815 protein-coding genes, 2 tRNA genes, 3 rRNA genes, 21 pseudogenes and 3 riboswitches (2 of these 844 running past the window's edge) are annotated in these 922746 nt (G+C 70.9%); of the genes and pseudogenes, 514 read left to right on the top strand and 327 right to left on the bottom strand.

The genetic code is table 11. The features are described from left to right. The 4 genes from coxB to QFZ76_RS15055 all read left to right on the top strand — a co-directional run. Positions 1–878: the 3' portion of a cytochrome c oxidase subunit II gene (gene coxB, locus QFZ76_RS15070; RefSeq protein ID WP_307674213.1), read on the top strand. The gene continues 82 nt to the left of window position 1, outside the view; the window shows 878 of its 960 coding nt (coding positions 83–960); the start codon falls outside the window, past its left edge; the stop codon is at positions 876–878. Then, positions 875–2617, top strand: a complete 1743-nt coding sequence (gene ctaD, locus QFZ76_RS15065) for a cytochrome c oxidase subunit I (protein ID WP_307674212.1) — start codon at positions 875–877, stop codon at positions 2615–2617. Before coxB ends, ctaD (QFZ76_RS15065) begins: the two co-directional genes overlap by 4 nt. After that, positions 2614–3012 (top strand): cytochrome c oxidase subunit 4, encoded by a 399-nt coding sequence (locus tag QFZ76_RS15060; RefSeq protein ID WP_266440798.1) that lies wholly within the window; start codon positions 2614–2616, stop codon positions 3010–3012. Before ctaD (QFZ76_RS15065) ends, QFZ76_RS15060 begins: the two co-directional genes overlap by 4 nt. 130 nt (positions 3013–3142) lie before the next feature. Next, positions 3143–4405, top strand: coding sequence for an Ig-like domain-containing protein (locus QFZ76_RS15055; protein WP_307674211.1), 1263 nt, complete (start codon positions 3143–3145; stop codon positions 4403–4405). Between the two features lie 10 nt (positions 4406–4415). Here the strand turns inward: QFZ76_RS15055 and QFZ76_RS15050 are convergent, their stop codons facing one another. Next, the gene (locus QFZ76_RS15050) at positions 4416–4817 is read right to left on the bottom strand and encodes a hypothetical protein (RefSeq protein WP_307674210.1); all 402 of its coding nucleotides are present in this window, start codon (positions 4815–4817) and stop codon (positions 4416–4418) included. A gap of 189 nt (positions 4818–5006) precedes the next feature. Here QFZ76_RS15050 and QFZ76_RS15045 point away from each other — a divergent pair, with 189 nt between their 5' ends. The 7 genes from QFZ76_RS15045 to QFZ76_RS15015 all read left to right on the top strand — a co-directional run bounded on the left by QFZ76_RS15045 (position 5007) and on the right by QFZ76_RS15015 (position 14391). After that, entirely contained in the window at positions 5007–5627 is a 621-nt protein-coding gene (locus tag QFZ76_RS15045; protein ID WP_307674209.1) for a heme-copper oxidase subunit III, read from the top strand. 63 nt (positions 5628–5690) lie between these two features. After that, positions 5691–6500 carry a c-type cytochrome gene (locus QFZ76_RS15040; protein ID WP_307674208.1) on the top strand — a complete coding sequence of 270 codons (810 nt, stop codon included), beginning with the start codon at positions 5691–5693 and terminating at the stop codon, positions 6498–6500. Further along, positions 6497–7570: a ubiquinol-cytochrome c reductase iron-sulfur subunit gene (locus QFZ76_RS15035; protein ID WP_307674207.1), complete on the top strand. Its 1074-nt coding sequence runs from the start codon at positions 6497–6499 to the stop codon at positions 7568–7570. The genes QFZ76_RS15040 and QFZ76_RS15035 overlap by 4 nt, the downstream gene beginning before the upstream one ends. Next, complete coding sequence (locus tag QFZ76_RS15030; RefSeq protein ID WP_307674206.1) at positions 7567–9207, top strand: cytochrome bc complex cytochrome b subunit; 1641 nt, start codon at positions 7567–7569, stop codon at positions 9205–9207. Before QFZ76_RS15035 ends, QFZ76_RS15030 begins: the two co-directional genes overlap by 4 nt. Before the next feature lie 146 nt (positions 9208–9353). Beyond that, the gene (gene trpD, locus QFZ76_RS15025; RefSeq protein WP_307674205.1) at positions 9354–10418 is read left to right on the top strand and encodes an anthranilate phosphoribosyltransferase; all 1065 of its coding nucleotides are present in this window, start codon (positions 9354–9356) and stop codon (positions 10416–10418) included. 76 nt (positions 10419–10494) lie between these two features. Then, positions 10495–10611, top strand: a riboswitch (SAM riboswitch). 180 nt (positions 10612–10791) lie between these two features. Further along, positions 10792–12165, top strand: a complete 1374-nt coding sequence (locus QFZ76_RS15020; RefSeq protein WP_307674204.1) for an aminotransferase class V-fold PLP-dependent enzyme — start codon at positions 10792–10794, stop codon at positions 12163–12165. Between the two features lie 66 nt (positions 12166–12231). Further along, a complete protein-coding gene (locus tag QFZ76_RS15015; RefSeq protein WP_307674203.1) occupies positions 12232–14391 on the top strand; it encodes a PQQ-binding-like beta-propeller repeat protein in 2160 nt (719 codons plus the stop codon). Positions 14392–14443: 52 nt separating this feature from the next. Here QFZ76_RS15015 and QFZ76_RS15010 read toward each other — a convergent pair whose 3' ends face one another. After that, positions 14444–14725 carry an Lrp/AsnC family transcriptional regulator gene (locus QFZ76_RS15010; RefSeq protein ID WP_266440822.1) on the bottom strand — a complete coding sequence of 94 codons (282 nt, stop codon included), beginning with the start codon at positions 14723–14725 and terminating at the stop codon, positions 14444–14446. Then, positions 14722–15465 (bottom strand): rhomboid family intramembrane serine protease, encoded by a 744-nt coding sequence (locus QFZ76_RS15005; RefSeq protein WP_307674202.1) that lies wholly within the window; start codon positions 15463–15465, stop codon positions 14722–14724. The genes QFZ76_RS15010 and QFZ76_RS15005 overlap by 4 nt, the downstream gene beginning before the upstream one ends. A gap of 167 nt (positions 15466–15632) precedes the next feature. Between QFZ76_RS15005 and QFZ76_RS15000 the strand changes: the two genes are divergently transcribed. The 5 genes from QFZ76_RS15000 (at position 15633) to QFZ76_RS14980 (ending at position 20962) form a co-directional block, all read left to right on the top strand. Further along, the gene (locus QFZ76_RS15000; protein ID WP_030039328.1) at positions 15633–15872 is read left to right on the top strand and encodes a hypothetical protein; all 240 of its coding nucleotides are present in this window, start codon (positions 15633–15635) and stop codon (positions 15870–15872) included. Between the two features lie 33 nt (positions 15873–15905). Then, positions 15906–17249 (top strand): NYN domain-containing protein, encoded by a 1344-nt coding sequence (locus QFZ76_RS14995; RefSeq protein WP_307674201.1) that lies wholly within the window; start codon positions 15906–15908, stop codon positions 17247–17249. Positions 17250–17458: 209 nt separating this feature from the next. After that, positions 17459–18493, top strand: a complete 1035-nt coding sequence (locus QFZ76_RS14990) for a C40 family peptidase (protein WP_307674200.1) — start codon at positions 17459–17461, stop codon at positions 18491–18493. A 220-nt stretch (positions 18494–18713) separates the two neighbouring features. Further along, positions 18714–19736 carry an NlpC/P60 family protein gene (locus tag QFZ76_RS14985; RefSeq protein ID WP_307674199.1) on the top strand — a complete coding sequence of 341 codons (1023 nt, stop codon included), beginning with the start codon at positions 18714–18716 and terminating at the stop codon, positions 19734–19736. A 32-nt stretch (positions 19737–19768) separates the two neighbouring features. Beyond that, positions 19769–20962 carry a hypothetical protein gene (locus tag QFZ76_RS14980; protein ID WP_307674198.1) on the top strand — a complete coding sequence of 398 codons (1194 nt, stop codon included), beginning with the start codon at positions 19769–19771 and terminating at the stop codon, positions 20960–20962. 196 nt (positions 20963–21158) lie between these two features. Here QFZ76_RS14980 and QFZ76_RS14975 read toward each other — a convergent pair whose 3' ends face one another. Then, on the bottom strand, positions 21159–22403 hold the full coding sequence (locus QFZ76_RS14975; protein ID WP_307680018.1) for a glycosyltransferase family 87 protein: 1245 nt from the start codon (positions 22401–22403) through the stop codon (positions 21159–21161). Positions 22404–22523: 120 nt separating this feature from the next. Between QFZ76_RS14975 and QFZ76_RS14970 the strand changes: the two genes are divergently transcribed. Together QFZ76_RS14970 and QFZ76_RS14965 are read left to right on the top strand one after the other, a co-directional pair. Then, on the top strand, positions 22524–23666 hold the full coding sequence (locus QFZ76_RS14970) for a glycosyltransferase family 4 protein (RefSeq protein WP_307674197.1): 1143 nt from the start codon (positions 22524–22526) through the stop codon (positions 23664–23666). Between the two features lie 129 nt (positions 23667–23795). Next, positions 23796–25382, top strand: a complete 1587-nt coding sequence (locus QFZ76_RS14965) for a GMC oxidoreductase (protein WP_307674196.1) — start codon at positions 23796–23798, stop codon at positions 25380–25382. A 28-nt stretch (positions 25383–25410) separates the two neighbouring features. On the opposite strand, the gene QFZ76_RS14960 is transcribed toward QFZ76_RS14965, so the two are convergent. Next, positions 25411–27207 (bottom strand): long-chain fatty acid--CoA ligase, encoded by a 1797-nt coding sequence (locus tag QFZ76_RS14960; RefSeq protein WP_307674195.1) that lies wholly within the window; start codon positions 27205–27207, stop codon positions 25411–25413. Between the two features lie 358 nt (positions 27208–27565). Here QFZ76_RS14960 and QFZ76_RS14955 point away from each other — a divergent pair, with 358 nt between their 5' ends. The 6 genes from QFZ76_RS14955 to QFZ76_RS14930 all read left to right on the top strand — a co-directional run bounded on the left by QFZ76_RS14955 (position 27566) and on the right by QFZ76_RS14930 (position 32606). Next, on the top strand, positions 27566–28321 hold the full coding sequence (locus QFZ76_RS14955) for a metallophosphoesterase (RefSeq protein ID WP_266448607.1): 756 nt from the start codon (positions 27566–27568) through the stop codon (positions 28319–28321). A 125-nt stretch (positions 28322–28446) separates the two neighbouring features. Next, the gene (locus QFZ76_RS14950; protein ID WP_307674194.1) at positions 28447–28890 is read left to right on the top strand and encodes an SRPBCC family protein; all 444 of its coding nucleotides are present in this window, start codon (positions 28447–28449) and stop codon (positions 28888–28890) included. Positions 28891–28949: 59 nt separating this feature from the next. Then, positions 28950–30119, top strand: a complete 1170-nt coding sequence (locus QFZ76_RS14945; RefSeq protein WP_307674193.1) for an ArsA family ATPase — start codon at positions 28950–28952, stop codon at positions 30117–30119. A 57-nt stretch (positions 30120–30176) separates the two neighbouring features. Continuing rightward, positions 30177–30674 (top strand): DUF5304 domain-containing protein, encoded by a 498-nt coding sequence (locus QFZ76_RS14940; RefSeq protein WP_307674192.1) that lies wholly within the window; start codon positions 30177–30179, stop codon positions 30672–30674. Positions 30675–30768: 94 nt separating this feature from the next. Continuing rightward, the gene (locus QFZ76_RS14935) at positions 30769–31722 is read left to right on the top strand and encodes an ROK family glucokinase (protein ID WP_266440858.1); all 954 of its coding nucleotides are present in this window, start codon (positions 30769–30771) and stop codon (positions 31720–31722) included. Between the two features lie 128 nt (positions 31723–31850). Further along, positions 31851–32606, top strand: a complete 756-nt coding sequence (locus tag QFZ76_RS14930) for an endonuclease/exonuclease/phosphatase family protein (RefSeq protein WP_307674191.1) — start codon at positions 31851–31853, stop codon at positions 32604–32606. Between the two features lie 118 nt (positions 32607–32724). Here the strand turns inward: QFZ76_RS14930 and QFZ76_RS14925 are convergent, their stop codons facing one another. Both QFZ76_RS14925 and QFZ76_RS14920 read right to left on the bottom strand, forming a co-directional pair. Beyond that, positions 32725–33348: a hypothetical protein gene (locus QFZ76_RS14925; RefSeq protein ID WP_307674190.1), complete on the bottom strand. Its 624-nt coding sequence runs from the start codon at positions 33346–33348 to the stop codon at positions 32725–32727. Then, complete coding sequence (locus QFZ76_RS14920; protein ID WP_307680017.1) at positions 33341–34120, bottom strand: carboxylesterase; 780 nt, start codon at positions 34118–34120, stop codon at positions 33341–33343. The genes QFZ76_RS14925 and QFZ76_RS14920 overlap by 8 nt, the downstream gene beginning before the upstream one ends. A gap of 160 nt (positions 34121–34280) precedes the next feature. On the opposite strand from QFZ76_RS14920, the gene QFZ76_RS14915 reads away from it, so the two are divergent. From QFZ76_RS14915 to QFZ76_RS14900, 4 genes are all read left to right on the top strand, one after another. Beyond that, positions 34281–35087 carry a 1-acyl-sn-glycerol-3-phosphate acyltransferase gene (locus QFZ76_RS14915; RefSeq protein ID WP_307680016.1) on the top strand — a complete coding sequence of 269 codons (807 nt, stop codon included), beginning with the start codon at positions 34281–34283 and terminating at the stop codon, positions 35085–35087. Positions 35088–35120: 33 nt separating this feature from the next. Next, positions 35121–36347: a MacS family sensor histidine kinase gene (gene macS, locus QFZ76_RS14910; protein ID WP_307674189.1), complete on the top strand. Its 1227-nt coding sequence runs from the start codon at positions 35121–35123 to the stop codon at positions 36345–36347. Next, positions 36344–37033, top strand: a complete 690-nt coding sequence (locus QFZ76_RS14905; protein WP_266440869.1) for a response regulator transcription factor — start codon at positions 36344–36346, stop codon at positions 37031–37033. Before macS ends, QFZ76_RS14905 begins: the two co-directional genes overlap by 4 nt. 109 nt (positions 37034–37142) lie before the next feature. Beyond that, the gene (locus tag QFZ76_RS14900; RefSeq protein ID WP_307674188.1) at positions 37143–38171 is read left to right on the top strand and encodes a 6-phosphofructokinase; all 1029 of its coding nucleotides are present in this window, start codon (positions 37143–37145) and stop codon (positions 38169–38171) included. Positions 38172–38377: 206 nt separating this feature from the next. Here the strand turns inward: QFZ76_RS14900 and QFZ76_RS14895 are convergent, their stop codons facing one another. Continuing rightward, positions 38378–40258 carry an anthranilate synthase family protein gene (locus tag QFZ76_RS14895; RefSeq protein ID WP_307674187.1) on the bottom strand — a complete coding sequence of 627 codons (1881 nt, stop codon included), beginning with the start codon at positions 40256–40258 and terminating at the stop codon, positions 38378–38380. 97 nt (positions 40259–40355) lie between these two features. Next, positions 40356–40412 carry a trp operon leader peptide gene (locus QFZ76_RS51720; protein ID WP_073723848.1) on the bottom strand — a complete coding sequence of 19 codons (57 nt, stop codon included), beginning with the start codon at positions 40410–40412 and terminating at the stop codon, positions 40356–40358. Positions 40413–40508: 96 nt separating this feature from the next. Here QFZ76_RS51720 and QFZ76_RS14890 point away from each other — a divergent pair, with 96 nt between their 5' ends. Both QFZ76_RS14890 and QFZ76_RS14885 read left to right on the top strand, forming a co-directional pair. Beyond that, positions 40509–41861 (top strand): class II 3-deoxy-7-phosphoheptulonate synthase, encoded by a 1353-nt coding sequence (locus QFZ76_RS14890; RefSeq protein ID WP_307674186.1) that lies wholly within the window; start codon positions 40509–40511, stop codon positions 41859–41861. A 158-nt stretch (positions 41862–42019) separates the two neighbouring features. Next, positions 42020–42292, top strand: a complete 273-nt coding sequence (locus QFZ76_RS14885; protein ID WP_373464301.1) for a bacterioferritin-associated ferredoxin — start codon at positions 42020–42022, stop codon at positions 42290–42292. Between the two features lie 31 nt (positions 42293–42323). Here the strand turns inward: QFZ76_RS14885 and bfr are convergent, their stop codons facing one another. Next, positions 42324–42803 carry a bacterioferritin gene (bfr, locus tag QFZ76_RS14880; protein WP_266440883.1) on the bottom strand — a complete coding sequence of 160 codons (480 nt, stop codon included), beginning with the start codon at positions 42801–42803 and terminating at the stop codon, positions 42324–42326. A gap of 173 nt (positions 42804–42976) precedes the next feature. On the opposite strand from bfr, the gene QFZ76_RS14875 reads away from it, so the two are divergent. The 6 genes from QFZ76_RS14875 to QFZ76_RS14850 all read left to right on the top strand — a co-directional run bounded on the left by QFZ76_RS14875 (position 42977) and on the right by QFZ76_RS14850 (position 49113). Continuing rightward, positions 42977–43609 (top strand): sulfite oxidase-like oxidoreductase, encoded by a 633-nt coding sequence (locus tag QFZ76_RS14875; RefSeq protein WP_307674184.1) that lies wholly within the window; start codon positions 42977–42979, stop codon positions 43607–43609. A gap of 209 nt (positions 43610–43818) precedes the next feature. Then, positions 43819–44517, top strand: a complete 699-nt coding sequence (locus QFZ76_RS14870) for a Crp/Fnr family transcriptional regulator (protein ID WP_266440888.1) — start codon at positions 43819–43821, stop codon at positions 44515–44517. Positions 44518–44622: 105 nt separating this feature from the next. After that, the gene (locus QFZ76_RS14865; protein ID WP_307674183.1) at positions 44623–45360 is read left to right on the top strand and encodes a hypothetical protein; all 738 of its coding nucleotides are present in this window, start codon (positions 44623–44625) and stop codon (positions 45358–45360) included. Further along, positions 45357–47543 carry a hypothetical protein gene (locus tag QFZ76_RS14860; protein WP_307674182.1) on the top strand — a complete coding sequence of 729 codons (2187 nt, stop codon included), beginning with the start codon at positions 45357–45359 and terminating at the stop codon, positions 47541–47543. The genes QFZ76_RS14865 and QFZ76_RS14860 overlap by 4 nt, the downstream gene beginning before the upstream one ends. Continuing rightward, positions 47540–48616, top strand: coding sequence for a hypothetical protein (locus tag QFZ76_RS14855; protein ID WP_307674181.1), 1077 nt, complete (start codon positions 47540–47542; stop codon positions 48614–48616). The genes QFZ76_RS14860 and QFZ76_RS14855 overlap by 4 nt, the downstream gene beginning before the upstream one ends. Beyond that, positions 48613–49113: a Pycsar system effector family protein gene (locus QFZ76_RS14850; RefSeq protein ID WP_307674180.1), complete on the top strand. Its 501-nt coding sequence runs from the start codon at positions 48613–48615 to the stop codon at positions 49111–49113. The genes QFZ76_RS14855 and QFZ76_RS14850 overlap by 4 nt, the downstream gene beginning before the upstream one ends. A gap of 37 nt (positions 49114–49150) precedes the next feature. On the opposite strand, the gene QFZ76_RS14845 is transcribed toward QFZ76_RS14850, so the two are convergent. The 5 genes from QFZ76_RS14845 to thiO form a co-directional block, all read right to left on the bottom strand. Continuing rightward, positions 49151–50005 (bottom strand): deoxyribonuclease IV, encoded by an 855-nt coding sequence (locus tag QFZ76_RS14845; RefSeq protein WP_307680015.1) that lies wholly within the window; start codon positions 50003–50005, stop codon positions 49151–49153. Positions 50006–50075: 70 nt separating this feature from the next. Continuing rightward, positions 50076–52025: a Stk1 family PASTA domain-containing Ser/Thr kinase gene (pknB, locus tag QFZ76_RS14840; RefSeq protein ID WP_307674179.1), complete on the bottom strand. Its 1950-nt coding sequence runs from the start codon at positions 52023–52025 to the stop codon at positions 50076–50078. A 118-nt stretch (positions 52026–52143) separates the two neighbouring features. Further along, positions 52144–52938: a thiazole synthase gene (locus QFZ76_RS14835; RefSeq protein ID WP_307674178.1), complete on the bottom strand. Its 795-nt coding sequence runs from the start codon at positions 52936–52938 to the stop codon at positions 52144–52146. A 3-nt stretch (positions 52939–52941) separates the two neighbouring features. Continuing rightward, positions 52942–53142: a sulfur carrier protein ThiS gene (gene thiS / locus QFZ76_RS14830; RefSeq protein WP_266440910.1), complete on the bottom strand. Its 201-nt coding sequence runs from the start codon at positions 53140–53142 to the stop codon at positions 52942–52944. Further along, positions 53139–54314, bottom strand: a complete 1176-nt coding sequence (gene thiO / locus QFZ76_RS14825) for a glycine oxidase ThiO (protein WP_307674177.1) — start codon at positions 54312–54314, stop codon at positions 53139–53141. Before thiO ends, thiS begins: the two co-directional genes overlap by 4 nt. Beyond that, positions 54312–54423, bottom strand: a riboswitch (TPP riboswitch). Its footprint overlaps the gene before it by 3 nt. Before the next feature lie 50 nt (positions 54424–54473). On the opposite strand from thiO, the gene QFZ76_RS14820 reads away from it, so the two are divergent. From QFZ76_RS14820 to QFZ76_RS14795, 6 genes are all read left to right on the top strand, one after another. Next, positions 54474–54824, top strand: a complete 351-nt coding sequence (locus QFZ76_RS14820; RefSeq protein WP_307674176.1) for a hypothetical protein — start codon at positions 54474–54476, stop codon at positions 54822–54824. Positions 54825–54856: 32 nt separating this feature from the next. Further along, complete coding sequence (locus tag QFZ76_RS14815) at positions 54857–56098, top strand: NAD(P)/FAD-dependent oxidoreductase (protein WP_307674175.1); 1242 nt, start codon at positions 54857–54859, stop codon at positions 56096–56098. 64 nt (positions 56099–56162) lie between these two features. Continuing rightward, positions 56163–56534 carry an Rv2175c family DNA-binding protein gene (locus tag QFZ76_RS14810; protein ID WP_307674174.1) on the top strand — a complete coding sequence of 124 codons (372 nt, stop codon included), beginning with the start codon at positions 56163–56165 and terminating at the stop codon, positions 56532–56534. 139 nt (positions 56535–56673) lie between these two features. Continuing rightward, positions 56674–57324, top strand: coding sequence for a thiamine phosphate synthase (thiE, locus tag QFZ76_RS14805; protein WP_307674173.1), 651 nt, complete (start codon positions 56674–56676; stop codon positions 57322–57324). Positions 57325–57430: 106 nt separating this feature from the next. After that, positions 57431–58354, top strand: a complete 924-nt coding sequence (metF, locus tag QFZ76_RS14800) for a methylenetetrahydrofolate reductase [NAD(P)H] (protein ID WP_307674172.1) — start codon at positions 57431–57433, stop codon at positions 58352–58354. Positions 58355–58410: 56 nt separating this feature from the next. Next, complete coding sequence (locus tag QFZ76_RS14795) at positions 58411–59370, top strand: hypothetical protein (RefSeq protein WP_307674171.1); 960 nt, start codon at positions 58411–58413, stop codon at positions 59368–59370. A 43-nt stretch (positions 59371–59413) separates the two neighbouring features. Here the strand turns inward: QFZ76_RS14795 and QFZ76_RS14790 are convergent, their stop codons facing one another. From QFZ76_RS14790 to QFZ76_RS14775, 4 genes are all read right to left on the bottom strand, one after another. Next, positions 59414–60925: an NAD(P)/FAD-dependent oxidoreductase gene (locus QFZ76_RS14790; RefSeq protein WP_307674170.1), complete on the bottom strand. Its 1512-nt coding sequence runs from the start codon at positions 60923–60925 to the stop codon at positions 59414–59416. 489 nt (positions 60926–61414) lie between these two features. Further along, the gene (locus tag QFZ76_RS14785) at positions 61415–62044 is read right to left on the bottom strand and encodes a TetR/AcrR family transcriptional regulator (RefSeq protein ID WP_266440931.1); all 630 of its coding nucleotides are present in this window, start codon (positions 62042–62044) and stop codon (positions 61415–61417) included. Positions 62045–62127: 83 nt separating this feature from the next. Then, a complete protein-coding gene (locus QFZ76_RS14780) occupies positions 62128–64212 on the bottom strand; it encodes a YhgE/Pip family protein (RefSeq protein WP_307674169.1) in 2085 nt (694 codons plus the stop codon). Further along, the gene (locus QFZ76_RS14775; RefSeq protein ID WP_307674168.1) at positions 64184–64939 is read right to left on the bottom strand and encodes an ATP-binding cassette domain-containing protein; all 756 of its coding nucleotides are present in this window, start codon (positions 64937–64939) and stop codon (positions 64184–64186) included. The genes QFZ76_RS14780 and QFZ76_RS14775 overlap by 29 nt, the downstream gene beginning before the upstream one ends. Before the next feature lie 181 nt (positions 64940–65120). Between QFZ76_RS14775 and QFZ76_RS14770 the strand changes: the two genes are divergently transcribed. The 3 genes from QFZ76_RS14770 to QFZ76_RS14760 all read left to right on the top strand — a co-directional run bounded on the left by QFZ76_RS14770 (position 65121) and on the right by QFZ76_RS14760 (position 67394). Then, a complete protein-coding gene (locus QFZ76_RS14770; RefSeq protein ID WP_307674167.1) occupies positions 65121–65687 on the top strand; it encodes an SAV_6107 family HEPN domain-containing protein in 567 nt (188 codons plus the stop codon). A 269-nt stretch (positions 65688–65956) separates the two neighbouring features. Further along, a complete protein-coding gene (locus tag QFZ76_RS14765; RefSeq protein ID WP_307674166.1) occupies positions 65957–66727 on the top strand; it encodes a methyltransferase in 771 nt (256 codons plus the stop codon). Between the two features lie 274 nt (positions 66728–67001). Beyond that, positions 67002–67394, top strand: a complete 393-nt coding sequence (locus QFZ76_RS14760; protein ID WP_266440945.1) for a DUF3040 domain-containing protein — start codon at positions 67002–67004, stop codon at positions 67392–67394. Between the two features lie 260 nt (positions 67395–67654). Here QFZ76_RS14760 and QFZ76_RS14755 read toward each other — a convergent pair whose 3' ends face one another. The 4 genes from QFZ76_RS14755 to QFZ76_RS14740 form a co-directional block, all read right to left on the bottom strand. Beyond that, complete coding sequence (locus QFZ76_RS14755) at positions 67655–70051, bottom strand: DUF3488 and transglutaminase-like domain-containing protein (RefSeq protein ID WP_307674165.1); 2397 nt, start codon at positions 70049–70051, stop codon at positions 67655–67657. Beyond that, complete coding sequence (locus tag QFZ76_RS14750) at positions 70048–71412, bottom strand: DUF58 domain-containing protein (RefSeq protein ID WP_307674164.1); 1365 nt, start codon at positions 71410–71412, stop codon at positions 70048–70050. The genes QFZ76_RS14755 and QFZ76_RS14750 overlap by 4 nt, the downstream gene beginning before the upstream one ends. After that, positions 71412–72446, bottom strand: a complete 1035-nt coding sequence (locus QFZ76_RS14745; protein ID WP_307674163.1) for a MoxR family ATPase — start codon at positions 72444–72446, stop codon at positions 71412–71414. The genes QFZ76_RS14750 and QFZ76_RS14745 overlap by 1 nt, the downstream gene beginning before the upstream one ends. 248 nt (positions 72447–72694) lie before the next feature. Beyond that, on the bottom strand, positions 72695–73243 hold the full coding sequence (locus tag QFZ76_RS14740) for a carbonic anhydrase (RefSeq protein WP_307674162.1): 549 nt from the start codon (positions 73241–73243) through the stop codon (positions 72695–72697). 425 nt (positions 73244–73668) lie between these two features. Here QFZ76_RS14740 and rsmH point away from each other — a divergent pair, with 425 nt between their 5' ends. The 16 genes from rsmH (at position 73669) to QFZ76_RS14660 (ending at position 91491) form a co-directional block, all read left to right on the top strand. Beyond that, positions 73669–74628, top strand: coding sequence for a 16S rRNA (cytosine(1402)-N(4))-methyltransferase RsmH (gene rsmH, locus QFZ76_RS14735; protein ID WP_307674161.1), 960 nt, complete (start codon positions 73669–73671; stop codon positions 74626–74628). A 52-nt stretch (positions 74629–74680) separates the two neighbouring features. Continuing rightward, on the top strand, positions 74681–75244 hold the full coding sequence (locus QFZ76_RS14730) for a septum formation initiator family protein (RefSeq protein ID WP_307674160.1): 564 nt from the start codon (positions 74681–74683) through the stop codon (positions 75242–75244). A 5-nt stretch (positions 75245–75249) separates the two neighbouring features. Next, on the top strand, positions 75250–77217 hold the full coding sequence (locus QFZ76_RS14725; protein WP_373464300.1) for a peptidoglycan D,D-transpeptidase FtsI family protein: 1968 nt from the start codon (positions 75250–75252) through the stop codon (positions 77215–77217). 173 nt (positions 77218–77390) lie between these two features. Further along, on the top strand, positions 77391–78911 hold the full coding sequence (locus tag QFZ76_RS14720) for a UDP-N-acetylmuramoyl-L-alanyl-D-glutamate--2,6-diaminopimelate ligase (protein ID WP_307680014.1): 1521 nt from the start codon (positions 77391–77393) through the stop codon (positions 78909–78911). A gap of 4 nt (positions 78912–78915) precedes the next feature. Further along, positions 78916–80331, top strand: a complete 1416-nt coding sequence (murF, locus tag QFZ76_RS14715; RefSeq protein WP_307674158.1) for a UDP-N-acetylmuramoyl-tripeptide--D-alanyl-D-alanine ligase — start codon at positions 78916–78918, stop codon at positions 80329–80331. After that, positions 80331–81401 carry a phospho-N-acetylmuramoyl-pentapeptide-transferase gene (gene mraY / locus QFZ76_RS14710; protein ID WP_266448620.1) on the top strand — a complete coding sequence of 357 codons (1071 nt, stop codon included), beginning with the start codon at positions 80331–80333 and terminating at the stop codon, positions 81399–81401. The genes murF and mraY overlap by 1 nt, the downstream gene beginning before the upstream one ends. Beyond that, a complete protein-coding gene (gene murD, locus QFZ76_RS14705) occupies positions 81383–82801 on the top strand; it encodes a UDP-N-acetylmuramoyl-L-alanine--D-glutamate ligase (RefSeq protein ID WP_307674157.1) in 1419 nt (472 codons plus the stop codon). The genes mraY and murD overlap by 19 nt, the downstream gene beginning before the upstream one ends. A gap of 67 nt (positions 82802–82868) precedes the next feature. Beyond that, entirely contained in the window at positions 82869–84221 is a 1353-nt protein-coding gene (gene ftsW / locus QFZ76_RS14700) for a putative lipid II flippase FtsW (RefSeq protein WP_307674156.1), read from the top strand. A gap of 6 nt (positions 84222–84227) precedes the next feature. Next, positions 84228–85325, top strand: a complete 1098-nt coding sequence (gene murG, locus QFZ76_RS14695) for an undecaprenyldiphospho-muramoylpentapeptide beta-N-acetylglucosaminyltransferase (RefSeq protein WP_307674155.1) — start codon at positions 84228–84230, stop codon at positions 85323–85325. A gap of 38 nt (positions 85326–85363) precedes the next feature. After that, positions 85364–86158: a cell division protein FtsQ gene (gene ftsQ, locus QFZ76_RS14690; protein WP_307674154.1), complete on the top strand. Its 795-nt coding sequence runs from the start codon at positions 85364–85366 to the stop codon at positions 86156–86158. A gap of 279 nt (positions 86159–86437) precedes the next feature. Continuing rightward, positions 86438–87640, top strand: a complete 1203-nt coding sequence (ftsZ, locus tag QFZ76_RS14685; protein ID WP_307674153.1) for a cell division protein FtsZ — start codon at positions 86438–86440, stop codon at positions 87638–87640. Further along, positions 87637–88368 carry a peptidoglycan editing factor PgeF gene (gene pgeF / locus QFZ76_RS14680; RefSeq protein ID WP_307674152.1) on the top strand — a complete coding sequence of 244 codons (732 nt, stop codon included), beginning with the start codon at positions 87637–87639 and terminating at the stop codon, positions 88366–88368. Before ftsZ ends, pgeF begins: the two co-directional genes overlap by 4 nt. A 6-nt stretch (positions 88369–88374) precedes the next feature. Continuing rightward, positions 88375–89094 carry a YggS family pyridoxal phosphate-dependent enzyme gene (locus tag QFZ76_RS14675; RefSeq protein WP_307674151.1) on the top strand — a complete coding sequence of 240 codons (720 nt, stop codon included), beginning with the start codon at positions 88375–88377 and terminating at the stop codon, positions 89092–89094. Between the two features lie 129 nt (positions 89095–89223). Next, on the top strand, positions 89224–89883 hold the full coding sequence (locus QFZ76_RS14670; protein WP_307674150.1) for a cell division protein SepF: 660 nt from the start codon (positions 89224–89226) through the stop codon (positions 89881–89883). Between the two features lie 71 nt (positions 89884–89954). Then, positions 89955–90239: a YggT family protein gene (locus QFZ76_RS14665; RefSeq protein WP_266440999.1), complete on the top strand. Its 285-nt coding sequence runs from the start codon at positions 89955–89957 to the stop codon at positions 90237–90239. A gap of 46 nt (positions 90240–90285) precedes the next feature. Next, the gene (locus QFZ76_RS14660; RefSeq protein ID WP_307674149.1) at positions 90286–91491 is read left to right on the top strand and encodes a DivIVA domain-containing protein; all 1206 of its coding nucleotides are present in this window, start codon (positions 90286–90288) and stop codon (positions 91489–91491) included. Between the two features lie 201 nt (positions 91492–91692). Here the strand turns inward: QFZ76_RS14660 and ileS are convergent, their stop codons facing one another. Then, positions 91693–94845, bottom strand: coding sequence for an isoleucine--tRNA ligase (ileS, locus tag QFZ76_RS14655; RefSeq protein ID WP_307674148.1), 3153 nt, complete (start codon positions 94843–94845; stop codon positions 91693–91695). Between the two features lie 604 nt (positions 94846–95449). Between ileS and QFZ76_RS14650 the strand changes: the two genes are divergently transcribed. From QFZ76_RS14650 to QFZ76_RS14630, 5 genes are all read left to right on the top strand, one after another. Beyond that, a complete protein-coding gene (locus QFZ76_RS14650; protein ID WP_307674147.1) occupies positions 95450–97207 on the top strand; it encodes a TraR/DksA C4-type zinc finger protein in 1758 nt (585 codons plus the stop codon). 79 nt (positions 97208–97286) lie between these two features. After that, positions 97287–97856 carry a signal peptidase II gene (gene lspA / locus QFZ76_RS14645; RefSeq protein ID WP_307674146.1) on the top strand — a complete coding sequence of 190 codons (570 nt, stop codon included), beginning with the start codon at positions 97287–97289 and terminating at the stop codon, positions 97854–97856. 52 nt (positions 97857–97908) lie between these two features. Further along, positions 97909–98853 carry an RluA family pseudouridine synthase gene (locus QFZ76_RS14640; protein ID WP_307674145.1) on the top strand — a complete coding sequence of 315 codons (945 nt, stop codon included), beginning with the start codon at positions 97909–97911 and terminating at the stop codon, positions 98851–98853. Next, positions 98850–99320, top strand: coding sequence for a GNAT family N-acetyltransferase (locus QFZ76_RS14635; RefSeq protein WP_307674144.1), 471 nt, complete (start codon positions 98850–98852; stop codon positions 99318–99320). The genes QFZ76_RS14640 and QFZ76_RS14635 overlap by 4 nt, the downstream gene beginning before the upstream one ends. A gap of 143 nt (positions 99321–99463) precedes the next feature. Then, a complete protein-coding gene (locus tag QFZ76_RS14630; protein ID WP_307674143.1) occupies positions 99464–101050 on the top strand; it encodes a Na+/H+ antiporter in 1587 nt (528 codons plus the stop codon). An 89-nt stretch (positions 101051–101139) separates the two neighbouring features. Here QFZ76_RS14630 and QFZ76_RS14625 read toward each other — a convergent pair whose 3' ends face one another. Further along, entirely contained in the window at positions 101140–102264 is a 1125-nt protein-coding gene (locus QFZ76_RS14625; RefSeq protein ID WP_307674142.1) for a mechanosensitive ion channel family protein, read from the bottom strand. A 131-nt stretch (positions 102265–102395) separates the two neighbouring features. On the opposite strand from QFZ76_RS14625, the gene QFZ76_RS14620 reads away from it, so the two are divergent. Continuing rightward, complete coding sequence (locus tag QFZ76_RS14620; RefSeq protein WP_307674141.1) at positions 102396–102965, top strand: dienelactone hydrolase family protein; 570 nt, start codon at positions 102396–102398, stop codon at positions 102963–102965. A 26-nt stretch (positions 102966–102991) separates the two neighbouring features. Here QFZ76_RS14620 and QFZ76_RS14615 read toward each other — a convergent pair whose 3' ends face one another. The 4 genes from QFZ76_RS14615 to QFZ76_RS14600 all read right to left on the bottom strand — a co-directional run bounded on the left by QFZ76_RS14615 (position 102992) and on the right by QFZ76_RS14600 (position 107886). Next, positions 102992–104653 (bottom strand): alkaline phosphatase, encoded by a 1662-nt coding sequence (locus QFZ76_RS14615; protein ID WP_307674140.1) that lies wholly within the window; start codon positions 104651–104653, stop codon positions 102992–102994. A gap of 99 nt (positions 104654–104752) precedes the next feature. After that, positions 104753–105565 (bottom strand): thioredoxin domain-containing protein, encoded by an 813-nt coding sequence (locus tag QFZ76_RS14610; RefSeq protein ID WP_307674139.1) that lies wholly within the window; start codon positions 105563–105565, stop codon positions 104753–104755. Positions 105566–105712: 147 nt separating this feature from the next. Then, the gene (locus QFZ76_RS14605) at positions 105713–106459 is read right to left on the bottom strand and encodes a hypothetical protein (protein ID WP_307674138.1); all 747 of its coding nucleotides are present in this window, start codon (positions 106457–106459) and stop codon (positions 105713–105715) included. A gap of 68 nt (positions 106460–106527) precedes the next feature. Beyond that, positions 106528–107886, bottom strand: coding sequence for a DUF2252 domain-containing protein (locus QFZ76_RS14600; protein WP_307674137.1), 1359 nt, complete (start codon positions 107884–107886; stop codon positions 106528–106530). Positions 107887–108099: 213 nt separating this feature from the next. Between QFZ76_RS14600 and dnaE the strand changes: the two genes are divergently transcribed. After that, on the top strand, positions 108100–111639 hold the full coding sequence (gene dnaE / locus QFZ76_RS14595) for a DNA polymerase III subunit alpha (RefSeq protein WP_307674136.1): 3540 nt from the start codon (positions 108100–108102) through the stop codon (positions 111637–111639). Positions 111640–111739: 100 nt separating this feature from the next. Here the strand turns inward: dnaE and QFZ76_RS14590 are convergent, their stop codons facing one another. Beyond that, a complete protein-coding gene (locus QFZ76_RS14590; RefSeq protein WP_307674135.1) occupies positions 111740–111904 on the bottom strand; it encodes a hypothetical protein in 165 nt (54 codons plus the stop codon). Between the two features lie 224 nt (positions 111905–112128). Between QFZ76_RS14590 and QFZ76_RS14585 the strand changes: the two genes are divergently transcribed. The 4 genes from QFZ76_RS14585 (at position 112129) to QFZ76_RS14570 (ending at position 116099) form a co-directional block, all read left to right on the top strand. Further along, entirely contained in the window at positions 112129–113358 is a 1230-nt protein-coding gene (locus tag QFZ76_RS14585) for an NYN domain-containing protein (protein ID WP_307674134.1), read from the top strand. Positions 113359–113481: 123 nt separating this feature from the next. Continuing rightward, on the top strand, positions 113482–114456 hold the full coding sequence (locus QFZ76_RS14580; RefSeq protein ID WP_307680013.1) for an ABC transporter ATP-binding protein: 975 nt from the start codon (positions 113482–113484) through the stop codon (positions 114454–114456). An 82-nt stretch (positions 114457–114538) separates the two neighbouring features. Next, positions 114539–115360, top strand: a complete 822-nt coding sequence (locus tag QFZ76_RS14575; protein WP_266441037.1) for an ABC transporter permease — start codon at positions 114539–114541, stop codon at positions 115358–115360. A 34-nt stretch (positions 115361–115394) separates the two neighbouring features. Continuing rightward, positions 115395–116099, top strand: coding sequence for an AAA family ATPase (locus tag QFZ76_RS14570; RefSeq protein ID WP_307674133.1), 705 nt, complete (start codon positions 115395–115397; stop codon positions 116097–116099). Positions 116100–116222: 123 nt separating this feature from the next. Here QFZ76_RS14570 and ybaK read toward each other — a convergent pair whose 3' ends face one another. The 4 genes from ybaK to QFZ76_RS14550 form a co-directional block, all read right to left on the bottom strand. After that, positions 116223–116726, bottom strand: coding sequence for a Cys-tRNA(Pro) deacylase (gene ybaK / locus QFZ76_RS14565; protein WP_307674132.1), 504 nt, complete (start codon positions 116724–116726; stop codon positions 116223–116225). Between the two features lie 37 nt (positions 116727–116763). Further along, complete coding sequence (locus tag QFZ76_RS14560; RefSeq protein WP_266441045.1) at positions 116764–117504, bottom strand: LON peptidase substrate-binding domain-containing protein; 741 nt, start codon at positions 117502–117504, stop codon at positions 116764–116766. Between the two features lie 11 nt (positions 117505–117515). Continuing rightward, positions 117516–118583, bottom strand: a complete 1068-nt coding sequence (locus tag QFZ76_RS14555) for a hypothetical protein (RefSeq protein WP_307674131.1) — start codon at positions 118581–118583, stop codon at positions 117516–117518. A gap of 129 nt (positions 118584–118712) precedes the next feature. After that, complete coding sequence (locus tag QFZ76_RS14550) at positions 118713–120293, bottom strand: oxidoreductase (RefSeq protein ID WP_307674130.1); 1581 nt, start codon at positions 120291–120293, stop codon at positions 118713–118715. Between the two features lie 188 nt (positions 120294–120481). On the opposite strand from QFZ76_RS14550, the gene hisD reads away from it, so the two are divergent. The 8 genes from hisD to hisF are packed head-to-tail and all read left to right on the top strand — an operon-like array spanning position 120482 to position 126204. Continuing rightward, positions 120482–121807 (top strand): histidinol dehydrogenase, encoded by a 1326-nt coding sequence (gene hisD / locus QFZ76_RS14545; protein WP_307674129.1) that lies wholly within the window; start codon positions 120482–120484, stop codon positions 121805–121807. Then, positions 121804–122913, top strand: a complete 1110-nt coding sequence (locus QFZ76_RS14540; RefSeq protein ID WP_307674128.1) for a histidinol-phosphate transaminase — start codon at positions 121804–121806, stop codon at positions 122911–122913. The genes hisD and QFZ76_RS14540 overlap by 4 nt, the downstream gene beginning before the upstream one ends. Then, positions 122910–123503: an imidazoleglycerol-phosphate dehydratase HisB gene (gene hisB, locus QFZ76_RS14535; RefSeq protein ID WP_046261880.1), complete on the top strand. Its 594-nt coding sequence runs from the start codon at positions 122910–122912 to the stop codon at positions 123501–123503. Before QFZ76_RS14540 ends, hisB begins: the two co-directional genes overlap by 4 nt. A 2-nt stretch (positions 123504–123505) precedes the next feature. Beyond that, the gene (locus QFZ76_RS14530) at positions 123506–123670 is read left to right on the top strand and encodes a hypothetical protein (protein WP_053749565.1); all 165 of its coding nucleotides are present in this window, start codon (positions 123506–123508) and stop codon (positions 123668–123670) included. Further along, positions 123661–124311, top strand: a complete 651-nt coding sequence (gene hisH, locus QFZ76_RS14525; protein ID WP_373464299.1) for an imidazole glycerol phosphate synthase subunit HisH — start codon at positions 123661–123663, stop codon at positions 124309–124311. The genes QFZ76_RS14530 and hisH overlap by 10 nt, the downstream gene beginning before the upstream one ends. After that, positions 124311–125060, top strand: a complete 750-nt coding sequence (gene priA, locus QFZ76_RS14520) for a bifunctional 1-(5-phosphoribosyl)-5-((5-phosphoribosylamino)methylideneamino)imidazole-4-carboxamide isomerase/phosphoribosylanthranilate isomerase PriA (protein ID WP_307674126.1) — start codon at positions 124311–124313, stop codon at positions 125058–125060. Before hisH ends, priA begins: the two co-directional genes overlap by 1 nt. Then, entirely contained in the window at positions 125057–125452 is a 396-nt protein-coding gene (locus tag QFZ76_RS14515; RefSeq protein WP_307674125.1) for a RidA family protein, read from the top strand. The genes priA and QFZ76_RS14515 overlap by 4 nt, the downstream gene beginning before the upstream one ends. Beyond that, positions 125449–126204: an imidazole glycerol phosphate synthase subunit HisF gene (gene hisF / locus QFZ76_RS14510; protein WP_307674124.1), complete on the top strand. Its 756-nt coding sequence runs from the start codon at positions 125449–125451 to the stop codon at positions 126202–126204. The genes QFZ76_RS14515 and hisF overlap by 4 nt, the downstream gene beginning before the upstream one ends. 169 nt (positions 126205–126373) lie before the next feature. On the opposite strand, the gene QFZ76_RS14505 is transcribed toward hisF, so the two are convergent. After that, positions 126374–127015 carry a TetR/AcrR family transcriptional regulator gene (locus QFZ76_RS14505; protein WP_307674123.1) on the bottom strand — a complete coding sequence of 214 codons (642 nt, stop codon included), beginning with the start codon at positions 127013–127015 and terminating at the stop codon, positions 126374–126376. A gap of 159 nt (positions 127016–127174) precedes the next feature. Between QFZ76_RS14505 and QFZ76_RS14500 the strand changes: the two genes are divergently transcribed. From QFZ76_RS14500 to QFZ76_RS14480, 5 genes are all read left to right on the top strand, one after another. Then, positions 127175–128611 carry a cytosine permease gene (locus QFZ76_RS14500; protein WP_307674122.1) on the top strand — a complete coding sequence of 479 codons (1437 nt, stop codon included), beginning with the start codon at positions 127175–127177 and terminating at the stop codon, positions 128609–128611. After that, complete coding sequence (locus tag QFZ76_RS14495) at positions 128604–129689, top strand: DUF917 domain-containing protein (RefSeq protein ID WP_307674121.1); 1086 nt, start codon at positions 128604–128606, stop codon at positions 129687–129689. Before QFZ76_RS14500 ends, QFZ76_RS14495 begins: the two co-directional genes overlap by 8 nt. Next, the gene (locus QFZ76_RS14490; protein ID WP_307674120.1) at positions 129686–131245 is read left to right on the top strand and encodes a hydantoinase/oxoprolinase family protein; all 1560 of its coding nucleotides are present in this window, start codon (positions 129686–129688) and stop codon (positions 131243–131245) included. The genes QFZ76_RS14495 and QFZ76_RS14490 overlap by 4 nt, the downstream gene beginning before the upstream one ends. A 92-nt stretch (positions 131246–131337) precedes the next feature. Further along, positions 131338–131925: a transcriptional regulator gene (locus tag QFZ76_RS14485; protein WP_307674119.1), complete on the top strand. Its 588-nt coding sequence runs from the start codon at positions 131338–131340 to the stop codon at positions 131923–131925. A gap of 110 nt (positions 131926–132035) precedes the next feature. Next, a complete protein-coding gene (locus QFZ76_RS14480) occupies positions 132036–133286 on the top strand; it encodes an MFS transporter (RefSeq protein ID WP_307674118.1) in 1251 nt (416 codons plus the stop codon). 32 nt (positions 133287–133318) lie between these two features. On the opposite strand, the gene QFZ76_RS14475 is transcribed toward QFZ76_RS14480, so the two are convergent. Continuing rightward, positions 133319–133954: a TIGR03085 family metal-binding protein gene (locus QFZ76_RS14475; RefSeq protein WP_307674117.1), complete on the bottom strand. Its 636-nt coding sequence runs from the start codon at positions 133952–133954 to the stop codon at positions 133319–133321. Positions 133955–134028: 74 nt separating this feature from the next. On the opposite strand from QFZ76_RS14475, the gene hisI reads away from it, so the two are divergent. The 11 genes from hisI to lgt all read left to right on the top strand — a co-directional run bounded on the left by hisI (position 134029) and on the right by lgt (position 143000). Continuing rightward, positions 134029–134436, top strand: coding sequence for a phosphoribosyl-AMP cyclohydrolase (hisI, locus tag QFZ76_RS14470; protein WP_373464298.1), 408 nt, complete (start codon positions 134029–134031; stop codon positions 134434–134436). Between the two features lie 11 nt (positions 134437–134447). Further along, positions 134448–135926 (top strand): anthranilate synthase component I, encoded by a 1479-nt coding sequence (locus QFZ76_RS14465; RefSeq protein ID WP_307674115.1) that lies wholly within the window; start codon positions 134448–134450, stop codon positions 135924–135926. Between the two features lie 52 nt (positions 135927–135978). Further along, positions 135979–136620 (top strand): TIGR02234 family membrane protein, encoded by a 642-nt coding sequence (locus QFZ76_RS14460; RefSeq protein ID WP_307674114.1) that lies wholly within the window; start codon positions 135979–135981, stop codon positions 136618–136620. Between the two features lie 239 nt (positions 136621–136859). Then, a complete protein-coding gene (locus QFZ76_RS14455; RefSeq protein ID WP_307674113.1) occupies positions 136860–137111 on the top strand; it encodes an HGxxPAAW family protein in 252 nt (83 codons plus the stop codon). Between the two features lie 91 nt (positions 137112–137202). Beyond that, a complete protein-coding gene (locus QFZ76_RS14450) occupies positions 137203–137658 on the top strand; it encodes a DUF2752 domain-containing protein (RefSeq protein ID WP_307674112.1) in 456 nt (151 codons plus the stop codon). 165 nt (positions 137659–137823) lie between these two features. Continuing rightward, complete coding sequence (trpC, locus tag QFZ76_RS14445; protein ID WP_307674111.1) at positions 137824–138633, top strand: indole-3-glycerol phosphate synthase TrpC; 810 nt, start codon at positions 137824–137826, stop codon at positions 138631–138633. 21 nt (positions 138634–138654) lie between these two features. Next, entirely contained in the window at positions 138655–138846 is a 192-nt protein-coding gene (gene trpM / locus QFZ76_RS14440; RefSeq protein ID WP_307674110.1) for a tryptophan biosynthesis modulator TrpM, read from the top strand. Between the two features lie 113 nt (positions 138847–138959). Further along, complete coding sequence (trpB, locus tag QFZ76_RS14435; protein WP_307674109.1) at positions 138960–140246, top strand: tryptophan synthase subunit beta; 1287 nt, start codon at positions 138960–138962, stop codon at positions 140244–140246. Beyond that, positions 140243–141061, top strand: a complete 819-nt coding sequence (gene trpA / locus QFZ76_RS14430) for a tryptophan synthase subunit alpha (protein ID WP_307674108.1) — start codon at positions 140243–140245, stop codon at positions 141059–141061. Before trpB ends, trpA begins: the two co-directional genes overlap by 4 nt. Positions 141062–141150: 89 nt before the next feature. Further along, the gene (locus QFZ76_RS14425; RefSeq protein ID WP_307674107.1) at positions 141151–141927 is read left to right on the top strand and encodes a thioredoxin domain-containing protein; all 777 of its coding nucleotides are present in this window, start codon (positions 141151–141153) and stop codon (positions 141925–141927) included. A gap of 95 nt (positions 141928–142022) precedes the next feature. After that, a complete protein-coding gene (lgt, locus tag QFZ76_RS14420; protein ID WP_307674106.1) occupies positions 142023–143000 on the top strand; it encodes a prolipoprotein diacylglyceryl transferase in 978 nt (325 codons plus the stop codon). A gap of 63 nt (positions 143001–143063) precedes the next feature. Here lgt and QFZ76_RS14415 read toward each other — a convergent pair whose 3' ends face one another. The 7 genes from QFZ76_RS14415 to QFZ76_RS14385 are packed head-to-tail and all read right to left on the bottom strand — an operon-like array spanning position 143064 to position 150802. Continuing rightward, complete coding sequence (locus tag QFZ76_RS14415) at positions 143064–143888, bottom strand: CoA ester lyase (protein ID WP_307674105.1); 825 nt, start codon at positions 143886–143888, stop codon at positions 143064–143066. After that, positions 143885–145075 (bottom strand): CaiB/BaiF CoA-transferase family protein, encoded by a 1191-nt coding sequence (locus QFZ76_RS14410; RefSeq protein ID WP_307674104.1) that lies wholly within the window; start codon positions 145073–145075, stop codon positions 143885–143887. Before QFZ76_RS14410 ends, QFZ76_RS14415 begins: the two co-directional genes overlap by 4 nt. Continuing rightward, positions 145072–145803 carry a PfkB family carbohydrate kinase gene (locus tag QFZ76_RS14405; RefSeq protein WP_307674103.1) on the bottom strand — a complete coding sequence of 244 codons (732 nt, stop codon included), beginning with the start codon at positions 145801–145803 and terminating at the stop codon, positions 145072–145074. Before QFZ76_RS14405 ends, QFZ76_RS14410 begins: the two co-directional genes overlap by 4 nt. Beyond that, entirely contained in the window at positions 145800–147287 is a 1488-nt protein-coding gene (locus tag QFZ76_RS14400) for an ADP-ribosylglycohydrolase family protein (RefSeq protein ID WP_307674102.1), read from the bottom strand. The genes QFZ76_RS14405 and QFZ76_RS14400 overlap by 4 nt, the downstream gene beginning before the upstream one ends. Before the next feature lies 1 nt (position 147288). Continuing rightward, the gene (locus tag QFZ76_RS14395; RefSeq protein WP_307674101.1) at positions 147289–148452 is read right to left on the bottom strand and encodes an ADP-ribosylglycohydrolase family protein; all 1164 of its coding nucleotides are present in this window, start codon (positions 148450–148452) and stop codon (positions 147289–147291) included. Positions 148453–148460: 8 nt separating this feature from the next. Further along, positions 148461–149744 carry an ADP-ribosylglycohydrolase family protein gene (locus QFZ76_RS14390; protein ID WP_307674100.1) on the bottom strand — a complete coding sequence of 428 codons (1284 nt, stop codon included), beginning with the start codon at positions 149742–149744 and terminating at the stop codon, positions 148461–148463. Continuing rightward, positions 149741–150802 carry an ADP-ribosylglycohydrolase family protein gene (locus QFZ76_RS14385; RefSeq protein WP_307674099.1) on the bottom strand — a complete coding sequence of 354 codons (1062 nt, stop codon included), beginning with the start codon at positions 150800–150802 and terminating at the stop codon, positions 149741–149743. The genes QFZ76_RS14390 and QFZ76_RS14385 overlap by 4 nt, the downstream gene beginning before the upstream one ends. Positions 150803–151060: 258 nt before the next feature. On the opposite strand from QFZ76_RS14385, the gene QFZ76_RS14380 reads away from it, so the two are divergent. From QFZ76_RS14380 to QFZ76_RS14360, 5 genes are all read left to right on the top strand, one after another. Further along, on the top strand, positions 151061–151792 hold the full coding sequence (locus QFZ76_RS14380) for a VIT1/CCC1 transporter family protein (protein WP_307674098.1): 732 nt from the start codon (positions 151061–151063) through the stop codon (positions 151790–151792). A 370-nt stretch (positions 151793–152162) separates the two neighbouring features. Beyond that, positions 152163–156755 (top strand): glutamate synthase large subunit, encoded by a 4593-nt coding sequence (gltB, locus tag QFZ76_RS14375; protein ID WP_307674097.1) that lies wholly within the window; start codon positions 152163–152165, stop codon positions 156753–156755. Beyond that, complete coding sequence (locus QFZ76_RS14370) at positions 156748–158211, top strand: glutamate synthase subunit beta (RefSeq protein ID WP_307674096.1); 1464 nt, start codon at positions 156748–156750, stop codon at positions 158209–158211. The genes gltB and QFZ76_RS14370 overlap by 8 nt, the downstream gene beginning before the upstream one ends. 153 nt (positions 158212–158364) lie before the next feature. Next, a complete protein-coding gene (locus QFZ76_RS14365; protein ID WP_307674095.1) occupies positions 158365–159090 on the top strand; it encodes a VWA domain-containing protein in 726 nt (241 codons plus the stop codon). Between the two features lie 81 nt (positions 159091–159171). Beyond that, positions 159172–160824 carry a cytochrome bc complex cytochrome b subunit gene (locus tag QFZ76_RS14360; protein ID WP_307674094.1) on the top strand — a complete coding sequence of 551 codons (1653 nt, stop codon included), beginning with the start codon at positions 159172–159174 and terminating at the stop codon, positions 160822–160824. On the opposite strand, the gene QFZ76_RS14355 is transcribed toward QFZ76_RS14360, so the two are convergent. Continuing rightward, a complete protein-coding gene (locus QFZ76_RS14355) occupies positions 160802–161791 on the bottom strand; it encodes an acyl-CoA dehydrogenase family protein (protein ID WP_307674093.1) in 990 nt (329 codons plus the stop codon). The genes QFZ76_RS14360 and QFZ76_RS14355 overlap by 23 nt on opposite strands. Further along, entirely contained in the window at positions 161791–162930 is a 1140-nt protein-coding gene (locus QFZ76_RS14350) for an acyl-CoA dehydrogenase family protein (protein ID WP_307680012.1), read from the bottom strand. The genes QFZ76_RS14355 and QFZ76_RS14350 overlap by 1 nt, the downstream gene beginning before the upstream one ends. A gap of 59 nt (positions 162931–162989) precedes the next feature. Here QFZ76_RS14350 and QFZ76_RS14345 point away from each other — a divergent pair, with 59 nt between their 5' ends. The 3 genes from QFZ76_RS14345 to QFZ76_RS14335 are packed head-to-tail and all read left to right on the top strand — an operon-like array spanning position 162990 to position 165607. After that, positions 162990–163772, top strand: a complete 783-nt coding sequence (locus QFZ76_RS14345) for an SDR family oxidoreductase (RefSeq protein WP_307674092.1) — start codon at positions 162990–162992, stop codon at positions 163770–163772. Positions 163773–163787: 15 nt separating this feature from the next. Next, on the top strand, positions 163788–164426 hold the full coding sequence (locus QFZ76_RS14340; protein ID WP_373464297.1) for a TetR/AcrR family transcriptional regulator: 639 nt from the start codon (positions 163788–163790) through the stop codon (positions 164424–164426). 23 nt (positions 164427–164449) lie between these two features. After that, complete coding sequence (locus QFZ76_RS14335) at positions 164450–165607, top strand: acetyl-CoA C-acetyltransferase (RefSeq protein ID WP_307674090.1); 1158 nt, start codon at positions 164450–164452, stop codon at positions 165605–165607. A 3-nt stretch (positions 165608–165610) separates the two neighbouring features. Here the strand turns inward: QFZ76_RS14335 and QFZ76_RS14330 are convergent, their stop codons facing one another. From QFZ76_RS14330 to QFZ76_RS14315, 4 genes are read right to left on the bottom strand one after another with little or no spacing between them, the layout of a single operon-like run. Further along, the gene (locus QFZ76_RS14330) at positions 165611–166675 is read right to left on the bottom strand and encodes a nitronate monooxygenase family protein (protein WP_307674089.1); all 1065 of its coding nucleotides are present in this window, start codon (positions 166673–166675) and stop codon (positions 165611–165613) included. Then, entirely contained in the window at positions 166675–167406 is a 732-nt protein-coding gene (locus QFZ76_RS14325; protein ID WP_307674088.1) for a CoA-transferase subunit beta, read from the bottom strand. The genes QFZ76_RS14330 and QFZ76_RS14325 overlap by 1 nt, the downstream gene beginning before the upstream one ends. Continuing rightward, positions 167403–168263, bottom strand: a complete 861-nt coding sequence (locus tag QFZ76_RS14320; protein WP_307674087.1) for a CoA transferase subunit A — start codon at positions 168261–168263, stop codon at positions 167403–167405. The genes QFZ76_RS14325 and QFZ76_RS14320 overlap by 4 nt, the downstream gene beginning before the upstream one ends. Beyond that, positions 168260–169018 carry an enoyl-CoA hydratase family protein gene (locus tag QFZ76_RS14315; protein WP_307674086.1) on the bottom strand — a complete coding sequence of 253 codons (759 nt, stop codon included), beginning with the start codon at positions 169016–169018 and terminating at the stop codon, positions 168260–168262. The genes QFZ76_RS14320 and QFZ76_RS14315 overlap by 4 nt, the downstream gene beginning before the upstream one ends. Before the next feature lie 54 nt (positions 169019–169072). Between QFZ76_RS14315 and QFZ76_RS14310 the strand changes: the two genes are divergently transcribed. Both QFZ76_RS14310 and QFZ76_RS14305 read left to right on the top strand, forming a co-directional pair. Then, positions 169073–169813 (top strand): SDR family oxidoreductase, encoded by a 741-nt coding sequence (locus QFZ76_RS14310; RefSeq protein ID WP_307674085.1) that lies wholly within the window; start codon positions 169073–169075, stop codon positions 169811–169813. A gap of 17 nt (positions 169814–169830) precedes the next feature. Further along, positions 169831–170739: an SDR family oxidoreductase gene (locus QFZ76_RS14305; RefSeq protein WP_307674084.1), complete on the top strand. Its 909-nt coding sequence runs from the start codon at positions 169831–169833 to the stop codon at positions 170737–170739. Between the two features lie 39 nt (positions 170740–170778). Here QFZ76_RS14305 and QFZ76_RS14300 read toward each other — a convergent pair whose 3' ends face one another. Both QFZ76_RS14300 and QFZ76_RS14295 read right to left on the bottom strand, forming a co-directional pair. Then, complete coding sequence (locus QFZ76_RS14300; RefSeq protein WP_373464296.1) at positions 170779–171474, bottom strand: response regulator; 696 nt, start codon at positions 171472–171474, stop codon at positions 170779–170781. Then, entirely contained in the window at positions 171471–172775 is a 1305-nt protein-coding gene (locus QFZ76_RS14295) for a sensor histidine kinase (protein WP_307674082.1), read from the bottom strand. Before QFZ76_RS14295 ends, QFZ76_RS14300 begins: the two co-directional genes overlap by 4 nt. 282 nt (positions 172776–173057) lie before the next feature. Between QFZ76_RS14295 and QFZ76_RS14290 the strand changes: the two genes are divergently transcribed. Both QFZ76_RS14290 and QFZ76_RS14285 read left to right on the top strand, forming a co-directional pair. Continuing rightward, positions 173058–173777, top strand: coding sequence for an ABC transporter ATP-binding protein (locus QFZ76_RS14290; RefSeq protein WP_307674081.1), 720 nt, complete (start codon positions 173058–173060; stop codon positions 173775–173777). Continuing rightward, on the top strand, positions 173774–176185 hold the full coding sequence (locus tag QFZ76_RS14285) for an ABC transporter permease (RefSeq protein ID WP_307674080.1): 2412 nt from the start codon (positions 173774–173776) through the stop codon (positions 176183–176185). Before QFZ76_RS14290 ends, QFZ76_RS14285 begins: the two co-directional genes overlap by 4 nt. Before the next feature lie 70 nt (positions 176186–176255). Here QFZ76_RS14285 and QFZ76_RS14280 read toward each other — a convergent pair whose 3' ends face one another. Next, positions 176256–177143: a hypothetical protein gene (locus tag QFZ76_RS14280; RefSeq protein WP_307674079.1), complete on the bottom strand. Its 888-nt coding sequence runs from the start codon at positions 177141–177143 to the stop codon at positions 176256–176258. A 37-nt stretch (positions 177144–177180) separates the two neighbouring features. Next, positions 177181–178956 carry a beta-galactosidase family protein gene (locus QFZ76_RS14275; protein ID WP_307674078.1) on the bottom strand — a complete coding sequence of 592 codons (1776 nt, stop codon included), beginning with the start codon at positions 178954–178956 and terminating at the stop codon, positions 177181–177183. An 89-nt stretch (positions 178957–179045) separates the two neighbouring features. Between QFZ76_RS14275 and QFZ76_RS14270 the strand changes: the two genes are divergently transcribed. The 7 genes from QFZ76_RS14270 (at position 179046) to QFZ76_RS14240 (ending at position 187713) form a co-directional block, all read left to right on the top strand. Further along, a complete protein-coding gene (locus QFZ76_RS14270; RefSeq protein WP_307674077.1) occupies positions 179046–179936 on the top strand; it encodes an AraC family transcriptional regulator in 891 nt (296 codons plus the stop codon). Positions 179937–179947: 11 nt separating this feature from the next. Then, the gene (locus QFZ76_RS14265; RefSeq protein WP_307674076.1) at positions 179948–180313 is read left to right on the top strand and encodes a chorismate mutase; all 366 of its coding nucleotides are present in this window, start codon (positions 179948–179950) and stop codon (positions 180311–180313) included. 140 nt (positions 180314–180453) lie between these two features. Then, positions 180454–181005, top strand: coding sequence for a two-component system response regulator (locus QFZ76_RS14260; RefSeq protein WP_307674075.1), 552 nt, complete (start codon positions 180454–180456; stop codon positions 181003–181005). 56 nt (positions 181006–181061) lie between these two features. Continuing rightward, on the top strand, positions 181062–183557 hold the full coding sequence (gene pepN, locus QFZ76_RS14255) for an aminopeptidase N (RefSeq protein WP_307674074.1): 2496 nt from the start codon (positions 181062–181064) through the stop codon (positions 183555–183557). 119 nt (positions 183558–183676) lie between these two features. Next, the gene (locus QFZ76_RS14250; RefSeq protein ID WP_307674073.1) at positions 183677–184630 is read left to right on the top strand and encodes an IS481 family transposase; all 954 of its coding nucleotides are present in this window, start codon (positions 183677–183679) and stop codon (positions 184628–184630) included. 171 nt (positions 184631–184801) lie between these two features. Next, the gene (locus tag QFZ76_RS14245) at positions 184802–186298 is read left to right on the top strand and encodes an aminotransferase class V-fold PLP-dependent enzyme (RefSeq protein WP_307674072.1); all 1497 of its coding nucleotides are present in this window, start codon (positions 184802–184804) and stop codon (positions 186296–186298) included. Beyond that, a complete protein-coding gene (locus tag QFZ76_RS14240; RefSeq protein WP_307674071.1) occupies positions 186295–187713 on the top strand; it encodes a lysine N(6)-hydroxylase/L-ornithine N(5)-oxygenase family protein in 1419 nt (472 codons plus the stop codon). Before QFZ76_RS14245 ends, QFZ76_RS14240 begins: the two co-directional genes overlap by 4 nt. A gap of 88 nt (positions 187714–187801) precedes the next feature. Here QFZ76_RS14240 and QFZ76_RS14235 read toward each other — a convergent pair whose 3' ends face one another. Further along, positions 187802–189607, bottom strand: a complete 1806-nt coding sequence (locus tag QFZ76_RS14235) for a 5'-nucleotidase C-terminal domain-containing protein (RefSeq protein WP_307674070.1) — start codon at positions 189605–189607, stop codon at positions 187802–187804. 138 nt (positions 189608–189745) lie between these two features. Here QFZ76_RS14235 and QFZ76_RS14230 point away from each other — a divergent pair, with 138 nt between their 5' ends. Next, the gene (locus QFZ76_RS14230) at positions 189746–190459 is read left to right on the top strand and encodes an SIMPL domain-containing protein (RefSeq protein ID WP_307674069.1); all 714 of its coding nucleotides are present in this window, start codon (positions 189746–189748) and stop codon (positions 190457–190459) included. A 158-nt stretch (positions 190460–190617) separates the two neighbouring features. Further along, on the top strand, positions 190618–192054 hold the full coding sequence (gene pyk / locus QFZ76_RS14225) for a pyruvate kinase (protein WP_307674068.1): 1437 nt from the start codon (positions 190618–190620) through the stop codon (positions 192052–192054). A gap of 7 nt (positions 192055–192061) precedes the next feature. Here the strand turns inward: pyk and QFZ76_RS14220 are convergent, their stop codons facing one another. Continuing rightward, complete coding sequence (locus QFZ76_RS14220) at positions 192062–192835, bottom strand: transcriptional regulator (RefSeq protein ID WP_307674067.1); 774 nt, start codon at positions 192833–192835, stop codon at positions 192062–192064. A 106-nt stretch (positions 192836–192941) separates the two neighbouring features. Beyond that, positions 192942–193015 (bottom strand) — tRNA-Leu (locus QFZ76_RS14215). A 102-nt stretch (positions 193016–193117) separates the two neighbouring features. On the opposite strand from QFZ76_RS14215, the gene QFZ76_RS14210 reads away from it, so the two are divergent. Further along, a complete protein-coding gene (locus QFZ76_RS14210) occupies positions 193118–193774 on the top strand; it encodes an ANTAR domain-containing response regulator (protein WP_053748470.1) in 657 nt (218 codons plus the stop codon). An 85-nt stretch (positions 193775–193859) separates the two neighbouring features. Here the strand turns inward: QFZ76_RS14210 and QFZ76_RS14205 are convergent, their stop codons facing one another. The 8 genes from QFZ76_RS14205 to QFZ76_RS14170 all read right to left on the bottom strand — a co-directional run bounded on the left by QFZ76_RS14205 (position 193860) and on the right by QFZ76_RS14170 (position 204096). Then, complete coding sequence (locus QFZ76_RS14205; protein WP_307674066.1) at positions 193860–194576, bottom strand: ABC transporter ATP-binding protein; 717 nt, start codon at positions 194574–194576, stop codon at positions 193860–193862. After that, positions 194573–195433 (bottom strand): ABC transporter ATP-binding protein, encoded by an 861-nt coding sequence (locus tag QFZ76_RS14200; protein ID WP_307674065.1) that lies wholly within the window; start codon positions 195431–195433, stop codon positions 194573–194575. Before QFZ76_RS14200 ends, QFZ76_RS14205 begins: the two co-directional genes overlap by 4 nt. A 5-nt stretch (positions 195434–195438) precedes the next feature. Then, positions 195439–197229, bottom strand: coding sequence for a branched-chain amino acid ABC transporter permease (locus tag QFZ76_RS14195; protein WP_307674064.1), 1791 nt, complete (start codon positions 197227–197229; stop codon positions 195439–195441). A gap of 5 nt (positions 197230–197234) precedes the next feature. Further along, positions 197235–198164 (bottom strand): branched-chain amino acid ABC transporter permease, encoded by a 930-nt coding sequence (locus QFZ76_RS14190; protein WP_307674063.1) that lies wholly within the window; start codon positions 198162–198164, stop codon positions 197235–197237. A 134-nt stretch (positions 198165–198298) separates the two neighbouring features. Beyond that, positions 198299–199525, bottom strand: a complete 1227-nt coding sequence (locus QFZ76_RS14185; RefSeq protein WP_307674062.1) for a branched-chain amino acid ABC transporter substrate-binding protein — start codon at positions 199523–199525, stop codon at positions 198299–198301. Positions 199526–199751: 226 nt separating this feature from the next. Then, entirely contained in the window at positions 199752–200426 is a 675-nt protein-coding gene (locus QFZ76_RS14180; RefSeq protein ID WP_307674061.1) for a hypothetical protein, read from the bottom strand. 819 nt (positions 200427–201245) lie between these two features. Further along, positions 201246–201734 carry a PaaI family thioesterase gene (locus QFZ76_RS14175; RefSeq protein WP_307674060.1) on the bottom strand — a complete coding sequence of 163 codons (489 nt, stop codon included), beginning with the start codon at positions 201732–201734 and terminating at the stop codon, positions 201246–201248. Between the two features lie 67 nt (positions 201735–201801). Continuing rightward, positions 201802–204096, bottom strand: coding sequence for an FdhF/YdeP family oxidoreductase (locus QFZ76_RS14170; protein WP_307674059.1), 2295 nt, complete (start codon positions 204094–204096; stop codon positions 201802–201804). 163 nt (positions 204097–204259) lie between these two features. Between QFZ76_RS14170 and polA the strand changes: the two genes are divergently transcribed. Then, positions 204260–206986 carry a DNA polymerase I gene (polA, locus tag QFZ76_RS14165; protein ID WP_307674058.1) on the top strand — a complete coding sequence of 909 codons (2727 nt, stop codon included), beginning with the start codon at positions 204260–204262 and terminating at the stop codon, positions 206984–206986. A gap of 243 nt (positions 206987–207229) precedes the next feature. Continuing rightward, positions 207230–207718 (top strand): hypothetical protein, encoded by a 489-nt coding sequence (locus QFZ76_RS14160; protein WP_307674057.1) that lies wholly within the window; start codon positions 207230–207232, stop codon positions 207716–207718. On the opposite strand, the gene QFZ76_RS14155 is transcribed toward QFZ76_RS14160, so the two are convergent. Beyond that, positions 207642–208493 carry a DUF4184 family protein gene (locus QFZ76_RS14155; RefSeq protein WP_307674056.1) on the bottom strand — a complete coding sequence of 284 codons (852 nt, stop codon included), beginning with the start codon at positions 208491–208493 and terminating at the stop codon, positions 207642–207644. The genes QFZ76_RS14160 and QFZ76_RS14155 overlap by 77 nt on opposite strands. Positions 208494–208782: 289 nt before the next feature. On the opposite strand from QFZ76_RS14155, the gene QFZ76_RS14150 reads away from it, so the two are divergent. The 3 genes from QFZ76_RS14150 to QFZ76_RS14140 all read left to right on the top strand — a co-directional run bounded on the left by QFZ76_RS14150 (position 208783) and on the right by QFZ76_RS14140 (position 211811). After that, positions 208783–210510, top strand: a complete 1728-nt coding sequence (locus QFZ76_RS14150) for a lytic transglycosylase domain-containing protein (RefSeq protein ID WP_307674055.1) — start codon at positions 208783–208785, stop codon at positions 210508–210510. A gap of 152 nt (positions 210511–210662) precedes the next feature. Then, positions 210663–210797 carry an SPW_0924 family protein gene (locus QFZ76_RS14145; RefSeq protein ID WP_307674054.1) on the top strand — a complete coding sequence of 45 codons (135 nt, stop codon included), beginning with the start codon at positions 210663–210665 and terminating at the stop codon, positions 210795–210797. Positions 210798–210818: 21 nt separating this feature from the next. Further along, positions 210819–211811, top strand: a complete 993-nt coding sequence (locus tag QFZ76_RS14140; protein ID WP_307674053.1) for a DUF3068 domain-containing protein — start codon at positions 210819–210821, stop codon at positions 211809–211811. Here the strand turns inward: QFZ76_RS14140 and hrpB are convergent. Continuing rightward, positions 211801–214324 (bottom strand): annotated as a pseudogene (gene hrpB / locus QFZ76_RS14135) (ATP-dependent helicase HrpB). The gene QFZ76_RS14140 and the pseudogene hrpB sit on opposite strands and share 11 nt — an antisense overlap. A 94-nt stretch (positions 214325–214418) precedes the next feature. Then, positions 214419–215231, bottom strand: a complete 813-nt coding sequence (locus QFZ76_RS14130) for a class I SAM-dependent methyltransferase (protein ID WP_307680011.1) — start codon at positions 215229–215231, stop codon at positions 214419–214421. 376 nt (positions 215232–215607) lie between these two features. Here QFZ76_RS14130 and rpsA point away from each other — a divergent pair, with 376 nt between their 5' ends. The 5 genes from rpsA (at position 215608) to QFZ76_RS14105 (ending at position 221157) form a co-directional block, all read left to right on the top strand. Next, positions 215608–217116, top strand: a complete 1509-nt coding sequence (gene rpsA, locus QFZ76_RS14125) for a 30S ribosomal protein S1 (RefSeq protein WP_266441267.1) — start codon at positions 215608–215610, stop codon at positions 217114–217116. Positions 217117–217435: 319 nt separating this feature from the next. Beyond that, positions 217436–218962, top strand: a complete 1527-nt coding sequence (locus tag QFZ76_RS14120) for a flavin monoamine oxidase family protein (protein WP_307680010.1) — start codon at positions 217436–217438, stop codon at positions 218960–218962. Positions 218963–219102: 140 nt separating this feature from the next. Further along, positions 219103–220041 carry a PAC2 family protein gene (locus QFZ76_RS14115; RefSeq protein WP_307674052.1) on the top strand — a complete coding sequence of 313 codons (939 nt, stop codon included), beginning with the start codon at positions 219103–219105 and terminating at the stop codon, positions 220039–220041. A 56-nt stretch (positions 220042–220097) separates the two neighbouring features. Beyond that, positions 220098–220727 carry a dephospho-CoA kinase gene (coaE, locus tag QFZ76_RS14110; RefSeq protein WP_307674051.1) on the top strand — a complete coding sequence of 210 codons (630 nt, stop codon included), beginning with the start codon at positions 220098–220100 and terminating at the stop codon, positions 220725–220727. A gap of 49 nt (positions 220728–220776) precedes the next feature. After that, positions 220777–221157 carry a tetratricopeptide repeat protein gene (locus QFZ76_RS14105; protein ID WP_266441275.1) on the top strand — a complete coding sequence of 127 codons (381 nt, stop codon included), beginning with the start codon at positions 220777–220779 and terminating at the stop codon, positions 221155–221157. A gap of 22 nt (positions 221158–221179) precedes the next feature. On the opposite strand, the gene QFZ76_RS14100 is transcribed toward QFZ76_RS14105, so the two are convergent. Next, positions 221180–221446, bottom strand: coding sequence for a DUF6343 family protein (locus tag QFZ76_RS14100; RefSeq protein WP_266441284.1), 267 nt, complete (start codon positions 221444–221446; stop codon positions 221180–221182). A gap of 76 nt (positions 221447–221522) precedes the next feature. Here QFZ76_RS14100 and QFZ76_RS14095 point away from each other — a divergent pair, with 76 nt between their 5' ends. From QFZ76_RS14095 to QFZ76_RS14085, 3 genes are all read left to right on the top strand, one after another. Beyond that, entirely contained in the window at positions 221523–222422 is a 900-nt protein-coding gene (locus QFZ76_RS14095) for an acyltransferase domain-containing protein (RefSeq protein ID WP_307674050.1), read from the top strand. Positions 222423–222496: 74 nt separating this feature from the next. After that, a complete protein-coding gene (locus tag QFZ76_RS14090; RefSeq protein WP_307674049.1) occupies positions 222497–223177 on the top strand; it encodes a bifunctional 2-polyprenyl-6-hydroxyphenol methylase/3-demethylubiquinol 3-O-methyltransferase UbiG in 681 nt (226 codons plus the stop codon). 97 nt (positions 223178–223274) lie between these two features. Beyond that, entirely contained in the window at positions 223275–223748 is a 474-nt protein-coding gene (locus QFZ76_RS14085; RefSeq protein WP_307674048.1) for a DoxX family protein, read from the top strand. Positions 223749–223838: 90 nt separating this feature from the next. Here the strand turns inward: QFZ76_RS14085 and QFZ76_RS14080 are convergent, their stop codons facing one another. Continuing rightward, positions 223839–224432 (bottom strand): RNA-binding S4 domain-containing protein, encoded by a 594-nt coding sequence (locus tag QFZ76_RS14080; protein ID WP_307674047.1) that lies wholly within the window; start codon positions 224430–224432, stop codon positions 223839–223841. A 115-nt stretch (positions 224433–224547) separates the two neighbouring features. Here QFZ76_RS14080 and QFZ76_RS14075 point away from each other — a divergent pair, with 115 nt between their 5' ends. Together QFZ76_RS14075 and pip are read left to right on the top strand one after the other, a co-directional pair. Beyond that, positions 224548–225267: a uracil-DNA glycosylase gene (locus tag QFZ76_RS14075; RefSeq protein ID WP_307674046.1), complete on the top strand. Its 720-nt coding sequence runs from the start codon at positions 224548–224550 to the stop codon at positions 225265–225267. 9 nt (positions 225268–225276) lie between these two features. Then, a complete protein-coding gene (gene pip / locus QFZ76_RS14070; RefSeq protein ID WP_307674045.1) occupies positions 225277–226239 on the top strand; it encodes a prolyl aminopeptidase in 963 nt (320 codons plus the stop codon). Here the strand turns inward: pip and QFZ76_RS14065 are convergent. Beyond that, positions 226236–226904, bottom strand: coding sequence for a GntR family transcriptional regulator (locus QFZ76_RS14065; protein WP_307674044.1), 669 nt, complete (start codon positions 226902–226904; stop codon positions 226236–226238). The two genes, pip and QFZ76_RS14065, sit on opposite strands and share 4 nt — an antisense overlap. Before the next feature lie 148 nt (positions 226905–227052). On the opposite strand from QFZ76_RS14065, the gene QFZ76_RS14060 reads away from it, so the two are divergent. Both QFZ76_RS14060 and QFZ76_RS14055 read left to right on the top strand, forming a co-directional pair. Next, positions 227053–228531, top strand: a complete 1479-nt coding sequence (locus QFZ76_RS14060) for an NCS1 family nucleobase:cation symporter-1 (RefSeq protein ID WP_307674043.1) — start codon at positions 227053–227055, stop codon at positions 228529–228531. A gap of 5 nt (positions 228532–228536) precedes the next feature. Continuing rightward, entirely contained in the window at positions 228537–229265 is a 729-nt protein-coding gene (locus tag QFZ76_RS14055) for an aspartate/glutamate racemase family protein (protein WP_307674042.1), read from the top strand. An 83-nt stretch (positions 229266–229348) separates the two neighbouring features. Here QFZ76_RS14055 and QFZ76_RS14050 read toward each other — a convergent pair whose 3' ends face one another. From QFZ76_RS14050 to QFZ76_RS14040, 3 genes are all read right to left on the bottom strand, one after another. Next, positions 229349–229816 carry a GNAT family N-acetyltransferase gene (locus QFZ76_RS14050; protein ID WP_307674041.1) on the bottom strand — a complete coding sequence of 156 codons (468 nt, stop codon included), beginning with the start codon at positions 229814–229816 and terminating at the stop codon, positions 229349–229351. After that, a complete protein-coding gene (locus QFZ76_RS14045) occupies positions 229813–230241 on the bottom strand; it encodes a RidA family protein (RefSeq protein WP_307674040.1) in 429 nt (142 codons plus the stop codon). The genes QFZ76_RS14050 and QFZ76_RS14045 overlap by 4 nt, the downstream gene beginning before the upstream one ends. A gap of 500 nt (positions 230242–230741) precedes the next feature. Next, entirely contained in the window at positions 230742–231386 is a 645-nt protein-coding gene (locus QFZ76_RS14040) for a hypothetical protein (protein WP_307674039.1), read from the bottom strand. Between the two features lie 37 nt (positions 231387–231423). Here QFZ76_RS14040 and QFZ76_RS14035 point away from each other — a divergent pair, with 37 nt between their 5' ends. The 3 genes from QFZ76_RS14035 to QFZ76_RS14025 all read left to right on the top strand — a co-directional run bounded on the left by QFZ76_RS14035 (position 231424) and on the right by QFZ76_RS14025 (position 236321). After that, on the top strand, positions 231424–233391 hold the full coding sequence (locus QFZ76_RS14035) for a toll/interleukin-1 receptor domain-containing protein (protein WP_307674038.1): 1968 nt from the start codon (positions 231424–231426) through the stop codon (positions 233389–233391). Positions 233392–233444: 53 nt separating this feature from the next. Beyond that, on the top strand, positions 233445–234218 hold the full coding sequence (locus QFZ76_RS14030; RefSeq protein ID WP_307674037.1) for a nucleotidyltransferase domain-containing protein: 774 nt from the start codon (positions 233445–233447) through the stop codon (positions 234216–234218). A 207-nt stretch (positions 234219–234425) separates the two neighbouring features. After that, positions 234426–236321, top strand: a complete 1896-nt coding sequence (locus QFZ76_RS14025; protein ID WP_307674036.1) for an FUSC family protein — start codon at positions 234426–234428, stop codon at positions 236319–236321. Here the strand turns inward: QFZ76_RS14025 and QFZ76_RS14020 are convergent. Continuing rightward, positions 236289–236828 carry a helix-turn-helix domain-containing protein gene (locus QFZ76_RS14020; RefSeq protein WP_307674035.1) on the bottom strand — a complete coding sequence of 180 codons (540 nt, stop codon included), beginning with the start codon at positions 236826–236828 and terminating at the stop codon, positions 236289–236291. The genes QFZ76_RS14025 and QFZ76_RS14020 overlap by 33 nt on opposite strands. A 97-nt stretch (positions 236829–236925) precedes the next feature. Here QFZ76_RS14020 and QFZ76_RS14015 point away from each other — a divergent pair, with 97 nt between their 5' ends. Continuing rightward, positions 236926–237357 (top strand): nuclear transport factor 2 family protein, encoded by a 432-nt coding sequence (locus QFZ76_RS14015; RefSeq protein ID WP_307674034.1) that lies wholly within the window; start codon positions 236926–236928, stop codon positions 237355–237357. A 9-nt stretch (positions 237358–237366) separates the two neighbouring features. On the opposite strand, the gene QFZ76_RS14010 is transcribed toward QFZ76_RS14015, so the two are convergent. Further along, the gene (locus tag QFZ76_RS14010; RefSeq protein ID WP_307674033.1) at positions 237367–238323 is read right to left on the bottom strand and encodes an endonuclease/exonuclease/phosphatase family protein; all 957 of its coding nucleotides are present in this window, start codon (positions 238321–238323) and stop codon (positions 237367–237369) included. A 139-nt stretch (positions 238324–238462) separates the two neighbouring features. Here QFZ76_RS14010 and QFZ76_RS14005 point away from each other — a divergent pair, with 139 nt between their 5' ends. The 3 genes from QFZ76_RS14005 (at position 238463) to QFZ76_RS13995 (ending at position 240963) form a co-directional block, all read left to right on the top strand. Next, positions 238463–239815: an amidohydrolase gene (locus QFZ76_RS14005; RefSeq protein WP_307674032.1), complete on the top strand. Its 1353-nt coding sequence runs from the start codon at positions 238463–238465 to the stop codon at positions 239813–239815. 114 nt (positions 239816–239929) lie between these two features. After that, on the top strand, positions 239930–240619 hold the full coding sequence (locus QFZ76_RS14000; RefSeq protein ID WP_307674031.1) for a DUF899 domain-containing protein: 690 nt from the start codon (positions 239930–239932) through the stop codon (positions 240617–240619). 158 nt (positions 240620–240777) lie between these two features. Beyond that, a complete protein-coding gene (locus tag QFZ76_RS13995; RefSeq protein ID WP_307674030.1) occupies positions 240778–240963 on the top strand; it encodes a hypothetical protein in 186 nt (61 codons plus the stop codon). A gap of 2 nt (positions 240964–240965) precedes the next feature. On the opposite strand, the gene QFZ76_RS13990 is transcribed toward QFZ76_RS13995, so the two are convergent. The 3 genes and pseudogenes from QFZ76_RS13990 to QFZ76_RS13980 all read right to left on the bottom strand — a co-directional run. After that, positions 240966–242828, bottom strand: coding sequence for an ABC transporter ATP-binding protein (locus tag QFZ76_RS13990; protein ID WP_307680009.1), 1863 nt, complete (start codon positions 242826–242828; stop codon positions 240966–240968). Between the two features lie 208 nt (positions 242829–243036). After that, positions 243037–243471, bottom strand: a complete 435-nt coding sequence (locus QFZ76_RS13985; RefSeq protein WP_307674029.1) for a hypothetical protein — start codon at positions 243469–243471, stop codon at positions 243037–243039. A gap of 179 nt (positions 243472–243650) precedes the next feature. Beyond that, positions 243651–244250: pseudogene (locus QFZ76_RS13980) on the bottom strand (ATP-binding protein); the annotation flags it as partial. Positions 244251–244466: 216 nt separating this feature from the next. Between QFZ76_RS13980 and QFZ76_RS13975 the strand changes: the two are divergent. From QFZ76_RS13975 to QFZ76_RS13965, 3 genes are all read left to right on the top strand, one after another. Next, a complete protein-coding gene (locus QFZ76_RS13975) occupies positions 244467–245327 on the top strand; it encodes a helix-turn-helix transcriptional regulator (protein ID WP_307674028.1) in 861 nt (286 codons plus the stop codon). Then, positions 245328–245582 (top strand): DUF397 domain-containing protein, encoded by a 255-nt coding sequence (locus QFZ76_RS13970; RefSeq protein ID WP_266441329.1) that lies wholly within the window; start codon positions 245328–245330, stop codon positions 245580–245582. A gap of 83 nt (positions 245583–245665) precedes the next feature. After that, positions 245666–246454, top strand: coding sequence for an SAM-dependent methyltransferase (locus tag QFZ76_RS13965; RefSeq protein WP_307674027.1), 789 nt, complete (start codon positions 245666–245668; stop codon positions 246452–246454). A gap of 37 nt (positions 246455–246491) precedes the next feature. Here QFZ76_RS13965 and QFZ76_RS13960 read toward each other — a convergent pair whose 3' ends face one another. The 5 genes and pseudogenes from QFZ76_RS13960 to QFZ76_RS13940 form a co-directional block, all read right to left on the bottom strand. Continuing rightward, the gene (locus QFZ76_RS13960) at positions 246492–247202 is read right to left on the bottom strand and encodes a tyrosine-protein phosphatase (protein ID WP_307674026.1); all 711 of its coding nucleotides are present in this window, start codon (positions 247200–247202) and stop codon (positions 246492–246494) included. Positions 247203–247408: 206 nt separating this feature from the next. Then, positions 247409–248338 carry a hypothetical protein gene (locus QFZ76_RS13955; RefSeq protein ID WP_307674025.1) on the bottom strand — a complete coding sequence of 310 codons (930 nt, stop codon included), beginning with the start codon at positions 248336–248338 and terminating at the stop codon, positions 247409–247411. Then, positions 248335–249366 carry a PEP-utilizing enzyme gene (locus QFZ76_RS13950; RefSeq protein ID WP_307674024.1) on the bottom strand — a complete coding sequence of 344 codons (1032 nt, stop codon included), beginning with the start codon at positions 249364–249366 and terminating at the stop codon, positions 248335–248337. The genes QFZ76_RS13955 and QFZ76_RS13950 overlap by 4 nt, the downstream gene beginning before the upstream one ends. Then, positions 249330–250949 carry a PEP/pyruvate-binding domain-containing protein gene (locus QFZ76_RS13945; RefSeq protein WP_307674023.1) on the bottom strand — a complete coding sequence of 540 codons (1620 nt, stop codon included), beginning with the start codon at positions 250947–250949 and terminating at the stop codon, positions 249330–249332. Before QFZ76_RS13945 ends, QFZ76_RS13950 begins: the two co-directional genes overlap by 37 nt. 348 nt (positions 250950–251297) lie before the next feature. Then, positions 251298–252731 (bottom strand): annotated as a pseudogene (locus tag QFZ76_RS13940) (PLP-dependent aminotransferase family protein). 41 nt (positions 252732–252772) lie between these two features. On the opposite strand from QFZ76_RS13940, the gene QFZ76_RS13935 reads away from it, so the two are divergent. Then, complete coding sequence (locus QFZ76_RS13935; protein ID WP_373464295.1) at positions 252773–253357, top strand: carboxymuconolactone decarboxylase family protein; 585 nt, start codon at positions 252773–252775, stop codon at positions 253355–253357. A 12-nt stretch (positions 253358–253369) separates the two neighbouring features. Here the strand turns inward: QFZ76_RS13935 and QFZ76_RS13930 are convergent, their stop codons facing one another. The 3 genes from QFZ76_RS13930 to QFZ76_RS13920 form a co-directional block, all read right to left on the bottom strand. Beyond that, positions 253370–254857: a glutamate synthase subunit beta gene (locus QFZ76_RS13930; protein WP_307674021.1), complete on the bottom strand. Its 1488-nt coding sequence runs from the start codon at positions 254855–254857 to the stop codon at positions 253370–253372. Positions 254858–255011: 154 nt separating this feature from the next. After that, entirely contained in the window at positions 255012–255491 is a 480-nt protein-coding gene (locus QFZ76_RS13925; protein ID WP_307674020.1) for a DUF1772 domain-containing protein, read from the bottom strand. A 295-nt stretch (positions 255492–255786) separates the two neighbouring features. Continuing rightward, positions 255787–256488: a DUF2293 domain-containing protein gene (locus QFZ76_RS13920; protein WP_307674019.1), complete on the bottom strand. Its 702-nt coding sequence runs from the start codon at positions 256486–256488 to the stop codon at positions 255787–255789. A gap of 300 nt (positions 256489–256788) precedes the next feature. Here QFZ76_RS13920 and QFZ76_RS13915 point away from each other — a divergent pair, with 300 nt between their 5' ends. The 3 genes from QFZ76_RS13915 (at position 256789) to QFZ76_RS13905 (ending at position 258646) form a co-directional block, all read left to right on the top strand. After that, positions 256789–257184, top strand: coding sequence for a helix-turn-helix domain-containing protein (locus tag QFZ76_RS13915; RefSeq protein WP_307674018.1), 396 nt, complete (start codon positions 256789–256791; stop codon positions 257182–257184). A 17-nt stretch (positions 257185–257201) separates the two neighbouring features. Next, the gene (locus QFZ76_RS13910; protein WP_307674017.1) at positions 257202–257843 is read left to right on the top strand and encodes a uridine kinase; all 642 of its coding nucleotides are present in this window, start codon (positions 257202–257204) and stop codon (positions 257841–257843) included. A 371-nt stretch (positions 257844–258214) separates the two neighbouring features. Then, positions 258215–258646, top strand: a complete 432-nt coding sequence (locus QFZ76_RS13905) for a CBS domain-containing protein (protein WP_307674016.1) — start codon at positions 258215–258217, stop codon at positions 258644–258646. A 27-nt stretch (positions 258647–258673) separates the two neighbouring features. On the opposite strand, the gene QFZ76_RS13900 is transcribed toward QFZ76_RS13905, so the two are convergent. After that, the gene (locus tag QFZ76_RS13900) at positions 258674–259801 is read right to left on the bottom strand and encodes a magnesium and cobalt transport protein CorA (RefSeq protein ID WP_307674015.1); all 1128 of its coding nucleotides are present in this window, start codon (positions 259799–259801) and stop codon (positions 258674–258676) included. Positions 259802–260040: 239 nt separating this feature from the next. On the opposite strand from QFZ76_RS13900, the gene QFZ76_RS13895 reads away from it, so the two are divergent. After that, positions 260041–260835: a methyltransferase gene (locus QFZ76_RS13895; protein WP_307674014.1), complete on the top strand. Its 795-nt coding sequence runs from the start codon at positions 260041–260043 to the stop codon at positions 260833–260835. A gap of 109 nt (positions 260836–260944) precedes the next feature. Here QFZ76_RS13895 and QFZ76_RS13890 read toward each other — a convergent pair whose 3' ends face one another. Together QFZ76_RS13890 and QFZ76_RS13885 are read right to left on the bottom strand one after the other, a co-directional pair. Next, entirely contained in the window at positions 260945–261853 is a 909-nt protein-coding gene (locus QFZ76_RS13890) for a carbohydrate kinase family protein (RefSeq protein ID WP_307680008.1), read from the bottom strand. A 56-nt stretch (positions 261854–261909) separates the two neighbouring features. Next, complete coding sequence (locus tag QFZ76_RS13885; RefSeq protein ID WP_307674013.1) at positions 261910–262818, bottom strand: pseudouridine-5'-phosphate glycosidase; 909 nt, start codon at positions 262816–262818, stop codon at positions 261910–261912. 100 nt (positions 262819–262918) lie between these two features. Here QFZ76_RS13885 and QFZ76_RS13880 point away from each other — a divergent pair, with 100 nt between their 5' ends. Then, complete coding sequence (locus QFZ76_RS13880) at positions 262919–263347, top strand: VOC family protein (protein ID WP_307674012.1); 429 nt, start codon at positions 262919–262921, stop codon at positions 263345–263347. A 53-nt stretch (positions 263348–263400) separates the two neighbouring features. Here QFZ76_RS13880 and fdhA read toward each other — a convergent pair whose 3' ends face one another. From fdhA to QFZ76_RS13865, 3 genes are all read right to left on the bottom strand, one after another. Further along, positions 263401–264627, bottom strand: a complete 1227-nt coding sequence (fdhA, locus tag QFZ76_RS13875) for a formaldehyde dehydrogenase, glutathione-independent (protein WP_307674011.1) — start codon at positions 264625–264627, stop codon at positions 263401–263403. A gap of 131 nt (positions 264628–264758) precedes the next feature. Then, the gene (locus tag QFZ76_RS13870; protein ID WP_307674010.1) at positions 264759–265313 is read right to left on the bottom strand and encodes a methylated-DNA--[protein]-cysteine S-methyltransferase; all 555 of its coding nucleotides are present in this window, start codon (positions 265311–265313) and stop codon (positions 264759–264761) included. Between the two features lie 78 nt (positions 265314–265391). Next, positions 265392–266267 (bottom strand): glycerophosphodiester phosphodiesterase family protein, encoded by an 876-nt coding sequence (locus QFZ76_RS13865; RefSeq protein WP_307674009.1) that lies wholly within the window; start codon positions 266265–266267, stop codon positions 265392–265394. A 280-nt stretch (positions 266268–266547) separates the two neighbouring features. On the opposite strand from QFZ76_RS13865, the gene QFZ76_RS13860 reads away from it, so the two are divergent. The 6 genes from QFZ76_RS13860 (at position 266548) to QFZ76_RS13835 (ending at position 275103) form a co-directional block, all read left to right on the top strand. Further along, the gene (locus QFZ76_RS13860) at positions 266548–267417 is read left to right on the top strand and encodes an MHYT domain-containing protein (protein ID WP_307674008.1); all 870 of its coding nucleotides are present in this window, start codon (positions 266548–266550) and stop codon (positions 267415–267417) included. 84 nt (positions 267418–267501) lie between these two features. Continuing rightward, positions 267502–269631, top strand: coding sequence for an excinuclease ABC subunit UvrB (uvrB, locus tag QFZ76_RS13855; RefSeq protein ID WP_266441379.1), 2130 nt, complete (start codon positions 267502–267504; stop codon positions 269629–269631). A 182-nt stretch (positions 269632–269813) separates the two neighbouring features. Next, positions 269814–270380, top strand: a complete 567-nt coding sequence (locus QFZ76_RS13850) for a TerD family protein (RefSeq protein WP_307680007.1) — start codon at positions 269814–269816, stop codon at positions 270378–270380. A 49-nt stretch (positions 270381–270429) separates the two neighbouring features. Next, on the top strand, positions 270430–272601 hold the full coding sequence (locus tag QFZ76_RS13845; RefSeq protein ID WP_307674007.1) for a TerD family protein: 2172 nt from the start codon (positions 270430–270432) through the stop codon (positions 272599–272601). A gap of 225 nt (positions 272602–272826) precedes the next feature. Beyond that, entirely contained in the window at positions 272827–273828 is a 1002-nt protein-coding gene (locus QFZ76_RS13840) for a TerC/Alx family metal homeostasis membrane protein (protein WP_307674006.1), read from the top strand. A 174-nt stretch (positions 273829–274002) separates the two neighbouring features. Continuing rightward, positions 274003–275103: a calcium:proton antiporter gene (locus QFZ76_RS13835; protein WP_307674005.1), complete on the top strand. Its 1101-nt coding sequence runs from the start codon at positions 274003–274005 to the stop codon at positions 275101–275103. 82 nt (positions 275104–275185) lie between these two features. Here the strand turns inward: QFZ76_RS13835 and QFZ76_RS13830 are convergent, their stop codons facing one another. Then, a complete protein-coding gene (locus QFZ76_RS13830) occupies positions 275186–276490 on the bottom strand; it encodes an MFS transporter (protein ID WP_307674004.1) in 1305 nt (434 codons plus the stop codon). 60 nt (positions 276491–276550) lie between these two features. Continuing rightward, on the bottom strand, positions 276551–277597 hold the full coding sequence (locus tag QFZ76_RS13825; RefSeq protein ID WP_307674003.1) for a S66 peptidase family protein: 1047 nt from the start codon (positions 277595–277597) through the stop codon (positions 276551–276553). Positions 277598–277699: 102 nt separating this feature from the next. Between QFZ76_RS13825 and aroQ the strand changes: the two genes are divergently transcribed. Further along, positions 277700–278173: a type II 3-dehydroquinate dehydratase gene (aroQ, locus tag QFZ76_RS13820; RefSeq protein WP_307674002.1), complete on the top strand. Its 474-nt coding sequence runs from the start codon at positions 277700–277702 to the stop codon at positions 278171–278173. Positions 278174–278198: 25 nt separating this feature from the next. On the opposite strand, the gene QFZ76_RS13815 is transcribed toward aroQ, so the two are convergent. The 5 genes from QFZ76_RS13815 to QFZ76_RS13795 all read right to left on the bottom strand — a co-directional run bounded on the left by QFZ76_RS13815 (position 278199) and on the right by QFZ76_RS13795 (position 282549). Beyond that, a complete protein-coding gene (locus tag QFZ76_RS13815; RefSeq protein WP_307674001.1) occupies positions 278199–278951 on the bottom strand; it encodes an amino acid ABC transporter ATP-binding protein in 753 nt (250 codons plus the stop codon). Then, positions 278948–279889, bottom strand: coding sequence for an amino acid ABC transporter permease (locus QFZ76_RS13810; RefSeq protein WP_307674000.1), 942 nt, complete (start codon positions 279887–279889; stop codon positions 278948–278950). The genes QFZ76_RS13815 and QFZ76_RS13810 overlap by 4 nt, the downstream gene beginning before the upstream one ends. Next, positions 279886–280770: an ABC transporter substrate-binding protein gene (locus QFZ76_RS13805; protein ID WP_307673999.1), complete on the bottom strand. Its 885-nt coding sequence runs from the start codon at positions 280768–280770 to the stop codon at positions 279886–279888. Before QFZ76_RS13805 ends, QFZ76_RS13810 begins: the two co-directional genes overlap by 4 nt. A 388-nt stretch (positions 280771–281158) precedes the next feature. Further along, positions 281159–281815 (bottom strand): MBL fold metallo-hydrolase, encoded by a 657-nt coding sequence (locus tag QFZ76_RS13800; protein WP_307673998.1) that lies wholly within the window; start codon positions 281813–281815, stop codon positions 281159–281161. Between the two features lie 47 nt (positions 281816–281862). Then, on the bottom strand, positions 281863–282549 hold the full coding sequence (locus tag QFZ76_RS13795) for a maleylpyruvate isomerase family mycothiol-dependent enzyme (protein WP_307673997.1): 687 nt from the start codon (positions 282547–282549) through the stop codon (positions 281863–281865). 224 nt (positions 282550–282773) lie between these two features. On the opposite strand from QFZ76_RS13795, the gene uvrA reads away from it, so the two are divergent. The 3 genes from uvrA to QFZ76_RS13780 all read left to right on the top strand — a co-directional run bounded on the left by uvrA (position 282774) and on the right by QFZ76_RS13780 (position 288432). Beyond that, entirely contained in the window at positions 282774–285827 is a 3054-nt protein-coding gene (uvrA, locus tag QFZ76_RS13790; RefSeq protein ID WP_307673996.1) for an excinuclease ABC subunit UvrA, read from the top strand. 200 nt (positions 285828–286027) lie between these two features. After that, complete coding sequence (locus tag QFZ76_RS13785; RefSeq protein WP_307673995.1) at positions 286028–286483, top strand: DUF4231 domain-containing protein; 456 nt, start codon at positions 286028–286030, stop codon at positions 286481–286483. Beyond that, positions 286480–288432, top strand: coding sequence for a tetratricopeptide repeat-containing protein (locus tag QFZ76_RS13780; protein WP_307673994.1), 1953 nt, complete (start codon positions 286480–286482; stop codon positions 288430–288432). The genes QFZ76_RS13785 and QFZ76_RS13780 overlap by 4 nt, the downstream gene beginning before the upstream one ends. Positions 288433–288465: 33 nt before the next feature. Here the strand turns inward: QFZ76_RS13780 and QFZ76_RS13775 are convergent, their stop codons facing one another. The 3 genes from QFZ76_RS13775 to QFZ76_RS13765 all read right to left on the bottom strand — a co-directional run bounded on the left by QFZ76_RS13775 (position 288466) and on the right by QFZ76_RS13765 (position 291661). Beyond that, complete coding sequence (locus tag QFZ76_RS13775) at positions 288466–289371, bottom strand: carbohydrate kinase (protein WP_307673993.1); 906 nt, start codon at positions 289369–289371, stop codon at positions 288466–288468. Then, entirely contained in the window at positions 289368–290522 is a 1155-nt protein-coding gene (locus QFZ76_RS13770; RefSeq protein ID WP_307673992.1) for a LacI family DNA-binding transcriptional regulator, read from the bottom strand. The genes QFZ76_RS13775 and QFZ76_RS13770 overlap by 4 nt, the downstream gene beginning before the upstream one ends. A gap of 191 nt (positions 290523–290713) precedes the next feature. Further along, positions 290714–291661, bottom strand: a complete 948-nt coding sequence (locus tag QFZ76_RS13765) for a hypothetical protein (protein ID WP_307673991.1) — start codon at positions 291659–291661, stop codon at positions 290714–290716. A 226-nt stretch (positions 291662–291887) separates the two neighbouring features. Here QFZ76_RS13765 and QFZ76_RS13760 point away from each other — a divergent pair, with 226 nt between their 5' ends. Then, positions 291888–292430: a sensor histidine kinase gene (locus tag QFZ76_RS13760; protein WP_307673990.1), complete on the top strand. Its 543-nt coding sequence runs from the start codon at positions 291888–291890 to the stop codon at positions 292428–292430. Positions 292431–292583: 153 nt separating this feature from the next. Here the strand turns inward: QFZ76_RS13760 and QFZ76_RS13755 are convergent, their stop codons facing one another. Beyond that, on the bottom strand, positions 292584–292745 hold the full coding sequence (locus tag QFZ76_RS13755; RefSeq protein WP_307673989.1) for a hypothetical protein: 162 nt from the start codon (positions 292743–292745) through the stop codon (positions 292584–292586). Between the two features lie 271 nt (positions 292746–293016). On the opposite strand from QFZ76_RS13755, the gene QFZ76_RS51715 reads away from it, so the two are divergent. From QFZ76_RS51715 to QFZ76_RS13685, 14 genes and pseudogenes are all read left to right on the top strand, one after another. Next, positions 293017–293577 (top strand): response regulator transcription factor, encoded by a 561-nt coding sequence (locus QFZ76_RS51715; RefSeq protein WP_373464294.1) that lies wholly within the window; start codon positions 293017–293019, stop codon positions 293575–293577. After that, positions 293487–295542: pseudogene (gene uvrC / locus QFZ76_RS13745) on the top strand (excinuclease ABC subunit UvrC). The gene QFZ76_RS51715 and the pseudogene uvrC overlap by 91 nt, the downstream one beginning before the upstream one ends. Then, a complete protein-coding gene (gene rapZ / locus QFZ76_RS13740; RefSeq protein WP_307673988.1) occupies positions 295539–296498 on the top strand; it encodes an RNase adapter RapZ in 960 nt (319 codons plus the stop codon). The pseudogene uvrC and the gene rapZ overlap by 4 nt, the downstream one beginning before the upstream one ends. Further along, positions 296495–297562 (top strand): uridine diphosphate-N-acetylglucosamine-binding protein YvcK, encoded by a 1068-nt coding sequence (gene yvcK / locus QFZ76_RS13735; protein ID WP_307673987.1) that lies wholly within the window; start codon positions 296495–296497, stop codon positions 297560–297562. Before rapZ ends, yvcK begins: the two co-directional genes overlap by 4 nt. Then, positions 297553–298542, top strand: coding sequence for a DNA-binding protein WhiA (whiA, locus tag QFZ76_RS13730; protein WP_030039584.1), 990 nt, complete (start codon positions 297553–297555; stop codon positions 298540–298542). The genes yvcK and whiA overlap by 10 nt, the downstream gene beginning before the upstream one ends. Before the next feature lie 152 nt (positions 298543–298694). After that, positions 298695–301646, top strand: coding sequence for a M14 family metallopeptidase (locus QFZ76_RS13725; RefSeq protein ID WP_307673986.1), 2952 nt, complete (start codon positions 298695–298697; stop codon positions 301644–301646). 224 nt (positions 301647–301870) lie between these two features. Further along, positions 301871–302881, top strand: coding sequence for a type I glyceraldehyde-3-phosphate dehydrogenase (gene gap, locus QFZ76_RS13720; protein ID WP_307673985.1), 1011 nt, complete (start codon positions 301871–301873; stop codon positions 302879–302881). Positions 302882–303015: 134 nt separating this feature from the next. Then, positions 303016–304227 carry a phosphoglycerate kinase gene (gene pgk, locus QFZ76_RS13715; RefSeq protein ID WP_307673984.1) on the top strand — a complete coding sequence of 404 codons (1212 nt, stop codon included), beginning with the start codon at positions 303016–303018 and terminating at the stop codon, positions 304225–304227. Positions 304228–304269: 42 nt separating this feature from the next. Further along, positions 304270–305025: a triose-phosphate isomerase gene (tpiA, locus tag QFZ76_RS13710; protein ID WP_307680006.1), complete on the top strand. Its 756-nt coding sequence runs from the start codon at positions 304270–304272 to the stop codon at positions 305023–305025. A gap of 100 nt (positions 305026–305125) precedes the next feature. Then, on the top strand, positions 305126–305356 hold the full coding sequence (secG, locus tag QFZ76_RS13705; RefSeq protein WP_053753335.1) for a preprotein translocase subunit SecG: 231 nt from the start codon (positions 305126–305128) through the stop codon (positions 305354–305356). Positions 305357–305571: 215 nt separating this feature from the next. Continuing rightward, positions 305572–305907: an RNA polymerase-binding protein RbpA gene (locus QFZ76_RS13700; protein WP_078615979.1), complete on the top strand. Its 336-nt coding sequence runs from the start codon at positions 305572–305574 to the stop codon at positions 305905–305907. Positions 305908–306041: 134 nt separating this feature from the next. Continuing rightward, entirely contained in the window at positions 306042–307310 is a 1269-nt protein-coding gene (locus QFZ76_RS13695) for an MFS transporter (RefSeq protein WP_307673983.1), read from the top strand. A gap of 52 nt (positions 307311–307362) precedes the next feature. Next, on the top strand, positions 307363–309018 hold the full coding sequence (gene pgi / locus QFZ76_RS13690; RefSeq protein WP_307673982.1) for a glucose-6-phosphate isomerase: 1656 nt from the start codon (positions 307363–307365) through the stop codon (positions 309016–309018). Between the two features lie 277 nt (positions 309019–309295). Further along, entirely contained in the window at positions 309296–309481 is a 186-nt protein-coding gene (locus QFZ76_RS13685) for a BBE domain-containing protein (RefSeq protein WP_307673981.1), read from the top strand. 87 nt (positions 309482–309568) lie between these two features. On the opposite strand, the gene pgl is transcribed toward QFZ76_RS13685, so the two are convergent. Genes pgl through tkt form a run of 5 tightly spaced genes read right to left on the bottom strand, consistent with a single transcriptional unit; the run spans position 309569 to position 316210 of the window. After that, positions 309569–310351, bottom strand: a complete 783-nt coding sequence (gene pgl, locus QFZ76_RS13680; RefSeq protein ID WP_307673980.1) for a 6-phosphogluconolactonase — start codon at positions 310349–310351, stop codon at positions 309569–309571. After that, entirely contained in the window at positions 310348–311445 is a 1098-nt protein-coding gene (opcA, locus tag QFZ76_RS13675) for a glucose-6-phosphate dehydrogenase assembly protein OpcA (protein ID WP_307673979.1), read from the bottom strand. The genes pgl and opcA overlap by 4 nt, the downstream gene beginning before the upstream one ends. Beyond that, a complete protein-coding gene (gene zwf / locus QFZ76_RS13670) occupies positions 311442–312965 on the bottom strand; it encodes a glucose-6-phosphate dehydrogenase (protein ID WP_266441503.1) in 1524 nt (507 codons plus the stop codon). The genes opcA and zwf overlap by 4 nt, the downstream gene beginning before the upstream one ends. 4 nt (positions 312966–312969) lie before the next feature. Beyond that, positions 312970–314088 (bottom strand): transaldolase, encoded by a 1119-nt coding sequence (tal, locus tag QFZ76_RS13665; protein ID WP_307673978.1) that lies wholly within the window; start codon positions 314086–314088, stop codon positions 312970–312972. 34 nt (positions 314089–314122) lie between these two features. Further along, complete coding sequence (gene tkt / locus QFZ76_RS13660) at positions 314123–316210, bottom strand: transketolase (protein ID WP_307673977.1); 2088 nt, start codon at positions 316208–316210, stop codon at positions 314123–314125. A 381-nt stretch (positions 316211–316591) separates the two neighbouring features. Here tkt and QFZ76_RS13655 point away from each other — a divergent pair, with 381 nt between their 5' ends. From QFZ76_RS13655 to QFZ76_RS13645, 3 genes are all read left to right on the top strand, one after another. Beyond that, a complete protein-coding gene (locus QFZ76_RS13655) occupies positions 316592–317545 on the top strand; it encodes a heme o synthase (protein ID WP_266441512.1) in 954 nt (317 codons plus the stop codon). Positions 317546–317638: 93 nt separating this feature from the next. Beyond that, complete coding sequence (locus QFZ76_RS13650; RefSeq protein WP_307673976.1) at positions 317639–317971, top strand: hypothetical protein; 333 nt, start codon at positions 317639–317641, stop codon at positions 317969–317971. Positions 317972–318231: 260 nt separating this feature from the next. Beyond that, the gene (locus tag QFZ76_RS13645; RefSeq protein ID WP_307673975.1) at positions 318232–319338 is read left to right on the top strand and encodes an amidohydrolase family protein; all 1107 of its coding nucleotides are present in this window, start codon (positions 318232–318234) and stop codon (positions 319336–319338) included. Positions 319339–319380: 42 nt separating this feature from the next. Here the strand turns inward: QFZ76_RS13645 and QFZ76_RS13640 are convergent, their stop codons facing one another. Both QFZ76_RS13640 and QFZ76_RS13635 read right to left on the bottom strand, forming a co-directional pair. Beyond that, entirely contained in the window at positions 319381–320388 is a 1008-nt protein-coding gene (locus QFZ76_RS13640; RefSeq protein WP_307673974.1) for a heme A synthase, read from the bottom strand. Positions 320389–320440: 52 nt separating this feature from the next. Beyond that, positions 320441–323023, bottom strand: a complete 2583-nt coding sequence (locus tag QFZ76_RS13635) for a hypothetical protein (protein ID WP_373464293.1) — start codon at positions 323021–323023, stop codon at positions 320441–320443. Positions 323024–323287: 264 nt separating this feature from the next. Between QFZ76_RS13635 and QFZ76_RS13630 the strand changes: the two genes are divergently transcribed. Further along, positions 323288–324547, top strand: coding sequence for a glycosyltransferase family 4 protein (locus tag QFZ76_RS13630; RefSeq protein WP_307673973.1), 1260 nt, complete (start codon positions 323288–323290; stop codon positions 324545–324547). On the opposite strand, the gene QFZ76_RS13625 is transcribed toward QFZ76_RS13630, so the two are convergent. The 4 genes from QFZ76_RS13625 to QFZ76_RS13610 all read right to left on the bottom strand — a co-directional run bounded on the left by QFZ76_RS13625 (position 324544) and on the right by QFZ76_RS13610 (position 329270). Continuing rightward, positions 324544–326577, bottom strand: a complete 2034-nt coding sequence (locus QFZ76_RS13625; protein WP_307673972.1) for a glycogen debranching N-terminal domain-containing protein — start codon at positions 326575–326577, stop codon at positions 324544–324546. The genes QFZ76_RS13630 and QFZ76_RS13625 overlap by 4 nt on opposite strands. A gap of 111 nt (positions 326578–326688) precedes the next feature. After that, entirely contained in the window at positions 326689–327474 is a 786-nt protein-coding gene (locus QFZ76_RS13620; RefSeq protein ID WP_307673971.1) for an ABC transporter permease, read from the bottom strand. Continuing rightward, a complete protein-coding gene (locus QFZ76_RS13615) occupies positions 327471–328394 on the bottom strand; it encodes an ABC transporter ATP-binding protein (RefSeq protein ID WP_266441531.1) in 924 nt (307 codons plus the stop codon). The genes QFZ76_RS13620 and QFZ76_RS13615 overlap by 4 nt, the downstream gene beginning before the upstream one ends. Positions 328395–328472: 78 nt before the next feature. Next, the gene (locus QFZ76_RS13610; protein ID WP_307673970.1) at positions 328473–329270 is read right to left on the bottom strand and encodes an aminoglycoside N(3)-acetyltransferase; all 798 of its coding nucleotides are present in this window, start codon (positions 329268–329270) and stop codon (positions 328473–328475) included. Positions 329271–329431: 161 nt separating this feature from the next. On the opposite strand from QFZ76_RS13610, the gene QFZ76_RS13605 reads away from it, so the two are divergent. From QFZ76_RS13605 to QFZ76_RS13570, 8 genes are read left to right on the top strand one after another with little or no spacing between them, the layout of a single operon-like run. Further along, positions 329432–330175 (top strand): metalloregulator ArsR/SmtB family transcription factor, encoded by a 744-nt coding sequence (locus QFZ76_RS13605; RefSeq protein ID WP_307673969.1) that lies wholly within the window; start codon positions 329432–329434, stop codon positions 330173–330175. Then, the gene (gene sufB, locus QFZ76_RS13600) at positions 330172–331593 is read left to right on the top strand and encodes a Fe-S cluster assembly protein SufB (RefSeq protein ID WP_307673968.1); all 1422 of its coding nucleotides are present in this window, start codon (positions 330172–330174) and stop codon (positions 331591–331593) included. Before QFZ76_RS13605 ends, sufB begins: the two co-directional genes overlap by 4 nt. Before the next feature lie 60 nt (positions 331594–331653). Continuing rightward, positions 331654–332835 carry a Fe-S cluster assembly protein SufD gene (gene sufD / locus QFZ76_RS13595; RefSeq protein WP_307673967.1) on the top strand — a complete coding sequence of 394 codons (1182 nt, stop codon included), beginning with the start codon at positions 331654–331656 and terminating at the stop codon, positions 332833–332835. After that, the gene (locus tag QFZ76_RS13590; RefSeq protein WP_266441548.1) at positions 332835–333155 is read left to right on the top strand and encodes a non-heme iron oxygenase ferredoxin subunit; all 321 of its coding nucleotides are present in this window, start codon (positions 332835–332837) and stop codon (positions 333153–333155) included. The genes sufD and QFZ76_RS13590 overlap by 1 nt, the downstream gene beginning before the upstream one ends. An 8-nt stretch (positions 333156–333163) precedes the next feature. Continuing rightward, positions 333164–333955 (top strand): Fe-S cluster assembly ATPase SufC, encoded by a 792-nt coding sequence (gene sufC, locus QFZ76_RS13585; RefSeq protein WP_307673966.1) that lies wholly within the window; start codon positions 333164–333166, stop codon positions 333953–333955. Beyond that, complete coding sequence (locus QFZ76_RS13580) at positions 333952–335208, top strand: cysteine desulfurase (protein ID WP_266441553.1); 1257 nt, start codon at positions 333952–333954, stop codon at positions 335206–335208. The genes sufC and QFZ76_RS13580 overlap by 4 nt, the downstream gene beginning before the upstream one ends. 16 nt (positions 335209–335224) lie before the next feature. Next, the gene (sufU, locus tag QFZ76_RS13575) at positions 335225–335692 is read left to right on the top strand and encodes a Fe-S cluster assembly sulfur transfer protein SufU (protein WP_266441555.1); all 468 of its coding nucleotides are present in this window, start codon (positions 335225–335227) and stop codon (positions 335690–335692) included. Next, a complete protein-coding gene (locus tag QFZ76_RS13570; RefSeq protein WP_037743875.1) occupies positions 335689–336021 on the top strand; it encodes a metal-sulfur cluster assembly factor in 333 nt (110 codons plus the stop codon). The genes sufU and QFZ76_RS13570 overlap by 4 nt, the downstream gene beginning before the upstream one ends. 54 nt (positions 336022–336075) lie before the next feature. On the opposite strand, the gene QFZ76_RS13565 is transcribed toward QFZ76_RS13570, so the two are convergent. Further along, the gene (locus QFZ76_RS13565; protein ID WP_307673965.1) at positions 336076–336903 is read right to left on the bottom strand and encodes an AbfB domain-containing protein; all 828 of its coding nucleotides are present in this window, start codon (positions 336901–336903) and stop codon (positions 336076–336078) included. Positions 336904–337283: 380 nt separating this feature from the next. Between QFZ76_RS13565 and QFZ76_RS13560 the strand changes: the two genes are divergently transcribed. The 8 genes from QFZ76_RS13560 (at position 337284) to QFZ76_RS13525 (ending at position 343232) form a co-directional block, all read left to right on the top strand. After that, positions 337284–337604: a multidrug efflux SMR transporter gene (locus QFZ76_RS13560; RefSeq protein ID WP_307673964.1), complete on the top strand. Its 321-nt coding sequence runs from the start codon at positions 337284–337286 to the stop codon at positions 337602–337604. Beyond that, positions 337604–338149, top strand: coding sequence for a TetR/AcrR family transcriptional regulator (locus QFZ76_RS13555; RefSeq protein WP_307673963.1), 546 nt, complete (start codon positions 337604–337606; stop codon positions 338147–338149). The genes QFZ76_RS13560 and QFZ76_RS13555 overlap by 1 nt, the downstream gene beginning before the upstream one ends. A gap of 131 nt (positions 338150–338280) precedes the next feature. Beyond that, on the top strand, positions 338281–338877 hold the full coding sequence (locus tag QFZ76_RS13550; RefSeq protein WP_307673962.1) for an RNA polymerase sigma factor: 597 nt from the start codon (positions 338281–338283) through the stop codon (positions 338875–338877). A 1-nt stretch (position 338878) separates the two neighbouring features. Further along, entirely contained in the window at positions 338879–339793 is a 915-nt protein-coding gene (locus QFZ76_RS13545; protein ID WP_307673961.1) for a CU044_5270 family protein, read from the top strand. A gap of 137 nt (positions 339794–339930) precedes the next feature. Further along, positions 339931–340920, top strand: coding sequence for a 2,3,4,5-tetrahydropyridine-2,6-dicarboxylate N-succinyltransferase (dapD, locus tag QFZ76_RS13540; RefSeq protein ID WP_307673960.1), 990 nt, complete (start codon positions 339931–339933; stop codon positions 340918–340920). Between the two features lie 114 nt (positions 340921–341034). Beyond that, positions 341035–341259 carry a hypothetical protein gene (locus QFZ76_RS13535; RefSeq protein WP_307673959.1) on the top strand — a complete coding sequence of 75 codons (225 nt, stop codon included), beginning with the start codon at positions 341035–341037 and terminating at the stop codon, positions 341257–341259. Between the two features lie 195 nt (positions 341260–341454). Then, a complete protein-coding gene (locus QFZ76_RS13530) occupies positions 341455–342015 on the top strand; it encodes a SigE family RNA polymerase sigma factor (protein ID WP_307673958.1) in 561 nt (186 codons plus the stop codon). Beyond that, positions 342012–343232, top strand: a complete 1221-nt coding sequence (locus QFZ76_RS13525) for a WD40 repeat domain-containing protein (protein WP_307673957.1) — start codon at positions 342012–342014, stop codon at positions 343230–343232. Before QFZ76_RS13530 ends, QFZ76_RS13525 begins: the two co-directional genes overlap by 4 nt. Before the next feature lie 14 nt (positions 343233–343246). Here the strand turns inward: QFZ76_RS13525 and dapA are convergent, their stop codons facing one another. Further along, on the bottom strand, positions 343247–344137 hold the full coding sequence (dapA, locus tag QFZ76_RS13520; RefSeq protein ID WP_307673956.1) for a 4-hydroxy-tetrahydrodipicolinate synthase: 891 nt from the start codon (positions 344135–344137) through the stop codon (positions 343247–343249). Positions 344138–344314: 177 nt separating this feature from the next. Here dapA and QFZ76_RS13515 point away from each other — a divergent pair, with 177 nt between their 5' ends. The 4 genes from QFZ76_RS13515 to QFZ76_RS13500 are packed head-to-tail and all read left to right on the top strand — an operon-like array spanning position 344315 to position 346020. Continuing rightward, positions 344315–344452 carry a hypothetical protein gene (locus QFZ76_RS13515; protein ID WP_307673955.1) on the top strand — a complete coding sequence of 46 codons (138 nt, stop codon included), beginning with the start codon at positions 344315–344317 and terminating at the stop codon, positions 344450–344452. After that, complete coding sequence (locus QFZ76_RS13510) at positions 344449–345159, top strand: hypothetical protein (protein ID WP_307673954.1); 711 nt, start codon at positions 344449–344451, stop codon at positions 345157–345159. The genes QFZ76_RS13515 and QFZ76_RS13510 overlap by 4 nt, the downstream gene beginning before the upstream one ends. Positions 345160–345211: 52 nt before the next feature. After that, positions 345212–345631 (top strand): phage holin family protein, encoded by a 420-nt coding sequence (locus QFZ76_RS13505; protein WP_307673953.1) that lies wholly within the window; start codon positions 345212–345214, stop codon positions 345629–345631. Then, a complete protein-coding gene (locus QFZ76_RS13500) occupies positions 345628–346020 on the top strand; it encodes a DUF3618 domain-containing protein (protein ID WP_307673952.1) in 393 nt (130 codons plus the stop codon). The genes QFZ76_RS13505 and QFZ76_RS13500 overlap by 4 nt, the downstream gene beginning before the upstream one ends. Before the next feature lie 208 nt (positions 346021–346228). Here QFZ76_RS13500 and QFZ76_RS13495 read toward each other — a convergent pair whose 3' ends face one another. Beyond that, positions 346229–347236, bottom strand: a complete 1008-nt coding sequence (locus QFZ76_RS13495) for a YihY/virulence factor BrkB family protein (RefSeq protein ID WP_307673951.1) — start codon at positions 347234–347236, stop codon at positions 346229–346231. A 113-nt stretch (positions 347237–347349) separates the two neighbouring features. Here QFZ76_RS13495 and QFZ76_RS13490 point away from each other — a divergent pair, with 113 nt between their 5' ends. The 3 genes from QFZ76_RS13490 to QFZ76_RS13480 all read left to right on the top strand — a co-directional run bounded on the left by QFZ76_RS13490 (position 347350) and on the right by QFZ76_RS13480 (position 349550). Beyond that, the gene (locus tag QFZ76_RS13490; protein ID WP_307673950.1) at positions 347350–348072 is read left to right on the top strand and encodes an antibiotic biosynthesis monooxygenase; all 723 of its coding nucleotides are present in this window, start codon (positions 347350–347352) and stop codon (positions 348070–348072) included. A 70-nt stretch (positions 348073–348142) separates the two neighbouring features. Further along, a complete protein-coding gene (locus QFZ76_RS13485; RefSeq protein ID WP_307673949.1) occupies positions 348143–348781 on the top strand; it encodes a helix-turn-helix domain-containing protein in 639 nt (212 codons plus the stop codon). A gap of 25 nt (positions 348782–348806) precedes the next feature. Beyond that, positions 348807–349550: an SRPBCC domain-containing protein gene (locus tag QFZ76_RS13480; protein ID WP_307673948.1), complete on the top strand. Its 744-nt coding sequence runs from the start codon at positions 348807–348809 to the stop codon at positions 349548–349550. Between the two features lie 25 nt (positions 349551–349575). Here the strand turns inward: QFZ76_RS13480 and QFZ76_RS13475 are convergent, their stop codons facing one another. Further along, positions 349576–351402 carry an endonuclease/exonuclease/phosphatase family protein gene (locus QFZ76_RS13475; RefSeq protein ID WP_307673947.1) on the bottom strand — a complete coding sequence of 609 codons (1827 nt, stop codon included), beginning with the start codon at positions 351400–351402 and terminating at the stop codon, positions 349576–349578. A 252-nt stretch (positions 351403–351654) separates the two neighbouring features. Between QFZ76_RS13475 and QFZ76_RS13470 the strand changes: the two genes are divergently transcribed. From QFZ76_RS13470 to QFZ76_RS13460, 3 genes are all read left to right on the top strand, one after another. After that, entirely contained in the window at positions 351655–353082 is a 1428-nt protein-coding gene (locus tag QFZ76_RS13470; protein WP_307673946.1) for a hypothetical protein, read from the top strand. A 262-nt stretch (positions 353083–353344) separates the two neighbouring features. Beyond that, positions 353345–355012 carry an alkaline phosphatase gene (locus QFZ76_RS13465; protein WP_307673945.1) on the top strand — a complete coding sequence of 556 codons (1668 nt, stop codon included), beginning with the start codon at positions 353345–353347 and terminating at the stop codon, positions 355010–355012. Positions 355013–355199: 187 nt separating this feature from the next. Next, complete coding sequence (locus tag QFZ76_RS13460) at positions 355200–356564, top strand: carbohydrate-binding protein (protein WP_307673944.1); 1365 nt, start codon at positions 355200–355202, stop codon at positions 356562–356564. Between the two features lie 31 nt (positions 356565–356595). On the opposite strand, the gene QFZ76_RS13455 is transcribed toward QFZ76_RS13460, so the two are convergent. Genes QFZ76_RS13455 through QFZ76_RS13435 form a run of 5 tightly spaced genes read right to left on the bottom strand, consistent with a single transcriptional unit; the run spans position 356596 to position 360499 of the window. Next, positions 356596–357693, bottom strand: a complete 1098-nt coding sequence (locus QFZ76_RS13455; protein ID WP_307673943.1) for a serine hydrolase — start codon at positions 357691–357693, stop codon at positions 356596–356598. Then, positions 357690–358610, bottom strand: a complete 921-nt coding sequence (locus tag QFZ76_RS13450; RefSeq protein ID WP_307673942.1) for a hypothetical protein — start codon at positions 358608–358610, stop codon at positions 357690–357692. The genes QFZ76_RS13455 and QFZ76_RS13450 overlap by 4 nt, the downstream gene beginning before the upstream one ends. After that, positions 358607–359548, bottom strand: a complete 942-nt coding sequence (locus QFZ76_RS13445; protein ID WP_373464515.1) for a hypothetical protein — start codon at positions 359546–359548, stop codon at positions 358607–358609. The genes QFZ76_RS13450 and QFZ76_RS13445 overlap by 4 nt, the downstream gene beginning before the upstream one ends. A 38-nt stretch (positions 359549–359586) precedes the next feature. Continuing rightward, a complete protein-coding gene (locus QFZ76_RS13440) occupies positions 359587–360297 on the bottom strand; it encodes a hypothetical protein (protein ID WP_307673941.1) in 711 nt (236 codons plus the stop codon). A gap of 13 nt (positions 360298–360310) precedes the next feature. Next, positions 360311–360499, bottom strand: a complete 189-nt coding sequence (locus QFZ76_RS13435; RefSeq protein ID WP_307673940.1) for a hypothetical protein — start codon at positions 360497–360499, stop codon at positions 360311–360313. A 235-nt stretch (positions 360500–360734) separates the two neighbouring features. On the opposite strand from QFZ76_RS13435, the gene QFZ76_RS13430 reads away from it, so the two are divergent. From QFZ76_RS13430 to QFZ76_RS13415, 4 genes and pseudogenes are all read left to right on the top strand, one after another. Beyond that, a complete protein-coding gene (locus QFZ76_RS13430; RefSeq protein WP_307673939.1) occupies positions 360735–362177 on the top strand; it encodes an alkaline phosphatase PhoX in 1443 nt (480 codons plus the stop codon). Between the two features lie 171 nt (positions 362178–362348). Further along, positions 362349–363075: pseudogene (locus tag QFZ76_RS13425) on the top strand (TROVE domain-containing protein); the annotation flags it as partial. Between the two features lie 46 nt (positions 363076–363121). Continuing rightward, the gene (locus tag QFZ76_RS13420) at positions 363122–363769 is read left to right on the top strand and encodes a GntR family transcriptional regulator (protein WP_307673938.1); all 648 of its coding nucleotides are present in this window, start codon (positions 363122–363124) and stop codon (positions 363767–363769) included. A 20-nt stretch (positions 363770–363789) separates the two neighbouring features. Further along, positions 363790–364827 (top strand): 1-aminocyclopropane-1-carboxylate deaminase, encoded by a 1038-nt coding sequence (locus tag QFZ76_RS13415; RefSeq protein ID WP_307673937.1) that lies wholly within the window; start codon positions 363790–363792, stop codon positions 364825–364827. A gap of 20 nt (positions 364828–364847) precedes the next feature. Here QFZ76_RS13415 and QFZ76_RS13410 read toward each other — a convergent pair whose 3' ends face one another. Beyond that, positions 364848–366293, bottom strand: coding sequence for an MFS transporter (locus tag QFZ76_RS13410; RefSeq protein ID WP_307673936.1), 1446 nt, complete (start codon positions 366291–366293; stop codon positions 364848–364850). Between the two features lie 146 nt (positions 366294–366439). Between QFZ76_RS13410 and QFZ76_RS13405 the strand changes: the two genes are divergently transcribed. Beyond that, positions 366440–367006, top strand: coding sequence for a TetR/AcrR family transcriptional regulator (locus QFZ76_RS13405; protein ID WP_307673935.1), 567 nt, complete (start codon positions 366440–366442; stop codon positions 367004–367006). A gap of 250 nt (positions 367007–367256) precedes the next feature. On the opposite strand, the gene QFZ76_RS13400 is transcribed toward QFZ76_RS13405, so the two are convergent. Both QFZ76_RS13400 and QFZ76_RS13395 read right to left on the bottom strand, forming a co-directional pair. Continuing rightward, positions 367257–368477, bottom strand: a complete 1221-nt coding sequence (locus QFZ76_RS13400; protein ID WP_307680003.1) for a TerD family protein — start codon at positions 368475–368477, stop codon at positions 367257–367259. Positions 368478–368608: 131 nt separating this feature from the next. After that, positions 368609–370882, bottom strand: coding sequence for a peptidoglycan recognition protein (locus QFZ76_RS13395; protein ID WP_307673934.1), 2274 nt, complete (start codon positions 370880–370882; stop codon positions 368609–368611). Between the two features lie 176 nt (positions 370883–371058). Here QFZ76_RS13395 and QFZ76_RS13390 point away from each other — a divergent pair, with 176 nt between their 5' ends. Further along, complete coding sequence (locus QFZ76_RS13390) at positions 371059–371430, top strand: hypothetical protein (RefSeq protein WP_307673933.1); 372 nt, start codon at positions 371059–371061, stop codon at positions 371428–371430. Between the two features lie 63 nt (positions 371431–371493). Here the strand turns inward: QFZ76_RS13390 and QFZ76_RS13385 are convergent, their stop codons facing one another. The 6 genes from QFZ76_RS13385 to QFZ76_RS13360 all read right to left on the bottom strand — a co-directional run bounded on the left by QFZ76_RS13385 (position 371494) and on the right by QFZ76_RS13360 (position 377662). Further along, positions 371494–372483 (bottom strand): zinc-dependent alcohol dehydrogenase family protein, encoded by a 990-nt coding sequence (locus tag QFZ76_RS13385; protein WP_307673932.1) that lies wholly within the window; start codon positions 372481–372483, stop codon positions 371494–371496. Continuing rightward, positions 372480–373382 (bottom strand): carbohydrate ABC transporter permease, encoded by a 903-nt coding sequence (locus tag QFZ76_RS13380; RefSeq protein ID WP_307673931.1) that lies wholly within the window; start codon positions 373380–373382, stop codon positions 372480–372482. The genes QFZ76_RS13385 and QFZ76_RS13380 overlap by 4 nt, the downstream gene beginning before the upstream one ends. Further along, positions 373379–374317, bottom strand: a complete 939-nt coding sequence (locus QFZ76_RS13375; RefSeq protein ID WP_307673930.1) for a carbohydrate ABC transporter permease — start codon at positions 374315–374317, stop codon at positions 373379–373381. Before QFZ76_RS13375 ends, QFZ76_RS13380 begins: the two co-directional genes overlap by 4 nt. Then, positions 374314–375687, bottom strand: a complete 1374-nt coding sequence (locus QFZ76_RS13370; protein ID WP_307673929.1) for a sugar ABC transporter substrate-binding protein — start codon at positions 375685–375687, stop codon at positions 374314–374316. Before QFZ76_RS13370 ends, QFZ76_RS13375 begins: the two co-directional genes overlap by 4 nt. A 114-nt stretch (positions 375688–375801) precedes the next feature. Then, complete coding sequence (locus tag QFZ76_RS13365) at positions 375802–376572, bottom strand: DeoR/GlpR family DNA-binding transcription regulator (protein WP_307673928.1); 771 nt, start codon at positions 376570–376572, stop codon at positions 375802–375804. 265 nt (positions 376573–376837) lie between these two features. After that, positions 376838–377662, bottom strand: a complete 825-nt coding sequence (locus QFZ76_RS13360) for an NAD(P)-dependent oxidoreductase (RefSeq protein WP_307673927.1) — start codon at positions 377660–377662, stop codon at positions 376838–376840. A gap of 241 nt (positions 377663–377903) precedes the next feature. Here QFZ76_RS13360 and QFZ76_RS13355 point away from each other — a divergent pair, with 241 nt between their 5' ends. From QFZ76_RS13355 to QFZ76_RS13245, 23 genes are all read left to right on the top strand, one after another. Beyond that, a complete protein-coding gene (locus tag QFZ76_RS13355) occupies positions 377904–378845 on the top strand; it encodes a 5-dehydro-4-deoxyglucarate dehydratase (protein ID WP_307673926.1) in 942 nt (313 codons plus the stop codon). A gap of 25 nt (positions 378846–378870) precedes the next feature. Beyond that, positions 378871–380034: a hypothetical protein gene (locus tag QFZ76_RS13350; protein ID WP_307673925.1), complete on the top strand. Its 1164-nt coding sequence runs from the start codon at positions 378871–378873 to the stop codon at positions 380032–380034. Positions 380035–380448: 414 nt separating this feature from the next. After that, positions 380449–381033 carry a TIGR03086 family metal-binding protein gene (locus tag QFZ76_RS13345; RefSeq protein WP_307673924.1) on the top strand — a complete coding sequence of 195 codons (585 nt, stop codon included), beginning with the start codon at positions 380449–380451 and terminating at the stop codon, positions 381031–381033. Positions 381034–381073: 40 nt separating this feature from the next. Next, complete coding sequence (locus QFZ76_RS13340; RefSeq protein WP_307673923.1) at positions 381074–381832, top strand: MBL fold metallo-hydrolase; 759 nt, start codon at positions 381074–381076, stop codon at positions 381830–381832. 147 nt (positions 381833–381979) lie between these two features. After that, complete coding sequence (locus tag QFZ76_RS13335) at positions 381980–382648, top strand: GntR family transcriptional regulator (RefSeq protein ID WP_307673922.1); 669 nt, start codon at positions 381980–381982, stop codon at positions 382646–382648. Next, a complete protein-coding gene (locus QFZ76_RS13330) occupies positions 382645–383553 on the top strand; it encodes a dihydrodipicolinate synthase family protein (RefSeq protein WP_307673921.1) in 909 nt (302 codons plus the stop codon). The genes QFZ76_RS13335 and QFZ76_RS13330 overlap by 4 nt, the downstream gene beginning before the upstream one ends. 5 nt (positions 383554–383558) lie before the next feature. Beyond that, positions 383559–385295 (top strand): L-arabinonate dehydratase, encoded by a 1737-nt coding sequence (araD, locus tag QFZ76_RS13325; protein ID WP_307673920.1) that lies wholly within the window; start codon positions 383559–383561, stop codon positions 385293–385295. 92 nt (positions 385296–385387) lie between these two features. Further along, positions 385388–386323, top strand: coding sequence for a carbohydrate ABC transporter permease (locus QFZ76_RS13320; protein WP_307673919.1), 936 nt, complete (start codon positions 385388–385390; stop codon positions 386321–386323). Continuing rightward, positions 386320–387216, top strand: a complete 897-nt coding sequence (locus tag QFZ76_RS13315) for a carbohydrate ABC transporter permease (RefSeq protein WP_307673918.1) — start codon at positions 386320–386322, stop codon at positions 387214–387216. Before QFZ76_RS13320 ends, QFZ76_RS13315 begins: the two co-directional genes overlap by 4 nt. Next, positions 387213–388505 carry a polysaccharide lyase family 1 protein gene (locus QFZ76_RS13310; RefSeq protein ID WP_307673917.1) on the top strand — a complete coding sequence of 431 codons (1293 nt, stop codon included), beginning with the start codon at positions 387213–387215 and terminating at the stop codon, positions 388503–388505. The genes QFZ76_RS13315 and QFZ76_RS13310 overlap by 4 nt, the downstream gene beginning before the upstream one ends. Next, positions 388502–389644: a Gfo/Idh/MocA family protein gene (locus tag QFZ76_RS13305; protein ID WP_307673916.1), complete on the top strand. Its 1143-nt coding sequence runs from the start codon at positions 388502–388504 to the stop codon at positions 389642–389644. Before QFZ76_RS13310 ends, QFZ76_RS13305 begins: the two co-directional genes overlap by 4 nt. Beyond that, positions 389644–390489 (top strand): PmoA family protein, encoded by an 846-nt coding sequence (locus tag QFZ76_RS13300; RefSeq protein ID WP_307673915.1) that lies wholly within the window; start codon positions 389644–389646, stop codon positions 390487–390489. The genes QFZ76_RS13305 and QFZ76_RS13300 overlap by 1 nt, the downstream gene beginning before the upstream one ends. After that, a complete protein-coding gene (locus QFZ76_RS13295) occupies positions 390486–392054 on the top strand; it encodes a glycoside hydrolase 43 family protein (RefSeq protein WP_307673914.1) in 1569 nt (522 codons plus the stop codon). The genes QFZ76_RS13300 and QFZ76_RS13295 overlap by 4 nt, the downstream gene beginning before the upstream one ends. Positions 392055–392109: 55 nt before the next feature. After that, complete coding sequence (locus QFZ76_RS13290) at positions 392110–394095, top strand: pectinesterase family protein (RefSeq protein WP_307673913.1); 1986 nt, start codon at positions 392110–392112, stop codon at positions 394093–394095. Positions 394096–394164: 69 nt separating this feature from the next. Next, positions 394165–395514 (top strand): sugar ABC transporter substrate-binding protein, encoded by a 1350-nt coding sequence (locus tag QFZ76_RS13285; protein WP_307673912.1) that lies wholly within the window; start codon positions 394165–394167, stop codon positions 395512–395514. Between the two features lie 175 nt (positions 395515–395689). Beyond that, a complete protein-coding gene (locus QFZ76_RS13280) occupies positions 395690–396487 on the top strand; it encodes a rhamnogalacturonan acetylesterase (protein ID WP_307673911.1) in 798 nt (265 codons plus the stop codon). A 28-nt stretch (positions 396488–396515) separates the two neighbouring features. Continuing rightward, complete coding sequence (locus tag QFZ76_RS13275; RefSeq protein ID WP_307673910.1) at positions 396516–397844, top strand: polysaccharide lyase family 1 protein; 1329 nt, start codon at positions 396516–396518, stop codon at positions 397842–397844. 117 nt (positions 397845–397961) lie between these two features. Beyond that, positions 397962–399125, top strand: a complete 1164-nt coding sequence (locus tag QFZ76_RS13270) for a pectinesterase family protein (RefSeq protein WP_307673909.1) — start codon at positions 397962–397964, stop codon at positions 399123–399125. After that, entirely contained in the window at positions 399125–400156 is a 1032-nt protein-coding gene (locus tag QFZ76_RS13265; protein ID WP_307673908.1) for a pectinesterase family protein, read from the top strand. The genes QFZ76_RS13270 and QFZ76_RS13265 overlap by 1 nt, the downstream gene beginning before the upstream one ends. 4 nt (positions 400157–400160) lie before the next feature. Then, a complete protein-coding gene (locus QFZ76_RS13260; RefSeq protein ID WP_307673907.1) occupies positions 400161–401420 on the top strand; it encodes a polysaccharide lyase family 1 protein in 1260 nt (419 codons plus the stop codon). Next, complete coding sequence (locus QFZ76_RS13255; RefSeq protein ID WP_307673906.1) at positions 401413–402567, top strand: dienelactone hydrolase family protein; 1155 nt, start codon at positions 401413–401415, stop codon at positions 402565–402567. The genes QFZ76_RS13260 and QFZ76_RS13255 overlap by 8 nt, the downstream gene beginning before the upstream one ends. 39 nt (positions 402568–402606) lie before the next feature. Beyond that, positions 402607–403722: a chondroitinase-B domain-containing protein gene (locus tag QFZ76_RS13250; RefSeq protein ID WP_307673905.1), complete on the top strand. Its 1116-nt coding sequence runs from the start codon at positions 402607–402609 to the stop codon at positions 403720–403722. 100 nt (positions 403723–403822) lie between these two features. Then, entirely contained in the window at positions 403823–404617 is a 795-nt protein-coding gene (locus QFZ76_RS13245) for an HAD family acid phosphatase (protein WP_307673904.1), read from the top strand. Here QFZ76_RS13245 and QFZ76_RS13240 read toward each other — a convergent pair. After that, positions 404610–406832 (bottom strand): family 43 glycosylhydrolase, encoded by a 2223-nt coding sequence (locus QFZ76_RS13240; protein WP_307673903.1) that lies wholly within the window; start codon positions 406830–406832, stop codon positions 404610–404612. The genes QFZ76_RS13245 and QFZ76_RS13240 overlap by 8 nt on opposite strands. Positions 406833–407064: 232 nt before the next feature. On the opposite strand from QFZ76_RS13240, the gene QFZ76_RS13235 reads away from it, so the two are divergent. Then, complete coding sequence (locus QFZ76_RS13235; protein WP_307673902.1) at positions 407065–408219, top strand: right-handed parallel beta-helix repeat-containing protein; 1155 nt, start codon at positions 407065–407067, stop codon at positions 408217–408219. Positions 408220–408320: 101 nt separating this feature from the next. On the opposite strand, the gene QFZ76_RS13230 is transcribed toward QFZ76_RS13235, so the two are convergent. The 4 genes from QFZ76_RS13230 to QFZ76_RS13215 form a co-directional block, all read right to left on the bottom strand. Next, positions 408321–410003, bottom strand: a complete 1683-nt coding sequence (locus QFZ76_RS13230; protein ID WP_307673901.1) for a rhamnogalacturonan lyase B N-terminal domain-containing protein — start codon at positions 410001–410003, stop codon at positions 408321–408323. Positions 410004–410034: 31 nt separating this feature from the next. Beyond that, the gene (locus tag QFZ76_RS13225) at positions 410035–410865 is read right to left on the bottom strand and encodes a pectate lyase (RefSeq protein WP_307673900.1); all 831 of its coding nucleotides are present in this window, start codon (positions 410863–410865) and stop codon (positions 410035–410037) included. 84 nt (positions 410866–410949) lie between these two features. Beyond that, positions 410950–411792 carry a hypothetical protein gene (locus QFZ76_RS13220; RefSeq protein WP_307673899.1) on the bottom strand — a complete coding sequence of 281 codons (843 nt, stop codon included), beginning with the start codon at positions 411790–411792 and terminating at the stop codon, positions 410950–410952. Continuing rightward, a complete protein-coding gene (locus QFZ76_RS13215; protein ID WP_307673898.1) occupies positions 411789–412355 on the bottom strand; it encodes a SigE family RNA polymerase sigma factor in 567 nt (188 codons plus the stop codon). Before QFZ76_RS13215 ends, QFZ76_RS13220 begins: the two co-directional genes overlap by 4 nt. A 264-nt stretch (positions 412356–412619) precedes the next feature. Between QFZ76_RS13215 and QFZ76_RS13210 the strand changes: the two genes are divergently transcribed. After that, on the top strand, positions 412620–414077 hold the full coding sequence (locus QFZ76_RS13210) for an NCS2 family permease (protein ID WP_307673897.1): 1458 nt from the start codon (positions 412620–412622) through the stop codon (positions 414075–414077). A 42-nt stretch (positions 414078–414119) separates the two neighbouring features. Here QFZ76_RS13210 and QFZ76_RS13205 read toward each other — a convergent pair whose 3' ends face one another. The 3 genes from QFZ76_RS13205 to QFZ76_RS13195 form a co-directional block, all read right to left on the bottom strand. Further along, complete coding sequence (locus tag QFZ76_RS13205) at positions 414120–415565, bottom strand: penicillin-binding protein 2 (RefSeq protein WP_307673896.1); 1446 nt, start codon at positions 415563–415565, stop codon at positions 414120–414122. A 104-nt stretch (positions 415566–415669) separates the two neighbouring features. Further along, the gene (locus tag QFZ76_RS13200) at positions 415670–416143 is read right to left on the bottom strand and encodes a GNAT family N-acetyltransferase (RefSeq protein WP_307673895.1); all 474 of its coding nucleotides are present in this window, start codon (positions 416141–416143) and stop codon (positions 415670–415672) included. Between the two features lie 3 nt (positions 416144–416146). Continuing rightward, on the bottom strand, positions 416147–416920 hold the full coding sequence (locus tag QFZ76_RS13195) for an IclR family transcriptional regulator (protein ID WP_266441732.1): 774 nt from the start codon (positions 416918–416920) through the stop codon (positions 416147–416149). Between the two features lie 157 nt (positions 416921–417077). Here QFZ76_RS13195 and QFZ76_RS13190 point away from each other — a divergent pair, with 157 nt between their 5' ends. Both QFZ76_RS13190 and QFZ76_RS13185 read left to right on the top strand, forming a co-directional pair. Further along, positions 417078–418607 (top strand): aldehyde dehydrogenase (NADP(+)), encoded by a 1530-nt coding sequence (locus QFZ76_RS13190; protein WP_307673894.1) that lies wholly within the window; start codon positions 417078–417080, stop codon positions 418605–418607. Between the two features lie 111 nt (positions 418608–418718). Further along, entirely contained in the window at positions 418719–419321 is a 603-nt protein-coding gene (locus QFZ76_RS13185; protein ID WP_307673893.1) for a DUF1349 domain-containing protein, read from the top strand. Here the strand turns inward: QFZ76_RS13185 and QFZ76_RS13180 are convergent. Then, a complete protein-coding gene (locus QFZ76_RS13180) occupies positions 419287–420681 on the bottom strand; it encodes an MFS transporter (protein ID WP_373464292.1) in 1395 nt (464 codons plus the stop codon). The two genes, QFZ76_RS13185 and QFZ76_RS13180, sit on opposite strands and share 35 nt — an antisense overlap. Positions 420682–420752: 71 nt before the next feature. On the opposite strand from QFZ76_RS13180, the gene QFZ76_RS13175 reads away from it, so the two are divergent. From QFZ76_RS13175 to QFZ76_RS13155, 5 genes are all read left to right on the top strand, one after another. Continuing rightward, positions 420753–421727: a GlxA family transcriptional regulator gene (locus QFZ76_RS13175; protein ID WP_307673891.1), complete on the top strand. Its 975-nt coding sequence runs from the start codon at positions 420753–420755 to the stop codon at positions 421725–421727. A 503-nt stretch (positions 421728–422230) separates the two neighbouring features. Further along, positions 422231–422947, top strand: a complete 717-nt coding sequence (locus QFZ76_RS13170) for a DsbA family oxidoreductase (protein WP_307680002.1) — start codon at positions 422231–422233, stop codon at positions 422945–422947. A gap of 99 nt (positions 422948–423046) precedes the next feature. Continuing rightward, positions 423047–424099, top strand: a complete 1053-nt coding sequence (locus QFZ76_RS13165) for an aminotransferase class V-fold PLP-dependent enzyme (protein ID WP_307673890.1) — start codon at positions 423047–423049, stop codon at positions 424097–424099. A 45-nt stretch (positions 424100–424144) separates the two neighbouring features. Continuing rightward, positions 424145–424762 carry an RNA polymerase sigma factor gene (locus QFZ76_RS13160; protein WP_266441748.1) on the top strand — a complete coding sequence of 206 codons (618 nt, stop codon included), beginning with the start codon at positions 424145–424147 and terminating at the stop codon, positions 424760–424762. A 70-nt stretch (positions 424763–424832) separates the two neighbouring features. Next, positions 424833–425861, top strand: coding sequence for a maleylpyruvate isomerase family mycothiol-dependent enzyme (locus tag QFZ76_RS13155; protein WP_307673889.1), 1029 nt, complete (start codon positions 424833–424835; stop codon positions 425859–425861). 45 nt (positions 425862–425906) lie between these two features. Here QFZ76_RS13155 and thpD read toward each other — a convergent pair whose 3' ends face one another. The 6 genes from thpD to QFZ76_RS13125 form a co-directional block, all read right to left on the bottom strand. Continuing rightward, the gene (thpD, locus tag QFZ76_RS13150; protein WP_307673888.1) at positions 425907–426803 is read right to left on the bottom strand and encodes an ectoine hydroxylase; all 897 of its coding nucleotides are present in this window, start codon (positions 426801–426803) and stop codon (positions 425907–425909) included. A gap of 7 nt (positions 426804–426810) precedes the next feature. Next, positions 426811–427215, bottom strand: coding sequence for an ectoine synthase (locus QFZ76_RS13145; protein WP_266441756.1), 405 nt, complete (start codon positions 427213–427215; stop codon positions 426811–426813). A 68-nt stretch (positions 427216–427283) separates the two neighbouring features. After that, the gene (gene ectB / locus QFZ76_RS13140) at positions 427284–428555 is read right to left on the bottom strand and encodes a diaminobutyrate--2-oxoglutarate transaminase (protein WP_307673887.1); all 1272 of its coding nucleotides are present in this window, start codon (positions 428553–428555) and stop codon (positions 427284–427286) included. A gap of 53 nt (positions 428556–428608) precedes the next feature. Further along, entirely contained in the window at positions 428609–429115 is a 507-nt protein-coding gene (gene ectA / locus QFZ76_RS13135; RefSeq protein WP_307673886.1) for a diaminobutyrate acetyltransferase, read from the bottom strand. A 290-nt stretch (positions 429116–429405) separates the two neighbouring features. Next, entirely contained in the window at positions 429406–429762 is a 357-nt protein-coding gene (locus QFZ76_RS13130; protein WP_307673885.1) for a DUF664 domain-containing protein, read from the bottom strand. Positions 429763–429922: 160 nt separating this feature from the next. Further along, complete coding sequence (locus QFZ76_RS13125; RefSeq protein ID WP_307673884.1) at positions 429923–431023, bottom strand: alanine--glyoxylate aminotransferase family protein; 1101 nt, start codon at positions 431021–431023, stop codon at positions 429923–429925. A 195-nt stretch (positions 431024–431218) separates the two neighbouring features. On the opposite strand from QFZ76_RS13125, the gene QFZ76_RS13120 reads away from it, so the two are divergent. From QFZ76_RS13120 to QFZ76_RS13100, 5 genes are read left to right on the top strand one after another with little or no spacing between them, the layout of a single operon-like run. Continuing rightward, on the top strand, positions 431219–432088 hold the full coding sequence (locus QFZ76_RS13120; RefSeq protein WP_307673883.1) for a transporter substrate-binding domain-containing protein: 870 nt from the start codon (positions 431219–431221) through the stop codon (positions 432086–432088). Further along, on the top strand, positions 432085–432918 hold the full coding sequence (locus tag QFZ76_RS13115; protein ID WP_307673882.1) for an amino acid ABC transporter permease: 834 nt from the start codon (positions 432085–432087) through the stop codon (positions 432916–432918). The genes QFZ76_RS13120 and QFZ76_RS13115 overlap by 4 nt, the downstream gene beginning before the upstream one ends. Continuing rightward, complete coding sequence (locus QFZ76_RS13110; RefSeq protein WP_307673881.1) at positions 432915–433724, top strand: amino acid ABC transporter ATP-binding protein; 810 nt, start codon at positions 432915–432917, stop codon at positions 433722–433724. Before QFZ76_RS13115 ends, QFZ76_RS13110 begins: the two co-directional genes overlap by 4 nt. 55 nt (positions 433725–433779) lie before the next feature. Next, positions 433780–434571 carry a PIG-L deacetylase family protein gene (locus QFZ76_RS13105; protein WP_307673880.1) on the top strand — a complete coding sequence of 264 codons (792 nt, stop codon included), beginning with the start codon at positions 433780–433782 and terminating at the stop codon, positions 434569–434571. Between the two features lie 25 nt (positions 434572–434596). Beyond that, the gene (locus QFZ76_RS13100) at positions 434597–435688 is read left to right on the top strand and encodes an amidohydrolase family protein (protein ID WP_307673879.1); all 1092 of its coding nucleotides are present in this window, start codon (positions 434597–434599) and stop codon (positions 435686–435688) included. A 12-nt stretch (positions 435689–435700) separates the two neighbouring features. Here QFZ76_RS13100 and QFZ76_RS13095 read toward each other — a convergent pair whose 3' ends face one another. After that, a complete protein-coding gene (locus QFZ76_RS13095; protein ID WP_307673878.1) occupies positions 435701–436378 on the bottom strand; it encodes an SUKH-4 family immunity protein in 678 nt (225 codons plus the stop codon). 81 nt (positions 436379–436459) lie between these two features. After that, a complete protein-coding gene (locus tag QFZ76_RS13090; protein WP_307673877.1) occupies positions 436460–443503 on the bottom strand; it encodes a polymorphic toxin-type HINT domain-containing protein in 7044 nt (2347 codons plus the stop codon). Positions 443504–443754: 251 nt separating this feature from the next. Here QFZ76_RS13090 and QFZ76_RS13085 point away from each other — a divergent pair, with 251 nt between their 5' ends. The 6 genes from QFZ76_RS13085 to QFZ76_RS13060 all read left to right on the top strand — a co-directional run bounded on the left by QFZ76_RS13085 (position 443755) and on the right by QFZ76_RS13060 (position 451478). After that, positions 443755–444660 (top strand): SCO1860 family LAETG-anchored protein, encoded by a 906-nt coding sequence (locus QFZ76_RS13085; RefSeq protein WP_307673876.1) that lies wholly within the window; start codon positions 443755–443757, stop codon positions 444658–444660. Between the two features lie 233 nt (positions 444661–444893). After that, positions 444894–445748 (top strand): sugar ABC transporter permease, encoded by an 855-nt coding sequence (locus tag QFZ76_RS13080; protein WP_307673875.1) that lies wholly within the window; start codon positions 444894–444896, stop codon positions 445746–445748. A gap of 35 nt (positions 445749–445783) precedes the next feature. Then, on the top strand, positions 445784–446644 hold the full coding sequence (locus QFZ76_RS13075) for a carbohydrate ABC transporter permease (RefSeq protein ID WP_307680001.1): 861 nt from the start codon (positions 445784–445786) through the stop codon (positions 446642–446644). Between the two features lie 57 nt (positions 446645–446701). Further along, positions 446702–448354, top strand: coding sequence for an extracellular solute-binding protein (locus QFZ76_RS13070; RefSeq protein WP_307673874.1), 1653 nt, complete (start codon positions 446702–446704; stop codon positions 448352–448354). Positions 448355–448398: 44 nt separating this feature from the next. Then, complete coding sequence (locus tag QFZ76_RS13065; protein WP_307680000.1) at positions 448399–449451, top strand: LacI family DNA-binding transcriptional regulator; 1053 nt, start codon at positions 448399–448401, stop codon at positions 449449–449451. Positions 449452–449543: 92 nt separating this feature from the next. Next, positions 449544–451478: a DUF2264 domain-containing protein gene (locus QFZ76_RS13060; protein WP_307673873.1), complete on the top strand. Its 1935-nt coding sequence runs from the start codon at positions 449544–449546 to the stop codon at positions 451476–451478. Here QFZ76_RS13060 and cobC read toward each other — a convergent pair. The 6 genes from cobC to cobM form a co-directional block, all read right to left on the bottom strand. Beyond that, on the bottom strand, positions 451426–452511 hold the full coding sequence (gene cobC / locus QFZ76_RS13055; RefSeq protein ID WP_307673872.1) for an Rv2231c family pyridoxal phosphate-dependent protein CobC: 1086 nt from the start codon (positions 452509–452511) through the stop codon (positions 451426–451428). The two genes, QFZ76_RS13060 and cobC, sit on opposite strands and share 53 nt — an antisense overlap. Beyond that, on the bottom strand, positions 452501–453430 hold the full coding sequence (locus QFZ76_RS13050; protein ID WP_307673871.1) for a sirohydrochlorin chelatase: 930 nt from the start codon (positions 453428–453430) through the stop codon (positions 452501–452503). The genes cobC and QFZ76_RS13050 overlap by 11 nt, the downstream gene beginning before the upstream one ends. Further along, on the bottom strand, positions 453427–454029 hold the full coding sequence (locus QFZ76_RS13045; RefSeq protein WP_307673870.1) for a precorrin-8X methylmutase: 603 nt from the start codon (positions 454027–454029) through the stop codon (positions 453427–453429). Before QFZ76_RS13045 ends, QFZ76_RS13050 begins: the two co-directional genes overlap by 4 nt. Further along, positions 454026–455717, bottom strand: a complete 1692-nt coding sequence (cobJ, locus tag QFZ76_RS13040; RefSeq protein WP_307673869.1) for a precorrin-3B C(17)-methyltransferase — start codon at positions 455715–455717, stop codon at positions 454026–454028. Before cobJ ends, QFZ76_RS13045 begins: the two co-directional genes overlap by 4 nt. A 196-nt stretch (positions 455718–455913) precedes the next feature. Next, the gene (gene cbiE / locus QFZ76_RS13035) at positions 455914–457149 is read right to left on the bottom strand and encodes a precorrin-6y C5,15-methyltransferase (decarboxylating) subunit CbiE (protein ID WP_307679999.1); all 1236 of its coding nucleotides are present in this window, start codon (positions 457147–457149) and stop codon (positions 455914–455916) included. A gap of 5 nt (positions 457150–457154) precedes the next feature. Continuing rightward, positions 457155–457973, bottom strand: a complete 819-nt coding sequence (cobM, locus tag QFZ76_RS13030; protein ID WP_266441825.1) for a precorrin-4 C(11)-methyltransferase — start codon at positions 457971–457973, stop codon at positions 457155–457157. 140 nt (positions 457974–458113) lie between these two features. Here cobM and QFZ76_RS13025 point away from each other — a divergent pair, with 140 nt between their 5' ends. Continuing rightward, on the top strand, positions 458114–458842 hold the full coding sequence (locus QFZ76_RS13025; protein WP_307673868.1) for a ZIP family metal transporter: 729 nt from the start codon (positions 458114–458116) through the stop codon (positions 458840–458842). 26 nt (positions 458843–458868) lie between these two features. Here the strand turns inward: QFZ76_RS13025 and cobI are convergent, their stop codons facing one another. Genes cobI through QFZ76_RS12990 form a run of 7 tightly spaced genes read right to left on the bottom strand, consistent with a single transcriptional unit; the run spans position 458869 to position 469761 of the window. Beyond that, positions 458869–459618 (bottom strand): precorrin-2 C(20)-methyltransferase, encoded by a 750-nt coding sequence (cobI, locus tag QFZ76_RS13020; RefSeq protein WP_307673867.1) that lies wholly within the window; start codon positions 459616–459618, stop codon positions 458869–458871. Beyond that, entirely contained in the window at positions 459615–461057 is a 1443-nt protein-coding gene (locus QFZ76_RS13015) for a cobyrinate a,c-diamide synthase (protein WP_307673866.1), read from the bottom strand. Before QFZ76_RS13015 ends, cobI begins: the two co-directional genes overlap by 4 nt. After that, positions 461054–461653 (bottom strand): cob(I)yrinic acid a,c-diamide adenosyltransferase, encoded by a 600-nt coding sequence (cobO, locus tag QFZ76_RS13010; protein ID WP_307673865.1) that lies wholly within the window; start codon positions 461651–461653, stop codon positions 461054–461056. The genes QFZ76_RS13015 and cobO overlap by 4 nt, the downstream gene beginning before the upstream one ends. Beyond that, positions 461653–463662: a putative cobaltochelatase gene (locus QFZ76_RS13005; protein ID WP_307673864.1), complete on the bottom strand. Its 2010-nt coding sequence runs from the start codon at positions 463660–463662 to the stop codon at positions 461653–461655. The genes cobO and QFZ76_RS13005 overlap by 1 nt, the downstream gene beginning before the upstream one ends. Further along, complete coding sequence (gene cobN, locus QFZ76_RS13000; protein ID WP_307673863.1) at positions 463659–467315, bottom strand: cobaltochelatase subunit CobN; 3657 nt, start codon at positions 467313–467315, stop codon at positions 463659–463661. The genes QFZ76_RS13005 and cobN overlap by 4 nt, the downstream gene beginning before the upstream one ends. Next, positions 467312–468823, bottom strand: coding sequence for a cobyric acid synthase (locus QFZ76_RS12995; protein WP_307673862.1), 1512 nt, complete (start codon positions 468821–468823; stop codon positions 467312–467314). The genes cobN and QFZ76_RS12995 overlap by 4 nt, the downstream gene beginning before the upstream one ends. Continuing rightward, complete coding sequence (locus tag QFZ76_RS12990; RefSeq protein WP_307673861.1) at positions 468820–469761, bottom strand: cobalamin biosynthesis protein; 942 nt, start codon at positions 469759–469761, stop codon at positions 468820–468822. The genes QFZ76_RS12995 and QFZ76_RS12990 overlap by 4 nt, the downstream gene beginning before the upstream one ends. Before the next feature lie 99 nt (positions 469762–469860). Further along, positions 469861–470003, bottom strand: a riboswitch (cobalamin riboswitch). Between the two features lie 204 nt (positions 470004–470207). Between QFZ76_RS12990 and QFZ76_RS12985 the strand changes: the two genes are divergently transcribed. The 5 genes from QFZ76_RS12985 to QFZ76_RS12965 all read left to right on the top strand — a co-directional run bounded on the left by QFZ76_RS12985 (position 470208) and on the right by QFZ76_RS12965 (position 474588). Then, positions 470208–470573, top strand: a complete 366-nt coding sequence (locus QFZ76_RS12985) for a CU044_2847 family protein (RefSeq protein WP_307673860.1) — start codon at positions 470208–470210, stop codon at positions 470571–470573. Beyond that, a complete protein-coding gene (locus QFZ76_RS12980; protein ID WP_307679998.1) occupies positions 470554–472707 on the top strand; it encodes a serine protease in 2154 nt (717 codons plus the stop codon). Before QFZ76_RS12985 ends, QFZ76_RS12980 begins: the two co-directional genes overlap by 20 nt. Continuing rightward, on the top strand, positions 472704–473060 hold the full coding sequence (locus QFZ76_RS12975; RefSeq protein ID WP_307673859.1) for a hypothetical protein: 357 nt from the start codon (positions 472704–472706) through the stop codon (positions 473058–473060). Before QFZ76_RS12980 ends, QFZ76_RS12975 begins: the two co-directional genes overlap by 4 nt. Before the next feature lie 42 nt (positions 473061–473102). After that, positions 473103–473438 carry a hypothetical protein gene (locus QFZ76_RS12970; RefSeq protein ID WP_307673857.1) on the top strand — a complete coding sequence of 112 codons (336 nt, stop codon included), beginning with the start codon at positions 473103–473105 and terminating at the stop codon, positions 473436–473438. Positions 473439–473643: 205 nt separating this feature from the next. Beyond that, a complete protein-coding gene (locus tag QFZ76_RS12965) occupies positions 473644–474588 on the top strand; it encodes a hypothetical protein (RefSeq protein WP_307673856.1) in 945 nt (314 codons plus the stop codon). A gap of 40 nt (positions 474589–474628) precedes the next feature. Here the strand turns inward: QFZ76_RS12965 and QFZ76_RS12960 are convergent, their stop codons facing one another. From QFZ76_RS12960 to QFZ76_RS12950, 3 genes are all read right to left on the bottom strand, one after another. Then, the gene (locus QFZ76_RS12960; RefSeq protein ID WP_307673855.1) at positions 474629–474850 is read right to left on the bottom strand and encodes a hypothetical protein; all 222 of its coding nucleotides are present in this window, start codon (positions 474848–474850) and stop codon (positions 474629–474631) included. A 43-nt stretch (positions 474851–474893) separates the two neighbouring features. Next, the gene (locus tag QFZ76_RS12955) at positions 474894–476147 is read right to left on the bottom strand and encodes an inorganic phosphate transporter (RefSeq protein ID WP_307673854.1); all 1254 of its coding nucleotides are present in this window, start codon (positions 476145–476147) and stop codon (positions 474894–474896) included. A gap of 153 nt (positions 476148–476300) precedes the next feature. Then, complete coding sequence (locus tag QFZ76_RS12950; protein ID WP_307673853.1) at positions 476301–477050, bottom strand: lysozyme; 750 nt, start codon at positions 477048–477050, stop codon at positions 476301–476303. A gap of 196 nt (positions 477051–477246) precedes the next feature. On the opposite strand from QFZ76_RS12950, the gene QFZ76_RS12945 reads away from it, so the two are divergent. The 3 genes from QFZ76_RS12945 (at position 477247) to QFZ76_RS12935 (ending at position 481027) form a co-directional block, all read left to right on the top strand. After that, positions 477247–477978, top strand: coding sequence for a class II aldolase/adducin family protein (locus QFZ76_RS12945; RefSeq protein WP_307673852.1), 732 nt, complete (start codon positions 477247–477249; stop codon positions 477976–477978). 283 nt (positions 477979–478261) lie between these two features. Next, positions 478262–479392, top strand: coding sequence for an alpha/beta hydrolase (locus tag QFZ76_RS12940; protein ID WP_307679997.1), 1131 nt, complete (start codon positions 478262–478264; stop codon positions 479390–479392). A gap of 222 nt (positions 479393–479614) precedes the next feature. Continuing rightward, positions 479615–481027, top strand: a complete 1413-nt coding sequence (locus tag QFZ76_RS12935; protein ID WP_307673851.1) for a hypothetical protein — start codon at positions 479615–479617, stop codon at positions 481025–481027. Between the two features lie 28 nt (positions 481028–481055). On the opposite strand, the gene QFZ76_RS12930 is transcribed toward QFZ76_RS12935, so the two are convergent. Continuing rightward, positions 481056–481469, bottom strand: coding sequence for a VOC family protein (locus QFZ76_RS12930; RefSeq protein WP_307673850.1), 414 nt, complete (start codon positions 481467–481469; stop codon positions 481056–481058). 318 nt (positions 481470–481787) lie between these two features. Here QFZ76_RS12930 and QFZ76_RS12925 point away from each other — a divergent pair, with 318 nt between their 5' ends. The 3 genes from QFZ76_RS12925 (at position 481788) to QFZ76_RS12915 (ending at position 484932) form a co-directional block, all read left to right on the top strand. Next, a complete protein-coding gene (locus tag QFZ76_RS12925; protein ID WP_307673849.1) occupies positions 481788–483386 on the top strand; it encodes an ABC-F family ATP-binding cassette domain-containing protein in 1599 nt (532 codons plus the stop codon). 394 nt (positions 483387–483780) lie between these two features. Then, on the top strand, positions 483781–484002 hold the full coding sequence (locus tag QFZ76_RS12920) for a helix-turn-helix domain-containing protein (protein WP_004002281.1): 222 nt from the start codon (positions 483781–483783) through the stop codon (positions 484000–484002). Positions 484003–484128: 126 nt separating this feature from the next. Continuing rightward, complete coding sequence (locus QFZ76_RS12915) at positions 484129–484932, top strand: enoyl-CoA hydratase/isomerase family protein (RefSeq protein ID WP_307673848.1); 804 nt, start codon at positions 484129–484131, stop codon at positions 484930–484932. A gap of 22 nt (positions 484933–484954) precedes the next feature. Here QFZ76_RS12915 and QFZ76_RS12910 read toward each other — a convergent pair whose 3' ends face one another. Then, entirely contained in the window at positions 484955–485662 is a 708-nt protein-coding gene (locus tag QFZ76_RS12910; protein ID WP_307673847.1) for a nucleopolyhedrovirus P10 family protein, read from the bottom strand. An 87-nt stretch (positions 485663–485749) separates the two neighbouring features. Between QFZ76_RS12910 and QFZ76_RS12905 the strand changes: the two genes are divergently transcribed. From QFZ76_RS12905 to amaP, 5 genes are read left to right on the top strand one after another with little or no spacing between them, the layout of a single operon-like run. Further along, entirely contained in the window at positions 485750–486235 is a 486-nt protein-coding gene (locus tag QFZ76_RS12905) for an Asp23/Gls24 family envelope stress response protein (protein ID WP_307673846.1), read from the top strand. Between the two features lie 34 nt (positions 486236–486269). Beyond that, positions 486270–486464, top strand: coding sequence for a hypothetical protein (locus QFZ76_RS12900; protein WP_266441886.1), 195 nt, complete (start codon positions 486270–486272; stop codon positions 486462–486464). After that, positions 486461–486844 carry an Asp23/Gls24 family envelope stress response protein gene (locus QFZ76_RS12895; protein WP_307673845.1) on the top strand — a complete coding sequence of 128 codons (384 nt, stop codon included), beginning with the start codon at positions 486461–486463 and terminating at the stop codon, positions 486842–486844. The genes QFZ76_RS12900 and QFZ76_RS12895 overlap by 4 nt, the downstream gene beginning before the upstream one ends. Continuing rightward, positions 486841–487506 (top strand): DUF6286 domain-containing protein, encoded by a 666-nt coding sequence (locus QFZ76_RS12890; protein ID WP_307673844.1) that lies wholly within the window; start codon positions 486841–486843, stop codon positions 487504–487506. The genes QFZ76_RS12895 and QFZ76_RS12890 overlap by 4 nt, the downstream gene beginning before the upstream one ends. Positions 487507–487511: 5 nt before the next feature. After that, positions 487512–488090, top strand: coding sequence for an alkaline shock response membrane anchor protein AmaP (gene amaP, locus QFZ76_RS12885; RefSeq protein WP_307673843.1), 579 nt, complete (start codon positions 487512–487514; stop codon positions 488088–488090). Between the two features lie 13 nt (positions 488091–488103). Here amaP and QFZ76_RS12880 read toward each other — a convergent pair whose 3' ends face one another. The 5 genes from QFZ76_RS12880 to QFZ76_RS12860 all read right to left on the bottom strand — a co-directional run bounded on the left by QFZ76_RS12880 (position 488104) and on the right by QFZ76_RS12860 (position 492995). Then, positions 488104–488859: an SDR family oxidoreductase gene (locus QFZ76_RS12880; RefSeq protein WP_307673842.1), complete on the bottom strand. Its 756-nt coding sequence runs from the start codon at positions 488857–488859 to the stop codon at positions 488104–488106. 5 nt (positions 488860–488864) lie between these two features. Continuing rightward, on the bottom strand, positions 488865–490649 hold the full coding sequence (locus QFZ76_RS12875) for a glycoside hydrolase family 15 protein (protein WP_307673841.1): 1785 nt from the start codon (positions 490647–490649) through the stop codon (positions 488865–488867). Positions 490650–490781: 132 nt separating this feature from the next. Continuing rightward, on the bottom strand, positions 490782–491576 hold the full coding sequence (locus QFZ76_RS12870) for an SURF1 family protein (RefSeq protein ID WP_307679996.1): 795 nt from the start codon (positions 491574–491576) through the stop codon (positions 490782–490784). 70 nt (positions 491577–491646) lie between these two features. Further along, entirely contained in the window at positions 491647–491880 is a 234-nt protein-coding gene (locus tag QFZ76_RS12865; protein ID WP_266441903.1) for a hypothetical protein, read from the bottom strand. 128 nt (positions 491881–492008) lie between these two features. Further along, positions 492009–492995 (bottom strand): DEDDh family exonuclease, encoded by a 987-nt coding sequence (locus QFZ76_RS12860; RefSeq protein ID WP_307673840.1) that lies wholly within the window; start codon positions 492993–492995, stop codon positions 492009–492011. A 214-nt stretch (positions 492996–493209) separates the two neighbouring features. Between QFZ76_RS12860 and QFZ76_RS12855 the strand changes: the two are divergent. Further along, a pseudogene (locus QFZ76_RS12855) lies at positions 493210–493828 on the top strand (VIT family protein). A gap of 3 nt (positions 493829–493831) precedes the next feature. Here QFZ76_RS12855 and QFZ76_RS12850 read toward each other — a convergent pair. After that, positions 493832–496921, bottom strand: coding sequence for an NACHT domain-containing NTPase (locus QFZ76_RS12850; protein ID WP_307673839.1), 3090 nt, complete (start codon positions 496919–496921; stop codon positions 493832–493834). Positions 496922–497072: 151 nt separating this feature from the next. On the opposite strand from QFZ76_RS12850, the gene QFZ76_RS12845 reads away from it, so the two are divergent. Both QFZ76_RS12845 and QFZ76_RS12840 read left to right on the top strand, forming a co-directional pair. Further along, positions 497073–497945 carry a sterol desaturase family protein gene (locus QFZ76_RS12845; protein WP_307673838.1) on the top strand — a complete coding sequence of 291 codons (873 nt, stop codon included), beginning with the start codon at positions 497073–497075 and terminating at the stop codon, positions 497943–497945. Continuing rightward, complete coding sequence (locus QFZ76_RS12840; RefSeq protein WP_373464291.1) at positions 497888–498607, top strand: lysoplasmalogenase; 720 nt, start codon at positions 497888–497890, stop codon at positions 498605–498607. Before QFZ76_RS12845 ends, QFZ76_RS12840 begins: the two co-directional genes overlap by 58 nt. Positions 498608–498620: 13 nt before the next feature. Here QFZ76_RS12840 and QFZ76_RS12835 read toward each other — a convergent pair whose 3' ends face one another. The 4 genes from QFZ76_RS12835 to QFZ76_RS12820 all read right to left on the bottom strand — a co-directional run bounded on the left by QFZ76_RS12835 (position 498621) and on the right by QFZ76_RS12820 (position 504403). Further along, complete coding sequence (locus QFZ76_RS12835) at positions 498621–499628, bottom strand: CopD family protein (RefSeq protein WP_307673836.1); 1008 nt, start codon at positions 499626–499628, stop codon at positions 498621–498623. A gap of 100 nt (positions 499629–499728) precedes the next feature. Continuing rightward, complete coding sequence (locus QFZ76_RS12830; RefSeq protein ID WP_307673835.1) at positions 499729–501114, bottom strand: CoA transferase; 1386 nt, start codon at positions 501112–501114, stop codon at positions 499729–499731. Between the two features lie 92 nt (positions 501115–501206). Continuing rightward, positions 501207–502775: a S8 family serine peptidase gene (locus QFZ76_RS12825; RefSeq protein ID WP_307673834.1), complete on the bottom strand. Its 1569-nt coding sequence runs from the start codon at positions 502773–502775 to the stop codon at positions 501207–501209. 98 nt (positions 502776–502873) lie between these two features. After that, positions 502874–504403 carry a S8 family serine peptidase gene (locus QFZ76_RS12820; protein ID WP_307673833.1) on the bottom strand — a complete coding sequence of 510 codons (1530 nt, stop codon included), beginning with the start codon at positions 504401–504403 and terminating at the stop codon, positions 502874–502876. A 253-nt stretch (positions 504404–504656) separates the two neighbouring features. Here QFZ76_RS12820 and QFZ76_RS12815 point away from each other — a divergent pair, with 253 nt between their 5' ends. The 3 genes from QFZ76_RS12815 to moaA all read left to right on the top strand — a co-directional run bounded on the left by QFZ76_RS12815 (position 504657) and on the right by moaA (position 507773). Next, the gene (locus tag QFZ76_RS12815; protein ID WP_307673832.1) at positions 504657–505013 is read left to right on the top strand and encodes a DUF485 domain-containing protein; all 357 of its coding nucleotides are present in this window, start codon (positions 504657–504659) and stop codon (positions 505011–505013) included. Then, complete coding sequence (locus QFZ76_RS12810) at positions 505010–506629, top strand: cation acetate symporter (RefSeq protein ID WP_307673831.1); 1620 nt, start codon at positions 505010–505012, stop codon at positions 506627–506629. The genes QFZ76_RS12815 and QFZ76_RS12810 overlap by 4 nt, the downstream gene beginning before the upstream one ends. Positions 506630–506783: 154 nt before the next feature. After that, complete coding sequence (moaA, locus tag QFZ76_RS12805) at positions 506784–507773, top strand: GTP 3',8-cyclase MoaA (protein WP_307673830.1); 990 nt, start codon at positions 506784–506786, stop codon at positions 507771–507773. Between the two features lie 87 nt (positions 507774–507860). On the opposite strand, the gene QFZ76_RS12800 is transcribed toward moaA, so the two are convergent. Together QFZ76_RS12800 and QFZ76_RS12795 are read right to left on the bottom strand one after the other, a co-directional pair. Beyond that, positions 507861–508079, bottom strand: coding sequence for a hypothetical protein (locus QFZ76_RS12800; protein ID WP_266441939.1), 219 nt, complete (start codon positions 508077–508079; stop codon positions 507861–507863). Between the two features lie 243 nt (positions 508080–508322). Next, complete coding sequence (locus QFZ76_RS12795) at positions 508323–508718, bottom strand: DUF3099 domain-containing protein (RefSeq protein ID WP_307673829.1); 396 nt, start codon at positions 508716–508718, stop codon at positions 508323–508325. 244 nt (positions 508719–508962) lie between these two features. Here QFZ76_RS12795 and QFZ76_RS12790 point away from each other — a divergent pair, with 244 nt between their 5' ends. Continuing rightward, on the top strand, positions 508963–509241 hold the full coding sequence (locus QFZ76_RS12790; RefSeq protein ID WP_307673828.1) for a GlsB/YeaQ/YmgE family stress response membrane protein: 279 nt from the start codon (positions 508963–508965) through the stop codon (positions 509239–509241). A gap of 79 nt (positions 509242–509320) precedes the next feature. Here QFZ76_RS12790 and tyrS read toward each other — a convergent pair whose 3' ends face one another. From tyrS to QFZ76_RS12775, 3 genes are all read right to left on the bottom strand, one after another. Further along, positions 509321–510589, bottom strand: coding sequence for a tyrosine--tRNA ligase (tyrS, locus tag QFZ76_RS12785; protein ID WP_307673827.1), 1269 nt, complete (start codon positions 510587–510589; stop codon positions 509321–509323). A 43-nt stretch (positions 510590–510632) separates the two neighbouring features. Further along, a complete protein-coding gene (locus QFZ76_RS12780) occupies positions 510633–512027 on the bottom strand; it encodes a metallopeptidase TldD-related protein (protein ID WP_307673826.1) in 1395 nt (464 codons plus the stop codon). An 82-nt stretch (positions 512028–512109) separates the two neighbouring features. Further along, complete coding sequence (locus tag QFZ76_RS12775; protein ID WP_307673825.1) at positions 512110–513633, bottom strand: TldD/PmbA family protein; 1524 nt, start codon at positions 513631–513633, stop codon at positions 512110–512112. A gap of 240 nt (positions 513634–513873) precedes the next feature. On the opposite strand from QFZ76_RS12775, the gene fabG reads away from it, so the two are divergent. From fabG to QFZ76_RS12760, 3 genes are all read left to right on the top strand, one after another. Further along, entirely contained in the window at positions 513874–514578 is a 705-nt protein-coding gene (gene fabG, locus QFZ76_RS12770) for a 3-oxoacyl-[acyl-carrier-protein] reductase (RefSeq protein ID WP_307673824.1), read from the top strand. 5 nt (positions 514579–514583) lie between these two features. Beyond that, positions 514584–515351: an enoyl-ACP reductase FabI gene (fabI, locus tag QFZ76_RS12765; protein ID WP_307673823.1), complete on the top strand. Its 768-nt coding sequence runs from the start codon at positions 514584–514586 to the stop codon at positions 515349–515351. Between the two features lie 179 nt (positions 515352–515530). Continuing rightward, positions 515531–515881, top strand: a complete 351-nt coding sequence (locus tag QFZ76_RS12760) for a hypothetical protein (protein WP_307673822.1) — start codon at positions 515531–515533, stop codon at positions 515879–515881. On the opposite strand, the gene QFZ76_RS12755 is transcribed toward QFZ76_RS12760, so the two are convergent. Further along, positions 515859–516551, bottom strand: a complete 693-nt coding sequence (locus tag QFZ76_RS12755) for a FadR/GntR family transcriptional regulator (RefSeq protein WP_307673821.1) — start codon at positions 516549–516551, stop codon at positions 515859–515861. The genes QFZ76_RS12760 and QFZ76_RS12755 overlap by 23 nt on opposite strands. Before the next feature lie 70 nt (positions 516552–516621). Between QFZ76_RS12755 and QFZ76_RS12750 the strand changes: the two genes are divergently transcribed. The 4 genes from QFZ76_RS12750 to QFZ76_RS12735 all read left to right on the top strand — a co-directional run bounded on the left by QFZ76_RS12750 (position 516622) and on the right by QFZ76_RS12735 (position 519121). After that, positions 516622–517926, top strand: a complete 1305-nt coding sequence (locus QFZ76_RS12750; RefSeq protein ID WP_307673820.1) for a CynX/NimT family MFS transporter — start codon at positions 516622–516624, stop codon at positions 517924–517926. A gap of 67 nt (positions 517927–517993) precedes the next feature. Then, positions 517994–518110 carry an SGM_5486 family transporter-associated protein gene (locus tag QFZ76_RS12745; protein WP_086023195.1) on the top strand — a complete coding sequence of 39 codons (117 nt, stop codon included), beginning with the start codon at positions 517994–517996 and terminating at the stop codon, positions 518108–518110. A 220-nt stretch (positions 518111–518330) separates the two neighbouring features. After that, positions 518331–518537, top strand: coding sequence for a hypothetical protein (locus QFZ76_RS12740; protein WP_307673819.1), 207 nt, complete (start codon positions 518331–518333; stop codon positions 518535–518537). A 65-nt stretch (positions 518538–518602) separates the two neighbouring features. Continuing rightward, positions 518603–519121: a histidine phosphatase family protein gene (locus tag QFZ76_RS12735; RefSeq protein ID WP_307673818.1), complete on the top strand. Its 519-nt coding sequence runs from the start codon at positions 518603–518605 to the stop codon at positions 519119–519121. 72 nt (positions 519122–519193) lie between these two features. Here QFZ76_RS12735 and serB read toward each other — a convergent pair whose 3' ends face one another. Both serB and QFZ76_RS12725 read right to left on the bottom strand, forming a co-directional pair. After that, on the bottom strand, positions 519194–520408 hold the full coding sequence (gene serB, locus QFZ76_RS12730) for a phosphoserine phosphatase SerB (RefSeq protein WP_307673817.1): 1215 nt from the start codon (positions 520406–520408) through the stop codon (positions 519194–519196). Positions 520409–520552: 144 nt separating this feature from the next. Beyond that, positions 520553–522544, bottom strand: coding sequence for a streptophobe family protein (locus QFZ76_RS12725; protein WP_373464290.1), 1992 nt, complete (start codon positions 522542–522544; stop codon positions 520553–520555). A 240-nt stretch (positions 522545–522784) separates the two neighbouring features. On the opposite strand from QFZ76_RS12725, the gene QFZ76_RS12720 reads away from it, so the two are divergent. After that, positions 522785–525301, top strand: coding sequence for an FHA domain-containing protein (locus tag QFZ76_RS12720; protein ID WP_307673815.1), 2517 nt, complete (start codon positions 522785–522787; stop codon positions 525299–525301). 75 nt (positions 525302–525376) lie between these two features. Here QFZ76_RS12720 and QFZ76_RS12715 read toward each other — a convergent pair whose 3' ends face one another. The 3 genes from QFZ76_RS12715 to QFZ76_RS12705 all read right to left on the bottom strand — a co-directional run bounded on the left by QFZ76_RS12715 (position 525377) and on the right by QFZ76_RS12705 (position 528273). Next, positions 525377–526147 carry a transglycosylase SLT domain-containing protein gene (locus QFZ76_RS12715; RefSeq protein ID WP_307673814.1) on the bottom strand — a complete coding sequence of 257 codons (771 nt, stop codon included), beginning with the start codon at positions 526145–526147 and terminating at the stop codon, positions 525377–525379. Between the two features lie 297 nt (positions 526148–526444). Beyond that, the gene (locus QFZ76_RS12710; protein WP_307673813.1) at positions 526445–527581 is read right to left on the bottom strand and encodes an S-adenosylmethionine:tRNA ribosyltransferase-isomerase; all 1137 of its coding nucleotides are present in this window, start codon (positions 527579–527581) and stop codon (positions 526445–526447) included. Then, entirely contained in the window at positions 527578–528273 is a 696-nt protein-coding gene (locus QFZ76_RS12705; RefSeq protein ID WP_307673812.1) for an SDR family oxidoreductase, read from the bottom strand. Before QFZ76_RS12705 ends, QFZ76_RS12710 begins: the two co-directional genes overlap by 4 nt. Positions 528274–528458: 185 nt before the next feature. On the opposite strand from QFZ76_RS12705, the gene QFZ76_RS12700 reads away from it, so the two are divergent. The 4 genes from QFZ76_RS12700 (at position 528459) to QFZ76_RS12685 (ending at position 531066) form a co-directional block, all read left to right on the top strand. Then, positions 528459–529604: a GAF domain-containing sensor histidine kinase gene (locus QFZ76_RS12700; protein WP_307673811.1), complete on the top strand. Its 1146-nt coding sequence runs from the start codon at positions 528459–528461 to the stop codon at positions 529602–529604. After that, positions 529597–530238 carry a response regulator transcription factor gene (locus QFZ76_RS12695; RefSeq protein ID WP_307673810.1) on the top strand — a complete coding sequence of 214 codons (642 nt, stop codon included), beginning with the start codon at positions 529597–529599 and terminating at the stop codon, positions 530236–530238. Before QFZ76_RS12700 ends, QFZ76_RS12695 begins: the two co-directional genes overlap by 8 nt. Before the next feature lie 157 nt (positions 530239–530395). Next, a complete protein-coding gene (gene chpE, locus QFZ76_RS12690; protein WP_307673809.1) occupies positions 530396–530638 on the top strand; it encodes a chaplin ChpE in 243 nt (80 codons plus the stop codon). Between the two features lie 188 nt (positions 530639–530826). Then, positions 530827–531066, top strand: a complete 240-nt coding sequence (locus QFZ76_RS12685) for a chaplin (protein WP_307673808.1) — start codon at positions 530827–530829, stop codon at positions 531064–531066. A gap of 108 nt (positions 531067–531174) precedes the next feature. On the opposite strand, the gene QFZ76_RS12680 is transcribed toward QFZ76_RS12685, so the two are convergent. After that, on the bottom strand, positions 531175–531963 hold the full coding sequence (locus tag QFZ76_RS12680; RefSeq protein ID WP_266442006.1) for a hypothetical protein: 789 nt from the start codon (positions 531961–531963) through the stop codon (positions 531175–531177). Positions 531964–532114: 151 nt separating this feature from the next. Between QFZ76_RS12680 and QFZ76_RS12675 the strand changes: the two genes are divergently transcribed. Both QFZ76_RS12675 and QFZ76_RS12670 read left to right on the top strand, forming a co-directional pair. After that, a complete protein-coding gene (locus QFZ76_RS12675; protein WP_053755163.1) occupies positions 532115–532912 on the top strand; it encodes an ABC transporter ATP-binding protein in 798 nt (265 codons plus the stop codon). Between the two features lie 84 nt (positions 532913–532996). Next, entirely contained in the window at positions 532997–533428 is a 432-nt protein-coding gene (locus QFZ76_RS12670) for an NfeD family protein (RefSeq protein ID WP_307673807.1), read from the top strand. A gap of 62 nt (positions 533429–533490) precedes the next feature. On the opposite strand, the gene QFZ76_RS12665 is transcribed toward QFZ76_RS12670, so the two are convergent. Next, positions 533491–533619 (bottom strand): hypothetical protein, encoded by a 129-nt coding sequence (locus QFZ76_RS12665; protein ID WP_307680385.1) that lies wholly within the window; start codon positions 533617–533619, stop codon positions 533491–533493. Between QFZ76_RS12665 and QFZ76_RS12660 the strand changes: the two genes are divergently transcribed. Then, complete coding sequence (locus QFZ76_RS12660) at positions 533570–534529, top strand: SPFH domain-containing protein (protein WP_266442014.1); 960 nt, start codon at positions 533570–533572, stop codon at positions 534527–534529. The two genes, QFZ76_RS12665 and QFZ76_RS12660, sit on opposite strands and share 50 nt — an antisense overlap. A 69-nt stretch (positions 534530–534598) precedes the next feature. Here QFZ76_RS12660 and QFZ76_RS12655 read toward each other — a convergent pair whose 3' ends face one another. The 3 genes from QFZ76_RS12655 to QFZ76_RS12645 all read right to left on the bottom strand — a co-directional run bounded on the left by QFZ76_RS12655 (position 534599) and on the right by QFZ76_RS12645 (position 536617). Then, the gene (locus tag QFZ76_RS12655) at positions 534599–535105 is read right to left on the bottom strand and encodes an HNH endonuclease (protein ID WP_307673806.1); all 507 of its coding nucleotides are present in this window, start codon (positions 535103–535105) and stop codon (positions 534599–534601) included. 146 nt (positions 535106–535251) lie between these two features. Continuing rightward, positions 535252–535791, bottom strand: a complete 540-nt coding sequence (locus QFZ76_RS12650; RefSeq protein WP_307673805.1) for a YbhB/YbcL family Raf kinase inhibitor-like protein — start codon at positions 535789–535791, stop codon at positions 535252–535254. 43 nt (positions 535792–535834) lie between these two features. Then, the gene (locus QFZ76_RS12645; protein WP_307673804.1) at positions 535835–536617 is read right to left on the bottom strand and encodes a sporulation protein; all 783 of its coding nucleotides are present in this window, start codon (positions 536615–536617) and stop codon (positions 535835–535837) included. A gap of 210 nt (positions 536618–536827) precedes the next feature. Between QFZ76_RS12645 and QFZ76_RS12640 the strand changes: the two are divergent. Together QFZ76_RS12640 and QFZ76_RS12635 are read left to right on the top strand one after the other, a co-directional pair. Then, positions 536828–537087, top strand: a pseudogene (locus tag QFZ76_RS12640) (DNA-3-methyladenine glycosylase); the annotation flags it as partial. A 12-nt stretch (positions 537088–537099) separates the two neighbouring features. After that, positions 537100–537702 (top strand): DNA-3-methyladenine glycosylase, encoded by a 603-nt coding sequence (locus QFZ76_RS12635; protein ID WP_307673802.1) that lies wholly within the window; start codon positions 537100–537102, stop codon positions 537700–537702. Between the two features lie 630 nt (positions 537703–538332). Here the strand turns inward: QFZ76_RS12635 and QFZ76_RS12630 are convergent. The 9 genes from QFZ76_RS12630 to QFZ76_RS12590 form a co-directional block, all read right to left on the bottom strand. Beyond that, positions 538333–539016, bottom strand: coding sequence for a hypothetical protein (locus tag QFZ76_RS12630; RefSeq protein ID WP_307673801.1), 684 nt, complete (start codon positions 539014–539016; stop codon positions 538333–538335). After that, positions 539013–539447, bottom strand: a complete 435-nt coding sequence (locus QFZ76_RS12625) for a hypothetical protein (RefSeq protein ID WP_307673800.1) — start codon at positions 539445–539447, stop codon at positions 539013–539015. The genes QFZ76_RS12630 and QFZ76_RS12625 overlap by 4 nt, the downstream gene beginning before the upstream one ends. A 250-nt stretch (positions 539448–539697) precedes the next feature. Then, positions 539698–540330: a helix-turn-helix domain-containing protein gene (locus QFZ76_RS12620; protein ID WP_307673799.1), complete on the bottom strand. Its 633-nt coding sequence runs from the start codon at positions 540328–540330 to the stop codon at positions 539698–539700. After that, positions 540327–540641, bottom strand: a complete 315-nt coding sequence (locus QFZ76_RS12615) for a hypothetical protein (RefSeq protein WP_307673798.1) — start codon at positions 540639–540641, stop codon at positions 540327–540329. Before QFZ76_RS12615 ends, QFZ76_RS12620 begins: the two co-directional genes overlap by 4 nt. A 244-nt stretch (positions 540642–540885) precedes the next feature. Then, positions 540886–541098: a hypothetical protein gene (locus QFZ76_RS12610; protein WP_307673797.1), complete on the bottom strand. Its 213-nt coding sequence runs from the start codon at positions 541096–541098 to the stop codon at positions 540886–540888. 126 nt (positions 541099–541224) lie between these two features. Then, positions 541225–542313: a hypothetical protein gene (locus tag QFZ76_RS12605; protein ID WP_307673796.1), complete on the bottom strand. Its 1089-nt coding sequence runs from the start codon at positions 542311–542313 to the stop codon at positions 541225–541227. Positions 542314–542464: 151 nt separating this feature from the next. After that, a complete protein-coding gene (locus QFZ76_RS12600) occupies positions 542465–542632 on the bottom strand; it encodes a hypothetical protein (protein WP_307673795.1) in 168 nt (55 codons plus the stop codon). Next, on the bottom strand, positions 542629–542889 hold the full coding sequence (locus QFZ76_RS12595; protein WP_307673794.1) for a hypothetical protein: 261 nt from the start codon (positions 542887–542889) through the stop codon (positions 542629–542631). Before QFZ76_RS12595 ends, QFZ76_RS12600 begins: the two co-directional genes overlap by 4 nt. Continuing rightward, on the bottom strand, positions 542886–543074 hold the full coding sequence (locus tag QFZ76_RS12590) for a helix-turn-helix domain-containing protein (RefSeq protein ID WP_307673793.1): 189 nt from the start codon (positions 543072–543074) through the stop codon (positions 542886–542888). Before QFZ76_RS12590 ends, QFZ76_RS12595 begins: the two co-directional genes overlap by 4 nt. A 762-nt stretch (positions 543075–543836) precedes the next feature. Between QFZ76_RS12590 and QFZ76_RS12585 the strand changes: the two genes are divergently transcribed. From QFZ76_RS12585 to QFZ76_RS12560, 6 genes are all read left to right on the top strand, one after another. Further along, complete coding sequence (locus QFZ76_RS12585; protein WP_307673792.1) at positions 543837–544031, top strand: hypothetical protein; 195 nt, start codon at positions 543837–543839, stop codon at positions 544029–544031. A gap of 140 nt (positions 544032–544171) precedes the next feature. Then, a complete protein-coding gene (locus tag QFZ76_RS12580; protein WP_307673791.1) occupies positions 544172–544381 on the top strand; it encodes a hypothetical protein in 210 nt (69 codons plus the stop codon). Next, positions 544365–544868: a DUF6879 family protein gene (locus tag QFZ76_RS12575; RefSeq protein WP_307673790.1), complete on the top strand. Its 504-nt coding sequence runs from the start codon at positions 544365–544367 to the stop codon at positions 544866–544868. Before QFZ76_RS12580 ends, QFZ76_RS12575 begins: the two co-directional genes overlap by 17 nt. Continuing rightward, positions 544865–545698 (top strand): helix-turn-helix transcriptional regulator, encoded by an 834-nt coding sequence (locus QFZ76_RS12570; protein WP_307673789.1) that lies wholly within the window; start codon positions 544865–544867, stop codon positions 545696–545698. The genes QFZ76_RS12575 and QFZ76_RS12570 overlap by 4 nt, the downstream gene beginning before the upstream one ends. Before the next feature lie 576 nt (positions 545699–546274). Then, a complete protein-coding gene (locus QFZ76_RS12565) occupies positions 546275–546496 on the top strand; it encodes a hypothetical protein (RefSeq protein ID WP_307673788.1) in 222 nt (73 codons plus the stop codon). 147 nt (positions 546497–546643) lie between these two features. Then, complete coding sequence (locus QFZ76_RS12560; RefSeq protein ID WP_307673787.1) at positions 546644–547090, top strand: hypothetical protein; 447 nt, start codon at positions 546644–546646, stop codon at positions 547088–547090. A gap of 201 nt (positions 547091–547291) precedes the next feature. Here the strand turns inward: QFZ76_RS12560 and QFZ76_RS12555 are convergent, their stop codons facing one another. Continuing rightward, complete coding sequence (locus tag QFZ76_RS12555; protein WP_307673786.1) at positions 547292–548857, bottom strand: recombinase family protein; 1566 nt, start codon at positions 548855–548857, stop codon at positions 547292–547294. A gap of 63 nt (positions 548858–548920) precedes the next feature. Here QFZ76_RS12555 and QFZ76_RS12550 point away from each other — a divergent pair. From QFZ76_RS12550 to QFZ76_RS12525, 6 genes and pseudogenes are all read left to right on the top strand, one after another. Further along, a pseudogene (locus QFZ76_RS12550) lies at positions 548921–549316 on the top strand (DNA-3-methyladenine glycosylase); the annotation flags it as partial. Positions 549317–549843: 527 nt separating this feature from the next. Beyond that, positions 549844–551371 (top strand): 16S ribosomal RNA (locus QFZ76_RS12545). Positions 551372–551691: 320 nt separating this feature from the next. Continuing rightward, positions 551692–554815, top strand: a 23S ribosomal RNA gene (locus QFZ76_RS12540). A 104-nt stretch (positions 554816–554919) separates the two neighbouring features. After that, positions 554920–555036 (top strand): 5S ribosomal RNA (gene rrf, locus QFZ76_RS12535). The 16S, 23S and 5S rRNA genes sit together here, the layout of an rRNA operon. 128 nt (positions 555037–555164) lie before the next feature. Continuing rightward, positions 555165–556409: pseudogene (locus tag QFZ76_RS12530) on the top strand (hypothetical protein); the annotation flags it as partial. Positions 556410–556430: 21 nt separating this feature from the next. Then, positions 556431–557240, top strand: a complete 810-nt coding sequence (locus QFZ76_RS12525) for a hypothetical protein (protein ID WP_307679995.1) — start codon at positions 556431–556433, stop codon at positions 557238–557240. A 54-nt stretch (positions 557241–557294) separates the two neighbouring features. Here the strand turns inward: QFZ76_RS12525 and QFZ76_RS12520 are convergent, their stop codons facing one another. Further along, a complete protein-coding gene (locus tag QFZ76_RS12520; RefSeq protein WP_307673785.1) occupies positions 557295–558587 on the bottom strand; it encodes a DUF1015 domain-containing protein in 1293 nt (430 codons plus the stop codon). 74 nt (positions 558588–558661) lie between these two features. Here QFZ76_RS12520 and QFZ76_RS12515 point away from each other — a divergent pair, with 74 nt between their 5' ends. From QFZ76_RS12515 to QFZ76_RS12500, 4 genes are all read left to right on the top strand, one after another. Continuing rightward, positions 558662–559690, top strand: coding sequence for an HAD hydrolase-like protein (locus tag QFZ76_RS12515; RefSeq protein WP_307673784.1), 1029 nt, complete (start codon positions 558662–558664; stop codon positions 559688–559690). Between the two features lie 83 nt (positions 559691–559773). After that, positions 559774–560817 (top strand): iron ABC transporter permease, encoded by a 1044-nt coding sequence (locus QFZ76_RS12510; protein WP_307673783.1) that lies wholly within the window; start codon positions 559774–559776, stop codon positions 560815–560817. Next, the gene (locus QFZ76_RS12505) at positions 560814–561851 is read left to right on the top strand and encodes an iron chelate uptake ABC transporter family permease subunit (protein WP_307673782.1); all 1038 of its coding nucleotides are present in this window, start codon (positions 560814–560816) and stop codon (positions 561849–561851) included. The genes QFZ76_RS12510 and QFZ76_RS12505 overlap by 4 nt, the downstream gene beginning before the upstream one ends. After that, positions 561848–562753: an ABC transporter ATP-binding protein gene (locus tag QFZ76_RS12500; RefSeq protein ID WP_307673781.1), complete on the top strand. Its 906-nt coding sequence runs from the start codon at positions 561848–561850 to the stop codon at positions 562751–562753. The genes QFZ76_RS12505 and QFZ76_RS12500 overlap by 4 nt, the downstream gene beginning before the upstream one ends. Here the strand turns inward: QFZ76_RS12500 and QFZ76_RS12495 are convergent. After that, positions 562737–563084: an SCP2 sterol-binding domain-containing protein gene (locus QFZ76_RS12495; protein WP_307673780.1), complete on the bottom strand. Its 348-nt coding sequence runs from the start codon at positions 563082–563084 to the stop codon at positions 562737–562739. The two genes, QFZ76_RS12500 and QFZ76_RS12495, sit on opposite strands and share 17 nt — an antisense overlap. Before the next feature lie 42 nt (positions 563085–563126). Here QFZ76_RS12495 and QFZ76_RS12490 point away from each other — a divergent pair, with 42 nt between their 5' ends. The 7 genes from QFZ76_RS12490 (at position 563127) to QFZ76_RS12460 (ending at position 570716) form a co-directional block, all read left to right on the top strand. Next, positions 563127–563411 carry a hypothetical protein gene (locus tag QFZ76_RS12490; RefSeq protein WP_307673779.1) on the top strand — a complete coding sequence of 95 codons (285 nt, stop codon included), beginning with the start codon at positions 563127–563129 and terminating at the stop codon, positions 563409–563411. Between the two features lie 7 nt (positions 563412–563418). After that, the gene (locus QFZ76_RS12485; RefSeq protein ID WP_307673778.1) at positions 563419–564234 is read left to right on the top strand and encodes a TlyA family RNA methyltransferase; all 816 of its coding nucleotides are present in this window, start codon (positions 563419–563421) and stop codon (positions 564232–564234) included. After that, positions 564231–565136: an NAD kinase gene (locus QFZ76_RS12480; protein WP_266442047.1), complete on the top strand. Its 906-nt coding sequence runs from the start codon at positions 564231–564233 to the stop codon at positions 565134–565136. Before QFZ76_RS12485 ends, QFZ76_RS12480 begins: the two co-directional genes overlap by 4 nt. 177 nt (positions 565137–565313) lie before the next feature. Beyond that, a complete protein-coding gene (gene recN / locus QFZ76_RS12475) occupies positions 565314–567032 on the top strand; it encodes a DNA repair protein RecN (RefSeq protein WP_307679994.1) in 1719 nt (572 codons plus the stop codon). Positions 567033–567111: 79 nt separating this feature from the next. After that, complete coding sequence (locus QFZ76_RS12470; protein ID WP_307673777.1) at positions 567112–568422, top strand: alpha-amylase family protein; 1311 nt, start codon at positions 567112–567114, stop codon at positions 568420–568422. 137 nt (positions 568423–568559) lie between these two features. Beyond that, positions 568560–569324, top strand: coding sequence for a hypothetical protein (locus tag QFZ76_RS12465; RefSeq protein ID WP_307673776.1), 765 nt, complete (start codon positions 568560–568562; stop codon positions 569322–569324). Between the two features lie 255 nt (positions 569325–569579). After that, positions 569580–570716, top strand: a complete 1137-nt coding sequence (locus tag QFZ76_RS12460; RefSeq protein WP_307673775.1) for a glycosyltransferase family 4 protein — start codon at positions 569580–569582, stop codon at positions 570714–570716. Between the two features lie 4 nt (positions 570717–570720). On the opposite strand, the gene QFZ76_RS12455 is transcribed toward QFZ76_RS12460, so the two are convergent. Beyond that, positions 570721–572361 carry a PucR family transcriptional regulator gene (locus tag QFZ76_RS12455; protein WP_307673774.1) on the bottom strand — a complete coding sequence of 547 codons (1641 nt, stop codon included), beginning with the start codon at positions 572359–572361 and terminating at the stop codon, positions 570721–570723. A 62-nt stretch (positions 572362–572423) separates the two neighbouring features. Here QFZ76_RS12455 and QFZ76_RS12450 point away from each other — a divergent pair, with 62 nt between their 5' ends. Beyond that, entirely contained in the window at positions 572424–573380 is a 957-nt protein-coding gene (locus QFZ76_RS12450) for an LLM class F420-dependent oxidoreductase (protein WP_307673773.1), read from the top strand. Positions 573381–573383: 3 nt separating this feature from the next. On the opposite strand, the gene QFZ76_RS12445 is transcribed toward QFZ76_RS12450, so the two are convergent. After that, positions 573384–574766 carry an FAD-binding oxidoreductase gene (locus QFZ76_RS12445; RefSeq protein WP_307673772.1) on the bottom strand — a complete coding sequence of 461 codons (1383 nt, stop codon included), beginning with the start codon at positions 574764–574766 and terminating at the stop codon, positions 573384–573386. A 67-nt stretch (positions 574767–574833) separates the two neighbouring features. Beyond that, positions 574834–576636: a glycoside hydrolase family 15 protein gene (locus QFZ76_RS12440; RefSeq protein ID WP_307673771.1), complete on the bottom strand. Its 1803-nt coding sequence runs from the start codon at positions 576634–576636 to the stop codon at positions 574834–574836. Positions 576637–577159: 523 nt separating this feature from the next. Between QFZ76_RS12440 and QFZ76_RS12435 the strand changes: the two genes are divergently transcribed. The 14 genes from QFZ76_RS12435 (at position 577160) to QFZ76_RS12370 (ending at position 592895) form a co-directional block, all read left to right on the top strand. Then, positions 577160–578824 (top strand): CTP synthase, encoded by a 1665-nt coding sequence (locus QFZ76_RS12435; protein WP_266448699.1) that lies wholly within the window; start codon positions 577160–577162, stop codon positions 578822–578824. A gap of 86 nt (positions 578825–578910) precedes the next feature. Continuing rightward, positions 578911–579537 carry an NUDIX hydrolase gene (locus QFZ76_RS12430; protein WP_307673770.1) on the top strand — a complete coding sequence of 209 codons (627 nt, stop codon included), beginning with the start codon at positions 578911–578913 and terminating at the stop codon, positions 579535–579537. Positions 579538–579698: 161 nt separating this feature from the next. Next, positions 579699–581789: a tetratricopeptide repeat protein gene (locus QFZ76_RS12425; RefSeq protein WP_307673769.1), complete on the top strand. Its 2091-nt coding sequence runs from the start codon at positions 579699–579701 to the stop codon at positions 581787–581789. A 135-nt stretch (positions 581790–581924) separates the two neighbouring features. Continuing rightward, positions 581925–583049, top strand: coding sequence for an alanine dehydrogenase (gene ald, locus QFZ76_RS12420; RefSeq protein WP_307673768.1), 1125 nt, complete (start codon positions 581925–581927; stop codon positions 583047–583049). A gap of 425 nt (positions 583050–583474) precedes the next feature. Beyond that, entirely contained in the window at positions 583475–584611 is a 1137-nt protein-coding gene (locus QFZ76_RS12415; protein WP_266442077.1) for a ParA family protein, read from the top strand. Next, the gene (locus QFZ76_RS12410) at positions 584596–585174 is read left to right on the top strand and encodes a hypothetical protein (protein WP_307673767.1); all 579 of its coding nucleotides are present in this window, start codon (positions 584596–584598) and stop codon (positions 585172–585174) included. The genes QFZ76_RS12415 and QFZ76_RS12410 overlap by 16 nt, the downstream gene beginning before the upstream one ends. Positions 585175–585192: 18 nt before the next feature. Then, positions 585193–586251: a ScpA family protein gene (locus QFZ76_RS12405; protein WP_307673766.1), complete on the top strand. Its 1059-nt coding sequence runs from the start codon at positions 585193–585195 to the stop codon at positions 586249–586251. Beyond that, the gene (gene scpB, locus QFZ76_RS12400) at positions 586248–586922 is read left to right on the top strand and encodes an SMC-Scp complex subunit ScpB (protein ID WP_307673765.1); all 675 of its coding nucleotides are present in this window, start codon (positions 586248–586250) and stop codon (positions 586920–586922) included. Before QFZ76_RS12405 ends, scpB begins: the two co-directional genes overlap by 4 nt. Beyond that, entirely contained in the window at positions 586922–588049 is a 1128-nt protein-coding gene (locus tag QFZ76_RS12395; RefSeq protein WP_266442086.1) for a pseudouridine synthase, read from the top strand. The genes scpB and QFZ76_RS12395 overlap by 1 nt, the downstream gene beginning before the upstream one ends. A 97-nt stretch (positions 588050–588146) precedes the next feature. Then, positions 588147–589106 (top strand): sigma-70 family RNA polymerase sigma factor, encoded by a 960-nt coding sequence (locus QFZ76_RS12390; protein WP_307673764.1) that lies wholly within the window; start codon positions 588147–588149, stop codon positions 589104–589106. Next, entirely contained in the window at positions 589103–589657 is a 555-nt protein-coding gene (locus QFZ76_RS12385; RefSeq protein WP_307673763.1) for a TIGR03086 family metal-binding protein, read from the top strand. The genes QFZ76_RS12390 and QFZ76_RS12385 overlap by 4 nt, the downstream gene beginning before the upstream one ends. A gap of 317 nt (positions 589658–589974) precedes the next feature. After that, a complete protein-coding gene (locus QFZ76_RS12380; protein WP_307679993.1) occupies positions 589975–591087 on the top strand; it encodes an MFS transporter in 1113 nt (370 codons plus the stop codon). Positions 591088–591150: 63 nt separating this feature from the next. After that, positions 591151–591882: an NUDIX domain-containing protein gene (locus tag QFZ76_RS12375; RefSeq protein WP_307673762.1), complete on the top strand. Its 732-nt coding sequence runs from the start codon at positions 591151–591153 to the stop codon at positions 591880–591882. After that, positions 591879–592895 carry an ADP-ribosylglycohydrolase family protein gene (locus QFZ76_RS12370; protein WP_307673761.1) on the top strand — a complete coding sequence of 339 codons (1017 nt, stop codon included), beginning with the start codon at positions 591879–591881 and terminating at the stop codon, positions 592893–592895. The genes QFZ76_RS12375 and QFZ76_RS12370 overlap by 4 nt, the downstream gene beginning before the upstream one ends. A 27-nt stretch (positions 592896–592922) precedes the next feature. On the opposite strand, the gene QFZ76_RS12365 is transcribed toward QFZ76_RS12370, so the two are convergent. The 3 genes from QFZ76_RS12365 to QFZ76_RS12355 are packed head-to-tail and all read right to left on the bottom strand — an operon-like array spanning position 592923 to position 594595. Continuing rightward, the gene (locus QFZ76_RS12365) at positions 592923–593333 is read right to left on the bottom strand and encodes a Rieske (2Fe-2S) protein (protein WP_307673760.1); all 411 of its coding nucleotides are present in this window, start codon (positions 593331–593333) and stop codon (positions 592923–592925) included. Further along, positions 593330–593914 (bottom strand): DUF6529 family protein, encoded by a 585-nt coding sequence (locus QFZ76_RS12360; RefSeq protein WP_307673759.1) that lies wholly within the window; start codon positions 593912–593914, stop codon positions 593330–593332. Before QFZ76_RS12360 ends, QFZ76_RS12365 begins: the two co-directional genes overlap by 4 nt. An 18-nt stretch (positions 593915–593932) precedes the next feature. Then, complete coding sequence (locus QFZ76_RS12355; RefSeq protein ID WP_307673758.1) at positions 593933–594595, bottom strand: hypothetical protein; 663 nt, start codon at positions 594593–594595, stop codon at positions 593933–593935. Positions 594596–594836: 241 nt separating this feature from the next. Between QFZ76_RS12355 and aroH the strand changes: the two genes are divergently transcribed. From aroH to der, 5 genes are all read left to right on the top strand, one after another. Beyond that, positions 594837–595205: a chorismate mutase gene (gene aroH, locus QFZ76_RS12350; RefSeq protein ID WP_217238791.1), complete on the top strand. Its 369-nt coding sequence runs from the start codon at positions 594837–594839 to the stop codon at positions 595203–595205. Further along, positions 595202–596287 carry a prephenate dehydrogenase gene (locus QFZ76_RS12345; protein ID WP_307673757.1) on the top strand — a complete coding sequence of 362 codons (1086 nt, stop codon included), beginning with the start codon at positions 595202–595204 and terminating at the stop codon, positions 596285–596287. Before aroH ends, QFZ76_RS12345 begins: the two co-directional genes overlap by 4 nt. A gap of 86 nt (positions 596288–596373) precedes the next feature. Next, entirely contained in the window at positions 596374–597060 is a 687-nt protein-coding gene (gene cmk, locus QFZ76_RS12340) for a (d)CMP kinase (protein WP_307673756.1), read from the top strand. Next, a complete protein-coding gene (locus QFZ76_RS12335) occupies positions 597018–597710 on the top strand; it encodes a lysophospholipid acyltransferase family protein (protein ID WP_373464289.1) in 693 nt (230 codons plus the stop codon). The genes cmk and QFZ76_RS12335 overlap by 43 nt, the downstream gene beginning before the upstream one ends. A gap of 79 nt (positions 597711–597789) precedes the next feature. Further along, complete coding sequence (gene der / locus QFZ76_RS12330) at positions 597790–599265, top strand: ribosome biogenesis GTPase Der (RefSeq protein WP_307673755.1); 1476 nt, start codon at positions 597790–597792, stop codon at positions 599263–599265. A 50-nt stretch (positions 599266–599315) separates the two neighbouring features. Here the strand turns inward: der and QFZ76_RS12325 are convergent, their stop codons facing one another. Both QFZ76_RS12325 and QFZ76_RS12320 read right to left on the bottom strand, forming a co-directional pair. Continuing rightward, positions 599316–599690: a hypothetical protein gene (locus QFZ76_RS12325; RefSeq protein ID WP_307673754.1), complete on the bottom strand. Its 375-nt coding sequence runs from the start codon at positions 599688–599690 to the stop codon at positions 599316–599318. Between the two features lie 96 nt (positions 599691–599786). Further along, positions 599787–600569: a hypothetical protein gene (locus QFZ76_RS12320; RefSeq protein WP_266442135.1), complete on the bottom strand. Its 783-nt coding sequence runs from the start codon at positions 600567–600569 to the stop codon at positions 599787–599789. A 545-nt stretch (positions 600570–601114) separates the two neighbouring features. Between QFZ76_RS12320 and QFZ76_RS12315 the strand changes: the two genes are divergently transcribed. After that, positions 601115–601792: a transglycosylase family protein gene (locus QFZ76_RS12315; protein ID WP_307673753.1), complete on the top strand. Its 678-nt coding sequence runs from the start codon at positions 601115–601117 to the stop codon at positions 601790–601792. 114 nt (positions 601793–601906) lie between these two features. Further along, a complete protein-coding gene (locus QFZ76_RS12310; RefSeq protein ID WP_373464288.1) occupies positions 601907–602404 on the top strand; it encodes a transglycosylase family protein in 498 nt (165 codons plus the stop codon). Positions 602405–602446: 42 nt separating this feature from the next. Here the strand turns inward: QFZ76_RS12310 and QFZ76_RS12305 are convergent, their stop codons facing one another. From QFZ76_RS12305 to QFZ76_RS12295, 3 genes are read right to left on the bottom strand one after another with little or no spacing between them, the layout of a single operon-like run. Then, a complete protein-coding gene (locus QFZ76_RS12305) occupies positions 602447–603142 on the bottom strand; it encodes an ATP-binding cassette domain-containing protein (protein WP_307673752.1) in 696 nt (231 codons plus the stop codon). After that, positions 603139–605826, bottom strand: a complete 2688-nt coding sequence (locus QFZ76_RS12300) for an ATP-binding cassette domain-containing protein (protein WP_307673751.1) — start codon at positions 605824–605826, stop codon at positions 603139–603141. Before QFZ76_RS12300 ends, QFZ76_RS12305 begins: the two co-directional genes overlap by 4 nt. Continuing rightward, a complete protein-coding gene (locus QFZ76_RS12295; protein WP_307679991.1) occupies positions 605826–606302 on the bottom strand; it encodes a hypothetical protein in 477 nt (158 codons plus the stop codon). The genes QFZ76_RS12300 and QFZ76_RS12295 overlap by 1 nt, the downstream gene beginning before the upstream one ends. Before the next feature lie 121 nt (positions 606303–606423). Between QFZ76_RS12295 and QFZ76_RS12290 the strand changes: the two genes are divergently transcribed. From QFZ76_RS12290 to QFZ76_RS12275, 4 genes are all read left to right on the top strand, one after another. Further along, positions 606424–606960, top strand: coding sequence for a hypothetical protein (locus QFZ76_RS12290; RefSeq protein ID WP_373464513.1), 537 nt, complete (start codon positions 606424–606426; stop codon positions 606958–606960). After that, positions 606935–608227: an ABC transporter substrate-binding protein gene (locus QFZ76_RS12285; RefSeq protein WP_307673750.1), complete on the top strand. Its 1293-nt coding sequence runs from the start codon at positions 606935–606937 to the stop codon at positions 608225–608227. The genes QFZ76_RS12290 and QFZ76_RS12285 overlap by 26 nt, the downstream gene beginning before the upstream one ends. Before the next feature lie 68 nt (positions 608228–608295). Further along, positions 608296–609099, top strand: coding sequence for a hypothetical protein (locus QFZ76_RS12280; RefSeq protein WP_307673749.1), 804 nt, complete (start codon positions 608296–608298; stop codon positions 609097–609099). A 48-nt stretch (positions 609100–609147) separates the two neighbouring features. Then, the gene (locus QFZ76_RS12275) at positions 609148–610188 is read left to right on the top strand and encodes a YafY family protein (RefSeq protein ID WP_307673748.1); all 1041 of its coding nucleotides are present in this window, start codon (positions 609148–609150) and stop codon (positions 610186–610188) included. Between the two features lie 43 nt (positions 610189–610231). On the opposite strand, the pseudogene ctaD (QFZ76_RS12270) reads toward QFZ76_RS12275, so the two are convergent. Then, positions 610232–611758: pseudogene (ctaD, locus tag QFZ76_RS12270) on the bottom strand (cytochrome c oxidase subunit I); the annotation flags it as partial. A gap of 429 nt (positions 611759–612187) precedes the next feature. Here ctaD (QFZ76_RS12270) and QFZ76_RS12265 point away from each other — a divergent pair. Next, complete coding sequence (locus tag QFZ76_RS12265; protein ID WP_307673747.1) at positions 612188–612403, top strand: I78 family peptidase inhibitor; 216 nt, start codon at positions 612188–612190, stop codon at positions 612401–612403. Between the two features lie 167 nt (positions 612404–612570). Here the strand turns inward: QFZ76_RS12265 and QFZ76_RS12260 are convergent, their stop codons facing one another. Continuing rightward, positions 612571–613578, bottom strand: coding sequence for a phosphatase PAP2 family protein (locus QFZ76_RS12260; RefSeq protein ID WP_307673746.1), 1008 nt, complete (start codon positions 613576–613578; stop codon positions 612571–612573). Between the two features lie 236 nt (positions 613579–613814). Further along, a complete protein-coding gene (locus QFZ76_RS12255; RefSeq protein WP_307673745.1) occupies positions 613815–614999 on the bottom strand; it encodes a hypothetical protein in 1185 nt (394 codons plus the stop codon). A gap of 270 nt (positions 615000–615269) precedes the next feature. Between QFZ76_RS12255 and QFZ76_RS12250 the strand changes: the two genes are divergently transcribed. Both QFZ76_RS12250 and QFZ76_RS12245 read left to right on the top strand, forming a co-directional pair. Further along, complete coding sequence (locus QFZ76_RS12250) at positions 615270–616871, top strand: MFS transporter (RefSeq protein ID WP_307673744.1); 1602 nt, start codon at positions 615270–615272, stop codon at positions 616869–616871. A 205-nt stretch (positions 616872–617076) separates the two neighbouring features. Further along, entirely contained in the window at positions 617077–618249 is a 1173-nt protein-coding gene (locus tag QFZ76_RS12245) for an acyl-CoA dehydrogenase family protein (RefSeq protein ID WP_307673743.1), read from the top strand. 39 nt (positions 618250–618288) lie between these two features. On the opposite strand, the gene QFZ76_RS12240 is transcribed toward QFZ76_RS12245, so the two are convergent. After that, positions 618289–618729, bottom strand: coding sequence for a cell division protein SepF (locus QFZ76_RS12240; RefSeq protein WP_266442164.1), 441 nt, complete (start codon positions 618727–618729; stop codon positions 618289–618291). A gap of 300 nt (positions 618730–619029) precedes the next feature. On the opposite strand from QFZ76_RS12240, the gene QFZ76_RS12235 reads away from it, so the two are divergent. Next, positions 619030–620220, top strand: coding sequence for a DUF5685 family protein (locus QFZ76_RS12235; protein ID WP_307673742.1), 1191 nt, complete (start codon positions 619030–619032; stop codon positions 620218–620220). 17 nt (positions 620221–620237) lie between these two features. Here QFZ76_RS12235 and QFZ76_RS12230 read toward each other — a convergent pair. Continuing rightward, positions 620238–620753 (bottom strand): annotated as a pseudogene (locus tag QFZ76_RS12230) (hypothetical protein); the annotation flags it as partial. A 286-nt stretch (positions 620754–621039) separates the two neighbouring features. Between QFZ76_RS12230 and QFZ76_RS12225 the strand changes: the two are divergent. From QFZ76_RS12225 to QFZ76_RS12185, 9 genes and pseudogenes are all read left to right on the top strand, one after another. Then, positions 621040–621462 (top strand): annotated as a pseudogene (locus QFZ76_RS12225) (ABC transporter permease subunit); the annotation flags it as partial. A 170-nt stretch (positions 621463–621632) separates the two neighbouring features. Further along, the gene (locus QFZ76_RS12220; RefSeq protein ID WP_307673741.1) at positions 621633–623390 is read left to right on the top strand and encodes an FAD/NAD(P)-binding domain-containing protein; all 1758 of its coding nucleotides are present in this window, start codon (positions 621633–621635) and stop codon (positions 623388–623390) included. Positions 623391–623422: 32 nt separating this feature from the next. Next, a pseudogene (locus QFZ76_RS12215) lies at positions 623423–624003 on the top strand (amino acid ABC transporter ATP-binding protein). Between the two features lie 26 nt (positions 624004–624029). Further along, positions 624030–625109, top strand: a complete 1080-nt coding sequence (locus QFZ76_RS12210; RefSeq protein ID WP_307673740.1) for an LLM class flavin-dependent oxidoreductase — start codon at positions 624030–624032, stop codon at positions 625107–625109. Next, positions 625106–626401 carry an NtaA/DmoA family FMN-dependent monooxygenase gene (locus QFZ76_RS12205; protein ID WP_307673739.1) on the top strand — a complete coding sequence of 432 codons (1296 nt, stop codon included), beginning with the start codon at positions 625106–625108 and terminating at the stop codon, positions 626399–626401. The genes QFZ76_RS12210 and QFZ76_RS12205 overlap by 4 nt, the downstream gene beginning before the upstream one ends. 4 nt (positions 626402–626405) lie before the next feature. Continuing rightward, positions 626406–627188, top strand: coding sequence for a DUF1684 domain-containing protein (locus QFZ76_RS12200; protein ID WP_307673738.1), 783 nt, complete (start codon positions 626406–626408; stop codon positions 627186–627188). Positions 627189–627398: 210 nt separating this feature from the next. Further along, positions 627399–628304 (top strand): S1 family peptidase, encoded by a 906-nt coding sequence (locus QFZ76_RS12195; protein ID WP_307673737.1) that lies wholly within the window; start codon positions 627399–627401, stop codon positions 628302–628304. A 150-nt stretch (positions 628305–628454) separates the two neighbouring features. Further along, positions 628455–629324, top strand: a complete 870-nt coding sequence (locus QFZ76_RS12190) for a slipin family protein (RefSeq protein WP_307679989.1) — start codon at positions 628455–628457, stop codon at positions 629322–629324. 231 nt (positions 629325–629555) lie between these two features. Further along, positions 629556–630638, top strand: a complete 1083-nt coding sequence (locus QFZ76_RS12185; RefSeq protein WP_307673736.1) for a S1 family peptidase — start codon at positions 629556–629558, stop codon at positions 630636–630638. Positions 630639–630832: 194 nt separating this feature from the next. Here QFZ76_RS12185 and QFZ76_RS12180 read toward each other — a convergent pair whose 3' ends face one another. Continuing rightward, entirely contained in the window at positions 630833–631888 is a 1056-nt protein-coding gene (locus QFZ76_RS12180; RefSeq protein WP_307673735.1) for a DUF3533 domain-containing protein, read from the bottom strand. A gap of 153 nt (positions 631889–632041) precedes the next feature. Here QFZ76_RS12180 and QFZ76_RS12175 point away from each other — a divergent pair, with 153 nt between their 5' ends. Further along, complete coding sequence (locus QFZ76_RS12175; protein WP_307673734.1) at positions 632042–635458, top strand: DNA polymerase III subunit alpha; 3417 nt, start codon at positions 632042–632044, stop codon at positions 635456–635458. Then, complete coding sequence (locus tag QFZ76_RS12170; protein ID WP_307673733.1) at positions 635455–636423, top strand: hypothetical protein; 969 nt, start codon at positions 635455–635457, stop codon at positions 636421–636423. Before QFZ76_RS12175 ends, QFZ76_RS12170 begins: the two co-directional genes overlap by 4 nt. A gap of 138 nt (positions 636424–636561) precedes the next feature. On the opposite strand, the gene QFZ76_RS12165 is transcribed toward QFZ76_RS12170, so the two are convergent. Beyond that, positions 636562–636936: a cupin domain-containing protein gene (locus tag QFZ76_RS12165; protein ID WP_307673732.1), complete on the bottom strand. Its 375-nt coding sequence runs from the start codon at positions 636934–636936 to the stop codon at positions 636562–636564. A 94-nt stretch (positions 636937–637030) separates the two neighbouring features. On the opposite strand from QFZ76_RS12165, the gene QFZ76_RS12160 reads away from it, so the two are divergent. Continuing rightward, entirely contained in the window at positions 637031–637477 is a 447-nt protein-coding gene (locus QFZ76_RS12160) for a MarR family winged helix-turn-helix transcriptional regulator (RefSeq protein ID WP_307673731.1), read from the top strand. Positions 637478–637659: 182 nt separating this feature from the next. Next, on the top strand, positions 637660–638520 hold the full coding sequence (locus tag QFZ76_RS12155) for a triacylglycerol lipase (protein ID WP_307673730.1): 861 nt from the start codon (positions 637660–637662) through the stop codon (positions 638518–638520). Positions 638521–638575: 55 nt separating this feature from the next. Here QFZ76_RS12155 and QFZ76_RS12150 read toward each other — a convergent pair whose 3' ends face one another. Continuing rightward, positions 638576–639589 carry a lytic polysaccharide monooxygenase gene (locus QFZ76_RS12150; RefSeq protein WP_307673729.1) on the bottom strand — a complete coding sequence of 338 codons (1014 nt, stop codon included), beginning with the start codon at positions 639587–639589 and terminating at the stop codon, positions 638576–638578. Positions 639590–639730: 141 nt separating this feature from the next. Between QFZ76_RS12150 and QFZ76_RS12145 the strand changes: the two genes are divergently transcribed. Further along, positions 639731–640180, top strand: a complete 450-nt coding sequence (locus QFZ76_RS12145) for a GNAT family N-acetyltransferase (protein ID WP_307673728.1) — start codon at positions 639731–639733, stop codon at positions 640178–640180. 75 nt (positions 640181–640255) lie between these two features. Here QFZ76_RS12145 and QFZ76_RS12140 read toward each other — a convergent pair whose 3' ends face one another. Beyond that, positions 640256–640390: a hypothetical protein gene (locus tag QFZ76_RS12140; RefSeq protein WP_266442203.1), complete on the bottom strand. Its 135-nt coding sequence runs from the start codon at positions 640388–640390 to the stop codon at positions 640256–640258. 139 nt (positions 640391–640529) lie between these two features. On the opposite strand from QFZ76_RS12140, the gene QFZ76_RS12135 reads away from it, so the two are divergent. Further along, positions 640530–641144, top strand: a complete 615-nt coding sequence (locus tag QFZ76_RS12135) for a bifunctional 2-polyprenyl-6-hydroxyphenol methylase/3-demethylubiquinol 3-O-methyltransferase UbiG (protein WP_307673727.1) — start codon at positions 640530–640532, stop codon at positions 641142–641144. Between the two features lie 38 nt (positions 641145–641182). On the opposite strand, the gene QFZ76_RS12130 is transcribed toward QFZ76_RS12135, so the two are convergent. Next, a complete protein-coding gene (locus QFZ76_RS12130) occupies positions 641183–641686 on the bottom strand; it encodes a DUF402 domain-containing protein (RefSeq protein ID WP_307673726.1) in 504 nt (167 codons plus the stop codon). Continuing rightward, positions 641667–642593, bottom strand: a complete 927-nt coding sequence (locus tag QFZ76_RS12125) for a GNAT family N-acetyltransferase (protein ID WP_307673725.1) — start codon at positions 642591–642593, stop codon at positions 641667–641669. Before QFZ76_RS12125 ends, QFZ76_RS12130 begins: the two co-directional genes overlap by 20 nt. A 71-nt stretch (positions 642594–642664) precedes the next feature. On the opposite strand from QFZ76_RS12125, the gene QFZ76_RS12120 reads away from it, so the two are divergent. Continuing rightward, on the top strand, positions 642665–643036 hold the full coding sequence (locus QFZ76_RS12120; RefSeq protein WP_307673724.1) for a GntR family transcriptional regulator: 372 nt from the start codon (positions 642665–642667) through the stop codon (positions 643034–643036). Positions 643037–643063: 27 nt separating this feature from the next. Here QFZ76_RS12120 and QFZ76_RS12115 read toward each other — a convergent pair whose 3' ends face one another. After that, the gene (locus tag QFZ76_RS12115; protein WP_307673723.1) at positions 643064–643834 is read right to left on the bottom strand and encodes a DUF72 domain-containing protein; all 771 of its coding nucleotides are present in this window, start codon (positions 643832–643834) and stop codon (positions 643064–643066) included. A 15-nt stretch (positions 643835–643849) separates the two neighbouring features. Continuing rightward, positions 643850–644944 carry a DUF5925 domain-containing protein gene (locus tag QFZ76_RS12110; RefSeq protein ID WP_307673722.1) on the bottom strand — a complete coding sequence of 365 codons (1095 nt, stop codon included), beginning with the start codon at positions 644942–644944 and terminating at the stop codon, positions 643850–643852. A gap of 101 nt (positions 644945–645045) precedes the next feature. On the opposite strand from QFZ76_RS12110, the gene QFZ76_RS12105 reads away from it, so the two are divergent. Further along, on the top strand, positions 645046–646458 hold the full coding sequence (locus QFZ76_RS12105; protein ID WP_307673721.1) for a xylan 1,4-beta-xylosidase: 1413 nt from the start codon (positions 645046–645048) through the stop codon (positions 646456–646458). A gap of 39 nt (positions 646459–646497) precedes the next feature. Here QFZ76_RS12105 and QFZ76_RS12100 read toward each other — a convergent pair whose 3' ends face one another. The 7 genes from QFZ76_RS12100 to QFZ76_RS12070 form a co-directional block, all read right to left on the bottom strand. Beyond that, positions 646498–650301 (bottom strand): lipopolysaccharide biosynthesis protein, encoded by a 3804-nt coding sequence (locus tag QFZ76_RS12100; RefSeq protein WP_307673720.1) that lies wholly within the window; start codon positions 650299–650301, stop codon positions 646498–646500. Further along, entirely contained in the window at positions 650294–651094 is an 801-nt protein-coding gene (locus QFZ76_RS12095) for a polysaccharide deacetylase family protein (RefSeq protein ID WP_307673719.1), read from the bottom strand. The genes QFZ76_RS12100 and QFZ76_RS12095 overlap by 8 nt, the downstream gene beginning before the upstream one ends. Then, the gene (locus QFZ76_RS12090; RefSeq protein WP_307673718.1) at positions 651087–652112 is read right to left on the bottom strand and encodes a glycosyltransferase family 2 protein; all 1026 of its coding nucleotides are present in this window, start codon (positions 652110–652112) and stop codon (positions 651087–651089) included. The genes QFZ76_RS12095 and QFZ76_RS12090 overlap by 8 nt, the downstream gene beginning before the upstream one ends. Beyond that, positions 652109–652930, bottom strand: coding sequence for a glycosyltransferase family 2 protein (locus QFZ76_RS12085; RefSeq protein WP_307673717.1), 822 nt, complete (start codon positions 652928–652930; stop codon positions 652109–652111). Before QFZ76_RS12085 ends, QFZ76_RS12090 begins: the two co-directional genes overlap by 4 nt. Positions 652931–653296: 366 nt before the next feature. Beyond that, positions 653297–654394: a GNAT family N-acetyltransferase gene (locus tag QFZ76_RS12080; RefSeq protein WP_307673716.1), complete on the bottom strand. Its 1098-nt coding sequence runs from the start codon at positions 654392–654394 to the stop codon at positions 653297–653299. 1 nt (position 654395) lies between these two features. After that, positions 654396–654824 carry a hypothetical protein gene (locus QFZ76_RS12075; RefSeq protein WP_307673715.1) on the bottom strand — a complete coding sequence of 143 codons (429 nt, stop codon included), beginning with the start codon at positions 654822–654824 and terminating at the stop codon, positions 654396–654398. Between the two features lie 138 nt (positions 654825–654962). Then, positions 654963–656171 carry a S8 family peptidase gene (locus tag QFZ76_RS12070; protein ID WP_307673714.1) on the bottom strand — a complete coding sequence of 403 codons (1209 nt, stop codon included), beginning with the start codon at positions 656169–656171 and terminating at the stop codon, positions 654963–654965. 294 nt (positions 656172–656465) lie between these two features. Here QFZ76_RS12070 and QFZ76_RS12065 point away from each other — a divergent pair, with 294 nt between their 5' ends. Continuing rightward, positions 656466–657272, top strand: coding sequence for an SGNH/GDSL hydrolase family protein (locus QFZ76_RS12065; RefSeq protein ID WP_307673713.1), 807 nt, complete (start codon positions 656466–656468; stop codon positions 657270–657272). A gap of 117 nt (positions 657273–657389) precedes the next feature. On the opposite strand, the gene QFZ76_RS12060 is transcribed toward QFZ76_RS12065, so the two are convergent. The 4 genes from QFZ76_RS12060 to QFZ76_RS12045 form a co-directional block, all read right to left on the bottom strand. Then, positions 657390–659015 (bottom strand): serine/threonine-protein kinase, encoded by a 1626-nt coding sequence (locus tag QFZ76_RS12060; protein WP_307673712.1) that lies wholly within the window; start codon positions 659013–659015, stop codon positions 657390–657392. A 45-nt stretch (positions 659016–659060) separates the two neighbouring features. Further along, positions 659061–660785 carry a sulfite exporter TauE/SafE family protein gene (locus QFZ76_RS12055; RefSeq protein WP_307673711.1) on the bottom strand — a complete coding sequence of 575 codons (1725 nt, stop codon included), beginning with the start codon at positions 660783–660785 and terminating at the stop codon, positions 659061–659063. Beyond that, positions 660782–662578, bottom strand: a complete 1797-nt coding sequence (locus tag QFZ76_RS12050; RefSeq protein WP_373464512.1) for a tetratricopeptide repeat protein — start codon at positions 662576–662578, stop codon at positions 660782–660784. The genes QFZ76_RS12055 and QFZ76_RS12050 overlap by 4 nt, the downstream gene beginning before the upstream one ends. A gap of 267 nt (positions 662579–662845) precedes the next feature. Further along, a complete protein-coding gene (locus QFZ76_RS12045; protein ID WP_307673709.1) occupies positions 662846–664378 on the bottom strand; it encodes a DUF4331 domain-containing protein in 1533 nt (510 codons plus the stop codon). A gap of 208 nt (positions 664379–664586) precedes the next feature. On the opposite strand from QFZ76_RS12045, the gene QFZ76_RS12040 reads away from it, so the two are divergent. The 4 genes from QFZ76_RS12040 to QFZ76_RS12025 all read left to right on the top strand — a co-directional run bounded on the left by QFZ76_RS12040 (position 664587) and on the right by QFZ76_RS12025 (position 668330). Further along, the gene (locus tag QFZ76_RS12040; RefSeq protein WP_307673708.1) at positions 664587–665129 is read left to right on the top strand and encodes a sigma-70 family RNA polymerase sigma factor; all 543 of its coding nucleotides are present in this window, start codon (positions 664587–664589) and stop codon (positions 665127–665129) included. Beyond that, the gene (locus tag QFZ76_RS12035; RefSeq protein WP_307673707.1) at positions 665126–665926 is read left to right on the top strand and encodes an anti-sigma factor; all 801 of its coding nucleotides are present in this window, start codon (positions 665126–665128) and stop codon (positions 665924–665926) included. The genes QFZ76_RS12040 and QFZ76_RS12035 overlap by 4 nt, the downstream gene beginning before the upstream one ends. A gap of 126 nt (positions 665927–666052) precedes the next feature. Next, positions 666053–666319 (top strand): hypothetical protein, encoded by a 267-nt coding sequence (locus tag QFZ76_RS12030; RefSeq protein ID WP_307673706.1) that lies wholly within the window; start codon positions 666053–666055, stop codon positions 666317–666319. A 316-nt stretch (positions 666320–666635) separates the two neighbouring features. After that, on the top strand, positions 666636–668330 hold the full coding sequence (locus QFZ76_RS12025) for an amidohydrolase (protein WP_307673705.1): 1695 nt from the start codon (positions 666636–666638) through the stop codon (positions 668328–668330). A gap of 15 nt (positions 668331–668345) precedes the next feature. On the opposite strand, the gene QFZ76_RS12020 is transcribed toward QFZ76_RS12025, so the two are convergent. Both QFZ76_RS12020 and QFZ76_RS12015 read right to left on the bottom strand, forming a co-directional pair. Beyond that, a complete protein-coding gene (locus tag QFZ76_RS12020; protein ID WP_307673704.1) occupies positions 668346–669128 on the bottom strand; it encodes an ABC transporter permease in 783 nt (260 codons plus the stop codon). Next, entirely contained in the window at positions 669125–670072 is a 948-nt protein-coding gene (locus QFZ76_RS12015) for an ATP-binding cassette domain-containing protein (RefSeq protein WP_307673703.1), read from the bottom strand. Before QFZ76_RS12015 ends, QFZ76_RS12020 begins: the two co-directional genes overlap by 4 nt. A 63-nt stretch (positions 670073–670135) precedes the next feature. Between QFZ76_RS12015 and QFZ76_RS12010 the strand changes: the two genes are divergently transcribed. Next, the gene (locus QFZ76_RS12010; protein ID WP_307673702.1) at positions 670136–670849 is read left to right on the top strand and encodes a TetR/AcrR family transcriptional regulator; all 714 of its coding nucleotides are present in this window, start codon (positions 670136–670138) and stop codon (positions 670847–670849) included. Between the two features lie 7 nt (positions 670850–670856). Here the strand turns inward: QFZ76_RS12010 and QFZ76_RS12005 are convergent, their stop codons facing one another. Genes QFZ76_RS12005 through hmgA form a run of 3 tightly spaced genes read right to left on the bottom strand, consistent with a single transcriptional unit; the run spans position 670857 to position 674152 of the window. Then, positions 670857–672014 (bottom strand): type ISP restriction/modification enzyme, encoded by a 1158-nt coding sequence (locus QFZ76_RS12005; protein WP_307673701.1) that lies wholly within the window; start codon positions 672012–672014, stop codon positions 670857–670859. 26 nt (positions 672015–672040) lie between these two features. Continuing rightward, entirely contained in the window at positions 672041–672790 is a 750-nt protein-coding gene (locus QFZ76_RS12000; protein WP_307673700.1) for a GntR family transcriptional regulator, read from the bottom strand. A 27-nt stretch (positions 672791–672817) separates the two neighbouring features. Beyond that, positions 672818–674152 carry a homogentisate 1,2-dioxygenase gene (hmgA, locus tag QFZ76_RS11995; RefSeq protein WP_307673699.1) on the bottom strand — a complete coding sequence of 445 codons (1335 nt, stop codon included), beginning with the start codon at positions 674150–674152 and terminating at the stop codon, positions 672818–672820. A 157-nt stretch (positions 674153–674309) separates the two neighbouring features. Here hmgA and QFZ76_RS11990 point away from each other — a divergent pair, with 157 nt between their 5' ends. The 11 genes and pseudogenes from QFZ76_RS11990 (at position 674310) to QFZ76_RS11940 (ending at position 687775) form a co-directional block, all read left to right on the top strand. After that, positions 674310–674945, top strand: a complete 636-nt coding sequence (locus QFZ76_RS11990) for a hypothetical protein (RefSeq protein WP_307673698.1) — start codon at positions 674310–674312, stop codon at positions 674943–674945. Further along, positions 674942–675559: a TetR/AcrR family transcriptional regulator gene (locus QFZ76_RS11985; RefSeq protein ID WP_266442293.1), complete on the top strand. Its 618-nt coding sequence runs from the start codon at positions 674942–674944 to the stop codon at positions 675557–675559. The genes QFZ76_RS11990 and QFZ76_RS11985 overlap by 4 nt, the downstream gene beginning before the upstream one ends. 149 nt (positions 675560–675708) lie before the next feature. Beyond that, on the top strand, positions 675709–677961 hold the full coding sequence (locus QFZ76_RS11980; protein WP_307673697.1) for a molybdopterin oxidoreductase family protein: 2253 nt from the start codon (positions 675709–675711) through the stop codon (positions 677959–677961). 134 nt (positions 677962–678095) lie between these two features. Then, on the top strand, positions 678096–679502 hold the full coding sequence (locus QFZ76_RS11975; RefSeq protein ID WP_307673696.1) for a CitMHS family transporter: 1407 nt from the start codon (positions 678096–678098) through the stop codon (positions 679500–679502). A 37-nt stretch (positions 679503–679539) separates the two neighbouring features. Beyond that, positions 679540–680784 carry an MFS transporter gene (locus tag QFZ76_RS11970; RefSeq protein ID WP_307673695.1) on the top strand — a complete coding sequence of 415 codons (1245 nt, stop codon included), beginning with the start codon at positions 679540–679542 and terminating at the stop codon, positions 680782–680784. After that, on the top strand, positions 680777–681313 hold the full coding sequence (locus QFZ76_RS11965) for a hypothetical protein (protein WP_307673694.1): 537 nt from the start codon (positions 680777–680779) through the stop codon (positions 681311–681313). The genes QFZ76_RS11970 and QFZ76_RS11965 overlap by 8 nt, the downstream gene beginning before the upstream one ends. Then, the gene (locus tag QFZ76_RS11960) at positions 681300–682529 is read left to right on the top strand and encodes a class F sortase (protein ID WP_307673693.1); all 1230 of its coding nucleotides are present in this window, start codon (positions 681300–681302) and stop codon (positions 682527–682529) included. The genes QFZ76_RS11965 and QFZ76_RS11960 overlap by 14 nt, the downstream gene beginning before the upstream one ends. Continuing rightward, positions 682526–683863 (top strand): ABC transporter ATP-binding protein, encoded by a 1338-nt coding sequence (locus QFZ76_RS11955; RefSeq protein ID WP_307673692.1) that lies wholly within the window; start codon positions 682526–682528, stop codon positions 683861–683863. The genes QFZ76_RS11960 and QFZ76_RS11955 overlap by 4 nt, the downstream gene beginning before the upstream one ends. 213 nt (positions 683864–684076) lie before the next feature. Continuing rightward, a pseudogene (locus tag QFZ76_RS11950) lies at positions 684077–685351 on the top strand (aldehyde dehydrogenase family protein); the annotation flags it as partial. A 320-nt stretch (positions 685352–685671) separates the two neighbouring features. Then, positions 685672–686326, top strand: a pseudogene (locus tag QFZ76_RS11945) (zinc-binding dehydrogenase); the annotation flags it as partial. A gap of 126 nt (positions 686327–686452) precedes the next feature. Beyond that, positions 686453–687775: an MFS transporter gene (locus QFZ76_RS11940; protein ID WP_307673691.1), complete on the top strand. Its 1323-nt coding sequence runs from the start codon at positions 686453–686455 to the stop codon at positions 687773–687775. Here the strand turns inward: QFZ76_RS11940 and QFZ76_RS11935 are convergent. The 3 genes from QFZ76_RS11935 to QFZ76_RS11925 all read right to left on the bottom strand — a co-directional run bounded on the left by QFZ76_RS11935 (position 687767) and on the right by QFZ76_RS11925 (position 690346). Further along, positions 687767–688726, bottom strand: a complete 960-nt coding sequence (locus tag QFZ76_RS11935) for a DMT family transporter (protein ID WP_373464287.1) — start codon at positions 688724–688726, stop codon at positions 687767–687769. The genes QFZ76_RS11940 and QFZ76_RS11935 overlap by 9 nt on opposite strands. A gap of 218 nt (positions 688727–688944) precedes the next feature. Next, on the bottom strand, positions 688945–689658 hold the full coding sequence (locus tag QFZ76_RS11930; RefSeq protein ID WP_307673690.1) for a helix-turn-helix transcriptional regulator: 714 nt from the start codon (positions 689656–689658) through the stop codon (positions 688945–688947). Positions 689659–689704: 46 nt separating this feature from the next. Further along, positions 689705–690346, bottom strand: a complete 642-nt coding sequence (locus QFZ76_RS11925) for a TetR/AcrR family transcriptional regulator (protein WP_307673689.1) — start codon at positions 690344–690346, stop codon at positions 689705–689707. A gap of 114 nt (positions 690347–690460) precedes the next feature. On the opposite strand from QFZ76_RS11925, the gene QFZ76_RS11920 reads away from it, so the two are divergent. The 3 genes from QFZ76_RS11920 (at position 690461) to QFZ76_RS11910 (ending at position 692664) form a co-directional block, all read left to right on the top strand. Then, a complete protein-coding gene (locus tag QFZ76_RS11920; RefSeq protein WP_307673688.1) occupies positions 690461–691612 on the top strand; it encodes an acyl-CoA dehydrogenase family protein in 1152 nt (383 codons plus the stop codon). 91 nt (positions 691613–691703) lie between these two features. Next, positions 691704–691949 carry a YiaA/YiaB family inner membrane protein gene (locus tag QFZ76_RS11915; protein WP_266442325.1) on the top strand — a complete coding sequence of 82 codons (246 nt, stop codon included), beginning with the start codon at positions 691704–691706 and terminating at the stop codon, positions 691947–691949. Between the two features lie 91 nt (positions 691950–692040). Next, positions 692041–692664: a TetR/AcrR family transcriptional regulator gene (locus tag QFZ76_RS11910; protein WP_307673687.1), complete on the top strand. Its 624-nt coding sequence runs from the start codon at positions 692041–692043 to the stop codon at positions 692662–692664. Between the two features lie 23 nt (positions 692665–692687). Here QFZ76_RS11910 and QFZ76_RS11905 read toward each other — a convergent pair whose 3' ends face one another. Then, positions 692688–693149, bottom strand: coding sequence for a MaoC family dehydratase (locus QFZ76_RS11905; protein WP_307673686.1), 462 nt, complete (start codon positions 693147–693149; stop codon positions 692688–692690). Between the two features lie 58 nt (positions 693150–693207). Between QFZ76_RS11905 and soxR the strand changes: the two genes are divergently transcribed. Then, positions 693208–693726, top strand: coding sequence for a redox-sensitive transcriptional activator SoxR (soxR, locus tag QFZ76_RS11900; protein WP_373464286.1), 519 nt, complete (start codon positions 693208–693210; stop codon positions 693724–693726). A 223-nt stretch (positions 693727–693949) separates the two neighbouring features. On the opposite strand, the gene QFZ76_RS11895 is transcribed toward soxR, so the two are convergent. The 4 genes from QFZ76_RS11895 to QFZ76_RS11880 all read right to left on the bottom strand — a co-directional run bounded on the left by QFZ76_RS11895 (position 693950) and on the right by QFZ76_RS11880 (position 698055). Next, positions 693950–694903 (bottom strand): IS481 family transposase, encoded by a 954-nt coding sequence (locus QFZ76_RS11895; RefSeq protein WP_307673684.1) that lies wholly within the window; start codon positions 694901–694903, stop codon positions 693950–693952. A 513-nt stretch (positions 694904–695416) separates the two neighbouring features. Beyond that, the gene (locus QFZ76_RS11890; RefSeq protein WP_307673683.1) at positions 695417–696493 is read right to left on the bottom strand and encodes an RNA ligase (ATP); all 1077 of its coding nucleotides are present in this window, start codon (positions 696491–696493) and stop codon (positions 695417–695419) included. A gap of 75 nt (positions 696494–696568) precedes the next feature. Then, a complete protein-coding gene (locus tag QFZ76_RS11885) occupies positions 696569–697336 on the bottom strand; it encodes a 3-keto-5-aminohexanoate cleavage protein (RefSeq protein ID WP_307673682.1) in 768 nt (255 codons plus the stop codon). A 116-nt stretch (positions 697337–697452) separates the two neighbouring features. Then, the gene (locus tag QFZ76_RS11880) at positions 697453–698055 is read right to left on the bottom strand and encodes a hypothetical protein (protein ID WP_307673681.1); all 603 of its coding nucleotides are present in this window, start codon (positions 698053–698055) and stop codon (positions 697453–697455) included. A gap of 241 nt (positions 698056–698296) precedes the next feature. Between QFZ76_RS11880 and QFZ76_RS11875 the strand changes: the two genes are divergently transcribed. Then, on the top strand, positions 698297–701095 hold the full coding sequence (locus tag QFZ76_RS11875) for a penicillin acylase family protein (protein WP_307673680.1): 2799 nt from the start codon (positions 698297–698299) through the stop codon (positions 701093–701095). A gap of 35 nt (positions 701096–701130) precedes the next feature. Here QFZ76_RS11875 and QFZ76_RS11870 read toward each other — a convergent pair whose 3' ends face one another. Next, on the bottom strand, positions 701131–702450 hold the full coding sequence (locus tag QFZ76_RS11870) for a serine-threonine protein kinase (protein ID WP_307673679.1): 1320 nt from the start codon (positions 702448–702450) through the stop codon (positions 701131–701133). Between the two features lie 102 nt (positions 702451–702552). Next, the gene (locus QFZ76_RS11865; protein WP_307673678.1) at positions 702553–703785 is read right to left on the bottom strand and encodes a DUF1343 domain-containing protein; all 1233 of its coding nucleotides are present in this window, start codon (positions 703783–703785) and stop codon (positions 702553–702555) included. A gap of 202 nt (positions 703786–703987) precedes the next feature. On the opposite strand from QFZ76_RS11865, the gene QFZ76_RS11860 reads away from it, so the two are divergent. From QFZ76_RS11860 to QFZ76_RS11850, 3 genes are read left to right on the top strand one after another with little or no spacing between them, the layout of a single operon-like run. Continuing rightward, positions 703988–704761 carry an SDR family oxidoreductase gene (locus QFZ76_RS11860; protein WP_307673677.1) on the top strand — a complete coding sequence of 258 codons (774 nt, stop codon included), beginning with the start codon at positions 703988–703990 and terminating at the stop codon, positions 704759–704761. Next, a complete protein-coding gene (locus QFZ76_RS11855) occupies positions 704758–706419 on the top strand; it encodes a class I adenylate-forming enzyme family protein (protein WP_307673676.1) in 1662 nt (553 codons plus the stop codon). Before QFZ76_RS11860 ends, QFZ76_RS11855 begins: the two co-directional genes overlap by 4 nt. Positions 706420–706460: 41 nt before the next feature. After that, entirely contained in the window at positions 706461–707054 is a 594-nt protein-coding gene (locus QFZ76_RS11850) for a TetR/AcrR family transcriptional regulator (RefSeq protein WP_307673675.1), read from the top strand. Between the two features lie 55 nt (positions 707055–707109). Here the strand turns inward: QFZ76_RS11850 and QFZ76_RS11845 are convergent, their stop codons facing one another. The 5 genes from QFZ76_RS11845 to QFZ76_RS11825 all read right to left on the bottom strand — a co-directional run bounded on the left by QFZ76_RS11845 (position 707110) and on the right by QFZ76_RS11825 (position 711217). After that, positions 707110–708324 (bottom strand): acyl-CoA dehydrogenase family protein, encoded by a 1215-nt coding sequence (locus tag QFZ76_RS11845; protein WP_307673674.1) that lies wholly within the window; start codon positions 708322–708324, stop codon positions 707110–707112. 6 nt (positions 708325–708330) lie between these two features. Then, positions 708331–709362 carry a phosphotransferase family protein gene (locus QFZ76_RS11840; protein ID WP_307673673.1) on the bottom strand — a complete coding sequence of 344 codons (1032 nt, stop codon included), beginning with the start codon at positions 709360–709362 and terminating at the stop codon, positions 708331–708333. Positions 709363–709520: 158 nt separating this feature from the next. Further along, the gene (locus QFZ76_RS11835; RefSeq protein ID WP_307673672.1) at positions 709521–709817 is read right to left on the bottom strand and encodes a hypothetical protein; all 297 of its coding nucleotides are present in this window, start codon (positions 709815–709817) and stop codon (positions 709521–709523) included. Positions 709818–710495: 678 nt separating this feature from the next. Then, complete coding sequence (locus tag QFZ76_RS11830; RefSeq protein ID WP_307673671.1) at positions 710496–710828, bottom strand: DUF202 domain-containing protein; 333 nt, start codon at positions 710826–710828, stop codon at positions 710496–710498. After that, positions 710825–711217 carry a YidH family protein gene (locus tag QFZ76_RS11825; protein WP_307673670.1) on the bottom strand — a complete coding sequence of 131 codons (393 nt, stop codon included), beginning with the start codon at positions 711215–711217 and terminating at the stop codon, positions 710825–710827. The genes QFZ76_RS11830 and QFZ76_RS11825 overlap by 4 nt, the downstream gene beginning before the upstream one ends. 65 nt (positions 711218–711282) lie before the next feature. Between QFZ76_RS11825 and QFZ76_RS11820 the strand changes: the two genes are divergently transcribed. Then, on the top strand, positions 711283–711969 hold the full coding sequence (locus QFZ76_RS11820) for a hypothetical protein (RefSeq protein ID WP_307673669.1): 687 nt from the start codon (positions 711283–711285) through the stop codon (positions 711967–711969). Here QFZ76_RS11820 and QFZ76_RS11815 read toward each other — a convergent pair. Together QFZ76_RS11815 and QFZ76_RS11810 are read right to left on the bottom strand one after the other, a co-directional pair. Further along, positions 711951–712466 (bottom strand): NUDIX hydrolase, encoded by a 516-nt coding sequence (locus QFZ76_RS11815; protein WP_266442370.1) that lies wholly within the window; start codon positions 712464–712466, stop codon positions 711951–711953. The two genes, QFZ76_RS11820 and QFZ76_RS11815, sit on opposite strands and share 19 nt — an antisense overlap. Positions 712467–712490: 24 nt before the next feature. Then, on the bottom strand, positions 712491–713390 hold the full coding sequence (locus QFZ76_RS11810; RefSeq protein WP_307673668.1) for a DMT family transporter: 900 nt from the start codon (positions 713388–713390) through the stop codon (positions 712491–712493). Between the two features lie 431 nt (positions 713391–713821). On the opposite strand from QFZ76_RS11810, the gene QFZ76_RS11805 reads away from it, so the two are divergent. From QFZ76_RS11805 to QFZ76_RS11790, 4 genes are all read left to right on the top strand, one after another. After that, positions 713822–714775: a hypothetical protein gene (locus tag QFZ76_RS11805; RefSeq protein ID WP_307673667.1), complete on the top strand. Its 954-nt coding sequence runs from the start codon at positions 713822–713824 to the stop codon at positions 714773–714775. A gap of 32 nt (positions 714776–714807) precedes the next feature. Continuing rightward, on the top strand, positions 714808–716346 hold the full coding sequence (locus QFZ76_RS11800) for an APC family permease (RefSeq protein ID WP_307673666.1): 1539 nt from the start codon (positions 714808–714810) through the stop codon (positions 716344–716346). Between the two features lie 144 nt (positions 716347–716490). Continuing rightward, complete coding sequence (locus QFZ76_RS11795) at positions 716491–717249, top strand: molybdopterin-dependent oxidoreductase (RefSeq protein ID WP_307679987.1); 759 nt, start codon at positions 716491–716493, stop codon at positions 717247–717249. Continuing rightward, a complete protein-coding gene (locus QFZ76_RS11790) occupies positions 717233–717853 on the top strand; it encodes a cytochrome b/b6 domain-containing protein (RefSeq protein ID WP_307673665.1) in 621 nt (206 codons plus the stop codon). The genes QFZ76_RS11795 and QFZ76_RS11790 overlap by 17 nt, the downstream gene beginning before the upstream one ends. Positions 717854–717857: 4 nt before the next feature. On the opposite strand, the gene QFZ76_RS11785 is transcribed toward QFZ76_RS11790, so the two are convergent. The 6 genes from QFZ76_RS11785 to QFZ76_RS11760 form a co-directional block, all read right to left on the bottom strand. Next, the gene (locus tag QFZ76_RS11785; RefSeq protein ID WP_307673664.1) at positions 717858–718892 is read right to left on the bottom strand and encodes a hypothetical protein; all 1035 of its coding nucleotides are present in this window, start codon (positions 718890–718892) and stop codon (positions 717858–717860) included. Beyond that, positions 718889–720121, bottom strand: a complete 1233-nt coding sequence (locus QFZ76_RS11780) for a hypothetical protein (protein WP_307673663.1) — start codon at positions 720119–720121, stop codon at positions 718889–718891. Before QFZ76_RS11780 ends, QFZ76_RS11785 begins: the two co-directional genes overlap by 4 nt. 171 nt (positions 720122–720292) lie before the next feature. Next, the gene (locus QFZ76_RS11775; protein ID WP_307673662.1) at positions 720293–721318 is read right to left on the bottom strand and encodes an L-idonate 5-dehydrogenase; all 1026 of its coding nucleotides are present in this window, start codon (positions 721316–721318) and stop codon (positions 720293–720295) included. 16 nt (positions 721319–721334) lie between these two features. Further along, a complete protein-coding gene (locus tag QFZ76_RS11770) occupies positions 721335–722093 on the bottom strand; it encodes an SDR family oxidoreductase (protein WP_307673661.1) in 759 nt (252 codons plus the stop codon). Positions 722094–722103: 10 nt separating this feature from the next. After that, the gene (locus tag QFZ76_RS11765) at positions 722104–723501 is read right to left on the bottom strand and encodes a GntP family permease (protein ID WP_307673660.1); all 1398 of its coding nucleotides are present in this window, start codon (positions 723499–723501) and stop codon (positions 722104–722106) included. Positions 723502–723568: 67 nt separating this feature from the next. After that, positions 723569–724087 carry a gluconokinase gene (locus QFZ76_RS11760; protein WP_307673659.1) on the bottom strand — a complete coding sequence of 173 codons (519 nt, stop codon included), beginning with the start codon at positions 724085–724087 and terminating at the stop codon, positions 723569–723571. Positions 724088–724230: 143 nt separating this feature from the next. Between QFZ76_RS11760 and QFZ76_RS11755 the strand changes: the two genes are divergently transcribed. Further along, positions 724231–724932 carry a FadR/GntR family transcriptional regulator gene (locus QFZ76_RS11755; RefSeq protein ID WP_307673658.1) on the top strand — a complete coding sequence of 234 codons (702 nt, stop codon included), beginning with the start codon at positions 724231–724233 and terminating at the stop codon, positions 724930–724932. Between the two features lie 39 nt (positions 724933–724971). On the opposite strand, the gene QFZ76_RS11750 is transcribed toward QFZ76_RS11755, so the two are convergent. After that, a complete protein-coding gene (locus QFZ76_RS11750) occupies positions 724972–725394 on the bottom strand; it encodes a YchJ family protein (protein WP_307673657.1) in 423 nt (140 codons plus the stop codon). 371 nt (positions 725395–725765) lie between these two features. Between QFZ76_RS11750 and QFZ76_RS11745 the strand changes: the two genes are divergently transcribed. The 20 genes from QFZ76_RS11745 to QFZ76_RS11650 all read left to right on the top strand — a co-directional run bounded on the left by QFZ76_RS11745 (position 725766) and on the right by QFZ76_RS11650 (position 755656). Then, a complete protein-coding gene (locus QFZ76_RS11745; protein WP_307673656.1) occupies positions 725766–727631 on the top strand; it encodes a phage tail sheath subtilisin-like domain-containing protein in 1866 nt (621 codons plus the stop codon). 46 nt (positions 727632–727677) lie between these two features. Beyond that, on the top strand, positions 727678–728202 hold the full coding sequence (locus QFZ76_RS11740; RefSeq protein ID WP_266442404.1) for a phage tail protein: 525 nt from the start codon (positions 727678–727680) through the stop codon (positions 728200–728202). 32 nt (positions 728203–728234) lie between these two features. Beyond that, complete coding sequence (locus QFZ76_RS11735) at positions 728235–728978, top strand: hypothetical protein (protein ID WP_307673655.1); 744 nt, start codon at positions 728235–728237, stop codon at positions 728976–728978. Further along, on the top strand, positions 728971–729783 hold the full coding sequence (locus QFZ76_RS11730) for a hypothetical protein (protein WP_307673654.1): 813 nt from the start codon (positions 728971–728973) through the stop codon (positions 729781–729783). The genes QFZ76_RS11735 and QFZ76_RS11730 overlap by 8 nt, the downstream gene beginning before the upstream one ends. Continuing rightward, positions 729780–730646, top strand: coding sequence for a DUF4255 domain-containing protein (locus QFZ76_RS11725; RefSeq protein WP_307673653.1), 867 nt, complete (start codon positions 729780–729782; stop codon positions 730644–730646). The genes QFZ76_RS11730 and QFZ76_RS11725 overlap by 4 nt, the downstream gene beginning before the upstream one ends. 33 nt (positions 730647–730679) lie before the next feature. After that, a complete protein-coding gene (locus tag QFZ76_RS11720) occupies positions 730680–732671 on the top strand; it encodes an ATP-binding protein (RefSeq protein WP_307673652.1) in 1992 nt (663 codons plus the stop codon). After that, complete coding sequence (locus QFZ76_RS11715) at positions 732662–732997, top strand: hypothetical protein (RefSeq protein WP_307673651.1); 336 nt, start codon at positions 732662–732664, stop codon at positions 732995–732997. The genes QFZ76_RS11720 and QFZ76_RS11715 overlap by 10 nt, the downstream gene beginning before the upstream one ends. Continuing rightward, positions 732994–739815 carry a DUF4157 domain-containing protein gene (locus QFZ76_RS11710; RefSeq protein ID WP_307673650.1) on the top strand — a complete coding sequence of 2274 codons (6822 nt, stop codon included), beginning with the start codon at positions 732994–732996 and terminating at the stop codon, positions 739813–739815. Before QFZ76_RS11715 ends, QFZ76_RS11710 begins: the two co-directional genes overlap by 4 nt. Before the next feature lie 41 nt (positions 739816–739856). Beyond that, positions 739857–740540: a hypothetical protein gene (locus QFZ76_RS11705; RefSeq protein ID WP_307673649.1), complete on the top strand. Its 684-nt coding sequence runs from the start codon at positions 739857–739859 to the stop codon at positions 740538–740540. After that, the gene (locus QFZ76_RS11700; RefSeq protein ID WP_307673648.1) at positions 740537–741223 is read left to right on the top strand and encodes a hypothetical protein; all 687 of its coding nucleotides are present in this window, start codon (positions 740537–740539) and stop codon (positions 741221–741223) included. Before QFZ76_RS11705 ends, QFZ76_RS11700 begins: the two co-directional genes overlap by 4 nt. Before the next feature lie 10 nt (positions 741224–741233). Further along, on the top strand, positions 741234–741614 hold the full coding sequence (locus QFZ76_RS11695) for a hypothetical protein (RefSeq protein ID WP_307673647.1): 381 nt from the start codon (positions 741234–741236) through the stop codon (positions 741612–741614). Beyond that, positions 741607–742746, top strand: coding sequence for a hypothetical protein (locus QFZ76_RS11690; RefSeq protein WP_307673646.1), 1140 nt, complete (start codon positions 741607–741609; stop codon positions 742744–742746). The genes QFZ76_RS11695 and QFZ76_RS11690 overlap by 8 nt, the downstream gene beginning before the upstream one ends. A gap of 44 nt (positions 742747–742790) precedes the next feature. Beyond that, a complete protein-coding gene (locus QFZ76_RS11685; protein WP_307673645.1) occupies positions 742791–743327 on the top strand; it encodes a phage baseplate assembly protein V in 537 nt (178 codons plus the stop codon). Positions 743328–743368: 41 nt separating this feature from the next. Continuing rightward, a complete protein-coding gene (locus QFZ76_RS11680; protein WP_307673644.1) occupies positions 743369–743704 on the top strand; it encodes a hypothetical protein in 336 nt (111 codons plus the stop codon). Beyond that, positions 743701–744102 (top strand): GPW/gp25 family protein, encoded by a 402-nt coding sequence (locus tag QFZ76_RS11675; RefSeq protein WP_266442446.1) that lies wholly within the window; start codon positions 743701–743703, stop codon positions 744100–744102. The genes QFZ76_RS11680 and QFZ76_RS11675 overlap by 4 nt, the downstream gene beginning before the upstream one ends. After that, positions 744099–747194, top strand: coding sequence for a putative baseplate assembly protein (locus tag QFZ76_RS11670; RefSeq protein WP_307673643.1), 3096 nt, complete (start codon positions 744099–744101; stop codon positions 747192–747194). The genes QFZ76_RS11675 and QFZ76_RS11670 overlap by 4 nt, the downstream gene beginning before the upstream one ends. Then, positions 747191–751009 (top strand): putative baseplate assembly protein, encoded by a 3819-nt coding sequence (locus tag QFZ76_RS11665; RefSeq protein WP_307673642.1) that lies wholly within the window; start codon positions 747191–747193, stop codon positions 751007–751009. Before QFZ76_RS11670 ends, QFZ76_RS11665 begins: the two co-directional genes overlap by 4 nt. Further along, entirely contained in the window at positions 751009–753159 is a 2151-nt protein-coding gene (locus QFZ76_RS11660; RefSeq protein WP_307673641.1) for a hypothetical protein, read from the top strand. Before QFZ76_RS11665 ends, QFZ76_RS11660 begins: the two co-directional genes overlap by 1 nt. Before the next feature lie 65 nt (positions 753160–753224). Further along, entirely contained in the window at positions 753225–754775 is a 1551-nt protein-coding gene (locus tag QFZ76_RS11655; RefSeq protein ID WP_307673640.1) for a DUF6519 domain-containing protein, read from the top strand. Beyond that, the gene (locus QFZ76_RS11650; protein WP_307673639.1) at positions 754775–755656 is read left to right on the top strand and encodes a peptidoglycan-binding protein; all 882 of its coding nucleotides are present in this window, start codon (positions 754775–754777) and stop codon (positions 755654–755656) included. The genes QFZ76_RS11655 and QFZ76_RS11650 overlap by 1 nt, the downstream gene beginning before the upstream one ends. A 16-nt stretch (positions 755657–755672) precedes the next feature. On the opposite strand, the gene QFZ76_RS11645 is transcribed toward QFZ76_RS11650, so the two are convergent. The 3 genes from QFZ76_RS11645 to QFZ76_RS11635 all read right to left on the bottom strand — a co-directional run bounded on the left by QFZ76_RS11645 (position 755673) and on the right by QFZ76_RS11635 (position 761342). Then, the gene (locus QFZ76_RS11645) at positions 755673–757016 is read right to left on the bottom strand and encodes a M1 family metallopeptidase (RefSeq protein WP_307673638.1); all 1344 of its coding nucleotides are present in this window, start codon (positions 757014–757016) and stop codon (positions 755673–755675) included. Positions 757017–757102: 86 nt separating this feature from the next. Beyond that, positions 757103–760978, bottom strand: a complete 3876-nt coding sequence (locus QFZ76_RS11640; RefSeq protein WP_307673637.1) for a Pls/PosA family non-ribosomal peptide synthetase — start codon at positions 760976–760978, stop codon at positions 757103–757105. Between the two features lie 279 nt (positions 760979–761257). After that, positions 761258–761342: transfer RNA gene (locus QFZ76_RS11635), tRNA-Leu, on the bottom strand. A 213-nt stretch (positions 761343–761555) separates the two neighbouring features. Between QFZ76_RS11635 and QFZ76_RS11630 the strand changes: the two genes are divergently transcribed. The 3 genes from QFZ76_RS11630 to QFZ76_RS11620 all read left to right on the top strand — a co-directional run bounded on the left by QFZ76_RS11630 (position 761556) and on the right by QFZ76_RS11620 (position 764276). Beyond that, positions 761556–762881, top strand: coding sequence for a M20/M25/M40 family metallo-hydrolase (locus QFZ76_RS11630; protein ID WP_307673636.1), 1326 nt, complete (start codon positions 761556–761558; stop codon positions 762879–762881). A gap of 157 nt (positions 762882–763038) precedes the next feature. Further along, positions 763039–763272: a chaplin ChpH gene (gene chpH, locus QFZ76_RS11625; protein WP_307673635.1), complete on the top strand. Its 234-nt coding sequence runs from the start codon at positions 763039–763041 to the stop codon at positions 763270–763272. Between the two features lie 227 nt (positions 763273–763499). Continuing rightward, complete coding sequence (locus QFZ76_RS11620; protein ID WP_307673634.1) at positions 763500–764276, top strand: chaplin family protein; 777 nt, start codon at positions 763500–763502, stop codon at positions 764274–764276. Positions 764277–764377: 101 nt separating this feature from the next. Here QFZ76_RS11620 and QFZ76_RS11615 read toward each other — a convergent pair whose 3' ends face one another. Then, positions 764378–764566 carry a DUF5703 family protein gene (locus tag QFZ76_RS11615; protein ID WP_005485166.1) on the bottom strand — a complete coding sequence of 63 codons (189 nt, stop codon included), beginning with the start codon at positions 764564–764566 and terminating at the stop codon, positions 764378–764380. A 47-nt stretch (positions 764567–764613) separates the two neighbouring features. Here QFZ76_RS11615 and QFZ76_RS11610 point away from each other — a divergent pair, with 47 nt between their 5' ends. After that, positions 764614–765360, top strand: coding sequence for a hypothetical protein (locus QFZ76_RS11610; protein WP_307673633.1), 747 nt, complete (start codon positions 764614–764616; stop codon positions 765358–765360). 100 nt (positions 765361–765460) lie between these two features. Here the strand turns inward: QFZ76_RS11610 and QFZ76_RS11605 are convergent, their stop codons facing one another. Continuing rightward, positions 765461–767665 (bottom strand): helix-hairpin-helix domain-containing protein, encoded by a 2205-nt coding sequence (locus QFZ76_RS11605; protein ID WP_307673632.1) that lies wholly within the window; start codon positions 767663–767665, stop codon positions 765461–765463. Next, positions 767662–768645 (bottom strand): aldo/keto reductase, encoded by a 984-nt coding sequence (locus tag QFZ76_RS11600; RefSeq protein WP_266442481.1) that lies wholly within the window; start codon positions 768643–768645, stop codon positions 767662–767664. The genes QFZ76_RS11605 and QFZ76_RS11600 overlap by 4 nt, the downstream gene beginning before the upstream one ends. 188 nt (positions 768646–768833) lie before the next feature. Here QFZ76_RS11600 and QFZ76_RS11595 point away from each other — a divergent pair, with 188 nt between their 5' ends. Both QFZ76_RS11595 and QFZ76_RS11590 read left to right on the top strand, forming a co-directional pair. Then, the gene (locus QFZ76_RS11595) at positions 768834–769889 is read left to right on the top strand and encodes an LLM class F420-dependent oxidoreductase (protein ID WP_307673631.1); all 1056 of its coding nucleotides are present in this window, start codon (positions 768834–768836) and stop codon (positions 769887–769889) included. Positions 769890–770131: 242 nt separating this feature from the next. Continuing rightward, a complete protein-coding gene (locus QFZ76_RS11590) occupies positions 770132–770920 on the top strand; it encodes a ferritin-like domain-containing protein (RefSeq protein WP_307673630.1) in 789 nt (262 codons plus the stop codon). Between the two features lie 10 nt (positions 770921–770930). On the opposite strand, the gene QFZ76_RS11585 is transcribed toward QFZ76_RS11590, so the two are convergent. After that, positions 770931–771926, bottom strand: a complete 996-nt coding sequence (locus QFZ76_RS11585; protein WP_307673629.1) for a magnesium and cobalt transport protein CorA — start codon at positions 771924–771926, stop codon at positions 770931–770933. Between the two features lie 62 nt (positions 771927–771988). Here QFZ76_RS11585 and QFZ76_RS11580 point away from each other — a divergent pair, with 62 nt between their 5' ends. The 4 genes from QFZ76_RS11580 to mshC all read left to right on the top strand — a co-directional run bounded on the left by QFZ76_RS11580 (position 771989) and on the right by mshC (position 775441). After that, positions 771989–772675, top strand: a complete 687-nt coding sequence (locus QFZ76_RS11580; RefSeq protein ID WP_307673628.1) for a histidine phosphatase family protein — start codon at positions 771989–771991, stop codon at positions 772673–772675. 57 nt (positions 772676–772732) lie between these two features. Next, complete coding sequence (locus QFZ76_RS11575; RefSeq protein WP_266442492.1) at positions 772733–773323, top strand: DUF3090 domain-containing protein; 591 nt, start codon at positions 772733–772735, stop codon at positions 773321–773323. Further along, the gene (locus QFZ76_RS11570) at positions 773287–774117 is read left to right on the top strand and encodes an SCO1664 family protein (RefSeq protein WP_307673627.1); all 831 of its coding nucleotides are present in this window, start codon (positions 773287–773289) and stop codon (positions 774115–774117) included. Before QFZ76_RS11575 ends, QFZ76_RS11570 begins: the two co-directional genes overlap by 37 nt. A gap of 94 nt (positions 774118–774211) precedes the next feature. Then, complete coding sequence (gene mshC / locus QFZ76_RS11565; RefSeq protein ID WP_307673626.1) at positions 774212–775441, top strand: cysteine--1-D-myo-inosityl 2-amino-2-deoxy-alpha-D-glucopyranoside ligase; 1230 nt, start codon at positions 774212–774214, stop codon at positions 775439–775441. 120 nt (positions 775442–775561) lie between these two features. Here the strand turns inward: mshC and QFZ76_RS11560 are convergent, their stop codons facing one another. From QFZ76_RS11560 to QFZ76_RS11500, 13 genes and pseudogenes are all read right to left on the bottom strand, one after another. After that, positions 775562–776155, bottom strand: coding sequence for a hypothetical protein (locus QFZ76_RS11560; protein ID WP_307673625.1), 594 nt, complete (start codon positions 776153–776155; stop codon positions 775562–775564). A 36-nt stretch (positions 776156–776191) separates the two neighbouring features. After that, complete coding sequence (locus tag QFZ76_RS11555; RefSeq protein WP_307673624.1) at positions 776192–777922, bottom strand: S8 family peptidase; 1731 nt, start codon at positions 777920–777922, stop codon at positions 776192–776194. A gap of 287 nt (positions 777923–778209) precedes the next feature. Continuing rightward, complete coding sequence (locus tag QFZ76_RS51710; RefSeq protein WP_373464285.1) at positions 778210–778503, bottom strand: hypothetical protein; 294 nt, start codon at positions 778501–778503, stop codon at positions 778210–778212. A 12-nt stretch (positions 778504–778515) separates the two neighbouring features. Beyond that, positions 778516–779508, bottom strand: coding sequence for a PAC2 family protein (locus tag QFZ76_RS11545; RefSeq protein WP_307673623.1), 993 nt, complete (start codon positions 779506–779508; stop codon positions 778516–778518). Between the two features lie 142 nt (positions 779509–779650). Next, positions 779651–780322, bottom strand: coding sequence for a FadR/GntR family transcriptional regulator (locus QFZ76_RS11540; RefSeq protein WP_307673622.1), 672 nt, complete (start codon positions 780320–780322; stop codon positions 779651–779653). 53 nt (positions 780323–780375) lie between these two features. Further along, a complete protein-coding gene (locus QFZ76_RS11535; RefSeq protein ID WP_307673621.1) occupies positions 780376–781683 on the bottom strand; it encodes an amidohydrolase in 1308 nt (435 codons plus the stop codon). Beyond that, positions 781680–782441: a nucleoside phosphorylase gene (locus QFZ76_RS11530; RefSeq protein ID WP_307673620.1), complete on the bottom strand. Its 762-nt coding sequence runs from the start codon at positions 782439–782441 to the stop codon at positions 781680–781682. Before QFZ76_RS11530 ends, QFZ76_RS11535 begins: the two co-directional genes overlap by 4 nt. Continuing rightward, positions 782438–782989 (bottom strand): annotated as a pseudogene (locus tag QFZ76_RS11525) (ABC transporter permease); the annotation flags it as partial. The pseudogene QFZ76_RS11525 and the gene QFZ76_RS11530, both read right to left, overlap by 4 nt. A gap of 182 nt (positions 782990–783171) precedes the next feature. Further along, complete coding sequence (locus QFZ76_RS11520) at positions 783172–783630, bottom strand: hypothetical protein (protein WP_307673619.1); 459 nt, start codon at positions 783628–783630, stop codon at positions 783172–783174. 105 nt (positions 783631–783735) lie between these two features. After that, the gene (locus QFZ76_RS11515) at positions 783736–785352 is read right to left on the bottom strand and encodes a glycerol-3-phosphate dehydrogenase/oxidase (RefSeq protein WP_307673618.1); all 1617 of its coding nucleotides are present in this window, start codon (positions 785350–785352) and stop codon (positions 783736–783738) included. Between the two features lie 8 nt (positions 785353–785360). Continuing rightward, on the bottom strand, positions 785361–786920 hold the full coding sequence (gene glpK / locus QFZ76_RS11510; protein WP_307673617.1) for a glycerol kinase GlpK: 1560 nt from the start codon (positions 786918–786920) through the stop codon (positions 785361–785363). A gap of 96 nt (positions 786921–787016) precedes the next feature. Then, entirely contained in the window at positions 787017–787811 is a 795-nt protein-coding gene (locus QFZ76_RS11505; RefSeq protein WP_266442527.1) for an MIP/aquaporin family protein, read from the bottom strand. A 292-nt stretch (positions 787812–788103) separates the two neighbouring features. Next, positions 788104–788868: an IclR family transcriptional regulator gene (locus QFZ76_RS11500; protein ID WP_307673616.1), complete on the bottom strand. Its 765-nt coding sequence runs from the start codon at positions 788866–788868 to the stop codon at positions 788104–788106. 282 nt (positions 788869–789150) lie between these two features. Between QFZ76_RS11500 and metH the strand changes: the two genes are divergently transcribed. The 4 genes from metH to QFZ76_RS11480 all read left to right on the top strand — a co-directional run bounded on the left by metH (position 789151) and on the right by QFZ76_RS11480 (position 797149). Continuing rightward, positions 789151–792669 carry a methionine synthase gene (gene metH / locus QFZ76_RS11495; protein ID WP_307673615.1) on the top strand — a complete coding sequence of 1173 codons (3519 nt, stop codon included), beginning with the start codon at positions 789151–789153 and terminating at the stop codon, positions 792667–792669. 112 nt (positions 792670–792781) lie between these two features. Continuing rightward, positions 792782–793483 (top strand): HAD family phosphatase, encoded by a 702-nt coding sequence (locus QFZ76_RS11490; protein ID WP_307673614.1) that lies wholly within the window; start codon positions 792782–792784, stop codon positions 793481–793483. Between the two features lie 409 nt (positions 793484–793892). Then, entirely contained in the window at positions 793893–795497 is a 1605-nt protein-coding gene (locus QFZ76_RS11485; RefSeq protein ID WP_307673613.1) for an ABC transporter substrate-binding protein, read from the top strand. 68 nt (positions 795498–795565) lie between these two features. After that, a complete protein-coding gene (locus tag QFZ76_RS11480; protein WP_307673612.1) occupies positions 795566–797149 on the top strand; it encodes an ABC transporter substrate-binding protein in 1584 nt (527 codons plus the stop codon). A 70-nt stretch (positions 797150–797219) separates the two neighbouring features. Here QFZ76_RS11480 and QFZ76_RS11475 read toward each other — a convergent pair whose 3' ends face one another. Both QFZ76_RS11475 and QFZ76_RS11470 read right to left on the bottom strand, forming a co-directional pair. Continuing rightward, entirely contained in the window at positions 797220–797891 is a 672-nt protein-coding gene (locus QFZ76_RS11475; protein ID WP_124443643.1) for a response regulator transcription factor, read from the bottom strand. 14 nt (positions 797892–797905) lie between these two features. Continuing rightward, positions 797906–798904 (bottom strand): RecB family exonuclease, encoded by a 999-nt coding sequence (locus QFZ76_RS11470; protein WP_307673611.1) that lies wholly within the window; start codon positions 798902–798904, stop codon positions 797906–797908. Positions 798905–799077: 173 nt separating this feature from the next. Between QFZ76_RS11470 and QFZ76_RS11465 the strand changes: the two genes are divergently transcribed. From QFZ76_RS11465 to QFZ76_RS11455, 3 genes are all read left to right on the top strand, one after another. Continuing rightward, a complete protein-coding gene (locus QFZ76_RS11465; protein WP_307673610.1) occupies positions 799078–800784 on the top strand; it encodes a site-2 protease family protein in 1707 nt (568 codons plus the stop codon). A gap of 38 nt (positions 800785–800822) precedes the next feature. Next, the gene (locus tag QFZ76_RS11460; RefSeq protein WP_266442558.1) at positions 800823–801725 is read left to right on the top strand and encodes a tRNA (adenine-N1)-methyltransferase; all 903 of its coding nucleotides are present in this window, start codon (positions 800823–800825) and stop codon (positions 801723–801725) included. A 319-nt stretch (positions 801726–802044) separates the two neighbouring features. After that, a complete protein-coding gene (locus QFZ76_RS11455) occupies positions 802045–802623 on the top strand; it encodes a hypothetical protein (RefSeq protein ID WP_307673609.1) in 579 nt (192 codons plus the stop codon). A 58-nt stretch (positions 802624–802681) separates the two neighbouring features. Here the strand turns inward: QFZ76_RS11455 and QFZ76_RS11450 are convergent, their stop codons facing one another. Then, entirely contained in the window at positions 802682–802987 is a 306-nt protein-coding gene (locus tag QFZ76_RS11450; RefSeq protein ID WP_307673608.1) for a ferredoxin, read from the bottom strand. Positions 802988–803231: 244 nt separating this feature from the next. On the opposite strand from QFZ76_RS11450, the gene arc reads away from it, so the two are divergent. From arc to QFZ76_RS11420, 6 genes are all read left to right on the top strand, one after another. Continuing rightward, the gene (gene arc, locus QFZ76_RS11445; protein WP_266442570.1) at positions 803232–804998 is read left to right on the top strand and encodes a proteasome ATPase; all 1767 of its coding nucleotides are present in this window, start codon (positions 803232–803234) and stop codon (positions 804996–804998) included. A 233-nt stretch (positions 804999–805231) separates the two neighbouring features. Further along, positions 805232–806743, top strand: a complete 1512-nt coding sequence (gene dop, locus QFZ76_RS11440) for a depupylase/deamidase Dop (RefSeq protein ID WP_373464284.1) — start codon at positions 805232–805234, stop codon at positions 806741–806743. A gap of 155 nt (positions 806744–806898) precedes the next feature. Next, entirely contained in the window at positions 806899–807114 is a 216-nt protein-coding gene (locus QFZ76_RS11435) for a ubiquitin-like protein Pup (protein ID WP_030038375.1), read from the top strand. A gap of 149 nt (positions 807115–807263) precedes the next feature. Continuing rightward, positions 807264–808109 carry a proteasome subunit beta gene (gene prcB / locus QFZ76_RS11430; protein ID WP_307673607.1) on the top strand — a complete coding sequence of 282 codons (846 nt, stop codon included), beginning with the start codon at positions 807264–807266 and terminating at the stop codon, positions 808107–808109. A gap of 71 nt (positions 808110–808180) precedes the next feature. Further along, entirely contained in the window at positions 808181–808927 is a 747-nt protein-coding gene (prcA, locus tag QFZ76_RS11425) for a proteasome subunit alpha (RefSeq protein ID WP_266442580.1), read from the top strand. Between the two features lie 171 nt (positions 808928–809098). Next, entirely contained in the window at positions 809099–810226 is a 1128-nt protein-coding gene (locus QFZ76_RS11420; RefSeq protein WP_373464494.1) for an IS30 family transposase, read from the top strand. A gap of 54 nt (positions 810227–810280) precedes the next feature. Here the strand turns inward: QFZ76_RS11420 and QFZ76_RS11415 are convergent, their stop codons facing one another. Then, a complete protein-coding gene (locus QFZ76_RS11415; protein WP_307673606.1) occupies positions 810281–811297 on the bottom strand; it encodes a LacI family DNA-binding transcriptional regulator in 1017 nt (338 codons plus the stop codon). A gap of 126 nt (positions 811298–811423) precedes the next feature. On the opposite strand from QFZ76_RS11415, the pseudogene QFZ76_RS11410 reads away from it, so the two are divergent. After that, positions 811424–811775 (top strand): annotated as a pseudogene (locus QFZ76_RS11410) (MFS transporter); the annotation flags it as partial. A 111-nt stretch (positions 811776–811886) separates the two neighbouring features. On the opposite strand, the gene QFZ76_RS11405 reads toward QFZ76_RS11410, so the two are convergent. Next, positions 811887–812099, bottom strand: coding sequence for a hypothetical protein (locus tag QFZ76_RS11405; RefSeq protein WP_307680384.1), 213 nt, complete (start codon positions 812097–812099; stop codon positions 811887–811889). On the opposite strand from QFZ76_RS11405, the pseudogene QFZ76_RS11400 reads away from it, so the two are divergent. Then, positions 812025–812258: pseudogene (locus QFZ76_RS11400) on the top strand (TetR/AcrR family transcriptional regulator); the annotation flags it as partial. The gene QFZ76_RS11405 and the pseudogene QFZ76_RS11400 sit on opposite strands and share 75 nt — an antisense overlap. Positions 812259–812342: 84 nt before the next feature. Here QFZ76_RS11400 and QFZ76_RS11395 read toward each other — a convergent pair. The 3 genes from QFZ76_RS11395 to QFZ76_RS11385 form a co-directional block, all read right to left on the bottom strand. Continuing rightward, the gene (locus QFZ76_RS11395) at positions 812343–812579 is read right to left on the bottom strand and encodes a hypothetical protein (protein WP_307680383.1); all 237 of its coding nucleotides are present in this window, start codon (positions 812577–812579) and stop codon (positions 812343–812345) included. Continuing rightward, positions 812558–813127 carry an MBL fold metallo-hydrolase gene (locus tag QFZ76_RS11390; protein WP_307673605.1) on the bottom strand — a complete coding sequence of 190 codons (570 nt, stop codon included), beginning with the start codon at positions 813125–813127 and terminating at the stop codon, positions 812558–812560. Before QFZ76_RS11390 ends, QFZ76_RS11395 begins: the two co-directional genes overlap by 22 nt. 150 nt (positions 813128–813277) lie before the next feature. Then, positions 813278–814483 (bottom strand): MFS transporter, encoded by a 1206-nt coding sequence (locus tag QFZ76_RS11385; protein ID WP_307673604.1) that lies wholly within the window; start codon positions 814481–814483, stop codon positions 813278–813280. 274 nt (positions 814484–814757) lie between these two features. Between QFZ76_RS11385 and QFZ76_RS11380 the strand changes: the two are divergent. From QFZ76_RS11380 to QFZ76_RS11325, 12 genes and pseudogenes are all read left to right on the top strand, one after another. Continuing rightward, positions 814758–815555, top strand: a pseudogene (locus tag QFZ76_RS11380) (MFS transporter); the annotation flags it as partial. A gap of 9 nt (positions 815556–815564) precedes the next feature. Continuing rightward, positions 815565–816926 (top strand): Pup--protein ligase, encoded by a 1362-nt coding sequence (gene pafA, locus QFZ76_RS11375; RefSeq protein ID WP_121404192.1) that lies wholly within the window; start codon positions 815565–815567, stop codon positions 816924–816926. A 129-nt stretch (positions 816927–817055) separates the two neighbouring features. After that, positions 817056–818057, top strand: coding sequence for an FKBP-type peptidyl-prolyl cis-trans isomerase (locus QFZ76_RS11370; RefSeq protein ID WP_307673603.1), 1002 nt, complete (start codon positions 817056–817058; stop codon positions 818055–818057). Positions 818058–818133: 76 nt separating this feature from the next. Further along, positions 818134–818505 carry an FKBP-type peptidyl-prolyl cis-trans isomerase gene (locus QFZ76_RS11365; RefSeq protein WP_307673602.1) on the top strand — a complete coding sequence of 124 codons (372 nt, stop codon included), beginning with the start codon at positions 818134–818136 and terminating at the stop codon, positions 818503–818505. Positions 818506–818649: 144 nt separating this feature from the next. After that, complete coding sequence (locus QFZ76_RS11360; protein ID WP_307673601.1) at positions 818650–819603, top strand: YafY family protein; 954 nt, start codon at positions 818650–818652, stop codon at positions 819601–819603. Positions 819604–819617: 14 nt separating this feature from the next. Continuing rightward, positions 819618–820658, top strand: coding sequence for a YafY family protein (locus QFZ76_RS11355; RefSeq protein WP_307673600.1), 1041 nt, complete (start codon positions 819618–819620; stop codon positions 820656–820658). Continuing rightward, positions 820655–820945: a hypothetical protein gene (locus tag QFZ76_RS11350; protein ID WP_307673599.1), complete on the top strand. Its 291-nt coding sequence runs from the start codon at positions 820655–820657 to the stop codon at positions 820943–820945. The genes QFZ76_RS11355 and QFZ76_RS11350 overlap by 4 nt, the downstream gene beginning before the upstream one ends. Positions 820946–820954: 9 nt before the next feature. Beyond that, complete coding sequence (locus QFZ76_RS11345) at positions 820955–821149, top strand: hypothetical protein (RefSeq protein ID WP_266442604.1); 195 nt, start codon at positions 820955–820957, stop codon at positions 821147–821149. 275 nt (positions 821150–821424) lie between these two features. Beyond that, on the top strand, positions 821425–821715 hold the full coding sequence (gene tatA / locus QFZ76_RS11340) for a Sec-independent protein translocase subunit TatA (RefSeq protein ID WP_266442606.1): 291 nt from the start codon (positions 821425–821427) through the stop codon (positions 821713–821715). A gap of 47 nt (positions 821716–821762) precedes the next feature. Then, positions 821763–822710 (top strand): twin-arginine translocase subunit TatC, encoded by a 948-nt coding sequence (tatC, locus tag QFZ76_RS11335; protein WP_266442608.1) that lies wholly within the window; start codon positions 821763–821765, stop codon positions 822708–822710. A 31-nt stretch (positions 822711–822741) separates the two neighbouring features. Then, positions 822742–823632, top strand: coding sequence for a diacylglycerol kinase (locus tag QFZ76_RS11330; protein ID WP_307673598.1), 891 nt, complete (start codon positions 822742–822744; stop codon positions 823630–823632). Between the two features lie 40 nt (positions 823633–823672). Beyond that, positions 823673–826525 carry an RNA helicase gene (locus tag QFZ76_RS11325; protein WP_307673597.1) on the top strand — a complete coding sequence of 951 codons (2853 nt, stop codon included), beginning with the start codon at positions 823673–823675 and terminating at the stop codon, positions 826523–826525. A gap of 251 nt (positions 826526–826776) precedes the next feature. On the opposite strand, the gene atzF is transcribed toward QFZ76_RS11325, so the two are convergent. Genes atzF through QFZ76_RS11305 form a run of 4 tightly spaced genes read right to left on the bottom strand, consistent with a single transcriptional unit; the run spans position 826777 to position 833379 of the window. Further along, positions 826777–828429, bottom strand: coding sequence for an allophanate hydrolase (gene atzF, locus QFZ76_RS11320; protein WP_307673596.1), 1653 nt, complete (start codon positions 828427–828429; stop codon positions 826777–826779). A gap of 14 nt (positions 828430–828443) precedes the next feature. Then, positions 828444–831956, bottom strand: a complete 3513-nt coding sequence (locus QFZ76_RS11315; RefSeq protein ID WP_307673595.1) for a 5-oxoprolinase/urea amidolyase family protein — start codon at positions 831954–831956, stop codon at positions 828444–828446. Further along, complete coding sequence (locus QFZ76_RS11310) at positions 831953–832558, bottom strand: urea amidolyase associated protein UAAP2 (RefSeq protein WP_307673594.1); 606 nt, start codon at positions 832556–832558, stop codon at positions 831953–831955. Before QFZ76_RS11310 ends, QFZ76_RS11315 begins: the two co-directional genes overlap by 4 nt. After that, positions 832555–833379: an urea amidolyase associated protein UAAP1 gene (locus QFZ76_RS11305; RefSeq protein WP_307673593.1), complete on the bottom strand. Its 825-nt coding sequence runs from the start codon at positions 833377–833379 to the stop codon at positions 832555–832557. Before QFZ76_RS11305 ends, QFZ76_RS11310 begins: the two co-directional genes overlap by 4 nt. 154 nt (positions 833380–833533) lie before the next feature. Between QFZ76_RS11305 and QFZ76_RS11300 the strand changes: the two genes are divergently transcribed. The 6 genes from QFZ76_RS11300 to QFZ76_RS11275 all read left to right on the top strand — a co-directional run bounded on the left by QFZ76_RS11300 (position 833534) and on the right by QFZ76_RS11275 (position 839121). Next, entirely contained in the window at positions 833534–834169 is a 636-nt protein-coding gene (locus QFZ76_RS11300; protein WP_307673592.1) for a TetR/AcrR family transcriptional regulator, read from the top strand. Positions 834170–834490: 321 nt separating this feature from the next. Then, positions 834491–836101, top strand: coding sequence for a sensor histidine kinase KdpD (locus tag QFZ76_RS11295; protein ID WP_307673591.1), 1611 nt, complete (start codon positions 834491–834493; stop codon positions 836099–836101). Beyond that, the gene (locus QFZ76_RS11290; protein ID WP_266442631.1) at positions 836098–836505 is read left to right on the top strand and encodes a roadblock/LC7 domain-containing protein; all 408 of its coding nucleotides are present in this window, start codon (positions 836098–836100) and stop codon (positions 836503–836505) included. Before QFZ76_RS11295 ends, QFZ76_RS11290 begins: the two co-directional genes overlap by 4 nt. Then, the gene (locus tag QFZ76_RS11285) at positions 836502–836921 is read left to right on the top strand and encodes a DUF742 domain-containing protein (protein ID WP_266442634.1); all 420 of its coding nucleotides are present in this window, start codon (positions 836502–836504) and stop codon (positions 836919–836921) included. The genes QFZ76_RS11290 and QFZ76_RS11285 overlap by 4 nt, the downstream gene beginning before the upstream one ends. Further along, the gene (locus QFZ76_RS11280) at positions 836902–837525 is read left to right on the top strand and encodes an ATP/GTP-binding protein (RefSeq protein WP_307673590.1); all 624 of its coding nucleotides are present in this window, start codon (positions 836902–836904) and stop codon (positions 837523–837525) included. Before QFZ76_RS11285 ends, QFZ76_RS11280 begins: the two co-directional genes overlap by 20 nt. 105 nt (positions 837526–837630) lie before the next feature. Continuing rightward, positions 837631–839121 carry a cytochrome P450 gene (locus QFZ76_RS11275; RefSeq protein ID WP_307673589.1) on the top strand — a complete coding sequence of 497 codons (1491 nt, stop codon included), beginning with the start codon at positions 837631–837633 and terminating at the stop codon, positions 839119–839121. Here QFZ76_RS11275 and QFZ76_RS11270 read toward each other — a convergent pair. The 4 genes from QFZ76_RS11270 to QFZ76_RS11255 form a co-directional block, all read right to left on the bottom strand. Next, a complete protein-coding gene (locus QFZ76_RS11270) occupies positions 839115–840065 on the bottom strand; it encodes an RluA family pseudouridine synthase (RefSeq protein WP_307673588.1) in 951 nt (316 codons plus the stop codon). The two genes, QFZ76_RS11275 and QFZ76_RS11270, sit on opposite strands and share 7 nt — an antisense overlap. Positions 840066–840104: 39 nt before the next feature. After that, a complete protein-coding gene (locus QFZ76_RS11265; protein WP_307673587.1) occupies positions 840105–841649 on the bottom strand; it encodes an amino acid permease in 1545 nt (514 codons plus the stop codon). A gap of 223 nt (positions 841650–841872) precedes the next feature. Beyond that, a complete protein-coding gene (locus QFZ76_RS11260; RefSeq protein ID WP_307673586.1) occupies positions 841873–842718 on the bottom strand; it encodes a siderophore-interacting protein in 846 nt (281 codons plus the stop codon). Positions 842719–842847: 129 nt separating this feature from the next. Then, entirely contained in the window at positions 842848–843777 is a 930-nt protein-coding gene (locus tag QFZ76_RS11255) for a 5'-3' exonuclease (protein ID WP_307679985.1), read from the bottom strand. 194 nt (positions 843778–843971) lie between these two features. Here QFZ76_RS11255 and QFZ76_RS11250 point away from each other — a divergent pair, with 194 nt between their 5' ends. The 4 genes from QFZ76_RS11250 to QFZ76_RS11235 all read left to right on the top strand — a co-directional run bounded on the left by QFZ76_RS11250 (position 843972) and on the right by QFZ76_RS11235 (position 849395). Beyond that, positions 843972–845060, top strand: coding sequence for a glycine betaine/L-proline ABC transporter ATP-binding protein (locus QFZ76_RS11250; RefSeq protein WP_307673585.1), 1089 nt, complete (start codon positions 843972–843974; stop codon positions 845058–845060). Beyond that, positions 845053–847668, top strand: coding sequence for an ABC transporter permease/substrate binding protein (locus tag QFZ76_RS11245; RefSeq protein WP_307673584.1), 2616 nt, complete (start codon positions 845053–845055; stop codon positions 847666–847668). The genes QFZ76_RS11250 and QFZ76_RS11245 overlap by 8 nt, the downstream gene beginning before the upstream one ends. 447 nt (positions 847669–848115) lie before the next feature. Then, the gene (locus QFZ76_RS11240) at positions 848116–848685 is read left to right on the top strand and encodes a helix-turn-helix domain-containing protein (protein ID WP_266442655.1); all 570 of its coding nucleotides are present in this window, start codon (positions 848116–848118) and stop codon (positions 848683–848685) included. Continuing rightward, positions 848682–849395 (top strand): helical backbone metal receptor, encoded by a 714-nt coding sequence (locus tag QFZ76_RS11235; protein WP_307673583.1) that lies wholly within the window; start codon positions 848682–848684, stop codon positions 849393–849395. The genes QFZ76_RS11240 and QFZ76_RS11235 overlap by 4 nt, the downstream gene beginning before the upstream one ends. Here the strand turns inward: QFZ76_RS11235 and QFZ76_RS11230 are convergent. Continuing rightward, entirely contained in the window at positions 849307–850479 is a 1173-nt protein-coding gene (locus QFZ76_RS11230; protein WP_307673582.1) for a TDT family transporter, read from the bottom strand. The two genes, QFZ76_RS11235 and QFZ76_RS11230, sit on opposite strands and share 89 nt — an antisense overlap. A 70-nt stretch (positions 850480–850549) precedes the next feature. On the opposite strand from QFZ76_RS11230, the gene QFZ76_RS11225 reads away from it, so the two are divergent. Next, positions 850550–851485 (top strand): LysR family transcriptional regulator, encoded by a 936-nt coding sequence (locus QFZ76_RS11225; RefSeq protein ID WP_307673581.1) that lies wholly within the window; start codon positions 850550–850552, stop codon positions 851483–851485. Positions 851486–851592: 107 nt separating this feature from the next. Here the strand turns inward: QFZ76_RS11225 and QFZ76_RS11220 are convergent, their stop codons facing one another. Beyond that, on the bottom strand, positions 851593–852279 hold the full coding sequence (locus QFZ76_RS11220; protein ID WP_307673580.1) for a gamma-glutamyl-gamma-aminobutyrate hydrolase family protein: 687 nt from the start codon (positions 852277–852279) through the stop codon (positions 851593–851595). A gap of 107 nt (positions 852280–852386) precedes the next feature. Beyond that, positions 852387–853121, bottom strand: a complete 735-nt coding sequence (locus QFZ76_RS11215; RefSeq protein WP_307673579.1) for a FadR/GntR family transcriptional regulator — start codon at positions 853119–853121, stop codon at positions 852387–852389. Between the two features lie 85 nt (positions 853122–853206). Between QFZ76_RS11215 and QFZ76_RS11210 the strand changes: the two genes are divergently transcribed. Genes QFZ76_RS11210 through QFZ76_RS11195 form a run of 4 tightly spaced genes read left to right on the top strand, consistent with a single transcriptional unit; the run spans position 853207 to position 857707 of the window. After that, positions 853207–854577, top strand: a complete 1371-nt coding sequence (locus QFZ76_RS11210; RefSeq protein ID WP_307673578.1) for a glutamine synthetase family protein — start codon at positions 853207–853209, stop codon at positions 854575–854577. An 8-nt stretch (positions 854578–854585) separates the two neighbouring features. Beyond that, positions 854586–855971 carry an aldehyde dehydrogenase gene (locus QFZ76_RS11205; protein WP_307673577.1) on the top strand — a complete coding sequence of 462 codons (1386 nt, stop codon included), beginning with the start codon at positions 854586–854588 and terminating at the stop codon, positions 855969–855971. Next, the gene (locus tag QFZ76_RS11200) at positions 855968–856768 is read left to right on the top strand and encodes a 3-oxoacyl-ACP reductase (protein ID WP_307673576.1); all 801 of its coding nucleotides are present in this window, start codon (positions 855968–855970) and stop codon (positions 856766–856768) included. Before QFZ76_RS11205 ends, QFZ76_RS11200 begins: the two co-directional genes overlap by 4 nt. A gap of 27 nt (positions 856769–856795) precedes the next feature. Further along, complete coding sequence (locus tag QFZ76_RS11195; protein ID WP_307679984.1) at positions 856796–857707, top strand: DUF2510 domain-containing protein; 912 nt, start codon at positions 856796–856798, stop codon at positions 857705–857707. Position 857708: 1 nt separating this feature from the next. Here QFZ76_RS11195 and QFZ76_RS11190 read toward each other — a convergent pair whose 3' ends face one another. After that, positions 857709–858911 (bottom strand): amino acid deaminase/aldolase, encoded by a 1203-nt coding sequence (locus QFZ76_RS11190; RefSeq protein WP_307673575.1) that lies wholly within the window; start codon positions 858909–858911, stop codon positions 857709–857711. Between the two features lie 973 nt (positions 858912–859884). Here QFZ76_RS11190 and QFZ76_RS11185 point away from each other — a divergent pair. Together QFZ76_RS11185 and mycP are read left to right on the top strand one after the other, a co-directional pair. Next, positions 859885–861447 (top strand): hypothetical protein, encoded by a 1563-nt coding sequence (locus QFZ76_RS11185; RefSeq protein WP_307673574.1) that lies wholly within the window; start codon positions 859885–859887, stop codon positions 861445–861447. A gap of 23 nt (positions 861448–861470) precedes the next feature. Then, positions 861471–862646, top strand: a complete 1176-nt coding sequence (gene mycP, locus QFZ76_RS11180; RefSeq protein ID WP_307673573.1) for a type VII secretion-associated serine protease mycosin — start codon at positions 861471–861473, stop codon at positions 862644–862646. An 18-nt stretch (positions 862647–862664) separates the two neighbouring features. Here the strand turns inward: mycP and QFZ76_RS11175 are convergent, their stop codons facing one another. Beyond that, on the bottom strand, positions 862665–863726 hold the full coding sequence (locus tag QFZ76_RS11175; protein ID WP_307673572.1) for a serine hydrolase: 1062 nt from the start codon (positions 863724–863726) through the stop codon (positions 862665–862667). Positions 863727–863876: 150 nt separating this feature from the next. Here QFZ76_RS11175 and QFZ76_RS11170 point away from each other — a divergent pair, with 150 nt between their 5' ends. After that, positions 863877–864608 (top strand): SseB family protein, encoded by a 732-nt coding sequence (locus QFZ76_RS11170; RefSeq protein ID WP_307673571.1) that lies wholly within the window; start codon positions 863877–863879, stop codon positions 864606–864608. Between the two features lies 1 nt (position 864609). Here the strand turns inward: QFZ76_RS11170 and QFZ76_RS11165 are convergent, their stop codons facing one another. After that, positions 864610–864984, bottom strand: coding sequence for a DUF1844 domain-containing protein (locus tag QFZ76_RS11165; protein WP_266442690.1), 375 nt, complete (start codon positions 864982–864984; stop codon positions 864610–864612). A gap of 348 nt (positions 864985–865332) precedes the next feature. Here QFZ76_RS11165 and infC point away from each other — a divergent pair. The 10 genes and pseudogenes from infC to QFZ76_RS11115 all read left to right on the top strand — a co-directional run bounded on the left by infC (position 865333) and on the right by QFZ76_RS11115 (position 876297). Then, positions 865333–866026, top strand: a pseudogene (gene infC / locus QFZ76_RS11160) (translation initiation factor IF-3). A gap of 112 nt (positions 866027–866138) precedes the next feature. Further along, positions 866139–866333 (top strand): 50S ribosomal protein L35, encoded by a 195-nt coding sequence (gene rpmI / locus QFZ76_RS11155; RefSeq protein WP_019065473.1) that lies wholly within the window; start codon positions 866139–866141, stop codon positions 866331–866333. A gap of 112 nt (positions 866334–866445) precedes the next feature. Further along, a complete protein-coding gene (gene rplT / locus QFZ76_RS11150) occupies positions 866446–866829 on the top strand; it encodes a 50S ribosomal protein L20 (RefSeq protein WP_007495403.1) in 384 nt (127 codons plus the stop codon). A gap of 161 nt (positions 866830–866990) precedes the next feature. Continuing rightward, entirely contained in the window at positions 866991–867836 is an 846-nt protein-coding gene (locus QFZ76_RS11145) for an RNA methyltransferase (protein WP_307673570.1), read from the top strand. Between the two features lie 52 nt (positions 867837–867888). Then, positions 867889–869034, top strand: a complete 1146-nt coding sequence (locus QFZ76_RS11140) for an ATP-binding protein (protein WP_307673569.1) — start codon at positions 867889–867891, stop codon at positions 869032–869034. Between the two features lie 138 nt (positions 869035–869172). Beyond that, complete coding sequence (pheS, locus tag QFZ76_RS11135; RefSeq protein WP_307673568.1) at positions 869173–870294, top strand: phenylalanine--tRNA ligase subunit alpha; 1122 nt, start codon at positions 869173–869175, stop codon at positions 870292–870294. Beyond that, positions 870294–872804 carry a phenylalanine--tRNA ligase subunit beta gene (gene pheT / locus QFZ76_RS11130; protein WP_307673567.1) on the top strand — a complete coding sequence of 837 codons (2511 nt, stop codon included), beginning with the start codon at positions 870294–870296 and terminating at the stop codon, positions 872802–872804. Before pheS ends, pheT begins: the two co-directional genes overlap by 1 nt. A gap of 184 nt (positions 872805–872988) precedes the next feature. Continuing rightward, positions 872989–874140, top strand: a complete 1152-nt coding sequence (locus tag QFZ76_RS11125; RefSeq protein WP_373464283.1) for a PP2C family protein-serine/threonine phosphatase — start codon at positions 872989–872991, stop codon at positions 874138–874140. Between the two features lie 196 nt (positions 874141–874336). Continuing rightward, complete coding sequence (locus QFZ76_RS11120; protein WP_266442711.1) at positions 874337–875677, top strand: transcriptional regulator; 1341 nt, start codon at positions 874337–874339, stop codon at positions 875675–875677. Between the two features lie 74 nt (positions 875678–875751). Continuing rightward, on the top strand, positions 875752–876297 hold the full coding sequence (locus tag QFZ76_RS11115) for an NUDIX hydrolase (protein WP_266442714.1): 546 nt from the start codon (positions 875752–875754) through the stop codon (positions 876295–876297). A 23-nt stretch (positions 876298–876320) separates the two neighbouring features. Here the strand turns inward: QFZ76_RS11115 and QFZ76_RS11110 are convergent, their stop codons facing one another. After that, complete coding sequence (locus QFZ76_RS11110) at positions 876321–876578, bottom strand: hypothetical protein (RefSeq protein ID WP_266442717.1); 258 nt, start codon at positions 876576–876578, stop codon at positions 876321–876323. Between the two features lie 180 nt (positions 876579–876758). Beyond that, the gene (locus tag QFZ76_RS11105; protein ID WP_307673565.1) at positions 876759–877619 is read right to left on the bottom strand and encodes a 3-hydroxybutyryl-CoA dehydrogenase; all 861 of its coding nucleotides are present in this window, start codon (positions 877617–877619) and stop codon (positions 876759–876761) included. Between the two features lie 181 nt (positions 877620–877800). On the opposite strand from QFZ76_RS11105, the gene QFZ76_RS11100 reads away from it, so the two are divergent. After that, positions 877801–879039 (top strand): glycoside hydrolase family 10 protein, encoded by a 1239-nt coding sequence (locus tag QFZ76_RS11100; RefSeq protein ID WP_307673564.1) that lies wholly within the window; start codon positions 877801–877803, stop codon positions 879037–879039. Between the two features lie 16 nt (positions 879040–879055). Here QFZ76_RS11100 and QFZ76_RS11095 read toward each other — a convergent pair whose 3' ends face one another. Together QFZ76_RS11095 and QFZ76_RS11090 are read right to left on the bottom strand one after the other, a co-directional pair. Then, positions 879056–879250 (bottom strand): DUF1918 domain-containing protein, encoded by a 195-nt coding sequence (locus QFZ76_RS11095; RefSeq protein WP_266442723.1) that lies wholly within the window; start codon positions 879248–879250, stop codon positions 879056–879058. A gap of 95 nt (positions 879251–879345) precedes the next feature. Beyond that, on the bottom strand, positions 879346–880290 hold the full coding sequence (locus tag QFZ76_RS11090; RefSeq protein WP_307673563.1) for a DMT family transporter: 945 nt from the start codon (positions 880288–880290) through the stop codon (positions 879346–879348). Between QFZ76_RS11090 and QFZ76_RS11085 the strand changes: the two genes are divergently transcribed. The 3 genes from QFZ76_RS11085 to QFZ76_RS11075 all read left to right on the top strand — a co-directional run bounded on the left by QFZ76_RS11085 (position 880289) and on the right by QFZ76_RS11075 (position 882881). After that, a complete protein-coding gene (locus QFZ76_RS11085) occupies positions 880289–881782 on the top strand; it encodes a PLP-dependent aminotransferase family protein (RefSeq protein WP_307673562.1) in 1494 nt (497 codons plus the stop codon). The two genes, QFZ76_RS11090 and QFZ76_RS11085, sit on opposite strands and share 2 nt — an antisense overlap. Beyond that, the gene (locus QFZ76_RS11080; RefSeq protein ID WP_307673561.1) at positions 881779–882219 is read left to right on the top strand and encodes a GNAT family N-acetyltransferase; all 441 of its coding nucleotides are present in this window, start codon (positions 881779–881781) and stop codon (positions 882217–882219) included. The genes QFZ76_RS11085 and QFZ76_RS11080 overlap by 4 nt, the downstream gene beginning before the upstream one ends. 68 nt (positions 882220–882287) lie before the next feature. After that, a complete protein-coding gene (locus tag QFZ76_RS11075) occupies positions 882288–882881 on the top strand; it encodes a histidine phosphatase family protein (protein ID WP_307673560.1) in 594 nt (197 codons plus the stop codon). On the opposite strand, the gene QFZ76_RS11070 is transcribed toward QFZ76_RS11075, so the two are convergent. Beyond that, on the bottom strand, positions 882863–883312 hold the full coding sequence (locus QFZ76_RS11070; RefSeq protein WP_307673559.1) for a DUF6314 family protein: 450 nt from the start codon (positions 883310–883312) through the stop codon (positions 882863–882865). The two genes, QFZ76_RS11075 and QFZ76_RS11070, sit on opposite strands and share 19 nt — an antisense overlap. Positions 883313–883478: 166 nt before the next feature. Here QFZ76_RS11070 and QFZ76_RS11065 point away from each other — a divergent pair, with 166 nt between their 5' ends. Then, entirely contained in the window at positions 883479–885962 is a 2484-nt protein-coding gene (locus QFZ76_RS11065; RefSeq protein ID WP_307673558.1) for an alpha-L-arabinofuranosidase C-terminal domain-containing protein, read from the top strand. Positions 885963–886028: 66 nt separating this feature from the next. Here QFZ76_RS11065 and QFZ76_RS11060 read toward each other — a convergent pair whose 3' ends face one another. Then, positions 886029–886346, bottom strand: a complete 318-nt coding sequence (locus tag QFZ76_RS11060; protein WP_307673557.1) for a hypothetical protein — start codon at positions 886344–886346, stop codon at positions 886029–886031. 88 nt (positions 886347–886434) lie between these two features. Here QFZ76_RS11060 and argC point away from each other — a divergent pair, with 88 nt between their 5' ends. From argC to QFZ76_RS11035, 5 genes are read left to right on the top strand one after another with little or no spacing between them, the layout of a single operon-like run. Beyond that, a complete protein-coding gene (gene argC / locus QFZ76_RS11055; RefSeq protein ID WP_307673556.1) occupies positions 886435–887463 on the top strand; it encodes an N-acetyl-gamma-glutamyl-phosphate reductase in 1029 nt (342 codons plus the stop codon). Further along, the gene (gene argJ / locus QFZ76_RS11050) at positions 887460–888611 is read left to right on the top strand and encodes a bifunctional glutamate N-acetyltransferase/amino-acid acetyltransferase ArgJ (RefSeq protein WP_307673555.1); all 1152 of its coding nucleotides are present in this window, start codon (positions 887460–887462) and stop codon (positions 888609–888611) included. Before argC ends, argJ begins: the two co-directional genes overlap by 4 nt. Continuing rightward, positions 888608–889531: an acetylglutamate kinase gene (argB, locus tag QFZ76_RS11045; RefSeq protein WP_307673554.1), complete on the top strand. Its 924-nt coding sequence runs from the start codon at positions 888608–888610 to the stop codon at positions 889529–889531. Before argJ ends, argB begins: the two co-directional genes overlap by 4 nt. After that, positions 889528–890724: an acetylornithine transaminase gene (locus QFZ76_RS11040; protein WP_307673553.1), complete on the top strand. Its 1197-nt coding sequence runs from the start codon at positions 889528–889530 to the stop codon at positions 890722–890724. The genes argB and QFZ76_RS11040 overlap by 4 nt, the downstream gene beginning before the upstream one ends. A 19-nt stretch (positions 890725–890743) precedes the next feature. Further along, the gene (locus QFZ76_RS11035; RefSeq protein WP_307673552.1) at positions 890744–891307 is read left to right on the top strand and encodes an arginine repressor; all 564 of its coding nucleotides are present in this window, start codon (positions 890744–890746) and stop codon (positions 891305–891307) included. Between the two features lie 128 nt (positions 891308–891435). Here QFZ76_RS11035 and QFZ76_RS11030 read toward each other — a convergent pair whose 3' ends face one another. From QFZ76_RS11030 to QFZ76_RS11000, 7 genes and pseudogenes are all read right to left on the bottom strand, one after another. Continuing rightward, positions 891436–892173 (bottom strand): FAD:protein FMN transferase, encoded by a 738-nt coding sequence (locus QFZ76_RS11030; protein WP_307673551.1) that lies wholly within the window; start codon positions 892171–892173, stop codon positions 891436–891438. A 55-nt stretch (positions 892174–892228) separates the two neighbouring features. Further along, positions 892229–893329: an FMN-binding protein gene (locus tag QFZ76_RS11025; protein WP_307673550.1), complete on the bottom strand. Its 1101-nt coding sequence runs from the start codon at positions 893327–893329 to the stop codon at positions 892229–892231. Between the two features lie 28 nt (positions 893330–893357). Continuing rightward, entirely contained in the window at positions 893358–894740 is a 1383-nt protein-coding gene (locus QFZ76_RS11020) for a ferredoxin reductase family protein (RefSeq protein ID WP_307673549.1), read from the bottom strand. Positions 894741–894915: 175 nt separating this feature from the next. Then, positions 894916–895614, bottom strand: coding sequence for a L,D-transpeptidase (locus tag QFZ76_RS11015; RefSeq protein ID WP_307673548.1), 699 nt, complete (start codon positions 895612–895614; stop codon positions 894916–894918). 109 nt (positions 895615–895723) lie between these two features. After that, positions 895724–897406 carry a heme peroxidase family protein gene (locus tag QFZ76_RS11010; protein WP_307673547.1) on the bottom strand — a complete coding sequence of 561 codons (1683 nt, stop codon included), beginning with the start codon at positions 897404–897406 and terminating at the stop codon, positions 895724–895726. Between the two features lie 109 nt (positions 897407–897515). Then, on the bottom strand, positions 897516–898097 hold the full coding sequence (locus tag QFZ76_RS11005; RefSeq protein WP_307673546.1) for a pyridoxamine 5'-phosphate oxidase family protein: 582 nt from the start codon (positions 898095–898097) through the stop codon (positions 897516–897518). Positions 898098–898217: 120 nt separating this feature from the next. Further along, positions 898218–899115: pseudogene (locus QFZ76_RS11000) on the bottom strand (hypothetical protein). 170 nt (positions 899116–899285) lie between these two features. Between QFZ76_RS11000 and QFZ76_RS10995 the strand changes: the two are divergent. The 12 genes from QFZ76_RS10995 (at position 899286) to QFZ76_RS10940 (ending at position 912312) form a co-directional block, all read left to right on the top strand. Next, the gene (locus tag QFZ76_RS10995; protein WP_307673545.1) at positions 899286–900479 is read left to right on the top strand and encodes an argininosuccinate synthase; all 1194 of its coding nucleotides are present in this window, start codon (positions 899286–899288) and stop codon (positions 900477–900479) included. A 141-nt stretch (positions 900480–900620) separates the two neighbouring features. Further along, positions 900621–902054: an argininosuccinate lyase gene (gene argH / locus QFZ76_RS10990; protein WP_307673544.1), complete on the top strand. Its 1434-nt coding sequence runs from the start codon at positions 900621–900623 to the stop codon at positions 902052–902054. Positions 902055–902239: 185 nt separating this feature from the next. After that, complete coding sequence (locus QFZ76_RS10985) at positions 902240–903211, top strand: aldo/keto reductase (RefSeq protein ID WP_307673543.1); 972 nt, start codon at positions 902240–902242, stop codon at positions 903209–903211. A gap of 82 nt (positions 903212–903293) precedes the next feature. Continuing rightward, the gene (locus QFZ76_RS10980) at positions 903294–903845 is read left to right on the top strand and encodes a TetR/AcrR family transcriptional regulator (protein ID WP_307673542.1); all 552 of its coding nucleotides are present in this window, start codon (positions 903294–903296) and stop codon (positions 903843–903845) included. After that, the gene (locus tag QFZ76_RS10975) at positions 903842–905446 is read left to right on the top strand and encodes an MFS transporter (protein ID WP_307673541.1); all 1605 of its coding nucleotides are present in this window, start codon (positions 903842–903844) and stop codon (positions 905444–905446) included. The genes QFZ76_RS10980 and QFZ76_RS10975 overlap by 4 nt, the downstream gene beginning before the upstream one ends. A 76-nt stretch (positions 905447–905522) precedes the next feature. After that, positions 905523–905717, top strand: a complete 195-nt coding sequence (locus tag QFZ76_RS10970) for a hypothetical protein (protein WP_307673540.1) — start codon at positions 905523–905525, stop codon at positions 905715–905717. Further along, a complete protein-coding gene (locus QFZ76_RS10965) occupies positions 905714–906709 on the top strand; it encodes a MoxR family ATPase (RefSeq protein WP_307673539.1) in 996 nt (331 codons plus the stop codon). Before QFZ76_RS10970 ends, QFZ76_RS10965 begins: the two co-directional genes overlap by 4 nt. Continuing rightward, complete coding sequence (locus QFZ76_RS10960) at positions 906706–907614, top strand: DUF58 domain-containing protein (protein ID WP_307673538.1); 909 nt, start codon at positions 906706–906708, stop codon at positions 907612–907614. Before QFZ76_RS10965 ends, QFZ76_RS10960 begins: the two co-directional genes overlap by 4 nt. A gap of 15 nt (positions 907615–907629) precedes the next feature. Next, complete coding sequence (locus QFZ76_RS10955) at positions 907630–908580, top strand: VWA domain-containing protein (RefSeq protein ID WP_307673537.1); 951 nt, start codon at positions 907630–907632, stop codon at positions 908578–908580. A 712-nt stretch (positions 908581–909292) separates the two neighbouring features. Next, positions 909293–910348 (top strand): S1C family serine protease, encoded by a 1056-nt coding sequence (locus QFZ76_RS10950; protein ID WP_307673536.1) that lies wholly within the window; start codon positions 909293–909295, stop codon positions 910346–910348. A gap of 12 nt (positions 910349–910360) precedes the next feature. Further along, entirely contained in the window at positions 910361–911035 is a 675-nt protein-coding gene (locus QFZ76_RS10945) for a response regulator transcription factor (RefSeq protein WP_307673535.1), read from the top strand. After that, positions 911032–912312 carry a cell wall metabolism sensor histidine kinase WalK gene (locus QFZ76_RS10940; protein WP_307673534.1) on the top strand — a complete coding sequence of 427 codons (1281 nt, stop codon included), beginning with the start codon at positions 911032–911034 and terminating at the stop codon, positions 912310–912312. Before QFZ76_RS10945 ends, QFZ76_RS10940 begins: the two co-directional genes overlap by 4 nt. Positions 912313–912327: 15 nt before the next feature. Here QFZ76_RS10940 and QFZ76_RS10935 read toward each other — a convergent pair whose 3' ends face one another. Continuing rightward, positions 912328–912948: a lysophospholipid acyltransferase family protein gene (locus QFZ76_RS10935; RefSeq protein WP_373464282.1), complete on the bottom strand. Its 621-nt coding sequence runs from the start codon at positions 912946–912948 to the stop codon at positions 912328–912330. Positions 912949–913357: 409 nt separating this feature from the next. Here QFZ76_RS10935 and QFZ76_RS10930 point away from each other — a divergent pair, with 409 nt between their 5' ends. From QFZ76_RS10930 to QFZ76_RS10920, 3 genes are all read left to right on the top strand, one after another. Continuing rightward, on the top strand, positions 913358–914560 hold the full coding sequence (locus tag QFZ76_RS10930; RefSeq protein WP_307673532.1) for a glycerophosphodiester phosphodiesterase: 1203 nt from the start codon (positions 913358–913360) through the stop codon (positions 914558–914560). A gap of 74 nt (positions 914561–914634) precedes the next feature. Further along, complete coding sequence (locus tag QFZ76_RS10925) at positions 914635–915141, top strand: sigma-70 family RNA polymerase sigma factor (RefSeq protein WP_307673531.1); 507 nt, start codon at positions 914635–914637, stop codon at positions 915139–915141. Positions 915142–915186: 45 nt separating this feature from the next. Further along, on the top strand, positions 915187–915684 hold the full coding sequence (locus QFZ76_RS10920) for a GNAT family N-acetyltransferase (RefSeq protein WP_307673530.1): 498 nt from the start codon (positions 915187–915189) through the stop codon (positions 915682–915684). A 91-nt stretch (positions 915685–915775) separates the two neighbouring features. Here the strand turns inward: QFZ76_RS10920 and QFZ76_RS10915 are convergent, their stop codons facing one another. Together QFZ76_RS10915 and QFZ76_RS10910 are read right to left on the bottom strand one after the other, a co-directional pair. Then, positions 915776–916228 carry a hypothetical protein gene (locus tag QFZ76_RS10915; RefSeq protein ID WP_307673529.1) on the bottom strand — a complete coding sequence of 151 codons (453 nt, stop codon included), beginning with the start codon at positions 916226–916228 and terminating at the stop codon, positions 915776–915778. Next, positions 916209–916568, bottom strand: a complete 360-nt coding sequence (locus tag QFZ76_RS10910; RefSeq protein WP_307673528.1) for a hypothetical protein — start codon at positions 916566–916568, stop codon at positions 916209–916211. Before QFZ76_RS10910 ends, QFZ76_RS10915 begins: the two co-directional genes overlap by 20 nt. 69 nt (positions 916569–916637) lie before the next feature. On the opposite strand from QFZ76_RS10910, the gene QFZ76_RS10905 reads away from it, so the two are divergent. From QFZ76_RS10905 to cbiE (QFZ76_RS10875), 7 genes are all read left to right on the top strand, one after another. Next, a complete protein-coding gene (locus tag QFZ76_RS10905) occupies positions 916638–917324 on the top strand; it encodes an HAD family hydrolase (protein WP_307673527.1) in 687 nt (228 codons plus the stop codon). Between the two features lie 317 nt (positions 917325–917641). Further along, positions 917642–918730 carry a methionine ABC transporter ATP-binding protein gene (locus QFZ76_RS10900; protein WP_307673526.1) on the top strand — a complete coding sequence of 363 codons (1089 nt, stop codon included), beginning with the start codon at positions 917642–917644 and terminating at the stop codon, positions 918728–918730. Further along, positions 918727–919464 (top strand): methionine ABC transporter permease, encoded by a 738-nt coding sequence (locus QFZ76_RS10895; protein ID WP_307673525.1) that lies wholly within the window; start codon positions 918727–918729, stop codon positions 919462–919464. Before QFZ76_RS10900 ends, QFZ76_RS10895 begins: the two co-directional genes overlap by 4 nt. A 99-nt stretch (positions 919465–919563) precedes the next feature. Continuing rightward, entirely contained in the window at positions 919564–920394 is an 831-nt protein-coding gene (locus QFZ76_RS10890) for a MetQ/NlpA family ABC transporter substrate-binding protein (RefSeq protein ID WP_307673524.1), read from the top strand. A gap of 12 nt (positions 920395–920406) precedes the next feature. Then, complete coding sequence (locus tag QFZ76_RS10885; protein ID WP_307673523.1) at positions 920407–921222, top strand: MetQ/NlpA family ABC transporter substrate-binding protein; 816 nt, start codon at positions 920407–920409, stop codon at positions 921220–921222. 172 nt (positions 921223–921394) lie between these two features. After that, positions 921395–922033: a GNAT family N-acetyltransferase gene (locus tag QFZ76_RS10880; protein ID WP_307673522.1), complete on the top strand. Its 639-nt coding sequence runs from the start codon at positions 921395–921397 to the stop codon at positions 922031–922033. 102 nt (positions 922034–922135) lie between these two features. Further along, positions 922136–922746, top strand: partial view of a precorrin-6y C5,15-methyltransferase (decarboxylating) subunit CbiE gene (gene cbiE, locus QFZ76_RS10875; protein WP_307673521.1) — the 5' portion only. It continues 604 nt past the right edge of the window; 611 of the gene's 1215 nt are visible here — the first part of the coding sequence; it begins with the start codon at positions 922136–922138; the stop codon falls past the right edge of the window.

Below are 922746 nucleotides of genomic sequence, written 5' to 3'. Positions count from 1 at the left end.
TGGCGACCGCGACCGGTTGCACATACAAGGACTTCCCCCGCCTTGGTATGCCCACCCCGACCACGGAAGAGGCTCCGCGGATCCTCTCCCTGTGGCAGGGCTCCTGGGCTGCCGCGCTCGCCGTCGGCGTGCTGGTGTGGGGCCTGATCCTCTGGAGTGCGTTCTTCCACCGGCGCACCCGCACCAAGGTCGAGGTCCCGGCGCAGACCCGGTACAACATGCCCATCGAGGCGCTGTACACGGTGGTCCCGCTCATCATCGTCTCGGTGCTCTTCTACTTCACGGCTCGCGACGAGTCCGAGATCCTCAGCCTCAAGAAGAAGCCGGACGTCACGGTCAACGTGGTCGGCTTCCAGTGGAGCTGGGGCTTCAACTACGTCGAGCCCGTCGAAGGCTCCACGGGTGACGCGAAGACCGACAAGAACCTGGACGCCATTCCGGACCGGTTCAAGGAGGACTTCCCGGCCAACGCCGGCGGCGTCTACGACGTCGGCACGCCCAGCACGCGGAACCCGCAGAACGGCAACCCCGGCCCGACCCTCTGGCTCCCGGAGGGCAAGACGGTCCGCTTCGTCCTCACTTCACGTGACGTCATCCACTCCTTCTGGGTGCTGCCGTTCCTGATGAAGCAGGACGTCATCCCGGGCCACACCAACGCCTTCGAGGTGACCCCCAACAAGGAGGGCACCTTCCGAGGCAAGTGCGCCGAACTGTGCGGCGTCGACCACTCCCGGATGCTGTTCAACGTGAAGGTCGTCTCCCCCGAGCGCTACGAGCAGCACCTCAAGGACCTCGCCAAGAAGGGGCAGACCGGTTACGTTCCCGCCGGCATCGCGCAGACGAGCCACGAGAAGAACCGGGAGACGAACAACCTGTGAGCATCCTCAACGAACCCCAGGGTGCCGCGGCGGCGGAGCCCCACTACACGGACGAGCTGCCGGTCCGGCGCCAGAACCGTGGCAGCGTCGTGATCAAGTGGCTGACGACCACTGACCACAAGACGATCGGCACGCTGTATCTGGTCACGTCGTTCGCGTTCTTCTGCATCGGTGGCGTGATGGCGCTGTTCATGCGCGCCGAGCTGGCCCGTCCGGGCCTGCAGATCATGTCGAACGAGCAGTTCAACCAGGCGTTCACGATGCACGGCACGATCATGCTGCTGATGTTCGCGACGCCGCTGTTCGCCGGCTTCGCGAACTGGATCATGCCGCTGCAGATCGGCGCGCCGGACGTGGCCTTCCCCCGGCTGAACATGTTCGCCTACTGGCTGTACCTGTTCGGCTCGCTGATCGCGGTCGGCGGCTTCCTCACCCCGCAGGGCGCGGCCGACTTCGGCTGGTTCGCCTACAGCCCGCTGTCGGACGCGGTCCGCTCCCCGGGCATCGGCGCCGACATGTGGATCATGGGCCTGGCCTTCTCCGGCTTCGGCACCATCCTCGGCTCGGTCAACTTCATCACCACCATCATCTGCATGCGCGCTCCGGGCATGACCATGTTCCGCATGCCGATCTTCGTGTGGAACGTGCTGCTGACCGGTGTCCTGGTCCTGCTCGCCTTCCCGGTCCTCGCGGCCGCGCTGTTCGCCCTGGAGGCGGACCGCAAGTTCGGTGCGCACGTCTTCGACTCCGCCAACGGCGGCGCTCTACTTTGGCAACACCTCTTCTGGTTCTTCGGCCATCCAGAGGTGTACATCATCGCGCTGCCGTTCTTCGGCATCATTTCCGAAGTCATCCCGGTGTTCTCCCGCAAGCCGATGTTCGGCTACATGGGCCTGATCGCGGCGACGATCTCCATCGCGGGCCTGTCCGTGACGGTGTGGGCGCACCACATGTACGTCACCGGCGGTGTGCTCCTGCCGTTCTTCTCCTTCATGACGTTCCTCATCGCCGTGCCAACGGGCGTGAAGTTCTTCAACTGGATCGGAACGATGTGGAAGGGGTCCTTGAGTTTCGAGACCCCGATGCTCTGGGCCACCGGCTTCCTGATCACCTTCACCTTCGGTGGTCTGACCGGTGTCATCCTGGCCTCGCCGCCGATGGACTTCCACGTCTCCGACTCGTACTTCGTGGTGGCGCACTTCCACTACGTCGTCTTCGGCACCGTCGTCTTCGCGATGTTCTCCGGCTTCCACTTCTGGTGGCCGAAGATGACCGGCAAGATGCTCGACGAGCGGCTCGGCAAGATCACCTTCTGGACGCTGTTCATCGGCTTCCACGGCACCTTCCTGGTCCAGCACTGGCTGGGTGCCGAGGGCATGCCCCGTCGTTACGCGGACTACCTCGCGGCCGACGGCTTCACCGCCCTGAACACGATCTCGACGATCAGCTCGTTCCTGCTCGGCCTGTCGATCCTGCCGTTCATGTACAACGTCTGGAAGACGGCGAAGTACGGCAAGCCGGTCGGCGTCGACGACCCCTGGGGCTACGGCCGCTCGCTGGAGTGGGCGACCTCCTGCCCGCCCCCGCGGCACAACTTCCTCACCCTGCCGCGGATCCGCAGCGAATCCCCGGCGTTCGACCTGCACCACCCCGAGATCGCCGCTCTCGACCAGCTCGAGAACGCGCCTCACGGCGACAAGGCTCTGGCCGGCAACGGCGGCAAGGAGGCCGGCAAGTGAAGATCCAGGGCAGGATGTTCATCTGGCTGAGCGTCTTCATCCTCGTCATGGCGATCGTCTATGGCTACTGGTCGAAGGAGCCGGCCGGCACCACGGCCCTCTTCCTGGCGTTCGGTCTGTCCATCATGATCGGCTTCTACCTGGGCTTCACGGCCCGGCGGGTCGACGCGGGTGCGCAGGACAACAAGGAAGCGGACGTCGCGGACGACGCCGGCGAGGTCGGGTTCTTCAGCCCGCACAGCTGGCAGCCGCTCTCCCTCGCGGTCGGCGGCGCGCTCGCCTTCCTGTCGGTCGCGATCGGCTGGTGGCTGATGTACTTCTCGGCGCCGCTGATCCTGATCGGCCTGTGGGGCTGGGTCTTCGAGTACTACCGCGGTGAGAACCGCACCCAGTAGCACGAGCTGAGCTCTCAGGAGCCCGGACACTCCGTCAGGAGCGTCCGGGCTCCTGCTTTTGCCGCAATGCTGATCACTCGTACGAGTCACCCAGCGCGCCGCGCTTGACGAAGCTCCCTAGCGTGAAGTCATGAACCACGAACCCCGCACCCGTACCGTCGTCACCTGCACGTTTCTGGTGATCGCCCTCGGCGCGGGCGTCACCGCCTGCGGCAGCGACGACCACCCACTGTCCGCCTCGCCGTACGACGCGACGGACCAGATCGCCTTCAACGGCCCCACCGGAGAGGGCAAGAAGGCCGACCCGGACAAGCCCATAGAGATCACCGCCGAGGACGGCGACGGCCGCATCACGGACGTCACGGCCAGGGACTCGGCGGGACGGTACCTGGCGGGCGAACTCTCCGCCGACGGCGGCCGCTGGCACAGCACCACCCCGCTGGCCGCCAACGCCCACTACACGGTCCGGGTGAGCACCGAGGACGAGGACGGCGCGCCCGGCCGCCGGGTCCTCGACTTCGACACCGGCAAGCCCCTCACCAAGAAGCGCCTGAAGGTGACCTTCGGGCCCAAGGCGGGCACGTACGGCGTCGGCCAGCCCATCACGGCCGAGCTGAGCGGACCCGTCAAGGACAAGGCCCAGCGGGCCGTCGTCGAGCGCGCCCTCAAGGTCGACTCCATGCCCGCCGTGGACGGCGGCTGGCACTGGGTGGACGACAAGGAGCTCCATTACCGCCCCAAGGAGTACTGGCCCGCCCGGGCCACCATCCAGGTCCGTAGCAACCTGGACGGCATCAAGATCAGCGACCGGCTGTGGGGCGGCACCTCTAAACCGCTGAAGATCACCACGGGCGACCGGGTCATCGCGGTGACCGACGCCTCGTCCCACTCGATGACGGTCTACAAGAACGGCGAGGCGATCAAGACGATCCCCGTCACCACCGGCAAGCCCGGCTTCGAGACCCGCAACGGCGTCAAGGTCGTCCTGGGCAAGGAGTACTTCGTACGCATGCGCGGCACCAGCATCGGCATAGCCGAGGGCTCTGCGGAGTCGTACGACCTACCGGTGTACTACGCCACCCGCGTCACCTGGAGCGGCGAGTACGTCCACGCCGCCCCCTGGTCCGTCGGTTCCCAGGGCTACGCCAACGTCAGCCACGGCTGCACCGGCATGAGCACCGACAACGCCGCCTGGTTCTTCAAGAACGTCCGCGAGGGAGACCTCGTCGAGGTCGTCAACTCGGACGGCAACACCATGGAGAGCTTCGGCAACGGCTTCGGCGACTGGAACCTCGCCTGGAAGAACTGGCGCGGCGGCAGCGCCCTGCTGGCCGGCAACCCGGAGAGCCCGGGTCCCCAGGAGCAGGCCAGGCTGCGGCCGCAGAGCGTCTGAGACCGCGCTCCTAGGCGCTCAGAGCCTTCCGCTCCCGCAACAGGGAAGCCAGCGCCGCCGCGAACTCCACCGGATCCACCGGCAGCGTCACAGCCGCCTCCGCACGGCTCCACGTGGCCAGCCACGCGTCCTGCGGCCGCCCGATCAGCAGCAGCACCGGCGGGCAGTTGAAGACCTCGTCCTTGATCTGACGGCACATCCCCATGCCCCCCATCGGTACGGCCTCGCCGTCCAGGACGCAGACATCGATCCCGCCCTTGTCCAGCTCCTTGAGCACGGCCGCCGGAGTGGCGCACTCCAGGAACTCGACGACGGGTACGTCGGGAGCCGGCCGCCTGCCGGTGGCCAACCGCACCTGCTCGCGGGTGTTGGAGTCGTCGCTGTAGACCAGCACCGTGGCGGTCGGCTGCATGCTTCCTCCGTGACGTCAGCGTCGTACGGGCCAAGACGGGCGGAGCCCGATGCGGCGGATGCTACTCCCTTGAACTGCCCGTCAACACCTGTTGGAACACCGCTTCGGTGGGCCATACGGGCAGTACACACCCAGCGAACGCTCCGAACGGGACCCCCGGGAGTGAGGGCGGGATAAGCGACCGACATAATGTCGGTCGTGGCGACAGCAACGACAGTAGAAACCGGGCACGCGCACCCGTCGGTCAACCGGCCGAACCTCACCAGCGTCGGAACCATCATCTGGTTGAGTTCCGAGCTGATGTTCTTCGCGGCCCTCTTCGCGATGTACTTCACCCTGCGATCGGTGACGGGTCCCGACCACTGGAAGGAGATGGCGCACAGCCTGAACCTTCCGTTCTCGGCGACCAACACCACGATCCTGGTGCTCTCCTCCCTCACCTGTCAGCTCGGCGTGTTCGCCGCCGAGCGCGGTGATGTGAAGAAGCTCCGGATGTGGTTCATCGTCACCTTCGCCATGGGTGCGATCTTCATCGGCGGTCAGGTGTACGAGTACACCGAGCTGGTCAAGAAGGACGGGCTCTCGCTCTCCTCCGACCCGTACGGCTCGGTCTTCTACCTGACCACCGGCTTCCACGGCCTGCACGTGACGGGCGGCCTCATCGCCTTCCTGTTCGTCCTCGGCCGCACCTATGCGGCGAAGAGGTTCACCCACGATCAGGCGACCGCGGCCATTGTCGTGTCCTACTACTGGCACTTCGTCGATGTCGTCTGGATCGGCCTCTTCGCCACGATCTATTTGATCAAGTAGCCGGGCCCGCTCCCGCACCTTCCAGAAGCATCGACGCAGAAGATCCTGACACCGGAGTAATCCGTGAAAAAGCTCTCCGCACGACGACGCCACCCGTTGGCGGCGGTCGTCGTCCTACTCCTCGCGCTGGCATGCACCGGGGGGCTGTACGTCCTGCTCGCACCCACGAGCGAGGCGAAGGCAGACACAACCGCCCAGTCCCTGGCCATCGACGAGGGCAAGAAGCTCTACGCCGTCGGCTGCGCCAGCTGCCACGGCACCGGTGGTCAGGGCACCACTGACGGTCCGAGCCTCGTGGGCGTGGGCGCCGCGGCCGTCGACTTCCAGGTCGGCACCGGCCGTATGCCGGCCCAGCAGCCGGGCGCGCAGGTCCCGAAGAAGAAGAACATCTACTCGCAGGCCGAGATCGACCAGCTCGCGGCGTACATCTCCTCGCTGGGTGCCGGTCCGAACGTCCCGACCGAGGCGCAGTACGGCCCCGAGGGCGCCGACATCGCCAAGGGCGGCGAGCTGTTCCGCACCAACTGCGCGCAGTGCCACAACTTCACCGGCAAGGGCGGCGCGCTCACGCACGGCAAGTTCGCACCCGACCTCGAGGGCGTCTCCCCGAAGCACATCTACGAGGCCATGCAGACCGGCCCGCAGAACATGCCCTCCTTCCCCGACACCACGCTGTCGGAGCAGAACAAGCAGGACATCATCGCGTACCTCGACGCGGTCAACGGCGAGGACACCGAGAGCCCCGGCGGCCTCGAACTGGGCGGACTCGGGCCGGTCAGCGAGGGCCTGTTCGGCTGGATCTTCGGACTCGGCTCGCTGATCGCGGTCGCCGTCTGGGTCGCCGCTCGGACCGCAAAGGCCAAGAAGTCATGAGTAGCCAAGACATTCCAGAAGAGAACCTGCCGGCTGAGCAGTCCGCAGGACACAATGACCATGGGCACGGCGCGGTGGGCGTCGCGGACGAGAAGAACCCGTTCGCCGACCCCGGACTGCCGCCCCACGAGCACCGCATCCAGGACATCGACGAGCGGGCCGCCAGGCGGTCCGAGCGTACGGTCGCCATGATGTTCGTGCTGTCGATGCTGGCCACCGTCGGCTTCATCGTCTCGTACGTGGCGATCCCGCACGACAGGACGATCTACGTCTTTCCGATCGGGCACATCAACGCGCTGAACTTCGCCCTGGGTCTGACCCTCGGTGCGGCGCTGTTCCTGATCGGCGCGGGCGCGGTCCACTGGGCCCGCACCCTGATGTCCGACGAGGAGCTCGCCGACGAGCGGCACCCGATCGAGGCGGAGCCCGAGGTCAAGGCCAAGGTCATGGCCGACTTCAAACAGGGCGCCAAGGAGTCCGCGCTCGGCCGCCGCAAGCTGATCCGCAACACGATGTTCGGCGCGCTGGCCCTGTTCCCGCTCTCCGGCGTCATGCTGCTGCGCGACCTCGGTCCGCTGCCGGGCACCAAGCTCCGCCACACCCTGTGGTCCAAGGGCAAGCTGCTCGTCAACATGAACACCAACGAGCCGCTGCGGGCCTCCGACGTCGCGGTCGGCTCGCTGACCTTCGCCAAGCCCGAGGGCCTGGAGGAGCACGACCACGAGTTCCAGACCGAGATCGCCAAGGCCGCCCTGATGATCGTCCGGATCCAGCCGGACGACATCAAGGACAAGCGCGAACTCGAGTGGTCGCACGAGGGCATCGTGGCGTACTCGAAGATCTGCACCCACGTCGGCTGCCCGATCTCGCTGTACGAGCAGCAGACGCACCACGTGCTGTGCCCCTGTCACCAGTCCACCTTCGACCTCTCCGACGGCGCCCGGGTGATCTTCGGCCCCGCCGGTCACGCCCTGCCGCAGCTGCGCATCGGTGTGAACGACGAGGGCTACCTCGAGGCGCTCGGCGACTTCGACGAGCCCGTCGGTCCTGCTTTCTGGGAGCGCGGATGAGCACTGAGACCACCGCCAAGGACTCGCGTTCGCGCGAGAAGGCACCGGCCGGCGAGCGCGTCGCCGACTGGGCCGACGGCCGGCTGGGGATCTACTCCCTGGCCAAGGCCAACATGCGCAAGATCTTCCCCGACCACTGGTCGTTCATGTTGGGTGAGGTCTGCCTCTACAGCTTCATCATCATCATCCTCACGGGTGTGTATCTGACGCTGTTCTTCCACCCGTCGATGAACGAGGTGGAGTACCACGGCAGCTACGTCCCGCTGCAGGGACAGCTGATGTCCGAGGCGTTCAACTCGACCATGCACATCTCCTTCGATGTGCGCGGTGGCCTGCTGATCCGGCAGATCCACCACTGGGCGGCGCTGATCTTCCTCGCCGGCATGTTCGTGCACATGATGCGCGTCTTCTTCACGGGTGCGTTCCGCAAGCCGCGTGAGGTCAACTGGCTGTTCGGCTTCCTGCTGTTCGTCCTGGGCATGTTCACCGGCTTCACCGGTTACTCGCTCCCGGACGACCTGCTCTCCGGCACCGGTGTCCGCTTCATGGAGGGCGCGGTCCTGTCCGTGCCGATCGTCGGCACGTACCTGTCGTTCTTCCTCTTCGGCGGCGAGTTCCCGGGCGGCGACTTCGTGGCCCGCTTCTACTCGATCCACGTGCTGTTGCTGCCGGGCATCATGCTCGGTCTGGTGGTCGCCCACCTGATCCTGGTCTTCTACCACAAGCACACCCAGTTCGCGGGCCCCGGAAAGTCGAACAAGAACGTCGTCGGCATGCCGCTGCTGCCGGTCTACATGGCCAAGGCCGGAGGCTTCTTCTTCCTGGTCTTCGGTGTCATCGCGGCCATCTCGGCGATCGCCTCGATCAACCCGATCTGGTCCATGGGCCCCTACCGCCCGGACCAGGTGTCCACCGGCGCCCAGCCCGACTGGTACATGGGCTTCTCGGAGGGCCTGATCCGTGTCATGCCCGGCTGGGAGATCAACTTCTGGGGCCACACGCTCGTCCTGGGCGTGTTCATCCCGCTGGTGATCTTCCCGCTGGTCCTGGTCGCGATCGCGGTCTACCCGTTCATCGAGTCCTGGGTCACCGGCGACAAGCGCGAGCACCACATCCTGGACCGCCCGCGCAACGTGCCGACCCGTACGGCCTTCGGTGTCGCGTGGATCACCTGGTACATGGTGCTGCTGATCGGTGGTGGAAACGACCTCTGGGCCACCCACTTCCACCTGTCGATCAACGCCATCACCTGGTTCGTGCGGATCGCGTTCTTCGTCGCCCCGGTCCTCGCGTTCGTCATCACCAAGCGGATCTGCCTCGGCCTCCAGCGCCGGGACAAGGACAAGGTGCTGCACGGCCGCGAGTCGGGCATCATCAAGCGCCTGCCGCACGGTGAGTTCATCGAGGTGCACGAGCCGCTCAGCCAGGACGCGCTGCACACGCTCACCGCGCACGAGCAGTACGTGCCGGCCCAGATCGGCCCGACGGTCGACGAGAACGGCGTCGAGCGCAAGGTGAAGGGCTCCGAGAAGCTGCGCGCCAAGCTGAGCGAGGCGTACTACGGAGAAGAGGCCCAGATCCCCAAGCCGACCGTCGAGGAGTACAAGGAGATCACGAGCGGCCACGGCCACCACTGATCGCTGCGCTCGCCACGCGCGGTAGAGCTCTAGTAGGGGCCCCGTCCGAAGACCGGACGGGGCCCTTTGCCGTGCCCGTCGCTGGATAGGGTGGACCCCGTCGAGATTCGCGTCCCGTCGGACGGGACTACACCCAGGAGCGGCTTATGAGCGCTGTGACCCCCGCTGGAGGCGACACCGCGGCGGACCGTTCCTGGCCCGAGGTACTGAGCGCACTGCTCGGCGGGCGGGACCTGAGCGCCGGCGACACGGCCTGGGCGATGGACCGCTTCATGAGCGGCGAGGCCTCGGACGCCCAGATCGCGGGCTTCATGGTGGCGCTGCGGGCCAAGGGCGAGACGGTCGAGGAGATCAACGGTCTCGTCGAGGCGATGTACGCGCACGCGCAGCCGCTGGACATCCCGGGTCCCGCCGTCGACATCGTCGGTACGGGCGGTGACCGGGCCAAGACGGTCAACATCTCGACGATGTCCGCCATCGTGATCGCGGGTACCGGGGCGAAGGTCGTCAAGCACGGCAACCGGGCCTCGTCCTCGGCGAGCGGGTCGTCCGACGTGCTGGAGAAGCTCGGCATCAACCTGGACCTGTCGCCCGAGGGGGTCGCGCGGGTGGTGGAGGAGGCCGGGATCACCTTCTGCTTCGCGGCCAAGTTCCACCCCTCGATGCGGTTCGTCGGCGCGGTCCGGCGGGACCTCGGCATCCCGACCTCCTTCAACCTCCTCGGGCCGCTGACCAACCCCGCCAAGGTCACCGCCTCGGCGATCGGCTGCTTCGACACCCGGATGGCGGGGCTCATCGCCGGCGTACTGGCCGAGCGCGGCTCCTCCGCGCTGGTGTTCCGCGGCGACGACGGCCTCGACGAGCTGACCACCACGGCCACCTCCCGGGTGTGGGTCGTGCGCGACGGCAAGGTCGCCGAGGAGGCCTTCGACCCGCGGGACGTCGGCCTCGAACTGGTGCCGGTTCAGGCGCTCAGGGGCGCCGACGCGTCGTACAACGCCGAGGTCGCCCGGCGGCTGCTGGACGGCGAGACGGGGCCGGTGCGGGACGCCGTACTGCTGAACTCGGCGGCGGCGCTGGTGGCGTTGGAGCCGACCGGGGCGCCGCTGGCCGAGCAGCTCGGGGTCGGCATGGCCAAGGCCGCCGAGTCGATCGACTCGGGCGCGGCCAAGCGGACGCTGGAGCGGTGGGTGGCGGCCAGCAACGCGTAGCACCGCACGTCGTGATGTCCCGCGATCCGGACTCGGGTTGCGGGACCGCGATCACTTCGCGTAGGTTTCTGAACCAGGTCATGAGTGACAGTCATGAGGCCCCGGCCGACTGTCCGGCAACCCTCCGTCCGTGGCGGGGTGCCCCGGGTGAAGACCAGGTCGTGGGCAGCAAGGCCTACGGCAAGCGCGGACCCCTCGCGGCTCTTGAACGAGCGCAGTACCAGGGGTCCTGGTCGTCGAGGGAGCCTTCCGTGAGCAAGCGAATGCGATAGGGCCGCAGAGCCCCGCCTCCGCACACCCCTTTTCACCTTCTCCTGCGCTGAGCCACGTCCGCTCGCGCGGTGATTTCACCTGCCTCTCACGGGAGTTCGCCATGTCTGTCTCCACCGTTGCCGCCGCCCAGTCCCTTTGCAGTGACATTTCGGGGGCGCTGCCCGTTCTGGGCCGGGATGTCACCGTCCCGCTCGTCACCGGCGGCGAGGTCACCTACGCCGCGCTCGACTACGCGGCCAGCGCGCCGGCGCTGCAGCGCGTGTGGGACGACGTGGCGGCCTACGCCCCGTACTACGGCAGCGTCCACCGGGGCGCCGGCTACCTCTCCCAGCTGTCCACGGACCTCTTCGAGAACGCCCGCACGACGGTCGCCGAGTTCCTCGACTGCCGAGCCGACGACCAGGTGGTCTTCACCCGGTCCACCACCGACTCGCTCAACCTGCTCGCCGCCGCGCTTCCGGCCGACTGCCAGGTCTTCGTCTTCGAGACCGAGCACCACGCCTCGCTGCTGCCCTGGCAGGACGCCCGCGTCAGCTACCTCGACGCCCCGCGCACCCCGCGCCAGGCGGTGGCGACCCTGGAGCGCGCCCTCGCCGACCGTGACCCGCACGGCCCGGCCCTGGTCTGCGTGACCGGCGCCTCGAACGTCACCGGTGAGCTGTGGCCCGTACGGGAGCTGGCCGCCGCCGCGCACGCGCACGGCGCCCGGATCGTCCTGGACGCCGCCCAACTGGCCCCGCACCACCCGGTGTCGGTCCAGGACCTCGACGTCGACTGGGTCGCCTTCTCCGGGCACAAGCTGTACGCCCCCTTCGGCTCCGGCGTCCTGGCCGGCCGTGCCGACTGGCTGCGCGCGGCCGAGCCGTACCTCGCGGGCGGCGGCGCCAGCCGCAAGGTCACGCGGCGCCAGGACGGGGGAGTGGACGTGGAGTGGCACGAGAGCGCCGCCCGCCACGAGGCCGGCTCGCCCAACGTCATCGGCGTCTACGCCATCGCCTCCGCCTGCAAGGCCCTCACCGAGGCCGGCTTCGACACGCTGGTGGCCCGGGAGCAGCACCTGATCGACACGGTCCGCGCGGGTCTCGCCGAGGTCCCCGAGGTCAGGGTCCTCTCCCTCTTCGGTGACGACGCCCCGCGGGTCGGCGTGATCTCCTTCGTCGTCGAGGGCTGGAACAGCTCCCACTTCGCCGCCGCGCTCTCCGCCGAGTACGGCATCGGCGTCCGCGACGGCCTCTTCTGCGCCCACCCGCTCGTCCGTACCCTGCTGGGCAGCGACCCCCGCAGCCAGGGCGAGTGCGGTGCCCCCGAGGCCGCGCCCGGCGAGAAGTCCCTCAACGCAATCCGGGTGAGCTTCGGCGCGGGCACGCCCGACGAGCACGTGGAGCGTTTCGTCGGCGCCGTGAAGGAACTGGTCCGTGACGGTGCGAAGTGGACGTACCGCACGGAGGACGGCCGCTGCGTACCGGCCGTCTGAGGGACTGACGTCCACCAGCGCGTATACGCTCCCTCTCGGCAGCCGTACGACGTAGGGGGACACGGGGTGCAGGAGCTGCGCGAGACGGATCCTCGGGCCATCGGGCCCTATGAGGTCGTGGGCAGGCTCGGGTCCGGAGGCATGGGCGAGGTGTATCTCGCCGAGGCGCGGCGCGGGCCGCGGCTGGCCGTGAAGGTGGTGCGGGCCGAGCAGGCGGAGGACCGGACCTTCCGGGCGCGGTTCCGGCACGAGGTGCGGGCCGCGCAGACCGTCGGCGGTGCGGGGACGTACACCGCGCGGGTCGTGGACGCGGACACCGAGGCCCCGCGGCCGTGGATGGCCACCGAGTTCGTCGACGGGCCGAACCTGCGGGACGCGGTGTTCGACGGCGGCCCCCTGACAGCGGACGCGGTACGGCTGCTGGCGGCCGCGCTCGCCGAGGCGCTCGCCGCGATCCACGCCAAGGGGCTGGTGCACCGGGACCTCAAGCCCTCCAACATCCTGCTGGCGCAGGACGGACCCCGGGTGATCGACTTCGGGATCGTCCGGGCCCTGGAAGGGACGGCGCTGACCCGGACCGGGGTGGTCGTCGGGTCGGTCGGCTATGTCTCGCCCGAGCAGATCCGCAACGGTGCCCACGTGGGGCCGGCCAGTGACGTCTTCTCGCTGGGCGCGGTGCTCGCGTACGCGTCCGGCGGCAAGGAGCCGTTCGGCGAGGGACAGGATTCGGTCGTCCTGCTGCGGATCCTGACCGGGGACGTCGACCTGTCCGCCGTACCGAAGGACCAGCTGCCGCTGGTGGAGGCGTGTCTGCGGGACGATCCGGGCGCCCGGCCGACGCCCGCGGACGTGGTCGCGGCCACGGGGCACACCGCGCGTTCGCTGCGCGAGGGCCTGCGGTCGGGGTGGTACGCGGCCGGCCCTGGGGGAGGGGCCGCCTCCGTCGGGGGCGGTGAGCGCTGGATCCCGGAGCACGGGTCGGGGGAGCGGGAGAGCCGGGTCGAGTACGTGGCGCCCGTGACGGTCACGGACTTACCGGCGGACGCAGAGGCCCCGCCGCGGCCGCCCTCGCGGCGACGGCTGCTGGGGGCGCTGACCGGTGGCGCGGGAGTGGTGGCGGCCGGTGGCCTCGGCGGCTGGCTGCTGCTGCGGGACTCCTCGGACGGCAAGGCAGGGGCCGCGGGCGGATCCGGCACCCCGGCCCGGTCCTCCGCGGCGGGAACGCCTCGGGTGGGCTGGCAGTACAAGGTCGAGGGACTGGGCGGAGGACATGGGCCCTGTGCCGCGCTGTCGCCCGACGGCAGGCGGGTGTACGTCGGCGGCGCGGACCGCTCGCTGCACGCCGTGGACCTGAACGGCCTGAGCGTCTGGCACACCGCACTGGGCGGCGAGGTCATGTCCCCGCTGGCCACCGCCGACGGCGTGTACTGCCTGCTGTTCGACGGGCAGGAGGGCGCCTTTGAGCTCTGCGCGCTCGGCCGGGGCGGCAAGGTGCGCTGGGCCAAGCCGGTCGCCGCGAACGGCCAGGTCCCGGTGGCCGCGGGCGGACTGGTTCTGGTGTCCTACGCCTCTTCGTCGGACGAGGGCGGGGTGCGGGCGTACGCGCCCGACGGCAGCGTGCGCTGGAGCACGCCGACCGGAGCGGCGCCCACCAGCGAACCCATGGTGGCGGACTCGGTGGTGTACGTCGGCACCTTCGGCGACGAGGTGCAGGCCCTGGACGTGAAGACCGGGAAGCGGCTCTGGGCGACGCGAGCGGGAACGGACACCGGGCGGCCCACGCTGGTCGGGGACACGCTGCTGGTCGGGTCGGGCGGCGAGCGGTCACTGCACGGCATCAGCCGGTCCGGAAAGGCCTTGTGGCACGTGGCCGACGAGATGCTGTACGGCAGCCGCTACTTCAGCTGTGTCGCCTTCGGCGGTCTCGGTGTCTCCGCGACCGACTACGAGGTCGTCGCGCTGGACCCGGCCGACGGATCCAGGGCGTGGGCCTTCCGGTTCGACGACGAGGGGAACCAGTACAGCGATCCGACGGTCGCCGGCGGCACGCTCTACGCACGCCGGGGCGCGACGCTCTACGGCCTGAACCGTCAGGGCAGCCGGACCTGGCAGAAGCGGGTCGAGGGTGGCGCGTCCGTCGGCACCCAGAGCCCGGTCGTCCGCGACGGACGCGTCTATGCCGCGACCGCCGACGGCATCACCGTCCTCGCCCTGAAGAAGCCCTAGCGCCGCCGTCCTAGCGCCGCCGTCCTAGCGCCGCGGTCCTGGGGCCGCGGTACTAGCTGTCGAGCCCGATCGCGAACGCCGCCTCCAGGTCGTGCTGCGAGTACGTCCGGAACGCCACGTGCGTGTCCGTCCCCTCCACGCCCGGGATCTTGCTGATGTGCCCGGGAATGACCTCCGCGAGATCCTCGTGCCGCTTCACCCGGACCATCGCGATCAGGTCGTACGTGCCGGTCACGGAGAACACCTCACTGACGTTCTCCAGCGCCGCGATCGACTCCGCGATCTCGGGGATCCGGTCCACGCTGGTCTTGATGAGGACGATCGCGGTGATCACGGCTGGTTCTCTCCCTCGGGGGCCGGAGCTGGGGCGGCCTTCACTCTAGTCGCACGCCCGAAGCGCACCCACGCGAACGTGAGCCCCAGGCCGAAGCCCACCAGGTGCGCCAGGTAGGCCACGCCGGGGCCCTGGCCGGCCCGGCCCGCGGCCAGCCATTGGAGGGCCGCCCAGAAGGGCAGGACGACCCAGGCCGGGAAGCGCAGCGGGAGGAAGAAGAGGAACGGCAGGAGACTGGTGACGCGGGCTCCGGGGAACAGGTACAGGAACGCCCCGAGGACCGCCGAGATCGCCCCGGACGCGCCGACCAGGGACTGCTCGGAGTCGGCGTTGGCGGCCGCGTAGCCCAACAGGGCCAGGTAGCCGCAACCCAGATAGAAGAGAGTGAACTGGAAGCGGCCCATCCGTTCCTCGGTCAGCACGCCGAAGACGTAGAGGAAGAGCATGTTGCCCAGCAGGTGGACCCAGCTGCCGTGGACGAAGAGGGCCGTGGCGGGGGTGAGCGCGGCCCGCGCCGAGCCCTCGAACAGTTCGGCGGGCACCACGCCCCAGCGGTGGAAATAGGCCCGCTGCGCCGCGAGCAGGGCGTCGCCGGAGCCGTACGACGGATTGAGCCCCGAGGCCGGGCCGGCCAGGAAGAGTAGACAGCACACGGTGATCAGCCCGTAGGTCATCGGCGCCGACGGCCGCCGGACCGCCCCGACCGCTCTGCCGACCGTCCCGCTCCAGTTGCCGATCATGAACACAGAGCATGACGCAAGGGGACCGGACGGCACGGACCGCCTCGCCGCTGTGGACGGCGGAGCGGCGAGTACCCGCCAGGCCGTAGGGTAACGAGCCACACGCACCGGGGTGCCCGGCGCGTCACGGACACTAGAAGGAACAAGAAGGAAGGCGAACAGCCACGATGACGGTTCCCCTGCCGACTGCCTCGACGCGGTGGCGCTGCACCCTCTGCGGCAACCTCACGCGCTTCGACGTGACCCGCTCGTCGAAGGTGGTCGAGTACGTCCACCTCGACCTGGCCGGTGAGCCGAAGGTCGAGGAGCGCGACGTGGTCAGTGAGACCATCGAGTCGGTGCGCTGCCGCTGGTGCAATGCCGTGGATCAGGTGGAACTCGTGGACAGGCCGGGCGCCGGCTCCTGAGGGAGCGGGCCCCGCACAGGCGATGGGGTGAGGATGGTGGAGACCGCAGGCGGGGGGCCGGGCGACGGCGCCGCTGAGGTGCTCGACCGTCCGCTGCCCGACGGCGTGCGCCGCAGGGTCGTACAGATCGTCTCGGACGGGTTCGGCGGGCTGACCGTCGGCGAACTGCCCGCGCAGCTACGACAGTACGCCCGGTTCGCGCCGAACCGGCGCGCCAAGTTCGCCGGCAACGCCATGGCGGCCGCCCTGGAGACCGATCCGCTGTTCCGGCAGCGCATCGGGGAGAAGTTCAGAGAGACGCAGCCGGAGCTCTCCGGCTCCCTGGACTCCGGCTCGCCGCCCCCGGCCGCGGACCCGCTCGACGTGGCGGCCGCGGCCTACGTACTGCGGCCCACCGGCTGGGTGAAGCTCGTGACCGCGGCCGGCGAGGAGGCCCAGCGGGCCTACGCCGAGCGCGCCGACGAGGAGAGCCGGGCCGAGCTGGAGCGGCTGCGCGAGGAGCTCGACCGGGCCCGTGAGCAGACCCGGAGCGAGACCGAGCGGCTGCGCACCGAGCTGGATTCGGCCAAGAAGGAAGCGGACTCGCTGCACCGCAAGCTGCGCGCCGCCGTCAGCGACGTCAAGCGCGGCGAGGCGGCCCTGCGCAAGCTGCACGCCGAGATGGAGACCCTGCGCGCGGAGGGGCAGGCCCAGGTGTCCGCCGCGGAGAGCGAGTCCCGGCGGCTCAAGTCACGGCTCGGCGAGGCGGAGGCGGCCCTGGAGGCCACCCGCAAGGCGGCCCGCGAGGGCCGCAGCGTCGAGGACATGCGCGTACGGCTGCTGCTCGACACCCTGCTCGACGCGACCCAGGGACTGCGGCGGGAACTCGCGCTGCCGCCGGTGTCCGTACGGCCGGCCGAGACCGTGGATGCGGTCGAACCGGGACGTATGACCCCGAAGGACATCGCGGCGCGGGCGTTGTCCGAGAACGACCCCGCGATCCTCGACCAGCTCCTCGACCTGCCGCAGGCCCATCTGGTGGTTGACGGCTACAACGTCACCAAGACAGGTTATCCCCAAATGCCCCTGGAAAAGCAGCGGTTGAGGCTCCTCGGGCAGCTCTCCCAGCTCGCGGCGCAGACCGGCGCCGAGGTGACGTGTGTCTTCGACGGGGCGGAGCTGGCCGCGCCGGTGCTCTTGGCGCCGCCGCGCGGGGTGCGGGTGCTGTTCTCCAAGCCGGGCGTCACCGCCGATGAGTTGATCCGCCAGCTGGTGCGCGCGGAGCCGCCGGGGCGTCCGGTCATCGTCGCCTCGACCGACCGCGAGGTCGCCGACGGGGTGGCCCGGGCGGGGGCGCGGCCGGTCGCTTCCGCGATGCTTCTCAAGCGATTGTCGTGAAGGTCAACATACGGGCCTAATGCCCGAATTGACGGAACCGTCACGCAACGTAGCGTCAAGCAAACCTCACTGCATGTGAGTTGAGTGTAAAGAATGACGGGTGTGACGAGATTTTTCTCGTGAGGATTTGAACTGATCACGGGAAGGTCACTAGGGTCTGACCTCGAACCTCCGAGCGGGTGATCACTCAAAAGAAGGAGTTCACCTCCGTGGCGTCCCACCGTCGACCCAAGCAACCGAGCCGTGCACGCGTGACCGTGCTGACCACCGCAGCCGCCGCTGCGGTCGCCCTGAGCTCGCAGGCCGCGAATGCCGCGCCGAGCGAGAAGCCCAGCAAGGACGAGGTCAAGGCCAAGGTCGACAAGCTCTACGAAGAGGCCGAGCAGGCCACCGAGAAGCTCAACGGGGCCACGGAGAAGCAGGAGAAGCTCCAGAAGGAGATCTCCACCATCCAGGACAACGTCGCCCGCGGCCAGGACGAGCTCAACGAGCTGCGCGACTCCATAGGCCTGGCGGCCGCGGCCCAGTACCGCACGGGCAGCATCGACTCCTCCCTCCAGCTGTTCCTGTCGTCCAACCCGGACGACTACCTGGACAAGGCGTCCACCGCCGACCAGCTGAGCTCTCAGCAGGTCGAGGCCCTGAAGAAGATCCAGGACAAGCAGCGCGAGCTCGCCCAGGACCGTTCCGAGGCCTCCGAGAAGCTCAAGGACCTCGCGAGCACCCGCAGCGAACTGGGCAAGAAGAAGAAGGAAGTCCAGAGCAAGCTGGCCGCGGCGCAGAAGCTCCTCAACACGCTGACGGCCGCCGAGAAGGCCGCCCTCGCCGCCCAGGACGCCCGCGCCAGCCGCGACGCCGGCGAGCGCGTGGACCTCGGTGACGCCCCCGCCGGCTCCGGCCGGGCGATGGCCGCCTTCCAGGCCGCGCAGACCCAGATCGGCAAGCCGTACGTCTACGGCGCCACCGGCACCGCCTCCTACGACTGCTCGGGCCTGACCTCCTGGGCGTACGCGCAGGCCGGCGTCGGCATCCCGCGCACCTCGCAGGCCCAGGCCAACGCCGGCACCAAGATCTACTCGCAGGCCGACCTCAAGGTCGGCGACCTGGTCATCTTCTACGGCGACCTGCACCACGTCGCCTTGTACGCGGGCAACGGCCAGGTGCTGCACGCCCCGCGCACCGGCACGGTCGTCCGCTACGAGTCGATCAACAACATGCCGTTCCAGTTCGGCGTCCGGATCTGAGCACCCTCAGGACGGGTCCGATCACCATCAAGATCGGTACGCCGCACCGCCCGTTCGGGCGAATCCCGAGAACCTGAACTGACCCCACGCCCCGCCCATGACCTGCGTCTGTGGCGGGGCGTCACTTTGTGTGCCCGCCAAGGTCGTTGGTGGGCACCCCTCCTCGGGGCTACTGTCTGCCGCGTTTCCCTGTCCGCCAGCGGAAGGAGTGCGGCTTCCCGTGGGGTCCCATCGCCGCTTTGCACCGTCCGGGTTCGACCGGGGCGCCAGTACGGCGCTCTGCGTCCTGTCAGTCGCCGCCGCGGCCCTCGGCGTCCTGCCGGCCACGTCGGCCGTCGCCGCACCGCACGACGACACCAGCGCGGAGGTGGACCGCCTCTACGAGGAGGCAGAGCAGGCGACCGAGGCCTACAACAAGGCCGACGAGCGCGCCGACGACCTCCGCGAGGAGGTCGGTACCGCGCAGGACGGGATCGCCCGGCAGCAGGAGCGCATCAACCGCATGCGGGAAGCGCTCGGTTCGCTCGCCGGCGCCCAGTACCGCTCCGGCGGCCTCGACCCCTGCCTCGCGCTGCTGTTCTCCGACGACCCGGACGACTACCTCGACAAGGCCGGCGTCCTCGACCGGATCACCGCGCGCCAGGCGGGCGAGCTCAAGGACCTCCAGGAGGCCATGCGCGAACTCGCCCAGGAGCGTTCCGAGGCGGCCGAGAAACTCGGCGAACTGGAGAAGAGCCGCAAGGCCGTCGCCACCAACAAGCGGACCGTCGAGAAGAAGCTCGCCAAGGCGCGCGCGCTCCTCAACGCCCTGCCGTCCGACGAGCGGGACGCCTACGACCGGGCCTCCCGTTCCGGCCGCACCGACATGCCTGACTTCGGCAGCGCCGCACCGCCGTCCGCCCGCGCCGCCGCCGCGATCGCCGCCGCCCGCTCCGCGCTCGGCAAGCCGTACGTCTGGGGCGCCAACGGCCCCTCGGGCTTCGACTGTTCGGGCCTGATGCAGTGGTCGTACGCACAGGCCGGCGTCTCCCTGCCGCGCACCTCGCAGGGCCAGCGCTACGCCGGCCGTCAGGTCCCGCTCTCCCAGGCCCAGCCGGGCGATCTGGTCACCTACCGGTCGGATGCCAGCCATGTGGCGATGTACATGGGCAACGGCCAGGTGATCCACGCGCCCTATCCCGGAGCGCCGGTGCGCTACGACCCGGTGGGCATGATCCCGGGCGCGACCGTCACCAGGGTCTGACCGGGCGGCCGCGACCACCGTACGATCGGGGCGTGGCTGATCGAGGGCGGGGATCGGGACGCGGAGCCGTGGCGCTGTGTCTGCTGCTGCTCGTCGGCCTCGTGGGGTGCGGGGGGAACGCCGCCACCGACAGCGCGAAGGCCGCGGTGCAGCGGGTCCTGGACCGGCGGGCGACCGCGGTCCTGGACCGCGACCGGGCGGCGTTCGTGAAGACGGGCGCGCTGAGCTGGTTCGCGAACCTCAGCGCGGTCCCGCTCGCCGACTGGTCCTACCGCGTCACCGCCCTGCACCGGACCGGCAGCACCGCCACCGCCGACGTCGAACTGCGTTACCGCGTCCAGGGCTACGACCGGGCCCCCGTCACCGTCGGCCGCACGCTGGCCCTCAGCCTGGACGCGGGCGGGCAGTGGTACGTGGACGCCGAGCAGCCCGCGCAGAAGACCGCCCAACAGCTCTGGGACCAGGGCGAGGTGATGACCGTACGCGGTCGGCACAGCCTGGTCCTCGGGGTCGGCCGGTCCGGCGAGGAACTGCACTCCTACGCGGATCTGGCGGACCGCGCCGTACCGGCCGTGTCGGACGCGTGGGGCACCGACTGGCCCCGGCACGTCGTCGTGCTCGTACCGAGGTCGCTGGAGGGCATGGCGGGGCTGCTCGGTTCGCCCGCCTCCTCCTACCGCGGGATCGCGGCGGTCACCACCGGCGAGACGGGCGCACCGGCCGAGGCGCCCGCGGACCGGATCATCGTCAACCCAGACGCGTACGGCGTGCTCGGCTCGGTCGGCAAGCAGGTCGTGCTCACCCACGAGACGACCCATGTCGCCACCCGCGCCGACACCACCCCCGCGACCTCCCTGTGGCTGTCCGAGGGGTACGCCGACTGGGTCGGCTACCGCGGCAGCGGGCGTACGCCCGTCCAGGCCGCGCCCGAGCTGTGGGACGCCGTCGCCGAGGGCAGCCTGCCGGCTGCGCTGCCGACCGACGGGGACTTCGGCTTCAGCGGCGACGCGGCCGGGCTCGCGCGGGCCTATGAGGGCGGCTGGATGGCCTGCCGGATGATCGCCGAGCGCTGGGGCGAGGTGCGGCTGAAGGAGTTCTACAAGGCCGTGGGGGCGCACGAGAAGCGGCCGGGGGCGGTCGAGGACGCGATGCGGAAGGTGCTCGGCACCACGCCGGGGGAGTTCACCGAGCAGTGGCGGGAGTATCTGCGGGAGCAGCTGGGCTGACCTAGGCGGTGTCAGCCGCGTAGGCCTGCGTAGGCCTGTTCCCGCCGTTCGGGCAGGTGCCGTAGGAACGCCAGGAGCGTGTTGAAGCGCACGTGGTCCGTGATCTCTCCGGCTGCCCCTGGCGTATGGCCTCACAGACCGGAGGTTTGCCTGGCGCCGGCGCAGGCATCGCGGTGCTGTTCCGGCGGGCCCGGAGTCAGGAGGAGGCCGAGGTCTCCTTGGCGCGACCGGCGCCGGCGGTCTGATCGGGCAGCTCGGCCGGGACGGGCTTCGGCACCGTCGAGCGCCACAGCCGGCGGGCCGCGATGACGGCGGCGAGGACCAGCAGGCCGTTGCGGACCACCAACAGGGTGATGCCGAGGGGGTCGCTGGCCACGACGTTCCCGAAATAGAGCGGGAACTCCAGGACCGTCACGAAGCACGCCGCGAGCACCAGGCCGGCCGGCAGGCCCATCAGGGTGGCGCGGAAGCACAAGCAGACGGCCGCGATGCCGACCAGCCACACCATGTACTGCGGGCTGATGACCCGGCTGGTCACGGTGAACATCAGCACCCCGACGAAGGCCGCGTCGGCCGCCGTGTGCGCCTCGAACCGGGTCGCCACCAGCCGCCACAGCAGCAGCCAGCCGAACGTCATGCCGGTGAGGGCCAGCGCGGCCGTGCTCACGATGTTCACCCACGGGCCGAGGAACTCGACCGAGCCGTAGTTCAGCAGCACCTGGCCGTCCCAGCCGTAGTGCCGGGCCACATGGAAGACCAGCGCGCCCAGCGACTCCACCTCGGTGCCCCGGTCGCGCTGGAAGGTCAGGAAGGCGAACGCGCCGGGCATCGCGAGGGTGAACAGCGCGGCCAGCGCGGCCATGGTCGCCACCGCCGACATCCAGGCGCCGCGCTTGCGCACGCCCAGGAGCAGCAGCGCCGGCCACACCTTCAGCATCGCCCCGAAGCCCGCGAGGGCGCCCATCAGGCGGGGACGCCGGGAGCCCGCGAGCAGGGCGGCGACCGCGACCGCGGTGACCATCACGTCGTAGCGGGCGTAGACGGTGGGGCCGAGCAGCGGTACGCCCACCACCCACACCCAGGCGCCGCTCAGCCGTCGGTTCGGGCGCCGGCCCGCGTACACCAGCAGGGACAGGGCGACCAGGTCGGCGAGGAAGGCGAGGACGAAGAAGGCCGACGCGTAGTCGAGGAAGGGCAGCAGACCGGGGGCGAGGATCGGCAGGGCCGCGGCGGGCGGATACTGCCAGGTGACGTCGTCCAGCGGGAAGGTGCCCGTGCGCAGCACGTCGTACCAGCCCTGGTAGATGACCGACACGTCACTGGTGACGTCCGGGCCCGGGAAGACGTACACCTTGAAGACGAAGAGCAGCAGCAACAGCCTGGTCACGCCCCAGGCCGTCAGCAGCCACGGCAGAGACCGCCTCGCGCCCGTCGTCTCCACGTGATCCCCTGCCCGTTCGATTCCCGCCTTGGGGGACATGATGTCGTCCCCTCCTGTGAGCGTGCCACAGGGGCCACCGCGAGCGGCTGTGAGCAGGCGGTTTCGGTAGGGTCTGGGGCGATGCACAAGACCCTGATCGTCACGAACGACTTCCCGCCCCGGCCCGGCGGCATCCAGGCGTTCCTGCACAACATGGCGCTGCGCCTCGACCCCGAGCGGCTCGTCGTGTATGCCTCCACGTGGAAGCGCGGCCGGGAGGGTGCCGAGGCCACCGCCGCCTTCGACGCCGAGCAGCCCTTCACCGTCGTACGGGACGCCACGACGATGCTGCTGCCGACGCCCGCGGCGACCCGGCGGGCGGTCGGGCTGCTGCGTGAGCACGGGTGCACCTCGGTGTGGTTCGGGGCGGCGGCGCCGCTCGGGCTGATGGCGCCGACGCTGCGGAAGGCGGGCGCCGAGCGGATCGTGGCCACCACCCACGGGCACGAGGCCGGATGGGCCCAGCTGCCCGCCGCGCGACAGCTGCTGCGCCGGATCGGGGAGTCCACGGACACCCTCACCTACCTCGGCGAGTACACGCGCTCGCGGATCGCCGGCGCGCTGACGCCGGACGCGGCCGGGCGGATGGCGCAGCTGCCGCCGGGCGTCGACGAGAAGACCTTCCACCCCGGATCGGGCGGCGCCGAGGTCCGGGCGCGGCTCGGGCTGAGCGAGCGGCCGGTGATCGTGTGCGTCTCGCGGCTGGTCCCGCGCAAGGGGCAGGACACGCTGATCCTGGCGATGCCGCGGATCCTGGCCGCCGAGCCGGACGCGGTGCTGCTGATCGTGGGCGGCGGGCCGTACGAGAAGGAGCTGCGCCGGCTCGCGCGGGAGACCCGGGTCGCCGACTCCGTCCGCTTCACCGGCGCGGTGCCCTGGGCCGAGCTGCCCGCGCACTACGGGGCCGGTGACGTGTTCGCCATGCCGTGCCGGACCCGGCGGGGCGGACTCGACGTCGAGGGGCTCGGGATCGTCTACCTGGAGGCCTCCGCGACCGGGCTGCCCGTCGTCGCCGGCGACTCCGGCGGCGCCCCGGACGCCGTCCTCGACGGCGAGACCGGCTGGGTCGTGCGGGGCGGCTCCGCCGAGGAGGCCGCCGACCGCATCCTGGTCCTCCTCCAGGACGCCGAGCTGCGCCGCCGGATGGGGGAGCGGGGGCGGGCGTGGGTCGAGGAGAAGTGGCGCTGGGACCTGCTGGCGGAAAAGCTGAAGACGTTGCTGTAACGGGATTCCCAGTTGCCGGTGCCAGTTGCCGGTGCGCGACTCCTAGGCGGAGGGAAATAATCCGCCGATGCTGCGCACATGACAGCAAAACTGATGCAGCGTCAGCTGACGAGACGTCAAATCTTGGGCATGGTGGCCCTGCAGACCGCCGCCGCGTCCGGTCTCACCCGCATCGGTCTCCAGACGGCCTCGGGCGCCGAGCCCGCCGCCGTCGACAACGCCCCCGCCATCGTGGTCGGTTCGGGCTACGGCGGTGCCGTCGCCGCCCTCCGCCTCGGCCAGGCCGGCATCCGCACCCTCGTCCTCGAGATGGGCCGGGCCTGGAACACCCCCGGCGCCGACGGCAAGGTCTTCTGCTCCACCAGCGCCCCGGACCAGCGGTCCATGTGGTTCCGCACCCGCACCGAGGCGCCGCTGGCCACCTTCCTGTGGCTGGACGTCGTCAACAGGGACATCAGCGCCTACCCGGGAGTCCTGGACCGGGTGCACTTCGACGCGATGTCCGTGTACGTCGGCCGGGGCGTCGGCGGCGGCTCCCTGGTCAACGGCGGGATGGCGGTGACGCCGTTGAAGGCGTACTTCGCCGAGCAGTTCCCCGCCGTCGACTCCGACGAGATGTACGGCACCTACTTCCCGCGCGCCCGCTCCATGCTGGGCGTCAACACCGTCGATCCCGCCTGGTTCGAGTCGACGGAGTGGTACCGCTTCACCCGGATCTCCCGCGCCCACGCCCAGAAGACCGGACTGAAGACCACCTTCGTGCCGAACGTCTACGACTTCGGGTACATGCAGCGCGAGGCGGCCGGTACGGCCACCAAGTCCGCGCTCGCCGGCGAGGTGATCTACGGCAACAACCACGGAAAGCGCAGCCTCGACAAGACGTACCTCGCCTCGGCCCTCGGCACCGGGAACGTCACCATCCACACCATGGAGAAGGTCAGGGCCATCAGCCGCGCCGCGGACGGCTCCTGGCTGGTCACCGCCGACCGCATCGACACCACCGGCAAGGTCGTCGAGACCAAGCAGTACGGCTGCGCGTACCTCTTCCTCGGCGGCGGCAGCCTCGGCACCACCGAACTCCTCGTCCGCGCCCGGGAGACGGGGGCGCTGCCCGCCCTGGACGCGAGCGTCGGCGCCGGCTGGGGTACCAACGGCAACGTGATGCTCGGCCGCGCCAACCACCTCTGGGACACGGTCGGGGCGAACCAGTCGACCATGCCGGTCATGGGCATCGACGACTGGGCCAACACCGCCAACCCCGTCTTCGCGGAGATCGCCCCGCTGCCGACGGGACTCGAGCACTGGGTCAGTCTGTATCTGGCGATCACCAAGAATCCGTCGCGGGCGTCGTTCTCGTACGACAGCGGGACGGACGGCGTGCGGCTGGGCTGGACCGCGGCGCACAGCGCGGTCTCCGTCGCCATGGCCAAGAAGCTGTTCGACCGGATCAACGCGGCGAACTCGACGATCTACCGGTACGACCTGTTCGGTTCGTCCAACAAGGTCTTCGCCGACGACTTCACGTACCACCCGCTGGGCGGCTGCGTGTTGGGGAAGGCGACCGACAACTACGGCCGGGTGAAGGGGTATCCGAGGCTGTACGTCACCGACGGCTCGCTCGTGCCCGGGTCGATCGGGGTGAACCCGTTCGTGACGATCACCGCGCTCGCCGAACGGACGATGGCGCGGGTCCTCGCCGAGGACACCGCGCCATGACAGTCCGTCAAGTCCGTCAGGGGCCTTGCTACTTCTGGTAGATGGCCTCGATCTCGGACGCGTAGTCCTTCGCCACCACGTTGCGCTTGAGCTTCAGGGACGGCGTCAGGTGGCCCGACTCCTCCGTGAACGGGGAGGACAGAATGCGGAACTTCCGCACCGATTCCGCCTTCGACACCGCGGCGTTGCCGTCGTCGATCGCCGACTGGATCGCGGCCAGCAGGTCGGGGTCCTCGCGCAGCGACGCCGCGGTGGAACCCTCCGGCTTGCCGTGCTCGGCCGCCCAGCGGCCCAGGAACTCGTCGTCGACGGTGACCAGCGCGCCGACGAACGGCCGCCCGTCGCCGACCACCATGCACTCCGCGACCAGCGCGTGCGCGCGGATACGGTCCTCGATCACGGCCGGGGCGACGTTCTTGCCGCCCGCGGTGACGATGATCTCCTTCTTGCGGCCGGTGATCCGGAGGTAGCCGTCCTCGTCGAGGGTGCCGATGTCGCCGGTGTGGAACCAGCCGTCGGCCAGCGCCTCGGCGGTGGCCGCCTCGTTGTTCCAGTAGCCCTTGAACAGGTGCTCGCCGTGCAGCAGCACCTCGCCGTCGTCCGCGATCCTTACGACCGAGCCGGGCAGCGGCTGGCCGACCGTGCCGATCTTCTGGCGGTCCCAGGGGTTGAAGGCGGTCGCCGCACAGGACTCGGTCAGGCCGTAGCCCTCAAGGACCGTGAAGCCGATGCCGCGGAAGAAGTGACCGAGGCGCTCGCCCAGCGGGGCGCCGCCGGAGATGGCGAACTCACCCTTGCCGCCGAGCACCGCGCGCAGCTTGCTGTAGACGAGCTTGTCGAAGGTCTTGTGTTTGATCTTCAGGCCGAGGGACGGGCCCGACGGGGTGTCCAGCGCCTTGCTGTACGCGATCGCGGTGTCCGCGGCCTTGTCGAAGATCTTGCCCTTGCCGTCCGCCTGCGCCTTGGCGCGCGCCGAGTTGTAGACCTTCTCGAAGACACGCGGGACACCGAGGATCAGGGTCGGCCGGAAGGACGCCAGCTCGTCGGTGAGGTTCTTGATGTCCGGCACCAGGCCCAGCTTGATCGGCGCCATCATCGGCGCGACCTGCACGAGCCGCCCGAAGACGTGCGCGAGCGGCAGGAACAGCAGGACGCTGCACTCACCGGTGCGGAAGAGCGGACGCAGGCGCTCCACGATGTTCCCGCACTCGGCGAAGAAGCTGCGGTGGGTCAGCACACAGCCCTTCGGCCGGCCCGTGGTGCCGGACGTGTAGACGATGGTCGCCGGGTCGTCCGCCTTGGCCTGCGAACTGCGCTCCTCGACGGTCTCGTCGGAGACGTCCTGGCCCAGGCGCCCCAGCTCCTCCAGGCCACCGGCCTCGATCTGCCAGACGTGCTTGAGGGCGGGCAGGCTGTCGCGCACCGACTCGACGGCGGCCGTGTGGGTGTCGAGCTCGACGACGCAGGCGGTGGCGCCCGAGTCGCTGAGGATCCACTGGACCTGCTCGGCCGAGCTGGTCTCGTACACCGGCACGGTGACCGCACCCGCGCACCAGATCGCGAAGTCGAGCAGCGTCCACTCGTACCGCGTGCGGGACATCAGGCCGACCCGGTCGCCGGGCTCGACACCGGAGGCGATGAGCCCCTTCGCCGCCGTGTGCACCTCGGCGAGGAAGGCGGTGGCCGTCACGTCCTGCCAGGCACCGTCGACCTTGCGGGCGATCACGGCGACATCCGGATGCTGCGAGGCGTTTCTCCGGACGATGTCGGTGAGATTGCCGTCCGCAGGGACCTCGTACAAAGCCGGAAGGCTGAACTCGCGCAAGACTGCTGCTCCTCATAGGGCGCCGGCGCCACGACGTTGTGTGATGCGACGGTCCGGTCCACGACTCGGGCGGGTGCTCAGAGCCTCGCTCCGGGACTCGGGGACCCGGTGGTTGAAATCCTGAGCACGACTGGACCGACCGGACGTTACCCGCCGGTATGGCTTCTTCGACAGGGGGTCCCGGCGAGATGTTCGCTGCGTCACACGGATTGGGTTTCCTCCGCGCACAGTAGTCCACCCCCTAACTGACTGGCCAGTAACCGCAGGCCCCGCCGCCACTGTTCACGTATGCCGCACACGCTTACGCTTGATCGTCATGGCACCCACACCAGCCGGAAACGGCAGGACGCGCGTTCATGTGGTCAGTGACGTACACGGCAACGCCCGTGACCTGGCCAGAGCCGGCGAGGGCGCGGACGCCCTGATCTGTCTGGGTGACCTCGTCCTCTTCCTCGACTACGCCGACCACTCGCGCGGGATCTTCCCCGACCTCTTCGGCGTGGAGAACGCCGACCGCATCGTCGAGCTGCGCACCGCCCGCCGCTTCGAGGAGGCGCGCGAGCTCGGGGCCCGGCTGTGGGCGGGGGTCGGCGAGCACCGCGCCGAGGTGATCGAGCAGGCGGTGCGCAAGCAGTACGCCGAGATGTTCGCGGCGTTCCCGACACCGACGTACGCGACCTACGGCAATGTCGACATGCCGCCTCTGTGGCAGGAGTACGCCGGTCCCGGCACGACCGTGCTCGACGGGGAGCGGGTCGAGATCGGCGGCCTGGTCTTCGGCTTCGTGGGCGGCGGACTGCGCACGCCGATGCGGACGCCGTACGAGATCAGCGACGAGGAGTACGCGGCGAAGATCGAGGCGGTGGGCGAGGTGGACGTGCTGTGCACGCACATCCCGCCGGAGGTGCCCGAGCTGGTCTACGACACCGTCGCGCGCCGCTTCGAACGCGGCAGCCGGGCGCTGCTGGACGCGATCCGCCGCACCCGGCCCCGCTACGCGCTGTTCGGTCACGTCCACCAGCCGCTGGTGCGCCGGATGCGGATCGGGGCGACCGAATGCGTGAACGTCGGGCACTTCGCGGGATCCGGGAAGCCCTGGGCGCTCGAATGGTGAGAGACCGCAGCTGAGGGGGTGAAGGCGGCCGGTCGACCGCGCGGTAGCCTTCACGCTGCACACACGTGCGCAGGCTTGTGCACGGTGGACTTGCCTACCGGCCCGCATCTGGAGGAGCCACAGCGATGGCGGAACACACCAGCTCGAGCATCACGATCGAGGCGGCACCGGCCGATGTCATGGGGGTGATCGCCGACTTCGCCCGCTACCCGGACTGGACCGGAGAGGTGAAGGAGGCGGAGGTCCTGGCGACCGACGCCCAGGGACGCGCCGAACAGGTCCGCCTGGTCATGGACGCCGGGGCGATCAAGGACGACCAGGTCCTGGGCTACACCTGGACCGGCGAGAACGAGGTCTCCTGGACCCTGGTGAAGTCCCAGATGCTGCGCTCGCTCGACGGCTCGTACCTCCTCAAGCCCGCGGGCGCGGGGGCGACCGAGGTGACGTACCGGCTCACCGTCGACGTCAAGATCCCGATGCTCGGCATGATCAAGCGCAAGGCGGAGAAGGTCATCATCGACCGGGCGCTGGCCGGGCTGAAGAAGCGGGTGGAGTCGGGGGCGAAGTAGCGTCGGGGGCGAAGCCGCCGTCCCCGCCAGGGCGGTGGGCGGAGGTACCGTTCACCCCCATGCGCACCATCCTGATCACGGGCCCGGGCGGAAGCGGCCGTACGACGGTCGCCGCCGCCACCGCACTCGCCGCCGCCGGTGAGGGCACCCGCACCCTCGTCCTCAGTGCGGACCGCACCGACACCCTCGGCGCGGTGCTCGGCACGCCGACGGGCCCGGCGCCGGTGCGGGCCGCGGCGAACCTCACCGCGTGGCGGCCCGACGCGACCGCGGGTTTCCGTGACGACCTGGCCGCCTTCCAGGACCGCGCGTCCTCCGTCCTCGACCTCCTGGGCGCCTCCCGCCTGGACCCCGAGGAGGTCACCCCCCTCCCCGGCGCCGAGGAACTCACCCTGCTGCGCGCCCTGCGGGACGCGGTCCTCGCCGAGGCGCACGACCTGCTCGTGGTCGACCTGCCGCCCACCCCGCAGGCCCTCGCCCTGCTCGCGCTCCCCGAGGAGCTGCGCCGCTATCTGCGCCGCCTGCTCCCGCCCGAGCGGCAGGCGGCCCGTGCCCTGCGCCCCGTCCTCGGCCGGCTGGCCGGCGTGCCCATGCCCGCGCAGTGGCTGTACGAGACCGCCGCCCGCTGGGACGTCGAACTGGCCGCCGTCGAGGCGGTCGTCGCCGACCGGAACACCGCCGTACGACTGGTCGCCGAGCCCTCACCGGCCGGCGCCGACGCCGTCACCAGCGCCGGCCTCGGCCTCGCCCTGCGCGGCCTGCGCCCCGACCTGCTGGTGGCGAACCGGGTGCTGCCGGAGGCGGCGGGGGACAGCTGGCTCGCCGGGCCCGTCGCCCAGCAGCGCAAGGTCCTCGCGGAGTGGCAGGAGTCGTACGACGTCCGGCCCGTGGCTCATCTGGGCCGCGACCCGCGCGGCGCCGACGACCTGGCCGAGCTCGCCGTCCCCGGCGTCAAGGCGGAGGCCTCCACGGTCGAGTGGCCCGTCACCGACCACCTCGCCGAGGACGGCGTCCTGATCTGGCACCTCCCGCTGCCCGGCGCGATACGCCACGAACTGGACCTCATCCGGCGCGGCGACGAACTCGTCGTCAGCGCGGGGCGGTTCCGCCGGATCGTCCCGCTGCCGTCGGCCCTGCGCCGCTGCACCGTCGACGGGGCGTCCCTGCGGGAGGGCGAGCTGCGGATCCGGTTCGCGCCCGACCCGGAACTATGGCCCGGGACACGGTGAACCGCATACGGCCGTTCGGGTAACGTCGTAGAGACGAACCGTAGTCAGGAGTCCGTCATGAGCGAAGAGCTCCCCCCGTCCGACTCCGCCGGGCGCGAGGCCGTCGACGAGGTGCGGGCCACCGACGCCGACGCGTGGGCGACGGCGTGTGCCGAGGACCTCGCGGCGGAGAAGGCCCGCCGCCGTGCCGATTACGGCCCGCCGCCGGGCTCGGCCGCCGAGGAACTGCGCAAGCTCGTCGACACCGTCGCGGACAAGCTGTCCGGCTTCCAGTCCCCGCTGTTCGGCGCGGTCGCGGGACCCGCCGCCCAGCAGGTGGTCAAGCAGGTCGTACAGCAGGCCAAGGCCGCCGTCGAGCCCGTCATCGAACGCAACCCGGACGTCTTCGACCACCTTGCGGCCGCGGGCAACGAACTGTTCGCCGCCTACCGCTCCGCCGTCGAGGCCCAGGAGCGACGCTGGACGACCGGCGGCAGCGACCCCCGTGACCTGGACGAGGGCCGCCCCGACAAGGGTGACGAGCCGGGCCCCGGCGAGCGCATCGACCTGGACTGACGGGGCCCCGCCCGACGGGCGGACGACGGGACCCCGACGGCAGGGCCTCGGGTACGGTTGGCCGTAGCGGGGCTCGACCGAAACTGAGGGATTCATGGGACTCACCATCGGCGTCGATATCGGCGGCACGAAGATCGCGGCCGGCGTGGTCGATGAGGAAGGCAACATCCTCTCGACCTTCAAGGTGCCGACCCCGGGTACGTCCGAGGGCATCGTGGACGCCATCGCCTCCGCGGTGGAAGGTGCGCGCGCCGGCCACGAGATCGTCGGCGTGGGCATCGGTGCCGCCGGATACGTCAACCGTCAGCGCTCCACGGTCTACTTCGCGCCGAACATCGACTGGCGCCAGGAGCCGCTGAAGGAGAAGGTCGAGGCACGCGTCCACCTGCCGGTCGTCGTGGAGAACGACGCCAACGCGGCCGCGTGGGGCGAGTACAAGTTCGGCGGCGGCAAGGGCCACCGCAACGTCATCTGCATCACCCTCGGCACCGGCCTCGGCGGCGGCATCATCATCGGCAACAAGCTGCGCCGCGGGCACTTCGGCGTGGCCGCCGAGTTCGGACACATCCGCATGGTCCCGGACGGGCTGCTGTGCGGCTGCGGCAGCCAGGGCTGCTGGGAGCAGTACGCCTCCGGGCGCGCCCTGGTGAGGTACGCCAAGCAGCGCGCCAACGCGACCCCCGAGAACGCGGAGATCCTGCTCGGCCTCGGTGACGGCAGCCCCGACGGCATCGAGGGCAAGCACATCTCCATGGCCGCCCGCCAGGGCGACCCGGTCGCCGTCGACTCCTACCGCGAGCTCGCCCGCTGGGCCGGCGCCGGCCTCGCCGACCTCGCCTCCCTCTTCGATCCCTCCGCCTTCATCGTCGGCGGCGGTCTCTCGGACGAGGGCGAGCTGGTCCTCGACCCGATCCGCAAGTCGTACAAGCGCTGGCTGGTCGGCGGCAACTGGCGCCCGGTGGCCGATGTCATCGCCGCCCAGCTGGGCAACAAGGCGGGCATGGTCGGCGCGGCGGACCTGGCCCGCGAGCCCGACCCGATCATGTAACGGTCACTTCTCCAGGTACGTGGGTTCCTCGCGCCCGAAAGGGGCGCGGGGAACGGCGCGAGCAACCACCCCCCCCGCAGCCGCAAACGGACAATTGCACCTGGGCTGTCAGGCGTACATTGATCCACATGACGCTGCTCCCCAACTCCCGAACCGCGCCCGACGGTTCGGCCGTCATCCGCGTCCTGAGCTACAACATCCGCTCGATGCGCGACGACCCCACCGCCCTCGCCCGAGTGATCAGCGCCTGCGCCCCCGACCTGGTCCTCGTCCAGGAAGCCCCCCGCTTCTTCCGCTGGCGCAAGAAGCTGGCACGGCTCGCCGCGGCCTCCGGCCAGGTGATCCTCTCCGGCGGCGGCACGGCGGCCGGCCCGGCGATCCTCTGCTCACTCCGGGCCACCGTCGAGCGCACCGAGGACGTGCTGCTCCCCCTCACCCCGGGCCAGCACCGCCGCGGCTTCGCCACCGCGGTCGTACGGTTCGGGGGCGCCCGGGTCGGCGTCCTGAGCTGTCATCTGTCGCTGCGCAAGGAGGAGCGGTACGAGCAGGCCGGCCTGCTCCTCGACCGGCTCGCCGGCATGGGCGTGGAGCACGCGATCGCGGGCGGCGACCTGAACGAGCACCCCGGCGGCCGCACCTTCGCCCGCCTCACCGAGAGTCTCCAGGACTGCTGGGCCATGGCCCCCTGGGGCGGCGAACACACCTGGACACGCACCGACCCCCGCCGGCGCATCGACGCGATCTTCGCGACGAAGGGCGTCGAGGTGCTGGGGTGCGGGGTGCCGCTGGGGCATCCCGGAGTGACGGAGACAGACCTGAGGGCGGCCACGGACCACCTTCCGGTGCTGGCCGCCCTCAGAATTCCGGCGTCGGACCCGCGCTGAGCGGCGTCGGACCCGCGCTGAGCGCTCCGCGGGAAGTGCCGGTCGGCCGATATCGCCCCGCGCCTCTTCAGAGCACTGCCGAACCGCACCGAACCGAACCGCACTTCGCCCGATCCGCTCAGACGACCGCTCCCCGACCGGGGTCGTCGTCGTCCTCGTCGTCCGACCGCATCCGCATCACCAGCGTGGCGAAACCGCCCAGGAAGCCGCCGATGCCGAGGGTGGCGAGCCACCAGGTCATGTCCCAGCCGAGCAGCACGGCGAGCAGGAGCAGTACAGGCCCGCCGAGCAGCCCCAGCCAGGCGAACTTCGCGGTCGCGTCGGCGGCGGGCAGCGGCGGCGGCTCCGGCGGTACGAAGTGGCCCTCGTCGTCCTCCTCGGAGTCCTCTTTGGACCCCTCCTCGGCCGGCTCGGGCATGCTGTAGTCCCGGGGGCCGCCGACGCCGGGGGCGAAGGCGACGGAGCCGCCCAGCGGCTTCGCGGGCTTGTCCTCCTTGGCCTCCGTGGGCCCCTTCGCGTCCTTGGGACCACCGTCGTTCGCCTCGTTCGTCTCGGACTCCAGCAGGGCCAGGTCCTCGACCGACTTGAAGGGCTTGGAGCCGGGCGGGTCGGACGGTTCCTCGCCGTACCCGGCGACGATGGCCGCCCAGGCGGCCTCCTCGTCGAACGGGACGTGCTGCTCGTCCGGCTCGCGGTCCTCGCGCTCCTCACGGTCCTCGCGATCGGAGTCGTGCTCAGCCACGTGCAGCCGTCCCTTCCTTGCCGATGCTGGGTGCCAGGCGGCCGATGAACGCGTAGCTCTCCTCGAAGATCCGGTCCGCCTCGTGGTCCAACGTCGCGACGTGGTAGCTCTGTTCCAGCACGATCTCCTGTACGTCCGTGGATGACACCCGGCTCAGCACGCGCGCGGAGTCGGCGGCCGGCACCACATGGTCCTGGGCGCTGCGCAGAACCAGCAGCGGCTGGGTGACCTGCGGAAGCTCCCCGTCGACCAGCCGGAAGAAGGTCCGCAGGGAGTGCGCGGAGCGCAGCGGCACCCGCCCGTACCCCAGCTCGACGCTGCCCTCCTTGGCGATGTCGTCGGCGATGCCCTTCGTGGTGCGGACGAGGTGACGGACCACCGGCAAGGTGTAGGCGGCCAGTCCGTGCATCCGGTTCGCCGGGTTGACGACCACGAGGCCGCTGACCTCGTCACCGTGCTTGGCCGCGAGCCGGAGCGCGAGTGTGGCACCCATCGACAGACCCGCCACGAACACCCGCGTGCAGCGCTCGCGCAGGGCGCGCAGCTCGCGGTCCACCTCGGCGTACCAGTCCTGCCAGCCGGTGAGCTGCATGTCCTCCCAGCGGGTGCCGTGGCCGGGCAGCAACGGCAGCGAGACGGTCAGTCCGCGCGCGGCCAGATACTCCGCCCAGGGGCGCAGCGACTGGGGGGAACCGGTGAAGCCGTGACAGAGGAGGACCCCCGTGTCCCCGCCCTCGTGGCGGAACGGCTCGGCTCCAGGGAGGACCGGCACCTTCGGTCTCCTGTTCATGAGAAGGGCGTGAACGAGTCCAGGTGCGGTTAACCGTACGCGACCGCACTGACACCGACCAGGGCCGTCGGGCTGTTTGACAGCGCTCCGGGTTAAGGTCTGACCGACGCACACAGGAGGCACTCGGTTGTTGTACGGCACGATGAAGGTCGCCATCGGAGGGCCGCTGAAGGTCGCCTTCAGGCCCTGGGTGGACGGCTTGGAGAACATTCCCGCCGAGGGCCCCGCCATCCTGGCCAGCAATCACCTGTCGTTCTCCGACTCGTTCTTCCTGCCGGCGGTCCTCGACCGCAAGGTCACCTTCATCGCGAAGGCCGAGTACTTCACCACGCCCGGTGTGAAGGGCCGTCTGACGGCCGCGTTCTTCAAGGGCGTCGGCCAGCTCCCGGTGGACCGTTCGGGGGCGCGCGGCGCGGGCGAGGCGGCCGTCAAGAGCGGCATCGAGGTGCTGGAGCGCGGTGAGCTGTTCGGGATCTACCCGGAGGGCACCCGCTCGCCCGACGGCCGGCTCTACCGGGGCAAGCCCGGCGGCCTCGCGCGCGTGGCGCTCGCCACCGGCGCGCCGGTCATCCCGGTCGCCATGATCGACACGGAGAAGATCCAGCCGCCCGGGAAGGTGATGCCCAAGCTGATGCGGCCGGGCATCCGCATCGGCGAGCCGCTGGACTTCAGCCGCTACCAGGGCATGGAGCACGACCGTTTCGTGCTGCGCGCGCTGACCGACGAGGTCATGTACGAGATCATGAAGCTCTCCGGCCAGGAGTACGTCGACATGTACGCGACCGCCGCCAAGCGGCAGATCGCGGACGCGGCGAAGGCCGAGAGGGAAGCCGAGAAGGCGGCTAAGGCCGCGCTCGTGCAGGCGGCGAAGGAACAGGCTGCGGCGGATCAGGCTGCGGTGGATCAGGCGGCGAAGGATCAGGCCGAGAAGGAGAAGACCGAGTCCTAGGCGACAGCCGGGGGTCGGTCGGGGGTGGGGGACATGGCCAGTCGCGAGAGAGTCATGCGAATGTCGGTCGAGCAGCCGCTGTGGCGTGCGCTCGCCGGCTACCGCGTGCTCACCATGCTGTACGCGGTCGGGTTCTTCGCCACCGCCTACGACGGGTTCGACCGTCCCTGGGTCGCCGTCGTGTACTACTGCGTCCTGTTCGTCTGGACCGTGGCCACCCTGCCCAAGGTCGCGAACGCGGCCAGCTGCACCAAGCGCTTCCTCGCCGCCGACCTCACCGTCGCGCTCACCGGCATCCTGCTCACGCCCTTGGCCGACGCCCACGAACGCATCCAGTCGGGCGGCCCGACGCTGCCGTCGATATGGACCGCGGGTTCCGTGCTGGCCTTCGCCATCAAGGGCGGCTGGCGCTGGGCGGCCGCCGCCTCCACCGCGGTCGCCGTCGCCAACCTCGTCGAACGGGGCAGCCCCGCCCGGGACACCGTCCACAACGTGATCCTGGTCTGGGTCGCCTCCATCGCCATCGGCTACGTCGTCGAGGTCGCCCGCGCCTCCGAGCGCACCCTTGCCCGCGCCCTGGAGATCGAGGCCGCGACCAGGGAGCGGGAGCGGCTCGCCCGGGACATCCACGACAGCGTGCTCCAGGTGCTGGCGATGGTGCAGCGGCGCGGCGCGGTCCTCGGCGGTGAGGCGGCCGCGCTGGGCCGGATGGCGGGCGAGCAGGAGGTCGCCCTGCGCACGCTGGTCTCCGGCGGCCTGGTCCCGGTCTCCCGCGCGTCGGAGGACGCGGCCGAGGGGGCGGTCGTACGGGCCGTCGAGGAGCCGGACGACTCCACCGGGCCTGTCGACGTGCGCGCACTGCTCGCCCGGTACGCCTCGGCGAACGTCAACCTCGCCGAGCCGGGCGCCCCCGTCCCGCTGCCCCCGGAGGCGGCACGCGAGCTGGCCGCGGCCGTGGGCGCCGCCCTGGACAATGTCCGCGAGCACGTGGGGGAGCACGCGCGCGCGTGGATCCTCGTCGAGGACGAGCCGGGCGAGGTGATCGTGACCGTCCGGGACGACGGCCCCGGCATCCCCGAGGGCCGCCTCGCGCAGGCCGAAGGGGAGGGGAGGCTCGGCGTGGCCCTCTCGATCCGGGGCCGGCTGCGGGAACTCGGCGGCAGCGCCGAACTGATCTCGGTGCCCGGCCAGGGCACGGAGGTCGAACTGAAGGTACCGAAGGAGACGAAGTCTTCACGGGGGAAGGCGGAGAAGCGATGACGGACAGCAGCGAGGGCAGGCCGGGGCCGATCAGGGTCATGGTGGTCGACGACCACCCCATGTGGCGCGACGCGGTCGCCCGTGACCTGGGCGAGTCGGGCTTCGAGGTGGTCGCCACCGCGGGCGACGGCGAGCAGGCCGTGCGCCGCGCCAAGGCCGCCGCGCCCGACGTACTGGTGCTGGACCTGAACCTGCCCGCCAAGCCCGGCGTCCAGGTCTGCAAGGAACTCGTGGGCGCCAACCCGGCGTTGCGCGTCCTGGTGCTGTCCGCGAGCGGTGAGCACGCCGACGTGCTGGAGGCGGTGAAGTCCGGCGCGACCGGCTATCTGCTGAAGTCCGCCTCGACGGACGAACTGGTGGACGCGGTCCGCCGTACGGCCGTCGGCGACCCGGTGTTCACCCCCGGCCTGGCCGGTCTGGTCCTCGGCGAGTACCGGCGTCTGGCCGCCGAGCCCGCGCCCGCCCCGGACACCGGCGCGCCCGGAGCCCCGCAGCTCACCGACCGGGAGACCGAGGTGCTGCGCCTGGTCGCCAAGGGCCTGAGCTACAAGCAGATCGCCGAACGCCTGGTCATCTCGCACCGCACGGTCCAGAACCACGTCCAGAACACCCTCGGCAAGCTCCAACTGCACAACCGGGTCGAACTGGTGAGGTACGCGATAGAACGCGGACTCGACGACGAGTAGATCAACTACCTGACATTCCAACGGAATTGTCGTTCCCGCCCATCCCTGTGTGACCTGGATCACTACTAGCGTGATCCCCATCAGGCAACCGCGGCGAAGGGACACTTCCATGCGCGTCGGAGTACTGACCGGAGGCGGCGACTGCCCCGGGCTCAACGCCGTCATCCGGGGCATCGTCCGCAAGGGCGTGCAGGAGTACGGATACGACTTCGTCGGCTTCCGGGACGGCTGGCGAGGACCCCTCGAGAACCGCACCGTGCGTCTGGACATCCCCGCGGTGCGCGGGATCCTGCCCCGCGGCGGCACCATCCTCGGCTCCTCGCGCACCAACCCCCTGAAGCAGGAGGACGGCATCCGCCGTATCAAGGAGAACCTCGCCGAGCAGGAGGTCGGGGCGCTCGTCGTGATCGGCGGCGAGGACACCCTCGGCGTCGCCGCCCGGCTGTCCGACGAGTCCGACGTGCCCTGCGTCGGCGTGCCGAAGACGATCGACAACGACCTCTCCGGCACCGACTACACCTTCGGCTTCGACACGGCCGTCGGCATCGCCACGGAGGCGATCGACCGGCTGCACACCACCGCCGAGTCCCACATGCGCGTCCTGGTCTGCGAGGTCATGGGCCGGCACGCGGGCTGGATCGCCCTCCACTCCGGCCTGGCCGGCGGCGCCAATGTCATCCTCATCCCCGAACAGCGCTTCGACGTCGAGCAGGTGTGCGCCTGGGTGACCTCCCGGTTCAAGGCCTCGTACGCCCCCATCGTGGTCGTCGCCGAGGGTGCGATGCCCAAGGACGGCGACATGGTCCTCAAGGACGGGTCGCTGGACTCCTTCGGGCACGTGAGGCTGTCCGGCGTCGGCGAGTGGCTGGCCAAGGAGATCGAGCGGCGCACCGGCAAGGAGGCCCGCACCACGGTCCTCGGGCACATCCAGCGCGGCGGCACGCCCAGCGCCTTCGACCGCTGGCTCGCCACCCGCTTCGGCCTGCACGCCATCGAGGCCGTCCGAGACGGCGACTTCGGCAAGATGGTCGCCCTGCGCGGCACGGACATCGTGCGCGTCCCGATCGCGGAGGCGACGGCCCGGCTGAAGACGGTGGATCCGAAGCTGTACGAGGAGGTCGGGGTGTTCTTCGGCTGAGCCCGCCCGGCGCTGTCGGCTTGTGGGTCGCACAGTCGGCCCATAAGCGTCCTGGAGTTCCTCGCGGCCGGCGGCACGCGGAGGGTGACGCAACGCGGTCGCCGAACGCCTCGGCATGACGGGCACCAGGGGCTCGTCCGCCCCGCGACCTGCTCTGAGGGCGCCGTCGGCCGGTCGACGGCGCCCTCAACGCACCGCGTCCTCGACTACACCGCCGGCCGCCCCTCCGAGAACGTGCTGGTGCCGCGCAGCTGGCCCACCAGCTCCCGTACGACGGCCGCGCCGTTCAGCGTGAGCACCGACTCCGGGTGGAACTGCACGCCGGCGAAGCCGGGCCCGCGCAGCGCGTGCACCTCGCCGGTGTCACTGCGGCTCACCTCGACGTCGTGCGCCGACAGTTCGACGAGGGCGTCGTCGTCGCAGCGGGCCACGAAGCTGTTGTAGAAGCCGACGGTCTCGCGTCGCCCGAACAGATCGATCTCGGTCTGCGCCCCCTGGTACGGCACTTCCTTGCGTACGATCTCCAGCCCCAGCTCGGCCGCGATCAGCTCGTGCCCGAGGCAGACGCCGAGCACGCCGTGCCGGTTGTCGCGGATCGCCTCGGCGGTCAGCGCGCGCAGGAACCGCATCTTGGGGTCGGCGGTGTCGCAGGGGTCGCCCGGTCCGGGGCCGAGGACGACCGGCCCCTCGTGCGCACGGACCGCCTCCGCCAGGCCGGGCTCGTCGTAGCGCCGGACGGTCACCTCCAGGCCACTGGATCGCAGGACGTGCGCGAGCATCGCCGTGAAGGTGTCCTCCCCGTCGACGACCAGGGCATGCCCGGCCAGTTCCTCCGACCGCTCCTGCATCCGCAGCCAGAACGGCGCCAGCGAGGCCCGGCGCCCGTCCAGCGCGGCCCGCACCCGGGGGTCGTCGGCCAGCGCGGGGCGCGTGTGCTCCGTACGCGGCCTGGACGGCCGTACGCCCAACGCGGCCAGCACCCCCGCCGCCTTCGCGTGCGTCTCCGCGACCTCGGCCGCCGGGTCCGAGCCGCGCACCAGCGTGGCGCCGACCGGCACCCGCAGCCGCCCGGCCGCGTCGATGTCGGCGGTGCGGATGAGGATGGGGGAGTCCAGGGTCTGGGCGCCGCCCGAGTCCCTGCCGATGAGGGCCAGGGCACCGGCGTAGTAGCCCCGCCCGCCGACCTCGTGCCGCTCGATGACCCGGCAGGCGTTCTGCACCGGCGAGCCCGTGACGGTCGCCGCGAACATGGTCTCCTTCAGTACCTCCCGCACGTCCAGGGAGGACTTCCCGCGCAGCTCGTACTCGGTGTGCGCGAGGTGCGCCATCTCCTTGAGCCGGGGCCCGATCACGACCCCGCCCATGTCGCCGACCGTGCACATCATCTTGAGCTCCTCGTCGACGACCATCGACAGCTCCTCGATCTCCTTGCCGTCGGCGAGGAAGTCGAGCAGATGCTCGGGGGTGGGGCCTTCGGCCGGATAGCGGTACGTCCCGCTGATCGGGTTCATCACGACCGTTCCGCCGGACATCCGCACATGCACCTCGGGACTGGCCCCGACCAGCGTGCGTTCCCCGGTGTGCACGACGAACGTCCAGTACGCGCCCCGCTCACCCACGAGCAGCCGCCGGAACAGGGCAAGCGCGTCGGCCCGGGAGAATCCGTGGATCTTCCCCTCGTACGTCCGCCGGATCACGAAGTTCGCGCCCTCACCGGCGCCGATCTCCTCCCGCAGCACCCGCCCGACGATCTGCGCGTACTCCTCGTCGGCCACGTCGAAGCCGCCGTCCTCGACCCGCACCTCGTGCGCCGGGAGCTGGGCGAGGGCTTCGGCGAGCGGGATCTCGTACGTCTCCTCCGGCATCAGCACCGACAGGGGCGTCCCGTCGTCGCGGACGTCGAAACCGCGCTCGCGGATCTGCCGGAAGGGGACGAGGGCCAGGCCGTGCTCGGGGAGGTCGGCGAGGCGGTCGTGCGTGCCGACCGGGCCGAGCAGGACCTCGACCGTGTCGTGGTCGTGGCCCGGGGTGCGGCGGCGCAGCAGGGCGAAGGGACGGGGGTCGGCCAGCAGGTCGAGCAGGTTCATCGGTCGTGTTCCTTCTGGGAAGGAGAGACGACCTCAGCGCCGGAAACACCGAAGGCCGCCCCTCGGGCGGCCTTCGCGAAGTCTTGCGTACGCGCAGTCAGTGGGCCGCCGGATGAGCGGTCCACCACCAGGTCTGGGTCGAATGCGCGAACATGCGAGGCACCCTACCCCACGCGCACCCGGGCGTGCGGGTGTCTCACCTGTCGAGCCGCACGAAAATCACTCGACACGACCCCGTAATGTTGAGGACGTGACCGTGAACGCTAAGACCAGCGCCAGCGCTGGCAACACCTGGCGAGACCTGCCCGCGGCGCAGCAGCCCGAGTACCCCGACACCGAGGCTCTGCGCGCAGTGATCGCGGACCTCGAGTCGTATCCGCCGCTCGTCTTCGCGGGCGAGTGCGACCAGCTGCGCGCCCGGTTGGCGGCCGTCGCCAAGGGAGAGGCGTTCCTGCTCCAGGGCGGCGACTGCGCCGAGGCCTTCGACGCGGTGTCCGCCGACCACATCCGCAACAAGCTCAAGACGCTGCTCCAGATGGGCGCCGTGCTGACGTACGCGGCCTCGGTGCCGGTGGTGAAGGTCGGCCGTATCGCCGGCCAGTACTCCAAGCCGCGCTCCAAGAACACCGAGACCCGTGACGGCGTGACGCTGCCGACGTACCGCGGCGACTCGGTCAACGGCTTCGACTTCAACGAGGCCGCCCGCATCCCGGACCCCGAGCGCCTGAAGCGGATGTACAACGCCTCCGCCTCCACGCTCAACCTGGTCCGTGCCTTCACCACCGGCGGCTACGCCGACCTGCGCCAGGTGCACGCCTGGAACCAGGACTTCGTGAAGTCGTCCCCCTCCGGCCAGCGCTACGAGCAGCTGGCCCGCGAGATCGACCAGGCGCTGAACTTCATGCACGCCTGCGGGGCCGACCCGGAGGAGTTCAAGACGGTCGAGTTCTACTCCTCGCACGAGGCGCTGCTGCTCGACTACGAGTCGGCGCTGACCAGGGTCGACTCCCGCACGGGGCACCTGTACGACGTCTCGGCGCACATGGTGTGGATCGGTGAGCGCACCCGGCAGCTGGACCACGCGCACATCGAGTTCGCCTCGCAGATCCGCAACCCGATCGGCATCAAGCTCGGCCCGACGACCACGGCCGAGGAGGCGCTGCAGTACATCGAGCGCCTCGACCCCGACCGCGAGCCGGGCCGGCTGACCTTCATCGTCCGCATGGGCGCCGACAAGGTCCGCGACAAGCTGCCCGAGCTGGTCGAGAAGGTCACCGCCTCGGGCGCGACGGTGGCCTGGATCACCGACCCGATGCACGGCAACACCTACGAGGCGGCCTCCGGCCACAAGACCCGCCGCTTCGACGACGTGCTCGACGAGGTCAAGGGCTTCTTCGAGGTCCACAAGTCCCTCGGCACCCACCCGGGCGGCATCCATGTCGAGCTCACCGGTGACGACGTCACCGAGTGCGTGGGCGGCGGCGACGAGATCTTCGTCGACGACCTGCACCAGCGCTACGAGACGGCCTGCGACCCGCGGCTGAACCGCAGCCAGTCCCTGGACCTGGCGTTCCTCGTCGCGGAGATGTACCGCGACCAGTAGCAGATCACCAGCGGGCGCACCTGTTACAGGAGCGTGGAGTGGGGCGCGGATCACATACGATCCGCGCCCCACTCCACTTTTGCGGGCCCCGCGTGACGGGTAAGGTTAGGTTAGCCTTATTGATCTCGGTGGGATGATCTCGGTGGGAGGTGAACCGCGTGTTCGTGTGCAACTGCTTCGGAGTGACCGAAGCGCAGGTCCAGCAGCACGCGGACAACGGCGCCTGCACACCCCGCCAGATCGCCTCCGCCTGCAAGGCCGGCACGGACTGCGGCTCCTGCGTCCGCCGGATCCAGGCGATCCTCGGCCGAGGCGCGTACCCCCGGCCGGCCCACCAGAGCGGGCCGGTCCTCTCCGGGCTCGCGGACGTCGAAGCGCTCGCCGACGTCGAAGCGCTCGGGGAAGCCGACGTGCTCGAGGAAGCCGCCTGAGTCTGGTCGGTGCCGCCCAAGTCTGGTCGGTTCAGCTCTCCGGCTGTTCGATCAGCTGGGCGAGGTAGAGCGCCTCACCGAGCTTCTCCAGCAGTTCCAGCTGGGTGTCGAGGTAGTCGATGTGGTGCTCTTCATCCTCGAGGATCGACTCGAAGATGTTCGCGGAGGTGATGTCGCCCTTGTTCCGCATCACCTCGACACCGCGCTTGAGCCGGTCGATGGCCTCGACCTCGACCTGCCGGTCGGCCTCGAACATCTCCTTGACCGTCTGTCCCACGCGGACGTGGAAGAGGCGCTGGTAGTTCGGCAGCCCGTCCAGGAACAGGATCCGGTCGGTGAGCACCTCGGCGTGCTTCATCTCGTCGAAGGACTCGGCCCGCGTGTACTTCGCGAGCTTGGTCCAGCCGAAGTTCTCCTGCATCTTCGCGTGCAGAAAGTACTGGTTGATCGCGGTGAGCTCGGCGGTCAGCTGCTCGTTGAGAAACTCGATGACCTCGGGGTCGCCCTGCATCGCAGAGGCTCCTTCCACACGGTGAACTGGCAGGTGGCTCCGCATCCTTGCACCGGTGACGAAGATCGTCCAGTAAGTCTTCACTTAGTAAGTAAGGGCATGCTTAGTTCCTTTTGCCCGATTTGGGTGGGGGTTGGTCATGTGCACTGCCCGGGGTCTGTCAGGATGGAGTCATGGGTCAGCCGGTGGAACGCGAGTCGGGAGATGCGGCACACTCCGAGCTTCCGCCGGGGCAGCGACTGCAGCGTGGCTGGCCGGTCACTCACTACGGCCCGGTCCCCAAGTTCCGCCCGGAACGCTGGGAGTTCCGGGTCTTCGGCGCCACCGCGGACGGCGAGAAGCACTGCTGGAACCACGAGGAGTTCACGGCCCTGCCGTACACCAGCCTCTTGGGCGATCTGCACTGCGTCACGAAGTTCAGCATGCTGGGCGCCGAGTGGGGCGGCATCCCCGCGCGGACCATCCTGGACATCGCCCCGCCCGCCCCGGCCGTCACCCATGTGATGGTGTGGGCGGAGTACGGATTCAGCTCGAACCTGCGGCTGTCCGACTTCGCGTCCGACCGCGCGATCTTCGCCACCCACAAGGACGGCGAACTGCTGACGGCGGAGCACGGCTTCCCGCTGCGACTGGTCGTCCCCCATCTGTACGCGTGGAAGGGCCCCAAGTGGGTCCGGGGCGTGGAGTACATGACCGCCGACCGCCGCGGCTTCTGGGAGGAGCGCGGCTACCACAACGTCGGCGACCCCTGGAAGGAGCAGCGCTACTCCTATCAGGAGGGGCCCGGGGAGGGTCCCGAGCTCTGACTCGCTGTCCTGACGCAAGGGCGCGATACCGGCGGGGGTATTTCAGTCGCGGGTCGGCGGCTTCATTCCGGTAACGGGGGCGATTCTCCGTGGCCGTAGCGCTACTCTGGGTCCCCTGCCAGGGCGGGTGCCGCCGGGCTGATGCGGAACCGAGGGGCTCTCCCGGTTCCGCTTGCGGGGCGGTCGGGGGAAACGGTCGGGGGACGACGGTGGGTCTGTTCGGAGAGCGGCATACCTTCATGGAGGGTCTCGGTCCGGCGGACCGCGAGGCCCTGACGGGCTTAGGCACCCGGCACGACTACCCGCCGCACGAGACGGTGCTCGCCGAGGGCGACCGCACCACGTTCGCGGTGGTCCTGCTGCGCGGCTGGTGCACGGTGTGGACACCGACCGAACGCGGCAGCCGGCTGATACTGGCGCTCCGCAGAGCCGGCGAGGTCGTCGGCGACATGGCGGCGCTCGACGGCCGCCCGCGCAGTGCCTCGGTCAGCGCGCTCGGCCCGGTGACCGGACTGGCCGTGGCCGGTGAACGCTTCCGCTGGTTCCTGGCCTCCCGGCCGCACGCGAACGCGCTGATGATGAGCCAGCTCACCGAGCGCCTGCGCAGCGCCGACCACGAGCGCCGGGCACTGGCCTCCATGACCGTGCTGCAACGGCTCGCGCAGCGCCTGGTCGAACTCGCCGACCGTACCGGCCGAGTGGAGAACGAGGTCGTGACCCTCCGGCTCCCCCTGGCCCAGCACGAGCTGGCCGCGTCCGTGGGATCCACCCGTGAGGCCGTGGCCAAGGCCCTGCGCCTGCTGCGCGAACAGGGCCTGGTGCGGACCGGCCCCGGCACGCTCGCCGTGGCCGACCTGGCGCCGCTCCGCCTGCTCGCCGCCGGGCACCACCACGGCACCGACACCTAGAAGCACCGGAGTCCCGCGCTGTGTAAACGGCTACAGCGGTGACGCGTCGACTCCGCGAGCATTCGGGGAGCCCGCGTCCGGCGGGACGGCAGGGAGGAGAAAGCCATGGAGCAGGAAGCCGCGTACGGCTTCGTCATCAATGTGGACGCGCAGGGCTCCGGCCTGCTGTCCGACACCGAGAAACCGGAGATGCGCAGCAGACTCTACGAGGTCACGGGCGCCGCCTTCGAACAGGCGGACATCCGAGCACCCCGCCTCTACCAGGAGGACCGCGGCGACGGCATCCTCACCGTGCTCGCGCCCGACGTACCGCCGCGCCGGGTGGTGGGGGAGTGGCTGGAGTACCTCCACCAGAACCTGCGGGAGATCAACCGCGGACGTCAGACCCCGCTGCGGCTGCGCGCGGGACTGCACATCGGTCCGGTCACGGCCGACGCCCACGGCCGCTCCGGCCGTGCCGTCGACCTGGCCTGTCGGCTGGGCGACTGCGACACCGCGAAGGCGATCCTCGCGGCCGCGTCCGCCGCCCCCTTGGTGGTGGTCGCCTCCGACCGGCTGTTCGAGGACGTCATCCGGTCCGGTGGCCGCTGGGTGGACCCCGAGCACTACCGCCGTCACGACGTCGACCTCAAGGAGGGCCGCCGTGCCGCCTGGTTCATGGTTCCGGGCCTGCCCCGACCGCCCGAACCGGCGTCGCCGCAGGCGGGCAGCGGGTCCCGGCCGGAACCGGAGAGCACCGGCGCCGGCGTGGTCCAGTACAACCACCACCACGGCAGCGGCGAGTTCATCGTCGGCGGTCACATCGACACCATCAACATCGGCCGGTCCGGCGGCGACCGGTGAACGCGCAGAACCCGGCGCCCCCGGGACCGCAGCCGGCCGGCCCCAAGCCGCAGGCCCAGGCCGAGCCCCAGGCCGAGTCGGCCGCCCAGGGGCCGGAACCGGCCCAGCCGGACGTCATCGGCGGTCCCGCCGCCGACCCGCTCGGCGGAGAGACGCTGCCCGGAGCCGCGGCCGCCGCCTCCCGTGTCTACCGCTCCACCCTGTCCTCGCACGGATCCGGCCCCGTCATCAGCTCCGGGTCCGTCGCGGCCATCAACATCTACGGCGAGCGGTCGGGGGAGCGCCTGCTCGCCGGACCGCTCCCCGACGACGAACTGCGCAGACTGCGCCGGGTCTTCCAGGAACCGGCGGAGTACGGCGCGTACCGGGACCGGTTACGGGCCGGGCGGCTCCTGGTGCTGTTCGGACAGCCCGGCACCGGCCGCGCCTACACCGCCCTGTCCCTGCTGGACGACCTGACCCGCGGTCAGGTCTCCCGGCTCGACCCGCGCACCGATCTGGACACGCTGGACGACACCCAGATCGGCGAGGGCCACGGCTACGCGCTGGAACCCGCCGTCGCCGGACTGCCCGACGAGACCGGCCTCGACCGGCTCTGCGAACTGCTCGGCAAGAAGCAGGCGTACGCGGTCCTGCTGGCCGCCCCCGAACCGGGTGACGTGCTCGCCCGGGCCGGCCGCTACCACCGCGCCCACATCCCGGCGCCCGCCGACGCCGTACTGGACAAACACCTTGCCGCCGAACTCGACGGCGCGCCCGAGGAGTCCCACGACCGCGTCCGCGCGATGGCACTGGACCCCGCGGTGGAGGAGGCGAGGGGCCTCGACGAACTGCTGCCCGCCGAGGCGGCCCGGTTCGCGAAGCTGCTCGCCCGGCACGCCCAGGACGAGCTGTCGTACGACCAACTCCTCGCCGAATGCCGCAAGTTCGCCGAGGACCAGGCCGCCGAGTGGTTCGCCGGGGGCGTCCGCTCCGAGACCCCGGAGCGGCTGCGGGACGCCGCCTACCGCATCGCCCTCGCCGTGCTCGACGGTGCCTCGCTGAGCGCTGTGGCCGAGGCCGCCGAGGTGCTGGCCTGGGAACTCGCCGTGACCGTCGATCCGGAGGCCACCCCGGGCCGTCCGCTGTTCAGCGACGGGGTCGACGCCCGGCTGGTCTCCGCCCGCGCGACGGCCGAACTCGGCGTCGAGCAGATCGGCGACGAGGACGTGCCGGTGCGCACGGTGCGGTTCCGGGGCGAGGCCCTCGCGCCGGCCGTCCTCGGCCACCTGTGGCAGCACCGGCACAACGTACGCGGGCCCGTGCTGCGCTGGCTGGCCGGACTGTGCGAGGACCCCCGACCCGAGGTCTGGGTGCGCGCCGCCGTGGCGGCCGGCCAGTTGTGCCGGCTGGACTGCGTGCACACGGTGCACGAACTCGTCCAGCCCATGGGCCAGGCCGACCAGGCCCGCCGCCGGCTCTTCGCCGCCACCGTGCTCGACGTGGCCCTCGCCTCCCCGGAGGTCGGCACCGCGATCCGGGCCCTGGTCGGCCACTGGGCACGGCAGGGCGACGAGCGGCTGCGCTGGACGGCGGGCGCCGTGCTCGGCCGGGGCCGCGGGACCGCCACGGTCCGCGAGGCGCTGGACCTGCTCGGCGCGATCGGCGTCTGGGACGAGGGGAAACTGCGGGCCGACGCGGCCGTCCAGGTGGCCCACCTGGCCGGTGTCCACGCCGACGCGCTCACCTGCCGCCGGATCCGCGCCTGGCTGTCCGACGAGCGACGGCACCAGCAGGACCTCGGCCTGCAGACCACGGTCCTGCTCGCCGCCGTCACCGTGGTCGACCTGTGGAACCAGCACCCCGACCTGGAGGGCTACGGGGACTGGCCGCTGATGCTGGCCCTCGCCACCGCCCGGCCCGCCCTGGCCCCGGAACTCGCCGGACTGCTGTGGACGGCGCTGCAGACCGGGCGGTCCTACGACGCGGCCATCGAGGCCCTGGCCGACTGGGTGCGGGGATCGGCCGACCAGCCGTGGGCCGACGCGCTGGAGCGGTTCCTGCCGCTGCTCGTGCACAGCCACGACGACCGGCACCGGCTGCTGTCACTGATCAAGGAACTGTCCGAAGACCCCGACCAACCACTGAACGAACAGCAGGTCCGCCGTCTGTGGGGGGCGGTCCAGGGAGCGAGTACGCCATGACGCACAACCAGTGGGGCCGGCCGTGGCCGCCCCAGGACGAGGAGTTCGTCCTCCCGCACGACCTCAGAGGGCCCTTCATCCGGGAGTTCGCCCCGCAGGCGGCCTACCGGCACCGCAACAGCCAGGTGGCCTCGGTGCTCTACTACAAGAACGGCGGGCACAGCATCATCACCGTCCGGGGCGCCGAGCACAACAACAAGCCGATGATGGGCAAGCCCACCTCGGTGTGCTGGATCGCCCGCGGACAGCACCAGGCCTCCTTCCAGCTGGAACTGCCCACCTACGGCGACCGGTCCAGGTTCAAGGCCGGTGCCGACGTCAACTGGGAGGTCAGCGACTTCTACCTGGCCGCCGAGAAGCGGGTCGTCGACGTGGAGCGGATGCTCCGCCCGCCGCTGGAGGCCCGGCTGCGCGGCGTCAGCCGCCGCTACGGCCTGGACTCGGCGCAGCAGGTCGACGAGGCGATCCAGGACGAGCTGGCCAGCGGCCGGTGGAGCGGCTTCGGCGCCGACCTCGGCCTGGCCACCCAGGTCTTCATCCGGATCGATCTGGGCCAGGCGGCCGCCGACCACCAGGCGCAGATGGTCGCGGTGGAGAAGGGCAGCAAGGTCCAGGAGGCCATCGACTCCGCCAACAAGGCGCGCGTCGCGGCGAACATCGACGACGCGCAGAAGCTGATCGCGGCGGGCGAGACCTTCCAGTACGCCACGATGCTGGCGCAGGACCCGGGCCGGGCGAACGAGATCCTGGGCGAACTCCAGCGCCAGGCCCGCGAACAGCGCCACGGTGCCCTGGACTACCTGACCAACCTGATCAACCAGGGCGTGGTCCAGCGCCACCAGATCGACGACCAGGTGCAGGCTCTCATCGAGTACAGCCGTTCGGTCTCCACCACGGTCTTTCCGAACGGGCTGCCGCAGGCTCCGACCTCGTTGCCGATACCGCCGATGCCGGCCGTTCCGCCGGGGCCCGCGGACGACGCTCCGGCCATCCCGCCCGCGCCGCCGAACGACACGGTCCCGGGGCAGGGCCAGGGTGTGCAGGACGCCCCGAGTCCGGGAGCGCGTGAGTGAGTCCGACGACCGCGAGCGAAACGGACGCCGCCGCGCAGTACGTTGCCGAGCGGCTGCTGCTGACCGTCCGCGAGGACCTGGGCAGGGCGGACGTGAAGGCGTCCGTCCTGCTGTCCGGAGCCGTGGCGGTGCCCGCGCTGATCATCGGCAAGGGGGCGCCGACCGACGTCTCCGGCGTGGCCGCGGTGTTCCTCGCGGCCGGCGGAGCGCTGTGGGCGGCCGGCACGCTGCTGCTGCTCGCGGTGATCGTGCCCCGTACCGGCACGGTCCGTGCGATGGCGGGCCCGACCTTCTACGCCGACGGGCTGGGCAGCCCGGATCTCGAGGCGCTGGGCCGCGCAGCCGCTGAGGCGGGCGCCGACCGGGTGCGCTGGCTGCTGACCCAGTTCCAGGACGTCAGCGTCATCCTCGCGGCGAAGTACCGCTGGCTGCGGTGGTCGATGACGCTGCTCGGCGCGGGACTGGCGCTGGCCGCCGCACCGTTGGCGGCGGGCTGAGACAGGGACGTGGCGGACGGCGGCCGATCGCTCGCCGTCAGCCGTCCCGCAGCTTCTTGAGCCGCTCCACGTCCGCCGCGTGCCCCTCCTTGCCGCCGGGCGTCTCGATGATCAGCGGTACGCCCGCGGTCGCGGGGTGGGTCATCAGCGCCCGGAACGGGTCCTCGCCGATGTGACCGGCGCCGATGTTCTCGTGCCGGTCCTTGTGGGCGCCGACCACGTCCTTGGAGTCGTTGGCGTGGATCAGCTTCAGCCGGCCCTCGCCGACCGTGTCCACCAGCAGGTCCAGCGTCTGGTGCATGCCGGCCGGCCCGGTCAGGTCGTGCCCGGCCGCGAAGATGTGGCAGGTGTCCAGGCACACGCCCAGCTTCGGATGGGCGTCCAGCGCCTCGAAGTACGGCCCGAAGTCCCAGGTCCGCGAGCACAGTGAGGCGCCCTGCCCGGCGGTCGACTCCAGGAGCAGGAACGGGTCGTCGTCGTGGGTGAGCTCGTCGAGCAGCGGCAGCAGATACTCCCGCACCTGCTTCAGCGCCACCGACCGGTCCCGCCCGCCCGTCGCGCTGCCGGTGTGCACGACCACGCCCAGCGCCCCGATGTCCCGCCCGCGCCGCAGCGAATGCCGCAGCGAATCGACCGACTTCTCCGCGGTCGCCTCGGTGTGCGAACCGAAGTTGATCAGGTACGGGGCATGCACGTACGCCGGGATCGACTCGGCCGCGCACACCTGGCGGAACTCCTCGTCCTGCCGCGGATTTCCGGCGGGGGTGGCCCAGCCGCGCGGGTTGGCGACGAAGACCTGAACGGTCTCGGCCTTCAGGTCATGGGCGTAGGACAGGCCCACGGAGCGCAGACCGCCGGCCACGGGGACGTGGCCGCCGACGGGGTTGCGCATCGTGCCGGAGGTGGTGCCGGGCTGTTGACTCTTCACCTTTCCAGGGTGTCATGCGGCCCGGCCCCTTCCGTCAGCGGATCGTGATGGTGATGGTCGATCCCTTGGGGGCCGTCTCCCCGCCCTGCACGGACTGGCTCTTCACGGTGTCGCCGAAGAGCCCGAGCAGTCCGCGGTCCTCGTCGACCTGGAAGCCGGCTCCCTCAAGAGTCGCCTTGGCGTCGTCGACGCTGTCACCGACCACGTCCGGGACCTCGACCATCTCGGGGCCCTTGGACAGCGTCAGCGTCACGGTGTCGCCCTCGGCGGCGGTGCTGCCGTTCTGCGGGGTCTGCCGGGCGACCTGGCCCTTGTCGTACTCGGAGGAGTTGACCTCCTGGGAGGCGATCTTCACCTTCAGGCCTGCCTCCTCCAGCTCCGCCTGAGCGTCCTCCAGAGTCGCGCCGGTGACGTCCGGGACGTCGATCGGGCTGCCCTTGCTGACGGTGAGCGCGATCGCCGAGCCCGCGCGCCGCTCGGTGCCCTTCTCCGGGTCCGTGGAGATCACGAAGCCCCTGCGGACATCCTCGCTGAACGCCCGGGTGACCATGCCCGGCTCCAGCCCGCCGTCCTTCAGCAGGGACCTCGCCTTGTCCAGCCGGTAGCCCTCCACGTCGGGCACCCGGACCGTCTCCGGGCCGTCGGAGATGGTGAGGGCCACCGAGTCGTTGTCCCGGATCCGGGTGCCCTGCTTCGGGTCGGAGCTGATGACAGTGCCGCGCTTCACGGTGTCGCTGTAGGCGTGCTCGACCTTGCCGACCTCGAGGCCGGACTGCTCCAGCCGGTCCCGGGCCTGTGCCTCGGTCTTCGCCAGCAGCGGCGGGACCTGCGTGAACTGGCCGGAGTTGATGTACCAGACGCCCGCCCCGAGGCCGAGCGCGAGCAGCACGGCGGCCACGATCGTGACGAGCCGGCGACGGGACCGGTCGGTACGGCGGCGCGGGGGAAGGGGCGGCGGGCTCTCCAGCCGGCTCGTGCGGTGGAAGACGGCCCCTTCCGCTTCCTCGTCCTCGTTCACCGGCAGCGGGCGCGGCACAGTCAGCGAGCGCGGGATCACGCTCGTGAGATCGGCACCGATGTCACGCTGCTCGTGGTCCGAGGAGAGCGCCTGCGGCGGCACCGCGTCCAGCTGGTCCACGCTGAGCGCGGCACGCGCCTCGCGCGCCTGGGCGAGCAGCGCGACCGCGTCGTACGGGCGGATCGCAGGGGTGCGGGCGGTCGCCGAGGCGACCAGCTCGTCGAGCTCGTACGCCATGCCGGGCACGACGGCCGAGGGCGGCGGGACGTCCTCGTGCAGGTGTTTGTACAGCACCACGGCGGGGGAGTCCCCGTCGTGCGGCCTCTCGCCGGTGAGCATCTCGTAGAGGACGACACCGCACGCGTACACGTCGACGCGGGGGTCGGCGGCGCCCGGCTGCTCGATCTGCTCGGGCGCGAGGTACGAGACGGTGCCGAGGACCGCCCCCGTGGTGCTGGTGACGGTGTCCACGGAGCGTACGAGCCCGAAGTCGGCGACCTTGACCCGGCCGTCGTCCCCTATCAGCACGTTCTCCGGCTTCATGTCCCGGTGCACGAACCCGGCGCGGTGCGCGGCGCCGAGCGCGGCGAGCACCGGCTCCAGGATGTCCAGGGCGGCACGCGGCTGCAGGGCCCCGCGGTCGCGCAGGACGTCGCGCAGGGTGCAGCCGGCGACGTACTCCATGGCGAGGTAGACGTACGACCCGTCGGTGCCCTGGTCGAAGACCTGCACGACGTTCGGGTGGGCCAGCCGGGCGACCGACTTCGCCTCCCGGATGAACCGCTCGACGAAGGTCCCGTCGGCCGCGAGCGCCGGGTGCATCACCTTGAGCGCGAGCACGCGGTCCAGGCGGGTGTCCACGGCCCGGTAGACCGTGGCCATCCCGCCGACGGCGATCCGCGCGTCCACGCGGTATCGCCTGTCGAGCACCTGCCCGACCAACGGGTCCTGAAGGGTCGTATCCACGCAGGTGAGTGTACGAGCCGCGACTGACACGGCCGCCGGTTCGCTCCGGATCGGGGCGGGACTGAAGCGGAGCTGTGACGGAGGTCGCACCGGCTGTCCGCTTCAGTCGAACGTACGTTCAGAATGCCGGCCGTTCGGGATCCAGCCTGGCCAGCCCCTCTGCCGGGGACGACGCCTGGGCGAAGTGCCTGCGCGGGATCCGCCCCGCCCGGTACGCCAGTCGCCCCGCCTCCACCGCGTGCTTCATGGCCTCGGCCATCAGCTGAGGCTCCTGCGCCCGCGTCACCGCCGAGGCGAGCATCACACCCGCACACCCCAGCTCCATCGCCAAGGCCGCGTCCGACGCCGTACCGGCTCCCGCGTCCAGAATCACCGGCACGCGCGCGTGCTCCACGATCAGCTGGAAGTTGTGCGGGTTGCGAATGCCCAGTCCCGACCCGATCGGCGACCCGAGCGGCATGATGGCCGCGCACCCGACGTCCTCCAGCTTCCGCGCCAGCACCGGATCGTCGTTCGTGTACGGCAGCACCGTGAACCCGTCGTCCACCAGCGTCTCCGCCGCGTCCAGCAGCTCGATCGGATCCGGCAGCAGGGTCCGCTCGTCGGCGATGACCTCGAGCTTGACCAGGTCGGTCCCGAGCGCCTCGCGCGCGAGGCGGGCGGTGAGGACCGCCTCGCCGGCCGTGAAACAGCCCGCGGTGTTCGGCAGCACCCGGATCCCGAGCTTCTCCAGCACCGAGAGCACCGAGCCGTGCACGTCCGGATCGACGCGCCGCATCGCGACCGTCGTCAGCTCCGTGCCGGAGGTGACCAGCGCCCGCTCCAGCACCTCCAGGCTGGGTGCCCCGCCGGTGCCCATGATCAGGCGGGAGGTGAAGGACGTGTCTGCGATGACAAAGGGATCGTCGGCCATGGGTCAGCCTCCTTGGACGGCGGTGAGGACTTCGACGCGGTCTCCCTCGGAGAGCGACGTGGCGGACCACTGCGCGCGCGGGACGACGGTTTCGTTGAGGGCGGCGGCGACTCCGGAGGGCGCCGCGGTGAGGGACCGTACGAGCGTGTCGAGGGCGGTGCCGGGAGCGACGTCCTGCCACTCGCCGTTGACCTGGATCTTCATGCGGGCTGCTCCGTGCGGACGGTGCTGAAGCGCTTGGGTGTGAACGGGCGGGCCACGTCCGGGAGTTCGCCGGTGGTCAGGGCGTGCGCCATGGAGTCGCCGGTGACCGGCGTGAGCAGCACGCCGTTGCGGTAGTGCCCGGTGGCCAGCAGTAGCCCGTCCAGGCCGCTCGGGCCGAGCAGCGGCGCGTTGTCGGGGGAGCCCGGCCGCAGACCGGCGCGCGTCTCCGTCAGCGGCAGCTCCGTGATCCCGGGCACCAGCTCGTGCGCGTCGCGCAGCAGCTCGTACACCCCGCCCGCGGTCACCGTCGTGTCCCAGCCCAGTTCCTCGCTGGTCGCGCCGACGACCAGTTCGCCGTTCTCGCGCGGCACCAGGTAGACCTGGCTGCCGCGCACCACGGCCCGCACGGTCCGGCTCAGGAAGGGCGCGTACCGCTCCGGCACGGTCAGCCGCAGCACCTGCCCCTTCACGGGCCGTACGGGCGGCAGCAAGTCGTCCGGGACGCCCGCGAGCCGCCCGCTGAGGCTGCCCGCGGCCAGCACCACCTGCCCGGCGCCCAGGACGACGCCCTCGCGCGTGACGACACCGGCCGCCCGCTCCCGTACGACCGACAGCCGCTCCGCCCAGGTGCGGTGGAAGGCGACCCCGGCCCGCTCGCACGCGGCCACCAGCGCCGCCGCGAGCCGCCGCGGGTCGATCTGGTGGTCCCCGTCGACCCGCAGACCGCCGCGCACGCCCGGCGCCAGCATGGGCTCCAGGCGCCGGCACTCCCGCCCGGACAGCCACTCGGAGTCCAGGCCCGACTGCCGCTGCAGCGCGTGCAGTTCCCGCAGATGGGCGCGGTCGTCGGCGTCCAGCGCGACGGCGAGCGTGCCGCACCTGCGGTAGCCGAGGTCGTGCCCGGTGAGGTCGGTGAGTTCGGCCGCGAAGTCCGGATAGCGGCGGGCCGACTCCAGGTTCAGGCCGAGCAGGGTCTGCTCGCCGTAGTGCAGTTCCGTGACGGCGGCCAGCATTCCGGCGGCGACCTGGGCGGCCCCGCCACCCGGTTCGGGGTCCACGACGGCCACATCGAACCCGCGCTGCGCGGCCCGCCAGGCCGTGACCAGGCCGATGATCCCGCCCCCGGCGATCAGGACGTCCGAGGTGTGTGAGGTGTCTGACGTACGCGACATGGGCGTCCAGCCCCTCCCTTCGCCGGCATGACCCGGATCAGGTTCGTACGGTCGGAGGCCGCCAGCCTCCCTCTCAGCCCGGTGCGTCCGGGCTCCCGCGTGTGCTTTCGTTGGCCACCCTAGCCAATGCCGTATGTCTCAGTAAGGGAGCCTCCTCCTGTGGCCCGTTCGCTCGACGGCCTCGTCCTCGCCCCCGTCGCCGACCAGGCCCCAGGTCAGGTGGGTACCCGCACCCGGTTCGCGTACCACGAGAAGGACGGCGAGATCTGGGCCGAGTACGCGGGCGGGGACGTCGTACGCGGGCACCTGGTGGGGACCCGGGAGGGCGACCGCCTGGACTTCCGGTACGTACAGCTCAAGGAGGACGGGACGACGTCCTCGGGGCACTGTGTGTCCACGGCCGTCGAGCTGCCCGACGGCCGGGTGCGGCTGGAGGAGACCTGGGAGTGGGAGTCGCAGCCGGGCAGCGGGACGAGCGTTGTGGAGCAGGTCACCGAGCACGCCCCCTGACTGACGATTTGTCAGTTGTCTATGGTGATCAGGTGAGCGAGCAGACGCAGGAACGGGGCACCTCCACGCCACGGCGTGTTGTCGTCGTCGGGGCAGGCATGGCCGGGGTGCAGACCGCGGTCGCCCTGCGGGAACAGGGCTTCACCGGCAGCGTGACGCTGATCGGCGCGGAGCCCCATCAGCCGTACGACCGGCCCCCGCTGTCGAAGGCCGTGCTGCTCGGCACGGCCGAGGGCTCCGCCTTCGACGTGGACTTCGAGGCACTCGGCATCGAACTGCGGCTCGGGCGCGAGGTCCTGGGTGTCCACCCCGCCGAGCACGAGCTGGACACCGCCGAGGGGCCGGTGCCGTACGACGTCCTGGTCCTCGCCACCGGCGCCGAACCGATCCGGCTGCCGGGCGCGGAGGGCGTGCCCGGCGTGCATCTGCTGCGCACCCTGGACGACGCCGAGCGGCTGCGCCCGGTGCTCGCCCGGCAGCACGACATCGTGGTCGTCGGCGCGGGCTGGATCGGCGCCGAGTTCGCCACGGCGGCCCGCGAGGCGGGCTGCGCGGTGACGGTCGTGGAGGCGGCCGACCGGCCGCTCGCGGGCGCGCTGCCCGCCGAGGTGGCCGCGCCCATGGCCGCCTGGTACGCCGACGCCGGGGCCACTTTGCGCACCCACGCGCGCGTGCGGAGCGTCGAGCCCGGCGCGGTGCTGCTCGACGACGGCTCCCGGCTGCCCGCGGACGCCGTGGTCGTCGGCATCGGCGCCCGCCCCGCCACGGCCTGGCTCGCCGGCTCCGGCATCGAGCTCGGCAGCCACGGCGAGGTCGTCGCCGACGACCGGCTGCGCACCTCGGCGCCGGACGTCTACGCGGTCGGCGACTGCGCCTCCTTCCCTTCGGGAAGGTATGGCGAGCGCCTGCTGGTCCACCACTGGGACAACGCCCTCCAGGGCCCGCGCACGGTGGCCGCGAACATCCTCGGCGGGGCCACCGGCGAGCCCCCGGCCGTCTACGACCCGGTCCCGTACTTCTGGTCCGAGCAGTTCGGGCGCTTCGTCCAGTACGCCGGCCACCACGCGTCCGCCGACACCACCCTGTGGCGCGGCGACCCGACCGGCCCGTCCTGGACGGTCTGCTGGCTGCGGGAGGGCCGCCTGGTCGCCCTGCTGGCCGTGGGCCGCCCCCGGGACCTGGCGCAGGGACGGCGGCTGATCGAGGCGGGGACGCCCATGGACCCCACGCTGCTGGCCGACCCGGCGCGGCCCTTGAAGGCGGCCATGGCGTAGTGCGAAACCCCAGGTCGGGCGCTCCTGGCTTCCGACTGTCAGTGCGGGATGGCAGGCTTGTCCCGTGACCGAGATTGACGCAAAGATCGATGCTCTCGTCCCCGCCTGGCTCACCCTCCCCGACATCGCGGAAATGCTCGATGTCGAGGTGACGCGTGTGCGGCAGCTGGTCAAGGACGGCCAGCTCATCGCCGTACGCCGTGGTGAGAACCGCGCGCTGCACGTCCCCGCCGCCTTCATCGACGGGACCGAGCAGAAGGTCGTCAAGGGCCTCACCGGCACTTTGACGCTCCTGCGGGACGACGGCTTCACCGACGAAGAGATGCTCGAGTGGCTCTTCACCCCCGACCCGAGCCTGCCCGGCACCCCCGCGCAGGCACTGAGTGAGAATCGCGGCACGGAGGTGAAGCGCCGGGCCCAGGCGCTCGCCGTCTGATCTGAGCACGCTGATCTGAACATCGCCCGACGTACGGGCCGTGGTCCGCAAGCCGCGGTCACGGTTCACTGCGGCCCGCAGCGGCCGACCGCACCGGCCTGCCACGGCCCGTACGTCATCGACCTCGGGGGACCCACGCATGCCCGACACCACCGCCCGCGCCCAGCTCGCCGACGCCAGGGTCTACCTCTGCACGGACGCCCGCAGGCGGCAGGGTGACCTCGCCGAGTTCCTGGACGCCGTCCTGGCCGGCGGGGTCGACATCGTGCAGCTGCGGGACAAGGGCATGGAGGCGGCTCAGGAGCTGGAACACCTGAAGGTGTTCGCCGAGGCCTGCGCCCGGCACGGCAGGCTCCTCGCGGTCAACGACCGAGCCGACGTCGCTCACGCCGCCGGTGCCGCCGTCCTGCATCTGGGACAGGGCGACCTCCCGGTCCACGCCGCCCGCGCGATCCTGGGCGAGGACGTGCTCATGGGCCGCTCCACGCACGAGGAGTCCGAGGCCGCCGCGGCCGCCGACCAGGAGGGCGTGGACTACTTCTGCACCGGCCCGTGCTGGCCGACCCCCACCAAGCCCGGCCGCCACGCCCCCGGCCTCGACCTGGTCCGGTACACCGCGTCCCTCGGCACCGACCGCCCCTGGTTCGCCATCGGCGGCATCGACCTCGGCAACCTCGACGAGGTGCTGGAGGCGGGTGCCCGCAGGGTCGTGGTCGTGCGTGCCATCACGGAGGCGGACGACCCGGGCGCGGCGGCGGCGGAGTTCGCCAAGCGGCTGCGGCAGGCGTGACTCCGGTCACGGCTTTAGTGTCCGAAAGGTGGACAACAAATAGACAAATCGGGCAAATTCCCGGGTTCTGGTTGGGGGACCGCCTCGCCCTGACTAACCTGCGGGTATGGCCCTCGGCACCGCATCCACCAGGACGGACCACGCCCGCACCGTGCGTGACATGCTCGCGACCGGCAAAACGACGTACTCCTTCGAGTTCTACGCCCCGAAGACCCCGAAGGGCGAGCGGAACCTGTGGAACGCGCTGCGCCGGGTCGAGGCCGTGGCGCCCGACTTCGTCTCCGTGACCTACGGCGCGGGCGGTTCCACCCGCGCGGGCACGGTCAAGGCGACCGAGGCGATCGCCTCCAACACGACGCTCACCCCGATCGCCCACCTCACCGCGGTCGACCACTCGGTGGCCGACCTGCGCAACATCATCGGGCAGTACGCCGACGCCGGAATCCGCAACATGCTGGCCCTGCGCGGCGACCCGCCCGGCGACCCCATGGGCGACTGGGTGCCGCACCCCCGGGGCCTCACCTACGCCGCCGAACTGGTCGAACTCATCAAGGCGTCCGGCGATTTCTGTGTGGGCGTCGCGGCCTTCCCCGCGATGCACCCGCGCTCCTGCGACTGGGACAGCGACGTCCGCCACTTCGTCGACAAGTGCCGCGCGGGCGCGGACTACGCGATCACGCAGATGTTCTTCCACCCGGAGGACTATCTGCGGCTGCGCGACAAGGTCGCGGCCGCCGGCTGTGAGACCCCGATCATTCCCGAGGTCATGCCGATCGCGAGTGTGAAGAGCCTGGACCGGGTGCCGTCCCTCACCAACGCGGCCTTCCCGCCCGCTTTGAAAGAGCGAATCCTCACAGCACAAGACGATCCGGCCGCTGTACGCTCCATTGGCATCGAGTACGCCACGGAGTTCTGCGCCCGGCTGTTGGCCGAGGGAGTGCCCGGACTGCACTTCATCACGCTCAACAACTCCACGGCGACGCTGGAAATCTACGAGAACCTGGGCCTGCACCACCCACCGCAGGCCTAGACCGGTCGCACCGACATACGACACACTGCGTAGCGGCCACTGGGAGAGGGGCGTACATGGGCTGGACGGTCCTCTACATCGCGTTCGGCATCGTCGCGCTGTGGCTGCTCGGCGAGGTGCTGCTGCAGTACAAGGCGCGCCTGCGCTGGCGGTTGCTGGCCTTCGGCGGCTTCCTCGGCGTCGTGCTCGGCGTCCTGATCCCCTCCGTGATCGTCATCGGCCTGGGTGCCGCCGCCTTCGCGGTCGGCCAGACCTACGTCACACTCTCCTTCCGCAGCGGCTTCGCGTCCGGCTGGGCGGTCAGCCGCCCGGGTGCCGACGGCACCAAGCGGCGCCGCGGCAAGGCCGACCGCCAGGACCCGACCCTGGAGGTCACCGACCTCGCAGCGGCCGACGCCGGCTTCGGCGGCGACGCCGAGTACGGCCAGAGCACCGGCGCCTACGGCCACGACGACTACGACCGCGACGACGTGTTCACGCCCGCGCACCCCGTCGACCCCCCGGCCGCCGAGAGCACCGCGGTGTACGAGCCGCAGCCCCTGCCCGACGACACCGGTTCCTACGGCATATACGGCAACTCCGGGTACGCGGCGGCCGCCGACTCCTCGTACGCCGGCGCGGACCAGCCCCAGGACCAGTACGCGGCAGCCGCCCAGGGCGCCGACCAGACCTACGGGTACGACGGCTACTACCAGCAGCAGTACGGCTACGACACGTCCGGACAGCAGCAGTACGCCGCCTACTCCGACCCCTACATCGGCACCCAGACCTACGGCGGCGGCTCGTACGACGCCTCCTACGGCGGTCAGCAGCAGTACGACCAGCAGGGCTACGGGCAGGACCAGTACGGCAACGCCACCTACGGCGGGGAGACGCCGGCCGGCGGGGTGTGGGTGCCGCAGCAGCGCAGCACCGACGACCCCTACGGTGGCGAACTCCCGCCGGAGCAGCCGTACCCCTACCAGGACAACGGCCAGGGGCAGGGCAACGGCTACGACGAGCAGTACCGGTTCTGAACCGTCCCTCGGCCCGGATGCCGGCGGCCCGGATCCCGGGCGTTCACTGAGAACCCCGGAATTCCGGCCCCTCCACGACCAGTCCGGCGACCAGCGCGCCCGACATACCGGCGTGCGGGAGACCGCCGCCCGGGTGCGCCCAGCCGCCGACGGCGAACAGGCCCGGTATCGCCGTGTTGTTGGACGGGTGCAGCAGGGTCCCCGCGGCCGAGGCCAGGGAGGGTGCGGGCACGCCACCGCCCTCGGCGCCCGTCTCCTCACGGGTGTGCAGGGGCGTACGCACCTCCTGCCACAGCGTCCGCTCGCGCAGCCCCGGGACCGCCCGCTCCGCGGCGGCGACCATCCGGTCGGCGAAGGCGTCGGCAGCGCCGACGGCCGTCCAGTCGTAGTGCGTCTGTGACGGCACTGTCGACGTGAGCACCACGGCCTCGTGTCCGTCGTCGGGGCGCAGGGCCGGATCGTCCGGCCGGTCGATGCGCACGGTCGGCTGCTCGGGCGGCACGCCGTGCGCGAAGAACCCCAGTTCGCTCTCCGAGTCCGGGCTGTGCACGACGGTGCGGTGGGCGGCGTCCGCCGCCCGGGCGCCGCGCAGCGCCAGGCAGACGACGACCCGGCCGGCGGCCATGCCCTCGGGACCGGGCTCGACCGCCTTGGCGTCGTACAGCGCACGGCCCCGCACCAGGTCACGCAGCCGCCAGGGCCCGGTGCCGACCACCGTGTCCGCCTCCGCGACCCCGCCGTCCGCGAACTCCACGCCCGACGCCCGGCCGTCCTTCTCCAGCACCCCGGTGACCTCGGCGCCGAAGACGAACTCGACCTTCCTGGCCAGGCACCGCTCGTACACCGCGCGCGCCAACTCCCGCATCCCGCCGCGCACATACCAGGTGCCGAAGGCGTGCTCCATGTACGGCAGCACGGACGCGCTCGCGGGTGCGTCGCCCGGGTCCAGGCCGTACGTGAGGGCGTAGTTGTCCAGCAGGGCGGCGAGCCGGGGGTCGCGCAGCTCCCAGGCGCCGATCTCGGCGAGGGTGCCGGCCCGGCGGGTGCGCAGCAGACGCTTGTGGGGGACCGCCGGATAGGGCTCGCGCCCGGCCAGCACCGACCAGTTGGGCCACAGGGGCTCCTCCAGGAGGGGCCTGCGTGTCCGGTCCCAGGCCTCCCGGGCCCGGACCAGGAAGTCGCCCCAGCGCTGCCCCGCGCCCGACCCGAGCGCCTCGTCCAGAGCCGCGACGGCGCCCGCGCGCGAGGCGTTCGGCAGCGACACCTGGGTGCCGTCCGCGAAGAGGTGGTGCGAGGACGGGTCGACCTGGACCAGCTCGACGCAGGACTCCAGCGGCTCCTTGCCGGTCTTGACGAACAGGTCGCGGTAGACCGCGGGCAGGGACAGGAGCCCCGGGCCCGTGTCGAAGGAGAAGCCGTCCCGCTCGAAGCGGCGCACCGCTCCGCCGTACGTCTCCGTACGCTCGTACACCGCCACCCGGTGGCCCGCGACGGCCAGCCGGGCAGCGGCCGCCATCGCGCCCATCCCGGCGCCGATCACCGCAATCCGTGCCATGCCTGCGACTTTATCGGCCGCCACTGACAACCCGGCCACGGCCACCGGCTGTCGGTCCGGAACCGCGATCGTGACCAGTCGGCGACCCGGCGTCCTTGGGGCTGAGTGCGCAGTGCTGAGTATCCGTACCTAGCCGGTTAGTTGAGTACGCGTGCGGATGGGCCGCGACCTGCATCAACGAGAGAGTGGGGGCACGGAGAAGGGGCAAGGCTCCGGCACCGGCGACACGGGGCGCCGGAACGGAGCCGCCCCCGATCCGCTCCTTCCGCCGGCCGATGCCGGCGGGAGCGAGGCACGGGGGGACCCGGGGGACGACCGTACGGGGGCCCGACGGGGGAATCGGGGGAGTACGGGGGAAACGGGGGAGCAGGAGGCGCCGGTTCGAGGTGGCCCGCGGGGGACGCGGCCACATCGGACCGGCGCTTTCGTGTGTCTGCGGTAGCCGTGTCGCGGTGACGAGGTCGCGCCGGCCACGCTGGGCGGCCGTGCTCAGCCGCGCCCGCTGACCCGCCCCTGGAGCAGCCGGGACAGCGCCGCGTGCACGTCGTCCAGGGAGCGTTCCGGCTGGAAGGCCTGCCAGTCCAGGGCGGCCACCAGGACCATGCCGACCAGCGCGGCCGAGGTCAGTTGGATGTCGATCTCTTCGCTGAACTCGCCGTTGTCCACGCCCTCGCGCAGCACGCCCTCCACGACCGCGACGGCTTCCTGCCGGACCACCATCAGCGTGGACTGCCAGGCCCGGTTGGTACGCCACAGCTCCGCCACGTACAGCTGCGTGAAGGACGGGTAGGCCTGGATGAAGACGAGACCCGCGCGGATCATCGCGTCCAGGGCGTCGACCTTGCTGCCGCCCTGCCGTGCCGTCCGCTCGGCCGCCTCCCGAAGGGAGGCGGCGAGGAGCCGCACGCCGTGCCGCAGCAGTTCCTCGAAGAGGACGGACTTGCTCGCGAAGTTGTAGTAGACGGTGCCCTTGGCGACCCCGGCCCGCTCGGCGATCTCGTCCACCGTGGTGGCGGAGAAGCCCTGCTCGGCGATGAGCGTGACGGCTGCCTCGTAGAGTTTTTGCCGGGTGGCCTCGCGGCGCGTGCTGACACCCTGCGGGGCGCTGCTGCTTTCCATGGTCCTGATTGTCACAGGAGCGTTCCCTCCAGGAGTCATCGGAGGAGGCACCGGAGGTGTCACCGGAAGTGTCACCGCGGGGCTCACAGGGTCAGCTCCGGGTGCAGCCGGTCGAGCGTCCAGACTTGCCGACGGCGGGCCGACACGGCGGTCAGCGCCAGGGCGCCCGCGGTGAAGGCCGCCAGCACGGCACACGCCTGCCACACCGGACCCAGGCCGCCGCCGGTGATGAGCCTCCTGAGGGCCTCGACGACGTAACTCATCGGCAGGAAGGGGTGCAGCGCGTTGAAGAAGTCCGGACTGGTCTGCACGGGGTACGTGCCGCCCGCGGAGGTCAGCTGGAGCATCAGCAGGGCCAGGACGAGGATCCGGCCCGCCGCCCCGAAGCGCGCGTTCAGCCACTGCACGATCGCAGCGAAGCACGCCGTCACCAGGAACAGGAAGCCCACCGTCCCGGCCGCCCGCGCCATCTCCAGGCCGACCGCCCAGTGCAGCACCGACATCAGGGCGACCGTCTGCAGCACCCCGATCGCCACCACCGGGAGCCAGCCCGCCAGTGCGATCCGCCAGGCGGAGGCGCCCGCGGCGAGGGCACGCCGGTTCATCGGGGTGATCAGCATGTAGGCCACCATCGCGCCCACCCACAGGGACAGCGGGATGAAGTACGGGGCGAACCCGGTGCCGTAGTTGGGCGCCTTGTGCAGGTCCCTGGAGACGAGCTGGACCGGGTCCGCCATCACCTCGGTGCGCCGGTCGCGGTCCCGCTGGTCGTAGTCGGGGATCTGCTCGGCGCCGTCGTGCAGTCCGTCGGAGAGCTCGCCCGAGCCGTCGACGAGCTTGTACATGCCGCCGCTCAGGTCCTCGGCACCCGTCTTGAGGTCGCCGACGCCCTCGTCCAGGTCGGTGGCGCCGGTCTCGGCCGTGCCGAGCCCCGAGTGCAGCTTTTCGGCGCCCGCGGCGACCTTCCCGGCGCCCGTGTTCAGCTCGTTGACCTTCTTCGCGGCGTCGGCAAGGTCCTCGGAGAGGTGCGGGGCGTGGTCGGCGAGCGCCTGGGCCTGCTTCTGGAGCGTGCCGAGGTGACCGTCGAGCTTCGCCAGGTCGCCGTCCTGGTCGGCGATGAGCGTGTTGACGTCGTCGGCGACCTTCGCCACGTCGGCCGCGGCCTGCCTGGCCTTCTTCAGGTCGGCGCAGGCGGCGTCCGGCAGCACGGGGTCCTCGCAGCGCGCCTGGTAGACGGCGTCCAGCGTGTCGGAGGCCGCGTGGGCCCCCTCGGCGGCCGTCGGGGCCGTCTTCACCAGCGTGTCGAGGTTGTGGCGGATCGCCGCCGCCGAGTCGGCGACCAGCCGGGCGGTGTCGCCGATGGTCTTCTCGTTGTCATCGAGGAAGGGCCCCACCGTGTCCGCGACCCCGTTGACCTTGTCGGCGAGGGCCTGCGTGCCCCCCGCGACCTGCTTCGAACCGTCCTCCAGGTCGCCCGCTCCGCTGTCGAGCTTCGTCAGCCCCTCGGACAGCTCGCCGCTGCCCTTCCTGGCGTCCTTCAGACCGTCGGCGAGGTCCTGGGAACCCTTCTCCGCCTTGCCGATGCCACCTTCCAGGTCATCGGCCCCCTCGGCGGCCTTCACCGTCTCGCCGTGGATGTCCGAGAACGAGACGAAGATCCGGTCCAGGAACGACCGCGACGCCTTGGTGGACGCGGTCGTGCGCACCTCGCTGAACACCGTCCGCGAGATCTGCCCGACGATGTAGTTGTTCGCGTCGTTCGTACGGACCTGGAGCGCGCCGGTCTCCGGAGAGTCGCCCGAGCTGGAGGCGATCCGCCGGCTGAAGTCGGCCGGCATGGTCAGCGACAGGTAGTACCTGCCGTCCTCCACGCCCGCGCGTGCCTCGGCGGCGCTCACCTCGTGCCAGTCGAAGACCTCGCTCTCGCGCAGCCCCTCGGTGATGTCGTCGCCCGCCGCGAGCTTCTTCCCGTCGGCGCGCGCCCCTTTGTCGTCGTTCACGAGCGCCACGGGAATGCGGTCCAGGCGGCCGTACGGGTCCCAGAACGACCACAGGTACAGGGCGCCGTACAGCAGCGGCAGCACCAGCAGCGCGACCAGGGCGGCGCGCGGCAGCTTCCCCCTCCCGAAGCGGCGCAGCTCAAGCGTGGCCAGTCTCGGCGAGCGCATCGGCCTTCTCCTCCCCTTGGATCTCCCCTTGGGTCTCCTGCGACTGCCGGGTGGAGACCTTCACCGTGTCGTCGGGCGCCTCGCTGCACACCGCCACGACCGTCGTGCCGGCGTCGGCGAGGGACCTGAACAGCGTCCAGACCTCGGCCCGTTCGGCCTCGGACAGCTTCAGATCGATGTCGTCGACCCCCAGCAGGCCCGGGCGCCCGATCAGCGCCAGCGCGACGGACAGCCGCAGCGCCTCCAGCCGTTCCAGATCGCGTACGGCGGTCCGCGAGCCCTTGGGCAGCGACTCCAGGTGGAGACCGGCGGCCGCCAGCGCGGTGTCGATCCGCAGCTTCGCCTCGGTCGCCCGCTCGGACCGCGGCCGCAGCAGCCCACGCAGGGAGTCGCCGAAGTGCCGCTGCAGCAACGCCCGTTCGTGCAGGTGCTCCCCGACGGTCAGCGCCGGGTCGAGGTCGGTGAGCCCGGCGACATGGGCCAGAGCACTGACGCGGCGCACCGCCGCCAGGTGCTTCGGCAGCCGCGCCCCGCTCACGGCCGCCGTGCCCTCCGTCGCCTTCATCCGCCCGGTGAGCGCGAGCAGCAGGCACGTACGCCCGGACCCGGACGGTCCCTCGACGGCGATCAGCGAGCCGGGCTCCGCGTCGACCCAGACCCCACGGAACGCCCAGCCGCGTGGGCCCTTGAGCCCGAAACCCTCGGCTGTGACACCGACTGCGCCCACAGCTCCCCCTGTTGATGAACCGTAGTTTTTGAACTGACTGGTCAGTGCAAAAACTAACCCGAACTTCAGATCGAAGCAAAAGCCCAGGTCAGAACGGATTGTCAGTGGCATACCTCACGATGGGCACATACGGCACCCCGTTTCGGGGCGAAGCCGTCACACAGACGACAGGAGGTTCGTCATGGCCACCTACAACGCAGCCGCCGCCCGCCGGCGCCGCGCCACCGGCCCTGCCCCCTCACTGACCGGCCCGGCGAGTGACGTGCACCCCGTGCTCCGCCGGACAACCGCCCCACCGGCCGCCCTCGATCTGCTCGCCCAGGCCCGTGCCGGTCTCGACGAGGCGGCGACCCTGGAGACGTCGAACGAGCGCTATGCGACGGCCCACTTGGCCGCCCTGCGCACCGCCGCCGCCGTGCTCGCCGCGCGGGGGCGCCCCGAGCCCACACCCCGACGCCGGGCCCGCATCCGGAGCGCCTGGGAAGTGCTCCCCGAGATAGCGCCCGAACTCGCCGAGTGGAGCGCGCTCTTCGCCTCCGGAGCCCGGCGCCGCGCCCGGGCGGAGGCGGGCATCCAGGGCGCGGCCAGCCGTCGGGACGCCGACGACCTGATACGCGACGTGGCGATGTTCCTGCGCCTCGTCGAGCGCATGCTGGTGCTCCAGCCCGTCCTGCCCCAGCCACGCCAGGACGCGGAGCAGCCGGAGGACCAGGACACCACCGACCGCGACTTCCCGGACGCGGGCTGAGAGCCCGGTCGGCCGCCTCCGATGGAGGTGCCACCGTGTCCCCGTCCCGCCGTCGGCGGTCGCGCGGACCACCGCTGCGGCACAACGGAAAGGCCCCGAGTCCGCCGTGTGAGACGGCCCGGAGGCGCGAGACCGCGGTGACCGGCCAGGGCACCGGAGGCAATAGGGTGGGAAGCGCCTGAAGCTTCCCTTTCCCGCAGCCGGGGCAGGGAGGCGCCCCGTTCGCGCCGCCGTGCCAGAGGCGGTGCCGCGCCGAGGAGTCAACTGCCGTGCCGGACCCGATGCGCCCCCGCGCCTCTCTCCGTACCGCCGTGGTCTGGGAGGTCCTCCAGGACGCCCTCGACCGCCGGGTCAAGGCCACGGGTCGCCAGGCGCTGGACGTCCTCGACACCGGAGGCGGCAGCGGCAACTTCGCCGTGCCGGTGGCCCGCCTCGGCCACCGGGTCACCGTCGTCGACCCCAGCCCGAACGCGCTGTTCGCGCTGGAGCGCCGCGCCGCCGAAGCCGGCGTCGCCGACCGTGTGCAGGGCGTCCAGGGCGACGCCCACGGCCTCTTCGACGTGGTCGAGCGCGGCGGCTACGACGTGGTGCTGTGCCACGGCGTGCTGGAGTACGTGGACGACCCCGCCGAGGGCGTCCGCAACGCGGTGGCCGCGCTGCGGTCCGAGGGCGTCCTCAGCCTGCTCGCCGCCGGCCTCGGCGGCGCCGTGCTCGCGCGGGCCCTCGCCGGCCACTTCAAGGAGGCCAAGCAGGCCCTCGACGACCCGAACGGCCGCTGGGGCGAGGGCGACCCCGTACCGCACCGCTTCACCGCCGAGCAGCTCACCGAGCTGGTCCAGGGTGCGGGCCTCACGGTCGGCGCCGTGCACGGCGTACGGATCTTCGCCGACCTCGTTCCCGGGGTGCTGGTCGACACCGAGCCCGGGGCGGTGGAGGCGCTGCTGAAGCTGGAGGAGGCGGCCGCCGAGCTGCCCGCCTTCCACTCCGTGGCCACGCAGCTTCATGTGCTTGGCGTGACGTCGGGGGCCGCCGAGGGCTGAGCCCCACTTGTGCTGTGCTGCTGATCAGGGACTTGGGCGCACATGGAGTACGCCACAGGCCCCCCGCTCTGACGCTCTGCGCCGTATGATCGAGGGAGACCGCCCGGCATGACGGGTCGGCTCCTGGGGAATGGAAGCCTCAGCGGGCCGAGACGCTCATGGCGGATTCGGTTGGCTAATTGGCGTAGAGGGGCGGGTTTCACGGGGGCGATTCCCTGCCTATCCTGAAGGGACCCCCGGGTCGCCCCGGCGACTGCACGATGAGGAGGACTCCGTGCCGCTCTCGGAGCACGAGCAGCGAATGCTCGAGCAGATGGAGCGAGCGCTGTACGCCGAAGATCCCAAGTTCGCGACAGCGCTCGAGGGAAGCGGGCTGCGTACGTACACCCGGCGACGGGTCTACCAAGCGGTCGCTGGCTTCCTCGTGGGTATCGCGCTCCTCATGGCCGGTATGGTCGCCAAGCAGGTCTGGCTCAGCGTGGTGGGCTTCCTGGTCATGCTGGGCTGTGCGGTGCTCGCGGTAACCGGCTGGCGCAAGGCTCCCAAGCCGGGCGAACAGCCCGCCGGTGGCCCGCAGCCCCGTGATCAGGGACGGCAGCGGCGCTCCATGATGGACCGCATCGAGCAGCGCTGGCAGCGGCGCCGCGACGAACAACAGGGCCAGTAGCTCGACGAACAGCTCTCGCCTGTTGCGTGAGGGGGTGACCACCCAAGTGGTGGTCACCCCCTCACGCATGCCCTCGTTCGGGCGACTGGCAGTCGGCCGGCAGTCGGCTGGTCGCCACGGCTGACAAGCGGCTGCCGCCTGACCGAGATCCCCTGCCCGCACAGCGCACAGCGCACAGCGCACTGCGGGCCCCGGGTCGTGTCACGACCCGGGGCCCGCAGTGCGCTGAACCGTATCCGCCGGACCCCGCCGGCCCGGCCTCAGCCCTGCTGACCCGAGGGCCTGCGCAGGTTCGGACGGGCCGCCGCCACGCGGGACCTCACGTCCGTCCACCAGTCCGACAGCGCCCACACCACCCGTGCGGTGGAACGCGGAGCGACGACCGCGCGCAGCTTGGTGCCCCGGCCGACCGTGCTCCGCAGTCCGTCGATCGCCAGGCGGACGTCCTGCGCGAGCCCCGCCGTCGGGCGTGGCCGTGGCGCGTAGAGGACCTGCTCCACGGCGTCCGCCACCCGGTGCACCGCGGCCGCCGCCGTGGGGTCGAGATGCCCGAGCCGGACGATCCTGGCGGCCGCCTTGCGCGGGGTCTGCGAGTCGTCCGGCAGGATCCCGTGGTCCCAGGCCGTGTCGGTCAGCTCCAGCCAGACCGCCAGGGTGTGCCGTGCCGCGTCCGCCTCGGAGCGGCCGTGCGCGCCCAGCCGTACGGACCGGTTGCGCAGTCGCCACAGCATCGGCGCCGAGGGGATCGCCAGGGCCAGGGCGAGGCCTCCGAGGGCCAGGAGCAACGCCCAGTACCACTTCATACCGTCGTCACCACCGCCCAGCGCGGCCGCCGGGGTCTCGCTCTCGCAGGCCTCCAGCTTCTTCTGCTCCGCCGTGCAGCTCTCGCTCGTCGAGGGCGCCGCGGAGGGCGCCGTGGACGTCTCGAGGGACGGCTGGGTCACATCCGGGAGCGTGCTTCCGGTCGAGTCCGGCACGGTGTACGAGGGCACCGAACCGCGGTTCGGAGTCGGCTCGAAGCGGGTCCAGCCCACGCCCTCGAAAAACAGCTCGGGCCAGGCGTGGGCGTCCTTCAGCCCCACCGACACCGAGCCGTCCGCCTGCGGGGACCCCGGCGCGAAGCCCACCGCGACCCGGGCCGGTATGCCCAGGGACCGGGCCATCGCCGCCATCGCGAAGGAGAAGTGGACGCAGAAGCCCTGCTTGTCCCTCAGGAAGCGGGCGATCGCCTGCGAGCCGCTGCCGACGTCCACCTGGGTGTCGTACTCGAAGCCGCCGGTGACGGCGAAGTAGTCCTGGAGCGCGACGGCCTGCTCATAGGGGTTCTTGGCGTCCGCCGTGATCTCGCGGGCGGTGCGGGCCACCACGCCCGGCAGGGAGTCCGGCAGATCGGTGTAATCGCGTTCCAGGGCCGGGGGCGGCGGCGGTGCGGCGGCGAGCTGCTCCGCCGTCGGGCGCACGTCCAGGCTCTTCACCTCGTACGTCGCACCGCGAGTGTTCTGGCCCTTGTCGCCGACCAGCGTCATGCCCTCGGGTTCGTAGCGCCAGTTGCCGCTGATCTGCACGCCGCTGGGCGGGTACGGCATCGGCAGCCATGTCTGCGCGTATGTGTTGGACGCCGAGATGGTGGTCTCGATCTCCGCGCGCTTGACGTCCGCGCCCAGCCCGCGGGGTGTCGGGAACTCGCCGTCCGGAACGGCGGTGATGGACCGCTTGGACGGCTTCCAGCTGGTGCCGTCGAAGTTGTCCAGCGACACGATGCGCAGGTAGAGGTTCGAGAGGTCCGTGTTGTCGTCGGTCTTCAGGGACAGGACCTGGCGGTCCTCGTCCACGTTCAGATCGTCCCGCAGGGTCACCAGCGGGTTCACCGCGGAGATCGTGCCCCCGCCGCCGCTGCCGCTGCCCACACCCGTCCCGGTGGCGTCCAGCAGGCCGCCGTTCATCGCGGGCAGGGCGAGCGGGACCACGAGGGCGACGCCCAGCGCCACCACGCCGATGCGGCGGCCGGTGCGGACGGGGGCCACCGGGCCGCCGGACTCAGCGCCGGGAGTGCGCGGTGCCCCGCCGAAGACCCGGCCCCACTGCGAGAGCCGCTCCCGTCCCTCGGCCAGGAGCAGCAGCAGATAACCGGCCGCCGCGACCAGGAACCACAGCCAGTCGGCGCCGCCGTCGGACAGCCCCGCGGCGACGGAGTACAGCGCGAGCAGCGGCAGGCCGGCCGGGGCCGCGCTGCGGAAGGTCACCGCGAGGGTGTCCACCGCGAGTCCGATCACCAGCACCCCGCCGATGATCATCAGCCGGATGCCGTCGGACGTCAGCGGCGCCGGAATCGCGTACCGAGCGATGTCGTCGCTGCCCTGTCGCAGCAGGTCGGAGAAGCGCACGAAGGCTTCAGGTCCCGGGAACAGCCCCAGGAAGGCCTGCTGCCGGGCGAAGACGAGACTCAGCAGCATCAGCGTGACCAGAGCCTGCGCCGCCACGGTCAGTGGCCGGGCCAGCGGCACCCGCCGGGTCGCCGCACCCACGCCCGTCTGTATCCCGAGCAGGAGCGCGGCCTGCAGGATCCAGGTGGCCGGCTCGACGAGCGGCAGCAGGGCGCACGCCGCCATCAGCGTGGCCGCCCAGGCGCACAGCGCCAGTCGTGCCCGCCCGCTCATGCCGACCCCTCCCCGCCGCCGGCCGCACCGACACCCGTACGGTCCCGGTCCGCCTGACGCCACAGTTCGTTCAGGGAAGCGCCCCGCGGCACGCTCAGCGCCGTCCAGCCCGCCTCGCGCAGCATCCGCAGCCGCTCCCCGCTCCTGTCCAACGGGCCGGGCGCGTCGCTCGGTTCCCGCACCCAGGTTTCGCTGTCCAGCAGGAACGCGACGGCTCCGCCGCTGCGCTGCCGCATCTTGGCGGCCACCGCGGCCTGTTCCTCGTCTAGGTCGCCGAAGAAGGCCACCAGCAGCCCCTCGTTCCCGCCGCGCAGCACGTCGTACGCCCGCGACAGGCCCGTGCCGTCCGAGTGGTCGATCACCGCGAGGGTGTCCATCATCAGCCCGGCGGCGTCCGCCGACTCCTGGCTCGCGCCCGCGAAGCCGTCGGCGCCCTCGCTGGGCACCGAGTTGCCGGTGTCCGTCAACAGTCGTACGGAAAAGCCCCGTTCGAGCATGTGGACCAGGGTGGACGCGGTGCCCGAGACGGCCCACTCGAAGGCCGATTCGGGGCCCGCGCCCTGGAAGGCGAGGCCCCGGGTGTCGAGGAGCACCGTGCAGCGGGAGCGCTGGGGCTGTTCCTCGCGGCGCACCATCAGCTCGCCGTAGCGCGCGGTGGAGCGCCAGTGCACCCGGCGCAGGTCGTCGCCGTAGCGGTACCCGCGAGGGATGATGTCGTCGTCGCCGGCCAGGGCGAGCGAGCGCAGTCGTCCGTCGCCGTAGCCCTTCGCCTCGCCGGTCAGCCGCACCGGCGGGAGCGGCTCCACGCGCGGGATCACCGTCAGGTTGTCGTACGTCGAGAAGGACCGGGTCAGCTCGCACATGCCGAACGGGTCGGTCAGGCGCAGCTGCAGCGGGCCCAGCGGGTAGCGGCCGCGCAGGTCGGAGCGGACGCGGTAGGACACCTCGCGGCGGCCGCCCGGCTCCACCCGGTCCAACACGAAGCGGGGGCGGGGGCCGAGGACGTAGGGCACCCGGTCCTGGAGCATCAGCAGGCCCGTGGGCAGCCGCGAGACGTTGTCCATCCGCAGATGGACGCGGGCCTCGCTGCCGGCCGGCACGCGCGCGGGGGAGAGCCGGCGGCTGCCGGCCACCCGGTAACGCGTGCGGTAGAGCACGGTGGCGCAGATCAGGGGCAGCACGGCCAGCAGCAGTCCGACCCGCAGCAGGTCGCTCTGCCCGAGGACGTACGCGCAGATGGCCGCGGCTATCCCGGCCGCGAAGAAGGAGCGGCCACGGGTGGTCAGACCCGCCAGGGCCGTGCGCACACCGCCCTGGTCGCCCCGGTCGGGCTCCGCGTGCCCGGTCGCCCCGGTGCTCATCACAGCCTCCGCGGCGGCTGCTGGCCGTAAGGCGTAGCGGGACGGCCCACGCCGATGCCGCTCTGCTGGGGCGCCGCGGGCACCGGGGTGTGCTGGAGGATCTCCTGCACGACCTGCTCCGCCGTACGCCGGTTCAGCTGGGCCTGCGCGGTGGGCAGCAGCCGGTGGGCAAGGACCGCGACGGCGAGTGCCTGCACGTCGTCCGGCAGCGCGTACTCCCGGCCGCTGAGGGCGGCGGACGCCTTCGCCGCGCGCAGCAGGTGCAGCGTCGCGCGCGGGGAGGCGCCGAGTCTCAGGTCGGGGTGCGTGCGGGTGGCGGCGACCAGGTCCACCGCGTACCGCCGGACCGTGTCGGCGACGTGGACGCCGCGGACGGCGTCGATCAGCTTCACCATGTCGTGTGCGTGCGCCACCGGCTGGAGGTCGTCCAGAGGGCTCGCCCCGCCGTGGATGTCGAGCATCTGCAGCTCGGCCTCCGCGCTCGGGTAGCCGATGGAGACGCGGGCCATGAAGCGGTCGCGCTGGGCCTCCGGCAGCGGGTAGGTGCCCTCCATCTCGACCGGGTTCTGGGTCGCCACCACCATGAAGGGGCTGGGCAGCTCGTAGGTCTGCCCGTCGATGGTGACCTGCCGCTCCTCCATGGACTCCAGAAGGGCGGACTGCGTCTTCGGCGAGGCACGGTTGATCTCGTCGCCGATCACGATCTGCGCGAAGATCGCCCCCGGCTTGAACTCGAAGTCCCTGCGCTGCTGGTCCCAGATGGACACACCCGTGATGTCCGAGGGCAGCAGGTCGGGCGTGAACTGGATACGCCGCACCGAACAGTCGATGGAGCGCGCCAACGCTTTGGCGAGCATGGTCTTGCCCACGCCGGGGACGTCTTCGATCAGAAGATGCCCCTCGGCGAGCAGTACGGTCAGCGAAAGCCGTACGACCTCGGGCTTGCCCTCGATCACACCCTCCACGGAACTGCGGACACGCTCCACAGTGGCGGTCAGATCAGTGAGGCTCGCTCGATCGTCATAGGTCGTCACCCGGCCCTCCTCGGCCCGTTCTTTCCGGGCCGACGCGCTCGATGCGTGACCGGCCCACCCCGAAACACGGACACCACGCGTGAATAGTTCCGCGTGACGCCACACCCGCATTCTTGCTGCCGTTACCGATTCGTGTCACTCGCCTGTGGACAACTGCCCGCGCTATGTCGGGTCTTACGCCGTTTTGGGCGCCCTGTGGCTCGAAATCAACAGCGAAACGACAGCTGCGGCGGACGGTCACGGGTGTTTTACGCGGGGTCGATCTCGCGCAGCAAGCCGGTCTTGACGTCGAAAACGAAGCCGCGGATGTCGTCGGTGTGCAGTAGGAAGGGCGAGGTGCGCACCCGCTGCATCGACTGCCGTACGTCCTGGTCGACGTCCCGGAAGGCCTCCACCGCCCAGGCGGGACGCTGGCCGACCTCCATCTCCAGGTCGGTGCGGAAGTCCTCGGTGATCGCCTCCAGGCCGCAGCCGGTGTGGTGGATGAGGACCACGCTGCGCGTGCCGAGCTTGCGCTGGCTGATGGTGAGCGAGCGGATCACGTCGTCGGTGACGACACCGCCGGCGTTGCGGATCGTGTGGCAGTCGCCGAGTTCCAGACCGAGGGCGTCGTGCAGGTCGAGACGTGCGTCCATGCAGGCCACGACGGCGACGCCCAGCACGGGACGGGCGTCCATCCCGGGGTCGGCGAACGCGGCCGCGTACCGTTCGTTGGCCTCCACGAGACGGTCGGTGACAGTGCCGCGGCGAGCTATGGCGCCTTCGGGGCTTGTGGGAACCGATGCAGAAGTCGTCATACCCATGACGGTACTGGTCACGCTGTTTCCGGTCCTGTCGTGAGAAAGGAAAAAGAGCGTTATCACGTGCTCACTGTGAGGTAACCCACAGGAGTGAGACGGATACGTCCGGGCGAGGGATTTTTCCCGGTTTGCCGCATCGCGCCCACGCCGGACCGCGACGCGCAGGCCGGTTGATTGACCGCGCGACACCGTGGACTAAAGTGACGCGAAGCGGGAGGCGAGGTCTCCCTGCGGACTGTTTTCCCCGGAGACCCCGGCGATTTTCCGGAGATCTCCCCACGTGCGCGGCGCGTACGTACGGCTCGGCCTCCTCCCGCTCCCGGTCGGCTGACGCTTTCGGCGCCGGCAGGCCTCCCCTTCACCGGGGGAGGGCGGGGACCCGGCGGTGCGTGCGGCGCCCGCGTCGGACCTGAGAGGCCCAGTTGAGCCAGAGTCGACACGTCCCGGTGATGCTCCAGCGGTGCCTGGACCTGTTGGCCCCCGCCCTTCAGGAGCGGCCGGGAGCGGTCGTCGTCGACTGCACCCTCGGTCTCGGCGGCCACAGCGAGGCTCTCCTGGCGAGGTTCCCCGAGGCCCGGCTCGTCGCCCTCGACCGCGACAAGGAGGCGCTGCGCCTGTCCGGCGAGCGCCTCGCCCCGTACGGGGAGCGCGCCACCCTCGTGCACGCCGTGTACGACGAGCTGCCCGAGGTACTGGACAGGCTCGGCATCGCGCGCGTGCAGGGCGTTCTGTTCGACCTCGGTGTGTCCTCCATGCAGCTCGACGAGGCCGACCGCGGCTTCGCCTACGCGCAGGACGCCCCGCTCGACATGCGCATGGACCAGACGACCGGCATGAGCGCCGCCGAGGTCCTGAACACCTACCCGCCCGGCGAGCTCGTCCGGATCCTCAGGGCGTACGGCGAGGAGAAGCAGGCCAAGCGGATCGTGTCCGCGATCGTGCGCGAGCGGGAGAAGGAGCCGTTCTCCAACAGCGCGCGGCTGGTGGAGCTGATCCGGGACAGCCTGCCGCAGGCCGCCAAGCGGACCGGCGGCAACCCGGCCAAGCGCACCTTCCAGGCCCTGCGCATCGAGGTCAACGGCGAACTCTCCGTCCTGGAGCGGGCGATCCCGGCCGCCGTGGAGGCCATCGACGTCGGCGGACGCATCGCCGTCCTGTCGTACCACTCGTTGGAGGACCGGCTGGTCAAGCAGGTGTTCGCGGCGGGCGCCGCCACCACCGCGCCGCCCGGCCTGCCCGTGGTCCCCGAGCGCTACCAGCCCCGGCTCAAGCTGCTCACGCGCGGTGCCGAACTTCCCACCGAGGAAGAGGTCGCCGAGAACCGGCGGGCGGCACCGGCGCGACTGCGTGGAGCCGAGCGCATCAGGGAGTCCATCGAGTGAGGGGCGTGAGGGGTGTGAGCGAGTTGGGGAACCGGACTCCGGGGGAGGGCGCATGGGCAGGAAACCCCAGCTGAGGGGCAGGGCCGCCCGTCTCGCGCGGCTCTTCCCGGTATCGGCGGGCTCCGGACAGGCTGCCCGCACTCCCTTCGTCCTCCTCGTCGTCCTGCTCCTCGGCGGCGGTCTCATCGGGCTGCTGGCGCTGAACTCGGCGCTCAGCGCAGGGTCGTTCAAGCTGGACGACCTCCAGAAGGAGACCAAGAGCCTCACCGACGAGGAACAGTCGCTCCAGCGGGACATCGACGCCTACTCCGCTCCCGAGGCCCTCCAGCGCCGCGCCCGCGAGCTCGGCATGGTGCCCGGCGGCGACCCGGCCTTCCTGAACCCCGACGGCACCGTCAAGGGCGTACCGAGCCCCGCCTCCGGCGCCGAGCCGGCCTCGATGGGCGTCCCCCTCGTCCTCGCCCCCGAGGCGATGGACACCGCAACCGCCCCGCCCCCGGCGACGGACACCGCCCAGCCGGTCCAGCCGGTCCAGCCGGCCGACGCGCCCCCCTTCTCCCCGTCCCTCACGACCCCGACAGTGACCCCGACCCCGACCTCGACCCCCGGCAGGTGACGGAAGTGTCCGACAGGGAACCACCGCGCCGCCGCGTGCCCGGGCCCGCCCGCCCCGAGCGCCCCGCCCGCCCCGTCGGCCGGCGCCGCCCGGGCCCCGGCGCCCGCCCGTCCCGCCGCCCGGCGGCGCCCCGCCCCGCGGCCCCCCGCGTCATCCGGCTGGGCAGCCCCCGCCCCCGGCTGCGGATGGTCGGCCTCGCGCTGACCCTCGTACTGATCGCCTTCGTCGTACGACTGCTCCAGGTGCAGGCTGTCGACGCGAGCACGTACGCCGCCAAGGCCGAGCAGAACCGGTATGTCGGCTACACCCTGGCCGCCGAGCGCGGCGGGATCACCGACCGCGACGGTGTGGCCCTGGCGACCAGCGTGGACGCGTACAACATCACCGCGGACCCCACGCTGTTCAACCGGAAGCAGCTGAAGATCGACGACGGACCCGAGCAGGCGGCCGCCCTGCTCGCACCCATCCTCGGCCAGGAGCAGGACGCGATCGTCAAGAAGCTCAGGCCGGCCGACAAGAACAGCCGCTACGCCGTGCTCGCCAACCGCCAGACCCCGCAGGTCTGGAAGCAGATCAAGGACCTGAAGACCGCGCTGGGCACCAAGGCCGAGACCGACCCGAGCACGGTCAACGTCCTCGCGGGCGTCCTCGCCGTCCCCACCAGCAAGCGCGTGTACCCGAACGGCGACCTCGCCGCCGGGATACTGGGGTGGGTCAACGCCGAGGGCAAGGGCGGCGGCGGGGTCGAGCAGCAGCTGAACGGCCTGCTCGCCGGCAAGGACGGCAAGATCCGCTACGCCCAGTCCGGAGGCCGCCAGGTGCCGACCGCGGGCTCCGCCGAGACCCCCGCGGTGCCCGGCAGCGATGTCGAGCTCACCATCGACCGGGACATCCAGTGGGCCGCGCAGAACGCGATCACCCGGCAGGTCGAGGCGTCCAAGGCGGACCGCGGCTATGTGATCGTGCAGGACACGCAGACCGGCCAGGTCCTCGCCATGGCCAACTCGCCCGGCTTCGACCCGAACGACCTGTCCACGGCCAGCTCCGTGAACATGGGCAACGCGGCTCTCCAGGACGCGTACGAGCCCGGCTCCACCGCGAAGGTCATGTCGATGGCCGCCGTACTGCAGGAGAACGTCGCCACGCCCGACACGCAGGTCGTCGTGCCCAACCGGCTGCACCGCGGTGACCGGCTCTTCAAGGACGACATCGACCACCCGACCTGGTACCTCACCCTCAACGGCGTGCTCGCCAAGTCCAGCAACATCGGCACGATCCTCGCGACCGGCCAGCTCGGCAAGACCCAGCCCGAGGCCAACCAGGTCCTGTACTCCTACCTGCGCAAGTTCGGCCTCGGCAGCTACACCGGGCTCGGCTTCCCGGGCGAGACGCCGGGCATCCTCGCCGCGCCCGACAAGTGGTCGACCTCGCAGCAGTACACGATTCCTTTCGGCCAGGGCGTGTCCATCAACGCGATGCAGGCGGCGTCCGTCTACTCGACCATCGCCAACGGCGGCGTACGCGTCGAACCCACGCTCGTGCGCGGTACGAAGGGGCCCGACGGGCGCTTCACCCCGGCAGCGCAGCCAAAGGAGACAAGGGTCGTCAGTGCCAAGACGGCCAAGACCCTCGCCCGGATGCTGGAGTCCGTCGTGGACGACGTGGAGGGCACCGGCACCAAGGCCCGCATCCCCGGCTACCGGGTGGCGGGCAAGACGGGCACGGCCAACCGTGTGGATCCGGCCACCGGCAAGTACAAGGGCTACACCTCGTCGTTCGCCGGATTCGCCCCCGCAGACAAGCCCCGCATCACCGTCTACTGCGCGATCCAGAACGCCACCGAGGGCAGCTACTTCGGCGGGCAGATCTGCGGTCCCGTCTACAAGCAGGTGATGGAGTTCGCCCTGAAGACCCTCCAGGTACCGCCCACCGGGGCCAAGGCCGCGAACCCTCCGGTCACCTTCAAACCCTGACCAGCCCTGTTCAGCACGGAACCCCCAGGAACCAGCTCGTGACGACGATCACCCCCGATTCCGGCAACCAGGGCGCCCCCGGCCCCTCACTTCGCCCCGAGGCGGGTGAGCCCGGTACGCTCACCGCCGTGCCACACGCTGATCAGTCCCAAACCACCCAGAAGGGCGCACCCGTGACATATCCGGGGCCGCCCAGGCCGGTCCAGGTCTCCGCCACACCCCTCGCGGAACTCGCCGATCAGCTGGGTGTCACCGCACCGGAAACCGCCGCCGAGGTCACGGGCATCACCCACGACTCCCGCGCGGTCCGCCCCGGCGACCTGTACGCCGCCCTGCCGGGCGCCCGCCTGCACGGCGCCGACTTCGTCACCCAGGCCGCGGGCCTCGGCGCGGTCGCCGTGCTGACCGACCCGGCGGGCGCCGAGCGCGCCGCGGCGACCGGGCTTCCGGTCCTGGTCGTCGACGACCCGCGCGCGGAGATGGGCGAACTGGCCGCCACGATCTACGGCCACCCTGGACCCGATCTGCTCCAGATCGGCATCACCGGCACCTCCGGCAAGACCACCACCGCCTACCTCGTCGAGGGCGGGCTCAGGACGGCCAGGTCCACCGGCCTGATCGGCACGGTGGAGACGCGCATCGGCGACGAGCGCATCAAGTCCGAGCGCACCACCCCCGAAGCCACCGACCTCCAGGCCCTGTTCGCCGTCATGCGCGAACGCGGCGTCGAGGCGGTCGCCATGGAGGTCTCCAGCCACGCCCTGGTCCTCGGCCGGGTCGACGGCTGCATCTTCGACATCGGCGTCTTCACCAACCTCAGCCCGGAACACATGGAGTTCCACTCCGACATGGAGGACTACTTCCGGGCCAAGGCACAGCTGTTCACGCCGAAACGCAGCAGGCTCGGCGTGGTCAACTTCGACGACGAGTACGGGCGCAGGCTGGCCAAGGAGGCCACCGTCCCGGTCGTCACCTTCTCCGCCGAGGGCCACCCGGACGCCGACTGGCGCGCCGAGGAGGTCCAAGTCGGCCCCATGGACTCGACGTTCACGGTGATCGGCCCCAAGGGAGAGCGGATCACCGCCAGGGCGCCGCTCCCCGGGACCTTCAACGTGGCCAACACCCTCACCGCGATCGTCGCCCTCGCCGCCGCCGGCCTCGACCCGCAGACGGCCGCCGACGGCATCGCCGCCGTGCCGGGCGTGCCGGGGCGGCTGGAGCGGGTGGACGCGGGGCAGCCGTACCTCGCGGTCGTGGACTACGCCCACAAGACGGACGCCGTCGAATCGGTGCTGCGTGCGCTGCGCAAGGTCACCGAGGGCCGGCTGCACCTCGTGCTCGGCTGCGGCGGCGACCGTGACAGGACCAAGCGCGGGCCGATGGGCGCCGCCGCGGCCCGGGGCGCCGACACCGCCGTACTGACCTCCGACAACCCCCGCTCCGAGGACCCCCTCGCGATCCTCGCAACCATGCTCGAGGGCGCGGCGTCCGTACCAGCACACGAGCGCGGCGAGGTCCAGGTCTTCGAGGACCGGGCCGCCGCGATCGCCGCCGCCGTGTCCCGCGCACGGCCCGGAGACACCGTGCTGGTCGCGGGCAAGGGCCACGAGCAGGGCCAGGACATCGCCGGGGTGGTACGTCCCTTCGACGACCGCCAGGTGCTTCGCGAAGCTATCCAGAAGACCCAGGGATGAACTTGTGATCGCCCTCTCTCTCGCCGAGATCGCCTCAGTCGTCGGCGGGCAGACGCACGACATACCGGATCCGTCCGTCCAGGTCACCGGACCGGTCGTCCGGGACTCCCGGGAAGCCGGGCCCGGCACCCTCTTCGTCGCCTTCGTCGGCGAGCGCGTGGACGGCCACGACTTCGCCCAGGCGGTCGTACAGGCGGGCGCGGTCGCCGTACTGGCGTCCCGCCCCGTCGGCGTGCCCGCGATCGTCGTCGAGGACGTCCAGACGGCTCTGGGCGCCCTCGCGCGTCATGTCGTACGACGGCTCGGCGCGACCCTCGTCGCCCTCACCGGCTCCGCCGGGAAGACCAGCACCAAGGACCTGATCGCCCAGGTGCTCCGGCACAAGGCGCCGACGGTGTTCACGCCCGGCTCGCTCAACAACGAGATCGGGCTGCCGCTGACCGCGCTCAGCGCCACCGAGGAGACGAAGTTCCTCGTCCTGGAGATGGGCGCCCGCGGCATCGGCCACATCCGCTACCTCGCCGACCTGACCCCGCCGAAGATCGGCCTCGTACTCAACGTCGGGACCGCACACATCGGCGAGTTCGGCGGCCGCGAGCAGATCGCGCAGGCCAAGGGCGAGCTCGTGGAGGCCCTCCCTTCGGCGAGCGAGGGCGGCGCGGCGGTCCTCAACGCCGACGATCCCCTCGTACGGGCCATGGCGTCCCGTACCAAGGCGAAGGTGATCCTTTTCGGAGAGTCCGGCGAAGCGGACGTACGCGCCGAGAACGTGAGACTCACGGACAGCGGACAGCCCGCCTTCCTGCTTCGAACACCCTCCGGTGCAAGCGAAGTGACCATGCGCCTGTACGGTGAGCACCACGTGTCGAACGCGCTCGCCGCGGCCGCCGTCGCCCATGAGCTGGGCATGTCCGCGGAAGAGATCGCCACCGCGCTCTCCGAGGCGGGCTCCCTCTCCCGCTGGCGTATGGAGGTCACCGAGCGCCCGGACGGCGTGACGGTCGTCAACGACGCCTACAACGCGAACCCCGAGTCCATGCGAGCCGCCTTGCGCGCGCTCGCGGCCATGGGCCGGGGGCGGCGGACCTGGGCGGTGCTCGGCAAGATGGCCGAGCTCGGGGACGAGGCGCTCGCCGAGCACGACGCGGTCGGACGGCTCGCCGTCCGGCTCAATGTCGGCAAGCTCGTCGCGGTCGGGGGCAGGGAAGCGTCCTGGCTGCAACTGGGCGCATATAACGAGGGTTCGTGGGGTGAGGAGTCGGTGCACGTGTCCGACGCACAGGCGGCGGTCGACCTGTTGCGCAGCGAGTTGCGCCCGGGAGACGTCGTACTCGTGAAGGCGTCCCGTTCGGTCGGCCTGGAAAGCATCGCCGAGGCGTTGCTGGCAACCGGTGCCGAGGGTGAGGTTTCCGCCCGATGATGAAGCAGATCCTGTTCGCAGGAGTCATTGGCCTCTTCCTGACCCTGGTCGGCACCCCGCTGCTGATCAAACTCCTTGCCCGCAAGGGCTACGGCCAGTACATCCGCGACGACGGCCCGCGCACACACGGCAGCAAGCGCGGCACGCCGACCATGGGCGGCATCGCCTTCATCTTCGCGACGGTCGCCGCGTACTTCCTGTCGAAGGTCATCACCGGTTACACCCCGACCTACTCCGGTCTGCTCGTACTCGGCCTGATGGTCGGCATGGGCCTGGTCGGCTTCCTCGACGACTACATCAAGATCGTCAAGAGGCGTTCGCTGGGCCTGCGGGCCAAGGCGAAGATGGCCGGCCAGCTGATCGTCGGCATCAGTTTCGCGGTGCTCTCGCTGCAGTTCGCGGACGTCCGCGGCAACACCCCGGCCTCCACCAAGCTGTCGTTCATCACCGACTTCGGCTGGACGATCGGCCCGGTGCTGTTCGTCGTCTGGGCGCTGTTCATGATCCTCGCGATGTCGAACGGCGTGAACCTGACGGACGGTCTGGACGGCCTCGCCACCGGCGCCTCCGTCCTGGTCTTCGGCGCCTACACCTTCATCGGCGTCTGGCAGTTCCAGGAGTCCTGCGCCAACGGCGAGAGTCTGACCAACCCGGGCGCCTGTTACGAGGTGCGCGATCCGCTCGACCTCGCGGTCATCGCCTCCGCGCTGATGGGCGCCTGTCTCGGCTTCCTGTGGTGGAACACCTCGCCCGCCAAGATCTTCATGGGGGACACCGGTTCGCTGGCGCTCGGCGGTGTGCTCGCCGGTCTCGCGATCTGCTCCCGCACCGAGCTGCTGATCGCCCTCCTCGGCGGCCTGTTCGTCCTGATCACCATGTCGGTGGTCATCCAGGTCGGCTCCTTCCGCATGACCGGCAAGCGCGTCTTCCGAATGGCGCCGCTCCAGCACCACTTCGAACTCAAGGGGTGGTCCGAAGTCCTTGTGGTGGTCCGCTTCTGGATCATCCAGGGCATCTGTGTGATCGTCGGCCTGGGCATCTTCTACGCGGGATGGGCGGCGGAGAAGTGACCGACTGGCAGGGCAAGCGCGTCACCGTCGCCGGGCTCGGCGTCTCCGGCGTCCCGGCCGCCAAGGTGCTGCACGAACGCGGCGCTCTCGTCACGGTCGTCAACGACGGCGACGACGAGCGGGCCCGCGCCCAGGCGGCCGAACTGGAGGCGCTGGGCATCACCGTGCGCCTCGGCGACGGCGCGACCCTGCCACCGGGCACCGAACTCATCGTCACGGCCCCCGGCTGGAAGCCGGACAAGCCGCTGTTCGCGGCCGCTCACGAGGCCGGCGTGCCGGTCTGGGGCGACGTCGAACTCGCCTGGCGGCTGCGCGGCCCCGACGCCGCGCCCTGGCTCGCCGTCACCGGCACCAACGGCAAGACCACGACCGTCCAGATGCTCGCCTCCATCCTGAAGGCGGCGGGCCTGCGCACGGCCGCCGTGGGCAACATCGGCGTCTCGCTCCTCGACGCGGTCCTGGGCGAGGAGCACTACGACGTCCTCGCGGTGGAACTGTCGAGCTACCAGCTCCACTGGGCACCCTCGCTGCGCGCCCACTCCGCCGCCGTACTGAACCTGGCGCCCGACCACCTCGACTGGCACGGCTCCATGGAGGCCTACGCCGCCGACAAGGGCCGTGTCTACGAAGGCAATCGCGTCGCCTGCGTCTACAACGTCGCCGACAAGGCCACCGAGGACCTGGTGCGCGCGGCCGACGTCGAGGAGGGCTGCCGGGCCGTCGGCTTCACCCTCGGTGCGCCCGCGCCCTCCCAACTCGGCGTGGTGGACGGCATCCTGGTCGACCGGGCCTTCGTGGAGGACCGGCAGAAGAACGCCCAGGAGCTCGCCGAGGTCTCCGACGTCAACCCGCCCGCCCCGCACAACATCGCCAACGCCCTTGCGGCGGCCGCACTCGCGCGTGCCTTCGGGGTGCCCGCGGCGGCCGTACGGGACGGTCTGAGGGCCTTCACGCCGGACGCCCACCGGATCGCGCACGTGGCCGACATCGACCAGGTCGCCTACATCGACGACTCCAAGGCGACCAACACCCACGCGGCACAAGCCTCGTTGGCGGCCTACGAGTCGATCGTGTGGATCGCCGGCGGCCTGGCGAAGGGCGCGACCTTCGACGAACTGGTGGCGGGGGCGGCGAAGCGGCTGCGCGGCGTCGTCCTCATCGGGGCGGACCGTGCCCTGATCCGCGAAGCGCTGGCACGACACGCGCCGGAAGTACCCGTCGTCGACCTCGACCGGACCGACACTGGGGCGATGCTCCAGGCAGTCCAGGAGGCGCAGCGCCTCGCTGCCGCAGGCGACACGGTCCTGCTGGCCCCGGCCTGTGCCTCCATGGACATGTTCACCAACTACAACCAGCGCGGTGACGCGTTCGCGGAGGCGGTTCGCGAACTCGGCGCCTGACCCGGCCGCCTGCCGGGCGGACCTTGGGAGGGACGCGTGGGACCGTCGACGTACAGTGAGGTCTGCGATGCCCGGTAGCCGAACCGGGCGCCCGCCCGTGCGGCGGGCCGTCAGACGTCCCGCCGCCCCCCGGGCACCGCGCGAGAACCTGCTCCTCGGCCTGTACCTGCGCGCCCGCCGCGCCTGGGACCGGCCGCTGACCGCCTACTACCTGATCCTCGGCGGCAGCCTGCTGATCACCGTGCTCGGACTGGTGATGGTCTACTCGGCCTCCCAGATCACGGCGTTGCAGATGTCCCTGCCGGGCTCGTACTTCTTCCGCAAGCAGCTCCTCGCGGCCGTCATCGGCGGGGTGCTGCTGCTGATCGCCTCCCGGATGCCGGTGAAGCTGCACCGGGCGCTGGCCTACCCCATCCTGGCGGGCGCCGTGTTCCTGATGGCCCTGGTGCAGGTGCCGGGGATAGGGATGTCGATCAAGGGCAACCAGAACTGGATCTCACTCGGCGGCTCCTTCCAGATCCAGCCCAGCGAGTTCGGCAAGCTCGCGCTCGTGCTCTGGGGCGCCGACCTGCTCGCCCGCAAGCAGGACAAGAAGCTGCTGACCCAGTGGAAGCACATGCTGGTGCCGCTCGTACCGGTCGCCTTCATGCTGCTCGGGTTGATCATGCTCGGCGGCGACATGGGTACGGCGATCATCCTCACCGCGATCCTGTTCGGCCTGCTGTGGCTGGCGGGGGCGCCGACCCGGCTGTTCGTCGGCGTACTGTCGATCGCCGCCACGCTCGGTGTGATCCTTATCAAGACCAGCCCCAACCGCATGGCCCGGCTCCAGTGCATCGGCGCCACCGAGCCGAGGTCCGCGGGAGCCGACTGCTGGCAGGCCGTGCACGGCATCTACGCCCTCGCCTCCGGCGGCCTTTTCGGTTCCGGGCTCGGCGCGAGTGTGGAAAAATGGGGCCAACTCCCGGAAGCGCACACGGACTTCATCTTCGCCGTGACCGGTGAGGAACTGGGCCTGGCGGGGACGCTGTCCGTGCTCGCCCTCTTCGCGGCTCTAGGCTATGCGGGTATCCGCGTGGCCGGACGCACGGAGGACCCCTTCGTCAGGTATGCCGCGGGAGGTGTGACCACCTGGATCACCGCGCAGACGGTGATCAACATCGGTGCGGTGCTCGGTCTGCTGCCGATCGCCGGTGTCCCCCTCCCGCTGTTCTCCTACGGGGGTTCCGCCCTGTTGCCGACCATGTTCGCCATCGGGTTGCTGATCGCGTTCGCGCGTGAGGATCCCGCTGCGCGGATGGCGCTTTCGATGCGGCAACCCCGCTTTGGTAGAAAGCGGGCGGGAGGCCCTGTGCGGGGGCCTCGGAGATGGAACACGATGCGACGGCGTGCCTCGGCACGTACGTCCGGAGAGCGGTGAATTTCGGTGCATGTCGTACTCGCCGGTGGGGGGACCGCCGGCCACATCGAGCCCGCGCTCGCCCTCGCGGACGCCCTGCGCAGGCAGGACCCGACCGTGGGAATCACGGCCCTGGGCACGGAGCGGGGCCTTGAGACCCGGCTCGTACCGGAGCGGGGTTACGATCTCGCACTGATCCCCGCGGTACCGCTGCCACGCAGGCCCACTCCCGAGCTGATCACCGTCCCGGGCCGGCTGCGCGGCACGATCAAGGCCGCCGAGCAGATCCTGGAGCGCACCAAGGCGGACGCCGTCGTCGGCTTCGGCGGCTACGTGGCGCTGCCCGGCTACCTCGCCGCCAAGCGCCTCGGCGTGCCGATCATCATCCACGAGGCCAACGCCCGGCCCGGCCTGGCGAACAAGATCGGCTCGCGGTACGCGGCCAAGGTCGCCGTCTCCACCCCGGACAGCAAGCTGCGCGACGCCCGCTACATCGGCATCCCGCTGCGCCGCTCCATCGCCATCCTGGACCGGGCGGCCGTGCGCCCCGAGGCGCGCGCCGCCTTCGGGCTCGACCCGCACCTGCCGACGCTGCTGGTCTCCGGCGGCTCGCAGGGCGCACGCCGGCTCAACGAGGTGGTCCAGCAGGTCGCGCCATACCTCCAGCAGGCCGGGATCCAGATCCTGCACGCGGTCGGCCCGAAGAACGAACTGCCGCAGGTGCACCAGATGCCGGGGATGCCCCCGTACATCCCGGTACCGTACGTGGACCGGATGGACCTCGCGTACGCCGCGGCCGACATGATGCTCTGCCGTGCGGGCGCGATGACCGTCGCCGAACTCTCCGCCGTCGGGCTCCCGGCCGCCTACGTCCCGCTGCCCATCGGCAACGGCGAACAGCGGCTGAACGCCCAGCCGGTGGTCAAGGCCGGCGGCGGACTCCTGGTCGACGACGCGGACCTGACGCCCGAGTGGGTACAGCAGAACGTCCTGCCCGTGCTCGCCGACCCGCACCGGCTGTTCCAGATGTCCCGCGCAGCCGGTGAGTTCGGCCGACGGGACGCCGACGAGCTGCTCGTCGGCATGGTGTACGAGGCGATCGCCGCCAGTCGTGCACACCGATAGGACTGTATACGGGCCCGTATGACCGGAAGGCAGGGAGCGTGGCCGGATCGACGACCGCCGAGCGCGGTGAACGCCAACAGGAGTCGTCCGGCCCGCCGCCCGCCCGAAGGCTCATCCCACCGCGACTTCGTACGATCATCATCCTCGCCGTCGCGCTGGTACTCGTCGGCGCCGGTTCCGTCTGGGTGCTGTACGGCTCGAACTGGCTGCGCGTGGAGCGCGTATCGGTCTCCGGAACCAGGATCCTGACGCCCGCTGAGGTGCGCGAGGCCGCCGACGTCCCGGTCGGCGCTCCGCTGATTTCCGTCGACACCGATGCGATTGAGGCGCGTCTGCGGCGGAAATTGCCCCGAATTGACGTGGTTGACGTGGTGCGTTCCTGGCCCCATGGAATCGGACTGAAAGTGACTGAGCGCACTCCGGTTCTGCTTGTCCAAAAGGGCCGAAACTTTGTCGAAGCGGACGATGAAGGTGTCCGATTCGCCACGGTTTCCGAAGCCCCGAAAGGCGTCGCCGCACTCGAATTGACCCTGTCCCAGCCGGGCTCCCGCGCCGCGAGCCTGCGCCGTTTCGGCGAGGACCGATTGGTGCGGGAGGCGGTCCGTGTCGCCGGTGCCATTCCGGCCGCCGTCGCGCGGCGGACCCAGGCCCTCAAGGTGCGTTCGTACGACGACATCTCGCTGGAGTTGAGCGACGGCCGGACCGTCTCCTGGGGAAGTGGTGAGAAGGGTGCCGCGAAGGCCCGTACGCTCACGGCTCTGATGAAAGCCTCTCCCGATGCCCGGTACTTCGACGTCAGCGTTCCCACCGCGCCCGCGTCATCAGGGAGTTGACGCACATCAGCGCAGGCCAGCACCCTGGTTGGGCAGCGCTACGCCTGATCACATAGGGTGAAAAGAAAAACGGGAGGTTCGGCGTGTTCGTTGAACGTGCGCCACTTGTCGACTTAGTGTCCTGTTCAGAAGACTCCAGGGAACAGACACACTGGTAACCCTAAACTTCAACGTTAGGGTTCGGGTCGGCGATACGGACCGTCCCAATCGGCATCAGTCGTCGGACCGCGGCAACGCCGCGAGGCGGCGACACGTAACTCGAGGCGAGAGGCCTTCGACGTGGCAGCACCGCAGAACTACCTCGCAGTCATCAAAGTCATCGGTGTCGGCGGCGGTGGTGTCAATGCCATCAACCGGATGATCGAGGTCGGTCTCAAGGGCGTCGAGTTCATCGCCATCAACACCGACGCGCAGGCGCTGTTGATGAGCGACGCCGACGTCAAACTCGACGTCGGCCGCGAACTCACCCGCGGACTCGGCGCCGGAGCCAACCCGGCTGTCGGCCGCAAGGCCGCCGAGGACCACCGCGAGGAGATCGAGGAGGTCCTCAAGGGGGCCGACATGGTCTTCGTGACGGCCGGTGAAGGCGGCGGCACCGGTACCGGCGGCGCGCCCGTCGTGGCCAACATCGCACGCACGCTCGGCGCCCTCACCATCGGCGTGGTCACGCGCCCGTTCACCTTCGAGGGACGGCGCCGCGCGAACCAGGCCGAGGACGGCATCGCCGAACTCCGCGAAGAGGTCGACACCCTCATCGTCATCCCGAACGACCGGCTGCTGTCCATCTCGGACCGCCAGGTCTCGGTCCTCGACGCCTTCAAGTCGGCGGACCAGGTCCTGCTCTCCGGTGTTCAGGGCATCACCGACCTCATCACCACGCCCGGCCTGATCAACCTTGACTTCGCCGACGTCAAGTCGGTCATGTCCGAGGCCGGTTCGGCCCTCATGGGCATCGGCTCGGCCCGCGGCGACGACCGCGCGGTGGCCGCCGCCGAGATGGCGATCTCCTCGCCGCTGCTCGAGGCGTCCATCGACGGCGCCCGGGGCGTCCTGCTCTCCATCTCCGGCGGCTCCGACCTCGGCCTGTTCGAGATCAACGAGGCCGCCCAGCTGGTGAGCGAGGCCGCCCACCCCGAGGCCAACATCATCTTCGGCGCGGTCATCGACGACGCCCTCGGCGACGAGGTCCGGGTCACGGTGATCGCGGCCGGCTTCGACGGCGGCCAGCCGCCGGCCCGCCGGGACACCGTCCTCGGTTCGTCCTCGGCGTCCTCGTCCTCGGGCCGCCGCGAGGAGCCCACTCCGGTACGGCAGACCGAGAGCCGCCCGTCCTTCGGCTCGCTCGGCAGCGTCACGCCGAAGGAGGAGGAGTCGGCGCCCGAGCCGGTGGCCGACCTTCCGGTCTCCCCGCCGGTCCCGCCGTCGCGCTCCTACTCGGACAGCGCGGCCGAGGAACTGGACGTGCCGGACTTCCTGAAGTGATAGGGCAGCGCGAGAGCGTGAGCGGCGCGCACTTCGCCTTCACCGACCGGTGGGGCGGGGTGGGCGCCGCTCCGTATGAGGAGCTCAACCTCGGCGGTGCGGTCGGCGACGACCCCGAAGTCGTGGGGACCAACCGCGAACTGGCCGCCAAGTCCCTGGGGCTCGACCCCGCTCAGGTGGTCTGGATGAACCAGGTGCACGGGGCCGACGTGGCGGTAGTGGACGGACCCTGGGGTTCCGCTTCGGAGATCCCCTCGGCCGACGCGGTCGTCACCGCCCGGCGCGGACTCGCCCTCGCCGTTCTGACCGCCGACTGCACGCCCGTCCTGCTGGCCGACCCGGTCGCGGGGATCGCCGCCGCGGCCCACGCGGGCCGGCCCGGCATGATCGCCGGGGTCGTCCCCGCCGCCGTACGGGCCATGGCGGAGCTGGGCGCCGAGCCGTCCCGGATCGTCGCCCGCACCGGACCCGCCGTCTGCGGCCGGTGCTACGAAGTGCCGGACGCCATGCGCGCCGAGGTCGCGGCAGTCGAACCGGCGGCACACGCCGAGACGGGCTGGGGTACCCCCGCGGTCGACGTGACCGCCGGGGTGCACGCTCAGCTCGAGCGGCTCGGGGTGCGCGACCGGGAGCAGTCGCCGGTGTGCACGCTGGAGTCGGGCGATCACTTCTCATACCGCCGCGAGCGCACCACGGGGCGACTCGCGGGATATATCTGGCTGGACTGATGGGGCATGACGGACCGTAAGGGTGAACTCGCCGGAAACCTGGCGAAAGTGGAGGAGCGCATCGCCGCCGCGTGTGCGGCCGCGGGGCGCAAGCGTGAGGAAGTCACGCTGATCGTGGTCACCAAGACGTATCCCGCGAGCGATGTGCGCATGCTGGCGGAGCTCGGTGTGCGTCACGTCGCCGAGAACCGCGACCAGGACGCGGCGCCCAAGGCTGCGGAATGTACGGATCTGCCCCTTACTTGGCACTTCGTCGGTCAGTTGCAGACCAACAAGGTGCGATCCGTGGTCGGTTATGCGGATCTCGTGCAGTCCGTCGATCGTTCCAAGCTCGTCACGGCTCTGTCCAAAGAGGCCGTGCGGGTCGGGCGTGAGGTGGGATGTCTCCTGCAGGTCGCACTCGACGCGGACGAGAGCGGCAGGGGGGAGCGGGGTGGTGTAGGACCTGGTGGAATCCAGGAGTTGGCCGACCTCGTCGCCGACGCTCCGGGGCTGCGACTCGACGGGCTGATGACCGTCGCGCCGCTCACCGGGGAGTACGCGGGGCGCCAACAGGCGGCGTTCGAGCGGTTGATGGATTTGTCGACCGACCTGCGCCGAGCCCATCCGGCTGCGAACATGGTCTCGGCAGGGATGAGTGCGGACCTCGAACAGGCCGTGGCGGCCGGAGCGACACATGTACGCGTCGGCACCGCGGTACTCGGAGTACGCCCCAGGCTCGGGTAACGTCGCCAGGAAGTCGGACCACAGCAGAAAATATGGTCATTACCGCAGTACAGCGGGCATAACGACCTAGTGGATCGCGGGCACTTGGCAGTCGTCAGCCGATCCACCACAGAGCGGAGGACTCAGAGAATGGCCGGCGCGATGCGCAAGATGGCGGTCTACCTCGGCCTCGTGGAGGACGATGGGTACGATGGCCGCGGTTTCGACCCTGACGACGACTTCGAACCCGAACTGGACCCGGAGCCCGAGCGGGACCGTCGACGGCATGAGCTGTCGCACCAGTCGCATGGTTCGCACCAGTCCCACCAGGCACATCAGCCTGAAAGGGACGAATCGGTAAGAGTGGTGCAGGCTCCGGCGCCGCGCGACCCGTTGCCCCGATCCGCTTCGCTAGGCGCGGAATCCGGGCGTCCGGCGCGCATTGCGCCCGTGGCATCCATCACACAAGAACGCGCAAGCCTGGAGAAGAACGCACCGGTGATCATGCCCAAGGTCGTGTCGGAACGAGAGCCTTACCGGATCACCACGCTTCACCCGCGGACCTACAACGAGGCCCGTACTATCGGGGAACACTTCCGTGAGGGCACCCCGGTGATCATGAATCTGACTGAGATGGATGACACAGACGCGAAGCGACTTGTCGACTTTGCGGCCGGTTTGGTGTTTGGTCTTCACGGCAGCATCGAGCGGGTGACGCAGAAGGTGTTCCTGTTGTCGCCTGCTAACGTCGATGTCACGGCGGAGGACAAGGCCCGTATCGCAGAGGGCGGGTTCTTCAACCAGAGCTGAGATACTCGACCGGAAACAGCAGTACAAGTAGTACCCGGCAGCACGGAACAGGGGAGAGGGAAGCACAGCCAATGAGCGTGGTCCTGGATGTCATCTACATCGCGCTGATGTGCTTTCTCATCGTGCTGATCTTCCGGTTGGTCATGGACTACGTCTTCCAGTTCGCCCGCTCGTGGCAGCCCGGCAAGGCGATGGTGGTCGTTCTGGAGGCCACTTACACGGTCACTGATCCACCGCTCAAGCTTCTGCGGCGGGTCATTCCGCCGCTGCGTCTCGGGGGCGTGGCGCTCGACCTGTCCTTCTTCGTACTGATGATCATCGTCTACATCCTGATCTCCGTCGTGAGCCGGCTGTGAACGATACGGTCTTGCCGAATGCCGACGACTACGTTGAGGTGAAGAGATGCCGTTGACCCCCGAGGACGTGCGGAACAAGCAGTTCACGACCGTCCGCCTCCGAGAAGGCTATGACGAGGACGAGGTCGATGCCTTCCTCGACGAGGTCGAAGCCGAACTGACTCGCCTGCTCCGCGAGAACGAGGACCTGCGTGCCAAGCTGGCCGCGGCCACGCGCGCTGCTGCCCAGAACCAGCAGAACATGCGCAAGCCGCCGGAGCAGCAGGACCAGCAGCAGGGGATGCCCCAGCAGGGCGGGATGCCTCAGCAGGGCGGGATGCCCCAACAAGGCGGAATGCCTCAGCAGGGCGGGATGCCCCAGCAGGGAATGCCGCAGCAGGGCATGCGTGGGCCCGGCGGCCCGGTGCCCGCCGGCATATCTGGCCCGCCGCAGCAGCAGATGGGTGGCCCCATGGGTGGCCCGCCCCAGCTGCCGAGCGGCGCCCCGCAGCTGCCTGCCGGTCCCAGTGGCGGCCAGGGCGGCCCGCAGGGTCCCGGTCCGATGGGCCAGGGTCCGATGGGTCAGGGCCCCATGGGCGGTCAGCCGCCCATGCAGCAGCAGATGGGCGGCCCCATGGGCGGTCCGATGGGCGGCCACGGTCAGGGACCCGGTGGCGACAGTGCCGCCCGTGTTCTCTCGCTGGCTCAGCAGACCGCCGACCAGGCGATCGCCGAGGCTCGTTCCGAGGCCAACAAGATCGTCGGCGAGGCGCGTTCGCGTGCCGAGGGTCTCGAGCGTGACGCCCGTGCCAAGGCCGACGCCCTGGAGCGGGACGCGCAGGAGAAGCACCGCGTCGCGATGGGCTCCCTGGAGTCCGCCCGCGCCACGCTGGAGCGCAAGGTCGAGGATCTGCGCGGCTTCGAGCGCGAGTACCGCACGCGTCTGAAGTCCTACCTGGAGTCGCAGCTGCGTCAGCTGGAGACCCAGGCGGACGACTCGCTGGCCCCGCCGCGCACTCCGGCGACCGCGTCGCTGCCGCCGTCCCCGGCGCCTTCCATGGCTCCGGCCGGCGCGAGCGCCCCGTCGTACGGCGGTGGCAACCAGGGCATGGGCGGTGGCCCGGCTCCGGCCCCCCCGTCCTACGGCGGCCAGCAGCAGATGTCCCCGGCGATGACCCAGCCGATGGCGCCGGTACGGCCGCAGGGCCCGTCGCCGATGGGCCAGGCTCCCTCGCCGATGCGCGGCTTCCTCATCGACGAGGACGACAACTGACGGTTATGAGTACGCCGTAGGCGTCGGCAGCGTTCAGGGCTGGGCCCCGGATTTTGATCCGGGGCCCAGCCTTTTTGCCGTGCGCGTGCGGGGTTCTTGCCGTGCGTGTTCGGGTGCCGGTGCACCTGTCCTGCGTACGCAACGCCGAAGGCCCGGGTGCACCAAGATCTTCTCGGTGTACCCGGGCCTTCGTGCCGTTGGTTACGCCTTGCGCAGGCGGAACGTCAGGGACAGGCCCTCGTCCGTGAACGGGGAGCCGTAGGTGTCGTCCGTCTCGCCCTGGGCGCTGTGCTCATTCAGGAAGTCGGTCGCCAGGACCTCCTCGGCGATCAGACCGCTGTGCTCCGACAGGGCCGCGACCACCGCCGGGTCCGTCGCCGTCCAGCGCAGCGCGATGCGGTCGGCCACGTCCAGGCCGCTGTTCTTGCGGGCCTCCTGGATCAGACGGATGGCGTCACGGGCCAGGCCCGCCTGACGCAGCTCCTCGGTGATCTCCAGGTCGAGCGCGACCGTGGCGCCCGAGTCGGAGGCCACCGACCAGCCCTCGCGAGGGGTCTCCGTGATGATCACCTCGTCCGGGGCGAGCGTGATCGTCTCGCCGTCGACCTCCACCGACGCCGTGCCCTCGCGCAGTGCCAGGGACAGGGCAGCGGCGTCCGCGTTCGCGACGGCCTTCGCCACGTCCTGGACCCGCTTGCCGAACCGCTTGCCCAGCGCACGGAAGTTGGCTTTCGCCGTCGTGTCGACCAGCGAGCCGCCCACCTCGGACAGCGACGCCAGCGACTCGACGTTCAGCTCCTCCGTGATCTGCGCGTGCAGCTCGGGGTCGAGCGAGGCGAAGCCCGTCGCCGCGACCAGTGCGCGCCGCAGCGGCTGACGCGTCTTCACGCCCGACTCCGCGCGCGTGGCACGGCCCAGCTCCACCAGCCGTCGTACCAGGACCATCTGCTTCGACAGCTCCGGGTCGATGGCGGACAGGTCCGCCTCGGGCCAGGACGTGAGGTGCACCGACTCGGGGGCGCCCGGCGTGACGGGCACCACCAGGTCCTGCCAGACCCGCTCGGTGATGAACGGGGTCAGCGGGGCCAGCAGCTTGGTGACCGTCTCGACGACCTCGTGCAGGGTGCGCAGCGCCGCCTTGTCGCCCTGCCAGAAGCGGCGACGGGAGCGGCGTACGTACCAGTTGGACAGGTCGTCGACGAACGCCGAGAGGAGCTTTCCGGCGCGCTGGGTGTCGTACGCCTCCATGGCCTGCGTCACCTGGTCGGTGAGCGCGTGGAGTTCGGACAGGAGCCAGCGGTCGAGGGCGGGCCGGTCCGCGGGGGCCGGGTCGGCCTCGCTGGGGGCCCAGTCGGACGTACGGGCGTACAGGGCCTGGAAGGCGACCGTGTTCCAGTATGTGAGGAGCGTCTTGCGGACGACCTCCTGGATGGTGCCGTGGCCGACGCGGCGAGCCGCCCACGGCGAGCCGCCGGCCGCCATGAACCAGCGGACCGCGTCCGCGCCGTGCTGGTCCATCAGCGGGATCGGCTCCAGGGTGTTGCCCAGGTGCTTGGACATCTTGCGGCCGTCCTCGGCGAGGATGTGGCCGAGGCACACCACGTTCTCGAACGACGACTTGTCGAAGACCAGGGTGCCGACCGCCATCAGCGTGTAGAACCAGCCGCGGGTCTGGTCGATGGCCTCGCTGATGAACTGCGCGGGGTACCGGGACTCGAAGAGTTCCTTGTTCTTGTGCGGGTAGCCCCACTGCGCGAACGGCATCGAACCCGAGTCGTACCAGGCGTCGATGACCTCCGGGACGCGTGTGGCCGTCTTCTGGCACTTCGGGCAGGCGAAGGTGACCTCGTCGATGTACGGGCGGTGCGGGTCGAGGCCGGACTGGTCGGTGCCGGTCAGCTCGGAGAGCTCCGCAAGGGAGCCGACGCAGGTGAGGTGGCCGTCCTCGCAGGTCCAGATCGGCAGCGGCGTGCCCCAGTAACGGCTGCGGGAGAGCGCCCAGTCGATGTTGTTGTTCAGCCAGTCGCCGAAGCGGCCGTGCTTGACGGTGTCCGGGAACCAGTTGGTCTTCTCGTTCTCCTGAAGGAGGCGGTCCTTGACGGCCGTGGTGCGGATGTACCAGGACGGCTGCGCGTAGTAGAGGAGCGCGGTGTGGCAGCGCCAGCAGTGCGGGTAGCTGTGCTCGTACGGGATGTGCTTGAAGAGGAGACCGCGGTTGTGGAGGTCCTCGGTGAGCTTTTCGTCCGCCTTCTTGAAGAAGACGCCGCCCACGAGGGGGACGTCCGCCTCGAACGTGCCGTCCCTGCGGACGGGGTTCACGACGGGCAGGCCGTACGCGCGGCAGACCTTGAGGTCGTCCTCGCCGAAGGCGGGGGACTGGTGGACCAGACCCGTACCGTCCTCGGTCGTCACGTACTCGGCGTTGACCACGTAGTGGGCCGGTGCCGGGAACTCGACGAGCTCGAACGGACGTTGATAGGTCCAGCGTTCCATCTCGGCGCCGGTGAACGTCTCGCCCGTGACCTCCCAGCCCTCGCCGAGGGCCTTCTCGACGAGCGGCGCGGCGACGACGAGCTTCTCTGTGCCGTTCGTCGCGACGACGTAGGTGACGTCGGGATGCGCGGCGACGGCCGTGTTGGAGACCAGCGTCCAAGGGGTCGTCGTCCACACCAGGAGCGCTGCCTGGCCGGCGAGCGGACCGGAGGTGAGCGGGAACCGGACGTACACGGACGGGTCGACGATCGTCTCGTAGCCCTGCGCCAGCTCGTGGTCCGACAGACCCGTCTCGTCGCGCGGGCACCAGGGGGCGACGCGGTAGTCCTGGACCAGCAGGCCCTTGTCGAAGATCTCCTTCAGCGACCACCAGACGGACTCCACGTACTCGGGGTCCATCGTGCGGTACGCGTCGTCCAGGTCGACCCAGTAGCCCATGCGGTTGGTGAGCTCGGTGAAGGCGTCGGTGTGGCGGGTCACGGACTCGCGGCACTTGGCGTTGAACTCCGCGATGCCGTACGTCTCGATGTCCTTCTTGCCGTCGAAGCCGAGTTCCTTCTCCACGGCGATCTCCACCGGCAGGCCGTGGCAGTCCCAGCCGGCCTTGCGGGCCACGTGATAGCCGCGCATGGTGCGGAAGCGGGGGAAGACGTCCTTGAAGACGCGTGCCTCGATGTGGTGGGCGCCCGGCATGCCGTTGGCGGTGGGCGGGCCCTCGTAGAACACCCACTCGGGGCGGCCCTCGGACTGTTCCAGGGTCTTGGCGAAGATCTTCTGTTCGCGCCAGAAGTCGAGCACGGCGTGCTCGAGCGCGGGCAGGTCGACCTGGGCGGGCACCTGGCGGTACGTCGGCGTTGTCATCAGCGAGCTTCCTCCGGCGGACTTGCTGCCTTCCGTCCGGAGGGACGAGAGCTGTGTCATTCCCTGCGCCGCCTTCGGCGCGCTCCCGCGGTACCACCCTCCTTGGCTCCCGGGTGCGCCGTACGCACCAGTGAGCCCCCTCATTGGGGTCGCGAGGCCGGGTCTACTGGCCGCGGCTGGTTCGCTGCGGCTTTCTTCCGGCGGCTCCGGGGTGATCTTCACGTCGCGCTCGCCCCCGGGCTTCCACCGTCCCCGGGTCGCTCTGGGCTGCGTACGTCGCTACTCGTCCCCATCCACGCTTTTCGCTCCGCCCAGTGTACGGCGCCGCGGGGACAGCGGCCGACCGCTTTTACGGCGGCCGGGGCCGGGGCTCGGCGGGGGCCGGGCGTGACCCGAATGGCGAAGTGCGCGTGTTCGATTCTCGGGACGCCCGGCTCGGCGGATTACCCGGCGGGGAGTTGGGCACAACGCATGCAGGTTTGCCGCGCGGCATGCGCGAGGCGGGCGAATCGGGCGGTGCGCCCCGTTGCCGCGGGACTCAAGTCGATTTATCGTCCCAGCACGATTCGCGTGCAAGATCACAATATGTGAAGGGGCCGCGGCCATGGTGGCGAAGAAGACCGCCGTACAGCAGTCGGCGTCCGGGTCCACGGGTGCCTCCGGCGGTGCGGCCAAGAACGTCGGCGGGAAGAAGAGCACGCAGCGGGGCGCGGCCGAGCGGGAGGCCAAGGCCGTGAAGACGGTCGGTACGGAGGCGAGAAAGACCGCCGGGAAGAGCACGGGGGCGGGGGCGGGGGCGCGGGCGGGTGCAGGCACGGGTGAGCGTGTGGCGGCCAAGAAGGCCGTTTCGCAGAAGGCGGCGGCGAAGGACACGGGGCCGGTGAAGAAAACGGCGCCGGTGAAGAAGGTCGCCGCTTCCAAGACTGCTCCTGCCAAGGCCGCGGTCGAGGAGGGGACGGAGAGACCGGCGGGCAAGAGGGCGTCGGGCGGCAAGAAGGCGTCGGGCGCCGAGGAGGTGGCGGGAGGCAAGAGGGCGGCGGGCAAGAAAGCGGCGGCGAAGCAGGCCGTAGCGAAGAAGCCCGCAGCGAAGAATGCCGTGGCGAAGAAGGCGGCGGCCATGAAGGAAACGGGTACGAAGGCGGCGGGGGCGAAGAAAACCGCTGCCCAGAAGAGCAGCTCTACGAAGAGCACCTCCGAGAAGGACGCGGACGAGAGGACTGCGGCCAAGAAGGGTTCAGCCGAGACGACTGCGGCCGAGAAGGGCGCGGCCAAGACGACCATGGTCGAGACGACTGCGGCCGAGAGGAGCACGGCTAAGAAGAGCGCGGCTGAGAAGGGCGCAGCTGAGACGACCGTGGCCAAGACGACGGCGGCCGAAAAGGGCGCGGACGAGACGACTGCGGCCGAGAAGAGCAGCTCTACGAAGAGCACCTCCGAGAAGGACGCGGACGAGAGGACTGCGGCCAAGAAAGGCGCGGCCGAGAAGGGCGCGGCCAAGACGACCATGGTCGAGACGACTGCGGCCGAGAGGAGCGCGGCTGAGAAGGGCGCAGCTGAGACGACCGTGGCCAAGACGACGGCGGCCGAAAAGGGCGCGGCCGGGAAGAGCACGGCTAAGAAGAGTGCGGCTGAGAAGGGCGCGGCCGAGACGACCGCGGCCAAGACGGCGGCGGCCGAAAAAGGCGCGGCCAAGACGACCGTCGGCGAGAAGAGCGCGGCCAAAACGACTGCGGCCAAGAAGGGCGTGGCAGAGAAGGGCTCAGCTGAGACGACTGCGGCTGAGACGACCGTGGCCAAGACGACCGCGGGCGAGAAGAGCACGGCCGGAAGCATGGCCAAGAAGGCGGGCGCGGCGCAGGCCGCGGAGCAGACGGGAGCCACGACAGTGGTTGCGAAGAAGACTCCTGGCACGGCCACGGCGGCGAAGACCGCAGTTCCCAAGGCACGGGTCGCCGCGGCGGAGCCCGGCGAGCTCGCGGTGCGCCCCGGTGAGGACCCCTGGACGCCGGAAGAGGTCGCGGAGGCGCGGGCCGAACTGTCGTCCGAGGCGACGCGGCTGCGCGACGAGATCGCCTCGTCCGAGGCCTCCCTCGTGGGGCTGATGCGGGACTCCGGGGACGGCGCCGGCGACGACCAGGCGGACACCGGCACCAAGAACATCACGCGGGAGCACGAGATGGCCCTCGCGGCCAACGCGCGCGAGATGCTCATCCAGTTCGAGCGCGCCCTGGAGCGGCTCGACGCGGGCACCTACGGCCTGTGCGAGAACTGTGGCAACCCCATCGGGAAGGCGCGCATGCAGGCCTTCCCGCGGGCCACCCTGTGCGTGGAGTGCAAGCAGAAGCAGGAACGACGGTACTGATCACGTGACTGATCACATGGGCGCCGGGGGGTGTGACGTACCCTCGTCCTCAGTCAGGTATCTAGGTTGAGGGACTCACGTGGCAGAGGCGGAGCGCATCATCGGTACGCCGGACACTCCAGCGGACGCGTCGGAGGACGCCGCCGAGGCGGAGCGGCCGCGGGGCAAGCGGCGGATCGCCGTGCTGTTCGCCGTCGCGGTCGTCGCGTACGCCCTCGACCTGATCAGCAAGATGATCGTGGTCGCCAAGCTGGAGCACCACGCGCCGATCGAGATCATCGGGGACTGGCTGAGGTTCGAGGCCATCCGCAACGCGGGCGCGGCCTTCGGCTTCGGCGAGGCGTTCACCGTGATCTTCACGGTGATCGCGGCGGCCGTGATCGTGGTCATCGCCCGCCTCGCCCGCAAGCTCTACAGCCTGCCCTGGGCGATCGCGCTCGGCCTGCTGCTCGGCGGTGCGCTCGGCAACCTGACCGACCGGATCTTCCGGTCGCCGGGGGTGTTCGAGGGCGCGGTCGTCGACTTCATCGCGCCGAAGCACTTCGCGGTCTTCAACCTCGCCGACTCGGCGATCGTCTGTGGCGGCATCCTGATCGTGCTGCTGTCGTTCAAGGGTCTCGATCCGGACGGCACCGTCCACAAGGACTGAGGAGCCCGGACTCTCGTACGAGAGTGTCGGACCTGTCCGGCATACTCGACGGGTGAGCACCATTCCCGAGATCCGAACCCTGCCCGTGCCCGACGGCCTGGAGGGCGAGCGTGTCGACGCCGCCATCTCCCGCATGTTCGGCTTCTCCCGTACCAAGGCCGCGGAGCTCGCCGCCGCGGGGAAGGTCCTGGTCGACGGATCGGTGGTCGGGAAGTCCGAGCGGGTGCACGGCGGCGCCTGGCTGGAGGTCGAGATGCCGCAGGCGCCCGCCCCCGTGCAGATCGTCGCCGAGCCGGTCGAGGGCATGGAGATCGTGCACGACGACGACGACGTGGTCGTGATCGTCAAGCCGGTCGGCGTGGCCGCACACCCCAGCCCCGGCTGGTCCGGACCGACCGTGATCGGCGGGCTCGCCGCCGCCGGGTACCGCATCTCGACCTCGGGCGCCGCCGAGCGCCAGGGCATCGTGCACCGCCTCGACGTGGGCACCTCCGGCCTGATGGTGGTCGCCAAGTCCGAGTACGCGTACACCTCGCTCAAGCGCCAGTTCAAGGAGCGCACGGTCGACAAGCGGTACCACGCCCTCGTCCAGGGCCACCCGGACCCGACCAGCGGCACCATCGACGCGCCCATCGGCCGCCACCCGACCCACGACTACAAGTGGGCGGTCACGGCCGAGGGCAAGCCCTCGGTGACCCACTACGACCTCATCGAGGCGTTCCGCGCGGCCTCCCTGCTCGACGTGAAGCTGGAGACCGGCCGCACCCACCAGATCCGCGTCCACATGGCCGCCCACCGCCACCCGTGCGTCGGCGACCTGACCTACGGCGCCGATCCCACGCTCGCCAAGCGGCTCGGCCTGACCCGCCAGTGGCTGCACGCCGTACGGCTGGGCTTCGAGCACCCCGGTGACGGGCAGTGGGCGGAGTTCTCCTGCGACTACCCGGACGACCTGCAGGAGGCGCTCGACCAGGTTCGCGAGGAGACCTACGCATGAGCCCGGCGTCGTACGTCGTGCGGGTCGCCGAGGACCTCGCCGACCGTGAGGCGTGCTTCGCGGTGCGCAAGGAGGTCTTCGTCGGCGAGCAGGGCGTGCCCGCGGACCTGGAGTACGACGCGTACGACGCCGGTGCCGTGCATGTGCTGGCGGTCCGTGAGGACGGGACACCGCTCGGGACCGGGCGGCTGCTGTACGGCGAGGCGGCCGCGGACAGGACCGACGGCGACCCGGCGGTGGGATCGCTGGGTCGGCTCGCCGTGACGAAGGACGCGCGGGGGCTCGGCGTCGGAGCCGTCCTCGTCCGGGCGGTCGAGGACGCGGCACGCGCGCGTGGGCTCGCGGCGGTGGACCTGCACGCACAGACGCACGCGCTGGGGTTCTACGAGCGGCTGGGGTACGTGGCGTACGGCGCGGAGTTCCCGGACGCCGGGATGCCGCACCGGGCGATGCGGCGCGTGCTGTAGCCGGCCGTTCCTGCTGTGGCGGGGGGCTGCGACGGGGGGCGTCGACGGCCGGTGAACACGGTGGCGTGGCAGGCTTGAGGTCTGCTGTGTGACCGCCGAGACGACCACCGAGACGACCACCGAGACGACCCGGAGCGCTGACCGTGGATCAGTTGGCCCTGCTGTTCGTGCTGTTGCTCGGGGCCGTGATGAGCGTTCCGGTCGGAGACCGGCTGGGGCTGCCGGCGCCGGTGCTGATGACGCTCCTCGGGATCGTCCTCGCGCTGCTCGACTTCGTGCCGAACGTCAACATCCCGCCGGATCTCATCCTGCCCCTGCTGTTGCCTCCGCTGCTGTACGCGGCCGTACGGCGCACGTCCTGGCGGCAGTTCGCCGCCAATGTGCGGCCGATCTTCCTGCTGGCCGTGGCGCTGGTGTTCGTCACCACGGTGTGTGTGGCCGTCGTCGCGAACGCGATCGTGCCGGGGCTGCCGGTCGCGGCCGCGGTGGCGCTCGGCGCGCTGGTGGCGCCGCCCGATCCGGTCGCCGCGACCGCCGTCGCCGGACAACTCGGGCTGCCGAGGCGGCTGGTGTCCATCCTGGAGGGCGAGGGGCTCTTCAACGACGTGACGGCCATCGTGCTGTACCACGTGGCGATCGCCGCGGCCGTCAGCGGGACCTTCTCACCGTGGCGGGCGGGGCTGGACCTGGTGCTGTCCGCCGTGGTGGCGGTGGCCGTCGGGATCGTGCTGGGCTGGGGCGCCAACAAGCTGATGGATCTGCTCGGGGACGCGACCCTGCAGATCGGGATGACGCTGCTGGTGCCGTTCGCCTCCTACGTGCTGGCCGAGGAGTTCCGCGGGTCCGGGGTGCTCGCCGTGCTCACCACGGCGCTGTTCCTCGCCGAGTACGCCACCGATCCCGACGACGTGATGACTCGGCTCGCCGGGCATACCTTCTGGGACATCGTCGACACGCTGGTCACCGGGGTCGCGTTCGGGCTGATCGGCCTGGAGCTGCACAACGCGATCCGGACGGCGTCCGGGCGGTGGGGCGAGATGCTCGGGTGGGCGGCGGCGATCGTGGGTGTGGTCGTCCTCGTACGGCTGGTGTGGCTGTTGCCGGCCACCTGGCTCACCAAGCGGCTGCACGCCAGGCGGGACCACGACGAGGACATCCCGATGAGCGTGCGGGAGACCGTCGTCATGTGGTGGTCGGGGATGCGGGGGGTGGCGTCCGTCGCGCTGGCGTTGGCGATTCCCCTGGAGACCGATGACGGGTCGGCCTTTCCCGACCGGGACGAGATCGTGTTCATCGCGTTCGGGGTGATCATGGCCACGCTGGTGCTTCAGGGGCTGACCCTGCCGTGGCTGGTGAAACGGCTGGGCGTGCAGGCGGACACGGACCGGGAGAAGGAGTTCGAGAAGGCGCTGGCCGTGCGGGCGGCGAAGGCGGCGAAGCGGAGGCTCAGGGAGATCGAGGCCGTCGAGGAGTTGCCGGAGGAGTTGTCCGAGCAGATGCTGCGGCGGGCGTACGACATCGGGGTGCGGATCAGTCCCGAGGTGGGGGAGGACGAGCGGCGGGAGGCGCATGAGCAGCGGGTGCGGAGGCTGAAGCGGGTGCGCCGGATCCAGGGGGAGATGTTGAGCGCGGCTCGGCATGAGGTGTTGGCCGCGCGGAGTGAGCTGGGGGCCGATCCGGAGGTGGTGGATCGGGTGCTGCGGCATCTGGATGTGCGTAGTCTGCGGTGAGTTGCCGGGTGCGGGCGGGTGGGGGTTGCTGTGTTGGTTTCCCAGCCGCGCACCACTCGTTTCCAGTTGGTCGAGACTGCTTGGCTGCGTCAGGCGCCCCCGCGCGGTGGCTCGTGGCCGCGGCTCGCGGCCACGCCGTCGCGTGAGATGTCGTCCCGGACGCGGCCGTTCGTGCGGTTCGGGGGCAGGGCCGCGTCCGCCGTGTTGACGCGGGGGAGGGCGTACGAGTGTTCCGCGGCCAGCCAGCGGATCATGCCCTCGCGGACCGTGACGCGTACCGTCCAGATGTCGTCGGCGTCCTTGGCGGTCATCAGGGCCCGTACTTCCATGGTGTTCGGGGTGGTGTCGGTGACGTCCAGGCCGTAGGCGCGGCCGTCCCAGGCCGGGCACTCGCGCAGGATGTCGCGGAGCTTCTCGCGCATCGCGTCCACCGGCGCGGCGTGGTCGACGTGCCAGAAGACGATGCCGGTCATCTGCGGAGTGCCGCGCGACCAGTTCTCGAAGGGCTTGGACGTGAAGTACGAGACGGGCATGGTGATCCGGCGCTCGTCCCAGGTCCGTACGGTCAGGAACGTCAGCGTGATCTCCTCGACGGTGCCCCACTCGCCGTCCACCACGACCGTGTCGCCGATGCGCACCATGTCGCCGAAGGCGATCTGCAGTCCCGCGAACATGTTGCTGAGCGTCGACTGGGCGGCGACACCGGCGACGATGCCGAGGATTCCGGCCGAGGCCAGCAGCGAGGCGCCGGCCGCGCGGAACGCCGGGAACGTCAGCAGCATCGTGGCCGCCGCCACCACACCGACGACCGCGGCGACCACCCGCATGATCAGCGTCACCTGGGTCCGCACGCGCCGCACCCGGGCCGGATCGCGGTGGGCGCGCGCGTAGCGGCTGTACGACGTCTCCACTATCGCGGCGGCGATCCGGATCACCAGCCACGCCGCGGCCCCGATGAGCACCAGTGTGAGGGTCTGGCCGATGCCGACGCGGTGCTGCTCCAGCAGCTGCGCCTCGTCGAACGACCCTCTCAGCATGGCCGCGCAGAGCACGAGCTGGTAGGGGATGCGGCCGCGGCGCAGCAGACCCCACAGAGGGGTCTCGTGATGCCGTGCGTCGGCCTTGCGCAGCAGCAGGTCGGTGGCCCAGCCGATGACCAGCGTGAGCGCGACCGACCCGCCGACCACGATGAGTGGGCGGAGCAGATTCTCCATGCCCACGAACGTAACCGGCCCCGGGCGCACATGAACATGTGACTTCGCGCTCAAGGTGGGTACGGCCGTGGCCGCACGCGGGGAGCGCCGCCATGACCTGCGTTGTCGTACCCGGCTGGCACCATGTCCTCATGAACATCGTGCTCTTTCACTCGACCTTCGGTCTCAGGCCCGCGGTGCGCGCGGCGGCGGACCGGCTGCGCGCGGCCGGACACGAGGTGTGGACGCCGGACCTCTTCGAGGGGCGTACGTTCGAGACGGTCGAGGAGGGCATGGCCTTCAACGACGGGATCGGCAAGGACGAGCTGCTGAAGCGGGCCGTCCTGGCCGCCGCGCCCTACTCGGAACGCGGGCTGGTCTACGCCGGGTTCTCGCTCGGCGCCTCCATCGCGCAGACCCTCGCGCTCGGCGACGACAAGGCCCGCGGGCTGCTGCTCCTGCACGGCACGTCGGACATCGCGCCGAACGCGGCCGTGGACGAGCTGCCCGTCCAACTGCACGTCGCCGAGCCGGACCCCTTCGAGACCGACGACTGGCTGAGCGCCTGGTATCTCCAGATGGGCAGAGCGGGTGCGGATGTGGAGGTGTACCGGTACGCCGGGGCCGGCCATCTGTACACCGACCCCGACCTGCCCGACTACGACGAGGAGGCCGCCGAGGCCACCTGGCGGGTGGCGCTCGGTTTCCTCGACAGCCTGTAGGGCCAGTAGGGCCTGTAACCCCGTGGCTACACGGGGTCGTACGTCCGCTCGACCTTCTGGGTGCCGCTGCGGGTGCGGTACGAGCGGGCCCAGGACGAGGTCGCGTCCGGCTTGGTGCGGTCGGACAGGACGTAGTAGTCCATCTGCGCGCGGGCGGCGGTGATGTCCAGGACGCCGTAGCCGTGGCGGTCGGTGTCGACCCAGTGGACGTGCCGGTTGGCGGCCTTGATGATCGGCGCGGCGAGCGCGGAGATCGTGCCCTGGGGGGCCTTCACGATGTCGTCGAGGTTGTCGGAGGTGACCGAGGTGACCACGAACTCCGTGGCGGCCGAGGCGGACAGCGGGTACGTCCCGGCGTCCACCGGCACGTCGTTGGCCCACGCCATGTGGATGTCGCCGGTCAGGAAGACCGTGTTGCGGACGGCGTTCGCGCGCAGGTGGGCCAGCAGCTCGCGGCGGTCGTCCGTGTAGCCGTCCCACTGGTCGGTGTTGAGGGCGAGGCCCTCCTTCGGCAGCCCGAGCAGCTCGGCGAGCGGCTTCAGCAGGTCGGCGGTGAGGGAGCCGATCGCGAACGGCGAGATCATCACCGAGTTGCCGATCAGCCGCCAGGTGGTGTCGGACGTCTTCAGTCCGGCCTTCAGCCAGTCGAGTTGGGCGCGGCCTGTGAGCGTGCGGTCCGGGTCGTCGACCGAGCCGTTGCCGACGGCGACCTGCTGCGAGCGGAAGGAGCGCAGGTCCAGGAGGGAGAGGTCGACGAGCTTGCCGAAGCGCAGCCGCCGGTAGGTGGTGCCCGCGACCGCGGTGCGCACCGGCATCCACTCGAAGTAGGCCTGCTTGGCGGCGGCCTGACGCGCGCTCCAAACACCCTCCGCGCCCTCGGTGTGGTTCTCGGCCCCGCCCGACCAGGCGTCGTTGGCGAACTCGTGGTCGTCCCAGATGGCGATGACGGGCGCGGCCGCGTGCAGGGCCTGGAGGTCGGCGTCGGTCTTGTAACGGCCGTGCCGGGTGCGGTAGTCGGCCAGCGTGAGGATCTCGTGGGTGGGCGCGTGCGGCCGTACGACGGTGTCGCGCGTGCCGTATTCGCCGGTGCCGTACTCGTAGATGTAGTCGCCCAGGTGCAGCCAGGCGTCCAGGTCGCCGCGGGCCGCGAGATGGCGGTACGAGGAGAAGTAGCCGGCCTCCCAGTTGGCGCAGGAGACCACGCCGAAGCGGAGGTTCGGGACGGCCGCGTCGGCGGCGGGGGCGGTGCGGGTGCGGGCCACGGGGGAGTCGGTGCCGCCGGCGGAGAAGCGGAACCAGTAGTCGGTGGCGGGCTCCAGGCCGCGTACGTCCGCCTTGACGGTGTGGTCGGAGGCGGCGGTCGCGGTGACGGAGCCCTTGGCGACGATGGTCGTCAGCGCTTTGTCCCTGGCGATGACCCAGTCGACCGGGGTGTCCGGGCCGAGCCCGGAGCCGGGTTCCGCCTCGGCGGTGGGCGTCACCCGCGTCCACAGCAGGATGCCGTCGGGGAGCGGGTCGCCGGAGGCGACGCCGTGCAGGAAGGCGGGGGCGTCCGTGGCGGCCCGGGCGGGCAGCGCGGCGGCCAGCGGGCCGGCCAGGACAGCGGTCGCCGCCGCGGCCTTGACGACCGTACGGCGGCGCGGGGACAGGGAGTTGAGTTGCTCGGATGCTCTGTATCGACTCGTCACGGCCGATCAGGTTACTGATCGGTATGAACGAGAGCGGGCGAACTCGCAAAAGTTCGCCCGCTCTTTGGCCGACGGTCGCTCTTCGAGCGGCGATCGGGGTCAGGCCTTGAGGGCCGCCTCGATCGCCGTGTTGAAGTCGGCGACCGTCATCGGCGCGTTCTTGCCGTCCGAGCCGGTCAGGGTCTTGCCGTCCATCTTCAGGGTCGGGGTGCCCGACACGCCGCTGTCGTCGAACTTCGCCGACATCTCCAGCGCCCACTTGTCGAAGGTGCCGTTCTTCACGGCGTTCTGGAACTTCGCGTTGCCCTTGAGGGCGGGGACCGTGTCGGCCACCTTGATCAGGTAGGAGTCGTCCTTGAACTTGTCGTCGGACTCCTCCGGGTGCCACTTCGCCGAGTACATCGCGGTCTTGTACTCGAGGAAGGCCTCGGGGCTGACGTTCAGCGCGGCGCCCAGGGCACTGAGCGCGTTCTTGGAGCCCTCGCCGCCCAGGCCGTTGTCGAGGAAGGTGGCACCGACGTACTCGATCTTGTACTTGCCGTCCTCGACGCCCTTGTCCACCGTCGCGCCGACGGTCTGCTCGAACTGGGCGCAGACCGGGCAGCGCGGGTCCTCGTACATGACCAGGGTCTTCTTGGCGCTGCTCTCGCCGGTGACCACGGTCGTGCCGTTCGTGCCCGTGGTGTTGGCCGGCTTGACGAGCTTGTCGTCCTTCGCGGCGTCCCAGTAACCGGGCTTGTTGCCCTGGACGACCGCGTAGCTGATGCCGCCGGCTATCGCCAGGACGCCGACTATGGAGCCGGCCACGATGACCTGCCGCTTGATCTTGGCGCGCTTGGCCTGGCGCTCGCGCTCCTGGCGCAGGCGCTCGCGGGCGGCGGACTTCGCGGCCTGGCTGTTCCGCTTTGCCATGGTGATCTCCGTAGGGGAGGCGCACACGTCGTGTGCGGGATACGTATGGGGGACTGGTGGTGCTCAGGTGCGTTCGGCGCTCTTCGGCGCTGCTCGGGCGAGAGCAGACGCTCAGGCGACAGCAGACGCTCGGCCGAGAGCAGACGCTCAGGCAAAAGCGCCTGAGCACGGCGGTCCACGCCGTCCCAGGGAGTGCACGAGGATCCGCTCGCGCGCGGTGGTCGTACGGTGGCCGGGGTGCCGCGGGCGGCGCACGGAGGGCGACGGCACCACCGTCACCGCCGCGACCGCCAGCAGCAGCGGCCGGAAGGTGGTCGCGGTCACCGCGCGCAGCAGCTGGGCCAGCGCGTGCTCGCCGCGGCGCAGCCAGGCGGCCGCGAGGAGGCCCACGCCGATGTGCGCGCCGAGCAGCAGCCAGGCGGTCGCCGGGTCGGCGTGGGCGAGCAGACCGCCGAGCCGCTCGGGGCCGGAGCCCTCCCACCCGCCGCCCGACCCCCACCCCTCACGGAGGCGCTGCGCGCCGCCCCTGCCGAATTGGGCCAGCGGGGCGCCGACACTGGTGCCGTCGCCGCACAGCACGTCGAAGCCGACGGAGCGCAGCGGGCCGGTGACCGGGCCGCCCGCGGCGCCGTAACAGACGTGCTGGCCGGTGGTGAACACGGTGTCGGCGGCCAGCTCCAGCGGGATCAGCAGGGCGGCGATCCGGCCGAAGCCGCGCTCGCGGCCGGCCAGGGCGTAGGCGATCACGAACACGGCGGCGGCGACCACCACCACCGTGTTCAGCGGCAGCGGGGCCCGGGACAGCAGGACGTGCGACGCGGTGCTGAGCGTCACGACGAGTGCCGTGAACAGCGCCGCGCGCACGGCTCTGAGCTGGGTCCCGGATATGTCCATAGCGGAGGAGAGTCTGTCACGCGGGCCTGTAAGGGACCCCTAAAGGATCCCTGTGCGCGGCCGTTCCGTCACAGACCCGGAATCCGGCCGTTGCGGAACAGGTCCACGAAGATCTGGTGGTCGGCACGCGCGCGTGCGCCGTAGTCGTGCGCGAAGTCGACCAGGAGGCTCTCGAAGCCGGCGCCGTCGTCGGAGTCCGCCGCGAGCACCGCGTCGATGGCCCGCTCGGTGGAGAAGGGCACCAGGGACTCACCGGACTGGTCGTCCGCCGCCCCGTGCATGGTGGCGGTGGCCCGGCCCAGGTCGGCGACGACCGCGGCGATCTCCTCCGGGTCGTCGATGTCGCCCCAGTCCAGGTCCACGGCGTACGGCGACACCTCGGCGACCAGCTGGCCGATGCCGCCGAGCTCGGTCCAGCCGAGCCACGGGTCGGCGTGCGCCTGGAGGGCGCGCTGCGAGATCACCGTGCGGTGGCCCTCGTGCTGGAAGTAGTCCCGGATCGCCGAGTCCGTGATGTGCCGGGAGACGGCCGGGGTCTGGGCCTGCTTGATGTAGATCACGACGTCGTTCTCCAGGGCGTCGCTGTGGCCCTCAAGGAGGATGTTGTACGACGGCAGACCGGCCGAGCCGATGCCGATGCCGCGGCGTCCGACGACGTCCTTCACGCGGTACGAGTCCGGGCGGGCCAGGGACGAGTCCGGCAGCGTCTCCAGGTAGCCGTCGAAGGCCGCGAGGACCTTGTAGCGGGTGGCCGCGTCCAGCTCGATGGAGCCGCCGCCCGGGGCGAAGCGGCGCTCGAAGTCACGGATCTCCGTCATCGAGTCGAGCAGGCCGAAGCGGGTCAGCGAGCGGGCGTCCCGCAGCGCGTCCAGGAGCGGGCCCTGGGCGGTGTCCAGGGTGAAGGGCGGCACCTCGTCCCGCTTGGCGCCGGTGGCCAGGGCGTGGATCCGCTCGCGGTAGGCGCCCGCGTACACCTGCACCAGATCGGTGATCTGCTCGTCGCCGAGCGCCTTCGCGTACCCGACCAGGGCGATGGAGGCGGCGAAGCGCTTGAGGTCCCAGGTGAAGGGGCCGACGTACGCCTCGTCGAAGTCGTTGACGTTGAAGATCAGCCGGCCGGTGGAGTCCATGTACGTGCCGAAGTTCTCCGCGTGCAGGTCGCCGTGGATCCACACGCGCGAGGTGCGCTCGTCCAGGTACGGGCCACTGAGTACCCTCCCACCACCCTGCCCGGCGCTCTCGGCCTCGAGGTCGTGGTAGAAGAGGCACGCCGTGCCACGGTAGAACGCGAAGGCCGAGGCCGCCATCTTCCGGAACTTGACGCGGAACGCGGCCGGGTCGGCGGCCAGGAGCTGGCCGAATGCGGTGTCGAAGACGGCGAGGATCTCCTCGCCGCGGTGCTCGTCGTTGAGCTGTGGAACCGACATCGCTGGGTGCCTCCTGGTGCAGGTGGTGCGTGACATGGGGGACGGACCGCCCGTCCTCTTGCAACGTGCGACGGTACGCGGGAGTGCCCGCGACTCCTCCATGAAGGTACGGGGGAGACGCCTCCCGGTGTCAGTGCCGAGGCATAGACTTCGACGCTGTCCCCCCAGACTGTCCGCAGCCTGTCGCCGAGTGTTTTCCATGGAGGCCACGCCGTGTCAAAGCCGCCGTTCACGCACCTGCACGTCCACACCCAGTACTCGCTGCTGGACGGTGCCGCGCGGCTCAAGGACATGTTCGACGCGTGCAACGAGATGGGCATGACGCACATCGCCATGTCCGACCACGGCAACCTCCACGGGGCGTACGACTTCTTCCACTCGGCGAAGAAGGCCGGGGTCACCCCGATCATCGGCATCGAGGCCTATGTCGCGCCCGAGTCCCGGCGCAACAAGCGCAAGATCCAGTGGGGTCAGCCGCACCAGAAGCGGGACGACGTCTCCGGTTCGGGTGGTTACACCCACAAGACGATCTGGGCGGCCAACGCGACGGGCCTGCACAACCTCTTCAAGCTCTCCTCGGACGCGTACGCGGAGGGCTGGCTGCAGAAGTGGCCCCGGATGGACAAGGAGACCATCTCCCAGTGGTCCGAGGGGCTCATCGCCTCCACCGGCTGCCCCTCCGGCGAGCTCCAGACCCGGCTGCGCCTCGGCCAGTTCGACGAGGCCCTGAAGTCCGCGGCCGAGTACCAGGACATCTTCGGCAAGGACCGCTACTTCCTGGAACTGATGGACCACGGCATCGACATCGAGCACCGGGTCCGCGACGGCCTCCTGGAGATCGGCAAGAAGCTCGGCATCCCGCCGCTGGTCACCAACGACTCGCACTACACGTACGCGCACGAGTCGGTCGCGCATGACGCGCTGCTGTGCATCCAGACCGGCAAGAACCTCTCCGACCCGGACCGCTTCCGCTTCGACGGCACCGGCTACTACCTCAAGTCCACCGACGAGATGTACGCCATCGACTCCTCGGACGCCTGGCAGGAGGGCTGCGCCAACACCCTCCTGGTGGCCGAGCAGATCGACACGGCCGGCATGTTCGAGGCGAAGAACCTCATGCCGAAGTTCGACATCCCCGAGGGCTACACCGAGGTCAGCTGGTTCAAGGAGGAGGTCCGCCGCGGCATGGAGCGCCGCTTCCCGGGCGGCATCCCCGAGGACCGTCAGAAGCAGGTCGAGTACGAGATGGACGTCATCATCCAGATGGGGTTCCCGGGCTACTTCCTCGTCGTCGCAGACTTCATCATGTGGGCCAAGAACCAGGGCATCGCGGTCGGCCCCGGCCGAGGGTCCGCGGCCGGCTCGATCGTCGCGTACGCGATGGGCATCACCGACCTCGACCCGATCCCGCACGGCCTGATCTTCGAGCGGTTCCTCAATCCCGAGCGCGTCTCCATGCCCGACGTCGACATCGACTTCGACGAGCGTCGGCGCGTCGAGGTGATCAGGTACGTGACGGAGAAGTACGGCGCCGACAAGGTCGCCATGATCGGCACCTACGGCAAGATCAAGGCGAAGAACGCCATCAAGGACTCCGCGCGCGTGCTGGGCTACCCGTACGCGATGGGCGACCGCCTCACCAAGGCGATGCCCGCCGACGTCCTCGGCAAGGGCATCGACCTCAACGGCATCACCGACCCCTCGCACCCGCGCTACAGCGAGGCCGGCGAGATCCGCGCGATGTACGAGAACGAGCCGGACGTGAAGAAGGTCATCGACACCGCCAAGGGCGTCGAGGGACTGGTCCGGCAGATGGGCGTGCACGCCGCCGGCGTGATCATGTCCAGCGAGCCCATCGTCGACCACGCCCCGATCTGGGTGCGGCACACCGACGGCGTGACCATCACGCAGTGGGACTACCCGCAGTGCGAGTCGCTCGGCCTGCTGAAGATGGACTTCCTCGGCCTGCGCAACCTGACGATCATGGACGACGCCGTCAAGATGGTGAAGTCCAACAAGGGCATCGACCTCGACCTGCTGGCCCTCCCGCTGGACGATCCGACGACCTTCGAACTCCTCCAGCGCGGCGAGACCCTCGGCGTCTTCCAGTTCGACGGCGGCCCCATGCGCTCGCTGCTGCGCCTGATGAAGCCCGACAACTTCGAGGACATCTCCGCCGTCTCCGCGCTCTACCGTCCCGGCCCGATGGGCATGGACTCGCACACCAACTACGCGCTGCGCAAGAACGGCCTCCAGGAGATCACGCCGATCCACAAGGAGCTGGAGGAGCCCCTCCAGGAGGTCCTGGCGGTCACCTACGGCCTGATCGTCTACCAGGAGCAGGTGCAGAAGGCCGCCCAGATCATCGCCGGCTACTCGCTCGGCGAGGCCGACATCCTCCGCCGTGTGATGGGCAAGAAGAAGCCCGACGAGCTGGCGAAGAACTTCGTCCTTTTCCAGGAGGGCGCCCAGAAGAAGGGGTACAGCGACGAAGCCATCAAGGCGCTGTGGGACGTGCTGGTCCCCTTCGCCGGCTACGCGTTCAACAAGGCGCACTCCGCCGCGTACGGCCTGGTCTCGTACTGGACCGCCTACCTCAAGGCGAACCACCCCGCCGAGTACATGGCCGCGCTGCTGACCTCCGTCAAGGACGACAAGGACAAGTCGGCGGTCTACCTCAACGAGTGCCGGCGCATGGGCATCAAGGTGCTCCCGCCGAACGTCAACGAGTCGGTGCACAACTTCGCCGCCCAGGGCGACGACGTGATCCTCTTCGGCCTCGAAGCGGTGCGGAACGTCGGTACGAACGTGGTCGAGTCGATCATCAAGAGCCGCAAGGCCAAGGGCAAGTACGCCTCCTTCCCCGACTACCTCGACAAGGTCGAGGCGGTCGCGTGCAACAAGCGCACCACGGAGTCGCTGATCAAGGCGGGCGCGTTCGACACCCTGGGGCACACCCGCAAGGGGCTGACCGCGCACTTCGAGCCGATGATCGACAACGTGGTGGCGGTCAAGCGCAAGGAGGCCGAGGGGCAGTTCGACCTCTTCGGCGGCATGGGCGAGGAGGACACCAGCGAACCCGGCTTCGGCCTCGACGTGGAGTTCACCACCGAGGAGTGGGACAAGACCTATCTCCTCGCGCAGGAGCGGGAGATGCTCGGTCTGTACGTCTCCGACCACCCGCTCTTCGGCCTGGAGCACGTGCTGTCCGACAAGGCCGACGCGGGCATCGCCCAGCTCACCGGAGGTGAGCACTCCGACGGCGCGGTGGTCACCATCGGCGGCATCATCTCCGGCCTCCAGCGCAAGATGACCAAGCAGGGCAACGCCTGGGCCATCGCCACCGTCGAGGACCTCGCCGGCTCCATCGAGTGCATGTTCTTCCCGGCGACCTACCAGCTCGTCTCGACCCAACTCGTCGAGGACGCCGTGGTGTTCGTCAAGGGACGCCTGGACAAGCGCGAGGACGTGCCCCGTCTCGTCGCGATGGAGCTCCAGGTGCCGGACCTGTCGAACGCCGGCACCAACGCGCCCGTGATCCTCACCATCCCGGCCACCCGGATCACCCCGCCGATGGTGAGTCGGCTCGGTGAGATCCTCAGCCACCACAAGGGCGAGAGCGAGGTCCGGATCAAGCTCCAGGGCCCGCGCAAGACGACCGTGCTGCGCCTCGACCGGCATCGCGTGAAGCCGGACCCGGCGCTCTTCGGCGATCTGAAGGTGCTGCTGGGCCCGTCCTGCCTGGCCGGCTGAGCGGCCGGCCGACGGGCAACTGACGTACGCGAGGGGCGCATCCGCAGCCGGGTGCGCCCCTCGGTGTGTGCCTGGGCTTCAACAGCCCGTTATGAAGATGTCAGTTGTGACCGAAGCGCTTCCGGCGCCCTTTGGGGGCCATGTCGCCGGGAGTCACCTGGGTGGTGCGGTGCTCGCTCGGCGTGTCCATCGACGGCTGCTCGGCCGTCTGCTGACCACGCTCGGGCTGCGACTGCTTGCGTTCACGGTTCTTGTTCTTGGCCATGGTGATCTACCTCCTGAGGGGGATCTAGGGGCCAGGGCCGGGACCAGATTCACATAGGCTGACAACAAGCGCATGTCGGATAATTACCGTCTGTGACACGGCTTGTCGGGGTGCGAAGCCCCGAAACGCCACGCCGAAGATCGAGTTCGGGCCGTTAACCCTCGCGTGGTCGGGCAGACTCGAAGCAAGCCCGAAGCAAACCTCCCGGAAAGAGGGTGGATCGCGTGGACCGCTGCATCGTCCTGGTGGACGCCGGGTATCTGCTGGGGGCCGCCGCCAGTCTCCTCGCCGGGGAGCCCTCGCGGTCCCGCATCACCGTCGACCACACCGCCCTCATCCAGGGCCTGCGCGAACGCGCCGAGTCCGACACGGAACGGCCCCTGCTGCGCATCTACTGGTTCGACGGCGCCCCCGACCGCGTCCCGCAGCCCGAGCACCGCAGACTGCGCGTGATGCCCCGGGTCACCGTCCGGCTCGGCGCCCTGACCCGCAGCGACGGACGCTGGGCCCAGAAGGGCGTGGACGCCGCGATGCACGCCGAGCTGACCGAGCTGGCCCGCAACCGCGCCTGCTCCGACATCGTCCTGGTGACCGGCGACGGGGATCTGCTGCCGGGCATGATGGCCGCCAAGGAGCACGGCGTCGCCGTACACCTGTGGGCCGTGCAGGCCGCCGACGGGGACTACAACCAGTCCGAGGACCTGGTCGCCGAGGCCGACGAGCGGCGCGTGCTGGACCGTACGTGGATCACCAAGGCCGTGCGCACCAAGGACCTCGGCGGGATCTGTGCGCCGCCGCCCGTGCCGCGGCCCGAGATCGCCGCGATCCTCTCCGCCCCGCTGCCCGAGTCCGCGCACCGCCCGGCAGCCGAGCGGTCGGTCGAGGAGGAGCACGCCCCGGCGGCCACCGTCTCGGAGAACGGCACGCAGGAGCGGGTGCCCGCGACCGCGCCCAAGGCAGGGGTGCCCACGCCGAAGGACCTGGCCGCGCTGCGCGCGCCCGGCGTCCAGCAGCCCGCCCAGCCCCCGCAGACCGCGACCCTGCGCTGGTCCTCCGACAAAGGGTGGGTCGACCGGCCCGGCGGCGCGGCCGAGCCGCCCGAGGTCGCCTCGATGCCCACGCTGGCCCAGCTGACCACGGCGGAGCAGCGGTGGGCGGACCGGGAGGAGGACATCACGACCGTCGGCGGCGATCCGTACGAGGTCGGACAGGTGTTCGCGCGGCGGTGGATGGAGCGGCTCGGGGACCCGAGCCATCTGCAGAAGCTCTCCGGGATGTACCCGCGGGTCCCGCACCGGATCGACGGGGAGCTGCTGCGGTACGCCGCCCGGTTCGGGCTGCTCGCGCACAAGGACGACCAGATCGACGAGCACGACCGCTACGCGATCCGCGCCGGGTTCTGGCGGGAGATCGACGTGCGGACGGCCGCCGAGCACGCGTCCGCGGGGGAATGAGATCCTTACCGCCGGATATGCCGCAATGGGCCGCCCCGGGAGCGGACCGGGGGCGCGGACCCCGTAGTCTCGTCCCTTGTGAGTACGCGCGCGGCACAGGCACTTCGGCACGGTGACGATGTCGTGTGCGCGGTGCGCGGGCTCGCCAAGACCTATCCGGCGGTACGGGGGCGGCGCGGCGTTCCGGCGACACCCGAGGTCAGGGCCACCGACGACGTACGGCTGGACATCCGGCGCGGGGAGATCTTCGGGCTCCTCGGGCCGAACGGCGCCGGGAAGACCACCCTCGTACGGCAGCTGACCGGGCTGATGCGGCCCGACCGCGGCAGTGTCGAGATCCTCGGGCACGACATCGTGCGCCACCCGGAGCGGGCCTCGCGGATCCTCGCCTACCTCGGGCAGGAGTCCACCGCCCTCGACGACCTGACCGTGTCGCTCGCCGCCGAGACCACCGGACGGCTGCGCGGGCTGCAGTCGAGACAGGCACGCGCCGAGCGGGACGCCGTACTCGACGAGCTGGGCCTCACGTCGCTCGCCGGGCGGCCGCTCAGGAAACTCTCCGGCGGGCAGCGCCGCCTCGCCTGCTTCGCCGCCGCGCTGGTGGGACAGCGGCCGTTCCTCGTCCTCGACGAGCCGACCAGCGGCATGGACCCGGTGGCGCGGCGCGCGGTGTGGGGCGCCGTCGACCGGCGCCGGGCCGAGCACGGCACGACCGTGCTGCTCGTCACCCACAACGTCATCGAGGCCGAGACCGTCCTCGACCGGGTCGCCGTCCTCGACCGGGGACGGGTGATCGCCTGCGACACCCCCACCGGCCTCAAGGAGCAGGTCGCCGGCGAGGTGCGGGTCGACCTGGTGTGGCGCGAGTCCGCCCCGCTGCACGTCCCCGAGGTGGCCGCGCTGCGGGACCGGGCCGTGGAGTCCGGACGCCGCTGGACGCTGCGGCTCGCCCCGGAGGAGGCCCGTACGGTCGTCGCCACCGTCACCGGCGGGTCCGCGTTCGCCGCGCTGGACGACTTCACGCTGACCACACCGAGCCTGGAGGACGTGTACCTGGCGCTGGGCGGCGCCGCACGCCAGGGGCTGGTGAAGGCGTGAGCATGTTGAGTACCCGGACCGCCGTATCCGTACCGGACTGGACGACTGCCGGAGTGAAACCGAGAGAGGGGAGCCGCGCGACGTGAGTGTCGTACCCGCCGAGGTTCTGCCGGGCAGTGCCCTGGCCGTGGAGGAGACGGTCCGGGAGGCGGCCGAGCTCGGACCGCGTGCGCGGCTGTGGCCGGCGCTCGCGGCCGTGTACCGGGCGCAGCTGTCCCGAGCGCGGGTGGCGCGGATCCCGCTGCTGTTCGTGGCGACCTTCCAGTCGATCGGGATCATGATCCTGATGCGCGGGGTCGTGGACGGCGGAGGCGAGGCACAGGCCGTGGTCGCCGGGTCGTCGGTGCTCGTCGTCGCCTTCGTCGCGCTCAACCTGCTCGCCCAGTACTTCGGCCAGCTGCGCGCCAGCGGCGGGCTCGACCACTACGCCACGCTGCCCGTGCCGCCGGCGGCCGTGGTGCTGGGAGCGGCGGGCGCCTACGCGTCCTTCACCGTGCCGGGGACCGTGGTGACCGCGGTCTTCGGTTGCGTGCTGTTCGGGCTGCCGTTCGCGCACCTGTGGGTGCTGATCGCCGTCATCCCGCTCGCGGGCGCCGCGCTCGCCGGGCTCGGGGCCGCGCTCGGGCTGCTCGCGCCGCGTCCTGAGCTGGCCACGCTGCTGGGGCAGCTGGGCATGTCCGCGGCGCTGCTGCTCGGGGTCCTGCCCGCGGATCGGATGCCGGAGGCCGTGCGCTTCGCGCGGGACCTGCTGCCGTCGACGTACGGCGTCGAGGCCTTCGCGCGGACCTTCGGGCCGAACCCCGACTGGGCGTTCGTACTCGGCGACCTCGCCGTGTGCGGCGTGGTCGGCGTGGTCTCGCTGGCCGTCGCGACCTGGGCCTACCGCCGAGCGGCCGTCCGATGACGCGCCGCACAGGCGGGCCTGGCACGATGTCAGGGTGACCGCACCGTTGACTCCTCCTCCGCCGCCGCACGAACAGCCCGCACACAGTGCGTGGCAGGCTTCGCCTCCCGGGTACGTGGCTCCCGCGCCGGACGCGTCGGACGGCGCGCACGGTTCGTACGGACAGGACGGTCCCGGGATGAAGACCGAAGTGCGGGAGGCCGCCGTCATCACGGTGGCGGTGGCGCTCGGCGGGGTGCTGCTCGGGCTGCTGTGGTGGTGGCTGGCGCCGCACGTGCCGCTGGTCGGCGGCCTGGACGAGCAGGGCAACTGGGTCGTCTACCTCAAGGACACCGAGGGCGAACAGGCGGTCGGTGTCGACGGAACGTTCACTCTGCTGGCGCTGGCCTTCGGCGTGGTGAGCGCGCTCGCCGTGTTCCTCGTGCGCAGACGTGGGGGAGCGCCGCTGGTCGTGGCGCTCACCGTCGGCGGGCTGCTCGGGTCGCTGCTGGCGTGGCGGCTCGGCGTGTGGCTCGGGCCGGCGCAGGACGTCCTCGCGCATGCCAAGGATGTCGGCAAGGGGGTCACGTTCTCGGCGCCGCTGAAGCTGGGCGCGAAGGGGGCGCTGCTGGCGTGGTCGCTGGCCGCGCTGGTCGTGCATCTGGGGCTGACGGCACTGTTCGGGCCCCGGGATCCGGACCCGTACGCCCACCAGCAGGGACCGGTCCCGAAGGACGGGTACGGGACCCCGCCGGCGTAGCCGTCGGCTAGGCGGGCCGCCTTCCGTGATTGGAGCGGCCCTTCTTGGTGCGCCACTTGCGTTTGCGCGTTTTCTTCGACATGTCCCTCGTACTTAACCGAGGAACGGACCCGCGTCGAGGGGTCAGGCGCGCCCGATGGAGGCCACCACCGCTTCGGTGAGCTTCGCCAGGTCGTCCGGGGCGAGTTCGACCTCCAGGCCGCGGCGGCCCGCCGAGACGCAGACCGTCGGATGGACGGCGGCCGACTCGTCCAGGACCGTGGGCAGTTTCTTGCGCTGGCCGAGCGGGGAGATGCCGCCGCGGACGTACCCCGTGGTGCGTTCGGCGAGCGCCGGGTCGGCCATCGCGGCCCGCTTGCCACCGACGGCTGCCGCGAGCGCCTTGAGGTCCAGCTGGCCGGCCACCGGGACGACGGCGACGGTCAGCGTGCCGTCGACGTCCGCGACCAGCGTCTTGAAGACCCGCTCCGGCGAGACGCCCATCGCCTCGGCCGCCTCCTCGCCGTACGAGGGGTGGGCGGGATCGTGGTCGTAGGAGTGCACCGTGTACGGCACTCCCGCGGCCGTCAGGGCCACCGTCGCGGGCGTGCCGCCCGGCTGCTGCTGCTTCTTCGACTTCTTCGCCATCGCGGCCTGATCCCGCCCGTTCCCCAGTGGTCGTACGTCAGTTGAGACTTCTCGGGGCCCGCGTCAGCTCCGCCGCGGGCAACGACGGCAGGTTACGGATGATCGCCGTCTCCGTGCGAAGGAGTTTCAGTTCGTCGCGCAGCCGGGACGCGGTGTCCGGGGCCTGGAGCAGGCGCTGCTTGGTCGGGATGTCGAGCATCATCGCGGCGGCCACGAGATACGAGACGACCGACGGCTCGTCCGGCAGGTCGGCGCCGGTGGACAGGGACCGCTCGCGCGCGCCCGCCAGGCGCTTCTGGTACTGACGGAACGCCCGCAGCACGCCCTCCGCCAGCGCCCCCGCCTCCTCGCCCGGATCCTCCTCCAGCTCCTCCAGCTCCGCCGTCAGGAACGGACCCGACGCGTCGACCGACAGCAGCCGCACCCGGGCTGTGCCCGTCGCCAGTACCTCGAAGGTGCCGTCGGCCCGCTCCCGGACCGTCGCGGCGTCGGCGATGCAGCCGACCGAGTGGAACGCCTTGACCGGGTCGTCGCCGAAGCCGGCGGCGGCGCCCTGCTCGGGTACGGCGGTCTGGTCCGGCAGGCCGGGTGAGCTCGGTGCCACCTCGTGGCCGTCGCGGATCGCCACGACGGCGAACCGGCGCGGCTCGTCCTCGGGCGTCTTCAGCAACTCGCGCATCATGGCGCGATAGCGCTCCTCGAAAATGTTCAGCGGAAGGACGAGCCCCGGAAGCAGCACGGAGTTCAGAGGAAAGAGCGGCAGCCGGACGGTGGTCACGACGCAAAAGCCTAATGGTCGCCGGAGTGGGCGCGTCCGCCGTGCTCACTCCGTGGATGGCGGGGGACCGGGTTCCGGCCGACCTCGTTGCGGACCGCGTCGCGACGCGCGTCGCGGATCTCGTCGCGGATCTCCAGGAACCGGCCCAGCGGGTCGTCCGAGATCCGGTCCCAGGGGAAGGAGGTGGCGTACGGACCGATCAGGCGCAGTTGCTCCGCGGCGTCCGTCCAGCGGTCCAGCCGTACCAGGACGTACATCAGCTTGTTCCGCACCTGGGCGGGCCACGGATCGGCCGCCGGGAACCGGGCGGAGAGCGCGATCGCCCGGTCGGCCGCCGCGTCCAGCCGCTCGCCCGGCACCTCGGGGCCGCAGCCGTCGGTCAGATAGGAGAAGGCCGCCCGCGCCGGGAGCGCCTGGACGAGGGAGTCGGCCGGAGCGTCCTGCGCGGCCAGCTCGGCGAAGTCGAAGCACGCGTGGTGGGAGCCGTGCCAGGAAGCGGCGAGGTAGCGCAGGGCCGCCACATGGCAGCCGTAGTGGTGCGGGTCGCGGCGGACCGCGGCCGCCCACAGCTCCTCGACGTACCTGGGCCCGGCCTGCGCGCCGCGCGCGTGGTCCAGCGCGATCCGCCACGGCACCGGGTCGCGGTCGTCGCCGTGCGCGGCGGCCGTGATCAAGGGGGTCGCCTGGCGCAGCAGCTCCGCCCGGGCCGGTGACTGCCAGGAGCGCTCCAGCACGAGCTGGGCGCCGACGAGCAGCGCGTCCGGGTCGTGCGGGGCGGCCTTGCGCCAGTCCTCGTACCACTCGTCCCGCGAGCGTGCGAAGGCCGCCAGTCTCCGCGCGTAGCGGTCGCGGTTCTCCCAGTCGGCGCCGGTGCGGGTGGCGGCGAGCAGGTCCGCGGCGGGCCGGTACTCGCCCTGCGCGGCCGCGACCAGGGCGGGGCCGAGCCGGTCGTCGGGCGCGTCGAGGAGCGCCTCGTCGTCGGCGGGGTCGGCGGGCGGTCCGACGGCGAGGCGCGAGGGCTTCCGGGGCATCCGCGAGGAGCGGATGAAGGGGGGCAGGAGAGCCATGGTGTCGACCATTGAAAGACCGCAGGTCAATGGAGCGCCAGAGCGAAAGGACAACTCGTGAAAAGTTGTACGCGCTACGGTCAAAGACAAGTAAAAAGATGAGCATTCAACAACTTGTCCGGCGTACGCCCCGCAAGCCCGCTAGCTGCGCCGCAACAGCCGCGTGGCCCCCGCCGCCACCGTCGTCGCCAGGATCCAGCCCAGCAGGACGATCGCGGCGGCCAGCCACTGCCAGCCGCCGCTCAGCTGCCAGAACCCGACCTGACCGAGGTCGATGACCGGCAGGAGCAGGTCGAGCGCGAACAGGGCGGGGTTCCAGTCCGGATGCTCGCCGCGCTTGAGCGGTGGATGACTGGCGTGCGCGAAGGCCACCGAACTCGCCGCCCACAGCACCGCCATCCATACGGCGGCCCGGCCCGGCCGGTATCCGTAGGCGACCGTCCAGTCCTGCACGTACCCCCACAGCTTGGCGGCGACCGGCAGGCTCTCGCGGCGGCGGCGCTGCTTGGCGAGCAGTACCTCGCGGGCGTCTTCGTCCTCGCCGCCGGTCCGCAGCACGGCGGCCAGTCGCTCGTACGGCTCCGGGTTGTACTCGGCGGTCGCGGCCGCCACCCACTCCAGCCGCTCGTTCAGCGGGAACGGGCCGCGCGGCACCAGGTTCTCGTAGCTGAAGCCGCCCATGTGCAGCCGGCCCGGGCCCGGCCAGGCGTCCGCCCGATCCATCAGGTTGACGACCCGCGCCCCCGACAGCACCACCGTGCCCCGCGCCGGCCGCTCCCCGAGGAAGCGCAACTCGGGTGTCTGCAGGCGGCGCAGCGACAGCTCCTGCTCGTCGGTGAGGGTGAACCGGGCCCGCTCCAGGTCGACCGCGTCCCCGAACCGCCCGTCGTCCAGGCGCAGCCCGCCCTGGCACTCGAACCGCTGGATGCGCGTCCCGCGCGCGGGTGTCGTGCCGCTCAGCAGGACGTTGCCGACGCCCGCCGGGGTCAGGTACAGCGAGCGCTCCACGGTCAGCTGCGGGGCGTTCAGGGCGAGCCGCGAGTACGGGTTGACCAGCCGGGCGCCGCGCAGGCTCAGCGAGACGCCGATCTTGGCGCTGCGCAGGCTCAGCTCGCCGTGCGACTCCAGCATCTCGGCCTGGAGGTCCTGGCCGACGGTCATGCCGTCCGCAGCGATCGAGCGTCCGCTGCGGTCGCGGTAGACGATCGCCTGGTTGAGCAGCAGATCCGTGCCGATCTGCGCGTCGGTGAGCCGTATGCCGTTCTGGAAGCGGCAGCGCGGCAGGTGCAGATCGCCCTCGGTGTGCACCCGGGCAGCCTCCAGGCGCGGCACCGAGCACTCCACCATCCGTACGGTCGTGAAGTGGGCCTCCGGCAGCAGGACGTCCCGCTCGAAGCGGCAGCCGCGCATCTCGACGTACGGCACCACGGTGCCGCCCGCGAGGTCCAGGGTCCCGCTGATCTGCACCCCGACGAGCTTGAGGGAGGACACGCGGCCCGCGAGCGCGGGCGGTCCGTCCAGAAGCAGCCAGCACACGATGCGGGCCCGCACGGTCCGCTCGGGCCCCCAGGGGTGCCCGCCGTGCGGATCGTCGACAACTGTGTCACCGCTGCTCAGGTCGTACACGCTGCCGTTGCGGAAGGCCTGCCACATTCCGGCCTCGGCGGCGGTCAGATCGTCCGGCAGGTCTGCGTCGTCCCGGATGCCGGCCCCCTCGGTCACCAGTCTTCCGTCCTCCCCAGTAGTTCTTCCCCAGTTGTTCTTCGTCGTTTCGTACAACTGTTCATGCCCGCTGGGTGACGCCCCGAACGCCCAACGTGAAGGGGATCTTCCGGGTTCCCGCCCGCGGTCTGTATCAGCCATTGATACGCGCGAACGACGCCTTATCCGGGTCTGAGAGAATTGACGACGTGATCTCTCGAATCGATCTGCGCGGCGACGCCCTTCCCGTGGGCCCCGCCCTGCGCGACCTGCTGCCCCGAGCCGACTTCGACGTCTCGGCCGCCCTGGAGAAGGTGCGTCCGATCTGCGAGGCCGTGCATCATCGGGGCGACGCGGCGCTGATCGACTTCGCCGAGAAGTTCGACGGGGTCAGGCTCGACCAGGTGCGCGTGCCCGCCGCGGCACTCACCCGCGCCCTCGAGGAACTCGACCCCGCCGTGCGCGCGGCCCTGGAGGAGTCCATCCGCCGCGCCCGTCTCGTCCACCGCGAGCAGCGCCGTACGACGCACACGACCCAGGTCGTGCCCGGCGGTTCCGTCACCGAGAAGTGGGTGCCGGTCGACCGGGTCGGGCTGTACGCGCCCGGCGGGCGGTCCGTCTACCCCTCCTCCGTGATCATGAACGTGGTGCCCGCGCAGGAGGCCGGCGTCGAGTCGATCGCTCTCGCCTCCCCGGCGCAGGCCGACTTCGGTGGCCTGCCGCACCCGACGATCCTCGCCGCGTGCGCGCTCCTCGGGATTGACGAGGTGTACGCGGCCGGCGGCGCGACCGCCGTCGCGATGTTCGCGTACGGCACCGAGTCCTGCCCGCCCGCCAACATGGTCACCGGTCCCGGCAACATCTGGGTCGCCGCCGCCAAGCGCTACTTCACCGGCAAGATCGGCATCGACGCCGAGGCCGGCCCGACCGAGATCGCGGTCCTCGCGGACGACACCGCCGACCCGGTGCACGTCGCCTCCGACCTGATCAGCCAGGCCGAGCACGACCCGCTGGCGGCCGCCGTGCTCGTCACCGACTCCGTGGACCTCGCGGACGCGGTGGCGAAGGAACTGGAGCCGCAGGTCGCGGCCAGCAAGCACGTCGAGGACCGGATCGTTCCGGCCCTGGGCGGCAAGCAGTCCGCGATCGTGCTGGTCGACGGCATCGACGAGGGACTCAGGGTGGTCAACGCGTACGGCGCCGAGCACCTGGAGATCCAGACGGCCGACGCGGCCGCCGTGGCCGAGCGGGTCCGCAACGCCGGCGCGATCTTCATCGGTCCCTGGGCGCCGGTCTCGCTCGGCGACTACGCGGCCGGGTCCAACCACGTGCTCCCGACCGGCGGTTGCGCCTGTCACTCCTCCGGGCTGTCCGTGCAGTCCTTCCTCCGGGGCATCCACATCGTCGACTACACGAAGGACGCGCTGGCCGACGTGGCGCATCACGTGGTGACGCTGGCGGAGGCGGAGGACCTGCCGGCGCACGGGGCGGCGATCAAGGCCAGGTTCGGGTGGAAGGTGCCTGAGAACAAGTGAGCTTCGGAATCGACGATCTCCCCGTACGGGACGAGCTGCGCGGCAAATCGCCTTATGGCGCGCCCCAGTTGGACGTGCCCGTACGGCTGAACACCAACGAGAACCCCTACCCGCTGCCCGAGCCGCTGGTCGAGCGGATCGCCGAGCGCGTCCGCGAGGCGGCCCGCAACCTCAACCGCTACCCGGACCGCGACGCCGTGGAGCTGCGCACGCGCCTCGCCGAGTACCTGACGGACACCTCCGGCCATCCGGTCGGCCTGGCCAACGTCTGGGCGGCCAACGGCTCCAACGAGGTCATCCAGCAGCTGCTGCAGACCTTCGGCGGACCGGGCCGTACGGCGATCGGCTTCGAGCCGTCGTACTCGATGCACGGTCTCATCGCACGCGGGACGGGTACGGGCTGGATCTCCGGCCCGCGCAACGAGGACTTCACGATCGACCTCGCCGCCGCCGAGAAGGCGATCGCCGAGAACCGGCCGGACGTCGTCTTCATCACCACCCCCAACAACCCCACGGGCACCGCGGTCCCGCCGGAGACCGTCCTGGCCCTCTACGAGGCAGCGCAGGCCGCGAAGCCCTCGATGGTCGTGGTCGACGAGGCGTACATCGAGTTCAGCCACGGCGACTCACTGCTGCCGCTCATCGAGGGCCGGCCGAACCTCGTCGTCTCGCGGACGATGTCGAAGGCGTTCGGCGCGGCGGGCCTGCGCCTCGGCTATCTCGCCGCGCACCCGGCCGTCGTGGACGCCGTCCAGCTCGTACGCCTGCCGTACCACCTCTCCGCGATCACGCAGGCGACCGCGCTGGCCGCCCTTGAGCACACCGAGACGCTGCTCGGCTATGTCGAGCAGCTGAAGGCCGAGCGGGACCGGCTGGTCTCCGAACTGCTGGCGACCGGCTACGAGGTGACGGCCTCGGACGCCAACTTCGTGCAGTTCGGGCGGTTCGACGACGCCCATGTGGTGTGGCAGCAGATCCTCGACCGGGGTGTCCTGGTCCGGGACAACGGGGTGCCGGGATGGCTGCGGGTCACCGCGGGGACCCCCGCCGAAAACGACGCGTTCCTCGACGCGGTCCGTGAGTTGAAGAAGGAGCAGAGCGCATGAGCCGCGTTGGACGTGTGGAACGGGTGACCAAGGAGACCTCGGTTCTCGTCGAGATCGATCTCGACGGGTCCGGCAAGGTCGACGTGTCGACAGGGGTCGGTTTCTACGACCACATGCTCGACCAGCTCGGCCGGCACGGTCTGTTCGACCTGACCGTGAAGACCGAGGGCGACCTGCACATCGACTCGCACCACACCATCGAGGACTCCGCCCTCGCGCTGGGCGCCGCCTTCAAGCAGGCCCTTGGCGACAAGGTGGGCATCTACCGCTTCGGCAACTGCACGGTCCCGCTGGACGAGTCCCTCGCCCAGGTCACCGTCGACCTGTCCGGCCGCCCCTACCTCGTGCACACCGAGCCCGAGAAGATGGCGCCGATGATCGGCGAGTACGACACCACGATGACCCGGCACATCCTGGAGTCCTTCGTCGCCCAGGCGCAGATCGCCCTGCACGTGCACGTGCCCTACGGGCGCAACGCGCACCACATCGTGGAGTGCCAGTTCAAGGCGCTGGCCCGGGCCTTGCGCTACGCCAGCGAGCGCGACCCGCGCGCGGCCGGCATCCTGCCTTCGACGAAGGGCGCGCTCTAGCCATGAACGGCACCTCGACCGTCCTGATCGTCGTCGGCCTCTTCCTCCTCGGCGGCATCTACTCCTTCGTCAAGCAGCAGATGCCGAAGAACCTCATCGTGCTGCTGTCCATCGGCGCCGCGATGTGTCTCGTCGCGGGCGTCATGAGGCTGGAGGTGTGGAATTGAGCGCAGGATCGAAAAAGGTCGTCGTCTTCGACTATGGCTTCGGCAACGTCCGTTCCGCCGAGCGTGCCCTCGCCCGTACCGGTGTCGACGTCGAGATAACCCGTGACTTCGACCGGGCCATGAACGCCGACGGCCTGCTGGTGCCGGGCGTCGGCGCCTTCGCCGCTTGTATGAAGGGCCTGAAGGAGGCGCGCGGCGACTGGATCGTCGACCGGCGCCTGTCCGGCGGACGCCCGGTGATGGGCATCTGCGTCGGCATGCAGATCCTCTTCGCGCGCGGCATCGAGCACGGCGTGGAGACCGAGGGCCTGGACGAGTGGCCCGGCTCGGTCGAGCCGCTGCAGGCCGAGATCGTGCCCCACATGGGCTGGAACACCGTCGACGCGCCGGCCGACTCGCAGCTCTTCGCCGGGCTGGACGCGGACGCGCGCTTCTACTTCGTGCACTCCTACGCCGTCCACGACTGGAGCCTGCAGACGCACAACGCGGCGATCCGGGCCCCCAAGGTCACCTGGTCGACCCACGGCAAGCCCTTCGTGGCCGCCGTGGAGAACGGCGCCCTGTGGGCCACTCAGTTCCACCCCGAAAAGTCCGGCGACGCCGGAGCGCAGCTGCTGAACAACTGGATCGGAACCCTCTGATGTCTTCCAACCCCTCGGGACGGCTCGAACTCCTGCCCGCCGTGGACGTCCGCGACGGCCAGGCGGTCCGGCTCGTCCACGGCGAGTCCGGCTCGGAGACCTCGTACGGCTCGCCCCTGGAGGCGGCCCTCGCCTGGCAGCGCTCGGGCGCCGAGTGGCTGCACCTGGTCGACCTGGACGCGGCGTTCGGCACCGGCGACAACCGGGCCGTGATCGGCGAGGTCGCCGAGCGCATGAAGGACATGCACATCAAGGTGGAGCTGTCCGGCGGCATCCGCGACGACGCCGCGCTCGCCGCCGCCCTGGCCACCGGCTGCACCCGGGTGAACCTCGGCACGGCTGCCCTGGAGACCCCTCAGTGGGTCGCCAAGGTCATCTCCGAGTACGGCGACAAGATCGCGGTCGGGCTCGACGTCCGCGGCACGACCCTGCGCGGGCGTGGCTGGACCAGCGACGGCGGAGACCTCTACGAGACGCTGGAGCGCCTCGACAAGGAGGGCTGCGCGCGGTACGTGGTGACGGACATCGCCAAGGACGGCACGCTGCAGGGCCCGAACCTGGAGCTGCTGCGCAACGTGTGCGCGGCGACCGATCGGCCGGTCGTGGCCTCCGGTGGCGTGTCGTCCCTGGACGACCTGAGGGCCATCGCCGAACTGGTACCCCTCGGTGTCGAGGGCGCCATCGTCGGGAAGGCCCTGTACGCGAAGGCGTTCACCCTCGAAGAGGCCTTGGAGGCGGTAGACCGGTGAGCGATCTGCGACGCGTCACGACCGGCGCGCCCTGGGAGGACACCTTCGGGTACTCCCGTGCGGTGGAACTGCCGAACGGTCTGGTGCTGGTCTCCGGCTGCACGTCGATAGTGGACGGCCAGATCGCCGGGGGCGACCCGCACGAGCAGACGGTCAACGCCTTCAACGTCGCGTTCGCGGCGCTCGGGCAGCTGGGCCTCGGCCGCGAGGACGTCGTACGGACGCGCATGTACATCACCCATGCCCGGGACGTGGAGGACGTCGGACGCGCTCACAAGGAGCTGTTCGACGACGTCCGGCCCGCCGCATCCATGATCATCGTCTCCGGCTTCGTGGACCCCAGCCTGGTGGTCGAGGTCGAGGTGGAGGCGTTCCGAGGAGCACCCGCATGACCCTGGCCGTACGAGTCATCCCCTGCCTGGACGTGGACAACGGCCGGGTCGTCAAGGGCGTCAACTTCCAGAATCTGCGCGACGCGGGCGACCCCGTCGAGATGGCCAAGGTGTACGACGCCGAGGGCGCCGACGAGCTGACGTTCCTCGACATCACCGCCTCGTCGGGCAACCGCGAGACGACGTACGACGTGGTGCGCCGCACCGCCGAGCAGGTCTTCATCCCGCTCACGGTCGGCGGCGGCGTCCGTACGGCCGAGGACGTGGACAAGCTGCTGCGGGCGGGCGCGGACAAGGTCGGGGTGAACACCGCCGCCATCGCACGGCCCGAGCTGATCCGTGAGATCGCGGAGCGGTTCGGCCGGCAGGTGCTGGTGCTGTCGGTCGACGCGCGCCGGACCGAGAGCGGGTCCTTCGAGGTGACGACCCACGGCGGCCGCAGGGGCACCGGCATCGACGCCGTCGAATGGGCGCACCGGGCGGCCGAGTTGGGCGCGGGCGAGATCCTGCTCAACTCGATGGACGCGGACGGCACGAAGGACGGCTACGACATCGAGATGATCGAGGCCGTCCGCAAGCACGTGACCGTGCCGCTGATCGCCAGTGGGGGAGCGGGGCAGCTGGCCCACTTCCCGCCGGCCATCGCCGCGGGCGCGGACGCCGTACTCGCCGCGTCCGTCTTCCACTTCGGGGATCTGCGGATCGGTGAGGTGAAGGAGACGCTGCGGGGGGCGGGGCATCCCGTGCGGTAGCGCTCCGCTGGGTTGGGCTGGGGGTGGGGTTGGGGTGGGGTCGGGTTTTCGGCTGCGGGTTGTGGGGGCTGGTCGCGCAGTTCCTCGCGCCCCTTGGTGGGTGTCCGCTCGGTTCTTGGCTGCGGGTTGTCCGGGGCTGGGTGCCTGCGCCCTTGTGGCGTGCGCCTGGTCAGTTGTCGAACGCCGAAGCCAGCGCGTCCCGTTCCAGGCCCAGGGCCGTTTCCGTGAAGCGGGCGATGGTCCGGCGGACGTCCACGATGCCCCGGTTCACTCCGAGCGAGGAGTGGACGATGACGCCGTCCAGCGCCGTGAGCAGCTGCCAGGCCAGCGGGTCGGGATCGTGCGGGGCGAAGCGGTCCTCGCGCAGGCCCCGTTCCAGGACCGCGACCAGCAGGCCGTGAGTGGTGCGCATGGCGTGGTCGACGGCCGCGTGGACCCGCGGTTTGCGGGCCGCCAGGTACCAGGCGTCGAGCCACACCGTCTTGTGCGGCTCCGGGCTCTCCGAGACCCAGACGCGCAGGATGTGCCGTAGACCGGCCACCGCGTCGCCGAGTTCCTCGGCCTCCTCGAAGGTGCGCTCGAAGTCGGTGGTGACGGCGTGCGTGAACGCCTCGGCCTCCAGCGCCTCCACCACGTCGAAGTAGTGGTGGACCAGGCCAGGCGCACAGCCGAGCCGGGCGGCGACGCCGCGGTACGTCACGGCCGCGAGCCCCTCCTCGAGCGCGAGGGCCGCCGCCGCCTCGATGATCTCCTGTCGCCGCTCGGCGGGGGACAGGCGTCGGCTCCTGGCGGTGGGCTGCGTTGCGCTCATACGGGACTTCATACGTCAGGCGGCACGGTCCGGGCAAACCCCGGGTTTCTTTATTGGCCACATGGCCAACAATCCTTGACCCCTCCGTTCGTACCGTGGTGGACTCCTTGCCGTCCCCTTCTGTTGGCCTTGAGGCCAATAACTCGTGCGGTGGTACCCATGGACCCTCAGCAGGTACTGGCCCCGGCAACGGCCACAGGTCTGCCCGACTCCGGCGGCGACCTGCCCGGCCGGGTCGAGGTCCGCGGCATCGACCACATCCTGGACGCGGAGCGCCACGGGCGTCCGCGCGAACTCTTCTGGGTGTGGTTCGCCGCCCAGATCACCTACCTCTACTTCGTCCTCGGCGGCGTGATCCTGCTGCTCGGGCTGACCCTGTGGCAGTCCGTGCTCGTGATCGTCGTGGGCAATCTCTACTGGGTCGGCGTGGGTGTCCTCGCCGTCAGCGGCCCGCCGTCCGGCACCCCGAGCGTGGTCGTCACCCGCGCGATGTACGGCGTACGCGGTAACCGGCCGCTCAGTGCGGGCATCGGCTGGCTCGTCGCCATCGCCTACGAGGCCGTCAACCTCGCCCTCGGCGCACTCGCCGGATTCGCGCTGGCCGACCACCTCGGGCTGAGCGTCTCCGGCCCGGTCAAGGTGGCCGTCCTGCTCGTCACCGCGGTGCTGACCTTCTCCGTCAGCGTCTACGGCCACGCGACCATCGTGCGGATCAGCCCCTACTGCACCGCCGTCCTCGCCGCCGTGATGGTGCTGCTCGCGGTCTTCGTCCTGCGCGAGGCGGACACCGGCTACGTCCCCGAGGCTCCCCTGCACGGCGGCGACCTGCTCGCCACGCTCTCGGTCGGCGTCGCGATCATCGCCGCCGTACCGCTGTCCTGGGCGAACGGCGCGGACTACGCCCGCTATCTGCCGCGTACGGTCTCCATGCCCCGGGTGCTGTCCTACACCGCACTGGGAGGCTTCCTCCCGGCTGTCGGGCTGGGGATCCTCGGCATCCTCGCCGGCACCCGGATCGACATGGGGGACCCGCAGGGCAACCTGGCCGAGATCGTGCCGGGCTGGTTCTATCCGCTGTTCCTGTTCGTGATCGTCTTCAGCTCGATCACGAACAACATCCTCACCGCGTACTCGTCGGGCCTGTGCCTCCAGTCGATGGGACTGAAGGTCAGCCGGGCCCGGTCCGTGTTCCTCGACGCGGCGCTGAGCATGGCCCTCGCCGCGTACGCCCTGTTCGTCAACGACTTCACCGACTCGCTGAGCCGCGCCCTCGAACTGACGGTGGTCGTGCTCGCCCCGTCCATGGCGCTGTACGTCGCCGACATCGTCCTGCGGCGCAATCGCTACGACGGCGTCGCCCTGCACGACGAGACGCCCACCGGCCGGTTCTGGTACCGGGGCGGTTTCAACATCGCCGGCACGGCCGCACTCGCCGTCGGCACCTTCGGCACGGTGCTGTGCGTGAACACCACCGACTTCCAGGGGCCGCTCTCGGGCGCCCTCGCGGGCGGTGACGTGAGCTTCCTGGTCGGGCCCGTCCTGACGGTGGCGGTGTACGCGGCGCTGTGGCGCTGGAGCGAGGGTCGTCATGCGTGAGCAAGGTGTGCTGACCACCGCCGATCTGGAGGATCTCGCGCTCGGCTGCGCCGTGTACGGCACCGGCGGTGGCGGTGACGTCTCCGGCGAGTCGCTGGCGGCGTTCCTCGCCCTCAAGGCCCACGGCGACGTATCCCTCGTACGGATGGCGGACCTGCCGCCCGACGGGCTGATCCTGCCCCTGTCGATGATCGGGTCGCCGACCGTCGGCCAGGAGATGCTGGGCAGCGGCCGGGAGGCGGCAGCTGTCCGCGAGGAGGTCGAGCGGCTGACCGGGCGGCCCGTCGCCGCGGTGATGGCCATGGAGATCGGCGGCGCCAATGGCGTGGCGCCGGTCGGGTGGGCGGCCCAGCTCGGGCTGCCCCTCGTCGACGCCGACGGCATGGGGCGGGCCCTTCCCGAACTGCAGATGGTGTCCATGCACGTCGCGGGGCTCGAACCGTCCGTCGTCGTGCTCGTCGACGCGCTCGGCAACCTCGCCACGCTCCGGCCGGTCGACGCGGCCTGGGCCGAGCGGTGGGGACGCGCGCTGTGCGTCGCCTCGGGCTCCTCCGCCCTGCTGGCCGACCATCTGCTCACGCCCGCCGACCATGGCGCGGTCGTCCACGGCTCCGTGTCCCGGGCCCTGGAGGCGGGCCGCGTGATCCGCACCGCTGAGGAGCCCATGGACGCGCTCGTGACGGCCCTCGGCGCCCGGCGCCTGCTGACCGGCACGATCGAGGACCTGGACCGGGACACGGACGAGGGGTTCGTCCGCGGGAGCGTGACCGTGTCCGGACGCGGCCTCGACCTCGGCCGGGAGCTCCGCGTCGACCTGCAGAACGAGAACCTGGTGGCGCGGGAGGGGGAGTCGGTCCTGGCGAGTGTGCCGGACCTGATCTCGATCTGCGACACGCGCACCGGCATCCCGATCGCCACCGAGTCGCTGCGCTTCGGCCAGCGGGTCACGGTGATCGCCTGGCCGTGCGACCCGCTGTGGCGCACGGCGCGGGGGCTGGAGACGGCGGGGCCGGCGGCCTTCGGTTACCCGCACCCTTACGTGCCGGTGGAGACCCTGCCGGAGAGGAACAGTCGGTGAGCCGTCGTACAGCGCCGTGGCTGCGCATCGGCATCGACGTCGGCGGCACCAACACGGACGCCGTGGCCCTCGACTCCGACGACCGCCTCGTCGCCCGCGCCAAGCGGCCGACCTCCGACGACGTCACCGGCGGCATGCGGGCGGCGCTGGCGGTGGTCCTGGCGGAGCTGGGCGCGCGGGCCGGTGACGTACGGAGCGTCATGGTCGGCACGACCCACGCCACCAACGCCGTCGTCGGACGCCGCGATCTCGCGAAGGTCGGCGTCCTGCGGATCGGCGCCTCCGTCACCGCCGCGGTCCCGCCCCTCGCCGACTGGCCCGAGGATCTGCACCGCGCGGCCGTGGCGGGCACCGCCCAGGTCGACGGCGGACACCTGATCGACGGCTATCCCGTGGCGCCGCTCGACGTCGAGGCGGTCAAGCGCTTCCTGGGCGACCTCGCGGGACGGGCGCAGGCCATCGCCGTCACCGGTGTCTTCAGCCCGGTCCACCCGGAGCACGAACTCCGGGTCGCCGACCTCGTACGAACGGAACTCGGCCCCGGGGTCCACACGTCGATGGGCCATCAGATCGGCGCCCTCGGTCTCCTCGCCCGCGAGAACTCGACCGTCCTCAACGCGGCCCTGCGGCCGACGGTGGCCGCGGTCACGAGCGCCCTCGGTCACGCCCTCGACGAACACGGGCTGGACGTCGCCACGTACTTCACGCAGAACGACGGCACGCTGATGGACGCGGCCCACGCCGACCGCTTCCCCCTGCTCACCATCGGATCGGGACCGTCGAACTCCCTGCGGGGAGCCGCGTTGCTGACCGGGCTGGCCGAGGCCGTCGTGGCCGACGTCGGCGGCACCACCACCGACCTCGGCGTCCTCGTCGACGGCTTCGCGCGCGAGAGCGCGGCCGGCAGTGTCATCGGCGGTGTCCGGACGAACCTGCCGATGCCCGACGTGCTGTCGATCGCCTACGGCGGCGGAACCGTCGTGTACGAGGACCGTACGGGACCCGAATCCGTCGACCGGGCGATCACGGCGCACGCCCTGGTCTTCGGCGGCGCGACCCCCACGCTCACCGACGCGGCCGTCTTCGCCGGCCGGCTCACGCTCGGCGACCGTGCCCGCCTCGGGTCGGGGCCGGGCGGTCGCCTGAAGGCCGCGGTCGAGGACTTCGACCAGCATCTTTCCGAAGCCGTCAGCCTCGTCTCCCACGGCCGCCGCGACCAGCCGGTCGTCGCCGTGGGCGGCGCGGCCGGGCTGATCCCCGCCACGGTGGACGGCCACAGCGTCGAACGGCCCCGCCATGCCGATGTCGCCAATGCGGTGGGCGCGGCGCTCGCCCTGGTCAGCGGCGAGCACGAGACGGTCGTCCCGGCCGGCTCGGGCCGCCTGGACGCCCTGGAGGAGGCCCGGGAGACCGCGGTCGCCCGAGCCGTCGCGGCGGGCGCGGATCCCGTCGGCACGGCCGTCGTCCGCATCCGGGAGGTTCCGCTCAGCTACGGCGGCCGGCGTTCGATCAGGGTCGCTGTGAAGGCGGTCGGGCCTTTGGCTGCTCCGAGCTGATCTCCGGGACCTCCGGGATCTCCCGACCAGTATGAAAGGAAAGTTGCGCAAAATATATTGTGCAAGTTTTCTTTCGTACCTACGGTTGGGGCATGGCAAGCAAGGAGAACCGCCCGATCACCGACGTGGGGACGCTGAAGGCGCTGGCGCATCCCTTGCGGGCGAACCTGTACCGGGCCCTGTCCGTGGCGCAGGTCGCGACTGCCTCGCAGCTCGCCGACCAGGTGGACGAGGCCGTGTCGCTGGTCAGCTACCACCTGCGCAAGCTCGCCGACCACGGGCTGATCGAGGAGGCCGAGCCGCAGCGCAAGGACGGCCGAGAGCGTTGGTGGCGGCCGTCGTCCGACGGCGTGAGCATCCGCGACGCGGACTTCCGGGACGCCCCGGAGAAGGCCGCGGCGCACACGGCGGCCGCGCGCCTGTTCCACGACCAGCGCGCCGACCTGTACCACCGCTACCTGGACGAGCGTGCGGCCTGGGGCCCCGAGTGGAACACCGCCTCCCAGGACACCGAGTCCTGGCTGCGCCTGACCCCGGCCGAACTGACCGAGCTGAACGAGGAGTTGCTCGCCCTCGCCAGGAAGTACGACGAGAAGGGCCGGGCCGCCGAAGCAGCCGGCGACACCGAAGGGCGCGCGCACGTCGCGCTGCACCTGTACGCCTTCCCGTTCCGCGTCTGACCGCGTGTGACCGCGTGTGACCGCGACCGATCCGCGTCCGGTTCGTGAACGATCCGCGAATGATCCGCGAATGATCCGCGAATGATCCGCGACCGAGAGGACCCCTTCCCGTGAGCGCGACACTCACCGCCCCGGGCCCCGCCACCGACAGACCGGCCCACCGCGACCCCAACGTCGTGCGCTGGCTGGCCGCCTACACCTCCTCGATGGTCGGCGACAGCGTGTACTACCTCGCCCTGTCCTGGGCGGCCGTACAGGCCGGGACGCCCTCGCAGGCCGGCGTGGTCATGGCGGTGAGCGCCGTGCCGCGGGCGCTGCTCATGCTGGGCGGGGGAGTGATCGCCGACCGGTTCGGGCCGCGCAGGGTCGTCATCGGCAGTGACGCGGTGCGGTGCGCGGCCGCGCTCGCGGTGGCGGCGCTGCTGTTCTTCACCAGCCCCGGACTGTGGCCGCTGGCCCTCCTCGCCCTGGTCTTCGGCACCGTCGACGCCGTGTTCATGCCGGCCGTGGGTGCCCTCCCCGCGCGCGTGACGAGCCGCGCCCAGCTCGCGCGCGTGCAGGGCATGCGGGGTCTGGCAATCCGCTTCGCGAGCGTCGTCGGCGCCCCGCTCGGCGGTCTCGCGGTGGCGGTCGGCGGCGCGTCGGCGGCCTTCGGGCTGGCCGGCCTGCTGATCGCGGTGTCGGTGCCGCTGCTGGTCTCCGTACGGCTGCGGGACCTGCCCCCGGACGACAAGGCGGCCGCCCGCGCCGACACCGCCCGGCGCGACCTGGTGGCCGGACTGCGCTACATACGCCGACACCGCGTGCTCGCCCCGCTGATGCTGGCCATCGCCCTCGGCGACCTCGGGTTCGTCGGCCCCCTCAACGTCGGCCTGACCCTGCTCGCCGACGAGCGCGGCTGGGGCGCCTCCGGCATGGGCTGGGTGCTCGCCGGGTTCGGCACCGGCGCGGGCGCCGCGTCCCTGCTGCTGACCGTGCGTGGGCGCCTGCCGTACGCCGGGCAGGTCGCGGCGTACACCATCCTCGCGGGCTCGGTCGCGATCGGCGCCCTCGCCTTCGTCCCGGGCGTCCTCGCGGCCGTCGGGGTGGCCCTGCTCATCGGGCTGCTCGCCGGACTCAGCGGCGCCATGTGCGGCGCCCTGCTGCAGACCCAGGCGGACCCCGCCTATCTGGGCCGGGTCACCGCCGTGTCCGGCCTGGTGAGCCTCGGCTTCGCCCCGCTGAGCATGCCGCTGTCCGCCGCCGCCATCGGCGCCTGGGGGACCGGCCCGGTCTTCGTCGTCAGCGCCGTGGTCTGCGGGCTCGGCGGGGTCGTCGCCCTGGGCGTACGGGACCTGCGGCGCGCGGAACTGCCCCGCTGAGGCCCCGTACGCCCCTTCTCGGATAACGATTCTCAGATGCCGAGCTGCTTCGCCCCGTGCAGCTTGTCGATCGCCTCCTTGTCGCCGTCCAGGTCGACCTTGGCCTCGTTCTGGCGGCCGTAGAGGAACAGCAGCAGCTCCGAGGGCTCGCCCGTCACCGTCACGACCGGCGTGCCCCGGTGGGCGACCGCCGTCTGGCCGTCCGGGCGGCGCAGCACCAAGCCTGTCGGAACGCTGCGGCCAATGACGCGGGCGGTGCGCTCCAGGCGGGACCACAGGGTGTCCTGGAAGACCGGGTCGAGCTCGCGCGGGGACCAGTCGGGCTGGGCGCGGCGGACGTCCTCGGTGTGGACGTAGAACTCGATGGTGTTGGCGGCCTCGTCGAGCTGCTTGAGGGAGAAGGGCGAGAACCGGGGCGGGCCGGTCCGGATCAGCTGGATCAGCTCTTCGTACGGCTTGGCCGCGAACTCGTCCATCACCTTCTCCAGGCGTGGCCCGAGCTGCTTGATCAGCATCCCGCCGGCCGCGTCGGGGCGGCGCTCGCGCACCACCACGTGCGCGGCCAGGTCACGGGTGAGCCAGCCCTCACACAGGGTCGGGGCCTCCGGGCCCGCGGCCTCCAACAGGTCGGCGAGGAGAAGTCGTTCACGCTTGGCGAAAGTCGACATGACGTCAGCCTACGACTGTCCCCGCGGTCCGCACAGTGGACACCCCACCGTGACTGTCAGTGGCGGGCGGCACAATGGCATCCATGAGCAGCAGCACGCCCAGCCCCACCAGCCGACTCGACCCCGAGATCGCCGCACGCCTCAAGCGCAGCGCCGACGGCCTCGTACCCGCCATCGCCCAGCAGTACGACACCGGAGAGGTGCTGATGCTCGGCTGGATGGACGACGAGGCGCTGCACCGCACCCTGACCACGGGCCGCTGCACCTACTGGTCGCGCAGCCGCCGGGAGTACTGGGTCAAGGGCGACACATCCGGCCACTTCCAGTGGGTCAAGTCCGTCGCCCTGGACTGCGACGCGGACACCGTGCTGGTCAAGGTCGACCAGGTCGGCGCCGCCTGCCACACCGGCGCGCGCACCTGCTTCGACGCCGACGTGCTGGTCAAGGACGCCGGTTCCGGCGTACCGGCCGCGGATCAGTAAGGTCAGCCGCCATGGACCTCGAGACCTTCCGCAAGCTGGCCACCGACCGCCGGGTCATCCCCGTCAGCCGCAAGCTCCTCGCCGACGGCGACACCCCGGTCGCGCTCTACCGCAAGCTCGCCGGCGAGCGCCCCGGCACCTTCCTGCTGGAGTCCGCGGAGAACGGCCGCTCGTGGTCCCGTTACTCGTTCGTCGGCGTCCGCTCCGCCGCGACCCTCACCGCGCGCGACGGACAGGCCCACTGGCTCGGCACCCCGCCCGTCGGCGTCCCGGCGGACGGCGACCCCCTCGCCGCCCTGCGCGCCACCATCGAGGCCCTGCACACCCCCCACCAGGAGGGCATGCCGCCCTTCACCGGCGGCATGGTCGGCTACCTCGGCTACGACATCGTGCGCCGCCTGGAGAAGATCGGCCCCGGCGAGCGCGACGACCTGAAACTGCCCGAGCTGACCATGCTCCTCACCAGCGACCTCGCCGTGATGGACCACTGGGAGGGCTCGGTCCTGCTGATCGCCAACGCGATCAACCACAACGACCTCGACACGGGCGTCGACGAGGCCTACGCGGACGCGGTGGCCCGCCTGGACGCGATGGAGGCGGACCTCTCGCGCGCGGTGGCCCAGCCGCCCGCCGTCCTGCCCCCCTCCGAACTCCCCGAGTACACCGCCCTGTGGGGCGGCCCCGACTTCCAGGAGGCCGTCGAGGACATCAAGGAGCGCATCCGCGCCGGCGAGGCCTTCCAGGTCGTCCCCTCCCAGCGCTTCGAAACACCGTGCACGGCAAGCGCGTTGGACGTGTACCGGGTGCTGAGGGCCACCAACCCCTCCCCGTACATGTACCTGTTCCGCTTCGACGGCTTCGATGTCGTCGGCTCCTCCCCCGAGGCCCTGGTCAAGGTCGAGGACGGGCAGGCCATGGTCCACCCCATCGCCGGCACCCGGCACCGCGGCGCCACTCCGCAGGAGGACCAGGCCCTCGCCGACGAGCTGCTCGCCGACCCCAAGGAGCGCGCCGAGCACCTCATGCTGGTCGACCTGGGGCGCAACGACCTGGGACGCGTCTGCGAACCGGGCTCGGTCGAGGTCGTCGACTTCATGTCCGTCGAGCGGTACTCGCACGTCATGCACATCGTCTCGACGGTCACCGGCAAGATCGCCGCCGGCCGTACCGCCTTCGACGTCCTGACGGCCTGCTTCCCGGCGGGCACCCTCTCCGGCGCCCCCAAGCCCCGCGCCATGCAGATCATCGACGAACTCGAGCCGTCCCGGCGCGGTCTGTACGGCGGCTGCGTGGGCTACCTGGACTTCGCCGGAGACTCCGACACCGCCATCGCCATCCGCACGGCCCTGCTGCGGGGCGGCACGGCCTACGTCCAGGCGGGCGCCGGCATCGTCGCCGACTCCGACCCACTCGCCGAGGACCAGGAGTGCCGCAACAAGGCGGCGGCGGTCCTGCGCGCGGTCCACACGGCCAACCGGCTCGCAAAGTAGGACGGGTGTCACTCAACCCCGAGTGAGGGTTCGCCCGGGGGTTCAGGCGATAGTGGGGTACGTGACTGCCGTACCTCCCCCCCGTTCCGAAGCCGCAGGCCCCGCCCGGGCCGGCCGCCGGAGTCTTGCCGTGGCCCTGCTCAGCGGGGCGCTCGGCGCGGCCGTGGCGTTGCTCGCCACCCGGCAGCAGTGGTCGGAGGGCACCGCGACGGTGGCCGGCGGCAGCTTCCCGCTGACCGCGAAGGGCAGCGACGTCACGGGTGTGCCCGCGTCCCTAGCCATAGTGGGCCTCGCCGCGCTCGTCGCCGTCTTCGCCGTCCGCCGGGCCGGCCGCTTCCTGGTCGCCGCCCTGCTCGCGCTCTCCGGCGCCGGCACCATCGCGGCGGCCCTCCTCGGTGTCAACGACAGCTCCGCGCTCGACGAGCAGGCCGCGAAGGCCTCCGGCGACACCTCGGCCACCGTCGACACGCTCTCCCACACCGCCTGGCCCTACGTCGCGGTCGCCGGCGGTGTCCTGCTGCTCCTGGCCGGTCTGCTCGCCCTGCGCTACGGCCGTCTGTGGCCCGCGATGTCCGGCCGCTACGAGCGCTCCGGCGCCCCTCGTCCCCGCCGCCAGGCGCCCGTCGTCGACCCCGACCGCCCCGAGGACATGTGGAAGGCCCTGGACCGGGGCGAGGACCCGACCGGCGCGTAAGCCTCCGGCGGTCGCGCGGTCAAGCGGCTACGGGGGTGGGGGTTCGGTGATCTGCCGGGTGCGGGTGCGTTGAGGGCTGGTCGCGCAGTTCCCCGCGCCCCTGAGGCAGGACCCGTACCTCCCACACGGACAGCCTCCGACGCGCGAGGGGCGACCCCCGGGCACCCGGCACGCGCGCGTGCGGAACAATGGGCTTGAGCGTCCGGCTCAGACAGGTACACAGCAACGAGGAGCAAGTCATGGCGGGCAGCAGCCACGGTCACACCCCGGCCGCCTGGACCGGTGTCATCATCGCCTTCATCGGTTTCACCGTCTCCGGCGCCTTCATGGTGCTGGCCCAGCCGGCGGGCTTCTGGGGCGGCCTGGTGATCGTGGTCCTCGGTGGCGTGGTCGGCTGGATCATGCGGGCGATGGGCCTGGGCCAGCCGAAGAACACCCACACCCCGCACCAGGTCACGGACGAGCGCGAGCCGGCGAGCGTCGAGAGCTGATCGCGTACGCCTTCGTGGAGGGGCGGCCCGGCATGACGCCGGGGCCGCCCCTCACGCGCGCCCGGGGACCCGCGCAGGGCACAATGCCAGCGTGAACGCCGACAGCCAGAGGACCCCGGGCACCCCTGGGACACAGCCCTCCGACGGGGGGTCCGTGCTGGGGCGGCTGGCCGTGCCCGCGGGAGTGCTCGCGGCGGTCGTCGGGGCCTTCGGGTACGTGGGGACCGTCGACCCCAACCAGCCCGGCCACTACCCGGTCTGCCCGTTGTTGCGCCTCACGGGCATCTACTGCCCCGGCTGCGGCGGGCTGCGCAGCGCGCACGCCTTCGTCCACGGGGACTTCGTCGCGGCGCTCGGCGACAACGCGCTGGCCGTCGTCGGCTACTTCGCCTTCGCGGTGGTGTGGACCGTCTGGGTGGTCCGTGCGGTGCGCGGGCGGCCGGCGAGGATCGTTCTCGGGCCGGTGCAGCTGTGGAGTCTCGGCGCGTTGGTGCTGGTCTTCACGGTTGTCCGGAACCTGCCCTTCGGTGGCTGGCTACACCCTTGATCAATTCGCGAAGGTCCAGGTAGTGGGACCGGCGTCAACTGGATGCGAGGCCTACGCCCTCCTCCGGATACCATCGGAGTGACCACCGGTTTCGTCTGCTGAGCCGGTCCGGTGACAGAAGCTCAACCGCTTGAACAGTCAACCGTCTGGAAGGGGGCCGCTCGCGTGAGTGTGCTCGACGAGATCATCGACGGAGTCCGTGCCGACCTCGCGGAACGGCAGGCGCGCGTCAGCCTCGACGAGCTCAAGGAGCGCGCTGCGAAGGCTCCCGCGGCCAAGGACGGACTGGCCGCCCTCAGGGGCGACGGCGTCAAGGTCATCTGCGAGGTCAAGCGCTCCAGCCCGTCCAAGGGCGCGCTGGCCGCGATCGCCGACCCGGCCGGCCTGGCCGCGGACTACGAGGCGGGCGGCGCGGCCGTCATCTCCGTACTGACCGAGGAGCGCCGCTTCGGCGGCTCGCTGGCCGACCTGGAGGCGGTCCGCGCGCGGGTGGACATCCCCGTCCTGCGCAAGGACTTCGTCGTCACCTCGTACCAGCTGTGGGAGGCCCGGGCCTACGGCGCCGACCTCGTGCTGCTCATCGTCGCCGCCCTGGACCAGCCGGCCCTGGAGTCCCTCATCGAGCGCGCCGAGTCCATCGGGCTCACCCCGCTCGTCGAGGTGCACGACGAGGACGAGGTGGAGCGCGCGGTGGACGCGGGCGCCAAGGTGATCGGCGTCAACGCCCGCAACCTGAAGACCCTGGAGGTCGACCGCACGACCTTCGAGCGGGTGGCCCCGGAGATCCCGAACAACGTCGTCAAGATCGCCGAATCCGGCATCCGCGGCCCGCACGACCTCATCGCGTACGCCAACGCCGGCGCCGACGCGGTCCTGGTGGGCGAGTCCCTGGTGACCGGCAAGGACCCCAAGACGGCGGTCGCCGACCTGGTGGCGGCGGGCGAACACCCCGCCCTCCGGCACGGCCGCAGCTGACGGTTCGCTAGGCTGACCCCGATGACGCTCCCGATCACCCTGACGACCCCGGACCGGTACGCCCGCCTGGCGCGCGGCTGCCGCCCCCGGGGCTGCCGCGCGCCCGCGCGCAGGGTGCACGGGCGCCGGGTCCGGTACGTCATCGGTGACGAGCCGGGGCAAGTGAACGGCATGCGATGGCAGCGCCCCGTCAGGGGCGCGGGGCAGTTCTGAACATGCGGCTCCGCCGCGTGCGCGCGATAAGCCACGGACGGCCTGGGGCCGCCCGACAACCCCGCCCCCACGGCGAACAGGTGTCTTTCCCGCACTCACCGTGAGGTTTCCGCATGCCCAGCGAGTTCTTCATCCCCGACCCCGAGGGTCGCATCCCCAGCGCCGAAGGCTACTTCGGCGCGTTCGGCGGCAAGTTCATCCCGGAGGCCCTCGTCGCCGCCGTGGACGAGGTCGCCGTCGAGTACGAGAAGGCGAAGGGGGACCCCGAGTTCGCGCGCGAGCTCGACGACCTCCTCGTCCACTACACCGGCCGGCCCAGCTCCCTGACTGAGGTGCGGCGGTTCGCCGAACACGCCGGTGGCGCCCGGGTGTTCCTCAAGCGCGAAGACCTCAACCACACCGGCTCGCACAAGATCAACAACGTGCTCGGCCAGGCGCTGCTCACCAAGCGCATGGGCAAGACGCGCGTCATCGCGGAGACCGGCGCCGGTCAGCACGGCGTAGCGACCGCCACCGCCTGCGCGCTGTTCGGGCTCGAGTGCACCATCTACATGGGCGAGATCGACACCAAGCGCCAGGCCCTCAACGTGGCCCGGATGCGCATGCTCGGCGCCGAGGTCATCGCCGTGAAGTCCGGCAGCCGCACGCTGAAGGACGCGATCAACGAGGCGTTCCGCGACTGGGTCGCCAACGTCGACCACACCCACTACCTGTTCGGGACCGTGGCCGGACCGCACCCCTTCCCGGCCATGGTGCGCGACTTCCACCGGGTGATCGGCGTCGAGGCCCGCCGCCAGATCCTGGAGCGCGCCGGCCGTCTCCCCGACGCCGCCATCGCCTGTGTCGGCGGCGGCTCCAACGCCATCGGCCTGTTCCACGCCTTCATCCCGGACGCGGACGTACGCCTCGTCGGCTGCGAGCCCGCCGGGCACGGCGTGGAGACCGGCGAGCACGCGGCCACCCTGACCGCCGGCGAGCCCGGCATCCTGCACGGGTCGCGGTCGTACGTCCTCCAGGACGAGGAAGGCCAGATCACCGAGCCGTACTCGATCTCGGCCGGGCTCGACTACCCCGGCATCGGCCCCGAGCACTCCTACCTCAAGGACAGCGGCCGCGGCGAGTACCGCGCGGTCACCGACGACGCTGCCATGCAGGCCCTGCTCCTGCTGTCGCGGACCGAGGGCATCATCCCGGCCATCGAGAGCGCCCACGCGCTGGCCGGTGCCCTGGAGGTCGGCCGGGAGCTGGGCAAGGACGGGCTGATCGTGGTCAACCTGTCCGGCCGCGGCGACAAGGACATGGACACGGCTGCCCGCTACTTCGACCTGTACGACACCGACGCCGAGGTCGCCGCCGACCAGGACAGCGACACCGCCGAGATCGAGGGGGACGCCAAGTGAGCGGCAACATCCAACTGCTGGCCGACACCCTCGCCACTGCCAAGGCGGAGGGGCGTTCCGCTCTCATCGCCTACCTCCCGGCCGGGTTCCCGACCGTGGACGGCGGCATCGAGGCGATCAAGGCCGTCTTCGACGGCGGCGCCGACATCGTCGAGGTGGGCCTGCCGCACAGTGACCCGGTCCTCGACGGCCCGGTCATCCAGACCGCTGACGACATCGCCCTGCGCGGCGGCGTCAAGATCGCGGACGTCATGCGGACGGTCCGCGAGGCGCACGCGGCGACCGGCAAGCCGGTGCTCGTGATGACGTACTGGAACCCGATCGACCGCTACGGCGTCGAGCGCTTCACCGCCGAGCTCGCCGAGGCGGGCGGCGCCGGGTGCATCCTGCCCGACCTGCCGGTGCAGGAGTCGGCGCTGTGGAGGGAGCACGCGGAGAAGCACGGGCTCGCGACGGTATTCGTGGTGGCGCCCAGCAGCAAGGACGAGCGGCTCGCCAAGATCACCGCGGCGGGCAGCGGTTTCGTCTACGCCGCCTCGCTCATGGGCGTCACCGGCACCCGCGCGTCGGTCGACGCGCAGGCCCAGGACCTGGTCGAGCGCACCCGCGCCACCGGCACGGACCTGCCGGTCTGCGTCGGTCTCGGCGTGTCGGACGCGGCTCAGGCCGCCGAGGTCGCCGGCTTCGCCGACGGCGTGATCGTCGGCTCGGCCTTCGTCAAGCGGATGCTGGACGCGCCGGACGACGCCGCCGGGGTCGAGGCGGTCCACGCGCTCGCCGGTGAGCTCGCCAAGGGCGTGCGCGGAAAGGCGTAACAAGGCAGGACATTCCGTACGGGTCACTCGAACGGGTGGACCTGGGACCGGGGAGGCGCGGTGCGCCTTCCCGGTTCGTTCTGCGGGATGTGAGCGAGAAGAATCGAGAGGGAAAGCGCACCGCCCGGGAGCGGCTGGCGGAGGAGCGCGAGAAACAGAAGTCCGCGGAGAAGCGGCGCCGGGTGCTGATCGTGGGCGCGAGCGTGGTCTGCGTCCTGGGCCTCGCGGCGGTGATCGGCGTGGTCGCGGCGAACGCGGGCAAGGACGACGGCAGCGACTCCGCGGGTCCGGTCGTGGTGCCCTCGGGGGCCCAGGGCAAGGACAGCCTGGCCATCCCGGCCGGCAAGGAGAGCGCCAAGTCGACGCTCACCGTCTGGGAGGACTTCCGCTGCCCGGCCTGCAAGGCCTTCGAGACGGCGTACCGGCCGGTGATCCACGAGCTGACGAACTCCGGCCAGCTGAAGGTGGAGTACCACCTGGCGACGATCATCGACGGCAACATGGGCGGCACCGGCTCCCGCACCGCGGCCAACGCGGCGGCCTGCGCCCAGGACGTCGGCAAGTTCACGGCGTACCACGACGTGCTGTTCGACAACCAGCCCGCGGAGACCGACGACGCCTTCGCCGAGAACAGCAAGCTCCTCGAGCTGGCCGGCAAGGTCGACGGCCTCGACACGGCGGCGTTCCGTACGTGTGTCGAGAAGGGCACCCACAACAGCTGGGTCGAGAAGTCCGCCGCCGCCTTCCGCAACGGCGGCTTCAGCGGCACGCCGACCGTGATCCTGAACGGCAAGAACATCTACCAGGACCAGACGATGACCCCGGCGAAGCTGAAGCAGCTGGTGCAGGAGGCCGACAAGGCGTGACCAGTGGGTGAGGAGGTTCCGCCCCCGCCCGTTATGGACCCGTAGCCGGGCCGCCTGCCGTGGGCCCGGTCCGGCAGGGTAGCGTCGACACTGCCATGGAACTTGCCTACATTCCCAGCCCGTCGCGCGGGGTGCTGTACATCGGCCCTATTCCGCTGCGCGGCTACGCGTTCTGCATCATCATCGGCGTCTTCGTAGCCGTCTGGCTCGGCAACAAGCGCTGGCTCGCCCGGGGCGGGCGGGCCGGCACGGTGGCCGACATCGCGGTCTGGGCCGTGCCGTTCGGTCTCGTCGGCGGCCGGCTCTACCACGTGATCACGGACTACGAGCTGTACTTCAGCGAGGGCCGTGACTGGGTGGACGCCTTCAAGATCTGGGAGGGCGGCCTCGGCATCTGGGGCGCGATCGCGCTCGGCGCGGTGGGTGCGTGGATCGGCTGCCGCCGCCGGGGCATCCCGCTGCCCGCCTGGGCCGACGCCCTCGCCCCCGGCATCGCCCTCGCCCAGGCGATCGGCCGCTGGGGCAACTGGTTCAACCAGGAGCTGTACGGCAAGGAGACCGACCTCCCCTGGGCCCTGCACATCACGTCCTCCGCGGACGGCCGGGTGCCCGGCTACTACCACCCGACGTTCCTGTACGAGTCGCTGTGGTGCATCGGCGTCGCCCTCCTCGTCATCTGGGCCGACCGCCGCTTCAAGCTGGGCCACGGGCGGGCGTTCGCGCTGTACGTCGCCGCGTACTGCGTGGGCCGGTTCTGGATCGAGTACCTGCGCGTCGACGACGCCCACCACATCCTGGGCCTGCGCCTGAACAACTGGACCGCGCTGGTCGTGTTCGTGCTCGCGGTGGTCTACCTCGTGCTGTCGGCGAAGAAGCGGCCGGGACGCGAGACCGTGGTCGAGCCGGGTGCCTCCGACGACGGAACCGATGGTGACGGTGCCTCCGGCGCCGGGGCCGAGGACGACAGCGGTGGTGAGACCGAGGTGTCCGACGCGAAGGCCGAGGAGAAGGCTGCCGCGAAGGCCGAAGAGGCCGCGGAGAAGGACGAGGCCGGGTCGGGGAAGAAGACCTGACGGTCGGTTGTACGTCGATGAGGGCGCCCGGGATCTTCCTGGGCGCCCTCATCGCGTGTGGGGCTAGGTCCGGCGGGCCAGTGAGAGGGTTCGCTGTGCGGCTGCCACCACCGCCGCGTCGATGAATGTTCCGTCCGGCAGGGCCTGGGCGCCCTGGTCCGTGACGGCCGCCTTGACGATCGTCTCCGCTTCCTCGATCTCCCGGGCCGTGGGGAGGTAGGCCCGCTCGATGACCGGGAGTTGGCGGGGGTGGAGGGCGCCGCGGCCGAGGAAGCCGAGGGTGCGGCCGTGGGCGCAGGAGGCGGCGAGGGTGTCCAGGTCGCGGATGTCGGGGTGGACGGACTGGGGCGGTGGGGCGAGGCCCGCCGCGCGGGCGGCGACGACCACGCGGGAGCGGGACCAGTCGAGGCCCGTGTCCTCGCGTACGCCCAGGTCGGCGCGGAGGTCCGTCTCGCCGAGGGCGATGCCCCGCAGGGCGGGGTGTGCGGAGGCGATGGCGTGGGCGCGTTCGATGCCCAGGGCCGTTTCCAGGAGGGCGTGGAGCGGGGGTGCGCCGCCGTCGGCGGGGGCTGCTGCTTCGGCGACGCGGATGATCTGCTCGGGGGAGGTCACCTTGGGGAGGCGGAGGCCACAGACGCCCGGGAGGGCCGCGACCGCCGTCAGGTCCGCCGCGGCGAGCGGGCCGTCCAGGGCGTTCACGCGGACGTGGACCGGTACCGGCTGCCGTTCACAGAGGCGTTCGGCGGTGGCCTGGCGGGCGTACTCCTTGCGGTCCGGGGCGACCGCGTCCTCCAGGTCGATCACGACGACGTCGGCGCCGGTGGTCAGGGCCTTCGCGACGAGGTGCGGGCGGTCGCCGGGGACGTAGAGCCAGGTGAGTGGGGTCATACCGTGCCCTCCTCGCGCAGGGCCGCCAGGTCCGCCGGTGTCAGGCCCAGTTCGGTCAGGACCTCCACCGTGTCCGCGCCGTGCGGGCGGCCCGTCCAGCGGATCGCGCCGGGGGTGGCGGAGAGGCGGAAGAGGACGTTCTGCATGCGCAGGGGGCCCAGTTCGGGGTCGTCGACCGTGGTGACGGTGTCGAGGGCCTGGTACTGCGGGTCGGCCATCACGTCCCGTACGTCCTGGATCGGGGCGACGGCCGCCTCCGCCTTCTCGAAGGCGGCGAGGACCTCGGTGCGGGTGCGCTCGGCGATCCAGCTGCCGACCGCCTCGTCGAGGACGTCGGAGTGGGCCGCCCGTTCGGCTCCGGTGGCGAACCACGGCTCGTCGATCAGCTCCGGGCGGCCGACCAGCCGCATCACGCGCTCGGCGATCGACTGGGCGGAGGTGGAGACGGCCACCCAACTGCCGTCCGCCGTGCGGTAGGTGTTGCGCGGGGCGTTGTTGGCGGATCGGTTGCCGGTGCGTTCCTGTACGTAGCCCAGCTGGTCGTACCAGGTCGGCTGCGGGCCCAGCACGGTCAGGATCGGCTCGATGATCGCCATGTCGACGACCTGGCCCTCGCCGGTGCGGTCGCGGGCGGCGAGCGCGGTCATCACGGCGTACGCCGTCGCCAGTCCCGCGATCGAGTCGGCCAGGCCGAAGGGCGGCAGCGTCGGGGACGCGTCCGGTTCGCCGGTGATCGCGGCGAAGCCGCTCATCGCCTCGGCGAGGGTGCCGAAGCCGGGGCGTTGGGCGTAGGGGCCGAACTGGCCGAAGCCGGTGACGCGGGTGAGGACCAGACGGGGGTTGACGGCCGACAGTTCCTCCCAGCCGAGGTCCCACTTCTCCAGGGTGCCGGGGCGGAAGTTCTCGATGACGACGTCGGCGGTGGCGGCGAGGCGGAGGAGGGTGGCGCGGCCGCCGGGTGTGGAGAGGTTCAGCGTGATCGTGCGCTTGTTACGGCCGAGCAGTTTCCACCACAGGCCCACCCCGTTCTTCGACGGGCCGTGGCCTCGGGAGGGGTCGGGTCTGGTCGGGTGCTCGACCTTGATGACCTCCGCGCCGAAGTCGCCGAGCATCGTGGCGGCGAGCGGGCCGGCGAAGAGGGTGGCGAGGTCGAGGACGCGCAGGCCGGTCAGGGGAGTCTGGGTCATGACGTGAACCGCGTTTCGATCTCGGAGCGGTACGGCATCGACGCCGAGGCGCCCGGCCGCTGCACGGAGAGGGCGGCAGCCGTGGCCGCCCACGGAAGGGCCTCGCGCATCGGGCGGCCCTCGCCGAGTTCCCCCACTCTCGGCTTCGCTCGAGCGGGGGGACCCCCATCCGCCAGGGTGCCGACGAAGGTGTCGCCCGCGCCGGTCGAGTCCACGGCGGTGACCCGCGGTGCCGGGACGGTGAACGGCTCGGTGCCGCGGGCCGCGTGGAGGCTGCCGGCCGCGCCCAGGGTGACGACCACCTCCGGGACCTGTTCCAGCAGGGCGGTGGCCGCGCTGTCCGGGTCGGTGAGGCCGGTGAGGGCGGCGGCCTCGTGTTCGTTGGGCACCAACGGGTCGACGGTGGTGAGGAGTTCGGGGGGCAGGGGTCGGGCGGGCGCGGGGGTGAGGACCGTACGGACTCCGTGGCCGCGGGCCGTCCGGGCGCCCGCGAGGACCGCGGCCAGGGGGATCTCCAGCTGGAGGAGCAGGGCGTCGGCGGAGGCGACGGGGCCCTCGTCGCCGGGGACCAGGCGGTCGGTGGTCACGCCGGAGTGTTCGAGGGCGCCCTTGCCGCCGGGGATCGTACGGAACTCCCGTCCCGTCACGGTCTCTCCGCGCTGCGGGGCCTTCTCGACGTACGCGACGAGATCCGTGTTCGTGCTGCCGAGCACGGGGATGTGGGTCATGGGCGCGGTGCCTCCAGCTGGGCGAGGGTCTGGGTGAGGTGGGCGAGGGTGTCGAAGCCGGTGCCGTTGAAGTCGCCGATCGTGGTGGCGAGCCGGTTCTTCAGCGGGGTCGTCCAGCGGTCGGGGAGCGCGGCAGGGGAACCGGCGAGGAGGGCGGCGAAGCTGCCGGCCGTGGCGCCGTTGGAGTCGGTGTCCCAGCCTCCGGACACGGCACGGCAGATGGAGCCGGTGAAGTCGCCGTCCGCGTGGGTGAGGGCGGCGGCGATCAGGGCGGTGTTGGGGATGGCGTGGACCCAGTGGTGGGTGGGCGCGTGGGTGGCGTGGAGTTCGTCGACGACCGTGTCGAAGTCGTCGTGGGTTCGGGCCAGTTGGATGGCGTGGGTGAGGGCCTTCGCGAGGCGGGAGGCCGGCGGGATCACGGTGAGGCCCGTGCGGAGGGCTGTGTGGATGTCGGCTGTGCCGGTGGCAGCCTGCGCGATGGTGGCCGCCGTGAACATCGCCGCGTAGACGCCGTTGGCGGTGTGGGTGAGGGTGGCGTCGCGGTGGGCCTGTGCCGCGGCGGCCGCGGGGTCGCCGGGGTTGGTCCAGCCGTGGACGTCCGCTCGGATCAGGGCGCCGATCCATTCGCGGAAGGGGTTGCGGTGGCGGGCCGTGCGTGGGGGTTCCAGGCCGGTGAGGAGGTTGCGGTAGGTGATGCGTTCGGCGGTGAAGGTACGGCCGGCGGGGAGTTCGTCGAGCCAGAGGGTGGCTACGTCCGTGGTGGTGAAGGTTTTGCCGTGGCGTTGGAGCAGGAGGAGGTTGAGGAGGGGGTAGTTGAGGTCGTCGTCCTCGGGCATGCCGTCGATGTTCTCGGCGAGGGAGGTGCTTGCGGATCGGCGGTTCCAGGGGTGTGCGGCGAGGAGTTCCGGGGGGACTCCTCGGGCAGTGAAGTACGTGTTCAGGGGCCAGTTGCCGGTGGATTGGGCCAGTTGGCGGATGGCGGGCAAAGGGAGCTTCTCGACCGGCTTGCCCAGGAGACAGCCGACGGCTCTGCCGAGCCAGGCGGCTTCCAGGCGGGCCTGGGTGGGGGGTGCTGTGGGGGTGGGGGCGCTTGCCGGCGCTTGCGGGGTGCCGCCGCCCATCCTTGGGTCGGGAGCCGCCCCAGCGGCACGACTGCCCGCAGGCTGTGTGGGTTCGGCGGGTCGGTTGCCTGGAGGTTGTGTGGGCCAAGCCGGGCAGCTGGCCTTGATCTTGGCGAGGCTCGTGGGCTCGCTGTCGGCCAACCTGCTTGGTAGGTCCGCGAGTTCGTCCAGCAGGTCTTCTGCGAGCTGGCGTAGGTATCTTGACGCCGGCTCCGGGGATGCGCCCGCTCGCAGGGGGGCTTCCTTGCCGCCCGCTGCTTTCCATCTCGCCTTGACCGCCGACGGCTCGCGGCCGTCCTGGGCTGCCTGGTGGAGTTCATGGCCGATCAGGTCCTCGGGCTGGACCCAGGTGAGGCGGAGCATGTCAGGCTCCGAGTTCGGTGAGGGCCGCCTCGTGGGATCGGCGGCGGGTGACGTCCCGTTGGAAGATCTCGCGGGTGACGGTCGTGAGGGTGGTCGCCGGTTCCCAGAGGTCCAGGCGGCTGGCCTCGGAGACCTGCTTCGCCCAGTCCTCCGGGACCGGGGAGCCGAGGGCACCGGCCATCGCGCCCGCCATCGTGGCGATGGAGTCGCAGTCGCGGCCGTAGTTCACCGCGCCCAGGACCGCGTGGCGGTAGTCGCCGCGGGAGACCAGCAGCATGCCCAGGGCGATGGGGAGTTCCTCGATGGTGTGCAGCCGGGAGGGGCGGCGGGCGCCCAGGGAGGGCTGTCGGTAGTCGGGGCCGACCGTGTCGTACGGGGCGACCGCCGTCCGGAGAGGGGTCAGCGCGGACTCGAAGTCCGAGTGGCGGGACGCCGTTTCGCAGACCTGCTCGATCGCCGCCCGGGTGCCGTCCTTCGCCAGGGAGAGGCAGGTGGACACGACGGAGTCGGGGGTCGCGCCGGGCGTGCTCGCCGCCGCGACCGCCGCCGCGAAGACGGCCGCCGCCTCACGGCCGTACGACGACTGGTGGGCGCCCGCGATGTCCAGCGCCTCGGCGTACGCGCCCGCCGGGTTGGCCGCGTTGACCAGGCCGACCGGGGCCATGTACATCGCGGCGCCGCAGTTGACGATGTTGCCGACGCCGGCCTCGCGGGGGTCGACGTGCCCGTAGTGGAGGCGGGTCACCAGCCACTTCTCCGCCAGGAAGAGGCGCTGGAGGGGGAGGGCCTCCGCCTCCAGCTCCGGGATCCAGCGCGGGTTCGTCATCAGGTCCGGGACCAGATGGTCCGCGATCGCGTACGCGTCGAGGTGGTCACGGACCTGCGCGTACACCCGTACCAACGCGTGGGTCATCAAGGTGTCGTCGGTGACGTGGCCGTCGCCCTTGTGGTACGGCGCGATGGGGCGGGCCGTGCGCCAGTCGTCGCCGTTCCAGGGGCCGACGATGCCGTGGACGCGACCGGCGTGGCGCTGCAGGATCTGCTCGGGGGAGTAGCCCTCGACGGGGCCGCCGAGCGCGTCGCCGACGGCGGCGCCGACCAGGGCGCCGGTGATGCGTTCGTCCAGACTCGAAGCGCGGCCGCTTTTTGCTCCTTTGGGTGTCATGACCCGAATCATCCCTCCGGTGGGGCCGGTTGTGCGGCTTCCAGAAGTTCGGCGAGTTCCACCAGGTCGGTGTCGGTGAGGCGGGGGAGGACGCAGCCGGAGAGGGTGCGGCAGGTGTCGCGCCAGGAGGCGGGGATCGACGCGCCGCCGCCCAGGGCGCCGGTGAGGGCGCCCGCGAGGGCGGGGGCCGAGTCGGCGACGCGGGAGAGACAGGCCGCGGCCGGTACCGCCTCCGCGATCCGGCCGTGCGCCGCGGCGGCCAGGGCCAGGGCGACCGGGACCGTTTCGGCGGCGGCGATGCCGTAGCTGTAGACGTGGTCGACGATCTGGTGTTCCAGGAGCGGGATCAGGGCGAAGGCGCTCTCGGCGTCCCGGGCGAGCTTGAGGGCGTGGCGGGCGTTGCGGCCGATCTCGGTGGATTCGGGGAGCTCGGCGAGTGCGGCGGTGACGCATGCCTGTACGTCGGCTCCCGCCAGGGCGAGGGCGAGTGCCGCGGCCATCGCGCGGGCGCCGTGCACTCCGTCGCCGTCCTGGGTGTAGCGGGCGTCGAACTCGGCCAGCTCCGCGGCGAGTCGGGGGTCGCCGGGGTGGGCGACGGCGAGTACGCAGGCCCGTACGCAGGCGGCGTCGTCGAAGTAGTGCGGGTTGTCGTGGCCGGTGGCGGGCGGGCGGAGGCCGGTGGCGAGGTTGCCGAGGCCGGCGCGGACGGAGATGCGGGCGCGCAGGGGGAGCACCGCGGACTCGACCTCGGGGGCGCGGTCCGCCGCGGCGGCGACCTCGCTCGCCAGGGCGTTCCAGGTCAGGTCGATGGCGGCGCGGGTGCGGCGTTCTCGGCTCAGGTCGCCGAGGACGGTGTCGTCGCCTGCGCGCAGGACTGCTTCCGCTGCGAAGGCTGCCCATTCGGCGTCGTCGGAGGGGCCGAGGCGGAGGGGTTCGGGGGGTTGGTTCAGGGCGATGGGGACGGGGAGGGTGGTCGTCGCGTTCTGTTCGGCGAAGGTGTCGAGTTCGCGGGTGAGGCGGCGGGTCCAGTCGGGCATGCGGGCGGCTCGGTGGCGGGCGGCGGGCCAGCCGGCGGCGTCGCCTGCCGCCAGGCCGAGCAGGAGGCCCTCGATTCGGCGGAGCTGCTTGACGGCCTCGGCTTCGCCTTCGGCCTTTGTGTTCCCACCCGCACCACCCGTACAACTTTCGTCGTCGGGTGCGGGTGGCCCCTGTGGGGGTTCCTCGCCGTCGGCGGCCGCGGGTGCGAGCAGCTCCGGTGCGGTCCCCTCGTCCCATGGGGCGGGCGGTGTCATGAGAGGACCTCCGTCTCGTCGGCCGTGCTCGGCACGAAGCCCTCCGTGCTCCATCTCCCGTCCTCGCTCGGCGTCAGCAGCTCCGCCACGTCGAGGACGTGGTGGCCCGCCATGGACGGCAGGCAGCTGCCGCGCGCCGGGCCGATCGCCGCCGCCCAGTCCGGCGGGATCGAGGAGGCGCCGTGGGTCGCGCCGGCCAACGCGCCGGCCACCGCCGCCGTGGTGTCGGCGTCGCGGCCCATGTTGACGGCGGTCAGGACCGCCTGGACGAAGTCGCCGTCGGCGGCCGCGTAGGCGCCGAAGGCGAGGGCGACGGCCTCGGGGGCCAGGTCGGTCCAGGGGTAGCCGCCGACGACGACCGCCGAGCGGACCGCCCGCTCCCCCCGGTGGGCGACCGCCACCGCACGGCGTAGCGAGCGGGCCGTCCAGGAGTCGTCCGGGACGACTGCCAGGGCGGAGGCGACCACTGCGACGGTCGGTGCTCCGGCCATCGCCGCCGCCACGCCCGCGGCCACCGCCTGGCCGCCGTAGATGCCTTCACCGTCGTGGCTCACCGAGCCGTCGATCGCGACCAGGCGGGCCGCTTCGGCGGGGCGGCCGGACGCGAAGACGCCGAAAGGAGCCGCGCGCATGGCCAGGCCGTCGCTCCAGGCGTGGCGGTGCTGGGCGGAGATGGGGGCCGCGAGGCCGCGGCGCAGGTTCTCCAGCGTGCCGCGTTCGCTGAAGCCGGCGCCCCGGAAGGGACCCTCGTCGCGGTCGGCGATCCACTCGTGCCAGGCCGCCTCCACGTGGGCCGGGGTGAGGGCCGAGCCGTGCCGGGCCAGCAGGAGGCCCGAGAAGATCGCGTACTCGGTGTCGTCCGTGCCGGAGGGGCGGTCCGCGACGTAGCCGGTGATACGGCCCCAGCGGGCCCGGATCTCGGAGGGCTTCATGTTCTCCGCCGGGGCTCCGAGGGCGTCTCCCACGGCCAGGCCGAGCAGGGCGCCGCGGGCCCGCTCGCGGAGGTCGGCGGCGTCCCCGGGCGCCGGGACCGAGGGAATGCAGGCGATCGATGCCATACGCGGCCTCTCCTTGGGGGGCTGCGCGCAGGGGGCGGAGCCCTTTGCGGATGTGTCCCACCGGAGCGGTTCGCCAGAGCCTCGGTCGCCTCAGCATCACCCGGTCGACATCTGTGCGACCCCTTGATCGAATGAGCGTCCGACGACAAAACCGCAGGTTAGTCCAGCCTTTCCTTGCTGGCGAGGGGGAATTCGACGGCGTACTCTCGATGTTGTCGAAAAGTAGAGGAAGTCCAAAGAAGTGCCCTGGGGGACTGTATGGCCATCATCGAAACCGAGGCGTCACTGCACGAGGCGCACCGCGACAACCACACGCACCGCGATGTGAACGGCGGCTGGCTGCGGCCCGCCGTTTTCGGTGCGATGGACGGGCTGGTCTCCAACCTCGCCCTGATGACCGGTGTCGCGGGCGGTTCGGTCGGCCATCAGACCATCGTCATCACCGGACTCGCGGGGCTGGCCGCCGGTGCCTTCTCCATGGCCGCCGGTGAGTACACCTCCGTCGCCTCGCAGCGCGAGCTGGTCGAGGCCGAGCTGGACGTGGAGCGCAGGGAGCTGAAGAAGCACCCGAAGGACGAGGAGGCGGAGCTCGCGGCCCTGTACGAAGGGCGGGGCGTCGAGCCGGGGCTGGCCCGCGAGGTGGCCCGGCAGCTGTCCCGCGATCCCGAGCAGGCGCTGGAGATACACGCCCGCGAGGAACTCGGCATCGACCCCGGTGACCTGCCCTCGCCGCTGGTCGCCGCGGTGTCCTCCTTCGGGGCGTTCGCGCTGGGCGCCCTGCTTCCCGTACTGCCCTATCTGCTCGGTGCCACCGAGCTGTGGCCCGCCGTGCTGCTCGCGCTCTTCGGGCTCTTCGCGTGCGGCGCGATCGTGGCCAGGGTGACGGCGCGGAGCTGGTGGTTCAGCGGGCTGCGGCAGCTCGCTCTGGGGGGTGCTGCGGCCGGTGTGACGTACGCCCTGGGCAGCTTGTTCGGAACGGCCGTAGGATAGGTCGGCTACAACTTATGCGTTGGGCCGCATAAGTAGCCGTTACTCGCTGGTTTCGAATGGTTAACCACCGGGCATGAGCCGTAAGCGCTGTGGGCAAGGGAGCCTGCGGCGCACTCGCGGGGTGAGCGACGTCGCCCCCTCCGCCCCCCGGGCCGACGGACACCGATCTGTCCCGTTCGGTCCCACATACTTCAAGCCATGTGCGCGGTACCCCCGCCGTAAGCCCGTGGCGTCCGCATGTTGGAACGAAGTATCCGGTTTCCGAGAACCGCTCCATCATGTAACCTGCACGAAATTTTGCACTCACGCAGAGGGCCAACGTCGTCCCTCGGCAATCTGCATATGCCACTTGACGACGACGGGAGAGCCGATGCGTACGCCGCGCCAGCCGTCCCAGCACTCCACGAATGGCCAGAAGTGGTCCTTCATGGATGCTCGCCCTGCTGCGCAGGGTATGTACGACCCCCGCAACGAGCACGACGCCTGTGGCGTCGGCTTCGTGGCCACCCTCACCGGCGAGGCGAGCCACGCGCTGGTCGAGCAGGCGCTCACGGTGCTGCGCAACCTGGAGCACCGCGGTGCCACCGGCTCCGAGCCCGACTCGGGCGACGGCGCGGGCATCCTGTCCCAGGTGCCGGACGCCTTCTTCCGTGAGGTGGCCGCGTTCGAGCTGCCCGCGGCCGGTGCGTACGCGGTCGGTACCGCCTTCCTGCCCGAGGACGGGCTGGAGGACGCCGTCTCACGCATTGAGACGATCGCCGCGGAGGAGGGCCTGACGGTCCTCGGCTGGCGCGAGGTGCCGGTCGCCCCCGAACTGCTCGGCGCCACCGCCCGCTCGACGATGCCCGCCTTCCGGCAGATCTTCGTCGCGGACGGTTCCTCGACCGACATCACCCTCGACCGCAAGGCGTTCGTGCTGCGCAAGCGCGCCGAGCGCGAGGTCGACGTCTACTTCCCGTCGCTGTCCGCGCGGACGATCGTCTACAAGGGCATGCTGACCACCGGCCAGCTGGAGCCCTTCTTCCCGGACCTGTCCGACCGCCGCTTCGCGTCGGCCATCGCGCTGGTCCACTCGCGCTTCTCGACCAACACCTTCCCGAGCTGGCCGCTCGCGCACCCCTACCGCTTCGTCGCGCACAACGGTGAGATCAACACCGTCAAGGGCAACCGCAACTGGATGGTCGCCCGCGAGTCCCAGCTGGTCTCCGACCTGTTCGGTGACAAGGGCCTGGACCGGGTCTTCCCGATCTGTACGCCCGACGCCTCCGACTCGGCGTCCTTCGACGAGGTGCTCGAACTCCTGCACCTGGGCGGTCGCTCGCTGCCGCACTCGGTGCTGATGATGATCCCGGAGGCGTGGGAGAACCACGACTCCATGGACCCGGCCCGGCGCGCCTTCTACCAGTTCCACTCCACGATGATGGAGCCCTGGGACGGCCCGGCCTGTGTCACCTTCACCGACGGCAAGCAGGTCGGCGCGGTCCTCGACCGCAACGGACTGCGCCCCGGCCGCTACTGGGTCACCGACGACGGCCTCGTCGTCCTCGGCTCCGAGGTCGGCGTCCTCGACATCGAGCCCTCCAAGGTCGTCCGCAAGGGCCGCCTGCAGCCCGGCCGGATGTTCCTCGTCGACACCGTCGAGCACCGCATCATCGAGGACGACGAGATCAAGGCGCAGCTCGCCACCGAGGCGCCGTACGCCGAGTGGCTGGAAGCCGGCGAGATCGAGCTGTCCGACCTGCCCGAGCGCGAGCACATCGTGCACACGCACGCCTCGGTCACCCGCCGTCAGCAGACCTTCGGCTACACCGAGGAGGAGCTGCGCGTCATCGTGGCGCCGATGGCCAAGGCCGGTGCCGAGCCGATCGGTTCGATGGGCACGGACTCGCCGATCGCGGCGCTGTCCGACCGCCCGCGCCTGCTCTTCGACTACTTCACCCAGCTGTTCGCGCAGGTCACCAACCCGCCGCTGGACGCGATCCGCGAGGAACTCGTCACCTCCCTGCGCTCGTCGCTGGGCCCGGCGGGCAACCTGCTCGAGCCGAGCGCCGCCTCCTGCCGCAGCGTCGTCCTGCCCTTCCCGGTCATCGACAACGACGAGCTGGCCAAGCTCATCCACATCAACGCCGACGGCGACATGCCCGGCATGAAGGCCGCGACCCTGTCCGGCCTGTACCGGGTCTCCGGCGGCGGCGACGCCCTCGCCGCGCGCCTGGAGGAGATCTGCGCCGAGGCCGACGCCGCGATCGAGAACGGCGCCCGGCTGATCGTCCTGTCGGACCGCCACTCGGACGCCGAGCACGCGCCGATCCCGTCGCTGCTGCTCACCGCGGCCGTCCACCACCACCTCATCGGCACCAAGCAGCGCACCCAGGTGGGCCTGCTGGTCGAGGCCGGGGACGTCCGCGAGGTCCACCACGTCGCCCTGCTCATCGGCTTCGGCGCCGCGGCCGTGAACCCGTACCTGGCCATGGAGTCCGTCGAGGACCTGGTCCGCGCGGGCACCTTCCTGTCGGACATCGAGGCCGAGCAGGCCATCCGCAACCTGATCTACGCCCTCGGCAAGGGCGTCCTGAAGGTCATGTCCAAGATGGGCATCTCGACCGTCGCGTCCTACCGCGGCGCCCAGGTCTTCGAAGCGGTCGGCCTGGACGAGCAGTTCGTCGCCAAGTACTTCCGCGGCACGGCCACCAAGATCGGCGGCGTCGGCATCGACGTCATCGCCAAGGAGGTCGCCGCCCGGCACGCCAAGGCGTACCCGGCGAGCGGCATCGCGCCCGCGCACCGCGCCCTCGACATAGGCGGCGAGTACCAGTGGCGCCGTGAGGGCGAGCCGCACCTGTTCGACCCGGAGACGGTCTTCCGCCTCCAGCACTCCACGCGCAGCGGCCGGTACGACACCTTCAAGAAGTACACCGAGCGCGTGAACGAGCAGTCCGAGCGCCTGATGACGCTGCGCGGCCTGTTCGGTCTCAAGAGCGACCGGCAGCCGATCTCCGTCGACGAGGTCGAGCCGGTCAGCGAGATCGTCAAGCGGTTCTCGACGGGCGCCATGTCGTACGGCTCCATCTCGAAGGAAGCCCACGAGACGCTCGCCATCGCCATGAACCAGCTGGGCGGCAAGTCCAACACCGGTGAGGGCGGCGAGGACGCGGACCGCCTGTACGACCCGGCGCGCCGGTCCTCGATCAAGCAGGTCGCCTCCGGCCGCTTCGGTGTGACCTCGGAGTACCTGGTCAACGCCGACGACATCCAGATCAAGATGGCCCAGGGCGCCAAGCCCGGCGAGGGCGGCCAGCTGCCCGGCCACAAGGTCTACCCGTGGGTCGCCAAGACCCGTCACTCGACTCCGGGTGTCGGTCTGATCTCCCCGCCGCCGCACCACGACATCTACTCCATCGAGGACCTGGCCCAGCTGATCCACGACCTGAAGAACGCGAACCCGCAGGCGCGGGTTCACGTGAAGCTGGTCTCCGAGGTCGGCGTCGGCACGGTCGCCGCGGGTGTGTCCAAGGCGCACGCGGACGTGGTGCTCATCTCCGGCCACGACGGCGGTACGGGTGCCTCCCCGCTCACCTCGCTCAAGCACGCGGGCGGTCCCTGGGAGCTCGGTCTCGCCGAGACCCAGCAGACCCTGCTGCTCAACGGCCTGCGCGACCGCATCGTCGTGCAGACCGACGGTCAGCTCAAGACCGGCCGTGACGTCGTCATCGCCGCGCTGCTCGGCGCCGAGGAGTTCGGTTTCGCGACCGCGCCGCTCGTCGTCTCCGGCTGCGTCATGATGCGCGTCTGCCACCTGGACACCTGCCCGGTCGGCATCGCCACCCAGAACCCGGTCCTGCGCGACCGGTTCACCGGCAAGGCCGAGTACATCGTCAACTTCTTCCGGTTCATCGCCGAAGAGGTCCGCGAGATCCTCGCCGAGCTGGGCTTCCGCTCCATCGAGGAGGCCGTCGGCCACGCCGAGACGCTCGACGTCACGCGTGCCGTCGACCACTGGAAGGCGCAGGGCCTGGACCTGACCCCGCTGTTCTACGTGCCGGAGCTGCCCGAGGGCACCCCGCTCCACCAGGTCATCGCGCAGGACCACGGCCTGGAGAAGGCGCTCGACAACGAGCTGATCAAGCTCGCCGGCGACGCCCTGGCCGCGGACTCCGCGACCGACGCCCAGCCGGTGCGCGCCCAGGTCGCGATACGCAACATCAACCGCACGGTCGGCACCATGCTCGGCCACGAGGTGACGAAGAAGTTCGGTGGCGCGGGCCTGCCCGACGACACCATCGACATCACCTTCACGGGCTCCGCCGGCCAGTCCTTCGGCGCCTTCCTGCCGCGCGGTGTCACGCTGCGCCTGGAGGGCGACGCCAACGACTACGTCGGCAAGGGCCTCTCCGGCGGCCGGGTGATCGTCCGTCCCGACCGGGGCGCCGACCACCTCGCCGAGTTCTCCACCATCGCGGGCAACACCATCGCGTACGGCGCGACCGGCGGCGAGCTGTTCCTGCGCGGTCGGACCGGCGAGCGGTTCTGCGTCCGCAACTCCGGCGCGACGGTCGTCTCCGAGGGCGTGGGCGACCACGGCTGCGAGTACATGACCGGCGGTCACGCGGTGGTCCTCGGCGAGACGGGCCGCAACTTCGCGGCCGGCATGTCCGGCGGTGTCGCGTACGTCATCGACCTGAACCGCGACAACGTCAACGTCGGCAACGTGGGCGCCGTCGAGGCGCTGGACGACACCGACAAGAAGTGGCTGCACGACGTGGTGCGCCGCCACGCCGAGGAGACCGCCTCGACGGTCGCCGAGAAGCTGCTCGCCAACTGGGACGTGTCCGTGGAGCGCTTCAGCAAGATCATCCCCAGTACGTACAAGGCAGTGCTCGCCGCCAAGGACGCCGCCGAGCGAGCGGGTCTCACCGAGACCGAGATCACCGAGAAGATGATGGAGGCGGCGATCAATGGCTGACCCGAAGGGCTTTCTGAACCACGGGCGCGAGGTCGCCAAGTCCCGTCCCGTAGACGTACGTCTCAAGGACTGGAACGAGGTCTACGTCCCCGGCTCGCTGCTGCCGATCATCAGCAAGCAGGCCAGCCGGTGCATGGACTGCGGCATCCCGTTCTGCCACAACGGCTGTCCGCTGGGGAACCTGATCCCCGAGTGGAACGACTTCGCCTACCGCGAGGACTGGAGCGCCGCCTCCGAGCGTCTGCACGCGACGAACAACTTCCCGGAGTTCACCGGGCGGCTGTGCCCGGCCCCCTGCGAGTCGGCGTGTGTGCTCGGCATCAACCAGCCGCCGGTCACCATCAAGAACGTCGAGGTCTCGATCATCGACAAGGCGTGGGAGACCGGTGACGTCGCCCCGCAGGCGCCCGAGCGCCTGTCCGGCAAGACGGTCGCGGTCATCGGCTCGGGCCCGGCGGGCCTGGCCGCCGCGCAGCAGCTGACCCGGGCCGGCCACACCGTCGCCGTCTACGAGCGCGCGGACCGCATCGGAGGCCTCCTCCGGTACGGCATCCCCGAGTTCAAGATGGAGAAGCGGCACATCAACCGCCGTATCGAACAGATGCGCGCGGAGGGCACCCGCTTCCGTACGGGCATCGAGATCGGCCGCGACCTCAAGGCGACCGACCTGAAGAAGCGGTACGACGCGATCGTCATCGCCGCCGGTGCCACGACCGCGCGTGACCTTCCGGTCCCGGGCCGCGAGCTCAAGGGCATCTACCAGGCCATGGAGTACCTGCCCCTGGCCAACAAGGTGCAGGAGGGCGACTTCGTGGCGCCCCCCATCACGGCCGAGGGCAAGCACGTGATCGTGATCGGCGGCGGTGACACCGGCGCCGACTGCGTGGGCACGGCTCACCGCCAGGGCGCGGCCTCCGTCACGCAGCTGGAGATCATGCCCCGCCCGAACGACGAGCGGAACCCGGTCTCCCAGCCCTGGCCGACCTTCCCGATGCTCTACAAGGTCACCTCCGCGCACGAGGAGGGCGGCGAGCGGATCTACTCCGTTTCCACCACCCACTTCGAGGGCGACGAGGACGGCAACGTCCAGTGGCTGCACCTCACCGAGGTCGAGTTCATCGAGGGCAGGCTGACCCCGAAGCCGGGCACGGAGCGCAAGATCCCCGCCCAGCTGGTCACCCTCGCCATGGGCTTCACCGGCACCGACCGCGAGAACGGCCTGGTCGACCAGTTCGGCCTGGAGCTCGACGAGCGCGGCAACATCGCCCGCGACGCCGACTTCCAGACCAACGTGCCGGGCGTCTACGTGGCCGGCGACGCCGGCCGCGGCCAGTCGCTCATCGTGTGGGCGATCGCCGAGGGCCGCTCGGCCGCGCGCGGCGTCGACCGCTTCCTGACCGGTGGCAGCGAACTGCACGCCCCGATCCGCCCGACGGACCGCTCGCTGATGGTCTGATCCCGCAGGATCACACAGACGTCCCGTACAAAGGCGTACGGGCGGGATATCTGGGGGGATACCCCCCAGACCCCCCGAGACGGCGCCTGCCCCACAGTCCCCGACCGGACGACCGGGCAGGCGCCGCCGCATGTGTGTGACAGGGTGGGGCCCATGGTCGCGATCAGTCTCAGCAAAGTGGAGGAGACCGCGCCCGCGCTGGTCAGCCTGTACAAGAGCGCCGGGGTGTCCCTCACGAAGCACGGGCTGGACGGGCTGCGGGCCGCGGTCTATCTCGTGGTCGACTACTCCGGGTCCATGAAGCCGTACTACAAGGACGGCAGCGTGCAGGCGCTCGCCGACCGGGTGCTGGGGCTGTCGGCTCATCTCGACGACGACGGCCGGGTGCCGGTGGTGTTCTTCTCCACCGACGTGGACGCCGTCACGGACATCGCGCTGGCCGACCACCAGGGGCGCATCGAGCGGATCGTGGCCGGGCTCGGGCACATGGGCAAGACCGGCTACCACCTGGCGATGGACGCCGTCATCGACCACTACCTCGACAGCGGGTCCACCGCACCCGCCCTCGTCGTCTTCCAGACCGACGGCGGCCCGATCAACAAGCTCGCCGCGGAACGCTACGTGTGCAAGGCGGCCAGACTGCCCCTGTTCTGGCAGTTCGTCGGCTTCGGCGACCCGGACAGCCGCCAGTTCGACTTCCTGCGCAGGCTCGACGAGCTGGCGGTGCCCGACAAACGGGTCGTCGACAACGCCGGGTTCTTCCACGCCGGTGCGGATCCGGGGCAGGTGTCCGACGCCGAGTTGTACGACCGTCTCGTGGGCGAGTTCCCGAAGTGGCTGGTGGCGGCGCGGGCGCAGGGGATCGTACGGCCGTCCTGAGTCACCCGGCTGCTCGCACCGTTGGCTCACCCGTGACCGCCGTGCCACCCTGAGTGGGATGCGACGGGGAGGCGACGACGCATGGACGGCGCACGTTCGGTGAACGAGACGGCGGGGTCCGCCCGCTCCCGCAGGGAGGCCCCCGGCAAGGGCGAGAAACTCGCCGACTGGGCCGACGGGCGGCTCGGGCTCTACGCGCTGGCCAAGGCCAACATGCGCAAGGTCTTCCCGGACCACCCGTCCTTCATGCTGGGCGAGGTCGCTCTCTACAGCTTCGTCGTCCTGATCCTCACCGGCGTCTACCTCACCCTTTTCTTCGAGCCGAGCATGGCCGAGGTCGTGTACCACGGCTCGTACGAACCGCTCAACGGCGTCCTGATGACGAGGGCGTTCGAGTCCACGCTCGACATCAGCTTCGAGGTGCGCGGCGGGCTGCTGATCCGGCAGATCCACCACTGGGCGGCGCTGGTCTTCGTCGGCGCCATGATCGTGCACATGATGCGGGTCTTCTTCACCGGCGCGTTCCGCAAGCCGCGCGAGCTCAACTGGGTCTTCGGCTGGACGCTGCTGATGCTCGGCATCATCACCGGTCTGACCGGCTACTCGCTCCCCGACGACCTGCTGTCCGGCACCGGCATCCGCTTCGCCCAGGGCGCGATCCTGTCCGTCCCGATCGTCGGGACGTATCTGTCCTTCTTCCTTTTCGGCGGGGAGTTCCCGGGCCACGACATCATCGCGAGACTCTTCCCGATCCATGTTCTGCTGTTGCCGGGGATCATGCTGGGCCTGGTGGCCGCCCACCTGATCCTGGTCTTCTACCACAAGCACACGCAGTATCCGGGCCCCGGCCGCGACAACAGGTCGGTGGTCGGCATGCCCTTCCTGCCGGTGTACATGGCGAAGGCGGGCGGCTTCTTCTTCCTGGTCTTCGGCGTGCTGGCGATCCTGGGTGGCATCGCCCAGATCAACCCCGTGTGGGCCTTCGGCCCCTATCGCCCGGACCTCGTCACCACGGGCGCCCAGCCCGACTGGTACCTCGGCTTCTCCGAGGGACTGATCCGGGTGATGCCGGGATGGGAGATCAATCTCTGGGGCCACACGCTGGCGCTGGGTGTCTTCATCCCCTTCGCGCTGTTCCCGCTGGTCATGCTGGCCATCGCCGTGTACCCCTTCATCGAGGCGTGGATCACCGGCGACAAGCGCGAGCACCACCTCCTGGAGCGGCCGCGCAACGCACCCGTGCGCACCGGCCTCGGCGTGGCCTGGCTCAGCCTGTACGTGGTGCTGCTGATCGGCGGGGGCAACGACATCGTGGCCACCCATCTGCACCTGTCCATCAACGACATCACCTGGTTCGTGCGGATCGCGGTCTTCGTGGTGCCGGTCCTCGCGTTCACGGTCACCAAGCGGATCTGTCTCGGCCTCCAGCGCCGCGACCGGAACAAGGTGCTGCACGGCAGGGAGACGGGCACCATCAAGAGGCTGCCGAACGGCGAGTACGTCGAGGTCCACGAACCCCTCTCGCAGGCCCATCTGTTCACTCTCACCCAGCACGAGCAGGAGCCACCGTACGAGATCGGGCCGCTCGTCGACGCGGGCGGTGTCCGCCGTCGGGTGAAGCCGTCCCAGCGGCTGCGGGCCCGGCTGGCGAAGGCCGTGTTCGGACCCGGGAAGCGGATCGAGAAGCCGACGGTCGAGGAGTACCGGGAGCTCACCAGGGGCGATCACCACTGAGCCCCCGGAGGAGGGCGGCCCGGCACTCGTCCGGGCTGCCCCAGGCGGTGCGCAGCGCGCGGGCCTTCGTGAGCCACAGGGACAGGTCGTACTCCGCCGTGTAGCCGATCGCGCCGTGCAGTTGGAGGGCCGTACGAGCGGTTGTGTACGCCGCCTCGCAGGCCATGACCTTGGCCGCGGCGACGTCCCGCTCGGTCATCGTCAGGGCGGCGCCGAGGAGCAGGGGGCGTGCGAACTCCAGCGCGATCTTCGCGTCGGCCAGTCGGTGCTTGACCGCCTGGAACGAACCTATGGGGACGCCGAATTGGACGCGCTGCTTGACGTAGGTGACGGTTCTGTCGAGGAGGGCGAGACCTACGCCGAGGGCCTGGGCGGCGGTGGCCAGGCGGGCCCAGGTGAGGGCGACGGCGGTGGCCGTGGTGACCTGCGGGCCGGTGGCGAGGATTTCCCCTCCGGGCGGGGGAGAAAAGAGCCGACGGGCGGGGTCGAGGGAGGGGCGGTGCGGGCCACCGGGCGCAGGGGTCAGGCGCAGCTCGCTCGGCCCCGACACCGCCAGCCGTACGTCGGCCAGGTCCGCGTCCAGCGCGTACGGCCCCACGGCCAGGGTCGCCGTCGACTCGCCCGAAGCCAGCGCGGGCAGCAGGCGTTTGGCGGGGCCCGTGTCGTCCAGGGCGGTGAGGAGCGCGGCTGTCGTCACCGTCTCCACCAAGGGGCCCGGCACCGCGTGCCGCCCCAACTCCACGAAGGCGACGGCGAGTTCCACAGGACGCGGGCCCAGCCCCTCGTACGCCTCCGGCACCGCCAGCGCGAACACGCCCGCCTCCGCGACACGGCGCCACAGCGCACGGCCGCTCGTGTGCTCGCCGCGGCTCCAGTCCCGTACCACCGCCGGTGTGTCCGCGGCCGTCAGCATGGTGTCAAGGGTGTCGGCGAACGCGCGCTGTTCGGTGTCCAGGAGGAAGCGCATCAGCGGCGTCCCTTCGGCAGGCCCAGCAGGCGCTCGGCGATGATGTCGCGCTGGATCTCGTTGGTGCCGGCGTAGATGGGGCCGGCGAGGGAGAAGACGTAGCCCTCGGCCCAGTCGGTGTCGGCCGGCTCGCCCTCCGGGCCGAGGAGATCGAGGGCCGTCTCGTGCAGGGCGATGTCGTACTCGGACCAGAAGACCTTGTTCAGGCTGGACTCGGGGCCGATCGAAGCGCCGTCGAGGAAGCGGGAGGCGGCGGCGTAGGTGAAGAGCTGGTAGGCGCGGGCGCCGATGAGGGCGTCGGCCACGCGCTCGCTCGTGCTGTGCGGGCGGCCCTGGGCCTGCCAGAGCTCGGACAGCCGGGCGGCGCTCGCGAGGAAGCGGCCGGGGGAGCGGAGGGTCAGCCCGCGTTCGTTGCCCGCTGTCGACATGGCGACCCGCCAGCCCTGTCCGGGCTCGCCGATCACGTCCTCGTCGGGCACGAACACCTCGTCCAGGAAGAGCTCGGCGAAGGCCGGTTTCCCGTCGAGGCGGCCGATCGGGCGGACCGTGACCCCCGGGGCGCGCAGGTCGAACATCAGGTAGGTGAGGCCCTGGTGCGGCTTCGGGGTGTCGGGCTCGCTGCGGAACAGGCCGAACGCGCGGTCCGCGAAGGCCGCGCGCGACGACCAGGTCTTCTGGCCGCTCAGCAGCCAGCCGCCGTCCGTACGGACCGCCCTGGACCGCAGGGACGCCAGGTCCGAACCCGCCTCCGGCTCCGACCAGGCCTGCGCCCAGACCACCTCGCCCGAGGCCATGGGCGGGAGCACGCGCGCGCGTTGCTCCTCCGTGCCGTGGTCGAAGAGGGTCGGGGCGAGGAGGTTGATGCCGTTCTGGCTCACCCGCCCGGGGGCGCCCGCCGCGTAGTACTCCTCCTCGAACAGCAGCCACCGGATCAGGCCCGCGTCCCGGCCGCCGTAGGCCGTCGGCCAGCTCACCACCGACCAGCGGTCCGCGGCGAGTTCCGCCTCCCATGCGCGGTGCGCCGCGAAGCCCTCCTCCGTCTCCAGGGAGGGGAGCGGGACGGCCGGCACGTGTGCGCGCAGCCAGGTCCGGGCCTCGGCGCGGAACGCCTCGTCGGCGGGGGAGTGGGCCAGGTCCACGGTCATCCTCTCTTCCCTCGTTCTTCCCTAACAAGTGTTTGGTAGGTTAGCGTGCTGTCATGAAGAACGTCGAGGCTCCGGCGTACGTTCCCGGGCACGGGCTGCTCGGCGGGCGCACGGCCGTCATCACCGCGGCGGCCGGCGCCGGGATCGGCGGGGCGACCGCGCGCCGCTTCCTGGAGGAGGGCGCGCGCGTGCTGATCAGCGACGCGCACGCGCGGCGGCTGAAGGAACACGAGACCGAGCTGAGCCGGGAATTCCCGGGGGCGGTGGCGGCCCTCCCCTGCGATGTCACCGACGAGGCACAGGTGCGGGCCCTCTTCGACGCCGCCGTCCAGGAACACGGACGGCTGGACGTCGTCGTCAACAACGCGGGACTCGGCGGGACTTCACGACTTGTCGACATGACCGACGAGCAGTGGTCGAAGGTGCTGGACGTGACGTTGAACGGCACGTTCCGGTGCCTGCGGGCAGCCCTTCGCCTGATGAAGGACACCGGCGGAGTGATCGTCAACAACGCCTCCGTGGTCGGCTGGCGTGCCCAGGCCGGGCAGGCGCACTACGCCGCCGCGAAGGCGGGCGTGATGGCGCTGACCCGGTGCGCGGCGATGGAGGCCGCCGAGTTCGGGGTGCGGGTCAACGCCGTGTCGCCGAGCCTCGCCATGCATCCGCACCTGGTGAAGGTGACGTCGGCGGACCTGCTGGAGGAGCTGACCGAGGCAGAGGCCTTCGGGCGGTACGCCGAGCCCTGGGAGGTGGCCAACGTGATCGTCTTCCTGGCGTCGGGCTACTCCTCGTACATGACGGGCGAGGTCGTCTCCGTCAGCAGTCAGCACGCCTAGGACGAGAATGGATCTGTGCCTCCTACGAAGAAGAGCCCCCAGGTGACCGCCACAGAGCCCCCGGCGGCCGCCACCGCTCGCGACCGCCGCCGCGAACTCCTCGACACCGCCGCCGAGGTCTTCGCCGAGCAGGGCTACAACGCCACCACCGTCCGCAAGATCGCGGACCACGCGGGCATGCTCGCGGGCAGCCTCTACTACCACTTCGACTCCAAGGAGTCGATGCTCGAAGAGATCCTGCGGACCTTCCTCGACGAGCTCTGGGACGGCTACGACACCGTCCTCGGCGGTGAACTCGGGCCGCGCGAGACCCTCCAAGCGCTGGTCACCGAGTCGTTCCGGGAGATCGACCGGCACCGCGCCGCCGTCGCGATCTACCAGAAGGAGAGCAAACAGCTCGTCGCGCAGGAGCGGTTCGCGTTCCTCGCCGAGTCACAGCGCAGGTTCGAGAAGACGTGGCTGTCCACGCTGGAACGCGGGGTCGCCGCCGAGGTGTTCCGCGCCGACCTCGACGTCCGCCTCACCTACCGGTTCGTGCGCGACACCGTGTGGGTCGCCGCGTCCTGGTACCGGCCCGGCGGACAGCACAGCCCCGAGGAGATCGCCCGGCAGTACCTGTCGATGGTGCTGGACGGGATCGCCGTACGCGAATAGCCCCCATCTGTGAGGGAGTTGCCATGGCCGAGGCCTACATCGTCGAAGCGGTCCGTACGCCCGTCGGGCGGCGCGGGGGAGGACTGAGCGCGGTCCACCCGGCCGATCTCGGCGCGCACGTGCTGAAGGAGCTGGTCGCGCGGGCCGGGGTCGACCCGGCCGCCGTCGAGGACGTCGTCTTCGGCTGCCTCGACGCCGTGGGGCCGCAGGCCGGGGACATCGCGCGGACCTGCTGGCTGGCGGCGGGACTGCCCGAGGAGGTGCCGGGGGTGACGGTGGACCGGCAGTGCGGCTCCTCGCAGCAGGCCGTGCACTTCGCGGCGCAGGCCGTGCTGTCCGGGACACAGGACCTGGTCGTCGCCGGCGGTGTGCAGAACATGTCGCAGATCCCGATCGCCTTCGCGACCCGGCAGGCCGCCGAGCCCCTCGGGTTCACGGAGGGCCCCTTCGCGGGCAGCGAGGGCTGGCGGGCCCGGTACGGGGACCGGGCGGTGAACCAGTTCGTCGGCGCCGAGATGATCGCCGGCAAGTGGGGCATCAGCAGGCAGGACCAGGAGGAGTTCGCGCTGCGCTCGCACCGGCGGGCGCTGCGGGCCATCGACGAGGGACGCTTCGAGCGGGAGATCGTGGCGTGCGGCCGGACCGCCGTCGACGAGGGCCCGCGCCGGGACACCTCCCTGGAGAAGATGGCCGCGCTGAAGCCGGTCATCGACGGCGGCACCGTCACCGCGGCCTGCTCCTCGCAGGTCTCCGACGGCGCGGCCGCCATGCTGCTCGCCTCGGAGCAGGCGGTGCACGAGCACGGGCTGCGTCCCCGCGCGCGCGTGCACCATCTCTCCGTCCGCGGCGAGGACCCCATCCGCATGCTGACCGCACCCATCCCGGCCACCGCGCACGCCCTGAAGAAGACCGGCCTGTCCCTCGACGACATCGACCTCGTCGAGATCAACGAGGCCTTCGCCCCGGTCGTCCTGGCCTGGCTGAAGGAGACCGGCGCGGACCCCGACAAGGTCAACGTCAACGGCGGCGCGATAGCCCTCGGGCATCCACTGGGCGCGACGGGCGTCAAGCTCATGACGACCCTGCTGCACGAACTGGAGCGCACCGGCGGCCGGTTCGGGCTCCAGACGATGTGCGAGGGCGGCGGGCAGGCGAACGTCACGATCATCGAGCGGCTGTGACGCTCACGGAGACGGGTTCGAGGGAGACGGGTTCAACCGCTCCCGTACCTCCGCCGCCTCCTTCATGATCCGCTCCACCAGCTCCGCGCACGACGGCAGGTCGTCGATCACCCCGGCGACCTGCCCGGAGGCCATGACACCGAGGTCCGTACGGCCGTCCACCATCGCCGACTTCAGCAGCATCGGCGTGTTCGCGGCGAGCAGGACCTGGCTCCAGGTCAGGTCCTTGCCGTGTTTCATGGCGAGCCCGTCCTGGACCATCCGGCGCCAGGTCAGCCCGGACAGCCTGCGGAAGCCGGCCGCTCTTCGCGCGGCTTGGAGCAGGGCCTTCGTACGGCCGGCGTGCTCCAGGGCGTCGACCAGTTCCGTACGGAGCATGCGGTGCGGCAGGCCGTCGACCGCCCGGGTCACCGTCACGTCCTTCACCGTCGCCGCCAGGTACCGCGCCTTCACCGCGTCCGGCACCGTCGAGTCCGAGGTGAGCAGGAACCGCGTGCCCATGGCGACGCCCGCAGCGCCGTACGCCAGCGCCGCGACCAGTCCCCGTCCGTCGTGGAAGCCGCCCGCGGCCACGACCGGTATGCCGACGGCGTCCACCACCTGCGGCAGCAGCACGGTCGTCGCCACCTCGCCGGTGTGCCCGCCGCCCTCCCCGCCCTGCACGATCACCGCGTCCGCGCCCCACGCCGCGACCTTCTCGGCATGCCGCCGGGCGCCCACGGAGGGGATGACCACGACGCCCGCCTCCTTGAGCTCGGCGATCAGTTCGGGGGAGGGGGCCAGGGCGAAGGACGCGACCCGTACGCCCTCGTCGACGATGATCCGTACCCGGTCGCCCGCGTCCCCGGCGTCCGCGCGCAGATTCACTCCGAACGGCTCCTGAGTACGGGACTTGACCTCCCGTACGGCGTCCCGCAGCCGGTCGAGTGTCATCGTCGCGGAGGCCAGGATGCCCAGCGCGCCCGCCTCGGCCGACGCGGAGACCAGGCGCGGGCCGGCCACCCAGCCCATGCCGGTCTGCACGATGGGGTGGCGGACTCCCACGAGCCTGGTCAGCGCGGTCTCCATCAGCCGTCGACCTCGCGCCGCCTCGCGCCTTCCGGATCGATGACCGAGCGGATCAAATCCAGCTCCGCACTGGTCGGTTCGCGGGTGTACGGCACCTCGTCGGGCACGTGCAGGGCGAAGCCCGTGGCTTCCTGGACCTGCTCGACGGTGACGCCCGGGTGGAGGGAGGCGAGGCGCATCGCGTGGTCAGGGGTGGCGAAGTCGAAGACGCCCAGGTCACTGACCACGCGCGGGATGCGGTGGAAGCGGGTGACACTGGGTCCTGCGGCGGCGGCACGGTCGTAGCCCACTCCGCAGACCATGTCGACCTTCTCGACGAAGACCCGCGCGGAGTGCTTCGGCACCCAGTAACTGGTCGGGTTGTTCAGGGTGTTGACCGGGCCGCCGCGCACGCCCAGCAGCTGCCGCTTCGGCCTGGCCCAGTCGCCGATGCACGAGATGTTCTGGTTGCCGAAGCGGTCGATCTGGCTCGCGCCCATCATCACGTGCCGGCGCCCGCCGGTGACCATGGTCAGATGCTGCCGGTACGGCAGCCAGCCCTCCACCGTGCCGTCGAGACCGACGAGCATCGCCTCGCCGTCGGTCAGCAGCAGGTCGGGGGAGAAGGTGCGCTTGGCGAGGCGGGCGCCCAGGGCCGGGATCAGGCCCATGGGGCTCGCGAGCACCTCCCCGTTGTCCCGCCAGGCCTCGGCGCAGGCGATCACGCAGTACTCGGCACGGGTGACGGTCACTGGCCACGCTCCTTCCGCCAGTCCAGTACGGCGCGTTGGTAGTGCTGCTCGTCCCCGCCGAGGAACCGCTCCGCGAACTGCCCGTACGGCGTGGTGGCGTACAGCTTCTGGAAGGCCTCGTCCCGGCCGTAGTCGGGGGCGCACGAGGTGAAGTGGGCGCCGTTCGGCGTCTCGATCACGCCGGTCACGCTCGACCGCTTGAGGAGCAGCGTCTGCGGCGCGGCCTCCTTGGCCGGCTCTGCCGTGCCGACGTTGTCGACGAGCCGTTCGCACGACACGTACGCCGCGTCCGCCGCCTCGCACAGCAGGTCGTCGAAGTAGGGGTCCGGGCCCAGGTACTGGCCGTTGCCCAGGCGGTCCGCGCGGTTCATGTGGACGAGGGCGGCGTCCAGGCGCAGCGCGGGCATCGCGACGAACGTCTCCGCGTCCTCGTACGGCGAAGCGACCGTCCGCAGCCCGGGGTTGATCCGCATCACGTCCGAGCCGAGACCGGCCCGCACCGGCAGGAACGGCAGACGGTTGGCGGCCGCGTGCAGCCCCCACATGAACATCGCCTCGTCGACCTCCGTCAACTCGAAGGCGCCACGCTCGCGTGCCGCCCGGTAGTGCGGTTCCAGCGGGATCGAGTCGAGGGTGACGAAGGCGGTGACGAGCTTGCGGATCCGTCCGGTGGCGGCGAGCAGGCCGACGTCCGGACCGCCGTACGAGACGACGGTGAGATCGGTGATGCTCGTCCGCAGCAGGGCTCGGACCAGCGCCATCGGCTTGCGGCGCGAGCCCCAGCCGCCGATGCCGAGCGTCATCCCGCTCTCCAGGCGGCCGACAGCTTCCTCGGCTGACATGGTCTTGTCGCTCACTGGACGACCTCCTTGCCGAAGCTGTCGCGGACCCGGTCCGCCACCCCGCCGAGGTTGGCCTCGAAGGTGAAGCCCTGTTCGAAGCGGTAGCTGCGGCGCACGTCGACGGGATCGATGCCGTTGATGGCGGACTTGGCCAGCCGGATGAGATGGCCGTCCTTGGCGGCGATCTCGCGGGCCAACTCAAGGGCGGCCTCGCGCAGTTCCGCGCGCGGGACGACCCGCCACACCGAGCCGTGCGCGTGCAGCTCGGCCGCGGTCGCGGTGCGCGAGGTGTAGTAGAGGGCGCGCATCAGGTGCTGCGGGACCAGCCGGGCCAGGTGGGTGGCCGCGCCGAGCGCGCCGCGGTCCAGCTCGGGCAGGCCGAAGGTCGCGTCCTCGCTCGCCACGATCGCGTCCGCGTTCCCCACCAGACCGATCCCGCCGCCCAGACAGAAACCCTGCACGGCGGCGACGACGGGCACCTCGCACTCGTAGACCGCCGCGAAGGCCTCGAAGCAGCCGCGGTTCGCGCCGATCAGCGCCTGCTGCCCCTGGGCCTGGATCTCCTTGATGTCCACGCCGGCGTTGAACCCCCGCCCCTCGGCGGCCAGCACCACGCACCGGACCCCGGCGTCGTGGCCGGCCGTGCGCACGGCGTCGGCCAGCGCGAACCAGCCGTGCACGGGCAGGGCGTTCACCGGCGGGAAGTCGACCGTGACGACGGCTATGCCTTTTTCGGTCCCCTTTTCCGGGGACGAGGTGGAGACACCCATGGCCGCATCAGCTACCTTTCCACCAAACGTTTGTTAGGTGAAGGGTAGCGGCGAATGGAGCTGAACGGGAAGGTCGCGGTCGTCACCGGCGGTACCCGCGGCGTCGGCGCCGGGATCGCGCGGGCCTTCGTCCGGGCGGGTGCCGAGGTCGTGGTCTGCGCCCGCAGGCCGCCGGACGTGCCGGTGCCGAAGACCGAGTTCGCGCCGCTGGACGTACGGGACACCGAAGCCGTGGGGCACTTCTTCGCCGGGCTGCCCCGTCTCGACGTCCTGGTCAACAACGCGGGCGGCGCCCCGTACCGGCCGCTCGCGCAGGCCGGGGCCGAACGGCACGTCCGGGTCGTGGAGTTGAACCTGCTGGCACCGCTGACCGTGTCCCTCGCCGCGTACGACCACCTCAGGCGGGCCCACGGCTCGATCGTGATGATCGGCAGCGTCAGCGGCAGCCGCCCCTCGCCCGGTACCGCGGCGTACGGGGCGGCCAAGGCCGGTCTCGACCACCTGGCCCGCTCGATGGCCGTCGAGTGGGCGCCGGAGGTCCGCGTCAACACCCTCGTCGTCGGCATGGTCCGCACCGAGCTGTCCCACCTCCACTACGGCGGCCCGGACGCCGTCGCCGCCGTCGCCCGCACCGTCCCCCTGGGGCGGCTGGCCGAGCCGTCCGACGTCGGCGCGGCCGCGGTCTTCCTCGCCTCCGACGCCGCCGCCTATGTCACCGGCGCGAGCCTGCTCGTGCACGGCGGCGGTGACCGGCCCGCGTTCCTGGAAGCGGCAACTGCCCACAAGGAGAAGTGACCACAAGGAGAAGTGAGATGAGCGGAATCTGCGAGGGCCGGGTCGTCGTCGTCACCGGCGCCGGCCGCGGGCTCGGCCGCGCCCACGCGCTCGCGTTCGCCGCCGAGGGCGCCCGGCTCGTCGTCAACGACCTCGGTGTCGGCCTCGACGGCACGCCGGGCGCCGACAGCCCGGCCCGCCGGGTCGCCGACGAGATCCGCGCCGCGGGCGGCGAGGCCGTGCCCCACGGCGGCGACATCGCCACGACCGAGGGCGCCGCCTCGCTCGTACACACCGCGCTGGAGACGTACGGCCGTCTCGACACCCTCATCAACAACGCCGGGTTCCTGCGCGACCGCATGCTCGTCAACCTCGACGAGGACGACTGGGACGCGGTCGTACGCGTCCACCTGAAGGGGCACTTCCTGCCGCTCAAGCACGCGGCGGCGTACTGGCGGGCGGAGGCGAAGGCGGGGCGGACGCCGGTGGCGCGGGTCGTCAACACCAGCAGCGGGGCAGGGTTGCTGGGGTCGGTCGGGCAGGGGAACTACAGCGCCGCGAAGGCCGGGATCGTCGCCTTGACGCTGGTCGCGGCGGCCGAGATGGGGCGGTACGGGGTCCAGGTCAACGCGATCGCCCCGGCCGCCCGGACCCGGATGACCGAGGAGACCTTCGCGCGGACGATGGCGGCGCCCGCGGGGGGCTTCGACGCCATGGCCCCCGAGAACGTGTCGCCGCTGGTGGTGTGGCTGGGCTCGGCCGCGAGCGCGGGCGTCACCGGGCGGGTCTTCGAGGCCGAGGGCGGGCGGATCACCGTCATGGAGGGATGGCGGCCGGGGCCGAGCGCCGACAAGGGCACGCGGTGGACACCGGCGGAGGCGGGGGACGTCACGCTGAAACTGCTGGCGGAGGGGGAGGCTCCGGGGGCGGTGTACGGGGCGGGGTAGTCGAAGCCGTATTCACCCGTATTCAGCCTTCTTTAGTCGTCATTGGCCGTCCCCCGCCGGATCCCCAGGCGCCACCAGCCCCGACTCATACGCGAGGACCACGGCCTGGACGCGGTCGCGGAGGTCCAGTTTCGACAGGATGCGGCCGATGTGGGTCTTGACGGTGGTGGGGCTGAGGAACAGCCGGTCGGCGAGCTCGGCGTTGCTCAGGCCCGTCGCGAGCAGCCGCAGTACCTCCAGTTCGCGCGGGGTGAGGCCGGACAGGTCGCGGTGCAGGGCGGCCGGACGCGCCTCCTCGCGGTGGGCGAAGCGCTCGATGAGGCGCCGGGTGATGGCGGGCGCGAGCAGGGCGTCACCGGACTGCACGAGCCGTACGGCGGCCACCAGATGCTCGGGGGTGACGTCCTTGAGCAGGAATCCGCTGGCCCCGGCGGTGAGCGCGGCATAGACGTAGTGGTCGAGGTCGTAGGTGGTGAGGATGATGACGCGGAGGGCGGCCGGGTCGCTGTCGGCGAGGATCCGCCGGGTGGCCTCGATGCCGTCCATCCGCGGCATCCGGATGTCCATGAGGACCACGTCGGGCCGGGTGCGCCGGACCGCGTCGACCGCCTCCGCCCCGTCGGCCGCCTCGGCCGTGACCTCGATGCCGTCCGCGGCCAGGATCATCCCGAAGCCGGTCCGTACGAGAGCCTGGTCGTCGGCGATGACCGCGCGCAGCGTGGGTGGCTGGTTCATGTGGTTCGCCATGGGATTCGGGCGGTGATGCGGTAGCCGCCGGTGAGGGTCGGACCGGTCGTCAGCTCGCCGCCGTAGACGGCGAGGCGCTCGCGCAGTCCGATCAGCCCGCGGCCGTTGCCGTCGGCGGGGGCGGAGTCGCGGACGGCGCCGGTGTCGGTGACCTCGATCTCCAGCCAGTTCTCGGCGTAGCCGATCGTCACGCAGGCGTCGGCGCCGGGTGCGTGCTTGATCGTGTTGGTCAGCGCCTCCTGCACCACGCGGTACGCCGCCAGGTCCACCCCGGTCGGCAGCGGCTGGGGCGGCAGCGACACCGCCACACCGACCGGCGTCCCGGCGGACCGCACCCTCTCGATCAGCGCGTCGAGCTGTCCGAGGCCGGGCTGCGGCTCCAGGCCGTCGGCCGGACTGTCGGCGCGGCCGGGGTCCGTGGCCGCCGCCAACAGGCCCATCACATGGCGCAGTTCGGCCATCGCGGCCCTGCCTCCGGCCTCCACCGCCAGCAGCGCCGCCTTCGACCGCTCGGGGGCCGCGTCCATCACCTTGCGGGCCGCCCCCGCCTGGATGACCATCACGCTCACATTGTGGGTCACGACATCGTGCAACTCGGCCGCGATCCGCGCCCGTTCCTCCTCGACGGCCCGGCGCATGCTCTCCTCCTGCTCCTGCTGCAACTGTGCGAACCGGTCCCGGCCGGCCGCGAGCCGCCGCCGCCAGTAGCGGACGGTCCCGGCCAGCACCCCGGCGGCCAGCAGGACGACCACGGGACTCGACCACCCCGGCAGCACGGGATCCGTCCGCCGGAACGCCAGGCCGGCCGGCACGGCGGCGACGACCAGGCAGGCCGGCGCCAGCGTCCGGTACGGGCTGTACTTCACCGCGCTGTAGGCACCGATGACGCAGGTCAGCACAGTGATCCAGGTGGCCCGGTCCCCGATGCCCAGGGCCCCGACCAGCACCACCCCGAACGCGGCCAGCGGATACCGGCGCCGGGCCGCGAGCGGCAGCGCCGACAGCAGCACGAGCGGCCAGGGCGGCCCGGAGATCCGGTCCGGCACGATCCGCGCACCCGGCGTCGGGGGGTAGGGCGGGACAGGCACCCCGTACTCGTCCCTCGGCACGACGAACACCGGCCCGTCGCTGGGATACCGCGCCGCCACCACCAGCGCGACCAGGGTCAGGACGACCGCCAGCACCACGTCCGCGCGCACCGCCCGCCGGGACAGCGGGGGCCCCTTCGCCTCCGGCCGCATCGCCTCCCGCAGTTGCCGGCGCCATCCGGGCCGCTCCTCCGTCTCCATCGGCTCATTGTGTGGCCGATGCGCCCGGGCTGCGTCCGCCTTGACGACCAGGACGGCCAGGACGACCAAGAGACCGTCCCGCAGGCGTACTTCGCAGGGATGACCCCGCGGCCGGGTCCTCCGCGGGGAGGGCGGCATGTCGGTGCCCCGGCCGACGCGCCCGAGGAGCGCCCGCCCCTACGTTCGCCGGGACCGGACACCTTCGCCGGGACACCTCCGCAGCGACCCGGCATTCGCCGGTATCCGACCGCGCACGAGCGACCGTAAGGACGGACGACTCCCATGACCTCCCCGACCTCCCCGACCACCACGACCCACGTGATCGAACTGGCGGGCGTGGCCAAGCGCTACGACAGCGCCGGCGCGCCCGCCCTCGGACCGCTCGACCTCGCCGTCGCCCAGGGGGAGGCCCTTGCCGTGACGGGCCCCTCCGGCAGCGGCAAGTCCACGCTGCTGAACCTCGTCGCCGGCCTGGACCGGCCGACCGAGGGCACGGTGACCGTCGACGGGCGGCGCATCGACCGGCTGAGCGAGCACGCGCTGGCCCGCTTCCGCCGCGAACGGATCGGCATGGTCTTCCAGTTCTTCAACCTGCTCGACGACCTCACCGTCGCCGACAACATCCAGCTCCCCGCCCAGCTGACCGGCACCGCGCGACGCCAGGCCGCGGCCCGCGCCGGCGAGCTCATGGAGCTGCTCGCCATCCAGAAGCACGCCCGCGCCTACCCCGGCCGGCTCTCCGGCGGCGAACGCCAGCGGGTCGCGGTCGCCCGCGCCCTGGTCAACCGGCCCGCACTGCTGCTGGCCGACGAGCCGACCGGAGCCCTCGACACCGCGTCGGGCCAGGACGTACGGGACCTGCTGGTCGATCTGCACCGCGGCGGCCAGACCATCGTGCTGGTCACCCACGACCTGGCACTGGCAGAGGCGTGCGCGAGCCGCTCGATCCATCTGGTGGACGGTCATCTCGCCCTCGACACCACGGTGGAGGCCGTCCGATGAGCGGCTTCGGCACCGGCGCGCTCGGCCGCGTCGTCCGCTCCGGGGTGGGCCGGCGGCGGGTGCAGACCGTGGTGATCGCGGTGGCCGTGATGATGGCCGTGGCCTCGGCCGTGGTCGCCGGTTCGCTGATGGTCGCCGCGGACGCGCCCTTCGACAAGGCCTTCGCCCGGCAGAACGGGGCGCACCTCACCGCGGAGTACGACCCGGCGAAGGCGAGCACGGCACAGCTCGAGGCGACCGGACGCGTGGACGGCGTCACCGCGACCGCGGGACCGTACCCCGTCACGTCGATCCGCCCGGTGGACGGGGGCGGCGGCCACCTGCGGCCCGTCACCCTGGCCGGGCGGTCCGCCGCGCACGCCGACGTGGACGACCTGGAGCTGTCCTTGGGCCGGTGGGCGGAGAAGCCCGGCGAGATCGTGCTCACCACGCAGGTCGCGGGCCCCGCCTTCCAGCTCGGCTCGACACTGAGGTCCTCGGACGCGGCCGACGCCCCCACCCTGACGGTCGTCGGCATCGCCGTCTCGGCCGGCAGGTCCGCCGACGCCTGGGCAACCCCCGCCCAGGTCACGGCCCTCGCCTCGAAGGACACCCCGGTCACCAGCCAGATGCTCTACCGCCTCGACTCCGCGGACACGGGCGGCCAGATCGCCGCCGCCCGCAAGAAGCTCACCGCCGCCGTACCGCAAGGGGCGCTTCTGGGCACCCAGTCCTACCTGGACACCAAGCGCGCAGCCGACACGAGCGCGGCGGTCACCATCCCGTTCCTCATCGCGTTCGGCGTGCTCGGCATCGCGATGTCGCTGATCATCGTCGGCAGTGTGGTCAGCGGCGCGGTCGGCACCAGCCTGCGCAGGATCGGCATCCTCAAGGCCATCGGCTTCACCCCGCGGGAGGTCGTGCGCGCCTACGTCGCCCAGGCACTCATCCCGGCGGGCGCGGGCATCGCCCTGGGCGTCGTCCTCGGAAACCTGCTGGCCGTACCGCTGCTGAACGACACCGAGCAGGTGTACGGCACCGCCTCGCTGACGGTGGCCTGGTGGGTGGACGTCGTCGTGGTGGTCGCCGCGCTGCTCGTCGTGGGGATCGCGGCGCTGGTCCCCGCACTGCGGGCCGGACGGCTGCGCACCGTCGAGGCCATCGCGGTGGGCCGTGCGCCCCGTACCGGACGCGGCCAGTGGGCGCACCGGGCGGCGGGCCGGCTGCCGCTGCCCCGCGCGGTGACCTACGGCCTCGCCGCGCCCTTCGCCCACCCCGTCCGCACGGCCGCGATGCTGCTCGCGGTGGCCTTCGGCACGGTCGCGGCGACCTTCGCGCTGGGCCTGACCTCGTCCCTGACCGCGGTCGCCGAGGCGGGGGATCCCGAGAGCCGCGCGGCGGTCACCGTCTTCACCGGCGCCGACGGACCGACCGTCACACGCGGGCCCGCCCCCGCGGCGGGCACGGCCGAGCCCCCGGCCGCCCCCGAGCCGGGCACGGCCGAACCCCCGGCCGCCGCCGACCCGGCACGCGTGCGTGCCGCCGTCGAGGCGCAGCCCGGCACGGCCTCCTACTACGGCAAGACCCAGGCGGACGTCACCGTGGGCGGGGTCTCCGGCACCGCCCGGGCAAGCCTCTACGAGGGCGACTCCCGCTCCGGCGCCTACGAGATGATCTCCGGCCACTGGATCACCGGCCGGGGGCAGGTCGTCGTGCCCTCGCGCTTCCTGGAGAAGACCGGCACCGAGCTCGGCGACACCGTACGGGTGACCCATCAGGGGCGCACGCAGACCCTGCGCATCGTCGGCGAGGCCTTCGACACCTCGGACGACGAACTGGAGATCCACGCGGACCTCGCCGACTTCCCGGCGGCCGCGCCCGGCGTGTTCCTCGTCGAGGTGAAGCCGGGCGTCTCCGCCACCGAGTACGCCCGGGAACTCGCCGCCGAGATCCAGCCCCTTGGCGGCGACGCACACGCCAACTCCCCCTCGGAGCAGGACGGCCTGCTCCTCATCGTGCAGGCGATGGCCGCGCTGCTCACCCTCATGCTGGTCTCCGTGGCCGGACTCGGCGTGCTCAACTCCGTCGTCCTCGACACCCGCGAGCGCGTCCACGACCTGGGCGTGTGCAAGGCACTCGGCATGTCGCCCCGCCAGACCGTGGGCCTCGTCCTCGCCTCGGTGGCCGGGATCGGCGTACTCGGGGGACTGGTCGGCGTCCCGGCCGGATTCGCGCTGCACGCCTATGTGCTGCCCGTGATGGGGGACGCGGCGGGCACCGACCTGCCGCCGTCGGTCCTCGACGTGTACGACACTCCGCGGTTGGTGCTCCTGGGGCTGGCCGGCCTCACCATCGCCCTGCTGGGCGCGCTGCTTCCGGCCGGGTGGGCGGCGAGGGCCCGGACGGCGACGGCGCTGCGCACGGAGTAGGAACTCCGTCGGCCAGGAGTCGCACTCCAGCACCGTGTCGGCTACGTATCGCACCCCAGCACCGTGTCGGCTACGTGTCGCACTCCAGCACCGTCCGGCACAGCGAACACCGCGCCCGCATCCTGCCCCGCACCGGCACCCGGATCCGCTGGTGGCAGGTCGGGCAGGGGAAGGAGACCCGCAGGCGGCCGCCGCTGTCGGGGGAGAAGGCGTACGGGACGCCCGGTCCGGGTCCCGTCCCGGGCGCGTGCCGCCGGTCGCGGGCGTAGCGGCGCCGCCCCGCCCAGCCGGCCGCCGTCAGCGGGGGCTGCTGCTCGTCCTGGCGGGCCCGGGTCATGCCCTTGACGTACGCCGTGTAGGCCTGCGGGCTGGTGAACCACACCGACGGGTCCTCACCGAAGACCAGGGCCCGCTTGGCGAGGACGTAACCGAACTCCTCCGGGGTGAGATAGCCGAGCTTCTGGGAGGACGCCGCGTCCTCCCGGTACGCGTCGAGGAGCAGCCAGCCCGCACCCAGGTAGGTCGCCGCGGTGTCCGTGAGGATCTCGTTCTCCCGGGTGCCGGGGAAGGTCAGGTCCAGGCGGTGCAGATAGACGTGCATCACCTCGTGGGCGAGGGCCGCGCCGATGTCCCGGCGGTGGGTGCGGAAACGGTCGTTCAGCTCGACGAAGTACTCGGGCCCGGCGGTGAGTTCGACGTTCGCCGCCTGCTTCATCTCCCGGAAGCTGACGACCATCCGGGCATCCGGCAGCCGGTAGTGCCGCACCAGCTCACGCGCCACCCGCTGCGCCCCCAGATACAGGTCGTCGGTGTCGCAGAAAGCCACGTCGGCGGGGACCACGCTGGTCCCGAACAGCTGGACGGTGTCGTACGACAACCGCTTGTACAACGCGGTGACGGCGGCCCGCACCGTCTCCAGGTGCGGATAGCCATGCTCGACCGGTCCGTCGTTCGCCACGCCCGTACCCCCAAGAGGCCGTGAACCCGGTTCCACTCTACGGCGACGCGGGTGGATTTTCCCCGGCCGGATTCGCCGGTACGGGCCGCAGGACGGGCGGCGTCACCGACGCCTGATCCAACTCCAGCACCCATACCTCGTTGGTCCCCTCCCGCAGCACCGGCCCGGGTACGTACAGTGACCGCTGCGGCCCCGCGGACCAGTAACGGCCCAGGTTGAAACCGTTGATCCACACGAAGCCACGGGTCCAGCCCGGCAGGTCCAGGCAGGCATCCCCGGCGCCGTGGACCGTGACGCCGGCCCGGTACAGACCGGGGGAGGCGTCGCCCGGGAGGGCCGGGAAGGCGAGGCCCTCGATGTCGTCCAGGGCGTCCAGGCGCAGCCCGCGCGCGCGTACGCCGTGCAGATACTGGCGCTCGTGCAGCAGGCCCCCGGTGATGCCCTTGGGCTCACCGGTCAGCGGACCGTAGTTGACCCTCCCCAGGGACTCCACCCACAGCTGAACGCGCGCGTGCCCCGCGACGGGCTCCTTGAGCCGGTCCTCGTCCTCGGTGAGCACCCCGGCCCGCTCCCCGTCGACGTACACCACCGCCAGGTCCCGCAGCCCGCGCGCGGTCAGCGGGTAGGGCTGCCGCGGCCCCGGCACCGTCACCTCGTAGCGCACCACACCCCGGTCGACGTCCAGCTCCTCGAAGGCCGGCGGCACGGGATACGTGCCCTCCGGGCCCCCGCGCGCCTCGAGTACGGCGGACAGGGACGCCCAGCCGTCCAGCCGCACCTCGGCCGGCTCACCCAACGGCGTGGGCGCGGGCGGGACTTCAGGCAGCGGCCCGTCGGCGTACTCGGCGAACACCTCGCGCAGACGCCAGAACTTCTCCGTGGGCCGACCGTACTCGTCGACGGGCGCGTCGTAGTCGTACGAGGTCACGTCCGGCTGAAGCGGCCCGTCGTGCATCCAGCCGCCACCCCGGTTGGCGCCCGCCCAGCCCGCGAAACTGGTGCCGCCGTGCGCCATGTACAGATTGACCGAGGCCCCGCACTCCAGGATCTCCCGCAGCGTCGCCGCCGCTTCGGCGGGATCCCGCACGACATGCTCACCGCCCCAGTGGTCGAACCAGCCGCACCAGAACTCCATGCACATCAACGGCCCGTCGCCGCGATGCCGGCGCAGCGACGCGAACGCCCCGCGCGCGTGGGAGCCGAAGTTCACCGTGGCGAGCACCCCGGGAACCGAGCCGCCGCTGAGCATGTGGTCCTCCGGGCCGTCCGAGGTGCACAGCGGGACCGTCACGCCCTCGGACCGCAGCAGACCCGCGAGACGGCCCAGGTACTCGGCGTCCGAGCCGAAGCTGCCGTACTCGTTCTCCACCTGCACCATGATCACCGGGCCGCCCCGGTCGGCCTGCCGGGACACCACCTCCGGCAGCAGCCGACGGAACCAGTCCGCCACAGGTCGCAGAAAACGCTCGTCACGCGTGCGCGGGTGCCCCGTCAGCCAGTGCGGCAGCCCGCCGTTCTCCCACTCGGCACAGATGTACGGACCCGGCCGCACGATCGCCCACAGACCCTCCCGGTGGGCCGCGTCCAGGAACCGGCCCAGCGCCTCCACGTCCCGGAACTCGCCCGGCCGCGGCTCGTGCAGGTTCCACGGCACATACGTCTCCACGCAGTTGAGGCCCATCGCCCGCAGCATCGCCAGCCGGTGCCCCCACTGCGCCTCGTGCACCCGGAAGTAGTGCAGCGCACCGGACAGCAGCCGCACCGGCCGCCCGTCCAGCAGGAAATCCGCGTCCCCCACCGTGAACTCGCTCATACGCCCCACCCTCACCCCTGGCGTGGATCACGTCCATGGACAAAGATCGGCGCTGCTTGGACACAAGTACGACCGTCGGAGGACCGCCGATGTACCACACCTGGATGCGGTTCCTCACGCCCGGCCCCGCCCACCACCGGCTCGGCCTCGTCTGCCTCGGCGTCGGCCTTCAGTACGGTGCGCTGCCCACCGTCGGCCCCCGCACCCTCGACAGCCACGTCGCCGTCGTCATCAGCACCGGCAGCGGCTGGTACCTCGCCCCCGACGGCCGCCGAACCACCGTCACCGCGCCCGCCCTGCTGTGGCTCACCCCCGGCGTCCCCCACCACTACGCGCCCGACCCCGCCGCCGGCTGGGACGAGGGCTTCGTCGGCTTCACCGGGCCCGCCACCGCCACCTACACCGAACTCGGCTACATCGAACCCGACCGCCCCGTCGTCCCCCTGTCCGACGCCACCGGCCCACGCGCCGTCATCGCCCGCATCGCCCGCGCCGCCCGCCGCGACAACCCCCTCCTGGAAGTGGAGACCGGCGCCGCCGTCCACGAACTCCTCGTCGCCCTGCGCCGCGCCCGCGCCGACCTCGCCCCCGACGGCGACCCGGTCCTCAAGGCCCTCGCCCGCGACGCCTTCAAACCGCTGTCGGTCGCCGACCACGCCGCCCGGCACCGGATGACCACCGCCGAACTGCGCACCGCCGTCCGCCGCGGCGCCGGCTGCAGCCCCAAGGACTACCTCCTGGGCATCCGCCTCGGCCGCGCCAAGGAACTCCTCGCCGCCACCGAACTGCCCGTCGCCGCCGTCGCCCGCCGCGTCGGCTACGACGACCCCGCCTACTTCTCCCGCCTGTTCACCCGCCGCGTCGGCATGGCCCCCGTCCGCTTCCGCGCCCAGGAGAGCCGCGTCGTTCCCGGCGGCTGGAGCAACCAGGTACCGGATCCGGACGATCCACCCATGATCGAGCGCGCGCCCGCCCCGTAATGTGGACGCCCATGACCACCAGCAACAACGGAACCAGCAACAACGGAACCGGCGACGTCGACCCCGCCGTCCGCGAGGAACTCGCCCGGCTCCGCGACAGCATCGACAACATCGACGCCGCCGTCGTCCACATGCTCGCCGAACGCTTCAAGTGCACCCAGCAGGTCGGCCACCTCAAGGCCAGACACCAACTGCCGCCCGCCGACGCGGCCCGCGAGTCCCGGCAGATCGAACGCCTGCGCACCCTCGCCGAGAACGCCAAACTCGACCCGGCCTTCGCTGAGAAGTTCCTGAACTTCATCATCGCCGAAGTGATCAGACACCACGAGCGCATCGCCGAGGACGCCGTCAACGGAACCACACACCTGGCGAATTGACCTCCCCCGATGCCCCCAGGGACGTGACACAGGGCCCCGCGAGAGGCATGCTGCGCTGTGCACTCCTTGTCAGCCGACGAGCACTCCGCGTCAGTGCGCGGTCGTAGGCTGGTCTGTCCACGAGGGAGGGACGTCGGGCCATGCCGTCGGATGCCAGGATCCTCATCGTCGACGACCACGAGGACACGCTGTACGCCCTGGAAAGCGCCCTGGCCCCGCTGGGCTACCGACTGGGCCGCGCCACCAGCGGAGACGAAGCCCTCAAACAGGTACTGCGCGGCCAGGTCGGGCTCCTCCTCCTCGACGTACGCATGCCCGGCGTCAGCGGCCTCGACGTGGTGCGCTACATGCGCCGCGTCGAACAGACCCAGCACATACCCGTCATCCTCCTCACCGGCTTCGGCGCCGACCACGAACTGACCGCCACCGCCTTCGGCCTCGGCGTCGCCGACCTCGTCATGAAGCCCATCGACCCCTGGGCCCTGCGCACCAAGGTCCGCTACCTCTTCGACACCCACCAACGCCACCTCGCCCTCCAACACGAGGTCCGCGAACTCCGCGCCCTCGTCAAGGACCACACCGAAGCCGGCGAACACCCCCCACGCCCCGCCCTGCCCCACCCGGACGCCCGCGTCCCCACCCAACGCGGCCAAGGGGCGCACACCGGGGAACTCGAACAGGACCGGACATAAGGCGCGTACCAATCCGCCCCTGTGCCACGTCAGCGCCATCAGGCAGCATGTCCTGCATGTCCGTACTGACGCGCGACGAAGCGCAGACCCGAGCCAAACTCCTCGACGTCCACCGCTACACGATCGACCTCGACCTGACCTGCGGGGACGACACGTTCGACTCCCGCACCGTCATCAGGTTCACCGTCCGCGCGGACCAGGACGCCACGGACACCTTCGTCGAGGTCAAGCCGGCCCAGCTGCGCTCCGTCACCCTCGACGGACACCCCCTCGACCCGGAAACCCTTGACGAGAACCGGCTGCCCCTGAAGAACCTCACCCCCGGCGAACACGAACTGCGCGTCGACGCCGCCATGCGCTACTCCCGCACCGGCGAGGGCATGCACCGCTTCACCGACCCCACCGACGGCGAAACCTACCTGTACACCCAGCTGTTCATGGACGACGTCCAACGCGTCTTCGCCGCCTTCGACCAGCCGGACCTCAAATCCGTCTTCGACCTGTCCCTCAAGGCCCCCGAAGACTGGACCGTCCTCGCCAACAGCATCACCGAACACCTCGGCGAAGGCCGCTGGCAGGCCGCCCCCACCCCCCTTATCTCCACCTACCTCGTCGCCGTCGCCGCCGGCCCCTGGCACTCCGTACGCACCGAACACCGCGGCCTGCCCTTCGGCATCCACTGCCGCCGCTCCCTCGCCCCCCACCTGGACGCGGACGCCGACGAGCTCTTCGAGATCACCAAGCAGTGCTACGACCGCTACCACGAGAAGTTCGAGGAGCCCTACCCCTTCGACTCCTACGACCAGGCCTTCGTCCCCGAGTTCAACGCCGGCGCCATGGAGAACCCCGGCCTCGTCACCTTCCGCGACGAGTTCGTCTACCGCTCCGCCGTCACCGACACCGAACGCCAGACCCGCGCCATGGTCATCGCCCACGAGATGGCCCACATGTGGTTCGGCGACCTCGTCACCCTCCGATGGTGGGACGACATCTGGCTCAACGAGTCCTTCGCCGAGTACATGGGCTACCAGACCCTCACCGAAGCCACCCGCTTCACAGACACCTGGACCGACTTCGGCGTCAGCCGCAAGGCCTGGGGCTACGAAGCCGACCAGCGCCCCTCCACCCACCCCGTCGCCCCGGAGGCCGTCGACGACACCGCCTCCGCCCTGCTCAACTTCGACGGCATCTCCTACGCCAAGGGCGCCTCCGCCCTGCGGCAACTCGTCGCCTGGCTCGGCGAGAAGGACTTCCTCACCGGCATCAACACCCACTTCGTCCGCCACAGGTTCGCCAACGCCACCCTCGCCGACTTCATCGACTCCCTCGCCGCCGGCACCGACCGCGACGTCCACGCCTGGGCCGACACCTGGCTGCGCACCACCGGCGTCGACACCCTCACCCCCCGCATCACCCCCGGCGACGACGGCACCTGCACCCTCACCGTCGACCGCACCGGCAGCCGCCCCCACCGCATCGCCGTCGGCCTCTACGACCAGGACGTCGCCGACGAAGGCCGCCACCTCGTCCTGCGCGAACGCCTCGACCTCGACCTCCCCCACACCACCGCCCACCCCATCGGCAAACGCCCCGCACTCCTCCTCCTCAACGACGGCGACCTCACCTACGCCAAGATCCGCTTCGACACCCAGTCCTTCCAGAGCGTCCACTCCGGCCTCTCCGGCCTGCCCGACCCGCTGACCCGCGCGGTCGTGTGGAACGCCCTGCGCGACTCCGTACGCGACGGCGAACTGGCCCCCGGCGCCTACCTGGAAGCCGCCCGCACCCACCTCCCGCGAGAGACCGACCTCGCCATCGTGCAAGGCGTCCTCGCCTTCGCCGCCGCCCAGGTCACCGACCGCTACCTCAACCCCGACCAACGGCCCGCCGCACTCGCCTCCCTCACCGCCCTGTGCCGCGACCTCATCCGCCGCACCGAGGACGGCGACCACCCCGGCCTGCGCCTCATCGCCGTACGCCACTTCATCGACGTCGCCGCCCACCCCGACACCATCGCCGCCTGGCTCGCCGACGGCACCGCCCCCGGCGGCCCCGAACTCGACCCCGAACTACGCTGGCGCGTCCTGGCCCGCCTCGCCGTCCTCGGCGCCACCGACGAGACCGCCATCGCCGCCGAACTCGAGCGCGACCCCAGCGCCACCGGCCGCGAAGGCGCCGCCCGCTGCCGCGCCGCCCTGCCCGACGAAGCAGCCAAGCAACAGGCATGGGAGGCGATGTTCACCGACGACACCCTTTCCAACTACCTCTTCACCGCCACCGCCCAGGGCTTCTGGCAACCCGAACAGGCCGACCTGGTACGCCAGTACGTCCCCCGCTACTTCCAGGACGTCGTCACCCTCGCCGCCCGCCGCGGCCCCGCCATCGCCGAAGCCGCCGGCCGCTGGGCCTTCCCGGCCCACGCCGTCGACACCGAGACACTCCGCCTCGGCGAGGCATGTCTGAGCGACGACGCACCGATCCCGGCACTGCGCCGCAAGCTGGCCGACCAACTCGACGACCTGGCACGCGCGTTGCGGGTACACGAGGCCTAGGTGTTCTGTCCCGGGAGGTTGTGGACGGTGAGGCAGGTCTCAGCTGAGGGATCTTGAACAGGTGAGGGCCTTTCGAGTTCGGTGTGGATTGCGACGTCGACACCGACCGAAAGGCCCTCGTGTCCCACCGTAATGCACCCCTGACCGAGACCGGACGACTGCGCCTGGCCCGTTGCGTGGTCGAGGACGGCTGGCCCCTGCGCCGGGCTGCCGAACGCTTCCAGGTCTCGCCGACCACCGCCCAGCGCTGGGCCGACCGCTACCGGACGTTCGGCGAAGCAGGCATGAGCGACCTCTCCAGCCGCCCGCGTACCAGCCCGCGCAGGACGCCGACCCGCACCGAGCGGCGCATCATCAAGGTCCGTGTCCTGCGCCGCTGGGGACCGGCCCGCATCGCGCACCTGCTGCACCTGGTGCCCTCGACCGTTCACCGTGTGCTGACCCGCTACGGCCTGGCCCGCCTCACCCACCTGGACCGGGCCACCGGCCGCGTCATACGCCGCTACGAACGTGAACGTCCCGGCGAGCTGGTGCACGTCGACATCAAGAAGCTCGGCAACATCCCCGACGGCGGCGGACACAAAGTGCTGGGCCGCCAAGCAGGACGCAAGAACCGCCCGAACGCCGGCTACAGCTACCTCCACACCGCCGTCGACGACCACTCCCGACTGGCCTACAGCGAGATCCACGCGGATGAGAAGAAGGAGACCGCCACCGGCTTCTGGACCCGTGCCCAGGCGTTCTTCACCCAGGCCGGCATCACGGTCGAACGGGTCCTGACCGACAACGGCTCCTGCTACCGCTCACGAGACTGGCGCGACCTGCTCACCGCAGCCGGGATCGCCCACAAGCGCACCCGGCCCTACCGGCCGCAGACCAACGGGAAGGTCGAACGCTTCAACCGCACCCTGCTCGACGAGTGGGCCTACGCCCGCCCCTACCACTCAGAGACCGAACGACGCCAAGCGTTCCCCGACTGGCTGCACACCTACAATCACCACCGCGGACACACCGCGCTGAAAGGCCAACCACCCGCCAGCCGCGTCCCCAACCTCTCAGGGCAATACACCTAGACCGCACCACCCCCGGGGCACGGCCGACTCCTACCGATCGGCCGTGCCCCGACACGTTCTCCCCGCACGGACGTACCTTCTTTCGGGTTCGGTTCGTTGGGCTTTTCGGGCACGATCACGCATTCGCGTACAAGCTGGAACTCCCTCTGCCCAGCGCCCGGAGGACCACCCATGAGCACACCGAGCCTCGCCTCGGGCCCCCAAGGCCCCCACGCCCTACGGCCCCTGCTCGACACCGTGCTCGACGCCCTGCGCGACGGCACCCGCGCCCGCCGCGGCCCCCTCCCCGCCGGCGGCCCCGACACCGTCGCCGCACGCGTACGCGACGCCGTGGGGAACGTACTGCCGGACCACGGCGACCCCGACGCCCTACGCCGCCTCGTCCACGCACTCGCCGAAGGCGCCGCCGACCCCGCCCACCCCCACTGCGCCGCCCACCTCCACTGCCCACCCCTCGCCGTCGCCACCGCCGCCGACCTCGCCGCGTCCGCCCTCAACCCCTCGATGGACTCATGGGACCAGGCACCGGCGGCGTCGGAGCTGGAGGCGCTGGTAACACGGGCACTCGCGAACGAGGTCTACGGAGAGACACCCAGCGGCGCGGGGCTGGGTCACCATGCGGCTCCGCCGCAGGGCGCGACCAGCCCCCACCGGCCCGCAGTCGGCACCACACAGAACCCACCCCGCCCCGACGCCCTCATCACCACCGGCGGCACCGAATCCAACCAACTCGCCCTCCTCCTCGCCCGCGAAACCCACGGCCCCGGCATCCGCCTCCTCCACGGCGCCAACGCCCACCACTCCCTGCCCCGCGCCGCCTGGCTGCTCGGCCTGCCCGACCCCGTCGTCGTCCCCGCCCCCGCCGGCACCCTCGACCCCGCCGCCCTCGCCGACGCCCTCAGCACCCTCCCCGGGCCCGTCGTCGTAGCCGCCACCGCGGGCACCACCGACGCCGGACTCATCGACCCCCTCCCCGACATCGCCGCCCTGTGCCACGCCCACCACGCCCGCCTGCACATCGACGCCGCCTACGGCTCAGGCCTCCTCTTCAGCGACCGCCACCGCACCAAACTCACCGGCCTCGACGCCGCCCACACCATCACCCTCGACCTGCACAAACTCGGCTGGCAGCCCATCGCCGCAGGCCTCCTCGCCGTCAAACACCCCCACGACCTCGCCGCACTCCACCAACGCGCCGACTACCTCAACGCCGACGACGACACCGAAGCCGGCCTGCCCGACCTCCTCGGCCGCTCCCCGCGCACCAGCCGCCGCGCCGACGCCCTCAAGATCGCCGTCACCCTCAAAACCCTCGGCCGGACCGGCCTCGGCACCCTCGTCGACCAGGTCTGCGACCACGCCCACACCTTCGCCGCCCTCGTCGACGACCACCCCGCCTTCGAACTCCACGACCGGCCCACCATCAGCACCGTCCTGTTCCGCCCCGCAGGAGCCACCGACGACACCGTCGCCGCCGTACGCCGACAGCTCCTCACCCGCGGCCGAGCCGTCCTCGGCCGCGCCCGCCTCGACGGCCGCCTCTGGCTCAAGGCCACCCTCCTCAACCCCCACACCCGGCCCGCCGACCTGGCCGGGCTCCTGCAACTCGTCGAAGAACTCCTCGAAGAACCCGTCGAAGAACCCGTGGAAGGAACCACACCCCGATGAGCCGGACGCCCCACCCCCCACACCACGAGCCCGACGCACCCCGCGACCTCGTCGGCATCGGCATCGGCCCCTTCAACCTCTCCCTCGCCGCCCTCGCCCACCCCCTCACCGAACTCGACACCGTCTTCTACGACCAACGCCCCACCTTCGACTGGCACCCCGGCCTCCTCATCGAAGGCGCCACCATCCAAGTCCCCTTCCTCGCCGACCTCGTCACCCTCGCCGACCCCACCAGCCCCTGGACCTTCCTCAACTACCTCAAGGCCCGCGAGAGACTCTTCCCCTTCTACTTCGCCGAGCGCTTCCACATCCAACGCGCCGAATACGACGCCTACTGCCGCTGGGTCTCGCAGAACCTCCCCGGACTCCGCTTCGGCCACCAGATCGACGCCGTCCGCTGGAACCCCGACCGCGACCTCTTCGAAGTCGACTACACCCAACTCGACACCGACGGCGAAGCCGAAGCCCTAGGACGGACCTACACACGCAACATCGTCCTCGGCATCGGCACCGAACCGTACGTCCCCGACCCCCTGAAACCCCTCGTCGACGCCCCCGCCGTACCCGTCGTCCACGCCGCCGACTACCTCACCCACCGCGACACGATCCTCACCGCCGACCACGTCACCGTCATCGGCTCAGGACAGTCCGGCGCCGAAATCTTCCTCGACCTGCTCCGGGCCCGCCCCGCAGGCCACGAGAAACTCCACTGGCTCGGCCGCACCGAGGCCTTCGCCCCCATGGAGTACTCCAAACTCGGCCTCGAACACTTCACCCCCGACTACACCCGCTACTTCCACGCCCTCACCGAAAGCGTCCGCGACCGCCTCGTCACCACCCAATGGCAGCTCCACAAAGGCATCGACACCGACACCATCGCCGCCATCCACGACGAGCTCTACCGCCGCACCCTGCACGGCGGCTGGCCCGACGCCGTCCTCACCCCCGGCGTCCGCGTCCGCACCGCAGGCCGCATCGCCACCACCAAAATCGAACTCCACCTCGAACACATCCAGCAGAACACCCGCACCCGCCTCACCACCGACGCCGTCGTCCTCGCCACCGGCTACCGCGAACGCCCCCTCGACCGCATCCTCGCCGGCCTCGACCCCTACCTGAGCCGCGACAGCCGCGAACGCCCCCGCGTCGACGAACAGTTCCGCCTCGCCCTCGACCCCTCCGTCACCGGCACCGCCTACGTACAGAACGCCGAACGCCACACCCACGGCATCGGCACACCCGACCTCGGCCTCGCCGCCTGGCGCAGCGCCACCATCCTCAACTCCCTGACCGGAAAAGAGCCCTACCCGCTCCCCACCCGCACCGCCTTCACCACCTTCGGCCTGGAAAACCGGCCCCACATCCCCCCGGCCCGACAACCACAGGCCCTCACCCCCCTGATCGAAGGCCGGTAGAACGACAAAGGGCGGCGGGAGAAACCCTCCCACCGCCCCTCAGACGCCCTTCAGACACAGAGCCCCTCACACACAGAGCCCCGCAGACCTAGAAGACCGGCGTACCGCCCCGCGTCAGCTTCCAGTCCACCGACGCGAAGTCCTTCGGGTCCAGCACACCCTTCGCCGTCACCCACTCCGCGATCCGCGTCCGGATCTCCGTCGACTCCGCCCACACCTCCGTCGCCGACGCCACATGCGGGAACGCACCGCCACCATTGGCACGGTAGTTGTTCACCGCCAGCACGAACTGCTGCGCGTCAGCCAGCGCCGCACCGTTGTACAACACGTTCCTGATCCGCGAACCCGCCGCCTGAGCGACGTCGATCTCGTACGTCAGACCCGACACATAGTCATAGTTGTAGTCCGGACGACCACCGGCGTTCGTCAACTTCTCCACATCGACCGCCGCATCCGCCGCCGTCTGCACGAAGTACTCCGCCGAGTACTCCAGGTACGCCTTGATCTGCGCACCCGTCATCAACTTCGCGACCAGCGTGTTGTCATACACGTACAGACTCGACAGATCCCGGATCGTCACATCACCGGCCGGAATCTCCGACGTACGCGAGAACGGCGACGCCTGCGCGATCACCGGCACCGACGCATACTCCGTACCCGCCAGCGCCGCCTTGACGACGTCCTCCTGCACCTTCGTGATCAGGTCGATGATCGGCGCGTCCTTGTACCGCGCGTCCACCGTCGTCAGCGTGTCCGTGGCCGTACCGACCACCTGGTTCACGTACTCCACCACGACATCGTGGTCGTCCTTCAGCAACTTCGTGATCTTCGGATCGTCGGCCACCGCGTTCGAGTTCAGCACCGACGCCGACACCGACTCGACCGCCCAACGACCCTTCGCGAAAACCAGCTCGAAGTCGAACAGGGACAACCGCTCCGCATACGCCAACGGCTCCGACAGCACCACCGTCTTACCGGTCTTCTCGTTCGTGACCAGCAGCTCCGGAATCTCCACATGCGCGTGCCCGACCAGAATCGCGTCGATCCCCGGCACCTGCTGCGCCACCAACGCCGCCGAATTCTCGACATACGGCAACTGGTCACCGTACGACGACGTACCGGACGAACCCGAGTGCGCCGACACGACCACCACGTCCGCACCCATCGACCGCAGCCTCGGCACCCACTTCGCCGCCTGCTCCTCAAGCCCCGGGAACGTCAACCTCCCCTGCACATACGCCTTGTCCCAGATCGCGATACCCGGGTTCGTCAGCCCCAGCACCGCCACCTTCACCGGCGGCGCCCCCTTCACCCGGAACGTCTTCATGAAGAACGGCGGAAAAGCCGGCTTCAGCGTCTTCGCGTCCAACGCATTCGCACCCAGCAGCGGAAAATCGCACTGTTCCTCGAACTTGCGCAGCGTCTCGATGCCGTAGTTGAACTCGTGGTTGCCGAGCGCCACCGCGTCATACCCGATCGCGTTCATCGCCGCCGCCATCGGATGCACCGGACCACCCTCCGCGGTGATCGGGTCGACCTTCGCGTAGTAGTACGTCAGCGGAGTGCCCTGGATCGTGTCACCCGCGTCCAGCAGCAGCGTGTTGCCACGGCCCTTCTCCTTGCGGACCTGGTTCACCAGCGTCGACACCCGGGCCAGACCCTGCGCGTTGCCCTTCGCGTCGGTGTACTCCGCGTCCTTGAAGTAGTCCCAGTTGAAGATGTGACCGTGCAGGTCGGTCGTGCCCATCACCGTCAGCGAGTACCGCTTCGCAGGCCGGGAGCCCTTCTTCGCCTCCGCAGCCTGCGCCGCCGGAGCCGCCACCGAACCGGCCAGCGCGACACCCGCACCGGTCACAGCGGACTTCTTCAGGAACTTCCGACGGTTCAACGGCATGTCTGGTACTCCTCGGGGAAAGGTCAACAACGCGCGTAGATTCTGACCCGGACATGCCGCACGACAACAGACCCCGCAGGTTTCGATCTGGTGACCAGCCGGGGCGTCAACCAGGTAAGAAGTGACAGAGTGGGGCGTATGACCACCCCACCATCCGAGGAGCCCCAACCCGCCGTCCCCTACGGCACCCCCGACGCACCCCGCATCGCCGTCCGCGGCGAAGCACACCTTGAAGTCGACCCCGAAATCGCCCGCATCGGCGTCACCGTCGCCTCCCGCGGCAAAGACCGCCGAGCCGCCCTCGACGATCTCACCCGCCGCAACACCACCGCCCTCGACCTCATCAAAACCTACGGCGACGCAGTGGAACGACTGGAGACCGGCTCCTTCTCCATCACCCCACAACTCAAAGAACACGGCCGAGGCGAACGCATCCACGCCTACCACGGCCGCGTCCACATCACCGCCGAACTCACCGACTTCACCGCCCTCGGCGAACTCACCACCCGACTCGCCGACTTGGACCTCACGCGAGTCGACGGCCCCTGGTGGGCGCTGCGCCCCGACTCCCCCGCCCACCGCCAGGCCCGGCAACAGGCGGTACGAGAAGCCGTCCAGCGCGCGAGAGAGTACGCCGAAGCACTCGGAACGACCCTCGCAGCCCTCGTCGAGCTGGCCGACATCGGCGCCGAAAACACCCCGGTCTACCCCGCCGCCGCCGGCAGCCGCATGCGCTCCGCCGCCTACGCCGCCGAGGACACCGCCGCCGCCCCCCTCGACCTCGAACCCCAGCGGCAACGCGTCCACGCCCAGGTCAACGCCCGCTTCACCATGGCCCCGCCACAGCTGTAAAAGTAATTGTCATAAGAAAACGTCGGGGTGCACCCGAAATGCTCATCAGAGCACCCCGGCGCACAATTCAACACTTGTCAAAAGCGCTTCACCCAAAGGTCGTTGAGCAGACACGTACGACCAATTCCCTACCCATCAGTAAGCTCTAGGCTCGAAACATGCGCCGAGCAAAAATCGTCTGCACCCTGGGCCCCGCCACCGACTCGTACGACCAGATCAAAGGACTGGTCGACGCCGGAATGGACCTCGCCCGATTCAACCTCAGCCACGGCACCTACGCCGAACACGACGAGCGCTACCACCGCGTACGCAAGGCCTCCGACGAGACCGGCCGCAGCGTCGGCCTCCTCGCCGACCTTCAAGGCCCGAAGATCCGCCTCGGCCGCTTCACCGAAGGCCCCGTACTCCTCGAACGCGGCGACACCTTCACCATCACCGTCGAAGAAGGCATCGAGGGAGACCGCCAGACCTGCGGAACCACCTACTCCGGCCTCGCCACCGACGTCACCCCCGGCGAACACATCCTCGTCGACGACGGCAAAGTCTGCCTCGAAGTCACCGACGTCGACGGCCCCCGCGTCCACACCACCGTCGTCGAAGGCGGCATCGTCTCCGACCACAAAGGGCTCAACCTCCCCGGCGTCGCCGTCTCCGTCCCCGCCCTCTCCGACAAGGACGAAGCCGACCTCCGCTGGGCCCTGCGCACCGGCTTCGACGTCATCGCCCTCTCCTTCGTCCGCAGCGGCCGCGACATCCACGACGTCCACCGCATCATGGACGAAGAAGGCCGCCGCCTCCCGGTCATCGCCAAGGTCGAAAAGCCCCAGGCCGTCGACGCCATCGACGACATCGTCGCCGCCTTCGACGGCATCATGGTCGCGCGCGGCGACCTCGGCGTCGAAATGCCGCTGGAACAAGTCCCGATCGTCCAGAAGCGCGCGATCAAGCTGGCGAAGCGCAACGCCAAACCGGTGATCGTCGCGACTCAGATGCTGGACTCGATGATCGAGAACTCGCGCCCGACAAGGGCCGAGGCCAGCGATGTGGCGAACGCGGTCATCGACGGCACGGACGCCGTGATGCTGTCCGGCGAGACCAGCGTCGGCAAATACCCCATCGAGACGGTCAGCACCATGGCGAAGATCGTCGAAGCGGCCGAGGAAGACATCCTCGCCAAGGGCCTCCCACCCCTGACCGACAGCAACAAGCCACGCACGCAGGGCGGAGCCGTAGCCCGAGCGGCAGCCGAGACAGGCGACTTCCTGGGCGCCAAGTTCCTCGTCGCCTTTACCCAGTCCGGCGACACGGTCCGCCGCCTGTCGCGTTACCGCTCGCCGATCCCGCTGCTGGCCTTCACCCCGGAGCCGGCGACGCGCTCCCAGCTCAGCCTGACCTGGGGCGTGGAGACCTTCCTCGGCCCCCACGCCGACTCCACCGACGCGATGGTCAACCAGGTGGACGAGCTGCTGCTGAAGTACGGCCGCTGCGAGAAGGGCGACACGGTCGTCATCACCGCCGGCTCCCCGCCCGGCGTCTCCGGTTCGACGAACCTGGTCCGGGTGCATCACATCGGGGAGGACGACAGCCCCAGGTAGTTCCGGTTCAGTGCTTGGGGCCGACGTGGGTGTCCATGAGGGCGACCGAGGCTTTGCGGGCGACGGAGATGTTGAAGGGGTCGCTGCCGCGAGCGAGGGTTGTCCATTCGACACCCACCCTGTCCAGGGCATTGGTGAAGAGCTTCCGGATGTCGTCGGACTTGTTGGAGAAGAAGTACCGGGGGTATTCGTAGCGCTTGCGCTCACCGGCGACGAGGCGGGTCGTCCAGTTGGTGATGCGGCAGCCGTCCGAGTGGATGAGGCCGCGGATGAATTCCCAGGGGTGCGCGTCGATGATGGCTTGCTGCCAGGGTTCGAGGGCGATGGTGCGGTCGTGCTTCTTGCCGGGGCCGTGCTGGGGGAAGAGGCACGGCCAGTGCTTGCTGGACCCGGTCACGGCGACACAGCCTTGCTTCTTGACGCGGCACACGCTGTTGTTGGGGCGGACAGAACGCATTGCGGCTTCGCACTCGTCGATCACGCCCGGCCAGGCGTTGTCCAGCACGATGCGCATGAAGTAGACCTCACGCAGGTGGAGGCTGATGCAGCCATCGCCAAGATAGAGGCCCAATAGGTAGGCGTAGGCCGCAGGCGATTCGGGCGGCCCAGGTGTGTCCTGGCATCGCGGGCACGGTCGGCCAGTGCGTCGGAGGGGCTCGATGCGTGCTTGCCAGGAGCGGATTGCGAATCGGGAGACCCCGAGCTCCTTGCTCACGGAGTTCAGGCTGCGCCCTTGAGCGACGAGAGCCAGAGCTCGCTTGCGTGTACCCATGTCGTACATGTGGCCACTCTGTGTGACTGGCCATGACGACATGCAGCAAAAAGCGGATGTTCACGAGAACGGGAACATCCGCTTTTGATTGGGTTCCTTCGAATTGAAGGTTAAGTGCCCCGGGTGGGACTCGAACCCACACTGAATACCTTTTGAGGGTATCGTCTCTGCCGATTGGACTACCGGAGCCTCTTCGAACCGAAGGTTAGTGTATCCCCTCGGTGCATCAAACATACAGGAGCTAGGTAGGCTCAGGGCAAGCAGTGACCTGCCCCGTACCAAGGAGCCCCCGTGACCGCCCCCGAGTCGCCCCAGCCCGTAGACGCGCCCGACGACGACAAGTCGCACGTGCCTCCGCTGACGACCCGTGTCGTCATCGCCGAGGACGAGGCGCTGATTCGCCTCGATCTGAAAGAGATGCTGGAGGAAGAGGGCTACAGCGTCGTAGGCGAGGCCGGTGACGGCGAGCAGGCCGTCGAGCTTGCCCGCGAGCACAAGCCGGACCTCGTGATCCTTGACGTGAAGATGCCCAAGCTGGATGGGATCTCCGCGGCGGAGAAGATCGCCGAGGAGCGTATCGCCCCGGTGCTCATGTTGACCGCCTTCTCGCAGCGCGACCTCGTCGAGCGTGCTCGGGACGCCGGTGCGATGGCGTATCTCGTGAAGCCGTTCAGCAAGAGTGATGTCGTGCCGGCGATCGAGATGGCCGTGTCCCGGTTCACGGAGCTCAGGGAGCTGGAGAACGAGGTCGCGGACCTCACTCTGCGTCTGGAGACCCGCAAGCTGGTGGACCGTGCGAAGTCGATCCTGCAGACGGAGTACGGGCTGACCGAGCCGGCCGCGTTCCGGTGGATCCAGAAGACGTCGATGGATCGTCGGATGTCGATGCAGCAGGTTGCCGAGGCGGTCATTCAGGATGCCGACGAGAAGAAGAACGGCAAGGGCTGACACCCGGGACCCGTTCCAGAACACGAGTGAGGCCCGCGTCCCCGATTCGGGGGCGCGGGCCTCGTCGTACAGCGAAGGGCGCGTTCTAGTCCTCGCCGAGGTATGCCTTGCGTACGGACTCGTCGTGCAGCAGGTCCTGTCCCGTGCCGGAGACGACGATGCTGCCGACCTCCATGACGTGGCCTTGGTCGGCCAGGGAGAGGGCTGCCTGGGCGTTCTGTTCGACGAGGAGGATCGTCGTGCCCTGGGACTTGAGTTCGGAGATGGTGGCCATGATCTTCTGCATCATGATGGGGGAGAGGCCCATGGAGGGCTCGTCCAGCATGAGGAGCTTGGGCTGGGACATGAGGGCCCGGCCCATGGCCAGCATCTGCTGTTCGCCGCCCGAGAGGGTTCCGGCGGCCTGCTTGCGGCGTTCTCCCAGGATGGGGAAGAGGTCGTAGGCGCGCTGGATGTCCTTTTCGATGCCTGCCTTGTCGTTCCTGAGGAAGGCGCCGAGTTGGAGGTTTTCGGCGATGGTGAGGCGGGGGAAGATGTGCCGGCCTTCGGGGGAGTGGGCGAGGCCGAGGGCGACGATCTTGTGGGCGGCGACGCCGGTGAGGGGCTTGCCGTCGAAGATGATCTTTCCGCTGGTCGGCTTCAGGAGTCCCGAGAGGGTTCGCAGGGTGGTCGTCTTACCGGCGCCGTTGGTGCCGATGAGGGTGACGACCTGGCCGGCTTCGACGCTGAAGGAGATGCCTTTGACGGCTTCGATCTTGCCGTAGGACACCCGGAGGTCTTCGACCTCTAGCAGTGTGCTCACTGGGCTTCTCCCTTGGTGCTGGTGGTGCTCTGCGCTTCGGCTCCTGCCTCGGCCGCGGCGACTTCGGCGGCCTCCGCGGCTCCGGGGTCGCCTTCGAAGGGTTCGCCCAGGTAGGCGGCGATGACGCGTTCGTCGGCCTGGACGACTTCGGAGGTGCCTTCGACGAGTTTTTCGCCCTGGACGAGGACGGCGACGCGGTCGCACAGGTTGAAGATGAAGCGCATGTCGTGCTCGATGACGAGGACGGCGACGCCCATGTCGCGGATGGCGAAGACCAGTTCTTCGGTGGCCCTCGTCTCCTGCGGGTTCATGCCGGCGGTCGGCTCGTCGAGGAGGAGCAGGCCGGGATCGGAGGCGAGTGCGCGGGCGATCTCGAGCTTGCGCTGTTCGCCGTAGGGGAGGTTGCGGGCCAGGTGGTCGCGCTTGGCGGCGAGGCCGATGAACTCGAGGAGTTCCATGGCTCGTTCTTCGCTGGCCTTTTCCGCCTTCTTGAAGCCGGGGCCGCGCAGGAGTGCCGACCAGAGGCCTTCCTTGGTCCGCGTGTGGCGGCCGACGAGGACGTTCTCGAGGACCGTCATGTTGGCGAACAGGCGGATGTTCTGGAAGGTGCGGGCGATGCCGGCCTGGGTGACCAGGTGGGGCTTGGGAGGGAGGACCGTGCCCTTGTACGAGACCGTTCCCTCTGTGGGGATGTACAGGCCCGTGAGGCAGTTGAAGAAGGTCGTCTTGCCGGCGCCGTTGGGGCCGATGAGGCCGACGATCTCGCCGGCGTTGACCGTGAAGTCCACCGAGCGGACGGCGGTGAGGCCGCCGAAGCGCATGGTGACGTCACGGGCTTCGAGTACTGGTGTCGTCATGATGGTCACGCCCCCGCCTTGGTCACGGTGGCCGGTTCGTCGGTCAACGTCGTTTGTTCTGGTACGTCGAGTTGGCCGGTTTCGTGGAACTCGAGTTGGTTGCGCCGGTTGGCGATGATGCCTTCGGGGCGGAAGCGCATCAGGAGGATGAGCGCGATACCGAAGGCGAGCAGCGACTTGTCCTGGAGGAAGACCAGCTTCTCGGGCAGCAGGTAGAGCAGTGCGGCGCCGAGGATGGGGCCTGCGACCGTGCCCATGCCGCCGAGGACGACTGCGGCGAGGAGGAAGGCCGAGTTGGGCGGGGTGGAGCCGGCGAACTGGTACGGCGTCGGGACGACGCTGTAGGTGACGTGGGCGCTGACGGTGCCGGCGAGGCCGGCGAGGGAGGCGCCGAGGGCGAAGGCGATGAGCTTGACGCGGAAGCCGTTGATGCCCATGGCGGTGGCGGCGGTCTCGTCTTCGCGGATGGCGATCCAGGAGCGGCCGATGCGGGAGTCGGCGGCGCGGGTGTAGACGAGGACGACGATGGCCATGATGAGGACCATGAGCAGGTAGTAGTTGGCGAAGCGGCCGAGGGTGAAGCCGCCGATGTCGTGCGCTTGGCCCATGTTGAACCCGAAGAAGTTCAGGTCGGGGATGGCGGGGATGCCGTTGGGGCCGTTGGTGATGTCGGGGCCGGAGTCGCCGTCCATGTTGTTGACGGCGATGCGGAAGATCTCTCCGAAGCCGAGGGTCACGATGGCGAGGTAGTCGCCGCGCAGTCGCAGGGTGGGGGCGCCGATGAGGACGCCGAAGATGAGGCTGGCGGCGGCGCCGGTGAGGGCGGAGGCCCAGAAGGGGAACTGGACGCCGGAGAAGGTGGAGAACTCGGAGCCGGAGACGAGGGCGGCGGTGTAGGCGCCGACGCCGAGGAAGGCGACGTATCCGAGGTCGAGGAGTCCGGCGAGGCCGACGACGATGTTGAGGCCGAGGGCGACGGTTCCGAAGATCAGGATGTTGACGCCGATGTTGGCGTAGTGGTCGTCGGTCTGGGTGAAGGGGAACGCGATGGCCGCGAGGAAGCCCATGGCGAGCGTGAAGCTGCGGTTGTGGGCGACGAGGCGGGAGAAGCGGTCCATGATGCCTGCGGTGTGCAGGGCCCAGGTGAAGAAGACGACGACGAAGAGGTAGCCGATGAAGAGTTCGCCGTACTCGGTGTCGATGCCGTAGGTGAAGACGGCGAGGCCGAGGATGGTGGCGAGGGTGATGACGGCGCGTTCCAGCCAGGGGGTGAGGGGCTGGGGGGCGGGGATCGCGTCGGGCTTGGTGATGTACGCCTTGAGGCTTTCCTTGGTGCTGTCCTTGCCGACTCCTTCTTGGGGGAGGGCGAAGGCGCCGAGGACGGGCAGCAGGGAGGCGATGGCTGCGATCCAGCCGCCGGGTTCGAGGTTGACGACGCCGCCGAGGTTGTTGGCGATGGCGATGACGGTGAACCAGGTGGTGCCCAGGCCGCCGAGGGCTGCGAGGGCGAGGGGTGCGTTGTTGCGGGCGGGCAGGAGCCAGCCGAGGCCGCGGACGCCGTAGAGGGCGAGGGCGAAGAGGGTGGTGAGGAGGCCGGCGGTGAAGGTGAGCCATTGCAGGCCGCCGGGGTAGCCGTTGATGGTGAGGTCGCCGGGGAATTCTGAGGTCCAGGTCCAGGCGAGGAAGGCGGAGGCGGCGGTGGCTATGCCGCCTCCGAGGAGGAGGCCGCGGGCGGCGGCTTCCGGGAGGGGGATGAGGCCGCGGGTGGCGGGGGTGGTTTTGGTGATGTCGGTCATCGTGATCACGCCCTGTCCGCGACGCGTTCGCCGAGTAGGCCTTGTGGCCTCACGAGGAGGACGATGATGAGGAGGGCGAAGGCCCAGACGTTGGCCCAGCTCTGGCCGCCGAGCTGCTGCATGCCGGGGATGCCGTCGATGTAGGCGGAGGCGAGGGTCTCGGCGATGCCGAGGACGATGCCGCCGAGCATGGCGCCGTAGATGTTGCCGATGCCGCCGAGGACGGCGGCGGTGAACGCCTTGAGGCCCATGAGGAAGCCCATGCGGTAGTCGACGTTGCCGTACTTCAGGCCGTACGCCACAGCTGCGACGGCGGCGAAGAGGCCGCCGATGGCGAAGGCGATGACGATGATGCGGTTGGTGTCGATGCCCATGAGCTGTGCGGTGTCCGGATCCTGCGCGGTGGCCTGCATGGCGCGGCCGGTGCGGCTCTTGCGGACGAAGAAGGCGAGGCCGGACATGCAGATGATCGCGGCGGCGACCAGGAAGATGTCGGCGTCCTTGATGGTGATGGAGCCGATGTCGTGGGTGGCGTCGAGGCCGGGGAAGGCGCGGGCGCGGTCGGCACCGGGGTAGAAGTTTCGGACGACCTCCTGGAGCGCGAGGGAGAGGCCGATGGCGGTGATGAGCGGTGCTAGCCGTGGTGCTCCGCGCAGTGGTCGGTAGGCGAACCGTTCCGCTCCGACGGCGATGAGGACGGCGACGATGGCGCCGCCTATCAGCATCAGGGGGACGGCGATGGCCATCGCCGTGCCGTCGGGGAGGACGTAGAAGTAGACCGTGAGCGCGCCGAAGGCGCCGGTCATGAAGATCTCGCCGTGCGCGAAGTTGATGAGCTGGACGATGCCGTACACCATCGTGTAGCCGATGGCGATGAGCCCGTACATCGAGCCTAGGAGCAGCCCGTTGGCCAGCTGCTGCGGCAGGGTGTTCACCGCATGGCCTCCATGTCGCTGGTGGTCGTGTGCACTGGATGCGTGCCGGGTGGGGGTGGTGTGGGTGTGGAAACGGGCCGCGCGGTCGGGGTCCCCTTCCGCGCGGCCCGTGGTGAGGTGTGCTGGGGCCTTGGTCAGCCGAGGTCGGCGGTGCCGGTCTCGACAGCCTTCCAGGCACCCTTTTCGACCTGGTAAACGGTGAGCTGCTTGTTCGTGGTGTCGCCGTACTGGTCGAAGGCGACCTTGCCGCTGATGCCTTCGAAGTCGGACTTCTGGACCTCGTCGACGACGCTGGAGCGCAGCTTGTTGATGTCGGAGGGGACATCGCCGTTGTTGGCGTCCACGGCGGCCTTCACGGCCTTGATGATGGCGGTGGTGGCGTCGTAGGCGTAGGCACCGTAGGCGCCGTAGTCACCCTTGTAGCCCTTGGCCTTGTACGTCTCGATGAACGTCTTGGCGGCGGGCAGGGTGTCGGCGGGGACGCCGACGGAGGTGGCGAGGTCGCCTTCGGCGGAGGTGCCGGCGGTCTCGATGTAGGTGGAGGCGAACATGCCGTCGCCGCCGAACAGCGGGATCTTGACGCCGCCGTCCTTCATCTGCTTGGTGATCAGCGCGGACTCGTCGTACTGGCCGCCGTAGTAGAGCAGGTCGGCGCCGGAGTTCTTGATCTTGGTGACGAGGGAGCCGAAGTCCTTGTCGCCGGTGTTGACGTGGTCGGTCTGGACGACCGTGCCGCCGAGCTTCTTGAACTGCTCGTTGAAGATCTTCGCCAGGCCGGCGCCGTAGGTCTGCTTGTCGTCGACGACAAACGCCTTCTTCTTCTTGAGCTTGTTGTAGGCGTAGCCGGCGGCGAAGCTGCCCTGCAGCTCGTCGGTGGTGGCGGTGCGGAAGTACGTGGGGTACGGCCGCTTCTTGTCCGTCTGCCAGTTCTTGCCCTGGGTCAGCTCGGGGTTGGTGTTCGAGGGGGAGATCTGGACCATGTCGGCCGAGGCGAACACCTGCTGCATGGTCTGGGCGACGCCGGAGTTCAGGGGGCCGACGGCGCCGACGGCGGTCTTGTCGCCGGTGATCGCGGTGGCGTTCGACTGGCCGGTGGCGGGCTGCGCCTTGTCGTCGTAGGCCTTCAGCTTGAACGTCACGCCGGGTACGAGCTTGTTCTTGTTGGCGTCGTCGACGGCGATCTGGGCGCCGTACTGGATGCCGAGGCCGGTGGTGGAGTTCTCGCCGGAGAGCGGGGCGTCCACGCCGATCGTCAGGGTGGTGCCGTCTCCGTTGTCGCTACTGTCGCCGCCTTCGTCACGGGAGCCGCAAGCGGTGAGCGTCAGAGCTCCAGTCGCGAGGACGGAGGTAAGTATCACCATGGAACGTCGCACAATCAGTCCTTTCCGCAGTCACTGCCATCCCTGTGGGGGCGGCGGGTGCCGCGCTGGTACCGAACTCCCGATGGAGCGGTGACTGGCCGTGACTCTAAGCCCGGTGTGTAGGCAGGGGCATCGTCGTAGGCTGGCTTGTGACTTTCTTGTTATGACGTGATGAAGGGATCGCTTCCCGGAAGTGGGCTCTCGGACGGTTTGGCGGAGTTTCCGCTTAGTCCGCATTCTGAGAACCCGCACTTCCGGTTGGCAGTGGGGCCGGTCGTGCGGTGGGTGGGGCGCAGGCGGTGTGGAGGAGCTCGGAGAGATCGCGGGAGAACGCGCCGCCGAAGATGAAACTGTGGCGCTGTATTGCACGCGTGTTACGCAGCGTTACGTCAAGAAAGGGAAGATCGGCATTCAGGGGCAGGCCCGAACAGTCGGAAACGTTGATTTCGACGGCGATTGTGCGAGTTGTCCCGGTTTTAACGCTGAATTCCGGTTCGGGTGTGGTGTGGGCGTGGAGGCCGGGGGAGGACGTGCCGTTGACGCGGAGCGTCACGGGCGGCCCTTTGCCGACGGAGACCGCGAAGCGGAAACGGCCGGGGGCGGCGGGGGTGGTGGGGGTGGTGGGGGTTGCGGGTCCCAGGTAGTGCCAGGTGGTGACGTTGGCCGGCCAGGGGGTGGGGTCGGGCCGGTCGGGTCCGCCGGGGGTGGGGGCGAGGAGGACTCCGGCTGCGGCGGCGGCGGTCAGGGCTGAGGCGAGGGCGGCTTTGCGGGTGCGTGGGGGGAAGGTGTGCCAGCGCGCGCTCAAGCGGTCGGTGAGGCGTGGTGCGTCGACGCCGACGACGTCGTAACTGCCGCCTGAGTCGGGAGAGTTGCCGGGTTCGACGGGGCCGGTGCCGGTCATGAGGGCAAGGTAGCGGGCGGGGGTGTGGTGTGCGGATGCCTGCGGCGGCCTGTGCGGGGTGGGTGGGGGTGCGCGTAGCGCCTTCGGTTGTGTGGGGGTCGGGGCCGCGCCGGGGGGTGTCCGTCCTCGGAACGGCGCGAAATCGGTCGGCCAGGGAGGTACCGGCGTGGACGCGCCAACCGCTGCGGGCGGACACCCCCCGACACGTCCCCTTCCCGCCGTACGCGACTGCGGGAGCGTGCGGCTTGCGGCTGTTCCCTCAGCCCACCGGTCGGCCCTCCGAGTCGAGTGTCGGGCAGAAGCCCACTCTGACCGCAGTCCCCAGACCGAAACCCTCACCTCTCAACCAACCGGGTCGGGCGGTGAATTGCGCCTGAGCCCATCCCTGGCCCCCGCTCACCCGCTGGGCGCGACCCCAGGGGCGAGGTGCGCCTGTGGTTTCACCGAGTCGGGCGGTGATGGAGCCCGTCTCTGGCCCCCATGCCCCCGTTGGGGTGCAGAGTTTGGGCGAGGCCCGCTTCTGGCTCCACCGAACCGGGCGGTGGATTGAGTCCATCCCTGGCCCTCGCTCACCCGCTGGGGTGCAGCGGCTGGGGTGAGGCCCGTCTCTCGCGCGGCCGAGTCGGGCGGTGGATAGAGGGCATCCCCAGCCCCCACCCACCCGTTGGGGGCGCAGCCCCCAGGTGTGACGTTCACCTGTTGACTTACCGAGTCGGGTGGTGGGTGGGCATAGGTCGGGGGTCTGGGGGCGGAGCCCCCAGGGGCGTCCGCAGCCGCGCGGGGTGACCCGAAGCGCGCGGTAGCTGAACTCCGCCCGCGTCAGCCTGCCGCGCGCATGTTGGCCTCGTCGGTCGGTGAGACGTCCCGCAGGAGGCAGGTGAGGCGGGCGGTGCAGACGCGTCGGCCTGTCTCGTCGGTGATCACGATCTCGTACGTTGCCGTGGAGCGTCCGCGATGGACAGGCGTGGCGACGCCGGTCACCAGTCCCGACCGCGCCCCCCGGTGGTGCGTGCAGTTGAGGTCGACGCCGACCGCGATCTTCGTACTGCCGCCGTGCAGCATCGACCCCACCGACCCGAGCGTCTCGGCGAGCACGGCGGAGGCGCCTCCGTGGAGCAGTCCGTACGGCTGGGTGTTCCCCTCGACCGGCATCGTGCCGACGACCCGTTCCGCCGACGCCTCGACGATCTGCACGCCCATCCGCGTCCCGAGGTGCCCCGCGGAGAACAGCGCGGGAAGGTCCACCCCGAGTGCGGCGTACTCGTCGATGACCTTCTGCGGGAACTTCACGTGCTGCTGCTCGCCCATGGCGCCCGGCTCCGTTCGTGGTGATCGGTACGGCTGACCGTACGGCTGTCTCCGGCTGAGCAAACGCTCAGTCGGTAGCCGATTGTTCCAGACGTACGACGACGGACTTGCTGGCCGGGGTGTTGCTGGTGTCAGCGGTGGCGTCCAGGGGGACGAGGACGTTGGTCTCGGGGTAGTAGGCGGCCGCACATCCCCGTGCGGTGGGGTAGTGCACGACCCGGAATCCGGGGGCGCGTCGCTCGATGCCGTCCTTCCACTCGCTGACGAGGTCGACGTACGTCCCGTCGGTGACGCCGAGTGTGCGTGCGTCCTCGGGGTTCACCAGGACCACCCGGCGGCCGTTCTTGATGCCGCGGTAGCGGTCGTCGAGGCCGTAGATCGTGGTGTTGTACTGGTCGTGCGAGCGGAGGGTCTGGAGCAGGAGGCGGCCTTCGGGCAGCTTCGGGTACTCGACCGGTGCCGCGGTGAAGTTGGCCTTGCCGGTGGCCGTGGGGAAGCGGCGCTCGTCGCGGGGGGCGTGCGGGAGGGTGAAGCCTTCGGGGCGTGCCACGCGTGCGTTGAAGCTCTCGAAGCCGGGGATGACGCGGGCGATGCGGTCGCGGACGGTGGCGTAGTCCTTCTCGAACTCCTCCCACGGCACCTTGCTGGTCTCGCCGAGCACCCGGCGGGCGAGGCGGCACACGATCGCCGGCTCGGACAGCAGGTGGGTGCTCGCGGGTTCCAGGCGGCCGCGGGAGGCGTGCACCATGCCCATGGAGTCCTCGACGGTCACGAACTGCTCGGTGCTCTTCCCGTTCGGGCCGACCTGGAGATCGCGCTCGGTGCGGCCGAGGGTGGGGAGGATGAGGGCCCGTGCGCCGGTGATCGCGTGCGAGCGGTTGAGCTTCGTCGACACGTGCACGGTGAGGCGTGCGCGTCGCATGGCCGCTTCGGTGACCTCGGTGTCGGGGGAGGCGGAGACGAAGTTGCCGCCCATGGCGAAGAAGACCTTCGCGTCGCCGTCGCGCAGGGCGCGGATGGCCCGTACGACGTCGTAGCCGTGCTCGCGGGGCGGCGCGAACCCGAACTCCTTCTCCAGGGCGTCCAGGAAGGCGGGCGCGGGGCGTTCGAAGATGCCCATGGTGCGGTCGCCCTGCACGTTCGAGTGGCCGCGCACGGGGCACACGCCCGCGCCGGGGCGGCCGATGTTGCCGCGCAGGAGGAGGAAGTTGACGACCTCGCGGATGGTCGGCACGGAGTGCTTGTGCTGGGTGAGGCCCATCGCCCAGCACACGATGGTGCGCTTGGAGGCGAGGACCATGCCGAGGGCTTGTTCGATGTCCTGCTGGGAGAGGCCGGTCGCGGTGAGCGTCTCGGCCCAGTCGGCGGCGCGGGCCTCGGCCGCGAACTCCTCGTAGCCGTGGGTGTGTTCGCGGACGAACTCCTCGTCGACCGCGCCCTCCGTCTCGAGGATGAGCTTGTTGAGGAGGCGGAAGAGGGCCTGGTCGCCGCCGATGCGGATCTGCAGGAAGAGGTCGGTGAGCGCGGCGCCCTTGAGCATGCCCTGGGGGGTCTGCGGGTTCTTGAAGCGCTCCAGGCCGGCCTCGGGCAGCGGGTTGACGCTGATGATCTTCGCGCCGTTGGCCTTGGCCTTCTCCAGGGCGGAGAGCATGCGCGGGTGGTTGGTGCCGGGGTTCTGGCCGGCGACGACGATCAGGTCGGCCTTGTAGAGGTCTTCGAGCAGGACGCTGCCCTTGCCGACGCCGATCGTCTCCGACAGGGCCGAACCGGAGGACTCGTGGCACATGTTGGAGCAGTCCGGCAGGTTGTTGGTGCCGAGCTCGCGCGCGAAGAGCTGGTAGAGGAACGCGGCCTCGTTGCTGGTGCGGCCGGAGGTGTAGAAGAGGGCCTCGTCGGGGGAGGCGAGGGCGGTGATCTCCTCGGCGACGATGTCGAAGGCGCGCTCCCAGGTCACCGGCTCGTAGTGGGTTCCGCCCTCGGGGAGATACATGGGGTGTGTCAGCCGGCCCTGCTGGCCCAGCCAGTAGCCGCTCCTGGTCGCGAGGTCGGCGACGGGGTGCGCGGCGAAGAACTCCGGGGTGACCCGGCGCAGGGTGGCCTCCTCGGCGACCGCCTTCGCGCCGTTCTCGCAGAACTCGGCCGCGTGCCGGTGCTCGGGCTCCGGCCAGGCGCAGCCCGGGCAGTCGAAGCCGTCCTTCTGGTTGACGCGCAGGAGGGTCAGCGCGGTGCGCTTGACGCCCATCTGCTGCTGCGCGATGCGCAGGGTGTGCCCGATGGCCGGGATCCCCGCGGCCGCGTGCTTCGGCTCGGCGACCTGCGGCGCGTCCTGAACCGGATCTGCCTTGGGCGGCTTGCTGGCCATCGCGCGCTCTCCTTCGCATGTGAAGTACCTCTCCGATCCTCGCACGCGCCGGTGACAACGATCGTGTCCGGGCGGGTGGTGGAACGTGAGCACTGCTTGCGCCGGACCGGCGGGAACGTCCGATGGCGGTCGACTGTCAGTGGGGCGTGGCAGGATCGGGGGCGTGGCAGAAACAGCATCGAAGACGACCGCAAACTCCTCCGGCGGCGACCGGCCCCGCCTGATGCTCATGGACGGGCACTCGCTGGCGTACCGCGCGTTCTTCGCGCTGCCCGCGGAGAACTTCACGACGGCGACGGGCCAGCCGACGAACGCGATCTACGGCTTCGCGTCGATGCTGGCCAACACCCTGCGCGACGAGTCGCCCACGCACTTCGCGGTGGCCTTCGACGTGTCCCGCAAGACCTGGCGCTCCGAGGAGTTCACGGAGTACAAGGCGAACCGCTCCAAGACCCCGGACGAGTTCAAGGGCCAGGTCGAGCTGATCGGCGAAATGCTCGACGCGATGCACGCGCACCGCTTCGCGGTGGACGGCTTCGAGGCGGACGACGTCATCGCCACCCTGGCCACGCAGGCCGAGGCCGAGGGCTTCGAGGTGCTGATCGTCACCGGCGACCGTGACTCCTTCCAGCTGGTCAGCGAGCACACCACGGTGCTGTACCCGACGAAGGGCGTCTCCGAGCTGACCCGGTTCACCCCGGAGAAGGTCGTCGAGAAGTACGGGCTGACGCCCGCGCAGTACCCGGACTTCGCGGCTTTGCGTGGCGACCCGTCCGACAACCTGCCCGGCATCCCGGGTGTCGGCGAGAAGACCGCCGCGAAGTGGATCAACCAGTTCGGGTCGTTCGCGGACCTGGTCGAGCGCGTGGACGAGGTCAAGGGCAAGGCCGGGCAGAACCTCCGCGACCACCTGGAGGCCGTCAAGCTCAACCGGCGGCTGACCGAGATGGTGCGCACCGTCGAGCTACCCAAGACGGTCGCCGACCTGGAGCGCGCGCCGTACGACCGCAAGGCGCTCGCGATGGTCCTCGACACCCTGGAGATCCGCAACCCCTCGCTGCGGGAGCGGCTGCTCGCCGTCGACCCGGGCGCCGAGGAGGTCGAGACGACTCCGGTCGTCGAGGGCGGCGTGGCGGTGGACGGCACCGTGCTGGGCACTGGCGAGCTGGCCCCGTGGCTCACCGAGCACGCCACCGAGGTCCTCGGCATGGCCACGGTCGACACCTGGGCGCTCGGCTCCGGCTCGGTCGCCGAGGTCGCGCTCGCCGCGGGCGGGGGAGCGGCGGCCTGGTTCGACCCGTCGCAGCTGGACGAGGCCGACGAGACGGGGTTCGCGGCCTGGCTCGCCGACCCGGACCGCCCGAAGATCCTCCACAACGCCAAGGGCGTGATGCGCGTCTTCGCCGAGCACGGCTGGACGGTCGAAGGTGTGCGCATGGACACCGCGCTCGCCGCCTACCTGGTCAAGCCGGGCCGTCGCTCCTTCGACCTGGACGCGCTGTCCATGGAGTACCTGCACCGGGAGCTGGCGCCCGCCGCGGCGGCCGACGGGCAGCTGGCCTTCGGTACGGACGACGGTGCCGAGGCCGAGGCCCTGATGGTCCAGGCCCGCGCGATCCTCGACCTGGGGGAGGCCTTCGAGAGCCGCCTCCAGGAGGTGGGCGCAGCGGAACTGCTGCGGGACGTGGAGCTGCCCACCTCCGCCCTGCTGGCCCGGATGGAGCGGCACGGCATCGCGGCCGACCGGGCCCACCTGGAGGCCATGGAGCAGATGTTCGCGGGCGCCGTCCAGCAGGCCGTGAAGGAGGCCCACGCGGCGGCCGGGCACGAGTTCAACCTCGGCTCGCCCAAGCAGCTCCAGGAGGTCCTCTTCGGCGAGCTCGCCCTGCCGAAGACGAAGAAGACCAAGACCGGCTACACCACCGACGCCGACGCCCTGGCCTGGCTCGCGACCCAGACGGACAACGAACTGCCGGTGATCATGCTCCGGCACCGCGAGCAGGCCAAGCTGCGCGTCACCGTCGAAGGCCTCATCAAGACGGTCGCGACGGACGGCCGTATCCACACCACCTTCAACCAGACGGTGGCGGCGACCGGCCGGCTCTCCTCGACGGACCCGAACCTGCAGAACATCCCCGTCCGCACGGACGAGGGCCGGGCCATCCGCCGCGGCTTCGTGGTGGGGGAGGGCTTCGAGTCCCTCATGACGGCCGACTACAGCCAGATCGAACTGCGCGTGATGGCCCACCTGTCCGAGGACGCGGGCCTCATCGAGGCGTTCACCTCCGGCGAGGACCTGCACACGACGGCCGCCGCGCAGGTGTTCGCGGTCGAGCCCGCCGCGGTCGACGCGGAGATGCGGCGCAAGATCAAGGCGATGTCGTACGGCCTGGCGTACGGCCTGTCGGCCTTCGGCCTCTCCCAGCAGCTGAACATCGAGGCGGCCGAGGCCCGTGGCCTGATGGACGCGTACTTCGAGCGCTTCGGCGGCGTACGGGATTATCTGCGCCGGGCCGTGGACGAGGCGAGGGCGACCGGTTACACGGCGACGCTCTTCGGGCGCCGCCGCTATCTGCCCGACCTCAACAGCGACAACCGCCAGCGCCGCGAGGCGGCCGAGCGCATGGCCCTCAACGCGCCCATCCAGGGCACGGCCGCGGACATCGTCAAGATCGCCATGCTGAAGGTGGGCCAGGCGCTGGAGAAGGCGGACCTCAGGTCCCGCATGCTCCTCCAGGTCCACGACGAAATCGTCCTGGAAATCGCCCCCGGCGAGCGAGCCGCCACCGAGGAACTCCTCCGCCACGAAATGGCCAACGCCGTCCACCTCCGAGCCCCCCTCGACGTCTCGGTCGGCGTCGGCCCGGACTGGGAATCGGCAGCGCACTAGCCTCCGGCGGTCGTGCGGAGGGCCCGCTCCCGGCAGAGGCTGTGAGAGCGTGCCCTCCGCGCTGCATCGAGGGGCGAAGACCCTCGCCACAGGCCCGCCCCCCACCTGCACGTCCCCCGCCGCACGCCCCACCCTCAGCTCAACCCACCCGCACAGCCCCCCGCCCCACCCTCGGAGGGACCCGTCACTCACGTGGCCCCCGCGAAGACGCCCCCCGGCGCCCCGGCCCGTAAGGATGCGGGCATGGGTATACGCATGCTCCACCGCCGGACGGCCCAGGCACGGGCGCAGGCAAAGGCGCACGCCAAGACGGCCCCGCCTGCACCGCCCCCGCCGGTCCCGGCCTTCTCGGCCACCGCAAGTACCGCCCGCATCCCCACCGACCCGGCCACGGTCCTGCGCCGCGCGACCACCGCCGGCACCGCCCGCATCCCCACTGGCCTCGCGGCGGCCCTCCGCCAAGCAGCCCTCCACCACGCCGCCGCAAGCACCCGGCGCCGGCTCGATCGCCGCGAGCGGGACGCCGTACGGCGGCAGAAGCGCGAGGCATCCGTCTGGCGGCTGTGGGTGGATCTGGGCCGCGGCTATCTGGCGCTGGGCCTCACACTGCTGCCCCGGTCGCGTCCGATGCCCACGTTCACGGTGTTCACCGCTGTCAACGAGTGGCCGATCGACGCTCCGTCTCGCCGACGCCCGAACCGTCGGACACCGGGGCCGGACGCCACACCCTGACCCCGGCGGCGTACAGCACGACCCCCAGGACGAGCCCCGCGCCCGCTCCGAAGCACAGCGTCGGAATCAGCTCCCAGGGCTTCGCGGTGGACCCCGAGTACTCCCACCACCGCGTCGTCCGCTCCACCGCCCCGACGAGCGCGCAGCCGCCGATCACGACGCCGGCCCACCACCGGTCCCGTACCGACAGTGCCGGGACCCCCACCGGCTCGGCTGCGGGCGTCCGCCGTAGCGCGTACGCGACGAACACGGCGATCACGACCGCGGCCACCGCGGAACCGCCGTACTGCAGGTACCAGTACAAAGGGGAACCCGCCACCCTCTCGCCGAGGACGGGAATCAGCCGCATCCCCCACCGGTCGAGGTGCGTGAACGCGTCCCACACGACGTGGGTCAGCGCACCGAGCGCGGCGGACACGTACCACCACGCCACCGAAGCGGGCCGTACGCGCGCCCGTGGCGCCCCGCAGCGCGACAGCGTCGCCACCCGCCCCTGCCGGGCCGGCGGCAGCAGCGCCACCAGCGGCTCGCGCACCAGCAGCCACAGCCCGACCAGCGCCCAGGCGACCAGTACGTCGAATGTGAGAACGCCAGGGAAGGAGTGCGTGAACTCGCCGAACTCCATCGCCCCGGACAGGACACTCGCCGTGTAGTAGGTCATGTCGGGCGCGAAGGAACCCGCCACGAGCACGGCCGGCACGAGTCGGCCCCGGCCGGTTCCGTCGGTGCGCACGACGGGCAGTACGGCTGCCGCATGGCTCAGAGTGAACGGCAACGAGGCTCCTTGGACGTGGATACGAACGACCGATCACGCCACGATCCCACATGGCCAACCGGTGAAAATCGGGCACGAACGGGTGCCCGAGGAAAGGAAGTTGTCGTAGGGTCACCTGGGCCCCCTGCTGGGGAGCACGGCCGGACCGGACATGAACCTCGCCACGGGGGGCAACCCTCACGGCGGGTCGACAGTCACACCAGGTCGAGCAGGACAGACGGACACGCAGCACAGACGGACAGGACAGACAGAGACGGGCGCTCGGGCGTCCACGGGAGGGGTTCACTTTATGGCGGCGCAATTCGGCAGGAGGCTGCGCAAGGGTGCGGCAACCACCGCCGTGGCCGCGCTCGCGGTCGCGGCCCTGTCCGCCTCGCAGGGACCGGGCGCGACGGCCGACGACCAGGGCGGCAGACCGGCCACCACCGGCGCCGAGACCTCGCCCGACGCGGCCGCCGGCACCGGCGGCGCGACCGGCAACTCGCCGTACTACACGGACCTGCCGCCCCTGAACAGCCCGAGCCCCTCGCCGACCATCGGCACGCCCGCCTCCCGGGGCGACACCGCGACCGAGGCCGGCATCCCCGCGACCGTCCTCGACGCCTACAAGAAGGCCGCGTCCGAACTGCGGTCGGCCAAGCCCGGCTGCAACCTGCCCTGGGAACTCCTCGCCGCCATCGGCAAGGTCGAGTCGGGCCAGGCCCGCGGCGGCCAGGTCGCCGCGAACGGCGACACGACCTCCGCGATCCTCGGCCCGCAGCTCGACGGCAACGGCTTCGCGCTCATCAAGGACACCGACAACGGCGCGTACGACGGCAACAGCACGTACGACCAGGCCGTCGGCCCCATGCAGTTCATCCCCTCCACCTGGGCGTGGGCGGGCCGCGACGGCAACGGTGACGGCAAGAAGAACCCCAACAACATCTACGACGCCGCGCTCGCGGCGGGCCACTACCTGTGCCGCTTCGGCTGGGACCTGTCCACCCAGGCCGATCTCAACAGCGCGATCCTCAGCTACAACCACTCGCAGGACTACCTGAACACGGTCCTGTCGTGGCTGGAGTACTACCGCAAGGGCACCCACGAGATCCCGGACGGCACCGGCACACTGCCCAGCGACCGCAGCGACGACAACGACAGCGCGACCGTCACGCCGTCGCCGTCGCCAACGCCGCCGGCCTCGGTCAAGCCCAGCCCCAAGCCGCAGAAGCCCGAAACCGGCACCCCGAACCCGAAGCCGCCCACGACGAGCCCGCCGAGCACCACGCCTCCGTCCACGCCCGCCACCCCCACCGACACGGTGGACCACCTGGAGGACGCGGGCACCGCGAAGCTCACCGCGCAGGCGGGCGACGCGTTCACGGAGAGGGTGAGCACCCGGGCCGAGACCAAGGCCGGCGCGGCCGTCGCCAAGGTCCGCATCCGGTTCACGATCGTCGGTGCCACGGACACCACCTTCACCGGCGGCGAGAGCGTCGCGACGGTCGTCACCAACAGCACCGGCGTGGCCGTCGCGCCCGCGCTGCAGGCGGGCGAGAAGACGGGAACCTTTACCGTCCGCGCGACCGTCGTGGGCCGTTCCATCAGCGGCCTCGACTACACGGCCACCGTCGCCGAGCGCGCCGCCGACACCCTCGCCCGCACCAGCGACACCGCGCTGACCTGCGTGCCGGGCGGCGAGTTCGCCGAGCAGGTCGAGGTGAAGGCGACGTACGACGGCAAGGTCGCCGACAAGGTGGCCGCCACCGCCACGCTGATCAAGTCGGTGCTCGACCCGACCGCGAACGACAAGGGCCCCTACTTCAAGGACGCGGGCGGCAAGACCGTACGCACCCTGACCGGCCTGGAGACGGACGCGAACGGCCTACTGAAGCTGCCGAAGCTGTACGCGGACGACACCACCGGCACGTTCATGCTCCGCATCACCACCGCGGGCGGCGCGGCGCTGAACGTCACGCTGACCGTGGCGGCGGCGGAGACCTCGTCCCCGAGCCCGTCGGCCAGCCCTTCCACATAGCGGTACTTCGTCACAGCGGTACTTCGTAACGGCGGCGCCCTCCCGAAAGGGGGGCGCCGCCGTTGTGTGTGCAACGTGTTCTCATCTCACCCGCCCGTTGCTACGGTGCCGGACCTGACGATGTATCAGTTCCAGCTCGCCCGGAGGCAGGCATGCGTGCCCTGATCGCCGCCGCGACCGGTCTCGCCGTCGCGCTCGCCCTGGTCCTGACCATCACCGCCGTGGGCGCACCGTCGGGCGACACGTCCCCGAAGCCGCTGCTGACGACGGTGCCCGCACACCCGTAACGACTCGCGAGGGAGACCGAGATGCGCCGAAAGTCCAGTCTCGTCCTGCTCGCCCTCGCCGTGCTCTTCGCGGCGCTGTCCCCGCTGGTGCGCTGGTACGCCTTCCCGCGCCTGGCCAAGATCCCGGCGAACCAGTACCAGGACATGGTCCTGGAGGCGAAGGACGCCACCCTCCTCGACTACGGCACGATGAAGGCGAAGAAGGTCCCCAAGGTCACCATCGTGCAGACCCTCAAGGGCAACGTGGAGGCCTCCGAGAAGATCGAGAAGACGGCAGGAAAGGACGTCGTCGTCTGGGACGGCCTGTCCTACGTCCAGGGCCCCGACGGCAAGATGGTCTCCAGGATCCCCGAGCGCTACATCTTCGACGCCCACACCCAGGAACCCGTCCACGCCACCGGCGAGATGGTCGACGGCGACCCGGTCAGGCGCGAGGGCATCGAGTTCAAGTGGCCGTTCCTGACGGAGAAACGGGACTACGAGTACTTCGACGCGCAGGCCCGCATCACGGCCCCGATCCACTACAAGGGCACCCAGGACTTCCGGGGCGTCGAGGTCTACTACTTCGAGCAGACCATCCCCTGGACCAAGGTGCCCTTCCCCAAGGCCATGCCCGTCGCGGGCATCACGCCCGAGTCGGTCGCCGAGACCGGCACCACCCGCTGGTACACCACGGTCCGCAAGTTCTGGGTCGAACCGCTGACCGGCGCCCCCGTCTACGGCGAGGAGATCCACAAGGAGGAACTGCGCGGCGGCACCCTGCTCGGCGACCGCGAGAAGGTGACGGCGTTCGCCGGCCACGTGAAGATGCGCGAGGACTACATCGCGTACACCGTCGACCTGGTCAAGTCCAACCGCATGCTGGTCCTGCTGATGACCTCGTACCTGCCCTGGGGCTTCCTGGCCCTGGGCGTCCTGCTCCTGTCCCTGTCCTTGTATCTGGAGGCCCGCGCCCGCCGCCCGGCCGACCCCGCTCCGACGGACGCCACGGAACCGGAACCGGTCACCGCCTGAGCCGCGCGTTGGTGTACCGCGTCGGCTCCGCGCCGGCCGGATCCTCGGGCCACGGGTGCTTCGGATACCGACCGCGCAGCTCCGCCCGTACGCCCTTGTAGCCGTCCTTCCAGAAGGAGGCGAGGTCGGCGGTGACGGCGGCGGGCCGCCCGGCGGGGGGAGAGGAGATGGACGAGGAGGGGCACCCCGGCCACGGCGGGCGACTCCTGCAGACCGAACATTTCCTGCAACTTCACGGCGAGAACCGGCTGTTCGGGATTGCCGTAGTCGACCTTGATCCTGGACCCACTGGGTACGGTGATCCGCTCGGGCGCCAGCTCGTCGAGCCGCCCGGCGTCCCCGGAGGCCCACGGAAGCAGCCGGGTGAGCCCCTGTCCGGCCTCGATCCGCCCGAGGTCGGCACGCCGCCGCGCCCGCCCCAGCTCGGGTTCCAGCCACTCGTCCACGCGCGCGTGCAGAGCGTCGTCCGAGACATCGGGCCACGGCTCCCCGAGATGCAGACGCAGAAAGGCGAGCCGCTGCCGCAGTACGAGGGCGTCGGCCGACCACCGCAGCAACCCGAGCCCGTCTTGCCGCAACCCTTCGAGGAGCGCTTCCCGCACGAGCCCGGCGTCGGCGTTCTTGAGCGGGCGCACCGCCACCTCGACGGCCCCCAGCCGCTCGACCCGCCGCGCGACGACGTCCCCGTCGGCCCAGTGGACCTCGTCCCGGGTCTGGGCCAGCGTGCCTGCCGCCAGCCGGGCAACGCCCTCGTCCACAGCTGCCCCGAGCCGCACGCGCGCGTGCCCCTTGCCGAGGGGCCGGTCGGCGACGGCCACGGCGATCCAGGGAGCGCCCCGCAGGCCGCTGCCCTCACCGCTCTCGGCGCGGGTTCCGGAGACCATCAGGTAGGAACCGCCGTCGGCCTTGGCGACCCGCTCGGGGAAGGCGAGAGCGGCGACGAGCCCGACCAGACCGTCCTCACCGGCGGGTGCCGGCCGACCCTCCACACCTGCGGGCGGCGGGGAGATCTCGGTGGCGACGCCCCGCAGCCGCCGAACCTCCGTACGCCACCGCGCCCCATAGGCGTCACTTCCACGCCGCGCGGCCCGCAAGGCAGCCGCCAGGTCGTCCCCGTACTCCCGAGGCGGCTCCTCGCTCAGCAACGCGACCACCTCGGCGGCCCGCTCCCCGCCCACCACCGCCGCGGAGTCCAGCAGCGCCCTCCCCAGCCGGGGATGCAGCCCCAGCCGCGTCAGACGCACACCCCGCTCCGTGGCCCGTCCGGCGGAGTCGACCGCCCCGACGGCCGCCAGTACCGACCGCGCCGCCGCCATCGCCCCGCCCGGCGGCGGATCCAGCAACGCCAGCCCAGTAGCCCCAGGATCGCCCCAGCACGCCGTCTGCAGGGCGAACGCCGTCAGGTCGGCCACTTTGATCTCGGGGGCCGGGAAACGCGGCAGACGCGCGTCCTCGGCCTCCGTCCAGCACCGGTACACCGCACCCGGTGCCTCACGCCCGGCCCGTCCCGCCCGCTGCCGTCCCGCCGCCAGCGAGGCCCGTACCGTCGCCAGCGCGCTCAGCCCGCGCGCGTGGTCGACCCGCGGCTCCCGGGCCAGCCCCGAGTCGACGACTACCCGCACTCCGGGAACCGTCAGCGAGGACTCGGCCACCGAGGTCGCCAGCACCACCCGGCGCCGCCCCGCGGGAGCCAGCACCGCGTCCTGCACGGCCGCGGGTGCCCGGCCGTGCACCTGGAGCACGTCCACGCCACCGGGATCGCCCAGCTGCCCGGCGACGCGGGCGATCTCGCCCACGCCCGGCAGGAAACACAGCACGTCGCCCGCCCGCTCGGCCAGCGCCCGCCGCACCACCGAGGCCACGTGCGCCAGCAGCGCGGGATCGACCCGCATGCCGTGCGGTGGCCGTACGGGACGCACCGGCGGCGCCCACACCACCTCCACCGGATACGAGACCCCCGTCGCCTCGACGACCGGCGCCCCGCCCAGCAGCCGCGCCCACCCCTCGGCGTCGGTCGTCGCGGAGGCGGCCACCAGCCGCAGCTCCGGCCGCAGCGTCTCGCGTACGTCCCACAGGAAGGCCGCCACCGTGTCCGCGTCCAGATGCCGCTCGTGGCACTCGTCGAGCACCACCACGTCGACCCCGGACAGCTCCTGGTCGCGCTGCAACCGCTGCAACAGCACACCGGTCGTGACGACCTCCACGCGCGCGTGGCGCCCGACGACCCGCTCGCCGCGCACCGTGTAGCCGACGCTCCCGCCGACCTTCTCGCCGAGCAGCCACGCCATCCGCTGGGCCGCCGCCCGTGCCGCGATCCGCCGCGGCTCGGCCACGACCACCCGCCGCGCGGCCCCCTCGCCCAGCAGACCGGCCAGGGCCAGCGGCACCAGGGTCGTCTTGCCGGTACCGGGCGGCGCGACGAGCACGGCGGTGCCGTGGCCCTCCAGCGCGTCGTTCAGACCGGGCAGGGCAGCGCGTACGGGAAGGGCGTCCAGAGCGTCGTAACGGATCACGCCCCCAGTGTCGTACGCCCGCGGGAAGGCCCCCCGCGCGCGTGCGTTCCTATTTCTCGGGCCCGTTCGCATTCTCGGGCCCGTTCGCAGTTGTTCAGTTCCGTTCGCACACGAAGATCGCCGTACCCGGGATCAGGTTCCCGCGCAGTGGGGACCAGCCGCCCCACTCGGTGGTGTTCCAGGCCGGCCACTCCGGCTCGACCAGGTCCACCAGGCGGAAGCCCCCGGCGACCACGTCGCGCACCCGGTCGCCGATCGTCCGGTGGTGCTCGACGTACACCGCGTGACCGTCGTCGTCCTGCTCGACGTACGGCGTGCGGTCGAAGTACGAGGCGGCGACGGACAGCCCTTCGGGGCCCGGCTCGTCCGGGAACGCCCAGCGGATCGGGTGCGTCACCGAGAACACGAAGCGGCCGCCGGGGCGCAGCACCCGGCGCACCTCCTTCAGGACCAGCACCGGGTCGGCGACGAAGGGCAGCGCGCCGTACGCCGAGCAGGCCACGTCGAAGGAGCCGTCCGCGAAGGGCAGCGCGCCGGCGTCGGCGCACACCACAGGGAACGACGCGCCGATGCGCAGCGCGTGCTGGAGCTGGCGGTGGGAGAGGTCCAGGGCGACCGGGCGGGCGCCCTGCGCGGCCAGCCAGCGCGCGCACTGGGCCGCGCCGGCGCCGATCTCCAGGACGTCCTTGCCCTTCAGCTCCTCCGGCGGGCCGAGCAGCTCGGCCTCCACCTCGTCCAGGCCCTCGGGGCACCACACGAAGCGGTCGTCGCCCAGGAACGTGCCGTGCTCGATCTGGTACTCGTCCGCGTTGCGGTCCCACCAGCCCCGGTTGGCCCGGGAACTCTCGGTGACACCGGCCGTGCGCCGGGTGGCTTCCGGCTCGGACGCTTCGGGCTCTTGGATGATCGGCTCCCTCGTATTAGCCTGCGGCCACTTCCGTCCGGCCTGTCGCGACGGGCGTCACGCAGGGGACCTCATCGGGCCCGCGTGGCCTCGTGAGACAGGTTTTGTGCCGGGTATGCGGCGATCCGCCCCGGGTGTGCGGCTTCGCGCATTGACCCTGTCCGGCTGCCCCCGTATGCTACAAGTTGCGCTGCGGGCCTGCGCTCCTCAGACGTAGCAGGCTGCGCTCGCATCTGTTGTATGTCCCCTCGGTTGTCGAGGCGCCATCACCAGTTTTTGGTGGGGCGCTTCCTTGGCTGTCCGGCTTCTTCAGAGCGAAACGGGCTCCCGGCGTAAGCAGTACCTACGACTCACTGTCCGTACCGGAGCCCTTTCCCACATGACGAGCAGCACCGAGACCACCTCTACCACTCCGCAGGTAGCGGTCAACGACATCGGTAACGAGGAAGCTTTCCTCGCCGCGATCGACGAGACGATCAAGTACTTCAACGACGGCGACATCGTCGACGGCGTCATCGTGAAGGTCGACCGGGACGAGGTCCTGCTCGACATCGGTTACAAGACCGAAGGTGTCATCCCGAGCCGCGAGCTCTCGATCAAGCACGACGTCGACCCCAACGAGGTCGTCGCCGTCGGTGACGAGATCGAAGCCCTTGTTCTCCAGAAGGAGGACAAGGAAGGCCGCCTGATCCTCTCGAAGAAGCGCGCCCAGTACGAGCGCGCCTGGGGCACCATCGAGAAGATCAAGGAAGAGGACGGCATCGTCACCGGTACCGTCATCGAGGTCGTCAAGGGTGGTCTCATCCTCGACATCGGCCTCCGTGGCTTCCTGCCGGCTTCCCTCGTCGAGATGCGCCGTGTCCGCGACCTCCAGCCCTACGTGGGCAAGGAGCTCGAGGCCAAGATCATCGAGCTGGACAAGAACCGCAACAACGTGGTCCTGTCCCGCCGTGCCTGGCTGGAGCAGACTCAGTCCGAGGTCCGCCAGACGTTCCTCACCACCCTGCAGAAGGGTCAGGTCCGTTCCGGCGTCGTCTCCTCGATCGTCAACTTCGGTGCCTTCGTGGACCTGGGTGGCGTTGACGGTCTGGTGCACGTCTCGGAGCTCTCCTGGAAGCACATCGACCACCCGTCCGAGGTTGTCGAGGTCGGCCAGGAAGTCACCGTCGAGGTCCTCGACGTCGACATGGACCGCGAGCGCGTCTCCCTGTCGCTGAAGGCGACCCAGGAAGACCCGTGGCAGCAGTTCGCCCGTACGCACCAGATCGGCCAGGTCGTGCCCGGCAAGGTCACGAAGCTGGTTCCGTTCGGTGCGTTCGTCCGCGTGGACGAGGGTATCGAGGGTCTGGTCCACATCTCCGAGCTGGCCGAGCGCCACGTGGAGATCCCGGAGCAGGTCGTCCAGGTCAACGACGAGATCTTCGTCAAGGTCATCGACATCGACCTCGAGCGCCGTCGCATCAGCCTCTCGCTGAAGCAGGCCAACGAGTCCTTCGGTGCCGACCCGGCCTCGGTCGAGTTCGACCCGACGCTGTACGGCATGGCCGCGTCGTACGACGACCAGGGCAACTACATCTACCCCGAGGGCTTCGACCCCGAGACCAACGACTGGCTCGAGGGCTACGAGACCCAGCGCGAGGCCTGGGAGCACCAGTACGCCGAGGCGCAGCAGCGCTTCGAGCAGCACCAGGCTCAGGTCATCAAGTCCCGCGAGGCCGACGCTGCCGCCGAGGCCGAGGGTGGCGAGACCGCCGCTCCGGCTCCGTCCGGTGGTGGCGGTGGCGGTGGCGGTTCGTACTCCTCCGAGGGCCCGGACAACTCCGGCGCGCTGGCCTCGGACGAGGCGCTTGCCGCTCTGCGTGAGAAGCTGGCCGGCGGCCAGAGCTGATCTTGAGCAGTAGCTCTTGAGCAGTAGCTCTTGAGCAGTAGCTCTTGAGCAGTAGCTCTTGAACTGAGGGCCCGTATCCCGGTGGGGTACGGGCCCTCGGCGTGTCCGGCGCCGTCGCCGTTGCAGAAACATGCGGAATACACGAATAAACATGCGTGATACACGGATAACTGATGGGCCGTAACCGGCCATTGGGAGGCTTCCCCGGTCATTCATGATCGGAGAGGGAGCCGAACGCATGGCACAGACTCACAGCGGACCCGGCACCAGTCGGCGTTCGTTCCTGCGGAACGTCGGTCTCACCGGTGGGGCCGGCGCCATGTTCGCCACCATGGGAGCCCTCGGCCTCGCTCCCACCGCACAGGCCGCCCGGCGCGCACAGCCCTTCCGCGCCCCGAACGCGAGCGACTTCACCCTCACCGGGCGCGGCGCCGCCAAGGTGGTCGTCATCGGCGGCGGCATCGCCGGACTGACGACCGCGTACGAACTCGGCAAGGCCGGCTACGACTGCACGGTCCTCGAAGCCAGGGACCGCACCGGCGGCCGCAACTTCACCGTGCGCGGCGGCGACACCACGACCGACCTCTATGGCAACCGGCAGACCGCCCGCTTCAGCGACGGCCAGTACATGAACGCGGGCCCCGCCCGCATCCCGCAGTGGATGGTCACCCTCGACTACTGTCGCGAACTCGGCGTCCCCATCGAGGTGTTCACCAACGTCAACGCGGACGCGTACCTCTACAACGAATCGGCCGGGATGACGAGGCCCGAGCGGTACCGCACCGCCAAGGCCGATGTCTACGGCTATGTCTCCGAGTTGCTCGCCAAGGCCACGAACAAGGGCGCCCTGGACGGGGAACTGACGGCCGATGACAAGGAGCGCCTCGTCGACTTCCTGGAGGACTGGGGCGAACTCGGCGACAAGCTGACCTACAAGGGCGGGGAGCGGCGCGGGTACACGACCGTCCCGGCCGCCGCAGGCACCCCGGGAGTGCTCCTCGGGGACGTCCCCAGCGCCTCCGAGGTCTTCGCCAGCGGCGTCGGACGCTACTTCTCCTTCGAGTTCGGCTTCGACCAGGCCATGCTGATGTTCCAGCCCGTCGGCGGCATGGACCAGATACCCAAGGCGCTCACGCGTGCGGTCGGCGCCCACCGGGTACGTACAGGGGCGGTGGTCTCGAAGGTCACCGACACCGGAAGCGGTGTCTCCGTCGCCTACACCCAGGGCGGTCGTACGAAGGTCGTTCAGGCCGACTACTGCGTCGCCGCCCTGCCGCCCAACATCCTCGCCAAGGTGCCGCACAACCTCGGCTCCGGAGTGCAGTCCGCCCTGGAGGCCATCACCCCGTCGTCCGCGGCCAAGATCGGCCTCGAATACACGTCCCGCTGGTGGGAGCTGGACCACCGCATCTACGGCGGCATCACCGAGACCGACCAGGACGTCACCCACATCTGGCATCCGTCGCACGGCTTCCACGACGAACGCGGCCTCCTCATCGGCTACTACAACTACGACGACGACGCCGACTCGTACGCCAAGCTCAGCCCCAAGGGGCGCGAGGAACGGGCGGTGGCCGCCGGCGTGAAGATCTACGGCGAGAAGTACCGCACCCGACTCGCCTCCTCCTTCTCCCACCACTGGCGCCAGACACCCCACCTCGAAGCCGCCTGGCACGACACGCCCGGCGGCCCGGACGACATCCGCTACAAGCCGCTCAACGAGCCCACCGGACGCGTCTACTTCGCCGGCGACTGGCTCAGCTACACCGACGCCTGGCAGCACGGGGCGTTCACCTCCGCACAGAAGGCGGTGACGGCCCTGCACGCGCGCGTGCTGTCGTCGTAAAGCCGGTGACACCGTGCAGCAGAGGACGAAAAGGACGGTGCATGAAAAGGCTGTAAGAGGTGCCTGATCAGGAGCGTGGGCGGGAATGCCCACGCCCTGCACCGCGTTGTGCAGTACGAACACGAGGAGGAGCGGTCACAGTGCTTGATCCGCAGGGTTTGTACGCATGGGAGCCGAAGGGCCTCGCCGTGGTGGACATGGCGCTCGCCCAGGAGTCGGCCGGCCTTGTCATGCTCTACCACTTCGACGGATACATCGACGCGGGCGAGACCGGCGACCAGATCGCCGACCGGATCCTCGACTCGCTGCCCCACCAGGTCGTCGCCCGCTTCGACCACGACCGGTTGGTGGACTACCGTGCCCGCCGCCCGTTGCTGACGTTCAAGCGCGACCGCTGGGTCGAGTACGAGGAGCCCACCATCGAGGTGCGCCTCGTCCAGGACGCCACCGGAGCGCCCTTCCTGCTGCTGTCCGGCCCCGAGCCGGACGTGGAGTGGGAGCGCTTCGCCGCGGCCGTCCAGCAGATCGTGGAGCGCCTCGGCGTCCGCCTGTCGGTGAACTTCCACGGCATCCCCATGGGCGTCCCGCACACCCGCCCGGTGGGCCTCACCCCGCACGGCAATCGCAACGACCTCGTCCCGGGCCACCGCAGCCCCTTCGACGAGGCCCAGGTGCCCGGCAGCGCGGAGGCGCTGGTCGAGTACCGCCTCATGGAGGCCGGACACGACGTCCTGGGCGTCGCGGCGCACGTCCCGCACTACATCGCCCGCTCCTCGTACCCGGACGCGGCGCTGACCGTCCTGGAGGCCATCACGGCGGCGACCGGGCTGGTCCTGCCGGGCATCGCGCACGCGCTGCGCACAGACGCGCACCGTACGCAGACCGAGATCGACCGCCAGATCCAGGAGGGCGACGAGGACCTCGTCGCCCTCGTGCAGGGCCTTGAGCACCAGTTCGACGCCGCCGCGGGCGCCGAGACCCGCGGCAACATGCTCGCCGAGCCGGTCGAGATCCCGTCGGCGGACGAGATCGGCCTCGAGTTCGAGCGGTTCCTGGCGGAGCGGGAGGGCGACGGCTAGAGCTGTCCCGGCTCCCGCCGGGTGCGGTGTCGGTGGCAGGCCCTAAGCTTCGGCTCATGCTGAAGGTGGGCCTGACCGGCGGCATCGGTGCCGGTAAGAGTGAGGTGTCGCGGCTGCTGGTCGCGTGCGGTGCCGTGCTGGTCGACGCGGACCGGATCGCGCGCGAGGTCGTCGCGCCGGGGACGCCCGGGCTCGCCGCGGTCGTCGAGGCCTTCGGCGAGGACGTGCTCACCGCGGACGGCGCCCTGGACCGGCCCAAGCTGGGCTCCATCGTCTTCGCCGACCCCGAGAAACTCGCCGTCCTGAACTCGATCGTGCACCCCCTGGTGGGCGCCCGCTCCCACGAGCTCGAGTCCGCCGCCGCCGAGGACGCCGTCGTCGTCCATGACGTCCCGCTCCTCGCGGAGAACGGCCTCGCCCCGTTGTACGACGTCGTGATCGTCGTCGACGCGAGCCCCGAGACCCAGCTCGACCGCCTCATCAGGCTGCGCGGGATGACCGAGGTGGACGCACGCGCGCGTATGGCCGCCCAGGCGACCCGCGAGAAGCGCCTGGAGATCGCGGACGTCGTCATCGACAACGACGTGCCGCTGCCGGAGCTGGAGCGCCGAGTGAAGGACGTATGGGCCGATCTCCTGCGCAGAGCCCACGCGCGCGGGACGGCGCCTCAGCCGCCTCAGGAATAGCCGTCCCTGTTCGGGCGTTGAACCCTGCGAGTGAGGGAAGGACTTTGCCGTGCCCGAGACCAGCGGATCGACCGGACGTACACCGGAGACGCATGTCATCGACTTCCGTGCCGCGGAGCAACTGCTCGCCGCACGGGACCCGCGGGGCGCGGTGAAGCTGCTCGACGCCGTGATCGCCGTACACCCGGAGAACACCGCCGCCCGGCTGCTGCGCGCCCGTGCCTTCTTCGCGGCCGCGCAACTGCGGCCCGCCGAGCTGGAGTTCACCATCGTCCTGGAGCGTGAACCGGACAACGCGTTCGCGCACTTCGCGCTCGCCCGGACCTACGAGCGCCAGGCCCGGCCCGACCAGGCCAGGCGCCACTTCCGCCTGGCGGCCGCGCTGGACCCGAACCCGCGGTACCTGCGGGCGGCGCGCTTCGAGTCGTGAGCGCCGGATCGCCGGACGGCCGCTAACGGCGGCGGCCTTCCGGGGGCCGGTACGGCGGGATGTCGGGGCCCGGCTGGTAGTGCGGGCCCTGCCGGATGTGCCTGAGGATCATCGCCATGTCGACGGTGATCACCAGCCACAGCAGCCCGCAGGCGATCGCCCACCCGGGCCGTCCCGCGAGTGCGAAGGCGACGGTCCCGAAGACCGCCCAGACCAGCCCCCACACGGTCAGCCAGAAGCGCACCCGCAGAGCACTGCGCGCTGTCGTCGGTTCACTGCCCGTACGCATCGGAATCACTACTCCTCCGGGGAAAGTACCCTTCGTGGCGGATGTTCACCCAGCGGTCCGAACAGAGGGGGCAGGCGTGCTTCCGGACGCCGATGAACTGGCCGAGGTGCTGCTGGACCTCGGCGTACCGCACGATGACATCAACGAACTCGTACGGATGGGCCGACGGGTCATGGACGACCCGGAGCTGCTGAGGCTGCTGGAGGCGTCGGTCGAGGAGCTGGTCCGCGGAATGGGGGAGGCGGGCGGCGCGGTCGACCTGCTCGAACTCGACTGGGCGTCGGGCGCCCTGCAGCGGTGTTACCCCGTGTTCGTGTTCGTGGCGGCGTTGCCGCACACTCGCGCGTACCACCGAGAGCGCGGTGTCCCGGCTGATGTCTCCCGGCGCACCCTCGCCGACCTGGGGCGGAACATGGCCGTGCACCGCAGGCGTCACGGCAGGACGGGGGTGCAGTCCCCGCGCTGGCTCACCCACCACTTCCGGGGCGAGCTGTACCAGCTGGGCAGGCTGCAGTTCGAGCGGACGCGGCACGGGCAGCGGACGGGAAAGGGGCTCGCGGCGGCCGGGCTGGACCTGGCCCCCGGTACGCCCTGTCTGGACCTTCACATTCCCGACTTCCTCGGCTCGCTGTCACCGGCCGCCTGCGACCGCTCCTTGGCGTTGGCCGGCGAGTTCTTCGCCCGGTACTTCCCCGAGGAGAAGCACCGGGCCGCGCTCTGTCACTCCTGGCTGCTGGACCCGCAGCTCAAGCGGTATCTGCCCGCGGACTCCAACATCATCCGGTTCCAGGAGCGGTTCCGGGTGGCCCGCGAGGACACGGAACCGGCCGACACCGAGCCGATCCAGTTCGTGTTCGGTGACCCGGACCTGGACGTGGAGGCGCTCCCGCGGCGCACCTCGGTGGAGCGGGCGGTCGGGGATCATCTGCGGGCCGGGGGCCACTGGTACATCGGGCACGGCTGGTTTCCGCTGTAACTCGAACGGGTGAACCCATGTCGGGTGGGAACGGGCGTGCGGATGCGGGCCGTTGGACGGGCATGGAGCTGAAAATGCGAACGGGACATCAGGGAACGGGACCGGGGCCCATCACCCCGGACGGTTGTGCGGTCGAGCTCTACTCGCGGCTGCCTGCGGGGGACGCACCGGACGTCGTCAGCGCCGCCGTGCCGGCGGGTGCGCGCATTCTGGAACTGGGCAGCGGTGTGGGCCGCATGACTCATCCGCTGCTGGAGCGGGGATTCACCGTCACGGCGGTCGACGAGTCCGCGGAGATGCTGGAGCGCGTCCGCGGGGCGCGCACCATACGCAGCACCATCGAGGACCTCGACCTCGGCGAGCGATTCGACGTCGTGATGCTCGCGTCGTTCCTCGTGCACACCGGCGATCCCGAGGAGCGGCAGGCGCTGCTGCGCACCTGCGTGCGGCATGTCGCGAAGGACGGCTGCGTACTCATGCAGCGCGAGGGCGAGGACTACCACAGCAACGTGCCGCGCGAGCGAGTGGATCCGAGTGGCTTCACCATCCGCATCGTGTCCTCGGAACCGGTCGGGGACGGCGTCAACTCGGTGCACGCAGAGTACGAGTTCCCGGACGCGACATGGACCCAGACGTTCCTGGCCCGGCCACTGACGAAGGAGCAGTTCGAAGAGGCGCTGGCGGAGGCCGGTCTGGAGGTGGACAGCTATCTGACGGAGGACGGGGTCTGGGTGCGCGCCGTTCCCGCGACGTAGGCGCAGGGGGCAACTCGCCCGGCGGCGATGAGTTTTGGGGCGGGGGCCGGTCTACCTCTGTGAAAACACCACGGACCGCTTCACACAGGAGACCCTGATGTCCGACCCCACCGTCCCCGTCACCGCTGCCGCCTCCGCCTCCGCCGCAGCGGCCCGCCCCGTCGTCGCCGAGTCCGCGACCGCCCGTGGTCGCCGCGCCCGGATCGCCCTGCGCGGCCTCCAGGTGTTCCTCGCCCTCTTCTACGTGATCGCGAGCGCGCTCCCCAAGCTGATCGCGCACCCCACGGCCGCCGAGGCCTTCGACGACATGGGGTGGGGCAGCGCGGGGATGTACACCATCGGCGTCCTCGAACTGGCCGGAGGGATCGCGCTGTTGATCCCGGTCCTGCAGTCGGTGGCGGCGATGGCCCTGAGCGGGCTGATGGTGGGGGCGTTCGTCGTCACGCTCACGTACTTCAACGGGGAGAACGCGGCGACACCGCTCATCCTCATCGTGCCGCTCGCCCTCATCGCCTGGGCCCGGCGTGGCCACAACGAGCAGCTGCTGGCGCTGGTGCGGCGCCGGGCGTAAGGGAGTGCGTCGTGCCGCGCCGGTGACGGTGGTGGTGTCCGGGTCGGTTCTTCGCCCCGGGCGCCACCGCCGTCACCGGCCTGTCCGCGGTCAGTGCCCCTCCGGCGAGCCTCCCGGCATCCCGCGCAGGCGTTCCAGTTCGCGGCGGTCGCGCTTGGTCGGGCGGCCCGTGCCGCGGTCGCGGATGCCGGCGGGGGCGACGGCCTCGCGGGGCGGGGGCGGGGGGCTGTTGTCGACGTAGCACTGGGCGGCCACGGGGGCGCCGACGCGCTTGCGGATCAGCCGCTTGACGACGACGATCCGCTCCCAGCCCTCCTGGCGTACGCGCACCTCGTCGCCGACGCGCAGGGAGTGCGCGGGCTTCACACGCTCGCCGTTCACCCGCACGTGCCCGCCCCGGCAGGCGGTGGCACCCATGGAACGCGTCTTGACCAGGCGGACCGACCAGATCCAGCTGTCGATGCGCACGGTCTCGCCGCTCTGCGGACCGGCCGCCTCGGCGGCGGCCACAGCGGCGGCGATCTTGGGGTCCGTGTCGTTGGAGTCGGTGTGCTGGGGGCCCGGGTCCTTGGGGTCCGTGTCCTGGGCGTGCGCGTCCATCGGGACGGACCCCGCGGGACCCTCGGTCCCGCCTGTCCCGCCCCTCCCGCCCGTCCTGATGTCGTCCGTGTGCTCGGCAGCCATGCCCTTGACTTTAGTGCCCCGTGCCGGGCGGGCCGGGTGGGTTTTCCGGCGGACCCGCGCCGAGGCGCACAGCCCGGGGCGGATGCCGGGCGCGGCGCTTCCGTACCGTGGAGGAATGGACACCAGCCCTCGTGCCGGTCTGGCCGCCCTCGATGCGCGGATCGCGGGCTGTCGGGCCTGTCCGCGCCTGGTCGACTGGCGGGAGGAGGTCGCCCGCACCAAGCGCGCCGCCTTCGCCGACTGGACGTACTGGGGCCGGCCAGTGCCCGGTTTCGGCCCGCCGGACGCCCGGCTGCTGATCATCGGCCTCGCCCCGGCCGCGCACGGCGGCAACCGCACCGGCCGGATGTTCACCGGCGACCGCTCCGGAGACGTCCTGTACGAGGCGCTGTACGACCTGGGGCTCGCCTCGCAGCCCACCTCGGTCTCGGCCGACGACGGCCTGGAACTGTACGGCGTCCGCGTCACCTCGCCGGTGCACTGCGCCCCGCCCGCCAACAAGCCCACCCCTGAGGAGCGGGACACCTGCCGGCCCTGGCTCGTCCAGGAGCTGAACCTGCTGCGGCCGACGCTGCGGGTCGTGGTCGTCCTCGGCGCCTTCGGCTGGCAGGCCGCGCTGCCCGCGTTCACGGAGGCGGGGTGGCACGTGCCCCGACCGCGCCCGCCCTTCGCCCACGGCACGCACGTGCCGCTCGACGGTCTGGAACTCTTCGGCTGCTTCCACGTCAGCCAGCGCAACACCTTCACCGGCCGGCTCACCCCCGTGATGCTGCGGGACGTGCTGCGCACGGCGGCGACGTCGGCGGGGCTGCCGATACGTTCGCAGGACGGCTAGGGTCGTCCGATGGTCCTCCACCCTGAGACAGAACCGTACGACCGCGGCATGCTCGATGTTGGTGACGGCAACCGCGTCTACTGGGAGACCTGCGGGAACCCGCGGGGCAAGCCCGCGCTGGTGCTGCACGGCGGGCCGGGGTCCGGCTGCACGCCGTACTTCCGGCGGCTGTTCGATCCGGCCGCGTACCGGATCGTCCTGCTCGACCAGCGCGGCTGCGGGCGATCGACGCCGCACGCGAGTGCGTACGACACCGACATGAGCGTCAATACGACCGCTCACCTCATCGCGGACCTGGAGCTGCTGCGGCGGCACCTCGGGATCGAGCGGTGGCTGGTGTGGGGCGTGTCGTTCGGGTCGGTGCTGGGGCTGCGGTACGCGCAGACACATCCGGGAGCCGTGTCGGAGCTGGTGCTGACAGGGGTCGCGACCGGCTCGAATGCCGAAGTCGCCCTGCTGTCCCGGGGACTTGGCAAGATCTTCCCGGAGGCGTTCGAGAAGTTCCTGGCCGAACTGCCGGAGGGCGAGCGGTCCGGCAACCCTGCCGCCGCGTACAACCGGCTGATCGAGTCGCCCGATCCCGAGGTGCGGGCGAGGGCGGCGCGCGCCTGGACGGACTGGGAGACGGCGACGATTCCCGCGCCGCCGCGGTCGGTCGAGCGCTTCGAGGACCCGGTGTTCCGCATGGGCTTCGCCCGCACCGTCACGCACTACTTCGGCAACGACCACTTCCTGGGCGAGGGCAACGACGAGGGTGTCGTCCTGCGGGACGCGGCCCTCCTGAAGGACATCCCCGGCACCCTGGTACAGGGCGGCCTCGACTTCGGCAACCTCCTCGGCATCGTCTGGCGGCTGCATCACGCCTGGCAGGGCAGCGAGTTGGTGGTCGTGAACGACGTGGGCCACAACGCGGGTGCGCCGGGCGTGGCGGAGGCCCTGGTGGCGGCGACGGACAGATACGCGGCCCGCTAGCGGAGTTCGGCGGTGTCCCCGAACAACTGCCGTACCGTCGAACGGTAGTTGGTCTGCACGTGGGTGAGGGCGTGCGCCCGCGCCCGCTCCGGATCGCCGGAGGCGATCGCCTCGTACAACTCGCGGTGCTCGACGAGGAGTTGGGGCCACTCCTCGTTCCTCCGGGTCATCCAGCGCAGGCGGCCGGCGACCGGTTCGAGGGCCTCTATCAGCAGGCTGTTGCCCGCCATCGCCACGATGCGGTCGTGGAGACGGCTGTTGATCTCGGTGATGGCCTCGGCGTCCCCCGCCTCGGTCGCGACGGCCGCACGGTCCAGGAGCTCCTCGACCTCGGCCAGGTCCGCTGGTGTCGCCTTCGCGGCGGCGAGTCCGGCGGCGTAGACCTCCAGCGCCTCGCGCAGTTCGAACAGCTCCTTGACGTCGTTCGGGGTCAGCCGCCGTACGACCGTGCGGCGTGGTGTCTCGAAGTGGACGAATCCCTCGGCGACCAGTGCGCGGATCGCCTCCCGGACCGGCACCCGGGAGACCCCGAAGCGGTCGGCGAGCTCCCGCTCGACCAGTCGGTCGCCCGGGAGGAGGCGGCCCGCGATGATCTCCTGTCGCAGGGCGGCCAGGACGCGCTCGCGGACGGCGCCCAGGGGTTCGATCTTCGTCGTGGAGCTCATGGAGCCATCTTCGCCGACTCCGGGTGTGTTTTACGGAGCGTTAACGAAGGCGACATCGGTCGGAACGGTTGACGGAGGGACTATGTCGGCTGTTTGGTATACCAAACGGCTGCAGTCCTCCTCCGTCCCCCTGGCTCCTGGAGGCCCCGTGTCCCTCGCCGACCGTGCCGAAGCCACCGGCACAACAGCGTTCGTCCCCGACCCCCGGCTCACCAACGAAGATCTCGCGCCCGCGGGCAAGCGCAACTGGAAGGTCTTCGACCTCTTCGCCATGTGGATGTCCGACGTCCACAACCTCGGCAACTACACGTTCGCGGCCGGCCTGCTCTTCCTCGGCATGAACGTCTGGCAGATCTTCACGTCCCTGCTCGTCGGCTTCGTGATCATCTACATCGGGATGAACATGATGGGCCGCATCGGGCAGCGCACCGGCGTCCCCTTCCCGGTCGTCAGCCGCATCGCCTTCGGCGTCTGGGGCGCCAACATCCCCGCCCTGATCAGGGCCGTCATCGCCATCATGTGGTACGGCATCCAGACCTACCTCGCCTCCGTCGCCGTCAACGTGATGCTGCTGGCGGCCTGGCCCGGCCTGGAGTCCTGGACGCACAACTCCTTCCTCGGACTCGACGCGCTCGGCTGGGTGTCGTTCGTGGCGCTGTGGCTGATCCAGGCGGCGATCATCAGCCAGGGCATGGAGTCCGTGCGGAAGTTCCAGGACTTCTGCGGACCGGCCATCTGGATCGTGATGATCGCGCTGGCCGTGTGGATCCTCGCCAAGGCCGGCTGGACCATCTCGCTCACCACCACCCCGAACCCGGTCTCGGTCGGCGAACAGTGGCGGCAGTGGTTCGGCGCGGTCGGTCTGGTCCTCGCCACCTACGGCACGCTGATGCTCAACTTCTGCGACTTCTCCCGCTTCGCGCCCGACTACAAGACGGTCCGCCGCGGAAACTTCTGGGGCCTGCCGGTCAACTCCACGGCCTTCGTGATCCTGTCGGTCGTCGTCACGGCGGGCGCCTACGAGGCGTTCGGCAAGCAGATCACCGAGCCCGCCTACCTCGTCGCCGAGATCGGCAACACCTGGGTGCTGGTACTGGGCGCGCTGGCGTTCGCCATCGCCACCATGGGCGTCAACATCGTCGCCAACTTCGTCTCACCGGCGTACGACCTCGCCAACGTCTGGCCGCAGAAGATCACCTTCAAGGTCGGCGGCATGATCAGCACGGTCGTGGCGCTGCTGGTGACCCCGTGGAACCTCTTCTCCAACCCCACGGTCGTCAACTACTTCCTCGGCGGACTGGGCGCCTTCCTCGGCCCGCTGTTCGGCGTGATCATGGTCGACTACTACTGGGTCAAGCGCGGCCGCATCGACGTGGACGAGCTGTTCAACGCCCAGCCCGGTTCCCGCTACCGCTACCGCAAGGGCGTCAACCCCAAGGCCCTGTGGGCGTTCCTGCCGTCGGCGGCGGTCGCGGCGGTGCTCGCCCTGGTCAAGACGTTCAGCGAAGTCGCGCCGTACTCCTGGTTCATCGGCACGGCGCTGGCCGCCGGACTGTACGTGGTGCTGTGCCGCGCCGAGCGCGCCGCCGACGCCGGGGCCGTCCCCGAGAAGCCCGTGGAGGTCTGAGGAACGTGCGAATCGTCGTCACCAACTGCAACACCACGCAGGAGATGACCGAGGAGATCGTACGAGGTGCCCGGGCCGCGGCAGGCCCGGGCACCACCGTGACCGGACTGACCCCGGCCTGGGGACCCGAGTCCGCGGAGGGCTGGCTCGACAGCTACCTCTCGGCCGCGGCGGTCATCGATCTGCTGCGCACGTACGACGGTCCGCCGTACGACGCCGTGGTCATGGCGGGCTTCGGCGAGCACGGGCGTGAGGGCGTGCGCGAGCTCGTGGACGTGCCGGTCGTCGACATCACCGAGGCCGCCGCCCATCTGGCCTGCCTGCTGGGACGCCGGTACGGGGTCGTCACCACCCTGGAACGGTCGTGCGGCCAGATCGAGGACAGCCTGGAGCTGGCGGGCGTGGGCCGCAACTGCGCCGCCGTCGTCGGGACGGGGCTCAGCGTCCTCGACCTCGGGGACGGGGACCGAGAGCGCACGGAAGAGGCGTTTCTCGCGGCCGCCGAGCAGGCGGGCCGGGCCGGCGCGGAGGTCCTGGTACTGGGCTGTGCCGGGATGACGGGCCTGGAGCGGGTGGTGGGGGAGAAGCTCGGGCTTCCGGTGGTCGACGGGGTCGCGGCGGCGGTGAAGCTGGCGGAGTCGCTGGTGGCCCTGGGACTGACGACGAGCCGGGCGGGGAGCTATGCGAAGCCGGTGCCGAAGAGGCGGGTGTGGGGGAGAGGGATGACGGCCTGACATCGGCGCCGCCGCGATGCCGGACCCAGGGCCGGCCCACCGCGGCCGCAGCGCCGCGCCCAAGGCGCCGCCCACCGCGGTGTTCACGGCCGCCACTCGTACCGCACATCCGGCTCGCGCTCCTCATTTCCGCTGCCGTCGGTGTACTCGACGGCGACGAAGCCGTGCCGCTCGTAGAACCGGTGGGCGGGCTTGTTGACCTGGAAGGTCCACAGGCTCAGCCCTTCCGGGCTGCGCTCCTTGGCGAGGGCGACGAAGCGGTCGCCGATGCCGCGTCCGCGCCAGTCGGGGGCGAGGTAGAGCTGGGACAGCAGGTTGCCGTTGAGCACCATCACCCCCACCGTGCCACCCCCGTCCGCGGCCTCGGCCATCCACGTCTCGCGCAGCGGCACCACGACTTCCCGGAAGTAGGCGCGCACGTCGTCGCCGGAGCGGGGGCTGACGACGGTCGGCAGAGCGGCGGCGAAGGAACGCAACCAGACGTCGGCCACCGCGGCCGCGTCCGGGGCGGTGGCGCGACGCAGGGTGACAACGGCTTCGGGACGGCTCACGGGCGTACGGCCTCCTGCTCGCGGCCTTCCGGGACGACGGCCGTCGCCGTGATCTCCACCAACTGCCCGGTGTACCCGAGGCAGGCCACTCCGAGGAGGGTCGACGCATGCGGACCGACGCTCAGCCCGGACGCCTCGACGACCTCCCAGACGGCGGAGAGCACCGCGGGTTCACCGCTCACCACGTACACATCGGTCGCCAGGACGTGCTCCAAGTCGCTCCCGACAGCCCGCAGTTGCTCACGGAGGTTCGCGATCACCTGCTCGGCCTGCCGCACCGGGTCTCCCGCACCGACCAACTCGCCGTCGGCATCGAGAGGTACCGACCCGGCGAGAAAGGCGAGCCTCGTGCCGGCCTCGACAACGGAGGCGTGGGAGTAGGTGGGCGGTGGGAAGAGTGCGGGGGAGGTGACGCGCTGGATCATGACTCTCCTGGGTCGGTCGCCGGCAACTTGCCGATCATCCGGGCCTACGGCCGCGCCCGCATCCCAATTTCCCGGCGTCAGGCCCCTACGACTCTCCGCCCACGGCCGCACCTCATTGCTCCGCTCGGCCGCCTCGACCCGCTCCAGCCGGTACGGCCGAACCTGCGGCGCGCCCCGGACCCGGGGATCGAGACTGAGCCGGTCCGGCGCCCCGAGCAGCCGGCGCACCGAGCCGCCGGTCCACCCCCGCAGACGCAGCCCGGCCAACGAGACGTACCGCCGCCCGTCCTCTTCGTGCATCCCGCAATCCACTGCCGTTACCTCCCCCGTGCCGCCCGACAGCCCGTCACCCACGGCTGTCCGTGACGCTCCGTGATGACAACTCCCATTGAAGCGGACCCCACTGACAATCACCCCGGGCGGACGACCGGCGCAGTGGAGGAGGGGCGGCGGCGGGACTTCAGGCCGTCAGAACGATCAGCCGCCGGTCGGGGGTGTTCTCAACTGCGGGAGCCTTCAGGGCCATCAGGTCCCTCAGGACCCCTCTGACCTGCGGGGGGGGGGTGCCTCAATTCCGGAGACCGGGGCGGCCGTGGTGCCGGCAGGTCGATCAGGTCGCTGACGCCTGCCACTTCCTGGAGGGTCCGCGCCAGGGAGACCAGGGTCTGCCGGACTGCCGTGATCTCGGCGCGCAGGGCCTGCGCGTGCTCCCACTGGCGTTCGTGCGCGACGGGATCGCGGCCGGGCGGGCGCTGGGACTCGTAGGCCGTCAGGCGGGGGTGCCAGGAGGCGAGGAGCGGCCGCAGGACGCGGTTGAGGACGGTGACCGCGAGGACGCCGAAGCTCACGTGGCCGGGGGCCAGCGGAGGGGCGACGTCGGGGCCGTAGCGGCGGAGGATCTCGCGGGTGGTGGTGAAGAAGGTGTAGAGGGAGGAGAGCGCCTCGCGCAGGAAACCCTCGTCCGGATCGAGCTCCTCGACCGACACGCGCGTGACGAGTTCCAGGTACAACTCCCAGGCCGCACTGCGTTCCGCGTCGGCCGGCTCCCACGTACCGGATATCTCGCCGACGAAGGGAATCGTCAGCTTGGCCGTGACCTGCGCCGGGCCGCCCGGGCTCCGCCGCCTGCGCTGCCTGTGTCTCATGATCGCCTCCCCGGTACCCACAGTAGGGTAAGTCGCCGTGTGGGACGTCTTCCTCAGCTACAGCCGCGGTGATGCGGAGCAGGTCCGTCCGCTCGCGCGGGCGCTGCGCGACGGCGGGCTCCGGGTGTTCACCGACGAGACCGGAGTCGCCTCCTTCGCCGGGATCAGTGACACCATCCGGCGCGAACTCGCCCGGTCCAAGGCCCTCCTGGCGTACTACTCCACCGGCTACCCCGAGCGCGAGGCCTGCCGGTGGGAGCTGACGACCGCCTATCTCGCGGGACTTGAGGAGGGCGACCCGCGGCGCCGCGTCATGGTCGTCAACCCGGAACGGGGGACGGACCACATCCACCCGGTGGAACTGCGCGACGCCCGACACGCCCCGAACGACGACCTCGCCGCCCTCGTCACCGCCGTACGCGCGCACGTGGCGCGGCTCGACGGCCCGATGACCGCCGGGGAGCGCACCGTACGGCGTCGGCCGCCGGGCGCACCGCAGCCGCGCCCCGGGTTCCTCGGCCGCCTCTTTGAGCTCTGGCAGGTGCACTCCGCGCTGCACGCCCATGCCGCGCCTCTCGTCACCGGCCGCGCCGCCGCGCACGCCGTCCAGATCCGCGGCATGGCGGGCATCGGCAAGACCGCACTCGCCCAGGAGTACGCCCTCCGCTTCGAGGCCGCGTACCCGGGCGGCGTCTTCTGGCTGGACGGGGAGGCGTACGACGACTCGGTGTCCTCGCATGTCTCGCGCGCCCTCGGCACGGACGACCTCTTCGGCCACTTCGACGCCGCCGGCGAACCGTTCCTCTGGATCGTCGACGGCGTCCCCGCGCGCGGCCGCCGCACCGCACGCGAGCTCGCGGACATGGCCGCACCCCACCCCTTGGGCCACACCCTCTTCACGCTCCGCAGTCGTGCCTACGACGGACTCGGCACCCCGGTCGACCTGGGTCCCCTCGACGCGCTCCACGCGCGCGTGCTCGTCGGCGGCGAGGACACGCCGGCCGACGGGACGCAGGGCCGCGCGCCCGCCCTCGTCGAAGCGGTCGACGGACATCCGCTCGCCCTGGCCCTCCTTGGCCGCGCGGTCCGTGCGGGGCACCCGCCCCACACCCTCTACGACCGCCTGCACGCCCGGGGCGCCTCCCTGCTCGACGCGCTCGCCGACGAGGACGTGACGGGCTCCCTGATCCGCGACGTGGACACCGTGAACGCCGCCGACGTACTGCGCTGCGCGGCCGCCCTGCACCCGCTGCCGCTCACCGTCGAGGACGCGGAACGCGTGCTGGCCGCCGCCGACCGGGTACCGAGAGCCGTCGCCCACCGACAGGCCGAGAACGGAGTCGCCGAACTCCGCGTCCGCAGCCTGCTCGCACCCCTCGCCGACGGAGGCTGGCAGCTCCACCCGGTCACCCTGCACGCCTGGCACCACCACGACCCGGCCCCCGCCCGCACCGAAGTCCTGCGCCACACCGCCCTGCGCACCCTGTGCGGCGGCCGTCGCGACCCGGTTACGCTGGCCTTCCCCGGCAGCCGGAGGGAGGCACCCGTGGCAGCACCCAGCGAGTCCGAACGCATGGCCGCCTTCGACATCCAGGTCGAACTGGTCACCCGGATCGGGGTCCAGGAACTGGCACCGGGCACGGGCAGCCTGCGCGAGGCGTTGACCTCCCTGAAGTCGCTGATCGACTTCACGCGCGCGACGCTGCACACGTACAACATCCACCTCGAACAGGGTTCCCAAGCCGGCGCGCCGACGGTCCAGAGCCTCGCCTACACCCTGATCAACGACGTCATCCGGCCCTTCACCACCCCCTGGCACCCCCGCCTCGCCGCGTACGAGGCCCGCTGCCCGGCCGACGTGGCCCTGCTCGACCACGAGACCGCCTGGCCCGAAGCCGAGGCGATGCGCGCCGAACTGGCCGCGCTGCGGGAGCCGTTGCGGCGGATCGCGGAAGAGCTGGGCGGCATCTCCGGGGCCGACTTCGGGGTGGCGGCGACGGGCTGAGGGCCGCCCGCAAGTGCGTGGAGCCACGGCTCCCGACTCCGTACGCTGCGACCATGCCCTCCCTGCCCGACTCCTCCCTCCCGGACTCCGCCTTCCTCGACACCACCGCCGACCGCCTCGCCGCCCTCCCCACCGTCCGGGCGGTCGCCCTCGGCGGCTCCCGCGCCCAGGGCACCCACAAGCCCGACAGCGACTGGGACCTGGCCGTCTACTACCGCGGGCCCTTCGCCCCCGACGACCTGCGCGCCCTCGGCTGGCAGGGCGAGGTCTCCGAGGTCGGCGGCTGGGGTGGCGGGGTCTTCAACGGGGGTGCGTGGCTGACGATCGACGGGCGGCGCGTGGACGTGCACTACCGCGATCTCGACGTGGTGGAGCACGAGGTGGCGGAGGCGGAGCAGGGGCGGTTCCGGGTCGAGCCCCTGCTGTTCCATCTGGCGGGGATTCCGAGCTACTTGGTCGTCGCCGAACTGGCGATCAACCGCGTGCTGCGCGGCGAACTCCCGCGGCCGGCCGGCTACCCGGAGAAGCTGCGCACCTCCGCGGCCCAGCGCTGGCACGGGACCGCCCTCGCCACCCTCGCGTACGCCGGGGCCAACCACGCCCCGGCAGGCCGGCTCGCGGAGGTCGCCGGCGCCATCGCCACGGCCGCCATGCAGGCCGGGCACGGGGTGCTCGCGGGGCGGGGGGAGTGGGTGACGAACGAGAAGCGGTTGCTGGAGCGGGCCGGGCTGCGGGGCGTCGACGAGATCCTCGGGCGCTTGCGTCCGGAGCCGGACGTGTTGGCCGGGGCGGTCGCCGATGCGGAGAGGCTCTTCACCTCGTCCTAGATGTGGCAGCGGGCTGGCCGGGCCCCGGCCCACCCCCGTTGCGTTCATAAAGAACACGCTTCTCCGGCCGATCGTCACATCCCCGAAATACGGTCGTCCCGTTCTCTCCAAGAACGCGATCTAACGTGGACACCACAGTCCACAGCCACTGCCCGGCCACCGTCGCCCGAAGGCACACCCCCGCCTCGCACAGACGACAGGAGCCCCGTGTCACGCCCCGCCGCCCTGACCCTTCCGCCCTGGCTTGCCCACGCCCTGCGCGCCCAGCGCGGGCCCGTGCCCTGGAACGCGGTCCTGCGGGGGGCGCTGTCGGCCGGGCCGTTGCTCCTTGTGGCCGTCCTGGTCGACCGTACGCACCTCGGTGTCGTCGCCGCCATCGCCGCCATGCTCGCCGGGATCAATGACCGGCCCGGCAGCCGGCGGGCCTCCGTCAGGCGGCTCGGGGCGCCCGCGCTCGCGGGGGCGGGCGGGCTGCTCGTGGGGACGTACGCCGGGGAGCATGTGGGGGCGGTGACGCTGACCCTGCTGCTCACGCTGGTCGGGCTGGTCGCCGGGGGTGTCAGTGCCGTCGGGCCGGTCGCCTCCGGGGCCGGCACGCAGTTGCTGGTGGCCTCCGCGATCGGGGCCGGGATGCCGTTGCCCGAGCCGGGCTGGCAGCGCGCTCTGGCCTTCGTCGTGGGGGCCGGGTGGCTGCTAGGGCTCCGGCTGGTCCTGCCGACGCCCGGCGCCTTCGCCGGGGACTTCCGCTTCGACGGGGAGCGCGCTGCCGTCGCCGCCGTCTACGACGCCGTGGCGGAGCTGCTCGACGCCGCGGGCAGCCCGGAGTCCACCTCCCGGCGCGCCGCGCTCACCGCCGCGCTCGATCACGCCCAGGACGCCCTCGCCGGGCCCCGGCTGCGGCGCTACGCCAGCTCCGCGGCCGAGCGGCGGCTGCACGCCCAGTACGCCGCCGCGCTGCCCCTCGCCGAGGCCGCCACCGCGCTCGCCTGGACCGGGGAGGCCCTCGCCGGGCGGGCGTCCGAGGGGCCGCGGCGCCTCGCCGAGGCCGTGCGCGCCGGCACCCACACCGGGCCGCTGCCCGCGCCCTCCCGTTCGGCGGCCGGCCTGCGCGCGCTCGACGACGCCCTCCTGCACGCCGCCGAGGCCTTCGACCGGGGCAAGGGGAGCGACCTGCACACGCGTCGGCGTGGGGTCCGGGATGTGCTGCGCACCGCATTCGGGGCCGGCGGACGGGAGTACGGCCTGCGGGTCGCCCTCTGCTTCGGGGCCAGCGTCGGCGTGGCGCAGGCACTGCACCACGCCCGCTGGTACGGGGATCACCCGCACTGGTACTGGCTGCCCGCCACCGCCGTCTTCCTCGTCAAGCCCGACCTCGGGCCGCTCGCCTCGCGCGTGCTGAACCGGGCGGCCGGCACCGTTCTGGGCGCTCTCCTCTTCGCCGGGTTCGCCGCGGTGCTGCCCCGGCCGGAGGGGCTCATCGCGCTGGTCGCCCTCAGCGGTGCCCTGATACCCGTCGCCACCCGGCACTTCGCCGCGCAGACCGCCGTCGTCACCCTGCTCGTCCTGTCGCTCGTGATGGTGGGCGGCGAGCCGCAGGCGTCCGCCGGGCGGATCGGCGAGACGCTGCTGGCCTGCGCGATCGTACTGATCGTGGGGCATCTGCCGATGCCGGGGCAGCGCGGCGGGGGCGTCCGTACCCGGCTCGTCGCGGCGAGCGATGCCGCGCACGCCTACCTCGCGCACGTGCTGCGGGAATCCGACGCGCACGTCCTGAGGGTCGGTGTCGGCGGCGACTCGGACGCCCGCGCCGTCCGCTGGACCCTGCGCCGCGAGGCCTACCGCACCCTCGCCGAGGCCCGTACCGCCATCGCCCTCGCCGCGGCCGAACTGCCCGCGCTCGCCCGGCACTCGGAAGGCACGGACGAGGTCGTCGCCCTCCTCGAACGGCTCGTCGACACGACCACCGCGTGCGCCGTCCATCTCGACGACTCCGGGCGGCTCACGCGCCGGCACACCGAGCGGCTCAACGAACTGCTCGACGAGCTCGCCAAGGAACGCGAGCGCGTGGGGCTACGGCTGCCCGAGCTGCCCCTCGCCGTGTAGCCCGCCGAGCTGCCCGGCGCCGTCCAGCACCGTGTGCACCAACGCCGTCCCCGGCTCCGTCCGCCCGCCCGGTCCCGGTGTGTGCCTGACCTCCCCCGGGCGCAGTTCGTCCCCGCAGTGCGAGCACGTCACCCGCGCCTGGGCCGCGTGCCCGCACGTCTCGTGGACCAGCACCAACGGCGGCCCCGCCACCGCCCGGTGCCGGTCGCCCCACGTCAGCAGCGTCAGTACGGTGCCGTACAACTCCCGGCCCGCATCCGTCAGTTCGTACGCGTACCGCACCGGACGCTCCTGGTACGCCACCCGCTCCACGACCCCTTCGGCGACCAGGTGGTCAAGCCGGTCCGCCAGCACGTTGGTCGCGATGCCCAGGTCGGCGCGCAGATCCTCGTAGCGGTTCAGGCCGAGGAAGAGGTCGCGCAGGATGACGACGGTCCACTGGTCCGCGACGACGGCGGCGGCCCGGGCGACCGAGCAGTGCATCCGTGCGAAACGTTCACCTTTCATGCCGCCACGGTAGTCCCTTGCAAACCGCAAGTGACCCGCCTAGCCTCTCCGGGGAGAGTCACTTGCACATAACAAGTCGCTTCGAGTGGGTGCCTTCATGTACCACGCCATCGTCCGCCGCAAGGTCCGCAAGCTCTGGCGCACTGTCGGCAGCGGGGAGGGCGGCTGGCGGAAGGCCGTCGCCCTGGCCGCTCCCGACGTGCACTTCCGCTTCGTCGGCGACACCCCGATGGGCGCCGATCTGCGGGGCCGGGAGGGCTTCGCCGACTGGTTCGAACGGTTCGAGCGGACGTTTCCCGGACTACGGCTGACCCTTCAGGACGTCGTCGTCCAGGGCCCGCCCTGGAACACGAGCGTGGTGACCCGACTGACCGTCCGGGGCACCCTCGCGGACGGCGGCGCGTACGAGAACGAGGCCGTGCAGTGGGTACGGCTGCGCTGGGGCCGCATGGTCGAGGACACGGTCCTGGAGGACACCCTGCGGCTCGACCAGGCCTGCCGGCGACAGGAAGCGGCTCGCGCCGCGTAGCCCCCGGACCTATCCCACCCGCACCCGCACCCACACCGGCGCGTGATCCGACCCCGGCTCCCCGCGCCGCTCCGCCGGATCCGACCCCACCGACGGCAGTCGCGGCGTGCCGGTGCCCGGCAGGCCCGTCCCCGCCTCCGTCACCCGGTGGACCAGGCGGTGGCTGACCAGGACGTGGTCGATGAGCTCGCGGCGCCCGGAGTTGATGCGGGAGTAGCGCTGCTCGGCGGGGATGAGGGGGGCCACGTTCCACAGGCGGGTCGCATCTCCCCGGTCGGCCGCCTCGAAGCCGGGGGTGCCGATCTCGGAGCCGGGCGGGCCGAGCAGGATCTGAGTGGTGGCCGCCCGCACCTCGTCGTTGAGGTCCCCGAGGACGGCCACGTCCCGCTCGCGACCCTCACCGGACAGCAACTCGTCGGCCAGCGCGCGCAGCGTCGCCGCCTCGGCCGCCCGCCGGTACAGGGCGTATGCGCCGTACCGCGCCCGCTCGCCCTCGTCACGCGGCTGGAACCGGCCGCCGGGATACGACAGCAGCTTCGACTTGAGATGGGCGACCGCCACCCGCAGTGGCCCGTCGCCGGTCGCCGCCTCCACCGCCAGGAAGCCCCGCCCCGCCTCCGTCACCGACACGCCCTCGTCGTCCGCCTGCACCTGCCGCAGCTTGGCCGGGAACGCGCTCGTGTCGGACAGCACCTCGAAGGGCGTACGACCGATGAAGCCGACCCGGATGCCCCGGCTGTCCGGGCGCCGGGAGAGCGCGAGATGCCACTCGCCGTCCAGCATCCCCGCCAGGTCCCGCAGCGCCTCGGGTTCGCCGACCTCCTGCAGGCCCAGCAGCGCCGGGTCCAGCTCCGTGATCACGGTGGCGAGCGCGGCGAGCTTCGTCTCGTACGCGGCCTTGTCCTTGGGACCGAACGGCCCGCCGGGACGGTAGAGGTTCTCTAAGTTCCAGGTGCCGAGGAGCATGCGGGGCCCCTTCCAGAAGCCGTCGGGCGGCGGGCGGTGCTGAGGTCAGGGTGCCCTCCCGGCGGGCCCCGGGACAGAGCGGCGACGGGATGCGCGGTTCGGCTCACGCGGGGCGGCCACGGCGTCGTACGTTGGCGTGATGAGTGACTCTCCCGCCGATCTCCTCATCACCGGCTGCACCGTCCTCGTACACGACGAGCAGGAGCGGATCGGGTTCGAGGAGGACGCCGCGATCGTCGTACGGGACGGGGTCGTCGAGTCCGTGACGAGCGCCGCCGCGGCCGCGGACCGGCCCGCCGCCGAACGCCTCGACGCCCGTGGCCAGGTCGCCCTGCCCGGGCTGGTCAACTGTCACACCCACGCCCCGATGGTCGCGTTGCGCGGCCTCGCCGAGGACCTGCCCACCGAGGAGTGGTTCAACGACGTCGTCTGGCCGGTGGAGTCCAACCTCACCGAGCGGGACGTCGAGTTGGGGGCGCGGCTCGCCTGCGCCGAGATGATCCGCGGCGGCGTCACCTGCTTCGCGGACCACTACTTCAGCATGGACGCGGTCGCGGCCGTCGTCACCGAGTGCGGGATGCGGGCGCATCTCGGCGAGGCGTACTTCTCCTCCCAGGGCCCGCAAGGGCGGGAGAAGTCCCTGGAGTTCGCGCTCCGGCACCGTGGCGGCGCCGCCGGCCGCATCACCACCGCCCTCGCCCCGCACGCCCCCTACACCGTGGACGACGCCGACCTCTCCGCCACCGCCGACCTCGCCCGCGAGCACGGCCTCCCCGTGCACATCCACGCCTCCGAGAACCGCGACCAGACCGACACCAGCCTCGCCCGGCACGGCGTCACCCCGATCGAGATCCTCAAGCGCACCGGCATCCTCGACACGGACGTCCTGCTCGCGCACGGCAGCGGCATCATCGAGCGCGACCTGCCCGTCCTCGAAGCCGCCAGGGGCCGTACGGCCGTCGCCACCGCACCCCGCGGATACCTCAAGTTCGCCTGGCCCACCACCACACCGGTGCGCGCCCTGCACGACATCGGCATCCCCGTCGGACTCGCCACCGACGGCGCCGCCTCCAACAACTCCCTCGACGTGTGGGAGTCGATGGCCCTCACCGCCCTGATCCAGAAGTCCACGACCGGGGACCCGCGCTGGCTGACGTCCCGCCAGGCCCTGCACCACGCCACGCTGCAGAGCGCCCGGGCGGTCGGCCTCGGCGAGACCGTCGGCAGCATCGCGCCCGGGCGGCGGGCCGACATCGTCCTCGTCGACCTCACCGGCCCGCACACCCAGCCCGTCCACGACCTCGCCGCCACCCTCGTGCACAGCGCCCGTGCCTCCGACGTCCGTACGACGATCGTCGACGGCCGGATCCTCATGCGGGACCGCGAGCTGCTGACGATCGACGTCCCCTCCGTGGTCGCGGAGCTGGGGGAGCGGCTGCCCGCACTGGTCGACCGGAGTCACGGCAAGCGGATCCAGGACTACGACACCTGAGCGGGCCCGGAAGACCGGAAGACCGGAAGACCTGAAGAAAAGTCTCCGGGCGGCGATGAGTTCCGCGTTTTTGGCCGGTCACCCCTCGGAACGGACCGCTGCCCAGGAGGAGCCATGTCGCTTCCGGAGATCGTCTCGCGTGCCGAGTGGCGCGCGGCGCGTGCGGAGTTACTGCTGAAGGAGAAGGCCCTCACACGCGCGCGGGACGCGCTGAACGCCGAGCGGCGCGGGCTGCCGATGGTCGAGGTCGACACGGAGTACGTCTTCGAGGGCGGCGACGGCAAGGCCACGCTGCTCGACCTCTTCGAGGGACGCCACCAACTCGTCGTCCACCACTTCATGTTCGCGCCCGAGTGGGACGCCGGCTGCCACGGCTGCTCGGCCTTCCTGGACCAGATCGGGCACCTCGCGCACCTGAAGGCACGCGGTACGACCTTCGCCGCCGTGTCGAGAGCGCCGTACCCGAAGATCCTGCCCTTCAAGGCGCGGATGGGCTGGACGGTGCCCTGGTACTCGTCGTACGCGAGCGACTTCAACCACGACTTCGAGGTGACCCTGGAACACGAGGGGCAGCTCGTCGAGCGGCCGGGCGTCAGCTGCTTCCTGCGGGACCGGGAGAGCGTCTTCCACACCTACTCGACGTACGAACGCGGTCTCGACGGGCTCGGTTCGACCGCCACCCTGCTGGATCTCACCGCGCTGGGACGGCAGGAGGAGTGGGAGGAACCCGAGGGACGCGCGTCGACTCTCGGGGCACCGGCGGGCAGTGAGCGCGTCCGGCATCACGATGAGTACGAGGACTGAAACGTTCCGTAGCGAAAGTGACCGTTCGGTAACCAAGTCCTCACGCTGCGCGCTGAATACGTGTCAGCTACGTCTCAGTCCCGCAACTGAGCGAGGCGATCGGCCTCCGGAGAGCGTTAACTCCTAACAAGTACGACGCTTTCTGGAGGTGCAGGGTGGTGAACGGGCGAACAGTGCTCGAACGCTTTCCCGCAGGTGGGCCGCGAGGCTCGTGGCCGGCGGAGGAGTTCGCGCAAGCGCGGCGACTTGAAGGGATGCCCGCCGAGGTCGTCATGGATCTCGCGACGGACATGTTCCTGGTGATCGTGCGTAGCGGGGAGGCGGCGGTCGACGCCGCCGCGTGAGGTCAGCCCGCCTTCGGAGCGGGCACCTTCGCCGTGAACTGGTCCGCCTGGAGCGAGTACAGCTCCGCGTAGACCCCACCGGTCGCCAGCAGCGCGTCGGGCGTACCGGACTCCACGAGCCGGCCCTGGTCCAGGACGTGCACCAGGTCCGCGTGGCGTACGGACGCCAGCCGGTGGGTGATGAGGATGACCGTCTGGCCGGTGCCGGCCAGGGCCCGGATCTTCTCGAAGACCTCCAGCTCGGCCCGGGCGTCCAGGGCCGCCGTTGGCTCGTCCACGATCAGGATGCGACCGCGCCGGTACGCGGCCCGGGCGATCCCCAGCCGCTGCCACTGACCGCCCGACAGCTCGTGCCCGCCGCTGAAGTTGCGGGCCAGCAGCGTGTCCAGGCCGCGCGGCAGGTCCGCCAGCACGTCCTCGGCGCCGGCCTCCCCGACCGCGCCGGACACGCGCTCGTCGGTGAGCGGAACCGAGGAGCGGCCGACCGCCACGTTGACGCGGGCGGTGAACGGCCACCGCTTGAAGTCCTGGGCCACCATCGCGACGCGCTCCGCGAGCAGCTGCCGGTCCGCGCCCGCCGCGTCCACGTCGTCCCACAGGATCCGGCCCCGGTCGGGGGCGTACAGCCCGGCCAGCAGCTTGACCAGTGTGGTCTTGCCGGAGCCGTTCTCGCCGACCAGCGCGACGATCCTGCCGATCGGGACGGTGAGCGACACGTCGTCGAGGGCGGGACGGGCCGCGTCACCCGGATAGGTGAAGCTGACGTTCTCGAACCGGATCTCGCGCGGATCGTCCGGCAGGACGGCCCCGCCCACCGGAATCGCCCGCTCGGCCGCCTCCACGTAGAGCCGCTGCAGGTCGCCTACGAAGAGCGCCTCCTCGTGCAGGGCGTTCATCTCCACGACGAGGGTACCCAGGCTCTGCGAGCCCGTGCGGATGGCGATCACGGCCGTGCCCGCCACAGCCAGTGCCATCGCGCCCGCCAGCAGCAGCCCGCCCAGCGTCGCGTACGTCGCCGCCGTCGCCAGACCGGTCCAGGCCGCCGCGATCAGGCCCGTGCGGGCCGCGAGCCGGGCCAGCCGGGCCTGCTCCGCCTCCGCCGTCTCGGACATCTCGCGGAAATGGCGGAGCAGGAAGGGGCCCACTCCGTGCACGCGGATCTCGGGAGCCGCCTCGGGTTCGATCAGCAGGGCGCCGAGCAGCCGTCCCGCGCGCGCGTGCTGCACCCAGGTGTGGAAGGACTCGTAGCGGCGGCGCGCGTTCGTCAGCGCGCTCCAGGCGCTCGGGATGGTCATCGTCACCAGCAGCGGCAGCAGTGCCGGGTGCAGCACGGTCAGTACGCCCGCCGCCGCGACCAGCGAGATCATCGCGTTCACCACGCGCGTGGCGTACGAGATCATCCGCCGGGCGGAGGTGGCGCCGTACTGCGCGGTGTCCAGCAGCTTGTGGAAGGCGTGGTCCTCGATCGCGGACAGCTCCACGGTCGCCGCCCGCTCCAGATAGCGCTCGGTCGCCACCCGCTCCACCTTGGGCTCCAGGCGCCCGGTGGCGTAGATCGACGCGGCCCGCAGGAGCGCCCCGACCAGCATCACGGCGGCCATCACGACCAGCGCGGGCGCGGCGCCGCGCAGCCGGTCCTCCATGGCGCCGCCGCCGATCAGCCGGCCCAGCACGCTGTTGACCGCGAGCAGGCTCACCGCCTGGGCCAGGCCTCGGCCCACCTCGGCGGCCACCACGGTCCGGGCGGCGCGGCGGTCGGCCTGCCAGGCGAGCCGGAAGCTGGCCGTCAGCAGGGACGGGAGGCGGGTGAGCATGGCCCGGAAGTTCAGCTCCAGGAACGCGTCCGCGTGCGAGTTCCAGCCCATGTCGTAGCGCAACGGGCCACCGAAGAGCAGCTGCTCCGACTCGGAGACCTCCGGTTTGCCGGGGGTGTCCCTGTCGCCCTCGTCGCGCCTCGTTCCCACCGTCGGCCTCCCGCGCTCGTGGACGGAGGGCCACTATCGCGGGGCGGACATCTGTGGGGGCAGGGCGCAGGCCGAAGAGACGGGTGCGCGCGGGCGCACGACCGGTGGCCTACGCGCTGACGGGCCGGGACCAGGTCGGAGTGGTGCCGGTGAGCCGGCACAGGGCCAGGAAGAGCGGTATCGGCGGGGTGTACGGCAGCGTGCCGTCCGGCCTGTGGATCAGGTCCGGGACGGCCGGCGCGGCGGGGACCGTCGCTCCGGTGGCGTACCGCGCCGGGGCGGGCCACTCCAGGGCGTAGTCCGAGTCGGACGGAACGATCCACCACCAGTGCGTCTCGTCGGCGTAGACGCACCCCACCTGCGGCAACCGGGATCTCAGCAGCGGGCCGAAGCGGGCGGGCACCGCCACCGCGTCACAGCCCAGCGGGGCCGCCATGCCCTCGGGCAGGGGCAGCCGCAGCGGGTCTCCCGGCGTGCGGAGTCCGCGTCGGAGGCGGGCCAGCGAGTCCAGGGTCAGTACCCGGCCGCCGGGGCCGGCCCTCACATCCTCCCCCGATCCCGGCTCTGCTCGATCGGAGGGAGAGCCGGGGACTCCGTCCCGTGGTGACGTGCTTCGGTGTCGGGCAGCGCGCGGTGATGTGCCGTTTCTTCGGGCGCCGGGGGTGTGGCTTCTTCAGGCGTCGGGCGTGCCGTTTCTTCTGACGCCGGGTGTGCCGCCCGGTGGTGGGCCGCCGGCTCGTCCTCCTCGCCCGAACCGCCGGACGGCTCCGGCTTCGGGCGGGCTCCCCAGCCCAGGTCGTTGCGCGGGACGGCGGAGTCGTCGTGAGGGGTGTCGCTCTTGTGCGGGAGCTCCGCCCAGACCAGCAGGCCGGGGCCGTGCTCGTGGGCGCCCCAGCTGTGACACAGGGCGTCGACGAGGAGCAGTCCCCTCCCGTGCTCCTCCTCGGGCCGCTGCGGGGACGGGTGCGGCTCACCGGGCGCGCAGCCCTCGTCACGCACGGCTATGCGCACCAGGTCGTCGCCCTCGTGCAGCTCGCAGACGACGCGGCGGCTCGCGGTGTGCATGATGGCGTTGGTGACCAGCTCGGAGACCACCAGGGCCGCCGAGTCACAGGTGTCCTCGCCGACCGACCAGTGGGTCAGCCGGGCCCGTGCCAGCCGTCTGGCCTGCGCGGGAGAGCCCGGATGGGCGGCCAGCTCGAATCGGAACCGGCGCGCGGCGCCGGCCCTGTCAGGGCCCGCTTCGGCGGCGGCGCCGAGACCGGTGGGGCGGTCCGCAGCGGCGTCTGTTCCTAAGGGCGGGGACGGAATCACGCTTGCCACTATCGCCCCGCCGTGAACACTTGGCAAGTGTCACTCTGAAAAATGCAGAGTGCTGTGTGACGCTGTGAAGTGCCGTGGCACACTGCTCGCAACAGCACGTCGGGCGGCGCCAGTTGAGATCAGCGAAGATCCGTACAGATCTTCGAATGGGTCTTCGAATGGCGCCGTAAGGCTGTCAGCATGCTGTGTGGCCGGCCCGATCTGTGGAGGTGGAGGGTGAGCGAACCGCGGTCCGCGCCGACGGTCGGCCAGGTCGTCCTCGGTCGGCGCCTGCTGGACCTGCGGGAACGCGCAGGCCTCAAGCGTGAGGAGGCCGCCCGCATCCTCCGTGTCGCCCCGGCCACCGTCCGCCGTATGGAGATGGCCGAGGTCGGACTCAAGATCCCGTACCTCCAACTCCTCCTGAAGGCCTACGGCGTCACCGACCTGGAGGCCGAGGGCTTCGTCCAACTGGCCGAGGAGGCCAACCAGCCCGGGTGGTGGCAGCGCTTCCACGACGTCCTGCCCGGCTGGTTCTCGATGCACGTCAGCCTGGAGGGCGCGGCCGCCCTCATCCGCCAGTATGAGCCGCACTTCGTTCCGGGCCTGCTGCAGACCGAGGACTACGCCCGTGGTGTCCTGCGGTCCGGGGCCATCGGCCAGACCAGCCCCGACGACATCGAGCGCCATGTCGACCTGCGCATGCAACGCCAGGAACTGCTCACCCGTCAGGATGCCCCCCGACTGTGGGTCGTGATGGACGAGACCGTGCTGCGCCGCCCCGTCGGCGGCCCGAAGGTGATGCGTGCCCAGATCGACAGACTGCTCGACGCCACGAAGCTGCCCAACGTCACGCTGCAGGTCGCCCCGTTCGCCAACGGGCCGCACCCCGGCACGTACGGGCCCTTCGTGCTGTTCCGATTCGCCGTGCCGGAACTCCCGGACATGGTTTACAGCGAGTACCTGACCGGCGCGGTCTATCTGGACGCGCGCGCAGAGGTGGCGACCCATCTCGAGGTCATGGACCGCATGGCGGCGCAGGCCGCTACGGCACATCGCACGAAGGAGATCCTCCGGGATCTCCGCAAGGAGTTGTGAATGGATCGCATCAAGCCGCGCATACGGGTCTACAACGGCATGCCCGCGCGGGAGTTGGGCAGCGAGGGCTGGCACAAGCCGTGGAGCGGCGGCAACGGCGGTAACTGCCTGGAGGCGATGAAGCTCGCCGACGGCCGGATCGCCGTCCGCCAGTCCACCGACCCGGACGGTCCGGCGCTGATCTACACCCCGGACGAGATGACCGCGTTCATCGAAGGTGCGAAAGCGGGGGAGGCCGACTTCCTGTTGTCGTGACGTGATTGGCTGACGCGCACTCAACTTCCTTGTTAATGCACTGATTTGATGGACATTGATAAACATTGATGGGTACTGAATTAATGGTTGAGATCGACACCGGCAAACCCCACCCGGCCCGAATGTACGACTGGTACCTCGGCGGCAAGGACAACTACCCCGTCGACGAGGTCATGGGCCGGCAGATGCTCACCCTCGACCCGCGGGTCCCGGTCATGGCCCGGGTCAACCGGGCGTTCATGCACCGGTCCACGCGCTGGCTCGCCGAGCACGGCGTACGCCAGTTCCTGGACATCGGCACCGGCATTCCCACCGAGCCGAACCTCCACCAGGTCGCCCAGCGGGTCGCGCCCGACGCGCGGGTCGTCTACTGCGACAACGACCCGATCGTCCTCGCCCACGCGGGCGCCCTGCTGCGCGGCACGGACGAGGGGGTGACCGAGTACCTCCAGGCCGACGTGCGGGATCCGGACGCCATCATCGAAGGCGCCCGGAAGATCCTGGACTTCGGCCGGCCGGTGGCCCTCTCGCTCGTCGCGCTGCTGCACTTCGTCCCCGACGGGGACGGCGCGCTCGAACTGGTCGGCCGGCTGCTGTCCGAACTGCCCGCGGGCAGCTACCTGGTGGTCAGCCACGCGACCGCCGACTTCACGCCCGAGGAGTCGGCGGTGGCCACCGAGAAGCTCAAGGCCGCCGGCGTCACCCTGGCGCTGCGCTCCCGCGAGGAGTTCAGCCGCTTCTTCGACGGTCTGGAACTCGTCGAGCCGGGTGTCGAGGTGCCGCACCGGTGGCATCCCGAGCTGGGGGAGCCGGTCCCCGGGCAGGACGACGGGGTCATTCCCGGGTACGGGGCGGTGGGGCGGAAGCCCTGATCGCAGGGTCTTGCAGCAGCGTTGCAGGGCCTCGCCCTCAGAGCGAGGACCAGATCCGCCGGGGCGCGTCCACGAGACGGCTCACGACCACCACCGGCAGCGGCGGCTGCTCCGCCTTGCTGGGGCTGAGGTTCAGCCCGTAGTAGATCTGCTCGATCGACGGCGGTCCGACCGCGAGATTGCGCCGGACCGCCGAAGACGACGACTGTTCTCCGGTCTGCACGAGATACGCCGCGGCCATCGCGCCCGTACGGCCGACTCCCGCACCGCAGTGCACGAACACCGGCCCGGACGACTTGGCGACGATGTCCAAGAAGCGCCGCACCTGCTCGGGCTTCGGCGTCTGCCCGTCGCGAATGGGCAGGTGTACGACGTTCAGTCCGGCGTTTCCGGGTCCGGCGAGCTGGGACGCGCTCAGGTCCTCGGCGCGCAGGTCGACCACCGTGGTGATGCCCATGCCCGCGAGCGCCTGGTAACCGGCGGGAGAGGGCGCGGCGCCGCGCCACAGCCGTCCCTCGGCGTCGACCGGCTGGAAGTGGTGCACGCCCTGCACCGTACGGGTCCCGGCGGGCGCCGGGGTCTCCTCGCGTGCCATGTACGACAGCCCCAGGATGCCCAGGGCGCCCGTGGCCCACAGGGCGAGGTAGCCGATGGCCACGAAGAGGAGGATCCGCAGCGCACGCCGTGACAGCGGGCGAGGGCTCGGGCGGAGGGCAGGAGGGGGCAGGGTGGCGCTGAGGACAGCCATGGGCGACCGGGGGTATTGGGGACGGGGTTGTGCCTCGCATGCTAACCCGGGCAAGCTATGGCGGTCTTGTCCGTGTACGGGCTGCTATGTGATCGCGGATGGAGTCGAGAGGCGTCGATTCCCGTCATTTCGGGTGACGTCAGCGTCATTTTGTGACTGTCGTCACCTTCGGGGTCAGGCGCCCGTGAGTGTCGTCGCCGTCGGATTCAGTCGTCGTCGTCGTCCTTGTCCGCGTCGCCGATGCCGACGACCGTGAGATGGGCACGTTCGAGGGTCGCGTCCTCCAGGCAGCCGCGCAGCCGCCGCCGGTCGTGATCGGTGAGGGCGGGCCGGACGACTCCGGCGTACAGGCCGTCGCCCAGGTCGCCGAGGGCCGCGTGGTGCAGTGGTACGGATGTGGAGTCCCGGCAGCGCTCCCAGACCTGCTGTGCGGCGAGGGACCGCCGCTCGGCGGTCAGGTCCGGGCCCCGCATGTCGACCTGGACGACCACGGAAGTCGCCGCGCTGTCGTTCGCGCCGTCGTCCCGGGTCTGGGTGAGATCGGCGAGCTCCACCACGAGCGCGCCGACCAGGGCGACGCCGAGCACGCCGACGGCGGTCACGCCCGCGGTACGACCCCGGGAGGCGCCCGCGCCGGGCGGCGGCAGGTCGTCAAGGTCGTCGTGGGCGGCCGGGTCGGGTGCGGCGAGGACCGCCAGCCGTCCGGCGAGCCGCCGCTCGGCGGGCCGGGCGGTGGCCGACGCGATCCGCTGCACCAGCCAGGCGAGGCCCGACAGCAGTACACCGGCGACCATGAGGACCGGCACGAAGACGTACGTGCGTTCCGCGGGGTCCTCCAGCCAACGGAACCGTCCGCCGCCGCTGAGCTCCGGCTCGGGCTCGGCGCGCAGCCGGGCCAGCACGTCGTCCTGCCGGGTGGCCACTTCCCGCTGCCGCCGGTCGGAGTCGCGCACCCGCTCCTCGATCCGCGCGAGCCGGCCCACCAGCACGAGGCCGAGCAGCATCACCTCGACGACCACCAGCAGCACCCCGCACAGCAGGGCCCGCTGCCACTGCCAGCGGTACAGGTAGACGACGAGATACGACCCCGCGCCGACGGCGGCGAGGCTTCCGAAGACGAAGGCGATCTTCCTCATGGCGCCTCCCCCAGCTCCACGTCGCCGGTCGTGCCGTCGACGGTGAGACGGGACCCGGGCGGGAACCGGCGTACGGCGTCCGTGGCGCCGACGACCGCGGGGAGCCCGAACTCCCTCGCCAGCACCGCGAGATGGGACAGCGGACTGCCGGTCTGGGCGACCAGGGCAGTGAGGCCGGGCAGCAACGGGGCTAGCGCCGGGTCCAGCGTGCGCACGACGAGCACCGCGTCCGACGGCGAGGTGCCCGTCCCGTCCCAGACCGTCCCAGCCGCGCGCCCGCCGGACACGCCCCGTACCCCGTCGCCGCGCCGGCGGCCGCGCTCGGCGACGACCACGCCGCCCTCCGCGAGCCGGAAGGTGTCCGGCAGCGGAGGCGACTGGGGCTGCGGCACGCGCGCGTACAGATCGCCCGGCAGCGGGCCTCCTTCGAGGACGACGATCAGCTCCCGCCAGCTCAACAGTCCGACGCGCTCCATGCCCAGCCCCATCCGCCGCGCGGTCTCGCGTACGAGCCGGACCTGGAGTTCCTGCACCCAGCGAATGCGGAGCCGGAGGGCTTCGCGGGGCGGGAGGGCTTCGCGCGGCGGGAGGGCGGCGGTGGTCGCTGCAGCGGATGCCGCGTTGGGGGACCGACGTGGTACGGACCGTTCGGTGAGGGGGAGGGCGAGGGTGAGGGCGGCGGTGGTGCGGGGAGAGGGGTGGTCGGGGGAGGTGGCCGTCGACCGTTCGTGGGTGAGGGTGGTGACTCGAATCGGGTCGGCGGCTACCTGGGCAGGCGGCGGCGCTGTTTCCCACCGGCCGGTTGCGGCATCCTCCTGGCTCGGCGCGACCGACCGCGGCAGCCGCTCCCGACCCCGCAGGCTCGGTGCGGTGAGGGCCAGGACCACGGGGTCCGCGGCGACCACCCGGTCGTCGGGCACGCCCTGGGCGCGAGCCTCCGCCAGGACGGTGAGGGCCGTACCCGCCGCCGTCCGGCTCCTGGGCGGCTCGGTCAGCAAGGCACCCGCGAGCGTCTCCTGCGCGTGCAAGGAGACCAGGACCCGGCGGGTCCAGCGGAGCTCCGCCGCCAGGTCGGGACCGGAGAGGGTGGCCGGCGACGGGATCTCCGTGAGCCGGCGGTCGACGTCCGCGACCAGGTCCGTCGCGAGGCCCGGCAGCGCCGCGGTGAGCCGGCCCATCCGCCACGCCGCACCGAGCCTGCGCGCACCCGGCGCCGGGTTGAGCAGCGCGAGCCAGCGGTGCCGGGGCGTGGCGGTGCCGAGGAGGCGCAGGTCGGCGGCTGCCCGCCCGTCGACCGTCGTGACCACCGGCACCGTCCGCAGCAGCCGGCGCGGCGCGGTGCCCCGATGTCGAGCGCGGTGGCGAGCCCACGGGACATGGGCGCCACCCACAGGTCCTCCTCCAGCGGCAGCAGCTGTCCCGGCAGCGTCTCCGCGACCGGGCCGGGTCCGAGCAGCCGCGCCCGGCGCGCCGGCCGCGCCGCCATCGCCGTGATCGGCCGGCTCTGGAACAGCCACAGCCGCCCGTCCTTGTCGAACCCGAACTCGATGTCCTGCGGCCCACCGAAGACCCGCCGCGCACGCCGCGCGAGCCGCGCGAGCCGGAACAGTTCGGAGCGGGTGAGCGGCGAGTCCGTGAATTGGGGAGTGGGGCGGGTGGGCGGTGGATCGGCTTCCTGGGGAGCGGAGCGGGTGGGCGGCGAGTCCGTCTCCTGGGGAGCGGAGCGGGGGAGCGGCGCATCGGTTTCGGAGACGTCGGGGCGGATGACCAGTGGCTCGGTGTGCGCGAGGCCGAAACGGGAGGGCGACGGCCCGTTGGTGTCTGCGGGGTGGGTGTGGTGCGGCGTCCGATCGGTCCCCGTGGGGTGGGTGTGGTGCGGCGTCCGTTCGGTCCCCGTGGGGTGGGTGTGGTGCGGCGATCCGTTGGTGTCCGCGAGGTGGGTCTGGGGCGGCGGCCCGTCGGTCCCCGGTCGTTCCGTCCGCAGGACACGGCCGCGCCTGTTCAGCCAGTAGTTCGCCCCGCCCTGCTCGCCGCTGACCAGGCTGTCCGGGCCGCCGCACACCGCGCTCACCAGCATGCGGTCGGCCCGCCCCTCGACGGGGTCGGCGCCGAACAGCACCCCGCCGACCCGGGCCGGGAGCATCGGCTGCACCAGCACCGCCATGGGCGCCGTGGATCCGTCGGGCCGGCGTGCCGAGTCGAGCACGGTCTGTACGGCCGTACGGAAGTCCGGCCAGTCGCGCACGTCGAGCACGGAGGCGAACTGGCCCGCGAGCGACGACTCCTCCGTGTCCTCCTGCGGGGACGAGGAGCGCACGACGAGCGGGCGGGCGCCCCCCTCCGAGAGTTCGTGCCAGGCTCGCCGCAGGGCGACGGTGTCGCCACCCCCGCTGGGCGGAATCACGAAGCCGGGAAGCACCGGCAGTCCGGCGCGGGCCGCGCGGGCGAGGTTCGCGGCCTTGGACCCTGTGAGCCACGGGAGCGCGGCGCTGGGCCGGTCCAGCGGGACGGCGGCCGGGACGACGGCCCCGACCAGGCCGAACACGCTCCGGCCCCGGACCTCTTCCCCTTCTCTCGCGCCTTCTCCCTGACGTTCGTCGAGTGTCGTCATCGATCACCCTCCAGGACCGACCGCCAACAGGGGGGACGCGCGGGGGTGGCCCTGCGCCTGACGGCGGAACGAAGGATGGGGCGGGCAGCTGCCGACCGGGAATCCGGCACGGCGACAGCGCACCTCCTGTTCCGATGATCCCACCACAGTTCCGATCCATGTAGCCCGTAAGCCGCTTTTCGGACACCTGAGGGGAAATTCAGTGCGGCGGTACGACGGCACCCCGACCGGCTCGTCCACCGGCAGCAGCCGTCGGCTCCTCCGCGGGCAGGACACCGCGCGGGCCCGCTCATCCGGAGGCAGGAGCCCTCCGATCACTCACCCGGTACTCACCCGGTACTCACCCGGTCACTCACCCGGCGGCAGCACCCCGCACAGCGCCTCCAGCGCCGCCCCGTACGCGTGCTCCGAGGGCGTCGCGTATCCCACGACCAGACCGTCGCGGGCCGCCATGTCGGTGTCCGGGTGCCGGAACTCGGCGAGGCCGTCCAGGGCGACGCCCTGTCAGGTGGCGGCCTTCACCGTGGACCGCTCGGTGCCGGGCGGCAGCCGCAGCACGGCGTGCAGCCCGGCCGCGACACCGGTGACCTCGACGTGCGGCGCGTGCGCTGCGAGCGCCGCGGCGAGACGGTCCCGGCGACTCCGGTACCGCTGCCGCATCCGCCGCACGTGGCGGTCGTAGGACCCGCGCGAGATGAAGTCGGCGAGGCTCAGCTGGTCCAGGACGCTCGCCCAGGCCTCCCGCTCGCCCTTGGCCGCGAGTACGTCGTCGACGTACCGCTCCGGAAGGACCATCCAGCCCAGCCGCACAGCCGGGGACAGGCTCTTGCTGACCGAGCCCACGAAGATCACGCGCTCGGGATCGAGCCCCTGGACCGCGCCGACCGGCTTGCGGTCGTAGCGGAACTCCCCGTCGTAGTCGTCCTCGACGATCACACCCCCACGCGCGCGTGCCCAGTCGACCACCGCGGCCCGGCGCGCGGGATCCAGCGGACCGCCGGTCGGGAACTGGTGTGCGGGCGTGAGCAGCACGGCCCGCTCGCGCCCCAACCGCTCGATCCGCGCGCCGTGTTCGTCCAGGGGAAGCGGTACGGTCCGCACACCGGCGGCGGCGAGCAGCTCCCGGTGGAATCCCAGCCCGTACGCCTCCACCGCCAGCGGACCGCGCAGCACCCCGCCGCCCCCGCCGCCGGCCTGGCCGAACAGCAGCCGCAGTGCGTGCGCGAAGCCGGAGCAGATCACGATCCGATCCGGCTCGGTACGTACGCCACGCGCGCGTGCCAGGTATTCGGTCAGCGCCTCCCGCAGCTCGACGCGGCCGGCGGGATCGCCCGGCCCGAACACCTCGTTCGGTGCCTGCTGGAGCGCCCGCCGGTAGGAGGCGAGCCATGCCGCGCGCGGGAACGACGACGCGTCCGGGGTGCCCTGCCGCAGGTCGTGCCGTGGTCCACGCGCGCGTGGAGGTGCCTTACGAGGCACCCGCGCGGTGTGTCTCAGCGGCTCGGCCCTCTCCGCGACGCGCGTGCCCGAGCCCTGCCGGGCGGTGAGCCAGCCCTCCGCGACCAGCTCCGCGTACGCGTCGGCCACCGTGTTGCGGGCCACGCCGAGGTCGGCGGCGAGCGAGCGGTAGGGCGGCAGCCGGGTACCGGGAGCGAGCCGCCCACCCCGCACGGCCTCACGCAGCGACCGGATCAGCGCGGCCCGTCGTCCGCCGGGGCCGGACAGTTCCAGATGCAGGTCGGCACCGATCCGCTCCGCGTAATTGACCCACGATCCATCCACAGAAATGCACCCTACAGAGGGTCTATCCGGCTCGTAGGTTGATGCACATGACGACGACGCACACGACGACGCACATGACGACGAACACGACCGACACCACGACGCCCCTTGCCGCCCCGACCGCCGGCGCCACGACCGTCGACTCCGCCGCCACGATCGCCGAGGCGGAGGCCCGGCGGACCCGCCTGGACTTCGCGAAGTCCGCCCCGAAGGTCTTCCGCGCCATCGTCGGTTTCGACGCCGCCGCCCGTGAGGGCCTCGACCCCGCCCTCGTCGAGCTGATCCAGATCCGCGCCTCGCACCTCAACCACTGCGCGTACTGCCTGCACATGCACACGAACGACGCGCGCAAGGCCGGCGAGAGCGAGGACCGGCTGCACCTGGTCGCCGTGTGGCGCGAGGCCCGCCACTTCTTCACCGAGAAGGAGCAGGCGGCCCTCGCCCTCACGGAAGCGGTGACCCTGGTGGCCGACGGTGGAGTTCCCGACGAGGTCTACGCCCGCGCCGCGGCCCACTTCGACGAGGCGGAACTGGCTCACGTCCTCGCCCTGATCCTCACGATCAACACGTGGAACCGGGTGGCACTGGCGACGGGGAAGGTGGCGGGGACGGACGAGCGCCGCTAGTCCGCCAGTGGCCTATACAACCATGGGCCGGTCGTACGGCCCGATCGGCGCGGGCAGTCGTGAACTCCCCGTCAGATGGCGGTCGACGGCCGCCGCCACCGCCCGCCCCTCGGCGATGGCCCACACGATCAGCGACTGACCGCGCGCGGCGTCCCCGGCGGCGAACACGCCGGGGACGTTCGTCGCGAAGCGGGCGTCCCGCGTGAGCGTCCCGCGGGGCTCCAGCTCCAGTCCCAGCTGGTCGATGAGCCCGTCCTCCTTGTCGGGGCCCGAGAAGCCGAGGGCGAGCAGCACGAGGTCGGCGGGCAGCGTCCGCCCGGTGTCCGGCACGGGCCGTCGCTGCGCGTCCACCTCGACGAGGTGCAGCGACCGTACGTGCCCGTCGGCGTCCCCGGTGAAGCGGAGCGTGGACGCGGCGAACAGCCGGGCGTCGGCGTTCGCCGCCGGGGCCGTCCGCAGCTCGCCGGCCTCCTCGTGCGCGGCCGACAGCCGGTAGATCTTCGGGTACGTCGGCCAGGGATCGACGTCCTCGTCCCGCTCGCCACCCGGCTGCGCGTAGATGTCCAACTGCGTCACGGACGCGGCGCCTTCCCGTACCGCCGTGCCCAGACAGTCGGCCCCGGTGTCACCGCCGCCGACGATGACGACGTGCTTCCCGGCGGCGGACAGCGGGGAGACCGCCAGGTCCCCCTCGCACACCCGGTTGGCCAGCGGCAGGTACTCCATCGCCTGGTGGATGCCGCTCAACTCCCGCCCCGGTACGTCCAGTTCACGCCACGCCGTAGCTCCGGTGGCGATCACGACGGCGTCGTAGCGCGAACGCAGCTCGGCGGCACCGATGTCCCGTCCGACCGCGGTCGACGTCCGGAACTTGGTGCCCTCGGCCCGCATCTGCTCGATCCGCCGCTCCAGGTGGTGCTTCTCCATCTTGAACTCGGGGATGCCGTACCGCATCAGCCCGCCGAGCCGGTCGTCCTTCTCGTACACGGCGACCGTGTGCCCCGCGCGGGTCAACTGCTGTGCTGCCGCAAGCCCGGTGGGCCCCGATCCGATCACCGCGACCGTCCGCCCGGACAGTCGATCGGGCGGCCGTGGCGGCGTGAACCCGAGTTCCCACGCCCGGTCGGCGATGGCGACCTCGACGTTCTTGATGGTAACCGCGGGCTGGTTGATGGCCAGCACACACCCCGACTCGCAGGGTGCCGGGCACAACCGGCCGGTGTACTCGGGGAAGTTGTTCGTGGCGTGCAACCGGTCGGCGGCCGCACGCCAGTCCTCCCGGGACACCAGGTCGTTCCACTCGGGGATCAGGTTGCCGAGCGGACAGGCCTCGTGGCAGAAGGGGATGCCGCAGTCCATGCAACGGTCGGCCTGCTTGCTGATGATCGGCAGCAGCGCCCCGGGGACGTACACCTCGTCCCAGTCCCGGACCCGCTCCTCGACCGGCCTGCGCGGCCAGTCCTGGCGAGGCGTGGTCATGAATCCCTTGGGATCGGCCATGGGCGTCTTCCTTGCTTACGCGTGCGACGCTTGCGCGTCCGACGTGGCCGTGCGTCATCGGGCGGCACTCTTGCGAACTCCTTCCGGCCACGATACGTCTCGTCGGTCACTCGCGCAGAGCGTCGGACAGCGCTTTCTCAGCGGCCCGATTCCGTCAGGTGAGGGCCAGGAGGTACGTCACCGCCGCGGCGGCCGAGGCGACCGTGCGGACGTGGTTCCACAGCGTCCACTCGCGCACGTAGGTCGGCCAATAGGCGGCCGCCTCCCGGGTGCCCGGATCCAGCCTCGCCAGCGCGTCGTTGCGCGGCACGTTCGCCATCATGGTGAGCCCGAACGCGCCGAACAGGTACAGCCCGCTGCCGACCAGCAGCTCCACCGTCCCCTCGTCCGGCCACAGCACGAACGTCACCACCGCGATCACCGCACTCAGCACCGCCTGCCCGGCGAACACGAGCATGAACGGCGGCCGCACCGCGCTCACATTGATCGCGTTCATCGCGGCGACGCCCTGCGCGGGCGGCAACGCGGCGAGCCCCTGCATCACGAAGGTCGAGAAGCCGCAGAAGACCCCGGCCACCAGCCCGGTCCCCAGCACACCCAGCACGGTCAGCACGAAATACGGTCCCTCGATCATCCCGACACCCACTCCCGCATCCGGCCGAGCTCCCACCCGGCACCACCGTCACCCAAGTGAATCCCCGCCCAGCCCTTCGAACCATGCCCGAACCGCGCGGGGGCATACGTGAGCGTCCAGGTCGGGCGGGGTGAGGGGCGGGGCACCGGGACGGAGGACGGGGGACGCGTGACGTCGAGGCGAGTGCGGGTGGTGCGTGCGAACGCCGCGTGCCGGTTCGCTTGCTCGGTGCCTCACCTCACCATGAGGGTGCGGCCCGGCAGGTCGGCAGCTCGGTGGCGTCGAACAACCGCCCTCAGCCGACCTCCGCCTCCGCCCCCTCCGCCCGCCATCTCCGCAGCACCGTCTCCACCCCGGCCGAGATCCGCCGTCGCGCCTCGTGCCGTGCCACCCCGCTCATCAGCAACTGGTCGTACCGCGTGTCCACGTGCCGTACGGAGGCCACGACCGCCGAGATCACCGCCCCCTCGGACAGCGCCCGCCCCGCCGCGCTCCGCCCCACCCGTCCGCTGCCCCGCACCGAGGCATGCTCGGCGATCGCCCGTGCCCGGTCCGCCGGGCACCCGGGGAAGAGCCGCCGTATCTCCGCCGCGAAGGCATCGGCGAACCGCATGTCCTGAGCCGCCCGCCGCGCCGCGTCCCGCACCCGGCGCCGCCGGCGCACCTCCGCGTCCACGAGGCACCGCGCCTCGGCCCGGGCGAGCCCCGCCTCCTCGACGAGGACGCCCTGCCGCTCGTAACGGCCCCTGCGCCGGTTGAACCGTACGACCACCGCCGACAACGCGCTCTCCTCCCGCGACCGGCGCGTCAGCGCCGTGTCGCCGCGCGGCAGGAACACCAGGTGCCCGAGATCCGCGCAGTCGAGGCACCGCGGCGCACCGTCCTCCAGCACGAGCAACGACAACGGCCCGCCGCAGCACTCGGCGCAGTGCCGTCGCCGCAGCGGCTGGATGACGAGAAGTCCGGTCCGGAGCGGGGGAGTTGCGAGCGACGCCATACGGGGTTCATTCCCGCTGCCGACGTGCCCGAACTCCGCCTTCCGGCCCCTGGACCAGCCCGCCCGTACCGCCGGCAGCGACCACCGACACCCGCGTCCGATGCCGCGTCGGCGTCTCGATCTCGTCCAGCACCGCCACAGCGAGATCGGCATGGCCCGTCCGCCGGCCCCGAAGACGACGACGCCACCCCTGTCACCCATGCCCAACCTCCTTGTCCGAGGCCGCCGTTGTCGGCCCGACCTGGACGTTAGGCGTCGGATGCCCGGTTACTTCAACGGTATCGGCGCTACCCTCGGCCGATGACCGACTCCACGGACGGCGCACGGCTCGCCCCTTTGGACCCCGACATGTTCCACCCGTTCTGCCCTTCCTCCGAGATGCCCTTCCGGGTCGGCGACAAGTGGACGGGAATGGTCATCCGGTGCCTCGAAGGCGGCCCGCGCCGCTTCACCGAACTCCGCGCCCCGCTCCGGTCCGTCACCCCCAAGGTCCTCAGCGAGACCCTGCGTGCCATGGAACGCGACGGCCTCCTCACCCGCACCGCGTACGACGAGAACCCGCCCCGCGTCGAATACGCCCTCACTCCTCTCGGCCGCACCCTGATCCCCCTCCTCGACGCCGCCCGCGCCTGGAGCGAAACCCACCTTCCCCACCTGCTCGCCGCCCGCCGTGCCCACGAGCGGAACGCGGCCTGACCCGGGCCTGACGCATCATGGGCCCTGTGCGACTCGAAGCGATCACCTGGGACCGGCTCGGCGACCTCCTTGCCGAGCGACTGCTCGACCTGAAACCGGCCGACGGCAGCCCCTGGCCGCGCATCGCCTTCGACGGCGCCCCGGCCGCCCGCCCGGGCGACCTCGCCGACCGCGTCGCCGAGGCCCTGCGCATACGCGGCCGCCCCTCGCTGGTCGTCGGCACCGACGGCTTCCTGCGCCCCGCCTCGCTCCGACTCGAGTACGGCCACCAGGACGTGGAGGCCTACTACGACGGCTGGTTCGACACCGGTTCCCTCTGGCGCGAGGTCTTCGGCCCCCTCGAACCCGGCGGCGACGGCCGCGTCCTGCCCGACCTCTGGGATCCCACGACCGACCGCGCCACCCGCAGCCCCTACGTCCAACTCCCGCCCGGCGGCTTCCTGTTGCTGCACGGCCCCTTCCTGCTGCGCCACTGGTTCCCCTTCGACCTGGCCGTCCACGTCCTCCTCTCACCCGGCGCCCTGCGCCGCCGCACCCCCGAGGCCGAGCACTGGACCCTCCCCGCCTTCGAACGCTACGAGGACGAGACCGACCCGGCCGGCACGGCCGACGTCCTGGTACGCGCCGACGATCCGCGCCACCCGGCGTGGAACGGCTGAGTGGAACGGCTGATCCGAACCGGCGTCCGAGCGATCCGGACACCGCTGTACCTCGGTCGAGGGTCGAGGTCCGCGGCATCGCCGAGATCCTCCCCGAGAAGAGCCCGACAAGAGCCCGGCAAGGGCAAGCGGCTCCCTTACGACCTCTCGCACAAGTACCTCGGCCTCGACCCGCCCGCGGAGAAGGGCGGCGAGGTCCGCATGATCATCCGTGTCGTCCCGCGGAAGATCGTGGGCTTCTCGGCGAGATGCGCCGGACAGGTTCCGAGCCCGGGGTGCGTGCGTACGGCCGCGCGGCGAGAATGTAGGGCGCCGGGACTTGCGGTGCTCTTCCTCGCGCCGCGCCGGCCGCCCGGCACCGGGAGGCACTTATGACCACCGCCGGAGACATCATGCACCGGGGCGCCCAGTGGATCCCCGCCCACGAGACCCTGGACCGCGCCGCCCAGCTGATGCGCGAGCTCAACGTCGGAGCCCTGCCCATCAGTGACGAGAACGAGCGGCTCTGCGGCATTCTCACCGACCGTGACATCGTCGTCGGCTGTGTCGCCCTGGGCCACGACCCGGCCAGGGTCACCGCGGGCGAGATGGCCCACGGCACCCCCCGCTGGATCGACGCGAACGCCGATGTCAGCGAGGTGCTCCACGAGATGCAGGAGCACCAGATCCGCCGGCTCCCCGTCATCGAGAACAAGCGCCTGGTCGGCATGATCAGCGAGGCAGACCTGGCCCAGCACCTGCCGGAGGACCAGATCGGGACCTGGGCCGAGAGCGTCTATGCCAGGACCCCGGACCGCCACTGATCCCGTCGAACCCGGCGGCCTCGGACCTCAGAGCCAGCCGTTGCGCCGGAAGCCGCGGTGCAGCACCAGACACGCGACGGATATCACCGTGATCACCATGCCGTAGCCGTACCGCCAGTGCAGCTCCGGCATGTGGTCGAAGTTCATGCCGTACACCCCGCAGACCATCGTTGGTACGGCCACTATCGCGGCCCACGCCGTGATCTTCCGCATGTCCTCGTTCTGAGCGACCGTCACCTGCGCGAGGTGCGCCTGCAGAATCGAGTTGAGCAGCTCGTCGAACGCGGCGAGCTGTTCCTTGGCCCGCAGCAGATGGTCGGAGACGTCACGGAAGTACGCCTGTATCTCCGGATCGACCACCCGGATCGGCCGGGTGGCAAGGTCCTCGAGCGGCCGGCCGAGCGGGACCAGGGCCCGCTTCAGCTCCAGTAGTTCACGCTTGAGCTGGTAGATGCGTCCCGCGTCGACCCGCGCGCCGTTGTCCGCGAACACGGCCATCTCGACCAGGTCGATGTCCGACTGCACGGCGTCGGTGACGTTCAGATAGTCGTCGACCACATGGTCCGCGATCGCGTGCAGCACCGCGGCCGGTCCCTTGGCCAGTTGCTGGGGAGCGGCCTCCAGCTCCTCGCGCAGCGGGCCCAGTGAGCCGTGCCGACCGTGTCGTACCGTGATCACGAAGTCATGGCCGACGAACACCATGATCTCGCCGGTGTTGACCACCTCGCTGGTCGCCGTGAGTTCCTCGTGCTCGACGTAGCAGACCGTCTTGAACACCGCGAACAGGGTCTCGCCGTAGTGCTCCAGCTTGGGACGCTGGTGGGCCTCGACCGCGTCCTCGACCGCCAGCGGATGCAGGTCGAAGAGCTCCGCGATCCCCGCGAACTCCTGGTCGGTCGGTTCATGGAGGCCGAGCCAGACGAAGCCGTCGCGGTTCTTGCGCACCCGTTCCACGGAGTCGACCAGGTCGACACCGGCCGGGAGCCGGACGCCGTCGCGGTACGTCACGCAGTTCACCACCGAGGAGCCCAGCGGGGACCGGGCCGGGTGGCTCAGGTCGACGCGCGGGCGCCGCCGTGCCAGCCGTGCCACCTTGCGGAGGCCGCCGACCCTGCCGAGGCTCGTGACCTTCCGCAGATTCCCTGCCATGGACATCTGGATCTCCTTGCGTGGATCTCCCTCGCGCCGCGTTTCCGCGCCCTGGCGAGCCAGTTTGCCAGTTCGCGGTGAGAGTCGTGCAAGCCTGTGGGAACAGGCCGTTCCGCTTTGTTCCCGGCTGTGGACGACGGATGCGGCCGTGGACGCGGGGATCCGCCGGGCGGGGAGTGCGCCATCTCGTCGTAGGCGCCGCGTCGACCGCTCCGGACAAGGAAGACAACTGGGATGATCGCGGCATGACGCGAAGTGACGGGTACCTCCTCGACAACCGGCGGACCGAGGCGGCGGAGCGTTTCGACGCCTTCGCCACCCTCTTCGACCCCACGACGTTCCGGCACCTCGAACGGTTCGGCATCGGACCCGGCTGGCGCTGCTGGGAGGTCGGTGCCGGCGGAACCTCCGTGGTGTCCTGGCTGGCCAAGAAGGTCGGCCCGACCGGACGGGTCGTCGCGACCGACATCGAGACCTCGCGCCTCGCCGCGGCCGCCCGCCCGCCGGTCCAGGTACGCGTCCACGACGTGGCCGCCCAGGAGCCGCCCGGGGACGGGTTCGACCTGGTCCACGCCCGGCTCGTGCTCGTTCATGTGCCCGACCGGGAAAGGGCGCTGCGATCGATGGTCAAGGCCCTGCGGCCCGGCGGACGGATCCTGGTCGAGGACGCCGATCCCGCCCTGCAGCCCCTGCTCTGTCCCGACGACCACGGCCCCGAACAGCAGCTGGCCAACCGGCTGCGGCAGGGCTTCCGTCAACTGCTCGCCGACCGGGGCGCCGACCTCGCCTACGGCCGCAGGCTGCCGCGCCTGCTTCGCGAGGCCGGCCTGCGCCGGGTGGAGGCCGACGCGTACTTCCCGCTCACCTCGCCCGCCTGCGCCGCCCTGGAATCCGCCACGATCCGCCAGATCCGCGACCAGCTCGTCACCGCGGGCCTCGCCACGGACCAGGACATCGACCGCCACCTCGCGAATGTGGCCTCCGGCGGCATGGACCTCGCCACGGCACCGATGATCTCGGCGTGGGGGCGTAAGGCGTAAGCCGTCGGAGGGGAGCGGGAGTTGACGCGGGACGCCCGGCACGGCGATCTGACACCGCCGGGCGCCGCCAGCCGCTGATCACGGGGCGACCCGGGGCCGACCCCCCCTGTCAGCCGTCCACCGGCGGTCGGCCCCCCACCCGCTCCACCGCCGCCGCCCCGGCCCGGCACCCTTCCGCCGCCGCGGCCACGGGACCGGTGCCCGTGAGGAGGGCGGCGAGGAAGGCGCCCGTGAAGGCGTCGCCGGCCCCGGTGGTGTCCCGGGGAGTGGCGGGTACCGCGGGGACGTGGGCGACCACGGTGCCGGAGCGGGCGACCAGCGCGCCCTGCGCGCCCTGCTTGGCGACCACCAGCGGGACGTGGCGGCTCAGCTTGGCCGCCGCGTCCGCCGCGTCGGGCAGCCCCGTGAGCAGGCAGGCCTCGTCACGGCTGGGCAGCAGCACGTCCACACCCTCGACGAGTGCCAGGAAACGGTCGACCCCCAGCTCCACGAGGAAACCGGCCGACGCCGGGTCCATGCTCACCGGCACTCCACGCGCGCGTGCCGCCGCCAGCGCGACCGCCACCAGCGCGCGGCTCGGCTCGGAGAACAGCAGGTAGCCCGACAGATGCAGCCGCGCCACCCCGTCGAGCAGCGCGTCCGACCAGTCCTCGGGCGCGAACCGCAACGCCGCGCCGCTGTCCGTGAGGAACGTCCGCTCGGCAGCCGCACCCGTGTCGACGAGGCAGATCACCGTCCCGGTCGGCGCCTCGGGGTCGACGACCAACCGGGGCCGTACGCCGCACGCGACCAGCTCCCGCTCGTGCCAGGCGGCCGAGTCCGAGCCCACCCGTCCGAGCAACCGCACCTCCATGCCACTCCGGTGAGCGGCCCAGCAGGCCACATTGGCGCCCGCGCCGCCCGGCACCGTCCGGATCGTCGCCGCCGTGTCCGTACCCGCCGCGAGCGGCCCCCGGTGCCGGGCCACGACGTCCGTGATGACGTCCCCGACGACCAGCAGCGCGCCGTCCGGGCGCACTCCGCCGTGCCGGTGCTCCGCCTGGGCGGCCGCACCGAGCCCAGGCCGCTGGGGCGTCACGCCCCGGCCCAGGCCGCCGCGATCCGCGCCGCCAGCCGTACGTTGCCGCGGACCGCCGCGAGATTGGCGGTCAGCGAGGCGCCGTCGGTGTGCTGCACCAGGTAGTTCAGCAGGAACGGCGTGACGCCCTGCCCCGTGACCCCGGCCTCCTCGCACGCGTACAGCGCGTCGGCGAGCACGCGCGCGTGCAGCTCGGGATCCAGCTGCTCCTCCTCGGGCACGGGGTTGGCGACGATCAGCGCCGACTCGGGCCCACCGACCGCGTCCTGCGCCCGCATGACGTCCGCCACCTGCCCGGGGCTGTCCAGCGTCCAGTCCACGGGGTGTCCCGAGTCGGACAGGTAGAAGCCGGGGAAGCGATCCGTGCCGTACCCGGCCACCGCGACACCCAGCGTCTCCAGCCGCTGCAGGGTCGCCGGCACGTCCAGGATCGACTTCACACCCGCGCACACCACAGTGATCCGGGTCCGGGCCAGCAGACCGATGTCGGCCGACTCGTCCTGCGTCACCGTCCACTCCCGGTGCACCCCGCCGAGCCCACCCGTGGCGAACACGCGTACCCCCGCCAGGGCCGCCAGCAGCGCGGTCGCCGACACCGTGGTCGCCCCGCTCGCCCCGGAGGCCACCGCGAGCGGCAGGTCGCGGTGGCCCAGCTTGCGGATCCCGTCCTCGTTCGCGACCCGCTCCAACTGCTGCTTGTCCAGGCCGACATGGGGCCGCCCGTCCAGCACGGCGATCGTCGCGGGCACGGCACCCTCCTGCCGTACGACGTCCTCCAGCTCCAGCCCCACCTGCAGATTGCGCGGGCGCGGCAGCCCGTGCGCGATGATCGTGGACTCCAGGGCCACCACGGGTCGACGCGCGTCGATCGCCTCGCGCACTTCCTCGGACACCACCAGCACCACGGGCCTGCCTCCTGTCGGTTCGGTCTTCCCTCATGTCTGGCGGGCCGCGCGGCCGGTCAAACACTTGCGGCCTGTGGGGGAGGACACCAGCCTGAGGTGCATGACGGACAACACGACACGTCTCGATCATGTCGTTCTCTGGGTGCGGGACCCGGTGGCGGCGGCCGACTTCTACGAGAAGGCACTCGGCATGGCCCCCCTGAGGCTCACCGAATTCGCCGCGGGGACGGAGCCCTTTCCCTCCGTACGGCTCAATGACGAGACCATCTTCGACCTCATGCCGCTCTCCATGGCCGAGCGCATGAAGATGCTGCCCGGCTCCGTCGACAGCGCGGGCCACCCGGTCAACCACGTCTGCCTGGCCCTGCCCGGCGACGACTTCGAGACACTGCGCGCCCGCCTGGAGGAACGGGCGGTTCCCGTCTCGGACATCTCCTACGACTCCTTCGGCGCCCGCGGACTGGCCCGGCGAAGCTTCTACTTCCGCGACCCGGACGGGAACGTATTCGAGGCGCGGCACTACGACTAGCGTGCACGGGGGCTACGGCCACGCGCGCGTGGCCGTAGCCCCCGTGAGCGACGTCAGACCGGACGTACGCCGTCCAGCACCCCGTGCGGATTCAGCACGTACTTGCGGCTCGCGCCCTGGTCGAACTCGGCGTAACCGCGCGGAGCGTCCTCCATCCCGATGACGGTCGCGTTGACGGCCTTGGCGATGTGCACGCGCCCGTGCAGGATCGCCATCATCAGGCTCCGGTTGTACGTCATCACCGGGCACTGTCCGGTGGTGAAGCGGTGGCTCTTGGCCCAGCCGAGCCCCAACCGCACCTTCAACGTGCCGCTCCTGGCGTCCTCGTCGACGCCGCCCGGGTCGTCCGTGACGTACAACCCGGGGATGCCCAGGGCGCCGCCCGCGCGCGTGAGGCCCATCAGCGAGTTGAGGACGGTCGCGGGCGCCTCCGGGGCGTCCTTGCCGTGGGCCCGTGCCTCGAAGCCGACCGCGTCGACCGCGGCATCCACCTCGGGCTCTCCGAGGATCTCGGCGATCTGCTCCTCCACGCTTCCGCGCGACACGTCGACGGTCTCGCAGCCGAAGCTGCGCGCCTGGGCGAGACGCTCGGCGTTGAGGTCACCCACGATGACCACGGCGGCGCCCAGGAGCTGCGCCGACGCGGCAGCGGCCAGGCCGACCGGTCCGGCCCCGGCGACGTACACCGTCGAGCCGACGCCCGCGCCGGCGGTGACCGCGCCGTGGAAGCCGGTCGGGAAGATGTCCGACAGCATGGTCAGGTCGAGCAGCTTCTCGCGCGCCTCGTCCCGGTCGGGGAACTTCAGCAGGTTGAAGTCCGCGTACGGGATCAGCGCGTACTCGGCCTGACCGCCGACCCAGCCACCCATGTCGACATAGCCATAAGCCCCCCCCGGACGGGCGGGGTTGACGTTCAGACAGATGCCGGTCTTGCGCTCCTTGCAGTTGCGGCATCGCCCGCAGGCGATGTTGAACGGTACGGAGACGATGTCGCCGACCTCGATGAACTCGACGTCCGGCCCCCGTTCGACGACCTCTCCGGTGATCTCGTGTCCGAGGACCAGCCCCTCCGGCGCGGTCGTCCGCCCGCGCACCATGTGCTGGTCGCTTCCGCAGATGTTGCTGGCGAGCACCTTGAGGATCACCCCGTGCCGGCACTTTCGGCCGACGTTCTCGGTGGCGACTCCCGGCCCGTCCTGGAGTTCCAGCGTCGGGTGGTCGATGGTCCTTACTTCCACCGCGCCCGGCTTGAGATATGCGACTGCCCTGTTCCCGCTCATGCGTGATCGCCGTCCCTTCGGCTCCGCGTCTTACGGATGCCAGTCGGATGCCAGCGGCTGTGCGCATGGCGGAGTCTGCTACCGCCTCGGCCTTCCGGCCAGTCGTCGCGCGGGCCGTGCCGCCCGACCGCTCAGAACAGCGGCTCGGGCAGCACGCCCTCCAGTGCCAGCAGCTTCCGCTTGGTCTCCAGGCCGCCCCCGAACCCGCCGATACCGCCGTCGCTCTCCACGACCCGGTGACAGGGCACGACGACCGGCAGCGGATTGGACCCCATCGCCACGCCCACCGCCTGGGCAGCGCCCGGCTGCCCCACGCGCCCGGCCAGATCGCCGTACCCGACCACCTTGCCGAACGAGACGCCGGAGGCCAGCTCGCGCAGCACCTGCCGGTTGAAGCCCGAGATCAGCGACCAGTCCAGCGGCAGCTCGAAGTCGTGCCGCTCACCCGCGAAGTACGCCTTCACCTGGCGTATCGCCTCCGCCAGCAGCGGGGAGCCGGGCGCCTCGACGGGCTCGCCGCCCAGCCGGGACGCGAGCCGGTCCAGCGCCTTGTCGCGGACCGCGTCCGTGGCGTGGAACACCACGTTGACCAGACCCTCGCGGGTCGCGGCCAGCAGCAGCGGACCGATGTCGGTGGCGACGACGGCCCACACGACCTGCTGCTCGTCCTGCCCATGGCTGTTCATGCGCCCCACCGTACGACCCGCCACTGACAACGCCCGGGGAAGTGGCCGGGGATCCGAGGCCCCCGGCCGGCCGGGGTTTCACAACCCGCGCAGCGCGGCGCGTACCACGTCCGGCTTGTTGGTGATGACCCCGTCGACGCCGTACCCGGCGACCAGACGGGCCGCGGCCGCGGTGTCCACGGTCCAGGTGAAGACCTCCAGCGGCCTGCCGTGCGGACCTGTGAAGGCGTGGACGGCGGAGACGTATCCCTTGGAAAGAGAGCCGTACGAGGGGTTGATCTGGTCCGCGAAGGCCGCGTACGCGGACAGGTCCGCCACCGGCGGCGTACCGAGGAAACCCGTCTTGACGCCGGGCTTCAGTTCGTGGACCGCGCGCACGCTGGCCGCATCGAAGCTCTGCACGATCAGCCGACCCGCGAGGTGTTGCCGGTCGAGCCAGCCCTCGTTGCCGAGGACCTTGAGGGTCTGGCCCTCGATGCCCGGGTACAGGTCCGGGTTCTTGATCTCCAGGAGCAGCTTCTGATGGTGGACCTCGACGCGGCGCACGTACTGCTTGAGCGTGGGCACGCGTGCGTCCGCGTACGCGTGGCCGAACCAGCTCCCCGCGTCGAGCCGCGCGATCTCGGCGGAGGTGAAGTCCCGCACCTTCCATGGCGCCCGGTCGGGGAAGACCTCCTCGACGTCGGTGGTGCGCCGCAGATTGTCGTCGTGGAGGACGACGAGTTCGCCGTCCTTGGTGCGCTGGACGTCGTTCTCGACCCAGTCGATGCCCAGCTGGGCTGCCTTGTCGACGGCTGCCAGGGTGTTCTCGGGCGCGTGGGCGGAGGCGCCCCGATGGGCGATGACCGTGGGCTGCTTGCCGTCCTCGTCGGCCCGGACGTCGGAAGGGGGAAGCAAGAAGGCGGCGGTTCCCAGGAGTGCGGTGGTCGTGGCGGCAAGTGCGCGCGCGTGCATGCGTACTCCTCGCGTCGAGCGATCACGGACAGCACAACTGTGACAGCAGAGGGTCAACAGTAGGCGGGTGCAGAATGGCCACAAGTTGAACGAGGTTGTCCCGAGTCCGCTCACTGATGCCGCACAACTGGGGCAAGGCCGTGTTTCTTTGCCGGAAAATCGTTCGACCATTCCGGTGGGAGTCATACTCTCTGCGTCAACCCTGACCGCTCGGGCGGTCCTGGGAAGGGGCGCACATCAGGGATTTCCGGGAAGCAAGAGGGCGGAAGGGTAGCCGCGCATGCAAGGCACGGTCGACGGATTCAGCTACGGACTCGTCACACCGCTGGTGGCCTACCTCATGGCCTGCCTGGGCGGGGCCCTCGGCCTGCGCTGCACCACCAGATCCATGCTGGTCAGCAACTCCTGGCGGCCCGGCTGGCTCGCCCTCGGCGCGGCCGCGATCGGTTCGGGCATCTGGACCATGCACTTCATCGCGATGATGGGCTTCAAGGTCGAGCAGGCACCGATCCACTACGACCGGGCGATGACGTTCGCGAGTCTGGGCGTCGCCGTCGTCATGGTGGGCATCGGGATCTTCATCGTCGGCTACCGGGGGGCGAAGGGAACGGCCCTGATGACCGGTGGTGCCATCACCGGCCTGGGCATCGCCTCGATGCACTACCTGGGCATGGCCGGCATGCGTCTCAACGGCAAGCTGGAGTACAACACCCTCACCGTGGCCGCCTCCGTCGTCATAGCGGTCGTCGCCGCCACCGTCGCCCTGTGGGCCGCCGGACAGGTGCGGGGCTTCCTGTGGAGCGTGGGCGCGAGCCTCGTCATGGGGCTCGCCGTGACCGGTATGCACTACACGGGCATGGCCGCCCTCAGCGTCCATCTGCACAGGTCCACGGCCCCCACCGGGGGCGACTCGGCAGCCTCCCTGCTGGCGCCCATGATGATCGGCCCGCTCGCCTTCCTGCTCCTCGCGGCAGTCGTCGTGATGTTCGACCCGCTGATGGTCATGGGGAAGCCCGTCTGGACCCCGGTCGAGAACAAGCCGGGTGTCCCCGCCCGCGAGCTGGTCTCCCACCCCGCCGCCCGCCGCCCCTCCCTCCGCACCCGCCGGAATCCGGCCCACCGGGACTCCCGCACCCCGCAGAACCGCTGATCCGGCCCGGGCCACCGGGGCCTCGCACCCTGCAAAACCGCTGATCGGGCCGCGTTGTCAGTGGGGGGTCGTACGGTTGATGACATGCGGCCCGTTTCCCACATCGAACGCACGGTGGCGCCTTTCGAGGTCGTCAGCCCGTACCAGCCCAGCGGCGACCAGCCCGCGGCCATCGCCGAGCTCGCCCGGCGCATCGAGGCCGGTGAGAAGGACGTCGTCCTGCTCGGCGCGACCGGCACCGGCAAGTCCGCCACCACCGCGTGGATGATCGAGAAGCTCCAGCGCCCCACCCTCGTGATGGCGCCGAACAAAACGCTGGCCGCCCAGCTGGCCAACGAGTTCCGGGAGCTGCTGCCGAACAACGCCGTCGAGTACTTCGTCTCGTACTACGACTACTACCAGCCCGAGGCGTACGTCCCGCAGTCGGACACCTACATCGAGAAGGACTCCTCGGTCAACGAGGAGGTCGAGCGGCTGCGCCACTCCGCGACCAACTCGCTCCTCACCCGCCGCGACGTCGTCGTGGTCGCCTCGGTCTCCTGCATCTACGGTCTCGGTACTCCGCAGGAGTACGTGGACCGCATGGTCCCCCTCAAGGTCGGCGAGGAGATCGACCGCGACCAGCTGCTGCGCCGCTTCGTGGACATCCAGTACACGCGCAACGACATGGCGTTCAGCCGCGGCACCTTCCGCGTCCGCGGCGACACCATCGAGATCTTCCCGGTCTACGAGGAGCTCGCCGTCCGCATCGAGATGTTCGGCGACGAGATCGAGGCCCTGTCCACCCTCCACCCGCTCACCGGCGAGATCATCAGCGACGACGAGCAGCTGTACGTCTTCCCGGCCTCCCACTACATCGCGGGCCCCGAGCGCCTGGAGCGGGCCGTCAACGACATCGAGAAGGAGCTCGGCGAGCGCCTGGCCGAGTTGGAGAAGCAGGGCAAGCTCCTGGAGGCCCAGCGGCTGCGCATGCGCACGACGTACGACCTCGAGATGCTCCGCCAGATCGGCTCCTGCTCCGGAGTCGAGAACTACTCGATGCACTTCGACGGCCGCGAGCCCGGCTCCCCGCCGAACACCCTGCTGGACTACTTCCCGGACGACTTCCTGCTCGTCATCGACGAGTCCCATGTCACCGTCCCGCAGATCGGCGCCATGTACGAGGGCGATGCCGCCCGCAAGCGCACCCTTGTCGACCACGGCTTCCGGCTGCCCTCCGCGCTGGACAACCGCCCGCTGAAGTGGGAGGAGTTCCAAAAGCGCATCGGCCAGACCGTCTACCTGTCCGCGACCCCGGGCAAGTACGAGCTCTCGCGCGGTGACGGCGCCGTCGAACAGATCATCCGCCCCACCGGTCTGATCGACCCCGAGGTCATCGTCAAGCCCACCGAGGGTCAGATCGACGACCTGGTGCACGAAATCCGCAAGCGCACCGAGAAGGACGAGCGCGTCCTGGTCACCACCCTCACCAAGAAGATGTCCGAGGACCTCACCGACTACTTCCTGGAGCTCGGCATCCAGGTGCGCTACCTGCACAGCGACGTCGACACCCTGCGCCGGGTCGAGCTGCTGCGCGAGCTGCGGTCCGGCGAGTTCGACGTCCTGGTCGGCATCAACCTCCTGCGCGAGGGCCTCGACCTGCCCGAGGTGTCCCTGGTGGCGATCCTCGACGCCGACAAGGAGGGCTTCCTGCGCTCGGGCACCTCCCTCATCCAGACCATCGGCCGCGCGGCGCGCAATGTCTCCGGCCAGGTCCACATGTACGCCGACAAGATCACCCCGGCGATGGAGAAGGCCATCGAGGAGACCAACCGCCGCCGGGAGAAGCAGGTCGCGTACAACACGGAGCGGGGCATCGACCCCCAGCCGCTCCGCAAGAAGATCAACGACATCGTCGCGCAGATCGCCCGCGAGGACGTCGACACCGAGCAGCTGCTCGGTTCCGGCTACCGCAAGCTGAAGGAGGGCAAGGGTGCCAAGGCTCCCGTGCCCGCCCTCGGCAGCAAGGCGGCCAAGGCCGCCAAGGGCAAGGCGAAGGAGACGGTGCCGACCGACCGCCCCGCGGCCGAGCTCGCCGAGCAGATCGAGGAGATGACCGAGCGGATGCGCGCCGCCGCCGCCGACCTCCAGTTCGAGATCGCCGCCCGACTGCGCGACGAGGTCTCCGAAATGAAGAAGGAACTCCGCCAGATGAAGGAGGCCGGCCTGGCCTGACTCCCGCGCATACGCCCTGTGTTGCAAGACCGACACAAAGTGCGGACCGGGGTACGGCACTGTCAGTGGCCGTGCGTAGGGTTCTGGTCATCCGCGGATCCCGCGGCAACAGGGGAAATACGAGAGGGGACCAGCCCGTGGTGGACGTATCCAAGGGCGGCGCGCCCGGCGGCGGCGTCAATCTGACCAAGGGTCAGGCCATCAGTCTGCAGAAGCGTGACGGCGGCACGCTGACGGCGGTGCGCATGGGTCTCGGCTGGCAGGCGGCCCCCCGGCGCGGCCTGTTCGGCTCGCGCACCCGGGAGGTCGATCTCGATGCCTCGGCCGTTCTGTTCGCGGACAAGCAGCCGGTCGACGTCGTCTTCTTCCGCCACCTGGTGAGCGACGACGGCTCGGTGCGCCACACCGGCGACAACCTGGTCGGCGGCGTGGGCCAGGGCGGCGACGACGAGTCGATCCTCGTCGACCTGGCGCGGGTGCCGGTCCACATCGACCAGATCGTCTTCACCGTGAACTCCTTCACGGGCCAGACCTTCCAGGAGGTGCAGAACGCGTTCTGCCGCCTGGTCGACGAGACCAACGGCCAGGAACTCGCCCGCTACACACTCGCGGGCGGCGGCGCGTACACGGCCCAGATCATGGCCAAGGTGCACCGCACGGGCCCGGGCTGGACGATGACGGCCCTCGGCACTCCGGCCAACGGCCGCACGTTCCAGGACCTGATGCCGGCGATCCTGCCGCACCTGTAGGACAGCACGGCGGGCAGCACGCGACACATCGACACAGGGGGAGAAGGCGATGACGGCCGAGCTGGTGCGAGGGCAGAATCACCCGCTCTCACAGGCCCGTCTCGAGGTTCGGATCGCGGCCGGCACGCCGATCGTGGTGGGGGCCACGCTCGGCGACGAGCACGGCAGGGTGCCCGGCGTCGAGTGGGTCGCCCACCCGGGCGCCCCCACGCTGCCGGGGCTCGAGGTCTCCCGTCAGGCGGCCGCCGACCACCGCCTCGCGGTCGACCTCGGCGCCGTGCCGGAGGCCGTGCACCGGGTCGATGTGCTGCTCGCCCTGCCCGCGGCGGGCGGGGCAGGACCAGCGAGCTTCGGCGTCGTCGCCGCCCCGTTCGTCGCGGTCACCGACCTCGACGGCACCGAGCTCGCCAGCTACACGATCACCGGTCTGGACGCCGAGTCGGCCGTCGTCGCCCTGGAGTTCTACCGCCGCCAGGGCGCCTGGAAGGTGCGTGCGGTCGGCCAGGGGTACGGCGGCGGGCTCGCCGAGCTCCTCACCGACCAGGGCCTGGCCGAGGCCCACCACCTGGCGACCGGCATCAACGAGGCGGTGGCCCAGGGCCTGGCCCGCTCACTCCCGGCCCCGTCACGCCCCACCGACCCCGACCGCTCCCGCCGGCCGGCCGCACCGGCCCTCGGCGGCGACCAGGGCGGCCCCGCGACCCAGGGCGCCTCCGGCGGCGTACCGCCCCAGCCGGTGCCCCCGTACGGCGCCCAGGCTCCGGGCGTCCCGCCGCAGCCCACGTCTCCGTACGGCGCGCAGGCTCCCGGCGTCCCGTCGCAACCCGCCTCTCCGTACGATCCGCAGGGCACGTCGGCGGCCGGTGCTCCCCAGCAGCCCACCCCGCCCTACGGCACACCGCGACAACCCGCCTCTCCGTACGACCCGCAGAGCACCCCGGCGGCCGCCGCACCGCAGCCCGGCCAGCCCCAGGGGGCGGCCGTACCCGCGGACTCCTCATCCGCCGCCCAGCCGTCCGGCGCCCCCATCGACTACGCCCATCCGCGTCGGCAGAGCGCGGCTCCGCAGCCGCCCCCGCCCGGGCAGGCCAAGCCGCCGGTCGCGGGGGACGCCGCCGGGTGGTCCATGGACGAGCGGCTCTACAACCAGGTGTGGGGCATGTTCGAGGACCTGGCCCGCACCATGGCCGCGTACCGCAGTGCCGTCGACTTCGCCGACTCGCGGATGGAGAAGGAACTCGACCAGATCCTGTCCGACCCGCGCAGCCGACTCGGCGGACAGGGCGACGCCGCGCGGGAGGCGGCCCGGGCCAAGTACGCCCAACTCGTCGACCAGGCCAGAGCGGTGCTCGACCGGGACCTCGCCCAGCTCACCGCCGAGGCCGAGGTCGTGGAGCCCGCGCTGCCGCCGGCGTATGCGCGCTGGGACAACCCCGTGTGGCACGGCTACCGCGTGCCGATGGAGGTGCCGATGGCCCTGCGCATGGGCGATCTTCACCTGGCGGAGGCCCCCGAGCTGCGCATACCGTTGCTGGTCCGCCTGCCGCTGGAGCGCGGTCTGTGGATCGACAGCGGGCGCGCCGGATCACTCGGCGGCTCGTTCACCGACTCCCACGACCTGGGACGCCTCGCGATGGAGACGGCGGTGGCGCACGCGGCGCGGCTGCTCGCCGTCCACCCGGCGGGCGAGTTCACCGTGCACGTCATCGACCCCGCCGGTTCGGCGGCGCAGGCGCTCGCCCCGCTGGTGCGGACGGGCGTGCTCGCAGCCCCGCCCGCCATGGGGGCGGCAGGCGTGGCGGACGTCCTGACGCGGCTCACCGAGCGCGTCGACCTGGTGCAGATGGCGGTGCGCGCGGGAGCAGCCGACTCGCTGCCGCCCGGCCTCGACACCGCCGAGCAACTGCTGATCGTGAACGACTTCCCGCACGGCTTCGACGACCGCGCCGTGACCCAGCTCCGCTACCTCGCGGACGAGGGCCCGGCCGTCGGCGTCCACCTGATGATGGTCGCGGACCGTGAGGAAGCCGCCGGCTACGGCCCGTTGCTCGACCCGCTGTGGCGTTCGCTGCTGCGGCTCACCCCGGTGCCCGACGACCACCTGGCCGACCCGTGGGTCGGGCATGCCTGGACGTACGAGCCCTCGCTCGTGCCGCCCGGCAGCGAGGTGCTCCAGCAGGTGCTCAGCCAGGTCGCGAGGGCTCGCACCAAGCCCACGTAAAGTCGTCTGACCAGGTATTTTGACCCTTCTTTTGCCAAGCGCTTTACCTTTCCTTGGTGATTGGGTACGGTTGTTCCCACGGAGGGGAGTACTCCCTGTCGACTGCGGCGTACCCGTCAATACGGATCTGGCCAGATCCCGGGGCGTCGGCCCATCCTGGGTGGAAGAGACCTCCGGCAGCGCGACGACGCTGGTTACTTGCCGTTACGTACTGCCGGAGGCGCAGTGGATGTTTCCCTGACCCTGTGGGTCCTGACGATCGTGGGCCTTGCCGCCCTCATCGCGGTCGACTTCTTCATCGGCCGCAAGCCGCACGACGTGTCCATCAAGGAAGCCGGAATCTGGACGATCGTCTGGATCGTCCTGGCCGCACTCTTCGGACTCGGCCTGCTCGTCTTCGCCGGAGGCCAGCCCTCCGGCGAGTTCTTCGCGGGCTTCATCACCGAGAAGTCTCTGAGCGTCGACAACCTCTTCGTCTTCGTCCTGATCATGGCGAAGTTCGCGGTGCCCTCGCAGTACCAGCAGCGGGTGCTGCTCATCGGTGTGCTGATAGCCCTCGTCCTGCGCGCGATCTTCATCGCAGCGGGCGCCGCGATCCTTGCGAGCTTCGCGTGGGTCTTCTACATCTTCGGCGCGTTCCTCATCTACACCGCCTGGAAGCTGATCCAGGAGGCCCGGGCCGACGAGGAGGACGAGGACTGGGAGGAGAACAAGCTGCTCAAGGCGGCCGAGCGCCGCTTCGGCGTCGCCGACCGCTACCACGGCACCAAGCTGTGGATCCAGGAGAACGGCAAGCGGGTCATGACCCCGATGCTGGTCGTGATGCTCGCGATCGGTACGACGGACGTCCTGTTCGCCCTCGACTCGATCCCGGCGATCTTCGGCCTGACCCAGGACCCGTACATCGTCTTCACGGCCAACGCGTTCGCGCTGATGGGCCTGAGGCAGCTGTACTTCCTGATCGGCGGCCTGCTCAGGAAGCTGGTCCACCTCAGCTACGGCCTGTCGATCATCCTGGGCTTCATCGGCGTCAAGCTGGTGCTGCACGCGCTGCACGAGTCCGGGGTCCACGTCCCGGAGATCAGCATCCCGGTCTCCCTCGGCGTGATCTGCCTGGTCCTGATCGTCACCACGATCACCAGCCTGCGGGCGTCCAAGAAGCAGGCGGCGGCCGAGGCGGCGCAGGGACCGAACGAAGGCTCTCCGAAGGACAGCATCGAGGCCTGACCACTTCGGACGTAGGACAACCACCCGGGAGCGGCGGTCGGCGCATTGCCGACCGCCGCTCCCGGTGCTTCGTTGGGACTGAGCGTTCCCCGCCAGGGGACGCCCCGGGTCCGGGTGGGACGGGCCCCGCACTCCTGGAGTGCGGGGCCCGTTCGCCTCTGCGACGATCACTGCATGATCGCTCGGCTCGGGTCGCTCACGACACAGTGGACGTCTGCGGTGCCGGTGCTCGCGATCGTCATGCTGCTGTTCACGTGGGGTCGAGACCTGCCCGGCGCGGTCGTCGCGCTGGTGACGGTGATCCTCGCCGGGGCCGTCCTGGCCGCCGTGCACCACGCGGAAGTGGTCGCCCACCGGGTCGGGGAACCCTTCGGCTCTCTCGTCCTGGCCGTCGCCGTCACGATCATCGAGGTCGCCCTGATCGTCACCCTGATGGCCGACGGCGGCGACAAGAGCTCGACGCTGGCCAGGGACACGGTCTTCGCGGCCGTGATGATCACCTGCAACGGCATCGTCGGCCTGAGTCTCCTGGTCGCCTCCCTCCGCCACGGCACGGCGGTCTTCAACCCCGAGGGCACCGGCGCCGCCCTCGCGACCGTCGCCACCCTGGCCACGCTCAGCCTGGTGCTGCCGACGTTCACCACGAGCAAGCCGGGACCGGAGTTCTCGGGCGTGCAGCTGACCTTCGCGGCGATCTCCTCGCTGGTCCTGTACGGCCTGTTCGTGGCGACCCAGACCGTGCGGCACCGCGACTACTTCCTCCCGATCACCCGCCAGGGCGAGGTGATCACCGTCGAAGAACACGCCGGCGTGCCGTCCGCGCGCACCGCCCTGGTCAGCCTCGGGCTGCTGGGCCTGGCCCTGATCGGCGTGGTCGGCCTGGCCAAAGGTGTGTCGCCGACCATCGAGTCCGGTGTGGAGGCGGCCGACCTGCCGCACGCGGTCGTCGGCGTGATCATCGCCCTGCTGGTGCTGCTGCCCGAGACCATCGCCGCACTGCGCTCCGCGCGCCGCGACCGGGTGCAGACCAGCCTCAACCTCGCCCTCGGCTCCGCGATGGCCAGCATCGGCCTCACCATCCCGGCGGTCGCCCTGGCCTCGATCTGGCTCTCCGGCCCGCTTGTCCTCGGCCTCGGCTCCACCCACATGGTGCTGCTCGCGCTGACTGTGGTGGTGAGCTCCCTGACGGTGGTGCCGGGGCGGGCCACGCCACTCCAGGGAGGAGTCCACCTGGTGGTGTTCGCGGCGTATCTGGAGCTGGCGATCAATCCCTAGCGGGAATCCCTACCGGAATCCCCAGCGGGACGATCCTCAGGCGGTGCGTAAACGCTTGCGCGAGCGCTTACGCACCGCGGGTTCAGCCAGTGGCCGGCTCCGCCGCCACCACCGGCACGGGCCGCGTCTCGGGCAACAGCGCGAAACACCCCAGGCTGAGCAGGGCGATCCCGGTCAGATACGCGCCCACACCCCACGGCACCCGGCCGCCCTGCTCGACGAGGGCGGTCGCCACGAGGGGCGTGAGCGCGCCCCCGACAACCCCGCCGAGGTTGCAGCCGACCGCGGCGCCCGTGCAGCGCACCCGGGGCTCGTACAGCTCCGGCAGATACGCGGCGATCACGGCGAACATGGTGATGAACGCGAGCATCGCCCCCAGGAAGCCGAGGAACATCAGCAACGGCTCTCCCGTGGCGAGGAGCGCGACCATCGGGAACATCCACACGGCGGCGCCCGCACACCCGGCCAGGCACAATGGCCGCCGCCCGTAACGGTCGCCGAGCAGCGCCGCCACCGGCGTCAGCGAACCCTTCACCAGCACCGCGGCCATGATGCAGGTCAGCATGACGGTACGGCTCACTCCGAGCCGCTCCGTGGCGTACGCGAGGGACCAGGTCGTCACGGCGTAGAAGATCGCGTACCCGATGGCGAGTGCCCCGGCGGTCAGCAGGACGAGCCGCCAGTGGTCACGCGCCACCTCGGCGAGCGGCACGCGCGCGTGGTCGTCGATCTCGAGGAAGCTGGGGCTCTCGGCGAGCGAGGAACGCAGCCGCAGCCCCACCACGGCCAGCACCCCGGCCGCCCAGAACGGCACCCGCCAGCCCCACTGCGCGAACTGCGCCTCGGTCAGCGTCGCGGACAGTGCCAGCACCACGCCGTTGGCGAGCAGGAAGCCCAGCGCGGGCCCGACCTGCGGGAAGCTCGACCACAGGCCCCGCCGTTCGGGGGGTGCGTGCTCGGCGGTCAGCAGGACGGCCCCGCCCCACTCCCCGCCGAGCCCGAGCCCCTGCAGAAAGCGCAGTACGAGCAGCAGTACGGGAGCGGCGACACCGATGGTCTCGTACGTCGGTACACAGCCGACCGCGACCGTGGAGGCGCCGGTCAGCAGGAGTGAGGCGACCAGGACCGGCCTGCGCCCGTGCCGGTCGCCGATGTGCCCGAACAGCACCGATCCCAGCGGCCGCGCGACAAACCCCACGCCGAACGTCCCGAACGCGGCCAGCGTCCCCGCCACCGGTGAGAACGTCGGGAAGAACAACGGCCCCAGGACCAGCGCCGCCGCGGTCCCGTAGACGAAGAAGTCGTAGAACTCGATGGCCGTCCCGGCGAGCGAGGCGGCCGCGAGCCGCAGCATGGAGGGGGCCCTTACGGTGCGTACGTCGTGCATGCCGCGTCAACTACCCACGGTGATCGCGAGTTACGGGGGCGCGCGGGCGCGCGGACCGCGTCAGTACGTGACGGTGATGCGCCGGGCAGGGCCGTCGACGCGGACGGTGCCGCCGTACGGGATGACGAGTTGTGGGTCGGTGTGCCCGAAGTCGACGTCGAGGACGATCGGGGTCTCAGGGGCGTACGCCTCCATGGCGCGCAGCACGGCCTCGCGCTGCCCGGCGGCGTAACGAGCGGCTTCCTGCGGGCTGTTGGGGCGCTCGAAGGACCACGTCTTCGCTCGGCCCATCAGCAGTGCGGAGAAGCGCTGGAGCAGGCCGCGCTCGCCCATGTTGCGCAGGGTCCAGAAGACCTCCGTGGCACTCGGCATGTCCTCCGAGGTCTCCAGGAGCAGCACTCCGCCGTCGTACTCCGTCAGGTCGTGCGCGACTTCACGGTCGGCCATCAGCAGCCAGCCGACGATCTCCAGGCAGCCGCCCCAAGTGCGGCCCTCGACCACCCGGTCGGCGTTCACCCAGGTCCATCCGGTGCCGGGCCGGGTCTCGGGCTCCGTGTCGAAGGTTGCCGGATCGGCCCAGTCGCGGTTGACGTCGTTCCAGCGCTCGGCGGGCCTCAACTCGTACTCACCCGAGGTGAACAGCGCCGCGCGCAGGGACTCGGCGGTCTGCGGGTGCATGGCGCCGGGACGGCCCAGCTCGCACATCACGGTCGCGCCGTGGTAGCCCACGATTCCGGCGTTGCGCAGGAAGGCGAGCAGGTTCGTGTTGTCGCTCATCCCGAAGAACGGCTTCGGGTTCGCGGTGATCAACTCCCGGTCCAGCAGCGGCAGTACGGTGATCTGGTCGTCACCGCCGATCGACGCGATCACCGCCTTGATGTCCGGATCGGCGAACGCGGCGTGGATGTCGGCGGCCCGCTCCCGCGGCGTGGAGCCCATGGTGCGCGTCGCCGGATACTCGACCGGTTCGAGCCCGTACTCCTTGCGCAGCCGCTCAAGACCCAGTTCGTAGGGGCGCGGGAAGAGGCCGGGCAGCCCGGCCGACGGCGAGAGCACGGCTATACGGTCGCCGGGCGACGGCTTGGGCGCGTAGGAGATCGTCGTCATGCGGGGAGGGTACGGGCCGTGGGTCCGGCCGCGCACCGTGATAAACCGGGTCCGAGCAGCGGTCCTCGAAGGATCGCCCACCCTGAACGGACCGGAGGAACCGTGCCCCGCACCCTGGCCAACGCCCCGATCATGATCCTCAACGGCCCCAACCTGAACCTGCTCGGCCAGCGCCAGCCGGAGATCTACGGCTCCGACACGCTCGCCGACGTCGAGGCCCTGTGCGCCAAAGCGGCGGCCGCACATGGCGGCACGGTGGACTTCCGCCAGTCCAACCACGAGGGCGAGCTGGTCGACTGGATCCACGAGGCGCGGCTGAACCACTGCGGGATCGTGATCAACCCCGGTGCCTACTCGCACACCTCGGTGGCGATCCTGGATGCGCTCAACACCTGTGATGGCCTACCGGTGGTGGAGGTCCACATCTCCAACATCCACCAGCGCGAGACGTTCCGGCACCACTCCTACGTCTCGCTGCGCGCCGACGGGGTCATCGCCGGGTGCGGAGTGCAGGGGTACGTGTTCGGGGTGGAGCGGGTCGCGGCGCTGGTGGGGGCGGGGCAGGCCGAGGCGTAAGTCCCGCTGTCCAGGCGGACGCCCCTTACAGCCGCCCCGCCTCCACGATCCGCCGCAGAAAGCGCTGCGTGCGCTCCTGCTGCGGGTCGCCGAAGATCTGCTCGGAGCTGCCGCGCTCCAGGACCACACCGCCGTCCAGGAAGCACACCTGGTCGGCCACCTCGCGGGCGAAGCTCATCTCGTGCGTGGCCAGCACCATGGTCATGCCGTCGTCCTTCAGATCGCGCACGACGGCCAGGACCTCGCCCACCAGCTCCGGGTCGAGGGCGGCGGTGACCTCGTCGAGCAGCAGCAGCCGGGGACGTACGGCCAGGGCGCGCACGATCGCGACCCGCTGCTGCTGTCCGCCGCTCAGCCGGTCCGGGTACTCGCCCGCCCTGCCGCCGAGGCCGAGCCGCTCCAGCAGCTCACGCGCGCGTGCCTCGGCCTCCGCACGGGGCACCCCGTGCACGCGGCGCGGAGCCAGGGTGATGTTCTCGAGGACCGTCATGTGCGGAAACAGGTTGTACGCCTGGAAGACCACGCCGATACGGCGGCGCACCGCGTCCTGGTCGGCACGCGGATCGGTGATCTCCTCGTCGTCCAGCCAGATCGCACCGTCGTCGATGTCCTCCAGGAGGTTCGCGCACCGCAGCAGCGTCGACTTGCCGGAGCCGGAGGCACCGATCAGCGCGGTCACGGTGTGCGGGGCGACCTCAAGGTCGACGTCCCGCAGTACGACCGACTCACCGAAGGTCTTGCGGACCGACTCCATGCGCAGCACGGGGGCGTCGCTCATAGGGATCCTCCCTGGGCCCGCTTACGGTCCATCCGGGCCGTCACCCAGTCCGTGAACCGCGTCATGGGGATGGTCAGCGCCACGAAGACCAGGCCCGCGACGATGTACGGCGTGTAGTTGAGGCTGCGGCCGACGATGATGTCGGCGGCCCGTACGGCGTCCACGGCGCCGCCGATCGACACCAGCCCGGTGTCCTTCTGGAGCGACACCAGGTCGTTGAGCAGGGGCGGCACCTGGCGGCGTACCGCCTGGGGCAGGACGACGTACCGCAGCGACTGTCGGTTGTTGAGGCCCAGCGAGCGGGCCGCGGCGCGCTGCGAGGGGTGGACGGACTCGATGCCGGCCCGGAACACCTCGGCGACGTACGCCGAGTAGGTCAGCGTCAGCGCCGTACCGCCCAGCAGCACCGGGTCGACGGTGACGCCCTGCAGCCGCAGCGCGGGGACTCCGAGGACCACGATCATCAGGTTGATGATGAGCGGCAGCCCTCGGAAGAAGTCCGTGTACGCGGCGGCCAGCACGCGCAGCGGGAAGAACACCGGGCCGCGCAGCGTGCGCGCGACGGCGATGAGCATCCCGAGGACGAGGACGGCAGCGCCGCAGATCAGCAGCAGCCGGACGTTGAGCCAGAGCCCTTCGAGGACCTTGGGCAACGCCTCGCGCGCGTACTCGGCGCTGAAGAACGTCTCCTTGGTGCGCGACCAGCCGGGCGCGTTGACGACGACCAGGTAGAGGACGACGCCCGTGACCAGGGTCGAGAGCGCGGCGATCGCGGTGGCGCGGCGGGAGCGGGCGCGCTTGTAGGCCTCGCGGTCGATCCGCCGCTGCGAGGGGACGTACCCCTCGCCCGCTCCCGGGCGGTCCGGCTCAGCCGAGCCGGTCAGGTCGCCCTTGCCGTCCGCGTCCTCCTGGCCGGACTCGTCCTTGGTGAGCGTCACTTGAGTACCGGGGCGTCGACGGCGTCGGACAGCCACTGCTGTTCGATCCTGGCCAGCGTGCCGTTCTCGCGGAGGGTGTCGACGGCGTCCGTCACGCACGCGGTGAGCGCGCTGCCCTTGTCGAGCACGAGCCCGAACTGCTCCGGCGTACCGCCCTGGTTCTCGAACTGCCCCACGATCGTCGCGTCCGTCACCTCGGCCGCCGTGATGTAGAACGCGGTCGGCAGGTCGACGACGATGGCGTCGACCTGGCCGTTCTTCAGCGCGGACTTGGCCTGGTCGTTCTTGGCGTAGGCGGCGGGATCCTGCGTCGGCTTCACCACGTCGTCGATGTAGTTGAGGCTGGTCGTGCCGACCTGGGCGCCCAGCTTGAGGCCCTTGAGGTCGGCGAGGCTGGTCGCCTTCGCGGCCTTGCTGTCCTTGAGGGCGATGACGGCCTGGCGCACGTCGTAGTAGCCGGAGGAGAAGTCCACGGCCTTCTTGCGCTCGTCGCTGATCGACACCTGGTTGATGTCGAAGTCGAAGGTCTTCTCACCGGGCGCGAAGGCCTTGTTGAAGGGGACGCTCTGCCAGACGACGGCACTCTTGTCGTAGCCCAGCTCGTTCGCCACGGCGTACGCGACCGCCGACTCGAAGCCTTCGCCGTTCGTGGGCTCGTCGTCCTTGAACCACGGCTCGTAGGCCGGTTCGTCGGTGGCGATGGTCAGCTTGCCGGAGGTCTCGGTGGCCAACTTGCCCTTGGCGCAGGTGGTCCCGGCCGACCCCGACGGCGTGTCGGCGGCCTTCTCCTCCGGCTGCGGAGCGCAGCCGACGGCGGTGGCGAGCAGGGCTGTGGTCGCGGCGGCGACGGCGCGGTGCAGCGCGCGCGAGGCAAGATGCATGGCGGGAGAGTGACAGTCCGCAGCCCCGTTTGTCGAGGTCACGGCATGCATCGTCCGCATGGTGGGAACGGGTGTTGCATTCTTGTGAACGCGTCCCGCGACGCGCCGTTCGCCGGGGCCGCCGGCCGAGGGCGGGGATCGAAAGGCCGGCGGCCCGTACCGCGCAGGAGCCGTCATCCTGCTGCGGGGCTGCTGCCAGTTGACCGCGCAACCACGCGCGCCGGGAGCGCGCGCGTGGCACCGGCGTGTGTGAAGGGTTCACACGGGGTGCGTACGCGCCCGCGTGCGGTGGAGAGTGCGCGCGGGGCGCGCACTCATCGGCGGACGCTCCTGTTCACCACCTTGTTCGCCACCGGTTCACCACCTTCTTCACCACCGCTCGGCGGCCTCACCACCCCCGCGCGCGCCACTCCGGCAGATGCGGTCGCTCCGCGCCCAGGCTCGTGTCGTTGCCGTGCCCGGGGTACACCCAGGTCTCGTCCGGGAGCACGTCGAAGATCTTCGTCTCGACGTCGTGGATCAGGCTGGCGAACGCCTTCGGGTCCTTGCGGGTGTTGCCCACGCCGCCCGGGAACAGACAGTCGCCGGTGAACACATGGGGATGCCCGTGCGGGTCGTCGTAGACGAGGGCGATCGAGCCCGGCGTGTGGCCGACCAGATGGCGCGCGGTGAGCTCCACGCGCCCCACGCGGATGGTGTCGCCGTCGTCGACCAGGACGTCGGTCGGTACGGGGATGCCGTCGGCGTCGTCCCGTCCCGCGTACGTGCGCGCGCCCGTGGCGGCGACGACCTCGGCGAGCGCCTGCCAGTGGTCGCCGTGCTGATGCGTGGTGACGACCGAGGCGATGCCGTCGTCGCCGATGCTGCCGAGCAGGGTGCCCGCGTCGTTGGCGGCGTCGATCAGCAGCTGCTCGTCCGTGGCCCGGCAGCGCAGCAGATAGGCGTTGTTGTCCATCGGGCCGACCGCGATCTTCGTGATGATCAGGTCCGGCAGCTCATGCACATCGGCCGGGCCGCCGACCTTCACCGCTCCGCTGTACGTCATGACGTTCAGCCTATAGCGGGGGCGGGGCCCGGCCGAGGCGGAGCGGACTACAGCGGGGGAAGGGCCGGCAGCGGGCCGCCGTCCACGGTCAGACCGGATCCGTCGCGGCGGCCGGCGAGCCAGCCCAGCAGGTCGGCCCGGCGGCCCGCGACGGTGACCTCCACCGCACCCTCGCGGCCGGTCGGGATCCGGCGTCGGTCGTCCTGCTCGATCAGCACGGCGGGTACGTCGGGATGCCCCCGGAAGCGGTCGGCGAGGAAGCCGATCTCGCGCTGGGCGAACTCCTCGGGGAGGTCCTCCAGCTCGTACCCGATCCCGAGGTCCACATGGTGCAGCTCCACCTCGATCCACCGCCGGAAGGGCACCCGGGACGCCGAGTCGGTGACCCCGCCCCGCAGCTCCACCGTGCGCGACCAGTCCGCCGGGGCCGCCCCCGCCTCCTGGAAGCGCGCCGCACTGTCGCGCAGGTCGGCGAGGTGGACGGCGAGGGGGCGCGGGGCGTCCCGCTCGATGTCGGTGTCCCGGGCGTCCGCGGAGACGTACATGGGACGGCCTTCGAGGACGTTCACCAGGGCGTCCGCGTTGCGGGCGAGGTGGGCGAGGACGTGGCCGCTGGTCCAGCCGGGCAGTCGTGACGGCTCGGTCACAGCCGCGTCGTCCAGTTTGGCGACTGCGATGAGCAAGCGTTCGGTCGCGTCACGTACAGACGCCAGGTCATGCGCGTGATCAATCATGGTGCTGACCCTAGCTCCGCCACACCTTCGGGTGAAGGTGGTGAAGGTGTGCCGTAAATCGAATGCACGTGCTATATGGTCGGGCGTGGCGTCGGGCATGCTGGATGGTCGGGGATTGTTATGCACTCCGGGAATCCGACCGGCGTTGTCAGTGGCTCCCCCTAGTCTGAGAAAGCACGGGGGCCTCGCCCCTGTCACTTCTCTCAAGAAAGGTGCGGACCGGCGTGGCCGACCGTCTCATCGTCCGTGGCGCGCGCGAGCACAACCTGAAGAACGTCTCGCTCGACCTGCCTCGCGACTCGCTCATCGTCTTCACGGGCCTGTCCGGGTCGGGCAAGTCCTCCCTGGCCTTCGACACCATCTTCGCCGAGGGTCAGCGGCGCTATGTGGAATCGCTCTCCTCGTACGCCCGCCAGTTCCTCGGCCAGATGGACAAGCCGGACGTCGACTTCATCGAGGGCCTCTCGCCCGCGGTCTCCATCGACCAGAAGTCGACCTCGCGCAACCCGCGCTCGACGGTCGGCACCATCACCGAGGTCTACGACTATCTGCGCCTGCTCTTCGCGCGCATCGGCAAGCCGCACTGTCCCGAGTGCGGCCGCCCGATCTCGCGCCAGTCGCCGCAGGCCATCGTCGACAGAGTCCTGGAGCTGCCGGAGGGGAGCCGCTTCCAGGTGCTGTCGCCGCTGGTGCGTGAGCGCAAGGGCGAGTTCGTCGACCTCTTCGCCGACCTGCAGACCAAGGGCTACTCCCGCGCGCGGGTGGACGGCGAGACGATCCAGCTCTCCAACCCGCCCGTCCTGAAGAAGCAGGAGAAGCACACCATCGAGGTGGTCGTCGACCGCCTCACGGTGAAGGACTCCGCCAAGCGCCGCCTCACCGACTCCGTCGAGACCGCACTCGGCCTGTCCGCCGGCATGGTCGTGCTCGACTTCGTCGACCTCCCCGAGGACGACCCCGAGCGCGAGCGCATGTTCTCGGAGCACCTGTACTGCGCGTACGACGACCTGTCCTTCGAAGAGCTCGAGCCCCGCTCCTTCTCCTTCAACTCGCCCTTCGGCGCCTGCCCCGAGTGCACCGGCATCGGCACGCGCATGGAGGTCGACCCCGAGCTGATCGTCCCGGACGAGGACAAGTCCCTCGACGAGGGCGCCATCCACCCCTGGTCGCACGGCCACACCAAGGACTACTTCGGCCGCCTGATCGGCGCCCTCGCGGACGCGCTGGGATTCCGTACGGACATCCCCTTCGCCGGTCTGCCGCAGCGCGCCAAGAAGGCCCTCATGTACGGCCACAAGACCCAGATCGAGGTCCGCTACCGCAACCGGTACGGCCGCGAGCGCGTCTACACGACCCCGTTCGAAGGCGCCGTCCCCTTCGTCAAGCGCCGGCACAGCGAGTCCGAGAGCGACGCCGGCCGGGAGCGCTTCGAGGGCTACATGCGCGAGGTGCCCTGCCCCACCTGTGAGGGCACACGCCTCAAGCCGGTCGTCCTCGCGGTCACCGTCATGGGGAAGTCGATCGCCGAGGTCGCCGCGATGTCCATCAGCGACTGCGCGGACTTCCTGGGCGAGCTGAAGCTGACCGCCCGCGACAAGAAGATCGCCGAGCGCGTGCTGAAGGAGGTCAACGAGCGGCTCAAGTTCCTGGTCGACGTCGGCCTGGACTACCTCTCGCTGAACCGCGCGGCCGGCACGCTGTCCGGCGGCGAGGCCCAGCGCATCCGCCTCGCCACCCAGATCGGCTCCGGCCTCGTCGGCGTCCTGTACGTCCTGGACGAGCCGTCCATCGGCCTGCACCAGCGCGACAACCACCGGCTCATCGAGACCCTGGTCCGGCTGCGCGACATGGGCAACACGCTGATCGTCGTCGAGCACGACGAGGACACCATCAAGGTCGCCGACTGGATCGTCGACATCGGCCCCGGCGCGGGCGAGCACGGCGGCAAGGTCGTGCACAGCGGCTCCCTCAAGGAGCTGCTCGACAACGCCGAGTCGATGACCGGCCAGTACCTGTCCGGCAAGAAGGCCATCCCGCTGCCCGACATCAGGCGCCCGCAGGACCCGTCCCGCCGGCTCACGGTGCACGGCGCCCGCGAGAACAACCTCCAGGACATCGACGTCTCCTTCCCGCTGGGCGTGTTCACCGCGGTCACGGGCGTGTCCGGCTCCGGCAAGTCGACGCTGGTCAACGACATCCTGTACACGCACCTGGCCCGCGAGCTCAACGGCGCGCGCAGCGTTCCGGGGCGGCACACGCGCGTGGACGGCGACGACCTCGTCGACAAGGTCGTGCACGTCGACCAGTCGCCCATCGGCCGCACGCCCCGGTCGAACCCGGCGACGTACACCGGCGTCTTCGACCACGTCCGCAAGCTGTTCGCCGAGACCACCGAGGCGAAGGTCCGCGGCTACATGCCCGGCCGCTTCTCCTTCAACGTCAAGGGCGGCCGCTGCGAGAACTGCGCGGGCGACGGCACGATCAAGATCGAGATGAACTTCCTCCCGGACGTGTACGTCCCGTGCGAGGTCTGCCACGGCGCCCGCTACAACCGGGAGACGCTGGACGTCCACTACAAGGGCAAGTCCATCGCCGACGTCCTGAACATGCCGATCGAGGAAGCCATGCACTTCTTCGAGGCCGTGCCGGCGATCTCCCGCCACCTCAGGACGCTGAACGACGTCGGTCTCGGCTACGTCCGCCTCGGGCAGTCCGCGACCACCCTGTCCGGTGGCGAGGCTCAGCGGGTGAAGCTCGCCAGCGAGCTGCAGAAGCGCTCCACCGGACGCACGGTCTACGTCCTGGACGAGCCGACCACCGGCCTGCACTTCGAGGACATCAGCAAGCTGCTCACGGTCCTGGCCGGGCTCGTCGACAAGGGCAACACGGTCATCGTCATCGAGCACAACCTCGACGTGATCAAGACCGCCGACTGGGTCGTCGACATGGGCCCCGAGGGCGGCGCGGGCGGCGGCCTGGTCGTCGCCGAGGGCACGCCCGAGCAGGTCGCGGGCGTCCCGGCCAGCCACACCGGCAAGTTCCTCCGGGAGGTCCTCGGCGCCGACCGGATCAGCGACGCGAACCCGGTGAGCGCCCCGCGCAAGACGGCGGCCAAGAAGGCGGTGGCGGCCGCGTCGGCGGCGAAGAAGACGGCAACGGCGAGGACGACCACCGCGAAGACGGCCAAGGCCGTGAACAACACAGCGGCGAAGAAGACGACCGGAGCCGTCAAGAAGGCCACGCCCGCGAAGAAGACGACCCGGGCCCCCAAGGCCTGACGAGGGAGCACTGAGCGAGGGAGCACTGAGCCGGGGGCCGCTGCGGGCCGATCACAAGAACCCGCGGCGGCCCAGGCTTCCCCAAGGACCGCCCCCGGCGTTCTTGCCCCGCCCGTGCGCTTGCGTCATCGTGACCGTGGCGGATCAGCCCGTGATGACGCGGGCATGCACCGCCGACGACCACGGAGGGGGAGCCGGTGGTGGAACCTGACATTCCGGCAGCTCGGGGCGGCCCGGCGGAACCACGTACGGCGAGGCCCGCCGATGTTACCTGGGACCGGCTCCAGAACCAGCTGGACTGGTTCGACCGGAAGAGTGCTCTCGCCCAACGGCGTTTCAAACAGCTGAAGTTGGCCACGCTGATGCTGGCGGCCGGACTCCCGGTGACCGTCGCCGCCTCCGCGCCCAACTGGATCCCGGCGTTGATGGGTGCTCTCGTCGCGGTCATCGAGGGCGCGCAGCAGCTGTTCAAGTTCCAGGAGAACTGGATCAACTACCGGTCCGTGTGCGAGAGCCTGCGCCGCGAGCAGTACCTGTACCTGGCGCGTGCCGGGCACTACGGCGACACGGCCGTCCCCGACACCCTGCTCGCCGAGATGGTGGAGCGGATCATCGGCCAGGAGACCACCCACTGGGTGGAAAGGGAGGCCACATGATCGTCGTCTTCACCGGCCGGCGTCCCTCAGGGCCGGACGGGGTGTTCCCCGAGGCCGCCGTGGACTGGCTCGAGGAGCGCCTGAAGCTCCTCTTCGGCGGACTGCGGCCGCGGCTCGCCGTGGGATCCGCCGCCGCGGGCACGGACCTGCTGGCCGCCGGGGCGGCACTGAGCGCCGGTATCCCGGTCGACCTCGTGGTCACCGAGAACCCCGAGGAGTTCGTGGGCGCTTCCGTCGCCGACAAGGGGCCCCAATGGGAGGAGCGCTTTCGCACGCTGACGGCGCACACGAAGGCATCCCTCGTCCCCGTGCCGGGAGCCAAGGCCGACGACGACGGGTTCCGTGCCGTCAACCAGGCGCTTCTGAACCACGCCCGCGACAGCCTCCACACCCCGGGCGAGGAAGCGGACGAACCCGAGGAACTCGTGGTGGTCGCGGTCACCGAGGGGCGCCGCGCGGGAGAGGACCACACCGAGTCCCTGGCCATGTCGGCCAAGGCGCTCGGCCACCTCGTGCTGCGCCTGAACCCCTCGCAGAGTCGGTCCGCGGCACAGACGGCGTTCGTCGCCATGCCGTACGGCGGCAAGGCCGACTCCACCCGGGAACTCAAGCGGTTCGAGGCGGACGAGTCCTGGCACCGGGTGCTCGTGCCCGCCCTGCTCGACAGCGGGTACCGGCCGATCCGCACGGACCTGGAAGCAGGCCTGAAGAGCATCGACGCCCGCATGCTGCACAGCATCAACACCGCCGATCTCTTCGTGGCGGATCTCGCCACCCTCAACCCCAATGTCCTGTGGGAACTGGGCGTGCGGCACGCCTGGCGGCCCTCCGCCACGCTCCTCATGGCGCCGCACTGGGTCACACCGCCCTTCGACCTGGGGCATTCGACCATTCAGCGCTACGAGCGGGGGATGAAGAAGGTCAGCGACCGGCAGGCGGTCGCGGCCATCGGCAAGCTCAAGGACGCCCTGAACGCGACGCAACGGGGGGTCGACAGCCCGGTGTGGGCGGTCTTCCCCACGCTGGAGCCCGTAGAGCTGCCTCCCGACGCCGACGGGGAGCTCTACTCGCGGCTGACGCGCTACAGCGAGGAGATCTCCCTGGCGGCGGCCCTGCGCGACGCCGGGAAACTGCTCGACATCGCCGATCGGGTACGGCAGGACGGACTGTCCGTCGGCAACTGCCACACCCAGCTGGAGCAGATCGGTCTGGCCCTCGTGACGCTGGGCGACTTCGACAAGGGGCGGGAACTGCTGGAGCCGCTGGCCGCGGCCGACGTCTCTCTCGGCCGGCTCCGTATGCAGCAGTGTTACGCCCTCACGCTGATCCACCGTGACGGGACGCCCGCGGATCGGCTGACGTACCTGAAAGAGGCCGAACGCAGATTAAAGCTGCTCGACGACCGCCGCCCGGGATCCTCCGAGACACTGGGACTGCTCGGCAGCGCGGCCAAGAGGGCCTTCGAACTCGCCCTCCGGCTCGGACAGAAGAACGCCGTGCCCCATCTGGACCGCGCCATCGAGGCCTACCACAGCGGCATGGTGGCCGATCCCGGCGACTACTACCCGGGGATCAACGCGCTCGCCCTCGTGAGAGTGAGAGGACAGCACTTCGGTGGCGGTCAGGGCGACTTGGCGCTGGCGGAGTCCCTGCTTCCGGTGGTCCGCTTCGCCGTCGAGCGCCGAAAGATCGGCCCGAACGACACCTGGGAGCACGCCACCCTGGCCGAACTCACCCTGCATCAGCACCTGCTGGACAAGGACATGGCTCCCGTGCCGCCCGTCGAAGCACTGCACCACTACACCGTGGCGGCCCACTCCGCCGACGGCGCCGAACTCTCCTCCATGCGCCGTCAACTCGAGTTCCTCCTGGCCGTGGGAGACCGGCCCGAGGTGATCGGACCACTGCTCGCGGCCCTCGCAGCGCCCGCCGAAGGGAACACGCTGTGACATCCGCCGTACGTGATTGCGGCCCGGCGCCTCTCAGACCAGTTCCGCCGCGTACGGCGGCTCCGCGCCCGCGCGTGAGCAGGTGATCGCCGCGGCGCGCGCGGCGAACCTCAGCAACTGGGACCAGCCGTCCGGGCCCAGGCCGGCGAGGGCTTCCAAGGACAGGGCGGCACGGGCGGACAGGCCGTGCAGCAGGGCCGCGTTCACGGTGTCGCCGGCGCCGATCGTGTCGACGACGTCGACCTTCTCACCCGGCACGGAGTGCACCGCGCCGTCCCGGGTGAAGGCGGTCAGCCCGTCGCCGCCGTGGGTGATCACGACGGCGGAGGGCCCCGCGGCCAGCCACTCCCGCGGGGTGCCGCCCAGCCACAGCGCGTCCTCCTCGGAGAGCTTGAGCAGTGACACCGACGGCAGCCAGCTCTTGAAGCGGGCCCGGTAGGCGTCCGCGTCGGGGATCAGTCCGGCCCGGATGTTCGGGTCGAGCAGGGTGAACACGCCCTGCTCGGCCGCGGTCCGCATCAGCTCCTCGTAGGCGCTCGCGCCCGGCTCCAGGACGAGCGAGCAGGTGCCGAAGGAGACCGCCCGGGCGCCCGCGGGAAGTTCCGTGGGCGCCGTGAACAGCCGGTCCGCGGTGCCGTCGACGTAGAAGGAGTAGGCGGCCGAGCCGTGCGTGTCGATCGTGGCGACCGCGAGGGTGGTCGGCTCCTTGCCACGCTGTACGGCCGTCACGTCCACCCCCGCCTCCCGCAGCCCGTCGAGCAGCGCCTCGCCGAAGGCGTCGTACGAGACGCGGGAGCAGAAGGCCGTGGGGGAGCCGAGGCGGCCGAGGGCCAGGGCCGTGTTGTACGGGCCGCCGCCGAGCGCCGGCTTGAGGCCCGCGAGGGCGCCCGTGCCCTGCGGTACCAGGTCGATCAGGGCCTCTCCGGCGACGACGATCACGAGACGGTTCCTCTCTCGGACTGCGAAAGTTGCGAGGGTTGCGAGGGTTGAGAGATCTGCAACGGCTGCAAGGAGCCAGGTGGCTGCAAGTGCTGAGGGCGCTGCGAGGCCTGAGGGCGCTGCGAGCGCTCCGGCTCGTCGGCGCAGCCGCAGGAGGCACGGTGGACGAAGGCGCAGGGGAGCCGCACGGTCCGGGCGGGCCGGTCCGGCGCGGCGAGACGCTCCAGGAGCACCCCGACGGCCTGGGCGCCGATCTCCCTGCTGGGCTGGGCGATCGCGGTGAGCCGGGGCGTGAACAGGTCCGCCCAGGCGAAGTCGTCGAAGCAGCACAGCGCGATGTCGTCCGGCACGGACAGGCCGTGCTCGCGCAGCGCGCGCAGGGCGCCGATGGTCATCGCGTTGTTGGCGGTGACGAGCGCGGTGGGTGGCGCGGCGAGCGACAGCAGGGCCGCCGTGGCCCGTTCACCGCCGGCCGACTCGGAGTCGCCGTGCACGACGAGGCGTTCGTCGTAGGGGAACCCGGCGGCGGCGAGGCCGTGCCGGTAACCGGTGATCCGCTCGCCGGTGGTGCTCAGCCCGGGCCGGCCCGCGACCAGGGCGATCCGCCGGTGGCCGAGCCCGGCGAGATGCGTGACCAGCCGGGCCGTCGGTTCGGCACTGTCGGCGCAGACCTGGTCGAAGCGCGGTGCGCGGTCCTCGGCGGAGTCGATCACCCGGTCGAGGAACACGGCCGGTACCTCGTGACGCGTGAGGTAGGCGACGAGTTCGCGCGGGTCGGCGGAGGGCGCGACGATCATGCCGTCCACCCGCCGTTCGTGCAGGAGCTGGACGACCTTGCGCTCGTGCTCCGGATCGTCGTGCGGGTCGGCGATCAGCAGGCTGTAGCCGTGCTCCAGGGCGGCGGCCTCGACTCCCTGGAGGATCTCCGTGAAGTAGGGGTTGCTGATCGCCGACACCGCGAGGCCGATGGACCTGGTGCGGGAGGTCACCAAGGAGCGGGCGAGGGTGTTGGGCGTGTAGCCGAGCTCCTCGACGGCTTCCAGCACGGCCTGACGGGTGTGCGGCAGGACCGGCCGGGTGTCGTTCAGCACGTGGGAGACGGTCGCCACGGACACGCCGGCACTGCGTGCGACGTCGGCCATGGTCGGCATGAGGTCTCCTCCGGAACGACACCGGGATCGGATTCCCTCCCGGAACGGCACGGGGAACGTATCGCATGCGGCGGCAGACGTAAACGTTTGCGCAAGCGTTTACGTGCAGTCACCTGCCGAGGAACGCAGCCAGGATCACGTTGCAGGAGTACGCCCAGGAACATGCGGAGGTACAGGCCAGGAACTGTGTCTCACTCCCAGTCCCACCCGATCCCCACGACCCCCGACCGCACCCGCGGCTCGACGAGGTGCACCGAGTGGTGCCGTCCGGTCAGCGCCAGCTCCTGGCGCCCGCTGCGCGGCGCCGCCGCCGAGTGCTGGGCGAACCGGTGGCAGCGCACCGGCAGCGCGTTCTCGTCGAAGCGCACCTGGAGCGCGTACTGGCCGCCGGCCGGCCCGAATCCGCGGACGTACTCCCGTGACGCGCCGGCCGTGCCGTCCTCGACGCCGTAGCGGAAGAGGAACGTGTCGCCGGCCCGCAGCCGTGTGTCGAAGAGCAGCTCGGCCACGAACACCCCGGTGCCGTGGTCCGAACGAACGCGTCCCGTGCGGCAGTTCTCCAAGGCGTGGACACTCATGCGCTCCGGCGCGCACCCCGGGTCGCCGTGGTGGACGGCCACGAAACGGTCGACGCCGTCCCGGTGGGCCCGCACGATGTGGTGCGACTCGCGTCCGGCCAGCTCACGGCGCGCGCCGATCCGTACCCGCTCGTGGTGGCCGAGGGTGTGCAGCCCGCCGTCGAGCGGCGAGTCCAGCTCGGCCAGCAGCCGCTCCAGGACGCCGGAGGCCTCGACGAGGGAGCGGTAGGAGCGGGCCGCGGGCCGGTGCGAGGCCGGGTCCTCGTCGGCCTGGACGAGCAGCCGGATCAGCGACTCCTGCGGCAACTGGAGGATCTCCTCCAGAGCCCGTACGGCCCGCAGCGACTCGGGGCGCTGCGGGCGCCGGGCGCCCTGCTGCCAGTAACTCAGGCTGGTCACACCGACCTTGACCCCATGGCGCGACAGATGGTGCTGCACGCGCTGCAACGGCAGTCCGCGGGCGGCGATCGCGGCCCGCAGCGCGACGTGGAAGGGGCCGCCGCGCAGGGCCGAGTCCAGTTCCGCGGTGGCGACGTCCGCGTGCTGTGTGGCGTGCGGCATGCAGGGGCCTTTCTGTGAATGTTCACAACGGCTGGTCAGACCGTTCGCGGGAGTCGTCGGGGCCCGCGTCGGCGCCGTGGGTCTTCACATCCGTACGCCGTCGTTCAGGGCCCCGAGCTCCCCCGCATTGAAGCGTGTTGACCAAGCCCCGACAACACCTGTTGCCCAACCGTGGCGGACTCCCGGCCGACTTCACATCCCTCACGCCGGGGCGGTGGACCCGTCCTTGCCCAGCGCCTCCCGGATCGCGCGCGGACAGGGTCTGGGGCGCCGACAGCCGGGCGCGGCTCACGGCGTCCCGCACGCGTGGTGGCCGCCGGGAACGCCTCCCGGCGGCGCATCGAACGCGATCTGCACGACGGACCACGTGACCAAGGGCATGGACGAAGCCTTCGACGACCTTCTCCAGGGCGCACGCGGCATCCACCCCGCGATCCTCTCCAAGGGCGGCCTCGGCCCCGCCCTGCGCGCCCTGGCCCGCCCCGCCCCTCCCCGTCGAACTGGACCTCCGGCTGCCCCCGAACCGGCTGCCCGAGCAGACAGAGGTCGCCGTCTACTACGGCACCTCGGAGTGCCTCACGACGTCCTGGAGGTGACCATCACCGACGACGGCACAGGGGGCGCCGAGCCGGGTCGCGGCTCCGGGCTGGTCGGACTCGTCGACCGGGTGGAGGCGAACGGCGGGAGGCTGACCGTCAGCAGCCCGCCGGGCCGGGGCACGACACTCACCGTACGGCTGCCGCTGAGCGGTCCGAGCGCGGACATGTGACCGCCCGGGGCGCACGCCAGGGGAGTCTGCCCAGGCGGGGGAACCTGGACTCGGTGACGTCGCGTACGTCGCGTACGTCCGGGCGGTCGAGTCGGACGGAGAGGCTGTCGTCCGACTCGTGGGGCGGCGCAGTGCCGCCGTGTCGTGCCTGTTCTAGATGCGGCGAGCCGCGCCGCGTCGTGCCTTCGGTACGCGCTTGGCACGCACGATGTCGGCATCCCGCGGGTCGAGGGCGTCGTACGGCGCGTACCTGTCGTCCATGGTCCGGCCGGCACGACCCGACCGCCGTGGCTTCTCGATCCGTTTCTGCCGCATGTCCGCAGCCCTTCGACCGACGACCCGCCGTTCCTCACGTCATCGAGGACGGCCGGTCTTTTCGTGTCCGCTTGTGTCCGCAATGACTCCAGCATCCCTCGGATACGACCGCGTGTCGTCACGGCAAGCCCCCAGGTCCGCTTCCTGCCAGCTGTCCTCCTGGACTCCGGCAGGCTGTTGGGGCGCACTTTCAGGGGTTGCAAGGGGGGGCGAGAATCATGGACGCACCGCGGCAGCCCGCCGGTGACGGGTCGTTCTCGCCGCCGACGACGTGCTGCTCCGGGAGGGCCCGGCCAGCCTCTGCGAGCGCGTCGGCTACGAGGTGGCCGGTCAGGCCGGCGACGCGACCCGGCTCCTCGAACTGGTCGCCGACGAGCGCCCCGATCTCGTGATCGTCGACATACGGATGCTGCCGGACCACTCCACCGAGGGCCTGAAGGTGGCCCGCACCATCCGCGAGCGCCACCCGGGCACCGGCATCCTCGTCCTGTCGGCGTACGTCGAGGTCGAGGACGCCCTGGAACTGCTGGCGAGCGGCCGCAAGGCCGGCTCGGCCCAGCGCCGCGCCGACCCCCTGTCCCACCTCAGCGGCCGTGACCGCGAGGTCCTCGCCCTCACGGAGGACACCGACGACCACCGCCGGTACTGGCGGTTCTCACCTTCCTGGAGTCCCGCTGACGGTGGCGGACCGTTGTCCACAGGCCCGCCGCGCTGTCAGTTCCCGCCAGTAGGGTGTGAGACATGGCCGACCCCTCCAGCTACCGCCCCAAGCCGGGACAGATCCCGGACTCTCCCGGGGTGTACAGGTTCCGCGACGAGCACCGCCGGGTGATCTACGTCGGAAAGGCGAAGAGCCTGCGCCAGCGCCTGGCGAACTACTTCCAGGACCTGGCGGGCCTGCACCCCCGCACCCGCACCATGGTCACCACGGCCGCGTCCGTGGAATGGACGGTGGTGTCCACGGAGGTCGAGGCCCTGCAGCTGGAGTACTCCTGGATCAAGGAGTACGACCCCCGGTTCAACGTCAAGTACCGCGACGACAAGAGCTACCCGTACCTCGCGGTGACGATGAACGAGGAATTCCCGCGCGTACAGGTGATGCGCGGTCACAAGAAGAAGGGCGTGCGTTACTTCGGGCCGTACGGCCACGCGTGGGCGATCCGCGACACCGTCGACCTCCTGCTGCGCGTCTTCCCCGTCCGCACCTGCTCGGCCGGCGTCCTTCAAGAACGCCGCCCGCACCGGCCGCCCCTGCCTGCTCGGCTACATCGGCAAGTGCTCCGCGCCCTGCGTGGGCCGCGTCTCCGCCGAGGAGCACCGCGAACTCGCCGACGAGTTCAGCGACTTCATGGCCGGCCGCACGGGCACGTATCTGCGCCGCCTGGAGAAGCAGATGACGGCGGCGGCCGAGGAGATGGAGTACGAGCGGGCGGCCCGCCTGCGCGACGACATCGGGGCCCTGAAGAAGGCCATGGAGAAGAGCGCGGTCGTGCTCGCCGACGCGACCGACGCCGACCTCATCGCGGTCGCCGAGGACGAGCTGGAAGCGGCCGTGCAGATCTTCCACGTCCGCGGCGGACGCGTGCGCGGCCAGCGCGGCTGGGTCACCGACAAGGTCGAGGAGATCACCACCGGCGCCCTGGTGGAACACGCCCTCCAGCAGCTCTACGGCGAGGAGACCGGCGACTCCGTCCCCAAGGAGGTTCTCGTTCCGGCCCTGCCCGACCCGGTCGAGCCCGTCCAGGAGTGGCTCACCGAGCGGCGCGGGTCGAACGTGTCGCTGCGCATCCCGCAGCGCGGCGACAAGAAGGCCCTCATGGAGACCGTGGAGCGCAACGCTCAGCAGTCGCTCGTGCTGCACAAGACGAAACGCGCCTCCGACCTGACCACGCGCTCGCGCGCGCTGGAGGAGATCGCCGACGCCCTCGACCTGGACAGCGCCCCGCTCCGGATCGAGTGCTACGACATCTCGCACCTCCAGGGCGACGACGTGGTGGCCTCCATGGTCGTCTTCGAGGACGGACTCCAGCGCAAGAGCGAGTACCGCCGCTTCCAGATCAAGGGCTTCGAGGGCCAGGACGACGTCCGCTCCATGCACGAGGTGCTCACCCGCCGCTTCCGGCGCTACCTCGCCGAGAAGGAGCGGACGGGGGAGTGGGCCGACGGCGAGAACACCGACGCCGACGGCCTCGGCAACGGCCTCACCGAGGAGGACGGCCGTCCCAAGCGCTTCGCCTACCCGCCCCAGCTCGTCGTCGTCGACGGTGGCCGGCCCCAGGTCGCCGCCGCCAAGAAGGCCCTCGACGAACTCGGCATCGACGACATTGCCGTCTGCGGCCTCGCCAAGCGCCTGGAGGAGGTCTGGCTGCCGGACGACGACGACCCGGTGGTCCTGCCCCGCACCAGCGAGGGCCTCTACCTCCTCCAGCGCGTCCGCGACGAGGCCCACCGCTTCGCGATCACCTACCAGCGCACCAAGCGCGCCAAGCGCTTCCGCGCCGGCCCCCTGGACGAGGTACCAGGCCTGGGCGAGACACGTAAACAGGCACTCCTCAAGCACTTCGGTTCGGTGAAAAAGCTGAGGTCAGCGACAATCGACCAGATCTGCGAGGTTCCCGGCATAGGCCGCAAGACAGCCGAGACGATCGCCGTGGCCCTCGCCCAGGCGGCTCCGGCCGCACCCGCCGTGAACACGGCGACCGGAGAGATCATGGAAGAGGAATCCGACACCATGGGTTCCAGTGGGGAGTCCGTGACGATGGGCGCCCCGGACGAACGACGGGGGCAGGAGACATGAATGTGAACGAGCACGACGAGCAACAGGACCAAGCCGGAGACGGAGCACAGGTGAGTACGGGCACGCCCAACGACACGGCTGCAGTCCCGGACGCGGCCATCCCCGAGCTGGTGATCATCTCCGGCATGTCCGGGGCAGGCCGCTCGACGGCCGCCAAGTGTCTGGAGGACCTCGGCTGGTTCGTCGTCGACAACCTCCCGCCCGCGCTGATCCCCACCATGGTGGAGCTCGGCGCCCGCTCCCAGGGCAACGTGGCGCGGATCGCGGTCGTCGTCGACGTACGCGGCCGGCGCTTCTTCGACAACCTCCGCGAGTCCCTCGCCGACCTGGACGGCAAGAACGTCACCCGGCGGATCGTCTTCCTGGAGTCCTCGGACGAGGCCCTGGTGCGGCGCTTCGAGTCGGTGCGCCGCCCGCACCCCCTCCAGGGCGACGGCCGCATCGTCGACGGCATCGCCGCCGAACGCGAGCTGCTGCGCGAGCTGCGCGGCGACGCCGACCTGGTGATCGACACCTCCAGCCTGAACGTGCACGAGCTGCGCGCCAAGATGGACGCCCAGTTCGCCGGCGAGGAGGAGCCCGAGCTGCGGGCCACCGTCATGTCCTTCGGCTTCAAGTACGGCCTCCCGGTCGACGCCGACCTGGTCGCGGACATGCGCTTCCTGCCCAATCCGCACTGGGTCCCGGAGCTGCGCCCCTTCACCGGCCTCAACGAGGAGGTCGCCGCGTACATCTTCAACCAGCCCGGCGCCAAGGAGTTCCTCGACCGGTACTCCGAACTGCTCAGGCTCATCGCGGCCGGCTACCGCCGCGAGGGCAAGCGGTACGTGACCATCGCCATCGGCTGCACCGGCGGCAAGCACCGATCGGTCGCCACCTCGGAGAAGCTCGCCGCGCGCCTCGCGGCCGAGGGCGTGGAGACGGTGGTCGTGCACCGGGACATGGGACGGGAATGACAGGACGTACTCCGCGGCTGAGCAGGCTGCGCCGGGCCGTGCCCGAAGGGCGCGCGAGCCGGCCCGTAGAGGCCCGCGGTGCCAAACCGCGCCGCCGCGGCGCCCAGCCCAAGGTGGTCGCCCTCGGCGGCGGCATGGGCCTGTCCGCCTCGCTCGCCGCACTGCGCCGGATCACCGGCGACCTCACCGCCGTCGTCACCGTGGCCGACGACGGCGGCTCCAGCGGCCGCCTGCGCGACGAACTGGGCGTACTGCCGCCCGGCGACCTGCGCAAGGCGCTGGCCGCGCTCTGCGGCGACGACGAGTGGGGCCAGACCTGGGCCCGCGTCATCCAGCACCGCTTCCAGTCCAAGGGCGACCTGCACGAACACGCGGTCGGCAATCTGCTGATCGTCGCCCTGTGGGAGCAGCTCGGCGACCACGTCCAGGCTCTCGACCTGGTCGGCAGGCTGCTCGGCGCGCACGGGCGCGTGCTGCCCATGTCCGCCGTACCGCTGGAGCTCCAGGCCCTGGTCAAGGGCCACGACCCGGACCGCCCGGAGGACGTCGACACCGTACGGGGACAGGCGACCGTCGCCCTCACGCCCGGCGAGGTGCAGTCCGTGCACGTGGTGCCGCACGACCCGCCCGCGGTGCCGGAGGCGGTGGCGGCCGTCCTCGACGCGGACTGGGTGGTCCTCGGTCCCGGCTCCTGGTTCTCCTCGGTGATCCCGCACCTGCTCGTGCCCGACCTCCTGGACGCGCTCACCCAGACGAAGGCGCGCCGGGTCCTCTCCCTGAACCTCGCCCCGCAGCCCGGAGAAACCGATGGCTTCTCCCCGCAGCGTCATTTGGAGGTTTTGGGACGACACGCCCCTAAACTCGCCCTGGACGTGGTGCTGGCCGACGAGGCCGCCGTGCCCGACCGTGATGTGCTCATCGAGGCCGCCAAGCGGCTCGGTGCCGCGGTCGAGCTGGCCCCGGTCGCCCGGAGGGACGGAACTCCTCGGCACGACCCGGAGCTGTTGGCCGCCGCGTACGACCGTATTTTTCGGATGCATGGAAGGATCGGCCCATGGCGATGACGGCAGCGGTGAAGGACGAGATCTCCCGACTCCCCGTCACCCGTACCTGCTGCAGGAAGGCGGAGGTCTCCGCCATTCTGCGGTTCGCCGGCGGCCTCCACCTGGTGAGCGGGCGCATCGTGATCGAGGCGGAGCTGGACACCGCGATGGCGGCCCGCCGCCTCAAGCGGGACATCCTGGAGATCTTCGGCCACAGCTCCGAGCTGATCGTGATGGCGCCGGGCGGACTGCGCCGCGGCTCGCGCTACGTCGTACGGGTGGTCGCCGGCGGTGACCAGCTGGCCCGGCAGACCGGCCTGGTCGACGGCCGGGGCCGCCCGATCCGCGGCCTGCCCCCGCAGGTCGTCTCCGGAGCCACCTGTGACGCGGAGGCGGCCTGGCGCGGCGCGTTCCTGGCGCACGGCTCGCTCACCGAGCCGGGCCGCTCCTCCTCCCTGGAGGTGACCTGCCCCGGCCCCGAGGCGGCGCTCGCCCTGGTCGGCGCCGCCCGTCGGCTGTCGATCGCCGCGAAGGCCCGCGAGGTGCGGGGAGTGGACCGGGTCGTGGTCCGTGACGGTGACGCGATCGGTGCGCTGTTGACCCGGCTCGGCGCGCACGAGTCCGTGCTGGCGTGGGAGGAGCGCCGGATGCGCCGCGAGGTGCGGGCCACGGCGAACCGTCTCGCCAACTTCGACGACGCCAACCTGCGCCGCTCCGCGCGCGCGGCCGTCGCCGCCGGTGCCCGCGTCCAGCGCGCCCTGGAGATCCTCGCCGACGACGTTCCCGAGCACCTGGCCGCTGCCGGCCGGCTGCGCATGGACCACAAGCAGGCCTCCCTGGAGGAACTGGGCGCGCTCGCCGACCCGCCGCTGACCAAGGACGCCGTCGCGGGCCGTATCCGCCGCCTGCTGGCGATGGCCGACAAGCGGGCCCAGGACCTCGGCATCCCGGGCACCGAGTCCAGCATCACCGAGGAGATGGCGGACAACCTCGTGGGGTGAGCCCCGCCTTCAGCGCAACACGCCGGTGCCGACGCCCACTTGGGTGATCGGCACCGGCGTTTGCGTGTCGTTGAGGCACCCTTGACTGGATCATGGAGTGACATGAGCCTGGCATCTGTTCGCCGAGTGGCGAACCACTGCTAGGGGGGTTCATGAGACGAAAAGCGAGACCGATCCTCGCTGTTGGCGCGCTCCTGCTGGGCGGTGCGGGAATCGCACCCATCGCCCAGGCCGCAGGGAGCGAAGGTTCTCCCGATCCGAACGAGGTCAAGGTCTTCCGCGCTGACGTGACACAGAAGCAGGTACCCCTGCTGCTCGCGTCCGGCCAGGACGGCCACGAACTCGGTGAGCAGGTACCCGAGAAGGGCGAGGCCACGGTCGAGGTCTACCTCACCGACCAGCAGGCCGAAAAGCTCGAGGACCAGGGCGTCGACCTCACCGAGCACAAGCTGTCCGCCAAGGCCGAGAACCGCGTCGAGGCAGCCGCCGAGGGCGTGTTCCGCCCCTACAGCGGGAAAGGCGGCCTGAAGGAGGAGATCGTCAAGGCCGGGCAGGAGAACCCCGACCTCACCAAGGTCGTCTCCATCGGCAAAACGGTCAACGGCCAGGACATCCTGGCGCTGAAGATGACCAAGGGCGCCAAGAAGTCCAAGGACGGCTCCAAGCCGTCCGTCCTGTACCTGTCCAACCAGCACGCGCGCGAGTGGATCACGCCGGAGATGACCCGCCGGCTGATGCACCACTACCTGGACAACTACAAGACGGACAAGAAGATCAAGAAGCTCGTCGACTCGACCGAGCTGTGGTTCGTGCTGTCGGCCAACCCCGACGGCTATGACTACACCTTCCAGAACTCCGACAACCGCCTGTGGCGCAAGAACCTGCGCGACAACAACGGCGACGGCGCCATCACCACCGGCGACGGTGTCGACCTCAACCGCAACTTCGCCTACAAGTGGGGCTACGACAACGAGGGCTCGTCCCCCAGCCCCACCAGCCAGACCTACCGCGGCGCAGCCCCCGGATCCGAGCCCGAGACCCAGGCACTGGACGCCTTCGAGCGGCGCATCGGCTTCGAGTACGGCATCAACTACCACTCCGCCGCCGAACTCCTTCTCTACGGAGTCGGCTGGCAGGTCGCCACGCCCACCCCGGACGACGTCCTCTACGAGGCACTCGCCGGCACCCCGGAGAACTCCGCGATCCCGGGCTACCACCCGCAAGTCTCCTCGGAGCTGTACACCACCAACGGCGAGGCCGACGGCCACGCGGCGAACGTCAACGGCATGGCGATGTTCACCCCCGAGATGTCGACCTGCCAGACCGCCTCGAACGTCGACCCGAACGACGCCTGGGAGCCGGCCGACTGCCTGTCGATCTTCACCTTCCCGGACGACGAGACGCTGATCCAGCAGGAGTTCGCCAAGAACATCCCGTTCGCGCTCTCCCTCGCCGAGTCCGCCGCCAGGCCCGACCAGCCGAAGTCCGCGGTCGGCCTGAGCGCCGCCGACTTCACCCCGGCCGCGTTCTCGACGTCGTACTCGCGCGGAGCGGACCAGGAGGTCTCGGTCGTCGTACGGAAGTCCGTGCGTGACAAGGAGCTCAAGTACCGCGTCAACGGCGGACGTACGGAGGACATGGCGCTCAGGGCGTGGAAGGGCGGCGAGACGTACGGCGGTGACGACAACCTCCACTTCGACGAGTACCGGGCCAAGGTCCAGGACGGCGACCCGGGCGACAAGGTCGAGGTGTGGTTCACCGGCGAGACGAAGAGCGGCAAGAAGGTCTCCAGCGAGCGCTTCACCTACACCGTGGCCGAACGGCCCCGCGCGGATGTCCTCGTCGTCGCCGAGGAGGGCGCGACCGCCACGCAGGCGCAGACGTACGTCGACGCGCTGAAGGCGAACGGCCGCAAGGCGCTGGTGTGGGACGTCGCCACCCATGGCGCGCCCGACGCGCTCGGCGTGCTGAGCCACTTCGACACGGTCGTCCACTACACCGGGGCGAGCACACCGGGCGTCGCCACCCAGCTGCAGCTGCGCGCCTTCCTGAACGAGGGCGGCAAGCTGGTCGAGGCGGGCGAGCTGGCCGGAGGCAGCGTCGACCTCGGCGGCGGCACCCTGTCGAACGACTTCAGCCAGTACTACCTGGGCGCCTACACACGTACGTCGACCCCCGGGGCCACCGGCTTCACCGGCTCCGGCAAGCTCGCCGGCTTCACGGGCGCGTTCGGCCCCGCGGTCGGCAACCCCCTGGACCGGGCAGGGACGTACGGCGTGACGTCCGACGAGTTGCCGACGGACACGTACCCGCAGTTCGCGAGTGCGGGCGCGGGCCAGTTCGCCGGGACGGTCAACCCGTACGGGCCCTACGCGGGCTCCTCCATGGCCGCGGCCGTCCACACCGACGACGCGTACAAGCGGCTCACTCGGACCGTCGACCTCACCGGGGTGAGCGCGGCCGACAAGCCCACGCTCCGCACTCAGCTGCTGTGGGACACCGAGCCCGGCTACGACAACGTACTGGTCGAGGCCCACACCACCGGGGCCGACGACTGGACCACGCTCCCGGAGGCGGGCGGTGCCACCCGCGCCACCGTGCCCGCGGACTGCGAGGCCGGGTACTACGTAGGGGAGCACCCCCAGCTCGAGCACTATCTGACCGTGGCGGCCGACGGCTGCACCGCGACCGGTACCACCGGCGCGTGGAACGCCCTCACCGGCGCCTCCAGCGGCTGGCAGCAGGTGAACTTCGACCTGAGCGCGTACGCCGGAAAGTCGGTCGAGGTCTCGATCAGCTACGTCACCGACCCGGGCAGCGGCGGCCACGGCGTCCTCGCCGACGATGCCTCGCTGGTCGTCGGCGGTACCGCCACCCAGACCGAGGGCTTCGAGACGTCGCTGGGCGTCTGGAGCGTGACCGGGCCGCCCGCGGGCAGCCCGGCGGTGCTCAAGGACTGGGCGCGCACCGGGGCGCTCTTCCAGACGTACGGAGCGGTCACCACGGACGACACGGTGCTGCTGGGTTTCGGCCTGGAGCACGTCGCCTCGGCGGCCGAACGGAGGGCTCTGGTGAAGAAGGCACTCGCGGCCCTCGACGGGTGAATCTGCCTGGTCAACCGCGTGTGATCGGTCATGATCACATCGGGTGATCCGGCTTCGGGCCCGGGCGGTCCGTACCCCTACTGGCGGGTACGGGCCGCCCTGCCGTGTATGGGGCGTCTCGATGTCACTCCGGAGCCGTCAGGGAGGTAGGGTCGTAGGCGGTCGGGGACATCCCATACAGCTCGCCGGTCTCGAACCGGCGTACCAACGAGGAGATCGGTTTCGTGACGATCCGCGTAGGCATCAACGGCTTTGGCCGCATCGGTCGTAACTACTTCCGCGCGCTGCTGGAGCAGGGTGCTGACATCGAGATCGTGGCTGTCAACGACCTGGGTGACACCGCGACCACCGCTCACCTGCTCAAGTACGACACCATCCTGGGCCGCCTCAAGGCCGAGGTGTCGCACACCGCCGACACGATCACTGTCGACGGCAAGACGATCAAGGTTCTTTCCGAGCGCAACCCCGCCGACATCCCGTGGGGTGACCTGGGCGTCGACATCGTCATCGAGTCGACCGGCATCTTCACCAAGAAGGCCGACGCCGAGAAGCACATCACCGGCGGCGCCAAGAAGGTCCTCATCTCGGCTCCGGCCAAGGATGAGGACATCACCATCGTGATGGGCGTCAACCAGGACAAGTACGACGCGGCGAACCACCACGTCATCTCCAACGCCTCCTGTACCACCAACTGTGTGGCGCCGATGGCGAAGGTTCTCGACGAGAACTTCGGCATCGTCAAGGGTCTGATGACGACGGTCCACGCGTACACGAACGACCAGCGCATCCTGGACTTCCCGCACTCGGACCTGCGCCGCGCCCGCGCCGCCGCCGAGAACATCATCCCGACCACCACCGGTGCCGCCAAGGCCACCGCGCTGGTCCTCCCGCAGCTCAAGGGCAAGCTGGACGGCATCGCGATGCGCGTCCCGGTCCCGACCGGCTCGGCCACCGACCTGGTCGTGACGCTGCAGCGCGAGGTCACCAAGGACGAGGTCAACGCCGCGTTCAAGAAGGCCTCCGACGACGGCGACCTCAAGGGCTACCTGACCTACACCGAGGACCCGATCGTCTCCTCGGACATCGTCGGCGACCCGGCCTCCTGCACCTTCGACTCCTCCCTGACCATGGTCCAGGAGGGCAACTCGGTGAAGATCCTCGGCTGGTACGACAACGAGTGGGGCTACTCCAACCGCCTCGTCGACCTGACGGTCTTCGTCGGCAACCAGCTCTGATCCACAGAGCAGGCACTTTGATGTGAGAACAGGGCTCGGGCAGCGCAGGGACGCGCTGCCCGAGCCCTGACTCACGTACGGACCAGCCCTCTTACGATCACGAGCATCACGAGCCCTCCTCAGGAGTCCCCTCAATGAAGACGATCGACGAACTTCTCGCCGAAGGCGTCACGGGCCGGCGGGTCTTCGTCCGCGCCGACCTGAACGTGCCGCTGGACGGCACGACCATCACCGACGACGGCCGCATCCGCGCCGTCCTGCCCACCGTCAAGGCCCTCGCGGAGGCAGGCGCACGGGTGGTCGTCGCCTCGCACCTGGGCCGCCCCAAGGGCGCCCCGGACCCGGCCTTCTCGCTCGGCCCGGCCGCCGCGCGTCTCGGTGAACTCCTGGGCGCCGAGGTGGCGTTCGCGACGGACACGGTCGGCGAGTCCGCCCAGTCGACCGTCGCCGGCCTCGCCGACGGCCAGGTCGCCGTCATCGAGAACCTGCGCTTCAACGCCGGCGAGACGAGCAAGGACGACGCCGAGCGCGGCGCCTTCGCCGACCAGCTCGCCGCCCTCGCGGACGTGTACGTCGGTGACGGCTTCGGCGCGGTGCACCGCAAGCACGCCTCGGTCTTCGACCTCCCGGCCCGCCTTCCGCACGCGGCCGGCTACCTCATCGCCACCGAGGTCGGCGTCCTGAAGAAACTCACCGAGGACGTCAAGCGCCCGTACGTCGTCGCCCTCGGCGGCTCCAAGGTCTCCGACAAACTCGCCGTCATCGACCAGCTGCTCGGCAAGGCGGACCGCCTCCTCATCGGCGGCGGCATGGTGTTCACCTTCCTCAAGGCCAAGGGGTACGAGGTCGGCGCCTCCCTCCTCCAGGAGGACCAGATCCCGGTCGTCCAGGAGTACATCGAGCGGGCGGAGAAGAACGGCGTCGAACTGGTCCTGCCCGTCGACGTGCTGACCTCCACCGACTTCCCGGACCTGAAGACCAAGGCGCCGGCGAACCCCAACACCGTCGCCGCGGACGCCATCCCCGCCGACCAGCTGGGCCTGGACATCGGTCCGCAGACCCGCAAGCTGTACGCCTCGAAGCTCGCCGACGCCGCCACCGTCTTCTGGAACGGCCCCATGGGCGTCTTCGAGCACCCCGACTACGCCGAGGGCACCAAGGCGGTCGCCCAGGCCCTCCTCGACTCCCCGGGCTTCACGGTCGTCGGCGGTGGCGACTCCGCCGCGGCCGTCCGCATCCTGGGCTTCGACGAGAACGCATTCGGCCACATCTCGACCGGCGGCGGCGCCTCCCTCGAATACCTCGAGGGCAAGACGCTCCCCGGCCTCGCCGCACTGGAGGACTGACCCTTAATGGCTGCATCTACTTCTTCGGGGCGCACGCCGCTGATGGCCGGCAACTGGAAGATGAACCTCAACCACCTCGAGGCCATCGCGCACGTCCAGAAGCTCGCCTTCGCCCTGGCCGACAAGGACTACGACGCCGTCGAGGTCGCCGTCCTGCCGCCCTTCACCGACCTGCGCTCCGTGCAGACCCTGGTCGACGGCGACAAGCTCAAGATCAAGTACGGCGCCCAGGACATCTCGGCGCACGACTCCGGTGCCTACACCGGCGAGATCTCCGGCTCGATGCTGGCCAAGCTGAAGTGCACGTACGTGGCGATCGGGCACTCCGAGCGCCGCCAGTACCACAACGAGACCGACGACGTGGTGAACGCCAAGGTCAAGGCCGCCTACAAGCACGGCCTGACCCCGATCCTGTGCGTCGGCGAGGAGCTGGACGTCCGCGAGGCGGGCAACCACGTCACCCACACGCTCACCCAGGTCGAGGGCGGCCTCAAGGACATCCCGGCCGAGCAGGCCGAGTCCGTGGTGGTCGCCTACGAGCCCGTGTGGGCCATCGGCACCGGCAAGGTCTGCGGCGCCGAGGACGCGCAGGAGGTCTGCGCGGCCATCCGCGGCAAGCTCGCCGAGCTGTACACGCAGGAGCTGGCCGACAAGGTCCGCATCCAGTACGGCGGCTCCGTGAAGTCCGGCAACGTCGCCGAGATCATGGCCCAGGCGGACATCGACGGCGCCCTCGTCGGCGGTGCCTCGCTGGACGCGGAGGAGTTCGTCAAGATCGCGCGCTTCCGCGACCAGTGAGTATGCGGTAGCAGCGGAACGTCGTACTCTTGCGGGGCACAGCGCTGTCGCTGTGCCCCGTCGTCTGTCCAGATCCGAGGAAGTTGGTCCAGCCGTGGTTATGGGGTTCTCGATCGCCCTGATCGTCTTCAGCCTGCTGATGATGCTGCTGGTGCTGATGCACAAGGGCAAGGGCGGCGGCCTTTCCGACATGTTCGGTGGCGGCATGCAGTCGTCCGTCGGTGGCTCCTCGGTCGCCGAGCGCAACCTCGACCGCATCACCGTGGTGGTCGGTCTGCTGTGGTTCGCGTGCATTGTCGTGCTCGGCCTGCTGATGAAGGCGAACAACTGATCAGCGTCGCACACGCAGCACGCCCGATCCGCACGTAAGGCCCCATGTTCGGTACGCGCACCTGAGCGCGGCCTATCATGGGGCTTGCGTCTGTGTGTAGGGGAGCTGTAACTCGAATCACTGGACGCGCGTTGGGCCTTACGTAGACTGAGGCGCTCGCAGCGAAGCGAAACGCCGACTCGCTTTGCGGCACCATCACGCAGGGAGTTACGACCGTGGCAAGTGGCAACGCGATCCGAGGAAGCCGGGTCGGGGCGGGGCCGATGGGCGAGGCCGAGCGGGGCGAGTCCGCGCCCCGGCTGCGCATCTCCTTCTGGTGCTCCAACGGGCACGAAACGGTGCCCAGCTTCGCCAGCGACGCGCAGGTTCCCGAAACCTGGGACTGCCCGCGCTGCGGCTTTCCAGCAGGCCAGGACCGGGACAACCCGCCGGACCCACCGCGCACCGAGCCCTACAAGACGCACCTCGCCTATGTGCGGGAGCGGCGCAGCGACGCGGACGGCGAGGCGATCCTCGCCGAAGCGCTCGCCAAACTGCGGGGCGAGATCTAGGAGTTGAGAGACGGCCGGGCATCCGTGGATGCCCGGCCGGACTTGTTCGGCGCCCTGAGCCGGCTGTCGCGCCGAGGCCGATTGTCAGTGGTGCCCTCTACGGTTTGTGAACAGGCGAATCGTGAGGGGGAACGGTGGCGACGGCTGATGCGACGGGCGTGCGTACACCCGCGTGGCGTGGGGGATTCGGGCGGTTGTGGAGTGCCGCCGTGCTCTCCAGCTTCGGTGACGCACTGCGCGGCGCCGCGCTCCCCCTGCTTGCGGTGTCCCTGACCGACGAGCCGCTGCTCGTCGCGTCCGTGACCGCCTGCGGTTATCTGCCGTGGATCGTTTTCGGGCTGCTCGGCGGTGCCGTCGCCGACCGGGTGGACCAGCGGCGGGCCATGTGGATGGTGGATGCGGTACGAGGGCTGCTCGTCGCCTGCTTCGCGCTGGCCGTCGCGTTCGGGCACGCCTCGATCGACCTGCTGATCGCGCTGGCCTTCGCCCTGACCACCCTGCAGACGCTCTTCGACAACGCCGCCACGGCCCTGCTGCCCGCCCTGGTGGACCGCGAGGCGCTCGGCAGCGCCAACGCCCGCCTGATGACCGGCCAGCAGATCGCGGGCGGACTGGTGGCCGGACCCGTCGTGCCGCTGTTGCTGGTGGTCGGCGCCGCGATGCCCTTCGGGGCCGACGCGGTGACCTTCCTCTTGGCGGCCGCCCTGGTCGCGTCGCTGCCGACCGCCGTGCCCGAGCGGACGCCGAGACCGACGGGCAGCACCCTGCGCCGCGAGATCGCCGAAGGGCTGCGCACCCTGCGGCGCGACCGGGTCCTGCGCGGGCTGTGCGCAGCGACGGCCCTCTGCAACATCGGCGTCGGCGCCCTCATCGCCGGTCTGGTCTTCCTGGTGACCGGCTGGCTGGGCGCCGGTACGGCGGGGTACGCGGCGGCCACGACCGCGTACGCGGTCGGCGGCCTGACCGGGGGAGCGGCGAGCGGCCGGATCGTCGCCCGCCTAGGACAGGTGCGTGCGGTGCTGCTCGCCGGGACGGTGCAGACCGGCGCGCTCGTCGTCATGGGCTCGGTGCGCAGCACGGTCGCGCTGGCGGCCGCCATGGCTGTCTTCGGGTTCATGGGCATGGTGTGGAACGTCAACACGCGGACGCTGATGCAGGAGCGCAGCCCCGCCGAGCTGCTGGGCCGGGTCAGTTCGGCCTTCCGGACCCTGGCGGTCGCCGGTGCGCCCCTGGGCGCACTGCTGGGCGGTGCCGTGGCCACCGCCTGGGGCCTGAACACTCCGGCCCTGCTGGCGGCCGGCTTCTTCATTCTGTCCGTCGCCTCGCTGATACCCGCGCTCAAGACGGACGTATCTGTAGTCGCGCCCGACGACGGCGCCACGACAGCTCACGCCCCACGCTGATCAACTAGGTTGGGACCGGCAGGGACAGGTAGGAAAGAGGCTGAAGTCCGACATGAACGCAGACGGCCGTACCAGGCTCAACCAGACGCCCGAGTGGACCGCTCTGGCCAAGCACCGCGAGGAGATCGGCGAGGTGCAGCTGCGGGAGCTGTTCGCCGCTGACCCCGGGCGCGGCACGGGGTACACGGTGCAGGTCGGTGACCTGCACATCGACTACTCCAAGCACCTCGTCACCGACGAGACCCTGCGGCTGCTGCGCGAGCTGGCCGCCGCGACCGACGTCTTCGGCCTCAGGGACGCCATGTTCCGCGGGGAGAAGATCAACACCACCGAGAACCGGGCCGTGCTGCACACCGCGTTGCGGGCGTCGCGCGACGCGGTGACCGAGGTCGACGGGGAGAACGTCGTGCCGGGTGTGCACGCCGTCCTCGACAGGATGGCCGACTTCGCGGAGCGGGTCCGCTCCGGCGCCTGGACCGGCCACACCGGCAAGCGCATCAGGAACGTGGTCAACGTCGGCATCGGCGGCTCCGACCTGGGCCCTGCAATGGCCTACGAGGCGCTGCGCGGATACACCGACCGCGACCTCACGGTCCGCTTCGTGTCGAACGTGGACGGCGCCGACCTGCACGAGGCCGTCCGCGACCTGGACGCGGCCGAGACGCTGTTCGTCATCGCCTCCAAGACCTTCACCACCATCGAGACGATCACGAACGCGACGTCGGCACGCAACTGGCTGCTCACCGAGCTCAAGGCGGGGCAGGATGCCGTCGCCCGGCACTTCGTGGCGCTGTCGACGAACGCCGAGAAGGTGTCGGAGTTCGGCATCGACACGGCGAACATGTTCGAGTTCTGGGACTGGGTCGGCGGCCGGTACTCCTTCGACTCGGCGATCGGCCTCGCGCTGATGACCGCCATCGGCCCCGGCCGCTTCCGGGAGATGCTCGACGGCTTCCGACTCGTCGACGAGCACTTCCGCACCGCGCCCGCCGAGTCCAACGTGCCGTTGCTGCTGGGCCTGTTGGGCATCTGGTACGGCAACTTCCACGACGCCCAGTCGCATGCGGTGCTGCCCTACAGCCACTACCTGTCCAAGTTCACCGCCTACCTCCAGCAGCTGGACATGGAGTCCAACGGCAAGTCGGTGGACCGGGACGGGAAGCCCGTCGACTGGCAGACCGGGCCGGTCGTGTGGGGCACCCCGGGCACCAACGGGCAGCACGCCTACTACCAGTTGATCCACCAGGGCACGAAGCTGATCCCGGCGGACTTCATCGGCTTCGCCGAGCCGGTCGCCGGTCTCCTGCCCGGGCTGGTGGCCCAGCACGACCTGCTGATGGCCAACTTCTTCGCCCAGACGCAGGCGTTGGCGTTCGGCAAGACGCCCGACGAGGTGCGCGCGGAGGGTGTGCCCGAGGAACTGGTCCCGCACAAGACCTTCAAGGGGAACCACCCCACGACCACCATCCTCGCCCGCGAACTGACCCCGTCGGTCCTCGGTCAGCTCATCGCGCTCTACGAACACAAGGTGTTCGTCCAGGGAGCGGTGTGGAACATCGACTCCTTCGACCAGTGGGGCGTCGAACTCGGCAAGGTCCTCGCCAAGCGCCTGGAGCCGGCGCTCACCGAGGGCGCCGAGGTGCCGGGCCTGGACGCGTCCACGAAGGCTCTGGTGTCGACGTACCGGGAGCTGCGCGGCCGGCAGTGAGCGCGAGCAGGGGAGCGGACGGCGTACGGCTGTCCGCTTCCGTACCTCGTGGTGTTCGCGGCGGAGCTCCGTCCGGTCGTCCCGGCGGCAGGCACGCGAAGCCGTCGCCCGAGAGGCCTGGGCCGACGCGTACCGCCTCCTCGGCGGTATCGATCCCGCCCGCCTCGCCTACACGCTCTTCGACGAACTGGTCCCCGCCGGCCTCTTCCACTACTGGAAGGGTGCCCTCAGCCCCACCCTGACCACCCGCGAGGACGGCGAGGCCCAGAAGGACTGGGTGCGCGGCTTCTACGCGGCCCTCGAACCGCACTCCTCCGGGGACGGCTACGTCGACTTCATGGACGGCGACGACCAGGACCGGGTCCGCACCAACTACCGAGGCAACTACGCCCGGTTGACCGACATCAAGCGGCGCTACGACCCGGGAAACCTGTTCCGCCTCCATCACAACCTCGCCCCGTGAGACATCAGGACGGCAGAAAGTCCGAGGACAGCGGAAAGCCCCAGGCCGGCCACCCGGCGCTGGGGCTTTCCGAAGAGCCGGCAGAGCTCAGGGGGAGGCCGCCGGATACAGCGACCGGGGCAGCTGTGAGGCCGCCGCCGAGTCCAGCAGCCACAGGGTGCGCTGCCTGCCGTACGCGCCCGCCGCCGGGGCCTGGATCTCGCCCGCACCCGACAGGGCGATCGCCGCGGCCTGTGCCTTGTCCTCGCCGGCTGCCAGGAGCCAGACCTCGCGGGCGGCGCGGATAGCCGGGAGGGTGAGGGTGATACGGGTCGGCGGCGGCTTCGGGGCGCCGTGGACGCCGACGACCGTGCGCTCGGTCTCCCGCACCGCGGGGAGTTCCGGGAACAGGGACGCCACATGGGTGTCCGGGCCGACGCCCAGCATCAGGACGTCGAAGGTCGGCGCGGCGCCATGGTTCTCGGGGCCCGCCGCCCGGGCCAGCTCCTCCGCGTAGGCGGCGGCAGCCGCGTCCGCGTCGGCGCCGTACGGACCGTCCGACGCGGGCATGGCGTGCACGCGCTTCGGGTCCAGGGGCACGGAGTCCAGCAGGGCCTCGCGGGCCTGCGTGACATTGCGTTCCGGGTCGCCCTCGGGCAGGAACCGCTCGTCACCCCACCACAGGTCCAGCCGGGCCCAGTCGACGGCGTCGCGGGCGGGGGCGGCGGCGAGCGCGGCCAGCAGGCCGTTGCCGTTGCGCCCGCCCGTCAGGACCACGGACGCCGAGCCCCGGGAGGCCTGCGCGTCCACGATCTTCGTGATCAGGCGGGCCGCGGCGGCCTGGGCCATCAGCTCCTTGTCGTGGTGCACGACCAGCTGCGGAGTGATCACTTCGCCGCCGCCTTCTTCACCGGGGCCGGCGCCGCCGCTTCCTTCGCGGGTGCTTTCGCAGCCGCTTCGAGGGGAGTGGGGACCGCAGCCCGTTCTCCTTTGGCCACCGGTCCTCCCTCGGCATCGGTGGCCTTCTCCGTGCCGGCCGCCTTGGCGCCCTTGCCGTTCGATACGTTCAGCCGGTCCACGCCGAAGCGCAGCGCCGAGGCGTACGTGTCGTCCGGGTCCAGCCGCCGCAGCTCCTCCCCGATCAGCTCGGCCGTCTCGCGCCGCTTGAGCGCCACCGCACGGTCCGGCTGGCCCTGGATCGAGAGGGTGGCGAGGGAGCCGTCGGCACGGTCCAGGACGATCGGGCCGCTGTCGGTGTTCATCCGGACCGCCGTGAGGCCGGGGCCCGACGACAGCGACCGCTTCACCGGCACGTCCAGCCGGTCCGCGAGCCACATCGCCAGCAGCTCGCAGCTCGGGTTGAACTCCTCGCCCTCCACCTCGACGGCCTCGACCTCGCAGGTGACCTGGTCGAGGGCGGCGGCCAGCATCGAGCGCCAGGGCGTGATGCGGGTCCAGGAGAGGTCGGTGTCGCCGGGTGTGTAGGTGTCGGCGCGGGCGCCGAGCTCCCGTACCGGCTGCTCGGAGGCGTAGGTGTCGGTGACCCGGCGCTGGGCCAGCGCGCCCAGCGGGTCGTTCGCCGGGTCCAGCGGCGCGTTCACCGGCCACCAGACCACCACCGGGGCGTCCGGCAGCAGCAGCGGCAGGACGACCGACTGGGCGTGGTTCACGACCTCGCCGTACAGCCGCAGGACGACCGTCTCGCCGGTGCCCGCCTCCACGCCCACCCGCACCTCGGCGTCGAGGCGGGACTGCGTACGGTCGCGGGGCGAACGCGAGACGCGCCTGATGACCACGAGCGTGCGCGAGGGGTGCTCGTGCGAGGCGTCGTTGGCGGCCTTCAGGGCGTCGTACGCGTTCTCCTCGTCCGTGACGATGACCAGGGTGAGCACCATGCCGACGGCCGGTGTGCCGATGGCCCGGCGGCCCTGCACCAGCGCCTTGTTGATCTTGCTGGCCGTGGTGTCCGTGAGGTCTATCTTCATGGCCGGCGCCAGCTCCGTCCGTCTCGCTCGAGCATGTCGTCCGCCTCGCCGGGGCCCCAGGTGCCGGCCTGGTACTGGGCGGGCTTGCCGTGCCGGTCCCAGTACTCCTCGATCGGGTCGAGGATCTTCCAGGACAGCTCGACCTCCTCGGTGCGCGGGAAGAGGTTCGAGTCGCCGAGCAGCACGTCGAGGATGAGCCGCTCGTACGCCTCCGGGCTGGACTCCGTGAAGGACTCGCCGTACGCGAAGTCCATGGACACGTCCCGGATCTCCATCGAGGTGCCCGGCACCTTGGAGCCGAAACGGACCGTGACGCCCTCGTCGGGCTGGACGCGGATGACGATCGCGTTCTTGCCGAGCTCCTCCGTCGCCGTGTGGTCGAAGGGGGAGTGCGGGGCCCGCTGGAAGACCACCGCGATCTCGGTGACGCGGCGGCCGAGGCGCTTGCCGGTGCGCAGGTAGAAGGGGACGCCCGCCCAGCGGCGGTTGTCGACCTCCAGCTTGATGGCCGCGTAGGTGTCGGTCTTCGACTGGGCGTTGATGCCGTCTTCCTGGAGGTAGCCGATGACCTTCTCGCCGCCCTGCCAGCCGGCCGCGTACTGTCCGCGGACGGTGTCCCGGCCCAGATCCTTCGGCAGCCGCACCGCGCCGAGCACCTTGGTCTTCTCCGCGGCCAGCGCGTCCGCGTCGAAGGAGGCGGGCTCCTCCATGGCGGTCAGCGCCATCAACTGGAGGAGGTGGTTCTGGATGACGTCACGGGCGGCGCCGATGCCGTCGTAGTAGCCGGCCCGGCCGCCGATGCCGATGTCCTCGGCCATCGTGATCTGCACGTGGTCCACGAAGGACCGGTTCCAGATCGGCTCGAACATCGTGTTGGCGAAGCGGAGCGCCAGGATGTTCTGGACGGTCTCCTTGCCCAGGTAGTGGTCGATACGGAAGACCTGGTCCGGGGCGAAGACCTCCTCGACCGTCGTGTTGAGCTCCTCGGCCGACTTCAGATCGTGACCGAAGGGCTTCTCGATGACCGCGCGCCGCCAGGAGCCGCTCGACTGGTCGGCCAGGCCGTGCTTCTTCAGCTGCTGGATGACCACCGGGAAGGCGCCCGGCGGCACGGACAGGTAGAAGGCGAAGTTGCCGCCCGTGCCCTGGGCCTTGTCGAGTTCCTCGATGGTGCCGCGCAGCCGCTCGAACGCCTCGTCGTCGTCGAAGGTGCCCTGGACGAAGCGCATCCCCTGGATGAGCTGCTGCCAGACCTCCTCACGGAACGGCGTACGGGCGTGTTCCTTGACGGCGTCGTGGACCTCCTGGGCGAAGTCCTCGTTCTGCCACTCGCGCCGCGCGAAGCCGACCAGCGAGAAACCCGGCGGCAGCAGACCCCGATTCGCGAGGTCGTACACGGCGGGCATGAGCTTCTTTCGTGACAAATCGCCCGTGACGCCGAAGATGACCAGGCCCGACGGCCCCGCGATACGCGGGAGCCGTCGGTCGGCGGGGTCACGCAGCGGGTTGCTGCTCGACAAGGGTTCAGCCCTCCGAGGGGGCGAGGCGCTTGAGTTCCGCCTCGGTCGACTTGAGCAGGTCGTTCCAGGACGCCTCGAACTTCTCGACGCCCTCGTCCTCGAGGAGCTGGACCACGTCGTCGTAGCCGATCCCGAGCTTCTCGACCGCGTCGAGGTCGGCGCGGGCCTGCTCGTACGTGCCGGCGATGGTGTTGCCGGTGATCTGACCGTGGTCCTCGGTGGCGAACAGGGTCGCCTCCGGCATGGTGTTGACCGTGTTCGGCGCCACCAGGTCGTCGACGTACATCGTGTCCTTGTACGCCGGGTCCTTCACGCCGGTCGACGCCCACAGCGGACGCTGCTTGTTCGCACCCGCGTTCTCCAGGGGGCTCCAGCGGTCCGAGGAGAAGACCTCCTCGTACGCCTGGTAGGCCAGACGCGCGTTGGCGACGCCGGCCTTGCCGCGGGCCGACTTGGCCTCGGGGGTGCCGAGCGCGTCGAGCCGCTTGTCGATCTCGGTGTCCACGCGGGACACGAAGAAGGACGCCACGGAGTGGATCTTCGAGAGGTCGAGACCCGCCGCCTTGGCCTTCTCCAGGCCGGACAGGTAGGCGTCCATGACCTCGCGGTAGCGCTCCAGCGAGAAGATCAGCGTCACGTTGACGCTGATGCCGCGACCGATGGTCTCGGTGATCGCCGGCAGACCCGCCTTGGTGGCCGGGATCTTGATGAGGGTGTTGGGGCGGTCCACCAGCCAGGCGAGCTGCTTGGCCTCGGCGACGGTCGCGTGCGTGTTGTGGGCCAGGCGCGGGTCGACCTCGATCGACACCCGCCCGTCCTGGCCGCCGGTGGCGTCGAAGACCGGGCGCAGGATGTCGGCGGCGTCACGGACGTCCGCCGTGGTGATCATGCGGATGGCCTCTTCGACCGTGACCTTGCGGGCGGCGAGGTCGGAGACCTGCTGGTCGTAGCCGTCCCCCTGCGAGATCGCCTTTTGGAAGATCGACGGGTTGGTGGTGACGCCCACGACGTGCTGCTGGTCGATCAGCTCGGCGAGGTTGCCGGACGTGATCCGCTTGCGCGACAGGTCGTCCAGCCAGATCGCCACGCCTTCCTCGGAGAGGCGCTTGAGTGCGTCTGTCATGGAAATTGCATCTCCTACGTGTCGTATATGAGCGTCAGCGCTGGGCGGCGGCGATGGATTCCCGGGCCTTGGCGGCCACGTTCTCGGCAGTGAAGCCGAACTCCTGGAAGAGGACCTTGCCGTCGGCCGAAGCACCGAAGTGCTCCAGGGAAACGATGCGACCGGCGTCGCCCACGTACTTGTGCCAGGTGAGACCGATGCCGGCCTCGACCGCGACTCGCGCCTTGACCGCCGGCGGCAGGACGCTGTCCCGGTACCCCTGGTCCTGCTCCTCGAACCACTCCACGGACGGCATGGACACGACCCGCGTCGGCACACCGTCGGCCTCGAGCTGCTCGCGCGCCTCGACGGCGACGTGCACCTCGGAACCGGTGGCGATCAGCACCACCTCGGGCGTGCCCGTGGAGGCCTCGAACAGGACGTAACCGCCCTTGGCCGCGTCCTCGTTCGGCTCGTACGTCGGCACGCCCTGACGGGTCAGCGCCAGGCCGTGCGGGGCGCCCTTGCCGAAGACCTTGGTGTAGCGGCGCAGGATCTCGCGCCAGGCGACCGCGGTCTCGTTGGCGTCGGCCGGGCGGACCACGTTCAGACCCGGGATGGCGCGCAGCGAGGCCAGGTGCTCGACCGGCTGGTGGGTCGGGCCGTCCTCGCCCAGACCGATGGAGTCGTGCGTCCACACGTACGTCACCGGCAGGTGCATCAGGGCCGACAGGCGCACCGCGTTGCGCATGTAGTCCGAGAAGACCAGGAACGTACCGCCGTAGATACGGGTGTTGCCGTGCAGCGCGATGCCGTTCATCTCCGCGGCCATCGAGTGCTCACGGATACCGAAGTGGATCGTGCGGCCGTACGGCTTCGCCTCCGGCAGCGGGTTGTCCGCCGGGAGGAACGACGAGGTCTTGTCGATCGTCGTGTTGTTCGAGCCGGCCAGGTCGGCGGAGCCGCCCCACAGCTCGGGGACGACCGCACCGAGCGCCTGGAGCACCTTGCCGGACGCGGCACGGGTGGCGACACCCTTGCCCGCCTCGAAGACCGGGATCTTCTCCTCCCAGCCGGCCGGCAGCTCGCCCGCGGCGACGCGGTCGAACTCGGCGGCGCGCTCGGCGTTGTTGTTGCGCCACTCCTGGAAGGACTTCTCCCACTCGGCCTTGGCCTGGCGGCCCCGCTCGCCCAGCGCGCGGGTGTGGCCCAGGACCTCGTCCGCGACCTCGAAGCTCTGCTCCGGGTCGAAGCCGAGGACCCGCTTGGTGGCCGCGACCTCGTCGTCACCGAGCGCCGAGCCGTGCGCGGCCTCGGTGTTCTGCGCGTTCGGGGCGGGCCAGGCGATGATCGAGCGCATCGCGATGAAGGACGGCTTGTCCGTCACCTGCTTCGCGGCCTCGATCGCGTTGTAGATGGCGTGCGGGTCGAGGTCGCCGTCCGGCTTCGGGGCGATCCGCTGCACGTGCCAGCCGTACGCCTCGTAGCGCTTGGCGGTGTCCTCGGAGACGGCCGTCTCGGTGTCGCCTTCGATGGAGATGTGGTTGTCGTCCCACAGGAGGACGAGGTTGCCGAGCTTCTGGTGGCCGGCCAGCGAGGACGCCTCCGCGGAGATGCCCTCCTGGAGGCAGCCGTCACCGGCGATCGCGAAGATGTGGTGGTCGAAGGGGCTCTCGCCGGCAGGCGCGTCCGGGTCGAACAGACCGCGCTCGTAGCGGGCGGCCATCGCCATGCCCACCGCGTTGGCGACACCCTGGCCCAGCGGGCCGGTCGTCGTCTCCACACCGGTGGTGTGGCCGTACTCGGGGTGACCGGGGGTCTTCGAACCCCACGTCCTGAAGGCCTTCAGGTCGTCCAGCTCCAGGCCGAAGCCGGCCAGGTACAGCTGGGTGTAGAGGGTCAGGGACGAGTGGCCCGCGGACAGCACGAAGCGGTCGCGGCCGACCCAGTCGGGGTCCGCCGGGTCGTGCCGCATCACCTTCTGGAAGAGGGTGTACGCGGCGGGTGCCAGGCTCATCGCCGTACCGGGATGGCCGTTGCCGACCTTCTGTACGGCATCGGCGGCCAGGACACGGGCGGTGTCGACGGCCCGCTGGTCCAACTCGGTCCACTCGAGGTCTGTGGTGGTCGGCTTGGTGCTCACCCTGGGTCAGGGCTCCTCTCCACATGTCACGCATGTCGAATGCCGGTGTGCTGAACGCTCCGGCCGTTGTCGAGCCTACCCCCGTAAGAACCTGCGTTTTTTCGAGTCATTACAGACTGCCGGGACTCTTCGGGATCCGCCTCCCGACTGGGCCGTTCCGCATTCGGCATGTGAATACGGAACCGCTCGTCCGAGTGCTCAATCGAGTGCCGCGCGGCTCTTCCGGCGGCGCTGCTCAAACACGACCCCACCCCCGCGAATGTCAAACACGACCCCACCCCCGCGAATGTCGGGGTATGGGCAACGTCTACAGTGGCGTGGTACGCGCGAGCCTTTACCGGGACTTCACACGGCTGGGCTTGCTGGGATGTCTCTGTAGGGGTGTGCGTGACGGCCGTCGAATCCCGTCCAGCGGGGGTGCTCGGTGCGAGCCAGAGCCCGAGCCACCGGCCGTTCGGGGCCCGTGTCAAGGCGTTCGTAGCTCTGACCAAGCCTCGGATCATCGAGCTGTTGCTCATCACCACGGTTCCGGTGATGTTCCTGGCCCAGCAGGGCGTCCCTGATCTGGAGCTCGTCCTGCTGACCTGCATCGGCGGGTACCTCTCCGCGGGCGGCGCCAACGCGCTGAACATGTACATCGACCGCGACATCGACGCGCTGATGGACCGCACCTCGCAGCGTCCGCTGGTCACCGGCATGGTCAGCCCGCGCGAGTGTCTCGCCTTCGGCATCACCCTCGCCGTCGTCTCCACGCTGCTGTTTGGCCTCGCCGTCAACTGGCTCTCCGCCTGGCTGTCGCTCGGAGCGCTCCTCTTCTATGTCGTCGTCTACACGATGATCCTCAAGCGCCGCACGTCGCAGAACATCGTGTGGGGCGGCATCGCCGGCTGCCTCCCGGTGCTCATCGGCTGGTCCGCCGTCACGAACTCGATGTCGTGGGCGCCGATCATCCTCTTCCTCGTCATGTTCTTCTGGACGCCGCCGCACTACTGGCCGCTGTCCATGAAGGTCAGGGAGGACTACGCGCGCGTGGGCGTGCCGATGCTCCCGGTCGTCGCCTCCAACAAGGTCGTCGCCCGGCAGATCGTGCTCTACAGCTGGGTGATGGTCGCGGTGTCGCTGCTGCTGACCCCGCTCGGCTACACCGGCTGGTTCTACACGGTGGTCGCGCTGCTGGCCGGCGGTTTCTGGCTGTGGGAGGCGCACGGCCTGCAGAACCGGGCCAGGGCCGAGGTGACCGGCGCCAAGCTCAAGGAGATGCGGCTGTTCCACTGGTCGATCACCTACGTGTCGCTCCTGTTCGTGGCGGTCGCGGTGGATCCCTTCCTGCGGTAGATCCCCTTGTCGCTTCCGGCGGCCGGGGTGCGTGGTCAAGGCCACTCACCCCGGCCGTCGCCGTTTGATCTACCCGTCGGTAGCATCCTGGCCATGGCAGACACGCAGCAGGTGGACCCGAAGGCCGAGCGCAAAGTGACCCGGCTCGCCAAGCAGATCAGCAGCTTCTCCAAGGAGCACGGCGGGGCCGAGGGCCAGATCGCGTACCTCGGGGACCGCGGCGCCCGCATCGTCCTCGTCGGCGAGGACGGCGCCTGGGGCGACCTGGTGGCCCCCTCGACCGCCCTCGCCGAGCAGGCGGTGGCGAAGGCCGGCATCACCGTCCACGAGGACTTCGACGGCGAGTTCGCGGCCAAGGTCAAGACCGGCCCGTACGAGTGGAGCCGCATGGCGGGCATCCAGGTGGGCGGCCCGAGCAACGGCTGAACAACGCTCTCAAGGGGCGCGGGGTTGTATCGATGTGCGGCTCCGCCGCGATGGGGTCCCCCCGCTCGAGCGAAGCCGAGAGTGGGGGAGCGACCAGCCACATACGGCCCGCAGCCGCCGGATCACCAGCACCCCCGAGACAGTTGCGCGTTCGGCTCTCCCGCGGAGCGCTTTCGCACGGGGTGTGTGACTGCAACACCTAGTGCCCGGTTCACCCGTTAGGACCTGAGAAGGACAGAGTCCGAGCACGGGGAGTCCGGATGATCGAAACGCCGTCCCTCGTGGACCAGTACTGTCACGGCGTCCTGAGAACGGAGCTGGGCCTCGGGACCTTCGAGGCCCAGTTGGCCCGGACCGAGGGGCCGCCCGCGCCGGGTACGACGCTCTTCGACACGCAGACCGGGTTCGCGGTACGCCGTTGGTGCCCGCCGTTACTCGGTCTGGAGCCGCACTGCCCGCCCGCCCGCTATCTCGCCCGGCGCCGTGAACTCGGCGTACTGGAGTCGGGCCGCCGGCTGCTGCGCGGCAGCGGGATCACGACGTATCTGGTCGACACCGGGCTGCCCGGCGACCTGACCGGCCCCGGCGAGATGGCCTCCGCCGCGGCCGCCGAGGCCCGCGAGGTCGTGCGCCTCGAACTCCTCGCCGAACAGGTCGCCGACACCTCCGGCACCGTCGAGTCCTTCCTCGCCAACCTCGCCGAGTCGGTGCACGGCGCCGCCTCGGGCGCCGTGGCCTTCACCTCCGTGGCGGGCGTACGGCACGGACTCGCGCTCGCGCCCGAACCGCCGGGGCCCGGCGAGGTGCGCGGCGCCGCCGGCCGCTGGCTCGCCGGTCGCCGGGTGGGCGGGGAGCTGAGCGACCCGGTGCTGCTGCGGCACCTGCTGTGGATCGCCGTCGCCTCGGGCCTGCCGCTGCAACTGCACGCCGGGCTCGGCGAACCGGGGCTGCGGATCGACCGTACGGATCCCGTGCTGCTCACGGACTTCGTCCGGGCCACGGCCGGCCTCGGCACAGACCTCGTGCTGCTGCACGGCTACCCCTACCACCGGCACGCCGCCCATCTCGCCGGGGTCTTCCCGCACGTGTACGCCGACTCGGGCGCCGCGCTCGTACGGACCGGGGCCCGTGCCGCCACCGTCCTCGCGGAGATCCTGGAGCTGGCCCCCTTCGGCAAGATCCTCTTCTCCAGCGGCGCCCAGGGCCTGCCCGAGCTGCACGTGGTGGGCGCGCGGCTGTTCCGGGAGGCGCTGGGCCGGGTGCTGGGCACCTGGGTCGCCGAGGGGGCGTGGTCGCTGGCGGACGCGCAGCGGGTGGCGGGACTGATCGCGGCGGGGAACGCCAGGCGGGTGTACGGGCTGGAGTGAGCCGGTGGGCCGGTGGGCCGGTGGGCTACGGCGAGGTGGCGCTCACGCCCGCGTCAGCGTCGCCTCGCTCGAAGGGCCCGGCACATCGGTCACGACCTCCGCCCGCTCCCGCAGGGACAGCACCACACGCAGCACCGCGATCCACACCAGGGCCGAGCCGAGCATGTGCAGGCCGACCAGGATCTCGGGCAGGTCGGTGAAGTACTGGACGTAGCCGATGACGCCCTGCGCGAGCAGGATCAGGAAGAGGTCGCGGGTGCGTCCCTGCGGCCCCTTGGGGGAGTCGACCGCCTTGAGGACGAACCACAGGGCGAACGTCAGCGACACCACGATCCAGGCCAGCACGGCGTGCACCTTGCTGACGGTCTCCCAGTCGAGCGGCATCCGCTCGACCTCCCTGGAGTCGCCCGCGTGCGGCCCCGCACCGGTCACGATCGTGCCGACCAGGATCAGCAGGACGGAGGCGGCGACCAGGAACCACACCAGCTGCTGCACGGACCTGCCGACCAGCGGGCGGGGCGTCCCGTCGCTCTCCCGGGTGCGGTGCCACATCACCGTGGCGATGGCGATCAGGGCGGACGTCGCCACGAAGTGGGCCGCGACCGTATACGGGTTGAGGCCGACCAGGACCACGATGCCGCCGAGGATCGCGTTGCTCATCACGACCCAGAACTGCGCCCAGCCCAGCCGGGTCAGGCCGCGCCGGTACGGCTTGACGGAACGCGCGGCGATGATCGCCCAGCCGACCGCCGCGCACAGCACGTACGTCAGCATGCGGTTGCCGAACTCGATGGCGCCGTGGAAGCCCATCGCGCTGGTGGCGGTCAGCGAGTCGTCGGTGCACTTGGGCCAGGTCGGACAGCCGAGCCCGGATCCGGTGAGCCGCACCGCCCCGCCGGTGACCACGATGAGCACCGACATGACGAGCGCGGCGAGGGCCGCCCGCCGGACCGTCCGTGCGGTCGGGGTCCAGCGTTCGGCGATGAAGGCGAGCGGGTTGCGGACGGCCGCTACGGCGTCGGCGCGGGTCACTTTTGGCACGCGTCCCATCGTAGGGGGCCGCTTGTGCACGAATTCACTTGGGTGGGTTCCGGCGACCCCGTCAGGCGCCGATCGCATCCTTGATGTGCTGGGCCCGGATGAGGTACGCCGAGGCCTCTTGTGTGTTGTGGGTGCACACGGCGAGCCTTTCGTACACGGCGACGAGTGAGGGATGGACGTCCGTCAGCCGACTGCAGATGATGTCCTCCGCCTCGCGCAACGCCTGCTCGGCGGCTTGGCGGTCCCCGGCGCTGAGGAGGACCGGGCCCAGCCGGGACAGGGTCTTGGCGCGGTAGTGGTGATCGCTGCTGTACTTCGTGACGTAGATCTCCTCGGCTTCTCGAAGGGTCTCCAGGGCCAAGGCCGTACGGCCTTGTGCGTGCTGGAGGGATCCGAGTTTGTTGAGGCAGGCGGCGTACTTGTGCGCCTCCGCCTCGCGGCGCTTGCGATGCAACTCGACCACCGCGTCGAGCAGCTGCGCCGCCTCCCGGAGGTGGGCGCGGGCCTCCCGGTGCAGGCGCCGCCGGAGGAAGGGACGGGGTGTCCGGCGGGCGCGCAGGCGCAGTTCCTCGCCCTGGCGACGCCGTACATCGCCGAGGAACTTGGCGATCTGAGAGGTCTCGAAGTCGTCCATACCGCGCGAAGCCTTCAGAACCTCGAGGGCCTCGCGCAGCTCTTGTTCCGCCTTTTCCAGGTCACCGCGGTCCTGGGCCACGATGCCCACGTCCCTCTGGAGCATCGCGCGGAAGATCTTGTGCTCGCGCGGTTCCTGGCTGCCGTTGCGCGGGATGCGGCGGCCGGCTTGCGCGTAGCGTTCGAGAGCTTTGGCGAGCTGTCCGGCATTCCGATGGATCATGCCGGCTTCCTGCTCGGCGACGGCCCAGTCGAGCCCGTCCCACTCCGCGCCGTGCCGTTCGTAGATGTCTATCGCCAGCTCGACGGCCTCCAGGGCCTCGGGGAACTGGAGGTTCTCGCGCAGAATGCCGCCGAGTTGCCGCAGGCACTGCGCGCGCAGTGGGAGGAAGGCGGGGTCGTCCGGCCGCAGGAGGCACTGGTCCAGCGCCTGTCGGCACTGCTCCTCGGCCTCCGAGAGGCGAGCGAGCAGATAGAGCTGACGTGCCACGGCCAGTTGCGCGGTCGCCAGCCCCAGGGCGTCGCCGGGATGGGTCTCGCGCAGCGTCGCCTCCTTCTCGAAGTACTCCAGGGCGTGTACCCAGTCGCAGCGGTGCTCCTGGTAGATCCCGACGCGGTGCAGCAGCCGGGCCAGAGCCTGGGGATCACGCGCCGCTCCGTACTCGTGATCGTCGGCGTCGGCTCCCCACACCAGTTCGGCCGAGACCGCCTCGACATGAGGCATCAACCGCTCACAGGCGGCTCGCTCGTCGAGCAGTTCGGGAGTCAGGGGGAACGCGGCCTCCAGCAACTGGACCACCGACTGCGACCACAGCAGCCGGGCCTGAGTGTCCATGCCCTCGCGGACGAACGACTGCACCTGGGGATGCATGGCGTAACTGACGCTGGCGCCCCTGCTGTCCCCGCTCCGGCTGAGCAGGGAGTGGTTGGACAGACGTCGTACGACGCGGTTGAACTCGGCCTCGTCCCTCATCACCTCCCGCAGTGGCGAGGGGGTCAGTTCACGGTGGTGCAGCAGCATGTCGCGCCCCACGTCCTCCGAAGCGAGGAAGGAGCACAGCCGCATGAGGTCCTCGGCCTCGGGCGCGGCCGAGACGATGCGCTCGATGGAGAGCCGGAAGGTGGCGGCGGCGTTGCCCGTCGAGTGGCCGGGAAGCCGGCGCAGATACTCCTTCACGGATATCTCGGCGTCCGCGATGTACGCGCCGGCCTGGTCGAGGGCCAGGGGCAGCCAGTGCAGCTGGGCGCCCAGCTCGTCGATGGCCTTCCCGTCGTCATCGGCCTCGATCCTCTTGCGCAGGAAGGCGTGTCCCTCCTCGGCGGTCAGGTCGGGCAGGGCGATCACTTCGATCGGCTCGGGGAGGTGGTGCCAGCCCTCCCGCCGCTGCGTGGTGATGAGGACCGACCCCGGGCCCGTCCGGGGCAGCAGAGAGGGCCGGGCGTCGCTCGCCCGTGCGCTCAGCGGCCCCAGGCTGTCCTCCTGCACGTCGTCGTAGACCAGGAGCCAGCCGGGAGCATCGCGGAGCCGGCCCCAGAGCCTGTTGAGCATCACGCTCTTGGAGTTGTGCTCCGGTATGCCGAGGCAGGCGGCGAGTTCCAGCAGCTCGCCCATGAGCCGCTCGTGACTGGGGGCGGACAGCCACCAGACGAGGGACCCGGCCTGCCTCAGGCGCTCATCGGCGTAGGCGATCGCCAACTGGGTCTTGCCCAGACCGCCACGCCCGTGCACCACACAGATCCGCACCCCGTCGCCGTGGTCACTGGGCCCAAGTGCCCGGGCGATGGACTTGAGTTCGGCGCTACGCCCGGTGAAGTACCGGGAGACAGTGGGGATGTTGGGCGGCGGTACGTACAACGCGTCGCTGTCCGTGCTGCCGGGGGCGGAGGAGGCGGAGCTCGGGCGGTGCACGGAGAAGTAACCCGATATCGCCGAGATCCCGCCCAGTACTCCGGCACTCGACGCCAGCACCATCAAGGTCGTGCCATGGGTCTCCTGAGCGAACACGGACAAAAATACCGCTCCCGCCCCGGTCACGGAGCTGAGAGCGGTCTGGAGACGACGTCGCGTCGGAGATGGGCGCGTGCGAACTCGTAATGCTGTGCGTATCGCCATCCAGTCCCCCCGGGCGCCGCGCGTGTACTACAGTCCATTCTCCCCGCCGGAGCTATCAACATCCAGGCAAGCGCACGGAACCATGCGGCGTCCATGAGTGTCCTCATCCTGTACTAGTCGTTGATTTCTGCGTTTCGGGCATCTACGACTCGCGGAGGCGCGGTGGACCAGCGGCAGGCAGAGCCCGGTGAGGAAAGCGGGTCCGGGGACGGGCGGAAGCTGCACATCGGCTTGGTCCACTGGTCGTTTCCCCCCTGTGTCGGCGGCGTGGAAACCCATTTGTGGGACTTCTCGAGGGTCCTGGCCGGCCGGGGACACCGAGTCACCGTTCTCACCGGGTCGGTGGGTGCCCATGCGCCCTGCGACGGGGTGCGCGTGGTCCGTCACGACCTGCTGGACCTGTCCGCCGACCACCGGTACGACGACGCGACGGTAGAAGAGCTGCGGGGCTGGTTCCGGCAGGAGTTCACGGTGCCCGGCGCACCTGTGCACCTGGTCCACGGCCACAACCTGCACCACTTCTCCAGCGCCCCCGCCCGTGCGCTGAAGAGCCTGCAGGATGATCTGAACCTCGTACTGCTTCACACCTACCACAGCATCTGGCGTAGCCCGGAGGACGAGCGCATCGCCAAGGAGTGCGCGGTCTGGGACGTGCACCACGCCGTGTCGGACTTCCTCGTCACAGCCTGCATGGAGGTGCTGGGTGAACCCGTGGACCGTACCTACCTGGGTGTCAACACCGAGGCGTACCTGACCATCCCGGAACTCGACGTCGTGGGCTCGCATCCGGTCGTCCTGCTGCCGGCCCGGCTCATCCCCAACAAGGGCGCCCGGGTGGCGATCCTGATGCTGAAACATCTCGGGAAGCGTGCGGAGCAGTGCACGGGGGAGACGGCCGCGATGCGGCCCCGGTTGGTCCTGACGGACCCCTTCGACACCGTCGACTTCCACCACGAACGCGGCGGATTCCGCGGTGATCTGACCCGCCTCGTGGAGCACTGCGGCCTGCTGGAGGGGCCGAGACAGGACGTCGAGTTCAGACCGGCGGGGATCGACTGCATGCGGAAGCTGTACGAGGAGGCCACCGTGGTGGTGTACCCCTCTCGCTTCGACGAACCCATGGGCCTCGCCCCGTTGGAGGCCATGTGCGCGGCCCGTCCGGTGGTGGCCACCGGCGTCGGGGGTCTCGGGGAGGGCGGCAGCAGGCTCGTCGCGCCCGACGAGGACGAGGAAGAACTGGCGTCCCGTTTCGCCGACGAGGTGTGGCGTCTGCTCACTGTGCCTGGGGAGGCCAGGGAGGCCGGACGGGCGGCACGCGAACATGTCCGTGACCGCTTCGATCTGGAGCGGGTCTACGTCGAGCCGATGCTGACCGAGTACACACGTCTCCTGGTCAAGGCCGGGGTACTCGGGGATTTCTAGGAGTGGGTCACCCGCCATCCCTCCGGCAGCCCTGAAATCCTGGCTTCGCCGTCTTTGTCCACCTGCACGGTAAGACCTCGTCCTGCCAGAACTATTTCTCGCACCGTCATCGGCCACCGCGGCACAGGGTTCACACACAATGTCTGCCGAGTGATGTCAGGTTTCAGCCCGAGCAGCGCGGACAGCACCGCCACGCCCGAGGCCGCCGACCACCCCTGAGGCCGGCACGCGGCCGGGTAGGCCAGCGGTGCCGGTGAGTCCTCCGTGCGGGCGTCGCCCGCGTACAGCTCGGGCATTCGGTACGAGAAGTGGCTCGCGGCGTCCAGCAGGCCGTCCACCAGGGCGCTCGCCTCCTCGTGATGGCCGGCCGCGCACAGTCCCTGTACGGCGATCGCGGTGTCGTGGGTCCACACGGAACCCCCGTGGTAGCTCAGCGGGTTGAAGCCAGGGACCGCGGCCGAGCGGCTGCGCAGTCCCCAGCCGGAGTTGAGATCGGGGTGGGCCAGCCAGGCGGCGACGTCGGCGGAACCCTCCGGGTCGAGGATGCCGGTGGACAGCAGCTGGCCCATGTTCGATGCCGGGCCGCTCACCGGCGACAGGTCGTGGCCCACGGCGATGGCCACGTAACGAGGCGCGGGGCCGTTGCGGGCCGGTATCCAGAAAGCTTCGGAGAACCGTTTTCGCAGGGATGCGGCCCAGACGAGCAGGCGTTGGGCCGCCTCGTAGCGGCCGCGGCTGTGCTGCAGGCGGGCGAGTCCCATGGCCGCCTCGTACGCGTACCCCTGGACTTCGCAGAGCGCCAACGGGGGTTCTATGTGCCGGCCCTCGGCATCACGCACGGCGTCGTCGCTGTCCTTCCACGACTGGTGCCGCAGGCCTCCGGCGCGGGGGTAGTAGCGCAACAGGCCGCCCTCGTCGCGTTTGCTCGTCGCCACGACCCACGCCATGGCGCGCTCCGCGTACGGCAGCAGGGCGTCCACGTCCTTGTCCGGGAGCCCCCACTGCCAGGCCTCGACCAGCAGCGTCACGAACAGCGGGGTCGCGTCCACCGATCCGTAGTAGGAGGCCGGCAGGAGCAGGCCGTGGCCGTGCTGGGCCTCCGCCGGGCGCAGTTCGTGCAAGATCCTGCCGGGCGCCTCCTCGCGGTAGTGCTCGTGCACCCGGCCCTGCCGCCGGGCGAGCGACCACAGCGTGCCGCGGGCCAGATCCGTGCCCAGGGGCAGCATCATGCGCGCCGACCAGATGGAGTCCCGGCCGAACAGGGTGAGGTACCACGGACAGCCCGCGGCGATGAACTGGTCCTCGGACCCTTCGGTGGTGCGGCGTTGGGGATCGGCGAGGCGCAGTGCACTGAGGTCGGCGAGTCCCCGCCGTACCAGCCTCTTGAGCCGCCGGTCGCTCTCGATCACGGGATCGTTCCAGGGCGCCGGATCGGTGGGAGCCACAGGATGCCCGGGAGGTGTCGGGATGGCGCTGCCGTCGACACAGAGCTGGACCGTCCAGCACTCGCCGGGGCGCAACACGACTCGGGACCAGGTCAGGGTGCCCCCTTCGGGGCCCCCGGAGGTTTCGGGTTCGGGGCCGGACAGCACCCGGATCCGGGCGCGTCCGGCGGGGGAACTCCAGGCGAGCGAGGCCGGGGCCGCCGTGCACCGCACCACGGGGCGCCGGTGTCCGCGTTTGACGTCCGCGATGTCGGCGAGGTCCGACGCGGCGACCAGCTCCACCCGCAGTCGGCGTCCCAGCATGCCGATGTTGCGCAGCGTGATGGTCTCTCCGTCGCCCGCGGTTCGGACGCGTTCGACGATCAGGGTCGGGTCGTCGGTACGGTCCCGGGGGTAGCGGTGGACGGCGGTGAATCTCACCTGGTGGGGACCGAGGGGCTGCACACCGATGGGTTCCGGCTCGCGGTCGTCGAGGAGCAGACACAGGGTGTGCAGCAGCCGTCGGTCGTGGTCGTAGAACCCCTCCGCCCGCTCGCCCCTCAGTTGTCCGTCACGGGACGAGGCCGCGAAAGCGGGAGCGGACACGCAGATGACCACGTCGTGCAGGAGCGGCGGTAAGGCGCGTGGTGCTGAGGAATCCGCAGATTCGAACACGGGGCGGGTCTTCCCCGTTCGCGCACGTCCCATTCACATCGCTCACTCCCAGCGGAAGAACTTCCCCGCCGCCGCCAACCCCACGACCGCCCACACGCCCAGAATCCCCAGGTTCCCCCAAGGCATCCCGGCCCCGTGCTGCAACACGTCCCGCAGTCCGTCCGACAGCGCCGAGATCGGCAGCAGCCCGAGCACGTCCTGGGCGCCGGCAGGGAACTTGTCCAGCGGCACGATCACCCCGCCGCCCACCAGGAGCAGCAGGAAGACCAGGTTGGCGGCGCCCAGCGTGGCCTCCGCCTTCAGCGTGCCCGCCATCAGCAGGCCGAGCCCCGAGAAGGCGGCCGTCCCGAGGACCAGCAGAAGCAGTACGGCGAAGGGGTTTCCGTGCGGCGACCAGCCCAGGGCGAAGGCGATCACCGTCAGCAGGACGATCTGGAGGACCTCCGTGACCAGCACGGCCAGCGTCTTCGCGGCCATCAGGCCCCAGCGGGGGAGGGGGGAGGAGGCGAGGCGCTTCAGGACGCCGTACCGCCGCTCGAAGCCCGTCGCGATGGCCTGCCCGGTGAACGCCGTCGACATCACGGCGAGGGCGAGGACGCCCGGCGTCAGGAAGTCGACGGCCTCGCCGGCTCCGGTGTCGACGATGTCCACGGAGCTGAAGAGAACGAGGAGCAGTGTCGGGATGACGACCGTCAGCAGCAGCTGCTCGCCGTTGCGCAGGAGCATCTTCGTCTCCAGCGCGGCCTGCGCCCCGATCATGCGGGGGAGCGGCGCGGCACCCGGCCGCGGTGCGTAGGTGCCGGTGGTGCCGGCGGTGCCGGCGGTCATGAACGCAGCTCCTTGCCCGTGAGCTCCAAAAAAACGTCTTCGAGAGTGTGCCGTTCGACCGAGATCTTCTCCGGCATCACCCCGTGCTGCGCGCACCACGAGGTCACCGTCGCGAGCAGCTGCGGGTCGACCTTGCCGCCTACCCGGTACGAGCCCGGCGTCAGCTCCGCGGCCGTGCAGTCGGCGGGGAGCGCCTTGAGCAGGGACCCGACGTCCAGTCCCGGACGGCCGGAGAACCGCAGGGTGTTCTCGGCGCCGCCGCGGCACAGCTGCTCCGGGGAGCCCTGGGCGACGACCCGGCCCGCGTCGATGATCGCGACGTCGTCGGCGAGCTGCTCGGCCTCGTCCATGTGGTGCGTCGTGAGGATCACGGAGACGCCGTCGGCGCGCAGGTCCCGCACGAGGTCCCAGGTGGCGTGGCGGGCCTGCGGATCGAGGCCGGCGGTGGGCTCGTCCAGGAAGACGAGTTCCGGGCGGCCGACGACCGCCATGGCGAGCGCGAGCCGCTGCTGCTGGCCTCCCGACAGGCGCCGGTACGTCGTCCGGCCGCAACTTCCCAGCCCCAGACGCTCGATGAGCGCGTCCACGTCGAGCGGGTGGGCGTGCAGCTGGGCGACATGCCGGAGCATCTCGTCGGCCCGGGCGCCCGAGTAGACGCCCCCGGACTGCAGCATCACGCCGATGCGAGGGTTCAGCTGTCGCGACTGTCGCACCGGGTCGAGGCCCAGGACGCGCACCGTGCCGGAGTCCGGCTTCCGGTACCCCTCGCAGGTCTCGACCGTCGTCGTCTTGCCCGCGCCGTTGGGGCCGAGTACGGCCGTCACGCCCGCCTTGGCCACCAGGTCGAGGCCGTCCACCGCGGTCTTCGTGCCGTACCGCTTCACCAGGGCCTGGACCTGGACCACGGGCTCACTTCGCATGGGTCCAGAGTCTAGGTTCGCGAACCGGAGCCCAGACCGGCGGGTGCGAGATCTCCACCCGGCCCGGGCGGACGGGCCTCAGACCTCCTCCTCGCGCGACCGGTGCACCGCCAGCCACCGCTCCGCGTACGCCACCGCCTCCGCCACGGGGAACAGCCGGACGTCGGCCGCGCCCACCTGTCCGCGTACGACGGGACGGTCCCGCTCGAAGTCGTGCCCCAGTTCGTCGAACCGGTCCGAGTCGATCGACACCTCGGTCACCACCTCCCAGCCCGCCGGTCCGGGTCGGCCGACCTTCACGCGCGGCGCCGGTATGCGGTACTCGGCCAGGTGGAAGCTGGTGCAGGTGTCGTAGCCGGCGCCGAGCAGCAGCACGCGCGCGTGGAGGTGTTCCAGTCGTGCCAGGGGGCTGTGCTCGCCGAGGCGGCAGTCCGGCGCGTGCCCCTCGATGATCTCCGCCGCGCGCGGGCCGACAGCGGCGAACGAGGTCTGCGGGTGCGCGCTGCGCAGGGCGCCCGGCCAGGTCCGTACGGTCTCCGGGATCACGCCGACCCCGCGGCTGGGCGTGACCAGGGGGTCGAACGCGGGCATGGTGGCCCGGATCGTGTCCCACCACGCCTCGGGGACCGGCGGGTTTGCCCACAGGGCCGGGTCCGAGAGGCTGCCCGTCTGGGTGGGGACGACCAGTGTGCCGTCCGGACCGAGCGTGTCGAGAAGTCCCTGGACGACCGCCACGGCCCCTCCGCAGACCCAGCCGAGGGAGCTGAGGGAGGAGTGCATCAGGAGGGTTTCGCCTGGTTCGACACCCAGGGCGCGCAGCTGGGTCGCGAGGGTGTCCCGGGTGACAAGAGGGCCGGTGGGAGGGGGTGTGGGCATGGTTGTGGAGTGTCCCGGACAGGGCTCGCCGACGCCACCGATTTGATCGATCAAAGATCGTTTGCCCAGGTCAGATTAGGTAAACCTAAGTGACGCAGGGCACCGTCCGTCGTTCCGGACGCCGCTTGCCTGCCTCAGAGGAATTACGCAACAATGGCGTTGTGAAAAACGTCGGCGAGGCTCGGGAGACCCCCACGGGGGCCCCGCAGGAGGAGCTAGCGACCGGTGAGCGCTCGACGCGCAACCGGGTCGCTCGGTCCATCCTGGACCACGGGCCGTCGACCGCGACCGAGCTGGCCGGACGGCTGGGGCTCACCCAGGCGGCCGTACGCCGGCATCTGGACGCGCTGGTCGCCGACGACGTCGTGGAGGCCCGGGAACAGCGGGTGTACGGGGCGCGGACGCGCGGCCGGCCCGCCAAGGTCTTCGCCCTCACGGACTGCGGCCGCGACGCGTTCGACCAGTCCTACGACAAGCTCGCCACGGACGCCCTGCGCTGGATCCAGGAGCGTTTCGGCGGGGACGAGGCGGTCGTCGCCTTCGCCCGCGCCAGGATCGCCGAACAGGCCACCGCCTACCGCAAGGCCGTCGAGGCGGCCGCCCCCGAAGAGCGGACCGAAGCCCTGGCCAAGGCCCTGAGCGCGGACGGGTACGCTGCTACGGCGCGAAGCGCACCGGTCGGCGAGCAGCTCTGCCAGCACCACTGCCCGGTGGCCCACGTCGCGGAAAAGTTCCCGCAGCTCTGCGAGGCGGAGACCGAGATCTTCTCCCAGCTGCTCGGCACCCACGTCCAGCGACTGGCGACCATCGCGCACGGCGACGGTGTCTGCACGACGTTCATCCCCAAGATTTCCCACACGACTGACAACGCATCTGCAAGCACGGCCGGGAGGAACCCCGCATGACGCTCCCCACGGAGACTGCCCACCCCGAGCTCGAGGGTCTGGGCAAGTACGAATACGGCTGGGCCGACTCCGACAAGGCCGGCGCCTCTGCCAAGCGCGGCATCAACGAGGACGTCGTCCGCGACATCTCGGCGAAGAAGAGCGAGCCGGAGTGGATGACCAAGCTCCGCCTCAAGGGCCTGCGCCTGTTCGGCAAGAAGCCCATGCCGAACTGGGGCTCGGACCTGTCGGGGATCGACTTCGACAACATCAAGTACTTCGTACGTTCCACGGAGAAGCAGGCGGAGTCCTGGGAGGACCTGCCCGAGGACATCAAGAACACGTACGACAAGCTCGGCATCCCGGAGGCGGAGAAGCAGCGCCTCGTCGCCGGTGTCGCGGCCCAGTACGAGTCCGAGGTCGTCTACCACCAGATCCGCGAGGACCTGGAGGAGCAGGGCGTCATCTTCCTCGACACCGACACCGCGCTGAAGCAGCACCCGGAGCTCTTCAAGGAGTACTTCGGGACCGTCATCCCCGTCGGTGACAACAAGTTCGCCTCCCTGAACACCGCCGTGTGGTCGGGCGGCTCCTTCATCTACGTGCCGCCGGGCGTGCACGTCGAGATCCCGCTGCAGGCCTACTTCCGTATCAACACGGAGAACATGGGCCAGTTCGAGCGGACCCTGATCATCGTCGACGAGGGTGCCTACGTGCACTACGTCGAGGGTTGTACGGCGCCGATCTACAAGTCGGACTCGCTGCACTCCGCGGTCGTCGAGATCATCGTCAAGAAGAACGCCCGCTGCCGTTACACGACCATCCAGAACTGGTCGAACAACGTCTACAACCTGGTCACCAAGCGCGCCGTGGCGTACGAGGGCGCGACCATGGAGTGGATCGACGGCAACATCGGCTCCAAGGTGACGATGAAGTACCCGGCCGTCTACCTGATGGGCGAGCACGCCAAGGGCGAGACCCTGTCCATCGCCTTCGCGGGCGAGGGCCAGCACCAGGACGCCGGCTCCAAGATGGTCCACATGGCGCCGAACACCTCCTCCAACATCGTCTCCAAGTCGGTGGCGCGCGGTGGCGGTCGTACGTCCTACCGCGGTCTCGTCGAGATCGGTGAGGGCGCCCACGGCTCCAAGTCGAACGTGCTGTGCGACGCGCTGCTCGTCGACACCATCTCCCGCTCCGACACGTACCCCTACGTGGACGTCCGCGAGGACGACGTGTCCATGGGTCACGAGGCGACCGTCTCCAAGGTCTCCGAGGACCAGCTCTTCTACCTGATGAGCCGTGGTCTGACCGAGTTCGAGGCGATGGCCATGATCGTGCGCGGCTTCGTCGAGCCGATCGCGAAGGAACTCCCCATGGAGTACGCCCTCGAACTCAACCGGCTGATCGAGCTGCAGATGGAAGGCGCGGTCGGCTAAGGCCGCCTCTCCACAACCAGCTAGCGAAATCTGACGTAGGAAGAGAGCAGACCGACAGCCATGGCTGAGGCTCAGAACATCCCGGTGGGGTCCACCACCGCCGGCCAGATCGCGGTGGCCGCCGAGTCGACCGTCGCCACGCGCATGAGCGCGCCCCCGTCCTTCGACGTGCAGGACTTCCCGGTCCCGCACGGCCGTGAGGAGGAGTGGCGGTTCACCCCGCTGGAGCGGCTGCGCGGGCTGCACGACGGCACCGCGGTCGCCACCGGCGACGGCCTGAAGGTCGACATCGACGCGCCCGAGGGCGTCGTCGTCGAGACCGTCGGCCGTGACGACGCGCGCCTGGGCAAGGCGGGCGTCCCGGTGGACCGCGTCGCCGCCCAGGCGTACTCGGCGTTCGAGAAGGCCGGCGTGATCACCGTCCCCAAGGAGACGGTCCTCACCGAGCCGATCCGTATCGCCGTGCACGGCGAGGGCGGGACCTCCTTCGCCCACCAGGTCATCGAGCTGGGAGCCTTCGCCGAGGCCGTCGTCGTCCTCGACCACACCGGCGACGCCGTGCTCGCCGCCAACGTCGACTACCTCCTCGGGGACGGCGCCAAGCTGACCGTCGTCTCCGTCCAGGACTGGGACGACAAGGCCGTGCACGTGGCCCAGCACAACGCGCTGATCGGCCGCGACGCCACCTTCAAATCGTTCGTGGTCACCTTCGGCGGCGACCTGGTCCGCCTGCACCCGCGCGTCACGTACGCCGGCCCCGGCGGTGAGGCCGAACTCTTCGGCCTCTACTTCACGGACGCCGGCCAGCACCAGGAGCACCGCCTCCTGGTCGACCACAACACCCCGCACTGCAAGTCGAACGTGGCCTACAAGGGCGCGCTCCAGGGCGAGGGCGCCCACGCGGTGTGGATCGGCGACGTCCTCATCGAGGCCAAGGCCGAGGGCACGGACACGTACGAGATGAACCGCAACCTGGTTCTGACCGACGGCGCCCGGGTCGATTCCGTGCCGAACCTCGAGATCGAGACCGGCGAGATCGTCGGCGCCGGCCACGCCAGCGCCACCGGCCGTTTCGACGACGAGCAGCTCTTCTACCTGATGGCCCGCGGCATCCCGGCCGACGAGGCCCGCCGCCTGGTGGTCCGCGGCTTCTTCGCCGAGCTGGTCCAGCAGATCGGCGTCGACGACATCGAAGAGCGCCTTCTCGTGAAGATCGACGAGGAGCTGGAGGCGTCGGTCTGATGGCCGCCTTCGTACGCGCCTGTGGGCTGAGCGAACTGGAGGAGGACACCCCGAAGCGGGTGGAACTCGACGGCACGCCGGTCTCGGTCGTGCAGACCGAGGGGGAGGTGTTCGCGATCCACGACATCTGCTCGCACGCGAACGTCTCGCTCTCCGAGGGCGAGGTGGAGGACTGCCAGATCGAGTGCTGGCTGCACGGCTCCAGCTTCGACCTCCGCACCGGCAAACCGTCCGGCCTGCCCGCGACGCGCCCCGTCCCCGTATATCCCGTAAAGATCGAAGGGGACGATGTGCTCGTCTCCCTTTCCCAGGAGTCCTGAGGCAACCCATGGCAACGCTTGAAATCCGAGACCTGCACGTCACCGTCGAGGCCGACAACTCCACCAAGGAGATCCTCAAGGGCGTCGACCTCACCGTGAAGCAGGGCGAGACGCACGCCATCATGGGCCCGAACGGCTCCGGCAAGTCGACGCTCGCCTACTCGCTCGCGGGTCACCCGAAGTACACGATCACCAGCGGCACCGTCACCCTCGACGGCGAGGACGTCCTGGCGATGTCCGTCGACGAGCGCGCCCGCGCGGGCCTGTTCCTGGCGATGCAGTACCCGGTCGAGGTCCCCGGCGTCTCGGTCTCCAACTTCCTCCGTACGTCCGCCACCGCCATCCGCGGCGAGGCCCCCAAGCTGCGGACGTGGGTGAAGGAGGTCAAGGAGACCATGCAGCGTCTCAACATGGACCCGGCCTTCGCCGAGCGCAACGTGAACGAGGGCTTCTCCGGCGGTGAGAAGAAGCGCCACGAGATCCTCCAGCTGGAGCTCCTCAAGCCGAAGGTCGCGATCCTCGACGAGACGGACTCCGGTCTGGACGTCGACGCGCTCCGGGTCGTCTCCGAGGGCGTCAACCGCGTCCGTGAGAGCGGCGAGGTGGGCACCATGCTCATCACGCACTACACGCGCATCCTGCGCTACATCAAGCCCGACTACGTCCACGTCTTCTCCGCGGGCCGGATCGTCGAGTCCGGTGGCGCCGAACTCGCCGACAAGCTGGAGAACGAGGGCTACGAGGCTTACACGAAGGGTGGACCCGTGAGCGGAGCGAACTCAGAGGAGGACGTCGCGTGACACAGCTGCCGGGCCTCCTCGACGCCGAGGCGATCCGTAAGGACTTCCCCATCCTGGACCGCCTGGTCCACGACGACCGGAAGCTCGTCTACCTGGACAACGCGGCGACCTCGCAGAAACCGCGCCAGGTACTGGACGCCCTGAGTGAGTACTACGAGCGCCACAACGCCAACGTCCATCGCGGTGTGCATGTGCTCGCCGAGGAGGCCACGGCGCTGTACGAGGGCGCGCGCGACAAGGTCGCCGCGTTCATCAACGCGCCGAGCCGCGACGAGGTGATCTTCACCAAGAACGCCTCCGAGTCGCTCAACCTCGTGGCGAACATGCTGGGCTGGGCCGACGAGCCCTACCGCGTGGACCACGAGACCGAGATCGTCATCACGGAGATGGAGCATCACTCCAACATCGTGCCGTGGCAGCTGCTGGCGCAGCGCACGGGCGCGAAGCTGAAGTGGTTCGGGCTGACCGACGACGGCCGCCTCGACCTCTCCAACATCGACGAGATCATCACGGAGAAGACGAAGATCGTCTCCTTCGTCCTGGTGTCCAACATCCTGGGCACGGTGAACCCCGTCGAGGCGATAGTGCGCCGTGCGCAGGAGGTCGGCGCGCTGGTGTGCATCGACGCCTCGCAGGCCGCTCCGCACATGCCGATGGACGTACAGGCCCTCCAGGCCGACTTCGTGGCCTTCACCGGCCACAAGATGTGCGGCCCGACCGGCATCGGCGTCCTCTGGGGCCGCCAGGAGCTGCTGGAGGACCTGCCTCCGTTCCTCGGCGGCGGCGAGATGATCGAGACGGTGTCGATGCACTCGTCGACGTACGCCCCGGCGCCCCACAAGTTCGAGGCGGGCACCCCGCCGATCGCGCAGGCGGTCGGGCTGGGAGCGGCGATCGACTACCTGTCGGCGATCGGCATGGACAAGATCCTCGCCCACGAGCACGCGCTCACGGAGTACGCGGTCAAGCGCCTCGCGGAGGTCCCGGGCCTCAGGATCATCGGCCCGACCACGGCCGAGGACCGGGGCGCGGCGATCTCCTTCACGCTCGGTGACATCCACCCGCACGACGTGGGCCAGGTCCTCGACGAGCAGGGCATCGCGGTCCGGGTCGGCCATCACTGCGCACGCCCGGTCTGCCTGCGGTACGGAATTCCTGCGACCACGCGAGCGTCGTTCTATCTGTACTCCACGCCGGCCGAGATCGACGCTCTGGTCGACGGTTTGGAGCACGTACGGAACTTCTTCGGCTGAGGGGCGTGCTGAAATCGTGAAGCTGGATTCGATGTACCAGGAAGTCATCCTGGACCACTACAAGCACCCGCACGGGCGTGGTCTTCGGGATGGCGACGCCGAGGTGCACCACGTCAACCCGACGTGCGGCGACGAGATCACGCTGCGCGTGAAGTACGACGGCACGACGATCAGCGACGTCTCGTACGAGGGTCAGGGCTGCTCGATCAGCCAGGCCTCGGCCTCCGTGCTGAACGACCTGCTGGTCGGCAAGGACCTGGCGGACGCGCAGAAGATCCAGGAGACCTTCCTGGAGCTGATGCAGTCCAAGGGCCGGATCGAGCCCGACGACGCGATGGAGGAGGTGCTGGAGGACGCGGTCGCGTTCGCCGGTGTCTCCAAGTACCCGGCGCGGGTGAAGTGCGCCCTCCTGAGCTGGATGGCGTGGAAGGACGCGACGGCCCAGGCCCTGGGCGGAGCCGACGCCGAAAGGAAGACCGCATGAGCGAGACCGTTGAGATGAAGCCGGCCTCGGAGGAAGAACTCCGCGAGGCCCTGTACGACGTCGTCGACCCCGAACTGGGCATCGACGTCGTCAACCTCGGCCTGATCTACGGCATCCACATCGACGACGCGAACATCGCGACCATCGACATGACCCTGACCTCGGCGGCCTGTCCGCTGACGGACGTCATCGAGGACCAGGCCAAGTCCGCCACGGACGGCCTCGTCAACGAGCTCCGCATCAACTGGGTCTGGATGCCCCCGTGGGGCCCCGACAAGATCACGGACGACGGGCGCGAGCAGCTGCGGGCGCTCGGGTTCAACGTCTGAGTTCCACGAGCTGATGCGAACGGCGACGCCTTCGGGCGTCGCCGTTTCTCGTGCTCAGGCCAGCCCGCCCACCAGCCGGAACGCCGACTCCGCCTGGTACCCGCCGCTGTGCTGGTACGACTCCAGGCGGAGTACGAAGTCCCTGTGGCGCAGGAAGCGGCCCGGGTAGTTGACCGACTCCAGCATGATCGCGCCGGACACCGGTGAGCTGCGGGGGCAGAACGTGGCGTCCAGCTTGAAGAGGGACGAGCCGTCGTTCCGGTCCGCGCGGAGGATGAAGTCGCGGTGGCGGAGGTACTTGCCGTCGGCCGTGGCGAAGGACTGGCAGGAGCCGTCGGCCAGGCCCTTGACCAGCTTGAAGGTGGAGTCCTCGCGGGACTCCGAGCCGCCGACCGGGTCGAGCTTCACCAGGCCGCCGCTGATGTGCCAGTAGCGGTCGGGGTAGTTCACCGAGCGGACCGAGCGCCAGGTCGTCGACGGCTTCGGGGCGGACGAACCGGGCTGCGAGGTGGGCGGCTTGGGCGGAGCGGCGGGCGGGGGCGCGGAGGCCGAGCCCTGTGGTTCGGAGGCGCTCGTCGTCGTCCGGGCGGACGGGGAGGCGCTCTTCTTGCCGGGCGTCGGAGAGGGCGTCGCGGAGGGGGTGCCGTAGGAGATCAGGCCGGGGCCGCTCGGGTCCGCGACGGCCGCCTGGTCCGGGGCGGGTGACGGGTAGTCAGGCTGCTGCTCCGTCACGACGATCGCCGTCACGCAGGCGGCGACCGTGGCTATCGCCAGCGCACCGGCCAGCCACAGGCGTCGCGTTCCCGGCACCCGGGAGGTGTCCGGAGCCCAGCCGCTCTCCCATGGCTGGTTCTGAGGGGGCCGGGACTTGCTTTCTGGCATGCGCGATTCCTCCGGCGGGCGCCTTGGGCGACGGCTGCGGCCGAGACGGGGAAGTAGGTGAACGGTGAAACACTAGTGGAGCCGGTGCGCTCCTGGGAGCTGTTTGCGTGAGCGGTTTCCGGCCGCTCCGGTTCCGCATCCCGCTCGATGTTCACAGCTCTTTCTCATGCCGGGCCCAGCCCGGCCTCGTTTTGTACTGCGCCCCCGAGACGGCCGAGCCGCACCGGCCGGCCCGCACGGCCGTGCCCGCCCGCGAGACCGGCACCGGCGCACCCACACCACCCTGGCCGTGTCCGGGTTCCATGTCCGGGTTCCACGTCTGACGTCGGGACCGGTCCGAGCCCGGCCCTGTGCCGGCGCCGTTATGTACACTCGTACACATGGGATACCTGTTGCTCGCCGGCGCCATCGCCGCCGAGGTGGCCGCCACGACCTCCATGAAGTACAGCGACGGCTTCAGCAGGCTCTGGCCCTCCCTGCTGACCGCCCTGGGGTACGTCGTCGCCTTCGCGCTGCTCGCTCAGACGCTGAAGACCGTCTCGGTCGGCACGGCGTACGCGATCTGGGCCGGGGTCGGCACCGCGGTCATCGCGGGCATCGGCATGGTGTTCCTGGGGGAGGGGATGACCCTGGCCAAGGCCGCCGGTATCGCGCTGATCATCGTCGGCGTGGTGGTGCTGAACCTGGGCGGTGCGCACTGATGGCCCGCCGCTACGACCCCGAGCGACGGCAGCGGATCATCGACGCGGCGATCCGGGTCGCCGGGCAGAAGGGCCTCGCCGGGCTGAGCCACCGTTCCGTCGCCGCCGAGGCCGATGTGCCGCTCGGCTCCACGACGTACCACTTCACGACCCTGGACGAGCTGATGGTCGCGGCGCTCCGCCAGGCCAACGAGGGCTTCGCCAAGGTGATCGCCTCCCGCGGCGGCCTCGCCCGACCGCGTACCGACCTGGCCGCCGAACTCGCCGGACTGCTGGGCGAGTGGCTGGCCGGCGAGCGCACCGGCGTCGAGCTGGAGTACGAGCTCTACCTCGCCGCTCTGCGCCGCCCCGCCCTGCGCCCGGTCGCCGCCGAGTGGGCCGACGACCTCGCCGCCCGGCTCACCGCGCGCACCGACCCGGTCACCGCGCGGGCGTTGGTCGCGCTGATGGACGGGATCTGTCTGCAGGTGCTGCTGACGGGGACGTCGTACGACGAGGAGTACGCGCGGGAGATGCTGGCGAGGATCATCGACGGCGCCGCGTGAGCCCGGGCGGCCGCGGTCCGTGAACGCGGGCGTGAACGCCGGTCCGTGAACTCCGGGCCGTGAACCGCTTTGCCGACGTCGGGGAACAGCGGGTGACATCCTCACCCGAACACACCCACGGAGGCCGCCACGTGACCGGACCACCGGATCCGTCCTCGCCCGAGGACGCCCAGGTCGTCGCCCAGTCCCTGGAGGAACCGGAGCTCTTCGCCCGCCTCTACGACCGGTACGCCCCCGACATCCACCGCTATGTGGCACGCCGGCTGGGCATGGGCGCCGCCGACGACATCACCGCGGAGACCTTCCTCATCGCGTTCCGCATCCGGTCCCGCTACGACACCGCCCGCCCCAGCGCCCGCCCCTGGCTCTACGGCATCGCCGGCAACCTCGTCGGCAAGCACCGCCGCGCCGAGGTGCGGGCCCTGCGGGCGCTGGCCCGCACCGGGCACGATCCGGTCGCCGAGACCTGGTCCGAGCGCGCCGACGACCGGGTCACCGCGCAGGCCGCCCAGGCTCCGCTGGCCGGGGCGCTGGCCGCGCTGTCCGTGGGCGACCGGCATGTGCTGCTGCTCGTGGCCTGGGCCGACCTGACGTACACCGAGGTCGGTGAGGCGCTCGGGATCCCCGTCGGCACCGTGCGTTCCCGGCTCAACCGCGCCCGCCGCAAGGTCCGTTCGGCCCTGGGCGCCGACCCCGCATTCACGCTCGACGCCACGGAGGTGTTCTGACATGGACGAAATGACGGCGGTCCGCGAACTGCGGGCCGAGGCCCCGGCGGCCGAGCGCGCACCCTTCCTCGCCGGACGCGACCGGCTGCTGCGGGAGGCGACGGGCCGCAGCCGGGCCCGCCGGCTGCGCGGCGACTGGCGGCTGATGGCCGCGGCGACGGCGGCCCTGATCACGGCGGTCGCCCTGGTCGGGACGCAGGTGATCGACCGCGGCCCGGACGGCGTGCAGCCGGGCGCCCGGCCCGGATACACCCTCCAACTCGGCAGCGCCAAGGACCTCCTGAACGACGCCGCCGACGCCATCGCCGCCGGTCCCGCGGTCACCGCACGCGATGGCCAGTGGATCTACGTGAAGTCCGTCGAGACGAACTTGACGGACGACGAGAAGCCGGGGCCGCAGACCAGCGAGGACTGGTACGCCTACGCCGATCCGAAGATGGAGGACGGCAAGGCCGGCGACGACCACTCGCCCAGGGAGGAGTACGCGTTCCTCAAGAGCCTGCCGGACGACCCGGCGAAGGTGCGGGCGAAGGCGCGCGCGTTCTTCTACGCCACCGACAAGTCCGAGTCCGGCACCCAGCACGAGTACCGGGCCCTTGTGGCTGTCCTCAGCCGGGCCTACGCCTACGACCCCGCAGGCCTCGCCAAGGTCTACCGGGCCCTCGCCACGATCCCCGGCGTGCAGGCCGCGGAAGTCCAGGACGCGGCGGGGCGCAGCGCCTACGCGCTGTACCTGAAGAGCGCCGTCGTCACCTCCCGCGACGAAGTGCTCCTCGACCCGGCCACCTACCTCTACGCCGGGTACCGGTCCGTGGCGCAGACCGGCGGCGACCTGCAGTGGGACAAGGGCGACGTCGTGCTCAGCGGGGCACGGCTCGTGACGGCGGTGGTGGACGAGAAGGGGGAGCGGCCCTGATCCGGGCCGTCGGCACGGCCTGAGCCCGGTCCGATCCACGACCGGTCCGGGCCGGATCCCGGACGGTGCGCCCGGCACCTGAGACGCCGTGCGCACCGGTTCGCCCGGGTGCCCCCTGCCACGTTAGGTTGCCCCTTATGACCGACACGACTGCTCCTCGCACCACCGGCGCCGTTGCCGCCGGCCTCGCCACGATCGCCGCCGACGGCACCGTCCTCGACACCTGGTTCCCCGCTCCCGAGCTCACCGCTGAGCCCGGCCCGTCCGGCACCGAGCGGCTGGCCGCCGAACGTGCCGCGGAGCTGCTCGGCCCAGGCGCCACCGCGGCGCTCGGTCCGGACGCCCGCCGTGGCGTCGAGGTGGTCGCGGTCCGCACGGTCATCGGCTCGCTCGACGACAAGCCGATCGACGCGCACGACGTCTACCTGCGCCTGCACCTGCTCTCGCACCGCCTGGTCCAGCCGCACGGCCAGAGCCTGGACGGCATCTTCGGCCACCTCGCCAACGTCGCCTGGACCTCGCTCGGCCCGGTCGCCGTCGACGACGTCGAGAAGGTGCGGCTGAACGCCCGCGCCGAGGGCCTGCACCTCCAGGTCACCTCGATCGACAAGTTCCCCCGCATGACGGACTACGTGGCCCCGAAGGGCGTCCGCATCGCCGACGCCGACCGGGTCCGCCTGGGCGCGCACCTCGCCGACGGCACGACCGTCATGCACGAGGGTTTCGTGAACTTCAACGCCGGCACGCTCGGCACGTCGATGGTCGAGGGCCGTGTCTCCGCCGGTGTCGTGATCGGCGACGGCTCGGACATCGGCGGCGGCGCCTCCACCATGGGCACCCTGTCCGGCGGCGGCAACGTCCGCATCACCATCGGCGAGCGCTGCCTGATCGGCGCCGAGGCGGGCGTCGGTATCGCGCTCGGCGACGAGTGCGTGGTCGAGGCGGGGCTGTACGTCACGGCGGGCACCCGCGTCACCATGCCCGATGGGCAGATCGTCAAGGCGCGCGAGCTGTCCGGCGCCTCCAACATCCTCTTCCGCCGCAACTCGGTCACCGGCACCGTCGAGGCCCGCCCGAACAACGCGGTCTGGGGCGGTCTGAACGAGATCCTCCACAGCCACAACTGATCAGCTCAAGATCCCGTACGGGTTACTCAACGTGACCTTCTTGTGGTTTCGGCAGATGAACGGGTGGACGCAGTGTCCGATCAGACGCCGAAACGACGAACGAGGGATCGCGCAATGACGAACGAGCGGGCGAGGACCGTGGCACGGTGGCTGTCCGGGGTGCTGACCCTGGCGGCGGTGTCCGGGCTCGGGGCGGGGACCGCGTACGCCGACGAGTACAACACCGCCTCGCACAACGGCCCGCGGATCGGACTGGTCAATGTGGGCCAGGTGGACGATCCGATGGAGGACGTACTGGAGCACGTGCTGCTGATCGGCGACGGGTACACCTGGCGCTGATCACGCCCGCCGAGGGCCGGGGCCCGTACCGCACACCTGTGCGGTACGGGCCCCGGCCCTTTCCGCCGGACACAATCCTCCGGAGAGATCTTCCAGAAAATTCTTCGGCGGGGTGGCATAGCGGCGGGCGGTCGCACGCGTCACAAGGAAGACAGGGGGCGGAGCGCAGGGACCGCCGGGGAAGAGAAGGTGACGATGAATGCCGAAGGGCTGGAGAGTTTCCGGGAGTTCGTGGACAACCGGTCGTCGGCGCTGCTGAAGACGGCCGTGCTGCTCTGCGGGGGAGACCAGCACGCCGGTGAGGACCTGCTGCAGACGGCGCTCGCCAAGGCGGCCGGGAAGTGGCAGCGGATCGACGAGCCCGAGGCCTATGTACGCCGGATCCTCTACCGCCAGCAGGTCAGTCGCTGGCGGCTGAAGTGGCGCAGACGGGAGGTCAGCGTCGCCGAGCCGCCCGAGGCGGGCGCGGGAAGCGTCGACGCGGCGGCCGCGGCCGAACTGCGTGTCGTGATGCGCGAGGCGCTGGCCCGGCTCACCGCGCGCCAGCGGACCGTGCTCGTGCTTCGCTACTTCGAGGACCTTCCCGAGGCCGACGTGGCCCGGCTCCTCGGCTGCACCGTCGGCACCGTACGGTCCACCACCCACCGCTCCCTCGCCCGGCTGCGCTCGCTGGCGCCCGAACTGGCCGCCCTGGGACCGGCCGACGCCGAGCGGCAGTCGTCCCGTGACTACTCGCCTCTGGAGGTGCGGCCGTGAACGTCGAGGAACTCGTGCGCGACGCGCTGCGGGAGCAGGCCGCCGAACAGTCCCCGGCGCGGCCGGGGTTCGCCGACCGGGTGCTGGCGTTCCGCCGGCGCCGCCGTACGCGCCGGATCGCGACCGCCGCCGTCGCCACGGCCGCCGTACTCGCCGTCGTGGTGGGCCTGCCGATGCTGGACTCGGGCCGGGGCACCGACGTACGCCCCGCGGACGTCGTACCGAAGACCGAGGTGACCGCGCATCCGGACCAGTCGCCGCCACGCGAGCTGATCTCCGCCGGGAACACCCGACTGGCCGCGTACTTCGTCCCGAGGACCGTCAGGAAGTCGGCCGACACCGCCGTCTACGAGCGCACCTACTGGCTGCTCGACCAGAAGACCGGCAGGTACGAGAAGACCACGAAGTGGTCCTGGGTGGCCGTCGCCCCCGGCATGAAGACCGCCGCCGTCCTGGAGCAGGACCTGCCCGCCTCGCGGATCGGCCTGCTCGACCTGACCACCGGCGAGGTCGCGCGGTGGATCCCGGTCGACCACCCCGTCGGCGGACTCGCGTTCTCGCGCGACGGCCGCAAGCTGGTCGCGACGACCTACGGCGAGAACCCCGACCTGCGGGTCAAGATGGAGGGTTCCGACGGCTGGGACCAGAAGCAGCCGTCGAGCCGCACCGGTTTCCATGTCCTCGACGTGGCCTCCGGCAAGGGCTCCTGGACCGAGGTCGGGCTCGGCGGTGACCCCGAGGACCCGATGGGAAGCTTCCTCAACTCCCGCCAGGACTTCGCCCTCACCGGCGACGGCAGGTACGTCTGGGCGGGCAACCCCATGGGCGACATCGGCAAGCAGTTCTACGACTTCACGGGCAAGGAGGTCCCGGTGCCGGCGGGCGACAAGCACCTGTCGTGGTACGTCGACGCGGGGAAGTCGCCCGACGGCAGGCTCGTCGCCGGTGACTTCGCGGGCGAGAAGTGGAAGACCTCCTCCTGGGTCCTCGATGCCGCGACCGGCAAGAAGACCGAGGTCCACGGGCAGCAGCTGCTCGCCTGGGTCGGCAACACGTCTCTCATCGCCTGGGACATCGCCAAGGGCGGCAAGAACGAGTTCCACCAGCGGCTCGTGCTGGTCACCATCGGCAGCGACAAGGTCGTACCGCTCAGCGACTTCCGCAAGGGCAACGACGGGGACGCCGGACGCTGGGAACCCGTCTTCGCCGAACGCTGATCAGAAGGCGCTGGTCAGGAGGCCATGAACTGTTCGTACGCCGCCAGCAGCCCGTCGACCGTCTCGCGGTCGGCGGGTCGCAGCGGTGCGCGGACCGGGCCCGCGGGCAGGCCGAGTGCGTTGAGGAGGGCCTTGGCAGTGACCGTGCCGGGCAGGCCCGCCGACATCATCGCCTCGATCAGCCGCGTGGCCCGCTGTTGGAGGCGGGCGGCCACGGGGGTGTCGCCCGCCTCGAACGCGTCGAGGACCGCACGGAGCTGGGCCGGGACCACGTTGGCGACCGTGCTGACGTATCCGGCGGCGCCCACCGCGTACAGGGCGAGGTTGTGTTCGTCGCAGCCCGCGTAGTACGCCAACTCCGTGCGGTCCAGGACCTTCTGGGCGCCGAGGAAGTCGTAGGAACAGTCCTTGACCGCGACGATGCGGGGGTGCCCGGCGAGGCGGATCAGGGTGTCCGGCTCGATCCGGGTGCCGGTGCGCCCCGGGATGTCGTACAGCACGAGCGGCAGCCCGGACGCGTCCGCGACCTCGCGGAAATGCGCCTCCAGCGCGTCCTGCGGGGGCCTGCTGTAGTACGGGCTGACCACCAACAGGCCGTCCGCGCCCGCCTTTTCGGCCGCCAGGGCCAGCTCAATGGTGTGCCGGGTGTCGAAGGTGCCCACACCCGCGACGACCGACGCCCGCCCGCCCACCGCCTCCCGGACGGCGGTGACGAGCGCGGCCTTCTCCGCGTCCGTCGTGGTCGGTGACTCGCCCGTCGTCCCGGACAGGACGAGACCGTCGCAGCCTTCCGTCACCAGCCGGTCGGCCAGCCGCTGCGCACCGTCGAGATCGAGCGCGCCCGCGTCGGTGAAGGGCGTGATCATGGCGCAGAGGGCGCGGCCGAAGGGGCGAGGTGTCGTCATGAGGGTAGTCTCGGCGCGCCGACAGTGAAGCTCCACTTAATTCTTCTACGAGGTATTGATAAGGAATGCTGAGGGGTTCTCGGTCTGTGCGCAGGTGCCAGGCCCTATGTCCAAGTCGGCCCCTCATGGGTCACCATGGCCAGGACGGTCATCGACCCCTGGTCATTGGGAGGCGTCATGAGGCTCGGCAAGGCACTCGCCACCGGAGTCGCGGAAGAGCGGCCGCAGGTGCACGGTCAAGAACCTGAAGAACTCGAGCTCCCTGAGGAGCTCAAGGAACTGAAGGCGCCCGAAGAGGTCCCGGCCGCCCGATGAGGCTGCGGCTCCCCGAGGAACGTCCGACGGAGCCGCCGACCGGATACAAGATCGCCCACCCGGTGCTGTCCCAGGACGGCACCCGGGCCGGGTTCACCGGTGTGTCGCTGGGCGGCGCGCTGCCCTACGGAGTCCTGGCCGACGCGTCCTGCGTCTACGGCCTGCGGCACCGGGCACCGCACCGCCGCTGCGACTGCGGCTTCCACTGCGTGCACGACCGTACGACCGCCGAGGCCCTGCTGTGCACGGCCGAGCACCGTACGGCCGTCCTGCTCGAGGTCTCCGTACTCGGCCGCTACCTCCGCTTCGAGCGGGGCTTCCGGTACGCCCGTCAGCGCGTCCGCACGGCCACCGTCGGCCCGTGCGCCTGCGGCACGGTCGCCGCGGCCCTGGCCGACGCCGGCTGGGGCCGACCGGGCTGGCACGCGCTGGCCCCCTCCTGCGCGGGGTGCCTGCGCGGTCGTACGTCCGTCTCGTTGGCCGGGTTCGCCCGCCTGGCCGGGGACCGGCTGCGGGTCGTGGCGGGGGACCGTCTGCGGGTGGCGGGGGACGAGCTGCTGCCGGCCGCCGGTCCGGGTGCGCCCGGCGGGCTCGGGGTGCCCGAACTCGTCGCGGAGGCCGCCCTGTTGCAGGCCCGGCTCGACTGGTTCCAGAGCCAGCTGGCCCGGCTCGGCGAGCGCGGGCCCGGAGGCGCGCCGCAGGGGTAGCGAGGGCCGGACAGGGTACCCGGGGGTTCCGATACAGAGAGGAGGCGGAACCGTGACCGGGACCATGGCCCCCAGGCCCGTACATGACGAACATCATTCGGTCGGCGACCTCGTCGGACAGGCCACCGAACAGGTCTCCCGGCTGGTACGACAGGAAGTGGCCCTCGCCAAGGAGGAGCTTGCGCAGAAGGGCCGTCGCGCGGGGCGCGGCGGTGGGCTGCTCGGCGCCGCGAGCGCTGTCGCCTACGCCGGATTCCTCGCCCTGGCCGCCACGGGTGCCGCCGCGCTCTCGCTGATACTGCCCGTCTGGGCGGCGGCGCTCATCGTGACGGCCGTCCTGTTCGCGCTCGCGGGCCTGCTCGCGGTGACCGGCCGCGCCCAGCTGCGCCGCGCCACACCGCCCACGCCCGAGGAAGCACTCGGCAGCGTCAGGGCCGACGTCCAGGAGATCAGGGGAAGGGCGCACCGATGACGGACAAGACAGCGCACGAGGTCGGCGCCAAGGGGCCCGACGAGCTGCGTCGGCAGATCGAGCGGACGCGGAGCGAACTCGGCGACACCGTGGAGGAGCTGGCCGGCAAGGTCGACGTCAAGGGGCGTGCGCGGGCACGGGCCGCCGACCTCCGGGACAAGGCGGGCGCGATGACGGTGCAGCTGCGCAGCAGTGCGGCGCAGGCCGGGCATACGGTCCAGGACCGGGCGAGTCATGCGGGGCATGCCGTTGAGCACAGCCTGCCCGGGCCGGTTCGCTCCGCCGTGCAGGTCGGGGTGCGGCATCCGCGGCCGGTGCTGGTTCTGGGGGCGGCGGCGGTGGGTGCGGTGGTCGTCGGAGAGGTGGTGCGGCGGCGTCACGGGCGGTGACGGTGCGGGTGCGGGTGCCGGGGTTGCCCTTGAGGTGGGTGACTTCGGCGCCCGGCGTCTGCGTGACCGTCGCTGGGGGCTCCGCCCCAGACCCCCGGCCTTTGCCCACCCACCACCCGACTCGGTTGGCTGTGGGGTGAGGTTTGGCGGTGGCCGGGCTGTGGGCCGAGTGGTGAGGTAGTGGTGAGGTGGTGCCCCGCCGACCCCGTCACCTTCCTCGCGCCGCGCGCAGCCTCGCCGGCCACTTCCTCGTGTCCCTCGGCTCCACGTACGGCTCCTCCGTCGGCGGGCGGCCGCCCGTGATCGCTCGCTCGCGTGCCAGTTCCGCGTCGAACTCCAGGCCCAGGAGGATCGCCATGTTGGTCAGCCAGAGCCAGACGAGGAAGACGATGGCGCCCGCGAGCGTGCCGTACGTCTTGTTGTACGAGCCGAAGTTGGACGCGTACACGGCGAAACCCGCGGACGCGGCCAGCCAGATCAGCGTGGCGAGGACGCTGCCGGGTGAGATCCAACGGAAGCCGCGGCCACGGACGTTGGGGGCGGCCCAGTACAGCAGGGCGATCATCAGGACCACCAGCAGCAGCAGTACCGGCCACTTCGCGACGTCCCACACCGCGATCGCCTCGTCACCGAGCCCGATCGTCGTGCCGGCCCGCTCGGCCAGCGGCCCCGTGAACACCACGATCAGCGCGCTCGCGGCCAGCATCACCATCAGCACCACGGTCAGCGCCAGCCTCAGCGGCGTGAGCTTCCAGACCGGGCGGCCCTCCGGAAGGTCGTACACCGCGTTGGACGCGCGGATGAACGCGGCGACATACCCGGACGCCGACCACAGGGCGAAGAGCAGGCCGAGGACGGCCAGCACGCTGCCGGTGCCGCCGCTGTCGCCGAGCTGGACCACCGCGTCCCGGAGGATGTCCCGGGCGGGGCCGGGGGCGAGGTCCCCGATGTTGTCGAGGATCTTGTCCGTGGCGCGCTGTCCGACCACACCCAGCAGGGACACCATCACCAGCAGCGCCGGGAAGAGCGACAGCACGCCGTAGTACGTCAACGCGGCCGCACGGTCGGAGAGTTCGTCGTCCAGCAACTCCTTGAACGTGCGCCCCACCACCGCCCGCCACGACCGCGCGGGCAACTCGGAGGGACTGTCCGTCCCAGCGGTCTCGGATGTCTCGCCCTGCTCCACCGTCTCGGCCCTCTGGGCCTTCTCGTCCATGACCAGCCGAGTCTCCCGAATTCGCCGCGCGAATCGGCTACTTGACCTGAATCTTGGTTGAGGTTGAAGGGTGGGCGGTGCACGCATCCCGTACCGACCGACGGAGGCCCGCCGTGACCCGCCGCACCGACACCCGCCGCACCGACACCCACCCCGACCTCACCCGGCCCGACGTCGGCGCCGCCCTCTTCAGCACCTGGCACATGGGCACCCCCGAGCGGCAGAAGCAGGCCGTCGAGGCGATCGCGCACACCTGGGAGCGCCGGCCCTGGCCCGCCGACGACCTGCTCGGCTACCACGTCTACACCGGGCACGACGGCGAGACGCTGATGCACCACTCGCAGTGGGCGAGCGAGTCGGCCTACGAGGCCTTCATGCTGCATCCAACAGCGGCTTCGCCGCGGGCCCACCGGCAGGAACGCAACGACGAGATCGACACCGCCGTCCCGGGCATCGAGCGCGTCGCACTCGACCGGTACCGGTACTACCGCGGCGAAGAGCGTGCCGCCTGCGACCAACGTGTGCCGGGGCTGATCGTGACCGTGCGGATCGACTTCGAGCCCGGTGCGGCCGAGCGGCGCCGGGACTGGATCGACCTCCTGCTGCGCACCGCCCCCGGACCGGTCGCCCACCGCGGACTGATCTCCGCCCACTTCCATCTGTCCACCGACGGCACCCACGTCCTCAACTATGCGGAGTGGGACACCTCTCAGGCCTACGACAAGGCCCTCACCGTCCCCGTCGACGAGGAGTGGGAGCGGGTGCGGACGTACCCGGGCGTGCGGGGCTTCACGGGCAGGCGCTACGACCACGCCCTCGGTCTCGTGCCCCAGTGAGATCAACTCAGGCCCATCCGACAACTCAATGAGTCTGGACAAAAAAAGTTTTCGGTGAGACGGTGGACCCATGCTGGACGTGACCGTGATCGAGGACCCCGAGGCCGCAGCCGCCTCCCTGGACCCCATAAGGGCCCGGCTGCTCGCCGAGCTGGCGGCTGGACCCGCATCGGCGGCCATGCTGGCCGGCAACGTCGGACTGCCCCGGCAGAAGGTCAACTACCACCTGAAGACCCTGGAGCGGCACGGCCTGGTCGAGCTGGCCGGGGAGCGCCGCAAGGGCAACGTCACCGAGCGGCTGATGCGGGCCACCGCCGCGTCGTACGTCATCTCACCGCTCGCGCTCGCCGCCGTGCAGCCGGACCCGGACCGCTTCCGGGACCAGCTCTCCGCGCGCTGGCTGCTCGCGCTCGGCGCCCGGCTCGTCCGGGACGTCGGCTCGCTGATCACGGGCGCGACGAAGGCCCGCAAGCGGCTGGCGACGTACGCGCTCGACGGCGAGGTGCGCTTCGCCTCGGCCGCCGACCGGGCCGCGTTCATCCAGGAGCTGACGGCGGGGATCACCGCGCTGATCCGCAAGTACGACGCTCCGGACACCGAGGACGGTCGGGATCACCGGATCGTCGTGGCCGTCCACCCCACGCTCAAGCCCACGGTCGAGGACCGGCCCGAACCCGGCCCGGGACCCGTTCCGGAACTCGACAGCTAGACCAGTCCGTACTCAGGAGCCCACCATGTCCAAGGAATTCGAGATCGCCCGCGAGTTTGAGGTCGATGCCTCACCGGAGGAGGTCTGGGAGGCCGTCACCGCCCAGACCGGCGGATGGCTGTGGCCGATGGAGCCCCCCGAGCCGCGCGAGGGCGGCAAGGGCCCCTTCGGGTCCACGGTCACCGCCTGGGACCCGCCGCACCGCTACACCAACCGCGTCGAGAACGTCGAGGGCATCTCCGAGCAGACCCTCAACCAGCTCGACTACACCATCGAGCCGCGCGACGAGGGCCGGCGTGCCTGGGTGCGGTACGTGCACAGCGGGATCTTCGTCGACGACTGGGACAACCAGTACGACGGCGCCGCCAAGCACACCGACTTCTACATGGCGACCCTGCGCCAGTATCTGGTCCACTTCGCGCCCCGCACGGCCGCCTTCGCCACCTTCGACGGACCCGACGCCTCCAAGGCCACCGGTTCCTACGCCGCCGTCGGCCGGGCGCTCGGCCTCGCGGACGACACCGCCGAGGGGGCGCGGGTGCGGGCCCGCGGCCCCGAGGACCAACTCCTCGACGCCGAGGTCGACTTCCGCAACCCCTACTTCCTCGGGCTGCGCACCGAGGGGGCCCTGATCCGCGTCTTCGGGCGCGACCACTGGGGTTACCCGGTCGGGATCAGCGTCCACGACTTCGCGCCGGGGGCGGACGCGGAGGCGGTCGAAACCGCATGGAAGGGCTGGCTGAACAAAGTGTTCAGCCAGCCCCGGTAGAGCAACTGCGACCGACGGTCGGCGACTACGGCTTGAACCGCAGCACCTGCGGGTCGTGGTCGCTGATCTGGTCGTTGAACTCCGCGTTGATGTGCACGCTGTCGTACTCGAAGTCGCAGGAACGCCGGATCGACGGACTGACCAGGATCTGGTCGAGGACCTGGGTGTTGCCCTGGTAGACGTACGAGTAACGCTCGCTCTTCGGCAGCGACTTGATCGCCGACCAGAGCGCGCCGTCGCTCTCCAGGATCTCGGTGGTGCCGGAGAACTCGAAGTCGTTGATGTCACCGAGGGTGACGACGTCCGCGTTCTTCTGGGCGGCCAGGATGTCCTTGACGAACGCGTTCACCGCGGTCGCCTGGAGGGCGCGCTGGGTCTCCGAGCTGCGCGCCGGCGGCTGGTACTGCGAGGTCAGACCCTGGTCGCCGCCCTTGGAGTTGAAGTGGTTGGCGATCACGAAGACCGTCCGGCCACGGAAGGAGAACTCGCCGGCCAGCGGCTTGCGGCTGCTCGCCCAGGCGGTGTTCGCCGGGTCGATCCGGCCGGGGGAGACCGTCAGCGCGGCCTTGCCGTGCTCCTTGGTGACGCCGGCGGCGGTGGTGGCGTCGCCGCCCGCGCGGTCGGTGAAGGAGACCCGCTCCGGGTTGAACAGGAACACCTGGCGGATGTTGCCGCCCGGCTCGCCGCCGTCGGTGTTGTTCGCCGGGTCGATGGAGCGCCAGTCGTACGTCGGGCCGCCGGCCGCGACGATCGCGTCGATCAGCTTCGTCACCGTCAGGTCGGCGGCGACCGTGCCGTCGTTCTTCGCGCCGTTGTTGTCCTGGATCTCCTCCAGGGACACGATGTCGGGCGACTTCAGGTTGTTCACGATCGCGGCGGCGTGCTCCTCGAAGGAGGCGTCGGACGGGTCGAGGTTCTCGACGTTGTACGTCGCGACCGCGAGCTCGCCGTTCTTCTGCTTCTCGGTGGTCTCGCGGGCCAGGCCGGCGCTCTTCAGCGTGCCGATCTTGTTGGCCACCAGGGTGTAGCCGCCGAACTGGTTGTAGTCCAGCGGGCCGGCGGTGGCGCCGGTGAGGACGTCACCGACGTTCGCCTTCGGGAAGTCGGCGGTCGCGCCCAGGGACTGGATCTGGAGCCGGCCGGTGTTCTGCGACTCGTAGGAGCCGTAGACCGTGCCGCCGCGGCGGTTGCTGTTCTCGCGCGGCTTCACCGTGACCCACAGCTCGGTGAACGGGTCGGTGGCGCCGACCACGCGGGTGTCGGCGACCTGGACGTTCATGCCCTCCAGGGACTCGTAGTAGTCCAGGGCGTACTTCGACGGCCGCAGGGTCAGAGCATTGACCGAGCCGCTCGCGGCGGTGTCGCCGGCCGGGGCGTAGGCGCTCGGCACCGACCTGGCGTCGACGACGGTGGCGGCCGGGACCGCGTTGCCGCTGGAGACGACGGTCACCGTCGGGCGGACGATCTCGGTCACCGCCTGGTTGCCGGAGGCGGCGCCGCCCGGGACGAACTCCGTGATCGTGCCGGACACGGTCACCGCGTCGCCGACCGCGACCTTCGGGGTGGAGCTGGTGAAGACGAAGACGCCCTCGCTGGTGGCGGGGTCGGCGTCCGGGTTCGGGTCCTGGATCCAGAAGCCCCTGGAGGAGCCGTAGGTGCGCACGCCGGTGACGATTCCGGCCACATCCGTGACCGCCTGGCCGGCGTACGGGGATATCCGGGTCGTGCCCTGGATGTCATGGATGCTCACGGCCGCCGCGTGCGCGGGCGAGGTGAGTACGACGGTGGAGGCCGCGGAACAGACGGCGGCGACGGTGAGCGCGGCGAGACGCACGGAAGACTTGCTCGGCAACGGGATCCCTCCGGGGACGTACATGGGCGCCGGGACGAGGGTGGAGCGGGAGGCGCGTATGACGCGCGTAGAAGCGAGTGAACACCTGTCCCCCCGGCTTCTACGCGCGTCAATCTCCTGCCTGGTCAGGCCACTTGTCAAGGTTTCAGCCATGTACGCCCCCGGACCGGGAGATGAACCGGGCGGCATGGGTGGAAAGCGGTCTAGGCTGAGCGGCTGAGTAGTACGACGCGCCTCTAGGAGAACCAGCCGATGTCAGACAGCTCCCCACTGCCGCCGGTGCGGCTGCACCCCGAAGCGGAGCTGGCGCGGGACGCCCTGTCCACGCCCCTGCTGTCACGGGCCGCGCGGCTCGCCCGCTGGGCCGGGCCGACGACGCGGATCGACGCCGGGGGCGGGCTCGTCGAAGAGCAGCTGCCCGAGGCGGCCGGGGTGCTCGGGCTGAGCGGGGACGACGCGGCGGCGTACGCGAGCGAGGCCTGGCGGGTCGCCGTCGACACCGGGCTCGTCGAGGTCGTCGACGAGGAAGCCGGCACCGTCACCGCGGGCGAGGAGCTTGCCGTGCTCACCGGCGGCGCCCCGCACGACGTGCTCGGTGTGTGGCTGGCGGCGCTGGAGACCGTGCTCGCCGACGCGAGCGTGCCGGACCTGGACGACCTGGTCGGCGCGATGGACGCGGGGGGCGAGGTCGACCTCTCGTCCCTGGACTGGGACCCGGAGGCCGAGGCCGAGTTCCTGGACGGCGTGCTCGGCAACCTCTACCTCCTCACCGCCGGCGAGGAGAGGCCCGGCACGGCATTCGTGCCGCTGCCCGCGCTGGCCGCCTCCATGATCGTCCCCAGCGACATGGGCGAGCCCACCAACGACGTGCTGGAGCAGGTCTCCGACGCGATGATGCGGCTCGACGACCAGTTCCGGCTCCTTGAGCCGGTCGGGCTCGTGGCCTACCAGCCCGTCGACGAGGCGCTGATGGCCGACACCGACGAGGAGCCCGCCTCCCCGGTCGACGAGACCGACGTCTCCCGCTACGGCATGGTCCGGCTCACCCCGCTCGGCCTCTACGGGCTCAGGGCCCGGCTCCTGGAGGCCGGGTTCGAGGCACCCGCGGTCGGCGACCTCGCCGACAAGGGCGCCGACGCGCTGCTCGACGGCACGGCCGCCTTCCCGCCCACCGCCGCCCAGGCCGAGACCGAGCAGTGGCTGGCGCGCCGCGAATCCCTCGCCGCCGCAAGGGAGTTGCTGGCGGCGGCGCGGGGCCTGGACGCCGGGGCGCCGCTCAGGCGACTGCGCTGCCAGCAGGCGCTGTCCCTGGTGGGCAACGAGGCCGAGCCGGCCCTGCGCGAGGTCCTCGACGACCCCGAGCTCGGCGGCCTGGCCCGGGTCTGGCTGGCCGAGCGGGGCGCCTCCGAGGTGCCCGCACCCTCCGAGGACCTGGTGTTCTGGCTGACCGTCGACACGCTCGCCGCGCAGCTCGCGGCCGAGGGCAACTCCGACGAGCTGAGGGGGCTGGTCGAGGGACTGGCCCAGCAGCACAGCGGGTTCTTCGCGGCGGCCTGGCGGGTCGACCACCCCGCCACGGCGGACGTGCTGGAGGCGATGGGGCGGCTGCACCCCGACAAGAGGATCGCGAAGGAAGCACGGAAGGCCGCGTTCAAGGCGCGCTCGCAGCAAGGGGGTTGAGCTGCGGGACCGCTCGGCGGTCCCTGCTCGGCCGGAGGCGGCCGGGGCCCGCACATCGGGGCCCCGGCCGCCTCTTCCGCGTCCGGACGCCCGGACACACGGCTCGGAGAGACGGCTCGGACACACGGCCCGACGCTCTCGGGAACTCGCACCTGCCGCAATTGCGACCTATATCTGATTAGCATTCAGAAATCCGCTTCCTGCGACTTTGTCGTACGTGGCGCACAGGTCCTGCGTGCAATCAACCGCGAGAGGAGGCCACATGGCCTCATCAGGCCGTCGTAGATCGCTGCTGCACCACACTTCTTCTCGACACGACCTCGAACTGCGTGCCGCGGCACCGCACTTCGGGCGGCGCCGCTTCTTCACGATCACCGCGGCGGCCGCCGCCCTCGCCTTCACCACCAACCTGCCGGCCCGGGGCGCGGCGGGCTCCTCCGAGCTCGACGCGGCGAGGATCCCCAGCGACCCGTTCACGCTCGGCATCGCCTCCGGAGACCCGCTGCCCCACTCCGTACTGCTGTGGACGCGGCTCGCCCCCGCCCCGTACCAGGCGGACGGCGGTCTGCCCGGGCAGTACGTCGCCGTCCAGTGGGAGGTGGCCACCGACGAACGCTTCGCCCTGACCGTCCGCACCGGCGTCGCCATCGCCTACCCCGAGTACAACCACAGCCTGCACGTCGAGGTCGACGGCCTCGACCCCGACCGTGTCTACTACTACCGGTTCAAGGCCGGAACCTGGATCAGCGAGACGGGCCGCACCCGCACGGCGCCCGCCACCACGGCCGCCGCCGCGACGCTCACCTACGCCGCCGTCGCCTGCCAGGCCTACTTCGACGGGTACTACACGGTGCACCGCCATCTCGCCCAGGACGACGTCGACGTGGTGTTCCATCTCGGCGACTACCTGTACGGGTACGCCGTGAACTCCGTGGGCGGCCACCGGAACTACACCGACCGCAAGCTGCCCGACCTCTTCAACCACGAGGCCACGACCCTGGAGGACTACCGGCTGCGCTACGCCCTCTACAAGAGCGACCCGGACCTGCGAGCGGTCCACGCGGCCCACCCCTTCGTCATCACCTGGGACGACCACGAGACCGAGAACAACTACGCGGGCGCCATCAGCGAGAACAACGACCCGCCGGAGACGTTCCTGCTGCGGCGCGCCGCCGCCTACCGGGCGCACTGGGAGAACCATCCGCTGCGCAACGCACAGCTGCCCAGCGGTCCGGACATGCGGCTCTACCGTCGGCTCCACTGGGGCACGCTCGCCCAGTTCGACGTCCTCAACACCCGCCAGTACCGCTCCGACCAGTTGTACAACGACACCAAACACTTCGTCCTCGGCCCCGAGGTGGACGACCCGAGCCGCACCATGACGGGGGCGGCGCAGGAGAGCTGGCTGATCGACGGCTGGCGCGCCTCCGAGGCTCTGTGGAACGTGATGCCGCAACAGGTCTGCTTCTCCCAGCGCAAACTCGACCTCAACGCGGAGCCGAAGATGTCCATGGACGCCTGGGACGGCTACCGGGCCTCGCGCCGGCGGATCCTCGACGGCGCGAAATCGGCCGGGGTCGAGAACCTGGTGGTGATGACCGGGGACGTGCACGTCGGGTACGCCTTCGACATCAAGGACGACTTCGACGATCCGGCGTCCAAGACCCTGGGCACGGAGATCGTCGCCACGTCGGTGGCGAGCGGCCGGGACGGCGCCGAGAGGCCACCCACCTGGGACACGTACCTCAAGGCCAACCCGCATCTGAAGTTCTACGACGGGCGGCGCGGCTATGTGAGGGTCACGCTGGACCGTCAGAAGGCGCGGGCCGACTTCAGGACCGTGTCCGCCGTGACGACGCCGGGCGCGCCGATCACCACCGCCGCGTCCTTCGTGACCGAGGCCGGCAACCCCGCACTCAAGCCCGCGTGACCCCGGTACCGGTGCGTCGACACCCGTACCGGAGTGTCGGCCCGTCAGCATCCGGTACTCCGCCGGGCGGGGCCCTTCATGTCGTCCAATGCGCGGAACGGGCGGGAACCGGACATCTTCTGACCCCTCTTCGGCAAAACCTAGGGCTTCGAGGCCCTTCTGCCACCGAAACCCGAGGAGACGCCTGATGGTCCACAGACACGCCGGAGCCTGCTGTGCCGCCTTGACGGTGCTCGGCGCGCTCGTGCTCGCGGGGCTGCCCCACGCCGCGGCCGCCGAGCCCCCCGCGCCGACACCGGCACCCTCCGCCGCCGAGACCCTCGGCGCCGACAAGCCGTCGCCCGCAGTCCTGCGCGCGCTGGTGCGCGACCTGGGCCTGACGGACACGCAGGCCAGGACGCGCCTGGTGAACGAGGCCGAGGCGGGCACGCGCGCCGGCCGGCTCCAGAACGCGCTGGGCAAGCACTTCGCGGGAGCATGGGTGAGCGGCGCGACCTCCGCCGACCTGACCGTCGCGACCACCGACACCGCGGACGTCCCCGCCATCGAGGCCGGCGGGGCGAAGGCGGCGGTCGTCAAGACCGCGCTGGAGGACCTGAGGAAGGCCAAGACGAAGCTGGACGGCGCCGTGACCGGCAAGGCCCTCGACACGCCGGTGCGGTACATCGACGTACGGACCAACCGGGTGACGGTCCAGGCGACGAGCCGTGCCGCCGCGGACACGCTCATCGCCGCCGCCGGAGTCGCCGCCGGACTCGTGGACGTCAAGGTGTCGGCGGAGCAGCCTCACGCCCTGCACGACGTACGGGGCGGTGACGCCTTCTACATCGACGGCCAGGCCCGCTGCTCCGTGGGATTCTCCGTCACCAAGGGCGAGCAGCAGGGCTTCGCCACGGCCGGTCACTGCGGCAAGGCCGGCGCCAAGACCACCGGCTTCAACAAGGTCGCCCAGGGCACCTTCCGGAACTCCGTCTTCCCCGGCCAGGACATGGCGTGGGTGGGCGTCAACAGCGACTGGACCGCAACGCCCGCCGTCAAGGGGGAGGGTGACGAGAACGTGCAGACCGCCGGCTCGGTGAAGGCCCTGGCCGGCGCCGCGGTCTGCCGGTCCGGATCGACCACCGGCTGGCACTGCGGAACCATCGAGCAGCACGACACCAGCGTCAGCTATTCCGAGGGCACCGTCGACGGCGTGACCCGCACCACGGTGTGCGCCGAGCCGGGTGACTCCGGCGGCTCCTACATCTCGGGAACCCAGGCCCAGGGCGTCACGTCGGGGGGCTCCGGCGACTGCACGAGCGGCGGAACGACCTACTACCAGCCGATCAACCCGGTGCTCAGCGCCTACGGCCTCACCCTCAAGACCGGCGCGGCCGAGAGCGGTACCCCGGCCCCCCAGGACGGCCAGGCGGGTGGCTGGGCCGTGGGCCAGGTCTATGAGGTCGGCGCGCGGGTGACGTACAACGGCGTCTCCTACCAGTGCCTGCAGGCGCATCAGGCGCAGGGCGCGTGGCAGCCCGCCCTCACTCCGGCCCTGTGGCAGCGCGTCTGACGACCCCGACGTCGGCCGCGTCCGGCAGGCCCTAGGCCTCGGCCAGCACCGCGTACGCGGTCGACACGAAGGTGTCGCGGGCGCGGAAGCGGCGGGTGCACAGGGCGGCCAGCGCCGTTCCGGTGTCGGGCCGGAAGCCCAGGAAGGCCTGCTGCCCGAGTGTCGCCCCGCAGTGGAAGTACATCGGGCCGTGCTCCATGGGGTGCTGGAACCAGGCCACCGTGTGCACATGCCGGTGCCCGAGACCGCGTCGGAGCACGGGGCGGCGTACCGCCCGCAGCGCACCGGTCAGGGACCGGCCCGCCGGATCCAGATGTGCTTCGAGGAACGTCAGCAGGTCGTGCGGGGTGGCGCGGACGGCGCCGGCCGCCTGGAAGCCGCCGATGGTCAGCCCGGGCGTGGGTGTCGTGCCGTCCCTGCGGTGTCCGGTGGCGTCGGTGTCCGGGCCGCCGGGTGACAGGGCGGTGCCGCCCAGCCCGAGCGGACGCAACACGTGTCCGGTGAGCAGGTCGTCCCACGGGGTCGCGGTGGCCGCCGCCAGGGCGTGACCGAGCACGGCGACACCGAAGTTGGAGTAGTGCCAGCGGGTGCCGGGCCGGCGGCGTTGGCGATGGCGCAGAAAGGCGTCGACCACCCGTTCCGCGGGATAGCGGGCGTAGGGGTCGGTACGCCACGCGGGCAGCGCCCGGACGAAGAAGTCGGCGGGCAGGGCGGGCAGTCCGGAGGTGTGGGTGATCAGGTGGGCGAGCGTGATGGGGTCGTCGTCCTGGCCGGCTCGCCGGACCGGGTCCAGGAAGGCGGCGGCCGGCTCTCCCGCGGACAGCAGACCCGTCCGCGTCAGGTGGGCCAGCAGCAGTCCGGTGAACGTCTTGGACGCCGACCCCAGTTCGTAGCGCAGTCGATGGCGCGGAACGGGCGGGGCCGGCGCGGTGCCTCCGCAGCGCACGGTGCGGCGACCGTGCCGGGAGAGCGCGAAGACGACGTCGGGCGCGTCCACGGCGTCGACGGCCGCGTCCAGCCGCCGCACCGTCTCGCCGTCCGGAGCGGCGTCCGTCGGCGGACCGTCGAACGGGAGCGGTCCGGTGACGCCGAGGGGATCGCCCGGCCAGGGGGCGGGCCGCGTGGTCATGCCGGTGCGTGCGCCAGCCGCGTCATGGCGCGGGAGGTGGCCAGTACGGAGGCGAAGGCGGCGACCAGTGTCGGGTGGTAGACGATGTCGAACACCTCGTCGGGGTCGCCCTGCGGCATCGTGCGGATGGCCGGCATCGCACCGTCGGGTTGCTGGGCGGCGGCGAAGCCCTCCCAGGCCCGCTCGTCCCAGGTGGGGCGGGGCAGGCAGGCATCGACGACGAGCAGTTCGCCGAGCAGGTCCCAGCGTTGCAGGTCCAGCCAGTCGTCCAGCCAGGCCGGCAGCCAGGTCGCGAGATAGTCGGCGATCCGTGGGGGCAGACCGTCGTGGTGCTCTCCCCAGTTGGTCAGGTGGAAGACGGTGTGGGTGATGTCGTAGGCGGTGTGCCCTTCGACCGTCCAGGGTTCGGGTGTGCGCCCCAGCCACGTCTCGGGGACGATGTCGGCTTCCGGCGGTCGGGGCGGCAGGCCGAAACGGCGCTGGTACGCGGACAGTCCGAGGCGGCGGACCGGCGCCATCTCGAGGGCGGCGTGGCTCTCCAGCCGCTGGTTGAGCAGGAAGGCCTGCTCGGCCTCGGGATGGCTGTAGCCCAGTTCCTTGAACGGGAGGTACACCTCGAAGGGGACGGGGGACAGGGGCTCGGTCGCCTGGCCGAGCACCAGCATCCGGCCGCCGTCCAGTGTGTGACGCCAGGCGTGGTCGACCAACTGCCGTGCCAGCTGGGCCTGTCGCGATCCGGCGACCCCTTCGCGGAACAACACCTTGCAGATCAGGGCCAGTTCGGCGACCGGTTTGAAGCGCTCCAGAAAGCCCACCTCGGGATCGACGTCCGGCTCCAGCCGGAACCCGTCGCGGTGGGCGTACAGCCACTCGAGGGCGCCGGCCCCGACGCTGTGGATGAGACGGGTGCTGGTCATCTCGCCACTCCTTGTGCACTCCGCGCCGCCGCGCCGTCCGCGCCGTCCTCTGCGGCCTCGCGCAGACGGTTGATGGTCAGCACGGCGGCGAAGACCGTCATCAGTGTCGAGTGGTAGCAGTCGACGAAGTCGTGCGCGCCGCCACGGCCGCCGCGGCCGGCGCCGACCTCCGGGACGGCCCCGGAGTCGTCCTGCGCCACCGCGAGCCTCGCCCAGGCGTCCTGGAACAGGGCGCGCTCCGGCGGGCCGGGCAGGCTGCTCGCCACGGCCAGTAGTTCGCAGCTCAGGTCCCACTGCTCGTCCTCCAGGCAGGTGTCGAGCCAGGGCGGCAGCCACTGCCGGAGGTAGGTCGCGACAGGCGGGGGTACGGCATCGGGGGTCCGGCCCCAGTCGGTGAGATGGAAGACCACATGGGTGAGCGTGTAACCGGCGGCTCGCTCGAACGTCCATGGCTCCGGCAGACCGGCGAGCCACGTGCGTCGCAAGGCCTCCGGCATGTCCCCGTGTTGCGGGATGCCGCTGCGGCGCTCGGAGTTGAGCACGCTCAGGCGCCGGTTCGGTTCCTGCTCCGTCACCTGCCAGCCCCGGGTGCGGGCCACCGTCGCGGTGGCGCTCTCGTAGCCAACGTGGCGCAGGCCGGCCGACGCGAACGCCGCGTAGACCTCCAGCGGGTACGTCGCGAAGGGTTCGAGGCGCTGCAACTCGACGAAGAGGGCGCCATGCCCGGTCTGTTGCCACGCGAACGCCAACAGGTCGGAGGCGGTCACATGGAGCGGGTCGGCCGGATCGGTGTGGCGACGTACACAGACGCACACCTGGGCCAGCTCGCCGAGGGGCTTCCAGGTGAGGTTCACGTCGCCACGTTCGGCCAGCGCGTCCTCGCCGAGCCGGAATCCGTCACGGTGGGCGGACACCCAGGCCAGCGCGGCCTCGCCCATCATCCGGACCTGGCGCGCCTCCTGGACCTCATGCGCCGTCACACCCGCACTCCGGCCCGCATCAGCTGCGCGGCCTGGACCTGCAGCGCCACGCGTGCGTCGTCGCGGCCCATCTGCGCCACGAACTCCAGGCCGGTGACCAGCCCCAGAGTTTCCGGTACGCCGTCGAGGAGGACCAGCCAGCGTCCCGCTTCGGCCGCCTGGAGCCAGTCGCGGCGGCGGACCGCCCGGACGAATCCCCGGGAGACGTCGACGGGACGGCCGCGTGCCACGCGGGCCACCGCACAGTCCTCGTCGGGGAGCGCGAGCGGGGCGAGTACGGCGAGTTGGTGGGTCAGGAACTGCCAGGGGGCATCGTCGAGCCACGCCGCGCCGGGCTCGGCGTCGTGGTCCCAGTCGCCGTCGAGGGACGCGTCCAACCGCAGGAGCGCTCGCCTCATGGCCCAGTGACTCCACACCGAGGTGGGAGAGGCGCCCGCGGGTGGCGGGTAGGCGTGCACGGCTTTGCTGAACATGCTCAGATCGTCGGATTCGCAGGGCGCGTTGCGCAGGGCGCTCGGCAGGACGGCATCGGCTCCCACCACCCGTACGGCGGCAAGGGCCAGGCCGGCGGTCACCTCGGGGTCGTCCCCCTCCGCGACGCTGCCCGCGAGCCGAAACGGGTCCCCGCTCCGAAGAGCGGAGACCAGTTCCGACGTAAGGCCCTGCACCGCGCCCGCGAGGCGGGTCGAAGTGCCTGACTTCTCCATTCGATTTCTCCTGTCAGCCCTTCTTCGGACGGGGCGTCGGAGGCGACAGCAGGATGTTGCTCGACGAGCCCGTCAGGGCGAGCGCCGCGCACTGGCGGCTGTCGCGGTAGTAGCCGTCGGCCTCGACCGGGTCGAGAGCCGCTTCCACGTCGATCCCTTGGACCTCGGTGAGGTCGTCGAGCCGAAACTCGGTGGCAGACATACCACCATCTCCTTTGTGAGAGATGTGCGCGTCTTCTTCCATTCGTCGCATCTGGCCGACTTATGCAAAAAGGATTAATATGTCCCGATTTGGTCTGGGCTTCAATTTCCTGCGCGCGAGTAGTTGAACGACTGACGTCGCCCGGTGTTCAACCGGCGTTCAGGCCTGGGCGGGACGGTGGCGCGGACCGAGGTCCGCCACCCTCCACGGCATACCCCCCGTCACAGGAGACAGCATGTCGCTCACCCGCAGGGACTTCGCCAGAACATCCGCGATCACCGGTGCCGGTGTCGCGCTGGCGGGCAGTGTCGGCGCCCTCGCCACCGCTCCGAACGCCCTCGCGTCCACGGAAACCGACAACACGCAGGAGTCGGCGGACATCCACGGCGGTGTCGGTTACGGGCCGTTGGTCCCCGACCCGAAGGGCATCCTCGCGCTGCCCGCCGGGTTCACGTACCGCGTCATCACCTACAGCGGGAAGACCAAGCTCGAGTCGGGCGAGTTCACCCCGTCCAACCACGATGGCACGGCCGCCTTCGCCGGCCCGCGCGGCACCACCCTCCTCGTCAACAACCACGAGCTGAAGGGCCCGCGCGCCAACTGGACGTACCCGGTGCCCCTCACCGAGGGCCTCGTCTACGACCCGGCCGCCTCCGGCGGCTGCACCGTCGTCGAGGTCCGCCCCGACGGACGCGTCGCCGAATGGGTCGGCATCGCCGGTACCTCCACCAACTGCGCGGGCGGCAGCACCCCTTGGGGTACCTGGCTCACCTGCGAGGAGAACTCCGACAAGGCCGGCGTCAACGGCATGACCAAGGACCACGGCTACGTCTTCGAGGTCGACCCGGGCGACCGGCGCGCCAACCAGAGCCCCAAGCCCCTGAAGTTCTTCGGCCGTTACGACCACGAGGCCGTCGTCATCGACCCCAAGCGCGGCCACGCCTACCTCACCGAGGACGCCTCGAACCCCAACGGCCTCTTCTTCCGCTGGACCCCGCCCCAGGGCTTCGAGTACGGCCGCGGCACGTTCCGCACCCTCGCCGACGACGCCGGCGTCCTCCAGGCCCCCAAGTGCTACGACTCCGGTGGCACGTTCGTCGACGACCTCTCCCGCGCCACCAGGATCGGCACGGTGTACGGCGTCGACTGGGTCGACGTCCCCGACCGCGACGCCAGGACCGTCGCCGTGCGCAAGCAGTTCGGCGCCGGCGAGATCACCCGCGCCCGCAAGCTGGAGGGCATGTGGTGGGGCGACGGCGGCACCTACATCGTCTCCTCGTACGCCCGCGCGGAGAGCCCCGCCCAGCACGACGGCCAGGTCTGGTTCTACGACCCCAAGCGTCGCACCCTGACGCTGAAGGTCCTGCTCGGCGTCAACCCCGACCCGTCCGTCGACGGCGCCTTCGACGGCCCCGACAACATCACCGTCTCCCCGTACGGCGGCCTGGTTCTCGCGGAGGACGGCGAGGGAATCTCCCACCTCTTCGGCGCGACGGACAGCGGCCGCACGTACCCCATCGCCCGCAACGACCTGAACGTCGGCACCGAAGAGGAGCCGGAATACTCCGAGTTCGCCGGCGTCACCTTCTCGCCCGACGGAAAGACCCTGTACGCCAACATCCAGGACCCGGGCATCCTGGTCGCCATCACCGGCCCCTGGAAGCGCCAGAAGCGGTAGAACGCACGGTCACTCGGGTGGGCCTGTCCGAATCGGCGGAGCAGCCGGTGCAGCCTCGCGGGGACTGCGAACCAGCGGGCCGAGGCAAGGAGGCGGAGGCACGGCGAGGGCTCCCCGAGCCGTGCCTCCGTTGTGGATGGCAGGAGCGGCGCCCCCGCTGCGGTGAGCGCGATGGCGGTGACCCGGAATCTGCGGAACTTCGACCAGGCCGGCGTCTCGGACGAGGTGGCCCCTGGTCGCGGCGAAGATCAGCGACCCGGCCGAGGTCGCGCGCTCGCGGCAGTTTCCCTTCCGCTACCTCGCCGCGTACCGGCACGCGCCGTCGCTGCGCTGGTCGTACCCGCTGGAGCAGGCGCTCGGCCACTCGCTGGCCAACGTGCCCGCGCTGCCCGGCCGGACGCTGGTCCTCGTCGACCGGTCGGGCTCGATGTTCTGCTCGCGGCTGTCCGACCGCTCGGAGCTCACCCGGGCCGACGCGGCGGCGATCTTCGGTACGGCTCTCGCGCTGCGGGCGGCGGACGTCGATCTCGTCGAGTTCGGCACGAGCAGCAAGGAGGTGCCGCTGCGCGAGGGCGAGTCGGTGCTGAAGGTCCTCGGCCGCTTCGGCGACCTGGGCGGCACCGACACCACGGGCGCGGTGCGCCGGCACTACCGCAGGCACGACCGGGTGCTGATCGTCACCGACGAGCAGTACGCGTTCAGCCACCACGGCGACCCGACCGCACAGGTCCCGGCCGACGTGCCGGTCTACACCTGGAACCTGGCCGGGTACCGGGCGGGCCACGGCCCGTCGGGCAAGGCGAACCGGCACACCTTCGGGGGCCTTTCGGACGCGGCCTTCCGGATGGTTCCGCTGCTCGAGGCGGCGCGGGACGCCGACTGGCCGTGGGTCTACTGAGTCAGGCCCTGGACGGACCGCGCGCTGACATCTAACATTTCAGTTCATGGAGGCCATGCGACCCGTGCCGCGCACCCTGCTCAGGGACCGCGCCTATGAAGCCATCAGGGACGCCATCGTCGCCGGGGAGATCGAACCCGGCGCGGTGGTGCGGGACGCCGAGCTCGCCGAGCGGCTCGGGCTGTCCCGGGCTCCGGTGCGCGAGGCGTTCTCGCGGCTGGTCGACGAGGGGCTGCTGGAGAGCAAGCCGCAGAGCTACACGCGGGTGACGCCGGTGGTGGCCTCCGACGTGCGGGACGCCGCCGCCGTGGTCGGCGCCATGCACGAGCTGGTCACGCGGGTCGCCGTGCCCCGGCTGTTCGCCGCGGACGTCGAGGCGATGCGCGCGGCCAACGAGCGGTTCGCGGCCGCCGTCCACGCCGGTGACGTGGACACCGCCGTGCGCGCGGACGACGAACTGCACGACGTTCTCGTCCGCGTCAGCGGCAATCGCGCCGCCGCGGCCACCGCCGCCCGCTACACCCCCCTCATCCGCCGCCTGGAGCGACGACGCTTCGGCGAGGGCGGCAACTGTCTTTCGGCCGGTCTGCACGACCGGCTGATCGCGTCCTGTGCGGCCGGAGACGTGGACACCGCGGTCCGTGTCACCGCGGAGATCTGGCGAGGCCTGGCCGAACTCGCCGACAGCGACTGATCCCGAACCCGGGAGGACCCATGTCCCTTTCAGCTTCTGCTCTTTCCCTTTCTTCCCACGACCGTTACCCCCTCCTCTTCGGGCCATCGCCCGTGCACCCCCTGGAGCGGCTCACCGCACACCTCGGCGGCGCCGCCCTCTGGGCCAAGCGCGAGGACTGCAACTCCGGTGTGGCGTACGGCGGCAACAAGACGCGCAAGCTGGAGTACCTGGTCGCCGACGCGCTCGCCCAGGGGTGCGACACGCTCGTCTCGATCGGCGGGGTGCAGTCGAACCACACCCGTCAGGTCGCCGCCTGTGCCGCCCGCGCCGGTCTCAAGTGCGTTCTGGTGCAGGAAAGTTGGGTCGAATGGCCCGACGCCGTGTACGACAAGGTCGGCAACATCCTGATCAGCCGCCTCGCCGGAGCCGACGTGCGGTTGGTGAAGGCCGGCTTCGGCATCGGCTTCAAGGAGAGCTGGGAGCAGGCGCTCAGGGAGGTCGAGGAGGGCGGCGGCAAGCCGTACGCCATCCCCGCCGGCGCCTCCGACCACCCGCTCGGCGGCCTCGGCTTCGCCGGCTGGGCGTACGAAGTCGCCGAACAGGAACAGGAGTTGGGCGTCTTCTTCGACACCGTCGTGGTGTGCTCGGTGACCGGGTCCACCCAGGCCGGCATGGTCGCCGGGTTCCGCGCGCTGGAGGAGGCGGGCGGGCGGCAGCGGCGCGTGATCGGCATCGACGCGTCGGCGGCACCCGCCCGTACCCGGGAGCAGATCGCCCGGATCGCCCACAACACCGGGCAACTCATCGGCGTACAGAAGGAGTTGACGGAGGCGGACGTCGAGCTGGACGACCGGTATCACGCGGGCACGTACGGGATCCCCGACGAGACCACGCTGGACGCCATGCGGCTCGCGGCCCGCACCGAGGGCATGGTCACCGACCCGGTGTACGAGGGGAAGTCGATGGCCGGGATGGTGGACCTGGTCGCGCGGGGCGAGATCGGTCCCGAATCCACCGTGCTCTACGCCCACTTGGGCGGGCAGCCCGCGCTCAACGCCTACAGCGCGCTGTTCTAGGCGGCGCCCGGCGCATCACACTAGGTGGCGGTCCGCGGCTTCCGGCCCGTGATCACCACTGCGCACACCAGGAGCGCGGTGAGCGCCACCAGTGCGCCCACGCCGAACGCGCGGGCCGAGCCCTCGGTGAGGATCTCGGACGGTGACCCGGTGGCGTGCCGGGTCGCCGTGCCGTAGACGGTGACCAGGATCGACAGGCCGAGGGTGCCGCCGAGCCACTGGAGGGTCTGCAGCAGTCCGGAGGCGGCGCCGGCCTCGCGGGGCCGGACGCGGGCGAGGATCGTCGCGTTGAGGGGCATGATGCTCAGGCCGACGCCCAGGCCCATCAGCAGCAGCGGGCCGAGCAGGCCGGTGGCGTAGCCGTCGCCGGGCTCCAGCCGCCACAGCCATCCGCCCGCCGCGGCGAGCAGGGCCATGCCGGTCAGCAGGACCGGCTTGGCACCGAATCGGGCCAGCAGGCGCGGCACCGTGCGGACGGTGGTGAACATCGCCAGCGTCAGCGGGAGGAAGGCGAAGCCCGCACGCAACGGGCTGTAGTCCAGGACCTGTTGGCCGATCAGGCTGAGGAAGTAGAACGCGCCGAACATGCCGGCGGGCAGCAGCAGGATCCCCGCGTAGCCGCCCGCGCGGTCGCGGTCCGCGAAGAGCCGCAGGGGCAGGATCGGCTGGGCCGCGCGCGCCTCGACGAGGGCGAAGGCCGTGAGCAGTGCTGCCGCGGTGGTGAAGCCGAGCAGCGCCTGGGTGTCGCTCCAGCCTTCCTCCGAGACCCGGATGAACGCGTAGACGAGCGAGGTCGTGCCGACCGTCCCGGTGAGTGCGCCGGCCGCGTCGAAACGGCCTGCATGGCGCGGGGTCTCGGTGACGACGCGGGGCAGCGCGAGGGCCACCGCCACTCCGATCGGTACGTTGATGAGCAGGGACCAGCGCCAGGACGCCCAGGTGGTGAGCATGCCTCCGAGGACCAGGCCGACGGAGGCGCCGATGCCCGCCATGGAGGAGTAGACGCCGAGGGCGTGGTGGCGGCGGGGGCCCTCGGGGAAGTGGGTGGTGATCAGGGCGAGGGTGCTGGGGGCGGTGAGGGCGGCACCGACGCCTTGCAGGGCGCGGGCCGCGAGCAGCCAGGCGCTGTCGCCGGCGACTCCGCCGAGCAGGGAGGACGCGGCGAACAGGAGCACGCCGACGGTCAGGGTGCGGCGGCGGCCGACGATGTCGCCGACCCGGCCGCCGAGCAGCAGCAGGCCGCCGAAGGCGAGCGTGTAGGCGTTGAGGACCCAGGACAGTCCGGTGGGGCTGAAGCCGAGGTCACGCTGGATGTCCGGCAGGGCTACGTTGACGACGGTGGAGTCGACGCCGACCATCAGGTAGGCGGTGACGACGACGAACAGGACGGCGCCGAGCCTGGCGGTCTGATCCGGTGGAGCGGAGAGTGTGTCGGAGGTCGTGGACGGCGTGGACGGGACGGACATGGAGTTCTCCCGGTCTGGTGTCCCCGGACGGGGCGCGGGCGGGCAGGGTGAACTGCCCGCGGAGAGCGCCGCGATAAACGGGGACTGTCTCCGCTTAGTCCTCGTAAGATACGGAGAGGGTCCCCGGTTTTGCAAGGAGATTCTGGATGACGGAGGTCAAGCCCATGCGCGCGGATGCCCGCCGCAACTACGAGCGGTTGCTGAAGGCAGCCGCCGAGGCCTTCGCCGAGCACGGGGAGGGTGCGTCGCTCGACGACATCGCCAAGCGGGCGGGGGTCGGATCCGGCACGCTGTACCGGCACTTCCCGACGCGTCAGGCGCTGCTCGAGGCGGCGTACATCGACCGCGTCGAAGCGCTCGCGGCGCGCGCGGACGATCTCGCCGGTGAACTGCCGCCGGGCGAGGCGCTGGTGGAGTGGCTGAACGAACTCAGCGCCGGGATGATCCAGGTCCGCGGGCTGAAGGCGCTGCTCGGCTCTGCCGTCACGGACGGGAGCAATGCCGTGGTCACGGCCTGTGGCGTCTCGGTGAAGGGCGCGGCCGGGCGGCTGGTCGAGGCGGCGCAGCGGGAGGGGACGCTGCGGGGGGACGTGGAGCCGATCGAGATTCTGCGGCTGGCGCACGGGGTGGCGACGGCGTCGGAGCTGACGGACGGGGAGGGGAAGTTCATCCGCCGGTATCTGTCGCTGCTGACGGAAGGGTTGCGACCGTAGCGGTCGTGGCGGCCGTGGGTGCCTTGCCGCAGCTGTGGGCGATGGCCAGGTGCCCGGGGTCGGGGCTGGTGTCGGGTGGGTGAGCTCACCGGCGTTGCCGGGTGCCGCTGCGCCCACCCTCCCCCACTCTCGGCTTCGCTCGAGCGGGGGGACCCCATCGCCCCAGCGGCACGACTGCCCGCAGCTACGGGCGGTAGGACTGTCCGCAGCTACGGGCGGCACGATTGCCCGTAGCTGCGTAGCCAGGCGGCTACAGGGACTGGGCGCCCGGCTTCACCATGTTGCGGACCGTGCGGGCCTTCACGAAGTCGCCCATCGCTGTCATCTCCCACTCGCCGGAGAACTGCTTGATCAGCTTGGCCATCAGGACGCCGGTCTGCGGTTCGGCGGTGGTGAGGTCGAAGCGGACCAGTTCCTCGCCGCTCGCGGCGTCCAGGAGGCGGCAGTACGCCTTGGCGACCTCGGTGAACTTCTGACCGGAGAAGGAGTTGACGGTGAAGACCAGGCCGGTGACCTCCTGCGGGAGCCGGCCGAGGTCGACGACGATCACCTCGTCGTCACCGCCGCCCTCACCGGTGAGGTTGTCGCCGGAGTGCTTGATCGCGCCGCCCACGATGGACAGCTTGCCGAAGTAGCAGCTGTCGATGTGGTTGCGCTGCGGGCCGTAGGCAATGACCGAGGCGTCCAGGTCGATGTCCTTGCCGCGGTAGGCCGGCTCCCAGCCGAGGCCCATCTTGACCTGGGAGAGGAGTGGGCGGCCGCCCTTGACCAGGGAGACGGTCTGGTTCTTCTGGAGGCTGACCCGGCCCTTGTCGAGGTTGATCTTCCCGGTGCCGGGGGCGGCGGCGGGCGGGGCCGGGGGAGCGGCCGGCGGCGGGGGCGTGGTGACGCGCGGGTCCAGCGGCGGGGCCGGCGGTGCCACCGGGGTCTGCATGGCCGGCGCCGGCGGGGCGACCGGCTGGGCGGCCGGCGCGGCGGGCTCCTCGACCGAGACGCCGAAGTCGGTGGCGATGCCGGCCAGGCCGTTCGAGTAGCCCTGGCCGACGGCGCGGGCCTTCCAGGCGCCGTTGCGCAGATACACCTCGACGATGACCAGGGCGGTCTCGGTGCCGAGCTGCGGGGGCGTGAACGTGGCCAGGACGCTGTTGTCGTCCGCGTTGCGGATGGTGGCCGTCGGTTCGATGCCCTGGAAGGTCTGGCCGGCCGCGTCCGGGCTGGCGGTGACCACGATCTTCTCGATGCCCGGGGGGACGGCGCTGGTGTCGACGACGATCGCGTCGGGGGCCGTACCGCCGCCGGAGCGGTAGGTCACGCCGGGGCCCGTGGGCTGGTTGTAGAAGATGAAGTCGTCGTCGGAGCGCACCTTGCCGTCGGCGGTGAGCAGCAGGCTCGATACGTCGAGCCGCACCGGGGCGGCGACGTCCACCGTCACGCGGGCGGCGGGCAGAGGGATGTTCGAGCCGGGGGTCATAGCTGTCATGCCCGGTTGAACGAGCGAGGGCGTTTTACCGTTCCCTTACCCGAGGCCAATCGGGTGGGTGTCCGTCGCCCGGGGGCCGAGCCCGACGAAAGGGCCCTGCCCCCGGGTGACGGATCAGGCGCCTACTTGAGGTACACGATGCCGTCCGTGGTGACTGCCGGACGTCCCGAGGTGCCGACGACCACGATCTTGACCGTGTGCTTGGCACTGGTGGACCAGCTCTTGGTCCAGATCGCGTCGCGGTACTTCGTGGTCGACGACTTCAGGTCGACGGTCGCCGTCTTGACGCCGTCGACGTAGACGTACGCCTGGCCGGAGGTGGCCGCCCGGGACACCACCCACGCGACCGAGCGACCGGTGAAGGTCCAGGTCAGCGCGGCGTTCTTGGAGGAGCTGGAGTACGACTTGCCGCCCAGGTAGCTGGTGGAGGACTTGCTCGCCCAGGTGCCGGACTTCACGGCCGAGGTCTCCTGGAGGATGACCGGCGTGCGGGCGACGGACGCCGTGGCGGTGTTGCCCGCCTGGTCGGAGGCCGTCATGGACCAGGTGGTCGCCACGCCGGACTTGGCCGTGCGGTCGGAGGCGGTCACCGTCGGGCCGTAGGTCACGGCGACCGGGGCGGTCAGCCTGACCTGCTTCAGCGCGGCGCTGTCGGTCGCCTTCCAGGTCAGCTTGAGCGGCACGGCCGTGGTGTTCACCGTGCCGGGGCGCAGGGCGAGGCCGGGCTTGGTGGTGAAGGACGGGGCGGTCGTCTCCGCGACCACCGTGGCGGCCGCGGACGTGGCCGTCCTGCCCGACTGGTGGGTGGCGCGCACCTGGACCTTGTGGGTGCCCACCGCCAGCGTGGCCTTCGCGGAGGTGGCGGTGCCCGCGGTCGTGGCCGCGGTCTTGCCGTCGACGAGGAGCTCGTACTTCGTGATCAGCGACGACGGGGTGGTGGCCGCCCAGCCCACGGTGACGCCGGCCTTGGTGTAGTGCGTCGTGCCCGAGACGCCGCCGCTGACGGACTTGATCGTCAGCCCGGCGACGGGTCCGGCGGCCCAGGCGCGGAGCGTGGGCAGCTTGGCGTAGAGCGAGTCGCCGGGGCACTGCGTGTTGTAGCCGTCACGGTGACCGTGGATGGTCGGGAAGCTCAACTGCGCGCCCTGCGCCCAGGACTTGCGGAAGTAGTTGGTGCCGTCCGCGCCCGCGGTGAGGGTGGTGGTGCCGCTCGGGTTCACGCCGTACTGGCCGAGCTTCCAGGCGGCGATCCTGGCGACCGAGACCATGGCGGCCTGGCTCGGCGCCACGTCCGTGTAGGTGCCGAGGACCGAGATGCCGGTGGTCTCGGAGTTGAAGCCGAAGGCGTGGGCGCCCATGACGGGCCTGTCGACGCCGCCCTTGCGGCCCTCGTAGACGGTGCCGCACTTGTCGACGAGGAAGTTGTAGCCGATGTCTTTCCACTGCAGCTGCTTGACGTGGTACGCGTAGACGCCGCGTACGACGGCCGGCGCCTCGGCGCAGGTGTAGGCGTTGCTCTCGGCGGTGTGGTGGACCACCACCGCCTTGATCTTCCCGCCCGGCAGATAGCCCGGTTCCTCGGGGCTGATCGACTCGTCCGCGCCCCATCCGGCACGCGAGGTGATCGCGGGACGGGGCGCGGTGGACGGCGGGGCCGTGGGCGCGGTGGCACTCGGGCTCGCGGAGGTCGATGTCGGCGCGGAGGTTGTCGGCGTCTGTGTGGCACTGGTCGGGGCCGAGGTCGTGGGAGCCGGCGTCGTCGGGGTCGACGAGTCGCTGGGCTCGGTGGTGGTCGCGGTCTCGCTCGCCGTGTTGTCCGAAGGCGTGGGCTCGACCGGGTCGGCCGTCGCCGACGGGTCCGCGGACGTGTCGGCGACGAAGGCCGCCGGTTCCATCCCGCCCGTGGCGCCCTCGCCCGGGTCGATCATGTCCAGCCGCAGCCCCGCGGGCAGCCCGCCGGAGCTGCGTCCGCCCGCGGTGACCCGTACCTCCACGCCGTCGGACGGTCCCACCCACGCCGGTTCGGTGCCGCCGCGCCGGGCCGTGCTCTCGCCCTGCCCGCTGTCGCCGTCCAGCCGCAGCCACGTCGACCACTGTCCGCTCCCGGTGGCCCGGGTGCGCGCCTCGATGGTGCCGGTGACCCGGACCGAGGGGTCGGCCCAGGTGATGCCGAGCATGCTGAACGGCTTGGTGTCCTGCTGCTTCAGGGCCGCCCGGGTGCCGCGCTCCGCCGTCGGCAGGGCGACCGTACGGGACTGGGGCGTGACCGGGCCCGGCTTGCCGTCGCTCTGCGCGCTGTCGGCGGACTCGCCCGGGACTCCCTGGAACACGAGTGCTGCGGAGAGCGCGGCCACGGCCGCGGCGGCCGCACCCCAGAGGTATCTAGGTCTACCCATAGTGGTCTTGTGCCGTCCTTCGTGAAGATGTGAGGCGAACGAGGTCAGTGGGGCGGGCCGCACCCAAAGGGAAAGGGGCGCCGGGAGGGAGACTCCCGACACCCCTGAATAGTTGTGTGTCCGTCAGATCTTCGCGCTGTGTGGCATCCATTCGGCCGTAAGCCAGGATGCGGGGTATGAATCCCAGTCCTTTCCTGGTCGTCCCCGCCATGCTGTGGACCGCCGTCGCCGCCCTCGCGGTGCTCGCGGTGCTCGTGCTCTTCGTCCGGTCGGTCCGCCGGGAGCCGGAGTCGGCGTCCGATGCGTGGGACCCGTTCGGCACGGGCTTCCCGGTCATCGCCCTCGCGGCGGTCGCCGCGTTCACGGTCGCCGCTGCACTCCGGGGCCACTTCTCTCTCGGGGACACCGGGTTGGGCATCCTGTGGCCGGCGATGGCGGCGACGGCCCTCGTCCACGCGGCAGGCCGGCGCGGTCGCTCCTGGCCCCGGTGGTCGGGCGCGGCCTTCGCCGCCGTGGGCGCCGCCCTCTACGGTTCACTGCCGTTATGACGTCCCGCCCGACGCTGCCGATATGACCTCCTGCCCGGCGCTGCCGCCGGGCAGGACGACCGGCTACGGCACCACCACGATCTTCCGCCCCACCCCCGCGGCGAACTGCTCCAGCGCCTGCGGGTACCGGTCCAGCGGGATGCGGTCGCTGATGAACACCTCGGGGTCGAGCACCCCGTTGGCGAACAGTTCGGCCGCCCGCTCGAAGCTGTGCAGCACCGCCATCGACCCGGTGATGGTGATCTCCTGGTTGTAGATGCGGTACGGGTCGATCTCCACGCGGGTCGCGTAGTCGGCTACGCCGAACTGCAGGAACGTGCCGGCCTTCGCGACCCGCCCCAGACCGTCCTGGATCGCCGCCGCGTTGCCCGTGGCGTCGACCACGACGTCCCAGCCCTGCGGCCGCTCCAGCTCGTCCGCGTTCGCCGCCGACCCGGAGACGCCGAGCAGCCGTGCCGTCTCCAGCCGCGCCGGGTTCAGGTCGACCATGTCCACGCTGGCCGCGCCCGTGCGCTTGGCCAGTTCCAGCATCATCAGGCCCATGGTTCCGGATCCGTAGATCAGGACGTGGGCACCCAGGCGGGATTGGAGAACGTCGTAGCCGCGCACCGCGCACGACAGCGGCTCCACCAGCGCCGCGTCCTCGGTACGGACGTGCTCGGGCAGCTTCACGCAGTTCGCCACCGGCGCCACCGCGTACTGCGCCGCACCGCCCGCCGTGGTCACGCCGATCGCGGCCCACCGCTCGCAGAGGTTGTTGTGGCCCGTACGGCAGTACCGGCACTCGTAGCAGTAGAGCGAGGGGTCCACCGCGACCCGGTCGCCCACCGACACCTCCGTGACCTGGGTGCCGACCCCGACCACCGCGCCCGCGAACTCGTGTCCGGGCACGATCGGCAGCTTGGGCGCGAACTCGCCCTGGAGGATGTGCAGATCGGTCCCGCACAGCCCACACGCGGCGACCTCGACGACGACCTCGCGCGGCCCGGGCGTCGGGTCCGGGACCTCGGTGACGACGGCGCGGCCCACGGACTCGATGACGGCGGCCTTCATTTCACGGCTCCCAACGACAGGCCCTGGACCAGCTTGTCCTGGGCGGCGAACCCCGCGGCGAGCACCGGCAGGGAGATCACGAGCGACGCGGCGCACACCTTCGCCAGGAACAGGCCCTGGCTGGTGATGAAGCCGGTCAGGAAGACGGGGGCGGTCTCGGCGACCACGCCGGTCAGTACTCGCGCGAACAACAGCTCGTTCCAGCTGAAGATGAAGCAGATCAGGGCCGTCGCCGCGATGCCGGGAAGGGCGATCGGGGCCACCACGCGCGCGAGGATCGTGGGCAGCCGCGCCCCGTCCACCCGCGCCGCCTCGATGATCGCCACCGGGACCTCGGCCAGGAAGGACTGCATCATCCAGACCGCGATCGGCAGGTTCATGGACGTGTAGAGGATGACCAGGAGCCAGATGTTGTCGAGCATCCCCGTGTTCTTGGCGAACAGGTAGATCGGCAGCAGGCCCGCCACCGCCGGCAGCATCTTGGTCGACAGGAAGAAGAACAGGACGTCCGTCCACTTCTTCACCGGGCGGATCGACAGCGCGTACGCGGCCGGCAGGGCCAGCAGCAGGACGAAGAGCGTGGACGCCACCGATGCCACGGTCGAGTTGATCAGGGCGGGCCAGGGGCTCGCGCCGCCGCCCGTGCCGAAGAACTCGCGGTAGCCGTCCAGGGTCAGGGCGGCGGTGAAGGACGGCGGGTTGGTGGCCGCGTCCTGCTCCGAGTGGAAGGAGGTCAGCGCCATCCAGGCGATGGGAAGGAAGAAGACGATCCCGGCCAGCCAGGCCACCAGGCCCAGGCCGGCACCCTTGCGACGGACGCGTACGGTCGCGTTCGTGGTGGTGGTCGTGGTGGTGGTCGTGGTCGTGGTCGTGGTCGTGGTCGTGGTCGTGGCACTCATGCGCGCCCCACCTCCTCGCGGAACAGCGACGACACCACGCGCAGCGCGAAGGTCGCGATGATGATCGAGCCGATGACCACCAGGACGCCCGCGGCCGAGGCGAGGCCGTTCTCGTGGGCCTGGTAGAAGCTCTGGTAGACGGTGTAGGGGAGGTTCGCCGTGCCCAGGCCGCCGGACGTGATCGTGAAGACCGCGTCGAAGTTCTGGACGATGTAGATCGAGCCGAGCAGCGCGCCCAGTTCGAGGTAGCGGCGCAGGTGCGGGAGCGTCAGGTAGCGGAAGATCTGCCAGTCGCTCGCGCCGTCCACCCGCGCGGCTTCCATCTGCTGCTGGTCGCGGCTCTGTAGTCCCGCCAGCAGGATCAGCATCATGAACGGCGTCCACTGCCAGACCAGGGAGGCCTCGACCGCGAGCAGCGGGGTGTTGGAGATCCAGTCGGGCTGTGGGCCGCCCACATAGTGCAACAACCCATTGAACAGGCCGTATTCGGGGTTGTAGAGCACATGCTTCCAGAGCAGGGCCGCCGCCACCGGCACCACCAGGAAGGGGGCGATCAGCAGGGTGCGGACCAGGCCCCGGCCCCGGAACTTCCGGTCCAGGAGCAGGGCCAGGGCGAGGCCCAGGATCAGGCTGGCCAGCACCACCGCGACCGTCAGCAGGACCGTGGTCCACACCGACTGGCGCAGGTCGGCGTCGCTCAGCACCTGCTGGTAGTTGCCGAAGCCGGTGAACTCCCGGGCATCGGGATAGAGGGAGTTCCAGTCGAAGAAGGAGATCACCACCGTGGCCACGAACGGGAGCTGGGTCACGGCGATCATGAAGATCAGGGCCGGCAGCAGCGGGCCCCGGGTCGCCCAGGCACGCAGGCGGTCGGAGGGCTGCCGCACGGTGGGTACGGGAGTGGCGGCTACGGGAGCCGTGGTCGTCGCGGTCATCGTCCCTCGTACTCCTCGGAGATCCGCTCGGCGAGCTGCTGGGACTTCTTCAGGGCCGACTCGACGGACTGGCGTCCGGCGATGGCCGCGCTGATCTCCTGGGAGACCTTGGTGCCGAGGTCGGTGAACTCGGGGATGCCGACGAACTGGATGCCGGGTGCGGGGCGCGGCTGCACGCCGGGGTCGTTGGGCCGGGCGCCCTCGATGGCCTCCTTGGTCATCTCCTGGAAGGCGGCGGCCTCCTTGACGTAGGCCGGGTTCGTGTACGTCGAGGCGCGCTTGCCGGCGGGCACGTTGGACCAGCCGATCTCGTCGCCGACCAGCTGCTCGTACTCCTTGCTGGACGCCCAGGAGACGAACTTCCAGGCCTTGTCGGGGTTGCGGGACGCGTCCTGGATGCCCCAGGCCCAGGTGTAGAGCCAGCCGGCGGACTTGGTCTCCTCGACGGGCGCGGGGGCGTAGCCGAGCTTGCCCTTGACGGGGGAGTTGGACGCCTCCAGGGAACCGGCAGCGGAGGTGGCGTCGTACCACATGGCGACCTTGCCCTGGGTCATGTTGTTCAGGCACTCGGCGAAGCCGGACTGCGCGGCGCCGGACTCGCCGTGCTCACGGACCAGGTCGACATAGAACTTCACCGCCTTCTCGAACTCGGGGGAGTCGAGCCGCGCCTTCCAGTCCTTGTCGAACCAGGTGCCGCCGAAGGTGTTCACGACGGTCGTCAGGGGTGCCATCACCTCGCCCCAGCCGGGCAGGCCGCGCAGACAGATGCCGTTCATGCCCGGCTCGGCACCGTCGACCTTCGCGGCGAGGTCCGCGACCTGGGTCCAGGTGGGGTGCGCGGGCATCGTCAGGCCCTCCTTCTCGAGGATGTCCTTGCGGTACATCAGGAAGGACGATTCGCCGTAGAAGGGCTGGCCGTAGAGCTTGCCGTCGTCGCCGGTCAGCGACTGGCGCATGGGTTTGAGGACGTCCTGTTCGTCGTACGCCGGGTCCTTGGCGACGTAGGAGTTCATCTCGTGCAGCCAGCCGTTGCGGGCGTAGATCGGGATCTCGTAGTTGGAGAGGGTCGCCACGTCGTACTGCCCCGCCTGGTTGGCGAAGTCCTGGCTGATCTTGTCGCGGACATCGTTCTCGGGCAGGACCGTGAAGTTGACCTTGATGCCGGTCTCTTTGGTGAAGTGGGCGGCGGTGAGCTTCTGCAGCTCGGTCATCTGGGGGTTGTTGACCATGAGGACGTTGATGGAATTGCCGCCGGAACCGGACCCGCCCGCTCCGGCCCAGCAGCCGGAGAGCAGCGGGGCGAGCAGCGTCCCTGCGGCGGCCATGGCGAGCGTGGCTCGCGGCGGCCGTCGTCGGCTCTGGGTTCGCATGGATCGCTCCTGGACGTATGGGGAGATAAGGGGCGCAGCTGGGTACAGAAGTGCCCTGCGAGGGGAGGGAGTTGTTTTCAGACGTTGTTTGCAGACGTGTTTTCAGACGTGTTTTCAGACGCGGATGACCTGGGGCCCCAGCAGTGAGTAGCGGTGAGCCTCGGCCGTAGGGAGAAGGGTGCTCGTCACGATCGTCTCCAGCGTGCCGATCTCCGCGAACCGGCAGAAGCTGACCGCGCCGAACTTGGTGTGCACGCCGGCGAACACCGTGCGGCGCGCGGCCCGGATCGCCTGTGCCTTGACCTCGCTGACCGCGGGGTCGGGGGTGGTCAGACCGTGTTCGCGGGAGATGCCGTTGGCGCCGATGTAGGCGAGGTCGACGACGAAACCGGCCAGCATCTTCGTCGTCCAGTGGTCGACGGTGGCGAGGGTGCCGGAGCGGACCCGCCCGCCCAGCAGCAGCACCGAGATCGCGTCGGCCTCGGCCAGCGCGCCCGCGACCGGCAGGGACGCGGTGACCACGGTCAGCGGCCGGTCCCTGGGCAGTGCCTCGGCGATGAGCTGCGGGGTGAAGCCCTCGTCGACGAAGACCGTCTCGGCGTCCCCGAGCAGCTCGGCCGCGGCGGCCGCGATCCGGCGCTTCTCGGGAACATGGCTGGTGGCACGAAATGCGAGCGTCGTCTCAAACCCGGCGCTCTCCACGGGATAGGCGCCGCCGTGGGTACGGCGGACCAGACCGTGGTCCTCCAGGGCGCGCAGATCCCGTCGTACGGTCTCCTTGGCCACGCCCAGTTCGGCGGCGAGCGCGGTGACGTCGACCTGGCCGGTGGCGCGCGCAGCCCGGACGATCTCCCGCTGACGCTCTTCTGCCGTCCTGATGTGCATGGCCGACACCTGCCTCCGTGCTGCCGCGTTGCCCGTTCGGGCCCGGTGGGGCCCATGGGGGAAGTTCTACAGCGGCTGCGCGGCACTGACCAGGTCTGTTGCGGGCTCGATACTGCCCGGGTGTGCCCGTTTACCGTGGGTCCTGCCCGTCCCGGACCTGCACGGCTGTGTCCCGGCGCGCGGGATCGGGCAGCGCGGCTGCCCGAACACGGCGGCGGGCGGGCCCGTTCGGTGCCCGCCCGCCGTCATCCGCTGTTTTCAAGTACTAGTACGGCCAGATCGGCGGGTCGCTCACGAAGTGGCCGCCGAGGTAGGCGTGCGCCACGTTCTCCGGGTCCAGCTCGCCCTGTTCGGCGATCAGCTTCTCGGCGTACGGCTCGGAGTCGTCCTGCGGTTCGTAGCCGAGGGACCGCGCGGTCGTCAGGTCCCACCACAGGCGGGTGTTGGCGGAGGAGCCGTACACGACGGTGTGGCCCACGTTCTCGGCGGTCAGGGCCGCGTGGAAGAGGCGGGCGCCGTCGGCGGGGCTCATCCACACCGAGAGCATGCGCACGCTGGTCGGCTCGGGGAAGCACGAGCCGATGCGTACGGAGACCGTCTCCATGCCGTGCTTGTCCCAGTAGAACTGCGCGAGGTCCTCGCCGAAGGACTTCGACAGGCCGTAGAAGGTGTCAGGGCGGCGCGGGGTGTCGATGGGGATCAGGGCGTCCGGATCGAGAGGCGTGTCGCCCTGGGGGCGCGGGGTGAAGCCGACCGCGTGGTTGGAGGAGGCGAAGACGATCCGCTCGATGCCCTCCTCGCGGGCGGCCTCGTACAGGTTGTACGTGCCCACGATGTTCGCGCTGAGGATCTTCTCGAAGGGGGCTTCCAGGGAGATGCCCGCGAGGTGGATGATCGCGTCGACGCCCCGCACGGCCTCGCGCACGGCGTCCTTGTCCGCGAGGTCCGCGACGATCGCGTCCGGCTCGCCGTCGATGGGACGCAGGTCGAGCAGGCGCAGTTCGTAGCCGAAGGCCGGGAGCAGGTTCTGCATCAGGGAGCCGAGCCCGCCGGCCGCGCCGGTGAGCAGAACGATGCGGGGAGCGGGCATCCTCGGGTCTCCTTGGGTCCGCCGCCTGTGACAGGTGGGCGTATGTGTGGACTGCATTCACATGCGTGGACACGCTAAGGAGCCCCGGCGTATCCCGTCAAGTATCGCGCGGACCTGGGAAATTCGCCTCTGGGATGGCTGTTTGCGCGCTTGACCGGCCCTGAAGGGGCTCCTTAGGGTGGAGGCGTTCATAGATATGGATGCGAATCATAAGCGTGATCGCCTGTTCTAGGGAGAGCCCGTGACCTCAGCCCCCCTCGCCGCTCGACTCGGCATCCCCGGCGGGCCCCTGTTCTTCCCCGTCACCGCCTACGGACCGGACGGCTCCCTCGACCTCGACGTCTTCCGCGCGCATGTGCGCCGCGGGGTGGAGGCCGGTGCCGCAGCCGTCTTCGCCTGCTGCGGCACCGGGGAGTTCCACGCGCTCGCGCCCGAGGAGTTCGAGGCGTGCGTGCGGGCGGCCGTGGAGGAGACGGCGGGCCGGGTGCCGGTGGTCGCGGGCGCCGGATACGGCACCGCGCTCGCCGTGCGGTACGCGCGCCTGGCCGAGGCGGCCGGGGCGGACGGGCTGCTCGCCATGCCGCCGTACCTCGTGGTCGCCGGACAGGAAGGCCTGCTGCGGCACTACCGGGAGGTGGCCGCCGCGACCCCGCTGCCGGTGATCGTCTACCAGCGCGACAACGCCGTGTTCACCCCGGAGACAGTCGTCGAGCTGGCCCGCACGGACGGGATCATCGGCTTCAAGGACGGCCTCGGCGACCTGGACCTGATGCAGCGGATCGTGAGCGCCGTCCGGACCGAGATCCCCGGCGACTTCCTCTACTTCAACGGCCTGCCGACCGCCGAGCAGACCCAGCTCGCCTACCGCGGCCTCGGCATCACCCTCTACTCCTCCGCCGTCTTCTGCTTCGCGCCCGAGATCGCCCTCGCCTTCTACGAGGCCCACAAGACCGGCGACGACGCCACCGCCAACCGCCTCCTCGACGGCTTCTACCGTCCCTTCGTCGAACTGCGCGCCCAGGGCCGCGGCTACGCCGTCGCCCTCGTCAAGGCCGGCGTACGGATGCGCGGGCTCGACGTGGGAGAGGTGCGGCCGCCGCTGCACGAGCCGAGCGAGGATCATGTCAAGCAGCTCGCTCAGGTGATCGAGCGTGGGTACGCACTGCTCGGCGAGAACCAGTGATCGCAGAGAACACGGCGGAGGACAAGTGAAGGCGTCTACGTTCGTCTACCCCTGGGATGTCAACGGGGACCCCGAGGCCGCCGAGCGCATCGCCGCCCTCGGCGTACAGCAGGCGACCCTCGCCGCCGCCTACCACTCCACCCGCGCCCTCACCCCCCGCCACCCGCGCCACCGCATCGTCACCGCCGAGCACGCGGCGGTGCTGTACCCCACGGACGACCGCTGGGAGGGGCGGGCCCTGCGCCCGTACGCGGCCGGCGACTGGGCCCCCGGCGACGCCTTCGGCGAGGCCGCCGCCGCGCTCGCGGACGCCGGGCTCGAGGTGCACACCTGGGTCGTCCTCGCGCACAACTCCCGCCTGGGCGCCGACCACCCGGACACCTCGGTCGTCAACGCCTACGGCGACCGCTACCCGTGGGCCCCCTGCATCGCACAGCCCGCCACGCGCGCGTACCTCGTCGACCTGGCCGCCGAGGCCGCCGTACGGCCCGGCGCGCGCGGCACCGAACTGGAGTCCCTCGGCTGGTACGGCCTCCAGCACCTGCACGCCCACGACAAGACCGGCGGGGTCGGCCTCGGGGACGCCGGACAGTACCTGATGGCGCTCTGCTTCTGCCCGGCCTGCCGGGAGGGATACGGCCGGCAGGGCCTGGACGTCGACGAGTTGGCGGCCGCCGTACGCACGGCGCTGGAGCCGGTGTGGCAGGGGGCGCCCGACGACGGAGGCTGGGCGGGGGTCGAGAAACTCCTCGGGGAGGAGACGGCGGCCGCCACGCGCGCGTGGCGCGACGACACCGCCCGCACGCTCCAGGAGACAGCCGTCGCCGCGGTCCGCGCCGGCGCTCCCGAGGGCTTCCAGGTACTGCTGCACGCCGACCCCGTGACCCACCACGTCGGCGCCAACCCTGGCGTCGACCCCGCGCACATCCTGTCCGTCGCGGACGGGGTGGTCGTGCCGTGCGCGGGCGGACCGGGTCTCCTGACGCCCTTCGCGGAGCATCGGCGGGACGACACCGTGGTCGCGGCCAACTTCGGTGTGGTCTCCGGCATGGGCGGCAGCCCGGGCACGCTCGCGGCGGACGCGGCGCGGGCCCGGGAACTGGGGGCCACGGAACTGCGGCTGTATCACGCTGGGTTGGCGTCGGACGGTGACCTGGAGACCGTGCGGTCGGAGCTCACGGGGCTCTGACGCAGCAGCACCGGGGTCGCGAGCAGGGCGAGGCCCAGGGGGGACCAGCAGCGGGCGGTGATCGGTCAGAGCGCGGAGGCGCCGAAGTCGCCGCCATGCCTGGTCATCGTGGCGCTGAGGCGGGGCGGGCGAATCAGGCAGGTGCCTTGGAAGCGGGCTCGGGCTTGGGGGATACGGGCGCGGGGCTCAGGCGAAGCAGGGGGTGCGGGCGGGAATCCGGCGGTGGGCTTGGCGGGTCGGCGGCTGGGGGTGCTCCGGGTTCGTGTTCCGGTCGGCGCGCGATCTCCTGCGCAGGGCGCGGCCGACGCGGCCGGCCACGGTGGAGGGCTGGACCGCCGCCTGATCCGGGCGGGCCGATGATTTCCGGGTCCGCAGTCGGTCTACCTCTCAAGACCACCTGTGTGAGGAGCGGCAATGACCGACACCACCCTCGACCTCGGACCCCAGGCCCGGATCGTGGCGCGCCTGGCGGAGGGCGTGACCGACGAGCAGCTCTCGGGCCCGACGCCCTGCCCGGACTACGCGGTGCACAACCTGCTGGGGCACCTGGCCGGCCTGGCCGTCGCCTTCCGCGACGCCGGGCGCAAGGATCTGGGTGCCACGACGGACACCAGCCCCACCTCCGCGCTGCCCGACATCGGGCCGGGCTGGCGCCAGGAACTGCCCAAGGTGCTCGAGGAACTCGGCGACGCGTGGCGCGACCCGGCCGCCTGGACCGGCATGACCCGCGCGGGCGGCGTGGACCTGCCCGGTCCCGTCGCCGGCCTCGTCGCGGTCGACGAGATCATGATCCACGGCTGGGACCTGGCCCGGGCAACGGGCCAGCCGTACGACGCCGACCCCGCCGCACTGCAGGCCGTGCACGACTTCCTCCTCGCATCGGTCGACGACCCGACCCGCGACAGCATCTTCGGCCCCGTCGTCCCTGTCCCGGCCGACGCCCCGCTGCTCGACCGGGCTGTGGGGCTGAGCGGGCGGGACCCGGGCTGGACGCCGTAAATCCCGGGGCGCGCGACCACCGGGCACGTACGCTCCCCCCATGCCCGGCCCTGTCACCCTCACGGTCCTCGGCACCGCCTCCCCGCACCCGCGGCCGGACCGGCCCTGCTCCGGCTATCTGGTGCGCGGTGGCGGTGCCGAGGTGTGGGTGGATGCCGGGCCCGGGAGCTTCGCGGAGTTGCAGCGGCACACCGATCCGGCACGGCTCAGCGCGATCTGGATCTCGCATCTGCACGCGGACCACAACGCCGATCTGCTCTCCGCCGTATACGGGTTGGCCTACGGCGGACTGACCCCGTCCGCCCCCCTTCCCGTCTATGCCCCGGCCGGCTGCGCCCAGCGCCTCGCCGGGTTCCTCGGGCGGCCGGACGCCGAGTTCCTGAGCGGCATCTTCGACTTCCGGACCTTGCACGACGGCCACACCGCCCGGCACGGCGAACTGCTCCTCACCGCACACGAGGTCAGCCACGACGTGGAGGCCTACGGACTGCGCGCCGAAACCGGCGGCCGCGCCCTCGCCTACTCCGGCGACACCGGACCCTGCGCCGCCCTCACCGAACTCGCCGAGCGCGCCGACTTGTTCCTCTGCGAGGCCGATATCGACGCGCATCGCGAAGGCGAACAGGTTCATCTGACGCCCGAGGGTGCCGGCGCCACGGCCCGTGCGGCCGGCGTACGGCAGCTGCTCGTCACGCATGTCGGGCCCACGCTCACCACCGAGGCGGCGACCGCGCGTGCCGCCTCCCTCTTCGGCGGGCCGACCGCCCTCGCAACGGTCGGGGAGACCCGGGCCGTCTGACCCGCTGTCTTTACCGCAACCTCAACTTCCTTTGCCAGAAGCATTGACGAAACACAGGGTCCCTCCTACCTTCAAGCCGTCGTACTTCGTACGTCATATATGAGACGCGATACGTGAGATCCGATACGCGAGATCCGAGAGGCGCGCATGACCTCTGTGCCCACGCCGATCCCCTCCCGCACGCAGTACGTGCTGGAAGGGATCAAACACCGCATCCTCACCGGGCAGTTGACCCCGGGGCAGGCTCTGGTCGAGACCGAGCTCGCCGCACAGTTCGGGGTGTCCAAGACCCCGGTGCGCGAGGCACTCAAGACCCTGGCCGGCACCGGGCTCGTCGTGATGAACCAGTACAAGGGCGTCACGGTGCGCATGGTGGACGCGGACATGGCGCGCGAGGTGTACGACGTCCGACTGCTCCTGGAGCCCGAGGCGCTGAAGCGTGCCGTGCAGCGCGGGGCGTCCCTCGACGCCGCGCGGGACGCGCTGACCCGCGCCGACGGGGCCACGGACACCGCCGAACGGTCGCTCGCCAACCGTGAGTTCCACCGCGCCCTGTACCTGCCCTGCGGCAACCCGCTGCTCGGCCGGATGCTGGACGAGGTCCGCGACCAGGCGGCCCTGGTCTCCGCGGTCGCCTGGGCGGCCTCGCCGTCCTGGGACCGGGAGGCCGGCGAGCACCGCGAGATCCTGCGGCTCGCCCTCGCCGGTGACGCCGACGGCGCGGCCCGCGCCCTGCACGCGCACATCGGGTCGTTCGTGCAACGGGCCTTCCCGCAGGCGGAGTCCGGGGCCAAGGGAGAGGACGGTCAGGCATGACAACGACGTTCGAGACCCAGCGGACGGCCCTGGCCGACGTGGTGGCGATCCCGGTGACGCCGTTCGCCGAGGACGGCACCATCGACCAGGCCACCCACCGGGCCCTGCTGCGTCGTCTCCTCGACGGAGGGGTCAGGACCCTCACCCCCAACGGCAACACCGGGGAGTTCTACGCCCTCACGCCCCGGGAGCGGCAGCTCGTCACCGAGTGGACCATCGACGAGACCGGCGACCGTGCCGTGATCCTCGTCGGGGTCGGGCACGACGTGCCGACGGCCGTCGCCTCCGCCCGGCACGCCCGTGAGCAGGGCGCCCAGATGGTGATGGTCCACCAGCCCGTCCACCCGTACGTCTCGCAGAGCGGCTGGGTCGACTACCACCGCGCGATCGCCGAGGCGGTGCCCGAGCTGGGCGTCGTCCCGTACATCCGCAACGCCCAGCTGCACGGCTTCCGGCTCGCCGAACTCGCCGATGCCTGCCCGAACGTCATCGGCGTGAAGTACGCCGTCCCGGACGCGGCCAAGTTCGCCGCGTTCGCCCGCGACGCGGGGCTCGACCGCTTCGTGTGGGTCGCCGGTCTCGCCGAGCCGTACGCCCCCTCGTACTTCTCCGCGGGCGCCACCGGCTTCACCTCGGGGCTCGTGAACGTCGCCCCGGCCGTTTCGCTGAACATGATCGAAGCGCTTCGATCCGGCGACTTCCCGGCCGCCATGAAGGTCTGGGAGCAGATCCGCCGCTTCGAGGAACTGCGTGCCGCCAACGGCTCCGCCAACAACGTCACCGTCGTCAAGGAGGCCCTCGCCTCCCTCGGCCTGTGCCGCCGCGACGTCCGGCCGCCGAGCCGGCAGCTGCCCGAGGACGAGCGGGCGGAAGTCGCCGCCATAGCCGCGGGGTGGTCCATGTGAACGGGATGAACGAGCCGATCAGAAGGCGCCCCGAAGACCTCAGAAGCCACCAGTGGTACGGCACGGACGGCCTGCGCTCCTTCAGCCACCGCGCCCGCACCCGCCAGCTCGGCTACCTGCCCGAGGAGCACCTGGGCAAGCCGGTCATCGCGATCCTCAACACCTGGTCCGACATCAACCCGTGCCACGTCCATCTGCGCGACCGCGCGCAGGCGGTGAAGCGGGGGGTGTGGCAGGCCGGGGGCTTCCCGCTCGAATTCCCGGTCTCCACCCTCTCGGAGACCTTCCAGAAGCCGACCCCGATGCTCTACCGCAACATGCTCGCGATGGAGACCGAGGAGCTGCTGCGGTCCTACCCGGTCGACGGGGCCGTCCTGATGGGCGGCTGCGACAAGTCCACGCCCGCGCTGCTGATGGGCGCCGCGACCGTCGACCTGCCCGCGGTCTTCGTGCCGGCCGGTCCGATGCTGCCGGGCCACTGGCGCAACGAGATCCTCGGTTCCGGCACCGACATGTGGAAGTACTGGGACGACAAGCGGGCCGGCCTCATCGGCGACTGCGAGATGACCGAGCTGGAGTCCGGTCTCGCCCGCTCGCCCGGGCACTGCATGACGATGGGTACGGCGTCCACGCTGACAGCCGCCGCCGAGGCCCTCGGTGTCACGGTCCCGGGTGCCTCCAGCATCCCGGCCGTCGACTCGGGTCACGACCGGATGGCGGCCAAAGCCGGCATGACCATCGTCGAGCTGGTCCACAAGGACCGGAAGCTGAGCGAGATCCTCACCCGCGACGCCTTCGAGGACGCCGTCACCACCGTCCTCGGCCTCGGCGGCTCCACCAACGCCGTGATCCACCTGATCGCCATGGCGGGCCGGGCGGGCGTCAAGCTCACCCTCGACGACTTCGACCGCATCGCCCGCACGGTCCCGGTGCTCGCCAACGTACGGCCCGGCGGACAGACGTACCTGATGGAGGACTTCCACTTCGCCGGCGGTCTGCCCGCCTTCCTCTCCCGGATCCCGGACCTGCTCCACCTGGAGCGGCCCACCGTCTCGTACGACACCATGCGCGAGCAGATCTCCGGCGCGCAGGTGCACAACGACGACGTCATCCGGCCCCGGGACAACCCGGTCGCGAACGAGGGCGGGGTCGCCGTCCTGCGCGGCAACCTCTGCCCGGACGGCGCGGTCATCAAGCACATCTCGGCCGAGCCGCACCTGCTCAAGCACACCGGTACCGCCGTCGTCTTCGACGACTACCGGACGATGCAGCGCACCATCAACGACCCGGCGCTGAACATCACCGCCGACAGCGTGCTGGTGCTGCGCAACGCCGGGCCCAAGGGCGGACCGGGCATGCCCGAGTACGGCATGCTGCCCATCCCCGACCACCTGCTCAAGCAGGGCGTGCGGGACATGGTCCGCATCTCCGACGCCCGGATGAGCGGCACGAGTTACGGCGCGTGTGTGCTGCACGTGGCGCCCGAGTCGTACATCGGCGGACCGCTGGCCCTGGTCAGGAGCGGCGACAGCATCACCCTCGACGTCGAGGCCCGTGCTCTTCAACTCAACGTGGACGACGAGGAGTTGGAGCGCAGGCGGGCCGAGTGGACGCCGCCGCCGGTGCGGTACGAGCGTGGCTACGGCGCGCTCTACAACGAACAGATCACCCAGGCCGACACGGGCTGCGACTTCGAGTTCCTGGCCCGCCCCGGCAAGGTGCAGGACCCGTACGCGGGCTGAACCACAGCAGTACCCCCTCGCACACCCATGCACATGCAGAAAGCGCTTCACCCGCACCAGAACGCACGACGTACCAGAAACGGAGAACAGTCGTGGCCCAAGCCGCAGCCGTGGCGAAACCGCCCGCGCCACCCCGGCGACGCCGTGCCTCCGCCACGCCGCGCAGGCTCCCTTACCTGCTGATCGCGCCGGCGGCCCTGCTCATGCTGGGCTTCATCGCCTATCCGGTCATCAGCGTCTTCTACTACAGCCTGCAGAACTACAACCCCACCAAGCCGTGGCGGAACGGCTACGCGGGCTTCGACAACTTCGTGCACGCCTTCACCGAGGACCCGATCTTCTGGGACACGCTGGTCTTCAGCGCCAAGTGGGTCGTCGTCGAGGTCGGGCTCCAGCTGCTGTTCGGTCTGGCGCTGGCACTGATCGTCAACCAGACCTTCGTGGGCCGGGGACTGGGCCGTGCCATGGTCTTCTCCCCCTGGGCCGTCTCCGGCGTGCTCACCTCCGCGATCTGGGTGCTGCTCTACAACTCCCAGACGGGCATCACCCGTTACCTCGCGGACTTGGGGCTGGGCAGCTACGGCACCAGCTGGCTGTCGGACACCTCGACCGTGTTCCCGGCGGCGATCGTCGCCGACCTGTGGCGTGGTGTCCCCTTCTTCGCGATCCTCATCCTCGCCGACCTGCAGTCCGTCTCGAAGGACCTGTACGAGGCCGCCGAGGTCGACGGGGCGAGCCGCATCAAGCAGTTCTGGCACATCACGCTGCCGCACCTGAAGGACGCGATCATCCTGTCCACGCTGCTGCGCGCGGTGTGGGAGTTCAACAACGTCGACCTCCTCTACACCCTCACGGGCGGCGGACCGGCCGGCGAGACGACGACCCTCCCGCTCTACATCGCCAACACCAGCGTCGACGCACACAACTTCGGCTACGCGTCCGCCCTGACCACGGTCGCGTTCGTCATCCTGCTCTTCTGCTCGATGGTCTATCTGCGCCTGAGCAAGTTCGGAGGTGGGGACAAGTGAGCACCAAGGAGGCCACCGCGGTCGCACCGGCCCCCCGGCGCACGGTTCCCGAACCGCAGCGCCCGGTCAAGAAGCGTCCCGCCTGGGACGAGGCACCCCGCTGGCAGATCTACCTGCCGCTGTCGATCTACCTCGTCTTCACGCTCATCCCCTTCTACTGGATCCTGCTGTTCGCGCTGCGCCCGGCCGGCTCGACCTCGCTCGTGCCCTGGCCGATCACCTTCGACCACTTCGAGAAGGTGTGGACGGAGCGCGCCTTCGCCACCTACTTCGAGAACAGCCTGCTCGTCGGTCTCGCCACCCTGGTGATGACGACCCTCGTCGCGCTGGCCGGCGGCTACGCGCTCGCCCGGTTCAACTTCAAGATCAAGCAGGCCTTCATGCTGGCCCTGCTGTGCTCCCAGTTCGTGCCGGGCGCGCTGCTCCTGGTGCCGCTGTTCGAGATCTTCGCCGAGCTCCAGATGATCAACTCGCTGGGCAGCGTCATCATCGCGGAGACCGTGTTCCAGCTGCCGCTGTCGATGATCCTGATCAGCAACTTCATCAAGAACGTGCCGTACTCGCTGGAGGAGGCGGCCTGGGTCGACGGCTGCAACCGGTTCACCGCGTTCCGGATCGTCGTCCTGCCGCTGCTGCGGCCCGGTCTGATCGCCGTCGGCTCCTTCGCCTTCGTGCACTCCTGGAACCACTTCCTGTTCGCCCTGATGTTCCTCAACAACCAGAGCAAGCAGACGATCCCGGTCGGCCTCAACACCCTGATGAGCGCGGACAGCGTCGACCTCGGCGCGCTCGCCGCGGGCGGCATCATCGCGGCCGTCCCCGTCGTGATCGTGTTCGCCTTCATCCAGAAGTGGCTGATCACGGGCTTCAGCGCGGGGGCGGTGAAGGGATGAGGAAGCGTCACCTCGTCGTCGCCCTGGGCCTGTTGGGGATGCTCTGCGTCCCCGCCCACGCCGAGGCCCGTGACATCAGCCGCGAGACCCTGGCCCCGAACGACGGCTGGGCGGCCGCCGACGGCGGCACCACCGGGGGCGCGGCGGCCGACGGCGCCCACGTCTACACGGTCACCGACCGCGCCGGACTGGTCCGCGCCCTCGACGGCGGCAGCGACACCCCGAAGATCATCAAGATCGCCGGGACCATCGACGCCAACACCGACGACGACGGCGACCGCCTGGACTGCGCCGACTACGCCACCGACGGCTACGGCCTGAAGAAGTACCTGGGCGCCTACGATCCCCGCACCTGGGGTTCGGCCCCGCCCAGCGGCCCGCAGGAGGAGGCCCGCAAGGCATCGGCGGCCAGGCAGGCCGAGCGGGTCGTCCTGCCCGTCGGCTCCAACACCACGATCGTCGGGCTCGGCTCCAAGGCCGTCCTCAAGGGCGGCAGCCTCCAGGTCAGCAACGCGGACAACGTGATCATCCGCAACCTCGAACTCCGCGACGCCTACGACTGCTTCCCCGTCTGGCAGCCCAACACCGGCGGCCTCGGCGACTGGAAGACGGCGTACGACACCCTCTGGCTGCGCGGTGCCACCCACGTCTGGGTCGACCACGTCACGGCCTCCGACAAGGGCCACCCGGACGAGAAGGAACCCACCTACTTCGCCCGCAACTACCTGCGCCACGACGGTCTGCTCGACATCACCAACGGCTCCGACCTGGTCACCGTCTCCTGGAGCCGGTTCGCCGACCACGACAAGGCGATGCTCATCGGCAACGGCGACACGGCCACCGGCGACCGAGGCAAGCTCCGGGTGACCCTGCATCACAACGAGTTCGAGTCCGTCGTCCAGCGCGCCCCGCGCGTCCGCTTCGGGCAGGTGCACCTCTACAACAACCGGTACGTCGTCCCGGACGACGCCCACGACTACCGCTACTCCGTCGGAGTGTCCACCGAGTCGGGGATCCACGCCGAGAACAACGCCTTCCACACCCCCGGCCACATCGAGGCCGCCGACCTGGTCAAGAGCTGGAACGGCACCGCCCTGCACCAGAGCGGCACCCTCTTCAACGGCTATCCGGTGGACCTGCTCGCCATATACAACGCCTACAACTCGGGCAGCGAGCGTGACCTCACGGCCGACGTCGGCTGGACACCTACCCTGCACACAAAGATCGACAGCGCCGGGACGGCCGACCGAGAGGTGGCACGCGGCGCGGGCGCAGGGAGGACCCCATGACCGTAGACATCGTCCTGGCGGGCGCGCGAGGCCACGGCCGCTGGCACCTGGACAACATCCGCAGGCTCCAGGACAAGGGGATCGTCCGGCTCGCCGGTATCTGCGAGCTGACCCCGCTGACCGCGGACGAACTCCCCGAGGGCCTCGGCACGCCCGAGCAGTCCGCGGACTTCGGCGCCCTCCTCGACTCGACCGGTGCCCGGATCGCGGTGATCTGCACGCCGATCCCCACCCACACGGACCTGGCGCTGACGGCCGCGCGCAGGAGCGTGCACCTCCTGCTGGAGAAGCCGCCCGCCCCCTCGTACGCCGAGTTCCGCCGTATGGCGGACGGGGTCGCCGACGCTGGGGTGGTCTGCCAGATCGGCTTCCAGTCGCTGGGCTCGCACGCCGTGCCCGCGGTCCGCGAGCTGATCGCCGAGGGCGCGATCGGCGACCTGGCCGGCGTCGGCGGGGCCGGCGCCTGGGCGCGCCCGGAGGCGTACTACCGGCGGGCGCCGTGGGCGGGCAGGCGGCGGATGAACGGCGTCGACGTGATCGACGGGGTGCTGACCAACCCGCTCGCACACGCCGTCGCCACCGCCCTCGCGCTGGCCGGTGCCCCGCACGCCGAGGACGTCGCCGGGATCGAGACCGAGCTGCTGCGCGCCAACGACATCGAGTCCGACGACACCTCCTGCGTCCGCGTCACCACCACGCGGGGCCTCCCGGTCACCGTCGCCGCGACCCTGTGCGCCGAGGACCCCGACGAGCCGTACGTCGTCGCGCACGGCAGCAGCGGCCGGATCACCCTCTGGTACAAGCAGGACCGCGTGCTGCTCCAGCGGGCCGACCACGGCCCCGAGGAGTACGAGTACGGCCGCACCGACCTGCTGGAGAACCTCGTCGAGCACCTCACCGACGGCGTCGACCTGCTGGTCGCCCCGGACGCCACCGGCGCCTTCATGAAGGTCGTCGAGGCGATCCGGCAAGCGCCCGACCCGGCCCCGCTGCCCGACAGCGCCTGGCAGCTGCTCCCGGGCGAGCGGCGCAGGGTCGTCCCCGGCATCGACGGACTGGTCGCGGCCGCCGCCGACACTCTCGCCCTCTACTCAGAGCTGGGCGCCTCGTGGGCGCCAGGAAACGAGGTGAGCACCTGATGACGACCAACGACTCGCCGGTGCTGCGTGTCGCGGGCCGACCGGTCGGCCGGTACGTCACCCGGCCCGAGCTGCCGCCCCGGCTCTCCCCGCGCCCGTACCTGCACCCCGTCACCACCCTGGCCGGCACGGCTGTCACCGAGCTCAGCCCCGCCGACCACATCCACCACCTCGGCATCGGTGTCGCCGTTCCCGACGTCGAGGGGTTCAACTTCTGGGGCGGCCGCACCTACGTCCGCGACCAGGGCCCGACCGAGCTCGACAACCACGGCGCCCAGCGGCACACCGCGTTCCAGCTGCGCGACCCCGACGGGCTCGTGGAGGAACTGCGCTGGGTGGCCGCGGGCGGTGAGCTGCTGCGCGAGCGCCGTACGGTCGCCGCCACCGAACTCACCGACACCGCCTGGGCGTTGGACTTCACCTTCTCCCTCACCAACGTCACCCCGGGCCCGCTGTCGATCGGCAGCCCGGCGACCAACGGGCGCCCCGGCGCGGCCTACGGCGGCTTCTTCTGGCGGGCCCGCAAGGAACAGGAGACCCCGCGGGTCTTCACCGCCGGCACCGAGGGCGAGGCCGAGATCCACGGCACCCGCGCCGACTGGCTCGCCCTGGCCGGCGCCGACTGGACCCTGGTCTTCGCGGGCGCCACCGAAGAGACCCGCCGGGACCCGTGGTTCGTGCGCACCGCCGAGTACCCGGGCGTCGGCTCGTCCCTCGCGTACGACGAGCGGCTGCCGATCGAGCCGGGTGACACCGTCGTACGCCGGATCGTCACCGTGGTCGCCGACGGCCGCCTCGACCGGGACGGCGCCGCCGCCCTCATCCGCAAGGCGGTGAGCCTGTGACCGCCGAGACGAACCCGAACCCTGTTCCGACCGCCGAGACGAACCCGCACCCCGTTCCGACCGCCGAGACGTATACGAACCCCGTCCTGAACGCCGACTGGTCCGACCCCGACGTCGTCCGCGTCGGCGACGACTTCTACCTCACGGCGTCCAGCTTCAGCCGCGCCCCCGGCCTGCCGCTGCTGCACTCCCGCGACCTGGTCAACTGGACGCTCGTCGGCCACGCCCTCGAACGCCTGGAACCGGCGGGCGAGTTCAGGTCACCGCGGCACGACTGCGGAGTCTGGGCCCCGGCACTCAGACACCACGACGACCGCTTCTGGATCTTCTGGGGCGATCCCGACCAGGGCATCTTCCAGATCAACGCCCCCGAGATACGCGGTCCTTGGACCCGCCCCCATCTGCTGAAGGAGGGCAAGGGGCTCATCGACGCCTGCCCCCTGTGGGACGACGAGACCGGCGAGGCCTACCTGGTGCACGCCTGGGCCAAGTCCCGCTCGGGGATCAAGAACCGCCTCACCGGCCACCGCATGCACCCTGACGGCACGTCACTTCTCGACGAGGGCAAGGTCATCGTCGACGGGGACCGCATCCCCGGCTGGTTCACCCTCGAGGGCCCCAAGCTCTACCGGCACGACGGCTGGTTCTGGATCTTCGCCCCCGCCGGGAGCGTGGAGACCGGCTGGCAGGGCGCCTTCCGCTCGCGCGGCTTCTTCGGGCCGTACGAGGAGAAGATCGTCCTGGAGCAGAAGGACACCGACGTCAACGGCCCCCACCAGGGCGGCTGGGTGCGCACCCCGTCCGGCGAGGACTGGTTCCTGCACTTCCAGCAGCGCGGTGCCTACGGCCGGGTCGTCCACCTCCAGCCGATGCGCTGGACCGCGGACGGCTGGCCGGTGCTCGGGGACGAGGGCGCCCCCGTGGCCGTATACGAAAAGCCCGACCTGCCGCCGCAGCAGGCCGCCGCACCCGCCACCGACGACGACTTCCCCGGCGGACGCTTCGGCCGTCAGTGGCAGTGGACGGCCAACCCGCAGGACGGCTGGGCCACCCAGCACTCCGGGGACGGCCTCCGCCTCGCCTGTGTCCGCTCGGCCGACGCGCACGACCTGCGCAAGGTGCCGAGCGTCCTCACCCAGCGGCTGCCGGGCGTCCCGTCCGTCGTCGAGGTCGAACTGACCCTGCACGGCGAGGAACCGGGGGCGCGGGCCGGGCTCGCGGTTCTCGGGGACGCCTTCAGCTGGATCGGACTGCAGCGGGGAGCCGACGGGACGGTCCACCTGGTGCACCGGTTCGCCGAGGCCGTCGCGGAGAAGGAACGCGACGCCGACCACCCGCGGCTCGCGCCCGAGGGCCGGGCCAGGCTGCGGATCGAGATCGGCACGGGAGCACGCTGCCGCTTCTTCTACGACGTCGGCGACGGCCCGCGTCCCTCCGGCCAGGTCTTCGCCGCCACCCCCTGGCGCTGGGTCGGCGCCCTGCTCGGCCTGTTCGCCCTTGCACCCGCCGGCCCGGGACAGGCCGGGGCGGCGAGTTTCACGCAGTTCAGGATCAGTCCGCTGTAAAGCACTGCTCGCGTACGTCTGTTGATCGCACGTAGAACGCCTGTTGGGAGCCGCAATGACGCACCTCCATAGCAAGCGCTTGCCGAGACCGGGTCTCGGCAGAGTCGTGGCCGCCGTGATCGGTCTGGTGGCCGCCCTGTCTCTCGGGGCGGTCGGCGAGGCGAAGGCCGCGGCCCCGTCCTCGGCCGCTTCGGCGCCGGCCGACCGCTGGACCGACCGGGCCCACGGTTTCGCCTCCCTCGCCGGCGGCACGACCGGCGGCGCGGGCGGCAAGGTGGTGACCGTCACCGACCAGGCCGCGCTGGCGAGGTACGCGGCGGCCGAAGAGCCGTACGTCATCAGGGTGTCGGGGGCGATCGCCGTCGAGCCGTTCGGTTCGGACATCGTCGTGACCTCGAACAAGACGATCATCGGCGTCGGCGACACCGGCGAGATCGTCCACGGGGAGCTCCATCTGAACCCCGGCACGAGCAACGTCATCATCCGGAACCTGACGATCCGTGACTCGGCGGTCGAGGGCAACTGGGACTGCAAGGACACCGACTTCGACGGCATCCAGATGGACACCGTCCACCACGTGTGGGTCGATCACAACCGCTTCTCGAACATCTGCGACGGGCAGCTGGACGTCCGCAAGGACAGCGAGTACGTGACCGTCTCGTACAACCGGTTCGAGAACAACAACAAGACCTTCGGGCTCGGCTGGACGACCAACGTCACAACGCAGATCACGATCGACCACAACCTGTTCGCCCAGACCAAGCAGCGCAACCCGTCCGTGGACAACGCCGCCTACGCGCACCTGTACAACAACTACCTGACGGCACAGGCGGATCCGGGCGATCCCGTGTGGACGTACGGCAACTGGTCGCGCGGCCGGACCAGGATGGTCATCGAGAACAGCTACTACCGTGACGTCCAGCACCCCTACCAGGCGGACGCCACCGCCGAGTTGGTCGAGCGCGGGTCGATCCTGCGGAACACGACCGGACGGACCGACGAGTGGGGCGCCGCCTTCGATCCCCGGGAGTTCTACGACTACCGGCTGGATCCGGCTGCCGCCGTGCCGGCTCTGGTCCAGCGCTTCTCCGGGCCGCAGAAGCGCATCGGTACCACGCTGCACGTTCCGGCCGACTACCCGACCGTGCAGGCCGCCGTCGACGCCGTGCCCGACGGCAACGCCGTGCCGGTGACGATCGCCATCGCGCCGGGCACGTACCGGGCGAAGGTCTTCGTCCCCGCGACGAAGCCGAACATCGTGTTGCAGGGGACTGGACAGGACCGGTCCGACGCCGTCATCGTCTACGACACGCCCGCCGCGTACGGCGGCTCCACCGGGAGCGCGACCGTACGGATCGCCGCGAGCGACGTCACGGCCCGCAACCTCACCTTCAGCAACGACTTCGACGAGGCCGCGCACGAGCTCAGCGGCGAGCAGGCCCTCGCCATGAAGACGACCGGCGACCGGATCGTCTTCGAGGACACCGCCTTCCTGGGCAACCAGGACACCCTGATGACCGACAGCCCCAAGCTGGACGTGATCAGCCGCGTCTACATCCGCGACTCGTACATCGAGGGCGATGTCGACTTCGTCTACGGACGCGCGACCACCGTCATCGAGCGGTCCGTCATCAAGGCGCTCAGCCGGGGCTCCGCCACCAACAACGGCTACATCACGGCGGCTTCGACATGGACGGGCAACCCGTACGGGTTCCTGATCACGAAGTCGAAGGTCGTGAGTGACGCGCCCGCCGGCAGCTTCCACCTCGGCCGGCCCTGGCACCCGGGCGGGGAACCGAACGCCGTCGCCCAAGTGCTGTTCCGTGAGACCGAGTTGCCCGCCGCGATCAAGGCCTCGCCGTGGACCGACATGAGCGGGTTCTCATGGAAGGACGCCCGGTTCGCCGAGTACCGGACCTACGGCCCGGGAGCGGAAGTCACCGCGGACCGGCCGCAGATGAGCGACGCCGACGCGAAGACGCACACCGTCGCGAACTACCTCAAGGGCACGGACAACTGGGCTCCGCACGCCCGCCGCTGACCTCACACGGTGACCACTGACCCCCACAACTTCACATCTCCGCTGGATCCAGAAGAAGAGAGCCGACCAATGAAGATCAGCATCCGTAGAAGCAGGCGCGCGGCCATAGCCGTCGCCCTGGGCTCCGTGCTCGCGCTGACCGCCACCGCCTGTGGTGACGACGGTGGCGGCGCCGGCGGTGACAAGGGCGCCGAGGGCAGCGGCAAGGGCAAGGTCCTCTTCTGGGACAACAACGGCGGTGTCCGCACCGACATCTGGAAGGAGATCATCGCCGACTTCGAGAAGGCGAACCCGGACATCGACGTCGAGTACGTCGGGATCGCCTCCACCGAGTACCAGTCCAAGGTCGACACCGCCATCCAGGGCGGCGGCCTGCCGGACGTCGGCGGTGTCGGCGCGGCCATGATCGCGGCGATCTCCGCGCAGAACGCGCTGGACCCGCTGGACGACCGTCTCGCCAAGTCCTCGCTCAACGGCAAGCTCAACGAGGACATGGTCAAGTCGCTGAAGGCGGCCGGCGGCGGTGACGGCACCCTGTACTCGATCCCGACCTCCGCCAACAACGGTGTCCTCTACTACCGCACCGACCTGTTCGAGAAGGCGGGGCTGGAGGCGCCGACCACCTGGGACACGTTCTACGAGGCCGCGGACAAGCTCACGAACGCGAGCAAGAACGAGTTCGGCTACACCATCCGTGGTGGCGCCGGTTCCATCGCCCAGGCGCTGGACGCGATGTACGGGCAGTCCGGCATCACGTCCTTCTGGGACGCGAGCGGGGAGAAGACCACGGTCAACGACCCGAAGAACGTGGCGGCGCTGGAGAAGTACACGGCCCTCTTCAAGAAGACCACTCCGGCCGCCGACCTCAACAACGACTTCACCAAGATGGTCGCCCAGTGGGATTCCGGCACGATCGGAATGCTGAACCACAACCTGGGCTCGTACCAGGATCATGTGAAGGCGTTCGGGACCGACAAGTTCCGCGGTATTCCGCAGCCGATGGGGCCCTCCGGCAAGCGGGTCCAGGTCTCCAACCCCGTTGACGGGCTCGGGCTGTTCAAGACCTCCAAGAACAAGGAAGCCGCCTGGAAGTTCATCGAGTTCGCCACCTCGCACGCGGAGAACTCGAAGTTCAACGAGTCGGCCGGTCAGGTGCCGGCGAACAACGACGCCGCGAAGGACGCGTGGGTTCAGAAGGCCGAGCCCACGAAGCTGGCGGCCGAGGCGCTGAGTGACGGTTCCACGACCATTGTCCAGCTGCCGTACTACCTGCCTGACTGGGGCACGATCTCGAAGTCGGACAACGAGCCGAACTTCCAGAAGGTGCTGCTCGGGAAGATGAGTGAGAAGGACTTCCTGGACACGCTGGCTGAGCAGTTGAACACGGCTCAGGCGGAGTGGAACGAGCAGAAGGGCTAAGAGCTCGGCTGGTTCGGTTTTACGGTCGGCTGCGGGGTTTTTGTGGCTGGTCGCGCCCACGCGGCGGTAGCCGCATATAGGGCACAGCCCCGCGCCCCTTTTGGGGGCGCGGGGGTTACCCCCCACTTTGAAAGGCACCGCTATCTCGTAAGACCGTCGAGAAAGGCACATCGTCGTGTCGCTCACCCGCAGACAAGTCACCACCGCGGCCCTGGCCGCTGCTCCTCTCGCTCTTGCCGCGACCGGTACCGCGCAGGCCTCGGGCCGCCGTAACCGGACCCTCTATATCGCCGGTGATTCCACCGCCGCCCAGAAATACTCGGATGCCGCCCCCGAGACGGGGTGGGGCATGGCGCTTCCGTTCTTCCTGCACAAGGATCGGCCCGTCGCCAATCACGCGGTGAACGGGCGCAGTTCGAAGAGCTTCGTCGACGAGGGACGGCTCGACGTCGTTCTCTCCGCGATCCGGCCCGGGGACTTCCTGCTCGTCCAGTTCGCGCACAACGACGAGAAGACCACGGACCCCACGCGTTACACCGAGCCCTGGACGACGTACCAGGACTACCTGCGCCTGTACATCGAGGGTGCCCGGGCCCGAGGTGCCCGGCCCGTGCTCGCCACGGCCGTCGAGCGTCGCAGGTTCGACGCGAGCGGCAACGCCGTGCCGAGTCACGGCGACTATCCGGCGGCGATGCGTGCGCTCGCCGAGGAGGAGCGCGTGGCGCTGCTCGATCTCCAGGCCCTGTCGCTCGCGCTGTGGCAGAAGCTCGGCGTCGAGGAGACGAAGAAGTACTTCAACTGGACCGCCACCGAGCAGGACAACACGCACTTCAACCCGCCGGGCGCGATCGCGGTGGCCCGGCTGGTCGCCGCCGAGCTGCTGCACCACCGGGTGCTGGCGCCCCAGGACGTGCGCCGGCTCGACGCGGAGATCCCGGAGTCCTGGATCACCTGGCCGACGGCCACCGCGTAACCACCTTTCACCGAGAGAGAGCCGCACAATGAATGCACAAAGATGGCATGGGCATGCCACAAAACAGGCCACAAGCATCGCCCTGGTCGGCTGCACCGCCCTCGCCCTGGCGGTCACCGGCACCACCGCCCAGGCCCACACCTCCCGTGACCTGGCCCGGCAGACCCTCGCCGCGAACGACGGCTGGGCGTCGTACGGGACGGGAACCACCGGCGGTGCCGCCGCCGACGCCGAGCACGTCTACACCGTGAGCACCTGGGCCGAGTTCAAGGCCGCCCTCGCCGCCGGGGGCAGCGCGCCGAAGATCATCAAGGTGAAGGGGACGATCGACGCCGTCTCCGAGGGCTGTGACGCCTTCGCCGCGCCCGGGTACGACTTCGACGCCTACCTCGCGAAGTACTCGCCGGATGCCTGGGGCCTCGACACCGACCTGAGCGCCGAGCCCGCCGACAGCCCCGAGGGGCTGCGCCGAACCTCGGCCGCCAACCAGGACAAGGCCATCAAGGCGAACATCCCGGCCAACACCACGATCATCGGAGTCGGCAGGAACGCCGGCATCAAGGGCGCCAGCCTCCAGATCAAGGCCGTGGACAACGTCATCGTCCGCAACCTCACCTTCGAGAGCCCCGTCGACTGCTTCCCGCAGTGGGATCCCACCGACGGCTCGAAGGGCAACTGGAACTCGGAGTACGACACCGCCGTCGTCTACGGCTCCACCCACGTGTGGATGGACCACAACACGTTCACCGATGGCGAGCACCCCGACAGCGAGGCGCCCACCTACTTCGGGATGCTCTACCAGCAGCACGACGGCGAGCTGGACATCGTCCGCGGCTCCGACTACGTCACCGCCTCCTGGAACGTCTTCGCCGACCACGACAAGACGATCCTGATCGGCAACAGTGACAGCGAATCCACGGCAGTGGGGGACCGGGGACACCTGAAGGTCACCTTCCACCACAACCTGTTCTCGAAGCTGGTCGAGCGCGCGCCCCGGGTCCGCTTCGGGCAGGTCGACTCGTACAACAACCACTTCGTGGCCGACGCCTCCTACTCCTACAGCTACGGCATCGGCAAGGAGTCCCAGCTGGTCGCGGAGAAGAACGCGTTCACGCTGCCCGCCGGGGTCAGCGCGGCGAAGGTCCTCAAGAAGTGGAGCGAGGCCCCGGTCACCGCCGCCGGCAACTACGTCAACGGCAAGGCCGTCGACCTGATCGCCGTGCACAACGCGGAGATCCCCGCCGAGACCCTGCAGTCGGGCGCGGGCTGGACGCCGACCCTGCGCACCAAGGTCGACCCGGCGAAGGCGGTCCCGGCGATCGTCGACCACCGGGCGGGTGCCGGCCGCCTGGGCTGACGCCTCGAACCACCGGCCGGGGCGGGCTCCCGCAGCCGCCCCGGCCCCCGCACCCCCCACGCGAGGAAGCCCCGCACCGAACCACCCTGCCGAGCCGCACATCCAAGGAGCACCCGCATGCCCTCGCCCCACCTCCAACTCCCCCTGTCCAGAAGGGGATTCCTGATGGCGAGCGCCGGAGCGGGCGCCGCGCTCGGGCTGACGGCCCTGCCCGCCGAGGCCACCGCCCGGTCCCGCCCGTTCGGCCGGTACGGGTCACCGGCCGCCCGCCTCACCCCGAAGACGCTGTACGTCGACCGGCGGGGCCGCGGCGACCACACCACCGTCCAGGCCGCCGTGCGCGCCGCCACCACCGCCGGACACACCCTGGTCATCGCGCCCGGCGAGTACCGCGAGACCGTGTCCGCCGGTGTCGTGGACCCCGCCACCGGGCAGCGCACCGAGGCCGCCGCCGAGATGACCTGGATCGGTGCGAGCGAGGACCCGCGCGATGTCGTCATCGTCTACGACAACGCGGCCGGCACGAAGAAGCCCGACGGCTCCGGCACCTACGGCACCACCGGCTCCGCCACCACCCTGATCCGCACCGACGGCTTCACCGCCCGCTGGATCACCTTCGCCAACGACTGGCTGCGCGCCGACCACCCCGAGATCACCGGCACCCAGGCCGTCGCCATCAAGGTCCTCGGCGACCGCTCGGCCTTCCACCACTGCCGTTTCCTCGGCCACCAGGACACGCTGTACGCCGACTCCTTCGCGCTGTCCGTCTTCGCCCGCCAGTACTACGCGCACTGCTACGTCGAGGGCGACGTCGACTTCGTCTTCGGCCGGGGCACGGCCGTCTACGAGAACTGCCACTTCCGCACCCTGAACCGCACCGACCTGTCCTCCGCCCCGTACGGCTTCGTCTTCGCGCCCTCCACGGCGGGCGCCAACCCGCTCGGCTACCTGGTGCTGCGCAGCCGGATCAGCAGCGCGGCCCCGGACGCGTACTACAAGCTGGCCCGCCCCTGGGTGCCCAGCTCGGACATGACCGCCCGCCCGTCGCTCACCGTGCGGAACACCTGGCTCGGCCCGGGCATCGACGCGGTCGCGCCCTATACCAACATGTCGGACGCCTTCCCGTGGCAGAACCAGCGGTTCGCCGAGTACCGCAACACAGGGCCGGGCGCGGAGATCACGGTGCCCGCCCAGCGTCCCCAACTCAATGATGAGCAGGCCGAGTCGGCGACGCGTGCGGCTTACCTCGGTGACTGGACGCCGTGGAAGGGGGAGCGCTGATGCGCAGGCGCACGGTCCTCACGGGGATCGCCGGGGGGCTGGTGGCGGCCGGTGCCGGTGCTGGTCCCGCCCTCGCCGTCGGCCGCCGCGTCCTGCACGTCCGTCCCGGCGACTCCGTCCAGGCGGCCGTCGACGCGGTGACCGGCCCCGGCTGGACGATCGTCGTGCACCCGGGCAGGTATCGCGAGGTCGTCAACGTCCCTGCCGCCAAGGCGGAGTTGACCCTGCGCGGCGCGACTCGCGATCCGCGTGACGTCGTCATCGTGTACGACAACGCGAACGGCACGCAGAAGCCGGACGGTTCGGGCACGTACGGCACCGCGGGCTCCGCCACCTTCACCTCGGCGGCCCCCGGTCTCACCGTCCGCGACCTCACCCTCGCCAACGACTGGCTGCGGGCCGACCACCCCGAGATCACCGGAACGCAGGCGGTGGCGGCGTACACGTACGGCGACCGCACCCACTTCGAGAACGTCCGCCTCCTGGCCCACCAGGACACGCTCTTCGTCGAGACGAGCGGGCTGGACGTCTTCGACCGGCAGTACTTCCACCGCTGCTACGTCGAGGGCGACGTCGACTTCGTCTTCGGCCGGGCGACCGCGGTCTTCGAGGACTGCCACTTCCGCACGCTGCGACGGGACGTGACCTTCACCCCGAAGGGCATGGTCTTCGCCCCGTCCACCGCGCGCGCCAACCCGCACGGCATCCTCGCCGTCCGCTCCCGGATCACCTCCGCCGCCGAGGACGGGGCGTACAAGCTGGCACGGCCGTGGGTGCCGTCGTACGAGACGACCGCCTGGCCCTCCCTCGTCGTGCGGGACAGCCGGATCGGTCCGGGGATCGACGCGGTGGCGCCGTACACCAACATGCGCGAGGCCTATCCCTGGCAGACCATGCGGTTCCGGGAGTACCGCAACACGGGCCCGGGCGCGGCCGTCACGGTGCCGGAGAACCGGCCCCAACTGACCGGCGAAGAGGCCCAGACGCACACCAGGTCGGCCTACCTCGGCGACTGGAGGCCCCGTGCGTAGGGCCATGGCAGCTCTGCTGGCCTGCGCGTTCCTGCTCGTGCCGACCCAGACGGCCGCCGCCTTTGCCGGGCGGGAACCCGTCGGCTGGGCCGCGTCCGGCGCCGGTACCACCGGCGGCGCGGGCGGCACGACCTGGACGGTGCACACCCGCGCCGAGCTGAAGGAGGCCCTGGCCAACGAAGGCGAGCCCACCGCACCCAAGGTGATCCGGGTCGTCGGCGCCATCGACGGCCACGAGGCGGCGGACGGTTCGCTGCTCGGCGAGCAGGACTACGCGCCCGGGTACGACCTCGGGAAGTACATGTCCTGCTTCGGCGAGGACGGAGCCGTCTGGTCCGACACCCGATACGACTACTGCAAGCAGCAGCGCACGCTGAGGCAGAACGGATCGAACAGGGAAAAGGCGCAGATCCAGCTGACCGTGCCGAGCAACACCACCCTGGTCGGCGTGGGCGGCACCGCCCGGCTCCTCGGCGTCTTCCTGACCGTCAACACCGGCACGAACATCATCGTCCGGAACCTTCACCTGGAAGCGCCCGTCGACCACTTCACCAGCTGGTCGCCGGGCGACGGGACGCGGGGCAGCTGGAACGCCCGCTTCGACGCGATGACCGTGATCACCGGCAAGAACATCTGGGTCGACCACTGCACCTTCACCGACGGCCGCTTCCCGGACCGCGAGGCACCCCTCGGCTTCCACGGGGAGCACGTCCAGCGGCACGACGGTCTCCTCGACATCGAGGACGGCTCCGACTTCGTCACGGTGTCCGACAGCCGGTTCACCGACCATGACAAGGCGATCCTCATCGGGTCCGGCGACGGGCGCGGCGACCGGGACCGCGGGCATCTCAAGGTCACCTTCGTACGCAACCTCTTCACCGACATCGTGCAGCGCGGTCCCCGCGTCCGCTTCGGGCAGGTGCACGTCGTCAACAACGTCTACCGGGGCCGGGCCGCCGACACCCTGTACGCGCTCGGTGCCGGCCTGGAGTCCGCGATCTTCTCCGAGCGCAACGTCTTCGTGTACCCGCGCGGCAACCCGGCGCTGGCGGTCGCGGACTACGGCGGCGAGCACTTCCGGGACACCGGCTCCTGGTTCAACGGCCGCCCGGCCCGCCTCGACGCCGTGGCGAGCGGCCTGGGACTGAGCGGCGAGGTCGGCTGGGACCCCGCCGACGTCTACGACTACCGGCCCCTCAGGTCCCCGTCCGCGGTCGAGCACCACGTCCTGCGTCACGCAGGCACCGGGAGGCAGTATGAGTGAGCCGTTCGGTCGCCGTACCTTCGTCGCGGGAGCCGCCGCGGCGGCGTTCCTCGGCGGTACACCCGGTCCCGCACAGGCCGCCGAGCTCGTCGGCGGCAACCTCCCCGACTTCTACCCGGCGCTGAAGGACGGCCTGCGCTTCCCGCTCGCCTGGGGCACGTCACCCGTCCGCGACTTCAAGGCCTGGCGCCGCGCCGCCCGTGCCAAGGTGGAGGAGCACCTCCTCGTCGGCCGGCAGGACGGGACGCGGTACGCCCCGGAGTTCACCGAGGGACCCCAAGGCGGGGGATACACGCGGGAGTTGGTGACCCTCTCCCTCACCTCGTACGAGCGCGTCCGCGGCACTCTGCTCACTCCGCACGGCACCGGACCCTTCCCCGCCGTCCTCCTCCTCCACGACCACGGAGCCAGGTTCGACATCGGGAAGGAGAAGCTCGTCCGGCCCTGGTACGACGACACGCGCCTCGCCTCCGCGCAGGCGTGGGCGGACAAGTACTTCAGCGGCCGCTTCCTCGGCGACGAACTGGCCCGGCGCGGCTACGTCGTCCTGTGCCTGGACGCGCTCGGCTGGAGCGACCGTGGCCCCCTCACCTACGAGCAGCAGCAGGCCCTCGCCTCCAACCTCTACAACCTCGGCTCCTCCCTCGCCGGACTCATGGCCCGCGAAGACGCCCGCGCCGCCCAATTCCTGGCCGGTCTCGACCGGGTGGACGCACGCCGGGTCGCGGCGGTCGGGTTCTCCATGGGCGCCTACCGCGCCTGGCAGACGGCCGCGCTCAGCGACGACATCGCCGCCGCGGCGAGCGTGTGCTGGATGACCGGGCTGAAGGAAATGATGGTGCCCGGCAACAACACGCTGCGCGGGCAGTCGTCGTACTACATGCTCCACCCCGGGCTTCCCCGGTTCCTCGACTTCCCCGACGTGGCGGGCATCGCCGCACCCAGGCCGATGCTCTTCTTCAGCGGCGCTCTGGACACCCTCTTCCCCGCCGACGGCGTCCGGGTGGCCCACGACAAGCTGCGCGCCGTCTGGCGTTCGCGCCACGCCGAGGAGCGGTTGCACCTCAAGACCTGGCCCGACCTCGGCCACGTCTTCGTCGACCGCATGCAGGACGAGGTCTTCACCTGGCTGGACCGCGTCCTGTAACCCCCTCCCCATCCGAACGACGTAAAAGGACCGCACTCCATGACTCGTCGTACCGCTCTCACCACCCTCGGCACGGCCCTCGCCCTCGGCGCCGGCCTCGCCCTGCTCCCCACCCAGGCACAGGCCGCGACCGTGGTCGTCAGCAACTCGACCGACCTGTCCAACGCCATCAAGAACGCCACCGCCGGCACCGTCATCCAGGTCCGCGGCGGCACCTACTACCCGACGGCCACGCTCCAGTCCACGGCCAACGGCACCTCGTCGGCGCCGGTCACACTCACCGCGTACGGCTCGGAGACCGTGAAGATCGACGGGTCCTCGCTGCCCGCGGGAGGCTGGATCTTCAAGCTCACCGCGGACTACTGGAACGTCTCCAACCTCACCTTCCAGAACTCCCCGGACAGCGCGGTCGTCTGCCAGTCGTGCACCGGCACCACCTGGAACAACATCAAGACCATCAACGGCGGCGACTCCGGCTTCACGCTCACCGGCGACGGCACGGTGAACAACACCGTGAAGAACATCGACAGTTACGGCCACTACGACGCCGCCACCCACGGCGAGAACGCCGACGGCATCGCCGTGAAGTTCGGCTCCGGCACCGGCAACCTCATCACCGGGGCCCGCCTCTACAACAACTCCGACGACGGCCTGGACTTCTGGTCCTTCTCCTCGCCCGTCACCGTCGAGCACACCTGGGCCATGGGCAACGGCAAGAACCGCTGGTCCGACTCCGCCTTCGCGGGCGACGGCAACGGCTACAAGCTGGGCGGCGACGGCGAGGTGGTCGCGCACGTCATCAACAACTCGGCCGCCTGGGACAACGCGGGCAACGGCTTCACCGAGAACTCCAACAAGGGCGCGATCGTCATCAACCGCACCACCGCCTACGCCAACGCGAAGTGGGGCTACTACTTCGCCACCGGCGCGGCCAAGCTCGGCAAGAACCTGGCCGTGAGCAACGGCGGCGGATCGGTGAGCAAGAGCTCCTCGGTGGCCTCCTCCGGCAACAACTGGGACAGCGGCATCTCGACGCCCGCCTTCAGGTCGACGGACGCGAGCAGCACGTACAACGCCCGCAGCTCCAGTGGCACCCTGCCCGCGACGACGTTCCTGACAACGGGCTCGACCACCATCGGCGCGACCATGGACTGAGCCGTCCGGGGCGCTTGACCCGACTTTTGCCTGGCAAAGTGGTCTCGATCAGGCAACGGGTCTCGCGCTCACGGGGGTGACGCGCGTAGAAACCTGTGTCATGCATAAGCCACTGCGTATCGCTGCCGTCGTCGCAGCCTGTGCCGTCACCGGTGCCGCCCTGTACGGCGCCGGTGCGGCCACCGCCGGCCAGTCCACGGCCAACTCGACGCACGAGCCCTACAACATCGGGCTGCTGGTCAAGGACATCGACACCTACTACGGCACCGCGCCCGACGCGAACGGCGTCTACCAGGCGTCCCCGGACAGCCCGTACGCCAAGGACCTCGCGCGCATCGACGCCGCCGCGAAGAAGTACATCGACCAGGCAGCCCGCAAGGCGCTGCACCGGGGCGAGAAGCCCGCGGTCGTCTTCGACATCGACGACACGCTGCTGCTCAGCCTCGACTACGAGAAGCGCTACAACTACACGTACAACGCGACCACTTGGGCCGACTACGTCAACAAGGCCGACCGCCCGGCCGTCTTCGGCAGCCCCGAACTCGTGCGGTACGCCGAGAAGAAGGGTGTCGAGGTCTTCTACAACTCGGGCCTCAGCGAGGCGCAGCGCTCGGCGGCCGTCGAGAACCTGAAGAAGATCGGCGCCGATGTGAACCTCGACGCCGACCACATGTTCCTCAAGGACAAGGCCAACCCGCCGTCGTACCTGAGCGGTTGCGCCACGCCGGGCGCCTGGACCTGCACCACCGTGCAGTACAAGTCCGGCACCCGGGCGCACATCGAGGACCTCGGGTACGACATCGTCGCCAACTTCGGTGACCAGTACTCCGACCTGGAAGGCGGCTACGCCGACCGGACGTACAAGCTGCCGAACCCGACGTACTTCGTCAGCTGACCCGTCGTATCGACTCCAGGGTCGGCACCACCGGCTTGATCGTCCCGTCGGCCGCGAACTCCATGCGGTCGATGGTCGTCTCGCGGTGCATGCCGTCGCCGCCCGGCCTGCCGGGGCCGTTCAGGGCGAACCGGTGGTAGACGATGTACCAGTCGTCGGTGCCGGGGACGTTCACCACGGAGTGGTGGCCGGTGCCGAGGATGCCGTACTCGGGGCGCTTGGACAGGATCGTCCCCCGCTTGGTCCACGGGCCGAGCGGGGACGGTCCCGTCGCGTAGGCGACGTGGTAGTTCTCGCTGCGGGTGTCGTCCTCGGACCACATGAAGTAGTACGTGCCGTTCCGCTTGATCACGAAGGACCCCTCGCGGAAGTTGTCCGGGGTGATGTCCTGCACCCGCGTGGCGTCGAAGGACACCATGTCGTCGTTCAGCGGCGCCACGTATCCGCGCCCGTTGCCCCAGTACAGGTACGCCTGACCGTCGTCGTCCGTGAAGACCGCCGGGTCGATCATCTGGCCGCTCAGTGAACCGCCCTTCGCCACCAGGGGTTTGCCGAGCGCGTCCTTGAACGGGCCGGCCGGGGAGTCCGCCACCGCCACGCCGATCTGCTGCTCGGCGCAGAAGTAGAAGTAGTACTTCCCGTCGCGCTCGGCGATCGCCGGCGCCCACGCGTACTTGTCCGCCCAGGCCACGTCGGGGCCGAGGTCCAGGATGACGCCGTGGTCCTTCCAGTGGACCAGGTCCTTCGACGAGTACGCCTTGAACCGGGTCCCGCCCCAGCCGGGGAAGCCGTCCGTCGTCGGGTAGATCCAGTACTCGCCGTTCAGATAGTGCACGTCGGGGTCGGCGTTGAGGCCGGGCAGGGTCGGGCTGCCGGTGCGGACCGCCTCGACCGTCCAGGCGCGGGTCGTGCCGTCGGCGGCTCTCACGGTGTACGTCTGCGGTGTGCGGAAGTCCCGCCGGGTGCCCGACCTCGGGCTCAGCGTTGCGCCCTCACCCACGTGGATCCGCGGGGCGAGACGTGCCACATCCGCGCCGGGCTCCATCGGCAGCACGACCTTCGACGCGGCCTCGGTCACGACCGCGTACCCCTTCTGGCCGGTCGCCGTCGCGTCCACGACCGACGTCGGCGTCGACGGGTACGCGGCAAGGAGCCGGTCGTACTCGGCCTGCGTGACCGGCAGCACCGTGCCGTGCCGCGGGCTCGCGGGGAGCTGGTAGTTCGTGGACATCGTCCACTTCCCCGAGTCGAGGTCGGTGGTCTCGAAGGGGACGTAGCCGCGGCCGCCGTACTCGTCGATGAACAGGTACCACTTCTTCTCGGTGTTGGACTTGAAGACCGTCGGCCCCTCGCCGCGGTCGATCGAGCCGCTGCCGATGCACTCGGAGACGAAGTCGTACGACGTGTCCGTCAGGCTCGTCGACTTCTCCCCGGTGATGAACTTCGAGCAGGGCGAGCTGGAGGACGGGTCCCGCTCGTCCTTGGTGTAGCGGTAGTAGGTGTCCTTGTGCTTCACGACCGTCGAGTCGATGACCGAGTATCCGGGGTCGTCCCAGACCTTCGGCTCGCTGAAGGTGCGGAAGTCCTTGGTGGTCGCGTACAGCATCTTGTTGTACGTCGATCCCGTGTGGCCGGGATCGTCGTCGGCGTACAGCTTCGACGCCCAGAAGACGACGAACTCGCCCAGCGAGTCGTCCCAATAGGCCTCCGGCGCCCAGGTGTTGCCCGCGTTGTCGGGGGAGACCTTCACCAGCCGCTGGTCGGTCCAGTGGACCAGGTCGGTGGACTCCCACACCATGACCGACTTGCTGCCGTGCCGCTGGACCTGGTCCCAACTGCCGCTGGAGTTCCGGTACATCCTCAGGTCGGTGGCGATCATGTAGAACTTGTCGCCCTCGGGGGAGCGGATCACGAACGGGTCCCGCAGCCCCTTCTCGCCGGTCGTGGACGTCAGGACCGGCTTGCCCGCGTTCAGCTCCCGCCAGTGCAGCGGGTCGTTGCCGCGGCTGAGGGCGTAGCGGATCTGCTCGCCGTCGGCGGTGCCCTCGCCGGTGAAGTAGGCGAAGAGGTAACCGGCGTACTTGGACTGCTTCACGGGTGGTGCTCCTGATTGCGCGGTGCCGGCAGGGGCGGCGAGGAGGGAGAGGAGGGAGAGGAGAAGGGCGAGAAAGGGGACCAGGAGCGTGCGGGCGGTGCGGCGTCTGGCGGGTCGCATGACACATCCTGTGTGACTGTGGGGGTTTCTGTGGGGTCGGTTCGCCTTCGGAGTGTCACCGGCGGGGGACAGCTGGTCAATCGGTGCGGTTGGGGCCGAGGGGAGCGAAAGTTTCGATCGTTTTCGCGGGGCGGCAACCTTTTCGGCCGGGGCGGCGACCGGATGTCAGAAGCGGGCCGGGGCGGCCCCTCCGGCCCGCTTCGTCCCCCAACGCCTAGGAAAGGAACGCCCCGTGCGTCTTGGCACCGGACGTCACCGCAGGACGCGGACCCTCTCGATCGCCGCGGCGGTGGCCGTCACCGCGTGCGCGAGCGGCGTCTACCTCGGCCTCTCGAACGGCGGTGCCCAGGCCGCCTCGACGACGGTCACCGTCTCCACCACCGCCCAGCTGGAGTCGGCCGTCAAGAACGCGTCCGCCGGTACCGTCATCCAGGTCCGCGCCGGCACCTACACCCCGAAGGCCACCCTCAAGTCCACGGCCGACGGCACGAGTTCGGCGCGGATCACGCTGCAGGCGTACGGCAGTGAGAAGGTGAAGATCGACGGTTCCAAGCTGGCCGACGGCTCCTGGCTCGCCGGGATCTACGGCGACCACTGGACCGTCCAGAACCTCACCTTCCAGAACTCCCCGGCCCAGGGCTTCGTCGTCACCTCCTCGGTCGGCGGCGTCTTCAAGAACCTCGTCACCGCGAACAACGGCGACTCCGGCTTCACCCTGCGCGGCGACGGCACGACCGACAACCTCGTGCAGAACCTGGACAGTCACGGCAACTTCGACCCGGCCAGGCACGGGCAGAACGCCGACGGCATCGCCGTGAAGTTCGGCTCCGGCACCGGCAACCGGATCACGGGCGCGCGGCTGTACAACAACTCCGACGATGGCCTCGACCTGTGGCAGTTCTCCTCGCGGGTGACCATCGAGCGCACCTGGGCCTTCGGCAACGGCAGGAACCGGTGGGGCGACTCGGCGTTCGAGGGCAACGGCAACGGGTTCAAGCTGGGCGGCGGGGGAGTCACGGTCGCGCATGTCGTCAAGAACAACGCGGCGTGGGACAACACGGCGAACGGGTTCACGGAGAACTCCAACCGCGGTGCGATCGTGTTGAACCGGAACACCGCGTACGCCAATGCCAAGGCCGGGTTCTACTTCGCGACCGGCAAGGCGCGGCTGGCTCGCAATCTCGCGGTGGGCGACAAGGGCGGGCCGTGCAAGCTGGGTCCGTCGACGGTGTCCGCGGCGAACAACTGGGACGGCGGGGTCAGTACGCCGTCCTTCAGGTCGACGGACGCGACGACAGCGTACGGCGCCAGGAGGCCGGACGGCTCGCTGCCCGCGACCACGTTCCTGACGACGGGGTCGACGAGCATCGGAACGGCGATGAACTAGCCCGCACCGCACGAAAGAACGCCCCGCCGGTCGTCACCGGCGGGGCGTTCCTCGTGCCGACCGAGGGGGGCTCTGGCCGGCAACCGCTGGCCGAAGGGGGCTCAGGCCAGCAGGTCCACGCAGTCGAACGAGGTGCCGGCGCTGAGGTAGGCCGAGCCGCCCGAACCACTGACGATGTTGAGCTTCAGGACGTTGTACTGCGAGGTGTCCGTCTTCCACGCACTGGTAGGGACGTTGAAAGTGAAGGTGTGGTTGTTTCCCCGGTACGAACCCGTGGTGAGGGAGCGCGTGGAGGGCTGCGTGGGGGCCGAGGGAAGCGGCGAGACCCAGTCGTTGACGGTCACCCGCGGCCGCCCGTTGGCGAACGCGTCCGTCACCCCGACCCGCAGCGTGTGCGCGGCGGCGGCCTGGGCCTCGGTCAGCTTGAAGTAGACCAGGATCCCGTCGTTGACGTCCTTCCACATGTAGGCCGGGAAGGACGCGGCCTCGCCGCCGCCGCCGATCGTGACGTTCCCCGTCCACTTCGCGGCGCGGCCGTCGGAGGGATGCGCGTACGTCATCAGCTCGGCGTTCTTGAACCCGCCGGGCGTGCCGTCCCAGTCGCCGAGCCGCCAGAGGGTCCGGGCGGTGGACGGGTCGCCGGTGACGGTGATGGTGTGCAGGGAGGTCGTACCGCCCGCGGTCACCTTCACCGTGCCGGTGTGCACGGCGAGTTCGCCCTTGTACACCGTCATCGTGTACGTCCCCGGCAGCATCCCCTTGCAGGAGAAGGCGCCCGTGCCGGCCGCGGCCTTGGCCCAGTACTGGGCGTCGGCGTTGGCGAAGCCCACGGTGTAGGCGTACTCGGCGTTCATGCCCTTGAGGCCGACGCCCGCCACCCGGCCGCGGCCGGCCTTGCCGACCCAGCCGGTGATGCCGAGGCCGTCCACCCACGAGGAGTCGAGGTTCGCGTGGGACAGGGACGAGGCGGGGGCGCCGCCGTCGGTGAAGGCCAGCACGTACGGGCCCTGGAGGCCGAAGCGCTCGGGCTCCGTCTGGGCCTGGTTGTAGTGCAGGATCTCGTAGAGCCCGGCACCGAGGTCGTTCGAGTGGCGCAGCAGCGAGCGGTAGAAGGGGCCGCCGGAGGCCTTCTCGTGGTTCGAGCGGACCAGCCACAGGCCGGCCGAGCCGGTGGTGAAGCCGACGTGGTCGTAGTCGGTCGTCCGCTTGCCCGAGTAGTGCTTGGAGTGTGTCGTGCCGTCCGCGCGCTGCCAGACGTCCCCGGCCTCGATGACCTTGTCGGAGGCCTCGATCCAGGTGTCCGGGCCCGTGTTGGGGAACATCCCGGGCTTGAGGCGGACGAGGAACCGGGTCGCGGTGAAGGAGGCGTCCTTCTTGTCCGTCCACAGGTAGACGTTGCTCTCGCCGCTGCGGGCCGCGTACCACTGGGTGATCGCGCCGTGCACGGCCTTCACCAGGATGGTCGCCCCGGACTGCTTGATCGTGACGGTGGAGGCGCCGAGCCCCGATTCGACGTGCGAGTGCTTGCCGCCGTATCCCTCGTACTCCTTGCCCTTGTAGGCGAGGGACGTGATGTCGCCGGTCGACTTGGAGACCTTGAAGACCAGGGAGGCGCCGGTGTCGACGACGTAGTTCCTGCCGTCGTCCGAGTGGCCGAACGCGGCCGCGGACGCGGAGGAGAGAAGGCCGGTGCCTCCCGCGACGGCGGCGCCGGTGGCGGCGACGCCGATCGCGGAGGCCCCGAGCACACGTCTGCGCGTGAGGTGCTTCTTGTGCGTACTCAAGGAGTGTGCTCCGTCATACTTGAATGTTCACTCACTGATATGTGATGTCAGATGACGTGAACGTGCAGGAGGTTCCGTCCGGGCCGACACCGAGCTGGGTGGGTTCCTTGCCGGTGTTGTTGCCCTGGAAGCGGACGCAGGTCTTGATCTTCTTGCCGCTGTCGCCGTGGATGCGCACCTTGCGCAGGGCGGCGGTGTCGCCGTAGTTGGAGTTGATGCCGACGATCGAGTTCATCGGCGCGGTGACGTCCACGTCGTTGATGATGATCGTGCGCTTGTACTGCGTGGAGCAGTTGCCGCAGGAGCGCACCAGCTTGCCCGAGTTCTCGACCTGGAACTTGCTGACGACGAGCTTGCCGGCGCCGTTGAACTGGAGGACCTTGTCCGACCCGTTCTTCGCGCCGCCGCCGTGGACCGTGTACACGGACGAGGACGACTTGCCCTTGAAGGTGGCGGCGTCCTCGCCGACGTCCAGCCACCACACGTTCTGCAGGGTGCAGCTGCCCAGGCAGTGCACGCCGTCAGCGGCCGGAGTGCCGATGATCACGTTCTTGAGGACCGCTCCGTCGGCGAGCTGGAAGACCGGGTCCTGGCCCTCCTCCTGGCCGCTGCCGCCGAGGGCGCCGGAGCCGTAGAACTTCGTGAGCTTGCCGTCGTACGTGCCGGACACCTTGATCGTCGACGAGACGGCCTTGCTGCCGTTGGCGGTGGGCCATGCGGAGGCGGCGCCGGCGGAGGACAGCATCGTCGTGGTGACGATCGCCGCGCCGGTGATGCCTAACGCGGCGGCTGAGGCGATCGCCGCCCGCTTCGTGGTGACCCGGCGGCGGTGGCGGACGCGCTGTGCGGCTCGTGCAGTCATGCCCATTCCTTGCGTGGGAGAGGAACTTTGCGCTTCCTGGTCGCCACGGGGTGAGGAAAGGGTTGCCGCCGCTTCAGAATTTTTCTACGAGTCGCCCTCGTCGTCTTCACGGGCGGCGAAGTCGCCCGCCACGGCACGCTGCTGGCCGCCGGTGGTGGCGGTGATCTCGTAGTCGTCGTCCCTCGCGTCCCGGCCGCCGCGGTCGTGGTCGTACTGGCCCGCGAACACCCACTCGCCCGGCCACACCGAACGGTCGGGCTTGAGCACCCAGGTGTAGACGAGGAAGCCGTCCTCCTCGACAACGGTCGTCGTGAAGTCGTCCTCGGGAGCGGAGCGCCAGGCACCCGCAGAGGTGAGCCCGCCGGTCTGCCTGACCTTCAACCGGACGGTGAGCGCGGTGAGTTTCTCGGTCGTCTTGAGGGTGACGTTGCTCTGCCCCCAGAACTCGTTGCTGTGCGGGTCCACCGAGCCGTCCGACCACAGCGGGCCGTCCTCGGTGCCGGAGGCGACGGGCGCCTCGGCGGTGGCCGACGCGCTCGGCGTCCGTGACGGCGACGTGCCGGTCTCGCGGGTCTCCTTCGGGGCGCTCGGGGTCGGGTCCGGCGGCGGGGCGGGCGCGCGGCTCGTGGCGTCCGGGGACGGTGTCGCCGTGACCGCGACATTCCGCTGCGGGGGAGCGTCCTCCTTCACCGCGGACGCCACCGCGTAACCGCCGACGCCGAGTACGCCCGCGACCGCGGTCGTGGCCGCGACCACCCGTACCCAGCCGAACACCGGCGGGCGGGTCGCCCGGTGGTCGGAGCGGGTCTGCTCGGTCATGCCGCGCTCGACCCTGGCCAGGATGCGCGCGCGGTCGGGCTCGTGCGTTCCGGCCGCCTCGTGCAGCCGGGCGCGCAGCTCGTCGTGCACGTCCCGCTGCATGGTCATCGGTCCCTTCCCGCGGCGTCACCGGTTCGCGCCATCGCCGCATGCACTCTAAGCGGTGCCGCCTGCGTGCCGAGCAGCCGCTGCAGCTCCGCCATGCCCTTCGAGGTCTGGCTCTTCACCGTACCGACCGAGATCCCGAGGGCGAGTGCCGTGTCCTTCTCCGAGAGGTCGAAGGCGTGCCGCAGCACCACGCAGGCCCGCTTGCGGAACGGCAGGCTGCGCAGCGCCCCCTGGACGTCCACCACGCCGGCGACGTCCGGGTTCTCGGTCTTCTCCTCGCGCTGCGACCAGAACAGCGCGATGCGCCGCCGCTCCCGGACCGCGCTGCGGATGCGGGTGCGGGCCAGGTTGGCCACGACTCCGCGCGCGTACGCCGCCGGATGGTCGGCCGCGCGGACCCGGTCCCAGCGGTGCCACAGCGCCAGCAAAGCGTCGGCCGCCAGATCGTCGGCGGCGTCGGCCTCGCCGGTCAGCAGATGGGCGAGGCGGGCCAGTTCGGCGTAGTGACGCTCGAAGAAGGCGTGGAACTCCACGGAGGCGGCGTCGTCGACGACTGTGCCCACGGGCGACCTCTCCTCACGGCGACTCGGGCACCCCTCGGGCGCCTGTGCGTGTCATGTGAATGACATGTGATCGTCCGGCGTCCGCCGGGACGAGATCCGGAAGCGTAGCAGTGATCGACTACCTGGTTCGTACGGGCCTTCGAACGCTGTATGGTCCCTCGACTCCGATTCCGTAACACGGAGAAAACCTGAAAACAGTTCAACGCAGGAACAATCCAGCCAGCATCCGCACACAGATCATTCAGGCACCAAGGAGCAACAACCATGTCCCGACCGCAGAAGGCGGCCGACCGGCCGAGCGGCCCGCCACCGGCGACGAACAGCGTCGACCGGTTCTTCAAGATCTCCGAGCGGGGTTCCACCTTCGCCCGTGAGATACGCGGCGGCTTCGCCACGTTCTTCACGATGGCCTACATCCTTGTCCTGAATCCCATCATCCTCGGCAGCGCCAAGGACAAGTTCGGCGACCAGCTGGACCCGGTCCAACTCACCACCGCCACCGCCCTGGTGGCCGCCGTCATGACGATCATCATGGGCGTCGGCGGCAACCTGCCCCTCGCGCTAGCCGCCGGACTCGGCCTCAACGCGGTCGTCGCCTTCCAGATAGCCCCGCTGATGAGCTGGGACGACGCGATGGGCCTCGTCGTCCTCGAAGGCCTGCTGATCTGCGTCCTGGTGGTGACCGGGCTGCGCGAAGCGGTCATGCACGCCATCCCACAACCCCTCAAGCAGGCGATCAGCGTCGGCATCGGCCTGTTCATCGCCTTCATCGGCTTCGTCGACGCCGGGTTCGTCACCCGCATCCCGGACATCGCGAACACCACGGTCCCGGTCCAGATCGGCGCCACCGGCACCCTCACCGGGTGGCCGATCCTCGTCTTCTGCCTCGGCGTGCTGCTGACGATCGGACTGCTCGCCCGCAAGGTCAAGGGCGCCATCCTGATCAGCATCGTGACCATGACGATCGTCGCGATGATCATCAACTCCGCCGCCGACATCAAGTCCTGGGGCCTGACCACGCCCGCGTGGCCCGACAAGCTGGTCGACACCCCCGACTTCGGGCTGATCGGTCACTTCAGCCTGTTCGGCGCCTTCGACGCGGCCGGCGTCGGCGTCATCACCGTCGTCCTGCTGATCTTCACGCTGATCCTGTCCGACTTCTTCGACACCATGGGCACGGTCGTCGGCATCAGCGCCGAGGCCGGCCTCCTCGACGAGGAGGGCAAGGTGCCCAACCTCGGCCGGGTCCTGCTCATCGACGGTGCCGCGGCGGTCGCGGGCGGCGCGGCCTCGTCCTCCTCCGCCACCTCCTACATCGAGTCGGCGGCCGGCGTCGGCGAGGGCTCGCGCACCGGCTTCTCCAACCTGGTCACCGGCGGCATGTTCACCCTCGCCCTGTTCCTGACCCCGCTGCTGACCATCGTCCCGCTCCAGGCGGCCGCCCCGGCCCTCGTCGCCGTCGGCTTCCTGATGATGACCCAGGTCAAGAACATCGACTGGGACAAGTACGAGATCGCCATCCCGGCGTTCCTGACCATCGCCGTGATGCCCTTCACGTACTCCATCACCAACGGCATCGGCGCCGGCTTCCTCGCCTACGTGGTGATCAAGGCGGTCCTCGGCAAGGCCAAGGAGATCCACTGGCTGCTGTGGGCGACCTCGGCGCTGTTCCTGGTGTACTTCGCGATCGACCCGATCGAGCAGATCCTGGGCGCGAAGTAGTGAGGTCCGGGGGCAGTCTTCGCCGAGACTGCCCCCGGCTACTCAGTTCTCCAGTGCCGCTTCCATCACGGTCTTGGCCACCGGCGCGGCCAGCCCGTTGCCGCTGACCTCCGACCGGGCCGCGTTCGACTGCTCCACGACCACCGCCACGGCGACCTCCTTGCCGTCGGCCTTGGCATACGAGGTGAACCAGGCGTACGGCGTCTGGCTGTTGTTCTCGCCGTGCTGGGCGGTACCGGTCTTGCCGCCCACCGTCGCGCCCGAAATCTGCGCGTTCGTGCCGGTACCGTCCTCGACGACCGTCTGCATCGCCGACTGCAACTGCTCGGCGGTGGAGGAGCTGACGATCTCCTTGGTGTCCGTGTTGTCGTCGTAGTTCTCCAGGACGTCACCGCCGCCGTCGGTGATCTGCGACACCATGTGCGGGGTGACCAGCTTGCCGCCGTTCGCGATGGCCGCCGACACCATGGCCATCTGCAGCGGCGTCGCCGTCACGTCGAACTGGCCGATGCCGGTCAGGGCCGTCTGCGCCTTGTCCATGTCCTTCGGGTACACGCTCTCGTACGCCCGCACGGGCACGTCCTGCGAGGCGTCGTTGAACCCGAACTTGTCCGCCTGCGCCCGGACCTTGTCCTGGCCCAGGTCGACGGCCATCTTCGCGAAGACGTTGTTGCAGGAGTACTGCAGGGCCACCCGGATCGAGGCGTTCTCGCAGGGCGCCGAGGGGTTCTCGTTGGACAGCACGTCGGTGGAGAGCGGCAGCTGGTACGGGTCCGGGCTGTCCGTCCTCTCGTCCACCGAGGAGTACAGCCCGTCCTCCAGCGCGGCCGCCGCGACGACCAGCTTGAACGTCGAGCCCGGCGGCAGCGGCTGGCGCAGCGCCCGGTTCGTCATCGGCTTCTCGGGGTCCTTGGTCAGCTGTGTCCACGCGTCGCCGGTTCCCGTGGCGAGCGTCGACGGGTCGTACGACGGGGTGGAGACGACCGCGAGGATCTTGCCCGTGGCCGGGTCGATCGCGACGGCGGCGCCCTTCTTGTCACCGAGCGCGTCGTACGCCGCCTTCTGCACGGCCGGGTCGATCGTCGTGATCACGTTGCCCGGGTCGGCCCGCTTGCCGGTGACCGTGTCCATCACGGTCTTCAGACGGGTGTCCGTTCCGTCGAGCAGGTTCTGGTAGATGCCCTCCAACTGCGTCGCCCCGTACACCTGCGAGCTGTAGCCCGTGACGGCCGAGAACAGCTTGCCGTCCGTGTACGTCCGCTTGTACTTGAGGTCGCTGCCGGTCGTGGGCGCCGAGCCGGTGACCGACTTTCCGCCCACGACGATGTCGCCGAGCGGCTCGCTGTACAGCTCGATCGCGTTGCGCCGGTTGTCCTTGTCGTCCGCGAGCGCCTTGCCGTCGTAGAACTGCACCCAGGTCGCCCTGATCAGCAGAGCGAACACCAGGAGCAGCGTGAAGACGGAGGCGCGCCTGATCGTTTTGTTCATCCCGCTCAGAAGGACGAGCGGGAGCGAGCGGAACGTTCCCTTCCGCCGGATTTCTCATCGGGAGTTCATGAAGCCCGCCCCCGCGCGGAACGGCTCGGCCGCCCTCAGCCCTCCAGCCTCAGCACGACCTCGTCGATCTCCTCGCCGCGGGCGTTCGCGTACCCCGTGGCGTGCGCGGTCAGGCGGAAGCCGCACTTCGTGAGGACCCGCAGGGACCCCTCGTTGTCGGCGGCGGCGCGGGCGTACAGCGGGCGCTCCGGTACCTCGGCCAGCAGATCGCCCAGGGCGGCGGTGGCGATGCCCCGGCCCCAGTACGTGCGGTCGATCCAGTACGTCACTTCGCGCTCGCCCGGCTCCCCGTAGACCGCCGCGCTGCCCACCACGTCACCGTCCGCGAGGACGGTCCGCGCCACCACGACGGCCGACAACCGCTGCTGTTTCCACCGGGCCTCGAAGGCGTCCCAGTCGGCCGGATCCCGCGGGGTGAAGGCCGCCATGCGCAGGGCCTCCGGGTCGTTGAGCTGCCGGAAGAAGACCGGCAGGTCGCTGTCGTGGACGTCGCGGAGTGCGACCTGCATGGTTCAGAGCCTCCGGGTGGCGAGTGTCAGCCGGTCGCGGGCGTCGAACAAGGCGTCCTTCACCATCTGCTCGTGCGCGGGCGTGAGCCGCGCCACCGGCACCGAGCAGCTGATCGCGTCGCGCGCGGGAGTGCGGTACGGGATCGCCACGCCGAAGCAGCGCAGCCCCAGGGTGTTCTCCTCGCGGTCCACCGCGAAGCCCTGCTCCCGCACCTGGTGCAGCTCCTCGATGAGCTTCTCCCGGTCGGTGATGGTGTGCTCGGTCAGGGCCGGCAGCGTCTCGGGCAGCATCTTGCGGACCTGCTCGTCCGAGTAGGTGCTCAGCAGCGCCTTGCCCAGGGACGTGGAGTGCGCGGGCAGCCGGCGGCCGACCCGGGTGAAGGGGCGCAGATAGTGCTGCGACTGGCGGGTGGCGAGATAGACGACGTTCGTGCCGTCCAGGCGGGCCAGGTGGATCGTCTCCGTCGTGTCGTCCGACAGCCGGTCCAGCGTGGGACGGGCCACCGCGACCACCTCGTCGCCGTCGATGTACGAGGTGCCGACCAGCAGCGCCCGCACCCCGATGCCGTACCGCGTGCCCGTCGCGTCCGTCTCCACCCAGCCCAGCTCCACGAGCGTGCGCAGTAGCATGTACAGACTGGACTTGGGGTACCCGACGGCCTCCTGGACCGCCGCGAGGGAGTGCATACCAGGGCGTCCGGCGAAGTACTCCAGCAGCTCAACGGTCCGTACCGCGGACTTGACCTGCGCCCCGCCGCCTGTCTCGGCTGCCGACATCGCCCTTGACCCCTTCGTTCGACGGGAAATAGTCTCCGACAGCATATTCATCATCAGAGACAGCGTTCAGCATATCGAACGACCTGGTGGATGACCTTAGATACTGCGGCAATAAGCGGCAATAGGCCGACAGCAAATCAATGTGGAGGGACCCGCGGTGGCAGCAGCACCAGTCTGGAGTGTCGACCCCCGAACCGGGAAGCAGCGTGAGCAGGTTGCGGTGGAGGCCACAGCCCAGGAGGTGGACACCACCGTCCGCGCCGCGCACGCCGCGCGGAGCGCCCTCGCCGACCGCGCGGTCCGCTCGGCGTTCCTGCGCGCCGCCGCCGACGGCCTCGAGGCGTCCAAGGACCACCTCGTCGAGGCCGCCGACGCCGAGACCGCGCTCGGCCCGGTCCGGCTGACCGGCGAACTCGCCCGCACCTGCTACCAGCTGCGGGCCTTCGCGGACATCGTCGACGAGGGCGCCTTCCTCGACGTCGTCATCAACCACCCCGACGACACCGCGACCCCGCCGATCCCGGACCTGCGCCGCTACAAGGTGTCGCTCGGCGTCGTCGCCGTCTACTCGGCCTCCAACTTCCCCTTCGCCTTCTCGGTCGCCGGCGGCGACACCGCGAGCGCGCTGGGCGCGGGCTGCCCGGTCGTCGTCAAGGCCCACCCGGACCACCCGGGCCTGTCCGAGCTGGTCGCGTCCGTCCTTCGCCGGGCCGCCGCCGCACAGGGCATCCCCGAAGGTGTCATCGGCCTCGTGCACGGCTTCGAGGCGGGCATCGAGCTGATCAAGCACCCGCTGGTCACCGCCGCGGGCTTCACCGGTTCCATCCGGGGCGGACGTGCCCTCTTCGACGCGGCGGCCGCGCGGCCGGTGCCGATCCCGTTCCACGGCGAGCTGGGCTCGCTGAACCCCGTCGTGATCACGGAGGCGGCCGCGGCCGAACGTGCCGAGGCGATCGGTGCGGGCCTCGCCGGTTCCATGACGCTGGGTGTGGGCCAGTTCTGCGTGAAGCCGGGCCTGGTGCTGGCTCCGGCCGGTGCGTCGGGCGACCGTCTGCTGAAGTCCCTGACCGACGCCGTCAGCGACACCGAGGCCGGGGTGCTCCTCGACCACCGCATGCGGGACAACTTCGTCGCGGGCGTCGCCGAGCGGGCCGAACTCCCCGACGTCGACACGCCGGTGACGCCGGGCGCCGGCGGTGAGCACACGGTGAGCGCGGGCTTCCTGACGGTGGCCGCGGAGAAGCTGGCCAGCGAGGGGGCGTACGACCTTCTCCTGGAGGAGTGCTTCGGTCCGGTCACGGTCGTGGCCCGCTACGAGGACGACGCCGAGGCGCAGGCCGTGCTGTCCCGTCTGCCGGGCAACCTCACGGCGACGGTTCATCTGTCGACGGAGGAGGCGGCCGGAGAGGGCCGTGGCGCGGAGATCCTGGCGGAGCTGACACCGCTTGCCGGTCGTGTGCTGGTGAACGCGTGGCCCACGGGCGTTGCCGTGGCTCCGGCCCAGCATCACGGCGGGCCGTACCCGGCCACGACGTCGACGTCCACGTCTGTCGGCGGTACGGCTATCGAGCGGTGGCTGCGGCCGGTGGCGTATCAGAATGCGCCGGCAGCGCTGCTTCCCGCGGAGCTTCGGGACGAGAATCCGCTGGGGCTGCCTCGTCGGTTCAACGGGCGTTTGGAACGGTAGCGCCGTAGGGGTTGCGATTGTTCGCGGGCTGCGGGCCGGTTGCGGCTGGTCGCGCAGTTCCCCGCGCCCCTGAGGGGGCGTGCACTTGCCCTGGGATGATAGGTACCGGACGTGGAAATTCCTGAACTCCCCTTTCCCCTCCGTACCTACGGGCCGGACGGCAGCTGGTCTCACGAGGACGGTGTCCTCACCGGGTGGGCCGGGCCCCGCCAGGACCGGTTCGTGCCGCCCACCGGTGAAGGGCTGGACCCCGCATCCGACGCACCGCGGCTGCTGGGTGCCCCCGAAGGGGATTTCCAGCTGATCGCTCGCGTCACCGTGGGGTTCGGCGGGGCCTTCGACGCCGGGGCGTTGTACGTCCATGTCGGTGAGCGGGCCTGGGCCAAGCTGTGTCTGGAGTTCTCCCCGGATGTGCCCACCGTCTGCACGGTGGTCACCCGGGGACACTCCGACGACGCCAACGCCTGGACGGTGGAGGGCAGTTCCGTCTGGCTCCGGGTGAGCCGGACCGGCCGCGCCTTCGCCTTTCACGCCTCCCGGGACGGGAAGCGCTGGACCTTCGTCCGGCTCTTCACGCTGGGGGACGAGAAGGAGACCGGGGCGGCCCTGGTCGGGTTCATGGCGCAGTCGCCGATGGGGGAGGGCTGCGTGGTGACGTACGACCACATCGAGTTCCGGCCTAGCTGGCCGCGCGACCTGCGAGACGGAAGCTGAGCGCACCCGTCACCCCGAGCAGGGCCGCGCCGATGCCGAGGCTCACCCGCATCCCCGCCTCGAAACCGCCGGAGACCAGCGCCCCGAACACGGCGATGCCGAGCCCTCCGGCCACCTGCCGCGCCGCGTTGAGCACCCCCGCCGCCAGGCCGGCCCGCTCGGCCGGAACCGCGTCCAGCATCATGGCCGTCAGCGGCGGCACCGTGAGGGCGCAGCCGAGCGCCATGGGGACGAGGAGCGCGGCCACCAGGGCGGGGGACGTGGCGCTGTCGACGTACAGGAGAACGAGCAGTCCGGCCGCCGCCAGGCCCTGGCCCGCCAGCATCGGCACCCGCGGCCCGTACCGGTCCGCCAGCTTCCCCGACAGTACGTTCGTCACCGCGATCAGTCCGGTCATCGGCAGGAACATCAGGCCGGCGTAGAGCGCGGAGTGGCCCTGGACCTGCTGGAAGAAGAGGGAGAAGAGGAACACCACGCCGTAGAAGGCCACGTTGCACGCCGCCCCCGCCGCGACGGCCACGGACACGGCCCGGTCGCGGAACAGGCCGAGCGGTACGACGGGATGCGGCTGCCGTGCCTCGACGCGGAAGAAGGCCACGCCTGCCGCGACGGCCACCGCCAGGGCCACCAGACCCGTCCGCCCACCCTCGATCACCGCGAACGTCAGCGCCGTGAGGGCGACGACCGCCGTCAGCTGGCCGGGCAGGTCGAGGGGTGCCGGGCGCCGCTGCGACCGCGGTGCGCGCACCAGCAGGGCGAGGGCCACCGCGCCCAGCGGCAGGTTGATGAAGAAGATGCCCCGCCAGTCCCAGGCGGTCGTCAGCACACCGCCCGCCACGGGGCCCAGCGCCACCGCCACGGCACCGCCCGCCGCCCACGTGGCCACCGCACGCGCCCGCCGCGCGGGATCCCCGTACGCCTGCCGCACCAGCGCCAGCGAGGCCGGCAGCACCACGGCCGCCGCCACGCCCTGCAGCACGCGCGCACCGATCAGCGTCGGCAGGGTCGGCGCGAGACCGCAGGCCGCGGAGGCCAGCGTGAACACCGTGATGCCGATCGCGTACGCCCGGCTCGCCCCGGCCCGGTCCGAGAAGGCGCCGGTGGACAGCATCAGGGCGGCGAAGGCGAGCGTGTAGGCGTCCACCACCCACTGGAGGCCGGACATCCCGCCGCCGAGGGCGGAGCCGATGGACGGCAGCGCCACGTTCACGACGGACGCGTCCAGGGTGATCAGCGCGAAACCGAGGAGGGCGGCGGCGAGGGTGAGAGAGGGAGAAGGGGCAGGGGAGGGTTTCTTGGGCATCAACTCCCCATTGTCACTCCTGCGTTCATCGCTCCCGGTGAGGTGATTCGTCGACATGCCCTCCATGCTGCTGATCTCCGGCGGCGTACAGTAGTGGCCTGAACGCCACACGTCCGGAGGTTCTGGCCATGGCCCGTCCGCGTGGTCCCCGCCGTGTCGCCGTCATCGCGGCGACGCCCGTCTCGATGTTCAACCTGGCCATCCCGGAACTCCTCTTCGAGCGGGTGGAGATCGACGGCGGTCCGGGCTACGAGGTGGTCATCTGCGCCCCCGAGCCGGGCCTCGTCCCCACCACCGGAGGCCTCGACCTCCAGGTACGGCACGGGCTGGAGGCGGTACGGGCGGCGGACATGGCCGTCGTCGTAGGCACCGGACAGCGGTACGTGCCCGACCCGCGCACGGTGGCCGCCGTGCGCGAGGCCGCCGCCGCGGGCAAGCGGATCGCGTCCATCTGCAGCGGCGCGTTCGTCCTGGCCGAGGCGGGTCTGCTGGACGGCCGCCGGGCCACCACGTACTGGAACCAGGCCGACGAGCTGCGCGAGCGCTACCCGGCGGTCGACGTCACCGGCGACGTCCTCTACGTGCAGGACGGCCGGATCATGACGTCCTCCGGGTACGCCGCCGGTATCGACCTGTGCCTGCACATCATCCGCACCGACTACGGCGCCGCCGCGGCCAACCAGGTCGCCCGCCTCGCCCTGGTCGCCCCCGTCCGCCCCGGCGGCCAGACCCAGTTCACGCAGACCCCGCTGCCGCCCGAGCGCGGCACCGCCTGCGCCGACACCCGCGGCTGGGCCATGCGCAACCTCGACAAGCCGCTCACCCTGACCGATCTTGCCCGCCACGCGGGAGTCTCCGTACGCACCCTCACGCGCCGCTTCCACGCCGAGAGCGGGGTCAGCCCCCTCCAGTGGCTGCTCCACCAGCGCATCGAGCGGGCGAAGGAGCTCCTGGAAACCACCGGCCTGCCCATGGACCAGGTGGCCCACGCCAGCGGCCTCGGCACGGCCGACTCGCTGCGGGCGCACCTGGTACGGCGCACCGGGCTGACGCCGAGCGCGTACCGGGCGCAGTTCAGCCGCCTGGGAGCCCCCGCCGCTTGAAGGCAACCCGGCGCGGATGCGGGCGCCTGCTGGGGGCTCCGCCCCCAGACCCCCGGCCTATGCCCACCCACCACCCGACTCGGTCGGTCAAGAGGCAAACCTCTTCGCCGGGGTTGCGTCCCCGGCGGGTTGGGTGGGGGCGGGGGGATGGTCTCGGCCCACGACCCGTCTCGGTGGGTCGAGAGGTGGACGCACGCACCTGCACTCGCGTACGGCGGGAAGGGGGCGTGTCGGGGGGTGTCCGCCCGCAGCGGTTGGCGCGTCAACGCCGGTACCTCCCTGGCCGACCGATTTCGCGCCGTTCCGAGGACGGACACCCCCCGGCGCGGCCCCGACCCACCACCCAACGCAAGGCGCTACGCGCACCCCCACCCCACCCGCACAGGCCGCCGCAGGCATCACCCGCTCCCGGCCCCCGCGGAATGAAACCACGCTGCTTGAACGTTCATACACTCGCCGGAGGGCAGCCTCCGCCCCCGCACACCCTGGAGAAAGCCGAGAACATGCGCGTCGAGATCTGGTCGGACATCGCCTGCCCCTGGTGCTACGTGGGCAAGGCCCGCTTCGAGAAGGCGCTGGAGGCCTTCCCGCACCGCGAGCAGGTCGAGGTGGTGCACCGGTCCTTCGAGCTGGACCCCGGCCGCGCCAAGCAGGACATCCAGCCCGTGATCACCATGCTCACCAAGAAGTACGGCATGAGCGAGGCGCAGGCCCAGGCAGGCGAGGAGAACCTCGGTGCGCAGGCCGCAGCCGAGGGACTGGAGTACCGCACCCACGGCCGTGACCACGGCAGCACCTTCGACATGCACCGCCTCCTCCACCTCGCCAAGGAGCAGGGCCGCCAGGACGAGCTCCTCGCCCGGCTCTACAAGGCCAACTTCGCCGAGGAGCGGTCCGTGTACTCGGAGGGCGACGAGCGGCTGGTCGAGCTGGCCGTCGCCGCCGGCCTCGACGCCGACGACGTACACAGGGTGCTCGCAGACCCCACCGCCTACGCCGACGAGGTCCGCGCCGACGAGCGCGAGGCCGCCGAGCTCGGCGCCAACGGCGTGCCCTTCTTCGTCCTCGACCGCAAGTACGGCGTCTCCGGCGCCCAGCCCGCCGAGGTCTTCGCGCAGGCACTGACGCAGGCATGGGGCGAGCGCCCGCCGCTGCAGCTGATCGACCAGGGGGACGCGGACGCCTGCGGTCCCGACGGGTGCGCGGTGCCGCAGCACTGAGGAACCGCGCAGGTGGGGGCGGATGTATAAGCATCCCTAAGAGGATTCACGTAAAGATTCGCAATGGACTACAGGTTGTCGGGGCCTCACAGTGAAGACATGGAGACCTTCGAGAGCCTGATCCGTTCCGAGTTCGCCCCGAAGCGCACCTTCCTGAACACCGCGAGCAGCGGCCTGCTGCCCGCCCGCACCGTGGCCGCCCTTCAGGAGGCCGCGCTGATGAGGGCCGACGGCAGGCCGCTGGACGCGCTGTACGACGACGTGGAGACCGCCCGGGCCGCCTTCGCCCGGCTGGCCGGCGTCCCGGCCGGACGGGTGGCGGCGGGCTCCTCGGTCGCCGCCCACACCGGGCTGGTCGCCGCCTCGCTGCCCGCGGGCGCCGAAGTCCTCACCGCCGAGGACGACTTCACCTCCGTCGTGAACCCCTTCCACGCCCGCGGCGACCTCAAGGTGCGGGCCGTGCCGCTGGAGCGGATCGCCGAGTCCGTCCGCCCGGGCACCGCGCTCGTCGCGGTCAGCTCCGCGCAGTCCGCCGACGGACGGATCGCCGACCTGCCGGCGCTCCGGGAGGCGGCCCGGCAGCACGGCGCCCGCACGTACGTCGACGTCTCCCAGTCCGCCGGCTGGCTGCCGATGGAGGCCGACGCGTACGACTACACCGTCGCCGTCGGATACAAGTGGCTGCTCGGACCGCACGGGGTGGGTTTCCTCGTCGTGCCGGAGGACTTCGAAGAACTGACGCCGATCCTGGCGGGCTGGGTGGCGGGGGAGAACCCCTGGAACAGCTGCTACGGACCCGTCACCGAACTCGCCCACTCCGCCCGGCGCTTCGACCTGCCCCCGGCGCTCTTCTCGTACGCCGGCCTGCGCCGCTCCCTCGAACTCGTCGAGGAACTCGGCGTCGACGCCATCCACGCCCACGACCTCGCCCTCGCCGACCGCTTCCGTACGGGCCTCGCCACCCTCGGGCACGAACCGGTCCCCGCCCCCGGCTCGGCGATCGTCTCCGTCCCCGGACTCGGTCACCGCCAGGCCGACCTGAGCAGCGCCGGGATCGAGGTCTCCAACCGCGCGGGCAACCTGCGCGCCTCCTTCCACCTCTACAACACGACGGCGGACGTGGACCGGCTGCTGGACGTCCTGTCCGGCTGAACCGGTGGCGCGGACCCGTCGGGGACGCTAGGAAGGGGCACAGGGGTGGTGGTGCCGTTGGAGTCCACGGGCAAGACGTCCGTCGAACCGTCCGCCGACACGGAGCTGCACCGGCGACTGGTCTACGGCGACGAGTCCGCGCTGGCCGAGGTGTACACGGCGTACGGCGGGCTGGTGCGGCGGGTCGCCCTGCGCGTCACCCGGAGCCCGGCCGCCGCCGAGGACGTGGCGCAGGAGGTCTTCGCCCAGCTGTGGAGCAGGCCGTACGCCTTCGACGCGGGCCGCGGCACCCTGCGCACCTGGCTGTCCGTGCTCGCCCACCGGCGGGCCGTCGACTGGGTGCGCAGCGAGGCCCGGCACCGCAAGGACGCCCGCGCCGACGACGCCGCGCTGCACACGATCCCGGACGCCGCTCCCGGCCCCGACGAGGCGGTCGTCGACCGGGAACGGTCCCTGCTCCTGCACTCCGCGCTCGCCGAACTCCCGCAGCCGCAACGGGAGGTGGTCCACCTCGCCTACTTCGCGGGCCGCACCTACCGGCAGGCCGCCGTCGAACTCGGCATCCCCGAGGGCACCGCCAAGACCCGCCTGCGCACGGCGCTGCGCACCTTGGCCGAGACTTTGGCCGACCCACCCGATCCGGCGTGGGAAAGAGGCGCATGATGGCGAGCAGGGGACTGCGAAAACCGCGGGAACTGCGAGAACTGCGGGCACTAGGGGAAGGAGGTGTGCGATGACCAAGGACCACGACGAGGTACGGGACCTGCTGGCCGCCTGGGCCTTCGGTGCCCTGGAACCGGCGGACGAGAAGAAGGTCCCCCTGCACCTGGCCGAGTGCGAGGACTGCGCGGCGGAGGCGGAACGGCTGCGGGAGACGGTACGACTGATGGACGGCCCCCACGACCCCCACGGCCCCCATGGCCCCCATGGCCCCCAAGCACGCCCCGCCGCCGACACGCTCCCGCTCGCCCTGCGTGCCCGCCGGGCCACGCCGCGTGTCGCCGCGCACGCCGCCCCCTACGCCGCCGCCGTCGCCGGACTGAAGGCGCTGCTGCCCGAGGCGGCCGGCCGCTGGTCCACCCCGGTGGTGCACGACTGGGACGTCCACGCGACCCTCGCCCACCTCCTCGCCGCCGACGAGCCACTGGCCGACCGACTGGGCATCGATACACAGGTACGGCCGCCTCTGGACATCGACGCGGACACGCCCTGGGAGGACGCCTGGAACCGGCGCACCGCCGAGGTCATCGCCCACGAGTACGGCCGTACGCCCGAGGAGACCGTCGCCGACTGGGCGGCGCAGGCGGACGCGCTGCTGGCCACCCCCGAGGCGCACGACCCCGAACTGGCCGCCCACGCCGTGACGTTGATGGGGATGCGGCTGCCGGTCGCCGAGCACTTCCTGGTACGGGCCTTCGAGACCTGGGTTCACAGCGACGACATCGGCCGCGCTCTTGGCCTGTCCGTCCCGCCGCCGCCCGAGGCACACCTGTGGCAGCTGGTCCGGCTGGCCGTCCGTATCCTCGGCCTGTCCCTCGGACCCACCGCACCGCCGGTGCTGTTCGCGGTCACCGGCGGCGACGAATGGGTGCTGGGTTCCGAGGACGAGCCCGTACGCGCCGAACTCACCCTGAATCCCGTCGACTTCTGCCTCCTCGTCGGCGGACGGTACGCACCCGACGAGGTGCCGCGGGGGACCAACGGCGACGAGGGAGCCGTACGGAACGTGCTGGAGCGGGCGGCGTCACTCGCTTGGCTGTGACACCGCCCGCTCCAAGTGGCTTACTCCACAGGGGCAGGGCTCAGCTCACTTGACCGGCGTGAAGTCCCGTGCCCCGATGAACTCCGGACGCCGCACCGGAGCCGCGAACGGCTCGACGGCCTCGTTCTCCACGCTGTTGAACACGATGAAGACGTTGCTGCGCGGGAAGGGCGTGATGTTGTCGCCCGAGCCGTGCATGCAGTTGCAGTCGAACCAGGTCGCCGAACCGGCCTTGCCGGTGAACAACTTGATGCCGTACTCGCTCGCCATGGCGGTCAGCGCCTCGTCGGACGGCGTGCCCGCGTCCTGCATCTGGAGCGACTTCTTGTAGTTGTCCTTCGGCGTGGCCCCCGCGCACCCGAGGAACGTCTGATGCGACCCCGGCATGATCATGAGACCGCCGTTGGTGTCGTAGTTCTCCGTGAGCGCGATCGAGACCGACACCGTGCGCATGTTCGGCAGACCGTCCTCGGCGTGCCAGGTCTCGAAGTCGGAGTGCCAGTAGAAGCCGCTGGCGCCGAAACCGGGCTTGACGTTGATCCGCGACTGGTGGACGTACACGTCCGAGCCGAGGATCTGGCGGGCCCGGCCGACGACCCGCTCGTCGCGCACGAGGTTCGCGAAGACCTCGCTGATCCGGTGCACCTCGAAGACGGAGCGGATCTCCTGGGTCCTCGGCTCGACGATGGAACGCTCGTCGGCCCGGATCGCGGGATCCGTGACGAGCCGCTCCAACTCCCGGTGATAGACGGGTACTTCGTCCGGGCTGATGAGCTGGTCGATGGCGAGGAAGCCGTCCCGCTCGAACGACTGGAGCTCGCCGCCGGAGATCGGCCCGGGCGTGCCCGGCGCGGACCACACGACCGGGTCCTTGCGCGGGGTGGCCACCTCGATGGCGCCACGGCTGGGATAGAGATCGGGGATCTTGGTAGCGGTGGTCATGGTGACGTCACACCTCCTCGGGTTCGGTGAGCAACGGGTAGACCCCGTTCTCGTCGTGGTCCTCCCGGCCGGTCACGGGCGGGTTGAACACACAGATGCAGCGGAAGTCCTCCTTGATCCGCATCGTGTGCCGCTCGTGGCCGTCGAGCAGGTACATGGTCCCGGGCGTGATCGTGTACTTCTGCCCGGTCTCGTCGTCGGTGAGCTCGGCCTCGCCCTCGACGCAGACGACGGCCTCGACGTGGTTCGCGTACCACATCGACGTCTCCGTACCCGCGTACAGGATCGTCTCGTGCAGCGAGAAGCCGACCTTCTCCTTGGCGAGGACGATGCGTTTGCTCTCCCAGGTGCCCGACTCGGCCTTCACGTGCCGGTCGGTGCCTTCGATGTCCTTGAACGAACGGACGATCACGGTGGTGCGATGCCTCCTAGGTGGATGTACTGAATGGGTCGCGCCGAAGGTGCCAGGCGGTCAGACGGTCAGGCGGTCTCGCGGACGGCGCGGGCCAGGACGCTCAGCCCCGCGTCCAGCTCCTCCGGCGTGATCGTGAGCGCCGGCAGCAGCTTCACGACCTCGCTCTCCGGGCCCGACGTCTCGATGAGCAGCCCGAGTTCGAAGGCGCGCTGCGCGATCTTCCCGGCGCGCTGCTTGTCGTGGAACTCCATGCCCCACACGAGCCCGCGGCCCCGGTACTCCTTCACGTCGGCGAGGTTCTCCTCGGTGATGGAGATGAACGCCTGCTCGACCTGCTCGCCCCGGGCGCGGGTCTGCTTCTCCATCACGGAGCCGTCCGCCCAGTACGCCTCCAGCGTGGCGGTGGCCGTGACGAAGGCGGGGTTGTTGCCGCGGAAGGTGCCGTTGTGCTCGCCCGGCTCCCAGATGTCCAGCTCGGGCTTGAACAGGCACAGCGACATGGGCATGCCGTAGCCGCTGATGGACTTGGACACGGTGACGATGTCGGGCGTGATGCCGGCCTCCTCGAAGGAGAAGAAGGCGCCCGTCCGTCCGCAGCCCATCTGGATGTCGTCGACGATGAGCAGCATGTCCTGCCGCTTGCACAGCTCGGACAGCGCGCGCAGCCACTCCGGGCGGGCGACGTTGATGCCGCCCTCGCCCTGCACGGTCTCCACGATCACCGCGGCGGGCTTGTTGAGCCCGGAGCCCTGGTCCTCGAGCAGTCGCTCGAACCAGAGGAAGTCCGGGACCTGCCCGTCGAAGTAGTTGTCGAACGGCATCGGCGTCCCGTGCACGAGCGGGATGCCCGCGCCGGCCCGCTTGAAGGCGTTGCCGGTCACGGCGAGCGAGCCGAGCGACATGCCGTGGAAGGCGTTGGTGAAGGACACGATCGCCTCGCGCCCCTTCACCTTCCGCGCCAGCTTCAGCGCGGCCTCCACGGCGTTGGTGCCCGTCGGACCGGGGAACATGACCTTGTACGGCAGGTCGCGCGGCCGCAGCACCAGGTTCTGGAAGGACTCCAGGAAGGCCCGCTTGGCGGTGGTCGACATGTCGAGACCGTGCGTGACGCCGTCCCGCTCCAGGTAGTCGATCAACGCCCGTTTCAGGACGGGGTTGTTGTGGCCGTAGTTCAGTGAGCCGGCTCCGGCGAAGAAGTCGAGGTACTCGTGGCCGTCCTCGTCGTACATGCGGCTGCCCTGCGCACGGTCGAAGACGGCGGGCCAGCCGCGGCAGTAGCTGCGCACCTCGGACTCGAGGGTCTCGAAGACGCTGAGGTCGGGCTGGGTGATGGTCACGACGAATCGCTCCTCGTTGCGTGGGGGTTGCACGGGGGTGGCGTAGAGGGATTTCAGGCGGCGGGAGTGAAAGACAGGGGGCCGATGCGGTACAGGACCTCCGGGTCGTGCGGCCCGTCGGGGAACAGACCCGTGTCGAACAGCACCTCGCGCTCCAGTCGGGCGCCGTGGCGCTCGGCGAACGACGTGAACAGGCGCTCGGAGGCGGTGTTGCCCGGCGTGATGGTGGTCTCGACGTGCTCCGGGGCGGTCCGCGCGACCAGCCCGTCCAGCAGTGCGGCGGCGAGCCCGCGGCCGCGCTGCGCCTCGTCCACCGCCACCTGCCAGACGAGCAGGGTGCCGGGGCGGTCCGGGCGGACGTAACCGGTGACGAAGCCGACCGGCTCGCCGTGCTCGTCGCGCGCGACGGCCGACGTGGCGGCGAAGTCGCGACACCACAGCAGATAGCTGTAGGACGAGTTCAGGTCGAGGACCTTCGAGTCCCTTGCCATCCGCCACAGCGCGGCTCCGTCCGCCACCGCCGGGCGGTCGATTTGCAGGTCTGCTTGTGCGGCAGTCATGCGGATTGAATTTACCGAGGGAAATTCAAAAATGCATCGCTGCGCGGGGTTACGTGCGAGCGCGGTCCGTGTTATCACGCGGGTGCGTGCGAGGTAATGTGCGTGTTTGCCCGGATAATCTGGTGCAAACCGGGCGTGATGTGTAACGCGTCACAGCCATGTAACCTGCACGAGACCTGCCCGAATTTCACCGGTTGACGTTCGCAGAATCTTTGCGTTTAGGTCGGTGAAAAGCGGGCAGAAGAATACGGGAAGCTACGCACATATAGTTTCCCAGAATTAGCTCGGAATTATGCTCCGATTACCCCGTCTATTCGCTCCCGCAGAATGTCCGCGTGCCCGTTGTGCCGCGCGTACTCCTCGATCATGTGGACGTACGCCCAGCGCAGACTGACCTCGAGCCCGGCCATCGGCCCGTCGGCGATCCGCCCGATGTCGTCCAGCGACAGCCCGGCGCACACCTCCTCACCGCGGGCGATCTCCCGCTTCCACACGGCCAGCGCCTCGCCCATCCCGCGCTCGGGGTCGAGGACGTACCCGTTCCCCTTGCCGTACACCGGCGGCACGTCGATCCCCGCGGCCACCCGCTGGAACCAGTGGGGAATGGGACGGCCGTCGGGGAGGGTAAGGGGAGTGTTGGCGGTCATGAGCCCGAGCATGCCACGGGCTATTTCAGCCCGTCCGGCGTTTGAGGACGAGGCCCTTCGGGCCGAAAGCGGGGGTCTGGGGGCGCAGCCCCCAGAGACGGGACGGGAAGGGGCGGAGGGGCGACCCCAGAACCTCAGCCACCCACCACTGCCACCACCACTACCGCCACGCACCCTCCGCAGCCCCCAACGCCCCCTCCACATCCACGCCCAACCCCGCCGCCGCCAGCGCAGCGCCAAGCGCCGACAGACTCGCCCGCACCGCCCCCCGCGTCGCATCCACCCCGTAGTGGTTGACCCGGATCATCTCCTTGGCCAGCGCACCCCCACCCGCCACCAGCGGCACGGCCGGGTCCGACTCCAGCGCCCGGGCCACCAACTCCGACGCCACCACGCCCGACGGCGCCCTCAGCGTCGTGGCGACCGGCGCGGCCTCCCGGTCCTCGTACACATACGGCTCAAGACCCCCACCCAGCGCCCGCGCCCCCGCCCGAGTCGCCTCCGCGGCCCGCCGGTGCCGCTCCATCACGGCGGCCGGCCCCACCGCCTCGATCCGCTCGACACACGCCTCCAACGCCAGCATCTCCAACTGCGCCGGCGCGTGCAGCAGAGTCTTCCGCCCGCCGTCGATCCACCTCTCCTTCCAGTCCAGCAAGGAGAGGTACGACCGGCGTGGCGCCCCCGGATTCGCCGCCATCCGCGCCCACGCCCGCTCGCTCACCGACACGGCCGAGACACCCGCGGGCCCGCCCATCGCCTTCTGCGCCCCGATCACGCACAGGTCGACGCCCCACGCGTCCGGCAGCACCGGCTCCGCGCCGATGGAGGCGACGGCGTCGAGATGGAACAGGGCGCCGTGCCGCCGTACGACCTCGCCGATCTCCGCGACCGGGTTGGTGTTGCCGGTCGCGGCCTCCGCGTGCACCAGGGACACGAAGTCGATCTCCGGGTGCTCGGCGAAGGCGTCCTGGATCTGCTCGGCGGTGACGGCGGTGTGGAAGGGCACCGCCAGGTCGATCACCCTCGCGCCGCAGTCCCGCAGCCAGTCGCCGAAGGTCTGCCCGTACGGGCCGGTGATGACGTTGAGCGCCGTGGTGCCCGGTCCGGCGGTGGAACGGATCGCACCCTCCAGCGGCAGCAGCGCCTCGCCCTGCGTGATCACCACGTCCTGTTCGGTGCTCAGCAGCCGCGCCACACGGTCCTCGATCGACGCGAAGTGCGCGGCGGTCAGCGGGGCCAGATCCAGAAACGGGTGTGTCACGGCGGTGCTCTCTTCACTCACGGGGTAACGAGTCCCACTCACGGGGTAGAGGTGACGAGCGTAACCGCCACCCGCCACGCTCCCCCGACCGACGACTTCTTAGGCCGGACAGCCCCGAAGCCATCGGTTTGGTTTGAGAGCCTCAAACTTCTCCTTATAATCGGAAGCCACAGTTTCCCCATAGGAAGGCCCGCCGTGAACACGCTCCTCGGGCGCCGGACCCGCGTCCTGGCCGCCACCACCGCGACGGCCGGGCTGGTGCTCGTGGCTGTCTCTGCCTCCGGTTGCACCTCCACCGACGACGGGGGCAGCGGCACGAAGACCGCCGCCGGCGGGGTCGAACTGGTCAAGGCCGGTCAGCTCACCACCTGCACGCACCTGCCGTACCCGCCCTTCCAGTCGGAGATCGACGGCAAGGTGCAGGGCTTCGACGTCTCGCTGATCGACCTGGTCGCCAAGGACCTGGGCGTGCAGCAGGACATCCTCGACCAGCCCTTCGAGAACTTCAAGACCGGTGGGTCCCTCAACGCCGGCCAGTGCGACCTGGCCGCGGCCGGCATGACCATCACCGAGGAGCGCAAGAAGAACGTCGACTTCTCGGACCCGTACTTCGACGCCACCCAGGCCGTCCTGGTCGACAAGAAGGCCGGGGTCGGCTCCCTCGCCGACGTGAAGTCCAAGAAGGTTGCGCTCGGCGCCCAGGCGCAGACCACCGGCGAGGACTACGCGAAGAGCCAGGGCTTCGACCCGGTCTCCTTCGAGTCCTCGGACGCGGTCCTCAACGGCCTGCGTTCCGGCCAGGTCAAGGCCGTCGTCATCGACTACCCGGTCGTCCAGGGCTGGCTGAAGAACAAGGCCAACGCGGACGCCTTCGAGGTCGCCGACAACATCAACACCGGTGAGCAGTACGGCTTCACGGTGAAGAAGGGCAACACCAAGCTGCTCGCCGCCATCAACAAGGCGCTCGCGGACGCCAGGGCCGACGGCACGTACAAGAAGCTCTACGAGCAGTGGATCGGCCCGTACGACGAGTCCGCGGCATCCGCTTCTCCGTCCGCCTCATGAGTGATACCAAGCTCGAAGCACCGCCCCGCAAGAAGGGCCTGACACGGCGTCAGAAGCGCCGCCTGTCGCAGGGCATCCAGTACGCCGTCTTCGTCGCCGCCGTGATCGCCTTCGCGGCCTCGGCGGACTGGGACCGGCTGCAGAACCAGTTCGCGCAGGCCGACATCGCCGAGCAGATGTTCCCGGACGTCATCACGCTGGCGCTGAAGAACACCGTGCTCTACACCCTGTCCGGCTTCGTCGTCGGCCTGATGCTCGGCATGGTCATCGCGCTGATGCGGCTGTCGTCGGTCGGGCCGTACCGCTGGTTCGCCGGGGTGTACATCGAGATCTTCCGCGGTCTGCCGGCCCTGCTGATCTTCATCTTCATCGGCGTCGCCGTCCCGCTCGCCTTCCCGGGCACGGAGATCGTCGGCGGCACCTACGGCAAGGTCGCGCTCGCTCTCGGTCTGGTGGCGGCGGCCTACATGGCGGAGACGATCCGCGCCGGCATCCAGGCCGTCCCCAAGGGCCAGATGGAAGCGGCCCGTTCACTGGGCTTCTCGCCCGCACGCGCGATGATCTCGATCATCATCCCGCAGGCGTTCCGGATCATCCTCCCGCCGCTCACCAACGAGTTGGTCCTGCTCTTCAAGGACTCCTCGCTGGTGCTGTTCCTCGGTGTCACCCTGGAGGAGCGCGAACTGTCCAAGTACGGCCGGGATCTGGCGAGTACGACCGCCAACTCCACGCCGATCCTCGTCGCCGGCCTGTGCTATCTGCTGGTCACGATCCCGCTCGGCTTCGTCGTGCGCCGTATGGAGACGAAGGCCCAGGAGGCCGTGAAATGAGCGAGAAGACTCCTGGGACGCACCCGGAGATCGAAGTGCGCGGCCTGCACAAGTCGTTCGGCGACAACGAGGTGCTGCGCGGCATCGACCTGGAGGTCGACCAGGGCGAGGTCGTGTGCGTCATCGGCCCCTCGGGCTCGGGCAAGTCGACGCTGCTGAGGTGCGTGAACCTCCTGGAGGAACCCACCAAGGGCCAGGTCTTCGTCGGCGGCACCGAGTTGACGGATCCCGACGTCGACATCGACGCCGTACGCCGCCGTATCGGCATGGTCTTCCAGCAGTTCAACCTCTTCCCGCACCTGTCCGTGACGGAGAACCTCACGCTGCCGCAGCGGCGGGTGCTCAGGCGGGACAAGGCGCAGGCAGCCAAGGTGGCCGCCGAGAACCTGGAACGGGTGGGTCTGGCGGAGAAGGCGGACGCCTACCCGGCCTCCCTCTCCGGCGGCCAGCAGCAGCGGGTGGCGATCGCCCGCGCCCTTGCCATGGGCCCCGAGGTGATGCTGTTCGACGAACCTACGTCGGCGCTCGACCCGGAGCTGGTGGGGGACGTACTGGCGGTGATGCGCATGCTGGCGAACGAGGGCATGACGATGATGGTCGTCACCCACGAGATGACCTTCGCCCGCGAGGTCGCCGACCGGGTCGTCTTCATGGACGGCGGAGTGATCGTCGAGGACGGCACCCCGGAACAGGTCATCGCCAACCCCCGCCACGAACGCACCCGGCACTTCCTCTCCCGTCTCCTCGACCCCGCGATGGCGGAGGTGGAGGAGGAGACGTCGGACCAGGTGGGCACAAGCGACTGAAGAGGACATACGTTCCCCTGTCGGACGGAGCCTGCGGACCGCCATCATTCGGGGCATGACGACTCTCGACGACGCGGGCGGCTTCGGAGCCGGCACCGCGCTGCCCCGGCTGCCGGAGGACTGGGACCGCTGCCTGGCCGTGGCCTCCCACCCGGACGACATCGAGTACGGGACGGCGTCCGCCGTGGCCCGGTGGACGGCCCAGGGCAAGCAGGTCGCGTACCTGCTGGCCACGCGGGGCGAGGCCGGCATCGACGGGCTGCACCCCGACGAGGCGGGCCCGCTGCGTGAGGCGGAGGAACGGGCCGGGGCCCGCGAAGTGGGCGTGGACACGGTCGAGTTCCTCGACCACCGCGACGGAATGATCGAGTACGGCCCGGACCTGCGCCGTGACATCGTGCGGGCCATCCGCCGGCACCGGCCCGAGGTCGTGGTGACCGGGGCGTACACCGTGCGGATGGTCGCCGGAGTGGTCAACCAGGCCGACCACCGCGTGGTGGGTCTCGCCGCGCTCGACGCGGCGCGGGACGCGGGCAACCGGTGGATCTTCCCCGAACTCGCCGACGAGGGCCTCGAACCCTGGGGAGGGGTCCGCTTCGTGTGCTTCGCCGGCGCCGAGCGCCCCACCCACGGCGTGGACGTGTCCGGCGCATCGCTGGAGCGGGGCATCGCCTCCCTCGCCGCCCACGCCGAGTACACCAAGGGCCTCGGGGCCCAGGGCTTCGAACCCCGCCCCTTCCTGACCTGGGCGGCCCGCCAGGCCGGCCCCGCGCTCGGCGTCGAGGCCGCGGTCCTCTTCGACGTGTACCAGCTCGCCTTCGAGGGACCACCGCCCTGGGAGCAGTGACGCCGGGCTGACTAAGGTGCGGTGCATGAGTGATCGCACGGTGCTGCACGTGAAGGGCCGGATCCTGGTCGGCCCGGACGACGTCCGGGACGAGCTGTGGATCGTCGACGGCCGGATCTCCTACGACCGCCCCCTCGCGGCCCGTGACATCCGCACGATGTCGGGCTGGGCGCTGCCCGGTCTGGTCGACGCCCACTGCCACGTCGGCCTGGGCCCGCACGGCCCGGTACCGCAGGACGTCGCCGAGAAGCAGGCGCTGACCGACCGCGAGGCGGGCACCCTGCTGATCCGCGACGCGGGTTCGCCCTCCGACACCCGCTGGATCGACGACCGCCAGGACCTCCCGAAGATCATCCGCGCGGGCCGCCACATCGCGCGTACCCGCCGCTACATCCGTGACTTCGCGTGGGAGATCGAGCCGGAGGACCTCGTCGCCTACGTCGCCCAGGAGGCCCGGCGCGGCGACGGCTGGGTGAAGCTGGTGGGCGACTGGATCGACCGCGAGGCGGGCGACCTGGCTCCCAGCTGGCCGCGGGACGCGGTCGAGGCGGCCATCGCGGAGGCCCATCGCCTGGGCGCGCGGGTGACGGCACACTGCTTCGCGGAGTCGTCCTTGCGCGACCTGGTGGAGTCGGGCATCGACTGCATCGAACACGCGACGGGCCTGACGGACGACCTGATCCCGCTCTTCGTCTCCCGCGGCGTCGCGATCGTCCCGACCCTGGTCAACATCGCCACCTTCCCGCGGCTGGCCGACGGCGGCGAATCCAGGTTCCCCCGCTGGTCGGCCCACATGCGCCGCCTCCACGAACGCCGCTACGACACGGTCCGCAACGCCTACGACGCCGGCATCCCGGTCTTCGTCGGCACCGACGCCGGCGGCACGCTGCCCCACGGCCTGGTGGCGGCGGAGGTCGCCGAACTGGTGACGGCCGGCATCCCTCCGCTGGAGGCCCTGTCGGCGACGACCTGGGGCGCCCGGAAGTGGCTTGGGCGGCCCGGGTTGGAGGAGGGGGCGGTGGGGGACCTGGTGGTGTACGAACGGGACCCCCGCACGGACGTACGCGTGCTGGGGGCCCCGTTGAGGGTGGTGCTGAACGGGCGGGTCGTCGGATAGGGACCGACGTGCTCAGAAGAGGTCGTCGCGGATGACGTTCGACCAGAAAGAGCGGTCGGGCGAAGCGACCAGTGGATCACGGTCGCCGAAGGCCGCCAGGACCTCCCGGCATAGTGCCTTGCAGTCCGCGTAGTAGTCCTGCGGAACGTCGTCCTGGCGAGCGTCGTCCTGCGGATCGGCGGCCGTCGCCGCCCGCCAGGCCGCGACCTCCGCCTCGCCGGCCAGTGTCTGCTGCTCGGCGAGGATCGGCACGAGCCAATACCACCGCCAGGCGCAGTCGACGAGCCCCGCGACGGTGACGTTGACCGTGCTGGGGGTGATGCCGTCCGGATGGAGGTGGCGAAGGGCGGGATGGACCTCGCGGTACTTCGGCAGCGCGAGGACGGTCCCCGTCGAGCGCACTGCCCCGATGGTTGCCACGCCGTAGGAGCCGAGACGGTAGAGAGGGGTGCCGTCCTCCTCCAGTTCGGGCCGCACCCCTTGCTGGTAGTCGCCGATGACGGTCAGGATTTCATCCTGCCTGGCCGGGGGCAGGCCATGGCTCCACAGGGCCTGCCTGTCCGTCTCCGTCAGTTCCCAGTCATCCGGGGGGATCGAAGGGACCACGGCGAGCCGACCGCCGTCGGTCAGCTCGCCGAGATTCGCGCCGAGGATGCGGGCCACCTCGGCACGGGCCTCGTCAGCGTTCACTCGCGTCTCCTGGTCGGCCGGGCAGGGCCACGAAACCGTATCCCATGGCTCTGCCCGGCCTACATGATCACTCTGTCACTCTCAGCCGAACACCGTGCGGGAGATCGCCGCCATGGCGTTCTCGCCCGCTTCGAAGCTCCAGGAAAGGCTGTTGCCCGCCCTGGTGTACTTACCGACCCGGCCGGCGCAGTCGTGGCCCGCCGAGGTGCAGAAGTTGCGTTCGGAGTAGATACCCACGACTGTCTCGGGGCCGAAACCGATCGACTCCAGGAAGTCGTCGGCGTTGGCCTCGGAGTGCGGGCCGCGCACATTATTGACGAAGGGGAGGTTGGCCACCTGCCCGTTCGGCAGTTCTACCTGGTAGATGGCGACGTTCTGACCGGGGCCCACGCCGGCGGTGCGCCGGTGGTTGATCGCCATCTGGCTGAGATCGGTCGATCCGTACGGTACCGGCCCGCACCCGTCGTTGTGGACCAGAGTCGGTGCGGCCCCCACCAGCACGTAATACGTGTGCAGGCCTTCGACGGCCAGGTTGTGGACCGTCGCCTGTGCCGTCCGGGTCTTGGCCGCTGTGATCTGGATCCAGCTGCCGCTGCCCGTGCTCAGCCACTGTCCGCGCTCCAGGTCACCGGCCTCCACCCAACGGCCCGCGTCCGGCAGCCAGAACGGGTGGCCGTCGGTGGCCGTGATCGTGGAGGTCTTGTCGCCTGCCCGGCCGTCCGTGTCGACGGTGAGGGTGACCAGGTGCTTGGTGCCATCTCCCTTGATCGTGCGGGTGACCGCGCGGGTCTGGACGTCGTCGGTCTCCACGTCCGATGCGGCGACCTTGTCGCCGATCTCGACGTCCTCGATCGCCTTCGTCGTTCCGTCGGCCATCAGGACCTTGGTGCCGGGGACGAAGCTGTTGCCGACCTTGCACGCCGGCGGTGCGTCCGGGACCTTCGGCGCGGCCGGTGCCGGTGCCGGTGCGGGCGCCGCCGGAGCCGGGGCAGGGTCGGCCGGCGGATTGGCGCCGCCCGTGGAGGGCGCGTCGGCGGCGCCGGTCGACGGGGGATTCGCGCCGCCCGTGGACGGTGTCGCCGCGCTCGGCGGCACGTTGCGGCCGACGTCGCTCGCCGTGTCCAGGGCCTCCAGCGCCTCGTCGCCGTACTTGGCCGCCTTCGCCGCCGTCGCCCCGTACCCCGCGAACGGGATCGCGGAGGCGCAGGACAGGGCCGCGTCCACGTACTCGCCCTCGGCCGCGTACCAGCCGCAGTTGGCCAGGTCCGCGGCCTCGCCGACGACCGGGATCAGGCCGACCACGTCCAGGGCGATGTGGCCGATGTCGGACCAGGACATCCCGAACAGGTGGCCGTCGATCTCGATGAAGGAGATCGGGTTGCCGCCCGCGAAGGCGTAGCGGTTGCCGGTGAACGGGTCGGTCGACAGGCCCATGTCGGCAAGTGCGCCGCCGTACATGTCCCGGGTCAGGAAGCGGTTCAGACCCGGGTCGTAGGTCCGGAAGCCCATGTCGTACGTGCCCGACGTGGTGTCGTAACGCTTGCTGTTGAAGCGGTACGAGTTGTACGGATCCTCCGATTCCCCGCCGCCCGCACCCGGCTTGTCGGCGCCCGTGAACTGGGCCGCGTCGTTCTTTCCGTACGCCGTGTAGCCGTACGTCGCCTTGGTGTTGCCGTCCTTGTCGGTCAGCGCCTCGACGTCGCCGTGCGGGTGGTAGAGGTACTGGGTCGTCTCGGGATCCTTGTCCTCCTCGTCCTTGATCTGGGTCAGCTTCTGGCCCCAGGACGCGTACTGGAAGGACGTGACTCCCTCGTCCGTCACCTCCTCCTTCAAGGAGTGCGAGGTGATGCCCAGGTAGGTGAAGAGGGTCGTCTTGGCGTCGTCGCCGCTGCCGACCGCCTCCTTCACCGTGCGGTCGAAGGCGTCGTACGTGATGCGGGTCGTCTTCGCCGACTCGCCGCTGCCCGCGGTGATCGACGCCGGGCGGTCGAAGCCGTCGTAGCGGTACTTCTGGATCGTCTCGCCGCCGAAGGAGACGGTGTCGAGGCGGCCCAGCGGGTCGTAGTTGTACGTCGAGGACGCGCCGTCCGCCGTCGAGGTCAGGAGGCGGTTGCGGTCGTAGCGGTGGGTGGTGGTCGTGTCGTCGACCGTCTGCCAGACCACGTTGCCGGCCGCGTCGTGCCGGTACTCCTCGGTCGCCTCGTCGTCGCCGGTCTTGGCGACCTTGGCGATGCGGTCCTGCGGGTCGTAGGTGTAGGCGTAGGTGTTGTCGATGGTGGAGCCGTGGTCGTCGGCGTCCATGAGCTTGAGGACGTCCTCGACCTTGTGGCCATTGGCGTTGTACTTGAGTGCGTGTTCGGCGACGAGGGTGTCGTCGGACGTCTTCTCGCTGGTCTTCTTCGTCGAACCGTCGAGGTAGTAGTCGACGGTCAGGACGTTGCCGTTGGGCTTGGTCTGCTCGGCCAGTTCACCTCGGGCCGTGTACTCCAGCTCCGTGACCTGCCGGTCGCCCGCCGTCGGCGAGGCCGCGTTGGTGATGCGTTCGACCCGGTCCAGGACGTCGTAGTCCAGCTTGCTCCAGGTCAGGTCGTGGGTCGTGGTGAGCGTGTTGCCGTTGGCGTCGTACGTCAGCTTCGTGGTGTTGCGCACGGCGTCGCCGTCGTGCTCCACGACCGTGCCGAGCTGGTTGAGCTCGTTGTACTCCAGGGTGTAGCGGTCGGTCTCGACACCGGGGCTGCGGTCGGTGATCTCGATCTGGTTGCCGTTGGCGTCGTACCGGTAGGAGAAGTCCTTCTCCTCGTTGTCCGTGTCCCCGGAGTTGTCGCGGACCAGCCGGACCGCGTCCGCGACCACCGTGCCGGTCGCCTTGTCGGTGAGGGTGACGGCCTGGCCGGTGTCCTCGCCGAAGGCGTACTTGCCGAGCGACCGCCACTCACCCGGGAGTTCGGTCTGGTCGAGGGTCTTGGTCTCGGTGCCGTCCTTGTGCTTGATCTCGTAGGTGGCGTCCTTCGCCGCCCCGTCGACCTTCGGATACTGGACGTAGACCGTGTAGTCGCCCGCCTGGGGGATCGTCAACTGCCAGACGAAACGGTCCTCGCCCGAACCGGCCGGGTGGGTCTGTGCGTTGTAGCCGTACGAACCCTCGGCGGCGGCCTCGGTCCAGGTGCCCTGCGTCGCCGTGTTGTTGATGTCGGAGTTGTCGACGAGTGCGGCCTGGAGGCCGACCGGCACCCCGTCGTCCGAGCGGGACTTCAACGCACCGCTCGGGTAGAAGGCGGAGTCGAGGGTACGGGTGACCGAACCGCCCCCGCTGCTCAGGGTGTTCTGGATCTGCTGGCCGAGGTCGTTGTACTGGTAGGTGTTCTTGATGTCGAAGGCATCGGTGGATGTCTTGATCCAGCCGGTGTCGAAGTAGGTGTACTCCGTCTCGTTGCGGACGCTCTGGCCCTCGGACGGCGGGGCACTGACCTTCTTCACCCGGCTCAGCGCGTCGTACTCGTACGTCGTCCGGTCCGGCGTGTTGTAGCGGGCGTCGTCCGGGTCGAAGGGGCTGAGGGTCTCCTTGACCCGGTTCAGCTCGTCGTAGACGGTCTCGGCGGCGAAGTCCTTCGGGTCGTCGCCGGTCTCGATGCCGCGCGGGGTGATGACCCGGGTCTGGTTGCCGACCTCGTCGTACTCGAAGCGGGTGGTGCGCACGACCGCGTCGTCGCCGTCGCCGTCGTACGGGACGCGTGCCTCGACCAGGGCGGCGCGGGCGTCCATGACCAACTCGGTGCGGTTGCCCTCGGCGTCCGTGGTGGCTGTGGTCAGGCCGTCCCAGTCGTAGGTGCTGGTCGTCGAGTTGCCGGCCGCGTCGGTGGTCTCCAGCAGCCGGTGGTCGAGGTCGTAGCGGAACTTGCTGGTGTAGTCGTCCGGGTTCTCGGTCTCGTTCTTGCGGGCGTCGACGACCTTCACCAGGTCACCGACGTCGTTGTAGACGGCGCTCGCGCGCTTGCCCGCCGAGTTGACCGCCTCGATCGGCTGGTAGACCTCGTCGTACTTCGTCGTCGAGGTGAAGTCGCCGGGCGTCTCGGTGCGGTTGCCCTTCGGCTCGGTCGAGGTGAGCTGGTTGCCGACCTTGTCGTAGGTGAAGGTCGACACGCGGGGCGCCGAGCCCTCCTCGTCGCCGGGCTGGGTCGACTTCAGCAGCTGGTCGGCGGCGTCGAACACGCTGGTGCTCGACACCTCGTTCGGGGCGGTGAAGACGAGGGTGTTGTCGTTCGCGTCGTACTGCGGCGCGGGCGTGACGATGAACTCGCCGGCTTTCTGGTCCTTCGGCCTGCGGTTCTCCAGCGGACGGGCGAACAGGTCGTACGTCTGCGTGGTCGTCGCCCCGTCGGCCTCCTCGACCTCGGTGACGTTCCCGCGTACGTCGTACGTCGTCAGCGTGCGGTTGCCGAGCGCGTCGACGATGACCCGCGGATAGCCGGAGGGGTCGTAGTCCTCGAACTTGGTGGTGTGCTCGTTCGCGTCGGTCGCGGCGATGAGCCGGCCCCGGGCGTCATAGGCGTTGGTGGAGGTGTAGTCGCCCGCGGGCTCGCTCGCCACGCCCTTGGGGTCGGTGACCGAGATCATGTTGCCGCGCGCGTCGTAGCCGAACTGCCAGGCGCGGCCCTCCGGGGAGACGCGGCGCACCAGGTCGGCGATGTAGCCGTTCTCGCCGCTCGCGTAGGCGAGGGTGGAGGCGGGCCGGTCGTTCTTGACACTCTCGGCGTCCTTCGCCTCCAGCGGGTAGCCCGTCCTGGGGTCGTACTTCCAGGTGCGGGCGGCCCCGTTGTTCTCCTCCAGGCGCGTGACGTTGTTGTCGGCGTCCCAACCGAGCTTCGTGGTCCGCTTCTTGGCGTCAGTGAGCTCGACCGGGCGGCCGTAGCCGTCCATCAGCTGGGTGGCCGGGTTGCCCTCGGCGTCGGTGACGACGGTCCGGATCGCCTTGCCGTCGTGGTCGTCGGCGTCCTCGTAGCGGTACCTGGTCAGGCCGCCGAGGCGGTCCGTGACCGTCTTGGTGTACCCCAGGTAGTTCAGCTGGTCCTTGTCGTCGTGCGGACCGACGTAGTCCAGTTCGGTGGCGTTGCCCTTCGGGTCGGTGACCTGGGCCAGCTTCAGTCCCGGGTGGTCGAACTCCTTGCCGTAACCGAACCTGAAGACCTTGCGCAGATCCTTGTCCGCGGAGTTCGCGCCGTCCGTGAGCAGCGCGAGCAGGCCCTTCTCGGTGAACGTGAAGTCGATCCGCCGCCCCGAGATGTCGGTGACGGAGCGGACCTTGCCGATGATGAACGGGTTCAGGAGGTGCTTGCCCTCACGGACCTTCCCGTCCTCGTCGACGTACGTGTACGCCTCGCCCTTCTCCCAGTAGTCGACGGTGAGCGTGCGCCGCCCCTCGGCGTCGGTGACGTACTTCAGCAGCTTGGACGGGTGCCCGAGCAGCCGCTCCTCGTACGTGAACTCCATCCGGTTGCCGTTCTTGTCCACCTGGGCGCTCGGATAGCCCTGGCAGTCGAAGAGGAACCGGGTGCGGTCCGGGCGCAGGAACTCCCAGGCCTCCCGCTGGTGGGGCTTGAGCAGACAGTCCTTCTCCAGCTGCTTGACCCGGAAGTGGACCCCGGCGGGGGAGTCCCACTCGCCCTTCTTGTTCTTGCTGAAGACGTGGCTGGTGCCGTCGCCGTCGGTCAGCGTGAGCTGCTTGGGCAGCAGCGCGGACGGGTGGAAGTCCAGCGGGGTGCCGAGCCGCACGGGCGACGAGGCCTGCAGCGACCAGCCCGGACCGGCCGGAGTGCTCGATGCGTCCTGCGAGTTGTAGGCGAGGCGCAGGAAGGTCGAGAAGCCGAGCGACGGGTTCGAGAAGGCGTTGTACGACCACACCGCGTTGCCGGCGTAGAGGTTGCTCATCAGCGCCGAACCCGCGCCGGTGTTCTTGCCCGCGTACGAGTAGAAGTCCTCCAGACCGAGCTGGTCGGAGGTCGGGTACTCGGCGGTGACCTCGTGCTTCGACGGCGGGACCCCGTCCGTCTCGGACAGCCAGTCGCCGGTCGCCTTCTCCCGCAGGTCCCACTCCAGGCCGAAGGTCAGCCGCTTGTCGAGCGGGTCGACCAGCACCGGGGCCTTCAACTCCGCGTCGAAGGTGACGGTCTCGCCGGGCGCCACGTCCTTCGGCAGCCCGGTGGCGTCCTTGTTGAGGAGGCTGGTGATGTCCTTGCCGTCCAGCGTCCAGCGGTACGACAGGACGCGCTCGCCCTTCTTCCACACCGCGGACGTGGTGTTGGTGAGCGTCGCCTCGACGGTGGCGGTCTCGCCGGGGACCATCCGGGCCGGCGTGAACGGCAGGAAGTAGGTCTCGCCCTCGGGAGCGGCGAGCAGCTTGCCGCCTCGGGCGACCTGGCCGACGGCGGGCAGCTCGACGGCGCGGGCAGGGCCGGCCACGAGCTTGCCCTGCTTCGTCCGTACGGCGATCCGGTAGTGGTAGGTGCGGCCGTCGCCCTCGAGGGCGGGCGGCGCGGTGCGGTCGGCGAAGGTGCGCGTGCCGCGGTCGACCGGGGCGACCAGGGTCTCGTCGGTCGGCGTGAAGTCCTTGGACGTCGAGCGGTGGACCTCGTACTCGAGGAGGCCCTTGCCGTCGTACGCCGTCCAGGCGAGGTCGGCGCCGGTGGCGTGCGCGGTGCGGGGCGCGGTGATGCGGACGCCGTCGGTCCCGCCCGCGACGCGCGGATGGGTGAGGGAGGCGGCGCCGCGGGCGCGGTCGAGGGTGATGCGGGGCGGTTTCTTGTCGCCCTCGCCTTCGCCGTCGTCGCCGTCGTCCCGGTCGTCCTTGGCGTCGTCGCTGCCGAAGAGGCTGTCCCAGAAGCCGCGGTCGTCCTCGTCGTCGGCGCGTTCGCTGGCGGGGCGCCAGCCGTCGCGTGGATCGGTGGTGTCGGGCTCGGAGGCGGCCGCGGGTCTCGCCTCGCCCGTGCGGGCGGGGGTCGATGGAGCGGTTCCGATGATCAACGCCGTGGCGACGGCGCCGACGAGGGCGGCGCGCAGACGGAGACGGCGGAGGCGGTTGCGGGTGGGGCGGAGGCGGGTGCGGATGCGGGTGTGGCCTAAGCCTGCCATGTAGGGCTCCTTGTCCCGGTGGACACAGGGATCGCACAGGAATCGCGGGCAGACATGTGTACCAAGGCCCTTCAAAGGCGTGTCAATGACATGTCAAATGCAAGGGTGAGTTCCGGACTGTGAACGATTGCGCGAAAGCATGCACGGATGCGCCACGATCGTGTGAACTCCCGTGGGATCACTGTCGAACGCGCGGTGGTGCGACATCCTTTCGACGTCCCAAGCTTGATCTCTCTGGGGGTCCCACCACCTTGAACGGCACCGACTTCCGCATGCCCGCACGCCGTCTCGCCACCGTCGCGACGGCCACGGCCCTGGCCGCGGGCCCCGCGGCCCTCGCCGGCGCGGCCTCCGCCCACGCGACCCCCGACCAGGGCCGCGCGAGCGCCGTCGTCCTGCGTACCGGGCTCGACGTCTCCCTGCTCGACAAGACCGTGAACGTCCCGCTCGCGGTCGCCCTGAACGAGGTCCAGGCACCGCAGAGTGCCCAGAAGACCGCGCTGACCGCCCGGTTGGACGGGGTCGACGGCGGACAGCCCTTCAACGTGCTGCACGCCGACGTGGCGGACGCGAAGGCCACGGTCACCGGGGAGAAGGCCGAGAGTTACACCAACCTCGCCCACGCCCGGCTCCACGTCCCCGGCCTGCCGCTGCTCTCCCTCGTCGAGCTCGGCACGGTCACCTCCAAGGCGACCTGCGAGGCCGGCAAGCCCCCGGTCGCCGCCGCGAACCTGCTCGGCGCGGTGACGGTTCTCGGCAAGAAGGTCACCCTCACCGTCGGCGGCACGACGGAGGTGAAGGTGCCCGGCGTCGGCGAGGTCCGGCTCGACCTCTCGAAGACGGAGACGACGACCCGTACGGCGGCCGCCACCGCCCTCGAACTCGCCGTCATCGTCAACCCGTTGAACCTGAACGTCGCCGAGGTCACCGGCACCCTGACCCTGGCGAAGGCGACCTGCGAGGCACCGGCACCGGCGCAGCAGCAGTCGGCGCCGAGCGCCGCTCCCGCCGACGTGAAGCCCCAAGGTGCCCCGGACGAGGGTGGGTTGGCCGTCACCGGCGGCAGCTCGATCACGCCGTATCTCGTCGGCGGCGCGATCGCGCTGGTCGTGGCGGGCGGGGGAGCGGTGGCGCTGGCGCGGCGCGGCAGGAGCTGACCGAGTCGGTCGCAAGGTCAACGGCCTTTGTGTGTCAGGAGTGTTGACCGAGCAATGAAAACGTTTTAATTTTCCCTCACGCCGACTTCGAGACGTGAGGGGGGCCCGTGGCCGCAGTACTGCGGGAACGCGCAGGTACAGAGGAGGTGAGGGCGGCGCGCCGTCGCGCGGACGGTGCGCCCCCGCGACGAAAAGGTTTTCAGAGCCGGGGGTCGCGTTCCCTGGTTCTGCTCATGCTGCCCGGCCTCGCCTACTTCCTGCTGTTCCACTACGGCGCCCTCGTTGGCAACGTCATCGCCTTCAAGGAGTACGTCCCCTTCGACGGCCTCTGGGGCAGCCCCTGGGTCGGCATGGGCAACTTCCAGCGGATGTTCGAGGACGGCGCCTTCTGGGACGCGGTGCTCAACACCGTCTGGATCGCCGTCCTGCAACTGGCCTTCTACTTCCCGGTGCCGCTCGGCCTCGCCCTGCTCCTGCACAGCCTCACCTGGAGCTCGGTGCGCCGGTTCGTGCAGTCGGTGGCGTATCTGCCGCACTTCATCTCGTGGGTGATCGTCGTCGCCCTCTTCCAGCAGCTGCTCGGCGACACCGGACTGCTCAACACCTCGCTGGACGGCATGGGACTGAGCACCGTCGACATCATCGGCAACCCCGACGCCTTCAAGCCGCTCACCGTCGCCCAGGTCATCTGGAAGGACGCCGGCTGGGGCACGATCATCTTCCTCGCCGCGCTGGCCCAGGTCGACGAGCAGCAGTACGAGGCCGCCGCGATCGACGGGGCCGGGCCCTGGCGGCGCTTCTGGCACGTCACGCTGCCCGCGATCCGCCCGGTGATCGTGCTGCTGCTCATCATGCGGCTCGGCGACATCCTCTCCGTCGGCTTCGAGCAGATGCTGCTCCAGCGCGACGCGGTCGGTCCCGAGGCCGCCGAGATCATCGACACCTTCGTCTACTACCAGGGCATCGTCGGCGGCGACTACGGATTCGCCGCCGCCGCGGGCCTGTTCAAGGGCGTGATCGGCGCTCTCCTCGTCTACGCCGCCAACAAGGTCGCCCACCGCCTCGGCGAACAGGGGGTCTACAAGTGAGTGCCCGTACTCGGACCGCTGTCCGGCCCGGCTGGATGGAGAAGCCGAAGCCGCTCACCCAGGCCGCGAAGGCCCTCGCGCTGGTCGCCGTCGTCCTGCTGGTCTGCGTGCCGTTCCTGGTCATCGTCTCGACCTCGCTGGCCTCCACCGACGAGGTCGTCGAGGGCGGCGGCTGGGTGCTGTGGCCGACCGAGCCGTCGCTCGACGCCTACCGCGACATCCTCGACGGCGGCATCGTCACCCACGCCCTCGGTGTCAGCGCCGGCGTCACGATCGTGGGCACCCTGCTCAGCCTCGCCTGCACGGTGACCCTCGCCTACGCCCTGTCCCGCCCCGGAGTCTTCGGCGGCAAACCGGTGCTGCTCCTCATCCTGTTCACGTTCCTGTTCCCGCCCGGCATGATCCCGAGCTTCCTGCTGGTCAAGGAGCTGGGTCTGCTGGACAACTACGCCTCGCTGGTCCTGCCGGTCCTGGTGAACGTCTTCAACCTCGTCGTCCTGCGCGGCTTCTTCCAGGGCATCCCCGAGGAACTCTACGAGGCCGCCCGGCTCGACGGGGCGGGGGACTGGCGGGTGCTGGTCTCCGTCGTCCTGCCGCTGTCCAAGGCCGCGCTGGCCGTCGTGGGGCTCTTCTACGCGGTGGCGTACTGGAACTCCTGGTTCTACGCCTCGCTCTACCTGGAGAGCGACCACTGGCCCCTCCAGCAGGTGCTGCGCACCTATGTGGTGTCCGGTTCCGGACTCACCGACGCGACGACCGGCGAGGGCACGATCACCGCCCCGCAGACCGTGCAGATGGCGGTGCTGGTGATCGCCACCGTGCCGATCCTGCTCGTCTATCCCTTCCTGCAGAAGTACTTCACCAAGGGCGTGCTCACCGGCGCCATCAAGAGCTGACACGTCATCAAGAGCTGACACGTCATCAAGAGCCGCATGTAGAAAGGTGACCTGCCCATGTCCAGCATGTCCCGACGCACGCTCCTGCGCTCCGTGGCGGTGGGCGGCGCAGCGCTCTCCGCCCCCGCCCTGCTGTCCGCCTGTTCCACCAGCTCAGGCGACGACGACGTCTCCAACGCGGGCAAGAAGCTGGCCCCGTGGCCCGCCTACCGCCCCGCCGCCAAGGCGCCCAAGCCCGACCTGGCGCCCTCCGAGGCCGGTGTCCAGGCCGGGTACACCGCCTACCCCGCCGACCTGGCGCAGTCCGTGGCCCGCACCCCCGGCGACGGCTCCACCGTCAAGGTCATGACGGTGTCCTTCGGCGTACCGCCGAAGCCGGCCTCCGCCAACCAGTTCTGGGCGGCCGTCGAGAAGGCCCTCGGCGTGAAGATCGAGTACACGATCGTCTCCCAGGCCGACTACCAGAAGAAGATGGCCACGGTCATGGCCGGCGACGCCGACGGCCTGCCCGACATCATCAACATGTTCTCCGGGGTCGTGCTGCCCCGCGAGGGCCAGTTCGTGCAGCGTCGCGCAGAGGACCTCACACCGTTCCTGTCCGGCGAGGCGATCGCCGACTACCCGAACCTCGCCAACATCCCCACGCACGCCTGGCGCGACATGGGCCGCATCGGCGGCCGTATCCACGGCATCCCGCTGGAGCGCCCGCTGCCCGGCTCCACGCTCTGGATCAACCAGGGCACGTTCACCGACGCGGGCATGAAGGAAGGCTGGACCTCCGACGACTTCGCCGCCGTCGCGAAGCAGGCCACCAGCGGCAGAACGTACGCCCTCGGCGCCGCGCAGGGCTCCGGGTTCTGCAACGGCTTCCACTCCGCCGCGCACAACGCGCCCCAGGGCTGGGCCGTCTCCAAGGACGGCACATTCCTGCCGGGCTGCGCCGACGAACGCTACAAGGCGTCCATCGCCTTCCGGGCCCAGTTGCGCAAGGAGGGCTCCTTCTACCCGGACTCCACGTCCGTCTCCCAGATCGACCTGACCACCCTCTACTACAACGGCACTGTCGGCTCCATGCAGGACGGCTTCGGCGCGTACCTGCCCAAGTACCGGGAGGCCCCGGACGGGATGACACCGGCCGCCGCGCTGCCGTACAGCGTGGGCGGCACGTCCGGCGGCATCGTCGCCGCCCGCCGCTCCTTCGGCTACACCGTGCTGAAGAAGGCGAAGAAGGAGCGCATCCAGCTCCTCCTGCGCATCCTCGACTACCTCGCCGCCCCCTTCGGCAGCAAGGAGTGGGAGCTCGTCCACTACGGCGTCGAGGGCACCCACTTCACCCGCGGCAAGGACGGTTCGCCCCAGCCGACCAAGCTCGGCGAAGTCGAGAACAACACCAACCTGCCGCTGAAGTACCTCGCCGAGGGCCCGCAGGTGCTGTTCGTGCCGGGCATGCCCGACGCCGTACGGGCCCTGCACGCCTGGCAGCAGAAGGTGGTGCCGCACGCCGTCCGCAACGCCTCCTTCGGTCTGCAGTCCACCACGAACAACGCCAAGGGCGCGACGCTGCAGGCGCTGCTCGACGACACCGTCACCGGGATCGTCGCGGGACGGATCCCGCTGTCGGAGTGGGACGCGACGGTGAAGAAGTGGCGGGCCGGGGGCGGCGACAGAATGGCCGAGGAGCTCGCGAAGGACTATGCCGTCAACACGTGAATCGCGGCCGGTGGAAGCAGGAGGCGCGGGGGATGGGGAACGACATGGCGGGCAGGGGACGGGTCACGATCCGCGAGGTCGCCGAACGGGCGGGCGTTTCCATCGCTACGGCGTCGCGGGCGCTGAGCGGGAACCACCCGGTGCCGGCTGCGACTCGCTCCCGCGTCCTGCGTGCCGCCCGTGAGCTCGACTACGTCGCCAACGCGCACGCCCGCGCGCTGGTCGGCGGCGGCCGCAAGATGGCCGCCGTCGTGGTCCGCCAGGTCACCAGCCCTTTCTATGCCCAGGTCGCCGAGGGTGTCGAGGCGGAGGCCGCCGACCGGGGGTGGCTGTGCGTGGTCGGTGCGACGGGCGGGGATCCGCAGCGCGAGATGGAGTTCGTGCAGCTGATGCGGGAGGAGGGGGCGCGGCTGGTGATCCTGGTGGGTGGCGTGGTCGAGGACGACGCGTATCGGTCGCGTGTGGCTCACTATGCGCAGGCGCTGGATGCGTCGGGGGCGCGGCTCGTGCTGTGCGGGCGGCCCGCTCCGGATCCCGACATCCCCGCGCTGGTCGTCGAGTTCGACAACGAGGCGGGGGCGCGGGCCGTCACCGGGTACCTGCTGTCGGCCGGCCATCGCCGGATCGTCTTCCTCGGCGGGCTGCCCGGGAACACCGCGCTCGACGCGCGGGTCGCGGGCTATCGGTCCGCGCTCGCCGAGCATGGACTGCCGCCCGGGGCCGCGCACGTCGTCGACTGCGGCCTGGGCCGTGCGGCCGGGCTGCGCGCGATGGCCGAACTCCTCAAGGAGACGAGGGAGTTCACGGCTGTGTTCGCCGGGGACGACATGGTTGCCGCCGGTGCGCTGCGGGCCATCGCCGACGCGGGGCTCGTCGTCCCCGATGACATTTCGGTCGTCGGATACAACGACATCCCTCTTGCGGAGGACTTCAACCCGCCGCTCACCACCGTGCGGACTCCTGCGGAGGAACTTGGTCGCGCTGCCGTGCGGATCGCTCTGCGTGATCCCAACAGCGCTGCCGGGAGCCACCATCTGCTGGGCACGCACATCGTCGTGCGCCGCAGCGTTGGGGCTCCGCCGGAAGGGTCGTACTGAATCTGCAGGTGCGTCGTGGCTTGTCGCGCAGTTCCCCGCGCCCCTGAAGGGGCGCTGTGCCGCCCCCGATTTCATGGAGGACCGAACCCCGTATGACCGCGCCGCACGTGTCGCTTCCCGGTGACCCGACGCATCTGCTTCCGCCCCCCGACCGCCTGTCGTCCCCCGTCACCGGCTGGACCCGCGCCCACTGGGAGGCGATGGCCGACCGGCTTCTCGACGGGCTGCTGCCGTACGCCTCGCCGGGCTTCGCCCAGTACCGGCTGCCCGGACCGGCCAGCCACTCCGGGCCCTGGTCGGACGGGCTGGAGGGCTTCGCGCGTTCCTTCCTGCTGGCCGCCTTCCGCATCGCGGGCGCGGGCGGCCGTGTCGACCCGGCGCTGATCGAGCGGTACGCCGTCGGACTCGCCGCCGGCACCGACCCGCACGGCGAGGAGCGCTGGCCGCCCATCACCGACCGCGCGCAGCCGATGGTCGAGGCCGCGTCGATCGCGATCGCCCTGCACGAGTCCCGCCCGTGGCTGTGGGACCAGCTCGACGACGGTGTGCGCGGACAGGTCGCCGACTGGCTGGGCGGTTTCGTGGGCGCCGACGTCAACGACTCCAACTGGCGCCTGTTCCAGGTCATCACGGAGGAGTTCCTGGCCTCCGTCGGTGCCCCGCACAGCCGTGCCGAGATCGACGCCGGACTGGCCCGCCTGAACGACTGGTACCGAGGCGACGGCTGGTACACCGACGGCGACGGGCGCAAGTTCGACTACTACAACGCCTGGGCGCTGCACCTGTACCCCGTGCTGTGGGCGCGCATCGCGGGTCCGCGCGCCGACCCGGCGACGGTGGCCCTGCACCGCACCCGGCTGCGTGAATTCCTCGCCGTCCACCAGTACTTCTTCGGTTCCGACGGCGCCCCGGTCCACCAGGGCCGCTCCCTCACCTACCGGTTCGCGACCGCCGCCCCGCTGTGGGCGGGCGCCCTCGCCGACGCGACCCCGCTGCCGCCCGGCCGCACCCGCCGGCTCGCCTCGGGGGCCCTGAAGCACTTCGCCGATCGCGGGGTGCCCGACGAGCGGGGGCTGCTCACCCTCGGCTGGTACCGGCCGTTCGGCCCCGTCACCCAGCGCTACTCGGGCCCCGCCTCCCCGTACTGGGCCAGCAAGGCCTTCCTCGGGCTGCTCCTGCCCGAGAGCCACCCCGTGTGGACGGCACCCGAAGAGCCCGGCCCCGTCGACACCGCCGACACCGCCCTCGCCCTGCCCGCGCCCGGCTGGCTGCTGCACTCCACGGCGGCCGACGGGATCGTACGGCTCGTCAACCACGGCAGCGACCGGCTCCCGCCGCCGCCCGCCACGGCCGACGACAGCCCCCACTACGCCCGGTTCGCCTACTCCAGCGCCGCCGCCCCCGAGACCCCCACGGGCCCCGACAACCACCTCGCCCTGCTGGCCCTCGACGGCACCCCGTCCCCGCGCGGCCGCATCCACCCGCTGTACGCCGACGGCCGGCGGGCCGCTTCCTGGCATCGGGCGCGAGGGCACCGGATCGAGACGGTGAGCGTGGTGCGGGGGCCGTGGGAGGTGCGCGTGCACCACCTCGACGTACCGGCCGGCACTCCGGTGCTTCCGGTGCGCGAAGGCGGCTGGGCCGTCGCGGACGACGGTGCGCCCCCGGTCGCCCGGACGGGGCCCGGCCGGGCCACGGCCCGCCGCGCGGACGGCCTGACCAGCGCGATCGTCGGACTGTACGGCTGGAGCGGCGCCGAGGCCACGGTCGCGCGGGCCGACGGCGCCAATGCCGTCGGCCTCCACTCGGCGACGCCCTGCCTCGAACTGGGCGACGCGGCCCCGCTGTTGGTGACACTGGTGGTGCTCAGCGCCGACCCGGACGTGTCGCTCACCGGGGCGAGCGCGTCGGTCCTCGACGACGGAACCGTGGAGATCCGCTTCCCGGACGGCGCCCGGGAGCGGGTGCCTCGCGTCAGCTCCGGGCCAGTGTCACCGCCCGGTCCAGCGCCTGAAGGAAGGAGTTGACGGTCGTCCGGTCCCGCACCGCCAGCCGCAGCCACTCCTCGCCCAGCCCGGGGAAGGTGTCCCCGCGCCGGACCGCGAACCCCAGGTCACGCAGGTGACGGCGTACCCGGGTGGCACGCGGCAGCCGTACGAGGACGAACGACCCCTCGGCCGGCCCGGCCACCTGGAGTCCGTCCGAGGCGAACTCCTCCAGCCCCGCCACCAGATGGGCCCGGTCCGCGGCGATGCGGTGGGCCGCGTGGGCCGCCTCCGCCAGGGCCCGCGGGGACACGCACGCCTCCGCCGCCGCGAGGGCGGGGGTGGAGACGGGCCACAGGGGCTGGGCCCGCTCCAGGTCCGCGATGGTCTCCGGGGCCGCCAGCACGTACCCGATGCGCAGCCCGGCCAGCCCCCAGGTCTTGGTGAGGCTGCGCAGGACCACAAGACCGGGGACGTCCGTGCGTCCGGCCAACGCCTCCCGCTCGCCCGGCACCGCGTCCATGAACGCCTCGTCGACGACCAACGTCCGCCCGGGACGGGCCAGTCGGGCGATGGTGGCGGCCGGGTGCAGCACTGAGGTCGGGTTGGTCGGGTTGCCGATCACCACCAGGTCCGCGTCCTCGGGGACGGCCGCCGCATCCAGCCGGAAGCCGTCCTCCTCGCGCAGCAGCACCCGGTCGACGGTGTGGCCCGCGTCCCGCAGCGCCGCCTCCGGCTCCGTGAACTGCGGGTGCACGACGGACGGCTGACGCACCTTCAGGGCACGGGCGAGCAGCACGAAGGCCTCCGCCGCGCCCGCCGTCAGCAGCACCCGCTCCACCGGCAGCCCGTGCCGGGCCGCGACCGCCGCCCGCGCGGCCCGACCGTCCGGATACGCGGCCAGGTCACCGAGCGAGCCGGCGATGTGCTCCCGCAGCCACGCCGGAGGCGTGTCCGCGCGGACGTTCACCGCGAGGTCGATCAGCCGCGCACCGTCGTCCCGCACCTCGGCGTCGCCGTGGTGCCGCAGGTCGTGTCCCTCAGTGGGCCTGTCAGTGGGCCTGTCAGTGGGCATGGGAGTGAGCGCCATGGTGGTGTCCGTGGTGACCGTGCTGGTCGCCGTCGTCGTCCGGGTGGAAGTGCGGCTGCTGCGGCAGCCCCACCTTGTCCTCGAAGCCGGGCAGCGCGATCCGGTACACACAGGAGTCGCAGTTCATCCGCAGGTCGCCCTTGACGGCCTCCTCGTACCGCTCCATCACCAGGTCGAGCAGCTCCGGCTCCGGGCCGATCACATCGGCGGACCGCACCTCGACCTCGGGGTGCGCGGCCGCCCAGCCCTCCGTCTGCTGCCGCACCCGGTCCGGGAGGATGCCGGTGAAGAGGAAGTAGGGGAGGACGACGATCCGCCGCGCACCCAGCTTCACACACCGGTCGAGCCCGCTCGGCACGTCCGGCGCCGCCAGCGACACGAACGCCGTCTCCACGCCCGCGTACCCGCGCCCCTCCCACAGCAGCCGGGCCGCCTTGTGCACCTCGGCGTTGGCGTCCGGGTCCGTCGACCCGCGCCCGACCAGCAGCACGGTCACGTCCGCCCGGTCCTCGGGGGTGCGGGCCGTGCCGCCGAGGACCTCGTCCAGCCGCCGCTCCAGCACGGCCAGCAGCGACGGATGCGGGCCCAGCGGACGGCCGTACGTGTACGAGATCCCGGCGTGCCGCTCCTTCTCGCGGGCCAGCGCCGCCGGGATGTCCCCCTTGGCGTGTCCGGCGGACACCAGCATCAGCGGTACGGCGGCGAACCGACGTACGCCCCGCTCCACCAGCTCGGCGACCGCGTCCCCCAGCGGCGGCGGGGACAGCTCGATGAAGCCGCCCGCGACGGGCAGTTCGGGGTGGCGGCTGCCCAGCTCCCGGACGAAGTCGCGGAACGCCTCGGCTCCGGCATCGTCCCGGGTGCCATGACCGGCGATGAGCAGGGCGGGCGGCGGGGTGGTCACGATTTCTCCTCGGGATGCGCATCTGGGTGTGAAGTGCGGTGGTACAGCAGGGCGTTGAGCGCGGCGGCGGCGACCGCCGAGCCGCCCTTCTCGGACACGTTGCTCACGGCGGGCAGCCCGCTCTCACGCAACGCGGCCTTGGACTCGGCCGCGCCGACGAAACCGACGGGCAGACCGATCACGAGCGCGGGGGAGGCGTCCAGGGTCAGCAGCTCCTCCAGGGCGGTCGGCGCGTTGCCGATCACCCAGAGGGCGCCGGGCCCGACCTGCTCGTAGGCGAGCCGGACGGCGTGCGCGGAGCGGGTCAGCTCCGGACCGGCCACGGCGTCCCTGAGCCGGCAGACGGTCTCGCGCCGGGTGATCCCGGCGGCCACCATCTCGACGTCCACGACGACGGGCGCCCCGGCGTGCAGGGCGGCGTACGCCTTCTCCAACTCGCCCTCGTCCATGACGAGATCGGACGCGTAATCCAGGTCGGCGGCGGAGTGGATGACCCGCTCCACCACGGCCCGGGTCAGCGGCGGGAAGTGCGAGGTGTCCAGGCGGGCGCGCAGCCGCCGGTAGGACTCCTCCTCGATCGGATGAACCACACGGTTCACTTGTCGCCCTCCTGCCAGCGGTAGCCGCGCGGCGTCACCATGCGCCCCGCGATGTCCCGGGTCGCCGTGTTGCCCACGGTCACGACCGTCATCATGTCGACCGTCGCCGGATCGAGGGCGGCGAGTGTCGTGAGGCGACTGGCCTCGTCCGGCCGGGACGCGTTGCGTACGACACCGACCGGCGTCGTCGGCTCCCGGTGCTCGGCGAGGATCGCGAGGGCCTTCGGCAGCTGCCAGTCCCGGCCCCGGCTGCGCGGGTTGTAGAACGTCACGACGATGTCCGCCTCGGCCGCCGCCCGCACCCGCCGCTCGATGACCTCCCAGGGGGTGTGGAGATCGGAGAGGCTGATGGACACGTGGTCGTGGCCCAGCGGTGCACCGAGGATCGCCGCAGCGGCGAGCGCCGCCGTCACCCCCGGTACGCCGATCACGTCGATGTCGTCGGACGCCTCGGCGAGCGCCGGGGAGGCCATGGCGTACACCCCGGCGTCCCCGCTGCCGATCAGCGCGACGGCCTGGCCCTTCCGCGCCTCCTCGACCGCCGTCCGGGCCCGCTCCTCCTCGGCCCCGAGCCCCGACTCCAGGATCCGGGTGCCCGGCCGCAGCAGGTCGCGGATCTGGTCGACGTACTGGTCGAGCCCGACGAGCACGGAAGCGCGCCGCAGCTCCGCCTTCGCGCGGGGCGTGAGCAGGTCCCGGGCGCCGGGACCGAGCCCGACGACCGTGAGCCGGCCGCGCGCGGGCCGCCGTACGACGGCACAGGTCGCCATGGCGGGCTGACCGTCCGGACGGTCCGACTTGCGTTTGGGGACGAGGAGTTCGCCTCCGCGCACGAGCGCGGCGGCCTCCGCGACGGAGGGGGTGCCGACGGCCGCGAGGGGCGCGTCGGACGGGTTGGGCACGTCCACCTGCGCCAACTCCTCGGCGGAGTAGGTCACCAGCGGCACACCCAGGCGTGCGGCCGCCTCGACGATCCCGGGTTCCCCGGCCTTGGCGTCCACGGTGGCGAGTTCGGCGATGCTACGAGCGGACAGTCCCGCATCCCGCAACGCCGCCTCGACCAGCCCGAGCACCTCCTCGACCGGGGCGCCCTGGGAGGCGCCGACGCCGACGACGAGGGACGGCGGGCGCAGGACGACCTCGTGCGCGGCGGGCTCGACGAGGCGGTCCGTCAGCCTGATCGCGTACGACCCCTCCGAGGTGACCGGAAGTGGCGGAAGGGGCCAGGCGAAGTCCGCCTTCAGGGCCACCGGTTCGCCGTCGAGCACGGCGCGCGAGACGCCCGCGACATCCCCCTCCACCGGGAACCCGAGCGTGTCGAGACCCGGCACCCCCACCGCATCCGTCGCCGTGGTCACCACCGGCAGCGCCCCCAGCAACTCCCCGACCTCACCGGCGAGTTCGTTGGCGCCACCCCCGTGCCCGCCGACCAGCGACACGGCGAACCGCCCGCCCTCGTCGACGCACACCACACCCGGGTCGGACGCCTTGTCGCCGAGCAGCGGCGCGACCAGCCGTACGACCGCTCCCGTCGCCAGAAAACACACGAGCTGCTCGCACTCCGCGAACGCGGCCCGTACGGCGTCCCCCACGGGACCCTCGTACACGCGCGTACGGTCCGGCCACGCCGCGGCCAGCCGGTCCCGCGCAGCGGCGCCCGCCACGGTGGCGGAAATGAGGCCAATCATCGGGTACCCCCGAACGATGGCTGGTAGGGGCGCGAATTGCTGAGCGAGAACCAAGCCAGCACAGCAGTAACCTCCGAAAACTCAATAATCCGGGCTGGTTTCAACCCGGCTGGTGCTGATCGCATCAGACTCGACGGCCCGCTGGGCTGACGAGCAGCGAGAGCCAGGAATCTCCCCCGCTTGCGTGGGAGAGGATTCAATGAGCAACTCCTTCACTTTCAAATGCCTGGGGCCGAACGCCCCACAGCAGGAAAACCGGATTGGTCGCCGCCAGCCGGGTCACGTCCCCGGGCAGCGGCGCGAGCCGCGACGACTGCAGCAGCACCCCGTCGCAGTCGAACCCGGCGCCGGTGAGCGCCGCACGCGCGGCCGGTACCCGGTCGAGCGCGGCCATCGCGACGACGACCGTCCGCCGCGCCCGCCGCGCGCACGCCGTGACGACGGCGGGCAGTTCGCGCCCCCCGCCGCCGACGAACACGGCGTCGGGATCGTCCAGGTCGGACAGCACGGTCGGCGCCGCCCCGTGCACGACCCGTACGTCGACCCCGTGCGCGGCCGCGTTCGCTCGGATCCGCCCGACCCCGTCCAGAGTCTTCTCGACCGCGGTGACGGCGGCGCCGAACCGCGCGCACTCCACGGCGACCGAACCGGAGCCCGCGCCGATGTCCCACACCAGGTCACCGAGGCGCGGACCGAGCCGGGCCAGCGCCAGCGCGCGTACCTCGAACTTGGTGATCATCGAGTCCCGGTGCGTGAACTCGCCCTCGTCCAGGGCCCATCGGGCGGGCCCGGCGGGCGGTCCGGCGACCGTGCGCACGGCACCGAGCGCCCGTGACTCGTCCAGGCACAGCACCACGCTGACCGCCGTACCCCAGTCGCGGGCGGCGGCCTCGGCCGGTGTCACCCGCTCCAGACGCTCCTGAGGGGAACCCAGCGCGGAGGCGACGACCAGGACCCGCGCGTCGGCCCGGAGGGCGGCGCCGAGTTCCGCCGGCCCGGCCCCCGGCCCGGTCAGCACGGCGACCTTGGGCCGCGCCCGGCACACGTTCACCGCCGTACGCAGATCACGCCCGTGCGCGCTGACCACGACCGCGTCGTCCCACGGCAGCCCGACCCGCGAGAAGGCGGCGGCCACGGACGAGACCCCCGGCCGCACATCGAGCGCCTCCACCCCGAACCGCTCGGCCAGCACCCGCACGATCCCGAAGAACCCGGGATCCCCGGAGGCCAGCACGACGACGGGGTTCCGCTTCTCCACGTGCCGCTCGATGACGTCCAGCGCCGGCGCCAGCGCACCGAGGACCACCTGCTCGGCGTCCGCCGGAACCGGCGCGGCGGCCAGATGCCGCCGGCCGCCCACGACGAGCCGCGCCCCGGTCAGCACCTCGACCGGAACCGGCGCCCCCGTCCCCGTACCGACAACCGTGATCAGGCGGTTCACGTGCTCGCACCCCGTGCCCGCAGCGCCCTGCGCGCCTCCGGGTCGGCCTTGCGGTAACCGTGGAAGTGGCCGGGGTGGTAGAGGTGCGAGCGGGTGCCCTCGGCGCCGAGGGCCGGGCCGACGAGGAAGAGCGTGTGCTTCCAGAGCTTGTGCTCCTTGACTGTCTCCTCCAGCGTCTCGATCGTGCACCGCACGATCAGCTCCTCCGGCCAGGTCGCCTGGTACGCCACCACGACCGGAGTGGAGGTCGGATATCCGCCCTCCAGCAGCTCCCGCACCAACTGCCCGCTGCGGGCCGCCGACAGGAAGATCGCCATGGTCGTGCCGTGCTTGGCGAACTCCCGCACCTCCTCCCCGGGCGGCATCGGCGTCTTGCCGCCGCCGAGCCGGGTGAGCACCACGGACTGCGCGACCTCGGGGATGGTCAGCTCGCGCTGCGCGAGCGCGGCGACGGCGGAGAAGGCGGAGACACCCGGGACCACCTCGGTGTCGATGCCGATCCGGGCACACCGGTCCAGCTGCTCCTGCGTACCGCCCCACAGGGCCGGGTCGCCGGAGTGGATACGGGCCACGCGCAGGCCCTGCGCCGACGCCCGCTCGTACACGGCCACCACGTCCTCCAGGGACATCGTCGCCGAGTCGAGGATCTCCGCGCCCTCACGCGCGTGCTCGAGGACCTCCGCCTGCACCAGGCTGGCCGCCCAGATCACGACGTCGGCCTCGGCGATGGCACGCGCGGCCCGGAACGTCAGCAGATCGGCGGCGCCGGGCCCGGCACCGACGAAGGTCACCTTGCCGGTGGGGGCTTCGGCCATGGGAACAGGTCCTCTCTCTTCTCTGCACAGCATTCAAATTCGGATCATTCAAAGCATTCAAAGCATTCAGGGCATTACGAGTACTGCGGTCGCCGACGTCGGATGTGCGCGACCGGGGTCTGATCGGATACCAAGGGCAGATGGCGGTGCTTGTCGCGCTCGGCGCGTTCCTGATGACGCTGGCCGGCGGCTGGACGGCACTGCGCGTGACCGACCGCCGCCATCTCGTCCTGGGCCTGGCCGGCGGCCTGATGCTGGGCGTGGTCGGCCTGGACCTGCTGCCGGAGGCGCTGGACGCGGCGGGCACCGAGATCTTCGGCGTACCGGCCGCGCTCCTGCTCTTCGTGGCCGGGTTCCTGCTGGCCCATCTGGTGGAACGTCTGCTGGCCGTACGGCAGGCCGCGCACGGCGCCGAGGAGACCGACGGCCGCGCTCCCGAGGTGGGCCTCACGGCCGCGGCCGCGATGGTCGGCCACAGCGCCATGGACGGCGTGGCGATCGGCGCGGCCTTCCAGGTGGGCGGCGGCATGGGCACGGCGGTCGCGCTGGCCGTCGTCGCCCACGACTTCGCGGACGGCTTCAACACGTACACGATCACGAGCCTGTACGGGAACGCCCGCCGCAAAGCCCTCGCCATGCTGTTCGCGGACGCCGCCGCCCCCGTGCTGGGCGCCGCCTCCACACTCCTGTTCACCATCCCGGAGCCCCTGCTCGGCGGCTACCTCGGCCTCTTCGGCGGCGCGCTCCTCTATCTCGCGGCGGCCGAGATCCTGCCCGAGGCCCACCACGAACACCCCGCCCGCTCGACCGTGCTGTGCACGATCGCGGGCGCGGCGTTCATCTGGCTGGTGGTGGGCATCGCCGAGTGATGTCCACAGCGATGCTCTGTGGGGCGTCACAGCTTGCCGCCCCGCCCGCCCTCGCGCCGCGCGGGCGCGATGAGCGTCGAGAGATAGGGCAGGGGCTCTCCGTCCAGTTCGGCGGCGGGCCGGATGGACTCCTCCGGCAGCCCGAGCGCCGACCCCCACACGGCGTCGCCGATCCGCCCGCTCTCCCGCAACGCCTCGGCCACCTCCCGCGCCTGCCGCCCGAACTTGTAGGCGACGACGGTCCCGGGCCCGTTCAACGCGTCCTTGAGCACGGCGGCCCCGGCGGTGACCGGCACGAGCGTCAGCGGCTCGGTGCCCTCGGTGAGAACCGCTCCCGACCGCGCCGCGAGGTCCTGCATGGCGGTGATCCCGGGCACGGTCTCCACGACGACGCCCGGCACCAGCTCGCCGATGGTCTGCGCGAGATAGGTGAAGGTGGAGTACACGTTCGGGTCGCCGATGGTCGCGAACGCCACGGAGCCATGGTCCGCCAGCAACCGCACAACCCGCTCCCCGGCCGCGTCCCAGGCGGCTTCCCGCCGCGTGCGGTCACTGCGCTCGTTGAGCGCGAACACGACCCGTACGACCTTCTCCTCGGGCACGTAGTGCAGCACGGTCGCTTCGGCGCGCCCCCGCTCACCGCCATCTTTTCCATCAGACGCAGCCATGACGGGTACGACGACGACCTCGGCGGCCCGCAGAGCATTGACGCCCTTGACGGTCACCAGCTCCGGATCCCCGGGCCCTACCCCGACTCCGATCAGCCTGCTGCTCATGACGTCCGGCACCTCTCCACGAACCGACGGGCCACACCGGGCTCGGACGCCCAGTGCGTGTGCAGATAACTCGCGTGCACACCGCGCTCCACAAAACCTTCGACCCGCCGCTCCGGAGCCCGCACCCCCCAGGCGGGAGCACCCCCCGCCCCCGGCTCCACGACCGTCCGATGAAACTCGTGCCCCCGCATCCGCGTCCCCGCGACGGCAAGCACGCTGTCACTGAGGGCCACGGCGTCCCGATAGCCGAGGGTGAGCCGCTCGCCCATCCGTGCGGTGGCATCGAGCACCCCGCACATGGGCTGCCCGTCGAGCTCACGACAGAGATAGAGCAGCCCGGCACACTCGGCGGCGACCGGAGCCCCACTGAGGGCGAGTTCGCCAACGGCCTTGCGCAGCCGCTCGTTGGCGGACAGCTCGGAGGCGTACACCTCGGGAAACCCGCCACCGATGACCAATCCTTCGGTCCCGTCGGGCAGTTGCTCGTCACGCAGCGGATCGAAGACAACCACCTCCGCTCCGGCAGCGGAGAGCAGCTCGGAGTGCTCCGCATAAGAGAACGTGAACGCGGCCCCACCGGCCACGGCAACGCGCTTCAGCCCGTCCGGCGCTTGAGGACGAGGCCCTTCGGGCCGAAGCGGGGGTCTGGGGGCGGCAGCCCCCAGGGACGGGACGGGAAGGGGCGGAGGGGGCGAGGAACCCAAAACCTCAGCCGCATCCCAAGCCGCACACGACAACGCACCGGCACTCCGCGCCAGCGCACCCAACGCCTCCAGGTCACACCCGACCCGAACCTGCTCCGCCATCGCGGCAACGGCCTCGACCGCCGCCCCCCGCCGCTCGGCAACCGGCACCAACCCCAAATGCCGCGACGGCGTGGACACCTGATCCACCCGCCGCAACACCCCCAGCACCGGCACCCCCGCCGACTCCAACGCCTCCCGCAACAACGCCTCGTGCCGATCCGACCCGACCTTGTTGAGAATCACGCCCCCGACCCGAACCTCCGGATCCCACGACGCGAACCCGTGCACCAACGCCGCCACCGACCGGGACTGCGACGAGGCGTCGACGACCAGCACCACCGGCGCCCGCAGCAACTTCGCCACATGAGCGGTGGACGCGAGCTCACCCTCCCCGGCGGCCCCGTCGTACAGCCCCATCACACCCTCGACGACGGCGATGTCACACCCGCGCGCCCCATGCAGGAACAACGGCCCGACCAACTCCGGCCCGCACAGATACGCGTCGAGATTCCGCCCCACCCGCCCGGTGGCGAGCGCGTGATACCCGGGGTCGATGTAGTCCGGCCCGACCTTGTGCGGGGACACGGCAAGCCCCCGCGCGGCGAACGCGGCCATCAGCCCCGTGGCGACGGTGGTCTTGCCGCTGCCCGAGGAGGGCGCGGCGATGACCAGCCGTGGGACGGAGGAAGTCACCACTCGATGCCCCTCTGCCCCTTCTGCCCGGCGTCCATCGGGTGCTTGATCTTGGACATGTCAGTAACAAGATCGGCGAACTCGACGAGCTTCTCGGGAGCGTTGCGCCCGGTGATCACGACATGCTGGGTGCCGGGCCGGTCCCGCAGCACGGCGACGACCTCATCGACATCGATCCACCCCCAGTGCATGGGGTAGGCGAACTCGTCGAGCACGTACAGCTTGTAGGTCTCGGCCGCCAGATCCCGCTTGACCTGCTCCCAGCCCTCCCGGGCCTTCTCCTCGTTGTCCATCTGGGAGTCCCGCTGAACCCAGGACCACCCCTCGCCCATCTTGTGCCAGTCGACGGACCCGCCTTCACCGCTCGCCCCCAGCACCCGCAGCGCGTTCTCCTCGCCGACCTTCCACTTCGCCGACTTGACGAACTGGAACACCCCGATCGGCCACCCCTGGTTCCAGCCCCGCAGAGCGAGCCCGAACGCGGCCGTTGACTTGCCCTTCCCGATCCCTGTGTGCACGACGACAAGAGGCCGATTACGACGCTGACGGGTCGTCAGGCCATCCTCCGGCACGACACTCGGCTGTCCCTGCGGCATTACGCGGCCCTCCTCGAAGTCTCCTGCACGTCCCTGACCAGCCCGGCGATCGAGTCCGCCCGCAGCTCGTCGAGCGTCACCGCCGTACCGCCCAGCTCACCCGCGAGCTGCCCGGCAAGACCCAGCCGTACGGGCCCCGACTCGCAGTCCACGACCACGGAGGCGACCCCGTCGGCCGCGAACAGCCGGGCCGCGCGCCCGGCGAGGGCGACCGGCTCCGGCCCACCCGTGGCCCGCCCGTCCGTCACGACGACGACCAGCGCCCGCCGCGCGGGATCCCGCAGCCGCTCCACCCGCAGCACCTCGTGCGCCCGCAGCAGGCCCGCCGCGAGCGGCGTCCGCCCACCGGTGGGCAGCGACTCCAACCGCACCGCCGCCGCGTCCACGGACGAGGTCGGAGGCAGCGCGACCTCGGCGGCCGACCCGCGGAAGGTCACCAGCCCCACCTTGTCCCGCCGCTGATAGGCATCGAGCAGCAGCGACAGCACGGCACCCTTCACCGCACTCATCCGCTGCCGCGCGGCCATGGACCCGGACGCGTCGACCACGAAGAGCACGAGATTCCCCTCGCGCCCCTCCCGCGTCGCCTGCCGAAGATCGTCCCGCCGTACGACGAGACCGCGTCCCGACCGTCCGCGGGCCCGCTGATGCGGCGCGGCCGCCTGCACGGTCGCCGCCAGGTGCAGTTTGGTCAGCGCCCCGCGAGGCCGCCGGGCACCCGTCGTCCGCCCGTGCTCGGTCCGCGCCCGCGAACGCCGTCCCGCGGCACCCTCACCGAGACCGGGCACGCTCAGCACCTTGGTACGGAAGGGCTCCGAGGCCCGCGCCGGCTGCTGCTCACCCGAGCCCCCACCGGAGGCCTGCGGCTCGCCGCCGTCCTCCCCGGCCTCGGGTCGTGCACCGGAGTCGTCTGTCTGGGGGCCGTCCTCCGACGGCGGCTGTCCGCCACCCCCACCGGGCCCGTCCGGATCCGGATCGGGGTCCTCCTCCTCGGACCCGTCCCCGAACTCCTCCAGGGTCTCGTCGAGCTTGTCCTCGTCAAGTCCCGGAGCGTCAAAGGGATTACGGCGCCTGCGGTGCGGCAGCGCGAGCAGCGCGGCTTGCCGGACGTCCTCCGCGAGCACCTCGGTCCGCCCGGCCCACGCCGCCAGCGCGACCGCCGTCCGCGCCATCACGATGTCGGCCCGCATACCGTCCACCTCGAAGGCGGCACAGGTCGCCGCGATCTGCCGCAGCGCCCCGTCGCCCAGCAGCACCGACGGCAGCAGATTGCGCGCCGCCACGATCCGCGCCCGTACGGCGCTCTCCTCGTCCGCCCACCGGGCAGCGAAGCCGGCGGGATCGTCGTCGTACGCGAGCCGCCGCCGTACGACCTCCACCCGCTGGTCGGGCTCCCGCGAGGCCGCGACCTCGACGGTCAGCCCGAACCGGTCGAGCAACTGCGGCCGCAGCTCGCCCTCTTCGGGGTTCATGGTCCCGACGAGCAGGAACTTCGACGCGTGCCGCACGGAGACACCCTCGCGTTCGACGTACGACGCGCCCATCGCCGCCGCGTCGAGGAGCAGGTCGACGAGGTGGTCGTGGAGGAGGTTGACCTCGTCGACGTAGAGGATCCCGCGGTGCGCGTCCGCGAGCAGCCCGGGCTCGAAGGCCTTCACGCCCTCCGAGAGCGCCCGCTCGATGTCCAGCGCGCCCACCAGCCGGTCCTCGGAGGCGCCGACCGGCAACTCGACCATGCGCGCGGGCCGTCCGACCCCCGCCCCCGGCTCGTGCGGGCCGTCCGGACACTGTGCGTCCGGCTTGACGGGGTCGCACGAGAAACGGCAGCCGGGGACGACGGACACCTCCGGCAGCAGCGCCGAAAGTGCCCGCACCGCCGTCGACTTGGCCGTGCCCTTCTCGCCGCGCACCAGCACACCGCCGACCGCCGGGGACACGGCGTTGAGCAGCAGCGCGAGGCGCAGGTCGTCCTGGCCGACGAGGGCCGTGAACGGGAACGGGGTACTCACTTGTCGTCGCCCTCCAAGTCGCCTTCCAGCTCCAGGTAGGTGGCCCGCAGCCGCTCGATCGTCTCGGCGTCCGGCTCGGCCCACAGCCCGCGGTCGGCGGCCTCCAGGAGACGTTCCGTGATGCCGCGCAGCGCCCAGGGGTTGGACTTCTTCATGAAGTCCTGGTTCTCCTGGTCGAAGACGTACTCCGCGCTGAGCTTCTCGTACATCCAGTCGTCCACGACCCCGGCCGTGGCGTCGTACCCGAACAGGTAGTCCACGGTCGCCGCCATCTCGAAGGCGCCCTTGTAGCCGTGCCGCCGCATGGCCGCCATCCAGCGCGGGTTGACCACCCGGGCACGGAACACGCGGTGCGTCTCCTCGCCCAGCGTGCGGGTCTTCACCTGGTCCGGTGTGGCCGAGTCACCGACGTACGCCTCGGGGGAGGCGCCCGTCAGATGGCGGACCATGGCGACCATGCCGCCGTGGTACTGGAAGTAGTCGTCGGCGTCGACGAGGTCGTGCTCGCGGGTGTCGACGTTCTTCGCGGCCACCGCGATCCGCTTGAACGCCGTCTCCATGTCCCCGCGCGCCGCCCGTCCACCGAGCCCGCGCCCGTAGGCGTAGCCGCCCCACACCGCGTACACCTCGGCGAGGTCGGCGTCCGAGCGCCAGTTGCGCGCGTCGATGAGCGGCAGCAAGCCCGCCCCGTACGCGCCCGGCTTGGAGCCGAAGATGCGGGCCGTGGCGCGCCGCCGGTCGCCGTGCTCGGCGGTGTCCTCGTCGGCGTGCGCCTTCACGAAGTTCCCCTCGGCCGGCTCGTCCAGCTCGGCCACCGCGCGCACGGCGTCGTCGATCAGCCCGACGACGTGCGGGAACGCGTCCCGGAAGAACCCGGAGATCCGGACCGTGACGTCGATGCGAGGCCGCCCCAGCTCGCTCAGCGGCACCACTTCGAACCCGGTCACCCGGCGCGAGGCGTCGTCCCACACCGGCCGGCATCCCAGCAGCGCCAGGATCTCGGCGATGTCGTCGCCCTGGGTGCGCATCGCGGACGTGCCCCACACCGTCAGGCCGACGGACTTGGGGTACGCGCCGGTGTCCTGGAGGTACCGCTGCACGAGCGAGTCGGCGAGGGACTGCCCGACCTCCCAACTCAGCCTGGACGGAATGGCCTTGGGGTCGACGGAGTAGAAGTTGCGGCCGGTCGGGAGGACGTTGACCAAGCCGCGCGTCGGCGAACCGGACGGGCCCGCCGGGACGTAACCGCCGTCCAGCGCCTTGAGGATGTGCCCGATCTCGTCGGTGGTCTTCTCCAGGCGAGGGACGACCTCGTTGCAGGCGAACTCCAGCACGGCGACGGCGTCGGGCAGTTCGGTGCCGATGACCTCCCGTACGAGAGGTGCGCACTCGGCCACGGCCCACCCGCGTGCCTCCATGCCCTCGGCGAACCGCCGGCACAGCTGCTCCAGCAGGTCGATGGCGTCGGCGGCCGAGCGGGACGGGCCCTCGACGAGATCCGTCAGCTCCACCGGGACCTTGACCGGCGCCCCGGGCTCGGCCAGCAACTCCTTCTCGGTGAGCCCGAAATGAGTCGCGAGGCAGGCCCGCAGCCCCGGCAGCGCGTTCGCCTGCCCGCCCCACACCTGCGAGGCACGCAGCACGGCGAGCACCAGGTTCACCCGCGGCTCGCCGACCGGACCGCCGCCGAGGATGTGCAGCCCGTCCCGGATCTGCACGTCCTTGATCTCGCACAGATAGCCGTCGATGTGCATGACGAACTCGTCGAACGCGTCGTCGTCCGGCTGGTCGTCGACGTGCAGGTCGTGATGCAGCTCGGCCGCCTTCACCAGCGTCCAGATCTGCGCGCGCACGGCCGGCGCCTTCGTCGGGTCCAGGTCGGAGACGAGCGCGTACTCGTCGAGCAGCTGCTCCAGCTTGGCCAGGTCGCCGTACGTGTCCGCGCGCGCCATGGGCGGCACCAGGTGGTCGACGACGGTGGCGTGACCGCGGCGCTTGGCCTGGGTGCCCTCGCCGGGGTCGTTGACGATGAACGGGTAGATGAGCGGCAGCTCCCCGAGGACGGCGTCCGGAGCGCACCCCCCGCTGAGCCCGAGCCCCTTGCCCGGCAGCCACTCCATCGTGCCGTGCTTGCCCATGTGCACGACGGCGTCGGCGCCGAAGCTGTTCTCCAGCCACCGGTAGGCCGCCATGTAGTGGTGCGAGGGCGGCATGTCCGGGTCGTGGTAGATCGCGATCGGGTTCTCGCCGAAGCCGCGCGGCGGCTGGATCATCACGACGACGTTCCCGAACTGGAGGGAGGCGAGCACGATGTCGTCCCCGTCGACGTACAGACTGCCCGGCGGCTCGCCCCACGCCTCCAGCATCCCGTCCCGCAGCTTGGGGTCGAGCGTGTCGAACCACGCCCGGTAGTCGGCCAGCGGCACCCGCGCGGGCGCGGCGGCGAGTTGCTCCTCGGTGAGCCATTCGACGTCGTGTCCACCGGCGTTGATCAGCCGGTGGATCAACTCGTCGCCGTTGTCGGGGTGTCCCTCCACGACGTACCCGGCGTCGCGGAGCGCGTCCAGGACGCGGATCGCCGAGGCGGGCGTGTCCAGCCCCACGGCGTTGCCGACCCGCGAGTGCTTGGTCGGATAGGCGGTGAAGACGAGCGCGAGCTTCTTGTCCCGGTTCGGCTTGTGCTTCAACACCGCGTGCCGTACGGCGATCCCGGCGACCCGAGCGGCCCGCTCGGGGTCGGCGACGTACACGGGAACGTCGTCCGGGCCCTGCTCCTTGAAGGAGAAGGGAACGGTGATCAGGCGCCCGTCGAACTCCGGGATCGCGACCTGCATCGCCGCGTCCATGGGGGAGAGGGCGGCGTCGGACGCCTCCCAGGCGCTCTTCGAGGAGGTCAGGCAAAGACCCTGCAGCACAGGGATGTCCAGGTCGGCGAGCGCCCCGATGTCCCAGGCCTCCTCGTCGCCGCCGGCCGACGCCTGCGAGGCGTGCGTGCCGCCGGCGGCGAGGACGGTGGCGACGAGGGCATCGGCCTTCCCGAGGAGCTCGTACAGCCCGGAGTCGGCACCGCGCAGCGAACCGCAGTAGACGGGGAGGGCGTTGGCGCCCTTCGCCTCGATCGCGTCGCACAGGGTGTCCACGAAGGCGGTGTTGCCGCTGAGCTGGTGCGCGCGGTAGAAGAGCACGCCGATGCTGGGGCGGCCCTCGATGAACGCGCGCTCCCCATGGACGCCGTACTCCGGCATCTTCTGCGGCTCGACGAACCCCTCACCCGTCAGCAGCACGGTGTCCGAGAGGAACCGCGCGAGCTCGGTGAGGTTGGCGGGCCCGCCCTCGACGAGATACCGCAGCGCCTCGGCCACCACGCCGGCGGGCACCGACGACTCGGCCATGAGCTCCGCGTCGGGCACGGTCTCTCCGCCGAGCAGGACGGTGGGGATCCCCGAGGCCTTGAGAGCCGCGAGCCCGTCCTCCCAGGCCCGCTTGCCGCCGAGCAGCCGTACGACGGCGATGTCCGAGCCCTGGAGGAGCCCCGGCAGTTCCTCCGCGACATCCACCCGGGTCGGATTGCCGATCCGGTACGAGGCATCGGAAGCGGCCCGGGCCGCCAGCAGATCCGTGTCGGCGGTCGACAACAACAACACTGTGCTCATGCGGGCGCTCCCGGTGGAATGAAAGGCAGTCCTTGCGGCGCGCCGGACTCGATGAGCCGCCACAGCGCGTCCGTGTCCGCGTGCTGTTCGATCAGGTCGCCGAGCCGGTCGAGCTGCTCCTCGCGCAGCGCGGCGAACGAGGTGTCGGCGGCCGGCACGAAACGGCGGCCCGCGGCGGCCGCCACCTCACGCAGGAACGCCCGCCGGAACCCGTCCGACTCCAGCGAGCCGTGCCAGTGGGTGCCCCAGGTGCCGCCGACACGACAACCGTCGAGGAACGGGTCACCGCCCTCGATCTCGGCGACCCCGTGATGGATCTCGTACCCCTCGACCTGCTCGCCGAGGGCCTCGCCGACGGGCCGGGTAAGGGTCTTCTCGCGGGCGAACCGCACCCGGACGGGAAGGAGCCCGAGCCCCTCGACATGCCCGCGCCGGCTCTCGACCTCGTCCTCGATGTGCTCGCCGAGGACCTGGAAGCCACCGCAGATGCCGAGGATCGGCCGTCCTTGAGCGGCCCTCCTCGTGATCGCCTCGGCCAGTCCCCGCTCCCGCAGCCACTCCAGGGCCCGGACGGTCCCCCGGGTCCCGGGAAGGACGACGAGGTCGGCGTCGGCCAACTCCTCCGGCCGGTCCACGAACCGCACGACGACACCCGGCTCGGCGGCCAGCGCGTCCACGTCGGTGAAGTTGGACATCAGCGGGACCGCACAGACGGCGACCCGCAGCACGTCCTCGCCGACCGGCGGGGCCACGACCGACTCCCTGACCGTCCCCCGCAGCGAGACCCGCAGCCCGTCCTCTTCATCGATACCGAGCCCGTGCCGGAACGGCAGGACACCGTACGTGCGCCGCCCGGTGAGCTCGTGGAGCATGTCGAGCCCGGGCTCCAGCAGGGACACGTCCCCCCGGAACTTGTTGACGAGGAACCCGGCGACGAGCGCCTGATCCTCGGGCGACAGCAGCGCGACGGTCCCGAAGAAGGAGGCGAAGACACCCCCACGATCGATGTCACCGACGACGAGCACGGGCAGCCCGGCATTCCGGGCGATCCCCATGTTGACGATGTCGGTCCGCCGAAGGTTGATCTCGGCGGGGCTGCCGGCCCCCTCACAGATCACCGCGTCATACGTGCCCCGCAACTCGGCGAGACAGTCGAGAACGGTCCCCAGAAGCTGCTGCTGCCGCCCCCCGTGATAGCCCCGCGCACTGAGCTCCCCGACCGGCTTCCCGAGCAGCACGACCTGGCTGCTCCGCTCACCGCCCGGCTTCAGCAGCACGGGATTCATGAGCGCGGTCGGCTCGACCCGGCAGGCCTGGGCCTGCATGGCCTGAGCCCGCCCGATCTCGGCGCCCTCGCGCGTCACGAACGAATTGAGGGACATGTTCTGCGCCTTGAAGGGCGCCACCTTGACCCCTTGCCGCACCAGCCACCGGCAGATCCCGGCGGTGACGACACTCTTGCCGGCGTCGGAGGTGGTACCGGCGACCAGGAGACCCCCACCGGTCATGACGTACGCCCCTTCGCTACGAGCCGTGCCGCGACACTGACACCGAGCGCGAGCCAACCGACGCGCTGCGAGAGTCGTACGGCCCGTTCGACGTCGGGTGTGGCGACCGCGCGCCCCTGTGTGTTGAGCACGGGCCGATGCTCCACCCGCCCCGCATAGGACAAGGTCCCGCCGAGCCGCACCCCGAGCGCCCCCGCGAACGACGCCTCCACGGGCCCGGCGTTGGGACTCGGATGCTTTGCGGCATCGGCCCGCCAGGCGCGCAGGGCCCCCCGCGGATCCGGCCCGGCCACCGCGGCCAGTACGGCGGTCAGCCGCGCCCCCGGCCATCCCGCGAGATCGTCGAGCCGGGCGGAAGCCCACCCGTACCGCCGATACCTGGGCGACTTGTGCCCCACCATGGCGTCGAGGGTGTTGACGGCCCGGAACCCGAGCAGCCCGGGCACCCCGGCCACGGCCCCCCACACCAGCGCCCCCACCACCGCGTCGGACGTGTTCTCGGCAACGGACTCCACCACGGCCCGGGCGATCCCGTCTGCGTCGAGAGCCTGCGGATCCCGCCCGCACAGATGCGGCAGCCGAGCCCGCGCGGCGTCGACGTCCCCGGCCTCCAGCGCCCGCCCGATGACCCGAGCCTCCCGCGCGAGCGAAGTCCCCCCGACGACCGCCCAGGTGGCGGCCCCGGTCAGCGCGACGGAAGCGGCAGGTGACGTACGTACGGCCCGCACAGCAACACGCCCCAGGGCAACAGCACCCCCGGCACACACGACGGCATGCAGCGCGCCCCACCCCCGGTGGTCCCGCCACAACACCCGTTCCACGGCACCCGCGGCCCGCCCGAACACGGCGACCGGATGCCCACGGCGCGGATCGCCGAGCAGGAGGTCGCCGAGAAGGCCGGCGGCGGCGCCGTACGCGAAAACGCGATCGGCACGCATGGACTCAGCCGACCGCTGTCACAGACAGGACGCTGGTGTTGAACCTCAAACGGCAGCCGCGCATGGCGATATGTCCTCACTCAGGGTGTCCACGCCCTGGTTCGACGAGATCGGCGGTGAGAGTTCCTGGCTCCCGGGGCTTCCTACCCCGGTGACAGTGGCGGGACCGCGCCGGACTCACACCGGCTTCCTCTCCTACCGCCGTACATGGCTTGGGCAGTCCACCACGGGGTTGGAAGGGCCGTCAACTTGCTGTTGACCTGCGGGAGCGGAGTGTGCAGAAGCCCACATCGCTAGCACGGCCGCTCGCCCGACGGCACCCGCTTGGCGGGAATTCCCCTCGGGCGGGCGGCATTCGACGAACCCGCTTGTGAACGCGGATCGTGAGCGCCTGCAATATCACGTACGCCTCATAGGGGGCGCAATGGACGCGGGAGGGGCACACGGTGGCGTACGTGGGCGAGATGCTGCTGGACGACGGTCAGATCGTGCTGCTGGAGGTGGCCGGGAGCGGCCCGGCAGGTGTCCAGCGCGTCTCCCGGGGCGGCGGTGCGGTCGCCGGTGCCGCCGAGACCCTCCAACAGGCCCTGGCCCGGGTGCGTCCGGCGCTCGGCGCGGTCGTGGAGGGTGCCCGAAGTCTGCCGAGACCTCCTGGCTCCGTCACCGTCGAGTTCGGGATCACCCTCAGCGCCGAGGCGGGAGTCGTGGTCGCGCGGGGATCGACCGAGGCGCACTTCACCGTGAGCATGGAGTGGACGAATCAGAACGAGTCCGTCATCCCGGGGCAGCGTGATGGTGACCACCCCTCCTGACGACGAACTCCCGCGGGGCATCGCACGCTTCTGGAGCGCGGACGGCCGGGTCGCCGGCTGTGGTTTCCTGATCGCGGAACGGACCCTGTGCACCTGTGCCCATGTCGTGGCGAGCGCACTGGGCACGGACGAGACGGCCACGACGCCTCCCACCGCCCCGCTGACTCTCGACTTCCCCCTCCTGACACCTCCCTCCGCCCGGCTGCGGGCGACAGTCGCGCACTGGCGGCCGGTCACCGGTGACGGCGGCGGCGACATCGCGCTGCTCAGCCTGGAGGAGACCGTCCCCAGCACCTCTCCGGTGCGCTTCGCCGGCGGCACGGCCGTATGGGACCACCCCTTCCGCGTACTGGGCTTCCCGCTGCTGACCGACGACCACGGAGTGTGGGTGGAGGGCCGGCTCCGGGCCCCCGTCGGCAAGGGCTGGACTTCCATGGAGACCCGCCCGGCCCCGGACGGACCGGCCGTCGGGCGCGGATTCAGCGGGTCGCCGGTGTGGGACACCGAGCAGGGCGGGGTCGTCGGCATGACGGTGGCCGCGGACGTCGGCACGGGGGCGACCACGGCGTACCTCATCCCGGCGGCGCTGCTCCTCGGCCTGGACCCGGCCATGCGACCGTCTCCCTTCCGGGGCCTGGAACCCTTCCGGGAACAGGACGCCGCGGTCTTCTACGCCCGCCGGGCCGACAGCGAACGCATCACCGCTGCCCTCCGCGACCACCTCTTCGTGCCGGTGGCCGGGGCGTCGGGCGTGGGCAAGTCCTCGCTGGTGCGCGCCGGTGTGCTTCCCCTGCTCCGCTCCGTGGGCTACACCGTCACGGACTTCGTCGGTCAGCCGGACACCGACCCCGTACGCACCCTGGTGGCGGCCATCGCCGACCAGTTCCCGCAGGTGAGGGACCTGGCACGACAGCTCGGCGGCGATCCCGCTGCCGCCACCCTGCTCGGCGCCCGCATCCTCGAACCGGCGGGCAGGGCAGGCCACGTCATCCTCCTCGACCAGTTCGAGGAGACAGTGGGCGCCCGCCCCGCCGATGCCCGGGCCCTGCTGGACGTCCTGCTCCCCATGGCCCGCGCCGTCCACCCGGAAGGCCGCCGCCTCCGCGTCCTCGCGACCCTGCGCTCCGCATCCCTGGAGGAACTCGTCACCGGCGGCCACGCCGAGGCGCTCAGCGGGACGGTCCAGATGATCGCACCGATGACCCCGGCTCAGCTGGACGAGGTGGTCCGCCGTCCCATCGACGCCATCCCCGGCGTGGTGTTCGAACCCGGCCTGCCCGAACTCCTGGTCGCCGACGCGGGCGGCGAGGCCGGTGCGCTGCCGCTGCTGGAGTTCGCGCTGGCCGAACTCTGGGACGGCCAGAAGCACGGGCGGCTCACCCATGCCGTGTACCGGGAGATCGGCGGGGTAGAGGGGGCGCTGTCCCGGTATGCCGACCAACAGCTGGCGCATGTGTGCAAGACACCGGGCGGCCCGGACCAGTCGACAGCCCGCCGCCTCTTCGAACGCCTGGCCCGCCCCACCAAGGGCAAGGAATACGCCCGCGTGGCCCGCGCCTTCGACCAGCTTCCGCCCGAACTCCGCACCGCCGCACAGTCCTTGGCAGCCACCCGTCTCCTCGTCATCGCCCGCGACAGCTCCGGTAGGGAGACGGTGGCGCTGGCACACGAGGCGTTGGTCCGGCAGTGGCCCACATTGCGTGGCTGGCTCGACGAGTCCAGGGCGTTCCTGGTGTGGCACGAGAAAGTGCGGGGGCGGTTGCGGGAGTGGGAGGAGGGGGAACGGCATCCTGACCTGTTGCTGCGGGGGCAGGAACTGTCCGAGGCCAAACCGATGGCGGCTCTGCGTTCCGGTGAACTGTCCGCCGAGGAGTTCGAGTTCTTCCGGCTCAGCCGCCTGTACCGAAGGCGTTCCGTGCGGCGTGGACGGACCGTGGTGGCGCTGGTGGCCTGCCTTGCGGTGCTGACGGGGGCACTGGGTTATGCGCTGTGGGGTCTGATGCGCGATCAGGGACAGGACGAGCGGGAGAAAGCCGCCAAGGCGCTCCTCGCCCACGCCGAGGAGCATGCCGAGGACCACTCGGTCGACGCGGCCGTGCTCGCCGTAGCAGCCCGCCGCACCAGCGATCTGTGAGAGCCGTGCAGGTGTGGGACATCAAGAGCGGCAAGCCGAACGAGAAACCGCTGGTGTGGAAATGGGGTCAGAAGGAACGCGACGCGGAGACCACCGACACTCTGGACTTCTCCGGTGACGGGCGTCGGCTCGTCCACCGGGTCGATCACAGCAGATCCAACGAGTCACTGTGCGAGGGGGCCGCGGTCCGGCCGTGGGTGCGCGTGATCGAGGTGGCTGCAAACGCCACGAAAGGTCAGGGGACCGCGCCGCCCGACGATGTGATGGCCACTGACGAGTGCATGGGCGAGATCGCCCTGCGTTCGAGGGAGTCCGACCGCCTCACCGTGGTGACCGAGAGAACCGGCCCGTAGGCGGCTGACGGTCGGACGAGTACGACCTACGCCGTCCGCTCGGTGGAGCTGTCGGCGGGACGGATCGCAACGCAACTGCGGGACCTGGACGGCGTGACACTCGGTGCCGGTAAGCGGGCGCTGGGAACACGGGGCGCGAAGGACGAGCTGTGGCAGGCGCGGCTGCCCGCTCCGTACGGCCTCAGGGCCAAGGTTCGTCAGGTCGCCGCTCTCGATACGGAGGCCAGCGGCCGGTATCTGCAGATGGACAACGACGACCACGGGGACGTTGGGGAGCCCGAAGCCGTGCGGATGGTCATGAAGGATCTCGTCTCCGGCCTTTGCTACTCCGCCGTTTTCCCCCTCGGCATCGCCACATGGGAGAGAACACAGTGGTGACTTGGCGGGGGGACGAACTCCTCGCCTACGCGGTACAGGACCGCGACGTGCTGGCGTTCCGCCTGCGGCCGGCAGCCCGCCCACCGGAACGAGGATCCGTGCAGGTTTCCGCGATGGACCGGGTGGACGGCCGGACGACGCTCGTGGCACTCACCGATGTGGAGTCGTCGGCGCGCCCCGGTGTTCCCTCCACTCACGTCGAAGAGTGGTGGACGGGCGTGCGCCGCGCACCCACCGCGTCGACGAGGACAGGGACTTCGACGACATCGCCCTCAGCGAGGACGAGCGGAGCTACGTCGCATGGGGCGAGTCCGGCTGGGAGCTGCGGAGCACCGTCGAATTCGAGCACCTGAACGGAGCTTCTGCTCCCATCGAGAGCAACATGTCGAGTCCGGACAGAGCCGTGAGCATCGAGTCCGTGCGCCGCTTCGGGAAGAGGGGTTTCCTGTTGCTCGACGGCAAGGGACTCGCACGCCTGGACGGGGCGACGGGTGAAGCCGACCTTCTCGAAGAAGTGGACTGTGCGTGGACCCCGGAAACGAATGACCACGCCTGTGTCACGGCTCTGGGACGCCCCGACGAGCCCGGGCAGTTCCTGATCCTACGGGCCGACGGACACGCTGAATTGTGGGAGCTGAAGCCGGACGGCGCCCTGGAGCGGATCGATGAGACCGACTTCCACTCGCTGATCGATGATGTGTACGAGGGCGGAGAGGTCGCCTTCCGCTCCGACGGGCGCTCCGTCGCGGTGGCCACCAGGGCCGGTGTCTTCGTGTGGCGGCCGGGTGAGAAGGAGCCCGTTCTCCTTGCCGGTAACGCAGGCGGGGTGGGTCCGTACGACGGGAAGGGCCGTTTCATTCTGTTCATGGAAGACGGCGGGGACCAGCTCTGGGACGAGGACGGCGCCGACGAGCCCGTCACCCTGTATGCCGCCGACTACGTTGAGAAGTGGACGGTAGACGGCCGACAGCTCCACGGAGATACCGCCCTGGGCCCGGTCACCTACGACGTGGGCCTTCTCACCGACGCCTCCCCCGACGAGTGCCGCCTGCTGCGCGCACGCCTCCCCGAGGTGTGGGACTCCCTTGCTCCGACGTTCACCGTGCCGTCGGCCGCAGACACGGCCGCGCCCTGCCCCGACCAGGACTGAACCGGCCGAGGGCAGGGCGGGTGAACAACGCGGATGGGCGTCAGGCCACGATCAGATAGATCCCGTACCCCACCGCAGCCGCACACGCCGCGAAGCACGCATACGCCCCCGTCACCGCAAGCCCCGCCGCCCCGCCCCGCGCAGCCGCCCGCTCCTGGCGCGACAGCCCCATGATGCCGAGGGTGAACAGGCCCACGAGGGCCACGGTGATGACGAGACTGACGCCGAAGACGGAACCGAGGGCCGCCCAGTCGATCTTCATGCTGTTTCTTCCTTAGAACCGGTTCGTGCCTGGGTGGCTGGGATCAGACGGCGGTCGTGGCCGGTGGGACCGAGGCGTCGGCAGTGGTGGCCGGGGCCGGGATCGTGGCCGTGAGGTCCTCGGTCACCGTGCCCGCCGGCGGCGGCGTCACGGCGGCGATCGCCGTGGTGACCACACCGGCCGGCTCCCCGGTCTCGTGGGGCTCGTTGACGTTCGTGTGGTCGACGACCTCGCGGCGCGAGAGCTTCCAGATCGCGGCGCTCGAGCCGATCAGGAAGACGGCGACGACGGCCGTGCCCCAGGTGCCGAAGCCGGTCACGTACTCCGCGAGCGCGCCCACCAGGGCGGCGGCGGGGAGCGTGAGCCCCCAGGCGACGAACATCCGGGTCGCCGTCGACCAGCGGACGACTCCGCCCTTGCGGCCGAGGCCCGCGCCCATCACCGCGCCGGAGACGGAGTGCGTGGTGGAGAGGGAGAAACCGAGGTGGGAGGAGGCCAGGATGACCGTGGCCGCGCTGGTCTGGGCGGCGAAGCCCTGCTGCGGCTGGAGGTCGGTCAGGCCCTTGCCCATGGTGCGGATGATGCGCCAGCCGCCGAGGTAGGTGCCGAGCGCGATGGCGAGGCCCGCGGAGAGGATGACCCAGGTGGGCGGGTCGGAGTCGGGGGCGACGGCGCCGCCGGCGACCAGGGCGAGGGTGATGATGCCCATGGTCTTCTGCGCGTCGTTGGTGCCGTGGGCCAGGGAGACCAGGCCGGCGGAGGCGATCTGGCCGGTGCGGTAGCCCTTCGCGGCGGCCTTGCCGTCGGCCTTCTTGCCGAGGGAGTAGGACAATCGCGTGGCGAACATCGCCGCCAGGCCCGCCACGAGCGGAGCCGCGATCGCCGGGATCAGGACCTTGGTGACCAGGGCGTCACCGTGCACCGCGCCGACGCCCGCCGAGGCGACGGTGGCGCCGATGAGGCCGCCCATGAGGGCGTGCGAGGAGCTGGAGGGGAGCCCGACCAGCCAGGTCAGCAGGTTCCAGAGGATCGCGCCGACCAGGGCCGCGAAGATGACCTCGGGACGGATGCCGGTCTCGTCGACGAGACCTTTGGAGATCGTGTTGGCGACCTCCACGGAGAGGAAGGCGCCTACAAGGTTCAGTACGGCGGACATGGCCACCGCGACCTTGGGCTTGAGCGCACCGGTCGAGATGGTGGTGGCCATCGCGTTGGCGGTGTCGTGGAAACCGTTCGTGAAATCGAACGCGAGTGCGGTTACCACCACAATCGCGAGGATCAGCGAGAAGTTTTCCATTTACCCAGGCAATCGTTCGAGGTCATTGGCCGGACGAACGTAGGCAACCTGAATGAACGGAAGATGAACTGGGGCAGGCCGCACGGTGTCTGAAGTTGACGGTTCTCGCACCGCCTCACCCCGTCCGCTCCGTGCGGCCCAGGCGCCGCACGGTCAGCTGCCTCTGGCGAACTTCCTCAGCTGGGTCAGGGACCCGTTGAAGAGATTCTGATCACCCGGCAGGGCGCCGCTGTTGTCGTACTGCCAGATCGTCCAGAACGACCAGCCGGCCGGCAGCGCTCCCGCGTTCGCCGAGTCGTAGCGAGCGGCCCACAGCGCGTGGTTGGAGCCGAAGGCGCGGCTGCTGCCGGTGCACGTGTTCCACCAGTGGGCGGTCGTGTAGATCACCGGACGGCGGCCGGTGAGCCGCTTCACCTCGCCGCTGAACGACTTGATCCAGCTGACCATCTGCGTCTTGGTCAGGCCGTAGCACTTGTGCTTCTTGTCGTACGGGTTGTACTCGATGTCGAGTGCGGGCGGCAGCGTCCAGCCGTCCGCGGTCCAGCTGCCGCCGTTGCGCACGAAGTGTGCCGCCTGTGCCTTGCCGGACGACTTGTTCGGCAAGGCGAAGTGGTACGCCCCGCGGATGATGCCCGCGTTGCGTGCGCCGTTGTACTGCTGGCTGAAGTACGGGTTGCGGTAGGTGGTGGACTCGGTCGCCTTGACGTAGGCGAACGTGGCGCCCTTCGTCCTGGCCTTCTGCCAGTCGACGTTCTTCTGATGGGACGAGACGTCGTGCCCCTTCGGCAGGCTGGCTGCCGAGGCGGGCGTTTCGGCGAGGGCGATTCCCCCGACGGTGAGTGCCGCCACGGACACCGCTAAGGCGCGGGCGCGGCGGCGAGACGGATTGCGATCACGGGCCATATGTCCCCCCGGAATGGCGACGTGCACGACAAATCCCCCAGAGAGTACTGGAAGATCATCGGATGCTCGCCGATCTCCGGCCAAGTGATCGAAGAAGCCTGTGTATGCCCATATGCGCCCTTTCGGAGGCGCGAGTTCCGGCCTAAAGTGCCCCCGCCCGGCAGCAGGTCGACGCCATGCCTGACAGGATCGCCGCATGGCTGAGGAGCAGCGTGATCCGGGAGGCGTGCGTGGCGTTCGGGAGGGCGCACAGGATGTGCGGGAGCCGCGGGGGAGGAGTGTGCGCCCCGAGGAGGCGCACGCCTGGGAGGCGCTCGTCGCGACGGCCCGCCGGACGGTGTCCGACGGACTGGTCGTCGGCACCTCCGGCAACGTCTCGGTCCGCGTCGAGGACACCGTCCTGGTCACACCGTCGGGCGTGCCCTACGACCGGCTCGCGCCGGACGACGTCACCGGCGTCGACCTCGACGGCCGGCAGGTTCTGGGCACCCTCGTCCCCACCAGCGAACTGCCCATGCACCTCGCGGTCTACCGCGCCACGGACGCCGGCGCCGTCGTGCACACCCACGCCGTGCACGCCACGGCCGTCTCGACGCTCGTCCCCGAGCTCCCGGCGATCCACTACATGGCAGCCGCGCTCGGCGGAGCCGTCCGGGTTGCCCCGTATGCCACATACGGCACCGACGAGTTGGCCGAGAACATGCTCCACGCCCTCGCCGACCGCTCCGCCTGCCTCCTCCAGAACCACGGCACCCTCACCTACGGCACCACCCTGGACCAGGCCTACGACCGCACGGCCCAGCTGGAATGGATGTGTCGCCTGTGGCTGACGGCATCCTCGGTGCCGGGGCTGTCGCCGGCCCTGCTGTCCGAGGCCCAGATGGCGGAGGCGGGGGAGCGGCTGCGGGGGTACGGCCAGCGCGGCTGAGCCGCCGCACGCCGCACGCCGCACGCCGCACGCCGCACGCCGCACGCCGCACGTCGCACGCCGCATGCCGCATGCCGCATGCCGCATGCCGCACGTCGCACGTCGCACGTCGCACGTCGTACGCCCCGTCACCTGGCCCGCCGCGCCGCACGCCCGGTCGCGCGCCCCGCCCCGCCCCGCCGAGCCGCATGCCACCCACCTCCCCGGCCCGCCCCACCGGGAAGGGCCACCCCGAGCCGCCCTCCCACTGGTCGTCGGCGAGGTACGCCACGACACTGGACGGGTGCGCACTGTCACCGCAACGGCCGCCGCCGTCACCGCAGCCCTGGCTGCCGGCGCCGCCGGAATCGCCGCCGGCCGGCTCGCCAGCGATGCCGCGCTCAAGGCGCCCCCGGGCCGCCCGCTGCCGACCGAACCCCGGCTCACCGTGCACGCGACAGCGGCCGGCCGTATCGCCCTCACCCGCGACCTGGCCGCCCTGCGCCCCGGCACGTACGGCCTCGGCGGCGACGGCTCGCACGCGGTCGTCGGCCCCGTCCTCGGCATGGAGTCCCACTCCGTCGACACCGTCGTACGCCGCCTGGAACGCGTCTCGCACGGCACCCTGAAGCCCGGCGACAAGGTCTGGCTCACGCCGAACGTGTACGCCGGCGACCCCGGTTCGGCACTGGACCTGGACCATGCCGACGTCGACGTCCCCGGCGAACTCGGCAGCCTGCCCGCCTGGTTCGTGCCCGGCACACGCGGCACCTGGGTGATCGCGGTGCACGGCCTCGGCACGACCCGCGAACACTCCATGAACACGATGGCGTTCCTGTACCGTCACCGCTTCCCGGTGCTCGCCCTCGCCTACCGCGGTGACCTCGGCGCCCCCCGCTCGCCGGACGGTCTCAACCACCTCGGCGAGACCGAGTGGCGTGACCTGGACGCGGCCATCCGCTATGCCGTGAGCCACGGCGCCCGGCGGATCGTCCTGCACGGCTGGTCCACCGGCGCCGCGATGGCGCTGCGCGCCGCCGCGCACTCGGGGCTGCGCGAGCGGATCTCGGGGCTCGTCCTGGACTCCCCGGTGCTCAGCTGGGAGGCGACCCTGCGCGCGCTCGCCTCGGCCCGCCGCACACCCGGCGCCCTCCTCCCGCTCGCGGTACGCGCCGCGCAGGGCCGCGCCGGCCTGTACGACGACCGCCTCGACGCCGCCGCGGCGCCCGAGCGGCGCGACCTGCCGCCGACCCTGATCTTCCACGGCCCGGACGACACGGTGGCCCCCTGGGACCACTCCCGCCGCCTCGCCGCGACCCACTCCGGCAGGGTCGCCCTCCACACGGTCCGCCATGCGCCCCACGCAGCCATGTGGAACGCCGACCCCGCGGCCTACGAAGAGACCATGCGTCGCTTCCTGACGCCCTTGATGTGACACGACGCCCCTCTGCCGCCCCTCTTCGACGGGACACGACGCCTCCGTCCATCCGTCCGCACCATCCCCGTCCCCGCCCGGTCGCACTGGTTCCGTTTAACGCCGTACCAGTGGCCTGATCTCGGCCTCCGGCCGCCCGCGAGGGCCCGGCGTCGGCCCTCCCCGTCGCCCGCCGTGCCATTCCGTTTGGGTTTTCGGACCGTCAACCGGAAGACTGCACCCGTGACGTCCCGTATCCCGCGCGACTCCAGGCTTCGACTCGTCCGCCCGCGACCCCTGGCCGCCGCCCCCACAGCTGTGAACCAGCGGCGCCTGCGCCGCCCCGCACCCCGCCCGCCGGAAGGCACACCGGCCCCCGCGGAGCTGGCCAGAATGGCGCGCTCCGGCCTGGCCCCCGCGGCCCGCGTCGCCCACTGGGCGGACGTCGCGCTGCGCCCCGGCCGGGACGGCGCGAACCCTGACAACAAGGGCACCCTGGCCGACGAGACCGCCGAACGGGCCGCCCTGGACCTGGGCCTGACCGTGACTCAGGTCCGCGCCGACTGGGACACCGCCCGGCTCGCCGGTCTCGTCGAGGTGCACGGCGGCACCGCCCGCCCCGGCTGGCGGCTGCGTGCCTGGGACCGTGACGACAGCGCCGTGCTGCGCGGCTGGGTCGCCCTCTTCGACGCCTGGTCGCTCGCCTTCCCGGAACCCACCGACCACGAGCCGTCCGCCGTCGCCGAGGTCGTCTCGGCGATGCCCCAGGTGCTCTCCTTCCTCCAGCTGTCCGCCGGCCCCGTCCCCGTGGACCAGCTCCTCGACCTCCTCCAGCAGCGGGTCACCGAACTGCGCACCGAGCGCTGCGAGATCCCGTACGGCCCGCAGCCGGTACCGGCACTGTCGCCCCCGGCCCAGCCGGAGCCCGCCGACGCCCCGCTCTCCCCCCTCCTCGACTGGGCGCTGCGCGCCCTCGCCTCCGTCGGTGCCCTCACCTACGGCGACGGACAGGCCACGCTCACCCCGCTCGGCAACTGGGCGGTCTGGGTCAAGCTGGAGCAGATCTGCGTCGCCGCCCAGAGCCCCGCCGGGAACATCGAGCAGGCGGCCGAGGACATGCTCCGCGGCTGTGCCCAACTGCGCCCGAACGCGGCCCGCGCCGAGTACCGCGCCTGGCTCGCCGCCCGCACCGTCGGCAGCGCCGTCACCGAGCTGCTCGGCGCCGCCCGCGGCGAGGACGCCCTGCTGCGCGGCCTCGCCTTTGAGGCGCTGCGCGTCGTCGGCGCCCCCGCCGAGCCTGACGTGCGCTCCGTGGCCGACGAGCCCACGCTGCGGCCGTACGCCCTGCTGTGGCTGGCCGAGCACGACGGCATCGACCCGGAGGACGCCCACGAAGTCCTCACCCGGGAGGAGGCGACCTGGCTGTGGGTGGACACCGCCGCCGCCGTCGCCGACCACGGCGAGGCCCCGATGCTCGTGCGTCACCTGGAGTCCGCGGTGCAGCCGACCATCCCCATGCTGCTCGACGAGGTGCGTGCCGTCGGTCACCCCCGCACCGTGCAGGTCCTGGTCGCGCTCGCCGCCGCGCATCCCGACCCGGCCCTGGCCAAGGCGGTCCGCCGGGCGGCCTTCCAGGTGCACACCGGGGGAAGCTGAACGCGGGACTGCCGGCGCCTGTCCGCCGTCAGGCGTCTATTTCGGGGGCGTAGGTGCCGAAACTCCAGATATTGCCCTCGGTGTCCCGGGCCATGTAGTCCCGCGAGCCGTAGTCCTGGTCGGTCGGGGGCATCAAAATCTCCGCGCCGTGATCCACGGCACGCCGGTGGTGTGCGTCGACGTCGTCCACGACGACGTACACCCCGCTCGGGCCCGCGCCCTTCATCGCCGTGTCGAAGACGCCGCCGTGGCCCTTGGAGCCGATCATCACCCCGCCGTTGCCCTGCACCAGCTCGGCGTGCAGCACCGAGCCGTCCTCGCCCTCGTACACCGACAGCTCCGTGAAGCCCAAGGCCTCCGTGAGCTGCCGGATCGCCGTCTTGGCGTCCGCGTACAGCAGGGTCGGGTAGATGCTGGGCCGCCCGCCGTTCGTTCCTGCCATGCCGATCACTCCTTTGTGATCCCGTGTGCTCCCGTGTGATCCCGCTGTCATTTCCGCCGGGAATTTCACCTGGTGCCCAGTCTGGCAGCGACCACTGACAACGCCCGGTGAGCAGCGTCCGCCGCCGAAGTCGCCGTGCTTTCCCCGGCCCCCCTCTCGGCCCTCTCGGCCCTCTCGGCCGGCTCGAACACCCGAACGCAGAAAAAGTGGTTGCACGGCCCCGTTAGACTGGCCCCATGGCCATTCTCCTCGCGCATTAGACGGCGGGAACGTCCTCAGCCGCCCTTCCCGTCACCCCATCCGCCCTGGAGTCTGTCCGTGATCTCCGCCTCCGGTATCGAGCTGCGCGCCGGTTCCCGCATCCTCATCGAGTCCGCCACCTTCCGCATCGCCAAGGGCGACCGCATCGGCCTGGTCGGTCGCAACGGCGCCGGCAAGACCACGCTCACCAAGGTCCTCGCGGGCCAGGGCATCCCCGCGGGGGGCACCGTCACCCGCTCCGGCGAGGTCGGCTACCTCCCGCAGGACCCGCGTACCGGCGACCTCGACCAGCTCGCCGGTGACCGCATCCTGTCCGCGCGCGGCCTGGACACCCTGATCCGCAAGATGCGCGAGAACGAGCAGCGCATCGCCAACGGCAGCGGTGCGACGCGCGAGAAGGCGATGCGGCAGTACGAGCGCCAGGAGACCGAGTTCCTCACCAAGGGCGGGTACTCCGCCGAGGCCGAGGCCGCCACCATCGCCGCCGCGCTCAACCTGCCCGACCGCGTGCTCGGCCAGCCCCTGCATACGCTCTCCGGCGGTCAGCGCCGCCGTATCGAGCTGGCCCGCATCCTGTTCTCCGACGCGGACACCCTGCTCCTGGACGAGCCGACGAACCACCTCGACGCCGACTCGATCGTCTGGCTGCGCGACTACCTGAAGACCTACCGCGGCGGCTTCATCGTGATCTCCCACGACGTCGACCTGGTCGAGACGGTCGTCAACAAGGTCTTCTACCTGGACGCCAACCGCTCCCAGATCGACGTCTACAACATGGGCTGGAAGCTCTACCAGCAGCAGCGCGAGGCCGACGAGAAGCGCCGCAAGCGCGAGCGGCAGAACGCCGAGAAGAAGGCCGCCACGCTGCATTCCCAGGCCGACAAGATGCGCGCCAAGGCCACCAAGACCGTCGCCGCGCAGAACATGGCCCGGCGCGCCGACAAGCTGCTGGCCGGCCTGGAGGCCGAGCGGAAGTCCGACAAGGTCGCCAAGCTGCGCTTCCCCGAGCCCTCCCCGTGCGGCAAGACCCCGCTCATGGCGGAGGGCCTGTCGAAGTCGTACGGCTCCCTGGAGATCTTCACCGACGTCGACCTGGCCATCGACAAGGGCTCGCGCGTCGTCATCCTCGGCCTCAACGGCGCCGGAAAGACGACCCTCCTGAAGCTGCTCGGCGGTGTCGAGAAGCCCGACACCGGAAACATCATCGAGGGTCACGGCCTCAAGCTCGGTTACTACGCGCAGGAGCACGAGACCCTCGACCCGGAGCGCACGGTCCTGGAGAACATGCGCTCCGCCGCCCCCGACCTGGACCTGGTGCAGGTCCGCAAGACGCTCGGCTCGTTCCTGTTCTCCGGCGACGACGTCGACAAGCCGGCCGGTGTCCTCTCCGGCGGTGAGAAGACCCGCCTGGCGCTCGCGACCCTGGTCGTCTCGTCGGCGAACGTCCTCCTCCTGGACGAGCCGACGAACAACCTCGACCCGGCCAGCCGCGAGGAGATCCTCGGCGCCCTGCAGACCTACAAGGGCGCCGTCGTCCTTGTCACCCACGACGAGGGCGCCGTCGAGGCGCTCCAGCCGGAGCGGATCATCCTGCTGCCCGACGGCGTCGAGGACCTCTGGGGCGCGGACTACGCGGACCTCGTCGCCCTCGCCTGAGACCTCGTGGGCCCTCGCCCGCGGGCCGGGACGGGTCCGGGACGGTCGGGAACGCTTGATCGAAGACGTGATCCACTGCGTCTGGATCATTCGGCCCATCGGTGATCCATCATCTGTGTGAGATCTCCTCGTACCGAGGTGTGTCCTACATCGATTTCACGGCCGAGCCCTTTATCGACAAGGGCTCGGCCGTTGCACGTCCCTGACCTGGCACTTCACGAAAGAACCCGTTCGGCGGTACGAACGCCAGCACGTTGAATTACAGATTCCGCTTGTGGGGACACGCTCCCGTCGTCAAAACCATGTCTTACGGACCTTGCCGAATGGGTGGCCATGACGGCCCGGAGGGGTGATCATGAGGAGACCAGAGCGCACTTCCCATGAGGAGGCACGGGTGGCCGAGACTCTGAAGAAGGGCAGCCGGGTAACCGGCGCCGCGCGCGACAAGCTCGCGGCAGACCTGAAGAAGAAGTACGACTCCGGTGCGAGCATTCGAGCGCTGGCCGAGGAAACCGGCCGCTCGTATGGCTTCGTGCACCGGATGCTCAGCGAGTCGGGCGTCACGCTTCGTGGGCGTGGCGGGGCGACGCGGGGCAAGAAGGCCGCCTCGTCCTGAACCCGGCGGATCATCGGCTTCGATGATGACCACCCGGTCGGTCGGCTGATCGGCCGGGTGGTTACTGTGCAGTCACTTAGCATCTAGCGACATCGCTCTGCTGACCGCACTCATCGGAGGCGCCCCATGGCTTCGCCCGACCAGGAACTCGTTCCCCTGCTCGACAAGGACGGCGTACGACTCACCGTGGACGACGCGCTCGCCACGGTGACGCTGACCAACCCGGCCAAGCGCAACGCCCAAAGTCCCGCTCTGTGGCGGGCGTTGGCCGAAGCCGGGAGGCAGCTGCCGGGCTCCGTCCGCGTGGTCGTCCTGCGCGGCGAGGGCAAGTCCTTCTCCGCCGGGCTCGACCGGCAGATGTTCACGCCCGAGGGGATCGAGGGCGAGCCGTCCTTCATCGATCTCGCGCGCGGTGGCGACGCCGAACTCGACGCCGCCATCGCCGAGTTCCAGGAGGGCTTCACCTGGTGGCGGCGCAATGACGTTGTGTCCATCGCCGCCGTCCAGGGCCACGCCATCGGCGCGGGCTTCCAGCTCGCGCTCGCCTGTGATCTGCGCGTCGTCGCCGACGACGTGCAGTTCGCCATGCGCGAGACCAGCCTGGGGCTGGTGCCGGACCTGACCGGTACGCACCCGCTCGTGAGCCTGGTCGGCTATGCCCGGGCGCTGGAGATCTGCGCGACCGGGCGGTTCGTGCACGCCGAGGAGGCCGTGAGCACCGGGCTGGCGAACGTCGCCGTGCCCGTGGAGCAGCTCGACGGCGCGGTACGCGACCTGGCGGCGGCCCTGCTGGCCGCGCCCCGGGACGCGGTCATCGAGACCAAGGCGCTGCTGCTCGGCGCCCAGGACCGGGACTACGAGGCCCAGCGCGCCGCCGAACGGGCCGCGCAGGCACGCCGGCTGCGCGACCTGGCCGGCGTCGGCGAATGAGCCGTCAGCCGCTGCAGCAGGCTCAGCCGACCGCGGTCACCAGCACCGCCACCGTCGGATGATCCGCTAGCGCCTGCTCCACCTTCGCGCGGACCTCCAGGGCCACGTCCAGGGCCCGGTGGTCCGCGCGTACCGCCAGCTCGACCCGTACATGGCGGCGCGGCAGCGCGTTCTCGCCCTGCCCGTCCTCGACATGCACCGGCCGGCCCAGCAGGTCCGTCAGCCGGGCCACGCCCGGGACCGCCAGGACGGCGGCCGCCGCACGGCCCTCGTCACCGCCGCCGGCCTCCGCGGGGCGCGCCGCGTCGGACCGCCGTACCGGAGCAGGCTCGGACTCCTCGTCCAGCAGGTCCGTCACCCGCAGGTCCACCTCCGCCACCGCCAGGCCGAGCCCGTCCGCCGCGGCCGCCAGAAGCGCCCGCAGCTGGGCCGCCGTCGTCGGCAGCGGCTCGGACAGCGCGGCCGCGAACTCCGCCGTCACCCGCAGCGGACCGGGCGGCAGAGCGCTCGGCGGCGGTGGTACGGCCGGCTCGTGCGCGTCCGCCGGGTCGGCGAGGCCGATCCGCAGCGGGCCCAGCCGTACGCCGGGCAGGTCCTCCGCCGCGCGCAGGAGCACCGCCTCCGCGGCCTCCTCGGAGATCCACGCGCCGTCGCGCGGGCCGCCCAGGGGCAGGAGCCTGCCCAGCCGCAGCCGCTGTCGTACCGCCTGTGTGAACCGGTCCGCCGTCATTACTCCAGCCTGCCGCATCCCCGGCGCGCGATCGCGCAACCCGGCTTACCGTGGTCGAAGAGCGACGACCGGAAGGGACGTACGGGGATGAGCGACATGACAGAGCGCAACCGGACACAGAGCCCCGAGGGCCAGACCGAGCCGCAGGTGCAGACCCGCAAGGCCGTCAAGCGCGGCGGCGGGGACCCGGCCGGCCGGGGACGGACCACCATCGCCGACGGAGTTGTGGAGAAGATCGCCGGGATGGCCGCCCGGGACGTCCTCGGCGTGCATGCGATGGGCAGTGGGCTGAGCCGTACCTTCGGGGCCGTACGGGACCGGGTGCCCGGCGGGACCAAGGCCGTGACGCGCGGGGTCAAGGTCGAGGTCGGCGAGGTGCAGACCGCGCTCGACCTGGAGATCGTCGTCGAGTACGGCGTGGCGATCGCCGACGTGGCCCAGGCGGTGCGGGAGAACGTCATCGCGGCGGTGGAGCGGATGACCGGCCTCGAAGTCGTCGAGGTCAACATCGCGGTGAGCGACGTGAAGCTGCCGGACGAAGAGGACGAGGAGCCGGAGTCGCGGCTCCAGTGACGGACCGACGACCGGCAACCGAACGGAGGGCACCATGAGCATGGCCGTGGTCGGCATGATCGCCGGCATGGCGCTGGGCTTCGCCGGGTACTTCGGCGGATTCGGCGCCTTCCTGCTGGTGGCTGCCCTGGGCGCCATCGGTTTCGTCGTCGGCCGGTTCCTCGAGGGGGACCTGGATCTCGGCGACTTCTTCCGCACCCGTGACCACCGGCGTGACGGGCGGCGGTGACGTCCGTGAGCGGAGGAGCCGCCGAGCTCCGCAGACCTGCGGCCGTCGTCCCGGCGGGCGAGCGCGGGGCGACCAGGATCGCCGACCGGGTCGTCGCGAAGATCGCCGGACAGGCGGCGCGCGAGGCGCTCGGCGCGCTGCCCGAGGACGCCGCGCGCCCGTACGCCACCGTCGTCGTCCGCCATGAAACGGCCCGCATCCGTCTGCACCTAGAACTCGAATACCCCAGCGACATCGGCGCCCGCTGCGGTCGGGTGCGTCGTCATGTCGTCGAGCGGGTAGACGCGTTGGTGGGCATGGAGGTGCCGGAGGTCGCCGTCCAGGTGGAGCGGCTGCACCCGGCAACGGCGTACGGCGCGGCACAGGGGAGGACGCGATGAGCGAGCCCCAGGGCTCCGAGGGCACCACGCAACGACTGCCGGTCATCGAGAAGGAGACCGACACGGGTGGGGAGTACGAGGCTCCACCCGCGCCGGCCGGCGAACGGGCCGAGGCCGGCGACAGCGGGCGGTTCTGGTCGGCGCGCAGGGTACCGGCCGGCATCGTGGCGCTGCTGCTCCTGGTCGTCGCGGGGGCCTTCCTGTACGACGTCGCCGCCGTGCGGGCCGACCGGGACGCGCTGGCCTGGCGCCGCGACCTGGCCCGGCAGCTCGCCGAACGGCCCCTCGACGACACCTGGGTGCTCGTCGGCGCGGGCGTCGCCGCGGCCCTCGGCCTGTGGCTGATCGTGCTGGCCGTGACACCCGGCCTGCGCGCGGTGCTGCCGATGCGGCGCACCCACCCCGACGTACGCGCCGGACTGCACCGGGAGGCGGCGGCCATGGTGCTGCGCGACCGGGCCATGGAGGTCGCCGGACTGCAGTCGGTCCGGGTGCGGATGCGCCGTACCCGCGCCGACGTCCGCGCGGTCTCCCACTTCCGCGAACCGGACGACGTACAGGCCGACCTGGACGCCACACTCGCCGAGGCCGTGCGGGGGTTCGGGCTGACCCGGCCGCCCACGCTGTCGGTGCACGTGACGCGACCCGTACGGAAGAGGTGAGTACGGTGCTCAGGACCGTCAACCGGGTACTGCTCGGCGTCGTCGGCCTCGTCCTGGTCGTCGTCGGAGGTTCCGTGCTCGCCGTGGGACTGGGCGCCCCGGCGCCCTCGTGGTGGATCCACCACAATCAGCACGACGTGCTGCTCAGTGACGCCGAGCGCACCCGGTGGCGGGACGCCGGCTGGTGGTGGCCGGCCGTCCTCGCCGTGCTCGCCGTCCTCGTGCTGCTCGCCCTGTGGTGGCTGACCGCGGTCCTGCGCAGGCACCGGCTCAGGGAGGTCCTCGTCGACACCGGCGACGGCGAGGGCGCGCTGCTGCGGGGGCGCGCCCTGCAGGGCGTACTCGCAGGCCAGGCGGGCGATCTGAACGGCGTCGCCCACGCCCATGCCCTGCTCACGGGCCGCCCGAGCGCCCCGGAGGCCCGCGTACGCCTCCAGCTGGAGCCGCATGTGGATCCGGGGGCCGCCCTCGACGACCTCACGGCCGTGGCACTGACGAACGCCCGCAATTCGGCGGGCCTCGCGTCACTCCCGGCGGAGGTCAGGCTGACCGGGGTCAAGCACCGTGCGGAGCGGGTCAGTTGAGGAGGCTTCAGGCTCAGAAGCCGTGCCGCATCCCCCCGTCGACCGGCAACATGATCCCCGTCAGATAGGAAGCCGCCGGCGACAGCAGGAACGCGGCCGCCCGCCCGAACTCGTCCGGCTTGCCGTACCTCCGCAACGGAATCCGCGACTCGTTCGCCGCCCGCGTCGCCTCCGGGTCGGCGGACAGCCCGTCCAGCTCGCGCACGCGATCCGTGTCGATACGGGCCGGCAACAGCCCCACGACCCGAATCCCGCGCGGGCCCAGCTCATCCGACAGCGACTTGGCGAACCCGGCCAGCCCCGGCCGCAGCCCGTTCGAGATCGTCAGCCCCGGAATCGGCTCGTGCACCGACCCGGACAGCACGAACCCGATCACGCCGCCCGCGTCCAGCTCACCCGCCGCCGCCCGCGCGAGCCGCACCGCGCCGAGGAACACCGACTCGAACGCCGCCTGCCACTGCTCGTCCGTGTTGTCGGCGACGAACCCCGGCGCCGGCCCGCCGACGCTGACGAGAATGCCGTCGAAGCCTCCGAAGTGCTCGCGCGCGGTGGCGATCAGCCGTGCGGCCACGTCCGGTTCGGCGTTGTCCGCGGCCATGCCGAGCGCGTTCGGGCCGAGGGCGGACGCCGCGTCGGCGACGCTCTTCTCGTCCCGGCCGGTGATGACCACCTTCGCGCCGTCGGCGACCAGCGCGCGCGCGGCGGCGTTGCCGAGGCCGCGGGTGGCCCCGGTGACTACGTACACCCGGTCCTTCAGTCCAAGATCCATGGTCCCTATCCTGCCCGCTCGTCCCCGAACAGGGCGAGGGCCGTGTTCACCAGACCGATGTGACTGAACGCCTGCGGGAAGTTGCCGAGCTGCATTCCCGCCACCGGGTCGTACTCCTCGGACAGCAGCCCCACGTCGTTGGCGACGCCCACCAGCCGCTCGAACAGCTCCCGGGCCTCCTTCGTACGGCCCGTCATGTGCAGCGCGTCCGCGAGCCAGAAGGAGCACGCCAGGAAGACGCCCTCGCCGCCCGGCAGTCCGTCGACGGGCGACTCCTCGACGCTGTAGCGGCGTACGAAGCCGCTGTGGCCCAGCTCGTCGCGGACCGCGTCGATGGTGCCGACCACCCGCGGGTCGTCGGGCGGCAGGAAGCCGACGCGCGGGATGAGCAGCAGCGCGGCGTCGAGTTCGCGCGAGCCGTAGTACTGCGTGAAGGTGTTCCGATCGGCGTCGTAGCCCTTTTCGCACACCTCGCGGTGCACCTCGTCGCGCAGTGCCCGCCAGCCGTCCAGGTCACCGCTCAGCGCCGAGTAGGACTCCAGGGCGCGCACGGCACGGTCGGCGGCCACCCACACCATCACCTTCGAGTGGACGAAGTGGCGGCGGCCGCCGCGCACCTCCCACAGCCCCTCGTCCGGCTGCCGCCACGACGACCGCAGGAACTCCAGCAGGACGCTCTGCATGGACCACATGTGCGGCTTGGCGGGCAGACCCGCCCGCCGGGCCAGCGACAGCGTGTCCATGACCTCGCCGTACACGTCCAGCTGGAGCTGCTTCACGGCCTCGTTGCCGATCCGTACGGGCCTGGAGCCGGCGAAACCGGACAGCCACGGCAGCTCCAGCTCGGGCAGCCGCCGCTCGCCCGCGAGGCCGTACATGATCTGGAGGTCCGCCGGGTCGCCGGCGACCGCCCGCACCAGCCAGTTCCGCCAGGCCTCGGCCTCCTCCTGGTAGCCGCACGACAGCAGGGCGCCCAGGGTGAGGGTGGAGTCGCGCAGCCAGCAGTAGCGGTAGTCCCAGTTGCGCACCCCGCCCAGCTCCTCGGGCAGCGAGGTCGTGGCCGCGGCCACGATGCCGCCGGTCGGCCCGTAGGTGAGCGCCTTGAGGGTGATCAGGGAGCGGACCACGGCGTCCCGGTGCGGACCCTCGTAGCGGCAGCGCGCCGACCACGCCTGCCAGTCGGTGACGCTGTGCTCCAGCGACTCGTACGGGTCGACGAGCGGCGGGCGCGGCTCGTGCGAGGGGTGCCAGGTGAGGACGAAGGCGACCTTCTCGCCCTCCTCGACGGTGAACTCGGAGTGCGTACCGAACGCCTCGCCCCAGGTGTGCACCTCGGGTTCGCTGCGCAGCCACGCCGAGTCGGGTCCGGCGACGGCCACCCGATGGCCGTCGGCCCGGCGCATCCACGGCACGACCGAGCCGTAGTCGAAGCGCAGCCGCAGGGTGCTGCGCACGGTGACCCGGCCGCCGAGGCCCTCCACGACGCGTACGAGGTCGGGGGCGCGGTGGCGCTGCGGCATCAGGTCGGTGACGCGCACGCTGCCCTCGGCGGTCTCCCACTCGGTGTCGAGCACGAGGGTGCCGGGGCGGTAGGCGCGTCTCGTGCACCGGTCCGCGCCCTTGGGAGCGATCCGCCAGTGGCCGTTGTCCTCGTCGCCCAGGAGCTTGGCGAAGCAGGCGGCCGAGTCGAAGCGGGGCAGGCACAGCCAGTCGACGGAGCCGTCCAGCCCGACGAGGGCGGCGGTCTGTTCGTCGCCGATGAGGGCGTAGTCCTCGATACGGGGGTGCACGCAGTGCGGGTTCCCGGAGCACCGGGGTGGCAATCCGGGGTGGGGGCCGGGTGGGTGACGCGGGGCGGCTGTACCGGTGCCGGTCGGCTGTTTCCGGTACGGGTCAGCTGTTCCGGTGTCTGTTCCGGGTGCTCACACCGGTGCCGGTTCCGTCTCGGCCGTGGTCTGCTCGGCCTCCGCCGCCTGCCGGTCGCGCCGTTCCCGGCGGACCAGGACCACCCAGCCGATCGGCACGCCCGCGGCGAACAGCCACCACTGGATGGCGTACGCGTAGTTCAGTGCCGCGTCCTCGTCGCCGGGCGGGCCGAGCAGCTCCGGGGTGTCGCCCTTCGGCTCGGGAGACGTCTGCGCGATGTAGCCGCCGAGCACCTGGGCGTCGAGGCGCTGTGCCTGCTGCTCGCTGTTGATCAGCATGATCTGCCGGTCCGGCAGTCCCTTGAGGTTCTTGATGCCGCTCGCCGCGGTCGTCTCGTCCGGCATCAGCCGTCCGGTGACGGTGATCTCGCCGCCGGGCGGGGCGGGGATCTTGGGGAAGGCGGTCTGGCTCGGACCGTTCGCGGGGATCCAGCCGCGGTTGACGAGCAGCACCTTGCCGTCCGTGAGGACGAACGGGGTCAGGACGTGATAGCCGACCTCGTCGTCGGAGTTGGTGCGGCGGCGGACGACGACCTCGTCGTCGGTGTCGAAGCGGCCCTTCGCCGTCACGCGTCGGTACCGCTCGTCGGTGGTGACCGTGTGTCCGGGGGAGGTCATCCGCTCCACGGGCACCGCGTCGGCGGAGAGCGCGTCGGAGACCAGCTGGTTGCGGGCGGTGCGCTCCTCGTAGCGGTGCATCTGCCAGATACCCAGCCTGATCATCGTGGGGATGAGGAGGAGGGCGACCAGCGTGAGGATCACCCACTGCCGGGACAACAGGAAGCGGTACACCCCACGACCGTACAACTCGGTCGTGGGGCGCATGGAGGCGGGTACCGGAAGCAGGGCTTCCGGGCAGGCCTCACACCTTGTCGACGATGCCCGCCTTTCCCTCCGCGCGGGCGCAGTGGGCGCCGCAGAACCATTGGCCCTCGACCTCGACGCCCTGGCCGATGATCTGCACTCTGCAGTGCTCGCAGATGGGTGCCATGCGGTGGATCGCACAGGAGAAGCAGTCGAAGACGTGCACCGCGCCCTGGGCGTGCACCTCGAAGGTCATTCCGTAGTTATTGCCGCAAACTTCGCAAGTCGCCATGCGCCACAGGGTGAGCGCTCGGCGCGTCCCGGGCGAGCGGGCGCCGGGCGAGTCGCCCGGCAATCACCCGTCCGTACGGTCGTCGGCACACAGTTCCGTACGGGGTTCCGTATGGGTATTGGGTACGGTCAGCCCTCCGACGCCGGTTCGACATCCCCCAGGAGTTGTCCGAACGCGGCCTCGTCCACCACCGGTGTTCCGAACTGCCGGGCCTTGACGACCTTCGACGTGCCCGAGTCCGGGTCGTTGGTGACGAGCAGGCTGGTCAGCCGGGACAGGCTCGTCGCGACATGCAGCCCGGCCTCGGTCGCGCGGTCCTCCAGCAGGTCGCGTTCGATGGACGTGTCCCCGGAGAAGGCGACCCGCATGCCCTGCTTGAGCTGCTTGCCCTCTTCGTACCGTCCTGGATTGGGATAGGGACATGCGGGCCTTTTGCGGGCAGGGCGCCAACTGGTCTGCCGATAGCTTCCGTAGCCCGCCGCCTGCTGCCGGGGTACGGCCCGGTCCGTCCACTCGGTCAGCGGCCGGCACTCGTGCAGCGGCAGCCGTACGCCGCCCGCCGCCGCGGCCCTCAGGCTCGGCCGGAACGCCTCCGCAAGGACGCGCGCGTCATCGAGGGCATGGTGCGCCCGCTGCTGGACGACCCCGAAGTGCGCCGCCAGGGCCTCCAGCTTGTAGTTGGGCAGCGGCAGGGCCAGCTCCTTGGAGAGCGCGATGGTGCACAGCCGCTGTCGCACCGGCGCCTCGCGCTCCGCGCGCGCGTACTCCCGGGCGATCATCTGCCAGTCGAAGACCGCGTTGTGCGCGACGAGCACCCGGCCGTCCAGGCGGGCCGAGAACTCCTCGGCGATCTCGTGGAAGAGGGGCGCGCTCTCCAGCACGTCGCTCGTCAGGCCGTGGATCCACACCGGGCCCGGGTCCCGTTCCGGGTTGACCAGTGTGTACCAGTGGTCCTCGACCTCACCGCGCGCGTCCAGACGGTAGACGCCCGCGGAGATTATCCGGTCGTCCCGGGCCAGGCCGGTGGTCTCCACGTCAACGACCGCGTATCCCTTCGGATACGCGGCCGGCCAGGCGGTGGGGGAGGACGCTGCCCTCATGCGGTCTTCGAGCATGGTCCCTGAGGATACGGGTCGCGACTGACAGTCCCCTTCCTCAGGTGCGCTGTTGGGTTCGACAGGCGTGTTGTCGGGTTCGTCTGTTCGGGCTCGGCTTGTTTGTGCTGCGACTTCGGGAGCTGTTGCGTGCGGAAGTTCCGCCTCTTCCGGTCCTCGACGGCGGTCTGCGTCGGTACGGGGCTCACCCCGCCTGGAGTGCGATCCTCCGACTGTGACCGAACCCACCCATGACGAGGCCCACGGCGGAGGGCTCGCCTCCCGCCTCAACTGGCTGCGCGCGGCGGTCCTGGGTGCGAACGACGGCATCGTCTCCACCGCGGGCCTCGTCGTCGGCGTGGCCGGCGCCACGGACGACCGCGCCGCCCTGCTGACCGCCGGCCTCGCGGGCCTGCTCGCCGGATCCATGTCGATGGCGGCGGGCGAGTACGTGTCCGTGTCCACGCAGCGCGACTCCGAGAAGGCCGCTCTTGCGCTGGAGAAACGGGAGTTGCGCGAGCAGCCGGAGGCCGAACTGGAGGAGCTGGCCGACCTGCTGGAGGGACGCGGGCTGAGCCGGGAGGTGGCCAGGGAGGCGGCCGTCCAGCTGACGGAGCGGGATGCGCTGAGGGCCCACGCGCGCGTGGAGCTCGGTATCGACCCCGACGAGCTCACCAACCCGTGGCACGCGGCCGGCGCGAGCTTCCTGGCCTTCACGGTGGGGGCGCTGTTGCCCCTGCGACTGGGGGCCGCGCGAACCGGGCGGCGCTGTCCTGCGGACCATGGCGGGCGGGGCGTTGGCGATGGGGGTTACGTATGGGGCGGGGGCGTTGCTGGGAGCGGCGGGGGTTTGAGGGTCAGGAGGGGAGGAGTTTGAGGCGCTCCGGGGGGAGGAGGTCGGCACCTCGCAGATCCGTGTTGGGGGTCACGTAGATCGTGAGGTCCTCCATGTCTGCCAGGGGGGTCAGATCGATCGTCCCGGGGCAGCGGTTCAGGGAGAGCCTGCGCAGTTCCGGCAGCTCCTCCAAGGCGTCGAGGCCTGTGAGGAGTTCGCATGCGTAGAGAATGAGTTCGGCCAGATGCCGGTGGCGAGCCAGGTCCGGCGGGACCACTAAGGGGCTGTTGAGGATCTGTAGGCTCCCGACGTTCGGCGGCTCCTCCAGCCGGGCCAACTGCTCGGTCTGCGCTGCTCCTGAGATGGTCAGCCAATCGAGCCGGGTCCAGCGGGAGAGCCCGTCCAGCTTGATGTGACGAGCCTTCGGGTAGAGCCCGAGACCGGTGAGCACATGGTCGTCCGGAATGTCCGCCACGGACCGCAATCCTTCAGGGGCGTAGCCCAAAACCAGCTGCTTCAGGTCCGTGAGCTCACCGATACGAGTCAGACGCAGCTCAGGGGAGAGGTCGTGGAGGTAGAGCATCTCGACCGGCAGCCCCTCCAGAGGCGAGAGGTCGCGCACGCGTGGACAGCTTTGGATGCCGAGCAGCTCGAGCCGGGCCATCCGGGAGAGGGGTGAGAGGTCCCCCAGCTCATCGTCGTCATTGAGGAACAGCCACCTCGCCCGCCCGCTCCGGACGAGCGCCTCCGGGATGCCCAGGTTCCCCTTGAGGTGGAACTTCTCGATGTGTGGGAGCCGTTCGAGAACGTCCACCTGGTCGGGCGAGACGACGTGCAGGTACGACTCGGGGAGCGACGCCCCGGCCAGCACGGCATCCGCGTATTCCTCCGCATCGAAGGATCGCCAACTGGTCGAGAGCTGGTAGGTCACCTGGAACCTGGAATCCTCCCGGAACCGCCTGATGACGGCGAGAGCCGCCGGCCCGCCCACGAGCGCCGCAGTCCGCACCACCGCCCCCGCCGTCTCCTCGTCCAACCCCTCCGGCCCCGGCAACAGCTCCACCACCAGCTCGCCGACCTTCGCGAGCTCCTCCGCCTCCTCCAGGGACCGCGGCGGCATCAACTCCTCCGCCCGCGCCTCCACTTCCCGCCGCACCCCGGGGTCCAGCTCCGGCGCATGCTCCAGACTCGCCGCCGCGAGCAACACCAACCGGTGCCGATACCGCTGCACCTTGTCCGCCCGCCGCAGCAACTGCCGTAGCAGCCGCCCCCGCTCCTCCACGCGCGCGTGCCCCACCGCCATCCGCACGACGTCGTCCCACTGGTCGTCGTGCGCGTTGCGCACCAGCACCCCGAAGTCGCGGGCCTCCACGGCCGCCTTCGCACCCAGGTAGTCCTGGAAGGTGCGGTGGACGAAGTCCACATAACCGGGCACCGGTTCGCGCAGCAGCCCGCTGCGGATCAGCAGATGGGTGAAGACCTGCTCGGCGTCGCCCTGCTCGCCGACCTGAGGCATCGCTGCCAGCCACTCGTGCAGCATTGCGATGACGTCTCGCCGGTCCGCCTCCACCTGCCCGTTGCGGATCATCCAGTACGCCAGCCGCTGAAGCAGGGCCGTCTGCTCCTCGCGGGACAGGACGACACCCTCGACCGAGGAGATCTCCCGTTCGGTGTCCCGGCGGATCAGCAGCATGTCCAGGGCGGCGTCGTACAACTCCTTGCGGGCTCGCGGGAGGTGCATGCGCCGGTCGCGGTTCAGGGCGCACAGCAGCGCGCACATCAGCGGGTTGGTGGCGAGCCGGCCGAGGTCGCGGCGGGTGGTGACGGCCTCGCCCAGGCTGGCCTCGTAGCGGTCGAGCAGCGCCCGTTCGCCGTCCGGGGCGCACTCCTGGCGGGCCGCGTCGTGCCAGTGCCGTACGAACGCCCGGATGTCCTCGCGTTCCATCGGCAGCAGAGTGTGCGCCGTGAAGCCGTGGGGCGCCAGCCAGTCCTCCGGGACGGCGGACGGGCGGGTCGTGACCACATACCTGGCCTGCGGGAAGGCCGTGAGCAGCGACTTCAGCCACTTCTCCGTGCGGGCACGCAGCCGCGGCGGCACCTCGTCGACGCCGTCCACCAGCACCAAGGCACGGCCGCTGCCCAGGAGCTCCTCGACCCAGCCCCGCGGCGCGCGCAGCGGTACGCCCGAGGCGGGCAGGAAGTCCTCCGGCAGCGGGAGGCCGTCCGGCGTGTTGAAGGACCGCAGACGCAGCACGAACGGCACGCAGCGGTTCCAGTCCGCCAGCTCCGGGCCGAAGCTCCGCCGGGCCGCGTTCAGTGCCAGCCACTGCATCAGCGTCGACTTCCCCGACCCGGCCGGGCCGCGCAGCAGCAGCCTGCGGCGGTCCGCGAGCGCCTGCTCCACCTTCACCGGCGTCTGCGCCCCGCCCGGCGCCCCGTGCCCCTCGCCGTGCGGCGCGTAGCGGGGCTCCCCGGTCACCGCGAGGCTCAGGTACGCCGTGTCCAGCGGCCACTCGGCACGGCGCCGGCCGCCGAGCGTGACGCCGAACAGCTCCAGCCGGGAGTGCGTCTCGGCCACGAAGTCGGCGTACCGCTGCTCGAAGGCAAGGCCCTCCGAGGACTCCAGGCCTTTCTGGTCCCGCAGCAGCGCCCTGGTCCGCCGCGTCTGCTCCACCGCCGCCCGCGCCGCGAACGACGGGTGCGCGGTGAGCTGTTCGAGGACGTGCGCACAGCACAGCCGCAGCAGCTCCTCGTAGAGGCCTTGGGCGGGCTCCGCCAGGTCCGGGACGGGGCGCCGCAGTTCGTCGGCCAGCCGTCCGGGGTCGAGGTCCACCGCGAACAACCGGTCCGGGGTCAGATCGCCCGCCGCCGCGAAGGTGTCCTGGACCGCCGCCACCGCCGCCAGCCGCTCGTGCTCCGGCAGTGACGCGTACCCGCCGGCGATCCGCCCGCCCAGCACCCGCGCCAGCTTCTCGGGACCCGCCGGCTTCGGCAGCGGCCGCACCGGATCCGCCACCAGACCCGCGCCCGGACTCGGCCTGAGCATCGACTTCGCGACCGTCGACACCACCGTCGACGCCAGTCGCACGACCACGACCTCGAGCCCCTGCATCCCCCGGCCTCCCCGTCTCCTGTCCACGGCATCGTAGGCAGGGGCGGTGGGTCCCTTGGCGGAGATCGCCAAGAAGCAAGCGCGTACCGTCGGTAATACTTGTGGGTAACAACGTCTAGCCGCGGCCGACCAGCGGTTCTACGGTGCCCACATGCCGAACCTGCCCGATGTCGTGCTGTGGTCGATCCCCGCCTTCGTCCTGCTCACCGTGGTCGAGATGATCAGCGTCCGCCTCCATCCCGACGAGGACGCGGCCGGCTACGAGGCCAAGGACGCGGCCACGAGCGTCGGCATGGGGCTCGGGAGCCTCGCCTTCGACTTCCTGTGGAAGATCCCGATCGTCGCCGTCTACACGGCGATCCACGAACTCACCCCGCTGCGGGTACCCGTGCTGTGGTGGACCGTCCCTCTGATGCTGCTCGCGCAGGACTTCTTCTACTACTGGTCCCACCGCGGCCACCACGTCATCCGCATCCTGTGGGCCTGCCACGTCGTCCACCACTCCAGCCGCCGGTTCAACCTCACCACCGCGCTCCGCCAGCCCTGGACCTCGCTGACCGTCTGGCCGTTCTACGTCCCCCTCGTGGCCGCCGGCGTGCATCCGGCGGCCCTCGCGTTCTGCTCCTCAGCGAACCTCGTCTACCAGTTCTGGATCCACACCGAGCGGATCGACAGGATGCCTCGCTGGTTCGAGTTCGTCTTCAACACGCCGTCGCACCACCGGGTGCACCACGCCTCTCAAGGCGGCTACCTGGACCGCAACTTCGGCGGCATCCTCATCGTCTGGGACCGGCTCTTCGGATCATTCGTTGCCGAGACCGTGCGGCCCGTCTATGGGTTGACGAAGAACATCAACACCTTCAACCCCATCAAGGTGGCCACTCATGAGTACGTCGCCATCCTCAAGGACGTGAGGGCGGCAGCCGGTTGGCGTGAGCGCGCGGGGCGGGTGTTCCGGGGGCCCGGATGGCAGCCGACGCCCGCGCCGACCGCGGAAGCGGCCGAGGAAACCGTGGTCGTGTGACCGTTCGCCGCGCCCTCCTCGCCGCCTTCGCCCTGGTCGCGGCGACGGACCTGGTCAGCCTCGCCGTCGGGTTCGGCATCGGGCACACCGTGAGCAAGCCGCTTCTGATGCCCCTCCTGGCCGCGTACGCGGCAGCGCGCGGTGCTCCCCGTCTCCTCCTCGCCGCCCTTCTCTTCGGCTGGGGCGGCGACGTCCTGCTCCTTTTCGACGCCGAGCCGGCCTTCCTCGCGGGCATGGCCTCCTTCGCCGCGGGGCACATCTGCTATCTCGTCCTCTTCAAGGCGTACGGCAAGGCACGCGCGCGTTGCGGCCTCCTCGTCCCCGCCTACACCACCGCCCTGCTCACCACCGTCGTCCTGCTCTGGCCGGACCTGCCCGCCGGCCTCCGCGTCCCCGTCGCGGGCTACAGCCTCCTGCTCACGGCCATGGCGTACGCGGCCGGGGCCTGGCTCGGCCTCGTCGCCGGCCTCGGTGGTGCGCTCTTCCTGCTGTCCGACACCCTGATCGCGACCGGCGTCGCCGACTGGCCCCAGCCGCCTCGGCCCGACCTCTGGATCATGCTCACTTACATCGCCGCGCAGTTCCTGCTCACCGTTGGCGCACTCGGTGCACTCGAAGCGAGGGACGAGCGCACCGCCCTCAAGGTGATGGTCACCGACTGAAGGCTCGGCGGCCTCACCAGCGGATCGGCACCGGCAGCGCCGTCAGCAGCCCCGACACCGCGACCACCATGCCCAGCGCGACGACCTCCGCGCGCGCGGGCGAGCAGGCGGTCAGCGGGTCGGCGGCCCGGCCGAGCCGGATCCGCGCCCACAGGGCGAGCACGGCGACGACGGCCACCAGGAGCACCTTGGCCAGCAGGACGCGCCCGTACGCCGTCGTCGTCAGCTGCTCCAGGACCGTGTCCGACGGCATCCGGCGCAGCGAACTCCACACCCCGGTCGCCGTGATGGCGGCGAGCAGAACCGCCGCCACGCGCGCGTAGAGCCCCAACAACGCCACCCCCGCTTCCGAGGGACCCCAGCGCCGCAGCGTCCGCAGCGCGTACAGCAGGCCGCCCGCCCACAGCGCCGCGCACGTCAGGTGCGCCAGCGTCAGCCCGGAGCCGATCAGCGGGCTCTGCTCGGTCGTGGGATGCGCGCGCAGGGCCTCCGCCACGACCACCGCGGCCAGCGGCCACACCTGCGTCGCGGGCCGCGCGGAGAGGGCGCAGAGCCCGGCCGCGAGGAACGCGTTGACCTCCACCAGCGCGAGCTTGCCGTCGCGGGACTCGTAGAGGCCGCCGACGTCGATCTCGGCGACGCTGCCCGGCACGAGGTTCCCTGTCGCCACGAACGACGCGAGGCCCAGCGCGGCGACGAAACCGACGGCGGCCGCGTACGGCGCCCAGTCGCGGGGCGCGGCCTCGGGAGCACCGGGCACGGAACGCGCCAGCCGGCGCACGAACAACTCGCCCACCGGCACGCACAGCGCCGCGAACAGCACCGTACGCAGCAGCGCGACACCGCCGGCGCCGGGCGCTGCGGCCTCCCCGGTGTCGTGCAGTGCCGCGGACGGCCCGAACAGCGGTATCAGCGCGGCCAGCACCGCCAGGAGCAGGACGGCGACGGCCCGGCCGGTGCCGGGACGCCCTACCGAGTCGCTCGCGTCGGGCACCCCGGGAGTGGGTCTTGTCAAGGTCACCTCGAGATCTTCACCAGCCGTCACAGAACCGGGCAAGTACAGGAAAACAACTGGCGGTGCGGCATTCCGCCCATCGGTACGTTCGCGGCCCGACCGTGACTCAGCTCCAGCGCGGCGCGTCCGCTCCCCACGGCCCCGGCGGTCGCGCCCAGTCCACCGGGCCGCCCTCGAAGGAGACCGGCGACAGGGCGTACCGCAGCCGCCCGAGCCCACTGTCCGTCTCCGTCAGCCAGGAGCCGGGCCCGTCGTACGGCGCACCTTCGACGCCGTTTGCACCGCTCCCGGCGTACGGGACACCCTCGGGGCCGCCCGTCCCGACCCCGTCCATCAGCCACCGGGCCGTCCGGGCCAGCGCCAGCCGTACGACCCGACTGCCGCCCTCGTCCGACTGCTCGGCCAGCGCCCGCAGCACGGCCGCCGCCAGCAGGTACCCCGTCCCGTGGTCCAAGGCCTGCGCCGGCAGGGCGCCAGGCTCCTCCATCGATCCCTCGACCGCGGCGATCCCCGTGGCCACCTGGACCAGGCTGTCGAAGCCCCGCCGCCCGCCCCACGGCCCGTACGCGCCCCATGCCGACAACTGCGCCACGACCACTCCGGGCCGCCGCTCGGCCAGTGCCTGTGCCGACAGGCCGAACCGGTCCAGGGCGCCCGGCCGGTAGCCGGTGACGACCACGTCCGCCGCCGCGAGCAGCTCCTCGAAGGCCCGCCGGTCGGCCATGAGGTCGAGGGTCGTCGACCGCTTCCCGAAGCCCGTGTCGGCGTGCTGGTCGGGGAGTTCGGGCAGCTGCGGTGCGTCCACGCGCAGCACGTCCGCACCCAGCAGGGCGAGCGTGCGGGTGGCGACCGGGCCCGCGATGACCCGGGTCAGGTCGAGGACGCGCAGTCCGGCGGCGGGCAACAAGGCGGGCGCTGAGGCGGGCGCCAAGAGTGTCGTGTCGATCGGGGGCAGGGCACGCGCACGTGCGGAATCCAGCCGCTCCCGCTCCACCAACGGCCGCCCGGCCACCGCGGCCCCCTGCTCGTGCGCGGCCCACTCCTCGGGCGTGCGCAGCGCGACGGCGAGGCCTCCGGCCGCGTACACGGCCTCCTCGGCCTCCAGGGCGGACCGCTCGGCCAGCGCCGCCTCGACGGCCGTCACGGCTCGCTCGCCCTCCCGCACCCCCAACGCGGCCAGCAGCCGCGCCCGGTGATGCGGATAGTTCGCGTGCGTACGCACCCACCCGTCCGCCGTCCGCCAGAACCGCGACAGCGGAGCGAAGGTGACCGGAGCCCGCCCGTCGACCAGCAGATGCCGCTCACTGACGAACGCCGTCGCCACGGCCCCGTCGTCCACCCGAACCCCGGGCACCTTCGCGAGCCCGGCCCGCCTCGCCCCCAGCTCGGCGGCGGCCAGCGCGCACGCGCCGACACAGGCCCGCGCCAGCTCCCGTACGGGAAGCCGCCCCTCAAGAGCGCCCTTCCGCACCACGTACGTGATTTCAGTCATGACTGCACTATGCAGTATTGATCCGATCAAGATGAGACAGGTTCGGGCCGGACGGATCAATCCGTCCGGCCCGAAGCGTCAATCTGTCTGCGCTACTTGGTGACCGCGTCCAGCGCGTCCGCGGTACCCCAGCCGTAGAAGCCGTTGCGGTTCTTCGACCCCTCGCAGACGGCGTCGATCTTGCCGTCGCTGTTGATGTCGTACGGGTCCGTGCACGGCGTGGCGTCGGCCTCGGCGTACAGCAGTGCCTTCACGAGCGCCGGTGAGGCGTACGGGTGCGTCGACTTGATCAGGGCGGCGACGGCCGCGACATGCGGGCTCGCCATCGACGTACCGGCCATGTAGCCCCACTTGCCGCCGGGCAGCGTGCCCAGGATCAGACCGCTGGTCGCGGGCGCCTCCGGCTTCTGGTAGGCCGTCGAGTCGCCGCCGGGCGCGGCGATGTCGACGACACCCAGACCGTGGTTGGAGAAGGACGACTTGATGCCCTTGGCGCCGGTCGAGGCCACCGTCACGACACCCGGCAGCTGGGTCGGTATGTCGAGGCACTCCGACGGGTCGATCACCCGGTCCGAGGGCGTGGCGTCGTTCGGCGAGACCGGGTCGGTGATCTCGTCGGCCGCGAGGTCGTAGTTCTCGTTGCCCGCCGCCGCGACGTTGACCGCGCCCTTCTTCTCCGCATACCGCGAGGCCCGGGTGATGGCGTCGACGAGCGCCTTCTGGTCCGGGTCGTCCGTGCAGTTGAAGTACCACGGGTCGGTGTAATAGCTGTTGTTCGTGACGTCGACGCCGTGCTCGGCCGCCCACACGAAGCCGCAGACCACGGCCTCGGTGTAGAAGTAGCCGGCGGTGGTCGACACCTTGATGCCGGAGACCTTCACGCCGGGCGCGACACCCGTCATGCCGACGCCGTTCTTGGCGGCCGCGATCTCACCGGCCACGTGCGTGCCGTGCGGGCTCTCCGACGCGCTCGGCCGCCACGCCCCGTCGGTCGTGTCCGGCTTGCCCGTCACACAGTTGACCGACGCGGCACGGTCGAAGTTCGGTGCGATGTCGGGGTGCGTGTCGTCGACACCGGTGTCGATCACGGCGACCGTCACCTTGCTGCTGCCGAGGGACTTCTCGTGCGCCTTGTCCGCCTTGATGGCGGGCAGGTCCCACTGCAACGGCTCCAGCGGGTCCTGCCCGGCGGCGGCCTCGGCCTCGGCGGCGGCGACCTCCGCCGCGCTGAGCGCCTTCGGCGTGCCCAGGTCGGTCGTCGACTGGGCGGGCAGCGGGGCGTTGCGGGTGTTGCCGGCCGACTCGACGCCCTTGACCTTGCGGATCGTCTTGGCGAAGTCGGCGTTCGACGAGTGGACGACGATCACGCCGATCTGGGCGTACGACGTCACGATCGTGCCGCCGGCCTCGGCGATGGCCTTCTTGATGTGCGCGGAAGGGCCGTGCCCGGGGCGGACGTTGACGACGTAGCTGAGCGCGGTGGCGTCGTCCGTGGCCACGGAGCCCAGGACGTCGTTCACGGCGCCGGTGACGCCGGCCACGGTGCCGGGCACGTCGGCCGCGGACGCCGTGGCGCCCGGCAGGAAGGCCAGGGCCGTCGTCAGGGCCATACCGAGGGGGATGGCGACCGCGCGGCGGTAGCGCGGGTGAGGCGCTGTCATATGTCAGTGTCTCCAGTTCGTTCGCGGTGTGGGACGGACCGTGCGGGGAGTCCCAAGGGGCGAGGTGCCCCGGTGATACGGGAGTACGGCGGTACGGGTCACTTCACCGCGCGCAGGGCGTTGACGATGCCGTACCCGTAGAAGCCGTTGACGTGCTTGCCGCCCTTGCACACCGCGTCCTGCGTGCCGTTGCCGTCCTGGTCGTACGACTCCGGGCAGGCGGTGGCGTCCGCCTGCGCCTTGAGCAGCGCCTGGAGCTGGGCCGACGTCGCCTTCGGATGCGTCGACTTCAGCAGCGCGGCGACACCCGCGGCGTGCGGGGAAGCCATCGACGTGCCCTGGAGGAAGGCGTACTGGCCGTTCGGCATGGTGGACAGGATGCGGCCGTTCTTCGACGGCGTGTCCGGGATCTGGTAGAGCCGGTCGCCGCCCGGCGCGGCGACGTCGATGACGCCCTTGCCGTACGTGGAGTAGTACGACTTGAGGTTCTGGACGCCCGTCGCGCTGACCGTGACGACACCCGGCAGCTGCGTCGGCACGTCGAAGCACTCGTGCGGGTCGATGGTCCGCTCGACCGGCGTGGAGTCGTCGGGGCTGGAGTCGTCGACGATCGCGTCGGAGTCCAGGTCGTGGTTGGAGTTGCCCGCCGACGCGAGGTTGAGCAGACCCTTGTGCTGGGCGTAGAGCTGCGCCCTGTTGACCGCATCGACGATGGCCCGCTGGTCGGGGTCGTCCATGCAGTTGTACAGCCACGGATCAACGTAGTAGCTGTTGTTGGTGATCTCGACACCGTGGTCGGCGGCGAACACGAAGGCGCACACGACGCTCTCCGGGTAGAAGAGGCCGTTGTCCGGGTCGCTCACCTTGATGCCGGAAACCTTGACGCCCGGAGCGACACCGGCGACACCGATGCCGTTGCGGGCCGCGGCTATCTCACCGGCCACGTGCGTGCCGTGGTAGTCGTCCGCGGTGTACGGACGCCAGGCGCCCTCACTGGTGTCCGCCACGCCGCCGACGCAGTTGGCCGACTGGGAGGCGGAGAAGTTCGGGGCGAGGTCCGGGTGGGTGTCGTCCACGCCGGTGTCGATCACGGCGACGGTCACCTTGCTGCTGCCCGGGTTGATCTTCGCGGCCTTGTCGGCGCCGATCGCCCGCAGGTCCCACTGGTCGGCCTCGAGGGGCTCGCTGTCGGGCGTCGCCGCCGACGCGCTCTCGACCTTCGCGGCCTGCTCCTTCGACAGGAACTGCGCCGACCCCTCGTCGGTCGAGCCCGCGGCGGTCAGCGGCGTGGTGCGCGTGGCACCCGCCGACTGCACCCCGCGCACCTTGCGAATCTCCTTGCCGAAGTCCGGGTTCGACGAGTGGACGACGATGACGCCGATCTTCTCGTACGTGGTCACGACGGTGCCGCCGGCCGCGGGCACCGCCTTCTTCACCGCTTCGATCGTGCGGCGGTCCAGCTTGGTGTTGACGACATACGCCAGGTTGGGCGCGTCCACCGCCTGAGCGGAGGTCTCCGCCTGCGGAGCGGCCGACGCGGCCGCGGGCAGGAAGCCCAGCGAGGCCGTCAACGACAGAACGACGGGCACGGCAAGGGCCAGGCGGCGTCTGGAACGCAGATGAGGCATGGGGTCTCCACATCATCCGGAAACGAAACCGGCCCGAGGCACAGGTGGTGCTCGGGCAGGTACATGACGGGTGTGCAGGGCCGAAGCTATCTCCCGAAGTCGCTGGCCAGCAATGACTTACCCGAAGTGACTTCGGAAAGAAGCCCGCGTTGTTGAACCGGGGCTTGCGCGCCGCCGTGACCTTGGGCAGGGAACGCGAGGACACTCGCCCCCGATCCCCGTAACAACCGCACCCGCAACGCGAGGAGACTCCGTGGCCACCGACGCACCGCCCCCCTCGAAAGAGCAACACAAACTCCCCTCACCCGAGGAGTTCACCGAGGTGGCTCAGAGCGCGGAGTTCGGTGAACTGCGCCGCTCCTACCGCTCCTTCGCCTTTCCGCTGACCGTCGGCTTCATCGCCTGGTACCTGCTGTACGTCCTGCTGTCGAACTACGCGGGCGACTTCATGGGCACCAAGCTCTTCGGCAACATCAATGTCGCCCTGGTCTTCGGCATCGCCCAGTTCCTCACCACCTTCCTCATCGCCTGGTGGTACTCGCGGCACGCCGCCGCGAAGCTCGACCCCAAGGCCGAGGCCATCAAGTCCCGAATGGAGGGCGGCGCATGAGCCCCGCGATCACCCTGGCAGCCGGCGAGGCCAGCGAGCACCGGCCACTGATCATCTCCCTGTTCGCGGTGTTCGTCGTCGCGACCCTGGTCATCACCGTCTGGGCGGGCCGCCAGACCAAGGACGCCGCCGACTTCTACGCCGGCGGACGCCAGTTCAGCGCCTTCCAGAACGGCCTCGCCGTCTCCGGCGACTACATGTCGGCCGCGTCCTTCCTCGGCATCGCCGGCGCCATCGCCCTCTTCGGGTACGACGGCTTCCTGTACTCCATCGGCTTCCTGGTCGCCTGGCTGGTGGCGCTGCTCCTCGTCGCGGAACCCCTGCGCAACTCCGGCCGCTACACCATGGGTGACGTACTGGCGTACCGCATGCGCCAGCGCCCGGTCCGTACCGCGGCCGGCACCTCCACCATCGTCGTCTCGATCTTCTACCTGCTGGCCCAGATGGCAGGCGCGGGCGTCCTCGTGTCCCTGCTGCTCGGCATCACCTCCGACGCCGGCAAGATCCTCATCGTCGCCCTCGTCGGCGTCCTGATGATCGTGTACGTCTCCATCGGCGGCATGAAGGGCACCACCTGGGTCCAGATGGTCAAGGCCGTGCTGCTCATCAGCGGCACCATCCTGATCACCTTCCTGGTGCTGCTGAAGTTCAACTTCAACATCTCCGACCTGCTCGGCACGGCCGCCGAGAACAGCGGCAAGGGCACCGCCTTCCTGGAGCCCGGTCTCCAGTACGGCGCGACCGGCACCACCAAGCTGGACTTCATCTCCCTCGGCATCGCCCTGGTGCTCGGCACCGCCGGCCTGCCGCACATCCTGATCCGCTTCTACACGGTGCCCAACGCCAAGGCCGCCCGGAAGTCCGTCAACTGGGCCATCGGCATCATCGGCGGCTTCTACCTGATGACCATCGCCCTCGGCTTCGGCGCCGCGGCGCTGATCTCCCAGGAAGAGATCATCGAGTCAAACCCGTCCGGCAACACGGCGGCACCCCTGCTCGCCCTCCACCTCGGCGGCGTCGACTCCGCCTGGGGCGCCATCCTGCTCGCCGTGATCTCGGCGGTCGCCTTCGCGACGATCCTCGCCGTGGTCGCCGGACTCACCCTGGCCTCGTCGTCGTCCTTCGCGCACGACATCTACGCGAACGTCATCAAGAAGGGCAAGGCCACCGAGAAGCAGGAGATGAGGGCGGCCAGGCTGGCGACCATCGGCATCGGTGCCGCCTCCATCCTCCTGGGCGCCCTCGCCCGCGACCTGAACGTCGCCGGCCTCGTCGCCCTCGCCTTCGCGGTCGCGGCGTCCGCCAACCTGCCGACGATCCTCTACAGCCTGTTCTGGAAGCGGTTCACCACCCAGGGCGCCCTGTGGTCGATCTACGGCGGTCTGATCGTCGCCGTCGGCCTGGTGCTGTTCTCGCCCGTCGTCTCCGGCGACCCCAAGGCGATGTTCCCCGATGTCGACTTCGCCTGGTTCCCGCTGAAGAACCCCGGCATCATCTCGATCCCGTTCGGCTTCCTGATGGGCTGGCTCGGCACGGTCCTCTCCAAGGAGGAGCCGGACACCGCCAAGTTCGCGGAACTGGAGGTCCGGTCCCTGACCGGAACCGGCGCGCACTGAGTCCCAACCCGGGTTCGCCCCCTGAGCGGCCGTGTCGTAGATCCCTACGACGCGGCCGCGTCTTACGTCGTGGGATCGGGGCCTGTTGATGTCAGTGGGGTCGCGTAGGCTCGCAGGTGTCGGAAACTTGTGATCCGCGAGGGAGGGGGCCCACGTGCTCATCGACACCTACGGCCGAGTGGCCACCGATCTGAGGGTCTCGCTGACCGACAGGTGCAATCTGCGCTGCACCTACTGCATGCCCGAGGAGGGTCTGCAGTGGCTCGCCAAGCCCGATCTGCTCACCGACGACGAGATCGTGCGGCTCATCGACATCGCCGTTACCGCCCTCGGTATCCGGGAAGTCCGCTTCACCGGCGGTGAGCCCCTGCTGCGCCCCGGCCTGGTCGGCATCGTCGAGCGGGTCGCGGCCCTCGAGCCGCGCCCCCAGATGTCCCTCACCACCAACGGCATCGGCCTCAAGCGCACCGCGGCGGCCCTGAAGGCGGCCGGCCTGGACCGGGTCAACGTCTCGCTGGACACGCTGCGCCCCGACGTCTTCAAGACCCTCACCCGCCGGGACCGGCACAAGGACGTCATCGAGGGCCTGCACGCCGCCCGCGAGGCGGGCCTGACCCCCGTCAAGGTCAACTCGGTGCTGATGCCGGGACTGAACGAGGACGAGGCCCCGGACCTGCTGGCCTGGGCCGTGGAGCACGACTACGAACTGCGGTTCATCGAGCAGATGCCCCTGGACGCCCAGCACGGCTGGAAGCGCGACGGCATGATCACCGCGGGAGACATCCTGGCGTCCCTGCGCACCCGCTTCGACCTCACCGAAGAGGGCTCCGGCGAGCGCGGCTCGGCCCCCGCCGAACGCTGGCTCGTCGACGGCGGACCCCAGCGCGTCGGCGTCATCGCCTCCGTCACCCGCCCGTTCTGCTCGGCCTGCGACCGCACCCGCCTCACGGCCGACGGCCAGATACGCACCTGCCTGTTCGCCACGGAGGAGACCGACCTGCGCGCCGCCCTGCGCTCGGACGCGCCCGACGAGGAGGTCGCCCGCATCTGGCGCCTGGCCATGTGGGGCAAGAAGGCGGGCGCGGGCCTGGACGACCCGACGTTCATCCAGCCGGACCGGCCGATGTCGGCGATCGGCGGCTAGTCGGCCGGGGCCGTCCTGCGGACCGGGGCCCAGGAGCGGCCCAGGCGGCTTCGTAGCGGCCTGGGAAGCTTGGGAGGACTCCTGGGCTCAGGAAGCTTCGGAGGGCTCCCACTCCGACAGGAGGACCACGTCCTTCAAGAACCCCCGCACCCCGAGGAACTGCGACAGGTGCTCCCGGTGCTCCTCGCACGCGAGCCACGTCTTGCGCCGCTCCGGCGTGTGGATCTTCGGGTTGTTCCATGCCAGCACCCACAGGGCGTCGGCGCGGCAGCCCTTGGCAGAACAGATCGGGGTTTCGTCACTCACCGGTTCGTCTCACAGATGCATCAAAAAGGCGACGCCGAGCAGCCACGGGGGGAGCTGCCCGGCGTCGGTCCGTCGCTCCGACGGGGGATGCGGAGCGCCTACGAAGTATGTCACGGGTAACCCGCCGCCCGGGACCGGAACAACATGATTGATCTGAGCTTTTCTTGAGCTTGGCGAGGGTCTGACTTCCGGTTGTGAGCCACCCATCGACGCCGCGTCACGACTCCTCGGCGACGCACATGATCATGCTCGTTCGTGCGGCTCGTTCCGTGCGCCCGAGGCCGGATCGGACACCACGTCTTCCGGGACCGGTTCCGCGAAACCGTCCTCCGCACGGGGCGAGGTGATCATCGGCCGGGTGGGCGCGGCCACGAATGTCGACGGGAGCGACGGCGCGTTCTCCCGCCCCGCGTTGGCGATCACCACGGCCACATAGGGGAGGACCGCCCCGAGCACCAGGGCGACGATCGCGACGTGCCGTTCGACGTTCCACAGCGCCACCGCGAGGATCACCGACAGCGTACGAACGGTCATCGAGATGACGTACCGGCGCTGCCGTCCGCGCACGTCCTCCTGGAGGCTCGTACGGGCTCCGGTGATCCGGAACACCTCGACGCTGCCGCCATGCTGCTTCCGCATCACATTCCACCATCCGCCCGTATCGGACTCTCCCCGCCCCCAACCCGGTCCGCCCCCGGTCGGGGAACGGGACCCGGACAGCTCCCACGTTACGCCCGGCCTGCGCCGCCTACGAGACCGGGGCACCTCCAACCTGGACCAACGTCCTTGGCCCCAGCGCGTACGGCCGTACCCGACATGCGCCGTACCGCGACCGGACCGACACTGGGCGTAATGCTCGCGTAGAGCCGTACAGGAGGCAGCCATGGGCTGGTTGTGGGCCATCATCGTGGGATTCGTACTGGGCCTGATCGCCAAGGCGATCATCCCGGGCAAGCAGCACAGCCCTCTCTGGCTGACCACGATCTTCGGCATCCTCGGCGCGATCGTCGGCAACGCGGTGGCCCGCGCGGCCGGCGTCGACGCCACCTCCGGCATCGACTGGATGCGGCACATCTTCCAGCTCATCGCCGCGGTCGTCATCGTCCTCCTGGGCGACATGGCGTACATGGCGACGCTCGGCCGAAACAAGCACCGGACCTGAGGACAGGCACCGGCGAAGGGGGCGGCCTCCCGCACGGGAAGCCGCCCCCTTCGATGTACCTAAGAACCCTTCGATGTGCCTAGGAACCCGTGATCTCGACGGCCGCCAGGTTCTTCTTGCCGCGGCGCAGCACCAGCCAGCGCCCCTGCAGCAGGTCCTCCTTGGCGGGGACGGCGTCCTCCGCGGCGACCTTCGCGTTGTTCACGTAGGCGCCGCCCTCCTTGACCGTGCGACGCGCGGCCGACTTGCTGGCCACGAGGCCGACCTCGGCGAACAGGTCGACGACCGGACCGAGCTCGGCGACCTGGATGTGCGGCACCTCGGACAGGGCCGCGGCCAGCGTCCTCTCGTCGAGATCCGCCAGCTCGCCCTGGCCGAAGAGGGCCTTGGACGCGGCGATCACGGCGGTCGTCTGGTCGGCGCCGTGCACCAGCGTCGTCAGCTCCTCCGCCAGCGCGCGCTGCGCGGCCCGGGCCTGGGGGCGCTCCTCGGTCTGCTGCTCCAGCTCCTCGATCTCCTCGCGGGAGCGGAAGCTGAAGATGCGCAGGTACTTGGAGACGTCCCGGTCGTCCGCGTTCAGCCAGAACTGGTAGAAGGCGTACGGCGTGGTCATCTCGGGGTCGAGCCAGACCGTGCCGGACTCCGTCTTGCCGAACTTGGTGCCGTCGGCCTTGGTGATCAGCGGTGTGGCCAGGGCGTGCACCACGGCGTCGGGCTCGACCCGGTGGATCAGGTCGGTGCCGGAGGTGAGGTTGCCCCACTGGTCGCTGCCGCCGGTCTGCAGCGTGCAGCCGTACCTCCGGTACAGCTCCAGGAAGTCCATGCTCTGCAGGATCTGGTAGCTGAACTCCGTGTAGCCGATGCCCGCGTCGGAGTTGAGGCGCCGGGAGACGGCCTCCTTCGCGATCATCTTGTTGACCCGGAAGTGCTTGCCCACGTCACGCAGGAACTCGATGGCCGACAGACCGGACGTCCAGTCCAGGTTGTTGACCATGATCGCCGCGTTCGGCCCCTCGAAGTCGAGGAGCGGCGCGATCTGGGCGCGCAGCCGCTCGACCCACTGGCCCACGACCTCCGGCGCGTTCAGCGTGCGCTCCGAGTCCGGCTTCGGGTCGCCGATCAGGCCGGTGGCGCCTCCGACCAGGCCCAGCGGACGGTTGCCCGCCTGCTGGATCCGGCGCATCGTGAGGATCTGCACGAGGTTGCCGAGGTGCAGGCTGGGCGCGGTCGGGTCGAAGCCGCAATAGAACGTGACGGGACCGTCCGCGAACGCCTTGCGCAATGCGTCCTCGTCAGTGGAGAGGGCGAGCAGCCCGCGCCACTTCAGTTCGTCGACGATGTCCGTCACGGTTCTCGTATCTCCTTGGGTTCGCTCGTCATCAGGTACGAGGTTATACGCCCTGACTGACAGAGCTCATATTGAAGTCCGGCACCCTCAGGGCCGGCATCGCTGCCCTAGTGAACCAGTCGCTCCACTCCCTCGGCAGCGTCTTTTCGGTGCGCCCGGCCTCGGCGGCCCGGCCCAGCAGGTCGACCGGTGACTCGTTGAACCGGAAGTTGTTGACCTCGCCGCTCACCTCGCCGTTCTCGACGAGATAGACGCCGTCCCGGGTCAGACCGGTGAGCAGCAGCGTGGCCGGGTCGACCTCGCGGATGTACCAGAGGCAGGTCAGCAGCAGACCGCGCTCGGTGTTCGCGACCATCTCCTCCAGGGAGCGGTCCTCGCCCCCGTCCAGGATCAGGTTGTCGATGCCCGGCGCCACCGGCAGCCCGGTCAGCCCGGCGCTGTGCCGGCTGGTCAGCAGATTGCTCAGCTCGCCCTCGCGCACCCAGTCGGTGGCGGTCAGCGGCAGCCCGTTGTCGAACACCGACTGGTCGCCGCCGGAGGAGTGCGCGAGCACGAAGGGGGCCGACTCCAGGCCCGGCGCGTTCGGGTCGCTGCGCAGGGTCAGCGGCAGGTCGGTGAGCTTGTCGCCCACGCGGGTGCCGCCGCCCGGCTTGGAGAACACCGTGCGGCCCTCCGCCGCGTCCCGGCCCGACGCCGACCACATCTGGTAGATCAGCAGGTCCGCGACGGCGGTCGGCGGCAGCAGCGTCTCGTACCGCCCGGCGGGCAGCGCGATCCGCCGCTCGGCCCACCCGAGGCGTACGGCCAGCTCGGCGTCCAGCGCCGCCGGGTCGACGTCCTTGAAGTCCCGGGTGGAGCGGCCCGCCCACGCCGAGCGGGTACGGTCCGGCGACTTGGCGTTCAGCTCCAGCGTCCCGTTGGGCTGGTCGTGACGCAGCCGCAGTCCCGTCGACGTACCGAGGTAGCTGGAGACCAGCTCGTGGTTGGCGAAGCCGTACAACTCGCGTCCGCCGGCACGCGCGCGTGCGAACGCCTCACCGAGCGCCGGCGCGAAGTCGGCGAACACGGCGGAGGAGGTCTCGGCGGGCGCGTCCGTGAAGTCGGGCGACTCGGGCACGCCGCTGACCAGCGGCCGGGCGTCCTCGGCGGGCTGGGCACCGCGCGCGGCGGCCTCGGCGGCGCGCACCAGGGGCTCCAGCTCGTCCGGCGTCACGGCCGACCGCGAGACGACACCGGAGGCCGTGCCCTCCTTGCCGTCGACGGTCGCGATCACGGTGAGCGTACGGCCGCGGGTGACACCGTTCGTGGTGAGCGCGTTGCCCGCCCAGCGCAGGTTGGCGGTCGACTGCTCGTCGGCGATGACCACGCAGCCGTCGGCCCGGGACAGCGCGAGAGCCCGCTCGACGATCTCGTGCGGCTTGTTCGTACGAGGACTCATCGACCGGCCTCCTGCGTGGTGTTGAGACTGTGCTGTCCCGGGGGACGACCCCCGGACCCCCAGCCGATTCCGGACCTGACGCTCATCGACCGGCCTCCTGCGTGGTGTTGAGAATGTTGACGCCCTTGAAGAGGGCCGACGGGCAACCGTGCGAGACCGCCGCGACCTGGCCCGGCTGGGCCTTGCCGCAGTTGAAGGCACCGCCCAGGACGTAGGTCTGCGGACCGCCCACCGCGGCCATCGAGCCCCAGAAGTCGGTGGTCGTCGCCTGATACGCGACGTCCCGCAGCTGTCCGGTGATCCGCCCGTTCTCGATCTTGAAGAACCGCTGCCCGGTGAACTGGAAGTTGTAGCGCTGCATGTCGATCGACCAGGAGCGGTCGCCGACGACGTAGATCCCGCGGTCCACGCTCCCGATGAGGTCCTCGGCCGACATCCCGGCCGGGTCCGGCTGCAAGGACACGTTGGCCATGCGCTGTACGGGCACGTGCCCGGGGGAGTCGGCGAAGGCGCACCCGTTGGAGCGCTCGAAGCCGGTCAGCCGGGCGATCCGCCGGTCCAGCTGGTAGCCGACCAGGGTGCCGCTGCGCACCAGGTCCCAGGACTGTCCCGCGACGCCCTCGTCGTCGTACCCGACGGTCGCCAGGCCGTGCTCGGCGGTGCGGTCACCGGTGACGTTCATCAGCTCGGAGCCGTACCTGAGCCTGCCCAGCTGGTCGAAGGTGGCGAAGGAGGTGCCGGCGTAGGCGGCCTCGTAGCCGAGCGCCCGGTCCAGCTCGGTGGCGTGGCCGATGGACTCGTGGATGGTCAGCCACAGGTTGGAGGGATCGACGACGAGGTCGTAGACGCCCGACTCGACGCTGGGCGCCCGCATCTTCTCGGCGAGCAGCTCCGGGATCCGCGCCAGCTCCGCGTCCCAGTCCCAGCCAGTGCCGGTGAGGTACTCCCAGCCGCGCCCGACGGGCGGCGCGATGGTCCGCATGGAGTCGAACTCGCCGCTCGACTCGTCGACGGACACGGCGGTCAGCTGCGGGTGCAGCCGAACCCGCTGCTGCGTCGTCACGGTCCCGGCGGTGTCGGCGTAGAACTTGTTCTCATGGACGGTGAGGAGCGAAGCGTCCACGTGATTGACGCCGTCCGCCGCCAGCAGCCGCGCGCTCCACTCCGCCAGCAGCGCCGACTTCTCCTCGTCGGGCACGGCGAACGGATCGATCTCGTACGACGAGATCCACTCCTTCTCGGTGTGCACGGGCTCGTCCGCGAGCTCGACCCGCTCGTCCGACCCGGCCGCCTTGATCACCTGGGCGGACAGTTTCGCCATCTGCACCGCCTGAGAGGCGACCTTGGCGGCGGCGTCCAGCGTCAGATCCACCCCCGAGGCGAACCCCCACGTCCCGCCGTGCACGACCCGCACCGCGTACCCGAGATCAGTGGTGTCCGAGGTCCCGGAGGGCTTCGCGTCCCGAAGCCGCCAGGACGCACTGCGCACCCGCTCGAACCGGAAGTCCGCGTGCTCCGCGCCCAGCGCACGCGCGCGTGCCAGGGCGGCGTCGGCCAAAGGGCGTAGCGGAAGCGCCGTGAACGCTTCGTCGATCGTATGAGGCACGGAGGTCTCCCTGCTGTCGTGGCCTGTCGGCTCCGATCATGTCGCGCGGGCGGGGCCGCCGACCATACGTTTCCGACGGAGTTCCGCAGCTTTCTGTAGGGACCCGACAGTCGGTGCCGTAAGCCACTGTGGATGCCCGATTGTCCGCGCACGGGCCGGGACCGATAGGTTTTCGAGGAAGCCGCCTGTCATCCAGGTGTTCGGGCGGGTGTGTCAGACCGCTATCGAAAGGGTGATCCGTTGAGCCGCTCGGTTCTCGTCACCGGAGGCAACCGAGGCATCGGCCTCGCCATCGCCCGCGCATTCGCCGACGCCGGCGACAAGGTTGCCATCACCTACCGCTCGGGCGAGCCGCCGGCCGGTTTCTTGGCCGTCAAGTGCGACATCACCGACACCGAGCAGGTGGAGCAGGCCTACAAGGAGATCGAGGCCGAGCACGGCCCGGTCGAGGTGCTGATCGCCAACGCCGGCATCACCAAGGACCAGCTCCTGATGCGCATGTCCGAGGAGGACTTCACCTCGGTCATCGACACCAACCTCACGGGCACCTTCCGGGTAGTCAAGCGCGCCAACCGCGGCATGCTGCGCGCCAAGAAGGGCCGCGTCGTGCTGATCTCGTCGGTCGTCGGTCTGTACGGCGGCCCCGGCCAGGCGAACTACGCCGCCTCCAAGGCCGCTCTGGTCGGCTTCGCGCGCTCGCTCGCCCGTGAGCTGGGCTCGCGCAACATCACGTTCAACGTGGTGGCGCCCGGCTTCGTCGACACCGACATGACCAAGGTGCTCACCGACGAGCAGCGTGACGTCATCGTGAAGCAGGTGCCGCTCGGGCGGTACGCGCAGCCCGAGGAGATCGCCGCGACGGTGCGGTTCCTCGCCTCGGACGACGCCTCGTACATCACTGGAGCCGTCATCCCCGTTGACGGCGGACTGGGAATGGGTCACTGAACACCATGAGCGGAATTCTCGAGGGCAAGCGCGTCCTGATCACCGGTGTGCTGATGGAGTCCTCCATCGCCTTCCACACCGCGAAGCTGGCCCAGGAGCAGGGCGCGGAGATCATCCTGACCGCGTTCCCGCGGCCCACGCTGACCGAGCGCATCGCCAGGAAGCTTCCCAAGCCCACCAAGGTCCTGGAGCTCGACGTCACGAACGAGGAGCACCTGGGCCGCCTGGCCGACCTCGTCGGCGAGGAGCTCGGCGGCCTCGACGGCGTCGTCCACTCCATCGGCTTCGCGCCCCAGGACGCGATGGGCGGCAACTTCCTCAACACCCCGTTCGAGTCCGTGGCCACCGCCATGCACGTCTCGGCGTACTCCCTGAAGTCGCTGACGATGGCCTGCCTGCCGCTGATGCAGAACGGCGGCTCGGTCGTCGGCCTGACCTTCGACGCGCAGTTCGCCTGGCCGCAGTACGACTGGATGGGCCCGGCCAAGGCCGCCCTGGAGGCCACCAGCCGCTACATGGCACGCGACCTGGGCAAGCAGAACATCCGCTGCAACCTCATCTCCGCCGGCCCGATCGCCTCGATGGCCGCCAAGTCCATCCCGGGCTTCAGCGACCTGGCCTCCGTGTGGGACACCCGCTCGCCCCTGGAGTGGGACCTCAAGGACCCGGAGCCGGCCGGCAAGGGCGTCGTCGCGCTGCTGAGCGACTGGTTCCCGAAGACCACGGGCGAGATCGTCCACGTGGACGGCGGTCTGCACGCCATCGGTGCGTGACGCTGCCGCTGTGGCTCCATTGAAGTGAAGGGTGTGGGCCCGCGTTCCTTCCGGACGCGGGCCCACACCCTTCACTCGTTCGGCCTATCCGGTCGGGCGGCCCGGGGCCACAACTGCGCACTCTGGATTACGCGTTCACCACACGCTCCCCTCCCCAGCACGGCCGAGGAGGTCCCCTTGTGCGCCTGTCCCGCAGCCTGGCCTCAGCGACCGTAGCCGTCTGTCTCGTGCTGTTCCATCCGTACGACGCGAAGCCGCACGCGCGCGTGGAGGTGCGGCAGGCCGCCGCACCGGAGCCGTTCGGGGCCGAGTGCCGCAGCAGCGTCACCGGCTCCCATGTGATCGCGTACTGCCACAACCCGTATCCGCGGCCCGACCGGGTCAGCCTGCACATCGAGTGCGTCCGCTGGTGGGACGTCGACAGCGACGGCACCCCAATCGAGGCCGGGCCCGCGCAGACCGTGCGCCTGACCGGCCGCTGCTGGAAAGAGGTCCGCTCGGTGTGGGTCAGCCACCGGCAGGGGCGTTGAACCGCCCAGGACGGCACAGGAACGGATAGCTGGCGGCCTCCTGGGCGGCCGCCGCCGCATCACCCGCCCGGATCGCGTCGACGAGCCGCGCGTGGTCCATGTGCGTCTCCGGAGTCAGCTCCTCGCCGACGTCCTCGCGCAGCCAGTCCCGCAGCACCTCGCCCAGGTCGGCGTACATCGCGGTCATCACGTCGTTGTGCGAGGCGGCCACCACCGCCAGGTGGAAGGTCGCGTCCGCCGTCACGAACGCCTCCGTGTCGCCCGACTCCCACGCCTCCTCGCGTCGCACCAGGAGCGCGTCCAGCTGCTTGAGGTCCTTCTCCGTGCGCCGCTCGGCGGCCAGCCTGGCGGCGGCCGACTCCAGCGTGGAACGCAGCTCGGCGATGTGCCGCGGGTCCGCGTCGGCGAAACGGCGGTGCATCACGCCGGCCAGCTCGCTCGTCGCCACGACGTACGTGCCGGAGCCCTGCCGGATGTCCAGCAGGCCGTTGTGCGCGAGCGCGCGGACGGCCTCGCGGACGGTGTTGCGGGCGACGCCGAGCTGCTCGACCAGCTCGGGCTCCGTCGGGATCCGGGCGCCGACCGGCCACTCGCCCGAGGTGATCTGGTTGCGCAGAGCGGTGATGACCTGCTCGGACAGTGCCGACCGGCGGGGATGGCTCAGGGGCATGGCACACCTTCGCACGGGCGGGGCCGGAACGGGCGACCCGGGGATGGACAACCAATCATCCCATGATTCTATGATGGACCTCATGGCCCGCGAGGAAACCCGGACGAGGAAGTCCACGACCGTACGCGGTCCGGCCGCGACCGACGCCCCGGCAGGCGATGCGCCCACAGGGGCCGCCACGCGCGCGTGGGCGACGCGTCTGGTCGTCGTCGGCATCGTGCTGTCCGCCGTCAACCTCCGCCCCGCCATCACCAGCCTCGGCGCCCTCCTCGAAGAGGTCCGCGACGGCCTCGGCATGAGCGGCAGCGTGGCCGGGCTGCTCACCTCCGTGCCCCCGCTCTGCTTCGCCGTCTTCGGCGTCATGGCCCCCAGGCTCGCCCGCCGCTTCGGGCCGGGCGCGGTGGTGTGCGCGGGCATGGTCGCCATCACCGCGGGCCTGCTGATACGGCCGTACGCGGGCGGTACGGCGGGCTTCCTGGCGGGCAGTGCGCTCGCCCTCATGGGGATCGCGGTCAGCAACGTCCTGATGCCGGTCATCGTCAAGCGCTGGTTCCCCGACCGGGTCGGTTCCATGACCGGCCTCTACTCGATGGCCCTCGCCCTCGGCACCGCTGCCGCCGCGGCGGTGACCGTGCCGGTGACGCGGGCGCTGGGCGGGGACTGGCAGTCCGGGCTCGCGGTGTGGGCGGTCCTGGCGGCGGCCGCCGTGCTCCCGTGGATTCCGCTCGTACGGGACGGGGGGACCGCGTCGGCCGAGCGGGCCCCCGCGCGCGGGGAGCCGTCGGCCCCGCTGCGGATCACCCGGAGCCGTACCGCCTGGGCGCTCGCCGTCTTCTTCGGGCTCCAGGCCACTGCCGCGTACATCACCATGGGCTGGATGGCGCAGATCTTCCGGGACGCGGGCGTGTCCGCGGGTACCGCGGGGCTGCTGCTCGCGGTCACGATGGTGATGGGCGTGCCGCTCGCCTTCGTCATCCCGCGCGTCGCCGCCCGGTTGTCGCACCAGGGCCCGATCGTGATCGCGCTCGGTGTCTGCGGCCTGGCCGGCTACGCGGGCCTGTACTTCGCGCCGGCCGGCGGCGCCTGGGCCTGGGCCGTCCTGCTCGGCGTCTCCAACTGTGCCTTCCCGCTGGCCCTCACCATGGTCGGGATGCGGGCCAGGACCGGCGCGGGCGTCGCCCAACTGTCGGGCTTCGCGCAGAGCACCGGCTACCTCATCTCCATCCCCGGGCCGCTCCTGGTCGGCGTGCTCTACCAGCACAGCGGCGGCTGGGGGCTGCCGATCGCCCTCATGACCGGCCTGATGATCCCGCAGATGGCGGTGGGCGTCCTGGCGGGGCGCGACCGCACGGTGGAGGACGAGGCGGCGCGCTGATCCGGTGGGCGGGCCCCGGCCTCACCCCGGAGGAGTCGTGGCGACCGACGGGTGCGAGACTTGCCGTATGCCAGTGCTCGATCCGAACCCCCAGAACGGCCAGAAGAAGATGCTCCTGGTCTTCGGCTCGTTCTTCGCCATCTTCGTGATCATCGCCATCATCGCGACGATCGCCTCGCCGTGATCGTGCCCCCGTGACCGTGACCGTGACCGTGCCCTCGTGATCGTGCCCCCGTGACCGTCCGGCGGGCCCGATGGTGGGGCTAACCCCCCTGTCCCCTAGGGGGCGAGTGTCAGGGTCAACTGGGTGGATCACCGGATGGGTTGAAGGCCGGAGATTCCGTAGCTTCGAGATGTGACCGCGAGAGGCGGACACGGACGACTCGAAGACGGCGGAGGCACCCATGTCGGCTCCTACGCACACCCGGCCCCACCCCGCGACCCGCGGCGGCGTCGACAGCCGGCTGCCCTGGTGGGCCCTCGCGCTGCCGACGCTCGCGTTCATCGTGCTCCTGGTGCTGATCCTGAACCCGACGAACGCGCACGCGGCCTCCGGCGACCCCGCCGTCCCTCACCTCGTCGAGCGAGTACAGCAGCTGATAGCGCGCTGAACACGGCCGGAGCCGCCGGTCAACTACCCGCGCCCCATGGCCTGTTTCATGCGAAGCTGGATCCCATGAGCGTCGCAGAACCCCGCAAGATCGTCCTCTTCCGGCATGCGAAAGCCGACTGGCCACAGGTGCCCGACCACGAGCGGCCGCTCGCTGAGCGGGGCCGCATGGACGCCGCAGTCGCCGGACGCAAGCTGGCCGACACCGGCCTCGCCTTCGACCTGGCCCTGTGCTCCACCGCGACCCGGACCCGCGAGACCTGGAAGCTCGCCGTCCATGAATTCCCGCACCGGCCGAAAACGGTCTACGAGGAGCGGATCTACGAGGCCTCGCCCGGCGAGCTGATCGCCCTGCTCAACGAGACCCCCGACGACGCACAGGATGTCCTGCTCATCGGCCACAACCCGGGCATCCAGGGCCTCGCCGACATCCTGGCCGGCGCGGCCGAGGGCGACGCCCGAGAGCGGATGAGCGGCCGCGGCTTCCCGGCCGCCGCCTTCGCCGTCCTGTCCTTCGACGGCTCCTGGAAGTCCCTGGAGCCGGGCGCGGCCACGCTGGTCGACTACTGGGCGCCGTCCGACTGAGCCGTTCTCGCGCCGAAGGGCCCGGCACCGCACGGTTCCGGGCCCTTCGGCGCTCTGCTTGCGAGGACGGGCTCAGATCTCCTCGTGCATGTCCGCGGCCTCGACCTCTTCGCGGGTGACGCCCAGCAGGTACAGGACCGTGTCGAGGAACGGCACGTTCACCGCGGTGTGCGCGGCCTCCCGCACCATCGGCTTGGCGTTGAAGGCCACCCCCAGGCCGGCCGCGTTGAGCATGTCCAGGTCATTGGCACCGTCGCCGATCGCCACCGTCTGCGCCAGCGGTACGCCCGCCTCCGCGGCGAACCGGCGCAGCAGCCGCGCCTTGCCTGCCCGGTCCACGATCTCTCCGGTGACCCTGCCCGTCAGCTTCCCGTCGACGATCTCCAGCGTGTTGGCCTGCGCGAAGTCAAGCCCGAGCCGCTCCCGCAGATCGTCCGTGACCTGCGTGAACCCGCCCGAGACGACGCCCACTTGGTAGCCGAGACGCTTCAGCGTACGGATCAGCGTGCGCGCGCCCGGGGTCAGCCGGACCTCGCTGCGCACCTTGTCCACCACCGAGGCGTCCAGCCCCTCCAGGAGCGCCACACGCGCGTGCAGCGACTGCTCGAAGTCCAGCTCGCCGCGCATCGCGGCCGCCGTCACCTCGGCGACCTCGTCCTCGCAGCCGGCGTGCGCGGCGAAGAGCTCGATCACCTCGTCCTGGATCAGCGTCGAATCCACGTCCATGACGATCAGGCGCTGGGCACGGCGGTGCAGTCCGGCCGCGACGACCGCGACATCGACGCCGAGCGCCGCCGCGTCGGTCACCAGGGCGGTGCGCAGCGGCGCGGTCTCCACGCCGGACACCGCGAACTCGACCGCGGTCACCGGATACTTGGCGAGCCGGAAGATGCGGTCGATGTTGCCGCCGACCTTGGTGATCTTCGCGGCGACCGCCGCCGTCGCCTCCGCGGTGAGCGGATGCCCGAGCACGGTGACCAGGGAGCGCCCCAGCCCGCGCGGACGGTTGTCGCCGAGGCCCGAGATGATCTCGGCCTGCATCTTGATCGACTCCGCCCAGCTGTGGACGGTCGCCCGCAGATCCCCCTCCAGCCCGCTGGGCGGCGCGGTCACGAGCGCGCACAGCACCATCCGGCCACGGGTGACGACCTGCTCGATGTCGACCACGTCGACGGAGTAGGCGGCGAGGGTGTCGAAGAGTCCGGCCGTGATGCCCGGCTTGTCCTTCCCGAAGATCTTGACGAGAAGGGTGGGGACGTCAGAGGTCGAGGTCTGCGAAGCGCTCATGGTGTTCCCACCGTATCCGGCACGCAGTGCCTTCCGCGCCCGAGGTCCGCCTGACGGACACGGAACACTGGGTGTCGGGCCGGTGGCGCCGACCTTACGCGCCGGCCACGTCTTCGCTGCACACGGCCCTGCCGCCGCGTTGGGTCACCGGCGCCCCTTCGGCCTCCCAGGAGGCGGGGGAGGCGGGGGAGGCGGGGGAGGCGGTGGCGGCGGTGGCCGCTCGCCCGAAGCGGACGACGGCCGCTCCCCGGGCGGCGGCTTCCGGGGCGACCGCGGCGGTGGCCCGATCGGCCGGGCCACCGTGGGCGCGCCGTACACGTCGTCGCCGGGCGAGCGCGGACCGTCCGGCCGGCGCGGCTCGTCGGGCGGCCGCGCGTCCTCCGGTTCCTGTAAGGCGTCGGGCATTCGCAGATATGGATTGGTCGCCGGGTTCGGCGGCCGGTAGGACGAGCTGGGGACGTACGGCCCGGACTCGCGCCCCGACTCGCCCGCGTAGGGATCCCGTCGCTGTTCCTCATGAGGATCACGGGTCTCACCCGCGGACGGCCCCGTCGGCTGCCCCGCGTACGGGGCACGCCCAGCACCCGCGACCGTCGCTGAAGGCCCGGCATCCCCGGCCACGTCCCGCCACCGGCCGTCACCCAGTGCCAGCGGCGCGGCCTGTCGCCCCGCCGCCCCGGTCGCCCGGGCGAGCAGCGCACCGGCGGCCCCCACACCGGCACCCCACAGGGCACCGAGGAGCAACGCCATGCCGAGATTTCCGCTCAGGTTGATTCCCGCGCCGAACGCGTCGAAGCCGAGCACGGACAGCGAGGCGTCCACGGACACCCCCGTCAGCCAGGCGAGCAACGGCAGGGTCAGCGCCGTGGCGATGCCCAGCCGCAGCGCACACCGCCCGGCGAAACCGAGGGCACCCTGATCCCGTACGCCTGGATCCCGTACGCCTGGATCCCGTACGCCTGGATCCCGTACGCCCGCAGCCTGTACGCCCGGATCCCGTACGACCGCGGAACCGCCGCCACCCCCGGCGGTCACCGGCGTCCGCACCGCCGTCAGCACCCCCGCCAGCAGCATCATCAGCGCCGCCGCGACCCCCAGCAGCCACACCCGCCCGTCGAGGTCCGCCAGCCGCCCCAGGGTCACGGACTGGTCGGACCCGGAGTTCAGCAGCTCGTCCATGGGAGCCGGCAGGAAATTCGTCAGCACCCCCGTCGCCCGGCCGTCGAACGGCACGAACAGGCCGATCGGGATGCCCAGCCACACACCGTTCGGCGCCCCCAGCAGCGCCGCCCCCGCGATCCGCTTCGGATGGTCGTCGCCGATCGCCGCGTACGCCGCCGCCGCGAACCCCGCCGCCACCGCCACCAGCAGAACCGTGACCAGGGCGGACGCGGCCGGCCGTACGACTCGGTGCACGCTCTCCCAGCCGCGCGGCAGGGGAGTACGACGGGACGCCAGCAGGGCGATCAGCAGGATCCCGGCCGACCAGCCGAGCCCGCCGAGCAGGGTCGGCGCGGTGTCGACGGTGAAGCCGACCGCCGCCTGCGCGTCGACGAGGTCGCCGATCTGGTCGGGAAGCAGCCCTCCGATGTCCCCGACGTCGCCCACCCCGGGGATCTCGATGCCGCCCCCGCCACCGCCCGGCAGGTCGTCGAGTCCCAGTGCGCTTCCGTCGATCGTGATGACATCGTGTCCCGCCCAGGCCAGCCCGCCCAGCATCGCCACGAACAGTGCGACCACCGCCCCCGCGCGAGCGAGGAGTTCGGCGGGCGCGATCACAACTCCCGCCCCGCGCAAGGACCTTAGGAAGAACCACGACAACAGCAGTGCTCCGACCAGGCTCACGCCCAGTGGCGTGATCTCGATGGCGGTCGCCGCCTCCGCGCCCGTCAGGCCGAACGCGGACACGTCGCCGGACGGTGTGACGGAACCACCCGCCCCAAGAGCCACCACCGCCGCGGTCATGGGCCCGAGCGAGCCCGCCGTATCGGCTTCGAGCAGGTGCAGCCCGAGCGCCGCCGTGCCCGCCATCCCGATCAATGCCCAGCTCACGGCGGCGATCGCGGACAGCAGGATGTCTCCCCAGGGCAGCCTCGCGCCCGGCTTCGTGGTCTCGACGCTCATGGACGCACTCATGGCAGACCCCCCGATCCGCGGCGCGGCCGAGTCGCCGCGCATGTCCCCCTCGCGTGGATTACCACTCTCCGGTCCGGTTTCAACCCCGTCAACGGAAACGGCCGAAGCGGGCGTGCGCCGTCTTCACTAGGCCCGACTTTCGGTCAGGGGGCCGAGCCTGAAATAGTTCCCGACGATGTTCGACATCCCTAGACTCCCTGTGTTGGGGGTAACTCGGGGGACTACTCAGTGGGGCATGGAGTGCCGGAACTCGTACTGGAATTGAATGGACGGACCTGGACGCTCGACCCGTCCAGGCCATACACCCTCGGCCGTGATCCGCAGGGGGACGTGGTGCTCGACGACGCCAGGGTCTCCTGGCGTCACGCCACGATCAGCTGGAGCGGCCGCAGTTGGGTCATCGAAGACCACGGCAGCACCAACGGCACGTTCGTGCAGGGGCAGCGGATCCATCAGCTGGAGATCGGCCCGGGCTCGGCCGTGCACCTGGGCAACGCGACCGACGGTCCGCTGCTCAGCGTCTCCGGATCCGCCGCCGCCGTGGCGTCGCCGCAGGCCCAGCCCCAGCAGCAGCCGTACGCGGCGCAGGGCGCGAATCCCGGCTGGGCGGCGGCACCACAGGCACCGCAGCAGCAGGCCCCGCAGGCCGGCTGGCAGCAGCCGCAGCAGGCCGCGCCGCAGATCCCGCAGCAGCAGGGCCCCGGTGGTGGCGCGGGGGCGCCGCCGGTCTACGGCGACCGCAGCCCGACCACGTTCCACCAGTTCTCGCTCGGCCGCGTCATGCGCATCGGCCGCGCCCTGGAGAACGACCTGGTGGTCTCCGACCTCCAGGTCTCCCGCAACCACGCGGAGTTCCACGCCACACCCGACGGCCGCTACGAGATCCGCGACCTGGGCTCGCACAACGGCACGTACGTCAACGGCCAGCCCATCACCAAGGGCGGCACGCAACTGCTGGGCCCGAACGACATCGTCGGCGTCGGCCACTCCACGTTCCGCCTGGTCGGCGACCGCCTCGAGGAGTTCGTCGACACCGGTGAGGTCTCCTTCTCTGCCCGCCACCTGACCGTCACGGTCGACGGCGGCAAGCAGATCCTGAAGGACGTCTCCTTCGGCGTCCCGGAGAAGTCGCTGATCGCGGTCATCGGCCCGTCCGGCTCCGGCAAGTCGACCCTGCTCAAGGCGCTGACGGGCTACCGGCCCGCCAACCAGGGCGACGTCCTCTACGACAACCGGAACCTGTACAAGCAGTTCGCCGAGCTGCGCCAGCGCATCGGTCTGGTCCCGCAGGACGACATCCTGCACAAGGAACTGACCGTCAAGAAGGCCCTCAAGTACGCGGCCAAGCTGCGCTTCCCCGCGGACACCAGCACACAGGAGCGCGACCAGCGCATCGACGAGGTGCTGCGCGAGCTCAAGCTGGACATCCACAAGGAGAAGAAGGTCACCTCCCTCTCCGGCGGCCAGCGCAAGCGCGTCTCCGTGGCCCTGGAGCTGCTCACCAAGCCGTCGCTGATCTTCCTGGACGAGCCGACCTCCGGCCTCGACCCGGGCATGGACCGCGATGTCATGCAGCTGCTGCGCGGCCTCGCCGACGACGGCCGTACGGTCCTCGTCGTCACGCACTCCGTGGCCGAGCTGGCGATCTGCGACAAGCTCCTGGTGATGGCCCCGGGCGGCGCGGTCGCCTACTTCGGTCCGCCGGAGGAGGCGCTGAACTTCTTCGGCTACGACACCTGGGCCGACGTCTTCTCCGCCTTCGAGAACTACCGCGACTACGACTGGGCGGGCCGCTGGAGGGGCTCGCAGCACTACCAGATGTACGCCGCGGACATCGACGCCGTCGCCCCACAGTCCGTACAGATGCCGCCGATGCAGGCGATGAAGCCGCCGAAGCCCCAGGGCTGGATGTCCCAGTTCGTCACCCTCGTGCGCCGCTATACGTCGGTGATCGCCTCCGACAAGGGCTTCCTGGCGCTGATGGTGATCCTGCCGGCCGTCCTGGGCGCGGTGAGCCTGCTCATCGACTCCGGCAACAGCCTGCTGCCCAACCCGGCCAACCCGAAGACCGGCCGGATCATCCCGAACGGCACCGCCACCACGGTCCTCTTGATCCTCGCGGTCGGTGCCTGCTTCGCGGGTGCCGCGAACTCCGTGCGTGAGCTGATCAAGGAACGGGTCATCTACGAGCGGGAGCGCGCCACCGGCCTGTCCCGCTCCGCGTACCTGATGTCCAAGGTGTTCGTGCTCGGCGTGATCACCGTGTTCCAGGGCCTGCTGGTCGGCGTCATCGGGTTCGCCAGCCGGGAGATCCCCGAGCAGGGCCTGATCCTCGGCAGCTCCACCATGATCGAACTCTCCATCCCGATCATGGCGCTGGGCTTCGCCTCGATGATGTTCGGCCTGGTCATCTCGTCCCTGGTGAAGACGGCCGAGAAGACCATGCCGCTGCTGGTCATGTTCGCGATCATCCAGGTCGTGTTCACCGGCTGCCTGTTCACCCTGAACGGCGCCGTCGGCGTCAACGAGTTCTCGTACCTGATGCCGTCCCGCTGGGCGGTCGCCGCCGCGGGCGCCACGCTGGACTTCAACAAGATCAGCCCGCCCAAGGAGGGCGGCGACATCGACCCGCTGTGGGAGCACACGGTCGGCGCCTGGGGCATGGACATGGCCGCCCTGATCATCCTCGGAGTGATCTGCGGCTTCTTCGTGGCCCGCTTCCTGCGCCGCCACGAGCCCGAGGTCATGCGCAAGTGATCACTGTCGTACGACGGTGAAGGGCGGCACCCCGACCGGGTGCCGCCCTTCGGCGTAGGAGAGGTCCGCGCGGCCTCAGTACGCGCCGTTGACGTTGTCCATCGAGCCGTACTTGTCGGCCGCGTAGTTGGCCGCGGCGGTGATGTTGGCGACCGGGTCGTAGATGTTCCAGGACGTGCCCGGGACGTGGTACGCCTGGAAGGTCGGCGGGATGACCTGCAGCAGCCCCTTCGACGGGATGCCGTTGATGGCGTTGATGTCCCAGTTGTTGATCGCCTTCGGGTTGCCCGAGGACTCCCGGAGAATGTTGCGGTGCAGGCCGTTGTACGAGCCCGGGATGCCCTTGGACTTCATGATGTCCAGGGACTCCTTGATCCAGCCGTCGAGGTTGTTGGGGTACGTCTTCGCGGCGGCGGCCTTGACCGCGGCGCGCTTGGCGGACCGGCTGGCGGCCTCCTTCGCCTTGCGCGCCTGCTCGGCCTTCTTCTTCGCGGCGGCTTCCGCGGCCTTCTTCTTCGCGGCGGCCTCGGCGGCCTTCTTCTTGGCTGCGGCGTCGGCCTTCGCCTTGGCCTCGGCTTCCGCCGCGGCCTTCTCCTTCGCCGCGGTGGCCTTGCCCTGCAGGCTGTCGCCGCCGAGCTGCTCGGTGACACCCGACTGCAGGCCGTTGAGCTGCTCGGAGCTGTAGGCCACGCGCGCCGGGGCGGCGGCGGCCTCGGAGGTGGTCGTCTGCCCGCCGGGAACCGTCGTGAACACGATGGCGGCAGCGCCGAGCGCGGCGGTACCGGCGATCGCGATGCGGTGCGTACGGGTCAGGGCACGACTACGAGACTTGATGTTCAGGGGCATGCGGTGGACCTCTTCGAATAGCGCGGAGGTCGCTCAGCGTCCGGTGTCGGACCGGGGTGCTTCCGGCACAAACGCCGCGGGCGGAACCCACGGCGCTGAGCGACGGGTGCCATTCTTAGCGGCCGCAAAATGCCCAGGCAAAGGTGTGACGTACGAAGCCGGGTAGTGGATCAGGGGAGGGCAAAACGGGACAGACCAGAACGTCTGCCCCGTTCACGCCGGAGGCCTTTGTCTCCTATTTCACCTAGTACGTGATCTGCGCCCTATGTGCGGGCTCACATCGGCGGCGCGGCGGTCTCACCAACAGTTGCTGACGCAATGCTCTGCGTGAGGCCTCTCCTCCGGAAGGACGAGGTGCACGTCCCCGAACTCGTGCCACAGGTACCGCCCCCGCAGCGCCTCCTCGTAACCGCGGTCGATCGCCGCCCGCCCCGCGACCGCCTCCAGCATCAGCAGATGCGACGCCTCGGGCTCGTGCAGCCCCGTCAGCAGTCCGTCCACCACCCGCACCCCGCGCTCCGGAGTCACCACGAGATCGGTCCACCCCGCACGCGCGCGTACGACCCCGTCGGGCCCGGCGGCCGACTCCACGGCCCGCACGGCGGTCGTCCCCACGGCCACGACCCTGCCGTCCCCCGCCTTCACCGCGTTGATCAGCCGCGCCGAGGCCTCGGGCACCGCGAACCGTTCCGGGTACGGCGGCTCGTGCGCCTCCGCCGAAGCCACCCCGGTGTGCAGCGTGACCGGCGCGAACTGCACCCCCCGGCTCACCAGCTCCGCCACCAGCCGCGCGGTGAAGGGCCGCGCCGCACTCGGCATCTCCGCACTGCCCGCACCGTCGGGCGACGGCAGCGCGAACACCGTCTGGTACACGGACAACGGCTGGTCCCGCTCCGTATAGGAGTAACGAATGGGCCGCCCGCGCTCCCGCAGCAGACCGAGGATCTCCGCCCCCGCCACCCGCGCCCACCACAACCGCTCACTGTGCGCGCTCACCGGCTCCTCGATAACCAGCCGCCCATCCCCGGGCAACCGCACCTCCGTCCCCGCCGGTCCGCCCGCCCGTCGCCCGCCACCACCCTTCCAAGGAGCGCTTCGCGCCCAGCCTGTTTTACGCGGGCGCGTGGTGCCCTTCTCGTCGGGATCCCGCAGCTCGACCGCCCACCGCCCGTCGTCCCCGCGGGTGGAGAAGTGCACCACCACGCGCGCGTGCCCGATCCGCCCGTCGACGGCGGCGGCCAGCGTGGCCGAGGTGTTCACGACGAGCAGGTCCCCGGCCCGCAGCAGCCGGGGCAGCTCCACGAACGCGTGGTGCGACACCTCGCTGCCCCGCGACACGAGCAGCCGTACGGCATCCCGGTCGAGCCCCGGCCCACGCTGCTCTGCCGGCACTCGCGCCGACAGCTCCTCCGGGACATGTACCGCCAGCGTCATCGCTCCTCCAGCAGAGCGGGGGCCCCGTAGCGCCCGCTCACGGGCCGCTCGTCCAGCAGCCGCAGAAACGCCGGCACCACACCGGCCGGCTCCGGCCGCGGATCCCTGTCCTCCGGTACGGCGGCCGCGTACAGGCCCGTCGCCATGTCGCCGGGGTCGACCGCCCAGACCCGCAGTCCGGGTTCCTCCTCGCTCAGCACCGCCGCGAGATGGTCCAGGGCCGCCTTGGACGCCCCGTAGCCGCCCCACGTCTCGTACGCCTCGGCGGCCGCGTCCGAGCTGACCCCGATCACCGTTCCCGCCTCGGAGGCCCGCAACAGCGGCAGCGCCTCCTGGACGAGCCCCAGCGCGGCCACCACGTTGACCTCCAGTGCCCGCCGTAGCCCCTCCAGGGGCAGCTTCTCCAGCCGTACCAGCGGCTCGGCGCCCAGCGCGCTCGCGTTGTTCACCAGCAGGTCGACCCCGCCGAACTTCCACGCGGCCGCCACCAGCTCGCTCCGGTGCCCGGCGTCCGTGACGTCCCCGGGCAGGGCGGTCACCCGCGTCCCGTGCCTGGAGACGGCCTGCGCCGCCTCCGTGAGGGCCTCGGCGCCTCTGGCGTCGAGCACCAGATCCCAGCCCCGGGCGGCCAGCGCGTCGGCCAGCGCCCGCCCCAGTCCCTTCGAGGCCCCCGTGATGATCGCTACCGGCATGACACACGTCCCCTCGTCCTCGACGCCTCCTGATCGGCGTGACCCCAACGTAGGAACCGGGCCGCGGTCGCCGCCTCGGACGCGGGCCGCAAGCCGCGAGGCCCTTCGCCCTAGGTCTCCCGGCCTAGGAAGCGGCCACCACAGGTCGGATACGGACTGTCACACCCCGCCGGTACCGTGAGGACATGAGTCAAGGCCCCCGGTCCGGCCTCGCCGCGGTGAGTTCCGCGCTGCTGGCCATGAGCAGGCACCTCGAGGTGCGCGACGTCCTCAAGACGATCGTCGCCTCGGCCCGCGAGCTGCTCGACGCGCAGTACGCCGCCCTGGGAGTACCCGACGACCACGGCGGCTTCGCCCAGTTCGTGGTCGACGGCGTCAGCGACGCCCAGTGGAAGGCCATCGGGCCCCTCCCGCGCCAGCACGGCATCCTCGCCGCGATGCTGCGCGAGGCCAAGCCCGAGCGCCTCGCCGACGTGCGAAAGGACCCCCGCTTCGAGGGCTGGCCGTCCGCCCACCCCGACATGTCCGACTTCCTGGGCCTGCCGATCCGCGACGGCGACGAGGTCATCGGCGCACTGTTCCTCGCCAACAAGAACTGCCCGAAGCCAGAAGGCAGTTGCGGCTTCACCGAGGAGGACGAGGAACTCCTGTCGATCCTCGCCCAGCACGCCGCGATCGCCCTCACCAACGCCCGCCTGTACGAACGCAGCCGCGAGCTCACGATCGCCGAGGAGCGCTCCCGGCTCGCCCACGAACTGCACGACGCGGTCAGCCAGAAACTGTTCTCCCTGCGCCTGACCGCCCAGGCGGCCGCCGCCCTGGTCGACCGGGACCCGTCCCGCGCCAAGGGCGAGCTGCACCAGGTGGCCGTGCTCGCCGCGGAGGCCGCCGACGAACTGCGCGCGGCGGTCGTCGAGCTGCGCCCCGCGGCACTGGACGAGGACGGTCTGGTCGCGACCCTCCGCACCCACATCCAGGTCCTGGACCGCGCCCACGCCGCGCGCGTGACCTTCGCCGGCCGCGGTGTGCGCGCCCTGCCCGCCACCCAGGAGGAGGCCGTGCTGCGCGTCGCCCAGGAGGCCCTGCACAATGCCCTGCGGCACTCCGGCGCCGAGCACGTCGACGTGACCCTGGACCGGCGCGGCGGCGGAGCCGTCCTGCGGGTGACGGACGACGGCGGCGGCTTCGACCCGCAGGGGATACGCCGTGCGGGACGCCACCTGGGCCTGGTCTCCATGCGGGACCGGGCGAGTGGGGTCGGCGGCGCACTGACCGTGGAATCGGCGCCCGGCAAGGGCGCGACGATCGAGCTGGAGGTCCCCGGTGGCTGACGCAATCAAGGTGCTGCTCGTCGACGACCACCAAGTGGTCCGCCGGGGCCTGCGCACGTTCCTCGAAGTGCAGGACGACATCGAGGTCGTGGGTGAGGCGGCCGACGGCGCCGAAGGCGTGGCCCGCGCCGAGGAGCTGAAACCCGACGTCGTCCTCATGGACGTCAAGATGCCGGGCATGGACGGCGTCGACGCGCTGCGCAAGCTCCGCGAACTGAACAACCCCGCGCGCGTGCTGATCGTCACCAGCTTCACCGAACAGCGCACGGTCGTCCCGGCCCTGCGCGCGGGCGCCGCGGGGTATGTCTACAAGGACGTCGACCCCGAAGCCCTGGCCGGCGCGATCCGCTCCGTCCACGCCGGACACATCCTGCTCCAACCCGAGGTCGCGGGCGCGCTGTTGTCCCAGGACGAGAACAACTCCGGCCAGGGAAGAGGCGGTTCGCTCACCGAGCGGGAGCGCGAGGTACTCGGGCTGATAGCGGACGGCCGCTCCAACCGGGAGATCGCCCGCGCACTGGTGCTCTCCGAGAAGACCGTCAAGACGCACGTCTCCAACATCCTGATGAAGCTCGACCTGGCGGACCGCACACAGGCCGCCCTGTGGGCCGTACGCCATGGTGTGACCGGCTGAAATTCTGTTCAGATGGCAATACGGAGCGTTCCGCTCCGAGCTGAGATTCATACCGTCGTGGGAATGTCCCCCGGATGGCGCATCCTTTGCGGATCTCCGCCGTTCTCCAGTGCGTGCTGCGGCGACTGCCGCGGCAATCGCTAGGGAGGGCTCAGAAGTGAAGAACCTGAAGAAGGCAGCGGCCGTGACGATGGTGGCCGGCGGACTGATCGCCGCCGGTGCCGGCATGGCCTCCGCCACCGACGCGCACGCCGACGGCCAGGCCGCGGGCTCGCCGGGCGTCGTCTCGGGCAACCTCGTTCAGGCCCCGGTGCACGTCCCGGTGAACGCGGTCGGCAACAGCGTGAACGTCATCGGTGTGCTGAACCCCGCCTTCGGCAACCAGGGCGTCAACCACTGACGCCAGTCGCCGAGCAGGTCATGACTTCGGCCTCCCGGGGGTTTCCCCGGGAGGCCGGTCGCTTTTCGTCCGAATGATCCGAACGGGCCGTATGCCTTGCGTTCCCGCGCCGTTCGGATCTCTCCCGCGTTGATCAGCGCACGACCCGCGGCCGGGTCGGACCTGCAAACGCAGGAGGAACGCTTCTCATGAACATCGCCAAGAAGGCCGCTGTGGCCATCATCGTCGCCGGCATCGCCGCCGGCGCCTCGGCCGGCGCCGCTGTCGCCGACGCGGGTGCCGATGCCGCGGCCGTGAAGTCGCCGGGTGTCCTCTCGGGCAACGTCGTCCAGGTCCCGGTCCACATCCCGGTCAACGTGGTCGGCAACACCGCCCACCTCATCGCTCTGCTGAACCCGGCCTTCGGCAACCAGGGCGTGAACGACTGACGTCCCCCGGCCGTCGAGGAGCCCCAGGAGTCGACGACGACACGCGGGGCTTTTCGCATGCCGCCGCCGGGCTGCGCGACCCACCCCCGGCACCAGGATGACCGACTCTCACCGCACCCCGCGCTCCCGCTCCTCCACGTACGCGTTGTACGCCGCCACGGTCGCCCGCCGGGCCGTCCGCTCCACCGGCCGCAGCGCAACCCCCCGCGCCGCCATCTCGGACGCGCTCACCGCACCCCCGGGACCGTTCTCGTACGCCAGATCAACCAGCAACCCCACCCGCTGCGCCAGCTCCAGCACCCGCACCGCCCGCGGCGGATACCCCGGCGCCAGCACCTCCCGGCCCCGCTCGGCCCGCGCCCGATACGCACTGATCGCAGCCTCGGCCACCGGCCCCGACCCGGCCACATCCAGCCGCGTCAGCACCTCGGTCGCATCCCGCAGCGCCTCCGCCAGCTCCCGCTCGGCCTCCCCGAGCGACGGCACATCGGCAGGCGGCGCCTCCCGCACGGCCAGGCAGTGCCACACGACCTCGACATGGACATCGCCGTCGGGCCCGGCCGCGTACACCTCCGGCACCAACCCGAGCGCGGCGCCGTAACAGATCACCGCCTCCTCGGCCTCCAACGCCCGCGCGTTGAAATCCGGCGGTCCGCTCAGCCCCAGCGGATGCCCGGGCGCGGGCAGCGCGACCCGCAGCCCTGTCACGCCGAGCGACCGCAGCCGCCCCAGCGCCAGCGTGAGACCGACGGGCGCCGACTCACCCGGCAGCCCCTCCACCCGGTGCACCGCGTCCTCGCCGACAATGGCGAGTACGGAGTCGTCCGGTGAGACAAGTCCGGCCAACAGGGCATTTCCCCAAGCGGCAAGGCGTCCAGATCGTGGTTCCGAAAGCATGCCTCCACCCTAAGGACCGGACCGATGGAATGGAGCGGGCGACCGGTGGCGTAGATTTCTTCGAGGGCTGCGCCCACCGGCGCGGCGGACCGCGCCACAGGCGAACGCGACAGCCGAGACCGGCCACACTGCAAGGGGAGACAACGCGCTCATGAGCGATGTTCTGGAGCTTCAGGACGTATCCGTGGTCCGCGAGGGCCGGGCTCTGGTGGACCAGGTCTCCTGGTCGGTGAAGGAGGGCGAGCGCTGGGTCATCCTCGGCCCGAACGGCGCCGGCAAGACCACCCTCCTGAACGTCGCGTCCAGCTACCTCTACCCCAGCAAGGGCACCGCCACGATCCTCGGCGAGACCCTGGGCACTCCCGGCACCGACGTTTTCGAGCTGCGCCCGCGCATCGGCATGGCCGGCATCGCCATGGCCGACAAGCTGCCCAAGCGCCAGACCGTCCTGCAGACCGTGCTGACCGCCGCGTACGGCATGACCGCCGGCTGGCAGGAAGAGTACGAGGAGATCGACGAGCAGCGCGCCCGCGCCTTCCTCGACCGCCTCGGCATGAGCGACTACCTGGAGCGCAAGTTCGGCACGCTCTCCGAGGGCGAGCGCAAGCGCACCCTCATCGCCCGCGCCCTGATGACCGACCCCGAGCTGCTGCTCCTCGACGAGCCCGCCGCCGGCCTCGACCTCGGCGGCCGCGAGGACCTCGTACGCCGTCTCGGCCGCCTCGCGCGCGACCCGATCGCCCCCTCGATGCTCATGGTCACCCACCATGTCGAGGAGATCGCCCCCGGCTTCACCCACGTCCTCATGATCCGCCAGGGAAAGGTCCTCGCTGCCGGACCGCTGGAGCTCGAACTCACCTCCCGCAACCTCTCGCTCTGCTTCGGCCTCCCGCTCGTCGTCGAACAGGTCGGCGAGCGCTGGACCGCTCAGGGCCTCCCGATGGCCTGATCCTCCGAACTCCCCGGGTAATAAGGGTGTTCCGACGCTCCGGCGCCCTGTCGGTGGCAGGGGTCCCGGACCTACCATGACCATGTGAACGACATCGACGCATGGGTGTGGTGGCTCGTCGGCGCGGTAGCGCTCGGAATCCCGCTCGTGGTGACCGCGATGCCGGAGTTCGGCATGCTCGCCGTGGGCGCCGCCGCAGCGGCGGTCACCGCCGGAGTCGGCGGGGGCGTCACCGTCCAAGTACTCGTCTTCGCCGCCGTATCGGTCGCCCTGATCGCCGTCGTACGGCCCATCGCCGCCCGGCACCGCACACAGCGACCCCAACTGGCCACCGGCGTGGACGCGTTGAAGGGGAGACAGGCCGTAGTGCTGGAGCGCGTCGACGGCGCCGGCGGTCGCATCAAGCTCGCCGGGGAGGTCTGGTCCGCCCGCTCCCTCGCCACCGACCGCGCCTACGAAGTGGGCGAGGAAGTGGACGTCGTGGAGATCGAGGGCGCGACGGCGATCGTCATGTGACCTCGCAGGACGCAGGCATGACGTAACTGAACCGAACGCCCCACGAGGCACACGACGGTCTGTCACACTCGACCAGCAAGATCTTCAACAGACATAAGATCTTCCGAAAGCGCCGAGGCAGAGAAGGGCACGGGGAGCACGATGGAACCGGTCATCATCGTCTTGATCATCTTGGTGGTGTTGGTCTTCATCGCCCTCATCAAGACGATCCAGGTCATCCCGCAGGCGAGCGCCGCCATCGTGGAGCGCTTCGGCCGCTACACGCGGACGCTCAACGCGGGACTCAACATCGTCGTCCCGTTCATCGACACCATCCGCAACCGCATCGACCTGCGTGAACAGGTCGTGCCGTTCCCGCCCCAGCCGGTGATCACCCAGGACAACCTGGTCGTCAACATCGACACCGTCATCTACTACCAGGTGACCGACGCCCGGGCCGCGACCTACGAAGTCGCCAGCTACATCCAGGCGATCGAGCAGCTCACCGTCACCACGCTGCGCAACATCATCGGCGGCATGGACCTGGAGCGGACCCTGACCTCCCGCGAGGAGATCAACGCGGCCCTGCGCGGCGTCCTCGACGAGGCCACCGGCAAGTGGGGCATCCGCGTCAACCGCGTGGAACTGAAGGCCATCGAGCCCCCGACCTCCATCCAGGACTCGATGGAGAAGCAGATGCGCGCCGACCGTGACAAGCGCGCCGCGATCCTCACCGCCGAAGGTACGCGCCAGGCCGCCATCCTCACCGCCGAAGGTGAGAAGCAGTCCCAGATCCTGCGCGCCGAAGGCGAGGCCAAGGCCGCAGCCCTGCGCGCCGAGGGCGAGGCCCAGGCCGTCCGTACGGTCTTCGAGGCGATCCACGCCGGCGACGCGGACCAGAAGCTCCTCTCCTACCAGTACCTCCAGATGCTCCCGAAGATCGCCGAGGGCGACGCCAACAAGCTCTGGATCGTCCCCAGTGAAATCGGCGACGCCCTCAAGGGCCTGTCCGGCGCCATGGGTAACTTCGGCCCCTTCGGCGGCGATTCGGGCGGCGGAGGCAACTCCGGCAACGGCGGCGGCTCGGGTACGGAGCGCCGCGAGAAGCCTTCGATCGACTGACAACTGTCGTACGAGACTGGGGCCCACCTCCCGACGGAGGTGGGCCCCATATCTACGAAAGGGTGCGGCCTAGGCCGCCGGCTGAGCCAGCCACTCCGGCAGCGCCCCGAAGTCCTCGTTGCCCAGCGACAGCAGCATCGCGTCCGCCGGACTCGGCTCGAACGGCAGCCGCAACAGCGGCATACCCGCCTCCTCCGGAGTCCGGTTCGCCTTGCGGTGGTTGTCCTGCGCACATGAGGCCACCGTGTTCAGCCAGGTGTCCTGACCGCCCTGCGACCGCGGCACCACGTGGTCCACGGTCGTCGCCCGCCTGCCGCAGTACGCGCACCTGTGCCGGTCCCGTACCAGGACACCCCGCCTCGACCACGGGGCTTGTCTTCGGAAGGGCACCCGTACGTACCTGCACAGCCTGATCACCCGGGGCGCCGGTATGTCGACCGCGGCTCCCCGCATACGCAGTTCGGGGTGGGACTGCTCCACGACGGCCTTGTCCTGAAGCACCAGAACGACGGCTCGGTTCAACGTCACCGTCGACAGCGGCTCGAAGCTCGCGTTCAGTACCAGCGTGTCCCGCATGACCAGCCCACCTCCCGTGTGCACCCGCCCACCCCTCGGCGGACTGGGATCAACTCTGGCCGGGCACGCCGAGATGGACAACAAAATAAAAAGTGCCCGCCCCTGATCACTTCCAAGACCAGGGGCGGGCAAACGTTCCATGAACGTCAGGCTTCGGCGGGCACCTCGTACTCACCGATCAGCTGCGCACGCGCGATCGTGTGGAACCGCAGATTGAAGCCCACGAAGGCAGGAGTGGCATCCGCGTCCGGACCCAGCTTCTCCTGGTCCACGGCATACACGGTGAACACGTACCGGTGCGGTCCGTCCCCGGGCGGCGGCGCGGCACCACCGAAGTCCTTCGACCCGTAGTCGTTGCGCACCTGCACGGCGCCCTCCGGCAGCCCTTCGAACTTGCCGCTGCCCGCGCCCGCCGGCAACTCGGTGACCGAGGCCGGGAGGTCGAACACGACCCAGTGCCAGAAGCCGCTGCCCGTAGGGGCGTCGGGGTCGTAGCAGGTCACGGCGAAGCTCTTGGTCTCAGGCGGAAAGCCCTCCCACCGCAGCTGCGGCGAGGTGTTGCCGGCCGCGTAGACCTGAGCGTCCTTGAGCGTCGCACCCTCCTCGACGTCCTCGCTCGTCACCGTGAACGACGGGACGGGCGGATGGAAGTCATGGGGGAGCGGCCGCCGCTTGAGCTCGGTCACCTCGGTACCTCCTGCATCGGTTCTGGAGTCAGTGGTTCCGAGCCTAGAACCAGTTGCGCTTGCTGCCGACCTCGGACAGCCACTGGTTGAGGTACGCGACCCAGTCAGTCCCCTGGTAGTCGTTCAGACCCACCTGGAACGAGCGGAAGGTGTCGCTGCTCTCGCTGAAGAGGCCCGGCTTCTTGTCCATCTCCAGGACGACGTCCATCGCGTTCTGGTCCGCGACGAAGCTCAACTCCACCTGGTTCAGGCCCCGGTACTGCTGCGGCGGCAGGAACTCGATCTCCTGGTAGAACGGCAGCTTCTGCCGCGTCCCCCGAATGTGACCGCGCTCCATGTCCGCGTTCTTGAAGCGGAAGCCCAGCTGGATGAAGGCGTCCAGGATCGCCTTCTGCGCCGGCAGCGGGTGCACGTTGACCGGGTCCAGGTCACCGGAGTCCACCGCACGCGCGATCTCCAGCTCCGTGGTCACCCCGATGTGCATCGAGGGCAGGGCCCGCCCGTCGATCATCGTGATCGGCGTCTCCCACGGGATCTCCAGGCCGAAGGGAACGACGTGCACGGCCTGCGCCTTCAACTCGAAGGCACCGCCCAGCCGCTGCTTCGTGAACTCGATGTCCTGCTTGTACTCCTGGTCGCCGCTCTCGACCTCGACCTTGGCCTGCAGCCCGACCGACAGTGCCTCGATCTGCTGGTCGACCGACCCGCCCTGGATCCGCACCTCGCCCTGGACGACACCACCCGGCACGACGTTGACCTCGGTCAGCACCGTCTCCACCGAAGCCCCGCCGGCCCCCAGGCTCGCGAGCAGCTTCTTGAACGCCATGTCTCTCCCTTTCCAGGCGGCCCCTAGGGCACCACCTGTTCCATCGGTTCCGTCGTCCTGCTTCTTGCGCTTCCGGCGCTTCACGCGCGCGCGTCCTTGATCCATACAAACGCGATCCGACCGCACCCGGTTCCGGCCTCTCACCCTGGCAAGGCGAACGCCCCCTGACCACCCCATCGCATGCACGCGTCTGCACTACCCTCGGACGGCATGATCGCGACCCCCGACCGTACGCCCCTGCCCAGAGAGTTCTTCGACCGACCCGTACTCGAGGTCGCCCCCGACCTCCTGGGCCGCATCCTCGTACGCACCACGTCGGACGGTCCGATCTACCTGCGCCTCACGGAGGTCGAGGCCTACGACGGCCAGAACGACCCCGGCTCCCACGCCTATCGCGGCCCCACGGCCCGCAACGGCGTGATGTTCGGTCCGCCCGGGCATGTGTACGTCTACTTCACCTACGGCATGTCAAGTCGGTCAGCATGAACCTTGTCCTCGCTCGCCCCGCTGAAGAGGTCGCCCCCAGACTGCTCGGGAGTGTCCTCACCTGCGAGACCCCCGAGGGAACCGTGAGCATCGCCATCACGGAGACCGAGGCGTACTCCGGTCCGAACGATCCAGCCTCCCACGCCTACCGAGGCCAGACACCCCGTAACGCTGTCATGTTCGGACCCGCAGGACACCTGTACGTCTACCGGTCTCACGGTCTCCACTGGTGCGCCAACATCGTCACCGGGACAGACGGCATCGCCTCGGCCGTCCTCCTTCGGGCAGGCAGGGTCATCGAAGGGGAAGACCTGGCACGCAAGCGACGAGGGGAGAAGATCGAGAGCCCACGCCTTGCACGGGGTCCGGGGAACTTCTGCCAGGCACTCGGCATCACGGCAGAGCACAACGGCACGGACCTTCTGGCAGGTACCTCGGTCACGCTGTCCGAGGGGGAGCCGGTACCGACGGGGCTCATCCAGGTTGGCCCTCGGGTAGGCGTGAGCAGAGCCCATGACTGGCAGCACCGTTTCTACCTCGCCGGTGATCCAACGGTCTCGGCGTACCGGCTGAGCCCGAGAGCCAAGCTGTCTGACTGAGCTCAAGCCGTTGTGCGCCTCGCTCGCGGCCTGTCCGTGTGTCGGCGAGGAGTCGGGCCCGAGGCTGCGTGATCGCTCGCCAGCGTGGCGCGTGGCTCGTCCCTGGCCGGTCGAGTGGCTGTCGACGTGGGCCGAGTCGGGCCGAAGGGGTGGGGGATGACCCCCTGTGTGTCAGCTTCCCGACCGCTACGTCTTACCGCCGACTCCTGCGCCACCGTCCCAGGGTCGCGACTCAGGAGCGCGAACGCGCAGGTCAGAGCGGGTTCGTCGCTGCGAGCCGGCCGACTGCCAGGGGTGGGGGTGTCTGAGCTCGACCCAGGACACGCCCCATACCCAGTGCCCCCGAAAATCCGGGGGCATCTCAGGGGGTCGACGACCCCTTGCCCGCACGCTGCGCCCGCATCCGGCAGGCGTCCGAGCACCAACGGGCATCCGCTCGGCGCCCCTCCAGGGAGGCGCCGCAGGCGCCACAGTGGCCAGCCTCGGGCCGCTCGGCTTCGCGCTCGTCCCGCTGTCGACAGAGCCGGGAGCAGTAGACGTGCTCGACCGTGCGGGGCTCGAACGGGGTCAGGCATCGAGCGCAGAGCCCTTCGTTCCATCGGCGGTCGAGTTCCGCTTGGTCCACTCGGCTCATGCTGCCGCGACCTCCTCGCCGCGAGTCGCCAGCCAGAGGGCGCGGTGAGCGAGGGAGAGGCCGGTACCGGCCATGCGGTCCTTCGAGTTGTCCCACCGCTTGTGGTGTGACTTGCACGCCGGGGCGTACTGCTCCGGGTCGGTCGAGTAGGGCCGTCCGGCATCCTTGCCTGTCGCGTCCGCCTTGACGTCCGGGGTCCCGTGGAGGAACGCCCACCCGTCCGCCTGTTCACCGCAGACGAAGCAGGGGTGAGCCGAGGCCGGTCCGTGCAACTTGGCCAAGCGATGGTGCGCCGTCGAGTACGCCGCAGCTTCGCCAACGCTCCTCGGGTCGGTGTGCCACTCCCGCTCGGCGCAGTTCTGCGTCAGGCCGGACGCGACGTTATGGATGTGCAGCACCTTCGCCACGGAGCCGCAAGCGCACTCGAACCAGGCTCGGTCAGGGTCGCCGACGATGCGGCGAACAAGGGTCAGTTGACCGCTCGGGGATGTCCAGCCGGGCCGGTACTTCTGGCGGGCGGGGAGGGCGGCCGGGCGCCCCTTCTTGACGTACCGGGCACGCTGTCGGGCGTTGTGCCGGTCGAGCTTGCAGGAGTCGCAGAACCGAGGGGCCGGGCCACGCTTGCCGGTGCGCTCGATCGGGTTGGGGCAGGTTTCGCAGATCAGAGTCAGGGTGGTCACGCTGCAACCTCCTCGGGGTTGTGGATGGCGGTCATGGCTCGCTCGTCGAGCCGGAAGCGAGGGGTAGGGAGGCTCTGTGCGTCCGTATGGACGTCGAGCCGGAGTTGAAGCGCCAGACCCTCACGGATGCCGTACGAGTCGACGAGAGCGCCACCAGCGACCGAACCGAAGCCCTTCACTTCGTGGCCGGTGACGACCTCCAGGACGAGCGCGACAGCGTCGCGAGCGTCCGTTGGATCGGCGTTCGGGTAGCCGTGCCCCTTTGTGGCGTACAGCTCGACGTCCAGCCACCGGGCGGACGCTCGGCCCTGGCATGCGTCGGCAGAGATGAGCCGGACGTCTACGCCAGGGAGCGTGACGGAGTCGAGCAGGGTTGCCAGGTGCTCGCCGGTACGGCGGGCGGAGTGATGTACGTGAGAGCACACGAACAAGGGTGGGAACCTCCTTGAGGTTGGGGTGGGTTACTGCGAGGGAGCGCCAGCGACCGGCAGTCCTCGGCGGAGTAGCGACGGCGAGCAAGTGGCTTGCAGTGAGGGTCTTCGGGAAGTGGCCGCGTACGCGGCCCAGAGAGCAAGGCAGTTCTACGAAGAGGGCGCCCCCGGAGGGGCGCCACATCGTGAAGCGGGCAACGGCGAGTAGATGGGTTGGCGCTTGGCCATCCCTTCGCCGTTGCGGTCTACGTCAGAGGGCGCCGACAGGCGCCCCGAGCTCGAAGCGTTCGAGCAGGTGTCGAGTCGAGAGCTCTTCGTAGTGGTTGCGCTCGTACGCTTCGGCCTCGACCTGAGCCCAGACGTCGTCAACCCTGGCGCGGCCCCTGAAGGGGGCCGCCTCTGTGTTGGTAGTTGTGTTGGTGGTGTGTTGGTCCTTGTCTTGGTACGCGGACAGTGCTGTCCGGTCTTCCTGACAGGGCTGTCCGGTGTTCTCGTCAAGGCTGTCCGGTGTTCCCGTCAGGGGTGTCCGGTCTTTCTGCTCCTCGACCTCGACGACACCGGACACTGCTGTCCGGTCTTCGCTCGGGACGACGAAGCGCCAGTGACTCGACTTGCCGGGGGTGCCTCGGCTCAGTCGCTCGAAGAGTCCGGCTTCCTCCAGGGCTTCGCAGGCACGCTGAACGGTGCGCACTGACAGGCCGAGGTCACCGGCGATCGTCTCCATGGACGGAGGGCGCTGGTTGGTTCCATCCGGGTTGGCGTAGCCGATGAACGCAAGCGCCACCAGGGCGTGAGTCGGGTTCTTCAGCTTCGCCACGCGGAGGATGTGCCGCTCGTACTGGACCTTGTACGGGGCGCCCTTCTTCTTCGCGCCGTCGCTCATCGGGCAACCTCCAAGGGGCGCGACTGCTCTACGGCTGCGGTTGCCGTCGGGCGGTACAGAACACAGATGAGCTCATGGGCGAGCTCCTCGTTCGAGACGCCTCGGGCGTGCAGGCCGGGGACGTGCCAGAGCTCCCGTTCGCCGTAGTTGCGAACGAAGGTGAGCCGGAGCGAGGAACCGTCCGGCATCATGCGGACGGCCGAGACGGCAGAGCCTTCGGGCAGTGCGGCGATGAGCTCGGGGGAGACATGCGAGTAGGACAGGTGGTAGTCGGTAACGGGCAGGTCGAGCAGGTACTCAGTCGATGCCACGGGGTGCGACCTCCTTCGAGAGGCCGAGGGCAGCGCGTATCTACGCCTCGGCGTGGGATGGGAGATCGCGCGTACCGCTACGCACTGCCGGACACTGACCGTCCGGGTGGGATGCCCTCGGCTTCCCTTGGCCTCTCTCGGAGTGGCCAGCTCTACCCCGTCGAGCGGGGGAGCTACGGTGTCCGCTCCTCGAAGGAGCGGGAAGAGAGTTCCTACATGATCGGCTGGTCAGTCGTCAACTGCGTCACGCTGAGTCGACGGCCGGCTGCACGCTCGGTAGCCGACCGGCCGTCTCGCGGACGTAGCGGTCGTGGGCCATGTGGCCCAGCAGGGCGCCGGAGTACCGGACCCCTCGGGTGACGGGCCTCTCGGGGGACACGACGCGGACGCCGATACGGGCGATGGCGAAGGTCTCGACGAGGAAGGTGGCGTACAGGGCGGCGATGGCGTAGGCCATGGAAGTGCTCCGTTCGGGTTGCGTTGAGCCGTGGTCTGATCGGCCCAGCAACGCCCCCGAGCGCGGACAGGGACGGCGAGCAGGACTCTGCTCGACCGTCCACAACTCGGGGACGAAACAGGGGGATCAGGCAGTCACGGACTTCGCGGAGAACTTCACGGCGACGACTTCCTGAGTGCCGGGCGTGCCGGACGGGGTGGTCACGGGCCGGATGGCCACACCCTCGACGACCACACCGACACCCTCCAGGAATCGGCCGGGCAGGGTCTGCGCAGCCTCGGTGATGGCCTGCCGAACCTCGCCGGTCGGGAGAGAGAGCGTGCTGGTCTGGAACGCCACCTCGGCGATCACGTCGGTCGTGCGCTCACCCTTGCTCACGCTCGACGAGTGCTTGACGTTCCGGACCGTGATGGAGAACTGGCCCGTACGGACACCCCCGCTGATCGGCTGGAAGGTGACCGGTCCACCGAGGTCCACCCGAGAGGCACCTTCGAACGCCAGGACCGAAGCGGCTCGGTTCACCATGCTGTCGGCCGGGTCCTGCTTCAGGATCGGCACAGCAGAGAAGACGACAGCTTCCTGAATCCGCACTTCGTCGACGCCGACGCCATGCGTCTCATGCGCACGCTCGCCAGGGATGTACCAGCCTCGACTCTTGACGGCGTTCAGGATCTTGTCTCGGGTGAGCATGGCGGCGAAGCGCGGGTTACGCCGGACGGTCACGATGACCTCGGCAGCCTCTCGGCCGCCCGTGAACTTGGTTGGGGTGATCTGTCGGACGATCGCGTAAGCGTTGTCGGTGTCGTCGCCTCGAACGTCGGCGAAGGTGTGGATCACCTCGACGTCGCTCGGGAGGATCGCCCGGACGGCCTCGGCGATGCGCTCGGCAACGTGACTGTCGGAGTGGACGGGTCGCTTCTTCAGGTCGGCGAGGATGCGGGCGGCACCGTCACGGAGGAGCGACGTCCGCTCGATGTTGTGGAAGGCCGTGGCGAACGCCTCGGGAGTCACGGCCTCAGCGTCCGCTCGACGTCCCAGGGAAGCGCGGTAGCCGTTCAGTCGCTCCTCGGCCTGCTCCGCTTCGGTCGCGTACTGCTCCGCCTTCTCGCGGGCGGACAGCAGGTGGACGCCGTAGCTGTCTGCCTTCTTCTCGTGGTCTGCCTCGGCCTTCTTGATGACGTCGGCGAGCGTGTTCGTGGCGGTCTTGGTGGCCATCTGTTCGGGTCTCCGTTCTGCACGCGTACGTGCTGGTCAGGTGCGTGTTACTCGCGCGAGCCGGCCGTCTGTCTGTGCGGCTGTGAGCGGCTGCATGCGGGCATGAGAAGAGCGCCCCGGCCATCTGGACCAGGACGCTCGGGAAGGGTTGTTACAGGACGATCCAGCCGTCTTCGCTGTCGTCGTTCTCGTCGGGGTTCAGCTCCTGCTCGATCTCGCGAGACAGGGCGTGGACGTCTTCGATGGGCTCTCGACGGACCAGGGCGCCAGGGTGGACCTCTCGGCCGTAGGCGCTGCGAGTGGTTCCGTATCGGCTCACGGCTTCTTCTTCCCTCCCCGCCTCTTCCAGTTCGGCCGAGTCTTGGGGAAGGCGAGGGCTTCAGGGAGCGCGGCGTGTGCGTCGGCGATGGCTACGGCGTTCAGGTAGGTGACGCCGTCGCGCTCGATGATGTGCCGCTTCCAGGCTTCGGGGTGTCGCACGATCTCGCGGTACAGGTAGGCGGGGTGGCAGCCGAGTACGTAGCGGGCCACGTCTCCGATGCGCTGGTAACGGCCGTCGTTGGTCGGGTCGCTCATCGGTTCCGCTCCTCGGCGAGGCGGATCACGTCTGCCTCGGCGTAGAAGACGCTCGGGCCGATGCGCACGAAGGGGAGCGGGGAACGCCCGTCTGAACGTTGGTTGCGTAGGTGTCCGGCAGACAGGCCGAGCCGTTCGGCGGTCTCTGCCGTGGTGAGGTACCGGGTTCCGTTGACGTTGAGCACGAAGCGGCTCCTTCCTTGCCCCCGTGTGGGGCGGTAGTGGTGTCGGTGTCATCAGGTGTTCGGGTCAAGAAGAAGGACCCCCGCCGCACCCGAGAAGGAGGAAGAGTGCGACGAGGGTCCATGCCGTGCCTTGCGTGACAGTGCCCAGGTGACCAACCCGGAGGCGCGGCATCGAGACGGGCGCCAGGAACCCGAAACGGAACTGGCAGCGCAGAAGGGGGTAGAGAGTGGACGGCACCGACGATGGGGCGCGGTCCAAGAAGAAGGGGCCCGACCGGTCAGGGGCAGGCTGGAGGGCGAAACGCCCTCACCTACAAAGAGCCAAGACGATCTTGGTTTCACAAAGAGTGGTTCGAGTGACGGTGGTCACGTCGTCGAGCCGGGGGGCGAAGCGCCCTCACCCACAAAGAGCCAAGACGATCTTGGTTTCTGAAGGCGAGCTTCGAGTGACGGTGGTCACCTGCTCGACAAGGAGCGAACAGCCCCCACTTGCAAGTCCGGGATGAGCGGGCCATCTGTCCGGATGTTCCGGCAGTGATGCCGGTCACGCTGTCGAGCCGGTATGGCGGGCGGCCTCACTTACGAAGAGCCAAGACGATCTTGGTTTGTTGCGGCAGTCCGATCGTGACGCCGGTCACCTGCTCGGCGAAGTGTGAACAGCCCTCACTTACTGGTGGGAGTCGATCAAGGTTTTGTTGCCCTCGATCCGGGAAGTGAGACGCGGGTCACTCGACTGTCAGACCCTCGGCCTACCGTGTCCGCATGGACATGAACAACCCGCAAGACGTAGGCGCGGCCTTCGGGGCGGTGATCCTCGGCGGCACGCTGAGCGAGGAGCCGCCCCCGCCAGACTCACCCCTCGGCCGAGTGCGCGCGTTCACTGCCGAGCATGGCGAGGCCGCGCTGAAGCCCGAGCACATCAGGGCCGCGCAGGACGGGCGCCCCCTCCTCCCATGAGGCACCGAGACCTGCGGCGCCACGCCAGGCACTTCATGCAACAACGTGCATACCCACGTTCGTGCATGGACGCATGTGCATGACCCTCGTACGGTCGTGTCTGACGGCCCCAACGGGGGCCACAGACAAGGGGGTTTCGCATGTCCGAGCGTGCAGGGCTTACCCGACTCACCGGCAACGGGAACGGCGAGTGCGGACAAGGGGACTGCCCGAACGTCTACCGCACAGAGAAGGGGACGTTCGTCGTGCAGGGCGACGTGTCCAGCGCCTTCACTCCGCCGCAAGGGGAAGGGCTCGTAGAGATCCCCGAGAGCGTTCTTCGGGAGGCTGTCCGTGTTCTTGGATGGTGACGACTGGCAGGCCAAATTCCGCGACTTCCGCACGGAGGCTTGGCGGCTGGAGACCCTGCCTCAGTACCTCGTACCGCAGGAAGCCGAAGAGTTCGCAGCGTTCAAGGCCGGGGCCCGGTTCCCCGGCCCGTACGGGGGTTCCTGGATCGACATGGTGCGGGCCCGGAACGTGGGACGCGTCCACATCATCCGGCAGCCGTTGAGCGACTACCTGCGCTTCGAGTTCGAGCGGTACTACCAGCACCAGGCCCCCGCAGGGGAAGACATCCGCATCCTTGATGTGACGGACCGGCCCAACCCGCTGCCGGACGACGTGGGCGACTTCTGGATGTTCGACAAGTCGACCGTCGTTCTCATGCACTACCAGGAGGACGGAACGCAGATCAGCCGAGAGCTCTTCGAGGGCGAGCCGGCCGACTTCATCGAGTACCAGCGAATCGCCGTCGCCGAGTCGGTCCCGTTCCTGGAGTACGTGAAGAGCGAGTGACGTTCGAGCCCGAGGAGCTTGGCAAGTCCCGGCACGAGCTGGGCTCCACGCTCCGAGATCTACGTAAGGCGGCCGGTCTCTCCGGGGACCGGCTCGCCGCGCGCTGCGCCATGTCGCAGTCGAAGGTGAGCCGCATCGAGAACGGCCAGACGCGGCCGACCCTCGTCGACATCGAGGCCCTCCTGACCGCCCTCGAAGCTCCGCCCGAAGTGGTGGCGGAAGTGTCCGCCCTTGCCCGTACAGCCAACACCGAGTGGCAGGACGCGAGAGGGCTCCGCAGGAAGGGACTCGACAAGAAGCAACGGGAGTTGGCGGGGCTCGAATCCTCGTCGGCAGAGTTCCGCTTCTTCCTGCTCTCGATGATTACCGGCCTGCTCTCGACTCCGGAGTACATCAGGGCGAGCCTGGCTCACATCCCCGGAGACCACAGGAAGGCCATCGCCCGGAAGCTGGAGAGGGAAGAAGTCCTCTACGACCGGTCCAAGCGATTCACCTTCCTTCTGACCGAGCAGGCGGCACGGTCGCCGTTCCTGGCTCCCGATGCGATGGCCGTGCAGCTTGACCGACTGACCTCCCTCACGCACTTGCCGAACGTACGCCTCGGAGTGATCCCGTTGGGCACCCCGTTGCCGGGGTGTCCGCTGAACACCTTCACCATCTACGACGACCGCTTGGCTACGGCGGAGATGTCCACGGGCGTCATGGTGTTTCGCGATCCGAGGGACGTGCGGACCTACGTCGAGGAGTTCGCCGGGTACGAGGAACGTGCACTGTTTGGTGAGGAGTGCAGAGCGAAACTCTCCGAGTGGTCGACCGCTTGCCGTTCATGATCTTCAGTCCACAACGCGCATGAACCGCGAAGTCATGCACGTTCCGAGGGACGATCGCTCGGCAGACAGACAGTCGTCGGGGAGGTTCTACGGATGAGTGCACCGAAGACAACGATGGGGGGGGGCCAGTGAACCTGACGCTGCCCTCCTCGGAGCCGGACCCCGTGGCAAGCTGCCGTGACTGCCTCGGCATCGCCGTGACTCGCGCCAACGCCCGATCGGTCGGGGACTACTCGAAGGCTTCGGATGCGAACGTGGATCTTCGGGTGCATCTCCGGGAAGGGCACGGGGAAGCCGGATCGGCGGATGCCGACCGGCTGACAGACGGCGAACTCCGTTCGACCGTCCGGGCCGAGTGATGGACATGCAGACGTGGCGAGACGCCCGGGTAACGGCCGTTGAAGCGACAGAGGCGCTCCGGGGGGCACTGGCCGCTCTCGGCGTCCCTGAGAGCGTATGGAGCACCGTGCGCCCCATGGTCACCCACAAGGGTGCGGCGTACGTGCACGTAGGCATGGTGCGCGCGGACGTGGCCGAGCAGATGGCCGAAGCCATGCGGACCCCGGAGGGTGCTCGGTGACCCGCTCCGTACTGCGGTACGTGAAGCACCGGATCACGAAGCATCCGGACACTGACGTGACCTTCGAGGCCGAGTGCCTGAAGTGCGAGTGGCAGGCAACGCCCTCGACGGATGGCGCGGCCGTCGACGTCGAGTGCATGGGTCACACGGGCCGGACAGGGCATGCGGGGTTCCGGCGCATCTGCACGTCGTTCGCTCTCGTCGAGCGAGCCGAGTAGCGACAGGATGTTCAACAGGCCGTTCGATACGCGGACTTGAAGCCTTGCCCCTGCCGACCTTCCGTTGGTCACGTGGTGTGCATCGCCGCAGGTCAGACGTGCTGTATCCTCCCTTCGCTCATGTCGGAAAAGGGGAGGGATACAGGTATGAAAAGACATGCCGCCGCCGTAGTCCTGGTGCTCACACTCGCGGGGTGCGCCCCCGATCCGGTCGACTTGACCGCCGAGGCCACGCCGACCGCGACCAGCTCGGCCACGACCAAGGCGAAGCCGAAGGCGTCGCCCTCGAAGGCGAAGCCGAAGAAGAAGACCGAAGCGATACCCGCCGACCTGAAGAAGTACCTCACCGAGAACTTCACCGGTACGACGTGGGTCGACCACATCAAGGCCGTCGACAAGAACTTCGATCAGGACTGGGTGACAACCGACCTTCGGGCCAACGACCCGGACGCGACGGATGCGGCGAAGAAGATCTGTTCGGCGATCAGCGGTTACCAGATTCAGGACGGCCTCGACGGGTTCAAGGGCGTACGTGTGGCCGCCGCGACCGGAGAGCGTCTGTCGTGGCGGAAGGACATCAGCGCGTCGTGTTAGGTCACCAGATACGACGAACGCCCCCGCCACCCGGACAGGATGCGGGGGCGCTGGCCTACGTCCCTGACTGGCCCCTGTCAGCTTCCCCCGTGGCTGGCAGGGGCTCTGCTGAACGGAGAGACCCCGCCAGGCGCCCAGCAACGGGGCCTGACGGGGTCGAGTCGGCGACTGCGGAGAGTTCAGCCGGCCGTCACTCCACGCTCACGGATTCCGGAAGGTGATCCGGCAGTGGTCCGACTTGAACCCTCGGACTCCTCGCCCCCTCGGCATGAGCTCGACGAGTTGGCAGACCTGCATGACGACCGTCCGCACGTAGTCGATCCGGTCGGGGTCCTCGTAGTCCAGCTCCTCCCACAGGTACTCGATGTCGCCCAGGTCGACACGCACCCGCTTCGCTGCCAGGTCCGCAAGCTCGGTCCGCACCTTCGTCAGGTCGGCGTCACACCTGCCGATGCCTGCCCGCATCGTCGATGCGTCGATGTCCCCTACGGCGAACATCTCCGCCAGGGCGGTACGCCTCTCGGATGTGGCCACCTCCTCGGCCAGCAACTCGGCCTCCCGCTCCTCGTCTACGTCATCCGTGGCCGGAGCGGCATTCCACTCCTCGGCCCTGGCGATGACCTTGCGGACAACGTAGGAGTCGAGCGGGTCCGCCGGGCAGGTAATACACCGACCGCCCGAACAGGTGTAGATGCGGTACCGATCGCCTGCCGCGTTCTTCTTGCTCCACCCCTGCGTGACGACAGCCTGACACTTCGAGCAGCGGACCACGCCGGACAACAGGGCCTTGCGCTTCCCTCCGCCACCAGTGTTCCGCTCAGGGTCGCTCAGGTAGCGGACCAGGGCCCGGAACATCCCTTCAGAGACGATCGACTCCCAGTTGCCCGCGCCGGTCTCCTCGGTCAACCGCACGCGCCTCCCGTCCGGCTTCTCGACCCACTGGGAGTACGTCTGGATACCCGCGTTCCTCGGCTTCAAGAGGACGCCCCGGAGGTTCGAGCTACGCCACTCCTTGCCGTGAGGGGAGAGCAGCTCACGGGCGTTCCAGTCCTTCGCGATGGACCACAAGGAGACGCCAGCCAGGACATCCCGGTACGCCTGCCGTAGGGCCTCCGCCTCCTTCTCGCGGTGCCTGCCGTCACGCTCGAAGCCGAAGGGGCGAGTGCTCCAGAACGGCCTACCCGACCCCCTGCGTCGCTCATGCCCGAGCACCTGACGCTCTACTCGCATCTCAGTCTCGTTCCGGGCCACGACAGCACCGATGCGAGCAGCGAGGCGACCCGAAGGGGTCGCAAGGTCCAAGACGCCCTGAGCCTGAGCGGCGGCCAGTGTGACACCGGTCGACTCGGCCAGGTCAACCAGGTCTTCGAGGTCCCTCGGCGTGCGGTACATGCGGTCGTAGTGGCGCGAGACGATGGCGTCCACCTTGCCCGCAGCAACCAGAGCCTTGACCCGCTCCCATCCCTTCCGCGGTCCCTTCGAGGCGGACGTGTCCTTCTCGGAGATCACGTCAACGATCGTCCAGCCCTTCCGATCGCACAGGGCTTCGCTCAGCTCCACCTGTTGCGCCAGGTTCCCGCCCTTCGACTCCTCGCCCCTGGGGGTAGGGGAAAGCCTGGCGTACACAATCGCTCGCATCGTGGTCTTCCTGCTCGGGGTGTCTTCAAGGATGGATGAGACGGAGGGGCCAGTTACGGCTGACCCCTCCGCGACACTGGACTCACTCGGTCGCGGCCTTGATCGTGGCCAGCTCTTGATCTCGACCACTGTTCGTCTCCCTCGCTCCTTGGTCGCTCCCTGCGACGCAACGAGGTACATGCTCAGTGAATCACCTACGGCATGTGGTTCTGCATGAACCTGGTCTGCGGTCCGGAGGGGAAGTCGAGCGCCGTCCTCCTGCGCGCCGGCGAGATCGTCGAAGGCACCGAGCTGGCCCGCAAACGTCGGCTCTCGGCCCGAAACGACAAGGAACTGGCCAAAGGCCCGGCTCGCCTGGCCACGGCCCTGGGCGTGGACCGCGCGCTGGACGGCACGGACGCGTGCTCCGCCGGGGACACACCCCTGCGTGTCCTGGCCGGCACCCCCGTGACCCCCGACCAGGTAAGCAACGGCCCGCGCACCGGAGTGGCCGGCGACGGTGGCGTTCATCCCTGGCGCTTCTGGATCGCCAACGACCCGACGGTGAGCCCGTATCGGGCCCATGTGCCCAGGCGCCGCCGAAGTTGACTCGCCCTCGGCAGGCGCGTAACGTAGCCCGAGCCGCTTGAACCGGGTACGGCGATCGCCTGCAGCCGGAAGCGGCCAAACCACTACCTACGACTCCCCTTCGCTGGGGGCCAATTCGGCGTGCTTACATGCCTGAATTCGGAACTCGCAGGACTCGATTATGAGTTGGCGAGGGAGTCGGCTAACGTAGTGAATGTCGAAAGGCCGACAGGCGAAAGCCGAAGCCTTACGGCGAATCCCACCAACAGGGAATCGGGTCCGAAAGGATCTGGTAGAGTTGGAAACGCAAGACCGAAGGGAAGCGCCCGGAGGAAAGCCCGAGAGGGTGAGTACAAAGGAAGCGTCCGTTCCTTGAGAACTCAACAGCGTGCCAAAAGTCAACGCCAGATATGTTGATACCCCGTCCATCGGATTCTTCCGGTGGCGAGGTTCCTTTGAAGAATACACAGCGAGGACGCTGTGAACGGCCGGGCTTATTCCGCCTGGCCGTTCCGCTCTCGTGGTGTCGACCCGATTACGGGTAAACATTCACGGAGAGTTTGATCCTGGCTCAGGACGAACGCTGGCGGCGTGCTTAACACATGCAAGTCGAACGATGAACCACTTCGGTGGGGATTAGTGGCGAACGGGTGAGTAACACGTGGGCAATCTGCCCTTCACTCTGGGACAAGCCCTGGAAACGGGGTCTAATACCGGATAACACTCCCTCCCTCCTGGGTGGGGGTTGAAAGCTCCGGCGGTGAAGGATGAGCCCGCGGCCTATCAGCTTGTTGGTGAGGTAATGGCTCACCAAGGCGACGACGGGTAGCCGGCCTGAGAGGGCGACCGGCCACACTGGGACTGAGACACGGCCCAGACTCCTACGGGAGGCAGCAGTGGGGAATATTGCACAATGGGCGAAAGCCTGATGCAGCGACGCCGCGTGAGGGATGACGGCCTTCGGGTTGTAAACCTCTTTCAGCAGGGAAGAAGCGAAAGTGACGGTACCTGCAGAAGAAGCGCCGGCTAACTACGTGCCAGCAGCCGCGGTAATACGTAGGGCGCAAGCGTTGTCCGGAATTATTGGGCGTAAAGAGCTCGTAGGCGGCTTGTCACGTCGGGTGTGAAAGCCCGGGGCTTAACCCCGGGTCTGCATTCGATACGGGCTAGCTAGAGTGTGGTAGGGGAGATCGGAATTCCTGGTGTAGCGGTGAAATGCGCAGATATCAGGAGGAACACCGGTGGCGAAGGCGGATCTCTGGGCCATTACTGACGCTGAGGAGCGAAAGCGTGGGGAGCGAACAGGATTAGATACCCTGGTAGTCCACGCCGTAAACGGTGGGAACTAGGTGTTGGCGACATTCCACGTCGTCGGTGCCGCAGCTAACGCATTAAGTTCCCCGCCTGGGGAGTACGGCCGCAAGGCTAAAACTCAAAGGAATTGACGGGGGCCCGCACAAGCAGCGGAGCATGTGGCTTAATTCGACGCAACGCGAAGAACCTTACCAAGGCTTGACATACGCCGGAAAGCATCAGAGATGGTGCCCCCCTTGTGGTCGGTGTACAGGTGGTGCATGGCTGTCGTCAGCTCGTGTCGTGAGATGTTGGGTTAAGTCCCGCAACGAGCGCAACCCTTGTTCTGTGTTGCCAGCATGCCCTTCGGGGTGATGGGGACTCACAGGAGACCGCCGGGGTCAACTCGGAGGAAGGTGGGGACGACGTCAAGTCATCATGCCCCTTATGTCTTGGGCTGCACACGTGCTACAATGGCAGGTACAATGAGCTGCGATACCGTGAGGTGGAGCGAATCTCAAAAAGCCTGTCTCAGTTCGGATTGGGGTCTGCAACTCGACCCCATGAAGTCGGAGTTGCTAGTAATCGCAGATCAGCATTGCTGCGGTGAATACGTTCCCGGGCCTTGTACACACCGCCCGTCACGTCACGAAAGTCGGTAACACCCGAAGCCGGTGGCCCAACCCCCTTGTGGGGAGGGAGCTGTCGAAGGTGGGACTGGCGATTGGGACGAAGTCGTAACAAGGTAGCCGTACCGGAAGGTGCGGCTGGATCACCTCCTTTCTAAGGAGCACTTCTCGGCAGCCGAGCTTGCTTGGTTGTCCAGAGGCCAGTTCATCGGCGAACGTCCGGTGCTGGTTGCTCAAGGGTGGAACGTTGACTACTCGGCACACTTGATCGTCTTCTCCTTCCAGTACTGCTCGCAAGAGCGTGGACCGTTGAGGGGAGCGGGAAGGGTGTCGGGCACGCTGTTGGGTATCTGAGGGTACGGGCTTTCGAGTCTGGACCTTCGGTGCCGGCCCCAGTGAACTCGAACCGGTTGGTTCGGGGTGATGGGTGGCTGGTCGTTGTTTGAGAACTGCACAGTGGACGCGAGCATCTGTGGCCAAGTTTTTAAGGGCGCACGGTGGATGCCTTGGCACCAGGAACCGATGAAGGACGTGGGAGGCCACGATAGTCCCCGGGGAGTCGTCAACCAGGCTTTGATCCGGGGGTTTCCGAATGGGGAAACCCGGCAGTCGTCATGGGCTGTCACCCATACCTGAACACATAGGGTATGTGGAGGGAACGCGGGGAAGTGAAACATCTCAGTACCCGCAGGAAGAGAAAACAACCGTGATTCCGGGAGTAGTGGCGAGCGAAACCGGATGAGGCCAAACCGTATACGTGTGAGACCCGGCAGGGGTTGCGTATGCGGGGTTGTGGGATCTCTCTTTTACGGTCTGCCGGCCGTGAGACGAGTCAGAAACCGTTGATGTAGGCGAAGGACATGCGAAAGGTCCGGCGTAGAGGGTAAGACCCCCGTAGTCGAAACATCAGCGGCTCGTTTGAGAGACACCCAAGTAGCACGGGGCCCGAGAAATCCCGTGTGAATCTGGCGGGACCACCCGTTAAGCCTAAATATTCCCTGGTGACCGATAGCGGATAGTACCGTGAGGGAATGGTGAAAAGTACCGCGGGAGCGGAGTGAAATAGTACCTGAAACCGTGTGCCTACAAGCCGTGGGAGCGTCGCTGTATGTGCTTGCACATACAGTCGTGACTGCGTGCCTTTTGAAGAATGAGCCTGCGAGTTTGCGGTGTGTTGCGAGGTTAACCCGGGTGGGGTAGCCGTAGCGAAAGCGAGTCCGAATAGGGCGTTTCAGTAGCACGCTCAAGACCCGAAGCGGAGTGATCTAGCCATGGGCAGGTTGAAGCGGAGGTAAGACTTCGTGGAGGACCGAACCCACCAGGGTTGAAAACCTGGGGGATGACCTGTGGTTAGGGGTGAAAGGCCAATCAAACTCCGTGATAGCTGGTTCTCCCCGAAATGCATTTAGGTGCAGCGTCGTGTGTTTCTTGCCGGAGGTAGAGCACTGGATAGGCGATGGGCCCTACCGGGTTACTGACCTTAGCCAAACTCCGAATGCCGGTAAGTGAGAGCGCGGCAGTGAGACTGTGGGGGATAAGCTCCATGGTCGAGAGGGAAACAGCCCAGAGCATCGACTAAGGCCCCTAAGCGTACGCTAAGTGGGAAAGGATGTGGAGTCGCACAGACAACCAGGAGGTTGGCTTAGAAGCAGCCACCCTTGAAAGAGTGCGTAATAGCTCACTGGTCTAGTGATTCCGCGCCGACAATGTAGCGGGGCTCAAGCGTACCGCCGAAGTCGTGTCATTCATACAATAGGGCCAACGCCCGTATGGATGGGTAGGGGAGCGTCGTGTGCCGGGTGAAGCAGCCGCGGAAGCGAGTTGTGGACGGTTCACGAGTGAGAATGCAGGCATGAGTAGCGATACACACGTGAGAAACGTGTGCGCCGATTGACTAAGGGTTCCTGGGTCAAGCTGATCTGCCCAGGGTAAGTCGGGACCTAAGGCGAGGCCGACAGGCGTAGTCGATGGATAACCGGTTGATATTCCGGTACCCGCTGTGAAGCGTCAAACATTGAATCAGGCGATGCTAAGTCCGTGAAGCCGCCCTGGAGCCTTCGGGCAAAGGGGAGTGGTGGAGCCGACGGACCAGACTTGTAGTAGGTGAGTGATGGGGTGACGCAGGAAGGTAGTCCAGCCCGGGCGGTGGTTGTCCCGGGGTAAGGGTGTAGGCCGAGTGGTAGGTAAATCCGCCGCTCATCAAGGCTGAGACCTGATGCCGAGCCGATTGTGGTGAAGTGGATGATCCTATGCTGTCGAGAAAAGCCTCTAGCGAGTTTCATGGCGGCCCGTACCCTAAACCGACTCAGGTGGTCAGGTAGAGAATACCGAGGCGTTCGGGTGAACTATGGTTAAGGAACTCGGCAAAATGCCCCCGTAACTTCGGGAGAAGGGGGGCCATCACCGGTGATCCGTTTTACACGGTGAGCTGGGGGTGGCCGCAGAGACCAGCGAGAAGCGACTGTTTACTAAAAACACAGGTCCGTGCGAAGCCGTAAGGCGATGTATACGGACTGACGCCTGCCCGGTGCTGGAACGTTAAGGGGACCGGTTAGTCACTCTTCGGGGTGGCGAAGCTGAGAACTTAAGCGCCAGTAAACGGCGGTGGTAACTATAACCATCCTAAGGTAGCGAAATTCCTTGTCGGGTAAGTTCCGACCTGCACGAATGGCGTAACGACTTCTCGACTGTCTCAACCATAGGCCCGGTGAAATTGCACTACGAGTAAAGATGCTCGTTTCGCGCAGCAGGACGGAAAGACCCCGGGACCTTTACTACAGTTTGATATTGGTGTTCGGTTCGGCTTGTGTAGGATAGCTGGGAGACTGTGAAGCTTGGACGCCAGTTCAGGTGGAGTCGTCGTTGAAATACCAGTCTGGTCGTGCTGGATGTCTAACCTGGGTCCGTGATCCGGATCAGGGACAGTGTCTGATGGGTAGTTTAACTGGGGCGGTTGCCTCCTAAAGAGTAACGGAGGCGCCCAAAGGTTCCCTCAGCCTGGTTGGCAATCAGGTGTTGAGTGTAAGTGCACAAGGGAGCTTGACTGTGAGACCGACGGGTCGAGCAGGGACGAAAGTCGGGACTAGTGATCCGGCGGTGGCTTGTGGAAGCGCCGTCGCTCAACGGATAAAAGGTACCCCGGGGATAACAGGCTGATCTTCCCCAAGAGTCCATATCGACGGGATGGTTTGGCACCTCGATGTCGGCTCGTCGCATCCTGGGGCTGGAGTCGGTCCCAAGGGTTGGGCTGTTCGCCCATTAAAGCGGTACGCGAGCTGGGTTTAGAACGTCGTGAGACAGTTCGGTCCCTATCCGCTGCGCGCGCAGGAATATTGAGAAGGGCTGTCCCTAGTACGAGAGGACCGGGACGGACGAACCTCTGGTGTGCCAGTTGTCCTGCCAAGGGCATGGCTGGTTGGCTACGTTCGGGAGGGATAACCGCTGAAAGCATCTAAGCGGGAAGCCTGCTTCGAGATGAGTATTCCCACCCCCTTTGAGGGGTTAAGGCTCCCAGTAGACGACTGGGTTGATAGGCCGGATCTGGAAGCCCAGTAATGGGTGGAGGTGACCGGTACTAATAGGCCGAGGGCTTGTCCTCAGTTGCTCGCGTCCACTGTGTTAGTTCTGAGGCAACGACCGTTGCCGGCTTTGAGCAGAACGCAAAACTGAAAAGTGTGCTTGTTCGCTCGAAACCAATAGGGTTTCGGTGGTTATAGCGTGAGGGAAACGCCCGGTTACATTTCGAACCCGGAAGCTAAGCCTTACAGCGCCGATGGTACTGCAGGGGGGACCCTGTGGGAGAGTAGGACGCCGCCGAACAATCTTTGGAAGGACCCCTGGTCCCCAGCGTTCAGCTGGGGACCAGGGGTCCTTTTTGTTTTTCCGGAGCGCGCCGGGTACTCGGTTGCGCGAGAATGAACTTGCAGTACCGAAGACAGGAGTCACCGATGTCCACCAACTCTCCCGACGACCGACCGGAGCGCGACCAGCGGCGACGGGACAGTGGTGACCGCGGCGACCGGGGCGACCGCGGCGGTTACCGCGGAGACCGTGGCGGTGTCCGCCGCGACAATGACCGCCGGGACAACGACCGGGGCGGTTCCGACCGTGGCGGTAACGACCGCGGTAGTTATGTCCGTCGCGATGATCGCCGTGATGACCGGCGAGGCGATGACCGTGGGGACCGCGGTGGTTTCCGCCGTGACGACAATCGCGGAGCGTCTCCGCGCCGTGACGACCGTCCCGCAGGACCGCGCCGCGATGACCGTGGGGACCGCGGTGGCTTCCGGCGTGACGACAACCGTGGCGGGTACAGCGGTGGTCGGCGCGATGACCGTCGAGAGGGCGACCGTGGGCCACGTCCGGCGTTCCGCCGTGATGACCGTCCCGCCGGGCCGCGCCGTGACGATCGTCCCGCGGCGCCGCGTCGGGACGACCGTTCGGCCGGGCCGCGCCGGGATGACCGTCCCGCGGCGCCGCGTCGCGATGACCGTTCGGCCGGGCCGCGCCGGGACGACCGTCCCGCTGGGCCGCGGCGTGACGACCGTGGGGACCGCGGTGGCTTCCGGCGTGACGGTGACCGTCCGCCCTTCCGGCGTGACGAGCGTGGGGAGCGCGTAGAGCGTCGGGACGACAATCGCGGTGGCTTCCGGCGCGATGACAATCGTGGTGGGTTCACTGGTCGGCGTGACGATCGTCGGGGCGATGACCGTGGTGGTTTCGCTCGCCGTGACGACCGTCGGGATGACCGGCGCGATGATCGCCGTGATGGCGGTGACCGGGGCGGCTTCCGTCGTGACGACCGCGGCGACCGTCCCTCCTTCCGCAGCGATGACCGTGACCGTGGAGTCCGCCGGGACGACCGAGGTGACCGTGGCGATCGTGGCGATCGCGGTGGCTTCCGCAGCGATGAGCGGCGGGACGACCGCCGTGATGACCGCCGGGGCGATGACCGCGGTGGTTTCCGGCGTGACGACCGGCGCGACGACAACCGCGGTGGAGTCCGTCGTGACGACAGCCGCGGTCAGCAGGGTGGAGACCGCGGCGGGTACCGGGGCCGGGACGACCGTGGCGGCGGCCCCCGTGGGCCGCGTCGTGACGACCGGCGTGACGACCGTGGCGGACGTCCCGGCGGCTTCCGTGGCGGTGACGACCGGCGTGGTGGCGGGCGTTTCCGGGACGAGCGCGACCGCGACCGGGAGCCCATCAAGCGGCTGCCGATCCCGGAGGACGTCACGGGCGAGGAGATCGACAAGGACGTACGTCAGGAGCTGCAGAGTCTGCCGAAGGGGCTTGCCGAGGACGTCGCCAAGAACCTGGTGATGGTGGCGCGGCTCATCGACGAGGACCCCGAGGCGGCGTACGCCTACTCGAAGGTGGCTCTGCGGCTGGCGTCGCGGGTAGCTGCCGTACGCGAGGCCGGCGGGTTCGCGGCGTACGCGAACCAGAAGTACAGCGAGGCGCTCGCGGAGTTCAGGGCGGCGCGGCGGATGACCGGCGGTGTCGACCTGTGGCCCGTCATGGCGGACTGCGAGCGTGGGCTCGGGCGGCCGGAGAAGGCGCTGGACATGGCCGGGGCGCCCGAGGTGCACAAGCTGGACAAGGCCGGGCAGGTCGAGATGCGGCTCGTCGCGGCCGGCGCTCGGCGTGACATGGATCAGCTCGACGCGGCCATCGTGACGCTGCAGAGCCCGGAGCTGGCCTCCAACTCCGTACAGCCGTGGACCGCGCGGCTGCGGTACGCCTACGCGGACGCGCTGCTGGCGGCCGGCCGTGAGGGCGAGGCACGGGAGTGGTTCGCGAAGGCCGCGGAGGCCGATAAGGACGGCAGCACGGACGCGTCGGACCGGCTTGCCGAGATGGACGGGGTGGAGTTCGTCGACGCCTTCGACGAGAGCGAGGCGGAGGCTGAAGCTGAGGCGGAGGCTGAGGACGACGCTGTGTCTCAGGAGGCGCCCGCGCAGGCCGTCGAGGTCGCTGAGGACTCCGAGGCTGACGACGACAAGGACGACCACAAGGACTGACGTCGCTGAGTGAAAGGGCGGGGCCCCTGACCGGGGTCCCGCCCTTTCGCATGTTCAGACGTCCAGCGCGCGCAGCACCAGGCCCGAGGCCGGCTTCGGGCCGAACGACGTCGACTTGCGGGGCATGGTGACGCCCTGGCGGGCGAGGTCGCGTACGACCTCCTCGCGGACCGGGTGCATCAGGACCGCCGTCCCGCCGTCGCGTTCCGCCTTCGCGACCGTGGCGGCCGTGTCGTGTATGTAGGCGATGTGGGCGGGGGAGTCCTCGGGGATGTGCCAGACGTGGTCGAGGAGCGTGGCGTGCAGGACCGTCGCGTCCAGCGTGCGCCAGGCCGCCGGGCGGTCCGTGGGGATCGTGCGGGCCAGCAGGGCCGGGTCCGGGCGGTCGACGAGATGGAAGGCGCCGTCGCCGGCCAGCAGGAAGGCGTTGCCCGAGCAGGCGGCGCCGGCCAGGGCGTCCAGGGCCTCGGCCAACGGCAGTTCCAGGCGATGGATGCGGAAGTGGCCCTCCAGGGCCGCCAGGGCCTCCGCGACCGGCAGGCCGTGCAGAAGGCGGTGAATGGCGCGGACGCGCAGGGGATAGCGGGCTGTGTCGACGAGGAGGACCAGGCCGTAGTCCCAGGGGCTGGGAGAGGGGTGCTCCGCGCGTAGCCGCCGGTAGGTGGCCCAGCGGTGGTGGCCGTCGGCGATCAAGGCCTGGCGATCGGCCAGGTCGGAGCGGATGCGGGCCAGCTCGGCGGGGTCGGTGACCGACCACAGGCGGTGACTGAAGCCGTCCTCTGTGGTGGTGGCGAGCAGCGGGGGCTGTGCGGCGGTGCGTTCGACGGCCTCGGCGGTGGCGGACGCCGAACCATTTCCGCGGTACGTCAGGAGCAGCGGCTCCAGGTTGGCGGAGGTGGCGCGCATCAGGGCGGCGCGGTCGGCGACCACGTGCGGCATGACGTCCTCGTGGGGCAGGACGACGCCCTCCGAGGGCTCCGACAGGCGCAGGGCGCCGATGATGCCGCGCTGGAGCATGCCGTCGCCGTCGCGCTGCTCGTAGACGTACAGGCCGGGTTCGGTGTCGGTCGTCAGGATGCCTTCGGAGAGCCAGCGGCGCAGGGTGTCGGCGGCCTGTTCGTTGCGGATGCTGGGGGTGGCGGCCTGGGGCAGGATCAGCCTGACGATGTTGTACGGGTCGGCGGACTGGAGATGGTGCAGGCCGTCGGGGCGGACCACGACGTCGTACGGCGGGGAGGTCACGGCGGCCAGGCTGCCCACCCGGTCGGGGTCGTAGCGCAGGCCTCGGAACGGGGTGAGTTCCAGGCCCCGGCGCGTCGTTGCTTCCGAGTGGCCTGCTGTGTTCATCCCGGCATCGTACGGGTGTCAGTGGCATGGGGGATGATCGGGGGAAAGCCAGCCACACCAAGGAGCGATGCGGAATGAGCCAGGGCGTCAGGACGAAGCCCGAGGGCAGTGGGCAGGCCCTGAGCGAGGCGTACGACACGGCGCTGCTCGACCTGGACGGGGTGGTGTACGCGGGCGGGAATGCGATCGCGTACGCCGTCGAGTCGCTCGCCACCGCCCGCGCGGGCGGGATGCATCTCGCGTACGTCACCAACAACGCGCTGCGGACGCCTGACACCGTGGCCGGCCACCTCACCGAGCTGGGCATACCGACGGAGGCGTCGGACGTCATCACCTCCGCGCAGGCGGTCGCCCGGCTGATCGCCGAGCAGGTCCCGGCAGGCGCGCGGGTGCTGGTGATCGGCGGGGAGGGGCTGCGGGTGGCGCTGCGGGAGCGCGGCCTCGAGCCGGTGGAGTCGGCGGACGACGAGCCGGTGGCGGTCGTGCAGGGGTACGGCGGGCCCGAACTGCCCTGGGGGCGTTTCGCGGAGGCGTGTTACGCCATCGCGCGCGGAGTTCCGTGGTTCGCGTCCAACACCGATCTGACGATTCCGAGCGCACGCGGGATCGCGCCGGGCAACGGCGCGGCGGTGGAGGTGGTACGGATCGCCACGGGCGCCGAACCGCAGGTGGCGGGCAAGCCGTTGCCGCCCATGCACCGGGAGACGGTTCTGCGGACCGGTGCGCAGCGGCCGCTGGTGGTGGGGGACCGGCTGGACACGGACATCGAGGGCGCGTTCAACGGGGAGGTCGACTCGCTGCTCGTCCTGACCGGGGTGACGGACGGCCCGCAGTTGCTCGCCGCGCCGCCGCAGCACCGGCCGACGTATGTCGACGCCGATCTGCGGGGGATGCTCACCGGGCAGCCCGAAGTCACCGAGGAGGGCGACGGGTTCCGGTGCGGTGGATGGACGGCGGTGGCTGGCCCCGAGCAGCTGGAACTCGACGGTGACGGTGAGCCTCTGGACGGCTTGCGTGCGCTGTGCGCGGCGGCCTGGACGGCGGCCGGGGAAGGCGTATGCGCACTGGACGGGGGGAAGGCGCTGGCACGACTGGGTTTGTGAGCCGTCGGGGTGCCGCGTCACGAACGCTTCCACCCCACGCAGGGGAATCGTGGCTGAATGCGAGGGTAGGCTAACCTAACTGCGTGTTGGTAGACAGTCCTCCCGAACAGCGCGCGGAGACCGCCCCCGCGCCCCCAACCCGCCGGGCGATACGAGCCATTGGGCTGCTCGTCTCCGTGGTGATCCTGGTGCTGGTCGCGCTGGCGAGCATCGCGATCGGCGCGAAGGCGTTGTCCATGGGGCAGGTCTGGCACGGCCTGTTCCAGGACACGGGGACATACGGCGACGTCGTGGTCGCCGACCGGATCTCGCGAACGGTACTGGGGCTGCTCGTCGGTGCCGCGCTCGGCCTGGCAGGGGCCGTGCTCCAGGCGCTCACGCGCAATCCGCTGGCCGATCCCGGACTGCTCGGCATCAACGCGGGTGCGTCCGCCGCGGTCGTCACCGCCATCACGTTCTTCGGCGTCACCTCGCTGAGCGGTTATGTCTGGTTCGCGTTCGCCGGCGCGGCGGTGGTCGGGGCGCTGGTCTGGTTCCTCGGCGGCAGCCGGGGAGCGACACCGGTGCGGCTGGCGCTCGCCGGCACCGCGATCAGCGCCGCGCTCTACGGCTATCTCCAGGCCGTGATGATCCTGGACGACGTGGCGCTGTCCAGGATGCGCTTCTGGACCGTCGGTTCGCTGTCCTCGGCGAGCGACTCGGCCATCCTCCAGGTCCTGCCGTTCATCGCGGTGGGCACGCTCCTCGCGCTCTCGCTGGCCCGGCCGCTGAACGCCATGGAGATGGGCGACGACACCGCCAAGGCCCTCGGCGCCAACCTGAACCGCACCCGGGCGCTGGCCATGCTCTCCGCGACCGTGCTGTGCGGGGCGGCGACCGCCGCGTGCGGGCCGATCATGTTCGTCGGGCTGATGGTGCCGCACGTCGTCCGGTCCTTTACGGGGCCCGACCTGCGCTGGATCCTGCCGTACGCGACCATCCTGTCGCCGGTGCTGCTGCTCGGTGCCGATGTCATCGGCCGGATCATCGCCCGGCCCTCGGAGCTCCAGGTCGGCATCGTCACCGCGATCATCGGCGGCCCGGTCTTCATCTATCTCGTACGACGGCGGAGGACGGCGCAGCTGTGAAGACCAACCGTGCCATCAGGACGCCGGGCGGGCTCTCGCTCCGTGTGGACGTCCGTGCCGTCACCGTCGTGGCCCTGCTGCTGCTCTGCGCGCTCGCCGCGAGCGTCGTGCTGATCGGCACCGGCGACTTCCCGATCCCGGCCGCCGACGTGCTCAGAACGCTCGCCGGCGACGGCAACGCGGGCCAGGAGTTCATCGTCAACGAACTGCGGTTGCCGCGGGTTCTCGTCGGGCTCCTGGTGGGCGCTTCGCTGGGGGTCGGGGGGGCGCTGTTCCAGGCCATCTCCCGCAATCCGCTGGGCAGTCCGGACGTGCTCGGGCTCGGGCAGGGAGCCACGGCCGGCGCCCTCGTGATGATCGTGCTGTTCTCCGGCAGTGCGGCGCAGGTCACCCTCGGCGCGCTCGTGGGCGGTCTCGCGACCGGGTTCGCCATCTATCTGCTCGCCTGGAAGCGGGGTGTGCACGGCTACCGACTGGTCCTGGTCGGTATCGGTGTCTCCGCGATCGTCACCGCGATCAACGGCTATCTGCTCACCGTGTCCGACATCGTGGACGCCGCCCGTGCGGTCGTCTGGATGACGGGGTCGCTCAACGGGCGTGACTGGGACCAGGTCTGGCCGCTGCTCATGCTGTGCGGCGTGCTCGTGCCGTTCGTCCTCGCCAATGCGCGCGGGCTGCGGATGATGGAGATGGGCGACGACGTGTCGTACGCCCTCGGGGTGCGTGTCGAGCGCGTACGGCTGCTCCTGCTGGTCGCCGCCGTCCTGCTCACCGCGACCGCCACCGCGGCCGCCGGTCCCGTCAGCTTCGTGGCGCTCACCGCACCGCAGCTGGCCCGCCGGCTGACCCGCTCGCCCGGCCCGAACCTGCTGCCGTCCCTGTGCATGGGCGCCGCCCTCCTGGTCACCGCCGACTGGATCTCGCAGCGCACCTTCGGCGCCGACCAGGTGCCCGTGGGCGTGGTCACCGGTGTCCTCGGCGGCGTCTACCTGCTGTGGCTGCTGGTCACCGAGCGAAAGGCGGGCCGGATATGAGCCCGCAGAAGGAATCCCGGCCCGAGACGCGCGGCACGGCGAACGAGAACACCCGAAGGAGCACTGTGAACCGCCTGTCCGCCGAGAACGTGACCCTCGCCTACGACCAGCGGGTCATCGCCGAGGAGTTGTCGGTCGAGATACCCGACAACTCCTTCACCGTGATCGTCGGCCCGAACGCGTGCGGCAAGTCCACGCTGCTGCGGGCGCTGTCACGGATGCTGAAGCCGAACCAGGGGCGGGTGCTCCTCGACGGCAACGTCATCCAGTCGATGCCGGCGAAGAAGGTCGCGCGCACCCTCGGGCTGCTCCCGCAGTCGTCGATCGCGCCCGACGGCATCACCGTCGCCGACCTCGTCGGCCGCGGCCGCTACCCGCACCAGGGCATCCTGCGCCAGTGGTCCACCGAGGACGAGCGGGTCGTACAGGAGTCGATGACCCAGACCGGGGTGGCCGAACTCGCCGACCGGTATGTCGACGAGCTGTCCGGCGGTCAGCGGCAGCGGGTGTGGATCGCGATGGCGCTCGCCCAGCAGACACCGCTGCTGCTGCTCGACGAGCCGACGACCTACCTCGACATCCAGCACCAGATCGACGTCCTCGACCTGTGCGCCGAGCTGCACGAGGAGCAGGGCCGCACGCTGGTCGCCGTGCTGCACGACCTCAACCACGCCGCCCGGTACGCCACGCACCTGATCGCCCTGAAGGACGGCAGGATCATCGCCGAGGGGGCGCCGAACGACATCGTCACCGCGGACCTGGTCCAGGAGGTCTTCGGGCTGCGCTGCCAGGTCATCGACGACCCGGAGACGGGCACGCCGCTGGTGGTGCCGGCGGCGCGGAAGGCGCGTACGGACGCGAAGGCCGACGTGGAGAAGGTGGCCGCTACAGAAGCTTCCTGAGGCGGAGCAGGTCCCTGAGGCCTGCCTCCAGCTTCACCCGGCCCGAGCCCCAGGCCTTCGCGAAGTTCAGCTCGCCGTTCACCATGGCGACCAGGTCGTCTCCGGCCAGGGTCAGTCTGATCTGGGCCTTTTCCGGCGGCGGGCCCTGCAGCGTGTCCTGGACCACGATCCGGCCGCCCGTCATGCGGCCGACGAACGTGATGTCCAGGTCGGTGATGCGGCAGCTGACCGAGCGGTCCAGGGCGGCCGCCGTGGCGGCGTCACCCTCGGCGGTCTGCATGTTGTCCGAGAGCTTCTCGAGTGCGGCGCGGCACTCCTCGATCGTGGCCATCGCGCTCGACGGTACCGCAGCTGTTCGAGGTAGCGTCTGGGCATGAGCGACTCTGTTCCGGAGACGGAGACCCCCCAGGGGACGGCGGAGGCGCAGGCCGATCACGACCCCGCCGCCCCCGCCCCGCTGAACGTGCCCCGCACTCCCACCGGCAACGCCGAGGTCGACGCCCAGCTGGAGCGGCTCGCCGATGCCGACCACCTCGCCACCGACGGACACGTCGAGGTGTACGAGGATGTACACCGGGGGCTGCGTGACGCGCTCACCGCGCTCGACGCCCGCCCGGGACCTCCGGCGCCCCCATCGCCGTACGCAAGCAGGAGCTGAACCGAACGTGGCAGGAGTCGCACGCCGTCGTCTCGACGCGGAGCTGGTCCGCCGGAAGCTGGCGCGCTCGCGCGAGCACGCGAGCCAGCTGATCGCCGCGGGGCGGGTCACCGTCGGCAAGGCCGTCGCGACCAAGCCGGCCACGCAGGTGGAGACCGCCGCGGCGATCGTGGTCGCGGTCGACGACGGCGATCCCGACTACGTCTCGCGCGGCGGCCACAAGCTCGCCGGCGCGCTCGAGGCGTTCGTACCGCAGGGGCTGGTCGTCGAGGGGCGGCGGGCGCTGGACGCAGGGGCCTCCACCGGCGGTTTCACGGATGTGCTGCTGCGGTCGGGGGCCGCGCACGTCGTCGCCGTCGACGTCGGCTACGGACAACTCGCCTGGTCTCTTCAGAGCGATGAACGCGTCACCGTCAAGGACCGTACGAACGTACGCGAGTTGACGCTTGAAGTGATCGATGGGGAGCCTGTGGATCTTGTCGTGGGGGATCTGTCCTTCATCCCGCTCGGACTGGTGCTGCCCGCCCTGGTGCGGTGCGTGAAGCCGGACGCCGATCTGGTGATGATGGTCAAGCCGCAGTTCGAGGTGGGGAAGGAGCGGCTGGGCAGTGGGGGAGTCGTACGGAGTCCGCAGCTGCGCGCCGAGGCCGTGTGCGCGGTGGCCCGGCGGGCGTGGGAACTGGGGCTCGGCGTGAAGGGTGTCACCGCCAGCCCCTTGCCCGGCCCGTCCGGGAATGTCGAGTATTTTCTGTGGCTGCGGTCGGGTGCACCCGAACTGGACCCGGCCGACGTTGATCGTGCAGTGGCGGAGGGGCCGCGTTGACACAGAACCGAGCTCGTACTGTTTTCCTGCTGGCCCACACCGGGCGGCCCGCGGCGATCCGCAGCGCCGAACTGGTGGTGAAGGGGCTGCTGCGCGAAGGTATCGGCGTGCGTGTGCTGGAGGCGGAGGCGCTGGATCTGCCGCTGCCCGAAGAGGTGGAGCTGGTCAAGGAGGCGACTCCGCAGTGCCTCGACGGATGCGAGTTGCTGATCGTCCTCGGGGGTGACGGGACGCTGTTGCGGGGGGCCGAGTTCGCGCGGGCCTCCGGAGTGCCGATGCTGGGCGTCAACCTGGGGCGCGTCGGGTTCCTCGCGGAGGCCGAGCGGGACGATCTCGACAAGGTCGTCGAGCGGGTGGCGACGAAGGCGTACGAGGTCGAGGAGCGGATGACCGTCGATGTCGTCGTGCATCGCAACGGCGACATCGTGCATACGGACTGGGCCCTGAACGAGGCGGCCGTGCAGAAGGCCGGTGCCGAGAAGCTGCTGGAAGTCGTCCTGGAGATCGACGGGCGGCCGGTCACCGGGTTCGGGTGCGACGGGATTGTGCTGTCCACCCCGACGGGGTCCACGGCGTATGCGTTCTCGGCGGGTGGGCCGGTGGTGTGGCCCGAGGTCGAGGCCTTGCTGATGGTGCCGATCAGTGCGCACGCGCTGTTCGCGAAGCCGTTGGTGACCTCGCCGGACTCCGTGCTGGCGGTGGAGGTGCTGCCGCACATTCCGCCGGGTGTGCTGTGGTGTGACGGGCGGCGGACCGTGGAGTTGCCGCCGGGGGCGCGGGTCGAGGTGCGGCGGGGGGCTGTGCCGGTGCGGCTTGCTCGACTGCATCACGCGTCATTCACTGATCGGCTTGTGGCGAAGTTCGCGTTGCCGGTGTCTGGATGGCGCGGGGCGCCGCACTAGCGCTACCGGAGGGGTTGCGGGGTAGCGATACAGCCCCGCGCCCCTTATGGACGTCCACTCACCTGGGTGACATGCGAGGTCGGTGCGCATTCGTTACCTGCACCTTCACATGTCAGGGTCGGGGGGCGTCGCACTTCCCCACCCTGACCTCGTAAGGTCGTGTCCGTGCTGGAGGAAATGCGGATACGGTCGCTCGGAGTCATCGACGACGCGGTCGTCGAGCTGTCGCCCGGGTTCACCGCTGTCACGGGTGAGACGGGTGCCGGCAAGACCATGGTGGTCACCAGCCTGGGGCTGTTGCTCGGTGGTCGTGCCGACGCGGCGCTCGTGCGGATCGGGGCCAAGAACGCGGTCGTGGAGGGGCGGATCAGTGTGTCCGCCGGCGACACGGCCGCCGTACGGGCCGAGGAGGCCGGCGCGGAGCTCGACGACGGGGCACTGCTGATCAGCCGTACCGTTTCCGCCGAAGGGCGGTCCCGGGCGCACCTGGGCGGGCGCAGCGTACCCGTGGGGGTGCTCGCCGAGCTCGCCGACGAGCTGGTGGCCGTGCACGGGCAGACCGACCAGCAGGGGCTGCTGAAGCTGTCCCGGCAGCGGCAGGCGCTGGACCGGTACGCGGGGGGTGCGGTGGCCGGGCCGCTGGCCAAGTACACCGAGGCCTACCGGCGGCTGCGGGCGGTCTCCGTCGAGCTCGACGAGATCACCACGCGCGCGCGTGAGCGGGCCCAGGAGGCCGACATGCTGCGTTACGGCCTCGACGAGATCGCCGGCGTCGAGCCGCGCGCCGGCGAGGACGTGGAGCTGGCGGAGGAGGCGGAGCGGCTCGGGCACGCGGAGGCCCTGTCGTCCGCCGCCACGGCCGCTCACGCCGCGGTGGCCGGCAATCCGGAGGATCCCGAGGGCATCGACGCCGCCACGCTCGTCGCGGGCGCGCAGCGGGCCCTGGACGCCGTGCGCTCGTACGACCCGGCGCTGGCCCAGCTCGCCGACCGGATCGGGGAGATCGGGATCCTGCTCGGTGACGTGGCGGGGGAACTCGCCGGGTACGCCGACGACCTGGACGCCGATCCACTGCGGCTGGCGGCCGTCGAGGAGCGGCGGGCCGCGCTGACCGCGCTGACGCGGAAGTACGGCGAGAACGTCGCCTTGGTGCTGGACTGGGCCGAGCGCAGCGCCGCGCGGCTCACCGAGCTGGACGGCGACGACGAACGGATCGGGGAGCTGACCGCCGAGCGGGACGCGCTGCGGACCGAACTGGGCGGGCTGGCGCAGGCCTTGACGGACGCGCGGACGGAAGCCGCCGAGCGGTTCGCGGCCGCCGTGACCGCCGAGCTGGCCTCGCTGGCCATGCCGCACGCGCGCGTGTCCTTCGACATCCGGCAGACCGAGGATCCGGAGGGCGTCGAGGTCGGCGGGCGTACGGTCGCGTACGGGCCGGCCGGTGTCGACGAGGTCGAGCTGCTGCTGGCCCCGCATCCGGGGGCGCCGCCCCGGCCGATCGCCAAGGGCGCGTCCGGTGGTGAGCTGTCGCGCGTGATGCTGGCGGTGGAGGTCGTCTTCGCCGGGACCGATCCCGTGCCGACCTATCTCTTCGACGAGGTCGACGCCGGTGTCGGCGGCAAGGCCGCGGTGGAGATCGGGCGGCGGTTGGCCCGGCTCGCGAAGACCGCGCAGGTCGTCGTCGTGACGCACCTGCCGCAGGTGGCCGCCTTCGCCGACCGGCAGTTGCTGGTGGAGAAGACCAACGACGGGTCCGTGACCCGGTCCGGTGTGAAGGTGCTGGAGGGCGAGGAGCGGGTCCGGGAGCTGTCCCGGATGCTCGCCGGTCAGGAGGACTCCCAGACGGCCCGGGCACACGCGGAGGAGTTGCTGGCGACGGCCAGGGCGGACCTGTGACGAGCTGACCGGACGCCGGTCACCCTTCCTACGGCCGTCGCGCCCGGCCGTACGACCCCACCGAGCTGACGGAGGCTGCGTGTCCTGGTCCGACCACGCCATCTGGTGGCACATCCATCCGCTGGGCTTCCTCGGCGCGGAGCGCACCGCCCTGCCCCCGGGCGAGCCTCCGCGCCACCGGCTGCCCGCCCTCGCCGACTGGCTGGACCACCTGATCGCGCTGGGCTGCAACGGCCTCGCCCTGGGCCCGGTCTTCGCCTCCGAGACCCACGGCTACGACACGACCGACCACTTCCGGATCGATCCCCGTCTGGGCACCGAGCAGGACCTGACCGAGCTCGTCGAGCGCGCCGCCTCCCGTGGGGTGCGGGTCCTGCTGGACGGCGTCTTCAACCATGTGGGCCGGTCCTTCCGTCCCTTCGCCGACGTGGCACGACACGGCACGGCCTCGGCGTACGCCGACTGGTTCGTCCCCGAAGGGGACGACTTCCGCACCTTCGAGGGCCACCGTCATCTGGTGGCCCTGAACCACGCTTCCCCCGCCGTCGCCGACCACGTCGTCGCCGTCCTCGGCCACTGGCTCGACCGGGGTGTCTCCGGCTGGCGGCTGGACGCCGCGTACGCCGTCCCCCCGGCCTTCTGGCGCACCGTCACCGACCGCGTCCGGGCCCGGCATCCCGAAGCCTGGTTCAGCGGCGAGGTGATCCACGGCGACTACGCCGAGTACGTCACCGAGGGCGGGCTGGACTCCGTGACGCAGTACGAACTGTGGAAGGCGATCTGGAGCTCGCTGAACGACGCCAACCCGCACGAGCTCGCCTGGGCGCTCCGGCGCCACAACGCCATGCTGGACGTCTTCGCGCCGCAGACGTTCGTCGGCAATCACGACGTCACCCGCATCGCCAGCCGCCTGCGTGAGCCCGGGCAGCTGGCGCACGCCCTCACGGTGCTGTTCACCGTCGGCGGGATCCCGTCCGTCTACGCCGGCGACGAACGCGCCTGGCAGGGCGTCAAGGAGGAGCGCGAGGGCGGGGACGACGCGATCCGGCCGGCCTTTCCCGCCGACCCGTCGGGTCTCGGCGCCGAAGGGCTGTCCGTCCAGCGGCTCCACCAGAGCCTGGTGGGCATCCGGCGACGTCACTCGTGGCTCGTACGCGCCCGGACCCAGGTCCACACCCTCGGCGACGCGGTGCTCACCTACACCGCCGACGATCCCGGCACCGGCGCGGCCGTCGCCGTCGCGCTCAACTTCGGTACGGAGCCCGCCGCGGGCCGTGTTCCCCCCGCTCACTGGACGCACGCGGCGGGCGATCCCGTCATCGACCCCGCCACCGGATCCGTGTCCCTGCCGCCGCTCGGCTGGTCCGTCGCCACGGCGGCGGGCACCTGACGCGCACGCGGGCCGACTGGTCGCCGAGCGCGGCGCGATGAGGCGACTGCGGAGGCGACCCGGCTGGTGTCCGGGACCATGCCCGTTCTCGGTGGCCTGACGGAACCGCCGCTCCGCCCGCTTCCTAAGGTGGGCGCATGATCACGCGGATGAGGAGAAGCGCCGCCTTCGCCCTGGCGGCCGGGCTGGCACGGGCGACCACGGCGGGACTGCGCGCCGGCGCCCCCGGCGGCCGGGACCGGTGGGAGCGGACGAACTACGCGGGCCGGACCGTCGAGTTGTACGCGGGCCCTGCATGCGCCGTGGCGGCCGCGCTGGGGACGGTCCGGGTCCGTCCGGCCGCCGGATTCGCCGTGCTCGCCGCCGGTGTCTGCGGTGCCTACGACGATGTCGCCGGGGCCGATGACCCCCGGCGCGGATTCCGGGCCCACCTGTCCGCTCTCCGGCACGGCGAGGTCACCAGCGGGGCCGTGAAGCTGTTCGGGATCTCCGCGGCCGGGCTCGTCGCGGGAGCCCTGCTGAAGGAGCGAGCCGTCGACAAGGTGCTCGCGGGGGTCGTGATCGCCGGGGCCGCGCATGTCGTGAACCTCGTGGACGTACGGCCAGGGAGGGCCGCCGCGGCCGTTGTCGCGCTCGGTGCGCCCGGTCTGCTGCGGGAGGGGCCCGGGGCGGAGCTGGCCGCGGCCGCCATGGGGGCCGCGGTGGCCGTACTGCCCGACGACCTCGGTGAGCGCACGATGATCGGCGACGCGGGCGCGCACGCGCTGGGTGCGGCTCTGGGCGCCGCCGCGGTGGTGGGCAACGGGCGGGCCGGGCTGCTCGCACACGCCGCCGCGGTGGTCGCCGCGGCCGTGTACGGGGACAGAGTGAGCGAGGTGGCGCGTTCGGTGGGCGGGCGGTGACGGGCGCGCGCTCCCGGGGCCGGCAGGCGCGGGCACATAAGTGCGGAACCGGCCCTTCCCTCACTCGTGTGGGTGACCAGACCCACCATGCCGGCGGGCCGACCGGCTCCCGGCGTTCCCGGAACAGCCGTGCGTACTGGCATCCTTGGCGGAGAACGCAGTAACGCGTAGGAAGCGCGCGGTACACCCCTCCGCCCGACACCTTCTGTACGTTTCCTCGTGACCGCCCGACGCCGAACCAGGAGCCCCGGCCACGTGACCCCCGTGAGCAGCCACTCACCGCACGGCCAGTCGCAGCTGCGCACCGTACAGGTGCTGGGCGGAGGCAACGCCGGCAGCAGCGCGCATGTGCGCTCCCTGACCTCGGGGCTGGTCGCACGGGGCGTGCGAGTCACGGTGTGCGCCCCCGTCGAGGCCGATCGCGCCTACGACTTCACCGGGGCCGGTGCCGAACACGTGCACGTGCCGCGCAGCAGCGACCCGGGCTCGGTGGCCGCGCTCCGGATGGCCTGCACCAACGCCGACCTGGTGCACGCGCACGGACTGCACGCCTCCTTCCGCGCGGTGCTCGCGCTCAGCGGACGGCGCACCCCGCTCATCGTCACCTGGCACGACCGGGCGTACACCGAGGGCGCACGCGCCCAATTCCTGCGCCTGTTGGAGCGGCGGGTGGTGAAGGCCGCCGCCGTGGTGCTCGGTACCACCTCGGCCCTCGTCGACCGGGCCCGCCGCACGGGCGCACGGGACGCCCGGCTCGCCGCCGTCGCGCTGCCCGGCCCCCGGGATGCCGCCGAGCAGGAGGATCCCGACCGGCTGCGCCCCAAGGTCCGGGCCGAACTCGGTGCCACCGGACGCCCGTTGCTGATGGCGGTCGGCTCCCTCGACCGGCACCGGGGCTACGACCTGCTGCTGGACGCCACGCGCGCGTGGCGCCGCCTCGACCCCGTGCCGCTGGTGGTGATCGCGGGGGAGGGGCCGCTGCGCGCGGAGTTGCAGCGGCGGATCGAGGACGAGGGGCTGCCGGTCCGGCTCATCGGCCGTCGGGACGACGTCACCGAGCTGCTCGCCGCCGCCGACCTCGCGCTGCTGCCGAGCAGCGGGGAGTCGCGGGACGTCCTCGCCCAGGAGGCCCTCCACGCGCGCGTGCCGCTCGTCGCCACCTACGCGGGCGGCATCCCCGAACTCGTCGGCGACGCGGCCGAACTCGTCCCGGACGGTGACGCGGAGGCCTTCGCGGACGCCGTCGTACGGCTGCTCGGCGATCCCGAGCGGCAGCAGCTGCTCAGGGAGAAGGGCCTCCGGCAAGCGGCCACTTGGCCGACCGAGGACGAGACGGTCGCCCAGGTCCTCAGTGTCTACGACGAGTTGACCCAGCCGCGGCCGCTGATCTAGGCAGCTAGGGCACGAGCCGACGCGCCCGCAGCGCCAGGCTCAACGCCAGTACCGTCTGCGGGTCGTCGAGGTCGGTGCCCAGCAACTCGCCGATGCGGGCGAGACGGTTGTACAGCGTCTGCCGGTTGAGGTGGAGTTCGCGGGCCGTCTCCGCCTTGCGGCCCGCGTGGGCCAGGTAGGTCTGCAGGGTGGGCAGCAGCGGCGGCTTGGAGCGGTCGTCGTGGTCGCGGATCGGGCCGATCGCGCGGTCCACGAAGGCCGCCAGGTCCGGATGGTCGCGCAGCCGCCACAGCAGCAGGTCGATGTCCAGGCGGCGGGCGTCGTACCAGGGCCGGTCCGACAGCCCCTGGGCCGCCGTCGCCGTCTCCGCCGCGTGCCTGAGGCCCGCCGAGGCCGCCGCCCAGCCGCCCGTCACCCCGACGACCACCACCGGCGGCTGCGCCCCGGGCCGCTGCATCCCGGCCCGCTCCACGCCCGCCCTGAGCGCCGCCGCGACCCCGTCCGCGACCGCCGACCGCTCCGACTCCGAACGCAGGCCCAGCAGCAGCGGAACACGGCCCTCGACGGGTCGTACGCCCAACAGGACCGGCACTCCCACGGCGGCCAGCTCCTCCGCGACCGCACGGGCCAGGACCGCCCAGCCGCCGCCGGTGGAGAGCGCGTCCCCCAGCCCCATCACCACGGGGAGCAGCGGGCTGTCGCCCGGTTTGAAGCCCAGCACGCGCGCCTGCGCGGGCGCGTCCTGAGCGGCGATCCGGCCCTCGGCGAGATCGGTGAGGAAGTCGCCGCGCCCGCGCGCCGCCAGCTCCTCCTCCTGCCGGGCCTGCATCAGCACCACGGCCAGGATGCCCGCGGCCCGTTCGGCGGCCATCCGGTGCACCGGCGCGAGCGGAGCCCGTACCGGCAGCAGGACGAGGCGGGCCCGGACCGAGCCCGTCCCGGCCCCGCCGCCCGGCACGTCCACCAGGACCGAGCCCGCCGGCGGCCCGTCCTTGTCCCGGCCGCGCAGCCCGTCCCACACCTGGAGCGGATCGGCGCCCTCGGGGCCGGCCCCGGCGGCGTACAGCAGCCGACCGTCCGTCGTCTCCAGGAAGACGGGGTTGCCGCCGAAGTCGGCCAGGATCCCGAGCACCTGGGGGATCCCGCCGCCGCCCAGCAGGGCCTCGGTACAGCGGCGGTGCACCTCCTCCGCCCGCTGGAGCAGGGCGTAGTGGCCGTTGACGATCTCGGTGTGGATCTCCTCGGTGACCGCCACGAAGGGCACCTCGCGGTGCAGCTGGACCAGTGGCAGACCGGCTGCGCGCGCCGTGTCGACGAGGGCCGCGGGCAGCCGGGTGAAGCGCGGGCCGAGCTCCACGACGAGGGCCGCGATTCCGCGCGCGGCGAGGGTGCGCACGAACGCGCGCTGTTCGGCCGGACGGGTGCCGAGGCCGTAGCCCGTGGTCAGCAACAGCTCACCGCCCTTGAGCAGCGAGGCGATGTGGGGCACCTCGCCCGCGTGGACCCAGCGCACGGTGCGCCCCAGCCGGTCCGCGCCCGCGAGGATCTCGGGCAGCCCGCTGCGCAGGCCGGGCAGCTCCAGAGCACGCTGAACGGTGATCCCGGCGTCCTGGGTCTCGAATCCGTGGTCCGTGCGGCTCTCCATGCAGCGGACGCTACCTGCGGCGCGCCCGGTTAGGGAGATCACCGCCGGGTAGCGGCGGGAGCATGGACATCAGTGTGGTCGCCGTGGGGCGGGAGGACGACAGTCCGGTCGACGAGCCGTTGCGGGTCGCGGTGCTCGCCGACCGGCTCGGGTATCGCGAGGTGTGGGCCGGTGAGGGGCCCACCTGGGACTCCTTCGTCCTGGCCACCGCGATCGGGCGGGCCACCGAGCGGGTCGCGCTGACCGCCGGCCCGGTCCCGGTGTCGGTGCGCGACCCGTTCACGATCGCCCGGGGTGCCGCGGGCGTCGCGGCCGTCACCGGCCGCCCGGCCGGGGTGGCGCTGGGCACCTCCAGCAAGCGCGTGGTCGAGGGCGTGCACGGGCGGCACCGGGTCCGGCCCGCGGCCGCGCTGGAGGAGAGCGCGGCGGCCGTACGGCGCTTTCTGCACGCTGTGCCGGGGGAGCCGGTCGTACCGGACAGTCCCTTCCGGCGCCGGCTCCCGCCGCCCGGCGGCCGGCTCACCGTGGCGGCGTTCGGGGACCGCGCGATCGCCACGGCCGCCGCGCACGCCGACCGCATGCTGCTGGACATCGTCTCGCCGGAACAGGTGCGCGTCCTGCGGGGCAAGCTGCTCGCGGCGGCCGTGAAGGCCGACCGCACCCCGCCCACGCTGGCCGCCTGGCTGCCCGCGGCCGTCGATCCGGACCCGGAGTCCCTCGCCCAGGTCCTCGGCAGCATCGCCGGATATCTGACCGTGCCGGGCTACAGCGACATGTTCACCGCGGCGGGCCTCGGCGAGGCGGTGCAGCTGGCCGCGGCCGGCGCCGACCGGGACACCCTGCTGCGCGCGCTCCCGCCGGAGGCCGCCGGCGTGGTCGGTCTGGTCGGGGACCTCGACGCCGTACGGGCCCGGATCGACGCCTATGCCGAGGCCGGGCTCGACGAGATCGCGCTGGTGCCGGCCACGGCGGGCGACCCGGCGGGAGAGCGGACACTGACGGCGCTCAGGCCGGTCTGACGCTCAGGCCGGCTTGATGTTGTGGTTGAAGCGGAACACGTTGTCCGGGTCGTAATGCCGCTTCACCATCGCCATCCGCCGGGCGTTCTCGGCACCCAGACCGGCCACCACGCGCTCCGCGCCCTCGTCGCCGATGAAGTTGAGGTAGACCGCGCCGGTGCTCCACGGCCGCACGTCGGCGCGCACGTCCCGGACCCACTGGACGGCGCGTTCGTCGTCGGCCGGGTCCTCCCAGGCCGCGAACGGGTGCACCGCCCACGGCGCGTCCCGGTACGGCACGGGATACGCGCGTGGCCCGTCGGCGATCGCACCGCCCTGCGGGAACAGCACGTGCTGGGTGCTGGACGGCACGGGCATGGAGCGCGCGCGGTCGCAGAAGACGTCCACGAAGTCGTCGGGCGCCTGAGAGAGGTACTCCGCCGACCAGTAGTTCCGCAGTCCGGGCGGATCGTCGATCATGCACTGGACGTCGGCGTACGGCATCGCCCCGACGACCTCCGCCTCGTGCGGCAGCGCCAGCAGCGGCTCGGCGAGCTTGCGCAGGTCCTCCTCGCCCCCTGCGTACGTCAGCAGCACCCCGCACAGCAGCGTGCCGACCAGAGGCGGCGGGACGAACTCCTCGGGCGGGCCGGTGAGATAGATGACACCTCCGGCCGCCTCGACGGGGCCGACCGAGATCAGGTCGCGGTAGGTGCGGACGACCTCGGGGCCATGTTCCGGCAGGTACAGGACCAGGGCGATGGAGAACTCGGGCAGCTCGTGCAGCTTCAGGGTGATCGCGGTGGCGATGCCGAAGTTGCCGCCGCCGCCGTGCAGCGCCCAGAACAGCTCGGGGTTCTCGTCGGCGCTCGCGGTGACCCGGTCGCCGTCGGCGGTGACCAGCTCGACGCCGAGCAGATTGTCGACGGCGAGCCCGCAGCAGCGGTCCAGCCAGCCGGTGCCGCCGCCGAGGACGAAGCCGCCGACGCCGGTGGTGGAGGCCCGGCCACCGGTGGTCGCGAGGCCGTACGGCTGGGTGGCGCGGTCGAGGTGGCTCATCGTGGCGCCGCCCCCGATCCGTACCGCCTCGGCCGCCGGGTGGACGGTCACCCCGTGCAGCCGCCGCAGGTCGACGACCAGCCCGCCGTCGTTCAGCGCCATGCCCGCCACGCTGTGCCCGCCACCGCGGACCGCGATCTTCAGGTCCAGATCCCGCCCGAAGCGCACGGCCCGTACGACGTCGTCCTCGTCCACGCACTGCGCGATCACCGCGGGCCGCCGGTCGATCATGCCGTTGTGAACGATCCGGGCCTCGTCGTAGCCCGGATCTCCGGGCGCGAACACCTCACCGGTCAGATCCTCGCGCAACGCGGCAAGAGCCGCGCCCGCCTTCGAGAGGGAAGCCATGGCTGCCCCCTTCCGTGCAGGGGGTTGGTGGCTTCCAGCCTAGGCGGGCGCGGTGGGTCAGTCCTGTTCAGCCGCCGTACGCCCCCGACGCCGTCAGACGCAGAGCCGTGTCGATCAGCGGAACGTGGCTGAACGCCTGCGGGAAGTTGCCGACCTGGCGTTGCAGGCGTGAGTCCCACTCCTCGGCCAGCAGCCCGAGGTCGTTGCGCAGGGACAGCAGCTTCTCGAACAGCTTGCGGGCCTCGTCCACGCGGCCGATCATCGCGAGGTCGTCCGCCATCCAGAACGAGCAGGCGAGGAAGGCGCCCTCGTCGCCCGCCAGGCCGTCCACGCCCGCGTCCTCGCCGGCCGTCGGGTAGCGCAGGATGAAGCCGTCCGAGGTGGACAGCTCGCGCTGGATCGCCTCGATCGTGCCGATCACGCGCTTGTCGTCGGGGGGCAGGAAGCCCATCTGGGGGATGAGGAGCAGCGAGGCGTCCAGCTCCTTCGAGCCGTACGACTGCGTGAAGGTGTTGCGCTCCTTGTCGTAGCCCTTCTCACACACGTCCCGGTGGATGTCGTCGCGCAGTTCGCGCCACTTCTCCAGCGGGCCGTCCGCGTCACCGGACTCGATCAGCTTGATGGTGCGGTCGACGGCGACCCAGGCCATCACCTTGGAGTGCACGAAGTGGCGGCGCGGGCCGCGCACCTCCCAGATGCCCTCGTCCGGCTCGTCCCAGTGGTCCTCCAGGTAGCGGATGAGCTTCAGCTGGAGCAGGGACGCGTAGTCGTTGCGGGCCAGGCCCGTCATGTGGGCCAGGTGCAGGGCCTCGGTGACCTCGCCGTACACGTCCAGCTGGAGCTGGTGCGCGGCGCCGTTGCCGACCCGGACCGGCCCGGAGTTCTCGTAGCCCGGCAGCCAGTCCAGCTCGGCCTCGCCCAGCTCGCGCTCGCCCGCGATGCCGTACATGATCTGCAGGTTCTCCGGGTCGCCGGCGACCGCCCGCAGCAGCCACTCGCGCCAGGCGCGGGCTTCTTCGCGGTAGCCGGTGCGCAGCAGCGAGGAGAGGGTGATCGCCGCGTCCCGCAGCCAGGTGTAGCGGTAGTCCCAGTTGCGGACGCCGCCGATCTCCTCCGGCAGGGAGGTGGTGGGGGCGGCGACGATGCCGCCCGTCGGGGCGTACGTCAGCGCCTTCAGCGTGATCAGCGAGCGGACCACCGCCTCGCGGTACGGGCCGTGGTAAGTGCAGTGCTCCACCCAGTCCCGCCAGAAGTCCTCCGTCGCCTCCAGGGACTGCTCGGGCTCCGGCAGCGGCGGCGGCTGCTTGTGCGAGGGCTCCCAGGAGATGGTGAACGCGATCCGCTCGCCCGGCGCGACCGTGAAGTCCGCGTAGGTCGTCAGCGACTTGCCGTAGGTCTCGGCCTCCGTGTCGAACCACACGGAGTCCGGGCCGGCGACGGCCACCGTACGGCCCTCGTGCTTGTGCACCCACGGGACGACCCGGCCGTAGGAGAAACGCATCCGGAGCGCCGAGCGCATCGGGACGCGGCCCGAGACGCCCTCCACGATCCGGATCAGCTGCGGGGCGCCGTCACGCGGTGGCATGAAGTCCGTCACACGGACCGTGCCGCGGGAGGTGTCCCACTCGGATTCCAGGATCAGCGAGTCGCCGCGGTAGCTGCGCCGGGCCGCGGTGGGCGGTGCGGCGTCGGCCGCGTGCGCGGGACCGAGCCGCCAGAAGCCGTGCTCCTCGGTGCCCAGCAGACCGGCGAAGATGGCATGCGAGTCGAAGCGGGGCAGGCACAGCCAGTCCACTGTGCCGTCCCGGCAGACCAGGGCAGCGGTCTGCATGTCTCCGATGAGTGCGTAATCTTCGATGCGCCCGGCCACGTGCAACTCCAGTCGAACGGCCACGTCGCCCCCGGGAAATACGGGGGCTGTCGCTAGTGCGGTCAAGGGGTCTTTGTCATGCGTCGTTGAGTGTTGAAGCAAAACAGTCGTGCTGCTGTGAGGCAAAACGACATCTGTTGCTCAACGAACTGACGAGCTCTCGTTGTTCCGGTGCTTACGGGCGGGGGTGGTGCCGTGTTGCCGGCCTGGCTCGATCAGCGAGTGTCCGAGCAGGATACGACGCACGTAGATGATCTGGGTGCCGCTCCCGACAACGTGGGTGAGCCGAACGGGTGAGCACCGGGTGAGAAACACGTGCGGTTGTGCGGGTCCGTGTCGACGCGTGTGCGGAGCGTGGCCGGAAGCCATCTCGCCCGGGCGCTGATACCCTGGTAGCCCGTGGACCGGTGGGCAAGAAACCCCCGAACCGCAGCGACGGCACCTCCAGTAAAACCCGGGTTCCCCGGGCCGGACGAGCCGCCCCGCACCCCCAGACCGCGACCACGGGAGCCCCCTCTTGGCCATGCCGCCCGCTGCTTTTCGAAACAGCACAGCCACGACGACCAAGCACATCTTCGTCACCGGGGGTGTCGCCTCCTCGCTCGGCAAGGGCCTCACCGCCTCCAGCCTCGGCATGCTGCTCAAGGCCCGCGGCCTGCGGGTGGTCATGCAGAAGCTCGACCCCTACCTGAACGTCGACCCGGGCACGATGAACCCCTTCCAGCACGGTGAGGTGTTCGTCACCAACGACGGCGCCGAGACCGACCTGGACATCGGCCACTACGAGCGCTTCCTCGACCGCGACCTGGACGGCTCGGCCAACGTCACCACCGGCCAGATCTACTCGACGGTGATCGCCAAGGAGCGGCGCGGCGAGTACCTGGGCGACACCGTCCAGGTCATCCCGCACATCACCAACGAGATCAAGCACCGCATCCGCCGCATGGCGACGGACGAGGTGGACGTCGTGATCACCGAGGTCGGCGGCACCGTCGGCGACATCGAGTCGCTGCCGTTCCTGGAGACCGTGCGTCAGGTCCGTCACGAGGTCGGCCGCGACAACGTCTTTGTGGTGCATATCTCGCTCCTGCCGTACATCGGCCCCTCGGGGGAGCTGAAGACGAAGCCGACCCAGCACTCGGTTGCGGCTCTGCGGAACATCGGTATCCAGCCGGACGCGATCGTGCTGCGCTGCGACCGCGAGGTGCCCACCGCGATCAAGCGCAAGATCTCGCTGATGTGCGACGTCGACGAGGCCGCCGTGGTCGCCTGCCCCGACGCCCGCTCGATCTACGACATCCCGAAGACCGTGCACGGCGAGGGCCTGGACGCCTACGTCGTCCGCAAGCTGGACCTCGCGTTCCGCGACGTGGACTGGACGACCTGGGACGACCTGCTCGACCGCGTCCACAACCCCGACCACGAGATCACGCTCGCCCTGGTCGGCAAGTACATCGACCTGCCCGACGCCTACCTCTCGGTCACCGAGGCGCTGCGTGCCGGCGGGTTCGCCAACAAGGCCCGCGTGAAGATCAAGTGGGTCACCTCGGACGACTGCAAGACCCAGGCCGGCGCCGCCCAGCAGCTCGGTGACGTCGACGGCATCTGCATCCCCGGCGGCTTCGGCGACCGCGGTGTGCTCGGCAAGGTCGGCGCCATCCGCTACGCCCGCGAGCACAAGCTCCCGCTGCTCGGCCTGTGCCTGGGCCTGCAGTGCATCGTGATCGAGGCCGCGCGCAACCTGGCCGACATCCCGGACGCCAACTCCACCGAGTTCGACGCCGCCACCGGCCACCCGGTCATCTCCACCATGGCCGAGCAGCTCGACATCGTCGCCGGCGAGGGCGACATGGGCGGCACCATGCGCCTGGGCATGTACCCGGCCAAGCTGGCCGAGGGCTCGATCGTGCGCGAGGTGTACGACGGCAAGGAGTACGTCGAGGAGCGCCACCGGCACCGCTACGAGGTGAACAACGCCTACCGCGCGGAGCTGGAGAAGAAGGCGGGCATCCTGTTCTCCGGCACCTCCCCGGACGGCAAGCTCGTCGAGTACGTGGAGTACCCGCGCGAGGTCCACCCGTATCTGGTCGCGACCCAGGCGCACCCGGAGCTGCGCTCGCGTCCGACGCGTCCGCACCCGCTGTTCGCCGGGCTCGTGAAGGCGGCGGTCGAGCGGCAGAATTCGTAGCTGCACGACAGTTGTACGGTGGCCGGGGCGCGCGCATTCAAAAGGTGTGCGCCCCGGCCTCTTTTTCGTATCGGGAAGGACAGGGCATGACGATCAAGGACACCCCCGAAGCGTGGGAGATCCGGGCGACCGAGACCCCCTTCGTGGGCAACAAGACCTCGGTCCGCACGGACGAGGTGGTCATGCCCGACGGTTCGGTGGTCAAGCGCGACTACCAGGTCCACCCCGGCTCCGTGGCCGTCGTCGCCCTCGACGGCGAGGACCGTGTCCTGCTCATCAAGCAGTACCGGCACCCGGTGCGGCAGAAGCTGTGGGAGATCCCGGCCGGCCTGCTCGACGTCCCCGGCGAGAACCCGCTGCACGCCGCCCAGCGCGAGCTGTACGAGGAAGCGCACGTCAAGGCCGAGGACTGGCGGGTGCTGACCGACGTGTACACGACGGCCGGCGGCTGTGACGAGGCCGTACGGATCTTCCTCGCCCGCGATCTGTCCGAGGCCGAAGGAGAGCGCTTCGAGGTGGAGGACGAGGAGGCCGACATGGAGCACGCGCGTGTGCCGGTCGACGAGCTCGTACGGGGCGTGCTCGCGGGGGAGCTGCACAACAACTGCCTCGTCGTGGGCGTGCTTTCGCTGGTCGCCGCGCGCGCCGGGGACGGGCTCGACGCCCTGCGCCCGGCCGAGGCCCCCTGGCCCGCGCGCCCCTTCGAGTCCTGAACGCACACCCCGTGCCACTGATGTGACCATCTGCTGATCCGATCGGGGGACGTGTCCGACGCGCTCCACACGGAACGTAGCAGAGCGTGAACTAGGCTCTGGAAACGCCCGAACCGGAGTCCCGGCGGGCTTGCGTGTGCGGTGGGACGGGAGTGTGGCCCGTGACGGATCAGGCGGTGGACACAGGCGGCGTGCAGCTGTCCCAAGACGCTGCTGCGGAGTCTCGATTCCTGGGCCGTACAAGGGAGTTGAAAGAGCTTCGCGCCGACATCGAGCGCGCCGGCCTGGACACCATCTCGGGCCGCAAGGCCCCACGCGCGCGCGTGCTGCTCATCGCGGGCAAACCCGGCTCGGGGCGCACGGCGCTCGCCGAGGAACTCGTACGGCAGGTCGCGGACGGTTACCGGGACGGGGTGCTCCGGGCCCGCCTCAGCGAGCCCGACGGCACGCCCGTACCGACCGAGCGCGTCGCCCGCGAACTGCTGACCGCGCTGGAGCTGCCGACGCCCGCCGGAGCCGCCGAGGACGACCTCACGGCTGCGCTCCGCGAGGCCCTCGCCGACCGCCGGACGCTGCTTCTGCTCGACGACGCGGCCACCGCCGAGCAGGTCGACGCGCTCCTGCCGGACACGCCGGAATGCCTGGTCGTGGCCGTCTCCGGGGGCCCGCTGACCGGCATCGCGGACGTCCGCCCGTGCACCCTGGGCGGCCTCGACACCAAGTCCGCCGTCGAACTGCTGTCCCGGTACACCGGCTCGGTCCGCATCACCGTCGACCCCCGTGCGGCCGAGGGGCTGGTCGAGGAGTGCCAGGGCCAGCCCGCCGCGCTGACGCTGGCCGGCGGCTGGCTCGCCGCCCGCCCCAAGGCGGCCGTCGCCGACCTCGCCAAGCACCTGCACGCCGACGGCGACGAAGGAACCACTCCGCTCGACAGGGTCTTCCGGCTCGCCTGCACGTCCCTGCCCGCCCCGGCCGCCCGGATACTGCGACTGCTCTCCCTCGCCCCGGCCGGCCTGGTCGACCCGCACACCGCCGCCGCGCTCGCCGGCTGCTCGGTGGGCGGCGCCCGCACCACCCTGGACGACTTCGTCGCCCTCGGCCTGCTGCACGCCGTGGAGTCGCCGCTGCCGCAGTACGAGGTCCCCGGCTGCCTCCAGCCGCTGCTGAAGGCCCTCGCGGAGGCCAAGGACCGCCCCGCCGAGCTCCAGCTGGCCCGTGCCCGGATGCTGGAGCGGACCGTACGGCTGCTGCAGTCGTGCCGGGCGATCACCGAGACCGACAGCCCGGAGGCCCGCGAGAAGCTCCAGGGCATGCCGCGCTCCCTGCGCTTCCCGAGCCCGAGGGCGGCCGCCGACTGGCTGAGCATCCGCAGGCCCGCCCTGCTGGCCGCGGCCCGCCTCGCGGTCGCCGACGGCGAGCTGGACACCCTCGCCCGGCGCCTGATGTCCCAGCTCGTGCGGGCGATGGTCGCCCACTTCGGCACCCAGGCCGCCGCGCCCGACCTGTACGGCATCCACCGCCTCGTCCTGGATGTGGCCGAGCGCCGCGAACTGCCTCGCGAGAAGGCCGCCGCCCTGTTGAACCTCGCCGACCTGGACGCCCGGACCGGCCGCACCCAGGAGGCCCTGGCGCGCTATCGGGCGGCTCTGGACGCCGGACGGGAGGCAAATGATCCGTACGCGACCGGCCGCGCGATGGAATCCGTAGGCGGCGCCCATCTGGAGCTCCGGGACTACGACCGGGCCGCCGACTGGTACGGCCGGGCCCTCGTCCAGCGGCTCGCCCGGGACGAGCGCGCGGACGCCGCGCGGCTGTACGGCCGTATCGCCGCGGCCCACACCTTTGCGGGCCGGTACGGCGAGGCGCAGCGCAACTGGCGGGCCGCGGTCGCCGGGCACCGGAAGAACGGCGATGTGGCCGCCCACGCCCGGGCGTTGAGCGAACTCGCGCGCGTCCAGGAGTACGCCGGACGGCTCGAGGAGTCGATGGAGACCTGCATCGAGGCGGTCGAGTGGGCGCGCCGCGCCGAGGACGTCCGGCTCCAGGCCGCGCTCCAGCTGCGGATCGCCGACACGCTGGAACACCTCGGCGATCCGGCGGCCGCCTCACTGCACCGCGGTGCCGCCGAGAGACTGCTGGCCGAGGAGCCTCAGGAGCCCGAAACGCAGGCCGAGCCGGAGCCGGAACAGCCCGATCTACCGGAACATGACGCTAACGCCTGCGAAATCCGTAGTACATCCGCTGAAGATTGATGCAATGAAAGGCTAGACAGCGGGAACACCTTCATTAGACTGGCTCTGCCGCGCCTTCTCCTGCGGTGTCTCCCGGTGTGCCCTCGCATGCCTGGGTATGTCTTGTAATGCCCCACACTCACTGAGCCAAGGACCGTGATCGACGTGAAGGTCGGCATCCCCCGCGAGGTCAAGAACAACGAGTTCCGGGTGGCCATCACCCCCGCCGGCGTGCACGAGCTGGTGCGCCACGGCCACCAGGTCGTCGTCGAGCGGGGCGCCGGCCTCGGCTCCTCGATCACGGACGACGAGTACGTCGCCGCCGGCGCCGGGATCCTCGACACCGCCGACGAGGTCTGGGCCACCGCCGACCTGCTGCTGAAGGTCAAGGAGCCCATCGCCGAGGAGTACCACCGCCTCCGCAAGGACCAGACGCTCTTCACCTACCTGCACCTGGCCGCCTCCAAGGAGTGCACGGACGCGCTCGTCGAGTCGGGCACCACCGCGATCGCATACGAGACGGTCGAGCTGCCCAGCCGCGCGCTCCCGCTGCTCGCCCCCATGTCGGAGGTCGCGGGCCGGCTGGCCCCGCAGGTCGGCGCCTACCACCTGATGCGCGCCAACGGCGGCCGTGGTGTGCTGCCCGGCGGTGTCCCGGGCGTGCTGGCCGCCAAGGCCGTCGTCATCGGCGGCGGTGTCTCCGGCTGGAACGCCGCGCAGATCGCCATCGGCATGGGCTTCCACGTGACCCTGCTCGACAAGGACATCAACAAGCTCAAGGAGGCCGACAAGGTCTTCGGTACGAAGATCCAGACCGTCGTCTCCAACGCCTTCGAGCTCGAGAAGGCCTGCCTGGAGGCCGACCTCGTCATCGGCGCCGTCCTCATCCCGGGTGCCAAGGCCCCGAAGCTGGTCACCAACGAGCTCGTGTCGCGCATGAAGCCGGGAAGTGTCCTTGTCGACATCGCGATCGATCAGGGCGGCTGCTTCGAGGACTCCCGCCCGACCACCCACGCCGAGCCGACCTTCCCGGTCCACAACTCGGTCTTCTACTGCGTCGCCAACATGCCCGGCGCGGTGCCCAACACCTCCACCTACGCGCTCACCAACGCGACGCTGCCGTACATCGTCGAACTCGCCGACCACGGCTGGGTGGAGGCGCTGCGCCGCGATTCCGCGCTGGCGAAGGGTCTCAACGCCCATGACGGCAAGGTCGTTTACCGCGAGGTCGCCGAGGCGCACGGCCTGGAGCACGTGGAGCTGGAGACGCTGCTCGGCTGACCGCCGACAGCGCGAAGCGGCAGGTCGCCGTCGCTAAGTCACCATTGGGCAAAAGGCGATACGTCAACACAGGTCGTCAACACCGCGCACCCGGCCGGACCTTGCCCGACAAGGTCCGGCCGGGTGTGTGTATGGTCACTTTGCGGCTCAAGGTCAACTCGCCTCGAACGTAACCCTTGAACCGATTCGTACACCGGTGAAACCCGCCGTGCGACGGCCGTACGCCCTTGACAGAGGGATGTTTCATTGCCGACACATCCTGCCGGGTCCGGCGGATTGTGTTGCTGCGAACGCCCGACACGCCATAGAGTCGCCAACCGTCGGCATGGTGCCACGCTGACCTGTCTAGAAGTTTCCTGGTCACCAAGGAGGTAAGACGACTTGTGAATGAGTCGACATTTTCTCCCGGGGGTGGTCAACCAGGAATGCCTGCACGGGCCGAGGGCCCCGCGGGGTTCGAGGCTGTCGGCTCCGTCGCGGTGCGCACCTTCGCAGCCCACCGGAGTCACCGGATCTCAGGGGTGACTCAGCCAGCACACCAGAGCATGGATGGCCATCACGTGAACGCCATGGCCGGCGAGGGAAGTGGCGCGCCCCACAACCACTTCGCCGACTACGACGAACTGCCCGACGGGCACTTCTACGATCCCGACGCCGAGTACGAGCCCGACCCCGAGTACGCGGCCACGCTCGCGCCCGACGCTGCCCGTCAGCGCCGTGAGCGGATCGGCCCGACCGGTCGTCCGCTGCCGTACTTCCCGATCCCGGGTCCGCTGACCGATCACGGACCCGCGAAGATCATCGCGATGTGCAACCAGAAGGGCGGCGTCGGCAAGACGACGTCGACCATCAACCTGGGTGCCGCTCTCGCGGAGTACGGCCGTCGTGTGCTGCTCGTGGACTTCGACCCGCAGGGCGCGCTGTCGGTGGGTCTCGGTGTCAACCCGATGGAGCTCGACCTCACGGTCTACAACCTGCTCATGGAGCGGGGCATGGCGGCCGACGAGGTGCTCCTGAAGACGGCGGTCCCCAACATGGACCTGCTGCCCAGCAACATCGACCTGTCCGCCGCCGAGGTCCAGCTGGTCTCCGAGGTCGCGCGCGAGTCGACGCTGCAACGCGCCCTGAAGCCGCTCATGGCCGACTACGACTACATCGTCATCGACTGTCAGCCCTCGCTCGGCCTGCTCACGGTGAACGCCCTGACGGCCGCGCACAAGGTGATCGTGCCCCTGGAGTGCGAGTTCTTCGCCCTCCGCGGGGTCGCGCTGCTGACGGAGACCATCGAGAAGGTCCAGGAGCGGCTCAACCCGGATCTGGAGCTCGACGGCATCCTCGCCACGATGTACGACTCGCGCACGGTGCACAGCCGTGAGGTGCTCGCCCGGGTCGTCGAGGCCTTCGACGACCACGTCTACCACACGGTCATCGGGCGTACGGTCCGCTTCCCGGAGACCACGGTCGCCGGTGAGCCGATCACCACGTACGCCTCCAACTCCGTCGGGGCCGCCGCCTATCGCCAGCTCGCCAGGGAGGTGCTCGCCCGGTGTCACGCCGAGTGAGTCTGCCGGGGGCCGACGAACTGTTCCGTACGACAGGGGGAATGGCGCTCCAGGCGTCCTCTCCCCGGCGGGGGGCCAACGGCGAGGCCCGGGTGCCGGCTCCCGCGGGGGAGCCCGACGGGGCCGCCGGCGGGTCGTCCTCCGGTGAGGACGCACCGCAGTCGGTGCCGGCCCAGGGCGGTGACGGCGACGGCGCGGAGCATGTGGCGACCGACGCCGAGCCGACCGAGGCCGGCGAGTCCCGCAACCGGGGCACGGACCGCTCCGGACGTCGTCAGGACCCGCAGGAAGGTTCTGCCTCGGCCGCCGCGCCGCGCGGCAAGCGCGGACGGGCGGCCTCGCGCCGGCCCAGCGGGCGGGAGCGGCACGACGAGAAGATCACGGTGTACGTCTCCGCCGAGGAGCTCATGGACCTGGAGCACGCGCGTCTGGTGCTGCGGGGCGAGCACGGGCTGGCCGTCGACCGCGGACGGATCGTGCGGGAGGCCGTGGCCGTCGTGCTGGCCGATCTGGAGTCGCGTGGGGACGCGAGCATCCTCGTACGACGGCTGCGTGGGCGGTAGCGGTAGCCTGCGGGGGCCATGACCTCGAACGACCTTCCCCCCGGCTCCGGCGCAGCTGCCGGTCGTCGGCGTGCGCTGGGGAGGGGGCCGGGGTCTGATCCGGTGGCCGAGGCCGACGCTCCGACGCCTGCGCCTGCCCACGCTGCCGGCGGCGATCACGAGGAGCCGCCTGCTGCTCGGCCCGAGACGTCTGCCCGGTCCGAGTCGCCGCGCAGCGAGCCTGAGCCCGTCCGGCCCCAAGAACCCGACGACGGTGTCTTCAAGGTCCGTCTCTCCAACTTCGAGGGGCCCTTCGACCTGCTCCTCCAGTTGATCTCCCGGCACAAGCTGGACGTCACCGAGGTCGCGCTGTCGAAGGTCACCGACGAGTTCATGGCGCACATCAGGGCGATGGGGCCGGACTGGGACCTCGACCAGACGACCGAGTTCCTGGTCGTCGCGGCGACGCTGCTGGACCTGAAGGCGGCCCGCCTGCTGCCCGCCGCCGAGGTGGAGGACGAGGCCGACCTGGCGTTGCTGGAGGCCCGGGACCTGCTGTTCGCGCGGCTCCTGCAGTACCGCGCGTATAAGCAGATCGCCGACATCTTCAGCGGACGGCTCGACGAGGAGGCCCGCCGCTACCCCCGTACCGTCGGACTCGAACCGCACCACGCCGAGCTGCTGCCCGAGGTGGTCATCAGCATCGGCGCGGAGGGGTTCGCCAAGCTCGCCGTCAAGGCGATGCAGCCCAGGCCCAAGCCGCAGGTGTACGTCGACCACATCCACGCGCCGCTGGTGAGCGTGCAGGAACAGGCCGGGATCGTCGTCGCACGGCTCAAGGAGCTGGGAGAGGCCAGCTTCCGGGTGCTGGTCGAGGACACCGACGACACCCTGACCGTCGTGGCGCGCTTCCTGGCCCTGCTGGAGCTCTACCGGGAGAAGGCCGTCGCCCTCGACCAGGAGACCGCCCTCGGGGAGCTGCTGGTGCGCTGGACCGGTGGGGACGGGGACACCCAGCCCGTCGTCACCGACGAGTTCGACCGGCCGCCCGAAGTGCCCACGGCGTCCACGGCGCCCAAGGAGGAGAAGAAGGCGTGAGCGAGGAGATGACCGACGTTCCGGCCGGGCAGCGCACCGTCGCCGACCTCGACCTCAAGCCGGCCCTGGAGGCCGTCCTCATGGTCGTCGACGAGCCGGCGACAGAGGAGCACCTGGCGAAGATCCTCCAGCGGCCCAAGCGGCAGATCGGGGACGCGCTGCGGGAGCTGGCCGACGACTACACCGTGCAGGGGCGTGGCTTCGAGCTGCGGCTGATCGCCGGCGGCTGGCGTTTCTACAGCCGCCCCGAGTACGCGGCGGCGGTCGAGGGCTTCGTCCTGGACGGCCAGCAGGCCCGGCTCACCCAGGCCGCCCTGGAGACGCTGGCGGTGGTCGCCTACCGCCAGCCGGTCAGCCGCAGCAGGGTCTCGGCGGTCCGCGGAGTCAACTGTGACGGCGTGATGCGCACCCTTCTCCAGCGCGGTCTGGTCGAGGAGGCGGGCACGGAACCCGAAACAGGTGCGATCCTGTACACGACGACGAACTACTTCCTGGAGCGGATGGGCCTGCGCGGTCTGGACGAGCTCCCGGAGCTCGCGCCCTTCCTCCCGGAGGCGGAGGCGATCGAGGCCGAGACCCAGGAAGCCGTACCGTCGTTCGATCCGGATGCTCCGGACTTGGACGACGGGCCCGGGATGAACATGCCTATTACAACAACGACGGACATTTGATGCGAAGCAGCGGTAGCGGCAAGAGCGGCGGGCGCGGCAACCCCCGCGGGGCCGGCAACAACAGGGGCCAGAAGCAGGGCCAGGGCCCGGGCAAGGGCCAGGGCCAGGCCAAGGGGCAGAGCCAGGGTCAGGGCCAGGCCAAGGGGCAGGGCCGTCCCAGCAAGCCCCGCCCCGAGGAGCGCCGCTACGACGTGGGCCCCAGCGCGTCTCACGAGGGCCCGAAGGCGGGGCGCGGCGGCGCGGCCCGCGGCGGCGCCAAGGGCGGGCCGAAGAAGCCCCAGCAGCGCGGGCGGAGTGCGCCGGCGACCTCGCGTGAGTACGAGACGCGGGCCGAGGAGCGCAACCGCGAGCGGTACGCGGACAAGAAGGACGTCAAGCTGCCCAAGACCTTCCCGGGCGCCGAGGAGGAGGGCGAGCGGCTGCAGAAGGTCCTCGCGCGCGCGGGCTACGGCTCCCGGCGGGCCTGCGAGGAGCTGATCGAGCAGGCGCGGGTCGAGGTCAACGGCGAGATCGTCATGGAGCAGGGCAAGCGGGTCGACCCGGAGAAGGACGAGGTCAAGGTCGACGGCCTGACGGTCGCGACGCAGTCGTACCAGTTCTTCTCGCTGAACAAGCCCGCCGGTGTCGTCTCGACGATGGAGGACACCGAGGGCCGGCAGTGCCTCGGCGACTACGTCACCAACCGCGAGACGAGGCTCTTCCACGTCGGCCGGCTCGACACCGAGACCGAGGGCGTCATCCTGCTCACCAACCACGGCGAGCTGGCACACCGGCTGACCCACCCCAAGTACGGCGTGAAGAAGGTCTACCTCGCGCACATCGTGGGCCCGATCCCGCGCGACCTGGGCAAGCAGCTCAAGAACGGCATCCAGCTGGAGGACGGGTACGCGAAGGCGGACCACTTCCGGGTCGTCGAGCAGACCGGCAAGAACTACCTCGTCGAGGTCACCCTCCACGAGGGCCGCAAGCACATCGTCCGCCGCATGCTGGCGGAAGCGGGCTTCCCGGTCGACAAGCTGGTACGGGTCGCCTTCGGGCCGATCACCCTGGGCGACCAGAAGTCGGGCTGGCTGCGGCGGCTGTCGAACACCGAGGTCGGGATGCTGATGAAGGAAGTCGACCTGTAGATCGCCGTTCACGGTGGCCGGTTCCGAAATCGACTCGGGACCGGCCGATTCGTTTTCGCCCTCGCACCGGTCTGTACCGGGGACGGAGGGAGCGGGGATGACCACGACGACGGACCGCGACGAGTTCGTGCGGCTGACCGACCCGTACCGGCGGGAGCTGCTCGCGCACTGCTACCGGATGCTGGGCTCGGTGGACGAGGCCGAGGACCTGGTGCAGGAGACGTATCTGCGGGCGTGGCGGTCCTACGCCGGCTACGAGGGCCGGGCGTCCCTGCGCACCTGGCTCCACCGGATCGCCACCAACACGTGTCTGACGGCGCTGGAGAGCCGTGTGCGGCGTCCGCTGCCCACGGGACTGGGCGGACCCTCGGACGGGCCCGAGGAGCCGCTGGGCGCCCCGGCGACGGACGTTCCGTGGCTGCAGCCGCTGCCCGACGCCCTCGTCGACCCCGCGACCGTCGTGGCGGCACGCGGCAGTCTGCGGCTCGCGCTCGTCGCCGCGCTGCAGCACCTGCCCGCACGGCAGCGGGCCGTGCTCATCCTGCGGGACGTGCTGGCCTGGCGGGCGCCCGAGGTCGCCTCGCTCCTCGGCACCTCCACGGCGGCCGTCAAAAGCAGTCTCCAACGCGCGCGTGCCCGCCTCGACGAGGTCGCCCCCGAGGAGGACCTCGTCGTCGAACCCGACGGCGCGGCCGACCGCGAGGTGCTCGACCGGTACATGGCCGCCTTCGAGAACGCCGACATGGAGGCACTGCTCGGGCTCCTCCAGGACGGGATCGAGCTGGAGATGCCGCCTCACCTGGAGTGGTTCGTCGGCAAGAAGGACGTCCTGCGGTTCCTGCGGGCACGCGTGCACGAGAAGGGCGGCATCCGCATGTTCCCCACGCGCGCGAACGGGCAGCCCGCCGTCGTCATGTACGAGCGCGGGACGGACGGCGTCTTCAGCGCACACTCCGTGCAGGTGCTCACCGTCGAGGAGGGGGCCGTCGCCCGCATCACGGCCTTCCTGGACGTGGCACCGGTCGGCCGCTTCGGGATGCCGAAGGTGCTGTCATGAACCCCGGGGAGCTGCTGGAGCGTTCGCTCGCCTACGCACTCGGCAGCGTGGCCGGGGTGGCCCCCGGCGGCCTGGGGCGGCGGACGCCGTGCGCTCAGTGGGATCTGGGGGAGCTGCTCGGGCACCTGGACGACTCGCTGGACGCGCTCCACGAGGGGCTGACCGGCGGGCGGATCGGGCTCTTTCCCGGTGAGCCGTCGGCGGATCCCGCGTGCGGCTTCCGCCGGCGTGCGGGTGCGGTGCTCGGCGCCTGGGCGGCCGGGCCCGCGGAGCGGGTCCTGGTCGGCCAACGGCCGCTGGAGGTGCGGCTGATGGTCGCCGTGGGCGCCGTCGAGATCGCCGTGCACGGTTGGGACGTCGCCCAGGCCTACGCGCGCGGGCGACCCATTCCGGAGGCCCTCGCGGCCGAGCTGCTGCCCGTCGCGCGGTGTGTGGTCGAGGAGGCCGACCGGGGGGTGCGGTTCGCCGAGCCGGTCGCCGTGTCGTCGTGCGCCCCGCCCGAGGCCCGGCTGCTGGGCTTCCTGGGGCGCCGCGATTCCTTTGTGGGGTGAGCCCGGTCTGCCTTCCGTGAGTAACTCGTGCCTCACGGAAGGAGCCGCGCCGACTTCGGGGCGAGCGTCTCTGATTGGCTTGCCGACCCAGCGGAGTGAGCAGGGCCGGGACACGGGAACACCGCGATGCCAATCGCCTTCGTGTCCTGGTGCCCACAGACAAGCCGTGGGCCCTCGTGACACGCCCCTCCGGACGCTGGCCGGCCGGGACGATGCCCCGGCCGGGGAGGGTGCCCAACGTCGCCTGGGCGCTGGGCGTGTACGTTACACTCTGTCACAGTGTGATTACGGTTGGCTAATCCGACTGGTGAGCCCACCTGGCCTCCGCCGCCGCGGCCCTCGCGGGCGGCCCGGGACAGCTCATCACCGCCCGTGTGGTGCAGGGCGCGGGCGCCGCCGTACTCCTGCCGCTCACCCTGACCTTGATCAGCGAGGCGTTCCCGGCCGAGAAGCGGGGCATGGCCATCGGGGTGTGGGGCGGGGTGACCGGCCTCGGCGTGGTGGCCGGGCCCGTGCTGGGCGGGGCGGTCACCGAAGGACTGTCCTGGCAGTGGATCTTCTGGCTGAACGTGCCCATCGGCATCGCGATGATGCCCCTGGCCGCCACGAAACTCCGCGAGAGCTACGGCACCAGGCCCCAACTCGACCTGGTGGGGCTGGTGTTGGCGGCCGTCGGGCTGACGGGCCTGGCCTGGGCGCCGGTGCGGGCTCCCGAGGTGGGCTGGGGGAGCGTCGAGGTGCTGGCCGCGCTGGTCGTCGGGACCGTGTCCGTGGCGGCCTTCCTGGGGTGGGAGCAACGGGGCGCCCGGTATCCGATGCTGCCGCTCGGATACTTCCGGCGGCGGGCCTTCTCCACCGCCAACGCCGCCGCTTTTCTCCTCTTCGGCTCGCTGCTCGGCGCCCTCTTCATGATCACGCAGCTCTTCCAGTTCGGGCTCGGCTACTCCCCGTTGGAGGCGGGCGTGCGCATCCTCGTGTGGAACGCCATGCCCCTGCTGGTCGCACCAATCGCGGGCGCGCTCGCGGACCGGTTCGGCACCCGCCCCTTCATGCTGACCGGCCTGGCGTTGCAGGCGACGGGGCTCGGGCTGCTGGCCTGGCAGATCGAACCCGGCGTCGGATACGGGCAGATGGTGGTCCCGCTGATCATCGCGGGCATCGGCATCTCCATGGTGTTCCCCAGCGTCGCGAACGCCGTGACCTCGTCCGTGCCGCTGAGCGACGCGGGCGTCGCCGCCGGCGTCAACAACGCGCTGCGCGAGCTGGGCGGGGTCTTCGGGGTGGCCGTCGCCGCGGCCGTGTTCATGACCTACGGCGGCTACGGCTCACCGGCCGCCTTCCTGGACGGGTGCGCGCCCGCACTCTGGGTCTCCGCGGGGGCCGCGGCGGCGGGGGTGGTGGTGGCGGTGTTCGCACCGGGCCGCAAGTAGGGGGTTGTGGAGACGCACCCACCCTCTTTATAGTCGTACTGACTATAAAGAGGGTGGGTGCGGATGGACGGCGACGACGAGGTCTACGACAAGTACGCCTACGAACCCTTCGCTGTCACCGTCGACCTCGCCGTGCTCACCCTTCGCGCGGGAGCGCTGCACGTCCTGCTCGTAGAGCGCGGGCAGGAGCCGTACGCCGGGCACTGGGCGCTGCCCGGCGGCTTCGTGCAGCCGGACGAGTCGGCGGAGACGGCCGCCCGGCGGGAGCTCGCCGAGGAGACCGGCCTCGCGGACGTGTCCGGGCTGCACCTGGAGCAGCTGTGGACCTACAGCGAGCCCGACCGGGACCCCCGCATGCGGGTCGTGTCCGTCGCGTTCGCCGCGCTGCTGCCGGACCCGCCCGAACCGCACGGCGGCAGTGACGCGGCGCAGGCGCGCTGGGTGCCCTACGACTCGGCCCGGCCGCTCGCCTTCGACCACGACCGCATCCTGGCCGACGCCCATGAACGCGTCGGCGCCAAGCTCGAGCACACCTGCCTCGCCACCGCCTTCTGCCCGCCCGAGTTCACGCTCGGCGAATTGCAGCAGGTCTACGAGACCGTGTGGGGCAGCACGCTCGACCGGCCCAACTTCCGGCGCAAGGTGCTCGCCACACCCGGGTTCGTCGAGCCGGTGCCCGGTGCCGCCCGGCTGACCGGCGGCCGGGGCAAACCGGCCGCGCTGTACCGGTCGGGTCCGGCCACCGCCCTGCACCCCCCTCTCCTCCGACCGTCCCGGGAAGGACGCCCCGCATGACCACCACCCTCACCAAGCGCGCCGCCACGGGCTCACTGATCGGGCTCGCCCTCGGTGACGCGCTCGGATACCCGACCGAGTTCCACAGCGTGTCGTCGATCACCGACAGGTTCGGGCCGTGGCGGGACATGTCGCTGCCGACACCTGCCCTCGTCACCGACGACACGCAGATGACGCTGGCGCTGGGGAAGGGGCTGCGGACGGCCATGGACCGGGGAGTGCTCGGGCCCGACATGGCCGAGCCCGTGCGGCGGGAGTTCATCGCCTGGAACCGCTCCCCGGAGAACAACCGGGCCCCGGGCAACACGTGCCTGCGGGCGTGCGCCCTCCTGGAGCGTCCCGACCTGCCCTGGCAGGACGCCAGCCAGATCGGCTCCAAGGGCTGCGGAGCCAACATGCGGGTCGCGCCCGTCGGGCTGATCCCCGGCCTGAGCGACGAACAGCGCGCGGGCGCGGCCCAGTTGCAGTCCGCCCTCACGCACGGGCATCCGACGGCACTCGCCGCCTCCGACCTCACCGCGCACGCCGTACGGCTGCTCGCGCACGGGACCGAGCCGGGCGAACTGGTCGGGCTGCTGCGGTCGTACGCGGAGGAGAATCGGAGCCGGTACCACGAGCGCTGGCTCGGGGACCTGTGGACGCGCAGCCAGGATCCCGGCCCCGAGCACTTCATCGCCCGCGGGTGGGACGAGTGCCTGGCGATCCTGGACCGCCTCGAGGCCGCGCTGCGCTCGCCCTCGCCCGAGTCCGACCCGTGCCTGGCCACCGGCGAGGGGTGGATCGCCGAAGAGGCCATGGCGACCGGGCTGTTGAGCTTCCTGCTCTTCGCGGACGAGCCGGTGACGGCCCTGCGCCGGGCCGCCTGCACCGCCGGTGACTCGGACTCCATCGCGTGTCTGGCGGGTGCCTTCGCGGGCGCGTACCTGGGCGCGGAGGTCTGGCCGGCCGAGTGGGCGGACCGGATCGAGTACCAGGGCGAGCTGGTGACCCTCGGGGCGCTCTGGGACGCCTGACGGGGCTGCCGAACCGGTCTGCGGCGGTCAGGCCACGGTGATCGAGTCTCCTGCCACCTTGATCTGCTTCTCGGGCAGGGGCTTGGTCGCCGGCGGGTTCTGCACAGCGCCGTCCGTGATGCTGAACTTGCTGCCGTGGCAGGTGCAGTTGATGGTGCCGTCGGTGACGTTGGCGACCGGGCACTGCTGGTGGGTGCAGATGTTGGAGAAGGCCTTGAAGTCGCCTTCCTTCGGCTGGGTGACGACGATCTTCTGGTCCGGGAAGATCTTGCCGCCGCCGACCGGGATGTCGCCCGTCTTCGCCAGTTCCTGCCCGGCGGAGGCCTCGACCGAGGACGAACCGGAGTCGCTGTCGTCGCCGTACTCGCTGCATCCGACGGTGAGCGCCGCCGCGCCCGTCGCGAAAAGAACCGTGCGCCGCGTCGGGCCTTGAGTCATGTCGTCACTCCGAAGGTGCGGAAGAACCAGAGGGCTGAGGTGAGCCAGATGATCGTGAGGGCGGTGAAGACCAGGCCGCCGACGATGGGCAGCAGCCAGCCGGGGAGTCGCTCCGAACGGAGCAGCAGCATCTTGGCGCTGAAGGCACCGAAGAAGAAGCAACCCAGAAGAGAGTGCCACAAAACGCGCGTTTCGTACGTCTGATAGCCCAGCGCGTACAGACAGTGCACCGCGACCGGCACCGACACCAGGAACGCCACCCGGCCCGACCAGCGGTGCAGGGCCGGTGACCAGCGAGGGCCGGGCAGCCGGCCGTAGACCATCGCCGCCGAGACCACCTGGACGAGGGCGAAGAAGAACGCGACGGTGCCCAGCCACGACTTCACCGCCCCGGTGCTGCTGAAGCCGGCCAGGTTGAAGGCGGTCCCCGCCGGATCGTGGACCTTGCCGTACACGCCCAGGCCCACTGCCACCGCGGCGGCCACGAGCGCCGGGACCAGATAGCGGGCCGGGTGCGGGCGACGGTGGCCGGGCTCCGGGGACGGGAAGTTCTGGGTGGCGGCGTTCGGGTCGACGGTCATCAATGACTCCGGGAAGGGTCAGGGGGTGACGGGGCGTGCCGTGAGCTGCTGTCCGTCGATCGTCACCGCGCCGGTCTCCGGGTCGATCCGCGGTGCTGGTGCGGGTTCGCCGTCGCGGGTGAAGATGCCGACCTGCCGGCCGTCCGGCAGGACGATCCAGCCGCCGTCGACCTTCGCGCCGCGCACCGTCGCCGTGGCCCGGTACAGCCCGGACGGCTTCTTCGCCTTGTCGGCGGTGAACGCGTACTGCCCGCCGTCGATGTCGACGGTGCCGCTGATCCGCTTGCCATCCTTGAGGGTGCCGTTCAGCTCGGCGCCGTGCTTCCCGGTGAGCTTCATGGTGCCGTCGTCCTCGACGTCGCCCTTCAGCCAGGACTCCTTGGCGCGGCCGTCGCAGAAGTAGGCGATCGCCTTGCCGTCGCGCAGCGTCACGGCGACGGAGGCGGAGTCGTCGGTGGTGCGGCCCGCGTAGTCGGCGTCGGGAATCTGGGTGCGGGAGGGGGACGGCGAGGGGGACGCGGTCGTCCGGGTGGGCGTCGGGGCGGCCGTGGCCGCCTCCGGTGACTCCTCGGCGTAGGAGGTCGAGGCGCTCTTCGTCCCCGTCGTCGAGTTCATCGACAGCATGAACAGGCCGAGCAGCAGTCCAGCGAGCAGAGTGACGACAGGTCCCGAACGCTTCATGAGAGGCCTCCCCCGAGGCGAGCTTCCTGCCATCAGAGCGGACCGGGGGCCCCGCGTCCAGAGGCGCACGGGAGCGTTCTCGCCCCAAGTAGCGGATTTGCGCGTTACGGGTGACCTTGACGGGGTTCGCCGTGAGAGACGGGCACCGTCTCAGCGGGCGGGCGCCGCGCACCGGCTCCACACGGGCTGACTAGGCTGGATGAACCAAGAGCCGACAGGTACATCAGCAAGGAGCATGATCGTGGCGGTACGAGCGGTGAGGGGCGCCGTCCAGCTCGAGCGGGACGAGGCCGGCCACATGGACGAGCAGGTCGGGGCCCTGCTCACCGCGGTCCTGGAGCGCAACGGCCTCACCCCGGACGACCTGATCAGCATCTGGTTCACGGCCACGCCCGACCTGCACAGCGACTTCCCGGCCGCCGCGGCCCGCAAGCTCGGCACGGGCTTCGCCGACGTACCGCTGATCTGCGCCCAGGAGCTGGAGATCGAGGGCGCCATGCCCCGCGTCGTCCGCGTCCTCGCGCACATCGAGTCGGACCGGCCCCGCGCCGACATCGCGCATGTCTACCTCGGCGCCGCGGCCGCCCTGCGCAAGGACATCGCCCAGTGAGAACCGCCCTCGTCATCGGCACCGGACTCATCGGTACGTCCGCCGCCCTCGCCCTGTCCCAGCGGGGCGTCGTCGTCCACCTCGCCGACCACGACCCGGAGCAGGCCCGTACGGCGGCCGCGCTCGGCGCCGGCACCGACGAGGCGCCCGAACAGCCCGTCGACCTCGCGATCGTCGCCGCCCCGCCCGCCCACGTGGCCGCGGTGCTCGCCGACGCGATGCGCCGGGGCCTGGCCCGCGGCTACCTCGACGTGGCCAGCGTCAAGGGCGGCCCGCGCCGTGAGCTGGAGGCGCTCGGCCTCGACCTGTCGGCCTACATCGGCAGCCACCCGATGTCGGGCCGCGAGAAGTCGGGCCCGCTGGCCGCCACCGGCGACCTCTTCGAGGGCCGCCCCTGGGTGCTGACGCCGACCCGGGACACCGACACCGAGGTGCTGAACCTCGCCCTGGAACTGGTCTCGCACTGCCGTGCCGTGCCGGTCGTGATGGACGCCGACGCCCACGACCGTGCCGTCGCCCTCGTCTCCCACATGCCCCACCTGGTCTCCAGCATGGTCGCCGCGCGCCTGGAGCACGCCGAGGAGGCCGCCGTACGGCTGTGCGGGCAGGGCATCCGGGACGTGACCCGGATCGCCGCGTCCGACCCCGGGATGTGGATCGACATCCTGTCCGCGAACCCGGGGCCGGTCGCCGACCTCCTCGCGGACGTCTCCGCCGACCTCGACGAGACGGTCCGGGCGCTCAGGGCCCTGCAGGCCTCCGACGAGGACAAGCGGCGCGAGGGCACCATCGGCATCGAGAGCGTCCTGCGGCGCGGCAACGCGGGCCAGGTCCGGGTGCCCGGCAAGCACGGATCCGCTCCCCGGGCGTACGAGGTCGTGGCCGTCCTCATCGACGACCAGCCCGGCCAGCTGGCCCGCATCTTCGCGGACGCGGGGATGGCCGGGGTCAACATCGAGGACGTACGGATCGAGCACGCGACCGGGCAGCAGGCCGGTCTGGTGCAGCTGATGGTGGAGCCCAAGGCGGCGCCGGTCCTGACGGCGGCACTGCGGGAGCGGGGCTGGGCCATCCGCCAGTAAGGAGGCCTCTGGCGAGCCAGTAACCTTGTGCGGGGCGCTTTTGCGTCCCCGCACACTCCCACCACGCACCAGGAAGGTGTCCCCCCGTGGAAAACGGCGCCGCCCAGCCCGTGATTGTCGCCATTGACGGCCCCTCCGGCACGGGCAAGTCGAGCACGTCGAAGGCCGTGGCCTCCCAGCTCGGCCTGAGCTACCTCGACACCGGCGCCCAGTACCGGGCGATCACCTGGTGGATGGTGACCAACGGGATCGACACCGACGACCCGTCGGCGATCGCCGCGGCGGCCGGCAAGCCCGACATCGTCTCCGGCACCGACCCGTCCCACCCCACGATCACGGTCGACGGCGCCGACGTGGCCGCCCCGATCCGCACCCAGGAGGTCACCTCCAAGGTCAGCGCGGTCAGCGCGGTGGCCGAGGTGCGCGCCCGGATCACCGAGCTGCAGCGCTCCATCGCGGCCACCGCCGAGCAGGGCATCGTCGTCGAGGGCCGCGACATCGGTACGACCGTGCTGCCCGACGCCGACCTGAAGATCTTCCTCACCGCCTCGCCGGAGGCGCGCGCCGCCCGCCGCAGCGGTGAGCTGAAGGGTGCCGACGTCAACGCCACCCGTGAGGCCCTGATCAAGCGGGACGCGGCCGACTCCAGCCGCAAGACCTCGCCGCTGGCCAAGGCCGGCGACGCGGTCGAGGTGGACACCACCGAGCTCACGCTGGCGCAGGTCATCGAGTGCGTCGTCACGCTCGTCGAGGAGAAGCGGGCCGCGAAGTGAGCGTTGTGTCCGTGCCCTCGGAGAAGGGCGCCGAAGTAGGGCGGCGCATCGGCGTCGGCCTGATGTACGGGCTGTGGAAGCCGCGCGTGCTGGGCGCCTGGAAGGTCCCCGCGACCGGCCCGGTGATCTTCGCGGTCAACCACTCCCACGTCGTCGACGGTCCGATGGTCATCGGCGTGGCGCCCCGGCCCTCGCACTTCCTGGTCAAGAAGGAGGCGTTCGTCGGCCTGCTCGGCCCGTTCATGACCCGCGTCGGCCAGATCAAAGTCGACCGCGACACCACCGACCGGACGGCCATCACGCGCGCGCTGGGCGTGCTGGAGAACGGTGGCGTCCTCGGGATCTTCCCGGAGGGCACCCGCGGCGAGGGGGACTTCGCCGCACTGCGCGCCGGGCTCGCGTACTTCGCCGTCCGCGGCGGCGCCCCGATCGTCCCGGTCGCCGTACTGGGAAGTTCCGAGAGGCGCGGACGGTTGATAAAGGGGCTGCCCCCGCTGCGCAGCCGCGTCGACGTGGTCTTCGGCGACCCGTTCGAGGCCGGCGACGGCAGCGGACGGCGTACGCGCAAGGCGCTCGACGAGGCGACCGAACGCATCCAGAAGCAGCTCACCGCACACCTGGAAAACGCCAGGCGCCTGACCGGGCGCTAGGCGACACTGAGTAGTGGACCAACCGGACAAACGAACCGGGTGTTCCACCGATCACCACGATGAACGAGGTACGGACTTCATGAACGACCACATCCACTCCGACGGCTCGGGCGAGGAGCACGACCACGGAGCGCTTGGCGACGCCGAGTACGCGGAGTTCATGGAGCTCGCCGCGGAAGAGGGCTTCGACGTCGAGGACGTCGAGGGCGCGATCGAGGCGGCGGGCCACGGGCCGCTGCCCGTCCTCGCCGTCGTCGGCCGCCCGAACGTCGGCAAGTCGACTCTGGTGAACCGCATCATCGGCCGCCGCGAGGCCGTCGTCGAGGACAAGCCGGGTGTCACCCGCGACCGCGTGACCTACGAAGCCGAGTGGGCGGGCCGCCGCTTCAAGCTCGTCGACACCGGCGGCTGGGAGCAGGACGTCCTCGGCATCGACGCCTCTGTGGCCGCACAGGCCGAGTACGCGATCGAGGCGGCCGACGCGGTCGTGTTCGTCGTGGACGCCAAGGTGGGCGCGACCGACACCGACGAGGCGGTCGTACGACTGCTGCGCAAGGCCGGCAAGCCCGTCGTGCTGGCCGCCAACAAGGTCGACGGCCAGAGCGGCGAGGCCGACGCGGCCTACCTGTGGGCCCTCGGCCTCGGCGAGCCGCACCCCATCTCCGCGCTGCACGGCCGCGGCACCGGCGACATGCTGGACGCCGTCCTGGAGGCCCTGCCGGAGGCGCCCGAGCAGACCTTCGGCACCGCGGTCGGCGGTCCGCGCCGCATCGCCCTCATCGGCCGGCCGAACGTCGGCAAGTCCTCGCTGTTGAACAAGGTGGCGAACGAGGAGCGCGTCGTCGTCAACGAGGTCGCGGGCACCACCCGCGACCCGGTCGACGAGCTGATCGAACTCGGCGGCATCACCTGGAAGTTCGTCGACACGGCGGGCATCCGCAAGCGTGTCCACCTCCAGCAGGGCGCCGACTACTACGCCTCGCTGCGCACCGCGGCCGCCGTCGAGAAGGCCGAGGTGGCGGTCATTCTGATCGACGCCTGCGAGTCCATCTCGGTCCAGGACCAGCGCATCGTCTCCATGGCCGTGGACGCGGGCCGCGCGATCGTCCTCGCGTTCAACAAGTGGGACACCCTCGACGAGGAGCGCCGCTACTACCTGGAGCGCGAGATCGAGACCGAGCTCGCCCAGGTCGCCTGGGCGCCGCGGGTGAACGTCTCGGCGCGCACCGGGCGCCACATGGAGAAGCTGGTCCCGGCGATCGAGACGGCGCTGGCCGGCTGGGAGACCCGCGTCCCCACGGGCCGCCTGAACGCCTTCCTCGGCGAGCTGGTCGCCGCCCACCCGCACCCCGTCCGGGGCGGCAAGCAGCCGCGCATCCTGTTCGGCACGCAGGCCGGCACCAAGCCGCCGCGGTTCGTGCTCTTCGCCTCCGGCTTCATCGAGGCGGGCTACCGGCGCTTCATCGAGCGCCGCCTGCGCGAGGAGTTCGCCTTCGAGGGCACCCCGATCCACATCTCGGTGCGGGTGCGCGAGAAGCGCGGCAGGAAGAAGTGACGCACGCATGAGGAAGGGCGGCCCCCACCGGGGCCGCCCTTCCTCATGTCTCAGACGCCTCTGCGCGGCCCCGGCGGCAGCGCCGCCGGAACGTGGTGCATCCCGGTGCTGTGCTGCTGCCCGATCTGGCCGATCTGCCCGACGCGCTGCCACTGCGACTGCTGGCGGGCGCTGTAGGCCCCCGCACTGTAGGCGCTGTACGAGTTGCTGAACGAGCCCGTGCTGTGCGGGATGTTCCCGAAGCCGGTGAAACCCAGTTCGTCCTCGCCGCTGCGATCACCCGGCAGCGAACGGAACGACTTGACGTACTCGGCGTAGAGCGCGTCGTAGATCGGCGTGGCCGAGGGGCCGCCCGAAGAATCCTGAGCAACTCGCGCGGAGGGGAGCGACGGGAACTGGCGGCGGGGGACATCGTAGGTGTGCACGTATGTCCAAACGACCCCGCACTTGAAGAGATGCGGTTGTGCATCAGGCCTTCAGGGGCGCGGGGCCGTATCGATGTGCGGCTGCGCCGCGTGGGCTCACGTCCCCGCAAGCGGCATCGCGGCCGCGACCAACTTCCCGTTGGCCGCCGCCTTGTCCAGCGCGTCCCGCAGCAGATCCTCCCGGGGCTGCCGCCCGATGGACCCCACCGGCGCGGCGAACATCAGCACCTGCTGGTGCTTGTTCGCGGCGGCCCGCCAGCTCTCCGTGACCTGAAGAGGCTGGTGCGCCTGCCACCACGCCACCGGCTGCCCGCCGTTCGGCGACGGCTGGAGCACCGCGTGCAGCTGCCCCACGGCCAGCAGCACCGACCACCCGTGCAGCACGGACGGCGTGGAGTCGATCGTCGTCAGTGGCATGAACCCCTGCTCGATGAGCAGCGGCAGGAAGTCGTCGCCGGCCCCCGTCGCCCCGGGCCGCACGATCGGCGCGGTCGGCTCGACCACCAGCGCCGGGTGCAACTCCCCGGCGATCAGGACGAGTCCGCTGGTCACGCCGAGCACCGCCTGCTCGGGTGCGATCTTGTCCGGCTCCAGGTCGACCGTGTCGCCGGTGATGGACTTCACCGCGCCCTGGAGCTGCTCCTCGGTGACCTGGACGACCTGGGAGGGCAGACAGGTGGCGTGGGCGAAGGCGAGGACGGCGGTCTCGTCTCCGATGAACAGGACGGTGCTGGTGCGCTCCTGCTCGGAGTCGCCCTGGGTACGGCAGGACGTGCAGTCGTAACTGCCGGGGGCGTTCTCTCCGGCGAGCAGCCGGTCGGCCTCTTCGTCGCCGATCTCGGCGCGTACCTCGTCGCTGACGTCGAGCATGCGCGGCACGGTGGCTCCCTCGGGATGTGGTGCGTGGCGGGGCCGGGTGGCTCCCGGCCCGTGAACCGGGTGGGTCCCGGGCTCATGAAGAAGACAACGGGCGATCTGTGGCGGGAGTCACGCCCCAGGGCGAACGGAATCGAACCATCCACAGCGCAGGGTCACCTTTGGTGCGCAATCCGGCACTCACCGTCAATTCCTCGGGTATCCAAGGAAGTTGGTTCGGTGAAGTGGGTCACAGATCATCGAGGCAGCTGGTCGACAAATCAGGAAATCGGCGAATGAAGTGGGTGGCCGAAAGTTGCCGATACCCAAGGTAACGGCGAACTGGCCTGGAGCGACAGGCAGTTGGTTGATACCGGGCGGTCACCCTCTCTACATTCCTCCGCCGTGTGCAACGAGCACCGCTCGGGTTCGTCCGCCGGCCGCATGCGTCCTCGACGCCTGCTCGCTTCACGGCCTCCGGCGGACGGGGCGGAGCACGACGACGGCGTACGACACGCAGGCGTCGCGCCCCGCCTTGGGGGACCCCGGGTCCGTGGAGAGGGAACTTCATGTCCGAATGTGCCGATACCACTCGCGACAACGTTCGTAAGACCCGTACGACGGCGGTCCTCGCCGGGGCGGCACTGCTCGCCCCGCTCGGGCTGCTGGCCGCGACCGGCAACGCCGCGGCGGCCGACGGCGGGGTGTGGGACCGCATCGCCCAGTGCGAGAGCGGCGGCAACTGGCACATCAACACCGGAAACGGCTACTACGGAGGACTCCAGTTCTCCGCGTCCACCTGGCGCGGGTACGGCGGCACGGCCTACGCCCCGACCGCCGACCAGGCGACCAAGTCCCAGCAGATCGCCGTCGCCACCAAGGTTCAGCAGGCCCAGGGCTGGGGCGCGTGGCCCACCTGCTCGGCGCGGGCCGGAGCGTCCGGGAGCGCACCGGCGGCTCCCGCGGCCGGCTCGGCCGCCGGGTCGGAATCGGGATCCGGGTCGACCTCGGGATCGGCCTCGGGATCGGCCGCCACCGATTCGGCTCCGTCGAAGGCGCCGGAGCGCTCGACGCCGAGCACGTCCCGCGGCTCGTCCCGCGGTGACTACACCGTCCGCGCGGGCGACACGCTCAGTGGCATCGCCGCCCGGCACGGGACCACCTGGCAGCGGCTCTTCGCCGCCAACAAGGCCGTCGTCGGCGGCGATCCCGACGTGATCGTGCCCGGGCAGCGCCTCGACCTCTGAGCCGCTCCCCCTCCCCGGGTACGGGGCCCCGTCCGGTCCGCCGACCGGGTGGGGCCCTGGGCGCACCGGACGCGCCGCGACGGGCGTACGGCACGGGCCGCCTAGCGTGGGCCGATGCACCCGAAGCCGATCAAGCTCGCTCTGGCCACGGCCCTGCTCGCCGCCCTCGTCTCCACCCTCCCTTGCGGGGTCGCGCACGCGGCACCGCCGTCACCGGCTCCCGGACCGCTCCTGAAGCGCGCGCCCTACGAGTGCGCCGAGGACCAGTGGCCCTGGGGCTGCATCGCCGAGTGTGAGAGCGGCGGACGCTGGAACGCCAACACCGGAAACGGCCACTACGGAGGGCTCCAGTTCGGGCAGCCCACCTGGGAGGAGTTCGGCGGCCTGAAGTACGCCCCGCGCGCGGATCTCGCCACGCGGAAGGAACAGATCGCCGTCGCCCAGAAGGTGGTGGCCGTGCAGGGCTGGGGGGCCTGGCCGATCTGCTCCAAGAAGTACGGGCTCAGGGGCCGTATGCACACGGTGAAACCCAACGACACCCTCTCCGCGATCGCCCGCACGTACGGCGTCGAGGGCGGCTGGCGGGCGCTGTACCGGGCCACCAAGGACTGATCGGCCGCTCTCCGGACCGGCTGGAGGTCGGCACGCTGCTGGTCATCCCGAAGGTCTCGGCCCGCGTCCCCGCGCTGTTCGGTCCGCCGCTTCCCGCCTCCGGAACTCTGCTGCCTCTCCGCTGAACAGCACGCTCCCGCGACGCAGTTCGTACACGACCGCCGCCTGGTGGTGCAGGACGGGCGGCAGCCGCTGCTCGGCGACGACCACGCACGCGTCGAGCGAGGCCAGCAGTGTGTAGGTGCGGGCCGCGACCGCGGGGGACATGCCCTGCGCGGGCTCGTCGACGAGCACCACGCGCGCGCGTGCCAGCAGGGCGCGGGAGAGCGCGAGCATGCGCTGCTCGCCGCCGGAGAGGGTGCCGGCGCGGCGCTCGAGCAGGGGTGCGAGCTGCGGATAGGCGTCCAGGGCGATGTCGGGTGCCGGTGCCGCGAGCTCCAGGTTCTCGCGCACGGTGAGGGAGGCGAACACCGCCTGCCGTTCGGGGACCAGGCAGAGGCCGCGGCGGGCCCGCTCGAACGCCGGTACACGGGTCACGTCGGTGCCGTCCCAGAGCACCGCGCCGCCGGACAGCGGCACGGTTCCGGCCAGCGCGCGCAGGACGGTCGTACGGCCGGAGCCGTTGCGGCCCAGCAGGACGGTGAGGCCGGGGCCCGGGGCGGCGAGGGTGACGCCGTGCAGGGCCTCCAGGGGGCCGTAGCGCACGCGCGCGTGGCGCAGCTCCAGAGCCACCGTCATGCGGGAGCCTCCTGGGCGCCGAGGGCGTCGAGGACGCGGGCGGGCGGGCCCGAGGCGACGATCCGGCCCGCCGTCATCACGTGCACGACGTCGGCGAGGTCGGCGACCAGGTCCAGGTCGTGCTCGACGACGAGCAGGGCGGTGCCGTCGGCGGCGAGAGCCTTCAGGACCTTGGTGAGCGCGGCGACTTCGGCGGTGTCCAGGCCGGCGGCGGGTTCGTCGAGCAGCAGCACGCGGGGGGCGCCCGCCAGGGCCCTGGCCAGTTCGACGCGGCGCAGGGTGCCGGTCGGCAGGTCGGCGGCGGGCAGCGCGCGGACCGGTCCGTCGAGTCCGAGCAGCCTGAGTGCCCGCTCCGCGGCGCCGGGATCGGTGACGCGTCCCTGCTCCGCACCCACTTGAACGTTCTCGGCCACGGTCAGCGACGGGAACACGGCCAGTTGCTGGAAGGTGCGGGCGATGCCGAGCCGGGTGCGTGCGTGTGCGGTGAGCCGGGTGATGTCCCGTCCTCCCAGCAGGACCTGGCCGTGCGAGGGGCGGTGCGTTCCGGCGAGGCAGTGGAAGAGGGTGCTCTTTCCGGCGCCGTTGGGGCCGACGATCGCGGTGATCCGGCCGTGGGGGACGTCGAGGTCGACGCCGTCGAGGGCGGTGAAGCCGTCGTAGCGGGCGTGGAGGTGGCGGGCCGTGAGGGTGGGTGCGGGGGTGTTGGGGGGCACCCGGCCTGCGGCCGGGTTTTTTGGGTTCCCACCCGCACCACCCGTGCCACTTTCGTGGTCGGGTGCGGGTGGCCCTGGTGGAGGCGGAGCGCCGTCGGCGGCCGCAGCCCGTCGCTCCACGGGCCGCAGCCGTGCCCGCACCCGCTCCCCGAGCGGCGTCAACGCCGCCCTCGGCCGCAACCGCAGCCGCCCCGCCGCCGTCCGCAGCGCCTCGTACGGTCCCCCGGGGAAGCGGCCGACCAGCACCGCCAGTACCCCGATCAGCGCCGCCGCCACCCCGCCCCGGGCGCCCGCGTCGAGGCCCACCAACAGCGCCGCCGCGGCCAGGGCGCCCAGCGTGCTGTCGGCGCCCAGGACGACGACCGCGGCGAACCAGAGGAGGCCGCGGACGGGGTCGTAGGCGCCGGGGTCGAAGGCGCGCAGGCCCATGCCGAGCATGCCGCCGCCGAGCGCGGCCAGCGCGGCGCCCGCGACGAAGGCGAGGAGCTTCAGGGACGGCACCCGGACGCCCGCCGCCGACGCGCCCGCCTCGTGGTCACGCATGGCGGCGAGGGCCCGGCCGGTACGGCCCCTGCGCAGGGCGTGCGTCGCCAGCAGCGCGGCCGCCAGCAGGAGCAGCTCCAGGACGTAGTACGCGCGGTCGCCGTCGAAGCCGGCCGGGCGGCCCAGTGACAGCCCGGAGACGGCGTACGGCTGGGCGAAGACGAAGCGGCTCACCCCGACGCCCACCGCGAAGGTCGCGAGCGCCAGGGCCAGGCCCCGGCGGCTGATCGCCGGCCAGCCCGTCAGCAGGCCCAAGGGAGCGACCAGGACCACCGCCACGGCCAGCGCGGCCAGTTCGGGGAGCCGGGGCGATCCGGGGAAGCGTCCGGCCGCCAGCAAGGCCGTGAAGAGCGCGCCCAGGCCCGCGTACGCCGCCTGCCCCAGGGAGATCTGGCCGCCGCGGCCGGTGACCACCACCAGGGACAGCAGCACCACGCCCAGCGCCGGCACCTGGACCGCCGTATGGAGGTCCGAGCCCGCGAAGCCGAGCGGCAGCAGGAACAGCACGGCGGCGACTATCCAGGCGCCCGGCGGTGTCGGCACGCGCGCGGTGGCCGTGCGCGGCAGCGCGTCGCGGGTGCCGATGCGGGGGAGTGCCAGCGCCGCGATCAGCAGGGCCACGACGAAGAGGTTGGCGCCGGCCGCCTGAAGCAGCGGTTCGCGCCAGCCCGAGGGGTGCAGTCGCGTCAGCTGGCTCTGCGCCACCCCGATGCCGAGGGCCACCACGACCGCGACCGGCAGGCTGCGCATCCGCGCGGCCACCGCGACCGCCACCACCTCCATGACCAACAGCGGCAGACCGTACGGGTCCAGGCGTACGTAGGGCGCCAGCAGCACGCCCGTCAGACCCGCCGTGAACGAGCCGAAGGCCCAGCCCGCGGCGGCCACCCGGTCCGCGTCGATCCCGCCGAGCACGGCGAGCCGCCGGTCGTCCACCACGGCCCGCAGCTCCCGCCCGAAGCGGGTCCAGCGGATCACCGTACCGACGCCGACGGCCAGTACCAGGGCCACCGCCAGCTGCCCCCACGGGTCCGCCGACACCAGCTCCGGAGCGTCGTCCCGTGCGCCCTGCCCCCACACCAGCGCGGCCCCGCCCACCAGCAGCACGAACACGCCGATGGACGCGACCAGTGTCTGCGCCGGGTCGCTGCCCAGCACCGACAACGGCCGGAAGACGAAACGCTCCAACGCCATGCCCAGGGCCGGCGCCAGCACCAGCAGCGTGACCGCCGCTCCCGCCCACAGCGGCCAGCCCCACTCGACCACGCACTGCCGCAGCACGTACGCGCACACCACCGCGATCGCACCGTGCGCGAAGTTGAGCACGCCGGTCGCGCGGTACGTCACGATCAGGCCGATCCCAGTGAGGGCGGCGGCGCTGCCGACCGAGAGACCGGCGAGTGTGAGGTCGTACGTCAGGGAGGACATCAGTCGGTTTCTTCGGCGGGCTCGCAGATGGGGCAGGGGCCCAGCTCGCCGCTCGCCACCAGCTTGGAGTCGACCGGCACGGCTTCCGCCTTCCCCGCCACCAGCGGGCAGTCCGCGCGGTGCCACAGCGTGCCGCCGGGCACCATCAGGAGGTCCCCGCTGACCGCCAGGGGCGCCGTCACGGTCTGCCCGGACTCCTCGGCGTCGGCGGGCTCGGCGGTCACCAGGAGGCCGTACAGCTCCTCCACGCGGGCCGCGGCCAGGGCGCTGCGGCCGTGGGTGAGGAGGACCGCCCCCGCGATGATCAGCGCGGCGCCGGGGACCGTGCAGGAGGCGAGATAGGGCAGTTGGCGTTCGGCGTAGCGCTCGCCCGAGACGCCGTACCAGCCGAGGACACACAGCACCGCGCCCGCGGCGAGCGCGGCCCAGCCGGCCCACAGGACGGGGTGAACGGTCCGCAGTCGGGCTGTCCGCATCTCAGGCTCCCACGTCATGTGTCTGTCCATGTCAGCCGATGGCTTGCACTATGCCTTCTGGAAGCTGACCCTGAAAGCACCGGGCGCCCACGGCCCGGACCGACACCCGGTGGTGAGCCAGATGGTTCTCGGGAGCGACCTCAGGCGGGGGAACGTCAGCCGAGGGCTGGTGGTGGGGGTGGTCCTCCTCGCCTCGGCCCTCTCAGCGTGCTCGGACGACAGCGGCGGCGGCGACACCGCTCCGCCCTCGCCCTCGGTGGAGACCTCCACCGGCGCGGAGCCGAGCCCGACCGCGCCGGACGACCCCGCGGCGGCCGAGCGGGAGATCAAGCGGAACTGGGTGAGGTTCTTCGATCCGGCCGTCCCGGTCGCGGACAAGCGGGCCGTCCTGGAGAACGGCGACCGGATGACCGAGGTCCTCGACAGCTTCAGCGGCGACGAGCGTGGCGGGCAGGTGGAGGCCAAGGTCGGCAAGGTCGAGTTCACCTCGCCGACCGAGGCGAACGTGACGTACACCCTCACCCTGAAGGGCGCGACGGTCATGCCCGACGCCGCCGGCACGGCCGTCGAGCAGGACGACGTGTGGAAGGTCTCCGTCAAGACGCTGTGCGGGCTGGTCGGCCTGAGCGGCAATGCCTCGCCGGGCCCGGGCTGCTGAGACGGCCGTCGCGGGCCTGCTGCTCCTCCTGAGTACGGCCTGCGGCAGCCGCCTCCCGGAGAGCGACTTCGAGCACGGCGGCCGGACGTCGACGCCCGCGCAGCGGGACGGCGGCCCCCTCCGCGTCGGCATCATCACCAGCGCCACCAGCCCGGTCGGCGGCAACGCCTTCACCGGCCCGCGCGACGGCGCCAAGGCCTACTTCGACCGCCTCAACGCGCGCGGGGGCATCGACGGCCGCCCGGTCGAGGTACGGCTGTGCGACGACGGCGGCAGCGGAGTCGGCAACAACACCTGCGTGCACAAGCTGATCGACGAGGACAAGGTCGTGGCCCTGGTCGCCACCACCGCCCTCGACTACGCGGGCGCCTCCCGCGTCTCACGCGCGCGCGTGCCCGACATCGGGGGCCAGCCCATCGGGGCCGCCTACGACACCTGGCCGCACCTGTACGGCATCTACGGCAGCCTCGCGCCCCGCGACGGCACGACCGGCTGGGACGGCGAGCAGTACGGCGGCACCGAGGTCTACCGCTACTTCAAGCGCGAGCACGGCGCCCGGACGGCCGCCGTCGTCTCCTACAACCAGGCCGCGTCCGCCGCCTACGCCTCGCTCGTCGAGCGGGGGCTGAAGGCCGAGGGCTACCAGGTGGTGACCGAGCAGGTCGACTTCGCGCTGCCCAACTTCCGTGCCGTGGCGGCCGACCTGAAGGAGCAGGGCGTCGACCTCGTCTTCGACGCCATCGACAGCCACGGCAACGCCCGGCTGTGCGAGGCGATGGACGACGCGGGCGTAGAGGTCACCGCCAAGGTCACGAACGTACAGAACTGGACGTCCACCGTCCCCGGGGACTACAAGGACGCCACGCGCTGCCGCAACGCCCTCTGGGCGACCGCGTCCAGCCGCAACTACGAGGACACCGGCCATGAGGCCGTACGGGAGTTCAGGGACGCCACGAAGGGCCTCAAGACGCACTCGCAGTGGCAGCTGGAGGGCTGGGCGGCCGCGATGTGGTTCACGGACGCGGCACGGTCCTGCCCCGAAAACGGCGTCACGCGCGCGTGCGTGGACGCTTTCATGAACCGCGGCGAGGGATACACCGCGGACGGGCTGCTCGCCCCCGTGGTGTTCGAGCGGCGTGCCGAGCCGCCGAAGACCCGCCGGACCTGTCTGTCGGTGGCCCGCTGGGAGGACGGCCGGGGATGGGTGTCCCAGGGGGACATGGACAGCACTTGTTTCGACGTTCCGCAGCTGCCGTATCGGCCGTGACAGGCAACCAAAGTGTCCGTTCGGTGGTCTAACCGGGCAGTACTGATCCAAAGGAGGATCGCCGTCGCATGACGATGCCCGCTCCTCGGGTCGCACCGCTGTGTGCCGACTGCGTCGCCGACTCCGCGGGCGGACTGACCTTCGACGTCACCGCGCGTGGAGCGAGTGGCGTGGCGCATCTGGTGCTGCGTCGGCGCGACGCGGACGAGGAGATCGGTCTGCCGCTGACGCCGGTCGCGGACGGCCGGCTGCGGGCCGCCCTGCCCAGCACCGTCGCCCTGCCCGAGGGCCGCTGGGACGCCTACGCCCGCGTGACCGGGAGCGAGCCCCAGCGCCTCACTCCGGGCGCCACCGACCTGAGCTCGCTCGCCGCCCGCATCCCGAGCGGCTCCCGCGGCCACGTCGCCGTCCGCATCCCGTACGCCACCCGGCAGGGCAACCTCACCGTCCGCAGCTGGCTGCGCGCCCCGCACGCCGAAGTGGGCGAACTGCGCGTCTCCAGCACCGCGTTGACGGTCCAGGGGCGGGTGTACGGCACGGACCTCGCCCCGGACGCGTACGCCGAACTGCGCGCCCGGCACCGCCCGGACCCCGCCCGGCGTACCGAAGTCGCCGTCGACCAGACCAAGTTCAACTTCTCGGTGGCGTACGCGCGTCTGGAGCCCGGCGTCTGGGACCTGTGGCTCAGGCCCGGCGGGGAGGCCGGGCCGCGGGTACGGATCGCACGGCTGCTCGACGACGTCGCCGACAAGAAGCCCGTGTTCACCTATCCACGCGCGCGCGTGCAGACGCCGGACGGGCCGGTGGAGGCGGGGCCGTACTACACGCGGGACAACGACCTGTCGGTGTCCGTGAGCCCGGTCGGTTCCTGAGGCACTTGCGGACAGCAGCTGTCCGCGATCGCTGGCAGACTCGGCCCCATGTTGGAGACCTCGGCACGACTGCTGCGCCTGCTCTCGCTCCTCCAGGCCCACCGCGAATGGTCCGGCGCCGACCTGGCCGACCGCCTCGGCGTCACCCCGCGCACCGTGCGCCGGGACGTGGACCGGCTGCGTGAGCTGGGCTATCCCGTCAACGCCAGCCCCGGCACCGGCGGCGGCTACCAGCTGGGCGCGGGCGCCGAGCTGCCGCCGCTGCTCCTGGACGACGACGAGGCCGTGGCGGTCGCCGTAGGGCTGCGCACGGCCGCCGGGCAGGGCATCGACGGCATCGGCGAGACCTCGGTCCGGGCCCTCGCCAAGCTGGAGCAGGTCCTGCCGGGCAGGCTGCGCCGGCGGGTGAGCGCCCTGAACGCCTTCACCGTGCCGATGCTGCGCGGCCCCTCACCCTCCGCCGTCGACCCGGCCGTCCTCACCGAACTCGCCAACCTCTGCCGGGACACCGAGCGGCTGCGCTTCGAGTACCGCGATCACGAGGGCGCCCCGACCCGCCGCAGCGTCGAACCGCACCGCCTGGTGTGCAGCGAGCGCCGCTGGTACCTGGTCGCCTGGGACCTCGACCGCGAGGACTGGCGTACGTTCCGCGTCGACCGCATCACCCCCAAGCCGCCGCACGGCCCGCGCTTCGAGCCACGCGAGCCGCCCGCGGAGGACCTGGCCGCCTACGTCTCCAAAGGCGTCTCCACGCGCGCGTACGCCTCGCACGCGGTCATCCGGCTGCTCGTGCCGATGGAGGAGGCCGCCGAGCGGATCTCGCCCTCCGCGGGAACGCTGGAGGCCTCCGACGAGAACAGCTGCGTCCTGCGCACCGGAGCCGCGAGCCTCGACGTGATGGTGCTCCACCTGATGATGCTGGGTTTCGAGTTCGAGGTGCTGGAGCCCTCGGAGCTGACCGAGGCGATCAGGACGGCTCGCGACCGGCTTGCTCGCTCTCTGGCTCGGGCTGCGGAGTCAGGGCCGCGTACTCCGGATGGTGCAGATCGAACGCCGGGGACTCGGAGCGGATCCGGGGCAGCGTGTTGAAGTTGTGCCGGGGCGGCGGGCAGGACGTCGCCCACTCCAGGGAGCGGCCGAAGCCCCAGGGGTCGTCGACCTCGACCTTCCGGCCGTACTTGGCGGTCTTCCAGACGTTGTAGAGGAACGGCAGCGTGGAGATGCCGAGCAGGAAGGCGCCGATCGTCGAGAGCGTGTTGAGCGCGGTGAAGCCGTCGGCGGCGAGGTAGTCGGCGTACCGGCGGGGCATGCCCTCCGCGCCCAGCCAGTGCTGCACCAGGAACGTGGTGTGGAAGCCGACGAACAGCGTCCAGAACTGGATCTTGCCGAGCCGTTCGTCGAGCAGCTTGCCGGTGAACTTCGGCCACCAGAAGTAGAAGCCGGCGAAGGTCGCGAAGACGACCGTGCCGAAGACGACGTAGTGGAAGTGCGCGACCACGAAGTACGTGTCCGTGACGTGGAAGTCCAGCGGCGGCGAGGCCAGGATCACCCCGGTCAGGCCGCCGAACAGGAACGACACCAGGAAGCCGGTCGCCCACAGCATCGGTGTCTCGAAGGACAGCGAGCCCTTGAGCATGGTCCCGGTCCAGTTGAAGAACTTCACTCCCGTCGGCACCGCGATCAGGAAGCTCATGAACGAGAAGAACGGCAGCAACACCGCTCCGGTGGCGAACATGTGGTGCGCCCACACGACCATCGACAGACCGGTGATCGCCATCGTGGCCGCGACCAGCGTCAGATAACCGAACAACGGCTTGCGGCTGAAGACCGGGATGACCTCGCTGATGATGCCGAAGAACGGCAGCGCGATGATGTACACCTCCGGATGCCCGAAGAACCAGAACAGGTGCTGCCACAGGAGCGCGCCGCCGTTGGTCGCGTCGAAGACGTGCGAGCCGAACCGCCGGTCCGACTCCAGGCACAGCAGCGCCGCCGCCAGCACCGGGAAGGCCATGAGGATCAGGATCGACGTGAACAGGGTGTTCCAGACGAAGATCGGCATCCGGAACATCGTCATGCCGGGGGCGCGCATCCCGATGATCGTGGTGATGAAGTTGACCGCGCCGAGGATCGTGCCGAAGCCGGCCAGCGCCAGGCCCATGATCCACAGGTCGGGGCCGACGCCGGGGGAGTGCACGGAGCCGTTGAGCGGCGCGTAGGCGAACCAGCCGAAGGCGGCCGGACCGGACGGCACCGCGAGCGAGCCGAGCACGATCAGGCCGCCGAAGAGGAACAGCCAGTACGACAGCATGTTCAGCCGCGGGAAGGCGACGTCGGGCGCACCGATCTGCAACGGCATCAGCTCATTGGCGAAGCCCGCGAAGCTGGGGGTCGCGAACAGCAGCAGCATGATCGTGCCGTGCATCGTGAAGAGCTGGTTGAACTGCTGGTTGTCCACGATCTGCAGACCGGGCCGGGCGAGTTCGGCGCGCATCAGCAGCGCCATCACACCGGCGATCAGAAAGAACGCGAACGACGTGATCAGGTAGAGATGGCCGATCTTCTTGTGGTCGGTGGTGGTCAGCCAGTCGACGACCACCTGGCCGTGCCGCTCGGTCCGCACGGGTCGTGCCGCCGCCTGCGCGGTCTGCGTCCCCATCGCTCGCTCGCCCCTTCGCTCGCCCTGCCCCGGGCCCGCTGAAGCCCCCGCCACGCGTACCCGCGAGCTCACGTCATGATGCTCGCGCCGTCGCGTGCTCCGACAGGGGGCGTACGGGGGTTCTGTGCTGAAACCGTGTATTTCTTATGTGGTGTCAGCACCCGGGTCCCTGTGGAATCGAGCGGGGGAAAGGGGTCGGGAACGGTACTTCCGGAACTTTCCACGGGTCTTTTCCCGCATCCCTCGCGACACGCGGGAATTGCGTTCGATTACCTGCGGAAGGATCAGGAAACCGCTCGTACGTGTGACGGAGTTGGTCCAAAACGAGTGTCGTGATTCTGTGACAGAAGCGTGACCGGAGAGGGACGCGTGACGCCGGGTGCTCAGCCCGGACTTCCCCGGTCGTCGCACAGGGCCTAGCGTGGCCGTATGGCACAGATTCCGACTCCTCCCGCCGAACCCGACGACAGTCCGGACGCCTATGTCGGCCTCGACGCCGACCGGGCCGAACGGCTCGCGCGCGAGCGCGGGTGGTCGACGGTGCGCTCGCTGCCGCCGGGGGCGATCATCACCATGGAGTACCGCGTGGGGCGGCTGAACTTCGAGGTGAAGGACGGGCAGGTGGCCCGGGCCTGGAAGGGCTGACCCCTCGACTCGACTCGACTCGACTCGACTCGACGCGACGCGACGCGACGCGACGCGACGCGACGCGACGCGACGCGACGACGGCGACGGCCCCGGCTCCTTCTCTGGAGCCGGGGCCGTCGCCGTGCGGGGTGGGGCGTGCGTACCGGCCCCGCTGCTGTCTCGGGTCAGCCGCCTGTCAGGGGACGGGCTGTGGAGGCCGTACCGCGTGCGGTGCGGTCCGTCTGGGGCGGGCGGCGGCTGCCGACCGGGGTGACCGGTGTGCGTTCCGAGCGGGTCGTGTGCGGGCCGGGGGCCAGGTAGACGGGCGCGCGGGGTGCCGCGGCGCGGGCCGCGGTCTCGTTCTGGGAGGCCGGGCGCGGCTTGAGCCGTACGGGGGTCTCGATGGGAGACAGGGGCGCCGGTGCCGTCTTGCTGCCGCGGGCCCGCCAGCGGTCGCGCAGGTCGAAGATCTGGTCCTCGGCGCGGGCGATCAGCGGCTCGAACCACGGCAGCGCCAGCAGGACCAGCAGGCCCGCGACCCAGCCGAGGAGTACGTCGCTCAGCCAGTGCGTACCGAGGTAGACCGTGGCCATGCCGACGCCCAGCGAGGTCACCGCGGACAGGGCGGACAGCCAGCGGCGCGCTCTCGGGGTGGAGGCCAGATAGGCCAGGATTCCCCAGGTCACCACGGCGTTGGCGGTGTGGCCGCTGGGAAATATATCGCCGCCCAGACCCATCTCGTTCGAGCCGATGGTGGTCGCGTAGTGCGGCCCGAGTCTTCCCATGCCGATCTTGGCGGCGCCGACCGTGATGTTCAGCAGCAGCAGGGAGGTGGCCAGGGTCAGCATCGGGCGCAGGGTGTGCTGCCGCCAGGAGCGCCAGGCCAGCCAGGCCGCGATCATCACCGCGGTCGGGCCGCGCTGGCCGAGTACGACGTAGTAGTCGACGAACCAGTGGATCTCGGCCCACTGCTGGTACGGGCGGAAGAACATGACCTGCCAGTCGAGACGGACCAGCCAGGAGGTGATCACGACGAGCCACACGATCGCCAGGTAGAAGGCCAGGGTTCCGGCGAGCAGCGCGACCCGGTGACGGCTCATCTTCGGCACGTCGATATGAGCCGGCCGTTCCGGCTCCCGGTCCAGCCTCGCGAACACCCGGTCCAGACGGGTGAGGTTTCGTTCGGTACGCACCCAATCGACGTTACAGCGAGTGAGCTCAGTTCCCTGGCGATTCCACGGCTTTGTGATGACGATGTGATGTGGGATTCCTCTCAGCGAGAGGTTATTTCCAGGGATTCTGCAATGCCGACGGACGGCGCCCTTCAATTCCTTTGATCATTCTGGGTTGCGGTTTTATCCCGCTTATGAATTCGTTCACCAAATCATGGGGTGGAATTCTCCGGACGCTCATCGCGCTCCGGAGTCGGTCACGGCGGACCGGAGCCGTTCAGCCAGAACGCCCCGTACAGGGACGCCGCCACGGCGATCGTCCCGAGCACCACGGCTGACCTGGGCGTACGCAGCCGGGCCAGGGCCAGGGCGAGGGGGAGCAGGAGGGGGAAGGCGGGCATCAGCAGGCGCGGTTTCGAGCCGAAGTAGCTCGACGCGCACAGGGCGAGGGCGGTGACGACCCCCGCGTACACCAGGAGCGGGAGCGGTTGGCGCTGTCGTACACAGACGACGTACAGCCAAACGAGCAGCCCGACCCCGACGATCAGCCCCACGCCCGCCAGGGCCGAGGGAAACGACGTGAACTTGTCGGCGACGAAGCGGGCGAAGGCCTGGCCGCCGTCGAAGCCGTTGCGCCACCCGGCCTGGACGTCGAGGTAACCGAGCGGGCCCTTGCCCGTGTGGTGGCCGACCCACAAGACGTAGCCGGCGGCGCCGAGGGGGGCGAGGAGCATGCCGAGGGCTCGGCGTGCGCCCAGGGAGCGTGCTTCGGGGTGGGCGCTGTCCGGTCGCGCCGGGCCGCGGTCCCGGACGAACGAGGCGACGGCGGCCGCCCACACCGCCGCGACGACCGCGAGGCCCACCGGGCGGGTCAGGCCCGCCAGCAGCGCCAGGGTGCCGGCCGTCACCCAGCGGCCGGTCAGGACCGCGTACAGCGACCAGGCGGCCAGGGCCGTGAACAGTGACTCGCTGTACGCCATCGACTGCACGATCCCGACAGGGAGGACTGCCCACACGAGCACCGCACAGACCCCCGCCCGGCGGCCGTAAACATGATCGGCGACCGCGAAGATGCCCCAGGCCGCCGCCACCGAGGCGAGCAGCGCGACGGCGAAGCCCGCGTCGGCGTACGACAGCGGGGTCGCGGCGGCCAGCAGCCGCTCCAGCCACGGCAGCAGCGGGAAGAACGCGAGGTTCGAGTGCACGTCGCCGTTCGCCAGGCGCACCTCGTAGCCGTAGCCCAGCTCGGCCACCCTCGTGTACCAGAGGGCGTCCCAGCGGGCCGTCAGCAGCGTGTACGCGCTCTTGTCGCGCGCCGCGCTCCACAGGGCCAGCGTGAGCAGCCCCAGGGCGCGTACGGCCGCGTAGCCGAGCAGCGCCGGAGCCGCCCGGCGCAGGCTCGGGGCGACGGGCGGGGCCGCGCGCGTTTCAAGATCGGTCACGGGCTCGATTATCGACGGCGTGCGGAACCGGGGGTCCGGCCGGGGCGTGGTCGGTAGGGGAGTGAGGGGGAGAGACGTGGTGCACGCCACACGGGTTCCGTGCAACCTCTGAGAGGTCCGCCACTTGGTACCGACACGAACTCGCGTACGCTGACGTGTCACTCGCCACCGTTGCGCAGGCCGGAGACCACCGCTCCTCTCCGGCCGAGTCATGGGGAGTCCCCACCCCGTGAGCCCGCCGAAGCGAGGGAACATCTGGGAGGTACGTACATGTCCGGGACGACCACGGCCGCTGCGCTGCGCCGTCGGGCGGCCGGGGCCGGTGCCAACCGCTGGGTCGTCCTTGTGGTGCTGTGTGCCAGCCTGCTCCTGGTCGCTCTCGACGCGACCGTGCTGCACGTGGCGGTCCCCGCCGTCACCGAGGACCTCAAGCCCGGCGCGATAGAGCTGCTCTGGATCGTCGACGTCTATCCCCTCGTCTGCGCCTCGCTGCTGATCCTCTTCGGCACGCTCGGCGACCGCGTCGGCCGCAGACGGGTCCTGCTGCTCGGCTACGCGCTCTTCGGCGTCGCCTCCGCCATGGCCGCCCTCGCCGACACCGCCCAGGTGCTGATCGTGGCGCGGGCGCTGCTCGGCGTCGGCGGCGCGATGATCATGCCGGCGACGCTCTCGATCCTCCGCCAGGTCTTTCCCGACCGGCGTGAGCGGGCGCTCGCGATCGGCATCTGGAGTGCGGTGGCGGCGGTCGGTGCGGCGGTGGGTCCGCTGCTCGGCGGCTTCCTGCTGGAGCACTTCTGGTGGGGTTCGGTGTTCCTCGTCAACATCCCGCTGATGCTGGTCAGCCTGCCGATCGGGCGATTGTTCCTGCCCGAGTCGAAGGGCGACGGGCGCGGGCCCTGGGACGTGGTCGGCGCGCTGACGGCGGCGGCCGGGCTGTTCTGTCTGGTGCTGGGCGTGAAGCGGCTCGGGAGCGGGGAGCTGGGCCCGTTCACGGTGGTGCCGGTGGTCGTGGGCGCGGCGCTGATCGTTCTTTTCGTACGGCGTCAGCGGCGCCGGGCACATCCGCTGGTGGACCTGCGGATGTTCGCCCGGCCGGCGTTCAGCACGTCGGTGGGCTGCATCGTGCTGGCGATGCTCGCGCTGGTCGGCCTCGAGCTGATCGCGGCGCAGTATCTGCAGCTGGTGCTGGGCCTGTCTCCGCTGGAGACCGGGCTGCGGCTGCTGCCGCTGACCGTCGCCGCGATGGCGGCGGGCCTTGCGGGTGCGCGGCTGCTACGACGGTTCGGGCCGCGTCGGATGGTGAGCTGCGGTTTCCTGCTGACGGCGGTGGCCGTGGTGCTGCTGACGGCGATGGGCGGCGAGGACAACCCGGCTCTGATGCTGTTCGGGTTCGTGCTGCTGGGCTTCGGCCTGGAGACGACTCTCTTCGGGGCGTACGAGTCGATGCTGAGCGAGGCTCCGCCGGAGCAGGCGGGTGGGGCGGCGGCGATCGGGGAGACCTCGTACCAGCTCGGTGCCGGCATCGGGATCGCGCTGCTCGGCAGCGTGATGAACGCGGCGTACGCGCCCGGGCTGTCGTCGGTGCCGGGTGTTCCGGCGTCGGCGGCGGCGTCTGCGGGGCATTCGCTGGGCGAGGCGTACGAGGTGTCCGAGCGGCTCGGGGGGCCGGCCGGGGTGGCCCTGCGTCGGACGGCTCAGGACTGTTTCGTGTACGGGCTCCATGTGACGTTGCTGGTGAGCGCGGGGTTGTTGCTGCTGGGGGCGGTGATGGCGTTGCGGTTGCCGCGGACCATGCAGTGCGGGGAGGTCGGGGCCGGGGCCGTGGAGGTACCTGCGCCTCGGGAGGTCGCGGACTCCCGCGTCTCCGCCTGACGAAGTGCTTCTCCCACCCACGCACCGCCCGTGACCGTCGGTCGAGAGGTGAGCTCTCCCGTGGGGGTGGACCGCCGTCGGCGGCCGCGGGTCGCCTGCCGGCGTGATGCGCCACATCCCGCAAGCCGTGGACGTGCGGGACACTGCGTCGTAACGTCAGGGTCGGGAATGTAACTAGCGGTGCTAGTTTTGAGAGGACGTGCTCATGGCTCCGTTCGACCCCGCCGACCCCCTCGGTATCGATGACCTGCTCGCGCCCGAGGACCTGGCGATCAGGGAGACCGTGCGGGCGTGGGCCGGTGATCGTGTGCTGCCGTATGTCGCCGAGTGGTTCGAGAGCGGGGAGCTGCCCGGGATCCGGGAGCTCGCGCGGGAGTTGGGCGGGATCGGGGCGCTCGGGATGTCGCTCAGCGGGTACGGGTGCGCCGGGGCGAGCGCCGTGCAGTACGGGCTGGCCTGTCTGGAGCTGGAGGCCGCCGATTCCGGGATCCGGTCGCTGGTGTCGGTGCAGGGGTCCCTCGCCATGTACGCCATTCACCGGTTCGGGAGCGAGGAGCAGAAGCAGGGCTGGCTCCCGCGCATGGCCGCCGGTGAGGTCATCGGGTGCTTCGGGCTGACCGAGCCCGACCACGGCTCCGACCCCGCCTCAATGCGGACGTACGCCAAGCGCGACGGCAGCGACTGGGTGCTCAACGGCCGCAAGATGTGGATCACCAACGGGTCCGTGGCCGGGGTGGCCGTGGTGTGGGCGCAGACCGAGGACGGGATCCGGGGGTTCGTCGTCCCGACCGACAGCGCCGGGTTCGCCGCCCTGGAGATCAAGCACAAGTGGTCGCTGCGCGCCTCCGTCACCAGTGAGCTCCTGCTCGACGACGTACGGCTGCCCGCCGACGCCGTACTGCCGGAGGCGACGGGGCTCAAGGGCCCGCTCAGCTGTCTCTCCCACGCCCGCTACGGCATCGTCTGGGGAGCCATGGGCGCGGCCCGCAGCTGCTTCGAGACCGCGGTCGACTACGCGAAGACGCGGGAGCAGTTCGGGCGGCCGATCGGCGCCTTCCAGCTGACCCAGGCCAAGCTGGCCGACATGGCCGTCGAGCTGCACAAGGGGATTCTGCTCGCCCATCACCTGGGGCGTCGCATGGATGCCGGCCGCCTGCGTCCCGAGCAGGTCAGCTTCGGCAAGCTCAACAACGTCCGCGAGGCCATCGACATCTGCCGTACGGCCCGGACGATCCTCGGTGCCAACGGGATCTCGCTGGAATACCCCGTGATGCGGCACGCGACGAACCTCGAGTCGGTGCTCACCTACGAGGGCACCGTCGAGATGCACCAGCTCGTGCTGGGCAAGGCGCTCACCGGGCTCGACGCCTTCCGCTGAATTCCCCCAGCAGCGGCAGGGCCGGTGAGCGGCCCTGCCTCAGCTCTGGTTGAAGAAGCCGTCCGTGCGGTGCGCGGCCGGGTCGCCGTTCACGATCTCCGTGTTGGCGGGGGTCAGCAGGAACACTCTGGTGGACACGCGCTCGATCGAACCACGCAGGCCGAAGATCAGCCCGGCCGCGAAGTCGACGACGCGCTTGGCGTCGGCGGCCTCCATGGCCGTGAGGTTCATGATGACCGGGACGCCTTCGCGGAACAGTTCGCCGATGGCGCGGGCGTCCCGGAAGCTGTCCGGGGTGACCGTACCGATCCGGCGGCCCTTCTCCTCGGCGACGTCCGAGGCCACCTTGACCCGCGGGTCGGTGACCCAGGCATCCCCGGGCTGCTCGGTCCCTTCGGAGTAGTCGTCGTCGTAGTAACGCTCGTCATCGTTGTCGTCGACGAGGCCAAGCCAGGCACTTGCCTTGCGTACCGATCCCATGGACGCCTCCTCTCACAGCGGTCTTTTCTGCTTTCCGCATCCCTATGGTCATCCATGATGCGGACGTCGCGCCAAGTGGATAGACGCCGCGCGGGGGGTTTGTGACGGTACTGGTGCACAGCGAATCCGTCGAGAGTCCGTGTGTCCCAAGGGTCGTTCCGCAAACAGCTGCTGACTGTGAGTGAAATATGATTCTTCACGGCGTATGGGTGATGGGCGGTGCGTACGGGTGAACGCGGCGATCGGTACGATGCCGCAGCTCACCGCAGTTCAACGTCGTACGCACCACGGGGGATCGTCGTGTTCGGAATCGTCAGGCCGTGCCGTCACAGGCTCTCGGAGAGTCTCAAAACCCAGTGGATGGCGCATTTGTGCGGGTTGTGTCTCGCGCTGCGCAAGGACCACGGACAGTTCGCGAGGGTCGTCACGAACTACGACGGCTTGCTGATTTCCGTTCTGACGGAGGCTCAGGCCGAGAAGGGCGGTGGCGGGCGGCGCACGGCGGGACCGTGTCCGCTGCGCGGAATGCGTAGTGCGTCCGTCGCGCACGGTGAGGGGGCACGGCTCGCGGCCGCCGTCTCGCTGGTGCTCGCCTCGGCCAAGGTGCGCGACCATGTCGCCGACAAGGACGGGCTGCTGGCCCGCAAGCCGGTGGCGCTCGCCGCTCGCCGGGTCGCCGCGAGCTGGGGCCGGGCCGGGGAGCGGACCGGCTCGGACGTCGGGTTCGACACCGCCCTGCTCGTCGACGCCGTGGACCGGCAGGTCGGCATCGAGGCGCTCGCCGGGCTCGGAACCCCCTTGCTCACGGTGACCGAACCCACCGAGACCGCGACCGCCGCCGCCTTCGCCCACACCGCGGTCCTCGCCGGCCGGCCGGGCAACGCCGAACCGCTCGCCGAGGCCGGGCGCCTCTTCGGACGGCTCGCGCATCTCCTGGACGCCGTGGAGGACAGGGAGACTGACGCCGCGTCGGGTGCCTGGAACCCGCTCACCGCCACCGGGACGCCCCTCACCGAGGCCCGGCGGCTCGCCGACGACGCCGTGCACGGGATACGGCTCGCGCTGCGGGACGCCGACCTCGCCGACCCGAAGCTCGCGCACCGGCTGCTCGTGCACGAGCTGCGCACCTCCGTGGACCGGGCCTTCGGCACCGCCTCCTGCGCGCACGGGCCCGCGCCGACGGGAGCGATGCCGGGCGGACCGTACGCCCCGCCCGGCGGTCCGTGGGCCCCGCTGCCGCCGGAGCCGCCCCGCCGCGACCGGCGCGGGCTGCTCGCCGGGTGCGCGGTGTGGATGGGGCTCGCCTGTACCTGCCAGATGTGCTGCGGAGGGTTCGACGATCCGTGGAGCCGGGAGCGCCGGGAAGGACTGTGCTCCAACACCGACTGCAGTGGCTGCGGTGACTGCTGCAGCTGCTGTGAGTGCTGCGGGAACTGCTGCGGTGACGACGGCTGCGGCTGCGACGGCTGCGACTGCGGATGCAGTTGCTGAGCCGCTTCCGGTCGGTCCTTGAGTTCCGACGGTGAGATCTCCGACTTCGTGAGCGCCGAGCCTGTCGTCCCCCACTTCTTGATCCTGTCGTACGTCCCGTCCGTGATGTGGAACCGCGTACCGCAGGCCGTTGATCGTGGACATCACGACGTCGCTGCGGCCCTGCTGGAGCGAGGACCAGATGGCGCCCTGCTGTTGCCGACGCCGAGGTCGTACTTGCCGCTGTCGAGGGCCAGCAGGATCGCCTCGAAGCTCGCCTACTCGGTCCTGAGCCCGATGCCGAGGACCTTGGCGACGGCGTTCGCGAAGTCGAGGGTGAGGCTCGACGCACCGGACGGCAGGAGCTCGGCGGCTGCCTCGTCCTTCCTGACGGCCGAGACGACGTAGTGATCGTCGATGCGTGGGCGTGCGCATCGTGAAGCGGTCTCCTGGGAGCGGGAAGCGCTGGGTGAGGGGAAGGCGCGCGTGTGAAGGCGAACGCGTGAGAACGCGAAGGGGAGAACGCGAGAGCGCCCGGCCGGATCGGTGATCAGCGGATCAGGGCGCGCAGTGGGTCAGCTCAACAGGAAGAGGACCACACGCGACCGAAGTCGATGTGGGAGCGCTTGACCAGCCACTGCTGTGGATGCATGGGCCAAGTGGAACAGGCATCCGGTGGAGCGTCAACCGACTTGAGACGTACAGCTCACAGTCCGGACAGCCTTGACAGCGAGGGGAAACGCACCCGTACTCTCGAGGGGCGGCCCTGCTGAGGGGCTCGGCCGCAACCGTGTGAAGGCACGCCCGAGTTCGACCGACTCGCTGCCACGGAGCCTTCGCATGTCCTCCGACACCCTCGCCACATTCCCCGCCGCACCGGACATCCCGGAGCACGCGGACTCCCTGCGGATCGTCCCGCAACGCCGGTCGGGCCAGTGGACGGCCGCCGTCGCCGTCCTGGTGCTGCCGGCGCTCGCCGTCAACTCCGTCCTGCGCGACCAGGCGTTCCAGTGGGACGTCGTCGCCGACTACTTCACCACGGACGCCGTGCTGCGCGGCCTGTGGCTCACCCTGTGGCTCACCGCGGTCGTCATGGTGCTCGGCTTCGCGCTGGGCACGCTGCTCGCCGCGTTCCGGCTGTCGGCCAACCCCGTGCTGAGAACCGCCGGTTGGGGGTACGTCTGGCTGTTCCGGTCGATCCCGATCCTGGTGCAGCTGCTGTGGTTCAACATCGGGGCGCTGTACCCGCAGATCCTCGGTGTTGCGGGACGCGGAGGCCTCGCCGTTGGGCAGCCTGCGAAGCGTCAACCATCCTTGCTCGGCACGCCGCCGCGCGGGGGAGTCTGGTCTTTCGCGACCAGGGGATGCCAACACCGCACCTACCAGGTCACCAGCAAGGTGCCGAATCTACGTCCAGGCGTGGGGGCCACCCGATGAGGCCCTCGCTCGTGATCGTCGGGGCCGGGCCGCGGGGGACCGGTCTGATCGAGCGGATCGCCGCCAACGCGCCCGAGCTGTACGCCGGTTCGGGCCTCGACATCCATCTGGTCGACCCGCATCCGCCGGGCGCCGGACGCATCTGGCGCCCGGCCCAGTCGCCGCTGCTGTGGATGAACTCGCACGCCGAGGACGTCACCATGTTCACCGACGACACGGTCGACATGGCCGGGCCCGTGCGGGAGGGCCCCACCCTGCACGAGTGGGCCGGCATCGACGGCCGTACCTTCGCGGACCGGCGGCTCCAGGGCGCCTATCTGAGCTGGGTGCACGAGCGGGCGGTGGCCGCACTGCCGCCGGGTGTCGTCGTCCACCACCATCCACGCCGTGCCCTGCGGGTCGGCGGGCCGTCACAGGGGCGCCAGCAGGTGTGGCTGGAGGGCCGCGCGCGCCCGCTCCTCGCCGACCTCGTGGTGCTCGCCCTCGGCCACCTGGACGCCGAACTCGACGACGAGCAACGTGCGTTGGCGGCGTACGCCCGCGAGCACGGCCTCGTCCACCTTCCGCCGGACTTCACCGCCGACAGCGACCTGTCCCCGCTCGCGCCCGGCGAACCCGTCCTCGTCCGCGGCTTCGGGCTCGCCTTCGTCGACCTGATGGCACTGCTCACCGAGGGCCGGGGCGGGCGGTACGCCGGGGACACGTACGTGCCTTCGGGGCAGGAGCCGGTCCTGTACGTCGGGTCGCGGCGCGGAGTGCCGTACCACTCGAAGATCGGGTACGACTGGACCGGTGAACGGCCGCCGCTGCCCAGGTTCTTCGGGCCCGCCGAGGTGGAGGGGCTGCTCGCCCGGCCCGGGGGCTTCGACTTCCGGCGGGACGTGTGGCCGCTGGTGGAGAAGGAGCTGGGCTTCGCGCACTACCACCGGCTCTTCACGGTCCACCCCGAGCGGACCACCGCGGCCTGGAGCGTCTTCGAGGAGAAGTACGCGGCCGTCGACGACCCGGCCGGGCGGGCGGCCCTGGTCGCGTCCGCCGTGCCCGATCCCGCCGACCGGCTCGACCTCGCGGCGCTCGACCATCCGCTGGAGGGGGTGCGGTACGGGTCGTACGAGGAGCTCCAGGAGGGGTTGCGCGGGTATGTCGAGGGTGACCTGAGCCGCCGTCACGATCCGTCCCGCAGCCCTGACCTGGCGGTCTTCCTCGGGCTGCTCTCCGTCTACGGCCAGCTGGTCCGGCTCGGGGACATCGGGCCCTGGTGGCACGGGTTCTTCAGCTATCTGGCCTCCGGGCCGCCCGGGCCCCGGCTGCGACAGCTGCTCGCCCTGTCCCGCGCGGGCGTGGTGAGGTTCCTCGGTGCCGGCATGACCGTCAGCGCCGAGGGCGGGGTGTTCCGGGCGTCGAGCGCCACCGTGCCGGACTCCGTCGTCGAGGCCCGGGCGCTGGTCGAGGCGCGGCTGCCCGGGCCGACGGTCGCGCGGGCCCGCGACCCGCTGCTGCGTGAGCTGCACGCCGACGGGGTGGCCGAGACGCCGGACGGGCTGCTCCGGGTGGACCCGGCCGACGGGCGGATCCTCGACCGGGACGGCCGTCCGCATCCCCGGCGCTTCGCCCTCGGGCCGCACACCGACGCCCGCGCCCCCGGTGCCTTCACCCGGCCGCGCACCGGCGGGCCCGCGTTCCGGCAGAACGACGCGACGGCCCGGGCCGCGCTGACGTTCCTGAGCGCGCTCTACGGGCGTGCGGCCGCGTGAGACACCCCAGCTTCTACCGTGAGGAATCCGCGATGACCGTCATGGTCGACATCAGGTCCGTCCACAAGAGTTTCGGCTCGCTGGACGTGCTCAAGGGCATCGACCTCGCCGTGCGCGCGGGCGAGGTCACCGTGATCCTCGGCTACCGGCGCTCCGGCGACCGGCTGTACGAGCTGCGCGAGCGAGAGGTGCCGAGGCAGCGCACCCGGATCGGGTTCGTCTTCCAGAACTTCAACCTCTTCCCGCACCTCACCGTGCTGGACAACATCATCGAGGCGCCGGTGTCCGCGCTGAAGCGGCCCCGCAAGGACGCCGTCGAGACCGCGCGCCGCCTGCTCGACCGGGTGGGGCTCGCCGAGAAGGCCGACGCCTATCCCCGGCACCTTTCCGGTGGACAGCAGCTGGGGGTGCCCCCAGGCCGTTCAGGCACTGGGGGAGGGTGGCCCATCAGGGCACCACGATGATCGTCGTCACCCACGAGATCGGGTTCGCCCGCGACGGCACCGTGGTGTTCATGGACGACGGGCGGATCGTCGAGCAGGGCGCACCCGGTGACGTGCTGGACGATCCGCGCCACGAGCGGACCCGAGCCTTCCTCTCCAAGGTCCTCTGAGGCCTGCCAAGAAAGGTTTCTTTCCCATGACCTCATCGCACGGCCGGCGCCTGCTGCACCTGGCCGCCGCCGTCGACCAGCAGAGGGTGTACGACGCCGACTCCTACGTCGGGCTGGCGCGACTGGCCGAACGCGGCGGCCTCGACTTCGTGACCCTGGACGACACCTTCGCCCGCCCGGGCCCCGACGCGCTCTCCGTCCTGTCCCGGGTGGCGCCCGCGACCGGCAGGGTCGGCCTGGTGCCCACCGTGACGACCACGCACACCGAGCCCTTCCACGTCCAGGCGGCCGTCGCGACCCTCGACTGGGTCAGCCGCGGCCGGGCCGGCTGGCGGATCGACGTGTCGGCCACCGAGGGCGAGGCCCGTCTCTTCGGCCGGCGGAACGCGGCCCCGCCCGACGCGCTGTGGCAGGAGGCCGGTGAAGTCGCCGAGGTGGCGGCCAGGCTGTGGGACAGCCGAGAGGACGACGCCGGGATACGGGACGCGGCGACCGGCCGTTTCACCGGCCGGGGCACGCTGCACCACGTCGATTTCACCGGCTCCACCTTCTCGGTCAAGGGTCCCTCCACTGTGCCGAGACCCCCGCAGGGCCACCCGGTGCGCGTGGTCGAGGCCACCGATAAGCACGCCCGGGGGACCGCCGCCCGGTACGCCGACGTGGCGCTCGTCCGGGCCGTGAGCCCGGCGCAGCTCGCCGCCGCACGGAACGAACTCCGGGAGGCCGCCTCGGCGTTCGGACGGACCCCGGACGACCTGCGGGTCCTCGCGAGTCTCGTCGTCGACCTCGGCGGCGGCGAGTACGCGGCCGAGCCCGGCCACGGCGGGGGCGGCCCGCGGCCCACCGCCCGGGGCCCGCTGTACCGGGGCGGTCCCGTCGACCTCGCCGAGCTGATCGCCGCCTGGTACACGGACGGCGTCACCGACGGCTTCCACCTCACGCCCGCCGAGCCCCGCCGCGACCTGGAGCGGCTCGTCAACGGCACGGTGGCGCTGCTGCAACACCGGGGACTGTTCCGCACGTTCTACCCGGGCAGCACGCTCAGGGAGCACCTGGGGCTCGCCCGGCCCGCCAACCAGTACGCCGTGGCAGGGGGAACGTCATGACCGTACGGCAACGCCTCAGACGGAAGCGGATCCACCTCGCCGCGCATGTTCCCGGCGTCGACAACGCCTCCCGGCCCGGGATCGAGTTCGCCTCCTTCGAGCATCTCGCCCGCACCGCCGAACGCGGCCTGTTCGACTTCCTCCTCCTCGCGGACGGGCCGCGGCCGCGTGAACACGAGGGCCGGATCGACGACGTGGACGTGGTCGGACGCCCCGAGTCGCTCACTGTGCTGGGCGCCCTCGCCGCCGTGACCGACCGGCTGGGACTCGCCGCGACCGTCGACGCCACCTTCAACGAGCCGTACGAACTCGCCCGCAGACTCGCCACCCTGGACCATCTCAGCGGCGGGCGGGCCGCCTGGAACGTGGTGACCTCCTCCGACGCCTTCACCGGAGAGAACGTCCGGCGCGGGGGACATCCGGACCGCTCCGAACGCTTCTCACGCGCTGCCGAGTTCGTCACCGTCGCCAGGGAGTTGTGGGACTCCTGGACCCCGGACGGAGTCTCCCGGCCCTTCGCTCACCGGGGGCGCCACTTCGACATCGCGGGCGAGTTCACCGTCCCGCGCCCGCCGCAGGGGCACCCGGTCGTCCTCCAGGAGGGGGACTCGGAGGAGGGGCGGGAGTCCGCCGCCGCCACGGCCGACGTGATGTTCACGCGGCACGGGACCCTGGAGGACGGGCGTGCCTTCTACGCCGACGTCAAGAAGCGCCTGGAGAAGTACGGCCGTACCCCCGGCGACCTGAAGATCATGCCCGCCGTCACCGTCGTCCTCGGCGACACCGCCGCCGAGGCGCGGGAGCGGGCGGCCGGGATCCGGCGGCAGCAGGTCTCCCCGCAGCACGCCCTGCGCACGCTGGAGCGGCTCTGGCGAGTCGACCTGTCGTCGTACGACCCGGACGGGCCGCTGCCCGAGATCGACCCGGTGCCGGAGCCGGCGATCGCGCAGGGGCGGCCGAGGCACGGTGACTCGGTGGCGGTGGCCGAGAAGTGGCGGGCGCTGTCGAAGGAGAAGGGGCTGTCCATCCGGCAGACCGTGATCGAGGCGGGATGCGGCCGGCCGTCCCTCATCGGCACTCCGGAGGCGGTCGCGGCCGAACTCGACGCGTGCGTACGGCGGGACGCGGCCGACGGCTTCGTCCTCGTCCCGCACCTCACGCCGGGCGGGCTCGACGAGTTCGTGGACCGGGTGGTGCCGCTGCTGCAGGAGCGCGGCGCCTTCCGTACGGAATACGAGGGCGCCACCCTGCGCTCTCACCTCGGGCTTTCCGGCCCGGCAGGGAAGGGTTGAGCACATGACGACGGACGCGTCCGAGGCGTGGAAGCAGTGGCACGAGCACCGCACCGAGACGGTGGCGGCGCCCTACGGACCGCTCGCGCTGACCGGGACCTACTGGCTGGAGGACTGTCCGGGCGGGCGACTTCCGGACATCGCCGGGTCATGGACCGTCGAGGGCGACGCGGTCGTCCTCACGGCCGCCGACGGGGACGGCCTCACCGTGGACGGGCAGCCCTTCGCCGGTGCGGTGCGGCTCACCGCCGACCGGGGTCCGGCCGGCGTCGCCCGGGTGGCGTACGGCGAGCGGCGGCTGGTCGTGCTGGTGCGTGAAGGCGTGTGGGGTGTGCGCGACTTCGACCCCGCCTCCGCCGCCCGCCGGGCGTTCCGGGGGATCGAGGCCACGCCGTACGATCCGCGCTGGTCGGTGCCGGGGCGCTTCACGCAGTACGGCGAGGACCGCACCGTACGGGTCGAGAACGCGGATGGACGCGCGCGCGGTCTCGGCCTCGGCGGGGAACTGGCTTTCCGTCTGGACGGGCGGGAGCTGACGCTTCAGGTGACGGTCCAGGGCGACGGTTCGCTGTGGGCGGTTTTCGGCGATGCCACGAGCGGGAACGGCAGTTACCGCTTCCGGTTCCTGCGGCCCGCCGCGCCCGACGCCGACGGGCGTACGACGGTCGACCTCAACCGGGCGCTGCTGCCGCCGTGCGCGTTCGCCGACCATTTCATCTGCCCCTTCCCGCCACCGGGGAACACGCTGGAGCTCGCGGTCGAGGCGGGGGAGCGGCACCTGCTCTGAGAAGCAGTCATCTCGCGTAGACCGCAGAGATCGTTCAAAGCTTGACGGCCGAAAGGCGCCCTTGCGGCGACCGGTCGTTCGGCCGAATACTCCCCCTCAGCGCTTGTCAGGAGCACGGCGTGTTCGGAATCCGGGCACCCCGCACCCTGGCTGCGCCTCACGGGCCCGACCCCACGAGGGCCCCCGACTTCCCATGTGGAGGAACGAAAAGTGAGGATCAAGCGCACCACCCCCCGCAGTGGCATTACGAGACGGACCCGGCTGATCGCCGTGACCGCCGGACTCGCCGCCGCCGCAGCCGTCGCGATCCCCAGCGCGAACGCGTCCGACGCCCCCACCACGTTCAGCGCCACCGCCCTCAAGAGCGCCGGCAGTTCGGTGCTCAAGGCCGACATCCCAGGCACCGCCTGGGCGGTCGACAGCAAGACCAACCGTGTCGTCGTCACCGTCGACAGCACGGTCTCCCAGGCCGAGATCGCGAAGATCAAGGAGCAGGCGGGCACCACCGCCGACGCGCTCACGATCAAGCGGACCCCCGGCAAGTTCAACAAGCTGATCCAGGGCGGCGACGCCATCTATGCGAGTAGCTGGCGCTGCTCCCTCGGCTTCAACGTCCAGAACAGCAGCGGCGTCCAGTACTTCCTGACCGCCGGTCACTGCACCGACGGCGCGGGCAGCTGGTACTCCAACTCCGCCCGCACCACGGTCATCGGCTCGACCACGGGCTCCAGCTTCCCGGGCAACGACTACGGCATCGTGCGGTACTCCGGGTCCGTCAGCAGGCCCGGCACCGCCAACGGTGTGGACATCACCCGCGCGGCCACGCCCGCCGTGGGCACCACCGTCATCCGCGACGGCTCCACCACCGGTACGCACAGCGGCCGTGTCACCGCCCTCAACGCGACCGTCAACTACGGCGGCGGCGACATCGTCTCGGGTCTGATCCAGACCAACGTCTGCGCCGAGCCCGGCGACTCCGGCGGCTCGCTGTACGGCAGCAACGGCACCGCCTACGGTCTCACCTCCGGAGGCAGCGGCAACTGCACCTCCGGCGGAACGACGTTCTTCCAGCCTGTCACCGAGGCGCTCAGCGCCTACGGCGTCAGCGTCTACTAGGCCCCGGCCGAACTCCGGCACCTGTACGGCCTGCCTGCAGCCAGCAGCAGACGAGCCCCCGCACGCAACTCTCGTGCGGGGGCTCGCCCTTGTCCGGCACCGGCGTTACCGTCGACATACAGGCGGTCACATCGGACCCTGGGGGCCGTGATGGTCGAGGAGCTGGTGGCGGCGGGAGTGACGCTCGCGTCTGCCGGAGCGGTGTACGTGATGGCTGCGGCGCGGGTCGTCAAACAGTACGAACGGGGTGTGGTCTTCCGGCTCGGGAAGCTCCGGTCGGAGGTGCGCGGACCGGGCTTCACCATGGTCGTTCCGGGCATCGACAAGCTCCGGAAGGTCAATATGCAGATCGTGACGATGCCGGTGCCCGGTCAGGAGGGCATCACCCGGGACAACGTCACCGTGCGGGTCGACGCCGTCGTCTACTTCAAGGTGACCGCGCCGGCCGAGGCGGTCGTCCGGGTGGAGGACTACCGGTTCGCGGTCGCGCAGATGGCGCAGACCTCACTGCGGTCCATCATCGGCAAGAGCGAGCTGGACGATCTGCTCTCCAACCGCGAAAAGCTGAACCAGGGGCTGGAGTTGATGATCGACAGCCCGGCCGTGGAGTGGGGCGTGACCATCGACCGGGTCGAGATCAAGGACGTGTCGCTGCCCGAGACCATGAAGCGGTCCATGGCCCGCCAGGCCGAGGCCGACCGGGAGCGGCGGGCCCGGGTCATCAACGCCGATGCCGAACTCCAGGCGTCGAAGAAGCTGGCCGAGGCCGCCAAGGAGATGTCGGAGCAGCCCGCCGCGCTGCAACTGCGGCTGCTGCAGACAGTGGTGGCGGTCGCCGCCGAGAAGAACTCGACGCTGGTGCTGCCGTTCCCGGTGGAGCTGCTGCGGTTCCTGGAGAGGGCGCAACAGCCGGTGCAGCAGGCGCCGCCCGTGGCGCAGCAACCGGTGCAGGAGCAACGTCCGTCCGTCGAGCCCCGGCCGAACTCCGATGTGCAGGGGTCGATTTCAAGACAGGACTAGACCTCACAGGTTGATGAAGGTTACTCGCACGTGGTGTTTGCAGCGCGAAGGGCCTGGGGTGACCGTGGACAGTCAAAACCGGAGGGGGCGCGCAATCGCGTTCTACGCGCGTCCGGAAGTCGACCTTGTGCGCCCCCTGTGGGGTTCGGAAGAGTAGGCGCTTGTCAACCAGCCTTCCGGTCCGCGAGATCCCCACAACCTCCGGACCGACCCCCCACAGGAGGACGCGAGTTGAAGCACCGACGCATACCCAGGCGGCGGGCCGCCGTGGCAGGTGCGGGCATCGCCGCACTGGTCGCCGCGGGAGTCACCTTCCAGACTGCGAACGCCAGCGAGCCGGCGAACACCCCTGAGCTCCAGGTCCTTTCGGCCCTGTCGGCCGGAAAGCTCGCCTCGACGCTCGGCCAGGACCTCGGCTCCGACGCCGCGGGCACGTTCTACGACGCGAAGACCAAGAGCCTCGTGGTCAACGTGCTCGACGAGGCCGCGGCCAAGACCGTCGAGGAGGCCGGGGCCCAGGCGAGAATCGTCGAGAACTCCCTCGCCGAGCTGAAGAGCGCCCGCAGCACCCTCACCCAGGACGCGGCCATCCCCGGCACCTCCTGGGCGACCGACCCGACGACCAACAAGGTCGTGGTCACCGCCGACCGCACGGTCTCCAAGGCCGAGCTGGCCAAGCTGACCAAGGTCGTCGACGAACTCGGCGCCACGGCCGAACTCAAGACCACCAAGGGGGAGTTCAAGCCCTTCATCGCGGGCGGCGACGCCATCACCGGAGGCGGCGGGCGCTGCTCGCTCGGCTTCAACGTGGTCAAGGGCGGCGAGCCGTACTTCCTCACCGCCGGGCACTGCACCGAGTCCATCTCCACCTGGTCGGACTCCAGCGGCACCGAGATCGGCACCAACGAGGTCTCCAGCTTCCCGGACAACGACTACGGCCTCGTCAAGTACACCGCCGACGTGGACCACCCGAGCGAGGTGGACCTGTACGACGGCTCCGCCCAGCAGATCACCGGCGCGGCCGAGGCCACCGTCGGCATGCAGGTGACCCGCAGCGGCTCGACCACCCAGGTGCACGACGGCACCGTCACCGGCCTGGACGCCACCGTGAACTACGGCAGCGGCGACATCGTCAACGGCCTGATCCAGACCGACGTCTGCGCCGAACCCGGCGACAGCGGCGGCTCGCTCTTCTCGGGCAGCAGCGCGATCGGCCTCACCTCCGGCGGCAGCGGCGACTGCACCTCGGGCGGGGAGACCTTCTTCCAGCCGGTGACGGAGGCGCTGTCCGCGACCGGTACGCAGATCGGCTGACGCACGACAGTCCGGCTTCGTGAAGTCCCGCCCCGCGCGCGAGGGGCGGGACTTTCGCGTCGTAGGGGACCGAGCCGCCGCCACGGGTGGGGCGAGCCGGTGTCCCGTCGACGGCCGTTGCGACGTCCGCGGCTTCGCCTGCGTCGTCCGTGAGACTTTCGCGAGCCGCCCGCCCGGCCGGCGGCCTGCGTCGCCTACGCCCTCTGCGCGGTCTGCCTCGGCTGTCGCTTTGCGCGCAGCCCCGCCGCCAGCAGCGTGATGACGATCCCCGCGAGCGCCCACGCCGACAGCACCAGCAGCGAGGCGGTCGTGTCGTTGCCCTCGAAGTACGCGATCGAGCGTGCCGCCCAGGTGCCGGCGCCCGGCGGCAGCGCCGGGCCGATGGCGTTCCAGAACGGCGGCAGCATCGGCAGTGGGAAGGCGCCGCCCGCGCTCGGGTTGCCCGCGATCACCACGAGCAGGATCGCGAGGCCGATGCCGACGATGCCGAAGACGCCCTGGAGGGCGAGCGTGGCGGCGCCGACCGCGAAGGTGATCAGGGCGCCGAGGCCCCAGAGGGCCGCCACGCTGCCGGGCAGGGCGTCCAGGACCGGCCCGACGATGATCGCGCCGCCCAGCCCGCCGACGACCGAGACCAGCGCCATCGTGACCAGCCTGATCACCGCGCGGCGCGGGTCGGCGGGCCGGGCGCCGGTGCTGATCGCCAGGATCGAGGCGCACAGATAGCCGCCGACGCACCAGCCGACGACCAGATAGAAGGACGACAGCCCGTCGAAGTCCCGGGCGGAGGCCGGCGCCACGTCGACCGTTCTGACCGACCGCCGCTCGGCCTGCTCCAGGGTGGTGGTGAGCGTCTCCAGGGCGGTGGCGAGGACCGTGCCGCCGCCGGAGGCGACCAGGAGGGTGTCGGTGGTGCCGGCCGGGTCGACGACGAGTGCGCCGTCGATGTCCCGGTTCATGATCTGCTCGCGGGCCGTCGCCTCGTCGGTCACCGCGCGCGGGTCCAGCGGCGAGCCGGGCAGCTGCTCCAGCCGGGTCACCGCCTGCCGGGCCGCGGCCTGCGGCGCGACGACTCCGAAGGGCACGTCCTTGGGTTTCGGGTCGTGCAGCGCCCCCACATAGGAGGCGATGAACAGCAGCTGGAGCGCGACCGCGCCGAGCACGAGCGCCGTCGCCCGCGGGGTGACGGCGTCCCCCACCTCGCCGAGGAAGGACGTACGCGAAGGGTCGGCACCGGTGGGCTGCGTCATGCCCCCACGGTCCGGTTCGTGGGGCGTTTGCGCAGGTGGGACAGGCCCGAACGGATGTCGCACACGCATTCGAAAATTGGTCTATGGTGGGGGTGAGGTGGTTGGGAACAGATGTTCGAGAGCCCGTCGGGCTCACGAGTGCGGGAGGTGCGTGTGCCGGGTTTCACGCATCTGCACACCGTCTCCGGTTTCTCCCTGCGATACGGGGCCTCGCACCCGGAGCGGCTGGCCGAGCGCGCCTCCGAACGGGGCATGGACGCCCTCGCCCTCACTGATCGCGACACCCTCGCCGGCACGGTCCGCTTCGCCAAAGCGTGCGCGAAGGAAGGGGTCCGCCCGCTGTTCGGCGTGGACCTCGCGGTGGAGGTGCCCGGGCGCGGACGGCAGGAGCGGCGCCGCACCCCCGTGCGCGGAGGTGCCTTCATCGACGAGTCGACACCCCGCGTCACCTTCCTCGCCCGGGACGGCGCCCGCGGCTGGGCCGACCTGTGCCGGCTCGTCACGGCCTCGCACGCGGGGGAGGGCACGCCCCTGCTGCCCTGGGCCGACAACATGGCGGACGGCCTGACCGTCCTGCTCGGCCCCGCCTCCGACGTCGGCCGCGCCCTCGCCGCGGGACGCCCCGACCGCGCCGCCAAGCTGCTCGCCCCCTGGCGGGAGGTCTACGGCGACGCCCTGCGCCTCGAAGCCGTCTGGCACGGCCGCAAAGGTACGGGACCCGGCTCCTTGCGCCTCGCCGCCCGCACCGTCGGCTTCGCCGCCGAACAGCGGATCCGCCCCGTGCTCAGCAACGCCGTCCGGTACGCCGATCCCGGGCTCGGCCCGGTCGCCGACGTCCTGGACGCCGCCCGCCGCCTGGTGCCCGTCGACGCGACCAAGGAACTGGACTCCGGCGAGGCCTGGCTCAAGGACGAGGGCGCCATGGTCCAGGCCGCCGAGCGGGTCGTCGAGGCCGCCGGCTTTCGCCGTGACACCGCCCACCGCCTGCTGGAACAGACCCGGGCGACGGCCGCCGAGTGCCTGGTCGACCCCGAGGACGACCTCGGCATCGGTACCGTCCACTTCCCCGAACCGCACCTGGTCGGCGCGGGCCGCCGCACCGCGCAGCGGGCGCTGGCCTCCCGGGCGGCGGCGGGGATGGTGCTGCGCGGTTACGCCGGGAAGCGCCCGTACTGGGAGCGGATGCACCGGGAACTGGACATCATCGCCCACCACGGCTTCGCCTCCTACTTCCTGACGGTCACTCAAGTGGTGGACGACGTACGGCACATGGGCATCCGGGTCGCCGCCCGCGGCTCCGGCGCCGGATCCCTCGTCAACCACCTCCTCGGCATCGCGCACGCCGACCCGGTCGCGCACGGGCTGCTGATGGAGCGCTTCCTGTCCAAGGAACGGATCGCCCTGCCGGACATCGACATCGACGTGGAGTCCGCGCGCCGCCTGGAGGTCTACCGCGCGATCATCGGCCGGTTCGGCGCCGAGCGGGTCGCGACGGTCGCGATGCCGGAGACCTACCGGGTGCGGCATGCGATCCGTGACGTGGGCGCCGCCCTGTCCATGGACCCGGCCGACATCGACCGCATCGCCAAGTCCTTCCCGCACATCCGCGCCCGCGACGCCCGCGCGGCCCTGGAGGAGCTGCCCGAACTGCGGCAACTGGCGGGGGAGAAGGAGCGGTACGGACGCCTCTGGGAGCTGGTCGAGTCCCTCGACGCCCTCCCGCGCGGAGTCGCCATGCACCCCTGCGGGGTCCTGCTCTCCGACGCCTCCCTGCTCTCCCGTACGCCGGTCATGCCGACCAGCGGCGAAGGGCTGCCCATGGCGCAGTTCGACAAGGACGACGTCGAGGACCTCGGCCTGCTCAAGCTCGACGTGCTGGGCGTGCGGATGCAGTCGGCGATGGCGCACGCGGTCGCGGAGGTGGAGCGGGCGACGGGGGAGCGGATCGACCTGGACGCGGTGCCGGACGGCGACCCGGCCACGTACCAACTCATCCGCTCCACCGAGACCCTGGGCTGCTTCCAGATCGAGTCGCCGGGCCAGCGGGACCTGGTGGGGCGGCTCCAGCCGGCCACCTTCCACGACCTCGTTGTCGACATCTCGCTCTTCAGGCCCGGTCCGGTCGCCGCCGACATGGTGCGGCCGTTCATCGAGGCGCGGCACGGGCGGGCGCCGGTGCGTTACCCGCACCGGGATCTGGAAGGGCCGCTGAAGGAGACGTACGGAGTCGTCGTCTTCCACGAGCAGATCATCGACATCGTCGCCATCATGACCGGCTGCGGGCGCGGGGTGGCGGACCAGGTGCGGCGCGGGCTGTCCGACCCGGAGTCGCAGGGGCGGATCAGGACCTGGTTCGCGCAGCACGCGGCGGCCGAGGGTTACGACGCAGAAACGATTCAGCGGACCTGGGAGATCGTCGAGGCCTTCGGGTCGTACGGCTTCTGCAAGGCGCACGCGGTCGCCTTTGCCGTACCGACGTACCAGTCGGCGTGGCTGAAGGCGCACCACCCGGCCGCCTTTTACGCCGGGCTGCTCACGCACGACCCCGGGATGTATCCGAAGCGGCTGCTGCTGGCGGACGCGCGGCGGCGCGGGGTGCCGATCCTGCCGTTGGACGTGAACAGGTCGGCGGTCGCCCACCGTATCGAACTGGTGTCTGAATCGAAGGTGTGGGGGCTGCGGTTGGCCCTCTCCGACGTCCACGGCATCAGCGAGGCCGAGGCGGCGCGGGTCGCGGACGGGCAGCCGTACGCCTCGCTGCTCGACTTCTGGGAACGGGCCCGCCCGAGCCGTCCGCTCGCCCAGCGACTCGCGCAGGTGGGTGCGTTGGATGCCTTCGGTGCCAACCGCCGCGATCTGCAACTGCACTTGACCGAGCTGCACCGGGGAGCCCGGGGCAGTGGCAGCGGCGGGGGCCAACTCCCGCTGGCGGGCGGCCGGAAGACCGCCCCGGCCGGGCTGCCCGACCTCTCCTCGGCGGAGAAGCTGAGCGCCGAGCTGGGTGTGCTGTCCATGGACGCCTCGCGCAATCTGATGGACGACCACCGGGCGTTCCTCGACGAGCTGGGCGTGGTGTCGGCGCGGCGGCTGCGGGAGGCGCGGCACGGGGAGACGGTGCTGGTCGCGGGCGCCAAGGCGGCCACCCAGACGCCGCCGATCCGGTCCGGCAAGCGGGTCATCTTCTCCACCCTGGACGACGGCACCGGCCTGGTCGACCTCGCCTTCTTCGACGACTCCCACGACGCCTGCGCGCACACCGTCTTCCACTCCTGGCTGCTGCTGGTGCGCGGGGTGGTGCAGCGCCGCGGCCCGCGCAGCCTCAGCGTGGTGGGCGCCGCCGCCTGGAACCTCGCCGAACTGGTCGAACTGCGCGCCGAGGGCGGGCTCGACGTGGTGGCGGCACGGCTGGCGGAGCCCGTGCCGGAAGGAGGCGGGGATTCGACAGGGGGCAGGCGAATCCAGATGCCCACCGGATACGAACTGCATCCGTGGGCCGATCTGCGCCCTGCGGGCGAAGAGCCCGCGAAAGTACGGAAGTTGTGGCATCAGAGTCCGGGGAGTGCGGGATGACCATCCTCTGCGTACGTTTCCAGCTGCCGCCGATGCACGAGGCGGCCCTGCCGGGGCTGCTCGGGTTGCTCGAGGAGTTCACGCCCGTCGTCGAGGCGCTGCCGCCGGACGGGGCGCTGGCCGATCTGCGCGGCGCCGAACGGTACTTCGGGCGCAGCGCCGTGGAGCTGGCGTCGGTGATCCGGGTCCGGTCGCTCGCCCTGCACGGCGTCGACTGCGTGATCGGCGCCGGGCCCGGCCCGATGCTGGCCCGCCTCGCGCTGCGCGACGCCGAGCCGGGGGTGACCTGCGCGGTGCCCGAGGACGCCGTCGCCGCGTTCCTCGCCGACCAGCCCGTCGCCGCGCTCCCCGGCGTCGGCGCCGCGACCGCCCGCACCCTGGGCGAGTACGGCCTCGACACCCTCGGCCTGGTCGCCGCCGCACCCCTGTCCACCCTCCAGCGGCTGGTCGGCGCGAAGGCCGGCCGCGAGCTGCGCGAGAAGGCGAACGGCATCGACCGCGGCCGGGTCGTGCCGAACGCCGTGTCCCGTTCACTGGCCGCCGAACGCCCCTTCCACCGCGACGAGTTGGACGCCGACCGGCACCGCCGCGCCCTGCTCTCGGCCGCCGAGGAACTGGGCGCCCGGCTGCGCGCCCTCGACAAGGTCTGCGGCACCCTGACCCTCACCGTGCGCTACGCCGACCGCTCCTCGACGAACCGCACCCGCACCCTCAAGGAACCGACCGCACACTCGGCCGCGCTGACGAAGGCGGCCTACGGCCTGTACGAGGCCCTCGGCCTCCAGCGTGCCCGGGTCCGCTCGGTCACCCTGCGCGCCGAGGCCCTCGGCCCCGCCGAACAGGCCTCCTACCAGCTCGCCTTCGACCCCGTGGACGAGAAACTCCGCCGCATCGAGGAGGTCGCGGACCGCGCGCGAGCGAAGTTCGGTCCACGGGCGGTGATGCCGGGGACGCTGGCCGCGTAGCGCCTGGCCGGCGGATCGGCCGGCAGGGAAACGACGGCGGCCCATGAGCGCAGGTGAGCCGGCGGGCGACGGAAACGCGGCAGCTGGGCGTGCCTGACCCCGCGTCTGCGGCCTGATCCGCCGGACGGGCCCGAGGAGTCAGTTGGCCCACGGAGGCGTGATCCGCGTGCCGTCGGCGAGTTCTGCCTCCAGGCCGATGGACGTGGTGACCCAGGAGGTGGCGATCTCGGTCGTCGGGTTCTCGACGGCGAGGGTCGACCCGGCGTTGATGATCACCGTGTCGCCCGCGGTGACGTGGTGGGTGTGGCCGTCGAGGGTCATCAGCAGTTCGCCGCCGAGCAGATGGAAGATCTCCTCCCGGTTGACGGTGTGTGCGGGCGCCTTGGTCCCCGCCGGGATCTCCCCTCGCCAGGCGCAGAGCTCCCTGCTGCCGGTGCGGGGAGTGGCGTACGAGACGAAGCGGGCGCCGTGGATCTCGTGAGTGACGGCTTCGGACGGGCGTATGACGGGCAAGGGACTCTCCGATGTCAGATGGTCAAGGAGCTTGACTAATAACCCTCATGGTCAAGCTCCTTGACCAATTCGTCAAGGGTGTTTCAATGCCTCCGTGGAGAACTCCGAAGCCATGGCCCTGTCCGCCGCCCTGCTCGCCGTCGCCGGTGAACTCACGCAGCGCATCCACGAGGGTGTCGTCGCCCGTGGCTTCGAGGGGATCAGGCCCGCGCACGGCTTCGCGTTCGTCCGGCTCGCTCCGGACGGGGCCACGGTCACCGAGCTCGCGGCTCACCTCGGGGTGACCAAGCAGGCCGCGAGCCAGCTGGTCGAGGAGATCGTGCGCAAGGGGTACGCCGAGCGTCGGCCCCATCCCGGCGACGCCAGGGCCCGGCTGGTCGTGCTGACCGGGCAGGGGTGGGCCTGCACTCGTGCGGCGGAGGAGGCGGCCGCGGAGGTCGTGGGGACGTGGGCGGCGTTGCTCGGTGAGGGTGAAGTGCGCGCGTTGAGCGAACAGTTGGGGCGCATTGCGCCCTATGGCCCTATCAGGCCTGCCTGGTGATGGTTCGTCAGAGCTTTATCGCTGGTTCCAGCCGTCCATGGTTACCACTGGAAGTTTTTACTGACGCGTAACTTCACAAGCGCACTACTCGTCCGTAACTTGACAGTGAACAGCATCCTCGTGATCCGGGTCACAGGGCGTAGAGCCGTCGCAACTCCCTTGAGCCGCAAGGAGATCACCCGATGCTGCCCTGGAAACGAGTGCTCAGACCCCTGACCGCGCTGCTGCTGACCGCCGCGGTCGCCATCCTCCCCGCCGCCACCGCCCAGGCGGCCGACGCCCCCAGCAGGGGCTGGAACGACTACTCCTGCAAGCCGTCCGCCGCCCATCCCCGCCCCGTCGTCCTCGTCCACGGAACCTTCGCCAACTCCGTCGACAACTGGCTGGGCCTCGCGCCCTACCTGAAGAACCGCGGTTACTGCGTCTTCTCGCTCGACTACGGACAGCTCTCCGGCGTCCCGCTCGTCCACGGCCTCGGCCCGGTCGACAAGTCGGCCGAGCAGCTGAAAACCTACGTCGACAAGGTGCTCGCCGCGACCGGCGCCGCGAAGACCGACCTCGTCGGCCACTCGCAGGGCGGCATGATGCCCCGCTACTACCTGAAGTTCCTCGGCGGAGCCGCCAAGGTGAACGCCCTCGTCGGCATCGCGCCCAGCAACCACGGCACCACGCTCGCCGGGTTCACCCACCTCCTGCCGTACTTCCCCGGCATCGAGGACCTGCTCACCGCCAACACCCCCGCCCTCGCCGACCAGGTCGCCGGCTCCGCCTTCCTCACCAAGCTCAACGAGGGCGGCGACACCGTGCCCGGCGTCCGGTACACGGTGCTCGCCACCAAGTACGACGAGGTGGTCACGCCGTACCGGACCCAGTTCCTCAGCGGACCCGGCGTACGCAACGTCCTGCTCCAGGACCTGTGCCCCGTCGACCTGTCCGAGCACGCCCTGATCGGACTGCTCGACCGGATCGCCTTCCACGAGGTGGCCAACGCCCTCGACCCGGCGCATGCCATCCCGACCACCTGCGCGTCGGCGGTCGGCTGAGTGCCGCCGGGGCCTGTCCGGCCTGAGCCGCCGGTCAGGCCCCGGAACCCTCGGATCAGCGACCGTGCCGGCCGCCGCTCACCGCCCGCCGGCGGACCGAAGCGAACAGGACCGCCGAACCGAGCGCCAGCGTCGCCGCTCCGCCCATGGCGAGGTACGGCGTGCTGCTGTCGCCGCCGGTCTCGGCGAGGTTCTCGGTACTGCCGGCCGCCTTCGGCTCGTCGGGCACGGAGCTCTCGGTCTGCGCGACCGGCTCTGCTTTCGCCTCCGGCTTCGCTTCCGGCTCCGCCGACGTACCGGCGTCCTGGTCACCGTGGCCGTCGTGCTCGACCGTCGACTGGTCGCCGCCGTCCTCGATCTGCTCCTCGGAGGGGGCGGAGGCGGTCGGGACGGGGGACGGGCCGCTCGTCGTACCCCCGTCACCGCTGCTGCCGCCGCCGAACGTCACGTCCGAGCAGGAGTAGAACGCCTCCGGGCTGTCCGAGCGCTGCCAGACCGCGTACAGCAGCTGCTTGCCGGAGCGCTCGGGAAGGGTGCCGGAGAAGGTGTAGAAACCGCCGGACGCGGCCGGGTCGGTGACCGTCGCCACCGGGTCGGACAGATCCAGGTCGTCCCAGGCGAGCGGCTGCGAAGGGTCGTAACCGGGCTTGGTGATGTACACCTTGAAGGTGCCCTTGTGCGGGGCGGTCACGCGGTACTTGAAGGTGTACGACCCGCTGCTCACGCTCGTCGCCGGCCAGTCGGCGCGGGCCAGGTCGAGCCCCTTGAACGCGTCGTTGTTCGCGCTGCACAGCTTGCCGTCCGGGATCAGCGCCTGGTGCTGTCCGTCCGCGTTGCCGATGCGGATGCCGTTCCAGTCGTAGAGCGCCTGCGTGCCGCCGGCCGCGACCGCCGCCCTGCACGCGTCCGACGCCGGGCTCTCGGGACCCTCCGCGTAACACTGAGAGACCCGGCTGACCGGGTCGCCCATCGAACCGTGCGCGGACGCGGGGGCGGCCGAGAGCGCGGTCAGGGCGAGCGGGGTCAGACCGAGAGCGGCGACTGCGGCGGCCTTGCGGCGTGCGGGCATGGGGGATCTCCTCGAAACCGGAACTGATGCGTGCCGGATCAAAGAAACCGTGAAAACGCCTGCTGAGGGCGGTCGGCGGCGATCTTTATGGCCGCCTTAAGGGAGTGCTGAGACTCAGATCAGGTAGGTAGCGTGCGCGTCATGACGAACCAGGAGATCCGGCCCGCCACGCCGGCCGACGTACCCGCCGTGAAAGCCGTCACCGACGCCGCCTATCACCCCTACATCGAGCGCATCGGGGTGGTGCCGCAGCCCATGGAGGCGGACCACGCGGCGAACGTGGCCGAGGGGAAGGTGTTCGTGACGGGGGAGCCCGTGAGCGGGCTCGTGGTGGTCGAGGCGTACGAGGACCACCTGTACCTGGACAGCATCGCCGTCCACCCCGACGCGCACGGAAAGGGCGTGGGCAGACGGCTGCTGCGTTTCGTGGAGGCACACGCGCGTGCGCTGCGTCTCCCCGAGGTCAGGCTCTACACGAACGCGATGATGTGGGAGAACCAGAAGATCTACCCGAAGTACGGGTACGAGGTCGTGGAGCGGCGCGTCGACGGGCCGTACGACCGTATTCACTATCGCAAGCGGCTGGGCTGAGCGAACTCGGGCTGAGCGAACTCGGGCTGAGCGAACTCGGGCTGAGTCAACTCGGGCTGAGGGAGCTTGGGCTCCTCACCCGTCCGGCCACCACGTGCGTGCGATGTCCTTTCGGACCTCCGGGCGTCCCGAGGGGCGCTCGTCGGCCTCCTCGCGGACCTGGCGGGAGTCCGTCTTCTTCAGGGGCTTCTGCACGGTCACACGGCGCATGGCTGCCTCCTTCACGGCCTACGAGTTCCGCGTTCTCACGGAGGTAGACCCGTTCAGGGAGAGTTCCTCATCGGTTGGCGTTCTGTCAGTGGCCGCTGTCACGATTCGACTGTCAGTGGCGGGTGTCACTCTTGGGCACATGACGAACGAGAGTGACGGCACGACCTCGGCGGATGTCGACTGGGACGCACAGGCCGCCGTCTTCGACGACGAGCCGGACCACGGCCTGCGCGACCCGAAGGTGCGCCAGGCCTGGGCCGGACGGCTGCGCGACTGGCTGCCCGAGCGTCCTTCCGACTTCCTCGACCTCGGCTGCGGCACCGGCAGCCTGTCGCTCCTCGCCGCCGAACAGGGACACCGCGTCACCGGCGTGGACAGTTCCCCGGCCATGGTCGACCTCGCGCGCGCGAAGCTGGCCGGGCGTGACGCCGTGTTCCTGGTCGGTGACGCGGTGGCACCACCGGTGGGGGAGCAGCGCTTCGACGTCGTGCTCGTACGGCATGTGCTGTGGGCGCTGCCCGATCCCGGCCGAGCCCTGCGGCACTGGCGGGAGCTGCTGCGTCCGGGCGGGCGGTTGGTGCTGATCGAGGGCGTGTGGGGCACGGTGAGTCCGGTGGGGCTGCCCGCCGACCGGCTCACCGCACTCCTCGCGCCGCTCGCCGGACAGGTGCGCGTGGACCGGTTGTCGGGCGAGGCGCTGCTGTGGGGGAGAGACGTGGCGGACGAGCGGTATGCGGTGGTGGCGACGGTATGAGGTGCCGGGCCGCTCACACCAGCAGCGGCCCCAGCCGCTCACACCAGCAGCGACTCCAGGCCGCCCTCGACGGTGGCGAACGCCTCCAGCTCGTCGAGGGCGGCGACGGCGGCCGCCGCGGCCTCCGGGTCCCTCTCCGAGAGTCCGCTCTCCTCGAACTCGTCCTCGTCCAGCCGCCGTACGTCATCGCCGCCGGCGGAGCGCCACAGGTCCAGGTCGAGATCCTCGACGATCAGCTCGGTTCCGACGAGCGTCGCGGGGCGGGTGATGTCGCAGTACCAACCCTTCAGGGCGCCGGACGCGTCGCGGACCTCCTTCACCGAGTACCAGCGGTCGCGCCAGTAGTACTCGGTGAACACGTCGCCGGGCTCGAAGCGGACGAAGCCGAAGTCGCGGACGCCCTCACCGGCCCAGGGGGCGCGGACGGAGAGCCGTGTGCCGTCGTCGCCGAGGAGTTCGGCCTCGTAACGGATCTTCGTACGGCCCGCCTTGACGAGGACGACGTCCAGGAGGACCGAGGGGTCAGCCGAGTTCGCGGACATACCGCACCTCTGTAGCGCAGATCTCGTACCCGAACCACTTGTTGATCGCGATCATCGGGCCGTTGCCGGTGTCGTTGCCCGTGAACGCCTCCGTGAATCCGGCGGCACGGGCGCGGTGCAGCGAGTCGTTCTTGGCGAGCTTGGCCAGGCCCCGGCCGCGGAAGGCGCGGGCGGTGCCGGTCATGACGGTGCCGTAGCGGGTGCCGCCGTCCGTGCGGGCCATGCTGAAGGCGGCGGGGCGGCCGTCGGCCACGGCGACCGAGGTCAGCTCGGGGCTGAAGAGAGGGTGGTACCAGGTCTCCGCCAGCCAGGCCTCGTAGTCGGTGAACTCGTAGGCGATGTCGCTCGGTTCGTCCGACATCGTCTCCGAGTCCAGCTCGAACAGCGGGCGCGGGTCGGCCGCGAAGTCGGCTCCGGTGCGCAGTTCGACGCCCGGCGGAAGCGGCCGGAGCGGCGGCAGGTCGCCCGTCAGGTCCAGGCGGAGGAAGTGCGCGGAGCGGCTGCCGCGGTAGCCGTGCCGCTCGGCGAAGGCGAGGTTGCCCGGTTCGTCCAGCACCCAGGCGAAGAGCTTCGTCGCGCCCCGGTCGGCCAGGTGCCGCTCGGCGGCGTGGACCAGCAGCGAGCCGGCGCCGCGGCGTGTCCGCCCGGGGTGCACGTACACGTTGACGTAGCCCAGGCCGGGCTCCGGACTGTCGTGGACGAGCCCCACCTGGGCCGTGCCGATCACCTCGCCGTCCTCCTCCGCGACCAGGGGCCGGTAGTGGGCCTCGGGGCGGGCGTGTGCGAGGTCGTAGGCGAGAGAGTCCGGGGTGACGAGGAAGAAGGGAAGCGCGAGATGGCGGACGCGGGCGAAACCCTCGACGTCGGCTCGGATCTCGGGGACGAGGTCGCGGACGGTCACAGTCATGTACGCGCACGCTACGAGGGAGATGCACCGCGGTGCCTCTCATTTTCTGGCGGGTGCGGGACAATCACCCCGTGACCTTGAAGATCCACATCGATGAGAGCGCCCCGCCGTACGAGCAGGTGCGGGCGCAGATCTCCGAGCAGGCGCGGTCGGGGGTGCTGCCGGTCGGGTACCGGCTGCCCACGGTGCGCGGGCTGGCCGAGTCCCTCGGGCTCGCCGCGAACACGGTCGCCAAGGCGTACCGGGCACTGGAGTCGGACGGGGTGATCGAGACGCGGGGCCGGAACGGAACGTACGTCGCCGCCGCGGGCTCGGCGGCGGAACGCGAGCTGGCGTCGGCCGCCCAGTCCTACGTGGAGCGGGCCAGGCGGCTGGGACTCACGGAGGCGGATGCGCTGGCGGCGGTACGGGATGCCCTGCGGGCTGCTTACGGGGAGGGGTGAGCGGGGCTCGGCGGGAGGGCGGGAACGTCAAGCCCGTTCCAGTCTCTCCGGCACCCGAGTGACGTCCAGACCCTCCGCCCGCGCCGCCCTCGCGAAGGTCATCGCGTCCTCCACCGCAGCCCCCGTCGGGTCGTTGTTGAAGTAGGCGTACACGTCCTGCCGCGCGGACCACGCCTGGGCGATCCGCTCGGCCCAGGTCTTCAGGGACTGCCGGCCGTAGTGCGGCCAGGCGCGGGCGCGTCCGACGTGGAAGCGGACGTAGCCCCAGTCGGTGGTGCGCCACAGCGGGGTCGCCGGGCGGGACCGCACGTCGGCCCAGCACAGAGCCGCCCCTCGGGCTTCCAGCACCTCGCGCACCTCGTCCGTCCACCACGAGTCGTGGCGCGGCTCGACCGCGACCCTCGTGCCGGCCGGGAAGCAGGACAGGCAGGCGTCCAGCAGCCCCGCGTCCGCCCGCAGGGTCGGCGGCAGCTGGAGCAGGACCGGGCCCAGACGGTCGCCCAGGCCCGCCGCGTGGCTCATCAGACGGTCCACCGGCTCCTCGGGGTCCCGCAGCCGCTTGATGTGGGTGAGGAAGCGGCTGGCCTTGACGGCGACGACGAAGTCCGGCGGGGTGCGCTCCCGCCAGGCCTCGAAGGTCTCCCGGGACGGCAGCCGGTAGAAGGCGTTGTTGCTCTCCACCGTCGAGAAGCGCGTGGCGTACTCCTCCAGCCACAGCCGGGTGGGGCACCCGGCGGGGTAGAGAACACCCCGCCAGTCCTTGTACTGCCACCCCGACGTGCCGACGAACAGGGTCATACCTCCATCAAAGCACTACAGGTACAGCCCCGCGTCCGCCCCTGTCCGCGTCCCCGGCACCGACGTCGGCGAGGTGCCCCGGCGCAGCGCGTACAGTTCCGCCAGCGTCGCGCCCTCGCGCCCCACGCCCTCCTCGGTGCCCAGCCAGTTCACCGCCTCCCGGTGGGTCAGCCGCCCCACCTCGATGCGGGCCAGACAGCGGCCGGGGCGGACCACGGCCGGGTGGAGGCGCTCCAGGTCCTCGTTGGTCGTGACGCCGACCAGGACGTTGCGGCCCTGGCCGAGCAGACCGTCGGTCAGGTTGAGCAGCCGGGACAGGGCCTGGCCCGCCGTGTGCTTCGCCTCCCCGCGGATCAGCTCGTCGCAGTCCTCGAGGAGGAGCAGCCGCCAGCGGCCCTTCCCGGTGCCGTCCTCCTCGCCGATCGCGATGTCCATCAGATAGCCGACGTCGGAGAAGAGGCGCTCCGGGTCCAGGACGCAGTCCACCTGGCACCAGTCCCGCCAGGACCGGGCCAGCGTCCGCAGCGCCGACGTCTTGCCGGTGCCGGGCGGGCCGTGCAGGAGCAGCAGACGGCCCGCGATGTCCTGAGGGGTCGTCTTCATCAGGCCGTCCATCGCGTCCGCGACCGGCGCGGTGTAGTTGTCCCGCACCTCGTCCCAGGTGCCCGCGGAGATCTGCCGGGTGGTGCGGTGCGGGCCGCGCCTCGGGGAGACGTACCAGAAGCCCATGGTGACGTTCTCCGGCTGTGGCTCGGGCTCGTCCGCCGCGCCGTCGGTGGCCTGGTCGAGGACCTTCTCGGCCAGTTCGGGGCTGGTCGCCGTCACGGTGACGTCGGCGCCGCGGTTCCAGCGGGAGATCAGCAGCGTCCAGCCGTCGCCCTCGGCGAGGGTCGCGCTGCGGTCGTCGTCGCGGGCCACGCGCAGCACCCGCGAGCCCGTCGGCAGCAGCGTGGCCCCGGAGCGGACGCGGTCGATGTTGGCCGCGTGCGAGTACGGCTGCTCGCCCGTCGCGAAGCGGCCGAGGAACAGCGCGTCGACGACGTCGGACGGTGAGTCGCTGTCGTCGACGTTGAGCCGGATCGGCAGAGCGTCGTGTGGGTTCGCAGACATGCCGCCATGATCCGGCACCGAGCCGTCCCACGCACCGGATTTCCGCTGGGCACCCACGACATCTGCCCCGAAGACCATCAACCCGGCTACCGTTGCCCTCGATGGGACGTCATGGGTGGAATTCGGGGGTGGGGCGGTGGCGGCTCACCGCGCTGCTCGGTGTGGGCGTGGCCGCTCTGGCTCTGGTGGTGACCCTCCTCAACACGCTTCCCGGGGGCGGCTCGGGCACCGAGGGCACCTCGCGCGACGGCGACAAGGTGCACGGCACGCCCACCGCCACGTCGGCCGCGACCGAGCCGGACGTCGGCTGGGGCTTCACCCACACCAAGTTCAGCGCCGACGAGGGCAGTGCCGCCGCCGTCGAGCGCGTCGAGGGGCGGCTGTCCGAGGCCGGGGGCCTGCCGCAGATCCAGCACCTCATGGGCTGGGGCGCCGACAACCCCGAGCCGGTGAAGGGGCGTTACGACTTCGAGGCGATGGACCTCCGCGTCGACTTCATGCGCGCGTCCGGCGGCACGCCCGTGATCACCCTGTGCTGCGCCCCCGACTGGATGAAGGGCGGCAAGGCCGGCGTCAACAACACGAACTGGAGCCAGGCCGCCCTGGAGACCGCCCCGGAGCCCGAGCACTACCAGGACTTCGCCGACCTGGCCGCGACCGTCGCCAAGCGCTATCCGGACGTCCGCCACTTCATCGTCTGGAACGAGTTCAAGGGCTTCTGGAACGACGCGAAGGCCCGCTGGGACTACGAGGGGTACACCGAGCTCTACAACCTCGTCCACAAAGCCCTGAAGAAGGTCGACGAGGACATCATGGTCGGCGGGCCCTACCTGGTCATGGACAGTCTCGACCCGCGGTCGGAAGACGCCTCGGCGACCTTCAGGGGCCCTTGGGGCGCCATGGACCAGCGGGTCCTCGACGCCTTCGACTACTGGAACAAGCACAAGGCGGGCGCCGAGTTCGTGGTCGTGGACGGGTCCAGCTACACCCAGGACGACGAGCTGCTGCCCGACGAGTTCGCGGCCACCGACAAGTTCACCGCGGTGGGCGACTGGGTGCGGGCGCGCAGCGGCGAACTGCCGCTGTGGTGGGCCGAGTACTACGTCGAGCCGGCCAACGGCAAGGACGAGCGCGAGGGCTGGTCCGAGACCCGCCGGGTCGCCGTCCAGGCCGCCGGGATGATCGCCATGGTCAAGGGCGGTGCCTCCTCCGGCTTCTACTGGAACCCGGAGAAGGAGAAGGGCACCGACTGCCCCGGCTGCCTGTGGACGCCGACCCATGCCGGCAGCGGGGGCGAGAAGCTGCCCATGTACGACCTGGTCGCGCGCTTCGGCCGGGAGTTCCCGCCGGACACCGCCTACCGGACGGTGCCGGTCGACTCGCCCGACGTCCGGGTCCTGGCGACCGACAAGGTGATCCTGGTCGTCAACACCCTCGACCGGCCGACCAGCGCGAAGATCGACGGCCGGCAGGTCCAGCTCCAGGCGTACGAGGTCAAGTGGCTGACGCGCTGAGCCACTTGACCGCCGCCTACGCCACCCCCGTCACCCGCGTCACTTCATCGTCAGGAACCGCTGCACCAACGCGGCCAGCAGCACCGCCAGCAACGGCAGCGAGAACCAGAAGGTGCTCTGCATCCACCGCAGTTGCCGCACACTCGGCCGCACCGCGACCCGGACGACCTCCCGGGCGGAGAGCAGCACGATCAGCGCAAGCGCGGCGAGCGCCCCGACGACCGACCACGGCGTCCAGGTCACCAGCGGCCCGATCGGACCGGGGTCCGCGGCCGGGACCTTGCCCTCGGGCTGCTTGGCCAGCGCGTACATCGTCACGTCCTCGTTGACGAAGACCTTCTTCAGTTCCTTCCGGGCGTCCAGGTTCTTGATCAGCCGCGGCTCCCAGCTGGCCGAGTAGCCCACGTCCAGCTGGAGGTAGACGACCTGACTGCGGTTGATCATCAGATACGAGTTCGGGCCCGCGTCCTTGAGCGCCTTGACCAGGCCGGACACCAGCACCGGGTCGGTCGGCGCCAGCGTGGGCACGTACTCGACCTTCTCCATGTCCTTCGAACCCCACGGCAGCGACGGCGTCACCACGTTCACCGTGTCGTTGCTCAGCCACAGCAGACGCGCCGTCGGGTCGTCGTGCGCGTACACGTACTCCATGGCGGCGATCTCGCCGCTGCGGGTCCGCTCGAACGGCTCGTTGCCCCAGCGTGCCACCAGGAAGCCGCCGATGAGCACCAGGCCCGCCATCAGCGCGGCCAGCGGAGCGAGGCTCACCCGGTCCTTGTCGCGCTCCTCGACGGTGACGCCGGTGCGCGGGAAGAGGGCGAGGCCCGCGAGCAGGGCCGCGCCGGGCAGGGCGAACATGAAGACCCGCAGGGCCATCTCGCCGCCGTACGACTGCATGCCGAAGCCCAGGAACGGCACGAAGGTGAGGACCAGCAGCGACCGCTCGCGGTACTTGTGCTCGCGCCGCCGCCACCAGCCGTAACAGGCGAAGGCCATCAGCCCACCGGCGAGCAGCACCCGCACGTACAGCACGAGCTTGTGGGTCGAGCTGCCGCCCTCGATCCGGCCGGACACCGAGGACGACACATTGCCGCCGACGCCGCCGACCCCGCCGAACATCTCGTTGAAGTGTCCTGACCAGTACGGCTCGGCCATGAAGCCGATCCACACGGTCACCAGGACGCCGAACAGGACGGGCAGCCCGCGCAGTTCGCTGCGCCCGACCAGGACGAGCACCGTCAGCACGCCCAGCATCACGAACGGGGTGAGCTGGTGGGCCGGGACGCTCGCCGCGAACAAGCCGATCACGACCATGAGAAGCACGGCCCGCTGCCGCCGGTTCGTCGGCTCGACCTCGATCTCGCCGGGGCGCCGCTTCGTCCAGATCACGCCCGGTGCCCGGAACCAGACGAGCAGCACCGCCACGAAGACCAGGTAGAGGAGATAGGTGAAGCCCTGCGGGGAGAAGTAGTCCTGGCCGACCCAGCCGCTGAGCACGAAGATCCAGATGCCGGTCCACTTGGCCCGCCAGCTCGCCCGCATCGAGCGGACAAGGAGGAACATCGGCGCGAGATACAGCAGTTGGATCGCGAGCGGCCACCAGCGGATGACCTCGGTGAAGTCGCTGACCCCGCAGGCCTTCAGCACGAACGCGGCGGCCGCGAAGAAGCCCGGCCAGCTCCAGCGGGCGTCCAGGTCCGGCACCGCGGTCCCGGTCCGGTCGATGTAGTCGAGGAAGCCGAGGTGCTGCCAGGCGGTCGCGAAGCGCGGCTCGGTCTCGATCACGGCGGGCAGCGCGTGCAGCGAGACCAGCGTCGCCAGCAGCGTGACCAGCAGCAGTGCCCGGTGCTCGCGGCCCAGCCACAGCAGCGACGCGAAGACCACCACCAGCAGCCCGGCGCCGATGAGCGTGGCCGTCGGCAGCACGGAGATCAGCCCGAGCCCGCCCATCTCGTCCAGGTCGGCCTCGCCGAGCCGCAGCGCGGGCACCCAGTACAACAGGAGCGCGGCGGTCAGCAGACAGCCGAGGACCACACCGAGACGGGTGGGCAGCAGACGGGCATGCCAGGCCGGAGGCGGTACCTCTGCCGGCTCCCGTACCTCTTCGGTCTCCGGTGCCTCTTCCTGTACGACCTTCTCCTGTTCCTCGCGGTTCTCCGGCTCCTCGAACGGCGCGTCCACCTCCGCCTCGACCGGCCCCAAGGACGCCTCGGAGCCCGGTTCGCGCGCCTCGACCGGCAGCCCCAGCTCCCGCTTGCGCGCCCAGGTGGGCCGACGGTCCTCGTGCACCGCGGGCGTGCCCGTGGGCGGGGTGCCGGGGCCCGGGCGTACGTCGGGCCGGCGCTCCAGGTGGTCGAAGTCGACGTGGATGCCCAGGGCGAGCGTGTCCTGGTCGAGTGCCCAGGCGGGCCCGCGCTTGTGTGCCGCCGGGGCGGGGACCTCGCGCGCGCCCAGGTCGGCGAGGTCCCGGTCGGGTGCCGCGCCGTCGGAGGCGGCACCCGACGCACCCCGGACGATCTTGTACAGCTTGGGTGCGGCGATCGCGACGATCAACGTGAGGGCCGAGATCTCCGCCACGCCCGCGCCGATGAGCCCCATGCGGGGAAGCAGCAGCAGCGTCAGACCGAGCACCAGGACGCACAGCAGGCCCTGCAGCCAGGCGAGGGGGGAGGTGCGGCTCTGCGCGCGCAGCACCGCGAAGTACGTCTCGATGACGACCCGCAGGAGCCCGCCGACCGCGAACCACCGCAGCAGCCCGGTGGCCGCGTCCGCGTAGCCCGCGCCGAAGACGCCGAGGATCCACGGCGCTCCGAAGAACAGCACCGCGGCCACCGGCAGCATGATCCGGGCCATCCGCTTGAGCGCGGCCCGGGTGTTGGCGGCCAGCCGCCCCGGGTCGTGCGAGCCCTCGACGGTCAGGGAGGCGCCCATGTTGATGGCGAGCAGGTTGACCGTGCCGCCGATGGTGGCGGTGATGTAGAAGTACGCGTTGTCCTCGGAGCTGACCTGCGAGGCGATGATCACCGGGATCAGGTAGACCACGGCGAGCGAGAACAGCGAGCCGGTGTAGTCGCCGGCCAGGAACCGCCCGATCTCCTTCCAGGTCGGCGGATGCGCGTGCTCCTCGGTCGCCTTCACCTGCCGGGGCACCAGACGCCGGAACACCAGCCAGCCCAGCGGCAGCACCGAGAAGGCGATCGCCGCGACCCATGACACGAACACGCCGGTCGTGGGGATGGCCACCGCGAACGCGACCAGCAGCCCCAGCTTCACCACGGAGAACACGGTGTTGCCGACCGGCACCCACAGCGCGCTGCGCAGCCCGGTCAGCACCCCGTCCTGCAGCGTGAGCAGGTTCCACGCCACGACGGCCACCACGAAACCGAGCCCGTTGACCGGCGGGTTCAGGAAGCGGTACGACGGCCCCCACATGTCCAGGGTCAGCAGGAAGAGGCCCGCCGCCAGCGCCACGACCACCGAACTGCCCGTGTACGTACGGAAGATCAGCCGCCCGGTGGCGCGGCCCGCGACCGGTATGAAGCGGGCCAGCGCCCCCGTCAGGGTCACCGCGGTCAGACCGGCGAGCAGCTTCATCGCGGCGATCGCGGCGGAGCCCTGGCCGACGGCCGCCTCCGAGTAGTAGCGGGCCGCGGCCAGCCAGAACCCGAGGCCGAGCACCGCGGAGATGCCGGTGTTGAGCATCAGGGCGTAGGCGTTGCGGAACAGCTGGCTGCCCCCCGGCGACCGGCCGAGGCCGGGAAGCCGGAGCCGGCGCCCCGGCCGTTCCGGCGCCCCGGTCGCGGGCGAGGTGTCCTCGTTCGTGGTCGTGGTCGTGTCAGACACGGGAACGGATGGCCTTCCGGCGGACCTGGCGTGCTCTGCGGACCAGGGCGTACCCCTTGGTGAGGGCACGGTCCCGGGCGAAGTTCCGGGCGATCGCACGGCCCTGGACGAGCCGCTCGAACTCCTCGATGCCCGTGCTGCGGCGCACGGTGACGCGTCGCAGGGCGTACGGCCCCTGGCGGCGGCGCGCGAGGCCGTTGCCGACGGCGAGCGCCTGGCCGTAGCCCGTCTCGCGCACCGCCTGCCGCACCCGTTGGCTGGAGTAGCCGTAGGGGTAGGCGAAGGAGGCGGGGACGGTACCGAGTTCGTCGGTGACGATCTCCTTGCAGTGGATCAGCTCGTGCCGAAGCCTGTCCTCGTCGAGCTGGTCCAGCTGCGGGTGGGTGTGGCTGTGCCCGCCGATCTCGACGTCCGCCGCGGCCAGTTCGCGGACCTGGTCCCAGTCGAGCATGGTGTCGAGGCCGGCGCCGGTGTCGTACGGGCCGCGGATCCAGCCGGTGGAGACGAACAGGGTGGCCGCGAAGCCGTGCTTGGTGAGCACGGGCAGGGCGTGCCGGTGCACGCCCTCGTAGCCGTCGTCGAAGGTGATCAGGACGGGCCGTGCGGGCAGCGGGCGGCCGGTGCGCCAGCGGGCGGCGAGACCGGCGGTGGTGACCGGGGTCAGGCCCAGGTCACCGATCAGCGCCAGCTGGGCCGCGAAGTCGTCGGGTGTGACCGACAGTTCGCGGGTCGCCTCGCTCGGGTCGGTGTCGATCGCGTGGTACATGAGGATCGGCACGGATGCCTCAGTCATGTCTTCCCCCCTCGCTGTCCGACAGCGGAGCCACCGAGAAGGTTGCCCCGCCCCGGCGGGCCCGGACACTGCCCACCACGTACCCGCCCGCCGCCGTGAACACCCCGGCGACGATCGCGCCCGCCCGGCCCGCGCCGCCCGGCCGGGCCAGCAGGGCGTCCCGCAGCCCGCGCGCCACCCCGGCCGGCAGGACCCGGGTGGCGTACCGGCGCTCCGACTCCAGCCCTTTGTCGGCGCCGACACTACGCGCCACCAGGGCCTTGGACAGGCCCTCGGCGTACGCGCGCGTACGGAAGTACCCGAAGTGCTCGCGCGCCTCGGGCACCCGGTGGTGGATCACCGCCCGGTCGTCGATCAGGAGGACCGCGTCCGGCCGGGCCCGGGTGAGACGGATGCACAGCTCCGTCTCCTCGCAGCCCAGCGGGCGTTTGTCGCCGTCGCGTCCGATGCCGGTGGCGAAGCCGCCCGCCGCGTCGAAGGCGCTGCGCCTGAAGGACGCGTTGCCGCCGAGCACGTTGCGCACCCGCACCAGGCCGGGCGGCAGCCCCTTGTACGTGCAGCCCACCACCCAGTCGAACTCCTCGGGAAACCAGGCCGGCCGGCGGCCCGAGGCCCAGATGGGCTCCGTACGGCCGCCGACGGCCATCACCCGCGGATCGGCGTACGCCTCGGCGAAATGCCGCAGCCAGTCCCGCTCGGCGACGGCGTCGTCGTCCAGGAAGGCGACGACCTCGCCGCGCGAGGCGGCGATGCCGGTGTTGCGGCCGGCGGACAGGCCGCGGGGGCCCGCGTTGGCGAGCACCCGCACGACTGTGCCGTTCTCGGACTTCTTGCACTCCTTGTACTCTTTGTACTCCTTCGTGAGCCGGTCCAGGAGAGCCGCGTTGTGGTCGACGACCAGCAGGGTCTCCAGGGCCGGCCGGGACTGCGCCCGCACCGAGGAGACCGCCGCGAGGATGTCCTCCCAGCGGTCCTCGGTGTAGACGCAGATCACGACGGAGATGTCGGGACCGCTCAAGACACCTCTCCCCGGACCGAGTCGAGCATGGGGGAGTGGTGCGTCCGGCTGCGCAGGGCACGCCGGTTGGAGCGCTCCCGCAGGATCACCTTGAGCACCCTGATCCCGTCCCGCACGGCCCGCAGATTGCTGGTGCCGTGGATACGGAGGTACTCGTGGCTCGGTATCTCCTGGACCTTGAGCCCTGCCTTGACCACCCGGATGTTCATCAGGGTCTCGACCTCGAACCCGGTGCAGTCGAGGTCGATCTTGTCCAGGCAGTGCCGCCAGAACGCGTTGTAGCCGTAGCAGAGATCCGTGTAGCGGGCGCCGAACTTGCGGTTCACGGCGGTGCACAGCGCCCAGTTGCCGAGCTTGCGGATGAAGGTCATGTCGTCGGTGCCGCCGCCGTTGGCGAAGCGGGACCCCTTGGCGAAGTCCGCGCCCGAGACGAGGGCGGAGACGTACGACACGATCTCGTTGCCGTCGGCCGAGCCGTCCGCGTCGACCATCACGATGATGTCGCCGGTGCAGGCGTTGAACCCGGTGATCAGGGCGTCGCCCTTGCCCTTGCCGCGCTGCTCGACGACCTTGACGTCCGGCCACAGCTCCCGGGCGACGTCGACGGTGTTGTCGGTGGAATTGCCGTCCACCAGGACCACTTCATGGATCCAGTTCGGAAGGGTCTTGAAGACGTAGGGGAGATTCTCCGCCTCATTCATGGCGGGAATCACCACGCTCACCGGCGGTGTGATGGCCAGGTGAGAGGAGATCGGCCGGTATTGGCCGGCCAGTAAGGCGTCCTGGCCTGTGGTGGCCGGGCGCAGATCGAAGCTCATGAGTCTGGTCCCTCTCGTCCGGTGGACCGCCCGCCCCTGGGCGGTCCGGTTTCTGTGTCCGGTTCGAAAGGGGGGTTTCTCACGCACGGCAGCACGGAATTGAGCTCCGCCCCTGCCGGGTGAGCTGGCAAAGCTGGCCGGCCGCCGAAAACGGCTGTCGACCGCGCGGCACGACTCGGTCACCAGTACGGTCACCGAGCACGGCACCCCCCTACCGCGCCCCGCGCCGGGCCATCGCGGTCCTTGAGCCCTCCCCTAGAGCCGCGTAGTGATGGACCGATGCGGGTGAGATGTACGACGGTATTGACGATTGAACCCGTATGGCAAGACCTGGAACGAGCCCTCACGTTTTTGTTGGTTTGACCGTTACCGACGGGACGAGCGGATCTTTCCCGCCCGCTTGAGCAGTTTGTCGGCCGGCTCGAACAACTCCGGACGGGACACCACCGCGTTGCGCAGTGCCCGGGCCGGAGCGCGGCGGACACGATGTCCCACCGCGACCGGGTGACGCCGGGTCACCCACCCCTCGGACACCTGCAGCTCACGTGTCTTCAGGGAGTCCTTGTATTCCTTCTGGCCCCGTCCCAGGTCCAGATAGGCGATGCCGTCGGCGGCGGCCGCCTCGGCCATCCGCAGATGCAGCACCAGGCCGGGAGAGTACTTCGAGTACGCCGGGTCGTACGCCGGGAACCAGCACGCGAGCACCCGCTCGGTGCGCAGCCCGAAGTGCGCGGCGATCGGCTTGCCGTCCGCGTACAGCACGGACAGGATCCCCGCGAACGACTCGGATCGCGTGTGGAACAGGTGCTCCACGAGCCGGGTGATCCAGTCGTGCGCGAAGCGGTCGCTGCGCCCGGTCCTGCGGTACTGCGCGGACTTCCAGTTCATTAGGGTGCGCAGGGCGGCCGGGTCGCGCTCGTCGTGCACGTACGTCACCTCGCCCGCGTCCCGGCCGAGCTTGCGCTCCTTGGCGAGCGTGGTGCGGGTGAACTTCGGTGACTGGGCGCGAAGTTGGCCGAGATAGGCCTCGTAGCCCCGGTCCACGTCCATGACCGGCGACGGGAAGGTGCCGGTGGCCGCGGCCTCGAACGCGGGCTGGCCCTCCACCAGGTGGTCGAACTCCCACAGGGCGAGCCCGCACGCCCGCAGCAGCTCCCGGGCGTCCCAGGCGAACCCGGGCCGGTGCACCACGCCCTGGGCGTCGGAGATGCCGAGACCGATCGCCCGGCCGACGCCGGTGGCGGTCCGCTGGTACGGGAAGAACGCGGCGGGCTCGCCGGCCTCCCGCGCGACCGCGATCCGTACCCCGCGCCGGTAGCGGCCCACCGCGAGCGCGAACTCGGGGGACAGGAACGGGTTCGCCAGCTCCGGTGAGCCGAGCAGGTGGGCCTTGGACTGCATCGCCGTCCACGCCGTCCGGTCGGCCGCGCTCAGCTCGCCCGGGCGGTACACGCTGATGTCCACGTCAGATGCCCTGCCTTGTAGTCGTACGGCCACGTGGCCGTCGTAGCAGAACCAGCAGGAGAAGCACACCGCTGATCGCGGTCACGGCCACGATCCCGCCGCGCACCGACCAGCTGTGCAGGGCCAGCATGCCCTGGGCCACCAGCATGTTGACGACGACCGAGCCCGCGAGCGCGGCGATGGTCCGGCCGAAGGGTTCGAGGCCGCGCAGTGCGGCGGCGATGGCCGCGGCGGGTGCCGCGAGCAGGTAGAACAGCGTGAGCGGGCCGCGCAGGGGGGAGTCCGAGCCGGCGAGTGCGAGGACCGCGCCGAACCCCCCGACGGCCGTCGCGGCGCCCGCGAGCAGCGGCGCCAGGTCCCTCCCCGGTCCTGGTCGCGCCCCCTCGGCGCCGTTCCCCGTTGAAGATGTTGTGCCACGTATGGTCTGCATTGGCGACTTTGCCCCCCGAAGCGCCGGATGCCGGGCTTCAATGTCGCGCAGTCGCACGGGGGCCGTCAAGACTGCGAAGCCGGACAACGGCAGTTCCCCGTGCCCGGTACCGGGCACGGGGAACTGGTTCCTGGTTGCTTACGGCACGATCTTCAGCAGGCGGTTCGGGGAACCGGTGCCCGCGCTGGTGACCTTGCCGGTGGTCGAGCCGTTGATGAGGGCCGTGGCGACCTGGGCCGGGGTGGCCGAGGTGTGGCCCGCCAGGTAGACCGCGGCCGCGCCCGCGACGTGCGGGGTCGCCATCGACGTACCGGAGATGGTGTTCGTCGCGGTGTCGCTGGTGTACCAGCCGGCCGTGATGGAGGAGCCGGGGGCGAAGATGTCCAGAACCGAGCCGTAGTTCGAGTAGCTGGCCTTGGCGTCGGTGCTGGTGGTGGCGCCGACCGTGATCGCCGAGGCGACGCGGGCCGGGGAGTACGAGGAGGCGTTGGCGCTGCTGTTGCCGGCCGCGACCGCGTAGGTCACGCCGCTGGCGATGGAGTTCGCCACCGCGTTGTCCAGCGTGGTGGAGGCGCCGCCGCCGAGCGACATGTTGGCGACCGAGGGGCCCGAGTGGTTGTCGGTCACCCAGTTGATGCCCGCGATCACGCCCGCGGTGGTGCCGGAGCCGGCGTTGTCGAGCACGCGGACCGCCACGATCTTCGCCTTCTTGGCGATGCCGTAGGTCGAGCCCGCGATCGTGGTGGCCACATGGGTGCCGTGGCCGTTGCCGTCGGAGGCGGTGGTGTCGCCGTCGACCGCGTCGTAGCCGTACGAGGCACGGCCGCTGATCTGGGAGTGCGTGATTCGTACGCCGGTGTCGATGACGTACGCCGTCACACCGGTGCCCGCGGAGTCCGGGTAGGTGTAGGTGCCGGACAGGGGCAGCGAGGTCTGGTCGCTGCGGTCCAGGCCCCAGGGCGCGCTGGACTGGGTGGTGTCGGTGAGCTGGACGCGCTGGTTCTGCTCGACCACGGCCACCGACGGGTCGGCGGCGAGTCTCTTGGCCTCGGTGGCGGAGAGGGTGGCGGTGTAGCCGTTCAGCGCGGCGCCGAACGTCTTCCTGACCGAGCCGCCGTACTCCTTGATGAGGCTCTTGCCTTCGCTGGAGGACGCCTTGAAGCCGGCGTCCTTCTTGAGCGTGACGATGTAGCTGTCCTTGATCGCCGTGGGGGATCCGGCGGCCAGGACCTTGCCCTCGGCGGGGGCGGCCTGGGCGGGGAGGGTGGTCAGTCCGCCCACGAGGGCGGCGGTCGCCAGGCTGGTTATCGCGGCGAGCCGGATTTTGTTGCTACGCAGTTGTGCCATTACGAGGGAGTCCTCCTCATAGGCGACGCGTGCCTGGGTGGGGCGCGCGTCTGTGGGGGGTGCGCGCGTCGTCGCACGCACGGCTGTGGAGCGTCGCGTTCCGCCCCACGGCTGTGTAAAGAATCAGTGGTCTACGGGCGTAGATCAAGGGACTTGAGGACCTGTCACATGTTTGTCATGGACGCGTAATCGACGGGTTGTCAGCGCGCCCGAAAAGTCTTGGCATGAACACTTCCCGTCAACACGCGTAGTTGCTACGACGGTTGTGGCAGAGATCCTGCTAAGGGAGGTTCCATGAGACGTTCCCGATTTGCCGCATACGTCGGCTCGCTCCTCCTCGCCGCCGTCACCGCCCTCACCGGGGCCACGACCGCGCAGGCATCCCAACTAGCCGCCCCAGGCGGCTATGTGGCCCTCGGCGACTCCTACTCCTCCGGGGTCGGCGCGGGCGGCTACCTCTCCGCGAGCGGCGACTGCAAGCGCAGCACGAAGGCCTATCCCTACCTCTGGGCCGCCGCCCATTCACCCTCGTCGTTCGACTTCATCGCTTGCTCGGGCGCCCGAACGGGTGATGTTCTGGCGAGTCAGCTCACCCCGCTCAGCGTCACCACCGGCCTCGTCTCGATCAGCGTCGGCGGCAACGACGCAGGGTTCGCCGACGTCATGACGACCTGTGTGCTCCAGTCCGACAGCGCCTGCCTGTCCCGGATCAACACCGCGAAGGCGTACGTCGACTCGACCCTGCCCGGCAAGCTCGACGGCGTCTACTCGGCGATCCGCTCCAAGGCGCCCAACGCCCGTGTGGTCGTGCTCGGTTACCCCCGCTTCTACAAGCTCGGCACCGCCTGCCTCGGCCTCTCCGAAACCAAACGGAAGGCGATCAACGACGCGGCCGACTATCTCGACACCGCCATCGCCAAGCGCGCCGCGAACTTCGGCTACGTCTTCGGCGACGTCCGCACCACCTTCACCGGCCACGAGCTCTGCTCCGGAAGCTCCTGGCTGCACAGCCTCAACCTGCTGAACATCGGCGAGTCGTACCACCCCACCGCGGCCGGCCAGTCCGGCGGCTACCTGCCGGTCCTCAACGGCCTGGCCTAGGGCCTGGCCGGCGGATCGGGGCGCGGGAAATCGGCGGCGCCTGATGAACGCCGGTGAGCGGCTAGTGTCACTGCGCCCCCGCGTCTGCGGCATGATCCGCCGGCCGGGCCCTGACCGTCACGAGGAAGGCGAAGCGGAAGCGGAGGCCCCGTCCGGCGGGGTCTCCGTCACGCAGGTCACCGAGAACGGCACCGAGTTGGACGTCGTCTCCACCGGAGAGCGGACCTCGACACTGATCTCGTTCTCCAGGCTGCCGTTCTCGTCGTTCGTCGTCACGAACGCCGTGTCCTGCTTGGTCAGACCGCCGCCCGCCGGGAACGAGAGGGTCTTCCACCCCTGGTCCATGATCTGGCCGTCCTTGGACACCCAGCGGTAGGTCACCTCCGACGGCAGGCTGCCCACCGTGAGCGTCGCCGTGAAGGCGGGCGCCTCGTCCTGCGGGGGCGGGCAGGTGCCGGTGTACTCCGTGTGCGCGCCGGCCAGCGTGACCTTCACCGACGCGGGCGGAGCGGAGGTCGTGGCGCTGCTGCTGGGGCTCGGGCTCGGGGAGCGGCTCGGCTCCGCCGTGTCACTGCGGTCGGGGTCGCTCACCGAGGGCGAACTCAGGCCTGTCGTCTCGCTCTTGGGGCCTCCGGCCTCCTTGCCGTCGTCATCGCGGTTCAGCAGCGCGTACGTCAGTCCGGCGACCGCCAGTGCGAGGGCGACGATCCCGGCGATCAGGACGACGGCGGCTCGGCGGTTGCGACGGGGCTCCTCGGCCGTGGCCGTGCCTCCCGATTGGGTCCACGGAGGTGGCGGCGGGACGGGCGCCGTCGCTGACGACTGGGCGTGCGCCGGCGGGGGTTGGGGCGGCTGCTGGTAGGCGGCGATCGTCGGCGTGTAGGGCGAGGCCTGGACGGCGTCCGAGCGGAGGGTGCCTCCCGCGCCGATCACCCGCAGATCCTGCTCGGCCCGGTCGGCGGGCAGCCGCTCGGCCGGGTCCTTGCGCAACAGCCCCTCGATCACGGGGGCGAGCGGACCGGCCCGGTGCGCCGGCGGCAGCTCCTCGTCGACGATCGCGCGCAGCGTGCTGAGCGGGGTGTTCTGCCGAAAGGGGGAGTTGCCCTCGACCGCCGCGTACAGCAGCACGCCGAGCGACCACAGGTCCGACTCCGGGCCGGGCGTGCGGCCCAGCGCCCGCTCCGGCGCCAGGAACTCCGGCGAGCCGATGACCTCGCCGGTCATCGTCAGCGCGGAGCTGCCCTCGACCATCGCGATACCGAAGTCGGTCAGCACCACGCGTCCGTCGTTCGACAGCAGGACGTTGGCCGGCTTCACGTCCCGGTGCAGCACCCCCGCCTCGTGCGCGGCCCGCAGCGCGGCCAGCACCTCCGCGCCGATGTGCGCGGCGCGCTGCGGGGTGAGCGGGCCCTCGGCCTCCAGGAGCTCGGCCAGCGAGATGCCCCGGACCAGCTCCATGACGATCCAGGGGCGGTGGTCCTGGGTGGCCACGTCGTACACCGTCACCACGTTGCGGTTGGAGATCCGGGCCGCCGCCCATGCCTCCCGCTCCAGTCGCGCGTACATCCGCTCGATGTCCGCGCCGGGCAGTCCGGAGGGCGCGCGCACCTCCTTGACGGCGACCTCGCGGTTGAGCAACTCGTCGCGGGCGCGCCACACCGTTCCCATGCCGCCCTCGCCGAGCGGGGACAGCAGACGGTAGCGGCCCGCGATCAGACGTTCACTGCCCGGTTCTTCGGACACGTGCGCCCCCTCTTCGCATCCGCGAGATTTCTCCCCAAAAGTAACTCAGCCGAGTGCGGATGCCGCCCCCTTGAGCACCAGTCCGGCCCCGAGGGCCACGACGACGAGCGCGGAGCCCAGCGGTGCGGTCCGGCGGACCAGGGCCGTCAGCGGGCTGCTCGACCAGCGCGGGCGTTTGTCCAGCACCCGCGTGACTCCGGTACCCAGCTTGACGACCGCGAAGCCGGCCGCGGTGAGGGTGAGGGCGAGCCCGACGCCGTACGCGACGACGAGCAGCAGCCCGAACCAGGCCTGCCCGAGCGCCGCCGCGCCGACGAGTACGACGACGGCGGACGGACTGGGCACGAGGCCGCCGGCGAAGCCGAGGAGGATCGTGCCGCGGAGGGTGGGGGCGGTGGCGTGGGTGTGGGTGAAGCCGCCGTGGGTGTGTTCGACGGTGTGGGGGTGGGCGTGGGGGTGGTCGCCTTCGTGGCTGTGCCGGTGGTCATGACTGTGGTCGTGGTCGTGGTCGTGGTCGTGGTGGGGGTGGGCGTGCGGGTGCGGGTGAGGGTCTTCGTGGGTGTGGCCCGTGGGTGTGGCCTGGCTGTGGGCGCCGACCAGGACCGGCGTGCGCTCGTGGGCGTGGGCGTGCGGGTGAGGGTGTCCGTGGTCATGGTCGTGGTCGTGCGGGTGGGGGTGGTCGTGTCCGTGTGGCGGTCGGCGGTTTCGCCAGGCCCGTCGTACGAGGGTCGCGCCCGCCATCGTCACCAGGGCGCCGCTCGCGATGCCCAGCCAGGCGATCACCGAGGGTGCCGCCGCCGAGCCGGCCGTGACCAGGAGGCCGAGGGCGACCACGCCGAGGGTGTGGGTGACCGTCACGGAGGCGGCGAGGGGCAGGACGTCCTTCATCCGGGCCCGCCCTCCCCGTGCCGCGGCCACCGCCGCCATCAGGGTCTTGCCGTGGCCCGGTGCGAGGGCGTGCATCGCGCCGAGGGCGACGGCGATGAGCAGGGCGAGCGCGGCGAAGCCGACGGTGAGGTCGTTGCGGGCGACCAGGGAGTCCAGGGCCCGGGTCCAGCGGTCGGCGCCGCGTGGCAGGACGGAGGAGGCGGGGGCGTCCGTCTGCTCCTCGACGAGGGCCGGGCCGCCGGGCCGTACGCGCAGGGCGGCCGTGCTGGTGTCGGCGGGGGAGGAGAGCAACTCCTCGGGATACGCGGTCAGTTCGCGGGACGGCGACGTCGTCGGTACGTCCGACTCGGTGAGCGTCGTGCGGTCGCCGCGCGCGGTGATCTCCCGCCAGCCGGGGCCGGAGTCCGCGGCCGCGCTGCGGAAGCCGAGGGTGACCGCGTCGCCCTCGGGGAGCGGGGCCGTGAGGCGGCACTCCACGCGGAGGGTGTCGAGGCCGGCCTGGCCGGGGCGCAGGCGTGCCGTGCTGCTCTCCGGGGTGAGGGCGACGGTACGGCCGTCGACGGCGACCCTGCTGCCCTCAGCGGCCTGGGCGCACCGCTGCCGGGCCCACTCGGTCATGCCCAGCCGCTCGATCTCCGGACCGGCCTGCGTCGCCGGGATCTCGGCGAGGTCCTCGACGTGGTCGACGCGCAGTTCGCCGGGGGCGGTGACGAGGCCGTCGTAGTGGTTGACGGTGAAGTTGCCGAGGGGGTGGGCGCCGGCCGTCCCCGAGGGCACGAGCACGAGCGCGCAGGCCGCCGTGAGGACTGCCGCGGCGGAGGCGAGGACGCGGCGACGGGGCCGGGACTGATGGTGGGGCTGGAGCTGGGGCCGGGACTTCACTTGGCCGCCTCCAGCGTCTTACGGGCCTCACGGGCGCCCAGGGGCGAGAAGCCGGGGTTGAGGTCCAGGGCCGCCTTCAAGTGGGTGCGGGCCTCCTTCTCGTCGCCCGCGGCGTGTTCGATCACACCGCGGTGGTACAGGAAGGCGGCGTTGCGGTAGCCGGTGGCCGTGGCCCGGCGGGCGTACGGCAGGGCCTCCGCGTCGCGGCCGTTGACGTGCAGGGCCCAGGCGAGGGCGTCCGCGGTGTGCACGGTGTGACGGCGGGCCCATTCGGCGCGGGCCGCGCGCAGGGCCTCGGCCCTGTCGCCGTGGTCGGCGGCGGCGAGCGCGGTGTCGAGGTCGGCGTTGACGCCGCCCGCCCGGGCGAGTGCCGTCCAGGCGTCCACGAGGGCGTACTGGTCGCCGGCCTTCGCCCGGTCGCCTTCGGCGCCGCGGGCCTCGTACAGCTCGCCGAGTGCGACGAGCGGGCCGGGCAGCGGGTAGCGGGCGACGACGGCCTCCATGCCCTTGATCGCGGCCGCCCGGTCGCCGTTCGCGGCCTGGGTGCGGGCGCGGCCCTCCAGGGCGGGCAGATAGGTGTCGTCGGCGGCGAGGGCGCGCGCGTAGTGGTTCAGGGCCGTCTCGTACTCGCCCTGGTTCCAGGCGAGTTGGCCGAGCGCGGTGGCCACGTACGCCACGTCTCCGGGGGCCGTGGCGGACGCGAGCGCCTGCTCCAGCACCCGGCGCGCGGTGCGCACGTCGCCGCGCAGCTCGTGCACGTACGCGTACCGCGTGAAGACGGGAATGCCCGGCCGGCGCTCGTCCGCGAGCTCGGCGGCCTTCAACGCGTCGTCGTAGCGGCCGAGTTCGACGAGCGCGTCGACACGGGAGGACAGGGCGCGCTCGCTGTACGGGTTCTGCTCCAGTGCCTGGTCGGCGTAGGCGAGCGCGTCCTCGAAGTCGTGCCGCGCCGCGGCGAGGGCGGCGCGGCCGGCGAGCGCCTGGACGTTGTCCGGCTCCAGGCCGAGGGAGCGCTTCAGCGCCCGCTCGGCCTGCGGATAGCGCGACGGGTCGCCCTTGGTCCGGGCCTGCTCGACATAGGCGAGCCCGAGCGTGGCCCAGCCGCCGAAGTCCCTCGGCTGGGCGCGCAGATGAGCCTGCAGGGCGGTGATGCTCGCGTCGAGGTCACCGCCGGTGAGCAGTTCGGGCGACACGGCGGCGGGCGCGGAAACGACCTCCGCCGTGCCGCCGTCCCGCACGGCACCGACCGCAATGGAACCCGCGGTGAACGCGATGGCCAACAGCACCGCACAACCGGCCAGTTGACCGGCCCGCCAACGCCGCCCGGCAGCCCCCACCCGCCGCACGGCGGCAACGCGCTGATCGGTCACGGCGATCTCGGAGCCCCGAGCGGGACGGGTCGCCTCCGGCGTGGCTTGGGTATCGGGCCGAGGGTCCGCTGACGCGGTGTCGGCCTCCGGCGGGGTTGTGCTCTGGGGTGGGGGTGCTTTCGAGTCGGTCTCTGGCTTGAGTTGAGCGGTCTCCGGGGTAGCTCGAGTGCCGGGCCCAGGATCCGCTGACGCGGCCCCCGCCCCCGCCCCCGTCCGGGACGCGCTCCGCGGCTGGGCTGATGTCGAGTCGGCCCCCGGCTTGGGCCGAGCTGTCTCCGGGGTGCCCTTGGCCTCCGGCGCGACCGGCTCCGGGGCGGAGGCGGTTGGCGCAGCCGAAGAATCCGGGCCCGCGCCCGCGCCCGCCTCCGGCACGGTGGCTGTGCTCGCCCCGTCCACGGGCACCGGCACAGCAGCCGCAGCCATACCGGCGCCGTCTTCGTGTCCGGGCCCCGCGGCCACGGCCATACCCGCGCCGCCTTCGTGTCCCGGCCCCGCGTCCATGCCCGGGCCACGCTCGCGCTCCGGCGGCGCCGTCGGCTCTGCGCCCTGGTCGTTCTCCGGTGCGCTGTCGTTCGTACGCCGGGCCATGCCCTCTCCTCGGTCGGCTCGCTGTGCAGGGAAGCTGCGGCGCGGCCCGCGCCGTGGGGGAATGGGAAGGTGCGGGCCGCGCCAGTCGGTGGGGAGTACGGATCAGTACGCCCGGCTCCGCATCCGGCGCCACCACATGAGGCCGGTGCCGATCAGGAGGATGCCGGCCGCGCCGGCGCCCGCGGAGGCGGCGATCAGTGTGGTGTCGTCGGTCCCGCCCGCACCGGCCGGCTGCAGCGCGTCGCCGATCTGGCTGCGGACGTCGTTGCCGTCGGTGGTGCCCTTGGCGAGCGGGCCGCGGGAACCCTCGGTGGGCAGCGCGACGTACGGGAAGGCCTTCTCGAAGTCCTTGTCGTTCTTGTCGACGGCGTCGCCCAGGTCGTTCTTGGCGCCCAGCAGTTCACCCTCGACGACCTGGAGCGAGGCGTCGATCACGTCGTCGGTGAGGCGGCGTCCGTTAGGGAAGCCCGCGTTGTCGCCGTCGAGGACACCGAGCCGCTTGGGGTCGGCGACCGGCTGGATCGAGGTGTTGAGGCGCAGTTCCTCCGCCGCGCGTACGTGCGGCGGCTGGTTGAGGCCCTTCACGCCCTTCAGGAAGACGTCGACGAGGTCGTTGCGCGGCTCGTCGGGCGCGTCGATCTTGTAGATCGCCTCGATGAGCTTCGGCAGCTCCGGGTTGGTCACGTTCTCGAGGAACTGGGCGTCGTCCCAGGGCGCGGACGCGTTGAACTTGTCCTTGTCCTTGATCGGGTTGACGACCTCGTTGACCAGCGGCATACCGAGGCGCGAGACCTGGGAGTAGTAGCCCTGCGCGTTCTTGCGCTGGGTCGTCGACCAGATACCGACGATCGGCTGCTCGGCCGACTCGGTGATCATGTGGGTCGGGACCTGGAGGGCGATGGAGTTGACGTTGTAGCCCTTGAGGGTGTCGTTGCCGACCTCGGTGAGGTTCCCGCCGTACAGCAGGTCGAAGACCCGCAGGTCCAGGAAGAACGGGTCGTCGGCCTGGCCGGCGAACGTCGTCGAGCCGCCGGGCAGCTCGTGCACCGCCTGGTCGCGCAGCTTGGCGTAGTCCGGCATGGACGCCTTGCCCACGTTCGACGGCGCCACCGGCACGTCGTCGGCGACCTTCGTCTTCGACACCAGCTTCTGGTGTTTGAGCTTCAGCAGCTCGATGTCGTACGTCTGTGTGACGTTCAGGTCCGGGTCGTCCAGGCTCTCGACCGGCCCGGTGTTGTACAGGAACGACTTGTCGTTCTTGACGTGCGTCTTGAAGGTGAAGCGGTACAGCAGTTCGCCCTGCGCGTCACCGTTGTTGTCGATGTGGAGGTCGTACTGCGCGTCCTCGGCGAACGGGAAGAAGTTCGGACCGCCGGCCGGCTCCTCGAAGGGGATCCAGTTCGCCACGATCGTCGTCGTGTCGGGCTTGTCCGGGCTGACGAACGCGTACACGTCCGTGTTGTCGTACTGGGGCTGCCCCGATATCAGCGGGGCCTCCCGGTGGCTGGAGGCGGCTGCCGCCCCCGGTTCCAGCGCGGTCACGCCGGCGGCTGCGAGCCCCCCGGCGGCCAGCGCACCACATACGAGGGTCGCGAGGTGCTTGCGTCCCGAACCGCTCCTGGAGATAGGTGTCATGCCGTCCGTCCTCAGTCCAACTTGCCTGACGCCGGGGGATTCGGAGCGGGGGGCGGGCCGGATTGGTCGAATCTGAAAAGTCTTTTTCTCCCTGCCGGGCCCGCGTTTTCGGCCCGCTGATCCGTAACCCCATCCGGAGGTGGGTTCGTTGCGAATACCTCGTGGGACGGGGCGGGCCGGGTGCGGTGTGCGGAGAGGGGGAGCCGGGGTGGAGGCGGACGAGCTGCTGATGCTCGTGGCGGGTGGTGACCAGAGGGCGTTCGAGGAGTTGTACGCACTGGTGTCCGGGCCCGTGTTCGGGCTGGTGAGACGGGTCGTACGGGATCCGGCGCAGTCGGAGGAGGTGTCGCAGGAAGTGTTGCTCGAACTCTGGCGGTCGGCGGGGCGGTTCGACCCGGGGCGGGGCAGCGCCCTGTCCTGGATCCTCACCCTGGCCCATCGCCGGGCCGTCGACCGGGTGCGCAGCGCCCGCGCCGCCGGCGAACGCGAGCAGCGCGAGGCGAGGCGTTCCCACAACCCTGCCTTCGACCAGGTCACCGAGGAGGTGGAGGCCGGCCTCGAACGCGAGTGGGTGCGCCGCTGTCTGGACCGCCTCACGGCCCTGCAGCGCCAGTCGGTCACCCTCGCTTATTACGAGGGGTACACCTACCGTGAAGTGGCCGAGCGGCTCTCCTTGCCGCTCGGCACGGTGAAGACGAGGATGCGTGACGGACTGACCCGCCTGCGCGAGTGCCTGGGAGGTGTGGCGTGAGCCTGTTCCGCCGCGAGAACCTCCACTCCCTGGCCGCGCCCTATGCCCTGGACGCCCTCGAACCCGACGAGCGCCGCCGCTTCGAGAAGCACCTGAAGAAGTGCGACAGCTGTCCCGCCGAGGTGCGCGCCCTGGCCGAGGACGCCGTCCGGCTCGCCTGGTCGGCGGCCGCCCCGGCGCCGGCCGCGATGCGCGAACGGGTGCTGGCCGCCGTACGCACCACTCCGCAGGAGAACGCCCCGCGGGAGGCGGCACGCGCGCGTCCGCCCCAGTTGCCGCCGCACGTGTGGGGCGTGCAGCCGCCGCCCCGTGAGCGGCGGCGGATCCCCCTGTTCGTGCCCTTCGCGACGGCGACCGCCGCCGCGGCCCTCGTGGTCGCGTCCCTGTTCGCCGTCCAGGCCGGGCAGACGGAGGACCAACTGAACGCCGAGCGGACCCAGGCGCGTGAGATCGCCCACGTTCTCGCGGCTCCCGACGCGCGTGCGACGAGGGGCCAGGACACCGAGGGCCGCAGTATCGGAGTGATCGCCTCCGCATCGGAGGGGAGCGCGGTCGTCACCCTGAGCGGATACGACGACCTGCCGAGCGACCGTGTGCGCCAACTGTGGCTCATGCGCCCCGACGCGCAACCGCGCTCCCTGGGGCTCTTCGGCGACGACACGCCCTTGGTGGCGTCCGGTCTCGACACCTCCGCCACCTCACTCGCTGTGACCGTCGAGCCCGACGGGGGATCACCGCAGCCCACTACCCAGCCGGTTGTCCAACTCGCCCTGAAATCGGTTGGATTCGGAGAGTGATCAAAGAGGAGTCGTCAACCTCCTTACAGGGAAGGTGAATCCTGTGACCGCGATACACGAGTGCCCCAAGGGGGCGATAGGGTTACCCTGCCCGGGCCGGGTGGACTCGTACGGGTGGGGAGTGACATGGAACAGATAACAGTGCGCAGCAGGGCGAGGGTCCCTGCGATCACCTGCGGGAGCAGCGCGACCAGTTCGCGTCTCGACCGCCATCTCTCGGTGCTGGGCGGTCCTGCCGTCCCCCAACGGGAGACGGTCGAGGCGACCTCGTTGATGCGTGAGCTGACCGCACGTGACACGCGCGAGCGCAGCCCCAGGGGTGCGCGAGTGAGGCGGCTCTCGCTCTTCGCGCCACTGCGCCGACTGAGCCGTTCGCTGTTCGGCGGGCGCTGAGCCCTCGCGTTCGGAGTTCCTGACCCGCGCTCAGGCGGCCACACCGTCCCGGCGTAGTGCTGCGATCCCGTCGTCCGTCATCCCCACGGCATGCAGCGGCGTCCAGGTGTGTCCGCCGAGCGCGGGTACGTCTCCTCACCCTCTCGCCTCCCGTTGCCCCCGCGCGTAACACCTTTGTCATGCACGCATGTTGACCCGGCAACGTTGCCGGTCCAGGGTTGTTGATCGTTTACACGTTTCACGTGGCTGATGCACCGATCCTCAACCGCCGGAGGCGCGCGTGTGTGACCTGCACGATCAGCATGAACACGAGACGATGTCCGCGAACGGCCAGGCACTGAGCCGCCGCCGCATCATGCAACTGCTGGGCGCGGCCGGTGTCACGACCGCCGTGATGGCCGCCGAGACCGACCCCGCGATGGCGGCGGTCTCCGCCGACGACACCCCGTCCGCCTACGAGGCACCCACCGGCCTCGCCCAGGACAGCCCCGCCAAGACGACCGCCCTGGACTGGATCAAGGGCAACTCGGGCCGGATCACCGCTCTCAACTCCGAGATCTGGGAGAACGCCGAGCTCAGCCTGCGCGAGTGGAACTCCTCCCTCGCCGAGGCGGGCTTCCTCGAGAAGGCCGGATTCGACGTCGAGTTCGGCACCGCCGGCTTCCCGACCGCGTTCACCGCGACCTTCTCGTACGGCAGCGGCGGCCCCGTCCTCGGCTTCAGCGGCGAGTACGACGCCCTGCCCGGCCTCTCGCAGCACAAGGGCGTCGGCCACCACGACCCGCGCGAGTACGTCCACGACCCCTTCGCCCCCAGCTACGGCCCCGGCCACGGCTGCGGCCACAGCGCCCTCGGCACGGCGGCGGCAGCGGCCGCGGCGGCCGTCGCGCGGGCCGCCGAGAAGCACAGACTTCCGGTCACCGTGAAGTTCTTCGGCTCCACCGCCGAGGAGACCCTGATCGGCAAGACGTACGCGGTCAGCAAGGGCGTGTACGAGGGCCTCGACGCGTTCCTCGACTGGCACCCGTCGACGTCCAACGCCACCGGGTGGGGCTCCTCGACCGCGATGACGGCCGTGACCTTCACCTTCCTCGGCGTCGCCGGTCACGGCGGCACCCCGCTCGGCAACAAGAGCGCGCTGGACGCGGCCGTGATGATGGCGACCATGTCGGAGTTCCTGCGCGAGGAGAACCTGGCGCCGTCCGGCCGCCTGCACTGGGTGATCAACAACGGCGGGGACATCCCCAACGTCACCCCGGAGATCGCCGAGATCTCCTACTACGTACGCGAGGGCAGCCCCGCCCGCGTCCAGGTCCTCCTCGACAAGGTGATCGCCGTCTCGGAGGCCGCCGCCAAGGCCTCGCAGACGAAGGTGCGGCACCGCATCACCTCCGCCTGCTGGAACCAGCTGCCCTCCAAGGCCTTCGCGGAGCTGATGCACGACAACATGCGGCAGATAGGCCCGCCCGAGTACTCCGACGAGGCCCACCAGCTGGCCAAGGAGCTGCAGGAGTCCCTCGGGCTGCCGCAGAAGGGCATGCACGCCGAGGTCGCCGCGCTCACCGCCCCCAACCCGGTGTTCATGGGCGGCGGTTCCACGGACGTGGCCGACATCAGCTGGAACGTGCCGACCGTCTCCATGGGCGCCGCGCTCGCCCCGATCGGCACCAAGATGCACACCTGGTCCACCGCCTCCTGCGCGGCGGCCGCCCCCGGCCAGGCGGCCCTGCTCGCCGCCGCGCGCTATCTCGCGGCCACGGCCGTCGACCTGATCACCCAGCCCGAACGCCTGAAGGCGATCAAGGCCGAGTTCACGGAGCGGACGAAGGACGTCGAGTGGAAGACCTCCCTCCCCGACGGCTACGAGCCGCCGATGTACGAGCCGCCCCAGTGGTTCCTGAAGAAGACCGGCCAGAGCTGGCCGCCGGACAACATCACCTGGCCGCCGAAGCGGGTCGTCTCCCAGGAGAAGTTCTCCTCGCTCGGTCCCGAACTGACCCCGCAGACCTAGGGCCGCGACAGGCGGTCAGCGCTCGCCGTGCGCGTACCGTCGCACGGCGAGCGGCATGAACACCGCGAGGAGGACCGCGCACCAGGCCAGTGACCCGGCGACGGGATGGGCCACCGGCCAGGCCGCACCCTCCGGCACGGGGGCGTTGCCGAAGAGGTCCCGCAGGGCCGTCGTCACCGCGCTGATCGGGTTCCACTCGGCGACCGTCCGGAGCCAGGCCGGCAGCCCTTCGGCCGGGATGTACGCGTTGGACAGCAGCGGCAGCAGGAAGGTCGCGCCGCCGAGCTGGCCCGCGGCCTCCTCGTTGCGGGTGAGCAGGCCCAGGAAGATCCCGATCCAGGTGGTGGCGAACCGGAACAGCAGCAACAGGCCGAAGGCGCCCACCGCCTCCAGAGCGCTCCCCTCCACGCGCCAGCCCACCGCGAGGCCGACCAGCAGCAGCGGAACCGTACCGGCCGCCGTGACGACCAGGTCCGCCACCGCCTGCCCCAGCGGCACGGCCGCCCGGCTCATCGGCAGGGTGCGGAAGCGGTCCATCACGCCCCGGTGAGTGTCCTGGGCCGCCTGGAACATCCCGGTCATGATCCCGTTGGCGGCGGTCGCCACCAGCAGACCCGGCACCAGGAAGGCACGGTAGTCCGCGCCCGGCATCGCCAGCGCGCTGCCGAAGACGTAGCCGAAGAACAGCAGCATGCTGATCGGCATCGTCTGGGTCAGGATCAGCAGCCCCGGGTTGTTCCGCATCCGCCGCAGCTGACGGCCGAGCATCGCGCCGCCGTCGTAGGCCAGTGTGGTCATGCCGCACGCTCCTGGTGGTCGTCGGTGAGCTGGAGGAACACGTCGTCGAGGGTCGGCGGACGCAGACTCGCGTCCAGCAACGGCACGCCCGCCGCGTCGAGTTCGCGCACCAGACGGGGGAGGGTGAGCGTCGAGTCCCGGCTGACCGCGCCGACGGCGTTGCGCTCGTGGTCGAACGACGGCTGCGCGCCGGTGAGTCGGTCCAGCACGGCCGCCGCCTTCGCCAGCACGTCCGCGTCCGCGACGACGACCTCGACATGGGTCCCGATGAGTGACTTGAGCTGGGCGGGCGAACCCGTGTGCGCGACCCGCCCTCGGTCCACCAGGGCGATGTCGTGGGCGAGTTGGTCGGCCTCCTCCAGGTACTGGGTGGTCAGCAGCACGGTCGTGCCCTCCGCCGTCAGGTCGCGCACGGCGGACCAGATCAGGTTCCGGCTGGCCGGGTCGAGCCCGGTGGTCGGCTCGTCCAGGAACAGCACCTCGGGACGGCGTATCAGACTCGCCGCCAGGTCCAGCCGGCGGCGCATCCCGCCCGAGTAGGTGGACGCGGCCCGGTTGGCGGCCTCGGCCAGCCCGAAGCGGTCCAGGAGCTCGCCGGCCCGCTCGGCCGGCCCCCGCACCCGGTGCAGCCGGGCGAACAGGCGCAGGTTCTCGCGCCCGGTCAGGTCCCCGTCGACCGACGCGTACTGCCCGGTGACGCCGATCTTGCGCCGTACGGCCGCCGCCTCCCGGACGAGGTCGTGGCCGGCGATCCGTGCGGAGCCCGCGTCCGGTCGCAGCAGGGTGGTGAGCAGGCGTACGGCCGTGGTCTTGCCCGCCCCGTTCGGGCCGAGGATGCCGCAGACCGTGCCGGTCGCCACCGCGAGATCCAGGCCGCGCAGGGCGTGCACGGCACCGAACCGCTTCTCCAGACCTTCACTAAGTACAGCGTACGTAGAAGTCATGGACCGACCATAGCGCACTACGTACGCTGTACGTAACTAGGATGGTGGCCGAGGTGATGATCGATGGCGGGCCGAGCGGCCGTACCCGAAGTGATCTGGGCCCGTCCCGAGCGGACGGGCCGGGGGCCGAAGCCGGCGTTCACGCGCGCGGACGTCGCGGCGGCGGCCGTGCGCATCGCGGACGCGCAGGGGCTGGACGGCGTCTCCATGCGACACGTCGCGGCCGAACTGGGCTGCGGAACGATGTCGCTGTACAACTACGTTCCGCGCAAGGAGGACCTGTACGAGCTGATGCTCGACGCCATCGGCGCCGAGCACGAGATGGGCGAGCCCTCGGGCGACTGGCGCGCCGACATGCTCCGCAACGCGTACGAGACCCGCGCCATCATGCGCCGCCACCCGTGGGTGCCGCGCCTGATGGCGGGGGTCTACGGCTTCAGCCCCAACACCCTGCGCTACCTGGAGCACTGCCTGGCCTGCCTCGAACCGCTCGAGGTGCCGTACAGCATCAAGATGGAGCTGGTCGCGCTGCTCAACGGCGTCGTGACGACGTACACCGCGAACGAGCTCGCCACCGCCGAGCGCACCCGCTCCATGCCCTGGTCCGAGGAGGAGGAGAACGCGGTCCGGATCGCCTACCTCGGCAGCCAGGTGGCCACCGGCGCCTATCCGCGGGTGGCGGCGGCCTTCATGGAGGCCTCCGGGCCGATCGATCTGGAGGCGGTGTTCGAACGGGCGCTCCAGCGGGTCATGGACGCCTTCGAGCCCAGAACCTAGAGCAAGGCTAGAGCAAGGCGACTTGGCCTTCCGGGCCTTCCTCGTGGTGGTCCAGCACCGACGCGGGCCTGCGTGCCGCCTCCGGCACCGGCAGCACGCCGGCCTTGCGCAGCTCCTGCGTGGTGATCGGCGCGGTCACCGTCAGTTCCTCCTGCCGCGGCCTCAGCTCCGCGAGCAGCGCCAGCACCGTGATCAGCTCCAGCAGCTCCGACGTCCACGCCTGCGGCCAGGTCGGCGGGCGGATCGCCTCCAGGGTGCCCGGCTCGGGGTCGGTGGTGCGGGCCGTGAACCACTGTTCCAGTACGCGTGTTCCGCCCACCTCGAAGTCCCAGGACTCCGGGGGCACCGGGGAGATACGGCCCTCGTCGAGGTGGAGGGCCTCCTCGTCGCGGTCGTAGTGCACGGAGAGGGGACGGGAGGGCAGGGGTGCGCGGACGTACGGGCGGCGGCCGCCCGGCAGCTTCGGGCGGCTGCCGTCGCGGCGCATCAGCCACAGGACGCGGTGGCCGAGTTCGACGCCGTGTGCCCAGAGTTCGGGGTCCTCGGTGAGGGGGACGGTGAGGCCGGGGCGGACCGCCGTCACGGTCCACGCCAGGAGGTCCGCCGGGGTGGGGGAGAGGCCGAGACGGGCGGCCAGGTGGTCCAACAGGCCCGGCGCGAGATTGGGTTCCGCGCCACCGGGGCGGCGGTACAGGGGGCGGATCCGGCCGGGGCGGTGGAGCGGGAGCAGGGAGGTGGCGAGGAGGAGCGGGCCGGGGGTCTCGGGGCTCTCCGTGACGAAGATCTGGTGCTCGTCCGCCACCCGCCACAGTTCGGGCCGGGCCGCGTCGATCAGCCGGTGGTCGGGGATCAGCCACTGTTCGTCGAAGGGCGCGTTCAGCACCCGTACGGGCTCCGGGCAGGGCCCAGAGGCGCGGATCAGCTTCTCCGTGCTGCCCGTCTGGCCCGGCAGCTGGCCGACCGCCGAGCGCAGGGTGCGCGAGCGGGTCGGCTCGAACAGGGCCTCCCGGTCCGGGCCCTCGGCCTTCATCAGGGCGTCCCAGCGGGCCTTCAGGGATGCCGCGTCGGGGCCCGTCGGCCACCCCCGGCCGAGCCGCGGCGGTGCGACGGACCACGGCATGAGGTCCGCCAGCGGCGGGGCATCGTCGTGCGTCACGCTCGGCATCGTACGACCTGCCACGGACAGCCGGCTCAGGTGGCGTCCAACGTCACCGTGAAGGAGAAGCGGTCCCCCCGGTAGTGGATGACGGCCACGTCCAGGGGGCGCCCGCCCGTGTCGTAGGTGACGCCCGTGTAGTGCAGGATCGGGCTGAGCAGCGGGACTTGGAGGAGACGGGAGGTCTCCGGGTCCGCCAGGCGGGCCTCCACGGTGTCCGTGATGCGGCTGATGTCCGCCCCGACGGCATCCCTGAGCACCTTGGTCATCGGCCAGCGGACCAGGTCGTCCGGGTCGATCCGCGCGGCGAGTTCGGGACGGACGTAGTTGCGGGCGTGGTTGGTCGGCTCGCCGGTCTTCTCCTCGCCGCGCAGGCGGTGGTACGTCGCCACCTCGGCGAGATCCGGGAAGAACTCGGCGAGTTCGGGCGGCACGGGCGCCCTGCCGTGCTCCAGCAGCTGCGTCGCCATGCCGGACTGCTGGGCCACGATCGCGTCCACCGAGCCGAGCAGCCGCACCGGGGCGCCCCGCAGGGCGTCCGGCTCGATGAACGTGCCGCGCCTGCGGTGGCGCGTGATCAGGCCCTCGTCCTCCAGCTCCTTCAGCGCCTGCCGCATGGTCAGCACGCTCACCCCGTAGTGCCCCGCCAACTGCTCCTCGGTGGGCAGCCGCAGCGGGTCCTGCGGCGAGCGGCCCAGTATCGAGGCGCGCAGCGACTGCGACACCTGGTACCAGAGCGGCAGTTTGCGGTTCAGGACGATCGAGTCCGGGGCGAAGGAGGTCACGGGGCCATCCGTACCGGTAGGGAATCTTCAGTGCAAGGGGCGGAAATGCCGCTCCAGTCCCTGCCACACGTCGTCGTAGCCCTGCTGCAGATGCTCCGCCTGGGCCGCGTGCGGTGTCAGCGTCACCGGCCAGCGGGTCTCGAACATGAACGCCAGCCCGTCGTCGACCTTCTGGGGCCGCAGCTCGGCGGCGCTCGCCCGGTCGAAGGTGTCCCCGTCCGGCCCGTGCGCCGACATCATGTTGTGCAGCGAGCCCCCGCCGGCCACGAAGCCCCCCGGGCCGGAGGTCTTCGCGTCGTAGGCGCCCTCGATGAGCCCCATGTACTCGCTCATCACGTTCCGGTGGAAGTACGGCGGCCGGAAGGTGTCCTCGCCCACCAGCCAGCGCGGCGCGAAGACCACGAAGTCGACGCCGGCCAGGCCGGGAGTGTCCGACGGCGACGTCAGCACCGTGAAGATCGACGGGTCGGGATGGTCGTACGAGATGGTCCCGAGCACATTGAAACGGCGCAGGTCATAGACATAGGGCACATGGTTGCCGTGCCAGGCGACGACATCGAGCGGCGAGTGGTCGTAGGTGGCCGTCCAGAGGTTGCCGCAGAACTTGTTGACCACCTCCACCGGACCCTCCGTGTTCTCGTCGTCCTCGTATGCGGCCACCGGCGCCCGGAAGTCTCTGGGGTTGGCGAGGCCGTTGGCGCCGATGGGGCCGAGGTCGGGGAGGCGGAAGGGCGACCCGTAGTTCTCGCACACATAGCCGCGGGCCGACGCATCCAGCAGCTCCACACGGAAGCGGACGCCACGAGGGATCAGCGCCACATGTCCCGGCTCCACCTGGAGCAGCCCGAACTCCGTGCGCAGCAGCAGCCCGCCGCGCTCCGGCACGATCAGCAGCTCGCCGTCCGCGTCGCTGAAGACGCGGTCCATCGAGGCGTCGGCGTGGTACAGGTGCACGGCCATGCCGGTGCGCTGGGTCGCGTCGCCGTTGCCGCCGAGGGTCCACAGCCCGGCGAGGAAGTCGGTGCCCGGGGTGGGCTCCGGCAGGGGGTCCCAGCGCAGCCGGTTCGGGTCCGGCACGGCCTGCGTGAAGGGAGCCGTGCGGATCCGGCCGTTCTGCGTGCGCGTGAACGCCGGGTGCGCGGCCGACGGGCGGACGCGGTACAGCCAGGAACGGCGGTTGTACGCCCGGGGCTCGGTGAACGCCGTACCGCTGAGCTGCTCCGCGTACAGCCCGAGCGGGGCGCGCTGGGGCGAGTTGCGGCCCTCGGGCAGTGCGCCCGGGACGGCCTGCGAACTGTGCTCATTGCCGAAGCCGGAGAGGTAGGTGAGGCCCTCGGCGGTCTTCCGCGCGTCCCCGTTCATGATCGCTCCTTTGCGGTCTGATTCCTATGTGTCACCGTAGGATTGCGTTTTCCCCGGCGCAAGAGGACAGGAGACCTCCTCACGGAGGATCTCGGAGCGCGGGAACCAGACTCCAGGGGGATACGAGGTGTCGTACCGGTGTTCTACGCTCCCCGACATGGCGTGGACGCGGGCACTTCTTGCTGCGCTCGCGGTCTGTGTCCTGTTGCTGACAGGATCCGCGGGCTGTGGCACCAGCGGTGCGGACGAGCAACAGAACCGGAGGAACGACCCCTCGCCCTCACCGGTGGGCAAACTCCTCGACGAGACCGACAAAGAGGGGCATCGCTTCCGTGAGGTGGAGGAAGAGGGCGCACCCGACGTCGGCATCGAGGTGCAGCCCGCCGCCGGCAACAGCTGGAACGTCCGCCTGACTCTCGAGGACTTCCGCTTCTCGCCCGCCGGTGCAAAAGAGGAGGCGGTGGCCGGCCGCGGCATCGTCCGCCTCTTCGTGGACGGTCACCCCGTCGCCCGGCTGCGCACCTCCGAGTACCGCCTCTCCGCCCGCTACGTCCCGCACGGCACCCACCATGTCACCGCCCGCCTGTACGCCGACGACGGCACGGTGTGGGCCGTCGACGGCGAGCCGGTCGAGAGCACGGCGGACGTCACGGCGTCGGCGCAGTCGGAGTCGGCGGGGACCGGGAGGTTGCCGGAAGCGACCGGGACCGGGAACGGCGTGCTGAGCGCACCGGGCTCCGTGCGCCGTACTGAGGGGCGAGGTTTCCCGGACCGCGGCGGAAAGGCATCATGAAGCCCGTGCCCCCAGCGACATCGCTCCGCCGAGCGCCCGTGCAGCGGCGCAGCGCCGAACGGCTGACGAGGATCCTCGACGCCTGCGCCGACCTCCTCGACGAGGTCGGCTACGACGCGCTCAGCACCCGGGCCGTCGCCCTGCGCGCCGGCGTTCCGATCGGCTCGGTCTACCGCTTCTTCGGCAACAAGCGCGCGATGGCCGACGCCCTCGCCCAGCGCAACCTGGAGCGCTACACCGAGCGCGTCACCGAGCGCCTCCGGGGGACCGGCGAGGGCGGCTGGCGGGCGGCGGTGGACGCCGTACTCGACGAGTACCTCGCCATGAAGCGCACCGCTCCCGGCTTCACCCTCGTCGACTTCGGCAACCAGATCCCGGTCGGCTCCCGCTACGCCGAACCCAACCACCGCGTCGCCGACCGCCTCACCGACCTCCTCTCCGGCTACCTCGACCGCGCCCCGGACGAGGACCTGCGCCGCACCTTCCTGGTCGCCGTGGAAACCGCCGACACCCTCGTCCACCTCGCCTTCCGGGTGGCTCCGGAGGGCGACGAGAAGATCATCGAGGAGACCCGGGAGCTGCTGCGGGCGTATTTGGCGCGGGTGCTGGACTAGGGCGTCCGCGCCCGGGTCGGCCGGACCGGCGCTGTAACGGTTCGTGAATTTCCGACCTCGTCCCCCGCTGACCCTCCCCTCCGTGCATACCGGTCGGTATGCTCACTCTCGTCCGCGCGTCACCGAAGCCGCCGCCCCCGGGAGGACCCGTGTCCCGCACCGCCCTGCGAATCTGCCCCCTGTGCGAGGCCACCTGCGGGCTCACGCTCACCATCGAGGGCACCCGCGTCACCGGTGCCCGCGGTGACCGGGACGATGTGTTCAGCCAGGGGTTCATCTGCCCCAAGGGCGCCTCCTTCGGGGCCGTCGACGGTGACCCCGACCGGCTGCGCGGACCCCTCGTCCGCAAGGACGGCGAGCTGCGCGAGGCCACCTGGGAGGAGGCCTTCGACGCGGTCGCCGCCGGGATCCGGACCGTCGTCGAGCGGTACGGCGCGAACTCCGTCGGCGTCGTCCTCGGCAACCCCAACGTGCACACCATGGCCGGCGCGCTCTACCCGCCGGTGCTCCTCGCCGGGCTCGGCACCCGCAGCATCTTCACCGCGTCCACCGTCGACCAGATGCCCAAGCACGTCTCCAGCGGCCTGCTGTACGGCGACGCCAACGCGATCCCGGTACCCGACCTCGACCACACCGACCACCTGCTGCTCCTGGGCGCCAACCCCCTGGAATCCAACGGGAGTCTGTGCACCGCACCCGACTTCCCCGGCAAGCTCAAGGCGCTCAAGGCCCGCGGCGGCACGCTCACGGTCGTCGATCCCCGCCGCACCCGTACCGCCAAGCTCGCCGACCGCCACATCGCCATCCGGCCCGGCACCGACGCCCTGCTGCTCGCGGCGATGGCACACGTCCTCTTCGAGGAGGGCCTCGTGGAGCTCGGAGACCTGGCCGCCCACGTGCAGGGGCTCGGCGAACTCGCGGCGTCCGTACGGGACTTCACCCCCGAAGCCGTGGCCGACGCCTGCGACGTGGACGCCGTCACGATCCGCGCCCTCGCCCGCGAACTCGCCGCCGCCCCCACCGCCGCCGTATACGGCCGCATCGGCAGCTGCACCGTGCCCCACGGCACCCTCGCCAGCTGGCTCGTCGACGTCCTCAACATCCTCACCGGCAACCTCGACCGGCCCGGCGGCGCCCTCTTCCCGCAGGCGGCCACCGACAGGACGCCGCGGCCCGCCGGGCCCGGCCACGGCTTCGCGCTCGGGCGCTGGCGCTCCCGGGTGAGCGGGCACCCGGAGGCGAAGGGGGAGCTGCCGCTCTCCGCGCTCGCCGAGGAGATCGACACGGCCACCGAGGAGGGAGAACCGGTCCGCGCGCTCATCGCGGTCGCCGCCAACCCGGTGCTGTCCGCCCCCGACGGGAACCGGCTCGACAAGGCCCTCGAGTCCCTCGACTTCATGGTCAGCGTCGACCCGTACCTGAACGAGACCTCGCGCCACGCCCACGTCGTGCTGCCGCCGCCTCCGCCCTCCCAGAGCCCGCACCACGACTTCGCCTTCAACACCCTCGCCGTCCGCAACCAGGTCCGCTACACCCGCCCCGCCGTGCCCCTGGAGCCCGGCAGAATGGCCGAGACCGAGATCCTGGCCCGGCTGGTCCTGGCCGCGACCGGCATGCACGGCGCCGACCCGGCCGCCGTCGACGCGATGGTGATCGACCAGACCCTCGGCAAGGCGGTCAAGGAGCCGCACTCCCCGGTCCACGGCCGGGATCCCCGCGAGCTCGCCGCACAGCTCACCGGCGAGACCGGCCCCGAGCGGCGCCTCGACCTGATGCTGCGCCTGGGACCGTACGGCGACGGCTTCGGCGTACGCCCGGACGGGCTGAGCCTTCAGAAGCTGCTCGCGCATCCGCACGGCATCGACCTCGGGCCGCTGAGCCGGCGCCTGCCGCAGCCGCTGAAGACCCGCAGCGGCAAGGTCGAGCTGCTCCCGCAGCCGATCGCCGGAGACCTGCCCCGCCTCCGCCAGGCCCTGCACGAGCGGCCCGCCGGGCTCGTCCTGGTCGGCCGCCGTCATCTGCGCTCCAACAACAGCTGGATGCACAATGTGCCCGCCCTCACCGGCGGCACCAACCGCTGCACCCTGCACATCCACCCCGAGGACGCCGAACGCCTGGGCGTACGGGACGGGGCGCCCGTGCGGGTCAAGGGCGCCGGGGGAGAGGTGACCGCGCCCGCCGAGGTCACCGAGGGGGTGCGCCGGGGTGTGGTGAGCCTGCCGCACGGCTGGGGTCACGACCGGCCCGGAACCCGGCTCAGCCACGCCTCCGCCGACCCCGGAGTCAACGTCAACCAGATCCTCGACGGCAGCCTGCTCGACCCGCTCTCGGGCAACGCCGTTCTCAACGGAGTGCCCGTCGAAGTCGCCGCCGTGACCGAAAAGTTCCCTGCTCTGACCTGAGCAAAGCTGTGACCAGGAGTTTTGCGCTTATTGCTCGCGTGTCAACGTCTTGTTAACGCCACTTGACGAGTCCTAACGTCGTCGCCACCGCCGGCCCTGGTGGGAGTTCAAGGGCGAACGTTAGGTATCCACTCATGCTGACCATCCTCGGCTTCGCCATGATCGCGACCTTCCTGGTCCTGATCATGATGAAGAAGATGTCGCCGATCGCGGCGCTCGTACTGATCCCCGCACTGTTCTGTGTGTTCGTGGGAAAGGGCGCCAAGCTCGGTGACTACGTCATCGACGGCGTCACCAGCCTCGCCCCCACCGCGGCGATGCTCATGTTCGCGATCGTCTACTTCGGTGTGATGATCGACGTCGGCCTCTTCGACCCGGTCGTCCGCGGGATCCTGAAGTTCGCGAAGGCCGACCCGATGCGGATCGTCGTCGGCACCGCGGTCCTCGCCGCGATCGTCTCGCTCGACGGCGACGGCTCGACCACCTTCATGATCACGGTCTCGGCGATGTACCCGCTGTACAAGCGCCTCAAGATGAGCCTGGTCGTGATGACCGGTGTCGCCGCCATGGCCAACGGCGTGATGAACACGCTGCCGTGGGGCGGCCCCACCGCCCGTGCCGCCACCGCCCTCAAGCTGGACGCCAGCGACATCTTCGTCCCGATGATCCCGGCCCTGCTGGTCGGCCTCCTCGGCGTCTTCATCCTGTCGTACGTCCTCGGTGTGCGTGAGCGCAGGCGGCTGGGCGTGCTGACGCTGGGCGAGATCCTGGTGGACGAGAAGGTCGAGGAGAAGGAGACCGAGACGGTCCTGGTCGGCGCGGGCGGTGCCGGCGACGGCAAGACCCCGGCCCGCACCGGCGGCGCCGGCTTCGGCACCGACGCCGACGAGGACGACGACTTCCAGGGCCTCGACCAGAACCGGGCCACCCTGCGTCCCAAGCTCCTGTGGTTCAACTTCCTCCTCACGGTCGTGCTGCTCACCGCCATGATCATGGAGTACCTGCCGATCCCGGTGCTGTTCCTGATCGGCGCCGCGCTCGCGCTCACCGTGAACTTCCCGCACATCCCCGACCAGAAGGCCCGCCTCGCCGCTCACGCGGACAACGTCCTCAACGTCTCCGGCATGGTCTTCGCCGCCGCCGTCTTCACCGGTGTCCTCCAGGGCACCGGCATGGTCGACAGCATGGCCAAGTGGATGGTGGACGTCATCCCCGAGGGCATGGGCCCGCACATGGCCCTCGTCACCGGCGTGCTGAGCCTTCCGCTCACCTACTTCATGTCCAACGACGGCTTCTACTTCGGCGTCCTCCCGGTCCTCGCCGAGGCCGGCGCGGCGCACGGCGTCTCGCCGCTGGAGATGGCCCGCGCCTCGCTGGTCGGCCAGCCGCTGCACATGTCGAGCCCGCTCGTCCCGGCCGTCTACGTCCTGGTCGGCATGGCCAAGGTCGAGTTCGGCGACCACACCCGGTTCGTGGTCAAGTGGGCCGCGCTGACATCTCTGATCATCCTCGGGGCAGGAATCCTCTTCGGGATCATCTGACAGACCCGTCGGCCAACTCGCCATGGAGGAAACGACCGTGAGGCCCGGTGCGAACCGCGGCTGGCTGCTCCGCCTCGTCATCGCCTTCAGCTTCGCGCAGGGGGCGGTGTCGATGGCCCGGCCCGCCGTGTCCTACCGGGCCCTCGCGCTGGGCGCGGACGAGCGGGCGATCGGCGTCATCGCGGGCGTGTACGCCCTGCTCCCGCTCTTCGTCGCGGTACCGCTGGGCCGACGCACCGACCACGGCCGCTGCGCGCCCCTGCTGCCGGCCGGGGTGGTCCTGATATCCGGCGGCTGCGCACTCAGCGGCATCGCCAACTCCCTCTGGGCCATGGCGGTCTGGAGCGGGGTGATGGGCCTCGGTCACCTCTGCTTCGTGATCGGCGCCCAGTCGCTGGTGGCCCGCCAGTCCGCCCCGCACGAACAGGACCGCAACTTCGGCCACTTCACCATCGGCGCCTCCCTCGGCCAGCTGGTCGGCCCGATCGCGGCGGGCGCCCTGATCGGCGGCCGGGACATGGCGGGCACCAGCGCGCTCGCCCTGGTCGTCGCGGGCGCGGGAGCCGCGGTCGCGTTCACGTCGCTGTGGCGCATAGAGGACCGTACGACGGTCAAGTCCCGTACGGGACAGGGCGACCGCGTCCCCGTCCAGCGCATCCTGCGCGCCCGGGGCGTACCCGCCGGCATCTTCATCAGCCTCTCCGTGCTCTCCGCGACCGACATCCTCACCGCCTACCTCCCGGTGGTCGGCGAACACCGGGGCATCGCCCCCTCCGTGATCGGCCTCCTGCTCAGCCTGCGGGCCGCGGCCACGATCGCCTGCCGCCTGGTACTGACGCCGCTGCTGCGGCTGTTGGGCCGGGCGCTGCTGCTCACCGTCACCTGTCTGCTGGCGGCGGTGCTGTGCGCCGGCATCGCGCTGCCGGTGCCGGTGTGGGGCCTGGCCGTGATCCTCGCGGCCCTCGGCTTCTGCCTCGGCGTGGGCCAGCCGCTGTCCATGACGACGGTCGTCCAGGCCGCCCCCGACGGCGCCCGCTCCACCGCCCTCGCCCTGCGTCTGACCGGCAACCGCCTCGGCCAGGTCGCCGCGCCCGCCGCGGCCGGCCTGATCGCCGGGGTCGCGGGCGTGGCGGCGCCGTTCGTGATGCTCGGCGCGCTGCTGCTGGTGTCCTCGGGGGTGGCGCTGCGGTCCCCTTCGCCGGGCGGGCCGGCCGGAGGACGGGCTCCGGACCCCGAGCCCCGCAGAGCGGGGGTCCCACTGGACCGGAAGAGGGATGTCTGACGGGACGCAGGGCGCTGCTCCCACCATCCGCGGCGCGGATGTGAAAGAGAGTCAGATCAACTGCGTGGAGGCGACCCGCACGACGCCCCCCGGTGACCCGAAGGACGAGTCGAAGGTCTGCAAGTTCTACCTGGACGCCAACGGGTTCGACGTCAACCAGACCGTCAGATGGTCAATCGTGACGCAGCCTCTGGTGCCGGGCGGCGCGACCCGCGACGGTCTCCTCAACCTCCCGGACGGCACGGGCAGCAGCGAGATCGTGTCGCTGCCCGACGGCATGTACAAGCTCACCTGGAACATCGTCGGCGCGGCCGGCGCGGCCGGCGCGGGCAAGACCAAGGTGTTCACCGTCGAGTGCAAGGACCAGTCCGCCGCCGGCGTCCCGAACGGTGGTCCGCCCGCCGGCGGCGGCGGCCTCGCCCGCGCCGACGCCTTCACCCCGGTCGCCGGTGCGGCCGCCGTGGGCCTGGCCGCCGTCGGCGGGGTGGCCTGGTTCCGGCTCCGTCGCCGCTCGCATGGCGCCGCGTAGACGGACCCGCAGGCCCTGGTACCGGGCGCGCGCCTACCGCCTGGCGAGGACGGCCGTACTGACCGTCTCCCTGGTGGTGGGCGGCGTCTGGTGGGCCCGGCACGTCGACGAGGCGCCCGCCGGGGCGGCCGCCACCGCTGCCCCGGTCGCCCCCGCCGAAGTGCCCGCGGTGTCACAGCAGGGGCGCGCGACCGGCACCGGACTGCACGGGGGCCGCCCCGAGCCGTTCGGCGCCGGCGGCGCGCCCGGCGCTCGCCGCGAGCCGCCCGAGGGCCGAGCCGACGCCAGGACGGCGAGGCCGCAGCGACCGCGACCGGCCGTCGACGCGGCCCGGGCGAAGCCGCCGCGGCCCGGGGCCGCGGCGGCGAAGTCCGCACCACCCGGGGCCGCCACCGGCCGTGCCCGGCACGAGCCGCCCAGGGCGGGCAGCGCTGCGAGCAGGCCGAAATCGCGGCCGCCCGGGGCGCGGGCCGACGCGCGGGCGGCGCAGCCCCGCCGGCCGGCACCACGGCCCAAGTCCGTCCGCCGCCCCCCGGCACCGTCGCCGCAGCGCTCCCTGCCCCGCTCCCGCGCGACCCGGCTGGTCATCCCGTACCTGAGCGTCGACGCCCCGGTCATGGCCCTCCGCCTCGACCGCGAGCGGCGCCTGCCCGCACCGCCGGACGACCGTCCGAACCTGGTGGGCTGGTACGACGGCGGACCGACGCCCGGCGAGCAGGGGATCGCCGTCGCCGTCGGCCACCTCGACACCGACACCGGCCCCGCCGTCTTCGCGGGCCTCGCCGAACTGAATCCCGGCCGCACCGTCGAGATCAGGCGCGCCGACGGACGGACCGCCGTCTACACCGTCGACGCCATCAAGAAGTACGAGAAGAAGGACTTCCCCGACCGGGAGGTGTGCGGCGCCCGGGGCCGCCCCGAGCTCCGGCTGATCACCTGCGGTGGCACCTACGAACGCAGGACCGGCTACTCGGGCAACGTCGTCGTCTTCGCCCACCTCACCCAGGTCCGCGAACCCGGCAGGGCCGCCCGCACTCCTGAATCCGGCCGTCCGCTTTCTCACCGACTGGACGGGAGCGCCCGATCCGGCCCCTTCTCTTCCCCCGGCCGGGCATGGTCCGTTAACTTCCGTGACTCACAAGCCCGTACGACCCGCACGGGACATCCGACCGCGGAGCACCAGCGCCCAAGTGAGCCCCCGGGGGCACTGCCATGACACGCGCCATCTCTCTGCACGACGTGAGCAAGACCTACACGCGAGGCGTCCGCGTGGTGGACCGGCTGTCGCTGGACATCGCGCCCGGCGAGTTCCTCGTGCTGCTCGGCCCCTCGGGCTGCGGCAAGTCCACGGTGCTCAGAATGATCGCCGGCCTGGAGGAGATCACCGAGGGGCAACTGCTGCTCGACGGCGAGTACGCCAACGACCTGCTCCCCGCCGACCGGCGCATGGCGATGGTGTTCCAGAACTTCGCCCTCTACCCGAACATGACGAGCCGCGGCAACATCGGCTTCCCGCTGCGCATCGAGGCACCCGGCGAGGACCCGAGCCCGCGGGTGGACGCCACCGCCCGCATGCTGGGCATCGAGGACCTCCTCGACCGCCTCCCCGGCCAGCTCTCCGGCGGCGAACGCCAGCGCGTCGCCATGGGCCGGGCGATCGCCCGCCACCCCTCCGCCTTCCTGATGGACGAACCGCTGTCCAACCTGGACGCGAAGCTCCGCAACCACCTGCGGGCCGAAATAGCCGCCCTCACCCGCCAGTTGGGCGTCACCACGGTCTACGTCACCCACGACCAGGCCGAGGCCATGTCGCTCGGCGACCGGGTGGCCGTCATGCGCGGCGGCGTCCTCCAGCAGGTAGGCACCCCGCGCTCGGTGTACGCCCTGCCGCGCAACGTCTTCGTCGCCGCCTTCATCGGCACCCCGCGGATCAACCTGCTGCGCGGCCTGGTCCGCGCCCCGCTGGACGGCGCGATGACCATCAGCCTCGGCAAGCAGTACCTGCGGCTGCCCGAACCCCTCTGCCTGGACCACCAGTTGCTCCGCGTCCAGCAGGGCCGCGAGGTCATCGTCGGCCTGCGCTCGGAGGCCGTCCGCCTCGCCAAACCGGCCGACGCCCGCCCCGGCGAGGTGGCGATCAGCGGCCTCGTGGAACACGTGGAGTTCCAGGGCCACGAGGTCCTCGTCCACTTCAACACCGGCTCCCGCCCCGCCCTCGTACCGGAGCTGGAGGCCCCACGCCCCACCGCCCCCACGGACCGGCGCCGCCGCCGCGAGGGCACGGTCCTGAACCGCTTCCGGGAGCGGGCGGGCGCCCTGCGCGCCGGCCCGGTGGTGGTCCTGGACGACCCGACGGACCCCGCCCCCGAACCCGCCCCGGCCGACGGCCGCCTCCCCGGCGACCTCGTCGTGCGCACCACTCCCGACATCGACCTCCGCCGGGGCATGCACGTCCCCCTCCTCGTCGACATCGCCCACCTGTTCGTCTTCGACCAGCACGGCGAGCGCATTTCCCCGGCCCCGGCGCGGCTGCCCGATCTGGAGGAGTGAGGCGGGCGGCGGGGGACGGGGGGAAGACCGAGAGGATCCGGTGGGCGTACGAGAAGGGTTTCGGGCGGGAGGTCGTGGCGAGGGTGGGCGAGCGGGTGCGGGGCGGCTTGTGATGTCTGGGTGCCCGGTTGGTCCCCGGAGACGTCTGGGGCCAGAAAACTAACGCCGCTAGTTTATGGGGCGGACGACGCAGCCCGCCCGGGAGGACGCACGATGAAGGCACACGACGGCATGTACATCGACGGCGAGTGGCGCCCCGCCGCCGGCCCGGACGTGATCGAGGTCGTGAACCCGGTCGACGAGCGGGTCGTCGGCACGGGTCCCGGCGGGGACCGCCGTGGACGTCGACGCCGCCGTACGGGCCGCCCGCGCCGCCCTCCCGGCCTGGGCCGCGACCGGCCCCGCCGAGCGGGCAGCGCGCCTGGCCGCCCTCCGGGACGTCCTCGCGGCCCGCAAGGACGAGATCGCCGAGACGGTCACCGCCGAACTCGGCTCGCCCCTGAAGTTCTCCCAGGCCGTCCACGCGGCCGTACCGATCGCCGTCGCCGGTTCCTACGCCGAGCTGGCGGCGACGTACGCCTTCGAGGAGAAGGTCGGCAACTCGACCGTCTTCCACGAGCCCGTCGGCGTGATCGGCGCGATCACGCCGTGGAACTACCCCCTGCACCAGATCGTCGCCAAGGTCGCCCCGGCGCTGGCGGCGGGCTGCACGGTGGTCGTGAAGCCCGCAGAGGACACCCCGCTCGTCGCCCAGCTCTTCGCCGAGGCGGTCCATGAGGCCGGCGTGCCGGCGGGTGTCTTCAACCTGGTCACCGGCCTCGGCCCGGTCGCCGGACAGGCCCTCGCCGAGCATCCGGGCGTCGACCTGGTCTCCTTCACCGGCTCCACCGCCGTCGGCAGGCAGATCGGCGCGACGGCGAGCGCCGCCGTGAAGAAGGTCGCCCTCGAACTGGGCGGCAAGTCCGCCAACGTCATCCTCCCGAGCGCCGACCTGGCCAGGGCGGTCAACGTCGGCGTCGCCAACGTCATGTCCAACTCCGGCCAGACGTGCAGCGCCTGGACGCGGATGCTGGTGCACCGGGAGCGGTACGACGAGGCGGTCGAGCTGGCCGCCGCGGCCGCCGCGAAGTACGGCGACCGCATCGGCCCGGTCGTCAACGCCAAGCAGCGGGAACGCGTGCGGAATTACATCGACAAGGGTGTGGCGGAGGGCGCGCGGCTGGTCGCGGGCGGTCCCGAATCCCCGCGCGAACAGGGGTACTTCGTCAGCCCGACCGTCTTCGCCGACGTCACCTCCGACATGACCATCGCGCAGGAGGAGATCTTCGGCCCGGTCCTGTCCATCCTCCGCTACGAGGACGAGGAGGACGCCCTGCGCATCGCCAACGGCACGGTCTACGGCCTCGCGGGCGGGGTTTGGCGGGCGCCGAGGCCTGGTCGGACGCCCGCCACTTACCAAATGGCCGCATCAACGGCGGCCGCATCAACCGTTCCTGGGCGGTACGCGTAGTCAGGCCTGCATACCGGCACGCCCCGAACGGTCTTGGGCGCACTGGTCCCCCGCTTTCGAGCCTGGGCGGCGACACGGATCGTGTCCGTGGTCCAGTCCCGGACCGGCAGGTTCCCTCACGGCCCGCGATAGTGGCTACGGCCAGGGGCGGCGGAGAGGCCCTGAACCATCCTCTGGCGGAGCAGGGGCCCCGCACGCTGACGCCGTATCCGGTCTTGCGGGTCGCGGCAACGACACCAGCCCGAACGGTCGAGGCGCCGCCAGCTGATCCAACCGGGCGCTACCCGATCGGGTGAATGTGCCCCGTGCTGCCCCTGGCGACGGCCTCGTCCTCAACTGAGTTCCTTCCTGCGGCAGTTGCCACGCCTGTTCGCTCGGCGAGGTCTGGCTGTGCGCCAACGCCCTCAACGGGGCCGCCGAGGTGTACGCCCGTCGCGCGTCCGACGGCAGCGACCTCCACCCCGGCCTGAACGTCGCCGCCTTCGCCGAGGAGACGGTGGTGCCGGCGAACTGCGAAGGAAGAACTGGCGCGGGGCGCCGGCGCCACCGACTACCTCGTCGCCTCCGACACCACCGCCCGCGGGATCCGCGCCCTCACCGGCAGGCAGGGCGTCGACGTGGCCGTCGAGTGCGTCGGCCGCGTGGCCACGATCCGCACGGCCTGGGACTCCACCCGCCGCGGCGGCCGTACGACGGTCGTCGGCATCGGCGGCAAGGGACCAGCAGGTCACCTTCAACGCCCTGGAGCTCTTCCACTGGGGCCGGACCCTCGCGGGCTGCGTCTACGGCAACTCCGACCCGGCCCGGGACCTGCCGGTGCTCGCCGGACACGTCCGGGCGGGCCGCCTGGACCTGGGCGCGCTGGTGACCGAACGGATCGGCCTGGAAGGCATCCCGGCGCGTTCGAGAACATGCTGGCGGGCAAGGGCGGCAGGGCGCTGGTCGTGTTCTGAGGCCTGTGGGTCGCCCGGGGCCCCTCGGGTGCTCCGGGCAACCTTCGTGCACACCCGTTGACCCCATACCGTCCGGTCAGTATGTTCCCGGGAACGTCCCCACCGCACCCACCGGAGTGTGCACACATGGACACCGCACCACCCGCTCACCCCCTCCCCACCACGGCCCTCCCCAAGGCCGGCCACCGCCGCGTGGCCACCGCGGCGGCGCTCGCCTCCGCCGTCGAGTGGTACGACTACTTCGTCTTCGGCATAGCCGCCGCCCTCGTCCTCGGAGACCTGTACTTCCCGGCGGGCAGCTCCAGCGCCGGAGTCCTCGCCTCCTTCGCCACCTTCGCGGTCGGCTTCCTCGCCCGCCCGCTCGGCGGCATCGTCGCCGGCCACCTCGGCGACAAGCGCGGCCGCAAGCCGATGCTGGTCCTCGCCCTCACGCTCATGGGCCTCGCCACCACCGGCATCGGCCTGCTCCCCACGTACGACACCATCGGCGTCGCCGCCCCGATCCTGCTGGTCGCCCTGCGCGTCCTCCAGGGCGTCGCGGTCGGCGCGCAGTGGGGCGGCGCCATGCTGCTGGCCACCGAGTACGCCCCCGAGGGCAAGCGCGGTGTCTACGGCAGCGTCGTCCAGCTCGGCGTCCCCATCGGCGTGGTGACGGCCAACTCGGTCTTCCTGCTGGCCGGCGCGTTCACCACGGACAGCGAGTTCGCCGCGTGGGCCTGGCGGGTGCCGTTCCTCATCGGCCTGTTCGTGCTCGTCCTGGCCTGGTACATCCACACCAAGGTCGAGGAGACTCCCGCGTTCCGGGAGGCCGAGAAGGCGTTGACGCAGAAGGAGAAGGCCGAGCGGAACTCCCCGCTGCGCACGATCCTGCGCGGCCACCTCGGCACGGTGCTCCTGGCCGGTGGCTCCTTCGCCGTGAACACCGCGACGTTCTACATCATCATCACCGGCGTCCTCGACTACACGACCCGCGAACTCGACATGAAGCGCGGCGCGGTGCTCACCGTCTCGCTCTGCGTCAGCCTCACCCAGCTGGTGCTGATCCCCGCCTCCGCGGCGCTCTCCGACCGCGTCGGCCGCATCCGGATCTACGCGTTCGGCGCGGCCGGCATCGGGCTGTGGGCCGTACCGATGTTCCTGCTGGTCGACACCGGCTCGCTGCTGTGGCTCGCGGTCGGCACCTTCGTCGCCAGCTGCTTCCTCAGCATCATGTACGGCCCCCAGGCCGCCCTGTTCGCCGAGCTGTTCACCGCCGAGATGCGCTACACGGGCGCCTCCCTCGGCTACCAGATCGCGGCGGTGTTCGGCGGCGGGCTCGCGCCCTTCCTGATGGTGCTGCTCCTGGAGGCCACGGGTACCTCGATGGCGGTGTCCGGCTACATCATCGGGCTCGCGGTCATCGCGCTGTTCTCCATCAAGGTCCTCGCGGACCGGGCCCGTTCACGCTGACGGCCCCGCCGCCTTCTCGGGCCGCGGCTCCGGAACCGCTCCCGGAGCCGCGGCCTTCCGCGTGCGCGAGCGCGACACCGCGACCCCGGCCAGGCACAGCAGGCCGCCCGCCAGCGTGAGCAGCCCCGGCACCTCGCCGAGCGCCACCCACGACATCAGGACGACCAGGGCGGGCACGGCGTACGTGGTCGCGCCCATGCGGCTCGCGGTCGTACGGGACAGGGCGTACGCCCACGTCGTGAAGGCCAGCGCGGTCGGGAACACGCCCAGGTAGACCATGTTGAGGGTCGCCGAGACCGGCGCGTCGGCGGCCTCCTCGACGAGCTGACCGGCGAACGGCAGACACACCACGGCCCCGACCAGGCACCCGAACGTCGTCACCTGCAACACGCTCGCCCGGCCGAGGGCGGGCTTCTGCGCCACGACACCGGCCGCGTAGCCGACCGCGGCGAGCAGGCACAGCACCACACCGAGCAACGACGACCCGCCGCCGCCCGACATCGACAGCCCGACCGTGACCGCGCCCGCGAACGACACCGCCATCCCCGCCAGCAGCCGAGGCGGCATGGCGTCGCCCAGAAACCGCGCGCCGAGCAGGGCGATCAGGATCGGCCCGATGTTCACGACCAGGGCCGCCGTACCGGCGTCCACCTGCTGCTCGCCCCAGTTCAGGGCCACCATGTAGAACCCGAACCACAACACCCCGGATATCGCGATCCCCCGCCACGCCGAGCGTGGCGGCAGCCCCTCCCGCCGTACGAGACAGATCACCCCCAGCGTCAGCGCCCCCGCGAGCAACCGCCCGAGCGCCAGGGCACCCGGCGAGTACTCGGCCCCCGCACTGCGGATCGACACGAACGCGGAGGCCCACAACACCACGGTGACGGTGGCGGCGCCGGCGGCGAGCAGCTCTGCGCGACGGACGGGGCGGGCAGGGAAGGCGTTCATCATGCTCCAGAGACTAGGAGGGGAGTGGGGCAAGGTCTCGCGGATTTCGGACGCAGAGGCTGGGGCCGATCGGCGCAGTGTGCCGCTGGGTATGAGTTCGGCGCCTGTCGCGGTGGCGTCCGCTGCAACCCCCAGGGGCGCGGGGAACTGCGCGACCAGCCACCCACGCACTCGCACCCGGCACATCACCGAACCCCCCACCCGTATCCGCCCGCCCAAGCTCAGCGCAGCGCACCCGCCGGGATCCCCAGCAGCTCCGACAGAATCCTCTCCCCGGTCGCCGTGACCTTCACCGCCCGCTCCGACCCGATACGCACACACCAGCCCGCGTCGAGGGCGTGCCGGCACAGCGCCGCACCCGCCACGCCCGCGAGATGAGGCCGGCGTTCCGTCCAGTCGAGGCAGGCACGGGCCAGCGGGCGACGGCTCGAACGGTCGAGGCGGATCCCGGCGGCGTCGAACCAGCCGACGCCCGCGTCCGTCAGTGCGAACCCGGTGTCCTGGCGGAGCAGTTCGCGTGCGGTCAGGGCGTCGGTGACCGCGATGCCGAGCCGTCCCGCGAGGTGGTCGTAGCAGGTGCGGCCGCGGGCCATCGCCGACCCGGCGGTGGACTCGCGCAGGTTCCGGGGCCGTACGGCGTCACCGCCCGGAGCGACCTGTGCGGCGAGGTCCTCCACCAGCTGGGCGACCCGCGCGTCGGCCAGCCGTACGTACCGGTGCCGCCCCTGACGTTCCTCGGTGAGCAGCCCGCCCGCGACGAGCTTGCCCAGGTGTTCGCTCAGGGTCGACGCGGCGACGCCCGCGTGCCGCGCCAGCTCACCGGCGGTCCAGGCCCGCCCGTCGAGCAGCGCGAGCAGACAGGCGGCCCGGGTCTCGTCGGCGACGAGGCCGGCGAGACGGGCCAGCGGGTGCGCCCGTGGGTCCTTCGTGGTCATGCGATCCAGCATGGGACACGGACGGTTCGGCGCGCACCGAAGTTTCCTACGACGCCCGCCTGACCTGCTCGTACTGCTGCACCAGCCCGTCCAGCAGCGCGGTCAGCCCGGTCTCGAAGGCCCGCTCGTCGATCTTCTCCTGCTGTTCGGCGAGGAGGTGGGCCTGCCCGAGGTGCGGGTAGTCGGCGGGGTCGTACGCGCTCGCGTCGTCCACGAAACCCCCGGCGAAGGAACCGAGCGCGGAGCCCATGACGAAGTACCGCATCAGCGCGCCGATGGAGGTGGCCTGTGCCGGTGGCCAGCCCGCCTCGACCATCGCGCCGTAGACGGCGTCGGCGAGACGGAGCCCGGCCGGGCGGCGGCCGGGGCCGCGGGCCAGCACCGGGACGATGTTCGGATGGTCGCGCAGGGCGGCCCGGTAGGAGACCGCCCAGTCGTGCAGCGAGGTCCGCCAGTCCCGCCCGTCCTCGAACATCGACAGGTCGACCTGCGCGCTCACCGAGTCGGCGACCGCCTCCAGGATCTCGTCCTTGGTGCGGAAGTGGTTGTAGAGCGAGGGCCCGCTGACCCCCAGCTCGGCGGCGAGCCGGCGCGTGGAGACGGCCGCCAGGCCCTCCGCGTCCACGAGCACCCGGGCGGTCGCGACGATCCGGTCGGTGCTCAGGAGGGGCTTGCGCGGTCGGGCCATGGCGCACATAGTAGGGCTGCGCCCGTAAACTAGCAGTGCTAATTTAAAGGTGCTGCTGAAGGTGCTGCTGACGGTGCTGCTGAAGGTGCAGCTTTCACAGTGGGGTGACACGTCATGAACCTTGAGCTCAGCGAGGAGCAGACCGCGGTCCGGCGGCTGGCCCGGGACTTCGTGGACCGCGAGATCGCCCCTCACGTCATCGCCTGGGACCGCGCCGAGGAGGTCGACAGGTCGATCGTCAAGAAGCTCGGGGAGGTCGGCTTCCTGGGGCTGACCATCGACGAGGAGTACGGCGGCTCGGGTGGCGACCATCTCGCGTACTGCCTGGTCACGGAGGAACTCGGCCGCGGTGACTCGTCCGTGCGCGGGATCGTCTCCGTCTCGCTGGGGCTGGTTGCCAAGACCGTCGCCGCCCGGGGGAGCGAAGAGCAGAAGCGGCGGTGGCTGCCGGGCCTCACCTCCGGCGCGTACGTCGGCTGCTTCGGCCTCACCGAACCGGGCACCGGGTCCGACGCCGGCAACCTCGCCACGCGCGCGGTGCGCGACGGCGACGACTACGTCATCAACGGCACCAAGATGTTCATCACGAACGGCACCTGGGCCGACGTCGTGCTCCTGTTCGCCCGCTCCACCGACGCCCCCGGCCACAAGGGCGTCTCCGCCTTCCTCGTGCCGACCGACACCCCCGGCCTGACCCGCCGCGCCATCCACGGCAAGCTGGGCCTGCGCGGCCAGGCGACCGCGGAGCTGGTCCTCGAGGACGTACGGGTGCCTGCCTCCGCCATGTTGGGCGAAGAAGGCAAGGGATTCTCCGTCGCCATGTCGGCCCTGGCCAAGGGCCGGATGTCGGTGGCGGCGGGCTGCGTCGGCATCGCCCAGGCCGCGCTGGACGTGGCCGTCCGGTACGCGGGCGAGCGCGAGCAGTTCGGCAGGACCATCGCCCACCACCAGCTCGTCCAGGAACTGATCAGCGACATCGCCGTCGACGTGGACGCCGCCCGCCTGCTGACCTGGCGGGTCGCCGACCTGATCGACCGCGGCCTGCCCTTCGCCACCGAGTCCTCCAAGGCCAAGCTCTTCGCCTCGGAGGCGGCCGTCCGCGCCGCGAACAACGCCCTCCAGGTCTTCGGCGGCTACGGCTACATCGACGAGTACCCGGCGGGCAAGCTGCTGCGGGACGCCCGCGTGATGACCCTGTACGAGGGCACCAGTCAGATCCAGAAGCTGGTGATCGGGCGGGCGCTGACGGGGGTTTCGGCGTTCTGAGGTCTTCCGAGCGCTTCCGAGGACTTCTGAGTACGTTCTCTGAGTACTTCGGCGGATGTGGCGCGGGCCACGTCCGCCGATCCTTGTCCCCATGAGTGACACACAGGGCAAGCAGCAGAACACGGCCGCGTTCTACGGGCAGGCCGTCGCGTCCTTCTCCGTGGCCATGGCGGCCACCGGCATCGGCATCTACAACCTTCAGGGCGACGCCTGGGTGCGCGGCTTCCTCGCGATCGCCGTCCTGTACCTGGTGACCTCCACCTTCACCCTGTCCAAGGTGATCCGGGACCGCCAAGAGGCGGCGAGCGGGGCGTACAACCCGTTCGAGAAGCTCTGAACCCGTTTCGCGCAGCGCTGAGCGGCCACGCTAAGCGCCCGCTCACCTTCGGCGGTATGGTGTGGGTCGTGCCAGTCGAGAGGGGCCAGTGATGAATACGGCGGAGGAGACGGCCGGCGGCGAGACGTCGGCGTGGGGCGAGGTCACGCCCGACGCGGCCCGGCGGCTGCTCGTCGCCGCGGTGGAGGCCTTCGCCGAGCGCGGCTACCACGCCACGACGACCCGTGACATCGCGGGCCGCGCGGGCATGAGCCCGGCCGCGCTCTACATCCACTACAAGACCAAGGAAGAACTCCTCCATCGCATCAGCAGGATCGGCCACGAGAAGGCCGTGGAGATCCTGCGCGTGGCGGCCGCGGGCGAGGGCAGCGCGGCCGAGCGGCTCGCCGACGCGGTCAGCTCCTTCGTCCGCTGGCACGCGGGCGGTCGTACCACCGCGCGGGTCGTGCAGTACGAACTCGACTCCCTCGGCCCGGACGCCCGCGCCGAGATCCTCGCCCTGCGCCGGCAGTGCGACGCCGAGGTGCGAGGCATCATCGAGGACGGTGTGGCGGCGGGCGAGTTCGACGTCCTGGACGTCCAGGGGACCACGCTCGCCGTGCTCTCCCTGTGCATCGACGTGGCCCGCTGGTTCAACGTCAAGGGCCCCCGCACACCCGAGGAGGTCGGCGCGCTCTACGCCGACCTCGTGCTGCGGATGGTGGGGGCGAAGTAAGCCCGGCGGTTGTCGGCGGTGCGTCAGAGGTAGTACCGGGACACGGACTCCGCGACGCACACCGGCTTGTCCCCGCCCTCGCGCTCCACGGTGAAGGCGACGGTCACCTGGACCCCGCCCTGCACATCGTCGACGCCGGTGATCGTGGCGGTCGAGCGCAGCCGGGAGCCGACCGGGACCGGGGCGGGGAAACGGACCTTGTTCGATCCGTAGTTGACGCCCATCTTCACGCCCTCGACCTTGATCAGCTGGGGCCCGAAGAGCGGGAGCAGGGACAGGGTCAGGTACCCGTGCGCGATGGTCGTCCCGAACGGCCCCGAGGCGGCGCGCTCCGGATCGACGTGGATCCACTGGTGATCACCGGTGGCCTCCGCGAACAGGTCGATCCGCTTCTGGTCGATCTCCAGCCAGTCGGTGTACCCCAGCTGCTCGCCCACCGCCCCCTTCAGGTCGTCGACGGACGCGAAGATCCTCGGCTCTGCCATGTCCCGGCCTCTCGTGTGATGTCTAAGCGACTGCTTAGCATGGTCGGCCGCGCATCCCATGTCAACGGACCGGCGCGAGGACGGGGTGGGTAGGCTTCGAGGAGTGCCCCAGATTCACGAGAAGATCCATGAGCTCACGGTCGGCCAGCTCGCCGCCCGCAGCGGCGCCGCCGTCTCCGCCCTGCACTTCTACGAGTCCAAGGGCCTGATCAGCAGCCGCCGCACCGCGGGCAACCAACGCCGCTACTCCCGTGACGCCCTGCGCCGGGTCGCCTTCGTCCGCGCCGCCCAGCGCGTCGGCATCCCGCTCGCCACGATCCGCGAGGCCCTCGCCGAGCTCCCCGAGGAACGCACCCCCACCCACGAGGACTGGGCCCGCCTCTCCGAGGCCTGGCGCTCCGAACTCGACGAGCGCATCAAGCAGCTGAACCGCCTCCGCGACCACTTGACCGACTGCATCGGCTGCGGCTGCCTCTCCCTGGACACCTGCGTCCTGTCCAACCCGGACGACGTGTTCGGCGAACGGCTGACGGGTTCGAGACTGCTGGTCGAGCAGCGGAGGGACCGACAGGCGTAGCGGCGGGTCCGTCCGCGCCGTGGTGGCCGACGCTGTTCGCGCTGCCGAGGCCGGCGGTCTGCGCTGCTGCGGCCAGGGCCGTCTGCGCGGTCGTGGGCCGGGCTCGGAGGGCGCGGTCGTGGCTGGGCTCGCAAGGCGCGTCGTGGCCAGGGGTGGGCGCCCGCCGTCGTGGCCGCGAGTGTGTACGCGCGGCGGTGGCCGGGGCTGTCTGTACGGTCGTGGCCTAGGTGTATTGCCCTGAGAGGTTGGGGACGCGGCTGGCGGGTGGTTGGCCTTTCAGCGCGGTGTGTCCGCGGTGGTGATTGTAGGTGTGCAGCCAGTCGGGGAACGCTTGGCGTCGTTCGGTCTCTGAGTGGTAGGGGCGGGCGTAGGCCCACTCGTCGAGCAGGGTGCGGTTGAAGCGTTCGACCTTCCCGTTGGTCTGCGGCCGGTAGGGCCGGGTGCGCTTGTGGGTGACCCCGGCTGCGGTGAGCAGGTCGCGCCAGTCTCGTGAGCGGTAGCAGGAGCCGTTGTCGGTCAGGACCCGTTCGACCGTGATGCCGGCCTGGGTGAAGAACGCCTGGGCACGGGTCCAGAAGCCGGTGGCGGTCTCCTTCTTCTCATCCGCGTGGATCTCGCTGTAGGCCAGTCGGGAGTGGTCGTCGACGGCGGTGTGGAGGTAGCTGTAGCCGGCGTTCGGGCGGTTCTTGCGTCCTGCTTGGCGGCCCAGCACTTTGTGTCCGCCGCCGTCGGGGATGTTGCCGAGCTTCTTGATGTCGACGTGCACCAGCTCGCCGGGACGTTCACGTTCGTAGCGGCGTATGACGCGGCCGGTGGCCCGGTCCAGGTGGGTGAGGCGGGCCAGGCCGTAGCGGGTCAGCACACGGTGAACGGTCGAGGGCACCAGGTGCAGCAGGTGCGCGATGCGGGCCGGTCCCCAGCGGCGCAGGACACGGACCTTGATGATGCGCCGCTCGGTGCGGGTCGGCGTCCTGCGCGGGCTGGTACGCGGGCGGCTGGAGAGGTCGCTCATGCCTGCTTCGCCGAACGTCCGGTAGCGGTCGGCCCAGCGCTGGGCGGTGGTCGGCGAGACCTGGAAGCGTTCGGCAGCCCGGCGCAGGGGCCAGCCGTCCTCGACCACGCAACGGGCCAGGCGCAGTCGTCCGGTCTCGGTCAGGGGTGCATTACGGTGGGACACGAGGGCCTTTCGGTCGGTGTCGACGTCGCAATCCACACCGAACTCGAAAGGCCCTCACCTGTTCAAGATCCCTCAGCTGAGACCTGCCTCACCGTCCACAACCTCCCGGGACAGAACACCTAGGGCACCGACCGTGCTGCCGTGGCCCGGGCCTGTGCACACTGCCGTGGCTGTGGGTTTGATCGCACGCCTCAGTGCGGGCATGAGCGTGCCGCCCCAGCTGTCGGCTTCGACGCGCTGCCCCACCCGGCGGCTAGACCGTGCCGCCCCAGCTGTCGGCCTGAGCGTGCCGCCCCAGCTGTCGGCTTGACGCGTTGCCCCAGTCGTCGGCTTGACCGCGCTGCCGTACCCGCAGGTTCGCCCCTCCGCTCAGGTGCAGGCATCCTCCCGCGCCGCCGCGGCTGCGGGCAGGCGTGCCGTTGGGGCGGCACGGGTGGGCGCAGCGGCACCCCGTCGCCGCGGGTGAGCGCACCCGCCCCCGCCCGCACCGGCCCTCGCACCTCACACCCCGGGTCACTCGAACTCGGTGCCCCCCTTACGTGTCAGATACGCCGGGCTCACCGCCTTCGCGACAGCCCGCCCCCCGGGTACCGGGCTGTACCGCTCGCGGACCGGCCGTATCACCACCCCCTCCCGCAGATGCAGCCCCCGCCCGGACACGGTCTCCCGACCGCTCGCGGCCTCCAGCACCCGAGCGATGTCGTACGGCCCTTCGAACACCCGCGGCACCAACGGCAGCTCACCGTCGACCAGTTCGACCACTTCCCCCGCGTCGAGCCACCGCACGGCCCCGCCGACCTCCACGGACACGTCGAACACGGCGTATCCCAGCGTGTCCCGCCGCCCGTCCGCGCCGTAGGTCAGGTCCTGCACGCCCGCTCCGTACACCTCACCGAACACACCGACCCGCCGAGCCCTCAGCCGCTCCGCGACCCGCGCAGCCACCTCGGCGACCCCGTGCCCCCGCACCGCACGCCAGTAGAGGTTCCGCGGATTCTCCTTCAGGGCCAGCGACTTCGCACCGAACCCCTTGGAGGAGACGTACACCCGTTCCCCGTCGGCGGCATACGTCAGCAGGCAGGCCGATCCGTGCAGCTTCTCGGTCAGTACCACCGGCTCGCCGGGCGCGAAGATGTCCGGGTACCGCTGGATGTTCTCGATGTCGACCCAGGGCAGCAGGCCGGGTGCGGACTCGACGTCCCCGCTCATCGACGTCGGCACCGGCGGCACCCACTTGGTGATCCCGAGCCGCTCGGCGAAGTCGGTCCCGTCTTTCGCCGCCCGCAGCAGGTCGACGTCCGTCAGCGCCTCCGGCCGGCACACGATCCCCTGCGAGAGCTCACCGCGCAGCCGCACCGCCTTGACCCGGTCCTGGTTGCCGCCCGCCAGACGCCCGGTCAGCCCCAACTCCTCGATCAGCCCGGCCGGGAGCACGGACTGCTCGGGGATGTACACGGCGGCCTCGCCGGTGCGGTAGGCGCCCTTGGCGACGACGGCCCGGTACAGACCGACCTGCGCCAGTTCGAGCGCGTCGGCGTTGGGATGGTCGTGGACGGTCAGCACTTCGGCGGTGACGCGCAGCGTCGACATCGGGACTCCTCGGGTTCCTCAGGGGTGTCTCATCGCCTCCCAATGTCCGGACGCGAAAGCGCTGGAGCGAGCGGATTATCGCCTGGTAGGGTCCCGGCCTTCGGCGGACGGCGACACCCGACCTGGCCGGTCCCATCCGTACTCGACCAGCCCCTTCGCCACCAACTGAGCGTTGGACAGGGCCCGTTGCCCGTCGGGAAGGGTCAGCGTGTCCTCCAGGCCTATGCGGGTCGCGAGGCCGAGGCGTCCGGCCAGCCGCAGCACCGGCCACGCGCCGCCGTCCTCGCCGTGCAGCAGCACCGGGCGGCCGTGCGCGGAACCGAGGTCGGTCAGGAGTGCACGCGCGGTGTCCTCGGCGGTCTCGGACGCCGGGTCCGTCACCTCCGCCAGCACCCGCAGCACCTTCGGGCCGAGCGGCGAGACGGCGAACCGCGCGGCCCCGTCCGTACCCGACCAGATGCCGGCTTCGACGCCCACGCCGAGGTCCATCAGCGCGGCGGCCACCTCCTCGGCGCCCGGTTCGTGCCAGTTGACCGAGGCGTGGTCGGGCAGCACGGTCCAGCTCCGGACTCGCTCCAGCCGGGCCGCTGGATCGGGCTCAGCCCAGGCGCCCGTGGTCACACCGACCGGCACCGACACCCGCGCACGGATCGCCTCCAACGTCGCCGCGATCACGCGCGGCGACAGACTGTCCTGCCCGCACGGCGTCTTGGGATGGACATGCACGTCCGTGGCACCGGCCGCGACGGCCTCGGCCGCGGACTCGGCCAGCGCCTGCGGCGTGCGCGGCACCATCGCACCGTCGGCGGCCCCGCGGGGCCCGTTCACACACACCTGCACCATGACTCGATGGTGCCAGCCACCACTGACAAAGCAGGGGGTACGGCATCCCCGGCGCACCCCCGCACGCACGGTTCCTAGGTTCGCTGCGGTCAGTCGGGTCAGTCGGGTCAGTCGGGTCAGGCCGACACGAGCAACCGTCCGCGCCTGGCGTCCGCCAGGGCCTCGGGTGTGAGCACGGGACGCGGTACGAGAATTCCGCAGTCCGTGCAGACCGGACCCGTAGAGGGTTCGTGGTCCAGTTCGTACTTCCAGACGAGGCGCTCCCCGCCGCACACCGGGCATTCCGCGCCCGGCTCCCGCTCCAGCGCGGAGATCAGCCGGCGCAGCACCTCCGCCAGCGGTTCGTGCGGGTGGACCCGTGGGTCGTCGCACCAGGCGACTCCGAAGCCGCCCCAGGTCAGGCGGTGCCAGTCGTCCACGGTGCCGGGCCTGCGCAGCCCGTCGTGCTTCTCCTTCTTGCGTCGCTCGGCGAATCCGGCCTCGTAGGCCAGCCAGACCGAACGCGCCTCTTCCAGCTCCTCCAGTGCGGCCACGAGCCGCGCTGGGTCGGGGGACCGGTCCTCGGGACCGAACCCGGCTCGCGAGCACAAATGGTCCCAGGTCGCCCTGTGGCCGTAAGGGGCGAACCGCTCAAGGCACTTGCGCAGCGAATAACGCCGGAGCGCCAGATCGCATCGCGGATCGCGCACCTGTCTCGCCAAACTCCGGAAACCGGCCATCGCCCTGCACCTCCGTCACACCTGCACCTGTACTTCGGTCACTTCGGCGTCGTCGTACGGACTTCGCGTGGACTTCGCACGACGTTGCCGAATAGACGTATCGACAAGCGATTCGGCTCCATCCAATTTCCGATGACCCCCATAAGCGATGCCACCGACTCCGAAAAGTGACGCATGTTCATCTTCAATCCCGGGGATACCGGCGGTAACGTCCGGCCCACCCCCGTCGGTAGGAGCTCTCATGCCTCGGCGCACCTCACGCACCGCACTCGACAGACTGAGAACTCCCGGCAGATTCCCCGGGTTCCTGAAGTCCGCCTCCGTATGCGTCCTGATTGCCGGTCTTTTGTCCCCGCTTTCCCAAGCGGCCGCGGCGGCGGACACCGAGACCGTGGCGGCCGCGGTGGCGAACGACCACTGCGGGGGCCGGTGTTCCGACATCCTGCCGCCCGGCCAGAACGGCAACGCCACCCTCGCGCAGATCCTGCTCAACCAGGCCTTCGGCTCCCAGCCCGCGCACGCCGAGGACCAACTCGGCCCGTACGCCAACCTGGCGAAGGGCTATCCCGCGCTCACCGACGCCACGATCAACACCTTCTTCAACGAGGCGTCTTTCGGGGTCCCTGCCGATCAAGTCGCCTCCACACTCAAGCCCGCCGGTCGCAGCGACGTGACGATCGTCCGCGACAAGAAGACGGGCGTACCGCACATCACCGGTACCACCAGATACGGCACGGAGTTCGGAGCGGGCTATGCGGCGGCTGAGGATCGGCTGTGGCTCATGGATGTCTTCCGTCACGTCGGGCGCGGTCAGCTGACTCCCTTCGCCGGCGGCGACCCGTCCAACCAGGGCCTGGAGCAGCAGTTCTGGCGCACCGCCCCGTACACCGAGGCCGATCTCCAGGCGCAGATCGACAACGCGGTCGCCACCAACGGAGCCCGCGGGCAACAGGCCCTCGCCGACGTGAACGCCTACGTCGCAGGCATCAATGCCTACATCGACGCCTCCGACAGCGGCCGCTACTTCCCCGGCGAGTACGTCCTGACCGGTCACAAGGACTCCGCCACCAACGCCGGCACGATCGACCGCTTCAAGCCCACCGACCTGGTCGCGCTGGCCTCCGTGATCGGCGCGCTCTTCGGCTCCGGGGGCGGCGGCGAGGTGAACAACGCGCTGTCGCTGCTCGCCGCCCAGCAGAAGTACGGCGTGAGCGAGGGCACCAAGGTCTGGGAGTCCTTCCGCGAGCGCAACGACCCCGAGGCGGTCCTGACCCTCCACGACGGCAGCTTCCCCTACGCCTCCGCGCCCGCCGACCCGCAGGGCGAGGCCCTGCCCGACGCCGGCTCGGTGGCCACGGAGCAGCTGGTGTACGACCGTACGGGCAGCGCGGCCACGTCGAGCGCCACCGGCGCCTCCACCACGGCCGCGAGGACCGCCGTCACCTCGGCAAAGCGCGGCATGTCCAACGCCCTCGTGGTGAGCGGCGAGCACACGGCGAGCGGCAACCCGGTCGCCGTCTTCGGACCGCAGACCGGCTACTTCGCGCCGCAGCTGCTCATGCTCCAGGAGATCCAGGGCCCCGGCCTCAGCGCCCGCGGCGCCTCCTTCGCGGGCCTGGGCATGTACGTCGAGCTCGGCCGCGGCCAGGACTACGCGTGGAGTGCCACCACCTCGGGCCAGGACATCATCGACTCCTACGCCGTCGAGCTGTGCCAGGACGACTACCACTACCTGTACCGCGGCACCTGCACGGCGATGGAGAAGATCGAGCGGAAGAACGCCTGGACCCCGACCACGGCCGACGGCACCGCGGCCGGCTCGTACACGATGCGGGTGTGGCGGACGAAGTACGGCCCCGTGGAGTACCGCGCGACCGTGGGCGGCAAGAAGGTCGCCTACACCACCCTGCGCTCGTCCTTCATGCATGAGGCCGACTCCATCATCGGCTTCCAGATGCTGAACGACCCGGACTACGTCGACGGCCCGGAGACCTTCCAGAGCGCGGCGCAGCACATCAACTACACCTTCAACTGGTTCTACGCCGACTCCGAGCACACCGCGTACTACAACAGCGGCGACAACCCGGTGCGGGCCACCGGCGTCGATGCCGAGTTCCCGGTGTGGGCGCAGCCGGCGTACGAGTGGCGGAACTGGGACCCGACGACGAACACGGCGCAGTACACGCCGGCCTCGGCCCACCCGAACTCGATCGACCAGGACTACTACATCTCCTGGAACAACAAGCAGGCCAAGGACTACACGACCGCCTCCTGGGGCGACGGTTCGGTGCACCGCGGCAATCTCCTCGACGACCGGGTGAAGAGACTGGTCGCCGCGGGCGGGGTCACCCGGGCCTCGCTGGTGAAGGCGATGGCGGACGCCGGGCTCGCCGACCTGAGGGCGGAGGACGTGCTGCCGGACCTCCTGAAGGTGGTCACCAGCTCGCCGGTGACCGACTCGACGGCCGCGGCGGCGGTGAGCAGGCTCCAGGCGTGGGTGACGGCGGGCGCCAAGCGCACGGAGACGACGGCCGGTTCGAAGACGTACGCCGACGCCGAGGCGATCCGCATCCTGGACGCGTGGTGGCCGCTGCTGGTGAAGGCCGAGTTCGAACCGGGCCTCGGCAGCGACCTGTACACGGCCTTCACCGCCAACCTGCCCGTCGACGAGACCCCGTCGGCCGCCCACGGCCCGACCGGCGCGCACGCGGGCAGCGCCTTCCAGTACGGCTGGTGGAGCTATGTCGACAAGGACATCCGGGCCGTGCTGGGCGAGTCGGTCCAGGGGCCGCTCGCACGGAAGTACTGCGGTGGCGGCAGCCTCGCCGCCTGCTGGGACGTCCTCGTCAGCACGCTGAAGGAGGCGGCCGGCAGGACCGCGGCCCAGGTCTACCCCGGTGACGACCTGTGCTCGGCGGGCAACCAGTGGTGCGCCGACTCGATCGTCCAGCGCACACTGGGCGGCATCAAACACGGCAACATCAGCTGGCAGAACCGGCCGACGTTCCAGCAGGTCGTGGAGTTCACCTCGCACCGGTAGGGCGATCGCACCGGTAGGGCGCGGGTGGCGGCGGGTCAGCGGATGCGGCCCGCCACCACCACCAGCTGTGCCAGCTCCCGGTGCACGATGTCGCTGTGCGCGCCGGACGGCGCTCCGCCGCGCCTGACCACCTCGACCGCGTCGACGTTCACACACCCCGAGGCCGGCAGCTTCCCCTTCAACGCGGCGGCGAGCTTGAACGACTGGGTGCCCGGCACCGCCTGCACGCCGCCGTACCCCATCGCCCCCCACTTGGCACCGAGGCCGCGTGCCAGGGCCAGTTCGGCGGCGACTCCCTGCGCATCGCCCGCCATCCGCGAGGCCAGCGGGTAGATGGTCCCGAGGGCCGAGTCGTGCCGGGAGTGGCAGCACACCAAAGGGCCGTCGATCCGTAGGTGCTGCCCCTGGAGGACCCCTCCCGCGCGCGGGTCGTGCGGCAGCCGCGCCGCGAACGCGTAGTGGGAGAAGGCGCCTTGGAGGAGCGTCACCGACTTCACCGTGCGCACGCCCTGCGGCAGCCCGCGCAGCGCGAACGACACCAGCCGGGCGCCGAAGCTGTGCCCCACGAGGTGCACCCGCACGTTCGGTGCCTTCGCGGCCAACTGCCCGACCACCCGCCCGAGTCCGCGCTCGCCGACGGTCCCCGCGCGCCGCTTCATGGCGTAGTACGTCGCCTGGCGCAGCAGTTCGTGCGCGCCGTCCCACGGGTTGGGCAGCGAGAACCCGGCCGTCCCGCCCGGGGACTCGAGTTCCGCCAGCGCCCGCGCGAACTCCTCGCAGATCTCCGCCGTGGACCCCGAGAACATCAGGGGGTCGCTCTGCTGCACCCCTTCGGCCATCGTGTCCGCCGCGAACAGCACCTGCGGTCCCGGCGGCACGACGTCCACCAGCAGGCGCACCAGCCGCCCGAACTCCTCCAACTCCCGCTCCTCGCGCGGCTGCTGGTCCAGCATCCGCGCGATCTGGTCGATCACGGTCGCCCGCCCGGGGAAGGTCTCCAGCAGCGCGTGCCGGGTGTCCTTGTCGAGCGCCGGACGCGGCGGCAGCTCGGCGGCCACGGCCCGCGGGAAGTCCGGGATCGGCTCGTCGGAGAACCGCATCGACGGCCACACGACACCGACATACCCGAGTCGGGCCGCCGGGGCGAGCGCCGGGATCGGCGCGAAGAAGCGGCTGTAGAGCCGGGTCGCCCCCGAGCGGTCGCTGTTCCAGCCGTGCGAGAAGACCACGAGATCGCGCACGTCGTGTTCCGCGACCCCGGCCAGCAGCCGGTCCCGCTTCCCGCCGTCCGTGTCCCCGTCCGCGTCGAAAGTGAGCTCCCAGTACGGACTCACGCTCATTGCCGGCTCTGCCATGACGGGCCCCCTCGTCCCCCGGAGCGGTGCGATGTGCGCGCATCGTCCCGCTAGCGGTCGGAGTTGGCCATACGTCGTGACTCATCCGGGTGAATCACCGGCTCACCGGTAGACGAGGTACTCCCGCCGCACCCTCCGGAAGGCCGCCAGCTCCTCCTCCCAGCCCGCCACCACCTCGTCGGTACCCGCCCCCGCGTCGATCATCGTGCGCACCAGCGTGGAACCCGTGAGCTTGTCGATCCAGTTGTCCGCACGCCAGGCGAAGCCGCTCCACACCTTCTTGGCGGTCACCAGGAGCGCGATCCCGGTGCGTACGGGGTCGTAGGCGTCCCGGTCGTGCACATGGACCTGCACGCCCCCGATCGTCTTCCCCTGGAACTTGGAGAAGGTGGGCGCGAAGTATGCCTCCCTGAAGCGCACCCCGGGCAGCCCGAGTCCGTTCGCCGCGTCGGCCCACCGCCCGTCGACGCCCTCCGCGCCGAGCAGTTCGAAGGGGCGGGTCGTGCCACGCCCCTCCGACAGGTTCGTCCCCTCGAAGAGGCACGTCCCCGAGTACACCAGGGCGGTCTGAGGCGTCGGCATGTTCGGGCTCGGCGGCACCCAGGGCAGCCCCGAGTCGTCGTACCACTCGGACCGCTTCCACCCGCTCATCAGTACGGCGTCCAGCTCCACCGGCGCGGCCAGGAACTCCCCGTTGAACAACCGCGCCAGCTCCACGACCGTCATCCCGTGCGCCTGCGAGATCGGCTGCCGCCCGACGAAGGTCGCGAACTCCTTGTGCAGTACGGGTCCCAGGGCCGCCCGTCCGGTCACCGGGTTGGGCCGGTCCAGGACCACGAACCGTTTCCCCGCGAGCTGGGCGGCCTCCATGCAGTCGTACAGCGTCCAGATGTACGTGTAGAAGCGCGCGCCCACGTCCTGGATGTCGAAGACCACGGTGTCCACGCCGGACGCGGTGAAGATGTCGGCGAGCGGCCGGCCGCTCTTCAAGTACGTGTCGTAGACGGGCAGGCCGGTCGCCGGGTCGTCGTAGCGGCCCTCGGAGCCGCCCGCCTGCGCGGTGCCCCGGAAGCCGTGCTCGGGGCCGAAGACGGCGGTGAGGTTCACGCGGTCGTCCGCGTGCATGACGTCGACGATGTGGCGTACGTCCCTGGTGACGCCGGTGGGGTTGGTGACGATGCCGGTGCGCCGGCCGCTGAGCTGGGCGTAGCCGTCTGCGGCCAGGTTCTCGAAGCCGGTTCGCCTCCGGCGGGTGGCCGCGAAGGCGGGGGAGGCCGCGGGGAGTGCTGCTGCTGCCGTTGTTGCGGCGAGGAAGGTCCGTCTGGGTAGGTGCATGTGACCTCCTTGATGGGGATGGTCGGCATGGGCACGGTATGTGCTTCCGCGGGTTGTGTGGAAGGTGCGGGCCGTCCGTGGCTGGTCGCGCAGTTCCCCGCGCCCCTAGGGGCGTCTGAGGCCCCTTCCTTTGATACATACCGACCGGTTAGTCTGGCCGTTGCGGGGGCAGAGTCGATTCTCGTCGCGTCGAAGGAGACCGATGGTGGAAGCCGTGCAGGGTGCTGGTGTGGTCGTCACGGGAGCCGGGGGTGGGATCGGGGCCGCGCTGGCCCGGCGTTTCGCCGCCGAGGGGGCCCGGGTCGTCGTCAACGACCTGGACGCCGAGCGGGCGAAGGCCGTCGCCGAGGAGATCGGCGGCATCGCCGTTCCGGGCGACGCCTCGGCGATCGTCGGCGAGGCCAGTGAGGCGCTGGGCGGCACGGTCGACGTGTACTGCGCCAACGCGGGCGTCGCCTTCGAGGGCGGGGAGACCGGCGAGGCGTTCGACGAGCGGCCCTGGACGCTGTCCTGGGACGTGAACGTCATGGCACACGTACGCGCGGCCCACGAACTGCTCCCGGGCTGGCTGGAGCGCGGCAGCGGCCGTTTCGTCTCCACCGTGTCCGCCGCCGGACTGCTCACCATGATCGGCGCCGCGCCCTACAGCGTCACCAAGCACGGCGCGTACGCCTTCGCCGAGTGGCTGTCGCTGACGTACCGGCACCGCGGTCTGAAGGTCCACGCGATCTGTCCGCAGGGCGTGCGCACCGACATGCTGGCCGCCACCGGCAGCGCGGGCGACCTGGTCCTCCAGCCGACCGCGATCGCCCCGGCGGAGGTGGCGGACGCCCTCTTCAAGGGCATCGAGGAGGACCGTTTCCTGATCCTGCCGCACCCCGAGGTCGCCGGGTACTACCAGGCCAGGGCCGCCCACCCCGACCGCTGGCTGACCAACATGAACCACCTCCAGCAGAAGTGGGAGGCGAGCCGGTGACCGACTCCCGCTATGCGGCCAAGCCCTGGCTCGGCCTGCTCAACGACGCCCAGCGCGCGCCGATCGACCCCGCCGACTCGCTGGTTCATGCCCTGCGCCGGGCCGTCGCCGACACCCCGGACCGCGCCTTCCTCGCCTACTTCGACGGCCGTCTGACCTACCGCGAGGTCGACGAGCTGAGCGACTCCGTCGCCGGGCACCTCGCCGCCCGCGGCCTGGAGCGCGGCGACCGGGTGGCGATCCTGCTGCAGAACTCCCCGCACTTCGTGCTCGCCCTGCTCGGCGCCTGGAAGGCGGGCGCGACCGTGGTGCCCGTCAACCCGATGTACAAGTCGGGGGAGGTCGGGCATGTCCTGCGGGACGGCGAGGTGGCCGCGCTGGTCTGCTCGGACCGGGCCTGGGAGTCGTATCTGCGCGACACGGCGGCCGACTCGCCCGTACGCATCGTGCTGACCGGCTGCGAGCTGGACTTCCAGAACCGCCAGGACGCGCGCGTGCTGACCTTCGAGCGGCTGCCTCTGGCCGCCGACGCCGACGATCTCACGGCCGTCGCCCGCGCCGGTCACAAGGCGCCCGAGGACCGCGACGCGGGCCCGGCCGACATCGCCCTGATCAGCTACACCTCGGGCACCAGCGGCGCCCCCAAGGGCGCCACCAACACGCACGGCAACATCATGCACAACGCCGAGCGGCAGCGGACCGGCCTGGCTCTGCCCGAGGCGCCCGTCTACTTCGCGATGGCGCCGCTGTTCCACATCACCGGCATGGTCTGCCAGCTCGGCGCCTGTCTGAACAGCGCGGGCACGCTCGTCCTGGCGTACCGCTTCGAGGCCGGTGTCGTGCTGGACGCCTTCGCCGAGCACCGCCCGCACTACACGGTCGGCCCCTCCACGGCCTTCATGGCACTGGCGGCCCACCCGTCCGTCACCCCGGACCACTTCTCGTCCTTCGTGAACATCTCCTCCGGCGGTGCACCCCTGCCGCCCGCCCTGGTGGAGAAGTTCCGGGCCGGCTTCGGGCCGTACATCCGCAACGGTTACGGGCTCACCGAGTGCACCGCGCCCTGCGCCTCCGTACCGCCGGACCTGGAGGCGCCCGTCGACCCGGCCTCCGGGACCCTGGCCGTGGGCGCGCCCGGCCCCGACACGGTGGTACGCATCGTCGACGACCGGGGCGCCGAGGTCCCCTTCGGGGAGCAGGGCGAGATCCTCGTACGGGGGCCGCAGGTCGTCCCCGGCTACTGGCGGCGCCCCGAGGCCACCGCCGAGACCTTCCCGGACGGCGAGCTGCGCACCGGGGACATCGGCTTCATGGACCCGCAGGGCTGGCTGTACGTCGTCGACCGCAAGAAGGACATGATCAACGCGTCCGGCTTCAAGGTGTGGCCGCGCGAGGTCGAGGACGTCCTCTACACCCACCCGGCGGTGCGCGAGGCGGCCGTCGTCGGGGTGCCCGACGGGTACCGCGGGGAGACCGTCAAGGCGTACATCAGTCTCCGTCCGGGCTCCGACACGGACCCGGCTGCACTCGCCGCGTACTGCAAGGAGAGACTGGCCGCCTACAAATACCCGCGTCAGGTGGAGATCCTGCCCGACCTGCCGAAGACGGCGAGTGGGAAGATCCTCCGGCGGGAACTGCGTTCCCGCCCGCAGGGCTAGACACAGCAACAGAAGAAAGTCTCGGAAGGCAGGTGGCGGCAGTGCCCAGGACTACGGACGGTGACGGTACCCCCGTGCCGCAGCGGCTCCTCGCCGCCGCCACCCGGCTCTTCGCCGAGCAGGGCTACGACCGCACCTCGGTGCAGGAGATCGTCGAGGCGGCCGGCGTCACCAAGGGGGCGCTCTATCACTACTTCGGCTCCAAGGACGACCTCCTGCACGAGGTGTACGCGCGCGTGCTGCGCGTCCAGCAGGAGAGACTCGACGCGTTCGCGAACGCCGACGAGCCGATCGAGAAGCGCCTCAGGGGGGCGGCGGCCGACGTCGTCGTCACCACCATCGACAACCTCGACGACGCGTCGATCTTCTTCCGCTCGATGCACCACCTGAGCCCCGAGAAGAACAAGCAGGTCCGCGCCGAGCGCCGGCGCTACCACGAACGCTTCCGCGCGCTCGTCGAGGAGGGCCAGGAGGCGGGAGTGTTCTCGAAGGCGACCCCGGCCGACCTGGTCGTGGACTACCACTTCGGCTCGGTCCACCACCTGTCGACCTGGTACCGCCCCGAAGGCCAGATGAGCCCCCAGGAGCTCGCCGACCACCTCGCGGACCTCCTGCTGCGGGCGCTGCGGCCGTAGCCACACGCGCGTTGCGGGGCGGCTGCCACCAGGCGGCCGCCCCGCACCCTTCACGTCACACGTACCGCTTCAGCTCGCGCCGCGCCAGCGACCGCTGGTGCACCTCGTCCGGACCGTCCGCGATCATCAGCGTCCGGGCGCCGGCGTAGAGCTCGGCGAGGGGGAAGTCCTGGCTGACGCCGCCCGCGCCGTGCAGCTGGATGGCCCGGTCGATGATGTCGACGACCGCGCGGGGCGTGGCGATCTTGATGGCCTGGATCTCCGCATGGGCACCCCGGTTGCCGACCGTGTCCATCAGCCAGGCCGTCTTCAGCACCAGCAGCCGCAGCTGCTCGACGGTGACCCGCGCGTCGGCGATCCAGTTGTGGACGACGCCCTGCTGGGCCAGGGCCTTGCCGAAGGCGCTACGGGACACGGCCCGCCGGCACATCAGCTCGATCGCCCGCTCGGCCATGCCGATCAGCCGCATGCAGTGGTGGATCCGGCCCGGACCCAGCCGGGCCTGGGCGATGGCGAAGCCGCCGCCCTCCTCACCGATCAGATTGGACACCGGCACGCGCGCGTGGTCGAAGACCACCTCGGCGTGACCGCCGTGGTAGTGGTCCTCGTAGCCGAACACCTTCATGGCGCGCTCGACCGTGACACCCGGGGTGTCGCGGGAGACGAGGATCATGGACTGCTGGCGGCGGATGTCGTCCCCGTCCGGGTCCGTCTTGCCCATCACGATGAAGATCCTGCAGTCCGGGTTCATCGCCCCGGAGATGTACCACTTGCGGCCCGTGATGACGTACTCGTCGCCGTCCCGCTCGATGTGCGTGGTGATGTTCGTGGCGTCCGAGGAGGCCACCTCCGGCTCGGTCATCGCGAACGCCGAGCGGATCTCACCGGCCAGCAGCGGCTCCAGCCACTGCTTCTTCTGCTGCTCGTCGCCGAACTGCGTCAGCACCTCCATGTTCCCGGTGTCCGGGGCCGCGCAGTTCAGCGCGGTGGGCGCCAGGTGCGGGGACCGGCCGGTGATCTCGGCCAGCGGCGCGTACTGGAGGTTGGTGAGGCCGGCGCCGTACTCGGTGTCGGGAAGGAAGAGGTTCCACAGGCCCTGCTTGCGTGCCTCGGCCTTCAGTTCCTCGACGACGGCCGGGGTGTCCCACGGCGAGGCCAGCAGGGCGCGCTGCTCCTCCGCGACCGCCTCGGCCGGGTAGACGTACTCGTCCATGAAGGCGAGCAGCTTGGCGCGCAGCTCCTCGGTGCGTGCGTCGAACGCGAAGTCCATGTTGCGTCAGCCTTCCTGAAGAGTGGTCAGGCCGTGCCCGATGAAGACCGGGACCAGGTCACCGATGCGGTCGAAGCCCGGGCCGACCGTCTGGCCCAGGGTGTAGCGGTAGTGGATGCCCTCCAGGATCACGGCGAGCTTGAACCAGGCGAAGGCCGTGTACCAGGCGACCGCGGAGACATCGCGCCCCGAACGTGCCGCGTACCGCTGGATCAGCTCGGCGGGGCTCGGGTGCCCGGCGGCCTCGGCGGTGGTGGACACGGGGGAGTCGGGCATGCCGAGCGGCAGGCTGTACATCACCAGCAGGCCGAGGTCGGTGAGCGGGTCGCCGAGCGTCGACATCTCCCAGTCGAGGATCGCCTTGATCTTGTCGTCGTCGCCGATCAGGACGTTGTCGAGCCGGTAGTCGCCGTGCACGACGGTCGGGGCGGGGGAGTGCGGCAGCCGCCGGCCGAGGGTTGCGTGCAGCTCGTCGATGCCGGCCAGCTCGCGGTTGCGGGAGGCGTCCAGCTGCTTGCCCCAGCGCCGCAACTGGCGGTCCAGGAAGCCCTCCGGGCGGCCGAAGTCGGCGAGACCGACCTCGGCGGGGTCCACCGCGTGCAGCTCCACGAGCGTGTCCACCAGGGCCAGCACGGCACCCCGGGTGCGCTCCGGGCCGAGCGGAGCGAGCTGGTCGGCGGTGCGGTACGGCGTGCCCTCGACGAAGTCCATGACGTAGAAGGGCGCCCCGGGCGCCGCCCCGTTCTCGGGTTTCTCGCACAGCAGCACCGGACGCGGCACCGGCACGTTCGTCGGGTACAGCGCGCTGATCACCCGGTGCTCGCGCTTCATGTCGTGCGCGGTGGCCAGGACATGGCCGAGCGGGGGCCGCCGTACGACCCACTTCGAGGTGCCGTCGGAGACTGCGTAGGTGAGGTTCGACCGTCCGCCCTCGATCAGCCGGCCGGTCAGCGGGCCGTGCACCAGGCCGGGCCGCTCACGGTCGAGCAGGCCGCGCAGCCGGTCGAGATCGAGACCGGGCGGATGGTCGGGACTCATCAATGCTCCTACGGACGGGTGAACACGACAAGACCATGATGCCGACCGGTCGGTATGTCGTCCAGTAGGAGAGCGGAACGTGATCGGGGCCACGATAGGCCCGCAGCTCCCCGCGCAGGGCGCTGGGGAGCTGCAGGTGGTGACTCTGCCAGGTCGGCTCAGTGGTCGTCCCAGTGGCCCTCGTGCTCGGCGTGCCGGTGGCCGTCGTGCAGATAGTCCACGTGGTCGCCGTGCAGGACGCTCGGGTGCCCGCAGTCCTGGCCGTGCCGGTGGTCGTGACTCTCGTGCGAGACGTGCCCGGAGGGTTCGCACTCGTCCCAGTGGCCGCCGTGCTCGCGGTGCATGTGCCCGTCGTGCGCGTAGTCGACGTGGTCGCCGTGCGGCACCGTGGCGTGGCCGCAGTCCGGGCCGTGCGTGTGCGTGTGGGAGGCGTGTTCCTGGTGGAGGGTGGTCATGGTGCTCACCTTCGAAGGTGCGGGTGATGACGTCGGACAGGCTGCCACGCGAACGCCGCGTATCCGGCGATTCGGACCTGGCGTGGCGTCCGGGTACCCCTGAGGGGCGGGCGGGCCCACGAAGCCCGTCGTCCCCGACGGTAAAGCGGCGCCAGAGGGCTCGCTCCCCAAGAGCGGTCCAAGAACGGACCAAGGTCGTGTACGAGGATCCTTGCCGAGGGTGTGCGAGATCCGCGCCGGGGTGCGCGGGAGGGCCCGCGCCGGAATTCCCACGAGGTGCGCGCCGGTTGGGCTGCGAGGTGCGTGCCGGTTGGCGTACGAGGTCTGTGCCGCGGCTGTATGAGATCCGCGCCGGATCGCCTAGGAGGGCCTGTCGCCGGATTGCCGACGAGGTCCGCGCCGGTTGGGCTGCGAGGTCCGTGGCGGTTGGGCTGCGAGGTCCGTGCCGCGGCCCGTATGAGATGCGCGCCGGATCGCCTCGGAGGGCCCGTGGCCGGATTGCCGGCGAGGTCCGTGCCGGTTGGCGTACGAGGTCCGTGCCGGGGCGCCTATGGGAGCCGCGCCGGATCGCCTAGGGGGGCCGTCGCCGGTTGGCCTGCGAGGTCCGTGCCGGTTCGCTGCGAGGCCCGCGCCGGTTCGCTGTCAGGATCGCGACCGGTTGCCCGGACAGCGCGTCGCCTAGAAGACCAGTGCCGCCGCGCACACCGCGAGCCCTACCGTGAGCAGTGCGCCCGCCGTCGCGTGCCGGGGGGTGAGTGCCGTCGGGCTGCTCGTGGCGGACAGGGTGCGGATGCGGTGGTGGGCGATGAGCAGGAAGGCCAGCCAGAGGGCGCAGCACAGGGCGCAGACGACGATCCCGGGCGCCGAGACTCCTCCGTGCAGGGTGGTCTTCATGGCGAGGATGGCGGCGGCGGTGCTGGACAGGGTCGTACGCCGCCAGGCCAGCCGGGTCCGCTCGGGCTGGAGCCCGGGGTCCCGTTCCGAGGCCGGACGGGCGGCCGCCCCGCTCATCCCTCCCACCCGACGAGCACCACGACGACCATCGCGACGGCCACGACCGCGACCGCGAGGCTCAGCAGTGCCGGGAACCGGGACACCGGCAGGTCCTCGCCGCGGCGCATGGCCCGCTCGCAACGCACCCAGTGGTTGACCGCCCGCAGCGAGCACACCACGCCCGCCGCGAGCAGCGCGAGCGCGAGCCCCACCCGCCAGCCCCAGCGCAGGCCCGGCAGGAACTGGTCCACGGCGAAGCCGCCGCCGATCAGCGCGAGCGCGGTGCGCAGCCAGGCCAGGAAGGTGCGCTCGTTCGCCAGTGAGAAGCGGTAGTCGGGGGTGACGCCCTCCTGCCGGATCTCCCGGGGGTCGAACCAGAGCCGGACGGTGCGTGCGAAACCGATCACGTGCAGGACCCTACCGGGGCACCGCCATGGGGCGTTGTCAGTGCCCGCCGCTACTGTTCGGGGGCATGGATGTTCCCACGTCACTGGCCCAGTACACGCAGGCCGGGCACGGCATCGCCCCCGCCGAGCAGCTGCTCGACCTGCCCGGGTTCTGGCCCGCCTACTTCGGGCCCACCTGGGACGGGTTCGCCGACGAGCCAGAGGTGTTCGGCGCCGACCCGGCGGACGTGGACGCGGCGGGCGAGGCGTTGTACGGGGCGACGGAGGTCTGGCCCGCGTACCGCATACCTCTGCCCGGCGGGCACCTGCTCTGGATCGTGCACCGGAACTTCCCCGACGACCCGGGCACGGACTACCTGCTCACCCACCCCGACCAGGCCCGGGAGACCTCCCTGGCATCCATCGAGGGCCACTTCACCGGGCCGGGGCTGTCCTGGCCGGATCTGGTCGCCGTCGCCGACTCGGCCCCGGCGGACGCCGAGGGCGTACGCGATCCCGGCCTGCGACTGCTCCTGCTGCTCCCGGCGTTCGGCGACGCGGAGACACCCATGGAGGCGGCAGTGGAACGGATCGCCGCCGCACTCGTCGCCGTGGGCATGACGGCTGAGGCGGCTCCGGAGGCGGCCGAGGGGTTCCTCGACCATCCCTTCTGGGAGAGCCCCTACTGGGCCGCTCCGGGCAACAGCCCGCTGAGCGGGGGTACTCATACGCCCGGACCGGTCGGCTCTGCGGCTCAGCCCATCGAGCGGTAGGCCCGCAGCCGCTCGTACGCGTCCAGCCCGTCCGGCACCCACTCCCACTCCCTCAGCCGGCGCAGCACCTCGTCCTCCGGCAGGAAGTCGTGCCAGGCCACCTCCTCCACCTGCGGGCTGACCGGAAGATCGCAGCGGACCTCGTACACCGAGGACCACCAGGTCCGGCCGGCACCGTCGTCGTAGAGGAACTTGAAGAGGTACTCGGGGCGCGGCAGTCCGCTCACGCCCAGTTCCTCCTCGGCCTCGCGCAGGGCCGCGTCGTCGTAGGACTCGCCCGCGCCGACCACTCCGCCGACGAACATGTCGTACAGGGAGGGGAAGACCAGCTTGGCCGGTGTGCGGCGGTGGACGAAGATCCGGCCCTCTGCGTCCCGCGCCTGGATGAAGACGCAGCGGTGGCGCAGGCCCTTCGCGTACGCCTCGCCCCGCGGCGACTGTCCGATGACCGTGTCGTTCTCGTCGACGATGTCGAGGATCTCGTCAGCAGCGCTCATGACTCCATCCAAGCAGGGGCCGGATCAGGCCCGGGCGTCGGTGCGCTGAAGGTCCCGCGCCCGCTCGGTCTGCGTGCACGGCATCGCCGGATGCATGCCGAGGGCCACGATGCCCACGACGATCGCCGCGAGTCCCGCCGCCTCCCAGGCCAGCGCACCCGCGTCGGTGCGCAGCCGGTCGCCGAGGAAGCCGACGCCGCAGATGATCCCGGCCAGTGGCTGGGCCGCGGTCAGGGCGGGCAGCGACATCCGCAGGGGGGCGGTCTCGAACGCGCTCTGCACGAGGATGAGCCCGGTGACGCCGAGCAGCAGCACGGCGTACGGCTGCCAGCCGGTCAGCAGCTCCACCAGGCCGCCCTCGGAGAAACGCTGGCCGCTGACCCGGGTCAGCGCGTCCTGGACGCCGTACAGCAGACCGGCGGCCAGGGCCAGCAGGACCGGGCCGGAGCTCAGCCGGGAGCGCTTGGCGTAGGTCGTGAGCAGCAGGGCGAGGCCGACCATGGCGCCGATGATCAGCCAGTGCCGCAGGGGGTCGGTGAGCGCGGTGCCGCCGCGTGGCTCGCCCGCCACGATGAACGTGGTGACTCCGCCCGCGAGCAGCACGAGGCCCGCCCAGCCCTGGCGGCCCAGCGGCTGCTTGCTCTGCTTGCGGGACAGGGCGAGGGCGAACAGCAGGTTGGTGGCGAGGAGGGGCTCCACCAGGGAGATCTCGCCCTGGCCCAGCGCGATCGCGCCGAGGGCCATGCCGGCCACCATCAGCCCGATGCCGCCGAGCCAGCGCGGCACCTTCATCAGGTCGAGCAGCAGGCGGGGGGAGAGGAAGTCGCTCAGCGGGGCCTGTCGGGCGGCGTTCTGCTGGAGCACGAATCCGAAGCCCAGACAGCAGGCCGCGCTCAGGGCGAGAACCAGGACCAGAACCGACACGCTGCGTACCTCGAGATCATCCGGCGGGGCCACGGGGAGCGTAGGCGGCCGACTGTAGCGTCCCAGGGTCCGCCATGCCCCTGAGAGTGCCCGAGAACCCGGGCGGTTGACTCGATCCCGGCGCCCCGGTCGACGGGGCGGTCGTGCGACCGTGCCGACCATCGTGCGGGGTCCTGGCGGGTCCGCGCCATGGCGTGGGCCACAACAGAACCGGCGATCCGTGCCCGGTCTCGCCCGCCGCTCCACAAGTCCCTTTCAGGTCACGGAAGTTGACGCGTGTAACACCCGTATCCCCCTTGACGGAAAGCGTTGGCTGAGGATTGGCTGTGAGTGATCAGCTGATGGCAAGCCGAAACGTCCAGACCAGAAGGCCGGCCGCCGCGTCGGCCGCATACCGACGACGAGCCGCGTCGCGTGAGGAAGTCCCCGCGGTGTCCCCACCCCCGCCACCCCTCGGGCGCAGTCGCAAGCGCGCCGCCGCTCAGATCCTCGACGCCGCCCTCGACGACAGCGAACTCGTCGCCGCCCGGGGCGCCTTGGCGCAGGGGCGCTGGCAGGCCGCCCGTGCGCTGCTGGCCTGGACGGGGGACGACTGGGACCGGCGAGGGCACCGGGTGACGGTGCTCGCCCTGGAGCCCTACAGCGCCGCGTGGGCCGGCGACTGGCTGCTCGCGGAGCCCGAGTCGGCCGACGCGGCCGTCCTGCTCGCCCTCGCCCAGGTCCGGCGGGCCCTGCGGGGCAAGGAGAAACCCGTCACGGCCCGCGAGGCCTGCCGGACCGCCGCCGCTCTCGCGCCCGCCGACCCCACCCCCTGGCTCGGCCTGCTCATGCTGGAGCGGGACCTCGGGGCCGGCGAGGAGGTCGTCCGGCTGTTCGGCGAGGTCCGGGCGCGGTACGCCGACCACCACCACGCCCATCACCTGATGGTCGCCCACCTCGCCGAGCGCCGCTCCGAGGCCGGCCCGGACCCCCTGCACGAGGTGTACGACTTCGCCCACTGGGCCGCCGAGCAGGCCCCCGCCGACTCCCCGCTCGCGATCCTCCCGGTCGTCGCGCACGCCGAGCGCTACCGCGTGCTGGCCGCCGCCGGGCACGAGCCACCGGACCCGGCCGCCTGCGGGCACTGGGCCGGACGCCGGGCCCGGCAGGTGATGAAGGCCGCCTTCGACTGGTGGCTGGAGTGGGAGCACGAGGGCCACCCGCGCCGACTGGTCGACCTCAACTTCCTCGCCCACGCCAAGGTCTGTGAGGGCCGGGGCGCCGAGGCGGCCGCCCTCTTCCACCGCATCGGCGACCACGCGACCCCGGCACCGTGGTCGTACCCGGACCGCGACCCCTGCCCCGCCTTCCGTGCCGCCCGCGCCGGCGCGCTCGGCACGGCGTAACGCCCCATCTCCCGGAAAAGGACGGTCTCCCCGTGACCACGGACAGTTCGCGCAGCAGCACCACCCCGGGCGGCATCAGTACGTTCAAGGGGCAGGAGCGTGCCCTGCGCTCCGACCGCCTCGGCACCGGCGGCCTGCTGCTCTCCGTCCTCGCCGCGACCGCCCCCCTCATGGTGGTCGCGGGTGTCATGCCCACCACATTCGCGGTGATGGGCATCGTCGGGCAGCCGCTCCTCTTCGTCGTCCTCGGCGTCGTCCTGGTCCTCTTCGGCATCGGTTACGCGGAGATGAGCCGGCACGTCCACAACGCCGGCGCCTTCTACGCGTACATCTCCCGCGGCCTCGGCGGCACCGCCGGCGCGAGCGCCGCCCTGGTCGCCCTCGTCGCCTACAGCGCACTCCAGGTCGGCATCTACGGCATCTTCGGCTTCGAGGTCGCCGGCCTGTTCGCCACCTACGCCGACCTGGAGCTCGCCTGGTGGATACCGGCACTGGCGGCCGCCCTCGTGGTCGGCGCGCTGGGCCGGCTGAAGATCGACGTCAACGCGCGCGTGCTGGGCGTTCTGCTGATCGTGGAGGTCGCCCTGGTCGTCATCTTCGACGTGGCGGCCGTCGCCGACCCCGGCCCGCAGGGCCTGTCCCTGCACGCCTTCAACCCGGACACGCTCACCGGCGCCGGGCTCGGCACCGCCCTGTGCTTCTGCATCGCCGCCTTCCTCGGTTTCGAGCAGGCGCCCGTGTACGCCGAGGAGACCAGCCGCCCGCACATCCTGGTGCCGCGCGTGATGTTCCTGGCGGTCGGCGGGGTCGCCGTCTTCTTCGCGCTCAGCAGCTGGGCCCTCACCGTCGCCACCGGCCCCGCGGCGATCGTCGGCGAGGCACGGCAGCAGAGCGCCAGACTCCTCTTCACCCTCACCGAGGCCCGGCTCGGCGGCACCTTCACGGACGTCCTGCACATCCTGTTCGTGACCGGCATGTTCGCGGCGCTGCTCAGCTTCCACAACGTCGTGGCCCGGTACGCCTTCGCCATGGGCCGCGAGGGCCTGCTGCCCGCCGCCTTCGGCCGGACCACCGGCGCGAGCGGCGCCCCCGGCACCGGCTCCCTGCTCCAGACGGCCGTGTCCGTGCTGGTCGTGGCCGCCTTCGCGGTCGCCGACGACAAGCCGGCCGGCGACCCCACCGCCCCCGTCCTGCACCTGTTCACCTGGTGCGGCAACCTCGGCGCGCTCGGCGTGATCGTGCTGATGGCGGCGGCCTCCCTCTCGGTCGTCGTGTTCTTCGCCCGCCGCGGCGCCGTGGGCGCCCAGGCCTGGCGCCTGGTCACCTCCGCCCTCGCGGGCATCGCCCTCCTGGTGATCGCCGGCTACACGGTCAGGGACTTCGACGTCCTGGTCGGCGCCGGGCCCGGCTCCGCCCTGAGCTGGGCGCTGCCCGGCATCATCGGCCTCGCCCTGGTGATCGGCCTGCTCCAGGGCCTGGTCCTGCGCTCCAGGGCACCCGAGGCGCACGCCCGCATCGGGCTCGGCAACGAGGCGTTCCAGCTGGAGAAGGCGGCGGAGAAGACGCCGTGAGCACCGTCGTGACCGTTGTGATCACCGTCGTCACCACCTGAGATTCGCGTAAGAAGTGATTACGGAACCCTGACGAGCACCCGCGACCCCTGGCCGCCCCCGGGTCGCGGGTGTTCGAATGAACCCGTGAACTCCGATGAACCCGTGAACACCGAACGGCCCGAGGAATCGGGCGGAACGGGCACGGACCAGCCCGAGGCACGCGGCACCCCCGCCGGCCGCCGCGTCTTCCTCGGCACCCTCGGCCTGGGCGCGCTGGGCGTCGTCGCCGCGCCCACCCTGCAACGCGGCCTGGAGGCCTTCCTCGGCGGCGCCGCCGACAAGGACCCCACCGGACTGACGGGCCTGCTCCCGAACGGCGGCGGCTTCCGCTACTACTCGGTCACGTCCTCCGTGCCCCGCAAGAACGCCGAGAACTACCGGCTCACCATCGACGGCCTGGTCGACCGTCCGCAGACCTACACGCTGGCCGACCTCCGAGCGCTGCCCCAGACCCGCATGGTCAAGGACGTCCAGTGCGTCACCGGCTGGCGGGTCCCCGACACCCCCTTCGAGGGGGTACGCCTGTCCCGGCTCCTGGACGCCGCGGGAGTGCGCCCCTCGGCCGGGGCGGTGCGTTTCACCTGCTTCGACGGCGCGTACAGCGAGAGCCTCACCCTCGACCAGGCCCGCCGCGCGGACGTCCTGGTCGCCCTGCGCATGCAGGACAAGGACCTCGGCCACTCCCACGGCGGCCCGGTCCGCCTCTATGTGGCACCCATGTACTTCTACAAGTCCGCCAAGTGGCTCTCCGGCATCACCGTCACCGAGGACGTGAAGCCGGGCTACTGGGAGAATCGGGGATACGACATCGACGCCTGGGTGGGCCGTTCGAACGGGCGGGACGATGAGCCTACGAGCTGACACCCCGCCGACCACGCGGGTGCGCCGCTTCACCCGGGCCGAACGGTGGGTGCACCGCACGACGGCCGTCCTGATGAGCGTGTGCGTGGTGACGGCGGCCTGTCTGTACGTCCCCCAGCTCGCCGAACTCGTCGGCCGCCGCGAACTGGTCGTCCGCGTCCACGAGTGGGCCGGCCTCGCCCTGCCGGTGCCGGTCCTGGCGGGCCTCGTCTCCCGCGCGTTCCGCGCCGACCTGCGCTTCCTCAACCGCTTCGGCCCGCACGACCGCCTCTGGCTGCGTGCCGCCCTGCGCCGCGACAAACGGCGCGCAGCCCGCCCGGCGGGCAAGTTCAACGCCGGTCAGAAGGTGTACGCGGCCTGGGTCGCCGGCGCCACCCTGGTCATGCTCGGCACGGGCCTGATCATGTGGTTCACCCACCTCACCCCGCTGATGTGGCGCACCAGCGCGACCTTCGTCCACGACTGGCTGGCGCTGACCATCGGCATCGTCCTCGCCGGGCACATCGGCATGGCGCTGGGGGATCCGGAGGCGCGGCGGGGGATGCGGACGGGGGCGGTGAGCCGGGAGTGGGCGGAGCGGGAACATCCGCTGTGGCGTCCGTGACCGGTCAAGGGCATTCCGTCGCCCGGTAGTCCTGCCCGCTGACGTACTCCACCCGCAGGGTCTTGTCCTGTTCCCGCAGGACGTACAGCCTGCCCTTCCAGGGCGCCCAGTATCTGGGCACGAGGAACAGACGGTCACCGGAGACATGGAACAGCCGTAGCCCGGCGTACCGGTAACGGTAGGGGCTGCCCTTCGCGTCGACGACGGCGAAGCAACTGCCGCCGCCACGGATCAGCAGGTCCTGCTCGCTGAAGACGACGACGGCCGGAAACCCTTGGTCGACTGTGGCGGCCGTCGTGTCGGCACGGCCCCGGCCGACGATACCGGCGTACGCGTACACGGCCCAGAACAGCGCGATGACGGCGACCAGCAGGGCCGGCGCCCAGATCCGCGCGGCCCCGGGCCGGGGCGCCGTCGCGTCGGATCCCGGTCGGGTGCGCGCGTAGGCGCTGACCAGCACGCCGGTCAGGATCAGCAGCGGGAGGAGGAGTTCGAGGACGTCCTGGGCCACGTAGTAGACCGGCAGGAGGAGCACCGACGGCACCCATGCGTGCCGTAGCGCCCGCAGTGCCCGCGCGGCGCGCGCCGGATCGCGCTGCACCCGCTGGTGCAACGCCGTTGCCGCGATCGAGACGGCGGCCGCCACGAGGACGGGGAGGTACAGCGCGTCCACACTCCGCAGCAGATAGTCGGCCGTGGAGAACCGGAAGAGGGTGTCCCGCAGGCCCAGAGCCCGGGTCTCGGCGTCCGTGCTGGCCCAGCCGAAGTAGAAGAGGACGGCGGTGAAGAGGGAGAGGAACGAGCCTGCGGTGCCCAGGAGTTCGAGCCACTTGGGGGCGACGGGCGGGGGTTCGGGGGGTATGGGTTGCGGTTGCGGTTCCGGGTCGGGCGCGGGCGTGGGCGTGGGCTCGGGGGGTACGGGTTGCGGCCCCGGGTCGGGCGTGGGCGCGGGGTCGGGCGTGGGCGGCGTACGGCGGAGTGCGGCCCGGGTACGTGTCACCGCCGTACGCAGGCGGCGCAGCGCGGTGCGGTCGCTCACGGGGTGGCGGCGGTCGAAGGGCTTCCGTCCCGTGACTCGACCGGCGACGGGTCGGTGGAGCCGGCCGTGGCCGGGGCGACGATGGTGAAGGCGTCGTCCAGGCTTGCCGTCCCGTCGCCACCGTTGTGGTCGAGGCGCACGGTGGTGCTCCGCCCATAGGCGCCCGAGTCCGGCGTCGGGACGACCACGTCGAAGGACAACTGGTCGGGTGGCTCGGCTTTCGGGTCCGGATCGTCGTCAGGAAGATCGACAGGGATCCCGGCGATGGTCATGCTGCTCGCTCCGCCCAGCAGCTCCGCCTTGTCGAAGTAGATGCCGCCGACCTTGACCGTGATCGTGTCGCCCGGCCTGGCCGTGCCGTCGCGGCCCACGTCCACGGAGACGATCCGGAAGGAGCAGACGTCACTGCCGCCGGCCGAGGACGGCGTCAATCGCGCGGTGGCGGAGGGATGTTGCCGGTGGAAACGCAGGACTTCGCCGAGTACGGCATGAGCCGCCTTCCCCTTGCAGCCCGCGAGCCTGCCCTGGAGCGCGGCGTATTCCGTGGCGGCCGTGTCCCAGCTGCCGCCCTGGCCCTGTACGGCCTTGCAGGCCTCGGCCAGTGCCCCGAGCACGCGCCACTCGTCGGTCCGTGGCTTCGCCGAGATCAGTTCGGCGGTTGTCCCGCAGTTCTGCGGGGCCTCGCCGAGCAGGTCGTAGACAGTCTCCGGGTCGTCCTCGGCGTCGGTGTTGGGCGACTTCGGCCCCGGTGGTAACCAGGAGGGTCCCTCGATACGCCCGCCTCCGCCGCCCGAGTTTCCGCCGCTCCCCGAGCCTGCGGAACCTCCGGGGGTTCCGGAGATTCCTGAACCTCCGGAGTCTCCGGAACCCTGAGACCCGCTCGAGCCGGAGCCGCCGGAGCCGCCGGAGCCGCCGGAGCCGCCGGATCCCCCGGATCCCCCTGACCCACCCGAACCGCTCGAACTCCCGCCGCCCCCCGACCCGTTGGACCCGTCGCCGCCCCCGGTACCGTCATCCGGGCGCCACGTCGGTGTTCCCTCGCCGGAGCCGCCCGTGCCGCTCGCCGCTCCGTCGCCCCCGCCGGTGCCACCGCCCGACACGCTCGTACCGCCGTCGCCGGACCCGCCGCCCGTGTCGTCACCGCCCCCGCCGCATGCCGCGGCCGTGCCGATCGCCAGGGCTCCCGCGAGCAGGAGCCCCGATATGCGTACCCCGAGCGAAATCGCCATGACGCCCCCGAAGTCATAGGCCCCGGGGCGTCGGCTCTGCAGGCCGGTGGCCGCGGGCGGCGCCCCGGAGTGCTCCCATGATGGGACGCGCCCCTCCGTCCGGGAAGCGGCTTCACCCAGGCTGCGAGAGCTGGGGCGAATCGATGCTCGGGGGGCGCAGTCCAGTCGACGTCAGGGTGCGAAGTCCAGCAGTACCTTGCACGACCGGCTCCGGTCCGCCGCCAGCGCGAACGCCGACTCGGCCTCCCGGACGGGCACCACCGCGCTGATCAGCTCGTCGAACACCGGCTCCGCCGCGAGCAACGCCAGCGCGTTGTCGAACTCGCCGTCGAAGCGGAACGCGCCGCGCAGTTCTGTCTCGCGGCTGACGACGAGGTTCCCGGCGAAGGGCGACTGCCCCGGCGGCAGCATCCCGAGCTGCACGACCACACCCCCGCGCCGCACCAGCCGCAGCCCGGTGTCCAGCCCGGCGGCCACGCCTGACGCCTCGATCACCACGTCCACCTCCGCCGGCCACCCGGCGTCGTCCGGATCATCGGCCCGTACGACGGTGTCGGCACCGGCGACCCGTGCGTACGCGAGCGCCCGCGGCACCAGGTCCGTCACCGTCACGCGCGCCGCCCCGGCGGCCTTCGCCGCCGCGACGACCAGGCAGCCGATGGGCCCGGCGCCGGTGACGAGGACATGCTTCCCGGCGACCTCTCCGGCCCGTCGCACCGCGTGCAGCGCGACGGACAGGGGCTCGGCGAGCGCGGCCCGGCGCAGCTCCAGGCCGGCCGGGAGCGCCCTGACCTGCTCGGCGGGTACGACCATGTGAGCCGCGAACCCGCCCTGTACGTGCGGAAACCGTGCCGCGCTGCCCAGGTAACGCGTGTCCCGGCAGACGTTGCGGCGCCCGTCCGCGCACTCCGGGCAGACCCCGCAGGGTGTGGCCGGGTGCACGGCGACTGCCGTACCGGCAACCGGCCCTGACGCGCCGGCACCGTACGAGACGACCGTTCCGACCACCTCGTGGCCGAGCACCATCGGCTCCTTGAGCCGGAAGTCGCCGACTCCGCCGTGCCGCCAGTAGTGCAGGTCGGACCCGCACACCCCGCCGTACCGCACGGCCACCAGCGCCTGGCCGGGGCCGGGGTCCGGTACCGCCAACTCCTCGACCCGCAGGTCACCCTGGCCGTGGATCACGCAACCCAGCATCAAAGCCTCCCGGAGGTCACAGCACGCTCGTCATGCCACCGTCGACATACAGCACCTGTCCGCCGACGAAGTCCGCGGCGGGCGAGGCGAGGAACAGCACCCCGCCCACCAGGTCCTCCGTACGGCCCCAGCGGCCGGCCGGGGTGCGGCGCCGTACCCACGCGCTGAACTCCTCGTCGTCGACGAGGGGCCGGGTCAGCTCGGTCTCGATGTAGCCGGGGCCGAGGCCGTTGACCTGGACGCCGTACGGGCCCCAGTCCGCGCACATGCCCTTGGTGAGCATCTTCAGTGCGCCCTTGGTGGCCGCGTAGGGCGCGATGCCGGGGCGGGCCACCTCGCTCTGCAGCGAGCAGATGTTGATGATCTTGCCGTGGCCGCGTTCCGTCATCCGGCGGGCGGCTTCCCGGCCGACCAGGAAGGCGCTGGTCAGGTTGGTGTCCAGGATCCGGTGCCAGTCGGAGTCGGTGAACTCCAGGAGCGGGGCGCGCAGTTGCATGCCCGCGTTGTTGACCAGGATGTCGAGCGGGCCGACCCGTTCCTCCACCTCCGCTATGCCGTCCGCCACCGACGGCCCGTCGGTGACGTCGAACACGGCCGTGTGCACCTCGCCGGGCAGCTCGGCGGCGGCCTTGGTGAGCCGCTCGCCGTCCCGCCCGTTGAGGACGACCCGGCAGCCCGCCTCAGCGAGGCCGCGGGCCAGCGCGAGTCCGATGCCCCGGCTGGAGCCGGTGACGAGGGCGGTCCGCCCGCCGATGTCGAACAAGGGGTGACTCATCGCCGTACTCCTAGATGATCAGCGAGAGGAGGAGGACCACACCGCCCGCGACCACGGAGATGATCGTCTCCATGACGGACCAGGTCTTGAGGGTCTGGCCGACGCTCAGGCCGAAGTACTCCTTCACCAGCCAGAATCCGGCGTCGTTGACATGGCTGAAGAAGAGCGAGCCGGCGCCGATGGCCAGGACGAGCAGGGCCGTGTGGGTCGTCGACATGTCGGCCGCGAGCGGGGCGACCAGGCCGGCCGCCGAGATCGTCGCCACGGTCGCCGAACCGGTCGCCAGCCGGATCGCCACCGCGATCAGCCAGGCCAGGAGCAGGGCGGGGATCGACCAGTCCTTGGAGATGTCCAGGATCATCTGGCCGACGCCGGAGTCGATCAGCGTCTGCTTGAAGCCGCCGCCCGCGCCGACGATGAGCAGGATGCCGGCGATGGGCGCGAGGCCCTTCTCGACGAGCTGCGAGACCCGCTCCTTGGCGAACCCGGCGGGCCGCAGCAGCGTGAAGATGCCGACCAGCACGGCGGCGAGCAGGGCGATCAGCGGAGAGCCGATGACGTCGAAGGTGCGCTGCACGGTGTGGGTCGGGTCGTCGATGACGATGTCGACCAGGGCCTTGGAGAGCATCAGGACGACCGGCAGGAGGATCGTGGCGAGCGTCGCGCCGAAGCCGGGGCGCCTCTCCAGTTCCTCGGAGGCGCGCTGCGGGATCATTCGCTCGGGGGCCGGCACGTCCACCCAGCGGGCCGCGTACCGGGCGAACAGCGGGCCGGCGATGACCACCGTCGGTATGGCGACGAGCACGCCGAGCGCCAGCGTGACGCCCAGGTTGGCCTTGACCGCGTCGATCGCGACCAGCGGGCCGGGGTGCGGCGGGACCAGACCGTGCATCACGGACAGACCGGCGAGCGCGGGGATGCCGATGCGCATGAGCGAGTAGTTGCCGCGCTTGGCGACCATCAGCACGACCGGGATCAGCAGCACCACGCCGACCTCGAAGAACAGCGGCAGTCCGATCACCGAGGCGATCAGCACCATCGCCCACGGCATGGTGCGGCCGCTGGCCTTCGCCAGGATGGTGTCGACGATCTGGTCGGCGCCCCCGGAGTCGGCGAGCATCTTGCCGAGGATCGCGCCGAGGGCGATCAGCACACCCACGCCGGCCACGGTCGAGCCGAGCCCGGTGGTGAAGCTGGTGATCGCCTTGTCGAGCGGCGCCCCGGCGAACGCGCCGAGCGCCAGTGACCCGATGGTCAGCGACAGAAACGCGTGGAGCTTGAACTTGGTGATGAGCAGGACGATGACGGCTATGCCCGCCAGAACGGCGATACCCAGCTGAGCGTGGCCGGCCGAGGTGATCGGCTCGGGTGCGTCCGCTGCCAGCATCTCGACACTGAGTCTGGTCACAGGGGATTCCCTTGCAAGTACGGGGAGAGGGGAGGGTGTTACTGGGGAGGGGAGTTGGGGAGGGGTGTCACCGGGAGACGTCGGGGAGGACGCTCAGTGCCTCGGCGGCCCGCTCGGTGATCTCCTCGGGGCTTCCGGAGACGTCCACGGCGACTCCCGCCTCGCCCGCCTGGAGCGGCTGGAGCGTGGCGAACTGGGAGTCCAGCAGCGCGGTCGGCATGAAGTGGCCCTGCCGGTGTGTCATGCGGTCCTCGATGAGCTTCCGGTCGCCCGCGAGGTGCACGAACACGACTCCGGGAGCGGCGGCCCTGAGCCGGTCGCGGTACGACCGCTTCAGGGCGGAGCAGCTGACCACCCCGCCGAGCCCGGCCCGCTCGTGCGCCCAGGCGCCGATGGCGTCGAGCCACGGCCACCGGTCAGCGTCCTCGAGCGGGGTGCCGGCCGACATCTTGTCGATGTTGGCCTGGGGGTGGAAGTCGTCGCCCTCGGCGTAGGGAACGCCCAGCCGGGCCGCGAGCAGGGGACCGATCGTGGTCTTGCCCGTGCCGGCGACGCCCATGACCACGACGACGTGAGGGGTACGCATCACTGCCTCGCTGTCTTCCTCGACATCCGACGTCGACATCTGACGTCGGCCACACTGAAACCTATTAGGTACGACGAATTCAAGAGCCTGTGACAAATAAGTCTGACTTTTTGTTCCTGTGATCTGCCCCGTACGCTGAGTGCATGAGCACATCGGGCCGGGGGCTGCACGGCCGCGTACTGGAAACCCTCGGCCCCGCCATCACCGCGGGCGCCTACCCGCCCGGCAGTGTCCTGCGCACCGACGAGCTGGCCCAGAGGTTCGACGTCTCACGCTCCGTGATGCGCGAGGCGGTCCGCGTCCTGGAGTCCATGCACCTCGTCGAGTCCCGCCGCCGCGTGGGCGTGACGGTCCGTCCCGCGAACGAGTGGAACGTCTTCGACCCTCAGGTCATCCGCTGGCGCCTGGCCGGCGCCGACCGACCCCGCCAGCTGCGCTCCCTCACCGTCCTGCGCTCCGCGATCGAACCGGTCGCCGCGGGGCTCGCCGCCAAGTACGCCACGGCCGACCAGTGCGCCGAACTCACCGAGTGCGCCCTGGGCATGGTGGCCCACTCACGAGGCCACCAGCTCGAGGGCTACCTGGTCCACGACATCGCCTTCCACCGCGTCATCCTCAACGCCTGTGGCAACGAGATGTTCGCGCGTCTCGGCGACGTCGTCGCCGAGGTGCTCGCCGGCCGCACCCACCACGAGGTCATGTTCGACGACCCCGACCCGGCCGCCGTCACCCTGCACGTCCAGGTCGCGGAAGCGGTCCGCGCGGGGGACGCCGTCCGCGCGGAGGCGCTGACCCGCGAGATCACCGTGGGCGCGCTTCAGGAGCTGGACATCCTCGCGCCGTAACCGGGTCCGGGACAGGCCTGGTCGAGGGCCCGGACAGGCCTAGTCGAGGAAGGTCCCGTCCACGTACACCCACGCGCCGTCCACCCGCTCGAACCGGCTCCGCTCGTGCAGCGAACCGCCCCGGTACGAGGCCCGGAAGGTCACGGTCCCGGTGGTGTGGAACGCCGATCCCTCGCTCGTGGCGAGGATCTCCAGACCGGTCCAGCGCATGCCGGGGTCGAACTCGACCCGGGGCGGCCGGGTCCGGGGGTGCCAGGTGCGCAGCAGGTATCCCTCGTCGCGCTTCACGAAAGCGCTGTAGCGCGAACGCATCAGCGATTCCGCGGTCGGTGCCGCGGCCTCACCCCGGTGGAATCGGCCACAGCACTCTGCGTACGTCTCCCCAAGATCGCAAGGGCACGAGGGCTTGTGAGCAGGGGCGGAAGGGCTCTGGGACCGGAGATGCGAGGTACGTCGGGGCATGACCACCATTCTGCTAGAACATCGCCTGTGGGAAACCTGTGAAGCACCTGTTGCGACTCGCGCACATCGTGTGCGAGTCATGCGCGGCACCCTCCATCGAACCCCCCTGAGGCGTGGCGTGAAGACGCCTTGTTGTCCAACTCTTCGCACTCCACCGTGGGTTGAGCACTTGAGCATCAGGAGTCACAAGCGTGTGCGCTTGACCCGGGCGGCCGTCCGTCCGGGCACTGACGGGGGAAGCTGATGCGGTGTCCGCGGACCGGCGCGCCTTCGCGCGCCCGGGACCTTCCGCCTGCACCGCGACGAAACCTCTCCTTTCTGCCGTCTCTTGGTGCCTGTCGATCGGTGCCCGAAAAGGGATTGGAGGGGGAATGCCGACGAATGCAGTGAACGCCGCCAGGCCGACGTATCCCGGCGTCTATGTCGAAGAGCTTCCCAGCAGCACCCGCACCATCTCCGCCGTGACCACGTCGGTGACCGCCTTCGTGGGACACACCCGGCGGGGTCCGCTGAACGAGCCGGTGCGCGTCACCGGCTTCACCGAGTTCGAGCGGCGCTTCGGCGGGCTCGGCTCGAAGAGTGCCCTCGCCTACGCGGTGCACCAGTTCTTCGGCAACGGCGGCACCGTCGCCGTGATCGTCCGGGTGGCCAAGGCCGGCAGCGGCAAGGCCGCCTGCGTCGTCCTGGAGTCCACCGAGGGCCACAGCGAGAGCCGTGTGCTCGAGGTCCACGCCAAGGAACCCGGCGTGTGGGGCAACGGCCTGCGCGTCGCCGTCGACTACGACACCCCCGACCCCGACGCGACCTTCAACCTGCGGGTCTACGACGCCAAGGGCGACGCCCGCGAGAGCTTCACCGGGCTGTCCATGGACGCCTCGAACGGGCGGTACGCGCCGACCGTGATCAACGCGGGGTCGCGGCTCATCCGCGTCGAGGCCGTCGGCGAGGGGCGCCCCGACCCGTCCGGCACCGTCTCCAAGCCGTTCGGGCACGAACTGCCCGATCTGGCCGTCGACCTGACCGTCAAGATCGGCGACGTGGAGCGCGAGTTCACCCTCTACGACCCCGACTGCGACGGGGAATCCCCCTCCAGCGTGGCCGAGTTGGCGCTACTGCTCGAACGCAAGCTGCGGGCGCTGCCCGACGCCCCGGGCAAGCACGCCTTCGCGGGCGCCGAGGTCACCGCCTTCGGCCGGCGCGTCCAGGTCGTCGCGGGCTCCACCGACCCCGAGGACGTCGTCCGCTTCGTCGGCGAGTGCGCCAACGACCTGGGCCTGGAGGCCTCGGTCAACCCGCCGGTCTTCCCGCTGGAGGGCGGCGAGGACGGCGAGGCGCCCGGACCGCGTGACCTCATCGGCTCCGAGGCCGACAAGACCGGCATCCAGGCCCTGCGCGGCGTCGCCGACGTCAACCTGCTGGCGCTGCCCGAACTCGCCTCGTACGAGAAGACCGAGGACATGCTCACGGTCGTCTCGGCGGCCCAGCGGCTGTGCCAGGAGCGACGGATCTTCCTGCTGGTCGACGCGCCCAGCACCTGGGTGAGCGTCGACACGGCACGGGCCGGCCTCTCGGCCTTCGACGCCGTCCGCGGCAACCACGCGGGCCTGTACTTCCCGCACCTGCAGCTCACCGACCCGCTCACCGGGCGGCTGCGCTCCTTCCCGCCGTCCGGCGCGGTCGCGGGCGTCATCGCGCGCACCGACTCCGAGCGCGGCGTGTGGAAGGCGCCGGCCGGCACCGAGGCGCGGCTCGCGGGCGTGCACTCGCTCACCGTCGACCTGACCGACCGCGAGACCGGGCTGCTCAACCCGCTCGGCGTCAACTGCCTGCGGACCTTCCCGGTGACCGGGCCGCTGGTGTGGGGCGCCCGCACCCTCGAAGGCTCCGACGCGCTCGACAGCGAGTGGAAGTACGTGCCCGTGCGGCGGCTCGCGCTGCACGTCGAGGAGAGCCTCCAACGCGGCCTGCAGTGGGTCGTGTTCGAGCCCAACGACGAGAGCCTGTGGCAGCAGATCCGGCTCGGCGCCTCCTCGTACCTGCACACGCTGTTCCGCCAGGGCGCCTTCAAGGGCAGCACCCCGCGCGAGGCGTACTTCGTCAAGTGCGACCACGAGACCACGACCGACGAGGACGTCGCGAACGGCGTCGTCAACGTCCTGGTGGGCATCGCGCCGGTCCGGCCGGCCGAGTTCGTCGTCGTCAAGATCCAGCAGACGTCGGGCCAGTTCGCGCTCTAGGGGCCACCCCCGACGCCGCAGAATCATGGAAAGCTGAAGGAATCCGATGGCTGAGTTCACGGTCAACGCGCATCGATTCGACCCCTACAAGAACTTCAAGTTCCTGGTCCTGTGGGACGGTCGTACGGTCGCCGGCATCAGCAAGATCAGTCCGCTGAAGCGGACCACGGAGGTCGTCAAGCACCGCCACGGCGGCGACCCCTCCTCCCCGCGCAAGTCGCCGGGCCGCTCCGAGTTCGAGGGCGTCACCCTGGAGCGCGGCGTCACCCACGACCCCGAGTTCGACCGCTGGGCCAACAAGGTCTGGCAGGTCGGCGCGGGGCTCGGCTCCGAGGTGTCCCTGGCCGACTTCCGCAAGGACCTCGTGATCCAGGTCCTCAACGAGGCCGGACAGGTCGCCGTCTCGCACAAGCTCTACCGGACCTGGCCCAGCGAGTACCAGGTCCTCGGCGAACTCGACGCCAACGCCAACGCGGTGGCCATCCAGTCGCTGAAGCTCGAGTGCGAGGGCTGGGAGCGGGACTACGAGGTGCCCGAACCGGAGGAACCGTCGTTCCTCAACCCGGCATGAACCGGGCGTAGTCGATCGGATCGGGGGAGGACATGGCGATCACCGGGGCGGCCGAACTGCTGGCCGCCTGGGAGTCGGGACTGGCCGAGGCACCGGTCGGGCGCGCGCTGCTGCTGCACCGTGCGGCCCGGCCCGACGTCGATGCCGGACGGCTGCCCTCGGTGCCCGTCGGCGAGCGCGAGGCGGACTTGTTCGCGCTGCGCCGGGCGCTGTTCGGCGAGCGGATGCAGGTACGGCTGGAGTGCGCGGCGTGCGGCGCGGACATGGAGTTCGAGCTGGACGCCGGGCAGCTGGCCGGTTCGCTCGGCGGGCGCGGCGAACACGTCGTGCGGGTTCAACAGGACGGCTGGAACGTCGAGTTCAGGCTGCCCGGTATCGCCGACCTGGCGGCGGTGGCCCGTGCCGCGGACCCGCGTACGGCGCTGCTCGCGCGGTGCCTGGTCTCGGCGACGCACCACGGGAGCGCGGTGCCGGCCGGGGAGCCGGCGGCGGGGGAGTTGCCCGCAGCCGTGCAGCGCCGGATCGCCGAGGCCGTCGAGGCGGCCGATCCGGGCGCCGACCTCACGCTCAACGTGGCCTGCCCCGAGTGCGGGCAGGCCACCCGGGCCGAGCTCGACATCGCCTCCTACCTGTGGACCGAACTGGACGCCTGGGCACGCGACGTGCTCCTCGACGTCCATCTGCTCGCCACCGCGTACGGCTGGAGCGAGCCGGAGATCCTGGCGCTCAGCCCGCTGCGGCGCCGCTACTACCTGGAGCTGTGTGCGGATGTCTGACACCTCTGCCGAGCTGTCGGGGCCCGACTTCCTCGACCGGCTGATCGCCCGGCACGCCGCACCGGCCACCGCCCCGCGCCCCGGCGCCGGGCGGGTGCGGCCCCGGCTGCCCGGCCCCTTCGAACGGGTCGAGGCGGTACGGGCCCAGGCGGCGACGCCGGACGAGGACGGGCTGTTGTGGCCCTCCACCACGCCGACGGTCCTGCCGCCGCCGGACGCGCCGCGCCCGGCCGCGTCCGGCGAGGCCCGGGTGTACACGGAACGGGAGCGGACCGTCGTACGCACCGAACGGGCGCCCGCCGAACCGGCCTCGCGCCCGGCCGCGCAGGCCGCCCCGGAGATCCCCCTGCTGCGGCCCGCCGCGCCCCTCGCACCGCGGCAGGTGCCCTCCGCCGCCGGGCGGCGCGCGGAGGGACAAGGGCGCTCCGACCGGGGTACCGACCGGCCCGCGGCGTCCGTGCCCACCCTCCCGGGTGCGGACGCCGCCTTCCCCCGCCGTCGTGTCCGCGGCGCTGCGCCCCGCCGCCGCGGACACGACGGCAGCACGGGACGCCGTACGCCAGGCCGCGGCCCGGCGACCCGCGCGGGCGGCCGAGCAGGTGGTGCAGGTGCAGATCGGGCGGCTGGAAGTGACGGCGGCCGGGTCGCCGTCCGGCGGCGCGCGGCAGCGGCGGACGCCGCAGGCGGGGCGTGCGGGGGCGACCGTGAGCCTCGCGGAGTACCTGGCACGGGGGCGCGAGTGAGCCGCGCACAGGCAGCAGTGGGACGAATTCGGCTGGATGGAACCGAGGGACTGACGTCATGAGCAACGCACTGGCCATCGCCCATGTCACCCAGGCCCTCGCCCTGCTGATCGAGAACAACGTGGGGCCGGAGTTCGGCGAAGCCGTCAAGGTCGAGCCGCGCAAACCGCCGGCCGACGCGCAGGCCGAGCCGACCATCTCCGTGTTCCTCTACCAGGTCACGCCCAACACCTCGCAGCGCAACAACGACCTGCCGACGCGCGCGTCGGACGGCACCCTGGTCAAGCGGCCCGCCGCGGCACTCGACCTGCACTACCTGATCAGCGCGTACGGCGAGGAGACGGAACTGGTCGGGCAACGGCTGATCGGCTCCGTGGTGCGCACCCTGCACGAGACACCGATCCTGCCGAAGGACGTCGTCGAACAGGCCGGTGAGCGGCCCTACCTGGCCGGGAGCGACCTCGCCGAGGCGGCACAGCGCGTGCGGTTCACGCCGACGGTGATGGACATCGACGAGACGTCGAAGCTCTGGGGGATGCTCCACCAGACCCCGTACTCGCTGTCCGTGGTCTACCAGGCGGCCCTCGTCTTCATCGACGGCCGCCAGACGCCGGTGCCGGCGAAGCCGGTGGAACGGTCCGACGTGCGGGTGGTGCCGTTCGTGGCGCCGGTCCAGGAGGCGGAGACCGAGGATCCCGTCTCGACGCCCGAGCCCGCGTCCGAGCCCGCGCCTGCTTCTGCTTCTACTTCTGCCAAGCAGGCCGTGAAAGCCCCTGCGAAGTCTGCGGCCAAGACGGTGGCCAAGACGGTGGCCAAGGCGCCGGCCGCCCGGACCCGGAAGGCCGCCCAGGCGGGCAGGTCCGCGCAGCCGGAACCCCGCAAGCGCAGCGGTCGCCGGGCCGACGGCGAAGGCACGGAGAACTGAGACCGGATGGGGACGACGGGGGCAGGTGAGGACATGGAGACGAACGAGCCGGGTACGCCGGGTACGCCGGGCGCGACGGGAACGGCCGACGGGGCGGGCGCGCGGGACGGCGGCGCGGCGCTGATGGCGGAGATCCGGCGTGTGCTGTCCCGCGTCGACGCCCACGCGGCGGGCGAGGACGGCCGGGGAACCGACGCCCCGGTGCCGACGACCCCGTCCGTCACCGAGCCCTCGGCCGACCCGCTCGACGCACTGGTCGCCTGCTTCGGCCTCACCCCCTTCGAGCGCGACCTGATCCTCCTCACCGCCGCCGACGAACTGGACCCCACGACCGCCGCCCGCTGCGCCGCGGCCTCGGGCGACCCGCAGCGGGCGTTCCCCACCTTCGCGCTCGCGCTGGCCGCGCTGGCCGAGCCGCACTGGAGCGCCCTCACACCCGTCGCGCCGCTGCGCCGCTGGCGGATCGTCGAACTGGACGACGAGTCACGGCTGACCACCTCCCGGCTGCGGCTCGACGAGCGCGTCCTGCACTTCCTGCTGGGCTCGCCCTACCTGGACGCCCGGCTGCACGGCCGCCTGCGCCGCTCCCCCGCGCCGGACCGCCTGCCGCCGTCGTACGACCTGGCCGCGAGCCGGGTCGCCGAGGGATGGGTGACGGGGAGCGACGTGCCGGTGGTCGAGGTGACCGGCGGGGACCTGCGCAGCCGCGCCGACATCGCCGCCGCGGCGGCCGCCCGGTCCGGGCTCGGGATGTACGCGATGGGTGCCGAGGACGTCCCGGCGGACCCCGCCGAACGGGACGCGCTCGCCCGGCTGTGGCAGCGCGAGGCGATCCTGCTGCCCGCCGCGCTGCTGCTGGAGGCGGGTGAACTGGACCGTGACCAGCGGGCGGCGGCCGAGGCGTTCCTGGCCGGGGCCGCCGTACCCGTCGTGGTGTCGAGCGAGGACCCGCTGCGTACGGACCGCCCGCACGGCGCGCGGGTGTCCGTGCCCCGTCTCGACGACGAGGAGCAACTCGCCCTGTGGTCCGACGCGTTCCACCCCGTCGCGGACATGGACGACACCGAACTCCGGTCCCTGATCGCCCAGTTCCAGCTGCCACCGCACGTCGTACGGTCCGCGGCCGCCACCGTGCGCCGCCGGCTGCCGTACGAGGACCGGCTCGACCCCGCCCAACTCGCCTGGCGGGCCGGGCTGGAGGAGGCCCGCATCGGCATGGACGAGCTGGGCCGCCGCATCGAACCTCAGGCCGGCTGGGACGACCTCGTCCTGCACGAGCGGCAGACCAGCGTGCTGCGCGAGATCGTCGCGCATGTCCGGCAGCGGGCGACCGTCCACCAGGAGTGGGGATTCGCGGCGACCCTGCGCCGCGGTCTCGGCGTCACCGCGATGTTCGCGGGCGGCTCCGGCACCGGCAAGACGCTGGCCGCCGAGGTGATGGCGAAGGAACTGGGCCTCGACCTGTTCGTCATCGACCTCTCGCAGGTCGTGAGCAAGTACATCGGCGAGACGGAGAAGAACCTCCGCCGCGTCTTCGACGCCGCCGAACGCGGCGGCGCGCTGCTCCTGTTCGACGAGGCCGACGCCCTCTTCGGCAAGCGCAGCGAGGTCAAGGACAGCCACGACCGGTACGCCAACCTGGAGGTCAGCTACCTGCTGATGCGGATGGAGGCCTACCGGGGCCTCGCCATCCTCACCACCAACATGAAGAAGGCCCTCGACACGGCCTTCCTGCGCCGCATCCGCTTCGTCGTCGACTTCCCCTTCCCGGCGGAGGACGAACGCGCGGAGATCTGGCGCCGGGTGCTGCCGCCCCAGGCACCCGTGAAGGACATCGACCCCGCGCTGCTGGCCCGGCTCACCGTCGCGGGCGGCTCGATCCGCAACATCGCGCTGTCCGGCGCGTTCCTGGCCGCCGAGGAGGGCGATCGCCTCCAGATGCGGCACATGCTCGCGGCGGCCCGCACGGAGTATCTGAAGCTGGAGCGCTCCCTGACGCCGACGGAGGTCCGGGGATGGGTGTGAAGCGGATGGGCGGGAACGGCGGGAACGGCGGGAACAGCGGGAACGGTGGCACCAAGGCGCCCTCGGCGATACGCGTGGACATCGGGGAGCTGGTGCTCGACGGCTTCCGCGCCGACCCCGAGCATGTCTCGGTCGCCTTCGAACGCGAACTGACCCGCCTGGTCCGGGAACACGGCGTACCGCTGGCGGCCGACGGCGCCCTCACCGTCGACGCGCTGACCGGCCTCGCGCCCCTGCCCGCCGGCCTGTCCGCCCGCCGCCTCGGCCAGGAACTGGCGCGGGCCGTGCACGAGGGCCTCAGCGGCCACGGGGAGGTGACCCGGTGACCGCCAACGCCCAGTCGCAGGACGACCGTTCCGAACAGTCGGCCGAACAGCGCCGCCGTAAGCGCAAGGAACGTGCCGCCAAGTCCCGTACCCCTGAGCCCAAGAACATCGTCAGCGGCGCCGGCCAGCCTCTCGATCCCGGCGTACGGCGGGAGTTGGAGGAACGCCTCGGCCACGACCTGAGCCGGGTACGCCTGCACACCGGCCGGGACGCCGGACACCTGACGGACCTGCTCGGCGCGGACGCGGTCGCGGTCGGCCAGGACATCTTCTTCGCCGAGGGCACCTTCAAGCCCGGCACCGACGAGGGCCGCCGCCTCCTCGCCCACGAACTCCTGCACACCGTCCAGAACCCGCACGGCCTCGGCACCCTGCGCGCCGGCCGCGAACTGGGCGCGGTGAGCCTGCCGCAGCAGGCGATCGAGCGGGAGGCGGAGTCGGCGGCGCGGGACCTCGTACAGCAGCCGGAGTCGGGCGCGGACGTCGCTCAGGTCGAACAGGGTCAGGCCACGCCCGGCTGGCTGCGGTACGCGACCGTCGACGCCGACCGTCGCCGCATGGAGCAACTGGACCCGGCGACCCTTGTCGACCGCCTGGCCAACGGCCTGCTCCGCTCCCTGCGCGGCGACCCGGAGGACCGGTCGGGGCGCGTGCGGTTGCAGCTGGCGCGGATGGCGCCGCAGGTGCAGGACATCGTGCTGGACCGGTTGGAGCTGCGGCTGCCCACGCCCGTGCTCGACCGGCTGTTGGCGGCCGTGGAGGAGACGGAGCAGGCCGGACCGCTGCCGTCGGAGGCCGCGGCGGCGCCGCTGGCCGTGCCCGGGGCGGCCGAGGAGATCGAGGAGGAGCGTCGGCGGGCCTCGGCCGAGGAGCAGCAGGAGGCGGAGGAGCGTACCGATGCTGACCGTGACGGGGATGTGGTCGGTCGGCAGGAGGACGACGGACGGAGCGGGTCCGGCGGCCAGCGGGACGAGGAGGCCGAGGACTCTGCGGGCGCTGCGGACGCTGCGGACCAGGAGGGCGCGCCCGGCGAGAAGGGCGCTGCCCGGGATCGCGAGGTCTCGGCGGGGCAGCAGCAGGAACGGTCCCAGGAGCAGCAGGAGGACCGGAACGCCTCCGGCCAGGACGCGCAGAAGGACGCGGCGGACGAGCGCCAGGGCGCGGCGAACGCCGAGACGGAACAGAAGGAACAGGACCAGAGCGACGAGCGGGAGGCCGAGGAGGAGTCCGAGGGCGCGCAGGGCGAGGCCACGCCGGAGCCGGAGAAGCAGGCCGGTGAGCAGGAGCCGCCGCAGTCCGAGGGCGCGGGCGGCAGTGAGGCCGCCGCCCGGCAGGCAGCCGCCCCGGGGACGGTGGACCGGAGCGGGGCCGAGCCCGGCGAGCGGACCAGGACGGGTGGGGGCACCGCTCCGGCCCGCGCCGTGGGCGACCCGTCGAACGAGGAGGACGCCGACGACGAGCCGTTGGGGCTGGAATCGGTGGCGGAGGACGACACCGAGGCGTCGGACGCGGAGCCCGACGAGCAGGGCGGCACCGGCTCGGTGCCCGACATCGACCTGGTCGGCGCCACCCCGGCCGCGAAGAACCCGACGCTTGTCGAGCAGCGCAAGAAGGATCCCGCACGTCCGATGAGTCCCGCGGCCGTCGAGACTCCAGCCGTTCCGAGCGGCCCGGAGCAGGGCGCGACCGCAACCGGCACCTCCAGGGACGCCGGCTCGGACGCCGCGGAGAACGACTCCGAGGACCAGGACCTCTTCGCGGCGCTGTCCGTCGAGCAGGACTCCGGGGCCGGCGAAGACAGTGGTGCCGACTCGGAGTCGCGGGCCGGCGACGCCACCGCGGCACCACTGGCGGAGTCCGCCGACCGGGACTGGGACCGGAAGCAGACGGAGGCTCAGCGGGAGGACGCCGACGCCCGTCGCCGTGACGAGGAGGCCCGAACCGCCGACGGTGCGCCGGGCGGCGGCACGACCCCCGGCCCCGGGGAGACGGCACCGCCCGGACAGTTGGACAAGGCGGGCGAGGACGCCCGTAAGCAGGAGCCCGGGACGTCCCCTTCCGGGTCCGCCGCGTCGGGGGGAGACAGCCGAAAGGGCGGAACCGAGGAGCAGGGTGGCGGACGCGGCACCGACACCGCCGGTGCGCAGCAGAAGCAGAGCAAGGAGACCGGGGCAGGCCCTCAGGAGAGCGCCGGGCGCGGCGACAACCGCTCCGAGCAGGGCGACTCGGCCCAGGCGTCCGTGCCCGCCCCCGCCCCCGAGCCCGGAGCGCGGGACGTCACCGAGGGCCGCGGTCCCGCCACCTCGGCAGGACCGGAGACCGGGCCGGACCGGGTCTCGACCCCGGGCCCGGCCGCAGCGCCCAAGCTCGCCCCCGGCAACGGCCCTTCCCCCTTGTCCGCCGGGCCGGAGGCGGCGACCAACACGCCCAAGGCCGCCCAGGCTCCGGCATCCGGCGCCTCGACCGGCTCGCGCGCCCGGCCCACGGGAAGCAAGCGCGCGGCGGCACGCCAGGTGGCGAAGAACGCCCGCCGCGGCGGAGGAGGAGGCGGCGGCCGTACGGCGTCCGCACCCGCACCCGTACGGTCAGGTGGCCGCAGCGGCGGCCGTTCCGCCCCGGCCGGAGGCGCCAAGCCCAAGAAGGAGGCACCCGCCCCGGACGTCTCCAACGCCACGCCCGAGTCGGGCCTGGCGACGGCGGGATCGCTCAAGCCGCACCAGGCGCTGGAGACGCTGAAGGGCGTCGACGGCGCGGTGGGCCGCTCCGTCGAGAAGGAGCGCTCGACGCTGCGCAAGGCGCCGCCGACCACGCAGCGACCGTCCGGTTCGCCGCGCACGGTCCCCGGCGGCCCGACGCCCGCGGCCCCCGGCACCTACACCAACGCCAAGGTCGCCCGCACCGAGGCGACCCCCGGCAAGACCCCCGAGATCACCGGCGACCAGAAGCCGGAGGGCGAGGTGCCGGGGGCGAACGTGCCGGAGCCGAGCTGGTGGGACATTGCCGTCACCATCGGCGCCCAGCTCTTCGGCAAGCTGCTGAAAGAGATCCTGCCGCTCGACGACCTGATCGACTCGATCCTCGGGCTGCCCACCAAGGACGAGGGCCTGCAGAACGCCCGCGTGGGCGACGCTCCCCGCCTGCCGCTGGAGGACGACTCCGACCCGCAGCGCACCGACGAGCAGAGCGGCAAGCTCGACGAGCGGAAGACCGAACTGCACCAGGCCGGGCGGGACGACGCGGCCCGCCCGATGGGCGAGGACCAGCTCTACCCGGACGTCCCCAAGGAGACCCTGACCGGCAAGGTGGCCGGCGGGAAGAAGGGCGGGAAGTCGAGCGGACCGCGCTCGGTGTCCGGCGGTGTGCCCATCGAGTCCGCCTCCGCCGTCGCCGAACACGACCGCGGCCCGCAGATCCAGGCCGGCTTCGCCGAGGGCCGGAACAAGATGGGCCAGGAGCGTCAGGCCAAGGACAAGAAGGCCACGGACGACCGCAAGCAGCACGACGAGGACCTCAAGCGCGAGGTCGACGCCAGCGGCAAGAAGCAGGCCGACGCCCGGGACAAGGGCCGCTCCGACATCTCCGACTCCCGCGACCGGTGGCGCAAGGAGCAGGACGACAAGGTCGCGGAGATCGACGACAAGAAGGGCAAGAAGTACGACAAGGTCCGAGAAGACGTCAAGAAGAAGGAAGAGGACACCGACAAGGACGTAGACAAGCGCACCGAGGACGACAACAAGAAGATCGAGACGGAGCAGACCACCGCCGAGCAGGACGCGGAGAAGAAGCAGAACGAGGGCAAGGACGACGCCGACAACTGGCTCGAAGACGCCATCGAGAAGCTGAAGGAGTTCTTCGAGGGCCTCAAGAACGCCATCAAGGGCATCTTCGAGAAGGCCCGCAAGGCCGTCACCGACCTCATCGACCAGTTCAAACAGCAGGTCTTCAAGCTCATCGACGATGCCCGCAACTGGGTCATCGACCAGATCAACACCTTCGCCGACGCCCTGATCGCCCTCGGCGACGAACTCCTCGCCGACTACCCGGCGATGCGCGACAAGTGGCGCAACACCATCGACGGTGCCCGCGACTGGGCCGTGCAGAAGGTCAACGAGTTCGCCGACGCCCTCAAGGAGGTCGCCGGGAAGCTGCTCGACGGCCTGTGCGGCGCGCTGCTCGCCGGCCTCGACCTGCTGGAGACCGGACTGCTGGCGGCCGTCGACGTCGCAGAGTCCGTCACCGTCAGCGCCCTGGAGTTCGGCGCGGCGGTGGTGTCGGGCCTGGGTGAGTGGGCGGCCATCTTCAACGACATCGTCTCCGACCCCGGCGACTGGATCAGCAAGGCGGGCGCCGCGGCCGAGACCGGCGCCAAGGAACACCTCTTCAACGAGATCAAGACCGCGGTCAAGGCCTGGTTCAACCAGAAGGTCCAGGAGATCATCGGCGTCCCGATGGAGGACTTCCAGGAGCTGGTCTCCGGCGGCGTCACGGTCGACCAGATGGCTCAGATGGCCTGGGACGAGGCGGTCCCCCAACTGCCCTTCATCATCGGCGTCATGGTCGTCGAGAAGGTCGTCGCCAAGCTCATCCCCGGCGCCGGCTGGGTGATGGCGGTCATCGACGCGCTGCAGACGGCGTGGGGCGCGCTGAGCGAAATCCTCGCCGCCTTCGGCCTGTTCATGGACTTCCTGAAGTCCGTCAAGAGCGGCAACGGCGCGCTCCCGTTCGCGAAGGCGGTGGCGGCCGGGGTCGTGGCCCTCCTGGAGCTCATCTACGAGTTCCTCATCGAGGGCGTCAGCAGGTTCATGGGCAAGGTCGCCGAGCGGCTCGGCGGCATGCTGAAGAACCTCCGCACGAAGAAGGACAAGCCCGGGCAGCCGGACACCCCCGACCAGCCGTCCACACCGAACAAGCCGAAGGACGAGAAGCCGAAGGACGAGCAGCGCCAGGACGAGAAGCCCAAGGACGACGACCCCACGGCCACGAACAAGCCGGCCGATCGCCGCCCCGCCCCGCGCAAGCCGTCCCCGAACAAGACCTCGCGCCCCCAGTCCAAGCCCCGCCCCGGCAAGCGCTCCTCCCCGGAGAAGAAGCCGCGCCCCGCCCACACCACCCGCCCGAAGAAGCGCCGCGACGACGACGAACGCCGTGCGGAGGGCCGCGACGTCAACGCGGCCAGGCGGCGAGCCAAGGACGCGGAGCGGCGGACGCGCGACGAGGACAGGAAGGACCGCACCGACCGCCCCACCCGCCGCGGCCCGGCCCGCGACACACTCCGCCCCGACCGCCGCCGCGACGACGACCGGGACCGCGATCCCAGGACCAACCGCCCCGACGAGCGTCGGCGCACTACGGACGACCGTCGCCAGGACGACGACCGGTCGACCGACCGCCGCCGCGACACCGACAGGGACCGTCGACCGGGGGACCGCGCCCGCCGTCGCGTCCGCCGTGCCCGCCAGACCGTCAAGTCGGCCGTCAACCGCGCCCGCCGCGCGGTCGGCAGGCTGTTCGGCAAGACCCGCCGCAGGATCGGCGGCCGGCTGAACGACCGGCTGCGGCGTCTGCGGGAGCAGTGGCGGCGTCGACAGGACCGTGACCGGACGCGAGACCGGGACCGGGGCCGGCAGCGGGAGCAGGAGGGCAGGAGGGACTACGACCTGCCGTACGTGAGATTCAGGACCATGGACGGCGACCCGCACACGCTCCTCTTCAAGGGCAAAGGAAAGAGCGCCGACCTCGCGACGCGCAGCAGGTTGCAGGACATTCAGGAGTACTTCGACGGCTGGCGCAAGGAGATCGCCCAACTGAAGGACTCGGACCCGGCGCTCTGGGCCAGGCAGGACCAGGCTCTCAAGAGCTCGACGGATCAGCACAAGGTGGTCGAGCGCGGGCAGGACGCTCTGCCTCCGAGCCGCAGCACTTACGGCATCAGCAGCAAGCCCTTGGGGGACCGGGCCTTCCAGCTCCAGCTGGAGAATCTCAAGGCACAGATGGAGTATCTGGCCGAGCTTCTCGAGCAGCGGCAGTCGGCCGAGGGGGAGCCGCCGTTGCCGCCCACTGTTCTGCCACCCTTCGCGGACGGTCCTCTCGCCTACAGCTTCAAGGCGTCGTACATCAAGGAGTCGACGCCCGCCGGAACAGAGGCCGAGAACCGGACCGGTGCCCTTCCCGAAGGATGGAACGCCGTGCCGACCGCGAATGACGAGCGGAAGAACAACTGGGTGCGTATGCATATGCTCCCGGCCCGGCTCGGCGGTCACGCCTCCACGTCCAACCTCGTCCCCGCCCGCAAGATCAACAACAATGACGCAGCCAACGTGGTGGAACATCCGGCCGCGCGTTCTCTGGGGCATGTGATCAAGGGAGTTGGCCCTACGGGAGGCAAGGAAAGGATGATCTGGTACGACGTGGACATCTCGTACTGGCCGACTCATGCGGGATTCCCCAAAAACGTGAACGTGACCTGGGGTGGTTACCGGGTCGAGAATCACCAGTGGATTCGGGAGCGGAACTCCAAGGGCAGCTGGCCAGGGAAGTTCGATCCGCCGGGAAAGCCCTCCACGATCAACATCAACACCGCGGCAGCCCCCACCATCAGGGCGGCAACCGGCATCAGTCCGCACTTCGCGGAAGCCATCGTGAAGATTCGGGACACGGGAGTTGTCTTCAGCAAGTTCCAGGAGCTTATACGCGCCCTGCAGACGAGGCAGGACCTAGGTGGAGCGGGTGGGGTGGTCTCTGGCGGTGTCAACGAGAACCGCGGCGCGGCCATCGAGCAACTGAAGAATGCCGAGCACATCCTGCGGTACAAGGACTGAATCGTCACCTGCTTGACGCATGCCTTGGGAATAGAGGAGAAATGACAGATCTGACGCCCTATGAACGCAGTTGGGTCAGCGTGCTCGACGAACTGCGATCCTGTGCTGCGCTTCAGGTGTCCCGGGCTGAGCAGGGGCCGGTGAGCCAGGTTTTCGGTGACGCTCCGACGGAGTTCGCCAGCCTGAAGGAATTCGATGGTATTTCGCTGGATCCGGCCCTGCAGAGGTGTTACTTCCGTTTCGTCTCGATGGCCGCCGTCTGGGAGGTCGTCGAATCGGAGTTCTCCATCGCCGGTGAATTCGACGTCGCGCACATCTCCGACGCGCTGAGTGGAAATCCTCCCGAACTGGGCTGGCCCAATCCCACCCCAGGCGAACGTGAGCTGCTTTCTCAGTTGCGTAGTTTTGACGGAACCACGATGACCGGAGTCGGTCATCTCACCGCGCTGAGAGTCCAACCCGGCGTCCCGAACCCCGAGTTGTGGTTCGACGTCGGCCCACTCGGTGTGCATCGGATGGACCTTGACTACTGCGCGTACCTGGATGCCTTGCGCGTAACGAAGGGAACCTTCGGCTGGCAGTACCTCTTCACAGAGGTCTCCCTGGCCCAGGAGGACTACGAGGGCACCGCGCGGAGGCTGACGGGAATGCTCGATCTCTTCCCACGTCTCTTTCCCGCATACGACTACTCGGACCTCCGGGCCCGTCTGGAGGCCCGGCTGTGACCCGCTACGCCGACATCCCCAAACCCATCCGCTCCGGAATAGTCGTGGTCAACCCCGACACCGGCACCCCCCAGCGGATCATCGTCCTGCAGTTCAACCCGGACACCCTCGAACGCAGCGTGAGTCCCCAGTCGGCCGGCGACAGCGGCGACGCCGGAGGCGGCGGCACCGGCAGCGGGGACCGCAACGAGGCGCTCCGTCTCAAGGGCCCCGCCCAGGAGACCTGGAAGTTCACCGCCGAGATCGACGCCACCGACCAGTTCGAGATCGCCGCGCCCGACGGCATCCACCCGCAGCTCGCGACCCTCGAGATGCTCGTGCAGCCGACGACCGCCCAACTGCGCGCGGCGAGCCGGCTGTCGCAGAAGGGGACCATCGAGATCAGTCCGATCGAGATGCCGTTGACGCTGTTCACCTGGGGCAGCAAGCGGGTCATGCCGGTCCGGCTGACCGAACTGTCCGTCAACGAGTCCGCGTTCGACGTGAACCTCAACCCGATCCGGGCCTCGCTCAGCATCGGCATGAAGATCCTCACCGTCAGCGACCTGCCCGCCGGACACCGCGGCGCCGACCTCTACATGGCGCACCTCGCGCAGAAGGAGCGGCTCGCCGCGGCGGCCCGGGGCGGCAGCCTCGGCTCGCTCGGGCTCGCCGGAACGAACGCCGTGATCGGAAGGGGCTGAACAGCACACCATGGCCGACATCGAGCCGTACGAGAACGCCCTCGACGCCATCCCGGGCGCCCACCCCTACCCCCGCACCAGCCGCTACCACGACGCCGAGATCGGCATCCACCGGCAGCCCGACGGGACCGAAGTCCGGTACACCAAGCGCCGGTTGCTGCCTCCACTGGAGCAGCTGGAGGAGCAGGAGACCCAGGGCCACGTCGTCGGCAGCGGCGAGCGCCCCGACCTGCTCGCCCAGCGCTACCTCGGCGACGTCGGCCAGTGGTGGCAGATCGCCGACGCCAACCCCGTACTCGACCCACGGGAGCTGACGGACGAGGCCGGACGCGTCATCGACATCCCGCTCACCGGTGGCTTCCCCGGCGGCAGGGGAGACCGGCGTGTTTGATCTGCCCGTCGGGCAAGGCCCCGTCCACATCACGCTCCTCATGGGGCCCAAGCTCGCCCGGCCGGTCCCCGCCGAGGTCACCGAGGCGCTGCTGTCCGCCCAGATCACCGCCACGGCGGGGGAGCGCAGCGGCTTCCAGCTGGCCTTCGACCTCACCAAGACCGGCATGATCAGCCGGCGGCTGCTGCCCGAGGGGTTCTTCGACCCCAAGACCCGGATCATCGTGACCGTCGCGGTCAAGGGCACCCCCGACGTGCTCTTCGACGGCCTGATCGTCCGGCACGAGGTCGGCGCCAGCAACCAGCCCGGCCACTCCACCCTCACCGTCACCGGCGAGGACCTCACCCTCCTGATGGACCTGGAGGAGCGCACCGCCCGCTATCCCAACCTGCCGCCGTCCGAACGGGTCCTCGCCATCCTGCGCCGGTACTCCGACTACGGCATCCGGCCCGACGTCTACACCGAGAAGATCGCCCAGCCCCCGCACCAGGACCTCCGCGTGCACTACCAGACGGGCACCGACCTCCAGTACGTCACCGAACTCGCCCGCGCCAACGGCTACACGTTCTACCTGGAGCCCGGCCCCAACCCCGGCCAGTCCTCGGCCCGTTGGGGCCCGGAGGTCCGCCTCGGCATCCGCCAGCACGCCCTCAACGTCAACATGGACGCCAACACGACCGTGGACCAGCTGACGTTCGCGTACGACGGGACGGCCAGGGAGGAGCCCCAGGCCCGTTGGCAGGACCCGGGCACCCGGCAGTCCACCCTCCTCCCGCAACCGCCGATCAGCCCCCTGCGCCCGCCCCTCGGCAGGCGGCCCACCCCGGCCCTCAAGCGCAGGACCCTGTCCGGCACCGCCAAGCAGCAGCGCGAGCAGGCCGAGGCCGAGCTTCTCGCCCGCGCCGCGGTCTCCGCCGACGTCGTCTCCGGCTCCGGCTCGCTCGACGTCAACCGGCACGGCTACATCCTGCAGCCGCGCCAGCTCGTCGGCGTCCGCGGCTCGGGACGGGCGTACGACGGCGACTACTACGTCAAGTCCGTCACGCACAACCTGCGCCCGGGCTCGTACCACCAGAACTTCACCCTCTCCAGGGAAGGCCTGGAAGCCCGCAGCGACCACGTCCGGCCGTAGCGCAGCCGACGAGACAACTCACCGATCACCAGGAGCAGTTCAGCATGGCGGCACCCAGTAATCGCTACCTCGGCAAGTTCCGCGGCCGGGTCGTCAGCAACGACGACCCGCTGCGCATCGGCCGTGTCACCGTCGAGGTCCCGGACGTCCTCGGCGACGAGCCGTCGACCTGGGCGCTGCCCTGCCTGCCGTTCACCGGGCCCGAGTCGGGGCAGTTCGTGGTGCCGCCCCCCGGCGCGGGCGTCTGGGTGGAGTTCGAGCAGGGGGATCCCAGCTTCCCGGTGTGGACGGGGTGCTGGTACGGCGCCGCCGAGGAGCTGCCGCCCGACGCGCGTCGCGAGCTGCAGGCGAACTCGCCGAACAAGCCGGTCGTCGTGCAGACACCGCAGGCGCACAAGATCGTCATGAACGACACCGCCGGCGCCGAGCAGGGAATCCTGCTCCAGGCCCAGGGCGGCGCCTACATCCGCATCACCAAGGAAGCCGTGGTCATCGCGACCGGCGCGGGCGCCGAGATCGTCCTGCGCGGCCGGGAAGTGACCATCAACGAGGGCCAGTTGACCGTGCTCTCGAAGCGATAGACGAGCGATAGCAGAACGAAAGAAGACGGGGAGAGAAGAAGTTGCCCGGGAGTCTGCTCGATGCCGGCGCCGTGATCGGCTGCCCGCACGGCGGCCGTGTCACCGCCGCCACCACGCCCTCCGGTGGCGTGCTCAGCCAAGGGGTCGCCGTCGCCACGGCCACGCACGGTTACGTCGTCGCCGGCTGCCCCCACACCGTCGGCGGTGTGCCCACGCCCTGTGTCTCGGTCCGCTGGACGGCCGACGGCACCGGCGTCACGGTCGACGGCGCACCCGTGCTGCTCGACACCTCAGCGGCCCAGTGCCTCACGGCGGCCTTCGTGCCGCAGGGCCCGCCCGTCGTCCAGGCCGCACAGCGAAAGGTCACCATCCGATGAGCCGCCAGACGAGCGCGCGTGGCACCCGCCCACGCTCCGACCTCGCGTTCCCCTTCCACGCCGACCGCCGGGGCCGTACCGCGCACGCCGGCCACGCCGAGCACGTCCACGACCTGGTCGAACAACTGCTGTTCACCAGCCCCGGCGAGCGTGTGATGCGTCCCGACTTCGGCTGCGGACTCCTCGACCTGGTCTTCGCCCCGAACAGCCCCGAGCTCGTCAGCACCCTCGAACTCTCCGTGCAGGCGGCGCTGCAGCGCTGGCTCGGCGACCTCATCGAGGTGATCGCCCTCGACATCGAGAGCGCGGACAACGCGGTACGCGTCCACCTGTCGTACGCCGTCCGCGCCACCGGCACCGTGCGCGAGGACGTCTTCGAAGGGCGGGCCGCCGCATGACGAACACGACCACCTCCCGGCGGGCCAAGGTGAGAGCCGCACAGCTCAACGGAGTCGACGCCGTCGAGGTGAGCGACGACGGGCTGCTGCTCACCGTCACCTTCCTCGGCAAGGCCCCGCACGGCCTCGGCCCCGAGAACATCCGTGTCGACGGCGGCCGCCGCGTCACCGGAATCACCGCCGTCGACGTCAGCATCGAGCGCGAGGAGGGCCCGGAGCTCGACGACCGGCTCTACGTCACCCTCGACCGGGCCGGCGACACCTCCCGCTACCGGCTCTCGCTCGTCGAGACCGACCCGTACGGACGCCCCGGCACCGCCCCCTTCCGCGGCTTCGACCAGCGCTACCACAGCGCGTCCTTCGCCTTCCGGCCCGACTGCCCGACGCCCTTCGACTGCGAGGACGAGCACGCCGAGAAGCCGGACTTCCCGGACGCGCCGGTCATCGACTACACGGCCCGCGACTACGACACCATCCGCAAGCTCCTCCTGGACCGGCTCGCGCTCACCACCCCCGACTGGGTCGAGCGCAACCCGGCCGACCTCGGCACGACCCTCGTCGAGCTGCTCGCGTACACCGGCGACCAGATCAGCTACCAGCAGGACGCGGTCGCCACCGAGGCCTACCTCGACACCGCGCGCCGCCGCGTCTCCGTACGCCGGCACGTGCGGCTCATCGACTACGCGATGCACGACGGCTGCACCGCGCGGGCGTACGTCGCCGTCGAGACCGCCGGCGACCACACGCTCGCCGCGGGCACCTACCGCTTCGCCTCCGTCGACGTCCGCAGCCTCGACCCGCACGACCGCCCCGAACCCGGCACGGTCGTCGACGAGAACGACCTCGCCGACCTCGACGAGCGCGGCTCGGTGGAGGTCTTCGAACCGGTCGTCGCCGCCGACCCGCTGGAACTGAAGGTCGCGCACAACGCGATCCGGCTGTGGACCTGGGGCGGCGAGGTGTGCACCCTGCCCGCCGGAGCCACCGCCGCCACCCTGCGCGACGAGTGGGACGACCCGGAGACCTGCCGAGAACGCCAACTGGGCCTCAAGCCCGGCGACTTGCTGATCCTGGAGGAGGTGAAGGGGCCGCGCACCGGCACCCCCGGCGACGCCGACCCCGCCCACCGCCAGGTCGTACGCCTCACCTCCGTCGCCCCCGCCCTCGACCGCATCGAGGACCAGCCGGTCCTCGAGATCACCTGGGCCGCCGAGGACGCGCTCCGCTTCCCGCTCTGCCTCACCACGCGCGGCGGACGCGACTGCCTGCCCGTCGAGGACGTGACGCTGGCCCGCGGGAACGTCGTCCTCGTCGACCACGGCCGCACCCTCACCGGGCTCCCCGAGACGGTCACCGTGCCGCCGGAGCCCGCCGTCGTCGCGCCCTGCGACCGGCCCGCCTTCGGCTGCCACGACCGCGAGGAGGGCAACGCGCCGGCCCGGCTCATCGGCTCCCTCACGGACAAGGCCGAGTCGGGCGAGGCGCTGGTACCGGACGACGTCCGCGAGCTGTTCACCACCGTGGGCGAGGCGGCGACCGTACGCGCCGGACTCGGCCTGGAGCGGGCCGGACAGCGGCACGAACGTGTCGTCCCCGGCACGGCGTACGCCCAGGCGGCCGCCCTGCGAACCCTGCTCGCCCAGTCCGTCTACCCGGGGATCCGGCCCCGCTTCCGGCCCCTCCTCGGCCGCTCGCCGGTCGTGCAGGCGGTGCCGTTCCCCGACCCGGCCATCGTCGCCGCGGGGCAGGCCGAGCGGATCGCCGCGATCCCAGGACGCGTCCGGCAGCGGCTCGTCGACCTGTGGCGCGGCGCCCGCGACCGCGACGGGCTCGGCGAGGAGGAGATCGCCGAACTCGCCGTCGTCTACGGCCTGAAGGTTCTGGAGCGCCTCGAACTGCGCCGCCACCCGGTGCGCGGCCTGCGCGAACTCCTGCACCGCAGCGACCAGTTGCTCGACGGCAAGCTGCGCCGCGTGGAGATCCTCACCGCACGGGCCCGCGCGGGCGCGGTCCTCGACGGTCACATCGCCTGGGAGATCGCCCACAGCTGGGGCCCGGCGTACGCGGCCGGACTGCACCCCGACGAGCCGGTGCTCCGCGGCTCCGCGACCGCCGCGCTCACCCAGGACCCGCGCCGGGCGCTGCCCGCCGTACGGCTCCACCAGGACGACCTGGTCTGGGAGCCGCGCCGGGACCTCCTCGACAGCACCTCCCGTGACCGGCACTTCGTCGGCGAACTGGAGGACGACGGCCGCCTCGCCCTGCGCTTCGGCGACGGCCGGCACGGCGCCGAGCCGGCACCGGGGTCCCGGCTCGCCCTGCGCTACCGCCTCGGCGGCGGCGGCGCGGGCAACGTCGGCGCGGAGGCCGTCAACCACCTGGTCATCCAGAGCGACTGCGAACAGCCGCCCGCCGCCGTCGTCCGCAACCCGCTGCCCGCCACCGGCGGCACCGAGCCCGAACCCGTCGAGCAGGCCCGCCAGCTGGCCCCGCTCGACCTGCGCCGCACCCGGCTGCGCGCGGTCACCGCCGAGGACTACGCGGCCCTCGCCTCCGCCCTGCCGGGCGTCCAGCGGGCGGCCGCCGACATCCGCTGGACCGGCAGCACGCAGGAGGCCCACATCGCGATCGACGCCTACGGCAGCGCACAGCCGTCGGCCGAGCTGCTCGCCCGCGTCGAGCAGTCCCTGGAGGCGTACCGGCGCATCGGCCACGACCTCGTGGTCGGTCCCGCCCGCCTGATACCGCTGGACATCGCGCTCACCGTGTGCGCCGCGCCGGGCCACCAGCACGGACAGATCCTGGCCGAGCTGTACCGGGTCCTGGGCACCGGACGCAACGGCTTCTTCCACCCGGACGCGCTGACCTTCGGCGAACCCGTGCGGCTCAGCCGCCTGGTCGCCGTCGCCGCGGCCGTTCCCGGCGTGGAGAGCGTCCAAGTCACCCGGTTGCGACGGCTGTTCGAGCAAGACCGAGGCGAGAGGGAGGACGGCGTGCTGCGGCTCGGCCCGCTGGAGATCGCCACCTGCGACAACGACCCGGACCGGCCGGAGAACGGCCTGCTGGCGATATCCCTGGGAGGTGCCCGATGACGTCCATCGACTCCACCGTCGAGGGGTGCAACTGCGGCGGCGCCTGCCGCGGCGGCCACGACGAGCGCCTCGCGCCCGCCCCGCCGCACAACCCGCCCGGCCGCACCGCCCTCGACTACCGCGTCGGCGAATACGGCTCCTTCCTGGCCGCCCTGCTGGACCGGCTCGCCTCACCCGCGTACCCGGCCCTGCACGGCCTGACCGTCCGCACCCCCGACGACCCGGCGATCGGCCTGCTCGACGCCACCGCGGTCCTCGGCGACCTGCTGACCTTCCACTCAGAGCGGATCGCCGACGAGGCCTACATCCGTACGGCCAACGAGCACCGCTCGCTGGTCCTGCTCGGCCGGCTCGTCGGCCACCGGCCGCGCCCGGGCGTCGCCGCGAGCACCTACCTGGCGTACACCCTCGAACGCGACCCGCGCGCGGAGGCACTGCCCGTGCGGATCCCGCGCGGCGCCCGCAGCCACAGCGTGCCCGCCTCCGCCGACGAGCAGTCCCTGACCTTCGAGACCAGCAGCGACCTGACGGCCCGCTGGGACTGGAACGAGCTGAAGGTACGCAGGCGCCGGCCCTCCCTGGTGACCCCCGCGGATCTGGAGCGCCGTTCCGAACTCTTCGTCGAGGGGACCGCCAACTCCCTGCAGACCGGGGACCAGCTGCTCTTCGTCTTCGGTGAACAGGCGGGCGGTGAGCGGAAGTTGCTGCCCGTCGCCAGGACGCGGATCGACCGCGACGACGAGATCACGGCGATCTCCCTGCCGAAGTCGGCCCCGCCGACGCCGAAGGAACTCCTCGACGAGGTACGGCGTTGGACCGCCGAGCCCGCGGTGCCGGGTGAACCGGGTGACGAGCCGCCGACCCCTGAGGTGCCGAACCCGCGCCCGGTGAGCCGGCTGGTCGACGACATCGACGACCAGGTCCTCGACCCGCTGCGGACGGATCTGGACGGGATCAAGACCCCCGAGCAACTCGCGAATCGGCTCGCGGAGCCCGTCGCCCGCCTCGGCGAGGCGCAGGTGCTGGCCGAGGCGTATGAGGATGTGGCTGCGTGGTTCGAGCAGCTGGAGGCTGTGCTGGCGGAACTTGCCGAGCGGGCGTTGGAGTTGGCGCCGGCGCAGACGGTGAGTGCCGGGATCGGTGGTCGAGCGGCTGCGGCGGCGTCGGGGCCGGGCGCGCCCACGCGGCGGAGCCGCATATCGACACGGCCCGCGCCCCTACCCGGCGATTCTCGCGCCGCCGCTCTGCAGGCTCTGGCCGCTGTCCTCCCCGCCCTGACCGCATCGACCCCCACCTCAGGCACTGGCACGTCACGCCCCGCCACCGACCCCGCCCGCCTCCTCGCCGCCCTCAACCCCGCCCTCGGCAGCCTCTACCCCGCCTGGCGCACGGCCGCCGCTCCCGGCGCCCCGCAGCTGCTGCGGGAACTGCTCGCGATGCGGGTCACCGTTGCCCCCTTCGGCGCCACGGCCCCGCTCAAGCCGGTCCAGGACAACCGGGGCCGGGTCATCCGCACCGCGGACTGGCCGCTCACGGGCGCGGCGCTGGTGAGCATGCGGGTGGTGTACGACACCGGCGGCAAGGTCCCGGTCCGGGCGGAGTTCCAGTACGTCGAGGGCAGCAGCTCCGACCAGCGCGCCGAGAACCTGCCGGTCCCGCAGTTCGCCACGTTCCCGTTGGGCACGGGCCAGGTCGACCTGTCCGTACGCTCCGGCCAGGACCGCGAGCTGAACTGGCTGAACCGCCGCCCGGCCGACTCCCAGGAGCCCGGCGTCACCGCCCGCCTCCACTCGGGTCTGCCCGAGCGCACCCTGTTCGTGTCGCGGCCCGGGGACGACGGTCTGGTCCAGGTGGGCGTCCACAACGGTACGGCGCAGCAGATCGCCCTGCGGCCGGGCGCCTCGGAGCAGTTCACCCACGGCGACTACGAGGTGAGCCTCAGGTACACGGTGGGCAGCGCCGAACCCCATGTCGAGATCGTCATCGCCAGCAAGCCGCAGCCCGTCAACCGCACCGTGCTGCAACTCGACACCGTGCACGACGGGATCACCGTCGGCAGCTGGGTCGCGGTCCGGCGCCCCGCCAAGGGCGCCGAGGACGGCGTACCCGGCGACGCCAAGCTCGCCTTCGTCACCACCCAGGTCGTGGCCGCGCGCACGGCGGCGTACACCAACTACGGCATCACCGGCCGCGGCACCGAACTCACCCTCGCCGACCCCTGGCTGGACGAGTTCGACGTGTTGCTGTCGCACATCCGCGCCACCACCGTGCACGCGGCGGGCGAGCCGCTGCGCCTCGCGGACGAGCCCCTCGGCGAGGACGTCCACGGCAACGAGATCGAACTCGCCGAGCTGCACGACGGGCTGGGGCCGGGACGCACGCTCGTCGTCACCGGTGAGCGCAGCGACATCCCGGGGGCCATCGCCGCCACCGAGGTCGTCACGATCGCCGCCGCCGACCCGGCCGCCGACCCCCAGCTGCCCGGCGACCGCGTGCACACCAGGCTCACCCTGACCACCGACCTCGCCCACCGCTACCGCCGGGAGACCGTCCGCATCCTCGGCAACGTCGTCGAGGCCACCCACGGCGAGAGCCGGGACGAGGCGATCGGCAGCGGCGACTCGGACCGGGTCAACCAGACCTTCGCGCTCTGGCAGTCGCCGCTCACCTGGCTGGCCGACGACAACCCCCTCGGTGCCACAGCGGTGTTGGAGGTCCGGGTCGACGGCCTCCTCTGGCACGAGGTCGACAGCCTCGCCGGACGCGGCCCGCGCGAGCGCGTCTACATCACCGGCTCCACCGCCGACGGCCGTACGACGGTGACCTTCGGCGACGGCGTGCACGGCGCCCGGCTGCCCACCGGACACGACAACGTCCACGCCCGCTACCGCTTCGGCACCGGCAGGGCCGCCAACGTCCCCGCCGACCGGATCAGCCAGCCGCTCACCCGCCCGCTGGGCGTCACCGCGGTCACCAACCCCCGCCCGGCCGGCGGCGGCGCGGACGCGGACGGGCCCGGCCTGACCCGCCGTACGATCCCCCTCGCGGTCTCCGCCCTGGACCGGCTCGTCTCCCCGTCCGACTACGAGGACTTCGCCCGCTCCCGGGCCGGCATCGGCCGGGCCGCCGCGCGTGAGCTCTTCGACGGCCGGCGGCGCGTGCTGCACGTGACCGTCGCGGGCACGGACGACGTGCCGGTCGGCGAGGAGACCCTGCGCCCCCTGCGCGGAGCGCTCACCGAGTACGGCGACCCCGGCCTCCCCGTCCGCGTCGACGCGCGGGAACTGGTCCTGCTGCTCGTCGCCGCCAAGGTGAAGGTGGCCCCGGACCACGCCTGGGAGACGGTGGAACCACGCCTTCGCCAGGCTCTGCTGCGCCGGCTCGGCTACGAGGGACGGGAGCCGGCGCGGCCCGCCCGCCTCTCCGAACTCCTGGCCGCGGCCCACACCGTGCCCGGTGTCGACTACGTGGACGTGGACGTGTTCACGGGTGTCCCCGCGTCCGCCACTCCGCAGGAGCTGACCGACCTGCTCACCGACCCCGGCGCGCCCAGGGCATCCGTCCCCGCGCATCCGGCGACGTACGACGAGAAGGTCCACAGGGTTCGCGCCGAGAACGGCGAGACGCTGACGGAGATCTGCGCCCGCTACGGCATCCCGCTCGCCGAACTCCTGCGCCTCAACCCCGACATCACCGACACCCGGCGCCTGCCCAAGGGCCGGTCGGTGTTCGTCTTCCGCGGCATCCGCCCCGCCCAGCTGGCCCTGCTGTCGCCGCGCGCCGCGGACACCCTGATTCTGACGGAGGTCAAGTGATGGCTGCCAACTCTGCGGATGTCGAGTTGGACACCGCAACCCCGGCGACGACCCGGGAGCCCGACGGCCTCGCCGCCCTGCTGCCCCGCTGGCACCTCCTGCGCGACGCCGAGGAGGGCGAACCGCTGCGCGCGCTGCTCGCCGTGATCGCCGAGCAGCTCGACCGGGTCCGCGACGGCGTCGAGCAGGGCTACGAGGACCTGTTCGTGGAGACGGCGGCGCCCTGGGTGCTGCCGTACCTCGGCGACCTCGTCGGCTACCGCACCCTGCCCGGCTACGAGCGCGTCCTCACCGAGGGCCTGCACGACGGCGGCCGCGACGCGCTGGCCGAGGCGATCGCCCCGCGCGCCGACGTGGCGGCCACCGTCGCCAACCGCCGCCGCAAGGGCACGCTGCACCTCCTGGAGGAGATCTCCGAGCAGGTGGCCGGCTGGCCGGCGCGGGCCGTCGAACTGTCGCGGCTGGTCGCCCACAACCAGCCGGTGAAGCTCTACCGGGACACGGGCAGGGGACGTCTCGCCGACCTCCGGGACGGCTCCGCGCTCGCCCTCGCGGGCGGCCCCTTCGACGCGGCGGCCCGCACAGTGGATGTGCGCCGGTCCAACTCCACCAAAAAGCAAGGCGGTCGGACCCCCGCCGGAGTCGGTCTCTTCGTCTGGCGCCTCAAGCCGTACGCGCTGACCGCCTCCCCGGCGTACTGCATCGACCGCGCCCGCAACCTGTACACCTTCTCCATCCTCGGCAACGACACCCCCCTGGCCACCAAGCCGGTCCCGGAGCCGTCGCCCACCCACCTCGCCACCGTCGACAACGTGCCCGCCCTCATCACCCGCCGCCTGCTCCACGACCGGCTCGCCGACTACTACGGCCCCGGCAAGAGCCTGGTCATCCGGCGCGACGGCGAGGACCAGCCCGTACCGCCGTCCGACGTCGTGGTCGCCGACCTGTCCGACTGGCGCTACCGGCCCAAGCGCGGGCAGGTCGCCGTTGACCCCGAGCTCGGGCGGATCGCGTTCGGCTCCCGGTCCGCGCCCCGGCAGGGCGTGTGGGTGGACTACCACTACGCGTCCGGCGCCGACCTGGGCGGCGGCGAGTACGAGCGTCCCGACCGCGTGGCGCGTCCCGACGCCGCCTTCTACCGGGTCGGGCCGGGACAGCCGTACCGGCAGATCATGGACGCCTACCGGGCCTGGCAGCACGACCGCCGGGCGGACCGGACCGGGCCCGAGGGCATCATCGAGATCACGCACAGCGGCGCCTACCAGGAGCAGCTGGACTTCGACCTCGACCCCGGCGACCGGCTGGAAGTGCGGGCGGCCGAGGGAACCCGGCCGGTGATCCGCCTCCTCGACTGGTACAGCAACCGCCCGGACGCCCTCAACATCCGAGCCGTCAGCGACGACTGTGCCCCGCACGAACGGCCCCGCCTCGTCCTCGACGGGCTCCTCGTCGCCGGGCGCGGCATCAACGTCACCGGCCCGATGGGCGCCGTCGTCGTACGCCACAGCACCCTCGTCCCCGGCTGGTCCCTGGAGCCCGAGTGCGCACCGCACTCGCCGGAGGAGCCCAGCATCGTCCTGGAACGCACCACCGCCTGCCTCCAGATCGAGCACAGCATCCTCGGCACCGTCGAGGTCATCGGCGACGAAGTGAGCGAGGACCCCCTCGACATCCACCTGAGGGACAGCATCCTCGACGCCACCGGCCACGACCGCGAGGCACTGTCCGCACCGGACTGCCGCCACGCCCACGCCGTGCTCCACCTGCACCGGACGACCGTCATCGGCGAGATCCACACCCACGCCGTGCAGATCGCCGAGAACTCGATCCTCACCGGGAAACTGCACGTGGCCCGGCGCGGCACCGGCTGCCTGCGGTACTCGTACGTCCCCGCCGGCTCGCGTACGCCCCGCAGGCACCGATGCCCCACTGGCGTACGCCCGTTGTTCACCTCCGAGCGCTACGGAACGCCCTGGTACGGACAGTTGGCCGACCGCGGGTCGGAGGAGATCCGGCGCGGCTCGGACGACGGCGCCGAGCTGGGCGCCTTCCACGACCTGTACCGGCCGCAGCGCGAGGACGGCCTCCGGGCGCGGCTCGCGGAGTACACGCCCGCGGGCACGGACGCCGGGATCTTCTTCGTGACGTGATGCGCGACGTGAGCAGTGCCGCCGTACGACAACCCGCAGAATCCTGAACCAGGGGGACCCCCTTCATGCACGCTGACCTCTCCCGCTCCACGTTCCGCCCGGAGCGGCACTACACCGCGGTCATCGCCCAGCAGGGCCGCGTCCAGCTCGACGCCGACGCCAACGAGCAGACCGCGATCCAGCTCCACCAGTCCCGCACCCTCGCCGCGGACCTCATCGGCCGGCACGGCGGACCGCGCGACGCGCCGGGCTTCCGCATCGAGTACGTGGGCGGCCGGCACGACATCGACACCCTCCACATCCACGGCGGCCGCTACTACGTCGACGGCATCCTCCTCGACGCCGACCGGCCGGCCCCCGGCACGCCCGTCCCCGACGAGGACGCCGAGGAGCAGGACACCGCGGCCCCGCCCGCGTACTGGACCTACTGGGATCAGCCCGACGGGCACCGCGACCCGGAGAAGCCCGGCGACCGGCTGCCCTCGCCCGCGCAGTCGCCCTTCCTCGTCTACGTCAAGGTGTGGGAGCGGTCGGTGACCGCGGCCGAGGACCCGGCGCTGCGCGAGGTCGCCCTCGGCGCGGCGATGCCGGACACGGCCGCCCGCGTCAAGGTCGTATGGCAGGTACTGCCGCTGTCGCTGGCGGAGTTGGCGATCGAGGAGACCGACCCGTCGAGGGAGGTCGTCCGCGCCGCCTTCGACAAGTGGGCCAAGGGCCGGTCCGCGCACTCCGCCCGCCTCGCCGCCCGCAGCGAGCGGCCCGACCACGCCGACGAGGACCCCTGCCTGGTCAAGCCCGACGCCCGCTACCGCGGCCCGGAGAACCAGCTCTACCGCGTCGAGGTCCACGCCGGCGGCGAGGCCGGGGAGGCCACCTTCAAGTGGTCCCGCGAGAACGGCTCCGTGGTCTTCCCGGTCGACGAACTCGACGGCACCTGGGTGCAGTTGGCCTCGCTCGGCCACGACGACAAGCTGGACCTGGACGTCGGTGACCTCGTCGAGTTCACCGACACCGCCTACGCCTCCCGCCTGGAGGCGCTGCCCCTGCTGCGCGTCGAGGAACTGGACCTGCCCGGCCGCCGGGTCCGCCTGTCCGCCGAGCCGGAGCCGGGCGTCGGCCGGCTGCCCCACCTCAACCCCTTCCTGCGCCGCTGGGACCACCGCGAGGGACCGAAGCGCAAGGGCCGTACCGCCGCCCTGCACGGTGGCGCGCCGAAGGTCGAGGAGGGCGAGTGGCTCCCCTTGGAGGACGGCGTCGAGGTCTACTTCGCCAAGGGCGGCACCTACCGCACCGGCGACCACTGGATCATCCCGGCCCGCACCGCCACCGGCAGCGTCGAGTGGCCGGCCGACCCGGCCCGCCGCCCGCTGCTCCAGGCACCGGCCGGCATCGCCCGCCACTTCGCCCCGCTCGCCCTGGTCAAGGGCGAGGCCGGCGCCGTCGACCTGCGGCTCGCCTTCGTCCCGCTGGCCAGCAGCATCCCGGCGGCGGACGAGGCGACGCTCGCGGCGGAGGAACAGGCCCGCCGGCAGGAACTGGAGGCGGAGACCGACCCCTCGGGCGGCCGGTCGCAGACCACCGCCGAGGCCGAGGCGGCCGTGGAAGGAGACGAGTGATGGCCAAGCCGATCAGCGCGTCCAAGCTGGTGGAGATCCTGCGCGCCGAGGGCCTCACGGTCCACGAGGTGCGCAACTGGCGCTCCCACAACCGCAACACCAAGGGACCCTGGGGCCCGGTGAACGGCGTGATGATCCACCACACCGTCACCTCCGGCACCGCCGCCTCCGTGAACATCTGTTACAACGGCTACTCCGGCCTGCCCGGCCCGCTGTGTCACGGGGTCATCGACAAGAAGGGCCACATCCACCTCGTCGGCAACGGCCGCGCCAACCACGCCGGGCTCGGCGACAGCGACGTCCTGCGCGCCGTGGTCAACGAGGCGAAGCTGCCGCACGACAACGAGGCCGACACCGACGGCAACCGGCACTTCTACGGCTTCGAGTGCGTCAACCTCGGCGACGGCAAGGACCCCTGGCCCGAGGTCCAGAAGGAGGCCATCGAGAAGGTGGCCGCCGCGATCTGCCGCCACCACGGCTGGAGCGAGCGGTCCGTCATCGGCCACAAGGAATGGCAGCCCGGCAAGACGGACCCGCGCGGCTTCACGATGGACGGCATGCGAAAGCGCATAGCCGACCGGCTGGGCGGCAAGGCACAGCCCCCCGACCCGAAGCCCACGCCGTCGAAGCCGTCGTACGAGCCGTTCCCGGGCAGCGGCTTCTTCCACGTCGGGCAGAAGTCCCCGGTCATCACGGCGATGGGCCGCCGCCTGGTCGCCGAGGGCTGCGGCCGCTACGAGGAGGGCCCCGGCCCCGAGTGGACCGAGGCCGACCGCCTCTCCTACCAGGCCTGGCAGCAGAAGCTCCGTTTCAAGGGCAAGGACGCCGACGGCATCCCGGGCAAGGTCAGCTGGGACAAGCTGATGGTGCCCAACTCCTGACCCCGCGCTGCCGCTCCTACCCGGCCATCCGCGTGTCGGCCGTGGGCAGGGGCGGCAGCGCCGTGTCGTACACCCACGCCTGGAACACCTCGTCCAGCGGCTCGGCCGCGAACCGCGCCACATGCGCCGTGAACGTCGTCGTGCTCACCGACCCGCCCCGGTGCAGCCCGGCCCAGCCGCGCAGCATCCGGAAGAAGGCGTCGTCGCCCATCGCGCACCGCACCGCGTGCAGGGTCAGCCCGCCGCGTTCGTAGAGCCGGTCGTCGAACATCGACTTGCGGCCCGGGTCGGCCAGCCGGAGGTCCTGGGGCAGGGAGGACAGCAACCGGTGTGCGGCGGCGGCGTGCCGATGGGCCGGCCGGCCGCCCGACCGCTCCGACCACAGCCACTCCGCGTACTTCGCGAAGCCCTCGTTCAGCCAGATGTGCCGCCAGTCGGCGATGGACACGCTGTTGCCGAACCACTGGTGCGCCAGCTCGTGCGCGACCAGCCGCTCCGAACCCCGCGCCCCGTCCACGTGGTTGGCGCCGAACAGCGACAACCCCTGTGCCTCGACGGGGACATCGAGGTCCTCCTCGGTCACCACCACGGCGTACTCGCCGAACGGGTAGGGCCCGAAGAGCTGTTGGAAGACATGCATCATCTGGGGCTGCCGCGCGAAGTCCCGCGAGAACTCCGCAAGCAGGTGCGCCGGAATGTGCCCGTGCTGCGGCACACCGCCCAGCCCCGGATCACCCAGCAGCACCGTCTGGTACTTGCCGATCGACAGCCCGACCAGATAGCTGGACGTCGGCGCGGACTGCTCGTACACCCAGGTCGTCGTCGACGCCTTCGTGGTCCGGGTCAGCAGGCGCCCGCCGGCCACCACCGAGTACGCCGACGGCGTGGTGATCGAGATCTGGTACGACGCCTTGTCGGCGGGCCGGTCGTTGCACGGGTACCAGGACGGTGCCCCGACCGGCTGGCTCGCCACCAGCGCCCCGTCCTCCAGCTCCTCCCAGCCGAGCCCGCCCCAGGGGCTGGTGACCGGCTTGGGGTTGCCCGACCAGTGCACCTCGACCGTGAAGGCGGCCCCGGCACGGATCGGCTTCACGGGGCGGACCCGCAGCCGCCCGCCCCGGTGCGTGTAGTGCGGCTGCCGCCCTTCCACCCGGACCCGGCCGATCTTGAAGTCGGCGAGATTCAGCACGAACTCCGCGAGCGGCGACCGTCCCGCTATGCCGTTGATCCGGGCCGTCCCGGACAGCCGGTTGGGATCCGGACGGTAGTCCAGCGCGAGCTCGTAGCGGTGCACCCGGTACCGGGGATCACCGTTGGCCGGAAAGTACGGGTCCGGACCCACTGCCTGCTGAACGGTCACTGCTGCGTCTGCTCCCTGCGCTGTGCTCGAACGTCGTGCCGGTGCACCGTCCTTCGGCCCCGACCCGAACGAGCCGCGCAGCGTCCTCAGGAACGCCATGACTCGATCGGATTGCCCAGCCAGCGGGTGTCGTCGGGAACGGACTCCGCCGCCATCACCAGCGACGCCGGACCCAGAGTGGTACGGGCACCGACCGTGCTGCCGGGCAGGACGATTCCGCCAGGACCCAGCGTCGCGCCCTCACGGAGGACCACAGTATCCGTCCGCAAGATCCGGTCGTGGAAGAGGTGCGTCTGGAGCACACAGCCCCGGTTCACCGTCGCCGCGTCCCCCAGCGTCACCAGGTCGGTCTCGGGCAGCCAGTAGCTCTCCACCCACACACCCCGCCCGATCTTCGCGCCCAGCCCGCGAAGCCACGCCGTCATCACCGGCGTACCCGGCACCGAACCGGCCAGCCACGGCACCGCCACCACCTCGACGAAGGTGTCCGCCAGCTCGTTGCGCCACACGAACCCGCTCCACAGCGGATGCTCCCCGCTGCGGTGCCGCCCCACGAGCGCCCACTTCGCCACGACGGACACGACACCCGCCGCGACCCCGGACCCGAGCAGCACCAGCCCCGACACCAGGGGCGCCCAGGCACCGAGCGAACCCAGCGCGCACAGCGCCGCCACCGTCAGCGCGGCGATCCCCGCCGAGCAGAACACCGGCACAATCCGGCACAGCTCCACAAGACCGCGCGCCCACAGCAGCCGCGCCGGCGGGTCGTACGTCCGGCTCTGGTCACCGCCGGCTGTCGCGCGCGGCAGCTTCACCGGCGGCAGCCCCAGATAGGAGCTGCCCTTCTTCGCCTTCTTCGGCGTCGCCGACAGCACACCCACCAGCCCGCCGTCCGGCACCGACCGCCCCGGCCCGGTCATCCCCGAGTTCCCGAGGAAGGCCCGCCGCCCGATCTCGGCCCGCCCGATCCGCATCCAGCCACCGCCGAGCTCGTACGGCGCGGTCAGCGTGTCGTCGGCCAGGAACGCGCCCTCGCCGACCGTCGTCAGGCTCGGCAGCGCGAGCACGGTCGACACCTCGGCGCCCCGCCCGATCCGCATCCCGAGCAGCCGCAGCCACACCGGCGTGACCAGCCCGGCGTACAGCGGGAACAGCGTCTCCCGCGAGCGGTCCATCAGCTGCGTGACCGTCCAGGCCTGCCAGCCGATCCGGCTGTGCGTGGGGTGCGTACCCTCCCGCAGGCCCAGGCTGAGCAGTCGTACGGCGATCAGGAGCAGCAGCGCGTACGCCAGCCCGAAGGCCAGCGTCGCCGGGACGAGGGCGAGCGCGGCGCCCTTGAGCGCCTCGCCGAGCCCTGCGCCGGATGCCACGAACACGCGCGCCACCAGCAGCGCCGCCACGCCCGCCAGCACCGGCAGCAGCGTCAGCGCGAAGCCCGCCATGCCGTACATGACACGCCAGTACGTGCCCCGCACCGGCCGTTCCTTCGGCCAGTTCCGCTTGGCCTTGCCGAGCTTGACCGCGGGCGCGCCCGCCCAGCGCTGCCCGGTGGGGATCTGACCGGTGACGGCCGAACCGGGTGCCACCTCGGCCCGCTTGCCGACCCGGGCACCCGGGAAGAGCATGCTGCGCGTGCCGACGACGGCGTGCCCGCCGACCCTGACCGGGCCGATCTCCAGCCGGTCGCCGTCCAGCCACCAGCCGGACAGGTCCACCTCGGACTCCACGGCCGCGCCCCGGCCCAGCCTGAGCATGCCGGTGACCGGTGGCAGCGAGTGCAGGTCCACGTCGGGACCGACCTTGGCACCCAGTGCCCGCGCGTACCGCTCCAGCCACGACCCGGTCAGCGAGGTCGCCCCGCTGAACTCGGCCAGCCGCTCGGCGGTCCACAGCCGCAGATGCACGCTGCCACCGCGCGCGTACCGGCCCGGCTGCACACCGCGCAGCAGCAGCCGCGCCCCGCCCGCGGCGATCGCGAGCCGCCCCGGCGGGCTGAAGAACAACAGCGCCCCGGCTCCGACGGCCCACCAAGGGGCGGTCGGCAGCCAGGAGTAGGCGGGCAGCAGGTTCCCGAGCGCGGCCAGCGCCACACTCCAGCGCAGTCCGAGCAGCGTGAACAGGGGGAGCAACACCAGGAGTTGGACCGCCTGGGCGCGTACCGGAACCGGAGCGACGGTCCGCTCGGCACCGTCGTCCTGCGAGGACTCCTCCAGATGCCGCGCGAGCTTGCGCAGCACGGGCTGCTGGTAGATGTCGAGGACCGCGGAGCTCGGGTAGCGGGTCCGCAGCCGCGTGGTCAGCTGGGCGGCGGCGAGGCTGCTGCCGCCGATGGCGAAGAAGTCGTCCCGCGCACTCGACACAGGGATGCCGAGAACCCCGCTCCACTGCTCGGCGAGCCAGGCCTCGGTCCCGTACAGCTGCTCGGCCGGACCACCGGTCGTCAGCCCCTCCAGCGGCCAGGGGAGGGCATTGCGGTCCACCTTGCCGCTCGTCCGGGTCGGCAGGTCGTCGACCGGCGCGAGCAGCGGGACGAGCGCGGCCGGCAGTTCGGCCCGCAGCTTCTCCACGGCCGTCGCGTGGTCCCAGCCGTCCTGGGTGACGACATAGCCGACGAGGAGCTGGTTGCCGCTGCGGGCGGTGCGTACCGCGGCCGCGGCCCCCGCCACGCCGGGCAAGGCCTGGAGCGCCGCGTCCACCTCACCTAGCTCGATGCGCCGTCCGCCGAGCTTGATCTGCTCGTCGGCCCGCCCGAGGAAGACCAGCCCCTGAGGCTCCGCCTTGACGAGGTCCCCGCTGCGGTACGCCCGCGCCCACCCCAGGGACTCCAGCGGAGCGTACTTCTCCGCGTCCTTCTCGGCGTCGAGATACCGCGCGAGGCCGACCCCGCCGATCACCAGCTGGCCGGTGCCGCCCATCGGCACAGGCTCCCCGGCCTCGTCCACGACGGCCAGCTCCCAGCCGTCCAACGGCAGCCCGATCCGGATCGGCTCCTCGCCGCTCATCAGCGACGCGCAGGCCACGACAGTCGCCTCGGTCGGGCCGTAGGTGTTCCAAACCTCGCGCCCCTCCGTGACCAGCCGCTGCACCAGCTCGGGCGGGCAGGCCTCACCGCCGAAGATCAGCAGCCGTACGTCGTTCAGGTGCTCGGGCTCCCACAGCGAGGCCAGCGTCGGCACGGTCGACACCACGCTGATCTCCTGATCGGCCAGCCAGGGCCCGAGATCGGCACCGCTCCTGACCTGCGAGCGCGGCACCGGCACCAGGCACGCCCCGTACCGCCACGCCAGCCACATCTCCTCGCAGGACGCGTCGAACGCGACCGACAGACCCGCCATGACCCGGTCCCCGGGCCCGATCGGATCCTCCGTGAGGAACAGCGCCGCCTCGGCGTCCACGAACGCGGCGGCACTGCGATGGCTGACGGCGACGCCCTTGGGCTTCCCGGTGGACCCGGAGGTGAAGATGATCCAGGCGTCGTGCTCCGTGCCGGGCCGGGCCGCGGGCAGGTCGCTGCGCGAGAACACGGTGAGCTCGTGCGCGGCTCCGACGACGGCCCGCACCTCCGCCTCCCCGAACACCAACTCGGCCCGCTCGTCCGGGTCCTCGGCGTCCACCGGCACATAGGCGGCCCCGGCGGCCAGTACGGCGAGAATCGCGACGTACAGCTCATTGGTGCCGGACGGCACCCGGACCCCGACCCGGTCCCCGAGCCCGACCCCGGCGCCGGCCAGCGCGCGCCGCAGGTCCTCCACCGCGGCGGCCAGCTGCCGGTAGGTCAGGCGTGTGGTGCCGTCGTCCAGGGCGAGTTCGTCGGGATACGACCGGACCGACGCGTCGAGGATGTCGACGAGCGTGCGCGGCGAGGCCGCCGGCCCCCCGGAGAAGCGTGCCGTGTCGCCGAACCGTTCTCGGAGCTCTTCGTCGAGCAGGCCGCGAGCACTGCTCTCGTGTATCGCTGCCATCGGGCCCTCGCGTCTCGATCCCGGAAGCCTCCGGGGCGCTGGCGGGGCCCGCAGGTCTGCCTGGGGTTGTCCGGGTCCAGCTCCGTTCCGTAACAAGCCGGAAATTTTAGTACGACGCTAGGCTCGGGCCCCTTGTCCGGCCACTCGGGACGGCCTTTCGAGGGCCTGCACACGCCCTGCGCAGGGGCGTTGACCTGGTGATCTTCGGGCCGAGGAGAGATGGCCCACACAACGAGCGAGGGCCGCGATCCAGTGATCGCGACCCTCGCTCATCTCAAGTGTCCGAGGGGGGACTTGAACCCCCACGCCCGATAAAGGGCACTAGCACCTCAAGCTAGCGCGTCTGCCATTCCGCCACCCGGACAAGGTGTCTGTCGTGCGGGGTTTCCCTCGCGGCGACGGAGAAAACATTACCAGGCTTTCGAGTGCCCCCTGGTCACCCCCCGTCGCACCACCGGAGCGCCCCCCCGGCCGGGCGTGAACGACGTGTGACGGGGCGGGACCGGCCTTGGGGGTGAGCGGCAGGAGAGGGAGGATGAGGGGGACCACCAGCAGCGACGGCCCGGGAGGAAGCAGCGTGAGCGAGACGGACACGGCCAGGAGCGTCACCGGCGAGGACGAGGTCGTGGACCTCTGCCGCGAGCTGATCCAGATCGACACCAGCAACTACGGCGACCACTCGGGCCCCGGGGAGCGCAAGGCGGCCGAGTACGTCGCCGAGAAGCTCGCCGAGGTGGGGCTCGAACCGCGGATCTTCGAGTCGCATCCGGGCCGCGCGTCCACCGTGGCCCGCATCGAGGGCGCGGACCCGACCCGGCCCGCGCTGCTCATCCACGGCCACACCGACGTCGTACCGGCCAACGCGAGCGACTGGACCCACCACCCCTTCTCCGGCGAGGTCGCGGACGGGTGCGTGTGGGGCCGTGGCGCCGTCGACATGAAGGACATGGACGCGATGACCCTCGCGGTCGTCCGGGACCGGCTGCGCAGCGGGCGCAAGCCGCCCCGGGACATCGTCCTGGCGTTCCTCGCGGACGAGGAGGCGGGTGGCACGTACGGCGCCAAGCACCTCGTCAAGAACCACCCCGATCTCTTCGAGGGCGTCACCGAGGCGATCAGTGAGGTGGGCGGGTTCTCGTTCACCGTGAGTGAGGAGCGGCGGCTCTATCTGATCCAGACGGCCGAGAAGGGCATGCACTGGATGAAGCTGACCGTCGCCGGCACGGCGGGCCACGGGTCGATGATCCACCGGGACAACGCCATCACCGAGCTGTCGGAGGCCGTCGCGCGGCTCGGCCGGCACACCTTCCCGGTACGGGTCACCAAGACCACCCGGGCCTTCCTCGACGAACTCGGCGATGCGCTGGGCCTCGAGCTCGACCCGGAGGACATGGAGTCGACCCTCGTCCGGCTCGGGGGCATCGCCAAGCTGATCGGCGCCACCCTGCGGAACACGGCCAACCCCACCCAGCTGGGCGCCGGTTACAAGGTCAACGTCATCCCGGGCGAGGCCACCGCGCACGTGGACGGGCGGTTCCTGCCGGGGCACGAGGAGGAGTTCCTCGCCGACCTCGACCGGATCCTCGGGCCGAACGTGCGGCGCGAGGACGTGCACGCCGACAAGGCCGTCGAGACCACCTTCGACGGGGCGCTGGTGGCGGCCATGCAGTCCGCGCTGGTCGCCGAGGACCCGGCCGCCAAGGCGATCCCCTACATGCTCTCCGGCGGGACCGACGCCAAGTCCTTCGACGACCTCGGCATCCGGGGCTTCGGCTTCGCCCCGCTCAAGCTGCCGCCGGAGCTGGACTTCGCCGGGATGTTCCACGGTGTCGACGAGCGGGTGCCGGTGGACGGGCTGCAGTTCGGCGTGCGGGTGCTCGACCGGTTCATCGATGCGTCCTGAATTGCCTCAGTGAAACGACACTTCAGTATTCGCTCGAACGTACGGAACCTACTGGGAAGAGTGAATGCGACGATAAGCTGGTAGCTCCATTACTCCCTCCTCGTTACTGGTGATGCGATCAGCTACTTGCGATCGCATTGCCAACAAGGAGAAAATAATGATCAAGAAGATCGTCGCTGCTGCCGCTGCCACTGGTGGTCTCGTTCTCGCGGGCGCGGGCATGGCCGTCGCCGACTCGGGCGCCCAGGGTGCGGCCATGCACTCCCCGGGTGTCCTTTCCGGCAACGTCGTCCAGGCTCCGGTCCACATCCCGGTGAACGCCTGCGGCAACACGGTCTCCGTGATCGGGCTGCTGAACCCCGCCTTCGGCAACACCTGCATCAACAACTGACGTTGTGCCTCGCCCCGTGAGGGCCTGAGCCGGTCGGCCCCCGAGCGCGCGCCATGCGCTCCGGGGCCGACCGGCCTTTCGGAACGATTCTTTTCGAACGGCGAGAACCCGAACGTCGGAACTCGAATGCCGGAACCCGGACTTCGAGAACTTGAGCACCGGGAACCCGGCCGTCGGGAATGCGAAATTCGGGAATTCGGGACAAGTTCGAAGGCAGGGATTCAGCAATGCGACAGGTCACCCGCAAAGGCCTGATGACCGTGGCTGCCGCCACCGGCGTGATCGCCGCCACCGGCGGTGCGGCGCACGCGGACTCGGGCGCGAGCGGATCGAGCGCGAACTCGCCCGGCGTGCTGTCGGGCAACTCGGTGCAGGCTCCGGTGAACGCGCCGGTCAACGTCTGCGGCAACACGGTCAACGTCATCGGGCTCCTCAACCCGGCGATGGGCAACAAGTGCGTCAACACCGGCGTCAAGAGCGGTGGTGGCAGCGGTTCGTCCGGTGGGTTCGGCGACTCCGGCTCCGGGAGCTCGGAGGCGGGCGGGCACACCGGCGGCTCGTCGGGCGTCGGCTCCGGCAACCACGTCGAGGCGCCGATCGACGCACCGGTGAACGTCTGCGGCAACAGCGTCGACGTCATCGGGATCGGCAACTCCACCACGGGCAACGACTGTGCGAACGAGGGCGGTTCCGGCGGGACCGAGCCTGAGGAGGGCGGTCAGGAGACGCCGCCCGGCAGCCCCGAGCAGCCGGGCAACCCCGGCAACCCGGTGGAGCCGGGCCGCCCCGGCGCCCCGAACACGCCGACGCCCGGCCCGGGCGTCGAGACGCCGGTCGGCTCGCACCCCAACCAGCCGGGTGCCCAGTCGGTCACCCAGCCGCGAGCGGCCGCACAGCTCGCGCACACCGGCAGTGACCTGCCGATGGGTCTCGCGCTCCCCGTGGGCGCGGGGGCGTTGCTGGCGGGAGCGATGCTCTACCGCAAGGCGCGCGCCTCGGCATAAACCGGGGCAAGCAAGTCACGTCACCGCGAATCTCCCCCGCGGTGCGCGCTACGGAGCGGGCTCTGCCTCGGTGGGGCCCGCTCCGTTTTTGTCGCCTCAGATCACCACGTGGCGCGGACCTGGCGGATGATCCGTCGGCGCAGCCGCACCCTGCGGCTGCCGTCGCGCAGCAGGCTCAGGCGGTCCAACTCCCAGTGTCCGTACTCGGCATGGTCCGTCAGCAGGCGTGTCGCGTCCTTGCGGGAAACCCCGCGCGGTACGTACACGTCGACAAATTCGTATTCCGGCATCGCATCTATTGTGCGGTCTGGGGCCCGGTACGGATAGCGTCTGCACTATGTCTGATGCTGCGCAGCCCACCGCTGCCGAGGTACGCGCCGCCGCCGAGGCGGTCAAGACCGCGCTCGACCGCCACCTGGCCGCGGTCGAACGCCGGTCCGGGGAGGACGACCCGGCCGTATACGAGGCGTTCAACGAGCTGGCCGCGGCCGCGGAGGCGTACGACGAGCTCCTTTACGACCGCTATGACGAGGTCACGCCCTTCGAGATCCCCGGCGCGGAAGACTCACTGCCCCCGTACGTCGGCCCTGAGGAGCCGAACGCCCTCAGCGTGCTGATCCGCCGCGACTACGCCGTGGTGGAGCCCCAGCGGCTGCTGGCGCAGGCCCAGCGGGTCGAGGCGGCGGACTACGACGAGAGCGGGGAGGCCTCGAGCACGGTGCACGGGGCGCTCGGCATCCTGTTCGGCGAGTTCGAGGCGGACGAGATCGCCTCCCGGCACAAGGAGTTCGGCCTGGAGGAGGGCGACTCCACGCTCTGGGTGACGGCGGCGGACGAGACGGCGGAGCCCGGGGAGTGGCTGGAGGCACCGTTCGAGCAGATCGATCCGCAGCGGGTGGTGTGCCGCTTCGACGTCAGCGCGGTCTTCGACGAGGACGTGGACGACATCGACGACGAGGATGACGCTGACGACGCTGACGTGCCAGAGATCGACGACGCGGCCGGGGAACTCGCGGACGACCTCGACGCGGACGTGGACGACGCGGAGGACGAGGACCTGGAGCGGCTGGACGCGGATCGGTGAGCTGACCCGCACCGCGCACCGGCTGTGACCGCGGCGGCGGTCCCGGAGGCCATGCAGGCTCTCCGGGACCGCCGCCGTCCTCATGTGGGGAGCCGCCCGGTCAGCCGGCCGTCGGGATCTGCGGAGCGAGCAGCGCGGGCAGGCGGGTCGTGCGCGGCTTCGCCGGGATCTCGGCCACGGCACGGGCCAGTGCCTGGTCCACGCCGTGGACCACGGACAGATGGCGGTCCGCCCGCCCGAACGCCGTGTACACCCAGGGCCGGCTGAGCGCCTGCACGGCGTCGCCGGGCAGCACCACGACCACCGCGGGCCACCGCGAACCCACCGCCTGGTGCGCGGTCAGTGCCCACCCGTGCCGCACGGACTGCTCCACCCGCTCCTGCGGTACGACGACGGCCTCGCCGGCGCACGACAGGTGCAGCCCGTCGGCGTCGGCCTTGACCACACGGCCCGGCAGCGTACGGCCCGGCGCGGGGGAGTAGGCGATCCGGTCGCCGGGGTCGAAGCCGCCGAACCGGCCGGGGCCGGGGTTGAGCCGCTCCTTGAGGACCACGTTCAGCGCCCGGGTGCCGACCGCGCCGCCGTGACCCGGCATGATCACCTGCGTCTCCTCGGCGGGCACCCCGATCGCCCGGGGCACCGAGTCCGCGACGAGCTGCACGGTCCGGTGCACGGCCTCGCCCGCGTCCCGCACCGGGACGATCACGACCTCCTTGCCGGGGGTCTCGACCTGGTTGAGCTCGCCGATGCCGATGCCGGACACCAGCTCGCCCAGCGGACCCGGGTCCGGGCGCCGGGAGGCGATCTGCGGGCAGATCCGCGCGGCCAGCAGATCCGCGAACACCCGCCCGGGACCCACGGACCACAGCACCGCCGGGTCCCCGGCCAGCACCAGCCGGGCGCCGTCCGCCAGCGACTCGGTGAGGAGTGCCGCCGTCTCGACGTCCAGCTGCGGCGCGTCGAGCACCACGAGCAGGTCGAGGTCCAGCGCCCCGTCGGCGTCCCGGCCGGGCCCTTCGGCACCGGACAGCAGCCCGGCGACGGTGGCGACAGCGGGCTCATCGGCTTCCGGTACGTCGGCACGGGCGACCTGCGCCGCGAAGCGGTCGCGGCCGACCGGGCCGTGCGCGGCGGCCCAGGCACGCAGCCCTAGCCCACGGGCCGCGCCCAGCAGCAGGGCCGGCTCGGCCAGGGAGGCCTCGCCACCCGTGTGCAGGACCAGACCGTGGCCCGCGACCGCCCGGATCAGCTCGGCGGCGGAGCCCTCGGCCGAGGCGGCGGCCCGCTCCCAGTCCGCGGCCGAACCATCCTCCTTCGGCACCGAGTTGACCAGCCGGGCCAGGCCGTCGGCGAGGCTCTCCTCCGCGAGGGCGTACCGCTCCAGACCGACGAGGACACGCACCGGGCGCTCCTCGACCTCCTCGTCCCCCTCCGCCTCCGCCTCCCCCTCAGCCTCCGGCTCCCGCTGGGCCGGCGCCCCGGGCTCGTCCAGGGCATCCTGGAAGACCAGGGCGTCGCCCTCGGCGATCGTGTCCTGCACGGCCGCATCCGGATCCGGCACGGCCCGTTGGGCCAGCGCGGCGGTGAGCGCCGGCATCTCCAGGGCGGTGTGCCCGGCGAGGGCGGCCTGCTCCAGCAGCCAGACGGTGACCGCACGGCCGCGCCGCTCGTCGTCCGGAGCGCACTCCGCGCCGAGCAGTGCCCGCGCGAACCCGTCGGCCTGTTCGGGCCGCACGCCCGCGACCCGCAGCAACTGCCAGGGGTCCGCCCGCAACTGCTCGTCGGCACCCTCGCCGAGGGCCGCGGCGACCTGCGGCGCGAGCGCGTCAGGTGCACCGCCCTCGGCCAGCACCCGAGTGACGGACTCGACGTTCTCCGGCGCGGGGGCCGCGGACGCGACCACCGGGCCGGCCGACACCGGCTGCTGCCTCGGCTGCGGCGCGGCGCGGCGCGGTGCGGGTTCGGGCTCGCTGAAGACGGCGGCCGCGGGTTTCTCGCCGCTCTCCACCGCCCGTACGGCCGCCAGGAGGTCCGCGGCCTTCCCGCTGAGCTTGGTCCCGGCGGGAATGGGCTGCCCCTGCTTCTCGGCCTTCCGCCTCTCGATCCGCTCCCGCTCCAGCCGCTGGGCGGCCAGCTCGGCCTCGGCCTCGGACAGCTTCTTCGCCTCTTCGGCGTCGCCCTCGCCGGTCGCGGCCTCGGGGACAGCTGCCTCGGGGGCGGTGCCCTCCGCCGCGGCGCCCGGCGTCCTGGGCTCGGCGACCTCTGTGGCCTCTGCGTCCTCAGCGGGCTCCGGCTCCGTGCTCACAGCGTGCTCCAGTCGTGATCGGGATAGCGGTGCACGGGCGCCGACACATCGTCGAGCGCCCGGCAGATCTCGTCAGGAAGACTAAGGGCCTCCACTGACAATGCCGCCGTGAGCTGCTGCGCGTTGCGCGCGCCGACGATCGGCGCGGCCACGCCCGGCCGGTCGCGCACCCATGCCAGGGCCACCTGTATCGGGGTCACCGCGAGCCCGTCCGCCGCCGTCGTCACGGCGTCCACGATGCGGCTCGCCGTGTCGTCGAGGTACGGCGCGACGAACGGCGCCAGATGCTCCGAGGCGCCCCGCGAGTCGGCCGGTGTGGAGTGCCGGTACTTGCCGGTGAGTACGCCCCGGCCGAGCGGCGACGAGGGCAGCATGCCGATGCCCAGGTCCAGGGCGGCCGGCAGCACCTCGCGCTCGACGCCGCGCTGGAGCAGCGAGTACTCCAGCTGCGTGCTCGCCAGCCGGGTCCGCGTGCCCGGCGCGGAGATCTGCCAGGTCGCGGCCTTGGCGAGCTGCCAGCCACAGAAGTTGGAGACCCCGGCATACCGGGCCCGTCCGCTGCTGACCGCCAGGTCGAGCGCCTGGAGGGTCTCCTCCAGCGGGGTGTCCGGGTCGAAGGCGTGGATGTGCCACACGTCGACGTAGTCCGTGCCGAGCCGGGCCAGCGAGGCGTCCAGCGCGGAGAGCAGATGCCCGCGCGAGCCGTCGAACCGGCGGTCGGGATCCGGCACGCTGCCGGCCTTCGTCGAGATGACCAGGTCCCGGCGCGGCACGAGGCCTTCTATGAGACGTCCGAGCAGGTACTCCGCCTCCCCGTCGCCGTACACGTCCGCCGTGTCGACGAGGCTCCCACCCGCTTCCCAGAACGTCTTCAAGAGGTCCGCGGCGTCGTGCTCGTCGGTGTCCCGGCCCCACGTGAGAGTGCCGAGCCCGATCCGGGACACACGCAGGCCGGTGCGGCCGAGATGCCTCTGCTCCATGAACGCCGAGATTACTGGCCAGAACCTGTCGCGTGGGGGCCTGTGGATAACCAGTTTCCGCCGAGGACACGGGCGTTGATCCGGGCGCCCCTGAGGGCTCGGCCGGGACGCACCCCCACGCACCCGCACCCGCCCGCACGCTAAGGTCTCCCGACAAGGGACGTTACTGATCGGTAAGGGGATTCGGCATGCAGCTCGGGATCAACCTCGGCTACTGGGGTGCCGGCATGGACGCGGACAATCTGGCCGTCGCCCAGGAGGCCGACCGGCTCGGATACGCCGTCTGCTGGGCCGCCGAGGCCTACGGCTCGGACGCGGCCACCGTACTCAGCTGGGTCGCCGCGAAGACCGAGCGCATCGACGTGGGCTCGGCCATCTTCCAGATCCCGGCCCGCCAGCCGGCGATGACCGCGATGACCGCCGCCACCCTCGACTCGCTCTCCGGCGGTCGCTTCCGCCTCGGCCTCGGCGTCTCGGGCCCGCAGGTCTCGGAGGGCTGGTACGGCGTCAAGTTCGACAAGCCGCTGTCCCGCACCCGCGAGTACGTCGAGATCGTACGGAAGGCGATGACCCGCGAGCGGCTGTCGTTCGAGGGCGAGCACTGGACGCTGCCCCTGCCCGGCGGCCCCGGCAAGCCCCTCAAGCTCACCGTGCACCCGGAGCGCGAGCACATCCCGCTGTACATCGCCGCCATCGGCCCGAAGAACCTCGAACAGACCGGCGAGATCGCGGACGGCGCGCTGCTGATCTTCCCCTCGGCCGACCACCTCGAGGACACGGCGATCAAGTACCTGCGCGCGGGACGCGAGAAGGCCGGCAAGACCCTCGACGGCTTCGACGTCTGCCCGACCGTGCCCCTCGCCGTGGGCGAGGACAAGGACGTGACCACCCTCGCCGACACCTTCCGCCCGTACACCGCGCTGTACGTCGGCGGCATGGGCAGCAGCAAGCAGAACTTCTACAACCAGCTCGCCCGGCGCATGGGCTACGAGCAGGAGGCCGCCGAGATCCAGGACAAGTACCTGTCCGGCGACAAGCAGGGCGCGGCCGCCGCGATTCCGCACGACTTGATCGACCGGACGACACTGCTGGGCTCGGTCGACCGCATCGCGGACCGGATGCAGGCGTACGCCGCGGTCGGAGTCACCACCCTCACCCTCGCCCCGGCGGGCTTCACCCTCGACGAGCGGATCGCGTCCCTGCGCGCGGGCACCGAGGCCCTGGAGCGAGCCGGCCTCGCGTAGGTAGGAGCAGCCGGTTCGACCACCGGAGGTTTCCGCGGCCGTGGTGGGGGCTCGGGGGTCTTCCCCGCCACGGCCGTCACGCGGAACAACGCGCCCGGACCCTCCCGGTTACGCCCCAGGAGCGACCCCGGAGGTCCTCCTTTTGGCGGAGTTGTCCGACACAGCTGTTGCAGCACCCCTCTCGCCGCATTTGACTCGTTCTTTGCGGAACCTGCGGAGAGCCCTGCGGAGAGGTGCTGACGATGCTTTCGGCCAAGAGTCTGTTCCAGGAGATCCTCGACAACGACGAGTCCTACCGGCTGTTCTGCTCCATCGCGGCGAGCGGGGAGTCGCAGGGCGGCTGGGAGAACACCCGTATCGCGGCGCTCGTCCCCGCGAGCGAGCGCGAACTGGCCCCCAAGATCACCCGGCACGGAGCGGACGAGGACAAGCACGGGCGGATCTTCAACGCCCTGATGAAGAAACGCGGTCTCGAAGCCGTCCCCGTCCCGCCCGAGACCGACTACACGATGCTTCTCGAGAAGCACGGCATCGGACTCGCCCACGAGAAGCTGAAGAGCGACGAGCCGCTGACCGTGCAGGACATCGTCACCTACCTCGCCCACAGCAGGGTCACCGAGCAGCGCGCCTCGGAGCAGATGGACCTGCTGCGCAAGCACTTCGCCGACCATCCCGACCTCGGCCGCGCGGTCAGGATGATCTCCCACGACGAGGACGACCACCTCGCCTACTGCCACGAGGAGCTCCTGCGCTTCGCGGCCGCCGGGCACGGCCGCGCGATCCAGCGGACACTGCGGGAGAGCGCGCTCGCGGAGATCCGCATCTACCGGGACGTCAGCCTCGCCGTCATGTCCCACATGGGCCGCATCCTCGGCTGGCCGAGGACGAAGTCGGCGGTGCTCGCGGCGGGCATCCACGCGGTGTACGCGTACGAACGCGTGGCGGGCTGGCGCCGGATGGTGTCCCTGACGATGCCGGAACGCCGAAACGCCCTGGGCGGCCCCGCGACCTCGGCCCCCGAGTTCGCCTGAACCGGGCCCGCTACATCCACCCCCGGCTCTTGAACAGCCGGTACAGCAGCACCTCCAGGGCGGCCATCAGCCCGATCACCGCCGGATACGCCCACACCCAGCGCAGCTCCGGCATGTGCTCGAAGTTCATGCCGTAGATCCCCGCGATCATCGTGGGAATCGCGGCCATGGCCGCCCATGCGGAGATCTTCCGCATGTCGTCGTTCTGCCGGACGCTCATCTGCGCCAGATGCGCGGACAGGACGTCCGAGACCAGCCGGTCCAGGCCCTCCACGGACTCGTTCACGCGCGTGAGGTGGTCGCTGACGTCACGGAAGAAGGGCTGCGCCTTGTCGTTCACGAAGGGCACCGTCCCGCCGAACTGCCCCACGCCCGCGAGGCGGGTCAGCGGCAGCGCGAGCGGGCCGCTCGCCCGGCGGAACTCGAGGATCTGGCGCTTGAACGTGTAGATCCGGGACGCGGTGTGGCGCGAGCCGCCGCCGTCGGGCGAGAACACCTCCGTCTCCAGCTCCTCCAGGTCGGTCTGCAATTCGGTCGCCACGTCCAGGTAGTGGTCGACGACGGCGTCGGCGACCGCGTACATCACGGCGGTGGGGCCCTTGCCGAGCAGCTCGGGCTCCTGCTCCATGCGATGCCGTACGGCGCCCAGCGGGGAGCCCTCGCCGTGCCGGACGGTCACCACGAACGAGTCGCCGAGGAAGAGCATGACCTCGCCGGTGGACACGGCATCGCTGTCCGGCTCGTACACGACCGGCTTGAGGACCAGGAACAGCGAGTCGTCGTAGACCTCCAGCTTGGGCCGCTGGTGAGCCTTCAGGGCGTCCTCGACCGCCAGCGGGTGCAGGCCGAACTCCTGGGTGACGTGCTCGAACTCCTTCTCGGACGGCTCGTGCAGACCGATCCAGACGAAGCCGTGCGCCGACCGGGCCTCGGCCAGGGCGTCGGACAGATCCTCGGGGCCCTCCGTGCGGCGTCCGTCCCGGTAAATGGCACAGTCGACGATCACGCGGCGCATTCTCCTTCGGCCCCCGGGCCCTCGCACTCGGGCGTACGCCTACGCTGGGCCGCATGCCCACGTTGATCCTCGTCCGGCACGGACGTTCCACCGCCAACACCGAGGGACTGCTCGCCGGCTGGACGCCCGGTGTCGCCCTCGACGAGCGTGGCGCCGCGCAGGCCGCCGCGCTGCCCGGGCGGCTCGCCGAGCTGCCGATCTCCGAGGTCGTCAGCAGCCCGCTGCAGCGCTGCCAGGAGACGATCCGGCCGCTGCTCGACGCCCGCCCCGGCCTCGCCGCGCACACCGACGAGCGGATCGGGGAGTGCCACTACGGCGACTGGTCCGGCCGCAAGCTCGCCGAACTCGCGGACGAGCCGCTGATGGAGGTCGTGCAGGCGCACCCGTCGGCGGCCGCCTTCCCCGGTGGGGAGTCGATGCGGTCGATGCAGACCCGCGCCGCCGAAGCGGTGCGCGAGTGGAACGCGCGCGTGGAGCGCGACCACGGCGGGGACGCCGTGTACCTCATGTGCTCCCACGGCGACATCATCAAGTCGTTGGTGGCGGACGCACTCGGACTTCATCTCGACCTCTTCCAGCGGATTTCCGTTGAACCGTGTTCCATCACCGCGATCCGTTACACCCGCCTGAGGCCGTTTCTCGTCCGCCTCGGCGACACCGGCGATTTCCGGTCCCTGGCGCCGCGCGAGGAGCCTCCGGCCGACGAGGCCACCGTCGGGGGTGGTGCGGGCGCACCGTGATCGTCGGGCGCAGTAGGGTGAAGCGGTTCACACCCACGATTTCAATGGAGACAGGACGTGTCCCGTCAGGTGTTCCTCTACGACCCCCCGGAGCGCTTCGTGGCCGGTACGGTCGGACTGCCCGGACGCCGTACGTTCTTCCTCCAGGCCACGGCCGGCCCCCGGGTGACCAGCGTGGCCCTGGAGAAGACCCAGGTGGCCGCGCTCGCCGAGCGCATGGACGAACTGCTGGACGAGGTCGTACGCCGTAGTGGCGGCAGCGCCGCCGTCCCGGCGGTGGTACCCACCGAAGTCGCCGACACCCGCCCCCTCGACACCCCCGTCGAGGAGGAGTTCCGGGTCGGCACCATGGCCCTCGCCTGGGACGGCGAGGAACAGCGCATGATCGTCGAGGCGCAGGCCCTCGTGGAGCTCGACGCCGACTCCGAGGAGGACCTCGCCGAGGCCGAGGAGCGTCTCCTCCAGGACGAGGAGAACGGCCCCCCGATGCTGCGGGTCCGGCTCACCGGCGCGCAGGCGAGAGCGTTCGCCAAGCGGGCCCTGGACGTCGTCAACGCCGGGCGGCCGCCGTGTCCGCTGTGCAGCCTCCCGCTCGACCCGGAAGGACACGTATGTCCGCGCCAGAACGGATACCGCCGCGGAGCGTGACGACCGGGGCGACACCTGCCGAACTCCTCGCCGAGGGCGAGCTCACCGTGCGCGGCCGCATCCGTGAGGCGTCCAACGCGGCGCTCTACTGCACGGTCACGCGCGACGGGCAGGAGGCCGCCTGCATCTACAAGCCGGTCGCCGGCGAGCAGCCCCTGTGGGACTTCCCCGACGGGACCCTCGCCCAGCGTGAGGTCGCCGCGTACGAGGTCTCCGAGGCGACCGGCTGGGGGCTCGTACCGCACACCGTGCTGCGGGACGGGCCGTACGGCGAGGGCATGTGCCAGCTGTGGATCGAGGTGACACCCGGGGCCGAGCTGCTCGCGCTCGTGGACGCTCAGGAGCCGGAGCCCGGCTGGAAGGCGATCGGCTTCGCCGAGGTCGGGGAGGGACGGACCGCGCTGCTCGTGCACGCCGACGACGAGCGGTTGCGCCGGCTCGCCGTGCTGGACGCCGTGATCAACAACGCGGACCGCAAGGGCGGCCACCTCCTGCCCGCCGCCGGGGACCGGCTGTACGGCATCGACCACGGGGTCACCTTCAACGCCGAGAACAAGTTGCGGACGCTGCTGTGGGGCTGGGCCGGGGAGCCGCTGACCGGTGAGGCGGTCGACGTCCTCAAAGGTCTCAAGGAGGCGCTGGGGCAGGGCGGGACCCTCGCCACCACGCTGGCTCCCCTGATCACAGCCGTGGAACTCGACGCCACGCGCGCGCGTGTGGACGCGCTGCTGGCGTCGGGGAAGCATCCGGAGCCGAGCGGGGAGTGGCCGGCCATTCCCTGGCCGCCGGTATAGCTGCACAATGGCCCGTAACGCGCAAGAACGCCTTACCGGCCATCCGGCCCGGTCCGGTTCGTATACGGAACATCCGTCCGGTTAGGCTCATGACATGCATGCCTGGCCCGCTTCCGAGGTCCCCGCCCTGCCTGGTCAGGGCCGCGACCTGAGGATCCACGACACCGCGACCGGCGGTTCGGTCCTCCTCGACCCCGGTCCCGTCGCCCGTATCTACGTCTGCGGCATCACGCCGTACGACGCGACCCACCTGGGTCACGCGGCGACCTACAACGCGTTCGACCTTGTCCAGCGCGTGTGGCTCGACACCAAGCGGCAGGTTCACTACGTCCAGAACGTCACCGACATCGACGATCCGCTGCTCGAGCGGGCGGAGCGCGACGGCATCGACTGGGCCGCCCTCGCCGAGAAGGAGACGGCCCTCTTCCGCGAGGACATGACCGCCCTGCGGATGCTGCCCCCGCGGCAGTACATCGGCGCGGTCGAGGCGATACCCGGCATCGTGCCGCTCGTCGAGCGGCTGCGGGACGCGGGTGCCGCCTACGAACTCGAGGGGGACACCTACTTCTCCGTCGGGTCCGACCCGAACTTCGGCAAGGTCTCGGGCCTCGACGCCGCCGCCATGCGGCTGTTGTCCGCCGAGCGCGGGGGCGACCCCGACCGGCCTGGCAAGAAGAACCCGCTCGACCCGATGCTGTGGATGGCCGCGCGCGAGGGCGAGCCCAGCTGGGACGGCGCCTCGCTCGGGCGCGGCCGGCCCGGCTGGCACATCGAGTGCGTCGCCATCGCCCTCGACCACCTCGGGATGGGCTTCGACGTCCAGGGCGGCGGCTCCGACCTCGCCTTCCCGCACCACGAGATGGGCGCCTCGCACGCCCAGGTGCTGACCGGCGAGTTCCCCATGGCCAAGGCGTACGTCCACGCCGGCATGGTCGCGCTGCACGGCGAGAAGATGTCCAAGTCCAAGGGGAACCTGGTCTTCGTCTCGCAGCTCAGGCGCGAGGGCGTCGACCCCGCCGGCATCCGGCTCGCGCTGCTCGCCCATCACTACCGGGCCGACTGGGAGTGGACCGACCAGGTCCTCCAGGACGCCCTCGACCGGCTCGGCCGCTGGCGTGCCGCCGTCTCCCGGCCCGACGGTCCGCCCGCCGAGGCGCTCGTCGAGGAGATCCGGGAGGCCCTCGCCGCCGACCTGAACGCGCCGGCCGCGCTGGCCGCCGTGGACCGGTGGGTGACGCTCCAGAGCGAGCGGGGCGGAACGGACGAAGGCGCGCCGGGTGTGGTGTCGCGTGCGGTGGACGCGCTGCTGGGCGTGGCGTTGTAGCGCCGCAGGACACGAGAGCAGGGCACAAGAGCACGAGAGCAGGGCACAAGAGAGGGGCGCTTCCTCCCCGTGGGGGAAGCGCCCCTCCCGTTCTTCCGGGTGGGTCTCTTCAGGAGCCGGTCAGATCCGCTGGATCCGCACGCTCCGCAGGACGTTCGGCGACTGGGTGTCCCAGACACCGATCACCTGGTGGCCGAAGGCGAAGGCCTCCTGGATCTGCTGGTGGATCTGCGGGGTCGGATTGTTGAAGACCCGGAACTGGCCGTCGATGCGCAGGAAGATCTGCTGGGGCTGGCCCTGCAGCGGGTGGACGACGTCGATGAAGCCGCCCGCCACACCGGAGGCGAGGGACTGCGCCTGGACCTGCTGGATCACCTGCTGGACCACGGTCTGCGCGAGCTGCTGCAACTGCTGTTGCATCTGCTGCTCGGCCTGCCGTGACTGCTGCTCCTGCTGCCCCTGGCCGAACTGGGTCTGACCGAGCTGAGTCTGGGCGAGCTGCTGCAGCAACTGCTGGAACGGCTGCTGCTGGCCGAGCTGCTGGAGCTGCTCGAGCGTGCCGCCGCCCATGCCGCCGCCCATGCCGCCGCCCATGCCGAACGGCTGGTTCTGCTGCTGGTACGGCGAGGTGCTCGGGAACTGCCCTTGCTGCTGACCCTGCTGACCCTGCTGACCCTGCTGTCCTTGCTGACTCATCTGCGGGTTGATGCTCATGCGAGTGCCACCTTCCATGGGTGGAATGAGGAACCGTCAGCCTGCGATGACGAGGCCGACGATCTCGTCGTCCGAGAACCAGACCCGGACGTCCGGCCGTCCCCCCGCGAAGGCGGTGTGCACCGCCTGGCGGATCTCGGGGGACGGGTGGTTGAGGCTGCGCCAGCCGCCGGCCACGAACAGCCGGAGCCTGGGCGGGAGTTCGCGCGGGTACGGCAGCAGTTCGTCCCAGTACCGTTCGGCCCGGCCCGAGCCGACCGCCTCGGGCAGCAGCCGGGTGACCGCCGCCCTGATGTCGGGCCGGTTGCCGATCCGCTGGGAGGCGGGCCGGTCCGGCGCGTCCTGCTGCGGGGAGCCGGTGGCCCGCAGCACGGAACGGGCGCGTTCGGGGGACATCGGCGGCTGGCCGGCCGCCCTCAGCATGCCCTGCAGCGCCGCCAGCGCGCCGACCACCACCGGGGAGGCGGAGGAGGTCCCGGAGAACGTGTCCGTGTACCAGGCGATCTCCTCGGGCCCGCCCTGCAGGTCGCCGGGCCGGTCCCAGGAGCCGCCGGTGGTCGTGACCTCGCGGCCCCAGCCCTGGGCGTCCACGCGGGCGCCGTAGTTGGAGAACGCCAGCCGGGAGCGGTCCGGGCCGTGGTCGCGGCCGTGCGTGCCGGGCGGCGGGGCGCCCGCGCCGACCAGGACGGCGCCGGAGGACTGGTTGGACGGGTTGAACGGGCCCCGCCACCACTGGGGGAACTCGTCCGGGCGGCGCTCGTACACCCCGTCGTCGAGGGACTCGCCGCCGTTGCCCGCGGCCGCCACCACGAGGACACCCTTGGCGGTCGCGTACCGGACGGCCGCGAAGTCGTCCGGCCACCACTCCAGCGCGATGTACCCGCGCTGGTCGTCGCGCTCCTCGAAGTCGAACCGCGGTCCGGGCCGCTGCAGCTCGACCAGCACGACGTCGCCGGGGGCGAGCCGGTCGGCCGCCGCGTGGATCGCGGCCGCGGTGCCGATGTCCTGGAAGGACGCCGCGGCGGTCAGCGCGTCCGGCGCGATGCCGGTGACGCCGTGCTCACCCCGGTCGCCGCCAATCACGCCGATCACGGCGGTGCCGTGGTTGCGCCAGGCGAGGTCGGTCAGCGGGGTGCCGACGACCACGCCGGCGAGCTTGGCGGCCAGGTCCTCGTGGCCCAGCTGCCAGGCGCCCTCGACGTCGATCACCGTCACGCCCTGGCCGGTGCCGCCGGGCCGCTGCCAGGCCCAGTAGGCTTCGATGCCCTCGGGCGCGGGCCGCAGATACCCCTGACGGCCGGTGAAGTCGGGGGTGACCGGCGCCCCTTCCTTCAGCCGCCGGGTGTCCTCCCCGATCTGCCCGAGGGAGGCGGGTACGGCGCGCGGTTTCACGTACGCCGTGTCGACGCCCGGCAGCGCGGCCATCCGGGCCCGCAGCTCCTGGGCGCGGTTCTGCCCGCCGCGCACCCGGTAGAAGAGCGCCAGGTCGGGCACGTCCTCCGGGCCCGCTGCGGCGGACTGCTGGAGCCGCTCCTCGCTGCCGAACAGCGGTTCCAAAGAGAGCTGTTCGTCGCTGAGGAACATGTTGAGGGCCGACACGTCGGCGCCCGCCGCCGAGCGGACGCCCTCGGCGCCGGCACGCAGCCGGGCCTCGGGACGTGCGACGACGACCAGTTCCTGCTCGGCTCCTCGATAACTGAATCCCGATCCGTCGGGCCCCGGGCCGGACGCTCCCGGGCCCTGCGGCGGCTGTCCCTGCTCGGTCATGGGGTGCTCCCTTCGTCCGTGCGGGTGCGCCTTCGGGCCCCAACCAAGCACTCCCACGGCGGCCCGTCCACCCCTGTGTTGGCCAACTCGGTTTGAAGTAAGTTGAATTGGGTACCGTGTGCAATCCGTCCTGAAACAGATGTCACGCCACAATCCGGCCATAGCCTGCGGAGGCGAGGGGCATGTGATGGGGTGGAAGCGTCTGTTGACCGCACGGTCGGCTACGGGCCGGCCCTCAGCTGCTGCCGCAGCTCCACCGGCTGGCCCGCGGCACCGTGGACACCCTGTCACTGACCGGCGACTGGCAGCAGGGCCCGGACTTCACCGCCAACGGCATCGAGCGCACCCCCGACGGCAGCGCCCTGCTCGTGGTCAGCGCCTTCGCGAACGGCGGCGGCCTGATGCGGGTCGACCCGCGCACCGGCGTCGCCCGCGCCGTCGACCTCGGCGCGGCGAAGCTGCACCGCGATCGCCCGCATCACCGACCCGCGCTTCGACGTGGAGCCGACACCGGACACCGAGTACGACGCGGTGGCGGTGAAGCAGGTCTGATCACAGAAGGGGCGGTGCGCGATGCGCACCGCCCTCACTGTTCAGTCCTCCGATGACGAGTCCTCGTCGTCCGCCCCCGACTTCGGGGGCTTCGGCGGCTTCGCACGACCGCCGGGGTTGTCCCTCAGATACGACGTGCTGTCGCTGCCGTCGGCCGTGGCATGCCCGCCCGGACCACCAGGACCGCCCGGTCCGCCGTCCCGGCGCCGCAGGTACCGCTCGAACTCGCGGGCGATCGCATCGCCCGACGCCTCCGGCAGCTCCGCGGTGTCCCGGGCCTCCTCCAGCGTCTGGACGTACTCGGCGACCTCGCTGTCCTCCGCGGCCAGCTGGTCCACGCCCACCTGCCAGGCGCGCGCGTCCTCGGGCAGCTCGCCCAGCGGGATGCGGACGTCGATCAGGTCCTCCAGACGGTTGAGGAGGGCCAGCGTCGCCTTCGGGTTCGGCGGCTGCGAGACGTAGTGCGGCACCGCGGCCCACAGGGACACGGCCGGTACGCCCGCGTGCGTGCAGGCCTCCTGGAGGATGCCGACGATGCCCGTGGGGCCCTCGTACTTGGTCTCCTCCAGGTCCATCCGCTGCGCCAGGTCGGCGTCGGACGTGACGCCGCTGACCGGAACCGGACGGGTGTGCGGGGTGTCGCCCAGCAGGGCGCCCAGGATCACGACCAGTTCCACGCCCAGCTCGTGGGCGAAGCCGAGGATCTCGTTGCAGAACGAGCGCCATCGCATCGACGGTTCTATACCTCGGACGAGTACGAGGTCGCGCGGCTTGTCGCCGCCGACCCGGACGACCGAGAGCCGGGTCGTGGGCCACGTGATCTTTCGCACGCCGCCGTCCAGCCACACCGTGGGACGGTTCACCTGGAAGTCGTAGTAGTCCTCGGCGTCCAGCGCCGCGAACACCTCGCCCTTCCACTCCCGGTCCAGGTGCGCGACCGCGGTGGAGGCGGCGTCGCCGGCATCGTTCCAGCCTTCGAACGCGGCCACCATGACTGGGTCGATCAGCTCGGGAACTCCCTCCAGCTCGATCACCCAGCGCCTCCTTCCGACGTGCCCTCGCTTGACCACCCAACCTTACGGCGTGCGGCGGGGGCGCCCGCAGCCCCCTTGCACGGGGGAGTGAACGCATCACTGCCCCGATCGTCACCCCCGGACACCCCGCGTCCTGTGGTCATCACAGGGTCGACCGCAGCCACTGCTCGACGCTTGCGATGTGCACCGTTGCCCAGGAACGCGCCGCCTCGGTGTCCCGGTCGCGCAGCGCCGCCAGGATCGCCCGGTGCTCGCGCAGGGTGCCGGTGACGGCGTCCTCCTGGGTCAGCCCGCGCCAGATCCGGGCCCGGGTGGTCGGCCCGGACAGGCCGTCCAGCAGGGAACACAACACCGAGTTCCCGGAGCTCTGCACGATCCCCCGATGGAAGTCCAGGTCGCAGGCGACCAGCTCCTCCACCGACGGGCTGTCGCCGAGCTTGTCCAACTGGGCGGAGAGCGCGTCCAGTTGCTGCTCGCTGATCCGCAGGGCCGCCATCGCCGTCGCGGCCGGTTCCAGGATGCGGCGTACGGCCAGGAACTCCAGCACCGTGTCGTCGCGGTGGAAGTCGACGACGAAGCTCAGCGCCTCCAGGAGGAGCTGCGGGTCGAGGCTGGTGACGTACGTGCCGTCGCCCTGGCGTACGTCCAGGATCCGGATCAGCGACAGGGCGCGCACGGCCTCCCGCAGGGAGTTGCGGGACAAGCCCAGCTCGGAGGCGAGTTCGCTCTCCTTGGGGAGCCGGTCGCCGGGGCGCAGCGCGCCGGAGACGATCATGCCCTTGATCTTCTCGATCGCCTCGTCGGTGACTGCCATGACCGGCCTCCCTCGCCCCGTAACGTGCTGAGACATCGGATGTCTCAGCCACATTATGCGGTCTGTTCAGCAAGTGCCTCCAGATCGGCGATCACTGCCGCCTCGTCGAGCGTCGTCAGCGCCCGGCCGCGCATCAGCACACGCCCGTCCACGACGGTGTCCCGTACGTCCGTGCAGTGTGCGGCGTACGCGAGCGTGGACCAGGGGTCGTGCAGCGGCCGCAGATGCGGTGCGTGCAGGTCGAGCACGACCAGGTCCGCCCGCTTGCCCGCCTCCAGCGACCCCAGGTGCTCCCCGAGCCCCAGCGCCCGCGCGCCCTCGATCGTCGCCATGCGTACGGCCTGCTCGGCGCCGACCGCGGTGGGGTCGCCGTCGGCCTTGTGCACAAGGGCCGCCTGCCGTACTGCCCCCAAGACGTCCAGCGTGTTGGAGCTGACGGCCCCGTCGGTGCCGAGCCCTACTCTCACCCCGGCGCTCAGCAGCCGCGGCACCGGCGCGATCCCGCAGCCCAGCTTCAGATTGGACACCGGGCAGTGCGCGACCGAGGTGCCGGTGCGGGCCAGCGCCGCGATCTCGGGTCCGGTCAGCTCCACGGCGTGCGCGAGCAGCAGGTCGGGGCCGAGGAGCCCGAGCGAGTCGAGCAGCTCGACCGGCCGCTTGCCGTACCGCACCTCGACGGTGGCGACCTCGGTGGCGTTCTCCGCGGCGTGGATGTGCAGCAGCGCCCCGAACTCGCGTGCCAGGGCGGCGATGTCGGTGAGCTGGTCGGGGGAGAGGGTGTAGGTGGAGTGCGCGAAGAGGACGGGACGGGTGCCGGGGCGGGCGGCGCCGCGGGCCAGGAGGTCCCGGCGGGCCCAGTCGAGCCGGTCCTCGTAGGCGATGCCGTCGGGCGGCTCGGGGACGTCCATGAAGGTGGGGCCGGTGTGCAGCCGCCAGCCCGCCTCGCGGGCCGCCTGTTCGGCCGCCTCGTGGAACCAGTACATGTCGAGTGCCGAGGTCACGCCGGCCCGTACGCTCTCGGCCACCGCCAGCCGTACCGCCGCCGCGACGTTCTTCGGCGTCAGCAGCTCGGCCTCCCACCTCAGCACTCGTTCCAGGAACCCCTGGAGAGTGACGTCGTCAGCGCGGCCCCGCAGGAGGGTCATCGCCAGGTGGGTGTGCGTGTTGACGAGCCCGGGCAGAACGAGACAGCCCGCGGCGTCAACGGACTCCGCGGCTGTGAACCGCGCTTTCAGCTCCTCGGCTGGTCCGACGGCGAGGATCTCGCCCTCGTGGACGGCAACCGCCCCGTTCCGTACGACGGTTCCGGCGTCGTCGACCGTCAGGATGTCACCGCCGTGCACCAACAGGTCGGTGTTCATGCTGTGCCCTCCGCGGCGTCCTCCGCCAGCAGCCGCAGTGCCTCCAGCGAGACGACCGCGCCCTTCTCGACACCCGCCGCGACGACCTCCCGGTGCGGGTCGTACCCGCCGGTGGTCTCCTCGTCGACGAGTTCGTCGGCGTTCGCCCCGTCGACGACGAGCACGCCACCCGCCACGAGACCGCGCAGCGAGGCGGTCACCAGCAGCGCCGACAGTTCCATCTCGATGGCCGCGAGCCCCGCACCGGCGTACGAGAACAGCGGAATGAGTCCCGGCTGGAAGGCCGCCCGCGTCCACACGATCCCCCGGTGGTGCGGGGCGCCCGCCTCGCGGGCCGCGCGCTGGAGCGCGATCACCGCTTCCGGCGCCGACACGGCCGGGTACTCCGGCGGCAGCAGCTGCTGCGTCACCCCGTCGTCCCGTACGGCCGCCTCCGCGATGACGAGGTCGCCGTCCCCGATGCCGGGCTTGATCGCGCCTGCCGTACCGAACCGGACGATCGTGCGCACTCCCGCGTCCGCGAGTTCCTGGAACAGCAGGATCGCGCCCGGCCCGCCCACCCCGTGCGAGGCCACGACGACCGGCAGGCCCTTCCAACTGCCGCTGAACACCTGGTATTCGCGGTGGTACGAGACCTCCTCGGCACTGTCGAGGAGCGCGGCGACGGCCGCCGCGCGCGCCGGGTCGCCGACGACGACAGCGTGCGCCGGGAGGCCGGTGCGGGGTATGCGGGTGATGGGCAGCAGGTCCTGCGTCATGAGGCGGCTCCGGAAGGAGGGGTACGGCGACGGCGGCGGGCGGTCGTGAGGAAGAGGGCGCCGAGGGTGACGACGTACGGCGCGGCGTCGGTCGCCTGCTGCGGCAGGCCGAGGCCCTGGAGACGGAACCCGGCCGCCTCGGCGAGGCCGAACAGCAGCGCGGCGAGCAGGACACCGACGGGTGCGGCACGGCCCAGCATGACCGCGACGACCGCGATCCAGCCGCGGCCCGCCGTCATGTTCTCACTGAACAAGGTGACGTTGCCGAGGGCGAGTTGGGCGCCCGCGAGCCCGCACAGGATGCCGGAGACGAGGATGGCCCCGTACTTGTACTTGGCCGGACTCACCCCGAGCGTGGCCGCCGCGTCCGGCGCCTCGCCGACCCCGCGCAGCCTGAGCCCCCATATGTGCCGCGACAGCATCAGCGCGGCCACCCCGACCGCCACCCACGACAGGTACGCGAGCGGGGTGAAGCCGCCGACCAGTGGCAGGCCGGCCAGGGACGGGTCGTCGAAGGTGCCCTGCACACCGAAGACCGTACGCAGCAGCTGGTCTCGGAGGAGCGGGCCCGCGCTCTCGGGTCTCTGAGTGACCACGCCGACCAACTCCGCCTCTCCTGGGAGGCGTTCGAAGCGGAGTTCCGCCGCCTGTGGCCGACCCGCGTCGACAGCTTCTTCGACGACGCCTACCTCCTCCGCTTCCTCCGCCGCGTCTGGACGGAGTCCGTCGGCTACGCCGGCACGGAGCTCGTCCGCCGCATCATCGGCTTCGCCCACCTGACGGATCTGACGACGCTGCCGGACCCGGTCCCGGCTTCGCGGCGGGCGCTGCTGCTGGGGCGCGAACTGATCACACGCCGCGAGGAGTTGAAGACGCCGGACCACATCAGGGCACTCGTCTGAGTGATGTGCCCCCGGTGGGCGCCGGTGACGACGAGATGCCAGTCCATGCCGCAGCCGTCCGTCCCCAGCACGATCGAACCGTGGTGGGCGACGCGCTCGATGACGGCATCGGGGTCCTCGTACGATCCGGGATCGTCCTCCCACAGCCACCCCTCCGTGAGCGGGAAGGGCCGGCTCAGCACCTGTTCCTTCCCGTCCTCTGCGAGCCCCACGAGCCCACCGTCGTCCACGGCGAACGCCGCCCGCAACGCGGCCAGTTCCTCGGGATTCGCCTGATCGATGTCCACGCGCTCATGAAAGCACCCGGCACTGACAGCCGGACCTACGCCCGAGCCGGCAGGCCGAAGGGGCGGCTCCGTCGGCGTGGAGCCGCCCCTTCGGCGTCGTACCGCCTACTTCTTGTCGAGCAGGTCCTGCACCTTCGCGCGGACGTCGTCCGTCGCCAGGCCCCGGATCGTCAGCGTCGTACGGCGGCGCAGCACGTCGTCCGTCGTCTCGGCCCACTCGTTGTCACGGGCGTAGACGACCTGCGCCCAGATCTCCGGGGCGTCCGGGTGGACGCGCTCGGCGAGTTCCGGGTTGTCGTTGGCGATGCGGGCGATGTCGAAGGCCAGCGAACCGTAGTGCGTGGCCAGGTGCCTGGCCGTGTCGGCGGCCATGCGCGGACCCGGCGCGGGGTGGTCGACCAGCAGACGGTGGGCCACCGCGCGCGGGTTGGCGACCCCCGGCAGCGGCAGCTTCTTCGGCAGCGAGGAGATCGGCTCGAAGTCGTCACCCAGGGGGTGACCCGGCAGCGCCTCCAGCTTCTGCATGACCGTACGGCCGATGTGCCGGAAGGTCGTCCACTTGCCGCCCGCGACCGACAGCATCCCGCCCTTGCCCTCGGTCACCACGGTCTCGCGCTTGGCCTTCGCCGTGCTGCCGGGGCCACCCGGAAGCACGCGCAGACCCGCGAACGCGTACGTGATGAGGTCACGGTCGAGCTGCTGGTCGCGGATGGAGAACGCGGCCTCGTCGAGTATCTGGGCGGTGTCCTTCTCGGTGACCGTGACGTCCGCCGGGTCGCCCTCGAACTCCTCGTCGGTCGTGCCGAGCAGCAGCATGTCCTCCCAGGGCAGGGCGAAGGTGATGCGGTACTTGTCGATCGGGGTGGCGAGCGCGGCACGCCAGGGGGAGGTGCGCTTCAGGACCAGGTGCGCACCCTTCGACAGACGGATGGACGGCGCCGCGTTCGGGTCCTCCAGCTTGCGCAGGTGGTCGACCCACGGGCCGGTCGCGTTCAGGACGAGCCGGGCGTTCACGCCGAACTCGTCGCCGGACTGCCGGTCGCGCAGGTCGGCGCCCGTGACCCGGCCCTTGGTGAAGCGCAGGCCCGTCACCTCGGCGTGGTTCAGCACCACCGCGCCCGCCTCGACGGCCGCGCGGACCGTCATCAGCGCCATGCGCGCGTCGTTCATCTGGTCGTCGCCGTACACGGCCACGGCCTTGAGGTTGTCGGTGCGCAGCTCGGGCACGTCCCGCGCCGCCTTCGAGGGGCTGAGCAGGTGGCCCACACCGTCACCGAACGCGGACAGGGCGGAGTAGGCGAACACGCCCGCTCCGAGCTTCGCCGCGCCGTGCGGCCCGCCCTTGTACACGGGGAGGTAGAAGGTGAGCGGGTTCGCCAGGTGGGGGGCCACCTGGCGGGAGACCGCACGGCGCTCGAAGTGGTTCTCCGCCACCAGCCGCACCGCGCCGGTCTGCAGGTAGCGCAGACCGCCGTGGAGCAGCTTGGAGGAGGCGGAGGAGGTGGCGCCGGCGAAGTCACCGGCGTCGACCAGAGCCACCCTGAGGCCGGACTGCGCGGCGTGCCAGGCGGTGGAGATGCCCAGGATGCCGCCGCCGATGACGAGGAGGTCGTACGACGCCTTGGAGAGCTGCTCCCGGGTCTCGGCTCGGCTCGGATTCGAGCCGAAGGCCGGGCGCGTACCGAGGGCGGGCACGGACTGCAGGGTGGACTGACTGGTCATTCGGGTTCTTACTCCTCGTCCTCGAGCCAGCCCATGGTCCGCTCGACGGCCTTGAGCCAGCTCTTGTACTCACGGTCGCGGATCTCCGCGTCCATGCGGGGGGTCCACTCGGCGGCCCGGCGCCAGTTGGCGCGCAGGTCGTCGGTGTTGGTCCAGAAGCCGACGGCGAGGCCGGCGGCGTAGGCGGCGCCGAGGCAGGTGGTCTCGGCGACCATCGGGCGCACCACGGGGGCGTCCAGGAAGTCCGAGAGCGTCTGCATCAGCAGGTTGTTGGAGGTCATGCCGCCGTCGACCTTGAGGGCCGTGAGCTCGACGCCGGAGTCCTTCGTCATGGCGTCGCTGATCTCACGGGTCTGCCAGGCGGTGGCCTCCAGGACGGCGCGCGCGAGGTGCGCCTTGGTGACGTACCGGGTGAGGCCGGCGATCACACCGCGGGCGTCCGGGCGCCAGTACGGGGCGAAGAGGCCGGAGAAGGCCGGCACGAAGTACGCGCCGCCGTTGTCCTCGACCGACAGCGCGAGCGTCTCGATCTCGGCGGCGGTGCTGATCAGGCCCATCTGGTCGCGCATCCACTGCACCAGCGAACCGGTGACGGCGATCGAGCCCTCCAGGGCGTAGACCGGCTTGTCGTCGCCGATCCGGTAGCCCACGGTGGTCAGCAGTCCGCTGTACGAGTTGATGATCTTCTCGCCGGTGTTCATCAGCATGAACGTGCCGGTGCCGTACGTGGACTTGGCCTCGCCCTCGGAGAAACAGGTCTGGCCGAACAGGGCCGCCTGCTGGTCGCCGAGCGCGGAGGCGACCGGGATGCCGCCGAGCAGGTCGCCCAGCTTGCCGCCGGTGATCTCGCCGTAGACCTCGGCGGAGGACCGGATCTCGGGGAGCATCGCCAGCGGGACGCCGATGGACTCGGCGATCTTCGGGTCCCACTCCAGCGTGTGCAGGTTCATCAGCATGGTGCGGGAGGCGTTGGTGACGTCGGTGACGTGCCGGCCGCCGTCGACACCACCGGTCAGGTTCCAGATGACCCAGCTGTCCATGGTGCCGAAGAGGATGTCGCCGGCCTCGGCGCGCTCCCGCAGGCCCTCGACGTTGTCGAGCAGCCAGCGGGCCTTGGGCCCGGCGAAGTACGAGGCCAGCGGCAGGCCGGTCTCACGGCGGAAGCGGTCCTGGCCGACGTTGCGGCCGAGTTCTCTGCAGAGCGCGTCGGTGCGGGTGTCCTGCCAGACGATGGCGTTGTGGACGGGCTCACCGGTGTTCTTGTCCCAGAGCAGCGTGGTCTCGCGCTGGTTGGTGATGCCGATGGCCTTGATGTCGTCGCGGGTGATGCCGGCCTTCTCGATGGCGGAGGCGACGACCTCCTCGACGTTGGTCCAGATCTCGGTGGCGTTGTGCTCGACCCAGCCCGGCTTCGGGAAGATCTGCTCGTGCTCCTTCTGGTCGACGGAGACGATACGGCCGTCCCGGTCGAAGACGATGCAGCGGCTGGAGGTGGTGCCCTGGTCGATGGCGGCAATGAACGGGCCATGCCCGTGGGATGCGATGCCGGCGGTGTGGGCGTCGGTCACTGTGTGCTCCTGGAAGTCCGTGGTTGAGGGGCTGTACGTACGGCGCGTGCTGTGCGGCTCGGCGCTCCGTGCTCGAACGGATGAGACACCGTGCTCCTACGCGAATGCGACGTTGTAGATGCCTGCGGCGATGGCGGCGCCGATCAGCGGACCGACCACCGGGATCCAGGCGTAGCCCCAGTCGGAGCCGCCCTTGTTGGGGAGGGGCAGGAGGGCGTGCACGATACGCGGACCGAGGTCACGCGCCGGGTTGATCGCATAGCCGGTCGGGCCGCCGAGGGACAGACCGATCGAGACGACCACGAACGCGGTGATCAGGGCGCCCAGGGTGCCGAGACCGTCGCCGTTCGCGTTCAGGCCCTGCGTGAGGATGGCCAGCACCAGCACCACGGTGCCCACGATCTCCGTGGCGAGGTTCTGCCACACGACCGGGATCTCGGGACCGGTGGAGAAGATGCCGAGGACCGGGCCCGCGCCCTTCTCCTGGGCCTCGACGGCCTTGGCCTTGGTGGCCTGGGCCCCCGGACCGCCGACGATCTCTCTGTCGGTGAGGTGGGCGTGGAACTGGCCGTAGTAGGCGACCCAGACGAGGGCCGCGCCGATCATGGCGCCGAGCAGCTGTCCGGCCCAGTAGACCGGGACGTCGCTCCAGTCGCCGTCCTTGATGGCGAGGGCGAGCGTCACTGCCGGGTTGAGGTGGGCGCCGGAGAGCGGCGCCGAGATGTACACGGCCGTCATGACGGCGAAACCCCACCCGAAGGCGATGGCGAGCCAGCCGGCGTTGCGTGCCTTGGAGGCCTTCAGCGTGACAGCGGCGCAGACGCCGCCGCCGAGCAGGATGAGTATGGCGGTACCGATGGTCTCGCCGATGAAGATGTCGGAGCTGGACACCCGCGACTCCTTTGTCCTTCGTCCAGGGGAAGAGCTGCCGGCCCTTGGCGTTGTCTCACTGTAACGCCTATTGCCGGTCGGTGTTCGACAATGTCGACCGATGGACGGGAGTCTTGCTCTGGCGTTACAGGCACGTCAAGAGTTCTGTTGTCGAAAACACGATCGTTACTGATTGCCCTGTGCTATCGATCTTCCGCCGCCCGGGAGACCAGGGCATCTCGGCGCATGACGAGGGCCGGAACGCCCGAGGCGTCCCGGCCCTTTTCGCTGTCGGCTTCGCTGTCGGCTTCGCTCAGAAGCGCGCGGCGCCCAGATCCCGCGACACCGCGCGTGCGCAGTCCCGAACCGCCGCGATCAGCTCGGCGCGCAGCTCGCCGTCGCGGCACAGCCGCTCCACGGCGCCGGTGATGCCGACCGCGCCCACGGGCATGCGCCGGCGGTCGTGGATGGGCGCGGCGACGGAGGCGACGCCCTCCCAGGTCTCCTCGACGTCGGCCGCGTACCCACGCGCGCGTGTGATGTCCAGGATCTGTTCGAAGGCGTCCAGATCGCATACGGTCCGGTCAGTGAACGCCTTGCGGTCGCTCTCCAGCGCCTCGCTGTGCGCGACCGGGTCGTAGGCCGAGAGGACCTTGCCCAGCGCCGTGCAGTGCAGGGGCTGCATGGCCCCGATCTCCAGGACCTGCCGGCTGTCGTCGGGCCGGAAGACGTGGTGCACGATCAGCACGCCCTGCTGGTGCAGCACGCCCAGATGGACGCTCTCGCCGCTGGAGCGGGCCAGGTCGTCCGTCCACACCAGAGCACGCGCCCGCAGCTCGTGAACGTCCAGGTAGGTGGTGCCCAGGCGCAGCAGTTCGGCGCCCAACTGGTAGCGGCCCGAGGCGTCGTCCTGCTCCACGAAGCCCTCCTGCTGGAGGGTGCGCAGGATGCCGTGCGCGGTGCCTTTGGCGAGGCCCAGCGACGAGGCGATGTCCGAGAGGCCGAGCCGACGTTCGCCGCCCGCGAGGAGCCGCAGCATCGCGGCCGCCCGTTCGAGCGACTGGATGTTCCGTGCCATCGCCGTACTGCCTCCGTCCCCTTCGACCGCCGACCGCGGCGCCCGCTGCCGCCGTTCGGCAATGTCGAACACTACCGGTCCATGCCGACCTCCCGCTAATGGTCGGTCCGGATCCGTTGCGTCACTCGTATCCCGTGCGTGATCTCGCCGCCATCCTCGTCCGCCCCGTGGACTCCCCGACCGGCAGGTCGGCGACCGGTTACCCTGGCGGCGCGCGCCCCCGGGGAGAGTGCCACGGGTGACGCAAAGCCGACAGCCGTCGCACCTTGAGGGAGCCCTTTCATGGCCTCTGTGCCGCCGACCCCTTCCGCCGACAGCCGGACTCGTGTGTCCGCGCTTCGAGACGCGCTCGCCTCCCGTGTGGTGGTGGCCGACGGAGCGATGGGCACCATGCTCCAGGCGCAGGACCCCACGCTGGAGGACTTCGAGAACCTCGAGGGCTGCAACGAGATCCTGAACCTGACCCGCCCCGACATCGTGCGCTCCGTCCACGAGGCGTACTTCGCCGTGGGCGTCGACTGCGTCGAGACCAACACCTTCGGCGCCAACCACTCGGCCGCGACCGAGTACGAGATCGCCGACCGCGTGCACGAGCTGTCCGAGGCGGGTGCCCGCATCGCCCGCGAGGTGGCCGACGAGTTCACCGCCTCGACCGGGCAGCAGCGCTGGGTGCTGGGCTCGGTGGGCCCGGGCACCAAGCTGCCCACGCTCGGCCACATCTCCTACGCGACGATCCGCGACGGCTACCAGACCAACGCCGAGGGACTGCTGGCCGGCGGATCCGACGCCCTCATCGTCGAGACGACCCAGGACCTGCTCCAGACCAAGGCCTCGGTGCTCGGCGCCCGCCGTGCGATGGAGGCAACCGGCGTCGAGGTGCCCCTCCTGGTCTCGATGGCCTTCGAGACGACCGGGACGATGCTGCTGGGTTCGGAGATCGGCGCCGCGCTGACCGCGCTGGAGCCGCTGGGCATCGACATGATCGGCCTCAACTGCTCGACCGGCCCCGCCGAGATGAGCGAGCACCTGCGCTATCTCACCCGCCACTCCCGCATCCCGCTGCTGTGCATGCCGAACGCGGGCCTGCCGATCCTCACGAAGGACGGCGCCCACTTCCCGCTGGACCCGGAGGGACTGGCGGACGCCCAGGAGACCTTCGTCCGGGAGTACGGCCTCAGCCTGATCGGCGGCTGCTGCGGCACCACCCCCGAACACCTGCGTCAGGTCGTCGAGCGCGCCCGCGAACTCAGTCCCGGTGCGCGTGATCCGCGTCCGGAGCCGGGTGCGGCGTCGTTGTATCAGTCGGTTCCGTTCCGTCAGGACACCGCCTATATGGCGATCGGGGAGCGGACGAACGCGAACGGGTCGAAGAAGTTCCGGGAGGCGATGCTGGAGGGCCGCTGGGACGACTGTGTGGAAATCGCCCGCGAGCAGATCCGCGAGGGCGCCCACATGCTCGACCTGTGCGTGGACTACGTCGGCCGCAACGGGGTCGCGGACATGGAGGAACTGGCCGGCCGGTTCGCGACCGCCTCCACGCTGCCGATCGTGCTGGACTCCACCGAGGTCGACGTCCTGGAGGCCGGACTGGAAAAACTCGGCGGACGCGCGGTCATCAACTCGGTCAACTACGAGGACGGCGACGGCCCCGACTCCCGCTTCGCCAAGGTCACCCGACTCGCCCGGGAACACGGCGCGGCACTGATCGCGCTGACCATCGACGAACAGGGCCAGGCCCGCACCGTCGAGCACAAGGTCGCCATCGCCGAACGCCTCATCGACGACCTGACGACGAACTGGGGCATCCACGAGTCCGACATCCTCATCGATACCCTGACCTTCACCATCTGCACCGGCCAGGAGGAATCCCGCGGCGACGGCGTCGCCACCATCGGGGCGATCCGCGAACTCAAACGCCGCCACCCCGACGTGCAGACCACCCTCGGCCTGTCGAACATCTCCTTCGGCCTCAACCCGGCCGCCCGGATGCTCCTCAACTCCGTGTTCCTGGACGAGTGCGTCAAGGCCGGCCTGGACTCGGCGATCGTCCACGCATCGAAGATCCTCCCGATCGCCCGCTTCACCGAGGAAGAAGTCACCACCGCCCTCGACCTGATCTACGACCGGCGCGCCGAGGGCTACGACCCGCTGCAGAAGCTGATGGCCCTCTTCGAAGGCGCCACCACCAAATCCCTGAAGGCCGGCCGGGCCGAGGAACTGGCCGCGCTGCCGCTCAACGAGCGGCTCAAGCGGCGCATCATCGACGGCGAGAAGAACGGCCTGGAGGCCGACCTCGACGAGGCGCTGCAGACGCGCCCGGCGCTGGACATCGTCAACGAGACGCTGCTGGACGGCATGAAGGTGGTCGGGGAGCTGTTCGGGTCGGGGCAGATGCAGCTGCCGTTCGTGCTGCAGTCCGCCGAGGTGATGAAGACCGCGGTCGCCTACCTGGAACCGCACATGGAAAAGGTCGAGGGCGACGAGGCCGGCAAGGGCACCATCGTGCTCGCCACGGTGCGCGGCGACGTCCACGACATCGGCAAGAACCTCGTCGACATCATCCTGTCCAACAACGGCTACAACGTGGTCAACCTCGGCATCAAGCAGCCCGTCTCGGCGATCCTGGAGGCCGCCGAGGAACACCGGGCGGACGTGATCGGCATGTCCGGGCTGCTGGTCAAATCCACGGTGATCATGAAGGAGAACCTGCAGGAGCTCAACCAGCGCGGCCTGGCCGCCGACTTCCCCGTCATCCTCGGCGGCGCCGCGCTGACGAGGGCGTACGTCGAGCAGGACCTGCACGACATCTACCAGGGCGAAGTCCGCTACGCCCGGGACGCCTTCGAGGGCCTGCGCCTGATGGACGCCCTGATCGGCGTCAAACGCGGGGTGCCCGGCGCCCAGCTGCCCGAACTCAAACAACGCCGCGTCCGCCCCGCCGCGGTCGAGGTCGAGGAACGCCCCGCCGAGGGCGCGGTCCGCTCCGACGTCGCCGTCGACAACCCGGTTCCCGCCCCGCCGTTCTGGGGCAGCCGCGTCATCAAGGGCATCCAGCTCAAGGAATACGCCGCCTGGCTCGACGAGGGCGCCCTGTTCAAGGGCCAGTGGGGCCTGAAGCAGGCCCGCACCGGCGACGGACCGTCGTATGAGGAACTCGTCGAGACCGAGGGCCGGCCCCGGCTGCGCGGCCTGCTCGACCAGCTGCAGCGGGACAACCTCCTCGAAGCGGCCGTGGTCTACGGCTACTACCGCTGCGTGTCCAAGGACGACGACCTGATCCTGCTGGACGAGCAGGGCAACGAGACCACCCGCTTCACCTTCCCCCGCCAGCGCCGCGGACGCCGGCTGTGTCTGGCCGACTTCTTCCGCCCCGAAGAATCCGGCGAAACCGACGTGGTCGGCCTGCAGGTCGTCACCGTCGGCTCCAGGATCGGCGAACAGACCGCGAAACTCTTCGAGGCCAACGCCTACCGCGACTACCTCGAACTGCACGGCCTGTCCGTCCAGCTCGCCGAGGCCCTCGCCGAGTACTGGCACGCCCGGGTCCGCTCCGAACTCGGCTTCGCCGGCCAGGACCCCGACGCCATGGAAGACATGTTCGCCCTCAAATACCGCGGCGCCCGCTTCTCGCTCGGCTACGGCGCCTGCCCCAACCTCGAAGACCGCGCCAAGATCGCCGACCTCCTGAAACCCGAACGCATCGGCGTCCACCTCTCCGAGGAATTCCAGCTCCACCCCGAACAGTCCACCGACGCCATCGTCATCCACCACCCCGAAGCCAAATACTTCAACGCACGCTGAGACGAGTCTCACCGAGCACACTGATCGGATAAGTCGTAGACTGGTCGGTCCATCGCAGGCCGGTTCCCCATGTGGGAACCGGCCTGATCGTCCCTCAAGGAGGTGCGCCCGGATGACCAGTACGGTCCCTGCGCCAGACACTCGTACGGCCGAAGGCTCAGCCTTGCAGGCCGTGCTCCTCGACATGGACGGAACCCTGGTGGACACCGAGGGATTCTGGTGGGACGTCGAGGTCGAGATCTTCGCCGGCCTCGGCCATGCCCTCGACGACTCCTGGCGCCATGTCGTGGTCGGCGGCCCCATGAGCCGCAGCGCGGGGTTCCTGATCGAGGCCACCGGCGCCGACATCGCCCTCCCGGAGCTCACCGTGCTGCTGAACCAGGGCTTCGAGGACCGGATCGACCGTGCCCTGCCGCTGATGCCGGGAGCGACCCGGCTGCTGGCCGAGCTGGCCGCGCACGACATTCCCACGGCCCTGGTCTCCGCCTCGCACCGGCGCATCATCGACCGGGTGCTCACCTCGCTGGGTCCCCAGTACTTCGCCCTGACGGTCGCCGGTGACGAGGTGGGGCGTACCAAACCGCACCCCGATCCGTATCTCTTCGCCGCCGCCGGGCTCGGCGTGGATCCGGCCAGATGCGCGGTCGTCGAGGACACCTCGACCGGCGTCGCGTCGGCGGAGGCCGCGGGCTGCCATGTGGTGGCGGTGCCCTCGGTGGTGCCCATCGCCCCGGCCGCCCGGCGCACCGTCGTGACCTCGCTCGAAGAGGTGGACCTGGCATTTCTGCGCGGTCTGATGACGGAAATGCGCTAGGCGTTCACCCAGCGTGCAGCGCCGATAGGGTATGAATTCCGTGAGAGGAATTGGACCGCGGCGGATGGCTGAATTCCGGCATGGGATCAGACCGTTGGTTATGTGACGTTCCCCACTCGCGCAGAGGTCGACAGGGGGTGGGGTGTGTGGTCGCCGCTCTCTGTCGAGGGGTTGAGGCGTGCCCTTGTGTCCCGATTCATGAAGGCCTGCACGAATCCTTCCGGCCTTGGGTTTTCGGTCTGTCCGCAGCCGGTTTCGCTGCGTGATGGGGCCTCAACTCCGGTGGCTGCGAGCTGTCCTGCGGGTCCGGACTAATCTCCTAGCGAGAACATCGGCTTACCCCGTGATCCGCTGCGACACCCCATGCATGCCGGGTACACGGACTCGACAGCTCTGGAGAAACTCGAGCATGAACCGCAAGACTTTGGTGCTGCCGGCCGTGATCGGTCTGCTCGCGCCGGTGCTCGCTGCCTGTGGCGGGTCCGACAGCGGGAGTGACAGCGGCGGCGCGATCGTCGTCGGCACCACGGACCGGTTCACCGCCTCGAAGGACGCCCCCGCGCCCCTCGATCCGGCGTACGCCTACGACGTCGGCTCCTGGAACATCCTGCGCCAGACCGTGCAGACCCTGATGATCCAGCCCAAGGGCGAGGGCGACCCCGTACCGGAGGCCGCCCAGAGCTGCGGCTTCACCGACTCCGGCAACGAGCGCTACGCCTGCAAGCTCCGTGGCGGTCTGAAGTTCGCCAACGGCGACGCCATCACCGCCGAGGACGTGAAGTTCTCGATCGACCGTGCTCGCGCCATCAAGGCCGACAGCGGTGTGTTCGCCCTGTTGTCCACCATCGACACCGTCGAGACGCAGGGTGACAACGAAGTCATCTTCCACCTCAAGGCCGCGGACGCCACCTTCCCGTTCAAGCTGTCGACCCCCGTCGCCGGCATCGTCAACCCCGACGACTACGAGAAGGACAAGCTGCGCGACGGCTTCGACGTGGACGGCTCGGGTCCGTACACCCTGCAGGCCGAGGTCAAGAACGACGAGCTCGTCGACGCCGTGTTCACCAAGAACCCCAACTACAAGGGGACGCTGCAGGTGAACAACGACAAGATCAGCATGCGCTCCTTCGACGACGCCGATGCCATGGGTACCGCGCTCGAAAAGGGCGACATCAACGTGATGACCCGCACCATGTCGCCGGAGCAGATCGACAAGCTCACCAACGCCACCGACGGCGACATCGACGTCGTGGAGACGGCCGGCCTGGAGATCCGCTACCTGGGCTTCGACACCGACGCTCCGTCGGTGAAGTCCAAGGCGGTCCGCCAGGCGATGGCCCAGATCATCAACCGCAGCGAACTCGTCGCCAAGGTCTACGGCTCCCAGGCCGAGCCGCTGTACTCGATGGTCCCGGCCAGCATCACGGGCCACTCCAACGCGTTCTTCAACAAGTACGGCGACCCGAACGTCACCAAGGCCAAGGCCATGCTGAGCCAGGCCAACGTCACCACGCCGGTGAAGCTGACGCTGCACTACACGACCGACCACTACGGCCCGGCCACCAAGCAGGAGTTCGAGGTGCTGCAGAAGCAGCTCAACGACAGCGGCCTGTTCGACGTCGGCATCGAGGGCACCCCCTGGGACACCTTCCGGTCCGCCGAGCAGAAGGGCGAGTACGACGTCTACGGCATGGGCTGGTTCCCGGACTTCCCGGACGCCGACAACTACCTCGCGCCGTTCCTCGACAAGGACAACACCATCGGCTCGCCGTATGCGAACAGCGAGATCCGCAACACCCTGATCCCGGACTCCCGCCGCGAGGCGGACCGGTTGGCCGCGGCGGCCGACCTGACGGACATTCAGGACATCGTCGCCGACGACGTTCCCGTCCTCCCGCTGTGGCAGGGCAAGCAGTACGTCGCCGCCCGCGACGACGTCACGGGAACCGCGTACGCGCTCAACTCCTCCTCGACGCTTCAGCTGTGGGAGCTCGGCCGTGGCGTGAGCGGCTGACACTGCCCGCACCCGGGGGCCGAGAGGGTGGCCCCGGGTTCCCGACATCGACGACAAGGCACCTGCACGTGAACATGCGTAACCAGTGGCCGGTCCTGCCCATCGTGGCGGGGCTGGCCTCCGGCCTGTTGACCGGCTGTGGAACGGAGTCCGGCGGCTCCGGAGGCAGCGGTTCCACGGTGGTGATGGGGATGTCCGACGATGTCCTGGCCACCGACCCCGCCTCCGGCTACGACCCCGGCTCCTGGCTGATGTTCAACAACGTCTTCCAGTCGCTGCTGAGCTTCCCCAGGGGCGCCACGGAACCGCAGCCGGAGGCCGCCGAGGAGTGCTCCTTCACGGACACGCGGACCCAGGTCTACGCGTGCACGCTGAAGGACGGTCTCAAGTTCAGCAACGGTGACTCGCTCACCTCCGAGGACGTCAAGTTCTCCTTCGACCGCATGCTGAAGATCAACGACGACGCCGGTCCCGCGATCATGTTCCCCATGCTGGAGAAGGTCGAGACCCCGGACGAGAAGACGGTGGTCTTCCGCCTCAACACGCCCGACGCCACCTTCCCCAGCAAGATCGCCTCAGGTGCCGGCTCCATCGTCGACCCCACCCAGTACGACGCCGACGGGCTGCGCGAGGACGGCGAAGCGGTCGGCTCCGGGCCGTACAAGTTGGACTCCTTCGGCGAGAACGAGGCCGTCTTCTCGGTCAACGAGAACTACAAGGGCACCGCCGACGTGCAGAACACCGGCGTGACGCTGAGGTTCTTCCACGGCGACCAGGCCGCACTGAAGAAGTCCCTGCTCGACAACAAGGTCGACATCGCCTACCGAGGCCTGTCCGCGAGCGACGTGGCCGACATCGAGCAGGCCGACGACAGCTCCGGCGTCGAGATCGTCGAGGGCAGCAGCGCCGAGGTCCAGCACCTGGTCTTCAACATGGACGACCCGGTCGCCGGCCAGCTCGGTGTGCGCAAGGCCATCGCCCACCTGCTCGACCGCGACGCCCTCATCGAGGACGTCTACCAGGGCACGGCCACCCCGCTGTACTCGATCATCCCGGCGGGCATCTCCGGCCACAACACGGCCTACTTCGACACCTACGGCGCCCGCCCCTCCAAGGCCAAGGCGGCCGCCGCCCTGCAGGCGGACGGCATCACCACCGGCAAGGTGAAGCTGACCCTCTGGTCGACCCCGTCCCGCTACGGCCCCGCCACCGACGACGAGTTGAAGGCGATCGCCGAACAGCTCAACGCCAGCGGCCTGTTCGACGCCGATGTGCAGTCGGTGGCCTTCGACCAGTACGAACAGGACATCGCCGACGGCAAGTACGGCGTCTACGTCAAGGGCTGGGTGCCCGACTACCCGGACGCCGACAACTTCACGGCCCCCTTCTTCGGCAAGGGCAACGTGCTGAGCAACAACTACGCCAACAACACCATCACCGGCACGCTCATCCCGCAGACCGCCGCCCAGAGCGACCGCGGGGCGACCGACGACGCCTACGGCAAGCTCCAGGACATCGTCGCCGACGAACTCCCGGTCCTGCCCGTCTGGCAGGCCAAGCAGTACGCCGTCACCCGCGAGGACGTCTACGGCCTGGAGTACTGCCTCGACGCCTCGACAGTGTTCCGGTTCTGGGAGCTCAGCAAGGCCTGAGCCATGTCGTACGACGCCGAGGGCGCCCCCTGCTTGTGTGCGGGGAGCGCCCTCGGCGTCGTACGACTGCTTACTGCGCGCCGGGGCGCACCAGCCCGCTCTCGTACGCGTACACCGCCGCCTGCACGCGGTCGCGCAGCCCCAGCTTGGTCAGGACGTGACCGACGTGCGTCTTGACCGTGGTCTCGCTGACGAAGAGGTCGGCGGCGATCTCCGCGTTGGACAGCCCGCGCGCCACCAGCTTCAGCACCTCCACCTCGCGCTCGGTGAGGGTGTGCAGCGTGTCCGGCACCGGTTCCTCGCCGGACGGCAGATGCGTGGCGTACTTGTCGAGGAGCCGGCGCGTGATGCTCGGCGCGAGCATCGCCTCGCCCGCGGCCACCACCCGGATCGCCTGGACCAACTCGTTGGCCGGGGCGTCCTTGAGCAGGAACCCGCTGGCTCCCGCGCGCAGCGCCTCCACCACATACTCGTCGAGATCGAACGTGGTCAGCACGAGCACCTTGGCCGGTCCGTCCCGACCGGGCCCGGTGATCTGCCGGGTCGCCTCCACACCGTCCATCCGCGGCATGCGGATGTCCATCAGAACCACATCGGGCTGCAGTGCCCGCACCTGGTCGAGAGCCTGGAGGCCGTCTCCGGCCTCGCCGACGACCGCTAGATCCTGCTCGGCCTCCAGAATCATCCGGAAGCCGGTGCGCAGCAGCGGCTGGTCGTCGACCAGTAGGACGCGGATGGCCACGTAAGTCTCCTTCGCTAGTCCGGCCCCATTCTGCCCTGCGCAGGGTCTGCGGACTCCGGCGCCCTCACCGGCAACGGATAGGGCGGGGGAGTGCCGCCGAACTCCGGGCAGTGGGCCTGGTGGTCGCACCAGCCGCACAGCTTGGTGGGGCGTGGCCGCCAGTCGCCCGATTCCGTGGCCTCCCGGATCGCCTCCCACAGCGCGTGCAGCTTGCGCTCGACGCGCTCCAGGTCGGCGAGGACCGGGTCGTACGTCAGCACGTCACCGCTGCCGAGGTAGACGAGCTGGAGCCGGCGTGGGATCACGTTCTTCAGGCGCCACACCACCAGGGCGTAGAACTTCATCTGGAAGAGGGCGCCCTCGGCGTACTCCGGTCGGGGCGCCTTGCCCGTCTTGTAGTCGACGATCCGCACCTCACCGGTGGGCGCCACGTCGACCCGGTCGATGATCCCGCGCAGCTTCAGCCCGGAGTCCAGTCGGGCCTCGATGAACAGTTCGCGCTCGGCGGGTTCGAGCCGGGTCGGGTCCTCCAGCGTGAACCAGCGCTCCACCAGCCGCTCCGCCTCGCCGAGCCAGCGCGCCAGCCGCTCGCCGTCCGGATCGTCGGCGAACAGCTCGACGACCTCGGGCCGGGTCTCCCTGAGCCGGTCCCACTGGCCCGGGATGAGCGACTTGGCACGGGGAGCGGTCCGCTCCGCCGCCGGGGCGTCGAACAGCCGCTCCAGGACCGCGTGCACCAGCGTGCCCCGGGTCGCCGCCTCGCTCGGCTTCTCGGGCAGCCGGTCGATCACCCGGAACCGGTACAGCAGCGGGCACTGCATGAAGTCACCGGCACGGGAGGGGGACAGGGAGGCCGGCGCCACGGCCGTGGACGCGGCTATGGCCGTCGTGGCCGTGGTGGCCACGGTGTCCACTGCCGCTGTCGCCGCCGTCGGCTCGGCCGTGACCGGCTGCTCCACCTCTGCGGTGTCGCCGCCGGTGGCCTCCATGACGCCCTCGGTGCTCATCTCCATGACCACAGACCATACGGCCCGCCACTGACAGTGACCCAGTCACGGTCGTGGCCCTGCGCCGACGGAGGAAACACAGGGGGTGCCGGGGCGAACGCGTCGCGACGGACGCATACCATCGACCCGAGACCCTCCCGTCCGGCAGGCGCGGGAGACGCTTCGAACGAGGGGACACCGTGGACGAGAGCGGCGGTAGCGGGCAGCCGCGGCCCGGCAACGACGAATCGGCCGAGCACCACGCAGCACCTGCGACCCCGGCCCCCGACCCCGCACACCCCGACGAGGCCACCCCGACCGACGAACCGACCATGGTCGTACGCCAGTTGGATCTTCCCGCCGACGACAGCACCGGGGACGACGCCACGGGCGACGCAGGCACGGTGCGCGAAGGCACGGCGCGCGAGGGGAACGAGCCCGCGGAGCACGGCACCGAAGCCAAGGGCTCCGAAGGCAAGGGCACCGAATCCAAGGGCACCGAAACCCACGGCTCAGAAACCCACGGCTCAGAAACGCACGGCTCCGCAGAGCAGGGGCAGAACCCGCAGGCCAGCCCCGATCATGACCACCAGCCCACCCCCGCCTCCCCACCTGCCCCGGCCTCCACACCACCTGCCCCGGTCTCCCCACCCGCCCCCGACGACCACCCCCACACCGACACCTCCGCCGGCGACCGCACCCTCGCGCGTTCCGGTCTCGCCAAGGGCCGTCCGCCCAAGCGCCCGCGGGAACCGGGACCCGGCGGCGGGCTGCTGATGGGGCGTCCGTTCGGGGTGCCGGTGTACGTGGCGCCCAGCTGGTTCCTCGTCGCCGCCCTGATCACCTGGGTGTTCGGCGGCCAGCTCGACCGCGTGCTGCCGGAACTCGGCGCCGCCCGCTACCTGGTCTCCCTCTTCTTCGCGGTCGCCTTCTACGCCTCCGTCCTCGTCCACGAACTGGCCCACACGGTCGCGGCCCTGCGCTTCAAGTTGCCCGTCCGCCGCATCCAGCTCCAGTTCTTCGGGGGAGTCTCCGAGATCGAGAAGGAGGCCGAGACCCCGGGCCGGGAGTTCTGGCTGGCCTTCGTCGGTCCGCTCCTCTCCCTGGTTCTGTCCGGCCTCTTCTACCTCGCGCTGCAGCCCGTCGAGCCCGGCACGGTCCCCGGCGTCCTGCTGGCCGGCCTGATGATCTCCAACCTGATCGTGGCCGCCTTCAACCTCCTGCCCGGCCTGCCCCTCGACGGTGGCCGGATGCTCCGCGCGGTCGTCTGGAAGATCACCGGCAGGCCGATGACCGGCACCATCGCCGCCGCCTGGGTCGGCCGGGCCCTCGCCGTCTCCGTCCTGATCGGCCTGCCGCTGCTCACCCAGTCCGGGGCGCTCGGCTCCAACGCCGAGGACAACGTCGGCATGGACACGGTCATGGACGCCCTGCTGGCCGCGATCCTCGCCGCGATCATCTGGACCGGCGCCGGCAACAGCCTGCGCATGGCGCGCCTGCGCGAGCACCTGCCCGAGCTGCGCGCCCGCAACCTCACCCGCCGCGCCGTCCCGGTCGAGACGGACACCCCGCTCTCCGAGGCCCTGCGCCGCGCCAACGCCGCCGGCGCCCGCGCCCTGGTCGTCGTCGACGCCGACGGCCAGCCCCTCTCCCTGGTCCGCGAGGCCGCCATCGTGGGCGTACCGGAACACCGCCGCCCCTGGGTCGCCGTCAGCGGCCTCGCCCAGGACCTCACCGACGGCATGCGCGTCTCCGCGGAGCTGGCCGGCGAGGACCTCCTGGACGCCCTGCGCGCCGCCCCCGCCACCGAATACCTGGTCGTCGAGGAGACCGGCGAGATCTACGGCGTGCTGTCCGCGGCGGACGTGGAGCGGGCCTTCGTGAAGGCCATGGCCCGCCCCTCGTAGTGGTCGGCACCCCTCACAAACGCCGGTAGGCTGTTCACATGTCCGAACCGACCGGTGCCGCCCGCAGGCGCGGGCCCTTCAAGGTCGGGGACCAGGTTCAGCTGACCGACCCCAAGGGCCGCCACTACACGTTCACGCTCGAGGCCGGGAAGAACTTCCACACCCACAAGGGTTCCTTCCCGCACGACGAACTGATCGGTGCTCCCGAGGGCAGCGTTGTCCGCACCACCGGGAACGTCGCCTACCTCGCTCTGCGCCCCCTGCTCCCCGACTACGTCCTGTCCATGCCCCGTGGGGCAGCCGTCGTCTACCCGAAGGACGCGGGACAGATCCTCGCCTTCGCCGACATCTTTCCCGGCGCACGCGTCGTCGAGGCCGGCGTCGGCTCCGGCTCGCTCAGCAGCTTCCTGCTGCGCGCCATCGGCGACCAGGGCATGCTGCACTCCTACGAGCGCCGCGAGGACTTCGCCGAGATCGCCCAGCAGAACGTGGAGCGCTACTTCGGCGGCCCGCACCCCGCCTGGCAGCTCACCGTCGGCGACCTCCAGGACAACCTGAGCGACCCCGACGTGGACCGCGTCATCCTCGACATGCTCGCCCCCTGGGAGTGCCTGGAGGCCGTCTCCAAGGCGCTCGTGCCCGGCGGCATCCTGTGCTGCTACGTGGCGACCACCACCCAGCTCGCCCGGACCGTCGAGTCCATCCGCGAGATCGGCTGCTTCAACGAGCCGACCTCCTGGGAGTCGATGATCCGCAACTGGCACGTCGAGGGTCTGGCCGTCCGCCCGGACCACCGGATGATCGGCCACACCGGCTTCCTGCTCACCGCCCGCCGCCTCGCCGACGGCGTCGAGCCGCCCATGCGCCGCCGTCGCCCCGCCAAGGGCGCCTACGGCGAGGACTACACCGGTCCCAACGCCGACGCGGGCGCCGGCCGCTAGAGCCTGCCCCAGGCGGCCTCGTGCCGCGACAACGTACAAGCGCCGTGGCCCAGTTCCCCCGGACACCAGGGAACTGGGCCACGGCGCACCCACGTTGACACGGCGCCAGAATCCGTAGCACCGGCAGCCCTGTCCACACCCCTGGAACCGGCAGCCCCCGTACAACCGCCGAGCCGGCAGTCCCGTCCACGCAGAACCCGCAACCCCAGCCACAGAGCCGGGACGTCTGAACTCCCACCCCGCCGTTCCCTCGCTCTGTGACGTATGGCACCATGCAGGCCACCCCCACCGGCACAGCCCTCCACGGGAGACCTTCCTAGTGCAGCAATCCGCCGTCCCGGAACTGGCACACGCTCACACCCGCCCGATCCACTGGGTCGCCACCGCGACGGCGGTCGCCGGTGTCATGGCCCTCTCCTCGGTCCTGCAACCCAACCCGGCCACGGCCGCCCAGGCGGCCGGCACTCAGGCCAAAGGCGCCCCGGCCGTCACCGCGCCCCCTGATCCCGCGGGCGTCGACTTCCCGATCGAGTGCGGCCGGGTCAGGGAACTCGTGCAGAAGAAGGCTTCCGGAGACCTTGACGGCGACGGCAGTCCGGAGACGGTCGTCGTGGTGCACTGCGACGCGCCGATGGGAACTCCGCCCGACGGCGTGTACGTCCTCACCCGGGCCGCGGAGACCGGCAAGCCGCGGGTCGTCGCCACTCTGATCGATCCCAAGGACCGCCTCACCGTGACCGACTTCGCCCTCCGGGACGGAGCCGTCCTCGCGACACTCCTCGGCTACTCGTCCGCTGACGTGCCCAGTTGCTGTCCCGACGTGAAGGACAGCGCGAAGTGGCGGTGGAAGAACGACGCGTTCGTCCGCTCGACACCCGCCGGAACACAGACAGTCTGAGCCGCGCAACGTGAGTGTGTGAGAAATCCGACAGTGGTAACGCCGCGTAGCGGCAAGATCACTCGGCGTCCGGGCCGTAGATCTCGACCCTGTCCGAAACCCGACGGACGTGGATGCAGTCGCCCGGGCATTCCTTCGCGGAGTCCACGACATCCGTGAGAAGCGGCAGCGGTACGGGCGTTGTGGCGCCCTTGGCCTGGAGCAGCTCGTCGTCGGAGCCCTTCACATAGGCCAGGCCGTCGATGTCCAGCTCGAACACCTCTGGCGCGTACTGGGCGCAGATGCCGTCGCCGGTACAGAGATCCTGGTCGATCCAGACCTCCAGATGCTCGCCACCGGCCCCTGCCTCCTGCTGCACGCTCATGTCTCCTGCCGTTTCTACGTCGAGCCGAACGGGAATCCGGCCAGCTCTGACGGGTGTTGAACACTTCGACCCTACCTCCGGCAGCTTTCCAATCATGTTCGGTGGGTATTCACCTGGCGTGAGGGAGAGCGCAAGGGTGAAGATCGGACACACCCCGACAGTCTTTGTGATCTAGGGGTTTCAATCGACACCCACCCAGGTAGGGTCTGGAAGCGTCCAGCTCCCCTTGGAGGAGGTGAGGACCGTGGCAGCCCACGACGACGACATGAACCGCGGCATCCGCCCGGGACGAGGGTCCGAAGACCCCGCCGGGCAGGTTGCCTACCTTGAGCAGGAGATCGCCGTCCTGCGACGCAAGCTCGCCGACTCTCCGCGACACACGAGGATTCTCGAAGAGCGGATCGTCGAGCTGCAGACCAATCTGGCCGGCGTGTCCGCCCAGAACGAGCGACTCGCCAACACGCTCCGTGAGGCCCGCGACCAGATCGTGGCCCTCAAGGAGGAGGTCGACCGGCTCGCACAGCCGCCGGCCGGCTTCGGTGTCTTCCTCGTAGCGAATGAGGACGGCACGGCGGACATCTTCACCGGCGGCCGCAAGCTGCGGGTGAACGTCAGCCCGAGCGTGGAACTCGAGGAGCTCCGGCGCGGCCAGGAAGTGATGCTCAACGAGGCTCTCAACGTGGTCGAGGCCATGGAGTACGAGAGCGTCGGCGACATCGTCACCCTCAAGGAGATCCTCGAGGACGGCGAGCGCGCCCTCGTGGTGGGGCACACCGACGAGGAACGGGTGGTACGGCTCGCCGAGCCGCTGCTGGACGTGGTCATCCGCCCCGGCGACGCCCTGCTGCTCGAACCGCGTTCCGGATATGTCTACGAGGTCGTTCCCAAGAGCGAGGTCGAGGAACTCGTCCTAGAAGAGGTCCCGGACATCGGCTATGAGCAGATCGGTGGTCTCGGCGGCCAGATCGAGGCCATCCGCGACGCGGTCGAGCTCCCGTACCTCTATCCTGATCTGTTTAAGGAGCACGAACTGCGGCCGCCCAAGGGCGTCCTGCTGTACGGCCCTCCTGGATGTGGCAAGACGCTCATCGCCAAGGCCGTCGCCAACTCGCTGGCCAAGAAGGTCGCCGAGGTGACCGGACAGGCCACGGGCAAGAGCTTCTTCCTCAACATCAAGGGTCCCGAGCTCCTGAACAAGTACGTCGGCGAGACCGAGCGGCAGATCCGCCTGGTCTTCCAGCGTGCTCGTGAGAAGGCCAGCGAGGGCACTCCCGTCATCGTCTTCTTCGACGAGATGGAGTCCCTCTTCCGCACCCGTGGCTCCGGTGTCAGCTCGGACGTGGAGAACACCATCGTCCCGCAGCTGCTCGCCGAGATCGACGGCGTGGAGGGCCTGCAGAACGTGGTCGTGATCGGTGCCTCCAACCGTGAGGACATGATCGACCCCGCCATCCTGCGGCCCGGCCGGCTGGACGTGAAGATCAAGATCGAGCGTCCGGACGCCGAGGCGGCCAAGGACATCTTCGGCAAGTACCTCACCGAGCGTCTGCCGCTGCACTCCGACGACGTCGGCGAGCACAGCGGCAGCAAGGCCTCCACGGTCCAGAGCATGATCCAGACGGCCGTGGAACACATGTACGCCGAATCCGAGGAAAACCGCTTCCTGGAAGTCACCTACGCCAACGGCGACAAGGAAGTCCTCTACTTCAAGGACTTCAATTCCGGCGCCATGATCGAGAACATCGTGGGCCGCGCCAAGAAGATGGCGATCAAGGACTTCCTGGAGCACAACCAGAAGGGCCTGAGGGTTTCCCACCTCCTGCAGGCCTGCGTGGACGAGTTCAAGGAGAACGAGGACCTGCCCAACACCACCAACCCGGACGACTGGGCCCGCATCTCCGGCAAGAAGGGCGAGCGGATCGTCTACATCCGTACGCTCATCACCGGAAAGCAGGGTGCGGACACCGGACGCTCCATCGACACGGTGGCGAACACCGGTCAGTACCTGTAAAAGACAGGGCGGCTGCGGGTGCCCCTCACCGGGTACCCGCAGCCGACTGTTTTTCGGGCGAGCTGGAGCAAGGCAATGACGCAAATGATCTCCCCACCAGCGCAGAGGCGTTCTAGGCTCTTCGGTACCGCCGAGTCGCGCAGTGCGGGGACGGGCACCGCACACGCACCGGAGCGCCAGCGGTACTTGAGCGGCGCCCCCGACCGAGGGCGCCGCCGGGCAAGGAGGGCCGCATGACCGTACGGCGAGTAATGGGCATCGAGACGGAGTACGGGATCTCCGTCCCCGGTCACCCCAACGCCAATGCCATGCTCACCTCGTCCCAGATCGTCAACGCCTACGCGGCGGCGATGCACCGGGCCAGGCGAGCCCGCTGGGACTTCGAGGAGGAGAATCCGCTGCGGGACGCGCGAGGCTTCGACCTCGCCCGCGAGGCCGCCGACTCCAGCCAGCTCACCGACGAGGACATCGGCCTGGCGAACGTGATCCTCACCAACGGCGCGCGGCTCTACGTCGACCACGCGCACCCCGAATACAGCTCTCCCGAGGTCACCAATCCCTGGGACGCCGTCCTGTGGGACAAGGCCGGCGAGCGGATCATGGCCGAGGCCGCCGAGCGTGCCGCCCAGCTCCCGGGCGCGCAGCCGATCCACCTCTACAAGAACAACACCGACAACAAGGGCGCGTCCTACGGCACGCACGAGAACTACCTGATGAAGCGGGAGACCCCCTTCTCGGACATCGTGCGCCACCTGACGCCGTTCTTCGTCTCCCGCCAGGTCGTCACCGGCGCCGGCCGCGTCGGCATCGGCCAGGACGGGCACGAGCACGGCTTCCAGCTCAGCCAGCGCGCCGACTACTTCGAGGTCGAGGTGGGCCTGGAGACCACCCTCAAGCGCCCGATCATCAACACCCGGGACGAGCCGCACGCCGACGCCGAGAAGTACCGCCGCCTGCACGTGATCATCGGCGACGCGAACCTCTCGGAGATCTCGACCTACCTGAAGCTGGGTACGACGGCGCTCGTCCTGTCCATGATCGAGGACGGCTTCATCGCCGTCGACCTGGCGGTGGACCAGCCCGTACGCACCCTTCACCAGGTCTCCCACGACCCGTCGCTCAAGCGTCTGGTCACGCTCCGCAGCGGCCGGACACTCACCGCGGTCCAGTTGCAGATGGAGTACTTCGAGCTGTCGCGCAAGTACGTGGAGGAGCGGTACGGCGCGGACGCCGACGACCAGACCAAGGACGTCCTGGCCCGTTGGGAGGACACCCTCAACCGGCTGGAGAACGACCCCATGAGCCTGGCCGGCGAGCTGGACTGGGTCGCCAAGCGGGAGCTCATGGAGGGCTACCGGCGCCGCGACGACCTCGACTGGGACGCCGCCCGGCTGCACCTGGTCGACCTGCAGTACGCCGACGTGCGCCCCGAGAAGGGCCTCTACAACCGTCTGGCGGCCCGCGGACGCATCAAGCGGCTGCTGAACGACGACGAGGTCGAGCGGGCCCGTACGAAGCCGCCGGAGGACACGCGTGCGTACTTCCGCGGCCGCTGCCTGGAGCAGTACGCCGACGACGTCGCCGCGGCCTCCTGGGACTCCGTGATCTTCGACCTGCCGGGTCGGGATTCGCTCCAGCGCGTTCCAACCCTGGAACCGCTTCGCGGAACGCGAAATCACGTAAAGGAGCTCCTGGACCGTTGCCGGACGGCAGAAGACCTGGTCAGGGTACTGTCGGGCAACTGAGGGGTACCCGGGGCCGACTCGGCCCCACAGGGTGGAATCCCCGCCGTCAGGGAATCATCGAGGTGGTCCCCGGACGTTGAGGAAACTGCGGGGCCGATGTCGGACCCTGCTTGTAGGGTCTGATCAAGAACGTCGAACCGAGCGGGGTGAGGGTTATGGCGACCAAGGACACCGGCGGCGGACAGCAGAAGGCGACGCGCAACACCGAGGAGGTCGAGGAGGCGCCCGAGGCGCAGGCATCCGAAGACCTCAAGGAGCGCCAGGAGAAGTTGAGCGACGACGTCGACTCGGTACTGGACGAGATCGACGACGTCCTCGAGGAGAACGCCGAGGACTTCGTGCGTTCCTTCGTGCAAAAGGGCGGTCAGTAACGCCAGTTGTCCGTCCCGGAGTCGGCCCGCATACAGCAGGTCGTCGCCGGGACGGATGACCGGCGTGGGCACGGGTATGGTCCGTGCACAGATTTGATGATCGGCTCGGCCGTCCCCGGCGGGCCGCCGCCTTACGTGGAAGGAATCGCGTGGAAGCCAACCCTCGTAGCACCGGGCGTCTGCCGGCTGCCTTCCTGACGCCTGGGTCGTCCTCCTTCATGGACTTCCTGTCCGAACACCAGCCGGAGATCCTCCCGGGCAACCGGCAGCTCCCGCCCACCCAGGGCGTGATCGAGGCGCCGCACGGCACCACGATCGTGGCCGTGACGTTCCCCGGCGGTGTCGTGCTGGCCGGTGACCGGCGCGCCACGATGGGCAATGTCATCGCACAGCGCGACATCGAGAAGGTCTTCCCGGCCGACGAGTACTCGGCCGTCGGCATCGCCGGCACCGCCGGTCTCGCGGTCGAGATGGTCAAGCTCTTCCAGCTGGAGCTGGAGCACTTCGAGAAGGTCGAGGGTGCGCAGCTCTCCCTGGAGGGCAAGGCGAACCGCCTGTCGACCATGATCCGTTCCAACCTCAGCATGGCCATGCAGGGCCTGGCCGTGGTCCCGCTCTTCGCCGGGTTCGACGTGGACCGCGGCAAGGGCCGCATCTTCTCCTACGACGTCACCGGCGGCCGCTCCGAGGAGCACAACTTCGCCGCCACCGGCTCCGGGTCGGTCTTCGCCCGCGGTGCCATGAAGAAGTTCTTCCATGACGGCCTGACCGAGGCCGAGGCCACGATGCTCGTGGTGCAGGCCCTCTACGACGCGGCAGACGACGACTCGGCGACCGGCGGTCCCGATGTCGCGCGCCGGATCTACCCCATCGTCACCGTGATCACCGAGGACGGCTTCCGCCGGCTCGACGAGGACGAGTCCTCCGAGATCGCCCGCTCGATCCTGGAGCGGCGCCTGGAGCAGCCCGACGGCCCGCGCGCCGCGCTGCTCTAGCCGACGGGCCGGTTCTTACCAAGGTGATCCAGGGACTTCGACGGAACTCAGAAGAGAGGGACGGATAACCGGTGTCGACGCCGTTCTATGTCTCACCCCAGCAGGCCATGGCCGACCGGGCGGAGTACGCCCGCAAGGGCATCGCCCGTGGCCGCAGCCTGGTCGTGCTGCAGTACGCCGACGGCATCGTCTTCGTCGGCGAGAACCCGTCCCGCGCGCTGCACAAGTTCAGCGAGATCTACGACCGGATCGGCTTCGCGGCCGCCGGCAAGTACAACGAGTACGAGAACCTCCGCATCGGCGGCGTCCGGTACGCCGACCTGCGGGGCTACACCTACGACCGTGACGACGTGACGGCCCGCGGCCTGGCCAACGTCTACGCACAGACCTTGGGCACGATCTTCTCGTCCGCGGCCGAGAAGCCGTACGAGGTGGAGCTGGTCGTCGCCGAGGTCGGGGAGACGCCCGAGGGCGACCAGATCTACCGGCTGCCGCACGACGGTTCGATCGTGGACGAGCACGGCTCGGTCGCGGTCGGCGGCAACGCCGAGACGATCAGCAGCTACCTGGACCAGCGTCACGAGGACGGCATGTCGCTCGCCGGGGCGCTGAAGCTGGCCGTCCAGGCCCTGTCCCGGGACACCAACGGCAGCGAGCGGGAGATCCCCGCCGAGCGCCTGGAGGTCGCGGTGCTGGACCGTACGCGTCCGCAGAAGCGCAAGTTCAAGCGCATCGTCGGCGGGCAGCTGGGCCGGCTGCTGGAGGCCGGCGGAGCGACCACCGAGGCGGAGAGCGCCGAGGAACCCGACGAGAAGTAGCCCATCCCGCTTCCGATGTGCCCCGGCCGACCCCTTAAGTTCTAGTGGTCGTCGCAACACCCCAGCTCAGGGGATGCGATGGACTTCGAGATTCGTGGGGAACGCCTGGGGCAAGGGCCGAAGAAGCTGTACCGGGAACGGGAGGCATACTTCGAGCTCGTGAACCGGGGCGTGAGCAACACGGAGGCGTGCCGGATCGTCGGAGTGAACCGACGGACCGGGAAACGATGGCGGCATGGCTCCCAGCCGACCGGCCGCAGGAAGTGGGTACCGCCAATCACGGTGGGGCCCACTTCCGGGCCGTCTCGGTACTTGCGAGAGGCAGACCGGATCTACATCGCTGATCGACTGCGGGAGGACGCTTCGATCCGTTCGATCGCCGCCGAGCTCGGCCGCAGCCCCTCCACCGTGAGCCGCGAGATCAGTCGCAACCGGCACCCAGGCAACGGCCAGTACCGCCCGTTCGCAGCCGATGCGCGTGCCCTGGCCCGCCGGCCTCGCCCGAAGCCGGGGAAGATCGGCCAGAAGGTGGAGCTGCGGGACTACATCCAGGAGCGCCTGGGAAGGCGCTGGAGCCCCGAGCAGATAGTCCACCACCTGCGCAAGGACTTCCCCGACCGGCCGGAGATGCACGTGGTCCACGAGACGATCTACCAGGCCCTCTACGTGCAAGGCCGCGGAGAACTTCGCCGTGACCTGGTGAAAGCGCTCCGCACCGGCCGCGCCCGCCGTAAGCCCCGCCGCCAGGCCCAGCAGCGCCAGCCGCGCTACTCGACGCCGATGGTCATGATCAGCGACCGTCCAGCCGAAGCCGTCGACCGTGCGATCCCGGGCCACTGGGAGGGAGACCTGATCATCGGCAAGGACAACGGCTCCGCGATCGGCACCCTGGTCGAACGCAGTACCCGCTACCTGATGCTCGTCCACCTGCCTGAAGGTCGCAGCACGGAACGTGTTCGCGACGCCCTCCTGGACACCGTCAGACACCTGCCACCCCACCTGAAGCGATCCCTGACCTGGGACCAGGGCAGCGAGATGGGCCGTCATCACGAGTTCGCTATGGCGGCCCGGATGCCGGTCTACTTCTGCGACCCCGGCAAGCCCTGGCAGCGCGGCTCTAACGAGAACACCAACGGCTTGCTGCGGCAGTACTTCCCCAAGGCCACCGACCTTGCTGTCCACGGCCGTGAGCGCCTGGACGCCGTGGCTGCCGAGCTGAACAGCCGCCCACGCAAAACGCTCGGCTGGGAGACCCCAGCCGAGCGCCTGCATAAACTGCTCGCCACCACACGTCAGTGATCATGTGTTGCGACGATCCCTAGAATTCGCCCCCTCGGCCGGGGCACAGGCGCTTCAGGAGGCCCTCGGCGGCCCCGTGGATCCCCGCACGATCAGCTCGACGGGAATGTCCCCCGCCTCGGGAGTGCGGCCCTCCAGGACCGCCAGAAGGGCCTGCATGCCGCGCTCGCCGAACAGCTCGGCGTCCAGCCGGACCGTCGTCAGCTCCGGGTCGATGGCCGTGGCCAGAGCGAGGTCGTCGAGTCCGGTGACGGACACGTCGTCGGGGACGCGCAGACCCAGGCGCCGCAGCGCCTTGTAGGCGCCGGCGGCGAGCTTGTCGTCGTCGCAGACCAGCGCCGTCGGTCCCGGGCCCGGGGCGGCGAGCGCGGCCTCGGCGGCGGCCAGGGCGCCCTCGATGGAGATCGGCGCGTGGGCCGTGCGCAGCGAGGTGCCGGGCACCTCGCCGACCCGGACGGCCAGCTCGCGGGCGCGCACCTCGAAGGTCCAGGACGGCACGTCCGCCGCCAGGTGCAGGAAGCGGCGGTGTCCCAGGCCCAGGAGGTGCTCGGCGACCTGCCGCACGCCGTCGGTGATGTCCAGGTTGACCGTGGCCACGCCGAGACTTCCCGACGGGTCGCTGTCCAGCATCACCAACGGCAGCTGGTCTCCGCGGATCGCGGAGAGGGCGTCGGCGGCCATGGAGGAGGCGATGACGCCGTCCAGGGCGGCCTGCGCGGAGGCGAAGGGGTCCCGGGCGGGGCCGACGCCTTCTGGGGAGGGGTACAGGACCACCCCGAAGCCGTGTTCGGCGGCGACCCGCGCCGCGCCCGTGTAGACGCCGGCGAAGAACTCGGTCGTCAGCGCGGGGACCACCAGCAGCACCGTGCGGGTGCGGCCCAGGCGCAGGTTCCGGGCGGCCAGGTTGGGCCGGTAGCCCAGCTCGCGGGCGGCCTCCCGGACGCGTTCGGCGGTGGTCTCCGACACCCGACCGCGCCACTTGTCGCCCAGGACCAGGGAGACCGCGGCCTGGGAGACGCCGGCGGCCTGGGCGACGTCACGGCTCGTGGGGCGGGTGCTGCCTCGTGCCACCGGCTGCCTGCTCCTTCGTCTGGACGCGTGGACAGGGCACATGCTACGTATGACGGAGGGCGTTATACGTAACACTTCAAGTGTGATCGGCAAGCGTCAACCGCGAGGGAAGGACGCGACAGGGCCGTGGGATACCTGGAGATCCTCAGGGCGAGGCACGCCGCCCGGCTGCTCGTCGGCACCTTCGTGGGGAGGCTGCCGAACGCCACCGCCGCGATCGTGATCGTGCTGTTCGTCCGCGCGGAGAGCGGCTCCTACAGCCTGGCCGGGGCACTCGTGGCCGTGTACGGCGTGGCCAACGCGGTGGGCCAGCCGGTGCTGGGGCAGCTCGTGGACCTCCACGGCCAGCCGCGCGTCCAGCTGTCCGCCGCCGTCCTGTCGGCCCTCGCGATGGCCGCCTTCGCCGGCACCGAGCCGCTGCCCCTGGCCTACGCCGTCGTGGCGGCCGCCGGGCTGTTCACACCGCCCCTCGACGCTTCCCTGATGAATGCTTGTGTTCAAGCGATCAGGGACAGGCCAGTTGAACGAGTGGCGTTTGGTTTGGGTGCCGGATCCAGGGCAGTGGGGGTCGCTGCCGCGTGAGGGTGTCCTAGGCGTAGAGAATCTGCCCGAGGCGGTGGCCCGGATCATGATCGGCACGATGGAGGACCTCCTCGCCGCGCACCGCGCAGCCGTCGCCAGTAGCGCCGGACCGGTGTCCCTCCTTCGCCGCGCCACCGATGCGCATGTGCGCTGCCACGCCCGGCACCGGCTCGAGGCCTTCGTCGGAAACCGTGAGATCCGCTCTCTTGTCGAGCCGCACCGAAGCCGGGTGCTGGCCCTGCGCGCGGAGTACGAAGCCGGCTTCCGCGCGATCGTCGAGGAGGGCCTCAAGGAGGGGTGCTTCACCGTCGCCTCCCCCCGGTTGGTCTCCTATGCCGTTCTCGACCTCGGCATGGGGATCGCGGCCTGGTACCGCGAGGACGGCGAACTCACCGAGGACACGATCGTCTGGCAGTACGGCGACTTCGCCCTGCGCCTCGCGGGCGTGAGCCCTGAGAACCAGTCACTTCAGACCGAGTGCTGCCGCGCTGTAGATCACAGTGGTGGGGTTCAGTCGGGTGGGGTGCGACTCGAGCATGTGCTCGATGAACTGCGTAGCGGTCGGCTCTCCTTCGAGAACGCGGTCTGCGTCCTTGATGTAGGCGATCGTGTCGGCGAGTACCCGGGCGTTGTCTGGCGCGTCCGGGCGCTGGTGGGCGGCCACGGCGATGTCCGGCTTCAGGTCCTGGATCTCGGCCAACGTCTGGATCCACGCCGGCCGCTTCTGGTGATCGCTGGTGACGAGCGTGGGGTGGACATCGTTGTACGCGATGTCTCCGACCGCGACGGCGGAGAGGCTGGGACGTACACGTACGAGGAGTCGTCGACGTCGGACCGGCCGGTTGCCACGGCGAGCACCTCGTGACCTTCCAGGTCGAGGCGGTGGTCCGTGAGGGCCTCCGGCACGATGACGGTCGAGTCGATGCGGTCGACGAACAGCTGGCCGTACAGCTTGAGGTCATGTCCGGATTCGGCTTCCGCCTCGATGAGGCGCACCGTCGCCTCGGTGGCTACCACGCGGGCCTGGGGGAACCGGTCGAGCAGCGTCGACGAGCCGAGGAAATGGTCGAAGTGGCCATGGGCGATGTAGATGGTGGTGAGTTCCTTGCCGCTGGCTTCGATCCAGTCCGCCAGCTTCTGTGCGTCCTCCACGGTGGGCACCGTGTCGACGAGAATGGCTTCCCGCTCACCGGCGATGAGGGTCGCCGCCGTCGGTGGCCAGGTCCAGCCACCGTCGGACGGAGCCACAGGCAGTGCTCGTCCGTGGAGCGGCCAAGGATGGCCCTAGTGAGCCGCACGGTTGCCAGCTGCGCTGCGGACGCCGGGTGCCCCCTGTCTCGGCCGTTCCACTTGCAAGATCACGGCATATGCGGCCGTGGCCCCGCGTCACGGTGCACGTCATGCCTTGGAAGCAGCCGACGCCAGGTTGTGCGCCTGCCGGTCCGAATCCAGCCGTGACTGCCCGGCCGTGAGTACGAGAACGCTGACCGTGAGCCCCAGCACGCCACACGCCGCCGCCCAACTCGGACCGCCGTGTTCCAGGACCAGTCCGACGACGGCGGACCCGAGCGCCATGCCCGAGGTCATCAGCGTGACAAGCCAGGCAAATGCCTCCGTGACGGTGCCCGCCGGGGCGAGTTCTCCGACCAGGACGAAGGTGACGGTCAGCACCGGTGCGAGGAACAGCCCGGTCAGTACCATCAGGCCGGACATCGACGGCGGTCCGGGCAGCAGGCACAGGAGTGCATAGCCAGGACTCAGGCAGAGGGTCAGCAGCAGAGCCCGCCGCGCCGGCGGGACCGACCAGCGGCGTACGGCGCCGTAGGCGAGTCCCCCGACGAGGGCGCCGAAGGCATTGAGAGCCAGTAGTGCCGGAGCGCCACCGGGCACGCGGTGTTCCTCCGCGTAGGCCACGACGACGACATTGAGCGTGCCGAGCGCGACGCCCACGCCGGTGAGACTGACCAGCAGAACGACGAGACCCCGGCTGCGCAGCGGGCCGAGCCAGTCGGCCTCACGAGCGGGTGCCCGCCAGGCCCGGGCGGGCTCGGCGGTGCCGACCACCAGCACGCCTGCGAGTCCCAGCACGGCAGCAACCCACAAGCCCGTCACGGGTGAGGCGACGGCGACACAGCCGGCAACGATCAGTGGCCCACCCACGAAGATCAGTTCCTGGGAGGCGGAATCCAGGGCGTAGGCCGACTCCAGTTTCTCGTCCGAGACGATCGTCGGCCACAGTGCCCTCAGGCAGGGTTCCAGCGGCGGCGACGCCGCTCCCGCCAGGACCGCTCCGGCAATTACGGAAGCCGGTCGGTCAGGGGCCGCCGCGATCAGCAGGAACCCGCAGCCCGCCAGCAGGGCTGCGGGCAGCAGCACGAGGGTCTGGCCGATGCGGTCCACCAGACGGCCGAGCAGTGGCCCTCCCGCGGCCGTGGCCAGGGCGAACACCCCGACGACGAGCCCGACGAACCCGTACGGCGCGTCGTCCTCGCGCAGGGCCAGAGGGATCGCCACAGCGGCCATTCCGCTCGGCAGCCGCCCGACAAGGGTGCCTACCAGCAGCCGGGCTACATGAGGACTTCGCAGGAGGCTCGCGTACCTCATGAGACGCCTCCGTCACCGTCGGAAACCGAGGCGTCTCCGGTCAGATGCGCGTGCGGCGCGGCCTGGTTGAGCGTGGTCGTCACTGAATGTCCCTGTCGTATGACCTTGCCTGACGGGTTTGGTTATACGTAACACTTAGTCGGGCGGACCACTTCGGGTCAACCCCGCCATCGAGCAGACCGCACCGCCGCGGAGGGAGGGCGGTGATCCGCTCGGGCCGAACAGGGCTCTCGGGCGCATACGCCTGAACACGAGCACTTGACTGGGAAGGAGGGGCCCCTTGCTCGTGACCCTGTGCACGTCGCTGTGGTCGGCGCAGGCCGCGCTGCTCGTCCTGAACGTCATCGGGGTGCTCGGCGCGCTCTCCGTGTCCGTCTCGCCGCCCTCGCGCGCGTGGCGGTCGGCGCCGCGCGAGGCCCACTGGCTCGGCGCACTGCGCTCGCCCGGACTCCTCGCCCTGCTGGGCGCGCTCTTCTTCGTCGGTATCGCGCTCGGCTCCATCACCGTGGCCTCCGTCACCTATGCCGACGACAACGGCGGCGACGTGGTGTACGGCCGGCTGATGGCGGGCATCGGCCTCGGCGCGCTCATCGGCGGCCTGTCCTACGGGGCGCGGCAGTGGACCGGCGAACCGGTGCGGCGACTGCAGGCCTTGGTGGCCCTTCTGGCGGTGTGTCACCTGCCGCTGATGCTGATACTGGGCGCGGTGGCCATGACGCTGCTCACGGTCCTCGCGGGCGTCTTCCTGGCGCCGGTCATCGCCTGCGCGTTCGTCCTCGTCGACCGGCACGCACCGCGCGGGACGGTCACCGAGGCGTTCTCCTGGTTGGTGACGACGTTCACCGTGGGCACGTCCGTCGGAACGGGCCTCACGGGGCCGGTCGTCGAGGCCGGTGGTGCCCTGTGGGGGTTCGCCGTACCGGGCGCCGCGGGAGCCGTGTCGCTGCTCGTTCTGCTGGCCACGCGGCGGGTCCTCGCAGCTTCCGCCGGGGGCACGGTGGTTGCGGCTTCATCGGAAAATGATCCAAACCGTGCTGTCGAACCCCGTTTCAGCTCGGGGGATCGGGCGTAATGTTCACTCATGGACCGCCGCATTTTCGGGCTGGAGAACGAGTACGGCGTCACGTGTACGTTCAGGGGACAGCGACGCCTGTCTCCCGACGAGGTGGCGCGGTACCTCTTCCGCCGTGTCGTGTCATGGGGCCGCAGCAGCAATGTCTTTCTGCGGAACGGTGCCCGCCTCTATCTCGATGTCGGGTCACATCCGGAATACGCGACACCCGAATGTGACAACGTGACCGAACTGGTCACCCACGACAAAGCAGGCGAGCGCATTCTGGAAGGACTCCTGGTAGACGCCGAACGACGCCTGCACGAGGAAGGAATCGCGGGCGACGTCTACCTCTTCAAGAACAACACCGACTCGGCGGGCAACTCCTACGGTTGTCACGAGAACTATCTGGTGGCCCGGCACGGGGAGTTCTCCCGGCTCGCGGACATCCTGATTCCGTTCCTCGTCACGAGGCAGCTTCTCTGCGGCGCCGGCAAGGTGCTGCAGACCCCGCGGGGCGCGGTGTACTGCGTCAGCCAGCGGGCCGAGCACATCTGGGAGGGCGTCTCCTCGGCGACGACCCGCTCCCGGCCGATCATCAACACCCGCGACGAACCGCACGCCGACGCCGAGCGCTACCGCCGCCTGCACGTGATCGTGGGCGACTCCAACATGTCCGAGACGACCATGCTGCTCAAGGTCGGCGCCACCGACCTGGTACTGCGCATGATCGAGGCGGGCACCGTGATGCGCGACCTGACCCTGGAAAACCCGATCCGGGCGATCCGCGAGGTCAGCCACGACATCACCGGCCGCCGAAAGGTCCGCCTGGCCAGCGGCCGCGAGGCCTCCGCCCTGGAGGTGCAGCGCGAGTACTTCGAGAAGGCCGTGGACTTCTGCGAGCGCCGCGGCATCCGCACCGGCACCGTGGAGCAGGTCCTGGAGCTGTGGGGCCGTACGCTAGACGCGATCGAGGCCGAGGACCTCGACCGGATCGGCACCGAGATCGACTGGGTCATGAAGTACAAGCTCATCGAGCGGTACCGGGCCAAGCACAACATGACCATGTCCCACCCGCGGGTCGCGCAGATAGACCTCGCCTACCACGACATCCACCGCCGTCGTGGCCTGTACTACCTGCTGGAGAAGAAGGGCCAAGCCGCCCGGATCTGCAACGACTTGAAGATCTTCGAAGGCAAGTCGGTGCCGCCGCAGACCACTCGGGCGCGCCTGCGCGGCGACTTCATCCGGCGGGCGCAGGAACAGCGCCGTGACTTCACGGTCGACTGGGTCCACCTCAAGCTCAACGACCAGGCTCAGCGCACAGTGTTGTGCAAGGACCCGTTCCGTTCGGTGGACGACCGGGTCGAGAAGCTGATCGCCGGAATGTGAGCAGGTCCGTTCCGAAGGAACATTCGGAACGCAACACGGGCGCCGTACGTTTCACGTACGGCGCCCTTCTCACGCCGTAGAGTTGCGCGCACGCCATCAACAAGATCGACCGATTACGAGGCCCCCACCGTGCGCCGACGCTCACTTCTCATCGCCGTACCCACAGGACTGGTCGCACTCGCCGGATGTGGTGACGACGAGTCCGGATCGAGCGGGGCGAGCGACAGCGCGTCGCCCTCGCCGTCGGGCTCGGCGTCCGTTCCGGCGCCGAAGATCGTCGACGGTCCCCTTCCGGCGATCACCGCGGGCGCGAAGTTCGGCGAGAAGCCCACCGTCGCCAAGGGCAGCGGCGACCCCTCCAAGGACCTCGCGGTGAAGACGGTCATCGCGGGCAGCGGCACCACCGTGGCCGAGAACGACTACATCCAGGCGAACTACCTCGGGCAGATCTGGGACACGGCGAAGGTCTTCGACAACTCCTACGACCGCAAGACGCCCCTGCTCATCCAGCTCGCCTCCGGCAGCATCATCGACGGCTGGCGGTATGGCCTGACCGGCAAGAAGACCGGCAGCCGCGTCCAGCTCGCGGTCCCGCCGACCTGGGGGTACGGCAAGGAGGGCTACGCGGAGGGCGGCATCAAGGGCACCGACACGCTGGTCTTCGTCGTCGACCTGGTGGAGTCCTTCAACGCCAAGAGCTCCGCCAAGGGCACGGACGTCGCCCAGGACAACGTGGACCTGCCGAAGGTCGGCACCAACACCGACGGCAAGGCGCCCTCCGTCGAGGTCCCCAAGAGCGCCGCGCCGACGAAGCTGGTCGCGAACTACGTCATCGAGGGCGACGGGGACGAGGTTGCCGCCGAGAACACCGTCCTCGTGCAGTACAAGGGCGTCCTGTGGGACACCGGCAAGGAGTTCGACTCGACGTACGGCCGCAAGGCGCTGACGTCGTTCTCGCTCCAGCAGGTCGTCAAAGGCTGGTCGCAGGGCCTGACCGGCAAGAAGGTCGGCAGCCGCGTCCTCATCGTCGTCCCGCCGGATCTGGGCTACGGCGACAGCCCGCCGGCGGGCAGCGGGATCAAGAAGGACTCCACGCTGGTCTTCACGGTCGACATCCTCGCGAAGATGTGACCCCACCGAGATGTAAGACTGTGCCTGTTGCCTTTCCGTACAACGCACTTTCCGTACACACGCAGGAGCTAGAGACGTGAGCATCGACAAGCCCGAGATCGACTTCCCGGGCGGCGAGCCCCCGGCGGACCTGGAGATCAAGGACATCTGGGAGGGCGACGGCGCGGTGGCGCAGGCCGGCCAGACGGTCACCGTCCACTACGTGGGCGTTGCCTTCAGCACCGGCGAGGAGTTCGACGCCAGCTGGAACCGCGGTACCCCGTTCAGCTTCCCGCTGGGTGGCGGCCGGGTCATCAAGGGCTGGGACCAGGGCGTGCAGGGCATGAAGGTCGGCGGCCGCCGCCAGCTGACCATCCCCGCCCACCTCGCCTACGGCAACCAGAGCCCGACCCCGGCGATCAAGCCCGGCGAGACCCTGATCTTCGTGGTCGACCTCCTCGGGGTCTGACTCCTCGGGGTCTGATCGTCGTACGACCGGTCTCGATCACCTGGGGCCCATGCCTGTCCGGGCATGGGCCCTCGGCTTTTGCCGTGCCACTTCGGGGCGGTACGGTCATCGTCCGTAAGCACCATAGGGAGGCGAAGGGCGTCGATGGCCATTGCCAAGGCCGAGCGACTGATGAACCTGGCGCTGTGTCTGCTCGGGACGCGGCGGCCGCTCAGCAAACGCGAGCTGCGTGAGTCCATCGAGGCCTATCTGGAAGCCGGCTCGGACGACTCCTTCAACCGGATGTTCGAGCGCGACAAGGATGATCTGCGCGAACTCGGCCTGGTCATCGAGACCGTCGAGAACCTGGACGGCGAGGTCGGCTACCTGGCCCGCCGCGACAGCAACCGCCTCCCGCCCGTCACCCTGGACGCCGAGGAGGCCGCCGCCCTCGGGCTGGCCGCCAAGGTCTGGCAGCAGGCCCGGCTCGCCGGCGCGGCCAGTGGCGCCCTGCAGAAGCTGCGCGCCGCGGGACTCCCCGAGGACTTCGACCCGTACGAGACCCATGGCGCTCTCGAGCCGCGCATCCCTGTGCACGAGGCCGCCTTCGAGCCCCTGATGCTGGCCTGCCGCGACCGCCGCCCGGTCGTCTTCGACTACCGCAAGGCCACCGCCGCCCACCCCGAGCCCCGGCATGTCGAGCCGTGGGCGCTGGAGTGCTGGCGCGGCCACTGGTACCTCGCGGGCTGGGACCGCGACCGCAGCGCCGAGCGGGTGTTCCGGCTGTCCCGGATCACCGGCAAGGTGCGCACCCGTGGCGCCCGGTTCACCGCCCCGGTGCCCGATGTCGTCACCGTCCGGGAGACCGTCGCGAGCTGGGCCGGCGAGACCGCCGACCGCTCCGCGCTGATCCGGCTGCGCGTCGGCGCGGGCTACCCCCTGCGGGCCAAGGCCGCCTCGGTGCGGGAACTGGGGGACGGCTGGGACGAGTTGGAGATTCCGTACGGCCACGGGCTGGACGCCTGGCTGGTGGAGTTCGGGCCGGACGTGGTGGTCCTGGAACCCGCCGAACTGCGGGCCGACGTGGTGGACCGGCTGCGTGCCGTGGCCAAGGGCTGAGGGGGCGTAAGAGAGTGGTGGGAAAACCGGCCAGGCCGGCCAATGCCATCGACCAGACCCGGCGGATGCTCTCCCTGATGACGTATCTGAGGGAGCGCCCCGGCGCCCGGGTCGAGGACGTCGCCCGGGCCTTCGGGATCACCGAGGACGAGCTGGTCTCCGACCTCGACGTGCTGCCCATGTGCGGCACCAGCTTCCGCGGCGGCGATCTGCTCGACATCGACACCGACGGCGAGCGCATCTGGTGGCACAACCCCGATGACGTCGCCGAGCCGCTCAGGCTCGCCTCCGACGAGGCCACCGCGCTGCTGGTCGCCGCCCGCGCCGTGTCCACGCTGCCCGGCCTGCGCGAGAGCGACCGGCAGGCACTGCTGCGGGCCACCGCCAAGGTGGAGGCCGCGGCCGGCGAGCAGGCGGGGGCCAGCTCCCGGCTGTCCGTGACCTTCGAGTCGGAGGGCGGCGTCTTCGCGGACGTCGACCGGGCCATCTCCGAGCGCCGCCGCCTGTGGATCCGCTACTACTCGCCCGCCCGCGACGAGGTCACCGAGCGCGAGATCGACCCGATCCGCCTGGTCAGCGTCGGTCACACCTACGTCGAGGCCTGGTGCCGCCGCTCCGAGGCGCGCCGTACCTTCCGGCTCGACCGGGTCGCCGAGATCAAGATCCTCGACGAGCCGTCCGCGCCGCCCGAGATCGAGCTGCGGGACCTGTCCGAGGGGCTGGTGCAGCCCGCCGCCGCGGACCCGGAGGTCGTGGTCGAGGTCGGCCCCGGCGGGCGCTGGGTCGCCGAGTACTACCCGCACGACAGTGCGGATGAGCTTCCGGACGGCGGGCTGCGTATCACTCTGCGCACCCCGGAACCCGCCTCGCTCAAGCGGCTGGCGCTGCGGCTCGGGCGCGAGGGCCGGATCGTCTCGCCGCGTGACCTCGCCGACAGCGCCCGCGGGGCGGCCCGCGAGGCGCTGGCGGCGTACGACGGGGTCGAGGCGCACGGCGCTCCTGGCGCCCACGCGGTTCAGGACGGTCAGCACGGCAGGCAGGAGCAGGAGCTTTGAGCGAGTCGCCGACGTCAGGCATGGGAATGACGGTGGCCGCCGCGTTCGCCGGGATGAAGAGTGTGACGCCGGTGACGTTCAGGGCCGGCTGCCCGGACTGCCGGGGCCGCTTCGAGCTCACCGCGAGCGCCCTGCGCCTGGCCATCGGCGCCAGCAGCCGCACCACCTTCTACTCCTTCACCTGCCCCGACTGCGGAGCGGCCGTCCGCAAGCCGGCGGGCGAGCGGATCGTCGAGCTGCTGACGGGCGGCGGGGTCAGGACCCTGCGCCTGCACTCCACCCTCTAGGCTCGGCCCATGTTCTGGCCGATGTTCGCGGTAGCAGTGGGTTTTCTGGGTCTCGCCGTTCTCGGCGTGCTCGCCGTACGCGTCTTCCTGGAGGCGCAGCGTCTGGGCAGGCAGGTCACGGACTCGGCGCGGCGCATCAACCGGGCCGCGGAGGATCTGGAGCGGGCCTCCATGAGCGCGGCCCGCTCCGTGGATTCGCTGTGAGTCGTCCCATGTGTCCCCTGTGAGTCGTGGGTGTGAGTCGCGGGTGTGATGCGCTTTGGGCCACTTCGCCCTGTCAACTTGGTGGTTCCGGCAGGTACTCTGCATGTCGCGGTCCGGAGAACGAGGCCCGGGCCGCGGACCGGGAGTACGCACAGGGATTGCCAGGCGTTTACCCCTGAGCGTTACGATCGCTGTCAAGCACGGTCGATCGGACACATGTCCGACCGGTCGGACAGCACCCCACCCCAGCCGCCTCGGTGAGAAGGTAAAGACTTATGTTCGGAAGGCTCGGCGCCCCCGAGATCATTCTCATCCTCGTCGTCATCATCCTGCTGTTCGGCGCCAAGAAGCTTCCGGACATGGCGCGCTCGCTCGGCAAGTCCGCGCGGATCCTCAAGAGCGAGGCCAAGGCGATGAAGACCGAGGGTCAGGACAACGCGTCCGCTCCCGCTGCGCCGCCGCACGACGACCAGCAGCCCCCCGTCCAGCGCACCATCCAGGCCGCCCCCGGTGACGTGACCAGCTCGCGCCCGGTCACTGAGCCGACGGACACGACCAAGCGCTGACGCAGGGCCGGTGACCTCCGGCCCTCCGCACGAGATGGGAACGTGGGTTGCTGAAGTCTGCCCGCCAAGAGGAGAAGGATCCCGAGGGGCGGATGCCCCTCGCGGAGCACCTTCGTGAGCTTCGCAACCGGCTCGCGAAGGCGATGCTGGCCATCGTCGCCGTCACTGTCGTTGCCGCCTTCTTCTACAACGACATCATCAACCTCATCACCAGGCCGATCCTGGACTCGGTCGGCTGTGAGCAGACCTTCGAGCAACTGTCCAAGTCGAAGTCCAGCGAGCCGTGTGCGCAGATCACCATCAACGGTCTGCTCACCCCCTTCACTCTGGCGCTGAAGGTGTCGCTGATGGCCGGTGTGGTCCTGGCCTCGCCGGTGTGGCTCTACCAGTTGTGGGCGTTCGTCGCGCCCGGTCTGCACCGCCACGAGAAGAAGTACGCCTACGCGTTCGTCGGCACCGGTGCCCCCCTGTTCCTGGGCGGCGCCTACTTCGCCTACACAGTGCTGCCCACCACGGCGAAGGTGCTGCTCGAGTTCACACCGGCCGACGCTTCCAACCTGCTGCCGCTGGACGACCTGCTCGATCTCGTCATCCGCATGGTGCTCGTCTTTGGTCTCTCCTTCGAGCTGCCCCTGCTGCTGGTCTTCCTCAACCTCACCGGGGCGATCACCGGCAAGCGGATGGTCGGCTGGTGGCGCGGCATGATCATGGGCATCACGGTGTTCGCGGCTGTCGCCACGCCCAGCACCGACCCGCTGACGATGCTGGCGCTGGCCGGACCGATCTGGATTCTGTACTTCGGTGCGGTCGCCTTCTCCCTGGTCAACGACCGGCGCAGGCGCCGCCGAGACGCTCTGGGCCCCGCCGACGACGAGGCCTCCGAGCTGGACCTCACGCCCGAGGACATCGGGGACGTGGAGACCGTCTCGGCCAGCCGGGCGCTGCCCGAGCAGGCGAGCACGGAGCGGGTCAACGGTTATGACGACGTGACCTGACCGAGCGGCCCGCCCTTGTAACGTCCGGGGCGTGACCAGCGAGATCACCCTCTTCGTCAACCCCACCGCGGGTCGCGGCCGGGGCGCCCACGCGGCGCAGCCGGCCGCTTCCGCTGTGCGGGCGGCCGGATTCTCCGTGCGTACGGTCCTCGGTGCGAACGCCGAGGACGCTCTCACGCGCGCGCGTGCGGCCGTCGCGGACGGCACCGGCGCGCTGATCGCCGTCGGCGGCGACGGCATGGCGAACCTGGCCCTCCAGGCGGTCGCCGGCACCCGCACCCCCTTCGGCCTGGTCGCCGTCGGTACCGGCAACGACTTCGCGCGCGCCCTGGGCCTGCCGGTGCGCGACCCGGCCGCCGCGGGCCGGCTGATCGCCGACGCCCTCAAGGGCGCCCGGCTGCGTGACATCGACCTCGGTCAGGTGAACGGCCGCTGGTTCGGCACGGTCCTCGCCTCCGGCTTCGACTCCCGGGTCAACGACCGCGGCAACCGCATGCGGTGGCCGACGGGGCGTCTCAAGTACGACCTGGCGATGCTCGCCGAACTCGCCGCGTTCAAGCCCTTCCCGTACCGGATCACCCTGGACGACGGTGACGTACAGGAGGTCGAGGCGACCCTGGTGGCCGTCGGCAACGGGTCGTCGTACGGCGGCGGCATGCGGATCTGTCCCGGCGCCGATCTCACCGACGGACTGTTCGACGTCACGGTGGTCGGGGACTGCAGCCGTACGACGCTGCTCAGGGTGTTTCCGAGCGTGTACCGGGGCCGGCACGTCGACCATCCCAAGGTCACGGTGGTGCGGGCGGCCAAGGTCGAGATCGCCGCCCGGGGGATTGGCGGGTACGCCGACGGCGAGCCGTTCGGGCCACTGCCGCTGACCGCGCGCTGTGTACCGGGTGCGGTGCGGGTCATAGGGCCGTGAGCTGCGCGGATTCGATGTTTATCGTCATCGGATCCGGATAATGATCGTCCTGTTGTCAGTGGGGCCCGGTAGTCTCGAAAGCACGATGACAGAGGACCTCTCCCCGGCCGAGCGGTATGCGGCAGCACGTAGGCGCGCTGTCGAGCAGGCCACCGCGCTCGCCGGTTTCCGCGAGATGTACGACTTCGGCCTCGATCCCTTCCAGATCGAGTCCTGTCAGGCACTCGAGGCGGGCAAGGGCGTCCTGGTGGCCGCGCCCACCGGCTCCGGCAAGACGATCGTCGGCGAGTTCGCCGTCCACCTCGCCCTCCAGCAGGGCAAGAAGTGCTTCTACACGACGCCGATCAAGGCGCTGTCGAACCAGAAGTACGCCGACCTGTGCCGCCGTTATGGCGCGGACAAGGTCGGCCTGCTCACCGGCGACAACAGCGTCAACTCCGATGCCCCGGTGGTCGTGATGACCACCGAGGTGCTGCGGAACATGCTGTACGCGGGCTCGCAGACCCTCCTCGGCCTCGGATACGTGGTCATGGACGAGGTGCACTACCTCTCCGACCGCTTCCGGGGCGCGGTATGGGAAGAGGTGATCATCCACCTTCCCGAATCGGTCACCCTCGTCTCGCTGTCGGCGACCGTGTCGAACGCCGAGGAGTTCGGCGACTGGCTCGACACCGTCCGCGGCGACACCGAGGTGATCGTCTCCGAGCACCGGCCCGTGCCGCTGTTCCAGCACGTGCTCGCCGGGCGGCGGATGTACGACCTGTTCGAGGAGGGCGAGGGCCACAAGAAGGCCGTCAACCCCGACCTCACGCGGCTGGCCCGCATGGAGGCGAGCCGGCCGTCGTACCAGGACCGCAAGCGCGGCCGTGCGATGCGCGAGGCGGACCGTGAGCGCGAGCGCCGGCAGCGCTCCCGCGTCTGGACGCCGAGCCGGCCCGAGGTCATCGAACGGCTCGACGCCGAGGGCCTGCTGCCCGCCATCACCTTCATCTTCAGCCGGGCCGCCTGCGAGGCCGCCGTCCAGCAGTGCATGTACGCGGGCCTGAGACTCAACGACGACGAGGCGCGCGAGCGGGTCCGCGCCCTGGTCGAGGAGCGCACGGCCTCCATCCCGACGGAGGATCTGCACGTCCTCGGCTACTACGAGTGGCTGGAGGGCCTGGAGCGCGGCATCGCGGCCCATCACGCGGGCATGCTGCCGACGTTCAAGGAGGTCGTCGAGGAGCTCTTCGTACGCGGCCTGGTCAAGGCGGTGTTCGCGACCGAGACGCTCGCGCTGGGCATCAACATGCCCGCGCGGTCGGTGGTGTTGGAGAAGCTCGTCAAGTGGAACGGCGAGCAGCACGCCGACATCACCCCCGGCGAGTACACCCAGCTGACCGGCCGGGCCGGCCGGCGCGGCATCGACGTCGAGGGCCACGCGGTCGTGCTCTGGCAGCGCGGCACCAGCCCCGACCACCTGGCGGGACTGGCCGGCACGCGCACGTACCCGCTGCGCTCCAGCTTCAAGCCGTCGTACAACATGGCGGTCAACCTCGTCGAGCAGTTCGGCCGGCACCGCTCGCGCGAACTGCTCGAGACGTCCTTCGCGCAGTTCCAGGCCGACAAGTCGGTCGTCGGGATCTCGCGGCAGGTGCAGCGCAACGAGGAGGGGCTGGAGGGCTACAAGGAGTCCATGACCTGCCACCTCGGGGACTTCGAGGAGTACGCGCGGCTGCGCCGCGACCTCAAGGACCGCGAGACCGAGCTGGCCCGGGAGGGCGTCAACCAGCGGCGTGCCGAGGCGGCCGTCGCGCTGGAGAAGCTCAAGCCGGGGGATGTCATTCACGTCCCCACGGGCAAGTACGCGGGTCTGGCCCTGGTGCTGGACCCGGGACTGCCGGCCGGGCGGTCGAACGGCCACCGGGGCTTCGAGCAGCACGACGGTCCGCGCCCGCTGGTGCTGACCGCCGAGCGGCAGGTCAAGCGGCTCGCGTCGATGGACTTCCCGGTGCCCGTCGAGGCGCTGGAGCGGATGCGGATCCCGAAGTCCTTCAACCCGCGCTCCCCGCAGTCCCGTCGGGACCTCGCCTCCGCGCTGCGCACCAAGGCCGGGCACATTCCGCCGGAGCGGGCCCGCAAGAAGCGGTCGCAGGCCGCCGACGACCGGGAGATCGCCCGGCTGCGCACCGCCCTGCGCGCGCACCCCTGCCACGGCTGCAACGACCGTGAGGACCACGCCCGTTGGGCCGAGCGCCACCACCGGCTGCTGCGTGACACGTCGCAGCTGGAGCGGCGTATCGAGGGACGCACGAACACCATCGCCCGGACCTTCGACCGGATCGTCGCGCTGCTGACCGAGCTGGACTACCTGCGGGCCAACGAGGTCACCGAGCACGGCAAGCGGCTGGCCCGGCTGTACGGCGAACTCGACCTGCTGGCCAGCGAATGCCTGCGGGCCGGTGTCTGGGAGGGCCTTTCCCCCGCGGAACTGGCCGCCTGCGTCTCGGCGTTGGTGTACGAGTCCCGGGTCGCCGACGACGCCATGGCGCCCAAGGTGCCCTCGGGCAAGGCGAAGGCCGCCCTCGGTGAGATGGTCCGGATCTGGGGGCGCCTGGACGCCCTGGAGGAGGAGTTCCGGATCAACCAGACCGAGGGCGTCGGCCAGCGCGAGCCGGACCTCGGCTTTGCCTGGGCCGCGTACATGTGGGCCTCCGGCAAGGGGCTCGACGAGGTGCTGCGCGAGGTGGAGATGCCGGCCGGTGACTTCGTGCGCTGGTGCAAGCAGGTCATCGACGTGCTCGGGCAGATCTCGGCCGCGGCGCATGCCGAGGGGTCGACGGTCGCGAAGAACGCGCGCAAGGCGGTCGACGAGTTGCTGCGGGGTGTGGTGGCGTACTCGTCGGTGGGCTGAGCCCTGCCGCTGCGCTGGGCTGGGGCGGGGGATGCCTGCGGCGGCCGGTGCGGTCTTGTGGGGGTGCGCGTAGCGCCTGCGGTTGCGTTGTGGGTCGGGGCCGCGTCGGGGGGTGTCCGTCCTCGGAACGGCGCGGAATCGGTCAGCTACCAACGCGCTCGTGTTGACGCGCCAACCGCTGCGGGCGGACACCCCCCGACACGTCCCCTTGCCGCCGTGGGCGAGTGCGGGTGCGTGGGGGCGACTGGACCTCAGCGGCTCAGATACGCCCGCCAGCCGCCGTACGACGTGATGTCCTCGGCGTCCTTGAGGGCGCTCGGTTCGCACAGGAAGCCGGGGAGTCGGGTGCCGTCCGCCAGTTCCACGCTGCCCAGTGTCATCGGTCGGGGGAGGGACGTGAGGAGTCTGCCGAGGGACTCCGCGGGGAGGCGCCACACCTCTGCCTCGATTGCTGACCCGCCTTCGCCGACATGGACGAGACCCGGCTTCGGCGGTTCTGTGGCCAGTGCGTGCAGGTGGTAGACGGGCGCGGTCGTGGTCGTACGGTCGAGGCGGGCGCCCAGGGACAGGAGTTGGGGGTTGAGCGGCTGGCCGGTGAGGTGGGCGCCCAGCACCGCGAGGTGGGTCTCCGGTCGGAGCAGGGCGGCGATGCGGGCCAGGCGGTCGTCCGTGAACGCCGGGCCGATCAGCATCACGCCGAAGGGCAGGCCGTCGACCTCGCCGGCGGGGGCGGCGACCGCGGCCAGGTCGAAGAGGTTCGTGGAGTTGGTGAAGCGGCCCAGGCGGGCGTTGGCGCCCAGGGGGTCGGCGGCCACCTCGGTGAGGGTGGGATGGCCGGGGGCGGTGGGGAGGAGGAGGGCGTCCACGTCGGCGAGTTCCGCGAGGGCGCAGGTGCGCAGGGTGGCCAGGCGGTCGGTGTCGGCGTAGAGCTGGTGGGCCGGGATGTCTCGGGCGCGGGTGATGATGCCGGCGACCGTGGGGTCGAGGGATGTGTCACCTTCGGCCATCGCCTTGTCGATAAAGGTGCCCACCGCTGTGTAGCGCTCGGCTACGAACGCGCCCTGGTAGAGCATCGCGGCGGCCTCGGTGAAGGGTGCGAGGTCGATCTCCTGCACCGAGGCGCCCGCCTGGATGAGCTGGGCGACCGTGGTCTCGTACGCCTGCGCCCAGCCCTCGTCCAGTTCGCCCAGCTGGTCCCGTGGGGGCACCGCGATCCGCCACGGGCCCGGCGTGCGCTGGGGGAGCGGTGGGAGGTCGCGGTCGGGCGGGGACGCCATGTACGACAGGGCCTGCTCGGCCTCCGGGAGGGTGCGGGCGAACACCGTCACGCAGTCGAGGGAGGCGCAGGCCGGGACCACGCCCGTGGTCGGGACGAGGCCTCGGGTGGGCTTGATGCCGACGATGCCGTTGAAGGCGGCCGGTACGCGGCCCGAGCCGGCGGTGTCGGTGCCGAGGGCGAAGTCGACGATGCCCAGGGCCACCGCCACGGCCGAGCCGGAGCTGGAGCCGCCGCTGATCCTGGCCGGGTCGTACGCGTTGCGGACGGCGCCGTGCGGGGAGCGGGTGCCGACCAGGCCCGTCGCGAACTGGTCCAGGTTCGTGGTGCCCAGCACGATCGCGCCCGCCGCGCGGAGGCGGGCGACGACCGGTGCGTCCGCCTCAGGGTCGTAGGCGTACGACGGGCAGCCCGCGGTGGTGGGCAGGCCGGCCACGTCGATGTTGCCCTTGGCGGCGAACAGGCGACCGGCGAGGGGGAGTGGTTCGAGGGAGGCGACCCGTTCGTCGATCGTGCGGGCCTCCGCCTCGACCTCCTGCTGCGGGCGCAGGTCGATCCAGATCTCGGGGCGGTCCACGGCGTCGATGCGGGCGTAGGCGGCGCGGACACGGGAGAGGGTGGTGGCCATTTCTTGTTCCTCTTTCACTGTGCGGCGGGAGCCAGGACGAGCAGTGCCGTCCCCGCCTCCACCTGGTCCCCGGGCCTGGCCAGGATCTCCGCGACCACGCCGGCCATCGGCGCGTGCACCCTGGACTCCATCTTCATCGCCTCCAGGGCGAGCAGCGGCTGTCCGGCCGTCACCGCGTCCCCCGGTTCGACGTTCAACTGCCATACGGATGCGGCGAACTCGGCCTCCACCAGACGGCCGCCCGGGGGGACGGTCACCTCGGCCGGGGGAGCGGCCGGCGCGGCCGCCGCCTCGGCGCGGGTGAACTCGCCCGCCGCCTCCCAGGCATCCCGCTCCGCCGAGAACGCGGTCTGCTGGCGGGACCTGAACTCGGCGATCGACTCGGCGTTCTCGGCCAGGAAGGCCTGGTACTCGGCCAGCGAGAAGGTGCCCTCCTCGATGCGCGGCACGAAGCGGCCGGACGTGATGTCGGCGCGCAGGTCGAGGAGTTCGTCGGCGTCCACCGGGTACCACTTGATCCGGTCGAAGAAGCGCAGGAGCCAGGGGGAGCCGGGCTCGAAGGCGCCGCGCTGCTGCCAGCCCGACCAGACCTGGGTCGTCCGGCCCACGAACTGGTAGCCGCCGGGGCCCTCCATGCCGTAGATGCACAGGTACGCGCCGCCGATGCCGACCGAGTTCTCGGCCGTCCAGGTGCGGGCCGGGTTGTACTTGGTGGTCACCAGGCGGTGGCGGGGGTCGAGGGGCGTGGCCACCGGGGCGCCCAGGTACACGTCGCCGAGGCCCAGGACGAGGTATTCGGCGTCGAAGACCGTGTCATAGACGTCGTTCACCGAGTCCAGGCCGTTGACCCGGCGGATGAACTCGATGTTCCACGGGCACCAGGGCGCGTCGTCGCGGACGCCCGCCATGTAGCGGGCGATCGCCTCACGGGTCGCCGGATCGTCCCAGGAGAGGGGGAGGTGGACCGTGCGGGAGGGCACCACCAGTTCGTCGCTCGGTGGCAGCGATGCCGTGATCTCCCGTACGACGGCGAGGAGTTCGGGCTGCGAGAGGCGGTGCGGGTCGGTGCGGATCTGGAGGGAGCGGATGCCCGGTGTGAGGTCGGTGATCCCCTCCGGGACCTGCTCGGCCACCGCCTCCATCAGCGCGTGGACCCGGATGCGGTGCGCCAGGTCGAGCTGCATCGGGCCGAACTCGACCAGCAGGTTGTCGTCGCCGCTGCGGCGGTACGTGACGTCGCCGTCCCGGGCGAGGATGCCGCCGTCCACGATGTCCTCGCGGGGCGAGCCGTCCGCGTCCACCGGCAGGAACCGCACCGTGTCGCGCGGGCGCAGCTGGCCCAGCTTCCAGCGCTCGGTGCTGATCACCGTCGCCGGGCACACGAACCCGCCGAGCGAGGGGCCGTCCGGGCCCAGCAGCACCGGCATGTCGCCCGTGTAGTCGACGGCGCCGACGGAGTACGGGGTGTCGTGGATGTTGGACGGGTGCAGGCCCGCCTCGCCACCGTCGGTGCGGGCCCAGCGCGGCTTCGGGCCGACCAGGCGGACGCCCGTGCGTGCCGAGTTGAAGTGGACGTTCCAGTCGGCGGCGTAGAAGTCGTGGATGTCGTCCTCGGTGAAGAACTCCGGGGCGGCATGGGGGCCTTCGACGGCCTTGACGTGCCAGACGGCAGCGAAGTCCGGGCGGTCCGTCTGCGTGACCGGTGTTCCCTGGACGACCGTTCCGCCGTGCAGGACGTCTCCCGTGCGCAGCGCCCGTCCGCCGTGCCCGCCGAACCGGCCCAGCGTGAAGGTGCTCGCGCTGCCCAGGAAGGCGGGCACGTCGAGGCCCCCGGCGAACAGCACGTAGGTCCGCAGGCCGTGTTCGGAGGGTGCGCCGATCTCCAGTACGGCCCCCGGGGGCACCGTCACCGGCTCCCACTGCGCGACCGGCGTACCGTCGACGGTGACCGGGGCCGGTGCGCCCGTCACGCACACGGTCGTGGGGTGGGTGAACCTCAAGGTCGGGCCCTGGAGGGTGCATTCGAGGCCGGCGGCGCTGTCCGTGTTGCCCAGGGCCTGGTTGCCGAGCCGGAAGGACAGGTCGTCCATCGGGCCGCACGGAGGGACGCCGACCTGCCAGTATCCGGTGCGGCCCGGCCAGTCCTGCACGGTGGTGAGGGTGCCGCCGGAGACGACCTCGATGCGCGGAGTCGGGTCGCTGATGGCGGAGAGCGTGGCCGTGGAGTGCGCGGCGGTCGTGACGTCGCGGTGCGCGAGCGCCGCTCGCACCAGGCCCAGGTTCGTCTCGATGCCGTCGACGCGGGTGCGGGCCAGTGCCTCGTCCAGCCGCCGCAGCGCGTGCGCCCGGTCCGGGCCGTACGCGATGACCTTCGCGAGCATCGGGTCGTACGACGTGGTCACCTCGGTGCCGGTCTCCACCCAGCCGTCGACGCGCACGCCCGGCGGGAACTCGACCCGCGTCAACAGGCCCGCGCTGGGCCGGTGTTCGCGCGAGGGGTCCTCGGCGTACACCCGGGCCTCGACGGCGTGGCCGCGCGGGGTGCCCGGGTCGCGGACGACGTTCTGTTCGCCGCGCGCCAGGCGGAGCATCCAGGCGACCAGGTCGACGCCGTAGATCTCCTCGGTGACCGGGTGCTCCACCTGGAGGCGGGTGTTGACCTCCAGGAAGTACGCCTCCTCGCGGGCGGCGTCGTAGACGAACTCGACGGTTCCGGCGGAGCGGTAGCCGACGGAGGCGCACAAGTCGCGGGCGCTCGAGGCGAGCTGGTCCCTGACATGGTCCGGCAGTCCCGGTGCCGGGGCCTCCTCCAGCACCTTCTGGTTGCGGCGCTGGAGGGAGCAGTCGCGGTCGCCGAAGGAGACGACCCTGCCCTCGCCGTCGCCGAAGACCTGCACCTCGACATGGCGGGCGTGCTCGACGAGGCGCTCCAGGAAGACGCCGGCCGAGGAGAAGGAGGCGGCGGCGACGCGCTGCACGCTCTCCCAGGCTTCGGACAGGGCAGCGGCGGAGTGACATGCCGACATACCGATACCGCCGCCACCGCCGGTCGCCTTGAGCATGACCGGATAGCCGATCTCGGCGGCTCGTGCGAGTGCTTCGTCCAGCGAGGCCAGCAGGTCCGTCCCCGGCGCCAGCGGCACTCCGGCCGCCTGGGCCGCCGCCCGGGCCGTGTGCTTCGCGCCGAACAGGTCCAGCTGCTCCGGCGTCGGGCCCACGAACACGATCCCGGCGTCCTCGCAGCGGCGCGCGAAGGCCGCGTCTTCGGACAGAAAGCCGTAGCCGGGGTGGATCGCGCCCGCACCGGTGTCCTTCGCCGCCTTCAGCACCAGGTCGGCGTCGAGGTACGACTCCTTCGCGGGCGCCGGGCCGAGCCGCACCGCCTCGTCGGCGAGCCGTACGTGCGGGGCGGAGCGGTCCGCGTCGGAGTAGACCGCGACCGTCCGCAGGCCGAGTTCGCGGGCGGTACGGATGATGCGGACCGCGATCTCGCCCCGGTTGGCGACGAGCAGGGTGTCGAAGGTCATGCGGCGCCCGCCTCGGTGATCGTCATCTCCACCGCCGTCGGCTCGAAGCCGTTGCACGGGTTGTTGATCTGGGGGCAGTTGGAGACCAGGACGAGGACGTCGCGCTCGGCGCGCAGGGTCAGCGCCAGGCCCGGGGAGGACAGACCGTCGACGATGCCGAGGGTGCCGTCCTTCTCGACCGGCACGTTCATGTACCAGTTGATGTTGGAGACCAGGTCCCGCTTGCCGAGGCCGTGCCGGGCGCCCTCGGCGAGGAAGTTGTCCACGCACGCGTGCTGGGACCAGGTGTGATGGCCGTACCGGAGGGTGTTCGACTCCTTGGAGCAGGCGCCGCCGACCGTGTCGTGGCGGCCCACGTCGTCCGCGACCACCGTCATGAGGGGGGTGTACTCGTTCGACATCAGCACACTGCCCGTGGTGAGGAAGATGTTCCCCTGCGCATGGATCGTGTCGGGGGCGCTGTAGCGGACCGACGTGTCGTGGGCGTCGTAGACGAGGAAGTCGACGGCCTGGTTGCCGTGCAGGTCGGTGACGGTGAGGGTCTCACCGGTGCGTACGACGGCGGACCACGCGGCGCGTGCGGGAACGACGGTGGTGCTCATGCGATCCCCCTGGCGGCAAGGAACTCGGCGGTGTTCAGGAAGGCTCGGCGCCCCTCGGGCGTGGCGTCCCACAGCGGGTCGTCGGGCCCGGTGGCCGCGGCGCGCCAGGCGAGCACCTCCAGCGGGGTGCTGACGTACTCGGCGCGGGGGTCGGCCGGGTGCGGGACGTTGGCGATCAGGACCGTCAGGTCCTGCTCGGCGCGCAGCGTCACGCTGAGGCCGGGGCCGGCCGAGCCGGCGAAGTCCAGGGCGCCGTCCTCGCGGACCTCCACGCCCTGGAAGAAGGAGAGCGACGGCGGCAGGTCGCGGGGCTCCAGGCCGTTCTTGGCGGCGGCCAGCTTGAAGAGCTCCCGGCCGGCGGGGGAGGGGCTCTGCGGGGTGCCGTCGCCGTACCGCTCGGTGTTGCGGACGAGGGTGGAGGTGCCGCACAGGGCGTCGTGCCGCCCGGAGGTGTCGGCGATCACCGAGGCGAGGACCCGGCCCTGGTCGGACAGGAGCAGCTGGCCCTCGCCGAGGTAGGCGTTCCACTGGACCTTCACCGTGTCGGCCACGTTGAGCCGCTCCCAGGGCCGGTCGGCGACGAACAGCAGCAGGTGGGCGCAGGCGTCGCCGTGTGCGTCGGTCAGGCGCAGTTCGGTGCCGCGGGCCAGTACCCGGTGCGTGTAGTTGCCGCCCGCCACGGTCTCCGCCCACACCAGGTGGCCCGCCTCGCAGGGCGGGTTCGGCCAGGTGCCGGCCGGTACGACGGGCATGGCCTCGGTGCGTGTGCCCTCCTGGGCGCGTGCGTGGGCGCGGGCTCCGTATGTGGTCGCTGTCGCCATACCGGTACCTCCGGCTGTGGGTCTCGGGGCTGATTTCTGTCGCTTGACAGAAATTAGGGGCGGGCCGGGTCACGGGCATTGCCGCACTGTTGCCGCTCGGTTACCGGGCCCTCACGAAGATCGTCACGGGCGGGCGTGTGCGAGGATCGAACGCATGGGGACAGCAGGCGGAGACCGGAGCCGACGGGTCGGCAGGCCGCGGGCCGCGCAGCGGCCGGACAGCGGACTCGAACCGCGCGAGGAACTCCTCTTGGCCGCCGCGGAGTTGTTCACCACACTCGGCTACGCGGCCACCTCCACCCGGGTCGTCGCCGAGCGGGCCGGGATGCGGCAGGCGTCCATGTATCACTACGTCTCCGGCAAGGAGGAGCTGCTCGCCGAGCTCCTGGAGTCCACGGTCACGCCCTCGCTGGCGTACGCCCGGGAACTCCTCGCCGACGACGCCACCCCGGCCGAGGACCGGCTGTGGGAGCTGTGCCGCGCCGACGTGGAGGTGCTGTGCGGCGGACCGCACAACCTCGGCGTCCTCTATCTGCTACCCGAGGTGCGCGCCGAGCGGTTCGCCGGCTTCCATGCCGTGCGCGCCGAACTCAAGGACGCCTACCGGCAGTTGCTCGCCGCCACCGAGGCGGGCGGCGCGCTCGCCAAGAGTGAGCTCGACCTGCGCACGGACCTCGTCTTCGGGCTGATCGAGGGTGTCATCCTCGTGCACCGCTCCGATCCCGAGCGGCCCGTGTCGGCGTTCGCGGAGGCCACGGCCGACGCCGCGCTGCGCATCGCGGGGGTCTGAAGCTCCTCGCGCCGCTCCTTCAGGGGCACTTCACCCGTCACGGTGAGTGTTTTCGCATGCCTGTGCGCCGTGACGCACCGTGTGCGAACGGAATCACAGCGTGTAAATGGAGCCGAGAGTACTCCCCTCTGCGGGCCCATTTCAGGTGCTTGCTGAATATGACACGGCGATGATCCGGTCGGACTAAGCTCGCCCGCAGCACACCGAGTTGAGATGTATTCGTGCGTTTGTTCCCAAAAATACCGAAGATCCCAACAGGTCCATGACGTACCCCCCTGCAAGCTCCCCCGACCCCCAGCCGATTTTTTTCAGAGGGCCCACATGGTGAGTGTTCAATCTCCTCCCAGTCGCCGTGAACTTCCGTACGCGCGCGTGCTGTTGCTGCCCGCCATACTGATGGCCGCGGCGACCGGGGCCGCCGTCGCCGTGGTGACGGAACCGGCCCGGGTGGCCGTCGGCTCGTGCGGAGCCGTCGCCACGCTGCTGGTGATCGCGATGGCGGCCGAAGCGATGCGGCGCCGCCGCGAACTACGAGACATGCGCGCGGAGCACACCCGTCACACCGCGTATCTGGAACGGCGGATCGCCGCCCACGACGAGGAGATGACCCGCCTCGCCAAGGAGATCGCACCGGCCGCGCTGGACCGGCTGCGCCGTGGAAGTACCCCCGGAGAGGTGATTCGTCACCTCGGCGACATGGACCCCGCCTGGCGCGATCTCCCCGAGGCGCAGGTGTCCTTGATCAAGACGGTGCTCAAGATCGTCGACCAGGAAGAAGTCCTGCGCGACTCCACCCAGCGCTCCTTCGTCAACATCGCCCGCCGCGTCCAGGCGATCGTCCACCAGCAGGCCAGTGAACTCCGCGAGATGGAGGAGGACCACGGCCGCAACCCCGAGGTCTTCGACGACCTGCTGCGCATCGACCACGGCACCGCGCTGATCGGGCGGCTCGCCGACTCCATCTCCGTCCTCGGCGGCGGCCGGCCCGGCCGTCAGTGGCCCGAGCCCGTCGCGCTGTACAGCGTGCTGCGCGGCGCCATGTCCCGGATCCTGGAGTACGGGCGCATCGACCTCTCCTCGATCGCCAAGGTCAACGTCAAGGGCACCGCCGTCGAGCCCGTCATCCACGCCGCGGCCGAACTCCTCGACAACGCCACCCGCTACTCCCCGCCGCAGACCAAGGTGCACGTCACCGCCACCGAGGTGCAGACCGGCGTCGCCATCGAGATCGAGGACGCCGGCGTCAGCCTCAGCGAGGAGAGCCGCGCCAAGGCCGAGGGCATGCTGGAGCGCGCCAAGGCGGGCGTCGACTTCCAGGACCTCGGCGAGTCACCGCGCCTCGGCCTCGCCGTCGTCGGCCGGCTCTGCAAGACCTACGACATGCAGGTGTCGCTGCGCGCCTCCGCGTACGGCGGGGTCCGCGCGATCCTCGTCGTGCCCAGCGACATGCTCACCTCCGAGCCCGGCGTCGGACTCGCCCACGGCATCGGCGCCACCGCCGTCCCCCAGGTCGACCTCGGCGCCCTCCCCGGTCCCAAGCGCACGATCAAGAAGCGCCGCCCCACCAGCCCCAAGATCACGGCCGCGCTCGCCCTGGAGGACGACGTCCCCGAGGTCACCGAGTGGACCGCGAACGGACTGCCGCAGCGCCGCAGCCGCGTCAAGACCTCGCTCACCCAGCGGTACGCCGAACAGGCCGCCATCGAACAGGCGGAACGGGAGGGCCGGCCCACCATCTGGTCGACCGCCAAGCGGGACCCCGAGCCCGAACCCGAGCCCGAGCCCGAGCCCGAGAAGGCGCCCGAACCCCCACCGGGCCAGTGGGTGCAGGCGTTCTTCGACGGGCTCAAGCGCCCCGGCTCCACCGCAGTCACCCAGCCGACCAATGAACCGGCCCACGTCGAGGCCGACGACGAGGGGAACCTCAAGTGATCCAGCAGCGAGGCAACTTCGACTGGATGCTCACGGACCTCGCCAAAGGCGTACCGGGCATCCAGATGATCGTGGTGCTCTCCGCCGACGGCCTGCGCATCGCCCGCCACGGCGGCGACCCGGACACCGCCGACCGCGTCGCCGCGGCCTGCGCCGGCCTGCAGAGCCTGGCGACCGCCGTCGCCCAGGAGATCCCGGGCAGCGACGGCGAGATGAAGATGGTCCTCATCGAGATCAACGGCGGCTACTTCTACCTGATGGCCGCCGGCGCCAACGCCTACCTCGCGGTGCTCTCCGACGTGCGTGCCGAGCCCGGCTTCATGAGCGCCCGCATGAGCGACCTGGTCGTCCGGATCGGCGCGCACCTCACCAGCCCGCCCAGGCGCAACGGCCAGACCGTATGACTCCTCCGCAACGCCAGCGGCGATTCCCCAAGCCAGAACCCGTTCCGCAACCACCCCCGCGGGAGGAACAGGAACCGCCCGAGGGGCAGAAGAAGAACCCCGAGCGGCTGTACGTGATCACGGGACCGGACGGCGTCGAGCGCGTCGAGCTCGACCTGGTCACGTTAATCGTGGCGCGCGCCGACCCACCGCCCTCCGCCACGCCCGAGCAGGCGGCGCTGCTCCGGCTGTGCACGGCTCCCCTGTCCGTGGCCGAACTGTCGGCCTACCTCAGTCTGCCGTTCAGCGTGGTGACCGTCCTGCTCACCGAGCTGGTGACGGCCGAACTGGTGACGGTCCGCGCCCCGATCATCCGTCAGGCGCTGGCCGACCGTTCCCTCCTCGAAGCGGTGATGCATGGACTTCAAAAGCTCTGACACCATCACGGGTCCACGAACAGAGGACCACCTCCCACAGACCGCCCAGGCCGCGGTGAAGATCGTCATCGTCGGCGGCTTCGGGGTCGGCAAGACGACCATGGTCGGCTCGGTCAGCGAGATCAAACCGCTGACCACCGAGGAGACCATGACGCAGGCCGGTGTCGGGGTCGACGACAACTACGGCTCCGACACCAAGACGGCCACCACCGTGGCGATGGACTTCGGCCGCATCAGCATCACCGACCAGCTGGTGCTGTACCTCTTCGGCACCCCCGGCCAGGAACGCTTCTGGTTCCTGTGGAACGGCCTGTTCGAGGGCGCGCTCGGCGCGGTCGTGCTGATCGACACCCGCCGCCTCGAGGTCAGCTTCGACGTCATGGGACGCCTGGAGGAGCGCGGGGTGCCGTTCGTGGTCGCCGTCAACTCCTTCCCGGACGCGCCTCGTTACCCCGTCGAGGACCTGCGTACGGCGCTCGACCTGAGCGAGGACATCCCCATCATCGAGTGCGACGCGCGCCGACGTGCCTCCAGCCGGGACACGCTGATGACCCTCATGCGCTTCCTGCACTCCCTCGCGATGACGGGCGCGCTACGCCGATGACCGCGCACCCGCCGCGACGCGCCGGCCCCGGCCGGACACGGCTCCCCAGCCCAAGACAGCCCCGCAGACAGACACGGCAACCGGATCCACTTCGGAGCGACCACTGTGACGCCTGAATCCCACTCCCTGACCGGTACGGACCCCTCCCTCGCCCCGCCGCCCGGCTGCCCAGCCCACGGCCGCGGACCCGGCGGACTGCACCGGCTCTACGGACCCGAGGCGGAGGACCTCGGCTCCCTGTACGAGCAACTCCGGGACGAGCACGGCCCGGTGGCGCCCGTGCTGCTGCACGACGACGTACCGATGTGGGTGGTGCTCGGGCACACCGAGAACCTGCACATGCTGCGCACGCCCTCGCAGTTCTGCCGGGACAGCCGCATCTGGACCCCGCTCCAGGAGGGCATGGTCAAGCCCGACCACCCCCTCATGCCGCACATCGCCTGGCAGCCCATCGCCTCGCACGCCGAGGGCGACGAGCACCTCAGGCTGCGCGGCGCGGTCACCGGCGCCATGTCGACCATCGACCACCGCGGTATCCGCCGCCACATCAACCGGCACACCCAGCGGCTCGTCAACCGCTTCTGCGAGGAGGGCACGGCCGACCTCGTCAGCGAGTTCGCCGAGCACCTGCCGATGGCCGTGATGTGCGAGATCCTCGGCATGCCCGACGAGTACAGCGACCGGCTGGTGCAGGCGGCCCGCGACGCGCTCAAGGGCACCGAGACCGCGATCGCCAGCCATGGCTACGTCATGGACGCGCTGAGCCGGCTCACCGCCCGCCGCCGCGCACAGCCCGAGGAGGACTTCACCAGCCACCTCATCACCCACCCGGCGCGGCTGACCGACGACGAGGTCAGGGAGCACCTGCGCCTCGTGCTCTTCGCCGCCTACGAGTCCACGGTGAACCTCATCGGCAACGTGCTGCGCGTGGTGCTCACCGACCCGCGCTTCCGCGCCCAGCTCAGCGGCGGGCAGATGACGGTGCCGGAGGCGGTCGAGCAGTCCCTGTGGGACGAGCCGCCGATCAGCTCGGTCTTCGCCTACTTCGCCAAGCAGGACACGGAGTTGGGCGGCCAGCGCATCGGCAAGGGCGACGGACTGCTCCTCGGCATCGCGCCGGGCAACATCGATCCACGAGTGCGCCCGGACCTGTCCGCCAACATGATGGGCAACCGCTCCCACCTCGCCTTCGGCGGCGGGCCGCACGAGTGCCCCGGCCAGGACATCGGCCGTGCCATCGCCGACACCGGTGTCGACGCGCTGCTGATGCGGCTGCCGGACGTCGAACTCGACTGTGACGAGGAAGAGCTGGGCTGGGCCGAGTCGATCGCCTCGCGCCACCTGGTGGAACTGCCGGTCCGGTTCGACCCCAAGCCGCAGCAGGACGTGATGGAGAAGCCCGGCCACGCCGCGGTCCCCTCGCAGCGATCCACCTGGCAGGTCGGCACCCACCCGCCGCAGCCGGCTCCCGCGGCCGTGGCGCAGCCCCAGCCGGCCGCGGTCCCGCCGCAGCCCGCCGCCCCCGCGCCGACGCCCGAACCGGTCCGGCCGATGGGCGCCTGGCGGCGCTTCCTGCGCTGGTGGCGCGGTTACTGACCGGCCCACTCGTCGTAGGAGGACCACGCCTCGAGAGTCCTCGGACTCCGGAACCGGTGCGTCACCCCCGTGACCGGATCGGTGAACTCCAGGCTCCGCGCCAGCAGTTGGAGCGGACGCCGGAAGTCACCGGCCGGCACGGGGCCGGTCACCACCGGGTAGAGCGGGTCGCCGAGGATGGGTACGCCGAGGCGGTTCATATGGACCCGCAGCTGATGGGTCTGCCCGGTCGCGGGAGTGAGCCGGTAGCGGCCGAGGCCGGGCCGGTCGTGCTCGGCCAGTTCGACATGACTGACGGCGTTCGGCTCGCCCTCGACCTCGTACGCGGCCAGCACCCCGCGTTCCTTCACGATCCGGCTGCGCACGGTCCGGGGCAGGGCGAGCGCGGGATCGTACGGTGCCACCGCCTCGTACTCCTTGCGCACCAGCCGGTCCCGGAACAGCGACTGGTACGCGCCGCGTTCCCCGGGCCGTACGGTGAACAGCACCAGCCCGGCGGTGAGCCGGTCGAGCCGGTGTGCGGCGCCGAGTGTGGGGATGTCCAGTTCCCGGCGCAGCCGGGCCAGCGCGGTCTCGGTGACATGGCTGCCGCGCGGGGTGGTGGCCAGGAAGTGCGGTTTGTCGGCGACGACGATGTGCTCGTCGCGGTGCAGGACCTCGATCGGGAACGGCACGGGCACCTCGGCCGGCAGGTCCCGGTGGAACCACACGAACATCCCCGGCACATACGCCGCGTCGGCCGCCACCGCCCGCCCGTCCGCCCCGACGACCCGTCCCGCGTCGAACATCCCGTCGACCACACCGGCGCCCGCTCCGGAGAGCCGTTCCGCCAGGTGATCGCGCACGGTGACCCACGGGCCCTCGACGGGCAGCCGCACCCGCACCGGATCCACCCCCTCGCGCTGCGGCAGGGGAGAGGGCGGGATCCGGTGGTTGCGTGTCATCACGGGCAAGCGTAAGCGGGTACGCCGTGGCCCCGGTCTTCAGGCCGCGACCGCCTCGGGTGCCTCCGCGACCGGCGTACGGGCCCGGTACGCCCGGAAGGCCACGCCGATCGCCACGGTCACGGTGAGGAACAGCACGGTGAACCACTGGAAGTACCAGTGCCCGCCCGCCGGGTCGTACACCGCTGCCCGTGGCCAGGCGAGGTTGACCGTCATGAACAGGCCGTACAGGAGGGCGAGGGCGTTGACGGGGACGCCCCAGCGGCCGAGGGAGAAGAGGCGGGCGCCCGTCTCGTCGGTGCCTTCGACGGTGAACTCGCCGCGCAGGCGGCGCACCAGGAGCGGGCCGGTGACCATCGCGTAGGCCAGGTACAGCATCACGATGCAGGTGGTGCCGATGGCCAGGAACGCCTCCGGGGAGGCGAAGTTGAGCAGCAGCACGGCCGCCGCCAGGACGCCGACCACCAGGGCCGGGGCGCTCGGCATGCCGGTGCGCGGGTTGACCTTGGCGAGGCGGCGGGAGAAGGGGAGCTGGCCGTCGCGGGCCATGGAGAACAGCATCCGGCAGGCGGCCGTCTGGATCGCCAGGGTCGCCACGGCGATCGCCACCACCACGTCGGCCAGCAGCACGCGGCCGACGCCGTCGCCCAGGCTGCTGGTGAGGACGTAGCTCAGGCCCTCGACGGCCAGGCGGCCGTCGGTGAGGCTGGGGGCGGCGAGCAGGCCGCCGAGGACGATCAGGGTGGCGAGCAGACCGGCCGCGCCGAGCGCGACCAGGATCGTGCGGGGCGCGGTGCGGCGGGGGCCGCGGGTCTCCTCGCTCATCTCGCCCGCGCTGTCGAAGCCGATCATCACGTACGCCGCCGCGAAGGAGCCCACCAGCAGGGCTCCGAGCAGGCCGGACTGGGCGGCGCCCTCGGTGTGGAAGGTGATGCCGGGGGTGCGCTCGGAGTGGGTGAGCAGCAGGACGATGATCAGGACCGCGCCGATGATCTCGGCGGTGACGCCGACGCGGTTGATCACGGACATCACGCGGTTGTCGAGGACGTTCACCAGCGTGGTCAGGGCCAGCAGGATCACGCCGAGGACGGCCGCGTTGGCCGCGCCGTCCGCCGAGGTGGGCGCCGGGTCGGTGCCGATCAGCTGGAAGCCGGACCAGATCGCGGGCAGCACGATCTGCAGGGCCAGCGCGGCCGCCGCGACGACCACGATCTGACCGATCACCATGATCCAGCCGGCGAACCAGCCGAAGGTGAGGTTGGAAAGCCGGGACGACCACTGGTAGATGGCGCCGGAGATCGGGTAGCGGGCGGCCAGTTCGGCGAAGCAGGCGGCCACCAGGAGCTGCCCGATCAGTACCGCCGGCCAGGTCCAGAAGAAGACGGGGCCGCCGAACGCGTACCCGAAGGCGAAGAACTGGAAGACGGTCGTCAGAACGGAGATGAAGGAGAACCCGGCTGCGAAGGACGCGTACCGGCCCAGGCTGCGGTGCAGTTCCTGGGGGTAGCCGAACTCGGTGAGGGAACGGTCGTCGGGGGAGTGCGGTGGATCGGGGCGTACGTCGGACGGAGTGGTTGTCGTCACGGCGGCACCTGCCTTCGCGCTGAATTCCTGTCGAGCGACAGAAATTAGGCAGACGCTGTTTCGGTGGCGTCACGTCGCCGTGTCCGGTGCGGGCCCAAGTGCTCACGCTCGCGCGACACGCGGTAAGTCGCGATATGTCGCGCCTGTTTTCCGTGGCCGAGACCGTGAAGCGGCGGCACCTCGTAGGTGCCGCCGCTTCAGTGGTTCCTGGGTGACCGGCCGGCTACGCGACGGGCGTCGCCCCCTCCTGCTCCGCCTCGATCACTGCGTTCCACTCCCGCTTGGAGGCCTGCCAGCCGTCCTCGTTGTGGCCGAGCCGCCAGTAGCCGGAGATCGACAGGTCCTCGCGGGCGACGCCGCGCTCGACCCGCAGGAGATGGCGCAGCTGCTTCACGAAGTGCGCCTCGCCGTGTACGAACGCGTGCACGCGGCCCTCGGGGAACTCCAGCGCCCGTACGGCCTCGGTCAGCGCGTCGCCGATGCGGCCCTCGCCGCGGTGCAGCCAGACGACCTCCACGTCGGAGTCGATCTTCTGCTCCTCCTCCGGCCCGGCGACCTCGATGAAGGCGTGGGCACGGGCGCCGTCGGGCAGTGCCTCCAGGGAACGGGCGATCGCGGGCAGCGCGCTCTCGTCACCCACGAGCAGGTGCCAGTCGGCGGTCGGGTCGGGGGTGTAGGCGCCGCCCGGGCCCATGAACCAGACGTTCTCACCCGGTTGGGTGCGCAGCGCCCACGGTCCGGCGAGGCCCTCGTCGCCGTGGATCACGAAGTCCAGCGTCAGTTCGCGGTGTTGCGGGTCCCAGTGGCGGACCGTGTACGTCCGGGTCACGGGCCACTGCTCGCGCGGGAACTCCTCGCGGATCCGCTGCATGTCGAAGGGCTCGGGGTAGGTCACGCCCTCGGCCGGGAACAGGATCTTCACGTAGTGGTCCGTGCAGGTGTCCGCCGAGAAGTCGGCCAGACCCTCACCGCCGAGCACCACGCGCTGCATGTGCGGGGTCAGCCGCTCGGTGCGGAGGACCTGCGCGAAGTGGGGCCTGCGCGGCTGTCGTCCCGGTCGTTCTGCCATGGCGGCCTCCCAGTTCCCTTTGCTTAGGCTTACCTAAGTTAACACCTTCCCCCAGTGAATACCCCCCACATGAGAGGTCCATGAACCTCTCTGTAGGGACTTTTAACCCCAGCGCGGCGCCTGCGCCGCCTATGCGACGAGCGTCGCGAGCAGCCGCTGCAATGATCCACCCAATCCCCAGTGGGCGGCCAACCCGTTCAGCGCCACGGCATCGCGCGGCACCCGCGGCAGCGCCGTGTCGACATCCGGCAGCGGGACGTCGTCCGCGACCTTGACGACCTTGGGCGCCACCGCCAGATACGGCCGCGACTCGTCCAGTCGCCTGCGCTGTGCCGGGGTGAGCTTCGCCTTCGGGTCGTCGACCGCGGCAAGGATGCCGGCCAGGTCGCCGAACTCGGCGAGCAGCTTCGCCGCCGTCTTCTCACCGACGCCGGGCACCCCCGGCAGGCCGTCGCTCGGGTCGCCGCGCAGCAGCGCGAGGTCCGCGTACCCCTTGCCGTCGACCCCATACTTCTCGCGCAGCCAGGCCTCGTCGGTCAGCTGCAGCGAGCCGACGCCCTTGAGCGGGTACAGCACCCGCACCTCGCGCTCGTCGTCCACCAGCTGGTACAGGTCCCGGTCGCCGGTGACGATGTCGACCGGGCCCTTGGCCCGCGCGGTGAACGTGCCGATCACGTCGTCCGCCTCGTACTCCGCGACGCCCACGCGCGCGATGCCGAGCGCGTCGAGGACGGCCTCGATGATCGGCACCTGCGGGGAGAGCGTGTCGGGCACTTCCTCCTCGTCGGGCCCGGCCTCGCGCTCCGCCGCGACGCGGTGTGCCTTGTAGGAGGGGATCAGCTCGACCCGCCACCGGGGGCGCCAGTCGGCGTCCATGCAGGCCACCAGGTGGTCGGGGCGGTGGTCCTTGACCAGGCGGTCGATGAATTCCAGGAGCCCGCGCACGGCGTTCACCGGTGTGCCGTCCGGGGCCTTCACGGACTCCGGCATGCCGAAGTAGGCGCGGAAGTAGAGCGAGGCGGTGTCGAGGAGCATCAGTCGTCCGGTCACGCCACGCATCATGCCGTACGGCACTGACAGAGACCCTTCGGTGACGCAGAGCTTCTCGCGCGTGAACGTCCTGTGAACTGCACCACCTGGGCGTTTGGCCGGAATGGGCCAGGGCAGGTGCGGCTCCGGAGCGATGCCGGTTGCAGTTTCAACTTTGGCGGCCCCTTCGCCTCCGTCCCTGGCCGCCGAGACAAGAGGTACGTGTGTCATCCAGACTTGAGGCCGAAGCGCTGTACAAAGTGTTCGGCAGACGACCGAACGAGGCAGTCGAACGGCTCCGACAGGGTGCCGACCGGGAGGAGCTGCGTGCCGACGGCACCACCGCGGCGGTGATCGACGCCTCCTTCACCGTGGAACCGGGGCAGATCTTCGTGGTGATGGGCCTGTCCGGTTCCGGCAAGTCCACGCTGCTGCGCATGCTCAACGGCCTCCTGGAGCCGACCGCGGGCAGCGTCCGCTTCGACGACGATGATCTGACCTCGCTCTCCGACCGCGAACTGCGCAAGGTCCGCGCGAAGAAGATCAGCATGGTCTTCCAGCACTTCGCGCTCTTCCCGCACCGCAGCGTCCTGGAGAACGCCGCCTACGGCCTGGCCGTCCAGGGCGTGCCCCGCCGCGAGCGCGAGGCGCGTGCCGCCGAGGCACTCGCCCTGTGCGGCCTGGCCGGCTGGGAGAAGTCCTGGCCCGACGAGCTGTCCGGCGGCATGCAGCAGCGCGTGGGCCTGGCCCGCGCCCTCGCCACCGACGCCGACCTGCTGCTCATGGACGAGTCCTTCAGCGCGCTGGACCCGCTGATCCGCCGCGACATGCAGGACCAGCTCCTGCAGCTCCAGGACTCCCTGAAGAAGACGATCGTCTTCATCACCCACGACCTCAACGAGGCCATGCGCCTGGGCGACCGCATCGCCGTCATGCGCGACGGCCGCATCGTCCAGATCGGCACGGCCGAGGACATCCTCATCCGGCCCGCCGACGACTACGTCGCCTCCTTCACCAAGGACGTCGACCGCTCCCGCGTGCTGACCGCCTCGTCCGTCATGGACACGGACGTCGTCGGCGACGAGGTCAGCTGCGGCTGCGAGACCGCGACGCCGGACACCCCGTTCGCCGAACTCTGCGCGATCAGCGCCCGTCTGACGCATCCCGTGGCCGTCCTCGACGCGGAACGCAAACTCGTCGGTCGCGTACCCAGGCAACGCCTCGTCGCCTTCATGGGCGACGAGCAGGGTGACCCCGAAGCCTGCGACTCCCCGCGGGACAAGGGCGGGGACAAGGTGATGTCCCGTGCCTAGGATTCCGCTCGGCGACTGGGTCAACGACGCCGTCGACTGGCTGCTCAGCCACATGGCCTGGCTCTTCGACTTCCTCAAGTCCGTCTTCACCGGCACCTACGACGCCATCGACGCCGTCCTCCAGGCGCCCGAACCCCTGATCCTCGCGGGCATCTTCGCGGTGCTCGCCTTCTGGCTGCGCGGCACGCTCGCCGGTGTCCTCACCTTCGCGGGATTCGCCTTCATCGACTCCCTCGAACTGTGGGAGGACGCGATGGTGACCCTGTCGCTGGTCCTCGTCGCCACGATCATCGCCCTCGTCATATCGGTGCCCGTGGGCATCTGGGCGGCGCGCTCCAACCGGGTCAGCGGCCTGGTCCGGCCGGTGCTGGACTTCATGCAGACGCTGCCCGCGATGATCTACCTCATCCCGGCGATCCTGTTCTTCGGCACCGGCGCCTCCGCGGGCATCGTCGCCACCCTGATCTTCGCGCTCGCCCCCGGCGTGCGCATGACGGAGCTGGGCATCCGGCAGGTCGACAAGGAACTGGTCGAGGCAGCCGAGGCGTTCGGCACCACCCCGCGCGACACACTGCTGCGCGTCCAGTTGCCGCTCGCGCTGCCCACCGTCATGGCCGGCGTGAACCAGGTCATCATGCTCGGCCTGTCCATGGCGGCCATCGCCGGCATGGTCGGCACCGGCGGTCTCGGCGGCGACGTCAACGAGGCCATCGGCCAGCTCAACGTCGGCCTCGGCTCCGAGGCCGGTGTCGCCATCGTGATCCTCGCGATCTACCTCGACCGCATGACCAGCGCCCTGGGCGTCCACGTCTCCCCGCTGGGCCGCCGCGCCGCCGCAAAGGCACGCGCCGCGCAGGGCCTGAAGGTCTGGTCGTACCGGCCGCGCCCGCAGATCGCCGTGGTCGGTGTCGTCGTCCTCGCCCTGGTGGCGGGCGGCATGGGCATCTTCGGCGGCAACGGCGGCTCCACCACCGTGGCCGACTCCAAGGACGTCGGCCAGGGCAAGAAGATCAGCATCGGCTACATCCCCTGGGACGAGGGCGTCGCCTCGACCTTCCTGTGGAAGGAGATCCTGGAGGAGCGCGGCTACCAGGTGGACACCAAGCAGTTCGACGCCGGCCCGCTCTACACCTCCCTCGCGCAGGGCACCGTCGACTTCCAGACCGACGCCTGGCTGCCGACCACTCACGAGCAGTACTGGAAGAAGTACGGCAGTCAGCTCGAAGACCTCGGCGCCTGGTACGGCCAGACCTCCCTGGAGCTGAGCGTGCCCTCCTACATGAAGGGCATCGACTCCCTGGCGGACCTCAAGGGCAAGGCCGCCACCTTCGGCGGGAAGATCACCGGCATCGAGTCCAGCGCCGGCATGGTTAGCCTGCTCAAGACGAAGGTCCTCAAGGCGTACGGCCTCGACAAGGAGTACAAGGTCGTCGACAGCTCCACGCCGGCGATGCTGGCCGAGCTCAAGCGGGCCTACAGCAAGAAGGAACCGATCGTCGTCACGCTCTGGTCCCCGCACTGGGCCTACAGCGACTACGACCTGAAGAAGCTCAAGGACCCCAAGGGCGCCTGGGGCAAGGGCGACGGCGTCCACACCACCGCCCGCAAGGGCTTCACGGCCGACAACCCGGTCGTCGGTGAGTGGCTGAAGAACTTCACAATGGACGAGAAGCAGCTCACCGGCCTGGAAGCCGAGATCAACAAGGCGGGCCAGGGCAAGCAGCAGGACGCGGTGCGCGCCTGGCTGAAGAAGAACCCCGGCGTCGTCGACAAGCTGGCCCCGGTGGCGGGCGGCTCCGGCTCGGCCCCCGCCGAGGCCAAGCGGCCCATCGACGTGGCGTGGTTCCCCTGGGACGAGGACATCGCCGTCACCTACCTGTGGAAGAACGTCCTGGAGCGGCGCGGCTACAAGCTGAACCTCAAGCAGATGGACGTCGGCCCGGTCTACACCGGCCTCGCCTCCGGGGACCTCGACCTCAACTTCGACGCCTGGCTGCCCTACGCGCAGAAGAACTACTGGGACAAGAGCAAGGACAAACTCGCGGACCTGGGCACCTGGTACGAACCGACCTCGCTGGAGGTCGCGGTGCCCTCGTACGTCAAGGACGTCAAGTCCTACGAGGACCTCAAGGGCAAGGCCGACCTCTTCGACGGGAAGATCATCGGCATCGAGCCGGGCACCGGTGAGATGAACCTGCTCAAGACGAAGGTCCTGCCCGGCTACGGCCTGGACAAGGAGTACGACGTCGTCGACGGCTCGACGCCGGCGATGCTGGCCGAGCTCAAGCGCGCCTACGCCAAGAAGGAGCCCGTCGCGGTCGTCCTGTGGTCGCCGCACTGGGCGTACAGCCAGTACGACCTGACCAAGCTGAAGGACGACAAGAAGCTCTTCGGCGAGGGCAACACGATCCGCACCATCTCCAACAAGGAGTTCCCCGGGCAGTATCCGCAGCTCACGAAGTGGATCAAGAACTTCAAGATGAGCGAGGAAGAACTCGGCACGCTGGAGGCCGAGATCAACAAGGGCGGCCAGGGCCACGAGGAGGAATCGGTCGCCACGTGGCTGAAGGAGCACCCGGACATGGTCGGCCGGATGACCCCGCAGTAGCCGCCGTACCGAAGCCGCCCGAGGGGTGGGCCTCCCCACGCGTCCTGACAGCGTGTGGCGAGGCCCGCCCCTCGGGTCGTGTCCGGGGGCCCCGTCCAGGGGTACTCGTGGGGTACTCGCCGAGGTACTCCTCCAGTTACTCTCCAGGTACTTCTCCACGAGAAGGATCCGGCCAATCACACAGAGCACGCATCCAAGGCCCTGACCGCTGTCCGGCCTGCTGTCGGCCTCTTCGTCGCGCAGAGGAAAACCGCGCCCGCCGACTCCGGGGAGCCGATCCGCTGGCGCGATCTGTGAGGTCCGGTGACACCGCGTGTGTCGTCGATGTGACGGGCGCATGAAACGGTTTGCCGAACCTGCGTAGGGTGCAGAGAACTCATCAAGAGCAGTGCGCCGAGCCGTGGCGCACGGGATGCGCACCGACGAGCGAAGGAGGGAGCCGGAGCGATGGGCGACCACAAAGAACAGCCCCTTCGGGTGGGCGCGGCAGTACGACGCCGGCGCCGGGCACTGGAGCTCACCCTCGCCGTCGTGGCGGAGCGCAGCGGCCTGTCGGTGCCCTTCCTGAGTCAGATCGAGAACGAGCGCGCGCGCCCCAGCCAGACCTCCCTGGAGAAGGTCGCCGACGCCCTGCGCACCACCGCCGTCGAACTCCTCGCGGCCGCCGACCCGGCGTGCAGCGTAGACGTCGTACGCTCCGAAGGGGTCGAGTCGGTGTACGAGCCGCGGGTGCGGTCCCTGGTGCGCGGTCACCACCAGATGCACGCCTCGGAGTTCACCGGCGACCATGACGCGGGCCGTGAATTCCAGTTCCGCAACGACCAGTTGATGTACGTCGCCGACGGTGCCGTGGAGATCGAGGCCGAGGGCCGCGCCTACCGGCTGGGCCGTGGCGACACGCTCTACCTGACCGGCGGTGTGCGGCACCGCTGGCGGGCGACGGTGGCCGACACCCGGGTGGTCGTCGTCGCCGTGGCCGAGCACATCGAGGCGGTCCGGGACCGGCCACGCCGGTGAGGGTCGTCTCGCTCGTGCCGTCCCTGACGGAGGCCGTGGCCGGGACCGGCACTCTGGTCGGCGCCACCGACTGGTGCACGCATCCGGCCGGTCTCGACGTCACCCGCGTCGGCGGCACCAAGAACCCGAAGGTCGACCGGATCCTCGCCCTCGCCCCCGACCTGGTGATCGCCAACGAGGAGGAGAACCGCGCCCCCGACCTGGCCGCCCTGCGGGAGGCGGGCGTCGAGGTGCTGGTGACCGAGGTGCAGGACGTGCCCGAGGCCTTCGTGGAGCTCCAACGAGTGCTTCAGGCGTGCGGGGCCGGGACCCGCCCGCGCTGGCTCGACGAGGCCGAGGAGGCCTGGTCGGCGCTACGACCGCCTGAGCGCCGTACGACAGCGGTCGTACCCATCTGGCGCCGGCCGTGGATGGTCCTGGGCCGGGACACCTTCGCGGGCGACGTGCTGGCCCGTCTCGGCGTCGACCACCTCTACGCGGGACACGCGGAACGCTATCCGCGGATCACCGTCGAGGAACTGCGGGCCGCCGCGCCGGACGTCGTCGTCCTCCCCGACGAGCCCTACCGCTTCACACCCGACGACGGCCCCGAGGCCTTCCCCGGGCTGCCCTGCGCGCTGGTCAGCGGGCGGCACCTGACGTGGTACGGGCCCTCGCTGGCCGAGGCGCCGCGGGTCCTTGGCGAGGCGCTGCGAGCAGCGAGCCGCTGAGCAGACCGCGCGCGGTGTGCACGGCGGCGGTGGCCCAGGCGGCGACGAGGACGACGTACAGGCCGACCGCGAGCCCGTCGTAGGCGAGGAGCCCGGTGTGCCGGGCCAGTGTCTCCGCGCCCGTCACGCAGGTGCCCACCGGGAAGGTGAACGCCCACCAGGTCATCGCGAAGCCCATACCCTGCCGCCGTGCGCGCAGGACATGCGTGGTCGCGAGCCCGAACCACAGCAGCGCGAAGCCCAGGACGGGAACGCCGTACAGGACCGCGAAGACACCGAAGCCCTCGCTGTAGGAAGCCGGTACGACCCCGGGCGCCACGTCCGCGAACTTGCCGACGGCGGTCGTGGACTGGCCGAGCGGGCCGAGCACCAGGAACAGCGTCGGGGTGAGGGCGAGGGGCAGGGGCCCGCCGGTGATCAGCCGCGCGAAGACCACCGGGAGCATGGCGAGGGTGGCGAGCAGGCTCAGCCCGAACAGGGCGAAGCAGGCGAGAAGCAGGGTTTCCCGCGGCTGACCGGGCGGCAGATGCGGCACGAGCAGCGGCCCGAGGGCCGCGGACACCATGGGCGCGACGACCGGCAACAGCCACACGGGCGTGGCCTGCCCGGGCGCCACACGATGGCGTACGGCCATCATGTACGGCACGGCGACGGCGGCCGCCAGCCCCACGAGCGTCCCGGCGGTGAACAGCACGGCGTCCAGAGCGACCGCCGCCTCGATGCCGATCCAGTCCCGGCCGACGGTGAGGGTGGCGCCGCCGACGGCGAGCAGGGCCATGGCGAGGCAGCCGTAGAAGGGAGCCACGGCCGGGTCGAGGAGGTGGGCGCGGGCCTGGTCGCGGTGGTGCCTCCAGTGCAGGGCGCGGGCGCAGAACAGGGCGAGGAGCAGCACCAGGGAGAGGGCCCAGACCGTCGTGCAGGCGGTGCGCAGGCCGGGGACCTGCCCGGGAAGGCCCGCTCCGGCGGTGGCGACGATGGCGGTGCCCATGACGGAGGCGTACCAGTTCGGTCCGAGGTGACGGACGGCGAGGGCGCGCGGCGGGTGTGCGGTGGCACGGGGCAAAGGCCGGGCTGCGGTGACCATGTGCCCACGGTCTCGCCGGAGGAGAGGCGCGACCAGGGAGTATGGGTCTATGAGGACATAAGCTGTCTTTATGAGTGGCGATGCGGAACAGGACAACTCCCGGTTCGGGACGGGCGGCTCGCTCTCGCACCGGGTGCCGGATCTCGGAGCACTGGAACTGCTGCTGGCGGTGGCGCGGCTCGGCAGTCTGGGCGGCGCGGCGCGCGAGCTGGGCATCACCCAGCCGGCCGCCAGCAGCCGGGTCCGCTCGATGGAACGCCAGCTGGGCGTGGCGCTGGTGGACCGTTCGCCGCGCGGCTCCCGGCTCACCGACGCCGGGGCGCTGGTCACCGACTGGGCGCGGCGGATCGTGGAGGCGTCGGAGGCCTTCGACGCGGGGGCGCAGGCCCTGCGCGACCGCCGGGACTCCCGGCTCCGGGTGGCGGCGAGCATGACGATCGCCGAGTACCTGTTGCCGGGCTGGCTGCTCGCGCTGCGCGCCCAGCGGCCGGACACCGCGGTGTCGCTGCTCGCGGGCAACTCGGCGGCGGTCGCGGAGCGGCTGCTGTCGGACGAGGCCGATCTGGGGTTCGTGGAGGGGCTCAGCGTCCCGACCGGCCTGGACTCGGTGGTCATCGCCCACGACCGCCTGATCGTGGTGACGGCGCCGGGGCATCCGTGGGCGCGCCGTCGCCGACCTGTGGAGGGCTCCGAACTGGCCGCGACCCCACTGATCCTGCGCGAGAAGGGCTCGGGCACGCGTCAGGTCCTCGACACGGCCCTGGGCGGCCTGGCGCGGCCGCTGATCGAGCTGTCGTCCACGACGGCGGTGAAGGCGGCGGTGGTCAGCGGGGCGGGGCCGGCGGTGCTCAGCGAGCTGGCCGTGCGGGAGGAGTTGGCGATGCGGAGGTTGGTGAGCGTGCCGGTGGAGGGGGTTTCACTGGCCCGGGACCTTCGAGCGGTGTGGCCTACGGGGCACCGGCCGGTCGGACCGGCCAGGGAACTGTTGTCGCTGACGCGCGGATAGGCGGGCGCTGCTGGCGGCTCCGCCCCCAGACCCCCGGGCCTATGCCCACCCATCACCCGACTCGGTGGGTCGAGAGGTGCTGTACAAAGGGAGTCGAGAGGTGCTCTCTACAAGGACGCCGCCTCCACCAGCGCCCGCATCACCCGCACGTCCTCGCCCATCTCCGGATGCCACTGCACGCCGACCACCCAGTGCGGGCCGGGCAGTTCGACCGCCTCCACCGTCCCGTCCGTCGCGTGCGCCGAGGCGATCAGGCCCGTGCCGAGGCGGTCCACCGCCTGGTGGTGGAAGGTGGGCACCGAGGTCTCCTCCGGAACGACATCGGCGTACGACGTGCCCGGCACGGGCTTGACGGGGTGCCGGCCGAAGTCCCCGGGCACCTCCGCGTGTCCGTCGATGTGCTGGACGAGGGTGCCGCCCAGGGCGACGTTCAGCAGTTGCATGCCCCGGCAGATGCCCAGCAGCGGGATCCCCGCGGCCAGGGCCGCCTCGACCAGGGCGAGCTCCCAGGCGTCCCGGGCGCGGGCGGGCGGTCCGGTGCGGGGGTCGGCCTGCGCGCCGTAGCGGACCGGTTCGACGTCCGGGCCGCCCGCGATCACCAGACCGTCGAGGCGGGCCACGGTCGCGGCGGCGTGCTCCGGCGCGTCCGGCGGGAGCAGGGCGGCCAGCCCGCCCGCGCGCTGCACGAGCCGCGGATACCCGGCGGGCAGCAGCGCGGCCTCCAGCTCCCACACGCCCCAGCGCGCCCTGGCCTCCAGGTACGTACTGACACCGATCAGCGGCCTGCCCGACATGTACCCCTCCGACCCCTCGATGGACTGCACTCGATCAACCGCGGCGAATCAACCGCAGCGAGTCAATGGACTGCTGTGAAACCTTTCCCTCACGGCAAGTCTCCTCCTCACGCCAGGAACCCCCGCAGCAGGGCCGCCGTCCCCGCACAGTGCTCCCGCATCATCTCCCGCGCCCCGTCCGCGTCCCCGTCGAGCACCGCCTCGACCAGCGCGGTGTGCTGACGCTGGGAGTGCTCGAGGTTGCGCACCAGGAGCGGGATGCAGTCGAGGAGGTCGCTCACCGAGGCCCGTACCGCCGCGTACTGCGCGGTCAGCGTCGGCGAGCCGCACAGCTCGGCGAGGGTGAGGTGGAGCAGGGTGTCCAGGCGGCGGTACTCGGACAGCGGGGCGTCCTGCGTGGCGGCCAGGGCGTCCCGCAGCCGCACCGCCTGCTCCGCCGAGAGGCCGTGCGTCGCGCACAGCCCCGCCGCCCCCACCTCAAGAACCTCCCGGAAGCGAAGGACGTCCTCGATGTCGACCTCGGCGATCCGCCGCCGCAGCTCGTCCTCGCCGCCCGCGTCCGTACGCGGCAGCACGAACGTTCCGCCGTACCGCCCGCGCCGCGACTCCACCAGCCCCTGGTCCTGGAGCACCTTGAGTACCTCGCGCAGCGTCACCCGGCTGATGCCGAGCCGCTCCGCCAGTTCCCGCTCCGCGGGCAGCCGCTCCCCGCCCGGCACCAGACCGAGCCGTACGACCTGGAGGATCTGCTCCAGGGCCTCCTCGAAGCCGTTGCCCGCCCGCACCGGCCGCAGCACCGGCGTCAGCCGGTCGTCCGGGCCGCCGTCAGCCTCCAGCGACATGTGGCCGTGCCCCCTTCCCAAGCAATGGTTCTCCGCAATACCTTATGGCTTCCGGCTGACCGAAGAAGCCGAAGGAGGCTTTCCAGTGGCAGACCGCACACCCCCGCTGAGCGTCGAGGAACTGCACACCCTCGTCGCCGGCGGTGAGATCGACACTGTCGTCCTGGCCTTTCCCGACATGCAGGGGCGGCTCCAGGGCAAGCGGTTCGCCGCCCGTTTCTTCCTCGACGAGGTCCTCCACCACGGCACCGAGGGCTGCAACTACCTCCTCGCCGTCGACACCGAGATGAACACCGTCGACGGTTATGAGATGTCCTCCTGGGATCGCGGCTACGGCGACTTCGCCATGCACCCCGACCTCAGCACGCTGCGCCGCGTCCCCTGGAACGCCGGTACGGCCATGCTCATGGCCGACCTCGCTTGGAACGACGGCTCACCGGTCGTCGCCGCCCCCCGCCAGATCCTGCGCCGCCAGCTGGAACGCCTCGCCGAGCACGGCTTCACCGCCCAGGTCGGCACCGAGCTGGAGTTCATCGTCTTCAAGGACAGCTACGAGCAGGCCTGGGACGCGAACTACCGGGGGCTGACCCCGGCCAACCAGTACAACATCGACTACTCGGTGCTCGGCACCGGCCGCATCGAACCCCTGCTGCGCCGCATCCGCAACGAGATGGCCGCCGCCGGCCTCACCGTCGAGTCCGCCAAGGGCGAGTGCAACCCCGGCCAGCACGAGATCGCCTTCCGCTACGACGACGCCCTGGTCACCTGCGACCAGCACGCCGTCTACAAGACCGGTACCAAGGAGATCGCCGCCCAGGAGGGCGTCTCGATCACCTTCATGGCCAAGTACAACGAGCGCGAGGGCAACTCCTGCCACATCCACCTCTCCCTCGCGGACGCGGCCGGAAACAACGCCATGGCCGGTTCCGCGCAGGACGAGGGCGGCATGTCCGACGTCATGCGCTACTTCCTCGCCGGGCAGCTGGCCGCCCTGAGGGACTTCTCTCTCCTCTACGCCCCCAACATCAACTCCTACAAGCGGTTCCAGCCGGGCTCCTTCGCGCCGACCGCCGTCGCCTGGGGCTACGACAACCGCACCTGCTCGCTGCGCGTGGTCGGCCACGGCCGCTCGATGCGCTTCGAGAACCGGCTGCCCGGCGGCGACGTCAACCCGTACCTCGCGGTGTCCGGGCTGGTCGCGGCCGGCCTGCACGGCATCGAGCAGAAGCTGGAACTTCCCGAGGCATGCTCGGGCAACGCCTACACGGCCGGCTTCGAGCACGTGCCGACCACCCTGCGCGAGGCCGCCGAGCTCTGGGAGAACAGTCCGATCGCCCGGGCCGCCTTCGGAGACGAGGTCGTCGCGCACTACCGCAACATGGCGCGCGTCGAACTGGACGCCTTCGACGCCGCGGTGACCGACTGGGAGCTGCGCCGCTCCTTCGAACGCTTGTGAGGCCCCTGTTGTCTGCCGAGTACACCCTGGACCTGGACGTACTGAACCCCGCGACCGAGGAGGTCGTCGCCACCGTCCCGGCCGCCACCGCCGCCGACGTGGACACGGCCGTCGTACACGCCACCAAGGCACAGGTCCGCTGGGCCGCCCTCGCGCCCGGCGACCGGGCCCGGCTGCTGCGCCGGTTCGCCGTCACCGTCGACGAACACCTCGAGGAGCTGGCGCGGCTGGAGGTCCGGGAGGCGGGCCACACCATCGGCAACGCCCGCTGGGAGGCGGGCAACGTACGCGACCTGCTCGACTACGCGGCCGGGGGAGTGGAACGGCTGACCGGACGCCAGATCCCGGTCCCCGGCGGCCTCGACGTCACGATCCTCGAACCGCTGGGAGTCGTCGGCGTCATCGCCCCCTGGAACTTCCCGATGCCGATCGCGGCCTGGGGCACCGCCCCGGCGCTCGCCGCGGGCAACGCGGTGATCCTCAAGCCCGCCGAGACGACCCCGCTGACCGCCCTGCGGCTGGCCGAACTCGCCCTGGAGGCGGGCCTGCCCGAAGGGCTCTTCCAGGTACTGCCCGGCCACGGTCCCGTCGCCGGCAACGCGCTCGTCGAGCACCCCGGCGTGGCGAAGATCGTCTTCACCGGGTCGACGGCCGTGGGCAAACAGGTGCTGGCGAAGGGCTCCGCGCTGCTCAAGCGCGTCACCCTCGAACTCGGCGGCAAGAGCCCCAACATCGTCTTCGCCGACGCCGACCTCGAAGCCGCCGCCGCGGCGGCTCCCATGGCCTTCCTCGACAACTCCGGCCAGGACTGCTGCGCCCGCACCCGCATCCTGGTCCAGCGCTCCGCCTACGACCGCTTCCTCGACCTGCTGGCCCCCGGGATCGAGTCGGTCCGCGTCGGCGACCCGGCCGACGAGCAGACCCAGATGGGCCCGCTGATCTCCAAGGTCCAGCTGGAACGGGTGCGTTCCTACGTGACGGACGATCTGCACGGCATCCGCGGCAAGGCCCCCGAAGGCCCCGGATTCTGGTTCCCGCCCACCCTCCTCACCGGCGTCGACCCGCACGCGCGCGTGGCCGTCGAGGAGGTCTTCGGCCCGGTCGCCGTCGTCCTGCCCTTCGAGGACGAGGCGGAGGCCGTGGCCCTGGCCAACGCCACCGACTACGGCCTCGCCGGCTCCATCTGGACCCGGGACGTCGGCCGCGCCCTGCGCGTCTCCCAGGCGGTCCGTGCGGGCAACCTGTCCGTCAACTCGCACTCCAGCGTCCGCTACTGGACGCCCTTCGGCGGCTTCAAGCAGTCCGGCCTCGGCCGCGAACTCGGCCCGGACGCCCTGACCGCCTTCACCGAAACCAAGAACGTCTTCATCAGTACGGAGGGCCCCGCACAGTGACGTCATCCCCCCAGTCCACCGACGCCATCATCTGCCGCCGCCTGGTCGGCCGTACCGCCGTCATCACCGGAGCCGGCAGCGGCATCGGCCTCGCCACCGCCCGCCGGCTCGCCTCCGAGGGCGCGCACGTCGTCTGCGGCGACGTCGACGAGGCCCGCGGCAAGGCGGCCGCCGACGAGATCGGCGGGATCTTCGTGAAGGTCGACGTCACCGACCCCGAGCAGGTCGAGGCGCTGTTCAAGACGGCGTACGACACCTACGGCAGCGTCGACATCGCCTTCAACAACGCGGGCATCTCCCCGCCCGACGACGACTCCATCCTGGAGACCGGCCTGGAGGCCTGGAAGCGCGTCCAGGAGGTCAACCTGACCTCCGTCTACCTGTGCTGCAAGGCCGCGATCCCGTACATGCGGCGCCAGGGCAGGGGCTCCATCATCAACACGGCGTCCTTCGTGGCCCGGATGGGCGCGGCGACCTCGCAGATCTCGTACACGGCGTCCAAGGGTGGCGTCCTGGCCATGTCCCGGGAACTGGGCGTGCAGTTCGCGCGGGAGGGCATCCGCGTCAACGCCCTCTGCCCCGGACCGGTCAACACCCCCCTGCTCCAGGAGCTGTTCGCCAAGGACCCGGAGCGGGCCGCCCGTCGTCTCGTGCACATTCCGCTCGGCCGGTTCGCCGAGGCCGACGAGATCGCCGCCGCCGTCGCCTTCCTGGCCAGCGACGACTCCTCCTTCGTGAACGCCACCGACTTCCTGGTGGACGGCGGAATCTCGGGGGCGTACGTCACGCCGCTCTAGCCCGCGCCCTACAGTGCCGGGATGAGCATGACGCCCCCGCCCGGCTGGTACCCCGACCCCCAGGCTCCCCACCTGGAGCGCTGGTGGGACGGGGCGGTATGGACCGAACACCTGCGCGCACCCGAGGTGCCCGGACCGCCGCAGCCGGCCGGCGGGGTGTCCGGGCGCGCCAAGGCGGTCGCCCTCACGACCGCCGCCGTCGTCCTGGTCGCCGCGATCGTCACCGGGGTGGCCGTACTCGGCGAGGACGACGACGGCGGCGGCCCGGCGACCGGCGCCCTGCCGACGTCCGTCCCGTCCACCGACCTCCCCACGCCCACGCCGACGCAGACCACCTCCGAACCGCCCGCCGACCCGGACGCCGTGCCGGACGTCGTGGTGGACGAACTCAACGGCATCACCCTGCCGTTGCCCGACGGCTGGACCCCGCCGAAGAACGTGGCCGAGGACGACGTCGTCATGACCACGGACGACGGGACGTACGAGTGCCCGGCCGGCGTCGGCCTGTGCCGGCACGGCCTCGTCCTCACCCGCACGGTCACCGAGAACGACGAGAAGTCCCCCGAGGCCCTCGTCAAGCAGGACATCCCGGACGCGGCCGACGCGGCATACGACCGTGACAGTCTCGACCGGCGCCTCTACGGCGGCATCGCATCGCACCGGACCGTCAAGTCCGGACCGGTCGCGGTGGCCGGACGCGCCGGGTACTTCGTGCGCTGGCGGGTCAAGACGGCCGACGGGCCCGGCGGTTACGTGCAGTCCCTGGCCTTCCCGTCCAGCGTCGGCAGCGAGTCCCCGGTGATCGTGCGGTTCGTCTTCGACGCCGGTCCCGACGGCCCGCCGCTCGCCGACATGGACCGGATCACCAAGGGGATCCGGTCGATCGGCGACGCGGACACGGGCGGCGGCGTGGGCAGCAGCATCGGTCCGACCGGCTGACCTACAGGAACGTCCGGCCCTCGCCCCGATACGTCGGGACGGTCGCCGTCACCGCGTCCCCCTCGATCAGGTGCAGCATGTCGAACCGCTCACACAGCTCACCGGCCTTGGCGTGCCGGAACCACACCCTGTCGCCGAGCAGGAGGTCGTCGGCCGGGGAGCCGAGCAGGGGCGTCTGGACCTCGCCGGGCCCCTCCTGCGGGTCGTACTTCAGCCCCTCCGGCAGGTACGGCACCGGCAACCGGTCGGGTCCGGCCGCGCCCGAGGCGGGATAGCCGCCGCCGAGGACGGTCACGACCCCGACCCCCGGCCGCCGGACGACGGGCTGGGCGAACAGCGCCGCCGGACGACCGCTGAAGGACGTGTAGTTGTCGAACAGCCGCGGTACGTACAGCCCCGACCCGGCGCCGATCTCGGTGACCGCGTCCTCCGCGGCGGTGTGCTGCACACTGCCCGTGCCACCGCCGTTCACGAACTCCAGGTCCGGCACGACGGCCCGGACCGCGCGCACCACGTCGCCGCGCCGCTCGGCGAGTTCCTTGCGGGCGGTGGCCTGCATCAGCCGCACGGCACGCGACCGCAGCGGCCGCCCGGCGACCGCGTCACCGACACCGGCGATGTGCCCCTCGTACGCCATGATCCCGACGACCTTGAACCCCGGCCGCCGGACCACGGCCCGGGCCATGTCGGCGACCTGGGCGGGGGAGTGCAGCGGGGAGCGCAGGGCGCCGACCCGCACCCGGCCCCCGAACAGCTTCAGCGAGGTGTCCAACTCCAGGCAGACCCGCACCACTTCGCGCCCGCCGTCGCGCGCCTCGTCGATGAACCCGAGCTGCGCCGGGTCGTCGACCATCACCGTCACGGCGGCGGCGAGCTTGGGATCGGCGGCCAGTTCGGCGAAGCCGGCGCGGTCGGCGGAGGGATAGGCGAGCAGGATGTCGTCGAACCCGCTCCGCGCCAGCCACAGGGACTCGGCGAGCGTGAACGACATGATTCCCGCGAACCCGTCCTTCGCGAGCACCCGCTCCAGCAGGGCCCGGCAGCGTACGGACTTGCTGGCGACCCGGACCGGCTTGCCCCCGGCGCGGCGGACGAGATCGTCCGCGTTCGCGTCGAAGGCATCGAGGTCCACGATCGCGAGAGGGGCGTCGAAATGGGCGGTGGCCCGGTCGTAACGGGCCCGGTCGGCGGCGCGCGCAGTCATGAACGCAGCCTGCCAGACTGGATTACCGCAGGGTAGGGGGACGTTCCGGGCAGATGCCCCGGGCTCGTGGACTGGTGCCCGTTCGCCCAGGAACAACCCGTAGAGTGACGCGCACGCACGGAGGGCGTCCCGCCCCCGGTCGCAGGCCCGCGCCGGGATGCCGGAACCCCCGTGCGGGTATGCGTGCCCGGACGGCAAAATCCGCTCCGGGCGGGCCACGAGGACAACGGCCCGCGTACGAGGAGACGGCCCGGGCACGAGGAAACGGGGGGTGGCCCGCATGAGCACAGAAGCACGCCGCCCCGCGGTCCCCCCACGCCCCACCGAACCGCCTACGGCGGGCGATGGCGAGGGCGACGATCCGGGCCGACAGGAGCTCGCCGACGTGAGCGGAGACCGAACCGACGGCTTGCTCCGGCAGGAGACCGGTGACGCGGACCGGGAACACCCGGACGCGACGGGCCGTCCGGAGGCCGGGGACCGGGGCGTGACCTGGGCCGGGGACGATGGTCGGGTTGGGTTGGACGGGTTGGGTCGGTCGGAGTTCGACGCGTCGGGCCGGTCGGGGTTCGGCGGGTCGGGTCAGTCGGGGTTCGGCGGATCGGGCAGGTCAGGGGTCGATGGCTCGGGTCGGTCCGGGTTCGATGGGTCGGGTTGGTCGGCGTTCGACAGGTCGAGCCGGTCGGAGTTTGACGGCTCGGGACGATCTGGTGCCGGTGAAGCGGGCCGATCGGCATCCGGTGAGGCGGGGCAAGGGTCGTCCGAGAGGCCGGGACGAGAGCGGTCCGGTGAAGCGGGCACCTCCGGGTCCCAGGACATCCGGCCCCGTTTCCCGAACCTGCGCACGCCCTCCCCCCGTGGCGCCGCCCCCGCGAGCCCGCCGCCGCCCAAAGCCTCCGCCCGCTTCCCGGACATCCCACCGACGACGTCTACGTCGGGTTCCGTGCCGTCCCGACCTGGTACCGAGCCCTCCGTGCCGGGCTTGGTGCCGCCGCCGCGCCCGAACGCCGCGACTCCCGCGTCGGGTTCCGTGCCGCCCCGCCCCAGCCACCGCCCCGCGATACCGCCGCGCCGTACCGGCCCACCCGCCGAGACCGCGGCGGAGACGACCTTCCGGCTGCGTCCGATCTCCGCGGAGCTGCCCCCCGAGGTGAACACCCACCGGGGTGCGAACCCCGCCGAGCCCGTACGCCGCCCCGGCTTCCCCCCGCGGCCCGCCCACGAGCCGCCGGCCCCGGGCCGCACCGACCCGCCCCGCACTTCCCCGGCATCCACCGGCCAGGAAAGCGACGCGCGCACGTCTTCGCCGACCTCCGGTTCCGGAAGCGACCGGCGCACGTCTTCGCCGACCTCCGGTTCCGGAAACGGCCCGCGCACGTCTTCGTCGGCCCCCGGCCCCGGCCCCGGAAACGGCCCGCGCACCCCTTCGGCATCGAACGGTCCCGCGAGCGCCTCCCGCATCCCTTCGGCGCCCACGGTTCCACCGAGCGCGTCCATCCCGCTGCCCCCCACCGCGCCCGCGAGCGCCTCCCGTATCCCCGCGCCGCCCACCGGTCCCGCGAGCGCGTCCCGCATCCCGCCGCGCCCCACCGCTCCGCCAAGCACCCCGCGCACCCCGTCGGCGCCCACCACCCCGCCCCCGGACGCCACCACCCTGAACCCGGACCCGTCTCTCTCCTGGAGCGCCCCCATGGCGCCGGGCGGAGCACCCGGTTCGGAGCGGCCCGTGATTTCGTTCGGGGAGCCGGAGGGGTACGACGAGAGGGCGCGGCCCCGGTCGCTCAGGGGGCGGTCGCGGATCGCCGTCGTGGCCGCCTGTGTCGTGCTCGGGCTGGGGCTCATCGGTGGTGCCGTGACCGGGAGTTGGCTCAGCGGGGAATCGGGGGAGGCCGGGGCAGACGACACCTTCGCCACGGCCCGCGATCTCTGGCACAGCATCCCGGTCGATCAGCTGTTCCCACCCACGGTCGAGGGCCAGGGCGCCGGCCCGGGCGGCGCCGACCGGACGTGGACACGTATCGCCGTCGCGCCCGACAGCGGCTGCCAGAACGCCTTCGACCCGCTGCTGCGCAAGGCGCTCTCGACCGTCGGCTGTGCCCGCCTCCTGCGCGCCACCTACACCGACGCCACCCAGAGCTACGTCACCACCGTCGGCCTCCTCTTCACCAAGGCCGACGCCGCCGCCATGAGTGCCCTCGGCAAGCGGTTCAAGGACGAGGGCCTCGGCAGCCGCACCGACCTCATGCCCCGGCCGTACGCCGCCAAGGACACCGTCGCCGCAGGCTTCGGCACCGAGCAGCGCGCTTCCTGGACCGTCTCCGTCCTCACCGACGCCCCCGTCGTCGTCTACGCGGTCTCGGGCTGGGCGGACGGCCGTACCGTCGACACCCCGCAGCCCGCCGCCGAGGCCATGAAGTCCGGTGCGAACACCGCGCCCGCCCAGGCCGGCCTCGGCAACGAGGCGCAGGGCCTCGCCGACCGCGTCGAACGCGGACTGCGCAAGACCGTCAGCTCGCCCTCGGAGAAGCCTTCATGAGCCGCACGAGCCCTATGAGTCGCATGAGCGTCAGGACCCGCAGGGTCGGCCTCCTCAGCGTCCTGCTCGCCGCCTCGGTCGCCCTCGTCCCGCCCACCGCCGCGCACGCCGACGGCATACGCGCCAAGCAATGGGCCCTGGACGCCATGCACACCCAGGAGGCCTGGCGCACCACCAAGGGCGCGGGCGTCACCGTCGCCGTCCTGGACACCGGCGTCGAGGCCGACCACCCCGACCTCGACGGCAACGTCCTCACCGGCAAGGACATGATCGGCTTCGGCGCGAAGGACGGCGACCGCGCCTGGGCCCGCCACGGCACCGCGATGGCCGGCATCATCGCCGGCCACGGACACGGCGCGGGCAACGGCGACGGCGTCCTGGGCATCGCCCCCGAGGCCAAGATCCTCCCCGTCCGCGTGATCCTCGAGGACGGCGACCCGGCCCGCACCAAGGCCCGCAACACCCGTGGCAACGCCCTCGCCGAAGGCATCCGCTGGGCCGCCGACCACGGCGCCGACGTCATCAACCTCTCCCTCGGCGACGACTCCGCCTCCGCCCACCCCGAACCCGCCGAGGACGAGGCCGTCCAGTACGCCCTGAAGAAGGGCTCCGCCGTCGTCGCCTCGGCCGGCAACGGCGGCGAGAAGGGCGACCACATCTCCTACCCGGCCGCCTACCCGGGCGTGATCGCCGCGACCGCCGTCGACCGCTTCGGCACCCGCGCATCCTTCTCCACCCGCCGCTGGTACGCCACGGTCAGCGCCCCCGGCGTCGACGTCGTCATCGCCGACCCCGACCACAAGTACTACGAGGGCTGGGGGACGAGCGCCGCCTCCGCCTTCGTCTCCGGCGCGGTCGCGCTCATCAGGGCCGCCCACCCGGACCTGACCCCCGCCCAGGTCAAGAAGCTCCTGGAGGACACGGCCCGCAACGCCCCGACCGACGGCCGCGACGACTCCCGCGGCTTCGGCTTCATCGACCCCGCGGCCGCCCTGTCCGAGGCCGACCGCCTCAAGTCGGAGGGCCTCCAGGCCGCCGCCTACGGGGACAGGTACTTCGGCTCCGGCCCCGACGCCGCCGAGTCCGACAACGACACCGCCGACTGGGCGGCACCCCTCGCGGGCGGCCTCGGCGGAGTACTCCTCATCGCGGCGGTGGTCGTGTGGCGCGGCCGCCGCGAGCGGTACGAGGACTTCTAGGTCCACGCACGGCTGCGACTAGGGGGAGACAGTCGCCGAAGCCGAAGCCGAAGCCGAAGCCGAAGCTGAAGCCGACGCGCCATCCCCCGCGAACACCGACACCGCCGCCCTCGCCGCCGCCTCCGCCAGCGAAATCCCCTTCGCCCGCGTCGAGTTGCCCTTCGACAGCACCGCGACCAGATAGTCGTGGCCGGCCACCGTCACCCGCCCGATGCTGTTGATGTCCCACAGCCCGGTCGTGCTGCGCGGCAGCCAGCCGTTCTTCAGGGCCCACCCGGAACCGTCCGCCGCGGCCGACACCCCCCAGTGCTGGTCGACGGCTATCTGCCCCATCAGCCCCTGGAGGTACGTCCGCGAGGCCTCGCTCAGCTCCGAATCGTCCCCGAACACCTGCTGGAGCAGGGTGAGTTGGTCGGCGGCGGTGGTCTGGGTCAGTCCCCACAGCATGTCGTCGCCGCCCTCGGTGTCCGTGAGCCCGAGCCGCTCGTTCGCGGCGTCGAGCCCGTTCGCCTTCCCGATGATCCGCCACAGGGCCGACGCGGAGGCGTTGTCGCTGTTCTCGATCATCGAGGTGGCGTACGACTTCTCCTGCGCGGTGAGATGCCGGTCCGAGTCCTGTGCCTGGAGCAGCAGCGTCGCCAGGATGTCGACCTTGACGATGCTCGCCGTGTCGAAGGCGCCGTCGCCGTACGAGGCGCTCTCGCCGGAGTCCGGGTCGAGCACGGCCGCGGACACGACTGCGCTGTCCTCCACGCTCACCGACTTCATGGCGTCGGCCAGCACGTCGTCGTGGTCGACGGTCGGTTTCGCCACAGGTTCCACGGATGTCTCCCCGTTCGCCGCAGCCGACGCCGCGGCCAGGCCCGACGACGAGGACGAGGAAGATGACGAGACCGATGACGAGGCCGACGGAGTCACCGACGATACGGCGCTCGTACCGGAGTGCGCCTGCGCCTTCACGTACACGGTCCCGGCCGCCGTACCGCCGACGACGGCGACGGAGGCGAGCGCGGTGTACATCAGGGTCCGACGCCGGAACTGCCGGGAGGGGCGGCTGAGGTCGGCTCTGGAAGACTCCATGCCCGCGATGCTCGCGGCCCCGACTGTGCGGGCCGTTAGACGAACGTTAGATGTGTGTCAGGGATATCTGAGAAACCCGTGAAAGTCGTCACGGGCAGGTTTCCGGGCCCGCACAAGCCCAGCAGGATCCCCCCTATAGGGTCGGTGACCGTGGCGAACAAGAACATTCCCGACCCCGGCTTCTCCGACGACGACGGCTCGGCCGACCCCCGGCTGAGTGCGGCGCTCGCCGCCTGGGCCGAGGACCGCACCGCCGCGGGACCCGTCCTGGAGGCCCTCAAGGGCGCCCGGCTCCTCGTCCCGGTGGTGGCCGTCCTCGGTGAGGTCGAGGAGGACGAGAACGGGCTGCGCCGCGAGAAGACCAGCGACATGGCCGTACCCACCCTGAAGGCCGGCACCCGCACCGCCCTGCCCGCCTTCACCTCCACCGAGTCGCTGGCCCGCTGGGACCCGGCGGCCCGCCCCGTCGCCGTACCGCTGCACCAGGCGCTCCAGGCCGCCGCGCACGAGAAGGCGGACACGGTCCTGCTGGACCTGGCCGGCCCGGTGCCGTTCGAGCTGACGGGGGCCGCGCTGCTGGCGCTGGCGGAGGGCCGTACGACCACGGATCCGCTCGCCGACCCGGCCGTCGTCGAGGCCGTACGGGACGCCGTGGCCGCCGAGCCCGCCGTACTGCGCGCCCACCTCGGGCCGGGACAGGCCGACGGCACCCTCGCCCTCGTTCTGGACGCGTCCACACCGCCCGCCGAGGCCGCCCGGGCCCTCGCGCAGCGGCTGGCCGCCGACGAAACGCTGAGGGCCCGCCTGGTGCGCGGCCTCGACCTGGCGCTGCTGCCGGCCGGGGCGACGCCGCCGGGCGAGCCCTTGTACGTACGTCCCTGAATCAGCCGTAGATCGGGCCGGTGTACTTCTCACCGGGGCCCTGGCCCGGCTCGTCCCGGACGAGCGACGCCTCGCGGAACGCCAGCTGCAGCGACTTCAGGCCGTCGCGCAGCGGGGACGCGTGGAAGGAGCTGATCTCGGTCGCGCTCGCGTCCAGCAGGCCGGCGAGGGCGTGCACCAGCTTGCGGGCCTCGTCCAGGTCCTTGTACTTGTCGCCCTCCTCCGTCAGCCCGAGCTTCACGGCGGCGGCGCTCATCAGGTTGACGGCGACCGTCACGATCACCTCGACGGCGGGGACCTCGGCGATGTCGCGGGTCATGTCGTCGAAGTCGGGGCCCGCGGCGGACTCGGCGGACTCGGCAGGGGTGTCACTCATGCCCCACACGATAGGCCCCGGTGCACGGCGGTTCGCACCACCCCCGGGTTGCTGCTAACCTTGTGTGACGACCGGCCGGATACACGTGTGTAAGTGTGACTGGCCCACAAGTGGAGGCTCCGATCTCCCACCTGACCGTCCCCCGGGACGGCGGGTCACCCCGGTCAGGCGGCCACCATCGTTCCGTACGGACGATGGAGTCGCCCGAATGTGCGCCCCGCGGCATCACCGCGGCGGTGCTCCGGTAGTGCTTGGAGCCCCGCCTTGTGATCGTCCGGGGCATTTTTTGTGCTTCGGCGCGGTTAGGTCTGTCTAACAGAGACAAACGCGGCCGTCCGCCAGATGGCCGTGTGGTGCTAACCGAGGAGGATCCATCAGCGCCGAGCCCCGCATCAACGACCGGATTCGCGTTCCAGAGGTGCGACTTGTCGGTCCCAGTGGCGAGCAAGTGGGCATTGTCCCCCTGGCCAAGGCACTGGAGCTTGCGCAGGAGTACGACCTGGACCTGGTCGAGGTGGCGGCGACCGCCCGTCCGCCTGTGTGCAAGCTCATGGACTACGGGAAGTTCAAGTACGAGTCGGCCATGAAGGCCCGTGAGGCGCGCAAGAACCAGGCGCACACGGTCATCAAGGAGATGAAGCTCCGGCCGAAGATCGACCCGCACGACTATGACACCAAGAAGGGTCACGTCGTTCGGTTCCTCAAGCAGGGCGACAAGGTCAAGATCACGATCATGTTCCGTGGTCGCGAGCAGTCCCGGCCGGAACTCGGCTACCGACTGCTGCAGCGTCTCGCGGAGGACGTGGCCGACCTCGGGTTCGTGGAGTCGAACCCGAAGCAGGACGGCCGAAACATGATCATGGTCCTCGGTCCGCACAAGAAGAAGACCGAGGCGATGGCCGAGGCCCGCCAGGCCCAGGAAGCCCGCAAGGCAGAAGCGAAGGCCAACCCCGGCAAGTCGCAGAACGCCGCGGAGTCCGAGGATGCCGAGGGTGCCGAGGAAGAAGTCGAGGCTCAGGCCGAGGCTCCCGCCGAGGCGTGATCCCGGGGGACGCGAGTCCCCGAGGACGTAACCGATACAAGAGCGACGCTCCACAGTGCCCGGTTTTCGTGACCGGGCACCGGAGCGCCACCGACGAGGAGAGAACGGCGCTATGCCGAAGAACAAGTCGCACAGCGGTGCCAGCAAGCGCTTCAAGATCACCGGCTCCGGCAAGGTGCTCCGAGAGCGTGCCGGCAAGCGCCACCTGCTCGAGCACAAGTCGTCCCGCGTTACGCGTCGCCTCACCGGCAACGCCGAGATGGCCCCGGGCGACGCCAAGAAGATCAAGAAGCTTCTCGGCAAGTGACGCGGCGGCGCGGTTGATCCTCCGATCACCCAGCGCCGTACGTCTGGACCGGGACCCAATCGATTTCGGGCCGTGTGAAGACCACCACGGCCCCGCTACAAGGAGTTAACAAGTGGCACGCGTCAAGCGGGCAGTCAACGCCCACAAGAAGCGCCGGGCGATCCTCGAGGCGGCCTCCGGCTACCGCGGTCAGCGTTCGCGCCTGTACCGCAAGGCCAAGGAGCAGGTCACCCACTCGCTGGTCTACAACTACAACGACCGCAAGAAGCGCAAGGGTGACTTCCGCCAGCTGTGGATCCAGCGCATCAACGCCGCTGCCCGCGCCAACGGCATCACGTACAACCGCTTCATCCAGGGCCTGAAGGCGGCGAACGTCGAGGTCGACCGCAAGATCCTGGCCGAGCTGGCCGTCAACGACGCCGGTGCCTTCGCGGCGCTCGTCGAGGTGGCCCAGAAGGCGCTGCCGAGCGACGTCAACGCGCCGAAGGCTGCGTGACGCCAGCGCTGGCTTTGGCCGACGTGACTTTCGGACCCGTAGGCTTTGAGGCCTGCGGGTCCGTTGCGTTCCCTGGTGTACCGGTGGGTTCGGCACCGCCGAATTCCGCCGTCGTGGTCGATCGCCGTTGCGGCGGAAAGTAGTTGCTGAAGGTGAGTCCCGTGCCCGTCACCCCCGAGCTCATCTCCCCGCGGTCCCCCCGCGTCCTCGCCGCCCGGCGGCTTGCCAAGCGGAACTTCCGGGGGAAGGAGCGGCTGTTTCTCGCGGAGGGGCCGCAGGCTGTGCGGGAGGCGGCGGCGCACGCGGACACGCTGGTCGAGCTCTTCGCCACGCCGGACGCGGCGGAGCGGTACGCCGACATCATCGGTGAGGCCCGTGCCGCGGGGGCGCGGGTGCACCTCGCCGACGAGCAGGTCATCGCCGACATCTCCACGACCGTCACCCCGCAGGGCCTCGTCGGGATCTGCCGGTTCCTCGACACGCCCTTCGAGGACATCCTCGACGCCCGGCCCAAGCTGGTCGCCGTGCTCGCGCACGTGCGCGACCCCGGGAACGCCGGCACCGTCCTGCGGTGCGCCGACGCCGCCGGTGCCGAGGCCGTCGTCCTGACCGACGCCTCCGTCGACCTGTACAACCCCAAGGCCGTGCGGGCCTCCGTGGGCTCCCTCTTCCACCTCCCCGTCGCCGTCGGTGTGCCCGTCGAGCGGGCCGTGGCCGGTCTGAAGGACGCCGGGGTGCGCATCCTCGCCGCCGACGGCGCCGGGACGGACGACCTCGACGACGAGCTCGACAAGGGAACCATGGGCGGGCCGACCGCCTGGGTGTTCGGGAACGAGGCCTGGGGACTCCCCGAGGAGACCCGCGCACTCGCGGACGCCGTGGTGCGCGTTCCGATCCACGGGAAGGCCGAGAGCCTGAACCTGGCCACCGCCGCCGCCGTATGTCTCTATGCGTCAGCCCGTGCACAGCGCGCCTCCGGAGGGTGCCGCTCCGTCACCGAGAGCTAGTAGGGTGACCAGCTCGGGAGCCCCTCAGACGCCTGAGAGGTGGGGTACGGGGATGAGCGTCGGCACGAGCAGCGCACCGGAAGCACGGGACGTACGGCGCCCGCCCGCGTCCCGGCCCGGTGATCTCGCCGAGCTCGGCATCGATCCCGACCAGTTGCCCGACGGACTGGTCGTCGCGGACGAGCACGGGCACGTGATCTGTTTCAACGCCGCCGCGGCCAGGATCACCGACCTGCCCGCCGAGGACGCCCTCGGCCGGCGGCTGGAGAAGGCTTTGCCGTTAGAGGACCTGGAGGGCAGGCGCTGGTGGCAGCTGACCGATCCGTACGGCGGGCTCGCCATCAGGGTGGGGCAGCCCGAGTGCAATCTGCTGCTTCCCGGGGGGCGTGAGGTGCTGGTCTCCGCGAAGTACGTGCGCACCCGTCCCACCGGACCCGTCCGCCGGGTCGTCGTCTCCCTCCGCGACACCGAGGCCCGCCGCCGCACCGAGCGCAGCCACGCCGAACTGATCGCCACCGTCGCGCACGAACTGCGCTCGCCGCTCACCTCGGTCAAGGGGTTCACGGCCACCCTGCTCGCCAAGTGGGAACGCTTCACCGACGACCAGAAGCGGCTGATGCTGGAGACCGTCGACGCCGACGCCGACCGGGTCACCCGGCTCATCGCCGAGCTGCTCGACATCTCCCGGATCGACTCCGGGCGACTGGAACTCAGGCGCCAGCCCGTCGACATCGGTGCCGCCGTCGGGCGGCACATCCAGGCGTACGTCGCCGCGGGCCTGGCCGCCGACCGGTTCCTGCTGCGCCTCGAACAGCCGCTGCCCGCCCTGTGGGCCGACCCCGACAAGATCGACCAGGTGCTCAGCAACCTGCTGGAAAATGCGGTGCGGCACGGCGAGGGAACCGTCACGATTGACATCACGGCTACGGCGTCTCCCCGTGAGGGGGAAGGCCATGAAAACGCTGCTACGTCGGTCACGGTGAGCGACGAGGGGTCCGGCATCCCGGAGGAGTCCATGAACCGCGTCTTCACCCGCTTCTGGCGGGGCAGCAAGCGCGGCGGCACCGGCCTCGGGCTCTACATCGTCAAGGGCATCGTCGAGGCCCACGGCGGCACCATCACGGTCGGCCGCGCCCCCGGCGGCGGCGCCGAGTTCCGATTTACGTTGCCCGTGAGCGCTCCGGCCTACCTGACCTGAGCAGCCCGCGGGCGCATTCGTCCATCCCCACCCCGTTAGACTCGGCCTTTGGCACCTTTGTGTCCCGAAGCCGGCGACGATTCGTCCATGGATCGGTGACGGGGACCTCCAGCCAGCCAATCGGAAGCACGGGAAGAGATGTCGGCACCGAACAAGTCGTACGACCCTGTCGAGGTCGAGGCGTTGAAACCGGAAGAGATCGAGCGCATGCGGGACGAGGCGCTTGCCGCCTTCACCGCCGCCGATTCCCTCGACGCGCTCCAGGAGGCCAAGGTCGCCCACACCGGCGGCACCTCGCCGCTGGCCCTCGCCAACCGCGAGATCGGCGCCCTGCCCCCGCACGCCAAGGCCGAGGCCGGCAAGCGCGTGGGCCAGGCCCGTGGCGCGGTGAACAAGGCCCTCACCGCCCGCCAGGTGGAGCTGGAGGCCGAGCGTGACCAGCGGGTGCTGGTCGAGGAGGCGGTGGACGTCACGCTGCCGTACGACCGCGTACCGGCCGGCGCCCGCCACCCGCTCACCACGCTCTCCGAGCGCATCGAGGACGTCTTCGTGGCCATGGGCTACGAGGTCGCCGAGGGCCCGCAGGTCGAGGCCGAGTGGTTCAACTTCGACGCGCTCAACATCGGCCCGGACCACCCGGCCCGCGGCGAGGCCGACACGTTCTTCGTGCAGGGCCAGGGCGGCGGCACCGAGTCCGGCGTCGTGCTGCGCACCCACACCTCGCCCGTGCAGATCCGCTCCCTGCTGGAGCGCGAGCTGCCGGTCTACGTGATCTGCCCCGGCCGCGTGTACCGCACCGACGAGCTGGACGCCACGCACACGCCCGTCTTCCACCAGGTCGAGCTCCTCGCCATCGACGAGGGCCTGACCATGGCCGACCTCAAGGGCACCCTGGACCACATGGTCCAGTCGCTGTTCGGCGAGGGCATGAAGACCCGGCTGCGGCCCAACTTCTTCCCGTTCACCGAGCCGTCCGCCGAGATGGACATGGTGTGTTACGTCTGCCGCGGCGAGTCCGTCGGCAACCCGGACCGGCCCTGCCGCACCTGCTCCAGCGAGGGCTGGATCGAGCTCGGCGGCTGCGGCATGGTCAACCCCAAGGTGCTGACCGCCTGCGGCGTCGACCCGGAGAAGTACAGCGGCTTCGCCTTCGGGTTCGGTATCGAGCGGATGCTGATGTTCCGCCACAACGTCGAGGACATGCGAGACATGGTCGAGGGTGACGTCCGGTTCACCCGGCCGTTCGGGATGGAGATCTGATGCGGGTCCCGCTTTCCTGGCTGCGGGAGTACGTCGACCTGCCGGCCACTCAGACCGGGCGTGACGTCCAGGCCAAGCTCATTTCGGCCGGTCTCGAGGTCGAGACCGTCGAGCACCTTGGCGCCGACCTCAAGGGCCCCCTCGTCGTCGGCCAGGTGCTGACCATCGAGGAGCTGGAGGGCTTCAAGAAGCCGATCCGCTTCTGCACGGTCGACGTCGGCCAGGCCAACGGCACCGGCGAGCCACAGGAGATCGTCTGCGGCGCCCGCAACTTCGCGGTCGGCGACAAGGTCGTCGTGGTGCTCCCCGGCGCCACGCTGCCCGGCGGCTTCTCGATCGCCGCCCGCAAGACGTACGGCAAGACGTCCCACGGCATGATCTGCTCCGGCGACGAGCTGGGCATGGGCGACGACGGCAGCCACGGCATCATCGTGCTGCCGCCGGAGACCGAGGTCGGCAAGGACGCCATCGAGCTGCTCGAACTGGTCGACGAGGTCCTGGACATCGCCGTCACCGCCAACCGCGGCGACTGTCTGTCCATCCGCGGCGTCGCCCGCGAGACCGCCATCGCCTACGGCCTGCCGCTGAGCGACCCGGCACTGCTCGACGTCCCCGGGCCGAACGCCTTCGGCTACCCGGTACAGGTCCTCGACCCCGTCGGCTGCGACCGCTTCACGGCCCGCACCGTCACCGGCCTGAGCCCCGAGGCGCGCTCCCCGATCTGGCTCCAGCGCCGGCTGCAGAAGGTCGGCATGCGCCCGATCTCGCTCGCCGTCGACGTCACGAACTACGTGATGATGGAGCTCGGCCAGCCACTGCACGCCTACGACCGCTCCCTCGTCCAGGGCACCATCGGCGTCCGCCGGGCCGAGGAGGGCGAGAAGATCGTCACCCTCGACGGCGTCACCCGCACCCTGCACGCCGAGGACCTGGTGATCACCGACGAGCGCGGCCCGATCGGCCTCGCCGGTGTCATGGGCGGCGCCAACACGGAGATCGCCGATCACACCGAGGCCGAGGGCACGACCGACATCGTGATCGAGGCCGCGCACTTCAACGCGGTCTCCATCGCCCGTACGGCCCGCCGCCACAAGCTGTCCTCCGAGGCGTCCAAGCGCTTCGAGCGCGGCGTCGACCCGCAGGCGGCCTCCGCCGCCGCCCAGCGCACCGTCGACCTTCTGGTGCTGCTCGCGGGCGGCACCGCCGAGGCCGGCGTCACCGAGGTCATCTCGCCGTCCGCGCCGCACACCATCGCCGTCGCGGCCGACCACCCGGACAAGGTCGCGGGTGTCGAGTACGGCCGCGAGACCGTCGTACGCCGCCTCCAGGAGGTCGGCTGCGACGTGTACGGGCAGGACGAGCTGATCGTCACCGGGCCGTCCTGGCGGCCCGACCTCGCCGAGGTCAACGACCTGGCCGAAGAGGTCATCCGGCTGGAGGGCTACGAGAACCTGCCCTCCACGCTGCCCAAGCCGCCGTCCGGCCGCGGTCTGACCCACCGGCAGCGGCTGCACCGCCGCGTCGGCCGGGTGCTGGCCGGTGCCGGGTACGTCGAGGCGCCGAACTACCCGTTCGTCAGCGAGCAGGTCTTCGACCAGCTCGGCCTCGCGGCCGACGACCCGGCCCGCCGGGTCGTCACGCTGGTCAACCCGCTCAACGACGAGGAGCCGGCCCTTCGTACGTCGCTGCTGCCGGGCCTGCTCGGTGCCTTGCGGCGCAACGACGGCCGGGGCTCGCACGACGCGGCGTTGTTCGAGACCGGTCTGGTCTTCCTCCCGCGCGAGGAGCAGCGGGTCGCCGTCTCGCCGCCCGTCGACCGGCGTCCGACCGACGAGGAGATCGCGGAGCTGAACGCCGCGCTGCCCGAACAGCCGCGGCACGTCGCCGCCGTCCTGGCGGGCTCCCGCGAGCAGGCCGGCTGGTGGGGCAAGGGCCGGCCGGCCGACTGGGCCGACGCGATCGAGGCGGCGCGCACGGTGGCGCGTGAGGCCGGTGCCGAACTGGTCGTCCGCAGCGGGCAGTACGGGCCGTGGCACCCGGGGCGGTGCGCCGAGCTGGCGGTCGTCGCGGACGGTGCCGAGCGGGTTGTCGGTCACGCGGGTGAGCTGCACCCGCGGGTGCTGAAGGCGCTGGGCCTGCCCGCACGCACCTGTGCGATGGAGCTGGACCTGGATGCGGTGGAGCAGGTGGGCGACGCGATTCCGCAGGCGCCGAGCATCTCGACGTTCCCCGTCGCCACGCAGGATGTCGCGCTGGTGGTCGACAAGTTCGTACCGCACGCCGATGTGGAGGCCTCGCTGCGTGAGGGTGCGGGCGAACTGCTGGAGGCGATCCGGTTGTTCGACGTGTACGAGAACGCCGAGCAGCTCGGTGAGGGCAAGAAGTCGCTGGCCTATGCGTTGCGGTTCCGGGCGGTCGACCGGACGCTGACCGTGGATGAGGCGTCGGCGGCCCGGGATGCGGCGGTTGCGCTGGCGGGTGAGCGTACGGGGGCGGTTCTGCGGAGTTAGCTGCGTCGCGCAGTTCCCCGCGCCCCTAGTGGGGGGCGTAGCCCCCCCCACACCCCCCATCTCACTCAATCGGGTGAGTTCTCCCAGTGATGTGGCCCTACTGGGTCATATGGTCGACAGAATCGGACCGGCCTTTCGGGGTCGGTCCGATTGCGCTGGCAGGCCTAATTGGGGGGCCATCGGCATGATCCGCATCAAGGCTGGGGCGCTCCGCAGGGCAGGGCGGACCCGGACGGACTCACGGGGGCCCGGTCACCGCTGCCTTCCCGGGTGGCTCCGGACCAGTGCCCGTCGGTCGCCGCGGCGGGCGATCTCGCTCGGGTTGCCCACGGCCTGGGGCGCCGTCGCGATCACGTACAAGCTGGTGTGTCCGCTCGCCCAGCAGAACGGCTTGGGCGCGCGCGTCGTCACCAGCGCGGTCTTCTTCGCCGTCGGCACCGGGCTGATCCTCCATGTCCGGCACACCTTGATGCGCGAGCTCCGGCAGGCCCGGCAGGTCGCGGGCGCCGCCCAGCGTGTGCTGTTGCGGCCGCTGCCGCCGCGCGTCGAAGGGCTGAACATCGCCGCCGCCCAGCTGTCCGCGGACCGTGGGGCGATCATCGGCGGCGATCTGTACGAGGTGGTCGCCACCGAACACGGCGTACGGGTGGTGATGGGTGACGTCCGCGGACACGGGCTCGGGGCGATCGGCACCGCCGCCGCCGTCCTCGGCAGCTTCCGCGAGGCCGTCCACGACGAGGCCGGACTCGACGGTGTGCTGCGCCGGCTGGAACGCGCCCTGGCCCGGCACCTGCGCGAGCGCGCTCGCGCCGAGCACCCGTCGGCCGGACCGGCGTCCGACAACCCGGTCGCCGAGGAGTTCGTGACCGTACTGCTGCTGGAGATCGGCCGGGACGGCGAGGTCCGGGCGCTGAACTGCGGTCACCCGTGGCCGTATCTGCTGAGCGGTATCCGGGTCGAACCGCTCGCCCGTGCGGATCCCCTTCCGCCCCTCGGCCCGTTCCCGCTGCCGGCCGAACTGCCCGCGCTGCACTGCGGCCACCTGCTGCCGGGAGAGACCCTGGTCCTGCACACGGACGGCGCCGAGGATGCGAGGGATGCGTGTGGCCGGTTCTTTTCCCTGTCCGAAGCACTGTCCCGGGCGGTCCACGGCAGCCCCGGCGCCGCCCCTCAGGTCGTCCTGGGCTCGGTCTTCAGCGCGCTCCTGCGCCATGCCGGGGGCACACCGGCGGATGACGTCGCCTTACTGGTACTTCACAACGACCGCCAAGTACGCCATGCCTTGGGAAACGCACGACCCGCCACCACAAATCCACAGCCGACGACACACGGTTAGCCGCCCGGACGCCGGACCGCCGCACTGTACGAGGGGGAGCCGGCGGCCCGGCCGGCCTCTTGCGAGGCATTTCAGTCAACCGGCTGGAAACTCTCCGCGACAGTGTGCACACGGTGCGGATTCGAGTACTCCGTTCACACCCCGTGTGAAGGCCGACCCACTACTCTGACGGCACCGAGCCACCCGGGGGCATCCCATGCAGCCCAACACTCTGCTCGACGCGATCCTGGACGAGGCGGGCATCTCGCACGCGGGACTCGCCGCCCATGTGAACCAGGCGGGCCGGGCGCGCGGCCTCGCGCTCAGATACGAACACACCGCCGTGGCGCGGTGGTTGAAGGGGCAGCGGCCCCGCGGGCAGGTTCCCGACCTGATCTGCGAGGTGCTCGCCCGTCGACTGCACCGCCCCGTCACCCTCGACGACATCGGGCTCGGGGTGCCCGGCGAGCCGTCCGCCCCGCACGGCACGTCGCTGTCCGGGTTCGTGGAGCGGGCCACCGCCCTGTGGCGCTCCGACGAGCAGCAGCGCCCGCACATCCTGGGCGCTCCCGCCGTCACCGGCACGCCCGCCGTGATGCCCGTGTGGGAGTGGGAGAACCCGCCCGAGGACGTCGACGTCTCGCGGGGCGGCCGGCACCGGGTCACCTCGGCCGACATCGAGATGCTGCGCGCGGCCCGTACGCACTACGAGCAGATGTACCGCAAGGCCGGCGGTGTCGCGACCCGCACCCGGATCGTGGGCTTCCTGAACGCCGAGGCCGCCCCGCTGCTGCGCGGCAGCTACACCGACGAGACGGGCCGTCAACTGCACCGGGCCACCGGCGGGTTGGTGGCGGTCGCCGGGATCTGCGCGTACGACTCGGACGCGCACGGTCTCGCCCAGCGCTACTTCCACCAGGCGCTCCGGCTCGCGAAGGCCAGCGGGGACCGGGGGCTCGGCGCCTACGTGATCGCGCTCCTCGTCAACCAGGCGCTGTTCATGCGGGAGTACCGGCAGGCCGTCGCCTTCGCGGAGGCCGCGCTGCGCGCCGCCGGACGGCACATCACCCCGGCGCTCGCCTCCGACCTGTACGCGATGCAGGCGAAGGCGTACGCCCACCTCGGCGACGGCACGAGCGCGCTGTCCTGCATCCGGCGGGCCGAGCAGGCCGCCGAACGCATCCGGCGCGGATACGAGCCGGACGAGACGGGCTATGTCCAGCCGGGACTCGTCAACGTCCAGGTGGCGGAGGCGCTGTTGAGCCTCGGCGAGGTGGCGGCGGCACGGGAGCACGCCATGGCCGCCGTCGACAACCCCGCCCACGACCGGGGCCGGGTGCACCGGCTCGCCATGCTCAGCACGATCGAACTGCGTCAGGGCAACGCCGACAAGGCGGTGGCCATCGCGGTCCAGATGGCCGAACAGGCCCGGGGAATGGAGTCCCAGCGCCTGCGCGACAGACTCAGAGCGGTGCGCGAACACCTCGTGCGCAGCGGCTGCGCGGGCACGGCCGAGGCCGCCGCACTCATCGACGGTGCACTGCGCGTGCCGCTGTAGACGGGCGCACGACCACCGACACTCATCGTTCCTGCTGCGATATTGCCACTTACTCGACGGAAGGTGGCAGAACCGTGCAGTGGACGAAACAGAACGAACAAACTGTGTATGCGAACCGCTGGTTCAGCGTCAATCTCGCGGATGTCGAGCTGCCGGACGGTCGGCACCTCGATCACTTTCTGATACGGCTGCGGCCCGTTGCCGTGGCCACGGTGGTGAACCAGGCCAATGAGGTCCTCCTCCTGTGGCGCCACCGCTTCATCACCGACAGTTGGGGGTGGGAACTCGCGGCGGGTGTGGTCGAGGACGGCGAGGACATCGCCGTCGCGGCCGCCAGGGAACTCGAGGAAGAGACCGGCTGGCGGCCGGGACCCCTGCGCCACCTGATGAGCGTGGAGCCGTCCAACGGGCTCACCGACGCCCGGCACCACATCTACTGGGCCGACGAGGGCGAGTACCTCGGACACCCCGTGGACGACTTCGAGTCGGACCGCCGGGAGTGGGTCCCCCTCAAACTCGTCCCCGACATGGTCGCCCGCGGCGAGGTCCCGGCCGCGAACATGGCGGCCGCGTTACTGCTGCTGCATCATCTCCGGCTCGGGCAGGACGCCATGCCCTGATCCCCCCGCGTCCTGGAGCCGCCCTAGCGCCCCAGGGCCTGCCAGACCGTCACGACGAGCGCGCCCACGGCGGTGAGTACCGCTACCGCGGGCAACGGCCAGCGGGCGTGCTCCAGGGCGACGATCCGGCTGCTCAGGTCGTCGACTTCCTTGTCCGTCTCCTCCGTGCGATGACTGAGCAGAGCCAGTCCGCCCTCGACCCTCGCGTAGGCGACGTCGAGGCGGCGCCGTAACTCTGCGAGTTCGCCGTGGACCACAGGATGCTCGGGGTCGGTGGTCACGAGTCCGTTCCTTTCTGTAGTCGTCTCATCCCTTGCATGCGCATGAAGAGTCAACTCGCCTGGTGGACACGTGGGGAGAGTGTGCGAGGGGCATATGCGGGCCCGGTGCGCACACGCCGTGTGAATGCGGTGGGCCCGGCGCTCCGCAGAGGGCCGGGCCTTTTGAGCCACCGTGCGTAATCAGCCGTAGGTGTAGAAGCCCGAGCCCGACTTCCGGCCGAGCCGGCCCGCGTCGACCATGCGCTGCAGCAGCGGGGGAGCGGCGTACAGCGGCTCCTTGTACTCCTCGTACATCGAGAACGCCACGGAGGCGACCGTGTCCAGACCGATCAGGTCTGCCAGCTTCAGCGGGCCCATCGGGTGGGCACAGCCGAGCTCCATGCCGTTGTCGATGTCCTCGCGGCTGGCGATGCCCGACTCGAACATCCGGATCGCGGAGAGGAGATACGGGATCAGCAGCGCGTTGACCACGAAGCCGGAGCGGTCCTGGGCGCGGATGGCGTGCTTGCCGAGCACCTTCTCGGCGAAGACCTGGGCGCGGCCGAGCGTGCCCTCGGAGGTGGTGAGCGCCGGGATCAGCTCGACCAGCTTCTGTACCGGGGCCGGGTTGAAGAAGTGGATGCCGATGACGTGGTCGGGCCGCGAGGTGGCGACCGCCAGCCTCACCAGGGGGATGGAGGAGGTGTTGGAGGCCAGGATCGCGTCGGGCCGGGTCACGACCTGGTCGAGCACCTGGAAGATCTCGGTCTTGACCAGCTCGTTCTCGACGACGGCCTCGATCACCAGGTCGCGGTCCGCGAACTCGCCGAGGTCGGTGGTGAAGCTGAGGCGCGCCAGCGTGGCGTCCCGCTCCTCCTCGGAGATCTTGCCGCGCTCGGCGGCCTTCGCCAGGGAGTTGAACAGCCGGGTCCGGCCGATCTCCAGGGCCTCGCCGGTGGTCTCGGCGACCTTCACGTCCAGGCCGGCACGGGCGCACACCTCGGCGATGCCCGCTCCCATCTGGCCGCAGCCGACCACTCCGACGCGCTCGATGTCGGTCACATCGTCCCTTTCGCTGGTCTACGGACGTGAGCAGGACCCGTGGGTCCGGTGCCTGCTCCGTTCGTGCACGTTACCGCCAAGTATCGATGATCGATCGCCGGGGGTGCGGCATCCGTCGGGCATCCTGGGGCGCGGAGACGGTCCGTGACCGCGCGGATCCGTGGTGTTCGGGGGTGTGCAGATGGGACGAGTGTCACGCCGGGCGTTCGCGCTGGCCGCGCTGGCGACGCTCACGACGGGCTCGGCCGGCGCGAAGGCCGCGCCGGGCAGGCGGTCGGTGCGGCCGCGGAAGGCCGCCGAGATGCGGGGCGTGTGGCTGGCGACCGTGCAGAACCGGGACTGGCCCTCGCGGCCGGGCCTGAGCGCGGCGGCCCAGCGGGCCGAACTGGTCGCCCACCTCGACAAGGCTGCCGAGACCGGTCTCAACACGGTGATCTTCCAGGTGCGGCCCACCGCCGACGCCTTGTGGCCCTCGCCGTACGAGCCCTGGTCGCAGTACCTCACCGGAACCCAGGGCAAGCACCCGGGCTGGGACCCGCTGGGCACGGCCGTCGAGGAGGCGCACGCCCGCGGACTGGAACTGCACGCCTGGTTCAACCCGTACCGGATCGCGGGCCACGCGGACCCGGACAAGCTCGTCAGGACCCACCCCGCCCGCCGGCATCCGAACTGGGTGGTGACGTACGGCGGGAAGCTCTACTACAACCCGGGACTGCCCGAGGTCCGCGCCTTCGTCCAGGACGCGATGCTCGACGCGGTGGCCAAGTATCCCGTCGATGCCGTGCACTTCGACGACTACTTCTACCCGTATCCCGTGGCGGGCCAGACCTTCGACGACGGCGAGGCCTACGACAGGTACGGCGGCGGCTTCCCCAGCCGGGCCGCCTGGCGGCGCGACAACATCGACCTGCTGGTGCGCGAGACCTCGGCCCGGATCAAGACGGTGCGGCCCGCCGCGCGCTTCGGCATCAGCCCCTTCGGGGTGTGGCGCAACGACACCACCGACCCGCGCGGCTCGCAGACCCGGGCGCTGCAGGCGTACGACGACCTGTACGCGGACACCCGCCAGTGGGTCCGCAAGAACTGGATCGACTACATCGTCCCCCAGCTGTACTGGAACATCGGCTTCGCCGCCGCCGACTACGCGAAGCTGCTGCCCTGGTGGGCGGAGGTGGCCAGGGGCACCGGAACGCAGTTGTACGCCGGTGAGGCGCTGTACAAGGCGGGCGACCCGGCGCAGTCCGAGGCCTGGCAGGACCCCGCCGAACTGTCCCGGCACCTCTTCCTCGCCCAGGACCACCCCGAGGTGCGCGGACATGTGTTCTTCGCCGCCGGGGAAGTGACGACGGACCCCGTCGGCGCCATGGCGCGGGTGGTCGCCGACCACTACGCGCGGCCGGCGAGGATCCCGGGGGACTAGGGCCTGCAGTACGGCCTTAGCGGTTCATTTCCTTGTGCCGGATCTCGGTGTCGGGGCCCGGGGAACACACTCCCTCGTGCCCGTCCTCGAAGCGGACGCGGTACGGGGGGTTGCCCTCCTGACCCATCACTTCGACGATCTCGCCGATCTTGTCCTGTTGTCCGACCACCCTGCCGTGCTGGACAAGCTGGTCGCCCACGGTTGCACGCATCTTTCGGGCCTCCTCACCATCTGCGGAAGCAGCGGTCCGTGTGGCCTTGAGTTTACGGCGCGGGGGCCCGGTCGGGACCTGTGCGTGCGCGCCGTTCAGCCTCGCGCCCGCTGGGTCACGGCGATGCACACGAGCACCGCCGCGGCCGTCAACGGTGCGGCCACCGTCAGGTGCTCACCCAGCAGCAGCACCGACCACACCAGTGTGAGCAGCGGCTGGGCCAACTGCAACTGGCTGGCTTTGGGGATGCCGATGACGGCCATGCCCCGGTACCAGACGACGAGCCCCAGGAACTGCGAGCCCGCCGAGACCCACAGCAGCCCGGCCACGCTGTGCGCGGTGAGGTGGACGGGTTCGTACGACAGCGCCACCGCGGCGGCGGGCACGGCGAGCGGCAGACACAGCACCAGCGCCCAGCCGATGACCTGCCAGCCCGGCATGCCCCGGGCCAGCCGGCCGCCCTCGGTGTAGCCGGCCGCGCACACCAGCAGGGCCCCGAAGAGGTAGACGTCGGCGGTGCTGAGGGCGCCGCCGCTCTGCTGCACGGTGAAGGCGGCCACCGCGGCCGCGCCCGCGAGCGCCGCCGCCCAGAAGGTGCGGGAGGGACGCGTGCCCATGCGCAGGGCCGCGAAGAGAGCGGTGGTCAGCGGGAGCAGGCCGACCACGACGGCGGCGTGCGCGGTGGTCGAGGTCTGAAGGGCGAGGGTGCTCAGCAGCGGGAAACCGACGACGACACCGGCGGCGACCACCGCGAGGCCCGGCCAGTGGCGCCGGGCGGGCACCGGTACGCGGAGCGCGAGCAGACAGCCGCCCGCGATCAGCGCCGCGAGGACGCTGCGCACGGCGACCAGGGACCAGGCGCCGAAGCCCTCCAGGCCCCAGGCGGTGGCGGGGAAGGTGAGGGAGAAGGCGACGACGCCGAGGGCGGCCTGGAGGGTGCCGGCGGTGATCGTGCCGCTCGTGCCGCCCGTGCCGCTCGTTCCGTTCGGGGTGGCGACCGCTATCGGGGTGGGCGCAGTAGCGCTACTCTCTGCTCTCATGCAAGAGCGTAGCAGTGTGGGTGATCTGGTGAATCAGCTGCGTCGGGAGCTGGACCGCTACTCACCCGGTGGAAAGCTCCCGTCGAGCCGGGCCCTCGTCGAACGCTTCCGGGTCAGCCCGGTGACCGTCTCGCGGGCCCTCGCTCAACTGGCCGCCGAGGGGCTCGTGGTCACCCGCCCCGGTGCCGGCGCCTTCCGGGCCCGGCCGCGCCCGGAGGCCGCCGCTGCGGGCGACACGTCCTGGCAGGAGGTCGCCCTCAGCGCGGACAGCGCCGCCGAGCTCGTACCCCGCTCGGTGGACGCGTCCGGTGTGCTGGTCTCGCTGGCCGCCCCGGCCTCAGGGGTGATCGAGTTCAACGGTGGCTATCTGCATCCGTCCTTGCAGCCGGAGCGGGCGATGGCCGCGGCGCTGTCCCGCGCGGGCCGCCGCCCCGGAGCGTGGGGACGGCCGCCGGTGGAGGGGCTGCCGGAGCTGCGTGAGTGGTTCGCGCGGAGCATCGGCGGGCCCGGTGGGGGAGTCACGGCCGCGGAGGTGCTGGTCACCTCGGGCGGCCAGTCGGCGCTGGCCACCGCGCTGCGCGCCCTCGCTCCGCCCGGAGCGCCCGTGCTCGTCGAGTCGCCCACCTACCCGGGCATGCTGGCGATCGCCCGCGCGGCCGGTCTGCGCCCGGTCCCGGTCCCGGTCGACGCGGACGGCGTACGGCCGTCCCTGCTCGCCGACGCGTTCCGGGCCACCGGCGCCCGGGTGTTCGTCTGCCAGCCGCTGTTCCAGAACCCGACCGGTGCCGTGCTCGCCCCCGAGCGGCGCGGCGAGGTGCTGCGCATCGCGCGCGCGGCGGGCGCGTTCGTCGTCGAGGACGACTTCGTACGACGGCTCGTGCACGAGGACGCGGCAGAGCTGCCGCGTCCGCTGGCCGCCGACGACCCCGACGGCGTCGTCGTCCACGTCGGCTCGCTGACCAAGGCGACCTCGCCCAGCTTCCGGGTGAGCGCGCTCGCCGCGCGCGGGCCGGTGCTGGAGCGGCTGCGCGCCATCCAGGTCGTCGACACCTTCTTCGTGCCCCGGCCCCTGCAGGAGGCGGCCCTCGAACTGGTCGGCTCGCCCGCCTGGCCGCGCCATCTGCGCACGCTCTCGGCGGAGTTGAAGGTCCGCCGGGACACGATGACGGCCGCGCTGCGGCTCGGCCTCCCCGAACTCGCCCTCCCGCACATCCCGTCCGGCGGCTACCACCTGTGGCTCCGCCTCCCCGACGGGACGGACGAGGTCGCCCTGGTGGCGGCCGCCCTGCGCGCAGGCGTCGCGATCACCCCCGGCCGCCCCTACTTCAGCGCCGAACCGCCCGCCGGACACGTGCGGTTGAGCTTCGCGGCGGTGTCGGGCACGGGGGAGATCACGGAAGGGGTACGGCGGCTTCGTACGGCCTGTGACGAGGTGCTCCCCTCGAAAACCGCTCGACGCCGCCCTCCGACGGCTGCGAATCTCCCCGCATGAGCGATGTCGACACCCCGCCCCTCGCCGAGGGCTACGAGATCTCCACCGACCCCGACCGCATCGACGCCGAGCGGGTGCACCGCTGGCTGTCCACCGACGCGTACTGGGCGATCGGGCGGCCCCGCGAGAAGCAGGACCGGGCGATCGACGGCTCGCTCAATTTCGGGGTGTACGAGATAGTTTCGGGCGAACAGGTGGCGTATGCCCGCATTATCACTGACCGGGCGACCTTCGCGTGGCTGTGCGATGTGTACGTCGACCCGTCGGTGCGCGGCAAGGGGATCGGGACGGCGCTCGTCGGGGCCGTACGGGAGCGGCTGCGGCCGTACGGGCTGCGGCGGATCCTGCTCGCCACGCACGACGCCCACGGGGTGTACGAGAGGCTCGGGTTCGCGCCGCTGGAGAAGCCGGACCAGTGGATGGCGCTGATGCTGTAGCGGGCCCGCTCTGATAATTCCCGGTAACACCTCTTGACCTGCGGACTTCCGCGTCTCACCATCGCCGCATGCAACTACGGGTCACGTTCGTCGCCGCCGCGCGCAGCTCCCCGCTGCTCGCCGAACGCTTCGAGGACGACCGTCCGCTGGACCAGGCCGGCTGGGACGAGGTGCTGCGCGTCGCCCAGGACCTGATCCCGCTCGCGGCGGCCGAGCTGCGGTATTGCTCGCCGACCCCGCGCAGCCGCGCCACCGGGGATGCCCTCGGTTACGCGCCGCTGGTGCAACTGGCCCTGCGGGACTGTGCCATGGGGCGTTGGCGCGGGCTGACGCTCGGCGAGGCGATGGCCCGCGAGCCGGCGGCCGTGGACGCCTGGCTCGCCGACCCGAACGGCATGCCGCACGGTGGTGAGTCGCTGCGGGAGTTCATCGCCCGGGTCGGGAACTGGCTGGACACCCGGCCCGTCGAGGACGGTGGCCGGATCGTGGCCGTGGCCGAGCCCTCGGTGATCCGCGCCGCCCTGGTGTACGCGCTGAAGGCGCCGCCCTCGTCGTACTGGAACATCGACGTCCGCCCGCTGTCGACGACCGTCGTCACGGGCCGGGCGGGGCGCTGGAACCTCCGCCTCGACGGGGTGTCGGCTCAGCCCTCGCGGGCGTAGTCGGTGGTCAGGACCAGGTCCTTCGCGGGGCCGCCCACGCGCCACACGGTCCGCCAGTGGTCCTGGCCGCGGACGGTGAACTCCCCGCGGTAGAGGTCGGCCGAGCAGGGATGGTCGGCGACGTGGTGTCCCGAGGTCAGGTCCAGGTCGTGGAAGGGCCGCCCGTCGGCGAAGCGCACGTCCGCCGAACCGTGTGAGCGGCCCGGCGCCGGCAGGAAGCGCAGGGTGCGCTCGGCGGGGCGGGGGACGCCCTGCCAGGTGAAGGTGCCGGACTCGTGGTGCAGCAGTCCGCCGTCGTCCAGCGGGCTGAAAGTCGTCGTACCGGAGAAGTGGCCCTCCGCGCCGCTCGTCAGATCCCGCACGGATCGCTCCACGCGCCAGCTCCCGGACAGGTATGCCAGCACGTCCGGCACTGGCCAGAACTCACCCATCCCCTGCTGACCTCCGTCACATCCGTTGTTGTGCGATCCATTGACGCGTCCCTGCCCCCTCCCTATCTTGCCGTTCGAAGTGCTGATCATTGTCCGGTATTTCGAACCGCTTGCCCGTGTGCATCACTGCACGCACAACTCCACACCCCTGAGCCGCGGAGTATCCATGTCACGCACCCGCACCCGCTGGAGACTCGGTCTCACGGCCACCGCCTTGCTGGTGGCCGCCGGTCTGGTCCCGGCACCCGCGCACGCCGAGGACGTCACCGACTACGCGATCACCGTCGACCCGACCGCCAAGGGCGCCAAGATCGACGACACGATGTACGGCGTGTTCTTCGAGGACATCAACCGGGCCGCCGACGGCGGTCTGTACGCCGAGCTCGTGCAGAACCGGTCCTTCGAGTACTCCACCGCCGACAACACCTCGTACACACCCCTCACCTCCTGGACGGTGGACGGCACCGCGCAGGTCGTGAACGACGACGGCCGGCTCAACGAGCGCAACCGCAACTACCTCTCCGTGGGCGCCGGTTCGTCGGTCACGAACGCCGGCTACAACACCGGCATCCACGTGGACGAGGGCAAGAAGTACGACTTCTCGGTGTGGGCCCGCGCCACCGGCGGCAGCACCCTCACCGTCACCCTCCAGGACGCGGACGGCACGCTGGCCACCGCCCGCACGGTGGCCGTGACGAAGAGCGGCTGGGCCAAGTACACCGCCACGTTCACCGCGACCCGCACCAGCAGCAACGGCCGGCTCGCCGTGGCCTCCTCCGCCGCGGCCGCCCTCGACATGGTGTCCCTCTTCCCGCGCGACACCTACAAGCACCAGCCGAACGGCCTGCGCAAGGACCTCGCCGAGAAGGTCGAGACCCTCCACCCGGGCTTCCTGCGCTTCCCCGGCGGCTGCCTGGTCAACACCGGCTCCATGGAGGACTACAGCGAGGCCTCCGGCTACCAGCGCAAGCGCTCCTACCAGTGGAAGGACACCATCGGCCCGGTCGAGGAGCGCGCCACCAACTCCAACTTCTGGGGCTACAACCAGTCCTACGGCCTCGGCTACTACGAGTACTTCCGCTTCGCCGAGGACATCGGTGCGATGCCCCTGCCCGTCGTCCCGGCCCTGGTGACCGGCTGCGGCCAGAACAAGGCCACCGACGACGAGGCGCTCCTCGAGCGGCACATCCAGGACGCCCTCGACCTCATCGAGTTCGCCAACGGGCCGGTGACCTCGACCTGGGGCAAGAAGCGCGCCCAGATGGGCCACCCCAAGCCCTTCCACCTCACCCACGTCGGGGTCGGCAACGAGGAGAACCTGCCCGTCGAGTTCATGGACCGGTTCAAGCGGTTCCGCGCCGCGATCGAGGCCGAGTACCCCGACATCACCGTCGTCTCCAACTCCGGCCCGGACGACACCGGTCAGACCTTCGACACGGCCTGGCAGCTCAACCGCGAGGCCAAGGTCGACCTGGTCGACGAGCACTACTACAACAGCCCGCAGTGGTTCCTGCAGAACAACAACCGCTACGACTCCTATGACAGGAACGGCCCGAAGGTCTTCCTCGGGGAGTACGCCTCACAGGGCAACGCCTTCAAGAACGGCCTCGCCGAAGCCGCGTTCATGACCGGCCTGGAGCGCAACGCCGACATCGTGAAACTGGCCTCCTACGCCCCGCTGTTCGCCAACGAGGACTACGTGCAGTGGAGCCCGGACATGGTGTGGTTCAACAACCACGCCTCCTGGAACTCCGCCAACTACGAGGTCCAGAAGCTGTTCATGACCAACGTCGGCGACCGGGTGGTGCCCTCCACGGCCACCGGCACGCCCTCGCTGCTCGCCCCCATCACCGGAGCCGTCGGCCTGTCGACGTGGGCGACCACGGCGGCGTACGACGATGTGTTGGTCACCGGCGCGGACGGCACGTCCCTGCTCAGTGACGACTTCGGCGGTGACGCCTCGAAGTGGACCCACACCGGCGGTGGCAGCTGGAGCGTCCAGGACGGGCAGTACGTGCAGAGCGACGTGGCCGCCGAGAACACCATGGTCTCGGCCGGCGACCCGTCCTGGCACGACTACGACCTGCATGTGAAGGCCACCAAGAAGTCCGGCAAGGAGGGCTTCCTCGTCGCCTTCGGAGTCAAGGACACCGGCAACTACTACTGGTGGAACCTGGGTGGCTGGAACAACACCCAGTCCGCCGTCGAACAGGCCGTGGACGGCGGCAAGTCGACGCTGATCTCGAAGGCCGGGTCCATCGAGACGGGGCGCGCCTACGACATCGACGTCAAGGTGCGGGGCCGCCAGGTCACCCTCTATCTCGACGGTCAGGAGTGGGGCAGCTTCACCGACGACAAGCCGGCCGAGCCGTTCCGGCAGGTTGTCACCAAGGACAAGAAGACCGGTGACCTGATCGTCAAGGTCGTCAACGCCCAGTCCTCGGCCGCCCGCACGGCGATCGACCTGGGCGGCGCGAAGGTCGCCTCCCGTGCGAAGGTCACCACGCTGGCCGCCGCGCCGGACGCGGTGAACACGGAGACCGCGACGGCGGTGGCACCGCTGTCGTCCACCTTCTCCGGGGTCGCCGACAGGTTCACGTACACCTTCCCGGCGAACTCGATCACGTTCCTGAGGATCAAGCAGAGGTAGCCGGTCCGGGCGTGGGCCGCGGTCCTTCCGGGGGCGGCGGTCCACGCCCGCCGGCCGCCGCATCCGTCACCGGTGGCAGAACACGCATCCCTCCCAGTGCGGCAGCGCGCTCAGCACCCGGTGCGGTACGCAGCAGGCGACGGCCCCCGTCAGCGGGAGCACGTCGGCGCCCGGCGCGGAGGCGGGCGGCTCGAAGGCCTCGACGATCTGCCGGAAGCGCGCCAGGTATGCGGCCGCGTGGGGCGGCTCGTACCCGAGCTCCTCCCAGTCGAGCTCCCCGAGATCGAACCCGGCCGCGCCCCGCCCCATGACACCCTGGTCCTGGAGCGCCAGCAGGCCCGCGAAGCGGTGGTCCCATTCCTCGGCTCCGAAGGTGTTCCCCATGTCGGGGAGGTTACGGCGATGCCCGGAATGGATTGCATAAACGTGCATCGAAACGTATAGTCATGCCATCAAGAGGAGGATGGATCCCATGGCGGTACGTGCGGCAGTGGCCGGAGCGAGTGGATACGCGGGCGGAGAGCTCCTGCGTCTGCTCCTGGCGCACCCCGAGGTCGAGATCGGCGCCCTGACCGGCAACTCCAACGCCGGACAGCGGCTCGGCGCGCTGCAGCCGCACCTGCTGCCGCTGGCCGACCGCGTGCTTCAGGAGACCACCGCGGACGTCCTCGCCGGACACGATGTCGTCTTCCTCGCCCTGCCGCACGGACAGTCCGCGGCCGTCGCCGAGCAGCTCGGCCCGGAGGTGCTCGTCGTCGACATGGGGGCGGACTTCCGCCTCAAGGACGCCGGTGACTGGGAGAGGTTCTACGGCTCCGCGCACGCCGGCACCTGGCCGTACGGCCTTCCCGAACTGCCGGGTGGCCGCGCCCGGCTTGCGGGGTCCAAGCGCATCGCGGTGCCCGGCTGCTACCCGACCGCCGTCTCCCTCGCGCTGTTCCCGGCGTACGCCGCCTCACTCGCCGAGGCGGAAGCCGTGATCGTCGCCGCCTCCGGGACGTCCGGCGCGGGCAAGGCGCCCAAGCCGAACCTGCTGGGCAGCGAGGTCATGGGCTCCATGTCGCCGTACGGCGTCGGCGGCGTCCACCGGCACACCCCCGAGATGATCCAGAACCTCAGCGCGGCCGCCGGGGAGACCGTCTCCGTCTCCTTCACACCGACCCTCGCGCCGATGCCCCGCGGCATCCTCGCCACCTGTACCGCCAAGGCGAAGCCCGGCGTCACGGCCGAGTCCGTCCGCGCCGTCTATGAGAAGGCCTTCGCCGACGAGCCCTTCGTGTACCTGCTGCCCGAGGGCCAGTGGCCCGCCACGGCGTCCGTCTACGGTTCCAACGCCGTTCAGGTGCAGGTCGCGTACGACGAGGCCGCGGGCCGCATCATCGCGATCAGCGCCATCGACAACCTGACCAAGGGCACCGCGGGCGGTGCCGTCCAGAGCATGAACATCGCCCTCGGGCTCCCCGAGGAGCTCGGTCTCTCGACGATCGGAGTCGCACCGTGAGCGTCACGGCAGCAAAGGGATTCCTGGCGGCGGGCATCGCCGCGGGAATCAAGGAGAACGGCAACCCGGACCTGTCCCTCGTGGTCAACACCGGGCCCCGCCGCGCCGCCGCCGGCGTCTTCACCTCCAACCGCGTCAAGGCCGCTCCCGTCCTGTGGTCCGAGCAGGTCCTCAAGGCCGGCCAGGTCTCCGCCGTCGTCCTCAACTCCGGTGGCGCCAACGCCTGTACGGGGCCGAAGGGCTTCCAGGACACGCACGCCACCGCCGAGAAGGCCGCCGAGGTGCTCGGTCTCGGCGCCGTCGAGGTCGCCGTCGCCTCCACCGGTCTGATCGGCATCCTGCTCCCGATGGACAAGCTGCTGCCGGGCATCGAGCAGGCGGCCGAGGCCCTGAGCGAGCACGGCGGTGAGAAGGCCGCCATCGCGATCAAGACCACCGACTCCGTCCACAAGACGTCCGTCGTCACCAAGGACGGCTGGACCGTGGGCGGCATGGCCAAGGGCGCGGGCATGCTCGCCCCCGGCCTCGCCACCATGCTGGTCGTCCTCACCACCGACGCCGACCTCGACAGCGCGGCCCTGGACCGGGCGCTGCGCGCCGCCACCAAGGTCACCTTCGACCGCGTCGACTCCGACGGCTGTATGTCCACCAACGACACCGTGCTCCTGCTGGCCTCCGGGGCCTCCGAAGTCACCCCGGAGTACGAGGAGTTCGCCGCGGCCGTACGGACCGTCTGCGACGACCTCGGCCAGCAGCTCATCCGGGACGCCGAGGGCGCCAGCAAGGACATCAGGGTCGAGGTGATCAACGCCGCGAGCGAGGACGACGCCGTGGAGGTGGGCCGCTCCATCGCCCGCAACAACCTCCTCAAGTGCGCCATCCACGGCGAGGACCCCAACTGGGGCCGCGTGCTCTCCGCGATCGGCACGACGAAGGCCGCCTTCGACCCCGACGAGCTCAACGTCGCCATCAACGGCGTCTGGGTGTGCAAGAACGGCGGCGTCGGCGAGGACCGGGAGAAGGTCGACATGCGCTACCGCGAGGTGCACATCGTCGCCGACCTCGCGGCCGGCACCGAGACGGCCACCATCTGGACCAACGATCTCACCGCCGACTACGTCCACGAGAACAGCGCGTACTCGTCATGAGCACTACCCGCAAGCACACCGCCCTCCCCAAGGCGCAGATCCTCATCGAGGCGCTGCCCTGGCTGGTGAGGCACAACGGCAAGACGGTCGTCATCAAGTTCGGCGGCAACGCCATGATCGACGAGGACCTGAAGGCCGCCTTCGCGCAGGACGTGGTGTTCCTGCACCACGCCGGCATCAAGCCCGTCGTCGTGCACGGCGGCGGCCCGCAGATCAGCGCCGCCCTCGACAAGCACGGCATCGTCAGCGAGTTCAAGGCGGGCCTCAGGGTCACCACCGAGGACGCCATGGACGTCGTCCGCATGGTGCTGGCCGGACACGTGCAGCGCGAGCTGGTCGGGCTGCTCAACCAGCACGGCCCGCTCGCCGTGGGGCTGACGGGCGAGGACGCGCACACCATCACCGCCGTCAAGCACCAGCCCGAGATCGACGGGGAGCTGGTCGACATCGGGCGGGTGGGCGAGATCACCGACATCGACACGGGCGCGATCGAGGCGCTGCTGGCGGACGGCCGTATCCCGGTCGTCTCGTCGATCGCCCGGAGCCAGGACGATCACCATGTCTACAACGTCAATGCTGATACGGCGGCCGCGGCACTCGCTGCTGCGCTGGGCGCCGAAACCCTCATGGTCCTCACGGACGTCGAGGGCCTCTACGAGGACTGGCCGAACAGCGACGAGGTGATCAGCCGCCTCACGGCCGCCCAACTCGAGAAGCTGCTGCCGGAGTTGAGCTCCGGCATGGTGCCGAAGATGGAGGGCTGCCTGCACGCCGTCCGCAACGGCGTGAACACCGCCCGCGTCATCGACGGCCGGGTCCAGCACTCGATCCTGCTGGAGATCTTCACCGACGAGGGCATCGGCACGATGGTCGTGCCCGACGAAAAGACGGACGCACAGGACGTACAGGGGGAGTCATGAGCAACGAGGAACTGACCGAGCGGTGGCAGGGCTCGCTGATGAACAACTACGGCACTCCGCGGCTGCCCCTCGTGCGCGGCGAGGGCACCAAGCTGTGGGACGCCGACGGCAAGCGGTACCTCGACTTCGTCGGCGGCATCGCGGTCAACGCCCTCGGCCACGCCCACCCGGCGATCGTCGAGGCGGTCAGCACGCAGATCGCCTCCCTCGGCCATGTCTCCAACCTCTTCATCGCCGAGCCGCCCGTCACGCTCGCCGAACGGCTGCTCCAGCACTTCGGCCGCGACGGCAAGGTGTACTTCTGCAACTCCGGGGCCGAGGCCAACGAGGGCGCCTTCAAGATCGGGCGGCTGACCGGGCGCAGCCACATGGTCGCCACCGACGGCGGCTTCCACGGCCGGACCATGGGCGCCCTCGCGCTCACCGGCCAGCCCGGCAAGCAGGAGCCCTTCCTGCCGCTGCCCGGTGACGTCACCCACGTGCCGTACGGCGACCCGCAGGCGCTGGCCGCCGCGGTCACCGAGGAGACCGCCCTCGTCATCATCGAGCCGATCCAGGGCGAGAACGGGGTCGTGGTGCCCCCGGCCGGCTATCTGAAGGCGGCCCGGGCGATCACCGCCGCGACGGGCAGCCTGCTGGTCCTCGACGAGGTGCAGACCGGCATCGGGCGGACCGGGCACTGGTTCGAGTACCAGGCCCACGAGGGCGTCCTGCCGGACGTCGTCACGCTCGCGAAGGGGCTCGGCGGCGGACTGCCGCTCGGCGCGACGGTCGCCTTCGGGCGGGCCGCGGAGCTGCTGCAGCCGGGCCAGCACGGTACGACCTTCGGCGGAAACCCGATCGCCTGCGCGGCCGGGCTCGCCGTACTCGACACGATCGCGGACGAGGGGTTGCTGGAGAACGTCAAGCGGCAGAGCGAGAAGCTGCGGAACGGAATCGAGGGCGCCGACGGCAGTTCACGTCATCCGCTGATCGCACATGTCCGGGGTGCGGGCCTCCTCCTGGGTATCGTGCTCACCGAGCCGCTCGCGCCGAAGGTGCAGCAGGCGGCTCAGGACGCCGGGTTCCTGGTGAACGCGCCCGCCCCTGATGTCGTACGGCTGATGCCGGCGCTGAACCTCGGCGATGACGACGTGGACGCGCTTCTCCAGGCACTGCCCGGCATCCTGGACGTGGCCAAGGGGGACGGATGATCCGGAGAATGAGACGACGATGAGCCAGGCGCAGGAGCACGAGCAGACCGCGGGGCCTGCCGTACCGCAGACCCGCACCGCACGGCACCGCCGGATCGTGGACATCCTCAACCGGCAACCGGTGCGCAGCCAGAGCCAGTTGGCGAAACTCCTCGCCGACGACGGGCTGAGCGTCACTCAGGCGACGCTCTCCCGGGATCTCGACGAGCTGAACGCGGTGAAGATCCGCAACGCCGACGGGGACCTGATCTACGCGGTACCGAGCGAGGGAGGGTTCCGCACGCCGCGGGTCCCTCTCGGGGGGTCGGCGAAGGAAGAGCGGATGCGGCGGCTGTCGGCGGAGCTGCTGATCTCCGCGGAGGCGTCCGCGAACCTGGTCGTTCTGCGGACGCCGCCGGGTGCCGCGCAGTTCCTGGCCTCGGCCATCGATCAGGCCGAACTGCACGACATTCTGGGGACCATCGCGGGTGACGACACGTTGCTGCTGATCAGCCGGGATCCTCTTGGGGGGCAGGCGTTGGCGGATCATCTGCTGCGGCTGGCTCAGAACGGGAACGGGCAGGCGCACGGCCACGGGCACTGAGGGGGCCCGCACCCCCGAGGTCGGCTCAACCGCGGGCAGTCGTGCCGCCTGGGGCGGCTCCCGACCCACAGATAACGGCACCCCGTGAGCGCCGGGCTGCGCGACCCACCTCCCAGCAGTCGCGCCGGTCAGCCCAGCCGCGCCGCCAAGCCCCCCGTGCACCGCACCTCGTCGCCCGCCGTGATCAGGAGCGCCTCCACGTCCGGCAGCGCCTCCAACCACTCCAGGGCTTCCCGCGAACCCATCGCGAACGCCGCCGTCGCCCAGCAGTCCGCCCAGGTCAGGCGGGGGGCCACGACGGTGACCGCCAGCAGGTCGGTCACCGCGGAGCGGCCCGTGCGCGGGTCGACGATGTGGGTGCCGCGCTCGGCCGTGCCGGACGTGGCGACGGCCAGTTCGGGGACGCCCGACGCGGAGACGACGGCCGCAAGTCCCCCCGGCCGCAACGGATCCGACACCCCGACCCGCCACGGCCGCTCCGGCGCCGGCACGCCCAACAGCTGAACGTCCCCGCCGCCGTTGACACTCACCCCGGTCGCCCCGGCCTCGGCGAGCCGTAGGGCGGCACGCTCCGCGGACCAGCCCTTGACGATGCCGGTCGGGTCGAGGCGGCCCTCGTAGCGCATGCTGAACCAGCCGTCGCTGGCCCGTTCGGCCTCCGCGCCGAGGTCGAGCACCTCGGCGACCATCGGATCGCACTCCTGGACGGTCAGTTCGCCCCGGGCCAGCCGGGAGACCTCGCTGTCGTCGCGGTACGTGCTGAACACCTCGTCGACCCGGTGCAGCCCGGCCACCGCCTCGCGCAGTGCCGCCTGTATCGCACCGGGATCCCCGCCGCGGACGTCGAAGGAGAAGACCGTCCCCATGACCTCCTCCGCATGACGTACCGCGGCGGGAGCTTGTGCCGAATCGGCCACCGTGTCAGCCACCGGCCTGGTCCAGGGCCGACTGCAGGGACTTCTTGTAGCCGGCGCTGGTGTAGGTGGCTCCGGAGACGGCGTCGATGTCGGCGGTGCCGGCGGCGATGGCTGCCTGGTTGAGTTTGGGTACGGCGTTGGCGGTGATCTGGTCGCTCTGGCCGCCCTTGGGTGCCTGGACGGTCTCGGCCTTGGTGATCTTGCCGCCGGCGACGGTGATGCGGACCTGGACGGCGCCGTACTGGGTGTCGACGGCGTCGCCGGTGACGGTCTTGGCGGCCTGGGCGTCGCCCGAGCCCTCCGCGGCACCCGACCCGGCGCCCGACCCGGCATCCGCCGAGGTGCCCGCCTGGTCCAGGGCCGACTGCAGGGACTTCTTGTAGCCGGCGCTGGTGTAGGTGGCTCCGGAGACGGCGTCGATGTCGGCGGTGCCGGCGGCGATGGCTGCCTGGTTGAGTTTGGGTACGGCGTTGGCGGTGATCTGGTCGCTCTGGCCGCCCTTGGGTGCCTGGACGGTCTCGGCCTTGGTGATCTTGCCGCCGGCGACGGTGATGCGGACCTGGACGGCGCCGTACTGGGTGTCGACGGCGTCGCCGGTGACGGTCTTGGCGGCCTGCGCGTCGCCCGAGCCCTCCGCGGCACCCGACCCGGCCGTGGAGTTGGCCTTGTCGATGGCGGACTGCAGCGACTGCTTGTAGCCGGTGCTGGTGTACGTCGCTCCGGACACCGCGTCGATCTGCGCGCTCTGCGCGGCCACGGTCGCCGCGTTCAGTTTGGGTACGGCGTCGGCGGTGATCTGGTCGCTCTGGCCACCCTTGGGCGCCTGGACCGTCTCCGCCTTGGTGATCTTGCCGCCCGCGACGGTCAGCCGGACCTGGATGGCGCCGTACTGGGTCTGGGCCGCGTCCCCGGTGACGATGCCGGTCCCGGCGGGCTGGGCGCCGCCCTGGGCCGACTGCCCCGCCGCCGGCGGCTGAGACGCGGCCCCGCCGGCCGCCGCGGAGGACGGATCGGACGACGGTTTCAGTGACAGGACCAGCACGACACCGGACACGGTGGCGGCGGTCGCGAGCACGACACGTCGGATGGGGTGACTCTTCCTCATTGCTTCCAAGCTCCTGAAGTCCCGTCGCTCACATCTCGAACGACTCGTGATGGATGCGGCGGGCGGGCACACCCGCGCCGCGCAGTGCTTCGTACACGGACTGCGCGAACCCGGGCGGGCCGCACATGAATACGTCGTGGTTGTCGATGTCCGGCAGCTTCTGCCGCAGCCGCTCCGCCGAGATGTCGGGGCGTTCCCCGTCCGGGCTGTTGACCGCGTACATCAGCCGGGCCCCGCGCTCGTCCGCGATGGTCGCCAGCTCGTCCCACAGGGCCAGGTCCTGGGTGCTGTTGGCCCGGTAGAGCAGGGTGATGTCACCGGACGCGCCGGGCAGCGTCTCGAACAGCGCCCGCATCGGGGTGATCCCGACGCCGCCCGCGACCAGCAGCACCTTGCCGCGGCTGCGGCGGGCGGCGGTCAGCGCGCCGTACGGGCCCTCGGCCCACACCTTGGTGCCGGGCGTCAGCTCGCGCAGCCGTTCGCTGTGGTCGCCGATCGCCTTCACCGTGATCCGCAGCATGTCGGGGCGGGGCGCCGCCGACAGGGAGTAGGGGTGCGAGCTGAACCGCATGCCGGGTGCCAGGAACCGCCAGCGGAAGAACTGGCCGGCCTCCGCGCCCATCCGGTGCAGCTTCCGCCCGCCGATCAGCACCGACACGATGCCCGGGGTCTCCTCGATGACCGCCTCCACGTACATCCGGTGCCGCAGGTTGAGGCGGATCGGGGTGAGGATGCGGTACCAGATCACCAGCGCCGTCACCGAGCCGTACAGGCCGTACCAGACGGTCTTCGCGGCCGGTTCGACGACGAACTCGTTGCCGGTGGTGAGCTGGTGCCAGAACGTCAGGAACACCGCCGCGTACGTCAGCAGGTGCACGTGGTACCAGGTGTCGTACGGAATCCTGCGCCGGACCGGGCCGATCGAGAGCAGCCCGATGACGAACAGCAGACCGGTGCCGATGGCGGCCTTGCCCATGTCCGGCAGCTGGTTGATGGAGTCCATCGTCTGCTGGACGATGTCGCCGAGGCCCTTGCCGGCCTGGAGGGCGTACCCCCACATGATCAGGAAGACGTGGGCGACCGTCAGACAGAGCGTGTAGCGGCCGCTCATCGCGTGCCAGCGCGCCACCCGGTCGGAGCCCACCCGGCGCTCCAGCGCGGGGACCCGAGCCATCTGCAGCACCACCAGCGCCATGAGGTACCCGGCGAGCAGTCCGGTGATCCGGCCGGCGTTGAGGATCTTGCCGTTGTTGTCGCTGATCGACGGCGTGTTGGCCCACCACAGCCACACCACTCCCACTGCGCCGGCCCACACGGCGAGCAGCAGCAGGGTCGCCGGGGAGCGGCGCGGACGAATGCGGCGCATCGTCTGGCGGCGGGCGGCGCGGCCGCCTGCGAGCGTGGTGGTCACGGTTCCTCCGAGGGCGGGGCAAGGGGGGTGGCGTGGTCCCTTGGCCCTCAGATACGTGCCGCGACGCCCGTGTGTTCAGCCGCCTGCCGAGTCTCGTGCGGACTGGAGTGACTGGCGGTAACCCGTCACCCCGTTACCCTGTCCGCCATCCGCCATCCGCCATCCGCCGTCCGGCTCAGTACCGGGTGATCTCCGTACGTCCGCTCACGGTCCCGATCGCGAGGTGCGGCTTCTTGCCGGGCTCGGCCCACCGCAGAATCCGCCGCATGGCATCCGACGGCACGGACACACAACCGGCGGTGGCTCCGCGCCCGTCGACATGCAGGAAGATGCCGGCGCCCCGCCCTCGCACCGGCTCGGCGTAGTTGAAGCCGACGACCATCGCGTAGGCGTACTGCGTCCCGTACGAGATCAGCCGCTCGGCCTCCGCGGCCGCGCAGTGGGCGGGACGCGGCTCCACCCAGCGGTTGTAGGAGCGTGAGTCGTTGTCCTGGCACCACCAGGAGTTCTGCCGCACGGGCCGGTACTTGTACGTCGTCCCGCCCGGCGCGGACTTGATTCCGAACGCGTACGGCAGGTCGTACAGCCCGGTCGGTGTGGTGTTCGTGCCCTGCCTGCGGGAGGAGCCCTCCACCAGCCCGTTCGCCCCGAAGCGGGCCTTGGCGGAACCGGCCTTCAGCCAGCGTCCGTCGCGCCGGTCCCACCACGTCACCGTGCCGGACGTCGAGCCGGTCTTCGCGGCCACCGCCGTGATCAGCTGGCTGCCGCCGCCGGTGTCGGCCATGCGCGCGGGCAGCGGCGGGCCGCCGCCGGGGGCGGCACCGAGGACGAGCAGGGACGCGGACACCAGGGCGGCGAGGACAGCGGAACGCATGGCAACGACCGTAGGGTCGCGCGGCGGCGACGGCACGGAGGATGGGCCATTCGGGCCGGTCCCTCAGTGCCGTCGCCGCCGATGCCACCGCTTGCCGAGACCTCCGGGCTCAGGGGCCCAGCGGGTTGAGCAGGTCGGCCCGCTCCTTGAAGGCGTACAGCAGCAGGTCGGTCATGCCGAACGTGTCCTGGGCGTTCCGGTCGGCGACCGGGCTGAGGAACGGCCGCCAGAACGGGTCACGCACGAGGGAGTGACGGCTGCCCTCCATGGCGCGGTGGAACACCTCGGCGACGATGCGCCCGCCGACGCCCGTCAGCCGCCCGCTGCCGTTCACCTCGGCCTCGAGGAGGATGTAGAACCACAGCGGGCAGTTCTCGGCGAGCTTCTTCCAGAGCCCCGGGCTGAGTTGGATGCCGCCGGCGTTCGCGAAGTCGGACGGCGCGAGCGGCTTCACGCCGAGGTACTGGGCCATCTGCTGACCTGTCGCCAGGCTGATCATGTTCGCCCGGGTGAGGTTGCGGAAGGCCAGGTTCAGCTCGATCGGCTTGGGAGCCGGCCCGCCGCGGCCGCCGAAGGAACCGAGCGGAAGACCCGCCAGCGGATTGACCAGTTGGGGGTCGATCCGCTTGGCGAGGTTGAACTTCTCGGCCGGTACGGTCAGATCGTCCCGGCCCGCCTCACTGAAGTCGAACAGGCGCCGGAAGTCGGCGATCCAGTTGGTGGGCAGCCGCTCGAAGAAGCCCGCCTCGGGGTCGGAATCGTCGCCGGACGGCGGAGAGAGGGTGCCGCTGGTGCCGGTGAACTGGAAGAGCAGCCGCAGCGTGCCCGCGCCGTTGTCGAAGATCCGGTTCCAGTTGTACGCCCCGCGCACCATGCTGTGGCCCAGCCGGTAGGCGGCCACGGAGAACTCGATCGGCATGGTCGGGTACTCGTTCTCGCCCGGGGCCGGCTCGAAGAACGTGCGGCCCTGGGTGAACACCTCGTCGACGATGCCGGGGTCGACGATCCTGGGCAGGAAGTCGTGCCGCAGCATCCACTGGTAGTGCTTGACCACGGTTTCGCGTGCCGTCTCGAACACGACCGCGCTCGACACGCCCTTGTCGATCAGGTCGGCCACGACCCGGTTGTGGAACCGGATGAAGGCGCAGTGGACCTGGGCCACGACGAGGTTCTCGTCGTTGCGTCCGTCCGGGATCAGCGGTCGGCGCCGCTCGGAGATCAGCGAGCCGGCGCCCACCCGGGGCAGGTCGAAACCGCTGAGGGGCAGGCCCACGATGTGGTCGCCGTCGGGATCGGGCAGTCCCTGGGTCGTGCCGGTGCGCAGCCGGAGGCCGTCGTCCTCGTAGAACCGCCGGTCGAAGCGGTGGTCCGGGCCCAGACCGTAGAGGCTGTCGAGGTCCAGGGCGGGCGAGCGGCCCTGCAGGAGCTGGCCGAGCGTGACGTCGTCCTCCAGCTGCGTCGCCGTGGCGTCCAGGGTCAGGTCGTGGTCCACGAACTGGCCCAGATAGGTGAAGCCGGCCGGTACCGCGGGGTTGCTCGAGTCGGGCTGGGGCCCGGCCTTGGTCATCGCGGCGGCGAGTTCCTCGCGGTCGGCCCGGTCGAGAAGCTGGGCCGGCTCCGCCTGTGGGCCCAGCCGGGAGAACTGGAACTTGCGCAGGGCCGCGACGGTCGACGTCGGAAGCGGCTGCGCCGGGTTGCCGTTCGCGGAGCCGGCGAGGATGCCCTCGCCGACCACGAAGTAGGAATCACGGACATGGCGTTTGCTCTGAGGTTCGCGCGTCGGTCGGAACATGAATCCCCCATCTGTTCGTGCGCCCAGGCTAGGGGGCAAGCACGGCGGAAGGGAGAATTCCGTCAATATGCACAAGAAGCTTGTGTATGTATAGATCAAATAAAAGCTACTAAATCGGGCGCAGTGGCAGCGGCAGCCCGGGGAGCCCGTCCATGCTCGTGGCGATGTGGTCCTTCTTGGCGAAGTACTCGCTGAGCGAGTCGTCGTCCTCGCGGGCGAAGCGCTGCCCGTGCAGTTCGCGCTCGGAGTCGTACGACATGAACGGCACCGCGAACCCGCAGGAATCCCGGATGAGTTCGGCCCGTACGACGATGATCGCGCGCAGCCCGTGCGGGGTCGGGTCGATGTCGGGGAAGTGCGCGAGCAGTTCCTTGAAGCGCGGGTCGTCGCGGAACACCGGCTCGCCGCGGCCGTGTACGCGCACGATGTTCGGCGGGCCCTGGAAGGCGCACCACATCAGGGTGATCCGGCCGTTCTCGCGCAGGTGGGCGATCGTCTCCGCGGTGGATCCCGCGAAGTCCAGGTAGGCCACGGTGAGTTCGTCGAGAATCACGAACGAGCCCTTGAGGCCCTTGGGGGAGAGGTTCACCGTGCCGTCCCCGGACAGCGGAGCCGACGCGGTGAAGAAGAGGGGCTGTTCCTCGATGAACCTGCGGAGTCGGCCGTCTATGCGCTCATAAGTCTTTCCCATGTCTAACGATTATGGGTGCAAGTCTTTCGCCTGTCTAATGAATAGCGAGGTCCGCTTCGCGGACGTGTCCGTGGCCGCCCCGGCCGGCGCTCACACGGGGCGGCCACAGCGCCTGTCAGGTCACTCGGTGACCGTGCAGGCGGCCAGGGAGTCCAGGCCCGCGGGCTTCTCGGCGGTACGGCCGATGGAGATGGCGATGCGGTCGATGGTCGACACGCGCTTGTCCGCCAGCGGGCCGAGGATGGCGTTCTGGACGAAGTTGGGTCCGCCCTGGCCGACGGTGTCGACGAGTCGCTTGTTGGCCTCGTCGATCTGGGTCTGGAGCAGTGCCAGGTTGCGGTCGACCTCAGCCTGTGCGGTGGCCGGGGATCGCGGGCAGCTGGGAGGCGACGTCCGGGCAGCTGATGGCGCCCGCCGCGCCGGCCTCGCCCGTGTCGCCTGCCTCGCCGGTGTCCTCGCCGGCCTCCCCGGTCGCGGTCTCGCTCGGCGTGGCCTCGGCCTCGCCGCCGGCCTCCTCGCCCGCGCCCGCGTCCTCGCCCGCGTCCTCGCCGGTCTCGGCGGCGCCGTCCGCGTTGAGCGCGCACGGTGCGAGCGCGTCGAGGCCGGCCGGCTTCTCCGCCGTACGGCCGATCGCGGTGGCGATGCGGTTGACGGTGGCGATCCGCTTGTCCTCCAGGGGGCCGAGGATGGCGTTCTGGACGAAGTTGGGTCCGCCCTGGCCGACGGTGTCGACGAGTCGCTTGTCGGCCTCGTCGATCTGGGTCTGGAGCAGTGCCAGGTTGCGGTCGACCTCGGCCTGTGCGGTGGCCGGGATCGCGGGCAGCTGGGACGCGACGTCCGGGCAGCTGATGGTGCCTGGACCGGCCAGCGTCCGGGCGTTCGTGCTGCCGCTCTTCGATCCCGCCGACTCCCCGGCGAGGGCGGAACCGGCGATGACCGCGCCGGTCATGACCACCGCGGCGGCGCCGCCGATCAACGCGACGCGACGCTTGTTGTACTTCGGAAGAGCCCTGGACATGCGGATGCCTCACTCGGGTCAGGTGGTCTCGGCAGTGACAAACGCGGCGCCTGCGTTCGGCGAGAGATACGGGAAAGCGGTTTCCCGTGTTCAAACCCCGGTGAGATTGACGAATCATGCAGACTCCTGCATACTCATGCATGTCAGCGAAGCACTGTGAGGAGAACCCGATGACCGAGCGCGTCGTACTCGCCTACTCGGGCGGTCTGGACACCTCCGTCGCCATCGGCTGGATCGCCGAGGAGACGGGCGCCGAGGTCATCGCCGTCGCGGTCGACGTCGGTCAGGGCGGCGAGGACCTGGACGTCATCCGCAAGCGCGCCCTCGCGTGCGGCGCGGTCGAGGCCGAGGTCGCGGACGCCAAGGACGAGTTCGCCGAGGAGTACTGCCTCCCGGCGATCAAGGCCAACGCCCTCTACATGGACCGCTATCCACTGGTCTCCGCGCTCTCCCGGCCGACGATCGTCAAGCACCTCGTCGCCGCCGCCAAGAAGCACGGCGCCACCACCGTCGCCCACGGCTGCACCGGCAAGGGCAACGACCAGGTCCGCTTCGAGGCCGGCATCGTCGCCCTCGCCCCCGACCTCCAGTGCATCGCCCCGGTCCGCGACTACGCGATGACCCGCGACAAGGCCATCGCGTTCTGCGAGGAGAAGCAGCTCCCGATCGCCACCAGCAAGAAGTCCCCGTACTCCATCGACCAGAACGTCTTCGGGCGCGCGGTCGAGACGGGCTTCCTGGAGGACATCTGGAACGCGCCGATCGAGGACATCTACGAGTACACCTCGAACCCGGCCGAGCCCCGCGAGGCCGACGAGGTGATCATCACCTTCAAGGAGGGTGTCCCGGTCGCCATCGACGGCAAGCCCGTCTCGGTGCTCCAGGCCATCCAGCAGCTCAACGAGCGCGCCGGAGCCCAGGGCATCGGCCGGATCGACATGGTCGAGGACCGGCTGGTCGGCATCAAGTCCCGTGAGGTGTACGAGGCTCCGGGCGCGATCGCCCTGATCACCGCCCACCAGGAACTGGAGAACGTCACCGTCGAGCGCGAACTGGCCCGCTACAAGCGGCAGGTCGAGCAGCGCTGGGGCGAACTGGTCTACGACGGCCAGTGGTTCTCCCCGCTCAAGCGCGCCCTGGACGGCTTCATCAACGAGGCCAACCAGCACGTCAGCGGTGACATCCGGATGACCCTGCACGGCGGCCGCGCGGTTGTCACCGGCCGGCGTTCCCAGTCGTCGCTGTACGACTTCAACCTGGCGACGTACGACACGGGCGACACCTTCGACCAGGCCGCGGCCAAGGGCTTCATCGACATCTACAGCCTGTCGTCGAAGATCGCCGCGCAGCGGGACCTGGCGTAGGCAGTACGGACCCTGCGCAAGCAGTAGCGTGAATGCCGCCTCCCTGACCGCCGGTCGGCAGGGAGGCGGTGGCACATCCACGACCATGCCTTGACACGACCTGCCTTTCTTGACACGACCTGCCTTTGAGGAGCAACGCAAGTGAGCAGCAACAGCGGTGACGTACGGCTCTGGGGCGGCCGTTTCGCCGACGGTCCCGCCGAGGCCCTGGCGAAGCTGTCCGCGTCCGTCCACTTCGACTGGCGGCTCGCGCCCTACGACATCGCCGGTTCGCGTGCCCACGCGCGCGTGCTGCACAAGGCGGGGCTGCTCACGGAGGACGAGCTGACCCGGATGCTCGCGGGCCTCGACCAGCTCGAGACGGACGTGGCATCGGGCGAGCTCGTCGGCACCATCGCCGACGAGGACGTCCACACCGCCCTGGAGCGCGGTCTCCTGGAGCGTATCGGCCCCGACCTCGGCGGCAAGCTCCGCGCCGGCCGCTCCCGCAACGACCAGGTCGCCACTCTCTTCCGGATGTACCTGCGCGACCACGCCCGGATCATCGGCGGCCTGATCGCCGAACTCCAGGACGCCCTGATCGGCCTCGCGGAGGCCCACCCGGACGTGGCGATGCCCGGCCGCACCCACCTCCAGCACGCCCAGCCGGTGCTCTTCGCCCACCACGTCCTCGCGCACGTCCAGCCCCTGTCCCGGGACGCCGAACGCCTGCGCCAGTGGGACGAGCGGACGGCCGTGTCGCCGTACGGCTCGGGCGCCCTCGCCGGCTCCTCCCTCGGCCTGGACCCGGAGGCGGTCGCTCGCGATCTGGGCTTCGAGCACGGCAGCGTCGGCAACTCCATCGACGGCACCGCCTCCCGCGACTTCGTCGCCGAGTTCGCCTTCATCACCGCGATGATCGGGATCAACCTCTCCCGGATCGCCGAGGAGATCATCCTCTGGAACACGAAGGAGTTCTCCTTCGTGACGCTGCACGACGCGTTCTCCACGGGCTCGTCGATCATGCCGCAGAAGAAGAACCCGGACATCGCGGAGCTGGCGCGCGGCAAGAGCGGCCGCCTGATCGGCAACCTGACCGGCCTGATGGCGACGCTCAAGGCCCTCCCGCTCGCGTACAACCGCGACCTCCAGGAGGACAAGGAGCCGGTCTTCGACTCCTGCGACCAGCTGGAGGTCCTGCTCCCCGCCTTCACCGGCATGATCGCCACCCTCACCGTCCACCGCGAACGCATGGAGGAACTGGCCCCGGCCGGCTTCTCGCTCGCCACCGACATCGCCGAGTGGCTGGTCAAGCAGGGCGTGCCGTTCCGGGTCGCGCACGAGGTCGCGGGTGAGTGCGTGAAGGCCGCCGAGGCCGACGGCATCGAGCTGGACGGTCTCACCGACGAGCAGTTCGCGAAGATCTCCGCCCACCTGACCCCCGAGGTGCGCTCCGTCCTCAACGTGCCCGGCGCCCTCGCCTCCCGCAACGGCCGCGGCGGTACGGCGCCCAGCGCGGTCGCCGTCCAGCTCGCGGAGGTCAAGGCGGACGTGGCGGCGCAGCACGCGTGGGCCACCGCCAAGGAGAAGCGGTAAGGGAAGCGCCCCTCAGGGGCGCGGGGCTGTATCGATCTGCGGCTCCGCCGCGCGGGCGCGACAAGCCACGAACGACCGGCACTCGCCCATCCACCGCAGGCCCCGAGCTCAACGGCGATCACGAGAAGGGCATCGCGGGTTACGTTGGTCTCAAGCCGTACCGGAGCCGACCAACGGAGCCCGCGATGCCCTTCGCCCGACTGGCCACAGCAACAACCCCCACCTGCCACCTCGGGCTCGGCCTCGCAGCCGTCGGCCGCCCCGGCTACATCAACCTCGGCCGAGACCACGACCTCGGCGAGAACCGCAGTGTCGAGACGCTGCGCACCCGCACCCACGAACTCCTCGACGCCGCCTACGCCCAGGGTGTCCGTTACTTCGACGCGGCCCGTTCCTACGGCCGTTCCGAGGAGTTCCTCGCCGACTGGCTGAACGCCCGCCCCGACATCGACGACATCGTCGTCGGCAGCAAGTGGGGCTACACCTACACCGCGGCCTGGAGCACCGACGCCGACCGGCACGAGGTCAAGGACCACACGCTCGCCACCTACGAGAGGCAGCGCGCCGAGAGCGACGAACTGCTCGGCGACCGGCTCGACCTCTACCAGATCCACTCGGTGACCCCGGACAGTCCGGCCCTCACCGACAAGGAACTCCACGCGAAACTGGCGGAAGCCGCCGCGCGGGGCCTCACGGTCGGCTTCTCCACCAGCGGCCCCGCCCAGGCCGACGCGATCCGGGCCGCGCTCGCCGTGACCGTCGACGGCGAGCCCCTCTTCCGTACCGTCCAGTCGACGTACAACGCCCTGGAGACCTCGGCCGCCCCCGCGCTCGCCGAGGCACGCGAGGCCGGACTCACGGTCATCGTCAAGGAGGCGATGGCCAACGGGCGCCTCGCGGAGCCACACGCACCGGACGCGTTGAAGGCCGTGGCCGAGGAAACGTCTCTGGGCTGCGACGCGGTCGCCCTCGCCCTCGTCCTGCGCCAGCCGTGGGCCGGTGTCGTCCTCTCCGGCGCCGCGACCGTCACCCAGCTCTCCTCGAACCTGCACGCGGCGGTCGTGGACCTCGACGAGGACCAGCTGAGCCGGCTGGCCGCACTGGTCGAGGAGCCGCGGGCGTACTGGGAGAAGCGCGGGCAGCTGCCCTGGCACTGAGAAGTCCCTGACGGGCACAGGCGGGTGAGACGTCCATGCCCGTCATGAGACAAGAATGTCTCATGTGGGCTATGGTTGTCTCATGGCCGTCGATCGTGACCTCGTACTGCGCAGCGCCGCAGCCCTGCTGACCCGCAAATCCACCGCGACCATGGACGAGGTCGCGAAGGCGGCCGGGATCAGCCGGGCCACCCTGCACCGCCAGTTCGCCGGGCGTGACGCGCTGGTCCGGGCGCTGGAGGCACTCGGCATCGCGGAGTGCGAGGCGTCAGCGGACGCCGCACGGCTCGACGACGGCCCGGCCCAGGAGGCGCTGCGCAGGTTCGTGAAGGAACTCGAACCCGCCGCCGGACTGCTCGCCTTCCTCTACACCGAGAACCAACTGTTCGAGGGCGAGGAGCAGAACGAGGGCTGGGCCCGCCTGGACGCCCGGATCGCCGCGCTGTTCCGCCGCGGCCAGGCCACCGGCGAGTTCCGCATCGACCTGACCCCGGCCTGGCTCACCGAGGCGCTCTACGGCCTGATGGCCTCCGGCGCCTGGGCCGTGTCGGAGGGGAGGGTCGCTTCCAAGGACTTCACCTACATGATCACCGAGCTGCTGCTCGGCGGCTCACTACGGAGAGAGGAATCATGACCAGCACCCTGCAGCCGGCGACCCTGACCGAGGCGGTGAAGCGCCCCGGCCGTTGGCTCGCGCTGTCCGTCCTCGTGCTCGCCGTGCTGCTGGTGACCGTGGACGCGACCGTCCTCGGCCTGGCGACCCCCTACATCAGCGAGGATCTGCAGCCCTCCGGCACCCAGCTCCTGTGGATCGGTGACGTCTACTCCTTCGTCATCGCCGGTCTGCTCGTCTCCATGGGCAGCCTCGGCGACCGCATCGGCCGCAAGCGGATCCTGCTCATCGGTGCCACCGCCTTCGGCGCGGTCTCCGTCCTCAACGCCTATGCCACGACACCCGAGATGATGATCGCTGCCCGGGCGTTGCTCGGCGTCGCCGGCGCGACCCTCATGCCCGCCACGCTCGCCCTGATCCGCAACCTCTTCCACGACCCGCGCGAACGCAGCCTCGCCGTCGGCATCTGGGGCGCGACAGCCTCCGCGGGTACCGCGGTCGGGCCCATCGTCGGTGGGTTTCTGCTCGAACACTTCTGGTGGGGCTCGGTCTTCCTGATCAACCTGCCCGTGATGGCGGTCCTGGTCCTCGTCGGCATCAAGCTGCTGCCCGAGTCGCGGAATCCGCGTCCCGGCCCGTGGGACATGATCAGTGTCGTGCTGTCGCTGGTCGGCATGATCGGTGTGGTGTACGCCGTCAAGGAGGCCGCCACCCACGGCATCACGTGGGAGACACTCGCCTCGGGCCTGCTGGGCGCGGGCGCGCTGTACGGCTTCGTACGCCGCCAACTCACCCTGCCTACACCCCTGTTGGACATGCGACTGTTCCGTCACCGCGGCTTCAGTGGAGCGGTCCTCGCCGACCTGCTGACCATCCTCGGTCTGTCCGGGCTCGTCTTCTTCCTCTCCCAGTATCTGCAACTCGTCCAGGGCAGGCGGCCGTTGGAAGCGGGCCTGGCCGAACTGCCCGCCGCCGTGGGCGCGGTGGTGGCCGGTCTGATCGCCGGCTCGATGGCCCGGCGCTTCTCGGTCCGGTCCGTCGTCTCCGTAGGCCTCGCGTCCGTAGGCCTCGCACTGGCCGCGCTCACCGTGATCGACCAGTCCACCGGCTACCCGTTCCTCGGCACCGCGCTGCTGTTCGTCGGCATCGGAGCCGGCTTCTCCTTCACCGTCACCGCCGACGTCATCCTGGGCTCCGTACCCAAGGAACAGGCGGGCGCGGCATCCGCGGTGTCCGAAACGGCGTACGAACTCGGCGCGGCCCTCGGCATCGCCGTACTCGGCTCGATCGTGACGGGCGTCTACCGCGACTTCAAGGGCCCGGCGGGTACACCGGCGGAGGCGCACGAGTCGCTGGGCGGGGCGGTGGAGGCGTCGGCGGGCTTGCCGGCGCATACGTCGGAGGCGATGTTGGACGCGGCGCGGGGCTCCTTCGTGGACGGACTTGCGCTGGCAGCGGGTGTGGGGGCGGCAGTGCTGCTCGCTGCGGCGGCAGCGGCTTGGTTCCTGCTCCGAGGCCAACGGTTGGACAGCGCCGCCCAGGGGCGCGGGGAACTGCGCGATCAGGCCCCCCGACCCGCACTCGCTCCCCGTCCTCAGCCAGCCCCTTCATTCGACCTTTAAGCTCGTTTTCGCCCTCACCTGATGGTCTTGGCTCCGTACCCGACGTCGTCCCCCACGGCCGAAGGAGCCAACGACCATGACACGTCGTACGCGCACAATGATCGTCACCGCGTCCGTGCTGGCCGCCGCCGGACTGACCGGTGGCGGCGTCGCACTGGCCGCCGACGCGGACGAGTCCCCCCGCGACCAGGTGAGGTTCGTCGTAGAAGAGGGCGACCACGACTGCCCCGAGAAAGCCACCGGCACGAACAACCCCGCCTCCCAGCTGTGACCGCCCCCGACGACCAGCTCCTCGAAGACGCCCTCTTCGAGGTGAAACGCGTCATCGTCGGCCAGGACCGCATGGTGGAACGCCTGTTCACCGCGATCCTGGCCCGCGGCCACTGCCTCCTGGAGGGCGTACCCGGCGTCGCCAAGACGCTCGGCGCGAAGACCCTCGCACACGTGGTGGGCGGTCACTTCGCCCGCCTCCAGTTCACCCCCGACCTCGTCCCCTCCGACATCACCGGCACCCGCATCTACCGGCCCTCCCAAGAGGCGTTCGACATCGAACCCGGGCCGGTCATCGCGAACGTCGTCCTCGCCGACGAGATCAACCGCGCCCCCGCCAAGGTGCAGTCGGCGCTGCTGGAGGTCATGGGCGAGCACCAGGTGTCCATCGGCGGCACCACACTCCCCGTCCCCGAACCGTTCCTCGTGCTCGCCACCCAGAACCCCATCGAGTCCGAGGGCGTCTACCGGCTCCCCGAGGCCCAGCGCGACCGCTTCCTGCTCAAGGTGGAGGTCGCCGCGCCCACCGAGTCCGAGGAACTCGCCATCCTCTACCGGATGAGCGTCGACCCGCCCCGCCCGCGCCGCGTCCTCACCCCCGAGCGGCTGGTCGCCCTCCAGCGCACGGCCGACGAGGTGTTCGTGCACCACGCGGTCGCCGAGTACGCCGTACGACTGGTCTGCGCGACCCGCGAACTCGCCGGACCGGAGAGCCGGCTGGCGCACGGCGCCGGGCCGCGGGCCACGCTCGGCCTGGTCGCCGCGGCCCGCGCGCTGGCTCTGCTGCGCGGACGGGGCTACGTACTCCCCGACGACGTGAGCGACTTGGCGCACGAGGTCGTCGCCCACCGTCTCGTCCTGTCCTTCGACGCGCTCGCCGACGGCGTCACCCCGGGCGAGATCGTCGACGAGGTGCTCGCGGCGGTCCACCAGCCCCGGATCAGTCCCCGCCAGGCCGCCGCCGAGAAACACACCGAGGAGGCCGTCGCATGACCCCGACCCTGCGCGAGCTCACCCCCGAACAGGCCCTGAAGCACCTGGAACTGCTCTTCACCCGCCACCCCGACGGGCTCCTCCAGGGCGACCATCCGGCCCTCATGCCGGGGCCGGGCAGCGAGCTCGCGGAGACCCGGCCGTACGTCATCGGCGACGACGTCCGGCGGATGGACTGGAACGCCACCGCCCGCACCACCGTCCCGCACGTCCGCCTCACCCTCGCCGACCGCGAGCTGACCATCTGGATCGTCCTGGACGCCTCCGCGAGCATGGACTTCGGCACCGCCCGGATGGAGAAGCGGGACCTCGCGGTGGGCGCGGCGGCGGCCGTCGCGTTCCTCACCGAGCGGGCCGGAAACCGGCTCGGCGCGCAGATCTCGGGGCCGCACGGCATCCGGCGGATCCCGCCCCGCACCGGCCGACGGCAGCTGCTCACCGTCCTGCACGCCGCCCTGGACCGCCCGCGCGTCGAACCGGGGGCCGCCGACTCCACCCTCGCCGACTCCCTCCGGGAACTGCGCGCCCTGCCCGGGCGGGGCCTGGTCGCCGTCGTCTCCGACTTCCTGGAGACCGGCTGGGAGCAGCCCCTGCGCACGGTGGCCCACCGCCACCAGGTCCTGGCCGTGGAGACCGTCGACCCACGGGAACTGGAGCTGCCCGACGTCGGGTTGCTCACCGTCGTCGACCCCGAGACCGGACGGCGACGCGAAGTCCCCACGCACGCACGGCGGTTGCGCGAGCGGTACGCGGAGGCCGCGCTGGAACAGCGGGCCGTGATCAAGCAGGCGATCCGCCGTGCGGGCGCCGCGCACCTCAGGCTCCGCACGGACCGGGACTGGGTGCGGGACGTCGTCCGGTACGTCGAGGACCAGCGGCGCCGTGCGGGAGGCGGCGCCGCATGACACGGGAGTGACTTCATGGGTTTGCGTTCCCCCGGCTGGCTGCTGCTCCTGATCCCGCTCGCCGGTCTGATCGGCGCGTATCTGCTGGTGCAACGCAGGCGCGGCCGCTACGCCGTCCGTTTCACCAACCTCGACCTGCTCGACAAGGTCGCGCCCCACCGGCCGGGCCGACGCCGGCACATACCGGCCGCGGCCTTCTGCGCCACGCTCGCGCTGCTGGTGCTGGGGTTCGCCCGGCCCACGGCCGACGTGCAGGTACTGCGTGAACGGGCGACGATCGTCGTCGCCTTCGACACCTCCGGTTCCATGGAGGCCACCGACGTCTCACCTACCCGGTTCGTGGCCGCCCAGCGCGCCGCCCTCGCCTTCATCGACCGGCTGCCCGAACGGTCCAACACCGGGCTCGTCTCCTTCAGCGGCTCCGCCACCGTCGCGGTGCCGCCGACCACCGACCGCGCGGTGCTGCGCTCGGCCATCGAACAGCTCACCACCGGCCAGGGCACGGCGATCGGCGAGGCCGTCATCGCCGCCCGCAACGCGATCCGGGCGCTCGACAAACAGGCCGAGACCGAGCCGCCGCCCGCACACATCGTGCTGCTCTCCGACGGCTCCAACACGGTGGGCCGCTCGGTCGAGTCCGCGGCGGCGGAGGCGGCCGCCGAGCGCATCCCCGTCTCGACGATCGCGTACGGCACGGAGGACGGCGTCGTCGACCTCGGCGACGGCCGCCTCCTCCAGGTCCCCGTCGACGGCCCCGCCCTGGAGAACCTCGCCTCCCGCACGGGCGGCGACTACCACGAGGCAGCCACGGGCGAGGAACTCCAGGCCGTCTACGAGGACATCGGCAGCTCCGTCGGCCACCGCACCGAGGAACGCGAGATCTGGCAGTGGTTCGTGGCAGCAGGCCTCACCACGGCCCTGATCGCCGCCGCGACCTCGCTGCTGTGGTTCTCCCGCCTGCCATGACCGACCTCGACACCCGTCCCCGGCCCACCGACGAAGGAGGCACACCGTGACAGACCCCACGCACTCCGGCCCGCCGGGTTCTTTCGAAGCCGAGCACTTTGGCGTGCCGGGTTCTCCCGGCAGAACGCCCTCAGGCTCACCGTGTTCTCCTGGAGCTGAGCGCTTTGGTGTGGCGGATTCGCCGGGTGGCGCGGGCTCCGGTGCGCCGGGGTTCGGTTCTCCTGGGGCCGAGCGCTGTGGTGTGCCGGGTTCGTCCGGTAGCGCGCCCTCCGGCCCGCCGACTGGAGCCGAGAGCTTGAGCCTGCCGGGTCCTCCTGGTGCCGGGGGCTCTGGTTTGCGGGGTTCCTCCGGCGGTACTGCGGATTTCGGTGCGTCGGGTTCTTCGGGAGCCGAACGCACAGGCGGTGTACCGGGTTCTTCGGGTGCTGCGCGCTCTGGTGGGTCGGGTTCGTCTGATGCGGCGGGCTTGGGTGCGGCGGGTTCTTCTGGATCCGAACGCACTGACGGTGTACCGGGTTCTTCGGGTGCTGCGCACTCCGGTGGGTCGGGTTCGCCTGATGCGGCGGGCTTCGGTGCGCCGGGTTCTTCGGGTGCCGGGCATGCCGGTGCGGCGGGCTCCGGCCCGTCGGGTTCTTCCGGTGCCGCGCATGCCGGCCCGTCGGGTTCACCCGATGCCGCACGCTCCGGTGGCCCGCCGGCTTCACACTCTCCCGTGTACTCCGGTGGCCCGCCGGTTGCTCCTGGCCTCGGCAAGCCCCCGGCCTCCTCCGACGGCGGCGGCCCGCAGCGGACCGGGGGATCCTCGGACGGCGCCTCGCGTCACGTCACCGCCTCCGAGGGCGACCCGAGTGCTGCGGACGGTGCGCCGGGCCACCGGGGCGCCGCCCCCGTCGACGCCCCTCTCGGCCTCGGTGCGCCGCGTGGCCCGTCCTTCCTGCCAGGTCTGCGGCCCACGCTCCCCGACCGGCCCGCGCCGGTGCCGTCTCCAGCCCCGGCACCGTCCCTGCACTCGCCCGTCCCCGCGCGGCCCCCACGCAACCGCACCCCCCGTCCCCTCACGACGGCCCTCATCGCCGCCGTACTCGCGGGCGGCGCCGCCGGATACGCCGCCGGCGTCCTCGGGGACGACGCCCCGGCGGCCCCGGTGACCGCACGTGAGGTCGGCGGGCTGCAGGCCGTCGCCGACCGGGTGCTGCCCAGCGTGGTCTCCGTCGTCACGGCGAACGGGCAGGGGTCCGGGTTCGTCTTCGACGAGCGGGGCCGGATCCTCACCAACGCGCATGTGGTGGAGGGGAGTTCGCAGGTCACCGTCGAGCTGCAGGACGGGCGCCGGCTGAGTGCCGAGGTGGTCGGCGACGACCCCGCGCATGACGTGGCCGTACTGGAGCCGGAGACGTCACGCGGCCTCAGGGCCGCCGAACTCGCCACCGGCGCCCGCCCCGGCGTCGGAGACACGGTCCTCGCCATCGGTTCCCCGCTGGGCCTGAGCGGCACTGTCACCTCGGGCATCGTCAGCGCCCTGGACCGCTCCGTACGGCTCGGCGAAGGCAGCGGCGGCGGCGGGCAGCAGCGCGCCCTGCAGACCGACGCGTCGATCAACCCCGGCAACTCCGGCGGACCGCTGGTCGACGCCGAGGGACGGGTCATCGGCATCAATACCGCCATCGCGACGTTGGACCAGCAACGAGGTGGTTCCATCGGCATCGGCTTCGCCATCCCCGTGGCGGACGCGGCGACGGCGGCACAGACGATCATCGACGGGGGCTGAGGAGGGGCGGACATGAGACTGCTCGTGGTCGAGGACGAGGAGGACCTGGTCGTCGCGCTCAAGGTCGGCCTGGTGCGGGCGGGCTACGCCGTCGACGTCGCCCCGGATGTCGACACCTCGACCGAGAAACTCGCCGTCAACGACTACGACCTGGTCCTGCTGGACCTCAACCTCCCCGACGGCGACGGCTTCACCGTCTGCCGCGCCATCCGTGCGGCCCCAGGCCCCGGCGGCCCCCGCATCCTCATGCTCACCGCCCGCGACCGCCTCGCCGACCGCGTCCGCGGCCTCGACGAGGGCGCCGACGACTACCTCGTCAAACCCTTCGCGCTGCCCGAACTCCTCGCCCGCATCAGGGCGCTGCTGCGCCGCGAGGACGGCGGCACGGCGGTCGTCGAGGTCGGCGAACTCCGCCTGGACACCGCCCGTTTCGAGGCCTACCGAGGCCCCCGCCGACTCCACCTCACGCCGAAGGAGTTCAGCGTCCTGCACTACCTCATGACCCGCCCCGGGCGCGTCGTACCGGCCGAGGAACTCCTCGAACACGTCTGGGACGAACACGCCGACCCCTTCACCAACACCGTGCGCGTCACGGTCGGTTCCCTGCGCCGCAAGGTCACCGGAGAGGACGAGCCCCTCATAGAGACGGTGATACGGCAGGGCTACCGGCTGAAGGAGACGCCATGAAACGCCCTTCCTTCAAGCGCCCGCATCTCAGGTTCCCGCGCCCGCCCCTCAGGCGGCTCCCGCGCCTGCCCTCCTTCACCCACACCATCCGCTTCCGCCTCACCGTCCTCTACTCCGGCCTCCTGTTCGTCCTCACCGCACTCGTCCTCGGCGCCACCTACGTGGCCGTGGAACGCAGCGGCGAGGCCCACCCGGTCAGCAAGCAGTTCCGCGCCGAGAAGTACGTGAACGGCGTCTACATGGGCGAGTTCGACGCCGTGAAGCTCCAGGAAGTCGAGGCGGCCGTCAACTACGAGACCCTCGCCAACCTGCGCCGCTTCTCCTACGCCGTCCTCGGCGGCCTCGCCGCCACCAGCCTCGTCCTCGGCTGGATCCTCTCCGGCCGCGCCCTGCGCCCCGTACGCGCCATCTCCCGCACGGCGGCCGAGATCCAGGCCACCGACCTGTCGAAACGCATCCAGCTGCAGGGCCCCAAGGACGAGCTGCGCGACCTCGCCGACACGGTGGACTCGATGCTGGACCGGCTCGACGAGGCGTTCCGCGCCCAGCGCCAGCTCATCGACGACGCCTCGCACGAGCTGCGCAGCCCGCTCGCGATCATCCGCGCCAACCTGGACGCCGTACTGACCGCGGAGGAGTCGGACGAGGAGGAGCGCCGCACGGCCGCCCGCAGCGTCGACCGTGCGACCACCCGGATGACCCGGCTGGTGGAGGACCTGCTGGCCACGGCCCGCCGCAGCGCGCCCGCCCTCGCCGACGCGGACGTCGACCTGGCCGCCGCGGCGGGCGAGGCGTGCGAGGAGTTCGCCCCGCTCGCCGCCGACCGGGGCCTCGCCCTGCACCGCCGGCTCGTCCCGGGCCTGACCGTCATCGGCGACCACGACGCCTTGCGCCGGGCCGTAGGCAACCTGCTCTCGAACGCCGTACGACTGTCCTCGCCCGGCACCCGCATCACCGTGGCCGCGGGCCGTTCGGGCAGCTGGCTGTGGACCGCCGTACGGGACGAGGGGCCCGGCATCCTGGACGACGACCAGGCCCGGGTCTTCGACCGGTTCTGGCGGGCCAGGGCGGGCGGCGGCCGACGCGACCGGCACGCCGGGCTCGGCCTCGCCATCGTCCGGCAGATCGTGGAGTCGCACGGCGGCCAGATCCGGCTGTTCTCCAGGGTCGGCGAGGGCTCGACGTTCGTGCTGTGGTTCCCGGCGCCGGGGGACGGGCACGCGAACGGCGGACCGCCCGAGGAGCAGCCCGCCGTACAGCCGTACCGAAGTCTCTGAAGTCTCTGAAGCCGCTTACGCGGCCTTCGCCTTGGTGGCGTACATGTCCACGTACTCCTGCCCGGACAGCCGCATGACCTCGGTCATCACGGAGTCGGTCACCGCCCGCAGGACATAGCGGTCGCGGTCCATCCCCTCGTAGCGGGAGAACTCCATCGCCTCGCCGAAGCGGACCGTGACGCGGCCGGGACGCGGGAAGCCGGAGCCGCCGGGCTGGATCTTGTCGGTGCCGATGATGGCGAACGGGACGACGGGCGCGCCGGTCATCATGGCCAGCCGGGCGATGCCCGTACGGCCCCGGTAGAGCCGGCCGTCGGGGGAGCGCGTGCCCTCCGGGTAGATGCTGAAGACCTTGCCCTCCTCCAGCACCCGGCGGCCGGTCATCAGCGCCGCGACACCGCCGCGGCCGCCGTCCCGGTCGACCGGGATCATGCCGCAGCCCGTGAAGAACCAGGCCATCAGCCGGCCCTTGACGCCCTTGCCGGTGACGTACTCGTCCTTGCCGATGAAGAAGACCTGCCGGTCGCAGAAGAGCGGCATGATCATCGAGTCGATGAACGTGAGGTGGTTCCCGGCCAGGATCACCGGACCGTCGCCCGGGATGTGCTCCGCACCCTCCACCCGTGGGCGGAACATCAGGCGCATGATCGGTCCGAGCACTGCCTTGATGAGCGCGAAGCGGGACAACGGGCCCTCCGGTGTCAAGAGAATGGTGAGGGAATCTGTATGAGTCTGTGCAGGTGAGGACATTACTCGCGGCCCAGGGGGTCGCGCACATCGGGCACGGCGGATTCACCGAGGTCTTACGCAGTGTTGACACCCGTTCACCTGCGGTGGCACCGCGTTGCCCGGCGGTAACCCGAACGGAATGATGTGACACAGGTCGCGTACCCCGCGCCGCAGCCGTGAAGCCGACCGGGCGTCAGACATCTGTTCCCGTACGACATCCCGTGTCACCCGCGTGTTCCGCCACAGGTCTCCCGTCCGCCACGGACACGACCCTACGATCGGCGCGCATGGTCGAGCCGATGGCAGGAGGGCGTTCATGGGAACGCAGGGGTCGCACGGGTCACAGGGAACGCAAGGATCGCAGGGGTCGAACGAGCAGGCGGGCGGGACCGGGCGGCGGGCGCTTCTCGGTGCGGCGGTGCTCGGTGCCGGGGGAGCGGTCCTCGGGATGTCCGGTACGGCGAGAGCCGCCGGTGCCGGGCCCGGGAGCGGCGGGGTGAAGAGCCTGCCCGTGCCGACGATCATCGGTCACCGGGGTGCCAGCGGCTACCGCCCCGAGCACACCCTCGGCGCCTACCGGCTCGCCCTCGACCTGGGCGCCGACATCGTCGAGGCCGGCGACCTCGTGCCCACCAAGGACGGCCACCTCGTCTGCCGCCACGAGCCCGAGATCGGCGGCACGACCGACGTCGCGAACCACCCCGAGTTCGCCGGCCGCAAGACCACCAAGGTGCTCGACGGCGTCCCCACCACCGGCTGGTTCACCGAGGACTTCACGCTCGCCGAGCTCAAGACGCTCCGCGCGATCGAACGCATCCCGGCCAACCGCCCGCACAACACCCTCTACAACGGCCGCTGGGAGATCCCCACCTTCGAAGAGGTCCTGAAGTGGCAGGACGAGCAGACCCGCAGGCGCGGCAAGCAGGTCTGGATCTACCCCGAGCTCAAGCACCCCACCTACTTCCGCAAGCTGGGCCTGGGCCTCGAGGAGCGGGTCGCCAAGCTGCTGCGCAAGTACGGCAGGGACAAGTGGAAGTCGCCGGTCATCATCCAGTCCTTCGAGCCGACCAGCATCCAGCGCCTGAACAAGCTGGTCGACAACCCGCTCGTGGTGCTCCTGTCCGGCCCGGCCACCCGACCCTGGGACTTCGTCGAGACCGGTGACCCGCGCACGGTCGCCGACCTGGTCAAGCCGGCCGGCCTCAGGGAGATCGCCTCCTACGCGCAGGGCATCGGCCCGACCCTCGACCTGGTCATCCCGAAGGACGCCGCGGGCAGGCTCACCCAGCCGACCACCCTCGTCAAGGACGCGCACAAGGTGGGCCTCGTCCTGCACCCCTGGACCCTGCGCAACGAGAACCCCTTCCTGCCCGCCGACTTCCGCAAGGGCGCGGACGCGGACGCCTACGGCGACGTCTTCGGCGCATACAAGGCGTACTTCGCCACCGGCATCGACGGCGTCTTCACCGACCAGCCGGACACCGGTCTGCTGGCCCGCGAGGACTTCGTCAACAGCTGAGCCATCGGCCCCGATTGGGGTGACAGTCGGCCGCCCGGGCAACCCACGGCCCGGGCGGCCGCGTCGCCCTGCATATGACGCACGACCTCGTCACCACCCTGCGCCCCCTGCTCACCGCCGAAGCCTCGGCCGAGGCGCATGCCACCGGTACGGAACCGGGCGACCTGGAGCAGGCGGTCTGGCTCCGTCTCCTGGAGCACCTGGAGACCCAGGGCCCGCCCCTCGACCCGCACGGCTGGCTCCGCCGAGCCGTCCGCTCCGAGTCCCGCCGCACCCGCCGCACGACCCGACTCGAACGACCGTACGACGCCGAGCCGGCCGACGACGGCGACCGCACCCCCGAACAACTCGCCCTCGCCTCGGCCCGCCGCCGCGCCCTGCACGACGCCGTGCGCCGCCTCCCCGGCCGCTGTCCCCGTCTGATGGCGGCGCTCCTGTCGCCCAGGGACCTCACATACCGGGAAATCGCGGGGGAGTTGGGTATGTCACAGGGCAGTCTTGGCCCGGAACGTTCCAGATGCCTGGGATGTCTGCGCCGATTGCTCACACCGGAGGTTGCGGCCCGCGGAGCGCGGGGATAGGAGTGAGGGACGACAGGCGATCAGGTGAGCGGGAGGCGTGCGCACATGGGCATGAGCGTGACCATCTCTGCGGCGACCGAGCAGGACGCGGAGCAGATCTTCAGGCTGCAGTACCTGTGCTTCCAGAGCGAGGCCGCTCTGTACGGCAACTACCGCATCGACCCGCTGGTCCAGAGCCTGGACTCCGTCCGCGAGGAGGTGGTCGCGGACTGCGTCTTCGTGGCCAGGCTGGGCGAGGAGGTCGTCGGCTCGGTGCGCGGCGCGGTGACCGAGGACGGCGCCGCCGCCATCGGCAAGCTCTGCGTCCACCCCCGCCTCCAGGGCCACGGCATCGGAGCGAGGCTGCTGCGCGCGGCCGAGTCGGCGCTGGCCGAGGAGCGCGGCGCCAAGAAGTTCCGCCTCCACACGGGCTACCGCAGCGAGGGCAACCTGCGGCTGTACCGCAGGGTGGGCTACGAGACGGTGGGCACGTCGAAGGGGGCGGACGGGGTGGAGATGATCGTCCTGGAAAAGATGGCCGGGGCGTACGCGACAACGGCGTGAGCTGTAGCGCCGGGGCGCGGGGCTGTGTCGATTTGCGGCTCCGCCGCGTGGGCGCGACCAGCCACAACGGGCCCGCGGCCGCCTGGAAACCTCAGGCGGCACCCCCGTGCGGCGCACGCGATTTCCGCAGCCAGTACAGCGCGGACAACGGCAACAGCACCGGGATGAACACATACCCCATCCCGAAGTCCGACCACACGGTCGCGTCCGGGAACGCCGAGGGGTCCACCAGCGTCCAGGTCCCGACCGTCAGCACACCCGCCAGCTCGGCCCCGCAACACACCAACGCCGCCTTACGCGCCGTCTCCCCACCCCGCACCAGCGAGTACGTGATGAACCCGTAGACGAGCCCCGCCACCGCGGACAGCGAGTACGCGAGCGGCGCCCGGTCGAACTCGGTGGAGATCTGCACCACCGAGCGCGACACCGCCCCGACGACCATCACGCCGTACAGCCAGACCAGCAGCATCCCCGGCCCGCTGATCAGCCGCTGCCGCGTGGGCTTCTCCTCCGTCACGGCCACCTCAGCCTCCCCAGATGTCATAGAGACGCACTTCGAGCACCGCCAGCACCACACCGCTGGAGGCAACCGTCACCGAGCCCCAGCGCGTCCGCTCGGCCAGCGACATGAACCCCGCCGCCGGGACGCACGCGAACGCGCCCAGCAGATAGGCCACGAAGATCGTCGTGCCCTGGTCCGGCTTCTCGCCCCGCCCCAACTGCACGATCCCGACCACCAGCTGGACGAGGGCCAGGACGGACACCACGGCCATCCCGATGAAGTGCCAGTCCTTGGTCGGCTGATCTCGGTACGCGGCCCAGCCGCACCACGCGGCCAGCAGAAGTGCGGCGACGCCGGTCACGAGCGTCAGGGCATCAAGCATGCCGTGACCCTATTACGGGCCAAAAGACCCGAGGCGGCCGACCCCGGAATGCACCGTAGGGTCGACAGCATGAAGATCCATGCTCAAGCCCTCCTGTTCGACAACGACGGCACTCTCGTCTCCTCCCTCGCCTCCGTGGACCGCTGCTGGACGCAGTGGGCTCTGGAGTACGGGATCACCGTCGAGGACTTCGCACGCGTCGAACTGCACGGGCGGCCGGCCGCCGAGATAGCCGCCGACCTGCTGCCCGCGCACCTCGTCCCCGAGGCCGTCGCGCGGATCGAGAAGCTGGAGGTGGACGACGTACCCAACGACGGCGTCCAGCTGCTGCCCGGCACCAAGGACTTCCTCGACGCGCTGCCCTCCCCCACGCTCGGCTTCGCTCGCGCGGGGGGGACCCCCATCCGCTGGGCCGTCGTCACCTCCGCCACCCGGCGCCTGGCCGAGGCCCGCCTCGACGCCGTCGGCATCCTGCCCAAGACGCTGATCGCCGCCGACGACATCACGCGCGGCAAGCCCGACCCCGAGCCCTACCTGCTCGCGGCCCGCGAACTCGGCGTCGACCCGGCCCACTGCGTCGTCTTCGAGGACGCCCCCGCCGGTCTCCAGGCCGGCCGCGCCGCCGGAATGACCACCGTGGCATTGACCACAACGCACCAGGCCCACGAGCTGGTCGCCGACCTCGTGGTGCGGGACCTGTCGGCCTTGTCCGCCCTGGTCAGCGACGGGGGAGTCGAGATCTCCGTCCGCGGCTGACGGGCGTCCGCCGCTGTCCAGCATCCGGACAGCGGCGTTTTTGTCAGGACCGTAGGTCTGGTTTACTGATCGCATGACCACGACGAGCAGCCGCACCCTTGCGACCGAGGCGACCATGACGCCCGGTGCTCGTTGTATGTGTCGAATGTGCGCCTTCTAGAGGGCCCCTGCACCACCTGAGCCTCGCGCCCCCGAAGCGAGCCGCCGTGGCATGTCCGTGCGCTGAATCCCGTACGTGACTGACGCCGCCCCGCGCACATGTTCTCTCCCCTGGTTCCTTATGCCACCGCACGAGAACCGTGTCGCGTTCCGACCGAATGCACCCGCCAGGGCACATCCACGCCCTGCGCACGACAGTGACGGAAACCCACGTGATCACCACCACAGACCTGACCAAGGTCTACCGCACCAGCGGCCGTGAGGTCACCGCCCTGGACGGCGTCGATCTCCACGTCCGCGAAGGCGAGGTGTACGGCGTCATCGGCCAGTCCGGCGCCGGCAAGTCCTCGCTCATCCGCTGCGTCAACCTGCTGGAGCGCCCCACCGCCGGGACGGTGACCGTCGCCGGGCAGGACCTCACCGCCCTCGCCGGGCGCGGACCCCGCGCCGGCCGGGAGCTGCGCCGGGCGCGCGGCCGTATCGGCATGGTCTTCCAGCACTTCAACCTGCTGTCGACGCGGACCGTGCAGGACAACGTCGAGCTGCCGCTCGAAATCCTCGGCACGTCCGGCCAGGAGCGCTCCCGCAAGGCCCTGGAGCTGCTCGACCTCGTCGGTCTCACCGACAAGGCGAAGGCCTACCCGGCCCAGCTCTCCGGAGGCCAGAAGCAGCGCGTGGGCATCGCCCGCGCCCTGGCCGGCGACCCCAAGGTCCTGCTGTCCGACGAGGCGACCAGCGCCCTCGACCCCGAGACCACCCGCTCCATCCTCCAGCTGCTGCGCGACCTGAACCGGCAACTGGGCCTGACCGTCCTGCTCATCACCCACGAGATGGACGTCGTGAAGTCGATCTGCGACTCGGCCGCGCTGATGGAGAAGGGTCGCATCGTCGAGTCCGGCACGGTCAGCGAACTGCTCGCGACCCCGGGCTCCGAGCTGGCCTCCGCGCTGTTCCCGGTGGGCGGCGAGGCCTCCGGCGCCGACCGCACCGTCGTCGACGTCACCTTCCAGGGCGAGGCCGCGACCCAGCCGGTCATCTCCCAGCTCTCCCGCACCTACAACATCGACATATCGATCCTCGGCGCGGCCATCGACACCGTCGGCGGCCTCCAGGTCGGCCGGATGCGCATCGAACTGCCCGGCCGCTACGAGGACAACGTCGTGCCGATCGGCTTCCTGCGCGAACAGGGCCTGCACATCGACGTACTGAACGAGGAGCCCCTGCTGGTGAAGGAAGGTGCCAAGTGACCTGGTCCGAAATGCACCCCCTGCTGGAGCAGGCCTGTTGGGACACCCTCTACATGGTCGGCTGGTCCACAGTCATCGCCGTCGTCGGCGGGCTCCCGCTCGGCGTCCTCCTCGTCCTCACCGACCGGGGCGGACTCCTCCAGAACGTCGTCGCGAACAAGGTCATCGGGCAGGTGGTGAACGTCGCCCGCTCGATGCCGTTCATCATCCTGATGGTCGCGTTGATGGGCTTCACCCGCTCGATCACCGGCACCACCATCGGCCGCGAGGCCGCCATCGTGCCGCTCGCCATCGGCGCGATCCCCTTCTTCGCGCGCCTGGTCGAGACGGCCGTCCGGGAAGTGGACGGCGGGCTCGTCGAGGCCGTGCAGTCGATGGGCGGCAACACCTGGACGGTCGTACGGAAGGTCCTCGTACCCGAGTCCCTGCCGTCGTTGATCTCCAGCACCACCACCACGATCGTCGCCCTCATCGGCTACTCCGCGATGGCCGGAACGGTCGGCGCCGGCGGCCTCGGCGACATCGCCATCCGGTACGGCTACCAGCGCTTCGAGACCGAGCTGATGTGGATCACCGTGGCGATCCTCGCCGTGGTCATTTCCGTCATCCAGTTCGCCGGCGACTACGCCGCCCGCTTCCTGCACCGCCGCGCCGGCCAGTCCGGTCCCGCGCCGAGGCTGCGCCTGCTGAAGGCCAAGGAGCCGGCGACGGCCGACGTCGGCAAGGTCGCGTGAAGTCTCCCTCGGAAGCCTCCTCGTAGGGCACACACCAACCGCAGATCTCCCCGCACACCCATCGCGGGGTCGCTCCACCCCTCAGGAAAGGCACTTTTCGTGCGTAACACCGCCAAAATAACCACCGCCGTCCTCGCCGCCGGAGCCCTCACCTTCGGGCTCACCGCCTGCGGCTCGGACAACGGCTCCGCCTCCTCCGACACCAGCGGACCGCTGGTCGTCGCCGCGAGCCCGACGCCGCACGCCGAGATCCTGAACTACGTCAAGGACAACCTGGCGAAGAAGGCCGGCCTCGACCTGGAGGTCAAGGAGTTCACGGACTACGTCACGCCGAACACGGCGACCGAAGACGGTTCGGTGACTGCCAACTACTTCCAGAACCAGCCGTACCTCGACGACTTCAACAAGAAGAACGGCACCCACATCGTGCCCGTCGTCACGGTCCACCTGGAGCCGCTCGGCCTCTACTCCAACAAGGTCAAGAGCGCCGACGACCTGAAGAGCGGTGCGACCGTCGCCGTCCCGAACGACAGCGTGAACGAGGCGCGGGCGCTGAAGCTCCTGGACGCCAACGGGATCATCACCCTCAAGGACGGCGTGGGCAACGAGGCGACCCCCTCCGACATCACCAAGAACCCGAAGAACCTCAAGTTCAAGGAGCTGGAGGCGGCCCAGACCCCGCGCTCCCTGGACGACGTGGACGCGGCCGTCGTCAACGGCAACTACGCCATCGAGGCCGACCTCTCGCCCGCCGACGACGCCCTTGTCCTGGAGTCCGCCACGGACAACCCGTACGGCAACTTCCTCGCCGTCAAGGACGGCAACGAGGACGACCCACGCGTGAAGAAGCTCGCCAAGCTCCTCACCTCCGCCGAGGTCAAGAAGTTCATCGAGGACACCTACGACGGGTCCGTCATCCCGTCCTTTTGAGGAGCCGCCGTCATGCGTAAGACCGTCACAGCGGCCGCCTCGGTCGCACTGGCCCTCGGCCTCACCGCCTGCGGTTCCGGAAGCGGCGACGGTGACGACGACTCCCTCGTCGTCGGCGCCACCGCCGTCCCGGCCGGCGAAGTCCTGACGTACATCAAGGACAACCTCGCCGCGAAGGTCGGACTCGACCTGGAAATCAAGGAGTTCACGGACTACGTCCTCCCGAACACCGCGCTCCAGGAGGGCTCGCTCGACGCGAACCTCTACCAGAACGAGCCCTACCTGGACGACTTCAACGAGTCCAAGGGCACCGACCTGGTCCCGGTCGTGGACGCCTATCTGCCGCCCATGGGCGTGTACTCCAAGAAGGTCGCGGACGTCACCGAGCTCGCCGACGGGGCAACCGTCGCCGTGCCGAACGACACCACCAACGAAGGCCGCGCCCTCAAGCTCCTGGCCTCCCGGGGCGTCATCACGCTCAAGGAGGACGCGGGCACGGACGCCTCCCCCTCGGACATCAAGGCCAACCCCAGGCACCTGAAGTTCAAGGAACTGGAGCCCGCCCAACTGCCGCGCTCGCTCGACGACGTGGCCGCGGCGGTCATCAACAACAACTACGCCCAGGACGCGGGCCTCAGCCCCACGAAGAACGCCGTCCTCCTGGAGTCGGCGAAGGACAACCCCTACGCCAACCTCCTCGCCGTCAAGCGCGGCAACGAGGACGATCCCAGGGTGCAGAAGCTCGCCGAACTCCTCACCTCCGCCGAGGTGAAGAAGTTCATCGAGGACAAGTACCAGGGCTCGGTTCTGCCGGTCAGCTCCGGCTGACGGGGCGTATACGGCGTATCACCACGGACGGGGTCCACTCCCTCACCGGGTGGGGGTGCCCCCACGCCCTTGAGGCAGTGGGGGAGGACCCCGTCGTGCGGTTCGGTGCTTCCATGCTGCATGCTGGGCAGTTCAGCAGGCTGAAGGTTTCCCGACGGTTACGGAGCGGCGCATGACTGGCACCTTCCCCAACATCTCCATCAGCACGGAGCGGTTGGTGCTGCGTCCCCTCGACGAGGACGACGTGCCTGCCCTGGCCGAGATGATGAACGACGAGCAGGTCGTGGCCTGGACCGACGTTCCCCGGCCGTTCACCGAGGACGCCGCCCGCACCTGGATCACCGAGTACGCCCCCGCCCAACGCCAGGAGGGCCGCGGCCTCGACCTCGCCGTCACCGAGTTCCTCACCCAGCGCCTGGTCGGCATCGTCCAGCTCGGCAAGACCAACTGGCACATCAGGTCCACCGAACTGTCGTACATCATCGCCCCCTGGGCCCGCGGCGAGGGCTACGCCTCCGAGGCCGCCCTGGCCACCGCCCAGTGGCTCCTCGGCGACCAGAAACTCGAGCGGATCGAGCTGCGCACGGCGGCCGACAACACCGCCTCCCAGCAGGTCGCCCAGAAGATCGGCTGTATCAGCGAGGGCGTCCTGCGCAACGCCTGCATAGCGCACGTCCGCACCGAGGACGGCACCTGGGCCGACGTCCGCACCGACTTCATCGTGTGGAGCCTCCTCCCGGAAGACCTCGACGGGGCGGGCGAGCAGCTGGCCGACTCCGGCGGTTTCACGTCGTTCTCGGACTGGAACTGACCAAGAGGGCCACCGGCTCGGTCGCCTTCACCAGGTACTCTCACGGAGCCCGGCATCCGGGCACCTGACAACCTGCGCAAACCCCCTGGAGACTGAGAGACGATGGCCGACCGGGTCACGGTGATCGGCTGGGACGGCTCGCCGCTGACCGCCGCGGCGCGCTCCGCCCTCGGCGCCGCCACGCTGGTGGCCGGTGCCGCCCACCACCTGGCGCTCCCCGAGGTGCCGCCCGGCGCCGAGCGCATCCGCCTCGGCAGCGTCGCCCTCGCCGCCCGCCGCATCGCCGGCCACCGCGGCTCCGCGGTGGTGCTCGCCGACGGCGACCCCGGGTTCTTCGGCGTCGTACGGACCCTGCGCGCCCCCGAGTTCGGCCTGGAGGTGGAGGTAGTCCCCGGCGTCTCCTCCGTGGCCACCGCCTTCGCCCGCGCCGGCATGCCCTGGGACGACGCACAGGTGGTCGTCGCACACCGGCGCACCCTGCGCCGCGCGGTGAACGTGTGCCGCGCCCACACCAAGGTCGCCGTCCTCACCTCACCCGGCGCCGGCCCCGCCGAACTCGGCCTGCTCCTCGACGGCGTCCACCGCACCTTCGTCATCTGCGAGGAACTCGGCACCGACCGCGAGCAGATCACCGTCGTCACCTCCGACAAGGCCGCCGACCACACCTGGCGCGACCCGAACCTGGTCATCGTCATCGGCGGAACCGCCGGACC

This window comes from Streptomyces sp. V4I2, from assembly GCF_030817655.1.
Classification (GTDB): domain Bacteria; phylum Actinomycetota; class Actinomycetes; order Streptomycetales; family Streptomycetaceae; genus Streptomyces; species Streptomyces plumbiresistens.
Note: the sequence above shows the minus strand (reverse complement) of the source record. Positions and strands in the feature narration are given on the sequence as shown.

Bases quoted from the DNA above. Each gene is read 5' to 3' on its own strand.
- QFZ76_RS11755 (WP_307673658.1), top strand. From the start codon at position 724,231: ATGAGCACATCGGGCCGGGGGCTGCACGGCCGCGTACTGGAAACCCTC.
- QFZ76_RS12145 (WP_307673728.1), top strand. From the start codon at position 639,731: ATGACGAACCAGGAGATCCGGCCCGCCACGCCGGCCGACGTACCCGCC.
- QFZ76_RS10930 (WP_307673532.1), top strand. From the start codon at position 913,358: ATGGGAACGCAGGGGTCGCACGGGTCACAGGGAACGCAAGGATCGCAG.
- QFZ76_RS13065 (WP_307680000.1), top strand. From the start codon at position 448,399: ATGGCGGGCAGGGGACGGGTCACGATCCGCGAGGTCGCCGAACGGGCG.
- QFZ76_RS11560 (WP_307673625.1), bottom strand. From the start codon at position 776,155: ATGAGCATCAACCCGCAGATGAGTCAGCAAGGACAGCAGGGTCAGCAG.
- QFZ76_RS14275 (WP_307674078.1), bottom strand. From the start codon at position 178,956: ATGAGCGAGTTCACGGTGGGGGACGCGGATTTCCTGCTGGACGGGCGG.
- QFZ76_RS12245 (WP_307673743.1), top strand. From the start codon at position 617,077: ATGGCTCCGTTCGACCCCGCCGACCCCCTCGGTATCGATGACCTGCTC.
- QFZ76_RS14940 (WP_307674192.1), top strand. From the start codon at position 30,177: ATGAGCGAAGAGCTCCCCCCGTCCGACTCCGCCGGGCGCGAGGCCGTC.
- QFZ76_RS13860 (WP_307674008.1), top strand. From the start codon at position 266,548: ATGCAAGGCACGGTCGACGGATTCAGCTACGGACTCGTCACACCGCTG.
- QFZ76_RS15050 (WP_307674210.1), bottom strand. From the start codon at position 4,817: ATGCAGCCGACCGCCACGGTGCTGGTCTACAGCGACGACTCCAACACC.
- dapA (WP_307673956.1), bottom strand. From the start codon at position 344,137: ATGACGACACCTCGCCCCTTCGGCCGCGCCCTCTGCGCCATGATCACG.
- QFZ76_RS12030 (WP_307673706.1), top strand. From the start codon at position 666,053: ATGGAACAGATAACAGTGCGCAGCAGGGCGAGGGTCCCTGCGATCACC.
- QFZ76_RS11720 (WP_307673652.1), top strand. From the start codon at position 730,680: ATGGAGACGAACGAGCCGGGTACGCCGGGTACGCCGGGCGCGACGGGA.
- QFZ76_RS13865 (WP_307674009.1), bottom strand. From the start codon at position 266,267: ATGCACGCGCGCGCACTTGCCGCCACGACCACCGCACTCCTGGGAACC.
- QFZ76_RS14475 (WP_307674117.1), bottom strand. From the start codon at position 133,954: ATGTCGACTTTCGCCAAGCGTGAACGACTTCTCCTCGCCGACCTGTTG.
- rapZ (WP_307673988.1), top strand. From the start codon at position 295,539: ATGAATGTGAACGAGCACGACGAGCAACAGGACCAAGCCGGAGACGGA.
- QFZ76_RS13440 (WP_307673941.1), bottom strand. From the start codon at position 360,297: ATGGAGAAGTCAGGCACTTCGACCCGCCTCGCGGGCGCGGTGCAGGGC.
- QFZ76_RS14090 (WP_307674049.1), top strand. From the start codon at position 222,497: ATGCGAACGGGACATCAGGGAACGGGACCGGGGCCCATCACCCCGGAC.
- QFZ76_RS14345 (WP_307674092.1), top strand. From the start codon at position 162,990: ATGAAGAACGTCGAGGCTCCGGCGTACGTTCCCGGGCACGGGCTGCTC.
- QFZ76_RS12500 (WP_307673781.1), top strand. From the start codon at position 561,848: ATGAGCCCGCAGAAGGAATCCCGGCCCGAGACGCGCGGCACGGCGAAC.
- QFZ76_RS13725 (WP_307673986.1), top strand. From the start codon at position 298,695: ATGAGACGAAAAGCGAGACCGATCCTCGCTGTTGGCGCGCTCCTGCTG.
- QFZ76_RS13370 (WP_307673929.1), bottom strand. From the start codon at position 375,687: ATGCGAACCCAGAGCCGACGACGGCCGCCGCGAGCCACGCTCGCCATG.
- QFZ76_RS14200 (WP_307674065.1), bottom strand. From the start codon at position 195,433: ATGACGACACCAGTACTCGAAGCCCGTGACGTCACCATGCGCTTCGGC.
- QFZ76_RS15020 (WP_307674204.1), top strand. From the start codon at position 10,792: ATGTCTGTCTCCACCGTTGCCGCCGCCCAGTCCCTTTGCAGTGACATT.
- fabI (WP_307673823.1), top strand. From the start codon at position 514,584: ATGAGCGGAATTCTCGAGGGCAAGCGCGTCCTGATCACCGGTGTGCTG.
- QFZ76_RS13365 (WP_307673928.1), bottom strand. From the start codon at position 376,572: ATGCACATCAGGACGGCAGAAGAGCGTCAGCGGGAGATCGTCCGGGCT.
- QFZ76_RS14875 (WP_307674184.1), top strand. From the start codon at position 42,977: ATGGGTCAGCCGGTGGAACGCGAGTCGGGAGATGCGGCACACTCCGAG.
- QFZ76_RS11260 (WP_307673586.1), bottom strand. From the start codon at position 842,718: ATGGCAGAACGACCGGGACGACAGCCGCGCAGGCCCCACTTCGCGCAG.
- QFZ76_RS14950 (WP_307674194.1), top strand. From the start codon at position 28,447: ATGGCGGAACACACCAGCTCGAGCATCACGATCGAGGCGGCACCGGCC.
- QFZ76_RS11310 (WP_307673594.1), bottom strand. From the start codon at position 832,558: ATGAGCACCACCGTCGTTCCCGCACGCGCCGCGTGGTCCGCCGTCGTA.
- cobO (WP_307673865.1), bottom strand. From the start codon at position 461,653: ATGCCGCAGGGACAGCCGAGTGTCGTGCCGGAGGATGGCCTGACGACC.
- QFZ76_RS12180 (WP_307673735.1), bottom strand. From the start codon at position 631,888: ATGACGCAGCCCACCGGTGCCGACCCTTCGCGTACGTCCTTCCTCGGC.
- QFZ76_RS11925 (WP_307673689.1), bottom strand. From the start codon at position 690,346: ATGGCCCGACCGCGCAAGCCCCTCCTGAGCACCGACCGGATCGTCGCG.
- secG (WP_053753335.1), top strand. From the start codon at position 305,126: ATGGGGTTCTCGATCGCCCTGATCGTCTTCAGCCTGCTGATGATGCTG.
- QFZ76_RS11620 (WP_307673634.1), top strand. From the start codon at position 763,500: ATGCGACAGGTCACCCGCAAAGGCCTGATGACCGTGGCTGCCGCCACC.
- QFZ76_RS12710 (WP_307673813.1), bottom strand. From the start codon at position 527,581: ATGACGCTGGCGGTACATGTCCCGGAGGAGCTGTCGGCGCGAGTGCCG.
- QFZ76_RS11920 (WP_307673688.1), top strand. From the start codon at position 690,461: ATGAACCTTGAGCTCAGCGAGGAGCAGACCGCGGTCCGGCGGCTGGCC.
- QFZ76_RS14010 (WP_307674033.1), bottom strand. From the start codon at position 238,323: ATGCTCCTCGGCACCTGGAACTTAGAGAACCTCTACCGTCCCGGCGGG.
- QFZ76_RS14790 (WP_307674170.1), bottom strand. From the start codon at position 60,925: ATGGCACGGATTGCGGTGATCGGCGCCGGGATGGGCGCGATGGCGGCC.
- QFZ76_RS11830 (WP_307673671.1), bottom strand. From the start codon at position 710,828: ATGAGCGGGGCGGCCGCCCGTCCGGCCTCGGAACGGGACCCCGGGCTC.
- QFZ76_RS14795 (WP_307674171.1), top strand. From the start codon at position 58,411: ATGGGCTGGACGGTCCTCTACATCGCGTTCGGCATCGTCGCGCTGTGG.
- QFZ76_RS11695 (WP_307673647.1), top strand. From the start codon at position 741,234: ATGGCCGACATCGAGCCGTACGAGAACGCCCTCGACGCCATCCCGGGC.
- QFZ76_RS12450 (WP_307673773.1), top strand. From the start codon at position 572,424: ATGGACATCAGTGTGGTCGCCGTGGGGCGGGAGGACGACAGTCCGGTC.
- QFZ76_RS11730 (WP_307673654.1), top strand. From the start codon at position 728,971: ATGTCTGACACCTCTGCCGAGCTGTCGGGGCCCGACTTCCTCGACCGG.
- QFZ76_RS13895 (WP_307674014.1), top strand. From the start codon at position 260,041: ATGACGCGAAGTGACGGGTACCTCCTCGACAACCGGCGGACCGAGGCG.
- trpB (WP_307674109.1), top strand. From the start codon at position 138,960: ATGCCCAGCGAGTTCTTCATCCCCGACCCCGAGGGTCGCATCCCCAGC.
- QFZ76_RS11600 (WP_266442481.1), bottom strand. From the start codon at position 768,645: ATGGAGCAGAGGCATCTCGGCCGCACCGGCCTGCGTGTGTCCCGGATC.
- QFZ76_RS13155 (WP_307673889.1), top strand. From the start codon at position 424,833: ATGACCAAGGACCACGACGAGGTACGGGACCTGCTGGCCGCCTGGGCC.
- QFZ76_RS14030 (WP_307674037.1), top strand. From the start codon at position 233,445: ATGCCCTCCCTGCCCGACTCCTCCCTCCCGGACTCCGCCTTCCTCGAC.
- QFZ76_RS11035 (WP_307673552.1), top strand. From the start codon at position 890,744: ATGAGCCAGGCGCAGGAGCACGAGCAGACCGCGGGGCCTGCCGTACCG.
- QFZ76_RS11580 (WP_307673628.1), top strand. From the start codon at position 771,989: ATGCCCACGTTGATCCTCGTCCGGCACGGACGTTCCACCGCCAACACC.
- QFZ76_RS10915 (WP_307673529.1), bottom strand. From the start codon at position 916,228: ATGACATCTGGGGAGGCTGAGGTGGCCGTGACGGAGGAGAAGCCCACG.
- argB (WP_307673554.1), top strand. From the start codon at position 888,608: ATGAGCACTACCCGCAAGCACACCGCCCTCCCCAAGGCGCAGATCCTC.
- QFZ76_RS12445 (WP_307673772.1), bottom strand. From the start codon at position 574,766: ATGGCTTCCCTCTCGAAGGCGGGCGCGGCTCTTGCCGCGTTGCGCGAG.
- QFZ76_RS12435 (WP_266448699.1), top strand. From the start codon at position 577,160: ATGCCGCCCGCTGCTTTTCGAAACAGCACAGCCACGACGACCAAGCAC.
- QFZ76_RS13620 (WP_307673971.1), bottom strand. From the start codon at position 327,474: ATGACCGCCGGCACCGCCGGCACCACCGGCACCTACGCACCGCGGCCG.
- QFZ76_RS11325 (WP_307673597.1), top strand. From the start codon at position 823,673: ATGATCGTCCTGTTGTCAGTGGGGCCCGGTAGTCTCGAAAGCACGATG.
- atzF (WP_307673596.1), bottom strand. From the start codon at position 828,429: ATGGCCACCACCCTCTCCCGTGTCCGCGCCGCCTACGCCCGCATCGAC.
- tal (WP_307673978.1), bottom strand. From the start codon at position 314,088: ATGACAGACGCACTCAAGCGCCTCTCCGAGGAAGGCGTGGCGATCTGG.
- thiO (WP_307674177.1), bottom strand. From the start codon at position 54,314: ATGTCGCGTACGTCAGACACCTCACACACCTCGGACGTCCTGATCGCC.
- QFZ76_RS13835 (WP_307674005.1), top strand. From the start codon at position 274,003: ATGATCGCTCGGCTCGGGTCGCTCACGACACAGTGGACGTCTGCGGTG.
- QFZ76_RS13450 (WP_307673942.1), bottom strand. From the start codon at position 358,610: ATGACCAGCACCCGTCTCATCCACAGCGTCGGGGCCGGCGCCCTCGAG.
- QFZ76_RS13345 (WP_307673924.1), top strand. From the start codon at position 380,449: ATGACCGACACCACCCTCGACCTCGGACCCCAGGCCCGGATCGTGGCG.
- QFZ76_RS12820 (WP_307673833.1), bottom strand. From the start codon at position 504,403: ATGCCTCATCTGCGTTCCAGACGCCGCCTGGCCCTTGCCGTGCCCGTC.
- QFZ76_RS11450 (WP_307673608.1), bottom strand. From the start codon at position 802,987: ATGAGCGTGCAGCAGGAGGCAGGGGCCGGTGGCGAGCATCTGGAGGTC.
- QFZ76_RS13330 (WP_307673921.1), top strand. From the start codon at position 382,645: ATGACAACGACGTTCGAGACCCAGCGGACGGCCCTGGCCGACGTGGTG.
- QFZ76_RS11535 (WP_307673621.1), bottom strand. From the start codon at position 781,683: ATGAACACCGACCTGTTGGTGCACGGCGGTGACATCCTGACGGTCGAC.
- QFZ76_RS12105 (WP_307673721.1), top strand. From the start codon at position 645,046: ATGGGACGTCATGGGTGGAATTCGGGGGTGGGGCGGTGGCGGCTCACC.
- cobM (WP_266441825.1), bottom strand. From the start codon at position 457,973: ATGGCCGAAGCCCCCACCGGCAAGGTGACCTTCGTCGGTGCCGGGCCC.
- QFZ76_RS14755 (WP_307674165.1), bottom strand. From the start codon at position 70,051: ATGAGCGGGCGGGCACGACTGGCGCTGTGCGCCTGGGCGGCCACGCTG.
- sufB (WP_307673968.1), top strand. From the start codon at position 330,172: ATGACGCTCCCCACGGAGACTGCCCACCCCGAGCTCGAGGGTCTGGGC.
- QFZ76_RS13075 (WP_307680001.1), top strand. From the start codon at position 445,784: ATGGAGAAGCCGAAGCCGCTCACCCAGGCCGCGAAGGCCCTCGCGCTG.
- QFZ76_RS14365 (WP_307674095.1), top strand. From the start codon at position 158,365: ATGGTCGCGATCAGTCTCAGCAAAGTGGAGGAGACCGCGCCCGCGCTG.
- QFZ76_RS12285 (WP_307673750.1), top strand. From the start codon at position 606,935: ATGCCTCGCCGGGCCCGGGCTGCTGAGACGGCCGTCGCGGGCCTGCTG.
- gltB (WP_307674097.1), top strand. From the start codon at position 152,163: ATGCGTACGCCGCGCCAGCCGTCCCAGCACTCCACGAATGGCCAGAAG.
- QFZ76_RS13445 (WP_373464515.1), bottom strand. From the start codon at position 359,548: ATGGGCGAGGCCGCGCTGGCCTGGGTGTCCGCCCACCGTGACGGATTC.
- hisI (WP_373464298.1), top strand. From the start codon at position 134,029: ATGGCATCCATGAGCAGCAGCACGCCCAGCCCCACCAGCCGACTCGAC.
- QFZ76_RS11060 (WP_307673557.1), bottom strand. From the start codon at position 886,346: ATGGGGAACACCTTCGGAGCCGAGGAATGGGACCACCGCTTCGCGGGC.
- QFZ76_RS14220 (WP_307674067.1), bottom strand. From the start codon at position 192,835: ATGTACGACATGGGTACACGCAAGCGAGCTCTGGCTCTCGTCGCTCAA.
- QFZ76_RS15035 (WP_307674207.1), top strand. From the start codon at position 6,497: ATGAGTAGCCAAGACATTCCAGAAGAGAACCTGCCGGCTGAGCAGTCC.
- QFZ76_RS13610 (WP_307673970.1), bottom strand. From the start codon at position 329,270: ATGCCCACACCCCCTCCCACCGGCCCTCTTGTCACCCGGGACACCCTC.
- QFZ76_RS13375 (WP_307673930.1), bottom strand. From the start codon at position 374,317: ATGACCGCGACGACCACGGCTCCCGTAGCCGCCACTCCCGTACCCACC.
- pgk (WP_307673984.1), top strand. From the start codon at position 303,016: ATGAAGACGATCGACGAACTTCTCGCCGAAGGCGTCACGGGCCGGCGG.
- yvcK (WP_307673987.1), top strand. From the start codon at position 296,495: ATGACAGGACGTACTCCGCGGCTGAGCAGGCTGCGCCGGGCCGTGCCC.
- QFZ76_RS11070 (WP_307673559.1), bottom strand. From the start codon at position 883,312: ATGGGTGAGTTCTGGCCAGTGCCGGACGTGCTGGCATACCTGTCCGGG.
- QFZ76_RS11595 (WP_307673631.1), top strand. From the start codon at position 768,834: ATGCAGCTCGGGATCAACCTCGGCTACTGGGGTGCCGGCATGGACGCG.
- QFZ76_RS12735 (WP_307673818.1), top strand. From the start codon at position 518,603: ATGAGCGTCGCAGAACCCCGCAAGATCGTCCTCTTCCGGCATGCGAAA.
- cobN (WP_307673863.1), bottom strand. From the start codon at position 467,315: ATGAGCACAGTGTTGTTGTTGTCGACCGCCGACACGGATCTGCTGGCG.
- QFZ76_RS13825 (WP_307674003.1), bottom strand. From the start codon at position 277,597: ATGACGACGATCTCCTACGCGCCCAAGCCGTCGCCCGGCGACCGTATA.
- QFZ76_RS12960 (WP_307673855.1), bottom strand. From the start codon at position 474,850: ATGAAGATCGACTGGGCGGCCCTCGGTTCCGTCTTCGGCGTCAGTCTC.
- QFZ76_RS13260 (WP_307673907.1), top strand. From the start codon at position 400,161: ATGGCAGCTCTGCTGGCCTGCGCGTTCCTGCTCGTGCCGACCCAGACG.
- QFZ76_RS13310 (WP_307673917.1), top strand. From the start codon at position 387,213: ATGAGGAAGCGTCACCTCGTCGTCGCCCTGGGCCTGTTGGGGATGCTC.
- QFZ76_RS14045 (WP_307674040.1), bottom strand. From the start codon at position 230,241: ATGATCCAGCGCGTCACCTCCCCCGCACTCTTCCCACCGCCCACCTAC.
- thpD (WP_307673888.1), bottom strand. From the start codon at position 426,803: ATGACCACCGCTACCAAGATCCCCGATCTCTATCCCAGCCGTGGCGCC.
- QFZ76_RS11095 (WP_266442723.1), bottom strand. From the start codon at position 879,250: ATGCGTGCAACCGTGGGCGACCAGCTTGTCCAGCACGGCAGGGTGGTC.
- QFZ76_RS11190 (WP_307673575.1), bottom strand. From the start codon at position 858,911: ATGACTGCGCGCGCCGCCGACCGGGCCCGTTACGACCGGGCCACCGCC.
- QFZ76_RS12655 (WP_307673806.1), bottom strand. From the start codon at position 535,105: ATGCGGGACACGCTGGTACTGAACGCGAGCTTCGAGCCGCTGTCGACG.
- murD (WP_307674157.1), top strand. From the start codon at position 81,383: ATGGGCGGCGGAGAAGTGACCGACTGGCAGGGCAAGCGCGTCACCGTC.
- hisF (WP_307674124.1), top strand. From the start codon at position 125,449: ATGACCCTGGCCGTACGAGTCATCCCCTGCCTGGACGTGGACAACGGC.
- QFZ76_RS13500 (WP_307673952.1), top strand. From the start codon at position 345,628: ATGACGGACAAGACAGCGCACGAGGTCGGCGCCAAGGGGCCCGACGAG.
- QFZ76_RS12095 (WP_307673719.1), bottom strand. From the start codon at position 651,094: ATGACTGAGGCATCCGTGCCGATCCTCATGTACCACGCGATCGACACC.
- QFZ76_RS14970 (WP_307674197.1), top strand. From the start codon at position 22,524: ATGCACAAGACCCTGATCGTCACGAACGACTTCCCGCCCCGGCCCGGC.
- QFZ76_RS14465 (WP_307674115.1), top strand. From the start codon at position 134,448: ATGGACCTCGAGACCTTCCGCAAGCTGGCCACCGACCGCCGGGTCATC.
- QFZ76_RS12865 (WP_266441903.1), bottom strand. From the start codon at position 491,880: ATGGCGACTTGCGAAGTTTGCGGCAATAACTACGGAATGACCTTCGAG.
- QFZ76_RS14740 (WP_307674162.1), bottom strand. From the start codon at position 73,243: ATGACGACTTCTGCATCGGTTCCCACAAGCCCCGAAGGCGCCATAGCT.
- QFZ76_RS12660 (WP_266442014.1), top strand. From the start codon at position 533,570: ATGGAACCGGTCATCATCGTCTTGATCATCTTGGTGGTGTTGGTCTTC.
- QFZ76_RS14160 (WP_307674057.1), top strand. From the start codon at position 207,230: ATGGGTATACGCATGCTCCACCGCCGGACGGCCCAGGCACGGGCGCAG.
- QFZ76_RS12465 (WP_307673776.1), top strand. From the start codon at position 568,560: ATGATCACGCGGATGAGGAGAAGCGCCGCCTTCGCCCTGGCGGCCGGG.
- rpmI (WP_019065473.1), top strand. From the start codon at position 866,139: ATGCCGAAGAACAAGTCGCACAGCGGTGCCAGCAAGCGCTTCAAGATC.
- QFZ76_RS14360 (WP_307674094.1), top strand. From the start codon at position 159,172: ATGGACGGCGCACGTTCGGTGAACGAGACGGCGGGGTCCGCCCGCTCC.
- QFZ76_RS13815 (WP_307674001.1), bottom strand. From the start codon at position 278,951: ATGAGCGACGCCCCCGTGCTGCGCATGGAGTCGGTCCGCAAGACCTTC.
- fdhA (WP_307674011.1), bottom strand. From the start codon at position 264,627: ATGAGCGGGAACAGGGCAGTCGCATATCTCAAGCCGGGCGCGGTGGAA.
- QFZ76_RS14405 (WP_307674103.1), bottom strand. From the start codon at position 145,803: ATGACCCACATCCCCGTGCTCGGCAGCACGAACACGGATCTCGTCGCG.
- QFZ76_RS12665 (WP_307680385.1), bottom strand. From the start codon at position 533,619: ATGAAGACCAACACCACCAAGATGATCAAGACGATGATGACCGGTTCC.
- QFZ76_RS12220 (WP_307673741.1), top strand. From the start codon at position 621,633: ATGAGGCCCTCGCTCGTGATCGTCGGGGCCGGGCCGCGGGGGACCGGT.
- QFZ76_RS11790 (WP_307673665.1), top strand. From the start codon at position 717,233: ATGAGCCTACGAGCTGACACCCCGCCGACCACGCGGGTGCGCCGCTTC.
- QFZ76_RS13920 (WP_307674019.1), bottom strand. From the start codon at position 256,488: ATGGCGTCGCTCGCAACTCCCCCGCTCCGGACCGGACTTCTCGTCATC.
- QFZ76_RS14930 (WP_307674191.1), top strand. From the start codon at position 31,851: ATGACGCTGCTCCCCAACTCCCGAACCGCGCCCGACGGTTCGGCCGTC.
- QFZ76_RS13070 (WP_307673874.1), top strand. From the start codon at position 446,702: ATGTCCAGCATGTCCCGACGCACGCTCCTGCGCTCCGTGGCGGTGGGC.
- QFZ76_RS11770 (WP_307673661.1), bottom strand. From the start codon at position 722,093: ATGAGTCACCCCTTGTTCGACATCGGCGGGCGGACCGCCCTCGTCACC.
- QFZ76_RS11500 (WP_307673616.1), bottom strand. From the start codon at position 788,868: ATGGCACGGAACATCCAGTCGCTCGAACGGGCGGCCGCGATGCTGCGG.
- QFZ76_RS12310 (WP_373464288.1), top strand. From the start codon at position 601,907: ATGCACCCGAAGCCGATCAAGCTCGCTCTGGCCACGGCCCTGCTCGCC.
- QFZ76_RS14865 (WP_307674183.1), top strand. From the start codon at position 44,623: ATGGAGCAGGAAGCCGCGTACGGCTTCGTCATCAATGTGGACGCGCAG.
- QFZ76_RS11960 (WP_307673693.1), top strand. From the start codon at position 681,300: ATGGCGCCGCGTAGACGGACCCGCAGGCCCTGGTACCGGGCGCGCGCC.
- recN (WP_307679994.1), top strand. From the start codon at position 565,314: ATGCGGATACGGTCGCTCGGAGTCATCGACGACGCGGTCGTCGAGCTG.
- QFZ76_RS11840 (WP_307673673.1), bottom strand. From the start codon at position 709,362: ATGAGTCCCGACCATCCGCCCGGTCTCGATCTCGACCGGCTGCGCGGC.
- QFZ76_RS11910 (WP_307673687.1), top strand. From the start codon at position 692,041: ATGAATACGGCGGAGGAGACGGCCGGCGGCGAGACGTCGGCGTGGGGC.
- QFZ76_RS13340 (WP_307673923.1), top strand. From the start codon at position 381,074: ATGCCCGGCCCTGTCACCCTCACGGTCCTCGGCACCGCCTCCCCGCAC.
- QFZ76_RS13290 (WP_307673913.1), top strand. From the start codon at position 392,110: ATGACGCACCTCCATAGCAAGCGCTTGCCGAGACCGGGTCTCGGCAGA.
- QFZ76_RS11240 (WP_266442655.1), top strand. From the start codon at position 848,116: ATGGGCGACCACAAAGAACAGCCCCTTCGGGTGGGCGCGGCAGTACGA.
- QFZ76_RS13560 (WP_307673964.1), top strand. From the start codon at position 337,284: ATGGGATACCTGTTGCTCGCCGGCGCCATCGCCGCCGAGGTGGCCGCC.
- QFZ76_RS11870 (WP_307673679.1), bottom strand. From the start codon at position 702,450: ATGGCAGAGCCGGCAATGAGCGTGAGTCCGTACTGGGAGCTCACTTTC.
- pgi (WP_307673982.1), top strand. From the start codon at position 307,363: ATGAACGCAGACGGCCGTACCAGGCTCAACCAGACGCCCGAGTGGACC.
- QFZ76_RS12930 (WP_307673850.1), bottom strand. From the start codon at position 481,469: ATGGCAGGAACGAACGGCGGGCGGCCCAGCATCTACCCGACCCTGCTG.
- QFZ76_RS14335 (WP_307674090.1), top strand. From the start codon at position 164,450: ATGGCCGAGGCCTACATCGTCGAAGCGGTCCGTACGCCCGTCGGGCGG.
- QFZ76_RS13170 (WP_307680002.1), top strand. From the start codon at position 422,231: ATGCGCGTCGAGATCTGGTCGGACATCGCCTGCCCCTGGTGCTACGTG.
- QFZ76_RS11740 (WP_266442404.1), top strand. From the start codon at position 727,678: ATGGCTGAGTTCACGGTCAACGCGCATCGATTCGACCCCTACAAGAAC.
- QFZ76_RS13780 (WP_307673994.1), top strand. From the start codon at position 286,480: ATGATCGTCGTCTTCACCGGCCGGCGTCCCTCAGGGCCGGACGGGGTG.
- QFZ76_RS11675 (WP_266442446.1), top strand. From the start codon at position 743,701: ATGAGCCGCCAGACGAGCGCGCGTGGCACCCGCCCACGCTCCGACCTC.
- QFZ76_RS10905 (WP_307673527.1), top strand. From the start codon at position 916,638: ATGAAGATCCATGCTCAAGCCCTCCTGTTCGACAACGACGGCACTCTC.
- QFZ76_RS13935 (WP_373464295.1), top strand. From the start codon at position 252,773: ATGCACATGACGACGACGCACACGACGACGCACATGACGACGAACACG.
- QFZ76_RS13410 (WP_307673936.1), bottom strand. From the start codon at position 366,293: ATGTCCGTCCCGTCCACGCCGTCCACGACCTCCGACACACTCTCCGCT.
- QFZ76_RS11655 (WP_307673640.1), top strand. From the start codon at position 753,225: ATGCACGCTGACCTCTCCCGCTCCACGTTCCGCCCGGAGCGGCACTAC.
- QFZ76_RS12280 (WP_307673749.1), top strand. From the start codon at position 608,296: ATGACGATGCCCGCTCCTCGGGTCGCACCGCTGTGTGCCGACTGCGTC.
- QFZ76_RS11890 (WP_307673683.1), bottom strand. From the start codon at position 696,493: ATGTCGACGCTGCGCGTCACCGCCGAAGTGCTGACCGTCCACGACCAT.
- pheS (WP_307673568.1), top strand. From the start codon at position 869,173: ATGTCGGCACCGAACAAGTCGTACGACCCTGTCGAGGTCGAGGCGTTG.
- QFZ76_RS14065 (WP_307674044.1), bottom strand. From the start codon at position 226,904: ATGAGCTCCACGACGAAGATCGAACCCCTGGGCGCCGTCCGCGAGCGC.
- QFZ76_RS13245 (WP_307673904.1), top strand. From the start codon at position 403,823: ATGCATAAGCCACTGCGTATCGCTGCCGTCGTCGCAGCCTGTGCCGTC.
- QFZ76_RS13795 (WP_307673997.1), bottom strand. From the start codon at position 282,549: ATGATTGATCACGCGCATGACCTGGCGTCTGTACGTGACGCGACCGAA.
- QFZ76_RS12300 (WP_307673751.1), bottom strand. From the start codon at position 605,826: ATGTCCTCCCTGACGTACGACCTCACACTCGCCGGTCTCTCGGTCGGC.
- QFZ76_RS13225 (WP_307673900.1), bottom strand. From the start codon at position 410,865: ATGACTGCACGAGCCGCACAGCGCGTCCGCCACCGCCGCCGGGTCACC.
- QFZ76_RS14505 (WP_307674123.1), bottom strand. From the start codon at position 127,015: ATGAGCGCAACGCAGCCCACCGCCAGGAGCCGACGCCTGTCCCCCGCC.
- QFZ76_RS11735 (WP_307673655.1), top strand. From the start codon at position 728,235: ATGGCGATCACCGGGGCGGCCGAACTGCTGGCCGCCTGGGAGTCGGGA.
- serB (WP_307673817.1), bottom strand. From the start codon at position 520,408: ATGAGCGCTTCGCAGACCTCGACCTCTGACGTCCCCACCCTTCTCGTC.
- QFZ76_RS13405 (WP_307673935.1), top strand. From the start codon at position 366,440: ATGACGGAGGTCAAGCCCATGCGCGCGGATGCCCGCCGCAACTACGAG.
- QFZ76_RS12725 (WP_373464290.1), bottom strand. From the start codon at position 522,544: ATGAGTGCGTCCATGAGCGTCGAGACCACGAAGCCGGGCGCGAGGCTG.
- QFZ76_RS12780 (WP_307673826.1), bottom strand. From the start codon at position 512,027: ATGAGTCCTCGTACGAACAAGCCGCACGAGATCGTCGAGCGGGCTCTC.
- QFZ76_RS11935 (WP_373464287.1), bottom strand. From the start codon at position 688,726: ATGATGAACGCCTTCCCTGCCCGCCCCGTCCGTCGCGCAGAGCTGCTC.
- QFZ76_RS12005 (WP_307673701.1), bottom strand. From the start codon at position 672,014: ATGCCGAGCGTGACGCACGACGATGCCCCGCCGCTGGCGGACCTCATG.
- trpD (WP_307674205.1), top strand. From the start codon at position 9,354: ATGAGCGCTGTGACCCCCGCTGGAGGCGACACCGCGGCGGACCGTTCC.
- QFZ76_RS11120 (WP_266442711.1), top strand. From the start codon at position 874,337: ATGCAGCCCAACACTCTGCTCGACGCGATCCTGGACGAGGCGGGCATC.
- QFZ76_RS10960 (WP_307673538.1), top strand. From the start codon at position 906,706: ATGACCCCGACCCTGCGCGAGCTCACCCCCGAACAGGCCCTGAAGCAC.
- QFZ76_RS13465 (WP_307673945.1), top strand. From the start codon at position 353,345: ATGGCCTCATCAGGCCGTCGTAGATCGCTGCTGCACCACACTTCTTCT.
- QFZ76_RS11715 (WP_307673651.1), top strand. From the start codon at position 732,662: ATGGGTGTGAAGCGGATGGGCGGGAACGGCGGGAACGGCGGGAACAGC.
- QFZ76_RS14390 (WP_307674100.1), bottom strand. From the start codon at position 149,744: ATGACACCGCCCGCCCCATGGGACGAGGGGACCGCACCGGAGCTGCTC.
- QFZ76_RS11215 (WP_307673579.1), bottom strand. From the start codon at position 853,121: ATGTCGCTGGAGGCTGACGGCGGCCCGGACGACCGGCTGACGCCGGTG.
- QFZ76_RS13485 (WP_307673949.1), top strand. From the start codon at position 348,143: ATGCTGGACGTGACCGTGATCGAGGACCCCGAGGCCGCAGCCGCCTCC.
- QFZ76_RS12415 (WP_266442077.1), top strand. From the start codon at position 583,475: ATGCCTGCACGGGCCGAGGGCCCCGCGGGGTTCGAGGCTGTCGGCTCC.
- QFZ76_RS13900 (WP_307674015.1), bottom strand. From the start codon at position 259,801: ATGTCCATGGCAGGGAATCTGCGGAAGGTCACGAGCCTCGGCAGGGTC.
- QFZ76_RS14935 (WP_266440858.1), top strand. From the start codon at position 30,769: ATGGGACTCACCATCGGCGTCGATATCGGCGGCACGAAGATCGCGGCC.
- metF (WP_307674172.1), top strand. From the start codon at position 57,431: ATGGCCCTCGGCACCGCATCCACCAGGACGGACCACGCCCGCACCGTG.
- QFZ76_RS12950 (WP_307673853.1), bottom strand. From the start codon at position 477,050: ATGGCCCGTGATCGCAATCCGTCTCGCCGCCGCGCCCGCGCCTTAGCG.
- QFZ76_RS10910 (WP_307673528.1), bottom strand. From the start codon at position 916,568: ATGCTTGATGCCCTGACGCTCGTGACCGGCGTCGCCGCACTTCTGCTG.
- QFZ76_RS12900 (WP_266441886.1), top strand. From the start codon at position 486,270: ATGAGCATGGCCGTGGTCGGCATGATCGCCGGCATGGCGCTGGGCTTC.
- QFZ76_RS11530 (WP_307673620.1), bottom strand. From the start codon at position 782,441: ATGACGCAGGACCTGCTGCCCATCACCCGCATACCCCGCACCGGCCTC.
- QFZ76_RS11775 (WP_307673662.1), bottom strand. From the start codon at position 721,318: ATGCTGGGTTGCGTGATCCACGGCCAGGGTGACCTGCGGGTCGAGGAG.
- QFZ76_RS13970 (WP_266441329.1), top strand. From the start codon at position 245,328: ATGGATCGCATCAAGCCGCGCATACGGGTCTACAACGGCATGCCCGCG.
- QFZ76_RS12070 (WP_307673714.1), bottom strand. From the start codon at position 656,171: ATGGCACAACTGCGTAGCAACAAAATCCGGCTCGCCGCGATAACCAGC.
- QFZ76_RS11965 (WP_307673694.1), top strand. From the start codon at position 680,777: ATGTCTGACGGGACGCAGGGCGCTGCTCCCACCATCCGCGGCGCGGAT.
- pheT (WP_307673567.1), top strand. From the start codon at position 870,294: ATGCGGGTCCCGCTTTCCTGGCTGCGGGAGTACGTCGACCTGCCGGCC.
- argC (WP_307673556.1), top strand. From the start codon at position 886,435: ATGGCGGTACGTGCGGCAGTGGCCGGAGCGAGTGGATACGCGGGCGGA.
- QFZ76_RS14270 (WP_307674077.1), top strand. From the start codon at position 179,046: ATGTACCACACCTGGATGCGGTTCCTCACGCCCGGCCCCGCCCACCAC.
- QFZ76_RS12580 (WP_307673791.1), top strand. From the start codon at position 544,172: ATGTCCGAGCGTGCAGGGCTTACCCGACTCACCGGCAACGGGAACGGC.
- macS (WP_307674189.1), top strand. From the start codon at position 35,121: ATGGCCAGTCGCGAGAGAGTCATGCGAATGTCGGTCGAGCAGCCGCTG.
- QFZ76_RS11815 (WP_266442370.1), bottom strand. From the start codon at position 712,466: ATGAGCGCTGCTGACGAGATCCTCGACATCGTCGACGAGAACGACACG.
- QFZ76_RS11515 (WP_307673618.1), bottom strand. From the start codon at position 785,352: ATGACCAGTCAGTCCACCCTGCAGTCCGTGCCCGCCCTCGGTACGCGC.
- QFZ76_RS12945 (WP_307673852.1), top strand. From the start codon at position 477,247: ATGGCTGAGGAGCAGCGTGATCCGGGAGGCGTGCGTGGCGTTCGGGAG.
- QFZ76_RS14015 (WP_307674034.1), top strand. From the start codon at position 236,926: ATGTACCACGCCATCGTCCGCCGCAAGGTCCGCAAGCTCTGGCGCACT.
- QFZ76_RS14900 (WP_307674188.1), top strand. From the start codon at position 37,143: ATGCGCGTCGGAGTACTGACCGGAGGCGGCGACTGCCCCGGGCTCAAC.
- QFZ76_RS14170 (WP_307674059.1), bottom strand. From the start codon at position 204,096: ATGGCCAGCAAGCCGCCCAAGGCAGATCCGGTTCAGGACGCGCCGCAG.
- QFZ76_RS14410 (WP_307674104.1), bottom strand. From the start codon at position 145,075: ATGACCCAGACTCCCCTGACCGGCCTGCGCGTCCTCGACCTCGCCACC.
- QFZ76_RS13570 (WP_037743875.1), top strand. From the start codon at position 335,689: ATGAGCGAGACCGTTGAGATGAAGCCGGCCTCGGAGGAAGAACTCCGC.
- QFZ76_RS12810 (WP_307673831.1), top strand. From the start codon at position 505,010: ATGAGCCCCGCGATCACCCTGGCAGCCGGCGAGGCCAGCGAGCACCGG.
- pepN (WP_307674074.1), top strand. From the start codon at position 181,062: ATGTCCGTACTGACGCGCGACGAAGCGCAGACCCGAGCCAAACTCCTC.
- QFZ76_RS11165 (WP_266442690.1), bottom strand. From the start codon at position 864,984: ATGAGTGACACCCCTGCCGAGTCCGCCGAGTCCGCCGCGGGCCCCGAC.
- QFZ76_RS13495 (WP_307673951.1), bottom strand. From the start codon at position 347,236: ATGGACGAGAAGGCCCAGAGGGCCGAGACGGTGGAGCAGGGCGAGACA.
- QFZ76_RS13385 (WP_307673932.1), bottom strand. From the start codon at position 372,483: ATGAAGGCCGCCGTCATCGAGTCCGTGGGCCGCGCCGTCGTCACCGAG.
- QFZ76_RS12980 (WP_307679998.1), top strand. From the start codon at position 470,554: ATGGTGACCACCCCTCCTGACGACGAACTCCCGCGGGGCATCGCACGC.
- QFZ76_RS13300 (WP_307673915.1), top strand. From the start codon at position 389,644: ATGACGACCAACGACTCGCCGGTGCTGCGTGTCGCGGGCCGACCGGTC.
- mshC (WP_307673626.1), top strand. From the start codon at position 774,212: ATGCATGCCTGGCCCGCTTCCGAGGTCCCCGCCCTGCCTGGTCAGGGC.
- QFZ76_RS10935 (WP_373464282.1), bottom strand. From the start codon at position 912,948: ATGTTCCGCCCACGGGTGGAGGGTGCGGAGCACATCCCGGGCGACGGT.
- QFZ76_RS12840 (WP_373464291.1), top strand. From the start codon at position 497,888: ATGGCAGCCGACGCCCGCGCCGACCGCGGAAGCGGCCGAGGAAACCGT.
- QFZ76_RS12305 (WP_307673752.1), bottom strand. From the start codon at position 603,142: ATGACGGTGGCTCTGGAGCTGCGCCACGCGCGCGTGCGCTACGGCCCC.
- QFZ76_RS12150 (WP_307673729.1), bottom strand. From the start codon at position 639,589: ATGCCCGCACGCCGCAAGGCCGCCGCAGTCGCCGCTCTCGGTCTGACC.
- QFZ76_RS11295 (WP_307673591.1), top strand. From the start codon at position 834,491: ATGGTGAGTGTTCAATCTCCTCCCAGTCGCCGTGAACTTCCGTACGCG.
- tpiA (WP_307680006.1), top strand. From the start codon at position 304,270: ATGGCCGGCAACTGGAAGATGAACCTCAACCACCTCGAGGCCATCGCG.
- QFZ76_RS11860 (WP_307673677.1), top strand. From the start codon at position 703,988: ATGGTGGAAGCCGTGCAGGGTGCTGGTGTGGTCGTCACGGGAGCCGGG.
- QFZ76_RS12495 (WP_307673780.1), bottom strand. From the start codon at position 563,084: ATGGCCACGATCGAGGAGTGCCGCGCCGCACTCGAGAAGCTCTCGGAC.
- QFZ76_RS14620 (WP_307674141.1), top strand. From the start codon at position 102,396: ATGAACATCGTGCTCTTTCACTCGACCTTCGGTCTCAGGCCCGCGGTG.
- QFZ76_RS11085 (WP_307673562.1), top strand. From the start codon at position 880,289: ATGCAAGAGCGTAGCAGTGTGGGTGATCTGGTGAATCAGCTGCGTCGG.
- QFZ76_RS14175 (WP_307674060.1), bottom strand. From the start codon at position 201,734: ATGGGCGAGCAGCAGCACGTGAAGTTCCCGCAGAAGGTCATCGACGAG.
- QFZ76_RS11015 (WP_307673548.1), bottom strand. From the start codon at position 895,614: ATGCGTTCCGCTGTCCTCGCCGCCCTGGTGTCCGCGTCCCTGCTCGTC.
- QFZ76_RS14555 (WP_307674131.1), bottom strand. From the start codon at position 118,583: ATGGTCGACACCATGGCTCTCCTGCCCCCCTTCATCCGCTCCTCGCGG.
- QFZ76_RS13965 (WP_307674027.1), top strand. From the start codon at position 245,666: ATGGTTGAGATCGACACCGGCAAACCCCACCCGGCCCGAATGTACGAC.
- QFZ76_RS12825 (WP_307673834.1), bottom strand. From the start codon at position 502,775: ATGACAGCGCCTCACCCGCGCTACCGCCGCGCGGTCGCCATCCCCCTC.
- QFZ76_RS14140 (WP_307674053.1), top strand. From the start codon at position 210,819: ATGCGCCGAAAGTCCAGTCTCGTCCTGCTCGCCCTCGCCGTGCTCTTC.
- QFZ76_RS14305 (WP_307674084.1), top strand. From the start codon at position 169,831: ATGAGCGGAATCTGCGAGGGCCGGGTCGTCGTCGTCACCGGCGCCGGC.
- QFZ76_RS14455 (WP_307674113.1), top strand. From the start codon at position 136,860: ATGGCGGGCAGCAGCCACGGTCACACCCCGGCCGCCTGGACCGGTGTC.
- QFZ76_RS12125 (WP_307673725.1), bottom strand. From the start codon at position 642,593: ATGACTGTGACCGTCCGCGACCTCGTCCCCGAGATCCGAGCCGACGTC.
- QFZ76_RS12705 (WP_307673812.1), bottom strand. From the start codon at position 528,273: ATGCCGGTAGCGATCATCACGGGGGCCTCGAAGGGACTGGGGCGGGCG.
- QFZ76_RS13990 (WP_307680009.1), bottom strand. From the start codon at position 242,828: ATGGGCTGGAACTCGCACGCGGACGCGTTCCTGGAGCTGAACTTCCGG.
- QFZ76_RS11865 (WP_307673678.1), bottom strand. From the start codon at position 703,785: ATGCACCTACCCAGACGGACCTTCCTCGCCGCAACAACGGCAGCAGCA.
- QFZ76_RS13110 (WP_307673881.1), top strand. From the start codon at position 432,915: ATGAGCGAGAAGACTCCTGGGACGCACCCGGAGATCGAAGTGCGCGGC.
- QFZ76_RS12015 (WP_307673703.1), bottom strand. From the start codon at position 670,072: ATGACTTCTACGTACGCTGTACTTAGTGAAGGTCTGGAGAAGCGGTTC.
- QFZ76_RS11820 (WP_307673669.1), top strand. From the start codon at position 711,283: ATGGATGTTCCCACGTCACTGGCCCAGTACACGCAGGCCGGGCACGGC.
- QFZ76_RS12190 (WP_307679989.1), top strand. From the start codon at position 628,455: ATGGTCGAGGAGCTGGTGGCGGCGGGAGTGACGCTCGCGTCTGCCGGA.
- QFZ76_RS11685 (WP_307673645.1), top strand. From the start codon at position 742,791: ATGGCGGCACCCAGTAATCGCTACCTCGGCAAGTTCCGCGGCCGGGTC.
- QFZ76_RS11195 (WP_307679984.1), top strand. From the start codon at position 856,796: ATGACGCCCCCGCCCGGCTGGTACCCCGACCCCCAGGCTCCCCACCTG.
- QFZ76_RS14965 (WP_307674196.1), top strand. From the start codon at position 23,796: ATGGTGGCCCTGCAGACCGCCGCCGCGTCCGGTCTCACCCGCATCGGT.
- QFZ76_RS11140 (WP_307673569.1), top strand. From the start codon at position 867,889: ATGAGCGTCGGCACGAGCAGCGCACCGGAAGCACGGGACGTACGGCGC.
- QFZ76_RS12520 (WP_307673785.1), bottom strand. From the start codon at position 558,587: ATGAACACAGCAGGCCACTCGGAAGCAACGACGCGCCGGGGCCTGGAA.
- QFZ76_RS11750 (WP_307673657.1), bottom strand. From the start codon at position 725,394: ATGCCCCGACGTACCTCGCATCTCCGGTCCCAGAGCCCTTCCGCCCCT.
- QFZ76_RS12790 (WP_307673828.1), top strand. From the start codon at position 508,963: ATGGGCTGGTTGTGGGCCATCATCGTGGGATTCGTACTGGGCCTGATC.
- QFZ76_RS14020 (WP_307674035.1), bottom strand. From the start codon at position 236,828: ATGAAAGGTGAACGTTTCGCACGGATGCACTGCTCGGTCGCCCGGGCC.
- QFZ76_RS14770 (WP_307674167.1), top strand. From the start codon at position 65,121: ATGGCCACCTACAACGCAGCCGCCGCCCGCCGGCGCCGCGCCACCGGC.
- QFZ76_RS12210 (WP_307673740.1), top strand. From the start codon at position 624,030: ATGACCTCATCGCACGGCCGGCGCCTGCTGCACCTGGCCGCCGCCGTC.
- QFZ76_RS11220 (WP_307673580.1), bottom strand. From the start codon at position 852,279: ATGTCGGGCAGGCCGCTGATCGGTGTCAGTACGTACCTGGAGGCCAGG.
- QFZ76_RS11490 (WP_307673614.1), top strand. From the start codon at position 792,782: ATGACCAGTACGGTCCCTGCGCCAGACACTCGTACGGCCGAAGGCTCA.
- QFZ76_RS13060 (WP_307673873.1), top strand. From the start codon at position 449,544: ATGACCGCGCCGCACGTGTCGCTTCCCGGTGACCCGACGCATCTGCTT.
- QFZ76_RS11780 (WP_307673663.1), bottom strand. From the start codon at position 720,121: ATGGCGATTTCGCTCGGGGTACGCATATCGGGGCTCCTGCTCGCGGGA.
- QFZ76_RS11255 (WP_307679985.1), bottom strand. From the start codon at position 843,777: ATGCGTGGCGTGACCGGACGACTGATGCTCCTCGACACCGCCTCGCTC.
- QFZ76_RS10985 (WP_307673543.1), top strand. From the start codon at position 902,240: ATGCCCTTCGCCCGACTGGCCACAGCAACAACCCCCACCTGCCACCTC.
- QFZ76_RS11010 (WP_307673547.1), bottom strand. From the start codon at position 897,406: ATGTTCCGACCGACGCGCGAACCTCAGAGCAAACGCCATGTCCGTGAT.
- dop (WP_373464284.1), top strand. From the start codon at position 805,232: ATGACCGTACGGCGAGTAATGGGCATCGAGACGGAGTACGGGATCTCC.
- thiE (WP_307674173.1), top strand. From the start codon at position 56,674: ATGCCCGACACCACCGCCCGCGCCCAGCTCGCCGACGCCAGGGTCTAC.
- QFZ76_RS13115 (WP_307673882.1), top strand. From the start codon at position 432,085: ATGAGTGATACCAAGCTCGAAGCACCGCCCCGCAAGAAGGGCCTGACA.
- ileS (WP_307674148.1), bottom strand. From the start codon at position 94,845: ATGACAACGCCGACGTACCGCCAGGTGCCCGCCCAGGTCGACCTGCCC.
- QFZ76_RS13100 (WP_307673879.1), top strand. From the start codon at position 434,597: ATGAGTGATCGCACGGTGCTGCACGTGAAGGGCCGGATCCTGGTCGGC.
- QFZ76_RS11665 (WP_307673642.1), top strand. From the start codon at position 747,191: ATGACGTCCATCGACTCCACCGTCGAGGGGTGCAACTGCGGCGGCGCC.
- QFZ76_RS14635 (WP_307674144.1), top strand. From the start codon at position 98,850: ATGAGCCCGGCGTCGTACGTCGTGCGGGTCGCCGAGGACCTCGCCGAC.
- QFZ76_RS13545 (WP_307673961.1), top strand. From the start codon at position 338,879: ATGGACGAAATGACGGCGGTCCGCGAACTGCGGGCCGAGGCCCCGGCG.
- QFZ76_RS11835 (WP_307673672.1), bottom strand. From the start codon at position 709,817: ATGACCACCCTCCACCAGGAACACGCCTCCCACACGCACACGCACGGC.
- QFZ76_RS11090 (WP_307673563.1), bottom strand. From the start codon at position 880,290: ATGAGAGCAGAGAGTAGCGCTACTGCGCCCACCCCGATAGCGGTCGCC.
- QFZ76_RS11615 (WP_005485166.1), bottom strand. From the start codon at position 764,566: ATGCCGGAATACGAATTTGTCGACGTGTACGTACCGCGCGGGGTTTCC.
- QFZ76_RS11125 (WP_373464283.1), top strand. From the start codon at position 872,989: ATGATCCGCATCAAGGCTGGGGCGCTCCGCAGGGCAGGGCGGACCCGG.
- QFZ76_RS13555 (WP_307673963.1), top strand. From the start codon at position 337,604: ATGGCCCGCCGCTACGACCCCGAGCGACGGCAGCGGATCATCGACGCG.
- QFZ76_RS14530 (WP_053749565.1), top strand. From the start codon at position 123,506: ATGAACGGCACCTCGACCGTCCTGATCGTCGTCGGCCTCTTCCTCCTC.
- QFZ76_RS11555 (WP_307673624.1), bottom strand. From the start codon at position 777,922: ATGACCGAGCAGGGACAGCCGCCGCAGGGCCCGGGAGCGTCCGGCCCG.
- QFZ76_RS12385 (WP_307673763.1), top strand. From the start codon at position 589,103: ATGAACCCCGGGGAGCTGCTGGAGCGTTCGCTCGCCTACGCACTCGGC.
- QFZ76_RS10920 (WP_307673530.1), top strand. From the start codon at position 915,187: ATGGGCATGAGCGTGACCATCTCTGCGGCGACCGAGCAGGACGCGGAG.
- QFZ76_RS13905 (WP_307674016.1), top strand. From the start codon at position 258,215: ATGACCACCGCCGGAGACATCATGCACCGGGGCGCCCAGTGGATCCCC.
- QFZ76_RS10925 (WP_307673531.1), top strand. From the start codon at position 914,635: ATGACGCACGACCTCGTCACCACCCTGCGCCCCCTGCTCACCGCCGAA.
- QFZ76_RS14085 (WP_307674048.1), top strand. From the start codon at position 223,275: ATGTCCGACCCCACCGTCCCCGTCACCGCTGCCGCCTCCGCCTCCGCC.
- QFZ76_RS14075 (WP_307674046.1), top strand. From the start codon at position 224,548: ATGGACACCAGCCCTCGTGCCGGTCTGGCCGCCCTCGATGCGCGGATC.
- QFZ76_RS12010 (WP_307673702.1), top strand. From the start codon at position 670,136: ATGGCGGGCCGAGCGGCCGTACCCGAAGTGATCTGGGCCCGTCCCGAG.
- QFZ76_RS12455 (WP_307673774.1), bottom strand. From the start codon at position 572,361: ATGGAGAGCCGCACGGACCACGGATTCGAGACCCAGGACGCCGGGATC.
- QFZ76_RS12830 (WP_307673835.1), bottom strand. From the start codon at position 501,114: ATGACTGAAATCACGTACGTGGTGCGGAAGGGCGCTCTTGAGGGGCGG.
- QFZ76_RS10980 (WP_307673542.1), top strand. From the start codon at position 903,294: ATGGCCGTCGATCGTGACCTCGTACTGCGCAGCGCCGCAGCCCTGCTG.
- QFZ76_RS12680 (WP_266442006.1), bottom strand. From the start codon at position 531,963: ATGCTTTCGGAACCACGATCTGGACGCCTTGCCGCTTGGGGAAATGCC.
- QFZ76_RS11915 (WP_266442325.1), top strand. From the start codon at position 691,704: ATGAGTGACACACAGGGCAAGCAGCAGAACACGGCCGCGTTCTACGGG.
- QFZ76_RS14295 (WP_307674082.1), bottom strand. From the start codon at position 172,775: ATGGAGACGGAGGAGCGGCCCGGATGGCGCCGGCAACTGCGGGAGGCG.
- QFZ76_RS12250 (WP_307673744.1), top strand. From the start codon at position 615,270: ATGTCCGGGACGACCACGGCCGCTGCGCTGCGCCGTCGGGCGGCCGGG.
- QFZ76_RS12880 (WP_307673842.1), bottom strand. From the start codon at position 488,859: ATGGATCTTGGACTGAAGGACCGGGTGTACGTAGTCACCGGGGCCACC.
- QFZ76_RS13880 (WP_307674012.1), top strand. From the start codon at position 262,919: ATGACGGACAACACGACACGTCTCGATCATGTCGTTCTCTGGGTGCGG.
- QFZ76_RS12745 (WP_086023195.1), top strand. From the start codon at position 517,994: ATGCCAGTGCTCGATCCGAACCCCCAGAACGGCCAGAAGAAGATGCTC.
- QFZ76_RS13615 (WP_266441531.1), bottom strand. From the start codon at position 328,394: ATGCGAAGTGAGCCCGTGGTCCAGGTCCAGGCCCTGGTGAAGCGGTAC.
- QFZ76_RS14625 (WP_307674142.1), bottom strand. From the start codon at position 102,264: ATGGAGAATCTGCTCCGCCCACTCATCGTGGTCGGCGGGTCGGTCGCG.
- QFZ76_RS11985 (WP_266442293.1), top strand. From the start codon at position 674,942: ATGAAGCCCGTGCCCCCAGCGACATCGCTCCGCCGAGCGCCCGTGCAG.
- QFZ76_RS14665 (WP_266440999.1), top strand. From the start codon at position 89,955: ATGAGCGTGGTCCTGGATGTCATCTACATCGCGCTGATGTGCTTTCTC.
- QFZ76_RS11955 (WP_307673692.1), top strand. From the start codon at position 682,526: ATGACACGCGCCATCTCTCTGCACGACGTGAGCAAGACCTACACGCGA.
- QFZ76_RS11725 (WP_307673653.1), top strand. From the start codon at position 729,780: ATGAGCAACGCACTGGCCATCGCCCATGTCACCCAGGCCCTCGCCCTG.
- QFZ76_RS12595 (WP_307673794.1), bottom strand. From the start codon at position 542,889: ATGAGCGACCCGACCAACGACGGCCGTTACCAGCGCATCGGAGACGTG.
- QFZ76_RS14000 (WP_307674031.1), top strand. From the start codon at position 239,930: ATGTCGCTTCCGGAGATCGTCTCGCGTGCCGAGTGGCGCGCGGCGCGT.
- QFZ76_RS14845 (WP_307680015.1), bottom strand. From the start codon at position 50,005: ATGCGCAACCCCGTCGGCGGCCACGTCCCCGTGGCCGGCGGTCTGCGC.
- QFZ76_RS12170 (WP_307673733.1), top strand. From the start codon at position 635,455: ATGACCATCCTCTGCGTACGTTTCCAGCTGCCGCCGATGCACGAGGCG.
- pyk (WP_307674068.1), top strand. From the start codon at position 190,618: ATGCGCCGAGCAAAAATCGTCTGCACCCTGGGCCCCGCCACCGACTCG.
- QFZ76_RS14260 (WP_307674075.1), top strand. From the start codon at position 180,454: ATGCCGTCGGATGCCAGGATCCTCATCGTCGACGACCACGAGGACACG.
- QFZ76_RS14915 (WP_307680016.1), top strand. From the start codon at position 34,281: ATGAAGGTCGCCATCGGAGGGCCGCTGAAGGTCGCCTTCAGGCCCTGG.
- QFZ76_RS14330 (WP_307674089.1), bottom strand. From the start codon at position 166,675: ATGGAGACCGCGCTGACCAGGCTCGTGGGAGTCCGCCACCCCATCGTG.
- QFZ76_RS12795 (WP_307673829.1), bottom strand. From the start codon at position 508,718: ATGCGGAAGCAGCATGGCGGCAGCGTCGAGGTGTTCCGGATCACCGGA.
- QFZ76_RS15045 (WP_307674209.1), top strand. From the start codon at position 5,007: ATGTCGGTCGTGGCGACAGCAACGACAGTAGAAACCGGGCACGCGCAC.
- QFZ76_RS11270 (WP_307673588.1), bottom strand. From the start codon at position 840,065: ATGACACGCAACCACCGGATCCCGCCCTCTCCCCTGCCGCAGCGCGAG.
- QFZ76_RS11385 (WP_307673604.1), bottom strand. From the start codon at position 814,483: ATGAGGTACGCGAGCCTCCTGCGAAGTCCTCATGTAGCCCGGCTGCTG.
- QFZ76_RS13470 (WP_307673946.1), top strand. From the start codon at position 351,655: ATGTCAGACAGCTCCCCACTGCCGCCGGTGCGGCTGCACCCCGAAGCG.
- QFZ76_RS13870 (WP_307674010.1), bottom strand. From the start codon at position 265,313: ATGAACAGCCATGGGCAGGACGAGCAGCAGGTCGTGTGGGCCGTCGTC.
- QFZ76_RS13755 (WP_307673989.1), bottom strand. From the start codon at position 292,745: ATGCGGCAGAAACGGATCGAGAAGCCACGGCGGTCGGGTCGTGCCGGC.
- QFZ76_RS12155 (WP_307673730.1), top strand. From the start codon at position 637,660: ATGCTGCCCTGGAAACGAGTGCTCAGACCCCTGACCGCGCTGCTGCTG.
- QFZ76_RS12025 (WP_307673705.1), top strand. From the start codon at position 666,636: ATGTCCGCGAACGGCCAGGCACTGAGCCGCCGCCGCATCATGCAACTG.
- QFZ76_RS10975 (WP_307673541.1), top strand. From the start codon at position 903,842: ATGACCAGCACCCTGCAGCCGGCGACCCTGACCGAGGCGGTGAAGCGC.
- QFZ76_RS14080 (WP_307674047.1), bottom strand. From the start codon at position 224,432: ATGGCTGCCGAGCACACGGACGACATCAGGACGGGCGGGAGGGGCGGG.
- QFZ76_RS14315 (WP_307674086.1), bottom strand. From the start codon at position 169,018: ATGGGTGTCTCCACCTCGTCCCCGGAAAAGGGGACCGAAAAAGGCATA.
- QFZ76_RS14785 (WP_266440931.1), bottom strand. From the start codon at position 62,044: ATGGAAAGCAGCAGCGCCCCGCAGGGTGTCAGCACGCGCCGCGAGGCC.
- QFZ76_RS14400 (WP_307674102.1), bottom strand. From the start codon at position 147,287: ATGCTCCGCCTCACCTGGGTCCAGCCCGAGGACCTGATCGGCCATGAA.
- QFZ76_RS12560 (WP_307673787.1), top strand. From the start codon at position 546,644: ATGAAAAGACATGCCGCCGCCGTAGTCCTGGTGCTCACACTCGCGGGG.
- QFZ76_RS14180 (WP_307674061.1), bottom strand. From the start codon at position 200,426: ATGACCGGCACCGGCCCCGTCGAACCCGGCAACTCTCCCGACTCAGGC.
- QFZ76_RS12605 (WP_307673796.1), bottom strand. From the start codon at position 542,313: ATGGCCACCAAGACCGCCACGAACACGCTCGCCGACGTCATCAAGAAG.
- QFZ76_RS13765 (WP_307673991.1), bottom strand. From the start codon at position 291,661: ATGCCGCACGCCACACAGCACGCGGACGTCGCCACCGCGGAACTGGAC.
- QFZ76_RS14415 (WP_307674105.1), bottom strand. From the start codon at position 143,888: ATGACCCCACTCACCTGGCTCTACGTCCCCGGCGACCGCCCGCACCTC.
- QFZ76_RS11705 (WP_307673649.1), top strand. From the start codon at position 739,857: ATGACAGATCTGACGCCCTATGAACGCAGTTGGGTCAGCGTGCTCGAC.
- QFZ76_RS14195 (WP_307674064.1), bottom strand. From the start codon at position 197,229: ATGACCGACATCACCAAAACCACCCCCGCCACCCGCGGCCTCATCCCC.
- tatA (WP_266442606.1), top strand. From the start codon at position 821,425: ATGTTCGGAAGGCTCGGCGCCCCCGAGATCATTCTCATCCTCGTCGTC.
- QFZ76_RS12700 (WP_307673811.1), top strand. From the start codon at position 528,459: ATGAGTCAAGGCCCCCGGTCCGGCCTCGCCGCGGTGAGTTCCGCGCTG.
- QFZ76_RS12755 (WP_307673821.1), bottom strand. From the start codon at position 516,551: ATGCCCCTGAGCCATCCCCGCCGGTCGGCACTGTCCGAGCAGGTCATC.
- QFZ76_RS11285 (WP_266442634.1), top strand. From the start codon at position 836,502: ATGACTCCTCCGCAACGCCAGCGGCGATTCCCCAAGCCAGAACCCGTT.
- QFZ76_RS14120 (WP_307680010.1), top strand. From the start codon at position 217,436: ATGTTCGCCACCATGGGAGCCCTCGGCCTCGCTCCCACCGCACAGGCC.
- QFZ76_RS13535 (WP_307673959.1), top strand. From the start codon at position 341,035: ATGACGAACGAGCGGGCGAGGACCGTGGCACGGTGGCTGTCCGGGGTG.
- QFZ76_RS10880 (WP_307673522.1), top strand. From the start codon at position 921,395: ATGACTGGCACCTTCCCCAACATCTCCATCAGCACGGAGCGGTTGGTG.
- QFZ76_RS15000 (WP_030039328.1), top strand. From the start codon at position 15,633: ATGACGGTTCCCCTGCCGACTGCCTCGACGCGGTGGCGCTGCACCCTC.
- QFZ76_RS14600 (WP_307674137.1), bottom strand. From the start codon at position 107,886: ATGTCGGTTCCACAGCTCAACGACGAGCACCGCGGCGAGGAGATCCTC.
- QFZ76_RS14945 (WP_307674193.1), top strand. From the start codon at position 28,950: ATGCGCACCATCCTGATCACGGGCCCGGGCGGAAGCGGCCGTACGACG.
- rpsA (WP_266441267.1), top strand. From the start codon at position 215,608: ATGACGAGCAGCACCGAGACCACCTCTACCACTCCGCAGGTAGCGGTC.
- priA (WP_307674126.1), top strand. From the start codon at position 124,311: ATGTCTTCCAACCCCTCGGGACGGCTCGAACTCCTGCCCGCCGTGGAC.
- metH (WP_307673615.1), top strand. From the start codon at position 789,151: ATGGCCTCTGTGCCGCCGACCCCTTCCGCCGACAGCCGGACTCGTGTG.
- QFZ76_RS14040 (WP_307674039.1), bottom strand. From the start codon at position 231,386: ATGAGACACAGGCAGCGCAGGCGGCGGAGCCCGGGCGGCCCGGCGCAG.
- QFZ76_RS12370 (WP_307673761.1), top strand. From the start codon at position 591,879: ATGACCACCACCCTCACCAAGCGCGCCGCCACGGGCTCACTGATCGGG.
- der (WP_307673755.1), top strand. From the start codon at position 597,790: ATGAACGACCACATCCACTCCGACGGCTCGGGCGAGGAGCACGACCAC.
- QFZ76_RS14150 (WP_307674055.1), top strand. From the start codon at position 208,783: ATGGCGGCGCAATTCGGCAGGAGGCTGCGCAAGGGTGCGGCAACCACC.
- QFZ76_RS14145 (WP_307674054.1), top strand. From the start codon at position 210,663: ATGCGTGCCCTGATCGCCGCCGCGACCGGTCTCGCCGTCGCGCTCGCC.
- QFZ76_RS12515 (WP_307673784.1), top strand. From the start codon at position 558,662: ATGAGCCAGGGCGTCAGGACGAAGCCCGAGGGCAGTGGGCAGGCCCTG.
- QFZ76_RS11230 (WP_307673582.1), bottom strand. From the start codon at position 850,479: ATGGTCACCGCAGCCCGGCCTTTGCCCCGTGCCACCGCACACCCGCCG.
- QFZ76_RS13435 (WP_307673940.1), bottom strand. From the start codon at position 360,499: ATGTCTGCCACCGAGTTTCGGCTCGACGACCTCACCGAGGTCCAAGGG.
- QFZ76_RS11005 (WP_307673546.1), bottom strand. From the start codon at position 898,097: ATGGGAAAGACTTATGAGCGCATAGACGGCCGACTCCGCAGGTTCATC.
- QFZ76_RS13930 (WP_307674021.1), bottom strand. From the start codon at position 254,857: ATGGCCGATCCCAAGGGATTCATGACCACGCCTCGCCAGGACTGGCCG.
- QFZ76_RS13165 (WP_307673890.1), top strand. From the start codon at position 423,047: ATGGAGACCTTCGAGAGCCTGATCCGTTCCGAGTTCGCCCCGAAGCGC.
- cobC (WP_307673872.1), bottom strand. From the start codon at position 452,511: ATGCCCACTGACAGGCCCACTGACAGGCCCACTGAGGGACACGACCTG.
- QFZ76_RS12490 (WP_307673779.1), top strand. From the start codon at position 563,127: ATGAGCGACTCTGTTCCGGAGACGGAGACCCCCCAGGGGACGGCGGAG.
- QFZ76_RS15030 (WP_307674206.1), top strand. From the start codon at position 7,567: ATGAGCACTGAGACCACCGCCAAGGACTCGCGTTCGCGCGAGAAGGCA.
- QFZ76_RS11280 (WP_307673590.1), top strand. From the start codon at position 836,902: ATGGACTTCAAAAGCTCTGACACCATCACGGGTCCACGAACAGAGGAC.
- QFZ76_RS14590 (WP_307674135.1), bottom strand. From the start codon at position 111,904: ATGGCCAAGAACAAGAACCGTGAACGCAAGCAGTCGCAGCCCGAGCGT.
- lgt (WP_307674106.1), top strand. From the start codon at position 142,023: ATGGAACTTGCCTACATTCCCAGCCCGTCGCGCGGGGTGCTGTACATC.
- QFZ76_RS11025 (WP_307673550.1), bottom strand. From the start codon at position 893,329: ATGAGGAAGAGTCACCCCATCCGACGTGTCGTGCTCGCGACCGCCGCC.
- QFZ76_RS14300 (WP_373464296.1), bottom strand. From the start codon at position 171,474: ATGAACCAGCCACCCACGCTGCGCGCGGTCATCGCCGACGACCAGGCT.
- QFZ76_RS13200 (WP_307673895.1), bottom strand. From the start codon at position 416,143: ATGCAGGTCGCACTCCGCGACGTCCACGACAGCGACCTGCCGGTCTTC.
- QFZ76_RS12955 (WP_307673854.1), bottom strand. From the start codon at position 476,147: ATGGAAAACTTCTCGCTGATCCTCGCGATTGTGGTGGTAACCGCACTC.
- ectA (WP_307673886.1), bottom strand. From the start codon at position 429,115: ATGACTGCCGCACAAGCAGACCTGCAAATCGACCGCCCGGCGGTGGCG.
- trpM (WP_307674110.1), top strand. From the start codon at position 138,655: ATGACGCTCCCGATCACCCTGACGACCCCGGACCGGTACGCCCGCCTG.
- QFZ76_RS13390 (WP_307673933.1), top strand. From the start codon at position 371,059: ATGAATCCCAGTCCTTTCCTGGTCGTCCCCGCCATGCTGTGGACCGCC.
- QFZ76_RS12890 (WP_307673844.1), top strand. From the start codon at position 486,841: ATGAGCGAGCCCCAGGGCTCCGAGGGCACCACGCAACGACTGCCGGTC.
- QFZ76_RS11875 (WP_307673680.1), top strand. From the start codon at position 698,297: ATGCCTCGGCGCACCTCACGCACCGCACTCGACAGACTGAGAACTCCC.
- QFZ76_RS14835 (WP_307674178.1), bottom strand. From the start codon at position 52,938: ATGGCCGACGATCCCTTTGTCATCGCAGACACGTCCTTCACCTCCCGC.
- QFZ76_RS12200 (WP_307673738.1), top strand. From the start codon at position 626,406: ATGACGACGGACGCGTCCGAGGCGTGGAAGCAGTGGCACGAGCACCGC.
- QFZ76_RS13025 (WP_307673868.1), top strand. From the start codon at position 458,114: ATGGCGGTGCTTGTCGCGCTCGGCGCGTTCCTGATGACGCTGGCCGGC.
- QFZ76_RS14495 (WP_307674121.1), top strand. From the start codon at position 128,604: ATGCGTGAGCAAGGTGTGCTGACCACCGCCGATCTGGAGGATCTCGCG.
- QFZ76_RS11590 (WP_307673630.1), top strand. From the start codon at position 770,132: ATGCTTTCGGCCAAGAGTCTGTTCCAGGAGATCCTCGACAACGACGAG.
- QFZ76_RS11540 (WP_307673622.1), bottom strand. From the start codon at position 780,322: ATGGCAGTCACCGACGAGGCGATCGAGAAGATCAAGGGCATGATCGTC.
- QFZ76_RS14895 (WP_307674187.1), bottom strand. From the start codon at position 40,258: ATGAACCTGCTCGACCTGCTGGCCGACCCCCGTCCCTTCGCCCTGCTG.
- QFZ76_RS11880 (WP_307673681.1), bottom strand. From the start codon at position 698,055: ATGGCCGGTTTCCGGAGTTTGGCGAGACAGGTGCGCGATCCGCGATGC.
- QFZ76_RS12365 (WP_307673760.1), bottom strand. From the start codon at position 593,333: ATGACTCAAGGCCCGACGCGGCGCACGGTTCTTTTCGCGACGGGCGCG.
- QFZ76_RS12990 (WP_307673861.1), bottom strand. From the start codon at position 469,761: ATGCGTGCCGATCGCGTTTTCGCGTACGGCGCCGCCGCCGGCCTTCTC.
- cobI (WP_307673867.1), bottom strand. From the start codon at position 459,618: ATGAGCAGCAGGCTGATCGGAGTCGGGGTAGGGCCCGGGGATCCGGAG.
- QFZ76_RS12135 (WP_307673727.1), top strand. From the start codon at position 640,530: ATGACGAACGAGAGTGACGGCACGACCTCGGCGGATGTCGACTGGGAC.
- bfr (WP_266440883.1), bottom strand. From the start codon at position 42,803: ATGCAGGGCGACCCCGAGGTCATCGAGTTTCTCAACGAGCAGCTGACC.
- coaE (WP_307674051.1), top strand. From the start codon at position 220,098: ATGCTGAAGGTGGGCCTGACCGGCGGCATCGGTGCCGGTAAGAGTGAG.
- QFZ76_RS11670 (WP_307673643.1), top strand. From the start codon at position 744,099: ATGACGAACACGACCACCTCCCGGCGGGCCAAGGTGAGAGCCGCACAG.
- QFZ76_RS11745 (WP_307673656.1), top strand. From the start codon at position 725,766: ATGCCGACGAATGCAGTGAACGCCGCCAGGCCGACGTATCCCGGCGTC.
- hisB (WP_046261880.1), top strand. From the start codon at position 122,910: ATGAGCCGCGTTGGACGTGTGGAACGGGTGACCAAGGAGACCTCGGTT.
- QFZ76_RS13910 (WP_307674017.1), top strand. From the start codon at position 257,202: ATGGGCCCTGTGCGACTCGAAGCGATCACCTGGGACCGGCTCGGCGAC.
- QFZ76_RS14855 (WP_307674181.1), top strand. From the start codon at position 47,540: ATGACGCACAACCAGTGGGGCCGGCCGTGGCCGCCCCAGGACGAGGAG.
- QFZ76_RS12290 (WP_373464513.1), top strand. From the start codon at position 606,424: ATGGTTCTCGGGAGCGACCTCAGGCGGGGGAACGTCAGCCGAGGGCTG.
- QFZ76_RS13175 (WP_307673891.1), top strand. From the start codon at position 420,753: ATGGCCCGTCCGCGTGGTCCCCGCCGTGTCGCCGTCATCGCGGCGACG.
- QFZ76_RS14240 (WP_307674071.1), top strand. From the start codon at position 186,295: ATGAGCCGGACGCCCCACCCCCCACACCACGAGCCCGACGCACCCCGC.
- QFZ76_RS12115 (WP_307673723.1), bottom strand. From the start codon at position 643,834: ATGACCCTGTTCGTCGGCACGTCGGGGTGGCAGTACAAGGACTGGCGG.
- QFZ76_RS12635 (WP_307673802.1), top strand. From the start codon at position 537,100: ATGAACCTTGTCCTCGCTCGCCCCGCTGAAGAGGTCGCCCCCAGACTG.
- QFZ76_RS12675 (WP_053755163.1), top strand. From the start codon at position 532,115: ATGAGCGATGTTCTGGAGCTTCAGGACGTATCCGTGGTCCGCGAGGGC.
- QFZ76_RS12645 (WP_307673804.1), bottom strand. From the start codon at position 536,617: ATGGCGTTCAAGAAGCTGCTCGCGAGCCTGGGGGCCGGCGGGGCTTCG.
- QFZ76_RS14355 (WP_307674093.1), bottom strand. From the start codon at position 161,791: ATGCGCTTCCTCCTGGACACCGAACAGCGCGCGTTCGCCGACACCCTT.
- QFZ76_RS15005 (WP_307674202.1), bottom strand. From the start codon at position 15,465: ATGATCGGCAACTGGAGCGGGACGGTCGGCAGAGCGGTCGGGGCGGTC.
- QFZ76_RS12130 (WP_307673726.1), bottom strand. From the start codon at position 641,686: ATGTCCGCGAACTCGGCTGACCCCTCGGTCCTCCTGGACGTCGTCCTC.
- QFZ76_RS11885 (WP_307673682.1), bottom strand. From the start codon at position 697,336: ATGGTGCAGGTGTGTGTGAACGGGCCCCGCGGGGCCGCCGACGGTGCG.
- QFZ76_RS12085 (WP_307673717.1), bottom strand. From the start codon at position 652,930: ATGAGCTTCGATCTGCGCCCGGCCACCACAGGCCAGGACGCCTTACTG.
- QFZ76_RS12110 (WP_307673722.1), bottom strand. From the start codon at position 644,944: ATGTCTGCGAACCCACACGACGCTCTGCCGATCCGGCTCAACGTCGAC.
- QFZ76_RS12075 (WP_307673715.1), bottom strand. From the start codon at position 654,824: ATGCAGACCATACGTGGCACAACATCTTCAACGGGGAACGGCGCCGAG.
- QFZ76_RS13400 (WP_307680003.1), bottom strand. From the start codon at position 368,477: ATGACCCCCGGCTCGAACATCCCTCTGCCCGCCGCCCGCGTGACGGTG.
- QFZ76_RS13800 (WP_307673998.1), bottom strand. From the start codon at position 281,815: ATGACGTACAGCGGAGCGGTGAAGGTCGGCGGCCCGGCCGATGTGCAT.
- QFZ76_RS13925 (WP_307674020.1), bottom strand. From the start codon at position 255,491: ATGATCGAGGGACCGTATTTCGTGCTGACCGTGCTGGGTGTGCTGGGG.
- mycP (WP_307673573.1), top strand. From the start codon at position 861,471: ATGAGCGTCAGGACCCGCAGGGTCGGCCTCCTCAGCGTCCTGCTCGCC.
- QFZ76_RS13395 (WP_307673934.1), bottom strand. From the start codon at position 370,882: ATGGGTAGACCTAGATACCTCTGGGGTGCGGCCGCCGCGGCCGTGGCC.
- QFZ76_RS11640 (WP_307673637.1), bottom strand. From the start codon at position 760,978: ATGGCAGCGATACACGAGAGCAGTGCTCGCGGCCTGCTCGACGAAGAG.
- QFZ76_RS10885 (WP_307673523.1), top strand. From the start codon at position 920,407: ATGCGTAAGACCGTCACAGCGGCCGCCTCGGTCGCACTGGCCCTCGGC.
- QFZ76_RS14380 (WP_307674098.1), top strand. From the start codon at position 151,061: ATGGCCATCATCGAAACCGAGGCGTCACTGCACGAGGCGCACCGCGAC.
- QFZ76_RS14395 (WP_307674101.1), bottom strand. From the start codon at position 148,452: ATGACACCCAAAGGAGCAAAAAGCGGCCGCGCTTCGAGTCTGGACGAA.
- QFZ76_RS13420 (WP_307673938.1), top strand. From the start codon at position 363,122: ATGGAGGCCATGCGACCCGTGCCGCGCACCCTGCTCAGGGACCGCGCC.
- QFZ76_RS11650 (WP_307673639.1), top strand. From the start codon at position 754,775: ATGGCCAAGCCGATCAGCGCGTCCAAGCTGGTGGAGATCCTGCGCGCC.
- QFZ76_RS13460 (WP_307673944.1), top strand. From the start codon at position 355,200: ATGGTCCACAGACACGCCGGAGCCTGCTGTGCCGCCTTGACGGTGCTC.
- QFZ76_RS13240 (WP_307673903.1), bottom strand. From the start codon at position 406,832: ATGCGACCCGCCAGACGCCGCACCGCCCGCACGCTCCTGGTCCCCTTT.
- QFZ76_RS13845 (WP_307674007.1), top strand. From the start codon at position 270,430: ATGACGGCCGAGCTGGTGCGAGGGCAGAATCACCCGCTCTCACAGGCC.
- QFZ76_RS13515 (WP_307673955.1), top strand. From the start codon at position 344,315: ATGAGGCTCGGCAAGGCACTCGCCACCGGAGTCGCGGAAGAGCGGCCG.
- QFZ76_RS11360 (WP_307673601.1), top strand. From the start codon at position 818,650: ATGGCCATTGCCAAGGCCGAGCGACTGATGAACCTGGCGCTGTGTCTG.
- whiA (WP_030039584.1), top strand. From the start codon at position 297,553: ATGGCGATGACGGCAGCGGTGAAGGACGAGATCTCCCGACTCCCCGTC.
- QFZ76_RS11470 (WP_307673611.1), bottom strand. From the start codon at position 798,904: ATGGAGATGAGCACCGAGGGCGTCATGGAGGCCACCGGCGGCGACACC.
- QFZ76_RS12375 (WP_307673762.1), top strand. From the start codon at position 591,151: ATGGACGGCGACGACGAGGTCTACGACAAGTACGCCTACGAACCCTTC.
- QFZ76_RS14385 (WP_307674099.1), bottom strand. From the start codon at position 150,802: ATGGCATCGATCGCCTGCATTCCCTCGGTCCCGGCGCCCGGGGACGCC.
- QFZ76_RS13565 (WP_307673965.1), bottom strand. From the start codon at position 336,903: ATGCCAGAAAGCAAGTCCCGGCCCCCTCAGAACCAGCCATGGGAGAGC.
- QFZ76_RS11315 (WP_307673595.1), bottom strand. From the start codon at position 831,956: ATGACCTTCGACACCCTGCTCGTCGCCAACCGGGGCGAGATCGCGGTC.
- QFZ76_RS13250 (WP_307673905.1), top strand. From the start codon at position 402,607: ATGACTCGTCGTACCGCTCTCACCACCCTCGGCACGGCCCTCGCCCTC.
- QFZ76_RS11040 (WP_307673553.1), top strand. From the start codon at position 889,528: ATGAGCAACGAGGAACTGACCGAGCGGTGGCAGGGCTCGCTGATGAAC.
- QFZ76_RS12065 (WP_307673713.1), top strand. From the start codon at position 656,466: ATGAGACGTTCCCGATTTGCCGCATACGTCGGCTCGCTCCTCCTCGCC.
- QFZ76_RS11075 (WP_307673560.1), top strand. From the start codon at position 882,288: ATGCAACTACGGGTCACGTTCGTCGCCGCCGCGCGCAGCTCCCCGCTG.
- QFZ76_RS12395 (WP_266442086.1), top strand. From the start codon at position 586,922: ATGCGAAGCAGCGGTAGCGGCAAGAGCGGCGGGCGCGGCAACCCCCGC.
- QFZ76_RS15055 (WP_307674211.1), top strand. From the start codon at position 3,143: ATGAACCACGAACCCCGCACCCGTACCGTCGTCACCTGCACGTTTCTG.
- QFZ76_RS11660 (WP_307673641.1), top strand. From the start codon at position 751,009: ATGGCTGCCAACTCTGCGGATGTCGAGTTGGACACCGCAACCCCGGCG.
- QFZ76_RS12315 (WP_307673753.1), top strand. From the start codon at position 601,115: ATGTCCGAATGTGCCGATACCACTCGCGACAACGTTCGTAAGACCCGT.
- QFZ76_RS13530 (WP_307673958.1), top strand. From the start codon at position 341,455: ATGAATGCCGAAGGGCTGGAGAGTTTCCGGGAGTTCGTGGACAACCGG.
- QFZ76_RS14235 (WP_307674070.1), bottom strand. From the start codon at position 189,607: ATGCCGTTGAACCGTCGGAAGTTCCTGAAGAAGTCCGCTGTGACCGGT.
- QFZ76_RS12205 (WP_307673739.1), top strand. From the start codon at position 625,106: ATGACCGTACGGCAACGCCTCAGACGGAAGCGGATCCACCTCGCCGCG.
- QFZ76_RS11940 (WP_307673691.1), top strand. From the start codon at position 686,453: ATGGACACCGCACCACCCGCTCACCCCCTCCCCACCACGGCCCTCCCC.
- QFZ76_RS13130 (WP_307673885.1), bottom strand. From the start codon at position 429,762: ATGACCGCCAACACTCCCCTTACCCTCCCCGACGGCCGTCCCATTCCC.
- QFZ76_RS10995 (WP_307673545.1), top strand. From the start codon at position 899,286: ATGACCGAGCGCGTCGTACTCGCCTACTCGGGCGGTCTGGACACCTCC.
- QFZ76_RS11975 (WP_307673696.1), top strand. From the start codon at position 678,096: ATGCTGACCATCCTCGGCTTCGCCATGATCGCGACCTTCCTGGTCCTG.
- QFZ76_RS11570 (WP_307673627.1), top strand. From the start codon at position 773,287: ATGTCCGCGCCAGAACGGATACCGCCGCGGAGCGTGACGACCGGGGCG.
- QFZ76_RS14285 (WP_307674080.1), top strand. From the start codon at position 173,774: ATGAGCGGCTTCGGCACCGGCGCGCTCGGCCGCGTCGTCCGCTCCGGG.
- QFZ76_RS11065 (WP_307673558.1), top strand. From the start codon at position 883,479: ATGTCACGCACCCGCACCCGCTGGAGACTCGGTCTCACGGCCACCGCC.
- hmgA (WP_307673699.1), bottom strand. From the start codon at position 674,152: ATGAACGGGGACGCGCGGAAGACCGCCGAGGGCCTCACCTACCTCTCC.
- QFZ76_RS14230 (WP_307674069.1), top strand. From the start codon at position 189,746: ATGACCACCCCACCATCCGAGGAGCCCCAACCCGCCGTCCCCTACGGC.
- QFZ76_RS13640 (WP_307673974.1), bottom strand. From the start codon at position 320,388: ATGGGACGCGTGCCAAAAGTGACCCGCGCCGACGCCGTAGCGGCCGTC.
- QFZ76_RS14265 (WP_307674076.1), top strand. From the start codon at position 179,948: ATGACCACCAGCAACAACGGAACCAGCAACAACGGAACCGGCGACGTC.
- QFZ76_RS13080 (WP_307673875.1), top strand. From the start codon at position 444,894: ATGCTGCCCGGCCTCGCCTACTTCCTGCTGTTCCACTACGGCGCCCTC.
- QFZ76_RS11610 (WP_307673633.1), top strand. From the start codon at position 764,614: ATGTCTGATGCTGCGCAGCCCACCGCTGCCGAGGTACGCGCCGCCGCC.
- QFZ76_RS14905 (WP_266440869.1), top strand. From the start codon at position 36,344: ATGACGGACAGCAGCGAGGGCAGGCCGGGGCCGATCAGGGTCATGGTG.
- QFZ76_RS11300 (WP_307673592.1), top strand. From the start codon at position 833,534: ATGGGGACAGCAGGCGGAGACCGGAGCCGACGGGTCGGCAGGCCGCGG.
- QFZ76_RS12995 (WP_307673862.1), bottom strand. From the start codon at position 468,823: ATGACCGGTGGGGGTCTCCTGGTCGCCGGTACCACCTCCGACGCCGGC.
- QFZ76_RS14650 (WP_307674147.1), top strand. From the start codon at position 95,450: ATGGTGGCGAAGAAGACCGCCGTACAGCAGTCGGCGTCCGGGTCCACG.
- QFZ76_RS13195 (WP_266441732.1), bottom strand. From the start codon at position 416,920: ATGTCGGCAGCCGAGACAGGCGGCGGGGCGCAGGTCAAGTCCGCGGTA.
- QFZ76_RS14310 (WP_307674085.1), top strand. From the start codon at position 169,073: ATGGAGCTGAACGGGAAGGTCGCGGTCGTCACCGGCGGTACCCGCGGC.
- QFZ76_RS11305 (WP_307673593.1), bottom strand. From the start codon at position 833,379: ATGGCGACAGCGACCACATACGGAGCCCGCGCCCACGCACGCGCCCAG.
- QFZ76_RS13380 (WP_307673931.1), bottom strand. From the start codon at position 373,382: ATGAGTGCCACGACCACGACCACGACCACGACCACGACCACGACCACC.
- QFZ76_RS12045 (WP_307673709.1), bottom strand. From the start codon at position 664,378: ATGACACCTATCTCCAGGAGCGGTTCGGGACGCAAGCACCTCGCGACC.
- QFZ76_RS14245 (WP_307674072.1), top strand. From the start codon at position 184,802: ATGAGCACACCGAGCCTCGCCTCGGGCCCCCAAGGCCCCCACGCCCTA.
- QFZ76_RS11345 (WP_266442604.1), top strand. From the start codon at position 820,955: ATGTTCTGGCCGATGTTCGCGGTAGCAGTGGGTTTTCTGGGTCTCGCC.
- QFZ76_RS13360 (WP_307673927.1), bottom strand. From the start codon at position 377,662: ATGCCCGCTCCCCGCATCGTTCTGCTCACCGGCGCGGCCGGCGGGCTC.
- QFZ76_RS12430 (WP_307673770.1), top strand. From the start codon at position 578,911: ATGACGATCAAGGACACCCCCGAAGCGTGGGAGATCCGGGCGACCGAG.
- QFZ76_RS13455 (WP_307673943.1), bottom strand. From the start codon at position 357,693: ATGACCACGCGGCCCGCCCCCTGGCCGGGCGATCCCCTCGGCGTCACC.
- QFZ76_RS14780 (WP_307674169.1), bottom strand. From the start codon at position 64,212: ATGCGCTCGCCGAGACTGGCCACGCTTGAGCTGCGCCGCTTCGGGAGG.
- QFZ76_RS11990 (WP_307673698.1), top strand. From the start codon at position 674,310: ATGGCGTGGACGCGGGCACTTCTTGCTGCGCTCGCGGTCTGTGTCCTG.
- QFZ76_RS11175 (WP_307673572.1), bottom strand. From the start codon at position 863,726: ATGGAGTCTTCCAGAGCCGACCTCAGCCGCCCCTCCCGGCAGTTCCGG.
- QFZ76_RS13275 (WP_307673910.1), top strand. From the start codon at position 396,516: ATGAATGCACAAAGATGGCATGGGCATGCCACAAAACAGGCCACAAGC.
- QFZ76_RS14500 (WP_307674122.1), top strand. From the start codon at position 127,175: ATGGACCCTCAGCAGGTACTGGCCCCGGCAACGGCCACAGGTCTGCCC.
- sufD (WP_307673967.1), top strand. From the start codon at position 331,654: ATGGCTGAGGCTCAGAACATCCCGGTGGGGTCCACCACCGCCGGCCAG.
- QFZ76_RS11030 (WP_307673551.1), bottom strand. From the start codon at position 892,173: ATGGGGACGGTCTTCTCCTTCGACGTCCGCGGCGGGGATCCCGGTGCG.
- QFZ76_RS11080 (WP_307673561.1), top strand. From the start codon at position 881,779: ATGAGCGATGTCGACACCCCGCCCCTCGCCGAGGGCTACGAGATCTCC.
- QFZ76_RS11845 (WP_307673674.1), bottom strand. From the start codon at position 708,324: ATGGACTTCGCGTTCGACGCACGCACCGAGGAGCTGCGCGCCAAGCTG.
- QFZ76_RS13180 (WP_373464292.1), bottom strand. From the start codon at position 420,681: ATGTCGACGAATCACCTCACCGGGAGCGATGAACGCAGGAGTGACAAT.
- QFZ76_RS13265 (WP_307673908.1), top strand. From the start codon at position 399,125: ATGCGCAGGCGCACGGTCCTCACGGGGATCGCCGGGGGGCTGGTGGCG.
- QFZ76_RS11435 (WP_030038375.1), top strand. From the start codon at position 806,899: ATGGCGACCAAGGACACCGGCGGCGGACAGCAGAAGGCGACGCGCAAC.
- QFZ76_RS13590 (WP_266441548.1), top strand. From the start codon at position 332,835: ATGGCCGCCTTCGTACGCGCCTGTGGGCTGAGCGAACTGGAGGAGGAC.
- QFZ76_RS12915 (WP_307673848.1), top strand. From the start codon at position 484,129: ATGGCTTCGCCCGACCAGGAACTCGTTCCCCTGCTCGACAAGGACGGC.
- QFZ76_RS13650 (WP_307673976.1), top strand. From the start codon at position 317,639: ATGGCAGACACGCAGCAGGTGGACCCGAAGGCCGAGCGCAAAGTGACC.
- QFZ76_RS13830 (WP_307674004.1), bottom strand. From the start codon at position 276,490: ATGCACGACGTACGCACCGTAAGGGCCCCCTCCATGCTGCGGCTCGCG.
- QFZ76_RS13430 (WP_307673939.1), top strand. From the start codon at position 360,735: ATGTCGCTCACCCGCAGGGACTTCGCCAGAACATCCGCGATCACCGGT.
- QFZ76_RS13915 (WP_307674018.1), top strand. From the start codon at position 256,789: ATGACCGACTCCACGGACGGCGCACGGCTCGCCCCTTTGGACCCCGAC.
- QFZ76_RS12685 (WP_307673808.1), top strand. From the start codon at position 530,827: ATGAACATCGCCAAGAAGGCCGCTGTGGCCATCATCGTCGCCGGCATC.
- QFZ76_RS12620 (WP_307673799.1), bottom strand. From the start codon at position 540,330: ATGAGCGACGGCGCGAAGAAGAAGGGCGCCCCGTACAAGGTCCAGTAC.
- QFZ76_RS14100 (WP_266441284.1), bottom strand. From the start codon at position 221,446: ATGCGTACGGGCAGTGAACCGACGACAGCGCGCAGTGCTCTGCGGGTG.
- pip (WP_307674045.1), top strand. From the start codon at position 225,277: ATGGTCCTCCACCCTGAGACAGAACCGTACGACCGCGGCATGCTCGAT.
- QFZ76_RS11100 (WP_307673564.1), top strand. From the start codon at position 877,801: ATGGGACGAGTGTCACGCCGGGCGTTCGCGCTGGCCGCGCTGGCGACG.
- QFZ76_RS13805 (WP_307673999.1), bottom strand. From the start codon at position 280,770: ATGCATCTTGCCTCGCGCGCGCTGCACCGCGCCGTCGCCGCCGCGACC.
- QFZ76_RS11930 (WP_307673690.1), bottom strand. From the start codon at position 689,658: ATGACCACGAAGGACCCACGGGCGCACCCGCTGGCCCGTCTCGCCGGC.
- QFZ76_RS12405 (WP_307673766.1), top strand. From the start codon at position 585,193: ATGACCTCGAACGACCTTCCCCCCGGCTCCGGCGCAGCTGCCGGTCGT.
- opcA (WP_307673979.1), bottom strand. From the start codon at position 311,445: ATGAAGATAGACCTCACGGACACCACGGCCAGCAAGATCAACAAGGCG.
- QFZ76_RS14185 (WP_307674062.1), bottom strand. From the start codon at position 199,525: ATGGTGATACTTACCTCCGTCCTCGCGACTGGAGCTCTGACGCTCACC.
- QFZ76_RS12850 (WP_307673839.1), bottom strand. From the start codon at position 496,921: ATGCAGGGGCTCGAGGTCGTGGTCGTGCGACTGGCGTCGACGGTGGTG.
- araD (WP_307673920.1), top strand. From the start codon at position 383,559: ATGAACGAGCCGATCAGAAGGCGCCCCGAAGACCTCAGAAGCCACCAG.
- thiS (WP_266440910.1), bottom strand. From the start codon at position 53,142: ATGAAGATCCAGGTCAACGGCGAGTGGCAGGACGTCGCTCCCGGCACC.
- QFZ76_RS12390 (WP_307673764.1), top strand. From the start codon at position 588,147: ATGACCACGACGACGGACCGCGACGAGTTCGTGCGGCTGACCGACCCG.
- QFZ76_RS13415 (WP_307673937.1), top strand. From the start codon at position 363,790: ATGTCCCTTTCAGCTTCTGCTCTTTCCCTTTCTTCCCACGACCGTTAC.
- QFZ76_RS13255 (WP_307673906.1), top strand. From the start codon at position 401,413: ATGAGTGAGCCGTTCGGTCGCCGTACCTTCGTCGCGGGAGCCGCCGCG.
- QFZ76_RS13480 (WP_307673948.1), top strand. From the start codon at position 348,807: ATGTCCAAGGAATTCGAGATCGCCCGCGAGTTTGAGGTCGATGCCTCA.
- QFZ76_RS12860 (WP_307673840.1), bottom strand. From the start codon at position 492,995: ATGCTCGAAGACCGCATGAGGGCAGCGTCCTCCCCCACCGCCTGGCCG.
- QFZ76_RS12265 (WP_307673747.1), top strand. From the start codon at position 612,188: ATGGCACAGATTCCGACTCCTCCCGCCGAACCCGACGACAGTCCGGAC.
- QFZ76_RS12905 (WP_307673846.1), top strand. From the start codon at position 485,750: ATGAGCGACATGACAGAGCGCAACCGGACACAGAGCCCCGAGGGCCAG.
- QFZ76_RS12295 (WP_307679991.1), bottom strand. From the start codon at position 606,302: ATGCGGACAGCCCGACTGCGGACCGTTCACCCCGTCCTGTGGGCCGGC.
- QFZ76_RS11225 (WP_307673581.1), top strand. From the start codon at position 850,550: ATGAGTGGCGATGCGGAACAGGACAACTCCCGGTTCGGGACGGGCGGC.
- QFZ76_RS12360 (WP_307673759.1), bottom strand. From the start codon at position 593,914: ATGACCGTCGACCCGAACGCCGCCACCCAGAACTTCCCGTCCCCGGAG.
- QFZ76_RS14670 (WP_307674150.1), top strand. From the start codon at position 89,224: ATGGCCGGCGCGATGCGCAAGATGGCGGTCTACCTCGGCCTCGTGGAG.
- QFZ76_RS11760 (WP_307673659.1), bottom strand. From the start codon at position 724,087: ATGCGTACCCCTCACGTCGTCGTGGTCATGGGCGTCGCCGGCACGGGC.
- QFZ76_RS13335 (WP_307673922.1), top strand. From the start codon at position 381,980: ATGACCTCTGTGCCCACGCCGATCCCCTCCCGCACGCAGTACGTGCTG.
- QFZ76_RS11460 (WP_266442558.1), top strand. From the start codon at position 800,823: ATGTCCGAACCGACCGGTGCCGCCCGCAGGCGCGGGCCCTTCAAGGTC.
- ftsW (WP_307674156.1), top strand. From the start codon at position 82,869: ATGCCCGGTAGCCGAACCGGGCGCCCGCCCGTGCGGCGGGCCGTCAGA.
- QFZ76_RS13090 (WP_307673877.1), bottom strand. From the start codon at position 443,503: ATGGCAGGCTTAGGCCACACCCGCATCCGCACCCGCCTCCGCCCCACC.
- QFZ76_RS12050 (WP_373464512.1), bottom strand. From the start codon at position 662,578: ATGGCTGCGGCTGCTGTGCCGGTGCCCGTGGACGGGGCGAGCACAGCC.
- QFZ76_RS13955 (WP_307674025.1), bottom strand. From the start codon at position 248,338: ATGAGGAAGATCGCCTTCGTCTTCGGAAGCCTCGCCGCCGTCGGCGCG.
- QFZ76_RS10900 (WP_307673526.1), top strand. From the start codon at position 917,642: ATGCACCCGCCAGGGCACATCCACGCCCTGCGCACGACAGTGACGGAA.
- QFZ76_RS13305 (WP_307673916.1), top strand. From the start codon at position 388,502: ATGACCGTAGACATCGTCCTGGCGGGCGCGCGAGGCCACGGCCGCTGG.
- QFZ76_RS14730 (WP_307674160.1), top strand. From the start codon at position 74,681: ATGGGCAGGAAACCCCAGCTGAGGGGCAGGGCCGCCCGTCTCGCGCGG.
- sufC (WP_307673966.1), top strand. From the start codon at position 333,164: ATGGCAACGCTTGAAATCCGAGACCTGCACGTCACCGTCGAGGCCGAC.
- QFZ76_RS13270 (WP_307673909.1), top strand. From the start codon at position 397,962: ATGCCCTCGCCCCACCTCCAACTCCCCCTGTCCAGAAGGGGATTCCTG.
- QFZ76_RS12240 (WP_266442164.1), bottom strand. From the start codon at position 618,729: ATGGGATCGGTACGCAAGGCAAGTGCCTGGCTTGGCCTCGTCGACGAC.
- QFZ76_RS12740 (WP_307673819.1), top strand. From the start codon at position 518,331: ATGTCGGCTCCTACGCACACCCGGCCCCACCCCGCGACCCGCGGCGGC.
- QFZ76_RS13285 (WP_307673912.1), top strand. From the start codon at position 394,165: ATGAAGATCAGCATCCGTAGAAGCAGGCGCGCGGCCATAGCCGTCGCC.
- chpH (WP_307673635.1), top strand. From the start codon at position 763,039: ATGATCAAGAAGATCGTCGCTGCTGCCGCTGCCACTGGTGGTCTCGTT.
- cobJ (WP_307673869.1), bottom strand. From the start codon at position 455,717: ATGATTGGCCTCATTTCCGCCACCGTGGCGGGCGCCGCTGCGCGGGAC.
- QFZ76_RS14005 (WP_307674032.1), top strand. From the start codon at position 238,463: ATGAGTGACTCTCCCGCCGATCTCCTCATCACCGGCTGCACCGTCCTC.
- QFZ76_RS14995 (WP_307674201.1), top strand. From the start codon at position 15,906: ATGGTGGAGACCGCAGGCGGGGGGCCGGGCGACGGCGCCGCTGAGGTG.
- QFZ76_RS13105 (WP_307673880.1), top strand. From the start codon at position 433,780: ATGACGACTCTCGACGACGCGGGCGGCTTCGGAGCCGGCACCGCGCTG.
- QFZ76_RS10955 (WP_307673537.1), top strand. From the start codon at position 907,630: ATGGGTTTGCGTTCCCCCGGCTGGCTGCTGCTCCTGATCCCGCTCGCC.
- QFZ76_RS11485 (WP_307673613.1), top strand. From the start codon at position 793,893: ATGAACCGCAAGACTTTGGTGCTGCCGGCCGTGATCGGTCTGCTCGCG.
- dapD (WP_307673960.1), top strand. From the start codon at position 339,931: ATGACCGACACGACTGCTCCTCGCACCACCGGCGCCGTTGCCGCCGGC.
- QFZ76_RS13770 (WP_307673992.1), bottom strand. From the start codon at position 290,522: ATGCCGACCATGGCCGACGTCGCACGCAGTGCCGGCGTGTCCGTGGCG.
- pafA (WP_121404192.1), top strand. From the start codon at position 815,565: ATGGACCGCCGCATTTTCGGGCTGGAGAACGAGTACGGCGTCACGTGT.
- QFZ76_RS12715 (WP_307673814.1), bottom strand. From the start codon at position 526,147: ATGCCCCTGAACATCAAGTCTCGTAGTCGTGCCCTGACCCGTACGCAC.
- QFZ76_RS12585 (WP_307673792.1), top strand. From the start codon at position 543,837: ATGGACATGAACAACCCGCAAGACGTAGGCGCGGCCTTCGGGGCGGTG.
- ybaK (WP_307674132.1), bottom strand. From the start codon at position 116,726: ATGGCGAAGAAGTCGAAGAAGCAGCAGCAGCCGGGCGGCACGCCCGCG.
- QFZ76_RS13205 (WP_307673896.1), bottom strand. From the start codon at position 415,565: ATGAACAAAACGATCAGGCGCGCCTCCGTCTTCACGCTGCTCCTGGTG.
- QFZ76_RS12910 (WP_307673847.1), bottom strand. From the start codon at position 485,662: ATGACGGCGGACCGGTTCACACAGGCGGTACGACAGCGGCTGCGGCTG.
- QFZ76_RS14610 (WP_307674139.1), bottom strand. From the start codon at position 105,565: ATGGCAAAGCGGAACAGCCAGGCCGCGAAGTCCGCCGCCCGCGAGCGC.
- QFZ76_RS13645 (WP_307673975.1), top strand. From the start codon at position 318,232: ATGATCGAAACGCCGTCCCTCGTGGACCAGTACTGTCACGGCGTCCTG.
- QFZ76_RS10940 (WP_307673534.1), top strand. From the start codon at position 911,032: ATGAAACGCCCTTCCTTCAAGCGCCCGCATCTCAGGTTCCCGCGCCCG.
- QFZ76_RS13945 (WP_307674023.1), bottom strand. From the start codon at position 250,949: ATGACGACACTCGACGAACGTCAGGGAGAAGGCGCGAGAGAAGGGGAA.
- QFZ76_RS14605 (WP_307674138.1), bottom strand. From the start codon at position 106,459: ATGGACATATCCGGGACCCAGCTCAGAGCCGTGCGCGCGGCGCTGTTC.
- QFZ76_RS10970 (WP_307673540.1), top strand. From the start codon at position 905,523: ATGACACGTCGTACGCGCACAATGATCGTCACCGCGTCCGTGCTGGCC.
- QFZ76_RS14675 (WP_307674151.1), top strand. From the start codon at position 88,375: ATGACGGACCGTAAGGGTGAACTCGCCGGAAACCTGGCGAAAGTGGAG.
- QFZ76_RS12610 (WP_307673797.1), bottom strand. From the start codon at position 541,098: ATGGCCTACGCCATCGCCGCCCTGTACGCCACCTTCCTCGTCGAGACC.
- QFZ76_RS13210 (WP_307673897.1), top strand. From the start codon at position 412,620: ATGTCCCGACCGCAGAAGGCGGCCGACCGGCCGAGCGGCCCGCCACCG.
- QFZ76_RS14370 (WP_307674096.1), top strand. From the start codon at position 156,748: ATGGCTGACCCGAAGGGCTTTCTGAACCACGGGCGCGAGGTCGCCAAG.
- QFZ76_RS14485 (WP_307674119.1), top strand. From the start codon at position 131,338: ATGGCAAGCAAGGAGAACCGCCCGATCACCGACGTGGGGACGCTGAAG.
- soxR (WP_373464286.1), top strand. From the start codon at position 693,208: ATGTCAACGGACCGGCGCGAGGACGGGGTGGGTAGGCTTCGAGGAGTG.
- QFZ76_RS14750 (WP_307674164.1), bottom strand. From the start codon at position 71,412: ATGAGCACCGGGGCGACCGGGCACGCGGAGCCCGACCGGGGCGACCAG.
- QFZ76_RS11905 (WP_307673686.1), bottom strand. From the start codon at position 693,149: ATGGCAGAGCCGAGGATCTTCGCGTCCGTCGACGACCTGAAGGGGGCG.
- QFZ76_RS12140 (WP_266442203.1), bottom strand. From the start codon at position 640,390: ATGCGCCGTGTGACCGTGCAGAAGCCCCTGAAGAAGACGGACTCCCGC.
- QFZ76_RS12275 (WP_307673748.1), top strand. From the start codon at position 609,148: ATGTTGGAGACCTCGGCACGACTGCTGCGCCTGCTCTCGCTCCTCCAG.
- QFZ76_RS14290 (WP_307674081.1), top strand. From the start codon at position 173,058: ATGACCTCCCCGACCTCCCCGACCACCACGACCCACGTGATCGAACTG.
- QFZ76_RS12750 (WP_307673820.1), top strand. From the start codon at position 516,622: ATGATGGACCTCATGGCCCGCGAGGAAACCCGGACGAGGAAGTCCACG.
- QFZ76_RS12020 (WP_307673704.1), bottom strand. From the start codon at position 669,128: ATGACCACACTGGCCTACGACGGCGGCGCGATGCTCGGCCGTCAGCTG.
- uvrB (WP_266441379.1), top strand. From the start codon at position 267,502: ATGCGGCCCGTTTCCCACATCGAACGCACGGTGGCGCCTTTCGAGGTC.
- QFZ76_RS13510 (WP_307673954.1), top strand. From the start codon at position 344,449: ATGAGGCTGCGGCTCCCCGAGGAACGTCCGACGGAGCCGCCGACCGGA.
- QFZ76_RS12355 (WP_307673758.1), bottom strand. From the start codon at position 594,595: ATGAAGCGTTCGGGACCTGTCGTCACTCTGCTCGCTGGACTGCTGCTC.
- QFZ76_RS12845 (WP_307673838.1), top strand. From the start codon at position 497,073: ATGCCGAACCTGCCCGATGTCGTGCTGTGGTCGATCCCCGCCTTCGTC.
- QFZ76_RS13960 (WP_307674026.1), bottom strand. From the start codon at position 247,202: ATGGCTGTCCTCAGCGCCACCCTGCCCCCTCCTGCCCTCCGCCCGAGC.
- QFZ76_RS14660 (WP_307674149.1), top strand. From the start codon at position 90,286: ATGCCGTTGACCCCCGAGGACGTGCGGAACAAGCAGTTCACGACCGTC.
- QFZ76_RS10945 (WP_307673535.1), top strand. From the start codon at position 910,361: ATGAGACTGCTCGTGGTCGAGGACGAGGAGGACCTGGTCGTCGCGCTC.
- QFZ76_RS13220 (WP_307673899.1), bottom strand. From the start codon at position 411,792: ATGACCATGCAGCGGGACGTGCACGACGAGCTGCGCGCCCGGCTGCAC.
- mraY (WP_266448620.1), top strand. From the start codon at position 80,331: ATGAAGCAGATCCTGTTCGCAGGAGTCATTGGCCTCTTCCTGACCCTG.